At 54.1% G+C, this 922746-nt stretch carries 829 protein-coding genes, 21 tRNA genes, 3 rRNA genes, 1 other RNA gene, 2 pseudogenes, 2 riboswitches and 2 other annotated features (2 of these 860 running past the window's edge); of the genes and pseudogenes, 478 read left to right on the top strand and 378 right to left on the bottom strand.

The genetic code is table 11. The features are described 5' to 3' along the window. Nucleotides 1–1508, top strand: the 3' portion of a protein-coding gene (locus CRO19_RS07005) for a Na+/H+ antiporter (RefSeq protein WP_097095200.1). 142 nt of this gene lie to the left of the window's left edge; 1508 of the gene's 1650 nt are visible here — the last part of the coding sequence; its start codon lies beyond the left edge, outside the window; the stop codon is at nt 1506–1508. 136 nt (nt 1509–1644) lie between these two features. On the opposite strand, the gene CRO19_RS07000 is transcribed toward CRO19_RS07005, so the two are convergent. Beyond that, nucleotides 1645–2547, bottom strand: a complete 903-nt coding sequence (locus CRO19_RS07000; protein ID WP_097095199.1) for a LysR family transcriptional regulator — start codon at nt 2545–2547, stop codon at nt 1645–1647. Between the two features lie 104 nt (nt 2548–2651). Here CRO19_RS07000 and CRO19_RS06995 point away from each other — a divergent pair, with 104 nt between their 5' ends. The 3 genes from CRO19_RS06995 to CRO19_RS06985 all read left to right on the top strand — a co-directional run bounded on the left by CRO19_RS06995 (nt 2652) and on the right by CRO19_RS06985 (nt 4430). Next, nucleotides 2652–3074, top strand: coding sequence for a CidA/LrgA family protein (locus tag CRO19_RS06995; protein ID WP_097095198.1), 423 nt, complete (start codon nt 2652–2654; stop codon nt 3072–3074). Next, nucleotides 3067–3762: an LrgB family protein gene (locus tag CRO19_RS06990; protein ID WP_097095197.1), complete on the top strand. Its 696-nt coding sequence runs from the start codon at nt 3067–3069 to the stop codon at nt 3760–3762. Before CRO19_RS06995 ends, CRO19_RS06990 begins: the two co-directional genes overlap by 8 nt. Before the next feature lie 122 nt (nt 3763–3884). After that, nucleotides 3885–4430 (top strand): YfaZ family outer membrane protein, encoded by a 546-nt coding sequence (locus CRO19_RS06985; protein WP_097095196.1) that lies wholly within the window; start codon nt 3885–3887, stop codon nt 4428–4430. Nucleotides 4431–4542: 112 nt separating this feature from the next. Here the strand turns inward: CRO19_RS06985 and actP are convergent, their stop codons facing one another. The 3 genes from actP to acs all read right to left on the bottom strand — a co-directional run bounded on the left by actP (nt 4543) and on the right by acs (nt 8774). Next, nucleotides 4543–6195: a cation/acetate symporter ActP gene (gene actP / locus CRO19_RS06980; protein ID WP_097095195.1), complete on the bottom strand. Its 1653-nt coding sequence runs from the start codon at nt 6193–6195 to the stop codon at nt 4543–4545. Next, complete coding sequence (locus tag CRO19_RS06975; RefSeq protein WP_097095194.1) at nt 6192–6521, bottom strand: DUF485 domain-containing protein; 330 nt, start codon at nt 6519–6521, stop codon at nt 6192–6194. Before CRO19_RS06975 ends, actP begins: the two co-directional genes overlap by 4 nt. 297 nt (nt 6522–6818) lie before the next feature. Continuing rightward, on the bottom strand, nt 6819–8774 hold the full coding sequence (gene acs, locus CRO19_RS06970; protein ID WP_097095193.1) for an acetate--CoA ligase: 1956 nt from the start codon (nt 8772–8774) through the stop codon (nt 6819–6821). Between the two features lie 583 nt (nt 8775–9357). Between acs and gltP the strand changes: the two genes are divergently transcribed. The 7 genes from gltP to CRO19_RS06935 all read left to right on the top strand — a co-directional run bounded on the left by gltP (nt 9358) and on the right by CRO19_RS06935 (nt 22433). Then, nucleotides 9358–10659, top strand: a complete 1302-nt coding sequence (gene gltP / locus CRO19_RS06965) for a glutamate/aspartate:proton symporter GltP (RefSeq protein WP_097095192.1) — start codon at nt 9358–9360, stop codon at nt 10657–10659. Nucleotides 10660–10887: 228 nt separating this feature from the next. Next, entirely contained in the window at nt 10888–11061 is a 174-nt protein-coding gene (locus CRO19_RS06960; RefSeq protein WP_097095191.1) for a type II toxin-antitoxin system HicA family toxin, read from the top strand. Nucleotides 11062–11154: 93 nt separating this feature from the next. After that, the gene (locus tag CRO19_RS06955; protein ID WP_097095190.1) at nt 11155–11559 is read left to right on the top strand and encodes a type II toxin-antitoxin system HicB family antitoxin; all 405 of its coding nucleotides are present in this window, start codon (nt 11155–11157) and stop codon (nt 11557–11559) included. A 168-nt stretch (nt 11560–11727) separates the two neighbouring features. Next, nucleotides 11728–12639, top strand: coding sequence for an N-acetylmuramic acid 6-phosphate etherase (gene murQ / locus CRO19_RS06950; RefSeq protein WP_097095189.1), 912 nt, complete (start codon nt 11728–11730; stop codon nt 12637–12639). Then, nucleotides 12639–14078 (top strand): PTS N-acetylmuramic acid transporter subunit IIBC, encoded by a 1440-nt coding sequence (murP, locus tag CRO19_RS06945; protein ID WP_097095188.1) that lies wholly within the window; start codon nt 12639–12641, stop codon nt 14076–14078. The genes murQ and murP overlap by 1 nt, the downstream gene beginning before the upstream one ends. A gap of 519 nt (nt 14079–14597) precedes the next feature. Beyond that, a complete protein-coding gene (locus tag CRO19_RS06940; RefSeq protein ID WP_097095187.1) occupies nt 14598–20675 on the top strand; it encodes an autotransporter outer membrane beta-barrel domain-containing protein in 6078 nt (2025 codons plus the stop codon). 213 nt (nt 20676–20888) lie between these two features. Then, a complete protein-coding gene (locus CRO19_RS06935; protein ID WP_097095186.1) occupies nt 20889–22433 on the top strand; it encodes a methyl-accepting chemotaxis protein in 1545 nt (514 codons plus the stop codon). Nucleotides 22434–22436: 3 nt separating this feature from the next. Here the strand turns inward: CRO19_RS06935 and CRO19_RS06930 are convergent, their stop codons facing one another. Then, nucleotides 22437–23387 carry an AraC family transcriptional regulator gene (locus CRO19_RS06930; protein WP_097095185.1) on the bottom strand — a complete coding sequence of 317 codons (951 nt, stop codon included), beginning with the start codon at nt 23385–23387 and terminating at the stop codon, nt 22437–22439. A gap of 103 nt (nt 23388–23490) precedes the next feature. Here CRO19_RS06930 and CRO19_RS06925 point away from each other — a divergent pair, with 103 nt between their 5' ends. The 4 genes from CRO19_RS06925 to CRO19_RS06910 all read left to right on the top strand — a co-directional run bounded on the left by CRO19_RS06925 (nt 23491) and on the right by CRO19_RS06910 (nt 28203). Beyond that, entirely contained in the window at nt 23491–24678 is a 1188-nt protein-coding gene (locus tag CRO19_RS06925) for an MFS transporter (protein ID WP_097095184.1), read from the top strand. A 304-nt stretch (nt 24679–24982) separates the two neighbouring features. Continuing rightward, the gene (locus tag CRO19_RS06920) at nt 24983–25192 is read left to right on the top strand and encodes a YdgH/BhsA/McbA family protein (protein WP_007888545.1); all 210 of its coding nucleotides are present in this window, start codon (nt 24983–24985) and stop codon (nt 25190–25192) included. A gap of 214 nt (nt 25193–25406) precedes the next feature. Next, nucleotides 25407–26459, top strand: a complete 1053-nt coding sequence (gene yncE, locus CRO19_RS06915) for a 7-bladed beta-propeller protein YncE (protein ID WP_097095183.1) — start codon at nt 25407–25409, stop codon at nt 26457–26459. A 103-nt stretch (nt 26460–26562) separates the two neighbouring features. Continuing rightward, entirely contained in the window at nt 26563–28203 is a 1641-nt protein-coding gene (locus CRO19_RS06910) for a dihydroxyacetone kinase subunit DhaK (protein WP_097095182.1), read from the top strand. Between the two features lie 76 nt (nt 28204–28279). On the opposite strand, the gene sbmA is transcribed toward CRO19_RS06910, so the two are convergent. Then, the gene (gene sbmA, locus CRO19_RS06905; protein ID WP_097095181.1) at nt 28280–29515 is read right to left on the bottom strand and encodes a peptide antibiotic transporter SbmA; all 1236 of its coding nucleotides are present in this window, start codon (nt 29513–29515) and stop codon (nt 28280–28282) included. Nucleotides 29516–29811: 296 nt separating this feature from the next. Between sbmA and CRO19_RS06900 the strand changes: the two genes are divergently transcribed. From CRO19_RS06900 to CRO19_RS06890, 3 genes are read left to right on the top strand one after another with little or no spacing between them, the layout of a single operon-like run. After that, complete coding sequence (locus CRO19_RS06900; protein WP_097095180.1) at nt 29812–30546, top strand: gluconate 2-dehydrogenase subunit 3 family protein; 735 nt, start codon at nt 29812–29814, stop codon at nt 30544–30546. Nucleotides 30547–30548: 2 nt separating this feature from the next. Beyond that, nucleotides 30549–32333 carry a GMC family oxidoreductase gene (locus tag CRO19_RS06895; RefSeq protein WP_097095179.1) on the top strand — a complete coding sequence of 595 codons (1785 nt, stop codon included), beginning with the start codon at nt 30549–30551 and terminating at the stop codon, nt 32331–32333. An 11-nt stretch (nt 32334–32344) separates the two neighbouring features. Further along, the gene (locus tag CRO19_RS06890) at nt 32345–33664 is read left to right on the top strand and encodes a c-type cytochrome (RefSeq protein ID WP_097095178.1); all 1320 of its coding nucleotides are present in this window, start codon (nt 32345–32347) and stop codon (nt 33662–33664) included. A 115-nt stretch (nt 33665–33779) separates the two neighbouring features. Here the strand turns inward: CRO19_RS06890 and CRO19_RS06885 are convergent, their stop codons facing one another. The 4 genes from CRO19_RS06885 to CRO19_RS06870 all read right to left on the bottom strand — a co-directional run bounded on the left by CRO19_RS06885 (nt 33780) and on the right by CRO19_RS06870 (nt 39889). Continuing rightward, nucleotides 33780–35189, bottom strand: coding sequence for an MFS transporter (locus CRO19_RS06885; protein ID WP_097095177.1), 1410 nt, complete (start codon nt 35187–35189; stop codon nt 33780–33782). Nucleotides 35190–35378: 189 nt separating this feature from the next. Continuing rightward, on the bottom strand, nt 35379–36899 hold the full coding sequence (gene abgT / locus CRO19_RS06880) for a p-aminobenzoyl-glutamate transporter (RefSeq protein WP_097095176.1): 1521 nt from the start codon (nt 36897–36899) through the stop codon (nt 35379–35381). 237 nt (nt 36900–37136) lie between these two features. Continuing rightward, on the bottom strand, nt 37137–38579 hold the full coding sequence (locus tag CRO19_RS06875; protein ID WP_097095175.1) for a M20 family metallopeptidase: 1443 nt from the start codon (nt 38577–38579) through the stop codon (nt 37137–37139). Beyond that, nucleotides 38576–39889: an amidohydrolase gene (locus CRO19_RS06870; protein WP_097095174.1), complete on the bottom strand. Its 1314-nt coding sequence runs from the start codon at nt 39887–39889 to the stop codon at nt 38576–38578. The genes CRO19_RS06875 and CRO19_RS06870 overlap by 4 nt, the downstream gene beginning before the upstream one ends. A gap of 114 nt (nt 39890–40003) precedes the next feature. Here CRO19_RS06870 and CRO19_RS06865 point away from each other — a divergent pair, with 114 nt between their 5' ends. Both CRO19_RS06865 and yjdN read left to right on the top strand, forming a co-directional pair. Further along, nucleotides 40004–40906, top strand: a complete 903-nt coding sequence (locus CRO19_RS06865; protein WP_097095173.1) for a LysR family transcriptional regulator — start codon at nt 40004–40006, stop codon at nt 40904–40906. A 78-nt stretch (nt 40907–40984) separates the two neighbouring features. Beyond that, nucleotides 40985–41416, top strand: coding sequence for a VOC family metalloprotein YjdN (gene yjdN, locus CRO19_RS06860; RefSeq protein ID WP_097095172.1), 432 nt, complete (start codon nt 40985–40987; stop codon nt 41414–41416). 144 nt (nt 41417–41560) lie between these two features. On the opposite strand, the gene CRO19_RS06855 is transcribed toward yjdN, so the two are convergent. The 3 genes from CRO19_RS06855 to CRO19_RS06845 all read right to left on the bottom strand — a co-directional run bounded on the left by CRO19_RS06855 (nt 41561) and on the right by CRO19_RS06845 (nt 44830). Then, entirely contained in the window at nt 41561–42427 is an 867-nt protein-coding gene (locus tag CRO19_RS06855; RefSeq protein WP_097095171.1) for a nucleoside-specific channel-forming protein Tsx, read from the bottom strand. Nucleotides 42428–42815: 388 nt separating this feature from the next. Further along, entirely contained in the window at nt 42816–44174 is a 1359-nt protein-coding gene (locus tag CRO19_RS06850) for a sensor histidine kinase (RefSeq protein ID WP_097095170.1), read from the bottom strand. Then, the gene (locus tag CRO19_RS06845) at nt 44171–44830 is read right to left on the bottom strand and encodes a response regulator (protein WP_007888511.1); all 660 of its coding nucleotides are present in this window, start codon (nt 44828–44830) and stop codon (nt 44171–44173) included. Before CRO19_RS06845 ends, CRO19_RS06850 begins: the two co-directional genes overlap by 4 nt. 164 nt (nt 44831–44994) lie before the next feature. On the opposite strand from CRO19_RS06845, the gene CRO19_RS06840 reads away from it, so the two are divergent. The 3 genes from CRO19_RS06840 (at nt 44995) to CRO19_RS06830 (ending at nt 47766) form a co-directional block, all read left to right on the top strand. Beyond that, nucleotides 44995–45363, top strand: a complete 369-nt coding sequence (locus CRO19_RS06840; protein ID WP_007888509.1) for a helix-turn-helix domain-containing protein — start codon at nt 44995–44997, stop codon at nt 45361–45363. Between the two features lie 188 nt (nt 45364–45551). Next, nucleotides 45552–46442: a LysR family transcriptional regulator gene (locus tag CRO19_RS06835; protein ID WP_097095169.1), complete on the top strand. Its 891-nt coding sequence runs from the start codon at nt 45552–45554 to the stop codon at nt 46440–46442. Between the two features lie 112 nt (nt 46443–46554). After that, the gene (locus tag CRO19_RS06830; RefSeq protein ID WP_097095168.1) at nt 46555–47766 is read left to right on the top strand and encodes an MFS transporter; all 1212 of its coding nucleotides are present in this window, start codon (nt 46555–46557) and stop codon (nt 47764–47766) included. A 160-nt stretch (nt 47767–47926) separates the two neighbouring features. Here the strand turns inward: CRO19_RS06830 and CRO19_RS06825 are convergent, their stop codons facing one another. Together CRO19_RS06825 and CRO19_RS06820 are read right to left on the bottom strand one after the other, a co-directional pair. Then, entirely contained in the window at nt 47927–50317 is a 2391-nt protein-coding gene (locus tag CRO19_RS06825; RefSeq protein WP_097097604.1) for a glucose/quinate/shikimate family membrane-bound PQQ-dependent dehydrogenase, read from the bottom strand. A gap of 285 nt (nt 50318–50602) precedes the next feature. Further along, a complete protein-coding gene (locus CRO19_RS06820) occupies nt 50603–51202 on the bottom strand; it encodes a hypothetical protein (protein ID WP_097095167.1) in 600 nt (199 codons plus the stop codon). Between the two features lie 418 nt (nt 51203–51620). On the opposite strand from CRO19_RS06820, the gene CRO19_RS06815 reads away from it, so the two are divergent. Then, nucleotides 51621–52847 carry an MFS transporter gene (locus CRO19_RS06815; RefSeq protein ID WP_097095166.1) on the top strand — a complete coding sequence of 409 codons (1227 nt, stop codon included), beginning with the start codon at nt 51621–51623 and terminating at the stop codon, nt 52845–52847. Nucleotides 52848–52993: 146 nt separating this feature from the next. Here CRO19_RS06815 and CRO19_RS06810 read toward each other — a convergent pair whose 3' ends face one another. Further along, nucleotides 52994–54949 carry a sigma-54-dependent Fis family transcriptional regulator gene (locus CRO19_RS06810; RefSeq protein WP_097095165.1) on the bottom strand — a complete coding sequence of 652 codons (1956 nt, stop codon included), beginning with the start codon at nt 54947–54949 and terminating at the stop codon, nt 52994–52996. Nucleotides 54950–55146: 197 nt separating this feature from the next. Between CRO19_RS06810 and CRO19_RS06805 the strand changes: the two genes are divergently transcribed. From CRO19_RS06805 to CRO19_RS06785, 5 genes are all read left to right on the top strand, one after another. Further along, on the top strand, nt 55147–56166 hold the full coding sequence (locus tag CRO19_RS06805; RefSeq protein WP_097095164.1) for a Gfo/Idh/MocA family oxidoreductase: 1020 nt from the start codon (nt 55147–55149) through the stop codon (nt 56164–56166). Next, a complete protein-coding gene (locus CRO19_RS06800; RefSeq protein WP_097095163.1) occupies nt 56166–56945 on the top strand; it encodes a TIM barrel protein in 780 nt (259 codons plus the stop codon). The genes CRO19_RS06805 and CRO19_RS06800 overlap by 1 nt, the downstream gene beginning before the upstream one ends. Nucleotides 56946–57034: 89 nt before the next feature. Next, nucleotides 57035–57949, top strand: a complete 915-nt coding sequence (locus CRO19_RS06795; protein WP_097095162.1) for a substrate-binding domain-containing protein — start codon at nt 57035–57037, stop codon at nt 57947–57949. Nucleotides 57950–58160: 211 nt separating this feature from the next. Beyond that, nucleotides 58161–59129: a glycosyltransferase family 8 protein gene (locus CRO19_RS06790; RefSeq protein WP_097095161.1), complete on the top strand. Its 969-nt coding sequence runs from the start codon at nt 58161–58163 to the stop codon at nt 59127–59129. Nucleotides 59130–59156: 27 nt separating this feature from the next. Next, nucleotides 59157–60371 carry an O-antigen ligase family protein gene (locus tag CRO19_RS06785; RefSeq protein ID WP_320204464.1) on the top strand — a complete coding sequence of 405 codons (1215 nt, stop codon included), beginning with the start codon at nt 59157–59159 and terminating at the stop codon, nt 60369–60371. A 74-nt stretch (nt 60372–60445) separates the two neighbouring features. On the opposite strand, the gene CRO19_RS06780 is transcribed toward CRO19_RS06785, so the two are convergent. Continuing rightward, entirely contained in the window at nt 60446–61372 is a 927-nt protein-coding gene (locus CRO19_RS06780; RefSeq protein ID WP_176519136.1) for a glycosyltransferase family 2 protein, read from the bottom strand. 241 nt (nt 61373–61613) lie between these two features. Here CRO19_RS06780 and CRO19_RS06775 point away from each other — a divergent pair, with 241 nt between their 5' ends. Further along, nucleotides 61614–63065, top strand: a complete 1452-nt coding sequence (locus CRO19_RS06775) for a methyl-accepting chemotaxis protein (protein WP_097095158.1) — start codon at nt 61614–61616, stop codon at nt 63063–63065. Between the two features lie 90 nt (nt 63066–63155). Here the strand turns inward: CRO19_RS06775 and CRO19_RS06770 are convergent, their stop codons facing one another. From CRO19_RS06770 to CRO19_RS06760, 3 genes are all read right to left on the bottom strand, one after another. After that, nucleotides 63156–63446 (bottom strand): DUF1330 domain-containing protein, encoded by a 291-nt coding sequence (locus CRO19_RS06770; RefSeq protein WP_097095157.1) that lies wholly within the window; start codon nt 63444–63446, stop codon nt 63156–63158. After that, nucleotides 63446–64327, bottom strand: a complete 882-nt coding sequence (yghU, locus tag CRO19_RS06765; protein ID WP_097095156.1) for a glutathione-dependent disulfide-bond oxidoreductase — start codon at nt 64325–64327, stop codon at nt 63446–63448. The genes CRO19_RS06770 and yghU overlap by 1 nt, the downstream gene beginning before the upstream one ends. A gap of 150 nt (nt 64328–64477) precedes the next feature. Continuing rightward, nucleotides 64478–65371 (bottom strand): sugar phosphate isomerase/epimerase family protein, encoded by an 894-nt coding sequence (locus CRO19_RS06760; RefSeq protein ID WP_097095155.1) that lies wholly within the window; start codon nt 65369–65371, stop codon nt 64478–64480. Nucleotides 65372–65630: 259 nt separating this feature from the next. On the opposite strand from CRO19_RS06760, the gene CRO19_RS06755 reads away from it, so the two are divergent. The 3 genes from CRO19_RS06755 to CRO19_RS06745 all read left to right on the top strand — a co-directional run bounded on the left by CRO19_RS06755 (nt 65631) and on the right by CRO19_RS06745 (nt 68910). Then, nucleotides 65631–66659, top strand: coding sequence for a LacI family DNA-binding transcriptional regulator (locus tag CRO19_RS06755; RefSeq protein ID WP_097095154.1), 1029 nt, complete (start codon nt 65631–65633; stop codon nt 66657–66659). A gap of 147 nt (nt 66660–66806) precedes the next feature. Beyond that, complete coding sequence (locus tag CRO19_RS06750) at nt 66807–67730, top strand: TIM barrel protein (protein WP_097095153.1); 924 nt, start codon at nt 66807–66809, stop codon at nt 67728–67730. 10 nt (nt 67731–67740) lie between these two features. Then, a complete protein-coding gene (locus CRO19_RS06745) occupies nt 67741–68910 on the top strand; it encodes a Gfo/Idh/MocA family protein (protein WP_097095152.1) in 1170 nt (389 codons plus the stop codon). Nucleotides 68911–68974: 64 nt separating this feature from the next. On the opposite strand, the gene CRO19_RS06740 is transcribed toward CRO19_RS06745, so the two are convergent. The 6 genes from CRO19_RS06740 to nac form a co-directional block, all read right to left on the bottom strand. Beyond that, nucleotides 68975–69712, bottom strand: coding sequence for an amino acid ABC transporter ATP-binding protein (locus tag CRO19_RS06740; RefSeq protein ID WP_097095151.1), 738 nt, complete (start codon nt 69710–69712; stop codon nt 68975–68977). Between the two features lie 9 nt (nt 69713–69721). Continuing rightward, on the bottom strand, nt 69722–70477 hold the full coding sequence (locus tag CRO19_RS06735) for an amino acid ABC transporter permease (protein ID WP_097095150.1): 756 nt from the start codon (nt 70475–70477) through the stop codon (nt 69722–69724). 5 nt (nt 70478–70482) lie between these two features. Next, entirely contained in the window at nt 70483–71178 is a 696-nt protein-coding gene (locus CRO19_RS06730; protein WP_097095149.1) for an amino acid ABC transporter permease, read from the bottom strand. Between the two features lie 22 nt (nt 71179–71200). Further along, a complete protein-coding gene (locus tag CRO19_RS06725) occupies nt 71201–71953 on the bottom strand; it encodes an SDR family oxidoreductase (protein ID WP_097095148.1) in 753 nt (250 codons plus the stop codon). Between the two features lie 184 nt (nt 71954–72137). Beyond that, nucleotides 72138–72569: an acetyl-CoA carboxylase biotin carboxyl carrier protein gene (locus tag CRO19_RS06720; protein WP_097095147.1), complete on the bottom strand. Its 432-nt coding sequence runs from the start codon at nt 72567–72569 to the stop codon at nt 72138–72140. Nucleotides 72570–72677: 108 nt separating this feature from the next. After that, nucleotides 72678–73601 (bottom strand): nitrogen assimilation transcriptional regulator NAC, encoded by a 924-nt coding sequence (gene nac / locus CRO19_RS06715; RefSeq protein WP_097095146.1) that lies wholly within the window; start codon nt 73599–73601, stop codon nt 72678–72680. 486 nt (nt 73602–74087) lie between these two features. Here nac and CRO19_RS06710 point away from each other — a divergent pair, with 486 nt between their 5' ends. Further along, nucleotides 74088–75290 carry a pyridoxal phosphate-dependent aminotransferase gene (locus tag CRO19_RS06710; protein WP_097095145.1) on the top strand — a complete coding sequence of 401 codons (1203 nt, stop codon included), beginning with the start codon at nt 74088–74090 and terminating at the stop codon, nt 75288–75290. A 113-nt stretch (nt 75291–75403) separates the two neighbouring features. Here the strand turns inward: CRO19_RS06710 and CRO19_RS06705 are convergent, their stop codons facing one another. The 4 genes from CRO19_RS06705 to CRO19_RS06690 are packed head-to-tail and all read right to left on the bottom strand — an operon-like array spanning nt 75404 to nt 78731. Beyond that, nucleotides 75404–76174, bottom strand: a complete 771-nt coding sequence (locus CRO19_RS06705) for a 5-oxoprolinase subunit PxpA (RefSeq protein ID WP_097095144.1) — start codon at nt 76172–76174, stop codon at nt 75404–75406. Between the two features lie 21 nt (nt 76175–76195). After that, nucleotides 76196–77182 carry a 5-oxoprolinase subunit C family protein gene (locus CRO19_RS06700; protein ID WP_097095143.1) on the bottom strand — a complete coding sequence of 329 codons (987 nt, stop codon included), beginning with the start codon at nt 77180–77182 and terminating at the stop codon, nt 76196–76198. Further along, nucleotides 77179–77889 carry a 5-oxoprolinase subunit PxpB gene (gene pxpB / locus CRO19_RS06695; protein ID WP_097095142.1) on the bottom strand — a complete coding sequence of 237 codons (711 nt, stop codon included), beginning with the start codon at nt 77887–77889 and terminating at the stop codon, nt 77179–77181. Before pxpB (CRO19_RS06695) ends, CRO19_RS06700 begins: the two co-directional genes overlap by 4 nt. 2 nt (nt 77890–77891) lie before the next feature. Then, a complete protein-coding gene (locus tag CRO19_RS06690; protein ID WP_097095141.1) occupies nt 77892–78731 on the bottom strand; it encodes a transporter substrate-binding domain-containing protein in 840 nt (279 codons plus the stop codon). Between the two features lie 268 nt (nt 78732–78999). Here CRO19_RS06690 and CRO19_RS06685 point away from each other — a divergent pair, with 268 nt between their 5' ends. After that, a complete protein-coding gene (locus CRO19_RS06685; protein ID WP_097095140.1) occupies nt 79000–79920 on the top strand; it encodes a DMT family transporter in 921 nt (306 codons plus the stop codon). Nucleotides 79921–79970: 50 nt separating this feature from the next. On the opposite strand, the gene CRO19_RS06680 is transcribed toward CRO19_RS06685, so the two are convergent. Then, nucleotides 79971–80666 carry an RraA family protein gene (locus tag CRO19_RS06680; RefSeq protein ID WP_097095139.1) on the bottom strand — a complete coding sequence of 232 codons (696 nt, stop codon included), beginning with the start codon at nt 80664–80666 and terminating at the stop codon, nt 79971–79973. Between the two features lie 460 nt (nt 80667–81126). Here CRO19_RS06680 and CRO19_RS06675 point away from each other — a divergent pair, with 460 nt between their 5' ends. Together CRO19_RS06675 and CRO19_RS06670 are read left to right on the top strand one after the other, a co-directional pair. Continuing rightward, nucleotides 81127–81492 (top strand): type II toxin-antitoxin system RelE/ParE family toxin, encoded by a 366-nt coding sequence (locus CRO19_RS06675; protein WP_097095138.1) that lies wholly within the window; start codon nt 81127–81129, stop codon nt 81490–81492. Continuing rightward, the gene (locus CRO19_RS06670; protein WP_097095137.1) at nt 81479–81778 is read left to right on the top strand and encodes a helix-turn-helix domain-containing protein; all 300 of its coding nucleotides are present in this window, start codon (nt 81479–81481) and stop codon (nt 81776–81778) included. The genes CRO19_RS06675 and CRO19_RS06670 overlap by 14 nt, the downstream gene beginning before the upstream one ends. Before the next feature lie 88 nt (nt 81779–81866). Here CRO19_RS06670 and CRO19_RS06665 read toward each other — a convergent pair. From CRO19_RS06665 to aspA, 5 genes are all read right to left on the bottom strand, one after another. Then, a tRNA-Phe gene (locus CRO19_RS06665) sits at nt 81867–81942 on the bottom strand. Between the two features lie 108 nt (nt 81943–82050). Next, nucleotides 82051–82629, bottom strand: coding sequence for a division control transcriptional repressor DicD (gene dicD / locus CRO19_RS06660; RefSeq protein ID WP_097095136.1), 579 nt, complete (start codon nt 82627–82629; stop codon nt 82051–82053). A gap of 66 nt (nt 82630–82695) precedes the next feature. Then, nucleotides 82696–84396 carry a protein-disulfide reductase DsbD gene (locus tag CRO19_RS06655; protein ID WP_097095135.1) on the bottom strand — a complete coding sequence of 567 codons (1701 nt, stop codon included), beginning with the start codon at nt 84394–84396 and terminating at the stop codon, nt 82696–82698. An 83-nt stretch (nt 84397–84479) separates the two neighbouring features. Beyond that, nucleotides 84480–85781, bottom strand: a complete 1302-nt coding sequence (locus CRO19_RS06650) for an anaerobic C4-dicarboxylate transporter (RefSeq protein ID WP_097095134.1) — start codon at nt 85779–85781, stop codon at nt 84480–84482. Between the two features lie 117 nt (nt 85782–85898). Continuing rightward, nucleotides 85899–87335: an aspartate ammonia-lyase gene (gene aspA, locus CRO19_RS06645; RefSeq protein WP_097095133.1), complete on the bottom strand. Its 1437-nt coding sequence runs from the start codon at nt 87333–87335 to the stop codon at nt 85899–85901. A gap of 375 nt (nt 87336–87710) precedes the next feature. On the opposite strand from aspA, the gene CRO19_RS06640 reads away from it, so the two are divergent. The 4 genes from CRO19_RS06640 (at nt 87711) to CRO19_RS06625 (ending at nt 90893) form a co-directional block, all read left to right on the top strand. After that, nucleotides 87711–88163: an FxsA family protein gene (locus tag CRO19_RS06640; RefSeq protein WP_176519199.1), complete on the top strand. Its 453-nt coding sequence runs from the start codon at nt 87711–87713 to the stop codon at nt 88161–88163. Between the two features lie 193 nt (nt 88164–88356). After that, entirely contained in the window at nt 88357–88650 is a 294-nt protein-coding gene (locus CRO19_RS06635) for a co-chaperone GroES (protein WP_008104420.1), read from the top strand. A 46-nt stretch (nt 88651–88696) separates the two neighbouring features. Next, complete coding sequence (gene groL / locus CRO19_RS06630) at nt 88697–90349, top strand: chaperonin GroEL (protein WP_097095131.1); 1653 nt, start codon at nt 88697–88699, stop codon at nt 90347–90349. Between the two features lie 196 nt (nt 90350–90545). Then, the gene (locus CRO19_RS06625) at nt 90546–90893 is read left to right on the top strand and encodes a DUF4156 domain-containing protein (RefSeq protein ID WP_097095130.1); all 348 of its coding nucleotides are present in this window, start codon (nt 90546–90548) and stop codon (nt 90891–90893) included. 37 nt (nt 90894–90930) lie between these two features. Here the strand turns inward: CRO19_RS06625 and epmB are convergent, their stop codons facing one another. Then, complete coding sequence (gene epmB, locus CRO19_RS06620; protein ID WP_097095129.1) at nt 90931–91959, bottom strand: EF-P beta-lysylation protein EpmB; 1029 nt, start codon at nt 91957–91959, stop codon at nt 90931–90933. 42 nt (nt 91960–92001) lie between these two features. Here epmB and efp point away from each other — a divergent pair, with 42 nt between their 5' ends. Both efp and CRO19_RS06610 read left to right on the top strand, forming a co-directional pair. Beyond that, the gene (efp, locus tag CRO19_RS06615; RefSeq protein WP_034826669.1) at nt 92002–92568 is read left to right on the top strand and encodes an elongation factor P; all 567 of its coding nucleotides are present in this window, start codon (nt 92002–92004) and stop codon (nt 92566–92568) included. Between the two features lie 146 nt (nt 92569–92714). After that, complete coding sequence (locus CRO19_RS06610; protein WP_007886592.1) at nt 92715–92849, top strand: entericidin A/B family lipoprotein; 135 nt, start codon at nt 92715–92717, stop codon at nt 92847–92849. A gap of 37 nt (nt 92850–92886) precedes the next feature. Here CRO19_RS06610 and CRO19_RS06605 read toward each other — a convergent pair whose 3' ends face one another. Then, nucleotides 92887–93411, bottom strand: coding sequence for a lipocalin family protein (locus tag CRO19_RS06605; protein ID WP_097095128.1), 525 nt, complete (start codon nt 93409–93411; stop codon nt 92887–92889). A 147-nt stretch (nt 93412–93558) separates the two neighbouring features. On the opposite strand from CRO19_RS06605, the gene epmA reads away from it, so the two are divergent. After that, the gene (epmA, locus tag CRO19_RS06600) at nt 93559–94536 is read left to right on the top strand and encodes an elongation factor P--(R)-beta-lysine ligase (protein ID WP_097095127.1); all 978 of its coding nucleotides are present in this window, start codon (nt 93559–93561) and stop codon (nt 94534–94536) included. Between the two features lie 23 nt (nt 94537–94559). Here epmA and degS read toward each other — a convergent pair whose 3' ends face one another. The 3 genes from degS to zapG all read right to left on the bottom strand — a co-directional run bounded on the left by degS (nt 94560) and on the right by zapG (nt 97609). Then, the gene (gene degS, locus CRO19_RS06595; protein ID WP_097095126.1) at nt 94560–95636 is read right to left on the bottom strand and encodes an outer membrane-stress sensor serine endopeptidase DegS; all 1077 of its coding nucleotides are present in this window, start codon (nt 95634–95636) and stop codon (nt 94560–94562) included. An 86-nt stretch (nt 95637–95722) separates the two neighbouring features. Beyond that, nucleotides 95723–97093, bottom strand: a complete 1371-nt coding sequence (degQ, locus tag CRO19_RS06590; protein WP_097095125.1) for a serine endoprotease DegQ — start codon at nt 97091–97093, stop codon at nt 95723–95725. 111 nt (nt 97094–97204) lie between these two features. Then, nucleotides 97205–97609 (bottom strand): Z-ring associated protein ZapG, encoded by a 405-nt coding sequence (zapG, locus tag CRO19_RS06585; RefSeq protein WP_097095124.1) that lies wholly within the window; start codon nt 97607–97609, stop codon nt 97205–97207. A gap of 190 nt (nt 97610–97799) precedes the next feature. Here zapG and zapE point away from each other — a divergent pair, with 190 nt between their 5' ends. From zapE to sspB, 5 genes are all read left to right on the top strand, one after another. Beyond that, a complete protein-coding gene (zapE, locus tag CRO19_RS06580; RefSeq protein ID WP_097095123.1) occupies nt 97800–98927 on the top strand; it encodes a cell division protein ZapE in 1128 nt (375 codons plus the stop codon). Nucleotides 98928–99165: 238 nt separating this feature from the next. Further along, on the top strand, nt 99166–99594 hold the full coding sequence (gene rplM, locus CRO19_RS06575; protein WP_007886599.1) for a 50S ribosomal protein L13: 429 nt from the start codon (nt 99166–99168) through the stop codon (nt 99592–99594). Nucleotides 99595–99609: 15 nt separating this feature from the next. After that, entirely contained in the window at nt 99610–100002 is a 393-nt protein-coding gene (rpsI, locus tag CRO19_RS06570) for a 30S ribosomal protein S9 (RefSeq protein ID WP_007886600.1), read from the top strand. Between the two features lie 328 nt (nt 100003–100330). Next, a complete protein-coding gene (gene sspA, locus CRO19_RS06565; protein ID WP_008104394.1) occupies nt 100331–100972 on the top strand; it encodes a stringent starvation protein SspA in 642 nt (213 codons plus the stop codon). A 4-nt stretch (nt 100973–100976) separates the two neighbouring features. Continuing rightward, nucleotides 100977–101468, top strand: a complete 492-nt coding sequence (sspB, locus tag CRO19_RS06560) for a ClpXP protease specificity-enhancing factor (protein ID WP_097095122.1) — start codon at nt 100977–100979, stop codon at nt 101466–101468. A 64-nt stretch (nt 101469–101532) separates the two neighbouring features. On the opposite strand, the gene CRO19_RS06555 is transcribed toward sspB, so the two are convergent. Continuing rightward, on the bottom strand, nt 101533–103281 hold the full coding sequence (locus CRO19_RS06555) for a sulfite reductase subunit alpha (protein ID WP_097095121.1): 1749 nt from the start codon (nt 103279–103281) through the stop codon (nt 101533–101535). A gap of 69 nt (nt 103282–103350) precedes the next feature. After that, complete coding sequence (locus CRO19_RS06550; protein WP_097095120.1) at nt 103351–108882, bottom strand: glutamate synthase-related protein; 5532 nt, start codon at nt 108880–108882, stop codon at nt 103351–103353. Nucleotides 108883–109772: 890 nt separating this feature from the next. Here CRO19_RS06550 and arcB point away from each other — a divergent pair. Both arcB and mtgA read left to right on the top strand, forming a co-directional pair. Further along, nucleotides 109773–112127: an aerobic respiration two-component sensor histidine kinase ArcB gene (gene arcB, locus CRO19_RS06545; RefSeq protein WP_097097603.1), complete on the top strand. Its 2355-nt coding sequence runs from the start codon at nt 109773–109775 to the stop codon at nt 112125–112127. Between the two features lie 878 nt (nt 112128–113005). Then, nucleotides 113006–113728, top strand: coding sequence for a monofunctional biosynthetic peptidoglycan transglycosylase (gene mtgA / locus CRO19_RS06540; RefSeq protein ID WP_097095119.1), 723 nt, complete (start codon nt 113006–113008; stop codon nt 113726–113728). Nucleotides 113729–113732: 4 nt separating this feature from the next. On the opposite strand, the gene npr is transcribed toward mtgA, so the two are convergent. From npr to CRO19_RS06485, 11 genes are all read right to left on the bottom strand, one after another. Continuing rightward, nucleotides 113733–114005, bottom strand: coding sequence for a PTS phosphocarrier protein NPr (gene npr / locus CRO19_RS06535; protein ID WP_008104379.1), 273 nt, complete (start codon nt 114003–114005; stop codon nt 113733–113735). Beyond that, nucleotides 114002–114856, bottom strand: a complete 855-nt coding sequence (gene rapZ / locus CRO19_RS06530; RefSeq protein ID WP_097095118.1) for an RNase adapter RapZ — start codon at nt 114854–114856, stop codon at nt 114002–114004. The genes npr and rapZ overlap by 4 nt, the downstream gene beginning before the upstream one ends. A gap of 52 nt (nt 114857–114908) precedes the next feature. After that, complete coding sequence (ptsN, locus tag CRO19_RS06525; RefSeq protein WP_175501705.1) at nt 114909–115391, bottom strand: PTS IIA-like nitrogen regulatory protein PtsN; 483 nt, start codon at nt 115389–115391, stop codon at nt 114909–114911. 159 nt (nt 115392–115550) lie between these two features. After that, nucleotides 115551–115838 carry a ribosome hibernation promoting factor gene (gene hpf / locus CRO19_RS06520; RefSeq protein ID WP_097095117.1) on the bottom strand — a complete coding sequence of 96 codons (288 nt, stop codon included), beginning with the start codon at nt 115836–115838 and terminating at the stop codon, nt 115551–115553. 21 nt (nt 115839–115859) lie between these two features. Continuing rightward, the gene (gene rpoN / locus CRO19_RS06515) at nt 115860–117299 is read right to left on the bottom strand and encodes an RNA polymerase factor sigma-54 (RefSeq protein ID WP_097095116.1); all 1440 of its coding nucleotides are present in this window, start codon (nt 117297–117299) and stop codon (nt 115860–115862) included. Nucleotides 117300–117347: 48 nt separating this feature from the next. Beyond that, nucleotides 117348–118073, bottom strand: a complete 726-nt coding sequence (lptB, locus tag CRO19_RS06510; protein ID WP_007886624.1) for an LPS export ABC transporter ATP-binding protein — start codon at nt 118071–118073, stop codon at nt 117348–117350. A gap of 5 nt (nt 118074–118078) precedes the next feature. Then, entirely contained in the window at nt 118079–118633 is a 555-nt protein-coding gene (lptA, locus tag CRO19_RS06505; protein ID WP_097095115.1) for a lipopolysaccharide ABC transporter substrate-binding protein LptA, read from the bottom strand. Next, entirely contained in the window at nt 118602–119180 is a 579-nt protein-coding gene (lptC, locus tag CRO19_RS06500; RefSeq protein ID WP_097095114.1) for an LPS export ABC transporter periplasmic protein LptC, read from the bottom strand. The genes lptA and lptC overlap by 32 nt, the downstream gene beginning before the upstream one ends. Then, nucleotides 119177–119743, bottom strand: a complete 567-nt coding sequence (kdsC, locus tag CRO19_RS06495; protein ID WP_097095113.1) for a 3-deoxy-manno-octulosonate-8-phosphatase KdsC — start codon at nt 119741–119743, stop codon at nt 119177–119179. Before kdsC ends, lptC begins: the two co-directional genes overlap by 4 nt. Nucleotides 119744–119756: 13 nt before the next feature. Beyond that, nucleotides 119757–120737 (bottom strand): arabinose-5-phosphate isomerase KdsD, encoded by a 981-nt coding sequence (gene kdsD, locus CRO19_RS06490; protein WP_097095112.1) that lies wholly within the window; start codon nt 120735–120737, stop codon nt 119757–119759. 13 nt (nt 120738–120750) lie between these two features. Further along, on the bottom strand, nt 120751–121734 hold the full coding sequence (locus CRO19_RS06485) for a calcium/sodium antiporter (protein WP_097095111.1): 984 nt from the start codon (nt 121732–121734) through the stop codon (nt 120751–120753). A gap of 226 nt (nt 121735–121960) precedes the next feature. Here CRO19_RS06485 and mlaF point away from each other — a divergent pair, with 226 nt between their 5' ends. The 7 genes from mlaF to murA all read left to right on the top strand — a co-directional run bounded on the left by mlaF (nt 121961) and on the right by murA (nt 126737). Further along, a complete protein-coding gene (gene mlaF / locus CRO19_RS06480) occupies nt 121961–122776 on the top strand; it encodes a phospholipid ABC transporter ATP-binding protein MlaF (RefSeq protein ID WP_007886632.1) in 816 nt (271 codons plus the stop codon). Between the two features lie 4 nt (nt 122777–122780). Then, complete coding sequence (gene mlaE, locus CRO19_RS06475; RefSeq protein ID WP_007886633.1) at nt 122781–123563, top strand: lipid asymmetry maintenance ABC transporter permease subunit MlaE; 783 nt, start codon at nt 122781–122783, stop codon at nt 123561–123563. Between the two features lie 4 nt (nt 123564–123567). Next, entirely contained in the window at nt 123568–124104 is a 537-nt protein-coding gene (gene mlaD / locus CRO19_RS06470) for an outer membrane lipid asymmetry maintenance protein MlaD (protein WP_097095110.1), read from the top strand. 17 nt (nt 124105–124121) lie between these two features. Then, nucleotides 124122–124754, top strand: coding sequence for a phospholipid-binding protein MlaC (mlaC, locus tag CRO19_RS06465; protein ID WP_097095109.1), 633 nt, complete (start codon nt 124122–124124; stop codon nt 124752–124754). Next, complete coding sequence (mlaB, locus tag CRO19_RS06460) at nt 124754–125059, top strand: lipid asymmetry maintenance protein MlaB (protein WP_097095108.1); 306 nt, start codon at nt 124754–124756, stop codon at nt 125057–125059. The genes mlaC and mlaB overlap by 1 nt, the downstream gene beginning before the upstream one ends. Before the next feature lie 114 nt (nt 125060–125173). Next, nucleotides 125174–125431 carry a BolA family iron metabolism protein IbaG gene (gene ibaG / locus CRO19_RS06455; protein WP_008104351.1) on the top strand — a complete coding sequence of 86 codons (258 nt, stop codon included), beginning with the start codon at nt 125174–125176 and terminating at the stop codon, nt 125429–125431. Between the two features lie 46 nt (nt 125432–125477). Beyond that, nucleotides 125478–126737 (top strand): UDP-N-acetylglucosamine 1-carboxyvinyltransferase, encoded by a 1260-nt coding sequence (gene murA, locus CRO19_RS06450; protein WP_097095107.1) that lies wholly within the window; start codon nt 125478–125480, stop codon nt 126735–126737. Between the two features lie 68 nt (nt 126738–126805). Here the strand turns inward: murA and CRO19_RS06445 are convergent, their stop codons facing one another. Further along, the gene (locus CRO19_RS06445; RefSeq protein WP_097095106.1) at nt 126806–127087 is read right to left on the bottom strand and encodes a helix-turn-helix domain-containing protein; all 282 of its coding nucleotides are present in this window, start codon (nt 127085–127087) and stop codon (nt 126806–126808) included. Between the two features lie 230 nt (nt 127088–127317). Continuing rightward, on the bottom strand, nt 127318–128289 hold the full coding sequence (ispB, locus tag CRO19_RS06440) for an octaprenyl diphosphate synthase (RefSeq protein ID WP_097095105.1): 972 nt from the start codon (nt 128287–128289) through the stop codon (nt 127318–127320). A 252-nt stretch (nt 128290–128541) separates the two neighbouring features. Between ispB and rplU the strand changes: the two genes are divergently transcribed. From rplU to cgtA, 3 genes are all read left to right on the top strand, one after another. Continuing rightward, nucleotides 128542–128853, top strand: a complete 312-nt coding sequence (gene rplU, locus CRO19_RS06435) for a 50S ribosomal protein L21 (RefSeq protein WP_007886644.1) — start codon at nt 128542–128544, stop codon at nt 128851–128853. 15 nt (nt 128854–128868) lie between these two features. Then, nucleotides 128869–129126, top strand: a complete 258-nt coding sequence (rpmA, locus tag CRO19_RS06430) for a 50S ribosomal protein L27 (RefSeq protein WP_007886647.1) — start codon at nt 128869–128871, stop codon at nt 129124–129126. Between the two features lie 247 nt (nt 129127–129373). Further along, nucleotides 129374–130549, top strand: a complete 1176-nt coding sequence (gene cgtA / locus CRO19_RS06425; protein WP_007886648.1) for an Obg family GTPase CgtA — start codon at nt 129374–129376, stop codon at nt 130547–130549. Nucleotides 130550–130723: 174 nt separating this feature from the next. Here the strand turns inward: cgtA and CRO19_RS06420 are convergent, their stop codons facing one another. From CRO19_RS06420 to CRO19_RS06400, 5 genes are read right to left on the bottom strand one after another with little or no spacing between them, the layout of a single operon-like run. Next, nucleotides 130724–131140 carry a hotdog fold thioesterase gene (locus CRO19_RS06420; protein WP_097095104.1) on the bottom strand — a complete coding sequence of 139 codons (417 nt, stop codon included), beginning with the start codon at nt 131138–131140 and terminating at the stop codon, nt 130724–130726. 3 nt (nt 131141–131143) lie between these two features. Then, entirely contained in the window at nt 131144–131899 is a 756-nt protein-coding gene (dhbA, locus tag CRO19_RS06415; protein ID WP_097095103.1) for a 2,3-dihydro-2,3-dihydroxybenzoate dehydrogenase, read from the bottom strand. Then, entirely contained in the window at nt 131896–132750 is an 855-nt protein-coding gene (locus tag CRO19_RS06410) for an isochorismatase family protein (protein ID WP_097095102.1), read from the bottom strand. Before CRO19_RS06410 ends, dhbA begins: the two co-directional genes overlap by 4 nt. An 18-nt stretch (nt 132751–132768) precedes the next feature. Then, the gene (locus tag CRO19_RS06405; protein WP_097095101.1) at nt 132769–134385 is read right to left on the bottom strand and encodes a (2,3-dihydroxybenzoyl)adenylate synthase; all 1617 of its coding nucleotides are present in this window, start codon (nt 134383–134385) and stop codon (nt 132769–132771) included. A gap of 10 nt (nt 134386–134395) precedes the next feature. Further along, the gene (locus tag CRO19_RS06400) at nt 134396–135577 is read right to left on the bottom strand and encodes an isochorismate synthase (RefSeq protein WP_097095100.1); all 1182 of its coding nucleotides are present in this window, start codon (nt 135575–135577) and stop codon (nt 134396–134398) included. 176 nt (nt 135578–135753) lie between these two features. Here CRO19_RS06400 and fepB point away from each other — a divergent pair, with 176 nt between their 5' ends. Next, nucleotides 135754–136719 carry a Fe2+-enterobactin ABC transporter substrate-binding protein gene (fepB, locus tag CRO19_RS06395; protein WP_097095099.1) on the top strand — a complete coding sequence of 322 codons (966 nt, stop codon included), beginning with the start codon at nt 135754–135756 and terminating at the stop codon, nt 136717–136719. On the opposite strand, the gene entS is transcribed toward fepB, so the two are convergent. Next, nucleotides 136714–137964: an enterobactin transporter EntS gene (gene entS / locus CRO19_RS06390; protein WP_097095098.1), complete on the bottom strand. Its 1251-nt coding sequence runs from the start codon at nt 137962–137964 to the stop codon at nt 136714–136716. The two genes, fepB and entS, sit on opposite strands and share 6 nt — an antisense overlap. A gap of 141 nt (nt 137965–138105) precedes the next feature. On the opposite strand from entS, the gene fepD reads away from it, so the two are divergent. From fepD to CRO19_RS06375, 3 genes are read left to right on the top strand one after another with little or no spacing between them, the layout of a single operon-like run. Continuing rightward, on the top strand, nt 138106–139095 hold the full coding sequence (gene fepD, locus CRO19_RS06385; RefSeq protein ID WP_097095097.1) for a Fe(3+)-siderophore ABC transporter permease: 990 nt from the start codon (nt 138106–138108) through the stop codon (nt 139093–139095). Then, a complete protein-coding gene (gene fepG, locus CRO19_RS06380) occupies nt 139092–140075 on the top strand; it encodes an iron-enterobactin ABC transporter permease (RefSeq protein ID WP_097095096.1) in 984 nt (327 codons plus the stop codon). The genes fepD and fepG overlap by 4 nt, the downstream gene beginning before the upstream one ends. Then, a complete protein-coding gene (locus CRO19_RS06375; RefSeq protein ID WP_097095095.1) occupies nt 140072–140869 on the top strand; it encodes an ATP-binding cassette domain-containing protein in 798 nt (265 codons plus the stop codon). Before fepG ends, CRO19_RS06375 begins: the two co-directional genes overlap by 4 nt. Before the next feature lie 70 nt (nt 140870–140939). Here CRO19_RS06375 and CRO19_RS06370 read toward each other — a convergent pair whose 3' ends face one another. Next, the gene (locus CRO19_RS06370; protein ID WP_097095094.1) at nt 140940–144851 is read right to left on the bottom strand and encodes an enterobactin synthase subunit F; all 3912 of its coding nucleotides are present in this window, start codon (nt 144849–144851) and stop codon (nt 140940–140942) included. Continuing rightward, a complete protein-coding gene (fes, locus tag CRO19_RS06365; RefSeq protein ID WP_097095093.1) occupies nt 144836–146065 on the bottom strand; it encodes an enterochelin esterase in 1230 nt (409 codons plus the stop codon). The genes CRO19_RS06370 and fes overlap by 16 nt, the downstream gene beginning before the upstream one ends. A gap of 256 nt (nt 146066–146321) precedes the next feature. Between fes and CRO19_RS06360 the strand changes: the two genes are divergently transcribed. Further along, nucleotides 146322–148592, top strand: a complete 2271-nt coding sequence (locus CRO19_RS06360; protein ID WP_097095092.1) for a TonB-dependent siderophore receptor — start codon at nt 146322–146324, stop codon at nt 148590–148592. A 6-nt stretch (nt 148593–148598) separates the two neighbouring features. Here the strand turns inward: CRO19_RS06360 and pmrB are convergent, their stop codons facing one another. Genes pmrB through dacB form a run of 3 tightly spaced genes read right to left on the bottom strand, consistent with a single transcriptional unit; the run spans nt 148599 to nt 151752 of the window. Continuing rightward, complete coding sequence (gene pmrB / locus CRO19_RS06355) at nt 148599–149660, bottom strand: two-component system sensor histidine kinase PmrB (RefSeq protein WP_097095091.1); 1062 nt, start codon at nt 149658–149660, stop codon at nt 148599–148601. Beyond that, nucleotides 149657–150319: a two-component system response regulator PmrA gene (gene pmrA / locus CRO19_RS06350; RefSeq protein ID WP_097095090.1), complete on the bottom strand. Its 663-nt coding sequence runs from the start codon at nt 150317–150319 to the stop codon at nt 149657–149659. Before pmrA ends, pmrB begins: the two co-directional genes overlap by 4 nt. After that, on the bottom strand, nt 150319–151752 hold the full coding sequence (dacB, locus tag CRO19_RS06345; protein WP_097097602.1) for a serine-type D-Ala-D-Ala carboxypeptidase: 1434 nt from the start codon (nt 151750–151752) through the stop codon (nt 150319–150321). The genes pmrA and dacB overlap by 1 nt, the downstream gene beginning before the upstream one ends. 246 nt (nt 151753–151998) lie before the next feature. Here dacB and greA point away from each other — a divergent pair, with 246 nt between their 5' ends. Then, entirely contained in the window at nt 151999–152475 is a 477-nt protein-coding gene (greA, locus tag CRO19_RS06340) for a transcription elongation factor GreA (protein WP_008104312.1), read from the top strand. A 126-nt stretch (nt 152476–152601) separates the two neighbouring features. Here the strand turns inward: greA and yhbY are convergent, their stop codons facing one another. Next, nucleotides 152602–152895 carry a ribosome assembly RNA-binding protein YhbY gene (gene yhbY, locus CRO19_RS06335; RefSeq protein WP_007886683.1) on the bottom strand — a complete coding sequence of 98 codons (294 nt, stop codon included), beginning with the start codon at nt 152893–152895 and terminating at the stop codon, nt 152602–152604. Between the two features lie 125 nt (nt 152896–153020). Here yhbY and rlmE point away from each other — a divergent pair, with 125 nt between their 5' ends. From rlmE to CRO19_RS06255, 17 genes are all read left to right on the top strand, one after another. Then, nucleotides 153021–153650 carry a 23S rRNA (uridine(2552)-2'-O)-methyltransferase RlmE gene (gene rlmE, locus CRO19_RS06330; protein ID WP_007886684.1) on the top strand — a complete coding sequence of 210 codons (630 nt, stop codon included), beginning with the start codon at nt 153021–153023 and terminating at the stop codon, nt 153648–153650. Between the two features lie 175 nt (nt 153651–153825). Next, nucleotides 153826–155733 carry an ATP-dependent zinc metalloprotease FtsH gene (gene ftsH / locus CRO19_RS06325; RefSeq protein WP_097095089.1) on the top strand — a complete coding sequence of 636 codons (1908 nt, stop codon included), beginning with the start codon at nt 153826–153828 and terminating at the stop codon, nt 155731–155733. A gap of 130 nt (nt 155734–155863) precedes the next feature. Continuing rightward, a complete protein-coding gene (gene folP, locus CRO19_RS06320) occupies nt 155864–156697 on the top strand; it encodes a dihydropteroate synthase (RefSeq protein WP_097095088.1) in 834 nt (277 codons plus the stop codon). Between the two features lie 4 nt (nt 156698–156701). Then, nucleotides 156702–158036, top strand: a complete 1335-nt coding sequence (gene glmM / locus CRO19_RS06315) for a phosphoglucosamine mutase (RefSeq protein WP_097095087.1) — start codon at nt 156702–156704, stop codon at nt 158034–158036. A gap of 217 nt (nt 158037–158253) precedes the next feature. Next, nucleotides 158254–158589 carry a preprotein translocase subunit SecG gene (gene secG / locus CRO19_RS06310; protein WP_097095086.1) on the top strand — a complete coding sequence of 112 codons (336 nt, stop codon included), beginning with the start codon at nt 158254–158256 and terminating at the stop codon, nt 158587–158589. A gap of 49 nt (nt 158590–158638) precedes the next feature. Then, a tRNA-Leu gene (locus CRO19_RS06305) sits at nt 158639–158725 on the top strand. A gap of 59 nt (nt 158726–158784) precedes the next feature. Further along, nucleotides 158785–158861, top strand: a tRNA-Met gene (locus CRO19_RS06300). 212 nt (nt 158862–159073) lie between these two features. Then, a complete protein-coding gene (gene rimP / locus CRO19_RS06295; protein WP_036620302.1) occupies nt 159074–159526 on the top strand; it encodes a ribosome maturation factor RimP in 453 nt (150 codons plus the stop codon). Between the two features lie 24 nt (nt 159527–159550). After that, nucleotides 159551–161038, top strand: coding sequence for a transcription termination factor NusA (gene nusA / locus CRO19_RS06290; RefSeq protein ID WP_097095085.1), 1488 nt, complete (start codon nt 159551–159553; stop codon nt 161036–161038). Between the two features lie 17 nt (nt 161039–161055). Next, entirely contained in the window at nt 161056–163746 is a 2691-nt protein-coding gene (infB, locus tag CRO19_RS06285) for a translation initiation factor IF-2 (RefSeq protein ID WP_097095084.1), read from the top strand. A 65-nt stretch (nt 163747–163811) separates the two neighbouring features. Beyond that, a complete protein-coding gene (gene rbfA / locus CRO19_RS06280; RefSeq protein ID WP_007886693.1) occupies nt 163812–164219 on the top strand; it encodes a 30S ribosome-binding factor RbfA in 408 nt (135 codons plus the stop codon). After that, complete coding sequence (truB, locus tag CRO19_RS06275) at nt 164219–165163, top strand: tRNA pseudouridine(55) synthase TruB (protein WP_097095083.1); 945 nt, start codon at nt 164219–164221, stop codon at nt 165161–165163. The genes rbfA and truB overlap by 1 nt, the downstream gene beginning before the upstream one ends. Nucleotides 165164–165296: 133 nt before the next feature. Then, entirely contained in the window at nt 165297–165566 is a 270-nt protein-coding gene (rpsO, locus tag CRO19_RS06270; protein ID WP_036620269.1) for a 30S ribosomal protein S15, read from the top strand. A 310-nt stretch (nt 165567–165876) separates the two neighbouring features. Next, the gene (pnp, locus tag CRO19_RS06265) at nt 165877–168015 is read left to right on the top strand and encodes a polyribonucleotide nucleotidyltransferase (RefSeq protein WP_097095082.1); all 2139 of its coding nucleotides are present in this window, start codon (nt 165877–165879) and stop codon (nt 168013–168015) included. A 129-nt stretch (nt 168016–168144) separates the two neighbouring features. Beyond that, the gene (nlpI, locus tag CRO19_RS06260) at nt 168145–169029 is read left to right on the top strand and encodes a lipoprotein NlpI (protein WP_008104288.1); all 885 of its coding nucleotides are present in this window, start codon (nt 168145–168147) and stop codon (nt 169027–169029) included. Nucleotides 169030–169133: 104 nt separating this feature from the next. Beyond that, nucleotides 169134–169190 carry a protein YrbN gene (gene yrbN / locus CRO19_RS26455; protein ID WP_098053093.1) on the top strand — a complete coding sequence of 19 codons (57 nt, stop codon included), beginning with the start codon at nt 169134–169136 and terminating at the stop codon, nt 169188–169190. Nucleotides 169191–169206: 16 nt separating this feature from the next. Next, the gene (locus tag CRO19_RS06255; protein WP_097095081.1) at nt 169207–171117 is read left to right on the top strand and encodes a DEAD/DEAH family ATP-dependent RNA helicase; all 1911 of its coding nucleotides are present in this window, start codon (nt 169207–169209) and stop codon (nt 171115–171117) included. A 68-nt stretch (nt 171118–171185) separates the two neighbouring features. Here the strand turns inward: CRO19_RS06255 and CRO19_RS06250 are convergent, their stop codons facing one another. Next, on the bottom strand, nt 171186–171932 hold the full coding sequence (locus tag CRO19_RS06250) for an SDR family NAD(P)-dependent oxidoreductase (RefSeq protein ID WP_097095080.1): 747 nt from the start codon (nt 171930–171932) through the stop codon (nt 171186–171188). A gap of 183 nt (nt 171933–172115) precedes the next feature. On the opposite strand from CRO19_RS06250, the gene CRO19_RS06245 reads away from it, so the two are divergent. Beyond that, nucleotides 172116–173033: an AraC family transcriptional regulator gene (locus tag CRO19_RS06245; RefSeq protein WP_097095079.1), complete on the top strand. Its 918-nt coding sequence runs from the start codon at nt 172116–172118 to the stop codon at nt 173031–173033. A gap of 3 nt (nt 173034–173036) precedes the next feature. On the opposite strand, the gene CRO19_RS06240 is transcribed toward CRO19_RS06245, so the two are convergent. From CRO19_RS06240 to ubiU, 3 genes are all read right to left on the bottom strand, one after another. Continuing rightward, the gene (locus CRO19_RS06240) at nt 173037–174047 is read right to left on the bottom strand and encodes a luciferase-like monooxygenase (RefSeq protein ID WP_097095078.1); all 1011 of its coding nucleotides are present in this window, start codon (nt 174045–174047) and stop codon (nt 173037–173039) included. Between the two features lie 117 nt (nt 174048–174164). Next, the gene (locus CRO19_RS06235) at nt 174165–175049 is read right to left on the bottom strand and encodes a U32 family peptidase (protein WP_097095077.1); all 885 of its coding nucleotides are present in this window, start codon (nt 175047–175049) and stop codon (nt 174165–174167) included. 9 nt (nt 175050–175058) lie between these two features. Next, nucleotides 175059–176054, bottom strand: coding sequence for a ubiquinone anaerobic biosynthesis protein UbiU (gene ubiU, locus CRO19_RS06230; protein ID WP_097095076.1), 996 nt, complete (start codon nt 176052–176054; stop codon nt 175059–175061). A gap of 203 nt (nt 176055–176257) precedes the next feature. Between ubiU and ubiT the strand changes: the two genes are divergently transcribed. Further along, nucleotides 176258–176782 carry a ubiquinone anaerobic biosynthesis accessory factor UbiT gene (ubiT, locus tag CRO19_RS06225; RefSeq protein WP_097097601.1) on the top strand — a complete coding sequence of 175 codons (525 nt, stop codon included), beginning with the start codon at nt 176258–176260 and terminating at the stop codon, nt 176780–176782. Next, nucleotides 176776–177282, top strand: a complete 507-nt coding sequence (locus tag CRO19_RS06220; protein WP_097095075.1) for a GNAT family N-acetyltransferase — start codon at nt 176776–176778, stop codon at nt 177280–177282. The genes ubiT and CRO19_RS06220 overlap by 7 nt, the downstream gene beginning before the upstream one ends. On the opposite strand, the gene CRO19_RS06215 is transcribed toward CRO19_RS06220, so the two are convergent. Then, nucleotides 177266–177553 (bottom strand): GIY-YIG nuclease family protein, encoded by a 288-nt coding sequence (locus tag CRO19_RS06215; RefSeq protein ID WP_097095074.1) that lies wholly within the window; start codon nt 177551–177553, stop codon nt 177266–177268. The genes CRO19_RS06220 and CRO19_RS06215 overlap by 17 nt on opposite strands. 80 nt (nt 177554–177633) lie before the next feature. Here CRO19_RS06215 and CRO19_RS06210 point away from each other — a divergent pair, with 80 nt between their 5' ends. Continuing rightward, nucleotides 177634–178059 (top strand): YhbP family protein, encoded by a 426-nt coding sequence (locus CRO19_RS06210; protein ID WP_097095073.1) that lies wholly within the window; start codon nt 177634–177636, stop codon nt 178057–178059. 38 nt (nt 178060–178097) lie between these two features. On the opposite strand, the gene CRO19_RS06205 is transcribed toward CRO19_RS06210, so the two are convergent. Further along, nucleotides 178098–178619, bottom strand: coding sequence for a type 1 glutamine amidotransferase domain-containing protein (locus CRO19_RS06205; RefSeq protein WP_097095072.1), 522 nt, complete (start codon nt 178617–178619; stop codon nt 178098–178100). Nucleotides 178620–178855: 236 nt separating this feature from the next. On the opposite strand from CRO19_RS06205, the gene CRO19_RS06200 reads away from it, so the two are divergent. Next, on the top strand, nt 178856–179890 hold the full coding sequence (locus tag CRO19_RS06200) for a permease (RefSeq protein WP_097095071.1): 1035 nt from the start codon (nt 178856–178858) through the stop codon (nt 179888–179890). Here the strand turns inward: CRO19_RS06200 and nrdG are convergent. Both nrdG and nrdD read right to left on the bottom strand, forming a co-directional pair. Beyond that, a complete protein-coding gene (nrdG, locus tag CRO19_RS06195) occupies nt 179831–180349 on the bottom strand; it encodes an anaerobic ribonucleoside-triphosphate reductase-activating protein (RefSeq protein ID WP_097095070.1) in 519 nt (172 codons plus the stop codon). The genes CRO19_RS06200 and nrdG overlap by 60 nt on opposite strands. Further along, nucleotides 180346–182484 (bottom strand): anaerobic ribonucleoside-triphosphate reductase, encoded by a 2139-nt coding sequence (gene nrdD / locus CRO19_RS06190; RefSeq protein ID WP_097095069.1) that lies wholly within the window; start codon nt 182482–182484, stop codon nt 180346–180348. The genes nrdG and nrdD overlap by 4 nt, the downstream gene beginning before the upstream one ends. 267 nt (nt 182485–182751) lie before the next feature. Here nrdD and CRO19_RS06185 point away from each other — a divergent pair, with 267 nt between their 5' ends. Further along, nucleotides 182752–185136, top strand: a complete 2385-nt coding sequence (locus CRO19_RS06185) for a beta-N-acetylhexosaminidase (RefSeq protein ID WP_097095068.1) — start codon at nt 182752–182754, stop codon at nt 185134–185136. A 77-nt stretch (nt 185137–185213) separates the two neighbouring features. Here the strand turns inward: CRO19_RS06185 and ridA are convergent, their stop codons facing one another. From ridA to argF, 4 genes are all read right to left on the bottom strand, one after another. Beyond that, on the bottom strand, nt 185214–185600 hold the full coding sequence (gene ridA, locus CRO19_RS06180) for a 2-iminobutanoate/2-iminopropanoate deaminase (protein ID WP_061718232.1): 387 nt from the start codon (nt 185598–185600) through the stop codon (nt 185214–185216). A gap of 79 nt (nt 185601–185679) precedes the next feature. Next, the gene (gene pyrI / locus CRO19_RS06175) at nt 185680–186144 is read right to left on the bottom strand and encodes an aspartate carbamoyltransferase regulatory subunit (RefSeq protein WP_097095067.1); all 465 of its coding nucleotides are present in this window, start codon (nt 186142–186144) and stop codon (nt 185680–185682) included. Nucleotides 186145–186155: 11 nt separating this feature from the next. Beyond that, nucleotides 186156–187091: an aspartate carbamoyltransferase gene (gene pyrB / locus CRO19_RS06170; protein ID WP_097095066.1), complete on the bottom strand. Its 936-nt coding sequence runs from the start codon at nt 187089–187091 to the stop codon at nt 186156–186158. 242 nt (nt 187092–187333) lie between these two features. Then, entirely contained in the window at nt 187334–188341 is a 1008-nt protein-coding gene (argF, locus tag CRO19_RS06165; RefSeq protein WP_097095065.1) for an ornithine carbamoyltransferase, read from the bottom strand. A 163-nt stretch (nt 188342–188504) separates the two neighbouring features. Between argF and rraB the strand changes: the two genes are divergently transcribed. Continuing rightward, complete coding sequence (gene rraB, locus CRO19_RS06160) at nt 188505–188927, top strand: ribonuclease E inhibitor RraB (RefSeq protein ID WP_008104254.1); 423 nt, start codon at nt 188505–188507, stop codon at nt 188925–188927. 59 nt (nt 188928–188986) lie between these two features. Beyond that, entirely contained in the window at nt 188987–189748 is a 762-nt protein-coding gene (gene miaE, locus CRO19_RS06155; RefSeq protein WP_097095064.1) for a tRNA isopentenyl-2-thiomethyl-A-37 hydroxylase MiaE, read from the top strand. A gap of 88 nt (nt 189749–189836) precedes the next feature. Here the strand turns inward: miaE and CRO19_RS06150 are convergent, their stop codons facing one another. From CRO19_RS06150 to pepA, 4 genes are all read right to left on the bottom strand, one after another. Beyond that, complete coding sequence (locus CRO19_RS06150) at nt 189837–190340, bottom strand: GNAT family N-acetyltransferase (protein WP_097095063.1); 504 nt, start codon at nt 190338–190340, stop codon at nt 189837–189839. Between the two features lie 66 nt (nt 190341–190406). Further along, nucleotides 190407–193262: a valine--tRNA ligase gene (locus CRO19_RS06145; protein ID WP_097095062.1), complete on the bottom strand. Its 2856-nt coding sequence runs from the start codon at nt 193260–193262 to the stop codon at nt 190407–190409. Nucleotides 193263–193264: 2 nt separating this feature from the next. Further along, a complete protein-coding gene (locus CRO19_RS06140) occupies nt 193265–193726 on the bottom strand; it encodes a DNA polymerase III subunit chi (protein ID WP_036620276.1) in 462 nt (153 codons plus the stop codon). 146 nt (nt 193727–193872) lie between these two features. Next, on the bottom strand, nt 193873–195384 hold the full coding sequence (pepA, locus tag CRO19_RS06135; protein ID WP_097095061.1) for a leucyl aminopeptidase: 1512 nt from the start codon (nt 195382–195384) through the stop codon (nt 193873–193875). A 268-nt stretch (nt 195385–195652) separates the two neighbouring features. Here pepA and lptF point away from each other — a divergent pair, with 268 nt between their 5' ends. Together lptF and lptG are read left to right on the top strand one after the other, a co-directional pair. Next, complete coding sequence (lptF, locus tag CRO19_RS06130; protein WP_097097600.1) at nt 195653–196753, top strand: LPS export ABC transporter permease LptF; 1101 nt, start codon at nt 195653–195655, stop codon at nt 196751–196753. Further along, the gene (gene lptG / locus CRO19_RS06125; RefSeq protein ID WP_097095060.1) at nt 196753–197829 is read left to right on the top strand and encodes an LPS export ABC transporter permease LptG; all 1077 of its coding nucleotides are present in this window, start codon (nt 196753–196755) and stop codon (nt 197827–197829) included. The genes lptF and lptG overlap by 1 nt, the downstream gene beginning before the upstream one ends. 156 nt (nt 197830–197985) lie before the next feature. Here lptG and CRO19_RS06120 read toward each other — a convergent pair whose 3' ends face one another. From CRO19_RS06120 to CRO19_RS06080, 8 genes are all read right to left on the bottom strand, one after another. Next, nucleotides 197986–198747 carry a DeoR/GlpR family DNA-binding transcription regulator gene (locus CRO19_RS06120; protein WP_097095059.1) on the bottom strand — a complete coding sequence of 254 codons (762 nt, stop codon included), beginning with the start codon at nt 198745–198747 and terminating at the stop codon, nt 197986–197988. Between the two features lie 77 nt (nt 198748–198824). After that, nucleotides 198825–199214, bottom strand: coding sequence for a VOC family protein (locus CRO19_RS06115; RefSeq protein WP_176519135.1), 390 nt, complete (start codon nt 199212–199214; stop codon nt 198825–198827). A gap of 2 nt (nt 199215–199216) precedes the next feature. Continuing rightward, nucleotides 199217–200548: an L-fucose:H+ symporter permease gene (gene fucP / locus CRO19_RS06110; protein ID WP_097095057.1), complete on the bottom strand. Its 1332-nt coding sequence runs from the start codon at nt 200546–200548 to the stop codon at nt 199217–199219. After that, the gene (locus tag CRO19_RS06105) at nt 200545–202062 is read right to left on the bottom strand and encodes a xylulokinase (RefSeq protein ID WP_097095056.1); all 1518 of its coding nucleotides are present in this window, start codon (nt 202060–202062) and stop codon (nt 200545–200547) included. The genes fucP (CRO19_RS06110) and CRO19_RS06105 overlap by 4 nt, the downstream gene beginning before the upstream one ends. A 35-nt stretch (nt 202063–202097) precedes the next feature. Next, nucleotides 202098–202814: a deoxyribose-phosphate aldolase gene (deoC, locus tag CRO19_RS06100; RefSeq protein ID WP_097095055.1), complete on the bottom strand. Its 717-nt coding sequence runs from the start codon at nt 202812–202814 to the stop codon at nt 202098–202100. A gap of 153 nt (nt 202815–202967) precedes the next feature. Further along, nucleotides 202968–204245 (bottom strand): DUF445 domain-containing protein, encoded by a 1278-nt coding sequence (locus tag CRO19_RS06095; RefSeq protein WP_097095054.1) that lies wholly within the window; start codon nt 204243–204245, stop codon nt 202968–202970. An 8-nt stretch (nt 204246–204253) separates the two neighbouring features. Further along, nucleotides 204254–205756 carry a helicase HerA-like C-terminal domain-containing protein gene (locus tag CRO19_RS06090; RefSeq protein ID WP_097095053.1) on the bottom strand — a complete coding sequence of 501 codons (1503 nt, stop codon included), beginning with the start codon at nt 205754–205756 and terminating at the stop codon, nt 204254–204256. Nucleotides 205757–205983: 227 nt separating this feature from the next. Beyond that, the gene (locus tag CRO19_RS06080) at nt 205984–207552 is read right to left on the bottom strand and encodes an ABC transporter substrate-binding protein (RefSeq protein ID WP_097095051.1); all 1569 of its coding nucleotides are present in this window, start codon (nt 207550–207552) and stop codon (nt 205984–205986) included. A gap of 532 nt (nt 207553–208084) precedes the next feature. Between CRO19_RS06080 and CRO19_RS06075 the strand changes: the two genes are divergently transcribed. From CRO19_RS06075 to CRO19_RS06065, 3 genes are read left to right on the top strand one after another with little or no spacing between them, the layout of a single operon-like run. Further along, nucleotides 208085–208816 (top strand): gluconate 2-dehydrogenase subunit 3 family protein, encoded by a 732-nt coding sequence (locus CRO19_RS06075; RefSeq protein WP_097095050.1) that lies wholly within the window; start codon nt 208085–208087, stop codon nt 208814–208816. Nucleotides 208817–208853: 37 nt separating this feature from the next. Beyond that, nucleotides 208854–210623: a GMC family oxidoreductase gene (locus CRO19_RS26515; protein ID WP_097095049.1), complete on the top strand. Its 1770-nt coding sequence runs from the start codon at nt 208854–208856 to the stop codon at nt 210621–210623. Between the two features lie 4 nt (nt 210624–210627). Next, nucleotides 210628–211878, top strand: a complete 1251-nt coding sequence (locus CRO19_RS06065) for a c-type cytochrome (RefSeq protein ID WP_097095048.1) — start codon at nt 210628–210630, stop codon at nt 211876–211878. 84 nt (nt 211879–211962) lie between these two features. Here the strand turns inward: CRO19_RS06065 and CRO19_RS06060 are convergent, their stop codons facing one another. The 3 genes from CRO19_RS06060 to CRO19_RS06050 all read right to left on the bottom strand — a co-directional run bounded on the left by CRO19_RS06060 (nt 211963) and on the right by CRO19_RS06050 (nt 214016). After that, nucleotides 211963–212640: a MarC family NAAT transporter gene (locus tag CRO19_RS06060; protein WP_097095047.1), complete on the bottom strand. Its 678-nt coding sequence runs from the start codon at nt 212638–212640 to the stop codon at nt 211963–211965. 165 nt (nt 212641–212805) lie between these two features. Then, nucleotides 212806–213441: a hypothetical protein gene (locus CRO19_RS06055; protein ID WP_097095046.1), complete on the bottom strand. Its 636-nt coding sequence runs from the start codon at nt 213439–213441 to the stop codon at nt 212806–212808. Between the two features lie 95 nt (nt 213442–213536). After that, nucleotides 213537–214016 (bottom strand): carboxymuconolactone decarboxylase family protein, encoded by a 480-nt coding sequence (locus CRO19_RS06050; protein ID WP_097095045.1) that lies wholly within the window; start codon nt 214014–214016, stop codon nt 213537–213539. 127 nt (nt 214017–214143) lie between these two features. Between CRO19_RS06050 and pdxR (CRO19_RS06045) the strand changes: the two genes are divergently transcribed. Next, entirely contained in the window at nt 214144–215520 is a 1377-nt protein-coding gene (gene pdxR / locus CRO19_RS06045) for a MocR-like pyridoxine biosynthesis transcription factor PdxR (RefSeq protein ID WP_097095044.1), read from the top strand. Nucleotides 215521–215565: 45 nt separating this feature from the next. Here the strand turns inward: pdxR (CRO19_RS06045) and CRO19_RS06040 are convergent, their stop codons facing one another. Continuing rightward, nucleotides 215566–216075, bottom strand: a complete 510-nt coding sequence (locus tag CRO19_RS06040) for a YjjA family protein (RefSeq protein WP_097095043.1) — start codon at nt 216073–216075, stop codon at nt 215566–215568. 300 nt (nt 216076–216375) lie between these two features. On the opposite strand from CRO19_RS06040, the gene CRO19_RS06035 reads away from it, so the two are divergent. From CRO19_RS06035 to CRO19_RS06015, 3 genes are all read left to right on the top strand, one after another. Next, nucleotides 216376–216460, top strand: a tRNA-Leu gene (locus CRO19_RS06035). Between the two features lie 541 nt (nt 216461–217001). Further along, a complete protein-coding gene (locus CRO19_RS06020) occupies nt 217002–217295 on the top strand; it encodes a contact-dependent growth inhibition system immunity protein (RefSeq protein ID WP_097095041.1) in 294 nt (97 codons plus the stop codon). Nucleotides 217296–217608: 313 nt separating this feature from the next. Continuing rightward, nucleotides 217609–217938 (top strand): DUF1493 family protein, encoded by a 330-nt coding sequence (locus tag CRO19_RS06015; protein ID WP_097095040.1) that lies wholly within the window; start codon nt 217609–217611, stop codon nt 217936–217938. A 30-nt stretch (nt 217939–217968) separates the two neighbouring features. Here the strand turns inward: CRO19_RS06015 and CRO19_RS06010 are convergent, their stop codons facing one another. Further along, the gene (locus tag CRO19_RS06010; RefSeq protein WP_097095039.1) at nt 217969–218748 is read right to left on the bottom strand and encodes an NAD(P)H-dependent oxidoreductase; all 780 of its coding nucleotides are present in this window, start codon (nt 218746–218748) and stop codon (nt 217969–217971) included. 90 nt (nt 218749–218838) lie between these two features. Here CRO19_RS06010 and CRO19_RS06005 point away from each other — a divergent pair, with 90 nt between their 5' ends. The 4 genes and pseudogenes from CRO19_RS06005 to CRO19_RS05990 all read left to right on the top strand — a co-directional run bounded on the left by CRO19_RS06005 (nt 218839) and on the right by CRO19_RS05990 (nt 223131). Then, entirely contained in the window at nt 218839–219729 is an 891-nt protein-coding gene (locus CRO19_RS06005; protein ID WP_097095038.1) for a LysR family transcriptional regulator, read from the top strand. Nucleotides 219730–219902: 173 nt separating this feature from the next. Continuing rightward, a complete protein-coding gene (locus CRO19_RS06000) occupies nt 219903–220772 on the top strand; it encodes an SDR family oxidoreductase (protein WP_097095037.1) in 870 nt (289 codons plus the stop codon). Between the two features lie 39 nt (nt 220773–220811). Next, nucleotides 220812–221996: pseudogene (locus CRO19_RS05995) on the top strand (arabinose transporter); the annotation flags it as partial. A 79-nt stretch (nt 221997–222075) separates the two neighbouring features. Further along, nucleotides 222076–223131: a DUF1176 domain-containing protein gene (locus CRO19_RS05990; RefSeq protein ID WP_097095035.1), complete on the top strand. Its 1056-nt coding sequence runs from the start codon at nt 222076–222078 to the stop codon at nt 223129–223131. 85 nt (nt 223132–223216) lie between these two features. On the opposite strand, the gene CRO19_RS05985 is transcribed toward CRO19_RS05990, so the two are convergent. After that, a complete protein-coding gene (locus tag CRO19_RS05985) occupies nt 223217–223894 on the bottom strand; it encodes a YecA/YgfB family protein (protein WP_097095034.1) in 678 nt (225 codons plus the stop codon). Between the two features lie 213 nt (nt 223895–224107). Between CRO19_RS05985 and CRO19_RS05980 the strand changes: the two genes are divergently transcribed. From CRO19_RS05980 to CRO19_RS05970, 3 genes are all read left to right on the top strand, one after another. After that, nucleotides 224108–225124 carry an isopenicillin N synthase family dioxygenase gene (locus CRO19_RS05980; protein WP_097095033.1) on the top strand — a complete coding sequence of 339 codons (1017 nt, stop codon included), beginning with the start codon at nt 224108–224110 and terminating at the stop codon, nt 225122–225124. A 17-nt stretch (nt 225125–225141) separates the two neighbouring features. Next, the gene (locus tag CRO19_RS05975; protein ID WP_097095032.1) at nt 225142–225924 is read left to right on the top strand and encodes a MetQ/NlpA family ABC transporter substrate-binding protein; all 783 of its coding nucleotides are present in this window, start codon (nt 225142–225144) and stop codon (nt 225922–225924) included. 202 nt (nt 225925–226126) lie between these two features. Next, the gene (locus tag CRO19_RS05970; RefSeq protein ID WP_097095031.1) at nt 226127–226612 is read left to right on the top strand and encodes an RcnB family protein; all 486 of its coding nucleotides are present in this window, start codon (nt 226127–226129) and stop codon (nt 226610–226612) included. On the opposite strand, the gene pdxR (CRO19_RS05965) is transcribed toward CRO19_RS05970, so the two are convergent. Further along, nucleotides 226609–228057 carry a MocR-like pyridoxine biosynthesis transcription factor PdxR gene (gene pdxR / locus CRO19_RS05965; RefSeq protein ID WP_097095030.1) on the bottom strand — a complete coding sequence of 483 codons (1449 nt, stop codon included), beginning with the start codon at nt 228055–228057 and terminating at the stop codon, nt 226609–226611. The two genes, CRO19_RS05970 and pdxR (CRO19_RS05965), sit on opposite strands and share 4 nt — an antisense overlap. 107 nt (nt 228058–228164) lie before the next feature. On the opposite strand from pdxR (CRO19_RS05965), the gene CRO19_RS05960 reads away from it, so the two are divergent. Beyond that, complete coding sequence (locus CRO19_RS05960) at nt 228165–228872, top strand: GNAT family N-acetyltransferase (RefSeq protein WP_097095029.1); 708 nt, start codon at nt 228165–228167, stop codon at nt 228870–228872. A 66-nt stretch (nt 228873–228938) separates the two neighbouring features. Here the strand turns inward: CRO19_RS05960 and opgB are convergent, their stop codons facing one another. Next, entirely contained in the window at nt 228939–231230 is a 2292-nt protein-coding gene (opgB, locus tag CRO19_RS05955) for a phosphatidylglycerol--membrane-oligosaccharide glycerophosphotransferase (RefSeq protein WP_097095028.1), read from the bottom strand. Nucleotides 231231–231445: 215 nt separating this feature from the next. Further along, nucleotides 231446–231835, bottom strand: coding sequence for a tautomerase family protein (locus CRO19_RS05950; RefSeq protein WP_097095027.1), 390 nt, complete (start codon nt 231833–231835; stop codon nt 231446–231448). 120 nt (nt 231836–231955) lie between these two features. Between CRO19_RS05950 and CRO19_RS05945 the strand changes: the two genes are divergently transcribed. Then, entirely contained in the window at nt 231956–232879 is a 924-nt protein-coding gene (locus tag CRO19_RS05945) for a LysR family transcriptional regulator (protein ID WP_097095026.1), read from the top strand. Here CRO19_RS05945 and CRO19_RS05940 read toward each other — a convergent pair. Continuing rightward, a complete protein-coding gene (locus tag CRO19_RS05940) occupies nt 232853–233866 on the bottom strand; it encodes a glycosyltransferase family 32 protein (RefSeq protein ID WP_097095025.1) in 1014 nt (337 codons plus the stop codon). The genes CRO19_RS05945 and CRO19_RS05940 overlap by 27 nt on opposite strands. Before the next feature lie 417 nt (nt 233867–234283). Here CRO19_RS05940 and CRO19_RS05935 point away from each other — a divergent pair, with 417 nt between their 5' ends. Beyond that, a complete protein-coding gene (locus CRO19_RS05935) occupies nt 234284–235234 on the top strand; it encodes a YncE family protein (RefSeq protein ID WP_097095024.1) in 951 nt (316 codons plus the stop codon). Here the strand turns inward: CRO19_RS05935 and CRO19_RS05930 are convergent. After that, entirely contained in the window at nt 235227–235781 is a 555-nt protein-coding gene (locus CRO19_RS05930; protein ID WP_097095023.1) for a histidine phosphatase family protein, read from the bottom strand. The genes CRO19_RS05935 and CRO19_RS05930 overlap by 8 nt on opposite strands. A 584-nt stretch (nt 235782–236365) precedes the next feature. Between CRO19_RS05930 and CRO19_RS05925 the strand changes: the two genes are divergently transcribed. The 4 genes from CRO19_RS05925 to CRO19_RS05910 all read left to right on the top strand — a co-directional run bounded on the left by CRO19_RS05925 (nt 236366) and on the right by CRO19_RS05910 (nt 241331). Continuing rightward, nucleotides 236366–237763: an MFS transporter gene (locus CRO19_RS05925; RefSeq protein WP_097095022.1), complete on the top strand. Its 1398-nt coding sequence runs from the start codon at nt 236366–236368 to the stop codon at nt 237761–237763. 75 nt (nt 237764–237838) lie between these two features. Then, complete coding sequence (locus CRO19_RS05920; RefSeq protein ID WP_097095021.1) at nt 237839–238861, top strand: LacI family DNA-binding transcriptional regulator; 1023 nt, start codon at nt 237839–237841, stop codon at nt 238859–238861. Nucleotides 238862–238873: 12 nt separating this feature from the next. Then, entirely contained in the window at nt 238874–239857 is a 984-nt protein-coding gene (locus CRO19_RS05915) for a nucleoside hydrolase (protein ID WP_097095020.1), read from the top strand. 253 nt (nt 239858–240110) lie between these two features. Continuing rightward, complete coding sequence (locus tag CRO19_RS05910; RefSeq protein WP_097095019.1) at nt 240111–241331, top strand: MFS transporter; 1221 nt, start codon at nt 240111–240113, stop codon at nt 241329–241331. Here CRO19_RS05910 and CRO19_RS05905 read toward each other — a convergent pair. The 3 genes from CRO19_RS05905 to CRO19_RS05895 form a co-directional block, all read right to left on the bottom strand. Beyond that, a complete protein-coding gene (locus tag CRO19_RS05905; protein WP_097095018.1) occupies nt 241328–241792 on the bottom strand; it encodes a YbaK/EbsC family protein in 465 nt (154 codons plus the stop codon). The two genes, CRO19_RS05910 and CRO19_RS05905, sit on opposite strands and share 4 nt — an antisense overlap. A 95-nt stretch (nt 241793–241887) precedes the next feature. Beyond that, nucleotides 241888–242682: a siderophore-iron reductase FhuF gene (gene fhuF, locus CRO19_RS05900; protein WP_097095017.1), complete on the bottom strand. Its 795-nt coding sequence runs from the start codon at nt 242680–242682 to the stop codon at nt 241888–241890. Nucleotides 242683–242913: 231 nt separating this feature from the next. Then, the gene (locus CRO19_RS05895; RefSeq protein ID WP_097095016.1) at nt 242914–244008 is read right to left on the bottom strand and encodes a GGDEF domain-containing protein; all 1095 of its coding nucleotides are present in this window, start codon (nt 244006–244008) and stop codon (nt 242914–242916) included. A 228-nt stretch (nt 244009–244236) separates the two neighbouring features. On the opposite strand from CRO19_RS05895, the gene CRO19_RS05890 reads away from it, so the two are divergent. After that, the gene (locus CRO19_RS05890) at nt 244237–244521 is read left to right on the top strand and encodes a DUF1435 domain-containing protein (protein ID WP_097095015.1); all 285 of its coding nucleotides are present in this window, start codon (nt 244237–244239) and stop codon (nt 244519–244521) included. Nucleotides 244522–244623: 102 nt separating this feature from the next. Here the strand turns inward: CRO19_RS05890 and CRO19_RS05885 are convergent. The 4 genes from CRO19_RS05885 to rsmC form a co-directional block, all read right to left on the bottom strand. Continuing rightward, nucleotides 244624–244710: transfer RNA gene (locus tag CRO19_RS05885), tRNA-Leu, on the bottom strand. 29 nt (nt 244711–244739) lie between these two features. Further along, nucleotides 244740–244826: transfer RNA gene (locus CRO19_RS05880), tRNA-Leu, on the bottom strand. A 36-nt stretch (nt 244827–244862) separates the two neighbouring features. After that, nucleotides 244863–244949: transfer RNA gene (locus CRO19_RS05875), tRNA-Leu, on the bottom strand. A gap of 142 nt (nt 244950–245091) precedes the next feature. Then, the gene (gene rsmC / locus CRO19_RS05870) at nt 245092–246123 is read right to left on the bottom strand and encodes a 16S rRNA (guanine(1207)-N(2))-methyltransferase RsmC (RefSeq protein WP_097095014.1); all 1032 of its coding nucleotides are present in this window, start codon (nt 246121–246123) and stop codon (nt 245092–245094) included. A gap of 106 nt (nt 246124–246229) precedes the next feature. Between rsmC and CRO19_RS05865 the strand changes: the two genes are divergently transcribed. The 3 genes from CRO19_RS05865 to yjjG are packed head-to-tail and all read left to right on the top strand — an operon-like array spanning nt 246230 to nt 247755. Next, nucleotides 246230–246640, top strand: coding sequence for a DNA polymerase III subunit psi (locus CRO19_RS05865; protein ID WP_097095013.1), 411 nt, complete (start codon nt 246230–246232; stop codon nt 246638–246640). Beyond that, nucleotides 246612–247052, top strand: a complete 441-nt coding sequence (rimI, locus tag CRO19_RS05860; RefSeq protein WP_097095012.1) for a ribosomal protein S18-alanine N-acetyltransferase — start codon at nt 246612–246614, stop codon at nt 247050–247052. Before CRO19_RS05865 ends, rimI begins: the two co-directional genes overlap by 29 nt. A gap of 19 nt (nt 247053–247071) precedes the next feature. Next, entirely contained in the window at nt 247072–247755 is a 684-nt protein-coding gene (gene yjjG, locus CRO19_RS05855) for a pyrimidine 5'-nucleotidase (RefSeq protein ID WP_097095011.1), read from the top strand. 137 nt (nt 247756–247892) lie between these two features. On the opposite strand, the gene CRO19_RS05850 is transcribed toward yjjG, so the two are convergent. After that, on the bottom strand, nt 247893–248567 hold the full coding sequence (locus CRO19_RS05850; RefSeq protein ID WP_097095010.1) for a YtjB family periplasmic protein: 675 nt from the start codon (nt 248565–248567) through the stop codon (nt 247893–247895). Nucleotides 248568–248674: 107 nt separating this feature from the next. Between CRO19_RS05850 and serB the strand changes: the two genes are divergently transcribed. The 3 genes from serB to nadR all read left to right on the top strand — a co-directional run bounded on the left by serB (nt 248675) and on the right by nadR (nt 252383). Then, nucleotides 248675–249652: a phosphoserine phosphatase gene (serB, locus tag CRO19_RS05845; RefSeq protein WP_097095009.1), complete on the top strand. Its 978-nt coding sequence runs from the start codon at nt 248675–248677 to the stop codon at nt 249650–249652. Between the two features lie 13 nt (nt 249653–249665). Further along, nucleotides 249666–251051 (top strand): DNA repair protein RadA, encoded by a 1386-nt coding sequence (gene radA, locus CRO19_RS05840; protein WP_007886867.1) that lies wholly within the window; start codon nt 249666–249668, stop codon nt 251049–251051. A gap of 105 nt (nt 251052–251156) precedes the next feature. Beyond that, nucleotides 251157–252383, top strand: a complete 1227-nt coding sequence (gene nadR, locus CRO19_RS05835) for a multifunctional transcriptional regulator/nicotinamide-nucleotide adenylyltransferase/ribosylnicotinamide kinase NadR (RefSeq protein ID WP_097095008.1) — start codon at nt 251157–251159, stop codon at nt 252381–252383. Between the two features lie 49 nt (nt 252384–252432). Here nadR and ettA read toward each other — a convergent pair whose 3' ends face one another. Then, the gene (gene ettA, locus CRO19_RS05830; RefSeq protein WP_097095007.1) at nt 252433–254100 is read right to left on the bottom strand and encodes an energy-dependent translational throttle protein EttA; all 1668 of its coding nucleotides are present in this window, start codon (nt 254098–254100) and stop codon (nt 252433–252435) included. Between the two features lie 238 nt (nt 254101–254338). Further along, a complete protein-coding gene (gene deoR / locus CRO19_RS05825; RefSeq protein ID WP_097097599.1) occupies nt 254339–255103 on the bottom strand; it encodes a DNA-binding transcriptional repressor DeoR in 765 nt (254 codons plus the stop codon). 360 nt (nt 255104–255463) lie between these two features. Between deoR and rbsK the strand changes: the two genes are divergently transcribed. The 3 genes from rbsK to CRO19_RS05810 are packed head-to-tail and all read left to right on the top strand — an operon-like array spanning nt 255464 to nt 258726. Further along, nucleotides 255464–256381, top strand: coding sequence for a ribokinase (gene rbsK / locus CRO19_RS05820; RefSeq protein ID WP_097095006.1), 918 nt, complete (start codon nt 255464–255466; stop codon nt 256379–256381). Between the two features lie 9 nt (nt 256382–256390). Then, on the top strand, nt 256391–257716 hold the full coding sequence (gene fucP, locus CRO19_RS05815; protein ID WP_097095005.1) for an L-fucose:H+ symporter permease: 1326 nt from the start codon (nt 256391–256393) through the stop codon (nt 257714–257716). Beyond that, nucleotides 257713–258726 (top strand): aldose 1-epimerase family protein, encoded by a 1014-nt coding sequence (locus tag CRO19_RS05810; RefSeq protein WP_097095004.1) that lies wholly within the window; start codon nt 257713–257715, stop codon nt 258724–258726. Before fucP (CRO19_RS05815) ends, CRO19_RS05810 begins: the two co-directional genes overlap by 4 nt. A 107-nt stretch (nt 258727–258833) precedes the next feature. Here the strand turns inward: CRO19_RS05810 and urtE are convergent, their stop codons facing one another. The 8 genes from urtE to atzF all read right to left on the bottom strand — a co-directional run bounded on the left by urtE (nt 258834) and on the right by atzF (nt 270521). Next, nucleotides 258834–259532, bottom strand: coding sequence for an urea ABC transporter ATP-binding subunit UrtE (gene urtE, locus CRO19_RS05805; RefSeq protein WP_097095003.1), 699 nt, complete (start codon nt 259530–259532; stop codon nt 258834–258836). A 1-nt stretch (nt 259533) separates the two neighbouring features. Beyond that, nucleotides 259534–260325: an urea ABC transporter ATP-binding protein UrtD gene (gene urtD / locus CRO19_RS05800; protein WP_097095002.1), complete on the bottom strand. Its 792-nt coding sequence runs from the start codon at nt 260323–260325 to the stop codon at nt 259534–259536. Beyond that, nucleotides 260318–261394 (bottom strand): urea ABC transporter permease subunit UrtC, encoded by a 1077-nt coding sequence (gene urtC, locus CRO19_RS05795; RefSeq protein WP_097095001.1) that lies wholly within the window; start codon nt 261392–261394, stop codon nt 260318–260320. The genes urtD and urtC overlap by 8 nt, the downstream gene beginning before the upstream one ends. Next, a complete protein-coding gene (gene urtB, locus CRO19_RS05790) occupies nt 261394–262959 on the bottom strand; it encodes an urea ABC transporter permease subunit UrtB (protein WP_097095000.1) in 1566 nt (521 codons plus the stop codon). Before urtB ends, urtC begins: the two co-directional genes overlap by 1 nt. 140 nt (nt 262960–263099) lie before the next feature. Further along, on the bottom strand, nt 263100–264368 hold the full coding sequence (urtA, locus tag CRO19_RS05785) for an urea ABC transporter substrate-binding protein (RefSeq protein WP_097094999.1): 1269 nt from the start codon (nt 264366–264368) through the stop codon (nt 263100–263102). 28 nt (nt 264369–264396) lie between these two features. After that, nucleotides 264397–265095 (bottom strand): GntR family transcriptional regulator, encoded by a 699-nt coding sequence (locus tag CRO19_RS05780; RefSeq protein ID WP_097094998.1) that lies wholly within the window; start codon nt 265093–265095, stop codon nt 264397–264399. Nucleotides 265096–265104: 9 nt separating this feature from the next. Then, nucleotides 265105–268722 carry an urea carboxylase gene (uca, locus tag CRO19_RS05775; protein WP_097094997.1) on the bottom strand — a complete coding sequence of 1206 codons (3618 nt, stop codon included), beginning with the start codon at nt 268720–268722 and terminating at the stop codon, nt 265105–265107. Between the two features lie 2 nt (nt 268723–268724). Beyond that, nucleotides 268725–270521 (bottom strand): allophanate hydrolase, encoded by a 1797-nt coding sequence (gene atzF / locus CRO19_RS05770; RefSeq protein WP_097094996.1) that lies wholly within the window; start codon nt 270519–270521, stop codon nt 268725–268727. Nucleotides 270522–270779: 258 nt separating this feature from the next. Between atzF and sltY the strand changes: the two genes are divergently transcribed. Both sltY and trpR read left to right on the top strand, forming a co-directional pair. Continuing rightward, entirely contained in the window at nt 270780–272699 is a 1920-nt protein-coding gene (sltY, locus tag CRO19_RS05765) for a murein transglycosylase (protein ID WP_097094995.1), read from the top strand. Nucleotides 272700–272743: 44 nt separating this feature from the next. Further along, nucleotides 272744–273067, top strand: a complete 324-nt coding sequence (gene trpR / locus CRO19_RS05760) for a trp operon repressor (RefSeq protein WP_097094994.1) — start codon at nt 272744–272746, stop codon at nt 273065–273067. On the opposite strand, the gene yjjX is transcribed toward trpR, so the two are convergent. Next, nucleotides 273064–273585: an inosine/xanthosine triphosphatase gene (gene yjjX, locus CRO19_RS05755; protein ID WP_097094993.1), complete on the bottom strand. Its 522-nt coding sequence runs from the start codon at nt 273583–273585 to the stop codon at nt 273064–273066. The genes trpR and yjjX overlap by 4 nt on opposite strands. Before the next feature lie 51 nt (nt 273586–273636). Here yjjX and gpmB point away from each other — a divergent pair, with 51 nt between their 5' ends. Next, entirely contained in the window at nt 273637–274284 is a 648-nt protein-coding gene (gene gpmB / locus CRO19_RS05750) for a 2,3-diphosphoglycerate-dependent phosphoglycerate mutase GpmB (RefSeq protein ID WP_097094992.1), read from the top strand. Nucleotides 274285–274353: 69 nt separating this feature from the next. On the opposite strand, the gene robA is transcribed toward gpmB, so the two are convergent. Further along, nucleotides 274354–275232 carry an MDR efflux pump AcrAB transcriptional activator RobA gene (gene robA / locus CRO19_RS05745; protein WP_097094991.1) on the bottom strand — a complete coding sequence of 293 codons (879 nt, stop codon included), beginning with the start codon at nt 275230–275232 and terminating at the stop codon, nt 274354–274356. Nucleotides 275233–275426: 194 nt separating this feature from the next. Here robA and creA point away from each other — a divergent pair, with 194 nt between their 5' ends. After that, nucleotides 275427–275900, top strand: coding sequence for a protein CreA (creA, locus tag CRO19_RS05740; RefSeq protein WP_097094990.1), 474 nt, complete (start codon nt 275427–275429; stop codon nt 275898–275900). A 46-nt stretch (nt 275901–275946) separates the two neighbouring features. On the opposite strand, the gene arcA is transcribed toward creA, so the two are convergent. Then, on the bottom strand, nt 275947–276663 hold the full coding sequence (gene arcA / locus CRO19_RS05735) for a two-component system response regulator ArcA (RefSeq protein WP_097094989.1): 717 nt from the start codon (nt 276661–276663) through the stop codon (nt 275947–275949). Between the two features lie 589 nt (nt 276664–277252). Here arcA and CRO19_RS05730 point away from each other — a divergent pair. The 5 genes from CRO19_RS05730 (at nt 277253) to thrC (ending at nt 282984) form a co-directional block, all read left to right on the top strand. Further along, on the top strand, nt 277253–277957 hold the full coding sequence (locus tag CRO19_RS05730) for a tRNA/rRNA methyltransferase (RefSeq protein ID WP_097094988.1): 705 nt from the start codon (nt 277253–277255) through the stop codon (nt 277955–277957). Between the two features lie 189 nt (nt 277958–278146). Next, nucleotides 278147–278218 (top strand): thr operon leader peptide, encoded by a 72-nt coding sequence (gene thrL / locus CRO19_RS26435; protein WP_071531027.1) that lies wholly within the window; start codon nt 278147–278149, stop codon nt 278216–278218. Further along, nucleotides 278154–278276, top strand: a sequence feature (Thr leader region). (Overlaps the previous gene by 65 nt.) Nucleotides 278277–278302: 26 nt before the next feature. Next, entirely contained in the window at nt 278303–280765 is a 2463-nt protein-coding gene (thrA, locus tag CRO19_RS05720; protein ID WP_097094987.1) for a bifunctional aspartate kinase/homoserine dehydrogenase I, read from the top strand. 2 nt (nt 280766–280767) lie between these two features. Continuing rightward, nucleotides 280768–281697: a homoserine kinase gene (gene thrB, locus CRO19_RS05715; protein ID WP_097097598.1), complete on the top strand. Its 930-nt coding sequence runs from the start codon at nt 280768–280770 to the stop codon at nt 281695–281697. A gap of 3 nt (nt 281698–281700) precedes the next feature. After that, nucleotides 281701–282984, top strand: a complete 1284-nt coding sequence (thrC, locus tag CRO19_RS05710; RefSeq protein ID WP_097094986.1) for a threonine synthase — start codon at nt 281701–281703, stop codon at nt 282982–282984. A 74-nt stretch (nt 282985–283058) separates the two neighbouring features. On the opposite strand, the gene yaaA is transcribed toward thrC, so the two are convergent. Next, nucleotides 283059–283835: a peroxide stress protein YaaA gene (gene yaaA / locus CRO19_RS05705; protein ID WP_097094985.1), complete on the bottom strand. Its 777-nt coding sequence runs from the start codon at nt 283833–283835 to the stop codon at nt 283059–283061. A 519-nt stretch (nt 283836–284354) separates the two neighbouring features. On the opposite strand from yaaA, the gene CRO19_RS05700 reads away from it, so the two are divergent. The 4 genes from CRO19_RS05700 (at nt 284355) to CRO19_RS05685 (ending at nt 290878) form a co-directional block, all read left to right on the top strand. Further along, nucleotides 284355–287645, top strand: coding sequence for an inverse autotransporter beta domain-containing protein (locus CRO19_RS05700; RefSeq protein WP_176519134.1), 3291 nt, complete (start codon nt 284355–284357; stop codon nt 287643–287645). Between the two features lie 162 nt (nt 287646–287807). Further along, on the top strand, nt 287808–288761 hold the full coding sequence (gene tal, locus CRO19_RS05695; RefSeq protein ID WP_097094983.1) for a transaldolase: 954 nt from the start codon (nt 287808–287810) through the stop codon (nt 288759–288761). A 107-nt stretch (nt 288762–288868) separates the two neighbouring features. Next, nucleotides 288869–289456 (top strand): molybdopterin adenylyltransferase, encoded by a 588-nt coding sequence (gene mog, locus CRO19_RS05690; RefSeq protein ID WP_097094982.1) that lies wholly within the window; start codon nt 288869–288871, stop codon nt 289454–289456. Nucleotides 289457–289567: 111 nt separating this feature from the next. After that, nucleotides 289568–290878: an MFS transporter gene (locus CRO19_RS05685; protein ID WP_097094981.1), complete on the top strand. Its 1311-nt coding sequence runs from the start codon at nt 289568–289570 to the stop codon at nt 290876–290878. Nucleotides 290879–290912: 34 nt separating this feature from the next. Here CRO19_RS05685 and satP read toward each other — a convergent pair whose 3' ends face one another. After that, complete coding sequence (gene satP, locus CRO19_RS05680) at nt 290913–291473, bottom strand: acetate uptake transporter (protein WP_097094980.1); 561 nt, start codon at nt 291471–291473, stop codon at nt 290913–290915. 298 nt (nt 291474–291771) lie between these two features. Here satP and dnaK point away from each other — a divergent pair, with 298 nt between their 5' ends. From dnaK to nhaR, 4 genes are all read left to right on the top strand, one after another. Then, entirely contained in the window at nt 291772–293676 is a 1905-nt protein-coding gene (gene dnaK / locus CRO19_RS05675; RefSeq protein ID WP_097094979.1) for a molecular chaperone DnaK, read from the top strand. Nucleotides 293677–293780: 104 nt separating this feature from the next. Then, nucleotides 293781–294914 carry a molecular chaperone DnaJ gene (gene dnaJ / locus CRO19_RS05670; RefSeq protein WP_097094978.1) on the top strand — a complete coding sequence of 378 codons (1134 nt, stop codon included), beginning with the start codon at nt 293781–293783 and terminating at the stop codon, nt 294912–294914. Nucleotides 294915–295141: 227 nt separating this feature from the next. Beyond that, nucleotides 295142–296320 (top strand): Na+/H+ antiporter NhaA, encoded by a 1179-nt coding sequence (gene nhaA, locus CRO19_RS05665; protein ID WP_097094977.1) that lies wholly within the window; start codon nt 295142–295144, stop codon nt 296318–296320. A 37-nt stretch (nt 296321–296357) separates the two neighbouring features. Beyond that, nucleotides 296358–297251 carry a transcriptional activator NhaR gene (gene nhaR, locus CRO19_RS05660; protein WP_097094976.1) on the top strand — a complete coding sequence of 298 codons (894 nt, stop codon included), beginning with the start codon at nt 296358–296360 and terminating at the stop codon, nt 297249–297251. A 61-nt stretch (nt 297252–297312) separates the two neighbouring features. Here nhaR and rpsT read toward each other — a convergent pair whose 3' ends face one another. Beyond that, a complete protein-coding gene (rpsT, locus tag CRO19_RS05655) occupies nt 297313–297576 on the bottom strand; it encodes a 30S ribosomal protein S20 (RefSeq protein WP_036619798.1) in 264 nt (87 codons plus the stop codon). A 318-nt stretch (nt 297577–297894) separates the two neighbouring features. Between rpsT and ribF the strand changes: the two genes are divergently transcribed. The 10 genes from ribF (at nt 297895) to folA (ending at nt 311628) form a co-directional block, all read left to right on the top strand. After that, complete coding sequence (gene ribF, locus CRO19_RS05650) at nt 297895–298833, top strand: bifunctional riboflavin kinase/FAD synthetase (protein ID WP_097094975.1); 939 nt, start codon at nt 297895–297897, stop codon at nt 298831–298833. 27 nt (nt 298834–298860) lie between these two features. Next, a complete protein-coding gene (ileS, locus tag CRO19_RS05645) occupies nt 298861–301680 on the top strand; it encodes an isoleucine--tRNA ligase (RefSeq protein ID WP_097094974.1) in 2820 nt (939 codons plus the stop codon). Next, nucleotides 301680–302180: a signal peptidase II gene (gene lspA, locus CRO19_RS05640; RefSeq protein ID WP_097094973.1), complete on the top strand. Its 501-nt coding sequence runs from the start codon at nt 301680–301682 to the stop codon at nt 302178–302180. Before ileS ends, lspA begins: the two co-directional genes overlap by 1 nt. A gap of 3 nt (nt 302181–302183) precedes the next feature. After that, on the top strand, nt 302184–302654 hold the full coding sequence (fkpB, locus tag CRO19_RS05635) for an FKBP-type peptidyl-prolyl cis-trans isomerase (RefSeq protein WP_097094972.1): 471 nt from the start codon (nt 302184–302186) through the stop codon (nt 302652–302654). Beyond that, a complete protein-coding gene (gene ispH / locus CRO19_RS05630; protein ID WP_064737614.1) occupies nt 302635–303588 on the top strand; it encodes a 4-hydroxy-3-methylbut-2-enyl diphosphate reductase in 954 nt (317 codons plus the stop codon). The genes fkpB and ispH overlap by 20 nt, the downstream gene beginning before the upstream one ends. A gap of 223 nt (nt 303589–303811) precedes the next feature. Next, a complete protein-coding gene (gene dapB, locus CRO19_RS05625; RefSeq protein WP_097094971.1) occupies nt 303812–304627 on the top strand; it encodes a 4-hydroxy-tetrahydrodipicolinate reductase in 816 nt (271 codons plus the stop codon). A 470-nt stretch (nt 304628–305097) separates the two neighbouring features. Beyond that, nucleotides 305098–306246: a glutamine-hydrolyzing carbamoyl-phosphate synthase small subunit gene (gene carA / locus CRO19_RS05620; protein ID WP_097094970.1), complete on the top strand. Its 1149-nt coding sequence runs from the start codon at nt 305098–305100 to the stop codon at nt 306244–306246. Nucleotides 306247–306259: 13 nt separating this feature from the next. Beyond that, nucleotides 306260–309484, top strand: a complete 3225-nt coding sequence (gene carB / locus CRO19_RS05615) for a carbamoyl-phosphate synthase large subunit (protein WP_097094969.1) — start codon at nt 306260–306262, stop codon at nt 309482–309484. 236 nt (nt 309485–309720) lie between these two features. Next, a complete protein-coding gene (locus CRO19_RS05610) occupies nt 309721–310863 on the top strand; it encodes a porin (protein WP_097094968.1) in 1143 nt (380 codons plus the stop codon). Nucleotides 310864–311148: 285 nt separating this feature from the next. Then, the gene (folA, locus tag CRO19_RS05605) at nt 311149–311628 is read left to right on the top strand and encodes a type 3 dihydrofolate reductase (protein ID WP_097094967.1); all 480 of its coding nucleotides are present in this window, start codon (nt 311149–311151) and stop codon (nt 311626–311628) included. Nucleotides 311629–311675: 47 nt separating this feature from the next. On the opposite strand, the gene apaH is transcribed toward folA, so the two are convergent. The 6 genes from apaH to lptD are packed head-to-tail and all read right to left on the bottom strand — an operon-like array spanning nt 311676 to nt 318504. Next, nucleotides 311676–312545 carry a bis(5'-nucleosyl)-tetraphosphatase (symmetrical) ApaH gene (apaH, locus tag CRO19_RS05600; RefSeq protein ID WP_097094966.1) on the bottom strand — a complete coding sequence of 290 codons (870 nt, stop codon included), beginning with the start codon at nt 312543–312545 and terminating at the stop codon, nt 311676–311678. 49 nt (nt 312546–312594) lie between these two features. Continuing rightward, nucleotides 312595–312972: a Co2+/Mg2+ efflux facilitator ApaG/CorD gene (gene apaG, locus CRO19_RS05595; RefSeq protein WP_097094965.1), complete on the bottom strand. Its 378-nt coding sequence runs from the start codon at nt 312970–312972 to the stop codon at nt 312595–312597. 4 nt (nt 312973–312976) lie between these two features. Continuing rightward, on the bottom strand, nt 312977–313801 hold the full coding sequence (gene rsmA, locus CRO19_RS05590; RefSeq protein ID WP_097094964.1) for a 16S rRNA (adenine(1518)-N(6)/adenine(1519)-N(6))-dimethyltransferase RsmA: 825 nt from the start codon (nt 313799–313801) through the stop codon (nt 312977–312979). Continuing rightward, nucleotides 313794–314786: a 4-hydroxythreonine-4-phosphate dehydrogenase PdxA gene (pdxA, locus tag CRO19_RS05585; RefSeq protein WP_097094963.1), complete on the bottom strand. Its 993-nt coding sequence runs from the start codon at nt 314784–314786 to the stop codon at nt 313794–313796. Before pdxA ends, rsmA begins: the two co-directional genes overlap by 8 nt. After that, nucleotides 314776–316071, bottom strand: a complete 1296-nt coding sequence (gene surA / locus CRO19_RS05580) for a peptidylprolyl isomerase SurA (protein ID WP_097094962.1) — start codon at nt 316069–316071, stop codon at nt 314776–314778. Before surA ends, pdxA begins: the two co-directional genes overlap by 11 nt. Nucleotides 316072–316125: 54 nt before the next feature. Further along, entirely contained in the window at nt 316126–318504 is a 2379-nt protein-coding gene (lptD, locus tag CRO19_RS05575; protein ID WP_097097597.1) for an LPS assembly protein LptD, read from the bottom strand. 182 nt (nt 318505–318686) lie between these two features. Between lptD and djlA the strand changes: the two genes are divergently transcribed. After that, the gene (gene djlA / locus CRO19_RS05570) at nt 318687–319499 is read left to right on the top strand and encodes a co-chaperone DjlA (protein ID WP_097094961.1); all 813 of its coding nucleotides are present in this window, start codon (nt 318687–318689) and stop codon (nt 319497–319499) included. Nucleotides 319500–319645: 146 nt separating this feature from the next. On the opposite strand, the gene rluA is transcribed toward djlA, so the two are convergent. From rluA to polB, 3 genes are all read right to left on the bottom strand, one after another. Then, nucleotides 319646–320305 (bottom strand): bifunctional tRNA pseudouridine(32) synthase/23S rRNA pseudouridine(746) synthase RluA, encoded by a 660-nt coding sequence (gene rluA / locus CRO19_RS05565; RefSeq protein ID WP_097094960.1) that lies wholly within the window; start codon nt 320303–320305, stop codon nt 319646–319648. A 19-nt stretch (nt 320306–320324) separates the two neighbouring features. Then, entirely contained in the window at nt 320325–323231 is a 2907-nt protein-coding gene (gene rapA / locus CRO19_RS05560) for an RNA polymerase-associated protein RapA (RefSeq protein ID WP_097094959.1), read from the bottom strand. A 152-nt stretch (nt 323232–323383) separates the two neighbouring features. Then, entirely contained in the window at nt 323384–325744 is a 2361-nt protein-coding gene (gene polB, locus CRO19_RS05555) for a DNA polymerase II (RefSeq protein ID WP_097094958.1), read from the bottom strand. Between the two features lie 165 nt (nt 325745–325909). Here polB and CRO19_RS05550 point away from each other — a divergent pair, with 165 nt between their 5' ends. Next, nucleotides 325910–326674, top strand: a complete 765-nt coding sequence (locus tag CRO19_RS05550) for a DedA family protein (RefSeq protein WP_097094957.1) — start codon at nt 325910–325912, stop codon at nt 326672–326674. Here CRO19_RS05550 and thiQ read toward each other — a convergent pair. The 4 genes from thiQ to sgrR all read right to left on the bottom strand — a co-directional run bounded on the left by thiQ (nt 326671) and on the right by sgrR (nt 331842). Continuing rightward, complete coding sequence (gene thiQ / locus CRO19_RS05545; RefSeq protein WP_097094956.1) at nt 326671–327372, bottom strand: thiamine ABC transporter ATP-binding protein ThiQ; 702 nt, start codon at nt 327370–327372, stop codon at nt 326671–326673. The genes CRO19_RS05550 and thiQ overlap by 4 nt on opposite strands. After that, on the bottom strand, nt 327356–328942 hold the full coding sequence (gene thiP / locus CRO19_RS05540) for a thiamine/thiamine pyrophosphate ABC transporter permease ThiP (protein ID WP_097094955.1): 1587 nt from the start codon (nt 328940–328942) through the stop codon (nt 327356–327358). The genes thiQ and thiP overlap by 17 nt, the downstream gene beginning before the upstream one ends. Continuing rightward, nucleotides 328942–329928, bottom strand: a complete 987-nt coding sequence (gene thiB, locus CRO19_RS05535) for a thiamine ABC transporter substrate binding subunit (protein ID WP_097094954.1) — start codon at nt 329926–329928, stop codon at nt 328942–328944. Before thiB ends, thiP begins: the two co-directional genes overlap by 1 nt. Nucleotides 329929–329975: 47 nt before the next feature. Continuing rightward, nucleotides 329976–330068, bottom strand: a riboswitch (TPP riboswitch). Nucleotides 330069–330180: 112 nt separating this feature from the next. Then, nucleotides 330181–331842, bottom strand: a complete 1662-nt coding sequence (sgrR, locus tag CRO19_RS05530) for an HTH-type transcriptional regulator SgrR (protein WP_097094953.1) — start codon at nt 331840–331842, stop codon at nt 330181–330183. Nucleotides 331843–332097: 255 nt separating this feature from the next. Here sgrR and CRO19_RS05525 point away from each other — a divergent pair, with 255 nt between their 5' ends. Beyond that, complete coding sequence (locus CRO19_RS05525) at nt 332098–333285, top strand: MFS transporter (RefSeq protein ID WP_097094952.1); 1188 nt, start codon at nt 332098–332100, stop codon at nt 333283–333285. A 35-nt stretch (nt 333286–333320) separates the two neighbouring features. Here the strand turns inward: CRO19_RS05525 and leuD are convergent, their stop codons facing one another. The 5 genes from leuD to leuL form a co-directional block, all read right to left on the bottom strand. Next, on the bottom strand, nt 333321–333926 hold the full coding sequence (gene leuD / locus CRO19_RS05520) for a 3-isopropylmalate dehydratase small subunit (protein WP_097094951.1): 606 nt from the start codon (nt 333924–333926) through the stop codon (nt 333321–333323). Between the two features lie 3 nt (nt 333927–333929). Further along, on the bottom strand, nt 333930–335336 hold the full coding sequence (gene leuC, locus CRO19_RS05515; protein WP_097094950.1) for a 3-isopropylmalate dehydratase large subunit: 1407 nt from the start codon (nt 335334–335336) through the stop codon (nt 333930–333932). Nucleotides 335337–335340: 4 nt separating this feature from the next. Continuing rightward, nucleotides 335341–336432, bottom strand: coding sequence for a 3-isopropylmalate dehydrogenase (gene leuB / locus CRO19_RS05510; protein WP_007885003.1), 1092 nt, complete (start codon nt 336430–336432; stop codon nt 335341–335343). Nucleotides 336433–336434: 2 nt separating this feature from the next. Beyond that, nucleotides 336435–337997: a 2-isopropylmalate synthase gene (gene leuA / locus CRO19_RS05505; RefSeq protein WP_097094949.1), complete on the bottom strand. Its 1563-nt coding sequence runs from the start codon at nt 337995–337997 to the stop codon at nt 336435–336437. 93 nt (nt 337998–338090) lie between these two features. After that, on the bottom strand, nt 338091–338174 hold the full coding sequence (gene leuL / locus CRO19_RS26430) for a leu operon leader peptide (protein ID WP_099686952.1): 84 nt from the start codon (nt 338172–338174) through the stop codon (nt 338091–338093). A 734-nt stretch (nt 338175–338908) separates the two neighbouring features. Between leuL and ilvI the strand changes: the two genes are divergently transcribed. The 21 genes from ilvI to secA all read left to right on the top strand — a co-directional run bounded on the left by ilvI (nt 338909) and on the right by secA (nt 364183). Then, on the top strand, nt 338909–340633 hold the full coding sequence (gene ilvI, locus CRO19_RS05500) for an acetolactate synthase 3 large subunit (RefSeq protein WP_097094948.1): 1725 nt from the start codon (nt 338909–338911) through the stop codon (nt 340631–340633). Between the two features lie 2 nt (nt 340634–340635). Then, entirely contained in the window at nt 340636–341127 is a 492-nt protein-coding gene (gene ilvN, locus CRO19_RS05495) for an acetolactate synthase small subunit (RefSeq protein ID WP_007885011.1), read from the top strand. Nucleotides 341128–341324: 197 nt separating this feature from the next. Next, on the top strand, nt 341325–342335 hold the full coding sequence (gene cra, locus CRO19_RS05490; protein WP_097094947.1) for a catabolite repressor/activator: 1011 nt from the start codon (nt 341325–341327) through the stop codon (nt 342333–342335). A 493-nt stretch (nt 342336–342828) separates the two neighbouring features. Continuing rightward, the gene (mraZ, locus tag CRO19_RS05485; RefSeq protein ID WP_097094946.1) at nt 342829–343287 is read left to right on the top strand and encodes a division/cell wall cluster transcriptional repressor MraZ; all 459 of its coding nucleotides are present in this window, start codon (nt 342829–342831) and stop codon (nt 343285–343287) included. A 2-nt stretch (nt 343288–343289) separates the two neighbouring features. After that, a complete protein-coding gene (gene rsmH, locus CRO19_RS05480; protein ID WP_097094945.1) occupies nt 343290–344231 on the top strand; it encodes a 16S rRNA (cytosine(1402)-N(4))-methyltransferase RsmH in 942 nt (313 codons plus the stop codon). Further along, nucleotides 344228–344548, top strand: a complete 321-nt coding sequence (ftsL, locus tag CRO19_RS05475; protein ID WP_097094944.1) for a cell division protein FtsL — start codon at nt 344228–344230, stop codon at nt 344546–344548. Before rsmH ends, ftsL begins: the two co-directional genes overlap by 4 nt. A gap of 16 nt (nt 344549–344564) precedes the next feature. Next, the gene (ftsI, locus tag CRO19_RS05470) at nt 344565–346331 is read left to right on the top strand and encodes a peptidoglycan DD-transpeptidase PBP3 (protein ID WP_097094943.1); all 1767 of its coding nucleotides are present in this window, start codon (nt 344565–344567) and stop codon (nt 346329–346331) included. Beyond that, on the top strand, nt 346318–347805 hold the full coding sequence (murE, locus tag CRO19_RS05465; protein ID WP_097094942.1) for a UDP-N-acetylmuramoyl-L-alanyl-D-glutamate--2,6-diaminopimelate ligase: 1488 nt from the start codon (nt 346318–346320) through the stop codon (nt 347803–347805). Before ftsI ends, murE begins: the two co-directional genes overlap by 14 nt. After that, the gene (murF, locus tag CRO19_RS05460; RefSeq protein WP_097094941.1) at nt 347802–349163 is read left to right on the top strand and encodes a UDP-N-acetylmuramoyl-tripeptide--D-alanyl-D-alanine ligase; all 1362 of its coding nucleotides are present in this window, start codon (nt 347802–347804) and stop codon (nt 349161–349163) included. Before murE ends, murF begins: the two co-directional genes overlap by 4 nt. After that, nucleotides 349157–350239 carry a phospho-N-acetylmuramoyl-pentapeptide-transferase gene (gene mraY / locus CRO19_RS05455; RefSeq protein ID WP_097094940.1) on the top strand — a complete coding sequence of 361 codons (1083 nt, stop codon included), beginning with the start codon at nt 349157–349159 and terminating at the stop codon, nt 350237–350239. The genes murF and mraY overlap by 7 nt, the downstream gene beginning before the upstream one ends. Before the next feature lie 2 nt (nt 350240–350241). Next, nucleotides 350242–351558, top strand: coding sequence for a UDP-N-acetylmuramoyl-L-alanine--D-glutamate ligase (murD, locus tag CRO19_RS05450; RefSeq protein ID WP_097094939.1), 1317 nt, complete (start codon nt 350242–350244; stop codon nt 351556–351558). After that, the gene (gene ftsW, locus CRO19_RS05445; protein WP_097094938.1) at nt 351558–352772 is read left to right on the top strand and encodes a cell division protein FtsW; all 1215 of its coding nucleotides are present in this window, start codon (nt 351558–351560) and stop codon (nt 352770–352772) included. Before murD ends, ftsW begins: the two co-directional genes overlap by 1 nt. After that, nucleotides 352769–353827, top strand: coding sequence for an undecaprenyldiphospho-muramoylpentapeptide beta-N-acetylglucosaminyltransferase (gene murG, locus CRO19_RS05440; protein WP_097094937.1), 1059 nt, complete (start codon nt 352769–352771; stop codon nt 353825–353827). The genes ftsW and murG overlap by 4 nt, the downstream gene beginning before the upstream one ends. A gap of 70 nt (nt 353828–353897) precedes the next feature. Continuing rightward, complete coding sequence (murC, locus tag CRO19_RS05435; RefSeq protein ID WP_097094936.1) at nt 353898–355373, top strand: UDP-N-acetylmuramate--L-alanine ligase; 1476 nt, start codon at nt 353898–353900, stop codon at nt 355371–355373. Beyond that, on the top strand, nt 355366–356286 hold the full coding sequence (locus CRO19_RS05430; protein ID WP_097094935.1) for a D-alanine--D-alanine ligase: 921 nt from the start codon (nt 355366–355368) through the stop codon (nt 356284–356286). Before murC ends, CRO19_RS05430 begins: the two co-directional genes overlap by 8 nt. Before the next feature lies 1 nt (nt 356287). Beyond that, nucleotides 356288–357127 (top strand): cell division protein FtsQ, encoded by an 840-nt coding sequence (gene ftsQ / locus CRO19_RS05425; protein WP_097094934.1) that lies wholly within the window; start codon nt 356288–356290, stop codon nt 357125–357127. Further along, nucleotides 357124–358380, top strand: coding sequence for a cell division protein FtsA (gene ftsA / locus CRO19_RS05420; RefSeq protein ID WP_007888634.1), 1257 nt, complete (start codon nt 357124–357126; stop codon nt 358378–358380). Before ftsQ ends, ftsA begins: the two co-directional genes overlap by 4 nt. Nucleotides 358381–358451: 71 nt before the next feature. After that, complete coding sequence (ftsZ, locus tag CRO19_RS05415; RefSeq protein WP_008108602.1) at nt 358452–359606, top strand: cell division protein FtsZ; 1155 nt, start codon at nt 358452–358454, stop codon at nt 359604–359606. Nucleotides 359607–359707: 101 nt separating this feature from the next. After that, nucleotides 359708–360625: a UDP-3-O-acyl-N-acetylglucosamine deacetylase gene (lpxC, locus tag CRO19_RS05410; protein WP_097094933.1), complete on the top strand. Its 918-nt coding sequence runs from the start codon at nt 359708–359710 to the stop codon at nt 360623–360625. A 274-nt stretch (nt 360626–360899) separates the two neighbouring features. Continuing rightward, complete coding sequence (gene secM, locus CRO19_RS05405) at nt 360900–361400, top strand: secA translation cis-regulator SecM (RefSeq protein WP_320204463.1); 501 nt, start codon at nt 360900–360902, stop codon at nt 361398–361400. Nucleotides 361401–361477: 77 nt separating this feature from the next. Then, nucleotides 361478–364183, top strand: coding sequence for a preprotein translocase subunit SecA (secA, locus tag CRO19_RS05400; RefSeq protein WP_097094931.1), 2706 nt, complete (start codon nt 361478–361480; stop codon nt 364181–364183). Between the two features lie 42 nt (nt 364184–364225). On the opposite strand, the gene CRO19_RS05395 is transcribed toward secA, so the two are convergent. Beyond that, entirely contained in the window at nt 364226–364621 is a 396-nt protein-coding gene (locus tag CRO19_RS05395; protein ID WP_097094930.1) for a winged helix-turn-helix domain-containing protein, read from the bottom strand. A gap of 186 nt (nt 364622–364807) precedes the next feature. Here CRO19_RS05395 and mutT point away from each other — a divergent pair, with 186 nt between their 5' ends. Next, nucleotides 364808–365203 (top strand): 8-oxo-dGTP diphosphatase MutT, encoded by a 396-nt coding sequence (gene mutT / locus CRO19_RS05390; protein WP_097094929.1) that lies wholly within the window; start codon nt 364808–364810, stop codon nt 365201–365203. Nucleotides 365204–365234: 31 nt separating this feature from the next. On the opposite strand, the gene yacG is transcribed toward mutT, so the two are convergent. Genes yacG through coaE form a run of 3 tightly spaced genes read right to left on the bottom strand, consistent with a single transcriptional unit; the run spans nt 365235 to nt 366797 of the window. Continuing rightward, complete coding sequence (yacG, locus tag CRO19_RS05385; protein WP_097094928.1) at nt 365235–365432, bottom strand: DNA gyrase inhibitor YacG; 198 nt, start codon at nt 365430–365432, stop codon at nt 365235–365237. Nucleotides 365433–365440: 8 nt separating this feature from the next. Beyond that, the gene (gene zapD / locus CRO19_RS05380; protein ID WP_097094927.1) at nt 365441–366184 is read right to left on the bottom strand and encodes a cell division protein ZapD; all 744 of its coding nucleotides are present in this window, start codon (nt 366182–366184) and stop codon (nt 365441–365443) included. 4 nt (nt 366185–366188) lie between these two features. Then, a complete protein-coding gene (gene coaE / locus CRO19_RS05375) occupies nt 366189–366797 on the bottom strand; it encodes a dephospho-CoA kinase (protein ID WP_097097596.1) in 609 nt (202 codons plus the stop codon). A gap of 219 nt (nt 366798–367016) precedes the next feature. Here coaE and CRO19_RS05370 point away from each other — a divergent pair, with 219 nt between their 5' ends. After that, complete coding sequence (locus CRO19_RS05370; protein WP_097094926.1) at nt 367017–368057, top strand: GMP reductase; 1041 nt, start codon at nt 367017–367019, stop codon at nt 368055–368057. A gap of 33 nt (nt 368058–368090) precedes the next feature. Here the strand turns inward: CRO19_RS05370 and hofC are convergent, their stop codons facing one another. The 4 genes from hofC to nadC form a co-directional block, all read right to left on the bottom strand. Further along, nucleotides 368091–369290, bottom strand: coding sequence for a protein transport protein HofC (gene hofC, locus CRO19_RS05365; RefSeq protein ID WP_097094925.1), 1200 nt, complete (start codon nt 369288–369290; stop codon nt 368091–368093). Further along, the gene (gene gspE, locus CRO19_RS05360) at nt 369283–370671 is read right to left on the bottom strand and encodes a type II secretion system protein GspE (RefSeq protein ID WP_097097595.1); all 1389 of its coding nucleotides are present in this window, start codon (nt 370669–370671) and stop codon (nt 369283–369285) included. The genes hofC and gspE overlap by 8 nt, the downstream gene beginning before the upstream one ends. After that, on the bottom strand, nt 370671–371114 hold the full coding sequence (gene ppdD, locus CRO19_RS05355) for a prepilin peptidase-dependent pilin (protein WP_097094924.1): 444 nt from the start codon (nt 371112–371114) through the stop codon (nt 370671–370673). The genes gspE and ppdD overlap by 1 nt, the downstream gene beginning before the upstream one ends. A gap of 179 nt (nt 371115–371293) precedes the next feature. Next, nucleotides 371294–372190, bottom strand: coding sequence for a carboxylating nicotinate-nucleotide diphosphorylase (gene nadC, locus CRO19_RS05350; protein ID WP_097094923.1), 897 nt, complete (start codon nt 372188–372190; stop codon nt 371294–371296). Nucleotides 372191–372372: 182 nt separating this feature from the next. On the opposite strand from nadC, the gene ampD reads away from it, so the two are divergent. Beyond that, the gene (gene ampD / locus CRO19_RS05345) at nt 372373–372924 is read left to right on the top strand and encodes a 1,6-anhydro-N-acetylmuramyl-L-alanine amidase AmpD (protein ID WP_097094922.1); all 552 of its coding nucleotides are present in this window, start codon (nt 372373–372375) and stop codon (nt 372922–372924) included. Nucleotides 372925–372940: 16 nt separating this feature from the next. Next, nucleotides 372941–373795 (top strand): beta-lactamase regulator AmpE, encoded by an 855-nt coding sequence (ampE, locus tag CRO19_RS05340; RefSeq protein WP_097094921.1) that lies wholly within the window; start codon nt 372941–372943, stop codon nt 373793–373795. Here the strand turns inward: ampE and CRO19_RS05335 are convergent. The 3 genes from CRO19_RS05335 to aroP form a co-directional block, all read right to left on the bottom strand. Beyond that, nucleotides 373777–374730 (bottom strand): glycoside hydrolase family 43 protein, encoded by a 954-nt coding sequence (locus tag CRO19_RS05335; RefSeq protein ID WP_097094920.1) that lies wholly within the window; start codon nt 374728–374730, stop codon nt 373777–373779. The two genes, ampE and CRO19_RS05335, sit on opposite strands and share 19 nt — an antisense overlap. Continuing rightward, nucleotides 374727–376133, bottom strand: coding sequence for a glycoside-pentoside-hexuronide (GPH):cation symporter (locus tag CRO19_RS05330; protein WP_097094919.1), 1407 nt, complete (start codon nt 376131–376133; stop codon nt 374727–374729). The genes CRO19_RS05335 and CRO19_RS05330 overlap by 4 nt, the downstream gene beginning before the upstream one ends. A 162-nt stretch (nt 376134–376295) precedes the next feature. Continuing rightward, on the bottom strand, nt 376296–377651 hold the full coding sequence (gene aroP, locus CRO19_RS05325) for an aromatic amino acid transporter AroP (protein WP_097094918.1): 1356 nt from the start codon (nt 377649–377651) through the stop codon (nt 376296–376298). 513 nt (nt 377652–378164) lie between these two features. Between aroP and pdhR the strand changes: the two genes are divergently transcribed. The 7 genes from pdhR (at nt 378165) to yacL (ending at nt 389775) form a co-directional block, all read left to right on the top strand. Beyond that, the gene (gene pdhR / locus CRO19_RS05320; RefSeq protein ID WP_097094917.1) at nt 378165–378929 is read left to right on the top strand and encodes a pyruvate dehydrogenase complex transcriptional repressor PdhR; all 765 of its coding nucleotides are present in this window, start codon (nt 378165–378167) and stop codon (nt 378927–378929) included. Between the two features lie 127 nt (nt 378930–379056). Beyond that, entirely contained in the window at nt 379057–381723 is a 2667-nt protein-coding gene (gene aceE / locus CRO19_RS05315) for a pyruvate dehydrogenase (acetyl-transferring), homodimeric type (protein WP_097094916.1), read from the top strand. A 14-nt stretch (nt 381724–381737) separates the two neighbouring features. Then, nucleotides 381738–383633: a pyruvate dehydrogenase complex dihydrolipoyllysine-residue acetyltransferase gene (gene aceF / locus CRO19_RS05310; RefSeq protein ID WP_097094915.1), complete on the top strand. Its 1896-nt coding sequence runs from the start codon at nt 381738–381740 to the stop codon at nt 383631–383633. A gap of 173 nt (nt 383634–383806) precedes the next feature. Beyond that, nucleotides 383807–385231, top strand: coding sequence for a dihydrolipoyl dehydrogenase (gene lpdA / locus CRO19_RS05305; protein WP_008108560.1), 1425 nt, complete (start codon nt 383807–383809; stop codon nt 385229–385231). A gap of 439 nt (nt 385232–385670) precedes the next feature. Continuing rightward, nucleotides 385671–386303: a hypothetical protein gene (locus tag CRO19_RS05300; RefSeq protein WP_097094914.1), complete on the top strand. Its 633-nt coding sequence runs from the start codon at nt 385671–385673 to the stop codon at nt 386301–386303. Between the two features lie 339 nt (nt 386304–386642). After that, nucleotides 386643–389240 (top strand): bifunctional aconitate hydratase 2/2-methylisocitrate dehydratase, encoded by a 2598-nt coding sequence (gene acnB, locus CRO19_RS05295; RefSeq protein WP_097094913.1) that lies wholly within the window; start codon nt 386643–386645, stop codon nt 389238–389240. A 172-nt stretch (nt 389241–389412) separates the two neighbouring features. Further along, nucleotides 389413–389775, top strand: coding sequence for a protein YacL (gene yacL / locus CRO19_RS05290; RefSeq protein ID WP_097094912.1), 363 nt, complete (start codon nt 389413–389415; stop codon nt 389773–389775). A gap of 65 nt (nt 389776–389840) precedes the next feature. On the opposite strand, the gene CRO19_RS05285 is transcribed toward yacL, so the two are convergent. The 6 genes from CRO19_RS05285 to CRO19_RS05260 all read right to left on the bottom strand — a co-directional run bounded on the left by CRO19_RS05285 (nt 389841) and on the right by CRO19_RS05260 (nt 396787). Then, nucleotides 389841–390884, bottom strand: coding sequence for a cyclase family protein (locus tag CRO19_RS05285; protein ID WP_097094911.1), 1044 nt, complete (start codon nt 390882–390884; stop codon nt 389841–389843). Next, a complete protein-coding gene (locus CRO19_RS05280; protein WP_097094910.1) occupies nt 390881–392218 on the bottom strand; it encodes an MFS transporter in 1338 nt (445 codons plus the stop codon). The genes CRO19_RS05285 and CRO19_RS05280 overlap by 4 nt, the downstream gene beginning before the upstream one ends. A 71-nt stretch (nt 392219–392289) precedes the next feature. Beyond that, entirely contained in the window at nt 392290–393609 is a 1320-nt protein-coding gene (locus tag CRO19_RS05275; RefSeq protein WP_097094909.1) for an MFS transporter, read from the bottom strand. A gap of 44 nt (nt 393610–393653) precedes the next feature. After that, entirely contained in the window at nt 393654–394607 is a 954-nt protein-coding gene (locus tag CRO19_RS05270) for a phosphoglycerate dehydrogenase (protein ID WP_097094908.1), read from the bottom strand. 129 nt (nt 394608–394736) lie between these two features. After that, entirely contained in the window at nt 394737–395621 is an 885-nt protein-coding gene (locus CRO19_RS05265) for a dihydrodipicolinate synthase family protein (RefSeq protein WP_097094907.1), read from the bottom strand. Between the two features lie 17 nt (nt 395622–395638). Continuing rightward, a complete protein-coding gene (locus CRO19_RS05260) occupies nt 395639–396787 on the bottom strand; it encodes an iron-containing alcohol dehydrogenase (RefSeq protein WP_097094906.1) in 1149 nt (382 codons plus the stop codon). A 185-nt stretch (nt 396788–396972) separates the two neighbouring features. On the opposite strand from CRO19_RS05260, the gene dtnK reads away from it, so the two are divergent. From dtnK to CRO19_RS05245, 3 genes are read left to right on the top strand one after another with little or no spacing between them, the layout of a single operon-like run. After that, complete coding sequence (dtnK, locus tag CRO19_RS05255) at nt 396973–398244, top strand: D-threonate kinase (RefSeq protein WP_097094905.1); 1272 nt, start codon at nt 396973–396975, stop codon at nt 398242–398244. Next, nucleotides 398237–399217 carry a D-threonate 4-phosphate dehydrogenase gene (locus tag CRO19_RS05250; protein WP_097094904.1) on the top strand — a complete coding sequence of 327 codons (981 nt, stop codon included), beginning with the start codon at nt 398237–398239 and terminating at the stop codon, nt 399215–399217. Before dtnK ends, CRO19_RS05250 begins: the two co-directional genes overlap by 8 nt. A 6-nt stretch (nt 399218–399223) precedes the next feature. Continuing rightward, a complete protein-coding gene (locus tag CRO19_RS05245; protein ID WP_097094903.1) occupies nt 399224–399982 on the top strand; it encodes a DeoR/GlpR family DNA-binding transcription regulator in 759 nt (252 codons plus the stop codon). Nucleotides 399983–400039: 57 nt separating this feature from the next. Here the strand turns inward: CRO19_RS05245 and CRO19_RS05240 are convergent, their stop codons facing one another. Then, on the bottom strand, nt 400040–400387 hold the full coding sequence (locus tag CRO19_RS05240) for a YacC family pilotin-like protein (protein WP_097094902.1): 348 nt from the start codon (nt 400385–400387) through the stop codon (nt 400040–400042). A gap of 177 nt (nt 400388–400564) precedes the next feature. On the opposite strand from CRO19_RS05240, the gene cueO reads away from it, so the two are divergent. Continuing rightward, complete coding sequence (cueO, locus tag CRO19_RS05235) at nt 400565–402154, top strand: multicopper oxidase CueO (RefSeq protein WP_097094901.1); 1590 nt, start codon at nt 400565–400567, stop codon at nt 402152–402154. On the opposite strand, the gene CRO19_RS05230 is transcribed toward cueO, so the two are convergent. Further along, nucleotides 402147–403436 carry a cystathionine gamma-synthase family protein gene (locus CRO19_RS05230; RefSeq protein ID WP_097094900.1) on the bottom strand — a complete coding sequence of 430 codons (1290 nt, stop codon included), beginning with the start codon at nt 403434–403436 and terminating at the stop codon, nt 402147–402149. The genes cueO and CRO19_RS05230 overlap by 8 nt on opposite strands. 165 nt (nt 403437–403601) lie before the next feature. On the opposite strand from CRO19_RS05230, the gene hpt reads away from it, so the two are divergent. The 3 genes from hpt (at nt 403602) to CRO19_RS05215 (ending at nt 406034) form a co-directional block, all read left to right on the top strand. Further along, complete coding sequence (gene hpt, locus CRO19_RS05225) at nt 403602–404138, top strand: hypoxanthine phosphoribosyltransferase (protein WP_097094899.1); 537 nt, start codon at nt 403602–403604, stop codon at nt 404136–404138. A 202-nt stretch (nt 404139–404340) separates the two neighbouring features. Further along, entirely contained in the window at nt 404341–405267 is a 927-nt protein-coding gene (locus CRO19_RS05220; protein WP_049851473.1) for an ABC transporter ATP-binding protein, read from the top strand. After that, complete coding sequence (locus tag CRO19_RS05215; RefSeq protein ID WP_007888752.1) at nt 405264–406034, top strand: ABC transporter permease; 771 nt, start codon at nt 405264–405266, stop codon at nt 406032–406034. The genes CRO19_RS05220 and CRO19_RS05215 overlap by 4 nt, the downstream gene beginning before the upstream one ends. Nucleotides 406035–406094: 60 nt before the next feature. Here the strand turns inward: CRO19_RS05215 and panD are convergent, their stop codons facing one another. The 9 genes from panD to thpR all read right to left on the bottom strand — a co-directional run bounded on the left by panD (nt 406095) and on the right by thpR (nt 413044). Next, nucleotides 406095–406475: an aspartate 1-decarboxylase gene (panD, locus tag CRO19_RS05210; protein WP_007888760.1), complete on the bottom strand. Its 381-nt coding sequence runs from the start codon at nt 406473–406475 to the stop codon at nt 406095–406097. Between the two features lie 41 nt (nt 406476–406516). After that, the gene (gene panC, locus CRO19_RS05205; RefSeq protein WP_097094898.1) at nt 406517–407371 is read right to left on the bottom strand and encodes a pantoate--beta-alanine ligase; all 855 of its coding nucleotides are present in this window, start codon (nt 407369–407371) and stop codon (nt 406517–406519) included. Nucleotides 407372–407386: 15 nt separating this feature from the next. Then, complete coding sequence (panB, locus tag CRO19_RS05200) at nt 407387–408181, bottom strand: 3-methyl-2-oxobutanoate hydroxymethyltransferase (RefSeq protein ID WP_097094897.1); 795 nt, start codon at nt 408179–408181, stop codon at nt 407387–407389. A gap of 42 nt (nt 408182–408223) precedes the next feature. Then, nucleotides 408224–408709, bottom strand: a complete 486-nt coding sequence (gene folK, locus CRO19_RS05195) for a 2-amino-4-hydroxy-6-hydroxymethyldihydropteridine diphosphokinase (RefSeq protein WP_097094896.1) — start codon at nt 408707–408709, stop codon at nt 408224–408226. Continuing rightward, nucleotides 408706–410118 (bottom strand): polynucleotide adenylyltransferase PcnB, encoded by a 1413-nt coding sequence (gene pcnB / locus CRO19_RS05190; RefSeq protein WP_320204508.1) that lies wholly within the window; start codon nt 410116–410118, stop codon nt 408706–408708. The genes folK and pcnB overlap by 4 nt, the downstream gene beginning before the upstream one ends. 37 nt (nt 410119–410155) lie before the next feature. Further along, nucleotides 410156–411091, bottom strand: a complete 936-nt coding sequence (gene gluQRS, locus CRO19_RS05185; RefSeq protein WP_097094894.1) for a tRNA glutamyl-Q(34) synthetase GluQRS — start codon at nt 411089–411091, stop codon at nt 410156–410158. 70 nt (nt 411092–411161) lie between these two features. Continuing rightward, a complete protein-coding gene (dksA, locus tag CRO19_RS05180) occupies nt 411162–411617 on the bottom strand; it encodes an RNA polymerase-binding protein DksA (protein ID WP_007888770.1) in 456 nt (151 codons plus the stop codon). A gap of 182 nt (nt 411618–411799) precedes the next feature. After that, complete coding sequence (sfsA, locus tag CRO19_RS05170) at nt 411800–412504, bottom strand: DNA/RNA nuclease SfsA (protein ID WP_097094893.1); 705 nt, start codon at nt 412502–412504, stop codon at nt 411800–411802. Next, a complete protein-coding gene (gene thpR, locus CRO19_RS05165) occupies nt 412505–413044 on the bottom strand; it encodes an RNA 2',3'-cyclic phosphodiesterase (RefSeq protein ID WP_097094892.1) in 540 nt (179 codons plus the stop codon). A gap of 36 nt (nt 413045–413080) precedes the next feature. Between thpR and hrpB the strand changes: the two genes are divergently transcribed. From hrpB to fhuB, 6 genes are all read left to right on the top strand, one after another. Next, the gene (gene hrpB / locus CRO19_RS05160) at nt 413081–415555 is read left to right on the top strand and encodes an ATP-dependent helicase HrpB (protein ID WP_097094891.1); all 2475 of its coding nucleotides are present in this window, start codon (nt 413081–413083) and stop codon (nt 415553–415555) included. Nucleotides 415556–415653: 98 nt separating this feature from the next. Next, the gene (mrcB, locus tag CRO19_RS05155) at nt 415654–418209 is read left to right on the top strand and encodes a bifunctional glycosyl transferase/transpeptidase (protein WP_097094890.1); all 2556 of its coding nucleotides are present in this window, start codon (nt 415654–415656) and stop codon (nt 418207–418209) included. Nucleotides 418210–418423: 214 nt separating this feature from the next. Continuing rightward, the gene (gene fhuA, locus CRO19_RS05150) at nt 418424–420640 is read left to right on the top strand and encodes a ferrichrome porin FhuA (protein WP_097094889.1); all 2217 of its coding nucleotides are present in this window, start codon (nt 418424–418426) and stop codon (nt 420638–420640) included. An 88-nt stretch (nt 420641–420728) separates the two neighbouring features. Continuing rightward, complete coding sequence (gene fhuC, locus CRO19_RS05145) at nt 420729–421523, top strand: Fe3+-hydroxamate ABC transporter ATP-binding protein FhuC (protein ID WP_097094888.1); 795 nt, start codon at nt 420729–420731, stop codon at nt 421521–421523. Nucleotides 421524–421531: 8 nt separating this feature from the next. Further along, nucleotides 421532–422410 carry a Fe(3+)-hydroxamate ABC transporter substrate-binding protein FhuD gene (gene fhuD, locus CRO19_RS05140; RefSeq protein ID WP_097094887.1) on the top strand — a complete coding sequence of 293 codons (879 nt, stop codon included), beginning with the start codon at nt 421532–421534 and terminating at the stop codon, nt 422408–422410. Next, entirely contained in the window at nt 422410–424386 is a 1977-nt protein-coding gene (gene fhuB, locus CRO19_RS05135) for a Fe(3+)-hydroxamate ABC transporter permease FhuB (RefSeq protein WP_097097594.1), read from the top strand. The genes fhuD and fhuB overlap by 1 nt, the downstream gene beginning before the upstream one ends. A gap of 30 nt (nt 424387–424416) precedes the next feature. Here fhuB and hemL read toward each other — a convergent pair whose 3' ends face one another. After that, nucleotides 424417–425697: a glutamate-1-semialdehyde 2,1-aminomutase gene (hemL, locus tag CRO19_RS05130; protein WP_097094886.1), complete on the bottom strand. Its 1281-nt coding sequence runs from the start codon at nt 425695–425697 to the stop codon at nt 424417–424419. 200 nt (nt 425698–425897) lie between these two features. On the opposite strand from hemL, the gene erpA reads away from it, so the two are divergent. Further along, nucleotides 425898–426245: an iron-sulfur cluster insertion protein ErpA gene (gene erpA / locus CRO19_RS05125; protein ID WP_013507930.1), complete on the top strand. Its 348-nt coding sequence runs from the start codon at nt 425898–425900 to the stop codon at nt 426243–426245. Nucleotides 426246–426280: 35 nt separating this feature from the next. Here erpA and CRO19_RS05120 read toward each other — a convergent pair whose 3' ends face one another. The 3 genes from CRO19_RS05120 to mtnN all read right to left on the bottom strand — a co-directional run bounded on the left by CRO19_RS05120 (nt 426281) and on the right by mtnN (nt 428139). Further along, nucleotides 426281–426532: a hypothetical protein gene (locus tag CRO19_RS05120; protein ID WP_097094885.1), complete on the bottom strand. Its 252-nt coding sequence runs from the start codon at nt 426530–426532 to the stop codon at nt 426281–426283. A gap of 106 nt (nt 426533–426638) precedes the next feature. After that, nucleotides 426639–427448 carry a vitamin B12 ABC transporter substrate-binding protein BtuF gene (gene btuF, locus CRO19_RS05115; protein WP_097094884.1) on the bottom strand — a complete coding sequence of 270 codons (810 nt, stop codon included), beginning with the start codon at nt 427446–427448 and terminating at the stop codon, nt 426639–426641. Further along, the gene (mtnN, locus tag CRO19_RS05110) at nt 427441–428139 is read right to left on the bottom strand and encodes a 5'-methylthioadenosine/S-adenosylhomocysteine nucleosidase (RefSeq protein ID WP_097094883.1); all 699 of its coding nucleotides are present in this window, start codon (nt 428137–428139) and stop codon (nt 427441–427443) included. The genes btuF and mtnN overlap by 8 nt, the downstream gene beginning before the upstream one ends. Nucleotides 428140–428236: 97 nt before the next feature. Here mtnN and dgt point away from each other — a divergent pair, with 97 nt between their 5' ends. The 4 genes from dgt to CRO19_RS05090 all read left to right on the top strand — a co-directional run bounded on the left by dgt (nt 428237) and on the right by CRO19_RS05090 (nt 433882). After that, entirely contained in the window at nt 428237–429730 is a 1494-nt protein-coding gene (dgt, locus tag CRO19_RS05105; protein ID WP_097094882.1) for a dGTPase, read from the top strand. A gap of 135 nt (nt 429731–429865) precedes the next feature. Further along, nucleotides 429866–431308, top strand: coding sequence for a serine endoprotease DegP (gene degP, locus CRO19_RS05100; RefSeq protein ID WP_097094881.1), 1443 nt, complete (start codon nt 429866–429868; stop codon nt 431306–431308). Nucleotides 431309–431492: 184 nt separating this feature from the next. Then, complete coding sequence (locus CRO19_RS05095; RefSeq protein ID WP_097094880.1) at nt 431493–432650, top strand: CdaR family transcriptional regulator; 1158 nt, start codon at nt 431493–431495, stop codon at nt 432648–432650. After that, complete coding sequence (locus tag CRO19_RS05090; protein ID WP_097094879.1) at nt 432650–433882, top strand: alginate lyase family protein; 1233 nt, start codon at nt 432650–432652, stop codon at nt 433880–433882. The genes CRO19_RS05095 and CRO19_RS05090 overlap by 1 nt, the downstream gene beginning before the upstream one ends. 42 nt (nt 433883–433924) lie before the next feature. Here the strand turns inward: CRO19_RS05090 and CRO19_RS05085 are convergent, their stop codons facing one another. The 4 genes from CRO19_RS05085 to map all read right to left on the bottom strand — a co-directional run bounded on the left by CRO19_RS05085 (nt 433925) and on the right by map (nt 439147). Further along, the gene (locus CRO19_RS05085; RefSeq protein WP_097094878.1) at nt 433925–434317 is read right to left on the bottom strand and encodes a DUF3461 family protein; all 393 of its coding nucleotides are present in this window, start codon (nt 434315–434317) and stop codon (nt 433925–433927) included. Nucleotides 434318–434610: 293 nt separating this feature from the next. Continuing rightward, nucleotides 434611–435435, bottom strand: a complete 825-nt coding sequence (gene dapD / locus CRO19_RS05080) for a 2,3,4,5-tetrahydropyridine-2,6-dicarboxylate N-succinyltransferase (RefSeq protein ID WP_049851491.1) — start codon at nt 435433–435435, stop codon at nt 434611–434613. A gap of 187 nt (nt 435436–435622) precedes the next feature. After that, nucleotides 435623–438277, bottom strand: a complete 2655-nt coding sequence (gene glnD / locus CRO19_RS05075; protein WP_097097593.1) for a bifunctional uridylyltransferase/uridylyl-removing protein GlnD — start codon at nt 438275–438277, stop codon at nt 435623–435625. Nucleotides 438278–438352: 75 nt separating this feature from the next. Beyond that, on the bottom strand, nt 438353–439147 hold the full coding sequence (map, locus tag CRO19_RS05070; RefSeq protein ID WP_097094877.1) for a type I methionyl aminopeptidase: 795 nt from the start codon (nt 439145–439147) through the stop codon (nt 438353–438355). Between the two features lie 319 nt (nt 439148–439466). Between map and rpsB the strand changes: the two genes are divergently transcribed. The 21 genes from rpsB (at nt 439467) to CRO19_RS04960 (ending at nt 463735) form a co-directional block, all read left to right on the top strand. After that, a complete protein-coding gene (gene rpsB, locus CRO19_RS05065) occupies nt 439467–440186 on the top strand; it encodes a 30S ribosomal protein S2 (RefSeq protein WP_007893898.1) in 720 nt (239 codons plus the stop codon). A 179-nt stretch (nt 440187–440365) separates the two neighbouring features. Continuing rightward, on the top strand, nt 440366–441217 hold the full coding sequence (tsf, locus tag CRO19_RS05060) for a translation elongation factor Ts (protein WP_097094876.1): 852 nt from the start codon (nt 440366–440368) through the stop codon (nt 441215–441217). A 154-nt stretch (nt 441218–441371) separates the two neighbouring features. Further along, nucleotides 441372–442097, top strand: a complete 726-nt coding sequence (gene pyrH / locus CRO19_RS05055) for a UMP kinase (RefSeq protein WP_007893903.1) — start codon at nt 441372–441374, stop codon at nt 442095–442097. 143 nt (nt 442098–442240) lie between these two features. Beyond that, a complete protein-coding gene (gene frr, locus CRO19_RS05050) occupies nt 442241–442798 on the top strand; it encodes a ribosome recycling factor (RefSeq protein ID WP_097097592.1) in 558 nt (185 codons plus the stop codon). Nucleotides 442799–442918: 120 nt separating this feature from the next. Then, nucleotides 442919–444121, top strand: a complete 1203-nt coding sequence (gene ispC, locus CRO19_RS05045) for a 1-deoxy-D-xylulose-5-phosphate reductoisomerase (RefSeq protein WP_176519198.1) — start codon at nt 442919–442921, stop codon at nt 444119–444121. Nucleotides 444122–444287: 166 nt separating this feature from the next. Then, nucleotides 444288–445040: a (2E,6E)-farnesyl-diphosphate-specific ditrans,polycis-undecaprenyl-diphosphate synthase gene (gene ispU / locus CRO19_RS05040; RefSeq protein WP_097094874.1), complete on the top strand. Its 753-nt coding sequence runs from the start codon at nt 444288–444290 to the stop codon at nt 445038–445040. 18 nt (nt 445041–445058) lie between these two features. Continuing rightward, entirely contained in the window at nt 445059–445916 is an 858-nt protein-coding gene (cdsA, locus tag CRO19_RS05035; protein ID WP_097094873.1) for a phosphatidate cytidylyltransferase, read from the top strand. 12 nt (nt 445917–445928) lie between these two features. Next, nucleotides 445929–447278, top strand: a complete 1350-nt coding sequence (rseP, locus tag CRO19_RS05030; protein WP_097094872.1) for a sigma E protease regulator RseP — start codon at nt 445929–445931, stop codon at nt 447276–447278. A 51-nt stretch (nt 447279–447329) separates the two neighbouring features. Continuing rightward, nucleotides 447330–449741: an outer membrane protein assembly factor BamA gene (gene bamA, locus CRO19_RS05020; RefSeq protein ID WP_097094871.1), complete on the top strand. Its 2412-nt coding sequence runs from the start codon at nt 447330–447332 to the stop codon at nt 449739–449741. Nucleotides 449742–449836: 95 nt separating this feature from the next. Next, complete coding sequence (locus CRO19_RS05015) at nt 449837–450337, top strand: OmpH family outer membrane protein (RefSeq protein WP_097094870.1); 501 nt, start codon at nt 449837–449839, stop codon at nt 450335–450337. A 3-nt stretch (nt 450338–450340) separates the two neighbouring features. Then, entirely contained in the window at nt 450341–451366 is a 1026-nt protein-coding gene (gene lpxD, locus CRO19_RS05010; protein ID WP_097094869.1) for a UDP-3-O-(3-hydroxymyristoyl)glucosamine N-acyltransferase, read from the top strand. Between the two features lie 192 nt (nt 451367–451558). Then, the gene (gene fabZ / locus CRO19_RS05005) at nt 451559–452014 is read left to right on the top strand and encodes a 3-hydroxyacyl-ACP dehydratase FabZ (RefSeq protein ID WP_007893924.1); all 456 of its coding nucleotides are present in this window, start codon (nt 451559–451561) and stop codon (nt 452012–452014) included. Between the two features lie 3 nt (nt 452015–452017). Beyond that, a complete protein-coding gene (gene lpxA / locus CRO19_RS05000; RefSeq protein ID WP_097094868.1) occupies nt 452018–452806 on the top strand; it encodes an acyl-ACP--UDP-N-acetylglucosamine O-acyltransferase in 789 nt (262 codons plus the stop codon). 3 nt (nt 452807–452809) lie between these two features. Continuing rightward, nucleotides 452810–453958: a lipid-A-disaccharide synthase gene (gene lpxB / locus CRO19_RS04995; protein ID WP_097094867.1), complete on the top strand. Its 1149-nt coding sequence runs from the start codon at nt 452810–452812 to the stop codon at nt 453956–453958. Continuing rightward, nucleotides 453951–454577 (top strand): ribonuclease HII, encoded by a 627-nt coding sequence (rnhB, locus tag CRO19_RS04990; RefSeq protein WP_097094866.1) that lies wholly within the window; start codon nt 453951–453953, stop codon nt 454575–454577. The genes lpxB and rnhB overlap by 8 nt, the downstream gene beginning before the upstream one ends. A 31-nt stretch (nt 454578–454608) precedes the next feature. Next, on the top strand, nt 454609–458091 hold the full coding sequence (gene dnaE / locus CRO19_RS04985) for a DNA polymerase III subunit alpha (RefSeq protein WP_097094865.1): 3483 nt from the start codon (nt 454609–454611) through the stop codon (nt 458089–458091). A gap of 12 nt (nt 458092–458103) precedes the next feature. Beyond that, entirely contained in the window at nt 458104–459063 is a 960-nt protein-coding gene (accA, locus tag CRO19_RS04980; protein WP_097094864.1) for an acetyl-CoA carboxylase carboxyl transferase subunit alpha, read from the top strand. Nucleotides 459064–459440: 377 nt separating this feature from the next. Then, nucleotides 459441–461591 (top strand): lysine decarboxylase LdcC, encoded by a 2151-nt coding sequence (locus CRO19_RS04975; protein WP_097094863.1) that lies wholly within the window; start codon nt 459441–459443, stop codon nt 461589–461591. A gap of 75 nt (nt 461592–461666) precedes the next feature. Then, nucleotides 461667–462056 (top strand): VOC family protein, encoded by a 390-nt coding sequence (locus CRO19_RS04970; RefSeq protein ID WP_097094862.1) that lies wholly within the window; start codon nt 461667–461669, stop codon nt 462054–462056. A 54-nt stretch (nt 462057–462110) separates the two neighbouring features. Continuing rightward, a complete protein-coding gene (tilS, locus tag CRO19_RS04965; RefSeq protein ID WP_097094861.1) occupies nt 462111–463412 on the top strand; it encodes a tRNA lysidine(34) synthetase TilS in 1302 nt (433 codons plus the stop codon). Nucleotides 463413–463426: 14 nt separating this feature from the next. Continuing rightward, nucleotides 463427–463735: a c-type cytochrome gene (locus tag CRO19_RS04960; RefSeq protein WP_097094860.1), complete on the top strand. Its 309-nt coding sequence runs from the start codon at nt 463427–463429 to the stop codon at nt 463733–463735. Between the two features lie 39 nt (nt 463736–463774). Here the strand turns inward: CRO19_RS04960 and rof are convergent, their stop codons facing one another. Next, the gene (gene rof, locus CRO19_RS04955) at nt 463775–464035 is read right to left on the bottom strand and encodes a Rho-binding antiterminator (RefSeq protein ID WP_097094859.1); all 261 of its coding nucleotides are present in this window, start codon (nt 464033–464035) and stop codon (nt 463775–463777) included. Beyond that, nucleotides 464022–464222: a YaeP family protein gene (locus tag CRO19_RS04950; RefSeq protein ID WP_036622231.1), complete on the bottom strand. Its 201-nt coding sequence runs from the start codon at nt 464220–464222 to the stop codon at nt 464022–464024. The genes rof and CRO19_RS04950 overlap by 14 nt, the downstream gene beginning before the upstream one ends. Before the next feature lie 215 nt (nt 464223–464437). Here CRO19_RS04950 and arfB point away from each other — a divergent pair, with 215 nt between their 5' ends. Further along, nucleotides 464438–464848: an alternative ribosome rescue aminoacyl-tRNA hydrolase ArfB gene (gene arfB / locus CRO19_RS04945; RefSeq protein WP_007893949.1), complete on the top strand. Its 411-nt coding sequence runs from the start codon at nt 464438–464440 to the stop codon at nt 464846–464848. A gap of 30 nt (nt 464849–464878) precedes the next feature. On the opposite strand, the gene proS is transcribed toward arfB, so the two are convergent. The 6 genes from proS to metN form a co-directional block, all read right to left on the bottom strand. Beyond that, nucleotides 464879–466597 carry a proline--tRNA ligase gene (gene proS, locus CRO19_RS04940; RefSeq protein ID WP_097094858.1) on the bottom strand — a complete coding sequence of 573 codons (1719 nt, stop codon included), beginning with the start codon at nt 466595–466597 and terminating at the stop codon, nt 464879–464881. An 89-nt stretch (nt 466598–466686) separates the two neighbouring features. Further along, nucleotides 466687–467394 carry a tRNA (N6-threonylcarbamoyladenosine(37)-N6)-methyltransferase TrmO gene (tsaA, locus tag CRO19_RS04935; RefSeq protein ID WP_097094857.1) on the bottom strand — a complete coding sequence of 236 codons (708 nt, stop codon included), beginning with the start codon at nt 467392–467394 and terminating at the stop codon, nt 466687–466689. Then, the gene (gene rcsF / locus CRO19_RS04930) at nt 467391–467792 is read right to left on the bottom strand and encodes an envelope stress sensor lipoprotein RcsF (RefSeq protein ID WP_097094856.1); all 402 of its coding nucleotides are present in this window, start codon (nt 467790–467792) and stop codon (nt 467391–467393) included. Before rcsF ends, tsaA begins: the two co-directional genes overlap by 4 nt. A 128-nt stretch (nt 467793–467920) precedes the next feature. Further along, nucleotides 467921–468736, bottom strand: a complete 816-nt coding sequence (locus CRO19_RS04925; protein ID WP_097094855.1) for a MetQ/NlpA family lipoprotein — start codon at nt 468734–468736, stop codon at nt 467921–467923. Between the two features lie 37 nt (nt 468737–468773). Continuing rightward, a complete protein-coding gene (locus CRO19_RS04920; protein WP_007893963.1) occupies nt 468774–469427 on the bottom strand; it encodes a methionine ABC transporter permease MetI in 654 nt (217 codons plus the stop codon). Then, on the bottom strand, nt 469420–470451 hold the full coding sequence (gene metN, locus CRO19_RS04915; RefSeq protein ID WP_097094854.1) for a methionine ABC transporter ATP-binding protein MetN: 1032 nt from the start codon (nt 470449–470451) through the stop codon (nt 469420–469422). The genes CRO19_RS04920 and metN overlap by 8 nt, the downstream gene beginning before the upstream one ends. A 188-nt stretch (nt 470452–470639) precedes the next feature. On the opposite strand from metN, the gene gmhB reads away from it, so the two are divergent. The 7 genes from gmhB to dkgB all read left to right on the top strand — a co-directional run bounded on the left by gmhB (nt 470640) and on the right by dkgB (nt 477802). Beyond that, nucleotides 470640–471200, top strand: a complete 561-nt coding sequence (gene gmhB / locus CRO19_RS04910) for a D-glycero-beta-D-manno-heptose 1,7-bisphosphate 7-phosphatase (RefSeq protein WP_097094853.1) — start codon at nt 470640–470642, stop codon at nt 471198–471200. A 408-nt stretch (nt 471201–471608) separates the two neighbouring features. Further along, nucleotides 471609–473149: ribosomal RNA gene (locus tag CRO19_RS04905) — 16S ribosomal RNA — on the top strand. 89 nt (nt 473150–473238) lie between these two features. Beyond that, nucleotides 473239–473313: transfer RNA gene (locus tag CRO19_RS04900), tRNA-Glu, on the top strand. Nucleotides 473314–473527: 214 nt separating this feature from the next. After that, a 23S ribosomal RNA gene (locus tag CRO19_RS04895) occupies nt 473528–476433 on the top strand. 102 nt (nt 476434–476535) lie between these two features. Then, nucleotides 476536–476651 (top strand): 5S ribosomal RNA (gene rrf / locus CRO19_RS04890). Together the 16S, 23S and 5S rRNA genes with 2 tRNA genes alongside form the textbook arrangement of a ribosomal RNA operon. A gap of 102 nt (nt 476652–476753) precedes the next feature. Then, nucleotides 476754–476830, top strand: a tRNA-Asp gene (locus CRO19_RS04885). A gap of 168 nt (nt 476831–476998) precedes the next feature. Further along, a complete protein-coding gene (dkgB, locus tag CRO19_RS04880; RefSeq protein WP_097094852.1) occupies nt 476999–477802 on the top strand; it encodes a 2,5-didehydrogluconate reductase DkgB in 804 nt (267 codons plus the stop codon). A 12-nt stretch (nt 477803–477814) separates the two neighbouring features. Here dkgB and yafC read toward each other — a convergent pair whose 3' ends face one another. Further along, nucleotides 477815–478723: a DNA-binding transcriptional regulator YafC gene (yafC, locus tag CRO19_RS04875; RefSeq protein WP_097094851.1), complete on the bottom strand. Its 909-nt coding sequence runs from the start codon at nt 478721–478723 to the stop codon at nt 477815–477817. A 100-nt stretch (nt 478724–478823) separates the two neighbouring features. Here yafC and CRO19_RS04870 point away from each other — a divergent pair, with 100 nt between their 5' ends. Both CRO19_RS04870 and CRO19_RS04865 read left to right on the top strand, forming a co-directional pair. Next, nucleotides 478824–480002, top strand: coding sequence for an MFS transporter (locus CRO19_RS04870; protein WP_097094850.1), 1179 nt, complete (start codon nt 478824–478826; stop codon nt 480000–480002). A gap of 148 nt (nt 480003–480150) precedes the next feature. Further along, nucleotides 480151–480954 carry an endonuclease/exonuclease/phosphatase family protein gene (locus CRO19_RS04865; protein ID WP_097094849.1) on the top strand — a complete coding sequence of 268 codons (804 nt, stop codon included), beginning with the start codon at nt 480151–480153 and terminating at the stop codon, nt 480952–480954. A 155-nt stretch (nt 480955–481109) separates the two neighbouring features. Here CRO19_RS04865 and mltD read toward each other — a convergent pair whose 3' ends face one another. Both mltD and gloB read right to left on the bottom strand, forming a co-directional pair. Next, on the bottom strand, nt 481110–482483 hold the full coding sequence (gene mltD / locus CRO19_RS04860) for a murein transglycosylase D (protein ID WP_097094848.1): 1374 nt from the start codon (nt 482481–482483) through the stop codon (nt 481110–481112). Nucleotides 482484–482554: 71 nt separating this feature from the next. Beyond that, a complete protein-coding gene (gene gloB / locus CRO19_RS04855) occupies nt 482555–483310 on the bottom strand; it encodes a hydroxyacylglutathione hydrolase (protein WP_097094847.1) in 756 nt (251 codons plus the stop codon). 40 nt (nt 483311–483350) lie between these two features. Between gloB and CRO19_RS04850 the strand changes: the two genes are divergently transcribed. Then, complete coding sequence (locus CRO19_RS04850; protein ID WP_097094846.1) at nt 483351–484085, top strand: class I SAM-dependent methyltransferase; 735 nt, start codon at nt 483351–483353, stop codon at nt 484083–484085. Here the strand turns inward: CRO19_RS04850 and rnhA are convergent. Beyond that, nucleotides 484070–484537: a ribonuclease HI gene (gene rnhA, locus CRO19_RS04845; RefSeq protein WP_007887210.1), complete on the bottom strand. Its 468-nt coding sequence runs from the start codon at nt 484535–484537 to the stop codon at nt 484070–484072. The genes CRO19_RS04850 and rnhA overlap by 16 nt on opposite strands. A 53-nt stretch (nt 484538–484590) precedes the next feature. Here rnhA and dnaQ point away from each other — a divergent pair, with 53 nt between their 5' ends. Together dnaQ and CRO19_RS04835 are read left to right on the top strand one after the other, a co-directional pair. Beyond that, nucleotides 484591–485322, top strand: coding sequence for a DNA polymerase III subunit epsilon (gene dnaQ, locus CRO19_RS04840; RefSeq protein WP_097094845.1), 732 nt, complete (start codon nt 484591–484593; stop codon nt 485320–485322). A gap of 134 nt (nt 485323–485456) precedes the next feature. Further along, a tRNA-Asp gene (locus tag CRO19_RS04835) sits at nt 485457–485533 on the top strand. 116 nt (nt 485534–485649) lie between these two features. Here CRO19_RS04835 and CRO19_RS04830 read toward each other — a convergent pair. Then, a complete protein-coding gene (locus tag CRO19_RS04830; RefSeq protein ID WP_097094844.1) occupies nt 485650–487137 on the bottom strand; it encodes an NCS1 family nucleobase:cation symporter-1 in 1488 nt (495 codons plus the stop codon). A 145-nt stretch (nt 487138–487282) separates the two neighbouring features. On the opposite strand from CRO19_RS04830, the gene CRO19_RS04825 reads away from it, so the two are divergent. The 3 genes from CRO19_RS04825 to puuE are packed head-to-tail and all read left to right on the top strand — an operon-like array spanning nt 487283 to nt 489728. After that, nucleotides 487283–488005 (top strand): GntR family transcriptional regulator, encoded by a 723-nt coding sequence (locus tag CRO19_RS04825; protein WP_097094843.1) that lies wholly within the window; start codon nt 487283–487285, stop codon nt 488003–488005. Beyond that, complete coding sequence (hpxA, locus tag CRO19_RS04820) at nt 488002–488733, top strand: allantoin racemase (protein ID WP_097094842.1); 732 nt, start codon at nt 488002–488004, stop codon at nt 488731–488733. The genes CRO19_RS04825 and hpxA overlap by 4 nt, the downstream gene beginning before the upstream one ends. A gap of 35 nt (nt 488734–488768) precedes the next feature. Further along, nucleotides 488769–489728: an allantoinase PuuE gene (puuE, locus tag CRO19_RS04815; protein ID WP_097094841.1), complete on the top strand. Its 960-nt coding sequence runs from the start codon at nt 488769–488771 to the stop codon at nt 489726–489728. Nucleotides 489729–490369: 641 nt separating this feature from the next. On the opposite strand, the gene hpxZ is transcribed toward puuE, so the two are convergent. The 4 genes from hpxZ to CRO19_RS04795 are packed head-to-tail and all read right to left on the bottom strand — an operon-like array spanning nt 490370 to nt 493934. After that, a complete protein-coding gene (gene hpxZ, locus CRO19_RS04810; protein ID WP_097094840.1) occupies nt 490370–490753 on the bottom strand; it encodes an oxalurate catabolism protein HpxZ in 384 nt (127 codons plus the stop codon). A gap of 2 nt (nt 490754–490755) precedes the next feature. Then, the gene (locus CRO19_RS04805) at nt 490756–492153 is read right to left on the bottom strand and encodes an AtzE family amidohydrolase (RefSeq protein ID WP_097094839.1); all 1398 of its coding nucleotides are present in this window, start codon (nt 492151–492153) and stop codon (nt 490756–490758) included. Then, on the bottom strand, nt 492150–492335 hold the full coding sequence (gene hpxX / locus CRO19_RS04800) for an oxalurate catabolism protein HpxX (protein ID WP_097094838.1): 186 nt from the start codon (nt 492333–492335) through the stop codon (nt 492150–492152). The genes CRO19_RS04805 and hpxX overlap by 4 nt, the downstream gene beginning before the upstream one ends. A 12-nt stretch (nt 492336–492347) precedes the next feature. Then, nucleotides 492348–493934, bottom strand: a complete 1587-nt coding sequence (locus CRO19_RS04795) for a gamma-glutamyltransferase family protein (RefSeq protein WP_097094837.1) — start codon at nt 493932–493934, stop codon at nt 492348–492350. 296 nt (nt 493935–494230) lie between these two features. On the opposite strand from CRO19_RS04795, the gene hpxU reads away from it, so the two are divergent. The 10 genes from hpxU to katG all read left to right on the top strand — a co-directional run bounded on the left by hpxU (nt 494231) and on the right by katG (nt 503857). Beyond that, on the top strand, nt 494231–495070 hold the full coding sequence (gene hpxU / locus CRO19_RS04790) for a MurR/RpiR family transcriptional regulator HpxU (protein WP_097097591.1): 840 nt from the start codon (nt 494231–494233) through the stop codon (nt 495068–495070). 192 nt (nt 495071–495262) lie between these two features. Continuing rightward, entirely contained in the window at nt 495263–496048 is a 786-nt protein-coding gene (locus CRO19_RS04785; RefSeq protein WP_097094836.1) for a transporter substrate-binding domain-containing protein, read from the top strand. Between the two features lie 3 nt (nt 496049–496051). Further along, nucleotides 496052–496717, top strand: a complete 666-nt coding sequence (locus CRO19_RS04780; RefSeq protein WP_061717544.1) for an amino acid ABC transporter permease — start codon at nt 496052–496054, stop codon at nt 496715–496717. Continuing rightward, on the top strand, nt 496717–497373 hold the full coding sequence (locus tag CRO19_RS04775) for an amino acid ABC transporter permease (protein WP_097097590.1): 657 nt from the start codon (nt 496717–496719) through the stop codon (nt 497371–497373). The genes CRO19_RS04780 and CRO19_RS04775 overlap by 1 nt, the downstream gene beginning before the upstream one ends. Continuing rightward, a complete protein-coding gene (locus CRO19_RS04770; protein ID WP_064740345.1) occupies nt 497354–498085 on the top strand; it encodes an amino acid ABC transporter ATP-binding protein in 732 nt (243 codons plus the stop codon). The genes CRO19_RS04775 and CRO19_RS04770 overlap by 20 nt, the downstream gene beginning before the upstream one ends. A gap of 21 nt (nt 498086–498106) precedes the next feature. Continuing rightward, the gene (locus CRO19_RS04765) at nt 498107–499342 is read left to right on the top strand and encodes a pyridoxal-phosphate-dependent aminotransferase family protein (protein WP_097094835.1); all 1236 of its coding nucleotides are present in this window, start codon (nt 498107–498109) and stop codon (nt 499340–499342) included. Next, nucleotides 499339–500598 carry an allantoate amidohydrolase gene (gene hpxK / locus CRO19_RS04760; protein ID WP_097094834.1) on the top strand — a complete coding sequence of 420 codons (1260 nt, stop codon included), beginning with the start codon at nt 499339–499341 and terminating at the stop codon, nt 500596–500598. Before CRO19_RS04765 ends, hpxK begins: the two co-directional genes overlap by 4 nt. A 10-nt stretch (nt 500599–500608) precedes the next feature. Then, a complete protein-coding gene (uraD, locus tag CRO19_RS04755; RefSeq protein WP_097094833.1) occupies nt 500609–501103 on the top strand; it encodes a 2-oxo-4-hydroxy-4-carboxy-5-ureidoimidazoline decarboxylase in 495 nt (164 codons plus the stop codon). Further along, nucleotides 501100–501435: a hydroxyisourate hydrolase gene (uraH, locus tag CRO19_RS04750; protein ID WP_097094832.1), complete on the top strand. Its 336-nt coding sequence runs from the start codon at nt 501100–501102 to the stop codon at nt 501433–501435. The genes uraD and uraH overlap by 4 nt, the downstream gene beginning before the upstream one ends. Nucleotides 501436–501658: 223 nt before the next feature. Further along, entirely contained in the window at nt 501659–503857 is a 2199-nt protein-coding gene (gene katG / locus CRO19_RS04745; RefSeq protein ID WP_097094831.1) for a catalase/peroxidase HPI, read from the top strand. A 43-nt stretch (nt 503858–503900) separates the two neighbouring features. Here the strand turns inward: katG and CRO19_RS04740 are convergent, their stop codons facing one another. Both CRO19_RS04740 and CRO19_RS04735 read right to left on the bottom strand, forming a co-directional pair. Next, nucleotides 503901–504671, bottom strand: a complete 771-nt coding sequence (locus tag CRO19_RS04740) for an amidohydrolase (RefSeq protein WP_097094830.1) — start codon at nt 504669–504671, stop codon at nt 503901–503903. Further along, on the bottom strand, nt 504659–505804 hold the full coding sequence (locus tag CRO19_RS04735) for a pyridoxal phosphate-dependent aminotransferase (protein WP_176519197.1): 1146 nt from the start codon (nt 505802–505804) through the stop codon (nt 504659–504661). Before CRO19_RS04735 ends, CRO19_RS04740 begins: the two co-directional genes overlap by 13 nt. A gap of 145 nt (nt 505805–505949) precedes the next feature. Between CRO19_RS04735 and CRO19_RS04730 the strand changes: the two genes are divergently transcribed. The 3 genes from CRO19_RS04730 to CRO19_RS04720 are packed head-to-tail and all read left to right on the top strand — an operon-like array spanning nt 505950 to nt 507788. Next, entirely contained in the window at nt 505950–506564 is a 615-nt protein-coding gene (locus CRO19_RS04730) for a methylthioribulose 1-phosphate dehydratase (RefSeq protein ID WP_097094828.1), read from the top strand. Next, the gene (gene mtnC / locus CRO19_RS04725) at nt 506561–507244 is read left to right on the top strand and encodes an acireductone synthase (protein ID WP_097094827.1); all 684 of its coding nucleotides are present in this window, start codon (nt 506561–506563) and stop codon (nt 507242–507244) included. The genes CRO19_RS04730 and mtnC overlap by 4 nt, the downstream gene beginning before the upstream one ends. A gap of 1 nt (nt 507245) precedes the next feature. Next, nucleotides 507246–507788 carry a 1,2-dihydroxy-3-keto-5-methylthiopentene dioxygenase gene (locus CRO19_RS04720; RefSeq protein WP_097094826.1) on the top strand — a complete coding sequence of 181 codons (543 nt, stop codon included), beginning with the start codon at nt 507246–507248 and terminating at the stop codon, nt 507786–507788. 88 nt (nt 507789–507876) lie between these two features. Here CRO19_RS04720 and mtnA read toward each other — a convergent pair whose 3' ends face one another. After that, nucleotides 507877–508896: an S-methyl-5-thioribose-1-phosphate isomerase gene (gene mtnA, locus CRO19_RS04715; RefSeq protein ID WP_097094825.1), complete on the bottom strand. Its 1020-nt coding sequence runs from the start codon at nt 508894–508896 to the stop codon at nt 507877–507879. Between the two features lie 105 nt (nt 508897–509001). Between mtnA and mtnK the strand changes: the two genes are divergently transcribed. Beyond that, complete coding sequence (gene mtnK / locus CRO19_RS04710) at nt 509002–510201, top strand: S-methyl-5-thioribose kinase (RefSeq protein WP_097094824.1); 1200 nt, start codon at nt 509002–509004, stop codon at nt 510199–510201. Nucleotides 510202–510243: 42 nt separating this feature from the next. Here the strand turns inward: mtnK and fadE are convergent, their stop codons facing one another. Further along, nucleotides 510244–512688: an acyl-CoA dehydrogenase FadE gene (gene fadE / locus CRO19_RS04705; protein ID WP_097094823.1), complete on the bottom strand. Its 2445-nt coding sequence runs from the start codon at nt 512686–512688 to the stop codon at nt 510244–510246. Between the two features lie 243 nt (nt 512689–512931). Here fadE and lpcA point away from each other — a divergent pair, with 243 nt between their 5' ends. Next, nucleotides 512932–513510, top strand: a complete 579-nt coding sequence (lpcA, locus tag CRO19_RS04700) for a D-sedoheptulose 7-phosphate isomerase (RefSeq protein WP_097094822.1) — start codon at nt 512932–512934, stop codon at nt 513508–513510. 51 nt (nt 513511–513561) lie between these two features. Beyond that, nucleotides 513562–514329: a class II glutamine amidotransferase gene (locus CRO19_RS04695; RefSeq protein WP_097094821.1), complete on the top strand. Its 768-nt coding sequence runs from the start codon at nt 513562–513564 to the stop codon at nt 514327–514329. Here CRO19_RS04695 and dpaA read toward each other — a convergent pair. Continuing rightward, nucleotides 514300–515043, bottom strand: a complete 744-nt coding sequence (dpaA, locus tag CRO19_RS04690; protein WP_097094820.1) for a peptidoglycan meso-diaminopimelic acid protein amidase — start codon at nt 515041–515043, stop codon at nt 514300–514302. The two genes, CRO19_RS04695 and dpaA, sit on opposite strands and share 30 nt — an antisense overlap. Nucleotides 515044–515355: 312 nt before the next feature. Here dpaA and CRO19_RS04685 point away from each other — a divergent pair, with 312 nt between their 5' ends. After that, nucleotides 515356–516147 carry an FkbM family methyltransferase gene (locus CRO19_RS04685; protein WP_097094819.1) on the top strand — a complete coding sequence of 264 codons (792 nt, stop codon included), beginning with the start codon at nt 515356–515358 and terminating at the stop codon, nt 516145–516147. A gap of 98 nt (nt 516148–516245) precedes the next feature. Continuing rightward, nucleotides 516246–517298: a DNA polymerase IV gene (gene dinB, locus CRO19_RS04680; protein ID WP_097094818.1), complete on the top strand. Its 1053-nt coding sequence runs from the start codon at nt 516246–516248 to the stop codon at nt 517296–517298. 32 nt (nt 517299–517330) lie between these two features. On the opposite strand, the gene CRO19_RS04675 is transcribed toward dinB, so the two are convergent. From CRO19_RS04675 to pepD, 4 genes are all read right to left on the bottom strand, one after another. Further along, nucleotides 517331–518401 carry a sugar ABC transporter substrate-binding protein gene (locus CRO19_RS04675; RefSeq protein ID WP_097094817.1) on the bottom strand — a complete coding sequence of 357 codons (1071 nt, stop codon included), beginning with the start codon at nt 518399–518401 and terminating at the stop codon, nt 517331–517333. Nucleotides 518402–518428: 27 nt separating this feature from the next. After that, nucleotides 518429–519427: an ABC transporter permease gene (locus CRO19_RS04670; protein WP_097094816.1), complete on the bottom strand. Its 999-nt coding sequence runs from the start codon at nt 519425–519427 to the stop codon at nt 518429–518431. Next, nucleotides 519424–520929 (bottom strand): sugar ABC transporter ATP-binding protein, encoded by a 1506-nt coding sequence (locus tag CRO19_RS04665; protein WP_097094815.1) that lies wholly within the window; start codon nt 520927–520929, stop codon nt 519424–519426. The genes CRO19_RS04670 and CRO19_RS04665 overlap by 4 nt, the downstream gene beginning before the upstream one ends. Before the next feature lie 279 nt (nt 520930–521208). Beyond that, nucleotides 521209–522669: a beta-Ala-His dipeptidase gene (gene pepD / locus CRO19_RS04660; RefSeq protein ID WP_176519196.1), complete on the bottom strand. Its 1461-nt coding sequence runs from the start codon at nt 522667–522669 to the stop codon at nt 521209–521211. Between the two features lie 255 nt (nt 522670–522924). Here pepD and gpt point away from each other — a divergent pair, with 255 nt between their 5' ends. The 3 genes from gpt (at nt 522925) to crl (ending at nt 525263) form a co-directional block, all read left to right on the top strand. Continuing rightward, a complete protein-coding gene (gene gpt / locus CRO19_RS04655) occupies nt 522925–523383 on the top strand; it encodes a xanthine phosphoribosyltransferase (protein WP_007887137.1) in 459 nt (152 codons plus the stop codon). Between the two features lie 121 nt (nt 523384–523504). Then, nucleotides 523505–524752 (top strand): esterase FrsA, encoded by a 1248-nt coding sequence (gene frsA / locus CRO19_RS04650; protein WP_097094813.1) that lies wholly within the window; start codon nt 523505–523507, stop codon nt 524750–524752. Between the two features lie 109 nt (nt 524753–524861). Beyond that, nucleotides 524862–525263 carry a sigma factor-binding protein Crl gene (gene crl, locus CRO19_RS04645; RefSeq protein WP_097094812.1) on the top strand — a complete coding sequence of 134 codons (402 nt, stop codon included), beginning with the start codon at nt 524862–524864 and terminating at the stop codon, nt 525261–525263. Between the two features lie 81 nt (nt 525264–525344). On the opposite strand, the gene ompC is transcribed toward crl, so the two are convergent. Continuing rightward, entirely contained in the window at nt 525345–526436 is a 1092-nt protein-coding gene (ompC, locus tag CRO19_RS04640) for a porin OmpC (RefSeq protein WP_097094811.1), read from the bottom strand. A gap of 246 nt (nt 526437–526682) precedes the next feature. Here ompC and proB point away from each other — a divergent pair, with 246 nt between their 5' ends. From proB to CRO19_RS04600, 8 genes are all read left to right on the top strand, one after another. Then, entirely contained in the window at nt 526683–527786 is a 1104-nt protein-coding gene (gene proB, locus CRO19_RS04635; protein WP_097094810.1) for a glutamate 5-kinase, read from the top strand. 10 nt (nt 527787–527796) lie between these two features. Beyond that, nucleotides 527797–529050 carry a glutamate-5-semialdehyde dehydrogenase gene (gene proA, locus CRO19_RS04630; protein ID WP_097094809.1) on the top strand — a complete coding sequence of 418 codons (1254 nt, stop codon included), beginning with the start codon at nt 527797–527799 and terminating at the stop codon, nt 529048–529050. A 353-nt stretch (nt 529051–529403) separates the two neighbouring features. Continuing rightward, nucleotides 529404–530135, top strand: a complete 732-nt coding sequence (locus tag CRO19_RS04625) for a S24 family peptidase (protein ID WP_097094808.1) — start codon at nt 529404–529406, stop codon at nt 530133–530135. Nucleotides 530136–530550: 415 nt separating this feature from the next. Beyond that, nucleotides 530551–530829 (top strand): transcriptional antitermination N peptide, encoded by a 279-nt coding sequence (locus CRO19_RS04620; protein WP_097094807.1) that lies wholly within the window; start codon nt 530551–530553, stop codon nt 530827–530829. A gap of 185 nt (nt 530830–531014) precedes the next feature. Continuing rightward, nucleotides 531015–531482 (top strand): lysozyme family protein, encoded by a 468-nt coding sequence (locus tag CRO19_RS04615; RefSeq protein ID WP_097094806.1) that lies wholly within the window; start codon nt 531015–531017, stop codon nt 531480–531482. Further along, nucleotides 531479–531829 carry a DUF7940 domain-containing protein gene (locus CRO19_RS04610; RefSeq protein ID WP_097094805.1) on the top strand — a complete coding sequence of 117 codons (351 nt, stop codon included), beginning with the start codon at nt 531479–531481 and terminating at the stop codon, nt 531827–531829. Before CRO19_RS04615 ends, CRO19_RS04610 begins: the two co-directional genes overlap by 4 nt. After that, nucleotides 531826–532119: a hypothetical protein gene (locus CRO19_RS04605; RefSeq protein ID WP_097094804.1), complete on the top strand. Its 294-nt coding sequence runs from the start codon at nt 531826–531828 to the stop codon at nt 532117–532119. Before CRO19_RS04610 ends, CRO19_RS04605 begins: the two co-directional genes overlap by 4 nt. A gap of 202 nt (nt 532120–532321) precedes the next feature. Then, nucleotides 532322–534067 carry a putative phage tail protein gene (locus CRO19_RS04600; protein WP_097094803.1) on the top strand — a complete coding sequence of 582 codons (1746 nt, stop codon included), beginning with the start codon at nt 532322–532324 and terminating at the stop codon, nt 534065–534067. Between the two features lie 126 nt (nt 534068–534193). On the opposite strand, the gene CRO19_RS04595 is transcribed toward CRO19_RS04600, so the two are convergent. From CRO19_RS04595 to CRO19_RS04570, 6 genes are all read right to left on the bottom strand, one after another. Further along, entirely contained in the window at nt 534194–537706 is a 3513-nt protein-coding gene (locus CRO19_RS04595) for an autotransporter outer membrane beta-barrel domain-containing protein (protein WP_097097589.1), read from the bottom strand. A gap of 311 nt (nt 537707–538017) precedes the next feature. Then, nucleotides 538018–539088 carry an ABC transporter ATP-binding protein gene (locus CRO19_RS04590; protein ID WP_097094802.1) on the bottom strand — a complete coding sequence of 357 codons (1071 nt, stop codon included), beginning with the start codon at nt 539086–539088 and terminating at the stop codon, nt 538018–538020. After that, nucleotides 539081–540850, bottom strand: a complete 1770-nt coding sequence (locus CRO19_RS04585) for an ABC transporter permease (RefSeq protein WP_097094801.1) — start codon at nt 540848–540850, stop codon at nt 539081–539083. Before CRO19_RS04585 ends, CRO19_RS04590 begins: the two co-directional genes overlap by 8 nt. A 74-nt stretch (nt 540851–540924) precedes the next feature. Further along, nucleotides 540925–542013 (bottom strand): ABC transporter substrate-binding protein, encoded by a 1089-nt coding sequence (locus CRO19_RS04580; protein ID WP_097094800.1) that lies wholly within the window; start codon nt 542011–542013, stop codon nt 540925–540927. 175 nt (nt 542014–542188) lie between these two features. Continuing rightward, nucleotides 542189–542890: a response regulator gene (locus CRO19_RS04575; protein WP_097094799.1), complete on the bottom strand. Its 702-nt coding sequence runs from the start codon at nt 542888–542890 to the stop codon at nt 542189–542191. Beyond that, on the bottom strand, nt 542883–544535 hold the full coding sequence (locus CRO19_RS04570) for an ATP-binding protein (protein WP_097094798.1): 1653 nt from the start codon (nt 544533–544535) through the stop codon (nt 542883–542885). The genes CRO19_RS04575 and CRO19_RS04570 overlap by 8 nt, the downstream gene beginning before the upstream one ends. Nucleotides 544536–545567: 1032 nt before the next feature. Here CRO19_RS04570 and CRO19_RS04565 point away from each other — a divergent pair. The 4 genes from CRO19_RS04565 to CRO19_RS04550 all read left to right on the top strand — a co-directional run bounded on the left by CRO19_RS04565 (nt 545568) and on the right by CRO19_RS04550 (nt 550602). Then, complete coding sequence (locus tag CRO19_RS04565) at nt 545568–546545, top strand: glycosyltransferase family 2 protein (protein ID WP_097094797.1); 978 nt, start codon at nt 545568–545570, stop codon at nt 546543–546545. A gap of 16 nt (nt 546546–546561) precedes the next feature. Continuing rightward, complete coding sequence (locus CRO19_RS04560) at nt 546562–547869, top strand: oligosaccharide flippase family protein (RefSeq protein ID WP_097094796.1); 1308 nt, start codon at nt 546562–546564, stop codon at nt 547867–547869. Then, nucleotides 547866–548861 carry a glycosyltransferase family 2 protein gene (locus CRO19_RS04555; RefSeq protein ID WP_097094795.1) on the top strand — a complete coding sequence of 332 codons (996 nt, stop codon included), beginning with the start codon at nt 547866–547868 and terminating at the stop codon, nt 548859–548861. The genes CRO19_RS04560 and CRO19_RS04555 overlap by 4 nt, the downstream gene beginning before the upstream one ends. A gap of 457 nt (nt 548862–549318) precedes the next feature. Then, nucleotides 549319–550602 (top strand): HAAAP family serine/threonine permease, encoded by a 1284-nt coding sequence (locus CRO19_RS04550; protein ID WP_097094794.1) that lies wholly within the window; start codon nt 549319–549321, stop codon nt 550600–550602. A gap of 79 nt (nt 550603–550681) precedes the next feature. Here the strand turns inward: CRO19_RS04550 and CRO19_RS04545 are convergent, their stop codons facing one another. The 3 genes from CRO19_RS04545 to dbpA form a co-directional block, all read right to left on the bottom strand. Continuing rightward, the gene (locus CRO19_RS04545) at nt 550682–552238 is read right to left on the bottom strand and encodes a methyl-accepting chemotaxis protein (RefSeq protein ID WP_097094793.1); all 1557 of its coding nucleotides are present in this window, start codon (nt 552236–552238) and stop codon (nt 550682–550684) included. Nucleotides 552239–552558: 320 nt separating this feature from the next. Beyond that, nucleotides 552559–553521, bottom strand: a complete 963-nt coding sequence (locus CRO19_RS04540; protein WP_097097588.1) for a chemotaxis protein — start codon at nt 553519–553521, stop codon at nt 552559–552561. A gap of 128 nt (nt 553522–553649) precedes the next feature. Continuing rightward, nucleotides 553650–555029: an ATP-dependent RNA helicase DbpA gene (gene dbpA, locus CRO19_RS04535; protein WP_097094792.1), complete on the bottom strand. Its 1380-nt coding sequence runs from the start codon at nt 555027–555029 to the stop codon at nt 553650–553652. Nucleotides 555030–555430: 401 nt separating this feature from the next. On the opposite strand from dbpA, the gene CRO19_RS04530 reads away from it, so the two are divergent. Further along, complete coding sequence (locus CRO19_RS04530; protein ID WP_039333073.1) at nt 555431–555628, top strand: hypothetical protein; 198 nt, start codon at nt 555431–555433, stop codon at nt 555626–555628. Between the two features lie 208 nt (nt 555629–555836). On the opposite strand, the gene CRO19_RS04525 is transcribed toward CRO19_RS04530, so the two are convergent. Beyond that, a complete protein-coding gene (locus CRO19_RS04525) occupies nt 555837–557198 on the bottom strand; it encodes an amidohydrolase family protein (RefSeq protein WP_097094791.1) in 1362 nt (453 codons plus the stop codon). Nucleotides 557199–557285: 87 nt separating this feature from the next. Next, a complete protein-coding gene (locus CRO19_RS04520) occupies nt 557286–558146 on the bottom strand; it encodes a LysR family transcriptional regulator (protein WP_097094790.1) in 861 nt (286 codons plus the stop codon). Nucleotides 558147–558233: 87 nt separating this feature from the next. On the opposite strand from CRO19_RS04520, the gene CRO19_RS04515 reads away from it, so the two are divergent. The 6 genes from CRO19_RS04515 to yniD all read left to right on the top strand — a co-directional run bounded on the left by CRO19_RS04515 (nt 558234) and on the right by yniD (nt 563929). Continuing rightward, nucleotides 558234–559394: a cyanate transporter gene (locus CRO19_RS04515; protein ID WP_097094789.1), complete on the top strand. Its 1161-nt coding sequence runs from the start codon at nt 558234–558236 to the stop codon at nt 559392–559394. Between the two features lie 236 nt (nt 559395–559630). Then, nucleotides 559631–561277: an L-lactate permease gene (lldP, locus tag CRO19_RS04510; RefSeq protein WP_097094788.1), complete on the top strand. Its 1647-nt coding sequence runs from the start codon at nt 559631–559633 to the stop codon at nt 561275–561277. Then, nucleotides 561274–562062 carry a transcriptional regulator LldR gene (lldR, locus tag CRO19_RS04505; RefSeq protein WP_097094787.1) on the top strand — a complete coding sequence of 263 codons (789 nt, stop codon included), beginning with the start codon at nt 561274–561276 and terminating at the stop codon, nt 562060–562062. The genes lldP and lldR overlap by 4 nt, the downstream gene beginning before the upstream one ends. Next, nucleotides 562059–563249: an FMN-dependent L-lactate dehydrogenase LldD gene (gene lldD / locus CRO19_RS04500; RefSeq protein WP_097094786.1), complete on the top strand. Its 1191-nt coding sequence runs from the start codon at nt 562059–562061 to the stop codon at nt 563247–563249. The genes lldR and lldD overlap by 4 nt, the downstream gene beginning before the upstream one ends. Before the next feature lie 64 nt (nt 563250–563313). Beyond that, nucleotides 563314–563742: an OsmC family protein gene (locus tag CRO19_RS04495; RefSeq protein ID WP_097094785.1), complete on the top strand. Its 429-nt coding sequence runs from the start codon at nt 563314–563316 to the stop codon at nt 563740–563742. Nucleotides 563743–563821: 79 nt separating this feature from the next. Beyond that, nucleotides 563822–563929: a small membrane protein YniD gene (gene yniD / locus CRO19_RS26225; protein WP_097094784.1), complete on the top strand. Its 108-nt coding sequence runs from the start codon at nt 563822–563824 to the stop codon at nt 563927–563929. A gap of 114 nt (nt 563930–564043) precedes the next feature. Here yniD and CRO19_RS04485 read toward each other — a convergent pair whose 3' ends face one another. Together CRO19_RS04485 and CRO19_RS26070 are read right to left on the bottom strand one after the other, a co-directional pair. Beyond that, on the bottom strand, nt 564044–564277 hold the full coding sequence (locus tag CRO19_RS04485) for a hypothetical protein (RefSeq protein WP_064740385.1): 234 nt from the start codon (nt 564275–564277) through the stop codon (nt 564044–564046). Nucleotides 564278–564388: 111 nt separating this feature from the next. Next, nucleotides 564389–564559 carry a hypothetical protein gene (locus tag CRO19_RS26070; RefSeq protein ID WP_097094783.1) on the bottom strand — a complete coding sequence of 57 codons (171 nt, stop codon included), beginning with the start codon at nt 564557–564559 and terminating at the stop codon, nt 564389–564391. A gap of 213 nt (nt 564560–564772) precedes the next feature. Here CRO19_RS26070 and CRO19_RS26065 point away from each other — a divergent pair, with 213 nt between their 5' ends. Beyond that, nucleotides 564773–564940 (top strand): hypothetical protein, encoded by a 168-nt coding sequence (locus CRO19_RS26065; RefSeq protein WP_176519132.1) that lies wholly within the window; start codon nt 564773–564775, stop codon nt 564938–564940. A 141-nt stretch (nt 564941–565081) separates the two neighbouring features. Here CRO19_RS26065 and CRO19_RS04475 read toward each other — a convergent pair whose 3' ends face one another. Then, nucleotides 565082–565462, bottom strand: a complete 381-nt coding sequence (locus tag CRO19_RS04475) for a winged helix-turn-helix transcriptional regulator (protein ID WP_097094782.1) — start codon at nt 565460–565462, stop codon at nt 565082–565084. Nucleotides 565463–565560: 98 nt separating this feature from the next. Between CRO19_RS04475 and CRO19_RS04470 the strand changes: the two genes are divergently transcribed. Continuing rightward, the gene (locus CRO19_RS04470; protein ID WP_097094781.1) at nt 565561–566292 is read left to right on the top strand and encodes an SDR family NAD(P)-dependent oxidoreductase; all 732 of its coding nucleotides are present in this window, start codon (nt 565561–565563) and stop codon (nt 566290–566292) included. Between the two features lie 36 nt (nt 566293–566328). On the opposite strand, the gene CRO19_RS04465 is transcribed toward CRO19_RS04470, so the two are convergent. Beyond that, entirely contained in the window at nt 566329–566976 is a 648-nt protein-coding gene (locus tag CRO19_RS04465; protein WP_097094780.1) for a CPBP family intramembrane glutamic endopeptidase, read from the bottom strand. A 217-nt stretch (nt 566977–567193) separates the two neighbouring features. Here CRO19_RS04465 and CRO19_RS04460 point away from each other — a divergent pair, with 217 nt between their 5' ends. The 3 genes from CRO19_RS04460 (at nt 567194) to CRO19_RS04450 (ending at nt 571028) form a co-directional block, all read left to right on the top strand. Next, on the top strand, nt 567194–569779 hold the full coding sequence (locus CRO19_RS04460; protein WP_097094779.1) for a bifunctional diguanylate cyclase/phosphodiesterase: 2586 nt from the start codon (nt 567194–567196) through the stop codon (nt 569777–569779). Between the two features lie 459 nt (nt 569780–570238). Next, nucleotides 570239–570538, top strand: coding sequence for an I78 family peptidase inhibitor (locus CRO19_RS04455; protein ID WP_097094778.1), 300 nt, complete (start codon nt 570239–570241; stop codon nt 570536–570538). A gap of 172 nt (nt 570539–570710) precedes the next feature. Further along, on the top strand, nt 570711–571028 hold the full coding sequence (locus CRO19_RS04450; protein WP_097094777.1) for a hypothetical protein: 318 nt from the start codon (nt 570711–570713) through the stop codon (nt 571026–571028). Between the two features lie 12 nt (nt 571029–571040). Here the strand turns inward: CRO19_RS04450 and CRO19_RS04445 are convergent, their stop codons facing one another. Further along, nucleotides 571041–571292: a biofilm development regulator YmgB/AriR family protein gene (locus CRO19_RS04445; RefSeq protein ID WP_097094776.1), complete on the bottom strand. Its 252-nt coding sequence runs from the start codon at nt 571290–571292 to the stop codon at nt 571041–571043. 392 nt (nt 571293–571684) lie between these two features. Here CRO19_RS04445 and CRO19_RS04440 point away from each other — a divergent pair, with 392 nt between their 5' ends. After that, the gene (locus CRO19_RS04440) at nt 571685–572989 is read left to right on the top strand and encodes a multidrug efflux MFS transporter (RefSeq protein ID WP_097094775.1); all 1305 of its coding nucleotides are present in this window, start codon (nt 571685–571687) and stop codon (nt 572987–572989) included. On the opposite strand, the gene CRO19_RS04435 is transcribed toward CRO19_RS04440, so the two are convergent. Next, a complete protein-coding gene (locus CRO19_RS04435) occupies nt 572928–576008 on the bottom strand; it encodes a beta-galactosidase (RefSeq protein ID WP_097094774.1) in 3081 nt (1026 codons plus the stop codon). The genes CRO19_RS04440 and CRO19_RS04435 overlap by 62 nt on opposite strands. Nucleotides 576009–576261: 253 nt before the next feature. Between CRO19_RS04435 and CRO19_RS26060 the strand changes: the two genes are divergently transcribed. The 7 genes from CRO19_RS26060 to CRO19_RS04405 all read left to right on the top strand — a co-directional run bounded on the left by CRO19_RS26060 (nt 576262) and on the right by CRO19_RS04405 (nt 582693). Further along, nucleotides 576262–576405: a hypothetical protein gene (locus tag CRO19_RS26060; protein WP_176519131.1), complete on the top strand. Its 144-nt coding sequence runs from the start codon at nt 576262–576264 to the stop codon at nt 576403–576405. A gap of 207 nt (nt 576406–576612) precedes the next feature. Next, on the top strand, nt 576613–576867 hold the full coding sequence (gene iraP / locus CRO19_RS04430) for an anti-adapter protein IraP (protein ID WP_097094773.1): 255 nt from the start codon (nt 576613–576615) through the stop codon (nt 576865–576867). Between the two features lie 102 nt (nt 576868–576969). Beyond that, nucleotides 576970–577272, top strand: coding sequence for a PsiF family protein (locus CRO19_RS04425; protein WP_097097587.1), 303 nt, complete (start codon nt 576970–576972; stop codon nt 577270–577272). Between the two features lie 291 nt (nt 577273–577563). After that, the gene (locus tag CRO19_RS04420; protein ID WP_097094772.1) at nt 577564–579087 is read left to right on the top strand and encodes a sodium:solute symporter family protein; all 1524 of its coding nucleotides are present in this window, start codon (nt 577564–577566) and stop codon (nt 579085–579087) included. A gap of 1 nt (nt 579088) precedes the next feature. Beyond that, nucleotides 579089–579862, top strand: a complete 774-nt coding sequence (locus CRO19_RS04415) for a 6-phosphogluconolactonase (protein WP_097094771.1) — start codon at nt 579089–579091, stop codon at nt 579860–579862. Continuing rightward, on the top strand, nt 579855–581021 hold the full coding sequence (locus CRO19_RS04410; RefSeq protein ID WP_097094770.1) for an N-acetylglucosamine-6-phosphate deacetylase: 1167 nt from the start codon (nt 579855–579857) through the stop codon (nt 581019–581021). Before CRO19_RS04415 ends, CRO19_RS04410 begins: the two co-directional genes overlap by 8 nt. 145 nt (nt 581022–581166) lie before the next feature. After that, nucleotides 581167–582693 (top strand): FAD-dependent oxidoreductase, encoded by a 1527-nt coding sequence (locus CRO19_RS04405; RefSeq protein ID WP_097094769.1) that lies wholly within the window; start codon nt 581167–581169, stop codon nt 582691–582693. Between the two features lie 170 nt (nt 582694–582863). Here CRO19_RS04405 and proC read toward each other — a convergent pair whose 3' ends face one another. Beyond that, nucleotides 582864–583676: a pyrroline-5-carboxylate reductase gene (gene proC, locus CRO19_RS04400; protein WP_097094768.1), complete on the bottom strand. Its 813-nt coding sequence runs from the start codon at nt 583674–583676 to the stop codon at nt 582864–582866. A gap of 148 nt (nt 583677–583824) precedes the next feature. Between proC and CRO19_RS04395 the strand changes: the two genes are divergently transcribed. After that, nucleotides 583825–584268, top strand: a complete 444-nt coding sequence (locus tag CRO19_RS04395; RefSeq protein WP_097094767.1) for a YaiI/YqxD family protein — start codon at nt 583825–583827, stop codon at nt 584266–584268. Here the strand turns inward: CRO19_RS04395 and CRO19_RS04390 are convergent, their stop codons facing one another. Continuing rightward, complete coding sequence (locus CRO19_RS04390) at nt 584269–584970, bottom strand: DUF2076 domain-containing protein (protein ID WP_097094766.1); 702 nt, start codon at nt 584968–584970, stop codon at nt 584269–584271. A 285-nt stretch (nt 584971–585255) separates the two neighbouring features. On the opposite strand from CRO19_RS04390, the gene aroL reads away from it, so the two are divergent. Both aroL and CRO19_RS04380 read left to right on the top strand, forming a co-directional pair. Further along, a complete protein-coding gene (aroL, locus tag CRO19_RS04385) occupies nt 585256–585780 on the top strand; it encodes a shikimate kinase AroL (protein WP_097094765.1) in 525 nt (174 codons plus the stop codon). A 108-nt stretch (nt 585781–585888) separates the two neighbouring features. Next, nucleotides 585889–586080, top strand: coding sequence for a YaiA family protein (locus tag CRO19_RS04380; RefSeq protein WP_097094764.1), 192 nt, complete (start codon nt 585889–585891; stop codon nt 586078–586080). 161 nt (nt 586081–586241) lie between these two features. On the opposite strand, the gene CRO19_RS26055 is transcribed toward CRO19_RS04380, so the two are convergent. Next, a complete protein-coding gene (locus CRO19_RS26055; protein WP_176519130.1) occupies nt 586242–586391 on the bottom strand; it encodes a hypothetical protein in 150 nt (49 codons plus the stop codon). Between CRO19_RS26055 and CRO19_RS04375 the strand changes: the two genes are divergently transcribed. From CRO19_RS04375 to ppnP, 5 genes are all read left to right on the top strand, one after another. After that, nucleotides 586390–587142, top strand: coding sequence for an IclR family transcriptional regulator (locus CRO19_RS04375; protein ID WP_097094763.1), 753 nt, complete (start codon nt 586390–586392; stop codon nt 587140–587142). The genes CRO19_RS26055 and CRO19_RS04375 overlap by 2 nt on opposite strands. Nucleotides 587143–587331: 189 nt before the next feature. Beyond that, nucleotides 587332–588891, top strand: coding sequence for an OPT/YSL family transporter (locus CRO19_RS04370; RefSeq protein ID WP_097094762.1), 1560 nt, complete (start codon nt 587332–587334; stop codon nt 588889–588891). A gap of 15 nt (nt 588892–588906) precedes the next feature. Continuing rightward, the gene (locus tag CRO19_RS04365) at nt 588907–589839 is read left to right on the top strand and encodes a DUF1177 domain-containing protein (protein WP_097094761.1); all 933 of its coding nucleotides are present in this window, start codon (nt 588907–588909) and stop codon (nt 589837–589839) included. A gap of 2 nt (nt 589840–589841) precedes the next feature. Next, nucleotides 589842–590519, top strand: coding sequence for an AroM family protein (locus CRO19_RS04360; RefSeq protein WP_097094760.1), 678 nt, complete (start codon nt 589842–589844; stop codon nt 590517–590519). Between the two features lie 104 nt (nt 590520–590623). Further along, the gene (gene ppnP / locus CRO19_RS04355; RefSeq protein WP_007887052.1) at nt 590624–590908 is read left to right on the top strand and encodes a pyrimidine/purine nucleoside phosphorylase; all 285 of its coding nucleotides are present in this window, start codon (nt 590624–590626) and stop codon (nt 590906–590908) included. 32 nt (nt 590909–590940) lie between these two features. On the opposite strand, the gene CRO19_RS04350 is transcribed toward ppnP, so the two are convergent. After that, nucleotides 590941–592335 carry a hypothetical protein gene (locus CRO19_RS04350; protein WP_097094759.1) on the bottom strand — a complete coding sequence of 465 codons (1395 nt, stop codon included), beginning with the start codon at nt 592333–592335 and terminating at the stop codon, nt 590941–590943. Nucleotides 592336–592423: 88 nt separating this feature from the next. Next, a complete protein-coding gene (gene rdgC, locus CRO19_RS04345; protein ID WP_097094758.1) occupies nt 592424–593335 on the bottom strand; it encodes a recombination-associated protein RdgC in 912 nt (303 codons plus the stop codon). A 145-nt stretch (nt 593336–593480) separates the two neighbouring features. Between rdgC and mak the strand changes: the two genes are divergently transcribed. Next, on the top strand, nt 593481–594392 hold the full coding sequence (gene mak, locus CRO19_RS04340) for a fructokinase (RefSeq protein ID WP_097094757.1): 912 nt from the start codon (nt 593481–593483) through the stop codon (nt 594390–594392). Nucleotides 594393–594468: 76 nt separating this feature from the next. On the opposite strand, the gene eat is transcribed toward mak, so the two are convergent. Next, nucleotides 594469–595833, bottom strand: coding sequence for an ethanolamine permease (eat, locus tag CRO19_RS04335; RefSeq protein WP_097097586.1), 1365 nt, complete (start codon nt 595831–595833; stop codon nt 594469–594471). Nucleotides 595834–596093: 260 nt separating this feature from the next. Between eat and CRO19_RS04330 the strand changes: the two genes are divergently transcribed. Further along, the gene (locus CRO19_RS04330; protein WP_097094756.1) at nt 596094–597098 is read left to right on the top strand and encodes a phosphotransferase enzyme family protein; all 1005 of its coding nucleotides are present in this window, start codon (nt 596094–596096) and stop codon (nt 597096–597098) included. Between the two features lie 151 nt (nt 597099–597249). Beyond that, nucleotides 597250–598311, top strand: coding sequence for an AraC-like transcriptional regulator QhpR (gene qhpR / locus CRO19_RS04325; protein ID WP_097094755.1), 1062 nt, complete (start codon nt 597250–597252; stop codon nt 598309–598311). On the opposite strand, the gene CRO19_RS04320 is transcribed toward qhpR, so the two are convergent. Beyond that, complete coding sequence (locus CRO19_RS04320) at nt 598271–598690, bottom strand: cell envelope integrity TolA family protein (protein WP_097094754.1); 420 nt, start codon at nt 598688–598690, stop codon at nt 598271–598273. The two genes, qhpR and CRO19_RS04320, sit on opposite strands and share 41 nt — an antisense overlap. Before the next feature lie 153 nt (nt 598691–598843). Between CRO19_RS04320 and CRO19_RS04315 the strand changes: the two genes are divergently transcribed. From CRO19_RS04315 to CRO19_RS04305, 3 genes are read left to right on the top strand one after another with little or no spacing between them, the layout of a single operon-like run. Next, nucleotides 598844–599521, top strand: a complete 678-nt coding sequence (locus CRO19_RS04315) for a CsgG/HfaB family protein (RefSeq protein ID WP_097094753.1) — start codon at nt 598844–598846, stop codon at nt 599519–599521. 11 nt (nt 599522–599532) lie between these two features. Further along, nucleotides 599533–599892, top strand: coding sequence for a DUF4810 domain-containing protein (locus CRO19_RS04310; RefSeq protein WP_097094752.1), 360 nt, complete (start codon nt 599533–599535; stop codon nt 599890–599892). Beyond that, the gene (locus tag CRO19_RS04305; protein WP_097094751.1) at nt 599889–600545 is read left to right on the top strand and encodes a DUF799 domain-containing protein; all 657 of its coding nucleotides are present in this window, start codon (nt 599889–599891) and stop codon (nt 600543–600545) included. Before CRO19_RS04310 ends, CRO19_RS04305 begins: the two co-directional genes overlap by 4 nt. A gap of 58 nt (nt 600546–600603) precedes the next feature. Here CRO19_RS04305 and CRO19_RS04300 read toward each other — a convergent pair whose 3' ends face one another. Further along, nucleotides 600604–604281 carry an AAA family ATPase gene (locus tag CRO19_RS04300; protein WP_097094750.1) on the bottom strand — a complete coding sequence of 1226 codons (3678 nt, stop codon included), beginning with the start codon at nt 604279–604281 and terminating at the stop codon, nt 600604–600606. After that, nucleotides 604278–605495 (bottom strand): exonuclease subunit SbcD, encoded by a 1218-nt coding sequence (sbcD, locus tag CRO19_RS04295; RefSeq protein ID WP_097094749.1) that lies wholly within the window; start codon nt 605493–605495, stop codon nt 604278–604280. The genes CRO19_RS04300 and sbcD overlap by 4 nt, the downstream gene beginning before the upstream one ends. Nucleotides 605496–605692: 197 nt before the next feature. Here sbcD and phoB point away from each other — a divergent pair, with 197 nt between their 5' ends. From phoB to proY, 6 genes are all read left to right on the top strand, one after another. Then, entirely contained in the window at nt 605693–606382 is a 690-nt protein-coding gene (phoB, locus tag CRO19_RS04290; RefSeq protein WP_007887040.1) for a phosphate response regulator transcription factor PhoB, read from the top strand. Nucleotides 606383–606396: 14 nt separating this feature from the next. Further along, nucleotides 606397–607710, top strand: coding sequence for a phosphate regulon sensor histidine kinase PhoR (gene phoR, locus CRO19_RS04285; RefSeq protein WP_097094748.1), 1314 nt, complete (start codon nt 606397–606399; stop codon nt 607708–607710). Nucleotides 607711–607888: 178 nt separating this feature from the next. Next, the gene (locus tag CRO19_RS04280) at nt 607889–608815 is read left to right on the top strand and encodes a PstS family phosphate ABC transporter substrate-binding protein (RefSeq protein ID WP_097094747.1); all 927 of its coding nucleotides are present in this window, start codon (nt 607889–607891) and stop codon (nt 608813–608815) included. A gap of 168 nt (nt 608816–608983) precedes the next feature. Next, nucleotides 608984–610087: a cobalamin-independent methionine synthase II family protein gene (locus CRO19_RS04275; RefSeq protein ID WP_097094746.1), complete on the top strand. Its 1104-nt coding sequence runs from the start codon at nt 608984–608986 to the stop codon at nt 610085–610087. Between the two features lie 402 nt (nt 610088–610489). After that, nucleotides 610490–611809, top strand: coding sequence for a branched-chain amino acid transporter carrier protein BrnQ (gene brnQ, locus CRO19_RS04270; RefSeq protein WP_097094745.1), 1320 nt, complete (start codon nt 610490–610492; stop codon nt 611807–611809). Between the two features lie 67 nt (nt 611810–611876). Further along, complete coding sequence (gene proY / locus CRO19_RS04265) at nt 611877–613232, top strand: proline-specific permease ProY (RefSeq protein ID WP_097094744.1); 1356 nt, start codon at nt 611877–611879, stop codon at nt 613230–613232. A 123-nt stretch (nt 613233–613355) separates the two neighbouring features. Here the strand turns inward: proY and CRO19_RS04260 are convergent, their stop codons facing one another. The 4 genes from CRO19_RS04260 to CRO19_RS04245 form a co-directional block, all read right to left on the bottom strand. Continuing rightward, nucleotides 613356–613742 carry an acyltransferase family protein gene (locus CRO19_RS04260; RefSeq protein ID WP_320204462.1) on the bottom strand — a complete coding sequence of 129 codons (387 nt, stop codon included), beginning with the start codon at nt 613740–613742 and terminating at the stop codon, nt 613356–613358. A 292-nt stretch (nt 613743–614034) separates the two neighbouring features. Continuing rightward, nucleotides 614035–615276: a histidine-type phosphatase gene (locus CRO19_RS04255; protein WP_097094743.1), complete on the bottom strand. Its 1242-nt coding sequence runs from the start codon at nt 615274–615276 to the stop codon at nt 614035–614037. Continuing rightward, entirely contained in the window at nt 615276–616085 is an 810-nt protein-coding gene (locus tag CRO19_RS04250; RefSeq protein WP_097094742.1) for an inositol monophosphatase family protein, read from the bottom strand. The genes CRO19_RS04255 and CRO19_RS04250 overlap by 1 nt, the downstream gene beginning before the upstream one ends. A 195-nt stretch (nt 616086–616280) precedes the next feature. Further along, the gene (locus tag CRO19_RS04245; protein ID WP_097094741.1) at nt 616281–616862 is read right to left on the bottom strand and encodes an ACP phosphodiesterase; all 582 of its coding nucleotides are present in this window, start codon (nt 616860–616862) and stop codon (nt 616281–616283) included. Nucleotides 616863–617044: 182 nt separating this feature from the next. Here CRO19_RS04245 and queA point away from each other — a divergent pair, with 182 nt between their 5' ends. Genes queA through secF form a run of 5 tightly spaced genes read left to right on the top strand, consistent with a single transcriptional unit; the run spans nt 617045 to nt 622480 of the window. Beyond that, nucleotides 617045–618115, top strand: coding sequence for a tRNA preQ1(34) S-adenosylmethionine ribosyltransferase-isomerase QueA (gene queA, locus CRO19_RS04240; protein WP_097094740.1), 1071 nt, complete (start codon nt 617045–617047; stop codon nt 618113–618115). 31 nt (nt 618116–618146) lie between these two features. After that, complete coding sequence (gene tgt, locus CRO19_RS04235) at nt 618147–619271, top strand: tRNA guanosine(34) transglycosylase Tgt (protein WP_097094739.1); 1125 nt, start codon at nt 618147–618149, stop codon at nt 619269–619271. Between the two features lie 24 nt (nt 619272–619295). Next, nucleotides 619296–619628: a preprotein translocase subunit YajC gene (gene yajC, locus CRO19_RS04230; protein WP_064740429.1), complete on the top strand. Its 333-nt coding sequence runs from the start codon at nt 619296–619298 to the stop codon at nt 619626–619628. A gap of 25 nt (nt 619629–619653) precedes the next feature. After that, complete coding sequence (gene secD, locus CRO19_RS04225; RefSeq protein ID WP_097094738.1) at nt 619654–621501, top strand: protein translocase subunit SecD; 1848 nt, start codon at nt 619654–619656, stop codon at nt 621499–621501. A gap of 10 nt (nt 621502–621511) precedes the next feature. Continuing rightward, nucleotides 621512–622480, top strand: coding sequence for a protein translocase subunit SecF (gene secF, locus CRO19_RS04220; RefSeq protein ID WP_097094737.1), 969 nt, complete (start codon nt 621512–621514; stop codon nt 622478–622480). 57 nt (nt 622481–622537) lie between these two features. Here secF and CRO19_RS04215 read toward each other — a convergent pair whose 3' ends face one another. Then, nucleotides 622538–623101 (bottom strand): SadB/YajI family lipoprotein, encoded by a 564-nt coding sequence (locus CRO19_RS04215; RefSeq protein ID WP_097094736.1) that lies wholly within the window; start codon nt 623099–623101, stop codon nt 622538–622540. 14 nt (nt 623102–623115) lie between these two features. Further along, nucleotides 623116–623553 (bottom strand): peptidoglycan-binding protein LysM, encoded by a 438-nt coding sequence (gene lysM, locus CRO19_RS04210; RefSeq protein ID WP_097094735.1) that lies wholly within the window; start codon nt 623551–623553, stop codon nt 623116–623118. Nucleotides 623554–623727: 174 nt separating this feature from the next. On the opposite strand from lysM, the gene nrdR reads away from it, so the two are divergent. From nrdR to pgpA, 6 genes are all read left to right on the top strand, one after another. Further along, entirely contained in the window at nt 623728–624177 is a 450-nt protein-coding gene (gene nrdR / locus CRO19_RS04205) for a transcriptional regulator NrdR (RefSeq protein ID WP_008103978.1), read from the top strand. Between the two features lie 3 nt (nt 624178–624180). Then, entirely contained in the window at nt 624181–625305 is a 1125-nt protein-coding gene (gene ribD / locus CRO19_RS04200; protein ID WP_097094734.1) for a bifunctional diaminohydroxyphosphoribosylaminopyrimidine deaminase/5-amino-6-(5-phosphoribosylamino)uracil reductase RibD, read from the top strand. Between the two features lie 70 nt (nt 625306–625375). Continuing rightward, complete coding sequence (ribH, locus tag CRO19_RS04195) at nt 625376–625846, top strand: 6,7-dimethyl-8-ribityllumazine synthase (RefSeq protein WP_097094733.1); 471 nt, start codon at nt 625376–625378, stop codon at nt 625844–625846. Between the two features lie 19 nt (nt 625847–625865). Next, a complete protein-coding gene (gene nusB, locus CRO19_RS04190; protein WP_007887007.1) occupies nt 625866–626285 on the top strand; it encodes a transcription antitermination factor NusB in 420 nt (139 codons plus the stop codon). Between the two features lie 46 nt (nt 626286–626331). Further along, entirely contained in the window at nt 626332–627309 is a 978-nt protein-coding gene (thiL, locus tag CRO19_RS04185) for a thiamine-phosphate kinase (protein ID WP_097094732.1), read from the top strand. Further along, nucleotides 627296–627787 (top strand): phosphatidylglycerophosphatase A, encoded by a 492-nt coding sequence (gene pgpA, locus CRO19_RS04180; protein WP_097094731.1) that lies wholly within the window; start codon nt 627296–627298, stop codon nt 627785–627787. The genes thiL and pgpA overlap by 14 nt, the downstream gene beginning before the upstream one ends. Nucleotides 627788–627832: 45 nt before the next feature. Here the strand turns inward: pgpA and CRO19_RS04175 are convergent, their stop codons facing one another. The 4 genes from CRO19_RS04175 to xseB all read right to left on the bottom strand — a co-directional run bounded on the left by CRO19_RS04175 (nt 627833) and on the right by xseB (nt 631924). After that, nucleotides 627833–628807, bottom strand: a complete 975-nt coding sequence (locus CRO19_RS04175) for an aldo/keto reductase (RefSeq protein WP_097094730.1) — start codon at nt 628805–628807, stop codon at nt 627833–627835. A 90-nt stretch (nt 628808–628897) separates the two neighbouring features. Further along, nucleotides 628898–630763, bottom strand: a complete 1866-nt coding sequence (gene dxs / locus CRO19_RS04170) for a 1-deoxy-D-xylulose-5-phosphate synthase (protein ID WP_097094729.1) — start codon at nt 630761–630763, stop codon at nt 628898–628900. A gap of 19 nt (nt 630764–630782) precedes the next feature. Beyond that, complete coding sequence (ispA, locus tag CRO19_RS04165; protein WP_097094728.1) at nt 630783–631682, bottom strand: (2E,6E)-farnesyl diphosphate synthase; 900 nt, start codon at nt 631680–631682, stop codon at nt 630783–630785. Further along, entirely contained in the window at nt 631682–631924 is a 243-nt protein-coding gene (gene xseB / locus CRO19_RS04160) for an exodeoxyribonuclease VII small subunit (protein ID WP_097094727.1), read from the bottom strand. The genes ispA and xseB overlap by 1 nt, the downstream gene beginning before the upstream one ends. Nucleotides 631925–632160: 236 nt before the next feature. On the opposite strand from xseB, the gene thiI reads away from it, so the two are divergent. Further along, nucleotides 632161–633609, top strand: a complete 1449-nt coding sequence (gene thiI, locus CRO19_RS04155) for a tRNA uracil 4-sulfurtransferase ThiI (protein ID WP_097094726.1) — start codon at nt 632161–632163, stop codon at nt 633607–633609. Between the two features lie 198 nt (nt 633610–633807). Here the strand turns inward: thiI and yajL are convergent, their stop codons facing one another. Together yajL and panE are read right to left on the bottom strand one after the other, a co-directional pair. Further along, nucleotides 633808–634416, bottom strand: a complete 609-nt coding sequence (gene yajL, locus CRO19_RS04150) for a protein deglycase YajL (RefSeq protein WP_097094725.1) — start codon at nt 634414–634416, stop codon at nt 633808–633810. Further along, nucleotides 634370–635290 carry a 2-dehydropantoate 2-reductase gene (panE, locus tag CRO19_RS04145; protein WP_097094724.1) on the bottom strand — a complete coding sequence of 307 codons (921 nt, stop codon included), beginning with the start codon at nt 635288–635290 and terminating at the stop codon, nt 634370–634372. The genes yajL and panE overlap by 47 nt, the downstream gene beginning before the upstream one ends. A 125-nt stretch (nt 635291–635415) precedes the next feature. On the opposite strand from panE, the gene CRO19_RS04140 reads away from it, so the two are divergent. Then, nucleotides 635416–635907 (top strand): YajQ family cyclic di-GMP-binding protein, encoded by a 492-nt coding sequence (locus tag CRO19_RS04140; RefSeq protein WP_097094723.1) that lies wholly within the window; start codon nt 635416–635418, stop codon nt 635905–635907. On the opposite strand, the gene CRO19_RS04135 is transcribed toward CRO19_RS04140, so the two are convergent. After that, the gene (locus CRO19_RS04135; RefSeq protein ID WP_097094722.1) at nt 635904–637676 is read right to left on the bottom strand and encodes a sigma-54-dependent Fis family transcriptional regulator; all 1773 of its coding nucleotides are present in this window, start codon (nt 637674–637676) and stop codon (nt 635904–635906) included. The two genes, CRO19_RS04140 and CRO19_RS04135, sit on opposite strands and share 4 nt — an antisense overlap. 289 nt (nt 637677–637965) lie before the next feature. On the opposite strand from CRO19_RS04135, the gene exaC reads away from it, so the two are divergent. Beyond that, the gene (gene exaC, locus CRO19_RS04130) at nt 637966–639486 is read left to right on the top strand and encodes an acetaldehyde dehydrogenase ExaC (RefSeq protein WP_097094721.1); all 1521 of its coding nucleotides are present in this window, start codon (nt 637966–637968) and stop codon (nt 639484–639486) included. Nucleotides 639487–639516: 30 nt separating this feature from the next. Beyond that, on the top strand, nt 639517–640557 hold the full coding sequence (gene adhP, locus CRO19_RS04125) for an alcohol dehydrogenase AdhP (protein WP_097094720.1): 1041 nt from the start codon (nt 639517–639519) through the stop codon (nt 640555–640557). Nucleotides 640558–640590: 33 nt separating this feature from the next. On the opposite strand, the gene CRO19_RS04120 is transcribed toward adhP, so the two are convergent. The 8 genes from CRO19_RS04120 to CRO19_RS04085 all read right to left on the bottom strand — a co-directional run bounded on the left by CRO19_RS04120 (nt 640591) and on the right by CRO19_RS04085 (nt 649400). After that, nucleotides 640591–641955, bottom strand: a complete 1365-nt coding sequence (locus CRO19_RS04120; RefSeq protein ID WP_097094719.1) for an MFS transporter — start codon at nt 641953–641955, stop codon at nt 640591–640593. Nucleotides 641956–642086: 131 nt separating this feature from the next. Then, entirely contained in the window at nt 642087–642974 is an 888-nt protein-coding gene (gene cyoE, locus CRO19_RS04115; RefSeq protein WP_008103945.1) for a heme o synthase, read from the bottom strand. Between the two features lie 11 nt (nt 642975–642985). Continuing rightward, nucleotides 642986–643315, bottom strand: coding sequence for a cytochrome o ubiquinol oxidase subunit IV (locus CRO19_RS04110; RefSeq protein ID WP_007886986.1), 330 nt, complete (start codon nt 643313–643315; stop codon nt 642986–642988). Continuing rightward, the gene (locus CRO19_RS04105) at nt 643315–643929 is read right to left on the bottom strand and encodes a cytochrome o ubiquinol oxidase subunit III (RefSeq protein WP_007886985.1); all 615 of its coding nucleotides are present in this window, start codon (nt 643927–643929) and stop codon (nt 643315–643317) included. The genes CRO19_RS04110 and CRO19_RS04105 overlap by 1 nt, the downstream gene beginning before the upstream one ends. Then, nucleotides 643929–645911, bottom strand: a complete 1983-nt coding sequence (gene cyoB, locus CRO19_RS04100) for a cytochrome o ubiquinol oxidase subunit I (protein ID WP_097094718.1) — start codon at nt 645909–645911, stop codon at nt 643929–643931. The genes CRO19_RS04105 and cyoB overlap by 1 nt, the downstream gene beginning before the upstream one ends. 4 nt (nt 645912–645915) lie before the next feature. Then, on the bottom strand, nt 645916–646842 hold the full coding sequence (gene cyoA, locus CRO19_RS04095) for a cytochrome o ubiquinol oxidase subunit II (RefSeq protein ID WP_097094717.1): 927 nt from the start codon (nt 646840–646842) through the stop codon (nt 645916–645918). A 449-nt stretch (nt 646843–647291) separates the two neighbouring features. Next, entirely contained in the window at nt 647292–648767 is a 1476-nt protein-coding gene (gene ampG / locus CRO19_RS04090; RefSeq protein ID WP_097094716.1) for a muropeptide MFS transporter AmpG, read from the bottom strand. Nucleotides 648768–648821: 54 nt separating this feature from the next. Then, nucleotides 648822–649400: a lipoprotein gene (locus CRO19_RS04085; protein WP_097094715.1), complete on the bottom strand. Its 579-nt coding sequence runs from the start codon at nt 649398–649400 to the stop codon at nt 648822–648824. A 263-nt stretch (nt 649401–649663) separates the two neighbouring features. On the opposite strand from CRO19_RS04085, the gene bolA reads away from it, so the two are divergent. The 9 genes from bolA (at nt 649664) to CRO19_RS04040 (ending at nt 660053) form a co-directional block, all read left to right on the top strand. Further along, nucleotides 649664–649981: a transcriptional regulator BolA gene (gene bolA, locus CRO19_RS04080; protein WP_176519194.1), complete on the top strand. Its 318-nt coding sequence runs from the start codon at nt 649664–649666 to the stop codon at nt 649979–649981. 301 nt (nt 649982–650282) lie between these two features. Next, on the top strand, nt 650283–651587 hold the full coding sequence (gene tig, locus CRO19_RS04075; protein WP_097094714.1) for a trigger factor: 1305 nt from the start codon (nt 650283–650285) through the stop codon (nt 651585–651587). 335 nt (nt 651588–651922) lie between these two features. Further along, nucleotides 651923–652546, top strand: a complete 624-nt coding sequence (gene clpP, locus CRO19_RS04070) for an ATP-dependent Clp endopeptidase proteolytic subunit ClpP (protein WP_007886971.1) — start codon at nt 651923–651925, stop codon at nt 652544–652546. Between the two features lie 129 nt (nt 652547–652675). Further along, nucleotides 652676–653947, top strand: coding sequence for an ATP-dependent protease ATP-binding subunit ClpX (gene clpX, locus CRO19_RS04065; protein WP_097094713.1), 1272 nt, complete (start codon nt 652676–652678; stop codon nt 653945–653947). Nucleotides 653948–654134: 187 nt separating this feature from the next. Further along, nucleotides 654135–656489 (top strand): endopeptidase La, encoded by a 2355-nt coding sequence (gene lon / locus CRO19_RS04060; RefSeq protein WP_097094712.1) that lies wholly within the window; start codon nt 654135–654137, stop codon nt 656487–656489. A gap of 213 nt (nt 656490–656702) precedes the next feature. After that, complete coding sequence (gene hupB, locus CRO19_RS04055; RefSeq protein ID WP_036648244.1) at nt 656703–656975, top strand: nucleoid-associated protein HU-beta; 273 nt, start codon at nt 656703–656705, stop codon at nt 656973–656975. A 237-nt stretch (nt 656976–657212) separates the two neighbouring features. Beyond that, nucleotides 657213–659081, top strand: a complete 1869-nt coding sequence (gene ppiD / locus CRO19_RS04050) for a peptidylprolyl isomerase (RefSeq protein ID WP_097094711.1) — start codon at nt 657213–657215, stop codon at nt 659079–659081. A 139-nt stretch (nt 659082–659220) separates the two neighbouring features. Further along, on the top strand, nt 659221–659544 hold the full coding sequence (locus tag CRO19_RS04045; RefSeq protein ID WP_097094710.1) for a ComEA family DNA-binding protein: 324 nt from the start codon (nt 659221–659223) through the stop codon (nt 659542–659544). 101 nt (nt 659545–659645) lie between these two features. Further along, nucleotides 659646–660053 carry an acyl-CoA thioesterase gene (locus CRO19_RS04040; RefSeq protein ID WP_097094709.1) on the top strand — a complete coding sequence of 136 codons (408 nt, stop codon included), beginning with the start codon at nt 659646–659648 and terminating at the stop codon, nt 660051–660053. A 32-nt stretch (nt 660054–660085) separates the two neighbouring features. Here the strand turns inward: CRO19_RS04040 and queC are convergent, their stop codons facing one another. Further along, nucleotides 660086–660781, bottom strand: coding sequence for a 7-cyano-7-deazaguanine synthase QueC (gene queC / locus CRO19_RS04035; RefSeq protein ID WP_097094708.1), 696 nt, complete (start codon nt 660779–660781; stop codon nt 660086–660088). 26 nt (nt 660782–660807) lie between these two features. Then, nucleotides 660808–662523 carry an SgrR family transcriptional regulator gene (locus tag CRO19_RS04030; RefSeq protein ID WP_097094707.1) on the bottom strand — a complete coding sequence of 572 codons (1716 nt, stop codon included), beginning with the start codon at nt 662521–662523 and terminating at the stop codon, nt 660808–660810. Between the two features lie 93 nt (nt 662524–662616). Between CRO19_RS04030 and cof the strand changes: the two genes are divergently transcribed. Beyond that, on the top strand, nt 662617–663438 hold the full coding sequence (gene cof / locus CRO19_RS04025; RefSeq protein WP_097094706.1) for an HMP-PP phosphatase: 822 nt from the start codon (nt 662617–662619) through the stop codon (nt 663436–663438). A 34-nt stretch (nt 663439–663472) separates the two neighbouring features. Here the strand turns inward: cof and CRO19_RS04020 are convergent, their stop codons facing one another. After that, on the bottom strand, nt 663473–664507 hold the full coding sequence (locus CRO19_RS04020; RefSeq protein WP_097094705.1) for a PLP-dependent cysteine synthase family protein: 1035 nt from the start codon (nt 664505–664507) through the stop codon (nt 663473–663475). Between the two features lie 115 nt (nt 664508–664622). On the opposite strand from CRO19_RS04020, the gene CRO19_RS04015 reads away from it, so the two are divergent. The 5 genes from CRO19_RS04015 (at nt 664623) to amtB (ending at nt 670566) form a co-directional block, all read left to right on the top strand. Then, complete coding sequence (locus CRO19_RS04015) at nt 664623–665084, top strand: Lrp/AsnC family transcriptional regulator (RefSeq protein WP_097094704.1); 462 nt, start codon at nt 664623–664625, stop codon at nt 665082–665084. A gap of 23 nt (nt 665085–665107) precedes the next feature. Further along, nucleotides 665108–666877, top strand: coding sequence for a SmdA family multidrug ABC transporter permease/ATP-binding protein (locus CRO19_RS04010; RefSeq protein ID WP_097094703.1), 1770 nt, complete (start codon nt 665108–665110; stop codon nt 666875–666877). Further along, on the top strand, nt 666870–668645 hold the full coding sequence (locus tag CRO19_RS04005) for a SmdB family multidrug efflux ABC transporter permease/ATP-binding protein (protein WP_097094702.1): 1776 nt from the start codon (nt 666870–666872) through the stop codon (nt 668643–668645). Before CRO19_RS04010 ends, CRO19_RS04005 begins: the two co-directional genes overlap by 8 nt. Before the next feature lie 259 nt (nt 668646–668904). Next, on the top strand, nt 668905–669243 hold the full coding sequence (gene glnK, locus CRO19_RS04000) for a P-II family nitrogen regulator (protein WP_007886947.1): 339 nt from the start codon (nt 668905–668907) through the stop codon (nt 669241–669243). Between the two features lie 33 nt (nt 669244–669276). Then, complete coding sequence (gene amtB / locus CRO19_RS03995; RefSeq protein ID WP_097094701.1) at nt 669277–670566, top strand: ammonium transporter AmtB; 1290 nt, start codon at nt 669277–669279, stop codon at nt 670564–670566. A gap of 70 nt (nt 670567–670636) precedes the next feature. Here the strand turns inward: amtB and tesB are convergent, their stop codons facing one another. Beyond that, nucleotides 670637–671500, bottom strand: a complete 864-nt coding sequence (gene tesB / locus CRO19_RS03990) for an acyl-CoA thioesterase II (protein ID WP_097094700.1) — start codon at nt 671498–671500, stop codon at nt 670637–670639. Nucleotides 671501–671703: 203 nt separating this feature from the next. Here tesB and CRO19_RS03985 point away from each other — a divergent pair, with 203 nt between their 5' ends. Next, the gene (locus CRO19_RS03985; RefSeq protein ID WP_097094699.1) at nt 671704–672261 is read left to right on the top strand and encodes a YbaY family lipoprotein; all 558 of its coding nucleotides are present in this window, start codon (nt 671704–671706) and stop codon (nt 672259–672261) included. 145 nt (nt 672262–672406) lie between these two features. Here CRO19_RS03985 and CRO19_RS03980 read toward each other — a convergent pair whose 3' ends face one another. After that, the gene (locus CRO19_RS03980) at nt 672407–672718 is read right to left on the bottom strand and encodes an MGMT family protein (protein ID WP_097094698.1); all 312 of its coding nucleotides are present in this window, start codon (nt 672716–672718) and stop codon (nt 672407–672409) included. A 179-nt stretch (nt 672719–672897) separates the two neighbouring features. Here CRO19_RS03980 and ffs point away from each other — a divergent pair. The 3 genes from ffs (at nt 672898) to CRO19_RS03960 (ending at nt 675661) form a co-directional block, all read left to right on the top strand. Next, nucleotides 672898–672994: signal recognition particle sRNA small type (gene ffs / locus CRO19_RS03975), an RNA gene on the top strand. A 109-nt stretch (nt 672995–673103) separates the two neighbouring features. Continuing rightward, nucleotides 673104–674174, top strand: coding sequence for a site-specific integrase (locus tag CRO19_RS03970; protein ID WP_097094697.1), 1071 nt, complete (start codon nt 673104–673106; stop codon nt 674172–674174). Between the two features lie 1019 nt (nt 674175–675193). Then, nucleotides 675194–675661: a hypothetical protein gene (locus CRO19_RS03960; protein WP_097094695.1), complete on the top strand. Its 468-nt coding sequence runs from the start codon at nt 675194–675196 to the stop codon at nt 675659–675661. A 400-nt stretch (nt 675662–676061) separates the two neighbouring features. Here the strand turns inward: CRO19_RS03960 and CRO19_RS03955 are convergent, their stop codons facing one another. Continuing rightward, entirely contained in the window at nt 676062–676745 is a 684-nt protein-coding gene (locus CRO19_RS03955) for a RipA family octameric membrane protein (RefSeq protein ID WP_097094694.1), read from the bottom strand. A gap of 1153 nt (nt 676746–677898) precedes the next feature. Here CRO19_RS03955 and CRO19_RS03950 point away from each other — a divergent pair. Beyond that, entirely contained in the window at nt 677899–678255 is a 357-nt protein-coding gene (locus CRO19_RS03950) for a hypothetical protein (protein ID WP_036406479.1), read from the top strand. Nucleotides 678256–678442: 187 nt separating this feature from the next. Here CRO19_RS03950 and CRO19_RS26050 read toward each other — a convergent pair whose 3' ends face one another. Next, entirely contained in the window at nt 678443–680113 is a 1671-nt protein-coding gene (locus CRO19_RS26050) for a hypothetical protein (RefSeq protein WP_176519129.1), read from the bottom strand. After that, nucleotides 680110–681162: a nucleoid-associated protein gene (locus CRO19_RS03945; RefSeq protein WP_176519128.1), complete on the bottom strand. Its 1053-nt coding sequence runs from the start codon at nt 681160–681162 to the stop codon at nt 680110–680112. The genes CRO19_RS26050 and CRO19_RS03945 overlap by 4 nt, the downstream gene beginning before the upstream one ends. 386 nt (nt 681163–681548) lie before the next feature. On the opposite strand from CRO19_RS03945, the gene CRO19_RS03940 reads away from it, so the two are divergent. From CRO19_RS03940 to CRO19_RS03930, 3 genes are all read left to right on the top strand, one after another. Beyond that, nucleotides 681549–682169 carry a recombinase family protein gene (locus CRO19_RS03940; RefSeq protein WP_176519127.1) on the top strand — a complete coding sequence of 207 codons (621 nt, stop codon included), beginning with the start codon at nt 681549–681551 and terminating at the stop codon, nt 682167–682169. Between the two features lie 217 nt (nt 682170–682386). Then, nucleotides 682387–682614, top strand: a complete 228-nt coding sequence (locus tag CRO19_RS03935) for a DUF2188 domain-containing protein (RefSeq protein WP_000513895.1) — start codon at nt 682387–682389, stop codon at nt 682612–682614. A 199-nt stretch (nt 682615–682813) separates the two neighbouring features. After that, on the top strand, nt 682814–683266 hold the full coding sequence (locus CRO19_RS03930; RefSeq protein ID WP_320204461.1) for a hypothetical protein: 453 nt from the start codon (nt 682814–682816) through the stop codon (nt 683264–683266). Between the two features lie 415 nt (nt 683267–683681). Here CRO19_RS03930 and hha read toward each other — a convergent pair whose 3' ends face one another. The 3 genes from hha to CRO19_RS03915 form a co-directional block, all read right to left on the bottom strand. Further along, nucleotides 683682–683900, bottom strand: a complete 219-nt coding sequence (gene hha, locus CRO19_RS03925; protein WP_007886938.1) for a hemolysin expression-modulating protein Hha — start codon at nt 683898–683900, stop codon at nt 683682–683684. Between the two features lie 24 nt (nt 683901–683924). After that, a complete protein-coding gene (tomB, locus tag CRO19_RS03920; RefSeq protein ID WP_097094692.1) occupies nt 683925–684302 on the bottom strand; it encodes an Hha toxicity modulator TomB in 378 nt (125 codons plus the stop codon). 146 nt (nt 684303–684448) lie between these two features. Then, a complete protein-coding gene (locus CRO19_RS03915; protein ID WP_097094691.1) occupies nt 684449–684802 on the bottom strand; it encodes a hypothetical protein in 354 nt (117 codons plus the stop codon). A gap of 339 nt (nt 684803–685141) precedes the next feature. On the opposite strand from CRO19_RS03915, the gene CRO19_RS03910 reads away from it, so the two are divergent. Genes CRO19_RS03910 through CRO19_RS03900 form a run of 3 tightly spaced genes read left to right on the top strand, consistent with a single transcriptional unit; the run spans nt 685142 to nt 687534 of the window. Next, nucleotides 685142–685798, top strand: coding sequence for a metal ABC transporter ATP-binding protein (locus CRO19_RS03910; RefSeq protein ID WP_097094690.1), 657 nt, complete (start codon nt 685142–685144; stop codon nt 685796–685798). Further along, nucleotides 685795–686634, top strand: a complete 840-nt coding sequence (locus CRO19_RS03905) for a metal ABC transporter permease (protein WP_097094689.1) — start codon at nt 685795–685797, stop codon at nt 686632–686634. The genes CRO19_RS03910 and CRO19_RS03905 overlap by 4 nt, the downstream gene beginning before the upstream one ends. A gap of 21 nt (nt 686635–686655) precedes the next feature. Beyond that, nucleotides 686656–687534 carry a metal ABC transporter substrate-binding protein gene (locus CRO19_RS03900; RefSeq protein ID WP_097094688.1) on the top strand — a complete coding sequence of 293 codons (879 nt, stop codon included), beginning with the start codon at nt 686656–686658 and terminating at the stop codon, nt 687532–687534. Nucleotides 687535–687577: 43 nt separating this feature from the next. Here CRO19_RS03900 and ykgO read toward each other — a convergent pair whose 3' ends face one another. From ykgO to CRO19_RS03880, 4 genes are all read right to left on the bottom strand, one after another. Beyond that, the gene (gene ykgO, locus CRO19_RS03895) at nt 687578–687718 is read right to left on the bottom strand and encodes a type B 50S ribosomal protein L36 (protein WP_008103894.1); all 141 of its coding nucleotides are present in this window, start codon (nt 687716–687718) and stop codon (nt 687578–687580) included. A 15-nt stretch (nt 687719–687733) separates the two neighbouring features. Continuing rightward, on the bottom strand, nt 687734–687991 hold the full coding sequence (locus CRO19_RS03890; protein ID WP_097094687.1) for a type B 50S ribosomal protein L31: 258 nt from the start codon (nt 687989–687991) through the stop codon (nt 687734–687736). Between the two features lie 147 nt (nt 687992–688138). After that, complete coding sequence (locus CRO19_RS03885; protein ID WP_097094686.1) at nt 688139–691288, bottom strand: multidrug efflux RND transporter permease subunit AcrB; 3150 nt, start codon at nt 691286–691288, stop codon at nt 688139–688141. A 17-nt stretch (nt 691289–691305) separates the two neighbouring features. Next, nucleotides 691306–692496 carry an efflux RND transporter periplasmic adaptor subunit gene (locus CRO19_RS03880; RefSeq protein ID WP_097094685.1) on the bottom strand — a complete coding sequence of 397 codons (1191 nt, stop codon included), beginning with the start codon at nt 692494–692496 and terminating at the stop codon, nt 691306–691308. A gap of 142 nt (nt 692497–692638) precedes the next feature. On the opposite strand from CRO19_RS03880, the gene acrR reads away from it, so the two are divergent. Continuing rightward, on the top strand, nt 692639–693277 hold the full coding sequence (gene acrR, locus CRO19_RS03875; protein ID WP_097094684.1) for a multidrug efflux transporter transcriptional repressor AcrR: 639 nt from the start codon (nt 692639–692641) through the stop codon (nt 693275–693277). Here acrR and rsmS read toward each other — a convergent pair. From rsmS to priC, 3 genes are read right to left on the bottom strand one after another with little or no spacing between them, the layout of a single operon-like run. Continuing rightward, nucleotides 693264–693422 carry a pleiotropic regulatory protein RsmS gene (gene rsmS, locus CRO19_RS03870; RefSeq protein WP_097094683.1) on the bottom strand — a complete coding sequence of 53 codons (159 nt, stop codon included), beginning with the start codon at nt 693420–693422 and terminating at the stop codon, nt 693264–693266. The genes acrR and rsmS overlap by 14 nt on opposite strands. An 8-nt stretch (nt 693423–693430) precedes the next feature. Then, nucleotides 693431–693676, bottom strand: coding sequence for a GlsB/YeaQ/YmgE family stress response membrane protein (locus CRO19_RS03865; RefSeq protein WP_097094682.1), 246 nt, complete (start codon nt 693674–693676; stop codon nt 693431–693433). Between the two features lie 54 nt (nt 693677–693730). Further along, complete coding sequence (gene priC, locus CRO19_RS03860; RefSeq protein WP_097094681.1) at nt 693731–694243, bottom strand: primosomal replication protein PriC; 513 nt, start codon at nt 694241–694243, stop codon at nt 693731–693733. A 57-nt stretch (nt 694244–694300) separates the two neighbouring features. Between priC and CRO19_RS03855 the strand changes: the two genes are divergently transcribed. The 6 genes from CRO19_RS03855 to htpG all read left to right on the top strand — a co-directional run bounded on the left by CRO19_RS03855 (nt 694301) and on the right by htpG (nt 700481). Further along, nucleotides 694301–694684, top strand: coding sequence for a DUF454 family protein (locus CRO19_RS03855; protein ID WP_097094680.1), 384 nt, complete (start codon nt 694301–694303; stop codon nt 694682–694684). A gap of 149 nt (nt 694685–694833) precedes the next feature. Continuing rightward, on the top strand, nt 694834–695385 hold the full coding sequence (apt, locus tag CRO19_RS03850; protein ID WP_097094679.1) for an adenine phosphoribosyltransferase: 552 nt from the start codon (nt 694834–694836) through the stop codon (nt 695383–695385). A 151-nt stretch (nt 695386–695536) separates the two neighbouring features. After that, nucleotides 695537–697522, top strand: a complete 1986-nt coding sequence (dnaX, locus tag CRO19_RS03845; RefSeq protein ID WP_097094678.1) for a DNA polymerase III subunit gamma/tau — start codon at nt 695537–695539, stop codon at nt 697520–697522. Next, nucleotides 696864–696925, top strand: a sequence feature (DnaX frameshifting element). Its footprint overlaps the gene before it by 62 nt. A 50-nt stretch (nt 697523–697572) precedes the next feature. After that, nucleotides 697573–697902: a YbaB/EbfC family nucleoid-associated protein gene (locus tag CRO19_RS03840; protein WP_097097583.1), complete on the top strand. Its 330-nt coding sequence runs from the start codon at nt 697573–697575 to the stop codon at nt 697900–697902. Then, the gene (recR, locus tag CRO19_RS03835; protein ID WP_097094677.1) at nt 697902–698507 is read left to right on the top strand and encodes a recombination mediator RecR; all 606 of its coding nucleotides are present in this window, start codon (nt 697902–697904) and stop codon (nt 698505–698507) included. Before CRO19_RS03840 ends, recR begins: the two co-directional genes overlap by 1 nt. A 105-nt stretch (nt 698508–698612) precedes the next feature. Continuing rightward, nucleotides 698613–700481 (top strand): molecular chaperone HtpG, encoded by a 1869-nt coding sequence (htpG, locus tag CRO19_RS03830; RefSeq protein ID WP_176519126.1) that lies wholly within the window; start codon nt 698613–698615, stop codon nt 700479–700481. A 55-nt stretch (nt 700482–700536) separates the two neighbouring features. On the opposite strand, the gene CRO19_RS03825 is transcribed toward htpG, so the two are convergent. Beyond that, nucleotides 700537–701406, bottom strand: coding sequence for a LysR substrate-binding domain-containing protein (locus tag CRO19_RS03825; RefSeq protein ID WP_097094675.1), 870 nt, complete (start codon nt 701404–701406; stop codon nt 700537–700539). A 187-nt stretch (nt 701407–701593) separates the two neighbouring features. On the opposite strand from CRO19_RS03825, the gene CRO19_RS03820 reads away from it, so the two are divergent. The 4 genes from CRO19_RS03820 to CRO19_RS03805 all read left to right on the top strand — a co-directional run bounded on the left by CRO19_RS03820 (nt 701594) and on the right by CRO19_RS03805 (nt 705660). Next, complete coding sequence (locus CRO19_RS03820) at nt 701594–702424, top strand: DUF6024 family protein (protein ID WP_097094674.1); 831 nt, start codon at nt 701594–701596, stop codon at nt 702422–702424. Nucleotides 702425–702575: 151 nt separating this feature from the next. Then, a complete protein-coding gene (gene adk / locus CRO19_RS03815; RefSeq protein WP_097094673.1) occupies nt 702576–703220 on the top strand; it encodes an adenylate kinase in 645 nt (214 codons plus the stop codon). Between the two features lie 120 nt (nt 703221–703340). Continuing rightward, the gene (gene hemH, locus CRO19_RS03810) at nt 703341–704300 is read left to right on the top strand and encodes a ferrochelatase (RefSeq protein ID WP_097094672.1); all 960 of its coding nucleotides are present in this window, start codon (nt 703341–703343) and stop codon (nt 704298–704300) included. A gap of 58 nt (nt 704301–704358) precedes the next feature. Then, nucleotides 704359–705660 (top strand): inosine/guanosine kinase, encoded by a 1302-nt coding sequence (locus CRO19_RS03805; RefSeq protein WP_097094671.1) that lies wholly within the window; start codon nt 704359–704361, stop codon nt 705658–705660. 135 nt (nt 705661–705795) lie between these two features. On the opposite strand, the gene ybaL is transcribed toward CRO19_RS03805, so the two are convergent. After that, complete coding sequence (gene ybaL, locus CRO19_RS03800; RefSeq protein ID WP_097094670.1) at nt 705796–707484, bottom strand: YbaL family putative K(+) efflux transporter; 1689 nt, start codon at nt 707482–707484, stop codon at nt 705796–705798. A gap of 221 nt (nt 707485–707705) precedes the next feature. Beyond that, nucleotides 707706–708902, bottom strand: a complete 1197-nt coding sequence (locus tag CRO19_RS03795) for an MFS transporter (protein ID WP_097094669.1) — start codon at nt 708900–708902, stop codon at nt 707706–707708. 163 nt (nt 708903–709065) lie between these two features. Between CRO19_RS03795 and ushA the strand changes: the two genes are divergently transcribed. Further along, the gene (gene ushA, locus CRO19_RS03790; RefSeq protein WP_097094668.1) at nt 709066–710817 is read left to right on the top strand and encodes a bifunctional UDP-sugar hydrolase/5'-nucleotidase UshA; all 1752 of its coding nucleotides are present in this window, start codon (nt 709066–709068) and stop codon (nt 710815–710817) included. Between the two features lie 269 nt (nt 710818–711086). On the opposite strand, the gene CRO19_RS03785 is transcribed toward ushA, so the two are convergent. After that, nucleotides 711087–711518, bottom strand: coding sequence for a multidrug/biocide efflux PACE transporter (locus CRO19_RS03785; protein ID WP_097094667.1), 432 nt, complete (start codon nt 711516–711518; stop codon nt 711087–711089). Nucleotides 711519–711608: 90 nt separating this feature from the next. Here CRO19_RS03785 and CRO19_RS03780 point away from each other — a divergent pair, with 90 nt between their 5' ends. Further along, entirely contained in the window at nt 711609–712478 is an 870-nt protein-coding gene (locus CRO19_RS03780; protein WP_097094666.1) for a LysR family transcriptional regulator, read from the top strand. Here CRO19_RS03780 and ybaK read toward each other — a convergent pair. The 3 genes from ybaK to copA form a co-directional block, all read right to left on the bottom strand. Beyond that, the gene (ybaK, locus tag CRO19_RS03775) at nt 712475–712954 is read right to left on the bottom strand and encodes a Cys-tRNA(Pro)/Cys-tRNA(Cys) deacylase YbaK (RefSeq protein WP_097094665.1); all 480 of its coding nucleotides are present in this window, start codon (nt 712952–712954) and stop codon (nt 712475–712477) included. The two genes, CRO19_RS03780 and ybaK, sit on opposite strands and share 4 nt — an antisense overlap. 263 nt (nt 712955–713217) lie before the next feature. After that, the gene (locus tag CRO19_RS03770; protein ID WP_097094664.1) at nt 713218–714018 is read right to left on the bottom strand and encodes a TraB/GumN family protein; all 801 of its coding nucleotides are present in this window, start codon (nt 714016–714018) and stop codon (nt 713218–713220) included. A gap of 68 nt (nt 714019–714086) precedes the next feature. After that, complete coding sequence (copA, locus tag CRO19_RS03765; protein ID WP_097094663.1) at nt 714087–716597, bottom strand: copper-exporting P-type ATPase CopA; 2511 nt, start codon at nt 716595–716597, stop codon at nt 714087–714089. Between the two features lie 93 nt (nt 716598–716690). Here copA and cueR point away from each other — a divergent pair, with 93 nt between their 5' ends. Then, on the top strand, nt 716691–717107 hold the full coding sequence (gene cueR, locus CRO19_RS03760) for a Cu(I)-responsive transcriptional regulator (RefSeq protein WP_097094662.1): 417 nt from the start codon (nt 716691–716693) through the stop codon (nt 717105–717107). Here cueR and CRO19_RS03755 read toward each other — a convergent pair. From CRO19_RS03755 to tesA, 5 genes are all read right to left on the bottom strand, one after another. Continuing rightward, nucleotides 717083–717541, bottom strand: coding sequence for an NfeD family protein (locus CRO19_RS03755; protein WP_097097582.1), 459 nt, complete (start codon nt 717539–717541; stop codon nt 717083–717085). The genes cueR and CRO19_RS03755 overlap by 25 nt on opposite strands. Further along, complete coding sequence (locus CRO19_RS03750) at nt 717541–718455, bottom strand: SPFH domain-containing protein (protein WP_097094661.1); 915 nt, start codon at nt 718453–718455, stop codon at nt 717541–717543. Before CRO19_RS03750 ends, CRO19_RS03755 begins: the two co-directional genes overlap by 1 nt. A gap of 64 nt (nt 718456–718519) precedes the next feature. Beyond that, nucleotides 718520–719374, bottom strand: coding sequence for a co-chaperone YbbN (locus tag CRO19_RS03745; RefSeq protein WP_097094660.1), 855 nt, complete (start codon nt 719372–719374; stop codon nt 718520–718522). Nucleotides 719375–719453: 79 nt separating this feature from the next. Then, entirely contained in the window at nt 719454–720227 is a 774-nt protein-coding gene (locus tag CRO19_RS03740; RefSeq protein WP_097097581.1) for an SDR family oxidoreductase, read from the bottom strand. Nucleotides 720228–720257: 30 nt separating this feature from the next. Beyond that, nucleotides 720258–720884, bottom strand: coding sequence for a multifunctional acyl-CoA thioesterase I/protease I/lysophospholipase L1 (tesA, locus tag CRO19_RS03735; RefSeq protein WP_176519125.1), 627 nt, complete (start codon nt 720882–720884; stop codon nt 720258–720260). On the opposite strand from tesA, the gene ybbA reads away from it, so the two are divergent. Together ybbA and ybbP are read left to right on the top strand one after the other, a co-directional pair. Continuing rightward, nucleotides 720852–721538, top strand: a complete 687-nt coding sequence (gene ybbA / locus CRO19_RS03730) for a putative ABC transporter ATP-binding protein YbbA (protein WP_097094658.1) — start codon at nt 720852–720854, stop codon at nt 721536–721538. The two genes, tesA and ybbA, sit on opposite strands and share 33 nt — an antisense overlap. After that, nucleotides 721535–723952: a putative ABC transporter permease subunit YbbP gene (gene ybbP / locus CRO19_RS03725; RefSeq protein ID WP_097094657.1), complete on the top strand. Its 2418-nt coding sequence runs from the start codon at nt 721535–721537 to the stop codon at nt 723950–723952. The genes ybbA and ybbP overlap by 4 nt, the downstream gene beginning before the upstream one ends. 230 nt (nt 723953–724182) lie before the next feature. Here ybbP and purK read toward each other — a convergent pair whose 3' ends face one another. From purK to ppiB, 4 genes are all read right to left on the bottom strand, one after another. Beyond that, on the bottom strand, nt 724183–725247 hold the full coding sequence (gene purK, locus CRO19_RS03720) for a 5-(carboxyamino)imidazole ribonucleotide synthase (RefSeq protein WP_097094656.1): 1065 nt from the start codon (nt 725245–725247) through the stop codon (nt 724183–724185). After that, nucleotides 725244–725753, bottom strand: a complete 510-nt coding sequence (gene purE, locus CRO19_RS03715; RefSeq protein WP_097094655.1) for a 5-(carboxyamino)imidazole ribonucleotide mutase — start codon at nt 725751–725753, stop codon at nt 725244–725246. Before purE ends, purK begins: the two co-directional genes overlap by 4 nt. A gap of 131 nt (nt 725754–725884) precedes the next feature. Beyond that, nucleotides 725885–726601: a UDP-2,3-diacylglucosamine diphosphatase gene (locus tag CRO19_RS03710; RefSeq protein WP_097094654.1), complete on the bottom strand. Its 717-nt coding sequence runs from the start codon at nt 726599–726601 to the stop codon at nt 725885–725887. Then, nucleotides 726601–727095, bottom strand: a complete 495-nt coding sequence (gene ppiB, locus CRO19_RS03705; protein ID WP_097094653.1) for a peptidylprolyl isomerase B — start codon at nt 727093–727095, stop codon at nt 726601–726603. The genes CRO19_RS03710 and ppiB overlap by 1 nt, the downstream gene beginning before the upstream one ends. 371 nt (nt 727096–727466) lie before the next feature. On the opposite strand from ppiB, the gene cysS reads away from it, so the two are divergent. Next, nucleotides 727467–728852 carry a cysteine--tRNA ligase gene (gene cysS, locus CRO19_RS03700; protein WP_097094652.1) on the top strand — a complete coding sequence of 462 codons (1386 nt, stop codon included), beginning with the start codon at nt 727467–727469 and terminating at the stop codon, nt 728850–728852. A gap of 32 nt (nt 728853–728884) precedes the next feature. After that, nucleotides 728885–729994, top strand: a complete 1110-nt coding sequence (locus CRO19_RS03695) for an AAA family ATPase (RefSeq protein ID WP_097094651.1) — start codon at nt 728885–728887, stop codon at nt 729992–729994. Between the two features lie 145 nt (nt 729995–730139). On the opposite strand, the gene ybcJ is transcribed toward CRO19_RS03695, so the two are convergent. Together ybcJ and folD are read right to left on the bottom strand one after the other, a co-directional pair. After that, nucleotides 730140–730352, bottom strand: a complete 213-nt coding sequence (gene ybcJ / locus CRO19_RS03690) for a ribosome-associated protein YbcJ (protein WP_007890771.1) — start codon at nt 730350–730352, stop codon at nt 730140–730142. Beyond that, the gene (gene folD / locus CRO19_RS03685) at nt 730352–731218 is read right to left on the bottom strand and encodes a bifunctional methylenetetrahydrofolate dehydrogenase/methenyltetrahydrofolate cyclohydrolase FolD (protein WP_097094650.1); all 867 of its coding nucleotides are present in this window, start codon (nt 731216–731218) and stop codon (nt 730352–730354) included. Before folD ends, ybcJ begins: the two co-directional genes overlap by 1 nt. A 175-nt stretch (nt 731219–731393) precedes the next feature. On the opposite strand from folD, the gene CRO19_RS03680 reads away from it, so the two are divergent. Both CRO19_RS03680 and CRO19_RS03675 read left to right on the top strand, forming a co-directional pair. Beyond that, on the top strand, nt 731394–731897 hold the full coding sequence (locus CRO19_RS03680) for a DUF1198 family protein (RefSeq protein WP_097097580.1): 504 nt from the start codon (nt 731394–731396) through the stop codon (nt 731895–731897). A 95-nt stretch (nt 731898–731992) separates the two neighbouring features. Beyond that, nucleotides 731993–732069 (top strand) — tRNA-Arg (locus CRO19_RS03675). 123 nt (nt 732070–732192) lie between these two features. On the opposite strand, the gene CRO19_RS03670 is transcribed toward CRO19_RS03675, so the two are convergent. From CRO19_RS03670 to tssF, 11 genes are all read right to left on the bottom strand, one after another. Further along, the gene (locus tag CRO19_RS03670; RefSeq protein ID WP_320204460.1) at nt 732193–732639 is read right to left on the bottom strand and encodes a contractile injection system protein, VgrG/Pvc8 family; all 447 of its coding nucleotides are present in this window, start codon (nt 732637–732639) and stop codon (nt 732193–732195) included. A 656-nt stretch (nt 732640–733295) separates the two neighbouring features. Further along, a complete protein-coding gene (locus tag CRO19_RS03665; protein ID WP_097094649.1) occupies nt 733296–733985 on the bottom strand; it encodes a glycosyltransferase family 25 protein in 690 nt (229 codons plus the stop codon). A 13-nt stretch (nt 733986–733998) separates the two neighbouring features. Continuing rightward, nucleotides 733999–734598: a hypothetical protein gene (locus CRO19_RS03660; protein ID WP_097094648.1), complete on the bottom strand. Its 600-nt coding sequence runs from the start codon at nt 734596–734598 to the stop codon at nt 733999–734001. Nucleotides 734599–734656: 58 nt separating this feature from the next. Next, nucleotides 734657–735127, bottom strand: coding sequence for a DcrB-related protein (locus tag CRO19_RS03655; protein WP_097094647.1), 471 nt, complete (start codon nt 735125–735127; stop codon nt 734657–734659). Continuing rightward, entirely contained in the window at nt 735120–736754 is a 1635-nt protein-coding gene (locus tag CRO19_RS03650; RefSeq protein WP_097094646.1) for an OmpA family protein, read from the bottom strand. Before CRO19_RS03650 ends, CRO19_RS03655 begins: the two co-directional genes overlap by 8 nt. Before the next feature lies 1 nt (nt 736755). Beyond that, the gene (locus CRO19_RS03645; protein WP_097094645.1) at nt 736756–737358 is read right to left on the bottom strand and encodes a DotU family type IV/VI secretion system protein; all 603 of its coding nucleotides are present in this window, start codon (nt 737356–737358) and stop codon (nt 736756–736758) included. Next, nucleotides 737352–738692, bottom strand: a complete 1341-nt coding sequence (locus CRO19_RS03640; RefSeq protein ID WP_097094644.1) for a GlcNAc-transferase family protein — start codon at nt 738690–738692, stop codon at nt 737352–737354. The genes CRO19_RS03645 and CRO19_RS03640 overlap by 7 nt, the downstream gene beginning before the upstream one ends. Before the next feature lie 28 nt (nt 738693–738720). Next, complete coding sequence (locus tag CRO19_RS03635; RefSeq protein ID WP_097094643.1) at nt 738721–739707, bottom strand: fimbrial protein; 987 nt, start codon at nt 739705–739707, stop codon at nt 738721–738723. A gap of 2 nt (nt 739708–739709) precedes the next feature. Then, nucleotides 739710–740792, bottom strand: coding sequence for a type VI secretion system protein TssA (locus CRO19_RS03630; protein WP_176519124.1), 1083 nt, complete (start codon nt 740790–740792; stop codon nt 739710–739712). 50 nt (nt 740793–740842) lie between these two features. Next, nucleotides 740843–741868, bottom strand: coding sequence for a type VI secretion system baseplate subunit TssG (gene tssG / locus CRO19_RS03625; RefSeq protein WP_097094641.1), 1026 nt, complete (start codon nt 741866–741868; stop codon nt 740843–740845). Next, complete coding sequence (tssF, locus tag CRO19_RS03620) at nt 741868–743748, bottom strand: type VI secretion system baseplate subunit TssF (RefSeq protein ID WP_097094640.1); 1881 nt, start codon at nt 743746–743748, stop codon at nt 741868–741870. Before tssF ends, tssG begins: the two co-directional genes overlap by 1 nt. Before the next feature lie 571 nt (nt 743749–744319). Here tssF and tssH point away from each other — a divergent pair. From tssH to CRO19_RS03510, 21 genes are all read left to right on the top strand, one after another. Continuing rightward, a complete protein-coding gene (tssH, locus tag CRO19_RS03615) occupies nt 744320–746986 on the top strand; it encodes a type VI secretion system ATPase TssH (RefSeq protein ID WP_097094639.1) in 2667 nt (888 codons plus the stop codon). Between the two features lie 94 nt (nt 746987–747080). Beyond that, nucleotides 747081–747641: a fimbrial protein gene (locus CRO19_RS03610; RefSeq protein WP_097094638.1), complete on the top strand. Its 561-nt coding sequence runs from the start codon at nt 747081–747083 to the stop codon at nt 747639–747641. A gap of 89 nt (nt 747642–747730) precedes the next feature. After that, nucleotides 747731–748483 carry a fimbrial biogenesis chaperone gene (locus CRO19_RS03605; RefSeq protein ID WP_097094637.1) on the top strand — a complete coding sequence of 251 codons (753 nt, stop codon included), beginning with the start codon at nt 747731–747733 and terminating at the stop codon, nt 748481–748483. Nucleotides 748484–748567: 84 nt separating this feature from the next. Beyond that, entirely contained in the window at nt 748568–751186 is a 2619-nt protein-coding gene (locus tag CRO19_RS03600) for a fimbria/pilus outer membrane usher protein (RefSeq protein ID WP_320204459.1), read from the top strand. Beyond that, a complete protein-coding gene (locus tag CRO19_RS03595) occupies nt 751171–751767 on the top strand; it encodes a fimbrial protein (RefSeq protein WP_320204458.1) in 597 nt (198 codons plus the stop codon). The genes CRO19_RS03600 and CRO19_RS03595 overlap by 16 nt, the downstream gene beginning before the upstream one ends. A gap of 79 nt (nt 751768–751846) precedes the next feature. Continuing rightward, a complete protein-coding gene (gene tssB, locus CRO19_RS03590; RefSeq protein ID WP_097094636.1) occupies nt 751847–752374 on the top strand; it encodes a type VI secretion system contractile sheath small subunit in 528 nt (175 codons plus the stop codon). Nucleotides 752375–752392: 18 nt separating this feature from the next. Continuing rightward, the gene (gene tssC / locus CRO19_RS03585) at nt 752393–753898 is read left to right on the top strand and encodes a type VI secretion system contractile sheath large subunit (protein ID WP_097094635.1); all 1506 of its coding nucleotides are present in this window, start codon (nt 752393–752395) and stop codon (nt 753896–753898) included. 187 nt (nt 753899–754085) lie between these two features. Continuing rightward, nucleotides 754086–754571, top strand: coding sequence for an Hcp family type VI secretion system effector (locus CRO19_RS03580; protein WP_097094634.1), 486 nt, complete (start codon nt 754086–754088; stop codon nt 754569–754571). 99 nt (nt 754572–754670) lie between these two features. After that, complete coding sequence (gene tssJ / locus CRO19_RS03575; RefSeq protein WP_097094633.1) at nt 754671–755231, top strand: type VI secretion system lipoprotein TssJ; 561 nt, start codon at nt 754671–754673, stop codon at nt 755229–755231. 2 nt (nt 755232–755233) lie between these two features. Next, a complete protein-coding gene (gene tssK / locus CRO19_RS03570; RefSeq protein ID WP_097094632.1) occupies nt 755234–756580 on the top strand; it encodes a type VI secretion system baseplate subunit TssK in 1347 nt (448 codons plus the stop codon). After that, complete coding sequence (gene tssL / locus CRO19_RS03565) at nt 756580–757941, top strand: type VI secretion system protein TssL, long form (RefSeq protein ID WP_097094631.1); 1362 nt, start codon at nt 756580–756582, stop codon at nt 757939–757941. The genes tssK and tssL overlap by 1 nt, the downstream gene beginning before the upstream one ends. Nucleotides 757942–757951: 10 nt before the next feature. Then, entirely contained in the window at nt 757952–761719 is a 3768-nt protein-coding gene (gene tssM, locus CRO19_RS03560) for a type VI secretion system membrane subunit TssM (protein WP_097094630.1), read from the top strand. Between the two features lie 19 nt (nt 761720–761738). After that, nucleotides 761739–762422 carry a hypothetical protein gene (locus tag CRO19_RS03555; protein ID WP_099686951.1) on the top strand — a complete coding sequence of 228 codons (684 nt, stop codon included), beginning with the start codon at nt 761739–761741 and terminating at the stop codon, nt 762420–762422. Between the two features lie 43 nt (nt 762423–762465). Beyond that, on the top strand, nt 762466–765456 hold the full coding sequence (locus CRO19_RS03550; RefSeq protein ID WP_176519123.1) for a type VI secretion system Vgr family protein: 2991 nt from the start codon (nt 762466–762468) through the stop codon (nt 765454–765456). Nucleotides 765457–765534: 78 nt separating this feature from the next. Continuing rightward, the gene (locus tag CRO19_RS03540) at nt 765535–765798 is read left to right on the top strand and encodes a PAAR domain-containing protein (RefSeq protein WP_097094628.1); all 264 of its coding nucleotides are present in this window, start codon (nt 765535–765537) and stop codon (nt 765796–765798) included. A 1-nt stretch (nt 765799) separates the two neighbouring features. Continuing rightward, nucleotides 765800–766606 (top strand): TagK domain-containing protein, encoded by an 807-nt coding sequence (locus tag CRO19_RS03535; RefSeq protein ID WP_097094627.1) that lies wholly within the window; start codon nt 765800–765802, stop codon nt 766604–766606. An 18-nt stretch (nt 766607–766624) separates the two neighbouring features. Next, on the top strand, nt 766625–767422 hold the full coding sequence (locus tag CRO19_RS03530) for a type VI secretion system accessory protein TagJ (RefSeq protein ID WP_097094626.1): 798 nt from the start codon (nt 766625–766627) through the stop codon (nt 767420–767422). Nucleotides 767423–767437: 15 nt separating this feature from the next. Further along, a complete protein-coding gene (locus CRO19_RS03525) occupies nt 767438–767929 on the top strand; it encodes a type VI secretion system baseplate subunit TssE (RefSeq protein WP_097094625.1) in 492 nt (163 codons plus the stop codon). Between the two features lie 17 nt (nt 767930–767946). Beyond that, a complete protein-coding gene (locus CRO19_RS03520) occupies nt 767947–768564 on the top strand; it encodes a hypothetical protein (protein ID WP_097094624.1) in 618 nt (205 codons plus the stop codon). A gap of 825 nt (nt 768565–769389) precedes the next feature. Continuing rightward, on the top strand, nt 769390–770016 hold the full coding sequence (locus CRO19_RS03515) for a response regulator transcription factor (RefSeq protein ID WP_097094623.1): 627 nt from the start codon (nt 769390–769392) through the stop codon (nt 770014–770016). An 11-nt stretch (nt 770017–770027) separates the two neighbouring features. Then, entirely contained in the window at nt 770028–773657 is a 3630-nt protein-coding gene (locus tag CRO19_RS03510) for an ATP-binding protein (protein WP_097094622.1), read from the top strand. Nucleotides 773658–773729: 72 nt separating this feature from the next. On the opposite strand, the gene CRO19_RS03505 is transcribed toward CRO19_RS03510, so the two are convergent. Then, nucleotides 773730–774350 carry a response regulator transcription factor gene (locus CRO19_RS03505; RefSeq protein ID WP_097094621.1) on the bottom strand — a complete coding sequence of 207 codons (621 nt, stop codon included), beginning with the start codon at nt 774348–774350 and terminating at the stop codon, nt 773730–773732. A gap of 41 nt (nt 774351–774391) precedes the next feature. Further along, the gene (locus CRO19_RS03500; RefSeq protein WP_097094620.1) at nt 774392–777277 is read right to left on the bottom strand and encodes a response regulator; all 2886 of its coding nucleotides are present in this window, start codon (nt 777275–777277) and stop codon (nt 774392–774394) included. A 142-nt stretch (nt 777278–777419) separates the two neighbouring features. Between CRO19_RS03500 and CRO19_RS03495 the strand changes: the two genes are divergently transcribed. Both CRO19_RS03495 and CRO19_RS03490 read left to right on the top strand, forming a co-directional pair. Beyond that, a complete protein-coding gene (locus tag CRO19_RS03495; protein ID WP_320204457.1) occupies nt 777420–778190 on the top strand; it encodes a response regulator in 771 nt (256 codons plus the stop codon). Nucleotides 778191–778495: 305 nt separating this feature from the next. Then, nucleotides 778496–779533: a TerC/Alx family metal homeostasis membrane protein gene (locus CRO19_RS03490; protein ID WP_097094619.1), complete on the top strand. Its 1038-nt coding sequence runs from the start codon at nt 778496–778498 to the stop codon at nt 779531–779533. Between the two features lie 25 nt (nt 779534–779558). Here the strand turns inward: CRO19_RS03490 and CRO19_RS03485 are convergent, their stop codons facing one another. From CRO19_RS03485 to yhfZ, 8 genes are all read right to left on the bottom strand, one after another. Beyond that, nucleotides 779559–780239 carry an HAD family hydrolase gene (locus CRO19_RS03485; RefSeq protein ID WP_097094618.1) on the bottom strand — a complete coding sequence of 227 codons (681 nt, stop codon included), beginning with the start codon at nt 780237–780239 and terminating at the stop codon, nt 779559–779561. Nucleotides 780240–780350: 111 nt separating this feature from the next. Continuing rightward, nucleotides 780351–781454, bottom strand: coding sequence for an AI-2E family transporter (locus CRO19_RS03480; RefSeq protein WP_097094617.1), 1104 nt, complete (start codon nt 781452–781454; stop codon nt 780351–780353). A gap of 129 nt (nt 781455–781583) precedes the next feature. Then, the gene (locus CRO19_RS03475) at nt 781584–782918 is read right to left on the bottom strand and encodes a YhfT family protein (protein ID WP_320204456.1); all 1335 of its coding nucleotides are present in this window, start codon (nt 782916–782918) and stop codon (nt 781584–781586) included. Nucleotides 782919–782938: 20 nt separating this feature from the next. Beyond that, nucleotides 782939–783301, bottom strand: a complete 363-nt coding sequence (locus CRO19_RS03470; RefSeq protein ID WP_097094616.1) for a DUF2620 domain-containing protein — start codon at nt 783299–783301, stop codon at nt 782939–782941. Between the two features lie 18 nt (nt 783302–783319). Next, nucleotides 783320–784567, bottom strand: a complete 1248-nt coding sequence (locus tag CRO19_RS03465) for a phosphopentomutase (RefSeq protein ID WP_097094615.1) — start codon at nt 784565–784567, stop codon at nt 783320–783322. Further along, nucleotides 784560–785726 carry a YhfX family PLP-dependent enzyme gene (locus CRO19_RS03460; RefSeq protein ID WP_097094614.1) on the bottom strand — a complete coding sequence of 389 codons (1167 nt, stop codon included), beginning with the start codon at nt 785724–785726 and terminating at the stop codon, nt 784560–784562. The genes CRO19_RS03465 and CRO19_RS03460 overlap by 8 nt, the downstream gene beginning before the upstream one ends. 63 nt (nt 785727–785789) lie before the next feature. Beyond that, entirely contained in the window at nt 785790–786143 is a 354-nt protein-coding gene (locus CRO19_RS03455; RefSeq protein ID WP_097094613.1) for a PRD domain-containing protein, read from the bottom strand. An 11-nt stretch (nt 786144–786154) separates the two neighbouring features. Beyond that, on the bottom strand, nt 786155–787048 hold the full coding sequence (yhfZ, locus tag CRO19_RS03450; protein WP_097094612.1) for a GntR family transcriptional regulator YhfZ: 894 nt from the start codon (nt 787046–787048) through the stop codon (nt 786155–786157). 213 nt (nt 787049–787261) lie between these two features. Here yhfZ and CRO19_RS03445 point away from each other — a divergent pair, with 213 nt between their 5' ends. Next, nucleotides 787262–787501: a DUF1272 domain-containing protein gene (locus CRO19_RS03445; RefSeq protein WP_097097575.1), complete on the top strand. Its 240-nt coding sequence runs from the start codon at nt 787262–787264 to the stop codon at nt 787499–787501. Here CRO19_RS03445 and CRO19_RS03440 read toward each other — a convergent pair. After that, the gene (locus tag CRO19_RS03440) at nt 787453–787965 is read right to left on the bottom strand and encodes a 2-thiouracil desulfurase family protein (RefSeq protein ID WP_097094611.1); all 513 of its coding nucleotides are present in this window, start codon (nt 787963–787965) and stop codon (nt 787453–787455) included. The genes CRO19_RS03445 and CRO19_RS03440 overlap by 49 nt on opposite strands. A 747-nt stretch (nt 787966–788712) precedes the next feature. On the opposite strand from CRO19_RS03440, the gene CRO19_RS03435 reads away from it, so the two are divergent. Both CRO19_RS03435 and CRO19_RS03430 read left to right on the top strand, forming a co-directional pair. Further along, nucleotides 788713–789186, top strand: coding sequence for an RcnB family protein (locus tag CRO19_RS03435; protein ID WP_097097574.1), 474 nt, complete (start codon nt 788713–788715; stop codon nt 789184–789186). A 109-nt stretch (nt 789187–789295) separates the two neighbouring features. Further along, entirely contained in the window at nt 789296–790123 is an 828-nt protein-coding gene (locus tag CRO19_RS03430) for a Cof-type HAD-IIB family hydrolase (protein ID WP_097094610.1), read from the top strand. 35 nt (nt 790124–790158) lie between these two features. Here the strand turns inward: CRO19_RS03430 and CRO19_RS03425 are convergent. Then, a pseudogene (locus CRO19_RS03425) lies at nt 790159–791468 on the bottom strand (iron-containing alcohol dehydrogenase). A 124-nt stretch (nt 791469–791592) separates the two neighbouring features. Here CRO19_RS03425 and gntT point away from each other — a divergent pair. After that, nucleotides 791593–792909 (top strand): gluconate transporter, encoded by a 1317-nt coding sequence (gene gntT, locus CRO19_RS03420; RefSeq protein WP_097094609.1) that lies wholly within the window; start codon nt 791593–791595, stop codon nt 792907–792909. A 39-nt stretch (nt 792910–792948) separates the two neighbouring features. On the opposite strand, the gene CRO19_RS03415 is transcribed toward gntT, so the two are convergent. After that, complete coding sequence (locus CRO19_RS03415) at nt 792949–794031, bottom strand: malate/lactate/ureidoglycolate dehydrogenase (protein WP_097094608.1); 1083 nt, start codon at nt 794029–794031, stop codon at nt 792949–792951. 105 nt (nt 794032–794136) lie between these two features. Continuing rightward, entirely contained in the window at nt 794137–794382 is a 246-nt protein-coding gene (locus tag CRO19_RS03410; RefSeq protein WP_007890717.1) for a hypothetical protein, read from the bottom strand. 259 nt (nt 794383–794641) lie between these two features. Between CRO19_RS03410 and CRO19_RS26520 the strand changes: the two genes are divergently transcribed. Continuing rightward, a complete protein-coding gene (locus tag CRO19_RS26520) occupies nt 794642–794725 on the top strand; it encodes a small membrane protein YohP (protein ID WP_085982494.1) in 84 nt (27 codons plus the stop codon). A 32-nt stretch (nt 794726–794757) separates the two neighbouring features. Here the strand turns inward: CRO19_RS26520 and CRO19_RS03405 are convergent, their stop codons facing one another. Further along, nucleotides 794758–794943 carry a hypothetical protein gene (locus tag CRO19_RS03405; protein WP_097094607.1) on the bottom strand — a complete coding sequence of 62 codons (186 nt, stop codon included), beginning with the start codon at nt 794941–794943 and terminating at the stop codon, nt 794758–794760. A gap of 399 nt (nt 794944–795342) precedes the next feature. Here CRO19_RS03405 and pagP point away from each other — a divergent pair, with 399 nt between their 5' ends. The 3 genes from pagP to CRO19_RS03390 all read left to right on the top strand — a co-directional run bounded on the left by pagP (nt 795343) and on the right by CRO19_RS03390 (nt 797046). Continuing rightward, entirely contained in the window at nt 795343–795915 is a 573-nt protein-coding gene (pagP, locus tag CRO19_RS03400) for a lipid IV(A) palmitoyltransferase PagP (RefSeq protein ID WP_097094606.1), read from the top strand. 150 nt (nt 795916–796065) lie between these two features. After that, nucleotides 796066–796275, top strand: a complete 210-nt coding sequence (gene cspE / locus CRO19_RS03395; protein ID WP_007890714.1) for a transcription antiterminator/RNA stability regulator CspE — start codon at nt 796066–796068, stop codon at nt 796273–796275. A 345-nt stretch (nt 796276–796620) separates the two neighbouring features. After that, nucleotides 796621–797046: a GNAT family N-acetyltransferase gene (locus CRO19_RS03390; RefSeq protein ID WP_097094605.1), complete on the top strand. Its 426-nt coding sequence runs from the start codon at nt 796621–796623 to the stop codon at nt 797044–797046. Here the strand turns inward: CRO19_RS03390 and CRO19_RS03385 are convergent. After that, nucleotides 797030–798385 carry an aminotransferase-like domain-containing protein gene (locus CRO19_RS03385; protein WP_097094604.1) on the bottom strand — a complete coding sequence of 452 codons (1356 nt, stop codon included), beginning with the start codon at nt 798383–798385 and terminating at the stop codon, nt 797030–797032. The genes CRO19_RS03390 and CRO19_RS03385 overlap by 17 nt on opposite strands. 137 nt (nt 798386–798522) lie before the next feature. Between CRO19_RS03385 and CRO19_RS03380 the strand changes: the two genes are divergently transcribed. The 6 genes from CRO19_RS03380 to tatE all read left to right on the top strand — a co-directional run bounded on the left by CRO19_RS03380 (nt 798523) and on the right by tatE (nt 803209). Continuing rightward, nucleotides 798523–799482, top strand: coding sequence for a substrate-binding domain-containing protein (locus tag CRO19_RS03380; protein ID WP_176519121.1), 960 nt, complete (start codon nt 798523–798525; stop codon nt 799480–799482). Between the two features lie 2 nt (nt 799483–799484). Next, nucleotides 799485–800279 carry a deaminated glutathione amidase gene (locus tag CRO19_RS03375; RefSeq protein ID WP_097094602.1) on the top strand — a complete coding sequence of 265 codons (795 nt, stop codon included), beginning with the start codon at nt 799485–799487 and terminating at the stop codon, nt 800277–800279. Between the two features lie 18 nt (nt 800280–800297). Then, a complete protein-coding gene (locus tag CRO19_RS03370) occupies nt 800298–801185 on the top strand; it encodes an ABC transporter substrate-binding protein (protein WP_097097573.1) in 888 nt (295 codons plus the stop codon). Further along, the gene (locus CRO19_RS03365; RefSeq protein ID WP_097094601.1) at nt 801182–802141 is read left to right on the top strand and encodes an amino acid ABC transporter permease; all 960 of its coding nucleotides are present in this window, start codon (nt 801182–801184) and stop codon (nt 802139–802141) included. Before CRO19_RS03370 ends, CRO19_RS03365 begins: the two co-directional genes overlap by 4 nt. Next, nucleotides 802138–802908 carry an amino acid ABC transporter ATP-binding protein gene (locus CRO19_RS03360; RefSeq protein ID WP_097094600.1) on the top strand — a complete coding sequence of 257 codons (771 nt, stop codon included), beginning with the start codon at nt 802138–802140 and terminating at the stop codon, nt 802906–802908. The genes CRO19_RS03365 and CRO19_RS03360 overlap by 4 nt, the downstream gene beginning before the upstream one ends. Nucleotides 802909–803005: 97 nt before the next feature. After that, nucleotides 803006–803209, top strand: a complete 204-nt coding sequence (gene tatE, locus CRO19_RS03355; protein ID WP_097094599.1) for a twin-arginine translocase subunit TatE — start codon at nt 803006–803008, stop codon at nt 803207–803209. Nucleotides 803210–803321: 112 nt separating this feature from the next. Here tatE and lipA read toward each other — a convergent pair whose 3' ends face one another. The 13 genes from lipA to leuS all read right to left on the bottom strand — a co-directional run bounded on the left by lipA (nt 803322) and on the right by leuS (nt 816770). Next, nucleotides 803322–804287: a lipoyl synthase gene (lipA, locus tag CRO19_RS03350; RefSeq protein ID WP_097094598.1), complete on the bottom strand. Its 966-nt coding sequence runs from the start codon at nt 804285–804287 to the stop codon at nt 803322–803324. 170 nt (nt 804288–804457) lie between these two features. Then, nucleotides 804458–805114 carry a lipoyl(octanoyl) transferase LipB gene (lipB, locus tag CRO19_RS03345; RefSeq protein ID WP_097094597.1) on the bottom strand — a complete coding sequence of 219 codons (657 nt, stop codon included), beginning with the start codon at nt 805112–805114 and terminating at the stop codon, nt 804458–804460. Nucleotides 805115–805183: 69 nt separating this feature from the next. Beyond that, the gene (gene ybeD / locus CRO19_RS03340) at nt 805184–805447 is read right to left on the bottom strand and encodes a DUF493 family protein YbeD (protein ID WP_097094596.1); all 264 of its coding nucleotides are present in this window, start codon (nt 805445–805447) and stop codon (nt 805184–805186) included. Nucleotides 805448–805544: 97 nt separating this feature from the next. Continuing rightward, nucleotides 805545–806756: a D-alanyl-D-alanine carboxypeptidase DacA gene (gene dacA / locus CRO19_RS03335; protein ID WP_007890701.1), complete on the bottom strand. Its 1212-nt coding sequence runs from the start codon at nt 806754–806756 to the stop codon at nt 805545–805547. 117 nt (nt 806757–806873) lie between these two features. Beyond that, entirely contained in the window at nt 806874–807956 is a 1083-nt protein-coding gene (gene rlpA, locus CRO19_RS03330) for an endolytic peptidoglycan transglycosylase RlpA (RefSeq protein WP_097094595.1), read from the bottom strand. Nucleotides 807957–807966: 10 nt separating this feature from the next. Next, nucleotides 807967–809079 carry a peptidoglycan glycosyltransferase MrdB gene (gene mrdB / locus CRO19_RS03325; RefSeq protein ID WP_097097572.1) on the bottom strand — a complete coding sequence of 371 codons (1113 nt, stop codon included), beginning with the start codon at nt 809077–809079 and terminating at the stop codon, nt 807967–807969. 8 nt (nt 809080–809087) lie between these two features. Continuing rightward, nucleotides 809088–810992 (bottom strand): peptidoglycan DD-transpeptidase MrdA, encoded by a 1905-nt coding sequence (mrdA, locus tag CRO19_RS03320; protein WP_097094594.1) that lies wholly within the window; start codon nt 810990–810992, stop codon nt 809088–809090. 33 nt (nt 810993–811025) lie between these two features. After that, nucleotides 811026–811496, bottom strand: coding sequence for a 23S rRNA (pseudouridine(1915)-N(3))-methyltransferase RlmH (gene rlmH, locus CRO19_RS03315; protein WP_097094593.1), 471 nt, complete (start codon nt 811494–811496; stop codon nt 811026–811028). 3 nt (nt 811497–811499) lie between these two features. Continuing rightward, on the bottom strand, nt 811500–811817 hold the full coding sequence (gene rsfS, locus CRO19_RS03310; RefSeq protein ID WP_097094592.1) for a ribosome silencing factor: 318 nt from the start codon (nt 811815–811817) through the stop codon (nt 811500–811502). 91 nt (nt 811818–811908) lie between these two features. Then, nucleotides 811909–812553 (bottom strand): nicotinate-nucleotide adenylyltransferase, encoded by a 645-nt coding sequence (nadD, locus tag CRO19_RS03305; protein ID WP_097094591.1) that lies wholly within the window; start codon nt 812551–812553, stop codon nt 811909–811911. Then, nucleotides 812546–813577, bottom strand: coding sequence for a DNA polymerase III subunit delta (holA, locus tag CRO19_RS03300; RefSeq protein WP_097094590.1), 1032 nt, complete (start codon nt 813575–813577; stop codon nt 812546–812548). Before holA ends, nadD begins: the two co-directional genes overlap by 8 nt. Next, the gene (gene lptE, locus CRO19_RS03295) at nt 813574–814173 is read right to left on the bottom strand and encodes an LPS assembly lipoprotein LptE (protein WP_097094589.1); all 600 of its coding nucleotides are present in this window, start codon (nt 814171–814173) and stop codon (nt 813574–813576) included. Before lptE ends, holA begins: the two co-directional genes overlap by 4 nt. 14 nt (nt 814174–814187) lie before the next feature. Beyond that, the gene (leuS, locus tag CRO19_RS03290; RefSeq protein ID WP_097097571.1) at nt 814188–816770 is read right to left on the bottom strand and encodes a leucine--tRNA ligase; all 2583 of its coding nucleotides are present in this window, start codon (nt 816768–816770) and stop codon (nt 814188–814190) included. Nucleotides 816771–816992: 222 nt separating this feature from the next. Between leuS and CRO19_RS03285 the strand changes: the two genes are divergently transcribed. Further along, nucleotides 816993–817475 (top strand): zinc ribbon-containing protein, encoded by a 483-nt coding sequence (locus CRO19_RS03285; protein WP_097094588.1) that lies wholly within the window; start codon nt 816993–816995, stop codon nt 817473–817475. 85 nt (nt 817476–817560) lie between these two features. On the opposite strand, the gene CRO19_RS03280 is transcribed toward CRO19_RS03285, so the two are convergent. The 9 genes from CRO19_RS03280 to miaB all read right to left on the bottom strand — a co-directional run bounded on the left by CRO19_RS03280 (nt 817561) and on the right by miaB (nt 826867). Next, nucleotides 817561–818286, bottom strand: a complete 726-nt coding sequence (locus tag CRO19_RS03280) for an amino acid ABC transporter ATP-binding protein (protein WP_097094587.1) — start codon at nt 818284–818286, stop codon at nt 817561–817563. After that, the gene (gltK, locus tag CRO19_RS03275) at nt 818287–818964 is read right to left on the bottom strand and encodes a glutamate/aspartate ABC transporter permease GltK (protein ID WP_097094586.1); all 678 of its coding nucleotides are present in this window, start codon (nt 818962–818964) and stop codon (nt 818287–818289) included. Beyond that, on the bottom strand, nt 818964–819704 hold the full coding sequence (locus CRO19_RS03270; protein WP_097094585.1) for an amino acid ABC transporter permease: 741 nt from the start codon (nt 819702–819704) through the stop codon (nt 818964–818966). Before CRO19_RS03270 ends, gltK begins: the two co-directional genes overlap by 1 nt. Before the next feature lie 161 nt (nt 819705–819865). After that, nucleotides 819866–820759: a glutamate/aspartate ABC transporter substrate-binding protein gene (locus tag CRO19_RS03265; RefSeq protein ID WP_097094584.1), complete on the bottom strand. Its 894-nt coding sequence runs from the start codon at nt 820757–820759 to the stop codon at nt 819866–819868. A 437-nt stretch (nt 820760–821196) separates the two neighbouring features. Next, nucleotides 821197–822723, bottom strand: a complete 1527-nt coding sequence (gene lnt, locus CRO19_RS03260) for an apolipoprotein N-acyltransferase (protein WP_097094583.1) — start codon at nt 822721–822723, stop codon at nt 821197–821199. 4 nt (nt 822724–822727) lie between these two features. Then, entirely contained in the window at nt 822728–823609 is an 882-nt protein-coding gene (gene corC, locus CRO19_RS03255; RefSeq protein ID WP_008103653.1) for a CNNM family magnesium/cobalt transport protein CorC, read from the bottom strand. Nucleotides 823610–823691: 82 nt separating this feature from the next. Further along, entirely contained in the window at nt 823692–824165 is a 474-nt protein-coding gene (ybeY, locus tag CRO19_RS03250) for an rRNA maturation RNase YbeY (RefSeq protein ID WP_097094582.1), read from the bottom strand. Next, nucleotides 824162–825235, bottom strand: a complete 1074-nt coding sequence (locus tag CRO19_RS03245; RefSeq protein WP_097094581.1) for a PhoH family protein — start codon at nt 825233–825235, stop codon at nt 824162–824164. The genes ybeY and CRO19_RS03245 overlap by 4 nt, the downstream gene beginning before the upstream one ends. A gap of 207 nt (nt 825236–825442) precedes the next feature. Then, nucleotides 825443–826867 carry a tRNA (N6-isopentenyl adenosine(37)-C2)-methylthiotransferase MiaB gene (miaB, locus tag CRO19_RS03240; RefSeq protein ID WP_097094580.1) on the bottom strand — a complete coding sequence of 475 codons (1425 nt, stop codon included), beginning with the start codon at nt 826865–826867 and terminating at the stop codon, nt 825443–825445. A 180-nt stretch (nt 826868–827047) separates the two neighbouring features. Between miaB and ubiF the strand changes: the two genes are divergently transcribed. After that, nucleotides 827048–828220 carry a 3-demethoxyubiquinol 3-hydroxylase gene (gene ubiF, locus CRO19_RS03235; protein ID WP_097094579.1) on the top strand — a complete coding sequence of 391 codons (1173 nt, stop codon included), beginning with the start codon at nt 827048–827050 and terminating at the stop codon, nt 828218–828220. Between the two features lie 88 nt (nt 828221–828308). Here the strand turns inward: ubiF and CRO19_RS03230 are convergent. The 12 genes from CRO19_RS03230 to nagB all read right to left on the bottom strand — a co-directional run bounded on the left by CRO19_RS03230 (nt 828309) and on the right by nagB (nt 835199). Next, nucleotides 828309–828383 (bottom strand) — tRNA-Gln (locus tag CRO19_RS03230). A 28-nt stretch (nt 828384–828411) separates the two neighbouring features. Further along, a tRNA-Gln gene (locus CRO19_RS03225) sits at nt 828412–828486 on the bottom strand. Nucleotides 828487–828492: 6 nt separating this feature from the next. Beyond that, nucleotides 828493–828569: transfer RNA gene (locus tag CRO19_RS03220), tRNA-Met, on the bottom strand. A gap of 26 nt (nt 828570–828595) precedes the next feature. After that, nucleotides 828596–828670 (bottom strand) — tRNA-Gln (locus tag CRO19_RS03215). 34 nt (nt 828671–828704) lie between these two features. Further along, nucleotides 828705–828779: transfer RNA gene (locus CRO19_RS03210), tRNA-Gln, on the bottom strand. A gap of 21 nt (nt 828780–828800) precedes the next feature. Next, nucleotides 828801–828885: transfer RNA gene (locus CRO19_RS03205), tRNA-Leu, on the bottom strand. A 6-nt stretch (nt 828886–828891) separates the two neighbouring features. Further along, nucleotides 828892–828968 (bottom strand) — tRNA-Met (locus CRO19_RS03200). A gap of 215 nt (nt 828969–829183) precedes the next feature. Next, nucleotides 829184–830851 (bottom strand): asparagine synthase B, encoded by a 1668-nt coding sequence (asnB, locus tag CRO19_RS03195; protein WP_097094578.1) that lies wholly within the window; start codon nt 830849–830851, stop codon nt 829184–829186. Nucleotides 830852–831166: 315 nt separating this feature from the next. Then, nucleotides 831167–831919 (bottom strand): HAD-IIA family hydrolase, encoded by a 753-nt coding sequence (locus tag CRO19_RS03190; protein ID WP_097094577.1) that lies wholly within the window; start codon nt 831917–831919, stop codon nt 831167–831169. 41 nt (nt 831920–831960) lie between these two features. Beyond that, nucleotides 831961–833181: a DNA-binding transcriptional regulator NagC gene (nagC, locus tag CRO19_RS03185; RefSeq protein WP_097094576.1), complete on the bottom strand. Its 1221-nt coding sequence runs from the start codon at nt 833179–833181 to the stop codon at nt 831961–831963. 7 nt (nt 833182–833188) lie between these two features. Continuing rightward, a complete protein-coding gene (gene nagA, locus CRO19_RS03180; RefSeq protein ID WP_097094575.1) occupies nt 833189–834337 on the bottom strand; it encodes an N-acetylglucosamine-6-phosphate deacetylase in 1149 nt (382 codons plus the stop codon). A gap of 61 nt (nt 834338–834398) precedes the next feature. Next, a complete protein-coding gene (gene nagB / locus CRO19_RS03175) occupies nt 834399–835199 on the bottom strand; it encodes a glucosamine-6-phosphate deaminase (RefSeq protein ID WP_097094574.1) in 801 nt (266 codons plus the stop codon). 343 nt (nt 835200–835542) lie between these two features. Here nagB and nagE point away from each other — a divergent pair, with 343 nt between their 5' ends. The 3 genes from nagE (at nt 835543) to CRO19_RS03160 (ending at nt 840021) form a co-directional block, all read left to right on the top strand. Then, entirely contained in the window at nt 835543–837570 is a 2028-nt protein-coding gene (gene nagE / locus CRO19_RS03170) for an N-acetylglucosamine-specific PTS transporter subunit IIBC (RefSeq protein WP_097097570.1), read from the top strand. Nucleotides 837571–837722: 152 nt separating this feature from the next. Then, the gene (glnS, locus tag CRO19_RS03165; protein WP_097094573.1) at nt 837723–839390 is read left to right on the top strand and encodes a glutamine--tRNA ligase; all 1668 of its coding nucleotides are present in this window, start codon (nt 837723–837725) and stop codon (nt 839388–839390) included. A 235-nt stretch (nt 839391–839625) separates the two neighbouring features. Next, a complete protein-coding gene (locus tag CRO19_RS03160; protein ID WP_097094572.1) occupies nt 839626–840021 on the top strand; it encodes a hypothetical protein in 396 nt (131 codons plus the stop codon). 60 nt (nt 840022–840081) lie between these two features. On the opposite strand, the gene fur is transcribed toward CRO19_RS03160, so the two are convergent. From fur to ybfF, 4 genes are all read right to left on the bottom strand, one after another. Beyond that, on the bottom strand, nt 840082–840531 hold the full coding sequence (fur, locus tag CRO19_RS03155; RefSeq protein ID WP_058962149.1) for a ferric iron uptake transcriptional regulator: 450 nt from the start codon (nt 840529–840531) through the stop codon (nt 840082–840084). A 354-nt stretch (nt 840532–840885) separates the two neighbouring features. Beyond that, nucleotides 840886–841416 (bottom strand): flavodoxin FldA, encoded by a 531-nt coding sequence (gene fldA, locus CRO19_RS03145; RefSeq protein WP_097094570.1) that lies wholly within the window; start codon nt 841414–841416, stop codon nt 840886–840888. 136 nt (nt 841417–841552) lie between these two features. Further along, nucleotides 841553–841828 (bottom strand): LexA regulated protein, encoded by a 276-nt coding sequence (gene ybfE, locus CRO19_RS03140; RefSeq protein WP_007890670.1) that lies wholly within the window; start codon nt 841826–841828, stop codon nt 841553–841555. A 165-nt stretch (nt 841829–841993) separates the two neighbouring features. Further along, complete coding sequence (ybfF, locus tag CRO19_RS03135; protein WP_097094569.1) at nt 841994–842758, bottom strand: esterase; 765 nt, start codon at nt 842756–842758, stop codon at nt 841994–841996. A gap of 248 nt (nt 842759–843006) precedes the next feature. On the opposite strand from ybfF, the gene seqA reads away from it, so the two are divergent. Together seqA and pgm are read left to right on the top strand one after the other, a co-directional pair. After that, complete coding sequence (gene seqA / locus CRO19_RS03130; protein WP_097094568.1) at nt 843007–843546, top strand: replication initiation negative regulator SeqA; 540 nt, start codon at nt 843007–843009, stop codon at nt 843544–843546. A gap of 24 nt (nt 843547–843570) precedes the next feature. Further along, a complete protein-coding gene (gene pgm / locus CRO19_RS03125; protein ID WP_097094567.1) occupies nt 843571–845211 on the top strand; it encodes a phosphoglucomutase (alpha-D-glucose-1,6-bisphosphate-dependent) in 1641 nt (546 codons plus the stop codon). A 39-nt stretch (nt 845212–845250) separates the two neighbouring features. Here the strand turns inward: pgm and kdpE are convergent, their stop codons facing one another. Next, a complete protein-coding gene (gene kdpE / locus CRO19_RS03120; protein WP_097094566.1) occupies nt 845251–845925 on the bottom strand; it encodes a two-component system response regulator KdpE in 675 nt (224 codons plus the stop codon). 246 nt (nt 845926–846171) lie between these two features. Here kdpE and CRO19_RS03115 point away from each other — a divergent pair, with 246 nt between their 5' ends. The 11 genes from CRO19_RS03115 to nei all read left to right on the top strand — a co-directional run bounded on the left by CRO19_RS03115 (nt 846172) and on the right by nei (nt 855466). Further along, nucleotides 846172–846372: a YbfA family protein gene (locus CRO19_RS03115; RefSeq protein WP_097094565.1), complete on the top strand. Its 201-nt coding sequence runs from the start codon at nt 846172–846174 to the stop codon at nt 846370–846372. Nucleotides 846373–846523: 151 nt separating this feature from the next. Beyond that, entirely contained in the window at nt 846524–847480 is a 957-nt protein-coding gene (locus tag CRO19_RS03110; protein ID WP_097094564.1) for a YbgA family protein, read from the top strand. 12 nt (nt 847481–847492) lie between these two features. Further along, a complete protein-coding gene (phrB, locus tag CRO19_RS03105; RefSeq protein WP_097094563.1) occupies nt 847493–848920 on the top strand; it encodes a deoxyribodipyrimidine photo-lyase in 1428 nt (475 codons plus the stop codon). 18 nt (nt 848921–848938) lie between these two features. Beyond that, on the top strand, nt 848939–849682 hold the full coding sequence (locus tag CRO19_RS03100) for a type 2 GTP cyclohydrolase I (protein ID WP_097094562.1): 744 nt from the start codon (nt 848939–848941) through the stop codon (nt 849680–849682). 216 nt (nt 849683–849898) lie between these two features. Beyond that, nucleotides 849899–850555 (top strand): 5-oxoprolinase subunit PxpB, encoded by a 657-nt coding sequence (pxpB, locus tag CRO19_RS03095; RefSeq protein ID WP_097094561.1) that lies wholly within the window; start codon nt 849899–849901, stop codon nt 850553–850555. Then, nucleotides 850549–851481, top strand: coding sequence for a 5-oxoprolinase subunit PxpC (pxpC, locus tag CRO19_RS03090; RefSeq protein ID WP_097094560.1), 933 nt, complete (start codon nt 850549–850551; stop codon nt 851479–851481). The genes pxpB (CRO19_RS03095) and pxpC overlap by 7 nt, the downstream gene beginning before the upstream one ends. Next, complete coding sequence (gene pxpA, locus CRO19_RS03085; protein WP_097094559.1) at nt 851471–852208, top strand: 5-oxoprolinase subunit PxpA; 738 nt, start codon at nt 851471–851473, stop codon at nt 852206–852208. The genes pxpC and pxpA overlap by 11 nt, the downstream gene beginning before the upstream one ends. A gap of 58 nt (nt 852209–852266) precedes the next feature. After that, nucleotides 852267–852995, top strand: coding sequence for a DUF969 domain-containing protein (locus tag CRO19_RS03080; protein ID WP_097094558.1), 729 nt, complete (start codon nt 852267–852269; stop codon nt 852993–852995). Further along, nucleotides 852995–854011: a DUF979 domain-containing protein gene (locus CRO19_RS03075; RefSeq protein WP_097094557.1), complete on the top strand. Its 1017-nt coding sequence runs from the start codon at nt 852995–852997 to the stop codon at nt 854009–854011. The genes CRO19_RS03080 and CRO19_RS03075 overlap by 1 nt, the downstream gene beginning before the upstream one ends. 7 nt (nt 854012–854018) lie before the next feature. Next, entirely contained in the window at nt 854019–854666 is a 648-nt protein-coding gene (gene pcp, locus CRO19_RS03070) for a pyroglutamyl-peptidase I (protein WP_097094556.1), read from the top strand. A gap of 11 nt (nt 854667–854677) precedes the next feature. Then, complete coding sequence (gene nei, locus CRO19_RS03065) at nt 854678–855466, top strand: endonuclease VIII (protein WP_097094555.1); 789 nt, start codon at nt 854678–854680, stop codon at nt 855464–855466. 51 nt (nt 855467–855517) lie between these two features. Here nei and CRO19_RS03060 read toward each other — a convergent pair whose 3' ends face one another. After that, complete coding sequence (locus CRO19_RS03060) at nt 855518–856801, bottom strand: citrate synthase (protein ID WP_097094554.1); 1284 nt, start codon at nt 856799–856801, stop codon at nt 855518–855520. A gap of 638 nt (nt 856802–857439) precedes the next feature. Between CRO19_RS03060 and sdhC the strand changes: the two genes are divergently transcribed. The 22 genes from sdhC to CRO19_RS02950 all read left to right on the top strand — a co-directional run bounded on the left by sdhC (nt 857440) and on the right by CRO19_RS02950 (nt 877109). Then, nucleotides 857440–857829 carry a succinate dehydrogenase cytochrome b556 subunit gene (gene sdhC, locus CRO19_RS03055; RefSeq protein WP_097097569.1) on the top strand — a complete coding sequence of 130 codons (390 nt, stop codon included), beginning with the start codon at nt 857440–857442 and terminating at the stop codon, nt 857827–857829. Further along, nucleotides 857823–858170, top strand: a complete 348-nt coding sequence (gene sdhD, locus CRO19_RS03050) for a succinate dehydrogenase membrane anchor subunit (RefSeq protein WP_049850912.1) — start codon at nt 857823–857825, stop codon at nt 858168–858170. Before sdhC ends, sdhD begins: the two co-directional genes overlap by 7 nt. After that, nucleotides 858171–859937 (top strand): succinate dehydrogenase flavoprotein subunit, encoded by a 1767-nt coding sequence (sdhA, locus tag CRO19_RS03045; RefSeq protein WP_097094553.1) that lies wholly within the window; start codon nt 858171–858173, stop codon nt 859935–859937. Between the two features lie 14 nt (nt 859938–859951). Next, nucleotides 859952–860668 carry a succinate dehydrogenase iron-sulfur subunit gene (locus tag CRO19_RS03040; RefSeq protein ID WP_097094552.1) on the top strand — a complete coding sequence of 239 codons (717 nt, stop codon included), beginning with the start codon at nt 859952–859954 and terminating at the stop codon, nt 860666–860668. Between the two features lie 205 nt (nt 860669–860873). Further along, nucleotides 860874–863681: a 2-oxoglutarate dehydrogenase E1 component gene (gene sucA, locus CRO19_RS03035; protein WP_097094551.1), complete on the top strand. Its 2808-nt coding sequence runs from the start codon at nt 860874–860876 to the stop codon at nt 863679–863681. 15 nt (nt 863682–863696) lie between these two features. Beyond that, nucleotides 863697–864920 (top strand): 2-oxoglutarate dehydrogenase complex dihydrolipoyllysine-residue succinyltransferase, encoded by a 1224-nt coding sequence (gene odhB, locus CRO19_RS03030; RefSeq protein ID WP_097094550.1) that lies wholly within the window; start codon nt 863697–863699, stop codon nt 864918–864920. Between the two features lie 61 nt (nt 864921–864981). Continuing rightward, nucleotides 864982–866148 (top strand): ADP-forming succinate--CoA ligase subunit beta, encoded by a 1167-nt coding sequence (gene sucC / locus CRO19_RS03025; protein WP_007890646.1) that lies wholly within the window; start codon nt 864982–864984, stop codon nt 866146–866148. Beyond that, a complete protein-coding gene (gene sucD, locus CRO19_RS03020; RefSeq protein WP_007890645.1) occupies nt 866148–867023 on the top strand; it encodes a succinate--CoA ligase subunit alpha in 876 nt (291 codons plus the stop codon). The genes sucC and sucD overlap by 1 nt, the downstream gene beginning before the upstream one ends. A gap of 660 nt (nt 867024–867683) precedes the next feature. Further along, nucleotides 867684–869255, top strand: coding sequence for a cytochrome ubiquinol oxidase subunit I (gene cydA / locus CRO19_RS03015; RefSeq protein ID WP_097094549.1), 1572 nt, complete (start codon nt 867684–867686; stop codon nt 869253–869255). Nucleotides 869256–869266: 11 nt separating this feature from the next. Then, nucleotides 869267–870406, top strand: a complete 1140-nt coding sequence (gene cydB / locus CRO19_RS03010) for a cytochrome d ubiquinol oxidase subunit II (RefSeq protein ID WP_097094548.1) — start codon at nt 869267–869269, stop codon at nt 870404–870406. A gap of 15 nt (nt 870407–870421) precedes the next feature. Beyond that, nucleotides 870422–870535: a cytochrome bd-I oxidase subunit CydX gene (cydX, locus tag CRO19_RS03005; protein ID WP_097094547.1), complete on the top strand. Its 114-nt coding sequence runs from the start codon at nt 870422–870424 to the stop codon at nt 870533–870535. Continuing rightward, a complete protein-coding gene (gene ybgE, locus CRO19_RS03000) occupies nt 870535–870828 on the top strand; it encodes a cyd operon protein YbgE (protein WP_097094546.1) in 294 nt (97 codons plus the stop codon). Before cydX ends, ybgE begins: the two co-directional genes overlap by 1 nt. Before the next feature lie 180 nt (nt 870829–871008). Then, the gene (ybgC, locus tag CRO19_RS02995) at nt 871009–871431 is read left to right on the top strand and encodes a tol-pal system-associated acyl-CoA thioesterase (protein ID WP_370659782.1); all 423 of its coding nucleotides are present in this window, start codon (nt 871009–871011) and stop codon (nt 871429–871431) included. Then, a complete protein-coding gene (gene tolQ / locus CRO19_RS02990; RefSeq protein ID WP_034829162.1) occupies nt 871428–872114 on the top strand; it encodes a Tol-Pal system protein TolQ in 687 nt (228 codons plus the stop codon). Before ybgC ends, tolQ begins: the two co-directional genes overlap by 4 nt. Nucleotides 872115–872127: 13 nt before the next feature. Then, on the top strand, nt 872128–872559 hold the full coding sequence (gene tolR / locus CRO19_RS02985; protein ID WP_097094544.1) for a colicin uptake protein TolR: 432 nt from the start codon (nt 872128–872130) through the stop codon (nt 872557–872559). Between the two features lie 25 nt (nt 872560–872584). Beyond that, nucleotides 872585–873838 (top strand): cell envelope integrity protein TolA, encoded by a 1254-nt coding sequence (tolA, locus tag CRO19_RS02980; protein ID WP_097094543.1) that lies wholly within the window; start codon nt 872585–872587, stop codon nt 873836–873838. Between the two features lie 116 nt (nt 873839–873954). Beyond that, nucleotides 873955–875250, top strand: a complete 1296-nt coding sequence (gene tolB / locus CRO19_RS02975; RefSeq protein ID WP_097094542.1) for a Tol-Pal system beta propeller repeat protein TolB — start codon at nt 873955–873957, stop codon at nt 875248–875250. 64 nt (nt 875251–875314) lie between these two features. Continuing rightward, entirely contained in the window at nt 875315–875836 is a 522-nt protein-coding gene (gene pal, locus CRO19_RS02970; protein WP_097094541.1) for a peptidoglycan-associated lipoprotein Pal, read from the top strand. A gap of 9 nt (nt 875837–875845) precedes the next feature. Next, nucleotides 875846–876637, top strand: coding sequence for a cell division protein CpoB (gene cpoB / locus CRO19_RS02965; protein ID WP_097094540.1), 792 nt, complete (start codon nt 875846–875848; stop codon nt 876635–876637). 166 nt (nt 876638–876803) lie between these two features. Beyond that, nucleotides 876804–876879 (top strand) — tRNA-Lys (locus CRO19_RS02960). A 53-nt stretch (nt 876880–876932) separates the two neighbouring features. After that, nucleotides 876933–877008: transfer RNA gene (locus CRO19_RS02955), tRNA-Lys, on the top strand. A 25-nt stretch (nt 877009–877033) separates the two neighbouring features. Further along, nucleotides 877034–877109 (top strand) — tRNA-Lys (locus CRO19_RS02950). An 83-nt stretch (nt 877110–877192) separates the two neighbouring features. On the opposite strand, the gene CRO19_RS02945 is transcribed toward CRO19_RS02950, so the two are convergent. Beyond that, nucleotides 877193–878656, bottom strand: coding sequence for an AlkA N-terminal domain-containing protein (locus CRO19_RS02945; protein ID WP_097094539.1), 1464 nt, complete (start codon nt 878654–878656; stop codon nt 877193–877195). A 158-nt stretch (nt 878657–878814) separates the two neighbouring features. Between CRO19_RS02945 and CRO19_RS02940 the strand changes: the two genes are divergently transcribed. From CRO19_RS02940 to pnuC, 3 genes are all read left to right on the top strand, one after another. Continuing rightward, nucleotides 878815–879321, top strand: coding sequence for a methylated-DNA--[protein]-cysteine S-methyltransferase (locus CRO19_RS02940; protein WP_097094538.1), 507 nt, complete (start codon nt 878815–878817; stop codon nt 879319–879321). A gap of 135 nt (nt 879322–879456) precedes the next feature. Further along, on the top strand, nt 879457–880518 hold the full coding sequence (gene nadA / locus CRO19_RS02935) for a quinolinate synthase NadA (RefSeq protein WP_097094537.1): 1062 nt from the start codon (nt 879457–879459) through the stop codon (nt 880516–880518). Between the two features lie 36 nt (nt 880519–880554). Further along, nucleotides 880555–881274, top strand: coding sequence for a nicotinamide riboside transporter PnuC (gene pnuC, locus CRO19_RS02930; protein ID WP_097094536.1), 720 nt, complete (start codon nt 880555–880557; stop codon nt 881272–881274). On the opposite strand, the gene zitB is transcribed toward pnuC, so the two are convergent. The 4 genes from zitB to CRO19_RS02910 form a co-directional block, all read right to left on the bottom strand. After that, a complete protein-coding gene (gene zitB, locus CRO19_RS02925) occupies nt 881271–882236 on the bottom strand; it encodes a CDF family zinc transporter ZitB (RefSeq protein ID WP_097094535.1) in 966 nt (321 codons plus the stop codon). The genes pnuC and zitB overlap by 4 nt on opposite strands. Further along, complete coding sequence (locus CRO19_RS02920) at nt 882205–885291, bottom strand: hybrid sensor histidine kinase/response regulator (RefSeq protein ID WP_097094534.1); 3087 nt, start codon at nt 885289–885291, stop codon at nt 882205–882207. Before CRO19_RS02920 ends, zitB begins: the two co-directional genes overlap by 32 nt. Next, complete coding sequence (locus CRO19_RS02915; protein ID WP_097094533.1) at nt 885273–885857, bottom strand: response regulator transcription factor; 585 nt, start codon at nt 885855–885857, stop codon at nt 885273–885275. Before CRO19_RS02915 ends, CRO19_RS02920 begins: the two co-directional genes overlap by 19 nt. 103 nt (nt 885858–885960) lie before the next feature. Further along, nucleotides 885961–886299: a YbgS-like family protein gene (locus CRO19_RS02910; RefSeq protein WP_505543736.1), complete on the bottom strand. Its 339-nt coding sequence runs from the start codon at nt 886297–886299 to the stop codon at nt 885961–885963. Nucleotides 886300–886595: 296 nt separating this feature from the next. Here CRO19_RS02910 and aroG point away from each other — a divergent pair, with 296 nt between their 5' ends. Next, a complete protein-coding gene (gene aroG / locus CRO19_RS02905) occupies nt 886596–887648 on the top strand; it encodes a 3-deoxy-7-phosphoheptulonate synthase AroG (RefSeq protein ID WP_097094531.1) in 1053 nt (350 codons plus the stop codon). Between the two features lie 61 nt (nt 887649–887709). Here aroG and gpmA read toward each other — a convergent pair whose 3' ends face one another. From gpmA to modE, 6 genes are all read right to left on the bottom strand, one after another. Next, nucleotides 887710–888462 (bottom strand): 2,3-diphosphoglycerate-dependent phosphoglycerate mutase, encoded by a 753-nt coding sequence (gene gpmA / locus CRO19_RS02900; protein ID WP_008109047.1) that lies wholly within the window; start codon nt 888460–888462, stop codon nt 887710–887712. A gap of 151 nt (nt 888463–888613) precedes the next feature. Further along, on the bottom strand, nt 888614–889648 hold the full coding sequence (gene galM, locus CRO19_RS02895; RefSeq protein WP_097094530.1) for a galactose-1-epimerase: 1035 nt from the start codon (nt 889646–889648) through the stop codon (nt 888614–888616). Further along, complete coding sequence (gene galK / locus CRO19_RS02890; RefSeq protein WP_097094529.1) at nt 889642–890790, bottom strand: galactokinase; 1149 nt, start codon at nt 890788–890790, stop codon at nt 889642–889644. Before galK ends, galM begins: the two co-directional genes overlap by 7 nt. After that, nucleotides 890791–891834 carry a galactose-1-phosphate uridylyltransferase gene (gene galT, locus CRO19_RS02885; protein WP_097094528.1) on the bottom strand — a complete coding sequence of 348 codons (1044 nt, stop codon included), beginning with the start codon at nt 891832–891834 and terminating at the stop codon, nt 890791–890793. It abuts the gene before it with no gap. A 268-nt stretch (nt 891835–892102) separates the two neighbouring features. Continuing rightward, nucleotides 892103–893575, bottom strand: a complete 1473-nt coding sequence (gene modF / locus CRO19_RS02880; protein WP_097094527.1) for a molybdate ABC transporter ATP-binding protein ModF — start codon at nt 893573–893575, stop codon at nt 892103–892105. Between the two features lie 76 nt (nt 893576–893651). Next, nucleotides 893652–894434, bottom strand: a complete 783-nt coding sequence (gene modE / locus CRO19_RS02875; protein ID WP_097094526.1) for a molybdenum-dependent transcriptional regulator — start codon at nt 894432–894434, stop codon at nt 893652–893654. Between the two features lie 118 nt (nt 894435–894552). Here modE and CRO19_RS02870 point away from each other — a divergent pair, with 118 nt between their 5' ends. The 4 genes from CRO19_RS02870 (at nt 894553) to modC (ending at nt 897360) form a co-directional block, all read left to right on the top strand. Then, entirely contained in the window at nt 894553–894711 is a 159-nt protein-coding gene (locus CRO19_RS02870; RefSeq protein WP_097094525.1) for an AcrZ family multidrug efflux pump-associated protein, read from the top strand. 128 nt (nt 894712–894839) lie between these two features. Next, the gene (gene modA, locus CRO19_RS02865) at nt 894840–895613 is read left to right on the top strand and encodes a molybdate ABC transporter substrate-binding protein (RefSeq protein WP_097094524.1); all 774 of its coding nucleotides are present in this window, start codon (nt 894840–894842) and stop codon (nt 895611–895613) included. Next, nucleotides 895610–896302, top strand: a complete 693-nt coding sequence (modB, locus tag CRO19_RS02860; protein WP_097094523.1) for a molybdate ABC transporter permease subunit — start codon at nt 895610–895612, stop codon at nt 896300–896302. Before modA ends, modB begins: the two co-directional genes overlap by 4 nt. Continuing rightward, the gene (gene modC, locus CRO19_RS02855; RefSeq protein ID WP_097094522.1) at nt 896302–897360 is read left to right on the top strand and encodes a molybdenum ABC transporter ATP-binding protein ModC; all 1059 of its coding nucleotides are present in this window, start codon (nt 896302–896304) and stop codon (nt 897358–897360) included. The genes modB and modC overlap by 1 nt, the downstream gene beginning before the upstream one ends. 56 nt (nt 897361–897416) lie before the next feature. Here modC and CRO19_RS02850 read toward each other — a convergent pair whose 3' ends face one another. Further along, nucleotides 897417–898235 carry a pyridoxal phosphatase gene (locus CRO19_RS02850; protein ID WP_097094521.1) on the bottom strand — a complete coding sequence of 273 codons (819 nt, stop codon included), beginning with the start codon at nt 898233–898235 and terminating at the stop codon, nt 897417–897419. Between the two features lie 148 nt (nt 898236–898383). Between CRO19_RS02850 and pgl the strand changes: the two genes are divergently transcribed. Beyond that, nucleotides 898384–899376, top strand: a complete 993-nt coding sequence (gene pgl, locus CRO19_RS02845; RefSeq protein WP_097094520.1) for a 6-phosphogluconolactonase — start codon at nt 898384–898386, stop codon at nt 899374–899376. 70 nt (nt 899377–899446) lie between these two features. Here pgl and CRO19_RS02840 read toward each other — a convergent pair whose 3' ends face one another. Next, a complete protein-coding gene (locus tag CRO19_RS02840) occupies nt 899447–899923 on the bottom strand; it encodes a kinase inhibitor (RefSeq protein ID WP_097094519.1) in 477 nt (158 codons plus the stop codon). A 29-nt stretch (nt 899924–899952) separates the two neighbouring features. Beyond that, nucleotides 899953–901248, bottom strand: a complete 1296-nt coding sequence (bioA, locus tag CRO19_RS02835; protein ID WP_097094518.1) for an adenosylmethionine--8-amino-7-oxononanoate transaminase — start codon at nt 901246–901248, stop codon at nt 899953–899955. Nucleotides 901249–901337: 89 nt separating this feature from the next. Between bioA and bioB the strand changes: the two genes are divergently transcribed. Genes bioB through bioD form a run of 4 tightly spaced genes read left to right on the top strand, consistent with a single transcriptional unit; the run spans nt 901338 to nt 904928 of the window. After that, the gene (bioB, locus tag CRO19_RS02830) at nt 901338–902369 is read left to right on the top strand and encodes a biotin synthase BioB (RefSeq protein WP_097094517.1); all 1032 of its coding nucleotides are present in this window, start codon (nt 901338–901340) and stop codon (nt 902367–902369) included. Then, nucleotides 902370–903521: an 8-amino-7-oxononanoate synthase gene (gene bioF / locus CRO19_RS02825; RefSeq protein WP_097094516.1), complete on the top strand. Its 1152-nt coding sequence runs from the start codon at nt 902370–902372 to the stop codon at nt 903519–903521. Next, the gene (bioC, locus tag CRO19_RS02820) at nt 903505–904260 is read left to right on the top strand and encodes a malonyl-ACP O-methyltransferase BioC (protein WP_097094515.1); all 756 of its coding nucleotides are present in this window, start codon (nt 903505–903507) and stop codon (nt 904258–904260) included. Before bioF ends, bioC begins: the two co-directional genes overlap by 17 nt. After that, complete coding sequence (gene bioD / locus CRO19_RS02815; RefSeq protein WP_097094514.1) at nt 904257–904928, top strand: dethiobiotin synthase; 672 nt, start codon at nt 904257–904259, stop codon at nt 904926–904928. Before bioC ends, bioD begins: the two co-directional genes overlap by 4 nt. A 53-nt stretch (nt 904929–904981) precedes the next feature. Here bioD and CRO19_RS02810 read toward each other — a convergent pair whose 3' ends face one another. Further along, nucleotides 904982–905698, bottom strand: a complete 717-nt coding sequence (locus CRO19_RS02810; protein ID WP_097094513.1) for an ATP-binding cassette domain-containing protein — start codon at nt 905696–905698, stop codon at nt 904982–904984. A 903-nt stretch (nt 905699–906601) separates the two neighbouring features. Here CRO19_RS02810 and uvrB point away from each other — a divergent pair. After that, nucleotides 906602–908623 (top strand): excinuclease ABC subunit UvrB, encoded by a 2022-nt coding sequence (uvrB, locus tag CRO19_RS02805; RefSeq protein ID WP_097094512.1) that lies wholly within the window; start codon nt 906602–906604, stop codon nt 908621–908623. Nucleotides 908624–908750: 127 nt separating this feature from the next. Here the strand turns inward: uvrB and CRO19_RS02800 are convergent, their stop codons facing one another. Then, a complete protein-coding gene (locus tag CRO19_RS02800; RefSeq protein ID WP_097094511.1) occupies nt 908751–909653 on the bottom strand; it encodes a gluconeogenesis factor YvcK family protein in 903 nt (300 codons plus the stop codon). A gap of 196 nt (nt 909654–909849) precedes the next feature. After that, a riboswitch (molybdenum cofactor riboswitch) is annotated at nt 909850–909986 on the top strand. On the opposite strand from CRO19_RS02800, the gene moaA reads away from it, so the two are divergent. From moaA to CRO19_RS02765, 7 genes are all read left to right on the top strand, one after another. Then, entirely contained in the window at nt 909975–910961 is a 987-nt protein-coding gene (moaA, locus tag CRO19_RS02795) for a GTP 3',8-cyclase MoaA (RefSeq protein WP_097094510.1), read from the top strand. Its footprint overlaps the riboswitch before it by 12 nt. Nucleotides 910962–910978: 17 nt before the next feature. After that, nucleotides 910979–911494: a molybdenum cofactor biosynthesis protein B gene (gene moaB / locus CRO19_RS02790; RefSeq protein WP_097094509.1), complete on the top strand. Its 516-nt coding sequence runs from the start codon at nt 910979–910981 to the stop codon at nt 911492–911494. Nucleotides 911495–911496: 2 nt separating this feature from the next. Next, a complete protein-coding gene (moaC, locus tag CRO19_RS02785; RefSeq protein ID WP_097094508.1) occupies nt 911497–911982 on the top strand; it encodes a cyclic pyranopterin monophosphate synthase MoaC in 486 nt (161 codons plus the stop codon). Further along, nucleotides 911975–912220, top strand: coding sequence for a molybdopterin synthase sulfur carrier subunit (moaD, locus tag CRO19_RS02780; RefSeq protein ID WP_097094507.1), 246 nt, complete (start codon nt 911975–911977; stop codon nt 912218–912220). The genes moaC and moaD overlap by 8 nt, the downstream gene beginning before the upstream one ends. A 2-nt stretch (nt 912221–912222) precedes the next feature. Continuing rightward, a complete protein-coding gene (gene moaE, locus CRO19_RS02775) occupies nt 912223–912675 on the top strand; it encodes a molybdopterin synthase catalytic subunit MoaE (RefSeq protein WP_097094506.1) in 453 nt (150 codons plus the stop codon). Nucleotides 912676–912755: 80 nt separating this feature from the next. Next, entirely contained in the window at nt 912756–913850 is a 1095-nt protein-coding gene (locus tag CRO19_RS02770) for a DUF1615 domain-containing protein (protein ID WP_097094505.1), read from the top strand. Nucleotides 913851–913906: 56 nt separating this feature from the next. Continuing rightward, nucleotides 913907–914614, top strand: a complete 708-nt coding sequence (locus CRO19_RS02765) for a Bax inhibitor-1/YccA family protein (RefSeq protein ID WP_097094504.1) — start codon at nt 913907–913909, stop codon at nt 914612–914614. A gap of 72 nt (nt 914615–914686) precedes the next feature. On the opposite strand, the gene CRO19_RS02760 is transcribed toward CRO19_RS02765, so the two are convergent. From CRO19_RS02760 to CRO19_RS02750, 3 genes are read right to left on the bottom strand one after another with little or no spacing between them, the layout of a single operon-like run. Further along, nucleotides 914687–915661, bottom strand: coding sequence for a lysylphosphatidylglycerol synthase domain-containing protein (locus tag CRO19_RS02760; RefSeq protein WP_097094503.1), 975 nt, complete (start codon nt 915659–915661; stop codon nt 914687–914689). Beyond that, nucleotides 915661–916905 carry a cardiolipin synthase ClsB gene (gene clsB, locus CRO19_RS02755; protein ID WP_097094502.1) on the bottom strand — a complete coding sequence of 415 codons (1245 nt, stop codon included), beginning with the start codon at nt 916903–916905 and terminating at the stop codon, nt 915661–915663. The genes CRO19_RS02760 and clsB overlap by 1 nt, the downstream gene beginning before the upstream one ends. Beyond that, the gene (locus tag CRO19_RS02750) at nt 916902–917663 is read right to left on the bottom strand and encodes an endonuclease/exonuclease/phosphatase family protein (protein ID WP_097094501.1); all 762 of its coding nucleotides are present in this window, start codon (nt 917661–917663) and stop codon (nt 916902–916904) included. The genes clsB and CRO19_RS02750 overlap by 4 nt, the downstream gene beginning before the upstream one ends. Before the next feature lie 177 nt (nt 917664–917840). Here CRO19_RS02750 and CRO19_RS02745 point away from each other — a divergent pair, with 177 nt between their 5' ends. From CRO19_RS02745 to CRO19_RS02730, 4 genes are all read left to right on the top strand, one after another. Next, complete coding sequence (locus tag CRO19_RS02745) at nt 917841–918233, top strand: YbhQ family protein (RefSeq protein ID WP_097094500.1); 393 nt, start codon at nt 917841–917843, stop codon at nt 918231–918233. A 215-nt stretch (nt 918234–918448) separates the two neighbouring features. After that, nucleotides 918449–919834 (top strand): ATP-dependent RNA helicase RhlE, encoded by a 1386-nt coding sequence (rhlE, locus tag CRO19_RS02740; RefSeq protein WP_097094499.1) that lies wholly within the window; start codon nt 918449–918451, stop codon nt 919832–919834. A gap of 4 nt (nt 919835–919838) precedes the next feature. Next, nucleotides 919839–920789 (top strand): tRNA dihydrouridine(16) synthase DusC, encoded by a 951-nt coding sequence (gene dusC / locus CRO19_RS02735; protein ID WP_097094498.1) that lies wholly within the window; start codon nt 919839–919841, stop codon nt 920787–920789. 194 nt (nt 920790–920983) lie between these two features. After that, the gene (locus tag CRO19_RS02730; RefSeq protein ID WP_097094497.1) at nt 920984–922192 is read left to right on the top strand and encodes an MFS transporter; all 1209 of its coding nucleotides are present in this window, start codon (nt 920984–920986) and stop codon (nt 922190–922192) included. On the opposite strand, the gene ppk2 is transcribed toward CRO19_RS02730, so the two are convergent. Next, nucleotides 922189–922746 carry the 3' portion of a polyphosphate kinase 2 gene (gene ppk2 / locus CRO19_RS02725; protein ID WP_097097568.1) on the bottom strand. 363 nt of this gene lie beyond the right edge of the window, so the window shows 558 of its 921 coding nt (coding positions 364–921); its start codon lies beyond the right edge, outside the window — the gene reads right to left on this strand; the stop codon is at nt 922189–922191. The genes CRO19_RS02730 and ppk2 overlap by 4 nt on opposite strands.

The raw sequence follows: 922746 nt of genomic DNA, 5'->3' as shown, positions 1-922746 counted from the left end.
TGCATGTCGATTTTGACCCGGAACTGTTCCTCGTGCTGTTCATTCCGCCGCTGCTGTTCGCAGATGGTTGGAAAACGCCGATTAACGAATTTCTCCATCACGGTCGTGAAATCATGGGGCTGGCGCTGGTTCTGGTGCTGATCACCGTGGTCGGGATTGGTTACCTGATTTACTGGCTGGTGCCGGGCATTCCGTTGATTCCCGCCTTTGCGCTGGCGGCGGTGCTGTCGCCCACCGATGCCGTGGCGCTGTCCGGCATTGTCGGTGAAGGGCGTATCCCGAAAAAGATCATGTCGATTGTGCAGGGCGAGGCCCTGATGAACGACGCATCGGGCCTGGTATCACTCAAGTTTGCGGTGGCGGTCGCCATGGGCACCATGGTGTTTACGTGGGGCGGTGCCAGCGTTGAGTTTCTTAAAGTGGCCGTGGGCGGTTTGGTTGCCGGCGTCGCAATATGCTGGCTGTATGGTCGCTCGCTGCGCCTGCTGAGCCGCTGGAGCGGAGATGATCCGGCCACCCAAACCGTGCTGCTGCTGCTGTTACCGTTCGCCTCTTATCTGATTGCCGAACACCTTGGCGTGTCCGGCATCCTGGCCGCCGTGGCCGCAGGGATGACCATCACGCGTTCCGGCATTATCCGTCAGGCACCGCTCGCCATGCGTCTGCGTGCGAACAGCGTGTGGCAGATGCTGGAGTTTGTCTTTAACGGCATGGTGTTCCTGATGCTCGGCCTGCAGTTGCCAGACATCCTTTCCACGTCGATTGCCCAGGCACAAGCCGATCCCAATGTGGAACTGTGGATGTTGCTCACTGACGTCTTGTTGGTGTACGCCGCCCTGATGGTGGTGCGATTCGGCTGGCTGTGGATCATGAAGCGCACCAGTCAGCGCCTGCTGAAGAAAAAGCCGCTGGAGTTTACCAACTATTCGCTGCGCGAATTGCTGATTGCCTCTTTTGCCGGGGTGCGCGGTGCCATCACGCTGGCCGGTGTGCTGTCGATTCCGCTGTTCCTCAGCAATGGCGATCCCTTCCCGGCGCGCTATGAATTGGTGTTTATCGCCACCGGTGTGATTCTGGTTTCGCTGCTGGTCGGCGTTGTACTGCTGCCGATTCTGCTGCGCGATGTGGAAAGTATCGATAAGGTCGGTCATCGTCGTGAGATTCAGTTCGCGCGTGCCGCCATGGCGGGTGTGGCGATAGAGAGCCTGCACAAAATGGAGCAACGCCTCGAGAGTGACGCGGAAGAGAACATCGATCCCGAACTGCTGAAAGAAGTCAGTTTGCGGGTAATTGGTAATCTACGTCGCCGGGCGGAAGGCAAAAATGATATTGAGCAGGCGCAGTTTGCCGAAAACCTTGAGCGTCGTTTCCGCCTCAATGCGCTGCGAGCCGAACGTGCAGAGGTGTATCACCTGCGCGCGACGCAGGAAATCTCTAACGAGACGATGCAGAAACTGCTGCACGATCTTGATCTGCTCGAAGCGCTGCTGATAGAGAAAGAGGAATAGCGGCAAGCCTGTTTTTCACCTGTAGCGGCGCAATCCCGGTGCGCATGAATGCGCACCCTACGTAAACCCAGTCAGATAAACGTAGGGTCGCCATTCATGGCGACCGGTTCAGAACGTTACTGTGCTGCTGTTGTTTTCACACCGAAAGCCGCGGTGCCTTATCCGGCCAGTGTTCACGGCAGCACTCAATCCATGCCTGCGCACTGCGTGATAAGTAACTGCCTTCTCGCCAAATCAAGCCCAGGCTCCACTGCAGCTCCGAATCCAGCGGCAGCCACAGCAGCGACTGCTTATCCAGCCGCTGACAGATCGGTTCCGGCAAAATCGCCAATCCCATCCCCGCTTGCACCATTGATGCCAGAAAATCCCACTGCGCGCTGCGTAGCGCAATGTTCGGTGTTACGCCCAGACGTTGAAACGCTTTCATGATTTGGCGATTAAGTGCGAACTCTTCATTGAGGATCAGCAGCGGATGCCGGGCTAATTCAGCCAAACCTACTTTGCGATGCTGTAGCCAGCTTTCACTGCGCGGCAGCAATACGCACATCGGATGGTGCATCAACGCCAGCGTATTGAGCGGCAGCGCTGCATCAAGCGGCAGCGCGGTGAGGGCGATATCCAGCGCGCCGCTCAGCACCGCTTGTTGCGCGGTCAGCCCGCCAAACTCAGAAATTTTTAGCTGCACGCCAGGATAACGGCGACGAAAGGCGGAGATAGAACCCGCAATCTGCATGCCGACCATTGGCGGAATGCCCAGCCGCAGCTCACCGGTTTTTAGCTGGTTGATATCGCCTAACTCCGCCTCCAGCTGATGAAACTCCTGCAAAATCGCCAGCCCGCGCTGATAAACCGCCTGGCCACTGTCGGTCAGATGCAGCTTGCGCCCTTCACGCAGCAGCAAGGTGCAGCCCAGCTCCTCCTCCAGCTGTCGCAGCATTTTGCTGATGGTGGGTTGCGTCACGTACAGCTTCTCAGCGGCGCGGGTGAAGCTCTGCTGACGGACCACTTCAGTGAAGTAGCGCAAGGCTCGCACGTCCATACACATTCCTTTTTGGCATAGTTTGAATGATTTTAATTCATTTCTTTCACAGTTTGCGGCGGATTTATACTAAAGCCCTGAATTATTCATCGGGGTGAAAGGAAATGATGGCATTAAGTCCGCGCAGAACGGATCTCCTGCAACGCGCTTTCGTACCGCTGCAGCTGGTGCTGTATGTCGGATTGTTTATGTTTAGCGGCGAGCTGGTGAGCTGGCTGCATCTACCGCTGCCTGCCAATGTGGTTGGTATGGTGTTGCTGCTGGGACTTATCATGACGCACATTGTGCCGCTGCGCTGGGTGAAAGCCGGCGCCAACTGGCTGCTGGCCGAAATGCTGCTGTTCTTTATCCCGGCGGTGGTGGCGGTGGTGAATTACAGCGATTTATTGCGCAGTGAAGGCTGGCGTATCTGCGTGGTGATTGGCGTGAGCACCTTGCTGGTGCTGGCGTCGACCTCACTGGTGGTCGACCATTTATACCGTTTTGAACTGGCGCGCGCTGCACGCAAGCAGGCCCATCATGAATGATCTACTGATTAGCCTGCTGTGTCTGGGATTCACGCTGCTGGTCTATTACATCAACAAAGTCCTGTATCGTCGCTGGCGTACGCTGCTGCTCATGCCGCTGGTACTCACGCCGCTGGTGCTGGTCGCGCTGCTGCTGCTTACCCACGTGAGCTGGAAAAACTATATCGCAGAAAGTCACTGGCTGATTTGGCTGCTCGGCCCGGCAACGCTGGCATTTGCCGTACCGGTGTATGAGAACCTCGAGATCATCAAGCGCCACTGGCTATCGCTGAGCGTGGGCGTCGTCACCGCTACGCTGGTGGCGGTGTGCAGCTCGGTATGGCTGGCGCGTTTACTGGCGCTGCCGGAATCCATCCAGCGCAGCCTGGCAGTACGTTCGATTACCACACCGTTTGCGCTGGCGGCAGCACAGCCGATTGGCGGTCAGCCGGATCTGGTGGCGCTGTTTGTGGTGATCACCGGCGTGTTCGGTATGGCGGTGGGCGATGTTCTGTTCCTGCGTATTGCCATTAAGCAGGGCGTGGCGAAAGGCGCGGGCTTCGGTGCGGCATCGCACGGTGCAGGGACCGCGCGCGCTTATCAACTGGGTCAGCAAGAAGGGGTGGTCTCGAGCCTGGTAATGATGCTCTCCGGCGTGGTGACGGTCATTCTCGCGCCCCTGCTCAGTCATCTGCTTTGGGCCGCTTAAGAAGCGGCTCTTTTGCCCGTCGTAACCCATTTTTACGTAAAGCTTTCCAAATAATGTTGTCTCCCGCTGCCAGGCTGTTACCCTTGCCGCCGAATTATTGGTCCTTCATGGAGTGGAATCACATGTTAAAGCAACTTGTTACTGGAAGCGTATTGGGTCTGGCACTGCTGAGCAGCGGCGCACAGGCGATTGAGGGCAGTGTTGACGTGGGTGAGCACAGCACCAACCTGAACCTTGGTCTCGGTACTACCTCGCCAGGCCTGTTCCTGAAAGGCAACTGGCTGCGCAGCGATCACGATGGCAGCACCTATGGTGCCGGCCTGGGCTATAACATCGACGTGGGCGATTTCCGCATTGCGCCAACGGCGAAAGCGCTATTCACCCATCCGGAAGATGGTCGTGATGGCTTTACCGTAGCAGTGGGCGGCGGCGCGCAGTACAGCTTCAACAGCATGTGGGGACTGTATGGCGAATATTACTATGCACCGGAAGCGTTCTCCGATCGTCTGGATAGCTATCAGGAAGCGTCTGGTGGCCTGAGCTTCACGCCAATTTCGCTGCTGAACCTGCGTGTGGGTTATCAGTATATTGAGCTGAACAATAAGGGCAGCCGTAAAGATAACGTGCTGGTTGATGGGCCGTACGTTGGCGCGTCACTGCGTTTCTAATAATGATATAACCAGGTGCGCATTAATGCGCACCCTACATGTAGGGTCGCCATTTATGGCGACCTGGTCAATCACCGCACCGTATTTATGGCGACCTGGTCAATCACCGCTCCTAGTGCGATTTACCCTGCGAAATTCCTATTCCCGTCTGCGAACGAATAAACTGTCCGCGGAAGCGAGCACGTTCCTCGGCACCGCGCGCCGAGTGGTCGGTGATAGAAAACAGCCAAATGCCGATAAACGCCGCCAGCATCGAGAACAGCGCCGGATACTCATACGGATAAATCGGCTTCTCATGCCCCAGCACCTGCACCCAAATAGTTGGGCCAAGGATCATCAATAGCACTGCCGTAATCAATCCCAGCCAGCCGCCAATCATCGCGCCGCGCGTGGTCAGTTTTGACCAGTACATCGAAAGCAAAATAATGGGGAAGTTACAGCTGGCAGCAATCGAGAACGCCAGACCGACCATAAAGGCAATGTTCTGTTTTTCAAACAGAATCCCCAGCGCAATCGCCACCACGCCCAACACCAACACGGTGATCTTCGAGATGCGCAACTCATCGCGTTCTGTCGCCTTACCTTCGCGGATTACGCTGGCATAGAGATCGTGTGACACCGCAGAAGCGCCCGCCAATGTCAGACCCGCAACGACCGCCAGAATGGTGGCGAAAGCCACGGCCGAGATAAAGCCGAGGAACAAGCTGCCGCCAACCGCATTCGCCAGATGGACCGCCGCCATGTTGGTGCCGCCGAGCAGGGCGCCGCTGGCATCTTTGAAGGCCGGATTCGATCCCACCAGTAATATCGCGCCGAAGCCGATAATAAAGGTCAGGAAGTAGAAGTAGCCCATAAAGCCGGTGGCCCAGAACACACTTTTACGCGCTTCACGCGCATCGGCCACGGTAAAGAAGCGCATCAGAATATGCGGCAAACCGGCGGTACCGAACATCAAGCCCAGCCCGAGTGACAGCGCCGATATCGGATCTTTCACCAGCCCGCCTGGCTGCATAATCGCCGCACCTTTCGGATGCACCGCCATGGCTTCGGTGAACAGCGTATTGAAGCTGAAGCCGGTGGCTTTCATCACCATAATCGCCATAAAGCTGGCGCCAAACAGCAGCAGCACCGCTTTGATGATCTGCACCCAGGTGGTGGCCAGCATGCCGCCGAACAGCACGTACAGCACCATCAAAATACCCACCATCACCACCGCGATGTGGTAATCCAAACCAAACAGCAGCTGGATAAGCTTACCGGCACCGACCATCTGCGCAATCAGATACAGCGCCACCACGACCAGCGAGCCGCAGGCCGACAATGTACGGATGGGTTTCTGAGCGAGGCGATAGGAGGCAACATCAGCAAAGGTGTAACGACCGAGATTGCGCAGGCGTTCGGCAATCAAAAACAGGATCATCGGCCAGCCGACAAGGAAGCCGAGCGAGTAGATCAGCCCGTCGTAACCCGAGGTATAAACCAGGGCGGAAATACCGAGGAACGAGGCGGCGGACATAAAGTCACCGGCAATGGCCAGCCCGTTCTGGAAACCGGTGATATTACCGCCGGCGGTATAGTAATCGCTGCGCGAACGGGTGCGCTTGGATGCCCAATAAGTAATGCCGAGCGTCGCTGCCACAAACACCACGAACATAATAATGGCTTCATAGTTGGTGGCCTGACGTTGTACCGCGCCGGTTATCGCATCGGCGGCAAACACGCTGGCGGGCACAATAGCCAAAAACATCGAGAGCAAGCGCTTCATGATTTCACCTCGCTCAGGATCTGTTTGGTCAGACGGTCAAACTCGCCGTTGGCACGCCATACGTAGACGCCGGTCAGCACGAAAGACATCACGATGAGGCCGACGCCAATGGGAATACCCCGCGTCACGTTGGTACCTGCATGCAATGGCGTGCCCAGCCAGCCGGGCGCAAAGGCAATGAGCAGAATAAAGCCGACGTACAGCACCAGCATGATAATGCTAAGTAGCAGCGCGAAGGCCTGACGTTTGTGCACCAGTTCGTGATAGCGCGGGTTATTTTCGATTTGTAGCCAGATTGCTTCCTGTTGTTCCAGGGTTTCGTTCATCACATTTTCTCCAGAGGCAAGGCAGACAGCAATCTCACAATAAAGTGATTTAACTGGCTGAATATTCTAGTTATATATACCGTTCATACTTCAAGCTACAGGTGCGTTGGCTGCGTATGCTCATCCCAGTCACGTACTTCAGTAAGCTCCTGGAATTCTCATCCTTGCCGCCTTCCTGCAGCTCGAATTATTTTGGGTATGGGTTGTGCGATGTTGAAAGGCATACGGCGTAAGGTAAAGGTGACGGAGAGTAACCTGCCGTGGACAGGCTGACACTCTCCGTCGGGACGATGCCGATTACGGCATGGTGATGGACTGTTTCTCCTCCAGCAATTTCTCTACCACGCCCGGATCGGCCAGCGTAGAGGTATCGCCGAGATTGCTGGTATCACCGGCAGCGATTTTGCGCAGAATGCGACGCATAATCTTGCCGGAGCGGGTTTTTGGCAGCGAGTCGGTCCAGTGCAGCACATCCGGCGTGGCAATCGGGCCAATCTCTTTTCGTACCCAGTTACGCACTTCGGTATACAGCTCTGGCGAAGGCTCTTCACCATGGTTTAGCGTGATGTAAGCGTAGATCGCCTGGCCCTTAATGCTGTGCGGAATACCCACCACCGCGGCTTCGGCAATTTTTGGATGCGACACCAGCGCTGATTCGATCTCGGCGGTACCTAAGCGGTGACCGGAGACGTTGAGCACATCATCCACGCGGCCGGTGATCCAGTAATAGCCATCTTCATCACGGCGCGCGCCGTCACCGCTGAAGTAGCGATTTTTGAAGGTGGAGAAGTAGGTCTGCTCGAAACGATCGTGATCGCCATACAGCGTACGCGCCTGGCCTGGCCAGGAGTCGACGATCACCAGGTTACCTTCGGTGGCGCCATCCAGCTGATTGCCATCGTTATCGACCAGCGCCGGCTGCACGCCAAAGAAAGGTTTGGTGGCGGAACCGGCTTTCAATTCGGTGGCGCCCGGCAGCGGCGTGATCATAAAACCGCCGGTTTCGGTCTGCCACCAGGTATCGACGATCGGGCAACGGCTGTCGCCAATCTTCTTGTAATACCACTCCCAGGCTTCTGGATTGATCGGTTCACCCACCGAACCCATAATGCGCAAGCTGCTACGATCGGTGCCTTCAATCGCCTTATCGCCTTCGGCCATCAGGGCGCGGATCGCGGTCGGCGCGGTATACAGCAAGGTAACCTTGTGTTTATCCACCACTTCAGCCATGCGGCTCGGCTTCGGCCAGTTCGGCACGCCTTCAAACATCAGCGTGGTCGCCCCGCACGCCAGCGGGCCGTAAATCAGGTAGCTGTGACCGGTGATCCAGCCGACATCAGCGGTACACCAGTAGACATCATCAGGATGATAATCAAACACATACTTGAAAGTGCTGGCGGCATACACCAGATAACCGCCGGTGGTATGCAGCACGCCTTTCGGCTTGCCGGTGGAGCCGGAGGTATAGAGGATAAACAGCGGATGTTCGGCATCCACGGCAACCGGTTCATGCCGATCGCTGGCCTTTGCCACTAAATCGTGCCACCACAGATCGCGGCCTTCGCGCCAGCCGGTCTCTTTACCGGTGCGCTTGAACACCACTACATTTTTCACCGTGGTGACATTTGGATTGTTCAGCGCGTCATCAACGTTTCGCTTCAGTGGAATGCTGCGGCCGGCGCGAACGCCTTCGTCGGCGGTAATAATCAGTTTGGCATTGGAATCAACCACGCGTCCGGCAACCGCTTCCGGTGAGAAGCCGCCAAAAATTACCGAGTGCACCGCGCCAATGCGGGCGCAAGCCAGCATCGCGACGGCGGCTTCTGGCACCATCGGCATGTAAATCGCCACCACGTCGCCTTTTTTCACACCAAGGCTCACGAGCACATTGGCAAAGCGGCAGACGTCGCCATGCAGTTCGCGGAAGGTCAGGGTTTTGCTTTCGCTGGCGTCATCGCCTTCCCAGATAATGGCGGGATGATCGCCACGCGTTTGCAGATGGCGATCGAGGCAGTTGGCGGCGAGGTTCAGCGCGCCGTCTTCATACCAGCGAATCGAAATATTGCCGGGGGCAAAGGAGGTGTTTTTCACTTTGCTGTAGGGCTTAATCCAGTCGAGGATTTTACCTTGTTCGCCCCAAAAAGCGTCGGGATCGTCAACCGATTGTTGGTACAGCGCCGCATACTGATCGGCATTTATCAGGGCATTCGCTGCAATGGCAGCGGGTACGGGATGCTTGTGTATTTGGCTCATGGCTGACCTCCTTGAAGATGTTAATCATATGTCAATCAAAGGTTAAGGGAAGAGCGCAATAGGGCTTTGTTTCTGTTTTGTAGTCTGGATCACGACCTTTCCACCCGGCAAAATGCCCTTGAATCACTTGTTTAAAACGCTGCGTAAATTGCAGCTTGTGCTGCTCTAAGCCTACGAGATCTCTGCCACTGCTGTGCAAATAATCAGCAAACGCACCGGCGTGCTTTTTGCCCAGTTATGCATAGCTATGCGGAAACTTATCGAATTAACACTTTTCATAACAGCGAGTTATGGTCATTAACAAGCCTCAGCATTTTATGCTACTAACCTGAGTAAGATTTGCGCTATCGCGCCGGGGGTTGCATTTACCGTAGTGAAAATGGTACTTATCTCGGCCCTGTTCAGCAGGTATCTACTCAGGCTGCATCATTTCGCAGGCGCAAAATGCCTGCAAAGCGGTAAACGGCGCAGTCCACAATAACCTTCTATTTTTATCGGGCTTTTGCTCACTTCCCTGTGTGACATTTCTCCTGCACCTTCGCAGCAGAGCAAAGGGGTTTTTGACTTGAGGAAATAAAGCGTTATGAAAGGTTTTAAATTCACCCTTGCATGGCAGATTTTAGTTGCGCTGATTTTGGGCGTGATTGTAGGAACCGTGCTGCATAATCAGCCCGGCGAACGTGAATGGTTAATCACCAACATTCTGACGCCAGCCGGTGATATCTTTATCCATCTGATCAAAATGATCGTGGTGCCGATTGTTATTTCCTCGCTGATTGTCGGCATTGCCGGCGTTGGAGATGCGAAAAAGCTCGGACGTATTGGTGTCAAAACCATCATCTATTTTGAAGTGATTACCACCATTGCCATTGTGGTCGGCATTACGCTGGCCAACGTATTCCAACCCGGTAGCGGCATTGATATGTCAACGCTGGTAACGGTGGACATCTCTAAATACGAAGCGACAACGGCCGCCGTGCAGGACGCACCGCACGGCCTGGTGACCACCATCCTTTCGCTGATCCCGCAGAACATCTTCGCCTCGCTGGTGAAGGGTGACATGCTGCCGATTATCTTCTTCTCGGTACTGTTTGGTATGGGCCTGTCGGCGCTGCCATCGGAGCATCGCGATCCGCTGGTGACGGTATTCCGTTCTATTTCCGAAACCATGTTTAAAGTGACGCACATGATCATGCGTTATGCGCCGGTGGGTGTATTTGCGCTGATTGCGGTCACTATCGCCAACTTTGGATTTGCTTCGCTTTATCCGCTCGCCAAGCTGGTGCTGCTGGTGTACGTGGCAATTCTGTTCTTTGCTTTCGTGGTGCTCGGCACCGTGGCGCGCTTGTGTAAGCTGCGCATTACTACGCTGATGCGCATTCTGAAAGACGAGCTGATTCTTGCCTATTCCACCTCAAGTTCCGAAACCGTTCTGCCGCGCATTATGCAGAAGATGGAAGCCTATGGTGCGCCGAAAGCCATTACCAGCTTCGTGGTGCCAACCGGTTACTCGTTTAATCTCGATGGTTCAACGCTGTACCAAAGCATTGCGGCGATCTTTATCGCCCAGCTGTATGGCATTGATTTGTCGCTCACCGACGAGATCATTCTGGTGCTGACGCTGATGGTGACCTCAAAAGGGATTGCTGGTGTGCCGGGTGTCTCCTTTGTGGTGCTGCTGGCGACGCTGGGCAGCGTGGGTATTCCGCTGGAAGGATTGGCGTTTATCGCCGGTGTTGATCGCATCATGGATATGGCACGTACTGCGCTGAACGTCATCGGTAACGCGTTGGCGGTACTGGTAATTGCACGCTGGGAAGACCAGTTCGACGCCAAACAGGCCGCTGCCTACGAGCAGCAGCTGCGTACGCAAAGCGCCAGTTAATTTGCCGGTGCGCATGAATGCGCACCCTACGTCATAGGGTCGCCATTCATGACGATCGGTATCCACAGAAACCCGCTTCGGCGGGTTTTTTTATGCCCGCTGCAGACAAGTCTTATAACCCTTTGTCTCAAACCTTGCTTAAATCCATACCCACTATAACCACAAGTGCTGCATAGCGTAGTTATAGTGGGTATAATGACTGTGTGCCAGGGACTCAAGGAGGCTGGATTGACCAGTGGCGAACTCATAAAGCTTTTAGAGCAAAATGGCTGGGTACAGAAAAGGGTGAAAGGAAGTCACCACATCTTCAAAAAGGATGGCGTGAGTTATGCCATTGCCGTCCCTCATCCCACAAAAGATATTTCAACGGGGACGCTAAACAAAATACTTAAACAGATATGAAAACAGGCGCACACAGCGCGCCCAAATTTCGGTAATAATTTTAAGTGCCTTGTACGTAATAGAAATCCAGCTTGAGCGGGTAGGGGGTTGCAAATGAGATATCCAATTTACATCCATAAGACAGAAACTGGCACTTACTCAGGGTTTGTACCAGATGTAACCGGATGCTATTTCGCAGGCGATACCTTCGAGAACACAATCAAAGATGCAGCGGAAGCGATAGACGCGCACGTAGAGTTTACGGTTGATGAAGGCGGTGCAATTCCAGAAGCTAAAACTTTTGATGCGCATCTTGATAATGAAGACTGCCAGGGCGGCACCTGGGCTTATGTCGATGTCGATGTAAGCAAGTATGATGGAAAGGCAATCAAGTTAAACATCACGATTGCACAAAACTTGTTAGCACGCATTGATCGTTACGTCGAGGAACATCGTGAATATGGGTCAAGAAGTGGATTCTTAGCGGAGTTAGCCCGCAGAGAGTTGGCTAAAACATAAGAAATTCCCGTAAGACGTTTAATCATGGGTAATAGCCTGCTTATGCAGGCTTTTTTGTGGACGTCTGCCATCCCCAGTAGCGAGCAAAAATGACATATACCTGACGAATTAACAATTCTTTGTGATATATAGTTTGTTGAATAAATTATTCTCTCACAGGAGCCTGTCATGCAGATCGATCTCAGCCAGATGATTACCGAAGGCCGTAATTCCGCCAGCCAAAACATTGATGAGCTGGAGACTGAAGCCATGCTGCGCGTGATTAATGATGAAGATAAAAAAGTGGCGCTGGCGGTAGAAGCCATCGTGCCGCAGATTGCGCAGGTGGTGGATGCTATTACTGCGGCTTTCAGTAAGGGCGGCCGTCTCATCTACTGTGGCGCGGGCACGTCGGGGCGTTTGGGCATCCTTGATGCCAGTGAATGTCCGCCTACTTTTGGCACGCCGCGCAGCCAGGTGGTGGGATTGATTGCGGGTGGCCACGCCGCAATTCTACAGGCGGTAGAAAACGCCGAAGACAACGTTGAGCAGGGTGTACAGGATCTGCGTGATATTGCTTTTAGCGCCAACGATGTGCTGGTGGGCATTGCTGCCAGCGGCCGGACACCTTATGTGCTTGGCGCTCTGGCGTATGCCCGCCAGCAAGGGGCTTTTACCGCCGCGTTGACCTGTAACCCTAATAGCCCAATGTCACAGGCCGCTGATGTGGCGCTGACGCCGGTGGTTGGCCCCGAAGTGGTGACCGGTTCTTCGCGCATGAAAGCCGGCACCGCGCAGAAGCTGGTGCTGAATATGCTCACGACCGGGGCGATGATTCGTAGCGGCAAGGTGTATGGCAATCTTATGGTCGATGTTGAAGCCACCAATCAGAAGCTGGTACAGCGCCAGGTGAATATTGTTAAGCAAGCCACCGAGTGTGACGATGCTACCGCGCAGCAGGCGCTGGCAGCCTGTCACGGACACTGTAAAACCGCGATTGTGATGGTGCTGGCCGAACTCAATGCTGAAGAGGCGCAAGCCCTGCTGAGCCAGAATCAGGGCTTTATCCGTAACGCTTTGCGTGGCGCAGGAGCTAATTAATGGCCGCTATCGAAGGTGTAGTGCGCGACATTTTGCAGGCGGTGGGTGGCGCAACCAATGTGGTGCAGTGCGGCAACTGTATGACACGTCTGCGCCTGACGCTGGCGGATGCTGCAGGTGTTGATAGCGCAAAGCTTAAAACGCTCCCGGGCGTGTTGGGGGTCATCGAGAGCGATGCGCAGTTACAAATCGTGCTTGGCCCCGGTAAGGCGCAAACCGCGGCAGAGAAGATGCAGGCGTTACTCAATGATGGCAGTGAAGCCGCTGCATCACAGGAGCTGCAAGGTATTGCCTCCGCGCAAAAGCAGCAGATGAAGGCGAAGCAAACCAGCGCATTGCACCGTTTTCTCTCCCGCTTTGCCACCATTTTTACGCCGCTGATCCCTGGTTTCATCGGTGCCGGTTTGCTCCTGGGCTTTGCCACGCTGATTGAGCAGGTATTCCACCTTAATCAGCCCGGCGAACACGCGCGCTGGCTGCTTGCGACCGTGGCGTACATGAAGGTGTTCGGCAAAGGGTTGTTCACGTTCCTGAGTATTTTGATTGGTTATAACGCGCAGAAAGCCTTTGGTGGCACCGGCGTGAACGGCGCGATCGTCGCTTCGCTGTTTATCCTCGGCTATGTGCCCAAAGCCACGGTCGGCTATTACAGCGGCATGGAAGATTTCTTTGGTATGGCGATCGATCCGCGCGGCAACATTATTGGCGTGCTGCTGGCGGCTATATTTGGTGCCTGGGTTGAGAAACAGCTGCGAAAAGTGGTTCCCGATAATCTCGATATGATTTTGACGTCACTGCTGACATTACTTATTACTGGCGCCGTCACCTTCATGGTCATTATGCCGATTGGCGGTGAATTATTTAAAGGGATGTCATGGCTTTTCATCAATTTAAACAGTAATCCGTTTGGCTGTGCTCTCCTCGCCGGGCTGTTTTTAATTGCGGTGATGTTCGGTATCCATCAAGGCTTTATTCCGGTCTATTTTGCTCTAATGGAAACCCAGGGTTTTAATTCACTTTTTCCGATACTGGCGATGGCCGGAGCCGGGCAGGTGGGTGCTTCGCTAGCGCTGTGGTGCAAAGCCGATAAGCATTCGCTGCTGCGTAAGCAAATTAAGGGCGCGATTGTGCCGGGCTTATTGGGCGTGGGCGAGCCGCTGATTTATGGCGTGACGCTGCCGCGCCTCAAACCCTTTATTACTGCCTGTCTGGGCGGTGCGCTGGGCGGCTTCTTTATTGGACTGGTAGCGTGGCTGGGCCTGCCCGTCGGGATGAACACGGTGTTTGGTCCATCGGGGCTGGTGACGCTACCGTTAATGACCTCATCCCAGGGGATTTTTGCCGGTATGGCGGTGTATTTAGCCGGGCTAATAGTGGCGTGGATTGGAGGCTTCGCATTTACGTGGTGGGGTGGAACGCGAAATGTGGATTTGAGCTAAATGCAGTGCGGATGTTGGTTCGGTGCGCATTAATGCGCATTCTACAGCGTAGGGTCGCCATTTATGGCGACCGAAAAATAGTGACTTAAGTCACATTTTTGCATTTGCCCGTATCGCTTACTCGTTTAGGTTATTTTTGCCGTTATCGGACCAAGTGTAAGTAAAGCGTTAAGGAAAAATAAAAGAATTATTAATGAGTTGGAAAGCTAGTTTCTCAATTAATATTGGTCTTAAATTATTTGCAATTTATAACCCTGCTCGCAATTATTTCTCCCATATGACAATAAGTTAGTCAAAATTCCCTTTTGCATCAGTTAATAAAAAAGTCTATACCTACAGCCAATAAATCTATAACAACCGATCCATCCCTTTAGCGCTACGCCTTACTTTCTTCACACAGTTGTTCTCGAATTAAATGACGACACGGGATTGGTATTAACCTGCCGTTTTATCCCCATCAAGATGAATTTAACGCTGTTGCAATAACAGCGTGGACGCTGCACGCCCACTGGAGGAAGTATGAGGTTTAAATTAAATCCGATCGCGATAGGGATGATGGCGGCGCAGCTGCTGTTCTATCCAGCGATTCAGAGTCAGGCTGTTACATTAGGCGCGTATACGCCGCAAGCTAATGATAACCAGGTGGGTAAAGTTGTCGTCGATGGTAATAGCGAAACCCTGACGGGTAACCAGGCGTTTACTCCAGGCACGGACGGGGCGGTAACCACCACCCTCGGGCAAGTGGCGATCACCTCCGGTTCGCAATATCTTAATCAGGATCGCCTCGATCCTGGCCCGCAAAACTTTGCTATCACCACGCCCGATCCGACTACCGGCACTAACACCACCTTCCAGGTGTATAACCCTGCCAGCCTGGTGGCACTGGCGCCCGTCACCAGCGCCACCAGCGTGCCTGATATCCAAAACGTAAATGATGGGCAATACATTAATGCGCGGATTGCGGATGTCACGGGCGGCGGCACGCTGGATGTCAATATCGGCCAGGCCAATGCGGCCAGCAGCGCAGCCACCAATAGCTGGACAATGGCGGCAAAGCAGACGCAATTGTTTAACGTCGATGCGGGCAGTACCGTCAACTGGAACAGCAATAACCGCATTAATTTTTTTGGTTCGACCGCGACACCGGATGGATCGGGATCGGCCACCAGCAGCTATCAGGTACAAAATCTTGCCACCTATGGCGGGGCATTCAGCGTACAGACGCTGGATGGCAAGAGCACCAATTTCACCGTCACCAATGCTGGGCAGCTGCAGAGCTATAACAACTGGTTAATCAGCCAGCTTCAGGCCGGCAATCTCGATAAAACCCGCTACCTGACTGAATTCAATAAAGCCGTTACCTTCACCAATGCCAATATCGTGTATGACGTCAGCGCTACGCCGCCGGACGAAGTCACGCAACCGATCGGCGATCGCATTGTGATTAATGCCGAGGATGCCGGAACGAAAGTGAATCTGGCGGCGGGCAAAACGCTTGAAGTTATTGGCGCTTCTGCGGGCGGAGCGATAAAAGTCTCGAACGGCGCTGAAGCCGTGATTGATGGCAAGCTGGCGAGTCGTGGAAGCAATACCAATAACGGCACCGCGCTGGTATTAACCGATAACGGTAAGGGCACCAATAACGGCGTTATTAACGGCGGTTTTCTTAATCGTCAGGATGGCACCGGTATAGGATCGACCGGTTACGGTGCCAACGGTGTGAATGTACAAAACGGCAGTACTTTCGATAATAACGGTATTCTCAATCTCGCCACTACCGGCAGTAACTCCACGTATGGCGTGGCCGGTATCAACCTGGGGGCCACCTCCACCGCCACAAACAGCGGTAACATTAACGTTGGTGTCAATGGCTCCAGCGCACGTGGCATCACCTCGGGCGTATTGCTCACCGATGCCACCTCCACGTTTACCAATACCAGCAGCGGCACTATTTATATTGGTCGTGGACCACAAAATAGCCCGGGCGATGCGGCTGCCGATACGGCGATGAACCAGAGCGGATTGACCAGCGGTATTGCGCTGGTGGCTAACGGTAGCGCCACCAATGACGGCACCATCACCATTGGTAGCAAAACGCAAAATGCGGCGGGGATGTCGGCAACCGGTGCCAATAATGTCACGATGGTCAACAACGGCATCATCAACGTAAACGGTGCCGCAGCGGCCATACCGCGTGAAAATGTCGGTATGTTGGTGACTAACAGTTCAGGCACGATCACTAACAGTAACACCGGCGTGATTAATCTCAACGGCGTGAATGGCACCGGGCTGAAGGTGCTGGCAACCAATGGTAATACGGCTAGCGCCACCTCAACCGGCGTCATCAACGTCGCGGGCGGTGCCGATCCCGCCAGCGGTACGCGCAACTACGGTGTGTGGGTTGAGGGCCAGGGAGCGACCGGTAGCGCGCAGGCGACGATAGGCGGTCCCATCAACCTTAGCGGGAACGGGGCGATTGGCGTACACGCGCGCGGTGATGCAACGGTTACCGTCGATCCTGCCGCTGTGCCAACCTTCTCCAGCGGTACTAATCAGATTGCCTTCTTCGCATACGGCCCGAAAGCGCTGATTAACGTGCTGGGCAGTAATCCTTTTGACGTAACGACACAGAACTCAACGCTGTTCCGGGTCGAACAGGGGGCACTTTTCGAAGGTAATAATTTGCTGCTGACGGCTTCAGGCGCGGGTTCCACCGCCGTTGTTGGCAGCGGCCCCGGCACCAATGTGAACACGGATGCGGCGCAAATTAACGTCAGTGGCACCGGTGCAAATGGCATCACCGTTGAAGGAGGAGCAACCGGCGTCATTGCTAACACCACCACCATGAACCTCACCGGAAGCAATGCCATTGGGGCAATTGTCGACGGCCAGAAGCACGATATTTTTGGTAAAAACAGCGGTTCTCCGGTTGCCAGCACCAGTCTTAATTCTGCTGCGACACTCAATTCTAATGCGAGTGGATTAACCGGCTACCTGGCGCGTAATCGTGCGCAGTTAACCAACACCGGGGATATTAACTTTACGGGCGCCAACGCGACCGGCATTCGGGTGGAAAGCGGTGCCACCGGCACCAACAGTGGCAATATCAACATTAACGATGGCGGCACCGGTATTTCTGTTAACAGCAGCGGTACCACCACCACGGCGAATAACAGCGGCATCATCAACGTTAACGGCGGCAGCACGGGGGCGCGGACGCGTGGCGTCAGTGCCAGCGGCAGTGGCGCGGTGGCCAATCTTAACAGCGGCGCACTGAATCTTAACGGCGTGGGTGCCATTGGCGCTGAAGCCTTGAGCGGTGCTCGGGTTAACGTCTCTGCGGCGTCCACGCCAGTGTTCAATAATAGTGACCAGATTGCCTATCACGCGGCGGGGGCAGGATCGCTCATTAACAGCGCGGCGAATGCACTCAATGCCAACACCACCGGTTCAACCGGTTACCGCATTGATGACGGCGCCACGCTGGCACTGAGCAACGGCAGCGCTATTACCAGCAGCGCGGCAAACAGCACCGGTGTGATTGTCTCAGGAAGCGGCAGTACGCTAAACAGCGGTAACGGCCAATTTATTGCCAGCGGCGATGGCAGTACGGGTGTACGTGCCGAGGGTGGCGCGCAGGCAACGCTGGCGGCCGGTAGCACGATAAATGCCAGCGGCACCAATAGCGTTGGCGTGCTGGTCAATAACCTGCGTACCGATCTCAGCAACGCATTAAACGGCAGCGCAGCGCCCACGTTAGTCACCAATAACGGTGCCGTGAGCGGCGCTGGCACTAATGCGGTGGGCATTGATGTGACGAACGGCGCTGAATTGCTCAACAACGGCAACGTGAATTTCACCGGCAGCAACAACATCGGCATCCGCTCTCGTGCGGGCAGCACGATCACCAACAATGGCGTGGTTAACGTGGCAAATGGCACCGGGTTGGATGTCTCCGGTAACGGCACCACGCTGGCGAAGGGCGGCACCATCAACGTCGATAATGGCACCGCAGGTGTGCGCATCAGCGACGGCGCCCAGCTGGCGTTAACCGGCAGCGATACGGTGATCACCACGCGCGGTAATGCACACGGTATTTTACTGGATAGCGGCGCAACAGCGCTTAGCGCCAGCGACGCCACGGTGAATGTGTTAGGGAGCGGCAACGGTATTGAGAACCGTGCTGAACTGAGCAATGTCGGCCTGAGCAATCTCACCATCAACGTTGGCAACGGTAACGGTATTCGTACCGCCGTAGGGTTTGATCCCGCCTCCACGGTGACCACCAATGTGTCCGGCAGCGGCAACGGCCTGAAAATCTCTAATGCCGATGGCTCAACCAGCAGCGGTGATTTAATCCTCGGTTCCGGCTATCAGTTCAATGTTACCGGTGCTGGCGGCACGGGCATCCTGGCCAATACCACCGGCAATATCACTACTGCGGCAAACGTCAATATCGATAATGCCGCAGGTGGCTCGGCGCTGGTTTCCAGTACCGCAGGCACCATCGTTAATACCGGTAATCTCAGTTCGAATAGCCTGACGGCACCGGTGGTGGATCTGCGTGGGGGGAAAACGGTGTTTGAGAACCTCGGCAACATCATCACCGCTAATCCACAAACCGTGGCGGTGGCGGGCAGTAACGCCGATGACGTCATTCTGCTCACGGAAGGGGATGTCCGCGGTGATATCAACCCTGGCGGAGGCTCAGACGTGTTCCGCTGGACGGGCGGCACGCTTAACGGCAGCCTGACGATGGGCAATGACAATAACAACAGTGCTGAGGTGAGCAATGTCGATCTCGGCACGACCTACCATCTCACCAGCGGCACTGGCACCGGCAATACGTTAACTTTCAACCAGATCGACGCGCGCGGCGGCAGCTTCAGCGCCGACGATCTCAGCAAAGGGGTTAACCTCGGCAGCGGCTGGAGCACCATTAACTTTGCCAACACCCGCTGGACGTTAACCGACAACCTCAAGTTAGCGCACAGCATCATCAATGTGGATGCGGATTCAACCCTGTACGCGGGCGATAACGTGCATCCTACGCTGGCTGGCGGCACTGCCGATTCGCTGGTGGTGAATAACGCCGGTACGTTGGATCTCACTAACGGTGCGGGTTCGCCGGGCAACACGCTCGATATCGCCGGTTCGCTGGCCTCGAGTGGCGGGCAGCTTAATCTCATCACCACTCTCAATGAGGGCGGGGCGTTAAGCAACCAGTACACCGACCATCTGAACGTGACCGGCAATGCCACGGGCACCACGCTTATCAATGTGAAACTGACGGATGCCAGTACCGGTGCGTTGACCGATCTCAATCATAATGGCGGTGTGGAAGGCAACGAAGGTATTTCGCTGGCGCAGGTGGGCGGTAATGCCAGTCCTGACAGCTTTGCGTTGAAAGGGGGCTATCTGGCCGCGGGGCCGTGGCAATATCGGCTCTACACCTTCGCGCCGGGCAGCAGCGATGCTAACCAACGGCTGGTTAGCGGCAGTGGTAACAATTACTGGGATTATCGTCTGGCCAATTACTACGTCTGTGAGGACAGCGCGAGCTGCCAGCCTACCTTTGTCACCGATGGGTTTGGTACCCCACACAGCTACGATTCTCGTCCGGCGGTGGTACCGCAGGTTCCATCCTATGTTTCTGCGCCGGTGGGCCTGGCCTATTACACGGCGGCGATTATTGACGACCTGCATAAGCGTCTGGGCGAACTGCGCCACGAGCAGACGCGACCAGAAGGCGATGGCGGCGAGATGTTCCTGCGCTATATCGGCTCGAACATGAAGTACAAAAGCGATCAAAGCTTCCGTGACTACGGCTATGACTTCGACCTGGATTACAGCGCGGTGCAGGTCGGCGGTAACCTGCTGCGCCTCGACGGCGACAAAGATAGTCTGCGCGGCGGTATCGCCTATACGCGTGGTAACACACGGATCCGTCCCGATGCGGCAGATGGCTACAGCAGCACCACCTTCGACAGCGACAGCCTGGCGTTTTATGGTACCTGGCAGCGCCAGAGCGGCTTCTATCTGGATGGCGTATTGTCCTTCGACTGGCATCGTGGTGAAACCGATATTGCCCGTACCCAGGAAGTGGCAAAGCTGAAAGGCCACGGTTGGACAGCGTCGCTGGAGAGCGGATATCCGTTTGAGTTAGGCGAGGGTTACAAGCTGGAGCCGCAGGCGCAGCTGATGTACATGCAGCTGAACATGAATGACTTCACCGATGAAGACGGCAACAAAGTGCGTTACGGTGACTACAACCAAACCATTGGCCGCCTCGGCGCGCGCCTTGATCGCACCTGGACTGATGACAGTAACCGCCAGTACACGCCTTATCTGCGCGCCAACTACTACAAAGGCTGGGGCGGCACGGCGGATACATCGGTTTCGTCAGTGGATAATCCAGCACTGGGCGCCACCTTCAGCAGCGGTCACTTCGGCCAGATGTGGGAAGTGGGTGCCGGTGGTACCGCAACCGTGCAGAAAGACGTTTCACTTTACGCCGAGGCGGATTATCGCAAAGAGATTGATGGCAATGGCGCCAAAGGGTGGCGATATAACGTTGGCGTGAGGTGGCAGTTCTGATCTGGGTGCTAAAAGCAAAACATTGATCTGGTTTACTGTAAAACCCGGTTAATCGATGAGGTCAGTGACAAAACTGTGAAAGCCGCTGCAAAGCGGCTTTTTTGTTGCCGCTAATTTTGAACTGATGCTAAAGCCAGACCGTTCTTGTGCCGAAAAGGTAAAAAAGAGTAATAGATTTTTTTCTTTTAGCCTGCGTTTTGCAAGGACACACACATGCGCAACAATCAGCCCGTCACTCAGCGCGAATTTGCGTTTGACGATGACGCGACTTTGATGTCGACCACCGATCTTAATAGCCACATCACCTACGCCAACGATGCGTTCATCAACGTCAGCGGATTCTCCCCTGAAGAGGTGAATGGACAGCCGCATAATCTGGTGCGCCATCCCGATATGCCACCAGAAGCGTTTGCAGATATGTGGTCGACCCTGAAAAAGGGAGAGCCGTGGACCGCGCTGGTGAAAAACCGTCGTAAGAACGGCGATCACTATTGGGTACGCGCCAACGCGGTGCCGGTAGTACGCGCAGGCAAAGTGCAGGGCTTTATGTCGGTGCGGACCAAGCCATCGAAAGAGGAGGTTCGTCAAGCCGAAACGCTGTATCGCGCATTCCGTGAAGGTCGGGCTGGCGGGCGCCGCTTCTATAAAGGATTGATCGTGGGTACCGGCTGGCGCCGCCTCGGCTCGCTGCTGAAAACGCTGCCGCTGCGCTGGCGTATTCGCTCGACCTTACTCACGCTGCTGCCACTTTCAGTGCTGGGCGTTTGGTTGCTGGGCATGGCTCCTTTAGCAATTGGCGGCTTCGCTGGCGGCATGGCGGCGATGTTGCTGCTGGCGAGCCTGTGGCTGGAGCAGCAAATTTCGCGTCCGATGGAGCGTATGTGTCGGCAGGCGTTAAGTGTGGCGACCGGTGCCAGCCACAAAGTTGAACAGATTGATCGCGTTGACGAGATTGGGGTAACGCTGCGCGCCATTGGTCAGCTTGGCCTGATGTTTCGCTGGTTGGTGGATGATGTCAGCGGCCAGGCGATCAATGTGTTGAGCGCCAGCGATGCAATTGCGCGGAGCAACGACGAACTGAGCCGTCGCACGGAACAGGCGGCCGCCAACGTCCAACAAACGGCGGCAACCATGAATGAAATGACGGCGACGGTGAAGAGCAACACCGAAACCGCCAGTGAAGTAAATGGCCTGTCAGAATCCACCAGTTCTGCGGCGATCAAGGGCGGCGAAGTCATGCAGGAGATGGTTGGCATGATGGCGGAGATCGCCGACAGCTCGCAGCGTATTGCCAGTATCACCAGCGTGATTGACGGCATCGCCTTCCAGACCAACATTCTGGCATTGAACGCGGCGGTTGAGGCGGCACGCGCCGGTGAGCAGGGCAAAGGATTTGCGGTGGTGGCCGGTGAGGTCCGTAACCTCGCACAGCGTAGCGCCAAGGCGGCCAGCGAAATTAAACATCTGGTGGAAACCAGCGCCAGCCGGGTGCAGTCGGGTAGCGATCACGCTGATGCGGCAGGACAGACCATGCAGGATATTGTCGGCCAGGTGCAGAACGTCACCGCGCTGATTGCACAAATCAGCGGTGCCACCGCCGAGCAGGCCGCTGCCTTAACGCAGGTCAGCACGGCGGTGGAAGATCTCGACGATATCACCCACCAAAACGCCGCGCGGGTAGCCGAAAGCGCAGAGGCGTCGGGCCGCATGAAGCATCAGGCCAACCGTCTGGTGGAAGCGATCAGCGTGTTCCGTTGATCTTCAGATGAGCTCACGTCCGGCACGCAGCGCACCGGGTGGGGTGCCGACAATGCGTTTAAACGCGCGGCTAAACGCCGCCAGCGAACCATATCCGAGGTGGAAGGCGACGCTTTCCACCGCTTCCCCCTCATTCACAATGCGTTCTACCGCCAGCCGCATGCGCAGCTCGGTGAGATAGCGCAGCGGCGTCATGCCGGTTGCCGTCTGGAAGCGCGCGGCAAACACCGAACGAGAACTGCCGGATTCACGCGCCAGTCGTTCCACCGTCCAGTTCTCTCCGGGCGCGCGGTGCATCGCCGCCATTGCCTGGCTGAGACGCGGATCGCGCAGCGCCTGCACCAGTCCGCTGCCTTTGCCACAGCCGTTTTCCACCCAGCCGCGCACAATCTGCGCCGCCACGACGTCCGCCAGCCGCGACAAAATCCCGGCAAAACCGGCTTTGCGCTGGCGCGTTTCACGCTCCATTGCATCGAGAATCGGCTGGATCTCGGGATATTGCGCCAGCAGCGTACTCACCAGCATCACATCCGGCATGGTGTGCACCAGCGGCTGCATGCCGCCGAGTTCGAACGCCATGCAGGCACTGAACAGAATTACATCGCTGTTATCCGGGCATAGCTCGCTGCTGTCGTCGATGGCGCAAACGCTGGCGCAAATCGGTCGGCTGTTAAACGTGGAGATGGGTTCGCAGATTGCGTCTTCAGACGAGATTAACGCGTGCGGTTTGCCGTGCGGAATCAGCAGCGCATCGCCGGCTTGCAGCGGATAGATCACGCCCGACGCGGAGCGGATCAGCAAGGATCCGCGCCCAACAAAATGCAGCTGCGCGCGGCCTGGCGCGTCGTCATATTGCAAACCGAACGGCGTATGCAGCGCGATACGCTGATATTTGACGCCGTACAGGCGCATGCCCATCAGCAGTTCACTGGTCAGATCTTCATAGCGGCTCATACGAATCCAGACGAATAATCAAAAAACAAAGTTTCTGCATCATAGATCGTCTTGCTGGGAGTCTCTATGCTTAAAGCCTAATATTTTGTGATGGGGATCACAGATGAGCCTGGAAACTGAAATAGTCGAATCACCTTTAGAGGTGACGAAACCGGAGTGGGGTGCGGTGTTTGCCATGGCGTTTGGCGTGTTCGGCCTGATTACCGCGGAATTTTTACCGGTGAGCTTGCTAACGCCGATCGCCGACACGCTGCATATCAGCGAAGGACAGGCGGGACAAACGGTGACCGTCACCGCGCTGGTGGCACTGCTCACCAGTTTGGTGATCGGTAACGTAACGCGTCAGATCGATCGCCGTCTGGTGATGCTGGGCTTTACGCTACTGCTGATCGCTTCCGCGCTGCTGGTGGCCTTCGCTGAGAATCTGCCGATGATTCTGCTGGCCCGCGTGCTGCTGGGCGTGGCGATTGGCGGTTTCTGGACGCTGTCTACCGCCATTACCATGCGACTGGTGCCGAGCGATCAGGTGCCGCGTGCGCTCTCAATCGTGTTCAGCGGTATTTCACTGGCAACCATCATTGCCGCGCCGCTCGGCAGTTATCTGGGGGCGATTATCGGCTGGCGTAATATCTTCATGCTGACCGCGGCGCTGGGCGTGCTGGCGCTGTTATGGCAGTTTTTCACCTTGCCTGCGATGCCGCCCGTGAACAAAGCGCGCAGCGGTGGCGTACTGGATCTGCTGCGTAAAAGTGTGATGCGCTGGGGCATGCTGGCAGTAATCATGATGTTCACCGGCCACTTTGCCTTCTTTACCTACCTGCGTCCGTTCCTGGAAGGTAGCGCGCAGCTTAATGTGAATCAGCTGTCGCTGGTGCTGCTGGCGTTTGGCGTTGCCAACTTCTTTGGTACCTCGCTGGCCGGTTATCTGGTGACGCGCAGCGTTTCGCTGACGCTGACGGGAATGGCGCTGGTCATGAGCGTGACAGCGCTGGTGTTGGTGAGTTTTGGCAACGTGTCGTGGCTGGTGGGCGCGGGCGTGGCGCTGTGGGGGTTGGCGTTTGGTTCAATGCCAACCGGCTGGTCAACGTGGCTTTCACGTGCGGTGCCGGATGATGCCGAATCGGGCGGTGGTTTGCTGGTGGCAACCATTCAACTGGCGATCACCGCCGGTGCCGCAGCGGGTGGCTGGATGTTTGATCTACAGGGCGCAGGCGGCGTGTTCCTCGCCAGCGGCGTACTCATGCTGTTAGCCGCTATCACCATTTTCACCCGCGTTCGTCATCACGGTTAATCACTACCAGGTCGCCATAAATGGCGACCCTACAACAGCGTAGGGGCGCCATTTATGGCGACCTGGTTGATAACCGCATGGATTCTTACAAATACCGATCACAGCCATTTATCCTGCCTTTTAACTAAATGTCAGATTTTTAACCGTTTGCAGCAAGGTTAATCTAAACGTGCTTTATATGTTCAAAATAATCGAACAACTACGGCAAATCTCTCCGCTTTTTACTGATCAATTCTGCGCCTATTATGTCTCTCAACAAGGCGATAACGCCTTACTCAATCAAACGTACATTAAGGAATTGACCATGAAATCTATCAAAACTTTTGCTGCTGTTGTTGCTCTTACCGTTCTGCCATTCGCGAGCTTCGCTCAAAGCATCACTGCAACCGCTTCAACGCTGGATGGTGCAGAAGCGCAAATCGCTGCTCAGGCGCACGAAGCTGGTGCTTCCTATAAAGTGACCGAAGCCAACTTCAACAACGGCGTGCACATGACTGCTGAACTGACCAAGTAAGTCGCATAAACGTTCTGTGCTGACAGGGTGCCTTCGGGCGCCCTGGCGGCGTTGCTAACCTGATAAAATCCTGTCACTTTCCCTCCGAAATGATTACTATTCTCAAAAAGTAACATCCTTCGTCGGCTCGCCTCGGGCTGTCTTTTTAACATTGGTTGTAATGTCGAGCTTTCACTTCACTGCCATCAGGCGGTGTTTTTGCTATGGAGAAGTTATGAAGGCGAATAAAAAATCGTGGGCGCTGCGTCCGCTGCTGCTGGCAACGGCGCTGTTGTCGACTTCTGCGGTTATCGCGGCGGAAACGCAGCCGCTGAATCAGGTGATTTCAAAAGGCGCTTATGAGCTGGCGTTCAGCAACAGCGATAACGCGCTGTTCCTCGCGACGGCACAAAGCACAACCGATCAAAAAGGCGGCACCGTTTATCGCCTCGATCCGCAGGATCTGGCGGTGAAGCAAACCATCAGCACCGATCTGCCGACTTTTGGCGCAGCCATCAACCAGAAAACCAACACGCTCTATTTCGGTAACACGCGCGACGGTTCACTGACGGCGGTGGATGCGACCAGCGGCAAAGTGATCAACACGCTGGTGCTGGATGGTCGCAAGCGCAGTGAAACCGTGCGTCCGCTGCAGCCGCGCCAGCTGGCCGTCGATGCGGCTACCGATCGCGTGTATATCACGGGTCTCGGTGAGCAGAGCGTGGTGTGGGTAGTGGATGGCAAAACCCTGAAACTGATTAGCACCGTGCCGAACACCGGCAAAATGGGCACCGGTTTGGCGATCGATTCTGCGGCGCAGAAGCTGTATGTGACCAATGCGGATAACGAGCTGGTCACCATCAATACGCGTCTGAACGCGATTGAAAAACGTCAGAAAATTGAGGGCGACAAAGATCACTTCTTCCTCAACATCTCGCTGGACACTCAAGGCCATCGCGCCTTCCTCAGCGATTCAAAGCAGCCGCAGGTGCTGGTGCTGGACACGCGTACGCAGGAAGTGATTCACAAGATCGCTGTGCCAGAATCGCTGGCGGTGTTATTCAATGCCGATCGTGATGAGCTGTACGTCACCCACCGTAAAGCCGGTGAAATCAGCATCATCGACGCCAGCAGCTATAAGGTGAAACGCACGGTGAAAGCGCCGGGCCTGCCAAACAGCCTGGCGCTGTCTGCCGATGGCAAAACGCTGTTCGTCAGTATCAAGCAGCCGGGTTCACGCAAAGAGCCACCTAAGAATCCGGACAGCGTTCTTCGTATCGCCTTATAAGCGGTAATAGTCTGAATTAGAGGGCGGCTTGTGCCGCCCTTTGCATTTCTGCGATGCGTTATACGCTACCCTGTAGGATGACAACACCATAAGAGAGGACGCTATGAGCCAGTTTTTTATGCATGAGAAAAACGATCTGGTCAACGAAGCCATCGAAGGGATTTTGCTGAGCACGCCGTGGCATAACCTCAGTCGCCTCGATCTTGGCGATGAGATCCGCGTGGTGGTGCGTTCGGACTGGGATAAGAGCAAAGTGGCGCTGATCTCGGGCGGGGGTTCTGGACATGAGCCGGCACATGCGGGATTTGTCGGCAAGGGCATGCTAACGGCGGCGGTGTGTGGCGATATCTTCGCCTCGCCCAGCGTCGATGCGGTGCTAAACGCCATCGTGAACGTGACGGGCGACGCCGGTTGCCTGCTGATTGTGAAGAACTATACCGGCGACCGTCTCAACTTTGGTCTGGCGGCCGAGAAAGCGAAAAACCTCGGCTACAAGGTTGAGCTGGTGATGGTGCAGGATGATATCGCGCTACCGGAAAACCCGCAGCCGCGCGGCATTGCCGGCACGGTGCTGGTGCACAAAATCGCCGGTTTTGCCGCAGAGCAGGGACAATCGCTGGATGAGGTCAAAGCGCTGGCACAGCGCGCGATTGATGCCACCTCGTCGATTGGTCTGGCCTTTGCCACCTGTCATGTGCCAGGCGAAAAGCGCGATGAACGCGTTGATCCAGGCCACAGCGAGCTCGGCATGGGCATTCACGGCGAGCCGGGCGTGGTGACGCTCGACACGCAAAACAGCCGTAAAATCAGCAGCATCATGTCAGATAAACTGGCGCAGGCGCTGCCCGATGGCAAGCAGGCGCTGCTGCTGATTAACAACCTCGGCGGCTTTTCACAGCTGGAGCTGGCGTTGCTGACGCGTGAAGTGCTGCAGTCGCCGTTGGCGGCGCGCATCACCCATCTGATTGGCCCGGCGACGCTGGTGAGTGCGCTGGATATGAAAGGCTTCTCACTGTCGCTGCTGGCGCTGGAAGAGGCGTTTCTGGAAGCATTAAGCGCGCCGGTTCAGGTGCTGGGCTGGGTGCCAATGTATGACTTTGCACCGATCAGCCTGCAACGTGCAGAGAAAATCGGCAGCGTGCTGGATTTTGATGCATCTGAGAATGCCGAAGTAGCGAAGATTGTTGCAGGCGTCACGCAGACGTTGATCGATTTGGAAAGTGAACTGAACGCGCTGGATGCCAAAGTTGGCGACGGTGATACCGGTTCGACCTTTGCCGCCGGAGCGAAGAAGATTCAGCGCGGCCTCAATGAAAAGCAGCTGCCGCTGGATGAGCTGCCAACGTTGCTGGCGCTGATTGGTGAGCAGCTGGCAACGGTGATGGGTGGATCGAGCGGCGTATTGATGTCGATTCTGTTCACCAGTGCCGGCCAGCAGCTGGAAGAGGGCAGCGCGCTGCCGCAGGCGTTGATGCACGGCCTGGAACGCATGAAGCATTACGGTGGTGCGCAGCCGGGTCATCGTACGTTGGTGGATGCGCTGCAACCGGCGCTGGAAGCGTTAGTCGCAGGCGAGTCGCTGGCGGCGGCCGCTAAGGCCGCACAGCAAGGCGCAGATGCGACCGCGCAGATGCAGAGCGCCAAAGCCGGACGCTCCGCTTATCTGAATCAACAAAGTCTGGATGGGGTGAAAGACCCGGGCGCGTACGCGATTGAGCGGGTGTTTGCGGTGTTGGCGCGCTAGCGTAGCCAGGTCGCCATTAATGGCGATCTTACAACGTAGGGTGCGCATTCATGCGCACCGTTTCACAGCCTGCACCTTACTCCGCCGCTTCGCGCATCATCTCATCGTGTGGAATATCATCCAGAATCTGTTCGAAACTGCGCAGACGTTTGTAGATCGACATCAGCGTAATCAGCGTTGACCACGAGGTGATCAAATACTGGAACGACGATCGCACCTGATCAAACACGTTGGTGATCTGGTTCAGCAGACCCAAGGTGATGGTGCCCGCCACAATCGACGGGAACAGCACAAACAGCCCGAACACGTTATCCACCTGCAAATACATAATGCGCGTGATGTTAAAGTACAAATAGTGGAAGTAGAGGCGGAAGTAGTTCTGACGCACGCGAGTAAATAACTCATGCACCGTTGGCGGGGCGGCGCGCTCCGGATCGTCTTCGCCGTACACCAGCTCTTTACGATAGGCCGCTTCCACACGCTGATTGCGGAACTCCAGCCCCGGCAGTTTTATCCCCACCATCGCCAGCAGCGCAGTACCAAACAGCGACCACAGCAGCGCGGCAATCACTAATGCATACGGAATGCTGCCGAGAATCGGCACCTCTTTCACATGGTGCGACAGCGTCACCAGCACCGGCAAAAACGCCACCAGCGTCATAATCGCCTGAATAAAGTTAATGCCCCAGTCCTGCAGCGTACCGGCGAAACGCATGGTGTCTTCCTGCACACGCTGCGCTGCACCCTCAACCAGACGCAGACGCTGCCAGTTGTGCATGTAATAATTGTTCATCGCGGTACGCCAGCGGAACACCCAGTGACTTACGAAGAACGAGTTCATCACGCCAATCACCACCGCAATCAGCGCGATGCCGAGAAACGCCAATACTTGCACATAGAATTGATGGATAGCGACGGAACCGGCTTTGGTTAACGCCTGCTGGATCATGTCATAGAACGGGCCGTACCAGGCATTCACGCCCACGCCAACCTGCACGCCAAACCAGGTGACGAAAATGATCAGCATTGACCCCCACACCGACCAGCGCTGCCACGGATGGTTATCGATCACGCGCCATGCAAAGCCAAAGATCCCAGCCACAATCCAGTAATAGGCATAAAACCATAGCTGGCTGACGTGAATAAATCGGCTGGCATTGGTGGGTAATGGCTGTTGCATCGCCGCCTGTAATGCCGGCCAGCGCGCGGGAAAGTCATTGAAAAAGCCAAACCAGGCAAAAATTGCTATCAAACTCCAAATCGCAGCTGAGCTGAAAAACAGCGATGGCCGCGGAAAAAAGGACTTAAACATAGGCACTCCGCTGTTGTGTGTACGCTTTTATACCGCTTTATACGGTTATCTGTCTGTTGTGGGTTGTATCTGACGATGACAGCTTCGCCGCTGCGATGTAAAGCGACAGCGGCAAATGTTAAGTAATTTGTGCGGATTTGTTTCTACTAACTAAATTATTAACAGCAATGGTGTTACACTTTGTGCGCTGTTACCGGTAACAGTGACGCTGTATCCCTTAAGCTATCAATAAAAAAACAATACTACGCAACTACTTAACTTTCGTATCGCATTATATGTGGTACTGAGGCAATGTCATGTCAGAACAAAAAAATGGTCACAGTCGCAGGGATTTTCTGCTGAGAACCATCACCCTGGCGCCGGCAATGGCGGTGGGCAGTACGGCGATGGGCGCGCTAGTGGCGCCGATGGCCGCCGGGGCAGCAGAGCAACAATCGTCATCACAACAGGCGCGGAGCTACCAGCCAACCTGGTTCACCGCCGAAGAGTTTGCCTTCATTACCGCGGCCGTGGCGCGCCTGATCCCCAGCGATGAACGCGGTCCTGGCGCACTCGAAGCCGGCGTACCGGAGTTTATCGATCGTCAAATGAACACGCCATACGCCATCGGTAACAACTGGTACATGCAAGGCCCGTTCAATCCGGACCTGCCTAAAGAGTTGGGCTATCAGCTGCCGCTGGTGCCGCAACAAATCTATCGTCTCGGTCTCGCCGATGCCGATGGCTGGAGCAAAAAGCAGCACGGCAAAGTGTTCGCTGAGTTAACTGCTGAACAGCAAGATGCACTGCTGACCGCGTTTGAAAGCGGCAACGCGGCGTTTCCGCAGCTGCCGGCCAAAATCTTCTTCTCCTTCCTGCTGCAAAACACCCGCGAGGGTTACTTCAGCGATCCGATCCACGGCGGCAATCAAGGCATGGTGGGCTGGAAGCTGATTGGCTTCCCAGGCGCACGTGCTGACTTTATGGATTGGGTGGAACGCGGCGAACGGTATCCGTTCCCGTCGGTGGATATTCGCGGGGAGAGGACGTAAGCGTGGCAAATGAATTGAAAAAAGTGGATGCGGTGGTGGTCGGTTTCGGCTGGGCGGGCGCGATTATGGCGAAAGAGCTGACCGAAGCGGGCCTGAATGTGGTGGCGCTGGAGCGCGGTCCGCATCGCGATACCTACCCGGATGGCTCCTATCCACAGTCGATCGATGAACTGACCTATAACATCCGTAAAAAACTGTTCCAGGATCTGTCGAAAAGTACCGTGACCATCCGTCACGATGCGTCACAAACGGCGGTGCCGTATCGCCAGCTGGCGGCGTTTTTGCCGGGCACCGGCACCGGCGGTGCAGGTCTGCACTGGTCGGGCGTCCATTTCCGCGTCGATCCGGTCGAGCTCAACCTGCGCAGCCACTACGAGCAGCGCTACGGTAAAAATTTCATCCCGGAAGGCATGACGATTCAGGATTTCGGCGTCAATTACGACGAGCTGGAACCGTTCTTCGATCAGGCTGAAAAAGTGTTCGGCACCTCGGGCAGCGCCTGGTCGATCAAAGGCAAGCTGCTGGGCAAAGAGAAAGGCGGCAACCCGTATGCGCCCGATCGTTCCAGCGACTTCCCGCTGCCGGCGCAGAAGCGCACCTACTCGGCACAGCTGTTCGCGCAGGCGGCAGAATCCGTCGGTTATCATCCGTATGATATGCCGTCGGCCAACACCTCTGGCCCGTACACCAACACCTACGGCGCACAGATGGGCCCGTGCAACTTCTGCGGTTTCTGTAGCGGTTACGCCTGCTACATGTATTCCAAAGCGTCGCCAAATGTGAACATCCTGCCGGCGCTGCGCCAGGAGCCGAAGTTCGAGTTGCGCAATAACGCCTACGTGCTGCGCGTGAATCTGACTGACGATAAAAAGCGCGCCACCGGCGTGACCTATCTCGATGGCCAGGGCCGCGAAGTGGTGCAGCCGGCGGATCTGGTGATCCTGTCAGCGTTCCAGTTCCACAACGTGCATTTGATGCTGCTTTCCGGCATCGGCAAACCCTATAACCCGATCTCCAACGAAGGGGTGGTGGGCCGTAACTTTGCCTATCAGAACATCTCGACGCTGAAAGCGCTGTTCGACAAAAACACCACCACCAACCCGTTTATCGGTGCCGGTGGCGCGGGTGTGGCGGTGGATGATTTCAACGCCGACAACTTCGATCACGGGCCGCACGGCTTCGTCGGCGGTTCGCCGTTCTGGGTCAACCAGGCCGGTACCAAGCCGATCTCCGGTTTGCCGACGCCAAAAGGCACGCCGAACTGGGGCAGCCAGTGGAAAGCGGCGGTAGCGGATACTTACAACCATCACATCTCGATGGATGCGCACGGCGCGCACCAGTCTTATCGCGCCAACTATCTCGATCTCGATCCCAACTACAAAGATGCCTACGGCCAGCCGCTGCTGCGTATGACCTTTGACTGGCAGGATAACGACATCAAGATGGCGCAGTTCATGATTGAGAAGATGCGCAAAATCACCGAAGCGATGAACCCGAAAATGATCATCGGCGGCGCGAAAGGGCCGGGCAGCCACTTCGATACCACCGTATATCAAACCACGCACATGAGCGGGGGGGCGATTATGGGTGAAGATCCGAAAACCAGCGCGGTTAACCGTTATCTGCAGAGCTGGGATGTGCCAAACGTGTTTGTGCCAGGCGCCTCAGCGTTCCCGCAAGGACTCGGCTACAACCCAACCGGCATGGTGGCGGCGTTGACCTACTGGTCAGCCAAAGCCATTCGTGAACAATATCTGAAAAACCCCGGCCCGCTGGTACAGGCATAAGGAACACGGCGATGATCAAAAGCATTTTAGCCCTGTTTCTGGGCACGATGACGTTCGCCGCAGTGGCGGATGATAGCGCTGCGGACGCGTTGGTGAAACGCGGCGAGTATCTGGCGCGCGCGGGTGACTGCGTGGCGTGTCACAGCGCGCAGGGCGGTCAGCCGTTTGCCGGTGGACTGCCCATGGCGACGCCAATCGGCACCATTTATTCCACCAACATCACGCCGGATAAAGCCACCGGCATTGGTGACTATAGCTACGATGATTTCCAGAAAGCGGTGCGTCACGGCGTAGCGAAAAACGGCGATACGCTCTATCCGGCGATGCCGTATCCGTCGTACGCGGTAGTCAGCGATGACGACATGAAGGCGCTGTATGCCTACTTCATGCATGGCGTGCAGCCGGTGGCGCAGGCCAATAAAGAGAGCGATATTCCGTGGCCGCTGTCGATGCGCTGGCCGCTCTCGATCTGGCGCGGCATCTTTGCGCCGGACGTGAAGGCGTTCCAGCCGGCGGCGCAGGAAGATCCTGTGCTTGCTCGCGGTCGCTATCTGGTGGAAGGTCTCGGTCACTGTGGCGCCTGCCACACGCCGCGCAGCATCACCATGCAGGAAAAAGCGCTTAATAACGACGAAGGCAACAACTATCTCGCCGGCAGCAGCGCGCCGATTGACGGCTGGACCGCCAGCAACCTGCGTGGCGACAACCGCGATGGTTTAGGCCGCTGGAGCGAAGAGGATCTCAAGCAGTTCCTGCGCTTTGGCCGCAACGATCACACTGCGGTGTTTGGTGGTATGACCGACGTGGTGCAGCACAGCCTGCAATATCTGAGCGATGACGATATCAGCGCGATCGCTAAGTATCTGAAATCACTCGGCGCAAAAGATCCGAATCAGGCGGTGTTTAAGCAGGATGACGCCGTCGCCAAAGCGTTGTGGAAAGGTGACGATAGCCAGCCAGGCGCAGCAACCTACGTCGATAGCTGTGCGGCGTGCCACAAAACCGACGGCAGCGGCTATCAGCGCTTCTATCCGGCGCTGCGCGGTAATCCGGTGGTGATGGCTGACGATCCAACCTCGCTGATTCACATTGTGCTGGTGGGCGGTACTTTGCCTGGCGTGCAGGGTGCACCAACGGCGATCACCATGCCGGCGTTCGGCTGGCGCATGAACGACCAGCAGGTGGCGGATGTGGTGAACTTTATCCGTGGCAGCTGGGGCAATGGCGTGAAGTCGAGCGTAGCGGCGAAGGATGTGGCGGCGCTACGTAAAGACGAAACCGTGCAGTCAAAACAGGGCAGCGCGGATATTAAGGTGCTGGAAGGGCAGTAGCTTTCCCTCACCCTAACCCTCTCCCGCAGGCGGGAGAGGGAACCGATCGAGCATATTTCTCCCCTAATTATTCCCTCTTCCACTTGTGGGAGAGGGCTAGGGTGAGGGCATCAACTCAAATATTCTCCAAATCCATGCCACGGGTTTTCGGCCCGTAAATTCCTACCGATAGCATCACCATCAACATGCTCAGCACGATAAAGGCGATCACGCCCTGGCTGCCGGCATACTGCAAAATAATGCCAATCAAAATGCTGCTGAACACCGTCGACAATCGGCTAAACGAATAGCAGAAACCCACCGCGCGGGCGCGAATGTGCGTCGGGAAAATCTCGGTTTGATAAGCGTGATAGCTGAAGGTCAGCCACGCGTTGCTGTAGGTGATCAGGAAACCGCAGATGATCATCAGCACCGGATTCGTCATAAAGGCGAACAGCGTGCCGAACACCACCGTCATCAGCGATGACAGAACGATCTGCCATTTGTTCTCAATCTTATCGGCGTAGCGGCTGCAAATCAGCGAACCGAGCGGGTAGGCCAGCGTAATGAAAAAGGCATACAGCAGGCTGTGCGTGACGGTGGCGCCTTTGCCCGACAGCAGCGCGGGCAACCAGTTACCGAAGCCAAAGAAGCCAATCGCCTGAAAGAAGTTCATCACCACCAGCATCAACGTACGCTTGCGATAGGCCGGCGCCCAAATCTCACTGAAGCGACCTTTTTTCGGCAGCTGTGCCGCGGCATCGCTGTGGGAAAAGTCTTCGCCTGGCGAGATGCCACAGCGTTTTTCCATCGCGCTCAGCACCTGATGCGCTTCCTGATGGCGCCCTTGTTGCGCCAGCCAGCGCGCGGATTCGGGCAGGTTTTTACGGATCAGCCAGATCACCAGCGAACACACTGCGCCAGCAATCACCACCCAGCGCCAGCCCTCCAGGCTAAGGATGGTTTGCGGCACCAGCCACCACGACATCAGCGCCACCGCCGGTACCGACAGAAACTGGATAAAGAACGAGAAGGCGAACGCGCGGCTGCGCAGATGCGCCGGCACCCATTCGGAGAGATAAGTATCGATGGTCACCAGCTCCACGCCGAGACCAATGCCGACCAGGAAGCGGAACAGGATAATCATCTCCGCGCTCTGCTGGAACGCCATCAGCAGAGAAAACGCGCCGTACCACGCCAGCGCGCACATAAAGGTGAGGCGGCGGCCGAAGCGATCGGCATAGGGCGCGAGCAGGCTGGCACCGACAAACAGGCCAAGGAAGGTGGCGGAGGCAAACGCCGCCTGATCGGCGATGCCGAACACGCCTGCAGAGCCGGTATGAAACACGCCGGCGGCAATCAGGCCAGAGCTGATATAGCCGGTTTCAAACAGATCGTAGAGTTCAAAAAAGCCGCCGAGCGCCAGTAGCGTGATAAAGCGCCACAAACCCGCGGAAGAGGGCAGCGCATCAATGCGCCCGGCTAAGGTGCGGCGATCCGCGCTCATGCGATCGTTCGCCATCCCTGTCGATGTGATGGTTGTCATTGTTCTATAGACCTCGGTGTTTGCAGAACCCGCTGACGGCTGAGAGAGGTTTTAAAATAATTAACCGTTAGCAAGCGAAGGAATAGCAGAATAATAAATTCGTGACAGGTTGCCGAGAGGCGCTACGGTGACATTTTGGCAACATGCGTTGCAGTTCACAGAAGTGTGATCGCCATCCATGGCGCAGGCTTAGTGCAGGCTGGGATAAACGCCCGGTCCAATCGGTAAACCCAACGCGTACCACGCCAGCAGCAGCACGATCCAGGTGGTAAAGAACACCAGCGGATAAGGGAAGATCAGCACGTAATAGGTGCCTAGCTGTGCATCTTTTTGATAGCGCTGCAGGAAGCCGAGGAACAGCGGCAGGAACGGTGACATCGGCGCCAGCGGCAGCACGGCAGAATCGGCGATGCGGAAAATCATCTGGGCAAATGCCGGATGGAAGCCCAGCAGCATAAACATTGGTACAAATACCGGCGCGAGGATTGACCAGATCGCCGATCCGCTGGCGATAAACATGCACAGGAACGCCGACAGGAACATCAATCCCATAAACGCCGGTGCACCGCTGATGCCGGCGCTCTCCAGCACATCGGTCAGGCCTATCGCCATAAACTTGCCCATGTTGCTCCAGTTAAAGAAGGCAACACACTGCGACAGCGGAAACACCATCACAATAAAGCCCGCCATGCTCTTCATCGGATCAACCAGCAGCTGCGGAATATCATCCGGACGGCGGATCTGCTTCGTCACCGCACCGTAGGCAATGGCCACCACGAAGAAGAACAGGATGATGATCGGTACAATGCCCTGAATAAACGGCGAGGGGATGATACCGCCGGTTTTCGGGTTGCGCAGCGGCGCGTGTTCCGGCACCACCAGCAGCGCCATTAGGGCAATAAATACCAGCGCGGCGATACCAGCGGCTTTCAGGCCGCGATTCTCCAGCGCGGTAAGCGGTGGCAGGCGATGATTATTGCCGCCGTTCCACGCTGGCAGACGCGGTTCGACGAATTTATCCGTCAACAGCGCGCCGGCGATGGTCAGCACAATCACCGAACTGGCCATAAAGAACCAGTTGTCGATAACGCTGACGTGCACGGTATCGCTCACCGCTTTGGCGGCTTCGGTGCTGATGCCGGAGAGCAGGACATCGGTGGTCACAATCAACAAGTTGGCGGTAAAGCCGGACGCTACCCCGGCAATCGCCGCCAGCAGGCCCGCCACCGGATGGCGTCCCACCGCGAGGAAAATCAGCGCGCCGAGCGGTGGCATCACCACCAGCGCCGCATCCGATGAGATGTGGCTGAAGAAGGCGATAAACAGCACCATGTAGCTGGCGTAGCGGCGGCTGACGCGTGAGGCCATTTTCACCATCAGCGACTGCAGCAGGCCGACTTTTTCCGCTAATCCAGCGCCAATCACCAGCGCCAGAATCGATCCCAACGGTGTAAAGCCGCTGAAGTTTTTGATGATGTTGGGCAGGATCCACTGAATTCCGGCGACGCTCAGCAGGTTGTTGACCCGCACCAGCTCGCCGTTAGTGGGATTCTTCACCGCCACATCAAGGCTGCCGAGAATGGCGGTGGCAACCATCAGCACCACAATCAAATAGACAAACAGTAAGAACGGGTTCGGCACTTTATTACCAACGCGTTCAATCCAGCTAAACAGTTTTCCGGGGCTGCGGTTCTCCGTGGTGGCTTCCATAGATCAATCCTCGTCAGTCGTCTTGTTATGTTTGCATGCCCGCTTGGGGGCTATATTTTTTGTATTTTTTTGGTAGTGCTCAGGTCGCCATTAATGGCGATATACATTGTGCGCCCATCATGACGGTCGCCATTAATGGCGACCCTACGAACCCCGTAGGGTGCGCATTTATGCGCACCGTGTTACGAATCGCACGAACTTTGATGACGCATTTATGCGCACCGGGATATTGCACCGCTACTTCAACTTCGACGGTGTGACATCTGCTGGAATCGGGCAGATGTAAGGTTGTTCGCGGCGCACGCGTTGGAACTCTTCGCGGCAGCGCGCCAGCGCCTCGTCATCCTGCAACAAGGTTAACGCGGTGGCGGCCATCACTTTGGCCGCCAGGCACATGCCTTTGTGCGCAATAGACGTACGGCCCTGCGCGACCAGCTGCCAGGTGTGCAGCGGCGTGCCGAAAGCAAAGCAGGGCGCAAAGCACTGCGCGGTGGGCGTCACCCAACTCACATCGCCAACGTCGGTTGAGCCGTAAAGCAGCTCGCGCGTGACCGCATAAGGCGCCACCTCATCCATCAGAATCTTATCGCCCAGCGCGTCGGTCCAGGCGACGCCCGCTTCACCGCCGGTGCGTGCCGCATTGAGACGCGCGTTGCGCAGATCGTCTTTGCTCAGCGTGGCACGAATCTCAGCGGCGAACGCCTGCTCCGCTTCGCTGTAGTCAGGCAAACCAAACTGATGCAAATAGCGCTCCATCACGCTTTCCAGCGCGCGATTCGGCACGTAATTGGAGCAGGCTTTATCAAAGCGCACCGTCATCTGCGTGTCGGTCATCAGCGCCGCGCCTTTAGCGATGTTAATCACGCGCTGATAGATATCCTGCGCCTGATCGAGCTGCGGCGCGCGAATCAGGTACAGCACTTCGGCATCGGCTTGCACCACATTGGGGGAGACACCGCCGGTGTTGGTCACCGCATAGTGCAGCCGCGCTTCTTGTACAATGTGCTCGCGCAGGAAGTTAGCGCCGGTGTTCATCAGCGTCACCGCATCCAGCGCGCTGCGGCCCAGATGCGGCGAGTTAGCCGCGTGCGCCGCCACGCCTTTAAAGCGGAAAGCCGCCTGAATATTGGCCAGCGTGCTGAGGTTAAACATGCCGCTGAAGCCTTCGGGATGCCAGGTGACTGCCGCGTCCACATCGTCAAACAAGCCTTCACGCACCATAAAGGTTTTGCCGGAACCGCCTTCTTCGCCCGGACAGCCGTAAAAGCGCAGCGTGCCGCGCTGGCCGTGTTCTGCCCACCAGGCTTTGATGGCGAAGGCGGCGGCTAAACCGGCGGTGCCGAGCAGATTGTGGCCGCAGCCGTGGCCGTTACCGTTCTCCACCAGCGGCTGCGGCGTGGCGCAGCCCGATCGCTGGCTCAAACCGGCTAGCGCATCAAACTCGCCGAGAATGGCGATCACCGGTTTACCGCTGCCGATGCTGGCAACAAACGCGGTGTCGATGTTGCCGACGCCACGCTCCACGGCAAAGCCCTCCTGTTCCAGCGCATCGGCCAGCAGTGCGGCGGATTGCGTCTCTTCAAAGCGGGTTTCCGGCACGTCCCAGATGGCATCGCTCAGGGCAGTAAAACGCGGCTGATGGTGGTTGATATAGTGATTGATAAAATCGCTGTGGCTCATCGTTGGCCTCCAAACTGGGCTTGATTAAGTGCCAGCGTTGCTAGCGTCTGTACTGCGGTAGCCATGATTGCTTCGTCGAAATCGAATCTGGCGTTGTGATGGCCCGCCGCCAGTGCGCAGCCGAAAATCACATAGGAGGATTGGCCGCCGCGCTGCTGCACGCGCTCCAGCATGTAGGTGGCATCTTCGGATCCGGCCGCCTGCTGCTTGGTATCGACCACCGAAGTGAAAATGCCCAACGCCTCGGCCTGCTGGTGGATGAATGCCACCCACGGCTGACTTGGCGTGCAGCTACGTGCGCCGCCCATCAGCTTCACATCGTATTCAACGCCGTACATTGCGGCCGCACCGGCGATTACGCGCAGCGCCTGCTGATAGATATCGTCGTTGACGTCGTTGCTCGCGCCGCGCGTCTCCACCTTCATGAGCGCGTAGTCGGGCACCACGTTGCGTCCGGAGCCTGCCTGTAATACGCCGACGTTAACGCGCGCCACGCCGCCGCTGTGCTGCGGCAAATTGTGCAGCGCCAGTGTGGCCTGCGCCGCCGCCAGCAAGGCGTTGCGGCCTTCTTCCGGTTTGCCGCCGGCATGCGCGCCCACGCCGGTGAATGTGACGTCGAGTTTGGTGGTAGCGAGGAAGCTGTCGCTGCCACACACGATTTCACCGGCAGGCACGCCGGTGCCGAGGTGAATGGCGGTAAACAAATCGACATCATCCACCACGCCCGCGGCGACCATCGCTTTGGCGCCGCGCACGCCTTCTTCAGCTGGCTGGAAGATGATTTTAAGCGTGCCGCTCAGCTGATCTTTCATCTCCATTAATACGCCCGCCAGCGCCAGGCCGATGGTGGTGTGGCCATCGTGACCGCACGCGTGCATCATGCCGGGATTGCAGGAGGCAAAACCTTCGCGCGTCGGCAGATGATCGCTTGCGCGGCTTTCGTTTTGATCGAGTGCATCCATATCAACGCGAAAACCCATTACCGGGCCCGGACGACCGGTTTCCAGCGTCGCCACCACGCCACAAAATCCGCCGGAGAAGTGTGTGATCCACTGCGGCAACGCACCTTGCTCCAGCGCGCGCGCTTCCTGTTGCGCCAGCACCTCATCGGAGGGCAATCCCATGCGCGCGTCGGCATCGATCACCTCGCGGCCGAGCTTGAGTTGATAACCAAGACGATGCAGCTCCTCCGCCACTAAGGTGGCGGTGCGAAACTCCAGCCAGCCTGATTCGGCAAAATGGTGCAGATCGCGCCGCCAGGCCTGCATCTGCGGCACGCGGGCGTTGACACGTTCGGACAGGGTTTTCATCGGCATTTCCTTTGTGTTGATTTTTTATGCATTCACTCGAATCTACACAATGGTTTTGGAGCGCATAAGATGCGAATATCTTGCTACTGATAAACAACGGTTATCACTTCAAACATGTCTGCGAACCTCAAACTTCATCAGCTGCGCGCCTTTGTTGACGTGGCGCGGCAGGGCAGTATTCGTGCCGCCAGCCGTTTATCCGGGCTCTCGCAGCCCGCGCTCACCAAAGCGATTCAGGAACTGGAGCTCACGCTGGGTGCACGGCTGTTTGAACGGCGCCAGCAGGGCGTCACGCTGACCGACATCGGTGATAACTTTTTCCAGCATGCCAGCCTGGTGCTGGAAGAGTTGCGGGTGGCGCAGGAGGATATTCAGCAGCGGCTGGGATTGGCAGGCGGGCGCGTGAATATTGGCGTGGGCGGCAGTATTGCGCGCACCATCATGCCGCATGTCATCACGCAGTTTCATCGCGAGTATCCGCTGGTAAAGGTACGCATTGTTGAAGGCCAACTGGTATCGATGGTGCAGGAACTGCGCCAGGGCGAGCTGGATTTCACCATCAATACCTACGAAAAAAATCATCTCGATCAGGAATTAATTTTTGAACGCTTGATGGAGCGTGACTATCAGGTAGTTATGCGTAAAGGCCATCCGATGGCGCACGCGCGCTCGCTGGCCGAGTTACAACACTGCGACTGGACTATGCCAACGCCGCAGGGCAGCTACTATCGGCTGCTGCACGATCTGTTTGGCGAGCGCGGCATGGCACCGCAAATTGTAGTGACCTGCGAAACCTTTATGGCTTGCACCAGTCTGGTGGCGCAGAGTGACTTCGTCAGTATTATCTCGCGCGATGTGATTGAAGATCCGACGCACGGCGGTCAGCTGATTTCGCTGGAGCTTGACGATCCCTTGCCGAAAGCCACGTTCTATCTGATCCAGCGCAAAGATGCTGCTCTGACGCCGATGAGTGCCTATATGGCGCAGCTGTTCCGCCGCCATTGTCAGCAAAGGTAAGAGTGCGTCCTGGCTCGCAACGGTATAAATAATGCGCACTACACTTGCATCTGGCGTTCCCTTAATGGAGTACAGACCATGCAAGTTACCCCGTATGTGTTCTACAACGGCCGCTGCGAAGAGGCGATTGCCTTCTACCTTGCGGCTACCGACGGCGAGCTGCTGTTTAAGATGACCTATGGCGATATGCCAGATGAAACGCCGGTGGAGGATGAAGGTTGCACTTCAGGCGTGAGCTTTTCACCCGAGCAGATTATGCATGCGCATGTGCGTATCGGGCAGGGCGAAATAATGATGAGTGATGGCGCACCGCAGGCGGAATATGCCGGTTTCTCGGTGAGTTTATCCACGCCGGATGAAGCGCAAGGGAAGCGTTGGTTTGATGCGCTGTCGGCGGGCGGTAACGTCACCAAAAGCTGGGCTCCAACGTTCTGGGCCAACGGTTTTGGGATGTTTACCGATAAATTCGGCGTGCCGTGGATGGTGAATGCGTATAAGCCGCAGATTTAAGGTGGATGCGATTTTCGACAAGGTGCGCATAAATGCGCACCCTACAATGTAGGGTCGCCATTAATGGCGACCGTTCAACCAAGCGCACAATTAATGGCGGCCGTTCAATCAAGCGCACCATTTAATAGCGGCCGCTTTACTCGATTAGAAGTTGTAACCCACCACCAGGTAGTAACCCCAGCCGGTTGATTTCACTTCAAATGGACCGTTGCCGAAGTTCAGCTCCTGGCCGTCAGCCCACTGGCCGCCGTTGTGGAAGTAACGCGCCACGGTTGAAACGTGCCAGTGATCGTAGTTCAGCGACAGAATGTGGCTGGAAGCGATGGAGTTGCTGGTGCGTGAACGATCGGACTCATCACGCAGATCGGAACCCCAGTCAAAGTTGGTAAAGCCGATGTAGCTCAGCTTGCCGCCCCACAGATCGGTAATCGGCACAAAGTATTTCACCTTGAAGCGATAACCATCCCAGCTGTTCTCGTTTGCCGCACCGTAGTTTTCCCACTGGTATTTGGCGTACACGTTGAGCGACAGGCCGATATCGCTGTGCGTATCGATGTCGGTGCCAAGACCCATGTACCAGGTGTTCTGACGGTTATCGCTATTGCGACCCATGTCATAAATATAGTTGTTGGCGAAATACCACTCTTTGAACGGACCAAATGAGAGATCGGTGCCGGTCAGTTTATCAATCGAGAAACGGGGCTCAATTTCCATGAACATCGGCGAACCGTGGTCAAATACGCCATTGGCGTTGCTATTGCCCACGCCAAAGAAGTTGGTCAGATCGAGGTAACCGTAGAAATCGAACCAATCCTTTTTGGTGAAGGCTTCGTATTCGAGGTACACGTCATTATTAAACTGGGGTCCAAAACGGGTATGCGTGCTGCCCACCACGTTAACGCTTTGATGCCACCAATCGGAAAGATACTGCGGATCGCTTTCTGCCGCTTGTGCTGCGCCAGTCAAGCTAGTGGCCAATAAGGCGCCTGCTATCAACGAGTTATATTTCATTATTTTAACCACATGCTTGTGATCGCCGGTCTTGTGCCGCGATCGGGTGAAGTCGATCCCAGGGATGGGCAGTGTGTTGTTGCATCCGGTCTCAAGCGCCAGATTTTCAAGCCCGCGTAATGTGCCTGTAACAGAGGCATAGAAAATAGATTTTGATCACGTTTGTCAAAAAGTGTTGCATTTCGATTCACTGAAAATGTGATCATTATCACAAATAAGCCGTGCGGCGAACGGAACCCCGCAACCGTTTACGTTGTCGCGTACGGCAGGAAATGTGTTTGATGTAGGGAAAGGATGTAGCGGCGCGATTTATCGCGCGTTTTTTGAAGGGGCACCGTGCTCGCTATGAAAATGCGCAATAAATTGCGCCGCTACGGCACGGTGCGAGTTATGGCAAGGTAACGCGCACCTGCAGCCCGGCAATCTGGCCCAGCGCATCATGGCGATTCGACAGCGCAACCTGCATCTGATGTTTCTGCGCCACGCTGCGCACGATCGACAGGCCCAGCCCGCTGCCTTGCGCCTGCACATCAGGCGAACGGGTAAAGCGGTCAAAAGCGCGTTCGATAAAGGATTCCGCCATACCTGGCCCGTTGTCCACAATATCCACCACGGTATGATTCCCCACCCGATGCAGCAGCACATCCACCAAACTGCCTTCCGGCGTATGCAGCATCGCGTTACCGATCAGGTTATCGAACAGGCTACGTAAATCAGAGCGACTGGCGTGCAGGCGATAGTGCGCTGTGCCGTTGAAGCCGATATCAATACCGCGTTTGTCGGCCACCACCATCAGCTGCTCAATGCTCTCTTTCAGCAGACTGTCCAACTCGATGGCTTCCACCGTGGCAACCACCGATTGATCTTCCTGGCGCGAAATGTTCAGCAGCTGCGTGACCAAATGACGCGTCCGGGTGACGCCCGCTTCCAGCTGATCGAACTGGCGACTGGCTTCTCCCGGCTGAATGTGTTGTCGCAGATTTTCCAGCTGCAAGGTCACGGCGGTCACCGGCGTGCGCAGCTCGTGGGCGGCATCCTCAAGGAACTGGCGCTGAGACGACCATGCCGTGCGCAGCTTATCCAGCAACGAGTTGTAAGCCGCCACCAGCGGCAGCACTTCATCCGGCAAGCCATCAGGAGATAGCGTATGCGGATGCAGCGTTTCCTGGGCGGCGATTTGACGCGATGCAACGCGTAAATCACGCGTGATGGCGCGTACCACCAGCCAGATGACGAGCAGCGAAAGCGGCATCATTAATACCAACGGAATGATGGCGGAGAGCGCCCGCTTCAGCATGATGCTTTTCATGTAGCCGATGTTGTGCAGCACCTGGATATTGCCAATTTCGCTGCCCAATTCGCCGGGACGCGTATAGACGCGCCATTCGCAGTCATCGCCACAATCACCCACTTTCAGGTCGTGCCAGCCATTTTTGCTTTGCAAGGGGGCATGCAGATCGGGCCACGAGCTGGCACGCAGCCGGTTATTGGTGTCCCACAGCTGGACAATGTAGGTGCTTTTCAGCTTTTCGGTATTCATCACCATCGGCATCAAGGCGGGCATACGCTGGCTGCTGGACCAGGCATCGGCGATCTTAGCAAGCTGATCGTCCTTCATGGTGCCCATCATGTCGCCGTAGCAGTGATAGAAATACCAGGTGACGCCGCCGATCATCGCCAGGTGCAGAATCACCAGCGTGGCGAGCAGTTTGTTACGCAGTGAGCGCATAAAGGTGAAAGGTTTCATATTGCCGGTACTCGCCAGCCGAGTCCGCGCACGTTGCGGATCACTTCGTTATCCAGCTTACGGCGCATGCCGTGAATTAATACATCAACGGCGTTGCTGCTCACTTCTTCGCCCCAGCCATAAATACGGTTCTCTAACTGCTCGCGCGACAGGATGGCGCCCGGGCGCTCCAGAAGCGCGTAGAGCAGGGCATATTCGCGCGCGGTAAGCTGCTCGCGCTGGCCTTTGTAGAGGACTTCACGCGTCATGATATCAATCTGCACGTCGCCGCTGCCCAGCAGGGAATCCGCCGCACCGTGGCGACGTCGGGTAATGGCGCGCATGCGCGCCAGCACTTCTTGCAGATCAAAGGGTTTCAGCAAATAGTCATCCGCACCGCTATCCAGCCCCTGAATACGTTGCTGCACGGTATCGCGTGCGGTAAGCACCAGCACGGGCGTCATGTCACCGCGCGTGCGCGCACGGCGCAGCACCTGCAGGCCATCTTCACGCGGCAAGCCCAAATCCAATAACACGCAGGTATAGCCGCCTTCGGCCCAGGCATTGCTGGCAAACACGCCATCACGCACCCAATCCACCGACCAACCTGCCGCTTCCAGCGCTTGCTGCAGGTTGGCGCCAATCATTTCGTCATCTTCTACCAGCAGCACACGCATGATGTTCTCCAACTTAACTGAGCGCAGTTTACCGTTGTTTTCTTAGCGCAGAATTACCCTGTTTTTTGCCTTGCTAATTCTGCGCTAATTTTCCGCTAATTAAGGGATAAATTTAACGCGCTACAGTAGCTGCACTGGACATATCGTCAAAGCAGGAGAATCCCATGAATCAGCGCGAATTTATCCGTAGTTTGCTGGACTGGATAGAAAATAATTTAGGACACGATTTGCATCTGGATGAAGTAGCACGCCGCTCGGGATACTCCCGCTGGCATCTGCAACGTCTGTTTCGTCAGCACACCGGGTTTTCTCTGGCAGAGTACATTCGCCAGCGCCGGCTGACTGAGTCAGCACTCACGCTTATCAACAGTGACGAAGCAATTTTGCAGGTGGCGATGAGCTACGGTTTTGATACGCAGCAGGCTTATACCCGTACATTTAAAAATTATTTCCTTGTGACGCCAGGCCAGCTGCGCCGTCAGCGCCGCGTTGAGCCGGATCGGCTGCTGTTCCCACTGGCGATGGCGAGTTGAAATACTTATTCCGATATTTCTCAGAGCACGCTTCGTAGCGGCGCAATTCATTGCGCAATATCTGGATGGGCAATCAGGCGCCATTGATACGTGCGATAAATCGCGCCGCTACGAAATGTGCAGCGATGGACTTATTACTGGTTTAGCTTTTAATCTACGGTTCTCACTTATCTAGCCCACCAGAGAACATGGATAACAGCGACAATCTCACCGCCATGATGCTGTTTGCACGCGTAGTGGAACGGCAAAGCTTTAGTGAAGCCGCTCGTACTTTAGGCGTCTCCAAATCTCACGTCAGCCGTGAAGTGGCCCGGCTGGAAGTGCGGCTCGGTATCAAGCTGCTGCAGCGCACCACGCGTAAAGTGGTGCTGACGGAGCTCGGCCAGGCTTACTATCCTTTTTGTACGCGTATGCTGGCAGAAATGCATCGCGCCGATGCGTTTGTGCAGCAGGTGCATCAATTACCGGCGGGCAACGTGCGCTTGCAAGCACCGATCACCTATGGCTGCCAATGCGTGGTGCCGACGCTCAATGACTTTATTCGTCGTCATATTCATATCAATGTCGATCTTGACCTCACCACCCTTGATGATCCGCAGCCCAGTGCCGATGTGGCGATCGTGATTCGCGCGCGCGCGCCTGATGCGGCCAATTTTCGAGAACTCAGCAGCATCGATTGGGGCTTGTACGCCACGCCGGATTATCTGGCGGCGCACGCAGCTATCGACCATCCCGAACGTCTGATGCGCCACGATCTGCTGCTGTTTCACGGACCGGCGCATACCGCAGCGCTGCCGTTTCGGCGCGATAAGCAACGGTTAGCGCTGGATGTGCGCAGTCGCTTCCGCGCCAATAACAGCATGGCGCTGCTGAATGCCGCGCTGGCGGGCACGGGCATCGCTTATCTGCCGGCCTATATGACGCAGGAAGCGTTGGCGCGCGGTGAAATTCAGCAGGTGCTGCCGGAGTGGCAGATGGATCGCCTGCACAGTTATCTGCTGCTGAAAGAGCAGCCGCAGCCCTCCTCACCGGTAACGTTATTATGCGAGGCGCTAATTAATGCCCTCGGCAGTCGCTGATTGTTGTTTGCTGGCAACAATATTGCGCTGCCTGGCAATTATCACTGCAACGCTGTTCTCTGCCAGAAGTCACTGTTAGCCTGCTAAAAAAGCAAAAAACAGGGATATCACCATGCAACAACCTTCAATCGCGTTAGCGCCCGAACAGCAACACTGGAAGCGAAATTTAGTAGTCTGCGTGCTGGGTTCATTCAGCACCATCGTGGCGATGACGCTGCTGTTGCCGTTTCTGCCGCTCTACGTGCAACAGCTCGGCGTGCAGGAGCCGGCGGCGATTGCGCGCTGGTCAGGTGCGGCCTATGGCGCCACCTTCCTCAGCGCCGCGTTGACCGCGCCGCTGTGGGGCAAGCTGGCCGATCGCTATGGTCGCAAACTGATGTTAATCCGCGCCAGCCTTGGCATGGCGATTGCCATGTCGCTAATTGGCATGGCCACCGCGCCGTGGCAGCTGGTGGCGCTGCGTTTGCTGGCGGGATTACTTGGCGGCTACGCCTCAGGATCGACCATTCTGGTGGCAGCGCAAACGCCGAAAGAGCAAACCGGCTGGGCGCTCGGTATTTTATCGTCCGGCATTATGGCCGGTAACGTGGTGGGACCGCTGCTGGGCGGGGTATTGCCGCCGCTGATTGGCATTCGCCATACTTTCTGGTTGACGGGCGCGGTGATTTTCCTCGCCTTCCTGGCGACCACCTTTTTGCTGAAAGAGGTGCCACGTGCTGCTGGCAAAAAAACACAGCAGAGCGCAGCCGACGATGAAAAGTCGCTGAATCTGCCCGTAGTGCGCTTGATGTGGCTGTCGGGTATGTTGCTGATTTTCGCCAATATGTCGATTGAACCGATTATCACGCTGTACATCGGCCAGTTTGTCAGCGGCGATCACGCGGTAACGGTCACTGCCGGATTGGTGATGGCGGCAGCGGCGCTCGGCAGCATTCTTTCCGCGCCACGTTTAGGAAAGCTGGCCGACCGCGTTGGACATGGTCGCGTGCTGGTGTATGGATTAATAGCGTGCGCGCTGTTGCTGATCCCGCAGGCATTTATCAGTGAAGCCTGGCAACTGGTGGTGCTGCGTTTTCTGATGGGCATGGCGCTGGGTGGCTTGATGCCGTGCGTCACGGCGTTGATTCGTCACAGCGTACCGCAGTCGCAGGTGGGGAAGATGCTGGGCTATGCCACCTCGGCGCAGTATGTCGGCCAGGTTTCAGGTCCGCTGTTCGGCGGTTTTATCGGTGGTGCATTTGGCATGCGCCCGGTGTTCCTGGCGACCTGCGTAATCATGGCGCTGTGTGCGCTGTTAAACGCACGGGTGCTGCGTAAACGTTAACCGTAGGGTCGCCATTCATGGCGACCGTTATGATGGGCGCACCGCAAGTTTGTGCGATTTTTGCAAAGGTCACCATCAATGGCGACCCTACAAAAAAGGCGGACTTCACAGTCCGCCTTTCTCATTACTTCAATGCGAAAACTTACTTCAATGCGAAAACTTACTTCGCATCTGGCAGTGCATAGGCAATCACATAATCACCCAGCTTGGTGCCAAACGAACCGTGACCGCCGGCAGCGATAACAACGTACTGCTTGCCATCTACTTCATAGGTCATCGGCGTTGCCTGGCCGCCCGCTGGCAGACGCGCCTGCCACAGCATTTCACCGGTGTTGGTATCGAACGCACGCAGGTAGTTATCTGCGGTAGCACCGATGAAGAACACGTTACCGGCTGTGGTGATTGGGCCGCCCAGCATTGGCATACCCATTTTGAACGGTACTGGCACTGGCGCGCTATCGCGTACCGTACCAATGCGTTTTTTCCACACGGTTTCGTTAGTTTTCAGGTCAACCGCTGAGACATAGCCCCAGGCCGGTTGCTTACACGGCAGACCAAACGGTGACAGGAACGGATTCAGCTCCACGCCGTACGGAACGCCGTACTGTGGCTGGATACCGGTTTCAGTACCTGAACCGCCTTTGTCGTCCGCCGGCGGCTCGATCGGGTTGCCCGGACCGCGCGGAACCAGCTTAGAGACAAACGGCAGCGCCATTGGGTTAGCAATCGCAATCTGACGATGTGGATCAACCGCGATACCGCCCCATTCGAACATGCCCAGGTTACCCGGGAACACCAGCGTACCCTGCTCAGACGGCGGAGTGAACGGACCTTCATAGCGCAGACGCTTGAAGATCACGCGGCACACCAGCTGGTCATACATCGTCGCGCCCCACATGTCCTTGTCCGTCAGATTATTTTTCGGACGGAAGGTCAGTTCGGAGTACGGCTGCGTAGGCGCTACGTGGTCGCCTTTAGCGGCGCCCTGTGGAACCGGGGTTTCCGGTGCAGGGACAACCGGCTCACCGGTACGGCGATCCAGCACAAAGATGTTACCGGTTTTCGCCGGAGCATAAATGACCGGGACGGTTTTGCCATCTTTATCGGTGATATCGGCCAGCGTCGGTTGAGACGGCAGGTCCATATCCCACAGATCGTGATGCACGGTCTGATACGACCACACCAGCTTACCGGTAGTAGCATTCAGTGCCAGCACGCTGCTCGCATAACGCTCCTGCTCTGGAGTACGGTTGCCGCCCCAGATATCTGGCGTTGACACACCCATTGGCAGGTAAACGATATCCAGTTTCGGATCGTATACCGCCGGCGCCCACGAGTTCGGTGAGTTCATGGTGAAGGTGTGTTCATCGGCAGGAATCGCGTTAGGATCTTTCGCGCCTGGATCGAATACCCACAGCAGTTTACCGGTGTTAACGTCAAAACCACGAATGGCGCCAGACGGCTCACGGGTTGAGTAGTTATCGGTCACCGCACCGGCCACCACGATGGTGGTATCGGTAATCACTGGCGGAGAGGTCGGCTCATATTGACCTGGGGTCAATACCGGCTGCTTGTGCTGCAGATCCAGTTCACCGTTGTTGCCAAAGGCGGCACAACGTTCACCGGTTTCCGCATCCAGCGCAAACATACGACCGTCGTTTACCGGCAGGTAAATGCGGCGTGAGCACAGCGCAGGTTGGGTGTTAGACGCATCGGCCGCAGCAGGCACTTCGTGGTAAGAAACGCCACGGCAGGTAACGTGCTGGAAGGTTGGATTTGGCTTCAGGCCCGGATCAAATTTCCACTTCTGCTTACCGCTTTTCGCATCCAGCGCAAACAGAATCTGGTGTGGCGAGCACAGGTAAAGCGTGTCGCGGATTTTAATTGGCGTGACTTCGTCGGTAATCTCACCCGGATCGTTCGGGGTTTTCATATCGCCGGTTTGGAACTGCCAGGCAACCTGCAGTTCTTTCACGTTGCCGCTATTAATCTGCTTCAGCGGTGAGAAACGCGTGCCTTGCTGATCGCGTGCATAAGCAGGCCAGTCAGCATCATCGATTTTGCTTAACGGCTGCGCCTGCGGGGCATTGGCTGCCGCTGCTGGGATTTCACCGTTCAGCTCTTGCGGATCGTGGAATACCGCCCACGCCAGCACCAGTGCGCTGGCAATCAGTGCGACGGCCATCAGACCCAATGCACCTTTGCTCGGCTGGTTCAAACCGCGATAAACAAACGGCAGAATCAGCCAGATGCCGAAGATCACCAGCACATCGGTACGCGGTGCCAGCGCCCAGAAGTCGAAGCCGACTTCCCATACGCCCCACACCAGCGTTGCCAACAGCAGCAATGCGTACAGCAGAAGTGCTGAGCCGCTACGGCGCCACAGCAGAACAGCGGTGATCAACATGATCACACCGCCAATAACGTAGTACCAGGAACCTCCAATGGCGGCTAACCAAACGCCACCAACCAGCATAAACGCGCCTGTCAGCAGTGCAAAAAACACTGTGAGAAAACGGATTACGCCAAAAGATGAGGAAGCTTTCCCCATAATATTGACCTCTTTCTTTGCCATAAAAAACTAAAAAGGAAACAACGCGTTGGGCTGCTTCCCGACATAGAGTACGAAATAACGAAACCTGTTCGATCGGCGCTTTCCGTGCGGCGATATGATCCCTTTGCGTTAAATTTTATCTTAAAAACGTTAATGGGTTTGATATTTTTAGTGCTTTGCACTCGTAGAGGGCAAGTAGTACGACATTTTATGAGGGAATTGAGACGCTATGTCCGGGGAAGTAGGGCCATAACGCCTCAGGGCAAAATTTTGTGTAAACGTTTACCCTTCAAACAGTGCGCTGCTGGTACGTTGTTCCTGCCAGCCGCTCACATTCAGCTCTCTATAGCGCACCGCAGGCAGCATGAGTTGCGGCGCGCGTAATATCACTTCTGCTTCTCTTTCACGAAACGATTCCAGCAGGAATGGGAAGCTGAACTTGAGATAATTATCGTTAAAAAATTCCTCAGTGAGTACAACGCCGCTAAAAGGAAAGGCGGCGATATTCTTCCAGCAGGTGCCGGGTGGCGCCAAATCATAAAGCCAGAAAGAGAAACGTTCACTTACTTGCCGCAGTTCACTATCTCGTTGAACTAAATCAGCGTAATTGATTGCCAGTCGTACATTTTTAGCGTGCAGGCTGGAATCAATTTGTGGCGATTGTAAAAAACTCTGCAGGTTATTTCCGGTTAACGGGATAATTATTAATTCGGGCGTATCCGGCAACTGATTATGCAGCGAAATTATGTTATGTCCGTTAAGTGATGCTGTGCTTTCCTGTTCGCAATGCATAAAGGGTGCTGAATAACACACGCCAGTCAGCGCGCCGTCAAAACGACGGATACGCTCAGTAACATAAGGATTATAAGAACTGTTTTCCATTTATCTCTGTGAATAAATTAATTAGCTGGAACGTCTTATCTATTATAAGGACGGGAGTCGGTAGAAATCATAGCGCTGACAATATAAACCGTTTAGTTTATAAAGTTCAGCTTTTTTAACTGTCACTGATAGAGAGATATACAGGTCGTGATAGCGCTAATAATAGCGTTATTGGAATATCTGGAATTTTTTGGATATTTTCAGTTGAAAACCATCAGTGTGCTAATATTGTGGCCTCAATGATTAGTTAATTTAGCGGTAACCTTCTGTTTTTAAACAGCACGGCTAGCCATTGCCTGGCTGAGGAAGATACCGCACTCTGTGCCCTGAAAAATAAAGCGGAAGCCATTCTGTGGCTTTTCACCAGGTTGGTGCAACGACGCTAACCGACGTCATTATTTAGGATGGGATAATATCTATGAGTTCAGCAGAGGATTCGTTGCTGCGGCACAGGTCTTTTGTCGCCTTTTGGCTGGCACGTACCTGTTCATCTTTCGGTTTTCAAATGTTCTCGGTGGCGGTCAGCTGGCAAATCTATGCCTTAACCCACAGTGCAATGGCGCTGGGGATGATCGGCCTGATGCAGTTTCTTCCCTCTGTGCTACTGGCGTTGCCCGCTGGACATCTGGCCGATCAGCACGATCGCCGCCGAATTGTGTTGCTCGGACAATTCATTGAGTGGCTGGCCCTGCTTGGGCTTGTTGCGTTAACCCTCATTAACTGGGCAGGGAAGTTTGAGATTTGGGGATTGGTGTTCCTGATCTCAGTGGCGAAGGCACTGGAGTGGCCGGCCATCACCTCAATGCTGCCCGCGCTGGTGCCGCCGCCGATCCTGGCGCGCGCAATGGCCGCCAGTTCGGTGGGTGGCCAGGCCGCGGTGATTATCGGCCCAACGCTCGGAGGCTTCCTTTATGTAGCTGGACCGGAAGTGGTCTATGGCGTCTCGGCGTTGTTCTATCTCTTCTCGATTGTGCTGGTGAGCCGACTGCGCTATGAACGTCCACCGCAGGCGCGTTTACCGATGAACCTGCCAAATCTGTTTGCCGGCGTGCGCTTTATCCGCGATCGCAAAGATGTGCTCGGCGTGATTTCACTCGATCTGTTTGCTGTGTTGCTGGGCGGTGCCACCGCGCTGTTGCCGATTTTCGCGCAGGACATTCTGCACACCGGGCCGTGGGGATTGGGCATCCTGCGCGGTGCGCCGTCAGTCGGCGCGCTGCTGGTGGGCGTTTGGCTCAGTCGTCACAAGCTCGAAAAGCATGTCGGCATGATTATGTTCGGCTCGGTGGCCGGTTTTGGCGTAGCCACGCTGGTATTTGCGCTCTCGACGCAGCTGTGGCTATCAGTGATCGCACTGGCGGCGCTGGGCGGCTTCGATATGGTGAGCATGGTGATTCGCGGTGCGCTGGTGCAGCTGGATACGCCAGATGAGATGCGCGGTCGCGTTAACGCGGTCAATGCCATTTTCATTAATACCTCAAACCAACTCGGCGAGTTTGAATCGGGTTTGCTGGCGGCCTTTTTTGGCGCGGTGCCTGCGGCCGCGATTGGCGGCATCGGCACGCTGGTGGTGGTGGGCGTATGGATGACGATTTTCCCGCACCTGCGCAAACGGCAGAAGCTGGAAAACGAAACTGCGATTTAATGGGATGTGTGCGGCCTGTCAAAGGGTGCGCAGTAATGTGCACCCTACGCAAAACGGATCGGTTTTTGTCAGGGGCGCATTGATGCGCCCCGGAAAAACGTTGGTCGCCGCTGTAACAGTTATTGCTTTTCCCTCACCTCAGCGCCTTACCCGCGCCGCAACCCAGCGACATCTACCTGCCAGTGATGCAGTTTGTTATACAGCGCGGTACGCGAAATCCCCAGCAGCTGGGCCGACTGGCGCAGGTTGCCCTTCTGCTCACGCACCACCTGCAGCACATGCTGGCGCTCATTCTCCTGTAGCGAGCTCAATTCACTTATTGGAGGCACGCCGTGCTGCATCATCTCTTCCGGCAGATCGCGGCGATCAATCTCCAGGCCCTCGCACAAGTTCACCATGCGTTCCACCAGATTCTCCAGCTCGCGCACGTTGCCGGGCCAATGCCATGCCTGTAAGCAGGCCATGGCTTCCGTAGAAAGCTGCGGCGCAATACGTTTCATGCGGGTACAAAGCGCCTGAATAAAGGTATTCACCAGCCCCGGAATGTCCTCCTGACGCTCACGCAGCGGCGGGATCTCCAGAGAGATCACGTTCAGGCGATAGTAGAGATCGCGGCGAAAGGCGCCTTTCTCCACCGCATCCAGCAGATTGCAGTGGGTGGCGGCGATTATGCGCACGTTGACTTTGAGCGGGTGCGCCGCACCGATGCGCACCACTTCACCCTCCTGCAATACGCGCAGCAGGCTGGTTTGCGCCTCCAGCGGCATCTCGCCAATCTCATCGAGGAACAAAGTGCCGCCATCCGCCAGCTCAAACTTGCCTGCGGATCCCCCGCGTCGCGAGCCGGTAAACGCCCCATCGACATAGCCAAACAGTTCACTCTGCACCAAATCTCGCGGCAGTGCGCCGCAGTTCAGCGCGATAAACGGTTCCTGCTGGCGCGGGCTGGCGTTATGGATCGCTTGGGCAAACAGCTCTTTGCCGGTGCCGCTTTCGCCGGTTAGCAGCACGGTGCTGTCGGTGCGGCTGCTGGCGCGCGCTTTGTGAATCGCTTGCTGCACGCGCGGCGCATGGCCGCGAATCATTTCAAATGTGTAGCTGGCGCTCACGCCCATCACGCGGCGCGTAATGGCGCGAATACGTTGATTTTCGCGCAGCGACAGCACGCGGCCGCCATCGGGGGCCGGCATCAGCGAAATCAGGCAGGAAATCGGGTTTGCGCCGTCCGGGATAAATTGTAGCTCGCGGTCATTGCAGAAGGGCATGGTAAGCAGCGATCCCCCTTGCGGCTGTAAAAGCGCATCGATGGTGCCCGCTTGCGGATCGAGGCCGCTGAAGATCTGCCGCGCATAGCGATTGAGGGTTTTAATGCGGCCATGACGATCGCAGACGATCACGCCTTCATTCAGCGTTTCGAGGATCGACTGCTGTTCAGCCAGCAAGCGCCGCAGTATCAATTGCTGACCTACCGCCTCCGCTGCGGCCTGCACGGTACCCAGCGTGTGCGCGTTGAAATTGTCGGGCGTGGCGGTGAGCGTTAATACGCCCAGCAGCTGGCCGCTGGCATCGCGCACCGGTGCGGCAGCACATTGGCGATGACGTTTGCGCAGGTCGAGCTTCCAGTTTTCACCGCCCAGTACATACACCAGACGCTGTTCGATCAGGCAGCGCGCGGTGCAGTTGGTGCCGAGCACCTCTTCGCGCAGGATGCTGCCGACTGGCGTAAGATCTGCGCCGCAAAAATGCAGCGTTACGCCCTGCGCATCGGTTAGGTTAATGTGCCCGTCTGGGTTATATGCCAGCAGGTTCTCCATAATGCTGCGTGCTGCGAGGATCAACTCGGCGTTGTGCTCAAGGATTGCCGCCAGCTCGTCAGCAGGCGGAGAGGTGTAGCTAAACGTGGCAGGATCGATGGCGCGCTGACGCGATCGTTGCCACGACTGCAAAATACTATGCCGCATCCAACCTGGCTGTTCACCGCGCTCAAAGCTGTGCCAGCCCTGCCATAGCAAGGTATCCCACTCCCCAACCTCCGCGCTGTCCGGCAAGCTGAAGATCGGATCGCTTTCATCTTTGAAAGGTAAACGCTCACTAGCACGCATGCGGCATCCTCCTCTATTTCGGAATGTCCATTTTATTGACATGTGAAGTTGACATGTAAATTTTGTTGCCAGTTTGTGAGCTCTATCTGTGTTACGTCTCACATAATCAGCCCTGTTCCAGTTGGCATTGCCTTTGCAATACATAACGCACATCCCCGCGCTCGAATGAGCTCCTCCAAAATAAAAAGGAATAGGTTATGACATTTCATCTTAAACCCGTGCGCGTAGGCCTGATTGGCGCCGGACGCATGGGCAGCTTCCACGCAGAAAACCTTGCCTGGCGCGTGCCGGGGGCGATTCTGGCAGCGGTAGGCGATCCGCAACCTGGCGCGGCTGAAGCCCTGACTCACAAACTCGGCGTAGCGAAAGCGTATAGCGATCTCCATGCGCTATTACAGGACCCGGAGATTGATGCGGTCGCTATTGCCGCCCCGGCGCGCACCCACGCTGAATGGGTCATCGCGGCAGCTGAAGCGGGCAAGCATGTCTTTTGTGAGAAGCCGATGGCAGTAACGCTGGATGAGGCCGACCGCGCCATCGCTGCCGCGAAAAGTGCTGGCGTGGTGCTGCAAGTCGGTTTCAACCGTCGCTTTGATTCGGGCTTTGCCGCAGCGATCGCGGCCGTGAAAGCGGGTGAGAATGGCACCACGCAGCTGAGCCGATCGCTAACGCGCGATCCGGGTCTGCACGATCCTTCTCGCATCCCGCAGTGGACGATCTTCCTCGAAACGTTGATCCATGATTTTGACACGCTGCTGCACTTTAATCCGGGGGCGAAACCGGTGGAAGTGTATGCGCTGGCCGATGCGTTGGTGCGTCCGGATTTTAAAGAGAAAGGCTTGCTGGATACTTCGGTGGTCACCATCCGCTTCGATAACGGCGCAATTGCCACCGCCGAAGCCAACTTCCAGGCGGTGTACGGCTACGACGTGCGCGGCGAAGTGTTTGGCAGCAAAGGCATGTTGCAGGCTGGGCATATCAACGCCAATCACTGTGTACGTTATCACCAGGATGGCATCGCCATCGAAACGTCTCGCATGGATTCAGACCTGTTGCGCGAAGCCTATGTCGCAGAGATGACGGAGTTTGCCCGCTGCATTCGCCATGGTGAAACACCACGTGCCACCGGTGAAGATGCGCGTAACGCGCTGATTATTGCGCTGGCCTGTATCGAGTCAGTGCAACAGCAGCAGCCGATCATGCTGGGAGGTCGCTAATGGCAGGTTATCAATTGTCGGTGTGTGCCGAAATGATGTTTCTCGATCTGCCGTTCATTGCGCGCGTGCAGCGTATTCATGAACTGGGCTTTGGCGTTGAAATCTGGGGCTGGGCTAATAAAGACATTGATGCGCTGGCGGCGACTGGCGCACGTTTCACCTCAATGACCGGCTATCTCAGCGGCAACCTGACCGATGACGATGAAATCCAGCAGCTGCTGCAAAGCGCTGAAGCATCGCTGGCGGTGGCCGAGCGTCTGAATTGTCCGGTGCTGAACCTGCACGGTACCGGGCTGGATGATAAAGGATTGCCGGTTAAACCGGTCGACGTGGTCACCGGCGCCATGTGGCTGAAAGCGGCGGATACGCTGCGCCAGGTGGCGCAATTGGGCGAACGTGCCGGACGCGTTTTCACGCTGGAGAACCTCAATTTACCGCTTGATCATCCCGGCACGCCGTTCGCGCTGGCAGCCGATACGCTGGCGCTGGTGGAGGCCGTTAACAGTCCGGCGCTGAAGATGAATCTCGACCTGTATCACGCGCAGATCGGCGAGGGGAATTTGATTGCGTTAATTCGCCGCTGTGGCGCGGCGATTGGCGAGATTCAGGTGGCGGATGTGCCAGGACGCCAGCAGCCGGGCACCGGCGAGATTAACTACCGCGCCATCGCCCAAGCGCTGCGCGCTGAGGGCTATGCAGGCACCGTGGCGCTGGAAGGGTGGGCGAGCGGCGACAGCACCGCAGCGCTACAGCAGTTCCGCGATCATTTTTCCCTTTAAGTGTTCCAGCGCCGGGTATTTGCCTGTTACCCGGCGTGAAGCAAGCCGTTGAAAGCAAAAATAATATCTCAACCCTACAGGACTATCCCATGAACATCAGAAATATGATTCTTTGTGTGTGCTCGCTGTTGCTCAGTATGAGTGTTAGCGCCAAAACCTTTACCGTTGGCGTGGCGCTGGCCAACTTCGATCTCAACTTTGTCTCGATTCTGCGTACCCAGATGGAGGCGGAACTGAAAGCTAATCAGCTTAATAGCCAATTTGTGGATGCCAAAGGCGATGTGGCGCTACAAGTGCAGCAAGTGGATGATTTTATTAACCAGGGCGTCGACGCCATTATTCTCAATCCGGTGGATACGCAGGGCGTGCTGCCGATGATCACCGCCGCGAAAAATGCCGGTATCCCGCTGATATTTGTCAACCGTAAGCCGGAAGTGAAGCTGCCGGCTGATATGGCGTATGTGGGTTCTGACTCGGCGCTGGGCGGTGAAATGCAGATGGAAGCGCTGGCGAAGAAGATGAATTACAAAGGCAACGTGGCGATTCTAATGGGCGCGCTGTCAAATGAAGAAGCGCGTGAGCGTACCCGCGCGGTGGAAGCGGTGATTGCCAAATACAAAGATATGAAGGTGATTGAGAAGCAGAGCGCCAAATGGCAGCGCAACGAAGCGGTGGATGTGGTGTCGAGTTGGCTACTGAACCAGCGGCCCATTGACGCCATCGCGGCGAATAACGATGAGATGGCGATTGGCGCGATCATGGCTCTCAATCAGGCGAAGAATGAGAAGATATTGGTCGCCGGCATCGATGGCACGCCAGATGGACAGCAGTTTGTGAAGAGCGGCAAAATGGCGCTGACCATTTTCCAGGATGCCAAAGGACAGGCAACGGGCGCGGTGCAGGTGACCAAGGCGCTGCTGGAGAAGCAAAAGGTGCAGACGTTTAATTGGGTGCCCTATCAAACCATTACGCCTGATAACTACGCGCAGTTCGCGACGAAATAATTTGTCTGTGTACGAAGAATCTCTCCTGCTCATGGGAGAGGTTCTCCCTGTTGCTCCACACGCTAAGGGCTAATCTTCCTTTTCCGCTGCGCTTTATTTGCTTAATCCTGACTGATAAACTCCGGCTGCAACCAGAACTGCCTTTGGTTGGTAATTGATCAGGCATGATGCATTTACAGAACGATGTCGTTCTATTGGAGAAAAGCGCAGAATGGATAAAGACATTCTCAGTACCATTGATTCCCAGCTTCTTTTCCCTGTTCAAAGCGATCGGCATATTATTTTTGGCGTGGACGGAAAATTCATTGCGCATTCACTGATTACCATCATGTCGATAATGAAACATGCGGGTAGCAGTCTTTATCATTTCCATCTTATCTCCTCAGAAATATCACCCATTGATGTCGTGCGACTTGAGAACATCTTTGCGGGTTCATTACATGGCTTAACGTTGCATCATATTCATGATGAACTCCTCAGCGCATTTCCAACCACCGAATTGTTTACCCGCGCTACTTATTATCGTTTTCTGGCGCCAATTATATTACATCACGCTGAAAAACTGCTTTATCTTGATGCGGATATCGTATGTTTGAATCCTATTGATGAGTTATGGCGAATGAATATGGAGCCGGAAGTCATTGCCTTAGTCGTGGGTGAAATCGCATCGTTACAACATCAGTTAGCAGAAAATGTCGGGCTCCATGACCGTCGCTATTTTAATGCCGGTGTAATGCTGATTGATATTAAAAAGTGGAATCATGAACAGGTCAGTCAGCACGCTTTTACTTTACTTAGCGAAAAAGGGAAATATTTTCAGTATCTTGATCAGGACGCATTAAATATCTTACTTGAGGGCCGTGTGGAATTTATTGATACGCGTTTCAATACTATCAACATGCTTTCGCATGATGATAAAGGCTATACTCAAGATGTGGCAAAAAATACCTGTTTCTTACATTACGCCGGCGCAGATAAGCCTTGGCAGGAATGGAATCAACAGCAAGTTTGCCATTATTACCGTGACATTTATCGAATTTCGCCATTAGCGGATTTACCTTATGAACGGCCTGGGAAGGTACAACATGCGAAAAGAATGTACAAATTACTTTTCCGTAATCATCAGTTCGCTCAAGGGATTTACTGGCGCTTGAAGTATTTTAAAATGAGGTATTTTTAAGTGCAGAATTTATATTTCAGGCGAAGGTTGACGAGCAAAAACATCTATCAACTCTGCTTTGTTATACTCAGCGTAGCTTTAGCCAGTTCGCTGGTAGTTCCCGCTTATCCTAAAAAAGCATTCTATCTCGTTGGCTATTTAACAGTATTATTTCTCCTTGTTCAGGGCGTTAAGCGGAAACTTGTCCTGGATAAGAGCGCTCTTATCCTGGTTTTACCTATATTATTATTAGGGTTAGTCAGGGTTATTTGGTCAAGAGTTTATGCTGATGCCACCTTTACTGATGTAGTGGATAATTATTTTCAGGGTGGGAAAATAATTATCATCTCTGCCTTTGTGAGCTACTTTTTTATTGCATGGCGTCACTATCTTTCACCTATGGTACTGCGTATCAGTGTTACTCTGCTATTTATCGGGCTATTGGCAACGCTTGGTACGGGCATCTACGAATATACACATACGCATCAGCGCATTAAGCTGTTAACAGATTCTGCGGGGACCGTTTCTTACCTTATAACGGCATTGGCCCTTAGCGCATTATTTATTGTCAATAAAGTGATCGTCCAGCGAGCCACTCAGATAGCGATGTTTGCTGCTATCTTCATAGTAAATATGCTGTTAATGTTCCTCACCGAATCTCGGGCTGCCGTGTTAGCGCTACCGGGTCTATATTTGTTGTGTTTTTATCTTACTCATCGCTGGGCTGGAAAATACGCCCTAACCATTTTTGCGGTGCTAATTTTGGGCGGAGTATTTTTGATGCCCAGTTCGATTATGCACCGTCTGGACAATATCCAGAGCGAGATCGACAGCTATCAAAACAATAATGATACCTCCATTGGTGCGCGTTTCTCGATATGGAAGGGGGGATATCACAGCATTTCCTGGACTCTACTGGGACAAAGTCCTGATGACAGGACCGGCAAGGCACGTCTCTATATCAATGAGAAGGAGCGTGCTAATCCTGAAGCCTATAAAAATGTGATGTATCATTTACATGATGACCTTCTGGAAACTCTGTCGTTGCAGGGTATTGCAGGTGCGCTCTCATTAATTCTCTTTTATTTTGGAATGATTGTTACTGCATTACGCTTCCGGGCGTTGGATATTACACTGTTACCACTTTCAATTATTATATTTGGTCTGACGGATACCGTCTGGATTCAAAGTGGTTCAGTGTTTATTCTAATGGCGGCGATTATTATTAGCTATTCGCTGATGAAGTCGACACCTAAAGAGTGATGTTTTTTTGTTGGGTGCGCATAAAGGCGCACTTTGCAAAATCGATGATTACGTTCTGATTATTATCAGTAATTTCAGGAAATTCCACGTAACTTCATTTTAAGAAACTTTTTCTTGAGGCTAAATCTCACTTTTACATCAGCCATAAATGAAACGACAGGTATTTGGTCTATTGCCTTTTTCACCACGCCTTGCTCATGTTCATCGCTAATCAATGGATAAAACTTATGTGCCAGATTAATCCAGTGGCATGAGAGCAGATTGCGATAGCGCTCTCCCAGTACAGCATCCATTTGCTGTGTCGCTTTAATGAGCATGGATATTTTATGCGCATCAAGCGCGCTGGACAGGCTCTGTCCTCTTTTAAAGTAAAGGTAAGGGCCTTGTGCAGCAAAAAATATTTTATGGCTAGCTTTGAGGATCGATGGGAATAAATACGCATCCTCATAGCAGGTGAAATCGGGGAAATGATGGTCCGCAAACAGCGATTTTTTTATGTATTGCCCAATAAAGTGGGCTTGAATTTCTCGGTGGATGAGGAATTTTTCAATCACCTGATGTTGCGTCAGCGCGGTGGTTTTCAAACCCTGCCACTGTTGAGGTGTTGATTTACCCGCATACACCTCATTAAGGGGAGTGAGAAGAATATCCGGTTGCTCTACCTGCAAAAAATGCACAATATCAGAAAACGAATTTTGCAATAGCTGGTCGTCACCATCGAGCATGGTGATATATTGACCGCTGGCTTGGCTGACAGCGAAATTCCTGACTTTGCCAATATTACGGAACATCACGTCAACGATTTTTACATGGCTACATGAAGCGGCAAATGCATGCAGCATCTCGCTGGTATTATCCGAAGAAGAGTCATTCACCAAAACAATTTCAATCTGCTCTTCAACGCCAGTACAGGCATTTTTTAAACTGTTTAACGTCTCGGTAATAAATTTTTCGCAGTTATGCGCCGTAACCAGAACGCTAAGCGTGTAAGGTGAATCCATAATAAGTCTCTTTCCGTTACCGTATCGAGGTGCATCCATTACAAATAGTACACTAGCTTTCTTCCACGCTGCGAATGAATTCGTTTCCCTCGGCCAGCGTGACAATCATCACATCGCCACATATAAGCTATTACAAAAGCTAAACTTTCATTTTCCCACGCCGATAATTTTTCACTGAATCCGTGCGCTTTGCCCCGTGCGTTTGGGGCTCTTTGATCAACTTCTGGTGTGGAAAATTGCCATGATCGCAACGCCCTTGTCAGGCCCGGACGCCGTGCCGGTAGAAATGGTTTCGCTCAAGCGTATCGCACAGCGGGCTGATCGTCTGGCGGTAATCCTCAGCTGGGCACTGTGGCCAATGGCGATCGGCGTTGGCTGGCTCAATGACAACCTTCTGGTGGCGCTGATTGGCGGTGTGGTGCTGGCGCTGTTGGCAACCTTTATTGGTACCGCACTGCGCGGCACGCTGTTTTCGCGTTTGGTTTTGTCCACGCTGTTAATTGGCTGGGCGGGTTTGCTGATTCAACTCGGCGCTGGCGAGACTGAATACCATTTTTCGGTGTTTGTGCTGATGTCGGCGCTGTTAGCATGGCGCGATATTCGTCCGATACTGATGGGCGCGGCCGCGGCGGCGACGCATCACATCTTGTTCAATTATCTGCAAGAAAATAACCTGTTTGGCGTGGTGGTGTTCCATCATCCTGGCTGGGATATGGTGCTATTCCACGCGCTGTTTGTGGTGGCGCAAACGGCCATGCTGCTGGTGATTGCGCGCCAGATGGCGGCCGATGCGCGCTCTGCCAGCGAAGTGGCTGAGCTGGCGGCACAGATCAATCAGCAAGCCGGATATCTTACATTGCGCGCCGATACTCAGCAGAGCGCGACGCCCTTTGCCCGCACCTTCAGCACCACGCTCGGCACCATGCACGGCACGTTACATCAGGTTAGCGATGGCGTTGCTCTGCTGCTAACCGAGTCCGATAGCATTCTTGCGCGTAACGCCGCGCTCTCTACGCGTACGGATGAACAGGCGCAGGCGCTGGAGGTGGCAGCCAGCGCGATGACCGAAATCAGCATCGCCGCCAGCTTAACCCGTGACAAAGCGCAGAGCGCACGCCAACTGGCAGGTGAGACCCGCGCCGTTGCCACGCGCGGCGAGGAGAATATTCAGTCGGCGATGCGCTCGATGGAAAAAATTAGCGAAGAGTCGAGGCGAGTGAAAATCATTCTGGAGCTGATCGACGGTATCGCATTTCAAACCAATATCCTGTCGCTAAATGCCTCGGTGGAAGCGGCGCGTGCCGGTAATCAGGGGCGCGGTTTTGCCGTGGTCGCCAGTGAAGTGCGCAATCTGGCGATGCGCAGCGAGAGTGCGGCGCGGGAAATTCGTCAGCTGATGGATGCCAGTGCTATCAGCACCGAGCATGGCAGCGTGCAGGTGGAACACGCGGCGCAAACCATGCGCGAGATTCATAGCAGTATTAGCGGATTATCGCAGCTGGTGACGGAGCTGTCGGAGATGAGTGAGCAGCAGAATCTGAGTATTGAGCAGATTCAGCAGAGCATTAATAGTATCGATCACAGTGTGCATCATAACGTGCAGCACGTGGCTGAAACACTGCAGGTGGCGCAGCAGCAACAGCAGCAGGCGAATGCGCTTAAGCAGGCGATTGCGTTATTCAGGTTGGGATAAGTTGGAAGCGAGGTCGCCATGAATGGCGACCTTACGGGCTTGTAGGGTCGGCATTCATGCCGACCTGGCCAATTACCGCACCATTGCGCGTTATTCCACGCCGTTAACCAGCAATACGCGGTACTTCGCGCCTTTGAGACGATGCGCTTTGGCTTCCTGATACGCCGGGCTGTAATACCAGCCCTTCGCCGCCTCAGCGTCCGGGAACTGCAGCACGACCACGCCTTCGGCTTGTGGGCCTTCCAGCGTTTCCAGCGCACCGTAAAAAGCCAGTGGGGTAATGGGGTGGTCGCCACGCGCCTGGCCTGCTTTTTCTGCGTAAGTTGCCAGCTCGTCTTTGTCTAAGGTTTCATCCTTAATAAACACCACATAAGCCGCCATTATTTCTCACCTCGCGCCTGACGTTTGTCTTCCGTGTTGTTATCAAAATCAGCGGCATCGTGACGTTCCAGCAGCTGATCCTGCGGCTCGGCGCCAAACGCACGATTTACTTTACGACCCCGAATCACCGCCGGACGCTCGGCAATCTCTTTCGCCCAACGCACCACGTTTTTATACGACTGCGCATCCAGGAATTCGCTGCCGCCATACTGATTATTCAGTACCAAATTGCCGTACCACGGCCAGGTGGCGATGTCGGCGATGGTGTATTCGTCACCGGCGAGGAAGCGATTATCCGCCAGCTGGCGATCCAGTACGTCAAGCTGACGCTTGGCTTCCAGCGTGAAGCGGTTAATAGCGTATTCGATTTTTTCCGGCGCGTAGTGATAGAAGTGACCGAAGCCACCGCCAAGGTAAGGGGCAGAACCTTGCAGCCAGAACAGCCAGTTGAGCGTTTCCGTGCGTCCTGCCAGCGAGGTCGGCAGGAAGTGGCCAAATTTCTCTGCCAGATAGAGCAGAATGTTGCCCGATTCAAACACGCGCTGCGGCGGGGTAACCGAGTGATCGCTGAGCGCCGGAATTTTTGAGTTCGGGTTCACATCAACAAAACCGCTGGAGAACTGATCGCCATCGCCGATACGAATCAGCCAGGCATCGTACTCGGCGTCTTTCGCCCCAACCGCCAGCAGCTCTTCCAGCAGGATGGTAATTTTCTGGCCGTTTGGCGTGCCGAGCGAGTAAAGCTGCAGCGGATGTTTGCCAACTGGCAGGTTTTTCTCATGCGTCGGCCCGGCGGTTGGACGGTTGGTTTTCGCGCCGTTACCTTTGGCTTCCGGGTCCCAGGTCCAGACTTTCGCGGGCTGATACTGATGTTCCGACATAATGGTTTCGCCTTGTTGTGTTTGTATTTTTGCTGCTACTGAGTGTAGCAGCCAGTAATACAGGCGATTTAACCGCGCTGGCGGTAAGACGCAAAGTCGGATTATGTAAAGTTCTCTTGCATAAACAGCATAAGCTCGACATTGCCGACCTTAAGCTCCTTCATTTCCCAGCAGCTCACGCTCGATCAGCTCGCGCGTTTCAACTGCCTGATACTTCATCTTTTCCGGATAACCGAACAGCGCCGCAGAGATAATCGACTCGCCGCCAACCTTGAACGTGCGATGGGCAAAATTCATCTCGCGCAGTGCTTCAAACAGCGCATCGAAATTCACTTCACCTTCCCCAACTGCCACGTGCTGGTGGATAGTGGCATCTACGCCCGGCGGGTTAACAATGTAGCGGCAGTGTTTGGTATGGTTCATGGTATCGGCAATTAGCATATGCGACAGATCGTCTCCGGCGTAATGCAGCATATTTTTCACATCGCCGACGCCTTTGTCGTAATAGAAGGTGTGTGGTGCGCTGTAGATATACTTCACGTTCTCGCTTCGGAACGACTTCACGATGTCGGCGGTTTCGTTACTGTGCTCGCAGAAATCCCACGGATGTGCCTGAATTTCGACGCGGATACCCTCACGTTCGAAGATCGGTAACAGTTCTTCCATCGAGCGATAAAACATCTCTTCACATATTTCGGGCTCGTTCGGATTACCGGAAAGCTCGGTGTTGATGACCTGCACGTTCATTTCCACGGCAATCTCGATCATGCGTTTCCAGTTCTTCACCGCAGCCTGACGCCGCAGTTCATCCGGACCAGACCAGCGATAAACGGTAATGAACGAAGAGATTTCCAGCCCGGTGGCGTTTAGCGCATTTTTGTATTCGCGCATGATTTCACGGCTGGCTTTCGGATGTTTATAGAACGGATTGATCTGTGGATGCGGCGACTGCTCGATGTACTTGTAACCCCATTCAGCCACCTGATGCACCATGCGCGTGATGCCAAGATCTCGGATTACATCCACATCAAAAGCGATTTTCATTCTCTTCTCCTGAGCGTTAATAGCGCACCGCATATGCTGAGTAGTGGTTCTTAAGAAAACTGATATCAAAAATTCATTCTTAATGATATTGAAATGAAATTATCAGTTTTATATTTGCGAGAACGATCAAAATAATGAGAGAGAAAGTATCAAGTAATGAAATTTTTCACTGATGAGATGAGCAATGTATTGGTGATTTTCGAGAAATAAAGGCATTATTTTTGATAGTTTATTATCATTTTTCTATGGGAATCGCTGAATGAGTAAAATCACTCTGAACGTCATCGCCGCCGCCGCAGGCGTGGGGGTGGCAACGGTTGATCGCGTATTAAACCGGCGCGCGCCGGTGCGTCCTGCCACCGAGCAGAAAGTACTGGAAGCGGCCAGTCGCCTTGGTTACCGCATCGGCCATGCGCCGCTGCTGCAGGAGGCACTGCCTGCATCCAGCGTGACGCTGCGCATGGGGTTCATCCTGCTAGCAAAATCCTACTCGTTCTATCATTCGCTCACCGATGCGCTGCGGCAGCAGACACAACTCTTTCATCCAGCCGGCAGCGAACCGCTGTTTGCCTGGCATGATATTCATGATGTTGAGGCTGTCGTGGCGTCGCTGTACGCGCTGGCTGAGCAGGTGGATGCCATTGGTGTCGTGGCGCTGGACCACCCGCTGATTCGCCACGCGATTGAAACCGTGTCGCGCCAGGGAGTGCGCGTTTATGCGCTGTTTTCCAACTTCTCGCCGTGCGGCCACGCCGGTTATATCGGTTTGGATAATCAGAAAGCTGGCCGCACTGCCGGCTGGGTGGCATCGCATCTGTTGCACCAGCCTGGCTCGGTGGGCGTGCTGGTGGGCGATCATCGCTTTATCTGCCAGGAAACCAATGAAATCGGCTTCCGATCCTATCTGCGTGAGCAGGACAGCACCCGACGCGTGCTGGAGCCGCTGAAAACCAATGAAACCATTGATGGTGGCTACCAGGCAACGCGTCAGTTACTCGATGACAACCCTGATTTAGCGCTGATTTTTGCACCCTGTGGTGGCATTGAAGGCGTCATTCACGCGCTGCGTCAGCAGCCACAGCGCAAGGTGGCGTTGATCTGCCATGGTCCGGTGCAGGAGGGCGAGCTGGCGCTGATTGACGGGACCATCACGGTAATGATCCGCAATCGTATCGATGAGATGGTGGCGCGCCTGACGCAAATGGTGCAGCAGCATCATGCTGCACCTGGCGAGCATTTCACACAAATCACCCTGCCGTTCGATATTATCACGCGTGAAAACCTGTAAACCTCGCCATTGCTGACTTTGATATTTTTTCTATCATTTTAATGATGCGAAATAGTATGATCGCTATCAAAAAATGAATGTTTCACGGTTGTTGGTGATGAAATATTTATTTGATACTTGCGCCATCCACTACCGCAAGGAACGATCATGTCTATTCATATTGCTAACGCGCCCTGTAGCTGGGGCGTTGATGATCCGAACAACCCTTTCCTGCCGCCGTGGCAGAAAGTGCTGAGTGAAGCGTCGCAGGCCGGTTATAAAAGCATTGAGCTGGGACCGTGGAGCTATCTGCCGGTGGATCCTGCCGAGCTGCGTCAGCAGCTGGAAGCGCACGATCTGTCGCTGGTGGCGGGCACCCTTTTTGATGATTTGGTGAGTGAAGCCAATTTCCCGGCGATGGTTGAACTGACGCACAACATTTGCCGTAACCTGTCGCTGGTGCCCACCGCCAGCAAAATTCACGCCGACAACATACCTGCGCCTTATCTGGTGATTATCGACTTCGGCAATCCAGAACGCGCTAAATACGCCGGTCAGTCTGATAAAGCGCCGCGCCTGTCAAACGCTGACTGGCAGCGCATGATGCAGCACATCACTTCGCTGAGCCAGATCGCCTGGAACGAATATGGTGTGCGCGCGGTCATCCACCCGCATGCCGGTGGTTGCATTGAGTTTGCCGACGAGCTGCAGCAGCTGGTGGAGGACATCCCGCACGACGTGGCCGGTTTGTGCCTCGACACTGGTCATTTGTACTACTCCGGCATGGATCCCATTCCCTACCTCAGCCGCTACTGGCATCGCATTGATTACCTGCACTTTAAAGACGTCAACGACGCGGTATGGCGCGACGTGATTGCGCGCGGCGTGGATTTCTTTGCCGCCTGCGCGGAAGGCGTCATGTGCCCGATAGGCAAAGGGGCAATTGATTATCCAGCGGTGCGCGCTTTCCTCGCAGCGCGCCATTATCAGGGCTGGATCACCATCGAACAGGAGCGCGATCCGCGAGATGCCGAGACCAGCCTGCGCGACGTCACCGCCAGCCTGCACTATTTGCAATCGATTGGATTCTGAGGAGATCAGCATGATCAACGGTATTAACGTTCTGAATCGCTCGCTACGCTGGGGCATGGTGGGCGGCGGCGGTACCAGCCAGATTGGTTACATCCACCGTTCGGCGGCGACGCGCGACAACAACTTTACGCTGCTGGCGGGGGCCTTCGATATCAACGCCGAACGCGGCCGCGCCTTTGGCACCTCGCTGGGCATCGACGCCATGCGCTGCTACGCGGATTATGAAACGATGTTTGTGGCTGAGGCGGCGCGCGCGGACGGCATCGAAGCGGTATCGATCGCCACGCCGAACAACACGCATTTCAGCATCTGCCGTGCGGCGCTAAATGCGGGTTTGCATGTGGTGTGTGAGAAGCCGTTGTGTTTTACCGCCGCCGAAGCCGATGAACTGGAAAAGCTGTGCATCGAGAAGAAGAAAATTATCGGTGTGACTTACGGTTACGCCGGGCATCAGCTGATTCATCAGGCGCGCGAGATGATCGCCGCAGGTTTGCTCGGTGAGATTCGCATCATCAATATGCAGTTCGCGCACGGTTTCCATAACGAAGCGGTGGAGCTGCAGAATGAAAGCACCAAATGGCGCGTCGATCCGCGCTTCGTCGGGCCAAGCTACGTGCTGGGCGATTTGGCAACGCATCCGCTATTTATTGCTGAAACGATGGTGCCGCATTTGCAGGTGAAGCGCCTGCTGTGCAGTCGCCAGAGCTTTGTCAAAACCCGTGCGCCGCTGGAAGATAATGCCTTCGTGATGATGGAGTATGATAACGGCGCGGTCGGCACCATGTGGGCGTCGGCGGTGAATAGCGGTTCGATGCACGGCCAGAAAGTCCGCGTGATTGGTGAGAAAGCCAGTATCGAATGGTGGGACGAACAGCCGAATCAGCTGCGTTATGAAGTGCAGGGCGAGCCGGTGCAGATTCTGGAGCGCGGCATGGGTTATCTGCATCAAAGCGCGCTAGCTGACGACCGTATCGGCGCGGGACATCCGGAAGGCTTGTTTGAGGCCTGGTCAAATCTCTATCGCCGCTTCGCGCTAGCGATGGATGCCAGCGATCGCGGCGATGCGGCTTTCCTGCAGGACTTCTGGTATCCCGGCGCGCATGCTGGCTTGATGGGCGTGCGCTGGGTGGAGCAGTGCGTGAAATCTGCCGATGCGGGCGCGGTGTGGGTGGATTGTTGAATCCAGTGCGGTGATGGACCAGGTCGGCATGAATGCCGACCCTACAAGGAAGCCGACCAGCAACTCAATGCGCTCGCAAATCACTTAAGAACCGCTGCGCGCGCGGATGCTGCGGCTGGGTGAAAAACTGCTCCGGCTTCGATTTCTCCAGAATCTGCCCCTGATCCATAAACCAGATGGTGTCTGCCACGTCACGTGCAAAATTCATCTCGTGGGTGACGCACATCATCGTCATCCCTTCCTGCGCCAGACCGCGCATCACCGACAACACTTCGCCGACCATTTCCGGATCGAGCGCTGAGGTGGGTTCATCAAACAGCATCACCGGTGGTTTCATCGCCAGCGCCCGCGCAATGGCTACGCGCTGCTGCTGACCGCCGGAAAGCTGCGCCGGATAGGCATCGGCTTTATGCGATAATCCTACGCGCTCCAGCAATTCGCCCGCCTGGCGCCGCGCCTCCGTGCGCTTCACGCCGAGTACTTTCATCGGCGACATCATGATGTTCTCGGCCACGGAAACATGCGGGAACAGGTTGAAGCTCTGAAACACAAAGCCGATGCGCGTGCGCAGTTGATTGAGGCGCGTGCTGCTGCCGTGAATATCGATGCCGTCAAACACGATCTGGCCGTCATCGATTGGCTCAAGGCGATTAACGGTACGAATCAGCGTGGATTTGCCGGAGCCAGAAGGGCCGCACACTACCACGACTTCGCCGGTATTGATCTCGGCGCTCAGGTTGGTGAGCGCCTGATAGGCGCCGTACCATTTGTTGACCTGATTAAACATGATCATCGGTCCCATGGTGTTTCCTTATTGCGAAGAGGGTTTAGTCAGCATCACCGCCGGCGCTACGCTGGCGGGCTGCGGTGGAGCCTGACGGCGTTTCTGCGCAATGTGCGCTTCAAGTTTATTGGCGAGCCAGGTGAGGCTGAAGCAGATGAGGTAGTAGCTCAGCGCCACAATCGCGAACACCTGAAACGGTTTGGTCAGCAGCTGATTGCTCACCTGATTGGCAGCAAACGTCAGTTCCGGTACGTTAATCACGTAGCCCAGCGTGCTGTCCTTGATGATCGACACCAGCTGGCTCACCAGGCTGGGCAGCGTGTTGAACAGCGCCTGCGGCAGAATCACCAGGCGCAGAGTTTTGAGATGGCTCATGCCCAGCGCGCGTGACGCTTCATACTGTCCATGCGGCAGCGCCTGAATGCCGCCGCGTACGATCTCGGCGATATAGGCGCTCTCATAAATCACCAGCGTACACAGCATGGTGGCGAATCCGCTGATGTTGTGGCCAATCAGCAATGGCACACAGAAGTAAGTCCAGAACACCACCATCATCAGCGGAATGCCGCGCAGCAGGTAAACCCAGCCGGTAGCGGGCCAGCTCAGCCAGCGCCACGGCGACAGACGCGCCAGGCCCAGCAGCACACCAATCGGAAACGCCAGCAGCACGGCCAGCACCGAGATCAGCAGCGTACAGAGCACGCCGCCAATCGGCCCGTTGGGATATTGCCCCATTAACAGCAGCATGCCGTTGTCATGCAAAATGGTGAAAATCTCAAACATCGCCATTACCTCGCATAGACGCGGTGGAAGCGGCGGGCCAGCAGCGCGCCAAGACCCATCAGCAGCAGGGAGAAGAACAGATAACCCACGGTCGCCACGATGTAGGATTCGAAGGTGCGGAATGTCTGGTTCTCAATATCACGCGTGACATAGGTGAGATCCGCCACGCCGATCACCATCGCCAGACTGGTATTTTTAAACAGCAGCACCGTGTGGTTGATCATCGCCGGCAGCGCATTGCGAACGCCCTGCGGCAGAATCACCGCCTGCATGGCGCGCACATAACTCATCCCCAGCGCGCGCGCCGCTTCGTTCTGCCCATCGGGAATGGCGCGCAGGCCGCTGCGGATATCTTCAGAGAAGTAGGCGGCCTGGCACAGGCCAAGCGCGGTGAGGGAAAACAGAAACTCGGCGTTGAAGTTATTGATCCACATCTGCAACGCCTCTGGCAGCAAGGTGGGGATCGCGAAGTACCACATCATCAGTTGAATCAGCGTCGGTACGTTTCGGTGGTAAGAGACGTAAGCTTTTACCAGGCCGACGGCGATACGGTTTTCAGTCAGGCGGATCACCACCAGCAGCAGCGCCAGTACCATTGCCAGTAGCCAGGCACCCAACGCCAGTTCAAGGGTGATCACCGTTCCGTCAACGATCATCTGGCCGTATTGGCCGGTTATCACACTGCTGAAATCGAGAGCCATACTGTTACCTCATCATCGCAGGCTAGGCGCTGTGGTCGCCCGGTCGCATAGTGGAAAGGCCGCCCGGCACCTGCAGCGTTGGGGTGATTTCGATATTGCCGATATTCACCGCCAGCGGTGCGGCGAGCGCGAAAGCGACGCAATCGGCGATATCTTTCGCCTGCGGCAGCTCAAAGCCATCAATAAAGCGGCGACGCGCCTCTTCATGATCGCCGGATACATTGCCGAAAATATCAGTGGCGACGCGGCCCGGACAGATTTCGGTGATGCGCACGCGTTTGCCGTAGCAATCCACGCGCAGCTGGCGCGAAAGGGCGTGCACACCGGCTTTGGTGGCGTGATAGACCGAGTTGCCGTTGAAGTTGTAGATGGCGGCAATCGAGGTGATGTTGAAAACGTGGCCACGATCGCGCGCTACCATACCCGGCACCAGCAGACGGCACAGATGCAGTACCGCGCGCAAATTGACGTCGACCTGGGTTTCAATCACGTTTTCGTCCGCCTCGAGGATGGAACCCGGGTGCGATAAGCCCGCGTTGTTGACCAAAATGTCGATTTCGAGATCGTTGCAGAGTGCGGTGAGCGCGCTGACGTCGCTGACGTCGATGGCGTGTGGGATGCAACCGGTACGATCGGCCAGGGCCGCCAGCTGCTCTTTACGGCGCGCCACCGCGTGCACGGTAATACCCTCCTGGCACAAACGCTCAACAATCGCTTCGCCCATTCCGGCAGATGCACCGGTCACCAGTGCGGTTTTATAATCTGAAAATGGCATCAGCTTCTCCTCGTATTGTCGTCTTTTGACTGTATGCAGTTATGCCGCAAGGGCATAAGACATAAAAATTTTGAGGCGATAAGCGCCCCTTATAACGCTGTGCTGCTGCCCCAGGTGCGCATGAATGCGCACCCTACGAACGCCATTACACCTACATGCGCACCCTACGTCGTAGGGTTGCCATTCATGGCGACCGATGCGGCTCAAGCGTCAGAATTCCCTCGTCATATTCCACCGCAGAAAGATGTTCAGCCGTGAGCGACCGGATCGTGCCGTTGGTGGGGCTGCGTACCGGCACATACAGCGGCCCAACCTGTACCAGCGCCACGATGTCACCGGCCTGCACCCATTGGTCGACCGCCACAAAATCTTGCTGGCTCTGCGGATGACGGCGCAGCAGCGTGCCGGGCATCGGTGCGCCGATACGTTGTGTTATGAGGGAAATTTCCGGGGAGGGAACCATCGCGGATACGGGCGACGGCGCGGACGGCGTGGCGGCAAAGGTTAACCGCACCGACCAGTGCTTACCATCGAGCGCCAGACTGCTCAACCCGGCGGTTTGCATCTTGCGCGCCAGGGCGCGCAGCGTTGGCAGCGGTATTGCGGTTTTATCCATAAACGTCCCGTCAAAGCGAACATGCCCGCCGGTGCGGGCAAAATCGTAATCTAGCGCGTTCGTTCAACGGGCAGTAAGAGGGTTTCGCTTTACGGCAATAAGCGGGTCTTATCCCACCAGCGTCAGCGGATAATTCTCGACGTTGCGGCGTGACATCAGCGACAGCAGGATTGATTTCACCGCTTCAGCCGGCTGCGACAGCGGCAGGTGATCCGACATGCAGAACGACAGCGAAACCTGCACATCCGGATCGACGATCTTCGCCATCCACGCATCGCCGCTTTTCAGCATCGCCCGGGCGGCGGATTCCGGCATGATGGTGGTGCCGAGACCGGCGCTGAGCGCGGCATTCAGCGTCGTTTGTGATTCGATCTCGCATTTCACGCGATACTGCAGATTGTTATGCACAAAGGCATCGTCGAGCACTTTGCGCATGATGTTGTAGACGCGCGGCAGGAACAGATCGTACTGCGCTACCTGCGCCAGCGGGATCTCTTTTACCGGCTGCGCGAGGCTGAATGGACAGACGAAGTAGAGATCCTCTTTCATCAGCGGCATAAAGCGCAGCCCGTGGATGGTGCGATGATCGTAAATCACCGCCATGTCCATGCGGCCGTTCATGATCAGCTCGCTCAGCGTGGTGCCGAAGTTCTCATTGAAATAGAGCACAATGCCGGGATGCTGCTGCTGCACTTCCATCATCAGCGGCAGGGCAAGATTTTGCGCAGCGGTGCCCGGCGCTAAGCCGACCGAAACGCTGCCGCTCAGCGACGCGCCCACCAGCTCAATGGCGCTTTGTGCCTGCTCGCACTGGCGCAAAATGGCCTGCGCGTGGGAATAGAGCGTTTTACCCGCTTCGGTCGGCGTCACGCCGCGCTTGGTACGAATGAGCAGTTGCTGATTCACTTCCCCTTCCAGCGTAGCCAGCTGCTGGCTGAGCGCAGGTTGGGCAATATGCAAAATATCGGCGGCCTGAGTCAGGCTACCTACATCAACAATTTTAACAAAGTACTTGAGGCGACGAAGATTCATGGACACTTCCTCCTACAGAACGCATATCGGTTATTAAGCAAAGTTGATGCCAAAATAAGCTTTCGCGATAGAACTCAGACAGGAGGGTAGAGCCACAGTGCCTCCTAAGGCTGGTGCTGAGTTGACGAGTCGCCGTGACGGCGCGTGCTGAACAGCCACCTGTGCACTGGTATGGTGCGAATTACCCATTAGATTTGTCGATGATGGGCGGTATCAACCTGCCGGTGCGCACGGTAATCAGCCCCTAAAAGTAACACTCTATTAACATTGCGTCAGGCGCTGGCGCGTGACCTGCCGCCCATTTTCCTATCAGGCGCGCGACCTTTATGGCAAAAGTGTGCGGTCGGTTCAGTCATCGCTTTGTGTTATATCACCACAACAAAGCACTATTAACCGCCGCTTCGGGCAAAAACCTATTCTCTGTTAAACGTCGTGTCTGCGGCTTGCTGCGGACCGTTCATGCTGACACTGAGCCAGGATTAACTCATGCCCGAGATAGCCGATAGATTAAAGAATGTCACCGTTTCTGCCTCCGTTGCCATGACCCAAAAAGCGCGCGATCTCGCCGCGCAGGGGATTGATGTGGTAGCGCTTTCCACTGGCGAACCCGATTTCCCCACGCCGCCGCATGCGATTGAAGCGGCTTACGCCGCTGCGCGCGGCGGCGATACGCGCTATCCGCCCACGGATGGCACCCCTGCGCTGCGCAAGGCGATCCAGCTGAAATTCAAACGCGATAATCAGCTGGATTATGACGTCAGCCAGATCCTCACCGCCGGTGGCGCCAAGCAGATCATCTTTAACGCCATCATGGCGACCATCAATCCGGGCGACGAAGTGGTGATCCCCACGCCGTCATGGATCAGCTATGCCGATATCGTCAAATTCGCTGGTGGCATTCCGGTGGCGCTGCCATGTGCGCAGGAGAACGGCTTTAAACCGCTGCCTGCCGATCTCGATGTCGCCATCACCGACAAGACCAAATGGCTGCTGCTCAACTATCCGAGTAACCCAACCGGTTCGGTGGCGACCAAAGCGGAGCTGCAAGCGCTGGGCGAGGTGCTGCTGCGCCATCCGCAGGTGTGGATCATGACCGACGATATCTATGAGCACCTGATTTATGACGAGGTGCGCTTCTACACGCTGGCGCAGGTTGAGCCGCGCCTGTTTGACCGCGTGCTGACGGTGAATGGCGTGTCGAAAGCCTATTCGATGACCGGCTGGCGCCTGGGCTTCTGTGGCGGTCCGGCGCCGTTGATTTACGCGATGAGCAACGTTAATACGCAGAACAGCGGCGGCGTCTGTACCTTAACGCAGGCGGCAGCGGTGGCGGTGCTGGCAGGTCCACAGGATCTGTTGCAGGAGCGTGCACATATCTATCGTGAGCGCCGTGACTACGTGCTGGAGCGTCTGACCTCGATTGATGGTCTGCGCTGCCACAAGCCGCAGGGGGCGTTTTATCTGTTCGTCAATATCGCCGGATACCTTGGCAAAACCAGCGCCGGTGGTCGGCTGATCGCGAATGACGCGGATTTTGTGCTGGCGTTAATTGAGGAGCAGCACGTGGTGACAGTGCAGGGCGCGGCGTACGGTATGAGTCCGTTTATTCGGTTGTCGTATGCAACGAGCATGGAACGATTAGAGACGGGATGCGATCGCATAGCGGCGTTTTGCGAAGGTTGCGTTTAATGTCCTGGTCGTCATGTATGACGACACTACCTATCACCTCGTAGGGTCGCCATTCATGGCGACCAGGTGCGCATAAATGCGCACCCTACGAAATACCATGTACAAATTTCGGGTTATTGCGCTAACACTTGCGCGGCCGGGGCGACCTGATGGCCGCTGGCTTCAATTTCGCTGCGCACAATGGTGGCGAGCGTCAGTGAACCGGGCGTGTCGCTGTGAACCAGAATCGAACGCGCGCGTATGGCAATCTCCTCGTTTTCTATCGTCGTGACCGTGCCGTGCTGCAAAAACTGACGCACGCGGGCGCGCAGCGCGGCTTCCTCTTTGATCACCGCACCGGCAATGCCGCGTGGCACCAGAAGACCTTGCGCGTCATAAGCGCGGTCCGCCAGAAATAGCGTGAGCGTTTTCAGGCCTGCGGCCTGCGCGGCGGCTTCGATGAGCGTATCAGGTTGAGCAAAGACGATCAGATCGCTATTGATGCGCGCCACTAATTCCATCACCTGTTGCGCCAGCGCGGCGTCGCGGTTGACGAGGTTGCCCATCGCGGCGTGGAAGCTTAGGTGCGACACGTGCGTGCCTTCCGCGCGGGCAATCGCCGTAAGTGCACCGAGCTGATACGCCACCTGCTGGCAAATCTCTTCGCTGCTAAATGGCAGCTCGCGGCGGCCAAAACCCTGACGATCGGGCAGCCCTGGATGTGCGCCAATGCCGACGCCATGCTGTTTCGCCAGCCGCACCATGTTGGTCATGATCGCCGGATCGCCTGCGTGGAAGCCGCAGGCAATATTGGCCGATGACACCACTTGCATCAGCGCGGCGTCATCGCACAGCTGATAAACGCCGAAGCCTTCACCCATATCGGAATTGACATCAATCTTCATGCTTAGGGTTCCTTGTGCGGATTAAACGGTTAGCGCTCTACGCAGTGGCTGGCAGCTGAGGCGCAGCCGATTCAGCCAGCGTGCCACTTCCTGTTCGATGGCGATCGCTTCGCGCGCATCGCTCTGGATCAGCTGGATCGACTGACCCGGCAGCACCTGGCCCAGTCGCCACAGATCCTGCTCGATCACCCCGGCGATCTTCGGATAACCACCAGCGGTGTTGGCATCGCTCAGCTGGATAATCGGTTCTCCCCCCGGCGGCACCTGCACAATGCCGGGGATCAGCCCATAGGATCGCATCTCAATGGTTTCAGAGGGGAAAATGGGCGCGCCCGCCAGCCGATAGCCGGTACGATTGCTTTGATTAGAGACTTGCCACGACTGCTGCCAGAAACGAGCGGCATCGGCGGCAAACAGCGCATATTCGCCGGACGGAATGGCGCGCAGCTGAATGTCACCGGCGCTGTTACGCGGAAAATGCGCATGCAGCGCGCTGTCCGGCGGCTCAATTCCGATGCCGCTTACCGGCAGCGGCGGGACGCGGCTTTCGCCCAGCGCCAGCCGATCGCCACGCTGCAGCGGGCGTCCATCAACACCCCCGAAACCGCCGCGCAGCGCGGTACTGCGCGAGCCGAGCACCAGCGGCACATCAATCCCGCCGGCGACACACACATAGCCACGCGCGCCGCTGCGTGGATAGCGCAGCTCCAGTACCTGTCCGGCGCGTACGCCGCAGCCCCACCATGGCGGCAGCGGCGTACCATCCAGCGTGGCGCGGCAATCGGCACCGGTCACCGCGATGCTGCTGTCCTGCAGAAAACGCATGCGAAAGGGGAACAGCTGCACTTCAAGCGCCGCTGCGTTCTCATCGTTGCCCAGTAACAGATTGCCAGCGCGCAGCGCCAGCGCATCCATGGCGCCGCTCACCGATACGCCCATGTGGCGGAAGTTGAAGCGTCCAAGATCCTGGACTGTATTCAGCGCACCGCTCTGTTCGATCTCAATCACAGCTCAATCCTCTGCGGCAGAAAACGGATACGATCGCCCGGCGCCATCAGCGCAGGGGAATCCGCCAGCGGATCAAATACCGTTAACTCGGCAAACCCAATGGCGTTCCAGCCGTTTGGGCCGGTCAACGCCGAGACGCCCGCCTGCGCGCCGCCGATGGTGACGGTGCCTTTCAACATGCTCAGCGACGGTACTTTCTTACGCGGCGTCGCCAGCTGCGGATCTAAGCCATGCAGATAGCCAAAGCCCGGTGCGCTGCCCAGTGCAAACACCGTATATTCGCTCTGGTGATGCAGGCGCACCACCTCACGGGGGGATAATCCGGTGTGATGACACACGGCAGCAAGATCGGTGGCGTGTTCACCGCCGTAATGCACCGGAATTTCAATCAGTTTTCCCTGCGGGCTAATGGCCTGCGCCTGATCCCAGGCAGCATGCAATTGCTTGCGCACAGCGTTTTCATCAAGGGGAATATGGCGGAACAGCACCAGCAGATTGGTGACGCCGGGAATCAGCGCTTCAATCGCTTCATCGGCGTGCAGCAGACGCGCCAGTGACCAGATGCGGCGCTGTGCCGGAAGATCGAATCCACCCGGCGCTTCCACCAGCCAGGCGCGTGCGCCAATGGTCGAGAGCTTAATGTCAGAGGAGCAAGCCAACGCAGGGGCGCTGGCGGACGGGACCGCAGAGTGCGACATCACGGGCATGGTTATTCCAGCGGTTCAAATTTCAGACTGGCGAGCGGCTGCACGCGCTCTTCGCGCACCATTTTGTACTCCGTATTCGGACCGATCCAGGTGTCCCAAATCTTGTCGATGGTGCCATCATCGTCCATCGCCTTCAGGCTGCTGTTGACGCTGGCCAGCAACGCCGGTTCGTCACGCTTCATGCCGATACCAATCGGCTCCAGCGCCATCGGTTCCTTGATCATCGCCAGATTGATACCGTCCTTTTTCGCCTGCGCAATGGTTTTGATACCGGTCATGGTGTTGGTGACGAAGCCCACTGATTTATTCTGCTCGAGCGCGAGGAAGGCAGACGCCGAATCCTGGAAGGTGACGGCTTTGCCGCCTTTGATATGGATCGACTGCTCAGAGGTGGTGCCTTTGGTGGCGCTGATACGTTTGCCCTGGAAGTAGCTCAGCGGCTTATCGGCCAAAGGCGCTTTGACCAGCAGCATCTCTTTGGCGACGTAATAGGGATCGCTGAACTGAATCTGGTTGCCGCGCGTTTTGGTGTAGGCAAGGTTGGCGATCAGCACATCGGCGCGGCCAGTGGCGATTACCGCAATGCGCGCTTCAACTGAGGTGGGCACCAGCGTCAGCTTGACGTTCATCTGCTTCGCCAGCGCGTTACACAGATCGATATCCATCCCCGCCAGCTGACGCGTTTTCGGATCCGGAGAAGAGAAGGGCGGGACGTCTGAATAGACGGCGCACTTCAGCTCGCCGCTGGATTTGATGTTCGCCATCATGTCTGCATGCGCAGCCGAAATAGCCAGCAGCGGCAGCAGTGCCAGCCCGATGGTGGTAGGTCTTTTCATGGTCATGTGAACTTCCTCAATGATGAATACCACGGCGTCACCGGGACGGAGCGCCTGCGTTCTCGCTGTTCTGGACTATATCGGCTTTGTTTTCAGACGAAAAAGAGGGAAACCCTGTTATGCGATAGCGAAAAAATATGACCACGGGGACATAAGTTCTTTCTATTCAGGCAGAGCGAAAAAGTGTTATCCAGCGCACACTTTTCTCGCCACGCTGCACGCATGTCCTCTCGGCAGTCCCGCCGATTGCACGTGGTAGAGAGAATAGAGAAGCATGAATGCCCGATTAGGCGTGTTACTGAAGATTTTGGCTGCGCTGTGCGCCACATTGATGCTGGCGTGTGTAAAAGGATTGAATGGCGCGATCCCTACCGGTGAAGTGATTTTTTTCCGCAGTTTTATCGCCCTGTTTCCGCTGTTGATATGGCTAAAAGCGCAGGGTAAGGTGCTGGAAAATCTCAAAACGCGTAACCTGTTTGGCCACTTTATTCGCGGTTTCTCCGGCACCGGCGGCATGTATTTTAACTATCTGGCGCTGGTGTATATCTCGCTGGCCGATGCGACGGCGCTGAGCTACGCAGCACCGCTGTTTACGGTCATTTTGGCGGCGATGCTGCTTAAAGAGCGGGTGCGGATGTCGCGCTGGGTAGCGGTGGTGGTGGGGTTATCCGGCATTTTGATTATGCTTTCCTCCAGTCTGAGCGCCAGCGGCGCGCTATTTTCCAGCCAGGCCAGCAACGCGACGACCAGCCTCGGCGTGGCGTTTGCGTTGATTGCGGCGCTCTGTTCGGCGACCTCGAACGTGCAAATCCGCTTTCTTAACGGCATCGAGAAGCCGGGCGCGATTGTGTTCTATTTCTCGCTGATGACCACCCTTATCGGCCTGACAACGGCGCTGTTCGGCTGGACCACACCCAATGCGTTGCAGCTGTTATTGCTGGTGGGCTGCGGTTTGTTTGGTGGCCTGGCGCAGATCCTGGTCACGCTGAGCCTGCGCTACGCTGATGCCTCGCTGCTGGCGCCGTTCGATTACACCACGCTGGTGTGGTCGATGCTGATTGGCTATCTATTTCTGCATAGTTTGCCGGGCAGCACGACCTTGTTGGGGGCGTCAGTGGTGGCGCTGGCCGGCATTTTCGCGGTGTGGCGTGAGAATCGCCAGCGCAAACTGGCAATGGTGAGCAGCACGCCTTAGCAGGGTGCGCATGAAGGCGCACCCTACAAGGGGGAAACATTGGCATTGCGTTAACGAAACACATCATCAATGATTTCAACCTGCTTGCTGCGCAGCGTTTCCGCCAGCCAGCTGCGCTCCAGCGCGCCGGTTTTCGCCAGTTCAAAGTTCTGTTCATCAACAATGAGATAAGCCTGCGCGGCTTCGAGAATGCGCGCCGCATCCTGGCGTGGAATGACAATCACGCCATCTGCGTCGCCCAGCACAATATCGCCTGGGGAGACGTGGATTTTGCCGCAGGCAATTGGCACGTTGATTTCCCCCGGGCCATCCTTGAACGGACCGCCCGGCGTGTGGCCTGCGGCGTAGATCGGGAAATCCATGCGGGATAACCCTTCGATATCGCGTACCGGACCATCCAAGACAATGCCTTCCATGCCGCGTTGTTTGGCGTAGGTCGCCATTACTTCACCCATCAATGACTGGCTGCGATCGCCTTCATTCGACAGGATGATCACATCGTTACGGCCCGCCATGTCTAACGCTTTGTGCAGCATCAGGTTGTCGCCAGAGCGGGCTTTGACCGTAACGGCCAGGCCGCACATCACTGGCTGGCGCGGCGCGGTTTTCAGACTGATCTCCGACGACAACGCGGGCAAGCGGCTCATGCAATCGGCTACCACCGCAGCCGGTAAACAACGGAATGCTTCCAGCAGCGGTTCGGCATCGGTGGGACGACGTAAATAGATTCGGTTTCCTGCGCTCATATTTATTCTCCTGTGGGGGCTAATTTAATTAATAGAATTTTTTTAACGGGTAAATAATTAAATGGAAATGTAAGATGCTTAATTATTTAGGCATGGCTTTTCGGCACTTCAATAATGATGAGTGTCGTATAAGGATCTGAATCAACAGGTACTTGCTAGCATGGGATAAGCTTACGGGATGGCGCGGATGTTACCTATGGGATGTTACGGCTAACGGAAACAGGATCACGAATTAATATTTAGAGGGTTTTTAACTCTCTGATAATTAATTTTATTGGATTTTATTATGGAGGGATAAATTAAAAGTATTATCTGCATATTTAATTCTTTTCAGAGGCAGCTCTCAAATCTAAAACGTTCACTGCAACATCAGACAGAAATCTTGATGCAAATCATCTCTTAAAATATAACTTCCAGTTTATATGGCATGAATATAAACTACAGTTTATGAGAGTGCATTTTGAACAGTTGGGAAGTTGAAACGACTTTGCTCTTCGCAGCATGGCTGCAAGAACAAGATGATGAAATGATTGAGGATGTGTTATCGAGCCTTGAAGTGCTGAAGGTGTTCGGCCCAATGTTGGGGAGACCGGATGTCGATACTGTTACCGGCTCTCGTTTTGCCAACATGAAGGAGCTTCGTATTCAAAGCAATGGTAGGCCGATACGCGCATTTTTCGCGTTCGATCCAGTGAGGAAGGCTATCGTGCTTTGTGCGGGTGATAAAACCGGTGTGAATCAGAAGCGCTTCTACCAATCGATGATCAAACTGGCCGATAAAGAGTATCAGCAGCATCTGGAGGAATTAACCCATGCCAAAACTTGAAGAATTGATTGTCCAGCGCTCCCCAGAGTCTCAGGAGCGTATTAAGAATAAGACCGACCAAAAAATCATTGAGATTCGCCTGCGCCAATTGCGTGAGGAACTGGAACTTTCCCAGTTTCAGTTGGCTGAAAAAATGGGTATATCGCAACCTGCTATTGCCGCAATTGAGGCTCGAGGTGATGAGATAAAACTTTCAAGTCTGAAAAAATATGTCGAGGCTTTGGGCGGTAAACTGAGCTTGAACGTAGAACTTCCTACCGGGGATGGCCGGGTATTTCAGATCTGATGTGGATGAAGATGTCAGTGTAAAATCGGCATCATTTTTAGTTCGCAGAAAAGCAAAAACCCAGCCATAAGCTGGGTTTTCTAAATGTTGGTGCCCGGACGCGGAATCGAACCACGGACACGGGGATTTTCAATCCCCTGCTCTACCGACTGAGCTATCCGGGCAACGGGGCGCATTAAACCCTAATGGCTCACAGCCGTCAACGGCTTTCGTCAAAAAAACGTAGCAATCGTGATTGATTGCTGGCTTTTCAGACAAGATGGATAAAAAGGCTACGCCAGTGCGCCATTCTGACGACACAGCGCAATGCCGAGCACATCTTCCGCTAAGCGGCGCGCCGTTTCCACATCCTGTACGTTGCGTTTCACCAGCAGCTTGCTCAGGCAACCTTCCAGAATCAACTCCATCTGATCGGCCACCATGGTGGGATTATCCAGCGCTAAATCGACCAGAATTTCATGGGTAAACTGCCAGGAGCTGCGTTTTTGCTGTTCGGCTAACTGATGGACGGGCTGATCGGGCTGCGGGTAGAAACTACAGGCGGCGATAAACAAACAGCCCGGAAAGCGGCCTTTGCTAACGTATTCGCTTAGCACTTCGTAGCGCGCCAGCAGCTTTTGTTCGGCGCTGAGATGGTCATTGAGTTGAACCTGGCGGCGCCAGCTATCAATTTGCTGGCCGTGATAGCGCAATGCGTCGTAGAGCAGGGCGTCACGATCGGGCCAGAAGCGCGTGAGCTGCTCCGCTTCAAGGCCGCTTTCGCCCGCCAGCTGCGCTAAAGACGTGGTGGCGGCCAGGCCGCTCTGTTCGAGCACATTCAGCGCATGCTCGAGTATTTGTTCACGTTGCAAGTGACTCTCCTCTGGAATGCGGGCCCGCTCGCGGACGAACGGGCAGTGTCCTGCAGACAGTGTCGTTTAACGCGACACATTGTGCAAATGTGCACGGAAATCGGCGGCGTTAAGGAAGCCGGTAACACGCGAATCGGGAATCTCGTTGCCTTGCGCATCGAAGAACAGAATGGTCGGCAAGCCTAACACCTGCAGATGCTGCAGCAGCGCATTGTCCTGCGCGTTGTTGGCGGTGACGTTGGCCTGCAGCAGCTGCACCTGGCTCAGCGCGCTGCGCACGCCATCGTCGCTAAAGGTGTATTTCTCGAACTCCTTGCAGGCGACGCACCAGTCGGCATACAAATCGACCATGGTGATGCGGCCCTGCGCCTGCTGTAGCGCGCTCTCGAGCTGATCGCTGCTGCTGATGGTGTGGAACGGCAGATGCGCCACGGCTTGCGCGCTACTGCCGCTGCCAAATGCCCAATCCTGTAAGGGGCGAGCGCTGACGAGCGCAGCGGCCAGCATGAGGATCTGCAGCACCCGCCATTTGCCGGTCGCCCGCAGGCTGAGGCTGAATGCCCAGGCGAAAAACGCCACGCCGAGCAGGCTCCACAGACGTAAGCCCCACATATCGCCAATGACTCGCTCCAGCAGAAAAACCGGCAGCGCCAGAATCACAAAGCCAAAGCCCTCTTTCACCGTTTGCATCCACGGCCCGCTCTTCGGCAGCAGCTTGTTGCCAAACATCGTCACGGCAATCAGCGGCAGGCCCATGCCAAAGGCGTACAGCCACAGCGTGCCGGCACCGGCCCACAGATTTCCGCTCTGTGCGATATACAGCAGAATGGCGCTAAGCGGCGCGGTGGTGCAGGGCGAACAGATCAAACCTGCCAAAGCACCCATCATAAACACGCCCGGCAGCGACCCGCCTTGCTGACGATTGCTCCACAGGGTGAGGCGGGTTTGCAGGCTGGAAGGCAACTGCAGCGAGAACAAGCCAAACATCGACAGCGCCAGCAGCATGAACAGCGCCGATAAGCCAATCAAGACGTAAGGATGCTGTAGCGCCGCCTGGAAGCGTAATCCCGCTGCCGCGACCACCATGCCGAGCACGGTGTACGTCAGCGCCATGCCCTGCACGTAGACCATCGCCAGCGCAAACAGCCGTCCCATGGAATAACGGCGCGGGCCACCCAAAATGATGCTGGAGATCAATGGGTACATCGGCAGCACGCACGGCGTGAAGGCCACGCCAATACCAATCAACAGCGCCCACAGCGGGGAGAACGGCAGCGGCGTGCTGTGATTCGTTGGCTGCGCGCTGGCAGCGGGCGCATCCTGATTGGCGGCCACTGCGCTGAGCGGCACACTGCGGGTTTCGGGCGGATAACAAAATCCAGCGGCAGCGCAGCCTTGATACGTCACGGTGACGGTCGCACCTGCATCGGCCTGGCGCAGGGTGATCGGCAGCTGCAGATCCTGCGGATAGATTTCACTTTTGCCGTAGAACTCATCTTCGTGCGGCTGGCCCGGCGGCAAGCTAAGGGGAGAAATCTGCGCCTTGTGCGGCGTGACGTGGATTTGCTGGCGATAAAGATAGTAGCCATCCTTCACCTTCCAGCTTAGCGTCAGCTGATTTCCCTGCTGGCTGAAATCAAAGGCAAAGGCCTGATCGACCGGTACAAAGCGGCTGTTGTTGTTGGATGAGAAGAGTGAGGCTTGTGCCGGAAGGCAGAAGACCAGCGCCAGGCAAAAGCCGGCAAGGCGAAAGAGTCGTGCAGCCATAACGAATGAATCAGCTCCGGTGGCGAATAAGCCGCGATGATAGCACGGCCGCCTCGCCACGAGGTTTTCAGGATGTAACGGCGCTACAGGATCAGGCTGCCGAACAGGAAGCCAAACGCCACCGAGAAGGCAATCGCCAACACGCCGGGGATAATAAAGGAGTGATTGAACACAAACTTGCCGATACGGGTTGAGCCGGTGTCATCCATTTCCACCGCCGCCAGCAGCGTCGGGTAGGTTGGCAGCACGAACAGCGCGGATACCGCAGCAAACGAAGCCACCGCCGCCAGCGGCGACACCCCAAGCATCAGCGCGGCGGGCATTAAGGCTTTGGTGGTCGCGGCCTGCGAATAGAGCAGCGTGGCGGCAAAGAACAGCACCAGCGCCAGCATCCACGGATAACTTTGCAACATATCGCCGGCCAGGGTTTGGATATCGGCCAAATGCGCTTTAACAAAGGTATCGCCCAGCCAGGCCACACCCATTACGCAGATACAGGCGCTCATGCCGGATTTAAAGGTGCTGGCGCTGAGAATTTCACCGGTATCGACTTTGCAGGTCAGGCAAATCAGCGTGGCAACGGTGAGCATAAATACCACGATAGCTTCGTTGCGCGGCAGCACGGGATTGCTGATCAGCCCAACGCTGTCGCTGATCGCTGTGGCATACAGTACCACCGCGGCGATACCGATCAGGAACAATAGCACTGCGCGTTTCGCCCCGGGTTTGATGTGGTAAACCTGCTCACCGCGTAGCTTTACCTCGCCCTTTGCTAAACGCGCCTGATACACCTCATCCTCTTTGAGCTCTTTGCCAAGGAAGCTGGTGATGACGGCAGCACAGAAGATTGCCGCCATGGTTGACGGCAGCGCTACGCCGAGCAGCGCCAGATAACTCACGCCGTGTGGCTCGAGGACGGAAGCGAAAAACACCACCGCAGCCGAAAGCGGCGAGGCGGTGATGGCGATTTGCGAAGCAACGACGGCAATCGATAACGGACGGGAAGGGCGCACGCCTTGCTCTTTTGCTACTTCGGCAATCACCGGCAAGGTGGAGAAAGCGGTGTGGCCGGTGCCAGCCAGCAGCGTCATGACATAGGTCACCAGCGGCGCAAGGAAGGTAACGTAGCGGGGATGGCGACGCAGCAGGCGTTCTGCTAATCCCACCAGATAATCCAGGCCGCCGGCGATCTGCATCGCCGCGATCGCAGCAATGACTGCCATGATTATTTCGATCACATCAAACGGGATGGCACCGGGTTTAAGGCCGCAAAACAGTGTCAGCGCCAGCACACCCAAGCCGCCCGCGAAACCAATGCCGATGCCGCCCAGTCGCGCACCGAGCCAGATCGCCAGCAGCACAATCATCAACTCTACTATTACCATTCGTTCCACTCCCTGAGCCGCGGACACACCGAAGCTCTTAATATTGTTGCCGCCAAAATGAAAAAAGCACGCCGCATTGTATACGGGCGTGCTTTTGGCAACGTGATCTGGAGCTGATTACTGTTCGTTTTCGTCGGTGTAACGTTTCGCTTTATAAACCGGATACATCAGGTTCTGGATAGAGAAAATATCGTCCAGCTCCGCTTCGGTCAGCAGGCCGCGCTCCAGCACCACTTCCCGCACGCTTTTACCGGTTTCGGCACAAATCTTACCCACGATATCGCCGTTATGGTGGCCAATATACGGGTTGAGGTAAGTAACAATACCGATTGAGTTAAACACGTAGGCTTCACATACCGCTTTGTTTGCGGTGATGCCGTTAACGCATTTTTCCAGCAGGTTGAAGCAGGCGTTGGTCAGAATGCTGATCGATTCGAACAAGGCCTGGCCAATGACTGGCTCCATCACGTTCAGCTGCAGCTGACCGGCTTCAGATGCCATGGTGACGGTGATGTCGTTACCAATCACTTTAAAGCACACCTGATTCACTACTTCTGGTACGACCGGGTTCACTTTGGCGGGCATGATGGAAGAACCGGCCTGCAGTTCGGGCAGGTTGATTTCATTCAGGCCAGCGCGTGGACCGGAGGAGAGCAGGCGCAGGTCGTTACAGATTTTCGACAGTTTCACCGCCAGACGTTTCAGCGCAGAGTGGACCATCACATAGGCACCGCAGTCGGAGGTGGCTTCAATCAGATCTTCTGCCGGCACCACCGGCAGATTGCTCACTTCCGCCAGACGCTGTACCGCCAGCTGCTGATAGCCATCCGGTGTGTTCAGGCGAGTACCGATTGCCGTTGCGCCAAGGTTCACTTCCAGCAACAGTTCGGCGGTACGCAGAATACTGCGCGTCTCTTCATTCAGCAGCACGTTAAACGCGTGGAACTCCTGGCCCAGCGTCATCGGCACCGCATCCTGCAACTGGGTGCGGCCCATTTTCAGGATGTTTTCGAATTCGACGGCCTTACGCTGGAAGCCTTCGCTCAGCTGGTTGATGCCATCGAGCAGTTTTAGGATCGAAGCATAAACCGCGATGCGGAAACCGGTTGGATAAGCATCATTGGTCGATTGACACTTATTCACGTGATCGTTGGGATTAAGATACTGATATTCACCCTTCTGGTGGCCCATCAGCTCCAGACCGATGTTGGCCAGCACTTCATTGGTGTTCATGTTAACCGAGGTGCCCGCGCCGCCCTGATAGACGTCAACCGGGAACTGATCCATGCATTTGCCGTTATTCAGCACCTCATCACACGCCTGGATAATGGTGTTTGCGATGTTGCGGGGAATGGTTTGCAGCTCTTTGTTGGCGAGCGCGGCTGCTTTCTTCACCATGACCATACCGCGAACAAATTCCGGTATGTCACTGATTTTATTATTACTAATATAGAAGTTTTCAATCGCACGCAGAGTATGAACACCGTAGTAAGCATCTGCTGGAACTTCGCGCATGCCTAACAGGTCTTCTTCGATACGAATGTTGTTCGCCATGATTACCTTCTTATTATTGCTGCCTTGTTACTACCGGGCGTCCGGTTGGACGGGCGGCAAATAACGTGCAGGTGAAGCGATTATATTGTCGTGGAATGTCAGCGCCGACATATTATCCATCTTCGCGCTGACGGGCACGATCATATTCTGATGTTACAGAATTGTTTGTGCACAGATCACTTTACGGGCATTTGCAGGCCCAGCGGTAATAACGATATGTGATGTACTTCGCAATTTTAAGTCAGTGGGAAAAAAATGGCAGGTTCGGTTGAAATTGCCCGTTCAGATGCCCATCTCTATCCATACGGTCTTGCAGACCAACCCTTTCTGCTGCCTGGCGATTTGCGGGGCAGCTCCAACTCACAGGAGAATTCGGTGCGCTGGTTACCGTTACTAATTTTTTTCGTATTAGCCTGGATTGAAATCTCAATCTTCATTCAGGTCGCGCATGCGCTGGGCGTGCTGCTCACCATGCTGCTGGTGATTTTTACCTCGGCGATTGGCGTTTCGCTGGTGAAGAATCAGGGCATGAAGAACTTCCGGCTGATGCAGGAGAAGCTGGCGCGCAATGAAAGCCCGGCGGCAGAGATGACGAAAAGCGTTTCGTTAATCATCTCCGGCTTCCTGCTGCTGTTGCCTGGTTTCTTCACCGACTTCCTCGGATTATTGCTGCTGCTACCACCGGTGCAGAAGCATCTGACGCTGAAGCTGATGCCGCATCTGCGCGTATGGCGCGGCCCGGGCGCTGGCCCCGATGCGGGATTCACTGTGGACGGTGAATACGAGCGTAAGGATCAAGATCGGATTGGTCACGATAAAGACCAATAAGCAAAAGAAGGCGGCGCAAGCCGCCTTTTTGCTGCATTTTTCGCCATCTGTTGCAGAAACGAAAATATTTATATTTTTTGCCCTTGAAAGCCCACTTATTGCCCCTATCTCTTCCAGCACGAGGCCGGAAGCCAAGCAGTCCGGTTCTAACCCAAAAAATGAATGATTGGACTTCTCAAAGGAGAGCTATCAAATGAAAATTCGTCCATTGCACGATCGCGTCATCGTCAAGCGTAAAGAAGTTGAAGCTAAATCAGCGGGCGGCATCGTGCTGACCGGTTCAGCTGCCGGTAAATCTACCCGCGGTGAAGTCCTGGCTGTTGGCAAAGGCCGCATCCTGGAAAACGGTGAAGTTAAGCCTTTGGACGTGAAAGTGGGTGATCTGGTGATTTTCAGCGAAGGCTACGGTGCTAAGACCGAGAAAATCGACAACGAAGAAGTTCTGATCATCTCCGAAAGCGACATCCTTGCGGTTGTTGAAGCGTAATTTACGCGTAATTCACTGAACGAAACGAATTTAAGGGATATTTGAAATGGCAGCTAAAGACGTAAAATTCGGTAATGACGCACGCGTAAAAATGCTGCGTGGCGTAAACGTACTGGCAGATGCAGTAAAAGTTACCCTGGGCCCGAAAGGCCGTAACGTGGTTCTGGATAAATCTTTTGGTGCACCGACCATCACTAAAGATGGTGTTTCTGTGGCGCGTGAAATCGAGCTGGAAGACAAGTTCGAGAACATGGGCGCGCAGATGGTGAAAGAAGTGGCCTCTAAAGCGAACGACGCAGCAGGCGACGGCACCACCACCGCAACCGTACTGGCTCAGGCTATCATCACTGAAGGCCTGAAAGCCGTGGCTGCGGGCATGAACCCGATGGATCTGAAGCGCGGTATCGATAAAGCGGTTATCGCTGCGGTTGAAGAACTGAAAACCCTGTCTGTGCCTTGCCAGGATTCACGCGCCATTGCTCAGGTAGGTACCATCTCTGCTAACTCCGATGAAACCGTGGGCACGCTGATTGCTGACGCAATGGATAAAGTGGGCAAAGAAGGCGTTATCACCGTTGAAGAAGGTACCGGCCTGCAAGACGAGCTGGACGTGGTTGAAGGTATGCAGTTTGACCGTGGCTACCTGTCGCCGTACTTCATCAACAAGCCAGAAACGGGTGCCGTTGAGCTGGAAAGCCCGTTCATCCTGCTGGCTGATAAGAAAATCTCTAACATCCGCGAAATGCTGCCAGTGCTGGAAGCCGTTGCGAAAGCCGGTAAGCCACTGCTGATCATTGCAGAAGACGTGGAAGGTGAAGCACTGGCAACGCTGGTGGTTAACACCATGCGCGGTATCGTTAAAGTGGCTGCGGTTAAAGCACCTGGCTTCGGCGACCGTCGTAAAGCGATGCTGCAGGATATCGCTATCCTGACCGGCGGTACCGTTATCTCTGAAGAGATCGGTATGGAGCTGGAGAAAGCGACCCTGGAAGATCTGGGTCAGGCAAAACGTGTTGTCATCAACAAAGACACCACCACCATCATCGATGGCGTGGGCGATCAAGGCGCGATCTCTGGCCGCGTAACGCAGATTCGTCAGCAGATCGAAGAAGCGACTTCTGATTACGACAAAGAAAAACTGCAGGAGCGCGTAGCGAAACTGGCAGGCGGCGTTGCCGTGCTGAAAGTGGGCGCAGCGACTGAAGTTGAAATGAAAGAGAAGAAAGCGCGCGTTGAAGATGCCCTGCACGCGACCCGTGCTGCGGTTGAAGAAGGTGTGGTTGCGGGTGGTGGTGTGGCGCTGGTTCGTGTTGCTGCGAAAATCGCCGCATCTGGCCTGAAAGGTGATAACGAAGATCAGAACGTAGGTATTAAAGTTGCGCTGCGCGCAATGGAAGCACCTCTGCGTCAGATCGTCTCTAACGCCGGTGAAGAGCCTTCAGTTGTGGCTAACAACGTGAAAGCAGGCGACGGTAACTACGGTTACAACGCGCAGACTGAAGAGTACGGCAACATGATCGACTTCGGTATCCTTGACCCAACTAAAGTGACCCGTTCTGCGCTGCAGTACGCTTCATCGGTTGCTGGCCTGATGATCACCACCGAAGCGATGGTGACTGACCTGCCGAAAAGCGACGCACCTGATTTAGGTGGCGCTGGCGGTATGGGTGGCATGGGCGGAATGGGCGGCATGATGTAATTGCCCCTGACGGCTTAAGCCATCTGAAAACCCTCGATCGGAAACGGTCGGGGGTTTTTCTTTTGCGGGCGAACAAGGTATAAGTAAGGGCGCAATACTTCGGCTTTACGGGTTTAGGGCAATGAATGTTCAGAAAAAAAGTGCGCTTTTCTGCTACGCTGCCGCCCGACACTGATGATAATAAATGGGGATTACAATGCGGATTAACCTCTTGCTCGGACTGGCAGTGGGAACTTTACTGCTGGCGGGTTGCAGCAGCTCCAATCAACTGAGTGCCGGCGGCGAACGCGTGACCTTCGTCGACCAACAGCCAGCCAGCCAATGTCAGCTGCTGGGAACGCTCACTGGCTCACAGAGCAACTGGCTGAGCGGTTCTGGCGGGGAAGGCAGTTCACTGCGCGGCGCGGCAAACGACCTGCGCAATCGCGCGGCGGAAATGGGCGGCAACGTGATTTATGGCGCCACCAGCCCGACGCAAAATCTGCTGTCAGCTTTCGCTCCCCTCGACAGCAAAATGTCCGGCCAGGTGTATAAGTGTCCGTAATGTGCCGTCGTAAAAAAAGCCGCGAATGCGGCTTTTTTTATTCCTGGCGCAGCTGTAAATCCAGCGGCGTTTTGCTTGGCTCGCCACCAATTTCTCGTGCCAGTTTCGGCACCATATAGCCAGAGACTTTCGCCAGCAGCTGGCGTACCAGGGTGCGTGCTTCCTCATCAGAAACAAAGAAATGTGCCGCGCCCTGTACCTTATCCAGCACGTGCAGGTAGTAGGGCAGAATGCCGGCGTCAAACAGTGCGTTGCTGAGATTTGCCAGAATCTGGGCGTTGTCATTCACTCCGCGCAGCAGCACGCTCTGATTGAGCAGCATAACGCCCGCCCGCTTCAACATCTGCATGCCGTGACGTAGCTCATCGTCAATCTCCTGCGCATGATTGATATGGCTTACCATCAATACTTGCAGACGCGTTTCCGCCAGAATCTGACACAAACCTTCGGTAATACGTGCGGGGATCACCACCGGCAGGCGGCTGTGAATGCGCAGGCGCTTCAGGTGGGGAATTTTTTCCAGCGCCGTAACCAGCCATGCCAGCTCGTGATCTTTGGCCATCAGCGGATCGCCGCCCGAAAAAATGATCTCGTCCAGCTCGGGATGCGCGGCGATGTAATCAATGGCCGCTTGCCAGTTGCGCTTGTTGCCCTGGTTATCCTGATAGGGGAAATGACGGCGGAAACAGTAGCGACAATTGACCGCACAACCGCCTTTTACCAGTAGTAGCGCACGATTTCGGTATTTATGCAGCAAACCGGGCACAACACTGCTTTGTTCGTCCAGTGGATCGGTGCTATAACCCGGCGCATCAATAAATTCCTGACGGCTGGTCAATACTTGCAGCAGCAGCGGGTCGGTGGCATCGCCTGGTTTCATGCGTGCGATGAAGGCCCGAGGTACGCGTAAGGCGAAAAGCTTGCGCGCATCAGCGCCTGCGGCCAGATTTGCATGCTGATCCAGAGATAAAAGTTGCAGTAATTCAGCAGGTTCGGTGACAACATCAGCGAGTTGCTGTAACCAATCTTCTCTGACAGGGGGATTTAGGGTTACAATGTGTGCCATTTTTTTGGCTATTTACCAGTTCAATATTTACAGAGGGCCTTTATGGCGACTTATCTTAGCAACGATTTCCGTCCCGGTCTTAAAATCATGTTCGAAGGCGAGCCATATGCCATCGAAGCCAGTGAGTTTGTTAAGCCGGGTAAAGGCCAGGCATTCGCACGCGTTAAAATGCGTCGTCTGCTGACCGGTTCTCGCGTTGAGAAGACCTTCAAATCCACTGACTCTGCCGAAGGCGCAGATGTTCGTGATATGACGCTGCAATATTCTTACAACGACGGCGACTTCTACTACTTCATGCACCCGGAATCTTTCGAGCAGTATCAGATCGAATCTAAAGTGCTGGATGACGTGACCAAGTGGTTGCAGGACAATGCGGATTGTATCGTTACCCTGTGGAACGATAAAGCGATCGCTGTTCAGCCACCGAACTTCATCGAAGCGGAAGTGATCGAAACCGATCCAGGCTTGAAAGGTGATACCGCAGGTACCGGCGGCAAGCCAGCAACCCTTTCAACGGGCGCAGTGATCAAAGTGCCACTGTTCGTGCAGATTGGCGAAGTGGTAAAAGTTGATACCCGCTCTGGCGAATACGTTTCTCGCGTAAAATAATCGTCAAATCAGGCGCATCGGTGATGCGCCTTTTTTCTTCGCTGTGCCTCTGCTTCACTCTTTTCCTGCCGTTGAATCCGCATTTTTCCAAATCAAGACTATGCTTTAAGAGCTGTACTTTTACTGCAACCAAAAAGGATATGGCTATGTTAAAGAAAAGTATTGTCGCGATTTTTTCCGTGCTGGTGCTCTCTTCCGTTCTGACCGCCTGTAACACCACGCGTGGTGTCGGCGAAGATGTTTCGGCGGGCGGTAAGGCAATTCAGCGCAGCGCACAGTAAGATACCCCGGTGTGAAAGCTGCTTTCACACCGGATCTCTATTTCTGTTCAACCCAAATCAGCTCATCTACCGGGAATCCGGCACTTCTGGCCTGTTCGACCAGGCGCTTTTTAACACCTTCATCTAATTGTGGCGTGCGTGAGAGAATCCATAAGTAGCTACGATTCGGGCCGCATACCAGCGCATAGCGATAGTCCGGATCCAGCGCTATCACGTTGTAGCCACCATAGAACGGACCAAAGAACGAGACTTTCAGCGCAGCGCGCTGTTTATCGCCGGTGAAATAGGCTTTGCCAACGCTCTCTTGCCAGCGTTGCTTCTGCTGGTTGAAACCACGATTAACCACTTTCAGGCCACCATCATCGCGCGGGCTATAATTGGCCGTGACCTGCTGTAAACCACGTTCAAAGCGGTGATTAAGACGAGCGATTTCATACCATTGGCCGAGATAGCGCTGGCTGTCGAATCCCTCGACCACCGTAACGCCTTTTGGCGGCGTGGTTGAGCATGCAACTGAGAGGAACGCGCTGAGGCTGGCGACGAGAGTTTTCCATGGAGACATTAGGGGATTCCTTCACAATTTTAATGAGTTAAGTATAGCTGCCCGTTACTAAATTGCTGCTGGCATCCGCTGGCGCTGCGGCGTCGTTGTTTGCCATCGCCAATGCGGGTAGACTTCCACCCCATATTTGTATGAGGAGTCATCAACATGAGCGAAACGGCAAGCTGGCAGCCAAGCGCACCCATTGCCAATTTGTTGAAACGCGCCGCCATTATGGCGGAAATTCGTCGTTTCTTTGCCGATCGCGGCGTGCTGGAGGTGGATACTCCGGCGATGAGCCAGGCGACTATCACGGACATTCATTTGGTCCCGTTCCAGACGCGTTTTGTTGGGCCGGGCGCCGCTGAAGGACGCGATCTGTGGCTGATGACCAGTCCGGAATATCATATGAAGCGCCTGCTGGCAGCGGGTAGCGGACCGATTTATCAAATGGGCCGCAGCTTCCGTAACGAGGAAGCGGGACGTCACCATAATCCTGAATTTACCATGCTGGAGTGGTATCGCCCGCACTACGATATGTACCGCCTGATGAATGAGGTGGACGATCTGATGCAGCAGGTGCTGGAGTGCGATAGCGCCGAGTCATTGTCATATCAGCAGGCGTTTATTCGTCATCTGGAGATCGACCCGCTGTCAGCCGATAAAGCGCAGCTGCGCGAAGTGGCGCAGAAGCTGGGCGAGGGCGAACTGGCTAATCGCGAGGAAGACCGCGATACGCTGCTGCAGCTGCTGTTTATGCTGGGCGTTGAGCCGAAGATTGGTAATGATAAGCCCTGCTTTGTTTATCACTTTCCGGCAACGCAGGCGGCATTAGCGGAAATCAGCACCGAAGATCATCGCGTCGCCGAACGCTTTGAGGTCTATTACAAAGGTATTGAGCTGGCGAATGGTTTCCGTGAGCTGACCGATAGCCGTGAACAGCGTCAACGCTTTGAGCAGGACAATCGTCGCCGTGCCGCGCGTGGCCTGCCGCAGCATCCTATCGATACCAACCTGCTGGACGCGTTGGCACACGGCATGCCTGCCTGCTCTGGCGTGGCGCTAGGTGTTGATCGTTTGATTATGCTGGCGCTGAAAGCCAGCGCGTTGAGCGAAGTGATCGCCTTCCCGGTTGACCGCAGCTAATCCATGGGGGCGCGAAAGCGCCCTTATTGGGTGGTGACTGGGGCGGTGACTTCCGGGAATTCCTGAATGGTAACCGGCAGCGTCATCTTCTTTTCATTGCGTAAGATCTGCACGTCAATGACTGAACCCGGGCGAATTTCAGCCACCTGATCCATCGTTTCCTGCGCTGAAATCGCGGTTCTGCCATTCACCTGCAGCAATACATCATTAGCCTGAATACCGGCGCTATCGGCCGGCCCGCCAGGCGTGACGTTACTGACAATAATGCCTTGTACGCGGTCAAGGTTACTGCCCTGACCGTGCAGCGGCGGCAATTCACGCCCGGTAATGCCGATATACCCGCGAATCACCCGGCCATCACGAATCAGCTTATCCATGATTTTGCTCGCCAGCGCAGTTGGAATGGCGAAACCAATCCCTTCCGGCGTTTCGCCATCGCTGCTTTTATCAAAGGTTAGGGTGTTGATGCCCATCAACTCGCCGAGGGAGTTAATCAGCGCGCCGCCTGAATTGCCCTGATTGATCGAAGCATCGGTTTGCAGGAAGTTTTGCCGTCCGGAAGAGCTCAGGCCAACGCGCCCGGTGGCGCTTATAATGCCCTGCGTAACGGTTTGGCCCAGGTTGTAGGGATTACCGATGGCCATCACTACGTCGCCAATGTGCGCTATGCGTCTGGCATTGATGGGAATGACGGGCAGGTTCGCGGCGCTGATTTTCAGTACCGCCAAATCGGTCATCGCATCGGAACCCACCAGGTTAGCTTCGAAGAAGCGTCCATCCTGCAGCGCCACGATGATTTGGTCGGCATTATTGATAACGTGTTTGTTAGTAAGAATGTAACCTTTGCCGTTCATGATTACGCCGGAACCGAGCGTGGTGATGCCGCGATTGTTGTTGCCGTGAGCACTGCGGTTATAGACATTCACGACCGCGGGCACAGCACGGCGCACACCCTGATTGAAACTGACGGGTGCTTCATCATTGCTATTGTCATGATCAAAGGTGATATCGCTGCCGATACGTAGCGCAGGGATCGCGACAAGCAGTAAGCCAGCCACGATCAGGCCCATCACCACAGAACGCAAAAGTTTAAGAAACATGGTGTTATTTCAGGCAAGGGTTAATCGCAGGGCAGAATAGCATGAGAAAGGCGGACAAACACCTGCTTGTCCGCCTGATGCGAGGATTATCGCAGAAGCAGGTAAATACTCTCGTCGCCGCGCACTATGTTCAGTGCCAGCACCGGCGGTTTCCCTTCCAGCACTTTGCGCATTTCGGCCAGCGAGGTGACGTGATTGCGGTTTACGCCGACAATCACATCGTCCTTCTGCAAACCAACCTGCTCGGCCGGCGTTCCTTTTTCAATCGCATCGACTTTCACGCCCTTATCACCGGCTTTGGTCGCACCGTCGCTCAGTGTGGCGCCCTGCAGCGCAGGCGACATGAGCTGTGCGCTGGCGGTGGTTTGCGCGCTCTGCTCCAGCGTGACGTTAACGGTAATCGGTTTGCCTTCACGTAACAGGCCGATTTTCACACTCTGTCCCGGCGGTGTGGTACCCACTTTCACGCGCAGTTCGGCAAAGCTGGTAATGGCTTTGTCATTGATGGAGGTGATGATATCGCCGGCTTTGATGCCCGCTTTCTCGGCGGCCGATTTCGGCAGCACTTCAGAGACAAAGGCTCCACGCTGCGCGTCGACATTAAAAGCTTTAGCAATATCGGCGGTCATCTCAGTGCCTTTAATGCCCAACTGACCGCGCTTCACTTCACCAAACTGAATCAACTGCTGCGCGAGATTCATTGCCATATTGGCGGGGATCGCGAAGCCAATACCGATATTGCCGCCGCTGGATGCCAGAATCGCCGTGTTGATACCGATCAGCTCACCATTCAGATTGACCAGCGCACCGCCGGAGTTGCCGCGGTTAATCGCCGCATCGGTCTGAATAAAGTTTTCCAACCCTTCCAGGTTCAGGCCGCTACGTCCCAGCGCAGAGATGATGCCGGAAGTGGCCGTTTGGCCGAGGCCGAAGGGATTACCGATAGCAACCGCGAAATCACCCACTTTTAGCGAATCGGAATCGGCAATTTTTACCTGGGTGAGGTTTTTCGCGCCCTCAATTTGAATCAACGCGATGTCGGTTTGCTCATCGTGACCAATAAGCTTAGCGTCGTATTCGTTGCCATCACTCAACTGCACGCTGATTTTATCTGCACCGTTCACCACGTGATTGTTGGTCAGGACGTAGCCTTTCGCGGCATCGATGATCACGCCAGAACCCAACCCTTCAAAAGGCTGAGGCTGAGATTGTCCGGGTGCCTGGCCGAAGAAGCGTTTCAGCGGCTCCGGAATATCCTGCGCCTGCTGGCCGGAATCTGTGCCTTCTACATGCACGCTGACTACCGCAGGCAGAACTTTCTCCAGCATCGGCGCCAGGCTTGGCAATGCTTGTCCTTGAATCTGGGCCGGCAGGGTTGCCAACGCGCCAGGGGCGGCGGCCAGACCCATTCCAATGCTCAAGGCTAATGCGCTCAACAGTCGTGCTTGTTTTTTCATTGCTACAACGCTCTCGCTGCGAAAAGAAAAGGGGATGAAAAAGTGTGACAGTTGTTTGGGGCAAGGGTTCGACAAACAAAAAGGGCACAGCCAAGCTGTGCCCCAAAAGGATTATTTACGCGGTGTGCGATCGCTACCCCGTAACAGGCCGGAAGCACCTTCAGAGTAATCGCGCGGCATTTGTACCGGCGCCTGATCGTTATCCGCTTCGGCTTCCGTTAGCTGGTAGGCAAACGGGTTTTTCTCGCCCGGCAGATTTGGCAGCAGATCGTTAGATCCCTTCGCCATGTGCTGATACAGCTGGCGGTAATCATGCGCCATGTTGTCCAGCAGCTCAGCGCTGCGTGCAAAGTGGTTGGTGAGCTCCTCGCGGTAATCCGCCAGCTCAGCCTTCGATTTTTCCAGCTCATACTGCATGCTACGCTGCTCACGCAGCTTCTTGTTGCCAAAACGCATCACTACCGCGCCGACAATAATGCCAATCACTAAACCAATCAGCCCGTATTCCCAGGTCATAATGACTCCCGTGTAATTTCCGTTGTTTCGTAGGGCATTGCTTCTGTTTCAACATCAACTTCAATAGCAGTCACTATACCCAATAATCTCATGGAAGTGGAACTATCGGGCTGCATCGCTTAGTGTAGAGCGGCCTATTTTTCGTCAACCGACCCGTGAATCGGACTTTTTCAGGGATTCTGAGAGAACCATGCAAACCTCATCTCCGCTTGCACGCTATGAGCAAGCGCTGTCGCAGGGCGAGTTTCGCCCGGATGACGTACAACGAGAAGCGATTACCCGCTTAGATGCCATCCAGCAAGGATTGATTGCTCGCCAGCAACATGTTGAACCGGCAGCAAAAGGCCTGTTTGGACGTCTGTCTAAGATGATGAATAAAGAGAAAAGTGCGAGTGATGCTCCGGTGCGCGGCCTCTATATGTGGGGTGGTGTAGGACGCGGTAAAACCTGGGTGATGGATCTGTTTTTTCAGTCAATTCCTGGCGACCGCAAACTGCGTCTGCATTTTCACCGCTTTATGCTGCGCGTCCATCAGGAGCTGACGCAGCTGCAGGGCCACAGCGATCCGCTGCTGATTGTCGCTGACCGCTTTAAAGCTGAAACCGACATTCTCTGTTTTGATGAGTTTTTTGTTTCGGATATCACCGATGCCATGCTGCTCGGCACGCTGATGGAGGCACTGTTTGCCCGCGGCATCTCGCTGGTGGCAACCTCAAATATTCCGCCGGATGAACTCTATCGCAATGGCTTGCAGCGGGCGCGCTTCCTGCCCGCCATTGAACAAATCAAGCGTCATTGCGAAGTGATGAACGTTGATGCCGGTATCGATTACCGTTTGCGTACTCTGACTTCAGCGCACTTGTGGAATTTCCCGCTGAGCGATGCCACCCATGCTGAAATGGAGCGCATGTTCCGTGCGCTGTCCGGTAAAGCGCGTGAGGATGCGCCGGTGCTGGAGATTAACCATCGTCAGATGCCGACGCTCGGCGTGCATGACGGCGTGCTGGCGATTAATTTCCTGACTCTCTGTGGCGAAGGGCGCAGCCAACACGACTATATTGAGCTCTCGCGCCGATTTCACAGCGTCTTGCTGTATGATGTGCCGGTGATGATTTATAAGACCGAAGATCAGGCGCGTCGCTTCCTCGCGCTGGTTGATGAATTCTATGAACGCCACGTGAAACTGGTCGTGGCGGCGGAAACGTCGCTGTTTGAAATTTATCAGGGCACACGCTTGAAGTTCGAGTATCAACGCTGCTTGTCGCGTTTGCAGGAGATGCAGAGCGAAGAGTATTTGCGTCTGCCGCATCTGCCCTGATGACGTGGCAGAAATCGCAGGATTTAGATGCAAAAAGGTTCGATCTTTGGGTTCGACTTCTCTATAATCTTGCGACCCCACGTTACAGCATCGGTTTTCTTTCCCAAGAACTCGATGTGATCCGGTAACTCACTTGAAGGGGTGGCTTGCTGGGCAAAATGGTCGTGTGAGCCTCAATCGTTTACTTAGCGTTTGGGATTTCACCAACGTGTAACTTTTTATTTGGGTAAGCTTTTCAATGAAAACTTTTACAGCTAAACCAGAAACCGTACAGCGTGACTGGTATGTTGTTGACGCAACGGGCAAAACCTTGGGTCGCCTGGCGACTGAACTGGCGCGCCGTCTGCGTGGTAAGCACAAAGCGGAATACACTCCGCACGTTGATACCGGTGATTACATCATCGTTCTGAACGCAGAAAAAGTTGCTGTAACCGGCAACAAGCGTACTGACAAGATTTACTATCACCACACTGGCCACATCGGTGGTATCAAGCAGGCGACCTTTGCAGAGATGATCGAGCGCCGTCCTGAGCGTGTGATTGAAATCGCGGTTAAAGGCATGCTGCCGAAAGGCCCACTGGGTCGTGCTATGTACCGTAAACTGAAAGTTTACGCAGGCAACGAGCACAACCACGCGGCGCAGCAACCGCAAGTTCTTGACATTTAATCGGGATTATAGGCAATGGCTGAAACTCAAAACTACGGCACTGGTCGCCGCAAAAGCTCTGCCGCTCGCGTCTTCATCAAGCCGGGTAGCGGTAACATCGTAATTAACCAGCGCTCTTTGGAGCAGTATTTCGGTCGCGAGACTGCACGCATGGTCGTGCGTCAGCCGCTGGAACTGGTTGATATGGTTGGTAAATTTGACCTGTACATCACCGTTAAAGGTGGTGGTATTTCTGGTCAGGCTGGTGCGATCCGTCACGGTATCACACGCGCTCTGATGGAGTACGACGAGTCTCTGCGTTCTGAACTGCGTAAAGCGGGCTTCGTTACCCGTGATGCACGTGAAGTTGAACGTAAGAAAGTCGGCCTGCGTAAAGCACGTCGTCGTCCACAGTTCTCCAAGCGTTAATTGTTTGCTGCTTTGGCAGCGGCAATTGGCTCAAAAAACCCGCTTCGGCGGGTTTTTTATTGCCCTTTTTACCAATTATTACCACCAAAAACGCGAGCTTTACCCGCATTTTGCCCGCAAATCATTACGCCTGCCCCACAAGCTGCTTAAAATCTGGTAAACTCACTGTCACTTTGCGCCTGCGAGAAGCAGCGTTGTGCTTGTCGTTCCTGTCGGGAAGGCTGGGCGATGCTTCTAACGCTGACGGTAGGCGAATCTGATGAGCCGGTGAGTCGCCGTGTGGTTGGCTATTCGCAGTATCTTTTTGTGAACAAACTTGGAGGTTTTCATGGCTGTCGCTGCCAACAAACGTTCGGTAATGACGCTGTTTTCTGGTCCGACTGACATTTTCAGCCATCAAGTACGCATTGTACTGGCTGAGAAGGGCGTCAGCGTGGAGATCGAGCAGGTTGAAACGGATAACCTGCCGCAGGATCTGATTGACCTCAACCCGTATCGCACAGTACCTACGCTGGTCGACCGTGAACTGACGCTGTACGAATCACGCATCATCATGGAATACCTCGATGAGCGTTTCCCGCATCCACCGCTGATGCCGGTTTATCCGGTTGCGCGTGGTGAAAGTCGTCTGATGATGCACCGCATTGAGCAGGATTGGTATAGCCTGATGCGCACCATCGAAACTGCCAATGGTGCAGAAGCCGATGCAGCGCGTAAGCAACTGCGTGAAGAGCTGCTGGCAATTGCGCCACTGTTTGCACGTACGCCTTTCTTCATGAGCGAAGAGTTCAGCCTGGTAGATTGCTATCTGGCACCGCTGCTGTGGCGTCTGCCGCAGATGGGTGTGGATCTGTCTGGCGCAGGTTCTAAAGAGCTGAAAGGCTACATGACGCGCGTATTTGAACGTGACTCTTTCCTTGCGTCACTGACAGAAGCAGAACGTGAAATGCGCCTGCAAGCTCGGGGCTAATAGTATGGAAATGTCGCAACTAACGGCGCGTCGTCCCTATCTACTGCGTGCATTCTATGACTGGTTGCTTGATAACCAGCTGACGCCGCATTTGGTGGTCGACATTAATCTGCCTGGTGTGCAGGTGCCGCTGCAATATGCGCGCGATGGGCAGATTGTTCTGAACATCGCGCCACGTGCGGTAGGCAATCTTGACCTCGCTAATGATGAAGTGCGTTTCAATGCGCGCTTTGGTGGCGTACCGCGTCAGGTCTCTGTGCCGATGGCTGCGGTTCTGGCAATTTACGCCCGTGAAAACGGTGCTGGCACCATGTTCGAACCGGAACCGGCTTATGAGCTGGCGACGGAAGATCAGGATGGTAGTGGTCAGGAAGAGACGATGATGTCTGTGATTGATGGCGATCGTCCGGATGATGCGACTGATGACGATCACTCGCCAGATGATGAGCCGCCGCCGCCGCGTGGCGGACGACCTTCACTCCGCGTAGTGAAATAAAGCGTCTGAGAGTGTGAAATAAAAACGGGCCGATGATTGGCCCGTTTTTTTATGTCTGCGCGTCTTAGTAGACGTCACGCAGGTAGCGTTTATCTTTCTTCAGCTGATCAATGTAGGCTGCCGCACGCTCGCTGGACAAGCCGCCGAACTGACGAACCACTTCATACAGTGCGGCATCCACATCTTTCGCCATACGTGAGGCATCGCCACACACGTAGAAGTAGGCGCCATCCTGCAGCCAGGCGTATAGCTCCGCGCCTTTCTCCAGCATGCGATTCTGCACGTAAATCTTCTCTTCCTGATCGCGTGAGAAGGCGAGATCGAGGTTTGTCAGCAGGCCATTCTCCTGCCACGCACTCAGCTCTTCTTCATAGATGTAATCATGTGCTTGATGCTGGTCGCCGAAGAACAACCAGTTTTTACCTTGCGCGCCGGTTGCCTGACGTTCCTGCAGGAACGCGCGGAACGGGGCGATGCCGGTGCCTGGACCCACCATGATCAGCGGAGCATTGCCATTTGCCGGCACGCGGAACGCTTTGTTGGGCGAAATGAAGATCGCCGGCTTTTCGCCACGACGAACACGTTCAGCCAGGTAGGTTGAGCACACGCCTTTACGCTCACGGCCGCCGCTGTGATAGCGCACGGAAGCGATGGTCAGATGCACCTGATTTGGATGCGCTTTCGAGCTCGACGAGATGGAGTACGCACGGTGCTGCAGTGGGCGCAGCATGGCAACGAATTCCGGCACTGAGAGGCTGCACGTCAGCTCAAGCTGCAGCAGATCCAGCGTATCTTTGCCCCACAGCCAAACGGCGAGAGTATCTTTGTCGTCGTGCTGCAAAACGTGACGCAATTCCTGGTTGGTGGTGTGCTGTCCAACCCACTCAATCAGTTTGCGTGATGGCTCAGAGATTTCGAACTGGTGCGTCAGCAGATCGCCAAGGTTGCGATCAAAGCCTGGCACCGGCGTTTCGTAATCCGCTTTCAGTTCGGCCAGCAGCAGTGAAACCAACGCCGCGTCGTTCACCGGGATCACGCCCAGCGCATCGCCGGCTTCATATTTCAAACCACTGTCGGTGAGATCGAATTCAAAGTGACGAATATCTTTAGCCGACTCCTCAGCCGACAGGCGCTTATTGGTCGCCAATGCGGCAGCATAAGGGTTCTGCTTATTGCTGCCCGGAATGACCGGTGCTTCAGGTGCGCTCTCAAGTGCAGTTCCGCTGCTGCCTGCGCTGGCGGCAAACTGCGGCATTGCCGTGCCAATCCACTCGCTGGACGGCTCTTCGAAATCAATATCGCAGTCGATACGATCGGCCACGCGTTTCGCACCGAGCTGTTCCAGACGCATATCGATGAATTTACCCGCCTGGCAGAAACCGTCGTAGCCGGTGTCCCCAATCGCCAGTACTGCAAAGTGCATCTGCTCCAGACGCGGTGCGGTGCTGGCTGAAATCGCCTGCCAAAACAGCTGGGCGTTGTCCGGCATTTCGCCTTCGCCATAAGTCGAGGTGACGATCAGCACGTGACGCATAGTGGCGAACACATCCAGATCCACTTCGCCCAGAGCCTGAACCACCGGCACCAAACCTTTGGCACGCGCGGCTTTAGCGGCAGTTTGCGACAGCGCTTCGGCATTACCGGTTTGTGAACCGAACAGGATATGCAGCTGCGTGTTGGCACCGGCAGCCGGTGCGCTCTGCTTGTCTTCTAATACCAGCAGGCGCGAGTGGAGACCGGCGAGAAAACCCGCCAGCCAATATTTCTGCTCACCGTTAAACGGTGCATCTTCAGGAATGTAAGGAATTTTCATCGGTAAGGCGCTCAATCCTGTTCAATCAAAATATAAAGTCTAAATTACACATGTTCCGTAAAGCTATAATCAGGAAAGTTTCCCGACCGCAGCAGCGATTTCTGGCAGTGCAGCACGTGCAAACAGCTCTTCGAAATCAGGCAGATGGCCAAGAACCTCACGGTTGCAGGCATCCTGATAAATGATCCAGCCATACGTCGCCAGGCTGTCCATGGAGCGAATGTTACGTTGCGTCAATGCCGCTTTATAATCCGCCATACGTTTAGCGGCGATCAGGCTTGCCAGCTCGTCATCGCTATAGCTTTCAATCGCAGAGCGCGCATGACGTTGTAGCTTGCTTATCAGCGCGAAATCTTCGGTCATCAGCAGATTACGCACGGCTTTCTCAACGGCCGGATCTTCCACCGCCGTACCTTTTGGCAGTTTGCCCAACGCCAGCTGCTGCGCGAGGCTCAGCACGGTGTAGTTATTCAGCAGCACAAACATCTCAAGCGTATCGGTCGCGCCGTAGGCCGGTACGGCACCGTTGGCGATGGTTTTACCGTCACGCCACGCCGATTTGAATTTAGCGACCTGATGCGCAGCCAGCGACGTCGACAGCTCTTCGAGCAGATCTTTACGCGATTTTGCTTTCAGGATTTCGGTGCCATCCTGATACAGCAGCAGCGAACGTGGCATCACGTAAACAAAGTGGTGGCACTCGGTTTCCCAGTTCTCCAGCAGCCAGGCAGCGCGCGGTGACTGGGTCGCTTCCAGATGCCAGTTCAGCATGGTTAGCACCGCTTGCTTATGCACCTGCGCCATTTCATCTTCATCGGCGATGGAGCCAAACAGGACTGAATCACCGGCTGCATGTGCCGCCAGCGATCCATAAGGATCGTACTGGTAGGCGAAACCGCCGCTCATGCCGTTGCCAAAGCCTTTACCGAAGGTGCCAAGGTTAAGGATGGCGCCGTTGGTCATGTATTCACAGCAGAAGTCGCCGACGCCTTCAACCACGGCGGTGGCACCAGAGTTACGCACCGCGAAGCGGTCACCCGCCTGGCCCTGTACGAACAGACGACCACCGGTGGCACCAAACAGGGCGAAGTTACCGATCAAGACGTTGCCATCGCTATCCTGTGCGCCGCCGCCCGGTGACATCACCACCAGCTCGCCGCCACACTGACCTTTGCCCACGCCATCGTTACAGGTGCCGTAATGTTTCAGCTGCATGCCGTCGTTGCAGAATGCGCCGAACGACTGGCCGGCAGAACCACTGGTGTTAATCAGCACGGTGGCTGGCGCCAGATAGTGACGACCGCGGTCATCTTTCAGCACCGCAGGCAGCGCTGCCAGCTGCTCTTTAGTGAGCTCGTGGTTCAGCATGCGCTCGATATCAATTGCCAGCTGTCCACCCACGCTCTTGTTACGGTTGTTCAGCGTGATGCCCGCGCCCAGCGCGATTTCACGGCTTGCCTCGCCAACCAGCTGGGTTTTCAGCTCATTGACCCAGCCATCATCCAGCTCAAAATCTTTTTCCAGATAGACCGGCTTAGCAATTTTTTGCTCTGGCACCACGGTTAACATGGCGCGCAGATCCAGTTTGCCGACTTCAAGCGGGTGATCCATCAAATGCAGCAGATCAGAACGGCCACGTGCTTCGCGCAGTGAACGCAGACCGAGGCGAGCAAGGAACTCACGCACTTCCTGCGCCACGTTGATGAAGTACTGCGCCAGCTGACGCGGATCGCCATCAAAAGCTTCGGCGTTGGTGGTTAAACCGGCCGGGCATTTAACGTTACAGTTTTTCGCCATCACGCATTTCAGCATCATCAGCGCGGTGGTACCGAACTCGAAGCTGTCGCCGCCGAGCAGGGCAGATTTGATCACATCACTGCCGGTCTGCTGTGCGCCGGAGCAGCGCAGCTGCACTTTGTCGCGCAGGCCATTGGCGCACAGCGCCTGGTGTACTTCAGCGATGCCGATTTCCGCTACGCGACCGGTATATTTCAGGCTGGTGACCGATGCTGCACCGGTACCGCCGGTGTTACCCGCCACGTTAATCACGTCCGCGCCGGCTTTCGCCACGCCCACGGCGATGGTGCCGATGCCTTCGGATGACACCAGTTTCACAATGACGCGCACGCGCGCGGCTTTGCAGTCGTGGATCAGCTGAGCCAAATCCTCGATAGAGTAAGTGTCGTGGTGCGGCGGTGGTGAAACCAGCTCAACGCCTGGTGTACCACCACGGGCTGCCGCGATCTCAACGGTCACTTTTGGTGCTGGCAGCTGGCCGCCTTCACCTGGCTTCGCGCCCTGGCCGATTTTGATCTCCAGCTCTTCCAGCATTGGGTCGGCCAGATAAGCTGCCCACACGCCGAAACGTCCAGACGCCAGCTGTTTAATGCGTGAGGCGCGGATGGTGCCGTGGCGTGAATAGTGTTCGCCACCTTCGCCGCAGTTACTCATGCCGCCCACCATGTTGGTACCGTGCGCCACCGCTTCGTGCGCAGGCGCTACCAACGCACCGTGGCTCATGGCACCGGAAGCAAAGGTACGGGTAATTTCGTGTGCCGGTTGAATCTCTTCCAGCGGCAGCGAGGGCAGCGCAGTGAAGATCAGCGACAGATAATCCGCAGCTTTGCCGTAAGCGGTGATGTGCAGAACGCCATCTGCCACATTGCTGCTTTCGATATCGTCGCTGAAGCGCGTTTTCAACGCACGCGACAGTGCTTCGAGGCGCTCATTCTCTGGCTTCAGGCCAGCAATCGCATCGATCAGGCGCAGCTCGAACTGATTCAGGCTGCCATTTACCGCTTCACACTTCAGGCCGCGCGTCGCGAAGCCGTTGTTAACCAGCGAGTAGCGGCCCAGCTTACGGCCGAATTCCGCTTCGCTATCCACGTGCGTCAAATCGCAAGGCAGCGCGAGGATGTCCCGCAGCGCCGCAGGACGACGTTTACGCTCGGCATGCATCAGGCTGGAGAACTGACGGTAATCGGGCGTGATGGCAAAGTTATCGATAACATCATTCGGGATGCGCTCGAAGCTGCTGTCTTTAAAGGCTTCCGCTTTGATATTGAAAGCGTTATCCAGTTTAGCCAGCGTCATCAGGCGAATAAAGTTGTCCTCTTCGCGCTCTTTGTTAGCAAAGCGAATCGGCTGCTCCGTCATATCAATGAAGGTGCGTACCGCAATGGTGCCGTAAGAATGGCCAGCACCTTCAGCACGCTCTTTGAACAGGCCGAGCAAGGGGACTTCCGCTTCGCCCTGAATTTTCAGCGCACTTTGATGCCAGTCGACCGCCATTTGGGCGATAGCCGGGAAGCCGGCGCCGCCAACGGGGGTTTTGATATTCGGGAAATACTTTTTCAATACCGGATCGTCGGTATTCAGGAAGTTAGGCTCGAAGAACTCGCCGCAGCTGTAGCTCTCAACGGTACACAGGCCCACTTTGCCCATGGTTTTCATTAGCGCTTTTTCTGCTGCTTTGGCATAGCGTTTAAAGGCTTTGTTACCTTCTTCGCCTTCACCGAATTTCTCTTCCGCACGCATCTGCACGCCGAGTGGGTAAACGGCAGAAGCGCCGAAGCCCAGCGTTGCCGCGATATGGTGCGAAGAGATGCTCTGGCCGCTTTCTACTACCAGCGATACATCCAGACGCAGACCTTCCTGCACCAAACGCTGGTTAATCGCCGATACCATCAGCAGCATCGGGATCGCCGCGTGGGTTGAGGAGATGTGGCGGTCGGTAATTACCGCGATACCACCTTGCTGGCGTGCGAAATCAACAACCTGCTGCGCTAAGTCATCAATGGCTTTTTCCAGCGCGTTGGCATTAGCTGCGCGGCTGACGATATCTTTGCCGACGACTGGCTCGTACAGCATCTCGAAGCGCGCATAAGGCGCGACGGTTTGTTCGCGCAGGCGCAGCATGTCGAGGTGCGTCAAAATTGGTGTTGGTACGATGATTTGCTGGCCCTTGCTGCGACCCAGGTGCGGTTTCGCACCCAGGGCAACGCGCAGCGTCATGCCGTCCGCTTCACGGATGGAGTCAAGCGGCGGGTTAGTGACCTGGGCAAAGCGTTGCGAGAAGTAGTGCGCCATGCCGCCTTCGTGGTCGGACAGGCCGTTGATGGCGTTGCCGTAACCCATCGCTGAGATCTTCTCAGCGCCGGTTTGCAGCATCGGGTCCATCATGAATTTGAAGCTTTCCTGGTTGTAGTAGTAGGCCACAAAACGCTGATAGGTTTGCAGGTCACCACGATAACGCAGCGGAGAGCCGAGCTGCTCAGCCTGAATTTCTGGCAGATCGGCGAGGTCGACACGCGCTTTACTCAGCAGCGACAGGTAATCCTTCTCCGCCGCCAGTTTTTCCAGCGCTTCCACGGTGGTGTAAGAGCGTTTCTCTTTGTGATCGTAATAGAGCATACCGCCCGCTTCGATACGGCCGCGACGCAGCACGCTTTCCGGAGGGAAGGCGATCTGGCCCGCTTCCGACATGGCTCCGATATATTCCGCCGTTTCAACGGAACGCAGCGGACGTAGACCGAGACGGTCAAGACGGGCACCAATCACTTCACCATTACCAAAGATCAGCGCGGCCGGGCCATCGTTTTTCTCTTCATATAATGAGAAGTACTCAAGCATGGCGCGTACTTCATTTGAGAGCGACGTATCGTTCTCCCAGGCCGGTGGCATCATGGAAACAACGGCGTTGATCAGGTCGAGGTTATCTTCCATCAAGCGGCTGTGAATGCTCTGGTCCAGACGTGAGCTGTCGGACTGACCTTTAGGGCGCACAATTTTCTTTCCACGCGCCAGCATCAGTGCCGCTTCGGCAATACGGTTTTTGCGATCGGTATTCAGTTCGCCGTTGTGCGCCATCAAGCGGAACGGTTGCGCCATGGTGGTATGCGGATCGGTGTTGGTGGAGAAGCGGGTATGGAAGAACAACCCGCGCACCTGATGGTCGGCATCGGTTAAATCTTTGAAGTAAGGAATCACTTCGTTGGAGTTCAGGCGGGCTTTAAATACCTGGGTGCGCGAGGAGAGCGACAGCGGATAAAGGCCGCCGAATTCGCTTTCGGTAAAGGCGCGCGCTTCGATATCCAGCAGCGCGCGATAAATCTGGCGCTCGAATTCCAGTTGGTCAGTCACTTCCTGCGGCGCAGCAAAAACCCATTGTACAATCGGCAGCTGGAATTGCAGGGCAGCCGGGCGCGTCACACTGCCGTCCAGCGGCATATCGCGTTTCACTAATACCGGGAAGTTGTGTGCCGCCAGCGTTTCTTCTACCAGACGTTCAGCGTTAGCGCGCAGTTCCGCGTCTTTGGGCACAAAGAAGTTACCCACGCCAAAACGGGCAGCTTCCAGCGCCAGACCTGTGACCTTGCGGAAGAAGTTCAGGGAGAGATCGACGTTAACGCCAGCGCCATCGCCCACGCCTTCGGCGGACATGCCGCCACGGTGCGGTACCGTGCACAGCGCGCTATGGGCCATCTGCAGGATCTCATGGGTCTGCTCGCCGTCCTTACGGGTAATGAAACCTACACCACAGCTATCACTTCCGGCTGATGGATCATACAAACCATAGGGATTCGGTTTTTGCGTGGACATTGAGAGTCTCCTTAAACTTCTTTTGACATTACCTGCATTTTTTCGCGTACCGCAGCGTGACTGAAGCTGCAAAGGCTGCGGTATCAATTCTTGTGCCGCTCCGTAAAGAGCGGGCGTCGCAACACCGAGCAAAGGCTCTTAAGACACTGTTGTCACGTCCTTAATGAGCTGCTCTTTAATCCGGTCTCTTTCGGGAGATAGCTTGCATCTAGAGGGAGTCTTCTTGCTGCATAGATATGCCGAGACACAGCCCCACCAGGAAAGCTCCCAGTGGAATTCCAACTTATCGGGAAAGCGAACTCAGGTCAAATAGCCAGCTTTGTTGAGGGTAATCTGCTTTTTTAACGATTAACGTGATGATTTATAAGTTTTTTACTCGTAAATTTATGTCAATCTTCCCCTTCCCATTCCCCCAGTAACTGTGAGCCGTCTCACTGTGACCTGTGCCTCTAATATCTAAACAATGCTGGCATCGATGCTTATGGCAGCATTAAATTCTGTTGGGTGCGGCTGATGCACAGCATGTATCTGTTTTTCTTATGGCGTCATATTTGAATCAAAATCACGCTGGCATTAGTAAAATTAATCACGCTACACGTGATTAAAAAATCGTTTAAGTTGAATGGGTATGCAATAAAGGCATGCAGCCATGAGACGACATGACTGCCAGGGTGCTGATTAGCACAGGATGTAGAGAAAAGCGCGACAAAAGTGCGGCCTTTCAGATTATTCAGTTGGCAGAATTAGTCAAGCGCTTTACGCATATAGACGGGAACGTCGGCGAAATCCTGCGGTGGTGCACCATTACAGAGCAAAACTCCTGCGGTGAAGCGGCGCGGCGTAGCGATATTTACGCTATCATGGGCCAGATTTCGTTCAGGGAGCTTGTAATGAAACAGATTCGCCTTTTAGCGCAGTACTACGTTGATTTGATGGTCAAACTGGGGCTGGTTCGCTTTTCACTGCTATTAGCGTCGGCGCTGGTGGTGCTGGCGATGGTGGTGCAGATGGCGGTCACTATGGTGCTGCGCGGCCACGTTGAGAGCATTGACGTAGTGCGATCGATATTCTTCGGCCTGTTAATTACGCCCTGGGCGGTTTATTTCCTCTCGGTGGTGGTCGATCAACTGGAAGAGTCGCGCCAGCGCCTGACGAAACTGGTGGATAAGCTGGAAGAGATGCGCACACGCGACCTTGAGCTTAACCAGCAGATGAAAGAAACCATCACGCAGCTGAATCAGGAAATTAACGACCGCATCAAAGCCGAACAGGCGCGTGAGCAGGTGATGGACAAGCTGCGCGAAGAGATGGCGCGGCGCGAGCAGGCGCAAATTGAGCTGGAACAGCAATCCTCCTTCCTGCGCTCTTTCCTTGATGCGTCGCCCGATCTGGTGTTCTACCGCAACATTGATAAGCAGTTCTCCGGCTGCAATCGCGCCATGGAACTGTTGACCGGCATGAGCGAAAAACAGCTGATTGGTATGACGCCGCGCGATATTTATGATGAAGAGGCGGCGACTAAAGTGCTGGAAACCGATGAGAAGGTGTTCCGTCATAATGTATCGCTGACTTACGAGCAGTGGCTGCAATATCCCGATGGCCGCAAAGCCTGCTTTGAGATCCGCAAAGTGCCCTATTACGACCGCGTGGGGAAACGCAGTGGTTTGATGGGCTTTGGCCGCGATATTACCGAACGTAAGCGCTACCAAGACGCGCTGGAGAACGCCAGCCGTGAGAAGACGACCTTTATCTCAACTATCAGCCACGAGCTGCGTACGCCGCTTAACGGCATCGTCGGGCTGAGTCGCATTCTGCTCGATACCGATCTGAATCAGGAACAGCTGAAGTACCTTAAAACTATCCACGTTTCTGCCATCACGCTCGGCAACATCTTTAACGATGTTATTGAAGTGGACAAAATCGAACGCCGAAAAGTACAGCTGGATAATCAGCCGCTGGATTTCACCGGCTTCCTCGCCGATCTGGAAAACCTCTCTGGACTGTTGGCGCAGCCGAAAGGGCTGAAGTTTGTTATGGCGCCAGAGCTGCCGCTGCCGCATAAAATCTCAGCAGATGGTACACGTCTACGTCAGATTCTGTGGAACCTGATTGGTAACGCGGTGAAATTTACTCAGCAGGGCGAAATCGTGGTGCGCGTTGCCTATCTTCAGGATGAAACACTGCGCTTTGAAGTGCAGGATTCAGGTATGGGCATTCCTCAGGAGGAGCAGGACAAGATTTTCGCTATGTATTATCAGGTGAAAGATCAGCACGGCGGAAAGCCAGCAACGGGCACTGGTATTGGCCTGGCAGTATCACGGCGTCTAGCACAAGCGATGGGTGGCGATATCCGCGTCAGCAGCGTCGCGGGGCAGGGTTCTTGCTTTACCGTTGAGATCAACGCGCCACGTGTTGCTGAAGAGGTTGAGGACGACAATCTGGATGACAGCATGCCGTTACCGGCGCTGCACGTCCTGCTGGTGGAAGATATCGAGCTAAACGTGATTGTCGCGCGTTCAGTGTTGGAGAAATTGGGCTGCAGCGTGGAAGTTGCCATGACTGGCACGGACGCGCTGGCGATGTTTGATCCACAGGAGTTCGATCTGGTATTGCTCGATATTCAACTGCCCGATATGACGGGCCTTGATGTATCGCGCGCCATCCATCAGCGCCATGCTGGCACAACGTTGCCGCCGCTGGTGGCCCTGACAGCAAACGTGTTGAAGGACAAAAAAGAGTATCTCGATGCGGGCATGGATGATGTGCTGAGCAAACCGCTGGCCGTACCGGCGCTGACCGCCATGATCAAAAAGTTTTGGGATTACCAGCCGGAGCAGGAAGAGATCGTCAGCGAGTCGTCGGCCGAGCAATCACGCATGTTGTTGGATGTCCCAATGCTGGAACAATACATTGAATTGGTGGGGCCAGGATTGATTACGCAGAGCTTAACGATGTTTGAGCAGATGATGCCCGGATACCTTGATGTGCTGGATTCGAACATGATGGCGCGCGATCAGAAGGGCATTGCCGAAGAAGGCCACAAGATTAAAGGCGCGGCGGGTTCGGTTGGTTTACTGCACTTGCAACAGCTGGCGAAGCAGATTCAGTCGCCGGAATTGCCAGCGTGGTGGGACAATGTCCAGGAGTGGATCGACGAATTAAAACAGGAATGGTTGCAGGACGTGAACGTGTTACGTGAATGGGTTGCTGAGCGAGAGAAATTACAGGACGTCAGAAAAAAATGACCCCAGTCGAAACTGGGGTGCGCGAATACTGCGCCAACACCAGGGAAATGGGTACTGCTGCTATTATGAGAGATCGAATAAAAAAGCAACAGTGTGGTATTGGTTAACGCTTCCAAATCACCTTAACAAATTCGCTAACGCTTGCGATAAGATTCATTAAATTGTGTGATGTTGAGCAGCGATTAAATACAGAAAACATTAATTTGCTGACACAGTCAAGCAAGGAATTAATTTCTTTGCCAAATTGCACTCTTTTTGACCAATTGTTCTGCTTTTTGCCTGGTTTTGCTTCAGCGTTTCGTTAGAAAGCCCTGTAAGGAGCATGGAAAAACTCAAACTGACGATAAATTGCAGTTGAGTAAGGTTAACGCTCTGAAAATTATCAAAAAAAGCTTTTTTTCGGTCAGGTTATCCAAAACGTTTTGGAAACCCTCTGTTGAAAGTTCCAGTTTAAGGTTTAGCGTGCAATGTAAACCATTTGTGCGGTAAATCGCTTTACCTCTTCCACGTGCTAATCGATGGATGACAGGGCGAATTCCGCCATGATTTTAAGAATGGTCTTGCATATCAATGAGCATCTTCGAAGACTACTAAAAGTTATAGTTAAGCATTACGAAAGGTTTTGCGTGATCGACATCACATTCAGTTAAGTATCCAGTGAGACTGCATTGGATCGATTTCTGTTTATGGAACCGATTCCTTTTTTACTGGAAGTGCTTGATGTATTTGGCTCTAATACAGAAGCATTGTGCATGCTGAACGTTAATTAACCTCGTTACTCAACGGGTATAGGGTTAAAATTTAGCGTTGAGACATTGCTGTTTGATATCGTGACTTGAGTGATTAATTAATACAGGGAACAGGTAAGAGAAAATTGCATGAGCAAGAGTAAAGGGAAGCTGGGAAAACGTATTAAGGTACTGATTGCTAAAGTTCTGCTGGCCTGGTTGGGTATGTGGTTAGCGGGCATTCTGCTGTTTGCGTTCTTACCTGTGCCGTTTTCTGCAGTGATGGTAGAGCGACAAATCGGCGCCTGGTTTACCGGGCATTTTGATTATGTGGCGCACTCAGACTGGGTCAGCATGGACGAGATTTCTCCCTGGATGGCCCTGGCGGTGATCGCATCAGAAGATCAAAAATTTCCTGAGCATTGGGGTTTTGATGTTGATGCCATTCAATCAGTACTGGATAACGAGGGTAATGAGCGCATGCGCGGTGCCTCAACCTTATCCCAGCAAACGGCAAAAAATCTCTTCTTGTGGGATGGGCGGAGTTGGATGCGCAAAGGGCTGGAAGCGGGATTGACGGTGGGAATTGAAACCGTGTGGACGAAGCGCCGCATCCTGACGGTATATCTGAATATTGCAGAATTTGGTAACGGGGTATTCGGGGTGGAGGAAGCGTCGCAGCGCTACTTTAATAAGCCCGCTAGTCGCCTCACAATGTCAGAGGCGGCGCTGCTGGCGGCAGTGCTACCTAATCCGATTCGCTTCCGTGCCGATGCGCCTTCTGGCTACACGCGTCAGCGTCAGCAGTGGATTATGCGCCAGATGCGGCAGCTGGGCGGCGAGGGTTTTCTCAATCGCTACAAACTGCACTAAAAGCTTAGTCTTCGTCAAAGCCCGCTTCAAACAGTTCGATAACCGCCGCCAGCGCCTGTTCTTCCTGCGGGCCGCTGGCTTCAATTTCGATATGACCGCCTTTCGCCGAGTCGAGCATGAGCAGCGCAATGACGCTGCTAGCTTCGGCTTCGGTACCTGATTCATTGCGCAACAGCACTTCAGCATCAAAGCTTTGTACCAGCTCAAACAGCTTCATCGCTGGACGCGCATGCATGCCCAGCTTATTTCGAATCTCAACGGTTTGTTTCACGGTCATGATTTGCGTTTTTCCAAAGTGCGATGGCGAGACTGCACATTTTTACCGCGCGATCGGAAATAATCCGCCAGTTGTTCAGCAATATACACTGAACGGTGCTTGCCGCCGGTGCAGCCGATGGCAACAGTAAGATAGCTGCGGTTATTGGTTTCCAGCATCGGCAGCCACAATTCCAGATAGCTACGCGTTTGATAGATAAAGTTATGCACTTCAGTATGACGATCGAGGAATGCCGCTACTGGCCGATCAAGGCCCGTCATCGGACGCAACTTAGGATCCCAATGCGGGTTCGGCAGAAAACGCACATCGAACACATAATCTGCATCGATCGGAATACCGTGTTTGAAGCCAAATGACTCAAACACCATGGTTAATTCACGCTCGCGTTTACCCAGCAGACGGGTACGCAGCATCTCCGCCAGCTCATGAACCGACATCTCAGACGTATCGATAATCAGATCGGCGCGTGAACGCAAGGGTTCCAGCAGATCGTTCTCTTCATCGATGGCGCTCTCCAGCGACAAATTTTTGCTGGAAAGCGGATGCAGGCGACGCGTATCGCTATAACGACGGATCAATGTGTTGCGATCGGCATCGAGAAACAGCAACTGCGGCGAGAAAGAGTCGGGCAGATTGTTGAGCGCGGCTTCAAACACTTCCGGCGATTCAGGCATATTACGCACGTCAATGCTGACCGCAGCAGAGATGTTGCGTTCGGTTAAGGTATTCGCCAGCTCCGGCAATAGCACAACCGGAAGGTTATCGACACAGTAAAAGCCCATGTCTTCAAGAGCACGGAGCGCAACCGATTTTCCTGAGCCTGACCGACCGCTAACGATCATCAGCACCATCACATTTCTCCCGTTTTAAACCGGCGAACTGGCCGGTAAAAGTGTTTTACGCTTAAGAGTGTGCTTCCTGAGCTTCTGTGATAATGGCGTAGAGCTCTTCATCGCTCTGTGCTGCACGTAAACGGCGGCAGACCGTTTTGTCCGCCAGGCGTTTAGCAACAAGCGAAAGCGTGTGCAAGTGGGTTTTACACTGGTCCGCGGGTACCAGAAGGGCAAACAGCAGGTCAACCGGCTGGTTATCAACCGCATCGAAAGCGATGGGCTGATCAAGGCTGATAAACACCCCTACGGCGCGCAATGTATCTTCTTCCAACTTGCCGTGTGGGATAGCAATGCCGTTGCCAATGCCGGTGCTGCCCATGCGTTCGCGGGTCAGGATTGCTTCGAAAAGCGTCTGGTGCGGCAGATTGAGCTGCTTCGCTGCTAGCTCGCTGATAATTTCCAGCGCGCGTTTTTTACTCTGGCAGTGTACGCCGCTACGGGTACAGTCCAGTGAAAGGACCGAGCTCAATTCCAGTGTCAGATCGTTGTTCATCATCGTTTCACTTGCGAGTTCACATAGCCGCGGGGATCAGGCAATTAACTGCATTGCGGTTCGCCCGTTGGCGCTTGCGCAGATGACAAAACGGGACGGTTAAACCCGCCCCATTTTGCTCTAAGTGCCGAATCAGTCAGCACTCTGCAAGCGTGAAGGTTAGTGTTTTTTCAGTTTGTCTTTATGTTTGGTCAACTGACGGGAAAGCTTATCGATTAACCCGTCGATGGCCGCGTACATGTCTTCCGCTTCCGATGTGGCGTGCAGCTCTCCGCCGTTGACGTGCAGTGTTGCGTCCGCAACCTGCGTCACCTTCTCTACTTTTAGAACAATATAAACCTGATTGATATGATCAAAATAGTGTTCCAGTTTGGCAAATTTGGTATTTACAAATTCACGCAGAGGTTCGGTAATCTCAACGTTAAGTCCGGTCAGGTTTAGCTGCATAGGTCTTCCTTCTTCGTTCGGTCAAACCAATTGTTTGCGCTGGTTTGATGGCGGTATAGATAAAGACTCGCGATATTTAGCAACCGTACGTCGCGCTACCATGATGCCCTGTTCAGATAACATGGAGGTCAGTTTGCTGTCGCTCAAGGGTTTTGCGGGATTTTCCGCGGAGATCAATTTTTTCACCAGTGCGCGAATCGCCGTGGAGGAGGCTTCGCCGCCGCCCTCGGTGTTGACGTGGCTGGAGAAAAAATATTTCAACTCAAAGATGCCGCGCGGACTGTGCAAGTATTTCTGCGTGGTCACGCGTGAAATGGTGGACTCGTGCATATCAACGGCCTGGGCGATATCTGCCAGCACCATCGGGCGCATATACTCCTCGCCCTGCTCAAAAAATGCCTGCTGTTGCTCAACGATACAGCGTGTCACTTTGAGCAGCGTATCGTTACGGCTCTCGAGGCTCTTAATCAGCCATTTGGCTTCCTGCAAATTACTGCGGATAAACTGATTATCGCTTTCGTTACGTCCGGCACCGCCCATCGCAGCATACTGCTGGTTGATTTTCAGGCGCGGCATGCTGTCTGAGTTGAGTTCAACTGTCCAGCGCTTGCTGATTTTGCGCACCAGAACATCAGGAATAACATATTCTGGTTCGCTGGTGTTGATCGATTGACCCGGACGCGGATCGAGCGACTGAATCAGCAGCATCGCGTCTTTCAGTATCTCTTCTTTGAGACGCGTCACGCGCATCAGACTGCGGAAATCATGGTTAGCCAACAGATCGAGATGCTCGCTGACAATCAAACGGGCTTCCGCCAGCATAGGTGTTTCGGACGAATATTGAGAGAGCTGTACTAACAGACAATCACGTAAGTCGCGCGCACCTACGCCAACGGGATCGAAACGTTGCACGCGCTTAAGCACGGCTTCGACTTCTTCCAGTGTCAACTCTTCATCACCAATACTGTCATAAATGTCTTGTATAGTGACGGTGAGATAACCGGTATCGTCAATGGCATCGACAATCGAGGTGGCAATCGCGCGGTCCGTATCGCTAAAAGGCGTTAACTCAACCTGCCACATCAGATAATCCTGCAGCGATTGGGTGGTTTCGCCTTGATAGATCGGCAGCTCATCGTCCTGGTAGTCGGTACCTGTGCCTGAAGGGGTTCCCGCGGTGTAGATTTCGTCCCAGGTGGCATCGAGCGGCAACTCTTCGGGCATATCTTTCTGTTCAAGTGCTTCACGCGTATCTAGTGAATCACTTTCCTGATCCTGAAATTCGCGCGCATCGACTTCTTCATGCAGATCGGTTTGTTCAAGCAGCGGATTGCTTTCCAGCGCCAGTTGGAGTTCTTGCTGGAGTTCAAGCGTAGAGAGTTGCAGCAAGCGGATAGCTTGCTGCAACTGTGGTGTCATCGCCAGCTGTTGGCTGAGCCTGAGTTGCAAACCTTGCTTCATAATTCGGTTAGAATTTCCTAAGCAAACGTAGGGTGTTACGACACCTTATCAGAGTCTGAACTCTTCGCCCAAATAAACACGCTTAACCTGCTCATCTACAAGAATTTCATCAGGTGTGCCATGGGCAATCAAATGCCCCTGGCTAACAATATAAGCGCGTTCACACACCGCGAGGGTTTCACGCACGTTGTGGTCGGTAATCAGCACGCCAAGGCCGCTGTCACGCAAATGCTCAATGATTTTCTTGATATCGATAACGGAGATGGGGTCAACGCCGGCAAAAGGCTCATCCAGCAGGATAAACTTCGGATTAGCCGCCAGCGCGCGCGCAATCTCCACACGACGGCGCTCACCGCCCGATAACGCCTGGCCCATGCTGTCACGCAGATGCGCGATGTGGAACTCTTCCATCAGTTCGTTAGCACGATCCTGGCGCTGCTCTTCGGTCAGATCATCGCGAATCTGCAGCACCGCCATCAGGTTGTCGTACACGCTCAAGCGGCGGAAAATCGAGGCTTCCTGAGGTAAATAGCCGATGCCGCGGCGTGCACGTGCATGCAGCGGCAAAATGCTGATGTCTTCATCATCAATCACGATGCGGCCGGCATCGCGCGGCACAATGCCAACCACCATGTAAAACGTGGTGGTTTTACCGGCACCATTTGGGCCCAGCAGGCCGACAATCTCGCCGGATTTTACCTGCAGACTAACATCTTCCACCACGCGGCGGCCTTTGTAGGCTTTCGCCAGGTTTTCAGCGATCAGTGTGGCCATAGCAATCAATTACTCTTTTTAGGGCTCGCGGACGAGCCGTTTTTATCCTGCAGCTGCGACGGTACCAGAACGGTGGTCACACGCTTACTTTCACCCTGGCTAAATGCCTGCATTTTCTGCTCTTTCACCAGGTAAGTGATACGATCGCCTTTAATATTGCTGTCCTGCTGCTGAATAAAGGCATTGCCCGTCAGCTCAACAAAGTCGTTCGCCAATTCGTAGTGCAGTTTACTGGCATGGCCCTGAACCGGCTTGCCGCTGTCCTGCATTTGGTAAAAGGTGGCAGGATTACCATAGGCATCAACGATGGTTTTCTTGCTGTCGCCGCCAGGACGTGTGACCACGACTTTATCGGCGGTAATCTTGATCGAACCCTGGGTAACAATCACGTTGCCGGTAAAGGTCGCGACGTTGCCTTGCAGGTCCAGCGCCTGATTAACGGAGTCAATATTAACGGGCTTGTCTGAGTCGCCGGTCAGCGCCAAGGCGGGCAAACTCGTTGCCAGCAGGGCACTCACCAGCAATAACTTAAGGCTGTTTTGGTTCATTTTGGATTTCATAGGAAGTTTTGACCTTTTCAAGCAGCTCAGCATTTTTCGTCCGTAAATTGCCGCGCATTTTCATGCCAGTGGAATTAAAACTGCGGCCAAAAAGGGTGACTTTATCGTCAGACGTCACGTCCTGGGTGACCAAATTTACCTGAGCGTTATCGGTAAGAATGCGCTCAAGCTGTGAATCCTGGGTCAACGTATTGACGACGACATTGCCGTAAAGGTAAAGCATACGATCTTTAGTCAGCTTTGCCTTGTCAGCACGCGCTGACCACGTCGGCACTTTGTTTTCGTCATAGGTGGTCATCACCGGATTATCGAACCAACTTACCTCATCGGCTGAAAAGTAGGTCACTTTATCTGACACCAGCTTATAACCCAGTGCGCCCGTGGGGTTATACACCACAGTATTGGATTTTTCGCTGGTATACGTTGGCTCTTGATTGTTCGTCGCCACCGGCGTTTTGTTGTCATCCTGGTTGGTGAGATTCCAGCCGATCAGCACCAACGCGATCAGGGCCAGAATCAGCGTCATCCAACGCCTGCTCTTACTCATATTGATTGCCCTATGGCATCCTCAAATTTGTTCTGCGCAATCAAAATCAGATCGCACAACTCACGTACTGCGCCGCGGCCACCGGCAATGCGGGTAACATAATGCGCGCGCGGCAGCAAAATCGGGTGGGCATCCGCCACGGCAACGCTCAAACCTGCCTGCGCCATTACTGGCCAGTCGATCAGATCGTCACCGATGTACGCCACCTGTTCGGCAGATAACGACAGTTTATCCAGGAGTTCACGCCAGGCCAAAAGCTTATCCGATTGTCCCTGGTAAAGATGCGTAATGCCGAGCGTTTTACAGCGATCTTCCAGCAGTTTTGCTTTGCGGCCGGTAATAATAGCCACTTCGACGCCGGAGGTCAGCAGGCAACGCACGCCATAGCCATCGCGTACGTTAAAAGCTTTTAGCTCTTCACCGCTGTTCCCCATATAAATCACGCCATCGGACATCACGCCGTCGACATCACAAATCAGCAGGCGAATCTGCGCGGCACGTGCCATCACCGCTGCGCTCACTGGACCGTAGCAAGTCTCGACCATCGCCGTTTCAGTACTCATGAGTATTTCCTGTTCAGACTACGCCAGCGCGTAGCATGTCATGCATATGTACCACACCGAGCAGGCGATCGTCATCGGCGACCAGCAGGGCGGTAATGTTTTTGTTTTGCATCAGATTAAGTGCGTCAACCGCCAGCATATTTGGACGCACGCGAATGCCGCCGCTGGTCATCACATCCTGGATGCGGGCCGTCTGGAAATTGATGCCCATATCAAACACGCGACGTAAGTCCCCATCGGTGAAGATGCCTTCAATTTTCATCAGATCATCGACGATGACCGTCAAGCCGAGATTCTTACGCGTAATTTCCAGTAATGCATCACGCATTGACGCGTCACGACTGACGTGCGGGATTTCATCGCCGCTGTGCATGATATCGCTGACGTGCAACAGCAGTTTACGCCCCAACGCGCCACCGGGATGCGACAGCGCAAAATCTTCCTGCGTAAATCCACGCGCTTCCAGCAGAGCGACGGCAAGCGCATCGCCCATGACTAAGGTGGCGGTGGTGCTGGTGGTCGGTGCCAAGCCCAGCGGACAGGCTTCCTGCGGCACGTTCACACACAGGTGCACATCAGCTGCGCGGCTCATCGCGCTTTCCGGGCGGCCCGTGATACAAATCAGCTGGACTTTTTGGCGCTTTAGCACCGGAATCAGCGCAAGGATTTCACCTGACTCGCCGCTATTGGAAATGGCGATGACCACGTCATTGGTGCTTACCATACCGAGATCGCCGTGGCTGGCTTCTCCGGGGTGCACAAAGAATGATGGCGTACCGGTACTGGCAAAGGTCGCGGCCATTTTTTTACCAATGTGTCCCGATTTGCCCATGCCCATCACGACCACTTTGCCGCGACAGGCAAATATCATTGCGCAGGCGCGACTGAAATCGTCATTGATGTATTGATCAAGCTGCTCCAGCCCTTCACGTTCGATGCGCAGCACCGCTTTACCTGCCTGCTGAAAATCGAAATCCGGTTGCTGTTGTGACATGGTCAGTCCGTCCTTAATAGCTTGTGATAACCATGGGGCTGAGCCATAGCCACAGAACCCACGCGATAAATCCACCTAATAATAGAGTGCCTGCAATACGGCCAATCCGCCGCTTACGCAGCAGACAGAGCAGGGCGAACAGCACGCTAACGGCCAGCATTACCCAATAATCACGCGCAAAGGCGTGTGTATCTATACTGCCGGGATGAATCAGTGCGGGCAGGCCGAGCACAATCGCCAGGTTAAAAATATTGGCTCCGATAAGATTACCAATGGCAATATCATCTTCACCTTTTAGTGCGCCTGCTACCACCGTTGCCAGTTCAGGCAAGCTGGTGCCGACGGCAATCAGCGTCAAACCCATCACCAGTTCGCTCACACCGAAGTAGTCGGCAAAAACCGTCGCGTTGTCGATCACCATACGCGTCGACATCGGTAAAATAATCAGCGCGACGGCCAGCCACAGAAAAGCCACGGTATTACCCGCTTCATCGCGCGGCAGCTCGGCCAGCTGTTCGCGGGTTAGGGTGTCATTATTGTCACGTTCGGCACGGCGGGCAATGCGGATCACCACCAGCAGATAACCCAGCGCGATGAGCAGCAACGCCACACCATCAAGCCTGCTCAAATAATTATCAAACAGCATGATGCCGCTGAGCAGTGAGACAAGCAGCAGTAATGGCAGTTCGCGCCGAATGAGATTGGAGTGTACTGTCAGGGGGTGGAGTAGCGCTGCGCCGCCAAGAATTAATAGAATATTCGTAATGTTAGAACCGAGAGCGGTTCCCACGGCTAAATCCATCTGTCCATGCTGTGCTGCTGAGAACGAGACAATTAATTCCGGTAAGGATGTACCAATGCTCACCACCGTCATGCCAATGATTAGCGGTGGGATGCCAAAGGATCGACACAGGATCGCGGCGCTAAACACCAGACGGTCGGCACCGTAAACCAGTAAAATCAATCCGATAAACAGCAAGGCAGAGGCTACGAACATTAAAAATCCTTGATGGATGGGGGGCCGGCAAACCTTGTCCGACAGGTAAAAGCATGCTGCACGCGTAAGCAGGCGCTGATTTTGACTGTCTGAGAGGCAAAAGTAAATTTTAAGGCCGTTTTCGCCACACCAAGTGGGTAAGTTTCTGTAAAACTATCGTGCATTAGAGGCTACCAGGCTACCATCGACAGCTTTGATAACGCCCGATCCGCATAAAGAGGTAAAGATGATCCAGCAGCAAACGAATCTGGTTGAGGTTCGTGGCGTCAGTTTCACGCGCGGAGATCGTACGATCTTCGACGATATCTCGTTAACGGTGCCCGCCGGAAAAGTTACCGCAATCATGGGGCCGTCCGGTATTGGTAAAACCACACTGTTGCGTTTGATTGGTGGGCAGTTACAGCCTGATAAAGGGGAGATTTGGTTCCGCGATCAGAACATCCCGACGCTCTCGCGCACGAAATTATACGAAGCGCGTAAAAAAATGAGCATGCTGTTTCAATCGGGGGCGCTTTTTACCGATCTTAACGTTTATGAAAACGTCGCATGGCCCCTGCGTGAACATACGCGATTACCTCCTGAATTACTGCACAGTACGGTTTTAATGAAGCTGGAAGCCGTTGGCTTACGTGGGGCAGCTAAACTGATGCCAGCCGAGTTGTCTGGTGGTATGGCGCGCCGCGCCGCCCTGGCTCGCGCCATCGCGCTGGAGCCGGAGCTAATCATGTTTGATGAGCCCTTCGTCGGGCAGGACCCCATTACCATGGGTGTGTTAGTGAAATTGATTGATGAGCTTAATCATGCGTTGGGTCTAACCTGCATTGTGGTTTCACACGACGTGCCAGAGGTCTTGAGCATTGCCGATCATGCCTATATTGTTGCCGGACAAAAAATTATTGCTCAGGGTAGTGCGCCGGAGCTGCGGGAAAATCCCGATCCGCGTGTGCGCCAGTTTATTGAGGGTCATGCGGATGGCCCAGTGCCTTTCCGCTTTGCCGCTGGAGATTACCTCAGCGACTTGACTCGCTCAGGGAGAACATAAACTGATGTTGTTACAGGCGCTGGCGTCATTTGGACGTCAGGGAATTAATACCTGTGCCGCTTTTGGCCGTGCAGGCTTAATGTTATTTCATGCGCTGGTGGGTAAACCCGCGTTTCGTCGACACGCGCCGCTGCTGGTTAAGCAGCTGTACAGCGTGGGCGTGTTATCTTTGCTGATCATCGTCGTATCAGGCCTGTTTATTGGCATGGTGTTGGGCCTGCAGGGTTATCTGGTGCTCACCACGTACAATGCAGAAACCAGCCTCGGTATGCTGGTGGCGCTTTCGCTACTGCGCGAGCTGGGGCCGGTGGTGACGGCGTTGCTGTTTGCCGGACGTGCAGGCTCGGCATTGACAGCAGAAATCGGATTGATGAAAGCGACGGAACAGCTCTCCAGTATGGAGATGATGGCCGTCGATCCGCTGCGTCGCGTGGTTTCCCCCCGTTTCTGGGCCGGTTTTATCAGTATGCCGCTGCTGGCGCTGATCTTCACTGCGGTGGGGATTGCTGGTGGTGCGTTGGTTGGCGTGAGCTGGAAAGGTATCGACCCTGGTTTCTTCTGGTCAGCGATGCAGAATGCGGTTGATTTTCGTACGGATGTCGTCAACTGCATGATTAAAAGCGCGGTCTTTGCCGTTACGGTAACCTGGATTGCGTTATTTAATGGCTATGATGCCATTCCGACTTCGGAAGGGATTAGTCGGGCGACGACGCGTACCGTGGTGCATGCTTCACTGGCGGTACTCGGTTTGGATTTTGTGCTGACAGCACTGATGTTTGGGAATTGATGCAATGCAAAGCAAGAAAAACGAAATCTGGGTAGGCGTCTTCATGCTGGCTGCGCTGCTAGCGCTATTATTTCTTGGCCTGCGCGTTGCCGATCTCAAAACAATCGGCTCGGAGCCCACGTGGAAGATGTACGCCACCTTCGATAATATCGGCGGACTAAAAGTCAGTTCACCGGTGAAAATTGGCGGCGTGCTAATAGGCCGTGTCGCCGACATCTCGCTGGATGAGAAAACGCTTTCGCCGCGCATCACCATGGATATCAGCGACAAATATGCGAATAAAATTCCGGATACCAGCTCATTAGCGATTCGCACCCAAGGCCTGCTCGGCGAGCAGTTCCTGGCACTCAATTTAGGCTTTGACGATCCTGAACTGGGCTCGTCAATGCTGAAAGATGGCGGCACCATCCGCGATACCAAGTCGGCACTGGTACTGGAAGATCTTATCGGGCAATTCCTCTATAAGAGTGGCGATAACAAACCTGACGATAAATCCCAGGGTGCCGAGAGCGCACCGGCAGCGCCGGCAACAACGGAATAACCAAGAGGTAAAACATGATGTTTAAACGTTTACTGATGATTGCCATGTTGGCAATCGTACCGCTGGCTGCTACTGCAGCGGACCAAAGCAATCCCTATAAGTTGATGAACGAAGCGGCAGCTAAGACCTTTACGCGCCTGAAGAACGAACAGCCAAAGATTAAGCAAGATCCGAATTATCTGCGTGAAGTGGTTCGCCAGGAACTGATGCCATACGTTCAGGTGAAATATGCCGGTGCGTTAGTACTGGGACGCTACTACCGTGACGCGACACCTGCACAGCGCGAAGCTTACTTCGCTGCTTTTGGTGATTATCTGGCGCAGGCTTATGGTCAGGCGCTGGCGCTGTATAACGGTCAAACTTACCAAATCCAACCAGAGCAGCCGATTGGCGATGCGAATATCGTCGCGATACGCGTCACGATTATCGATCCGAACGGCCGTCCGCCGGTGCGCCTTGATTTCCAATGGCGCAAGAATAGCCAAACCGGTAACTGGCAGGCATATGACATGATCGCTGAAGGTATCAGCATGATTACCACTAAACAGAATGAGTGGGGCGATCTGCTGCGTACCAAAGGCATTGATGGCCTGACTGCTCAGCTGAAAACCTATGCAGCACAGCCTATCACCCTGGATAAAAAGCAATAATGAGTGAACCGTTACGCTGGCAGCGCACTGCCAGCACCTTGGCCTTAAGCGGCAAATTAGATCGTGATACGTTGCTGACGTTGTGGCAGGAGCGTGACACTGCGGTCGCGGATATCACCACCATTGATGTTGCTGGGCTGGAAAGGGTTGACTCAGCTGGCTTGGCGCTGCTGGTGCATCTGCGTGAAATTGTGCGGGCACAGGGCAACGTACCGCTTTTTACCGGGATCTCCGATAAACTCCATTCATTAATTACGCTGTATAACCTGCAGCAGATTATTGTTTCTGCGGAAAAAATCGCCTGATTGCCGGATGTCGATGCTAAGCCCCTGATTTTTTCAGGGGCTTTTGCGTATTTAAGAGTCAGGCGCTTTCCTCTAAGATGTCTGCCTTATTATTATTAAGTGAAGTAACGAGCGATGGAAAATAGTGAAGTTCAGGCCGTGCTGATGCAGGCGCTGGCATTAGAAGAAGTACACGTACTTAGCAACGATGGCAGTCACTTTCAGGTCATCGCGGTGGGCGAAATGTTCGGCGAACTGAGTCGCGTGAAGAAGCAGCAGGCTGTGTACGCGCCGCTGATGGAATATATTGCGGATAACCGCATTCATGCGGTTTCCATCAAAACTTATACCCCCGCCGAGTGGGCGCGCGACCGTAAACTCAACGGTTTTTAAGCATCCCGCCGGTTGTTTTATTGATAGATAATTGAGAGCCGTGTTAATGGACAAATTTCGTGTGCAAGGCCCCACCCGTTTAAGTGGTGAAGTGACCATTTCCGGGGCGAAGAATGCTGCGTTGCCAATTCTGTTTGCTGCTCTGCTGGCGGAAGAGCCGGTAGAGATTCAGAACGTGCCGAAGCTGCGTGATATCGATACCACCATGAAGCTGCTGAATCTGCTGGGAGCGCGCGTTGAGCGTAATGGTTCGGTCCACGTTGATGCTCGCGAAGTTAATGTTTTCAGTGCGCCATACGATTTGGTGAAAACCATGCGTGCCTCTATCTGGGCGCTCGGTCCGCTGGTAGCGCGCTTTGGTCAGGGCCAGGTGTCCCTGCCAGGCGGTTGCGCTATCGGTGCGCGCCCAGTTGATTTGCACATTACTGGTCTTGAACAGCTGGGTGCGGAGATTAAGCTGGAAGAGGGCTACGTTAAAGCTTCTGTTAACGGTCGTCTGAAAGGCGCACATATCGTGATGGATAAAGTGAGCGTAGGCGCAACCGTCACCATTATGAGCGCTGCGACGCTGGCGACCGGCACCACCATCATAGAAAACGCAGCCCGTGAGCCGGAGATTGTCGATACGGCAAACTTCCTCAACACCTTGGGCGCGAAAATTAGCGGTGCGGGCTCCGATAAAATCACCATTGAAGGCGTTGAACGCCTGGGTGGCGGCGTTTATCGTGTGCTTCCCGACCGCATCGAAACCGGCACCTTCCTGGTGGCGGCTGCGATTTCACGCGGTAAGGTGATCTGCCACAATACCAAACCGGATACGCTGGATGCCGTCCTGGCCAAGCTGCGTGATGCCGGTGCCGATATTGAAGTGGGCGAAGATTGGATTAGCCTTGATATGCATGGCAAGCGTCCTAAAGCGGTTAACATCCGCACGGCGCCGCACCCAGGCTTCCCAACCGATATGCAGGCGCAGTTCACGCTGCTCAACCTGGTGGCGGAAGGAACCGGTGTGATTACCGAAACGATCTTTGAAAATCGCTTTATGCATATCCCTGAGCTGATTCGTATGGGTGCGCACGCGGAAATCGAGAGTAATACGGCGATTTGTCACGGTGTTGAAACGCTGTCGGGTGCACAGGTAATGGCCACCGATTTACGAGCCTCGGCCAGTTTAGTGCTGGCGGGTTGTATTGCTGAAGGCACCACTTTCGTTGATCGCATTTATCACATCGATCGTGGTTATGAGCATATCGAAGATAAACTGAAAGCAATGGGTGCCAATATCGAGCGCGTAAGCGGCGAATAATTTTTGCTCATGGCGTTTAAAAAACCAGTCACGATCGCGCGACTGGTTTTTTTTCATCTGCGCCACGGTCAGATCTTTTTACGATCCTTTGGCGATCGGATGCGTTTCTTGCGATCAAGCAGCCGGCAGGTGACAGGATCAAAATAGCGGCTCGGCCAGATCTCTGAGGGATGAACTTTGATCGCGTTGGCAATTAGCCACTCCCCTTTGGGCCAGGGACGCGACAGTGCATTCGCCAGGGTTGATGAGCTTAAACCTGATTCACGTGATAATGCCGCCAGTGACGTGCCTTTCTTACGCAGTGCAGCGATGATGTCTGCCGGATGCCAATCCTCTTTCCTTGCATACATAACTTTTCTCTCCTTGTCCGTGTTGTGACTTCATCTCTCTGCTGTCCAATGATTCCCCTCATCGCAGAGTTATCTGGAAAAACCAGCGTTTTATAGCAAATGTTTCCTATAAATTTCCAGTAATTGTTTGTCCGACGCGCAGAAACTGCGTTGCTTTACGCAAAAGCAATGCAAAGGATGTAACAGAGGAGGGAGAAAAGAAGCAGGGCCTGAGCTGGCCCTGTTGAAAATCAGAAGTCGCGCTGCACTGACATGTGCGCCAACGCTTCAAGCGCACTGCGCCACGGGCTTTCTGGTAACACCTGTAGCGCGGCGATAGCTTTATCCGCCTCGTCCTCGGCACGTTTACGCGTCCATTCCAGCGAACCGGTTTGTTGCATTGCCGCCAGTACAGGCTCCAGCAGGTGACGACCGTTGCCCTCTTCAATGGCTTTACGAATCATCTGAGCCTGCTCAGGCGTGCCGTTGTGCATCGCGTGCAGCAGTGGCAGCGTTGGCTTACCTTCGCTGAGATCGTCACCGGTATTTTTACCCAGCGTTTCGCCATCTGCGCTGTAATCCAATAAATCATCAATTAACTGGAAAGCGGTTCCCAGATAGCGGCCATAATCCTGCAACGCTTTTTCCTGCGCCGGCGTGGCGTCGGCCAAAATGGCAGAGGCCTGCGAAGCCGCTTCAAACAGACGTGCGGTTTTACTGTAAATCACCCGCATGTAGCTCTCTTCTGTGATATCCGGGTCGTTGCAGTTCATGAGCTGCAGCACTTCACCTTCGGCGATCACATTCACCGCTTCTGACATCAGCGCGAGGATCTTTAACGATCCCATGCTGGTCATCATCTGGAATGAACGCGTATAGATAAAATCACCCACTAACACGCTGGCCGCATTACCAAACGCAGCGTTGGCGGTGGCTTTGCCACGGCGCATATCGGATTCATCCACCACATCATCGTGCAGCAGCGTCGCCGTATGGATAAATTCGATCAGCGCCGCATTGGTGATGTGCAACGATCCTTGATAATTCAGCGCGCGTGCTGAAAGCACGGCGATCATCGGACGGATGCGTTTTCCCCCGCCGCTGATGATGTAATAGCCTAACTGGTTAATCAGTGAGACTTCTGAATTCAGCTGCTCGAGGATGGTCTGGTTGACGGCCGCCATGTCCTGCGCGGTTAATTCATTAATCTGTTCTAAGTTCATTCGTCTTTTCAGCTTTACTCGTTTTTTGCATGGTAAGCGCTTTACACAGCGTGAGTTCAGGTAATCTGTTACTGATTGTACTTGAAAAATCGGGTTGCGAAACGTTTGCATTCGCCTTGCGCTTTTTTTCTGCAAGAGAGTGCAAAGTGCTCTTGTCTTCTGCTGGAGTATTGCGTAGAATTCGCGCCCTATTGTGAATATTTATCGCGCCGCCTGATGAATAGAAAGGCACGCGCAGAAGCGGAGTTTTATATGTACGCGGTTTTCCAAAGTGGTGGTAAACAACACCGAGTAAGCGAAGGTCAGACCGTTCGCCTGGAAAAGCTGGACATCGCAACCGGTGAAACCATTGAGTTTGACCAGGTTCTGATGATCGCAAATGGCGAAGACGTGAAAATCGGCGCGCCACTGGTTTCAGGCGGTGTGATCAAGGCAGAAGTTGTTGCTCACGGTCGTGGCGAGAAAATTAAAATCGTTAAGTTTCGTCGTCGTAAACACTACCGTAAGCAGGCTGGTCACCGTCAGTGGTTCACAGATGTGAAAATCACTGTGATCGGCGCGTAAGAGGAGATCTGACAAATGGCACATAAGAAGGCTGGTGGCTCGACCCGTAACGGTCGCGACTCCAACGCAAAACGTCTGGGTGTTAAGCGTTTCGGTGGTGAATCTGTTCTGGCAGGTAGCATCATCGTTCGTCAGCGTGGCACCAAATTCCACGCAGGTAGCAACGTAGGTTGTGGTCGTGACCACACCCTGTTTGCCACCGCAGACGGCAAAGTTAAATTCGAGATTAAAGGCCCGAACAACCGTAAATATATCAGCATCGTTGCTGAGTAAGGTTGTCGTGCTGCAGACGTCTACCGTCTGAATACACGAATGAAAGGCCCCGCAGCTTTGCGGGGCTTTTTACATTCTGCTGAAGCTTGCTGGATAACAGTTACGCTTTAGCACAGTTGTTGTACAATTTATGTACTCTTGGCTTTGCCAATCTTGTATTATCCGCCGTCGGTCAGCGCAGAAGACCCTGGCGGACCCGTTTGCGGCCTGCAAGCTGCCGTAAACGACAGCGTGACGGAGAAATAAAATGAAGTTTGTAGATGAAGCGACGATCCTTGCGGTCGCGGGTGATGGCGGCAACGGTTGCGTAAGCTTCCGCCGTGAAAAATATATTCCAAGAGGCGGCCCGGATGGCGGCGACGGCGGCGACGGCGGCGACGTGTATCTGTTGGCGGATGAAAACCTCAACACCCTGATCGATTATCGCTTTGAAAAGTCTTTCCGTGCCGAACGTGGCCAGAATGGCCAGAGCCGTGATTGCACCGGTAAACGTGGTAAAGACATTATTGTTAAAGTGCCAGTCGGTACCCGCGTAATTGACCAGGGTACGGGCGAAACGCTGGGCGACATGACGCGCCATGAGCAGAAGCTGATGGTGGCGAAGGGCGGCTGGCATGGACTGGGTAACACCCGCTTTAAATCATCGGTTAACCGTTCTCCACGTCAGAAAACGATGGGTACGCCGGGCGAGAAGCGTGACCTGCAGCTGGAGCTGATGCTGCTGGCTGATGTCGGTATGCTGGGTCTGCCAAATGCCGGTAAATCGACCTTTATTCGCTCTGTCTCCGCAGCAAAACCCAAAGTGGCGGATTATCCGTTTACCACTCTGGTACCAAGCCTTGGCGTGGTCCGTATGGACAGCGAAAAGAGCTTTGTCGTGGCAGATATTCCTGGCCTGATTGAAGGGGCAGCGGATGGCGCGGGTCTGGGTATTCGCTTCCTGAAACACCTTGAGCGCTGTCGCGTTCTGTTACACCTCATCGACATTGCACCAATCGACGAATCTGATCCGGTTGAAAACGCCCGTATCATTCTTGGCGAACTGGAAAAATACAGCGATAAGCTGTTCCAGAAACCACGCTGGTTAGTGTTCAACAAAACTGACCTGCTGAGCCGCGAAGAAGCGGAAAGCCGTGCTAAGGCGATTGCAGAAGCGTTGGGTTGGGAAGATAAATACTACCTGATCTCTGCCGCAAGCCGCGATGGCGTGACTGACCTGTGCTGGGATGTGATGAGCTTTATCATCGACAATCCTAAAGAAGCCGAGCTGGAAGAGAAACAGCCGGAGAAAGTGGCCTTCATGTGGGATGACTATCACCGTGAAGCCATGGAAACTGCGCAGGAAGTTGAAGAAGACGACGATTGGGATGATGACTGGGACGAAGAAGACGACGAAGGCGTCGAAATCATTTACCAGCGTTAATCGCACAAGAGAAAGCGGCCAGATGGCCGCTTTTTTTTTGCCCTCACCCTAACCCTCTCCCGCAAGCGGGCGAGGGAATCGATAGAGCAAACTTTGAATCATTACTTACATGACGCAGCGTCTCCCTCTCCCAGTGGGAGAGGGCCGGGGTGAGGGCATCGGGCCGCAGAGGACCTAACCCAGCACCGCTACCGTTAAACGCGACGTGCAGCACAGCTGATCGCGAGCATTGCGGATCTCAATCTGCCAGCTCTGATTGCGCGCACCAAGGTGCAGCGGGCGGCAGATCCCGCGCACTTCACCGCTGCTCACCGCGCGATGGTGGCTGGCACTCACCTCAATCCCCACCACGCTTTTACCTTCTTCGATGCTGAGATAACCGGCGATCGATCCCATCGACTCCGCCAGCACCACCGAGGCGCCGCCGTGCAGCAGGCCAAACGGCTGCTGCGTGCGGACATCCACCGGCATGGTGGCTTCCAGATGATCTTCACCAATGACGGTAAACACAATACCGACATGTGCCACCAGCGAGTTTTCACCCAGCTTATTCAGCGTCTCAAGATCAATCGATCGTTTCCACATTGCCATCTGTTAGGATCCCAGCGTTGCGCCACCGTCGACCACAATATCCTGCAGTACCACGTGGCTGGCAAGATCCGAAGCGAGGAACATCACGTTTGCCACGATCTCCTGCGGCTTGGCGATCTTACGCAGCGGGATCCCCAGCTTATACTGATCAGGGAAACCATTGATCATCTCCTGTTCTGCTTCAGGCGTATGCCATAGGCTGCGTTGCATATCGGTATCGGTCGATCCCGGCGAGACGATATTACAGCGCACGCCGAATGGCGCCATCTCTAAACCAACGGTCAGGCACAGGCTGCGTAGCGCCGCCTTGGATGCACCATAAGCGGACATGCCGAGGCGCGGAGCGTGTGCGGCATTGGACGCGATGGTGACAATCGCGCCCGTGCGCTGCTGGCGAAACACCGGCAGGGTTTGCTGGAACATATTGAAAGCGCCACCGGCGTTAACCGCCAAACAAGCCTGCCAGTCCTCGAACGACAGTTCATCGGTTGCGCCAATGCGCAAAATTCCGGCACCGTTAACCAACACATCTAAGCGCGGCTGATCCGCCAGTAAACGCTGACAAACCGTTTTCACCTCGGCGGCGTTGGCCACGTCCAATACTTGGGTTGCAAACGGATAGTCGGCCTGATCGAAACGCAGATCGAAGCCGATCACCTGCGCGCCTGCCTGATGGAAGCTGAGCGCCGTGTGATAACCAATCCCTTTTCCCGCGCCGGTGACCCAGACGATTTTTCCACTGAAATCAAAAGTATTCATTTGGCTGGCACCCGTGATAACAGCGCCCACCAGCCATCAATGGTCGGATTTTTTGCCAGGCTGACAAAATCAATATCGCTATGCACCTGACGCCAGCGCGCCGCCAGCGCCATCACGCGCACCGAATCCAGACCGTAATCGATCAGGCTCTCGTCATCTGCTGGCACATCGTCATCTTCCAGCAGCGGCAAAATCAGCGCCCGCAGATCATCTTTACTCAGCGGTAGCGGCATCAGATCGGCGGTCATCACCACTTTCCCGCTGCGACCAGCGGTGTAAGTCAGCGCCATCATGTGCTCTTCACGTGTGAAGTCAGCCAGCGCATCGGCCACCATAAACGGCTGGATGTTGCGCATAAAGGCGTCTGTCGCGGTTGTCAGGCAGCCAATATGTGCGTAAACGCCGGTGATGATCAGCTGATCGCGGCCCATTTCCTGCAAGGTTGATTCGAGCGGTGAGCGCACAAACGCGCTATAGCGCCATTTGGTCAAAACCTGATCGTCCTGATCCGGCGCCAGTGCAGCAACGATCTTTTGCTGATCCGGATGCTTGTTCAGGCCCGGTCCCCACATGTCGTTAAGCAGCGCGCGATCGGCGTCGCTCTGCGCATTCGGCTGCGCGGTATAAAACACCGGAATGCCCTGCGCCTTGCAGTAGGCGCGCAGGCGCGCGATGTTTTCCACCACCTGATTCACCAGCGGGCTGTCTTCACCCCAGAAATTGAGGAAATACGCCTGCATATCATGAATCAGCAGCGCGGCACGCTGCGGTTCCACGGCCCATTTCACCTTGTTGGTTGGCAGCTCAGTTGCCGCTGGTAATGCGTAAGAATTCAGTTTTGGAATAGCCATTACAATCTCCGGAACAGGTCAGGCTTGCGCTTGTTGATCGGCAAGCTGTTGGCGTAAACGTTTTTTATCTACCTTGCCAACAGGCGTCAGCGGCAGGGCATCTACGCAGGTAATACGGTCAGGTAATTTGAACTCGGCCACGCCCAGCTCACGCAGATGACGGCGCAGCGCCACCGCTTTAATCGGCTGGCTGGCGACGATAAAGGCGCAGCTCTTTTCACCCATCAATTCATCGTTCATCGACACCAGCGCGGCGTGGATCACGTCTGGATGGCGCTGCAGCAGATTTTCGATCTCCTCCGCTGCGATCTTCTCGCCACCGCGGTTAATCTGATCTTTTTCACGTCCTTGTACAGTGATGTAACCCTGCGCGTTAATCTCAATCAGATCGCCAGAGCAGTAAAACCCATGGGCGTCGAAGCTGGCGGCGTTATGCTCTGGGCTCTTGTAGTAGCCGCGAAAGGTGTAAGGACCGCGCGTCATCAGGCGACCAATGGTGCCAGTTGGCAGCGCATTGCCGTGCTCATCTGCAACCCACACTTCGTCGTCCTCAGAGATTGGGCGGCCTTGCGTGGTGAGAATGGTGTTCTCATCGTCGCCAAAGCGGGTGTAGTTCACCAAACCTTCGGCCATACCGAACACCTGCTGCAGCTGACAGCCCATTTCGTTCTGAATGCGTGCGGCCAGGGTTTCACCCAATTTGGCGCCGCCCACCTGAATGCGCTGCAGCGAGGCCAGCTGCTTGTTGCTGCCCCATTCCTGAATCGCCTGTAGCCACAAACTCACCGCCGGTGGCACCAAACCAGTATCCGTAACCTGATGCTTTTCAATCAGCGGGAAACACAGCGTCGCGCTGGGATCGGCGGCCAATATCACCTGTCCACCCGCGTAAAATACGCCGAGTGAACCGGGTGAACTCATGGCGAAGTTATGCGGGGCGGGCAGGGCGATGAGATAGCGCGTATCGGCGGTTACCTCACAGATCTCATCACTGGCGCGAATGCTGTAGTAGTAATCGTTGTGGGTGCGCGGAATCAGCTTTGGCGTGCCGGTGCTGCCGCCTGAGAGTTGGAAAAATGCCACTTCATCGGCGGCAGTTGGCGTGGCGACGAAATCACCCGCCGCTTCCGCCATCAGCGCTTCCAGCGTGTTTTCCGGCTGATTGTCATTGCGTAAAATCACCTGCTGCAGCGAAGGCTGCGCGTCGCACAGTGCGCTGATAAAGGTGTCGTCAGCAAACAGCGCATGGGTGCGATCGGCAATCAGCAGCTTGGGCTCAATCTGCGCCGCATAGGCGCTCAGTTCGGTGCGCTGATGACTGAACAGCGCGAAGACTGATGCTACGCCGAGCTTGAACAGCGCAAACACCGTGACATAAAAATCGGCCACGTTGCCGAGTTGCACCAGCGCAGTATCACCGTTTTGCAGGCCACGACGCTGTAGCGCGGCGGCCAGGTTGCTGCTCAGTACATCCAATTCGCGATAGCTAATTTGACGATCGCCATCAATCACCGCGATGGCATCGTTATGCTGATGACGCGCCAAAATATCGGTCATCGGTACATCCAGCCAGTAGCCTTTTTCGCGGTAGCGCGCGGCCAGATCGTCCGGCCAGCGAGTATAGGGAATGCTCATGCTCTTTCCTTTATTGCAGTCCAAAGGCGCGCAACATGGTATCCAGCTTCACGCCGGTTTCGCGCCATTCTGATTCAGGTTGGGAGTCGGCGACGATGCCCGCGCCGGCAAACAGCCGCACACGCGTGCCGTGCACGGTGCCGCAGCGGATAGTCACTACCCATTCGCCATTGCCTTCGCTATCGCACCAGCCGACGATACCGCCAAACAGCTGGCGATCAAAAGGTTCCAGCTGCTGGATGAGCTGCTGCGCGCGCTGATGCGGGAAGCCGCTCAGCGCCGGCGTTGGATGCAGCAGGCAGGCCAGCGACAGGGCATTTTCCTGCTCATTCTGGACTTCGCCGTCAATTTGCGTCGCCAGATGCCACAGCGTAGCGGTGGTGATCAGCGAAGGCGTGCTCGGTACTGACAGCAAACGGCTGCGCGGCTGCAGCGTATCGCGCATCGCGTCGGTCACCAGTTTGTGTTCATGGCGATCTTTGCTGGAATTCATCAGCGTGTTACCTGCCGCGCGATCCTGCTGCGCATCGCCATGATTGCGCCGTGCAGATCCGGCGAGCGGACAAGAACTGAAATCGCGACCTTGTTTACGCAGCATCAGTTCCGGGCTGGCACCGATCAGCGCACCGCCTTGCGGCATCGGCAGATGGAAATGGTAGCTATTCGGATTCTGCGCAATCACGCGCTGCATCAACGTTGCCGTATCCACCGGCTGCTCCGTGACGATATCCATCAGGCGCGACAGCACCACTTTATCCAGCTCGCCGCGCTGCGTGGCTGCTACCGCATCTGCCACCATATTGAGGAAGACATCGTGGTCTGGTACCGGCGTGCGACGGCGCACCTCTGGCAGATCGCTGATGCCTTGCGGCAGTGCGTTTTGCAGGTCGTCGCGATTGAAGGTCTGATGGGCTTCGGGAATAAACAACGCCGCAGGCTGGCTGACATCGAATGGGATCGCCCCGACCAGAATCGGATTGGCGATGCCCTGTTTTCTCGCAGCAGCAAAGTGCTGACGCAGCTGTTGTTGGAAATCACCCTGCAGCGACGCGGCATCATGTACCGGCGCGCTAATGGTGGTATAGCATCCTTGCGTTGCCAAACTGCGCCACGGCGAGGTAAAGAGAAAACCACGGCAAAGCGCGGAATAATCCTTCAGCCAGGCATTTTCAAACGTGGTCGTTTCCACCATAATTTTCACCTATAAATGATAAGATTATTAAGAATGATTATCATTTTTATTATGGGCCTGTAACCTACGTCGATTGGGCAAAAGTGTCAATCCATTCGCGGGATTTCAGCGACCTTTTGACGTAATCAGGCGCTGACGCTGAACAGGGCAATATGCTAAAAAGTGGGCTAAAACTTATGAATAAATGCGGTTTTTGGGCTATTGCAGCCCTATTGAGTGTTTTCCAGATTTTCACCAGCGTCGCGCATGCCGAACAAGGTTGGCCGCGCACCCTTCAAGGGGCTAACGGATCGCTCACCTTAAACAAAGCGCCACAGCGTATTGTTTCCACCAGTGTCACGCTGACCGGTTCGCTGCTGGCGATTGATGCGCCGGTCATCGCCTCGGGTGCGACTGCACCCAATAGCCGTCTGGCCGACGAGCAGGGTTTCTTCCGCCAATGGAGCGAGGTCGCCAAACAGCACCAGCTCAAACGTCTGTACATTGGTGAACCGAGTGCCGAAGCGGTAGCAGCCGAAGCGCCGGACCTGATCATCGTCAGCGCCACCGGCAATGACTCCGCCATCAAACTCGTCGATCAGTTCTCTGCCATCGCACCGACGTTAGTGGTCAACTACGACGACAAAAGCTGGCAGGATGTGGTCACACTATTAGGCCAGGCCACCGGCCACGAGGCTCAGGCGGCACAGCGTGTTAACGCCTTCAACGATCGCGAAGCCGCGCTGAAGAAAGCCATCACGCTGCCGCCGCAGCCGGTTTCCGCCATGGTGTGGAACGGCGGTGGGCGCGCGGTCAACCTGTGGACCGCCGCCTCGGCGCAGGGCAAGCTGCTGGAACAACTCGGTTTCACCCTGGCGGTACCGCCGGCCAGCGTGGAGCAGAGCCACAGCATGGGACAGCGTAAAGACATCATTCAGCTGTCAGGCGAAAACCTCGCCAGCGGCCTGACGGGTAAAACCTTCCTGCTGTTTGCCGCCGACGATAAAACCACGCAATCGGTACTGAGCAATCCGTTCCTGGCGCAGAATGCTGCGGTGCAAAACAAGCAGGTGTACGAATTGGGTGTCGATTCGTTCCGTCTCGATTACTACAGCGCCAGCAATCTGCTCGCGCGTCTGGAAAAACTGTTCGTTAAATCATGATATCTGCTCCGCCAGCTCCGGCGCTGGCGGGTGGTAACGACGTAAACGCCCCATCACTAACCACATCACCATGCCCAGCAGCGCCGCGGCGAAGCCAAACACCGCAGCGGCCTGCGGTGGCAGCAGCCAGGAACCCATCGCGCCAATCACCGCTGCACCAATCGCATCGCCAGTGACGTTCTGCGCGGTCCACAACCCATTGATGCGACCAAGCAAATGATCGGGCGTGAGCGCTTGAATCATCGCGTATTGCACCAAACTATTGATGGCGCTGAAGTATCCGAAGGCGATCAGACACGCTAACGCCAGCGGCAGGTTCGGCATCAGGCTAAACAAACCAAGGGCGATAAACGCCGCAATCGCGCTGCCGAGTATTAACTGCCCTGGACGCGCGGCGTGTTTCAGTTTGCCGCTGGTCAACGCGCCCACCGCCGCACCGAGCGGCACCGCGGCGTAAAGCAAACCCAGCTGGTCAGCACTCACTGACCAATGAGGCGCGAGTGCGGGATAGAGCACGCGTACCGCGCTGGCTAAGGTTACCAGTGCACCAATCAGCGCCACCATGCCGACAATCGGGCTGGCAAAAAGAAACTGCACGCCAGCGGCCAGGGATTTCAGCGGATGTTCACGCGGCTGCGGCGGAGGCGGCAAGTGCGGTAATTTCAACAGCGTCAACACCGTGAGCAGCGTGCCGAACGCGGCGAGGCCATAGTTCCAGGTTACGCCGCCGTGGGCAATCACCAAACCGGCAATCGCAGGTGACAAAATCGAGCCGAAGCGCACCGTTAACATGGTGATGGCTCCGGCCTGCATAATATTTTCACGCCCCACCAGCGCGGGCGTGGCGGCCAACAGCGCGGTGACGCCAATCGCCCCGAAGAAGCCATCCCAGAAGCCCAGCAGATAAACGGCGATTAACGAGGGTTCCGGCAGCGCGGCATTGATCGCCAGCGCGATAAAGCCTAAGCCGCAGGTGGATCGGGCCAGCAGAATCAGCTTTTTGCGCTCATGGCGATCTGCCAATACGCCGCCGGTCAGCAGACCAATAAACATGCCCGCAGCGGCGAGTGTCACCGCCAATCCCACCAGCAGCGGTGAATTTGTCATGTGCTGGATCTGCACCGGCACCGCGACGGCAAGCATGCCGAGCGCGACAATCGAGATAAAGCGCGCAATAAATACCGCGCGAAAAGCCGGATGGGTTTTCAGCAGTGAAAGATCGATAAAGTGGGAAGATTTGTTCATAGGTTCGCCTTTTTGCACCAATTTTCCTCATCGTCCGCGAGGCGAGTCATGGTAACATAGCTAAACGCGAGTAATAACGATAACCATTATCAAGTTGCATCGCGCATGCGACGACGTTGAACAGTGAAGGTTTAGAACGCTATGCGCCAGATCCGTGCATTGGCAGGCTCAGGGATTCTGCTCTTGCTCCTCATCGCTCTTAGCTTGATGCTAGGGGCCAAATCGATACCGCTTCCCGATGTTTATCATTCGCTTACCTCCAGCTGTAACAGCGCGGAGTGTGTGATTGTGCGTGACGCGCGCCTGCCGCGCACCCTGGCTGGTCTGCTGGCGGGCGTGGCGCTCGGGCTGGCCGGTGCCTTAATGCAGAGCCTGACGCGCAACCCGCTGGCCGATCCCGGTATTCTCGGCGTCAATGCTGGAGCCGGTTTCGCGGTGGTGATTGGCATAGCGCTGTTCGGCGCAGATTCGCCGGTGGATTGGCTTGGCTTCGCTTTTGCCGGTGCACTGCTCTCTTCGTTGCTGGTGGCATTGACCGGTGCGATTGGCGGCGGGCGCGTCAATCCGGTGCGTCTTACGCTGGCGGGCGTCGCGCTTGGCGCGGTGCTGGATGGGCTGACATCCGGCCTGTCGCTGCTCAATCCTGACATCTACGATCACCTGCGCTTCTGGCACAGCGGCTCGCTGGATATCCGCAATTTTACCGTGCTGCGCACGCTGTTTCCGGCGGTGCTGGTGGGCGGCGTGGTAGCGATTCTTCTGTCGCAGGCGCTTAACAGCCTGAGCATGGGGGGCGATATGGCCACCGCGCTCGGTACGCGCGTGGCGCGCACGCAGTTGCTTGGCCTGCTGGCGATTGCGCTGCTGTGCGGTGCAGCGACGGCGGCGGTGGGGCCAATTGCGTTTGTGGGCCTGATGACGCCGCACTTTGCCCGCTGGCTGGTAGGCAACGATCACCGCTGGATGCTGCCCGCAACCGCGCTGATTACACCGATTTTATTACTCGCCGCCGATATTCTTGGCCGCCTGCTGGTTGCGGGCGAGCTGCGGGTTTCCATCGTCACGGCAATGCTTGGTGCACCGATGCTGATTGTGCTGGTACGCCGCAAACTGGGCCGGGGTGGGCTATGACGCATCGTGACTGGTTACACGCGCTTTGGCTGCTGCTTTGCTGCGGGCTGCTGGCGTATCTGGCGATGACGCGCGGCGCGTTACAGATTAGCGGCGAACAAATCGGGCAGCTGCTGCTCGGGCAGGGGGCCGGCAACGTCAAGCTGATCGTGCTGGAGTGGCGTTTGCCGCGCGTGCTGATGGCGTTGCTGATTGGTGCTGCGTTAGGGATTAGTGGGGCGATTTTCCAGTCGCTGCTGCGCAATCCGCTCGGCAGTCCGGACATTCTCGGCTTTAACACCGGCGCTTACAGCGGCGTACTGGTGGCGTTAGTACTGTTCAATCAAAGCGTCACGGCGATGACCGGCGCGGCGCTGATTGGCGGCATCGCCACGGCGGCGTTGGTGTATCTGTTCGCCTGGCGCAACGGCGTGGAAACCTTCCGCCTGATCATTGTTGGCATCAGCGTGCGCGCGCTGCTGATGGCGCTGAACTCGTGGCTGATTATCAGCGCGTCGCTGGAGTCGGCGCTGAGTGCCGGCTTATGGAGCGCCGGATCGCTCAACGGGATTACCTGGGCCAAAACGCCGCCGGTGATTGTGGTGCTGCTGCTGGCGTTACTGCTGATGGCGTTATTGGCGCGGCGCATGCGCCTGCTGGAGATGGGCGACGATACCGCCTGTGCGCTCGGCGTGCCGGTGGAGCGCAGCCGGATGTGGCTGATGCTGATTGGCGTGGTGTTAACGGCAGCATCAACGGCGCTGGTGGGACCGATTTCGTTTGTCGCGCTGCTGGCACCGCAAATTGCGCGTCGTCTAGGCGGCGGCATGAAAGGTGCATTGCTGCTCTCGGCGCTGTGTGGCGCACTGTTGCTACTTGCCGCTGACTATGCCGCACAGCATCTGTTTCTGCCTTATCAATTACCGGTTGGCGTGATTACCGTCATCCTCGGTGGACTTTATCTGATTGCTTTACTGGTGCGGGAGGCGCGACGCCAATGATCGATATCCCTTCACGTCTGCGCGGCGAAGGTTTGACGCTGGGCTACGACAAAAAAATGGTGGCAGAGAATTTGTCGGTGGCGATTCCCGAGGGTGAACTGACGGTGATTATCGGCCCCAACGCCTGTGGAAAATCGACCTTGCTGCGCACGCTCAGCCGGCTGCATACGCCGCTGAAAGGAGAAGTGCTACTGGATGGTGAAGCGATTGCGCGCTATCCCACGAAAGAAGTGGCGCGCCGTCTTGGCCTGCTGCCGCAAAGTTCGAACGCACCTGCGGGCATCAGCGTAACAGAGCTGGTGGCGCGCGGACGTTATCCGCATCAGGCGCTGTTTGGTCGCTGGCGTGCGGAAGATGAAGCGGCGGTGCAGCAGGCGATGCAGGCCACCGGCGTGGCCGACCTGGCGCAGCAATCGGTGGATACGCTATCGGGCGGTCAGCGCCAGCGCGTGTGGATTGCGATGGTGCTGGCGCAGGAAACGCCGCTGCTGCTGCTGGATGAGCCGACCACCTGGCTGGATATCACGCATCAAATTGAGTTGCTGGAGCTGATGCAGGAGTTGAATCAGCAGCATGGCCGCACGCTGGTGGTGGTGCTGCACGATCTCAACCACGCGTGTCGTTACGCCACGCACTTGATTGCCATGCGTTATGGCAAGATTGTCGCCGAGGGCAAACCGGCGGAGATCGTGACGCCGGCGTTGATCGAGCAGGTTTATGGTTTGCGCTGCGTGATTGTGGACGATCCGGTGGCGCATACGCCGATGATTGTGCCGCTGGGGCGCGGGGGATGATCAAGATTGCGCGATAAATCGCGCCGCTACGAATGTGTGCATTATTCCGTAGCGGCGCAATTTATTGCGCTTATTGCAATATATCCCTGAGCAGCGGTCCGATCTGCTCAAACATCTGCGGTGAAATGATCTCGACATGGGCACAATCCATGGGCCATACGTCCAGCTCACCCACATACGGTGCCCAGGCGCGGCGCGCATCCTGCCCTGGCTGCTGGGTTTGTTCGGCGAGGAACAGCGTGGCGCGGCCGTTAAACCGTGCACTGCGCGCGGTGGCCAGCAGGCGCACTGAACTGGCGTAATTGGCTTCGATGGTATCGAACATCGCGCGCATCTCTTCACCGGCCTGATGGCGCTGCGCAGCGATAAACTGCTCGCGCTCGCGATTCACCTCTTCCAATACCGCCGGATCCAGCACGTTCTCGCCGCGCCTCTCATCCCAGTTCTGGGTTTCCGGCGGCCAGGTATCCAGCAAGCCGAGGAAGGCCACTTCTTCGCCCGCCGCTTCCAGCCGTGCGGCAATGCCTTGCGCCAGCGTACCGCCGAGCGAATAGCCGAGGAAATAGTAAGGCCCGTGCGGCTGTACTTCGCGCAGGGTTTGCAGATGTGCGTCGCACACGTCGTCCAAATGCGCGCTTTGGTTCAGCGGGCTATCGATATCCGGCGACTGGATGCCGATCAGCGACCAGCGCGGGTCGAGATAGCGTTGCAGGATGCTGAACTGCCAGGCAAAACCGGAGGCAGGATGGAAACAGAACAGCGTAGGTCCGTGACTCTTACGCAGCGGCAGCACCGCTTCGAAACCGGCCTGCTGATGGGATTGCGCATCGCTAAGCAGCGTAGCCAGCTTCTCCACCGTCGAGGCCACCATAATTTGCCCCACCGAGACCGGCAGTTGCAGCTCGCGACGCAGCCTGGCGGCTAAGCGCATCGCCAGCAGAGAATGACCGCCAAGGGCGAAGAAATCATCCTGCGCGCTGATGGTATCGCGTGCCAGCAGCTGGCAGAAGGCATCTGCCAGAGTAGTTTCCAGACCCGCGTGTGGGGCACGTCCCGCGCTGGCCGTGGCGGATTCAGGCAGCGGCAGCGCTTTGCGATCCAGTTTACCGTTGCTGCTGAGCGGGAAGGCATCAAGCTGCACAATGGCAACGGGCACCATATGCGCCGGCAAGCGCTGCGCCAGCGCCTGACGCAGTGCTTCGCCATCCACCGGCTGCGCGGCAATCACGTAACCGACCAGCTGACGTGCATCACCCTGCGCTGCCGCATCGCCCAGCACCACGGCATGCGTTACCGCTTGCTCAATGCCTGGCTGCGCGCTCATCACATGATCAATTTCGTTCAGTTCGATACGTTGACCGCGAATCTTCAGCTGATCGTCGCTGCGGCCAAGGTATTCCACCGCGCCGTTATCCAGCCAGCGCGCCACGTCGCCGGTGAGGTACATGCGCTCACCGGGGCTGAACGGGTCGGCGATAAAGCGGCTGGCTGTCAGGTCAGGCCGGCCAAGATAGCCGTGCGCCAGCTGCACGCCGGTTAAATAGAGATCGCCCGCCACGCCCGGCGGCACCGGTTGCATGCGGGCATCAAGAATGCGCAGGCCGGTATTCCACACCGGGAAACCAATCGGCACGCTGGCCCCTTCGACGGCGGCCAATGCATCACCAAACGCCGGATACCAGCTGACATCCACCGCAGCTTCGGTTGGACCATACAGATTGTGCAGCGGCACCCGCGTCAGCTTTTCCCATTCGCGTGATAAGTCAGTCGGCAGCGCCTCACCGCTGCAGAACACGTTGCGCAGGCTGGCACAGCTGGCAATCGCCTGTTGATCATCAAGGGCCGCGACAAAGGCCGCCAGCATCGAGGGTACGAAATGCGTAGTGGTGACTTTGTAGCGGGCAAACAGTTGCTGCAGCGCTTCAGGATCGCGATGTGCCTCGGGCGGCGCCATCACCAGCTGCGCGCCGACCAGCAGCGGCCAGAAGAATTCCCACACGGAAACGTCAAAGCTGCTCGGGGTTTTTTGTAAAACTACATCATCTGCTTGCAGCGGATAGCGATCCTGCATCCACAGCAGGCGATTGACGATGGCTTCATGGCCCACCAGCACGCCTTTAGGACGGCCGGTAGAACCCGAGGTGTAAATGATGTAGGCGCCATCCTGCGGCGTCGGTGCGCTGGCCGGTTGCGGCGCAGTTGGCGTGCTATACAGCGCATCAAAATGCAGCTGGTTTACCTGGGCGATAGTGCTAAAGCGCGCACTGAGCGCCGCGCAGGTGATCAGGGTTTTCGGCGCGGCGTCTTCCAGCATCAGCTGCAGGCGCTCGTCCGGATAGCCGGTATCGAGCGGTAAATACGCGGCGCCAAGCGCAACAATCGCCTGCAACGCCAGCGACAGCTGCACCGAGCGCGGCAGCGCTACCGCGACAATATCGCCACGCTGTACGCCTGCGGCGGTCAAATCCGCGGCCAGCGCAAACACCTGCTGCTGCATTTGGCGATAGCTCAGCTGATGCTGCGCATCGGCGAGGGCCGGGGCATCCGGCGTGCGTGCTGCCTGCTGCGCCAACAGCGAGGCCAGCGTTTCTGCCGGCAGCGGATGGGCGGTTTGGTTAATCGCGGCAATCTGCGCGTGCTCTTCGGCGGTGAGTAGATCGAGTTCACCACACGGTCGCTGCGGCTGCTTAGCCAGCTGATCCAGCAGCAGGGCGAAGCGGCTGGCATGGCGCTGCAAGGTCTGCTCGCTGTAGCGCTCGGCGTTAGCCAGCAGTTCAAGGGTTAATTCACCCTGCTCGCTGATATAGATGGCGATCTCCAGATCGCGTACCGGCCCGGATGCCAGCTGATGGGTGATGCCTTCTACGCCAGCGAAATCGAGCTGGTAATCAAACATCTTCAGGTTGATCACCGGACCGTACAGTGGATCGCCATCGCCGAGACGACCGAGATCGCGCTGCACCTGTTCGGCGTCATAGCGCTGATGACGACGCATCTTTTTCACTTCGCCCGCCAGCTGCGCGGCGAGGGTGCTCAGTGGCTGGGTGGGATCGTAATGTACCGCCATCGGCAACACGTTGATCACCGGCCCGGTGGCACACAAGGCGGCAGAACCAATACGACGCATAAAGATGAAGCCGGCGGCAAAGTCGTTTTGGCCGCTGAGACGTGCCAGCCACAGCGCAACGAGGGCAAAAGCCAGATCGGCGGCGCTGGAGTGCGGGTGCTGCTGCACCAGCGTCTGAAAGGTGCTGCGCTCCAGCGTCACGCTGTGGCGCAGTAGATCGGTGCTGGCGGTTTGTCCGGCGAGCGGTAGCGGTGAGAGCGAAGCTGGTGACGGCAGCGCCGCGCCTTTTTCGCGCCAGAACTGGCCGTCACGCGCAAAGGAGGAGGATTCGCGGTAACGCTGATACTCGTCGACCACTTCACTAAACGGGATAAACGGCGTGGGCTCAGCAGGCTGCTGACGCACTGCTGCGCTGTAAAGATTGGCGATGCGGCGGGTCAGCGCGGTGAAGCTGAAGCCATCCACCACCAAATGGTGATAGCGCTGATACCAGAACCAGTGGCGATCGCCAAGTTGGAAAAGAGTGTGATGCCACAGTTTTGCGCCGCTTAACACACGCAGATCGCCATTCATATCGTCGCGCATCAGCCTGCGTGCTGTGGCGACGGCATCGGCCTCGCCGCGCAGATCGATAATCTGCGGCGGACTAAATTCTTGTGGCTGCAGCCACTGCAACGCTTCGCCTTCCACTTCGCCAAATGCCATGTTTAGCGTATCGGCTTCCTGCATGCCCACGACAATTGACTGGGCCAGTAAGGCGCTATCAATGTCACCGCGCAGCTCAACAAAGTGCGCTACTGCATAAGCGTTGTGGTGTGGTGACAGCTGATCGGCAATCCAGATACCGGGCTGTGCCGCGACTAACGGCAAGGTTTGGTGGTCAATCATAGATTTATTCATCAGAGATTCGGACATGGATGCTCCGGTTGGTTCAACAGGGCTTGTAAGCCACTTAGCAGGCCACCGCGCCAGCAGAGCGCATCGTGGCCGCCTTCCACCGGCTGGTAATGCACCTGATAACCGGCGGCGTGAAGTTGCTGTTGTAGCTGTTGATTAGCTTGCAGAATTAAGCCTTCGCGCTTGCCTGCTTCCAGCCAGAAGCGCAGCGGTTGGCGCGGTGCAAGGCCGCGATCGAGTTCTTGCAGCAACCAGCCGTGTGGGTTGCCGCGCTCTGGCCACCAGAAGGAGCCGGAAAGGCTGAGCGCATTACCAAAGGTTTCCGGCCAGTGCAGCGCGGCGAATACCGACGCGAGGCCGCCAAAACTTTGTCCGGCCACAATGGTGCTTGCCGCCTGTTGGCGATAAGGCACTGAGTGTGCCACCTGCGGCAACAGTTCTTGCTGGATGGCTTGCCAGAATTGCGGGTTGCACGGCAACTCCCGGCTGCGGTGATCGCGATCGATGATGTCGATAAACAGATACACCGCGGGCGGCAACGCGCCGTTATCGGTGAGCTGCTGTAGCGGCCCGGCAATCGGCATGCTGTGCGCCCAGAACTGGCCATCAAGCAAGATCGCCAGTGGACGCTGCTCAGGAGTCGCATCGCCGGTGGTGTAAATCCACACGGGGCGGCTGTTGCCTAATAGCGCGCTATCCCATTGCAGCTGCTGCAGTTTTAGGGTGGGTGCCGTGCCGTTATCCAGCGCCTGCCACACCTGTTGATCCGGTGCCTGTGGGAGATGCAGCGGTGATACGCCCATGCCGCGTCCGCCCGACCAGCTACGCAAGTTGTTCAGCGGATCGGCCTGCGCCGTGGGAAATTTATCGCGCCACCAGCTGCGCAACGCATGCATGTCGGCCACGCCCGTGAAGTCGGTGGCCTGCTCATCGGGCATCAAACAATAACTACCGCGCCAGTTGGCGGGAAGCTCGGTTTGCCAGTACCACACGTTGGTTCCTGCCACACGCATCAACGATTGCGGTGGGCGACGCTGGTGGTGATCGGTGACACCCGTAATGTTGATCCACACGCGCTGGATGGAGGATTGAGTCTCGTCACCTTGCGGGTCGCGCCAGAAGAAAGTGACCCGACAGTGGCCATCATCGGCTAACTCAATACGGGGAATGCCTTGGGATTGTTGCGCCTGCCACCAGGCTGCGCTGCCGGTTACATCATTTCGCCAGGTCATAGGGCTGCCAGTCGGTGTTTACGCGGAGAGGGAGATAAGTTTGATGAATAATACTATTGATAATAATTTGCATTTGCAATAGGGTGGCTGCGCTCAAAAAAGAGCACGCTCGTTCCGCCTGACTCTTTCCATTTGGCAAGGTGATGCAAAGGAAGGGTTGGAGGGGCTGGATCCGGGCGCGTTAGGAACAGGGATCTTCTCACCGGCTCGCCACGCAAGCCTCAGGGTTTTTGCTGGCAATCCAGGAACGCATAAAATGAAAAATTACTCACGATTATCATTAGCCATTCTGATTGAACTGGGGCTCAGCGCCTCACTGCTCTCCAGCGGTGCCTGGGCAGCGGACACTTCTTCCAGCAATACCTCAGTAAGCAGTACCGACGCCCAATCCATGGACGGCGGCACCTTAATGGTTACCGCGCAGCAGCAAAATCTGCAGGCGCCAGGAGTTTCAACTATCACCGCCGACGAAATTAAAAAACACCCGCCTGCGCGCGATGTCTCCGAGATCATCCGTACCATGCCGGGCGTGAATCTCACCGGTAACTCCACCAGCGGCCAGCGCGGTAACAATCGCCAGATCGATATTCGCGGCATGGGTCCGGAAAACACCCTGATCATGGTGGATGGCATGCCGATTACCAGCCGTAACTCGGTGCGCCTTGGCTGGCGTGGCGAGCGTGATACGCGCGGTGATACCAATTGGGTGCCACCGGAGATGATCGATCATATCGATGTGATTCGCGGACCGGCAGCAGTGCGTTACGGCAACGGCGCGGCGGGCGGCGTGGTGAATATCATCACCAAAAAACAGACCGATCAGCAGTGGCACGGTTCCTGGAACACCTATTACAACGTGCCAGAACACAAAGCGGAAGGCGCTACCAAACGCACTAACTTCAGTCTGGAAGGGCCGCTGGGTGATGATTTCAACTTCCGCTTGTACGGCGGTTTAGCCAAAACTCAGGCCGATGCCTATGACATCAACGAGGGGCATGCGGCGGCGCGCACCGGTTCATACGCGGGCAGTTATCCGGCCGGGCGTGAAGGCTCGGTGAATAAAGATATCAATGCGTTACTGAGCTGGGCATTTGCGCCAATGCAAACGCTGGAGTGGCAGGCTGGCTACAGCCGCCAGGGCAACCTGTATGCTGGCGACACGCAGAACACCAACACCAGTGCGCTGGTGAAAAGCCTGTACGGTGATGAAACTAACCGCCTGTATCGGCAAAATGTCTCGCTGAAGTGGACGGGCGCATGGGATAACGGCGTCAGCACCAATACCTATGCGCGTTATGAGAAGACCCGCAACTCGCGCATCAATGAAGGTTTAGCGGGCGGCACTGAAGGCATCTTCTCGAATAGCGGTTTTAACACTATTCAGCTGGACGATGTGCTGCTGCATAGCGAAGTGAGCATTCCGTTTGAACTGCTGTTCAATCAAACCGCGACGCTGGGTACTGAATGGAACCAGCAGCGCATGAAAGATGGCTCCTCTAACACCCAGGCAGCGAGCTACGGTGCGGTGCCTGGCATCGATAACACTGGCCGCAGCCCGTATTCACAGGCAGAGATTTTTTCACTGTTTGCTGAAGACAACATGGAGTTGACCGACAGCACCATGCTGACGCCAAGTCTGCGTTTCGACCATCACTCGATAGTTGGCAACAACTGGAGCCCGTCGCTTAACCTGTCGCAAGGTTTAGGGGATGACTTCACCCTGAAGATGGGGATAGGGCGTGCGTATAAAGCGCCGAGCCTGTATCAGACCAACCCTAACTATCTGCTGTACAGCAATGGCCAAGGTTGCGCGGCCAGCACCGGCGCTTGTTATCTGCAGGGGAATAACGACCTCAAAGCGGAAAACAGCATCAACAAAGAGATTGGTCTTGAGTGGAAACATGAAGGATATCAGGCCGGTTTAACCTGGTTCCGCAACGATTACCGCAACAAGATCGAAGCCGGTTACTCGCCAGTGGGCAAAGCCTCTAATGGCACCACCGATATCTATAAGTGGGAAAATGTACCGAAAGCGGTGGTGGAAGGGCTAGAAGGTACCGTCAACGTGCCCTTTTCGGACAGCGTAACGTGGAACAACAACTTCACTTATATGCTGCAAAGTAAGAACAAAGAGACCGGCGATCGCTTATCGGTGATTCCGGAGTACACGCTAAACTCGACGCTGAGCTGGCAGGCAATGCAGGATCTGTCGCTGCAGACCACGCTGACCTGGTACGGTACCCAGACGCCGAAGAAATATGACTACAAAGGCAATACCTCAACCGGTAGCGCCACTGATACGGTGAGCCCTTATTCGATTATTGGCATGAGCGGCACCTACGATATCAATAAGTACGCCAGCGTCACGCTGGGTATCGATAACCTGTTCGATAAGCGTCACTACCGTGAAGGGAATGCGCAAACCACCGGCAATGCCACGACGAACTCGTATCTGTATGGGGCGGGGGCGAATACCTACAATGAATCAGGTCGTACTTATTATGTGAGTCTGAATACCCACTTCTGATGGCGTTCAGCCAATCAGTTGCAATGGCAAATAGCAGCGGGCAATCAGTCCGCTGCTATCCTCACGATTAATCAGTTCCAATCTGCCGCGGTGCATCTGCACGATACGCAGCACAATATTAAGACCAAGCCCGCTACCGCCGTAACGCTGATCGCGACGACGAAACGCCTGCGTCAGCTCTTCTGCGGCCGTCGCATCAATACCGGGCCCCTGATCCCACACTTCGATAATCACCTGCTGCTTGTCCTGCCGCATTTTTACCGTCACTTCGCTACCTTCCGGGCTGTAACGTGAGGCGTTTTCCAGCAAATTACGTAGCATCAGGCGCAGCAGCATCGGTTCCCCTTGCTGCTGTAGATCATCGCTCTGTGGCCAATGCAGGATTTGCTGCCGCTGGTGGTAAAGTTCGGCCATTTCCGGCCGCAGCGGGTGCATGATCTCTTTTTGCCATAGTACCTGCTGATAGTGACCCCCTGCCAATGCCTGTCCGGCGCGTGACAGCATGAGCAGCTGTTCTACGGTGTGCATCAGCTGATCGATACGTTCAATCAGCATCTCGCTTTGCGGCACGTTCTGCTGATGCAGGAGCTCAAGGTGCAGCCGCAATCCTGCCAGCGGCGTACGCAGCTCGTGCGCCGCATCGGCGGTGAATAATCGTTCCTGCTGCAGCGTGTGATCCAGGCGCGAAAAGAGTTGGTTAATCGACGACGTTACCGCCACAATCTCATCCATTTCTGAATAGATCGGTAAAGGAGAGAGATTATCCGCCGAGCGATGCGCGAGACTGTCTTGTAGCGACTTGAGCGGGCGAATGATCCAGTTAATCGCCCAAAATGACAGCAGCAGAGTAAGGCCTACCATCACTAAAGAGGGCAGTAGCAGCGACGCAATGGCTTCGCGAATCTCATTTTCCACGCGATCGTTACGCGCTTGTGCGGAAAGGGTTTCGTTAACTAAAAAGCTGATTTGTTCGCGGCTTTCATGCCACAGCCAGATGGCGCTCATCACCTGACAGGTGAGGAGGATCAGCGCCAGCATGATTAATAACCGCTGACGCATGCTGTTCATTCGCGGATTTCCAGGCGGTAACCTACGCCGCGCACGGTTTTGATGCGATCTTTCCCGAGCTTGCGACGCAGATTGTGAATGTGAACTTCGAGGGTGTTGGAGCCGGGATCATCATTCCAGCTGTAGAGATCTTGCTGCAGCGTTTCGCGGTGGACGTTTTGTCCCACTCGCATCAGTAAGCGCGTCAGCAGTGCGAACTCTTTGGGCGTGATCTCCAGCGGAAGATTTTCCAGCAGAACCTGCTGCGAACTGAGATTCAGCGTCAGATCGCCCTGTTGCAGCAGGTTATCGCTGTGGCCCTGATAGCGGCGAATTAATGCCCTTACGCGGGCCTGTAACTCAACCAGCGCAAACGGCTTCACCAGATAATCATCGGCGCCGGCATCCAGGCCCTCCACGCGATCCTCCAGCGCATCGCGCGCCGTGAGGATCAGCACGGGTACCGCGATGCCGTCGCGGCGCCACTGGCGTAGCAAGGAAGCGCCATCGCGATCCGGTAAGCCAAGATCGAGCACGATCAGGCTGTACTGACCGCTGCGCAGCAGTGCATTACTTTCGGCAGCTGTACTGGCGCAGTCGATGGCGTAACCTTGCGCGCTGAGCGCTTGCGCCAGGCCCGACTGCAGCAGCGTATCATCTTCGACAATGAGCAGTTTCATCAGTTATTTTTGTTGATATCCGAGTAGAGGCGACTCTCAAAACGTACCAATGGAATACGGCGCGTTTTCTGATCTTCCGGCGGAACCGCATAGCCGGAGAGGTATTGGACAAACGCCACGCGCGCACCGCTTGAGGTGGTAATGAATCCAGCCAGATTATAGACGCCCTGCAGTGAACCGGTTTTTGCCGACACTTTACCATCCAGTCCTGCTTCATGCAGACCGCCGCGATATTGCAGGGTGCCGTCATAACCCGCCAGCGGCAGCATCGAAATATAATTCAGCGTCGAATCGTTCTTCGCAATGTATTGCAGCACTTGCATCATGGTATCTGGCGCGATCAGGTCATGACGCGACAGTCCGGAACCATCAACCTGAATGCTGTTGCCGAGATCAACGCCGGCTTTTTCCCGCAGGATTCGGCGTACGGCATCTGAGCCCGCGCGGAATGTACCCGGCACGTTGAAGTAGTGATGGCCGATGGTGCGGAATACGGTATCGGCAATCATGTTGTCCGACTTTTTCAGCATGGTGTGCAGCAGTGTATGCAGCGGCGCCGATTGCGTTGACGCCAGCACGCTGCCCGGTGAGGTCACTTGTGATTGACGCACTAAATGGCCGCTGTAATCGATATCGGCAGCGCGCAGCTCGGCTTTGAGGATCTCACCGGCCCACGCGGCGCCATCCTGCACGGCAAACGCCAGCGGCAGCGGTTCAGCACGTTGACGCATGCAGCCGGTTAGTGTGTAGCGATTAAGTTCGCCGGGCACCACATCCAGCTCGCAATATTGTCCGTCACCGCTGTTACGGCCGATGGTGCGCACCTGACTGAACATGTGCGCTGGGTAATACGAAGCGATGCGCACAAAGGCATTCTCGCCCGGCGTAGTGGCGCTATAGAGCGAAACTGAGAAACAGTTTTTATCGACAATGGCAGCACCCGGCGGTGCACTAAAGCACTGTGTCAGATCGTTCCACGGCCAGCCTGGGGCCATATCGTGGCTCGCGAACACCGAGGTGTCGATCACCAGATTGCCCTTGATGTGGGTGATGCCCTGCTTTTTTAGCGCAGCAACCATATTGCGCAGATCCTGGCGACTTAACGTCGGATCGCCGCCAAAACGTGCGACCAGATCGCCATTGAGCGTGCCATCGTTAACCGCGCCTTTAGTTTCCATGGTGGTTTGGAAACGGAAGTCGGGACCGAGTTCCAGCAGGGCCGCCAGCGCCGTCACCACCTTCATGGTGCTGGCCGGTAATGCCATCTGTTTGCCGTGATAATCGATTATCGGGGTTGATGCGCCCACTTTTTGTACCATCAGCGCCAGGTTTGCGCCGTCTGGCAAATACTGCATGTATTCTTCAACGGGAGCTGCTTGTGCCTGCAGCATAAACGCACAGGTTAATCCGGTAACAAGTCGTGAAAATCGCATAATCTCGCGGTAACTGACGGGTGAAGGCGTCAATACTACGTCCCCAGACGGTGCAAAGTAAACGATGACCCACAGGGAACTCTGGGGTAAAATACGTATCAAAATGCAAAACCGAACCTGACCCGGAAAGCTTTCCGGGTCAGGCTTCTTTTGCTTGTGAAAAGAGGTAACGCGCCGCAGAAGCTGTTTTCTGCTGTCACCGGTCAGGATGACGCCGTTAACCAGGATAGATGACGAGGAGCCAAAATGAATCAGATTCCGATGACGTTGAAAGGCGCTGAGAAGCTGCGCGAAGAGCTGAACGAACTGAAATCCGTGAAGCGTCCGCGCATTATCGCCTCCATCGCCACAGCCCGTGAGCACGGCGATTTGAAAGAGAATGCCGAATACCATGCGGCTCGCGAAGAACAGGGTTTCTGCGAGGGGCGTATTCAAGAGATTGAAGCCAAACTCTCTAATGCGCAGGTCATTGATGTGACCGCCATGCCAAAAACCGGTCGCGTGATTTTTGGCGCTACCGTAACCATCCTGAATGTGGATACGGATGAAGAGTTCACCTACCGCATTGTGGGTGACGATGAAGCTGATTTTAAACAGAACCTGATTTCAGTGAATTCACCGATGGCGCGTGGGTTGGTGGGTAAATCAGCGGACGACGTAGCGATTGTGAAAACCCCCGGCGGGGATGTGGAATATGAAGTGCTAAAGGTGGAATACCTTTAAGCTATTGCTACGCTTTGCAATATGTCGCTGCATTTTGTAAAGAAAGGAAAAAGGCCGCATTGCGGCCTTTTATCACATGCAGGAGCGTGGCACTTTCTTTGCCCGTCGCCGCCTTTAAGGGCATGATTAACGCGGAAGAGTAATTTTGCGCTCTTTTGCAGGGCGATACAGCACCAGCGTGTTGCCGATGACCTGTACGTTGCCTGCTTTTGTTTCACGCACGATAGCGTCAACGATCAGCTGCTTGGTTTCACGATCTTCCGAGGCAATTTTTACCTTGATCAATTCGTGATGCTCGAGCGCCAGTTCGATTTCGGCGAGCACGCCTTCAGTAAGGCCATTACCGCCCAGCATGACAACCGGCTTAAGCGGATGGGCAAGGCCTTTCAGGTGCTGTTTTTGTTTGGTACTCAGATTCATCGTATTTTTTGCTTACTCAGGGATTGAAAACGGTTCATTCTACCGCCATCTCGAGTATATCGCCAAATCAACGCGACCATTGCGTGCTGATTTATCGCTACGATGACGATTTAATTGGAAAAATTATGACGGGTAAAAAGCGTTCGGCCAGTTCCAGTCGCTGGCTTCAGGAACACTTTAGCGATAAATATGTGCTGCAGGCACAGAAAAAAGGGTTACGTTCGCGTGCCTGGTTTAAACTTGAGGAAATACAGCAGGGTGACAAGATTTTCAAACCCGGCATGACGGTGGTTGATCTGGGTGCAGCACCCGGCGGTTGGTCGCAATATGTGGTTCAGCTTATCGGATCAAGTGGTCGTATCATCGCCTGCGATCTGCTACCAATGGACCCGATAGTTGGCGTTGATTTTTTGCAGGGCGATTTTCGCGATGAAGCGGTGCTTAACGCTTTGCTGGAGCGCGTAGGCGACCAAAAGGTGCAAGTGGTCATGTCAGACATGGCACCCAATATGAGCGGTACACCTGCGGTTGATATTCCACGTTCGATGTATTTGGTAGAATTGGCGCTGGAAATGTGTCGGGATATTCTGGCGCCGGGCGGCAGTTTTGTAGTGAAAGTGTTTCAGGGAGATGGCTTCGATGAATACCTGCGGGAAATTCGCTCCCTGTTTACGAAAGTGAAAATTCGTAAGCCGGACGCTTCGCGACTTCGTTCGCGCGAAGTGTACATTGTGGCGACGGGGCGCAAACTTTAGCCTGAATTGCCGGAATCAAAGTAAGACGACCAATGCGTTTATTCTGATGTCTAATTCTGAGTTTCAGGGTAAACAAGTAAAATCATCCGCACTGCGATTCCAGGTATGAAGGATCTATAGTACCCTACGCTGTCTGTTAACATCGTTGTAATATGAGGTTAATCCCTTGAGTGACATGGCGAAAAACCTGATTCTCTGGTTAGTCATCGCGGTTGTGCTGATGTCTGTATTCCAGAGCTTTGGGCCCAGCGAGTCGAATGGCCGTAGGGTTGATTATTCAACTTTCCTATCGGAAGTGAACCAAGATCAGGTCCGCGAGGCACGAATTAACGGGCGTGAGATTAACGTTGTCAAAAAAGACAGCAATAAATACACCACCTATATCCCCGTCAACGATCCTAAGTTACTCGATAATCTGTTGACCAAAAACGTCAAAGTGGTTGGCGAGCCGCCAGAAGAACCAAGCCTGCTGGCTTCAATCTTCATTTCCTGGTTCCCAATGCTGCTGTTGATTGGCGTGTGGATCTTCTTTATGCGGCAGATGCAGGGCGGCGGCGGCAAGGGCGCGATGTCCTTCGGCAAGAGCAAAGCCCGCATGTTGACCGAAGATCAGATCAAAACCACGTTCGCTGACGTGGCCGGTTGTGATGAGGCCAAAGAAGAAGTTGGTGAGCTGGTTGAGTATTTGCGTGAGCCGAGCCGTTTCCAGAAACTGGGCGGTAAAATCCCGAAAGGCGTTTTGATGGTCGGTCCTCCGGGTACCGGTAAAACGCTGCTGGCGAAAGCGATTGCTGGCGAAGCGAAAGTCCCATTCTTCACTATCTCCGGTTCTGACTTCGTTGAAATGTTTGTCGGTGTTGGTGCATCTCGTGTGCGTGACATGTTCGAGCAAGCGAAGAAAGCGGCACCGTGCATCATCTTTATCGATGAAATCGATGCGGTTGGCCGTCAACGTGGCGCCGGTTTAGGCGGTGGTCACGATGAACGTGAGCAAACGCTGAACCAGATGCTGGTTGAGATGGATGGCTTTGAAGGTAATGAAGGCATCATCGTGATCGCGGCAACTAACCGTCCAGACGTTCTTGACCCAGCGCTGCTGCGTCCAGGTCGCTTTGACCGTCAGGTTGTGGTTGGTCTGCCAGACGTTCGGGGTCGTGAGCAGATTCTGAAAGTGCATATGCGTCGTGTGCCACTGGCTACCGATATGGATGCATCCGTTATTGCACGTGGTACGCCGGGCTTCTCCGGTGCGGATTTGGCTAACCTGGTCAACGAAGCGGCGCTGTTTGCTGCTCGCGGTAATAAGCGTGTTGTTTCGATGGTTGAGTTTGAAAAAGCCAAAGACAAAATCATGATGGGTGCGGAACGTCGTTCCATGGTGATGACCGAAGAGCAGAAAGAATCGACGGCTTACCATGAAGCGGGTCACGCGATTGTGGGTACTCTGGTTCCGGGTTACGATCCGGTGCACAAAGTGACAATTATTCCGCGTGGTCGTGCGCTTGGCGTTGCCTTCTTCTTACCGGTGGGGGATGAGATCAGCGCTAACCGTCAGAAGCTGGAAAGCCGTATTTCTGTGGCTTACGGTGGACGTCTGGCGGAAGAGATCATTTATGGTCCGGACTATGTTTCGACGGGTGCTTCCTCTGACATTAAAATGGCGACCAGCGTAGCACGCAACATGGTTACGCAGTGGGGCTTCTCCGAGAAGCTGGGTCCGTTGCTCTACGCTGAAGAAGAGGGCGAAGTGTTCCTCGGCCGTTCAGTGGCGAAAGCAAAACACATGTCAGATGAAACGGCGCGCATTATCGATCAGGAAGTTAAACACCTTATCGATACGAACTATCAGCGCGCTCGCCGCATCCTGAACGAAAACATGGATATCCTTCACGCGATGAAAGACGCGCTGATGAAGTATGAGACCATTGATGCACCACAAATCAGCGATCTGATGGCACGCCGTGAAGTGCGTCCACCTGCAGGTTGGGAAGAGGCTAAAGTCGCCGTTGGTAACGGCGACTCAACCCAGGCTCCTCGCCCTGTAGATGACCCGAAAACGCCGGGTTCAGACAAGATTATGTGATAGCAATCTGGCGGGATGTTAACTCTACCGCTGGATTTGCAGCCCGCACTGCTTGTTATAATGCAAACCCCGGCATGTCCGGGGTTTTTTCATTGTGGGATTCAGTGATTTCCCAAAGGAGATTTTCACCATGAAGTTGTTCGCTCGTGATTCCCATCTCGATCTCTCTTTTCCCCATGTGATGGGTATTTTAAATGTCACGCCGGACTCTTTCTCAGATGGTGGCACTCACAACACTTTGGTGGATGCGTTAACGCATACCAATGAGATGGTGAATGCCGGTGCCACCATTATTGACGTTGGTGGTGAATCGACGCGTCCCGGGGCTGATGAAGTTAGCGTGGAAGAAGAGCTGGAACGTGTGATTCCCGTAGTGGAAGCCATCGCTCAGCGCTTTGAGGTGTGGATTTCCGTGGATACTTCAAAGGCTGAAGTCATCCGTGAGGCAGCGCGAGTAGGTGCTCACATCATCAATGATATTCGTTCCTTATCTGAACCGGGCGCCTTGGCTGCGGCTGCCGAATCGGCGTTGCCGGTATGTCTGATGCACATGCAAGGTGAGCCACGCACCATGCAGCAAGCACCGGAGTATCAAGATATTGTCAGCGAAGTGGACGCTTACTTCGCTGTGCAGATTGCGCGCTGTGAAGCGGCCGGAATAAAAAAAGAGAATCTGCTGCTCGATCCAGGCTTCGGATTCGGTAAGAATCTCAGCCACAACTATGAACTGCTGGCGCATCTGAGCCATTTCCACCATTACGGTTTACCGCTGTTGGTAGGAATGTCGCGTAAATCGATGGTTGGACAGCTATTAAATGTTGGCCCGGCGCAGCGCCTGACCGGCAGCCTAAGCTGTGCGGTGATCGCCGCTATGCAAGGGGCACAAATTATTCGCGTACATGATGTGAAAGAGACGGTCGAAGCGATGCGCGTCGTCGAAGCGACACGAAGAGCAAAAGGATAAAGGCATGAGTAATCGTAAATATTTCGGTACAGATGGTATTCGCGGCAAAGTCGGTGAAGCGCCGATTACCCCTGATTTTGTCCTCAAGCTGGGCTGGGCGGCGGGCAAAGTACTGGCGCGCCAGGGATCTCGCAAAGTATTGATTGGTAAAGATACGCGTATTTCAGGCTATATGCTGGAATCGGCGCTGGAAGCGGGTCTAGCCGCCGCCGGATTATCTGCGGCCTTTACCGGGCCAATGCCAACGCCGGCCATCGCTTACCTGACGCGTACTTTCCGTGCCGAAGCGGGCATCGTCATTTCAGCGTCGCATAATCCGTTTGATGATAACGGCATTAAATTCTTCTCGGCTGAAGGCACCAAGCTGCCGGATGAAGTTGAAGAAGCCATTGAGCTGGAGATGGAAAAACCCATCACCTGCGTTGAGTCTGCTGAGCTGGGCCGCGCTAGCCGCATTGTGGATGCTGCAGGCCGTTACATCGAGTTCTGTAAAGGTACCTTCCCAAGCGAATTGAGCCTCAACGGACTCAAGATTGTGGTTGATTGCGCGAATGGCGCGACATACCACATCGCTCCAAACGTGCTGCGCGAACTCGGCGCTACCGTGATTGCTATCGGTACGCAGCCGGATGGTATGAACATCAATAAAGATTGCGGCGCCACCGATTTGCGTCTGCTGCAGCATCGCGTATTGGAAGAAAAAGCCGACCTCGGGCTGGCCTACGATGGCGACGGCGATCGCATCATGATGGTTGACCATTTGGGCCATAAGGTCGACGGCGACCAAATTCTTTACATCATCGCGCGTGAAGGATTGCGCCAGGGCCAGCTGCGTGGCGGTGTGGTCGGAACGTTGATGAGTAATATGGGACTGGAACTGGCGCTGAAACAGCTGGGCATTCCTTTCACCCGTGCGAAAGTCGGTGACCGCTATGTGCTGGAAAAAATGCAGGAGAAAGGCTGGCGTTTAGGCGCTGAAAATTCTGGTCACGTTATTCTGCTGGATAAAACCACCACCGGTGACGGCATTGTAGCAAGTTTGCAAGTACTTACTGCTGTTGTGCGCAACCATATGACTCTGCACGATCTATGCAGTGGCATGAAAATGTTACCGCAGATCCTCGTCAACGTGCGTTTTGCAGGTGAAAACGATCCGTTGGAAAGCGACAGTGTGAAAGCCGTAACCGCTGAAGTTGAAAAAACGCTGGCGGGACGTGGTCGGGTGTTGCTGCGTAAGTCCGGCACTGAACCGTTGATTCGCGTGATGGTGGAGGGCGAAGACGAGGCGCAGGTTAGTGCGCTGGCACACAAAATTGCGGATGCAGTAAAAGCCGTATAAGGCTATTCAGGCGGAAAGATTTTACCTTTTCCGCCTGTAAAATCACCGGGATGGTGCTTTTTTCCGCAATCGAGAGCATTGGTGAAAATTGCACTTGCAGAGGTATGTCCCTTTGGTTAGTATTCACACCCGCTTCTGATGGGTGATGACGAGACGCCCCATCAATATTGGTTGAAGCTTTAACTGTGCAGAAAATGCGCAAGGAAACAGGTTGATTATGTACGAAGCTCTGTTAGTTGTTTTCCTTATTGTAGCGATTGGCCTCGTAGGTTTGATCATGCTGCAGCAAGGCAAAGGCGCTGATATGGGAGCATCATTCGGTGCAGGCGCTTCTGGTACGCTGTTCGGTTCAAACGGGTCTGGCAACTTTATGACTCGCATGACTGCGGTACTGGCTACGCTGTTCTTCATTATCAGTCTGGTTCTTGGCAATCTGAACACGAATAAAACAGCCAAAGGAAGTGAGTGGGATAACCTCACTGCGCCAGCTCAGTCTGAACAGCAGACTCAGCCAGCTAAACCGGCTACGCCGGGCAATGATATCCCGCAGTAAGATCGTCAACGCTGTAGTGCAACAATGTAACGTTGCAGTCTAGTGATGTACCGAGGTGGTGAAATTGGTAGACACGCTACCTTGAGGTGGTAGTGCTCGAAAGGGCTTACGGGTTCAAGTCCCGTCCTCGGTACCAAATCTCAGTATAACTTGCGTTTTTTGCAAGGTCAGCGTATTATTCGCCACGTTTTCGGACGCGGGGTGGAGCAGCCTGGTAGCTCGTCGGGCTCATAACCCGAAGGTCGTCGGTTCAAATCCGGCCCCCGCAACCACTTTCCCTTAGAGTTCTTTTTCAAATATACTGTATGCATCGACGGACGCACTCATCAGTGATTTTGAAAAAAATTCTTTTGGATTGTGCTCCGAAGCCGCTATGCGGCGTACAGGGTCCAGTCACAAAAAGCCCCGAATATTCGGGGTTTTTTGTTATCAGGAAATCGACACACTGGGCTATAGGCCCTTTTTTTATGTCTTGGGGGTGGGCTTGTCCACATTAGAGCAAAAATTGACAGAGTTGATCTCTGCTCCAGTAGAAGCGCTTGGCTACGAATTAGTCGGTATCGAGTTTATTCGTGGTCGCACATCAACCTTGCGCATCTATATTGATAGTGAAGAGGGTATCAATGTTGATGATTGCGCCGATGTTAGCCACCAGGTCAGCGCAGTAATGGATGTGGAAGATCCTATTACCGTGGCTTACAACCTTGAAGTTTCCTCGCCGGGTCTCGAACGTCCTCTTTTCACTGCTGAACACTATGCACGTTTTGCCGGTGACGAGGTGAGCCTGGTACTACGCATGGCCGTACAGAACCGCCGTAAATGGCAGGGAATTATCAAGTCTGTTGAAGGCGAGATGATTACGGTAACCGTTGAGGGTAACGATGAAGTGTTCGCGCTGAGCAACATTCAGAAAGCGAACCTGGTCCCCCACTTTTAAAAGTCCGGATTGAGGCTAACCAGGATGAACAAAGAGATCTTAGCTGTAGTAGAAGCCGTTTCTAACGAAAAAGCCCTGCCGCGTGAGAAAATCTTCGAAGCGCTGGAGAGCGCTTTGGCCACTGCGACCAAAAAGAAGTATGAGCAAGAGATCGAAGTGCGTGTCAGCATTGACCGCCGTAGCGGCGATTTCGACACCTTCCGTCGCTGGCAGATTGTTGAAGAAGTTACGCAGCCGACTCGCGAGATCACGCTGGATGCAGCCCGCTATGAAGACGAAGCGTTCAATCTGGGCGAATATGTTGAAGATCAGATTGAGTCTGTCACCTTCGACCGTATCACTACCCAAACCGCTAAGCAGGTTATCGTACAAAAAGTACGTGAAGCTGAGCGCGCGATGGTGGTTGATCAGTTCCGTCAACACGAAGGCGAAATCATCACTGGCGTGGTGAAGAAGGTGAACCGCGACAATATTTCACTGGATCTTGGCAGCAATGCTGAAGCGGTGATTGTGCGCGAAGACATGCTGCCACGTGAGAACTTCCGTCCAGGCGACCGCATCCGCGGTGTGCTGTACGCTGTTCGCCCTGAAGCGCGTGGTGCTCAGCTGTTCGTGACCCGTTCTAAACCCGAAATGCTGATTGAGTTGTTCCGCATTGAGGTGCCAGAAATTGGCGAAGAAGTTATCGAGATCAAAGCGGCAGCGCGCGATCCGGGTTCACGCGCCAAAATCGCAGTGAAAACCAACGATAAACGTATTGATCCAGTGGGCGCTTGCGTCGGTATGCGCGGTGCGCGCGTGCAGGCGGTTTCGAGCGAGCTGGGTGGCGAGCGTATCGATATTGTACTGTGGGACGACAACCCAGCGCAGTTCGTTATCAACGCTATGGCGCCTGCAGATGTGGCGTCAATTGTGGTGGATGAAGATAATCACACCATGGATATCGCTGTTGAAGCTGGCAATCTGGCTCAGGCGATCGGCCGTAATGGCCAAAACGTGCGTCTGGCTTCCCAGCTGAGCGGTTGGGAACTGAACGTGATGACCGTCGATGATCTGCAGGCGAAGCACCAAGCTGAAGCCCATGCAGCGATCGATATGTTCACCAAACATCTCGACATCGACGAAGAGTTCGCCACCATTCTGGTGGAAGAGGGCTTCTCTTCGCTGGAAGAATTGGCTTATGTGCCAATCAACGAGCTGCTGGAAATCGACGGCCTCGATGAAGAGACCATTGAAGCCCTGCGTGAACGAGCAAAAAATGCGTTAACTACCCTGGCATTAGCGAAAGAAGAGAGCCTTGGTAATCAGGAGCCCGCTGAGGACCTTCTGAATCTTGAGGGCTTGGATCGTGCGCTGGCGTATCGCCTGGCGTCGAAAGGCGTTTGCACGCTGGAAGATCTCGCTGAGCAAGGTATTGACGATCTGACAGATATTGAAGGGCTGGATGACGAGAAAGCCGGTGCGCTAATTATGGCTGCACGTAATATCTGCTGGTTCGGCGATGACGCGTAATAACAGGAAGGAACAGCATGACAGATGTAACCGTAAAATCGCTGGCCGCCGAAATTCAGACCCCGGTCGATCGCCTGGTACAGCAATTTGCTGATGCAGGGATCCGTAAGTCTGAGAACGATGCGGTGTCACAGCAAGAGAAAGAAACCTTACTGTCTCACCTGAATCGTGAGCACGGTCAGACCGGTTCAAGTAAGCTGACTTTGCAGCGCAAGACGCGCAGCACCTTGAATATTCCCGTCACCGGGGGTAAAAGTAAGTCGGTACAAATCGAAGTCCGCAAAAAACGCACATACGTGAAAGGCGACGCAGAGTCTGAGCAAGCTCAGGCAGAAGCGGAAGCCGAGGCGCAGCGTGAAGCGGAAGAGCAGGCGCGTCGCGAGGCGGAAGAACAAGCCCGTCGCGAAGCTGAACAGAAAGCGCAACGTGAAGCCGAAGATAAAGCCAAGCGCGAAGCCGCTGACAAGGCCAAACGTGAAGCAGCGGAAAAAGAGAAAGTGACTAATCAACCTACCGACGTAGCAGCTAAGGCTGCGCAGTCTGATAAAGCCCGTCGTGAAGCTGAAGCTGCCGAACTGAAACGTAAAGCGGAAGAAGAAGCGCGTCGTAAGCTGGAAGAAGACGCCCGCCGCGTGGCAGAAGAAGCCCGCCGCCTGGCAGAAGAAAAATCAGCCGAATGGGAAAAACCTGAGGAAGAGGACAAAGGCGACTATCACGTCACGACCTCAACTCACGCCCGTCAGGCAGAAGATGAGAACGATCGCCAGGTTGAAGCAGGCCGCGCACGTGCTCGCACCACTAAAGCTGCACGTCCGGTGAAGAAGGGCAACAAGCATTCTGAAGCTAAAACCGATCGTGAAGAAGCGCGCGCTCAGGTTCGTGGCGGCAAAGGTGGTAAACACCGCAAGCCAAGCACCCTGCAGCAAGGCTTCAACAAACCCGCTCAGGCTGTTAACCGCGATGTTGTCATCGGTGAAACCATCACCGTTGCTGAACTGGCCAATAAAATGGCGATCAAAGGCTCACTGGTCATCAAAGCTATGATGAAAATGGGCGCAATGGCGACCATTAACCAGGTTATCGATCAGGAAACGGCTCAGTTAGTCGCGGAAGAAATGGGTCACAAAGTGATCCTGCGCCGTGAGAACGAGCTGGAAGAAGCGGTAATGGACGATCGTGATACCGATGCTGCGCAGGAAAGTCGTGCGCCGGTTGTGACCATCATGGGTCACGTTGACCACGGTAAAACCTCTCTGCTTGACTACATTCGTTCTACGAAAGTCGCGTCAGGCGAAGCGGGTGGTATTACCCAGCATATCGGTGCATACCACGTTGAAACCGACAACGGCATGATCACCTTCCTCGACACCCCTGGTCACGCCGCGTTTACCGCAATGCGTGCACGTGGTGCGCAGGCAACGGATATCGTTATCCTCGTGGTTGCGGCTGATGACGGCGTGATGCCACAGACCATCGAAGCGATCCAGCATGCGAAAGCAGCCGGTGTGCCAGTGGTTGTTGCAGTCAACAAAGTTGATAAGCCTGATTCTGATCCAGACCGCGTTAAGAACGAACTGACCCAATACGGTATTATTCCGGAAGAGTGGGGCGGCGAGAACATGTTCGTTAACGTATCAGCGAAAGCCGGTACCGGTATTGACGATCTGTTGAACGCGATTCTGCTGCAGGCCGAAGTGCTGGAACTGTCCGCTATCCGTGAAGGTATGGCGAGCGGCGTGGTGATTGAATCGTTCCTCGATAAAGGTCGTGGTCCGGTTGCAACCGTGCTGGTACGTGAAGGTACGCTGAACAAAGGCGATATCGTGCTGTGTGGCTTTGAATACGGCCGTGTACGTGCGATGCGTGATGAACTGGGTCGTGAAGTCCTGGAAGCGGGTCCATCCATTCCAGTTGAAATCCTCGGTCTGTCCGGTGTGCCGGCAGCGGGTGATGAAGCGACCGTAGTTCGTGATGAGAAGAAAGCGCGTGAAGTTGCACTGTATCGTCAGGGCAAATTCCGTGAAGTTAAGCTGGCGCGTCAGCAGAAGTCTAAGTTGGAGAACATGTTCGCCAACATGACCGAAGGCGAAGTGTCCGAGCTGAACATCGTGCTGAAATCTGACGTACAAGGTTCTGTGGAAGCGATCTCCGATTCCCTGCTGAAACTCTCTACCGACGAAGTGAAGGTGCGGATTATCGGTTCGGGTGTAGGTGGTATCACCGAAACCGACGCGACGCTGGCTGCAGCATCCAACGCGATCATCCTTGGCTTCAACGTACGTGCTGATGCTTCTGCTCGCCGCGTAATTGAAGCTGAGAGCGTCGATCTGCGTTACTACTCCGTGATCTATAATCTGATCGACGAAGTGAAAGCAGCGATGAGCGGTATGTTGGCACCAGAGTACAAACAGCAGATTATCGGTCTGGCTGCTGTACGTGACGTGTTCAAATCACCGAAATTTGGCGCTATCGCGGGCTGTATGGTCACCGAAGGCAACATCAAGCGTCACAACCCAATCCGTGTACTGCGTGACAACGTGGTTATCTATGAAGGCGAACTGGAATCACTGCGTCGCTTCAAAGATGACGTCAACGAAGTTCGTAACGGCATGGAATGTGGTATCGGTGTGAAGAACTACAACGACGTTCGCGTTGGCGATATGATCGAAGTCTTCGAAGTGATTGAAATTAAACGCACCATCGATTGATCATCATTTGATGTGTTGCAATTTGGGAGGCCTCTGGCCTCCCGAATTATTTGGGAGAAAGAATAATGGCAAAAGAATTTGGCCGCCCACAGCGCGTTTCTCAGGAGTTGCAGAAAGAGATTGCAATCATCCTGCAGCGCGAAATTAAAGATCCGCGTCTTGGAATGATGGTGACAGTTTCGGGTGTTGAAGTCTCCCGCGATCTGGCTTATGCCAAGGTGTTTGTAACCTTTTTAAATGACAAAGACGAAGAAGCGGTGCAAAACGGGCTGAAGGCGCTGAAAGAAGCCTCTGGTTATATTCGCACGCTGGTAGGTAAAGCGATGCGTTTACGTATCGTGCCGGAACTGACCTTCTTCTACGACAATTCGCTGATTGAAGGTATGCGCATGTCGAACCTGGTCAGCAATGTTATCAAGAGTGATGTTGAGCGTCGTGGCGATAGCCCGGCGGAAGATGACAAGGAGGACTAATGAGTCGTCCTCGTCGTCGCGGTCGCGACGTCCACGGTGTGTTTCTGCTGGATAAGCATCAAGGCGCATCCTCCAATGATGTACTGCAGAAAGTAAAACGCCTGTTTAATGCGAATAAAGCGGGCCACACCGGCGCGCTTGATCCGCTGGCAACCGGCATGTTGCCGGTATGCCTCGGTGAAGCCACCAAGTTTTCGCAGTATCTGCTCGATTCTGACAAGCGCTATCGCGTCATCGCTCGTCTTGGTGAACGTACCGATACGTCAGATGCCGACGGTAATATTGTTGAAACGCGTGCAATTACGTTCAATCAGGCTGAGCTAGATGCAGCGCTGGAGTATTTTCGCGGCGACACCATGCAGGTGCCGACCATGTTTTCCGCGCTGAAGTATCAGGGACGTAAGTTGTATGAGTACGCGCGTGAAGGCATTACCGTGCCGCGTGAAGCACGTCCGATCAAAGTGTTCGAACTGCAGTTTATTCGCTGGGAAGGGGATGAGCTGGAGCTAGAGATTCATGTCTCTAAAGGCACTTACATCCGTACCATCATTGACGATCTCGGTGAGAAGCTTGGTTGTGGTGCGCATGTGATCATGCTGCGTCGTTTGCAGGTGGCACGTTATCCCATTGAAAGAATGGTGACGCTGGAGCAGCTGCAGGAAGTGGCCGCCACCGTCAACATGGCGGTACCGCCGGATTACAGCGCGCTTGACGCGTTATTGCTACCAATGGATAGCCCGGCTGAAGAGTTCCCAATTGTGAATCTCTTGCCTGCTGTGGCGGCCTATTTCAAGCAAGGAATGCCGGTTCAGGTGGCAGATGCGCCGGAACAAGGCTTGGTGCGCGTGACCGAAGGTGATGAGCACAAATTCATTGGTATGGCCGAAATTGCTGATGACGGGCGCGTGGCGCCGCGTCGTCTGGTGGTAGAATTTCCTGCATAATCAAGCGACTCAAATCTGACGTAACGGCGCATTTGCGTTGCTATCAGGCGAAGAGTAGAATGGCGCGGCTTTAAAAGCGGGCTGCTGAATTAGAGATCGGCACCCATACATTCATTTATTACTGGAGTTTATTATGTCTCTAAGCGTAGAAGCTAAAGCAGAGATCGTTGCTAAATACGGTCGTGGTACCAACGACAGCGGTTCAACTGAAGTTCAGGTTGCTCTGCTGACTGCTCAGATCAATCACCTGCAGGGTCACTTCTCTGAGCACAAGAAAGATCACCACAGCCGTCGCGGTCTGCTGCGCATGGTATCTCAGCGTCGTAAGCTGCTGGACTACCTGAAGCGTAAAGACGTTGCACGTTACACCGGTCTGATCGAAAGCCTGGGTCTGCGTCGCTAAGTCTGAAGAATCTGATCAAGGGTGTAGCGCATCCAGTATGCAAAAAAACGCATCTGACGATCAGATTTGTGCGAGTTTCGCGAAAAGGGGGCCTTGATGGCCCCTTTTTTCGAGCAATCCGCAGCAATCCGGACCAAACTCATGTATTGTTGCAGAGAGCGATCTTTGCTTGCAGAGGTTCGCGCGGCTAATGAGAGGCTTTACCGCAAGGGCGGTTAAGGTTGTCATTAGTCGCGAGGATGCAACTGAAGATCGGTAATCCCCGGCGCGCCATAATAGGCTGCGCCCCCCGAATTTAAGGACTTAAATTTTGCTGAACCCGATCGTACGCAAATTCCAATATGGTCAGCATACCGTCACGCTGGAAACCGGCATGATGGCGCGCCAGGCTACCGCAGCAGTAATGGTGAGCATGGATGACACGGCTGTATTTGTTACCGTTGTTGGCCAGAAAAAAACGAAACCAGGTCAGGATTTTTTCCCGCTGACGGTTAACTATCAGGAGCGTACTTACGCTGCTGGTCGTATCCCGGGTAGTTTCTTCCGTCGTGAAGGCCGTCCAAGCGAAGGCGAAACCCTGATCTCACGTCTGATTGACCGCCCAGTTCGTCCGCTCTTCCCGGAAGGCTTCATCAACGAAGTGCAGGTCATTGCGACCGTTGTTTCTGTAAATCCACAAGTTAACCCGGACATCGTGGCGATGATCGGTGCTTCTGCAGCGTTAGCGCTGTCTGGGCTGCCGTTCAATGGTCCAATCGGTGCTGCTCGCGTGGGTTATATCAACGATCAGTACGTTCTGAACCCAACTGCCGATGAGATCAATGAATCTCGTTTGAACCTGGTGGTTGCCGGTACGCAGAATGCGGTGCTGATGGTTGAATCTGAAGCAGACATCCTGACTGAAGAGCAGATGCTGGGTGCCGTGGTCTATGGCCACGATCAGCAGCAGATCGTAATCGAAAACATCAATGCGCTGGTTGCTGAAGCCGGTAAGCCACGTTGGGATTGGCAGCCATTGCCAACTAACGATGCGTTGATCGCACGCGTTACTGCATTGGCAGAAGCCGGCATCAGCGATGCTTACCGCATCACCGACAAGCAAGAGCGTTACACGCAGGTTGGCGCGGTTAAAGACGCGACCATCGCCGCTCTGCAGGCTGAAGACGAAACCCTGGATGCAGGCGACATCGCTGACATCGTGCATGACCTCGAGAAAAGCGTTGTGCGTAGCCGTATTATCCGTGGCGAACCGCGTATCGATGGTCGTGAAAAAGATATGATTCGCGGCCTCGACGTGCGTACTGGCGTACTGCCGCGCACGCACGGTTCTTCACTGTTCACCCGTGGTGAAACGCAGGCGCTGGTTACCGCAACGCTGGGTACCGCGCGTGACGCGCAGAATCTGGATGAGTTGATGGGTGAGCGTACTGATAGCTTCCTGTTCCACTACAACTTCCCTCCGTACTGCGTGGGCGAAACCGGTATGGTTGGCTCACCGAAGCGTCGTGAGATTGGTCACGGCCGTCTGGCGAAGCGTGGCGTGCTGGCAGTAATGCCTAAGCAAGCTGATTTCCCATACACCGTACGTGTTGTGTCAGAAATCACCGAATCTAACGGTTCTTCTTCAATGGCTTCTGTGTGTGGTGCTTCTCTGGCACTGATGGACGCAGGTGTACCGATCAAAGCAGCCGTAGCCGGTATTGCTATGGGTCTGGTTAAAGAAGCTGACAACTTTGTGGTTCTTTCTGACATCCTGGGTGACGAAGATCACCTCGGCGACATGGACTTCAAAGTTGCGGGTAGCCGCGAGGGTATCACCGCGCTGCAGATGGATATCAAAATCGAAGGTATCACCCGCGAAATCATGCAGGTTGCTCTGAACCAGGCGAAGGGTGCTCGTCTGCATATCCTGAGCGTGATGGAACAGGCAATCAGCACGCCGCGTCAGGAAATCTCTGAGTTCGCGCCGCGCATTTACACCATCAAAATCAGTTCAGACAAGATCAAAGATGTTATCGGTAAAGGCGGCTCGGTTATCCGTGCGCTGACCGAAGAAACCGGTACTACCATCGAAATCGAAGATGATGGCACCGTGAAGATCGCTGCAACTGATAGCCTGAAAGCCAAAGAAGCCATTCGTCGCATCGAAGAGATCACTGCTGAGATCGAAGTTGGCCGCGTTTACTCTGGCAAAGTGACACGTATCGTTGATTTCGGTGCCTTCGTGGCCATTGGCGGCGGTAAAGAAGGTTTGGTTCATATTTCTCAGATCGCCGATAAGCGCGTTGAAAAAGTGACCGACTACCTGCAGATGGGCCAGGAAGTTCCAGTGAAAGTCATGGAAGTGGACCGTCAGGGCCGTGTACGCCTGAGCATCAAAGAAGCGACAGAGCAGAAACCAGCGGAAGAAGTTGCTACCGCTGCCACTGATGCATCTGACGCCGAGTAAGCGTTTACCGATTGGCCTCTCCCTGCTCTGCGGGGAGAGGTATTTAGATCATCGCGAGGGCGGGAATCCTTGTGCACAGCAGGAGGATGACAGGATGGTTGTCCCAATGTTTGTATTCGGGAGTGGGAAATGAAGCCTTTTTTGCGCTGGTGTTTTGTTGCGACAGCTATCACGCTGGCAGGATGCAGCAACTCCAATTGGCGTAAGAACGAAGTTCTGGCAGTACCTTTGCAGCCCACACTGCAGCAAGAAGTCATTCTTGCGCGCATGGAACAAATTCTTGCCAGTCGTGCCCTTACCGATGATGAACGCGCACAGCTGTTATATGAGCGCGGAGTGTTGTATGATAGTTTGGGTCTGAGGGCATTAGCGCGGAACGATTTTTCGCAAGCGCTGTCTATAAGACCAGATATGCCTGAGGTATTTAACTATCTCGGTATATACTTAACGCAGGCAGGCAATTTTGATGCTGCCTATGAAGCGTTTGATTCTGTACTTGAGCTTGATCCAACTTACAACTATGCGCATTTAAACCGTGGTATCGCCCTCTATTACGGCGGTCGATACAAGTTAGCGCAAGATGATCTGCTGGCGTTTTATCAAGACGATCCTAACGATCCTTTCCGCAGCCTTTGGCTCTATCTCGTTGAAAGCGATATGGATGCCGACAAGGCGAAAGTTACGCTGAGACAGCGTCATGACAAAGCGGTCCGGGACCAATGGGGATGGAATATTGTCGAGTTCTACCTTGGCGACATCAGTGAAAAAACATTGATGGAACGTCTCAAGGCGGACGCAACGGATAACACCTCGCTCGCTGAACATCTCAGTGAAACCAACTTCTATTTAGGTAAGTACTACCTAAGTCTGGGGGAGAAGGACGACGCGAAAGCGTTGTTCAAACTGGCGGTGGCCAACAACGTAAACAACTTTGTTGAACACCGATACGCATTGTTGGAACTGGCGCAACTCGGCCAGACACAAGACGATTTATCAGAATCTGACCAGCAATAGCTGACGAACTTTTATTGCCTGAATACCTGTAAAGTCATCATCTTCAGAGATGAGGGCTTTTCTGTTCGTCAAAACTTCTAATTTGAGCCGGTTCACACTTTTTGATGAAAATGACTGAAAGTTTTCACGACGAGTTATGTAGACTGGCCGCCGCAATCTAAGAGGCACGTGTACTACATGACTGATATTCAAACCACTTTTGCTGACCTTGGCCTGAACGCCGACATCCTCGAATCACTGAACGGTATGGGCTACGTTAAGCCTTCTCCAATCCAGGCTGAGTGTATTCCTCACCTGCTGGCTGGCCGTGATGTGTTGGGTATGGCGCAGACCGGTAGTGGTAAAACCGCGGCATTCTCATTGCCGCTGCTAAACAACATTGATCCTACTGTTAAAGCACCGCAAATTTTGGTGCTGGCACCGACCCGCGAATTAGCGGTACAGGTTGCTGAAGCCGTCACAGAATTCTCTAAACACATGCGTGGCATTAACGTTGTTGCCCTGTACGGCGGCCAACGTTATGACGTGCAGCTGCGCGCACTGCGTCAGGGACCACAAGTGGTAGTGGGTACCCCTGGTCGTTTGCTGGATCACCTGAAGCGTGGCACGTTAGATCTGTCTAACCTGCGCGGTCTGGTGCTGGACGAAGCTGATGAAATGCTGCGTATGGGCTTCATCGAAGACGTTGAAACCATCATGGCGCAGATTCCAGACGGTCATCAGACCGCGCTGTTCTCAGCAACCATGCCAGAAGCGATCCGTCGTATCACCAAACGCTTCATGAAAGATCCGCAGGAAGTGCGTATCCAGTCAAGCCTGACTACGCGCCCAGACATTTCTCAGTCTTACTGGACCGCATATGGCCGTAAAACCGACGCGCTGGTTCGCTTCCTGGAAGCTGAAGATTTCGATGCAGCCATCATCTTCGTACGTACTAAAAATGCCACGCTGGAAGTGGCCGAAGCGCTTGAGCGCAGCGGTTATAACAGCGCAGCACTGAACGGTGACATGAACCAGGCACTGCGTGAGCAGACGCTGGAGCGTCTGAAAGATGGTCGTCTCGACATTCTGATCGCGACCGACGTAGCCGCACGTGGTCTGGACGTGGAACGCATCAGCCTGGTGGTAAACTTTGACATCCCAATGGATGCTGAATCTTACGTTCACCGTATTGGTCGTACTGGCCGTGCTGGTCGTGCTGGTCGCGCACTGCTGTTCGTTGAGAACCGCGAGCGTCGTCTGCTGCGCAACATTGAACGCACCATGAAGCTGACCATTCCAGAAGTTGAGCTGCCTAACGCAGAGCTGCTGGGTGAGCGTCGCCTGGCTAAGTTCGCGGCTAAAGTACAGCAGCAGCTGGAAAGCAGCGATCTGGACATGTATCGTGCACTGCTGAGCAAAATGCAGCCGGGTGAAGATCTGGATATCGAAACACTGGCCGCAGCACTGCTGAAAATGGCTCAGGGCGAACGTCCACTGATTCTGCCACCAGAAGCACCGCGTCCAGCACGTCGTGAATTCAGCGATCGTCCTGACCGTGGTGATCGCCGCGATTCACGTGATTCTCGTGGTCCACGCGAAAGCCGTGACAGCCGCGATGGTGACCGTCCTCGTCGTGAACGTCGTGACGTTGGCGAAATGCAGCTGTACCGCATTGAAGTGGGCCGTGATGATGGTGTTGAAGTGCGTCACATTGTTGGCGCGATCGCTAACGAAGGCGACATTAGCAGCCGTTACATCGGCAACATCAAGTTGTTCGGTACCCATTCAACCATCGAGCTGCCGAAAGGTATGCCGGGCGAAGTGCTGCAGCACTTCACTCGTACACGTATTCTGAACAAACCGATGAATATGCAGTTGATGGGTGATGCACCGGTGCATGAGCGTAGCGAACGTCGTCCTGCCGGCGGCGAACGTCGCGGTAACGGTGCTCCGCGTGATGGCGCACCACGTGGTGAAGGCGCTCCACGTCGCTTCTCCGATCGTCGTGAAGGTGGCCGCGAAGGCGGACGCTTCAGCCGTGAAGGTGGTCGTGGCCCACGTCGTGAAGAGGGTGCAGCCGCTGCACCACGTCGTCGTGACGCATAAGCGATAAACGCTTAAAGTAAAAAGGGACGCGAATGCGTCCCTTTTTTTATGCATGTGGAAAGTAAGTTTTACACGCCGCCAGCAATCAGCACGCGTTCACCACTCACGTAAGCTGACTCTTCTGAAGCCAGAAATAGCGCCACCTGTGCCACATCTTCTGGTAAACCAAAGCGCCCAAGCGGTGTGGCGGCAATTAACTGCGCCTTCAACTCCGGGTGCATCTTTTTAGCGGCCAGCAAACCTTCGGTCAAAATGATGCCGGGCGCTAACGCATTGACGCGGATATTGCGCGGCCCCAGTTCTCGAGCCAAACCTTGTGTCAGCGTGTCAATCGCACCTTTCGTTGCCGCCCACAGCACCGAGCCGGGCGTGCTGCGCTGGCTGTTGAGCGCGCTAAGGTTGATGATGGATCCGCCGCGCGCCGGAAAATGATGTGCCGCCTGTTGGCATACCAGCAGCGTGCCAAGCAAATTCACATTGAGCTGCTGCTGCATCTCGCCAACGCTGAGATCGGCAAAATCACCATGGTGGAAAATACCGGCATTGTTAACCACAATATCTGGCGCGCCAAACTGCTCAATGCTGCTAGCGAACAAGCGCTGCACATCGGCCTGGCGTGAGATATCAGCCTGAACGGCGATGGCATCGCTTCCCAGCGCCTGGATGTCTGTCACCACATCCGCCGCGCCAACTTCGTCCTGAAGATAATTCACTACTACCCGAGCACCGGCCGCCGCGAAAGTCATGGCGATGGCGGCACCAATGCCTTTCGAAGCGCCCGTCACCAGCGCAATTTTGCCTTCAAGTGTTTTCATCGTGTCTCTCCACCTGAGATTTCGGGGAAGATAAAGCATGCGCTTTCCTTACAATCTGGCGGTAGCGCAATCCTGCAAGCTTTTTGCACGATCCTGCAAATCTACTGCTCAAGGACTAGGCGAAGCTGATGCAAAAAGCGAGAATACTCGCTCAGTGAATTCTCATGGTGGAGCGCGCATCGCATGATTCATCAGGAACAGTGGCAGCAGCTGGTAGCGAAAATTGCTCACCACGCGCCGGAAGATGGTCGACATAATAGCCCGATCGATTTTCTCTCGTTTGGCCGCAGCTCAAAACCCACCAGTTTGGCGCACATCGCCACCTGGGCAAGTTTTGCGCTGGTAGCGCAAGGGCAAAAAGCGCTGCGCATGGGCGACGATGTCATGCATTACGGACCGGGCGATTTATTACTGGTGACGCTCGATATGCCGGTGCAATCCTGCGTGGTGATGGCAACGCCAGAAAAACCCAATCTGGGCGTTGGCATTACCATCAACGAAGCGCGTCTAATGCGTTATCTGGAGCACTTTCCACACCATCATGTTGGCACCAATTCGATAAGCGAACGCGGTATTACCGTGCATAAAGTCGCGCCGCCGTTGGTGGATGCGGTAATGCGTTTGATTGAGTTATTGGATCAGCCGCAGGACATCACCGCGCTGGCGCCATTAATTGAGCAGGAGATTTTTTATCGTCTGCTTACCGGGCCAGAAGGCCCGCGCATTCTCAATATGGCATTGACGGAGCGACCCGGCAACAAAGTGGCCCGCGCCGCGCGCTGGCTGCGCGAGAACTTTCATCAGCCGCTGAAAATGGACCAGCTGGCAAGCAGCGTGGGGATGAGTATCTCTTCGCTGCATCATCACTTTAAGGCGGTGACGGCGATGACGCCGATGCAGTATCAAAAGCAGCTGCGTCTGAACGAGGCACGTCGCTTGATGCTGATTGAGAAGCTGGATGCCGGAACGGCGGGCTATCGGGTAGGTTATCAGAGCGCATCGCAGTTCAGTCGCGAGTACAGCCGCTTTCACGGCCAGTCGCCAGCGCGAGACGTGCGCATGATTGCGGTGGGGCCAGAAGGTTTTTACCCACCGCAATAACAGTTACAGCGTGCGTGCAGCTTCCATCGCCAGTGCGAATGAACGCAGACGCGCCTGCGTATCGAAAATCTGGCCATTGACCATGATCTCATCCGCCTGAGTTTCGCGCATCAGCGCCGCGAGGCCATTTCGTACTTTATCGCTGTCACCGACAATCGACATACTCAACGCTTGCTGCACGCCATATTGTTCAGAGGGCGACCACAGATTATCCATGTTCTCCACGGGAGCCGGCAGCGGACCCGGTTTGCCACGGCGTAAATTAATAAACTGCTGCTGCATTGACGTGAAGAGGAAGCGCGCATCACGCTCGCTATCGGCGGCGACCACGTTGACGCACACCATGGCATACGGCTTAGCTAAACGCGCGGAAGGTTTAAATTTCTCGCGATAAAGATGCAATGCCTGGAACAACAGGTCCGGCGCAAAGTGTGAAGCAAAGGCGAAAGGCAGGCCGAGCTGTGCGGCTAACTGTGCGCTGTACAAGCTAGAACCGAGCAGCCATACGGGAATTTTTAGCCCTAATCCTGGCACCGGTTGTACCGGCGGATGTTCGCCTTCTTCGGCGTCAAACCAGCGAATCAGCTCTGATACATCTTCCGGGAAACTATCGGCTTGTGCGCTGGAGAGATGGCGACGCAATGCCAACATGGTGCGCTGGTCCGATCCGGGGGCGCGGCCCAATCCGAGATCGATACGGCCAGGATAGAGAGATTCAAGGGTACCAAACTGTTCGGCAATCACCAGCGGCGCATGGTTTGGCAGCATAATACCGCCTGAGCCAAGACGAAGCGTGTTGGTATTTGCGGCTAAATAACCAATTAATACGGAGGTTGCAGCGCTGGCAATCCCGGTCATGTTGTGATGTTCAGCCAGCCAGTAGCGGTGAAAACCAAGGGCTTCAGATTGGCGAGCCAGCGCCAGTGAATTGTGGAATGCGTCGCGCGCTGCGGAACCTTGCGGAATCGGAGCCAAATCCAATACGGACAGGCGAACAGTTTTTTTCTCAGACATGGGTACTCCAGATAAGGATGGCGCAGGTGTTTAATCTTACCTGCACCAGTGAGTATTACTCATCGATACCCATATTAAAACTGCTAATAACAGCACGAATATAGCCGGAATGTGCCTTTACCTGCCGCCTTCCAGTTCCATACCGACCAGACGACGCCAATAACCGTTACTGTCACTGCCTCGCGCCATCATCAGCGGTGCCTGTCCGGCTTCATTCGCACGGAAGCGATCTACTTCACCTAGCGTACTTTCGCCCTGTGGCGACAGACGTACGATGTCGACCCAGTTATGCATGCCCGTTAAATCATTGCCGAGGTTGTAGCAGTAACCGCTCATCGTCTGAATGCCGTTCAGCACAAACACCTGTTGGCCTTCCTGCGACAGTACGCGGCGGCCGGTGGGATGGTTAATGCAGCAGGTTTGGCAATCATCTTTAGCGCGATTCTCGGCGCGCGCGGTGAAGCAGCGTGCCGACAGCGCCAGCGGCAAATGCCCGTAGCCGAGTACTTCCACCTCAAACTTATCGCGTACGCCAGCAGCGTCGCACTGTTGCAGCAGCTGAATTAGCCAGTCGCGTGACATTTCCACAGGAATACACCAGCGCGTCATCCCTTCTTTCAGTAACAGCTGCAGCGTTTGCGCGTTGTACACATTGAGCGTGGGACCGGCGACAAACGGTAATTGGCGTTCCGCCGCCATGTTCACGGTTCCCATGTCATTGGCTTCAAGGAGGAACTCACCGTTTTCGACATAGCGCCGCAGTTCTTTCACCTCTGAAGGCGACTGCAGCAGGGCCAGCGTGCTCAACACCACCTGCTTGCCGTGCTGTGCCAGCATGCGCGCCATCTCCATCCATTGATTGAATGAGGTAGCGCGCCGCTTGCTGCAAACGGCTTCACCGAGATAAACGATTTCGGCACTGCTTGCGGCGGCACGTTGATAAAAGGTTTCCAGGGTTGCGGTTGGCCAGTACCACAGCACCGGCCCGATAGCGTATTTCATGCGATCTCCTTATTGCCAGTCGCGGTGATAAGCACCCAGCGTGGTTTGGCTACCTTCGGACAATTCGCCGAGTGCCTGCATCCACGGCTCCTGCACCACATAGTGCTCCGGCGATGCCATACAGCGATCGATCGCCTGGCGCCATACTTTAGCCACCTGCGCCACATACGCCGGGCTGCGCTGACGGCCTTCAATTTTCACCGAGGCAATGTTGGCGCGCAGCAGTTCAGGCAGCAGCGATAGCGTGTTCAGGCTGGTAGGCTCTTCCAGCACGTGATAGCGCTGGTTATCCACTTCGTAACGGCCTTTACACAGCGTGGGATATCCCGCGCTTTCGTTGGGCGCGTAACGATCAATCAACACTTCATTAAGGCGTGATTCCATCCCCTTCGGCGTTTGCTGCCAACGTACAAATTTCGCCGGGGAGCAGGCTCCTGCGCTATTCGGCGACTCACCGGTCAGCCAGGATGAGAGGTAGCAGCGGCCTTCAGCCATGATGCACAGGCTGCCAAAGGCGAACACTTCGAGCGGTACCGGCGTCTCGCGCGCCAGCTGTTTCACCTGATGCATCGACAGCACGCGCGGCAGCACCACGCGGCTAAGCTGAAAATGGCGATGATAAAAATGAATGGCTTGCAGATTGGTGGCGGAGGCCTGCACGGAAAGATGGCGTTCGACCTGCGGATAATGTTTTGCTGCATATTCAAGCGTAGCGATATCGGCCAAAATCAGCGCGTCTGCTCCGTTCTGGGCGGCAACGTCAATCGCCGTCTGCCAGCGATTCATGCCATCGGGATGCGCAAACGTGTTGATCGCTACGTGCAGTTTTCGGCGATGCTGGTGCAGATAGCGTGCAGCCTCGGCCAGTTTCTTATCGGTAAAATTGAGGCCAGCAAAGTGGCGGGCATTGGTATCGTCTTTCAGGCCGACATACACCGCGTCAGCACCATGCTCCACCGCCGATTTCAGCGCAGGCAAATTCCCCGCTGGACACAGCAGTTCCATACATTTTCCTCCCCGGATTCTTAAGCCGAAGAGTGTAGATAACTGCCTTCACGATAATGTTGATTTAAGGCAGTGAAAGCGCCATTGATGATCGGAAGTGAAGCATTTTCGACCAGTTGTGAAACGATTTACTTGATCTCAGTGGAGGCGAAGCCTGGCGATTGTGGCAAAATAGATGAAATTTTCTGAAGGGAATGTCGATGATGTTTGCGCGCTTACGTGGTTTGATTGTTGAAAAAGGACCAGAATTCCTAGCCTTACCGGTTTCTATCACTCCGTTCCCGTTGAAAAAAGCCATTCTGCAACAACTCTTAAACTGGCAATTTCGTCATGCTTTGTCCGAAGGTGAGTTAGACTTTCTGGAAGGGCGCTTTCTGGGAATCGAGATTGCCGATGTCAATCTACGCTGGATCACCACCCTGCAAGCAGGGCGCCTGACCGTTTCGCGCGACACCGAAGCTGATGTCTGGTTTCGCGGCGAAGCCAACGATCTGTTGCTGGTAGCAGCACGCAAAGCGGATCCCGATATGTTGTTCTTTCAACGCCGGTTGGTGATTGAAGGTGACACGGAGCTGGGTCTGGAGGTGAAGAACCTAATGGATGCCATTGAACTGGATGCCATGCCCACGCCTTTACGCACGGGGTTGCAGCAGCTGGCTGCTTTTATTGAAGCAGGAATGAAACAGGACGCGAAGGCCGCTGAGGCGCGCGCGGGGATCTCATGTTAATTCGTACTGAAATTGGCGTTGATGCCGCAGGCATCGATAGCCTGTTAAGGCGCAGTTTTGCTACCGCGGCCGAAGCGGAATTAATTCAACAACTGCGCGAAGATGGCTTGCTTACTCTCGGCGTTGTCGCCACGGATGATGAAGGTCAGGTGCTGGGTTATGCCGCTTTTAGCCCGGTGACCTTGCAAGGTGAAGACCGTAACTGGGTCGCTTTGGCCCCGCTCGCCGTGGATGAATCGGTGCGCGGGCAAGGGCTGGCTAAAAAACTGGTGTACGAAGGATTGGATTCACTCAACGAGTTCAGCTATAGCGCTGTGGTGGTGCTGGGCGATCCTGAGTTCTACAATCCGCTCGGTTTTGAGCCCGCTGCGCGTCATGGTTTGCACTGTCGTTGGTTAGGCAGCGAAGCCGCTTTTCAGGTGTACAAACTGGCAGACGACGCGTTTGTCGGCGTGGAAGGGTTGATCGAATTCGCGCTACCGTTTAATCGTCTCGACTAAACCAGGTCATCAGGCAGGGCGGCTGCTGCGCAACCAGCTGCAGTTTCTGTGCGCGGCTTAGCTGCTTAACCTGATATTCCAGGCGCGAAGCCGCAGCCCTGTCACCCGCATCACAGTGAAAAACCAGCGTCAGCGGACCTTTGCCACGCAGCGAGCGTGCTCCGCGCCCCTGCTGATGTTGCTGCAAACGGCGATTAACGTCAGTGGTAATGCCGGTATAAAGCATGCCAGCGGCAGTTTGTAGCAGATAAAGCTGCCAGCGCTGTTCCATAATACTCATCTCAAAAAATAGCTGGCAGGCAGTGTAGCGCGCTTCAGTCCTCACTGCTATTTGCCATACGGAGTCGCACTTTGTCTGACCTTTCCCATCTGATTCGCTATCTGAAGAAGCAGCACGTGCTCTCGCTTTGTGCGACTAGCGGCGACGAGAGTTGGTGTGCTAACTGTTTTTACGTGTTTGATGAAACGAGCATGGCGTTCTGGCTGATGACTGAGCTGGAAACCCGTCATGGCCAGTTAATGCAGATGAATCCACGTATTGCGGGCACCATTAATGGCCAGCCGAAAAGTGTGCTGTTGATTAAAGGCGTGCAGTATCGTGGTCAGATTACGCAGCTGAGTGGAGAACGGGAGGCGATAGCGCGCCGTGCCTATCAAAGGCGTTTTCCGGTGGCGAAAAAAGTCACTGCGCCGCTCTGGGAGATCACGCTCGACGAAGTGAAGATGACCGACAATGCGCTGGGATTTGGTAAGAAGATAATATGGACAAGGTCGTAGGGGCGCCATTTATGGCGACCCCAATGCGAAAGAAGAGCTTAAGCAGCGTTCAAAATGCGCAGCGATTCGCGATTAAACGCGGGCAGATCCTCTGGCGTGCGGCTGGTCACGAGCTTGTCGTCATCCACCACCACTTCTTTATCATAAAAATCCGCACCGGCATTGCGCAGATCAATGGCGATAGCTTTTACACAGGTCATTTTGCGGCCACGTACGCCGTTGGCACTGATCAGCAGCTGCGGGCCATGACAAATGGCAAAGATCGGTTTGCCGCTGGCCACAAACTCTTTGGTGAAGTTGACAAAACGATCGTCGCCGCGCAGGGCGTCGGGCGAGTGTCCACCTGGCAGCAGCAGTGCATCGAATTCTGCCGCGCTGACATCATCGATGTCTTTATCGATTTTGACCTCGGCTTTGCCCTGTTTACCTTTGACGATTTTACCGGCTTGCATCTCAATGGTGACCACTTGGTGGCCGGCCTTGGTGTAAGCCTCCGCCGGTGAGGTAAACTCTGAGTCTTCAAATTCATCGGTAATCAGTACCGCTATTTTCTTGCTCATCTTTTTCCTCCTTGCTGATTCCGAACGGGTGTTAGTTACATAACTCACCCACAAGCCTGGTCGCCATGGCGAAAAATGCAAGCCAGCCGGCTGAACGCAACCGAGGTAAATTTCCGAGATGGATCAAGTTTGCACCGTTTGAATATGGCAGATTCGAAAGACCTGCATAACAATGCGGTCTCTTCAGCGCGTCTCCCGGCGCGGTAATCGTTATTCAGTTGAATACGGAATCTGTTATGACTCAATGTATCCCCTCAGCATCGGCAGCACGCTTTGCCTGGTGGAAACCGCTGCTGTTTTTGGCCGTGGTGGTCATCGGCCTATGGTATGTCAAATGGCAGCCCTATTACGGTAAAGCTTTTACTGCCGCTGAAACCCACTCGATCGGTAAATCGATCCTGGCCAATGCGGCTGACTCGCCGTGGCGCGCGGCGCTCGATTACGCCATGGTCTATTTTCTTGCGGTATGGAAAGCGGCAGTGCTGGGTGTGATTCTGGGCTCGCTGGTGCAGGTGCTGGTTCCGCGCAGCTGGCTGATGCGTTTGATGGGCGACTCGCGCTTCGGCTCTACGCTGGTCGGCACCGGTCTGGGCTTGCCGGGTATGATGTGCAGCTGCTGTGCGGCACCGGTGACCGCTGGCTTGCGTCAGTCGCAGGTTTCGAGCGGCGCGGCGATGGCGTTTTGGCTGGCGAATCCGTTACTCAACCCGGCAACGCTGATTTTTATGGGCTTTGTGCTCGGCTGGAACGTTGCGGCCATTCGGCTGGTGGCTGGTCTGATCATGGTGTTGGGTATCGCCTGGCTGGTGCAACGCAGCGTGCCCGATCAGGTCGTTGCTGCGCCCGTCACGGTTACTCACGATGAACAACCGTTTCTGACACGCTGGCTGCGGGTGATGTGGCGATTGTTCTGCAACACCATTCCGCTGTATATCGTCGCGGTATTGTTGCTTGGAGCTGCACGAGTTTGGCTGTTTCCGCATGCTAATGGTGCGGTGGGCAATACGCTGATCTGGGTGATGTTAATGGCGATTGCGGGCTGCCTGTTTGTGATTCCCACCGCCGCAGAAATCCCGATTGTGCAGACTATGATGTTGGCGGGCATGGGAATTGCGCCTGCGCTGGCGTTGCTAGTGACGCTGCCCGCCGTCAGTGTGCCGTCTTTATTGATGTTGCATCGGGCATTTCCCGCCCGTGCGTTGTGGATCGCGCTAATCGGCGTGGCCTGCAGCGGGATGCTGCTCGGCGTGCTCGGTTTGTGGCTGGCGTAGCCACCACATTTTCTGATTGCGGCTGCCGCGCCACAGCAGCCGCGCATCTTTCTCTGCCTCAATAAAACGTCCGTCGATCAGCACGTCAATCTCATCCAGCACTTCGCGCTGCGCATCGCTAAGCTCTGCCATTTCGTAACCGGTCCACAGCCAGATATCCTTATCCGGACATTCACGCCGCACGCGCTTCACCAGGCGGCGAATATGCGGCACGTTATGCGGATGCAGCGGATCGCCACCGCTCAGTGACAATCCCTGGCGTGGAATCCGCCGATCGTTAAGATCGGCAATCAGCTGCTCTTCCATCTCCAGCGTAAAGGGCACGCCAGAATCCACTCGCCACGTGCTCTGGTTATAGCAGCCGCGACACTGATGCTCGCAGCCCGCTACAAACAGCGTGCAGCGGGTGCCGGGTCCATTAACAATATCGACGGGATAGTAGCGGTGGATATGCATCATCCCAGTTGTCCTGTCTCCAGATGTTTGACGCGGCGCTGTACCTCTTCCTGCTTACCGGCATTAAATGGACGCGCGTCCGGACTGCCGAGATAGCCGCACACGCGACGCGTCACCGAAACGCGCGCCGGGTCGTGATTACCGCAGCATGGGCAGGTAAAACCTTTGCTGGTACAGCTGAACTCGCCGCTAAAGCCACATTCGTAGCACTCATCAATCGGCGTGTTGGTGCCGTAATAGGGCACGCGGTGATAGCTGTAGTCCCACACGTCTTCCAGCGCTTTGAGATTGTGCTGGATGTTGGGATATTCGCCGTAACAGATGAAACCGCCGTTGGCGATGGCCGGATAGGGTGCTTCAAAGTCGATCTTATCGTAAGGATTGACCTTTTTCTCGACGTCGAGATGGAAGCTATTGGTGTAATACCCTTTATCGGTCACGCCGGCGACTACGCCAAACTCAGCGGCATCGAGACGGCAGAAGCGATCGCACAAATTCTCGCTCGGCGTGCTGTACAAACTGAAGCCGTAACCAGTTTCGGCTTTCCAGGCATCCACCGCGTTGCGCAGATGCGTCACAATCGCCACGCCTTTTTCACGCAGATAATCCGCATCATAAGGATGTACTTCGTTACCGCTCAGCGCGTTCAGCGTTTCGTGCAGACCAATATAGCCAAGGGAAATGGATGCGCGACCGTTGCGGAAAATGGCGCCGACTTCGTCATCGGCTTTCAGCCGCACGCCGCAGGCGCCTTCCATATAGAGAATGGGCGCTACGCGCGCTTTGGTTTTTTCCAGCCGGGCAATGCGCGTCATTAATGCACGTTTCGCTAGCGCCAAACGTTCATCCAGCAGTAGCCAGAACTGCGCGTCATTACCTTTCGCCTCCAGCGCGATACGTGGCAGGTTCAGGCTGATCACCCCAATATTGTTGCGGCCTTCATGAATTTGTTCGCCGTTCTCCTCGTAAACGCCCAGGAAGCTACGGCAGCCCATCGGCGTTTTAAATGAGCCGGTGACCTCCACCACTTTCTCGTAGTTAAGGATGTCGGGGTACATGCGCTTGCTGGCGCACTCCAGCGCCAGTTGCTTGATATCATAATTAAAATCCCCCTTGCTGCGATTAACGCCTTCGCGAATAGCAAACACCAGTTTCGGGAACACGGCGGTTTTGTGATTTTTGCCCAGCCCGGCGATGCGGTTACGCAGGATCGACTGTTGAATCAGGCGTGCTGCCCAATCTGTGCCGAGACCGAAGCCGAAGGTGACAAAGGGCGTCTGGCCGTTGGCGGTGTGCAGCGTATTCACTTCGTATTCCAGCGACTGAAACGCGTCATAGCACTCTTTCTCGGTACGAGCCCGAGCGTAGGCTTCGGCATCAGCAATTTGCCACTCCTGCGCGACCGCGCGGTGTTTTTCCAGACTGAGAGTGACGAACGGTGCCAGCACTTCATCAATGCGGTTGATGGTGGTACCGCCATAAATATGGCTGGCAACCTGGGCAATAATCTGCGCGGTGACCGCCGTGGCGGTAGCGATCGATTTGGGCGGCTCGATTTCGGCATTACCCATTTTGAAACCGTTGGTCAGCATGCCGTGCAGATCGATCAGCATGCAGTTAAACATCGGGAAGAAGGGGGAGTAGTCGAGATCGTGATAGTGAATTTCCCCGCGCTCGTGCGCCAATACCACATCGCGCGGCAGTAGTTGCTGCTGCGCATAGTGTTTAGCAACGATCCCTGCCAGCAGATCGCGCTGCGTTGGGATCACTTTGCTGTCTTTGTTAGCATTTTCATTGAGCAAAGCGGCGTTAGTTTGTTCAACCAGCCCACGGATAGCGTGATGCAGTTTGCCACGCTGCTCGCGTGCCAGGTCACGATCGTGACGGTATTCGATATAAGCGCGCGCCAATTGCGGCCAGCGGCCACTCATCAACGTCTCTTCTACTGCGCACTGAATATCGCGTATATCCACTTCCGCGTGCGCAGCAAGCTGCTGGCTCACCTGTTTAGCAACCTGTTCGCACCATGCCGTATCGTCGATCTGTGCTGCACGCGCGGCAGCCTGCACTGCCGCTTCAATTCGCTGCGCATCAAACGGCACTCTGCAACCGTCACGCTTAATCACCACCGTCGCCATCTTCTCTCCGTAGAACTACATATTGATGTTTTAAGGAGTTTAACCGCTATATGTGGTGCTTAAGGGAGAATTAATCACCTACTGTTTGACCTACAGCAAAGAAGCCACAACGAAGATTGAAAGCCGCGCAATCGTTAACCCCGCTAAAATGAAAAAGTTTTAACCCGTCCAGATTTCAGCCTGCTATCACTTGCTTTGCAACGCGAAACAGGTTTAATGAGCCTTTTGCCCAATTTGGTCCGTCGTTTCATTTACAAGGATGCCTACATGCTGTTGCAAAGAACGTTGCTTGCCTGTTGTTTATCCATGACTTTTTCAACTTTCGCCGCACCCGCAGGCGATCTCCCTTTAATGCCATGGCCGCAGAGCGTTGAGCAGCCTAGCACTGGCGGCGCCTATGCGTTGACACCGCAATTTACGCTACATATTACGGGCGATCATCTGGAGGGAACCGAAGCGCGCTGGCGCGCGCGCATTGCACGGCAAACTGGCTGGCCGCTGTTGCCAGACAGCGCCTCCAGCGATCACCCCAGCATCCAGGTGCAAATTGCCCAGGCGGTTGATCCCCTTCCGCAGCCGGACAGCGACGAAAGCTATCATCTCGTGGTCAACAGCGCAGGCGTATTATTAAAAGCCAATACGCGGTTTGGTGCGATGCGCGGCATGGAAACGGTGCTGCAGCTGATCGAAAACACCGAAAGCGGGACGCAAATTCCTTACGTTACCATTGACGACAAACCGCGTTTTCCATGGCGCGGTGTACTGATTGATTCGGCGCGTCACTTCCTGCCGATTGAAACCGTGAAGCGGCAAATCGATGGCATCGCGGCCGCGCGCATGAATGTGTTTCACTGGCACTTAACCGACGATCAAGGTTGGCGCTTTGCCTCCAGCCACTATCCACAGCTGCAGGAGAAAGCCAGCGACGGCTTGTACTATACGCAGCAGCAGATGCGCGATGTGGTGCGCTATGCCACGCAGCGCGGCGTGCGCGTGGTGCCGGAAATCGATCTGCCGGGTCATGCGTCGGCGATTGCGGTGGCGATGCCTGAACTGATGAGCGCGCCGGGGCCGTATCAAATGGAGCGTGGCTGGGGCGTGTTTAAGCCGCTGCTCGATCCCAGCAACGAAGCGGTGTTCCGCTTTATCGACACCTTGATGGGCGAAGTGACGGCGATCTTCCCGGATCCCTATGTGCACATTGGCGGCGATGAGGTTGATCCCACGCAGTGGGATGATTCGACGCGTATTCAGCAATTTATGCGCGATCGCGGCCTGAAGGATACGCATGCGCTGCAGGCCTGGTTTAACCAGCGCGTCGAAAAAATCCTCGAAGCGCACCAGCGCCGCATGATTGGGTGGGATGAGGTTTACCATCCGGATCTGCCGAAAAGCATTCTGATTCAATCGTGGCAAGGCCAGGACGCACTTGGCACCGTGGCGCAAAATGACTTCCGCGGCATTCTTTCCACCGGGTTTTATCTCGATCAGCCGCAAACCGCCGCCTATCACTATCGCAACGAGCCCTGGCCACAAGGCCTCAACGGTGCGGATCAGCTGCAATCCGGCGAGCAGGCTCAGAGCTGGCAGTTCACCATGCCACGCCTGAAAGGCAGTGCGCTAAAAGGCAGTTTTACCCTGATTGAAAGTAAAAACGGCTGGCGCGGCTTTATTGATTTCAGCGGCAAAGCGCGTCGTATGGTCAGCGATATCCGCTGGCTCTCACCAACGCAGCTGACGTTCAGTGTTGATACGTGGATGGGACCTTTCCAGCCGATGGTGACGCTGACGCAAGACAAGCTGACCGGCTATATGCTGGTGGGCAACGTACGTTACCCAGCAGAAGGCAGCAAGTTGACGCAGGTACCAAAAGGTATTGCGCCATCGCTGCCTACGCCTGAACAGGTGCAAAATAATCTGATTGGCGGTGAAGCGGCGCTGTGGGCGGAGAACGTCAATAGTCGGGTGATCGATACGCGCCTGTGGCCGCGTGCCTTTGTGGTGGCCGAGCGATTGTGGTCTGCAAAAGATGTCACCGACAGCGATAACATGTATCGGCGTTTGAGCGCCGTGGAACGCTGGGGCACGATTTCGGTGGGCTTGCAGCAGCATCAGCAAGCGGAAGTGCAGATGATGCGGCTGGCAAACAGCAGCGACATCACGCCGCTGCGCGTGCTGGCCGAAGTGCTTGAACCGGCGCAATACTACACGCGGCAACATCTGAAATTCCAGGCGGGGCATTACGACTACTTTGAACCCTTGAACCGGTTGGCAGATGTGCTGCCCGCCGAGAGCAACGCGGTGCGCTTGCTGGATAAACAGGTCGATCGCCTGATTGCTAACCGCACGGATCACGCGGCGGCACATGCGATCCGCCAGCAACTGCAGCGCTGGCAGAACAACAGTGATGCGGTGATGCCGTTGGTTTTGGGCAATTATCAACTCAAGCCGCTACAGCAGCAGGTGCAGCAGGTTGCTCAGCTGAGCCGAATGGGGCTGGATTTGGTGAACGCGCTGGAGCGTAATCAGGCGTACGGTGCGGGTGAGGTCGCGCAGATGCATGCGCAGCTGGACGCCGCAGCGCAGGTGCAGGATGAAACTGTGCTGGCGCTAGTCAGGCCGCTGGAGAAGCTGCTGCGATCGTTTAAATAGCGGAGGTCGCCATGAATGGCGACCCTCTGAAAGGCACGAAGAGTTGTAGGGTGCGCATTGATGCGCACCCTTAACAATCAACGGCGTACCGCGATCGCCTCAATCTCAATCTTCACATCTTTCGGCAGACGCGCCACTTCCACGCAGGAACGCGCTGGGAAGCTGGCGTTGTGCTCGGTGAAGAACGCTTCATACGTCGCGTTCACCGTGGCGAAGTCATTCAGGTCTTTCACAAACACGGTGGTTTTCACAATGTCGCCCACTTTCAGGCCAGCGGCTTCAACAATCGCCTTCACATTTTCCAGCGACTGACGCGCCTGTGCAGACACGTCATCTGCCACGGCGCCGGTGGCCGGATCAACCGGAATCTGGCCAGAAGTGATGATCATACTGCCGAGATCCACGCCCTGCACGTAAGGGCCAATCGCTGCCGGTGCGTTTGAGGTACTGATTTCGCGAGACATTGTTTCTCCTTAATAAGTGCGCGGCCGACCGATGTCCGCCGCGAAATTGCTCGCCCCATTATAGGGACGACGTGGGCGATTACCAGTGACCGAGCACCACGTGGCGCGCAAACTCTTTCTCACAATATTTGCACTTCAGGTGCACATCATCCGCACGCTTTTTCACCGCAAAGCTGGTGAACACCGGCTCGTTACGGCTGATACAGTTGCTGTTTGGGCAAGTCAGCACGCGATCGATACGATCCGGCAAGGTTGGGGCGATCTTCGCCACCACTTCGTATTCATCAATGCGGTTTACCGTAGCGAGCGGAGCATATACCGCCAGCTGGTTGATCTGATCGTCCGTCAGGAAAGTATTCTCAATTTTGATCAGATCCTTGCGCCCCATTTCGCCCGACGGCAAATTGAGGCCGATGGTGATGCGCTGATCGGTTTCAGTCAGGCGGAACAGCGAGAGTAACTTAAAGCCAACCTGCGCAGGAATATGGTCAATCACCGTGCCGCGTTTGATAGCTTCAACCTGCAGTTTATTATCGTGAGTCATCGGTTTACTCCTTACAGTGCCAGTTCGCTATTGAGTACCAACGCCAGCAGTGCCTGGCGGGCGAAGATGCCGTTACCGGCCTGCTGGAAATACCAGGCATGCGGCGTGCTATCGACATCGGTGGTGATCTCGTCGATGCGTGGCAGCGGATGCAGCACTTTCATGTTATCGCGCGCACCGACCAAATCGGCGGCGCGCAGGATGAACTGCGCTTTGACGTTGGCATATTCCGACGGATCGAGACGCTCTTTTTGCACGCGCGTCATATAGAGAATATCGAGTTGTGGCATCACTTCTTCGATGGTGTCGTGGCGCGACCAGGCAATGTTCTGCTCATCCAGCATATCGGTGATGTACGACGGCATCGCCAGCGCATCGGGGGCGATAAAGAAGAAGCGGTTGCCGTCAAACTTCGCCAGCGCCTGCGTCAGTGAATGCACGGTGCGGCCATATTTGAGATCGCCAACCATCGCCACATTCAGGTTATCCAGGCGGCTTTGCGTTTCGCGGATGGTGAAGAGATCGAGCAGCGTTTGCGTCGGATGCTGGTTGGCACCGTCACCGGCATTAAGTATCGGAATGCCGCCGGAAAATTCGGTCGCCAGACGCGCCGCGCCTTCCTGCGGATGTCGCATCACAATGGCATCTACGTAAGTACCAATCACCGAAATGGTATCGGCGAGGGTTTCGCCTTTCTTACCGAGCGAGGTGTTGCTGCCATCCGCAAAGCCGACCACCGACGCACCGAGGCGATGCATCGCAGTTTCAAACGACAGGCGCGTACGCGTTGAAGCCTCAAAGAAGCAGCTGGCGATAACGTTGTGTTTCAGCAGCTCCGGCTGAGGATGCGCTTTGAGCTGGGCGGCAGTATGCAGCACCAGCTCCAGCTCGTCGCGGTTGAGATCGTTAATGGAAATGATGTGCTTGCGATATAGCGGGTTGGCCATAGCGTTCTCCTCTGCGTTGCCGGATTGCGGACAAAAAAAAGCCCCTGCTTAAGGGGCTTTTTTGACGATCGATTGATGACGGAAAGAAACAGCTGCGCCGCCCGCTGTCAGGCGTCGTGGAGCGTCAAGTTGTGCGCTGCGCTGTTGCATGTTTCCTCCGGCAAATTGGGCCGCATTATACGCATTCACTGATTTGCAGCAAGCAAATATCGCGCGCGAGGTAAACGTTTGCTTCGGTGTATTTATCGCTTACCCAACGTTGCAACCATCACCGCTTTGATGGTGTGCATGCGGTTTTCTGCCTGATCGAACACGATGCTGTGCGCCGATTCAAACACCGCATTACTCACTTCCATGCCATCCTGCAAACCGTACTGTTCCGCCATCTGGCGGCCCAAGGTGGTTTTGTCATCATGGAAAGCCGGTAAGCAGTGCAGGAACTTCACCTGCGGATTACCGGTCAGTGCCAGCATGGCGCTGTTCACCTGATACGGACGCAGCAGGGCGATGCGATCTTCCCACACCGATTTGGCTTCGCCCATCGACACCCATACATCCGTATAGATGAAGTCGGCACCTTGCACGCCTTCGGCGATATCTTCGGTCAGCGTGATTTTCCCGCCGGTTTGCTGGGCGGCCACGCGGCATTGTTCTACTAATTCCGCTTCCGGCCAGCAACCTTTTGGCGCCACCAGACGCAGATCAAGACCCACCAGCGCCGCGGCTTCCAGCATGCTGTTGCCCATGTTGTTGCGCGCATCGCCAACGTACACCAGCGTCATTTCATTCAGCGATTTGCCGGGCAGATGTTCCTGCATGGTTAGCAGATCGGCCAGCAGCTGCGTCGGGTGAAACTCGGTGGTGAGGCCGTTCCACACCGGCACGCCAGCGAACTCCGCTAAGGTTTCTACCAGTTCCTGGCCGTAGCCGCGATACTGGATGCCGTCATACATACGGCCCAGCACGCGCGCGGTGTCTTTCATCGACTCTTTGTGGCCGATTTGGCTACCGCTCGGACCAAGATAGGTGACGTTAGCGCCCTGATCGTAAGCGGCAACTTCGAAAGAGCATCGGGTACGAGTCGAGTCTTTTTCGAAGATGAGCGCGATGTTTTTGCCTTTCAGGTACTGCGTTTCGCTGGCATTTTTCTTGGCGTGTTTTAATTCACCTGCCAGACTCAGCAGAGAATCGATTTCGACTGGGGTAAAATCCAGCAATCTCAGGAAATGTCTTTGATGTAGCTGACTCATACAGCGCTCCGGATACTTGCATTAAAATGAATTAAAATTCAATCTAACCGTATGAATATGCATTTTCAACCCCGCCGTTAAGAAACTTGTTGTTTTGTGTAGTGGCGCGCGAGGCAGTGTGGGAAAATAATTGTATTCAGCCGAATATTTTGAGGACACATCCATGGCATATGAAGCATTGCTGGAAGAACAGCGCGAAGAGACGCGACTGATCATCGAAGAGTTGCTGGAAGACGGCAGCGATCCCGATGCGCTTTACACTATCGAGCATCATCTCTCCTGCAACAATTTCGACTCGCTGGAAAAAGTCGCCGTTGATGCCTTCAAACTGGGCTATGAAGTCAGCGAGCCGGAAGAGCTGGAGCTGGAAGATGGCACTACCGTAATGTGCGTGGATATCCTGAGCGAAGGCGCTCTGAAGCCTGAGTTGATTGATGCGCAGGTTGAGCAACTGGTCAATCTGGCGGGCAGCTACAACGTCGATTACGACGGCTGGGGCACCTACTTTGAAGATCCGGATGCCGAAGATGAAGACGACGATGGCGAGTTCATCGACGACGAAGAAGACAACGGTGTCCGTCACTAAGCCTTCATGGGCGGCGCTCGCCGCCCTGATACTTTCTCCTCGCCAGAAAAAGATTGCCGATGAATTACGCTCCACTGTTAGAACCAATCTATCAATTCCTGCATTGCCGCACGCCACAAGCGTGGATTGATGAGGCTCGCAAGCCGGAAAATCTGACGCTGCTGCTTACCGATCACATGGTATGCGAGTTGAAGGCCGCGCAAACCGCGGTGTTTATCATCCGTAAATACGTGGCGGATAAGCCGAGTGGTGATGCCATTCTGGCGTGGCTTAAGCCTTATGAAGATTTTATTTACCGCGATGAGCCGGACAACAATTTCATCAATGCGCACAAGAATTTGACCAAAAGTATCATTGTGCGCAATGAGCTGCCGTGGGCCGACGATTTGGTAGAGATGATGGTGCTGCTGATCAAAGAGGAACTGCATCACTTCTATCAGGTGTGGGAAATCATGCAGTCGCGCGGTTTGCCCTATCGCAAAATCACCGCCAGCCGTTATGCCAAAGGGCTGATCCGTGAAATCGCCACGTATGAGCCAGATGCGCTGGTGGATAAGTTGATTTGCGGAGCGTACATCGAAGCGCGATCCTGTGAGCGTTTTGCCAGCCTGGCGCCGTATCTGGATGAGCAGCTGGAGAAGTTCTACATTTCGCTGTTGCGATCGGAAGCGCGTCACTATCAGGATTACCTGAAGCTGGCGCAGCAGATTTCGCCGAAGGATATTGCGCCACGGGTGCAGGCGTTTGGTGCCGCAGAAGCGCGCTTAATCAGCGAGCCGGATAGCGAACTGCGGTTTCATAGCGGTGTGCCGGCGGTTTAAGACATTGATTTTTTAGCGGTTACGCGGTGCGCATGAATGCGCACCCTACGTTACACCGTAGGGTCGCCATTTATGGCGACCTCATTCATCACAACACCTTCAACATCCGCACTTCGCAATCCACATGCCCGGTGCAGCCCATCGCGCTATCAATCAGCTCAAAGCCCAACGACTCATACAGCTTAATCGCACGCGTCAGGCTACCGGTGGTTTCCAGGTAGCAGCGCTGAAAACCTTGCTGACGGGCATACTCCATTGCGCGCAGCGCCAGATCGCGCGCCAACCCCAAGCCGCGTACCTGCGGCAGGAAATACATCTTCTGCAGCTCGCAAATATCTGGTGCGCTACAGGCCAGCGGTGCAACGCCTCCACCGCCCACCACCACGCCTTCATGCTCGACAATCCAATAAGCGCTGTTGGCTTCGCTATACAACTCGAACAGGCGATCCAGATTGGGATCGGACACGGTGTAGCCTTTGTCCGCCGTTAGACCAAATTCGGCTGATACGTCGCGGATCACCTGCGCGATCAGCGGATTATCGGCGGCTGTAATCGGGCGCACCTTTAAATTGATGGGGGCGTCGGTGGTCATCATTATCTTCCGGTATAAAAAAGCCGGGCAGTGCCCGGCTTCGATTAAGCAATTGGACTGAAGCGCTTACAATGCCGCAATCACGCCCTGCTGTTCAAACAGTTTTGCTTTAGATTGTTCAAGCTCAGCCACGCGCTCACGCTCTTTGGCGACGACCGCTTCCGGCGCACGTGACACAAAGCCTTCATTCGCCAGCTTGGTCTGGATCTTCTCGATTTCGACATCAAGTTTCACCAGCTCTTTCGCCAGGCGCTCCAGCTCGGCTTCTTTGTTCACCAGATCCGCCATTGGGATCAGCAACTCAGCGCCTTCAACAATCTTGGTCACCGCAACCGGACCTTTCTCGCCGGCAGGCAGAATGGTCAGGCTCTCCAGACGCGCCAGGCGCGACAGGAAGGTGCGGTTCTCATCCACGCGACGCTGCGCCGCAGCGGAGCAATCACGCAGCAGCACATCAAGCGGCTTGCTTGGTGCAATATTCATCTCGGCACGAATATTACGCACCGCGACGATCGCCTGCTTCATCCACTCGATATCGGCTTGCGCCTCGGCATCTTCTTTTGCCGCCTCATACTGCGGGAACGGCTGCAGCATGATGGTATCGTGATCGATGTTTTTCAGGCCTTTCACACGCTGCCAGATGGTTTCGGTGATGTAAGGAATGATCGGATGTGCCAAACGCAGCAGCGCTTCCAGCACGGTAACCAGCGTATTACGCGTGCCGCGCAGTTCCGCTTCGCTACCGCTGGTCATCACCGGCTTCGTCAGCTCCAGATACCAGTCACAGAACTGGTTCCAGGTGAAGTCGTAGAGAATATTGGCGGCGATATCAAAGCGATAGCTATCCAGCGCTTCACGATATGCCTTCACGCTGCGGTTGAATTCGCTCAAAATCCAGCGATCCGCCAGCGACAGCTTCATTTCGCCGCCGTTTTGTCCGCAATCCTGCTCTTCGGTGTTCATCAGCACGAAGCGGCTGGCGTTCCACAGCTTGTTACAGAAGTTGCGGTAACCTTCCAGGCGTTTCATGTCCCAGTTGATGTCACGGCCGGTAGAAGCCAGCGCGGCGAGGGTAAAGCGCAGCGCATCAGTACCTGAAGGCACGATGCCGTCCGGGAACTGCTTCTCGGTACGTTTGCGGATCTTCTCAGCCAGCTGCGGCTGCATCATGTTGCCGGTACGCTTCTCCAGCAGATCTTCCAGCGAAATACCGTCAATCATATCCAGCGGATCGATGACGTTGCCTTTCGACTTGGACATCTTCTGGCCTTCTTCATCGCGGATCAAACCGGTCATATAGACGGTTTTAAACGGTACCTGCGGCTTGCCGTTTTCATCTTTGATGAAGTGCATGGTCAGCATGATCATGCGCGCAATCCAGAAGAAGATAATGTCGAAGCCGCTCACCAGTACGCTGGTTGGGTGGAAGGTACGCAGCGCTTCAGTGTTCTCTGGCCAGCCGAGAGTAGAGAATGTCCACAGGCCGGATGAGAACCAGGTATCCAGCACGTCGTCATCCTGGCGCAGCGCGACGTCGGCGGCCAGATGGTTTTCCTGACGCACTTCATCTTCGGTGCGGCCAACGTAGACGTTGCCGTCGTTGTCGTACCACGCCGGAATGCGGTGTCCCCACCACAGCTGACGCGAAATACACCAATCCTGAATGTCGCGCATCCATGAGAAGTACATGTTTTCGTACTGTTTTGGCACGAATTGGATGTCGCCATTCTCAACCGCTTCCACCGCAACTTTCGCCAGCGGCGCGGTGCGCACATACCATTGGTCGGTGAGCATCGGTTCAATCACCACGCCGCCGCGATCGCCGTAAGGAACGGTCAGGTCGTGCGGTTTGATCTCTTCCAGCAGGCCGATTTCGTCAACGGCAGCGACAATCGCTTTACGCGCAGCAAAACGCTCCATTTTCTGGAACGGTGCTGGGATATCGTCGGCACACTCGTCGCTCACTTCACCATTGGTGTCGAACACTTCCGCGCGCTCGCGGATATCGCCATCAAAGGTCAGAATGTTGATCATTGGCAGCTTGTGACGACGACCGACTTCGTAGTCGTTGAAGTCATGCGCTGGCGTGATCTTCACGCAGCCGGTGCCTTTTTCCATATCGGCGTGTTCATCGCCAACGATCGGAATGCGGCGGTTCACCAGCGGCAGGATCACTTCTTTGCCGATCAGATCTTTGTAGCGCGGATCTTCCGGGTTAACCGCGACGCCGGTATCGCCCAACAGGGTTTCCGGACGGGTGGTGGCCACCACCAGATAATCTTTGCCTTCCGCGGTTTTCACACCGTCGGCCAGCGGATAGCGGATATGCCACATCGAGCCTTTGCTCTCGCGGTTTTCCACTTCCAGATCGGAGATGGCGGTACGCAGTTTTGGATCCCAGTTTACCAGGCGCTTGCCGCGGTAAATCAGGTTCTCTTTATACAGGCGGACAAACACTTCACGCACCGCGTTGGACAAACCGTCGTCCATGGTGAAGCGCTCGCGCTCCCAATCAACCGAGTTGCCAAGACGACGCATCTGACGAGTGATGGTGCCGCCGGATTCCGCTTTCCACTGCCAGATTTTGTCGATGAACGCATCGCGGCCGTAATCCTGGCGCGTTTTGCCCTCTTCAGCGGCGATCTTACGCTCAACCACCATCTGCGTGGCGATACCGGCGTGATCGGTACCGGCCTGCCACAGGGTATTTTTGCCCTGCATGCGCTGGTAACGCACCATGGTATCCATGATGGTTTGCTGGAAAGCGTGACCCATATGCAAGCTGCCGGTGACGTTCGGCGGCGGGATCATGATGCAAAAGCTTTCCTGGCTGGTGTCGCCATTCGGTTTAAAGTAGCCCTGCTGTTCCCAGTGCTCGTAGAGCGGCTGCTCGATATCTTGCGGGTTATATGTCTTTTCCATTTCTACACTGTCGTTTGCGGCGAGGGTGGCGTCGCCGTATTCAATTGGAAACCAACGCTGCGATAGGCTTTATAGCGATCGCGCGCCAGTTGTTTTAGGGATTCTTCATAAGGTACGAAGTCTATCACTTCATGGAAAGCAGTAGCAAAATCTGCGAACTGCGGCAAAAGGCTGATCAGCAGATCGCGCGGCGAACTGCCACGGCGCTGCGGCCAGGCCAGTTCAACTGGTGCGCCATAGCGCGGGCCTTCGCCAGCCAGATTGTGTGGCACAAAGGCGTTGGCCGGGAGCTGCCAGAGTGCTTCATCCAGCCGATTGGCCTGTTCTTCATTTTCGCAGGCGATCAGGATGCGTTTGCCGTCACGCCAGCGTGTTTCGGCAAGAGAGCACACCAGGGCTTCAATGGCGGTTAAGCCGTCGCCTGCGCTCTCAGACTCCATCACATAGAAAGTGGCGTTTTTCATGGCGGACTCATTTCCATAAATGACAGTGGGGCGCATTGTGCGCCCCGCGGGTTCGTGCGTCTATCTTTTCGGTCGCCATTAATGGCGACCCTACTTCGTTGGGCGCGCATTGATGCGCACCGTTTCAATGACCGCACAGCGACAACTTAATCGTCGCCGTTCAATCCCGCACGATTCAGCAGGAACTGCGACAGCAGCGGTACCGGACGGCCGGTGGCGCCTTTAGCTTTACCAGAACGCCATGCTGTGCCGGCGATATCCAGGTGCGCCCAGTTGAACTTACGCGCAAAGCGTGCAAGGAAGCAGGCTGCGGTGATCGCGCCGCCAGGACGGCCGCCAATGTTCGCCATATCAGCAAAATTGGATTCCAGCTGCTCCTGATACTCATCGGCCATCGGCAAGCGCCAGGCGCGATCGCCAGATTGCTCAGACGCGCTGATCAGCTCGTGTGCCAGCGGGTTGTGGTTAGACATCAATCCGCTAACGTGATGGCCTAATGCAATGACGCAGGCACCGGTCAGCGTTGCGACGTCAATCACCACTTCTGGCTCGAAGCGTTCAACGTAGGTCAGCGCATCACACAGCACCAGACGGCCTTCGGCATCGGTATTGAGCACTTCAACGGTTTGGCCAGACATGGTGGTTAACACGTCGCCCGGTCGCATCGCTTTGCCATCGGCCATATTTTCACAGCCTACCAGCACGCCCACCACATTCAGCGGCAGATTCAGTTCTGCCACCATGCGCATCACGCCATACACCGAGGCCGCGCCGCACATGTCGTACTTCATCTCATCCATCGCTTCGGCCGGTTTGATGGAGATACCGCCGGAATCGAAGGTTAAGCCTTTACCCACCAGTACAATCGGCCGAGCTTCAGGATCGTTGCTGCCTTTGTACTCAATGACCGACATCAGCGATTCGTTATGGGAACCCGCGCCGACCGCCAGATAAGCGTTCATCCCCAGCTCTTTCATCTGCTGCTCGCCAATGACGCGCGTGGTGACATTTTTGCTATACGCATCCGCCAGCTGTCGCGCCTGTGAAGCCAGATACGCGGCGTTACAAATATTTGGCGGCATATTGCTGAGATCTTTGGCCGCTTTCACACCGGCAGCCACGGCTAACCCGTGCTGAATGGCACGTTCGCCGCTGGTCAGTTCACGGCGGGTTGGCACGTTGAACACCAGTTTGCGCAGCGGGCGACGCGGCTCTACTTTATTGCTTTTCAGCTGATCGAAGTTGTAGAGCGCCTCTTTCGAGGTTTCAACCGCCTGACGTACTTTCCAGTAAGTATTGCGGCCTTTTACGTGCAGTTCGGTCAGGAAGCACACCGCTTCCATCGAACCGGTGTCATTCAGCGTATTAATTGTTTTCTGAATCACCTGCTTGTACTGGCGCTCATCCAGCTCGCGCTCTTTACCGCAGCCAATCAGCAGGATGCGTTCGGAGAGGATATTCGGCACATGGTGCAGCAGCAGCGTTTGGCCCACTTTCCCTTCCAGTTCACCGCGGCGCAGCAGGGCGCTGATGTAGCCATCGCTAATCTTATCCAATTGCTCAGCAATGGGCGACAAACGGCGCGGTTCGAAAACGCCAACGACAATGCAGGCGCTACGCTGTTTTTCCGGGCTACCGCTTTTTACACTGAACTCCATGCACTCTCCTGAATCTTAAAGACAACGGCCTTAGCTGTCGTTAGAATGTAGCGCGCTCGTAACTCATTACTTCGTTGCGACGCCATGACAATTCAACGCCGGTAGTCATAATGAGTTGTGGTGACAATACGTTGTTTTTTCACCACGCTAACGCGTTCGTCATACTATTTTAGCTACGATGACGGCCATTGATGAAGAAAAATGGCTGATAAGCGTTGAAACTAGCGATTTTCCTGCAAAAAGACAAGTTATCACAGGCGTACTAAGCGTGATCATCATTAGATATCTGGTTCGGGAAACGCTCAAAAGCCAGCTGGCTATCCTCTTCATCCTGCTACTGATCTTCTTTTGTCAGAAGTTAGTGCGGATTTTGGGTGCTGCGGTGGATGGCGAGATCCCAACAAACTTAGTTCTGACATTGTTAGGACTTGGCGTGCCTGAAATGGCACAACTTATCCTGCCCCTAAGCCTGTTTCTGGCGATTTTAATGACCCTGGGACGGCTGTACACCGAAAGTGAAATCACGGTGATGCATGCCTGCGGCCTCGGCAAAAGCGTGCTCATCAAAGCGGCGATGATCCTGATGTTGCTGACTTCAGCGGTCGCAGCCGTTAACGTCATCTGGTTAGGTCCCTGGTCGTCGCGTTATCAGGAAGAGGTGACACAAAATGCTAAAGCTAACCCGGGCGCGGCAGCGCTAGCGGCTGGGCAGTTCCAAACCTCCAGCGACGGGAATGCGGTGCTGTTTGTTGAGAATGTGAAAGGTAATACCTTTGGCAACGTGTTCCTGGCGCAGCTGCGTCCGAAAGGGAATGCGCGTCCTTCGGTAGTGCTGGCCGACAGCGGGCACATGGAGCAGCGTAAAGATGGCTCACAGGTGGTCACGCTGGATAAAGGCACGCGCTTTGAAGGCACGGCGATGCTCCGCGACTTCCGTATCACCGACTTCGTGAATTATCAGGCGCTGGTAGGCTACAAAGAAGCCACGCTCGATCCGAACGATGCCGATCAAGCCGATATCAGCACTCTGGTGAAAACCAAGACGCCTCAGTTCCAGGCAGAGCTACACTGGCGCTTAACGCTGATCTTTGCGGTGCTGGTGATGGCATTAATGGTGGTGCCGCTTAGCGTGGTGAACCCGCGTCAGGGCCGCGTGCTCTCAATGCTGCCCGCTATGCTGCTGTATCTGATCTTCTTCCTGCTGCAGAGCTCGCTGCGCTCCAATGCGGCAAAAGGCAAATTCGATCCTGCCATCTGGATGTGGGTGGTGAACTTATCCTATCTGGCGTTGGCGGTGTTGCTAAACATGTGGGATACCGTGCCGATGCGTCGCATCCGTGCCCGTTTTAGCCGTGGAGGATCGGTCTGATGTTTAAGGTTCTTGACCGCTATATCGGCAAAACTATCTTCAACACCATCATGCTGACGCTGTTCATGCTGGTATCGCTGTCGGGCATTATTAAGTTCGTCGATCAGCTGCGTAAAACCGGGCAGGGCGCCTACACCGCGTTGGATGCGGGTTATTACACGCTGCTCAGCGTACCGAAAGATATCGAAATCTTCTTCCCGATGGCGGCGCTGTTGGGTGCGCTACTCGGTTTAGGCACGCTGGCGCAGCGTAGTGAGCTGGTGGTGATGCAGGCATCGGGCTTTACCCGCATGCAGGTGGCGCTGGCGGTGATGAAAACGGCGATTCCGCTGGTGTTACTGACCATGGCAGTCGGCGAATTTGTGGCGCCGCAGGGCGAGCAGATGGCGCGTAACTACCGGGCGCAGCAGCTGTACGGCGGCTCGCTGGTTTCGACGCAAAACGGGTTATGGGCGAAGGATGGCAATGATTTCATCTACATCGAGCGCATTAAAGGCGATAACGAGATTGATGGCGTCAGCATCTATAAATTCACCGACCAGCGTCGCTTACTGAGCGTGCGCTACGCGGCGAGCGCGACCTGGAATGCGGAGAGAAAGCTGTGGGTGCTGTCGCAGGTGGATGAATCCGATCTGCAGGATGCCAAACAAATTACCGGTTCGCAGAGCCTGAGCGGCGAGTGGAAAACCAACCTCACGCCCGATAAGCTCGGCGTGGTGGCGCTGGACCCAGACGCCCTGTCGATCAGCGGCCTGTATAACTACAGTAAATACCTCAAGCAGAGTGGCCAGGTTTCAGGACGCTACCAGCTGAATATGTGGAGCAAAATCTTCCAGCCGCTGTCGGTGGCGGTGATGATGCTGATGGCGCTGTCATTTATCTTTGGACCGCTGCGTAGCGTCTCCATGGGCGTGCGCGTGGTGACGGGGATTAGCTTTGGCTTCTTATTCTACGTGCTGGATCAGATCTTTGGCCCGTTAAGCCTCGTGTACGGTTTACCGCCGATATTGGGCGCGATTCTGCCGAGCGGCGCCTTCTTCGCGATCAGTTTGTTCCTGCTAATGAAGCGCCGGTAACGGGTTGCGGTCAGCATTAATGCTGACCCTACGCGGATATAGCCGGGTTTTCGTAGGGTGCGCATTCATGCGCACCTGCATAAAAAGGCATTTTTTGCTTAAGTGAGCGGCATCACGCCATTTATGGCGGCCTTTTTCATAAAACGGTTAAAACTTTCAGCTTTCCAGCGTCACCAATGCAATTCCCGCCTGCTGCCAGGCATCGGCATCTTCTGGCAAATTATCCATCACCAACATATCAACCTGATCGCTGCGCGCGAACTGTGCCAGTGAGGTGTTTCCCAGCTTGCTGCTGTCACACACAACAATCACCTGGCTGGCATGTTCGATGATGGTGCGCTTGCTCTCTGCCAGCATAATGTCGGCAACGCACGCGCCTTGTTTGAGTGAAATACCGTTCACCGCCATAAAGGCTTTATCGACGTTAAGATGATCCATCATCTGCCCACCTGCGGCAGGAATCACGCAGTGATAGCCTTTCTTCACGATGCCGCCCAGCAAGACCACCTGCACGCCGCTGGCTTCTTCCAGCACGCGAGCAATGGCGAAATCGTTGGTAATTACGGTGAGATTTTTACGTTCGCGCAGGTGGTGCGCAATATGCAGCGTCGTGGTACCGGTATCGAGCACGATAATATCGCCGTCTTCGATGAGCTGTGCCGCACGCTCACCAACGCGGGCTTTCGCATCAATATTCAGACTCTCGCGCAGGTCTGAGCCCATCTCAAAACTGGCGCGCGTGCGCAGAATGGCGCCGCCGTGGGTGCGCGTCAGCTGGCCAGATTCTTCCATCAAACGCAGATCGGTGCGAATGGTGGCACCGGAAACGTTGAAACGTTCACTCATTTCGCCTACGGAGATTTTGCGTTTCTCTTTCAGGATGGCGAGGATTTTTTCTTGTCTTTCCTCTAAGTACATATCGGCCTCAAACGGGGGGAAACCGCAACACTCTATCTCAGGTTCCGGGCGGCGTGAACTCCGCCCGGACAATTCACTTAGCGATTGAGCGGTTGCAGAAACTCCACGCGCTCACCATCTGGGCCGGCAATCATAAAGTAGCGGCAGCCCGCCGGATGATCGCAAGGTCCTTCTACCAAAGGATAGCCAAGCGAGATAATCCAGCGCTCGGCAGCAGGCAAATCTGCTACCTGCCAGGCCAGATGATCGATACCGCTATCCTGCGGCGCGCGGGCATCGGTTTGCCAGGGCAGCTGATAGAGCTCCAACACCGTGCCCTGTATCTGCATAAACTGAACGACGATGGTACCGCGTGCTTCTTCGATCTCGATGTGGCGCTGAGGCTCAAACCCCAGTGAGCGATAGAATTCACGCGCCGCGGCGATGTTTTGTGTGCGTAATCCAATGTGCGCTAACGATGTAATCATTACTACACTCCTTTGCGCTGGCACCAGAAGCCGAAAAAGGCAACATAGACAAAGCATGCCAGCGGGATGATAAAGGCGAACTGCATGTCGCCGCCGTTAAGGTCAGACATAATCCCCATCACCAGCGGGATTACCGCGCCACCAATAATCGACATCACAACAATGGAGCCTGCCAGCTGAGTTTCTGCACCCATGCCTTTGATGGTTAAGCCAAAATTGGTTGGCCAGCATAGCGCCATACAGAAGTTCACCCCCATGATTGCTACCACTGCCGCCATGCTTTTCTGACTCACCGCAAACAGCAATAGCACTACACATATCGAGCAGAACACGCCTAGCAGCAGCGCCGGGCTATAGCGTTTCATCAGCGCGGTCGTCACAACTTTACCGGCGGAATAGCACAGCAGCGTGGCAATCAGCCACCAGGTGGCGGAATGCTCGCTGGTGCCATGTTCAATTAATTGAACAAAGCGGATGGTAAAGCTCCACAGGCCCACCTGCGCGCCGACGTAGAGGAATTGCGACAGTACGCCCATACGAAAACGCGGTACTGACCACAGTTTTTTCAGCGATTGGGCAAGGGGTTCCGCAGCGGTATTGGCTTTCGTCGCCGGTTTGCAGGCGGGAAATTTTACCGCCACAAACACCAGCGCCAGCACCACCAAAATCGAACCGATGATCAGGTAAGGCGTGACGACCTGCGACACCATTTGCTGGCGAATGCCGTCCGCTACTTCGACGGGAAGGGCAGCAAGCTGCTCATGTGTAAGATCGTCTTTGTTGAACACCAGCTGTTGCCCAATGACCACACCCATGATTACGCCGACGGAATTGAAGATTTGTGAAAAGTTGATGCGTTGGGTAGAGGTTTCGGCGGTGCCAAGCAGGCTCGAATAGGTGTTGGCCGAGGTTTCGAGGAATGATAAACCGCTGGCAATCACCCCAAGGCAGCCGAGGAACGCCGCGTAGGTCATAGCATGTGCGGCCGGGATAAACAGGAAACAGCCGGCAGCATAGAGACACAGCCCAATGATGATCGCCACTTTGTACGAGTAGCGCTTAATCACCGCGGCGGCGGGTAAGGCCACCAGAAAATAGCCGAGGAAGAAGATCGACTGCACCAGCGCCGTTTGTGTATCGCTAAGGTTAAACCCCTTTTTGAACTGGGCGATCAGGATATCGTTGAGGTTGCCCGCCATGCCCCACAGGGCAAACAGGCAGCATACCATCAGCAATTGCAGCCACGGCGTAGCGGGCAAATAGGCGCTGCGGTCCAGCGTTTCCCCATGTGCACCGGCGACCTCATCTTGTTTTTTAATCACTATTTCGCTCATGATCCCTGCTCCTCAAAACAGGCGGAGGCAGCATCGAGACGATCCCAAAGCGGCTGTGCCTGCAAATAAAGTTGGTCGAAGATGTCGAACTGACGTTGATAAGCATCGTGCAGGCGCGCATCGGGCTGAATCTCACCGGCAATGTGCACCATACGCTGCACGCCTTGTGCGAGGTCACTGAAGTAACCGATGCCAGTGGCGGCGAGAATAGCGCAGCCCAGCGTGCCGTTTTCCTGATTAACGGTGTGCTGAATTGGCCGGTTGTACACTGAGGCTTTAATACTGAGCCACAGTTCGCTGCGTGAGCCGCCGCCGGAGGCAATGATGCTGTCGGGCATGGTGCAACAGGCGCTTAACTGGCGCAGATTGCGCCACGAGGCAAATGCCACGCCTTCCAGCACCGCGCGGTAAAGATGTCCTGCCGCATGCCGCCGCTGTAATCCAAACAGCTGGCCACGCGAGTTGCATTTATCCGCCAGGCGTTCGCCGGTGAGATAGGGCAGAAACAGCAGACCTTCTGCGCCGGCTCTCGTCTCTGCGGCAAGGCGCAGCATTTCAGGGTGCGAATGCTGCCCGCCCCCAAAGGCCTCCCGCGCCCAGCGCATCGCATCACCGCCAGCATCCAGCAGCGTAAAACCGCCCCAGGCAGCATTGCTGAGATGCAGATTATTAACCTGCGGATGCAGCAGCGGCGCGTCGCTGACGACGGTGATTAACGTTGATGTGCCGGTGCTATCCGAGGCCTGTCCGGGCTGATACACACCCGAACCCAGCAGGCTGGCGGCCATATCGGCGGTACCTGCCACCACCGGAATACCGGGCCTTAAGCCGGTTTCTCGCGCCGCCTCGGGCGTGATGCTGCCGATCACATCGCTGGCTGCATGAATGTCAGGCAGCAGATCGGCGGATAGCTGGAAGCGATCGAGCGCCGCGTGCGACCATTGGCGCGTGGCGCTGTCCATCAGGTAATAACAGGAGGCTTCGCTATAGTCGGTCGCACGCGCGCCGGTAAGACGAAAATTAATAAAGTCTTTCGGCATCAATACGCTAGCCACGCGCGCCCAAACGTCGGGATGATGTTCGCGTATCCACTGCAGTTTAAAAGCGGGCCAGGCCGGCGTTGGTGGGTTATTAAGATGTGTGAGCCAGAAAGGCATCTCCTCCCGTTCCCGGAAAGCAGCCACCTGCGGCCAGGCGCGTTTGTCATTCCAGAGTAAAGCGCGGTCTTCTACCAGATGACCTGCGCTATCGAGTAGGACCGTGCCGTGCATCTGGCCACATACCGCAATCGCAGCGATGTGCGCCATTTCCTGGGCAAAGCGTGAGTAGAGTTCCCGGATGCCGTCGCAAGCAGAGTGCCACCACAGCGACGGGGATTGTTCCACCCAGCCAGGCTGCGGAGACGTCTGCGAATATTCACGTTGGGCAAAGCCGACGATAGTGCCGTCGGTTGTGACAAGGGCAGCGCGCGTGCTGCCCGTGCCGATGTCGAGGGTAAGAAGGTTTTTTTTCATTATTCACTCCATATCACGCCGGAGAGTTGCAGCGTTTACACCGTATGATTCAGTTCCGGGAACAGCGACGGATCTTGCTCCAGTTGAGCGAGCACCTTCTCGGTAGCGCTGGCGCTCATGCCAAAGCGGCGGACGCCCAAACGATACAGCGTGCGGATGGTGTCGAGATCGCGAATGCCGCCCGATCCTTTGATGCGTAAACGCCCTTGCAGCTGATCGGCGATGATCGCCACTTTCTCTTCGGTCGCCCCGCTGGCTGCCCAGCCGGTTGAGGTTTTGATCCATTTCATGCCAGCTTCTACGGCGATGTCACACACGCGGCGGATCTGCTGTTCGTCGAGATAATGGGTTTCGAGGATCACTTTGGCTTCAACCGGCGCTGCGGCCTCAACCACGCGCTGAAGGTCCTGCTTCACTTCATCAAAGCGACCCGACAGCACGTTGCCGATATTCACCACCATGTCGACTTCACGCGCGCCGTCGCAGATCAGCTGACGCACTTCCTGCACTTTGGTATCGGTGGCGTGTCCGCCGCTTGGGAAACCGACCGGACCGCCGATCATGATGTCACCGCGACCTTGCTCTGGCAGCAGCGTGCTGAGAAAGCGCGTCCAGCAGGGTAAAACGTGAATAGCGATGATGTTGTAGCGGATGGCCAACTCCGCGCATTGGCGAATATCAGCTTCGGTATTGGTTGCCTGAACGGCGCTCAAATCAATCATGCGCGCCATCTGCTGGGTAATGCGGTTCATTTTCTCTTCCTTTCATTTTTAATGACAAAATGACAATAAATGAAAGTTTAAATGAAAGTAATCGCGAGCTTCAGATTTTGTGATCTGCAAAGTGAAAATAGATGAAAGAAAATGGAAGGAAGGGTTTTGGGATCGCCATTCATGGCGACCTGCTTATGGCAACTGCTGGATGAAACCCGGCAGCTGCGATAGCAAATACAAAATCAGGCCAATCGTGCCGCCCACCAGGGTGCCGTTAATGCGGATAAACTGTAAATCACGGCCAATATTTAGCTCAATTTGCTGTGACATGTCGCGCGCGTCCCAGCTTTTTACGGTATCGCTAATATGGCGTGTCAGGAACGCCGCAAACTCCGGTGCGACACTGCGTGCGGCATCTTCCAGATGTTGATTCATTGAGGCGCGCAGCGCTTCATCGGCGGCAAGCGTCTCGCCCAACCACAGCGCCGCCAGCCGCACGCGCTCCTGCACCTGCGAATCCTCGCTGTTCAAATCATCTTTCAGCCAGCCACGTAAATCCTGCCACAGCTCGCCGATATAACGATTGAACGACTCATCCTCCTTCAGCCAGTTCTTAATGCCTTCGGCGCGTTCGGCCATTTCAGGATCGGTTTTTAGCCGCTCAATCAAACGCTGTACGGCGCGATCAAATCCCAGACGTAGCTCATGGCCCTGATCAAGCGCCACCTGATCGAGAATGGAATCCACGGCATTTGCTACTAAATCAGCGCTGTGCTCGCCAAGCCATTCGGTCGGCAACATTTTGGCTTTAATCGGGTGTTCGCGTTTCAGCCAACGCACAATTTGCGCGGCGATAAACTCGCGCGTGCCGGGCTTATGCAGCAAGCGCAGCAGCTGTTGCACCGCCGCATCCAGCAACTCCTGATGGCGATTGTTTTTGGTCAGGCTATCCAGCAGCAGCGCGCTGGATTGGGTGAGATCGACTTTATCCAGCGCACGATGCACCGCGCGACGTAAAAAGCGCTGAATGCGTTGATCGTCGGTAAGGTCGAGAAAGCCGCGCATCACCTGTAGCAGATGGCGACCAATACGATCGGCATTGCCTGGCGTGTTAAGCCACGTTGCCAACATTTGCGACGGATCGTGGCGGCGAATCAGCGCCAGTAGCGAATCAGTATCGAGGAATTTCTCCTGCACGAAACGGCCAAGATTCTCCCCAATCCGATCTTTATTACGTGGAATAATCGCCGTATGGCGCGAGATAAACGGTACCGGGACACGCCGGAATAACGCCACCACTGCGAACCAGTCGGCTAACGCGCCGACCATGGCTGCCTCGGCAATGGCCTTCACGCCAAGCACCCAAAAGTTGGGCGGCAGAAACAGCGTCACGACGAAAATCGTGGCGGCAATCAGCAGCAGCGACAGCGCCAGACGTTTGCTGCGTTTGAGTTGTTGATATTTATCCATAATCCCTTTTAACGACGACGGCCGCCCAATAAACTTCCGAGTACGCCGCGAATGATTTGGTTGGTTACCTGACGCGCGGCGCTCTTGGCCACGCTCTGCACGACGCCATCGCGCTTGCCGCCGCGTGGTCCGGTAGTGCCAAAGAGAATATCTTTCAGGCCGCCAAGAATACCGTTATCGACATCGACGCTGTTCCCTTTGGCTTCCGGGGCATTGGCTTGCTGCGTCGCCGTCTGCACGCCTTTTTGCAGCATTTCGAATGCCGATTCACGATCCACTTCGGTGTCGTATTTACCGTACAGCGGCGAGTTGTTGATCAGGCCATTACGCTCATCCTGGCTTACCGGCCCCATGCGTGAGCCGGGCGCAATCACCATTGCGCGTTGCACCATGGCGGGGCTGCCTTTTTCATCGAGGAAGGAGATCAGCGCTTCGCCGGTGCCGAGCGCCTGAATCGCCTCCGCGGTATCAAAGTCTGGATTAGCGCGCATGGTTTCGGCGGCGCTTTTCACCGCTTTCTGATCCTTCGGCGTAAAGGCGCGCAGCGCATGCTGCACGCGGTTGCCGAGTTGCCCCAGCACGTTGTCGGGAATATCGCCAGGATTCTGCGTGACGAAATAGACGCCAACCCCTTTGGAGCGAATCAGGCGAATAACCTGTTCAACCTTCTCCAGCAGCACCGGCGGCGCATCGCTAAACAGCAGATGCGCTTCGTCGAAGAAGAACACCATTTTGGGCTTATCGAGGTCGCCCGCTTCTGGCAGCTGCTCATACAGTTCGGCCAGCAGCCACAGCAGGCTGGTAGCGTAAAGCTTCGGCATCTGATACAGCTTTTCCGCCGAGAGGATGTTGATGAAGCCTTTGCCGTTGCTGTCGCAGCGCATCCAGTCGCGGATATCCAGCATCGGTTCGCCAAAGAAGTGCTCGGCGCCTTGCTGCTCCAGCGCCAGCAAACCGCGCTGAATCGCCCCCACCGACGCGGCGTTGATATTGCCATATTGCGTCTGAAACGCTTTGGCGTTGTCGCCGATGTACTGCGTCATGGCGCGCAGATCTTTGAAATCCGGCAGTAATAAACCCTGATCGTCGGCGATGCGAAAGATGATCTGCAGCACGCCGGATTGCACATCGTTGAGGTTAAGCAGGCGCGCCAGTAGCAGCGGACCGAGATCGGACACCGTTGCGCGCACCGGATGGCCCTGCTGGCCGAAGATATCCCACACCATCACCGGATTTTTCTGTGCCTGCCAGTCGCTGACGCCAATTTTTGCCAGGCGCGCCAGCAGCTTCTCTGAACCTTCGCCCGCCGCAGAGATGCCGGTGAGATCGCCTTTCACATCCGCCATAAATACCGGCACGCCGATGTCAGAGAAAGATTCCGCCAGCTTTTGCAGCGTCACGGTTTTGCCGGTGCCGGTGGCGCCAGTGATCAAACCGTGGCGGTTTGCCATGTTGGAGAGAAGATGCAATTGGACGTCAGGCGTTTGGGCAATCAGCAACGGAGTGGTCATGATTATTTCGCTCTCAGGCAATAGGTTATGCCAGAAAGGATAGCAAGCGACGCGCAAGGAGGGAGGAGGATTGTGCCGAAAAAGTCGGGTGGGCGCGCGCTGTCCCTCATCCCAACCTTCTCCCGCCAGCGGGAGAAGGAGCCGATCCAGAGGATTTATGGCTTAGCTATAAACTGCAGCGGACTGTCCCCTCTCCCGCGTGCGGGAGAGGGCTAGGGTGAGGGTAATTACTTCTGCACCGTATCAAAAAACAGCAAACTCACGCCGATTCCCTGCTGCACATGACTCACGTTATTGCGCACCGCGACCTGCTGCGCGCCCTGCAGCGTCACCACAAAGGGTGAGTTCTGCTGCACGGTTTTTTGCAAATCGGTGTACAACGCGCGTCGCTTGGCGGCATCGCTTTCTCCGGCAGCGGCGCGGGTTTTGGCGCTTAAATCCGGGATATCCCAACCGACGCGCCATGCCAGGGTTTTAGATCCGCCCGGTACGTTATAGGCAAAGGCGCTGGCGTTGGTGTTCGGATCGACATAGTCCGCACCCCAATAGATGAAGATCGATTGGAAATCACGGCCGCGCATTTTGCTCCACAATTCTGATTCTGCCACCGGCTGCAACTCGATCTGCACATCCGCCTTGGCGAAGCTGGCCTGCAGCGCCTGCGCCACATCAATATAAGGCGGCTGATTGATCACCGTCAGCGCAAATTTAGTCCCGGGCTTGATGCCGCCTTTGGCTAAAATCTCTTTGGCTTTCGCGACATCGTAATGGAACGGTTGATCTTCCAGCGCGCCGTCAAAACCCTGCGGCAGAAAGCTCTGATGAATGCGGTACTGGCCTTTCAGCAGGTCCTGCGATAGAGATTGATAATCCACCAGCCAACGTGCGGCTTGCCACAGCGCCGGATTGCCTAGCGCCGGTTGCGCTTTATCCTTGGTGTTAAACCCAAGGTAATACACCAGGCTGGAGGGGAAGGCTTCAATACGCAGATTTTTGTCACGCTTCAGCGCATCAATTTGATCCGGGCCGAGTTGATAAGCGACATCGACATCGCCTTGCTGAATCAGCAGGCGACGCGCACCGGCATCTGCTACGCCTTTGAGCAGAATACGTTTCAGCTTCGGCTGCGGATGGGCCTGTTGATTCGCGCTTAGCACCAGCGCCTGCTGCGGCACATATTGTTGAATGGTGAAGGCGCCGCTGCCGGCAGAATGCGTATGTAGCCAGCCGTTACCGGAATCGTTATTCACTGCATTCTGCTGCACGGTTTTGCTATCGACCACCGAAGCAACCGGCGCCGTGAGCAGACGCAGTGCCAGGTTCTGACCAATCTGCGCTGGCCACTGCATCTCCAGCTGATGGTCATTCAGCACTTTAAATTGGCTGGCGATATTTTCATTGGTCCAGCCAAATTCAGCGAGGATAAAAGAGGGCGCTTTGTTCAGCTGCACCGCGCGCGTCAGCGAGAAGATCACATCCTGCGCCGTGACCGGATTGCCGCTGGAGAAGCGGGCGTCGGACTTGAGGGTAAATATCAGGCTATGCGGCGTGCTGCCTTGCTGCCAGCGAGTCGCCAGCAGCGGCGACAATTTTTGCGGCGAGTTACGATCGGCTTCCACCAGCGTTTGATAGATATTGCGCTGCACGCTATTGCTGACGGTTTCAAAGCTTTCAGCCGGGTCAAAGCTAATGATGCCGTCGAGCGGGACGGCAACGACAAGGGTATCTTTCGGTGTGGCAGCATGCAGGGCAAAGCTGCTGCCCCATAAAGCGACGAGCAAAATCAATGAGCGCATTATTGTTTTCCTGGAGAGAAGATGAAGAGACTTTATCTCTGCCATCGTCCAGGCAAAATGCCGGTTTGTTCTGAGCTGTGCCGGAAAATAACAATTGATTACATTGAGGTATTATTTCGTTTATTTTGTGCGCTGCCTTTCATATTCGGAAAATAAAGCGCTTACCCCTTCGCCAATTAAGTAAATAAGATGTTATAAATGAGAATAATTCTCTGGTATGGAAGTATGATTTATTTTCATTGATTCATTTTGGCGATTATTTCCATGCGCGATAATCCCTGGTCAATTGCCCACTAAATATTGCCAAAATCACCGCATTTGTACGGTTAAATCCGCCATTTCTACCTCGAAAGCCCTTTACCAAGCCTTAACCTAAATTCAACATGATGATTGAATTTCATCAAAACACATTTTTAATTTAATTTTTACATTCAGAAATACCTATATCCCTAAGATTGCCAGGTTATTTACCGATTTATAAAGCTATTAACAAAAATAATTATCTTTCTTAGCAAGTGAGAGTCGTCACGCCATGCTTCTAAATAAACCGACCACCAGACGTAAGTTTTTACTTGGATCGCTGTTGGCTTTGCCATTAAGTGACCTGGTATTTAAGGGATTAACTGCCGCGCAAGCTGCGGAAATGGCCGCACCTGAGCTCGCTGACTATAAACCGATCTTTTTCACTAGCGATGAGTGGCAATTTATTCTGGCCGCAGCCGATCGTCTTATTCCTGCTGGCGGTAAGGGTAAAGCGCCAGGCGCGCTGGAAACCAACGTGCCGATCTTTATCGATCAGCAGTTGCACAGCCCGGAGTTCGGCGCAGAGATCTACATGCAGGGACCATTCGACGTGCATGCACCTGCCACCATGGGATACCAAATTCCGTTCACGCCACAGCAGATTTACCAGGCCGGCATCAAACTGGTGAATCAGTGGACGCAAAGCCACTTTCAGAAGCCGTTCCATGCGCTGTCGCTGGAAGAGAAAGATGCGGTCCTCACCAAAGTGAACAAAAACGACGGCATCGATTTCGCCGCGTTAGGCGAACCGAACCTGAAGGCTTCACAGTTCTTCAGCCAGCTGCTTTCAGATACCAAACACGGCTACCTCGCTGACCCGATGTACGGCGGCAACAAAGGCATGAAAGCCTGGATTGCCATCGGCTTCCCGGGCGCACGCGCCAGCTTTACCGAATGGGTGAAGCAGCACAACGTGCCGTACCCGCTAGGGCCGGTCAACCTCTTGGGTGAAAGCGCGTAAGCACACCCCCGTTTTTGGTATGTGAGACAGGATTAACATGGCACAGATTACAAAGAAAGAAGTCGACGTTGTCGTATGCGGCCTCGGCTGGGCCGGCTCATTGATGAGTATCGAACTGGCAATGGCCGGACTGGAAGTGCGCGCGTTAGAGCGCGGCGGCGAGCGCGATTACCCGGATTTCGCCTATCCGAAACCGGCTGATGAATACGCTTACAACGTGCGTAACAAAGTGTTCGCGACGCCCAAAGAAGTGGCGGTCACCGTGCGTTACAACAGCAGCCAGACGGCGTTACCGACCCGCAAGTGGGGCGCGTTTGCGCCAGGCACCGGTGTGGGCGGCGCGGGTATGCACTGGACGGCGGTGCTGATTCGTCCAACGCCAACCGATCTGAAGCTGAAAACCTACGTGGATGAGGCCTACAAGCCGGGCATCCTGCAGGAAGATATGCGTGTGATGGACTTCCCGTTCACCTGGGAGGAGATTGAGCCGTATTACTACAAGTTTGAGCTGATCTGCGGACAATCCGGTAATACCGGCAACCTGCGCGGTCAGATTCTGGAAGGTGGCGATCCGTTTGAAGGCCCGCGTTCAGAACCTTATCCGCTGCCCGCGCTGGAAGACACGCTGAACAACGTGATGTTCAAAGAAGCGGCGACCAAGCTTGGTTATCACCCGTTCCCGAACCCTTCTGCGTGCGTATCGCGCGCGTGGAAAAACCCGTACGGCAACCAGATCGCCCCGTGCAACTACTGCGGTTACTGCTCGAAATATCCGTGCCTGAACTACTCCAAAGCCTCACCGCAAACGGCAGTGATGGATGCGCTGAAACGCATGCCGAACTTCTCTTACGAAGTGCACGCGGAAGTGGTGAAAGTGGTGCTGCATGACGATCAGAAAACCGCGAAGGGCGTAATTTACTACGATGTGGATGGCAACGAAGTGTTCCAGCCGGCCAAAATCGTGGTGCTCTCCAGCTTCCAGCTCTACAACGTGCGTCTGATGCTGCTGTCCGGTATCGGCAAGCCGTATAACCCGATCACCGAAGAGGGTGTGGTGGGGCGTAACTATGCCTTCCTGTCAAACGGCGGCGCAACGCTGTTCTTCAAGGATAAAAACTTCAACTCTTTCGCTACCGCGGGTGCCACCGGGCAGATGTTCAATGACATCTCACCAGGCAATTTCGACGGTCCGGGACTGGGTTTCCTCGGCGGCGCGAAGATCCACAGTTCGCAGGCTACCGGCACGCCAATCGCCACCTCACTGCCGAAAGGTACGCCGAGCTGGGGCATGGGTTACAAGGAAGGTCTCGAGCAGTGGTACAACCATTCCATGAAGATCAGCATTACCACCACCTGTCAGTCGTATCGCGATATCTATCTGGATCTCGATCCGCACTACACCGATCATCGCGGTCAGCCGCTGCTGCGCATGACCTTCAACTGGAAAGAGAACGAACTTAAGCTGCAACAGCACTTGAAAGGTATCGTCGGCAACATCGCCAAAGAGCTGAATCCGGACAGCATGAGCATGAGCTTCCTGCCGATGGGCGCTGACTTTGACCTCACCAAATATGTCTCGACCCACAACGTGGGCGGCGCGGTGATGGGCGATAACCCGAAAACCTCTGCACTGAACAAATACCTGCAGAGCTGGGATGTTCATAACGTGTTTGTGCCGGGCGGCAACGCCTTCCCGCAAAACTTCCAGGCGAACCCGACCGATACCATCGGCGCGATCACCCTGATGGCGGCACAAGCCATCAAAGAACATTATCTGAAAAATCCCGGCCCACTGGTACAGGCATAAGCGCATGAAATTAAAATCATTGTTAATCGCCAACGCCGTGCTGCTGGGCAGCTTTGTCCTGCAGGCTCACGCGGAAGATGACGCTCAATTGATCAAGCAGGGTGAATACCTGTCGCGCCTCGGCGACTGTATGGCGTGCCATACCGTGGCGGGCAAAGCGGATTACGCCGGCGGTTTGGCGATTGAGTCGAATCTCGGCACCATTTACTCCACCAACATCACACCGGACACAGCGCACGGTATCGGCAACTATAGCGAGCAGCAGTTCTCGGACGCGGTGCGCAAAGGCGTGCTGCCGAACGGTTCACGCCTTTATCCCGCGATGCCGTATCCGGATTACGCCAAAATCTCGGATGCCGATATGCACGCGCTTTACGTCTACTTTATGAAGGGCGTGAAGCCGAGCAGCGAGCAGCCGCCGGAAACCGATCTCAGCTTCCCGTTCAGCCAGCGCTGGGGAATGCGCTTCTGGAACTGGGCGTTCACCTCTGATAAACCGTTCCAGCCGATTGGCGGCGCTTCGGAAGAGGTGAATCGCGGGGCTTATATCGTCGAAAGCCTTGGCCACTGCGGCAGCTGCCACACGCCGCGCGGTCTCGGCATGAACGAGAAAGCGCTGGATAGCGGCGACGTTCGGTTCCTTGCCGGTGGCAGTCTGAACAACTGGGATGTACCGTCGCTGCGCGGTGTGCCGCGCTGGAGCGAGCAGGAGATCGTCGATTACCTGCAAACCGGACGTAACGACAAGGCCGCGGTAGGCGGTGAGATGAAGTCGGTGATTGAGCACTCCAGCTCGCACATGACGGATGCGGATCTAAAAGCGATTGCCGCCTATCTGAAGTTCCTCGGTGGTAATCCGTCGCTGCAGGCGTACAACGTGCAGCAGCAGCAGGCGACAGAAGCGAAACTGACGGCGGCGAAAGGCTTGTCAGAAGGGGAGCGTTTGTACATCGACAACTGCGGTGCGTGTCACTTTGTCACCGGTAAAGGCGCGCCGGGAATCTTCCCAGAGCTGGATCAGGCGACGATCGTTAATGCTAAAGATCCAAGCGGTTTGATCCACACCATTTTGGCCGGTGCGCAGCAGCCATCGACCGCGAAGGCACCATCAACCCTGGCGATGCCGGATTTTGCTAAGCGTCTGGATGATGATCAAGTGGCGAAACTGGCGACCTTCATTCGTCAGGGCTGGAGCAACCATGCGCCAGCAGTGACCAAAGATCAGGTAGCGGAAGTACGTAAGACGTTGAAGTAATATTGTAATTCCAGGTGCGTATGAATGCGCACCCTACGCGGTTGTAGGGGCGCCATTCATGGCGACCTGGTTTTATAAGACGGTTTAATGGAAAGTGTGAATCACTTCTAACACGCCGTTAATGATGAACTGCACGCCCATACACACCAGCAAAAAGCCCATCAAACGTGAAATCGCCTCGATCCCACCTTTACCAACCAGCTTCATAATGGCGCCAGAACTGCGCAGTGAAATCCACAGAATCACAGACACAGCCAGAAACGTCAGCACCGGCGCGACCGCCACCACCCACGCAGGAAAATCGACGCCGGCTTTTACCGTGGAAGCCGAGCTGATGATCATCGCAATGGTGCCTGGCCCCGCAGTGCTCGGCATCGCCAGCGGCACAAAGGCGATATTCACGGTTTCGCGTGTGTTATCGGTGGCGTCCAGCTCATCCTGCTTGTGTTTGGCCTCAACCGAATGCCCAACAGGTTTCGCCGGAAACAGCATGCGAAAACCGATAAATGCCACAATGAGCCCGCCCGCCATACGCAAGCCGGGAATCGAGATACCAAACGTGTGCAACACCGCACTGCCGGCGTACCACGCCACCATCATGATCAGGAATACGTAGATCGAGGCCTGCATCGCCTGGCGATTACGCTCCTGAAAATTCATATCGCCTGCAAGGCCAAGAAACAGCGCAACGGTGGTGAGCGGATTGGCCAGCGGCAAAATCACCACCAATCCCAGCCCGATGGCTTTAAAAAGCTCCAGCATGAAAATTCCTCAAATTTCCAGGTCGCCATAAATGGCGACCCTACAATAACGGCGATCCAATTATGCACGGCCGCTCTAAACGGCAATCCAACAACGTAGGGGCGCCATTTATGGCGACCAGGGAGGGATCTGCAGAGAAATCTCTGCGTACCGAAATACCGAATATCAGTGCTTCGGCGTATCCAGCGCTTCGATCAGCTCGGGGAAGAAATCCTCCAGCAGTTCGGGCGTCATCAGTTCGGGATAGTTGATTAAGTGCTCGCGAATACGCTCATTCACATCCGGCAGCAATCGCTGCGCCGCGTCTTGCGCAGTGATCTTCTTCTGTTTCATCAGGCGCAGTACATCATCCGGCAGATTGTCTTCATCTTCGACTTCATCGACACCTTCAAGATCGTCCAACTCATCCAGCAAATCCATCAGCGCCTCAATCTGCGGCGTGCGGGACTGATATTCTGACGGCTGCTCGTTTTGCAGATAGCGCAGCAGGGCGCGTACCGGGGATCCGTCGGGCTCGGCGGGTGGCTCGTTGGCGAACCAGGTGAGGAGATCGTGTTGCGTCACCTGATGGACGTGATAACCGTTATCCACCAGTTCATCGGCGAGGACATCAGCGGTATCGTGCTCAATCAGGCAAATGTGGGTGCGATTCGGTGTGAACTGCTCCAGCCATTGATAAATCTCTTCAATTACGCTGTCGTCGTAAATGAAAGTTTGGCTGAGATAGCTGTCATCCTGCTGGTGAACGCAGATGTGAATCTGGTCGGGATCGAAGTAAATCGCAATGTTGATGCCTTTCATGTGCGCTGTCCTATGTGGTGCAAAAACCCACTATAGCCTCCGACAGCGCAGATGAACATGGTGCCACCCGCAGCTTGCACTGCGGGTGGTAAAAATTAACGCAAATCAGCGCGATCCAGGCCATACGCGCTATCAAATGCGCCGGGAGTCATGCGTGAAAGCACCATCAGGCGATTCCAGGTATTGATAGTGGCGATGCAGAATGTTAGTTCACTGGTTTCGACTTCAGAGAAGTGCTCGCGCACTTCGCTATATAACGCATCCTCAATGCCGTGGTCGCCCGGACGCGTAAGCGCTTCGGTCAGCGCCAGCGCCGCTTTCTCTTTGGCGGTAAACAGCGGAGATTCGCGCCAGATAGCCACATGATGCAAACGCAGTTCGCGCTCGCCGTGCAGTTTGGCCTCTTTTACATGCATATCCACACAAAAGGCGCACTGGTTGAGCTGCGAAGCGCGCAGATCGACCAGATGTTTCAGTGAGGCTTCCAGCGATGTGTTGCCGACAGCCGTTGAGAGTTCGGACATGGCTTTAACTAAAGCAGGTACGGTTTTGAAGTGATTAACGCGCGATGTCATGTTGCTTTCCTCTTGCAGAATAAACGTTTAATAGCTCGCCACGCATTGCGTGGTTGATAGGGGACATCATAAACTTCTATGTCTGAGCTAAAAGGGCCAAAAACCGTTAAAATAGGTAGGACATAGCGTGGGATACAAAGAAATTTATGCGCGGTATCGTCAGCACATTCTTGAAGGGCGGTTAAAGCCGGGAGATCGTGTGCCAGCCATTCGTACGCTGGCGAGTGAACTGCAGGTAGCGCGCAAAACGGTAGAAGCCGCCTATGAAATCCTCATCGGCGAAGGATATTTCGTCAGCCAGGGTGCGAAGGGCACATGCGTCAATCCACAGCTGCTTCTGGCTACGGCGTCGGAAAAAGCAGCCGTTTCCGCGCCACCGGCCAGCGAAAATTCTCCGCGTGAGAGCAAAGGTGAACTGCGACTTGGCATTCCTGCTCTGGATGAATTTCCGCACAAGAAGTGGCTGCTTATTTCCGGCAAGGCTGCACGTACGCTGCGACCAGAGGAGATGATCTTGCCACCGGTCATGGGTTATCAGCCGCTGCGCGAGGCGATCGCCAGCTATCTGAGTATTTCTCGCGGGCTCAACTGCCAGCCGGAACAGATCTTTATCACCAGCGGCTATCGCGCCAACCTGCGACTGATTCTGGCTGTGCTGGCGCAGCCGAGCGATAAAGTGCTGTTTGAAGATCCTGGCTACTTCTTTGGCCAAAAATTACTGAAGCGCATCGCCCCAAATCTGCATTATGTGCCAGTCGATCGCCAGGGTATGGATGTTGATTATCTGCTGCGCTATCACCCGGATGCACGTTTCTCCATCGTGACGCCTACGCATCACAGTCCGCTGGCGGTCACTTTATCGCTGCCCCGCAAACATCAGCTGCTGGAGTGGGCACACCAGAACGACAGCTGGATTATTGAAGATGATTACGATGGCGAGTTTCATTACACGCGCAAAGTGATTCCGGCGATGAAAAGCCTGGATGTACACGATCGCGTGATTTACACCGGCACCTTCAGCAAAACCATGATGCCAGCGATGCGCGTTGGCTATCTGGTGATGCCGAAAGAGACCATTGGGCGTTTCAACGAGTTAGGTGAAATCCTTGAAACCGGCATGTCGCTGCTGCCGCAAAAGATTCTGGCGCAGTTCCTCAGCGAAGGTCACTTTTATCGTCATATTAAGAAGATGCGCATTCTGTATCAGCAGCGACGCCGCATGATGCTGGATGCACTACAGCAATGCTTTCCGGAAATGTTTGATTTCGAACTCACGGATGGTGGCATGCACATTGTCGCCTTTTTGCGTCGCGGTACGCAGGACAAAGCGTTGGCAGAGATCTGGCAGCGGCATCAACTCCGCGTACTGCCGCTTTCCGGCTGGTATATGCAGACGCAGAAGCGCTATGGATTAGTGATTGGTTACACCAATATTCGCTCGCCAGAGCAGGCATTCGCGCTGTTGCAAAGAACGGCGCGCGAAACGCGAGAAGCGTTTAAATAAAGAAAAGGCGCGAGGGACAGCTCGCGCCTTGATACCGGCGCGTCCTTACATGCCGATATATTTTTTACCCTGCTTCAGCACCACATCGCAGGCTTTGGTTTTCAGCTTCTCGCCCATCGGTGAGCTGCTCAGACTTTGCAGATTCAGCTGCTGGCCGTTGCCGGTATTCAGCAAACCTTGTACACCCTGCTGATAATCGGTTTTCTGCGCTTGCGCGGCAGGGCTGCTTAAGCCGAGCTTGCTCAGCACCTGATCCTTCACCGACGTCACGTTGTTATCCACCACGTTATGCTGCACGCAATAGGACATCACGCCCGCAGCGTTAGTCATGCTATTGGCGCTCACTGCTTTATCGCCGCCGTTCAGCAGGCCCGTAACAGAAGAGAGCGACAGCCCACCGTTCTGCGCGTTAGCGCTACCCGCGGTGCTGCTATTCTGCTGCGAAAGCTGTGATGCCGCGCTGCTTAGCTGATCCTGCCAACTCGCCGCCGATGCACTCCCCGCAACCAGTGCTGCCGCGATGCCACATCCCCAAATCATGCGTTGTAATTTCATCTCAACCTCGTTGTCTTTTATGTTCTGACTGCGTCAGTTTTGGTTAAGAGAGGTTTGCTTTAAGAAAGTTCCTGAGAGCACGACGGATAACAGGAGAATGAGACAGTTCTTGGTTTTATCGGGCATTGAAACGGGTAGGAGTGGAAGAGCGAGGTAAAACTCATGCTCGATTGATGATTTTACAGGCAGTTGAGCGCGGAATGCTGATTTTTTCAACGCTTAGCGCACATCAGCAACGATTCCAGTTGCGCACTTTGCGCGTAACGGTATAATCCCCAACGTTTTCCGCATCCCTTCAGTGCCGAAGTGGCGAAATCGGTAGACGCAGTTGATTCAAAATCAACCGTAGAGATACATGTCGGTTCGAGTCCGACCTTCGGCACCATCGATTGATGCAAAATTAAGTCGCTTACGAGCGGCTTTTTTTGTGCCTGAAATCCAGTATTTACCTATCTTTCCCACTATATTAACTCTCTTAAGGTCAACCGACATCAACGTACATCTACCAACAGGTTTTGGTGCAGATGATGGTATTTTTGGTTCGATAATGCTTGTACCAACAGCTACCGTGTTAAGTTCAGTGACTGTCGCTGAAAGTTATGATTAACACCCCCCTAAGCGTCAGCAGCAAGCTGCCGCCGCCAAGGCCCCGGAAATCACGCCCTTCACGTCGCAAGCGCCGTAAAGCCCGCTCACCGGGGTAAAAGGGGTTACATAAACTTCTTCATCGTTGGTAGCTGGGTTAGGTTAATCAGGGCGAGGGATGGGATTGCAGAATATACAGGTCCGAAACCGGCTACGCCGGGCGTACGGCGCCGTTTACCATCCGAGTCATATGTGACGTCATCAGGCACCTCTGCGTTTAACCTACCATCTTCTTTTTGCTGCGTCCTCACAGCATACCCGATAATAAAATAGGGGATCATATGAATACAAATTTCGATCATCTTGGCGTTTTGGTGCGGGTCTTTTTTGGTCAGGATTATGATTTATTTGGTGAAGATTTTTATGAAATATTAGCCGCCTACAAAAACGCAGAAAATACCAAAGCTATTCAGGAAACCATTCGCGAAGCACATCAATTGTTAGAATCCTGTCCGGATGAAAACGAACTCAATCTGGTTTTTTCTAACCTTGCTGAGGGGGAGTTCTCACCCACAGCATGGGGGTTTACTGCACGAATTTTTCTCGAGAACGTCATTATTGCGTTGAGTAATTAGATGAAGTGCCAGCGATTGCACATTCTTCAGACGATCTCTGGCAGGGATTGAATCAACGATAAAAATTCGTGGCGCAGCAGGTTATAAATCGCTATCAACTCCACTAAACACTGCATTTTAGATATAAGCGTAGGCCGCTGGCGATACGCGTTGATCCTATCCAGACGCCTGTTATGGACGTTGTAAAAACCCCGCTTCGCTCCGATATTTCTCCCTTTGTCTCAAAATTCTCTGTTTGAACTTTTTTTTCATCCTGCTGACAAGTTTGCATGGCAGAATGGCGCTCCGGTGAATCAGTGGAGGTGCAGAGGCTATGACAGATGAAATCGAGCAGCGTATCTACGAGCTGGTGCGACGTTACGACGGCGTCTACCTGTTTAAGCAAAAGACGCTGACACCGCAGATTGATATTGATAGCGATCTCAACTTTGAGCGCGAGGAAGCCGCTGCTCTGATGGACGAATTCTTCAACGAATTCAGCGTAGAGCGCGGAGAGTTTGTCATCGAAACTTACTATCCCGCTGAGCCTTCGCTGGTGCAAATTCTCAACCCGTTCACTAAGCGCGACGTGCCGGTGGTGCCTGATTTTACGCTGGGAATGTTAATTGAATCGGCAAAAGTGGGGCGCTGGTTGTACGAATAAAGACAGGCTCACCGCAGAGCCTGCCGCAGTTCACTTCTTCACATGCACATCAAAACCGCGCTCTTCCGGCGCAAATTCATCCTTTAACGTCAGCGCAGGTATCGCATAATCGCCGCCGTTCTGCTGACGATAGGCAATCGGTGCCGTTTCGGCCAACGTATCTAAACGCGTTGCTAGCGCATCGCACCAGCCGGCAAAACGCTCCTGCGCTGATTTCTGCACCCGATAGAAAACCAGCGGTGGCAGCACGCTAAAGCCAGGATAAAACAGCATGCCATGATGGATGGGGAACAATAACGCGTCTATCGGGCCATTAATGCCGCGCGGGCTGTAGTGCGATTCCCAGCCGCCGGTCGTCACCACGAGCATGGCGCGTTTGCCGCTGAGATTGCCTTCACCGTAACGATCGCCCCAATGCTGATCGTTGTGCTCGCCCACGCCGTAGGCAAAGCCGTTAGCGTAAACACGATCAAACCAACCTTTCATGATGGCCGGCATGGAAAACCACCACAGCGGAAACTGGAAGATCACCGTGTCGGCCCAGCGCAGTTTTTCCTGCTCGGCGGCGATATCCGCAGCTTGCAATTGATGATCGTAGGCGAAGCGTGAATCCACAGTGGCATCATAATGACTGCCGACCAGCGGGGCGTGCGTATCACTGGCGTCGAGCTGCGCTTTCCACTGCATGGCATAGAGATCGGAAACCTGCACCTGATGTCCAGCGTGCTGCAGATGTTGTACCGCAAAATCTTTAAGTGAACCGCTAAGTGAGTGCGGTTCCGGATGGGCATACACAATCAGTACATTCATGGCTTAAACCTGTGAGATGAAAACAGCTGCAGATTACGGCCGCGCTGGCTATAGTGGAAATCAATTGCTGATATCTCAGGTATAGAAAGGGTGAATATCAACTCACTGGATTTGAATCTGTTGCAGACGCTCAATGTACTGTTAAGCGAACACAACGTTACGCGTGCGGCGCAGCGTCTGCATCTCTCACAACCTTCAGTCAGCGCCCAGCTGGCGCGGCTGCGGCTACTGTTTGACGATCCGCTACTGTTGCCCGGTCCGCGCGGCATGCTGCCAACCGCACGCGCTGAGGCGTTACGCGAGCCGTTGCGTCTGGCGCTGGAGGCGGTGGAGCGCGCGGTCGCGCCGCCGGATGCTTTCAACCCAGCCATTGCGGATGTGACCTGGCGCCTCGCCGCCACCGATTACATGTCCTCAGCGCTGATCCTGCCCGCATTGAATTTGGTCCGTGCTGCGGCACCGCTCAGTCGTATGGCGATATTTGCCCTCAATCCACCGCAGGTCGCGCAGCAGCTGGAAAAGGGCGAACTGGATTTGGTGTTTCATACCGGTGACAACGCGCCGCCAACGCTGCATCAGCGTAAATTGTTTAGCGAGCGTTATGTGCTGGCAGGACGGCGCGATCACCCACAGCTGCAACGGCCTCCAACGCTCGATGAGTTTTGCGAGCTGGAGTTTGTCATGGTGTCGCCGGATGGTGGTGGGTTCACTGCGGCGACAGATCGCGCGCTGGCAAAGCGGGGGCGCAGTCGCCGCGTGGCGCTCTCGGTGCCACATTTTCTGTTTATGCTGGATGTCTTAGCAAATAGCGATCTCGTTGCGGTGCTGCCTGAGCGTCTGGTACGTCATGCTCAACAGCTCACGGTTATAGCGCCGCCGCTCGACATTGAAGGCTTTGATATTTTGCTGCTGTGGCACGAGCGTTTGCATCGCGATCCGGCACAGCAATGGCTGCGACAACAAATTGTGGCAGCGCTATAAACCTGAACCTTAACGCGAGTTAAGCGGGTGTTATTGAGCGTAACCTACTTTTCCATAAGGCTTTTTTTCACGCTTTTATCTGAAATCCAATGCGATTAGCGCCGCGGTTTTTCTCCCTGCATCATATGAAAACGATGAAACACTCGCGTTTATCATTTTCAGGAGAACAGACCATGCATGTATTCGTAACCGGTGCCACCGGCTGGGTGGGCTCAGCGGTGGTGGAAGATCTGATCGCAGCAGGCCATGAAGTTTCTGGTCTGGCACGTTCCAAAGATAAAGCCCGGGCGCTGGCGGCAGCCGGTGCTCACGTGATTCACGGCTCGCTGGAGGATAGCGATATTCTGCGCCACGCTGCGCAAAACGCCGATGCAGTGATTCATACCGCTTTCAACCACGATTTCTCCCGTTTCGTGGAGAATTGCGAGCAGGATCGACGCGTGATTGAGCAGCTGGGCGCGGCAATTGAAGGATCCGATCGCATGCTGCTGGTGACGTCCGGTTTATCAGGCATGGCGAGCGGCGCAACGGAGCTGGATCAGCCCAAACCGGTCTCACCACGCCAGTCGGAAGCCGCAGCCAATGTGCTTTCTCAGCGAGGTGTGCACGTGGCGGCGGTGCGTTTGGCACCTTCCGTACATGGCCTCGGCGATCACGGTTTTATCCCGATCCTGGTGCGGCTGGCCCGTGAAACCGGCGTTTCGGCATGGTATGGCGATGGGCAAAACGTTTGGTCGGGTGTGCATCGCCGTGATGCCGCGCGCGTTTATCGCCTGGCACTGGAGCAAGGGGTAACCGAGCGTGTTTACCATGCCGTTGCAGATCAGGCCGTGCCGTTCCAGGCTATTGCGCAGGCGCTGGCCCACCAACTTGGCCTGCCTGCCGAGGCGCGCGAACGTGAGCATTTTGGTTGGTTCGCGAACATGGCGGCCGGCAACATGGCGGTATCGAGCGTACGAACGCGCGCACTGCTTGACTGGATGCCAACCGGCCCCGATCTGCTGACGGAACTCAACAACCCCGCTTATTACACCCATATTTAATCGTTGGCTGTCGCGGCTTAAGCGACAGCTTTCCGGAATACCATCATGAAATCCACTGTATTTATGACGTTGCTGCCACTCTCGCTGGCGGTATTTATTTCGTTTCTCACCATGGGGATGCAGCTGCCGGTACTGCCGCTGCATCTGCAACAAAACCTCGGCATGGATACGCTCATGATTGGCGCCGTGATCGGTGCGCAATTTATTGCCGCGCTGCTGACGCGTGCCTGGGCGGGAAATTTTGCCGATATGCGCGGACCGAAACGTGCTGTGATTGCCGGGCTGATGGTCATTGCCAGCTCGGGTTGCATCTACCTGCTGTCGCTGCTGTTCATTCATCAAACCCACACGTCGGTAGCTATTTTGCTGCTGGGCCGCGTGGTGCTGGCGCTGGGAGAGAGCCTGATCGCCACAGGTGCACTCGGCTGGGGATTAGGTTTGGTAGGGCCGGGCAATGCGGGCAAAGTGATGGCGTGGATTGGCATTGCGATTTATGGCGCGTGGGCGCTGGGCGCACCGCTTGGCGTTGCCGTTTATCACGCCTGGCACTTTAGCGGTATTGCTGTAGCCATCATCCTCATCCCTCTGTTACCGCTGCTGTTTATCAGCCGTCAGCGCGGCGTCCAGCCGACGGCAACAACGCGTACGCCATTTTATAAAGTCATGGGGGCGGTTTGGCGGCCGGGCCTGGGTTTGGCGCTGGCCAGCGTGGGATTTGGCATGATCACCGCTTTTATCGCGCTGCTGTTTGCGGCTAAATCCTGGGGCAACGCGTCGCTGGCTTTCACCGCCTTTGGCGTTACGTTTATCGTGGCGCGTCTGTTCTTTGCCCATCTCCCCGACAAGTTGGGCGGAGCACGCGTGGCGTTGGTGTGTGTGATTATTGAAGCTCTGGGGCAGCTGCTGATTTGGGGAGCTGAGAGTGCCAATGTGGCGTATCTCGGCGCAGCGCTAACCGGCTTTGGATATTCGCTGGCGTTTCCGGGCTTTGGCGTGGAAGCGGTACGTCGCGCGCCGCCGCAAACGCGCAGCTTGGCGATGGGCGCTTATGTGGCATTTCTTGATATCGCGCTGGCGATCACCAGTCCGGTTGCTGGCGCGCTGGCGGGCCATTTTGGCATTGCATCGGTGTATCTGGCGGGTGCTATAGCGGTGGGATGCGCGGTGCTGGTGGCAGCAGGTTTACTGGCGCGTGCGCCGGAGACGCAACGCGTAACGGAATAGTCACCGCCGCAAAAAATTCACTTCTCCCGCGTCACAAAAGTCATCACACTAGCCCTCTTTACCATTATGGAGAGATGGCATGTTTACCCGATTGCTGCTGGCGATGTCGTTGCTTGCCGGCTTGAGTGCGCCGTTGTTGGCAGATCAAGATGGTGTCTCCTTTAGCCATAAAGACTGGGAGCTGGCTTGCGATAACACGCTGACCTGTCGCGCGGCGGGTTACAGCGCCGAAGAGGGCGCAGGTGGCTCGGTGCTGCTGGTGCGTGCGGGCGGGCCAAACGCGACGACGCATGGCCGCGTAGTGCTGGCCGATACCGGCGACGATGATTCGAAGCAGGTTGATACTCTAACGTTGTGGATTGACGATCGGGCGTTGGGAGCGGTAGCGAAAGCAGAAAATGACGAATGGACGCTGACCGATGAGCAAACTCAGGCGCTGATTAACGCCATTAAAAACAGCGGCAAGGTGGAATTTCGCGGTGGCGAAGAGCCGTTCGATCTCTCCAGCAATGGCGCGTTCGCGACGCTACTGAAAATGGATGACGCGCAGGGACGTCTCAGCACGCCGGGCGCCCTGGTGCGCAAGGGAAATAAGCCGGAAAGCAGCGTTCCGGCGGCGCAGGCCATGCCGGTGATTCAGCAGGTGAAGGTGGCGAAAGCCGATGCGCGCCCGTTAACTGCCTATGAGCTGGCGCTATTGAAACCGAAGCTGATTGCGTCTCTCACCGATGATGACAGCTGCGACAATCTCGCGCCTTCCGACGATCAGCCGGAAGAGGGCGCAGAGCCACTGACGTTAACGCCGGTGGACAGTGCGCACGTGCTGATTGCCGCGCTGTGCTGGCGCGGTGCTTATAACGAAGGCTACGGTTTTTGGTTGATCGACACCAGGTTACAGGGCAAACCGCAGCTGGTAACGGATTCGGGTACTGATTACAGCGAAGGCGTCATCTCGGAAGCACAGAAAGGACGCGGCATCGGCGACTGCTGGAGCACGGCGGCGTGGGTGTGGGATGGCAAAGATTTTGTACAAAGTAGTGATGCAACCACCGGCATGTGTCGCGCGATTCGCGCCGGCGGCGCGTGGCAGCTGCCAACGTGGGTCACCGAAGTGAAACCGGCTGTGATTCCGTAAGGTGCGCATTTATGCGCACCAGGTCGCCATGAATGGCGACCCTACGACGGGATTATGTAGGGTACCCATTCATGCGTGTCGGGGATTATTTACCGCAGCACTGCTTGTACTTTTTGCCGCTGCCGCACGGGCAAGGATCGTTGCGTCCGGTTTTTGCCCCGGCAAAGTGCGGTAACTGTGGCTCGGGATCCGGCTGCGCCATACGCTGTTCCTGCCAGTATTCATGCAGCTCTAACGCGGCAGGGCGAATCGCATCGATGCTGGCTTCAAACTCTTCTGGCGTGAAAGCTTCACGCTTCGCCAGCTGCTCTTCGCTGCCGTGCAGAGTAATCGCCTCCATCATCGGCTGCAGGGATGCCGGCAGCAGCGACCAATCCGCATCCAGCGCCACGCCGCGCAAATAACCGTAGCACCAGTCTTCCACCACGGTAAATTCCTGGCCTTCCATCTCATGCGTACCGAACAGCGGATCAAACTGCTCCGGGAATTCGGCCAGGCGCTCAGCAATGTCGTTGAGATGCTGGAAAGTCAGCGTCATAAAGCGATCCATTTCACGCTCGTTGGACCACTTAGGAATGTGCTTTTTGCCGCCCCACATCGCCACCAGCCACTCGCTCGGTTCGATATCGTTTGGGCCGGAAAGCAGTGCCGTCAGCATGCCATCCAGCTCGGCGGTATCTACCACCGAGTGTTCATTGCCGTATTTCTCCAGCATATCTTCAAGCCAGTTCAGCTCTTTTTCCGTTAATGGGCCCTGGTTCATACGGCGTCTCCTGCTTTGTCATTAAGGGCAATGCCCACGTTAATGGCGGCGATTATAGCGGGAAGCGGGCGTGATTTACCGCTTTTTGCATATCGATTGCTGAACCTATCCTAAAAATCATTCGCCATAACATAGTGCACAACAGTATTGGCTGCTATTGCCGACAGATGGCAGCGTAAACACCGAACGTTTCCCGATAAAGGATGAAAAAGTATGGCAACCACTTTGCCGGTACTGGATTTAGCGCTGCTGGAATTGCCGGATGCTGAACAGGCGCACTATCTTGCCGAGCTGCGGGAAACCGCACGTGACGTTGGTTTTTTTTATCTGGTTAATCATGGCATCAATCCGCAGCTGCTGCAGAACGTGCAAAGTATCACGCGGGCCTTCTTTGCATTGCCGGATGACGAGAAACAGCGCGTCTCGATGATTCACTCGCCGCACTTTCGCGGCTACAACCGCGCGGGCGTGGAATATACCCGCGAGCAGCGCGATCAGCGCGAGCAATTTGATATTGGTGCCGAGCGCGAGGCGCTGGCGTTGCAGCCGGGCGATCCGGCGTGGAAGCAATTGCAAGGGCCTAATCTCTGGCCGGAGTCGCTGCCGCAGCTGCGTCCGGTGATCCACGCCTGGCAGCAGGCGATGACGCAGGTTTCGCTGCGCTTACTGCGCGCCTTTGCCCGGTCTCTTTCGCTGCCGCCGGATGCGTTCGATGCGCTGTACGGTACGCATCCCAATGAACATGTGAAGCTTATTCGCTATCCCGGCCAAGCGGCAGATGCCAGCCAGCAAGGCGTTGGCGCCCATAAAGACTCTGGGTTTCTTACCTTTTTGTTGCAGGACGATCAGCCGGGTTTACAGGTGGAAGTGACGCCTGGCCATTGGGTGGATGCGCTGCCAAAACCGGGCGCGTTCGTGGTGAACATTGGCGAACTGCTGGAGATTGCCACCAACGGTTATCTGCGCGCTACCGTGCACCGCGTGATATCGCCACCCGCCAGTCAGGAGCGGCTATCAATCGCCTTCTTTCTTGGTGCGCAACTGGATGCCGAAGTCCCGCTCTACTCGTTGCCACCAGAGCTGGCGGCAGAGGCGCGCGGCCCCACCAGCGATCCCAGCAATCCGCTGCTGCGCGAAGTGGGCTGGAACTACCTCAAAGGGCGTTTGCGATCGCATCGCGACGTGGCGCAGCGTTATTACGCTGACACTCTCCATAGCGTTAAATCATAAGAAACTAAGGGAAGCTCATGAATAAAAAGGTGATAGCAGCGTTAGCGATGATGTCGGTATTCAGCACTTATGCTTCGGCGGCGGCATTGCGCGTGGCGGCGGATGCGGTACCGCACAGTGAAATCCTCAACCACATCAAGCAAACCGACAAGAAGCTCGATCTTAACGTGATTGAGCTTAACGGCAACCTCAACGCCAACGAACTGCTGGCGCGGGGGGATGTGGATGCCAACTACTTCCAGCACGTTCCCTATTTGCGCGATCAGGAAAAAGCGCTGGGCGAGACGTTTTCGGTGGTTGCCACCGTGCATATTGAGCCGCTGGGCATCTATTCGCACAAAGTGAAATCATTGAAAGATCTGCCTGATGGTGCACAGGTGGCGGTGCCGAACAACGTGACCAACCTGAGCCGCGCCCTTTATCTGCTGCAGGCCAACGGTTTGCTTAAACTGAACAGCACCCGCGCCAACACCCTGGTGACCAGCGCAGACATTACCGACAATCCACACCATTTGAAGATTATTGAAGTTGAAGCGCCGCAGCTGCCGCGCGCGCTGGACGACGCGCAGCTGGCGATCATCAACGGCAACTACGCCTTGCAAGCGGGTTTAGTGCCTTCGAAGGATGCGCTGGCGCTGGAACAGGCGAAGGACAACCCCTACGCCAATGTGCTGGTAACGACACCTAAGCTGGCTAAAGATCCACGCATTCTCGAATTAGCGAAAGATCTTGAGTCAAAGCAAACCGCTGAATTTATTAACCAGCATTACCGGGGATCGGTTATTCCTGTTAATCAATAATGCTCGCCACCCCCTGTTTTTGGCAGGGGGCGGTGATTGCCATTAACATGGTTGCTTGCAATTTTACTGCGCCAAAATTCGCCTCAGCTGAGGTATGCTGAGCAGCGAAATTTGACGCGCCAGGCGCGCCGGGGGAACCTTCAGCGTGCTGCGCTTGTCAGTAAATTGGACAGTTAATAATTAACCAGAGTGGAAATCACCAATGCGCAGGACACACGTCACCCTTCTTTCTGCAGGAATTTTTCTGGGCGCTTTAAGCCTTACTCCGGCCGCGCTGGCGGAAGGCGAGCAAACGGATAACGTACCACCGCCGCCGCAGGTGCAGCAGCCCGCACCCGATGCACAAACACAGGCGCCAACTGCCGATGCACCTGCCAGCAATGAACCGGCCGAATCGAGTGGCGATGTAGCACCTATTCGTCCACCGCAAAGCGGCGATGCTTCTGCACCAAACAATTACGATCTGACGACCATTATCATCGACTACAAAGAGTACAAAGTGGGCGATGTGGTGCCAGACGAATACCGTAAAAAGCAGTACACCATTGTCGAATGGCAGCCGCGTCATCTGCCGGCACCGCAGCCAGGCACACATTGGGCCTATATCAACGCCAACTACATTTTGATTACCGATGACAGCGGCAAGATCGTAATGGGCAAATCGGGTGAAATCTTCTTCCGCGGTTAATCCCCGCGCAGCAGACGCGCTAGCTGCGCAACACCTGCCATAATCTGGCTGGTGCTGGTGTTACCGTAACCCAGCACTAGCCCTTGCTGCTTCTGCTCGCCTAGATAAAACCCTGATAGCGCACCTGGCGCAAAACCACTCTGGATCAATCGATCCACCATCGCCATATCGTTGTGTTCCTCCGCTAACGATAACACTAAATGCATTCCGCAATCCCCACCCAGCAACGGCACCTGCATGCCAAAAGTGTGCTGCAAGGCCTGGCGCAACGTTGCCTGGCGCTGACGATACAGCCGGCGCATTTTGCTTAGGTGACGGCTGAAGTCGCCGCTGCGTAAAAACAGTGCCAGAGCCTGCTGCTCGGGACGATTGCCACCGCGCAGCAGTTCATGCAGAGCAGGGCGTAGCGGCGCGATGAGCTGCGCGGGCATCACCATGAAGCCAAGGCGCAGCGCGGGGAACAGCGTTTTACTGAAGGAGCCAATATAGATCACTGGCGTGGGCTGCATCATGCCCTGCATGGCAGCGATCGGCTCACCGCTGTAGCGAAAATCACTGTCGTAATCATCTTCAATAATCCACGTTTGATGTTCACGTGCCGCCGCCAGCAGCGCCAGGCGGCGCGGGGCACTCATGATCGCGCCGGTAGGATATTGGTGGGTTGGCGTGGTGTAAATCAGCCGCGGCGTCCGCTGCTGCCACTTTTCCGGCCCGGCGACCAACCCTTGTGCATCAACGGCTACCGGCTCAATACGCATATCGCCCAGGCGCATTGCGGCTTTTGCACCGCGATATCCGGGCTCCTCAACCCATCCGATGTCGCCTGGGTTGCTGAGTAGCGCGACGCACAGCGTGAGTGCCTGCTGCGCGCCTTCGGTGATCACGATTTGCTCGGGCGTACAGCGAACGCCACGCGCCAGAGCAAGATGTTGCGCCAGCGCTTCCCGCAGTGTGCGCTCACCGAGGGGATCGCCATAGCCCAGCAGTTGCTGTGGCTGATGCAACATCACCCGGTTCAGCGCGCGTCGCCACTGCGCCAGCGGAAAATGGGCCAGCGAAGGAATGCCTGGCCGCAGCGCCATCTCCTGACTGAACGTGCGATGGCTGGATCGCAGCTGGGCAATGCGCGGCGACAACGCGATCTCACTGCTGACGTATTGCGCATGGTCATCAGGCAACTGCGCCATGTGGGTGATATGACTGCCCTGACGATCGCTCAGTAGAAAACCTTCAGCTTGCAACTGCGCGCAGACCGCAATCACCGTATTGCGCGAGACGCCCACTTCCAGTGCCAGCTGGCGCGTGGCGGGCAAGCGCGTGCCTGCGGTGAGTTTGCCCGCCAGGATGGCCTGTTTGATGCGCTGGAATAGCTGTTGTTGCAGCGTCTGCTCGCCCTTTCGCTCCAGCGGGGCCAGCAACAGTTGATGCAGTTCAACGTCACTCATTTATGCGTTTCCGTGGATCCATCAATTTGCGTCATTGTGGCGCTTTTTAACACGCCAGCAAAGTGGCACTCTGCTTCTCAGGCCCTTACACAGAAAGGAAATGAGGAATGTCGCACTACATCAATGCCTATGGACAACCTGTCGGCGCACCCTTGCCGGATTGGCAGCCCCGCGCCTGGCCGAGCTATGAAACTTTCGCCGGGGAGTATTGCCGCCTTGAGCCGCTGAATGCGCAACGCCATGGTGGTGAATTGTATGCCGCTTATGCGCAGGCGGGTGATGGTCGCGACTGGACCTATATGTTCGCCGAACCCTTTGCAGATGAAGCCGCTTATGTTGCCTATGTGCGCAAGCTGGAAAACGGTCGCGATCCGATGCATTTCGCGGTGATCGATTGCCAAAGCAATCGTGCGGTGGGAACCCTGGCGTTGATGCGCATTGATGCTTCCCACGGCTCGGTGGAAGTTGGGCACGTGGCTTTTTCTCCGTTACTCAAGCAAACCCGCATGGCAACAGAAGCGCATTATTTGCTGATGCGCTATGCCTTTGATCAGTTGGGCTATCGCCGCTATGAGTGGAAATGCGATAGCTGCAATCAGCCCTCACGCAACGCGGCGCGGCGCCTGGGATTCCAGTTTGAGGGAACATTCCGACAGGCGATCGTCTATAAAGGCCGCAGCCGCGATACCTGCTGGTTCTCAATCATCGATAGCGAATGGCCGCAGGTGAAGCAGGGCTTCGAGCGCTGGCTAGCGGCGGAGAACTTTAATGCGGATGGCTCGCAGCGCGAGAGGCTGGGAGCGCTGCGCCCTTAATGGCACATTCATACGCACCGGGTCCCAGCTAAAGCGGTAGCTACCCAGAGTAGCTACCGCTTAGCTTTACGGCTGAGGGATGATTTTTATATCCACCATACCGATACCTAATCGGCGCGGATCCTGGCCAATGATATTGCCCACATTCGACTCCTGCGGTTCCGGCGGGACAATAACCAGATTGCGGCTGCCGGTTGGGTTGGTGAAATGCAGCGTGGTGGTGGTGAAGTCTTCACCCAAATTCAGCTGCTGTTCCTCATCGCCCACGCGTACTGGAATGGCGCGGTGTGCATTCGGGCCATAAGCGCGAGCGGTGATCACCAGATCAAAGCGTTCGGGCAGCGGATCGTTATATTCAATGTTCACTTCAGGCGCCAGATTGGCGTTTGACCAGCGTCCCCAGCTTTCAGGACGCGATATCCCCTTAAAGCTTTTAATGCTGTTAGGCGCGCCAGGCACCGTCAGCAGGAAGCTATCCGCATTGTAACGAATCGCATTGTCTTCGATGCGTATCTGCTGTTCATTAAGCTGGAACGTCTCTGCGCTGACCTCGGCTTTTGGAAACGTCGCCTTACCTTTCCAGAGGGGTTTATCGATGCGGGTAACACGAGGTTTGGCACCCATTTGCCCCATCGATAGGCATAAATCGTTTGAAAGCGCCAAATCTGGCTGCCACAGGCGAGCCATTTTAAAGCAGCGATCCACCCAAACGAACTTGTCAGCGGCAGCGAATTTGGCCAGCTGATAGCGCAGGGGTTCCGAATATTCGCCTTCCGGCAGCGGCTCGACATGCTTATCGGAAACGCGGAACAGAATTGGCAGCTTGAAGGTCGCGCCGGAGAAGCTGAAGGTGTTTTTCTGCTGATCGATGGTGATAGCGTCCATTTTGCTGGGGAAATTCCACAACTGAATAATATCCGCCTTCCAGCCAATAACGCGCTTTGCCATATCGTCGAACTGGGTCGACAGCGAGGTAGAAGAGAGACCGCTGCGGCCAAGGCCAATGGCATTATCGCCGCCAAGAATATCCAGCACGGTCGCACCGTTATCCAGCGTGCTGCGTTTGCTGTCGAGCACCTGCGCCTGTGGCTGATCCCCACGAATCACCATAAACAGGTCATGGCGCGGTTGCTTAATCAAATACTGATGCGCGGTGTTATTCATTGCCAGATGATCGGAGGTCACGACAATGATGGTGTTCTTAAACCACGGTGAAGCCTTGATGCGCGCAATCAGGCGCGCCACATGCTCCTGCGAGCAGGCCACAGCGCTGAAAGACTGGTTGGGTTTGCCATCATAGCTGTAACTTTTTCGCTGGCAGCTACGCGAGATAAAGCCATCAGGATGATGTGTATCTACCGTTAGTGTGAACAATGCGAAGCGCTTTTGTGTACGTGACAGCTCCTCGTATTTCTCAAAAACCTCATCCATCACCGTATCGTCGTAGTAGCCCCAGTTATTGCGATAGTTAGGGTCTGCTACCCGGCTTTTCAGCTCCTGCGAGCCGTACATATTGGCCGCGTCAAAACCGTGTGAAAGCAGGAAGGTGTCTTTACCGGCAAAGCGTAAATCCGCACCCTGAATAAACCAGTTTTCATAGCCAGAATTTTTCAGTATGTCGCCAAGACAGATGTTCTGAGGATAGAAACTGGAGAGTGATGCCGAGGCATTGCCATCGAAAGGGGCAAACAGCGGAATGCCGCACTGAGAAGCGATCATACCTGCAATCGTGTAATCGGTGCCGGGCAGCTGCTCGGTTTGGCTGAAATCGATGCTGTTATCTTTTTCGCGGCTCAGTTCCGGCGCCAGGCCGGGAAAGGCGTGCTGATCAAAATAGGTCCGTTCGAGACTTTCGCCGTAGATGTAAACCAGATTGAGCTTCGGTTCGGCAATGACCTTATTTGGCGTTTTGTAATAGCTTTCGAAATCGGAGTCAGCGGCGCGCGTATGTGAGGAGATCAGCTCTTTCACCTGGCGAAACGCAGGCGTGGTTTGCACGGAACCGGCGGCACAGGCAATCGCCAGCAAACTCCACCCGAGGTGATGCTGTGTCTTACGTCGACGTAATAGCCACGAAAGCAGGCAAAACAGGGAAAACAGGCCAATGATTAAGCCAATGGCTGGCACCACATATTTGCTCACGCCTGCGCCAGTCAGGCTGTTGGTCAGGGTGTACAGGACGGCGTCATTAATGCCGTCACCGGTAAAATAGTTGCTGGCGATCAGCGTGACGTTCAGCACGATGAACAGGGTGAGCAGCAGCAAAATCACACTAAACCAGAATTTATTTCGCCCAGCTTTATAGGAGTAGACTGCAATCGCAGCCAAAAAGAGTACAACCGAAAACAGTTCGGACAACGTCAGATCCTCATCTTGAATGAATACGCATTCCCTGCGCCAACGACCCTCTTTGGGGGTTTTTGCGTCAATCTATATTGGGTGTCATATTGCTGCAACACATCCAACCAGATTTGTGCGATGCATTCCGATTCGTTTAAGGCGAGTTTAAGCAGGCTGTGGTTTGGCTTGGCAGCAACGCAACGGCTGCTGCCAGCGAGGGCAGAGGCGAGGGATTAGAGTTTTCCGGTCAGATATTGCGCTTCACCGTCGGCAAAGCTCCAGTCACCTTTACTGTTGGTGATAAAACTAATCATCAAATCAGTGCCCCTGACGCCACAATTTTCCAGTAGCTCGCGCGCTAACTCTGCCATGAACAGACACTTCTGTTCTTCACTTCTTGGGCTGGTATAGACGCGCACCATGACCAGATTATCGCTGCGCTCAAACCCTAAGCCAGTGTCCTGAAAGACCATCTGGTAGCTTTTGTTTTCGTGAACAATCTGATACCGATCGCGCGTGGGCACTTTAAAAGCAGTTAACACCGCGCGATGTGCGGCATCCAGTAAGGTGTGTAACTCTGCTTCAGAACGGCCCTGAATCACATCAAATGTCAGTAATGGCATCAATAAACCCTCGTTTTTGCGTAGATGAAAAGAGTAGGATGTGGCGCTATGCTGCCGCTTGCTGCAGGAAAGAAAAAGCGCGCTGGTTAAAATGATTATTTATTATTTTGAACAATCTATATGAAAGAAATTAAAACCGATCACCTTTGGGTACATTTGCATTGGCTTACGGTGCTGGCCGAGCTGGGTAGTTTTACCCGCGCGGCTGAGCGATTAGACGTCAGCAAAGCGGCGATGAGCCAAAAGATTAAAGAGCTGGAAAAAATGGCGGGCGTGGCGCTGGTGCAGCGCACCACGCGCAGCGTGCGGCTCACCTCTGCCGGGGAAAAGCTGGTGGACGAGCTGCGCGATCCGTTTGCGCGTATTGCGCAGAGTTTTTTCAGCGTGCGTGATGAGGCCGGTCCGGTGCGCGGCATGGTGCGCGTCACCGCGCCGGTGGCATTTGCGCGTCAGCAGCTAGTGCCGATTATTGGCGATTTCTTGCGCGATTATCCGCAGGTACGTTTGCAGCTGGACGTTACCGATCGTTTGGTGTCGCTGGGCAGCGAAGGCTTTGATTTGGCTATCCGTCACAGCGATAACCTGCCGGAAACCCATGTCGCGCTACCGCTGTGTGAAACCCAGGCGCTGCTGGTCGCGTCGCCCACCTATCTGGCACAGCACGGCATGCCCGACTCGCCGCAGGCGTTACAGCAGCATAACTGCCTGTATTATCCGCGCGGGCTGGAGTCGCCGCAGTGGCGCTTCCGTCCCGCAGGCGGTGATAGCGAAACGGTGCAGGTAAAAATTCAGGGGAACTTTGCCACCAACAACAGCGAGTCAATCCGCGACGCGGCGCTGCAGGGATTGGGGATCGCGATGTTGCCCGATTTCAGCGCCAGTGCGGCGTTAGCCAGCGGCACGCTGCAGCAGGTTCTGCCGCAGTGGCAAACGATTGATGCCTTCGCCAATCGTTTGTGGGTGGTGCGCCCGTATGCTGCACAGGTGCCGCGGGCGGTCACCACCTTTATCCACTGGCTACGCGCGCGCTTTGTTGATGGGTGACGCCAGCGCAACAGGCGAGTGCGGCTGCATCATCTGACCCAATAAGCTGCTGCGATTGTAGTGACCCAGACGCAGATTAAAGTCGAGATGCAGCTGTTCATTACCGCTCAGTTTGATGATCGGCGGTGGCGTTTGTGGACGTTGGTGGAACAGCACCGCGTGGGTAAACGCCTCGCTTTTCCAGCCGCTCAGGCGCTGATAGTAATAGGCATTGGCCTCGCATTTACGCAGATAGAGATTGACCCGGCGATATTCTCGCATCGCGACCTGCTGTGCTAACGACCCCAGTTGCTGCTGCGGCTCGGCTATTTTTTGCGTCAGCAATGCATAATCATCGCGCTTACTTAATTCACTGAAATAATTCTGCTCACCAAGATGTTTGACGGGCGCGTAGTGTTTCTGCCATTCGCGGATAAAAGGATTATTGGGCGCAGCGGCCAGGAACCAGCTCTCAATCACCGGCGCAAGAAAATTTACGGTAGAGATTTCGCGATAATAACCAATCACATCCATGCGACGTTCCTGATGCGCGCGATGCACCCAGGAAAGATCTTCAAATAATAACGTGCTGCAATCTATGGCTATGCCGCCATAACGCAACAGCAATTCCAGGCGAATCACTTCACTCTTTTGCTGCGCCGTTAATTGAGAAGAGGTAAATATAAAGTCGGGCAATACTTCTTTTACCGTTAGACGGTTTAATAAATGGATCTCATGATCGGGATTATCCTGACGAATTTTTTTTATATTTAATGCCATGGATTTTGGTAAATATTCATTATCCCAATACAGCCAAACTTTTTTCGGAATTTCTGGCAAATCTTTGTCACCAGAAAGTAACACGATATTCTCCTCTTCGCTGGGATCGTATTCCGGCGCACAGAGCGCATTATGCTGTTTTTTCTGCAGAAAAGTCTGGCTGGTAAAGGCAAGCCTTTTCCAGTTGTGCCAGAGCGTTAACGCTGGCTGGAGGCGTTTTTTAGTCATGATGCACCTGATTATTGTGATTATGGCGGCAAGGCTTCCCTGTTACTGGCGCTGAGCGCTCTTCGTTATCCCTTTCTTTGTGCTGTGTAAGAACCTACTTTCCTATGCTTAATAAAACATTCTGTGCGATGAGGCTATCACTTTTTGCTTCTTTCAGATAAACCGGAAAATGAAGGATCCGTTAAGCTTTACATAAAGGGTAAATAAAAGGGTTGATGGCTGTTAGTTATATTTTATCCACTTAAGATTATTCCTAATAAAATAATGATGCTGCCGCTAACGTTGCGACCCGCTTTAAAAAATGGGCGTCAGATCACTGGTTAATCCTGCTGCATTTTTCGCTGGCCCGCCGCGAACATCCCACCGCTATGGTGGGTTAGCTACGCTTAAAGAAGGTGATTAACAAAAGGAGACGCTATGCAGCAACATAACCGTGGATTACTGGCGGTCGATAAGCAGGGCAATCGCGTACTGTTTCTCAATCCAGACACCTTCGCTGTAGAGCAAGAGCTCAACGCATTTCCCCCACGCCCGCATGAGCTGTTGCTGTTGCCACAGTTGGAGAAGGCTTACGTACCCATCTATGGCGATGGTATTCATGGCGACAATCCGCATCCGGGCCATAAAGTGGCGATTATCGATTTGCGTTTACGTCAGATCAGCGGCTTTATCGATTTATCACCGTTGAAAGGGCCGCATAGCGGCCAGCTAGCACGTGACGGCAAAGTCTATCTCTGTTGTGAAACCAGTGCGGTGGTCGCGGTGATTGATCCCGTTAGCGATCGGCTGGAAAAAACTATTCAGCTGCCGTCGCATAATGCGCATCGGCTCACGCTATCACCCAGTGGACGCAAGTTATTTACTGAGAACGAAGAGGATGCCAGCATTACCGTGGTCGATCTGTGTGAGGCGGAAGGACGCATTATCGATAATATCCTGATGCCCGGCCCCATTTCAGGCATCGCCGCCTCACCCAAACATCCCTACCTGGTCGCCAGTGCGGCCGATGCTCCGCTGCTGTATGTGGTGGATCGGCAAAGCCACCGCATCCGTCAGCGTCTGACGTTGCCAGGCCATCAGCAGCCTTGTCAGGTGGTGCGCTTTAGCGCTAACGGCGAGCGGCTGGTGGCGATAGGTGATCAGGAGCCGATGGTGACGCTGTTCGACGATCTGCTTAATCCACTTGGTGATATTCATGTAGGCAATAAGCCGATGGATGGTTGCTTCAGTGAAGATAACCACAGCCTGCTGATTGCCAACGAAGGTGATGGTTCACTCAGCCTGATTGATTTGCTGCAAATGAAGGTGATTGCCACGCCGCAGGCTGGCACCGGCTGTGAAGTGCTGAGCTATTTCAGGCTTAAATAAACGGGCGGTGATAAATCGCACTGCTCCAGTGACGGCTGCTGGCGTGTTTCTCTGCCTGCCAGCCGCGCTTACGCAACTCACGCGCGATGAGCTTATTCATGATGCCGTGTCCTACCAGCAGCACCGTGCCTTGCTGCGACAGTGCCACCAGTTTATCCGCCGCACGTCGCGCCCGATCGCGCGCATGCTGCACCGATTCGACATGCCCTGAATAGCCGCATAGCCAGAGAAGACGTAACAACGCCAGCCAGACGCTGAGCGGCAGGTGCGGGCGCGCAAACGGCAGGGTAGGCATCGCGACTTCGCTAAACACGGCGTCCACCGCCTGCGGCTGCAAGCCCAGACGCGCTAAAGAGGAGCGTGCACGCGGCAGCGGGCTGGTGACGATCACGCTTGCCTGGCGCGCAATGGTCACGCTACGCGGCGGCGGAGAGTCGCAAATCGTAGCCTGATCGTAGCCTTCACTCCACGCGGCCAGCGCTTGTGCCGTGAAACGTCCGGTGACCGGATGATCGGGTTTTCCGTGGCGCATAAGGATGATGGTCATAAGGCTCCCGAATAATCTGGCTTCAGTGTAATGCAGTTGCAGGGTGCATCGCGCGTAAGCGAAGGGTTTTAAGAGTAATACGCCCTTGTCATTAAACCTTCACCGAACTGTGCGAAAAACAGCGCGATGGAAAATCATTTGCCTGCACTGAATGGTAAGCAATTATCGTCAATTACGCGTTTTTGGATGTTTTTTTGCTTACCGGCATTAGATGTAATGTCATGAATTAACGCCTTTTTTATCTCGTGCCCCAGAGTTATAGTGAAGATTAATTAATAAATATCACGATTATCGCTTGATTTATCTACGCGCGTAGATAGACTGTATTCACAGTGATAACTCACGGTGCCAGAGACGAAGTTGGCCTTGAGATGACCCAGTTACATTTGCCTCACTAATGCGATCGATGAAAATTACATCGGCGGGTAAAGGCGAAGAAGCGAATTCCAACACCAGGGAATTCTTTACTGATTTTTCATCCAGGTTTGCCTACTGAACGTCGTCACCGGGGAGTTCCGCTTGTTGCAAGGGAACTGACCCACGGAAGGGCGTTTGCTATTTTTACCTCTATCAGGGAAATGGTTATGACGGTACATCACTCCGTTTCGCAACAAAGCTCACTCAACTCCTCCTCTTCAGCTGCCGACGCGCGGCTTGAAACAGATGCTGGCCGCAAAGATTTCTGGCGCGCCACGTTCTCCTGCTGGCTTGGCACCGCGATGGAATATGCGGATTTTGCCCTTTATGGCCTGGCCGCCGGAATTATTTTTGGCGATGTTTTCTTCCCCGAAGCCACTCCGGCCATTGCGTTACTCTCCAGTTTTGCTACCTGGTCGGTGGGCTTTATTGCCCGTCCGATTGGGGCGCTGCTGTTTGGCTGGATAGGCGATCGTAAAGGCCGTAAAACGGTGATGATCGCCACCATCATTTTGATGGGTGCCTCCACCACGCTAATTGGTTTGATTCCTTCCTATGCCAGCATTGGCGTCTGGGCACCGGCGTGTCTGGTGCTGCTGCGCTTTACCCAAGGATTAGGCGCTGGCGCGGAACTGTCGGGCGGCACGGTGATGCTCGGCGAATATGCGCCGGTTGAGCGTCGCGGCCTGGTCTCGTCAGTGATTGCCCTTGGATCGAACAGCGGTACGCTGATCGCCTCGCTGGTATGGCTGGCGGTCATTCAGATGGATAAAGAGAGTTTGCTGGCGTGGGGCTGGCGTATTCCTTTCCTCAGCAGCGTAGTGATTGCGGTGGTGGCACTGTGGATTCGCCGTCACCTGCGCGAAACGCCGGTATTTGAGCGTCAACAGGCTGAATTGCAGGCCGAGCGCAGCGCGACACTGGCGCAGGCGGAAGAGGACGTCGATACCCGCAGCTTCTGGCAGCGCAGTCGTGCATTCTGGGTCATGGTTGGTTTACGCATCGGCGAAAATGGCCCGTCCTATCTGGCGCAGGGCTTTATCGTCGGTTACGTCGCGAAGGTGCTGATGCTCGACAAATCAGTTCCCACTACAGCGGTATTTATCGCTTCGCTGCTGGGCTTCCTGATCATTCCTTTTGCCGGTTGGTTGTCGGATCGCTTTGGCCGCCGCATCACCTACCGCTGCTTCTGCCTGCTGCTGATGTTCTACGCCTGGCCTGCATTTAGCCTGATGGATAGCCACGATCCGGCAATTGTCATTGCGGTTATCGTCGTGGGCATGGCGCTGGCATCGCTGGGCATCTTCGGCGTGCAGGCGGCGTGGGGTGTAGAGATGTTCGGCGTGAAGCGTCGCTATACCAAGATGGCGGTGGCGAAAGAGCTGGGGTCTATCCTTTCAGGAGGCACCGCGCCATTAGTGGCGGCGGCGCTGCTATCGTTTACCGGACACTGGTGGCCGATTGCGGTTTATTTCTCCGCGATGGCCAGCATTGGTTTTCTCACCACCTTCGTGGCGCCGGAAACGCGCGGACGCGATCTCAATCTGCCGGAAGATGCAATCTGACCCGCAGAGTCGCGTAAATCATCACAGCCATTGGCCGGATATTCCGGCCAATGGCCTTTACGCAGAGGCAAAGGAATGGCGAAGTCTCCAACCGGCAATGTGACACGTACCGATGTTGCCAAAGTGGCGGGAACGTCGGTGGCAGTGGTCAGTTACGTGATCAACAACGGTCCGCGTCCGGTGGCAGAAGCCACGCGGCAACGCGTACTGGATGCCATCAAACAAACCGGCTATCGCCCCAATGCCGTGGCTCGCGCGCTGGCTTCCGGCAGCACCAAAACCTACGGTTTAGTGGTGCCGAATATTGGCAATCCCTTTGTTGCTTCAATGGCGCACATGCTGTTACAGGAATCGCTGAACCACGGCCACGTCATGCTGCTGGGCGACGCCGGTGATGACCGTAAGCGTGAGCTGGAGATCATTCAGGGGTTGCTCAATCGTCAGGTGGATGGCCTGTTCTACAACAGCGTTGATCGCCATCCCTATATTGATGTGATTCAGGCCAGCGGCACACCGCTGGTGATGCTGGATCGTATCGAGCCGCGCCCGGGCGTCAGCATGCTGCGCGTGAATGAGCGGGAGGCGGCACGTCAGGTCACCGCACATCTTCTCAGCCACGGTTATCAGCAGGTGGGCATGATCAGCGGTCCGCTAGACATGCTTAATGCGCAGGATCGTATCCAGGGCTGGCGTGATGCGCTGGCGGAGAAAGGACTGCTGGCGGATGAGGCGATGATTTTCCCCGCCAACTATACGCGTCAGGGCGGCTATGACGCCGCGCAGCGCATGGTGGCGAGCAGTTGCCTTCCTCGCGCGCTGTTTACCAGTAATGAAGGCCAGGCGATTGGCTGCATTCGCGCGCTGTCGGAGCATGGACTGCGCGTGCCGCAGGATGTCGCGCTGGTGTGTTTTAACGGCACCGATCAATCGGCATTTCATGTGCCAACGCTTACTACCGTCCGTCAGCCGCTGCGCGATATGGCGCGCAGTGCGATAGCCATGCTCAAGAACTGGGATGGCGACGCACAGCTGGCGGAATTTCCTCACCATCTAGAAATTGGTGAATCCTGCGGCTGCCAGCTTACTCAACAACAATAAAACTATAACTCTATGAAAAGACTGATTATCGATTGTGATCCAGGAAACGGTATTGCGGGTGCTAACACCGATGATGGGCTGGCACTGGCGTTAGCGTTGGCGTCAAAGTCGCTATCGCTTGAGCTGATCACCACCGTAACCGGCAACACGCCGAGTGCGGTTGGCGCGCAGGTAGCGAAAGATTTGATGCAGCGGCTGGGGCTCAATATTCCTGTGGTGCAGGGTGCATTGCAGGCCTTGCGGGAAGATCCTGCGCCATGGCGCGCACGGCTTGACCATGTTGCCGATGAAAAGCTGGGAGAACTTTGGCAGGGCGTGCGTCAACCGCAGCGTATTCCCGCCGATGGTTATGACGCCGCTGGCGTCATGGGGCAGCTGATTTGCGACAATCCTGGCGAATTTACCTTGGTGGCAATCGGCCCGTTAACCAACGTGGCGCTAGCGCTGCAGCGTTATCCGCAAATGGCAGAGTCGGTGGCGGAGATTGTTATTATGGGCGGCGTGTTTGCGCTGGATGATTACATCAAAGACACTAATTTTGGCCTCGATCCAGAAGCGGCACATCAGGTGCTGCACAGTGGCGCAACCATCACGCTGGTGCCAATGGATGCCACTACGCAAACCTTGCTGACCCATCAGGATCTGACGCGTCTTACCGCCAACGATCATCCGCTGCCGCAGTTTGTGCGTGAGACGCTGCGACCGTGGATCGACTATTCAATTCGCACCCGTCATCTGCCAGGCTGCTGGATTCATGATGCGCTGGTGGTAGCGTGGCTGCTTAACCAGCGTGTCGCTGACGGTGTTGATTACCACGTGGATATTGAGCTGCGCCCGGGAGCCACGCGCGGCAAGAGCTGGCGCTATCGCACCCCGTTACGACTGGATGTAGGCGTGCCGGAACAGAGCGGCGCGCTGGTGCATGTGATTCAAACCGTTAATAACGCGCTGCTGCTCGAGATGATCGAAAAGGCGTTTAATCAGCTGAAACGCTGAACCGTTTTCCAGGTGCGCATACATGCGCACCCTACGATGCTGTAGGGGCGCCATTTATGGCGACCACCGTATTCAACATGACACGCTTTCTTACACCTCGAATCACTCGCTGACAATTCCCGCCTCAAGTCACCTTTTTGACATGCTATATACAAATAGTTAACACATTAGTAACCGATGCAATTATTTGCGCGGTAACTTCTACAATAAAATCCGGCCAACGATCCGGAAGCTAATCAGACAGGATACCTACATGTTTAACTGGACTGCGACCCAGCGCAACGTGGCTTTTGCCAGTTTCGCGAGTTGGACGCTGGATGCGTTCGACTTCTTTATCTTAGTGTTTGTGCTTAGCGATCTTGCCCAATATTTCCACACCAGCGTCTCCGACGTTTCCATTGCCATCATGCTTACGCTGGCGGTTCGCCCGATTGGCGCACTGATCTTTGGACGTCTGGCGGAGAAATATGGTCGTCGGCCGATTCTGATGCTGAATATCGTTATGTTTTCGCTGTTTGAGCTGCTGTCGGCGTGGTCACCTAATTTCGCAGCATTCCTGGGTTTCCGGGTGATTTATGGCGTCGCAATGGGCGGGATTTGGGGCGTAGCGTCGTCGCTGGCGATGGAAACGATTCCGGATCGCTCACGCGGTTTAATGTCGGGTATTTTCCAGGCCGGTTATCCGTGCGGCTATCTGCTGGCTTCCGTGATTTTTGGTCTGTTTTTCGAAACGGTTGGCTGGCGCGGAATGTTCCTGATTGGCGCGTTGCCGATTCTGCTGCTGCCGTTCATCTACTTTAAAGTTCCAGAATCCCCGGTATGGTTGGCGGCGCGTGAACGCAAAGAGAGTACCGCCTTGCTGCCGATCATTCGTAAACATTGGAAAATCTGCATCTACATGGTGCTGCTGATGGCCTGCTTTAACTTCTTCAGCCATGGCACGCAGGATCTGTATCCCACTTTCCTGAAAGTGCAGCATCAGTTCGATCCGCACACCGTCAGTATTATCGCCATTAGCTACAATATCGCGGCAATGCTGGGCGGGATCACTTTTGGTGCGCTGTCGGAGCGTATTGGCCGCAAGAAAGCCATTATTCTGGCGTCGTTCCTTGCGCTGCCGGTGTTACCGCTGTGGGCATTTTCTAGCGGTTCCTGGATGATAGGCATCGGCGCATTTCTGATGCAGTTTATGGTGCAGGGCGCGTGGGGCGTGGTACCGACTTATCTCACCGAACTGGTGCCCGCTAATGCGCGCGCGGTGCTGCCGGGCTTTGTTTATCAGTTGGGTAACCTGATCGCCTCGGTTAATGCGACGGTGCAATCACGCATCGCCGAGGCGCACGGCGGCAATTATGGCCTGGGCATGGCGATTGTGGCCGGGACGGTGGCGGTACTGATCTGCGTCTTAGTGGCGTTTGGTCGCGAGACGCGCGGCATCGAAATTTCCGGTGCTGCCGCGCGCGAGACGCGTTAAAGCGCCTCGCAGACGTCAATCCATTTTGCCGCGGTGAGATCTGCCATACGCTGCGGTGAAATGCGTACTGCACTATGAATCGATCCGGCTGCTGGCAACACTTCTTCGAAGCTGCGTAGCGTGACATCGCAATAGACGGTCAGCGGGTTTTCCAGCCCGAACGGGCACACGCCGCCCACCGGATGTCCGGTCCAGTTCACCACTTCATCCACGCTTAACATGCGCGCTTTGGCGCCGAGCGCCGCCTTGAGCTTGCGGTTGTCGAGGCGTGCATCGCCACGCGTCACAATCAGCACCACTTCATCTTTCACTTTTAGCGACAAGGTTTTGGCAATCTGCCCCGGCATAACGCCATGTACGCGTGCGGCCAGCTCAACGGTGGCGGTGCTTTCCGGCATCTCGATGATGTCGATATCCGGTGCATGTTCGGCAAAGAAGTGCCGTACCGACTCCAGGCTCATTTTTTTCTCCGGTAAAAACAGAGCCAAAAAAATGCCATAAGGCAGGAAAACTGTAAACGAGAGAAAAGGAGAATCTGTAACAGAATGCGCGGGCGTTACACCGCTTTTAACGTGCAGTTACCGCAGCGCTCAACGTCGGGGATACGATAGCGCTGACAGCAGCTGCGTCGCTCCATTTCGCCATTACGCGGGATCATGGTGCGGTACAACGGGTTATCACTGCCATCCCGCAGCGATTTGCTGAAAAACAGCGCCTGCTCGAGTTGTAACACTGTGTGTTGCGGCAGCTGGTTTTTTAGCTCGCCAAGAAACCAGTAAAACGAATAGCCCATGTTGTTCCAGATGAGTTTGGCGTTGATATCGCCGTGCTGGGCCATACCGTTGACCGCAGGAATCAGGCATTGCTGAATCAGGCGATCGATGCGCTGCTGCCCATTGAGATAGCGCGCGTCTTCATCTTCCTGCACATCGATCCAGAAAGCGCAGGGGTGTCCGTTTTCGTGGAATTCAACGTGAATCAGATGCGGCGAGCAGTTCAACGCACGCGGCTCCAGCAATAGCGCCATCATTAGCGGCGGCAACAACAAGCCAAAATACCATTGCGCCCACAGCGACTGCAGCGGCTTGGCTTCCTGCTGAACATCGGGATGGTCGCGGTAGAGGTAATCGCTGTAGCGCTGCGTCAGGCGGCGAAAGTGAACGGGATTCGACCACTCGGCTAGCGTTAAGGTTCCGGCAGGTGCCGGTTGGCCCAGCTTGAGGTTGTCCAGCATATAGCTGCGTTGATCGCGCATCAGATCTTCCAGCGCGCTCGCTAAGCTGCGGTCGCTCTGCATGAAGATCAGGGGATGCTCGCTGTAGCGATGATCCTGACGCGTGATGATGGCCATGCCGGTCCTGAGTGATAACGGGAATCGAGAGACAAATGATAATCGTTCCCGGTTTATTGCACAACTTTTCTGCACGTGTGGTACGTTTGGCCTGGTGCGCATAAATGCGCACCCTACGGGTTACATCGCAGGAACGCCATTTATGGCGACCAGGTTTCAATCCGCGTGAAAAGACAGGCCGTGCCGCCGTAGGGTCGCCATTCATGGCGACCAGGCATACCAAACCAAACCTTATGTCAGCTCGTTACTCACCTGCGCCACTTTCGGCAAATCTTCCCAGGCAAGAATGGTATTGCGCCCCTGATTTTTCGCCACATAGAGCGCGCGGTCCGCATTGGACACCGCTTGCTCAAAGTCCTCAGCATAAATCGGTGCGATGCCGGCACTCACGGTAACGTGCGTGGAAACCTTTTCATTAAAGCGGTGAGGGATTTCCAAATCGACGACGTACTGACGAATGCGTTCGGCCAGCTTCATCGCAATAGAGGCATTTACGTTGGTTAACAGCACCAGAAACTCTTCGCCACCGTAGCGTGTTACGACATCGCGTGAACGCACCGCATCACGAATCGCCACGGAGACGCGCGCCAGTGCCTGATCGCCCATCGCATGGCCGTAATTGTCGTTGTAGGCTTTGAAATGGTCGATATCCAGCAGCAGCACAAAGTGGCTGCCTGCGTGGTTTTCCATGATGTTATCAAGACGATTCTTCAGTCCGCGACGGTTATATAAGCCGGTGAGGGGATCAAGCATACTCAAATCACTAAAGCTCTCTTTCTCCTCATACAGCTGGCTGACCAGGCGCAGCGTAAAGGTATCAAAGCGGCGTCGCATTAAATGGTGGAGTGAAAATCCGATTAACGGCAGCATAATCGTGAAGAGGATCATCATTAAATGCTGCCCATCGTCCAATAACAATACTGTTAATACGGGCGGTGTAATGTGTAAACAAAATGCGATCAAATAATCACTTAAGGCAATGGCACTGATAAAAAAGACGCTTAACAGGCTAATTATTAAAAAGCTGCCATCAAAATAGTAAACCAGATGATATCTGAGGTTAATATGCCATGCCCATAATGCGCCTAATAGAAATGCGACAGGATTTAATAGCGGCAATTTTTGTTTTGACACCATTAAGCAAATAAGCAGCAGTGTGGTACTACAGCCCGCTACCAGCGCGACCGGCAGCGATCGTACGGGATTATCACTGCCTAAAAATGGCAGCAGACAAAAAAGCGAAACGGCGACATTAAGAAACAGAAAAAGCATCAGCGACAGCCGATATTTACTGTGTTTCAACTCTTCATAAGATTGTAATTTCATTATTATTCTCGTGACTGCCCTGATATATCAAAGCGCTACCCGGAATAAATAGCGTTCCTACCCGGATAGTGAGCACGTTATTGTTGTGTTGGCGATTATAGTTATCGGCGGCAATTTAGCATTTTCCAATAATTCTGTCATCCGACATGACGGAGGATAAAAATCCGCTGCAATATGAGAAATATTGTCATATGATAATACGAATACTTATCATTTGAGGGTTGTGCGATGATCGTGGCGATGATGGCCGCCTGCGGCTTATGGGGGGTGAGCTGGATAATGGGTAAGCGTCTGGACAGTGGCTGGGGTGTGTTATTGCCGTGTGCAGCGATGCCGGTTTTTGCCCTGTGGGAACCCAGCTTTAGCCAGTGGCGCGTGGTGATGATCGTGGCGCTGTTGCTGACCATCGTGATGCTGTTTCACCATCGTCTGCGCCACTATTTACTGCTGCCTTCTTGCCTGGCTTTAGCCGGCGGTTTAGCCGCAGTCTCGGTCAATTTCCACGTTATTTAACACAGTGGGCAAATCGCAGAAACGACAACATCACGCTAAGAGCGTGAAGTTCGTTGGCAAAATCTTTTTGGGAATTTACTGCCGGGAAGGAGTGACAACTGTTGGTGCGAAGGGAGGGACTTGAACCCTCACGTCCGTAAGAACACTAACACCTGAAGCTAGCGCGTCTACCAATTCCGCCACCATCGCATCTTAGTTGTCTGTTTATATCATCGCATTGGTGCGAAGGGAGGGACTTGAACCCTCACGTCCGTAAGAACACTAACACCTGAAGCTAGCGCGTCTACCAATTCCGCCACCATCGCTCAGTGCGTACGATATAAACTGTGTGATTATGAGTTTGGTGCGAAGGGAGGGACTTGAACCCTCACGTCCGTAAGGACACTAACACCTGAAGCTAGCGCGTCTACCAATTCCGCCACCATCGCAAACTCACAACACTCTAAAGTATTGCTAACCACGGAGGCGCATTTTAGAGATTTTACTCATTGCGTCAACACATATTTCGCGACGGCAAAACGATCGCTGTAAAAAGCAACGTTTCTGCCGCCGCGCTGGTGGAATCGCGAATTAACGCGTTTTGGCGCCGCGACCATAGACGGCACGATACACCTTAAAGCGGCCGGTTTGCGCCAGCACTTCATGGTTGCCGAAAGTTTCATCCAGAATCTGTGGATACGGTAGGAAGGCGTTGGCCACAATGCGCAGTTCGCCGCCGCTGTTCAGATGCTTCAACGCGCCGCGAATCAGCGTGTTGGCGGCATCAAGACTGGTTTGCAGACCATCATGGAACGGCGGGTTGGAGATGATCATGTCAAAACGGCCGGTTACGTCAGAGAACACGTTACTGGCGAACACTTCACCTTCCAATTCATTCGCCGCCAGCGTCGCTTTACTGGCTTCAATGGCGGCGGCATGCACATCACACAGCCATAAACGCACGCGCGGCGAAACTTTGGCCATCACGGTCGCCAGCACGCCGCTGCCGCAGCCGATATCCAGCACCTTACCACGGAAGTGCGGCGTCAGCGTGGAGAGCAGCAGCTCGCTGCCGATATCCAGACCATCGCGGCTGAACACGCCCGGCAAAGTGTGAATAGTCAGATCGTCGAGCTGATAAGTATTGCCATAGCTGCTGGCGTCAAAGGTTGGCTGCTTGTCGAGACGACCGTGATACAGGCCGCAACGGCGCGCGCTGTCGACTTTCTCCAGCGTTGCCCACGCTTCCAGCATGCCTTCGGCGCTGCGCACGCCGCTGCGGTTTTCACCCACCACGAAGATATCGCAGCCAACCGGCAGCAGCGACAGCAGGTTTTGCAGCTGGAACTGCGCTTCGGGTTTGTTTTTCGACCAGTAATAGACCAGCGTATCGCAGCCTTCAACATCTGCCGCCGTGGCAACCATGCTGTAAACCGCACGTTCACCGAGGCGATGGCTAAGGTTCTGCCAGTGATGATATTGCTGGGTATGCACGCGGCTCGACGCGGTTTCTAGCTGGGCGGGCAGGTCATCCTGCAGGTCGCCAGCAAACAACACGTGGCGGGCGGTAAATTCATCACTGTGGCGCAGAATCACTTCGCTGGCCGGGGTAAAAGCAGACATGGAACGCTCCTGTAAAATCAGAACCCGGATTATAGTGCTTTGTTGGCGCATGTTCGATGGGTTTGCTAGCATAGCGTCGCATTCTGGCAGCATAACGGGTAATAGCATGAGCACAAGGCGCGACTGGCTTCTACAGCAAATGGGGATCACGCAGTATCAGCTGCGGCGTCCGCGCGTGCTGCAAGGGGAAATTGCCGTCACGCTTTTGCCCGATACGCGTTTAGTGTTGGTAGCCGAACAGGCGCCGACGCTGCAAGAACCGCTGATTCGCGACGTGCTGCGTGCGCTGAATATCCAACCTGCGCAGGTGATGGCGCTAACGCCCGAACAGCTGCAAATGCTGCCGGAGCAGGTGGATTGCGCCGGCTGGTTGCTGGGCGTGGAGAGCGAGCATCCCTTTAACGGCATTACCTTCAATACCGCCGTTTTTAATGAACTGATCAGCAGCGGCGCGGCAAAACGCGCCCTGTGGCAACAGATGTGTAACCATGACAGCCATCTCTTTAGTCACCCCTGAAGACCAGCCGCAGCTGCTGGCAATTGAACGTCGCGCGCATGCTTTCCCGTGGAGCGAGCAGACGTTTGCCAGCAACCAAGGCGAACGTTTTGTTAATTTCCGCATTGCAGCAGAAGGTCAGCTGGCTGGATTTGCCATCACCCAAGTGGTGCTGGATGAAGCGTCGCTGTTTAACATCGCGATAGATCCCGATTTTCAGCGTCGTGGCCTCGCGCGCCAGCTGTTGCAGCATGTGATTGCCGAGCTGGAACAGCGCGACGTGATGACGCTGTGGCTGGAAGTGCGCGCCTCAAATACACCGGCGATTGCATTATATGAGCAGCTGGATTTCCACCAGGTGAGCGTACGGCCCAACTACTATCCCACCGCCAGCGGGCGAGAAGATGCCATTATTATGGCGCTAACCCTTTAAGCGATTTGAAAGGAGCACCATGCTAAACGACTGGGACTGCATCCTGTTTGATGCAGACGACACGCTTTTCCATTTCGATGCTTATGCCGGTTTGCAGCGTATGTTTGCCCGCTACGACGTGCAGTTTAGCGCGCAGGATTACAGCGACTATCAGGCGATCAACAAACCGTTATGGGTTGATTATCAGAATGGCACTATATCCGCGCTGCAGCTGCAAACGCGCCGTTTCACCTTGTGGGGTGAAAAGCTCAGCGTGGCGCCGGAAGTGCTTAATAGCGATTTTCTCAGCGCCATGGCCGATATCTGCCTGCCGCTTGAGGGCGCGGCGCATCTGCTGAATACGCTGAAAGACAAAGTGAAGATCGCTATCATCACCAATGGTTTCACGGCGCTACAGCAGGCGCGTCTTGAACGCACCGGTTTCCGCGATATCTTTGATGCGCTCGTCATTTCCGAGCAGGTGGGCGTGCCGAAACCGGACGTGGCGATTTTTGATCACACGCTGGCGTTACTGGGTAACCCGGATCGCTGCCGCGTGCTAATGGTGGGCGATACGCCAGAATCGGACATTCTCGGCGGCATGAATGCTGGCCTGAAGACCTGCTGGATCGATCACGGTACGCGTCCGTTGCCGGAACATATCACGCCAACCTGGCAGGTAAAAACGCTGGCTGAGCTGGAAGCGTTAATTATTGAAGCTTAAAGTATCTATTCATCGTTAACATCGAGATGATGCTAAGAAGCCCGCTGTGCGGGCTTTTTTGTGCAAAAAATCTATTCAAGTATCTATTCACGAATCTCTTCATGAAGCGTTCAGATGAGGTAAAACCGCCGATGTTGTTAACGCCCTTTTTCTGTCTCTGAGGCCGCCGCTTCTTCTTCCTCTTTCTCTTTATCCTCTTTCACCGTGCGGCTGGCCGTTAGCAGGAACGGTGATTGCTGCCAGCGGGTGCGGCGGTCACGCAGCAGGGTGCGCGTCAGGATAATGCCGATGGCCAGCGCCAGTAACATCATCAAACGCAGGATATTGGTGGTGTTATCCACCTGGCGGGATTCCGTCACCAACACATGGGTATCCAGCGTGACGCGCAGAAAACCTTGCGGGCCCTCTTTGCCTTCCAGTGGTTGCACGATTTGATGGTTGAAGTAGCTGCCCGCGCGTTTGCCATCCAGCGCCAGACGGTCGCGCACATTAATGCTCTCGCCGCTGTGTGCCACCAGGCTGCCGTCGTCAGCATAAACTGAGGCATCAAGAATGCGGCTGTTGTCGGTCATTTGATTGAGGATGGCAGCAATCTGCGCACGGTTATCATCACTGTTGTCCATCAGCGGTTTAAGGCTGAAGGCGACTTGTCGGGTCAGCGTGTGCGCCAGTTCTTCAACCTGTTCGGATCGCGCCATTTGGTGGCCGAGGCTAAACCAGGATGCGCCTTGCATCAGTACCACTAATAGAGCCAGCGAGATAAGAACAATCACCGTGCGATGCAGGCGAAATTTCAGTGCGGTTTTAACCATCAGAAACCCGTGTGATGTAACAGCAGAAAGGCTGGCAATTATGTTGCCAGAACCCGCGCAGACAAGGTAGCCTCTTGCGTGGTTTTGTTGTCCCTACAGGAGCTGTAATGCCAAATCGTCTTACCTGGTGCGATCTGCCCGCCGATGTTTCACTTTGGCCGGGTCTACCCCTTTCCCTCAGCGGTGATGAAGTGATGCCGCTGGATTACCGTGCCGGTCGGACTGGCTGGCTGCTGTATGGGCGCGGGCTCGATAAACAAACACTGACCGATTACCAGCACAAGCTCGGTGCGGCGATGGTGATCGTCAGCGCCTGGAATGTCGATGAGTATCAGGTGGTACGGTTAGCCGGTTCACTGACGCCGCGCGCCAGCAAACTGGCTCACGAAGCTGGTTTCGACGTGGCGCCACTCGGTAAGATCCCGCATTTGAAAACGCCAGGTTTACTGGTGATGGACATGGATTCCACCGCTATCCAGATTGAGTGCATCGATGAGATCGCTAAACTGGCGGGCTGCGGCGAGCAGGTTGCGGACGTCACCGAACGCGCGATGCGCGGCGAACTCGATTTCAAAGCCAGTCTGCGCGAGCGCGTGGGCACCCTGGCGGGCGCCGATGCCAATATCCTGATGCAGGTGCGTGATGCGCTGCCGCTGATGCCGGGTTTAACCACGCTGGTGCAGAAACTGCAGGCGTTGGGCTGGCAGGTGGCGATTGCCTCGGGCGGCTTCACGTTTTATGCCGACTACTTGCGTCAAACGCTGCATCTGGCTGCGGCAGTCGCTAACGAGCTGGAAATTCGCGACGGCAAGCTGACTGGCCAGGTGCTGGGACAGATTGTCGATGCTCAATTTAAAGCCGATACCCTGAACGATCTGGCACAACGCTTTGAGATTGCCCCGGAACAAACCGTGGCGATTGGCGATGGCGCTAACGATCTGCCGATGATTAAAACGGCGGCGCTGGGTATCGCGTATCATGCTAAACCTAAAGTGAATGAGCAGACGGAAATCATCATCCGCCATGCTGACCTGATGGGCGTATTCTGCATCCTGACCGGCAGCCTGATTCACGAAGAGCGTTAACTGAGGATTTGATTTGGCCAAAGCGGCAAAACGCGCCTTCGTTTGTAACGAATGTGGCGCTGATTATCCGCGCTGGCAGGGGCAATGCAGCGCCTGCCATGCGTGGAACACCATCACCGAGGTGCGCATTGCCGCCTCGCCTGCGGCGGCGCGTAACGAGCGTCTGAGCGGTTATGCCGGCGGCAACGCGGGCGTTAGCCGCGTGCAGAAGCTATCGGAAATCAGTCTCGAAGCCCTGCCGCGTTTCTCTACCAGTTTCAAAGAGTTCGATCGCGTGCTGGGCGGCGGCGTGGTGCCGGGCAGCGCCATTCTGATTGGCGGTAATCCGGGCGCCGGTAAATCGACGCTGCTGCTGCAGGTAATGTGCAAGCTGGCGGAAGGGATGAAAACCCTGTACGTCACCGGCGAAGAGTCGCTGCAACAGGTGGCGATGCGCGCCCATCGTCTGGGATTGCCGACCGAAAATCTGAATATGTTGTCGGAAACCAGCATTGAGCAGATCTGCCTGATCGCCGAGCAGGAACAGCCGAAACTGATGGTGATCGACTCGATCCAGGTGATGCACATGGCGGAGATCCAGTCGTCGCCGGGCAGCGTAGCGCAGGTGCGTGAAACCGCCGCGTACCTGACGCGTTTCGCTAAGACGCGCGGCGTGGCGATCATTATGGTCGGCCACGTCACCAAAGATGGCTCGCTGGCCGGCCCGAAAGTGCTGGAACACTGTATCGACTGTTCGGTAATGCTGGATGGTGATGCTGATTCACGTTTCCGTACCTTGCGCAGCCATAAAAACCGCTTTGGTGCGGTGAATGAGCTCGGCGTGTTCGCTATGACCGAGCAGGGCATGCGTGAAGTGAGCAATCCGTCGGCCATTTTCCTGTCACGCGGTGATGAAATCACCTCGGGCAGCTCGGTGATGGTGCTATGGGAAGGCACGCGCCCGCTGCTGGTGGAGATTCAGGCGCTGGTCGATCACTCAATGATGGGCAATCCGCGCCGCGTGGCGGTAGGCCTGGAGCAGAATCGTCTGGCTATTTTGCTCGCGGTGCTGCATCGCCACGGCGGGTTGCAGATGGCGGATCAGGATGTATTCGTCAACGTGGTCGGCGGGGTAAAAGTCACCGAAACCAGCGTCGATTTAGCACTTTTGATGGCGATGGTCTCCAGCTTCCGCGATCGTCCGCTGCCGCAGGACTTGGTGATCTTTGGCGAAGTCGGACTCGCGGGCGAAATTCGGCCGGTGCCGAGTGGTCAGGAGCGTATTTCCGAAGCGGCGAAGCACGGCTTTAAGCGCGCTATCGTCCCGGCCGGCAATGCACCGAAGAAGCCGGTAGAAGGGATGAAGGTGTATAGCGCGAAGAAGCTGGCGGATGCGCTGGCGATTCTGGATGAGCTGTAAGTTTTACCGGTCGGCATGAATGCCGACCCTACATTCGTAGGGTGCGCATTTATGCGCACCGTCTTAAAGGCCGCACCGCCCTTTATTCCACGCAGGAGGCACTAAATGTCATCGTTTGACTACCTGAAAACAGCCATTCGCCAGCAAGGCCACACGCTGCAGCAGGTTGCCGATGCCAGCGGAATGACCAAAGGCTACTTAAGCCAACTGCTCAACGCCAAAATCAAAAGCCCGAGCGCGCAGAAGCTGGAAGCGTTACACCGTTTTCTGGGGCTGGAATTTCCCCGTCGCGACAAAACCGTTGGTGTGGTATTTGGTAAATTTTATCCGCTGCACACCGGCCATATCTATTTGATCCAGCGCGCCTGTAGCCAGGTGGATGAACTGCATATCATCATGGGCCACGACGATCCGCGCGATCGTGAACTGTTTGAAAACAGCGCCATGTCACAGCAGCCGACCATCAGCGATCGTTTGCGCTGGCTGCTGCAAACCTTCAAATACCAGAAAAATATCCGCATCCACTCGTTTAATGAGGAAGGCATTGAACCTTATCCGCACGGCTGGGACGTGTGGAGCGGCGGCGTTAAAACGTTTCTGGCTGAGCAGGGCATAGAGCCGAATTGTGTTTACACCAGCGAAGAACCTGATGCCGCGATGTATGAGCAGCACCTCGGTATTCCGGCGGTGGTGGTTGATCCTAATCGATCGTTTATGAACATCAGCGGCGGTCAGATTCGCCAGGATCCGTTCCGCTATTGGGAATACATTCCTACCGAAGTGAAGCCGTTCTTCGTGCGCACCGTGGCGGTGCTGGGCGGCGAGTCGAGCGGTAAATCGACGCTGGTGAACAAGCTGGCAAACATCTTCAATACCACCAGCGCGTGGGAATATGGCCGCGACTATGTCTTCTCGCACCTCGGCGGCGATGAGATGGCGTTACAGTATTCCGACTACGACAAAATCGCGCTGGGACAGGCGCAGTACATCGATTTCGCGGTGAAATACGCCAGCAAAGTCGCCTTTATTGATACTGACTTCATCACCACGCAGGCGTTTTGCCTCAAGTACGAAGGGCGTGAACATCCGTTTGTGCAGGCGCTGATTGATGAATACCGTTTCGATCTGGTGATTCTGCTGGAGAACAATGTGCCGTGGGTGGCGGATGGTTTACGCAGCCTCGGCAGCTCAATGGATCGCCGTGAGTTCCAGACGATGCTCATCACCATGCTGCGCGAAAACAATATTGAGTTTGTCCACGTAAAAGAGGATGACTACGATGCGCGCTTCCTGCGCTGTGTAGAGTTGGTGAAGCAGATGCTGGGCAGTTAATTCAGCCATAAAAAAGGCGCCAGTCGGCGCCTTTTTCACGTAATAACCCTTACTTCGCCATACGTTTGTACTTGATACGCTTTGGCTCGAGCGCGTCGGCGCCGAGGGTGCGTTTCTTGTACTCTTCGTATTCGGTAAAGTTACCTTCGAAGAACTCCACCTTGCCTTCATCCTGATAATCGATGATATGGGTGGCGATGCGGTCGAGGAACCAACGGTCATGCGAGATCACCATGGCACAGCCAGGGAATTCCAGCAGGGCGTTTTCCAGCGCGCGCAGGGTTTCGATGTCGAGGTCGTTGGTCGGTTCATCGAGCAGCAGCAGGTTGCCGCCCACTTGCAGCAGTTTCGCGAGGTGCAGACGACCGCGCTCGCCACCTGACAGCTCACCGACGCGTTTGCCCTGATCGGTGCCTTTGAAGTTAAAGCGGCCAACGTAAGCACGGCTAGGCATCTCGGTATTGCCGACACGCATAATGTCCTGGCCACCAGAGACTTCTTCAAATACGGTTTTGGAATTATCCATCGCGTCACGGAACTGATCAACCGACGCCAGCTTGACGGTTTCGCCCAGCTCGATGGTGCCAGAATCGGGTTGCTCCTGGCCTGACATCATGCGGAACAGCGTGGATTTACCTGCGCCGTTCGGACCGATGATGCCGACAATCGCGCCTTTTGGTACGGAGAAGGTCAGATCGTCGATCAGCACGCGATCGCCATACGATTTCTTCAGATTGGTCACTTCCAGCACTTTGTCGCCGAGGCGCGCGCCAGGTGGAATGAAGAGTTCGTTGGTTTCATTACGCTTCTGGTAATCGGTGTTATTCAGCTCTTCAAAGCGTGCCAGACGGGCTTTACCCTTCGATTGACGGCCTTTCGCGCCTTGACGCACCCACTCCAGCTCTTTCTCGATAGATTTGCGACGCGCAGCTTCAGAAGAGGCTTCCTGCGCCAGACGCTGATCTTTCTGCTCCAGCCAGGAAGAGTAGTTACCTTCCCACGGAATACCTTCGCCGCGGTCCAGTTCCAGAATCCAGCCAGCGACGTTATCGAGGAAGTAACGGTCGTGCGTGATCGCCACAACGGTACCTTCGAAGTCGTGCAGGAAACGTTCAAGCCACGCCACGGATTCCGCATCCAGGTGGTTGGTCGGTTCGTCGAGCAGCAGCATGTCTGGCTTTTCCAGCAGCAGACGACACAGCGCGACGCGGCGACGTTCACCACCAGAAAGGGTGGCGATTTTGGCATCCCAGTCTGGCAGACGCATCGCATCGGCCGCACGGTTCAGCTGCGTATCAAGGTTGTGACCATCGTGCGCCTGGATCACTTCTTCCAGACGGCCCTGCTCGGCGGCCAGTTTGTCGAAATCGGCATCCGGATCGGCGTACAGCGCATAGACTTCATCAAGGCGCTTCAGCGCACCCACCACTTCGGAAACCGCTTCTTCCACGGATTCACGTACGGTGTGTTCCGGGTTCAGCTGCGGTTCCTGCGGCAGATAGCCAACATTAATGCCCGGCTGCGGGCGTGCTTCCCCTTCGATATCGGTATCGATACCGGCCATGATGCGCAACAGCGTCGATTTACCGGAGCCATTCAGGCCGAGGACGCCGATTTTTGCTCCAGGAAAGAAGCTAAGAGAAATATTCTTCAGGATGTGACGCTTCGGCGGAACGACTTTGCCGACGCGATGCATGCTATAGACGAATTGAGCCACGTTGTTATGAGCCTTTTGGTCTGTGAGTGGTGGACAACTGATGCAGAAGTTTAGCCGTTTTCCCCCTTTATTCATACCCGTCATACTTCGAGCTGCAGCGGCGTTGGCTGCGTGTGTCCACCCCAGTCACATACTTATGTATGCTCCTGGGGATGAACCCACTTGCCGCCTTGCTGCAGCTCGAATTATTTAGGGTATGGATCGTGAGCAGATTATTGAAAATACAGGAACTATGATCTTACGGCAGGCGCAGTGGGATGTTATGTTGCGCCAGCCAGTTCTTCAGCGCCGGTTCCGGTGCGCTGTCGCTCACCAGCAAATCAAAACCGCGCAGGTCGCCAATCCGTGCCGGCAGCACTTTGCCAAACTTACTGCTGTCGGCCACCAGCACGCGCTGGCGCGCTCGCAGCATGGCATGGTGCTTCATCGCCAGTTCATTGATGTTGTAGCAGGTTGCGCCCTGTTCATGGTCGATCCCCGCCGCGGAGATAAAGGCCAGCGTGGGGCAGAGATCGTCGAGGATCGAATGTGCGCCAATCGGCGTAAACAGCGCATTATCAGCATGAAACTCGCCGCCGCTAAGGATCACATTGCAGGCCGGTTTCTCTTTCAGCGCCAGGAAGGTGTTCATGGCGCAGCAAATCGCCGTGAAGGGCAGGCCATCTGGGATCGCATCGACGATGTAAGGCAGCGTGGTGCCGCAATCAAAAAACACCGTGTCATTTTCACCGATCAGGTCTGCCGCGGCCTGCGCCAGGCGCTGCTTGCGCGCGGCATTTTGTCCATGTTGATCGGAAATGAAATAGTGGCCAGCGTGGTTTTTCGGATCGCTAACAATATAACCGCCTAGCAGCACCACGCTTGAGGCGGGTTCGGTAAGGTCACGGCGGATGGTCATTTCTGAAACGCCCAGAAGCTGCGCCGCGTCTTTCAGGTGCAGTTTATCAGTGCGTTTTAACGCCTGAGCCAACTTGTGAATACGTTCGTCGCGCCGGGTTTCCATGATCATCTCTGCGTTATGAATCCTGAAGTCGAAGTTGCCTGGTCAAAAATCACGATAAATCTCACAGTTTTTAATCAGTTGCGACCTGTCCCGCAGGTCGGTTTTCAATCTTACCTGTAATGAGATCGCCCCGCAAACGCCACGCAAATCCTTAATCACCGCGCTTCGCTCATCGGTTGGCTTACTTCTTAATGATGTTGCTTTGTTAGAATAATAACATTCCATTCCATGAGTGTTTGGCTGTTCTTCGGCTTTTATTGGCAACTCTGAGGTGTGAAATTTATCACATAATTAACTTTATTAACCTGATATTGTGATTTTTATAACATTTAGGCGTTGAAAATTTACCGGGAGAAAAAAATGGATATCGCGGTCATTGGGTCAAACATGGTTGACCTCATTACCTATACCAATCAGTTACCTAAAGCAGGGGAAACGTTGGAAGCCCCCGATTTTGCCATTGGCTGTGGCGGTAAAGGTGCGAATCAGGCGGTTGCGGCAGCGAAAATGGGGGCGAGCGTCATGATGGTCAGCAAAGTTGGCGACGATCTCTTCGCGCCGAACACCGTAGCCAATCTGCAACAGCAGGGCGTTGATACGCGCTTTGTAACGACCGCGCCCGGTACCTCGAGCGGTGTCGCGCCGATTTTCGTCGACGATCAATCACAAAACCGCATTTTGATTATCAAAGGAGCCAACCAGCAGCTGAAACCAGCCGATATCGATGCCGCCGCCGACGCGTTGAAAGCCTGTAGGCTTATCATCCTCCAGCTGGAGATCCCGCTGGAAACCGTCTATTACGCCATTGATTTTGCCCGCCAGCACGATATCAACGTGATCCTCAATCCGGCACCCGCCGTGGCGGATCTCGATATTGACTACGCCTGTAAATGCGACTTTTTCATGCCGAACGAAACCGAGCTGGAGATCCTCACCGGTATGCCGGTTAACACCGATGAAGAAGTGCAACTGGCGGGGCAATCACTGCTCAAACGCGGGCTGAAAAACCTGATCATCACGCTCGGCGGCCGCGGTTCGCTGTGGATGTCTGGCGACCAGCTGCATCACGTGGCACCTACCGCTGTCAACGCGGTGGACACCAGCGGCGCGGGCGATGCCTTCATTGGCTGCTTTGCACAGGCGCTGGTGAAAACCGGCAATATTGCGGGCGCGATGGTACAAGCCTCCGCCTATGCCGCCTGCAGCGTGACCGGTCGCGGCACGCAGCGCTCCTATCCCGACGCGGAAACCTTCCAGCGTTTTCTCAACGTTCATTGAGGTCGAGTTATGCAAACGAACATTGTTCAGCAATCTGATGGCTATTTGAATAAAACGCCGCTGTTCCAGTTCATTTTGCTCTCGTGCCTGTTCCCGTTGTGGGGCTGTGCGGCGAGTCTGAATGATATCCTGATCACCCAGTTCAAAAGCGTATTCGCGTTGAGCGACTTCGCCAGCGCGCTGGTGCAGAGCGCGTTCTACGGCGGCTACTTCCTGATTGCCATTCCGGCCTCGCTGGTGATCCGCAAAGCGACATACAAACTGGCGATTTTGCTCGGTCTGGCGCTGTATATCGTCGGCTGCGTGCTGTTCTATCCCGCTTCACACATGGCGACTTACACCATGTTCCTTGCGGCGATTTTTGCTATCGCTATTGGGTTGAGCTTCCTCGAAACCGCGGCGAATACTTATAGCTCGATGATTGGACATCGCGATCACGCCACGCTGCGCCTCAACATCAGCCAGACGTTCTATCCCGTGGGTGCTTTAATGGGCATCGTGCTGGGCAAATATCTGGTATTCCAGGATGGCGACAGTCTGGCAAGCCAGCTGGCGGGCATGAACGCTGAACAGGCGCACGCGTTCCGCCTTTCCATGCTGGAGCACACGCTGGAACCGTACAAATATCTGGTTATGGTGCTGGTGGTGGTGATGCTGCTGTTCCTGTTCACCCGCTATCCGCGCTGTAAACCAGAAAGCAGCGAAAAATCATTGCCGTCGCTCGGCGAAACCTTCCGCTATCTGGCCGCCAATCGTCACTTTAAACGCGGCATCCTGGCCCAGTTTCTGTATGTCGGCATGCAGGTGGCGGTGTGGTCGTTCACCATTCGTCTGGCGCTGACGCTCGGCGCAACCAACGAACGTCATGCTTCCAACTTCATGATTTATAGCTTTATCGGCTTTTTTATCGGCAAGTTTGTGGCCAACTTCCTGATGACGCGTTTCCGCGCGGAAAAAGTGCTGATTGCCTACTCGGTACTCGGCGTGATCACGCTAGCGTGGGTGATGTTTGTGCCGAACTTTACTGCCGTGTATGCCGCCATCTTTGTCAGCGCGCTGTTCGGTCCCTGCTGGGCGACCATTTATGCCGGTACGCTGGCGACTGTCGATAACAAATACACTGAAGTTGCTGGTGCGTTTATCGTGATGTCGATTGTCGGTGCCGCCTTTATTCCCGCGCTGCAGGGCTTTGTTTCCGATCATCTGGGATCGATGCAGCTGGCCTTTGGCGTATCACTGCTGTGTTTTGCCTGGGTTGGCTTCTTCTTCTGGGGTGAGCTGCGCCATAAAAAGCAGGCGGAAGCGGCCGGTCGTTTAGTCGAGGAGATGCCATGAAAACCCGTTTACCGTTACGTCGGGAACAGTTTCAGGAAACACCGAGTACGCTGCTACGCAACGAGACTTTTCACGTTGAGCTGTTTCGCTACCCGGCGGGCGTGGAAGCGGTGCGCATCAGCAACCCTCGCGGCACGGTGATCGTGCTGCCGTTTTACGGCCAGATGATATGGGACGCCCATTTTGATGGGCATTCGCTCACGATGGGGCACAGCTTTAAACAGCCGCTGCTCGGCAGTTCGATAATTGATACCTACGGCTGCTTTGCTTTCCACTCCGGGCTGTTGGCCAACGGCTGCCCGGCGGCCGATGACAACCATCCGCTGCACGGCGAAATGGCCTGTGCGCGTATGGATAGCGCGTGGATGGTATTGGAAAACGATCGTTTGTCGCTGGAAGGCGAAACCGAATATGTGAAGGGCTTCGGTCATCATTATCTCGCTGCGCCTGCAGTGCGGCTTGAGGCCAATGCGGCAAGGCTGCACATTGAGATGAACGTCACCAATCTGGCCGGTGCGCCGATGCCCTTGCAGTACATGTGCCATCTCAACAGCGCGTGGATTGAGCAGGGCCGTTTCCAGCAGTCAATCCAGACGGATGCGTTCCAGCTGCGCACCTCGATCCCGGCACACGTCAAGCCTACGCCGCAGTGGCGCGCTTATACCGAGCGGCTGGCGGCCGATCCGCAGGCGTTTCAGCCATTGGATCAGCCGGAGATGTGCGATCCAGAGATCGTATTCTTCGCTGACGATCTGCAGCAGTATGGCGATGAGGTGCAGTTCGAGCTGCACTCGCCGCAGGGTTTTGCCCTGATGACGCGCTTCTCCAGCCAGCATTTCCCACACGCTACGCGCTGGATGCTGCATAATCGCGATCAGCAGGTCGCTGCCTATGTGCTGCCGGCAACCTGCCGCCCGGAGGGGTTCAAGGCGGCGCAGCGCGCGGGAACGTTGATCGAATTGGCCCCCGGCGAGCAGCGCCACTTCAGCGTCGAAACCGGGATTTTGTAATTTTAGCTGCCAACATTTGCACTGAACGTAGCGGCGCAATTTATTGCGCGCATTTGACCTTTACATTGCGCAATAAATTGCGCCGCTACGGTATGTGCGAGTTGATACTAAATCGCCACCAACCCGCGCACGCCGTCGGCTTCCATGCTGGATCCGGCGCCGCGCTGCACGATCTCACCGCGCGACATCACCAGATAGCTGTCGGCCAGCTCGGCGGCGAAATCGTAAAACTGCTCGACGAGCAGGATCGCCATATCACCGCGTTGTGCCAGCTGGCGGATCACCTCGCCGATCTCCTTGATCACCGACGGCTGGATCCCTTCGGTAGGCTCATCGAGGATCAACAGCGTTGGTGAACAGGCGAGGGCGCGGCCAATCGCCAGCTGCTGCTGCTGACCGCCCGACAAATCGCCGCCACGGCGCGATTTCATCTCGCGCAGCACCGGGAACAGCTGGTAGATCTCCTCCGGCACCGCTTTGGCCTGCGCGCCAGAAAAGCGCGCCAGCCCCATCAGCAGATTCTCTTCCACCGTTAAACGCGGGAAGATTTCACGCCCCTGCGGCACATAAGCGATGCCAGCCTGCACGCGCTGGTGTGGCTTACGGCCGTTAATCACTTTGTCCTGCCAGCGAATCTCGCCGGATTTGGCCGGAATCAGCCCCATCAAACACTTCAACAGCGTGGTTTTGCCCACGCCGTTGCGTCCCAGCAGGCAGGTGATTTCACCTGGTTTAGCCTCAAAAGACAGGCCGCGCAGAATGTGGCTGCCGCCGTAAAATTGATTCAGATCCGCCACTTGCAGCATGTTAGCGCCCCAGATAAACGTCGATAACCCGATCGTCCGCCTGCACTTCGCGTAACGATCCCTCGGCCAATACCTGGCCCTGATGCAGCACGGTAACGTGATCGGCAATGGTTTCGACAAAGCCCATGTCGTGCTCAACCACCATCAGCGAATGCTTGCCGGCGAGGCTGCGAAACAGCTCGGCGGTGTACTCGGTTTCGGCATCGGTCATGCCCGCCGCCGGTTCATCCAGCAGCAGCAGATGCGGGTCCTGCACCAGCAGCATGCCGATTTCCAGAAACTGCTTCTGGCCGTGCGACAGCAAACCGGCCTGACGCTGACGCTCGCCGCCGAGTCGTAGCAGCTTTAACACCTCATCAATGCGATCCTGCTGCTCGCCGTTCAGCCGGGCGCGCAGGCTGGCCCACACCGATTTGTCATTTTTCAGCGCGATTTCCAGATTCTCGAACACCGTGAGCGCTTCAAACACCGTGGGTTTCTGGAACTTGCGTCCAATGCCGGCGCGCGCGATCTCCACCGGCGACATTTTGCTGAGATCGGTATCCTGGTCGTAGATCACCTGGCCATTGTCCGGCCGGGTTTTACCGGTGATCACATCCATCAGCGTGGTTTTACCCGCGCCGTTGGGGCCGATCACGCAGCGCAGTTCGCCGACGCCGATCTTCAGGGAAAGATCGGTCAGCGCGCGGAAACCGTCGAACGACACATTGATCTTCTCCAGCTGCAATACCGGATCGGTCTGCGCACGATGACGATCCGCTGGATGAGGTTGGGTAAACAGGTGTTCAGTCATCACGCCTCCGGCGCAGCAGGCCAATCACGCCACGCGGCAGGAACAGCGTGACCAGGATAAACATCAGGCCGAGGAAGAACAGCCAATATTCCGGGAAGGCGACGGTAAACCAGCTCTTGGCACCGTTAACGATCGCCGCGCCAAGCAGCGGTCCAATCAGCGTGCCGCGTCCGCCTAACGCCACCCAGATTGCGGCTTCAATCGAGTTGGTCGGCGACATTTCACTCGGATTGATAATGCCAACCTGCGGCACATAGAGCGCGCCCGCCAGCCCGCACAGCACCGCCGAGAGCGTCCAGACAAACAGCTTGAAGCCTTTGGGATCGTAACCGACGAACATCAGGCGGTTTTCCGCATCGCGCACTGCCGTCAGCACGCGGCCGAATTTGCTGCGTGCCAGCGCGAAGCCGATGCCGAGACTCACCAGCAACAGCAGCACCGTGGCAACGAACAGCCCGATGCGCGTGCCGGTCGCGGTGACGTTGAAGCCAAGCAGCGTGGTGAAGCCGGTAAACCCGTTGTTGCCGCCGAAGCCCGTTTCGTTACGGAAAAACAGCAGCATGCCGGCGTAGGTCAGCGCCTGCGTCATGATGGAGAAGTAGACGCCTTTGATTTTCGAGCGGAAGGCGAAGAAGCCGAACATCAACGCCAGCAGGCCCGGCACCAGCACGATCAGGCACAGCGCCCAGGCGAAATGCTGCGTGCCCGCCCAGAACCATGGCAGCTTGTTCCACGAAAGAAACGACATAAACGCCGGCAAGCCGTCGCCGGAGGCCTGACGCATCAAATACATGCCCATCGCATAGCCGCCGAGCGCGAAAAACAGGCCGTGACCGAGTGACAGCAAACCGGCGTAACCCCACACCAGATCGAGCGCTACCGCGACGATGGCGTAACAGAGGATTTTGCCGACCAGCGTCAGCGTGTAGGTGGAGATCGCCAGCGGATGCGTGGCGGGCAGCAGGGCGCAAAACGGCAGCACCAGCAGCAGCGCCGTGATGGCTACACCCAGGCTGAGGGTCAGGCGCGGCGCTTTACGCGCGAAGGTTAACGTCATTGGTTGGCTCATCAGTCAATCACCCTCCCTTTGAAGGCAAACAGCCCCTGCGGACGTTTCTGGATAAACAGCACGATCAGCACGAGGATGAGGATTTTGCCCAGCACTGCGCCAATCTGTGGCTCCAGCACTTTGTTAAGAATGCCGAGGCCAAACGCCGCCACGACAGTGCCCGCCAGCTGGCCAACGCCGCCCAGCACCACCACAAGGAAAGAGTCGATGATGTAACCCTGACCGAGCTCTGGGCCAACGTTGCCCAACTGCGACAGTGCCACGCCGCCGAGCCCGGCGATGCCGGAACCGAGGCCAAACGCCAGCATATCGATGCGTCCGGTGGGCACGCCGCAGCAGTCGGCCATCGCCCGGTTCTGCGTCACGGCACGCACGCTGAGGCCAAGCCGGGTTTTGTTTAGCAGCAGCCAGGTGAGGCCCAGAACGGCAAATACGAACAGGATCACTGCGATGCGGTTGTACGGCAGCACCAGATTCGGCAACAGCTGCAGGCCGCCGGAGAGCCAACCTGGGTTAGCCACCTCGAGGTTTTGTGCACCAAACAGCATGCGCACCAGCTGAATCAGCATCAGGCTGATGCCCCAGGTGGCGAGCAGCGTTTCCAGCGGACGTCCGTACAGATGGCGAATAATGGTGCGCTCCAGCAGCATGCCCATGCAGGCGGTGACCAGAAATGCCACCGGCAGCGCCAGCAGCGGATACCAGGCCAGCCACTGCGGCGCAAACTGCTGGAACAGACTCTGCACAAACCAGGTGGCGTAGGCGCCGAGCATCAGCATTTCACCGTGCGCCATGTTGATCACCCCCAGCAGGCCGTAGGTGATCGCCAGGCCGAGTGCCGCCAGCAGCAGAATCGAGCCGAGCGACAGGCCGGTAAACGCCTGGCCGAGCAGATCGCCCCACATCAGGCGCTGTTTAATCTGCTTCAGGCTGGCGGCGGCGGCCTCGCGTACTTTGGCATCGGGTTCATTGCTGGCCTGGGTTAAGCGAGTAAGGCTAGCCTGCATGTTGGGATCGCTGGATTCGCCGAGCAGCGTCACCGCGTTGAGGCGCAGCGTGGCATCCGGGCTGGCGAGTTGCAGGTTGGCCGCTGCCATCAGCAGCACCGCGTGTACCTGCGTGTCTTTCTCGCTGGCGAGGCGCTGCTCAATCAATGGCAGCATGTCGGCGACGCCATCGTTTTGCAGCTGTTGTGCGGCGCGTAAGCGGATCGCCGGATCCTCACTCACCAGCTGGTGAGCGGCGAGGGCGCTGGCGATTACTACGCGCAGCCGATTATTCATAAACAGCTTTTTCGTGTCGCCGCTGGGCTGTTGCGCGCTGTCGAGCGGCTGCAACGTATCGCCCTGTTTGCTGAACGGCTGCTGTTTTTGGTCGATGACCACGGTTTCATTGCGCAACGCCTCGAGTAGCGGCAAGCGGCTGGCCTGCGGCGCGGCGGCCCACTGTTGCAGCAGCGCAGCTTGTTGGGTGCGGCTGGCGGCCGCGAAGTCTGCGCCATCGCCCGCCTGGGCGAGCCAGGGCAGCAGTAACAGCAGACAGCAGAGATAACGGCGAATTGTCATGGTTCTGGCCCTGAAGGAGGTAGTTAGGTGCGGTCTGATGCCCTCACCCCGGCCCTCTCCCACAGGGAGAGGGGGATGCTGCCAAATGTATGCTCGATCAATTCCCTCTCCCGCTTGCGGGAGAGGGTTAGGGTGAGGGCTTACTGCGTTGATTTCACCGGATGATCGGGCTTCTTGTCGTTACCCGCGATGTACGGGCTCCACGGCTGGGCGCGCACCGGTTGCTCGGTCTGCCACACCACGTTGAACTGGCCGTTCTCTTCCACTTCGCCAATCATCACCGGCTTGTGCAGGTGGTGGTTGGTTTTATCCATGGTGAGAGTGAAACCGTCCGGCGCTTTGAAAGTCTGGCCCGCCATCGCCGCGCGTACTTTGTCTACATCCGTGGTGCCGGCCTTCTCCACCGCCTGTGCCCACATATGCAGCCCAACGTAGGTCGCTTCCATAGGATCGTTAGTGACGACGGTATTGGCGTTCGGCAGATTGTGTGCCTTGGCATAGGCGCGGTAATCGGCGACAAACTTAGCGTTGGTTGGGTTATCCACCGACTCAAAGTAGTTCCACGCCGCTAGCTGACCAACCAGCGGTTTGGTATCAATACCGCGCAGCTCCTCTTCACCCACTGAGAAGGCGATCACCGGAATATCGGTGGCTTTGATGCCCTGATTCGCCAGCTCTTTGTAGAACGGCACATTGGAGTCGCCGTTAATGGTGGAGATCACCGCGGTTTTGCCACCGGCAGAGAATTTTTTAATGTTGGAAACGATGGTCTGGTAATCGCTGTAACCAAACGGCGTGTAGACCTCTTCGATATCTTTATCCTGCACCCCTTTGCTGTGCAGGAAAGCGCGCAGAATCTTGTTGGTGGTGCGCGGATAGACGTAGTCGGTGCCCAGCAGGAAGAAGCGTTTAGCGCTGCCGCCATCTTCACTCATCAGGTACTCCACCGCCGGAATCGCCTGCTGGTTAGGCGCGGCACCGGTGTAGAACACGTTCGGCGACATCTCTTCGCCTTCGTACTGCACCGGATAGAACAGCAGGCCGTTCAGCTCTTCAAACACCGGCAGCACCGATTTGCGCGAGACCGAGGTCCAGCAGCCGAATACCGCCGCGACTTTATCCTGCGTCAGCAACTGGCGCGCTTTCTCGGCGAACAGCGGCCAGTTGGAGGCCGGATCCACCACCACTGGCTCCAGCTTTTTACCCAGCACGCCGCCTTTGGCGTTGATCTCATCGATTGTCATCAGCGCCACGTCTTTCAGCGGCGTCTCGGAGATCGCCATGGTGCCGGAGAGTGAGGACATAATGCCCACCTTGATGGTGTCAGCAGCCTGTGCGGCAAAGGCAAAGCCCATGCTGGCCACCGAGGCAGAGAGCGCAAAAGCCTTGAGCAACGAACGTCTTTTCATCAGTAAACCCCTAACTGTGTTTATGTTGTTATTCAATGGGTTGAAGTCGAGCCTGCTGTAACATATGCAATGTGATCTTTCTGACCTCAGCCTTACTGACGGCGATGTGGTCGGTTAAAATGCGCTGCGCCTCCTCGGTCTGTTGCTGGAAAATCGCCCGTAAAATCTGAGCGTGTTCGCGGTATGTCGCCTCGATTCGGTCGTCGCGGGTGAAATCGAGACGGCGAATGATGCGGATTTTTTCGGTCAGTTCGGCGTGGATGCGCGCCATCTCTTGATTGCCGGCGGCCGCCACCAGCGCCATATGAAAGGCTTCATCCTGCGCGGAGACCGCTTTGCCATCGGCCAGCGGTAGCGCATCGATCCAGAAGCTTTTCAATGCCGTTAAGGTTTGTGCGCACTGCGCAACAGGCAGCGCGCACAGGCGGCGCACCGCTTCGCACTCCAGTACGGTACGCAGATCGTACAGCTCCTCGAAATAGGCGAAGTCGAACGGCTTCACCTGCCAGCCGCTGCGGAACCACACTTCGACGTAGCCCTCGCGCTCCAGCCAGAACAACGCCTGACGCACCGGCGTGCGGCTGACTTCCAGCCGGTCGGCGATTTCGTTTTCGCTGAAACGGTCGCCAGGCATCAGGCGGAACTCAAAAATGTCCTGTTTCAGCGCCTGATACACTTTCTCGGCCAATGCTTCAGGGCGACCTTTGCTGCGTGGGTTCGTGTTCATGCCGTCTCCTTATTCCAGCCACAGCAGGGCATCGCCCGGACTCACCGGACGTCCTGCCTGGCAGGCAATGCGTTTCACCTGGCCTGCCTGCGGCGCGACAATCGCCAGTTCCATTTTCATCGCTTCCACGATGATCAGCGTTTGACCGGCCTCCACCACGTCACCCGGCTGAACCAGCACTTTCCAGATGTTGCCGTTCATATCGGCGCACACCGCCAGCGCATCGTCGTCGGCTTCGGCCACCACCAACGTCTCCTCGCTGGTGAGCGGCGCGTTCTGCTCTTCCTGCGCCCACAGCGTCACCTCCTGTTCGAAGGCGGCGGATTGGCGCTGACGAAAATCACGAATCGATGCAGCATGATCGGCCAGGAACTGCTGATGCGCGGCGAAGTCGAATACCGTTTCTTCGATGCGCACCGTGGCGCGGCCTTCGCGGAAGTCATCGCGCAGCTGCGTCAGCTCATCTTCCGTTACCGGGTAGAAGCGCACCTGATCGAAGAAGTGCAGCAGCCAGGGCTCGTCGGCGGCGAACTGCGGGTTTTTGAGGAACTTGTTCCAGATTGGCAGGGTGCGGCCCACCAGCTGATAGCCACCCGGTGAATCCATGCCGTAGATGCACATGTACATGCCGCCAATGCCAACAGTGCCTTCGGCGGTGAAGGTGCGTGCCGGGCTGTATTTGGAGCTCAGCAGGCGATGGCGTGGATCGATCGGCACCGCGCACGGTGCGCCGAGATAGACGTCGCCGAGGCCGAGAATCAGGTAGCTGGCGTCAAAAATCGTGTCGCGCACCGCTTCACGGCTGGCTAAACCATTAATGCGCTGGATAAAATCGACGTTGTTCGGTAGCCAGGGTGCGCTGGCGCGCACGGTTTCTTTGTAGCGCTCAACCGCGCCGAGCGTGGCGCTGTCTTCGAACGCCATTGGCAGCCAGACAATGCGCGACGGCACTTTCAGCTGGCTGACATCGCCAAGTCCAGCCTCCAATTCCAGCAGCAGCTGCATCAGCTGTTTCTGGCTGAGGATCAGGCTGTCGTAGCGCACCTGCAACGAGCGTACGCCAGGCGATAGCTCTTCCACGCCGGGCACCGCGCGCTCACGCAGCGCATTCATCAGCAGATGCACGCGCAGGCGCAGCGCCAGATCCAGCACGTTGTCGCCGTACTCAATCAGCACATATTTGTCGCCCGCCTGACGATAGACCGCCGCGGGCGTGGTTGCCGTGGCCGGTAACGCCGCCAGCAGGGTGGCGGAGCCGATGTCGCTAGCGGCCAGCGATGGCACGGTAAAGGTTGGTGCATGCGCGCTGCGCAGGGTGGCCACGCTGTGCGCCTGGGCTTTTTCCAGCGCCACCGCTTCGTCAGCGCTGATCGGGTGGAAGCGAATGCGGTCGCCCGGTTTCACCTGGCCCACTTTCCACAGCTCGGCTTTGGTGATGGTCACCGGGCAGACGAAGCCGCCGAGGCTTGGGCCGTCATGCGTCAGGATCACCGGGAAGTCGCCGGTGAAGTTCACCGCGCCAATGGCGTATTCGCAGTCGTGTACGTTAGACGGGTGCAGACCGGCTTCACCACCGTTGGCGCGCGTCCACGTGGGTTTTGGGCCAACCAGGCGTACGCCGAGACGGTTGGAGTTGTAGTGCACCTGCCAGTCGCTGGCAAAGAACTCATCAATTGCCGCCTGAGTGAAGAAATCCGGTGCGCCGTGCGGTCCGTACAGCACGCCAATGCGCCACTCACTGCCGTAATGCGGCACCAGTGCATGATCGAGCGGCTGCGGTGCGCTAACCGGCGCGGGCGTGGTGCAGGCCGGCAGCTGCGGCTGGGAGATCGGCAGCATATCGGCGACGCGCAGGGTGCGTCCGGCGTGGCCGCCAAACTGGCCGAGCGAGAAGGTTGAGCGGCTGCCGAGATACTCCGGCACGTCGAAGCCGTTGCGCACCGCTAAATAGGTGCGGCAGCCGCTTTGGGCGCGGCCTAACGTCAGGGTTTGACCTGCTTTAACGCTGACGGGCTGCCAGTAGGCGATGCTGTCGCCATCAATATCGGCTGGGCAATCGGCGCCGGTTAAGGCGATCACCGCATCGCTATGGAAGCGCAGCGTGGGGCCTTGCAGGGTGAATTCGAGGCCCGCGGCGCTGTCGTGGTTGCCGACAATGCGGTTGGCGAGGCGGAAGGCGAAATCGTCCATCGGGCCGGATGGCGGCACGCCGATATCCCAATAGCCAAGGCGGCCAGGGAAATCCTGAATGCTGCTGAAGGTGCCGGGCTGCAGCACTTCAATCACGCTGGCGGATGGCGTGAAGCTGTCGAGGAAGCGCGTCCACACCTTGCCGCTGCGGAACGCCTCGGTGGCGACGATCTGGCGCAGATAATCGAGGTTACTGGCAATGCCGTGTAGCTGCGTGGCACCTAGCGCCTGCTGCATTTTTGCTAGCGCCGCATCACGCGTCTCGGCATGCACGATCAGTTTGGCCACCATCGGATCGTAAAACGCCGAGACTTCGGTGCCGGTGTCGAACCAACCATCGACGCGCACATCATCCGGGAAGCTGACGTGGGTCAGCACGCCGGGGCTGGGCTGGAAGTTTTTCAACGGATCTTCGGCGTAAATACGCACTTCAATTGACGCACCTTGCGGTACCTGCTGCAGACGCGCCCAGTCGATGGCATCGCCCGCCGCCACTTGCAGCATGCACTCCACCAGATCGAGACCGGTGACGCATTCGGTGACCGGATGTTCCACCTGCAGGCGGGTGTTCACTTCGAGGAAGTAGAAAGCATCCTGCTCGGCGTCGTAGATGTACTCCACCGTACCGGCGCTGCGATAGTTGACCCGCTCGCCAAGGCGCACCGCCGAAGAGAGCAGCGCTTCACGCGTGGCCTGTGGCAGATTCGGCGCCGGGGTTTCTTCCACCACTTTCTGGTTGCGGCGCTGCAGCGAGCAGTCGCGTTCGCCGAGGGCAATCACTTTGCCGCGGCCGTCGCCAAAAATCTGCACTTCAACGTGGCGCGCGCGGTCGATGCAGCGTTCTAAAAACACCCCCGCATCGCTGAAGAACTGCTCGCCAAGACGGCGCACGCTCTCCCACGCGTTGCGCAGCGCGTCGGCGTCGGCGCAGCGCGTCAGACCAATGCCACCGCCGCCAGCGGTGCTTTTCAGCATCACCGGGTAACCGATGCTGTCGGCGGCGCTTAAGGCTTCGTCCAGCGAACTCAGCAGCGGTGTGCCCGGCGTCATTGGCACGCCAGCGCTGGCGGCTAATTCACGCGCGCGGTGTTTCAGGCCAAACTCGCCAATCTGCTGCGCGGTGGGGCCGACAAAGGCGATACCGGCTTTTTCACAGGCATCGGCGAACGGCAGGCTTTCCGAGAGGAAACCGTAGCCGGGCCAGATGGCTTCGGCGCCGGTTTCCTGCGCGGCGGCGAGGATTTTATCGATGCGCAGATAGCTGTCGCTGGCTTTATCGCCGCCAAGCGCGATCGCCACATCGGCTTCTTTGACGTGGCGCGCGTTGCGATCGGCATCGGAATAGACGGCGACGCTTTTCACGCCGAGGCGTTTTAAGGTGCGGATGGCGCGACAGGCGATTTCGCCACGGTTAGCAATCAAAACGGTGCTGAACATGCTTATTTACTCCCCTGAGCAGCCAGCCAGTTGCGCCAGCCGCCAAATTCGGTAATTTCCAGCGCCTGCGACAGCACCGCCGGTTCACAGATAAAGCCTTTGACGCTGCGGCCGTCGGCCAGCGTTAACGAGCCAATGCCGAGCGGGGCGGGGATTTCTGCTACGAACTCGCCAAAGCGTGCCAGCGGGATATCCCACAGCTCGACGGTAATCGCTGCGCCGCTCTCGCCGCGCAGCAGGCCCGGCTTCTTAATCGGGCCATCGAGCAGGGCGAACAGGCGGTAGTTACTGGCGGTTTGCGTCTCTTCCACCAGCACCGCCTGACGCGTCGTCAGCTGGAAGTTGAGCGGCATACCGGTGAGATGCGCGCCAACCACCGCCACGCGTACGTGATCGGCAGAGAGCGGCAAGGTGGCAGATTCCGCAGGCTGCGCTTTGCCAGTGGCACCCAATGGCAGCGCCATCTGCTGCTGCCAGCGCACACCGAAAGCGGCCAGCGCGCGATCCTGCCAGGCGGGCGCAATCAGCGTAATGCCCGCCGGTAAACCATCGGCGCGGAAGGGCGCTGGCAGCGCCAGCGCGCTGAGGTCGGCAAGGTTGGTGAAGTTGGTGTAGGTGCCAAACTGCGAGTTGTAGTGCACCGGCTCCTGCTGCATTTCGGCCAGCGTGTGGATGGTGGGCGAGGTGGGCACCACCAGCGCATCAAACTGCGCCAGCGTTTGCTGGATCTGACGCGTCAGCCCGGCGCGCAGGTATTCCGCCTGATAGGCTTCCACCGCGCTGTATTTCAGGCCGCTGCTGACAATGTCGAATACTACCGGATCCATCTCTTCCGGACGATTGATCATCTCGCCCACCGCCACGGTACGCTCGGCGACCCACGGGCCGTAATAGAGCTGTTCGGCCAGCTGGTGGAACACGGAGAAATCGATCGGGTGCAGCGTCGCGCCACCTGCCTGCAGTTGCTCCAGCGCCGCCAGCCATGCCGCTTCGGCCAGTTTGTCGCCGAAGAATTCCGGCGTGGCGGGAATGGCGAAATCAGGCTGCGCTTTGAAATTGGCTGGCGCGGTGTGCGGATTGCTGCGCGAGTAGGCATCGCCCGCGTCATAGCCGCCCGCCGCCGTTGCCACCGCGAAGGCATCTTCCACCCGCAACGCGAATACCGAAATGGTGTCGTTCAGGCGGCAAGCCGGTACCACGCCGCTGGCCGAGAACCAGCCTTTGGTGGGCTTGAGGCCGACGATATTGTTGAAACCAGCGGGCACGCGGCCCGAACCGGCGGTATCGGTGCCGAGCGAGAAGCCCACCAGCCCGCGTGCCAAAACCGAAGCCGAACCGGAGCTGGAACCGCCGCTGACATAATCAGGATTGAAGGTGTTACTCACCGCACCAAACGGTGAACGCGTACCGACTAAGCCGGTGGCGTATTGGTCGAGGTTGGTTTTACCAATCACCACCGCGCCGGCGGCTTTTAGCTGTGCCACCACAAAAGCATCGGCCTGAGCGGTATAAGTGAAGGCAGGGCAGGCGGCGCTGGTCGGCCAACCGGCAACATCAATATTGTCTTTCACCGCAAAAGGTACGCCAAACAGCGGCAGCGCGGCCGGATTACGCTGGTAGCTGGCCAGCAGCGGCTCGATTTGTGCCTGCAGCTGCGCGGGCGTGGCGAGATAGAGCCAGGCATTATCCTGCGGGTCGATGGCGTCAAGATGCGCCGCCAGCAGGGAGGTAATTTGCTGTGGATCCTGTTGGTAACTGTGCTGCCAATCCTGGAGCGTAAAGCCAAAGGTCGATGCCATGAGTGAATTCCAACTGGTATACAAGATGGAATTCAACATAGCAAAGCGCGTGCCATTTTTGTAAGCCGATGAAAGCGCGCAGTTAATTGATGTGTAATACGTTTTTCTGATGATAAATTGCACAACGGCGGCGCAAACGCTGCGCAATGGCGGTGCGCGAGCGTAAATTTTGTGAAGAACATGGCAAGAGGCGGTTGGCCTGGTTAGCATGAAGGAAGTCTGGCATGAGCTGGATCGCAGCACTGAGAGGAGAGCGTAATGGAGAAGTGGCGTTACTGGATGCTAGGGATCTGTCTGGCCAGCACGGCCAGCAGCGTATGGGCCGATTCGCTGGATCAGCAGCGACAGCGCTATGCGCAAATCAAGCAAGCCTGGGATAATAAACAGATGGACCAGGTAACGCAGCTGATGCCAACGCTGCAGGATTATCCGCTCTACCCGTATCTGCAATATCGCCTGCTGGCGCAGGATCTCGATCAAGAGACGCCGCTGGCGGTGAAAAACTTTATTCAGCAGTATCCTACACTGCCGCCGGCGCGCTCGCTCTCAACGCGCTTTGTGAATGTGCTGGCTAATCGTCAGGACTGGCAAGGCGTGCTGAGTTTCAGCCCGGATGAACCAAAACCGGTGCAGGCGCGCTGTAACTGGTATTACGCCAAATGGGCCACCGGACAGCAGCAGGCTGCGTTTGCCGGCGCGAAAGAGATTTGGCTGCGCGGCACCGCGTTGCCGAATGACTGCGACAAGCTGTTCTCGGTCTGGCAAGCCAGCGGGCAGCTCTCGCCGATCACCATTCTGGAGCGTATCCGTCTGGCGATGAAAGCCGGTAACGATAGTCTGGTGAATTATCTGGCGAAAATGCTGCCGGCGGATTATCAAACCACCGCCAGCGCGCTGATTGCGCTGCAGCAGAATCCGCAAACCGTCACTTCCTTTGCCAGCAGCATGGGCCCCACTGATTTCACTCGTATGGCAACCAGCTATGCCTTCGCCCGCGTGGCGCGTGAGGATATGGACAACGCGCGTATGATGATTCCGCAGCTGGTGCAGGCGCAGAAGATGAGCCAGGCCGATGAGCAGGATCTAAAAGAAACCGTGGTGTGGCGCATGATGGGCGCGGATCTCACCAGCGAGCAGGCGCGCTGGCGTGATGCGGTGGTGATGAACAGCGAATCCACCGCGCTGGTGGAGCGTCGCGTACGTTTGGCGCTGAGCCAGAACGATCGCCGCGGGTTGAATACCTGGATCGCGCGTTTGCCGGTGGAAGCCAAAGAGAAAGATGAGTGGCAATACTGGCAGGCGGATTTGCTGATTTCGCAGGGCCGCAAGGAGGAAGCGGATGAGATTCTACGTAAGCTGATGCAGGCGCGCGGCTTCTATCCGATGGTGGCGGCACAGCGGCTTGGCGTGGAGTATCCATTGCAGGTCGATCAAGCGCCAGCAGCCGACAAGAGCGTGGTGCAGGGCGCCGAGATGGCGCGCGTGCGTGAGCTGATGTATTGGGGACTGGATAACCTGGCGCGCAGCGAATGGGCCAATCTCATCGCCAGCAAAACCCGTTCACAGCAGCAGATGCTGGCGCGTTATGCCAACGAGCAGGATTGGTGGGATCTTAGCGTGCAGGCCACTATCACCGCGAAGATGTGGGATAGCCTGAAAGAGCGCTTCCCGCTGGCGTGGCAGAATCTGTACCAGCAATACACCAGCGACAAAGGTATTCCGCCAAGTTATGCGATGGCAATTTCGCGTCAGGAGAGCGCGTGGAATCCGAAAGCACGTTCACCGGTAGGCGCCAGCGGCTTAATGCAGGTGATGCCCGGCACGGCAACACATACCGTGAAGATGTATAACATTCCCGGCTATGTGAACAGCAGCCAGCTGCTGGATCCGCAGACCAATATCCAGATTGGCACGCAGTATCTGGAATATGTCTATCAGCAGTTTGGTCAGAACCGTATCTTTGCCTCGGCGGCTTACAACGCTGGCCCGGGACGCGTACGTACCTGGCAGAATAACAGCGGCGGCAAGCTGGATGCGGTGGCGTTTATCGAAACCATTCCGTTCTCAGAAACGCGTGGCTACGTGAAAAACGTGCTGGCCTACGATGCGTATTATCGTTATTTCATGGGTAAGCCGGACAAGATCCTCGCCGACAGTGAGTGGAATCGTCAGTATTGACTGTGCTATGCTTCCGTACTCGCTAATGAGTACGGAAGCCCGCCATGAGCCAACCCCTTTCTTCCCAGCCGGAATCGGCTCAGCCTGTTGAAGATAACTGGCTGCGTTTTATTGAATTAATGCAAAACGCCTTTGCCGATGGCGTCGCGCTACCGTTGCTACAGCTGATGATGACGCCCGATGAGCGTGAATCTTACGGCACGCGTTTGCGCATTATCGAAGAGCTGATGAGCGGTGAGATGAGCCAGCGTGAACTGAAAAATGAGTTAGGCGTGGGTATCGCCACCATTACGCGCGGCTCAAATAGTCTGAAAGAAGCGCCGCCAGAGCTGAAACGCTGGCTAGAGGCGCATCTTGGTCGCGATTAGTCTTGCTCGTAGAGCGGATGGGTGAAGGGACACAGCGCCAGAATTAACGCCTGATGATACACGCTCGAGCGGCTCAGCAGGCCATGCGTAAAGGCACCAATCGCGCCGCCTTTGTGTTTGATGTTCTCTACGCCGGTCAGGCGTGCCATTTCGTCACCGAGTTCACGTCCGGCCGCTAAGCCAGCCACGACAATCGGTGGCAGGGTAAAGCTGGCGGAACGCGATTCACCGCGCTGCTGTGCATTCTCAATCACCATCCACGCAAAGGCACAATCTCCCTCAATTCCCGCTTCAATCGCCACCCAATAATCGGCCTGTGGACGTTCCTGACGCGCGTTGGCTACGCGTTGACGTGCGCCAGTTCGCGTTTCAACATCGCTAATTGGCTGGGCTGCGACGCCGCTCTCGACCTCGACCCCTTCAATGTGGCAGGATCCTTCGCCGAAAACGTCGTTGAACGCCTGCGCAATCGCGCGAATTTTTGCCGGGTTGATGGTGGCTGCGACAACATGGTACATAATTGATTGAACCCTCGAGGCAAATTTGTCGCAGTATAACGGAAATTAAGCATGCTACAGGTCTATCTTGTTCGTCACGGTGAAACGGTATGGAATGCGGCGCGACGCATTCAAGGGCAATCTGACAGCCCGCTAACGGAAAAAGGTGAGCTGCAGGCTCATCAGGTTGGCGAGCGCGTGAAATCGCTGGGCATTACCCACGTGATTGCCAGCGATTTAGGACGCACACGTCGCACGGCGGAGATCATCGCCGATGCGTGTGGCTGCACCGTTACGCTCGATGCGCGTCTGCGTGAGCTCAACATGGGTTGCCTGGAACAGCGTCCTCTCGATGGTTTGACGGAAGAAGAGGAAAACTGGCGTAAAACGCTGGTGGACGGGACCACGGCGGGTCGTATCCCGGGCGGTGAATCAATGGCAGAGATGGCTGCGCGTATGCACGAAGCGCTGAATGCACTGCTGGAATTGCCGGCCGGCAGTCGTCCGCTGATTGTTAGCCACGGCATGGCGCTTGGCGTGCTGGTCAGCACCATTCTTGGCCTGCCTGCGCATGCGGAACGTCGTTTGCGTTTGCGTAACTGCTCGATTTCCCGCGTGGACCATCAGCAGAGTGCGTGGCTGGCGGCGGGTTGGGTGGTGGAAACGGCGGGCGATGTTTCGCATCTGGATGCGCCGGCGTTGGATGAACTTCAGCGTTAAAAAGGTCGCCAGCAATGGCGACCTTACGATGTTGTAGGGTGCGCATTAATGCGCACCTTGCTGATAGGATTAGTGATTTTGCGGGCGAATCGGAATCAGGTATTCGCAGCGGATCTCTGCCGGTGGCTCGCTACGCTTCTTGCCGCCGTGCGTATAGAAGCGCTCAATGTCCTGCCCCTGGCGACGCACTAAACCGAGCGTAGGCATGCAGGTTCCATACAGCAGCAGGATGAATTCCCCCAGCGCGCTACGCGCACCCTGATAGGTAAACTGCACGTAATCGCCCGCGTCCACTATCACGCTCTGGTTCGATTGCATGCTCAATGCCTGCTGATCGGTTGGCACCGCCGTGGTGTAGAGAATCTCCTGCTCATCATCCTTTTCATGGCTGGCACGTACCTGATGCAGGCCATACAGCACCGGCGGCACCGTATCGGTTTCCAGCAGGAACTGCTTCCAGAAATGAATGCGCATCTCATCGCGGTAGCTGGATATTTGCTCCAGCGTGCAAGAGTAGCTCTGCGTCTGACCGACCAGAACAGTTTCTGGCAGGGTAACAAACTGCGCTTCTGGCAGGCTACTGTCATCCAGCCGAATCGGCGGGCGGATACCAAAGGAGTTCCACTCCGATGAGCGACGATACCAGGCGGGCGTTTGGTTAAACTGCTTTTTAAACGCGCGCGTGAACGTCTGCTGTGAATCGAAGCGATATTGTAAGGCGATGTCGAGAATGGGGCGGCTGGTCAGGCGCAAGGCCACCGCGGCTTTCGACAGCCGACGCGCGCGAATGTACGCGCCAATCGCGTGGCTGGTTACTTCCTTGAACATACGCTGCAGATGCCACTTGGAGTAGCCCGCTTTCTGCGCAACGTTATCTAATGAAAGCGGTTGATCCAGATGGCTCTCCAGCCAGACAAGCAAATCGCGAATGATACCGGCTTGGTCCATAAAACATCCTCATAACTCTCTGGTGGCGCAACTATGAAGTCGTCGAATAATAGCACGAAATGCACAAAAGCGTGGGGGCGGTTTGCTAATCGAGTGTGCTAAGTCAATGCGGGTTAAAACCCGTTTAGGTTTGGTTCTGGGTTCGATTGACAGTACATTACATTCTCATCTATTCGATTGGCAATGGTAACTCAATGACAATAGCTCGTATTCTTATAATCACGCTGGCAACTTATGTGTTCAGCGCTGGCGTTCAGGCCGAGGAAATCGGCTCTGTAGACACGGTATTCAAGATGTTCGGGCCCGATCATAAGATCGTGGTGGAAGCCTTCGATGACCCCGATGTAAAAAATGTAACCTGTTATATCAGTCGGGCAAAAACCGGTGGCATTAAGGGCGGACTGGGTTTGGCGGAAGATACTTCTGACGCCGCCATCTCCTGCCAACAGGTTGGGCCGGTAGAGCTTAGCGATAAAATCGCACAAGGCAAGTCGCAAGGTGAAGTGGTGTTCAAGAAACGGACATCGCTGGTATTCAAGAAACTGCAGGTAGTGCGCTTCTTTGACCAGAAACGTCATGCTCTGGTGTACCTGAGCTACTCAGACAAAGTGGTGGATGGTTCGCCAAAAAATGCGCTTAGCGCCGTGCCGATTATGCCCTGGCATTAATGCAGGCATAAAAAAACGCCCTGATGGGCGTTTTTTTCATTCAAACTTAATCCTGCAGCTCACCGCAGAAGCGGTAGCCTTCGCCATGAATGGTGGCGATGATTTCTGGCGTATCTGGCGTAGATTCGAAATGCTTGCGAATACGGCGGATGGTGACATCCACGGTACGGTCATGCGGCTTCAGCTCGCGACCGGTCATTTTCTTCAGCAGGTCGCCACGCGTTTGGATTTTGCCTGGGTTCTCACAGAAGTGCAGCATGGCGCGGAATTCACTGCGCGGCAGTTTGTACTGTTCGCCATTCGGGCTGATCAGTGAGCGGCTGTTGATGTCCAGCTCCCAGCCATTAAAGCGATAGCTTTCAACCTGACGGCGCTCTTCACTCGGCATTGCCAGATTCATGGTGCGCGACAGTAAATTGCGGGCACGAATAGTCAATTCACGCGGGTTGAAAGGTTTGGTGATGTAATCATCGGCACCAATTTCCAGGCCGAGGATTTTATCCACTTCATTATCACGACCTGTCAGGAACATCAGCGCCACGTTTGCTTGTTCGCGCAATTCGCGCGCCAGCAGCAAACCGTTTTTACCTGGCAGGTTGATATCCATAATCACCAGATTGACGTCGTTCTCCGTCAAAATCTGATGCATCTCGGCGCCGTCGGTGGCTTCATAGACCACGTAACCTTCTGCCTCAAAGATGCTTTTGAGGGTGTTACGCGTGACCAGTTCGTCTTCAACGATAAGAATGTGCGGGGTCTGCATGTTTCGCTACCTAAAATTTGCCAACAAATCGAAAACAGGGCGTACGGCGGTTGCTGAACCTTGTCGCAACCGGTATACGAAATAATCTTCGGAATACACCATCCATCTACGTCAACTTCAGTGTTAGCTCAGCCAGTCAGGATGGATATTTGCGCGCCCCGAGGGTATCGGACTGGCGCTCATCCTAACCGTATTAACAGCAACCTAACAGCACCAACAACAACCGATAAGCATAAAAACAACGCTTCGTTGACTTATATCAAATGCAAGTGTAGCACGTTAACACTTTTATGAAAAACTTCTCCAGGAATGCTAGTTTAGCTCACAAAATGCAGCATTTTCGCTACATTTATCCCTGGCCGAACGGAAAGGTAAATGCGCAGGAAATTATATTTCAATAAATTGAAATGAAAGGGGTTTGTGCCAGATAAGTGCTATAATTTTGCTTATGCCCACTAATTTTCCCTACACAGAGATTTTCTCCTCTTTTAACATCCTTAACATCTTATTTTCTCACACCGCGACGGTTGGTATTTTCTCTGCTGCATGCCAACATAATGCGAGTTCTTAATCGCTCGATGGAAAAATCATGCATTTCCCCTTAATCCTTGTCTCTCCCGCCCGTCCGGAAAATATCGGCGCGGCTGCTCGTGCCATGAAAACCATGGGATTCAGCGAGTTGCGCATTGTGGCCAGCGATGCCTGGCAAGATCCGGCAGCACGGCGTGTGGCGCACGGTGCCGGCGAGATCCTCGATAACGTAAAAACCTATGCCACGCTGAGCGAGGCGCTTAAGGATGTGGATTTCTCCGTGGCGACCACTGCACGCAGCCGCGCGAAGTTTCGCTATTACGCTACACCCGTTCAGGTTGAAAACATTCTGCAGGAAAAACGTCAGTGGCTAAGCCGTATCGCACTGGTGTTTGGCCGTGAAGACAGCGGCTTAACCAATGAAGAGCTGGAGCAGGTTGATCTGTTGACCGGCATTCCCATGGCGAATGACTATCCTTCGCTTAATCTTGGCCAGGCGGTGATGGTGTATTGTTATCAGCTGTCAGCGCTGAATCAGATTGCGGCCGAACCTGCCGAGGCGGCTAACGCCCATCAACTTCAGGCGCTGCGAGAGCGTTTCCACCAGCTGTTGGTGAAACTGGATGTTAGCGATGACGTCAAAATGTCTGACTGGATCGACCAGCGCATTGGCCTGTTGGAACAGCGCGATAGCGCCATGCTGCATCGCTTACTCCACGATGTAGAAAAAAAACTTATAGATAATTGCTCGGATAAATCCTGAGTTGCTAGTGACAGATCGGGTTAATCCCCTCATCTCGTGAACGATCGCAATAGGATTTACCCCGACAAGCGCAGCAGTGCGCAGCGGCGAAGCGGGCGCGGCTAAGACAAATTCGTTGACTTAACGTGCGCTTTGCTTTACTTCTGGAAGGCAGACGGACAAGACAAAGACAGACAGAAAAAAATCTAAATGCGTAAACTCAGCCTGAACACCACAATTATTATTACCACCACCATTACCACAGGTAACGGTGCGGGCTGACGCATACAGGAAAAACAAAGAAAAAAGCCCGCACCTAAACAGTGCGGGCTTTTTTTTCGGCAAAAATTCAGGAGAGCTTCAACTATGCGAGTGCTGAAATTCGGCGGAACCTCAGTGGCCAATGCGGATCGTTTTCTCCGCGTGGCGGACATTCTGGAAAGCAATGCACAACAGGGACAGGTTGCGACCGTTCTCTCTGCGCCAGCGAAAATTACCAATCATCTGGTGGCGATGATTGAGAAAACCATCAGCGGCCAGGATACGTTACCGAATATCAGTGATGCCGAACGCATTTTTGCCGACCTGCTGCAAGGCTTGCATGATGCGCAGCCCGGTTTTGACTTCGACGGACTGAAAACCCGCGTACAGCTGGAATTTGCGCAATTAAAGCAAGTGCTGCACGGCATCAGCCTGCTGGGCCAATGTCCCGATGCCGTCAACGCAGCCATCATCTGCCGTGGCGAGAAGCTGTCGATTGCCATTATGGAAGCGCTGCTGCAGGCGCGCGGCCATAAAGTGACCGTTATCGATCCGGTTGAAAAGCTGCTGGCCGTCGGTCATTACCTTGAATCTACCGTTGATATTGCTGAATCCACCCGCCGCATCGCTGCCAGCCAGATCCCGGCGGATCATTTTATCCTGATGGCCGGTTTCACCGCGGGCAATGAGAAGGGCGAATTGGTGGTGTTGGGCCGCAACGGCTCTGACTATTCTGCTGCCGTGTTGGCCGCTTGCCTGCGCGCCGACTGTTGTGAAATCTGGACTGATGTCGACGGTGTCTACACCTGCGATCCACGTCAGGTGCCAGATGCGCGCTTGCTGAAATCCATGTCTTATCAGGAAGCGATGGAGCTCTCCTACTTCGGCGCTAAAGTACTTCACCCTCGCACTATCGCACCTATCGCCCAGTTTCAGATTCCTTGCCTGATTAAAAACACCGCCAATCCGCAAGCGCCGGGCACCTTAATTGGCGGCGAAGGCGAGCTGGATGAAAATCCGGTGAAAGGCATTACCAACCTGAACAACATGGCGATGTTTAACGTCTCCGGTCCGGGTATGAAAGGCATGGTGGGCATGGCGGCGCGCGTGTTCGCTGCCATGTCACGCACCGGCATTTCGGTGGTACTGATCACTCAGTCCTCTTCCGAATACAGCATCAGCTTCTGCGTACCGCAAAGCGACCAGGCGCGTGCGCGTCGCGTGCTGGAAGAGGAGTTTTACCTGGAGTTGAAAGATGGCCTGCTCGATCCGCTCGACGTGCTGGAACAGCTTGCGGTGATCTCGGTGGTGGGCGATGGCATGCGAACGCTGCGCGGCATCTCCGCTAAATTCTTCTCGGCATTGGCGCGCGCCAATATCAATATCGTGGCGATTGCGCAGGGCTCGTCTGAGCGTTCCATCTCGGTCGTCGTGAGCAATGATGAAGTCACCACTGGCGTCCGCGTGGTGCACCAAATGCTGTTCGCCACCGATCAGGTGATCGAAGTGTTCGTGGTCGGCGTTGGCGGCGTTGGCGCGGCGCTGCTCGATCAGCTGCACCGCCAGCAAGCGTGGCTGAAACAGAAGCATATCGATCTGCGCGTGTGCGGCATCGCTAACTCGCGTGCGCTGTTAACCAACGTGCACGGTATCGACCTCAGCAACTGGAAGGCGGAGTTGAGCGAAGCCAAAGAGCCGTTCAATCTCGGCCGCTTGATTCGTTTGGTGAAGGAGTATCACCTGCTGAATCCGGTGATCGTCGATTGTACCTCCAGCCAGGCGGTGGCCGATCAATATGCGGATTTCCTCGCCGAGGGCTTCCATGTGGTCACGCCGAACAAAAAGGCCAACACCTCGTCGTGGAATTATTACCAGCAGATGCGTGCCGCAGCGGCGAAGTCGCGCCGTAAGTTCCTGTACGACACCAACGTGGGCGCCGGTTTACCGGTGATCGAAAACCTGCAAAACCTGATGAACGCCGGTGATGAGCTGATCAAATTCTCCGGTATTCTTTCGGGTTCACTCTCCTTTATCTTCGGTAAACTCGATGAAGGCGTTTCGCTGTCAGAAGCCACCAAAATGGCGCGTGAGCTGGGCTTTACCGAGCCGGACCCGCGCGACGACCTTTCCGGCACCGACGTGGCGCGTAAACTGCTGATTCTGGCGCGCGAAGCCGGACATCAGCTGGAGCTAAGCGATATCGACATCGAACCGCTGCTGCCCGCCAGCCTGGCGGATATCGCCGACGTTGAGCAGTTTATGGAACGCCTGCCGGAGTTGGATAATGCTTTTGCGGCGCGCATTGCCAAAGCACGTGACGAAGGGAAAGTGCTGCGCTTCGTCGGTGCGATTGAAGAGGGCGGCGTCTGCAAAGTGAAGATTGATGCGGTGGACGGCAACGATCCGCTGTACAAAGTGAAGAACGGTGAGAATGCGCTGGCATTTTACAGCCGCTATTATCAGCCCATCCCGCTGGTTCTGCGTGGATATGGTGCGGGGAATGATGTAACAGCTGCTGGCGTATTTGCTGACCTGTTGCGTACGCTGTCGTGGAAGTTGGGAGTTTGATGATGGTAAAAATTTATGCACCGGCCTCGATAGGCAACGTTAGCGTCGGCTTTGATGTGCTAGGCGCAGCGGTTTCGCCGGTGGATGGCACCCTGCTGGGTGACTGTGTTTCCGTGGAAGCGGCCGACAGCTTTAGCCTGGTGAATTCCGGGCGCTTTGTCAGCAAACTGCCGAGCAATCCGCAGGAGAACATCGTTTATCAGTGCTGGGAGCGTTTTTGCCAGGCGATTGGCAAACAGGTTCCGGTGGCGATGACGCTGGAAAAAAATATGCCGATCGGTTCCGGCCTCGGCTCCAGCGCCTGCTCGGTGGTGGCTGGGCTAATGGCGATGAACGAGTTCTGCGGCAAACCGCTGAATGATACTGAACTGCTGGCGCTGATGGGCGAGCTGGAAGGGCGGATTTCCGGCAGCGTGCACTACGATAACGTCGCGCCATGCTTCCTCGGTGGCGTACAGCTGATGATTGAAGAGAACGGCATTATCAGTCAGGAGGTGCCGTGCTTTGACGAATGGTTGTGGGTGATGGCCTATCCGGGCATCAAAGTCTCCACCGCCGAAGCGCGCGCCATTTTGCCGGCGCAATATCGCAAAGAAGATGCCATCAAGCATGGACGTCTGCTGGCGGGCTTTATTCACGCCTGTCATACGCGCCAGCCTGGGCTGGCGGCTAAACTTATGCAGGATGTTATCGCCGAGCCGTATCGTACCAAACTGCTGCCGGGCTTCGCCGATGCGCGTAAAGCCGCGCAGGATATTGGCGCGCTGGCGTGCGGCATTTCGGGTTCTGGCCCCACGCTTTTCGCCGTTTGCAACGAGATGGCAACGGCACAGCGGATGGCGGACTGGCTGAGCCAGCACTATCTGCAGAATGAAGAAGGTTTCGTCCACATCTGCCGTCTTGATACGGCTGGCGCACGTAAATTGGGATAATGCATGAAACTCTACAACCTTAAAGATCACAACGAGCAGGTTAGTTTTGCTCAGGCGGTTAAACAGGGCCTCGGCTCGCAGCAAGGGCTGTTTTTCCCGCTCGAACTGCCGGAATTTGAACTAACCGATATCGATGCCATGCTGGAGATGGATTTCGTCAGCCGCAGCAGCAAAATCCTGTCTGCTTACATTGGCGATGAAATTGCGGCGCATCAGCTGGCTGAGCGCGTGAAAAACGCCTTTGCTTTCCCGGCTCCCGTCGCGAAGGTGAGCGCTGATGTGGCTTGCCTTGAGCTGTTCCACGGCCCAACGCTGGCGTTTAAAGATTTTGGCGGCCGCTTTATGGCGCAGATGCTCTCGTACGTAAGCGGCGCGGATGAGCAGATCACCATTCTGACCGCGACTTCCGGCGATACCGGTGCCGCCGTGGCGCATGCGTTCTACGGCATGGAAAACGTGCGCGTGGTGATTCTCTATCCGCAGGGCAAAATCAGCCCGTTGCAGGAGAAACTGTTCTGTACGCTGGGCGGCAACATTGAAACCATCGCGGTTGAAGGCGATTTCGATGCGTGCCAGGCGCTGGTAAAACAGGCATTTGATGATGAAGAGCTGAAGAAGGCGATTGGTCTGAACTCGGCGAACTCTATTAACATCAGCCGCCTGCTGGCGCAGATTTGCTACTACTTCGAAGCGGTGGCGCAGCTGCCACAAGAGCAGCGCAACCAGCTGGTGGTTTCCGTACCAAGCGGTAACTTTGGTGATCTGACGGCGGGTCTATTGGCGAAATCGCTGGGTCTGCCGATCAAGCGTTTTATCGCTGCGACCAATGCCAATGACACCGTGCCGCGCTTCCTCGGCAACGGCGCATGGCAGCCAAATGCGACGGTGGCTACGCTGTCGAATGCGATGGATGTTAGCCAGCCTAACAACTGGCCGCGCGTGGAAGAGTTGTTCCGCCGCAAAACCTGGCGTTTGACCGATCTGGCTTACGGTGCGGTTTCTGATGAAACCACCAAATCCACTATGCGCGAGCTGGCGGAGATTGGCTATATCTCAGAACCGCATGCGGCAATCGCTTATCGTCTGCTGCGCGATAATCTGCAGGAGGGCGAATATGGCCTGTTCCTTGGGACTGCGCATCCGGCGAAGTTCAAAGAGAGCGTAGATGAGATTTTAGGTCAGGATCTGCCGCTGCCAAAAGAGCTGGCCGAGCGTGCCGATTTGCCACTGCTGTCACACAATCTGAAAGGCGATTTCGCTGAGCTGCGGGCGTTTTTGCTGAAGTAAATCCAGTAGGTGCGCATTAATGCGCACCCTACATAACCATGCTGAGATGGGGTCGCCATTCATGGCGACCCTGCTTATTTCTGCTCGCGGCGCTTAAACACCAGCTCGTTATCTTTGCTTTCTGCCGCATCAAAGAAGTAGCCATCCACATCGAATTTCTTCAACTGCGCTGGCTTGGTCAGGCGGTTCTGAATCACATAGCGGCTCATCAAACCACGCGCTTTCTTAGCGTAGAAGCTGATGACTTTAAATTTGCCGTTCTTCTCATCCAGGAAAACCGGTTTGATCAACTGCGCGTTGAGTTGTTTTGGCTTGATGGCTTTGAAATACTCATCGGATGCCAGATTGATCAGCACTTCATCGCCCTGTTCCGCAATTGCCTCGTTCAACTTCTCCGTTAGCAGATCGCCCCAGAAGCCGTAAAGATCCTTCCCGGCCGGATTCGCCAGCTTGATCCCCATCTCCAGACGATAGGGCTGCATTAGATCGAGTGGTCGCAGCAAGCCATATAAGCCAGAAAGCATGCGCAGGTGCTGCTGGGCAAACTCGAAATCGCCATCGTTGAAGGTTTCAGCCTGCAAACCGGTATAGACATCACCTTTAAACGCCAGAATCGCCTGACGCGCGTTATCTGGTGTGAATGTGGGTTGCCAGCTGTGAAAACGATCGGCATTGAGATGCGCCAGCTTATCGCTAATGCCCATCAGCGAGCTGATTTGCGCCGGTGAAAGGCTGCGCGCCACCTGAATCAGCTGTTGTGACTTGTCTAACAACGCCGGCTGAGTAAAACGCTTGGTCGCCAGCGGGCTTTCGTAATCCAGCGTCTTCGCAGGAGAGATGACAATCAGCATGGTTTTGCTTTTCCATTGAGTTTTGAAATGACGTGATGAGTGTAACAAATTCATCTGCGTAATCGAACCGGCCAGAGTGCGTTGTTAATTATCAAAGCAACAGGTGGACTTTTAAGAAACGGTAAATAGAGGTGTCGATGTTATTTGTGGTGCAGGTTAAGCCCAGTCTTAAATTTAACTTTTTTTCTTTATAAAAGTCTGAAAGTTTAATGTTGAGAACGGTCTCAAAGGATGTCTTTTTGTATTTTGTGTTTATTTATCAATTAGTTATTATTTTTGTTCAATCGTTTTCTTCTGATAAATTAAAGCGGCTGTTAATGGCTATTGGCGCATATCTCTATTAGCAATGGAGTGAAACTTTAACTATATGGATGAATGGTTATGAGCAATGAAGAAAATAAATTAATAAAAGAAAAAAGACGGTCGCAGCGAAATAGATCATCAGTTCAATTATCGGGTAAAAAATGGGTTGCCTGGACGACGTTATCCATACAGATCGCCACCCTATTAAGTTCAACATTGCTGCCGGTCGCGCAGGCCGCTTCAATAAGTCGCGACAATGAAAAAGCGCTCACGGCCAAACAGGCTGAAACCTTACAACAAACTGAACAAGAACGTTACGCCACTTACAGTGATAAAGCACAAACTTTGGCGACGGTACTCAGCCAGAAAGACAGCGCCAATGCCGCCAGTTCGCTGGTACGCGGTGCTGCCGTTAATGAAGTGAATCGTTCAGTTGAAAGCTGGCTAAATTTATATGGATCGGCGCGTGTTGCGCTGAACGTTGATGCAAAAGGTGGGCTGGACGGCAGTGCTGCCGATGTTCTCTTCCCGCTGTACGATCGTGAATCCTGGCTGTTATTTAATTCGCTGGGGCTGCGCCATATCGATCAACGTACCACCGGGAATATCGGTATTGGCGGTCGTTATTTCGCTGATAGCTGGATGATGGGTATTAATACCTTTCTGGATAATGACTTTACCGGTAAAAATCGTCGTTTTAGTGTGGGAGCAGAACTGGGGCGTGATTTTGCTAAAATCTCAGCCAACACTTACTGGCGCATTAGCGACTGGCATCAGTCGCGCGACTTTGTCGATTATGATGAGCGTCCAGCCAATGGTTACGATTTGCGCTTCGAAGGTTGGCTGCCGATCTACCCGCAATTAGGGGGGACGCTGGCGTATGAAAAATATCGCGGTAACGAAGTGGCTTTATTTGGCAAAGACCACCGTCAGAAAGATCCTTCCGCAATGACCATGGGCATTAATTACACCCCAATTCCACTGGTCACATTAGGCAGTAACTATCGAAGCGGAAGCGGCGGTAATAACGAAACGCAGTTCAATCTGCAGCTGAATTATCGCCTGGGTGATAAATGGAGCGATCATCTTGATAGCGATCGCGTAAAACAAACCCGAACATTAGCAGGCAGTCGCTACGATTTAGTCGATCGTAATAATACTATCGTTCTTGATTACCGCCGTAACGATACCGTCACGCTGGATATCGCGCCTAAACATAGCGGCAATGCCAGTGATACGTTATTAATCAAAGGTCATGTCAGGTCAAAATATCCGCTCAAGGCGATTGATTGGGATATAGGACCTATTTTGGCTGCCGGTGCGAAAATGGTTCAACAACAGTCTGATTCGATAGTGATTATGCTGCCCGCCTATCATTACGATCGTGACCTGAATGCGAACAAGTATGTTATTTCCGCCGTCGCTCGGGATGAAAAAGGCAACGCTTCCAAACGTGTACAGACCGTGGTTGAAGTTATGCCTGCAACCGGTTCATTTGGCGCCGTGAAGGTGGTTAAGAATCACGCGGTCGCCAACCAGATTGAACACAACCAAATCACGGCTGAAATTCTGGACAATCTCGGGCAGCCGCTGGAAAACGTCGAAGTTCGCTTCAGCACATCCTCCGCCGCTCTGCTTTCCAGCAATAAAGCCTTGAGTGATGCCCAGGGTAAAGTCAGCGTGGACATCCGACATAACAAGGCGATATCAGTTCCCGTGACATTTGAAGTCAGCGGGAAACAACAGACAACGGCAGTGGACTTTATTGCTGACAGCACAACGGCCACCTTTGAGCCGGGAACGCTGCTGGTTAAACAGGATAATGCCATTGCGGATGGCGGTTCATTTAACCAGGTGACCGGACGTATCCTGGATGCTTTCGGTAACCCGGTCGCGGGCATGAAGATGACCCTGACGATGACCAATGGCGCGACGATACAGGGCGATGTGATTACCGATGAAAATGGTGTCTTCGTCGCGGATGTCTTCAACAAAAAAGCCGGTGAAGCGCGGGTTACTGTACAGGTCAATGGTCAATCTCAGGAGTTGAGTACGACGTTTATTGCCGATAACGGATCTGCTTCGCCAACCTTGACGCTGGTGAAGGATAACAGTGCCGCCAATGGCACGGCGATGAACACCTTGCAGGTGAAAGTCGTTGATGCCAATAGCAACGACGTTCCCGCACAGAGCATCACCGTCTCAGCCAGCAATGGCGCTAAATTAAAGGCCGATACCGTGGTGACCAATGCAAGCGGCGTGGCGACTATTGAAGTCAGTAATACGCTGGCTGGCATCACGAATGTCGTTATCGAAACCAACGGTAAGCAGCGTAAGCTGGATACGCACTTTATTGCTGATGTTGCTACGGCAAAAGTCACCGACTTTGTGGTGCAGCAGAATGGTGTGGTTGCCAATGGCAGTGCGACAAATACGTTAAAAGCAGTGCTTAAGGATGCCTTGAATAATCCGATTGCAGGCGAGGTCATCAATTTTACGGCGACCAATGGTGCATCTATACAGGGCAGTGGCACAGCGAGTAATGCACAAGGGGAAGTGATCGTTGCCGCGACGAACCTGCGCGCAGGAACCAGCAAGGTCAGCGCGGCATTCAATGGCTCGCAAATGACGCAGGATATTCAGTTTATTGCTGATGCCAGCACCGCTAAAGTTGATGATGCTACTTTTATTATCACCCGCGATCGTGCCGAAGCAGGAAAAGAAGCCAACCGCGTATCGATGAAAGTTGTGGATGCTAATAGTAACCCGGTGGCAGGCGTGAAAGTGCGGTTCAGCGCCACGAACGGCGCTACACCAGCAAATCCCGAAGTATCTACCGACAAAGATGGCAATCTTTCCGTGGAGATTAACAGCACAAAGATTGGCACTGCTCGCTTAACCGCAACGTCAGGGAATGTGCTGACTCGCGATCTCACGTTCTCGGGAATAAGTAGCATTCAGGGATTGGATCTGGCCAATGGCGCCGTTCGTAGCTATCAGCCTGGTGCTGCATTCCCTCAAACCGGCTTGAAAAATGCCAGCTTCAATGTGGTGGTGAATAATCTGGCGGCAGCGGCAACCGACTTTATCTGGAGCAGTAGCGACCCTGCGGTAACCGTCAATGCGAGTGGTAAAGTCACAATTAACGACTTGCCTGCTAGCCGCACGGTTGAAATCAGTGCCAAAGATAAGACAACAGCAACATCATTGCGCTATAGCTTTACGCTTAAACACTGGGCGTTTGTTCCTTCGCCTAATAGCGAAGTGCTCTTTGCCAATGCAAGTGCGTATTGTGCTTCTGAAGGTGCAGTTCTTCCGAATCCTACCATGATTGGCGCACAAGGTACTCGTAGCGTAGGAACAGTGTTTGGAGAATGGGGTAATTTAGCAACTCTGGTGAACAGCAACTTCTGGACTGATAATCCGCTTTACCATTTCCACCCTGATGATGCTTGGTACCATGTTCATACTGCAGGAGTGAAGGCTCTGACGGTATGTATCAAATAAGTATGTAGTAAATTCGTTACTTTCAAAGAGGCAGTAAATCTGCCTCTTTTTCATTTTATTCAGTAGCACTCTGTGCACTGAACCTCTCCTTGCACCGCCGTTGCTGCATGATATTATCCCTTCAGCTTTTTTCACCCTGACAGTCAACTAAGAGAAAAGAACATGACGGACAAACTTACTTCCTTGCGTCAGCTGACCACCGTAGTCGCCGACACCGGTGATATCGCAGCGATGAAGCTGTACCAGCCGCAGGACGCTACTACCAACCCTTCTCTGATTCTGAACGCCGCGCAAATCCCTGAATACCGCAAACTGATTGACGAAGCCATTAGCTGGGCGCGTCAGCAGAGCAGCAACAAAGACGATCAGCTGGCGCTGGTTTCTGACAAGCTGGCCGTCAATATTGGTCTGGAAATTCTTAAACTGATCCCGGGTCGCATCTCGACGGAAGTCGATGCGCGCCTCTCTTACGACACTGAAGCGAGCATCGCGAAAGCGCGTAGCCTGATCAAACTGTACAACGATGCCGGCATCAGCAATGACCGCATTCTGATCAAACTGGCGTCAACCTGGCAGGGCATCCGTGCCGCCGAGCAGCTGGAAAAAGAAGGCATCAACTGTAACCTGACGCTGCTGTTCTCCTTCGCGCAGGCGCGTGCATGTGCCGAAGCGGGCGTGTTCCTGATTTCGCCATTCGTAGGCCGTATTCTCGACTGGTACAAGCAGAACACCGATAAGAAAGAGTACGCAGCACACGAAGATCCAGGCGTGGTCTCTGTGGCTGAAATCTACAACTACTACAAGCAGCACGGTTATGAAACCGTGGTCATGGGCGCCAGCTTCCGTAACGTTGGTGAAATCATTGAGCTGGCTGGCTGCGACCGTCTGACCATCTCTCCAGGCCTGCTGAAAGAGCTGGCGGAGAGCGAAGGTACCGTTGAGCGCAAACTGAGCTACACCGGCGAAGTGAAAGCGCGCCCGGCGAAAATGACCGAAGCTGAATTCTTCTGGCAGCATAACCAGGATCCAATGGCTGTGACCAAGCTGGCCGAAGGCATCCGCAACTTTGCCATCGATCAGGGCAAACTTGAGAAGATGATCGCCGAACTGCTGTAAGGTGATATGTCGTGGCGGCGTCGAGTCGCCACGGTTTTACCCGCTTCCCTCGCTACTGTATTATCCTTTTCATTTCCCCCATTTGCAGCCTACACAGCGATAACACTATGGATACTTTACGTATTGGCTTAATTTCCGTTTCCGATCGTGCGGCAAACGGCATCTATCAGGATCAGGGCATTCCAGCGTTGGAAAGCTGGCTCGCCGCCGCGCTTGCCACGCCGTTTGAAATCGAAACGCGGCTGGTGCCGGATGAGCAGCCGATGATTGAGCAGGCGATCTGCGAACTGGTCGACGAGCTGTTCTGTCATTTGGTGCTCACCACCGGCGGTACCGGACCGGCGCGGCGCGATGTAACGCCCGACGCCACGCTGGCGGTCGCCGATCGTGAAATGCCGGGTTTTGGCGAGCAGATGCGCCAGATCAGCCTGCAGTTCGTACCCACGGCGATACTTTCGCGTCAGGTTGGTGTGATCCGCAAGCAGTCATTGATCCTCAATTTGCCGGGCCAGCCGAAATCCATCAAAGAGACGCTGGAGGGGCTTAAAGCTGAAGATGGAACGGTCAAAGTGCCGGGGATTTTTGCCGCTGTACCTTATTGTTTACAGTTGCTTGAAGGGCCCTATGTGGAAACGCATCGCGACGTCGTAGCAGCTTTTCGCCCTAAAAGCGCCCGCCGTGAGACAAATAACTAAAGATCGGCATTTTCAGGTATAAAATCTAGCAGCGCTGGTGTGGCAAAATATTGACGGTATAGTAATTCAATCTTTACAAACGTCTGTTTAGCCTTTGGATACTGCTGGATTATGGATTCGCACACCTCGCGTCGACTCAATGGACAGGATTACAAAACGCTGTCGCTAGCCGCCCTTGGCGGGGCGCTGGAATTCTACGACTTCATTATATTTGTCTTCTTTGCCGCCGTCATTGGCGAGCTATTTTTCCCGCCAGACATCCCCGAATGGTTGCGCCAGGTGCAAACCTTCGCCATCTTTGCCGCTGGCTATCTGGCGCGTCCACTGGGCGGCATCATCATGGCGCACTTTGGTGACAAGGTCGGGCGCAAGAAGATGTTTAGCCTGAGTATTCTGCTGATGGCGTTGCCCACGTTGGCGATGGGTGCGCTGCCAACCTACGCCAGCATCGGCATCGCTGCGCCGTTGTTAATGCTGCTGATGCGCGTGCTGCAAGGCGCCGCGATTGGTGGTGAGGTGCCTGGCGCGTGGGTGTTTGTGGCCGAACATGTGCCTGAGAAACGCATCGGCTTTGCCTGCGGCACGCTAACAGCCGGATTAACCGCTGGCATTCTGTTGGGTTCGCTGGTGGCAACCGTGCTGAATACTGCTCTATCCCCGGCGGCAATTCGCGATCACGGCTGGCGCATTCCGTTCTTCCTCGGCGGTATATTTGGCCTGCTGGCAATGTATTTGCGCCGCTGGCTGCATGAAACGCCGGTGTTCCAGCAGCTGCAGCAGCGTAAAGCGCTGGCAGATAAATTGCCGCTGCAAACCATTCTCACCAGTCATAAGCGCGGCATCGTAATTTCGATGCTGCTCACCTGGCTGCTGTCAGCCTGCATTGTGGTGGTGATTTTGATGGCGCCCACGCTGATGCAGAAACAGCATGGCATTTCAGCGGCTCTCAGCCTGCAAGCCAACAGTGTCGCTACCATTATGCTGTTGCTGGGGTGCATCATCGCCGGATGGCTGGTGGATCGCTTCGGCGCGGCGCGTACGTTGGTGGTGGGTTCGATACTGTTGGCCATCGCGAGCTGGAACTTCTTCCATCAGCTGGGCAACACACCAGAAATGTTGTTTGTCTGGTATGGCTTAGCGGGTTTGAGCGTCGGCGTGGTGGGCGTGGTGCCTTTTGTTATGGTGCATGCGTTTCCGGCGGCGGTGCGCTTTACCGGCATCTCTTTCTCGTACAATGTCTCATACGCCATTTTTGGTGGACTGACGCCGATTAGCGTGACGCTAATGATGAGTCTGACGCCGATGGCACCCGCGTGGTATGTGCTGGCGTTAGCGGTGATGGGTTTTCTGGTGGGCGTTTGGCTGTGGCGAGATAGTCGCCAGCAGCATGCACAGCTGGATGTGTCGCTGCACTCTTCTTAAAAAAACGCGGAGCCCAACAGGCTCCGCGTTTTTTTTAATCACCGATTGGCAGCACGCTGCGGCCAAACTTTTCGTTCAGGACTTCGCCCATCGCCAGATAGAACGCGCTCGATCCGCAAATGATGCCAATCCAGCCGGCAAAACGTATTAAGCCCGCGTTGTCAGCCAGATGTCCGATTGCCAGCAACGCAAACAGCAGCGTCAGGCTGGCAAACACAAACTGCAGCATTTTCGCTGACTTCAGCGTGCCGAAAAATAAAAACGCGGTGAAAATCCCCCACAGCGCCAGATACGCGCCGAGGAAGTGGCCATCCGCCGCGGCAGCCACTCCCAGTTTCGGCAGCAGCAGGATGGCGACCAGCGTTAACCAGAAGCTGCCGTAAGAGGTGAAGGCGGTCAGCCCGAAGGTATTGCCTTTTTTGTACTCCAGCAGCCCGGCAAAAATTTGCGCGATGCCGCCATAAAAAATGCCCATTGCCAGGATGATCACATCCATCGCGAACAGACCGGTGTTGTGTAAATTGAGCAGGATGGTAGTCATACCGAATCCCATCAGGCCCAACGGGGCGGGATTCGCCAGCGTAGTGTTGCTCATAATTCCTCAGAAGCAGCGTTTAAGATATTTTTAATGTTTACCCACGCATACCGCTGGGGGCGCGAGGCGCTGCATAATAATCAACCTCATTTTGGCCAACTTTGATCTTAATCGCGCAGAGAATGAAATTTTTTTTAGTTTTAACCCTTGATGCGCATCGAACCGGCCCCATTTAGTTGTCATCGAGCGTTGTGAGGCAGCAAAAAAAAGCCTGCTCCAGCAGTTGAAAGTGGTCAGTTTGACCGCATCTCTGTTTCACAACCCAAATTGGCAAAGAATTTAAGTAGGAGACGTTTAGATGGGTAAGATTATTGGTATTGACTTGGGTACAACCAACTCATGTGTTGCGGTTATGGATGGTGGTAAAGCACGCGTGCTGGAAAACGCCGAGGGCGATCGCACCACGCCGTCGATCATTGCGTATGCACAAGATGGCGAAACTCTGGTAGGTCAACCGGCTAAACGTCAGTCTGTGACCAACCCGCAAAATACCCTGTTTGCGATCAAGCGCCTGATTGGCCGTCGCTTCCAGGACGAAGAAGTACAGCGTGATATCAAAATCATGCCTTACAAAATTATCGGCGCTGATAACGGCGACGCATGGCTGGATGTAAAAGGCCAGAAAATGGCACCGCCGCAGATCTCTGCTGAAGTGCTGAAAAAAATGAAGAAAACCGCGGAAGATTTCCTCGGTGAAGCAGTAACCGAAGCGGTTATTACCGTTCCAGCTTACTTCAACGATGCGCAGCGTCAGGCGACTAAAGACGCCGGCCGTATCGCAGGTCTGGAAGTAAAACGTATCATCAACGAACCAACCGCAGCCGCGCTGGCTTATGGTCTGGACAAAGGTCAAGGCAACCGTACTATCGCGGTTTATGACCTGGGTGGCGGTACCTTCGATATCTCAATCATCGAGATCGATGACGTTGATGGCGAGAAAACCTTTGAAGTGCTGGCAACCAACGGTGATACCCACCTTGGTGGTGAAGACTTCGATAGCCGTCTGATTAACTATCTGGTGGCTGAATTTAAGAAAGATCAGGGTATCGATCTGCACAACGATCCACTGGCAATGCAGCGTCTGAAAGAAGCCGCTGAGAAAGCGAAGATCGAGCTGTCTTCTGCGCAGCAGACCGACGTTAACCTGCCGTACATCACGGCTGATGCAACCGGTCCTAAGCACCTGAACATCAAAGTGACCCGTGCGAAACTGGAATCACTGGTTGAAGATCTGGTTGCGCGTTCTATCGAGCCGCTGAAAGTCGCTCTGCAGGATGCGGGTCTGTCGGTTTCAGACATCAACGACGTGATCCTGGTTGGCGGTCAAACGCGTATGCCAATGGTTCAGGCCAAAGTCACTGAGTTCTTTGGTAAAGAGCCACGTAAAGACGTGAACCCGGATGAAGCAGTTGCCGTTGGTGCTGCGGTTCAGGGTGGCGTGTTAGCGGGTGAAGTGAAAGACGTACTGCTGTTGGACGTTACTCCGCTGTCGCTGGGTATCGAAACCATGGGCGGCGTGATGACCTCGCTGATCAGCAAGAACACCACCATCCCAACGAAACACAGCCAGGTGTTCTCGACGGCTGAAGATAACCAGTCTGCCGTGACCATTCACGTGCTGCAGGGTGAGCGTAAACGTTCGGGTGATAACAAATCACTGGGCCAGTTCAACCTCGACGGTATTCAGGCTGCACCGCGCGGTATGCCGCAGATCGAAGTCACCTTCGATATCGATGCGGATGGTATCCTGCACGTGTCTGCGAAAGACAAAAACAGCGGTAAAGAGCAGAAGATCACCATTAAGGCGTCTTCTGGTCTGAACGAGGAAGAGATCGAAAAAATGGTGCGTGACGCGGAAGCGAACGCCGAGTCTGACCGTAAGTTCGAAGAGCTGGTGCAGACCCGTAACCAGGGCGATCAGATTTCGCACAGCACCCGTAAGCAGTTAGATGAAGCGGGCGACAAGCTGTCTGCTGACGATAAAGCGCCGATCGAAGCGGCACTGACCGAGCTTAACACGGCGCTGAAAGGCGAAGATAAAGCTGAAATCGAAGCCAAAATGCAGGCCTTGATGGAAGTGTCCAGCAAACTGATGGAGCTGGCACAGCAGCAGGGTCAGGCAGCTGACGCTGGCGATGCTTCTGCGAAGAAAGATGACGACGTAGTCGACGCTGAATTCGAAGAAGTAAAAGACAAAAAATAATTGCCCCTGACCGGGCGCGACGGCTGGCCTGACAGCCGTTGAAACCAGCACGGGCGTAGGAGATTTCTCCACGCCCGTGCGATCATGTTAAGGGCAGAACAAATATGGCTAAGAGTGATTTATACGAGATCTTAGGCGTCTCTAAATCCGCAGATGAGCGTGAAATCAAAAAGGCTTATAAGCGCCTGGCGATGAAATACCATCCGGACCGTAATCCGGACAATAAAGAAGCCGAAGCGAAGTTTAAAGAAATTAAGGAAGCCTACGAAATCCTGACCGATGCGCAGAAGCGTGCGGCCTACGACCAATACGGTCATGCAGCCTTTGAACAAGGTGGTATGGGTGGCGGCGGTGGCTTCGGCGGCGGCGGTGCTGATTTCAGCGATATCTTTGGCGACGTATTTGGCGATATTTTTGGTGGTGGCCGCCGTCAGCGTGCCTCTCGTGGCGCCGATTTACGCTACAACATGGAGCTAACGCTGGAAGAAGCGGTACGCGGCGTGACCAAAGAGATCCGCATTCCTACGCTGGAAGAGTGCGATGTCTGCCACGGCAGCGGCGCCAAAGCGGGCACCAAACCGCAGACCTGCTCAACCTGTCACGGAGCGGGCCAGGTGCAGATGCGCCAGGGTTTCTTCACCGTGCAGCAGGCGTGTCCAACTTGTCATGGTCGCGGTTCGGTGATCAAAGATCCGTGCAATGCTTGTCATGGTCACGGTCGTGTTGAGCGCAGTAAAACCCTGTCGGTGAAAATCCCGGCGGGCGTCGACACCGGCGATCGCATTCGCTTGAGCGGTGAAGGTGAAGCGGGCGAGCACGGTGCACCGGCGGGCGATCTCTACGTTCAGGTTTCGGTGAAAAAACACCCGATCTTTGAGCGTGAAGATAACAACCTGTACTGCGAAGTTCCGATCAACTTTGCTATGGCGGCATTGGGCGGCGAGATTGAAGTGCCAACCCTTGACGGCCGCGTAAACCTGAAAGTGCCTTCTGAAACGCAAACCGGCAAACTGTTCCGGATGCGGGGTAAAGGGGTGAAATCGGTACGTGGCGGTGCGGTAGGCGATTTGCTGTGCCGTGTGGTGGTAGAAACGCCAGTGAGCCTTAATGACAAACAGAAAGCGCTGCTGCGTGAACTGGAAGAGAGCTTTGGTGGTGCAGGCGGCGAGAAAAACAGCCCGCGCTCCAAAAGCTTCTTCGATGGCGTGAAAAAGTTCTTTGACGATCTGACACGTTAATCTCGCCAGGCATGCTAACGAAGCGGAGAGGAAACTCTCCGCTTTTTTTATGTTTCGCTGTTAACCCGCCGCTCCTGATATATGCTCAATTTTGCCGGAGTTGATGTAAGCCAAAAAAAACTGCTAGAAATCGGTATTATCGAGCAATCACTGAGAAATAAGCTGCTTTTAACGAGGTGTTTGAATCGCTACACTTCTCAGCCTAATGTCTCTACTCAGGAGGAGTTGTGAACAAACCCCGCACTATTCGAAGCTTGCTGAAAAGCTTCATCGCCAGTGATGCCAGTAATGGCCTGGTACTGATTCTGGCCGCCGTGGTGGCAATGATATTAGCGAACAGCGCGGAGACCGCTCAGGGCTATCAATCATTGCTTGCGCAACCGGTACAAATTCGCTTTGGCGCATTAGATATCAGCAAAAACCTGCTGCTCTGGATCAATGACGCTATGATGGCGCTGTTTTTCCTGGTGATCGGCTTAGAAGTGAAACGCGAACTGGTTACCGGCGAACTGGCCAGCCGCGATCGCGCCATATTTCCGGTTATTGCTGCGCTCGGCGGCATGGTTTTACCGGGACTGATATTTTTTGCGTTAAACCATGGCGATCCTATTGCACGCAATGGCTGGGCGATTCCCACTGCTACCGATATTGCCTTTGCTTTAGGCGTGCTGGCTCTATTGGGAAGTCGTGTTCCGACCGCGCTGAAAGTATTCCTGATGGCGCTGGCGATTATTGATGACCTCGGCGCCATCGTGATTATCGCGCTGTTCTATACCAGCGATCTTTCTGTACTGTCGCTGAGCGTGGCGGCGGGGGCAATTGTGCTGCTGGCGATTCTTAATCGCTGTGGTGTACGCAATATCGCGATCTATATGCTGGTCGGCATAGTGCTGTGGACTGCGGTGCTGAAATCTGGCGTGCACGCCACGCTGGCGGGCGTTGTTGTCGGCTTCTTTGTGCCGCTGGAAGAGAAGAACGGCCATTCACCGGCTGAGCATTTAGCGCATGGCTTGATGCCATGGGTAAACTGGCTGATTCTGCCGCTGTTTGCCTTTGCGAATGCCGGTATATCATTGAGCGGCATTACCTTTATGGATACGCTGTCGCCAGAACCGCTCGGTATCATTCTGGGATTGCTGGTCGGTAAACCGTTGGGTATTACGCTGTTCTGCTGGCTGGCGGTGAAGTGGCGGCTAGCGGTGCTGCCTGCAGGCACTACGATACGCGATATCATGGCGATTGGCGTGCTGTGCGGTATTGGGTTCACCATGTCGATATTTATCAGCTCGCTGGCCTTTGATGCCGCACATGAGCAACTGGTGACCTTCTCCAAACTGGGGATTCTTAGCGGCTCAATGCTCTCAGCGGTGATCGGTTATACGCTGCTGCGCATCAAACTGCGTTAAAGAGAGGAAAGGGGGCGCAAGCCCTCTTTTTTTGCCGATGAATCAGCTTAACTTCAATCATCTCTACTATTTCTGGCAGGTGTGCAAAACCGGCTCAGTGGTGCGGGCGGCAGATGTGCTGTGCCTTGCGCCACAAACCGTTACCGGCCAGATTAAGTCACTGGAAGAGCAGTTAGGCGGCGTGCTGTTTCGCCGTCAGGGACGCGGCTTAGTGCCTTCAGAACTCGGACAATTGGTGTTCCGTTACGCCGACCGCATGTTCATGTTGAGCCAGGAGATGCTCGATATCGTTAACTACCGCAAAGAGTCGCATCTGCTGTTTGACGTGGGCGTCGCGGATGCACTGTCTAAGCAGTTGGTGAGCAAGGTGCTGGAAGCTGCGGTGGTCGCTGATGAGAGAATCCATCTGCGCTGCTTTGAATCGACACACGAGATGCTGCTGGAGCAGCTCAGCCAGCATAAGCTGGATATGATCCTCTCCGATTGCCCGATTGATTCCACGCAGCAGGAAGGGCTGTTTTCGGTCAAACTTGGTGAGTGTCCAGTTAGCTTCTGGTGTCACACCCCGTTGCCAACCATGCCGTTTCCCGCTTGTCTGGAAGCGCGACGCTTGTTGATTCCGGGACGGCGCTCCATGCTCGGACGCAAACTGCTGAACTGGATTCATAGCCAGGGTTTGCAGGTGGAGATTCTGGGGGAATTTGATGATGCGGCATTGATGAAGGCGTTTGGTGCGCTAAATAACGCGATTTTCGTCGCCCCCTCACTGTACGGCGCAGACATCTATCGTGATGATGCTATCCGGGAAATTGGGCGTTTAGATACGGTGCTGGAGGAGTATCACGTGATCTTTGCCGAACGTATGATCCAGCATCCGGCGGTACAGCGGATTTGCCATCGCGATTTCAGTACGCTGTTTACCACGGAATGACAGGCATAAAAAAACCGGCTAAGCGCCGGTTCTTTCTACAAAGCGATTAACAGACGGGCGATTAAGCCAGTTTGTTGATCTGTGCAGTCAGGTTTGCTTTATGACGTGCAGCTTTGTTTTTGTGGATCAGACCTTTAGCAGCCTGACGGTCCACGAGTGGTTGCATTTCGTTGAATGCGTTCTGCGCAGCAGCTTTGTCGCCTGTTGCGATAGCCGCGTATACTTTCTTGATGAAAGTACGCATCATTGAACGGTTGCTTGCGTTATGCTTGCGACGTTTCTCAGATGTTACGGCGCGTTTCTTAGCTGATTTGATATTAGCCAAGGTCCAACTCCCAAATGTGATCTATATGGACAAATCAAAGGCCGAGGACTATGCCTTTTGCGCCTTCTTATGTCAATGGATTTGTGCAAATAAGCGTCGTTTTAGTAACAACACTCGATTACGTAATTGATGGCGCAGGATTCTACCAGCAACGCGTCGTTGAATACAGTATTTCGCAGCAAAAATCTTCAGATCCTTGCTAAGCGACTGCCCACATACGGATTAACCCGCTTCAGAAGCAGGAAAGGCACGTATACGGGTTAACCTCAACGCCATTCAAGGGTATAATCCGCCGATTTCCACCGGTTTGAGTCAGCCATGAAGTTTATCCGCGGTATTTATAATCTGAAAGAGCAGCATCGCGGCTGCGTCCTGACCATTGGTAATTTCGACGGCGTACATCGCGGCCACCAGGCTTTGATGGCGCAACTGATTGCCGAAGGACGACAACGCAATCTGCCGGTGGTGGTGATGCTGTTCGAGCCACAACCGCTTGAATTGTTCGCTGGCGATAAAGCCCCGGCGCGCCTCACGCGTTTACGTGAAAAACTGAAATACCTCGAACAAGCGGGCGTCGATGCGGTGCTCTGCGTGCGTTTCGATCGCCGCTTTGCTGCGCATTCAGCGCAGAGTTTTATCTCTGAGCTGTTGGTCGATAAGCTGAACGTTAAATTCCTCGCGGTCGGCGATGATTTCCGCTTTGGCGCTGGTCGCCAGGGGGATTTCCTGTTATTACAGAAAGCCGGTGCGGAGTATGGCTTTGAGGTCATCAGCACCCAGACTTTTTGTGATAGCGGCAAGCGTATCAGCAGCACAGGTGTTCGTCAGGCGCTAGCGCAGGATGACTTTGCGCAAGCTGAAGCGCTGCTGGGCCATCCATTCAGCATCTCAGGCCGCGTAGTGCACGGTGATGCACTTGGGCGCACCATCGGTTTTCCTACGGCTAACCTTCCTTTACGGCGTACCGTTACGCCGGTGAAAGGCGTGTTCGCGGTTGAAGTTTTAGGCCTCGGCGAACAGCCGCTGCCGGGCGTGGCAAATATTGGTACACGTCCAACGGTGAAAGGTTTACGTCAGCAGCTTGAAGTTCATCTGCTTGACACACATATGAATCTTTATGGGCGTCACATTGAAGTGGTGCTGAAACAGAAGATTCGCGATGAACAGCGTTTCGCTTCGCTGGACGCGTTGAAAGAACAAATTGCGAAAGATGTGGTGACGGCCCGCCAATTCTTTGGGCTAAAAACACCGGTTTAATGACCGAAATACGGAATCGAGAATCTGATGAGTGACTATAAATCTACCCTGAATTTGCCGGAAACGGGGTTCCCGATGCGTGGCGATCTGGCCAAGCGTGAACCGGGAATGCTGCAACGTTGGTATGATGACAACCTGTACGGCATCATCCGCGAAGCCAAAAAAGGGAAAAAAACCTTTATTCTGCATGATGGCCCTCCTTATGCGAACGGCAGCATTCATATTGGTCACTCAGTTAACAAGATTCTGAAAGACATTATCGTTAAGTCGAAAGGCATGGCGGGCTATGACTCGCCGTACGTTCCTGGTTGGGACTGCCACGGCTTGCCGATTGAACACAAAGTTGAGCAGATGATCGGTAAGCCGGGCGAGAAAGTGAGCGCGGCTGAATTCCGTGCAGCTTGCCGTCAATATGCGGCTGAGCAGGTAGAAGGTCAGAAAAATGACTTCATCCGTCTCGGCGTATTAGGCGACTGGGATCGTCCTTACCTGACGATGAATTTCCAGACTGAAGCCAACATCATCCGCGCGCTGGGTAAAATCATCGGCAACGGACATCTGCACAAAGGCGCCAAGCCGGTGCACTGGTGCATGGATTGCCGTTCTGCGTTGGCTGAAGCGGAAGTCGAGTACTACGACAAAACCTCGCCATCCATCGACGTGATGTTCAATGCCGTTGATGCTGACGCAGTGCGCGCGAAGTTTGGCGTGACGGCTTCAGAAGGCCCGGTTTCTCTGGTTATCTGGACCACCACGCCGTGGACTATGCCGGCCAACCGCGGTATCTCGCTGCATCCGGAATTTGAATACCAGCTGCTGCAGATTGAAGGCCGCAGTCTGATCCTCGCTAAAGAGATGGTCGAAAGCGTGATGAAGCGCGCCGGCATCAGCGACTGGACAGTGCTGGGCGAATGCAACGGCGCGGCACTTGAGCTGCAACTGTTCCAGCATCCGTTCCTTGAGCAGATCCAATCCAAAGTAGTTCTGGGTGAACACGTAACCCTGGAAGCCGGTACCGGTGCGGTACACACTGCACCTGGTCACGGCCCGGATGACTATGTGATCGGACAGAAATATGGCCTGGAAACCGCCAATCCGGTTGGTCCGGACGGCGCTTATCTGCCAGGCACGTATCCTACGCTGGATGGCGTGAACGTCTTTAAAGCCAACGACATGATCGTTGAGCTGCTGAAAGAGAAGGGCGCGCTGCTGCACGTTGAGAAACTGCTGCACAGCTATCCGCACTGCTGGCGTCACAAAACGCCGATCATCTTCCGCGCTACGCCGCAATGGTTCATCAGCATGGATCAGAAAGGCCTGCGTGCGCAGTCGCTGAAAGAGATTAAAGGCGTGCAGTGGATTCCGGATTGGGGCCAGGCGCGTATCGAAGCGATGGTGGCCAACCGTCCAGACTGGTGTATCTCACGTCAGCGTACGTGGGGCGTGCCGATGGCGCTGTTCGTGCATAAAGAGAGCGAGCAGCTGCACCCAGATACCCTGGAGCTGATGGAAAAAGTCGCCAAACGGGTTGAGCAGGACGGCATCCAGGCATGGTGGGATCTCGATCCGCGCGATCTCATGGGCGACGACGCTGATCACTACATGAAAGTGCCAGATACCTTAGACGTCTGGTTTGACTCCGGATCGACCAGCTACTCGGTGGTGGATGCGCGTCCAGAGTTTGGTGGCCACACGCCAGATATGTATCTGGAAGGGTCGGATCAGCATCGCGGCTGGTTCATGTCTTCCCTGATGATTTCCACGGCAATGAAAGGCAAAGCGCCTTATCGTCAGGTACTGACGCACGGCTTTACCGTTGACGGTCAGGGCCGCAAGATGTCGAAATCCATCGGCAACACCGTGGCACCGCAGGACGTCATGGATAAGCTGGGCGCGGACATTCTGCGTCTGTGGGTTGCCTCAACCGATTACTCCGGTGAGATGGCGGTATCCGACGAAATCCTCAAGCGTGCCGCAGATAGCTATCGTCGTATCCGTAACACCGCGCGTTTCCTGCTGGCTAACCTCGCTGGCTTCAACCCGGCGACCGACTGCGTGAAGCCGGAAGAAATGGTCGTGGTAGATCGCTGGGCGGTCGGCCGTGCGCTGGCAGCGCAGCAGGATATCGTGCAGTCCTACGAGAACTATGATTTCCATGAAGTGGTGCAGCGCCTGATGCACTTCTGCTCCATCGAAATGGGCTCGTTCTATCTCGATGTGATCAAAGATCGTCAGTACACCGCGAAAGGCGATAGCCTGGCGCGTCGCAGCTGCCAAACCGCGCTGTGGCACATTGTGGAAGCGCTGGTGCGCTGGATGGCGCCCATCATGTCCTTCACCGCCGATGAAATCTGGGGTTATCTGCCGGGCGATCGCGTGAAATACGTGTTCACCGAAGAGTGGTATCAAGGCCTGTTTGGTTTAGCGGATAACGAAGCGCTGAACGACGCCTACTGGGATGACCTGCTGAAAGTGCGTGGCGAAGTGAACAAGGTTATTGAACAGGCACGTAGCGATAAACGCATCGGTGGTGCGCTGGAAGCCACGGTCACGCTGTACGCGGATGCCGAGCTGGCAGCCAAGCTGCAGGCGCTGGGCGATGAGCTGCGCTTTGTGCTGCTAACCTCAGGCGCAACCGTAGCGGATTACGCCACAGCCAGCGATGAAGCGCAGCAGAGCGAGTTGTTAAAAGGTCTGAAAATCGCGCTGCACAAAGCTGAAGGCGAGAAATGTCCGCGCTGCTGGCATTACACTACCGATGTAGGCCAGAATCCCGAGCACGCTGCAGTATGCGGTCGTTGCTATACCAACGTTGCCGGTAATGGCGAACAGCGGAAATTTGCCTGATGAGTAAAGCGCTTTGTTCAACCGGTTTGCGCTGGCTGTGGCTGGTGCTGGTGGTGATTGCCATCGATTTTGGTAGCAAGATGTGGGTCATCAACAACATGATGCTGCATGAAACGCAGCCACTTATGCCGTTCCTGAATCTGTTCTACGCGCACAACTACGGCGCGGCGTTCAGCTTCCTGGCGGATAAAGGCGGCTGGCAGCGCTGGTTCTTTGCCGGTATCGCCATTGCTATCGTGGTGGCGCTGCTGGTGATGATGTATCGCAACCGCGCCGCTAACAAGTTAACCAATATCGCCTACGCGCTGATTATCGGCGGGGCGTTAGGCAACCTGTTTGACCGTTCATATCACGGCTTTGTGGTCGATTTTATCGACTTCTATGTCGGTGACTGGCACTTCGCAACCTTTAATATCGCCGATTGCGCCATCTGCATCGGGGCGGCGCTGGTGGTGTTAGAAGGTTTTCTCAGCCCGAACGGCAAACCGGCTAAGGAATAAAAGATGACAGACTTAGTTCAGCGCGATAGCGCGTTGCTGGTGCATTTTACACTGAAGCTGGAAGATGGCTCGACAGCTGAATCCACGCGCGCCAACGGCAAACCTGCGCTGTTCCGTCTGGGTGATGGCAGCTTATCGGCCGCGCTGGAACAGCATCTCATCGGGCGTAAAGTGGGTGATAAGCACGCCTTTACACTGGAACCGGAAGATGCGTTTGGCGGCACCAGTCCTGACCTGGTTCAGTACTTCTCGCGTCGTGACTTCAACGATGCGGGCGAACCGGAAGTGGGCGCCATCATGCTGTTTAGCGGTCGAGGCGGCAGCGAAATGCCGGGTGTGATCCGTGAAGTTTCTGGCGACTCGATCACCGTGGATTTTAACCATCCGCTGGCGGGTCAACGCATTCAGTTCGACATTGAAGTGCTGGAGATTGATCCGGTGCTGGAGGCCAACGATGCAAATCCTGTTAGCTAACCCACGCGGTTTCTGCGCAGGCGTTGATCGCGCCATCAGCATCGTTGAGCGCGCGCTGGAGATGTACGGCGCGCCCATCTACGTGCGTCACGAAGTAGTACATAACCGCTACGTGGTGAGCAGCCTGCGCGAGCGCGGTGCAATCTTCATTGAAGAGATCGCTGAAGTGCCGGACAACGCGATTCTGATCTTCTCCGCGCACGGTGTATCACAAGCCGTTCGCGCTGAAGCCAAAGCACGTAACCTTACCATGCTGTTTGATGCCACCTGTCCGCTGGTGACTAAAGTGCATATGGAAGTGGCGCGCGCCAGCCGTAAAGGTGTTGAAGCCATTCTTATTGGTCATGCGGGTCATCCTGAAGTGGAAGGGACCATGGGCCAATACAGCAATCCGAACGGCGGCATGTATTTGGTGGAATCTCCGGAAGACGTCTTCAAGTTGAATGTGAAAGATGAGAGCAACCTGTGCTTTATGACGCAGACCACGCTTTCCGTTGATGATACCTCGGACGTGATTGATGCCTTGCGTCAGCGCTTCCCGGCGATTATCGGCCCACGTAAAGATGACATCTGCTACGCCACTACCAATCGTCAGGAAGCGGTGCGCGTGCTGGCGCGTGATGCCGAAGTGGTGTTGGTGGTGGGTTCGAAAAACTCCTCTAACTCCAACCGGCTGGCGGAACTGGCGCAGCGTGCCGGCAAGCTGGCGAAGTTGATCGACTCAGCGGATGACATCCAGGAAGAGTGGGTTAAAGATAAGCAGGTCATCGGCGTTACGGCGGGGGCATCAGCGCCGGACATTCTGGTGCAGCAGGTGATTCAACGTTTGCGCGAGCTTGGTGGTGAAGCCGCCATTGAGCTGATTGGTCGCGAAGAGAACATTGTGTTTGAAGTACCGAAAGAACTGCGCGTCGACGTGCGCAACGTGCAGTAAGCGGTTCACGCCGCAGTAGAAATCAGGCCGACATTGTTCGGCCTTTTCTTTGTCTGTCGCCACGGAAAATCCCACTTCCAACATGCGGGATTGCTTTTACTGATAATGTTCCGCGGCTGGCATAAAATTCTTATTATCCCTTTATTATTGTGGCGTGACGGTTATCGGACCGTTAACCTGTTTACGCTTTATATGCATAGATTTGTATCAGGAATGAATAATTATGAGTGAAATCCGCATTGCTATCGTTGGTGCGCCGGGTCGCATGGGACGCAATTTGATTCAGGCCGTTCAGCAGGCGGAAGGTGTCGCACTCGGTGCGGCATTGGCACGTAGCGGTTCATCGCTGCTGGGTGTAGATGCCGGTGAACTGGCGGGCATTGGTAAAACCGGCGTGATTGTCACCGACGATCTGCGACAAGTGGTCAACGACTTCGATGTGCTGATCGATTTCACCCGTCCGGAAGGGACGCTGGAGTATCTGACGTTTTGCCGCCAGCATAAAAAGGCGATGGTGATCGGTACCACCGGTTTTGATGAAGCCGGTAAAGCCGCGATTAGCGCGGCGGCAGAAGAGATTGGCATTGTGTTTGCCGCCAACTTCAGCGTCGGCGTTAATCTGGTGCTGAACCTGCTGCAGCAAGCGGCAAAAGTGATGGGCGACTACGCGGATATTGAAATCGTCGAAGCGCACCATCGTCATAAAGTTGATGCACCTTCAGGAACCGCGCTGGCGATGGGCGAAGCGATTGCCGATGCGATGAACTGGAATCTGGATGAGCACGCGGTCTATGCCCGTGAAGGCCATACCGGCGAGCGTAAAGCGCAAACCATCGGTTTTGCTACGGTGCGTGCGGGCGATATCGTCGGTGAGCATACTGCGATGTTTGCAGATATTGGCGAGCGCGTAGAGATTACCCACAAGGCTTCCAGCCGTATGACCTTCGCAAATGGCGCAGTTAAGGCGGCAAGCTGGCTTAAGAGTAAGAAATCTGGCCTTTATGATATGCGTGATGTGCTGGATTTATCGATGTTGTGAGTGTTGTGAACCATCGTGATGTGGTTATTTCAATCGGTAAGACCTTGATTGACGAGGGCAATGTGATCATTGCCCTTTATTTTATGTAAAAAAAACTAATCTTGAGTCATTATGTCTATGAACTTGTTGTTTTGGATTGATTAAGTCTAATTATCAGGCTTCAAAAGGTCATTTTTGACCATTTGGTCAAAAATTTATGCGCGTTAGCACCACTTTGTAATTATTGCCGTCAGGCAACCGATTATTTTTCCGAGTTATCTCACTCTTTTATCGTCTTTCGTCATTTTTAACATTCAGGTGCCCGAAATATACAAAAAAATAACCTCATGGTGTAGACAAGGCACAGGCCTATCATTAGAATGCGCGCAATTTGCCAAAATTCGAGTACTCAGGCGGGTTTTGCATTGATTCTGGCACTGCTTTTGAATTAATATGCAAATATTGTGACTGTTTATTCCCTGGAGGATGTTTTGATTAAGTCAGCGCTCTTGGTTCTGGAAGACGGAACCCAATTCCACGGTCGGGCCATTGGGGCTACGGGGTCGGCAGTGGGAGAAGTTGTTTTCAACACTTCAATGACCGGTTATCAAGAAATCCTCACTGATCCTTCCTATTCCCGCCAAATCGTTACCCTCACTTATCCCCATATCGGCAATGTTGGCGTTAACGCCGCTGATGAAGAATCCAGCCAAATTCATGCACAAGGCCTCGTTATTCGCGATCTGCCGCTGATTACCAGCAACTTCCGCAGTGAAGAAAGCCTGTCAGCTTATCTGCAGCGCAATAACATCGTCGGCATCGCCGATATTGATACGCGCAAACTGACCCGTTTGCTGCGTGAGAAAGGTGCACAGAGCGGCTGCATTATTGCGGGCGATAATCCGGATGCCGCACTGGCGCTGCAGAAAGCGCAGGCGTTCCCGGGCCTGAAAGGGATGGATCTGGCGAAAGAAGTCACCACCGCAGAAACTTACGCGTGGCAGCAGGGCAGCTGGACGCTGGAAGGCGACCTGCCGGAGCAAAAAAGCGCCGAAGCGCTGCCATTCCATGTGGTGGCGTACGATTACGGCGCTAAGCGCAACATCCTGCGCATGCTGGTGGATCGCGGCTGCCGCCTGACGGTGGTACCGGCACAAACTTCGGCGGAAGACGTGCTGGCACTTAATCCAGACGGTATTTTCCTGTCGAACGGTCCTGGCGATCCTGAGCCGTGCGACTACGCCATTAAGGCCATTCAGGCGTTCCTGAAAACGGATATTCCCGTATTTGGTATCTGCCTCGGCCATCAGCTGTTAGCGCTGGCGAGCGGTGCCAAAACCGTCAAGATGAAACTCGGCCACCACGGCGGGAACCATCCGGTGAAAGATCTCGATAACAATACCGTGATGATTACCGCGCAGAACCATGGTTTTGCGGTTGATGACAGCCAGTTGCCAGCGAATCTGCGCGTGACGCATGTGTCGCTGTTTGACCAAACCGTGCAGGGTATTCACCGCACCGACAAACCGGCTTTCAGCTTCCAGGGACACCCGGAAGCAAGCCCAGGCCCGCACGACGCGGCGCCGCTGTTCGATCACTTTATCGAACTGATCGAAGCTTACCGTTCTAACGCGAAGTAATCAGGAGCCATTGATGCCAAAACGTACAGACATAAAATCCATCCTGATCCTTGGCGCTGGCCCGATCGTCATCGGCCAGGCATGCGAATTTGACTACTCCGGTGCGCAGGCGTGTAAAGCGCTGCGCGAAGAGGGTTACCGCGTCATTCTGGTGAACTCGAACCCGGCCACTATCATGACCGACCCGGAAATGGCCGATGCCACCTACATCGAGCCGATTCACTGGGAAGTGGTACGCAAGATCATTGAAAAAGAGCGCCCGGATGCAGTGTTGCCAACCATGGGCGGCCAGACAGCGCTGAACTGTGCGCTGGAGCTGGAGCGTCAGGGCGTGCTGGCGGAGTTCGGCGTGACCATGATTGGTGCCACCGCCGATGCGATTGACAAAGCCGAAGATCGCCGCCGTTTTGACGTGGCGATGAAAAGCATTGGTCTCGGCACGGCGCGTTCCGGTATTGCGCACAATATGGAAGAAGCGCTGGCGGTGGCCGAAGACGTTGGCTTCCCGTGTATCATCCGTCCTTCCTTTACCATGGGCGGCACCGGCGGCGGTATCGCCTATAACCGCGAAGAGTTCGAAGAGATTTGCGAACGCGGTCTGGATCTGTCGCCAACCAATGAGCTGCTGATTGATGAGTCGCTGATTGGCTGGAAAGAGTACGAGATGGAAGTGGTGCGTGATAAAAACGACAACTGCATCATCGTCTGCTCAATCGAAAACTTCGATGCGATGGGCATTCACACCGGCGACTCGATCACCGTGGCACCAGCGCAAACCCTGACCGACAAAGAGTATCAAATCATGCGTAACGCCTCGCTGGCGGTACTGCGTGAAATCGGTGTAGAAACCGGCGGTTCTAACGTGCAGTTCTCGGTGAACCCGAAAGATGGCCGTATGATCGTCATCGAAATGAACCCGCGCGTGTCGCGCTCTTCGGCGCTGGCCTCGAAAGCTACCGGCTTCCCGATTGCAAAAGTGGCCGCCAAGCTGGCGGTAGGCTTTACCCTCGATGAGCTGATGAACGACATCACCGGCGGCTTAACGCCGGCATCGTTCGAACCGTCAATCGACTACGTCGTGACCAAGATTCCTCGCTTCAACTTCGAGAAGTTTGCCGGTGCCAACGATCGTCTGACGACGCAGATGAAATCGGTGGGTGAAGTGATGGCGATTGGCCGTACTTTCCAGGAATCGATGCAGAAAGCGCTGCGTGGTCTCGAAGTCGGCGCCAACGGTTTTGACCCAAAAGTCAGCCTGGACGATGCCGAAGCACTGACGCGCATTCGCCGCGAACTGAAAGACGCCGGTTCTGACCGTATCTGGTACATCGCCGATGCCTTCCGCGCCGGCATGTCAGTGGATGGCGTATTCAATCTCACCAACATCGACCGCTGGTTCCTGGTACAGATTGAAGAGCTGGTGCGTCTGGAAGAGCGAGTTGAGCGCGAAGGCGTGAACTCGATCAGTGCCGAATTCCTGCGCGCGTTGAAGCGTAAAGGCTTTGCCGATGTGCGCCTGGCTGCGCTGGCGGGCGTTTCAGAAGGTGAAATCCGCAAGCTGCGTCAGCAATTTAACCTGCATCCGGTCTACAAGCGCGTTGATACCTGCGCCGCTGAATTCGCCACCGATACTGCGTATATGTACTCCACCTACGAGGAAGAGTGCGAAGCTAATCCAAACCAGGATCGTGAAAAAATCATGATTCTGGGCGGCGGTCCAAACCGTATCGGTCAGGGCATCGAGTTCGATTACTGCTGCGTGCACGCCGCGCTGGCACTGCGTGAAGACGGGTACGAAACCATCATGGTTAACTGTAACCCGGAAACCGTCTCGACCGATTACGATACCTCAGACCGCCTGTACTTCGAACCCGTTACCCTCGAAGACGTGCTGGAAATCGTGCGCATTGAGCAGCCAAAAGGCGTGATCGTGCAGTACGGTGGCCAGACGCCGCTGAAACTGGCGCGCGCGCTCGAAGCGGCTGGCGTACCGGTGATTGGTACCAGCCCGGATGCGATTGACCGTGCAGAAGACCGTGAGCGTTTCCAGCAGGCGGTTGATCGCCTGAGCCTGAAGCAACCAGCGAACGCCACCGTGGCTACGCTGGAGCAGGCGGTAGAAAAAGCGGCCGGCATCGGCTATCCGCTGGTGGTGCGTCCTTCTTATGTGCTGGGCGGCCGCGCGATGGAAATCGTTTACGATGAAATCGACCTGAAGCGCTACTTCCAGACTGCGGTTTCCGTCTCTAATGATGCGCCAGTACTGCTGGATCGCTTCCTCGACGATGCGGTTGAAGTGGATGTCGATGCGATTTGCGACGGCGAGCGCGTGCTGATTGGCGGCATTATGGAGCACATCGAGCAGGCGGGCGTGCACTCCGGTGACTCTGCGTGTTCACTGCCGGCCTACACGCTGAGCACGGAAATCCAGAACGTCATGCGTCAGCAGGTCGAGAAACTGGCCTTTGAGCTGAATGTACGCGGCTTGATGAACGTGCAGTTTGCGGTGAAGGACAACGAGGTTTACCTGATTGAGGTTAACCCGCGTGCCGCACGTACCGTACCGTTCGTGTCGAAAGCCACCGGCGTGGCGCTAGCCAAAGTGGCGGCGCGCGTAATGGCAGGCAAAACGCTGGCGGAGCAGGGCGTCACCAAAGAAGTGATTCCACCGTATTACTCGGTGAAAGAAGTGGTGCTGCCGTTCAACAAGTTCCCAGGCGTTGACCCGATTCTTGGCCCGGAAATGCGCTCTACCGGTGAAGTGATGGGCGTGGGTCGTACCTTCGCGGAAGCCTTTGCGAAAGCGATGCTAGGCGCGCAGAGCAACATGAAGAAAACCGGTCGTGCACTGTTGTCGGTGCGTGAAGGCGATAAGAAACGTATCGTCGACCTGGCGGCGAAGCTGCAGAAGTTTGGTTTCGAGCTGGATGCGACACACGGCACCGCAGTGGTGCTGGGCGAAGCGGGTATTAATCCTCGTCTGGTGAACAAGGTGCACGAAGGTCGTCCACACATTCAGGATCGTCTGAAGAATGGCGAATATGCCTATATTGTGAACACCACGGCGGGACGTCAGGCAATTGAAGACTCCAAGCTGATTCGTCGCAGCGCGCTGCAATATAAAGTGCATTACGACACCACGCTGAACGGCGGTTTTGCGACGGCGATGGCGCTGAATGCCGATCCGACTGAGCAAGTTATCTCAGTGCAGGAAATGCACGCACAAATTAAAGGCTAAGCAGACATTGCGGTATGAAAACGGCTCCTGTGTGGGCCGTTTTTTTTGCCTTTAGTGACCAGGCAAATATCGTTATCTGTAAAAATCATATTAATTTGACATAGTATTTATCAGTTGATGCGGAAACTGTTACATCCAGGAATATCCGCACAAAATTATAAATAACAACCCAGTAAGCGCACCGTACTATTTCGCTCGCTCATCAATAGAGCGCTCACCTTTACTGGGAATAAAAAATGAAAATGCGTGCTTTCACTCTCAGCGCTATTGCTGCATTACTCGCAGCGGCGCCACTTGCTAGCCAGGCGGAAATCACTCTGCTGAAGCAGGATCCACAGGCAGGCGATCCGCTTAGCCGTCTTGACTTCAAAGTGGGCGGCAGTATTCGTCCACAGTTCCAGCATCAGAACGGGGTTAACGACCAATCATACAAACGCAATGGTTATGATGGTGGTTCACGTTTCCGTTTTACCGCTAACTACTACCTGTTTGATGACGTGAGTTGGGTCGGTTATTACGAGCTGGGTGTTAACTTCCCTGCATGGTGGGGATGGGATAATCATCATGCTGATGGTGCTAACAATACCACGCGTCGCCAGCTCTATACCGGCTTCAAAAGCGCCTCTTTGGGTGAACTCTACTTTGGTCAGCAGAACAGCGTTTATTACGATGTAGTAGGCGCGAAAACCGATATCTGGGACTACGATATGCTGGCCCAGGCACCGGGCAACGGCATCAATGGTGACTACGACGGTTCTTATCGTTCACGCAAAATGCTGAAGTACAAAAACACCTTCGGTGATGCGGATGTGTACGCGGCATATCTGTTTGAAGATGATGATTTCCTGCCGGGAAATGGCCTGCGCTACAAGCGTAAAGGCGGTGGCTCGTTGGGTGTTAACTACCACATCACCAAAGATCTGGCATGGGGCACCGCGTGGAACTACACCCGTGCTGATATCCATAATCCAGGCAACGGCGACAGCAAGCGCTACGACCAGAATATCTACGGTACCGCACTGAGCTGGACGCCGGATAACTGGACGCTGTCAGCCGGCGCCGGTTGGTATGAGAACTTCTCGCCTACCAAACGCAATACCGTCAACAACTACTTCGCCGATGACGCGTGGGGCGTTGAATACTTCGCGGGTTACAAATTCCCGATTGGTCAGTACGCGGTGAAATCCATCCAGCCTTACTTCATGGGTGACCGTCTGGAGTTCGTCAACGGACGTGATTACAAACGTATCGACAATGGGGTTGGCGTGAGCGCACAGCTCGACTATGGCTTCCGTGTTGATTACGAATATGTCATCACATCTAGCACCGACAAATCACTGGGTAACGTAAACCTCGTGCGTCTGCGCTACGATTTCTAACCTGTCTTAACGGCTCCCGCGGGAGCCGTTTTCTTTTATCGCACAGAGTGCGCTTTTCTTTACACTGCGCTACCCACGATCTGCCGTGATGCGCTGAGTTGTGCCGTCTCACCAGCAATTTCTGGCGCCTCTCCCCGCTATTGCTGGAAAAGTCGGTGCAAAACTCTGTCCAATAACAAAAGTGCGGTGGCATCGGAGCTTTACGCAAATAGCGGGGGCGGCCTATCGACGAAAGTTTCGCCTTTACGTATGATGGCGCCAATTTTTTCCTGTAGGTCTTTTAACATGATTAGTCTGATCGCGGCGCTGGCTGCGGATCGCATTATCGGTATGGAAAACGCCATGCCCTGGAACCTGCCTGCTGATCTGGCGTGGTTTAAGCGTAATACCTTGAATAAGCCGGTGATTATGGGCCGTCTGACCTTTGAATCTATCGGTCGTCCGCTGCCTGGGCGTCTGAACATTGTGGTCAGCAGCCAGCCAGGCAACCATGAAGGCGTTACCTGGGTAACGTCGCTGGAAGAAGCAGTGAAAGCCGCAGGTGATGTTGACGAGATGATGGTGATTGGCGGTGGACGCGTTTACGAGCAGATGCTGGCGCGTGCGGATCGTCTGTATTTGACCCACATCGATGCGGAAGTAGAAGGGGATACGCAGTTCCCGGATTACGAGCCGGATGAGTGGCAATCAACCTTCAGCGAATTCCACGATGCCGATGAGCAGAACTCACACAGCTACTGCTTCGAGATTCTGGATCGCCGTTGATTACATTTGTTATTCGTAGGGTCGCCATTCATGGCGACCTTTTTTATTTATGGCGTATCGCTTAACGGTGGGTGTGCGCTGACCGCACTTTCCGCCATCGCCTGCTCGCGATTGGAGGCTTGCACGTAATAGTGTTTGCTTTCCCAATGCAGCAGCGTCAGTGTTCCGCCCCAGCAGCAACCGGTATCCAGACCAATTACGTGCTCCGGCGTGCCTTTCCCCTCCAGTGACGCCCAATGACCAAAAATCTGCGTGTAGTGACTGTCGATCTTGCTCGGCACCATAAACCACGGCTTCAGCGGCGGTGGTGCAGATTCAGGGGATTCCTTACAAATCATATCCAGCTGGCCATTTGGGAAGCAGAAGCGCATGCGCGTCAGCGCATTGGTGCTAAACCGCAGGCGTGCCAGCCCGCTAAGCTCCGGCGTCCAGTTATTAGGCATGTCGCCGTACATGGCGTCGAGAAACAGCGGATAGCTGTCGCTGGAAAGCACTGCTTCTACTTCGCGCGCGCACATTTGCGCCGTGTCCAGATCCCACTGCGGCGTAATGCCGGCATGAGCCATCAACAGTTTCTTCTCTTCATCCACCTGCAACAGCGGCTGACGGCGTAACCAGTTGATCAGTTCATCGGCATCATCGGCTTCCAGCAGCGGCGTCAGGCGATCCTTCGGCTTATTACGGCTGATTCCCGCATACACAGCGAGCAGATGCAGATCGTGATTGCCCAGCACTAAGCGTACGCAATCTCCCAGCGATTTCACGTAGCGCAGCACCTCAAGCGAGCCGGGGCCGCGCGCCACCAGATCGCCGGTAAGCCATAGAGTGTCGTGCTGCGGATCGAAATCTACCTGCGCCAATAGCGCACGAAGCTCGTCATAACAGCCATGAATATCGCCAATCAGGTATGTACTCATTGTCAGTCCGATGAAAACGCGCCGCCCGGACTGGCCGGGCGGGGGAGGATTAATGAATGTGGGTTTGCACCGCAAGTCGGAACACCGGGATCTCGACGTGGAACTCTTCTCCCGCGTCATCGATCATCACATAGTGGCCCTGCATGGTGCCCATCGGCGTTTCCAGAACTGCGCCGCTGGTATACTGATATTCGCCGCCGGCAGCAATGTGCGGCTGTTCGCCGACCACGCCTTCACCTTGCACTTCAGTCTCGCGACCGTTGCCATTAGTGATGAGCCAATAGCGGCTGCGCAGCTGTACGCTGCTGCGCCCTAAATTGCGGATGGTGATGGTGTAGGCAAACACGTAGCGATCCTCGTCGGGCAAGGATTGCGACTCCACATACTGACTATGTACATGGACACAGACGCGGGCCAATTCACTCATGCACTCAATTCTCCGGAGTTTCTGCCTGATGATTGCTCAACCAGTTTGCCAGTTGGCAATATTGCGCCACAGAAACGTTTTCTGCACGCAGCGAGGCATCGATGTCCAATTGATCCAGCGCACCAGCCGCAAACATATGAGCGAGGCTGTTGCGCAGCGTTTTACGGCGTTTACCAAAGGCTTCAGTGGTAATGCGGCTCAGCAGACGAATATCGCTGACCGGATACTGCGGCTGCATATAAGGCACTAAACGCACCACGGCCGAATCCACTTTCGGTGCCGGCGTGAATGACTCTGGCGGCACTTCAAGCACAGGAATGACCTGGCAGTAATACTGCGCCATCACACTTAAACGCCCATAAGCTTTGCTGCCCGGTCCGGCGACTAAGCGATTCACCACTTCTTTCTGCAACATAAAGTGCATGTCTTTAATCGAACCAGTATAGCTGAAAAGGTGGAACATCAGCGGCGTCGAGATGTTGTACGGCAGGTTGCCGAACACGCGTAGCGGCTGACCTTTCTCCTGCGCCAGCGCGGAGAAATCAAAGGTCATGGCATCCTGCTGGAAAATGGTCAGCTTTGGACCGAGGAACGGATGCGTTTGCAGACGCGCGGCAAGGTCGCGGTCCAGTTCGACAACGGTCAGCTCATCCAGACGCTCGCCTACCGGCTCGGTTAACGCACCAAGGCCGGGGCCAATTTCCACCACCGCTTCACCTTTTTGTGGGTGAATGGCGGAGACAATGCTGTCGATAATGTACTGATCGTTCAGGAAGTTTTGCCCGAAACGTTTACGGGCATAATGCCCCTGATGGACGCGATTATTCATTACTGCTCTTGATCATAGTGATGGCGAGATTAAGCGCCGTGATAAAGCTGCCCGGATCTGCCTGGCCAAGGCCGGCTAATTCAAGCGCGGTGCCGTGATCGACAGAAGTCCGGATAAAGGGCAGGCCAAGGGTGATATTCACCGCACGACCAAACCCCTGAAATTTTAGCACCGGTAAGCCCTGGTCGTGATACATCGCCAGCACTGCGTCGGCATGTTGCAGATATTTCGGCTGGAACAACGTGTCCGCGGGCAGTGGTCCGGTGAGTTGGATGCCTTGCTGACGCAGCTCGTTGAGTGCCGGAATAATGGTATCAATCTCTTCGCGGCCCATATGGCCGCTTTCGCCTGCATGCGGATTAAGGCCACAGACGAAGATATGGGGATTCGGCAAACCAAACTTTTGCTGCAGATCGCGATGCAAAATGGCGATCACTTCATGCAGACTTTCGCGGGTAATCGCAGCGGAAACATCTTTCAGCGGCAGATGGGTGGTGGCCAGCGCAACGCGCAGCTCTTCCGTTGCCAGCATCATCACCACCAAATCGCCACCAGCGCGATCGGCAAAGAACTCGGTATGGCCGGTAAACGGAATGCCGGCATCATTGATAACGCCTTTATGCACGGGGCCGGTAATCAACGCGGCGAACTCACCGTTGAGGCAGCCGTCACAGGCGCGTGCCAGCGTTGCCAGCACATAGTGACTGTTCGCGACACAGAGTTCGCCAGCCGTGACCGGCTGAGCAATATCTACTTGCAGCAGCGTTAGGGTGCCCGCCTGCTGCGGTTGTGCTGCGACGCCAGGCTGATAATCGCGTAGCGTCAGCGGTAAACCCAGTAAAGCAGCGCGACGGCGCAGAAGCTCGCCGTCGCCGCAGACTACCAACTCAACTGGCCAGTTTTGCTGCGCCAGTTGAACGGTGAGGTCGGGACCAATCCCGGCAGGTTCGCCGGGGGTGATCGCTACACGATAATTACTGACCATTGTTATCCAGGATCTTCACGTAAGCACCGGCGCGTTGTTCCTGCATCCAGGTTTGCGCTTCTTCCGCAAATTTACGGTTGAACAGCATGCGATACGCGCGCTCTTTTTGCGCTGCGTCGGTCTTATCAACCTGACGCGTATCCAGCAGCTGAATCAAGTGCCAGCCAAATGAGGAGTGAACCGGTTGGCTAACCTGGCCTTTCTGCAGTTTCAGCAATGCATCACGGAACGCCGGATCGTAAATTTCCGGCGATGCCCAACCGAGATCGCCGCCCTGGTTTGCTGAGCCCGGATCGTCAGAGAACTGTTTAGCCGCAGCAGCGAAGGTGGTTTTGCCACTTTTAATATCAGCTGCGATCTGTTCGATCTTGGCTTGTGCCTGCGCATCAGTCAGGATCGGTGACGGCTTCAGCAGAATGTGGCGCGCGTGGACTTCGGTCACGGAGATGTTTTTGCTTTCGCCACGCAGGTCGTTCACTTTCAGGATGTGGAAGCCCACGCCTGAACGAATTGGACCGACGATATCGCCTTTCTTCGCCGTGCTCAGCGCCTGCGAGAACAGCGTTGGCAGCTCTTCAATCTTGCCCCAACCCATGTTGCCGCCTTTCAGCGCCTGCGGATCGGCAGAGTAGGTCACTGCCAGTTTGCCAAAGTCGGCGCCGCCTTTCAGTTGACCGACCAGCTGGCGAGCCAGCGTTTCCTGATCGTCAACCTGCTGTTGCGTTGGATTTTCTGGCAGCGGCAACAGAATCTGGCTGATATTCAGTTCGGTACCCTGCGTGTTCTGTGCGCCAACCTGAGCGGCCAGCGTGTCGACTTCCTGCGGCAGGATAGTGACGCGGCGACGCACTTCGTTATTACGCACTTCAGCGATCGTCATCTCTTTGCGAATCTGCGCACGGTACACGTTATAGTCCATGCCATCGTACGCCAGACGGCTGCGCAGCTGATCGAGACTCATGCGGTTCTGCGCGGCGATGTTCTGAATAGCCTCATCCAGTTGCTGATCGGTAATCTGAACGCCCGCTCTTTCACCCATCTGCAGAATGATGGCATCCATGACCTGGCGTTCCAGGATTTGATGACGCAATGTTTTGTCATCAGGGAGTTGCTGTTTTGCCTGCTGCGCCTGTGATTTCACGGTGCGCATCATGTCATCAACGTCACTTTCCAGTACCACGCCGTTATTCACGACAGCGGCAACTTTATCAACCACTTGTGGGGCTGCGAACGCAGTGTTGGCGGTAATCGCCACACCAAGAATCAGCATTCTCCAGTTCTTCATACTTTATCCATTGTTGTTTCCGCACTGCGGGATAGCCTGTCAAACATCACAACATCAGAAAGCGCGCTGGTAAGGGATGATGCCCTGACGCAGCATTTCATTGGTGCCTAAGCCATAGTTGGAACTCAGACCACGCAGCTCAATGTTGAATGAGATTTGGTTGTCATACTTACTGTCGTTGTTTTCCCAACCGTTGATCTTGCGTTCGTAACCCAGACGGATGGCGTAGCAGCACGAGCTGTACTGCAGGCCGACCAGCTGCTCAGCCGGACGACTGTTGCGGGTATCGTAGTAATAACCGCCAACCAGTGACCAGGCATCGGCAATTGGCCAGCTGGCGGTGGCACCCACCTGCGAAATCCCGTTTTTGTAAATCGGATCCGTCACCAGGTTTGAGTTATTCAGCGCCTGCGCTACGTATTCCGGGCTGCTGTAGCGGTAGCTCAGCTGTACCATGCGATCGGCATCCTGACGATACTCAACCACGGCGTTGCCCTGTGCCACGTTATCGAGGCGCGTGTCATATTGCAGTCCACCACGCGCGCCCCAGCGATCGCTGATTTTCCAGTAAGTGTCGCCGGCCCAGACCAGGCTGCCGGTGTCATCTTCTTTGTTCGTCTGGTTTACGCCGGTACGAGACGGGGTAAACGAGTAGATTTGACCCACAGAAACGTTAAAACGTTCAACCAGATCGTTATCATAAATACGCGTGGTAACACCAGAAGCCACTTCGTTAGCGGAAGCGATGCGATCCAGGCCGCTGTAGGTACGATCGCGGAACAAACCGGTGTAATCAGTTTGCAGTAGGGTTGAGTCGTAAGGGTAGATATTGCTCTGGTTACGATAAGGAACGTAAAGGTACTGCACACGCGGTTCCAGCGTCTGCGTATAGCCAGGTTCCCAATCCATATCGCGGTCAAACACTAAGCGACCATCGATTTTGAACTGCGGCAGAGTACGGTTAACCGAATCATCCAAACGACCGCTTGAACCGCCGACGTTCGCAATTTCACCGTTGTTATAGGCGTTGATATTTTCTTGTTGGTAATGGGTTGCCAGGAATTTCGCTTCGGTATCCAGGCTTGCCCAGCCGTTTGACAGTGGCAGATCCAGCGTTGGTTCGAGGTGCAAACGCGTCGCTTCAGGCATGCGGCTGTTTACGTTGGTAAATTTCACCGCTTGCGCATAGACGTGGCCATCAAACGGTCCCATATCGTTCTGATAGAAATTCAGATCGAGCTGAGGCTGAGCGCGATAGACATTGCTGTTGCTGGTGTTACCAAAGACCTGGAAGTCTTTACTCGACAGGGTGGCATCCCAGTTGGTGTCCGCATAGCCAAAACTGAACTTCTGCGTGGCGTAACCGTCGGTGGAGCTGTAGTACTTCGAGTCGAGATCGTTGAAGTAATACGGATCGCTCACTTTGGTGTAGTCAGCATTGAAACGCCAGTGCTGATCGTAAACGCCTGCATGACGCCAGAAGAATAACCAGCGATCGGAACTGTCATTCTGGGCGATTCCGCGCACGGCTTTGTCGTTATCGTACTGCTTATCTGACTGGAGATAATCCAGCTCCATCAGACCCGCACCAAACACCGTCAGATAGCGGAATTCGTTCTGCAATTGCAGACCGCGTTTTTCCATATAATGCGGCGTAATGGTGGCATCGGCCTGTGGCGCGATATTCCAGTAATACGGCAGCATGAATTCGAAGCCGTTATTGCTACCGTACTTCGCATTCGGGATCAGGAAGCCAGAACGACGACGATCGCCAATCGGCAACTGCAAATAGGGGCTGTAAAACACCGGCACATTGCCGAGCTTAAAGCGGGCGTTCCAGATCTCCGCGACTTCTTCTTCGCGGTCCTGAATCACTTCGGAACCGACCACGCTCCAGCTATTGGAACCCGGCAAGCAGGAGGTAAAGCTGCCGTTTTCCAGAATGGTATAGCGATTATTACCGCGCAGTTTCATCTGATCGGCATCGCCGCGGCCCTGGCGGCCAACCATCTGATAATCACCGTTCCACACATTGGTGTCTTTGGTGTTCAGATTTGACCAGGCTTTCGGACCTTTCAGGATGACCTGATTGTCGTCATAGTGCACATTACCCAGCGCATCCACGGTGCGAACCGGCGTGGTTTGGCCATCCTGCGGACGTTGATGCAGTTGCACCTCGTCGGAACGCAGGCGGCTATTGCCCTGTTGCACATCGACGTTGCCAGTGAACACCGCGTCATTCGGATAATTGCCTTTGGCTGAATCAGAATTGATGGTGACCGGCAGCGAATTGGTATCGCCATTAACCAGCGGGCGGTTGTAGCTCGGCACGCCCAGCATGCACTGCGACATCAGATCGTCGGCAAGTGATGACTGGCTATAAAGCGCTGCACCAATCATGGTAGCCAGCAGGGTAGGTATACGTTTTTTCATACGCGGTTTCGATAATTCCATGAAAACTGGCATCATGCCGACAATCCGGTCAGAGACTAACTTACTGCCCGGCGTTGCGCCAGTGTTAATCCTTGTCTGTCCGCGTTGCCGTTAGGCGCTGAGATAAATGACAGGTATGATAATGCAATTTTCAGCCGCAAGCATGGCGAATTGAGGAGTTTATGCGCTACTGGGGAAAAGTAATCGGTCTGGCTATCGGGATATTTTCCGGTGCAGGCTTTTGGGGCATTGTACTGGGTCTGATCATTGGTCACATGTTTGACAAAGTACGCAGCGTGAAGGGACAGGGTTATTTTGCCAATAACCAGGCGCGTCAGACGCTGTTTTTCAGTACCACTTTCCAGGTGATGGGCCATTTGACCAAGTCAAAAGGGCGCGTGACCGAAGCAGATATCCAGATTGCTTCCTTATTTATGGATCGTATGCAGCTGCACGGTGATGCACGTACCGCCGCACAGCGGGCTTTTCGTGAAGGCAAACAGAGCGACTATCCATTGCGTAGTAAACTACGCGAGCTGCGCAGCGCCTGCTTTGGTCGTTTCGATCTGATTCGGATGTTTCTGGAAATCCAGATTCAGGCGGCGTTCGCCGATGGTTCACTGCATCCCAACGAGCGGCAGGTGCTGTATGTCATCGCCGAAGAGTTGGGCATTTCACGAGCACAGTTTGATCAGTTCCTGCGTATGATGGAAGGCGGCCAGCAGTTTGGTGGCGGCGGTTCTTACTCCGGCGGGGCCTATCAACAGTCGCAACGTGGGCCTACGTTAGAAGATGCCTGCAGCGTGCTGGGCGTGAAAAGCAGCGATGATGGCACCACCATCAAGCGCGCGTACCGCAAGCTGATGAGCGAGCATCATCCCGACAAGCTGGTGGCGAAAGGCTTGCCGCCGGAAATGATGGAGATGGCGAAACAGAAAGCGCAGGAAATTCAGGCGGCTTACGATTTGATTCGTAAGGAGAAGGGGTTTAAGTAAGGTTGTTTTTCCCTCACCCCGGCCCTCTCCCGCAAGCGGTAGAGGGGGCTGATCGAGCAAATTTTGAGGTTGAGTGACTCACTTTAACATCGCACAAAACGGTTCCCTCGCCCGCTTGCGGGAGAGGGCTAGGGTGAGGGACGAAACTAAAAATCTGCCGGCTGTCTAAACGTCATACTGTTACCAAACGCTGGATGGGTAATCGACAGCGACTCGGCATGCAGTTGCAAACGTGGTGCCATCGCCAACGCTTCCTCATGCGCATAAAAGCGGTCGCCAAGAATCGGATGCCCCAGCGCCAGCAAATGCACACGTAGCTGGTGGGAACGCCCGGTAATGGGCTTCAGCTGTACGCGCGCACTGTTGGTGGTTTCATACTCCAGCACCTGATATTCGGTCTGCGCTGCTTTGCCGTTCTCGAAACACACCATCTGCTTCGGTCGATTTGGCCAGTCGCAAATCAGCGGTAGATCGATTAAGCCTTTCTCGGCGGCCGGATGGCCCCAAACGCGCGCCACATAATACTTAGAGGGCTCACGCTCACGGAACTGGCGCTTGAGTTCACGCTCAGCGGCTTTATTCAGGGCCACGACAATCACGCCGCTGGTCGCCATATCAAGACGATGCACCGATTCCGCCTGCGGGAAATCACGCTGGATGCGCGTCATCACGCTATCCTTGTGCTCCTCCAGGCGGCCCGGCACCGACAGCAACCCGCTCGGTTTATTCACCACCATAATGTGCTCGTCCTGATACAGAATATGCAGCCAGGGTTCGAGCGGCGGGTTGTACGCTTCCATCAGCATGATGTCGTGGTCCTGAACATTATTGGTGCGTCACGACGATCAGGCGCAGCGCATCAAGACGCCAGCCGGCGTCGCCGAGGCTTTCCAATACCTGCTCGCGATTGCTTTCCAGCGCTTCAACCTCATCATCACGGATGTTGGGGTTAACGGCGCGCAGCGCTTCAAGGCGTGACAGTTCGGCTCCCAGCTTCTCTTCGGCTTCGACTTTCGCCGCAGCAATAATCGCCTGCGCTTCCGGCACGATCACTTTTTCCGCTTGGGTCAGAATCTCATGCACGTCTTGCTGCACCGCATTCACCAGCTTGCTGCCGGTATGACGATTCACTGCATTCAGCTGACGGTTGAAGCTTTCGAACTCGACCTTGCCAGCCAGGTTATTACCGGCACGGTCCATCAACAAACGCACTGGCGTTGGCGGCAGGAAGCGGGTGAGCTGCAGGTTTTTCGGTGCCTGCGCTTCCACCACATAGATCATCTCGACCAACAGCGTGCCTACCGGCAGCGCCTTGTTTTTCAGCAGCGATAGCGCGCAGCTGCCGGTATCGCCCGAAAGAATCAGGTCAAGACCATTGAGGATCAGCGGATGCTCCCAGGTGATGAACTGGGTATCTTCGCGCGACAGCGCCTGATTGCGGTTAAAGGTCACAGTGCAACCGTCTTCCGGCAGGCCAGGGAAATCGGGAACCAGCATATGATCGGAAGGCGTCAGCACGATCAGGCTATCGCTGCGATCTTCCTGATTGATGCCGACGATATCGAACAAATTCAGCGCGAAGCTGACCAGATCGGTATCGTTGTCCTGCTCGCCGATCGCGTTCGCCAGCGCTTGCGCCGCTTCACCGCCGTTGGAGTTCAGTTCCAGCAAGCGATCGCGCCCCTGTTCCAGCTGAGATTTCAGCGCATCATGCTGCTTACGGCTTTCCGTGATGAACGCATCCAGCCCCTGCGGATTCTCCGGCGCGGCGAGGTATTCAATCAGCTGAGAGTACTCTTTATCGTAAATGGCGCGGCCGGTTGGGCAGGTATGCTCAAACGCGTCCAGACCTTCGTGATACCAGCGCAGCAGCACCGCCTGCGCGGTTTTTTCCAGCCACGGCACCAGAATCTGGATGTCATGCATTTGGCCGATACGATCGAGACGACCGATACGCTGCTCGAGCAGATCCGGGTTAAACGGCAGATCGAACATCACCAGGCGGCTAGCGAACTGGAAGTTACGGCCTTCAGAACCGATTTCTGAGCACAGCAGCACCTGCGCACCATCCTCTTCTGAGGCGAAGAAGGCTGCCGCGCGGTCACGCTCGATGATCGATAATCCTTCGTGGAAGACGGCGGCGCGGATGCCTTCGCGCTCACGCAGCACCTGCTCCAGCTGCAGCGCGGTGGCCGCTTTAGCGCAGATCACCAGCACTTTCTCTTTGCGGTTGCTGGTGAGATAGCCCATCAGCCACTCTACGCGCGGATCAAAGTTCCACCAGGTTCCGCTATCGCCTTCAAATTCCTGATAAATCTGCTCGGGATACAGCATGTCACGCGCGCGTTCTTCTGCGCTTTTACGCGTGCCCATAATGCCGGAGACTTTAATGGCGGTTTGATACTGCGCCGGCAGCGGCAGGCGAATCTGATGCAGCTCGCGTTTCGGGAAGCCTTTTACACCGTTACGCGTGTTGCGAAACAGCACGCGGCTGGTGCCGTGGCGATCCATCAGCATTGAAACCAGCTCTTTACGCGCTTCTTCTTTGCCGTCGCGATCGCTGTTAGCCACCTGCAGCAGCGGCTCGATATCCTGCTCACCGATCAAATCGTTGATCAGATTCATTTCATCTTTGCTGATGGCGTGATCGGCCAGTAGCGAGCTGACGGCATCCGCCACCGGGCGGTAATGCTGCTGTTCTTCAACGAACTGGCCAAAATCGTGGAAGCGATTCGGGTCGAGCAGGCGCAGACGGGCAAAGTGGCTCTCTAAGCCCAGCTGTTCCGGCGTTGCGGTCAGCAGCAGCACGCCAGCGGTTTTCTCAGCCAGCTGCTCAATAACCTGATATTCACGGCTCGGTGCGTCTTCGCTCCACGCCAGGTGGTGCGCTTCATCGACCACCAGCAGATCCCAATCGGCATCCGCCAGCAGTTCAAGACGCTGCTTGTTGCGGCGTACAAAATCGAGCGAACAGATAATCAGCTGCTCGGTTTCAAAGGCGTTATCGCTGTCGTGCTGCGCTTCGGTATAGCGATCATCATCAAACAGCGCAAAGCGCAGGTTGAAGCGACGCAGCATTTCGACCAGCCACTGATGTTGCAGCGTTTCTGGCACCACGATCAGCACGCGCTCGGCACGGCCCGCCAGCAGCTGTTGCTGGATGATCATGCCGGCTTCGATGGTTTTACCCAGGCCGACTTCATCCGCCAGCAGCACGCGCGGTGCGTGACGACGGCCAACATCGTGCGCAATGTGCAGCTGATGCGGGATCAGGTTGGTGCGCATGCCGCGCAGGCCGCTGATCGGCAAGCGGTATTGCTCACTGTGATATTTGCGGGCGCGGAAACGCAGCGCAAAACGATCCATGCGGTCGAGCTGACCGGCGAACAGGCGATCCTGTGGCTTGCTGAACACCAGTTTGCTGTCCAGCATCACTTCGCGCATCACCACACCCGTTTCTTCGGTATCAAGACGCGTGCCGATGTAAGTCATTAATTCGTTTTCGTTGCGGACTTCATCGACGCACATCTGCCAGCCTTCATGGCTGGTGATGGTGTCACCCGGATTGAAAATTACGCGAGTTACCGGAGAATCATTTCGGGCATAGAGGCGATTTTCGCCGGTTGCCGGAAACAGCATGGTGATCATGCGCGTATCGATCGCAACAACCGTGCCCAGTCCCAGTTCACTTTCCGTATCACTAATCCAGCGCTGACCCAGTGTAAAAACCATATATTTTTTGCTCGACTCTCTTACATGCCATAAAGAAGTTCACCTGCACTCAGGCAATACGCAACCGCCAAACGGGTGTTTGGTCAGATTGTGTGTGCGGTGAGAATCAGGAAGGGCGCTATGGTACTGGATGGCAAGGCATTCGTCACCTGTCAAAAAAGCCCCAGCTGCCCAGTAATCAGTGTAGCAAAGTCATCACCCACGAACGGTAAAATGCCGTCAGCCACCGGTTGTAGCTGTTTGGTGACGTAATGATCGTAGTCGAGAGGCGTGTTACGCGCTTCAAGCGGTTCCGGTCCTGCCGTCGCCATCACATAGCGTATCGAGCCGCCGTTTTGGTACTGCAACGGCCGTTGCAGCTTACGATTTTGCTCATCGGCGAGGCGCGCGGCGCGCACGTGGGGCGGCACATTCCGCTCGTAATCTTTTAACGCACGACGCAGCCGCTTTTTGTAAATCAGCTGCTCATCGAGCTCCCCGGCCAGCAGTTGCGCCACGGTTTCGCGGATATAATCCTGCCACGGCTCGCCGCGGAAAATGCGGCCATAAAGATTTTGCTGGAACTGCTGCGCCAGCGGCGTCCAGTCGGTACGCACCGATTCAAGACCTTTAAACACCAGCCGTTCGCCGCCGTCGCTTCGCATCATGCCGGCGTAGCGCTTTTTGCTGCCTTGTTCAGCGCCGCGAATCGTTGGCATCAGGAAACGGCTGAAATGGGTTTCGTACTCAAGCTCCAGCGCGCTCGCCAGTCCATAAGTCGCGTGCAGATGCTGTTGCCACCAGCCGTTGACGTGTACAGCCAGACGGCGACCAATTGCCGCAGCATCCTCTTCGCTGTGCGCGCCTTTCAGCCAGACAAAGGTAGAATCGGTATCGCCATAAATCACATCAAAGCCTTCCGCTTCAATCAGCTCACGCGTTTGCTGCATGATGGCGTGGCCGCGCAGCGTAATGGATGACGCCAGGCGCGGATCGAAAAAGCGACAGGCGCTGGTACCGAGCACGCCATAAAAGGCGTTCATGATGATTTTCAGCGCCTGTGACAGCGGTTTATTGCCGTCGCGCTTGGCCGCTTCGCGCCCTTGCCAAATCTGCTCAACAATCGCCGGTAAGCTGTGGATTTCGCGGGAAAAGCGCGCGTTGCGAAAGCCGGGCACGGAATCGGCATCATCCGGGTGCGCCAGGCCCTCGACCAGCCCAACCGGATCGATCAGGAAGGTGCGAATAATCGAGGGATAAAGGCTTTTATAGTCCAGCACCAGCACCGAGTCGTACAAGCCGGGACGGGAATCCATGACGTAGCCGCCGGGGCTGGCTTCCGGTGCTACTTCGCCAAGGTTAGGCGCGACGAAACCGGCGCGGTGCATGCGAGGAATATAGAGATGACCAAATGCCGCCACCGAACCGCCGTGGCGATCGACCGCCAGACCGTTTACCGTGGCGCGTTCCAGCAGAAACGGCATGATGGCGGTGTGCTGAAATATGCGCGTTACCAGCTCGCAATCCTTAAGATTGTACTTCGCTAACGCCGGCTTATCGTTAGCAAAGCGCCAGTTGATCTCTTCCATGCGCTGCCACGGATTATCGATGGCTTTACCTTCGCCCAGTAGCTGGCGCGAGACCGCTTCAAGGCTGAAAGAGGGGAAATCCCAGAAGGCAGATTTAAGCGCGTCGATGCCGTCAATAATTAAGCGGCCGGTGGCCTGCGCGAAGAATACACCGGGTTTAAAACCGTGCTCACGCCACTCTAAAGCCTGTTTCTGACGACCTAAACGCAGCGGAATGCCGTAGCGATCGGCATGTTTTTGTAATACGCGCAGGTCAAACTGCACCACGTTCCAGCCGATAATCACGTCTGGTTCATGTTGCTCAAACCACGCGTTGAGCTGCTCCAGCAGCTGCGGGCGGCTTTCAACATAGATGAGTTCAAAATCGAGGGTGCTGGCGTCACCGTTAGCGGGGCCGAGCATGTAGACCTGACGCTGGCCGCAGCCTTCCAGGCCAATACAATAAAGCTCGCCGTGCTGGGTGGTTTCGATATCCAGCGACACCCATTTTAGCTGCGGACGATAATCCGGGTGCGGCTTCAGGCGCGCGTTGACCACGCTGTCGCCGCGCGTTTCACCGCTAAACCATACCGGCGCGGTAATAAAGCGCTCCATCAAATAGCGTTCAGGCGGACGAATATCCGCTTCGTAAACGGGGGTGCCGTTCTCGCGCAGGCGTTTTTCCAGATTCTGCAGTTGGCGGTTGCTGCGGCAATAGAGGCCAAACACCGGGCGGCGGCGGAAATCCTTCAGCTCCAATGTTTGCAGGCGCGTATGGCGCTCGTCGTGCAGTAGCGCCTCAGTTTGCGCGCGAAACTCCTCAGGAATAAACGCCACCGATTCCTGGGCAGGCAGTACCAGCCGCTGCGGGCCGCTGTCGGTTGCCAGCCATAGCACCACTTCGCTGCCGGTCGGCGTATCTCGCCAATGTCGGGTAAGCAGAAAACCTGCGCGCGGTTCGGTCACGTTAACTCCAGAGAATGAATTGCATTCAGTATAACATGGATGTTTATACAGTGTCTCGGCGGGTGAAATTGTCACCACTTTGTCAACATCGTTCTACAATTCTTGCCTTGACGCTGGCGCACGCGCTCTGGACAATCCAGCCTCTATATTCCGCAGAGGATATTTATGGAAGCCTGGATTCAACACCTGTTTTCGCAATCGCTGGAGTACGCGCTGATCGCCGTAGCGCTGGTGACCTTTCTTGAGTCGCTGGCCTTCGTGGGATTGCTGTTGCCGGGCACGGTATTAATGGCCAGCCTTGGGGCACTGGTTGGCAGTGGACAAATTGGTCTTTACCCCGCGTGGGCGGCCGGATTCGTGGGTTGTTTAATCGGCGACTGGGTCTCTTACGGCATCGGCTGGAAGTTCCAGGGGCCGCTGCATCGCTGGAAATATCTGAAAAAGTACAAGGGATTGCTGGATAAAACTGAGCATGCGCTGCATGAACACAGCATGTTCACAATTTTGGTGGGGCGCTTTGTGGGGCCGACGCGCCCGCTGATTCCGCTGGCAGCTGGCATGCTGGAGTTGCCGGTGCGCAAGTTTCTGCCGCCTAATATCATCGGCTGCATTCTTTGGCCGCCCGCCTACTTGATGCCGGGCATTTTAGCGGGCGTGGCGATTGATGTACCGCAGGCCGCGCAGGGCGGCAGCTTTAAATGGCTGCTGTTGCTGGTGGCGCTGCTGGTATGGATCGGTGGCTGGCTACTGTGGCGCTGGTGGCGCAGCGGGAAAACCGTCGATTGGGCAACGAAGTATCTGCCGACTGCACGTCTGCGCTGGCTGGCACCTTTAGCGGCGGCGATTGGAGTGGGCGCGTTTATCGCGATCCAGTTCCATCCGATGATGCCGATCTTCCGCCAGCTGCTGTGGAAAGTCTTCTTCGCTTAACGCGCTTGCACGCCAAGGATGGCGGCTGCCTCACTTTCGCCTCGCATCAAACTCTCCGTGCTGCCATCCCAGTAGATGCGCCCATCGACAATCACCAAACTGCGCGGCGCAATCTGCTGGGCATCTTCCAGGCTGTGCGACACCATGAGCAGCGTGATATTGCGCGTTTCGCACACCGAACGCACCAGCTGTAACATTTCGCCGCGCAGCGCCGGATCGAGCGCCGAAAACGGCTCATCCAGTAGCAAAATAGGCTGATTGCGTAGCAGGCAACGCGCCAGCGCCACGCGCTGGCGCTGGCCACCCGAAAGTTGGCCCGGCAAGCGCGTCAGCATCTCCTGCAAGCCGGTTTGTTCGGCAATGTCAATGACTTGCTGCTGCTGCGCGCGCGTGAGTTTCAAGCCAGGATGTAAACCCAGCGCCATGTTTTGCTGCACCGTCAGGTGCGGAAAGAGGTTGTTCTCCTGGAATAGCATCGAAACAGGCCGCGCCGATGGCACGCTCTGAGTATGATCAACGCCGTTCATCACCAGCGAACCCTGGTTTACCGCTAAAAAGCCGCCAAGCAAACTCAGCAAGGTGCTTTTCCCTGCGCCGCTCGGGCCAAGGATCGCCAGGCGTTCACCGGCCTGTGCCGCGAAAGTGAAGCGCATCGGCAGATGCTGATAAAGGTAAATGAGGTTATTCAGTGTCAGCATGGCGGCCCGGTAATTTTTCCATCAGCGTAAAGAGGAGCAAGCAGAGTAGTAGTAGCAGCAGTGCGGTGACGGCACCGTCCGCGCCACGATAGGCACCGATCTGCTGGAACAGGTAGAAGGGCAGCGTGCGGAAATCGGCGCTGCCAAACAGCGCGACCACGCCGAAATCGCCGATCGACAGCACGCAGGCAAATGCCAGCGCCTGCGCAATTGGACGTTTCAGCGCGCGCAGCTCAATCAGCCGCAGGCGGTTAAAACCTGAGATGCCAAGTGAAGAGCAGAGCTGGCCGTAACGGGCGCTGATATCGCGCATCGGGTTCTCCAGCACTTTCATCGCGTAGGGAATGGCGATCAGCGCGTTAGTGAAAATCACCAAACCATCGGCGCGCTGCGGCAGGCCAACGGTGGCATTAAACAGCAGGAAAAAACCGCTCGCCAGCACAATGCCCGGCATCGCCAGAATCAGCATGCCGCTGAGTTCCATGGCCTGAGCGGAAAACATGCGCTGGCGCTGACGCAGTTCGCGGCTGCTCCACAGTAGCATCATGGTCAGCACCACGCACAGCACGCCGGCACCGAGAGCGATGCGCAGTGAAGTCAATGTGGCTTGCCATAGCGCGGATTGTTGCAGCGCACCGGCCACGCCACCGCGCAGGCCATCCACCACGACCGCAGCCAGTGGTGGTAGCAACAGGAGTAATGCTGACATGATGAGCAGTGTGTCGCCAACGCGCGCAGGCCATGAGTCCTGCGGATCGCGCCAGCCGCGAATGTTCTGGCTGCCGGTAGGAATGGCTTTGCTAAAGCGCTGGCTAAGCAGTACCAGCAGTAAACAGCAGCCGAGCTGTAACAGCGCCAGCAGCGCCGCGCGCGCCGGATCGTAATCAAAATTCAGCGCCTGATAGATCGCCAGTTCCAGCGTGGTAGCCTGCGGCCCGCCGCCCAGCGCCAGCACGGTGGCAAAGCTGGCAAAGCACAGCATAAAGATTAGCGCGGCAGTCGGCAGAATCTGGCGGCGCAGCCACGGCCACTCCAGCAGACGAAACAGATTCCAGCCGCGCAGGCCGAGCTGCGCGGCCAATTGCCGCTGCTCGCCGGGAATGTTCTCCAGCGCCTGCAGCAGCAGACGCGTTGCCAGCGGCAAATTAAAGAAGACGTGCGCCAGCAAAATGCCCTGCAGGCCGTACGGCGAAAAGTGGTAGTCAAAGCCGATGGCCGCGCACCATTGCGCCAGCCAGCCGCTGCGGCCATACACGCTCAGCAGGCCGAATACCGCCACCAGCACCGGCAGCACTAGTGTCATGGCGCATAGGCGCAGCAGCAGCGTGCGGCCAGGAAAACGGCGGCGATAGAGCGCGCGTGCCAGCAGGATAGCAGGCAGTACCGACAGCAGCGCCGAAAGTAGCGCCTGTTCAAAGGAAAACGCCAGCACATGATGCAGATAGCTGTCATCAAGCAACGCGCGCCAGTCAGTAGCCGGTGCGACCATCACCAGCGCACCAAAGGCCAACAGCGCCACCGCGCACAGCAACAGCGCGGTGATGCTGCCTGGAATTAACCAACCGGGCATTAGCGGCTAACTGCGCGTTGCCAGGCGCTAATCCACGCGGCGCGATGATCGGCTACTTCCGCTGGCGTGAATTGCAGGGCTTTATTTGGCACCTGCAACGCGTGATAACCCGCTGGCAAATCGCTTTTGATCACCGGGTACATCCAGTTACCGCTGGGAATGGTCTGCTGGAAGGCTGGAGAAACCATAAACTGCATGAACTGCTGCGCCAGCTTTGGCTGCTTGCTGCTGGCGAGCTGCGCGGCAACCTCCACCTGCAAATAGTGGCCTTCGCTAAATTCGGCCGCGGCGTAGTTCTCTTTCTTCTCTTCGATGATGTGGTAGGCCGGAGAGGTGGTGTAGCTCAACACCAGATCGCCTTCGCCTTTCAGGAACAGACCGTAAGCTTCGCTCCAGCCTTTGGTGACGGTGACGGTTTTTTGCGCCAGCTTCTGCCAGGCATCTGGCGCGTTATCGCCATAGACCTTCTGCATCCACAGCAGCAGACCAAGGCCAGGCGTGCTGGTGCGCGGATCTTCATAAATCACGCGCCATTTCTCCGGGCTCTCGACCAGTTCTTTCAGGCTTTTGGGCGGGTTCTTCAGCTTGTTTTTATCGTAGACGAAGGCGAAGTAGCCATAATCGAATGGGATGAAAGTCTCGTTGTGCCAACCATCCGGCAGCTGCAAAGCCTGGGTATCGACGCTGCTTTTGGCAAACAGGCCGGTTTTCTCTGCCGCCTGCACCAGATTGTTATCGAGGCCCAGCACCACATCGGCTTTGCTGTTTTTGCCTTCCATACGCACGCGATTAAGCAGCGATACGCCATCTTCCAGCGCCACGTAATTCAGCTCGCAACCGCACTGCGCTTCAAAGGCTTTTTTTACCGCCGGACCGGGGCCCCAATCGGCAGAGAATGAATCGTAGGTGTAAACGGTCAGAACCGGTTTGGCAGCCAAAGCCGGTGCAGCAACCAACAGCATCACAGGCAGAACTTTGTTTAACACTTTGCGCTCCTTGAGGAGAAGATAAGGTTGAGTCGCAAAGGATCTGAGGAGTGAGGCATCTCAAATCCCTACGCCGGTATTAGCCGGATCAGGTTCGACGGGTCTATCTCAGCCAAATTAAGGCACCCCGTTGAGAACGGCACATTCTAGACATTTAAATGACAGCGCGAAAGGATCACCGGTTGGAAGTCTGGTGCCACGCTTCCCGGTGCGCATGAATGCGCACCCTACAAAACGGCGCTGGCGACCTTTTCACAACTCCGGCGGTGCAAACCAGGCGGATTTGAAGTCAAACCAGCCGAGGGTATTCAGCCGCACGCCGCGCATGCTGCGTTGACCTTCCAGCAGCAGCCAGTGGTGGAACAGCGGGTGCAAATAATCGCTATCAATTAACTGCTTGCTCCATTCTGCCAGCGCTAAATCTTTCTGACGCCAGCGCGCTGCGTCGGCTTGCCAGTCAATCGGAATGCAGTGATGCATCAGCGGCAGTTCATACAGCTGAGCAAACAGCGCATACTCGAGCGGCAGGGTAAAGTTGACGCTGCCGAGCCAGATATCACTCTCGCCCGCGCCCTCAAACCACGCTTCATAACTCACCTCACGCGTAATCAACTCGACGCCTTGCAGCGCCAGCAGCGGACGCAGCGCGTTAGCGATACCCTCATGCTCAACGTGATGGCTGTACCAGCTGAGGGTTAATTGTGTGAGTCCTTCCGGCTTGTCGGCAGGCGTGAGGTCGCGGCGATGATGCCAGCGCGGCAACAGGCCATACGCCGGAAACCAGTAGCGCTGATAACCTACACCCGCATGGTTAAGCAGGGCGATAGGATTGAACAGATAGCTCACCCAGCGGCGAAAATGGGCATTTTGTCCCCGCTCAGAACGCTGATCGAAAAGGAGGAAATAACAGCCTTCTTCCAGACGACTCTCTTCTGATTTCTCATCAGCGGTTTCGCCCTGCAGTTTTACCCCAGCGTACACTAGCTCATCGCTGATCTCGGGTAGTACCCAAATCGACACATCATCAATCAAGGCACGATAGCCAAAGTAATCATCGAAGGCGGCGATTTTTAGCTGCGTTTGCTGGTTACGCACCACGCTGTACGGCCCGGTACCAATCGGCTGACGGGCAAAATGACGTAGCGTGGGCCATTCGCGCGGCAGAATCATTGCGCTAACGCTCGCCAGCAGCCAGGGCAACCAGTCATCCGGCTGGCTCAAATAGATATCCAGCGTCCAGGGGGCGGGCGAATGCAGCTTTTCGATATGGGAAAACAGCGGCTGGCTGCGCACGCGCTCCAGCGAGGTAATGATATCCTCCATTTCCAGTTCGCGGCCATGATGAAAGCGAATCGCCGGGCGCAGGAAAAAGCGCCAGTGCAGGGGTGAGGTTTGCTGCCAATGGTGCGCGATATCGGGTTCGATTTCCCCCTTTTCCTCATTTATGCGCATCAGGCCATTGAAGATTTGCCGTGCCAGGTGAGTTTCTGAGCGGCGTAGCGGTGAACCGGGCAACAGATTGGGCAACGGGCGATAATAGAGCACACGCAGGATATGCTTGCCCTGGCGGAAGCTGCGGCCTAAATGTGCCGCGATCATCTGGCGCACCTGATTTTTGTCGCCGACCAACTGCACCAGCTGCTCAATGCGATCCTGCTCCAGCAGATCCTCGGCACGCTGCTGCTGCAGCGCTAAACCGGTGTAACAGAAACTCAGCGTCGAACGCTTGCCACGCCCCGCTTCCGCCTGCCAAATCAGCCAGCCTTCATGCTGCATGGCGTTAAGCAGATTACGCATATGGCGGCGTGAGCAATGCAGCAGATCGGCCAGATCGCTTAACGTAGTTTCCTGATCCTGCCCCTGACAGCTTTGCCATAAGCGGATAAATTGCTGTTGCAGACGTGAAGAGGACATAAAAGGGGAACTCCTTCTCAGAATCGCTCAGTTTTTCCTGCCTCATATTAGAGGCATACTGCCCGGCAATGGAAGAGCGGGAGGCATTCAGCAATGAATGGCGCTCTGCCAGCGGTTCCGCCGACGTGGAACCTCTTTCTGAGTAGGGTGCATTTTCACCGCCAGCAGCGCTTTATCTGCTGGCTTTTTTCGTTTTGCTGTAGAATCTTCTACCCTCATTTCTCTACCTGTTTTTTTCCGCAAAGGGATTTCGGCATGAAATCGCTGTTAACGCGTCAACGTCGCATCAATCCGGTCTATCTCTCGTTTATGGCGGTGTCATTTATGACCGGCGTCGCCGGTGCGCTGCAGGCACCGACGTTAAGTCTGTTTCTGACGCGTGAAGTGCAGGTGAGCCCGTTTTGGGTTGGCTTGTTTTTTACCATCAATGCGATAGCGGGGATTGCCATCAGCCTGCTCATGGCCAAGCGCTCTGATAATCGGGGCGATCGTCGCAACCTGATTCTATTCTGCTGTCTGATGGCGACGCTTAATGCGCTGCTATTTGCCTTCAATCGCCACTATTTAACCCTTGTCACGCTGGGCGTGTTCTTATCTGCACTTGCCAGCGTTTCCATTCCGCAGGTGTTTGCGCTCGCGCGTGAATATGCCGATCAGTCAGCGCGTGAAGTGGTGATGTTCAGCTCGGTGATGCGCGCGCAGCTGTCGCTGGCGTGGGTGATCGGCCCGCCCTTGTCGTTTGCACTGGCACTTAATTACGGCTTTGTGACGCTGTTTTGCGTCGCGGCGGGGATTTTTCTGCTGAGCATGCTACTGATCTGGCGCACCTTGCCGTCGGTGCCACGCGTGGTGGCTTCACCCGAAGAAGTGTTAACGCAGCTGAGCCCGTGGAAAGAGAGTCAGGTGCGGCTGCTGTTTATCGCTTCGGTGACTATGTGGACATGCAACACCATGTATATCATTGATATGCCGCTGTATATCAGTACCACGCTTGGCCTGCCGGAGAAGCTAGCAGGGTTACTGATGGGCACCGCCGCCGGGCTGGAAATTCCGATCATGCTGGTGGCCGGGCATTACGCGCGTCGTATCGGCAAACGGATGCTGATGTTGCTGGCACTGGTGGCAGCGATTGTATTTTATCTCGGTTTGGTGATGTTCCAGACGCGCACTGCGCTAATGGTGCTGCAGCTATTCAACGCGGCATTTATCGGCATCATCGCCGGGATTGGCATGCTGTGGTTCCAGGATTTAATGCCGGGGCGTGCGGGTGCGGCAACCACCTTGTTTACCACGTCGATTTCCACCGGCATGATTATTGCGGGCATCATCCAGGGCACCATGAGCGAGCGCTTTGGTCACGAGTCGGTTTACTGGCTGGCGTTGGGGTTAGCGGTGCTGGCGCTGGCATTAGCGTCGCGCGTGCGAGATGTGGTGGAGAGTTAGAAAAGAGAAGGGCGACATCAGTCGCCCTTATTACCTTAGCGTAAGAACGCGGGCTGATTGGTTTCGTAGCTGGAGATCGACGCTTCGTGCTGCAGCGTCAGGCCAATGCTATCAAGGCCGTTGATCATGCAGTGACGGCGGAAGCTGTCGATTTCGAAGCTGTAGGTTTTATCGCCTGCGGTTACCGTTTGCGCTTCCAGATCTACCGTAAAAGTGATGCCCGGCTGTGCGGCGACCAGTTTGAACATCTCATCCACTTCTTCATCGCTCAGCTTCACCGGCAGCAGCTGGTTGTTGAAACTGTTGCCATAGAAGATGTCGGCGAAACTTGGCGCAATCACCACATGGAAACCGAAGTCGGTCAGCGCCCAGGGCGCATGCTCACGCGACGATCCGCAACCGAAATTCTCACGCGCCAGCAAAATGCTGGTGCCTTTGAATTCTGGCTTGTTCAGCACGAAGCTGGCGGTGGGTTGGGTACCTGCATCGTCATCAAAACGCCAGTCGTGGAACAGGTGCGCGCCAAAACCGGTGCGCGTCACTTTCTGCAAGAACTGCTTCGGAATGATGGCATCAGTATCGACGTTGGCCGCATCCAATGGCGCCACAATCCCGGTGTGTTGAGTAAATTTGTTCGCCATGGTTTAAGCTCCCTGAGTCAATTCACGAATGTCGGCAAAGCGACCGGTTACGGCAGCCGCCGCAGCCATCGCCGGGCTTACCAGGTGAGTGCGTCCACCGCGGCCCTGACGACCTTCAAAGTTGCGGTTGCTGGTTGATGCGCAGCGCTCACCCGGATTCAGGCGGTCGTTGTTCATTGCCAGACACATAGAGCATCCCGGCAAACGCCATTCAAAACCGGCTTCGAGGAAGATTTTATCCAGGCCTTCGGCTTCGGCTTGGGCCTTCACCGGACCTGAGCCCGGCACCACCATTGCTACAACGCCTGGTGCCACTTTGCGACCTTTAGCAATCGCGGCCGCCGCGCGCAGATCTTCAATACGTGAGTTAGTGCAGGAGCCGATAAACACTTTATCGATCGCTACGTCGGTCAGTTTGATACCAGGTTGCAGATCCATATAAGCCAGTGCTTTCTCTGCGGAGGCGCGCTCCACCGGATCGGCAAAGGATTGTGGATTCGGGATGGCTTGATCCACCGCCATCACCTGGCCTGGATTGGTGCCCCAGGTGACCTGCGGTGCGATATCTTCCGCATGCAGGGTAACGATAGTATCGAATGTGGCACCTTCATCGGATTTCAGCGTGCGCCAGTAAGCCACCGCTTGATCCCACTGTTCGCCTTTTGGTGCGAACTGCTTGTCTTGCAGGTAATTGAACGTGGTGTCATCCGGCGCGACCAGACCCGCTTTGGCACCCATTTCAATCGCCATGTTACACAGCGTCATGCGGCCTTCCATGCTCAGCGCTTCGATCGCGGGGCCACAGAATTCAACGACGTGACCGGTACCACCGGCGCTGCCGGTTTTGCCAATGATCGCCAACACGATATCTTTGGCGGTAATGCCCGGTGCAGCCTTGCCCAGCACTTCAATTTTCATGGTTTTCGCGCGACCCTGTTTCAGGGTTTGCGTGGCGAAGACATGCTCAACTTCCGAGGTGCCGATCCCGAACGCCAGCGAACCGAACGCACCGTGGGTGGCGGTGTGAGAGTCGCCGCAGACGATGGTCATGCCCGGCAGCGTCATGCCTTGTTCTGGCCCAATGACGTGCACAATGCCCTGGAACGGGTGATTCAGGTCATACAGCTGAATGCCGAACTCAGCACAGTTCTTAATCAGCTCTTGCATCTGAATACGCGCCATTTCGCCAGACGCATTGATATCTTTGGTCTGAGTGGAAACGTTGTGATCCATGGTGGCGAAGGTTTTCGACGGCTGGCGCACTTTGCGGCCGTGCGCGCGCAGACCATCAAAGGCCTGCGGTGACGTTACTTCATGAATCAGATGACGATCGATATACAGTAACGGGGTTTCTTTAGGCGCTTCGTGGACGACATGTGCATCAAATAACTTCTGGTATAAGTTTTTCATTTTATTATTTTTCCTCGGCGATAAACCCGGCAATGATGCTGCCCATCTCATCGGTGCTCACGGCTTTGCCGTCACCGGCCAAATCACGGGTGCGATAACCCGCTTCCAACGCGCGGCTCACGGCGCGTTCAATGCTAGCAGCGGCGTCATCCGCATTCAGGCTATAACGCAGCAGCAGCGACAGCGACAGAATCTGCGCAATCGGGTTGGCGATGTTCTGACCGGCGATATCCGGTGCGGAGCCGCCTGCGGGTTCAAACAGGCCGAAACCCTCTTCATTCAGGCTGGCGGAAGGCAGCAAGCCCATGGAACCGGTGATCATCGCGCATTCGTCAGACAGGATGTCACCGAACAGGTTAGAACAGAGCAGCACGTCAAACTGTGAGGGATCTTTAATCAGCTGCATGGTGGCGTTATCGATGTACATATGGCTCAACTGCACATCCGGGTAATCTTTTGCCACTTCGTTGACAATCTCGCGCCACATGACTGACGTCTGCAACACGTTGGCTTTATCGATAGAGGTGACGATGTTGCGACGTTTGCGGGCAGATTCAAAGGCGATGCGGGCAATGCGCTCAATTTCGAAACGGTGATACACCTCGGTATCGAAAGCGCGCTCGTGCGGACCGCTGCCTTCGCGGCCTTTCGGTTGGCCAAAATAGATGCCGCCGGTCAGTTCACGCACGCACAGGATATCGAAACCGCGCTCGGCGATATCGCTGCGCAGCGGACAGAAGGCTTCAAGACCTTTATACAGCGCAGCCGGACGCAGGTTGCTGAACAGCTTGAAGTGCTTCCGCAGCGGCAGCAACGCGCCGCGCTCTGGCTGCTGGGCAGGCGGCAGATGCTCCCATTTGGGCCCACCTACTGAGCCGAACAGAATCGCATCGGCTTGTTCTGCGCCAGCAACGGTAGCCGGTGGCAGCGGTTCGCCGTGACGATCGATGGCGATACCGCCAACATCATATTCGCTGGTGGTGATACGCATATCGAAACGCGTACGAATGGCATCGAGAACTTTCATGGCCTGCGCCATCACTTCCGGACCAATTCCGTCGCCTGGCAATACCGCGATATGAGAAGACTTAGACATAGTTACACCGTTTCCTTCTGATCTTTAAATTTACGCTGCAATTCTTTTTCCACCTGCTTAGCACGCCAAATGTTGTTCAACGCGTTCACCATCGCTTTAGCAGAGGATTCGACGATATCGGTCGCCAGACCCACGCCGTGGAATTTACGACCGTTGTAATTGACCACGATATCAACCTGACCCAGCGCGTTCTCGCCGTGGCCTTTCGCGGTCAACTTGTAATTCATCAGTTCGGCTTCAAAGCCGGTGATGCGGTTGATGGCTTGATAAACCGCATCCACTGGGCCATTACCGGTGGCGGCATCCGACTTCGTCTCTTCACCGCAGCCCAATTGCACAGATGCGGTAGCGGTAACGCTGGAGCCGGTCTGCACGTTGAATTCGTTCAGCTGGAAATACTCTGGCTCTTCGTTCTGTTTGTTAATGAAGGCTAAGGCTTCCAGATCGTAATCAAAGACCTGACCTTTCTTATCAGCCAGCTTCAGGAAGGCGTCATATAAGGTATCCAGATTGTAATCAGACTCTTTGTAGCCCATCTCTTCCATGCGGTGTTTTACCGCAGCACGACCAGATCGTGAGGTCAGATTCAGCTGGATTTTATGCAGGCCGATAGATTCTGGCGTCAGGATTTCGTAGTTTTCACGATTCTTCAGCACGCCATCCTGATGAATGCCCGAGGAGTGGGCGAAGGCGTTGGAGCCGACCACCGCTTTGTTAGCGGGAATTGGCATGTTGCAGATTTGGCTAACGGTTTGGCTGGTGCGGTAGATTTCCTGATGATTGATGTTGGTGTGCACATTCATGATCTGCTGACGGGTTTTAATCGCCATAATCACTTCTTCCAGCGCGCAGTTACCGGCGCGCTCACCCAGACCATTTAAGGTTCCTTCAACCTGACGTGCACCTGCTAACACTGCGGCGATAGCATTGCCGGTCGCCATACCCAAATCGTCATGGGTATGAACAGACAGGATGGCTTTATCGATGTTCGGCACGCGTGCTACCAATTGGCCGATGATGTTGGCGTATTCGCCAGGTAAGGTGTAGCCCACGGTATCCGGAATGTTGATAGTGGTTGCACCGGCATGAATAGCGGCTTCAACCATGCGGCACAGATCGTCGATTGGCGTACGGCCGCCATCTTCACACGAGAACTCAACGTCGTCGGTATAGTTGCGGGCGCGTTTAATCATGTGTACTGCGCGTTCAATCACTTCTGGCAATGTGCTGCGCAATTTGGTGGCGATGTGCATCGGCGAAGTGGCGATGAAGGTGTGAATACGGAACGCTTCAGCAACACGCAATGATTCATATGCGGCGTCAATGTCCTTCTCAACGCAGCGTGCCAGTCCGCAGACACGGCTGTTTTTAATGGTACGAGCGATGGTTTGTACGGATTCGAAATCACCTGGGGAGGAAACGGGGAAGCCCACTTCCATCACATCCACGCCCATACGTTCCAACGCCAGAGCGATCTGCAGTTTTTCTTTAACACTCAGGCTAGCCTGTAAAGCCTGTTCGCCGTCACGCAGAGTGGTATCGAAAATAATAACTTGCTGGCTCATCGTAATCTTCCTTTTGCATTAACTTTGCCGGTGCTACGAGCATAAAAAAACCCGCGCATTGGCGCGGGTTTCTTAAACTTCTGCAGGTTCGAATCAGTTATTGATTCCGCCCACGAGTCTACCGCGCAAACTGGATGCGTTTAGTAGTAGACCGAGTAGGCGGAAAGAATGAAACATGACTCAAACCTCGTAAATTGTGTGCTGCACATATTGGTACTGGAATTGACGAGTGAAGTCAACCTCAAGTGCAAGGGTATTTTAGCGCAGTCAAAAGGGTGATGTGCTGCGATTTTTCGGCTGAGCAGAGCAATGCCATTAATTAGCGGCTGGATAAGCAGAGTCCGCAGCTTAAACAAACGTTTATAAAATAGAATTTATTTTAAATTGTTGTTATTTAACGTTTTAAATGATTGGGGCAAGATGTGGTAAAAACAGGACAAAGCTTGTTGTTTAGAGGAATATGATGTGAGCGAAGCATTTTCCAGTTAATCACGCCAGAAAGTAATTATCCCAAAAGATTGTGGCCTGAGTGGCCAGGTAATATGAAAATCATATTTCTTATATCACGCTGCAAATAATCTCCAATCCAGCATTTTCCTCTGAGGTTATGACAAAGCATTAGTTTAATCCTCGCAGGCGATAATCACGCATCAGTGCCTTTATTGCCGGATCGAACGTGAGGTGGCGTGCTGGCGTTTGCAGGCCGGGTTGTCTGCGGTTATGGTAATCGACCTACTCTCAGAAGAATTAACTCAAGTAGATTCCCTGTACCTGGAAGGCGGAAATGAACGCCGTCTTCTGAGCATAAACATAAGGTTTTGATCTTAATTGGTATGCGGGGGCCGGATATCAGTGGCGTGCGGGAAACGCGAACGTCAGTGGATTCAGTCCCTCAAGCCTGGAGGCAGAAAATGGAGATGTTGTCAGGAGCCGAAATGGTCGTCCGTTCGTTAATCGATCAGGGCGTTAAGCAGGTATTCGGCTATCCGGGCGGAGCGGTGCTCGATATTTACGATGCACTGCAAACGGTCGGTGGAATTGACCACGTATTGGTCCGTCATGAACAAGGCGCGGTGCACATGGCCGATGGCCTGGCGCGCGCCACCGGCGAAGTGGGCGTAGTGCTGGTAACTTCGGGTCCTGGCGCCACCAATGCCATTACCGGCATTGCAACCGCCTATATGGACTCTATCCCGATGGTGATTCTGTCGGGTCAGGTGCCTTCTTCGCTCATCGGCTACGATGCGTTCCAGGAGTGCGACATGGTCGGCATCTCCCGCCCGGTGGTGAAGCACAGCTTCCTGGTAAAAAGCACCGAAGAGATTCCAACCGTGCTGAAAAAGGCCTTCTGGCTGGCGGCGAGCGGTCGTCCGGGCCCGGTGGTTATCGATCTACCAAAAGATATCCTCAATCCGGCTAATAAATTGCCTTACGTCTGGCCGGAAACCGTGAGCATGCGCTCTTACAATCCAACGATTCAGGGCCATAAAGGCCAGATTAAGCGCGCACTGCAAACATTGCTGGCGGCGCATAAGCCGGTGATTTACGCGGGCGGCGGTGCGATTATGTCCGGCTGTGAAGCTGAGCTGCTGCAGCTGGCTGAGCAACTCAATATACCGGTAACCATGTCGCTGATGGGCTTGGGTGTATTCCCCGGCACACATCGTCAGAGCGTTGGCATGCTTGGTATGCACGGCACCTACGAAGCTAACATGACCATGCATAACGCTGACCTGATTTTCGGGATTGGCGTGCGTTTCGACGATCGCACCACCAACAACCTGGCGAAGTACTGCCCGAATGCCACCATCATGCATATCGACGTTGATCCAACCTCGATTTCAAAAACCGTCAGCGCAGATATTCCAATTGTCGGTGATGCGAAACAGACGCTGGCGCAAATGCTTGAACTGTTGGCACAAAGCGATGCGAAGCAGGAGCTTGATAGCCTGCGCGATTGGTGGCAAACCATTGAAGGCTGGCGCAGTCGTAAATGCCTGGAATTTGATCGCAGCAGCGACAAAATTAAACCGCAGGCGGTCATCGAAACCATCTGTCGTCTGACGAAAGGCGAAGCTTACGTCACCTCCGACGTGGGCCAGCATCAGATGTTCGCTGCGCTTTATTACCAATTCGACAAACCACGTCGTTGGATCAACTCCGGCGGCCTGGGCACCATGGGCTTCGGCCTGCCTGCTGCGCTGGGCGTGAAGATGGCGCTGCCGGATGAAACGGTTATTTGCGTGACCGGCGATGGCAGTATCCAGATGAACATTCAGGAACTCTCTACTGCGCTGCAGTACGATTTGCCGGTGCTGGTGCTGAACCTTAACAACGGCTTCCTCGGCATGGTTAAGCAGTGGCAGGACATGATTTACTCTGGTCGCCACTCTCAGTCTTACATGCAGTCGCTACCGGACTTCGTTCGTCTGGCGGAAGCGTACGGTCATGTGGGTATCGCGATTCATCATCCTGCTGAGCTGGAAGAGAAGCTGCAGCTGGCGCTGGATACATTGGCGAAAGGGCGTCTGGTGTTTGTTGATGTGAATATTGACGGCAGCGAGCACGTTTACCCGATGCAGATTCGCGGTGGTTCGATGGATGAGATGTGGTTGAGCAAAACGGAGAGGACTTAATTATGCGTCGTATTTTATCGGTTCTGCTGGAAAACGAATCCGGCGCATTGTCCCGCGTAGTGGGGCTTTTCTCGCAACGCGGCTATAACATCGAAAGTCTTACCGTGGCGCCCACCGATGACCCCACGCTATCGCGTATGACCATCCAAACGGTTGGCGATGCGAAAGTGCTGGAGCAGATCGAAAAGCAATTGCACAAGCTGGTTGACGTGTTACGTGTCAGCGAGCTGGGGCAGGGCGCCTATGTTGAACGCGAAATCATGCTGGTGAAAATTCAGGCTAGCGGCTACGGTCGTGAAGAGGTGAAACGCAGTGCGGAGATTTTCCGTGGGCAGATTATTGACGTCACACCAACGCTTTACACGGTTCAGCTAGCGGGAACGAGCGATAAACTCGACGCGTTTCTCAACACGGTTCGTGACGTGGCGGAAATTGTTGAAGTGGCACGTTCAGGAATCGTTGGCGTATCACGTGGCGATCGCGTTATGCGCTAATAACGCACCGTAACCATCATATTCTGTGCTAACCCGGCGAAATGCCGGGTTTTTTTATTTTATGCGCTTCGGCAAGATGCTGGAGAAAAGCGGTTGCTCAGCGTACTTTTCTGCGGTTAGATGTTACAAATGTTTTATCCTTAGCTACTCTGCGGATATTTTCGCCAGCGCTGGCTTATCAGAATTAAGGTGTCATCGTGAAACTGGATGAAATTGCGCGCCTGGCAGGCGTGTCGCGCACCACCGCCAGCTACGTAATCAATGGCAAAGCGCGGCAGTATCGTGTCAGCGAAAAAACCGTCGAGAAAGTCATGGCGGTGGTGCGTGAACACAATTATCACCCCAATGCCGTCGCGGCAGGCCTTCGCGCCGGACGCACGCGCTCAATTGGCCTGGTGATCCCTGATTTGGAAAATACCAGTTATACGCGTATCGCTAACTATCTTGAGCGTCAGGCGCGTCAACGTGGTTATCAACTGTTGATTGCCTGCTCGGAAGATCAGCCAGATAACGAAATGCGCTGTATCGAGCATCTATTGCAGCGCCAGGTGGACGCCATCATTGTTTCCACCTCGCTGCCGCCTGAGCATCCGTTCTATCAGCGCTGGATTAACGATCCTTTGCCAATTATCGCGCTGGACCGCGCGCTGGACCGTGAGCACTTCACCAGTGTTGTGGGTGCCGATCAGGATGATGCGCAGATGCTGGCCGCTGAATTGCGTCAGCTTCCGGTTAAAAATGTGCTGTTCCTTGGCGCGCTGCCGGAGCTGTCGGTCAGTTTTTTGCGTGAATTGGGCTTTCGCGATGCGTGGAAGGATGACGCGCGACCAATCGATTACATCTACTGCAATAGCTTCGATCGTGCTGCGGCGGCAACGCTGTTTGAAAAGTACCTCGAAGATCATCCGATGCCGGACGCACTATTCACAACCTCATTTGGCCTGTTACAAGGGGTGATGGATATCACGCTCAAGCGCGATGGTCGTTTACCCACCGATCTGGCGATTGCCACCTTTGGTGACCACGAACTGTTGGATTTCCTGGAATGCCCGGTCCTGGCAGTGGGGCAGCGTCACCGCGATGTTGCGGAAAGAGTTCTTGAGCTGGTATTAGCCTCATTAGATGAGCCGCGGAAACCGAAGCCGGGTTTAACGCGCATTCGCCGTAATTTATTCCGCCGCGGACAATTAAGTCGTCGCACTAAATGAAAGTGTGGGCAGTTCTCTGCCCGCGCTTTATTATCTTCACAACTATTTTGCTCAAATGCGCCAGGCGTAAAAAAGCGTAAATTATCGCCACCCTATCTAACAATTTATCCCCACTGACTTTTCGTATTTGTTTACATATTCAGCAGTAGCTGCTAGCAGAGCTGTTGTGATGGTGCTGGGCTTCCTTTCAGAAATCCCCTAAAATGCAGCCGCTGTCGCATATTACGGGGCAAATATATTTTTGCCTGACAGCGTTTTATTTTTCGCCACTTTTCACATTGCGAAAAAATTTATTCAACTATTCATCAGGTTAATTTTTTATTTCTCTACTTATTACCCTTTTATTCCCTCCCGGATTAATTTCACGCGATGTAAATAGTGATATTCACTTGCCGTTGCGGCTTGACAAGGATTTCATCGGCTCCGTAAACTCGTTTCGTGGTAAAAAGTGGGATAAAGTGGTGAAAACGGGTGATTGAGGGGTAAGGCTGGCATGTTCCGTGGAGCAACGTTAGTCAATCTCGACAGCAAAGGACGATTAGCAGTACCAACACGCTATCGTGAATTGCTTGTCGCAGAGTCTCAGGGGCAAATGGTATGCACCATTGACCTCCACCAGCCATGCCTGCTGCTTTATACCCTGCCCGAATGGGAAATTATTGAGAAAAAGCTCTCTCGCTTATCCAGCATGAATCCCAGCGAGCGTCGCGTGCAGCGATTGCTGTTAGGACATGCTAGTGAGTGTCAGATGGATAATGCGGGCCGTTTGTTGTTGGCGAATACGCTGCGACAACATGCAGGCCTGAGCAAAGAAGTGATGCTGGTTGGACAGTTCAACAAGTTTGAGCTGTGGGATGAACAGACCTGGTATCAACAAGTTAAGGATGATATTGACACAGAACAGTCGGCTCAGGAGCCTTTATCTGAGCGGTTGCAGGACTTGTCGCTATAGCTATGCAGGAAAATTTTAAACACACCACAGTGCTGCTGGATGAGGCGGTTAACGGCCTCAATATCAGGGAAGACGGCATTTATATTGACGGCACTTTTGGTCGCGGCGGTCACTCGCGCTTAATCCTTTCGCAGCTTGGCGAGAAAGGGCAATTGATAGCGATTGATCGCGATCCGCAAGCGATAGCCGCAGCCGCTGAGATAAAAGATCCCCGTTTTTCGATCGTTCATGGGCCATTTTCGGCGCTGGCGGAGTATGTCGAAGCACGCGGGCTGACGGGCAAGATCGATGGCGTTTTGCTTGATCTTGGCGTCTCTTCACCGCAGCTGGATGATGCCGAACGTGGCTTCTCCTTCATGCGTGATGGACCACTGGATATGCGCATGGACCCCACGCGTGGGCAGTCGGCAGCAGAGTGGCTAATGAGCGCTGAAGAGGCCGATATCGCCTTCGTGATTAAAACCTACGGTGAAGAGCGTTTTGGTAAACGTATCGCGCGCGCCATCGTTGAGCGCAATCGTGAACAGCCAATGACGCGCACCAAAGAACTGGCCACGGTTATCGCTGCGGCAATGCCGGTGAAAGACAAGTTCAAGCATCCGGCGACGCGTACCTTCCAGGCGATTCGTATCTGGATCAACAGCGAGCTGGAAGAGATCGATACCGCGTTGAAGGGCGCATTATCAGTTCTTGCTCCCGGCGGTAGATTATCGATCATCAGTTTCCATTCGCTGGAAGATCGCTTAGTGAAGCGTTTTATGCGCGATCAGAGCCGTGGTCCGCAGGTGCCGGCCGGGATCCCAATGACTGAAGCGCAGCTTAAAGCCTTGGGCGGCCGTGAATTGAAAACGCTTGGCAAGCTGATCCCCGGCGAAGCCGAAGTGAACGAAAACCCACGAGCGCGCAGTTCGGTATTGCGTATCGCGGAGCGAACCGCGTCATGATCGGCAACGAGCGCCATAGCTTACCGGGCGTCATCGGGGGGGACCTGCTGCGATTTGGCAAGATACCGGTGCTGCTGTTGGTGGCCGTGCTGGTCTCCTCAGTCTTGGTTGTGACGACTACGCATAAAACGCGTCTGCTGACGGCGCAACGTGAACAGCTGGTGCTGGAGCGTGACGCGCTTGATATCGAATGGCGCAACCTGATTCTTGAAGAAAACGCGCTCGGCGATCATAGCCGGGTAGAGCGGATAGCAACCGATAAACTGCAAATGCAGCATGTTGATCCTTCACAGGAAAATATTGTGGTGCAGAAATAAGGAATCGCAGAACTCAATGAGTGGCGCAGGCAAAACGCTGAAGTTAAAAAAACAAGAAGATAAGGCCAGCTTTGTAAGCTGGCGTTTTGCGTTACTGTGCGGTTGCATTTTACTGGCGCTGGGCGGACTGCTGTCGCGCGTAGCGTGGCTGCAGGTGATCAACCCCGATAAACTGGTTAAAGAGGGCGATTTACGTTCGCTGCGCGTTCAGGCGGTGCCCACAGCGCGCGGCATGATCAGCGATCGAGCGGGACGTCCGCTGGCGGTAAGCGTGCCGGTAAATGCGATCTGGGCCGATCCCAAAGAGCTTCATGAGCACGGCGGTGTATCACTGGATGGTCGCTGGAAAGCCCTGTCTGATGCCTTATCGATTCCACTGGATCAGCTCGCATCCCGAGTTAACGCCAACCCAAAAGGACGCTTTGTATATCTGGCGCGTCAGGTAAATCCAGCGATTGGCGAGTACGTAAAAAAACTTAAACTGCCGGGCATTTATCTGCGTGAAGAGTCGCGTCGTTATTATCCCGCGGGCCAGGTTACCGCGCACCTGATTGGTTTCACCAACATCGATGGCCAGGGCATCGAAGGCATCGAAAAGAGCTTCGACAAATGGCTGACTGGCGCACCAGGCGAACGTACTGTGCGTAAAGACCGCAACGGCCGCGTAATCGAAGATATCTCCTCGGTTGATAGCCGTGCGGCACATAACCTGACGCTGAGCATTGATGAACGTCTACAAGCGCTGGTTTACCGCGAACTGAATAACGCCGTGGCCTTCAACAAAGCGGAGTCGGGCACTGCGGTGCTGGTGGATGTGAACACCGGTGAAGTGCTGGCAATGGCAAATAGCCCCGCTTATAACCCGAATAATCTCAGCAACACGCCGAAAGATGTCATGCGTAACCGCGCCATCACCGATATTTTCGAACCGGGTTCCACCGTGAAACCGATGGTGGTGATGACGGCTTTACAGCGTGGCGTGGTGAAAGAAAATAGCGTCCTAAATACCGTGCCGTACCGCGTGAATGGTCATGAGATCAAAGACGTGGCGCGCTACAGCGAATTAACCCTTACCGGGGTTTTACAGAAGTCGAGTAACGTCGGGGTTTCACGTTTGGCGTTAGCGATGCCCTCCTCAGCGCTTGTAGATACTTATGCGCGCTTTGGCCTGGGTAAACCGACCAATTTGGGGCTGGTCGGGGAAAGCAGTGGCTTATACCCTCAAAAACAACGGTGGTCTGACATAGAGAGGGCCACCTTCTCTTTCGGCTACGGGCTAATGGTAACGCCGTTACAGTTAGCGCGAGTCTACGCAACCATTGGCAGCTATGGCATTAACCGCCCGCTGTCGATCACCAAAGTTGACCCGCCGGTAGCGGGTGAACGCGTTTTCCAGGAAGACCTGGTGAGAACGGTGATGCATATGATGGAAAGCGTGGCGTTGCCAGGCGGCGGCGGCGTCAAAGCCGCCATCAAAGGCTATCGCATTGCCATTAAAACCGGTACCGCCAAAAAGGTGGGACCGGATGGTCGTTACGTCAATAAATACATTGCTTATACCGCAGGCGTTGCGCCTGCCAGTCATCCTCGTTTTGCGTTGGTTGTGGTTATCAACGATCCACAGGCCGGTAAATATTATGGTGGTGCGGTTTCAGCACCGGTGTTTGGCGCCATCATGGGCGGCGTGTTACGTACCATGAACATTGAACCTGATGCGCTGCCAACGGTTGATAAGAACGAGTTGGTGAAGAATAGAAGTGAGGAATCAAGTGACAGATCGTAACCTGCGCGACTTACTGGCCCCGTGGGTGCCGGGTGCGCCGGCGCGTCCACTCCGTGACATGACACTAGACAGCCGCGCGGCGGCTTCTGGCGATCTGTTTATCGCCGTGGCGGGCCATCATGCTGATGGACGTCGTTTTATTCCGCAGGCTATCGCACAAGGCGTGGCGGCAGTCATTGCCGAGGCCGAAGGCGAAGCCAGCGATGGAGATATCCGCGAGATGCATGGCGTCCCGGTTATTTATCTGGCGCAGTTACAGCAGCGTCTCTCTGCACTGGCCGGACGCTTTTATCAGCAGCCTGCGAGCAAACTGAAATTAATTGGTGTGACCGGCACCAACGGTAAAACCACCACCACACAACTGATGGCGCAGTGGGCCAATCTGCTGGGTGAAACTGGCGCAGTGATGGGCACGGTGGGCAATGGTCTTTACGGTCAACTGGTGGCAACTGAAAACACCACCGGTTCCGCGGTAGATGTGCAACACGTTCTGAATGATTTGGTCGGGCAGGGCGCAACCCTGACAGCAATGGAAGTGTCTTCACACGGTTTGGTGCAGCACCGCGTCGCAGCGCTGCCGTTTGCCGCGGCGGTATTTACCAATCTAAGCCGCGATCACCTTGATTATCATGGTGATATGCAGGGCTACGAATCTGCCAAATGGCTACTGTTCTCTGAGCATCAGGTGGCCGAAGCCATTATCAATGCCGATGATGAAGTAGGACGTCGCTGGCTGGCAAAATTGCCGGATGCCGTAGCGGTGACTATGGAAAATAATCTGCAATCTGGCTGCCATGGCCGCTGGCTCAAAGCCACGGCGGTGGATTACCACGATGGTGGCGCACATATTCAATTCAGCTCCAGCTGGGGCGACGGTGAGTTTGATAGCCGCCTGATGGGCGCTTTCAACGTCAGCAATTTGCTGCTGGCGCTGGCGACATTGCTGACGCTGGATTATCCGCTCGATGCGTTGGTAGCGACTGCGCCACAGTTGTTACCGGTTTGTGGTCGCATGGAAGTCTTCACCGCACCAGAAAAACCTACGGTTGTTGTCGATTACGCTCACACGCCGGATGCGCTGGAGAAAGCGTTGGAAGCCGCGCGTCTGCACTGTAAAGGTCAGCTTTGGTGCGTGTTTGGCTGCGGTGGCGATCGTGATAAAGGCAAACGCCCATTGATGGGTGCAATTGCTGAGCAATTCTCCGACATCGTGGTGATCACCGACGATAATCCGCGCAGCGAAGAGCCGATGTCCATTGTGAATGACATTCTCACTGGGCTGCTCGATCCAGGCCGCGCACGCGTAGTCGCAGGGCGTGCGCAAGCGGTGACCAACGCCGTCATGCAAGCCCGCGCGGATGACATCGTGCTAGTGGCCGGAAAAGGCCACGAAGATTATCAAATCATTGGTAACCGCCGCTTAGATTATTCGGATCGTGACACCGTCGCCCGTTTGTTGGGGGTGATGGCATGATCCCCGTTTCTCTGCAAACCCTGGCCAATATCAGCGGCGGTAAACTGCACGGTGCGGATTTAACCGTCGCCGATGTCACCACCGATACGCGTAAAGTCACCGCCGGCAGCCTGTTTGTGGCGCTGGTCGGTGAACGTTTCGATGCCCATGATTTCGCCAATGATGCAATTACCAACGGTGCGCAGGCGCTGCTGGTCAGCAAACTGTTGCCGTCTACAGTGCCGCAGGTGGTCGTGGCTGATACGCGCATTGCCTTTGGACAGCTCGCTGCGTGGGTACGTCAGCAGGCGAACGCACGTGTCGTAGCGCTGACAGGTTCATCCGGTAAAACCTCCGTTAAAGAGATGACCGCCGCGATTCTGCGCCAATGCGGTGAAACGCTCTACACCGCAGGCAATCTGAATAACGATTTTGGTGTGCCAATGACGCTGCTGCGTCTCACCAAAGAGCATGCTTACGCGGTGATTGAGCTGGGTGCCAACCACCAGGGTGAAATTGCCTACACCACTGATTTAGTGCGTCCGGAAACGGCGCTAGTGAATAATCTTGCGGCGGCGCATCTGGAAGGCTTCGGTTCGCTGGCGGGCGTAGCCAAAGCAAAAGGCGAAATTTTTGGTGGACTGCCGGTTCACGGCACCGCGATCGTCAACGCCGACAGCAACGACCTTGCCCACTGGCAATCTCAGTTCGTGGATAAAACCTTGTGGCGCTTCTCACCGCAGCCGATGGCTGATGCTGAGTTTCGTGCCAGTGAAATTATTCTGCGTGCGGATGCCACACTGTTCACCATGCATACACCGCGCGGCGATATTGCGGTTGAGCTGCCGCTGCCCGGGCGTCATAACATCGCCAATGCGTTAGCCGCAGCAGCGCTGGCGCTGTCGGTAGATGCACCACTGACGGCAATTCAGAGCGGGCTAAAAACGTTGCAGCCGGTTCCTGGACGCCTGTACCCGATTCGTCTGGCGGCCAATCAATTACTGTTGGATGACAGCTATAACGCCAACGTCGGTTCGATGACGGCCGCGGCGCAGGTACTGGGTGATATGCCTGGATTCCGCGTGATGGTAGTGGGCGATATGGCAGAGCTGGGTGATGAAGCGGAGCTGTGTCACCGTCAGGTGGGCGACGCAGCGAGAACCGCAGGCATTGATTGCGTATTAAGCACCGGAACGCTCAGCCAGCTGATTGGCGAAAGTAACGGTAAAGGCGAGCATTTCGCCACTAAAGCCGCGTTGACTGAACGTTTACGCACATTGCTGTCCGAACATCAGGACATCACTATTTTGGTTAAAGGTTCACGTAGTGCCGCCATGGAGCAGGTAGTACAGAGCTTACAGGAGAAAGGAACATGCTAGTCTGGCTGGCCGAACATCTGGTCGCATTTTATTCCGGCTTTAACGTCTTCTCGTATCTGACGTTTCGCGCCATTGTCAGCCTGCTGACCGCTCTGTTCATTTCTCTGTGGATGGGTCCACGCCTGATTGCCTGGCTGCAGAAACTGCAGATTGGCCAGGTGGTACGTAACGATGGCCCAGAATCGCACTTCAGCAAGCGCGGCACGCCCACCATGGGCGGCGTGATGATCCTCACCTCCATCACCATTTCGGTGCTGATGTGGGCGTACCCGTCCAATCCTTATGTCTGGTGCGTGCTAGTGGTGCTGGTTGGCTTTGGCATCATCGGCTTTGTGGATGACTACCGCAAAGTGGTGCGTAAAGATACCAAAGGCCTGATCGCGCGCTGGAAGTACTTCTGGATGTCAGTGATTTCTCTGGCCGTCGCGTTTGCGCTGTTTATCGCTGGCAAAGATACGCCAGCCACACAGCTGGTGGTGCCGTTCTTTAAAGATGTTATGCCGCAGCTGGGTTTGTTCTACGTAGTGCTGGCGTATTTCGTGATTGTCGGTACGGGTAACGCCGTTAACTTAACGGATGGCCTTGATGGCCTGGCGATTATGCCAACCGTATTTGTGGCAGCTGGCTTCGCGCTGGTGGCCTGGGCGACCGGCAACGTTAAATTTGCTGAGTATCTGCATATTCCGTATTTACGGCACGCCGGTGAATTGGTGATTGTCTGCACCGCGATTGTCGGGGCAGGCCTCGGATTTTTGTGGTTCAACACTTATCCAGCGCAGGTGTTTATGGGCGATGTCGGCTCATTGGCGCTGGGTGGCGCGCTTGGCACCATCGCGGTGCTGCTGCGTCAGGAATTCCTGCTGGTAATTATGGGCGGCGTGTTTGTCGTGGAAACGCTGTCGGTGATTCTGCAGGTGGGATCGTTCAAGCTGCGCGGCCAACGCATTTTCCGCATGGCGCCAATTCATCATCACTATGAATTGAAAGGCTGGCCGGAGCCGCGCGTCATCGTGCGCTTCTGGATTATTTCGCTGATGCTGGTGCTGATTGGCCTGGCAACGCTGAAGGTACGTTAATCATGGCTGACTATCGGGGCAGAAAAGTCGTCATCATTGGATTAGGCATCACTGGCCTCTCCTGTGTTGATTTCTTCCTCGCGCAAGGCGTAACGCCACGCGTGATGGATACCCGTGTCTCGCCGCCGGGACTGGAAAAACTGCCAGCCTCGGTGGAGCGCTATGTTGGCGGTATCAATAGCGATTGGCTGCTGGCGTCTGATTTGATTATCGCCAGCCCTGGCATCGCGCTGGCTCATCCTGCCTTAAGCGAAGCAGCGGATGCCGGGATTGAGGTCATCGGCGATATTGAGCTGTTCTGCCGTGAAGCCCAGGCACCGATTGTGGCGATTACCGGTTCCAACGGCAAAAGTACCGTAACTACCTTGGTGGGCGAGATGGCTCGCGCGGCAGGTTGGCAGGTGGGCGTGGGCGGCAATATCGGTTTACCCGCGCTGACACTACTGAAATCACCGGCTCAGCTATATGTATTAGAACTTTCCAGCTTCCAGCTGGAAACCACGCATAGCCTGAAAGCGGCGGCGGCAACGATCCTCAATCTTACTGAAGATCATATGGATCGCTATCCGCTGGGCATGCAGCAATATCGTGCAGCCAAGCTGCGCATTTACGAAAACGCCAGCGTCTGCGTGGTCAATGCCGACGATGGCATGACCATGCCGGTACGCGGCGTCGATCAGCGCTGTGTGAGCTTTGGTATCAACCTTGGCGATTATCATCTCAATCAGCAGCAGGGCAGTACCTGGCTGCGAGTGAAGGGTGAAAAGGTTCTGAATACCGATGAGATGACGCTGGTAGGTCAGCATAACTACACCAACGCGCTGGCTGCGTTAGCATTGGCCGATGCGGTAAATATTCCGCGTGCCTCCAGTTTAAAAGCCCTCACCACCTTCTCTGGCCTGGCGCATCGCTTCCAGCTGGTACATGAAGCTAACGGTGTGCGCTGGATTAACGATTCCAAAGCCACCAACGTGGGTAGCACCGAAGCGGCACTGAATGGCCTGCAGGTGAAAGGTACGCTATGGCTGCTGCTGGGCGGTGATGGTAAATCGGCTGATTTCAGCCCGCTGGCGCGTTATCTGCAAGGCGACAACGTGAAGCTGTTCTGCTTTGGCCGCGATGGCGACGCGTTAGCGGATCTCCGCCCGGAAATCGCAACGCGCACCGAGACTATGCAGCAGGCGATGATTCAGATCGCCGCTCAGGTGAAACCTGGCGACATGGTGCTGTTGTCACCGGCTTGCGCCAGCCTCGATCAGTTTCGTAATTTTGAACAGCGTGGCGATCGGTTCGCGCAACTGGCGAAGGAGCTGAGCTGATGCGTATTCCTGGTTCCGGTATAGCCAGCTATCTGTCACTTCGCTTACGCGATTGGGTGATGGGCGCGCGTGATAACGATGATGCGCCGGTGGTGCTGTATGACCGAACGCTACTGTGGTTGACCTTTGGTTTGGCGCTGATCGGTTTTGTTATGGTGACATCGGCGTCAATGCCAGTAGGCCAGCGCCTGAACGAAGATCCCTTCTATTTTGCCAAGCGTGATGCATTTTATATCGCCCTGGCATTCGGTATGGCGCTGGTGACATTACGTGTCCCAATGGATTTCTGGCAGCGCTATAGCAACGTGATGCTGATGGTTTCGGTCGTCATGCTGCTGATTGTATTAGTTGTCGGCAGCTCCGTTAACGGCGCATCTCGCTGGATTGCCCTTGGCCCGCTGCGTATTCAGCCAGCCGAGCTTTCGAAGTTAACGCTGTTCTGCTATCTCGCCAGCTATCTGGTGCGCAAAGTGGAAGAAGTGCGCAATAACTTCTGGGGTTTCTGTAAACCAATGGGCGTAATGGTGGTGCTGGCGGTACTTCTGCTGGCACAGCCGGACCTCGGCACCGTGGTGGTGCTGTTTGTTACCACGCTGGCGATGCTGTTCCTCGCCGGTGCGAAAATGTGGCAGTTCCTGGCGATTATCGGCTCCGGCATTTTTGCTGTGGTGCTGCTGATCATCGCTGAGCCTTACCGTATGCGTCGCGTCACTTCTTTCTGGAATCCATGGGAAGATCCCTTTGGTAGCGGCTATCAGCTGACGCAATCCTTAATGGCTTTTGGTCGCGGTGAGTTTTGGGGCCAGGGTTTAGGCAACTCGGTACAGAAACTGGAATATCTGCCAGAAGCCCATACCGACTTTATCTTCTCCATCATCGGTGAAGAGTTGGGTTATGTCGGTGTGGTTTTAGCGCTGTTGATGGTATTCTTCGTCGCTTTTCGCGCGATGTCGATTGGTCGCCGTGCTCTGGAGATCGATCAGCGCTTCTCAGGCTTCCTCGCTTGCTCAATTGGCGTGTGGTTCAGCTTCCAGGCGCTGGTTAATGTCGGTGCGGCAGCCGGTATGCTGCCCACCAAAGGTCTGACGCTGCCGCTGATCAGTTACGGTGGTTCGAGTCTGATCATCATGTCGACCGCCATCGTGTTTTTATTACGCATAGATTATGAAACGCGTCTGGCAAAAGCGCAGGCGTTTACCCGAGGTGCTCGATGAGTGGCAAACGGCTGATGGTCATGGCAGGCGGTACTGGCGGACACGTGTTCCCCGGTCTGGCCGTTGCCCATCACCTGATGGAACAGGGCTGGCAGGTGCGCTGGCTCGGAACCGCTGACCGTATGGAAGCGGATTTGGTGCCGAAAAACGGTATCGAAATTGATTTTATCCGCATCAGCGGTTTGCGCGGCAAAGGTGTGAAAGCGCAGCTTTTGGCACCGGTGCGCATCTTTAATGCGTGGCGCCAGGCGCGTCGCATTATGAAGAGCTGGCAACCGGATGTGGTGCTGGGCATGGGCGGTTACGTTTCGGGTCCCGGCGGATTGGCCGCGTGGAGCTGCGGCATTCCGGTGGTGCTGCATGAGCAGAACGGCATTGCCGGGCTGACCAATAAGTGGCTGGCGAAAATCGCTACCAAAGTGATGCAGGCATTTCCGGGCGCATTCCCAACGGCTGAAGTGGTGGGGAATCCGGTGCGTACCGATGTGCTAGCCCTGCCGTTACCGGCAGAGCGGCTGAGTGGACGTTTCGGCCCGATTCGCGTGCTGGTGGTCGGTGGCAGCCAGGGCGCACGCATCCTCAATCAGACCGTGCCACAGGTGGCTGCGGAATTGGGTGAAGCCATTACGGTTTGGCATCAAACCGGCAAAGGCGGGCTGGAAACCGTGCAGCAGGCTTATCGTGCAGCTGGCCAGCCGCAACATAAAGTCACCGAATTTATTGATGACATGGCAGAAGCCTACGCGTGGGCGGATGTGGTGGTGTGCCGTTCCGGGGCTTTGACGGTTAGCGAAGTGGCTGCCGCAGGTTTACCGGCGATCTTCGTGCCGTTTCAGCACAAAGATCGTCAGCAGTACTGGAATGCGCTGCCGTTGGAAAAGGCGGGCGCGGCCAAAATTTTCGAGCAGCCGCAGTTTACTGCGTCTGTTGTAGCGGACACGCTGCGTCACTGGGATCGCACCACATTACTGGCGATGGCAGAAAAAGCCCGTCAGGTGGCGATTCCGGATGCAACCGAGCGGGTTGCAAATGAAGTGGCGCGCGTCGCGAAGTAAATTAATCGGCCAGTTGATTTGGCCCGTACCTTAAGCGGGTACAAACGGGAAAAACAGGTAATTGAAACAGATGAATACACAACAATTGGCAAAACTGCGTTCTATTGTGCCCGAGATGCGTCGCGTCCGGCACATTCACTTTGTTGGCATCGGTGGTGCTGGCATGGGCGGTATTGCCGAGGTGTTGGCGAACGAAGGTTATCACATCAGCGGTTCTGATTTGGCGCCAAACCCCGTGACGCAGCATTTGGCCTCGCTGGGCGCAACGATTTACTTCAACCATCGTCCAGAAAACGTGACCGATGCGAGTGTCGTCGTGGTCTCAACGGCCGTAGCGCAAGATAACCCGGAATTAGTGGCCGCGCGTGAGCAGCGTATTCCTGTGATTCGTCGTGCGGAAATGTTGGCGGAACTTATGCGTTTCCGTCACGGCATTGCGGTTGCCGGAACGCACGGCAAAACCACCACTACCGCGATGGTGACCAGTATTTATGCCGAAGGCGGCCTGGATCCAACTTTCGTTAACGGTGGATTGGTTAAAGCTGCAGGTACACATGCGCGCCTTGGCAGCAGCCGTTACCTGATCGCCGAAGCGGACGAAAGCGATGCGTCCTTCCTGCATCTGCAGCCGATGGTGGCGATTGTGACCAACATCGAAGCGGATCACATGGACACTTATCAGGGCGATTTCGAGAATCTGAAGCAGACGTTCATTAACTTCCTGCACAACCTGCCATTCTACGGACGCGCGGTGATGTGTGTGGATGACGCGGTGATTCGTGACCTGATTCCACGTGTAGGCCGTCAGGTCACAACTTACGGCTTCAGCGATGACGCTGACGTGCGTATTGAAAATTACGAGCAGCGTGGCGCACAGGGGCACTTCACGCTGATCCGTCAGGACAAGCCAGTGCTGAACGTCACGCTGAATGCGCCTGGCCGTCATAACGCATTGAACGCGGCGGCGGCGGTGGCGGTGGCCAGCGAAGAGGGGATTGAAGATAACGCGATTCTGGCCGCGCTGGAGAGCTTCCAGGGCACCGGACGCCGCTTTGATGTACTGGGCGAGTTTGATACCGCCGCCGTCAATGGCAACCCGGGCAGCGCGATGCTGGTCGATGATTACGGCCATCATCCAACCGAAGTGGATGTCACCATCAAAGCCGCACGTGCCGGCTGGCCTGAGAAGAAACTGGTGATGGTATTCCAGCCACATCGTTACACGCGTACGCGTGACCTGTTTGATGATTTCGCTAACGTGCTGTCGCAGGTGGATGTGCTGCTGATGCTGGATGTTTATCCGGCCGGTGAAGCCGCCATTCCGGGCGCCGATAGCCGCTCCCTGTGCCGCGCGATTCGTAACCGTGGCAAGGTGGACCCGATTCTGGTCTCTGAGCATGATGCCTTACCAGATGCATTGGCCCCGTTGCTGTCAGGTGATGACCTGGTGATCGTTCAGGGCGCAGGCAACATCGGCAAGATTGCACGTAAGCTGGCGGAAAACGCCCTGCAGCCTGCGGTAAAAATGGAGGCGCGTCATGACTGAGAAGGTCGCAGTATTGATGGGCGGCACCTCGGCCGAACGTGAAGTCTCGCTGATGTCAGGTGCGGCGGTGCTGGCCGGACTGCGTGAAATGGGTATTGATGCGCATGCTGTCGATACGCGTGATGTGTCGGTACTGAAGCTAAAACAGCAAGGCTTTGCGAAAGCGTTTATTGCGCTGCACGGTCGCGGTGGTGAAGACGGCACCTTGCAAGCGGTGCTGGAGTTCTTGCAGCTCCCTTATACCGGCAGTGGCGTAATGGCCTCGGCGATCACCATGGACAAACTGCGCAGCAAATTGTTGTGGCAGGGCAGGGGATTACCTTCAGGCAAATTTGTCTGGCTGACGCGTCAGCAATATCAGCAAGGTTTAGATGCAGATACCACCGCCGCCGTTCAGGCGCTGGGTTTACCGCTGTTTGTGAAGCCAAGCTGTGAAGGTTCCAGCGTTGGCATCAGCCGTGTGAATCATGCGGACGCACTACCTGCCGCGCTGGAAGAGGCATTTCGTCACGATAACGACGTGCTGATTGAAGCGTTTCTCAGCGGCGCCGAGTACACCGTGGGCATCGTAGGTGAGCAAATTCTGCCTTCAATCAGAATTAAAACCGCCAGCGAGTTCTATGACTATGAAGCTAAATACATTTCTGACGATACTGAGTACTTCTGTCCGAGCGGTTTAAGCGCTGAGCAGGAAGCAGAATTGCAGACGCTGGTGTGGGCAGCCTGGCGCGCGTTGGGTTGCAGCGGCTGGGGACGTGTGGACGTTATGGCTGACGGCGAGGGCAATTTCCAGCTGTTGGAAGTGAATACCTCACCAGGCATGACCAGCCACAGTCTGGTACCCATGGCGGCGAAGCAGGCGGGATACAGTTTCCCGCAGCTAGTGGCGCGTATTCTGGAGCTGGCTGACTGATATGTCTCAGGCGGCGATACGAGTACGCAATCGTGAACCTCAGGAGCGTGCGCGCTCCGGGCGTAGCAACGGTGCACGACTGTTTGGCATCGTGTTCCTGCTGATAGTGTTAGGCATTATGGTGGCGGGCGGCCTTGTGGTGCTGAAGTGGATGAATGACGCGTCGCGCTTGCCGTTATCCAGGCTGGTGGTGACGGGGCAAACCCACTACACCACGCATGATGATATTCGCCAGGCGATTTTATCGCTCGGCGCGCCTGGGACCTTCATGTCGCAGAACGTCGATATCATTCAACAGCAGATCGAGCGTTTGCCCTGGATAAAGCAGGTCAGTGTGCGGAAGCAGTGGCCTGATGAGCTGAAGATTAATTTGGTGGAGTATGTTCCGGTGGCACGTTGGAACGACTCACATATGGTTGACGCCGATGGCGTCTCCTTCAGTGTTCCGGCCAGTCACATTGGCAAAGAAACCCTGCCAATGCTTTATGGCCCGGAAGGCAGTGAAAATGAGGTGTTGGCCGGCTATCACACCATGAGTGATGTATTAAAGGCTAACAAGTTTACCCTGAAGGTCGCGTCGATGACGGCGCGGCGCTCATGGCAATTAGTGACCAGTGACGATGTGCGCATTGAGCTGGGACGCAGCGATACCATGAAGCGTCTGAACCGTTTTATTGAGCTCTATCCGGAGCTGCAGCAGCAGGGCCAGAGTCATAATCAGCGCATTACCTACGTCGATTTGCGCTACGACTCGGGCGCCGCAGTGGGCTGGGCAGCGGCACCGATAGAGCCACAGGACAGTAATCAGCAACAGAACCAGGCACAGGCTAAACCACAATGATCAAGGCAACGGACAGAAAACTGGTAGTAGGACTCGAAATTGGCACCGCAAAGGTGTCCGCCCTGGTTGGGGAAATTCTGCCCGATGGTATGGTCAATATTATTGGGGTGGGCAGTTGCCCGTCTCGCGGTATGGATAAAGGCGGCGTAAACGACCTTGAGTCGGTGGTGAAATGCGTACAGCGCGCCATCGATCAGGCTGAACTGATGGCGGATTGCCAGATTTCTTCGGTCTACCTTGCATTATCGGGCAAACATATCAGTTGCCAGAACGAAATCGGGATGGTTCCGATTTCGGAAGAGGAAGTGACTCAGGATGATGTAGAGAACGTAGTGCATACGGCGAAATCCGTTCGCGTACGTGATGAACATCGTATCCTGCATGTGATACCGCAGGAATATGCCATCGATTATCAGGAAGGCATCAAAAATCCTGTAGGCCTTTCCGGCGTACGTATGCAGGCGAAGGTGCATCTGATCACCTGCCACAACGATATGGCAAAAAATATTGTTAAAGCCGTTGAACGTTGCGGCCTGAAAGTTGACCAACTGATTTTTGCCGGGCTGGCTTCCAGTTTTTCCGTCTTGACTGAAGATGAACGTGAGCTGGGAGTCTGTGTTGTTGACATCGGTGGCGGTACAATGGATATCGCTGTTTATACTGGCGGAGCGCTGCGTCATACCAAAGTGATCCCGTATGCAGGGAACGTGGTGACCAGCGATATTGCTTACGCCTTTGGTACACCGCCTACCGACGCGGAAGCGATTAAAGTGCGTCACGGTTGTGCATTAGGCTCGATTGTCGGCAAAGACGAAAACGTCGAAGTGCCGAGCGTCGGTGGACGTCCACCTCGCAGCCTGCAGCGCCAAACGCTGGCCGAAGTGATTGAGCCGCGTTACACCGAACTGTTGAATCTGGTTAACGACGAGATTCTGCAACTACAGGAGCAGCTGCGCCAGCAGGGCGTAAAACATCATCTGGCGGCCGGTATCGTGCTGACCGGTGGTGCGGCGCAGATTGAAGGTTTGGCAGCCTGTGCACAGCGTGTATTCCACACGCAGGTGCGCATTGGACAGCCGCTCAACATCACCGGCCTGACGGATTATGCGCAGGAGCCGTATTACTCTACGGCGGTTGGACTGCTGCATTATGGCAAAGAGTCACATATGAACGGTGATGCGGAAACGGAAAAACGTGCTTCGGTGGGCAATTGGTTTAAGCGAATCAATAGCTGGCTGAAGAAAGAGTTTTAATTTTTGAAAAAGGAGATCATGCTGGCAATGTTTATGATCTCCAGGCGACAGGCACATAACGGAGAGAAATCATGTTTGAACCTATGGAATTAACCAATGACGCGGTGATTAAAGTCATCGGCGTCGGCGGTGGCGGCGGTAACGCCGTAGAGCACATGGTACGCGAGCGTATCGAAGGTGTGGAATTCTTCGCTGTGAACACCGACGCGCAAGCGTTGCGTAAGACAGCGGTCGGCCAGACGATCCAGATCGGGACCAATATCACTAAAGGTCTCGGTGCAGGTGCGAACCCAGAAGTGGGTCGTAACTCTGCAGAAGAGGATCGCGAAGCACTGCGTGCTGCGCTGGATGGTGCAGACATGGTGTTTATCGCAGCAGGCATGGGCGGCGGTACCGGTACGGGTGCTGCGCCAGTGGTCGCTGAAGTAGCCAAAGATTTGGGTATCCTGACTGTTGCAGTGGTAACGAAGCCATTCAACTTTGAAGGCAAAAAGCGTATGGCTTTTGCTGAGCAGGGTATCGCCGAGCTTTCGAAGCACGTCGATTCATTGATCACTATTCCAAACGACAAGCTGTTGAAAGTATTAGGCCGTGGTATTTCGCTGTTGGATGCGTTCGGCGCAGCTAACGATGTACTGAAAGGCGCTGTACAGGGTATTGCTGAGTTGATCACGCGCCCTGGCTTGATGAACGTTGACTTCGCAGACGTGCGTACCGTGATGTCAGAAATGGGTTACGCCATGATGGGTTCAGGCGTGGCATGCGGTGAAGATCGTGCGGAAGAAGCCGCTGAAATGGCGATTTCAAGCCCGCTGCTGGAAGATATCGATCTTTCTGGCGCGCGCGGCGTGCTGGTCAACATCACCGCTGGCTTCGATCTGCGTCTGGATGAGTTTGAAACCGTGGGTAACACCATTCGCGCCTTCGCGTCTGACAACGCTACCGTGGTAATTGGTACTTCTCTGGATCCAGAGATGAACGACGAACTGCGTGTCACCGTAGTTGCGACCGGTATTGGCATGGATAAGCGTCCAGAAATCACCCTGGTAACGAATAAGCCAGCCACACAGCCAGTGATGGATCATCGCTACCAGCAGCACGGCATGGCGCCGCTGCCGCAGGAGCAGAAACCTGCTGCTAAAGTGGTTAATGACCAGCCAGCCGCATCAAGCAAAGAACCTGATTATCTGGATATTCCAGCCTTCCTGCGTAAACAGGCTGACTAAGAATATCCCGAGAATTGGGATTCTCCGCTCTTTGTGCTAAAGTATTCCCCCGCCGGTAATTTATACTGGCGGTCGGAAGGGTAATATTGCGAGATAATGCGATGATCAAACAAAGGACATTAAAACGTATTGTTCAGGCGACAGGTGTCGGTTTACATACCGGCAAGAAAGTCACGCTGACATTACGCCCTGCGTCGGCTAATACCGGGGTCATCTATCGTCGCACTGACTTGAATCCACCGGTTGATTTCCCGGCTGATGCAAAATATGTGCGCGACACCATGCTAAGTACGTGCCTGGTGAATGATGAAGGCGTGCGTATTTCAACAGTTGAACACCTGAACGCCGCACTGGCGGGTTTAGGCATCGACAACATTATTGTTGAAGTTGATGCACCGGAAATCCCGATTATGGATGGCAGTGCCGCACCTTTTGTCTATCTGCTGATGGATGCAGGCATTGAAGAGCTGAGCAGCGCGAAGAAATTTGTGCGTGTTAAGCAAACCGTGCGTGTGGAAGATGGCGATAAGTGGGCCGAGATCAAACCTTATAACGGGTTCTCACTCGACTTTACTATCGACTTTAAACATCCAGCGATTGACTCAAGTTCGCAGCGTTACCAGCTCAACTTCTCGGCTGAGAATTTCGTGCGTCAAATCAGCCGTGCGCGCACTTTTGGCTTTATGCGTGAAATCGAATATCTGCAGTCTAAAGGCCTGTGCCTGGGCGGTAGTTTAGATTGTGCGATTGGCCTTGATGATTTCCGCGTATTAAATGAAGACGGTTTGCGCTTTGAAGACGAGTTTGTTCGTCACAAAATGCTCGATGCGATCGGTGACCTGTTCATGTGCGGCCACAATGTTATTGGCGCATTTACCGCCTTTAAATCCGGCCATGCATTGAATAACAAGTTACTGCAAGCGGTTCTGGCGAAGCAGGAAGCTTGGGAATGGGCTACCTTCGAAGATGAAGCAGAACTGCCACTGGCATTCAAAGCACCTAATTTAGTTCTGGCGTAAGTCAGACGTAAAGCGGCAGGTTTCGCTGACACCCTCTCCGGTCAGTGGAATCTGCCGTTTTTTATTGCCTCGCTTTTAATCCTGCAAAACCGATCTCATTTCACTGTCGTGACTGGCGAAACCCTGTACAAAAAAACGTGAATTCCGCCGAAGCCCCTTTAATCACTGGTGTCGAAGCGCAACATAAGTGCTATCATCTGGCGCTCATATAAGCCGGGTATCGCAGACTCACGCGAAGGCTTTATCCTTTTATTCAATGCATTGTGGACGGGTTGTGATCGGGATTTTCTCACGCTGGCGACAATTAGGCAGACGCTACTTCTGGCCTCATCTCCTATTAGGGATGGTGGCGGCCAGTTTGGGTTTGCCTGCCTGTGCGCAAAGTTCTGAGCCCACGGCGAACGATTCGCCGATCAGCAGCCTGTTTGTTGGCAATGTTGTCCATTTCGATCATCTGATTCGTCTGCAGGAAAGTGCGCGTCGACCAAGTTTTAACGTCGATTACTGGCATCAACATGCCATCCGCACAGTTATCAGACATCTTTCTTTTAGCATGACGCCGCCTGCTCAGGCGGAGGCCAATCAAGCTGTACCATTAGCGGCACAAAAACTGGCGTTGATTGGTTCGCTTCAGGCGCTACTGACATCACCTACGCAACCGCTTAATGCCGTTGAGCCACAGCTAGCACTGCGCCACCGTGAACCGCAAATCCACACTTCTGCTGACTGGCAGGCTGCTATCCATGGCATCCGCGCCGGACCTTTCATTGCCTAACTGCTAACGTTTTTTTCCACATCCTGTTTTAGATTTTGCAGTCCGTGAAGTCACGGCTGAAAAGAGAATAATTTATTATGTTAATCAAACTGTTAACTAAAGTATTTGGCAGCAGCAATGATCGTACTTTGCGTCGTATGCGCAAAGTGGTAGACATCATCAACAAGATGGAGCCGGATTTCGTTAAGCTCTCTGATGATGAACTGAAAGCAAAAACCGATCTGTTCCGTGAGCGCCTGAAAAAGGGCGAAAGCCTTGAAAGCCTGATTCCTGAGGCCTTCGCCACCGTGCGGGAAGCGAGTAAGCGTGTATTCGGCATGCGTCATTTTGACGTCCAGCTGATTGGCGGCATGGTGTTGAACGATCGCTGCATCGCTGAAATGCGCACCGGTGAAGGTAAAACCTTGACCGCGACCTTGCCTGCTTATCTGAACGCGCTAAGCGGTAAAGGTGTGCACGTGGTCACCGTCAACGACTATCTGGCGCAGCGCGACGCCGAAAATAACCGTGCACTGTTTGAGTTCCTTGGCCTGACCATCGGTATTAACCTGCCTAATATGCCAGCCGTAGCGAAGCGTGCAGCCTATGCGGCTGATATTACTTACGGTACGAACAATGAATACGGCTTCGACTATCTGCGCGATAACATGGCGTTCAGCCCTGAAGAGCGTGTTCAGCGCAAACTGCACTATGCGCTGGTGGATGAAGTTGACTCCATTCTGATCGATGAAGCGCGTACGCCGCTGATCATCTCTGGTCCAGCTGAAGACAGTTCTGAGCTGTATACCAAGGTAAACAAAATTATCCCGCATCTGATTCGTCAGGAAAAAGAAGATTCTGACACCTTCCAGGGTGAAGGCGATTTCTGGGTTGATGAGAAAGCGCGTCAGGCACACATGAGCGAGCGCGGCCTGGTTAAAGTTGAAGAGCTGCTGGTTAGCCAAAACATCATGGAAGAAGGTGAGTCTCTCTACTCTCCAACCAACATTATGTTAATGCACCACGTTACTGCGGCACTGCGTGCCCATGCGCTCTTTACCCGCGACGTGGATTATATCGTGAAAGATGGCGAAGTGGTCATCGTCGATGAACATACCGGTCGTACCATGCAAGGTCGTCGCTGGTCAGATGGTCTGCATCAGGCGGTTGAAGCGAAAGAAGGCGTGGAAATTCAAAATGAAAACCAGACGCTGGCCTCCATTACTTTCCAGAATTACTTCCGTATCTACGAGAAACTGGCCGGTATGACCGGTACCGCCGATACCGAAGCGTTTGAATTCAGCTCAATCTATAAGCTCGATACTATCGTGGTGCCAACTAACCGCCCGATGGTGCGTAAAGATATGGCCGACTTGGTTTATATGACCGAGAAAGAGAAGATCGACGCCATTATTGAAGACATTCGTAACTGCACGGCAAAAGGTCAGCCGGTATTGGTAGGTACAATTTCGATTGAAAAATCTGAAGTGGTTTCCAATGAGCTAACGCGCGCGGGCATCAAACACAGCGTACTGAATGCCAAGTTCCACGCCAGTGAAGCGGATATCGTGGCACAGGCAGGCCAGCCATCGGCAGTAACCATCGCCACCAACATGGCTGGTCGTGGTACCGATATCGTGCTGGGCGGTAGCTGGCAAGCTGAGCTTGCCGCCATGGACGAGCCGACTGAAGAGCAAATTGAGGCGATGAAAGCCGCCTGGAAACTGCGTCATGATGCAGTGCTGGCGGCGGGCGGCCTGCACATCATTGGTACTGAGCGTCACGAATCACGTCGTATCGATAATCAGCTGCGTGGTCGTGCTGGTCGTCAGGGTGATGCCGGTTCTTCACGCTTCTACCTGTCGATGGAAGATGCCTTGATGCGTATCTTCGCTTCGGACCGCGTATCAAACATGATGCGTAAACTGGGTATGAAGCCAGGTGAAGCGATTGAGCATCCATGGGTGACCAAAGCAATTGCCAACGCTCAACGTAAAGTGGAAAGTCGCAACTTCGATATTCGTAAACAGCTGCTGGAATACGATGACGTCGCTAACGATCAGCGTCGTGCTATCTATAGCCAGCGTAACGAACTGCTGGATGTTTCTGATGTGTCTGAAACCATCAACAGCATCCGTGAAGATGTCTACAAAACCACTATCGATACGTACATTCCACCGCAGTCGCTGGAAGAAATGTGGGATGTGGCGGGACTGGAAGAGCGTCTGCGTAATGACTTCGATCTGAACCTGCCAATTGCCGAATGGTTGGATAAAGAGCCAGACCTTCATGAAGAGACGCTGCGCGAACGTATTATGAGTAACGCTGCCGAAAACTATGCTGCTAAAGAAGAAGTGGTTGGCGCTGAGATGATGCGTAACTTCGAGAAAGGCGTGATGTTGCAAACGCTGGATTCACTTTGGAAAGAGCATCTGGCGGCAATGGATTATCTGCGCCAGGGGATCCACCTGCGTGGTTATGCGCAGAAAGATCCCAAGCAGGAGTACAAACGTGAATCCTTCGCAATGTTTGCCGCCATGCTGGAGTCGCTGAAGTATGAAGTGATCAGCACCTTAAGCAAGGTGCAGGTACGCATGCCAGAAGAAGTTGAAGCGATGGAGCAGCAGCGTCGTGAAGAAGCTGAGCGTTTAGCACAGCAGCAGCAGTTGAGCCATGTTGATGATGCAACTGCAGCAGCCGAAGCCTTAGCGGCACAAGGTGGCGAACGCAAAGTAGGGCGTAATGACCTTTGCCCATGCGGTTCTGGCAAAAAATACAAACAGTGCCACGGACGTTTGGCCTGATAGAAAAAGGAGCCTCAGGGCTCCTTTTTCTTTGCTATCGCGTTATGAGAATCTCTGCGTAAAAGCGATCAGTTTCTCTTCGTTTAATCGTACGCCGTGGTAGGGCAGAGTAATAAGCAGCCCATCCGGCAAGCCAAAGCGCTTAAACAATGCTCTGCTTTGAAAGAGCAGCTGATGGTAATTATTATCACTGATGCTCGGATAGCTTTCATTCCATACAGTGGCAATGATCTGATGTTTAGAGGTGATGCGCAGCAACAGGCAGGAGAGAAAACGCTTTTGCGCTTCATTTAGCGGGATGATTTTATGGTCAGGCCACCAGGTTAAGGTGTTTTGCGTGCTGTCTAACGTCAACACATCGTGAAATGCCAAATGTCGTAGAGCGTGGGGATGTTCAGGTTTGTTTTGCTCCAGCAGCGTTGTATCTTCGAATTCCATAGGTAATCGGGTTTAGCAGAAGAGAGAAGCAGCGAGTATTCCCAACATTCCCGGTCGGGATCATTACGACCTGTCTCAATACGCGAGTTTTGTGCGACACCAGACGTCACTTCCCCTTCGCGGGTTAACATCGCTTAGCATCTGATTTACACTTTGCGCTCACTTATTAAAAGCGGAATCCAGCTTATGAAACACCTGCAGGTTGCGGTGGGCATCATTCGCAATACAGATGGTCAAATCTTTCTGGCTCAGCGCGCGGCAAGCTCCTACATGGCTAATAAATGGGAGTTTCCTGGTGGAAAAATCGAACAAGATGAAACTGCTGAGCAGGCGTTAAAACGTGAATTAATGGAAGAAACCGGCATTGAAGTCACTGCGGCTACTGCGATTGGCCAGGCCGATCACAGTTATGACGATCTGCGCGTTACGCTGCATTTCTTCCTGGTAGAGGGTTGGAACGGTGAACCTTATGGACGAGAAGGGCAGCCACAACGCTGGGTTGAACAGCAGGATTTGGTTGCGGATGAATTTCCTCCGGCAAACCATGAGCTGATAGGTCGTCTGGTAGCCGGCGAGATTTAAGTTAAGGGGCTGCTGGCCCCTTACTTTTTTGTTACTGCTGCTCTTCGCTCCAGTCATCACTGTCCGTCAGGTCACCGCTGCTGGGAATGCGTTTTTCTTCCGCAGCCCACTCACCTAAATCAATCAACTGGCAACGTTTACTGCAAAATGGCCGCCACGGGCTCAACTCATCCCAGATCACATCTCTGCGGCAATTAGGGCAAGGTACGGTAATAATCTCTTCCGGCATAACGTCCTCTAGCAACAAGCTAATTCAAAATTCAGTCGGGCTGGCACTTCTCCGCGTTCACTGTCTAGCGGTAGAAAACGAATCGCATAGCGGCTTTTATGGCCCGAGACTTGCGGGTACAAGGCATCTTCCAGGGTTAACTGCAGACGCAATAGGTCAGAGCCTTCGGCGTTGTCTTGATAAAACCCATTGAGGCTGGTTTGATGACGAAAAACGCCGGACTGACGAACCAGATCGAGGATCATCGTCAAACTGTTACGCAACGGATTCAATGACTCAAGCCAGCCATTAACCTGCACATCACGTACGGATTGTTCCTGATGCAACCAGATATGCAGGCTCGGCAGATCGAAACTACAGCAACCGCCGGGAATGCTTAGACGCTGCCGTACCAGCGCAATCAGGCGATCTTCGCGTAACTGTTGGCCCATACGAGGTGCCGCCATTAACTCGCTAGAAAATTGCTTCAGCTGCAGGCGTAAGTTATCGACGCGCAGCTCGTCAACGCCGGGCACATCCAGCCAGGCGCGTAATTTTTGCTGCTGACGCTCAAGCTCTTTCAGCAGTTCAGTGCGCATATCACCGCGTTCAAAAATATCCAGCAGGTCGCTAAGGGTACGAAAAACGCCAAGTGCCGAGACCGATCCATCTACGGGTACGGTTTCATGCAGCTGGTCGATCAGATATTCGACGCGTAACCAGGTACGCATCTTCTCGTTTAAGGGGTGTTCAAAGAGAACAACTGTACTCATGATGTTAATCCTTTCCGGTTGCTGCCAGGCGTAAATAGCACTGGTGGAGTTCAGCAACGCGCAGTAGAGCCTGTTCAGGCTTACCGCTGTTATCAATGATGTCATCCGCACAGGCGAGGCGCTGTTCACGGCTGGCCTGTGCGGCAAGAATATTCTTCGCCTGACTCAATGAAATGCCATCGCGCTGTTGTGTACGCTGCAACTGCGTCTCCGCATCCACATCAACAACTAATACCCGATCGGCCTGGTGCTGTAGGCCGTTTTCCACCAACAGCGGTACCACCCAAAGAACATAGGGTGAAGCGGCCAGTAACTTTAGCTGCTGCGTGCGGGCATTAATAAGCGGATGGAGCAAATGATTGAGCCAGTTTTTTTCTTGCGGCTGCTGGAAAATAATTTCGCGCAGGCGAGCACGATAGAGTGTGCCTTCAGCCGTCAGGATGGCATCTCCGTGGCGTTGAACAATCGCCTTTAGCGCCGGCGTTCCAGGTTCAACCACTTCTCTGGCAATGACGTCAGCGTCAATGATATCAACGCCTAGCGCGGCGAAAGCATTGGCGATCGTGGTTTTACCACTGCCGATGCCACCGGTGAGCGCAACGGTATAAGGCATAGCGTTCTCGCAAAAATTTAAATCGTGAGCAGCCATTGACCGCAGCAAGATGAGAGCAGGATCACAATCATTTTTCTCAGCTAAATTTAAGGGATTGTAGCCTAAATAAAGTGAAATTCGCAGTCTTGTCGCGGAACGAATGGCGCGTATGATAACGACACTGGAGCCGTGAGTGCTACCCGAACTGCGGTTCGTCGTCACCAACCAGGACAATCAGCTATGCGTATTGAAGAAGATTTAAAACTGGGTTTCAAGGATGTGTTGATCCGCCCAAAACGCTCCACCCTGAAAAGTCGTTCTGAGGTTGAACTGGAACGCACCTTCACCTTTAAACATTCTGGCTTAAGCTGGAGTGGCATACCGATTATTGCCGCCAATATGGATACCGTTGGCACATTCACCATGGCTGAAGCTCTCGCCAGTTTTAACCTCCTCACCGCGGTGCACAAGCATTATAGCGTCGAGGCCTGGCAAGCGTTTGTGCAGCGTGTCCCGTCAACGGTGCTGAAATATGTGATGGTTTCCTCCGGTACATCAGAATCAGATTTCACAAAGTTGTCTGCGATTCTGGCGTTATCGCCGCAGCTTAATTTTATCTGTATTGATGTGGCCAATGGCTATTCTGAGCACTTCGTGCAATTTCTGCTGCGGGTACGTGAAAGCTTCCCAGGCAAGACTATCTGCGCAGGAAACGTGGTAACCGGCGAGATGGTAGAAGAGCTTATTTTGTCTGGTGCAGATATCGTTAAAGTCGGGATTGGCCCCGGCTCGGTATGCACCACGCGAGTGAAAACCGGTGTTGGCTATCCTCAGCTTTCCGCTGTTATTGAGTGCGCCGATGCTGCGCACGGCTTGGGTGGACAAATTGTCAGCGATGGCGGATGTTCGGTTCCTGGCGATATTGCCAAAGCGTTCGGTGGCGGTGCAGATTTCACCATGCTCGGCGGAATGCTTGCGGCGCACGACGAGTGTGAAGGCACCATCGTTGAAGATCAGGGCGAGAAGTTTATGTTGTTCTACGGCATGAGCTCCGAATCTGCGATGAAGCGCCATGTCGGCGGCGTGGCGCAATACCGTGCAGCTGAAGGTAAAACTGTGCGCTTGCCGTTGCGTGGCCCGGTTGAAGATACCGTAAAGGATATCCTCGGTGGTTTGCGTTCAGCCTGTACCTATGTGGGCGCAGAGCGTTTGAAAGAGCTGACTAAGCGCACCACCTTTATCCGCGTAGCAGAACAGGAAAACCGCGTGTTTACGCGTTAAGCAGAGATAGCGGGCGCGCACTGCGCGTGCCCGTTAACGAATCGCATCCCCTAAGCCAAATACCGGCAGATACATCGCAATGACTAGTGTGCCGACAATCCCGCCAATCACCACCATCATCATCGGTTCCAGCGAGGCAGCCAAAGCGTCTGCACGCGCCAGCGTTTGTGCTTCATGCCATTCTGCTAAACGCGCAAGCATCACATCCAGCGCACCTGCCTCCTCACCCACTCTGATCAGCTGCGCGCAGAGTGGCGTAAAAAGCAGATGTTGCTGAAGAGCCTGATAGAGCGGAGCACCCGCAGCAATGTGCTGTTGCAACTGAACAATCGCATCACGCCATAGACGAGACACCAGCGTAACCTCAACCGCCTGCAGGCTTTGCAGCAAGGTTAAACCTGATTGCTGCGTGAGTTGCAGGATGGCGTAAATCTGGCTGAGTTGTCCGCCGCGCCACAGCGGAGAGAGTAGCGGCATACGTAGCAGCCATTGATGCGTGCGCTTTTGCCAGGGCACTGAACGCCGATATGTTTGCTGCGCAATCCCCAGCACAGTCGCACATATCAGCGACAGCGGAAGTGCGGCTTGCTGCAACAGCGCCGATAGCGACATCACGGCGACGGTAAATGCGGGCAACGGTGCATCAAAGCTGGCATACACCGAGACAAACTCCGGCAAGACGAACAGCAGCATGCCGGCACTGACCGCGAGCGCCACCAATAAGATAAATAAGGGATAGCGCAGCGCCTTCACGACTTTTTGCCTTAGATATTGTTGCTTACTCTGCTGCTGAGCCAGCTGGCGACAGCATTCGTCGAGTTGTCCTGTTAACTCACCCACTTGCATCAGCGCGGGAAACAGCGGCGGAAAGATTTGCGGCCACTCCTGCAGGGCCTGCGAGAAGGGTTCTCCCGCGATGACCCGCCGCTGTAATCCTTTCAGTAGTACCCGCCAACCGCTATGTGGATGGCCTTCCGCCAGCAGTATCAGGCTCTCTGCCAACGGTAAACCGGCTTTAAGGAGAGTGGCCAGCTGTCGTACCAGATCGATCTTCTGCTGCCACTTCCAGTCACGCGTGCGCCAGCATTTACCACGCTGCCAGCTCACCGGCAGCATGCCGCGATCGGAGAGTTGATTAAGCAGCGCATCCTGGCTGACGCTAAGCGATTCCCCCTCCTGCAGCGCGCCCATCGTATCAAGTGCCTGCCAGCGGAAATGATAAAGATTAGCCATCGCCTAGCCCTACCACGCGCTGCATCTCTTCAAAGGAGGTTTCGCCTCGGCTCACCGCCTCCAGTCCTGCAGCCAGCAGCGTTTTCATTCCCTGCTCATTGGCTAGCGCCAGCAGATGCTCCAGCGGCATATCGGCCGAAATCGCATTTTGCAATTTGCTGGTAACGGGCAGTATTTCAAACAGCGCCAGCCGCCCGTAATAACCCGAAAAGCAGTGATCGCAACCGGGTGCTCGCCAGGTTTGCAGCGTGCCTGGCCAGAGTTCTGTGGGTAAATGAGCGATGGCTTGTCCTGGCTGACGACAATGCACGCACAGGCGTCTGACCAGCCGCTGCGCTACCACCAGTTGCAACGCGGGGCCCAGCAGATAACCGGGAATATCCATCTGCCGCAGGCGCGTGAGTGTTTCAGCGGTTGAGTTGGTATGCAGCGTGGAGAGCACCAGGTGGCCGGTTTGTGCTGCCTTGACGGCAATACTTGCGGTCTCGGCATCCCGGATTTCTCCTACCATAATCACATCAGGATCCTGGCGCAGCAGCGCGCGCAGCACACGATTAAAATCGAGTCCGCTACGCGGTTGTATCTGCGTTTGATTAATCCCCTCCAGCGGAATTTCGACTGGGTCTTCAACGCTGCATACATTTTTTTCGGGCACGTTAAGTGCGCTTAACCCGCTGTAGAGCGTGAAGGTTTTGCCGCTGCCGGTAGGGCCGGTAACCAATATCAACCCCTGAGGTTTTGCCAACGCGCTTTTCAGCAGCCGCAACTGTATGGCTGGCATGCCCAGTTTATCGAGCGTGATGGCGCTATTCTCACTTTGCAGTAGCCGCACTACGGCTTTTTCGCCGTGGCTAATCGGCAGCGTTGAGAGGCGGAAAGCCGCCAGTTTGCCATCCATCTCAAGGGTAAATTGCCCATCCTGCGGCAGACGTCTTTCGGCAATATCCAGTCCACCGAGGATTTTCAGGCGCGCCAGTATTGCAGCCGGCTGGGCTTCCGCAGGCTGCGGCAATTTGTGCAGCACACCATCAATGCGCAGGCGCACACGCAATCCATGCCGCTGCGGTTCGAAATGTACATCAGACGCACGGCGCTGAATGGCCTGGCGCAGTATTTGATCCACCGCGTTAATCGCCGATTCCGCATTGGCATGCTCGCGAGGGGCCGCGTCGGGCTCAGGTTCGTGTAACAATTGCTCAATTCGCGCTGCAGGCCAGCACTCAATATCGACATTGCATTGGCTAGCGAATCGCAGGGCCTCCAGCAGCAGCGGATCGGGTGTCTCAGCCACTGCCACGCGAAGTTGCGTGGCATCGTGATGCAAAATCACCGCCTGATAGCGTGCGCACAACGCTTGCAGTGCAGCATTAGCATTGTCCATCATTTGGCATCCTTGTCAGCAAAGCGGAACTGTTCGAGGCAGCTATCACGCAGGCTGCTGTTATCGCTGGTGCAGGTACGCTGCCAGCTTAAGGTGCCATCGGTGGCGTTCCAGTTTGGTGTCATTTCAACCGCCAGCCCGGTAAGGCTCTCCTGCCCAGTAAGAGTGATCGTGCCATTAACCACGCTAAGCGTTGCCACATAGCGCGAACCCTTAGCTGCAGGAATACCGCGTTGTCCTGCCTGGCATTGTGCGGGGCCGCCACGCTCAATGGCACAGAGTTCTACTGCGGTTTTGTAGGGCACCATGGTTTGCAGCATGTCGGTGAGCGCTGCGCGTTGCAGATAATTTTGGTAGGCCGGTAAACCGATGGCGCTAAGAATGGCGACGATGCCAATCACAATCATCAGTTCGATGAGGGTAAAACCGCGTTGTCTTTCCATGGTAAGGCTCCTTGTTGTGGAGCCGCTACGGTAGAAAAGGGGGAGCCAAAGCGGAAGTCAGGTCTGCACGAGGTTGGAAAGCGACGCGCAAAGAATCGTCAGAATTGCAGGTGAGAAAGCAGAAATGTGGAAGTCATCACGCAAATCCGCCGCACGACTAAGGCGGCGGAGAGAGGAAATCACAACTCGCGGAAGCGCATCGATAGATCCAGCGCGTGCACATGTTTGGTCAGCGCACCAACCGAAACATAGTCGACACCCGTCTGCGCAATGTGCGGCAGGGTAGTTTCCGTCACATTACCGGAGACTTCGAGCAACGCGCGCTTATTGGTTAGCACCACCGCTGCGTGCATCATTTCAAGGCTGAAGTTATCCAGCATGATGATATCTGCACCTGCATCAATGGCATCCTGTAGCTCGGCGATGGATTCAACCTCAACTTCTACCGGCACATCGGGTGAAAGCCACAGCGCTTTTTCTACTGCGTTGCGCACCGAACCGCTGGCAATAATGTGGTTCTCTTTGATCAAAAAAGCATCCGACAAACCTAAACGATGATTATTACCGCCACCGCACAGCACCGCATATTTCAATGCCGTGCGCAGGCCAGGCAATGTTTTGCGCGTATCAAGCAGTTGGGTTTCGCTGCCTTGCAGCAGGGCGACATAGCGACTGACTTCGGTGGCAACGCCTGACAGCGTTTGCACGAAATTAAGTGCGGTACGTTCAGCCGTTAGAAGCAGGCGCGCCGGGCCGGTAAGCTCAAATAGCGGTTGATCGGCAACGAGGGCCTGGCCATCTTCAACTTGCCAATTTATCGTTACTCTGTTGCCCAGTTGAATAAACACTTCTTCCACCCAGCGTTTACCACAAAAAACACCGGGCTCACGTGTGATGACTTGTGCCACAGCCTGTTTCTCTGCGGGGAGCAGCAACGCGGTGATATCACGGTCGGCATCAATTTCACCCCCTAAATCCTCCTGAAGCGCGCGGGATACGGCTTCGGGGATGTCCTGTTCAATTCGTTTAATCAATGCCTGATGGCGTTGATCGGGATCGTAACGACGCGTTGCCATGGTTTTACCACTCTACAAGACGAAATTTCGTGCGCTCACCTTAGCGTGGTTTATCATCTATTGCCAGTTATCACCAATGAAATGTTTAGTATCCTGAACTCACATAGGCGGGCGCATTAAGTCGCAAGCCCCTAGTCTGAAACATGTTATTCTCAGCCTGATTTTGCTTAGGATTTAACGGCATGAAACTGGAAGAGGGCTGGATTACCAGCGCACGCAAAGTACCTTCACCGCACTTTAATCAGCGTCCGAATGATGAAGTTCCCTCGCTGTTAGTGATTCACAACATCAGCTTGCCGCCGGGTGAATTTGGTGGGCCGTGGATCGATCGGCTGTTTACCGGCACGCTACCTGCCGATGCACATCCCTATTTTGCCGATATCGCCCATCTACGCGTGGCAGCGCACTGTTTGATTCGCCGCGATGGCGAGCTGGTGCAATATGTCTCTTTTGACCAGCGTGCGTGGCATGCTGGGGTGTCGCAGTTTGAAGGGCGCGAGAGCTGCAACGATTTTTCGATAGGCATCGAACTGGAGGGCACCGATACGTTGCCCTTTACCGACGCGCAATATGCCACCTTACATCAGGTGACATCGTTGTTATTACAGCATTATCCGCTGACGCCCGCGCGCATCACCGGTCACAGCGATATAGCACCAGCGCGAAAAACGGATCCCGGTCCCGCTTTTGACTGGTTGCGCTATAGAGAGTCCATCAGGCAAAAGAATCCCTGAGACAGCAGGAGCAGGTATGACGTTGTTTAGCTTGTTATTAGTTTTAGGTTGGGAGCGCCTTTTTAAGTTAGGTGAACATTGGCAGCTGGATCATCGGCTTGAGGCCCTGTTCCGTGGACGCCAGCGCTTTTCGTTGTTGCGCACAGTCGTCATGACCGTCATCGCGATGCTGATTGTCTGGCTGGTGGTGTGGAGCCTAAAAGGTATTTTGTTTGGTGTGGCGCAATTGCTGTTCTGGATTGTCGTGGGGTTGCTGTGTATCGGTGCGGGCTCGGTACGCTTGCATTATCACAGCTATCTCAAGGCCGCGAGCCATGATGATGAAGCTGCCCACAAGGCGATGGCCGCTGAGCTGACGCTGATTCACGGCGTGCCGGTGGAGTGCAGTGAGCGTGAGTTCTTGCGTGAACTGCAGAATGCGCTGATTTGGATTAACTTCCGCTACTATCTTGCGCCAATGTTTTGGTTTGTGGTCGGCGGTCCTTATGGTCCGGTACTTCTGGTGGGTTATGCATTTCTGCGTGCCTGGCAGAGCTGGCTGGCAAGACATCATTCGCCGCTGGAACGCTCGCAGTCCGGGGTTGATCGCCTGCTGCACCTGCTTGACTGGGTTCCTGTGCGGCTGGCCGGCGTAGCTTACGCGCTCCTTGGACACGGCGAGCGCGCGCTGCCAGCCTGGTTTGCCGCCTTGGGCGATCTGCATCGCCCACAGTATCAGGTGCTGACCAGCCTGGCGCAGTTCTCACTGGCGCGCGATCCGCATATGGATAAGGTGGAAACGCCACGTATTGCGGTGGCGTTGGCAAAACGCATTTCCTTAGTGCTGGTGGTGGTGGTAGCGCTGTTGACCATTTACGGCACGCTGGTGTGATCGGCCGGCGGCACGCCGAAATCGGGTGTGCCGTCTTCGCGCCAATGGAAGTATTTCAATCGCGTATGACGATTTGGATCCCACAGCGGATCGCCTTCAATTTCGGTGTAATTACGTGCGTGATACACCAGCACATCTCTTCCTGCTTCATCCACCGTAAAGCTGTTATGCCCCGGCCCGTATTGTTGATTATCCCAACTGGTAGCAAATACCGGCCGCGCCGATTTGCGCCAGGCGCTGAGGTTGAGCGGATCGGCCAATATATCGATGCTTAAAATGCCCAGGCAGTAATTTTCATCGGTCGCACTGGCGGAATAGGTGACAAACAGCTTATCGCCGTGCTGAATCACCGCCGGTCCTTCATTGACGCTAAATCCCGCGCACTCCCACTCATATTCGGGACGGCTCAGCATCACAGGCGCACTTTTCAACGTCCACGGATTGAGTAACTCGGCGAGATAGAGATTAGAGTTGCCGGGAATGGCCGGATCTTTCTGCGCCCAGAGATACCAGTGTTTACCCTGGTGTGCGAAGTAGGTGGCATCCAGAGCGAAGGAGTCAATGGGCGTATGTACGCGGCGGCAGGGCTGCCAGTTGCCACTGAGCGGATCGGCATCATTGCACACCAGCGCATACATGCGGTGCTGGAACAGACCGTCCTTGATCTCACGCGTGGGCGCCGCAGCAAAATAGATTACCCATTGCCCATTAATGTGATGCAGCTCCGGTGCCCAAATCAACGCGCTGAACGGACCGGTATCCGGTTTATGCCATACGGTAACGGCTTGCGCATCAATGAGGCCAGCCAGCGTGGGCGCAAAGCGAATCTCCAGCCGGTCATACTCTGGCACCGAGGCGATAAAATAGTAGCCATCCGCGTGGCGCAGAATAAAGGGATCGGCGCGTTGGGTAATAAAAGGGTTGGGCCAGCTCATTTGATCTCTCCAGGTTGCGAAGTCGCTGAGGACACGACAGGGGATAGGTGAGGTGAATGGGCACGGCGTAGCGCCAGATCGGCCTGGATGGTACGCATCAGTTGGCGATCCACTTTCATCAGGCGCACCACGCCAGCGGTAATCAGATAACCCACGCCCGGAATCACGGTAAACAGCAGCATAATGCCGTTAATGGCGCTGGGCGCTTGCTGTTTTGCACCGGCATCGTAGCCATAAATCGACAGCAGGAAACCAACCATCGCACCCGCCACCGCCAGCCCGACTTTAAGGAAGAACAGATTGCCGGAGAAGCTCATCCCGGTGATGCGTTTGCCGGTTTTCCATTCACCGTAATCATCCACGTCGGCCATCAGCGACCAGTGCAGCGGTGATGGAATCTGATGCAGGATATTCAGCAGGAAATAGGCGATGACCACCGCCGCGGTGGCGTGCGGATCGATCCAGTAGAAACCGCAGGAGAACAGCGCCAGCGCAATATTGGTCCAGAAAAACACTTTCAGCTTGCACCAGCGATCGGTAAGGATTTTCGCCAACGTGCTGCCGAACATCATGCCAATAACACCAAGACTGATAAACAGCGTGGCGAAGTGCGTCGACTGCCCCATCACCCAGGTAACGTAATACATGGTGGCAGCCATGCGAATGAAGCCAGGGCAAACGTTGCAGAAGGTCAGCAGCAAAATACGCACCCACTGATCGTTTTTCCAGACATCGCGCAGGTCCTGTTTCAAATCATCGTTGCTTGGCGCCGCAGGCCGAATGCGTTCACGCACGGTAGCAAAGCAGAACAGGAACATCGCCAGGCCAATCAGCGCCAGCACGCTCATCGCCAACTGATAGCCACGCGCTTTGTTGTCGCCGCCAAACCATTCGGCCATCGGCAGCAGCGAAAGCGAAAGAATAAGCGTGGCGACGCCCACCATCACAAAGCGATAAGACTGGCACGACACGCGTTCGCCGGGATCGTTGGTAATCACACCGCCCAGCGAGCAGTAAGGAATATTGATGGCGGTATAGGTCAGCGACATGAGGAAGTAGGTGACAAATGCCCAGATAACTTTGTTGTCATAGCTCCAGTCCGGCGTGGTAAACATCAAGACGCTGAACAGCACGTAAGGCACGGAAACCCACAGCAGCCACGGGCGGAAACGGCCCCAGCGGCTTTGAGTGCGGTCAGCAATCGCGCCCATGATCGGATCGGTGACGGCATCCAGTACGCGCACCGAAAGCAACAGCGTGCCGACCAGCGCCGGCGCTAATCCAAACACATCAGTGTAGAAATAGTTGAGGAATAACATGATAGCACCGCCAATCATGTTGCATCCGGCATCACCCATGCCATACCCCAGTTTCTCCCGGAACGAGAGGGCTGCTCCTTTCATTGATCGTCTCCAGCGACAAGATGAGCAGGAATTATCTGTGCTAAATCAGTAATCTGCTGGGGAGCAAATGGTTAGGTAGATGGACAAAACGCGCGGGCGGGGAAAAGTGTGAGCCAGATCGGTGGAACTGCCCGGCAGCGGCGTGCCGGGCAGAGAGAAACATTAAGCTTTTTGCAGTTTGTTTTTGATGGTGTAGCCGATACCCAGGATCACCAGCCAGACCGGAATCAGCCATACCGAAATCGCCATGCCAGGCGTCATCAGCATAATCACCAGAACGCCCGCGAGGAAGATCAGGCAAACCCAGTTACCCAGCGGATACAGCACCGCTTTAAAGCGCGTGGTGACACCCTGCTGATCTTTCTTCTTACGGAATTTCAGGTGCGCAAGGCTGATCATCGCCCAGTTGATTACCAGCGCAGATACCACCAGCGCCATCAGCAAGCCGAAGGCTTCGCCAGGCATCAGATAGTTAATCAGTACGCAGAGGGCCGTCGCGACGGCAGAGACCAGAATCGTTGCCACCGGCACGCCGCGACTATCGACTTTCAGCAATGCTTTAGGCGCGTTGCCCTGCTGTGCCAGACCGAACAGCATGCGGCTGTTGCAGTAAACACAGCTGTTATAGACCGACAGCGCCGCCGTCAGGATCACCACGTTTAGCGCATTCGCCACAAAGGCATCGCCCAGCTCATGGAAAATCAGTACGAACGGGCTGGTATCGGCGGTTACGCGCGTCCACGGCAGCAGTGACAGCAGCACGGCCAGTGAGCCGATATAGAAAATCAGGATACGCCACAGCACCTGGTTCGTGGCTTTGGGAATGCTCTCTTCTGGATTGTCGGCTTCGGCGGCGGTGATGCCCACCAGCTCAAGGCCGCCAAACGAAAACATAATGATCGCCATCATCATGACCAGTCCGGTCATGCCGTGCGGCAGGAAGCCACCCTGATTCCATAGGTTGCTTACGCTGGCCTGCGGGCCGCCGTTGCCGCTGAACAGCAGCCAACCGCCAAACAGAATCATGCCGATAACGGCGACGACTTTAATAATGGCGAACCAGAACTCCATCTCACCAAAGACTTTTACGTTAGTCAGGTTGATGGCGTTGATCAGCACAAAGAAGATGGCAGCCGTGGCCCAGGTGGGGAAATCTGGCCACCAGAACTGCACGTATTTGCCGACGGCGGTCAATTCAGCCATGGCAACCAGCACGTACAGCACCCAGTAGTTCCAGCCTGAGGCGAAACCGGCGAAGTTGCCCCAGTATTTGTAGGCGAAGTGACTGAAGCTACCGGCAACCGGCTCTTCAACGACCATCTCACCCAGTTGGCGCATAATCAGAAAGGCAATAAAACCGGCAATCGCGTAGCCGAGAATAACGGCAGGACCGGCCGATTTAATCACTGATGCGCTGCCCAGAAACAGGCCAGTACCTACGGCTCCGCCCAGCGCAATCAGCTGAATATGGCGATTCTTTAAGCCGCGATGCAGCGTGTCGCCATGCTGTTGTTCCATACAAACCTCGTGATGTTGTTATTGTGCACCTGCAGTGCGCGCACTGTAAGGCTGTTTATCCTAATGTACTCTTTTCTTTACGGTATCTGGCGTGCTGTGTGCATGCGTGAGCTACCAAGGCGTCCAGAATAGTGATAAGCGCGCCGCTTTGCACCTGCTTTTGCTTTTTGTGCTGAGAGATGACTGAAAAAGCAGCAGCATCCTCTGGGCACTGCGCAAATTATTTCTGCCACGAACCTGGCGAAAACACGAATAGCTTTCCCTTATATCTCAGCCAGGATGAAGGTGCTAACTCAGTGTAAGGTTTGGTAAAAGTGCAATTTATTAACATTTACCTCACCCAGGAAATTTCTTGCTTTATGCCGGTAAGTTAGCGCATTCCCACAGCATTCTTCCCCTGAAGTGTGACCGCGACCATATAGACACAAGGTGAATACTTTGTTACTTTACGGGCACTATTTTTCAATTGGTATTACCAATTTACTCCGGACGTTTGGCTCATAAGAAGGGAAGATGGCTTACAGTAAAATTCGCCAACCCAAGCTCTCCGATGCGATTGAGCAGCAGCTGGAATCCCTGATTATGGAAGGGACGCTCCAGCCGGGTGAAAAACTGCTCCCCGAGCGCGAACTGGCGAAACAGTTTGATGTCTCACGTCCATCCTTGCGCGAAGCGATTCAGAGCCTGGAAGCCAAAGGCCTGCTGATGCGCCGTCAGGGCGGTGGCACCTTCGTCCAGAAAAATCTCTGGCAAAGCCTGAGCGACCCGCTGGTCGGTCTGCTTGCCGAACATCCAGAATCTCAGTTTGACCTGCTGGAAACCCGCCATGCGCTGGAAGGTGTTGCTGCCTACTACGCGGCGCTACGGGGTACCGATGAAGATCTGCAGCGCATCCGCGACTGCCATGTTCATATTCAGCAGGCACAGGACAGCGGCGATCTCGACGCCGAAGCTGATGCGGTGATGAAGTATCAGATCGCTGTCACAGAAGCAGCCCATAATGTGGTGCTTCTGCATTTGCTGCGTTCCATGGGCCCTATGCTGGAACAAAACGTCCGCCAGAATTTTGAATTGCTCTACGCTCGCCGGGAAATGCTGGCGAAAGTGAGCGGTCACCGCGCCAGTATTTATGAGGCGATTGTGGCTCGTGAGCCAGAACAAGCACGCGAGGCCTCTCATCGTCACCTGGCGTTCATTGAGGAAATCTTGCTGGATAGAAGTCGGGAGCAGAGTCGTCGTGAACGCTCCCTGCGTCGTTTACAGCAACGTAAGGAATAACGCACGGCAACGAACGTGCGGAAAACACGACGGGCCTGTCTTCTTGTGCTGTGAACCAGAAGCAAAGCACAAGCAGACAGGCTCCTGATAATTTCAACGTATTAGACACAGATAAGGAATACACCCCATGTCAGAACGTTTACAGAATGACGTGGATCCGATCGAAACTCGTGATTGGCTACAAGCGATCGAATCGGTCATCCGTGAAGAAGGTGTTGAGCGCGCGCAGTATCTGATTGATCAGGTAATGAGTGCAGCACGCAAAGGTGGCGTGAAAGTTGCCGCAGGTTCCTCTGCAATCAGCAACTACATTAACTCTATTGCTGTTGAAGATGAGCCGGAATACCCGGGCAACACCTCTCTTGAACGTCGTATCCGTTCCGCAATTCGTTGGAACGCCATCATGTCGGTGCTGCGTGCGTCGAAGAAAGATCTGGAGTTGGGTGGCCATATGTCCTCCTTCCAGTCTTCCGCGACCATTTATGAAGTGTGCTTCAACCACTTCTTCCGCGCGCGTAGCGACAAAGACGGTGGCGATCTGGTTTACTTCCAGGGTCATATCTCTCCAGGCATCTATGCACGTGCGTTCCTTGAAGGTCGTCTGACTGAAGAGCAGATGAACAACTTCCGTCAGGAAGTGCATGGCAACGGCCTGTCGTCTTATCCGCACCCGAAACTGATGCCAGACTTCTGGCAGTTCCCGACCGTTTCTATGGGCCTGGGCCCGCTGTCGGCGATCTATCAGGCGAAATTCCTGAAGTATCTGGAGCATCGCGGTCTGAAAGACACCTCAGCCCAAACCGTTTATGCCTTCCTTGGTGATGGCGAGATGGATGAGCCGGAATCCAAAGGTGCGATCACCATCGCTACCCGTGAGAAGCTGGACAACCTGGTGTTCATCATCAACTGTAACCTGCAGCGTCTGGATGGCCCGGTCACCGGTAACGGCAAGATCATCAACGAGCTGGAAGGCATCTTTGCCGGTGCTGGCTGGAACGTGATCAAAGTGATCTGGGGCGGTCGTTGGGATGAGCTGCTGCGTCAGGACACCAGCGGCAAGCTGATTCAGCTGATGAACGAAACCGTTGACGGCGATTACCAGACCTTCAAATCCCGTGACGGCGCCTACGTGCGTGAGCACTTCTTCGGTAAATATCCGGAAACCGCCGCGCTGGTTAAAGACTGGTCAGACGAAGAGATCTTCGCCCTGAACCGCGGCGGCCACGATCCGAAGAAAGTCTATGCAGCACTGAAAAAAGCGCAGGAAACCAAAGGTCAGCCAACGCTGATTCTGGCGCATACCATTAAAGGCTATGGTATGGGTGACACGGCCGAAGGTAAAAACATCGCGCACCAGGTTAAGAAGATGAACATGGATGGCGTTCGCTACATCCGCGATCGCTTCAACGTGCCGGTTGCTGACGAGAAAATCGAAGAGCTGCCGTACGTGACCTTCGAAAAAGGCTCTGAGGAGTACAACTATCTGCACGGTCAGCGTGAGAAGTTGGGCGGCTACCTGCCAACGCGTCAGGCACAATTCAGCGAGAAGCTGGAAATGCCAACCCTGGAAGAGTTCCGTCCGCTGCTGGAAGAGCAGAACAAAGAGATCTCTACCACCATCGCCTTTGTGCGTGCCCTGAACGTGATGCTGAAGAACAAGTCGATCAAAGATCGTCTGGTTCCGATCCTCGCGGACGAAGCCCGTACCTTCGGGATGGAAGGTCTGTTCCGTCAGATTGGTATCTACAGCCCGAACGGTCAGCAGTATACCCCGCAGGACCGCGAGCAGGTTGCTTACTATAAAGAAGACGAGAAAGGCCAGATTCTGCAGGAAGGGATCAACGAGCTGGGCGCAGGTTCATCCTGGCTGGCGGCGGCGACCTCTTACAGCACCAACAACCTGCCGATGATTCCGTTCTACATCTATTACTCGATGTTCGGCTTCCAGCGCATCGGCGATCTGATGTGGTTGGCGGGCGACCAGCAGGCGCGCGGCTTCCTCGTCGGCGGCACCTCCGGTCGTACCACGCTGAACGGCGAAGGTCTGCAGCACGAAGATGGTCACAGCCACATTCAGTCGCTGACTATTCCGAACTGTATCTCTTACGATCCGTCTTACGCGTACGAAGTGGCGGTCATCATGCAAGATGGCCTGGTGCGTATGTATGGCGAAGCGCAGGAAAACATCTACTACTACATCACCACGCTGAACGAAAACTACCACATGCCGGCGATGCCGCAGGGTGCGGAAGAGGGTATCCGTAAGGGTATCTACAAGCTGGAAACCGTAGACGGTAGCAAAGGCAAAGTACAGCTGCTGGGCTCAGGTTCCATCCTGCGTCACGTGCGTGAAGCCGCGCAGATTCTGGCGAAAGATTACGGCATCGGTTCTGACGTCTACAGCGTGACCTCGTTCACCGAGCTGGCGCGTGATGGCCAGGATTGCGAGCGCTGGAACATGCTGCACCCAACCGAAGAGCCACGTGTACCGTACATCGCGCAGGTGATGAACGAAGCGCCGGCCGTGGCATCAACCGACTACATGAAGCTGTTCGCAGAACAGGTTCGCAGCTACGTGCCTTCCAGCGATTATCGCGTGTTGGGAACTGACGGCTTCGGTCGTTCAGACAGCCGTGAAAACCTGCGTCACCACTTCGAAGTGGATGCATCGTATGTGGTTGTGGCTGCGCTGGGTGAGCTGGCTAAACGCGGCGAAATCGATAAGAAAGTGGTGGCAGAAGCAATCACCAAGTTCAACATCGACGCCGATAAAGTTAACCCGCGTCTGGCTTAAGAGGTAAGAGAGTAATGGCTATTGAAATTAACGTGCCGGACATCGGGGCAGACGAAGTTGAAGTCACCGAAATTCTGGTGAAGGTGGGCGACAAAGTTGAAGCTGAACAGTCGCTGATCACCGTAGAAGGCGATAAAGCCTCAATGGAAGTGCCTTCGCCGCAGGCCGGCGTGGTGAAAGAGATCAAAATCTCAACCGGTGACAAAGTGGAAACCGGCAAACTCATCATGATCTTTGACGCAGAAGGTGCCGCAGAAGCGGCGCCAGCGCCAGCAGAAGAGAAGAAAGCGGAAGCCGCTCCTGCTCCAGCTGCTGCCGCTGCTGCGGTCAGTAAAGAGGTCAACGTACCGGACATCGGCGGCGACGAAGTTGAAGTTACCGAGATCCTGGTGAAAGTGGGCGACAAAGTTGAAGCTGAACAGTCACTGATCACCGTTGAAGGCGACAAAGCCTCGATGGAAGTCCCTGCACCGTTCGCGGGTGTGGTGAAAGAGATCAAAATCGCCACCGGCGATAAAGTGAATACCGGTTCACTGATCATGGTGTTCGACGCAGAAGGCGCAGCGCCTGCTGCGGCTCCAGCCGCCAAACAGGAAGCGGCTCCAGCAGCAGCCCCTGCGGCCGCTGGCGCGAAAGACGTCAACGTGCCGGACATTGGTGGCGATGAAGTTGAAGTTACCGAGATCCTGGTGAAAGTGGGCGACAAAGTGGCGGCTGAGCAATCACTGATCGTGGTTGAAGGCGACAAAGCGTCAATGGAAGTGCCTGCACCGTTCGCCGGTACCGTGAAAGAGTTGAAAGTGGCAACGGGCGATAAAGTCAGCACCGGTAAACTCATCATGGTGTTCGAAGTGGAAGGCGCGGCACCGGCTGCGGCTCCAGCAGCGAAGCAGGAAGCCGCTCCGGCAGCCGAAGCGGCCAAACCTGCCGCTGCGCCAGCGCCTGCGAAAGCGGATGCTAAGGGTGAGTTCGCTGAGAACGATGCTTACGTGCACGCAACGCCGGTGATTCGTCGCCTGGCGCGCGAGTTCGGTGTTAATCTGGCGAAAGTCAAAGGCACCGGCCGTAAAGGTCGCATCCTGAAAGAAGACGTACAGTCTTACGTTAAAGACGCGGTGAAACGCGCTGAAGCGGCTCCGGCTGCTGCAGCCAGCGGCGGAAGCCTGCCTGGTCTGCTGCCTTGGCCGAAAGTGGACTTCAGTAAGTTCGGCGAAATCGAAGAAGTGGAACTGGGCCGTATCCAGAAAATCTCGGGTGCCAACCTGAGCCGTAACTGGGTGGTTATCCCACACGTTACGCACTTCGACAAAACCGACATCACCGATCTGGAAGCCTTCCGCAAACAGCAGAATGCTGAAGCGGAGAAACGTAAACTGGATGTGAAATTCACGCCAGTGGTGTTCATCATGAAAGCGGTTGCTGCGTCGCTTGAGCAGATGCCACGCTTTAACAGTTCACTGTCTGAAGATGCACAGAAACTGACGCTGAAGAAATACATCAACATCGGTGTGGCGGTGGATACGCCAAACGGTTTGGTGGTTCCGGTGTTCAAAGATGTGAACAAGAAAGGCATCACTGAACTGTCTCGCGAGCTGATGGCGATTTCGAAGAAAGCGCGTGATGGCAAGCTGACGGCAGGCGATATGCAAGGCGGTTGCTTCACCATCTCCAGCCTTGGTGGCCTGGGTACCACGCACTTCGCGCCGATCGTTAACGCGCCGGAAGTGGCTATCCTCGGTGTTTCCAAGTCAGCGATGGAGCCGGTGTGGAACGGAAAAGAGTTTGAGCCGCGTCTGATGATGCCAATCTCACTCTCCTTCGACCACCGCGTGATCGACGGTGCTGATGGTGCGCGCTTTATCACCATCATCAACAACACGCTGTCCGACATCCGCCGTCTGGTGATGTGAAGTTAATCAAGGCCGGCGAATGCCGGCCTTGTTGTAAGCATTCAATGTTGCCGCGGTTGGCAGTTTGTTAACAATTCTGTAAACTCTCGCGGTGAAATGTCCCGGCGGATATAGGGCATTAGAGCTTGGGAAAAGCTTTCTCCTGACTGCCGGTAATCAAACAAGAGGTCATGATGAGTACAGAGATTAAAACTCAAGTCGTGGTACTTGGGGCAGGTCCTGCAGGTTACTCTGCAGCCTTCCGTTGCGCTGATTTAGGTCTGGAAACCGTAATCGTTGAGCGTTACAGCACCCTTGGCGGTGTTTGTCTGAACGTAGGCTGTATCCCGTCAAAAGCGCTGCTGCACGTCGCCAAAGTGATTGACGAAGCAAAAGCCCTGGAAGAGCACGGTATCGTGTTTGGCCAGCCGCAAACTGACATCGACAAAATTCGTAGCTGGAAAGAGAAGGTGATTAACCAACTCACTGGCGGCCTCGCGGGTATGGCGAAAGGTCGTAAAGTGAAGGTGGTGACTGGCCTCGGCAAATTCACCGGTGCGAACACGCTGGTGGTAGAAGGTGAAGGTGGTGCCACCACCATCAACTTCGACAACGCGATTATCGCGGCCGGTTCTCGTCCAATCGAACTGCCATTTATTCCGCACAACGATCCGCGCGTGTGGGACTCTACCGATGCGCTGGAACTGAAAGAAGTGCCGAAGCGTCTGCTGGTTATGGGTGGCGGTATCATCGGCCTGGAAATGGCCACCGTTTATAAAGCGCTGGGTTCAGAGATCGACGTGGTTGAGATGTTCGACCAGGTGATCCCGGCTGCCGATAAAGACGTGGTGAAAGTGTTCACCAAACGCATCAGCAAGAAATTCAACCTGATGCTGGAAACCAAAGTCACCGCGGTTGAAGCGAAAGACGACGGTATCTACGTTTCAATGGAAGGCAAAAAAGCACCTGCCGATGCACAGCGCTACGACGCGGTGCTGGTGGCCATTGGTCGCGTACCGAACGGTAAAGGCCTGGATGCCGGTAAAGCGGGCGTGGAAGTGGACGATCGCGGCTTCATCCGCGTCGATAAGCAGATGCGCACTAACGTACCGCACATCTATGCTATCGGTGACATTGTGGGTCAGCCAATGCTGGCGCACAAAGGCGTGCACGAAGGCCACGTAGCGGCAGAAGTGATCTCCGGTCTCAAGCACTACTTCGACCCGAAAGTGATCCCATCTATCGCCTACACCGAGCCAGAAGTTGCCTGGGTTGGCCTGACCGAGAAAGAAGCGAAAGAGAAAGGCATTAGCTACGAAGTGTCCACCTTCCCGTGGGCAGCTTCAGGCCGTGCGATCGCTTCTGACTGTGCCGACGGTATGACCAAGCTGATCTTCGATAAAGAAACGCACCGTGTCATCGGTGGCGCAATTGTCGGTACCAACGGCGGCGAGCTGCTGGGTGAAATTGGTCTGGCGATTGAAATGGGCTGTGATGCCGAAGATATCGCACTGACCATTCACGCGCACCCAACGCTGCATGAGTCTGTCGGCCTGGCGGCTGAAGTGTTCGAAGGTAGCATCACTGACCTGCCGAATCCGAAAGCGAAAAAGAAATAAGCTTACCTAAGCGAGCTTATTGCTAAAAAACGGCCCAGAGCGGCCGTTTTTTTATGCATAAAATAGCGATAATAATATTTTCGGTGGATTACTTTTTTAATCGTTATGCATTGTCACGCATTGATTTAGAATTAACAGGTGTATGTAATAACTTCTTTCCGGATAATAAGAAATAACTGATAGCTTAATAAGTCATTACTGATGGCATATAATTATTCCTCTCCTTCCCCCCAAAATAATCTTGAATGCCTATTGCTAAATAACAATAATCAAATGATTCATGCAGTCATGTGTATTTTATTATCAACGCTTAAGATGCGTTGAATAAATCCATATGTGAAATGATGAGTTCAAATCTTGATTTACGCTGCTAACAAACCTCAGGATGAGGGTGGTGTTTCAGGTTTAGTCTTCAGCCTAATTATGAGTGATATATATAATGATTATTGCAATGGTTTTGCGCAGTGGTGGTGAATACAATGCTCGCCATGTGCATTGGCTTCATCGTCAGTTACCTAAAGGATATAGGATTGTATGTTTTTCTGATGTAAATATTGAAGGAATTGAAACTATTCCGCTTCAATATGATTGGCCGGGATGGTGGGCGAAAATGGAACTTTTCCGTCCAGATATTCCCGACGATATATTTTATCTTGATCTCGATACGGTCATTACCGGCGACATCACGGGAATGCTCAGCGTTCATCGCCCGATGATGTTGAAAGACTTTTATAATCCACAACAATTTGGCAGCGGGTTAATGTTTATCCCTCATGAGGCGAAAGCGCGCGTATGGTCTGCCTTCCTGAAAAATCCAGAAGAACATATGAATCACTGCAGCACGCCAGAATGCTGGGGCGATCAGGGTTTTATCTCGCGCGAAATGGAAGGGATTACGGCATGGCAGAGTGTCTTTTTTGATCAAGTCGTCAGCTATAAAGCGCATGTCATGCATTCCGCAAATCCTAAGCCTGGAGAGCTACCAATGAATACGCGTATTTGCTGTTTTCATGGCAAGCCGCGTCCATGGGATTTGAGAATACCCTATCACTGGCTACCAAAATTCAATTAACGCCTCATCAGCCCTGGGATCTTAACGCAGCCGGATAGATTAACGAGATTGTTAAATTCCCGGGCTTTTTCCATTAACCATAGCTATCCATTCTTAATGAGCAATAGCCTCAGGTAATGGATTTTCAGCCCTGACTTACTCCGTCAGGCCTTATAGTTGAGTGGCCGTAGGGGGGTTAGGCAGTGATATATCGGGTTTATGTTGCTTTTTTGTAAACAGATTAACAATCGTTCGAAATGCTGCTATGCTGCCCCTCGCGGAACCGGGCACCTCACCCTACTGTTTGACAGCATCCAGGGGTGCACCGGAAAGCTATACAATGAGAGCGAGGAGAACGTCGTGCTAGAAGAATACCGTAAGCACGTTGCCGAGCGTGCTGCCCAGGGAATCGTACCTAAGCCGTTAGATGCTTCCCAAATGGCCGCGCTGGTTGAACTGCTGAAAAACCCGCCAGCGGGTGAAGAAGAATTCCTTATCGACCTTTTGGTCAACCGTGTTCCACCAGGTGTTGATGAAGCGGCGTATGTTAAAGCCGGTTTCCTGGCAGCTGTCACTAAGGGCGAAGCCCACTCTCCTCTGGTTACTCGCGAAAAAGCCGTTGAGCTGCTGGGCACCATGCAGGGCGGTTATAACATTCACGCGCTGATTGAAGCGCTTGATGATGAAGCCTTAGCACCGATTGCTGCTGAAGCCCTGTCCCACACGCTGCTGATGTTCGATAACTTCTACGATGTCGAAGAGAAAGCCAAAGCGGGTAACCCACACGCGAAAAAAATTATCCAGTCCTGGGCCGATGCCGAATGGTTCCTGAAGCGTCCAAAACTGGCTGAAAAAATCACCACTACCGTGTTCAAAGTGACCGGCGAAACCAACACCGACGACCTCTCTCCGGCGCCGGATGCATGGTCACGTCCGGATATTCCACTGCACGCGCTGGCGATGTTGAAAAACGCCCGTGAAGGCATCGAACCCGATGATGCTGGCAACATTGGCCCGATCAAACAGATTGAAGCGCTGCAGACCAAAGGCTTCCCGCTGACCTATGTCGGCGACGTAGTGGGTACCGGTTCTTCACGTAAATCCGCCACCAACTCGGTGCTGTGGTTTATGGGTGACGATATCCCATACGTACCGAATAAAAAGGGCGGCGGTCTGTGCCTTGGCGGTAAAATCGCACCGATCTTCTTCAACACCATGGAAGATGCGGGCGCACTGCCGATTGAACTTGATGTTGATCGTCTGAACATGGGCGACGTTATTGACGTTTACCCGTACAAAGGCGAAGTGCGCAATCATGAAACCGATGAAGTGCTGGCGACCTTTGAACTGAAGACCGACGTGCTGCTGGACGAAGTTCGTGCCGGCGGTCGTATTCCGCTGATCATCGGCCGTGGCTTGACCACCAAAGCGCGTGAATCACTGGGTCTGCCGCACAGCGATGTGTTTGTGCAAGCCAAAGATGTGGCTGCCAGCACCCGTGGTTACTCACTGGCGCAGAAAATGGTTGGTCGTGCGTGCGGCGTAGAAGGTGTCCGTCCAGGTGCTTACTGCGAACCGAAAATGACCTCAGTGGGTTCTCAGGACACCACCGGTCCAATGACGCGTGATGAACTGAAAGACCTGGCGTGCCTTGGCTTCTCAGCCGATTTGGTGATGCAGTCATTCTGTCACACCGCGGCCTATCCAAAGCCGGTTGACGTTACCACGCACCATACGCTGCCTGACTTCATCATGAACCGTGGCGGCGTATCGCTGCGTCCGGGCGATGGCGTTATCCACAGCTGGCTGAACCGCATGCTGCTGCCGGATACCGTTGGTACCGGCGGTGACTCGCATACCCGTTTCCCGATCGGCATTTCCTTCCCGGCAGGTTCGGGTCTGGTGGCGTTTGCTGCTGCCACCGGCGTGATGCCGCTCGACATGCCGGAATCGGTGCTGGTGCGCTTCAAAGGCGAAATGCAGCCGGGCATCACCCTGCGCGATCTGGTCCATGCCATTCCGCTGTACGCCATCAAAGCGGGTCTGCTGACCGTGGAGAAGAAAGGGAAGAAAAACATCTTCTCTGGCCGCGTGCTGGAAATCGAAGGCTTGCCGAAGCTGAAAGTTGAGCAGGCCTTTGAGCTGACGGATGCCTCTGCTGAGCGTTCTGCTGCCGGTTGTACCATCAAGCTGGATAAAGAGCCGATCATCGAGTACCTCAACTCGAACATTGTGCTGCTGAAGTGGATGATCTCTGAAGGTTACGGCGATCGCCGTACGCTGGAGCGCCGCGTTGAAGGCATGCAGAAATGGCTGGCCAATCCGCAACTGCTGGAAGGCGATGCCGATGCCGAATACGCTGCGGTGATTGATATCGATCTGGCGGAGATCAAAGAGCCAATTCTGTGCGCACCGAACGATCCAGACGATGCGCGTTGGTTGTCTGACGTGCAGGGCGAGAAGATCGACGAAGTGTTCATCGGTTCGTGCATGACCAACATTGGTCACTTCCGCGCAGCCGGTAAACTGCTGGATGCCCATAAAGGCCAGCTGCCAACCCGTCTGTGGGTTGCGCCGCCAACCAAGATGGATGCCGCTCAGCTGACCGAAGAGGGCTACTACAGCGTCTTTGGTAAGAGTGGTGCGCGTATTGAGATTCCGGGCTGTTCACTGTGCATGGGTAACCAGGCGCGTGTGGCGGACGGCGCGACGGTGGTTTCCACCTCAACCCGTAACTTCCCGAACCGTCTCGGTACCGGGGCTAACGTGTTCCTCGCATCGGCTGAGCTGGCAGCGGTAGCTTCACTGCTCGGTAAACTGCCAACGCCGGACGAGTACCAACAGTTTATGCTGCAGGTGGATAAGACCGCCGCTGACACCTACCGTTACCTCAACTTTGATCAGCTGGGACAATACACTGACAAAGCGGATAGCGTGATCTTCCAGACTGCCGTTTAAGCGGTTTTCAGGATGAACAAGGGGACGATGAAAATCGTCCCTTTTTTTATGCGCTTTTTTCCGCTGACATCTCCAGGCATAATGCGAGCGCGATCCCACTTTATTCAGCGTGCTGCGCACAAAATGCACTAAGACGGTGCCGCACGGCGCGTCATCAGTATGAGGCAAACCCATGGAGTATGAATTTCTGCGTGATTTGACCGGTCAGGTCAAAGTGCGTATGTCGATGGACCACGAAGCCGTGGGGCACTGGTTCAACGAAGAGGTCAAAGACAATCTGCCGCTGCTGGATGAAGTTGAGGCCGCTGCCCAGCAGGTAAAAGGCACCATTAATCAATGGCAGCGCGTGGGGCATGAATACACGCTGTGGCTCGATGAAGAAGAGGTGATGATTCGTGCCAACCAGCTGGCGCTGGAAGATGACGGCATGGAAGAGGGCATGACCTATTACGACGAAGAGAGCCTGTCGTTTTGCGGGGTGGAAGATTTCCTCGCAGTGATCGCTGCTTATCGGCGGTTTTTAGCCGGGAAGTGAAAACGGTGCGCATTCACGCGCACCTCACACCCTACTGTCGCCATTCATGGCGACCACGCCACTATCTACACTGTCGCAATCGGCGTAGCGGGCGAGCCCACTGCGCCCGGCAAACGTAGCGGCGGCGCGGTGAGCAGAAACGCATGGCGCTGATGCTGTGCCAGCCAGTCTGCCAGCGGACTCAGCAGCATCAACTCTCCGAGATAGACGCCCAGCCGGAACAAGCAGAGATCGTGCAGCGGATGCGACGGATAGAAATCATCATTCATTGGCCGCGCTGGGAGAATCTCCACCGCCGGGTTATCTGCGATTAATGCCACCACGCCGCTCTCGTCAATCCAGTTACGTAAGGCCCGATCGCTACCGTCCAGTCCGGCAAAATGCGTATTGAGGAAGTCCATATTCGGCTCACCCTGCATGGCGAGAATGGCTTCGTCCATGCCGGTGCGGAAGCAGACGAAATCGCCCGCTCGCACCTCAATATTATCGGCCTGCAGAATCTGTTGCAGATGCGGATAACCAAAGGCAAACCGTCGGTTACCGAAATGGCGTTTGATATCAATCATCACCGCACGGCCTTGCATACCGTGCGCTGCCATGTTCTCAATGCCCAGCGCTTTGGCACCGAGATGGCTGCCGCGATCGCAGCCACAGCCAGCGCGGTAATCGGTTTCGCCGACAATATCCACATTGGCCTTGTACCCGTTGTAGAACACCATTTCCGGCTCGCCGTTATCGTTGACGTCAAACCATTGGCCCATGTGCGCCAGACTGTCCCATTGCGTTGAGTATTGCAGCGCCAGCGTTACGCTATCGTCGCAGATCACATCGGTGAGCTGCGGATTGTCACGCGAAAGAGGATAGGTCATATTGGCGTGTTCACCGCGTCGCGTGGCATTAAGCTGAGGCGGTGGACGCCGTGGATTCATCGCCGTACCGCCGGGTAAATCGAGTGGCAAACTCAGACAGAAGGTTTCCCCCGTCTTCACCTCTGCGACACCTTCTCGCACTTTGGCAGCAGTAAGCAGATTAAGCCGGCCGAGCTGATCGTCCGAACCGAAATCGCCCCATGTCGACTGGGCTGGGCGTTTTTTCCAACGTGCATTCATACTTCTCTCCTTAAGGTGCCATCCAGCGCGGCGTTGTGGTCTGCACCCATTGGCTGTACGCGCGGCAACCAGAACGCGTAAATCAGCGCGCCAACCACGCCGATGACACCGGCAATTTCCAGTGGAATCACGAACGAATGGGTGAATTGCATCAGCACGCCAATCAAAATCGGTGAGATGATCCCGGCAAGATTAGCCGCCATGTTTTGAATGCCGCCGATGGTGGCCACGTTGGCGCGGTTGGGCGCAACGTCCGAAGGCAGCGCCCATAAGGCTGCCGAAGCAAACGTGGCGGCGAAGTTAGCAAAGCACAGTGCCGTCAACGCCAGGCCTACGGTTGGCGAGAAGGCCGCCAGCCCAATGGTCGCGCTGCCGAGCATGCCGCCTACCAGCGGGATCTTGCGTGCCACGCTAAGCGAATAGCCACGACGTACCAGCGCATCCGACAGCAATCCGCCACACCAGCCACCGATAATCGCGGCAACGCCCGGCAGCATGCCGAGCAAGCCGAACTTCATCAGCGACAGATGAAAGGTTTCCACCAGATAGGTGGGGAACCAGGTGAAGAAAAAGTACGAGACGAAGTTGATGCAGAAGAAGCCGGCCATCATCGCCTGCACGGTGCGTTGACCAAGTAGCTGACGTACACTCATCGGATCGCCGGTTTGCGGATCCTGGTTGGTTTCGATGAATTCCACTTCTTCGCGCGTTACGCTGGGGTGCTGGCGTGGATCGCGATACCACAGATACCACGCCAGCGCCCACACGACCGCCACCACGCCAGAAATAACGAAGGTCATACGCCAGCCAACCAGTGCAATCAGAAACGAGATGATCGGAATGGCCAGCGTGCCGCCAATTTTGCTGCCGTTGTTAAAGGTCGCTGCGGCGAAGCTGCGCTCCTGACGCGGGAACCAGCGTGTAACCGTAGAGGAGCTAGCGGGATAACTCGGCGCCTCCACGGCACCGAGCACAAAGCGAAAGCCAACCAGCGCCGCAATCGAACTGGCAAGTCCGCATGCGGCAGTGGCTAATCCCCAGCCGAGGCTGCTTAGCGCAAAGGTAATGCGCGGTCCGAGTTTATCCACCAGCCAGCCACCGGGCAGTTGAAACAGCACGTAGCTCCAAAAGAAGGCGGAGAGCAGCAAGCCGCTGTCGGTGGGCGAAAAGTTCAGCTCCTGGCTCATAAACGGCATCGCTACGCTCATTGCGGCGCGATCGATATAGTTGATGGCGATGCCGACGGACAGCACCGTAAGAATGACGAAACGAAATTTCCCTTTCGCTTTACTTGCCGAAATTGCAGCAGGTGTTCCATTGGAATTTAGCGACATCATCGCCTCCAATTATTTTTTATTTTCAGTAGGGGAAAAGCCGCATCAGAACGATGCGGCGGGTTTGGCGCTTATGCGCCGCTTACGACAGAGTGGGAATGCGTCACCTGTTCCTCATCCACGATAGGTTCAACTTTTCCCATCAGGAACAGATAGTTAAGAATACCAATCACCACCAGCACCGCCGAGAACACCAGCGCCCAGGTAAAGTGGCCGGTCGCACCGACGATGGCGCCGGTAATAATCGGGCCAACGGCACCGCCCATATTGGAGACGGTGTTTTGCAGCCCGGCGACAATCGATACGCTATTTTGCGGCGCAACATCGCCCGGCAGCGCCCATACCTGTGAGGCCGCAACGGTGGTGCCTGATTTTGCGATACACAGCAGCAGCACGGTCATGAACACCGAGTCGGTGAACGGCGCAAAGCCGATGCACAGCGCCATCAACAGGCCAATGGTCAGGAACAGTTTGCGCGTGGCGGTCAGCGACAGCACTTTGTTATGCACCATACGATCCGATGCCCAACCGGCCAGCACTTCAATCACCATGCCGCAAATCAGCGGCAGCGCAGCCACCATTCCCATTTTGAGGAAATCCATACCTTTATCTTTCACCAGATAGGTCGGCAGCCAGGTGATAAAAAAGTAGGAGGTGTAGTTGATGGTGAAGAAACCAATGCACATCGCCCAGATATTGCGATAGCGCAGCAGCTTGTACCACTTCATCGGACGCACGCTTTTATCGCCATGCTTCTGCGTCTGACCGCCGCGGATAAAGCGTACTTCTTCTTTGCTGATCGACTGATGATCTTCCGGGTTTTCGGCGTAGATAAAGTACCAGGCGATAACCCAGAACAACCCTAGTGCACCAATGGCGAGGAAGGTCAGACGCCAGTCGAACATGGCAATCATAAACACAATCAGCGGCATCGCCACCGCACCACCAAACTTCGAGGCGCTGTCGAACAGGCCCGACACCGTGGCGCGTTCGCGGTCCGGGAACCAGCGCGCGGTGATGCCCGCGTTGCTCGGATAGGCTGCTGCTTCACCCACGCCCAACGCTAAACGCAGCGCCAGCAGCGATTTAAAGCCGGTCGCCAGACCCATTGCCATGGTGGCGATTGACCACCAGCCGACGGCAATCCCCAGGCCTTTTTTCTGACCGAAGCGATCGGCGAACCAGCCCGCCGGGATCTGCAGCAGCGCGTAAGACCAGAAGAATGCCGCCATGATAAAGCCCATCATTTCCGGATTGATATCGAGCTCTTTGATCAGATGCGGTGCCGCCGCCGAGAGAACGGTGCGGTCAATGTAGTTAATGGCGATGGCCAGCCACATCAGGCCAGCGATCCACCAACGGATACGACTCGAGCGCGCAGAGTTAGTCATAATAATTATCCACTCGAAAAAGGGTTACAGGGTAAGGCGGCGAATTATTCCAGCCCGTTCATCACGTTAAGCGGGCGTTCGCCCTGACAAATGCACTGCACGATTTGCGTCACGCAACGTTCGCCTATCGCGCTGATGGCGCCGTCGGTGTAACCGGCGATGTGCGCGGTGGGAATGAAGTTGCTGAGCGTGAACAGCGGATGCTCCGTCAGCGGTTCTTGTACGAACACGTCAGCCGCAGCCCCGGCAATCACGTTATCCCGCAGCGCCTGATAGAGATCCTGCTCATTCACCACACCGCCGCGTGAGGCATTAATCAGGAAGGCGCTCTTCTTCATGCGTTTCAGCCGGGCGGCATCGAACAAGTGGTGGGTTTTGTCGGTCAGCGGCATATGCAGGGTGATGAAATCGCTGGTTTCCGTCAGCTGATCCAACGTGACGAATTCGATGCCGTGCTCGGCAGCAAATGTCTCGTCTGGATAAAAATCGAAGGCAATCACCCGCATGTTGAAGCCTTTAGCGCGCAGCGCGACCTGCTTGCCGATATTGCCCAGCCCAATAATGCCCAGCGTTTTGCCGTAAACATCGGTGGCAAAAATGCGCGGCCACGTGCCGGCGCGCGTTTCAATCGCCGCCTGCGTCACCTGGCGCGCGCAATTTAGCATTAGCGCGAAGGCGAAATCGGCTACCGCATGTTTGTTGGCGTCCGGCACGTTGGTGACGTAAATACCGCGCTTGCGTGTGGCATCCAGATTGATATTGTCGACGCCCACGCCGTGCTTACAGACGATTTTCAGCTGTGGCGCCAGCGCCAGTAACGCGTCGTTGACGTCGGTAAAAGCGACGATCAGCGCGACCGTATCAGCCAGATGCGGCTCAAGCGCGCTCAGCGGCGCATCGGCGGGCAGCGTGATCAGCTCAAAACCCTGTTGTTGCAGGATTTCAATGGGCGTCGCGTCATATTTCGCAAACGACGGTGAAGTACAGATGACTTTCATAAATCTTCCCGATGTTGAAAATACAGCTAAGAGCCGGTGCGGCGATTAACAGGGTGCGCATAAATGCGCACCCTACAAAACACCTGGGGGCGCCATTTATGGCGACCTGGCAGACCGCTCATCCGCTAATTACTGCAAATACTGGTTCACAATCTGGCGAATTTTCTGCTCTTCCTCGGCAGAGAAACTCACCGCATAGCGGCTATCGCCCACGTCAAAGCCGAGCAGCGACACCGCTTTTTTTACTGCAGCCGGCGAGAAGCCGACGCTATACAGATCGGTGCGCAAGCCGGTGACATTTTCCTGCGCCAGACGTGAACCTTCGATGTCGCCAGCATGGAAGCGCGCCCAAATGGCGTTGATCTCTTTGGGGGCGACGTTGGCGAGCCCTGAAATACAAGCCGAGCAGCCGTCGACGAAGCCCTGATGAATCAGCGAATCCGGACCATTCAGCACATCGAAGCTATCGATGCCTGCTGCCGCCTGCAGAAAACCGCTCAGGCTTTCATAGCTGCCTGCGCTATCTTTGATGCCGATGATGTTCGGATGCGCAGCCAGCGTGCGCACGGTCTCTGGCTGCAGCGTGTTGCCAGTGCGCGCCGGGATGTTATAGAGGAACAGCGGCACATCAATGGCGTCGGCTACCGCGCGATAGTGGGCGATCAGCTCTTCCTGTTTCAGCGGCACGAAATAGGGAGTAATCACCGAAACCGCATCCACGCCCAGCTTCGCCACTTGCTTGCCGAGGCGAATGGTTTCACGCGTGGAGATTTCGCCAATGTGCGCCACTACCGGCGCCGTGCCATTAACTTCATCGACGCAGGTTTGCGTCACTGCCAGCTTCTCCTGCTCGTTCAGCACGAAGAATTCACCGTTGGTGCCGCCGCAGAAAATACCGTTGCCAGCCCTTAACTGGCGTTTGACCTGCTCGCGCTGGGCGACGGGATTAAAGGCACCGTCGCGATCGAAGGTGGTAACGATGGCGGTTAACACGCCCTGAATTTTCTTACTCATGGTGTCCTCGATAATGCTTAGTGGCTCAAAGCGGGAAACAGCGTCAGGTAAACGTTGCGTACGTCATCGGCGCCCACTTTCATCGGTACATTCTTCATCAGGCGCTGCACGTCGAGTGCGGCTTCAACCAGATACGGCAGGTGATCCGGGCCGATACCCAGCTCTTCCAGACTGGCGGGCAGCTTCAGGCGTTTTACCAGCGCGGCAAAGTATTCAACCAGCGCATGAGATTTGGCTTCTTCATCCAGTGACGTATCGACATTGGGCAACAAATCGTAAGCCTGAGCGAATTTGCTCACTGCCGCTGGACGCACAAAGCGCATGCACGGCGCGAGCAAAATGGCGTTAGCCACGCCGTGCGGAAGGTGATATTTGCCACCTAGCGGATAAGACATCGCGTGCACCAGATGCGTACCGGCATGCGCAATCGATGCGCCGCCATAATAAGATGCCCACAGCATGTTCAGGCGCGCTTCAAGGTTATCTGGCTCTGCAATAGTGGTTTCGAGGCTGGTAAACAGCTTTTTCATGCCGATCAGCGCATAGTTATCGCTTACCGGATTTGACACGGTAGCGGTAAAGCATTCGATCAGGTGGCACAGCGCATCGATCCCGGTAGAAGAGGCGATATGCGGCGGCATGCTGGTGGTGAGTTCCGGTATCAGCGCGACATAATCCGGCAGCATCACCGGCGTGATAATGCCGACTTTGGTCTCTTTCTCTGGGATAGCCAGAATGGCGTTTGGCGTGGCTTCCGAGCCGGTACCTGCCGTGGTGGGAATCAGCAGCGAAGGGGTGCGCGTCTGCGGTTTTTCACCGGCCAGTAACGCATCCAGCGTTGGCGCGCCCGCGACGCATAGAATAGAGAGCAGCTTCGCGACATCCAATACGCTGCCGCCGCCGACGCCAATCACCAGATCGATATCGCTGCCTGGTAGCGCAGCGACAATGGACGCCACATCATGCTGGCTTGGTTCTGGCGGCACCGTATTGATGATGCACAGGCTACCCATTTGCTGCTGCAGCTGGGCGGTCAGCCTCTGAACCGCCGGAATGCCTTCGATATTCTTATCGGTCACCAGCAGGGCTTGCTTCTTACCTCGCAGCAGATAGCTGAGGTCATTAAGCGCCTGAAAGCCACTTATCACGGTGCTGTTGATATTCATTACATACCCTTATCGCGTTTTTCGTGCTGAATGATTAATTTTGCTCAAACGGCGCGAGGTCCATCACTACAGAGCCTAATTTTATAGGACAAATTGATTTCGATTAATTTGATCTTGCTCACATATAATCAATCATGATTGAATATAATCATTACAGCGCGGCGGTAGCCGATTAAGGAGAGAGAATGACTTCACAGCCATGGAAAACACCCGTCTTAGTGATTGCCGATGATTTTACCGGTGCTAATGATGCGGGGAGCGGGCTGGCACGCGTCGGAGCGCGCGTGCATGTGCTGTTTGACAGCAGCACGCCGCATCCAGCTGGCAGCGCCGATGTGCTGGTGATCAGCACCGATAGCCGCGCGGTGAGCGCGCAAGAAGCGGCGCGTCGCACCCGTACTGCGCTGGAGCAGCATCAGGCGATGGCTAACGATGGCTGGCTGTTTAAGAAAATCGATTCCACGCTGCGCGGCAATCCCGGTGCGGAAATCAGCGCGGCGCTGCAGGCCAGCGGCAAAAAATTAGCATTGGTCGTGCCGGCGGTGCCAAAACTGGGCCGTACTACACGCGACGGTGAAGTCTGGATCGATCGGCAGCGTTTGATCGATACCGAATTCGCCAGCGATCCCAAAACCCCGGTCACCAGCAGCCATGTGCTGACGCGTTTGCAAATGCAAAGCGCGTTGACCGGCGAAACTCTCGATCTCGCCACGGTACGCGGCGACCAACTCACGCAGGTACTGGCGAGCAAACAGGGCTTACTAGTGGTGGATATCGAGCAGGATGCCGATCTTGCCTTATTAATGGCGGCGGCGGCCGCGTTAGATGAGCGGCCGCTATTGGCCGGAGCCTCTGGCCTGAGCGATGCGCTGGGCGAACTGCTGGCTGCCCGTCAGCCGCGTCCGGTGCTGGCGGTGGTGGGGTCGATGAGCGCGATGGCGCAGCAGCAAATTGCGCGCCTCGCCAGTCAGCGCGACATCCGCATTATCGACATTGATATCCGCCAGCTGTTTGCCCAGCCGGCCTGGCCGCAAGCCGCCGATTGGCAACAGGCGATACTGCAGGCGCTGCACGATGGCGCACATTGCGTGGTGCGCACCACGCAGCATGCCGATCAGCGTCACGACATTGAGCAACTCTGTCTGCAGCATCAGGTTTCGCGCCAGGCATTAGGCGAACGCATCTGCCAGTTTCTCGCGCAGTTAACCAGCACCGTTTGTCGTCAGGTGCAGCCTGCGGGGCTTTATCTCTCCGGCGGAGATGTGGCGATTGCCGTGGCGCAGGCGTTAGGTGCCAGCGGTTTCCAGATTCAGGGCCTGGTGGCGGGCTGTGTGCCGCACGGGGTTCTGCTTGACAGTGAATTACACCTGCCGGTGATGACCAAAGCAGGTGGCTTTGGTGACGAAAATACCCTGGTAGAAGCCATTCGTTTTATTGAGGAGAAGTTGAGTGAATAAAATTATTGCGATTACCATGGGCGATCCGGCGGGCATTGGCCCGGAGATCATCATTAAAGCGTTGGCAGAAGGTGAATTAGCGGGCGTGCCGGCCGTGGTGGTTGGCTGTGCAAATACGCTGCGCCGGGTGATGGGGCTAAATGTGACCCCGCAAGCTGAGCTACGGGTACTTGATCAGATTAAAGAGGCACATTTCGCGCCGGGCATTATCAACGTGATTGATGAACCGCTGGCGGATGCTGATGCGCTAAAACCGGGCGTGGTGCAGAAAGAGGCGGGCGATCTGGCTTGGCGCTGTGTTAAACGTGCTACCGAGTTAGCGCTGGCCGGGGAAGTACACGCTATTGCGACCGCCCCCCTGAATAAAGAAGCGCTGCACTCGGCAGGTCATCTTTATCCTGGTCACACCGAGCTGCTGGCCCAGCTAACCAATACGAAAAATTACGCCATGGTGCTTTACACCGATAAGCTGAAAGTGATTCACGTCACCACACATATCGCGCTGCGTAAGTTCCTCGATACCTTAAACGGGGAACGTATTCAGACGGTGATCGGCATGGCCGACAGCTTCCTGCGCCGCGTGGGATTTGATAAGCCGCGCATCGCGGTAGCGGGGGTTAATCCTCATGCCGGTGAAAACGGACTGTTCGGCGATGAAGAGATCGCTATCGTCGCGCCAGCGATTAAAGAGATGAAACAACAAGGCATTGATGTACATGGCCCATGCCCGCCCGATACCGTGTTCCTGCAGTGTCAGGAAGGGCAATACGATATGGTGGTGGCGATGTACCACGACCAAGGGCATATTCCACTCAAATTATTGGGTTTCTATGATGGCGTAAATATTACTGCGGGCTTGCCCTTTATCCGCACCTCGGCGGACCACGGCACCGCATTTGATATCGCCTGGACAGGTAAAGCGAACTCTGCGAGCATGGCAATCTCCATTAAACTCGCGATGCAGCTTGCATAGGGAAATATGAAGGGACAAAGCCGTCTCGACCAGATTATGGACTATCTGAAGAGTCATAATCTGGTCACCGTTGAACAACTGGTGAGCGCTATTTCCGCCTCGCCAGCGACCATCCGCCGCGATCTGATTAAGCTGGACATGGAAGGCGTGATTAGCCGCAGCCACGGCGGCGTTACGCTGAATCGCTTTATTCCCAATCAGCCCACTACGCTGGAGAAGATGCAGCGTAATCTGGCGGAAAAACAGGCCATCGCTCAGTTTGCCGCCCGTTATGTGCAGTCGGGTGATGCGGTAGTATTGGATGCTGGCACCACCATGCTGGAGCTGGCGCGCCAGCTGACGCATCTCAAGCTGCGCGTCATCACCGCCGATCTGCATATCGCGCTGTTTTTATCCGAGTTTAAGCAAATCGAAACCACCATAATCGGCGGACGCATCGATGATTCCAGCCAGTCCTGTATTGGTGAACATGGGCGTCGCCTGTTGCGCAGCATCAATCCGGATATCGCCTTTGTCAGCTGTAACTCGTGGAGTATCGAACGCGGTATTACCACGCCTACCGAAGATAAAGCCGGATTGAAGATGGACCTGCTGGCCAATGCGCGCCGCCGGGTACTATTGGCTGACAGCAGTAAATACGGGTCATGGTCGCTGTACTGCGCGGCACCCATTGATAGCCTGACCGATGTGGTGACGGATGCGCGTCTGGATGAAGCGGTATGTCGCGACCTGCGCGAGCGTGGATTGGGTTTGCAGTTAACCTAACATGTTGCAGCGTCTCCCTCTCCCGTGGGAGAGGGCATCAGCCCGCATCCAATCTGATTACTTAACGTAAGCCAGCAAACTCAGCGAGTCGCGCGCTAACGACTTACACTTCTGGTCGTTGGTAATGGCGATGCCGCTCAAATCCTTGTAGCTCTCTTCACCGAGCGACTTCATGTTGTAGTTGCTGTAGTTGCTCAAATCCCAACGGTTCTGTTGGGCAAAAAACACCAGCGCTTTACGAATCTGCGCGTCCGGCAAATCCTGATAGCCACAATCGTTCTTTAGATAAACGAACACCGCGGTGAGGTCGGCCAGATCTTCTGCTTCGGATTCACTCAGGGCAAAACTGGTGGAGGAGAAGCCAAGGAGTCCCGCCAGCAGCAGGATCTTGATGCTTTTCGTCATAATCATTCTCAACAAGGGACAATTTATTGACGTTAGCACAGTTATTGCCGCTATTCCGCTAAATTTGCCCTTTTGGGCCATCTGCGGCCTTTTTATCAGCCCATTCTGTTTCAGTGCTTGACCCTCCCGCAGGGTAAAGGTTTACGCTGTGCCCTTATTCACGACAAGGATAAGAATATGCAACGTCGTCATTTTCTAAAGTTGACTGCCGCACTCAGCGCCGCCGGCGCGCTGCCGTTGTGGAGCCGCTCGCTTATGGCCGCCACGCGCCCGTTATTGCCGATTCCTTCCATTTTGGAACCTGATGCGCGCGGGCAATATACCTTAACCGCCATGACCGGCAGCAGCCAATGGAATGGCAAAGCCGTGCCTACGTGGGGCTACAACGGCAGCTTGCTGGGGCCAGCTCTGCGACTACAGCGCGAAAAAGCCGTTACGGTGAACATTCATAACCAACTGCCCGAAGCCACGACGTTGCATTGGCACGGACTGGAAATACCCGGCGATGTCGATGGCGGACCGCAGGGCATTATCGCCCCAGGCGCCACGCGACAGGTGAGTTTCACCCCGGATCAACCGGCGGCGACCTGTTGGTTCCATCCGCATCAACATGGCAAAACCGGCTATCAGGTGGCGCAAGGCCTGGCGGGTTTGGTGCTGCTGGAAGATGAGGCCTCCGGCAAGCTGCGTCTGCCGATGCAGTGGGGTGAAGACGATGTCCCCTTGATCTTTCAGGATAAACAGCTGAACAAAGCGGGCACGAAAATCGATTATCAACTCGATATCATGCAGGCCGCCGTCGGCTGGTTTGGCGATTTAATGCTGACCAACGGCGTGCCTTATCCACAGCATGCGGTACCGCGCGGCTGGCTGCGTCTGCGCTTATTGAACGGCTGTAACGCGCGTTCGCTAAACATCTCCACCAGCGATCGTCGCCCACTGTATGTGATTGGCAGCGACGGCGGTTTGCTCGCTGAGCCAATAAAAGTGCAGAACCTGCCGCTGCTGCCGGGCGAACGTTTTGAAGTGATGGTGGATACCTCGGATGGCAAAACCTTCGACGTGGTAACGCTACCCGTGACGCAAATGGGCATGACGTTAGCGCCGTTTGATCAACCCCTTCCGCTGGTGCAGATCCTGCCGCTGCGTGTGATGGCAAGCGGCACGATGCCGGATAAGCTGGTGGATCTGCCGCCGATCCCGTCGACCGATGGCCTGCAAAGCCGCTGGCTGCAGCTAATGATGGATCCGCAGCTTGATCAGCAAGGTATGCAGGCGCTTATGGATCGTTATGGCGATAAAGCCATGGGCGACATGAAAATGGACCACGGCAACATGGACATGAGCAGCGGCGACAAGCCGATGGACCATGGCAATATGGCGATGGATCACAGCAGCCACGGCAAAGCCGCCGCGTATGATTTCCACAACGGCAACAAGATCAACGGCCAGGCTTTCAACATGACCAAGCCGATGTTCCATGCTGAACTCGGCAAGCTGGAAAAGTGGACCATCTCCGGCGAAGGCGATGCGATGCTGCATCCGTTCCACATTCACGGCACTCAGTTCCGCATCCTGTCAGAAAATGGCAAGCCGCCGGAGCCGCACCGCGCCGGATGGAAGGACATTGTCAGCGTCAACGGCTGGCGCAGTGAAGTGCTGGTGCGCTTCAACTATGTTGCTAACGCTGAAAATGCCTATATGGCGCATTGTCATCTGCTGGAACATGAAGATACCGGCATGATGCTCGGTTTTAGCGTTAGTTAAGCGCTGCCTCGAGCGCCAGGCGCATATCTTCAATCAAATCATCGGCGTGTTCGATGCCAATTGATAAGCGAATGGTCGCGTCGGTGATACCGATACGCTGACGCACTTCCTGCGGCACGCCTGAATGGGTGGTGCTGCCTGGATGGCTGGCGAGCGATTCCGTGCCGCCGAGGCTCACCGCCAGCTTGAACAGCGCCAGCGTATTGAGGAAGCGGAATGCGGCCGGTTGTCCGCCTCGAATATCAAACGAGAACGTCGATCCCGCGCCGCTGCACTGACGCTGATAGGTTTGGCCCGCCGGGCTCTCTGCATCCAGATACGGCAGCCAATGCAGTTTTTCCACTTGCGGATGATCGCGTAAAAATGCCGCCACTTTCTCCGCATTACTCGCCGCTTTCTCCATCCGCAGCGACAGCGTTTCCAGCGATCGACCAATCATCCAGCTAGAGTGTGGATCGAGTTGCGTACCGATGGCGCTGCGCAGCGATCGCACTTTACCGATCAACGCTTTGCTGCCCAGCACCGCGCCGGCAATCAAATCCGAATGGCCGCCCACGTATTTGGTTAACGAATAGAGTGACAAATCCGCGCCATGCTGCAGCGGATGCTGAAACACCGGGCCCAGCAGCGTGTTATCGCAGGCGAGAATGGGGCGCGAGCCTTGCTGCTGAGCAATCACATCCGCGACCTCCTGCATCAGTTTGATATCCACCAAACTGTTGGTGGGATTGGCTGGCGTTTCAATCAAAATTAGCGCCACGCGCCCGCGTTGCCATGCCATTTTCGCCGCTTCATGCACCTTGTCTTCACTGGTGCCATCGCTAAAACCGACCGCTTTGATTTCCAAATCGTGCAGCGTTTTACTTAACAGCGTTTCGGTGCCGCCATACAGCGGCTGAGAATGCAGAATCACTTCGCCCGGACGGGCAAACGTCAGCAGCGTGGTGGCAATTGCCGACATGCCAGAAGAAAACAGCGCAGCGCTCTCGGCACCTTCATAGATGGCCAGCCGATCCTCAACGATTTCGCTGTTGGGATGGTTGAAGCGCGAATAGACCAGCCCGCCACTTTTGCCTTCCGGCGGCTGCTTGCGTCCGGCGACAAAATCGAAAAAGTCCTGTCCCTCTTCGGCGCTGTTAAACACAAAGGTGGAGGTAAGAAACACCGGCGGTTTAACCGCGCCTTCTGACAACTGCGGATCGTAACCGTAATTCAGCATCTGCGTTTCCGGATGCAAATCGCGCGTACCTATCTGTGTTTTTTTACTGGATGAAGCGGTCATAGGAACTCCAGAACCAAGCGGTGAAGGGGCGAACTCGTCCATACAGTTAACGTCAGCGCGATAAATTTCGCCACGAAATCGTTTGCGTTGTGTGCGCAGCGTTAGACGCCCGTTCGTCTATGATAGACTTCGTGGCTTTCCAAAAACCGTTATTGGACGCATGCAATGAAACATACCGTCGACGTGATGATCTCCGAGCAAGAGATTGCAACCCGCATTGCCGAACTGGGCACGCAGATTAACGAACACTACCGCGACAGCGGCAGCGAAATGGTGTTGGTGGGTCTGCTGCGCGGCTCCTTTATGTTTATGGCCGATCTGTGCCGCGCTATCGACGTGCCGCATGAAGTCGACTTTATGACGGCGTCAAGCTATGGCAGCGGAATGTCGAGCACCCGCGACGTGAAAATTCTCAAGGATCTTGATGAAGATATTCGCGGCAAAGATGTACTGATCGTCGAAGACATCATCGATTCCGGCAACACCCTGAGCAAAGTACGCGAGATTCTGCGCCTGCGCGAGCCAAAGTCGCTGGCGATTTGTACGCTGCTGGATAAGCCAGAGCGCCGCGAAGTGGATGTGACCGTGGAATATGTCGGCTTCACCATTCCGGATGAATTCGTGGTGGGCTTCGGTATCGATTACGCCCAGCGCTATCGCCATTTGCCGTATATCGGCAAAGTTATCCCAACTGGCGAATAACCGCACAATCTTCCAAGGCTAATCTCTCCCGCCTGAGATAAACTGCGCAGCCCGTGAGCCAGCGGCTTATGGGCTGGCTCGACTCTCTGCTAAACTCCATTGATTTCTTAATCTTAATGACCTGCGACAGCGCATGCAGATTCGCGCGCATCGGCTTTTTTCATCTGGCTTTGATGTCACTACAACAAGGTATGGATTCGCAATGACATATGCACTGGAAATTTCCGGGCTAACCAAAACCTATCCCGGCGGCGTACAGGCGCTGAAAGGACTCGATCTCAACGTAGAAGCGGGTGATTTTTACGCCTTACTGGGCCCCAACGGCGCTGGAAAATCGACCACCATCGGTATTATCAGCTCGCTGGTGAATAAATCCGGCGGCAGCGTGCGCGTATTTGGTTATGACCTGCAAAAAGATGTGGTCAATGCCAAGCGTCAGCTCGGGCTGGTGCCGCAGGAGTTCAACTTTAACCCGTTTGAAACTGTGATGCAGATTGTGGTCAATCAGGCCGGTTATTACGGTGTTGAACGCGCTGAAGCCAATAAACGCGCGGAAAAATACCTCAATCAGCTCGATCTATGGGGCAAACGCAACGAACGTGCACGCATGCTCTCGGGCGGCATGAAGCGTCGCCTGATGATTGCGCGTGCGCTGATGCATGAGCCGAAGCTGCTCATCCTCGATGAACCCACTGCCGGCGTTGATATCGAACTGCGCCGCTCTATGTGGAGCTTCCTGAAAGAGCTGAACATCAAAGGCACCACCATTATCCTCACCACGCACTACCTGGAAGAGGCGGAGATGCTGTGCCGTAATATCGGTATTATCCAGAGCGGCGAGCTGGTGGAAAACACCTCGATGAAAGGGTTGCTCTCCAAGCTGCAATCCGAAACCTTCATTCTGGATCTCGCTCCGCGCAGCCCGCTGCCGCAGCTGGAGGGCTTCCAGTATCGTTTGGTGGATACCTCCACGCTGGAAGTGGAAGTGATGCGCGAGCAGGGGCTGAACAGTGTGTTCAGCCAGCTGAGCGCGCAGGGCGTGCAGGTGCTGAGTATGCGTAACAAAGCTAACCGCCTTGAGGAGCTGTTCGTCAGCCTGACGCAGGGAAAAACAGGAGTGAAAGCATGACGCACTTGTATTGGGTGGCGCTCAAGAGTATCTGGAGCAAAGAGATTAACCGCTTCGCCCGCATCTGGATTCAGACGCTGGTACCGCCTGTCATCACCATGACGTTGTATTTCATCATCTTCGGCAACCTGATTGGTTCACGTATCGGTGATATGCACGGTTTCAGCTACATGCAGTTTATCGTGCCGGGCCTGATTATGATGGCGGTGATCACCAACGCTTATGCCAACGTGGCGTCGTCGTTTTTCAGCGCCAAGTTCCAGCGCAATATTGAAGAGCTGCTGGTGGCGCCGGTGCCGACGCACATTATCATTGCCGGTTATGTCGGCGGTGGCGTGGCGCGTGGCGTGTGCGTGGGCATTTTGGTTACTGCGATTTCCCTGTTCTTCGTGCCGTTCCACGTGCATTCGTGGTCGATGGTGGCGCTGACGCTGCTGCTCACTGCCATCCTGTTCTCGCTGGCGGGCCTGCTGAATGCGGTCTTCGCGCGCACTTTTGATGATATCAGCCTGATTCCTACCTTCGTGCTGACACCGTTAACCTATCTGGGCGGCGTGTTCTACTCGCTGACGCTGCTGCCGCCGTTCTGGCAAGCGGTGTCGAAGCTGAATCCGGTGGTGTATATGATCAGCGGCTTCCGTTACGGTTTCCTCGGCATCAACGATGTGCCGCTGGTGTTTACGCTCTCGGTGCTGATTGCCTTTATCGTGGTGTTTTACGTGCTGGTGTATACGCTGATTCAGCGTGGCAGGGGATTACGTACGTAATGACGGTCGGCGACCCGACGAATAACAAGGGCGCGGTGTAAAAACCGCGCCCTTGTTGCATCAGGCGACCTGAACTGGCAACGCCTTGGCAAGGCGCTTCATCTCATTATCACCTTCGAAATAGGCGACTTTCGGCTGCCAGCTGCGGGCGACTTCATCTTCTACCTGCACATAAGAACAGATGATCATAATATCGCCAGCGCAGGCGCAGCGTGCGGCGGCACCGTTGACGGAGATGATCTTCGAGCCGCGTTCTGCGGCGATAGCGTAGGTGGAAAAACGCTGGCCGTTGGTGACGTTATAGATATCGATGGCTTCATATTGCAGAATGCCGGACGCGTCGAGGAAATCCTGGTCAATGGCGCAGGAACCTTCGTAATGCAAATCCGCCTGGGTCACTTTAACGCGATGCAGTTTGCCTTGAAGTACGGTACGTATCATAGCGGGATAACCTTTGTATGCTGCTAATAAACGACGGAACGTTACTCCGTCAGATCCACTTGCTGATTATCGATCAGACGCGCATTGCCCAGCCAGGCTGCCATCAGGATCACCGCGCGTTGGCTATCAACCGTCAACGCTTGCAGCGTGGCGGCATCGCAAATGGCCAGTCCGTCTGGACGGAAACCCTTTTCACGTAGCGCGGCTTCCGCTTGTTCAATAATCTCTTCCACATGACGTTCGCCCTTGCTCAGGCGTTCAGCCATGCTGTTCATCACCTGGCTTAAGCCCGCCGCGATTTTACGCTCGTCGGCGGTGAGATAGCCATTGCGCGAGCTTAGCGCCAGGCCATCTTTGGCCCGCACGGTAGGTACGCCAACAATTTCAATATCGAAGCCCATATCCGCCACCATCTTGCGGATAATCGCCAGCTGCTGGAAATCTTTTTCGCCAAAGCAGGCGATATCCGGCTGCACCAGATTGAACAGTTTACTGACGACGGTAGAGACGCCACGGAAATGGCCCGGACGGCTGGCACCTTCCAGCAGCGATGAGAGTCCCGGTACTTCGACAAACGTCTGGCTATCGAGACCTTGCGGGTAAACCTCCGCTGGCGCCGGCGCAAATACCACATCCACGCTATGACGATTAAGCTTCTCGCAATCGTCCTGCAACGTGCGGGGATAACGCGCCAAATCGTCGGGGCGATCAAACTGCATCGGGTTTACGAAAATCGACACCACCACAATATCGGCCCGTTCTCGCGCTTCATCGACCAACGTCAGATGACCGTCATGCAGGTTGCCCATGGTGGGCACCAGCGCGATACGTTTGCCTGCCTGACGCCAGCGACGAATTTCACGACGCAGCAACGGCAGTGTTTCAATGATCAGCACTGCAAATCTCCTGATTTACTGGAAACTGTGTTCAGCGGCTGGATAGGTGCCCGCCTCAACGTCGGCAATATATTGGCGAATCGCCGCACGAATGTCGCCGGTTTCGGCGAGGAAATTTTTGGCAAATTTGGGAATGTGGCCGCCGGTAATGCCGAAGGCATCATGCATCACCAGAATCTGACCGTCGGTGACATTGCCGGCACCGATACCAATTACCGGCACCGACAGCGCTTTAGTGACGCGTTCGGCTAATGCCACCGGCACGCACTCCAGCACCAGCAGCTGCATGCCAGCGGCTTCCAGCGCCAGCGCATCGGCCAGCAGACGTTCGGCGGCGGCTTCATCGCGTCCCTGAACCTTGTAGCCACCGAATACATTCACCGACTGCGGCGTCAGGCCCAGATGACCACATACCGGCACGGCGCGCTCGGTCAGCATGCGCACGGTTTCTGCCAGCCACTCGCCGCCTTCCAGCTTCACCATGTTGGCGCCGGCACGCATCAGCTGCGCGGCGCTGGTGAAGGTCTGCTCCGGCGTGGCGTAACTCATAAACGGTAAATCGGCCATCACCAGCGCATGCGGTGCGCCGCGACGGACGGCGGCGGTGTGATAAGCGATATCCGCCACGGTGACGGGCAGGGTCGATTCATGGCCCTGCACGGTCATGCCCAGCGAATCACCAATCAGCATCACCTGAATGCCCTGGTCGGCAAACAGGCGGGCAAAACTGAAGTCATAAGCCGTTAGCGTGGCGAATTTGCGGCCGCTGGCTTTCAGTTGGCGTAAATGGGAGATAGTTGTCGGTTTCATCACACACTCCAGAGTTTTCTGATGCGCGCAGTGTACTACGGGTTACTCAGACCACAAACGGATAGCGCTGCGATCGAGCGTGGCAAGAATGGCGGACAATGCTTGTCCATTCGGCAGCGACAGCTGCGGGGCAATTTCCAGCAGCGGCACCAGCATAAAAGCGCGGTTGTGCATGTCGTAGTGCGGCACGGTAAGACGTGGCGTAGTTATCGTGGCGTCGCCAAACAGCATGATGTCGAGGTCCAGCGTGCGCGGTCCCCAGCGTTCGGCTTTGCGCACGCGCCCGTGTTTCAGCTCAATGCGTTGGGTGTGATCGAGCAGGGCTTCGGCGTCCAGCGCGGTTTCCAGTTCAACCACCGCATTAAGGTAATCGGGCTGATCCGGCGGGCCGTAGGGCGGTGTGCGATACAGCGAAGAGGTTTTGATGCGCGAGGTGTGTGGGATGGCATCGAGCGCGGCCAGCGCTGCATCAACCTGATGCAGCGGATCGGCCAGATTACTGCCTAAAGCGAGGTAAACGCGGGTCATTGCGCGCTATTGGTATCGCGACGTGGCCCGGTTGGACGGCGACGCGGACGACGCGGTTTACGGCGTGGTGCCGGATCGTCGCCCAGCGTGGTCATCATGGTTTTTTGCTGAACCGGCGCGGCCGCCTGGAACTCGCCCCACCAATGCGTCAGCTTTTGCAGCTCTGGATTGTTTTCCACCTCGGCACGCAGCGCCAGCAAATCGTAGGCCGCGCGGAACTTAGGATGCTCCATCAGCTTCCACGCACGCTTGCCGTGACGGCGTGACATACGCAGTTGCAGCTGCCAGATATCGCGAATCAGCGTGGTAATACGCTTCGGAATCGCCAGAGCACGGCAGGCTTCATCCAGCGTTTCGTTCATCGACAGTGCGAAGGCATCGTAATAGGTCAGGCCGCTTTCCTGCGCTATACGCTCGGCGGATTCCAGCTGTGGATACCAGAACATTGCACCGAACAGGAACGCCGGATTCACGCGCATATCATTCTGAATACGGGTATCGGTGTTTTTCAGCACCTGCGCCAGCATGCGTTCCATCAGGCTATCGCTTTCAGCGGTGAAGCCGCGCGTTAGCGTCGGGAACAGCGGCTGGAACAGCTGATATTCACGCATCATTTGATAGGTGCGGTAGCCGTAACCGGCCTGCAGCAGCTTCAGCGACTCTTCAAAAAGACGCGCCGGAGGAATATCGTTGAGCAGCGTAGCCAGACGTGGAATCGGCTCGGCGGTTTCTGCCGCGATGCGCATCTCAAGCTTGGCGGCGAAGCGCACCACGCGCAGCATGCGCACCGGATCTTCGCGGTAGCGGGTTTCCGGATCGCCAATCAGTCGAATGATGCCTTCCTGCAAATCGTGCAGGCCACCAACATAATCACGGACGGTGAAATCCGCCACGCTGTAATAGAGGCTGTTGATGGTGAGATCGCGGCGCTGAGCATCGTCTTCTATGCTGCCGAAAATGTTGTCGCGCAACAGCATGCCGTTCTGGCCGCGCTGCGAACTATTGCGATCTTCTTCACTCTCTTCCTGATGATGACCACGGAACGTCGCCACTTCGATCACTTCCGGACCGAACATCACGTGCGCCAGACGGAAACGACGTCCCACCAGGCGGCAGTTGCGGAACAGCTTACGCATCTGCTCAGGCGTGGCGTTGGTGGTGATATCAAAGTCTTTCGGCTTGGTGCCCAGCAGCAAATCGCGCACGCCGCCGCCAACCAGGTAGGCTTCGTATCCGGCTTTATTCAGACGATAGAGCACTTTGAGGGCGTTTTCGCTGATATCTTTGCGTGAGATGTTGTGGCTTTCTCGTGGAATGACGGTCATCAGACTCTCAGCTTCCACCTCTTCAGGCGCCTCCTCATCACGCTTGAGGACTCTCCGGCAAAAATTAGCGACTCGGGTAAAAATGGGACACCTCGACAGTGATAAAAGGGTGTTAATAAAATCAGCGGCTAATCATAGCCTGTTGAGAACCATTTAGGAATGGCGATGTCATTTCATCGGGCTTCATGGCGTTCTGCAACGGAATCAGGCGGATATTCCACTGTGCGACAGCCTGTTTCAGCAGGCTTTCCAGCGATTCATCCTGCCAACCTTCACCTACCGGCTGGCCCAGGAAGCGCAATGCCTGGACTAACAGCGGTCGCGCATCACCAGTGGGCAGCGCGGGCGCATGATTCTGTTTGGAAAGCTTATTGCCATCCTGATTGATTGCCAGCGGCAAATGCAGGTACGCCGGCACCGGCCAGCCGAACTGCTGATAGAGCGCAATTTGCCGTACGGTGGGTTCAATTAAATCCGCGCCGCGTACAATCTCGTTCACGCCCTGAAAATGGTCGTCAACCACCACCGCCAGGTTATAAGCAAACAGCCCATCACGGCGATGAATAATAAAATCTTCCTCTGCTAACCGTTCTTCCGCCTGTAAATGCCCGCGCAGGCAATCGTCAAAGCCATACACCGGCGCATGCTGGCGCAGGCGCAGTGCGGCATTCTCCCGCGGCAGCTGCAAATCGCGGCAATGGCCGTCATAACTGCCGCCGAGCAACTGAATACGGCTGCGCGGGCAGCTGCAAAAGTAACTTTGACGATGGGTTTGGAGCCAGCTGAGTGCGTCACGATAGGCTTCATGACGCTGTGACTGCCATAGAACGTCGCCATCCCAATGCAAACCATAATGTTCCAGCTGCTGCAAAATACGCGTTGCCGCACCGGGAACTTCACGGGGGGGATCAATATCTTCAATACGAACCAGCCAGCGTCCCTGTTGCGCGCGCGCGCTCAGGTAACTGCCTAATGCGGCGATGAGCGAACCAAAATGCAGGTCACCAGAAGGAGAGGGAGCGAAGCGCCCGATGCAGGGAGAGGTTGAAGTGTTCATAAAGAAGTGTACCGCACGGCGGGAAAACCAGCATTTTCCCGGCTGTGCGGTAACAGTCTGCTCACGGCCATTAGCCTGCCATCTGCTTCTCGCGGATTTCTGCCAGCGTTTTGCAGTCAATGCAGAGATCGGCAGTCGGACGCGCTTCAAGGCGGCGAATACCAATTTCTACACCGCAGGAATCACAGTAACCGAAATCGTCGTCATCCACTTTCTTGAGCGTTTTCTCAATCTTTTTAATGAGTTTGCGCTCACGATCGCGGTTACGCAATTCCAGGCTGAACTCTTCTTCCTGTGCGGCACGGTCGACCGGATCCGGGAAGTTGGCAGCTTCGTCCTGCATATGTGACACAGTGCGATCTACTTCATCCCGAAGTTGGTTGCGCCAGGCTTCCAGAATCTTACGGAAGTGACCTAGCTGGGCGTCGTTCATATACTCTTCGCCCGGTTTCACCTGATACGGCTCCACTCCAGCAATGGCGAGGATACTCAGGGACGATGTTTTACGGTTTTGCCCTTCTTGCATGTTGTTTCTCCTGGATAACACGCACTATCGATTCCCTTAAAGGGAAAAAAACAGGCCGCTATAAATAGCAGAAGCCATCAAGGTTGGCAATTAATCCTGACCACTACTTGACAAGCCTCTGAAGAATCGCGTATTCAGCGCCTCGCCCAGAACATTCCTATCACAGCAAATTGCTATAAATATTACAACGCTACGTTAATTGGATGCGTAAGTAATATCTGTAAAGGTGATATCTGAGCACGGTACGCTAACACTTCCACACCACAGCGTTGCGCCTGTTCCAGTAGTTCTGCGTATTGCACGTCGATATGGCGTGCCGGGGAAACGTCCTCAATCCCCGTATGCAAAACAGCGAACAACAAAACGGCCCGATGGCCTTCTGCCACGATAGTGCTAAGTTCGCGCAGATGTTTCTGGCCCCGAGTCGTCACAGCATCCGGAAAGTAGCCTTTACCTAGATGTAAAAGGGTGACGGACTTGACTTCAATATAGCAGTTCGATCGGCCCTCCGCTTGCAGCAGGAAGTCAATTCGGCTTTTTTCCGTGCCGTATTTCACTTCAGGCTGGCAATGGCTGTAAGCGGATAATTCCGGAATCGTATTGAGAGTCAGCGCCTCACGCACCAATTGGTTAGCGCGCAGGGTATTCACGCAGATCCAGTGGCCTTGTTGGGTCTCGGTGAGCTCCCAGCTGTGCGGATATTTGCGCGTGGCGCTGGTGGAGGTTGAGTACCACACGGTATCACCCGGCGTGGCGCAGCCGGTCATTGCGCCGGTGTTAGCGCAGTGAATGGTCAGCGTTTCGCCTTCTGGCGTTATCACATCGGCTAAAAAACGTTTGTAGCGGGCGATTAAGCGGGCGGGTCTGAGCGGCGGATCGAACTGCATTTATACTCCTGTCGATGAGGGCAGCGGCCAACGGGCTAGCGCCTGATAGCGCGTGCGCCCGCCAGCAACGTTCGATGCAAACAAGGCGAAATGGCGGATATCAGCGCGCCAGTGAAAGCCGCGCGGCGGCAGCGTAACCTGATGCGCGGCGTGACGCAGCAGCGTGACGTGTGGATGAAAAGGCTGTGGACTCTGCGCACAGCCATGACGTGCGGCCTGTGCGCGTAGCAGGCTGGCAAGTTGCAATAAACCGCGCGGCGCACGCTGGCAACCTAGCCACACCACGCCGGGACGCGGCCAGTGGCCGGCATCATCCAGATCCAGCGCAAAGCCCGGTTGCACGATGCGCGAGGCTAACCGCTGCAGCTTGCGCGATGTCTCATCGCTCACCTCGCCAAGAAACGCCAGCGTCAGGTGCAAATTGGCCGCCGCCACCGGTTTACCCGCCTCCGCAGCAAAGTTATCTGCACGCCACTGCACCAGCTGTTGCTGAAGCGGAGCGGGCAGTTCAAGGGCAAAAAACAGACGTTGCGTTGCCAGGTTGGCCTCCGGTAATCCACGTCGTAGAGTGCTACAATGCGCGCCATCTTAGCACAGGCATTTTGGGAGTTGAGTTTGAGTGAGTTACCGGTAAGCGAGGTGCTGCCCGAATTGCTGGCCGCGCTGGCGCAGTCGCCACAGGTGCTGCTGGCGGCGCCAACGGGCGCAGGTAAATCCACCTGGCTGCCGTTACAGCTGCTGCAACACGGTCAATTACCGGGCCGCATCATCATGCTGGAACCGCGTCGGTTAGCTGCACGCAACGTGGCACAGCGTCTGGCAGAGCTGCTCGACGAGCAGCCAGGCGGGACTGTCGGCTATCGCATGCGCGGTGAAAGCTGTTGCGGCGCCACTACCCGACTGGAAGTGGTGACGGAAGGCATTCTGACGCGCATGCTGCAGCACGATCCGATGCTGGAAGGCGTGTCGCTGGTGATCCTCGACGAATTCCACGAGCGCAGTTTGCAAGCGGATTTAGCGCTGGCGCTGCTGCTCGATGTGCAGCAGGGGCTGCGCGACGATCTGAAGATCTTGCTAATGTCAGCGACGCTCGATAACCAGCGTTTGCGTCAGCTGCTGCCGGACGCGCCCTTTATTGTGTCGGAAGGCCGCAGCTTCCCGGTCACACGCCGTTATGCCTCGCTTAATAGCCAGCAACGTTTTGAAGAAGCGGTAGCGCGCGAAGTGGCGCAGCTACTGCGCGAAGAAGCCGGTTCGCTGCTGCTGTTCTTACCCGGCGTGGCAGAGATTGAGCGGGTGAAGCGCGAGCTGGAAGCGCGCGTCAGTGAAGAGGTGGATCTGGCACCTTTATATGGCGCGTTATCGCTGGATGCCCAGCGGCGGGCGATTTTACCGTCACCGGCGGGGCGTCGCAAAGTGGTGCTGGCGACCAACATTGCGGAAACCAGTTTGACCATCGAGGGCATTCGCCTGGTGGTCGACAGCGCGCTGGAACGCTCGGCGCAGTTTGATGTGCGCAGCGGCGTAACGCGGCTGCAAACGCAGCGCATCAGCCAGGCGTCGATGACGCAGCGCGCCGGTCGCGCCGGACGTCTTGAACCCGGAATCTGCCTGCATTTACTGCCGCAGGAACAGGCACTGCGTGCCGCGGCGCAGAGCGAACCGGAGATCCTTAACAGCGATCTGACGTCGCTGCAGATCGACTTGCTGCAATGGGGCTGCCAGGAGGCGGCGCAGCTCAGCTGGCTCGACGCACCACCGCCGCGTAATTTGCGCGCAGCGTGCGAACAATTAACCCGCTTAGGCGCGCTGAAAAATCACCAGCTCAACGCGCGCGGTCGCAAAATGGCTGCGCTGGGTAGCGATCCGCGTCTGAGTGCCATTCTGGTTGCTGCCGGGCAAGACAACAACGCCATTGCCAGCGCCGCGCTGCTGGTGGCGATTCTGGAAGATCCCCCGCGCAGCAGCAGCGTCGATCTGCGCGATGCGCTCAACCATCCGCAATCGCATTGGCAACGCCGTGCGCGTCAGTGGCAAAAACGCCTTAACGCCAGCGGCGGCAACATCAATCCCGATCTGTTTCCGCAACTGCTGGCTGCTGGTTTTGCCGATCGTCTGGCGCAGCGCCGTGGCGACAGCGCGCGCTATCAGCTGGCGAACGGCATTGGCGCAATGCTCAACGAGCAGGATGGGTTGAGCCGCTATGAATGGCTGATCGCGCCGGTGCTGTTGCAGGGCGCGAGCGCGGCGGATGCGCGCATGCTGCTGGCGCTGCCGGTGAACATCGACGCGCTAAGCCGCGAGTGCCCAACGCTGATTGAGCAACGCACCGACGTGGAGTGGGATGAGGAGAAAGGCACGTTACGCGCCTGGAAACGCGAACTCATCGGTGCGCTGGTGCTAAAAGCGCAGCCGCAGGCGCGTCCGGAAGCCGAAATATTGCATCCGGCGATGCTGCGCTGGATCCGTGAAAAAGGCTTAGCGGTACTGGGCTGGCAACCGGAGTCCGAACAGCTACGCTTGCGGGTGCAGTGTGCAGCGCAGTGGCTGCCGGAAGAGGCGTGGCCGCAGCTGGACGATGACAGCTTGCTCGATACGCTGGAAAGCTGGTTATTACCAGAGATGAGCACGGTGCGCGATTTGAAAGGATTGCAGGGCATCAACCTTGTCAGCGCATTATTACATTTGCTGACATGGTCACAGCGCCAGCGGCTGGATAGTGTGCTGCCAACTCATTACACTGTGCCGACCGGAAGCCGCCTGCCGATCCGCTACGATGCTGAGAAGCCACCTGCGCTGGCGGTGCGGATGCAGGAGATGTTTGGCGAAGCGCAGAATCCGGCGGTGGCGGATGGCCGCATACCGCTGGTGTTGGAGCTGCTCTCACCTGCACACCGTCCGCTACAGATCACCCGCGATCTGGCAGCCTTCTGGCGCGGTGCCTATCTGGACGTGCAGAAAGAGATGAAAGGGCGCTATCCGAAGCATCCGTGGCCGGACGATCCGGCGAACGCCTTACCCACAAGGCGGACCAAGAAATTTTCATCGTGAAACGCTTTGGATCGAATTCAGAGGGTTCTGCCATGCGCAGCACGAGAAAGCAGTTAGAGTAACGGCCGCCGCCGTAGCAATGCCTGGAGAATAAAAGCATGTCTGGGAACGATCGCGAACCTATTGGGCGTAAAGGAAAAACGCCAAAGCCACCGCGCAGTACTGCGCGTCGGGGTCGCCGCAGGGAGCTGGATGATGATATCGATCAGGACGATTTTGACGAAGAAGATGAGGAGAGTGGACCAGTGCCACCAAAAGGTAAAGGTAAAGGAAAACGACCGCCACGCGGCAAACGTCGTTGGTTAGGCTGGTTGATTAAACTCTTCCTGGTGTTTGTTGTGGTGATGGCCGCCTGGGGCGTCTATCTCGACTCGGAAATTCGCAGTCGCATCGACGGCAAAGTGTGGCAACTGCCCGCGGCCGTTTATGGTCGCATGGTGAGCCTTGAACCGGGCATGTCCTACGACAAAAAAGAGATGATTGCGCTGCTGGAAGGCACGCAGTATCGCGAAGTGTCGCGCATCACGCGTCCGGGTGAGTTCAGCGTTAAGGGCAACACCATTGATCTGCTGCGTCGTCCGTTTGATTTCCCGGACAGCAAAGAAGGGCAGATTAACGCCCGTCTGACGTTTAGCAAAAATGAGCTGAGCGAGATTAAAAACCTCGACACCGGCCGCGATTTTGGCTTTTTCCGCCTCGATCCGCGTCTGATCACCATGCTGCAGTCGCCAAACGGTGAACAACGTCTCTTCGTGCCACGCGCCGGTTTCCCGGACCTGTTGGTCAGCACGTTGATCGCCACCGAAGACCGCCACTTCTACGAGCATGATGGCATTAGCCCGTACTCGATTGGTCGCGCGTTCCTCGCCAACCTGACTGCCGGTAAAGCGGTGCAGGGCGGCAGTACGCTGACGCAGCAGCTGGTAAAAAACCTGTTCCTCACCAACGAGCGTTCGCTGTGGCGTAAAGCGCGTGAAGCCTACATGGCGGTGATCATGGATGCGCGCTACAGCAAAGATCGCATCCTCGAGCTCTACCTCAACGAGGTGTATCTCGGCCAGACCGGTAACGATCAGATCCGCGGCTTCCCGCTGGCGAGTTTGTACTACTTTGGTCGTCCGGTGGATGAGCTGAGCCTCGATCAGCAGGCGATGCTGGTCGGCATGGTGAAAGGCGCGTCGCTGTATAACCCGTGGCGTAATCCGAAACTGGCACTGGAGCGACGTAATCTGGTGTTGCGTCTGCTGCAGCAGCAGAACGTCATCGATCAGGAGCTTTACGACATGCTGTCGGCGCGTCCGCTTGGCGTGCAGCCGAAAGGCGGTGTCATCACGCCGCAGCCGGCATTTATGCAGATGGTGCGGAATGAGCTGCAGGCTAAGCTCGGCGACAAAATGAAAGATCTCTCTGGCGTGAAAATTTTCACCACGCTGGATGCGATTTCACAGGATGCGGCCGAGAAAGCGGTGGTGGAAGGGATTCCAACGCTGAAAAAACAGCGTGGCCTGAAGGATCTGGAAACCGCGATGGTGGTGGTTGACCGCTTTAGCGGTGAAGTGCGCGCCATGGTAGGCGGTGCCGATCCGCAGTTTGCCGGTTATAACCGTGCGCTGCAGGCGCGTCGTTCAATTGGTTCGCTGGCGAAACCGGCTACCTATTTAACCGCACTGAGCCAGCCGAACAGCTATCGCCTTAACAGTTGGATCGCTGATGAGCCGATTGCGCTGAAACAGCCGAACGGCACCATCTGGAAACCGATGAATGACGATCGTCGCTTCAGCGGCAAAGTGATGCTGGTGGATGCATTAACCAACTCGATGAACGTACCGACGGTTAACCTTGGTATGACGTTGGGTCTGGATGCGGTCGTGGATACCTGGACCAAGCTGGGCGTGCCGAAAGATCAGCTGCATCCGGTGCCGTCCATGCTGCTGGGGGCATTGAACCTGACGCCGATTGAAGTGGCGCAGGCGTTCCAGTCGATTGCCAGTGGAGGGAACCGCGCGGAGCTTTCGGCTGTGCGCTCGGTGATTGCTGAAGATGGTACCGTGCTGTATCAGAGCTACCCGCAGGCGCAGCGCGTGGAGCCGGCGCAGGCCGCTTATCTCACGCTCTACACCATGCAGCAGGTGGCAGATCATGGTACCGCGCGTGCGCTGGGTGCGCGTTACCCGAATGCCCATCTGGCCGGCAAAACCGGTACCACCAATGACCTGATCGACAGCTGGTTCGCCGGTGTTGATGGCAAAGAGGTGGCGATTACCTGGGTGGGCCGCGACAACAACCAGACATCGAAGCTGTACGGTGCGAGCGGGGCGATGCAACTCTATCGCCGCTATCTCGATAATCAGGCGCCGATGCCGCTGGTGCTGACGCCACCGGAAGATATCACGCAGATGAACGTCGATTCTGCCGGTAACTTTATCTGTGGTAGCGGCAGCAGCACATGGCGTTCTCTGCCGGTGTGGTCGCTGGATCCGAATGCGCTGTGTCAGCAGCAGCAAGAGCAGGTGCAGCAACAGCAGCAGCAGTTGCAGCAGCAAGAACAGCAGCAGCAACAGCAACAGCAGCAGCAACAGCAGCAGCCGCAAAACGAGCAGAAAGATTCAGACGGCGTGGCTGGCTGGATTAAGGATATGTTCGGCAGCAAATAGCATGCTGAGAAAACAGAGGGCGCTACGGCGCCCTTTTTTCATGCCTGCAACTTTGTTAATCGCGATCATGGATATGCGCGATCTGGTCGCTAACCCCGCGCAATAAGCCATTACAAGTTGCGAATATTGGCGTATTTCGCCTATTATCCGTGCGTCATAATAATCATTCTCGTTTGTATTCGCCTGCATCGACTTTTTTCGAGAGATCTCACTTATGAATACGCGAAGCACTAATCCTTGTTTTTTACGCCCGAGTTCACCCCGTCGACCGCTGGCCTGGCTTATTTCATTGACTCTGGGCACGCTCAGCGCGCAGGCGCTGGCAGAAGATACTGTCGTTGTCAGCGCGGATGGCGGCAGTGCCGTTGCGCAGGAGAGCGCGTGGGGGCCGTCACCTACCATCGCCGCCAAGCGTAGCGCTACCGGTACTAAAACCGATACTCCGATTGAGAAGACCCCGCAGTCGATCTCTGTGGTCACGCAGGAAGAGATGGCGATGAAAAACGTCACCAGCGTGAAAGGGGCTTTCAACTATACGCCTGGCGTGTTGACCGGCAACCGCGGCAGTTCCAATGTCATTGATGCCCTGTCGATTCGTGGTTTCAGCGAAACGAATACCAACCAATATCTTGATGGCCTGAAACTGCAGGGTGATAACTACTCAGAGTTTGCGATCGATCCCTATTTCCTGGAACGCGCCGAACTGCTGCGCGGTCCGGTTTCGGTGCTGTATGGCAAGAGCAATCCAGGCGGCGTTGTATCGCTGGTGAGCAAACGTCCAACGCAGGAGACGCTGCGTGAAGTGCAGTTCCAAATGGGCACTGACAACCTCTTCTCCACCGGTTTCGACTTCGGCGGCTCGATTGATGATGACGGCGTGTACAGTTATCGCCTCACCGGTCTGGCGCATAGCGCTGACGCCCAGCAAGATATGAACAAAGAGAAGCGCTATACCATTGCGCCATCATTCAGCTGGCGTCCAGATGAAAATACCCGTTTCGATCTGCTGACCTATTTCCAGAACGAACCGGAAACCGGCTATTACGGTTGGCTGCCGCGTCAGGGAACCGTTGTAGGCATTAAACGTCCTGATGGCAGCGAATACAAATTGCCGACCAACTTTGATGAAGGCGAAGACAGCAACAAGATCTCGCGTAACACCAAGATGGTGGGCTACAACTTTGAGCACAGCTTCAACGATACCTGGACGGTGCGGCAGAATCTGCGCTATGCCGATCTGCGTACCGATTATCGCAGTATTTATGGCAGCAACTTTAATCCGGACACTTTAGAGATCATTCGCGGCTCTGCCGTTTCCAATGAAAAGCTGAATCAGTTTGCGGTGGATAACCAGGCGCAAGCCAAATTTGCGACGGGCCAGGTTGATCATACACTGCTGCTGGGTGTTGATTTCCAGCGAACCCGCAACGACATTGATGCGCAGTTTGGTACCGCATCACCGCTGAGTGCAGTCAATCCACACTATGGCGACGATAGCGTAACGCCGTTTGATGATCCGTATCAGCATCTTAACAAGCAGCGCCAAACCGGCTTGTACGCGCAGGATCAGATGGAATGGAACCGTTGGGTGTTAACCCTGGGCGGACGCTACGATTACGCCATGAACTCGGTTTACGATCGTGTGACGGATAAGGTCGATCGCCAGAACGATCAGGCCTTCACCTGGCGCGGTGGCCTGAACTACGTGTTCGATAATGGGATCGCGCCGTACTTCAGCTATAGCGAAGCCTTCATTCCAAACTCGGGTTCAACCTGGGATGGCCTGGCATTTGATCCTTCCCGTGCTAAACAGTATGAAGCGGGCGTGAAATACGTACCAAAAGATCGCCCTGTTGTCCTCACGGCTGCGGTTTATCAACTGACGAAGACCAAGAATCTGACGGCCGATCCGGATACGGTTAACCACCCGTTTGCCAGTATTCAGAGTGGTGAAATTCGCTCACGCGGCGTTGAGCTGGAAGCTAAAGCGGCTCTGAATGCCAATATCAACATGACGGCGTCTTATACCTACACCGATGCGGAGTATACCGAAGACACCAACCTGAAGGGCAAAACGCCAAATCAGGTGCCGAAGCATATGGCATCGCTGTGGACCGATTACACCTTCCATGAAACGGCGCTTTCAGGCGTAACGGTGGGCGCAGGCGTGCGTTATGTCGGTGAAAGTAAAGGTATCTACAGCCCCAATGACGCGGCTAACGTTAACCAAAACTTCGACGTAGCCGGTTACACCACCGTTGATGCTGCGCTGAAATACGATCTCGCACGCTTTGGCATGCCGGGATCAACCATCGGCGTGAACGTGAATAACCTATTCGATCGTGAATACGTTGCCAGCTGCTACCGCGAATACGCCTGCTATTGGGGCGCTGAGCGGCAGATTGTCGGAACCGCGACTTTCCGCTTCTAACGCGTTTGTAGGGTGCGCATTTATGCGCACCTGAGTTTCTGGCCGCCATTAATGGCGACCTTACAATGCCCATTAACCAGGGATTATCATGCAGCATCCGCATCACGCAGAAACCACTTTCAGGCTCGATAACGTTAGTTTTCGGGTGCCTGGCCGCACGCTCCTTCATCCGCTGTCTCTCACCTTTGCGCCCGGCAAAGTCACGGCGCTGATCGGTCACAACGGCTCCGGCAAATCTACGCTGCTGAAAATGCTCGGCCGTCACCATGCGGCGAGTGAAGGGCGTGTACTGCTGAATGAAGATGCGGTGGAAAACTGGGGCAGTAAAGATTTTGCGCGCCAGGTCGCGTATCTGCCGCAGCAGCTGCCAGCGGCAGAGGGGATGACGGTGCGTGAACTGGTGGCGATTGGCCGTTATCCGTGGCACGGCGCGCTGGGGCGTTATGGTCAGGAAGATCGCGATCGGGTGGACGAAGCGATTACGCTGGTGGGATTAAAACCCTTTGCCGGACGTCTGGTGGATAGCCTTTCCGGCGGCGAGCGGCAGCGCGCGTGGCTGGCGATGCTGGTGGCGCAAAACAGCCGCTGTCTGCTGCTGGATGAACCCACGTCAGCGCTGGATATCGCCCATCAGGTTGATGTGCTGGCGCTGATCCAACGACTCAGCCGCGAGCGCGGGCTAACGGTGATTGCGGTACTGCACGATCTCAACATGGCGGCACGCTATTGCGATCGTTTAGTGGCGCTGCGTGGCGGTGAAGTGATTGCCGCAGGCGGCCCCGAAGTGATCATGCAGGCTGATGTGCTGGGCAACATCTACGGTATTCCGATGGGGATTTTGCCTCATCCGCAGGGCGGCGCGCCCGTCAGTTTCGTGTACTGAGGCGCACTATGTTAGACATCTCTCGCCGCCGCCTACTGACGGCGCTGGCGCTCTCACCCTTCATGTCCGCGCTACCGCTGCGAGCGGCATTGCCGGATGCACAACGCATTCTGGCGCTGGAGTGGCTGCCGGTGGAGCTGCTGATGGCGCTCGGCGTGGTGCCACTCGGCGTGGCTGATATGCACAACTACAACGTGTGGGTGGGCGATCCACCACTGCCATCCCGCGTGATTGACCTGGGGTTACGCACCGAACCTAATCTTGAGCTAATGACCCAGCTCGAACCTTCACTGATTCTGCACTCCAATGGTTACGGCCCGGCGCTGGATAAGTTGCAGCGCATTGCGCCAACCATGGGTTTTGACCTCAATAGCGGCGATGGCAAACCGTTAACCACCGCGCGCCACTCGTTACATGCGCTGGGAGCAAGGATTGGGCGAGAAGCGCAGGCAGCTGCGCATCTACAGTATGTGGATGCGCAGCTGGCGGCAGCGCGTGAGCGCCTTAAGCCGTGGGCCAATCGCCCGGTGCTCTTGATGTCGCTAATGGATAGTCGCCATGCCATCACCTTCGGTAAAAACAGCCTGTTTCTCGAAGTGATGGAGATCCTCGGGTTGCGGAATGCCTGGCAGGGCGAAACCAACTTTTGGGGCAGCGCGGTCGTCGGGCTGGAGCGGTTGGCGGAGGTCGGTGATGTACAGGTGATTTGCTTCGATCACGACAACGAGCGCGATATGCAGCAAGTCATGAAAACCGCGTTGTGGCAGGCGCTGCCGTTTGTGCGCGGCGGACGTTTCCAGCGCGTTCCGGCGGTGTGGTATTACGGTGCGACCTATTCGGCGCTGAAATTTGTTAGCGTGCTGGAACACGCGCTGGAGTCGCAATGATGCGCAATCGTCTTTTTCCCGTCGCGCTGCTGAGTACGCTATGTCTGCTGGCGCTGGCGCTAACGTTTATTAACTTACGTAACGCATTGCCGATCGAACAGTGGCCGCAGGGATTTTTTGCGCCCGATATTAACAACATCCAGCAAGTGGTCTTTCATCACAGCATGTTGTCGCGTTTAGCGCTGGCGCTGCTGGTCGGTGCGGGCTTGGGATTGGCCGGCTTGCTGTTCCAGCAGGTACTGCGCAATCCGTTGGCAGAACCCACTACGCTCGGCGTATCGTCCGGTGCGCAGCTTGGTATTACCGTGGCAACGCTGTGGCAGCTGCCGGGTGGCGAGCTGACACAGCAGTTTGCAGCGATGGGTGGCGCGGTGATGGTCGGGGTTTTGGTCTTTGGGGTTGCCTGGGGCAAACGTCTTTCGCCGGTGACGCTGATTCTTGCCGGTTTGGTGCTGAGTCTGTATGCCGGTTCGGTGAACCAGATCTTCGCTATCTTCAATCACGATCAGCTGCAGAACATGTTCCTGTGGAGTACCGGTGCGCTCAATCAGCTTGATGGGCACAACGTGGCGCAGCTATGGCCGCGTCTGCTGCTGGCGTTTGTGGTGGCGCTGGCGCTGCTGCGTCCGCTGACGCTAATGGGGCTGGACGATGGTGTAGCGAAAAACCTCGGTCTGGCGCTATCGGCGGCGCGAATTGCCGCATTAGCGCTGGCAATTTTGCTTAGCGCGCAGCTGGTCAATGTGGCGGGTATTATCGGCTTTATCGGCCTGTTTGCGCCGCTGCTGGCGAAGATGCTCGGCGGACGTCGCTTACTTAGCCGCATGCTGCTGGCCCCGCTGATTGGTGCGCTGCTGCTGTGGCTGGCGGATCAAGCCGTGCAGTGGCTGACCGGCCACTGGCGTGAAGTCTCTACCGGCACGGCGACCGCGCTGATTGGCGTGCCAATTCTGCTGTGGCTGCTACCGCGACTGCGCACGGGCTCGGTGCCACCTGCGCTCAATCAGGGTGACAATGTGCCTGCCGAGCGGCAGAACGTGTTGCGCTGGTGCCTGACTGGCTTACTGATTCTGGCGCTGTTGAGCTGGATTGGCATCACTTTTGGGCGTGACGCGCAAGGCTTTAGCTGGGTGAGCGGCGATATGCTGCAACAGCTGCTGCCGTGGCGCGCTCCGCGCGTACTGGCCGCGCTGGTGGTCGGGATGATGCTTGGCGTAGCAGGCGCGCTGATTCAGCGGCTGACCGGTAACCCCATGGCAAGCCCGGAAGTGCTGGGCATCAGCTCGGGGGCCGCGTGCGGCGTCGTGGTGATGATGTTCTTCGTCCCGGGCGATGCCGTGGCATGGCTGCTGCCCGCCGGCGCGCTCGGTGCGGCCCTGACGCTGCTGGTGATTATGCTGGTGGCGAGTCGCGGCGGGTTTTCGCCAGAACGCATGTTGCTGGCGGGTATGGCGCTCAACAGCGCCTTCGTGACGTTATTGATGGTGCTGTTGGCGAGTGGCGATCCGCGCATGGGCGGCTTACTGAGCTGGATTTCTGGCTCAACCTACAACATCAATATGCAGCAGGCCGTTCAAAGTGCAGTGGTTGGCATAGTGCTGATTGCCCTGGCGCCGCTGGCGAGCCGCTGGCTGACATTGCTACCACTTGGCAGCGCCACTGCGCGTTCGGCAGGCATGGCGCTGACCACATCACGCCTCTGTTTGCTGCTGCTGGCGGCAGCGCTAACCGCCACAGCCACCTTAACCATTGGGCCGCTGAGTTTTGTGGGCCTGATGGCACCCCACATTGTAAGAATGCTCGGCTTCCGCCGCGCGTTACCGCAGGTGCTGATGGCAGGTTTACTGGGCGGCGGATTGATGATCTTCGCCGATTGGTGCGGCAGGATGCTGGCGTTCCCGGATCAGATTCCAGCAGGGCTGATGGCCACCTTCTTCGGCGCACCATATTTTATCTGGCTGCTGAGAAGGGCATAGCAGAAGGGCGCCATGTGGCGCCCTTGTCATTTACAGCTGCGCGAAGCTGCGGCGCGCCGCATCGATGGTGCGCTGAATATCTTCCTTACTGTGCGCCAGCGACATAAAGCCCGCTTCGAACGCTGATGGTGCGAGGTAGACGCCTTCTTCCAGCATCAGGTGGAAGAAGCGCTTAAAGCGCTCAACATCGCACTGCGTTACGTCTTGATAGCACGTCACTTCTTGCGCATCGGTGAAGAAAATACCAAACATGCCGCCAACGTGATTGATCACCAGCGGGATGTTTTCGGCTTTCGCCGCTGCCAGCAGACCTTCTGCTAATTGCGTGGTCAGATCGGTCAGCGTGCTGTGCGTGCCCGGTTGTGCAATCTGCGTCAGGCAGGCAAAGCCCGCCGCCATCGCAATTGGGTTACCGGACAATGTACCGGCCTGATAAACCGGACCGGTGGGTGCCAGCGCATCCATGACATCACGACGACCGCCAAACGCGCCTACTGGCATACCGCCGCCGATGATTTTACCCAGGCAAGTGAGATCGGGCGTGACGTCGTAATAAGCCTGAGCACCGCCCAATGCCACGCGGAAGCCGGTCATCACTTCGTCAATGATCAGCAGCGCACCAAATTCGTCGCACAACGCACGCAGGCCCGGCAGGAAGTCTGGCTGTGGTGGAATGCAGTTCATGTTGCCTGCCACCGGTTCCACGATGATACAGGCGATATCCTTAGGATATTGCTCGAATGCGGCACGTACGGTGCTGAGATCGTTATAGGTGCAGGTCAGCGTGTGTTTGGCGAAATCGGCCGGTACACCCGGCGAGTTTGGCTGGCCAAGGGTCAGCGCGCCAGAACCGGCTTTCACCAGCAGGCAATCGGCGTGACCGTGGTAGCAGCCTTCGAATTTGATGATTTTGTCGCGATGGGTGAAGCCGCGCGCCAGGCGAATGGCGCTCATGGTGGCTTCGGTGCCGGAGTTCACCATACGTACCATGTCCATACTTGGCACCAGTTCGCACACCAGCTCGGCCATTTTGACTTCCATCTCGGTCGGTGCGCCGAAGCTCAAACCGCGCGCGGCCGCTTTAATCACCGCATTGCGGATGTTGGCGTTGTTATGCCCCAGCACCATCGGGCCCCAGGAACCGACATAATCGATATAGCCTTTGCCGTCGGCATCATAAAGATAGGCACCGTCAGCGCGTTCGATGAACAGCGGCACGCCGCCCACACCGGTAAAGGCACGTACCGGGGAGTTCACACCGCCGGGGATCAGGCGTTGCGCTGCGGCATACAGGTTTTCTGACTTACTCATGGTTCTGCTCCTGCTGTTCGGGAAAAAATCTGGCGCCATTCTACGGGAAGAACGGCTTGCGCTAAAGTTTAGGGTATATACTTTCATGCGCATGCTGCGGCACACAGTGCCAAGCTTGAGACTTGATTGCACTGGACGGCTGGCAGATAATAGCGAAATTAAGGTCGTTTTCTGACCTGGACGTTTACCCGGAGTAAAAGATGAGTGACGACGTAGCAGCGCTGCCTTTGCAATTCACTGATGCAGCAGCTAAAAAAGTAAAAAACCTGATTGCTGATGAAGAGAATCCTGAGCTGAAATTGCGCGTTTACATCACCGGCGGCGGTTGCAGCGGTTTCCAGTACGGCTTCACCTTTGACGATCAAATGAACGACGGCGACATGACCATCGAGAAACAAGGTGTGGCGCTGGTGGTTGACCCGATGAGCCTGCAATATCTGGTTGGCGGCTCGGTGGATTACACCGAAGGCCTGGAAGGTTCACGTTTTATCGTCACTAACCCTAACGCCAAAACCACCTGCGGCTGCGGTTCTTCCTTCAGCATCTAATGCTGCTTCTGGCTGCCGTCCCGGTAGCCAGATCTTTACCACTCAATAGTGACTAAGCGTGCCGATTCACGGCGTTTGGCGTCGCGTTTTAATACGCGTTCGGTGATACGCGGCTGCGCGCTAAAGTGACGACCACAATCAATAGTCGGCAGCGTGTGTTCATTCTGGCGCGAGATGTCGCAACGCGAGAATAGCGTCAACGCGACGGCAATAGAGCCGGTGGACGTTGCTGTACTCAGTGGCGCAGCAATCATAAGCCCTATGGCCAGCAGCAGAGCTCTGGTCATGGTTAGTTCCTGGTGAAGACAAAATTGCGCTACGCGCTAAAGGGGCACAGAGCATACGTGGCTGCAGTGCCTTGTATTCTGATTTTCGACAATTTTTGCCGAATCTTTACTCTTTTTCGGTATTTTTTTTCGTCGGATGTAAAGCTGTACACAGCTGTTTTGCTGCCAGCAGCATACGTGGACCGGGGCGACTTAACCAATCATCATTGATGGCGATCACCGGCACATTGAGCTGGGGCTGCCAGAATCTGGCAATGCTGACGGCGTGTGCAGCGTCTCCCCCCATCACAATCACCTGCGGATGGCGCATCAGCACCTGTTCACGGCTCACCTGCGGCCAGCTCACGCTGCTATCGGCAAAAATGTTCTTCTCACCACACAGCTCAATGACCTGATTTTGCAGAGTATTACGTGAAGCCGTAAACAGCGGCTGCTGGCCAAACTGCAGAAACAGCGGAACCGGCGTGCTTTGCTGATACTGCTGTCGTAATTCCGCTTCCTGTTTCCGCAACGCTTGCGCCGCATCAATGGCCTGCTGCGGCCGCGGACTCCACTGCTGTAACGCCGCCAGCGCATCAATCATTTGATCGATGGTTTGCGGATCGATCCACTCAACTTTAATGCCGAAACGTTGCAGCTGTTCGATTTGCCGCTGTGGATTGCCACCGCGCCACGCCAGCACTACGTCCGGCTTGAGTTGCAGAATGCGCTCCACCTTGATGCCTTGCCAGTTCGCCACCTGCTCCAGCCCGTTGGCCTGGGCGGGATAATCAGAGTAGGCGCTGACCGCTACCGGCGTAATGCCAGCGGCGAAGGCCAACTCGGTAAGATGCGGTGAAAGGGTGACAACCCGCGGCGCAGCGGCAAGCAGGCTATTGCACAGCAGCAATAGCCCCAGCAGCACATATTTAGCCACGCGCCAGTTGAACCAGCAGGTTTTCTACCATCAGGGAAGATTGTTTCGCCGCAACGCTGAGAAACTCGTCGAAGCTCAGGTGTGATTCCTGATCGGCAACGTCAGAAATGGCTCGCACTACCACAAATGGTACCTTGAACTGATGGCAAACGTGGCCAATCGCGGTCGCTTCCATTTCTACGGCAATTGCCTGCGGGAAGGTATTACGAATGCGCGCCAGTGGTTCAGCCCCGTTGATAAACGCATCACCGCTCACCACTAAGCCACGCACCGCGTTGAGGTCGAGTTGCTTTATTACCTGCTCAGCGGCGGTAATCAGTTTGCTATCCGCGACGAACGCTGCCGGACAGCCGGCCATCTGGCCTGGCGCGTAACCGAAGGCGGTAACATCAGCATCGTGGTAGCGCACTTCATCTGAAACCACGATATCGCCTACTTTCAGCGTCGGCGCTAATCCACCCGCGGAACCGGTATTGATCACGACATTCGGCTTGCACAGCTCAAGCAGCAGGGTGGTACCCAGCGCGGCAGCGACTTTACCAATGCCTGATTTCAGCAGTGCCACTTCAACACCGTTCAGCGTGCCGGTGTAAATTTCGCAGCCAGCCAGCGTCAGCGTCTGACGGTTTTCAATTTTGTCACGCAGCAGGGTAACTTCCTGCTCCATCGCGCCAATAATGCCTACTTTCATAACAATCTCGCTAATTTAATGGATGTAGCCCGCAAAAGTGAGGCATAGTCTAACATGGCTGATTGAGGAAGAATTCACGAAAAAATAAGGGGTAATTATGGCGACGATCAATTTCAGGAAGAAGATCAGTTTCACCCGCCCTTATACCAGCCGCAAAGATCCCGAAGGGGAATACTTTATTACGCGCCACTTTGAAAGCGATCGCGGGCGCATTATTAATTCCGCTGCGATTCGGCGTCTGCAACAGAAAACCCAGGTTTTCCCGCTTGAAAGGAATGCTGCGGTACGTTCGCGTCTGACACACTCGCTGGAAGTGCAGCAAACCGGACGCTATATCACCAAAGAGATTCTGCAAGCGCTGAAAACGCAGGGCGGCGGGCTGGCCAATTATGGGTTGGATGAGTTTGAAGGGGCATTTGAAAGCCTGATTGAGATGGCTTGTCTGCTGCACGATGTCGGCAATCCGCCATTTGGACATTTTGGTGAAGCAGCGATCAATGACTGGTTCGACGATAATTTGTCTGCCGAGCTCGTCGACCCGCTGGTAGCGGGCGTTGCCGATGAGGCCGAACGCTCAGCGTTTGACCAATTAAATGCCATGATTCGTCAGGATTTGTGCAATTTTGAAGGCAATGCGCAAGCCATTCGTCTGGTGCATACGCTGCTGCAGCTTAATCTTAGCTATGCACAGGTCGCCTGTATTCTGAAATACACCGCGCCTGCCTGGTGGCAGGGAGATAAACCTGAGGCATTCAGCGTTCTAATGAAAAAGCCGGGTTTCTACTTATCAGAGCGGGAATATGTAGCTGAGCTGCGTGAGGCGACGAATATTAAAGAACATCACCGTTTTCCGCTGACCTGGATAATGGAAGCCGCTGATGACATCTCTTATTGTATTGCCGACCTGGATGACGCCGTAGAAAAAGATATTTTCCATGTTGAAACGTTGTATAAGCATCTCATTGAGGCGTGGGGGCCGGTAAAAAATGGCGATGTATTCAGCCGCACCATTGGTGATGCCTGGAAAGAGGCTAATCAGAAAAAACGTCGCAGCATTAGCGATCAATTCTTTATGTCGCTACGGGTTAATGTGCAAAACGTATTAGTGAGCCATGCGGTACGTCGTTTTATCGATAACCTTCCTGCGATTTATGAAGGGGATTTTAATCATGCATTGCTGGAAGATGATGGTGAAGAAGGGCGTTTGCTTAAATTATTTAAGACCGTCGCGCGCCAGCACGTATTTAATCATCCGGAAGTTGAGCAGTTAGAATTACAGGGGTATCGCGTAATTAAAGGATTGCTTGAGATATATCAATCTTTGCTGCTACTGGATTATGAACAATTCACCACCCTGATGAACGAGGATTTTCTGGCAAAGCATCCTATTGAAACGCGGTTGTTTCATAAGCTCTCTGGAAAACATCGCAAAGCGTATCAACAGCACATGCGTGCATTAATTGTTGAGCATAAATATGAGCGTTTGTTGTGGGAACGCTATTATCGTGCACGCCTGATTCAGGATTACATTAGTGGAATGACGGACAATTATGCATGGGATGAATATCGCCGTTTAATGGCGGTTGAATAAGCGGAGTTTTGTAAAGATGAAGAACAATTTTTTACCTTTCCCTAAAACTTTATTAGGAACTTCGCGCTACAAACTTAATCTCATCATCACGGCCACAGCAATGGTCTGCCCTAAATCTTAGAGAGACAGAGAAAAATGAAAAAAAGCACCTTAATGTTAAGTGCGCTGGCGCTGAGTCTTGGCATGGCATTGAGCCCTGTGAGTGCGTTCGCGGCGGAGACGGCGTCTTCCTCGAGCCAACAGTTGCCAAGCCTGGCACCGATGCTGGAAAAAGTCATGCCTTCCGTAGTGAGTATCAGCGTTGAAGGCAGCACCACGGTGAAAACGCCGCGCATGCCGCAGCAGTTCCAGCAATTCTTTGGTGATAATTCACCCTTCTGCCAGGACGGCTCACCTTTCCAGAGTTCGCCCATGTGCCAGAACGGCGGGGGTGACGGTGGCGCCGATGGCGGGGCTAACGCGCAGAAACAGCAATTCCGCGCGCTGGGTTCTGGCGTCGTGATCAACGCCGACAAAGGCTATGTGGTGACTAACAACCACGTTGTGGATAACGCCACCAAAATTCAGGTTCAGCTGAGCGATGGTCGTCGCTACGACGCCAAAGTGATCGGCAAAGATCCGCAGTCTGATATCGCACTGATTCAGCTGCAGGACGCCAAAAATCTTACGGCGATTAAGATTGCCAATTCTGACGATCTGCGTGTCGGAGATTACACCGTCGCGATTGGTAACCCCTACGGCCTCGGCGAAACCGTCACGTCGGGGATTGTTTCAGCGCTGGGCCGTAGCGGCCTGAACGTTGAGAATTATGAGAACTTTATCCAGACCGATGCGGCCATTAACCGCGGCAACTCCGGTGGCGCACTGGTTAACCTGAATGGTGAACTGATCGGTATTAACACCGCGATTCTGGCGCCGGACGGTGGCAACATCGGCATCGGCTTTGCTATCCCAAGCTCAATGGTGAAAAACCTGACGGCGCAGATGGTGGAATATGGCCAGGTGAAACGTGGCGAGCTGGGCATTATGGGTACCGAGCTGAATTCCGAACTGGCGAAAGCGATGAAAGTCGACGCACAGCGCGGTGCCTTCGTTAGTCAGGTGCTGCCAAACTCAGCCGCCGCTAAAGCGGGTGTGAAAGCCGGCGACGTCGTGGTGTCAATGAATGGCAAAGCATTGACCAGCTTCGCCGCGCTGCGTGCGGAAGTTGGTTCGCTGCCGGTAGGCACCAAGTTGCAATTGGGCCTGCTGCGTGAGGGGAAACCTGTGAGCGTTACGGTTGAACTGCAGCAGAGCTCGCAGGACAAAGTACAGTCCGCCACCATTTACACCGGCATTGAAGGTGCCGATCTCAGCAACATCGACAGTAACGGCCAGAAAGGCGTGCGCGTCGATAACGTGAAGGCGGGAAGTGCAGCGGCGCGTATTGGTCTGAAAAAAGGTGACGTGATTTTAGGCGTGAACCAGCAAGCGGTGGCCAATCTTGGCGAGCTGCGCAAAGTTCTCGACACTAAACCTTCCGTACTGGCACTGAATGTACAGCGTGGTGATAGTAGCCTGTATCTGCTGATGCAGTAAGTTTCAGGCAGTAAATGAGAGGCGAGCTTAGGCTCGCCTTTTTAATGCCTGTGCAAATGCCCGGTACTGAATGTGACGGCCGCCGCATATTCGGCATTCTCCCTTCGGCTATGGGCAGTTGCACAATGTCAGCGCGATTACGGATGCGTATTCTGTCCGTTCGTCCTTATCTTCGGAGTGATTGATGGCCACCTATCATCTCGATGCGCGACTGGCTCAGGATATTGTTGCGCGCACGATGCAAATTATTGATAGCAACGTCAACGTGATGGATGCGCGTGGTCGTATTATCGGCAGTGGCGATCGTGAGCGTATTGGCGAATTGCACGAAGGAGCACTGCTGGTGCTGTCACAAGGCCGCGTGGTGGACATCGACGAAGCCGTAGCAAAACACCTGCACGGGGTACGTCCCGGTATTAATTTACCGCTGCGGATTGATGGCGAAATCGTTGGCGTTATCGGTTTAACCGGGCAGCCAGCAACGCTGCGTCACTACGGTGAATTGGTGTGCATGACCGCTGAAATGATGCTCGAGCAGGCTCGCTTACTGCATATGCTGGCGCAAGACAGTCGACTACGTGAAGAGCTGGTCCTGAATCTGGTGCGCAGTGAAACCCTTTCACCGGCACTGAGTGAATGGGCACAGCGGCTTGGCATCGATCTCAATCAGCCGCGTGTGGTGGCGGTGGTTGAGGTTGATAGCGGCCAGCTTGGCGTGGATAGCGCCATGTCAGAATTGCAGCAACTGCAAACCTTGCTGACGACGCCTGAGCGCGACAATCTGATTGCCATTGTCTCACTCACCGAAATGGTGGTGCTGAAACCGGCGCTCAATGCGCATGGTCGCTACGATCAGGACGACCATCGACGTCGCGTTGATCAACTGCTGCAACGTATGAAAGAGAGTGGCCAGGTGCGCATGCGTATTGCGCTCGGTAACTATTTCACCGGTCCTGGCAGTATTGCGCGTTCGTATCGCACGGCGCGTACCACCATGATGGTGGGGAAGCAGCGTATGCCGGAGCAGCGCAGTTATTTTTATCAGGATCTGGTGCTGCCGGTACTGCTCGACAGTTTGCGCGGCGGCTGGCAAGCCAACGAACTGGCGCGCCCGCTGGCTAAACTAAAAAGCATGGATAACAATGGTTTGCTGCGACGTACGCTGGTGGCATGGTTCAGTCATAATGTACAGCCCAGCGCGACGGCGCGCGCGCTATTTATTCACCGCAATACGCTGGAGTATCGCCTCAATCGTATCTCTGAACTGACCGGACTCGATCTGGGCAACTTTGACGATCGTTTGCTGCTGTACGTGGCGTTACAACTGGATGAGCAAAGTTGATGAAGAACGCCTGGATTCTGCTGTTGTGGGTTTGTAGTGCACTAAGTTTTGCCAACGATCCGGCTTTCCTCTCCTTATCCGATCTTCAGCGGGTGAAGCAGCAGCTCGCACAACACCAGGCTGCGGCGCCCACGCTCGATAGCTGGCAGCAACTGCAACAGCAGGCGGATAAGGCGCTGAAACACCCTAATCCCAGCGTTACCGATAAGGGCATGCTGCCACCCAGCGGTTCAAAGCAGGATTATTTAAGTTTAAGCGCCTACTGGTGGCCGGACGCCAGCAAGGCGGATGGCCTGCCTTGGCAGCGCCGCGATGGCGAAGTCAATCCCGCCAGTAAAAACGCGCAAAGCGATGGCGTGCGCCTGGCGCGTTTTACCGCTGACTTTCAGGCGTTGACGCTGGCCTGGTACTTCTCCGGCGATCGACGCTATGCCGATAAAGCGCTGGCGATGATGCGCCACTGGTTTATCGAGCCCGCTAGCCGGATGAATCCCAATCTTAATTTTGCGCAAGGCATACCAGGCCGGTCCGCTGGTCGTCATGATGGCGTACTGGATGGGCGCTATTTTGCCACGCGTGTGGTGGATGCATTGACGCTGTTGCGCGCCGCGCCGGGCTGGCAGCCAGCAGATGAAAAGGCGATGCGGCAGTGGTTTACTGATTATCTGCATTGGCTACAGCACAGCCCGCTGGCGCTTGAGGAAGCGGCGGCGGAAAATAACCATGGCAGCTGGTATTGCACGCAGGTGGCCGGGATCGCGTGGTATCTGGACGATCGTGCAACGGTAACCGCGATGGTGCAGCTGGCGCGCAGCAAAATTGCCACGCAAATTCGTGCTGATGGTAGCCAGCCAGCCGAGCTGGCACGTACGCGATCGTTCCATTACAGCTATTTTAATTTGCAGGCGCTGACCGCAATGGCGCAGTTGGCCAGCAAAGCGGGGCTGGGTGATTTATGGCATAGCCGCCAGCAAAGCGGATCGTTGCTGGATGCGCTGGATGCTATAGCGCCGTATAGCGATGAGCAAAAAGCCTGGCCGTGGAAAAACCGCGATCGGGTGAGCCAGCGGCTGATCCCATTACTGTCTATCGCCGACAACAGTTTGCAGCAGCCCCGTTATCAGCAGTGGATCGCGCAGGCGCACTGGTCGACAGATAAAAAGAGCAAGGGAGCGGTGATGCAGGCGCAGCGCGATACCTGGCTGCTTTCGCTGCCTTTTCAGCAGCCATAAAAAAGGCCAGCATCGGCTGGCCTCTTATCAAACACGCTAAAATCAACGACCGTTGCGAGTCAGCTGGTCGAGGTCAGATTCGATCTCCGCGATCTTATTTGACACGACGCTTTCCAGATGACGCAGATCCGCCAGAATTTTACGTTTCAGATCCACTTCAACCTGATCGCGCTGGCAAATCTGGTCCAGCTCATCAATCACATAACGCAGGTTCGGGCTGATTTCCTGCACTTCTTTGTAACCCTGGCTGGTGTGATCGGCGACGACGGTTTTGCGCTGACGCGGATATTTGAATTTCACGCTTTTCGCGAAGAATTCACCTTTGTCTTTGCGGAAGTAGATTTTAAGAATGTCGTTGTTAGCTTCCTGACGCAGGCTGTAACGGTCGATGTCGTCAGGGTTGCTGATACCTAAGCTTTTCAGGTTGTCGTACATAGCGTTTATATTCCATCTAAGAGTGAGTGAGCGCGCAGGACTATCATCATCATTCGGGATGCTGCAGAAACGCGGCAACCGGAACGCTTACGGCATACTTAATCAACTGTAGACACAAAAACCGGGATGAACAGTGCGCGACCGGAGTTAACTTGGCGCGGATTATGAACTGTTTGAAAAATAAACGCACGGGTTAATTCGCGGCGCGAAACAGGTAATTCAGGTGGGAGTGTAAACAAATAATTACGGGCCTGAATACAGGCCCGTTAGGAAGATTTTAAGGCAGGATAAACTTAATCGATGCTGCGCAGCAGTTCGTTAATGCCTGTTTTGCTGAGGGTTTTAGCATCCACTTTCTTCACAATGACTGCGCAGTACAGGCTATAGCTACCATCTTTCGATGGCAGATTGCCGGAAACCACCACCGAACCCGCCGGTACGCGGCCGTAATGCACTTCGCCGGTTTCGCGGTCAAAGATTTTGGTACTCTGGCCGATGTAAACACCCATAGAAATCACTGAACCTTCTTCAACGATCACGCCTTCAACGATTTCTGAGCGTGCGCCAATGAAGCAGTTATCTTCGATGATGGTTGGATTTGCCTGCAACGGCTCCAGTACGCCACCGATGCCTACGCCGCCAGACAGGTGGACGTTTTTACCGATCTGCGCACATGAACCCACGGTTGCCCAGGTATCTACCATGGTGCCTTCATCGACGTACGCACCGATGTTGACGTAAGACGGCATCAGCACGGTGTTACGTGCGATGAATGCGCCCTGACGCACGGCAGCCGGTGGCACAACGCGGAAACCGGCGTTTTTGAAGCGCGCTTCGTCCCAGCCGGCAAATTTCATCGGCACTTTGTCGTAGAAACGGGTTTCAGAACCTTCCATCACCTGGTTATCGTTAATGCGGAACGACAACAGCACTGCTTTCTTCAGCCACTGATGCGTTACCCACTCACCGTTGATCTTTTCAGACACGCGCAGTTCACCGCTATCCAGCAGGCCGATAACCTGGTTGATAGCATCACGGGTTGCACCGTCTACGCTAGATGGCGTGATGTCGGCGCGGCGCTCAAAGGCAGATTCGATAACGCTCTGTAACTGTTGCATATTTATTTCCTGATTCTGTCATAGCGGAATGCACGCCAGATCGCGTACATAGTAAAATTACCTGGCAAACATCATTCATGATGCAGGAAGGCGGCGACGCAGCGAATCCCCGGGAGCATACATCAGTATGTGACCGGGGGGAGCGAGGAAAGCCAACGCACCTGCAACCTGAACGATGAAAGCCAGGTCAGAGTTTATCGTTTGGATTAAGGGCCTCTGTCAACCTCTGTTGCAACACATCGCGCATTTCGACCCCCAGCGCACGCCGCTCGCTATCGGCCAGGATGAAAAGATCCTCAACCCGCTCACCAATTGTACTGATGCGCGCACCGTGCAGCGATACACCCAAATCGGCGAACACTTCTCCCACGCGCGCCAGCAAGCCAGGCTGATCGAGTGCGACTAACTCCAGATAGCTGCGGCGATCGGTATGCGTCGGCAGAAAATTCACCTCGGTATCCACGCTGAAATGCTTGAGACGCGCTGACTGACGGCGCGTACGCGGCGGCACCCACTCAGTTTGCGTAATGGCTTGCTCCAGCGCGTGAATGATCATTGGATGACGGTCAGCGGCCAGTGGGCTGCCATCGGGCTCCAGCACGATAAAGGTATCCATCGCCATGCCGTCGCGGCTGGTAAAGATTTGCGCATCATGCACGCTGAGGTTGCGACGATCTAATTCGCCGGCCACCGCCGCAAACAGGTGCGGGCGATCCGGGCTCCAGATAAAGATTTCGGTGCCGCCGCGCGTGGCCTGCGGACTCACCAGCACCAGCGGCTTGTTGAGATCGTGATGAATCAAATGCCGCGCGTGCCAGGCGAGCTGATTCGGCGTGTGGCGCAGGAAATAGTCGGCGCGGCAGCGGCTCCAGATATGGTGCAGGCGCTCTTCGTCGAGGTTTTCCATGCGCAGCAGCGCCAGCGCTTGCAGCCGATGGTGACGTACCCGCTCGCGCAGATCCGGGCTATTTTCCATACCGCGACGCAGCTGTTTTTCGGTGGCAAAGAACAGCTCGCGCAACAGGCTCTGTTTCCAGCTGTTCCACAAGCTTTCATTGGTGGCGCAGATATCAGACACCGTCAGGCACGCCAGATAACGCAGACGGTTTTCGTTTTGCATCACTTCGGCGAACTGCTGAATTACGGTCGGATCCTGAATGTCGCGACGCTGTGCGGTGACCGACATCAACAGATGATGGCGTACCAGCCAGGCAACCAGCTGCGTTTCACGGGAGTTCAGGCCATGTAATTCGGCGAAATCCAGCGCATCCTGCGCGCCGAGAATCGAGTGATCGCCATTGCGGCCTTTGGCAATATCATGCAGCAGCGCGGCCATCAGCAGCAGTTCCGGCTGTGGCAGACGCGGCCAGAGTTCTACGCACAGAGGATGCATTGGTCGCGTGGCTTCATCGGCAAAGCTCTCCAGCTTCTGCAGCACGCGAATGGTGTGTTCATCAACGGTGTAAGCGTGGAACAGATCGAACTGCATCTGGCCGACGATATTGCCCCACAGCGGCGTATAGGCCCACAGTACGCTGTGACGATGCATCGGCACCAGGGCGCGCTTGACTGCGCCGGGATGACGCAGTATCGCCATAAAGGTTTCACGCGCTTCAGGAATATGGCACAGCGGCTGTTTCAGATGGCGACGCGCATAGCGCAGCTGGCGCAGGGTGGTGGAGTAAATGCCTTTGATGTTTTCGTTACGCACCATCACGTAGAACATGCGCAGGATGGCTTGCGGTTCACGCTCAAACAGCGAGGGATCGCGCAGATCGATTAAGTCACCGCGAATCTGGAAGTCATCATCAAGGTTGCGTGGTTTCTCGGTGGTCGATAGCGCCAAAATGGCCTCATCAAACAGCTGCAGCAGCATTTGATTGAGTTCGCCGATGCGGCGCGTAACGCGGTAAAAGTCCTTCATCATGCGCTCAACCGGCTCGTTGACTTCGCCCAGGTAGTTGAGACGTTGAGCTACGGTTAGCTGGCGATCGAACAGCAGGCGATTGTCATAGCGCGGCAGCGTTAAGTGCAGCGCAAAACGAATGCGCCACAGGAACTCCTGACACTCATTGATTTCATTGCGTTCCGCTTCGGTGATAAAGCCGAAACCAACCATCTCATCCATGGTGGTGGCACCAAAGTGACGACGCGCCACCCATTGCAGCGTGTGAATGTCGCGCAGGCCGCCCGGGCTGCTTTTGATGTCGGGTTCGAGGTTATAGCTGGTGCCGTGATAGCGCTGGTGGCGTTCCTGCTGCTCTTCAATTTTGGCAGCGAAAAAGCGCGATGATGGCCAGAAACCATCGCTAAAGATATTCTTTTGCAGCTCGAGAAACAGCGCCACGTCGCCCGTCAGCATGCGCGATTCGATCAGATTAGTGGCGACGGTGAGATCGGATAATCCTTCCAGCAAGCACTCTTCTAACGTGCGCACACTGTGGCCGACTTCCAGCTTCAGATCCCACATCAGCGTTAACAGTTCACTGGTGCGCTGTGCCGCAGCGTCGTCCAGCGGTTGACGACTGAGGATCAGCACATCAATGTCAGAGAGCGGATGCAGTTCACCGCGGCCATAACCGCCTACGGCAACCAGCGCGATCTCTTTCAGCCGATCAAAACCAAAGAAGCGCCATAGGCGACGGAGTAAGCGGTCAATAAACAGGGTGCGCGCATCGATCAGGGATTCGATATCGGTGCCCGCATCAAACGCGCTACCGAGATGCTGGTGGAATTGCTCAAGATACTGTTTGAGCTTGTCGCGCGTCAGGGCTTCATCGGGCCAGCTGGCGGGGGAATCGGTCAGGCCTTTGTGTACTGCTTCGGTCACGCTACCACTCATCAACATGCCTCTTCATTACGCGTCAAACATAAAAAAGGCCGGCTATGAGCCGGCCTGGTACTGTCAGGGAGATGATTACGCGACGTTTTCGAGCACCGCTGGAATGGTGTCGTCTTCACGCAGCGTCAGAATCTCACAGCCGTTTTCTGTGACCACAATAGTATGCTCATACTGCGCGGACAAGCTGCGATCTTTGGTTTTCACGGTCCAGCCATCCTTCATGGTGCGGATGCGGTAATCACCGGCATTGACCATCGGTTCAATGGTGAAGGTCATACCTGCTTGCAGCACCACGCCGCTGTCGTCCGCATCGTAATGCAGCACCTGCGGTTCTTCATGGAAGCCTTTGCCGATACCGTGACCGCAATATTCGCGCACCACCGAGAAATCCTGCGCTTCCACATACTGCTGAATGGCACGACCGAGCTCGCGCAGGCGAATCCCCGGTTTTACCAAACGCAGTGCGATATACAGACTTTCCTGCGTGACGCGACACAGGCGCTCGCCCTGAATGGTCGGTTTACCGACGATAAACATCTTTGAGGTGTCGCCGTGATATTCATCTTTGATCACCGTGACATCGACGTTCACGACATCGCCATCTTTCAGCACGCGATCGTCACTCGGAATACCGTGACAGACCACTTCATTCACGGAGATACAGACTGATTTCGGGAAGCCGTGATAACCCAGGCAAGCGGAAATGGCCTGTTGCTTCTGCGTAATATGTTCGTGGCAGAGGCGGTCAAGTTCACCGGTGGTAACACCAGGCACCACGTGCGGCGCAATCATCTCAAGCACTTCAGCGGCAAGACGGCCCGCGACGCGCATTTTTTCGATTTCTTCAGGGGTTTTAATTGAAATAGCCATTAAATTAATCCGCAATCGTCGAAATTTTCGACAATAATGAGTTCTGTGGCAAACATGTTAGCAGCCAGCAAATGGGCTGCCAAATGGGGATTGTCTGCGCCTCTCGCCGCTAACTACTATTGGCGTATTACTGCGCATTGTGGTATAAAGCGCGCCGACGATTCTCTGTCGCCAGGTTATTGGCTGGCAGGAAACGCATAAAACTCATTATGTGTACTAAAACACACATGTATCGACACATACGCCGGGGTGCCTTGAAAGAGGTCGGTCGTATGGGATACATGGAGGCCCAACCCCAAATCAAACTTTAGAGGTAATCATGGCAACTGTTTCAATGCGCGACATGCTCAAGGCTGGTGTTCACTTTGGTCACCAGACCCGTTACTGGAACCCGAAAATGAAGCCATTCATCTTCGGCGCACGTAACAAGGTTCACATCATCAACCTCGAGCAGACTGTGCCAATGTTCAACGACGCTCTGGCTGAGTTGAAAAAGATCTCTTCCCGTAAAGGTAAGATCCTGATCGTTGGTACTAAGCGCGCTGCTGCCGAAGCGGTAAAAGAGTCAGCTCTGAGCTGCGACCAGTTCTTCGTAAACCATCGCTGGTTGGGTGGCATGCTGACTAACTGGAAAACCGTTCGTCAGTCAATCAAACGCCTGAAAGATCTTGAGTCTCAGTCTCAGGACGGTACTTTCGACAAACTGACCAAGAAAGAAGCGCTGATGCGCACTCGCGAACTGGCCAAGCTGGAAAACAGCCTGGGCGGTATCAAAGACATGGGCGGTCTGCCGGATGCACTGTTCGTTGTTGACGCTGATCACGAGCATATCGCTATCAAAGAAGCAAACAACTTGGGTATCCCAGTATTTGCTATCGTTGATACCAACTCTGATCCAGACGGCGTGGACTTCGTTATCCCAGGTAACGACGATGCGATCCGTGCTGTAAGCCTGTACCTGACTGCCGTTGCCACTACCGTGCGCGAAGGCCGTTCACAGGATCTGGCTGAGCAGGCTGAAGAAGCTGCTGAAGCTTAATAAGGTTCGCTCTTTCTAAGAGCCCTTAGACATCAGATGTTATCTGTTAAGGGGGCCGTTCAGGCCCCTTTATTTTATCTAAGTCTGTCACGCTCACATTTGAGAGCGGGGCAGAGTAAATTTCCGCAACAAGTTTCTGACAGTGTGTGAACACACAGAGACGAATCGAGGATTCTGGAATGGCTGATATTACCGCTGCATTGGTAAAAGAACTGCGTGAGCGTACTGGCGCAGGCATGATGGACTGCAAAAAAGCGCTGACTGAAGCGAACGGCGACATCGAGCTGGCAATTGAGAACATGCGCAAATCTGGCGCAATCAAAGCTGCTAAGAAAGCAGGCAACGTGGCTGCTGATGGCGTGATCAAAACTAAAATCGCTGACGGCTACGCGGTTATTCTGGAAGTAAACTGCCAGACTGACTTCGTTGCTAAAGATGGCGGTTTCCAGGCATTTGCTGACAAAGTTCTGGATGCAGCAACTGCTGGCAAAGTTACCGATGTGGAAGCTCTGAAAGCGCAGTTCGAAGAAGAACGCGTAGCGCTGGTTGCGAAAATCGGTGAGAACATCAACATCCGTCGTGTTGCTATCCTTGAAGGTGCTGAGCTGAACAGCTATCAGCACGGCGCACGCATCGGTGTCGTTGTTTCTACTACCGGCGCTAACGAAGAGTTGAGCAAGCAAGTCGCAATGCACATCGCTGCAAGCAAGCCAGAATTCGTTAAGCCAGAAGACGTGTCTGCTGATGTGGTTGAGAAAGAGTACCAGGTTCAGCTGGACATCGCCATGCAGTCTGGCAAGCCAAAAGAGATCGCAGAGAAAATGGTTGAAGGCCGCATGAAGAAATTCACCGGCGAAGTTTCTCTGACCGGTCAGGCTTTCGTTATCGACCCAAGCAAAACTGTTGGCCAGGCGTTGAAAGAGAAAAACGCTGACGTCATCAACTTCATCCGCTTCGAAGTGGGCGAAGGCATTGAGAAAGTTGAATCTGACTTCGCAGCAGAAGTTGCTGCAATGTCCAAACAGTCTTAATGGTCTGAAAGAACCGCCAAAAGGCGGTTCTTTTTTGCCTGCAATTTAGTACAGCACTTTCAGTCTCATCCCAATAGCTTTTCTCGCGTGCTTTACGGATGATCGACCAGATTTTATTTCTCCTTTTCATCATATCTTCCAGGAAGAATCGACCATGGCGACCAACGCAAAACCTGTATATCAACGTATCCTGCTAAAACTGAGTGGCGAAGCACTGCAAGGTGCCGAAGGTTTTGGTATCGACGCGAGCGTGCTTGACCGCATGGCGCAAGAGGTGAAAGAGCTGGTTGAACTGGGCATCCAGGTGGGTGTGGTTATTGGTGGCGGTAACCTGTTCCGTGGCGCAGGTCTGGCACAGGCCGGAATGAACCGTGTGGTCGGCGACCATATGGGCATGCTGGCAACGGTAATGAATGGCCTGGCAATGCGTGATGCGCTGCACCGTGCGTATGTCAATGCGCGTTTGATGTCGGCGATTCCACTGAATGGCGTGTGCGACAACTACAGCTGGGCAGAAGCGATCAGCCTGCTGCGTAATAACCGCGTCGTTATCTTTGCGGCCGGTACCGGCAACCCGTTCTTTACCACTGACTCTGCAGCCTGCCTGCGCGGTATCGAAATCGAAGCCGACGTGGTACTGAAAGCCACCAAAGTAGACGGCGTCTACTCTGAAGATCCGGTAAAAAATCCGGATGCAACGCTGTACGATCAGCTGAGCTATGCAGAAGTGTTGGATAAAGAGCTTAAAGTGATGGATCTCGCGGCGTTTACGCTGGCGCGTGACCATAAACTGCCTATCCGCGTCTTCAACATGAACAAGCCTGGTGCGCTGCGCCGCGTAGTGATGGGTGAAAAAGAAGGCACCCTGATTACGCATTAATACCCGACGCAGGTTAAAATAAGGTATATTCTTTTGCCGCGATGCTCTGTCATCGCGCAGCAATTAGGATGATCGATGTTTATCGATACCGCTTCCGGTTAGCCCGGAAATGGCCAGGTCAAACCGAATCCAAGGGTTTCAACGTGATTAACGACATTAAAAAAGATGCAGACACGCGCATGGAAAAGTGTGTGGATGCATTCAAAAACACCATCAGCAAAGTGCGCACCGGTCGTGCTTCGCCTTCACTGCTCGACGGCATTATGGTGCCTTACTACGGTACACCCACGCCGCTGCGTCAGGTGGCTAGCGTCACGGTAGAGGATTCACGTACGTTGAAAATCAACGTATTTGATCGCTCGCTGAGCGCCGCGGTAGAGAAAGCCATCATGTCTTCTGATCTGGGCCTGAATCCAAGCTCGGCCGGTAGCGACATTCGTGTGCCGCTGCCAGCGCTGACGGAAGAGCGTCGTAAAGATATGATCAAGATCGTCCGTGGCGAAGCTGAGCAGGGGCGTGTATCTGTCCGTAACGTCCGCCGCGACGCGAACGATAAGATCAAAGCGCTGCTGAAAGACAAAGAGATCAGCGAAGACGACGAACGTCGTTCGCAGGACGAGATCCAGAAAATGACCGATGCGCACATCAAAAGTGTGGATGCGGCATTGGCCGAAAAAGAAAAGGAACTGATGGATTTCTAACGCCATCATCTTCTTTTTAAAAACGCCGTTCAGAGACGAGATGTATTCGACTCTGGCGGCGTTTTACATTGTGTCCGGCGCTGTTGCGGTCACAGTCCACGACTTCACAGGGATAGCATGATGAAGCGATTAACTTTGCTGGGATCGACCGGCTCAATTGGCACCAGTACGCTGGCAGTGGTTGCCGCGAATCCTGAGCTGTATCAGGTAACTGCGCTGGTAGCTGGCCAAAATGTGGCGTTGATGGCTGAACAGTGCCAGCAATTCCAGCCACGCTATGCCGCGATGTCTGATGAGGCGTCCGCACAGGCGCTGCGTGAGCGACTGAAAGCACTCAACGTGAATACCGAAGTGCTCTCCGGCGTTCAGGCCGCGTGCGAACTGGCTGCGCTAGATGAGGTGGATCAGGTGATGGCGGCGATTGTTGGCGCCTCGGGTCTGCAACCTACCCTGGCGGCGATTCGCGCCGGTAAAACCGTGCTGCTCGCCAACAAAGAATCGCTTGTCACATGCGGCCGCCTGTTTATGGAGGCGGTGCGCCAACATCAGGCGCAGTTGCTGCCGGTGGATAGCGAGCACAATGCCATTTTTCAGAGTTTACCCGCTTCCATACAGCATCAGTTGGGGTACGCTGATCTGCGGGGGAATGGCATCGAGTCGATTCTCCTTACGGGATCGGGTGGTCCTTTTCGTGACACGCCATTAGCGGATTTAGCCGCGATGTCGCCAGATCAGGCATGTGCGCATCCGAACTGGTCAATGGGACGAAAAATCTCCGTTGATTCGGCCACCATGATGAATAAAGGTCTTGAATACATTGAAGCCCGCTGGCTATTTAATGCAACTGATGCGCAGATGGAGGTCATCCTGCATCCGCAGTCCGTTATCCATTCGATGGTGCGTTATTGCGACGGCAGTGTACTGGCGCAACTCGGTTCACCGGATATGCGAACGCCAATAGCGCACAGCATGGCTTGGCCAGCACGTATCTCTGCGGGCGTAACGCCGCTCGACTTCACTCGAATGAAGTCGCTGACGTTTGCCGAACCGGACTACGAGCGCTATCCCTGCCTAAAGCTCGCGATTGATGCCTGTGCCACAGGTCAGGCCGCTACGACGACGCTGAATGCAGCGAATGAAGTGGCGGTTGCGGCTTTTCTGCAGCACCAGATTCGCTTTACCGACATTGCCGCCATCAACAGCGAAGTGCTGGCATCCCTGACGTGTCAGGAGCCTGGCAGCATCGACGAGGTGATGGAGATTGATCGGTTAGCGCGCGCGCGTGCCAATGAATTGTTACCGCGCTTTCGTTTAGCAGGTTGATAGTTCCCGCTATTTGTTCGCTCTGGGTGAAAATGGTATAGTCGCTCGCTCGCGTTTCACAGCCCGACATTGTTTCGATGTCATCCGGTGTGTTTACCGGAGTTTGCTGCAGGCGCAATGTATTCAGAAACCACAGCATTTCTGATGAAAGGAATTATTACGCGTTATGTCGTCCAACAATCACAATACAATCGATGACGAGTCGTACTGCACGCCACGTCACGTGGCCATCATTATGGATGGTAATGGTCGCTGGGCAAAAAATCAGGGCAAACTGCGTATTTCAGGCCATAAAGCCGGGGTAAAATCAGTACGTCGGGCTGTTAGCTTCGCGGTCAGTCATAAACTGGAAGCGCTTACGCTGTATGCGTTCAGCAGTGAAAACTGGAGCCGTCCGGTTCAGGAAGTGACAGCGTTAATGGAGCTGTTTGTTTGGGCGCTCGACAGCGAAGTCAAAAGCCTGCACAAACACAATGTGCGTCTACGCATTATTGGTGATATCAGCCGTTTCAATAACCGTATTCAGGAACGCATTCGCCGCGCCGAGGAACTGACTCAGCAAAATAATGGACTAACTCTTAACATTGCTGCCAATTATGGCGGCCGTTGGGATATTATCCAGGGTGCCAGAAAACTGGCTGAACAGGTGCAGGAAGGTTTGCTGCGGCCTGACCAGATTACCGAAGAAAGCCTGGCTCCGTATCTATGCATGCAGGAGCTGGCGCCAGTGGATTTAGTGATAAGGACCGGGGGAGAGCATCGGATTAGCAACTTCCTGCTGTGGCAAATCGCCTATGCTGAGTTTTGGTTTACCGATGTTCTTTGGCCTGATTTTGATGAACACGTTTTTGAAGGTGCACTGAATGCATTCTCTACGCGGGAGCGACGCTATGGCGGTACTGCACCAGGCGGCGCCTAAGCAATTTGGGGGTAACCTTTGCTGAAGTCTCGTCTGATCACCGCGTTAATTTTGATTCCGCTGGTGATCGCTGCACTGTTCTGGTTACCGCTGTACGGTTTTGCGATCACCACCATCATCATCTGTATGCTTGCTGCCTGGGAATGGGGGCAGCTGGCGGGTATGAAGACGCGCCAGCAGCGTATCTGGCTGGCCGTGCTATGCGGCCTGTTGTTGTCCGCAATGCTCTTTAGCCTGCAACCCTACCAACGCAATCTGCACCAATTCCAGATGGAAGGCTCGCTTTGGGCCGCGCTGGGATGGTGGATTGTCGCGCTATTTTTAGTGCTGTTCTATCCCTCCTCTGCGGCGCTGTGGCGCTCATCGCGTCCGCTGCGTCTGCTATTTGGTCTCCTCACCGTGATCCCCTTCTTCTGGGGAATGATGGCGCTGCGTCAGTATCATTACGATACCGATCACTTCGCCGGTGCATGGTGGCTGCTGTTCGTTATGTTCATTGTCTGGGGCGCCGACTCCGGTGCTTATATGTTCGGTCGTTTGTTTGGCAAACATAAACTGGCACCTAAAGTCTCACCGGGTAAAACCTGGGAAGGTTTCTTTGGTGGCCTCCTGTCGTCTGCCCTTATTGCCTGGCTGTTTGCGCTATTAGCGCCACTGTCGATCGCGCCAGGCACGCTGATTATCTGCGCCGTGATTGCCACGCTGGCTTCGGTACTGGGCGACCTTACGGAAAGCATGTTCAAACGTGAAGCGGGCATTAAAGACAGCGGTAACTTGATCCCGGGGCACGGTGGTATCCTCGATCGTATTGATAGCCTGACTGCTGCGGTGCCGGTATTTGCCTGCCTGCTGCTGTTGGTGTTTCGCACCCTCTGAGGATAACAGGCGATGTTGAGTATACTCTGGAGTTTTGCCGCCTTTATCGTGGCGCTGGGCGTGCTAATTACGGTGCACGAATTTGGCCATTTTTGGGTCGCGCACCGTTGCGGCGTCAAGGTTGAACGTTTCTCGATTGGCTTTGGTAAGGCGCTGTGGCGTCGCACCGATCGTCAGGGCACTGAATATGTTATCGCGCTGATCCCCCTTGGCGGTTACGTCAAAATGCTGGATGAACGCGTTGAGAGCGTCCCCGCTGAACTTCGTCATCAAGCCTTCAACAACAAAACAGTGCTGCAGCGCGCTTCTATCATCGCAGCCGGTCCTATCGCTAACTTCATTTTTGCCATTTTCGCTTATTGGGTCGTTTTCATCCACGGCGTGCCGGGTGTACGCCCAGTGGTAGGTGAAATTCTGAACGGTTCCGTTGCCGCTGAAGCGCAAATTACCTCCGGCATGGAACTTAAAGCGGTAGATGGTATCGAAACGCCTGATTGGGATGCTGTGCGTATGGCGCTGATCGGCAAAATCGGTGACAGCGACGCCACGCTTACGGTCTCGCAATTTGGTCAAGAAGCTACGCAGCAAAAGCATTTAGATTTACGCGAATGGCAGTTTGAACCAGATAAACAGGATCCGGTGGTTGCTTTAGGTATTCGTCCACGTGGGCCGCAGATCGAAACGACCTTAGCTGAAGTTCAGGCAAACTCACCGGCAAGCAACGCTGGTTTGCAAGCGGGCGATAGGATCGTTAAAGTCGATGGTCAGCCATTGTCACAGTGGCAGGCTTTTGCGGCACAGGTGCGGGATAACCCGGGCAAAAACATGGCGCTAGATATTGAGCGCAACGGTGAACCTGTGGCGTTGACGCTGACGCCGGAAGCGAAACCGGGCAAAGAAGCGGAAGGATTTGCGGGGGTTATACCGCGCGTGATTCCGCTGCCCGATGAGTACAAAACGGTAAGGCAGTATGGACCTTTTGCGGCGATCGGCGAAGCCAGTGTAAAAACCTGGCAGCTGATGAAGCTGACAGTTTCCATGCTGGGCAAGTTGATAATCGGGGATGTGAAGCTGAATAATCTGAGCGGGCCAATTTCGATTGCGCAAGGTGCCGGGTTATCAGCAGAGTACGGGGTGATTTATTACCTGATGTTCCTGGCGCTCATCAGCGTCAATCTGGGCATCATTAACCTGTTCCCTCTGCCGGTTTTAGATGGTGGTCATCTGCTCTTTCTGGCGATCGAAAAGATCAAAGGTGGACCGGTGTCCGAGCGAGTTCAGGACTTTAGTTATCGCATTGGCTCAATTTTGCTGGTGCTGTTAATGGGGCTTGCACTTTTCAATGATTTCTCTCGTTTGTAATAGCTGGAACGCATACAGGCGCGGGATGTGTTAGGAAAACGCATAACAACGATGGCGATGAAAAAGTTGCTCATAGCGTCGCTGCTGTTTAGCAGCGCCACCGTTTACGGTGCAGACGATTTCGTAGTGAAGGACATTCATTTCGAAGGTCTACAACGAGTCGCCGTCGGCGCGGCTCTGCTCAGCATGCCGGTACGCGTCGGTGATACGGTGAATGACGATGATGTCAGAAATACCATTCGCTCACTGTTCGCCACCGGTAACTTTGAAGATGTGCAGGTTCTGCGTGATGGTAAAACCCTGATTGTTCAGGTGAAAGAACGTCCAACCATTGCCAACATCACTTTCTCCGGCAACAAAGCGGTGAAAGAAGATCAGCTGAAACAGAATCTTGAGGCTTCTGGCGTTCGCGTCGGCGAAGCGCTGGACCGCACCACGCTCTCTTCTATCGAGAAGGGGCTGGAAGATTTCTATTACAGCGTCGGTAAATACACCGCCAGCGTCAAAGCGATTGCCACGCCGCTGCCGCGTAACCGCGTTGATCTGAAATTCGTCTTCCAGGAAGGCGTTTCAGCGCAGATCCAGCAGATCAACATCGTGGGTAATAAAGCGTTTAGCTCTGACGAACTGATCTCGCGCTTCTCACTGCGCGATGAAGTGCCGTGGTGGAACGTGGTGGGCGATCGTAAATATCAGAAGCAGAAGTTAGCAGGCGATCTCGAAACCCTGCGCAGCTTCTATCTGGATCGCGGTTATGCGCGTTTCAACATCGATTCTACCCAAGTGAGCCTGACGCCAGATAAAAAAGGCATCTACATCACCGTCAACATCAACGAAGGCGATCAGTACAAAATTGCCGGCGTGATCGTGAACGGCAGCATGGCAGGGCACTCGGCGGAAATCGAACAGATGACCAAAATTCCATCGGGCGAGCTGTATAACGGCACCAAAGTCACCCAGATGGAAGATGACATTAAGAAATTGCTGGGTCGCTACGGTTACGCCTATCCGCGTGTCGTGACGCAGCCAGAAATTAACGATGCTGATAAAACCGTCAAGCTGCATATTAACGTGGATGCGGGCAACCGTTACTACGTGCGTAAAGTGCGCTTCGAAGGTAACGACACCTCAAAAGATTCCGTACTGCGCCGTGAAATGCGTCAAATGGAAGGTGCCTGGTTGGGCAGCGACCTTGTTGATCAGGGTAAAGAGCGTCTGAACCGGACGGGTTACTTCGAAACCGTCGATGTGGATACGCAACGCGTGCCGGGTGCGCCCGATCAGGTTGACGTGGTCTACAAGGTGAAAGAGCGTAATACCGGTACCTTTAACTTTGGTGTCGGTTACGGTACTGAAAGCGGGGTGAGCTTCCAGGTGGGTGTGACCCAGGAAAACTGGCTCGGCACCGGTAACACCGTGGGCATCAGCGGTACTAAGAACGATTACCAGACCTATGCTGAATTCTCGCTGACCGATCCGTACTTTACGGTCGATGGCGTGAGTCTTGGCGGTCGCCTGTTCTATAACGACTTCAAAGCGGATGACGCCGATCTTTCTGACTATACCAATAAAAGTTATGGTCTTGACGGGACGCTGGGCTTCCCGGTCAACGAAAACAATACGCTGCGCGTTGGTTTAGGCTATGTACATAACGACCTGTCCAATATGCGTCCTCAGATCGCAATGTGGCGTTATCTTGATTCAGTAGGTCGTCATCAGGGCTTGAATGATGACGGTGATTTCTCTGCAGATGACTTCACCTTCAACTACGGTTGGACGTACAACACCTTAGACCGCGGCTTCTTCCCTACGCGCGGTAACCGCACCAACCTGAACGGTAAAGTGACCATTCCAGGCTCCGATAACGCGTTCTACAAAGCGACATTGGACAGCCAGCAATATGTGCCGCTTAATCGCGATGGCACATGGGTGGTGTTAGGCCGTGGTCGTGTTGGATATGGTGACGGACTCGGTGGAAAAGAGATGCCGTTCTATGAGAACTTCTACGGCGGTGGTTCGAGCACGGTTCGTGGTTTCCAGTCCAATACCATTGGTCCTAAAGCAGCGTATCTGAACGATCATTCTTCTACCTGTAATCTGACTGACCCGAACGGCGTTTGTAAGTCGGATGATGCGGTAGGGGGTAACGCGATGGCGATTGCCAGCCTTGAGCTGATTACGCCAACGCCATTCCTGAGCGAGAAGTACGCGAACTCTGTACGTACCTCGGTGTTTATGGATGCCGGTACCGTTTGGGATACCAAATGGCAGAATACCGCAGAAACACGTGCTGCGGGTGTGCCAGACTACAGCGATCCAAACAACATTCGCGTCTCTGCCGGTGTGGCACTGCAGTGGATGTCGCCGTTGGGACCGCTGGTCTTCTCGTACGCCCAGCCAATGAAGAAAGTCGAGGGAGACAAGTCAGAGCAGTTCCAGTTTAACATTGGTAAAACCTGGTAAAGCTCTGAGCAGGGAAGTGAAAATACCGTCTTGCAGGCGTGTCGTTTAATAAGATGACACGCTGCAAACACACACGTTGAGGTAAGGAGTTTATAGTGAAAAAGTTGTTCTGTGCCGCTGCTCTGGGTGTTGCATTAGCTGCTTCTGCGGGTGCCCAAGCGGCTGATAAAGTTGCTGTTGTGAACCTGAGCCAGGTCTTCCAGCAGTCTCCACAGCGTGCCGCTGTTGCTAAGCAACTTGAGGGTGAATTCCAGAGCCGCGCCTCTGACCTCCAGTCTCAGCAGCAAAAGATCCAGCAAGAGATTCAGGATCTGCAGCGTAACGCATCGACCATGAAAGCAAGCGATCGTACGAAGAAAGAGAAGCAAATTTCTTCTGAGCGTGCTGCCTTTGAACAAAAAGCGCAGGCTTTTGACAAAGACAACCAGACTCGTCAGATGCAAGAACGTAACAAGCTGCTGGCTAAAATCCAGACAGCCGTTCAGTCTGTAGCGAAAAGCGGAGGATACGATCTGGTGCTGGACTCTCAGGCCGTTCTGTACTCTTCATCTGATGCTAAAGACATCACTGCTGACGTTGTTAAACAGGTTAAATAATTGATGTCATCAATTCGACTGGCTGATTTAGCCCAGCAGTTGGATGCAGAATTGCACGGAGATGGCGATATCGTCATCTCCGGCATTGCTTCTATGCAATCCGCCACAACTGGCCAAATCACTTTTCTTGCAAACAGCCGCTACCGCGAGCAGCTCGCTACTATTCAGGCTTCAGCCGTGGTGCTGACGGAAGCGGATCTGGAGTGGTGTAAAACGGCCGCCCTGGTGGTAAAAAATCCTTACTTAACTTATGCCCGCATGGCACAACTGCTGGACACAACGCCGCAGCCCGCGCAGAATATCGCGCCCAGTGCGGTGATCGATGCAACTGCTAAGCTGGGTAGGAATGTTTCGGTGGGTGCGAATGCGGTGATCGAGTCCGGCGTTGAGCTGGGTGACGACGTCGTTATTGGCGCAGGATGTTTTGTGGGTAAGCAGACGCGTATCGGTCGTGGTTCACGCTTGTGGGCTAACGTCACCCTTTATCACGAAATCCAGATTGGTCAGGATTGTCTGATTCAGTCCGGCACGGTCATCGGTGCCGATGGTTTCGGGTATGCTAACGATCGCGGTAACTGGGTGAAAATTCCGCAGCTGGGTACCGTAGTGATTGGCGATCGGGTGGAAATTGGCGCCTGTACCACCATTGATCGCGGCGCACTGGATAACACTCTGATCGGCAATGGTGTTATCATAGACAACCAGTGTCAGATTGCGCACAACGTTGTGATTGGTGATAACACCGCGGTTGCTGGTGGTGTGATCATGGCGGGTAGTCTGAAGATTGGACGTTACTGTATGATTGGCGGTGCCAGCGTCATTAACGGCCATATGGAAATCTGTGACAAAGTGACCGTAACGGGCATGGGCATGGTAATGCGCCCCATCACAGAACCAGGGGTATACTCGTCGGGTATTCCACTGCAACCCAACAAAAGCTGGCGTAAAACAGCAGCGCTGGTGATGAATATCGATGACATAAGCAAACGCTTAAAAGCCATCGAACGTAAGGTCGGCAAAGACGACTAAACGCATCCCACGCTATTCGCTTTCATAATAAAAAGCGTACTTTCTTTCCGCTCAGGGCAACCCGAGCGCGGCAGCAGGTATCTTAGGTAAGCGAAACGCCCCCGAACTGATTTGCGGCCTGCGGAAGATCATTTTGATCGGTGCAGGCCGTGTTATTGTTGCCATCAGATTTTTTAGGACAGGAAGAGTATTTTGACTACTGAAACGCATACTCTGAAAATTGAAGAGATTTTAGAACTGCTGCCACACCGCTATCCTTTCTTGCTGGTTGATCGCGTGCTGGATTTTGAAGAGCATAAATATCTGCGCGCGGTGAAGAACGTTTCTGTTAACGAACCGTTTTTCCAGGGACATTTCCCTGGTAAGCCGATTTTCCCAGGCGTTCTGATCCTGGAAGCGATGGCGCAAGCGACCGGTATTCTGGCGTTCAAAAGCGTTGGCAAACTGGAACCCGGTGAGCTCTATTACTTCGCCGGTATCGATGAAGCCCGTTTCAAACGTCCGGTTGTCCCGGGCGATCAGATGATCATGGAAGTGACATTCGAGAAAACCCGTCGTGGCCTGACGCGCTTTAAAGGCGTGGCAACCGTTGATGGCAAAATTGTCTGTGAAGCGACCATGATGTGTGCCCGTAGCCGGGAGGCATAATAAGTGATTGATTCAACCGCCAATATCCATCCCAGTTCTGTCATTGAAGAAGGTGCCGTCATCGGTGCCAATGTTCATATCGGCCCGTTTTGTTTTATCGGCGCTCATGTGGAAATTGGTGAAGGGACAGTACTTAAATCGCACGTAGTCGTAAACGGCCATACGCGAATCGGTAAAGACAATCAGATCTACCAGTTTGCTTCCATTGGTGAAGTGAATCAGGATCTGAAATATGCCGGTGAACCCACGCGCGTTGAAATTGGCGACCGCAACCGCATCCGCGAAAGCGTCACGGTTCATCGTGGCACGACTCAGGGCGGTAATGTGACGAAGATTGGCAGCGATAATCTGCTGATGGTGAATGCTCACATCGCGCATGATTGCGTGATTGGCAACCGCTGCATCTTTGCTAACAATGCCACGCTGGGTGGGCACGTTACCGTTGATGATTTCGCTATTATTGGCGGCATGACAGCGGTTCACCAGTGGTGCACCATTGGTGCTCACGTGATGGTTGGCGGTTGTTCAGGCGTCGCGCAGGATGTACCACCGTACGTCATTGCGCAGGGCAATCACGCAACGCCGTTTGGGATCAATATCGAAGGTCTGAAGCGTCGCGGCTTTAGCAAAGAAGCGCTGCATGCCATTCGCAATGCTTACAAGCTGCTGTACCGCAGCGGCAAAACGTTGGATGAAGTGAAGCCAGAGATCGAAGAGCTGGCGAAACAACACAGCGAAGTGCAACCTTTCTATGACTTCTTTGCTCGTTCAACGCGTGGATTGATTCGTTAATCCATGTCATCGCGTCCTCTAACGATTGCCCTGGTCGCCGGAGAAACCTCCGGCGATATTCTTGGTGCAGGCCTCATCCGTGCGTTAAAAGCACGCCATCCTGATGCTCGCTTTGTTGGCGTGGCCGGCCCGCTGATGCAAGCCGAAGGCTGCGAAGCCTGGTATGAGATGGAAGAGCTGGCGGTGATGGGCATTGTCGAAGTTTTGGGGCGCCTGCGCCGCTTGCTAAAAATTCGCCGCGATCTAACGCAGCGCTTTAGTGAACTCAAGCCCGATGTTTTCGTCGGCATTGATGCGCCGGATTTCAATATTACGCTGGAAGGCAATCTCAAGCGCGCGGGCATTCGCACGATTCATTACGTCAGTCCTTCCGTATGGGCGTGGCGTCAAAAGCGCGTGTTTAAAATTGGCCGCAACACCAATCTGGTGCTGGCCTTTTTGCCGTTTGAAAAAGCTTTCTATGACCGCTTTAACGTACCGTGCCGCTTTATTGGTCACACCATGGCCGATGCGATGCCGTTGCAGCCTGATAAGCTGGCGGCACGCCGCGAATTAGGCATCGCGGATGACGCGATTTGCCTTGGTTTGCTGCCGGGCAGCCGCGGTGCTGAAGTTGAAATGCTCAGCGCCGATTTTCTGCGCGCCGCACAGCTGCTTCGCCAGCGTTATCCGACGCTGGAAATCGTCGTGCCGCTGGTGAACGTCAAGCGCCGCGAACAGTTCGAGCAGATTAAAGCGGAGGTTGCACCGGAACTGCCGATGCATCTGCTGGATGGTAAAGGTCGTCAGGCGATGCTGGCCAGTGATGCCGCTATTCTTGCCTCCGGGACTGCCGCGCTAGAGTGCATGCTGGCAAAATGCCCAATGGTGGTCGGCTATCGCATGAAACCGTTTACCTTTTGGCTGGCAAAACGCCTGGTGAAAACACCGTATGTTTCGCTGCCTAATTTGCTGGCGGGGCGCGAGCTGGTGAAAGAGCTGCTGCAAGATGAATGCCAGCCTGAAGCCCTGGCTGCAGCGCTGGAGCCGTTGCTGCATGCCGGACCTGAACGCGAAGCGCTGCTGAACACGTTCACCGAACTGCATCAACAGATTCGCTGGAATGCCGACGAGCAGGCGGCGGATGCGGTGCTGGAGATCATCAATGGCTGAATTTATCTATCCCAACGCCCAGCTCATTGCAGGCGTTGATGAAGTCGGGCGCGGCCCACTGGTGGGTGCCGTCGTAACGGCTGCGGTGATTCTCGATCCCGCCAACCCAATTGTAGGGCTGGCGGACTCAAAAAAGCTCTCCGAGAAGCGCCGTTTAGCGCTGTATGACGAGATCAAAGAGAAGGCGCTGGCATGGAGTCTTGGCCGTGCTGAACCTGAAGAGATCGATCGGCTCAATATTTTGCACGCTACCATGTTAGCGATGCAGCGCGCGGTGGCGGGTTTACCCATCGTGCCGGATTTTGTGCTGATTGATGGCAACCGCTGTCCGGCATTATCCATGCCATCGCAGGCGGTGGTGAAGGGCGATAGTCTGGTGCAAGAGATTAGCGCGGCTTCGATTATCGCCAAAGTCACGCGCGATCGGGAAATGGCCGAGCTGGATCTGCTGTTCCCTCAATATGGTTTTGCGCAGCACAAAGGTTATCCTACTGCGCTGCACATGGAAAAGCTGACGCAGCATGGCGCCACACCTCACCATCGTCGCAGCTTTGCGCCGGTGCGTAATGCCCTGATTGATGCCGACGTGCTGGCCGCGCGCCAGCCAACTACGCTTTAATAGCCTGACGCTGTTTTAACCGGAAACTGATATGGCTGAACCTCGTTTTATACATCTGCGCGTCCATAGCGATTACTCCATGGTTGATGGTCTGGCGAAAACCGGACCTTTGGTCAAGAAGGCGGCTGCGCTGGGTATGCCGGCAATCGCGATTACCGATTACATCAACCTCTGTGGGCTGGTGCGTTTTTACGGCAGCGCGCACGGCGCGGGGATCAAGCCGATTGTCGGTGCTGACTTCCACGTCGCCAGTGAATTAATGGGCGACGAGCTGACGCAGCTAACCGTGCTGGCAGCGAATAATACCGGTTATCAAAATCTCACCCTGCTGATTTCGCGCGCTTATCAGCGCGGTTATGGTATTGCAGGGCCGATTATTGATCGTGACTGGCTGATTGAGTTAGGCGAAGGTTTGATCCTCCTGTCCGGCGGACGCCGTGGTGATGTCGGTCGTAGCTTGCTGCGCGGCAACAGTGCCATGGTGGCGCAGTGCCTGAGCTTCTATCAGGAACACTTCCCCAATCGCTATTACCTTGAGCTGATACGCACTGGCCGCGCCGATGAAGAAGCCTATCTGCACGCTGCCGTGGAGCTGGCGATTGCCGAAGGCGTGCCGGTCGTTGCCACCAATGAAGTCTGTTTCCTGAATGAAGAAGATTTTGATGCGCATGAAATCCGCGTAGCGATTCATGACGGCTATACGTTGGACGATCCGAAACGTCCGCGTCATTACAGTCCTCAGCAATATATGCGCAGTGAAGAGGAGATGTGCGAGCTGTTTTCGGACATCCCGGAAGCGCTGGAAAATAGCGTAGAGATTGCTAAGCGCTGTAACGTGACGGTGCGCCTCGGTGAATATTTCCTGCCGCAGTTCCCCACCGGAGAGATGAGCACCGAAGATTTCCTTGTGGCGAAATCGCGTGAAGGGTTGGAAGAGCGACTGGAATTTCTCTTCCCCGATGCCGCAGTACGCGCCGAGAAACGCGTGGAATATGACGAACGTCTGGAAATTGAACTTACCGTTATCAACCAGATGGGGTTCCCCGGTTACTTCTTGATCGTGATGGAGTTTATCCAGTGGTCGAAGGACAACGGCATTCCCGTTGGCCCAGGCCGCGGCTCGGGTGCGGGTTCGTTAGTGGCGTATGCGCTGAAGATTACCGATATCGATCCGCTGGAGTTTGACCTGCTGTTCGAACGCTTCCTTAACCCGGAACGTGTGTCGATGCCCGACTTCGACGTCGACTTCTGCATGGAGAAGCGCGATCAGGTTATCGATCACGTTGCCGAGATGTACGGGCGTGAAGCGGTATCGCAGATCATCACCTTTGGTACCATGGCGGCGAAAGCGGTAATCCGCGATGTTGGACGCGTGCTGGGTCATCCGTATGGTTTCGTCGATCGTATCTCCAAGTTGATCCCGCCGGATCCGGGCATGACGCTGGAAAAAGCCTTCCTGGCGGAACCGCAGCTGCCGGAGATCTATGAGGCAGACGAAGAGGTTAAAGCGCTGATTGACATGGCGCGCAAACTGGAAGGTGTCACGCGTAACGCCGGTAAACATGCCGGTGGTGTGGTGATTTCGCCGACTAAGATTACCGATTTTGCCCCGCTGTACTGCGATGAGAACGGACAGTTCCCGGTTACCCAGTTTGATAAGAATGACGTGGAGTACGCCGGGCTGGTGAAGTTTGACTTCCTCGGCCTGCGTACGCTCACCATCATCGACTGGGCGCTGAAGATGATTAACCCGCGCCGTGAAAAGCAGGGTCTGCCGCCAATTGATATCGCCGCCATCCCGCTGGATGACAAGAAAAGCTTCGACATGCTGCAACGCTCGGAAACCACTGCGGTGTTCCAGCTTGAATCGCGCGGCATGAAAGATCTGATCAAACGTCTGAAGCCTGACTGCTTCGAAGACATGATCGCACTGGTGGCGCTGTTCCGTCCGGGTCCACTGCAATCCGGCATGGTCGATAACTTCATTGACCGTAAGCACGGCCGCGAAGAGATCTCCTATCCGGATATTCAGTGGCAGCACGAAACCCTGAAGCCGGTGCTGGAGCCGACCTACGGCATCATTCTGTACCAGGAACAGGTGATGCAGATCGCACAGGTGTTGTCCGGCTATACGCTGGGTGGCGCAGATATGTTGCGTCGTGCGATGGGTAAAAAGAAACCGGAAGAGATGGCGAAGCAGCGTTCGGTGTTCCAGGACGGGGCGGAGAAGATGGGCGTCGACGGCGAACTGTCGATGAAAATCTTCGATCTGGTAGAGAAGTTTGCGGGTTATGGCTTCAACAAGTCACACTCCGCGGCTTACGCATTGGTTTCCTACCAAACGCTGTGGCTGAAAGCGCACTATCCGGCAGAGTTTATGGCGGCGGTAATGACCGCCGATATGGATAACACCGAGAAAGTGGTCGGTTTGGTGGATGAGTGCTGGCGCATGGGCCTTAAAGTGCTGCCACCTGACATCAACTCAGGCCTCTATCCGTTCCACGTTAATGATGAAGGTGAGATCGTTTACGGCATCGGCGCGATCAAAGGCGTGGGCGAAGGCCCGATTGAAGCGATCATTGATGCGCGTAACGAAGGCGGCTACTTCAAAGAGCTGTTCGATCTCTGTGCGCGCACTGACACCAAGAAGATCAACCGTCGCGTGATGGAAAAACTGATCATGTCGGGGGCGTTTGATCGTCTGGGGCCGCATCGTGCGGCGTTGATGAGTGCGCTTGGCGATGCGTTAAAAGCCGCCGATCAGCACGCCAAAGCCGAAGCCATCGGCCAGGCCGATATGTTTGGTGTGCTGGCAGAAGAGCCGGAGCAGGTGGAGAAATCCTACGCCAGCATCACGCCCTGGCCAGAGCAGGTTCAGTTGGATGGCGAACGTGAGACGCTCGGTTTGTATCTTACCGGCCATCCGATTAATCAGTATTTGAAAGAAATTGAGCGTTACGTCGGCGGCATGCGGCTGAAAGACATGCATCCGACAGATCGTGGTAAAGTAACCGTTGCAGCGGGGCTGGTGATTGCCGCCCGGGTGATGGTGACTAAGCGCGGCAACCGAATTGGTATTTGTACGATTGACGATCGTTCTGGTCGTCTTGAAGTGATGTTATTTACCGATGCGTTAGATAAATACCAGCAGTTGCTGGAGAAGGACCGTATCCTGATCGTCAGTGGACAGGTCAGCTTTGATGACTTTAGCGGTGGCCTTAAAATGACCGCCAGAGAAGTTATGGACATCGACGAAGCGCGGGAAAAATACGCGCGCGGACTTGCTATCTCGCTGACGGACAGGCAAATTGATGACCAGCTTTTAAACCGTCTCCGCCAGTCTCTGGAGCCTCATCGCTCCGGGACCATTCCGGTGCATCTCTACTATCAGAGAGCCGATGCGCGGGCGAAGCTGCGCTTTGGTGCAGCGTGGCGAATTTCGCCCAGCGATCGTTTACTCAACGATTTGCGGTCGTTAGTAGGATCGGAGCAGGTGGAACTGGAGTTTGACTAAAACAGGAACATTATGAGTCTTAATTACCTGGATTTTGAACAGCCAATCGCAGAGCTTGAAGCGAAAATCGACTCGTTAACATCGATTGGTCGTTCGGATGAAAAACACGATATTAATTTGGATGAAGAAGTGCAGCGTCTGCGCGAAAAAAGCGTCGAGCTGACCCGTAAAATCTTCTCTGATTTAGGCGCCTGGCAAGTGGCGCAGCTTGCGCGTCATCCGCTGCGTCCTTATACACTGGACTATATCCGCAACGCGTTTGATGATTTCGACGAACTGGCTGGCGATCGTGCTTACGCCGATGATAAAGCGATTGTCGGCGGTATTGCGCGCTTAGACGGTCGTCCAGTAATGGTCATTGGTCACCAGAAAGGTCGCGAAACTAAAGAGAAAATCCGCCGTAATTTCGGTATGCCAGCACCAGAAGGTTACCGTAAAGCGCTGCGTCTGATGGAAATGGCTGAACGCTTCAAGATGCCGCTGATCACCTTCATCGACACGCCGGGTGCGTATCCGGGCGTGGGCGCAGAAGAGCGCGGCCAGTCTGAAGCGATTGCCCGTAACCTGCGCGAAATGTCTGGCCTGAAAATTCCGGTGATTTGTACCGTCATTGGTGAAGGCGGTTCCGGTGGGGCGTTGGCTATCGGCGTGGGTGACAAGGTGAACATGCTGCAGTACAGCACTTATTCGGTGATTTCACCGGAAGGCTGTGCGTCAATTCTGTGGAAAAGCGCCGATAAAGCGCCGTTAGCTGCAGAAGCGATGGGCATCACCGCTGAGCGCTTAAAAGAGCTGAAACTGATCGATTCCATCATTCCAGAACCGCTGGGTGGTGCGCATCGTCATCCGCTGGACATCGCTGCCAGCCTCAAGCAGCAGCTGTTGGCGGATCTGGCCGATCTTGATGTGCTGAGCACCGAAGAGTTGCTCAACCGTCGTTATCAGCGCCTAATGAATTACGGCTACGCTTGATACATTAGGCTTAGCAAGAAGCGGACCTCGGTCCGCTTTTTTTATGCCTGTAGGTTAGCCATTTATGGCTACCTGGTTCGACAATTTTGCTGTGACTTCGGAGCCAGGTCCAGTAAAGCTCAGCCCGATCGCAAAGAATACCTGCATCCATGCAGATCGGCCTCGCCGTACCTGGCTCGGACGCTTCGCTCTTCGGGCTGGTCTTTCCTGTACCCTCTAGCTTTATCATGGCTTTAGCATCGGATCTGCACACATTGTAGCGGCGCGATTTATCGCGCTTTATTTGCATCGAAACTCAACAGCAGAGCATTCCAGGTCCATCCTTGTCCGCTTTTCGCTATCCTTATTCAGTGCCACAACACCACAGGAGGTGAGCAGTGAATATTATTGCGATCATGGGACCGCACGGCGCTTTCTACAAAGATGAGCCTATTCGCGAACTGGATGCCGCACTGAAACAGCAGGGCTTCCAAACCGTTTATCCCAATAATGCCAGCGACCTGGTGAAACTGATCGAACACAATCCGCGCATCTGCGGCGTGATTTTCGACTGGGACGAATACAGTCTGGCGCTATGTAGCGACATCAATCAGCTCAACGAATATCTGCCGCTGTACGCCTTCATCAACACCCATTCACAAATGGATGTCAGCATCAACGAGATGCGTATGGCGCTGCACTTCTTTGAGTACGCCTTAAGCGCAGCCGACGACATCGCATTGCATATCCGTCAGTACACCGATGAGTACATCGATAACATTACGCCGCCGCTGACGAAAGCCCTCTTCACCTACGTCAAAGAGGGCAAATACACTTTCTGCACGCCTGGTCATATGGGCGGTAGTGCCTTCCAGAAAAGTCCGGTCGGCAGCCTGTTCTATGATTTCTTTGGCTCGAACACCTTAAAAGCCGATGTTTCGATTTCGGTAACAGAATTGGGTTCGTTACTCGACCACACCGGTCCGCATCTGGAAGCGGAAGAGTATGTCGCGCGCACCTTTGGTGCTGAGCAAAGCTACATGGTGACCAACGGCACCTCGACCTCAAACAAAATCGTCGGCATGTACGCGGCTCCCGCCGGCAGCACGGTATTGATTGACCGTAACTGCCATAAATCGCTGACCCATTTACTGATGATGAGCGATATTATCCCGATCTGGCTCAAGCCGACGCGTAACGCGCTAGGCATTCTTGGTGGTATCCCGCAGCGTGAATTTACGCGCGACAGCATTCAGCAAAAGGTCAACGCCACGCCGCGCGCCAGTTGGCCTGTGCATGCGGTGATCACCAACTCAACTTACGATGGCCTGCTGTATAACACGCAGTTCATCAAGCAAACGTTGGATGTGCCGTCGATTCATTTCGATTCAGCATGGGTGCCGTACACCAATTTCCATCCGATCTATGCGGGAAAAAGCGGCATGAGCGGCGATCGTATTCCCGGCAAAGTGATCTATGAAACGCAATCGACGCACAAACTGTTGGCGGCGTTCTCGCAAGCTTCGCTGATTCACATCAAAGGCGATTACGACGAGCACACTTTCAACGAAGCCTACATGATGCACACCACCACATCGCCGAGCTACGCGATCGTGTCATCGATTGAAACGGCGGCCGCGATGCTGCGCGGCAATCCGGGCAAGCGGCTGATCAATCGGTCTGTTGAGCGTGCGCTGCATTTTCGCCGTGAGATTCAGCGCTTACGCGAAGAATCCGATGGCTGGTTCTTTGATATCTGGCAGCCCGAGCGAGTCGATCAAGCTGAATGCTGGCCGATCCAGCCGGGCGAAGACGACTGGCACGGCTTCACCAACGCCGACCGCGATCACATGTATCTCGATCCGATCAAAGTCACCATCCTGACGCCGGGCATGAGTGAGCTCGGAAAGATGGCGGAAGAGGGCATTCCCGCCGCGCTGGTGGCGAAATTCCTCGACCAGCGCGGCATCGTGGTGGAGAAAACCGGACCCTACAATTTGCTGTTCCTGTTCAGCATCGGTATCGATAAAACCAAGGCGATGAGCGTGCTGCGTGGTCTTACCGAATTTAAGCGCGCCTACGATCTCAATCTGCGGGTAAAAAACATGCTGCCGGATCTCTACGCTGAAGATCCCGATTTCTATCGCAATATGCGTATTCAAACGCTGGCGCAGGGGATTCATCAGCTGATTCTGCAACACGATCTGCCGCGTCTGATGCTGAAGGCATTTGACGTGCTGCCTGAGATGAAAATGACACCGCATCAGGCCTTTCAGCGTCAGGTAAAAGGCCAGGTTGAAACCGTTGATATTGGCGAGCTGGTGGGACGTATCTCGGCCAACATGATTTTGCCATACCCACCAGGCGTGCCGGTCGTGATGCCGGGCGAGATGATCACCGAAGAGAGCCGTTCAGTGCTCGATTTTCTGCTGATGCTCTGTACCATCGGGCGCCATTATCCCGGCTTCGAAACCGATATCCACGGCGCGACGCTGACCGAAGATGGCCGCTATCTGGTGCGCGTATTGCGTGAAGAAGACGATCGCTAACTTAGGATAATCCCCTCTTTCCATTGCCGCTTTTGCCACGTAGGGTAAGCGGCTGATGTGACAACCGGAGCCGCTATGCTACAGATTAAACAGATCCACCACATTGCCATTATTGCCACCGATTACCAGCGCAGTAAGGCGTTTTACTGTGACGTGCTGGGCTTTGAACTTTTGGGTGAATATTATCGCGCCGAGCGCGACTCCTGGAAAGGCGACCTCGGCCTGAATGGGGTTTACACCATTGAGCTTTTCTCATTCCCATCACCACCTCCGCGCGTCAGCGGGCCGGAAGCCTGTGGCCTGCGCCATTTAGCATTTTGCGTGGATGATGTTGAGCAGTCGATTGCCGCGCTGGCGGAAAAAGGCGTGATGTGCGAACCGATTCGTATCGATGCGCTAACTGGCAAAGCCTGCACCTTTTTCCCCGATCCGGACGGTTTGCCGCTGGAGCTGTATCAGGCGTAAACTAGCGTCCGCCGCGAGCCGCAATTCGGTGGCTCGCTTGGACGGAACGCGCTCATGTCTTTATCTCATCTTGCTTCGCTGCTGACACCCGACGCCCGCTGTGTGCTGGCGTTCAGTGGCGGACTCGATTCAACCGTGCTGCTGCATCAGTTGGTCTGCTGGCAAGGTCAGCAGCCGCAGCTGCGCGTGCGTGCGTTACATGTTCATCATGGCTTAAGCCCCAATGCTGATAGCTGGGCGCAACATTGCCAGCAGATTTGCCAGCAGTGGCAGATTCCTTGTGAGATTCTGCGTGTACAGGTTGATGGCCGCCACAATGGCATTGAAGCGGCAGCACGCGAGGCGCGCTACCAGGCGCTGTTTCAGCAGCTACAACCCGGTGAGCACTTACTTACTGCGCAGCACCTCGACGATCAGGCGGAAACGCTGCTGCTGGCGTTAAAACGCGGCAGCGGACCGGCCGGTTTGGCGGCGATGCCGTCGCAGCGCAGCGTTGGCGATCGCGTGCACCTGCGCCCGTTTCTCGATATCCCTCGACAGCAGCTGGAAGCCTACGCCGCGGAACATCATCTGCGCTGGATTGAAGATGAAAGTAACGCTGATAGCCGCTATGACCGCAACTTCCTGCGCCAGCAGATTTTGCCGCTGCTGCAGGCGCGCTGGCCACATTTCAGTGCCGCCAGCGCACGTAGTGCCGCACTCTGTGGCGAGCAGGAGCAACTGTTGGATGAGCTGCTGGCGGAACAGTTGCTGCAGCTTACCGATGGGCGCGGTGCCCTGCATTTCCCGCCGTTGATCACCATGAGTGAAGCGCGGCGCCATGCGCTGTTACGCCGCTGGATTGCCCAGCAGGGCGGCGCAATGCCCTCGCGCGAGGCGCTCAAACGTATTACCGATGAAGTCATCAACAGCCGTGAAGATGCCAGACCTTGCCTGCGTTTTGGCGCATTTGAGCTGCGCCGCTATCGCCAGCAACTCTACTGGCTAAGGCCGCAGCCATCGCTGAGTCAGCACTCGCTAACCTGGCAAGACCGCAGCCAGCCGCTCGATTTACCGGCAGATTTAGGCGCGCTACAGGCGAACGGAGACGTTGCCGCGTTACGACAGCCTGATGCGGATGAAGAGATCACTATTCGCTTCAAGGCACAAGGCTATTATCACCTGCTGGGTCGCGCGGGTGGCCGCGAGATCAAAAAGCTGTGGCAAGAGTTGGGCGTTGCGCCCTGGCAACGCGAACGTATCCCCTTGATTTACTACAACCTGACGCTCATTTGCGCGCCGGGACTGTTTATTACGCGCGAAGGCGCAGCCAGTAATAAGCAAGGCTGGCAGGCGATCTGGTTACCACAACAATAAAATGGAGAGCAATGATGAAGTATTTGATTGCTGCGCTTTTATGCGCTGCGACGCTGCCGGCGTTTGCCGAGGGCGATGTCAATGCTGGTGCGCAAAAAGCGGCAAGCTGTATGGCATGTCACGGCGCGGAGGGCAATAGTGCAGTGCCGCTTTATCCGAACCTGGCGGGGCAACATGCGCCTTATCTGCTGCACTCGCTGCAGGCCTACAAAAAAGGCGAACGCAGCGGCGGCCAGGCGGAAGTAATGAAAGCCTTTGTAGCGGGATTGAGCGATCAGGATATGGAAGATTTGTCGGCGTATTACAGTTCGTTAAAGCCTTAAGCGAGGTGGGCGGGATAGGATTCCCGCCCTGAGAGAGGTTTACTCTTCGCTAACGACGACGGTGCCCAGCTCCGGATGGGTGAAGCTGGCGATGTGGTCGAGCCGCACTTCGCGGGTCTCGCCGGAGAGATCGACGGCAAGGTACTCGACGTTTTTACGTGAGACCATGTCCACGGCTTTCGCCTTGATCTGATCGCCGTTTTTTAACTCCAGCGACAGCGTCCAGTTTTTTTGGCAGGCGAGTTCGAGGTTGTCGTAGTCATCGCAGTTGATGGGTTTGTAGGCTTCATTCGTCAACATAGTCGCTCACCAATAAGTTTGCAGCGGCATACGCTGCTTGTTCCCTGAGAGAAGAGTTTAGCGCAGAATCAGCGGCAATATCATTGAGAGCCTTTAACGCACAACCTATCGCGTCTGGCACATACCCAAGGTCGCCGCTACCAATTTCGGCATACTTCTGGCGAACTAACTCACAATACTTTTGCACATACACCTCCTCAGCAGAGCTTGATACTCTGGATGATAGGCGACTATATCACAGGGAATTCATGGAAATCAGCCCGGTCGTCACGGGAATGATGCAAACAGCAGGACAAAAGTGACACATTGCGCTGGTCTTACGCGCTCTGCATGCGCACAAAAGGTTAAGTTGATGAACAGGTTATTACGCGTCATAGCGTCGAAACAAACGGTAGGTGACAGATGATTGTGCTGTCTCGTTCGGTTTCACTGGCCGATAATGAAGTGGAACTCAGTGCCATCCGGGCACAAGGTGCCGGCGGGCAGCATGTGAATAAAACCTCAACGGCTATTCACTTGCGGTTTGATATTAATGCGTCGTCGCTGCCGCCATTTTACAAAGAGCGGCTGCTGGCGGCGAGTCACCATTTGATCACGGCGGAAGGTGTGGTGATCATCAAAGCGCAGGAGCACCGCAGTCAGGAAATGAATCGCGAAGCGGCCGTGCAGCGGCTGATCAACCTGATTCAGGAGTTAACCACGGTAGAAAAAGTCCGGCGCGCCACGAAACCAACGCACGGCTCTAAAGTGAGGCGACTGGAAGGCAAAACACGGCGCAGTAACGTGAAGGCGATGCGCGGAAAAGTGCAATAAAAAACGCCTCCGTTTGGAGGCGTTTCAGTATTACTTATTGAGCGCTTGCACCAGGAAGTCGACGATGTCGTGCTGCTTAATCATCTGCTTCTCGCTGGCGGTACGCGCCTTGTACTCAATTTCCTGGTTATCGAGATTACGATCGCCAATCACGATAGTGTGCGGTACGCCGATCAGCTCCATATCCGCAAACATCACGCCTGGACGCTCTTTACGGTCATCCAGAATCACGTCGATGCCTTTCGCACGCAGCGTGTTGTACAGCTCTTCTGCCAGCTGTTGCACGCGGAAAGATTTGTGCATGTTCATCGGCAAAATGGCGACTTCGAACGGTGCCAGCGCTGCAGGCCAGATGATGCCGCGCTCATCGTTGTTCTGCTCAATTGCCGCTGCCACCACGCGCGTGATACCGATGCCGTAGCAACCCATGGTCATCACCTGGTTACGGCCATCTTCGCCCTGTACCGCCGCTTTCATCGCTTCCGAGTACTTGGTTCCCAGCTGGAAGATGTGGCCCACCTCAATACCGCGTTTAATCTGCAGCGTGCCTTTACCGTCCGGGCTTGGGTCACCTTCAACCACGTTACGGATATCTTCCACGCGGGGTTCTGGCAGATCGCGACCCCAGTTGATGCCGCTCAAATGCTTGCCATCGATGTTCGCACCGGCGCAGAAGTCGCTGGTTTTCGCCACGGTACGATCGGCAATCACTGGCATGGTCAAACCAACCGGACCGAGTGAACCTGGGCCTGCACCTAATAATGCGCGGATCTCTTCTTCGCTGGCCATTTCCAGCGGTGCTGCCACGATATCCAGCTTTTCAGCTTTGATTTCGTTTAGCTGATGATCGCCGCGCAGCAGCAGGGCAACCAGCGTGTGGCCGCTCTCTTCGGTCGCTTTTACGAACAGCGTTTTAACGGTTTTTTCAATCGGCAGCTGATGTTGCTCAACCAGCTCGGCGATAGTCTTGGCATTTGGCGTATCGAACTGCGTCATCGCCTGGGTTGCCTGCGGACGCTCGCCAGCCGGCGCTAAGGCTTCAGCCTTCTCAATGTTGGCCGCGTAATCAGACTCACTCGAGAAGATCACATCGTCTTCACCGCTCAACGCCAGGACCTGGAACTCGTGCGATGCGCTACCGCCGATCGAACCGGTATCCGCCTGTACCGCGCGGAAATCCAGACCCATACGGCTAAAGCTCTGGCTATAGGCGCGGTACATCGCGTCGTAGGTTTCCTGCAGCGATTCCTGCGTAGTGTGGAACGAGTAAGCATCTTTCATGATGAACTCACGTGAACGCATCACACCAAAACGCGGGCGCACTTCATCACGGAATTTGGTCTGGATCTGATACAGGTTAAGCGGTAACTGCTTATAAGAGCTCAGCTCGTTGCGGATCAGATCGGTTACGACTTCTTCATGGGTTGGACCCAATACGAAAGGACGCTCATGGCGATCTTTAATGCGCAGCAGTTCCGGGCCGTACTGCTCCCAGCGGCCACTCTCTTCCCACAAATCGGCAGGCTGAACCACCGGCATGGAGATCTCAATCGCACCGGCGTTATTCATCTCTTCACGCACGATATTTTCAACTTTTCGCAATACGCGAATACCGGTTGGCAGCCAGGTATAGAGACCGGAAGCCAGTTTGCGGATCATGCCGGCGCGCAGCATCAGCTGGTGGCTGATCACTTCTGCATCGGAAGGTGTCTCCTTCAGAGTGGAGAGCAGATATTGAGTAGTACGCATTGATTACGATTCCAGTTATACGGAAGGAAACTGACAAAATTTTTCTGGCGGCTAGTGTACCAGTGAGATCAATCACTCAAAAGCGCGTTTTAGCGTGGATCGAGGGCGATCACCTCGGTTCCTGCCTCATCAATGCGCCAGCGCACGTTAAAGTCGAGTAGCCATGCGGCATATTCACGATCCTGCGTTTCACCTTTACGGTAGGCGGGACGTGGATCCTGCGCCAGTACGTCGGTGATAAAACGTGCCAGCTGTGGGTATGTTTTCAGGTGCTTCTCAAGCTGGCTCTGCGCCAGCGGCGAAAAGCGTACCGGCATAGTGGCATCCGGAGCGGCCTGGGCAAAACCGGCGCGCGCATCAGGTAGCGCTTCGGCAAAGGGCAGGTAGGGTTTGATGTCCACCACCGGCGTACCATCGACTAAGTCGAGGCTGCCAAGCCGTAAAATGACCTGCTGCTTCTCGCAGCGAATGCCTTTTAGCTCAACCAGCGACATGCCAATAGGATTAGGGCGGAAGGTCGAGCGGGTGGCGAACACGCCCATGCGCGCATTGCCGCCGAGACGCGGTGGGCGCACCGTCGGACGCCAGCCACCTTCCATGGTTTGATGAAAGATAAACAGAATCCACAGATGGCTGAAATCTTCCAGCCCACGTAACGCTTCCGGCTGATTGTAAGGCGGTAAGAGATGCAACTCGCCGCCGCCATCCTGCACCAGACCGGGCTGGCGCGGGACGGCAAACTTCTCTTTCCACGGTGAACGAATCACGCCGATTTGCGCGCAGGCAAACTCACTCATTGATTCGAGACTTTCAGTGCGGAACCCTGGCAAATGGCCTGGCGATAACAGCCGGGCGTACTCGAGACAATTTCACATTTATGCAGCAGCACGGCGTTAGCTTTCATGCCAGCCGCTTTGATCTGCAGACGCTTACGTGCGGTGTTAATGTTCGGGGGGGAATCCTGGTTGCTGCTTTGGCAATCTTCGCCAGAAACTTCACCTAAATCGCGGAACGGGTTGCTAACCAGGTCGGTCGCATCGGTGTAGATCTTCACCGGTGCGGGACGTGCCGCAGGCTTGCGTTCTGGTTGGTTGGATGCCTGTTGCGGTCGAGATGGAGCACTGCTTATCGGGTGATATTCACGCACACACCCAGTTAGCATCAATGCCAACAAGCAGAGCGGTAAAAAACGCATGGCAACATCCTCAAGTAATAAAAAGTGGCGTTATTGAAACAAGGACGACAATAAATAACAAGTCAGGTGCAATTTATGGCAAAAGAAAGGGCGGCCGAAGCCGCCCTGCAAGGCATTAAAGGTGAAAATTACCAGCCTTTCACGGCACCACCGTTGAAGATCTTGTTGGCCGCTTCAGACACTTCGTCTGACTGGTAGGCCTGAACAAACTTCTTCACGTTCTCAGCGTCTTTGTTGTCTTCACGGCTCACAATCAGGTTCACATAAGGTGAATCTTTGTCTTCCACGAAGATGCCATCTTTGGCTGGCGTCAGGCCAATCTGGCTGGCGTAAGTGGTGTTGATCACCGCCAGTGCAATCTGCTGATCGTCCAGTGAACGTGGCAACTGCGGCGCTTCCAGCTCAACAATCTTCAGGTTTTTCGGGTTTTCTGTGATATCCAGAGAGGTTGGCAGCAGACCAACGCCATCTTTCAATTTAATCAGGCCTACTTTTTGCAGCAGCAGCAGGGAGCGGCCAAGGTTAGTCGGATCGTTCGGGATAGCGACCTGAGAACCATTCTGCAACTCATCCAGCGATTTGATTTTCTTGGAATAACCTGCAATTGGGTAAACGAAGGTGTTGGCAACAACGGCCAGCTTGTAGCCACGGTCTTTGATCTGTTGATCCAGATACGGCTTATGCTGGAAGGCGTTCACGTCGATATCACCCTTGCTCAGCGCTTCATTCGGCAGCACGTAATCGTTAAAGGTCACCAGCTCAACATCGAGGCCATATTTCTCTTTAGCGACTTTCACTGCAGTTTCAGCAACCTGCTGCTCAGCACCGACGATTACACCCACTTTGATATGGTTTGGATCTTTTGCTTTCTGATCGCATCCTGCCAGCGCAATCACGCCAATCAGAGCGCCCACAGCGGCAATCTTTTTAAATGTAAAAGACATATCCCTTCCTTAATAGAGGACTATTGATGTTGCTTGCTTACTTATGGGACACAGCACGCACGATGCGGTCGCCACAGAATTGGATTAAATACACCAGAACGACCAGTAGGATCAGTACGGTGTTCATGACGGTGGCGTTATAGCCGATGTAACCATATTGATAGCCAATCTGGCCCAGACCGCCAGCACCCACTGCGCCACCCATTGCAGAGTAGCCGACCAGCGTAATCAGCGTAATTGTAGCGGCATTCACCAGACCCGGCAGGGCTTCTGGCAGCAGGACTTTACGCACAATCTGCAGCGGCGTTGCGCCCATGGCGCGCGAGGCTTCAATCAAACCGGTTGGCAGCTCCAGCAGTGCGTTCTCGACCATACGTGCAATAAATGGCGCGGCCCCCACGGTCAGCGGCACGATGGCGGCTTGCAAACCAATGGACGTGCCGACGATGGCGCGCGTGAAGGGAATCATCCACACCAATAAGATAATGAATGGGATCGAACGGAAGATATTCACCAGCGCTGACAGCACGCGATAAAGCGCATTGTTGGCCAGAATCTGACCCGGACGCGTCACATACAGCAGCACGCCAACTGGAAGACCGAGGACAAAACCAAAGAAACCGGAGACAAAGGTCATCATCAGCGTTTCCCAGACGCCGCGCGTCAGTAACCACATCATCGCTTCAGACATAACCCAACACCTCTACTTTCACATGATTTTCTTTCAGCCAGGCAATTGCGGCTTGTGTATCTGTTTCACTGCCATCCATTTCGGCCAACATGATGCCGAACTTCACGCCACCGGCGTAATCCATCTGCGCACTGATAATGTTGTTGTTAACGTTAAAGCGGCGTGCCGCTTCGGAGAGCAGCGGGGCATCAACCGATTTACCGGTGAATTCCAGACGCAGCAACGGCACACTCTCGGCTGTTGCCTGTGGCACCATGCGTTGCTGGTAGTCGTCGGGAATATCAAGATGCAAAGTAGATTGAATAAATTGCTGCGCCAGCGGTGTTTTTGGATGTGAGAACACTTCGCTAACGCTGTCTTTCTCGATCAGCTCACCATTGCTGATTACCGCAACCTGATCGCAGATACGCTTCACCACATCCATTTCGTGAGTGATCAATAGAATGGTAATACCGAGACGGCGATTAATGTCTTTCAGCAGCTCCAGAATGGAACGTGTCGTAGCGGGATCCAATGCACTGGTGGCTTCATCGCACAGTAAAACCTTGGGATTACTTGCCAGCGCTCGGGCAATAGCCACACGCTGTTTTTGTCCGCCAGAGAGATTTGCCGGCCAGCTATCGTGCTTGTCGGATAAGCCCACCAGTTCGAGCAGCTCGGTGACGCGCTTTTTAATTTGCTCGCGCGAAAGATTACCTAGCTCCAGGGGCAGTGCCACATTGCCGGAAACGGTACGTGAGTTCATCAGATTAAAGTGCTGGAAGATCATGCCAATCTGACGGCGCGCCAGTGTCAACTGACCTGATGAAAGTGTGGTTAGCTCTTGATCATCAACCAGAACACGACCAGAGGTTGGACGCTCCAGCAAATTGACGCAGCGAATAAGGGTACTTTTACCGGCACCGGATGAACCGATGACGCCGTAAATCTGCCCAGCAGGCACGTGCAGGCTGACATTTGACAGCGCCTGAATAGTGCGTGAGCCCTGCTGGAACACTTTGGTTATATTCTCAAGTTTAATCATTAGGTTATTTATTATCGTGTTGCATGGTCCGTGGTGTGTCAGGATTCACTCAGCCGGGCTGAACGAAATTTGGATGGATGTTAAGGCATCCAGACGGCTAAATCAATCGTAGTCATTCAATCTGCCATTCTCTCGCTGCACGCAATCATGCGATACTTAGCAGCTCTATTTGCAGCAGGAGTTTCTACGTGGCGAACAAAGTCCCGGCTATTTTCCTTGATCGTGATGGCACCTTGAATGTCGATCACGGCTATGTCCATGAAATCGATAATTTTGAATTTATTGATGGCACCATCGAAGCGCTGCAGGCGCTGAAGAAGATGGGCTATGCGCTGGTGTTGGTGACGAATCAGTCGGGCATTGCGCGTGGCATGTTTACTGAAGATCAGTTTATGCAGCTTACCGAATGGATGGATTGGTCGCTGGCCGATCGTGATGTTGATTTGGATGGCATCTATTTCTGCCCGCATTTACCTGATGCTCCGGTAGAAGCCTATCGCCAAAACTGTGATTGCCGTAAACCGCAGCCGGGTATGTTGCTCTCCGCACAGCAGCATCTGGATATCGATATGGCTGCTTCTTATATGGTAGGCGACAAAATAGAAGATATGCAGGCGGCGCAAGCGGCAGGCGTGGGTACTAAAGTGCTGGTGCGTAGCGGTAAGCCGGTAACGGCAGAAGGCGAAGCTGCAGCAGATTGGGTTATTAATAGCCTGGCAGAGCTGCCTGCGCGCATCAAAAAGGCCTAAAAGCGGGCTCTTTGTGCAAATTTCAAGCGAACGGCAAAAAAGTTGAAATTTGCACTTGTCAGCTCCGAATAACTCCCTATAATGCGCCACCACTGAGACGGCAAAGCGGCAACGCAGGCGGCTCAGCAGGGAGTGAAGAAATTCATCCCGCCGGATGAAAACGCTGAAAAAAGTGTTTGACTCTGAAGAGGGAAAGCGTAATATACGCCACCTCGCGACAGGCGGTTAACCCGCTGCTCGCAACGCTCTTTAACAATTTATCAGACAATCTGTGTGGGCACTCGCAGGATTGATATCAGCGTCTCCGGACGTAAAAAAATATCAAGTCTCACGAGTGAACACATAATGAAATTCATTATGACGTTTTACAGATGAGCACCGCTTAACTTGTTTAAGCAAATCAAACTTAAATTGAAGAGTTTGATCATGGCTCAGATTGAACGCTGGCGGCAGGCCTAACACATGCAAGTCGAACGGTAGCACAGAGAGCTTGCTCTCGGGTGACGAGTGGCGGACGGGTGAGTAATGTCTGGGAAACTGCCCGATGGAGGGGGATAACTACTGGAAACGGTAGCTAATACCGCATAACGTCGCAAGACCAAAGTGGGGGACCTTCGGGCCTCACACCATCGGATGTGCCCAGATGGGATTAGCTAGTAGGTGGGGTAATGGCTCACCTAGGCGACGATCCCTAGCTGGTCTGAGAGGATGACCAGCCACACTGGAACTGAGACACGGTCCAGACTCCTACGGGAGGCAGCAGTGGGGAATATTGCACAATGGGCGCAAGCCTGATGCAGCCATGCCGCGTGTATGAAGAAGGCCTTCGGGTTGTAAAGTACTTTCAGCGGGGAGGAAGGCGGTGAGGTTAATAACCTCACCGATTGACGTTACCCGCAGAAGAAGCACCGGCTAACTCCGTGCCAGCAGCCGCGGTAATACGGAGGGTGCAAGCGTTAATCGGAATTACTGGGCGTAAAGCGCACGCAGGCGGTCTGTCAAGTCGGATGTGAAATCCCCGGGCTTAACCTGGGAACTGCATTCGAAACTGGCAGGCTAGAGTCTTGTAGAGGGGGGTAGAATTCCAGGTGTAGCGGTGAAATGCGTAGAGATCTGGAGGAATACCGGTGGCGAAGGCGGCCCCCTGGACAAAGACTGACGCTCAGGTGCGAAAGCGTGGGGAGCAAACAGGATTAGATACCCTGGTAGTCCACGCCGTAAACGATGTCGACTTGGAGGTTGTTCCCTTGAGGAGTGGCTTCCGGAGCTAACGCGTTAAGTCGACCGCCTGGGGAGTACGGCCGCAAGGTTAAAACTCAAATGAATTGACGGGGGCCCGCACAAGCGGTGGAGCATGTGGTTTAATTCGATGCAACGCGAAGAACCTTACCTACTCTTGACATCCAGCGAACTTAGCAGAGATGCTTTGGTGCCTTCGGGAACGCTGAGACAGGTGCTGCATGGCTGTCGTCAGCTCGTGTTGTGAAATGTTGGGTTAAGTCCCGCAACGAGCGCAACCCTTATCCTTTGTTGCCAGCGGGTAATGCCGGGAACTCAAAGGAGACTGCCAGTGATAAACTGGAGGAAGGTGGGGATGACGTCAAGTCATCATGGCCCTTACGAGTAGGGCTACACACGTGCTACAATGGCGCATACAAAGAGAAGCGACCTCGCGAGAGCAAGCGGACCTCATAAAGTGCGTCGTAGTCCGGATCGGAGTCTGCAACTCGACTCCGTGAAGTCGGAATCGCTAGTAATCGTAGATCAGAATGCTACGGTGAATACGTTCCCGGGCCTTGTACACACCGCCCGTCACACCATGGGAGTGGGTTGCAAAAGAAGTAGGTAGCTTAACCTTCGGGAGGGCGCTTACCACTTTGTGATTCATGACTGGGGTGAAGTCGTAACAAGGTAACCGTAGGGGAACCTGCGGTTGGATCACCTCCTTACCTGAAGATACCTTCCCGCGCAGTGCTCACACAGATTGTCTGATAGAAAAGTAATGAGCAAGACGGCTGCGAAGTCGTGACACTATCGTGTCCCCTTCGTCTAGCGGTTAGGACTCCGCCCTTTCACGGCGGCAACAGGGGTTCGAATCCCCTAGGGGACGCCACTTGCTTGGTGACAGGTGAAAGGTGTCTCCACGACGTATCTCAAAACTGACGTAACCGTCATGTTTGAGATACTGCTCTTTAACAATCCGGAACAAGCTGAAAATTGAAACGACGTGTTGGTTCATTTCTCCGTAATAAGAAATGAATAACAACATGTTCGAGTCTCTCAAATGCTTACAGTCTGCAGCGTTGCAAAACGCCTGTGGGTTGTGAGGTTAAGCGACTAAGCGTACACGGTGGATGCCCTGGCAGTCAGAGGCGATGAAGGACGTGCTAATCTGCGTAAAGCGTCGGTAAGGTGATATGAACCGCTACAGCCGACGATGTCCGAATGGGGAAACCCGGTGCACTCAGTGCATCATCGCAACATGAATACATAGTGTTGCGAGGCGAACCCGGGGAACTGAAACATCTAAGTACCCGGAGGAAAAGAAATCAACCGAGATTCCCCCAGTAGCGGCGAGCGAACGGGGAGCAGCCCAGAACCTGAATCAGTTTGTGCATTAGTGGAAGCGTCTGGAAAGTCGCACGACACCGGGTGATAGTCCCGTACACGAAAGTGCACAGGTTGTGAGTTCGAAGAGTAGGGCGGGACACGTGGTATCCTGTCTGAATATGGGGGGACCATCCTCCAAGGCTAAATACTCCTGACTGACCGATAGTGAACCAGTACCGTGAGGGAAAGGCGAAAAGAACCCCGGCGAGGGGAGTGAAACAGAACCTGAAACCGTGTACGTACAAGCAGTGGGAGCCTCTTTATGGGGTGACTGCGTACCTTTTGTATAATGGGTCAGCGACTTATATTCTGTAGCAAGGTTAACCGTATAGGGGAGCCGCAGGGAAACCGAGTCTTAACTGGGCGTTAAGTTGCAGGGTATAGACCCGAAACCCGGTGATCTAGCCATGGGCAGGTTGAAGGTTGGGTAACACTAACTGGAGGACCGAACCGACTAATGTTGAAAAATTAGCGGATGACTTGTGGCTGGGGGTGAAAGGCCAATCAAACCGGGAGATAGCTGGTTCTCCCCGAAAGCTATTTAGGTAGCGCCTCGTGAACTCATCCTCGGGGGTAGAGCACTGTTTCGGCTAGGGGGCCATCCCGGCTTACCAACCCGATGCAAACTGCGAATACCGAGGAATGTTATCACGGGAGACACACGGCGGGTGCTAACGTCCGTCGTGAAGAGGGAAACAACCCAGACCGCCAGCTAAGGTCCCAAAGTCATGGTTAAGTGGGAAACGATGTGGGAAGGCACAGACAGCCAGGATGTTGGCTTAGAAGCAGCCATCATTTAAAGAAAGCGTAATAGCTCACTGGTCGAGTCGGCCTGCGCGGAAGATGTAACGGGGCTAAACCATGCACCGAAGCTGCGGCAGCGACGCGTATGCGTTGTTGGGTAGGGGAGCGTTCTGTAAGCCGTTGAAGGTGGCCTGTGAGGGTTGCTGGAGGTATCAGAAGTGCGAATGCTGACATAAGTAACGATAAAGCGGGTGAAAAGCCCGCTCGCCGGAAGACCAAGGGTTCCTGTTCAACGTTAATCGGAGCAGGGTGAGTCGACCCCTAAGGCGAGGCTGAAAAGCGTAGTCGATGGGAAGCAGGTTAATATTCCTGCACTTGGTGTTACTGCGAAGGGGGGACGGAGAAGGCTAGGTTATCCGGGCGACGGTTGTCCCGGTTTAAGCGTGTAGGCTGACACCTTTGGTAAATCCGGGGTGTCTTAAGGCTGAGGCGTGACGACGAGCCACCACGGTGGTGAAGTAACTGATGCCCTGCTTCCAGGAAAAGCCTCTAAGCTCCAGGTAACACGAAATCGTACCCCAAACCGACACAGGTGGTCAGGTAGAGAATACCAAGGCGCTTGAGAGAACTCGGGTGAAGGAACTAGGCAAAATGGTGCCGTAACTTCGGGAGAAGGCACGCTGGCGCGTAGGTGAAGGGACTTGCTCCCGGAGCTGAAGCCAGTCGAAGATACCAGCTGGCTGCAACTGTTTATTAAAAACACAGCACTGTGCAAACACGAAAGTGGACGTATACGGTGTGACGCCTGCCCGGTGCCGGAAGGTTAATTGATGGGGTTATCCGTAAGGAGAAGCTCTTGATCGAAGCCCCGGTAAACGGCGGCCGTAACTATAACGGTCCTAAGGTAGCGAAATTCCTTGTCGGGTAAGTTCCGACCTGCACGAATGGCGTAATGATGGCCAGGCTGTCTCCACCCGAGACTCAGTGAAATTGAAATCGCTGTGAAGATGCAGTGTACCCGCGGCAAGACGGAAAGACCCCGTGAACCTTTACTATAGCTTGACACTGAACATTGAGCCTTGATGTGTAGGATAGGTGGGAGGCTTTGAAGCGTGGACGCCAGTCTGCGTGGAGCCAACCTTGAAATACCACCCTTTAATGTTTGATGTTCTAACGTAGGCCCGTAATCCGGGCTGCGGACAGTGTCTGGTGGGTAGTTTGACTGGGGCGGTCTCCTCCCAAAGAGTAACGGAGGAGCACGAAGGTTGGCTAATCCTGGTCGGACATCAGGAGGTTAGTGCAATGGCATAAGCCAGCTTGACTGCGAGAGTGACGGCTCGAGCAGGTGCGAAAGCAGGTCATAGTGATCCGGTGGTTCTGAATGGAAGGGCCATCGCTCAACGGATAAAAGGTACTCCGGGGATAACAGGCTGATACCGCCCAAGAGTTCATATCGACGGCGGTGTTTGGCACCTCGATGTCGGCTCATCACATCCTGGGGCTGAAGTAGGTCCCAAGGGTACGGCTGTTCGCCGTTTAAAGTGGTACGCGAGCTGGGTTTAGAACGTCGTGAGACAGTTCGGTCCCTATCTGCCGTGGGCGCTGGAGAATTGAGGGGGGTTGCTCCTAGTACGAGAGGACCGGAGTGAACGCACCACTGGTGTTCGGGTTGTCATGCCAATGGCACTGCCCGGTAGCTAAGTGCGGAAAAGATAAGTGCTGAAAGCATCTAAGCACGAAACTTGCCCCGAGATGAGTTCTCCCTGACTCCTTGAGAGTCCTGAAGGGACGTTGAAGACTACGACGTTGATAGGCCGGGTGTGTAAGCGCAGCGATGCGTTGAGCTAACCGGTACTAATGACCCGTGAGGCTTAACCTTACAACGCCAGAGGCGTTTTGGTGTGAGAGACCAGAGATTTTCAGCTTGTTTATGGATTGGTTTGCGGTGCCTGACAGGGCTTCGTGAACGAAACAGAATTTGCCTGGCGGCTTTAGCGCGGTGGTCCCACCTGACCCCATGCCGAACTCAGAAGTGAAACGCCGTAGCGCCGATGGTAGTGTGGGGCCTCCCCATGCGAGAGTAGGGAACTGCCAGGCATCAATTTAAGACCCGTTATCGGGTCGTGACCTTCCCGGTGACGCGGAAAGGGTGAAACACCTGAAATCAGAACGATTTTCTGATATCAGTACAGAATCGGTGGAGCGGTAGTTCAGTTGGTTAGAATACCTGCCTGTCACGCAGGGGGTCGCGGGTTCGAGCCCCGTCCGTTCCGCCACTTAATTGATAAGCCCTGACTGCAAAGTCAGGGCTTTTTCATGTTTATAATTCAGCCGTTATTGTTGATTGTTAATCAATATTCTTCTGCTTATAAGCGGATTTTTCAGCAACAATAAACCTGCCAGAATGTTCTCATCGAAGCACAACACAATCCGATGAGGAAATCATGACAATCCCCGCTTTTGGTTTAGGTACTTTCCGTCTGCAAGACGATGTTGTAATCCATTCAGTTAAGACCGCGCTTGAGCTTGGTTACCGCACGGTTGATACCGCTCAAATCTATGAAAATGAAGCAGCTGTGGGTCAGGCGATCGAAGAAAGCCGCATAGATCGTAATGAACTGTTTATTACGACTAAGATTTGGATAGAAAATCTCTCTGCAGATAAGTTAATCCCGAGTTTAAAACAGAGCCTAACAAAGCTGCGTACCGAATATGTCGATCTTACATTGATTCATTGGCCCTCGCCTGGCTCGGCAGTTTCGGTAAAAGAGAGCATGCTGGCATTGATGGCCGCAAAAGAAGCGGGACTGACGCGTCAGATTGGTATTTCGAATTTCCCCATTGCCTTGATGAAAGAGGCTATTGAAGCCGTTGGTGTAGAAAACATTGCCACTAACCAAATTGAATTGCATCCCTTCCTACAGAATCGTCAGGTGGTCGACTTTGCTAAACAGCAAGGTCTGCATATCACTTCCTATATGACGCTGGCTTATGGTGAGGCGCTGAAGGATGACGTGATTAATGCAATTGCAGAAAAGCATCAAGCCACTCCGGCTCAAGTGGTTTTGGCCTGGGCGATGAAGTTAGGTTATGCGGTGATCCCGTCATCCACTAAGCGTGAAAATCTGGCCAGCAATATGGCTGCGACGGATCTAACGCTGGATCAAGAAGACATGGCAAGTATTGCAGCGCTGGATCGCCAGCAGCGATTAGTTAGCCCGGAAGGTCTGGCACCAGACTGGGATTAATCTCCTCGGTATTCAGCCCTGCACTCGCCAGGGCTGATCTTTTACCCATTCACTGAGAAAATCGATAAAAGCGCGTACGCGCTGGCTTACCCCTAAGTCACTGTAATATACCGCATTAAAAGGCATCTCTACTGCCACTCGCTGCTCAGCTAATAATTCGATAAAAGTGCCATCTGCTATTTCACTGTCCACCATAAAATCCGATAAACAGGCAATGCCTTGAGCGTCTAAACACAATTGCTTGAGCGTCTCACCACTGTTAGATGATATTCCAGCAACGATATCGTAAAGCACGCCGCTTTCGTCGGCCACGGGCCAGCGATTTAAGCGTGGTGTTTCAACGAAGCCAAGACATTCATGATGTGCCAAATCAGCAACGGATGTTGGAACGCCATACGTTGCCAGATAAGCCGGCGTAGCCACTAATTTACGATAGCTCGTAAAAAGCCAACGAGCACGTAGCGTGGAGTCCACCAGGTTTCCTGCACGAATCGCAACGTCAACTTTGCGTTCAATAAGATTGATAAAACTCTCAGAGGAAATCAGCGAAAGCGTGACATCTGGATAACGTTCGCGAAAGGGCTTGATCATAGGCAGTAGAAGATGAAGAACCACAGGCGTAGCGGCATCAATGCGCAGTATGCCCCGCGGAGCCATCTGACGCTCTAACAATTCACTCTCGGCCGTAGACATCTCCTGCATTAACTTTTGCACGCGACGAAAGTAGTGTTCGCCTTCGTGGGTTAACGCTAGCTGACGAGTCGTACGAGTCAATAGGGCAACACCCAGTTTGTTTTCTAGCTTTTTTACAGTACGGCTCACAGCAGAGTTGGCCATGTGCAACTGTTCCGCAGCACGACTGAAACTACCGCTCTCAACCACGGCAATGAATACCTTCAGCTCTTCTGATGATGCTTTCATTATTCCCTCATGGGCAAAAGTCTATTCTCATTTTGCATCTTTTTGTCATTAAAGCATGAAGTGATACTAACGCCCATCAAAACCTCAATGGGAGTCAATCATGCCACTTGCACTTTGGGCGCTTACTATCAGTGCCTATGCGATCGGAACCACCGAGTTCGTTATTGTTGGACTCATTCCGACCATCGCTGAACAGCTCAGTATTACGCTACCTTCGGCGGGAATGCTGGTATCCATTTATGCATTGGGTGTGGCCGTTGGTGCCCCAGTGCTCACGGCTTTAACCGGTAAATTAGCGCGTAAGCAATTATTGATGGGGCTGATGGTACTCTTCACCGTCGGTAATCTGGTTGCCTGGCTGGCACCCAATTATGAAACGCTGGTGATTGCGCGCTTGCTCACAGGACTTGCGCATGGCGTTTTCTTCTCAGTCGGTTCGACGATTGCAACGAGTCTGGTGAGTAAAGAGAAGGCTGCGAGCGCCATCGCGATTATGTTTGGTGGTTTAACGGTAGCGCTGGTGACCGGTGTTCCATTGGGAACATTGATTGGGCAACATTTCGGCTGGCGTGAAAGCTTCCTCGCCGTATCGTTACTGGGCGTTATTGCTCTGGTAGCAAGCCAGGTGCTCATTCCGCGCAATATTGCTCAACCACCTTCTACTACGCTAGCACAGCAGGCGAGGGTAATGGTTAATCCTCGTTTGTTGCTGATCTATGCAATTACAGCTCTCGGTTATGGTGGCGTATTCACCGCTTTTACTTTCCTTGCGCCGATGATGCAGTCGCTGGCAGGTTATTCACCTACTGCGGTGAGCATGATTCTGTTGGGATACGGCATTTCTGTTGCCATAGGCAATATATGGGGCGGTAAACTGGCCGATCGTCGCGGTGCAATTCCCGCACTGACACTGATCTTTATGGCACTGGCCATTTTACTGATGGTGTTCCAGTTCACCGCGAGTATGCACATCATGTCACTGGTAACCGTATTGCTCATGGGAATCTTTGCCTTTGCCAACGTGCCTGGTCTGCAGGTGTATGTGGTGCAGAAAGCAGAACACTATGCGCCAGGTGCGGTTGATGTCGCTTCAGGTTTAAATATTGCGGCCTTCAACATCGGTATTGCTCTGGGATCCACTGTAGGGGGCTATATCGTTGAGCACTATGGTCTGGCGCAAACACCATGGGTAGGCGCAGTGATTGTGCTGGGCGCATTATTGCTGGTGCGACTGAGTGGCCAGCTCGATAAACCGAAGAGTGCGATAGCAATGGAATAATCTACACAATAGCCTGCCAACCGGCAGGCTATTGCATGGGTATGCTGTGAGGTGAATTCCGACAATTACCAACACCAATTGAAACCCCGCACTAAAATCCCTATAACAGTCAGGTGAAGTAGTAGTCGTAAATCAGCCAGGCGGGAAAGTGCGGAAAAAAACTTATTCAATGCGTTATGTAGCGGGTCAGCCAGCTGAGCGAATCTTTCCGCCAGGGGCAATGCTGCATCTTGGACAGGCACTGCCGCCTGGCGCGCCCCTGCCAGCGGATCCCACTTTGCGGGTTTTAGTCTGGAATATCTTTAAACAGCAGCGTGCCGATTGGATGTCAGTCCTGCAAGGCTTCGGCAAGCATGCCCATCTGGTATTGCTGCAGGAAGCACAGGCAACCCCTGAGCTGGTCAAATTCGCCACCAGCAACTATCTCGCGGCCGATCAGGTGCCTGCCTTTGTCTTACCGCAACATCCTTCTGGCGTCATGACGTTGGCTTCTGCGCATCCTGTGTATTGCTGTCCTCTACGTGAGCGCGAACCGCTGCTGCGCCTTGCCAAATCGGCGCTCGTTACGGCGTACCCATTACCCACCGGTGAAATGCTGATGGTAGTAAATATCCACGCGGTGAATTTTAGCCTGGGTGTCGATGTCTACAGCAAACAGCTGGGGCCGATTGGCGAACAGATTCAGCATCATCGCGGGCCGGTAATTATGGCAGGCGATTTCAATGCCTGGAGCCGCCAGCGTATGAATGCGTTATATCGCTTTGCGCGGGAGATGTCGCTTCGTGAAGTTAATTTCACTGACGACCACCGCCGGAAAGCCTTTGGCCGACCGCTAGATTTCGTTTTCTATCGTGATATGAAGGTGAGTGACGCTTCTGTACTGGTAACACGAGCTTCCGATCACAACCCGTTGCTGGTTGAATTCAATTCTCTCTATGGCATTGAGCGTTAACTAAAGGCGCTCAGGCTCCCACTCTGCTACAGCCGAAAATGGCCAAAACCGAGTACTGCTGATGAGTTAGCTAAAGGCTGGAGAGTCGGGGAAGTACACAATTTGGCAAAAGCTGAAAATGAAAAAGGCTGACAAAAGTCAGCCTTTTCGACGCATTAGGTATCAGGTGTTGCGCTATTCTTCACAAACAGCGTGAGCTTATCGCCCGGCTGGATGTCTTTAGCGTCACTGTTCCAGCGCATCACATCTTTGGTATTCACACCATGACGTTTTGCAATACTGGCAAAAGAATCACCCTTACGTACACGATAGGTGATGCTGTTGCCGTTATCAGCCAATTGCGTGGACGCTTTGCCGCTTACGGTCAATGTTTGACCCGTGCGAACTGAAGCGCTGCGCAAATTGTTCTGCTGTTTCAGTGTGCTGACGCTTACGCCAAGCTTGCTGGCAATGCCAGACAAGGTGTCGCCTTTGCGCACCGTGTAGCTATTTCCTGCCGCGCTGGCTTTCGCCATCTCGGTAGGCTGCACGGAAGCAATATCACCGGAAGCCAGTGAATCTCGCAGCTTAGCAACATTGGACTTTGGCACCATAATGTAGTGCGGTCCATTAGGCGCCGTCGCACCGTTTTTATAACCGGCATTGAATGTCTTCAGTTTACTGAGAGACATACCGGCCATATCTGCGGCTTGCGTCAGTTCCATCTGCTGTCCCACCTCTACGCGAGCTAACGCACGGCTCTCGTTCGGGGTCGGCAGTTTGATACCGTAACGCTTGTTGTTCTTGAGAATTTCACTCAAGGCCAACATTTTAGGTACATAGACCGTCGTTTCGCGTGGTAACGATAAATTCCAGAAGTCAGTCGGCTTGCCGCGCGCCTTATTCTGTTTCATCGCTTTCAGCACTCGTCCTTCACCGCTGTTGTAGGCGGCGATGGTCAGTAACCAGTCACCGTCAAACATACCGTTAAGACGCTGCATCATATCCAGCGCTACTTTGGTCGAGGCCACCACATCGCGGCGTCCGTCATACCATTGGTTCTGTTTCAAACCATAGTTTTTGCCCGTTTGTGCAACAATCTGCCAGATGCCGGCGGCATTGGAAGACGATGTTGCGTGTGGGTCAAAAGCGCTCTCCACTATGGGTAGCAGTACCAGTTCCATCGGCATTTTACGTTTCTGTATCTGCTCGACTATCCAGTACATGTACGGCTCTGCCCGTAATGTTACATCGTGGAGATAGCTCTTATTTTTTAAAAATTTTGTTTTTTGTTCGCGGATCCGGCTGTTTTCCGGAATCCCCATCTTCAACTCGTCACTAATGTGATTCCAGAGATCAGTATCTTCTGCGAGGCTTGTTCCATCATCCTGCCATCGCGGCGACAACAATCGATCTCCGTACTTTCCATTTTCACCTTGACCAGCTGAAGACAGACTCTGTGCATGCTGTACGGGGATATTGGCGTCATTCCTTGATGCCTGACATCCTACCAGCAAGACCGAGGCGAGTAATATCGCTTTAGCCTTCATGTGTGTGTCAATAGTTCGCTTAAAAGACGAGCAACTATACGTGACGGTCCGCCACAACACAACCTCAAAAATTAAAAGCGGTCTTTCTTCTCGCGTAGATCGGCGAAAGTTTGCCATAACGCCGACGATGAGACATTACCGCCTAAAGCCTGTTGTAAATCAGGATCTTGCGTGCGTAAAAATAAATTTATTTCTCGCTCAAGGGCCAGTTTTGTCGGTAAAGTAATGCGATTTTCTGCGCGTAAGTCCTTAATTTGCTGATACCTTGCTAAAATTTTCGGGTCATGAGGCAAAATTGCTGCTGCAAACTTCATATTGGATAAAGTGTATTCATGCGCACAGCAAATAAGAGTATCTTCAGGAAGCTGATTAAGCTTTTGAAATGAATCAAACATTTGTTCTGCAGTGCCTTCAAAAAGACGCCCGCAGCCACCAGAAAACATCGTGTCGCCACAGAAAAGATAAGGAGAACTGAAATATGAGATATGTCCTAAAGTGTGGCCGGGGGTGGCGATGACACAGAAGTTTAGCCCAAGCAGCGTAAATTCATCTCCTTCAGCCACAATACGTTTTGCACCTTTATCTGCCGTTTCCTGTGGGCCGAAAACCTCCAGATCGGGATAGTGCTGCAACAGCTCCTCCACGCCGCCAACATGATCGTGATGATGATGGGTCAATAAAATCGCGACCGGTTGCCACCGATTGGCCTTAATTTTATCCATTACCGGCTGTGCTTCGCCGGGATCGACAATCAGGCACTTGTTATCCTCGTCCGTCAGTGTCCAGATGTAGTTATCCTGCAATGCGGGAATGCTGGTAAGATTCATAAACACCTCTCAGGTCGTAGAAAAAGGAAAATGGTAGAGCATGAAGCCGGCTAAAACACGCCAAATCCTGACTGCACCGCGCTCCTGGCGCGATATGCCCATGGGAGATTATTTTCGCGATGCGCTCACGCAGCAACTGCAGCCCTACCTCGGAAAGCTGTATGGCTTTCATATGCTTAAAATTGGCAGTCTTAGCGCAGAAATCAATACGAGTCAGTGTGCCATATCGCACCAGGTGAATGTGGGCATTGAGGGCGATGAGTTGCAGGTTATCGCCAATAACACACAATTACCCTTTGAATCTAAATCGATTGATGCCTGCTTACTCGCGCACACGCTGGCCTGGAGTCAGGATCCACATCGTGTGTTGCGCGAGGTGGATCGGGTATTAATCGATGATGGCTGGATGATCATCAGCGGCTTCAATCCCTTCAGTTTACTCGGTATCAGTAAAGGCATTCCGGGCTTGCACTCGCGCGCGCCGTGGAGTGGACGCATGTTCAGTCAGGTTCGTCTGCTCGATTGGCTAAGCCTGCTCAATTATGAAGTAGTATATCGCACGCGTTTTCAGGTGGTGCCGTGGCATCGGCAAGGCGGCCGAGTGATTAGTGCGCATTTACCTGCGCTGGGCTGTCTGAATATTGTGGTGGCACGTAAGCGCACGTTCCCGCTAACGCCCACCAAAATGAAGAAGAGTCTGAGTCAAAGCCAACTGCGCCAAACCGTCAACGTGACGCGCCAGTTTCGTGAAGTGAAGGATCAGGACTCAACCTGATATCCAATATCATCCTGGGTTGGGTTGCCCGCCGCGCTGCGTGCTAATTCGTCGCAGCGTTCGTTTTCTGGATGACCGGCATGGCCTTTCACCCATTCCCACTTAATTTCATGATTGCTGAGCGCCAGATCGAGGCGTTTCCACAAATCGACATTCTTCACCGGCTTCTTATCGGCCGTTTTCCAGCCGCGCTTCTTCCAGTTATGGATCCAGCTGGTGATCCCCTGGCGTACATATTGGCTGTCGGTGCTGATTACCACGTCACACGGCTGCGTCAACGCTTCAAGCGCCACAATCGCCGCCATCAATTCCATGCGATTATTGGTCGTGAGACGATAGCCAGTGCTGAATAATTTTTCGTGTTCGCGATAGCGGAGAATGGCACCATAACCGCCGGGACCGGGATTGCCCAGGCAAGATCCATCGGTGAATATTTCTACCTGTTTGCGCATCTCTGGTAGACTTCCTTCTGACAAAACGCCAAGTCTGACATAAAACGAGTCCTATGAGCACTGCAAATAACCGCCAGATTGTCCTCGATACTGAAACCACCGGCATGAACATGATCGGTGTGCATTATGAAGGGCATCGCATCATTGAAATTGGTGCGGTTGAGGTGATCAACCGTCGCCTGACCGGCAACAACTTCCACATGTATCTGAAGCCCGATCGGCTGGTAGATCCCGAAGCTTTCGGCGTGCACGGCATTGCCGATGAGTTTCTCGCGGATAAGCCGCTGTTTGCAGATATTGCCGACGAATTCCTTGAGTACATTCGCGGCGCGGAGCTGGTGATCCATAACGCCTCGTTCGATATCGGTTTTATGGATTACGAATTCGGCATGCTGAAGCGGGATATCGGCAAAACCGAGACCTTCTGCCAGATCACCGATAGCCTGGCAATGGCGCGTAAGATGTATCCCGGCAAGCGCAACAGCCTTGATGCGTTGTGCAACCGTTATGAAATAGACAACAGTAAACGTACGCTGCACGGCGCACTGCTCGATGCCGAGATTTTGGCAGAAGTGTTCCTGATGATGACCGGTGGCCAAACCTCACTCTCGTTTTCACTGGACGGTGAGCAGAACAATCAGGGCTCCGGTGAAAGTATTCAGCGCATTGTGCGCCCGAGTTCGGGCTTGCGCGTGGTGAGCGCCAGTGATGAAGAGATCGTTGCGCATGAAGGTCGTCTGGATTTAGTGCAGAAGAAGGGCGGCAGCTGCCTGTGGCGCGCGTAAAACGGTTGGTTTTGCACGCATAATCGACGTTAAGCTGAAAAAAGCGGCAAACGAAACATTCCCACAGAAAAAGCGTTGACGGGTGTGGAAGCTGCTATTAATATGCGCCTCGTTCTCGACGGGGAACAAAGCGCGGAGCGGTAGTTCAGTTGGTTAGAATACCTGCCTGTCACGCAGGGGGTCGCGGGTTCGAGCCCCGTCCGTTCCGCCAATCTATTTAAAGAAGCCGATGCAGAAATGCATCGGCTTTTTGCTTTTCCTGGCTGACATAAATGCCAGCCCTACACATCCAGCGTAGGGTCGCCATTCATGGCGACCAGCACACAATTAATCTTTCTGCACCGCCACGTGATACGTCGCCACAGATTCTTCACGGTCAGCGCGCGCCAGCCAGCGGTAGCAGCCGGCGCCCAACGCCACGCCGATAAACCAGCTAAAGTTCGCCACTGCATGCAGTGAGGGAATAAAGCTAATCACTAAACCGATGCCCACCGACGGCAGCAGCGCAGCAATTGCTTTCGGGTTGAAGCCGCCGCGATACCAGTAACGTCCTTTCGGCGTGTCATCAAACAGATCGTCAACGTACACTTTGCTGCGTTTAATCAGGTAGAAATCAGCAATCAAAATTCCGAACAGCGGTCCAATGAACGCGCCCAGTACATCCAACGTATAGTGAATCAATTCTGGTGACTGAAACAGGTTCCACGGCGTCAGCAACACCGAGCCGACGGCGGCAATCATGCCACCGGTACGGAAGCTAATTTTCTGCGGCGAACAGTTAGAGAAATCGAACGCGGGCGAAACAAAGTTGGCCACGATATTAATGCCGATGGTGGCGATAATCATGGTCAGCAGACCAATCGCTACCGCCACGTCGTTACCCACCATGCTCACGGTCTCAATCGGATCGGTGATCATTCTGCCAAACAGCGATTGCGTGCCGGAAACAATGACCACGGTGACAATCGAGAACAGCAGGAAGTTGAACGGCAAGCCCCAGCGGTTACCGCGACGAATTTCACCCATACTTTTGCCGTAGCGCGAGAAGTCACCAAAGTTGAGCAGCGGACCGGAGAAGTAAGATACCACCAGCGCGGTAGCGGTGATCATCTGCCAGGTTTGCTCGCCGGTGCTCAACTGTTTGCTGGCCAGCGTAAAGGAGATGCCGTCAAAACCGGTTTTGTATACAATCCAGCCGGCCAGAGCCACCATCACTACGTATACCGCTGGACCCGCGACATCGATAAAGCGTTTAATGGCGCTCATCCCATGCCAGAACACCATTGCCTGCAGTAACCACATCACGCCGAAACAGCACCAGCCAAGCTGCGATAAGCCGAGCCAGCTGCTTTGCGTCATGCTGCTAAGCGTCGGGAAGAACTTCAGCAGCACCAGCATTAACGCGTTGGCCGCCAGATAAGTCTGGATGCCATACCACGCAAAGGCGATTAGCCCGCGAATGATGGCCGGGATGTTGGCACCGAATACGCCAAACGCCTGACGCGAAATCACCGCGTACGGCACGCCCGCCATCTGGCTTGGTTTGGCCACCAGATTGGCACACAGCTGCACGATGCAGATGCCCACTAACAAACACAGCAGAACCTGCCAGCTCGCCAGGCCTAAGGTAAAGAAGCTGGCGGCAACGACATAGCCGCCCATGCTATGCACATCCGACATCCAGAATGAAAAGATGTTGTACCACGACCAGTTCTGATCGCGCGTTGGCGCCAGATCGTCATTGCACAGGCGCGGACTGTATTGCGCGTTGGCTTCAGAGGCCACCCGCGAGGTCACTTCAGAATGTTTTGGCATGAAACCTGCTCCTCTCAACATCATGGAAAAATAATCACAGCGTGAAACGGTATTGCAGGATCCAGGCCAGAATTGATTTCTTGTATACAAAAAATTAATTTCACGTATACGATGTGCAGCACACAGGCACTTACCGGAGCAGGTAATGAAGAGTGAAACAGGCCAGAAAACGGCTGCCGATCTGACCGATCGCGATGAACCCATCTACCAGGCGCTTCTCACCGCCATCGTTGAACATCAACTGCCGCCGGGCAGTAAATTGCCGGAAGAAGCCTTATCAGAAGTATTTGGCGTGAGCCGCACCGGCATTCGTAAAGTGCTGCAACGCCTCGCCGCGGTGCAAATGATCACCTTGTCGCCCAGACGTGGTGCACAAGTAGCGACGCCGGGCGTGGATGAAGCACGCGATATCTTCACCACCCGTAGTTTATTGGAGTGTGCAAATCTGCCGGCGGTGCTGAGCCATGTGCAGCAACCGCATTTGGCCGCGCTGGCCGATCTGATTGAGTCCGAACAGCAGGCGCACCAGCAGCACGATGGTGCCGCCGCGATCCGCTTATCCGCCGCCTTCCATATTCAGCTGCAGGCGATTTCCGGTAATGCAGTGCTTACCGATATGGTGACGCGTTTAACGCAGCGCTCGTCGCTGGTGATCGCCGCTTACGGCGCGCCGTGGCAGCGCGGCTGCCGTTGCGATCATCACGATCGGCTCGTGGATCTGCTACGAAAAAAAGATCTGCCGGCGTTAACCGCCGCTCTGCAGCACCACTTTGAGCACATTGTTAGCAGTCTGCACTTTGAGCGCAGCGGCGAAACGTTACCCGATTTCTCCCGGTTATTTGCCGGTAACAAAGGAGCGGCATCATGAGCCTGATCCAGGTGATCAATCCCAATACCAGCCTGGCGATGACGGAAACCATTGGCGCCGCCGCCCGCGCGGTCGCCGCACCGGGCACCGAGATTCTGGCGGTATGTCCAGACCACGGCGTGCCGTCGATTGAAGGGCATTTTGATGAAGCCATTGCGGCGATTGGCGTGCTGGAGCAGGTGAAGCGCGGTAAAGAGCAGGGGGTTAGCGGCCATATTATTGCCTGCTTTGGCGATCCGGGATTACTGGCGGCGCGCGAACTGGCGAGCGGACCGGTGATCGGCATCGCAGAAGCGGCGATGCACACTGCCACGCTGGTGGCAACGCGCTTCTCAATCGTCACCACCTTGCCGCGCACGCTGGTAATTGCCCGCCATTTGCTGCAGCAATACGGTTTTACCCACCATTGCGCTGCGCTGCACGCCATCGATCTGCCGGTGCTGGCGCTGGAGGACGGTAGCGGTGTGGCGCAGGAGAAGGTGCGTCAGCGCTGCATTCAGGCGAAACGTGAAGATGGCAGCGGTGCGATTGTCTTAGGCTGCGGCGGCATGGCATCGCTGGCGCAAGAGTTAACCAAAGAGCTTGGATTGCCGGTGATCGACGGCGTAAGCGCCGCGGTGAAAATGGTGGAGTCGCTGGTGGCGCTAGGCTTCGGCACCAGTAAGCATGGCGATCTCGATTATCCGCTCGAAAAACCGCTCAGCGGGGCATTTCAGCACCTAAACTAAGTGCTGGTTGAGGACTGACGACAGGAACTTGCAGAATGAATGATGTATCTGAAAAGAAAGAGTACAGCTTCAACAAGAACTATCCACGCGATCTGATCGGCTATGCCGGCAACCCACCGCATGCGCAGTGGCCAGGCAAGGCGCGGGTGGCGGTGCAGTTTGTCCTCAACTACGAAGAGGGTGCCGAGAATAACGTGCTGCACGGCGATGCCGGTTCCGAGCAGTTTCTTTCCGATATTATCGGTGCGGCCAGCTACGCCGATCGTCATATGTCGATGGATTCGCTGTATGAATATGGCTCACGCGCCGGTTTCTGGCGCATCCATAATGAATTTCAAAAGCGCGGTTTGCCGTTAACGGTGTTTGGCGTGGCGATGGCGCTGGCGCGTCATCCGGAAATCGTCAACGCGATTAAAGCGGCAGATTACGATGTAGTCAGCCATGGCTGGCGCTGGATCCACTATCAGTCGATGGACGCGAAAACCGAGCGCCAGCATATGCAGCAGGCGGTTGATGTGTTAACCGATCTGTTTGGCAAAGCGCCGACCGGCTGGTACACCGGCCGCGACAGCCCGAACACGCGTCGCTTAGTGGTCGAGCAGGGCGGATTCAGCTACGACAGCGATTACTACGGCGACGACCTGCCATTCTGGACGCAGGTCACCTGTCAGGACGGCACGGTAAAACCGCATCTGATCATTCCCTACACGCTGGAGTGCAACGACATGCGCTTCGCCTCGCCGCAGGGCTTCAACACCGCAGAGCAGTTCTTCACCTACCTGCGTGACACCTTTGATGTGCTGTATGAAGAGGGCGAAACCGCGCCGAAGATGATGTCGATTGGCATGCACTGTCGCCTGCTGGGGCGTCCGGGGAAATTCCGCGGACTGCAGCGCTTCCTCGATCATATTCAGCAGCATGAGGATGTATGGGTGTGTACGAGGCAGCAAATTGCCGACCATTGGATTAAGACGCATCCCGCGCCGGATGCTTGATGGGCGCTGGCGGACTGCCAGACCGCTTTTTAAAAGCCTTTAAGGGCTTTTCAAGGTCAAGGTTAACTTCAAGGTCAACGGCGGTTTCGATTGTCCTGCGGACAACCGACCCAGGGGAGGCAGTCGCCCCTCCCCTGGGGACCCGGTCTCTTTGTCGGCAGAATTGCCGCTGCGCGGTCCCCTCACTTCAGGTGAATTCCTGACGGACCGGCTGCGATTCGCTCCTGCTCAGCGCAGCCTCTCGCCGCCGTCCTGGCGGCTCATCCTGGAATCCCCCCTCCGTTCGGCAATTCTGACGACACTCCCCCAGCTGCCAAACCTCTGCCCTAAAAAGAGATCGTGTAGCGATAGAATTTTTTGATTTTATTAGAGATAGTGCAGCGGGGGTGTTGAGTCGGCATCACTCTCGCCGAGGAGAAGCCTGCTTCCAGGATGAGCCGCCAGGACGGCGGCGAAAGGGCCTGCTGAGCCAGGATGGCGAATCAGGGCCGGTCCGTCAGGAAGTGGGATTTGACGAGGGAACCCGCGTAGCGGGCGAGAGTGCTGCCGAAAAGCCCGGGTTCCCAGGGGAGGGGCGACTGCCTCCCCTGGGTCGGTCGGCTGAAAGCCGATCGAAACCGCCCTTGACCTGGCAGCACAGGTCAGCTCATCAAGCTGACCTGTGCTGCAACAATCCGCCACCCTTCCGGCATCCGGACCCACGTCTGTTGTTGACGCCCAATCTGCTCCACGCCCGCGCGCGTAAACTCAGTACTGCACACCGCATAATCATCACCAAAGGTAGTGATCACCGTATTGCGCAGCGTACGATCCAGGCCTTTTGACGGGCGCGCGGCGCGAAACGCGCGGATCTCGTCAATGCCATATAAATTCTCACCCGCACCCAGGCGCACGGTGCGTGGGTCGTGCCAGAACAGCTCATCCAGCACCGCGATGTCATTGCTAATCAGCGCTTGCTCGTAGCGATAAAAGGCGGCGGTGACGTCGGCGAGTACCGCCGGGCGGTCGATATCTTCAGGTGTCATCTTCAGGCGTCCATTAAGGTGGTTTGTGGCAGCGTCAGCCCCTGCTGTTGCAGCGCCCAGGCGGCGCGCAGTGCCAGATGTTCTTTAAACGGTGCGGCGATCAATTGCAAACCAATTGGCAAGCCGCTGGCGGTGTGCAGCGGTACGGTGCACACCGGTAAGCCGAGGAAGGAGATCGGCTGGGTGAGCATGCCCATGCTGGCGCGCGTCGGCAAATCCTGGCCGTTGATGTGAATGGTTTCCTGGCCGATGGTAGTGGCGGTGCACGGCGTGGCAGGCGCAATCAGCACGTCGAACTGCTCAAACAGCGGTAGCACCTGCTGCTGGAAGTGACGGCGGAAACGCTGTGCCTGTACATACCACGCCGAGGGCAGCATCGCGCCAGCCAGCAAGCGTTCACGCGAATTAGGCTCGAACTGCTCCGGCTGGCTACGCAGCGCAGGTAAATAGTGATTGCCACCTTCGGCGGCGGTCATGATAAAGGCCGCCGAACGCGCGATTTCAGCATTGGGTAAGCTGACTTCCTCCACGGCATTTAACGCTTTGGCGACCACTGCCACAGCGGCGCGCGCTTCATCGCTGCACCAGGTTGAGAAGAAACCACCGAGCACTGCGCTGCGCACGCCTTCTGCGCCGTGGCGCAGTAAATCGCTGACCGGCGCAACCGGCTGTGCGGCCTGGAAGGCATCGCTGGCATCCGCCCCTTGCAGAGTGTCATACACCAGGCTCAAATCTTCCACCGACCGGGCAAACGGGCCGATGTGATCGAGACTGGCGACAAACGGATGGCTGCCGCTGCGCGACAGGCGACCAAAAGTGGGTTTTAAACCGAAGATGCCGCACAGCGAAGCGGGCACGCGGATCGAACCGTTAGTGTCGGTGCCGAGTGAAAAGTGCACCAAACCCGCTGCAACCGCCGCCGCCGAACCGCCGGACGAGCCGCCCGCCACGCGGGTTAGATCTCGTGGGTTGTGCGTCGCGCCATAATGGGTGTTTTCGGTGGTAAAGCCGTAAGCGTAGGCATCCATATTCAACATACCGGAGAGCAGCGCGCCGGACTGACGCAGTTTGCTCACCGCCCAGGCATCTTCGCGTGCCGCGGCGCGATCGCTGAACAGGCTGGCACCGGCTAAAGTGCTGTGTCCAGCGACATCAAACAGGTTCTTTACCGCATACGGAATGCCGGCCAACGGCGCTAATGTCTCGCCGCGCTGGCGTTGCCGATCGAGTTGCTCGGCTTCACGCAGCATGCGTTGGCCGGTCACTTCGGTCCAGGCGTTGAGCGCCGGGTTATGTTGCTCAATCGCTGCCAGCGTCGTTTGTGCGATCTCGCGGGCGCTAATTTCACCCAGGCTGAGCGCCTGATGCAGGGCGTTAATCGATAATGACGACAGTTTCATGGATGGAACACTCCCGCCACTTCCAGGCGATCGTCGAGCGGCAGCGCCATCAGCGGCTCGGCCATCGCGGCGATGCGATTAAATTGCGTCAGCAATTCGGCACGGCGCGCATCGTCCAGCTCCAGCGCCAGAATCTGCTCCATTTGGGCGATATAGGAGGCCCAGTCCGGTTGTGAACTCATCAATAATCTCCGTTAGAAACCGGCGGCGCTGCCGTTGCTGCGCGGATCGAACGCGCCTTCCAGCATGCCGTTGTTATGTCGAACGATGGCACCCGCATGGCCGACCACTTCACTGAAGTCAGGCAGCAGTTCCACCTCATGGCCGAGCGCGCGCAGCTGCTGCACCGTTTCCGGCGCGATGCGGGCTTCAAGCTTGAGTGAATCCGATGATTGTCCCCAGGTGCGGCCCAGCAGCCAGCGCGGCGCGCTCACTGCCTGTTGCAACGGCTGCCCCTGAATCACATGGCGCGTGAAAATCGCCGCCTGGGTTTGCGGCTGGCCGTCGCCGCCCATTGAGCCATACACCATGGTGCGGCCATCTTTAAGACGCGCGGCGGCAGGATTGAGCGTGTGGAACGGCTGTTTGCCCGGCTGCAGCGCCAGCAGATGGTCGGGCTGCAGGCTGAACGCAGCGCCACGGTTTTGCCAGGTGATGCCGGTGCCGGGCAATACCACGCCGCTGCCGAATTCGTGGTAGATGCTCTGGATAAAGGAGACCGCCAGCCCGCTGCTGTCCATCACGCCCATCCACACCGTGTCGCCGGGTCCGCGTCCGGTGCCCCACGACGCGGCTTGCCGGTCGTCTACCTGTGCCGCCAGCGTGCTGAGATGTTCGGCGTCCAACAGGCTCTGCACATCAATGTCGATGTGGCGCGGATCGGTGATGTGCTGGTCGCGCAGCGCGAAGGCTTTTTTGGTGGCTTCAACGATGCGGTGCACGGTTTGTGCCTCATCGGCGTCTGCCATAGCGAGCCGATCGGTAATGCCGAGGATCGCCAGCGACACCAAACCCTGGGTCGGCGGCGTCATGTTCCAGATATCGCCTTCGCTGTGTGCCAGATGCAGTGGCGTGCAGCGCCGCGCTTGGTGGGTTTGCAAATCTTCCAGGGTGATCGGCATCCCAAGTGCGGTCATTTCGCGCGCCAGATGGTGCGCCAGTTCGCCGCGATAAAAACTCTCCAGCCCGTGATCGCACAACATGCTCAGCGTATTGGCCAGCGCCGGTTGGGTGAAGCGGCTGCCTGCGGCGGGCACGCTGCCGTCCGGTAAGTAAGTGGCGGCAAAACCGGGCTGATGCTGCAGCTCATGCTGCTTAGCGGCGGTGGCGGCGGCTTGCGAAGCGGTGACCGGAATCCCGTCGGCGGCATAGCGAATCGCATCGCGCAGCAGGCGAGTTAACGGCAGCTGCGCGGCACCGAGTTCCTGCGCCAGCGTTAAGGCTTCCTGCCAGCCGCTCACGGTGCCGGCAACGGTTAATGCCGCTTTCGGCCCGCGATGCGGAATATGGGTTTCGCCGTGATAGAAATCGACATGCGCCAGCGAACCGGCCGCCCCGCTGGCGTCAATGGCGATGGGATCGCCGTTAGGTGGCACCACCAACCAGAAACCGTCGCCGCCCAAACCGTTCATGTGCGGATAAACCACGGCGATGGTGGCGGCCGCAGCCACCATCGCTTCAATTGCGCTGCCGCCTTCACGCAGCACCGCTAACGCGCTTTCGCTGGCAAGATGATGCGGCGTAACGGCCATGCCTAACGGCGCCATATTGCTCTGTATCATAGTGAACTCTTTCTCTGTAATTACTTGTAGGGTGCATCTGACAGGGGTCGCCATAAATGGCGACCCTACAACAGCACGGTGCAGGTTTTGTAGGGTGCGCATTTATGCGCACCTGGCCGCTGTTCGCCACGAATGCGACCCTACAACAGCACGGTGCAGGTTTTGTAGGGTGCGCATTTATGCGCACCTGGCAGATCCTGCATAAACCTAAGCAAGAGCTGTTCCAGTTTTGCTCGGACATCAATCTGGATCGATTTATGCTAGCTTGTGATGAAACAAAAGTTACAGGACCGATGATGAAACAACTTGATGAACGACTTCGTAGTCACTATCCGCAACTGTCGCCGCAGGAGCAGCGCATTGCCGACTTCGTATTTGACCATTTTGATGACCTGATCAGCTACAACAGCGCCGAGCTGGCGCGATTGAGCGGTGTCTCAAAGGCCACGGTCAGTCGTTTATTCAAGCGTCTCGGTTACGAAAAATACAAGGACATGCGCGATGAGCTGCGCATCCTGCGCCAGAGCGGCATGCCGCTCACCGACAATCGCGATGCGGTGCAGGGCAACACCTTACTGTCGCGCCACTACAAGCAAGAAATGGCGAATCTGACGCAGTGGGTCAACAGCATCGATCCGCAGCAGTTCGGTGAGGTGATTGCGGCGCTGGGCGTGGCTAAACGGGTGTTTATCATCGGCATGCGCAATGCGTATCCGGTGGCGCTGCATCTGCGTCAGCAGCTGATGCAGGCGCGTCCACAGGTGCATGTCCTGCCGCAGCCGGGCCAGACGCTGGGCGAAGAGCTGGTGGACATCACGCCGGAGGACATTGTAGTGGTGATGGCGTTTCGCCGCCGCCCGCGCATAATTCGTCCGCTGATGCAGCAGCTGCAGCAGAGCAACATTCCGGTGCTGGCGCTGTGTGAGCCGCAGGCGCAGGGGATTATTACGCTGGCGCGCTGGCAGCTTTGTGCGCCGCTCGACAGCGTTTCCGCTTTTGATAGCTACGCCTCCGCCATGAGTCTGATTAACCTGCTGGCCAACGCTTTGCTGCATGAAATGTTGTCGCAGGGCCGTCAGCGCATCCATCAAATTGCCGATCTTTATCAGCATCTCGACGAGCTGGAACACCGTTAACGGGCGCCATTGTGGTGCATTGCACTGTTTTTGATCGTTAATTTCAACGGGCGCGATGCCCGTTTTTGCTGCCTTCAACGCGGTAAATTCCCGTTTTTTCCCCTTTCTTCTCCCAGCACTGCGGTTGGCACATTAGTTGCAGAATGATTCATCAAGAATCTTTTGTTTCACGTAAACTCACCGGGGTGCATAATGAAAAAAGTATTATTAGCGGTAGCGGGCGCGGCATTGCTGATGGCGCAGGTCGGGAGTGCGATGGCCGATCAGCTGCAGGATATCCAAAAGCGCGGCGTGATCCGCGTAGCGGTTCCGCAGGACTTCCCGCCGTTCGGTTCTGTAGGTACAGATCTGCAACCGCAGGGCTACGATATCGACATGGCGAAGTATCTCGCCAAACAGATGAAACTGAAGTTGCAGCTGGTGCCCGTTTCCAGTGCTAACCGCGTGCCGTATCTGCAGACCGATAAAGTCGATCTGGTGATCTCCAGCATGGGTAAAAACGCCGAGCGTGAAAAAGTGATCGATTTCACCCGCGCTTACGCGCCATTCTTCCTCGGCGTATTTGGTCCGAAAGGCGAAACGCTGAAAGATGCGGCAGCGCTGAGCGGTAAATCGATCGGCGTCACGCGCGGTGCAGTGGAAGATATGGTGTTAAGCGATATCGCCCCGAAAGAGGCGCAGGTGAAGCGTTATGAAGATAACAACACCACGCTGTCGGCCTACCTTTCCGGACAAGTGCAGTACGTGGCGACGGGCAACCTGGTGGTGGCGGCGATTGCGCGCCAGAACGCCGAAAAAGCGCCGGTTGCCCAGTTTATGCTGAAAGATTCACCGTGCTACATCGGCCTGAAAAAAGATGAGCCGGCGCTGAAAGAGAAAGTGAATGCGCTGATTGAGCAGGGCATCAAAGACGGCACGCTGAACAAGCTGTCGGAAGAGTGGCTGAAAGCGCCGCTGCCAGCGAACCTCGGCGCATAAAGTATGGCGCAACTTAACTTCGCCGATCTCTGGCCGCACTGGCCAGAGTTGCTGGCCGGACTGTGGGTCACGATTCAGATCACCGTGCTCGCCACCGTGGGCGGTGTCAGCCTCGGTATTCTCGGCGCGGCGCTGCGCAGCGGCAAACCGAGCTGGGCGAGCCGCATCTGGGGCCTGTACGTCGAGCTGATTCGTAATACGCCGTTTGTGGTCCAGCTGTTTTTCATCGTCTTTGGGTTGCCCAATCTGGGTCTGAAACTGACGGCGGGTGAAGCCGCGCTGCTGGCGATGTTGATTAACCTTGGCGCGTACAGCACCGAAATTATTCGCGCCGGCATTCAGGTGACGCCGCGCGGGCAGTGGGAAGCGGGGCGCGTGCTGGGATTGACCCGCACGCAAACCTTTATCCGCGTGGTGCTGCCGCCGTCGCTGCAGCGTATTTATCCGGCGCTGGTCAGCCAATGCATCATTGTGATGCTCGGCTCGTCGGTGGTGTCGCAGGTGTCGTACGAAGAGTTGACCTTCGCCGCCAACCTGATTCAGTCGCGCACCTTTTTGAGTTTTGAAGTCTATTTCGTGACCACGCTGATCTATCTGGCGTTGTCGATTGCCATGCGCCAACTGCTGCTGGCGCTGGGACGTAAATGGTTGGGAGCGCAGCCGGCATGATGACGCAATTTACCGACTGGGACATCCTGCGCAACCTGCTGCTGGCAGCGCGCTGGACAATTTTACTTTCGCTGGTGGCGTTTTTTGGCGGCACGCTGGTGACCTTGCCGCTGCTGTTTATGCGCCTGCTGAAACGTAAATGGCCGATGCGCCTGGTGCGCGCCTACACCGAGCTGTTTCAGGGCACGCCGCTGCTGATGCAGCTGTTCCTCGCCTTCTTCGGCGTCGGCTTGTTCGGCATCGACGTGGCGCCCTGGACCGCCGCCTCGCTGGCCTTAACGCTCTACACCAGCGCGTTTCTGGTGGATATCTGGTACGGCAGCATTCGCGCACTGCCAAAAGGGCAGTGGGAAGCGTCGCGCTGTCTCGGCCTGACCTTTGGTCAAACGCTGTTTCGCGTGGTCGCGCCGCAGGCGATTCGTATCGCCATCGCGCCTACGGTTGGGTTTGCCGTGCAGGTGATTAAAGGCACCGCGCTGGCCTCGATTATCGGTTTCGTCGAGCTGACCAAAGCCGGCACCATTTTGAATAACGTGACGTATGAGCCGTTCAAGGTGTTTGGCCTGGTGGCGCTCGGTTACTTCCTGATGTGTTATCCGCTGTCGCGTTACAGCCAGTACCTGGAGAAAAAATTCAATGCCGCTCATCACCATTAATCAGGTACAGAAGTACTACGGCGATAATCACGTGCTGAAAGGGGTCGATCTCGATGTCGATCACGGCGAAGTGATCTCGATTATTGGCCGCAGCGGATCGGGCAAAAGTACCTTGCTGCGCTGCATGAATGGGCTGGAAGGCTATCAGGACGGCAGCATCAAACTGGGCGGCATGACCATTACCGATCGCGAATCGCAGGCGCGGGAAATCAGCCGTTCGGTCGGCATGGTATTCCAGAACTTCAATCTGTTCCCGCACATGACGGCGCTGGAAAACGTAATGCTGGCACCGCGCCGCGTGCTGAAGAAAAGCGAAGCCGAATGCCGCGCGCTGGCCACGCAGATGCTGGAAAAAGTCGGCCTTGGTGAGCGCATCAATTACTACCCGGCCAATCTGTCTGGCGGCCAGCAGCAGCGCGTGGCGATCGCCCGTGCACTGGCGATGCAGCCGAAAGTTTTACTCTGTGATGAGATCACCTCAGCGCTCGATCCCGAGCTGGTGGGCGAAGTGCTGAAAGTGCTGGAGCAGCTGGCCGCCGAAGGCATGACGCTGATTCTCGTCACCCATGAAATGAACTTCGCCCGCGACGTGGGCGATCGCGTGGTCTTTATGCATCAGGGGCGCGTCTGGGAGCAGGGCGACAGCAAAACGCTGTTCGCCAATCCGCAAACCGCGGAGCTAAAGCAGTTTATTTCCACGGTCCGCCTCTAGGTTTTCATTAAGGAATACAACATGGATATCAGCCAATTTTCGCAAATCAATCCACCACAGCGTCTGCTGATGGGACCGGGCCCGATCAATGCCGATCCGCGCGTGCTGCGCGCCATGTCGAGCCAGCTGATTGGTCAGTACGATCCGGCGATGACGCACTACATGAACGAAGTGATGGCGCTGTACCGTGGCGTATTTCGCACTGAAAACCGCTGGACGATGCTGATCGACGGCACCTCGCGCGCCGGAATCGAAGCGATCCTGCTGTCGGCGATCCGTCCAGGCGACAAAGTACTGGTGCCGGTATTTGGCCGTTTTGGTCACCTGCTGTGTGAAATTGCCCGTCGCTGCCGCGCGGAAGTACATACCATTGAAGTGCCGTGGGGCGAAGTGTTTACCCCGGATCAGATTGAAGATGCGATCAAAAAGGTGCAGCCGCGCCTGCTGCTGACGGTGCAGGGCGACACCTCCACCACCATGCTGCAGCCGCTGGAAGAACTGGGCGCGATTTGCCAGAAATATGGCGTGCTTTTTTATACTGATGCCACCGCCTCGCTCGGCGGTAACGCGCTGGAAACCGATGCGTGGGGCCTTGATGCGGTCTCCGCTGGCATGCAGAAATGCCTTGGCGGACCGTCCGGCACTTCGCCGATCACCCTCAGTCCGCAGATGGAAGCGGTGATCCGCAGGCGTAAGTGCGTGGAAGAGGGCATTCGCACTGCCGATCATCAGGATGGCGACGACGAGATGATCTACTCCAACTATTTCGATCTCGGCATGATCATGGATTACTGGGGACCGGAACGCCTTAATCACCACACCGAAGCCACCACCGCGCTGTTTGGCGCACGAGAATGTGCGCGGCTGATGATGCAGGAAGGAGTAGATAACGGCATCGCGCGCCATAAGCTGCACGGCGATGCGCTGCTGAAAGGCATTCAGGGCATGGGCCTGGAAACCTTCGGCGATCTTAAACACAAAATGAATAACGTGCTCGGCGTGGTGATCCCGCAGGGCGTGAATGGCGATCGGGTACGTAAACTGGTGCTGGAAGATTTCGGCATCGAAATCGGCACTTCGTTTGGGCCGCTGCACGGCAAAGTCTGGCGCATCGGCACTATGGGCTACAACGCGCGCAAAGATTGCGTGATGCAAACCCTGAGCGCGCTGGAAGCGGTGCTGAATCACGTGGGTTACCGCACCACGCAAGGCGCCGCGCTGCAGGCGGCGTGGGATCTCTACGGGAGCCGCGCATGACACAAAGCCTGATGAGCGCCAGCGAGGCACAATCTGCCGCCGCGCGCGTCATGGCGCGCTGTGACACGTTAGCGGCGATCAGTGAAAGCGAAGAGGGGCTGACGCGCGTTTATCTGTCGCCGGAACAGCTGCGCGCTAACGCACGCGTGGCTGAGTGGATGCAGGCTGCGGGCATGACGACGTGGCAGGATGCGGTGGGCAACATCTGTGGCCGCTATGAAGCGGCACAGCCGGGCGCGCAGGCGCTGCTGCTCGGTTCGCATCTGGATACGGTGCGCAATGCCGGTCGCTATGACGGCATGCTCGGCGTGTTAAGCGCTATCGAAACCGTACAGTGGCTGCACGATCGTCAACAGCGTTTGCCGCTGGCGATTGAGATTGTCGGCTTTGGCGATGAAGAGGGCACGCGTTTCGGCATTACGCTGCTCGGCAGCCGTGGCATTACCGGCAGCTGGCCCGAAAGTTGGGTCACGCATCCGGATGGCAACGGCATCACCGTGGCGGAAGCGATGCAGGATGTCGGTTTCGATGCGGCAAAAATTTTCGACGCGGCGCGCGAGGTGAATGACATCGCGGCCTATCTGGAATTGCATATTGAACAGGGGCCGTGTCTCGAGCAGGAAGATTTGGCGCTCGGCGTAGTTACCGCGATTAACGGCGCGCGTCGTCTGAACTGCAGTTTTGTTGGCGAAGCGGGCCACGCCGGCACCGTGCCGATGACGCATCGCAAAGATGCGCTGGCCGCCGCTGCCGAATGGATGGTGTTTATTGAACACACCACGCAGCAGCAGGATCCGCAGCTGGTGGCGACGGTCGGCACGCTAAGCTGCTTGCCGGGCGCGGTTAACGTGATTCCCGGTGAAGTACAGCTTTCGCTCGATGTGCGCGGTCCGCAGGATGAGCCGCTGGAGCGCTTGCTCTCGACGCTGCTGACTCAGGCGCAGGCGATTGCGCTGCGTCGCGGCTTAACCTTCAGTGCCAACGAGTATTACCACATTGCCGCCACCGCCTGTGATGCGCGCTTGCAGCAGGCGCTGAGCCATGCGGTGGAAACCGTGCAGGGGCGCAGCCTGTCGCTGCCAAGCGGCGCGGGTCATGATGCGATTGCTATCGCCGAGCGCTGGCCGGTGGGGATGCTGTTTGTGCGCAATCATCGCGGTATTAGCCATCATCCGGCGGAATCGGTGCAGGCTGACGATGTGGCGCTCGGCGTACAGGCCTATCTGCAAGCAGTTTGCGATATCGCCCGCGTATAAAGGAACAAATATGGATTTGGTCAGCTTTAATCAGTTGCCACCCGAAGCTGCACAGGCGGCGATTGCACACTGCGTGGCGATTCCGGCCTGGCAACAGGCGCTGGTGGCAGCGCGACCTTTTGCCGACATGGCGGCGCTGCAGGCAACCGCCGATCGTCTGGCACAGCTGTGGCAGGCTGATGAGTTGAGTCAGGCGCTGAGCGCCCATCCGCGCATTGGTGATAAGGTGGCGGGGGCAGATAAAGATGCAGCGCTGTCGCGCAAGGAGCAGTCAGCGATGCAGCAGGCTAGCGGCGCACTGCAGCTGGCGATGCTGGCGGGCAATCAAACCTACGAGCAGCGTTTTGGTCGGGTATTCCTGATTCGCGCCACAGGGCGCAGCGGCGAGGAGATGCTGGCGGAATTACAGCGCCGGCTGAACAATGATGCGGAGAGTGAACAGCGTGAAGCGCTGGCGCAGCTGCGCGAAATCACCCTATTACGCCTGAAGGAGAGCATCAGATGAGCACCATTACTACCCACATTTTGGATACCGCGCTGGGAAAACCAGCGATTGGCGTGGCAGTTTCGCTCGAGCAAAACAGCCCGGAAGGCTGGCTGCCGCTGGTGGAAGGCGAAACCGACAGCGACGGGCGCATCAAAGATTTAACGCCCGAGCCGCTCGCGCCCGGTCATTATCGTTTGACGGCAGAGATCGGCGATTATTTTGCAGGTGCTGGACGTGATGCGTTGTATGTGAGTGCGCAGATCGATTTCGTGATTGGCGCGACGGGCAGCCACTATCATCTGCCGTTTCTGATTTCGCCGTGGTCGTGGTCGACGTACCGCGGTAGTTGATCCGCGCTGTAGTACGCCTGGTGCGCATCAATGCGCACCCTACAAAAACCGTCGGGTCGCCATTCATGGCGACCAATTGTATAAATGCGCACTGCATCACACGGCTGCGCTTGAAAGCCAGTAACTATCAAAACCTTCGGTTCATCCAAATATATTCTTGGCTCAAGTGCGGCTAATCTTAGTCGCATTAAAGAAAGCAATGTGAAGCCAATGGAGCCGAAAAATGAGCACGCACGACAATAACGATAATGCAGCAGCCTCAGGTAAATGCCCCTTTCATCACGGGGCTTCAGAAGAGAAGAGCGTATTAGCACGCGGCGCCGGTAGTGGGACATCTAACCGCGATTGGTGGCCCAATATGCTGCGTGTCGATCTGTTAAACCAGCACTCCAACCGTTCCAACCCACTCAGTGATACCTTCAACTACCGCGACGAATTCAGCAAACTTGATTACTCCGCATTAAAAGCCGACATCCGCGCCATTCTCACCGATTCGCAATCCTGGTGGCCAGCCGACTGGGGCAGCTATATCGGGCTGTTCATTCGCATGGCGTGGCACAGCGCGGGCACCTATCGCACCATCGATGGTCGCGGCGGTTCAGGGCGTGGGCAGCAGCGTTTTGCCCCGCTTAACTCGTGGCCGGATAACGTCAGCCTTGATAAAGCGCGTCGTCTGCTGTGGCCGGTGAAACAAAAATACGGTCAGAAAATTTCCTGGGCCGATCTCTACATTCTGGCGGGTAACGTCTCGCTGGAAAACGCCGGCTTCCGCACCTTCGGCTTTGGTGCCGGTCGTGAAGACGTGTGGGAACCGGATATGGATGTGGATTGGGGCCACGAAACCGAATGGCTGGCACATCGCCATCCCGAAGCGCTGGCTAACGCTCCGCTGGGCGCGACTGAAATGGGTCTGATCTACGTTAACCCGGAAGGTCCGGAAGCCAGCGGCGATCCGAAATCCGCCGCACCGGCCATTCGCGCCACCTTCGGCAACATGGGCATGAACGATGAAGAGATCGTCGCGCTGATCGCCGGTGGTCATACGTTGGGTAAAACCCACGGCGCGGCTGCGGCCAGCCATGTGGGTGTCGATCCGGAAGCCTCACCGATTGAAGCGCAGGGCCTTGGCTGGAGCAGCAGCTACGGCAGCGGCGTGGGTAAAGATGCCATTACTTCTGGCCTGGAAGTGGTGTGGACACAAACGCCAACGCAGTGGAGCAACTACTTCTTCGAAAACCTGTTCAAATACGAGTGGGTACAGACGCACAGCCCAGCAGGCGCGATTCAGTTCGAAGCGGTGGATGCCGAAGCGATTATCCCGGATCCGTTTGATCCCGAGAAAAAACGCAAACCGACTATGCTGGTTACCGATCTGACGCTGCGTTTTGATGAAGAGTTCGGCAAGATCTCGCGCCGCTTCCTCAACGATCCGCAGGCGTTTAACGAAGCCTTTGCTCGCGCCTGGTTCAAACTGACGCACCGTGATATGGGGCCGAAAGCGCGTTACATCGGTCCGGAAGTGCCGAAAGAAGATCTGATCTGGCAGGATCCGTTACCGCAGGCCATTCATCAGCCAACGCCGGCGGATATTAGCGATATCAAAGCGCGTATTGCGGCGTCAGGTTTGAGCGTAAGCCAGCTGGTTTCTGCCGCCTGGGCTTCGGCATCAACCTTCCGCGGTGGTGACAAACGCGGCGGTGCAAACGGTGCGCGTCTGGCACTGGCTCCGCAAAACGGTTGGGCGGTCAACGCCAGCGTTATTAGTGATGTACTGCCGATCCTGCAGAAGATTCAGCAGGAATCGGGCAAAGCTTCACTCGCTGACGTGATTGTGCTGGCGGGCAGCGTCGGTATCGAGCTGGCTGCAGCTGCGGCGGGTGTGGCGACACAAGTTCCGTTTACGCCAGGCCGCGTTGATGCGCGTCAGGATCAAACCGATATCGAGTCGTTCAACTTCCTGCAGCCGCTGGCGGATGGCTTCCGTAACTATCGCCGCATCGCCAAAGGTTCTTCGACGGAAACGTTGCTACTGGATAAAGCGCAGCAGCTGACGCTGAGTGCGCCAGAGCTGACGGCATTGATTGGCGGTTTGCGCGTGTTAGGGACTAACTTTGACGGCGGCCAGCATGGCGTATTCACCGATCGCGTTGGCGTGCTGAGCAACGACTTCTTCGTTAATCTGCTCGACATGCGTACCGCATGGAAAGCTACCGATGAGAGCGAGGAGCTATTTGAAGGTCGCGATCGTCTGACGGGAGAAGTGAAGTTCAGCGCCACACGTGCCGACTTGGTGTTTGGTTCGAACGCTATTTTGCGCGCCCTGGCAGAAGTTTACGCCAGCAGCGATGCGAAGCAGAAATTCGTGGCCGACTTCATCGCTGCCTGGACGAAAGTGATGAATCTGGATCGGTTCGAGCTGTAATTCAATAAACCAAAATAAACCCCCGGCTAGCCGGGGTTTTTTATTACTTCAACATATAAGCATCCGCATCGCGCCACGCCGGGAAGCGTTCGCGGTAGGCTTGTAGCTCTTCCAGTGACAGCTCAGCGTCGAGGCGTGCACGTGCAAAAGGCTCACCGCTCGCCAGAATCTCACCCTGTGGCGAAATAATCCGGCTATCGCCGCTGTATTGATGCTGATTGCCATCGCTGCCAACGCGGTTGCAGCCGGCGACGTAAGCCTGGTTCTCAATCGCACGCGCCAGCAGCAGTGATTGCCAATGCAGCGCACGCGGCGCTGGCCAGTTGGCGACATACAGTGCCAGATCGTAATCATTATGATTGCGCGAAAATACCGGAAAGCGCAGGTCGTAACATATTTGCGGCAGAATGCGCCAGCCGCGCCATTCAAACACTTCGCGCGTTTCACCCGCCACATAGTGCTGATGTTCATTGGCCATGCGGAACAGATGGCGTTTGTCATATTGATGCAGCGTGCCGTTGGGTTCCACCAGCAGGAAACGGTTAACCGCGCCTTTCGCCGTCTGAATTGCTGCGCTACCGCCGACTAAAGCATTGCTGGTTTGCGCGTGTGCGTGCAGCCACGCCACCACGTCATCCTGCGGCAGCGAGCCTTCGGCGGCTTCCATGGCAAAGCCGGTGGTAAACATCTCTGGCAGCAGAATGATGTCGCGGCCTTCAATACCTTTCAGTACGCCATCAAAATGGTGCAAATTAGCCGCGCCATCCATCCAGCTCAGCGTTTCCTGCAGAACGGTAATTTTTAAAGCTGACATAAGCGCTCCGCAGCGGCGTCGAGCGTCGCTTCCTGTTTGGCAAAGCACAGGCGAATCAGCTTGTGCGAGAAAGGATCGGCGCAGAACACCGAAAGGGGGATGGCCGCCACGCCGACCTCTTTGGTCAGCAGCTGGCAGAAACTCACGTCATCCAGATCGGAAATGGCGCTGTAATCCACCAGCAGGAAGTAGGTGCCTTCACACGGTAACACCTTAAACCGGCTGCCTGCGAGTGCCGCGATCAGCCGATCGCGGCGGCCTCGGTAGAACGCTGACAGCTCACGATAGTGTTCGGGTTCCTGGCGCAGCATATCGGCAATCGCCAACTGCGCTGGCGTGTTGACTGAAAACGTCAAATACTGATGCACCTTGCGGATTTCGGCGCTGATCGCGGCTGGTGCGATGCAATAACCCACTTTCCAGCCGGTCATATGGAAGGTTTTACCAAATGACGACACGGCAATCGCGCGCTGACGCAGGTCGGCATGCGCTAATACGCTGGCGTGACCTTCATCGGCAAAGCAGATGTGTTCATAGACTTCATCGCTCAGCACATAAATTTCCTGCTCTGCAATCGCCTGCCACAGTTCGGCATAATCGCTTTTATGCCATACGGTGGCGGAAGGGTTGTGCGGCGTATTCAGAATCACTAAGCGGGTTTTGGCGCTTAGCAGCGTGCGGAATTCAGACCAATCAACGCGAAATTCTGGCGGCTGCAGCGCGATGCGTTTTAACACGCCGCCGGCGAGCTGAACAGCAGGTGCATAGCTGTCATAGCTGGGATCGAAGCAGATCACTTCATCGCCCTGGCGTACCAGCGCGGTGATCGCGGCGTAGAGCGCTTCGGTAGCGCCGGCGGTCACGGTAATGTCGCTGTTAACGTCGGGCGTGTGGCCATAAAGTTCGGCGGTTTTCTCTACGATGGCTTGACGGAGTGGCAGCGCGCCGATCATCGGTGCATATTGGTTCGCGCCCTGGCTAACGTGATAAGCCAAACGTTCTTGCAGATAGCGTGGACCGTCGAAGTCGGGAAAGCCCTGCGAAAGATTGATAGCGTTGTGCTGCTGCGCTAACGCGCTCATTTGCGTAAAAATGGTGGTGCCGAGCGCCGGTAATTTGCTCTCGGGGATCAGGTTGGGCTGCGTCATTATTTGTGGCCTTAAGCGCGAATGTCGTTGCGGAGAAACCCTGTGTTGCTGCCACTATAAACAGGATGTTAATATTTGGCAATCGAGACGCTTAGACGTCTAAACTAACCTGCGGAGCCTGTATATCGCTATGACGGATTTTCTCCCACTGGAGCATTTAGTGGCCGCCTGCCACTGGATTGGTGGCAAAGGCTGGGCACCCGCCACCGGCGGTAATATGTCGGTGCGGCAGGACGCAGAATATTGTCTGCTGAGCGCGTCAGGGAAAGATAAAGGCAGCCTGACGCGTGATGATTTTATTCAGGTAGAGATTGCGAATAACGCCGTGCCATCCGGGCGCACGCCATCGGCGGAAACCGGTTTGCATACCTTGATTTATCGCCTTTTCCCCCAGGCTGGCGCGGTATTGCATACTCACACCGTCAACTCCACCGTGCTGTCGCGCGTTGAGCAGGGAGATGCGCTGCGGTTAAGTGGCTATGAAATGCAGAAAACGCTGGCCGGCCAGCAGACGCACCTTAATACCATTGCCATTCCTTTATTCGATAACGATCAGGATATTGACGCGCTGGCACAGCGTATTGCCGCCTTTGCAGCAAACACCCCGCTGCAATATGGCTTTTTGCTGCGCGGCCACGGCTTGACCTGCTGGGGCAAAGATGTGAATGAAGCGCGCCGCCACCTGGAAGGGCTGGAATTCCTGTTTGAATGTGAACTGCAACGTCGCCTGCTGGAGGCTAAATGATCCGCGCCATTGTTACCGATATTGAAGGCACCACCAGCGATATCCAGTTCGTGCACAGCGTTTTGTTCCCCTATGCCCGCCAGCATTTGGCCGCCTTTGTGCGCGAGAAGCATGCAGATGAAGACGTGGCTGCCGCACTAAACGCGGTGCGTGACGAAGCGGGCACACCGCAGGCCACGCTTGATCAGCTGATTACCACGCTGATGGGTTATATCGATGAAGATCGCAAGTCGCCGGGCCTCAAGGCATTGCAGGGGATGATCTGGCGCGCGGGTTATGTTGACGGCCAGTTTACCGGCCACCTTTATCCCGATGTGCTGCCGGCGTTTGAACGCTGGCAGCAGCAAGGTATTAGCCTGTATGTTTATTCCTCCGGATCGATCGCCGCGCAAAAACTGTTATTTGGCTACAGCGATGAAGGTGATTTAACCTCGCTGTTTAGCGGCTATTTTGATACCGGCGTTGGCGCGAAACGTGAAACGCAATCGTATCGCACTATCGCCGAAAAAATCGGCCACGCGCCGGGTTCGTTGTTGTTCCTGTCGGACATCCATCAGGAACTCGACGCGGCGGCGGAAGCGGGCTGGCACACGGTGCAGTTAATTCGTGGCGAGGCGGATAACGCCAGTCGTCATCACCAGGTAAATGATTTTTCCCAGATTAAACCGGAGTCGATTTAACATGAGCGCATTGACCATTTTTACCGATACCGAAGCCCATCAGCCGGTGTGGCACAGCACCGATGCCTCAGCGATTCGCGACCGCCTGAATGCTAAAAACGTGCGCTTTGAACGCTGGGAAGCCGATCGTGATTTGGGGGCGAATCCCGATGCAGAGACGGTGATTAACGCCTATCAACATGCGATAGATCGACTGGTCGCTGAGAAGGGTTATCAGAGCTGGGACGTGCTGAGCATGCGGGCGGATAATCCGCAGAAAGCGGTGTTGCGCGCTAAGTTTCTCAATGAACACACGCACAGCGAAGATGAGGTGCGTTTCTTCGTTGAGGGTTCAGGGCTGTTCTGCCTGCATTTGGATGGCGAGGTTTATCAGATTCTGTGTGAGAAGAACGATTTGATTTCCGTGCCAGCCGGTACCGCGCACTGGTTTGATATGGGATCTGAGCCGCACTTTACTGCGATTCGTATTTTCGATAACCAGGAAGGCTGGGTAGCGAACTTTACCGGCGACAAGATTGCCGATGCCTATCCGCGCCTGGCGTGATCATGGGGCGGCATGAATACCGCCCCTACAACCATGCGCCAACCGTAAGGTCGTCATTTATGACGACCCCTAATCAACAGCAATCAGCTTACGGCTGAAAAATCCCTTCCTGAACTTGCGCTGGCGTGACCACACCAGTATCCAGCACCCAACCGCTAATCAGCGCTGCAGGCGTGACGTCAAACGCCGGGTTATACACCGCTGCGTTGGCGGGTGCCCACTGCACGCTGCCAAAACTGCCCGCTACGCCCGTCACTTCGCTGGCGGCGCGCTGTTCAATCGGTATTGCGCCACCGTTCGGACATAAGCGATCCAGCGTGGTATGCGGTGCCGCCACATAGAAGGGAATGCCGTGATACTGCGCCAGCACGGCCAGGCTGTAAGTGCCAATCTTATTCGCCACATCGCCATTGGCAGCGATGCGATCCGCACCCACCCAAATCGCATCGACCACGCCGCGCGCCATCAAACTGGCGGCCATCGAATCGGTGATCAACTGATAGGGAATATTCAGCTCGCCAAGTTCCCACGCGGTTAAACGCCCACCTTGCAGCAGCGGTCGGGTTTCATCTACCCAGACATTTTTCACCAAGCCCTGCTGATGGGCATAGGCAATCACGCCGAGCGCCGTACCGACGCCCGCCGTCGCCAGCCCACCGGTATTACAGTGCGTCAGCAACTGGCTATCCGGTTTCACCAGTGTGCTCCCGGCGCAAGCGATGTTGTCGCATAGCTGTTTATCTTCCGCCACCAGCCGCAGTGCTTCGGCACTGAGCGCCGCGTCATAATCGTGCTCAGCGAGTGCCGTTTTCATGCGATCAAGATTGTTCATTAAGTTCACCGCCGTTGGACGAGCGGCGCGCAGCACGTTAAGCGCTTCAGCCAGTTCGGGGCGCGTTGCACCTTGCTCGGCGAGCAGCGCCAGCAGCAAACTGGCGGAGAGGCCAATCAATGGCGCTCCGCGCACGCGCAGGGCGTGAATATGATCAACCAGCTGAGCAACGCTATGCGCAGGCTGCCAGTTTTTCTGTTGCGGCAGCGCCTGCTGGTCAAGGATCCACAGTTGATTATTGCGGACCTCAAGGCTGGTGGTGCGAAGTGTTTGCATGATGTGAAATCCCTGTTGCGTTGATGCTGGCTATTGTGCCAACATGCTGAACGGATGTATAGACGTCTGAACGGCTTATTACTATCGAAACTCGAGGAACAGGCAATGTCGCAATACCGTACGTTCACCGCTGCCGATGCTGTGGAATATGCTAAAAAATTTGGCGGTGTTGACGACCCGTCCACGCTGGTGAGCGCTGAAGAGATCGGGGATGGCAATCTCAACCTGGTATTTAAGATTTTCGATAATCAAGGCCGTAGCCGTGTGGTCGTCAAGCAGGCGCTGCCGTATGTGCGCTGCGTGGGCGAGTCATGGCCGCTCACGCTGGATCGCGCGCGTCTGGAGGCGCAGACGCTGGTTGAACACTACAAATATTGTCCTCAGCACACCGTTAACATCACGCATTACGACGCAGACTTAGCGGTGATGGTGATGGAAGATCTCTCCAGCCATCGCATCTGGCGCGGCGAGCTGGTGAAAGGCGCCTACTACCCGCTGGCGGGCCGTCAGGTAGGGGAATATCTGGCACAGACGCTGTTCCATACTTCCGATTTCTTTCTGCATCCCCACAAGAAAAAAGCGGAAGTCGCGCGTTTTATTAATCCGGAAATGTGTGAAATTACAGAAGATCTGTTCTTCAACGATCCCTTTACCGATCACGAACGCAACAGCTATCCCACCGCGCTGGAATCGTTGGTGGTTAGCCTGCGCACCGACGACGCACTCAAAATCGCCGTCGCGGGACTGAAGCACCGCTTTTTCGCTGATGCGGAAGCGCTGCTGCACGGTGATGTTCATAGTGGCTCGATCTTCGTGGCAGATGGCAGCCTGAAAGTGATCGATGCCGAGTTTGGCTACTTTGGACCGATCGGCTTTGACGTCGGCAGCGCTATTGGCAACCTGCTGATTAATTACTGCTGCCTGCCGGGCCTGCTGGCCCCGCGTGAAGCGGCGGAAGGGCGTGAGCGTCGCTTGAGTGACGTACACGATATCTGGAGCCACTTTGCTAGCCGCTTCCTTGAGCTGGCACAGGAAAAAACCACCGACGTGGCGCTGGCTTATCCCGGCTATGCCGCATCGTTCCTGCAAAAAGTCTGGCGCGACACCATTGGCTACTGCGGCACTGAGTTGATTCGACGTACCGTAGGTATGTCACATGTTGCGGATTTCAAACAGATTGAAGATGTGACGATGCGCACTGAATGCATCCGCAGCTGCATAACGCTGGGACGCACGCTGATTTTAGCCGCCGATCATGTTGCGGATGTTGATGCGTTGATTGCACGGATTCGCCAGGCGGGCTGAATTTCTGATAAAAAAAAGCCTCCCGAAGGAGGCTTTTCGTTTTTATGCGGCTTCACTTGCTCGTGGGTTAGGCTTGCTTTGCGGCTTGGGGACCGCCAGCGCCTCGGGAGCAAAATCATCCACGTTAATCGCTTTCAGGCGGCTTGCTTCAGCGCGCACCAGTACCTGGGCTTCGCTCTCATCAATCCATCCCTCTTGCAGCGCACGCTGCGCCAGCGCATCCAGCCGGGTAAACGGCAGATGTTTTTTCTGCTGCTGGCACAGGCGATCGTGAATCACTTCTGCTGCCATGACATCCTGCAGCGCTTGCTCCAGCTGACCGGCCGGATTGTGCGCGCTGGGTGCCAGATACTGGCCGCGGCCTAAACGGGTGCGCGTGGCGGAGGGCAGTTGCAGCAGTTTCGCCAGTTTATGATCCAGCTTATCTGATGGTGCAGGGCAGTGATGACCGCCAGCGAAAATCACCAGACGCAGCGCACCGGCTACCATGCGATTTGGGAAGTTGCGCAGCAGATCATCCATCGCTACCTCGGCCTGATGCAACGCATCCTGCACCCCCCAATGCACCAGCGGTAAATCAGCCTCGTTACGGCCTTCATCGTCATAGCGTTTCAGCGTGGCCGATGCCAGATACATTTGGCTGAGTACATCGCCGAGGCGCGCCGAGATGCGTTCGCGACGCTTCAGGCTGCCACCCAGTACCGCCATCGATACATCCGACAACAGCGCGAGGTTGGCACTTAAACGGTTGAGATGCTGATAATAGCGGCGCGTAACGTCGCGGGTTGGCGTGGCACTGGTACGGCCGCCGGTTAAACCCAGCCACAGGCTGCGTACTTTATTGCTGCCCACGTGGCCGATATGGCTGAACAGCGCACGGTCAAAGGTAATCAAATCGTTTTTCGCCGCGGCGTTCATCTCTTCCAGCACCCATGGATGGCAGCGAATGGCGCCCTGACCAAAGATAATCATGCTACGCGTCAAAATGTTGGCGCCTTCCACGGTGATGGCGATCGGCGCGCCCTGGTAAGCGCGGGCCAGGAAGTTGTTTTCGCCCAGCATGATGCCTTTACCACCGGCGATATCCATCGCATCGATGATGGCGCGCTGGCCGCGATGGGTGCAGTGATACTTCACAATCGCTGACAGCACCGCCGGTTTCTCACCGAGCATGATGCCGCTGGTGATAAGCGTCGCAGCGGCGTCCATCACGTAGGCGTTGCCGGCGATGCGTGCCAGCGGCTCTTCAATCCCTTCCATCTTACCGATGGAAAGTTTGAACTGGCGGCGAATGTGCGCATAGGCACCGGTTGCCAATGCCATACTCTTCACGCTGCCGGTAGAGTTGGATGGCAGCGTAATACCACGGCCTACAGACAAGCACTCCACCAGCATACGCCAGCCCTGGCCGGCCATCGACGGACCACCGATGATGAAATCGATGGGTACGAAGATATCTTTACCGCGAGTTGGGCCGTTCTGGAACGGCACATTAAGCGGGAAGTGACGCTGACCAATCTCCACACCAGGCGTGTGCGTAGGGATCAGTGCACAAGTAATCCCCAGCTGTTCCGTCTCGCCCAGCAGATGGTCCGGATCGGAAAGCTTAAACGCCAGGCCGAGTACGGTCGCGATCGGTGCCAGCGTAATATAACGTTTGTTCCAGGTAAGGCGCATGCCCAGCACCTGCTGACCTTGCCATTCACCCATGCACACGACGCCCGTATCAGGAATAGCGCCGGCATCAGATCCGGCTTCCGGGCTGGTCAACGCAAAGCAGGGAATTTCGTCACCGCGTGCCAGACGCGGCAGATAGTGATCCTTCTGCTCATCGGTACCGTAATGCTGCAGTAACTCGCCTGGGCCAAGTGAGTTTGGTACGCCGACGGTAATCGCCAGAATGCCGGAAACGCCGGCCAGTTTTTGCAGCACGCGCGCCTGCGCATAAGCTGAGAACTCCAGGCCGCCGTACTCTTTCTTAATGATCATGGCGAAGAAGCGATGCTGCTTCAGATACGCCCACAGCTCCGGCGGTAGATCGGCCATTTCATGGGTGATTTCGAAGTCGTTCGCCATGCGGCATGCTTCTTCCACCGGGCCATCAATAAAGGCCTGTTCCTCTTCGGTCAGTCGCGGTTGCGGATAGTTGTGCAGCTTCTGCCAATCCGGCTTTCCGCGGAACAGATCGCCTTCCCACCAGGTGGTGCCCGCGTCAATCGCCTCTTTTTCGGTGCGTGACATCGGTGGCATCACTTTCTGGAAGCTGCGCAGCGCCGGTTTTGAAAACATGCTGCGGCGCAGTGCAGGCAGGTTAAACGGCAGCAGGATAATCGCCAGCGGCACCAGCAGCCACGGGGTCCAGAGGCCAGCGGCCGCGAGTGCGCCGGTCCATAGCAGCAATATGACGCTGCTCAGCTGCAGGGAGATTTGGTGGTAAAACAAGACGCTAAGTAAAATTAGCGTCGCAACAATTGAGGCAACCAACATAATGAACCACTCCATAAGTAGTAAGAGGTCTGACCTGTTATGGGTGTAGGTTTAGAATAGCGGGCAAAATTTATCAATCTGTTTACATCGCAATTACAACCCAACTCACAAATTCATTGCGTGTACGGCAACAACTGCCAAACTTCCTTCAGCCATCGCGCTTTTCCTCGGTGCTGGCGCTTTGCGGCTTAGCCCCATTCCGTTAAACTTGCTGGGTCAATCTTTCCTCTAAAGGACATCCCTATGTATCAGGACATTATTCGCTCAGAACTCAATGAAGCAGCCGATACGCTCACTACGTTCCTGAGTGACGAAGCCAATATTCATGCGATTCAGCGCGCTGCGGTTCTGCTTGCCGATAGCTTTAAAGCAGGTGGCAAAGTGCTCTCCTGCGGTAACGGCGGCTCACACTGCGATGCCATGCATTTTGCTGAAGAGTTGACTGGGCGCTATCGTGAAAATCGTCCTGGTTATCCAGCCATTGCCATTTCGGATGTCAGCCATCTCTCCTGCGTCAGCAACGATTTCGGCTATGACTATGTGTTCTCACGCTACATCGAAGCGGTGGGCCGTGAAGGGGATGTGGTGCTGGCGCTCTCTACCTCGGGTAACTCCGCCAACATTATTAAAGCAATTGAAGCTGCCCGCGCCAAAGGGATGAAAGTGATCACCCTGACCGGCAAAGATGGCGGCAAGATGGCGGGCTCGGCGGACATCGAAATTCGCGTGCCGCACTTTGGCTATGCCGACCGCATTCAGGAGATCCACATTAAAGTGATTCATATCCTGATGCTGTTAATCGAAAAAGAGATGGTTAAGTAATGACGTGTTCCTCTCGCCGCTTGCGAGAGGGACTCATTTAAGGCGGTTGCTATGTGCGAATTGCTCGGGATGAGCGCCAATGTCCCTACGGACATCTGTTTCAGTTTTACCGGTCTGGTGCAGCGTGGCGGTGGAACCGGGCCGCACAAAGATGGCTGGGGCATCACCTTTTACGAAGGCAAAGGTTGCCGCACGTTCAAAGATCCGCAGCCGAGCTTTAACTCGCCAATTGCCCGTTTGGTGCAGGAATATCCCATCAAATCGCATTCGGTGGTGGCGCATATCCGCCAGGCGAATCGCGGTGAAGTGTCGCTGGAAAATACCCATCCGTTTACGCGTGAGCTGTGGGGCCGTAACTGGACTTACGCCCATAATGGGCAGCTGAAAGGCTATCGCCAGCTGGATACCGGGCCCTTCCGTCCTATTGGCGAAACCGACAGTGAAAAGGCGTTTTGCTGGATTCTGCACAAACTTACCGAGCGCTATCCGCGCACGCCGGGTAACTGGCCTGCGGTGTTTCGCTATATTGCAGAGCTGGCTGCAGAAATGCGTGAGAAGGGCGTATTTAACATGCTGTTATCGGATGGGCGTTACCTAATGGCCTTCTGCTCAACCAATCTTTACTGGATCACGCGCCGCGCGCCGTTTGGCAAAGCGACGCTGCTCGATCAGGACGTAGAAATTGATTTTCAGCAGCAGACTACGCCGCAAGATGTGGTGACAGTGATTGCCACACAGCCATTAACGGGGAATGAAACCTGGCACCGGATAGTGCCAGGCGAGTGGGCGTTATTTTGCCTGGGTGAGCGCCAGGAATGATTTCGAGGCAGCATCCGGTGTCGATATCACCGGCGTGTTGTTCACCGCATATTGGCCGGTTGCCGTCACGTTCACCGTTGGCGGCACGCGGTACTTCACAAAGTAGGCATAGCCCGGCTGCAGTTCACGCCAGAAATTAATATCGCTTGAATAACGATGGCGCTGCATGTTGCTTTCCGTCATGCGGAATGGATAGATGTTGACCTGAATCTCCTGCTGACCATTACGCAGCGCGGCGTTGGTATAGTTGAAGATCTCATCCATTGACGCATTGGTCATCGCGTAGCAGCCAATCGATACGCAATCACCGTGAATCATCAGAAACTTACCGTCATAACCTTTAGCGCGATCGTACTGGTTAGGGAAACCGGTATTAATGGCGCGGTAAAAACGGCTATCGGGTTTTAACTGGTTAAGCTTAACGTTATAAAAGCCTTCCGGACTTTTAAAATCGCCCTGACGACGTTTAGGTCCTAAACCGCCAGAAAAATTACAGATGCGATAGCTGTCCAGCAGACGATATTCATTACCGATTTTGCCGTACAGTTCCAGCGTACGCTCTTCCTTGAAAATCTGAATAAAAACCGGGGTTCCAATCAGTTGTTTCTTTAACTCTTTGCTCACCGGAGCCAGCGGTTGCGTAGGCTCGGGGTTAATTGCCCAGCTAAGGAGCGGCATAAGAATCATCGCAAGCAATAATGCGATTCTGCCCATTCTGTAGATACCTTGATGTGAAGAGAGACGATGACGCTGCGCGTCTGGGTATTGCATTATCGGAAATATCCGCTATCGCTGCGCAACATTAACATTGTCTGGCTTTTAATCAAGCCAGTGTCCGAGAAAATGGCGCGTTCCTAAAGGGAATGCGGCCATAAATTTGTAAACTTTAATTAGTCCGACAAAAATTTCGCGCATTTTGTACGAAGGTTAAAATTTATAATCCGAGCAGCAAACAAGAACGGTCTTGTCGGAAGGGGTCAGCCACCTCCTTATACTGCGCCAAACCCTTTCAGCAGGAAAAAATCTATGAATCTCTCGGTGGCCCCTTCGGTTTATCAGGTTGAGGATCTTCATTATATGTTATCGCCCGGTCCTGACCTGATTAATCGGCATCTCAGGAATGGCACCCCATGGGAACCGGCAATGGTCTCTCTCTCAAAATTACTCATCAAAGGGATAGATCGCCCGGTGTTGATCGATGTCGGGGCCAATTTGGGGGCCTGGTCGGTGCCGATGGGTGACCATATTCGTGAGCAGGGCGGCACGTTATATGCCTTCGAACCTCAGCGGCAGGTGTTTTATCAGCTGTGCGCCAATCTGTTTATCAATCAGCTGTTTCATTGTCATGCAAGGCAGATGGCAATAGGTGATATCAATGGTGAAATTGATGTTCCGGTGCTGGATATGCAAACCGAGATTAATGTTGGTGCGCTTTCTCTGGATGCTGAAATTCGTGCCCAAAGGCAGGTATTAAGTACCAAATTAACCGAGAGTGAATCTGTGCGTATTGCAACGCTGGATAGTCTGGAATTGCCTGGCGCGCACCTCATTAAAGTGGATGTTGAAGGTTTGGAGCTTGAAGTACTCAGGGGCGCTCGGCACTGGCTTGAAACGTCTGCTTATCCGCCCATTTTGTTCGAAGTCTGGCGAGAGCAGCTCAAAGCATTCGTTCCAAAACGTAACCGCTTGCTGGACTTTGTGCGCGGGGAATTGGGCTATGAAGTCGAGCTGTTTGGTGAGCTTGCTATCGCACAACATCCCTCTAACAAACGTTTAAATATCACCATCAGCGATAAAGGAATGGTGATTAATCCCTGAAATTAATCCCACATGCGCGCTCTGTGAACACTTTTGCATCTGTACAAATATCCAGTATTATAATGAGGTCTTATTTTTAATCTGGGTTAGTTACACACGTGAAAATCATTCATGTCGATATGGACTGCTTTTATGCGGCGGTGGAGATGCGCGATGATCCCTCATTGCGTGATATCCCCATTGCAATTGGTGGCAGCCGTGAGCGACGTGGCGTGATCAGTACCGCCAACTATCCGGCCCGTAAGTATGGCGTGCGCAGCGCGATGCCCACCGGCATGGCGCTAAAACTTTGCCCTCATCTGCGTTTATTGCCCGGTCGCTTTGATGCGTATAAAGAAGCTTCGCACCAGATTCGCGACATCTTCTCGCGCTATACCTCGCTGATTGAACCGCTCTCGCTGGATGAAGCCTACCTTGATGTTACCAACAGCCTGCATTGCCAGGGCTCGGCAACGCTGATGGCGCAGGCCATTCGTGCGGATATTCTGCGCGAAACCGGATTGACCGCTTCTGCCGGTATTGCGCCCATCAAGTTTCTTGCCAAAATCGCCTCCGATCTCAACAAGCCCAATGGGCAATATGTGATAACGCCTGACGCCATGTCTGATTTTTTACTGACGCTGCCGCTGAGTAAGATCCCCGGCGTTGGCAAAGTCGCCACCAAAAAGCTGGAAGAGATGGGCTTACGCACCTGCGCCGATGTGCAGCAGGCCGATCTTGCCCTGCTGCTAAAGCGCTTTGGCAAGTTTGGCCGCATATTGTGGGAACGCAGCAACGGCATTGACGAGCGAAATGTCGTGGTGGAGCGTGAGCGTAAATCCCTCGGCGTTGAGCGCACGTTAATGGAAGATATTCATCACTGGGAGCAGTGCCTGGAAATTATTGATTTTCTCTACGCTGAGCTGGAGCGTCGCTTAACCGCCATCAAGCCGGATAAGCAGATTGCCCGCCAGGGCGTTAAGCTGAAGTTTAACGATTTCCAACAGACCACGCAGGAACATGTCTGGCCGGTGCTGAATAAAGAGGACATGATCGCCGTCGCGCGTCAGGCCTGGAATGATCGTCGGGCAGGGCGCGGTGTCAGGCTGGTGGGATTGCATGTCACCATGGTGGATCCGCAGCTGGAGCGGCAGCTGGTGCTGGGGTTATAACAGGGCGCGCTGGTGCACGCCCTGTCAAAGTATTACTTCTTAGCGTACTTCGCTTCCAGCGTGGCAAACCAGGGCGCGACGAAATCACTGTTCTCGCCCCAACCTGGGATGATGTTATTCAGTGAAGCCATGTTAACTGCACCCTGCTGGCTGTTCAGCTGCTGCTGCGAAATCGACGCCGCTTTGAACTCATAGGTTGCGGGCGTTGCTTCGCCGCCAATCTTATTCGCCACCAGGCGCATATTGACCGCGCCAATGGTTTTTGGATCCACCGCTACCGTTTGCACCCACGGGCTGTTCTTCTCATGCATCAGCTGCAGATCCTGATTGGATACGTCGATGCTATAGAGTTTGATCTCGGTACGGCCGTTCTCCTGCAACGCTTTGTAAGCGCCCTGGCTGAAGGCATCCCACGATCCCCAAATGGCATCGATCTTACCTTTCGGGTATTTGGCCAAAATGGCGCCAATCTTGTTGGCGGTATCGCCTTGCACATCAGAGGAAACCGCACCAATCGATTCCAGTTGATGAATGCCAGGATTCGCTTTTAACAGCTTCTCATACACCACCTGCCGGCGATCCATCGCTGGGAAACCCGCCACCCATAGCTTGACGATGTTCGCCTTGCCGTTGAAGTCTTTGATCAAGCTGCCGAGTGATTCTTGCGCCAGCGAGGCGTCGTTTTGTGCCGTTACGGTTACGCCCTCCACCGGGGTATTAACCGGCGTATCAAACACGGAAAGCTTAATGCCGGCCGCAGTGATACGTTGCACCAGCGCGGTAGAGTAAGGATCTTTACCGTGCGACAGAATAATGCCGTCATATTTCTGGCTAATCGCCTGATTAACGAAATCCTGGAAACGCGCATCGTCACCGTTGCTTAGGAAAGTACTGACTTTAAAGCCCAGCTTGCGTCCCTGCTGGATTGCCCCGGCAACAAACTGCGTGGTGTTATCGTCTGAACCGAGGTTACGGATAATCGCAATGCGCACCGGACCTTCGTGGTTGGCGATCGCCGCAGGCACCGGTGTGACGGTGTCGGCGAAGGCGATGCTGGTATTGAGCAGGCTAACGGCCAGCAGCGAAAGGGTGATTTTTTTCATTATGATCTCTTTCTGGTTTAACGCGCCTTAGCGGCGCTGGATGTAAGTGATGGCCAGCGCCAGCGCCAGCACCAGGCCTTTGATAATGTCCATGGCGTAATAGGGTACTGACAGCATCACCAGCCCGTTTTGCAACACTCCGAGGATCACGGCGCCCACTAAGGTCCCGAGCGCATTAGGTTTGCCGGAACCGGCCAGCGAGAAGCCAATCCACGCTGCGGCCACGGCATCCATTAAATAGCCACCGCCAGCATTCACCTGCGAGGAGCCAATACGCGAAGCCAGTAAAATGCCGCCCAATCCCGCCAGCAGCGATGCCAGCACATAGGCCAGCACGCGATAGCGTGTAGTGCGAATGCCCGACAGGCGCGCCGCTTCCGGGTTGCCACCCAGCGCATACATGCGACGACCATGCTTCGTTAGCGACAGCGCCAGCTGCGCCACAATCGTTACCACCAGCATGATAATCACGATAGTTGGCACCTGGCCGAGCAGACCAAAGGCGGCAGGAATGGTGCCCTCGGCCATATCGCCGCTGGGCAGCACCATGTTTTCAGTGATCGAGCCGCCAAAGCTGTAGGTCATTGCGACGCCCTGAATCACAAACAGCGTGGCCAGGGTGGCGAGCATGTCGGGAATCCGCAGAATCACGATCAGGAAGCTGTTGAACAGCCCGACCAGCGTGCACAGCAGCAGCGTAATGATGATAGCTTCGGTAGTGCCAAAGCCGTGCCACACGAATAGCGATATCACCAGTGCATTGGCTAGTGACGCCGTAGAGCCCACCGACAGGTCAAAGCCGCCAACCGTCAGCGAAAGGGATACGCCAATCGCGATCACCGTAACGATGGCAATCGATCGCAGGATGTTGATGATGTTGGTCGGTTCCAGAAAGCTATCTGAGGCGAGTCCAAATGCCGCAATCAGGATGACAACCGTCAGCAACATGCCCCATTTATAAAGGAACTCGAAGAGTTGATGGCGCAGAGAAGGCCGCGGGTTTAGGGATAATTCTTTGCTGCTCACGCAGGTGTTCCTCCGGTGGAATAAAGCAGAAGCATCTCTTCTGTCGCTACATCGGCGTCCATTTCTGCCACGATGCGCCCATCCCAGAGCACACAAATGCGGTCGCATAGGCCGACCAGTTCAGCAAACTCACCCGAGGCATAAATGATGCCTTTACCTTCGCGCGCTAAGCCGTCAATCAGGCTGAACAGTTCGGTTTTAGCTTTGATATCCACGCCTTTGGTGGGCTCGTCAAAAATCAGAACATCGGCGTTATTACGCAGCCATTTGCCAATCGCCACCTTTTGTTGATTGCCACCCGACAGACGTCGCAGGATCTGCGCCGGCCCGGTGGTGCGTACATTCAGGCGCTGAATCACCTCTTCAGCCCAGCGCCATGCCTGACGATGACCAAACAGGCTCCAGCGTGAAAAGCTGTTATCGGCGCTGATACTCAAATTCATGCTCACCGGCTCATCAATGAAAATACCCTCTTTACGACGCTCTTCCGGCACCAGCGCCATGCGGTTTTCCACCGAATCATGCGGCGAACGCGGTCGCCACGGCTTGCCATGTAACTCGCCTTTCTCAACCCGGCTTTTGCTGGCACCAAACAACGCTTTGCACAGTTCGGTCTTCCCGGCACCGGCTAAACCTGCAATGCCAAGGATTTCGCCTTTATGCAGACGCAACGAAATATCTTGCAGCAGACGATCGTCATGTAAGCCTTCAACCGACAGGAGCAGCGGCTGCGCCTGATGTATGCGGCGCGGTGGAAAGACATCGTCGAGCTGATGTCCCAGCATCTTCTCAACGATTTGCTCGCCGCTTAGCGCCGCCATCGGACTACTTTCGATCAGGCGTCCATCGCGCAGCACCGTCAGCCGATCGCAAATCGCTTTAAGTTCATGAATGCGGTGCGAGATGAATACCACGCCAATGCCGCTCGACTGTAAGCGGCGCACGACGGCAAACAGGCGCTCGCTTTCATGCTGATCGAGCGGGGCGGTGGGTTCATCAAGAATCAGGAAGCGGCAGTGGTGAGATAGCGCACGTGCCAGCAAGATTTGCTGCTTCTCCGCCAGCGAACAGCGCTCAACCAAACGGTTCACATCCAGGTTGACTTCCAGCTGTGCCAGCAGCGCGCGCGCCTGATGGCGCGTTTCATGCCAGTTGTAGCCATGGCCCGGCTCCGCTAAGCGGTCGAGCAGAATGTTCTCCGCGACGCTGAGTTGCGGCACCAGCGCCACGTCGACTTCCTGCTGAACCAGATGAATGCCAAGCTTTTTGGCATCACGCGGCGAGCGCAGGGCGACGGGAACGCCATCCAGCAAAATTTCCCCGCTGTAATGGGTGTGCGCTCCAGCCAGCACCGCCATGAGCGTCGATTTCCCCGCGCCGTTGGCGCCCGTCAGGGCATGTACCGAACCGCCTTCAGTCAGAAAATCGACCTGCGATAGCGCGGCAAAACCGCCAAAAGCGATGGAGATATTACGCATCTCCAGGCGGTTGATCGCCGTCATTCAGCCGTGCCTTTAATTATTTGAGTTGGGGGCATTTTTTCCTGAACCCTCGCGCTGGGCAACAAACGAAAGGGCATAAGCTAGCACGAAATCATATTAGCCATCCAGACATCTGGATGTAATGGTGGCTAACGCTGGCGCAAGGGAAAGCGGTGGTTTAACTACGAGGCGTTATGGATAATGGGTAGAGTATTGTGCTGCTGAAGGCGATAGACTGAAACGAGTGGCTTAGGCATAAAAAAACCAGGCCGTAGCCTGGTTGATAGGTCAAACGTAAACTTACGCTTTTTCGGGTACCACGTTCAGCAGCGCTGTCAGCAGTTTCCAGTAAAGACCAACGCTCTCAATGTGTACCTGCTCATCCGGTGAATGCGGGCCGGTGATAGTGGGACCGATCGAAACCATATCCATGTTCGGATACGGTTTCTTGAACAGGCCACACTCCAAACCGGCATGAATCACCTGGATGTTTGGCGTTTTGCCAAACAGCGCTTCATAGGTTTTACGCGTCAACGCCATAACCGGTGAATCGGCATCGGGCTGCCAGCCTGGATAGCCGCCTTTGGGTGCCGTTTGCGCGCCAGCCAGTTCTCCCAGCGAAGTCAGCACTTCAACCACCCAATCTTTACCGGTATCGATCAGCGAACGAATCAGACAGATAATTTCGGCATTGTCCTGATCCATGCTTACCACGCCAACGTTCAGCGAGGTTTCCACCACGCCTTTGGCGACGTCGGAGTTACGAATCACACCGTTTGGCGTGGCGTTTAGCAGATTCAGGAAGCGATCGCGGCTATCGCTGCTCAGCGCCTGGCCCTGATGCGCCAGCGACTCGGTCACGACCGCGATATTCTTCTCTTTTGCTCCCAGCTCGTTCAGCAAGGTTGCCTGGAAATGGGCCGCAGCCGATTTCAGAGCATCCACTTTATGGCTGTCGATCGCCAGCGTCGCGAAGGCTTCACGCGGGATAGCGTTGCGCAGCGTACCGCCGGTGAATTCAATCAGGCGCACATCGAGATCGCGCGCGTGTAGCGCCAGAAAACGCGCCAGCAGTTTATTGGCGTTGCCCAGACCATGATGAATGTCGGCACCGGAGTGACCGCCTTTTAGGCCTTTCAGCGTCAGCTTCAGGGTTTCATAACCCGCTGGAATGGCTTCACGCGTCAGCGGCAGGGTGGTGATGAAGTCGATCCCCCCGGCGCAGCCCATGTAAATCTCACCTTCCTCTTCGGAATCGGTGTTGATCAGGATGTCGGCCTGCAGCCAGTTTGGCTGTAAACCAAATGCCCCGTCCATGCCGGATTCTTCGGTCATGGTCAGCAGCACTTCCAGCGGACCGTGCGTCAGGCTGCTGTCAGCCAATACGGCCAGCGCAGACGCCATACCAATGCCGTTATCGGCGCCGAGCGTGGTGCCGCGCGCTTTTACCCAGTCGCCATCAACGTACGGCTGAATCGGATCTTTGGTGAAGTCGTGCGCCGTGTCATTGTTCTTCTGCGGCACCATATCAAGGTGTGCCTGCAGCGCCACCGGCGTGCGTTTTTCCATGCCGGCGGTAGCGGGTTTACGAATCAGGATGTTGCCAACCTGATCGCGCTCAACCCAAAAACCTTGCTCTTTGGCCCAGCCAACAACGTATTCGGCCAGCGCTTCTTCGTGGTAAGAAGGGTGTGGAATGGAACAAATTTTGGCAAAAATATCCCACAGCGGTTGGGGTGAAAGTTGCGACAATTCAGACACCATGCGTCTCCTGTGTCAGCGTGGCGGACATACCGCACGCACGCGGGTTTCCAGTAAAAATCGTCGTCAGAACATCTGACGTGATGGGGCTGAGAATATCACTGTTTCTCACCGGGTGCGTAATCAGGCGCGCTAAAAACCTGCAACCAGTAAGACAGATGCTGGTTTTTAAGGCGTCAGATCCTTATAATCTCGCGCAACCTTTTCCCCCTTGCATATTTTTTAAGCCAAGTTTATTGGTTGGGATTCCTTCATATGAGCGAAAAATACGTCGTAACCTGGGACATGCTGCAGATTCATGCCCGTAAACTGGCCCAGCGCCTGCTTCCTGTGGAACAGTGGAAAGGTATTATCGCGGTGAGCCGCGGTGGTCTGGTTCCGGCATCGCTGCTGGCGCGCGAACTGGGTATTCGCTATGTCGATACCGTGTGCATCTCCAGCTACGATCACGATCATCAGCGTGAAATGAAAGTGCTGAAGCGTGCCGAAGGCGACGGTGAAGGATTCATCGTAATTGACGATTTAGTGGATACCGGCGGCACCGCGCAGGCGATCCGCGATATGTATCCAAAAGCGCGTTTCTGCACCATCTTCGCTAAGCCAGCAGGCCGTGCGCTGGTGGACGACTATATTGTCGATATCCCGCAGAACACCTGGATCGAGCAGCCCTGGGATATGGGCGTGGTGTATATCCCGCCTATCGTTAAAAGCTGATTGATGCATCGCAAACAACGCCCGGTTATGCCGGGCGTTGTGCTTTCTGCGTCTCGCGCGCGTATGACGTGTGCAGTACACTCTTAGCCATCGCTGTAACGTTGGCAGGAGAATCACTAAAATGTCTGATAAAAACCTGAGCGAAGAACTCTTTAAACCCCGTTTTAAACACCCGGAAACCTCTTCACTGGTGCGGCGTCAGCATCACACGCCAGCGCAGGTGCATAACGCGTTGGAAGGGGATACCCAGCGCGGCTGGTATCGCATGCTGAATAAGCTGCTGTGGACGTGGCGTGGGTTATCGCCGCAGGAGATCAGCGAAGTGCTGGCGCGCATTGCGGTGAGCAACTTTGAGCGCACCACGGAATCTCTGCTGGATACCGTGATTGGCTATCGCGGCGGCAACTGGAATTATGAGTGGTCAAAACAGGCGGCAATCTGGCAGCAGCGCGCGATGCAATCTGGAAATCACGACGAAGCCGGACAACACTGGCTGCATGCCGCCAATTTATTCAGCCTCGCGGCCTATCCTTATATTAAAGGCGATGAGCTGGCCGATCAGGCGCAGGTGTTAGCCAATCGCGCCTATGAAGAGGCCACGCAGCGTTTGCCGGGTGAACTGAAATCACTGACGTTCCCGATAAACGGTGGCGCGCCGGTGACTGGCTTCCTGCACATGCCTGCGCAGGCTAAAGCGCCGTATCCCACCGTGTTACTGTGCGGCGGTCTCGATTCGCTACAAAGCGATCACTATCGCTTGTTCCACGATTACCTGGCACCACGTGGCATTGCTATGCTGACGCTGGATATGCCGTCGGTGGGTTTCAGCAGCAAATGGACGCTGAATCAGGACACCAGCCAGCTGCATCAGCAGGTGCTGCGCGAGCTGAGTAACGTGCCGTGGATTGATCACACCCGCGTTGCGCTGCTGGGCTACCGCTTCGGTGCCAATGTGGCAACACGGCTGGCGTATCTTGAAGTGCCGCGCGTGCGTGCCGTCGCCACGTTGGGGGCGATGGTGCACAACGTATTTGTTGATGCGCAGCAACAGCAGCAGTTACCGGATATGTATATGGATATGCTGGCGAGCCGTCTCGGCATGTCATCCACCTCTGACAGTAATCTGCGTATCGAGCTCAACCGCTATTCCCTGAAAGTGCAGGGCTTGCTCGGTCGCCGCACGCCAACGCCAATGCTGGCAGCGTACTGGCCGGATGATATTTTTGGCCCGGAAGAGGATGCGCAGTTGATCGCGAATTCCTCTGCGCAAGGTAAGACGCTGGCAATTGCAGGCAAGCCGGTTTTTGCCAGTTTCGACAAAGTCTTAAACCAAATTTGTGACTGGCTGGCAAAACAGTTGCAAAACTAACTGGCGAAACCTCAAACCTCTGCTACTACTTATATCCGTGATTTTCCATTTTTAGTTTCATGGGAAGCTAAAAATGCATTTGATGCGGTTTATTTGAGGGAGAGTTTGCATGACGTTACCGAGTGGTCACCCCCGTAGTCGCCTGCTTAAGCGCTTCACCGAATTGGGGCCGTACATCCGTGAAGGAAAATGCGAAGAGACGCGTTTCTTCTTTGATTGCCTGGCGGCCTGCGTCAACGTCAAGCCTGCGCCGGAGCTGCGTGAATTTTGGGGCTGGTGGATGACGCTGGAAGCGCACGAAGATCACTTCACCTATGAATATCACTTTGGTCTGTTTGATAAAGCCGGCGATTGGGGCACCGCAACCATTAAGGGCAAAGAGAACAATGCCAAAGTGGAGAGCACGCTGCGTAATTTCCACGAGCGTCTGAAAGCGATGCTGTTAGAGCAGAAGTTGGATCTGAAACCGGCGGAAGGGTTTAAAGACGAGCCGGTAAAATTGAGCGCCTGATACTCTCGCGCGTGAATAAATAAGAAAGAGCCGGTGATGAGCCGGCTCTTTTTTTATCGACACAGCAAGGGTAATACGCAATCAGAATTGGTAAGTCAGACCCACGGCTACGATGTCATCGTTGTTCAGGTTCAGCTTGTTGTTATCATCCAGCTGGTTGATTTTGTAATCAACAAAGGTCGACATGTTTTTGTTGAAGTAGTAAGTCATGCCCACGTCGATATATTTAACCAGATCTTCATCACCGATACCTTCGATGTCTTTACCTTTGGTCTGGATATAGCCAAGGGACGGACGCAGGCCGAAGTCAAACTGATACTGCGCCACCACTTCGAAGTTTTGCGCTTTGTTAGCAAAGCCACGTGTACCGATTGGCGTCATATTGCGGGTTTCGGTGTAGATAGAGGCCAGGTAGATGCTGTTGGCATCATACTTAATGCCCGCGCCCCAGGAATCAGCTTTATCGCCATGCCCCAGCGCCTGTTGCTGCTGCTGAATGGTACGATCGGAAGAGGTGATAGCCGACATCAGGCTGACGCCGGTATCACCAATGGTGTAGCCCAGTGATGCACCGTAACCGTCACCGTTCTGGCGAGAGGTATCGGTGATGCTGCCACGGGCGTTGGCGCTGGTCGCATCGTTTTTGCCCTGATATTGCAGCGCGAAGCGCAGGCCATCAACCAGACCGAAGAAGTTGCTGTTGCGGTACGTGGCCACGCCGGTAGCACGCGCGGTCATGAAGTTATCGGTACGCGCTGTACCGTCACCACCAAACTCTGGGAATACGTCCGTCCATGCCTCTACGTCGTAGAGCACGCCGTAGTTACGACCGTAATCGAATGAACCGTATTGACCGAATTTCAGACCGGCAAAGCCCAGACGGGTTTTGTTGCCGGCGTTCGCGTCAGAACCTTCAGAGTTATTGACGTTGTACTGATATTCCCACTGGCCGTAACCGGTCATCAGGTCGTTGATCTGCGTCTGACCTTTGAAACCGATACGAACGTAAGATTTGTCGCCGTCCTGGCTCGCATTATCGCTGAAGTAATGTTCAGCTTTAACGCGGCCGTAGAAGTCGAGTTTATTACCATCTTTGTTATAAACTTCTGCGGCGTTTGCGGTGGAAGCCAGCGCCAGCGCTGAAACGACTAATGCCAGTGTGCTTTTCTTCATTTTGCTATCAATCCCAATGAGTAAAATTTGTTGTACCCGTGAAAGGTTTTGTAAAACACGGGACTTTTTACCGGGTGGCGATGAACGTTTTATGACAGTTTTTCGGATTTCTTGTTAATTGCGAACTTTTGGTCTAGCGCATTGTCAGCGGATTTTTGTGCTTTTCCCCTTGCTGCTGTTGGCTTCCTTGCTCACTCCTGATAAAACGTCCCTTCGCAGATTTTTTTCTTATATGGCAGGAAAAACATGAGTGGCAGTCAGACCCTTGTGGTCAAGTTGGGTACTAGCGTCCTCACCGGCGGTTCGCGTCGGCTGAATCGGGCGCACATGGTGGAGCTGGTTCGTCAGTGTGCACAACTGCACGCGGCGGGCCATCGCATTGTTATCGTTACCTCCGGCGCGATTGCCGCTGGGCGCGAACACCTTGGTTACCCCGAACTGCCGCCTACCATCGCCTCAAAGCAGCTGCTGGCTGCGGTGGGGCAGAGCCGTTTGATCCAGCTGTGGGAACAGCTGTTTTCGATTTACGGTATCCACATTGGGCAGATGCTGCTGACGCGCGCCGATATGGAAGATCGCGAACGCTTCCTCTACGCGCGCGATATGCTGCGTGCGCTGCTCGATAACCACATCGTGCCGGTAATCAACGAGAACGATGCGGTAGCCACCGCCGAGATTAAAGTCGGCGACAACGACAATCTGTCGGCGCTGGCGGCGATGCTGGGCGGCGCCGACAAACTGCTGCTGCTCACCGATCAGCAAGGGCTATTCACCGCCGATCCGCGTACTAATCCTGAAGCGTCGCTTATCAGCGACGTGCACCAGATCGACGACGCGCTACGCACGCTGGCGGGCGGCAGCGTTTCCGGCCTCGGTACCGGCGGCATGGCCACCAAGCTGCAGGCGGCGGACGTGGCTTGTCGCGCCGGCATTGATGTGATCATCGCCGCTGGCAGTCGTCCAGACGTGATCAGCGACGTGCTGTATGGCAAACCGGTGGGCACGCGCTTCCACGCGCAGCAATCGCCGCTGGAAAACCGCAAGCGCTGGATCTTTGGCGCGCCGCCTGCCGGAGAGATCACCATTGATGATGGGGCACTGGCGGCGATGCTGGAGCGCGGCAGCTCGCTGCTGCCGAAAGGGATTCGTGAGGTGCAGGGCAACTTCTCACGTGGTGAAGTGATCCGCATTCGCAGCCTGCAAGGGCGGGATATCGCTCACGGCGTGACGCGCTACAACAGCGATGCCATGCGCATGATCGCCGGTCATCACAGCCAGGAAATTGGCGAGATTCTCGGTTACGAATATGGCCCGGTAGCGGTGCACCGCGACGACATGATCGTCAGTTAAGGAGTGGATGATGTTAGACGAAATGGGTAAAGCGGCGCGTGCAGCGTCGTACAAGCTGGCGGAACTCACCACCGAACAAAAAAATCAGGTGCTGCTCACTATCGCCGATCGCCTTGAAGCCGAAAGCGCCGAGATTCTGGCTGCGAACCAGCAGGATCTGGCCGATGCGCGGCAAAACGGCATGAGTGAAGCGCTGCTCGATCGTTTGACGCTTAATCCGCAGCGCCTGAAAGGGATCGCGGATGATGTCCGCCAGGTCTGCCGCCTGGCCGATCCGGTGGGGCAGCTGATGGATGGCGGCCAGCTGGATAGCGGTCTGCGCATTGAACGTCGTCGCGTACCGCTCGGCGTTATTGGCGTGATCTATGAAGCGCGTCCGAACGTCACCGTCGATGTCGCCTCCCTTTGCCTGAAAACCGGCAATGCCGTGATTCTGCGCGGCGGTAAAGAGACGTATCGCACCAATGCGGCCACGGTGCGGGTGATTCAAAATGCCCTGACGCAGCACGGTTTACCGGCGGGTGCGGTACAGGCGATTGAAAATCCCGATCGCGAGTTGGTTAATCAGCTGCTGAAGCTCGATCGCTACGTCGATATGCTGATCCCACGCGGCGGCGCAGGTTTACACAAGTTGTGTCGTGAAAATTCGACCATCCCGGTCATCACCGGCGGCATCGGCGTTTGCCATCTCTATCTGGATGAAACCATGGAGACCGAGGCGGCGCTGGAGGTGATCGTCAATGCGAAGAAACAGCGGCCAAGCGCCTGTAATTCGCTGGAAACGCTGCTGATTCATCGCGATCGGGCGGAGCGCTTTATCCCGGCATTCCTGCAGCGCATGGCGCAGGAGAAGATCGTGCTGCACGGCGATGAAAACGTGCTGGCGCTGCTGCAAAACGGCCCCGCTGACGTGGTGGCCGTGCAAGCGGAAAACTACGACGACGAATGGTTGTCGAACGATCTGAACGTCAAACTGGTGGCCGATATGGATGCCGCCATCGCGCACATTCGCGAGCACGGTACGCAGCACTCCGACGGCATCCTGACGCGCAGCCTTAGCAACGCCAATCGCTTCGTCAACCAGGTTGATTCCTCTGCGGTCTACGTTAATGCCAGCACCCGTTTCACCGACGGCGGCCAGTTTGGCCTGGGTGCCGAAGTGGCAGTCAGCACGCAGAAGCTGCACGCGCGCGGTCCTATGGGTCTGGAAGCGCTAACCACCTACAAATGGATTGGTTGGGGCGACGATACGCTACGTCGCTAATGTTCGCTCCTGCATGACAATGGGCACCGAAAACGGTGCCCATTTTTTTCGCTTTCGATCCAGTTATTTCCAGAGGTTTTTGATTTATTTCTGTCATCTATGGCGGGGTCACGGCTTTTCACCCATTTTTTCCTTTAGATACTGGTCTTACTGCTACAGAACAATCCTGAAAACCCCTGTCAGAACAAGCGATATGGCATTGTTCACTGGTTTCGGCATAACCGAAGGGGATAATGATCATGCAGCCTCATTGATAAAAGCGGTTGGGTAGTAAACTGACGGTAATATAAAATGAACTGGTAGCAAAAATGAAAATAACATTCAGTCTTTTACTGAAGGCAGATTATTAACTGATGGTTAAAAAAGAAAGTACCAGACAAGGGTTTACTGCCAGGCTGATTGCCGCGTGTGAAAGCGCGGGAATTGTCGGACATGGACGGAACAAACAGGTTGCGCTTGCTCTGCAGGAGAGGGGATGCAAGATCTCAACGCCGGGGGTTTGGAAATGGTTTAACGGACAATCGATTCCTGACGATAACAATCTACTGGCGCTCAGCCAGCTGTTAGACGTGCGCGTTGAGTGGCTGCAATTTGGTATGGAAAAACCGGCTGCCTTACTCACGCATCACAGTCTCACCCCTCCGCAGCATTTATTTCGCGTCGAGAGTCTGGATATTGGACAACATGGCGTCCGCAGCAGCAGCACGCGTGATGAACTGGTCGAAACCATTCAAGCCATTGAATACGGTCTGGAAGAAGCGCGCGTGTTGTTTAATGGCCGTCCGGCCGAAAACATTCGCCTCATTGCGCTCAACAGCGATTCGATGGCGGGCACTTTTGCGCCACGCGATCAGCTGTTTGTCGATATCAGCGTGCATCGCTTTGATGGCGATGGCATTTATTTATTTACGCTTGACGATCAACTCTATCTCAAACGCCTGCAGTTACAGCACAAAAAGGTGGCGGTGATCTCCGATAACAAGCGTTATGAAACCTGGTATTTAACCCTCGACGAAGCCAAAACATTGCAAGTGGTGGCGCGGGTCATCATGAGCCAGGCGCGCGATTACCAAATCCTGGGCTGATCGTATCACCTCAGCCACGGGCAAAAAAATATTGTGGCTGAAATCAAAAATTTAACTGATGGTAAATAAAAAATTAACCATTGGTGTTTGCCAATGCATTAGATCCTGTTAATAATTTGAGCATAGAAGGACGACACACCTGCTCCCGGATGAGCCCGCTCTTAAACAATTGAGGCGCTGCACAAGCGCGATGCATACCACCCAAAGTTAGTGAACTTTGGGATGGGGTGGATACGCACTTTGCAGCGTTGTCAGTTGCCCTCTGTTTTTCACTCTCCTCTACTTCACCCTGGCCGTTAATACTGCCGGGCGAGTTGACGTCGAGTGTTTTTCAGAGGAACAGCGGACGCTTCGGTTTAAGCCGAGTTGCCGTGCCTGCCACCCCATCGCCAAAGACTCATTCACAGGAGGAGTTATGGCGATTATCCAGTACGGAAAATCAGTATTTTCAGGTAATACACGCACGCGCCGCCATCGGCGGCGTCAATCCATCAGCCGCCTTAAGCGCAGCATCGATAGCGCTCTCGGCATCGAACCCGATAACATCACCTTGCGTACCGCTGAACGCATCTGTCAGCGCCAGACGCACTCACGCGTAGATTGCGCCGTTCTGGCGCCGACGCGCGTTCAGCAGGAACAAGCCAGCTTTGATAACTGCTGTTTACCCCATGTGTATTTGTACGCCGTGCGCTAATCCTTTCATCACTTTTCCCCAGTTTTAAACGGGACGTTTCTTTGTTGCTCACTGTTTAAGCATCCTTGAGCGTTTCGCTTATCAAATGACGCGCTCAAGCCGGTGAAGGATCAGCGTGATTTATGTTTGTTTGCCGTTTTGCGCAGCCCATTTCAGGCCGTTGCGCCCGTCAAAGAGGAACGACTATGAGCCAGATTATTGCCATCCTGAATTTCGAAGAGGGTTACCGCGAAGCGCCTTACCTTGACACCTTGGGGTTTCCCACCGTCGCGGGGGGAATTCGTATTGGCCCGAAAGGTGCCTCGCTCAGCAATTACATCTTTCAGGTGCCACGGCCCGTGGGCGACGTGTGGAAGCAATGCATTGTCGAGGGCAAGGTGCAGCAGATGAATCAGCGTGCGCTGGTGCAACAGGCGCTCGCCAAATGCAACGAAGCGCGCTGCGATGTGTTGATCAGCATGGGCTATCAACTCGGTATTGATGGGCTGGCGATGTTTCGCGGCATGCTGACGTCCATCACCCAAGGTGACTTTGACGCTGCTGCCAACGCCATGCTCGATAGCCTGTGGGCGCGCCAGACCTCAGGACGCGCGCGGCGGCATGCGGAAGTGATGCGTAGCGGCACCTACGACATCTATCGGGGGTTGCTATGAACCTGAAACTACTGATTTTTATCATTGCCGTGCTGCTGGTGATCATTGTGGTGCTGATCATGCAGCGCTTCACCACGCTGGAGTTCGTGAAGCATGCGCGCCTGCTGTTTAAAACCTGGTCGGTGTGGCTGGCGTCGCTGGGTTCAATGCTGAGCGCATGGGTGCAATCTTTCCCCTCCGCGGCGCTTGATGCGTGGAACAACATGCCACCAGACGTGAAAGAGATTCTGCCGCATAACTACCTTGGGCTGATTGGCGCCTTCATGGTGGCGATGGGCGTGATTGCTCAGTTCATTCGTCAGAAGAGCCTTAACCAACAGAAAACGGCGCTGGAGGAAAAAGCATGACGTTTCTTATGACATTGCTCGGCGGCAGCTGGCACTGGCTGGCCGCGCTGGCGGGCGTGATTGCCGCGCTGGCTGCCAGCTACTTCGGCGGCAAGAAGATCGGCAAGGTGCAGCAACAATCTCAATCCGCAGTGGAAAGCGCCGACAAAGCGGCAGCACAGGCGGTGGCGGTTAATCAGCAGCAGCAACAGCTGCGCGAGGAGGCCAAACGTGTGGAAGCCAGCAATCTTAATCTTGATGACGCTGCTGCTCGCGACAAGCTGCAGCAATCGAAATACCACCAACCCTGAAGCCCCGGTCGTCATCGACTCTGCCTGTACGCTTTTTTCCCCGATTTATACCCACGGCAATGACGCTGAGCGCATGGACGTTCGCACCGTGCGCGCCATTAACAACCACAACGACCTTTGGGATCGGCACTGCGGCCAACCGGCCCCCTAACGCTGCTCTCACGCATTTGCATTACCTACCTGAAAAGCCGAGGAGGCTATGATGATCGAAGTTAACTCTTATGCAGAACTGCGCACCACTGTACCGACCAAAAACGGCGATCTGGCATTTTTACGTCGCTACAACGCCGACTCCACCTTCCACGGCGGCGGTGACTTTACCGGCTTTATCGGCAGCACCACGGCCGCCGATGATGGGGGTACGCTGGCGGTGGGGAACGGGTTTTACTGGAAACGTGTGATTAACGATCCTTCCGATATCAACGTGTATCACTTTGGTGCCAAAGGTGATGGTTACGCCAACGATACCGATGCGTTCAATCGGATGCTGGCGTGGACGCAAAATTATTCAGGAAATATTGCTGCCTTACCGGTGCGTTTCCCTGGCGGTCGGTTCTTGATTAACCCCATTGACATTAGCGGCACCGAGCGCGCCTATTTTGGTTTACAAGGCGATGACGTGGAGCTGGGCTCTTTACCGCGTACGACCATCATCTCTGACAAAAGCCCCAACACGGTATTTAAGGTGAAGGCGCGCCGCACGTCGATCCGAGGCATTGCGTGGAACGGTCAGGCATCAGCGGACGTCACCACCAACAAAAGCACCATCACCGCCGATATGTGCAGCAACGTGCAGCCGTTCTTCGAGAATACCTGTATCGAAGGCACCACCGTCAATATCTACTGTTTCCGCGCGCAGAATAACGGCGGTACGGTGATCAAGCTGCTGGATACGCTGGACAGTAAATTTGACCAGATTTACACCCTGTATACCTACGGGCGCGTGTTTGATGTTGGCTGGTCGAACTCGCCGAAGGGCGCCTGGGATCACTCCACGGCAATTGAGATCTGTAACTGTAACTTCCAGACCGGTTATGCGGATGCCACGCTCTACATGCCGCGCGTGACGCAGGGGATTTTGCGTAACGTGTGGATCGAGCACACGCGCAACCCGGGCGATCTCTCCGACGGCGGCTGGACCATTGATACGCTGAATATTGAGGACTGCGGTAATCCGTTCAACCTCAACAACGCGCGCGTCACTATCCGCCAGCTCAACCTGCAATCGGGCGCTAAAGTGAGTACCGATGCCGCCGCCGGACGCTGGTTATCCACCTTTGAATATGGCTACCGCCGTGATGAAAGCTACGGCAGCTTCCTCACCGGATCGCTGCGTGCCGGCTATTTCAGCGGCTACAAAATCACTAACAATACCGACACCGATAACTGGTATCGCCTGGGGCAGCTGTTCTTCCCCAACGCCAACCAGCAGTGGGTGATGGAGTTGATTGGTAAGGCGGATGCCACCCAGCCAACCGGTACCGCGGGGTCGCCGGTGAATGTGGCGGCGACCGGGAAAACCTGGATCAACCTGCAGCGACTGGAAACGGTCTGGGCCGATGTCTATCACATGGGACAGCCAGCGGTGCTGGATATCCGCTACAGCCGCGTGGGCACCACCTATGCGGCGGTGTGGGTAAAGCTGCGCGCCAACAGCGGTGACACCATGATGAACCTGAAATGCACCGGTCCAACGCGTTTCGATAGCGGTTCCTGCTCGCTGTTCCAGCAGGACTTCTCGGTAGTGACCGATACCACCAAGCTGGGCGGCTTTAAACCGGCGGCGCGCTTCGGTCTGCATAACGGATTGGCGGGCATTGGCGCCAATGAGAAAGGGGTGCTGACCGTGGCGACGGCGGCCGGTACACCAACCAATGCCACCGCTCCGACGGGCTTTGTGCTGGTCAATATCAACGGTGTCGATCGTAAGCTTCCCTATTACGATTGAGGTCCAGCACCTGTTTGGCGAGGCCTTTGGCCTCGCCTTTTTTTGTTTGTGGGGGAAGAATCCAGGCCATAAAAAAAGCACCGCTGTTTCCAGCGATGCTCTGATTAAGACAGGCTGATTGCGCGATTAAAAACTGACGTTGACGCCCAGAGAGGCGCTAGATTCACTAAAGCCTTTACCGCCAACCTGTTGTGCCACGCCGCCCCAGACACCCACGCGATCGAGCACTTTAGCCTCCATGCCGAGCTTCACTTCACCGATATTGCGCGCGCCGGCTTGCTCGATCTTCACGCCGTCCAGCTGGCTACCGTAGCGCTGCGTGTTGTGCAGCCAGTTCACTTCTGCATAGGGCTCAACGATAGCGCTTTTCATCGCAGCACGCACGCCAGCGCGGGTTTGCACATTATTATTGCCGGTGGCGCTGACGTGCGTCCCGTTTTGTTCGGTGTAATCACCCGGTTTCACCCCCATCCATACTGCCTGTGCTTTTGGCTGCAGGCGATATTGCTGCTGCTCACCGAACGCAAAGGTATAGCCACCTTCCAGTGATGCGCTGAGGCCGTGCGACTTATAGCTCTCCTGACCGATACCGTCACCTTTCACGCTGTTGTTGAATGTGCTGTAAGCCAGCCAGCTGTCGGCATAGGCACCGGTTTTTGACACGCTGTCCTGCTGCCAGTTTGCGTAAACACCACCGCTGTAACCATTAATCTGGCCCCTGGCGGTGTAGCCGGTGATGGTAGATTTGGTATGGCTTTTCGCATTACCGTAGCCGGCCATCACGCCAAGGCTGAAACGGTCACTGCCGTTTAGACTCCACTGCGCCACGTCACCGCCCAGCTGTGTCATAGCGATATTGGTGGTGCTCTTCAGCTGGCCGGTGCTGTCGTCAAAGCGATTGTGCGACGCTTTATTGCGCAGCCACAGCGTAGTTTTTTCCATTTTGCCGGTCATCGGGTCTCGATATTCGGTGATACCGGACCGATCTGCGGCACTCAGCGTAAACAGATTGTTAGCCGCTGCCAGATTGGCGATATAGCTGCCAACTTCAGGACGTGCGCGCGGTGCATGCTCAGGCGGTGTGATTCCTGGATCAACAGGTATTGTGGGATCAACCGGCGTGGTGGGATCAACCGGCGACCAGCTCGTCAGCTGCCATTTGCCGTTATCGCCTTGCACCAGATCGTAATCCCACGCGCCGCCAACAATGCGGCCATCCTGTTCAAATTTGCCCGCTGCGTTGCCGTCAACCTTGATAAGCTCAATGCCTTGCAGCGTGGCATCACCTTTGCCGCCAGCATTATGCACCTGAACTTTGGTGGTGCCGCTGCTGTCGCCAGTGATATGCAGGTGGTCCGTTGCGGAGTTGTCATCGCCCAGCGCCAGGTTCATTACCAGCTTAGCGTTGTCAGCGTGGTAATTGCCGTTAACGGTCAGGTTTTTAAAGCTTCCGTCGCTGTGATCAAAACTGATGGTGCTGTCTTTTGCTGTCAGGTTGTCAACCGTGGAGTCGCCGGTAATATTCCAGCTACTGTTGTCGCCCAGCGTCAGGTTTTGCAGGTCATGAGCCGCGCCGCGCCAGGTTGAACCGGCGTTCAAAGAGAGAGTGCTGTTTAACGTTTTGCTGCGTTCAATATTGATATCGCCCTGCAGCAGAGAATGATTGCTGGCGTTCAGCGTGATGCCTCTGACATCGGCTCCCGCATCTTCGCCGGATGCCAGCTTACCCGCTTCCAGCAATGTACTGCCGGACAATACGCTATTATCCAGGTTGATAGTGGTTAACGCGGCATTGTAGGCAAGCACGGCGGGTCCATTTTCAACGGTCAGCGACGTGCTATTCAGATTAATATCGCTTTCAGTATAACGGGTTAGGATACCAATCCCATTATCACCTTTAACGTTTAAAGTGGAGTTATTAATGCTAGCTGTAGGATTGTTAGAGCTTAAATAAGCATTGCCGGTGTGAATTGCAATAGTCTCTATACCCGAATTATTGCTGTTATTCAGGTTCACCAGCATGTTGTCAGCGGTAAGAGATGAACCGCTTTGCACAGAAAATGCAGTTCCGCCACTTAAACTGGTTATTGTTGAATTTGAGACTTTTAATTTGCCATCATAGGTTGATTTGGTCCCGATGCCGCCATGGGTGATTTCAATATCAACATTATTAGCATCAATGGCACTTGAATACTGTGAAGTAAGCCCACTGTTATTTTCACCGGATGATATTAGCTTACTATTGCTAACTGTTGCGGAAGCACCCGCGCCTGAAATATAAACTGCACCTTCGCCATTTTTGCTACCAGAAATAGTGCTATTGTCAATTTTTATTGAGGTGCCATCTCCGGTTCCATAGATGCCAGATGACTGCGCATCGATATTCGCATTGCTGACGTCAAGCGTTGATTTGTTAGCGTAGAGCCCATAACCCGTTGAAGCAACTTGAACATCCTTAATAAATAGTTGTGCGTTATCGAGTGCAGCAATACCGTAACTTGCCGCACCATGGGTTGTTACGCGCGTATCGCTGATAGTCAGTGTGGAACCTTGGCCACTGGCATAAATGGCGTAGGCTTTATCACCGGTCGTTTCAACATTGACATGATTCAATATTCCGCTGGCACCTTTTTTAAAGGAAACGGCTTCTGCGCCATTGTTCGTACTTAATATATCGGTATGTTCAATATTGAATATCGCGTTGCTTCCCGTGGCATAGATACCTGAAGAGCCTGAAGTAATATGCATATTCTTGAGCGTTACAGCCGAGTTTTCACTGTAAACCCCCCAGCGTGCGGAGTTTACCGTTACGCCATCGGCATGAAGAATACCGCTACCTTTAGTAAAAATACCGTAGCTTCCCGCACCGGTGGCGGTAATCGAACCGCCAGTGATATCCAACTGTGAACCACCGCCCACCCAGCCACCATATGATTTTTCACCGCTGGTGATGTAGTCAACGTTCGTGCTGGAGACTTTTCCGCTGGTCTCTGCTGCAACGGCATAGGCACCATTTCCCGCCACGTTAACCGTGCTGTCTGCGATGTCCACGAGTGCACCTTTACCTAAACCATGTACGCCAAATCCCGCGGCGTTCACATTCAGATTTTTAGCTTTAATCGTTGCTGCGTTCGCGTACACCCCTTTACCCGAACTATTGATAGTGATATCGCTGGCCGTCAGGTTACCGCTTTTACCCGCAACTAACCCATGTCCGGCTGCGCCTGTGGTGGTAACGCTTCCTCCGGATACATTAATATTTGAGCCTGCGCCAGTAACATAAACGGCGTAAGCACCACTACCGGAAGTGTTAAAATTCACATTGCTACTATAAGCAGTGGCATTTTTTTCAACGAATAAACCATGAGCATCAGCACCAGTGGTATTGACATCTTTATCTTTAATATCGAGGATGTTTCCCTGACCGGATGCGTATTCTCCGTAGGCGGGAGCGGCGAATGCGGGTTGAATAAAGAGCCCTACTGCTGCTGCCGTAATTAAGGCGCCCAGTGCTCCGCGGCGAATAACCTGAATGACAGATGCTGAGGAGGATGATTTAACTTTTCCGCGCGCAAGTTCTGAGGTTACCACATAATTACCCTGGCTATGATTCCAGATAACGCGATAATTTTTGTTCATTTTTTATTCCCGCAAGCAAATTACGCGCGAAAAATAATTTCGTGCGCTGAATGGGTTGGTTGGTGGTTGAGATTAATATGGGTAAGTCGATGCTTTGCGGGAGGGATGATATTTGAATTACACAGAAAATATAATTGAGACTGGTCTTGAATTATTCCATTAACGATAGTTATTACTTATGGGTGAAAAGGGCGCTTGATTTTATTGTTTTTGTTGCCGTGATGGCTTGGCTAATTTTTTATCGGGATGGAGAATCAGTAAGTATTGAGAGCCTACCCAGCAGGGAGCGGCAAAAACCGCTCCCAAACACCTCACCCTTTCGGGAAAATCCATACGTGGTTTTCCGGCAATGCCAGATGGCAGTGCTGCGGATCGCGCACCTCGGTGCCGTAGGCGCGAATCACAAAATCGTCGCCGACGGTGCGGAACAGATATTCCCAGCGGTCGCCGAGATACATGCTGGTGAGCAGCGGCAGTTCCAGCTGGTTTTCGCCAGGGCCATCAACCAACCTCACGCGCTCCACGCGAATCACCGCCGTGGCATCCTGCCCCTGTTGCACACCTTCACCCGCTAACCCCCATAACGCCCAGCCTTTACCTTCGATCCGCGCTTTGCCGTCGCGCAGCTCGGTGATTTTGCCGTGCAGCCGGTTATTGCTGCCCATAAACTCGGCGGTAAACAGGGTTTTCGGCGAGCCGTACATCTCCTGCGGCGTACCCTGTTGCTCGATCTTGCCGTTATTCAGCAACAAAATACGGTCGGAAATCGCCATCGCCTCATTTTGATCGTGCGTCACCATCAACGCCGACAAGCCCAGCTTGATGATCAGCTCGCGCAGGAACACGCGCGCCTCTTCACGCAATTTGGCATCCAGGTTTGAAAGTGGCTCATCCAGCAGGATCACCGGCGGGTTGTAAACCAGCGCGCGACCAATCGCCACACGCTGCTGCTGCCCACCGGAAAGCTGATGCGGATGGCGTTTACCCAAATGGCCAAGGCCAAGCTGCGAGAGAACATCATTCACCCGCTGGGTGATTTCAGCGGAGGCCACTTTGCGCAGTTTCAAAGGGTAGGCGACGTTCTCAAACACCGTTTTGTGTGGCCACAGCGCGTAAGACTGGAACACTAATCCCAGATTACGTTCCTCTGCGGGGATCTCGCTGCGCGGCGTGCCGGCGTAAACCTGGTTTTTGCCGATGATAATCGTGCCCTGAGTCGGCTTCTCCAGCCCGGCGACCGCGCGCAGCAGCGTGGTTTTACCGCTGCCGGAGGGCCCCAGCAGGGACACCACTTCACCACGCTGCAGGTTCATTGAAACGCCTTTCAGCACCGGGTTGTCGCCGTAGGTTAAGTGCAGGTTCTCGACCGATAATTCAATCATGTAATTTCACTCCAAAGCGTAAAGCGATACCCAAGCCGACGACCACCAGCAGGATATTAATAAAGGAGAGTGCGGCGACGATATCAATCGCGCCTGCCGCCCACAGAGAAACCAGCATTGAGCCGATGGTTTCTGTACCCGGCGAAAGCAGATAAACGCCCGTTGAGTATTCGCGTTCGAATATCAGGAACATCAGCAGCCAGGAGCCAATCAGGCCGTAGCGGGATAATGGAATGGTCACGTGACGCGTAATCTGTCCGCGCGTGGCGCCGGTGCTGCGTGCCGCCTCTTCCAGTTCCGGACCCACCTGAAGCAGGGTGGAAGAGATCAAACGCAGGCCGTACGCCATCCACACCACGGTGTAGGCCAGCCAGACGCTGAAGATGGTGCTGCGCAGCGATCGCAGCCAGACCACCAGGTTATCGCGCAGCCACTGCGACCAGGCGAAATCGGAAAGCCAGCCTGATTTCAGTGCGTTGTCCAGCCACATTGGCAGGAACAGGAATACCCAGAGAAACGCCAGGCCCGCCAGCAATCCCGGCACCGCGCGCGGCACCAGCACGCTGTAGTCAAGGAAGCGCGTGGTGTTGTCCGGTTTGCGGTGCATAGCGATGCCGATAAACAGATAACAGCCTACCGCCACGGCACCGCCAATGACGCCGATCGCCATGGAGTTGACGATGGCGCGCAGCAGGTTGGGCTGCGCCCAGATGGTCTGGAACGTTTTGATCGACAGCTCATCCCACAGCGAGACGCCAACGCCCCAGTTGGAGATAAAGGCGCGCAGCACCACGCCGAGCAGCGGAACACCAATGGTTACGGTCAGCCAGAAGGCGACCACCGCACCGGCCACCCAGCGCCATTTGCCCAGCGGCAGGGCGCGCGCCTGCGACGCTTTCCCTTTGACGGTGACAAAGCGGTTGGCGGTGCGCATCAGGCGGCGTTGCAGCATCACCAGCGGCACCGTGATACAAATCAGCACCACGGCCACTGCGGCCATCAGGTGGTAGGACGGTGTGCCGAGTTTATTAGTGAGCTGGTAGAGATAGGTTGCCAGCACCATGTTGCCTTCAGGATCGCCTAGCACTAGCATCAGGCCGAACACTTCCAGCCCGAGGAAAAACAGCAGCACAATGGCATACAGGATTGACGGACGTACCATCGGCAGGCTCACGGCCGTCATCACCTGCAACGGCGAGGCACCGGCGATACGTGCGGCTTCTTCCACATCCGACCCCACGCTGCGCAGGGCTGATGAGATGTAAAGATAGGCGTGGGGCACGTGGGTTAACCCGGCAATCACCACGATGCTCGACATGTCGTAGATATTCCACGGCACAAATCCCAGCAGCGACTGCGCCCACAGCGAGAAGAATCCCACCGGCCCGGCCGCCACCACATAACCAAAGCCCAGCACCATCGGCGAGACAAAAATCGGTACGAGGATCAGTGGCTCAATAATGCGTCTGCCGGGGAGATCGGTGCGCACCATTAAGAACGCCAAAATGCCGCCCAGCGGGATGGCGATGATCACCAGGCCGAAGGCCAGAATAAATCCGCTTCGCAATGCCTTGTAGAAATCGGGATCGGTAAAAATAAATTCGAATGCTTCCAGGCTCCACGCTTTCGACGGAGAGAAGAACGGGGCGGAGAGAAAACTTTGTATCACGATGAACGACAGCGGCACATAGATAACCAGCGCGGTTATCAGCACCACGACGCCGCGCGGCAAGCTTTGCCACTTTCTGCGCAATGTACTCATAATGAGACCCTGAATGGCGAAATCAGATAAGAGAAAGAGAAGCGCGACGCAGCCGCCGCGCTTGCTTACTGCCGTTATTTACCGGCGGCCGTGCGCCACTGTTTGATGTAATCGAGACGTTTTTTCGGCTGCAGATATTCCAGCAGGCTCTCGTCAACCGGGATCGGTTTCAGCGCTTTGCCTAACATTTTGGTCATGCCATCAATATCGTTTTTGCCTTCGATATCGTTACGCAGGGAAGGGATATCGGCCTGATTGGCCAGAATGCTTTGTCCTTTCTCCGACAACACGTAATCGAGCCAGAGTTTGGCCGCATTGCTGTTGTGCGCCTGCTGGCTGATAAAGGAGACGCGAGACAGGACCAGGGTGTAATCCTTCGGATAGGAAATACCCAGTGAAGGATCGGTTTTGGCGCGGGCTTCCGCGTAGGAACCGAGGATGTTGAAACCGATCAGGTTTTCGCCGGATGACACCCTTTCCATCATGGTGCCGGTAGAGGATTGTACAGCTAACCCACCTTTGGCGACGTCAGCCAGGGTGGTGAAATAGTGAGGATCGGCTTTGTCATCCTGCACCGAAAGCATGAAGCCAAGGCCCGATTTTTCAATATCGTAGGTGGTGACTTTACTCTTGAATTTGTCCGTCTGGCTGGCAATAAGCTTGGCCAGCGCGGTGTGTGAATCAGGCACGTCAGCGGCGGGAATCAGGCGTTTGTTGTAAATGAAAACCACCGGTTCGTAGGTGGTGCCGTAGGCTTTATTATTCCACACCGCCCACTTAGGGATCTGGCTCAACTCTGGCGATTGATACTCCTGCGCATAGTCGGTCGCCAGCTTCAGGCCGGTGTCCATTGAGGAGCTCCACACCACATCGCCGCTGCTGCCGCCTGAAGCCTGCTCGCTGATAAAGCGGTTATACAGCTCGGTGCTGTTCATATCGTTATATTCCACTTTGATACCCGGATAAGTGGATTCAAAGCCCTGAATAAGCGGACCGGCCGCTTTGGTGTCGGTGGTGGAGTAAACCACCACTTTGCCCTCTTTTGTCGCGGCATCTATCACGTTTTGATAGTTGGCCGGATAGCCCTGCGGCGGGGCGGCGAAGGCAGAAGAGGCGAGCAGGACAGTAGTAGCAACCAGAGAGAGATGGAAAGTGTTCGACATTATAATTAACCTTTTAGTTACATTTGAGGAACTAAAGGTCAACATAGCCGATCGATTTTGTCAGACAAGAGGTGACAGATCGTTATCTTCACGAAGTGTGATTGTTGGCGCTGTTTAGCCAATTAACACCATTAAAACCACGCACACGGCGGCCTGGCATTTGCGCTCGGTCACACTATTCCGCCTGCGTGATTTTACGGTAGAGCCGACGCGGATGGCCGATATTGCCATACTGCATCTCCACGCCAATAAAGCCGATTTCGACACAATATTCCAGGTAACGGCGTCCGGTGGTTTTGCTGATTCCCACGCTCTCCACCACTTGCTCCACCGACCAGCTGGCGGCGGGCGCAGCGCTAAAAAAGTGCTTAACCCGTTCCAGCGTGATGGTTTCTATCCCCTTCGTCGAGGGGGCAGCGGGCACATCGCTGGTGGGCAAATTGAAAAGCTTATCCAGCGCGTGCTGATCAACATTCGTCATCTGGCGCATCGTCTGGACCAACAGCATAAAGCGTTCCAGCGAGGCGCGTAGGCGATGAAAAAACACCGGTTTTAGCAGGTAATCGAAAGCGCCGCTGCGCATCGCGTGGCTGCAGGTTTGCATATCGCTGGCGGCCGTGATGAAAATCACTGAGCACTCAAATTGCTTCAGGAGAGGATCGTCAATCAGCGTGACGCCCTGGCCATCCGGCAAGTAATTATCGAGTAGCACCAGGCGCGGCTGATGCACGTGAATAAGATCCCGCGCCTGCTGCAGCGTGGCGGCAATGCCTACCACGCGCAGATGAAAATGTTGCTCGATAAATTCGCGATGCAAATCGGCCAGATGGGGTTCATCTTCCACAATGACGACATCAAGTGCTTTGGCGTTATTCATGGGATAGTCCTGTTGAAAACTCGGGCTGGAACGGAATGAAAATGGAGAAAATGGTGCCCTGTGGCGCGTTTTCGCTGATCTCAATGCTGCCGCCCGCCTGATGAACATAACCCGCCGCCAGGTAGAGGCCGATACCGTGTTCGGAACCCAGCATATCGTCGCCGCTGGTGGGTTTGCTGGTCACGCCTTGCTCAAACAGATGCGGTTTTATCGCCTCATCGACGCCGCAGCCCTGGTCGGCGACTTCAATTAACAGCTCGTGATTTCTGTCTGAAATATAGAGCTCGATAGGGTTGGCCGGTGGCCTAACGTTCAGCGTGGCATCCACGGCGTTATCCAGCACATTTCCCACCACGGACATGAGCGCCGTTTCACTCAGCGCGGCGGGAAGACGCGTAAGCTGGCAGGCCGGATCGAATTTCAGCTCGACGCCTTTCTCTCTGGCACTAACATATTTCCCCAGCAGCAGTCCGCAGAGCGCGGGCGAAGTAAAGCGCGCCGAGACAAAATCCAGGACCTGCTGCGCGCCCGCAGATTGCGCATGGATATAGCGCATGGCATCGTCATAACGCTGCATTTGTAGCAGGCCGACCAGCGTCGCCGTCCAGTTCAGCTGTTCATGGCGCATGATGCGTAAATTATCCGCGTAGCGCTTCACCTGGCTTAGTTGGCTGCTCAGCGTATTGATGTCATTTTTATCGCGGAAGCTGCATACCCAGCCGCTGGGCTCGCCGGGCTCCAGCTCAATCGCGACCCGATTGACGATCACCTGGCGCTGATTCAGTACGGTAATCTGGTCATGATGACGACTTGGCTCATGTACGTCACGTTGGCTGAGAAACGCGGGGTGTATCTGCAACACCGCATCAAGCGGTTTCCCCAGCAGCTCTTTTTCACTCTGCTGCAAATCCAGTAATTCCCGGGCGGCGCGATTGATCAAAATCAGCTGTTTTTCTGCATTCACGGCAAACACGCCTTCATACATCGCCTCCAGCAACGCTTTTTGCTGCAGCACCAGTAGCGCAATATCTTTTGGCTCAAGCCAGAACATCTGTTTTTTCAGGTTGCGACTAAACACCCATGAAAAAATAAACAGCAGCAGCAGCAGGGCCACACCGTAGAGGCTGGCTTGCCACAGCAGGCTGGCATTGATATTGGCAATATAGGACGTGAGATAACCCACCGAGACAATGCCAATCACCTGATGCTGCGCATCAAAAATGGGGGCTTTGCTGCGCAGGGAAACGCCGATGCCACCTTTGCGTACGGAAATGATGGTTTTGCCTTGCAGCACCTCGGCATTGTCGCCGCCAATCAAGGGCAGATTAAGGCGCTCGGGCGATTCCGAGTGGTAAAGATGTTGTTCACGCACGTCACCTATCACGATGTAACTGGCATCACTTTGGTCGCGCAGCGGCTGAATCAACGCGGCAATCCCCGCGATATCGCGACGCGCCACCTTATCCGCCAGGCCCGGCATCAGCGCAATTTCGCTGGCCTGCACGCGTGCGCGCTGCCCAAGATCGTGATGCAACTGCCTGTCGATAAAATGAAACAGAATTGTGCCCAGCAAAGCCAGCAGCAGGCAGGAAAAAAGCACCAGAGAGAGAAAGAGTTTTACCTGAAAAGGGAGTCTGCGTTTCATACGGCCTGCAGTAAGGAAAACTGGAGAGTGGCATCCAGGCAGACTAGCACGCGAAAATGCAGGCGGTGATCGACTAACGCCAGAGTTGTGAGCTGGCTACAATCTCCTCGCGACGTAAGGGGTGGTTTGTGCTGGTACGTTGAGATCAGGCTTCCCCCTCTTATTCCTGGCCTATCGAGTCGCTGGCGCTAATCAATGGCGTAAATATTCATTCATCACGGCTAATCTATAGGCTTAAAATTTATCAACGCTGCCCCTGAGTAAATTCCGTTTTGGTCTGGAAGCCATTGACCTTATAACCACTACTGGTGAGAATGCCGCTATAAGTTTTGAACCAGATCGCAAATTTTGGGCCTTATGCCCGTTGCAGTGCGGCTGCGAGAGCCGCACTGGATTAACGCCACTTGCACTTATCGGCTAGCGAAAGACGCACCGAGGTAATAAAAGTGCAGGGCATACAGCAAATATCGTTAATGTCGTCACGTGGGTTGAAAAGGCCCGTTTTTTGATGCGTCTTTTCACTGCCGATCGACATGTCTTGCGTTACGTAATGGGTGCAATAAAGCGCCAGCGTTTTTTATTCTCATTACATAAAAGATAAAAATTTAATTTAAGTACACATTGATGAATGCGGTATCTGCGTAATGCAAAAATCGCCGCATGAAAGCGTAACTTGCTGAAAAACAACTGAACTCCTGTGAGTGCAGCGCAGCTTCTTTACGCCAAAAAAAAAGAGTTAACTGTTTTCAGTACACGGGTAGCTGTAAGCCTGGGGCGGTAGCCTGCCTATTTTAGCAGCTGAAAACAGAATGAGATTGCTCAGTTTATATGGCGATTATCTTATTACGCTTTTTTTATAGCCAGCATTTCCCGGCTTTTTTAATTAGCCTGAGGAAACTCTGAAATACCTATCCCATAAATGTTAAGCAGGGCGAAAGCAACGTGTAGTGATAGTTATCGATTAATCACCATTGCGTTCACCGATGTTTTTATCCGCCCGCAATTCTAAAGTCGACAGAGTCCAGAGGTCATATGCAAAATCCCGTTAACGACGTTTTACTCAGCGTCATTGTGCCGGTGTATAACGCCGCAGCGTATCTGGAGCGATGCATTGATAGCCTGCTAAAGCAGGATGAAATCCGTTTTGAAGCCATCTTTATTAATGACGGTTCCAGCGATAACTCGCTCGCGATATTACAGCATTACGCCCATTACCCGCATTTTCACATTATCGATAAAGCCAACGGCGGCGTTTCTTCGGCACGCAATCAGGGCATTCGCGCCTCGCGCGGCAAACTGCTGTGCTTTTTAGATGCGGATGATTTTCTGCCGCCCAGCGCGTTTGCCACCTATGTGCACCTGATGCAAAACCCGGTCGCGCTGGTGGTGGGGGAGTCGCAGCACTTCACGCCGCAGGGGCAGCCCCTTGATTTCCCGGCCAACGCCAACGATACGCGCCAGCTGGCGGCGTCTGCGGCTATCAACGATTTGCTCTATTTCAATCCCCGTCACGGCATCTGCGATAAGGTGTTTCGCGGCGATGTGATTCGTCAGCATCAGCTTAGCTTTAATGAAGAAATTTATAACTTTGAAGATCTGCTGTTTGTGATTAATTACCTGCATCTGCAACAGGATCGCCAGGTGATATTTACGCAACGGGTGGTTTATCACTATGTGGTATCGGATAACTCCGCGACGCGCTCGGCACTGCGGGAAAAGCACTTCTCCTTTGCGCGCTCCTTTAATGGTATGCAGGCGTTTTTATCTGCACAGCACAGCCGTTGTTATTACCATCTCTATTTAAAAGTCACTTCATCTTATATCTATAAAGCGTTGTATAGCGACGGATTTAGTCGCGCCTTTGTTGATGAATATATCTCACTCTACCGCCGCAGCTTTAAGTCTTATTTCACATCAGGATTGATGCTCAATCCGTGGAGTCTGTACTTTGCGCTGTTTTTCGTCAGTCCACGACTGGTATCGCGTCTGCGCCGGCTGGCACAGAAATAAACGCTGAGGTTGAGTTGTGAAAGATAAATTAAAAAACTCCATGTGGATGATCGCTGAAAAGCTGATTGCGGTGTTCGGTCTGATATTTGTCACTTCCTATGTGGCGAAATATGTAGGTCCCACCACCTTCGGCATTATCTCGATCTCGATGCTGGTCTTTCAGTTCATTCAAAGCATCGCGCTGATGGGCAGCGATGTCATTCTGCTGAAACGTATATCGCAAAACCGGCACTCCGGTATGCGCTTAATGATGGCCACGTTCCTGCTGGTGTTGGTGATTTACTGCGTGCTGGCAGCAGCGGGTATGCTGATTATGGGCGAGGAGTGGAGTAGTGAGGCGCTGGTATTTATTTGTGCGGCGGCCATTGCCTGTCTCTTCTCGTCACTCGATTTGGTGAATATCTACAATGAGGCGATGCTTAATGCCCGCCTGAATGTCATCGCCAACCTGGCGGGGTTGGCAATCAGTTTAACCGTGCGCTTCTTTATTTCCTGGTTCGAACTGGATGCCAGGTTATTGGCTATTCCTATCGTGCTGGCCACCTTTATTCCGTTCGTCATTAAGCTCGCCATCTTTCTTAAATATCATCGTCAGGTGCCTATTCCGGCCATTCGTCAGATGAAAAAGTATTCACGCTATATGGTGGCCTCGGGTATTTCCCTGGTGTTTTCCGTGATTGCTGTCGCGATCTATACGCGTGTTAACCAAATCAGCGTCTCCTATTTCCTTGGTGTTAAAGAGGCGGGCATTTTCTCGGTGGCGCTGACGTTAGCCACCGCGTGGGTATTTTTACCCAATGCCTTGCTGGCTTCATTTTTCCCGGCGTTCTTTGCCGAACGCGATGATGAGCAGTCGATTATCAAGGCGCAGAAATTACATTTGCTGGTGATTGGCGTCTCATCAATGGTGATTCTGGCTATTTGGTTGCTGTCCGGATGGTTCATCCGCGACTTTTACGGTGCCGAGTATCTCGATGCGGTAGCGCCAACGTTATTACTCAGCGTGGGGGCGATGTGCGCGGTGCTTAGTAGCGTCATGGATCGCTTTATTATTAAGTACAACGGTTATCGTTATTTGGTGAAGAAAACCTTCGTCGTGTTAGTCATCTGCGTGGCGTCATCACTGTTATTGGTACCGTATTTTGGTTTAAACGGCGCGGCAATGAGCGTGGTATTAACCGAGTTCCTCTCCTTCTCGCTACTTAATTACTTTTTCCCTGCTCAGCCAGTTATGCGTATTCATCAAGTGTTTATCAACCCCAGGAAACTATGGCTGTTATTTAGCAATATCAAAACCTCAGACAGTAAAGAGAGTTTATCATGAATGAAAAACCCCTATTTAGTCTTATCATTCCCGTCTATAACTCACAAAAAACCATTAAGCGTACTTTGCTGAGCGTACTTAAACAGACGTTCAGCAATTATGAGGTTATTGTCGTTAATGATGGCAGCAACGATACAACCCCGAAAATACTGGAGGAGTTTAGCGCTTATTCGCAAGTCACCGTTATTCACCAGGTTAATGGCGGTGTTAGCGCGGCGCGCAATAGCGGAATGCAACAGGCGCGTGGTGAATATGTACTCTTTCTCGATGCGGATGATTGGGTGGATGATAACTTCCTAATGATCTTCAAACAGAATCTTGATGCCTGGCCAGCTGAAACTGTCGATTTGATGGTAGGAAACCTCAATGATAACCGCGTGGGGAAGGTATCGCAGGCGGGCTTCTTCAGTAATGAGGATATTCCCTACGTGCTCGGTGAACTGGAGATGAGTGATAACATCGGTTATCTGCATAACAAATGTTATCGCCGTCAGATCATCGAAGAACTGAATCTGCGCTTTTTAGAAGGCATCTCAATGAGCGAGGATTTATTGTTCAACCTGAAGTTCTTTAGCTGTATTAACAATTTCCTGGTGACACCGGGCGCGGCTTATCACTATGAAGATGTGGAGGCATCATTATCCAAGCGTAAGGTGCAATACAGTGAGCTGAAAGTGAGAAAGCAGTTTCTAACGGCACTTTATGACGCTATTATCAGTAAATATCACTCCAGCGATCTCGATTATTTCCTGAAAGGCATTTCAAAACGCGTATTAGCGTTAGATATGCAAATCGTGACCGCAATGTATCACTCTTCGTTTTCACCTGCGGATATTGCCCAGGAAATTAATGAAATTAAGCGGGGGAAATACTCAAAAGGTATTTTCATACTGCTAAATAAAAATGAAAAACTGAAGTACATGATTATGAATTTGAATACTCTCACAGCGTACTATTTTCTTTATGCTCTCTACAGGATGCGCGCATTCTGATTCTCCCTTCATACTTCACGCTGCAGGTGCGTTGGCTGCGTGAATCATTTGGGAGAAAACCGCTATCAGTGGCAACAACTCACCGTTGCCACTTTCGCTTGTATCCAGGTGCGCATAAATGCGCACCCTACGAAAACCCCGCTCATCAAACGTAGGGTCGCCATTCATGGCGACCGATTAACGCAACTGACCTACCTTTCTCCACGCTTACCAGACCTTTCTGCTTCCTCATTGTGACTCCTTCTTGCACTCATCCCGCGTCTCATGTCAAATAGCGCCCCATGCAATCGATTGCGCGCATGTTTCGTGCATTTACTGCGGTGCAAAACATCAGGGCGCGTGAAATTGTGGCCTTTAAGCGTCATCCTTTGCGCAACGGCAGAGCTGCAAAGCCCGCGCCATAATTGGCAGCCACCGTTTGGCTGCGTTGATTAAGCTTTAACTTGTGGAGAGACAGATGGACAACTCACAAACCGGTACGCTTGGCACCGTTGAAACGGTAGCTAAGGGCTGGCGCAAGAGTGATACCGTGTGGATGCTGGGTCTGTACGGTACGGCGATTGGAGCGGGCGTGCTTTTTTTACCGATTAACGCCGGTGCAGGCGGGCTGATTCCGCTGATTATTATGGCGATTCTTGCCTTTCCGATGACCTATTATGCGCACCGCGCGCTGACGCGCTTTGTGCTTTCCGGTAAAAATCCCGGCGAAGACATCACCGAAGTGGTGGAAGAGCACTTTGGCGTCGGTGCCGGCAAGATCATCACCTTGCTCTACTTCTTTGCTATCTATCCGATCCTGCTGATGTACAGCGTGGCGATCACCAATACCGTCGATAGTTTTATCGTGCATCAGCTGGGCCTGGTTTCGCCGCCGCGTGTGCTTCTGTCGCTGATTTTGATTATCGGCATGATGACGGTGGTGCGCTTTGGCGAGCAGATGATTGTGAAAGCCATGAGCGTGCTGGTGTTTCCGTTTGTGGCCGTGCTAATGCTGCTGGCGGCTTATCTGGTACCACACTGGCATGGCGCGGCGCTGGAAACGTTGTCCCTGAGCCAGAGCGGCAGCGGTATCTGGATGACGCTATGGCTGGCGATTCCGGTGATGGTGTTTTCCTTCAATCACTCGCCGATCATCTCCTCTTTTGCCGTCGCCAAGCGTAATGAGTACGGCGATGGCGCTGAGAAGAAATGTTCACGCATCCTGGCGAATGCCCATCTTTTGATGGTGTTTACGGTGATGTTCTTTGTGTTCAGCTGTGTGCTGAGCCTGTCACCTGCTGATTTACAGGCGGCGAAAGATCAAAACATCACCATTCTCTCCTACCTGGCGAACCACTTTAATGTGCCGATGATTGCGTGGATGGGGCCGATCGTGGCGATGGTCGCCATTACCAAATCGTTCCTCGGCCACTACCTGGGCGCCCGTGAAGGTTTTAACGGCATGGTGGTGAAATCGCTGCGCAGCCGCGGTAAAAGCGTCACGCCGCAGCGCCTGAATCGTCTGACGACCGGCTTTATGCTGCTGACCACCTGGCTGGTGGCGACGTTGAATCCCAGCATCTTGGGGATGATTGAAACCCTGGGCGGGCCGATTATTGCGATGATTCTGTTCCTGATGCCGATGTACGCCATCCAGAAGGTGCCGGCAATGCGTCAGTACAGCGGTAAGATCAGTAACGTATTTGTGGTGATGATTGGCGTGCTGGCGATTTCTTCTATCGCGTATTCATTGGTGAATTAATCTTCGTCATCAACAAGGTGCGCATTAATGCGCACCTAACAATTTGGTAGGGTCGCCATTTATGGCGACCTGGCAAACCTTACACCGCAGCCGTTTTAAACACGCTCATTGACTGCGCCAAACGATCGGCCTGCTCCTGCAACGCCTGTGATGCCGCTGAGGCTTCCTGCACCAATGCGGCGTTCTGCTGCGTTACCGCTTCCATCTGCGTAATCGCAGAGTTTATCTCGCTGATCCCGCTGCTCTGCTCGCTGCTGGCAATGGTGATTTCGCTCATAATATCCGCCACGCTCTTTACGCTGTTGACCACTTCACCAATGGTGGAACCCGCATGCGTCACCAGACGGCTGCCTTCATCCACTTTCGCGACAGAATCCTCAATCAATACCTTGATCTCTTTAGCCGCAGAAGCAGAACGTGCTGCCAGATTACGCACTTCGGTGGCGACCACGGCAAAACCGCGACCTTGTTCACCCGCGCGCGCCGCTTCGACGGCAGCATTGAGGGACAAGATGTTGGTCTGGAAGGCAATGGAGTCAATCACGCTGATAATATCGACGATCTTCTTCGATGACAGGGTAATGGCTTCCATCTTCTCAATCACCTGTTCCATCACTACGCCGCCTTCTTTGGCTACGCTCGAGGTATTGGCGACCAGTTGATTGGCTTCGCGCGCATTCTCGGCATTGTGTTTCACCGTGGCGGTCATCTGCTCCATGGCAGAAGCCGTCTCTTCCAGCGAGCTCGCCTGCTGCTCGGTACGTGAGGAGAGATCGATATTGCCGCTGGAGATCTGATTTGACGCCACCGCGATGGTATCGGAACCCGCACGCACGTCCGAGACGATGGTCAAAAGATTGTCGTTCATCGCCTGCAGCGCCTGCATCAGCACGGCGGTTTCATCTTTGCCGGTAACTTCAATGTGTGAGCTCAGATCGCCCGCCGCCACTTTCCCGGCAATTTCTACCGCTTCGTTGAGCGGACGCACAATTGAACGCGTCAGCATAAAGCCCAGTACGATAGCGGCAGCAATGGCGATAGCGGAAAAGATCAGCGTCATTTCAATCGCCGATGAACCGTTATCAATAATTTTTGTGCCTTCCTGTTCCAGCTGTGCCGATTGAGAATTGGCAAAGGCTATCGCGCTATCCAGAAACGCGTTTTGCGTTTCGGTGATGGATTTCAGCACATAGGTGCTGGCCGCATCCGCATTGCCCGCGCGCACCAGCTCCAGCAACGCCTTTTTCTCTACTTCGAACTTGTCACTGGCGGCCAGCAACCCGGCAATTTTCTTTTTACCCACTTCAGTTACCTGAACCGCTTTGATTTTATTCATCGCGCTATTGGTATGTTCGGTGGCATCGGCGAGTTGCTGATAGCGTTTGACATTATTTTCGGGGCGCGTGGTATCAATCACGATGCCGCGCAGGTATTTAATCTGATCGTTGACGCCATCACGCACATCAAAACCGAGGCGCACTTTCACATAGCGATCTTCCACGATTGATGTGATGCCGGTTTTGATAGTGTTGATTTTGCTAATTGATGTCACACCGACGATGACGAGCAGTGCCACCACTAAACCAAAGGCGATGCCCAGACGGACGCCGACCTTCATATTCTTTAAGCTCAACATTGGATCTCCCCGTAATGCCAAAAATTGATGTTTCAAGATGGAAACGCAGGCAAGGCGCCCGCAGCAGGTTGATGTTTTTAAAGGTGAAAATAATTACGCAGCGTGACAAAACTGGTATGGCAGCACCGGCGCAAGCGCTTTCAGTTATCGGTTGTTAATGTGTTAACTTTAATTTTTTAGAGGTGGGTCACAGTTTGGTGAATGGTGTAAACGAGGATTTTTGGCTGGCATTACATATGTGCGTATGAGGTTGCCATAAATGGCGGATGCGGATTTCGTAGGGTGCGCATTTACGCGCACCGGGAAAAGGGCGAAAGGACTTAACGCGGCGTTTTCAGCACGCTGTGGATCACACTGGAGAGCTCATTGATTTCGAATTTTGCTACGTATCCATCGGCGCCCACTTTGCGCACGTGATCTTCGTTGGCGCTGCCGGAGAGCGACGAATGGATCACTACCGGGATATGGCGCAAAACGTTATCGCGCTTGATATTACGCGTTAAGGTAAAACCGTCCATCTCTGGCATTTCGAGATCGGTCAGCACTAGCGCGATCTTATCGTGGATCGACTCCGCGTTAGCCGCGGCTTCTTTTTGCATCTCGGTAATTTTGATCCAGGCTTCAAGCCCGGTGTTATGCATGATGGCCGGTATGCCCATGCTTTTCAGACCCTGCTCCAGCAGCTGGCGCGCCACTTTGGAATCTTCCGCCACAATAGCAACCTGACCTGGCTTCAAATTGAAATCTTTGGCCGTCTCTGCGCTTGGCTCAACGCCACGCACGGAAGGGATCACGTCATAGAGAATCTGCTCAACGTCCAGTACCATCGCCAGATTATTGCTCTGACCATCGGTATCCAGGCAGGCGATACTGGTGATGTTACGGCTACCAATGCCCGCTTCCGCGGTATGCACCTGGCTCCAGTCGAGACGGACAATATTCTCCACGGATTCAACGGCAAACGCCTGGGTGCTACGGGCATATTCGGTCACCAGCAGCAGATTCAGTCCGGTCTCTGGTTTACAGCCGGTCACCGCAGGCAGATCGATTACCGGTATAAACTGACCACGAATGCTCGCCATGCCTAGCAGCGGTGATTGCATACCTGCCGCGCGCGTAATGGTTGGCATGGGCACGATTTCACGCAGCTTAAAGACGTTGATGCCGTACAGCTCAGATTTGCCTTTCAGCTGATCGGAACCCAGGCGGAACAACAGCAGTTCGAATTTATTGGAAAGCGCAAGATTGGCGCGTTCATCGATCTCTTTCTGAAAATTATCCATCATGGCCTCGGGGCTGAATCTGGGCAGGGCAAAATCGCCATGATTAACTTATCGGCAGAAGGGCGAAAAAATGAAGGGAAAGGGGATGAAATTTTAGCGTGAGAGCGACGCCCTCACGCTTGAGGAGATTACTTCAGCAGGATGGCACGCACGCTTTTGCCTTTGATCTTGCCCTCTTTCAGCTTGATCAGTGCTTTTTTCGCCTGTGCGGCATCAATAGCAACATAGGCATGCGTTGCGGTCATGTCGATCTTGCCAATCTGATCGCCGCTGAATCCGGCTTCACCGGTCAACGCGCCGAGGATATCACCCGGACGGATTTTCGCTTTGCGGCCGCCATCAATGCACAGCGTCATTTTCGTGGCGGGCAACGGCGTCGCGCTGCTGCCTTTCAGCGTGCTGGAGGAAACCCAGTTGAGTTTCTGCTGCAGATACTCCTCCAGCGCATTCGCGCGCACCATTTCGTCGGGAGCCACAAAGCTCACCGCCAATCCCTTTTCACCCGCGCGCCCGGTACGACCGATACGGTGAATGTGTACCTCCGGATCCCACGCCAGCTGGAAGTTCACCACTAAGGCCAGCGATTTGATATCCAGACCGCGCGCGGCCACGTCGGTGGCGATCAACACCCGGATGCTGCCGTTAGCGAAGCGAATCAGCACGCGTTCACGATCGCGCTGCTCGAGATCGCCATGCAGCGCCAGAGCACTGATGTTGCGTTCATTTAGCGCAGAGGCGATGTCATCGCATTCACGTTTGGTATTACAGAACACCACGCACGATGCCGGCTGCTGCTGGCTGAGCAGGGCTCCGAGCAGGCTGTGACGCTCTTTGGCGCTGGCTTCAATAAACTGCTGCTCAATGGCCGGCAGTTCAGACTTATCTTCAGTGGCCACCGCCAGCGCATCGCGCTGGAAACGCTGGCTGAGGCTGGCAATGGTATCTGGCCAGGTTGCGGAGAACAGCAGCGTTTGCCGTGTTTCGGGGGTGAAACCAATAATCGCTTCCATATCGTCGCGGAAGCCCATCTCCAGCATGCGATCCGCCTCGTCCAGCACCAGCGTTTGCAGCTGGCTAAGATCGAGATTGTCGCGCTTGAGGTGATCGAGCAGACGGCCCGGCGTGCCCACCACGATATGCGGCGCATGGACCAGCGAGTCGCGCTGCGCGCTCATCGGCTGGCCGCCGCACAGCGTCAGGATCTTAATATTGCGGGTAAAACGTGCCAGCTGGCGCAGAACGTTGCTGACCTGGTCGGCCAGTTCGCGCGTTGGGCAGAGGATCAGCGCCTGCGTATGAAACTGGCTGTTGTCGATGCGGTTCAATAAGCCGACACCAAATGCGGCGGTTTTGCCGCTGCCGGTTTTCGCCTGCGCACGCACGTCGCGCCCTTCCAGAATGGCGGGCAGGGAAGCGGCCTGAATCGGCGTCATGGCGTCGAAACCCATCTCGCGCAGGTTATCGAGTTGGCTGGCAGGCAGTTGCGTCAGGGTAGAAAAAGCAGTCACGGAAATGTCTCTAATTGCGGGTAGGATTGCGGCGGTCAGTCTTGCAGAAAGGGCGGTGATCGGCAATGGCAAAAGCGCAGGTGGTTTACCCCGGAAACCAGTTAGCCTCGCCACCGCATTGTTGAGTTTATGAGCGAAAACTATCGCATAGTTCTAATGTTTTTGCGGTTGATTTTGTTGCGCCATGAGGGGGGTAGCATCAGACATCTTTAGCCAGTTGGGGTGATTAGCAAGAATTTGCCGCTTATTCAGCGCTTATTCGCCACCCTTTTGCAGGCGTTATGCTTATGTGTGCCTAAGGGCTGGGAAAATTCTGATTAAAGATTATGGTCGATTTGCTTTATATTTAGCGCGCCATTTGGCGAACGATTAAAACCCAAGATACTTCAGAGGTCATTTCATTGAGTCATTATGTCCAGGGACAAAACGAAGACATTCTGAAAATCGTCGGCCGCGCCGTGTTAACGCTGCATCTGCATGGGGAAACGTTATCTTCGGATAAAGTGAGCTCTATGATTGCCTGTTACGCGGAAGAAGAGCCTGTCAGCGACGATGAAAACCAGCGATTGTATGCGCTGGCGATTCAGATGCTTTCGTAAATCCAGCACTCATCGGGTGTGCGCATGCCACCCTTTTTATGTCGTACGTAAAGCCTCCTTGCGGAGGCTTTTTTGTTGCTGGCAGGACTCGAATGCGGGACGGTCGCCATCAATGGCGTCAATATGATTCGCGCATTGATTGGGACGGTCGCCATAAATGGCGACCCTACGGTGTTGTAGGGTGCGCATTTATGCGCACCTGGGAACATCAGGCGCTGAACACCGGCAATCCGCGCTGGAAGGTGGCGCGCACCGGGGAAATGCGTGCCACGGCTTCGGCGGAACAGCTGGCCTCGACCAACATCATGCTGGCTTCATCGTCCAGCTGGGGCCACTGCCGCTCGCCCTGATTCGACAACGGCAAAATTCCGCCGGTGGCTATGTGCAGTGCACGACTTAAGCCAAACTCATCAGAACCGCGATACAGCTGCGCATACACATTGGCTTTTTCCAGCATGCTGCCGCTACCAAACGGCGACCAGTGATCGATCACGCTATCGGTACCGGTCATCACCGTGATGCCCGCCGCCTGGAGCTGCGGCAGCGGCATGGTCAGCTTACCGATTGGGATGGTAGAAGCCACGCTCATCTGCTGCTCAGCCATGCCGGCAATCATCTGATCCAGCGCTTTGCCTTCAAGCGTTGCGAGCGCAAAGCCATGGCTCAGCGTGACTTTGCCTTTCAGCTGTGGATTTTTCGCTATGGTATCGATCATGTACTGAATGGCCGCCACGCCGGAGGGCGAGGTTTCGTGCAGGTGGATATCTACGCCGCGCTGGAAATCAAGCGCTATCTGGAACATCGCATCCAGCGACGCCTGCATCGCGCCATCCACGTTGGTTGGATCGAGTCCGCCGACGAACTCGACGCCCATCTGCATCGCTTCACGCATTAATCCATCAACCTTCGAGTGCAGCAAACCATGCTGCGGAAAAGCGACAATCTCACACGGGAATTGCGGATGGTTAGCCAATGCCAGCTTGAGATGCTCAAGACTTTTCAGGCCGCTAACCGGATCGATATTGCAGTGGCTGCGCGCTTCGGTGGTGCCTTTACTGTGCAACAAGCCAATGATCGCTTCGGCGCGTGCCTGTGAGGTGGGCAGCAGCTGCGGGATCAGCACCTGTTCCCGGGCAATCATATCCATGATGGTTTTGCCCTGACGCGGACGTGGTGCTTGCCACGGACCGCCGTAGAAGGTTTTGTCGAGATGGATATGCATATCGCGGGTGCGCGGCAGCAGCAGAGCGCCGTTGGCATCCCACTGGGGCAATGCGGCATTACGGGCCTTGCCTGCCGGTTCAATCGCGGCGAATTTGCCCTCTTTGACGGTGATGTCATACAGCGCGGTGCGCGTGGCAATCACGTCGTTACCGTCGCGCTCAAAACCCTCTTCGAGGCGCACATTGAGCAGCTGGTAATGGGCGACGCGCGGGGGTGGAGTATGAGGCTGCGTTTTTTCAGACAATAACGGTGAAGCTTGTCCGGCATAGCTGATACCGGCTGCCAGCAGGCTACCGGCGGCGGTCAGACTAAGAAATTCGCGACGGCTGGGAGAGGTGAGTTGCATCAGAGGCTCCATCAAATGAAAACGCCTAATCTGGCAAAACCCGACGCGGGGCGCTGCGATATTTTCCACTGACTGGCAGTGGGAAAATCACTGCCACTGCAAATGGCAAAACCTGACCAGCGCGGCGGCCAGTGCCTGTTGCAAATCGTCCTGCGGCGAACGGCAAAACAGTGCCAGTTCAAAATGGCTGATGTCAGGTAAACCTTCGGCTTCGCCTAATACGCGATGTTCAGGCAGGCGACAGCTGGCGGGCAGCAGGGTGACACCCAATCCGGCGGCGCTGGCGCTGGCAAGCGCGACGAGGCTGGCGCTGCTGTAGCTGATGCGCCAGCCGCGGCCAAGGTGATCCAGCGTCTGCGCCATCTCTTCGCGATACAACCCGAGCTGCGGGAACACCACCAGCGGTACCGGCGTTTGCTCAAAGCAGGGATGCGCGGCGCTATCCAGCCACAGCAGCGGCTCCGGGCGCGAGGCCAGCGGCCGCTCGCCGCCCGGCTGCTTGATCAACATGATATCCAGCTCTTCGCGCTGCCACGCGCGGTGCAGATCGACATACATGCCGCTCATGACATCCAGCCGTAGCTGCGGATGCTCGCGGCTGAATTCCGCCAGCAAACTGGCCGTGGGCGCGGCGAAATCTTCCGGTACCCCCAGGCGCAAAATGCCATCGCGCCATTTGTCGCTCAGCACATCGTGCGCTTCGCCGTTCAGGGCAATAATGCGCCGCGCATAACCGAGTAGTTTTTCCCCCTCTTCGGTTAACGCCACCTGATGCGACGTCCGCTCCAGCAGCGCTTTACCTATCATCTCTTCCAGACGGCGTACTTGCTGGCTGACGGTAGATTGCGAGAGATGCACGCGCTCGGCGGCGCGGGTAAAGCTGGTGGTTTCGCATACCGCCACAAAACTGAGCAGCTGCTGCGGAGTAAACATCGGTTGACGATTCATTTTTCCACTGGTCGCTATGGTGTTATTTCATTTCCAAATAGTACTGACTGCTGCGATGCTGGCAACCTTTTCACTATTGGATTGCGTATGAACCGACATTCCAACGGACTGACGCTCGCCGCTTTAGTGCTGGCTGGGCTGAATATGCGTCCGTTACTGACTTCAATTAGCCCGCTGCTCGGCCAGTTACGCCAGGCGATGGGGCTCTCTCCGCTGGCCGCCTCACTGCTGCCCGCCGTGCCGATGGTGATGATGGGGGCGGTTGCGCTGCTCAGCGCCTCGCTGATGCAGCGCGTGCCGCTGCAACGATTATTATTGGGCGGCTTAATCCTGTTATTGCTGGCGCTGCTGGCGCGTGGCGTGATCCATGACGGCAGTTGGCTAGTGATCAGCGCCTTGTTCGGTGGACTTGGCGTGGGCGTGGTACAGATGGCGATGCCGGGATTGATCCGTCAACGCTTTGCCCAGCGTAGCGCACCGGTGACCGGCTTATGGGCCGGCGCGCTGATGGGCGGCGGCGGGCTGGGAGCGGCGCTGTCGCCATGGCTCAGCGCGCAGTTCGGCTGGTCGCTGGCGCTAACGGGCTGGGCGCTACCGGTGCTGCTGGCAATAGCATTGTGGCTGTGCGTGCGCGTGCCTGCCGCAGCCAGCAGGGAGAAGATTGTGCTGCCAGCGCTGTGGCGCAAGCCGCGCGCCTGGACGCTGGCGCTGAGCTTCGGGCTGGTGAACGGCGGTTATGCAACCTGTGTTGCCTGGTTGCCGGATGCCTACCATCATCTTGGCTGGTCGGCGCAGGCCGGTGGCTCGCTGCTGGGGGTGATGATTCTGTGTCAGGTGGCTGGAGCGTTATTGATGCCGCTGCTGGCGCGCAAGGCCGATCGCCGTCCACAGCTGATTATTAGCCTGATTTGTCAGTTGCTCGGCATGAGCGGCTTTCTGTTTGCACCGCTGCTGGCACCGTGGCTGTGGGCCGCGATCGCCGGTTTTGGCCTGGGCGCGGCGTTTCCGCTGGCGATGGTGTTGGCACTCGATCACCTGCCGCATCCACAGGCTGGCGCACGGCTGGTGGCGTTTATGCAGGGGGCGGGTTTTATCATCGCCGGCTGCATGCCGTTTATCGCGGGCCAGCTTCAGGCATTCACCCACAGTTTCAGCAGCGTCTGGCTGATGCAAACCCTGGTGACAGTTGGGCTAATTGTGCTCAATCTGCGCTTCCATCCCCGCAGTTATGGTCGGGCCTTTGGTTGAATTAACGATAATTGGTCCTACCAAAATCGTTAAATGTTGCCATATCGTCACATAACACGAAAAATCACACCTGCTTCGTTGCTTTAGGTTAACAATGCATTAACTATCTGGAGCCAGAAAGCCCGGCGCCCTGAATGTGGTCCTACCAATTCAGGGCAGAACAGGGCAATAGCGGCGGCGCTCACCTGCATTAGCCGATGCGCCGCCCCCTTCTGGTCACCTCTGGAGTAAACGGCATGCAGGTATGGCAACAAAACTACGATCCGCTCGATAATTTGTGGCTCTCCAGCCTTGTGGCGGTGATCCCGATTGTGTTTTTTTTCTTCGCGCTGATTAAGCTCAAGCTAAAAGGCTATCAGGCGGGTACCGCCACCGTGGTGATTGCGCTGCTGGTGGCGCTGTTTCTGTACGGTATGCCGTTAGGCCAGGCGCTGGCATCCGTGGTCTACGGATTTTTATACGGTTTGTGGCCCATCGCCTGGATTATCGTCGCGGCGGTGTTTGTCTACAAAATCTCGGTAAAAACCGGCCAGTTCGACATCATTCGCGCCTCGATCCTGACGATAACGCCCGATCAGCGTTTGCAGATGCTGATCGTTGGCTTCTGTTTCGGTGCCTTCCTGGAAGGTGCGGCGGGCTTTGGTGCGCCGGTGGCGATCACCGCCGCGCTGCTGGTGGGTTTGGGTTTCAATCCGCTGTATGCCGCAGGGCTTTGCCTGATTGTGAACACCGCACCGGTGGCGTTTGGCGCGATGGGCATTCCGATTATTGTTGCCGGGCAAGTGACCGGAATCGACAGCTTCCAGATTGGACAGATGGCGGGGCGTCAGCTGCCGTTCCTCACCATGATTGTGCTGTTCTGGATCATGGCGATCATGGATGGCTGGCGCGGTGTGAAAGAGACCTGGCCGGCGGTGATCGTCGCAGGCGGATCCTTTGCCATCGCCCAGTTCCTAAGCTCTAACTTTCTTGGCCCGGAACTGCCTGACATCATCTCCTCACTGGTATCGCTGGTCTGCCTGACGCTGTTTCTGCGCCGCTGGCAGCCGGTGCGCATTTTCCGCTTTGAGCAGGCCGCGGTCGATGCGAACAATACGCAGCAGCGCTACAGCCTGGGCCAGATTGTGCGTGCATGGATGCCGTTCCTGTTTCTCACCGCCACCGTAACGCTGTGGAGTATTCCGCCGTTTAAAGCGCTGTTCGCCAAAGGCGGCGCGATGTATGACTGGGTGTTCACCGTGCCGGTGCCGCTGCTGAATGAACTGGTGGCGCGCATGCCGCCGGTGGTGAACGCGGCGACGCCATATCCGGCGCTGTTCAAGTTTGATGTGTTGTCGGCCACCGGTACGGCGATTTTGCTGGCGGCGGTATTGTCTGTCATCTGGCTGCGCATGAAGCCGAAGGCGGCAATCGAGACCTTTGGCGAAACGCTGAAGGAGCTGGCGCTGCCGATTTACTCCATCGGTATGGTGCTGGCATTTGCCTTTATCTCCAACTATTCCGGCCTGTCGGCGACCTTAGCGCTGGCGCTGGCGCATACCGGTAATGCCTTTACTTTCTTCTCGCCGTTCCTTGGCTGGCTCGGCGTGTTTCTTACCGGTTCAGATACCTCATCGAACGCGCTGTTTGCTGCGCTACAGGCAACAACGGCGCAGCAGATTGGCGTGTCGGATGTGTTGCTGGTGGCGGCCAATACCACCGGCGGGGTAACCGGCAAGATGATTTCACCGCAGTCGATTGCCATTGCCTGTGCCGCCGTTGGGCTGGTGGGCAAAGAGTCGGATCTGTTCCGTTTCACCGTCAAACATAGCCTGATCTTTACCTGCATGGTCGGCGTGATTACCACGCTTCAGGCTTATGTCCTCACCTGGATGATTCCATGACTGAACACACGCCGCGCTCAGCGGATACGCTACGGGCGCGCCTCTGCGCCTGGATGAGTGAACGCCAGCTTGAGCCGGGGATGCGTTTACCCTCGGAACGTGCGCTGTCAGCCGAATTGGGTGTTTCGCGCTCGTCGCTGCGCGAGGCGATTCAGCAGCTGATCAGCAGCGGCGTGTTAATCAGTAAACGCGGCGGCGGCACCTGGCTGTGTCAACCGCAGGAGCCGTGGCCGGAGCAGCGTATCGTTGAGCCGATTCGTCAGCTGCTGGCCGCCGATCCCGATTATCGCTATGACATTCTGGAAGCGCGCCACGCTATTGAAGCCAGTACTGCGTGGCATGCGGCGTTACGCGCCACGGAATCTGACAAAGAGAAGCTGCGCTACGCCTTTGACGCACTGCTGAAGATGCATGAGAGCGACGATCCCGATCTCGCCGCGCAGGCCGATCTGCGCTTCCATCTCGCCATCGCCGAAGCCTCACATAACGTGGTGCTGCTGCAAACCATGCGCGGTTTTTTCGATCTGCTGCAATCTTCGGTGCTGCACAGCCGTCAACGCATGTATACCCATCCGGTGATTTTCAATCGCCTGCACGAACAGCATCAGGCGATGTTTGATGCCGTCATGGCCGGCGACGCTGAAGCCGCGCGCCAGGCGGCGATGGATCACCTCGGTTTTGTGCACACCACCATGAAAACTCTGCATGAAGATGAAGCGCGGCAGGCGCGGATTACGCGTCTGCCGGGCCATGATTTACCTCAGCATAAGGAAAAAAACGGATGATCATTTCAGCTGCCAGTGACTATCGCGCCGCGGCGCAACGCATCTTACCCCCGTTCCTGTTTCACTATCTGGACGGTGGCGCCTATGCCGAGCACACGCTGAAGCGCAACGTCGCCGATCTCTCCGATGTCGCGCTGCGCCAGCGCGTGCTGAAAAATATGTCGGAACTGAGCCTTGAGACCAAACTGTTCAATGAAACTTTATCGATGCCGGTGGCGTTGGCACCGGTGGGACTGTGCGGCATGTATGCGCGACGCGGCGAAGTGCAGGCGGCACGTGCCGCGGCGCTGAAAGGCATTCCCTTTACGCTCTCTACGGTCTCGGTTTGCCCAATCGAAGAGGTGGCACCGGCGATTAACCGTCCGATGTGGTTTCAGCTCTACGTGCTGCGCGATCGCGGCTTTATGCGCAATGCGCTGGAGCGTGCCAAAGCCGCCGGTTGTACCACGCTGGTATTCACCGTGGATATGCCGACGCCGGGCGCGCGCTATCGTGATGCGCACTCGGGGATGAGCGGCCCGAATGCGGCCATGCGCCGTTACTGGCAGGCGGCAACGCATCCGCAATGGGCGTGGGATGTGGGGTTACATGGCCGTCCGCACGATCTTGGCAATATCTCTACCTATCTTGGCAAACCGACCGGGCTGGAAGATTACATTGGCTGGCTGGCGAACAACTTCGATCCGTCGATCTCCTGGAAAGATCTGGAGTGGATCCGCGAATTCTGGGATGGACCGATGGTGATCAAAGGTATTCTCGATGCCGACGATGCGCGCGATGCGGTGCGCTTTGGCGCCGATGGCATTGTGGTGTCAAATCATGGCGGGCGCCAGCTGGACGGCGTGCTCTCTTCAGCGCGCGCGTTACCGGCAATTGCCGATGCGGTAAAAGGTGACATTACCATTCTGGCCGACAGCGGTATTCGTAGCGGATTGGATGTGGTGCGCATGATCGCGCTTGGTGCCGATAGCGTGCTGTTGGGCCGCGCTTTTGTGTATGCATTGGCAACGCATGGTCAGCGCGGCGTGGAGAATTTGCTCAACTTGATTGAGAAAGAGATGAAAGTGGCGATGACGCTGACCGGTGCGAAATCCATTCACGAAATTACGCAGGCGTCGCTGGTGCAGGCCAATGCGCTGCTGAGCGAGGCAGGATTGAGCCCGGCACGGCCGCGCGCGGTGAGCTAAGCGCCAGCAAAATCAGGGAGGTTGTCTATACTCATTACCTGTCGAACTAAACAGGAGGAATGACATGACCATTCATAAGAAAGGATCGGCCCATTGGGAAGGCGACATCAAAGGCAAAGGAACGGTAAGTACTGAAAGCGGCGTGTTGAGCAATCAACCGTACGGTTTCAACACCCGTTTTGAAGGGCAGAAGGGTACCAACCCGGAAGAGCTGATTGGTGCAGCACATGCCGCTTGTTTCTCCATGGCGTTGTCGCTGATGCTGGGCAATGAAGGACATAAAGCGACCAGCATCGATACCACTGCTGATGTGTCGCTGGATAAAAAGGGCGAGGGTTTTGCCATCACCAAAATCGCGCTGACCAGCGCCATTGTGCTGCCAGGCATTGAGGATGCGAAGTTCGATGAGATTATCCAGAAAGCCAAAGCGGGCTGCCCGGTGTCTCAGGTACTGAACGCTGAGATCACGCTCGACTATACGCTGAATAAATAATCGCCCTTCCGGGTGACCAGCGTTAGAATCAACAATGCGCCTCAGGGCGCATTGTTGCTTTCTGTCATCTGGAGGGTGCGTGGCAAAAAAACTGGCTGCAACCAAACATTGGAAAATGATAGTGGTGCTGTTATGCATCTGTGGCGCGTTGATGCTGATTCGCTGGGCGGCCATGTTATGGGGCTGAAAGACTGGATTTGCAGCCACAAGCTCGGCGTGCTGGTGATGGTGATTTTAGTGCTGGAGCTGCTGCACTATCTGCTCACGGCGTCGTGGTTCCCGTGGCAGATTAGCTAATCAATCAGGCGTACTCGCCGTCTGTCTGGCGTACGTTACGCACGCTGCTGCGCGCAATGCGATAAGCCTTGCGTGGATCGCCCGCCACAAACTCAAAAGTTGGCGAGAAGTAAAACGGCAGCCAGCCGCCGAAGCCGCTCTCCCATTCCCAACGCACGGGGCAGGGCCAGAGAATGCCATCATACAAAATGTAATAAACCCAGCGTCCGTTTGGACGACGGGGGCGAGATGTTTTCATTGGATTCACAACGGTGATAGTGAAAAGCAGCTTATATTTTGAACGCTACAACCCATTCTTGCAATGCCGTCTGGCTGTTTTTTGCGCAACTGTAATAAAAATGGCACCGAATTAACGGTGCACTTCGCCACAAAGTAAGACCACGTTAGGCCGAACTTTATGGATGCGATCGGCCATTTGCTCACAGGCCATTTTGGTTGGGTAAATCCGCTCCGATACCGGCAACGCATCGCAGGCATCGTGCCCACACGCGCTCACTAACAAAACAAAACCAATCAGCATACTCAGACTCCTTTAACACCTTCTCGCTGGTACGGAATGTGTGGCTGGTCGTTCCCTTTTTTGATCCAGTATAGCTAAACGCGTCGGGAGTCAATTATCACCCTGAGCGGCTTTCTTGTTCGGTCGGCAAGATTATACCCATCGTGGCGCGCATCAGCAGCGTAATCTGGGCTAAACTGTGCGGCCCTGACAATAATGATGAGTGAGTAAACCATGTCTAACGAAATTGCCCATCCGGCCAGCAGCCCTAAACAAGCCGCTCTGCAGCTGGTGATTGAACTGGTCCGCGCGGGAAAACTGAGCCCGCTGCACGGCGATGCGTCAAATATGATCTCCATTTACGAGCAGTTCAAAAACCATTTCGAAGCGGAAAAAGCGTAGTTTTTCTGGTCAGCGATCGCCATGAATGGCGTAATGCCGCTCATTTGAGCCATAAAAACCGCGTTATGCAGGTGCGCATGAATGCGCACCCTACGAAAACCCTACGTTTAACTGACGAGCATTACGCCATGCATGACGGCCCTACAACAGCGCTTCTGCATGAGTGCGATCATACTCTGCCTGCGCGCGTTCCAGCGCAGGGCCATGCTCCAATGCCCAATCGTACAGCGCGATAAACGGCTGCTGTAGCGTCTGCGCCAGCGGCGTCAGGCTGTATTCCACCCCGATAGGTGCCGTGTTCAGCACCTCACGATTCACTAACCCATTGCGCTCCAGACGCTTTAACGCATCCGCCAACGCTTTATGAGTAATGCCATCCAGTCGCCGGCGAATTTCATTAAACCGCGCAGGCTGAGTGCAGAGCACAGTGAGAATTAAAATCGACCATTTATTGGTGATGTGCTCCAGGATTGGACGCGTTTTTCCTACCTCTCTCAAGCTGTTACCGTTGATTTCTGCCATGGCGATATACTCCGGGATATCTGGTATAAACAAAGTGCGTAATTGATATCAAGTATAAAATATATACCATCAGCTTTCTACCCAACCGGAGAAAGCAAATGAGCAGACTGGAAAAAAAAGTGGCCGTCGTCCTGGGCGGCGCAAAAGGGATTGGGCTGGCAATCAGCCAGCGTTTTGCCAGCGAAGGTGCGACAACCTGGTATACCTCGCGTCGTGATGAAGAGTTACAGGCGGCCGGCAGCACCATTACCGGTAATGCACACCCGTTGCGTGCCGATGTGAGCCAGCAAAGCGAACTCACCCGCATTATGGAGACGATCAAGACCGAAGCCGGGCAGCTGGATGTGCTAGTGATTAACGCGGGCATGGCCGAATACGCCACCATTGATGAGATCGGCGCAGAGCATTTCAATCAGATCTTCGGCCTCAATGTGCGCTCGCCGGTCTTTGCTTTGCAGGCAGCGCTACCGCTGCTGAAACCTGGCGCCAGCGTGGTGCTGATTGGTTCGATCGCCGATGTCATTGGTACGCAGGGTTACGGCGTTTACAGCGCCAGTAAAGCGGCGCTGCGCTCCTTTGCGCGCACCTGGACGCGTGAACTCTCCGCGCGTGGCATCCGGATTAATGTGGTGGCGCCTGGGCCCATTGATACCGATATGATGCAGGCGGCTTCTGAAGAGGTGCGCACGGGCATCACCAGCACCATTCCGCTGAGCCGCATGGGCAAGCCAGAAGAGGTCGCTAACGCGGTACTGTTCCTCGCCAGTGACGAGAGCAGCTATATTGCCGGGGCAGAGATCTGTGTGGATGGCGGTTTAACGCAGGTGTAAGGCGCTAGGTTTACGGCCATCGTATGATGGCTGTTTTCAGGCGAAATACCAGGCGGGCAGGATGGCAATCAGGTTATTCAGCGTATGCAGGAAAATCGGGAGCGCGAGGCTATTGCTGCGCAGGCGCGCATAGCATAATAGCAGCGAAAACAGCGTTAAGGCGACCAGCGTTTCCCAGTGCACATATTGGGTATGCATGGCGGCGAACAGCAGGGATGTCAGCAGCATGCAGGCAAAACGGCTTTTTGGCGCCCACAGTAGAAAACCTTGCAGTAAGAATCCGCGAAACAGCACTTCTTCAAACACCGGTGCCAGCAGCACCGCCGTCAGCAACAGAATTAGCATGGAGCTGCGTCCCTGCTGGGATTGCGCAATCAACCAACCTTCCGGCTGCAAAAACTGGGTTTGTGCCACCATCAACGCAAACAGCAGGCCAATAAACAGCAGCGCCTGCAGCGGACGCACATAGCCAAGCGGAATATCGCTACGACGCTGGCAATAAAAGCGGTAGAGCGGGTAAATCACGGCGAATTCGAATAAGCAAAGTACCGGCATCAGCAAGCCATCGTTACGCAGCACCCCATAGTTGGGAAACAGCGTAACAAGCATGGTCACAAGGTAATAGACCACAAAGCTACCAACGTAGAAGAGCGTTAACGTAACTTTGTCGGATTGCGTATCCATAGGCGACTCAGCGGACAGAGGAGAGCGCATAGTAGCAACGGCGGTGATCGCTGTCGAGGTGGTGTGCTGCACATTTGCGCTGTTCAAATATTCCACCGCCAAGGCTAAATCTGCGACGGCCAGCGCCGATAACCGATCAAACCTTACAGGGTGGAGAGGGGCGGTTGTTGCCCCTCATCCGCCTCTTTTCGCCGCCTGCATTTTACGAGCAATGCGCATGAATTCTGAGTATCACCGGCACCCGGCGTTAACCGCCAGGGCCAATATGGAGGCACATACGGTTCGGGTGACGCGGCGCAGTCTTCGCACCTTATCCTCGCTGCTGTTTGGCGTACTGCTTCTCTCTGTTGTAATGGTGCTGGTTATCGCCCATCGACAAAACCGCGACGCGATCCGCCAGGACGTCAATTTGATGCGTCAGGCGTGGCAGCAACAGCAGCAGGAGATGATTGTTGATGCGCGAGATTACGCCAACTGGGGCGAAGGCTGGAAAAACCTGCATCTCACGGTAAACAAAGTCTGGGCCTGGGATGAAGAGAACTTTGGCGCGGGGCTTTACAAGGAGTATCACTACGACGGTGTCTTTGTTGTCGATGGTGCCGGTAAAACCCGTTATGCGGTGGTTCGCGGCAAATTATCCGATGTGTCACTTGAGAGTTGGTTAGGTGCGCAAAGCGCGCTGTTATTGAACTCGGCGCGCACCCTGCGTGACGGAGTGGCGCGCAACGTTATCATAGATAACAACCCGGCGATTATGGTGGCCGCCCCCATTACGCCGGGAAAAGTCCCCGATTTACCAAGCCTTCCCGGTCCCGCTTCGGTGATGGTGTTCATCAATGTGTTTACCCCGGATAAACTGCAGGCGCTGGGTAAATCGCTAAATGTGATTGCGCCGCGTATTGCTGCGGATGTAGCCGATGCGCGGTATGAGCCGCGGCTGGTAGAGCCGGTGTTGCAGGGTGAAGCGATGGTGATTCGCTGGCAGCCGAAAGATCCGGGCTTTGGGGTGATCTGGCTGATGATGCCGCTGCTGCTGTTCACGGCACTGGCCGTGACGCTGGTTACGCGTCGGGTGCTGCGCCATGCTTTGCACAATGCCGTCATCTCCGATCGGCGCTTTGCATTGCTGGCCATCAGCCAGCGCGAATTGGCTGACAGCGAAGAACGCTTTCGCGATCTGGCGGAAGCCGCGTCGGACTGGATTTGGGAAATCGACGATCGCGGGTGTCTCTGCTATCTCTCGTCGCGTTTTGCCGTGGTAACCGGCCATGAAGTGAAAAGCTGGATGGGGCGCCCGCTCGACCAGCTCCTCAGTCATCCTAGCCATTCGCTGGTCTCCTGGCTGATGCGTCAGGGAGAAGAGGTGCAGCATGTGCCGCTGCGCTGCCAGTTTATGTCAGCCAGCGGCGAGCGACGTATTGGACAGCTGATGGCGAAGGCTATTCGCCGCAGCGGCCTGCGCACGGGGTTTCGTGGCACGGTGTCAGATATCACCCATGAAGTGGATGCAGAAGCGCGCATTCAGTTTTTGTCACGCCACGACATGCTGACGGGATTGGCCAACCGCGTCCAGCTGCAGGAGTATTTAACCGCGTATCTGGAGCGCGTCAGTGAAGAAGATCCGCTGTTCATCATCAGTTTTGATATCGACCAGTTCAAGCCCATCAACGATACCTGGGGCCACGCGGTGGGGGATGAGGTGCTGAATGAGGTTTCACAGCGCTTAAAAAGCCTGCTGGCACCCAATGAGCTGGCGGCGCGTCTTGGCGGCGATGCTTTTATTCTGCTGCTGCGTGAAAACAGTCGTGCGGGGGTGGAGTATCGCTGTCGGGCACTGCAACACATCGTTCATCAACCGATTTTCAGCGGCTCGCATCAGATCAGTTTGACCGCCAGTATGGGCATTGTTTCTGCGCCACAGGATGCGGCACAGCCGGAAGCGCTGCTGCGGCTCGCGGATATTGCATTGAGCCAGGCCCGCAGCGCCGGTCGCGATCAATGGATGTGGTACTCCAGCGATATGGCGAATCACCTGCAGTCAAAACGCGAGATGGTGCAGGCGATTGAACAGGCGCTGCAGTCAAACGCGTTTACGCTGCACTATCAGCCGCGTTATCAGCTGCAAAGCGGGCAGCTGGCGGGGGCTGAAGCGCTGATACGCTGGCAGGTCGCGGAGGGACAATGGATCACACCAGACCGCTTTATTCCTCTGGCGGAAGAGAAAGGGTTAATCACCGCCATCAGCGACTGGGTGCTAATGCGTGCCTGTCTCGATGCCAGTCACTGGGGCGAACATCGCTATGTTTCGGTGAATATTTCGCCGGTGGAGTTCCGTAATAGTGATTTGGTCAAGCGCGTCGCGCATGCGCTGGACATCAGCGGATTACCCGCGACGCGGCTGGAGCTGGAAATTACCGAAAACGTCACTTTCGAAAACCCGGATCGCGCGCTGGAGATCATGCAAGGTCTGCGCGCGCTTGGCGTGCGTTTAACCGTGGATGATTTTGGTACCGGCTATGCGGCGCTCGGTTATCTGAAAGCCTTCCCGTTCAATGGCTTAAAGATTGATCGTTCGTGGATGAAAGAGTTCCCAGAGTCGCAGCAGGCACAATCGGTGGTGGCCGGTATTGTGGGGCTGGCACGCGCGTTTGCGCTCACCATCACCGCAGAAGGGATCGAAACCGAAGCGCAGTTAAATGCGCTAAAAGCACTTTCTTGCGAGGAGGGACAGGGATATTTCCTGGGGCGTCCGATGCCGTTAGCGGCGTTTAATGCCCGGTTACAGGAGGAAGTTGCATCGTAGGGTCGCCATTCATGGCGTAATGCTCGTCAGTTAAGCATGCATCGGTCACCATGAATGGTGACCCTACGTGGATATCGCCGGGTTTTCGTAGGGTGCGCATTCATGCGCACCTGCATAAACAGGCATTTTTTTGCTTAAGTGAGCGGCATTACGCCATTCATGGCGACCAACCACATGCAGTGACTCAACGCACTCTAATCGCTACAAACGTCATCAATGCGGCGAAGCCAACAAAAATCACCAGTTCCATAATGACCTCCTCTAAGAATTGTCTTAGGTAATTTTAGTGGCTGAAGGATTGTTTTTTAGACAGTGCGTGCGATTAATCTTAAAAATTGAGAACAAGATCGCGCTTTAAAGCCGATCCAGACCCACTATCTGCTGTAAAAATTTTCGCTTCACGGTCGTGCTTTGTTACTCTCACCCACCGGTTGTCTATTTATCCAGGAGGAGAAACTTGTGACCCATTATGGAAAAGCGCTGCTGGTTACGGCCTTGTTTGCCCTGACCGCCTGCCAGTCTGCCAGCAAACCTGACACCAGTGCGGCGGCCAGCCACGATCCGGAAACCGATCAGTGTGGCGCATCGCAATATCAGAACTATGTTGGTCAACCGTTATCGACCCTCGACAACAAGCGCTTTGCCGTTCCGGTACGCGCGATTCCCTGGAATTCAGCGGTAACGATGGATTTCAATCTGCGTCGGGTGAATTTCGCGGCGGATCAGAGCGGTAAGATTTCACGGGTTTACTGCGGATAACACTAAACCGACATTGCATTGTCATCCGGCTGTCACAGCGCCGGGCGAGGATAGCTGCGCACTACGGAGATTTCCTCGTCACTCTCGAATATGCAATGCTCGTCTTATTTCTTCCCGCTTCGGCGGGAATTTTTTTATCGGTTGGCGTAATGCCGCCAATTGAGGAGTGATGATGAGACATACCAAAAAATTACTGTTGTTAGCCCTGCTGGTAAGCCCGCTGGCGCAGGCATCAAGCGAAGCGGCCTGGCAGCAGAACGACAATAACAGACTACAAAGCTGTCTTAAGGCCAGCGGTCTGAAGAGCGTGAAAGTGGTCGGCAAGCCGATCCAGTATGACGACCGCATCGGTATTGATGCGCTGCTGCTGGAAGGCCGCTATCCGCAGAAGCACATGAAGAACCAGGTCGGGCGCGAGCTATGCCTGTATCAGCGTCAAAGCGGTAAGGCGTTTGTCAGCGAAGCCGACCAGCTGCGCGCGGTGAAATAATCCTTCGGGCTGCTACTTCTGCGGCCCTGATTCCAGCAGTTTTGCCAGCAGCGCACGATAGCTTTGCAGCTGCTGCTCATCCCCGGCAAATTCCAGCTTATCGATTACGCGCGCAATAATGGCTTTGCTGGTCGCTGGCTGCCCTTCATCCATCATTTCGCGCATAATTGCCGCCAGCAAATCGCTCTCATGAGGCGCATGCCAGGCCGGACTGTTGAAGTAGTCGGTAATCGCCCGACTGGCGCTGTTTGGTTGGGTTCTCATGGCTGACCTCCGCAGAGACAACGATGCCCGCCGCCTGAGAGTAGCAGCATGGGGAAATAAGGTTTAAGCATGCGGACTGTCCAGAACGGGCAGTACGTCGCCAGCGATGGCTGGTTGTTTTTTAAACATAGATGCGGTGAAGACGATTGTCAGTAACGAGTAGACATATTTTTTCACGTTTGCCGGTCATCAGGATGCGCTTATCTTGCGGGGAAAGAGGTTTCAGCACATAAAGCCACTAAAAAAACGCTCTCTTGCATGATTTGCTGTGAGCAGAATCACGCTCTACAGCGTAAAACTGCGTTTTTACCCCGATGCCATGTTTTGCCGTCCAGTAATGTTACGGGATTGTTAGACTGAACCCTCGTTTCATTCTTCTGACGCTCACGCCCATGTTACGCTCCATCGAGTCCTGGAAAGTTAATCTGATATCGGTCTGGTTTGGCTGTTTTTTTACCGGTCTTGCCATCAGTCAGATCATTCCCTTCCTCCCGCTGTATGTTGAAGAACTCGGGATTCATGGCGGTAATGCGCTTAGCGTTTGGTCAGGGCTCACCTTTAGCGTCACCTTCATTGTGTCTGCGGCCGTTGCGCCGTTGTGGGGCAGCCTGGCAGACCGTAAAGGGCGCAAGCAGATGCTGCTGCGCGCCTCGTTTGGCATGGGCGCAGTGATCTTAATGCAGGCGTTTGTCACTCAGGCGTGGCAGTTGCTGCTGCTGCGCGCACTCATGGGGCTGACCTCCGGCTATATTCCAAATGCGATGGCGCTGGTGGCGGCGCAGGTGCCGCGTGAACGCAGCGGCTGGGCGCTGAGCTGTGTCTCTACCGGTCAGATTAGCGGGGTGATCCTTGGGCCGATGATTGGCGGCCTGTTGGCGGACTGGCTCGGATTACGCATGGTGTTTATTGTCACTGCGGTATTGCTGATGGTGAGCTTCCTGGTGACGCTGTTCCTGATTAAAGAGACCGGTTATACCCCGGTCAGCAAGAAAGACAAATTAAGTGGACGTGAGGTGTTTCGCAGTCTTGATAACCCGCGTTTGATGCTGTGCTTATTTATCACCACCATGGTGATCCAGATGTGCAACGGCTCGGTAAATCCAATCCTGACGCTGTTTGTGCGCGAACTGGCACCGAATGCGCAGAACATCGCCTTTCTCAGCGGCGTGATTGCTGCGCTACCGGGCTTCTCAGCGCTGATCTCAGCCCCGCGGCTCGGTAAATTGGGCGACCGTATTGGCACGCAGCGCATTCTCATCGCCACCATGATCGCCTCGCTGCTGCTGCTGGTGGCGATGTCATTTGTCACCAGCGCCACTCAGCTTGGTGTGCTGCGCTTCTTGCTGGGATTCGCCGATGGCGCCATGATGCCAGCAGTGCAAACGTTGCTGGTACGCCATTCACGCGATAACGTCACGGGCCGCATCTTCGGCTATAACCAATCGTTTATGTATCTGGGGAATGTGGCGGGGCCGCTGCTGGGGGCTGCAGTTTCGGCAGCCACCGGCTATCGCTGGGTCTTCTTCGCTACGGCGATGGTGGTATTCGCCAACGTGGTGTTGCTGCGTCGTTTTTATCGCCGCCCGAAAACCACGCTGACTCCACCGTTGAGCCAGCGTGATACAGAGGAAAAACCTACTGACGCAGCGTCAACGCGTAGTACCAGCGCTGCTGAGAAAGCAAAAACTCCGGGCTAACGCTCGGACTCCAGGAATCATCACCGCCGACGCCCATATGGAAGCCATCGAGATGCAGCCAGCAGCCATCCTCTTCCTGTAATAAGTGGCGATGTGAGGTTGCGCGCAGCTGTTCAAGGCTGTAACGACTGAGCGAGAAAGCGAAATCACCGCTGACCTGTAACCCATTGCACATTAAATGACGCGTGCCACAGCGCAAGCCATTTTCCCCTGGAAACACATACGCGGTGCTGAGCGCCGCCAGCGGAAGCTGCCAGCGGGAAAACTGCGCTGACAGCTGGCGGTCCGGATAGTTTTCGTGTGGTCCCAGACCGAGCCAATTCACCTGCTGTGGTGCTTGTATCAGCTGGCAGCGCAGGCCGATGCGCGCCGGAGGCGGTAAGCCCGGCGCCTGTTCCACCTGCACGCTTATCGACAACTCACCATTGCCACCAATTTGATAGCGTTTGTGACTGGTGAAAACCACTTCTCCGTGAGCCAGCCACTGATGCCAGGTTTCAATCAGCACGCTATGTTTCAGGCTATCGACCTGCATATCCACCAGCACCGCTTCTAGCGCATCGTAGCCCGCTCGTTTCCAGCGCTCGACCCACGCGTTGGGGTCAATGTTAGCGGCTTCGCTGGTGCCGATATCGTTATCAATCGGCGCACGAATAAAGCACTCCTGCAGCGGCGTCAGAAGCGTTTCTTCATCATCTACCCACCATTGCAGCAGCTCGCCGCTGCGGCGTGAGAAGTGCCAGCACTGCTGCGGCAACACCACCGCCACCAGCTCATGATTGGCGATAAGCTCAGGCGCGGTGGCACTGAGCGTTGGCGCGCGCGCAGGCAGTGCCGCAGGCAGCGGCCACTGATCCCAGGCGACGCGGGCATCCGCTTCGGACCACGGGGTGGCGTTGCGTTGATAAACCGCCACGTTGAGCCAGGCATTGCCCTGCAGATTCTCACTGACTGGCAGCGTAAACGACTGGTGACCTTGTGCCGCGAGATCGAGCGGCCATTCACCGCTGGCCAGGGCGATGCCGTCCTGCTCAATCGACCAGCGCAGGAGCTCGTTATCGCTGCGGCGGAACAGATATTCGCTGCTGACGGTAAAGCGATACGCATTGGTAGCATCTGGCTGGAACTGGAAGAATTGCTGCGCTCGCTGCGCCTCAAACAGCGCCGGATGCGGCGAGCGATCGGCAAAAACTAAGCCGTTCATACAGAACTGACGATCGTTGGGCGTATCGCCAAAATCGCCGCCGTAGGCTTGCCATGCCGCGCCGTTATCGTCATAGCGCGTCAGGCTTTGGTCCACCCAATCCCAGACGAAGCCGCCCTGCAAGCGCGGGAACTGCCGGAAGGCTTGCCAATACTTTTCGAAGCCGCCGAAGCTATTGCCCATCGCATGCGCATATTCACACAGGATCAGCGGGCGCGTTTCGCCAGGCAGGCCAATCCACTTCTTCAGCGACCATTTTGGTACGGCGGGGAAGGGCTGATCCTGATCGACGCGTGCATACATGGGGCAGACGATATCAGTGGCGGCCGTGTTTGCGCCGCCACCTTCGTACTGTACCGGACGGGTGGGATCGCTGCTTTTCACCCATTGATAGAGCGCATCGTGCGTGCTGCCGTGGCCGGATTCATTCCCCAGCGACCAGATAATAATGCAGGCATGATTGCGGTCGCGCTGCACCATGCGCGTCACACGTTCGCTGTACGCGGCAAACCAACGCGGATCGCTGGAGAGCCGATTCATTGGCTGCATGCCGTGGGTTTCAATGTTGGCTTCATCCACCACGTACAAACCGTACTCATCGCATAGCCGATACCACAACGGATGATTGGGGTAGTGCGCGCAACGTACGGCGTTGAAGTTATGGCGCTTCATCAATTCGATGTCGCGGCGCATGCTGGCTTCATCCACCACCTGGCCGTTTTCCGGATGGTGCTCGTGGCGGTTAACGCCGCGGATCAGCAGCGGCTTGCCGTTCAGGCACAGTTGGCCGTTCTCAATGCTGACGCGGCGGAAGCCAACGTCATAGGCTTCGGCCTCCAGCAGCATGCCATTTTCATCCAGCAGGCTAACCACGGCGCGATAGAGATGCGGCGTTTCGGCACTCCACAGCAGCGGTTGGTGAACCGGCAAGATCAGCAACGCGCGCTCTGGATAGTGACCGCGCTCGTCGATGATAGCGCTGCCGGGGGCTTGTTCTTGCTCCACAATACAGCTTTCGCCGCGCCACAAACTGACGCGCAAACGGCACTGCGCAAGCTGGCGAGTGCCCGCATCGATTTTGACGCTAACGCGCAGATCGCCGCGCAGGTATTCCGGGCTGAGCGCGGTTTCAATTTGCACGTCTGCCAGCTGCGTTGCTGGTTTATGCAGCAGCGTGACGTCCCGGAAGATGCCGCTCATACGCCACATATCCTGATCTTCCAGGTAGCTGCCATCGCTCCAGCGCAGCACCATCACGGCTAAGCGGTTTTGGCCCGGCTGTAACGCTGCGCTGAGATCAAATTCAGCGGGCAGGCGGCTGTCTTGCGAATAACCGATCCAGTGGCCGTTACACCACAGGAAAAATGCCGAGTTGACGCCATCAAAAATAATGCGCGTTTGACCCTGTTGCAGCCAGCCATTATCCAGATTAAATGTGAGCGAATAACATCCTGTGGGGTTTTCCTGCGGTACATATGGTGGCGTCACCGCAATCGGATATTGTACGTTGGTATAAATCGGGGTATCGAAACCATGCAACTGCCAGTTAGCGGGTACGGGCAGGGCGCGTGCATCAGGCTGATCCTGCTGCAGCCAGCTTTGCGGCACCGCTTCAGGCTGGGTGAAGTAGCTGAAGGTCCATTGACCGTTAAGCGACATGCGCGAGGGCGATGGGCGATCGTCGCGCGCATCCAATTCATCGCGCCAGCTGGCAAACGGTGGATGCGCATCCAGCCGGTTAAGGCTGGTGATCACCGGATTTTCCCAATCCCGGCGCGCCAGAATTTCACTGAGGGAAACAGCAGATAACTTCATGATAAGATCTCATTTATTGTAATGCGCTCACATTGCGTGAATTTGCGTCAGCTGTAAAGTGAACGACAGTGATTTTGCGAGAGCCATCGGCTGACTTGCATGCCAGCTGTGTGATGTTTTTGCCGGGGTAGTGCCAGTAAATTGTTAAGCGTGGTGAGCAGAGATGAATAGCGCGGGGTTGCGGAGAATTCTGTATTGTCGCGCCCGATGCGGCCTCATACACTCAGCCCGATTTCACCATTCTGAGGTAATTATGGTTCGTATGATTAAACTCGCCGCAGTTGTGGCATTGGTTACCGCGTTGAGCGGCTGTATTTTCCCACCGCCGGGCGGCGGTTGGGGTGGCGGTCATGGCCATGGCGGCGGACCGGGACGCGGATTTGTCGGGCCTCATTAATGCGTCTTAGTATTATTTAACTTTTAAGCGAAACGTTTCAATAAATAGGCTTCACGTCAGTGAAACGTTTCGCCGTTAGATATTGAAATACATTTCTTTTTTCGCGTCGCAGCGCGTCTTTTTTTTCTCAAAAATACTGAAAATTTCTTGTTGTTTTAATCTGCTCAGTGCTAACGTCTTTTTTTCTTCTCTCAATGAGCTTGTCGCATGAAAAACCTGATTGCGGAACTCCTTCTAAAGCTGGCTGAAAAAGAAGAAGAGTCTAAAGAATTAGTGGTTCAGGTTGAGGCGTTAGAAATCGTGTTAACGGCGATGCTGCGCAAACTGGATCCACAACAGTTCCATGACATTGCGGCGGGTATTAAATTAGCCATGCCGCCCGTTGCCCCCGCTGCTGAAACGCCTGATACCACCCTGCTGCGCAATTACGTTGAAAAACTGCTGGATCATCCCCGCGTTTAACCTGCTTCGCCTGTTTTTGCAGGCGATTTCCATTATTGATTTCTCGCATTTGCTTATTCCGTGCCATGCTTAACAGGCAATAATGCTATGGAGAATCCGGTAATGAAATCGTGTCTTTTGGCAATAATGGCAGCAGGCTTGCTGTTGGCAGGCGGTGCGAGTGCGGCCGAAAAAACCGCACAGCAGGAAAAAATGACCATGTGTAATCAGCATGCAGGTTCGCAGAATTTGAAAGGTGATGCGCGTAAAAGCTTTATGAGTGACTGTCTGAAAAAAGACAGCAAAATGGGCAGCATGTCACCCCAACAAATGAAGATGAAAACCTGTAATGCCGACGCGGGCGATAAAAAACTCACCGGCGACGCACGTAAAACCTTTATGAGTTCCTGTTTAAAGAAGAGCTGATTTAATTCCCCCGCGAACCTACTCGTCGCGTGTAATTAATGGCAAAGTAGAGATAAGAAGGGTTCATGGTAAACATGAACCCTTTTTTTATCTTGATAATGCGCTCATCGAAATATTCAACTTCTCTTATCACGTCAGAGGAAAAACTCATACCAGGATGCACATCACAAAATAAGGCCAACAACACTGGCAGGATGCATTAGTCCTAATTAGTGACTAATTAATTCGAATCTTTTTAATCCCCGCGAAGCCAGACCGTTCGTTGGGCAGCCTTTACCTGTGGAGTCTGCTATGAATGTGCTTGATTATGCAGTGATGGCGCTATACGCGCTGATGATTGTAGCGATAACCCTGTGGGCGATGCGCAAGGTGGGCAGCACGCGCGATTTCTTTGCTGCGGGTGGCAAAATGCCGTGGTGGCTGTCTGGCGTATCGCACCACATGTCGGGTTACAGCGCCGCGGTGTTCGTGGCCTACGCTGCGGTGGCTTACAACATGGGCATCACCATCTACTTTTGGTGGGCCTTTCCCATTGCGATTGCCGTGCTGTTGGGATCGCGTCTGTTTGCGCCGCGCTGGGCGCGACTGCGCATTTATATGAACATCGAATCACCGATGGAGTATCTCGCCACGCGCTATAACCTGCCGACGCAAATGATATTGGCGTGGAGTGGGGTGCTGCTGAAAACCTTTGATGTGGGAGCAAAGTGGGCGGCAATTGCGGTAATCATTAACGTTTTCACCGGACTCGATCCGCTGGTGGGCATCTGCGTATCGGGTGCGCTGAGTTTGTTTTATACCGTGATGGGCGGGTTGTGGGCCGATGCCTGCAACGATTTCGGTCAGTTTGTCGTACAGTTTGTTGCCGCCATAGTGATGGTGCTGGCGGTGGCAATGCATCTGGGCGGTTTTGCTGAGCTGTTCACCATCTGGCAACGCCTGCCATCCACGCACACACAGATTATTCAGGAACCGTATTCGCTCGGCTTTATCCTCGCCTATTTTGTGATTTATACCCTGAGTTACAACGGCGGGACGTGGAACCTGGCTCAACGATTTATTGCCGCACCCGCTGGCCGCGATGCCCGCAAAGCGGCGCTGCTTTCCGCGGCACTCTATCTCATCTGGCCGCTGATTCTGTTCTGGCCAATGTGGGCGGCGCCGCTGCTGTTTCCCGGTCTGAGCGACCCGTCGCGATCCTATTCGATGATGGCGATGGAGCTGTTGCCGAATGGCCTGGTGGGGTTGGTGCTGGTGGCGATGTTCACTCATACACTATCGATGACCTCCTCTGACGCCAACGCCATCACCGCCGTCGTCACGCGCGATATTCTACCGGGCATGCTGCCAAAACGCTTTCAGCGCGGTAACAGCTCGCTGCTGGTAGCGCGACTCACCGCCTTTCTGTTCATTATCACCACGCTGGTGATTGCCATCAATGCCAGCCACTTTGGCGGCGTACTGTCGCTGCTGATCGTTTGGTTTGGCGGCCTGGTCGGCCCGATTTCGATTCCGATGCTGCTCGGTTTACTACCCGCTTTTCGTCGCAGCGGCAGTGCCGCCGCGCTGGTGAGTTGGGCGGTCGGCGTTGGGACTTTTTTCTGCGTGAAATTCGTTTTTGCCGATGTCAGCACCGCCACCGTGGTGGCTGCGCCGGTGATGTCATCGCTGGTGCTTTTCGTGGTGATGGGCTGGCTGCGCCGCGCACCGGTACGTCCGGAAGTGGACCAGTTGCTCAACGCACTGAATCAGGATCAGCATGTGCCCGGCGATCAGCGCTGGCCGCAGAAAACCAATATTTCTCAGGAGGGATAACATGACGCTATTACAACAGGGGAAAAGAGATCGCCTATGGGTCAAACGCTTCGCCAGCCGCGCTGCGCTGGGAGTCGCGGCTGCACATGACGTTGCGGCGCATTTGCGTCAGCTGTTGAGCACACAAGATGCAGTGCGCATGGTATTTGCTGCTGCGCCGTCGCAAAACGAGTTTCTCGCTGCGCTGATTGCGGAGAACGATATCGACTGGTCGCGTATTCACGCCTTCCACATGGATGAGTACATTGGACTCGATCGCGCGGCCCCGCAGCGTTTTGGTCAGTTTCTATGCCAACACCTGTTTGATGCGGTGCGGCCGGGTGAGGTTCATCTGATCCCTTATGAGGGCGAACCGGCGGCAATTTGCGCCGATTACAGCCAAAAACTCCACGCTGCGCCGATTGACGTGGTGTGCCTCGGCATTGGCGAGAACGGGCATTTAGCCTTTAACGATCCGCCAGTGGCTGACTTCAACGATCCTTTCACCGTCAAGGCGGTGCAACTGGATGCCGCCTGCCGTCAGCAACAGGTCAACGATGGTTGCTTCGCGACGCTGGACGCGGTGCCAACACAGGCGGTGACGCTGACCATTCCGGCCCTGATGAGCGGGGCGCGCCTGTTCTGCATGGTGCCTGGGGCCAGCAAACGTGCGGCGGTAAACGCAACGCTCAATGATGAACTCTCCACCGCTTGTCCGGCAACCCGGCTGCGCCAGCATCCGCACTGCACGCTGTATACCGATAGCGAAGCCTGCGCGGAGGTGACGTTTGACTAGTTCCATTTTGCGCGGCCGTGATTACCGCACGCTGCAACCGATTGAGCTGGAGATTGAGCACAGTTGCATCATCAAGATTCGTTCCCTGCGTGACGTTGAGGAGGATGTCATACTCGCGCCGGGTTTGGTGGATCTGCAGGTTAACGGTTTTCAGGGCGTGGATTTCAACCATTTTCCGTTCAGTGAACTGGATGTGCTGCATGCTACACGCGCGCTGTGGCAGCAGGGCGTGACCAGCTATTTGCCGACGGTCATTACCGCCATGCCAGAAGCGATCGACCAGGCCATGCAGCGTCTTGCCAGCGCCTGTGAACATTACGCGGACGTGGCGCGCGCGGTGCCGGGCTTCCACCTGGAAGGACCGTTTTTATCCCTGGAGGATGGTCCGCGCGGTGCACATCCGCGTGAGGCGATCTGCGCACCGGATATCGCCCTGTTCGACCGCTGGCAGCGCGCAGCACAGCGGCGTATCCGAATGCTGACGCTATCGCCGGAGTGGCCACAAAGCGGGGCGTTGATTCGGCATTGTGTGGCGCAGCAGGTGCGCGTCGCGATTGGCCATACTGCGGCAACGTCGGAACAGATTCATACGGCGGTGGAAGCCGGCGCCACGCTTTCTACGCATCTCGGCAATGGTGCGCATCTGCAACTGCCGCGTCATCCGAATTACATCTGGCAGCAATTGGCGGAAGACGCGCTGACGGCAACGCTAATTGCCGATGGCGATCATCTGCCGCCAGAGGTGCTAAAAGTATTTCTGCGCGCGAAAGGGGAGCAGGCATTGCTGGTGAGTGATGTGACCTCGTTTGCCGGACAGCCGCCGGGCATCTACCACACCGCTATTGGTGGCCGCGTGCAGCTTAGCGCCAGCGGACGTCTCAGCATGGCGGATGCCCCGCAGCTGTTGGCGGGCTCAGCGCGCGGGCTATTGGACGGCGTAAACGTTCTCTTGCGCCACAAGCTCGCCACGCTGGCGCAGGCGATTGAGATGGCATCGCTGCGGCCGGCGCGCCAGCTTGATCTGCCACAGCAGCAAGGTTTAGCGTGCGGCGCTCCCGCTGATGTGCTGCTGCTGGCGCCGTTGGCGGACGGGAGCGTGACGCTACGCGGCTGCGTAAAACAGGGCGCGCGGGTGTGGAGTCATGACGCTGCGACGTAACAGCCGCAGATTATCTTTCTCAGTTAAACAACCACTTATCCACCGCTGCGCTTTGTTGTTGCGGACAAATCACGACGTTTTGCCAGGCTTACTCTTTGTAGGGATTTGTTGTCTACATCAAAAACCAGAAGAATGGAGGCCTATCGTGAGCTATCAAACCGTCGTGGAACTCAAGTCGCTGGCGCAGCGCAAACCCACCAAATTTACCGTGGGTGATACCGATGTGGTGTTGATTCGTGACGATGAGCGGGTACAAGCGTTTCAAGCCAAATGCCCGCATGCGGGTGCGCCGTTAGAGCAGGCCGCAGTATGTGGCGACAAGCTGGTGTGCCCGTGGCATAAAGCGGTGTTTCAGCTGCAGGATGGTCAGATGTGCGAGCCGCTGGCGCTGGCTCATCTGAAGCGTTATCCGGTGCGCGTTGAACAGGGCAAAGTGCTGGTCAATCCGCAAGCGATGTCGCCCGCCAGTTCGCCTTCTCCTCAAGGTCAATCCCCGGTTTGCGTGATCCTGGGTTCCGGTGCTGCCGGTAGCGCTGCGATTTGGACGCTGCGTGATGAAGGCTTTAACGGACACATCGTCTTGATCGAGCGCGAATCACCGGCGCCTTACGATCGCACGGCTTTGAGCAAATTTGTGCCGTCGGGAAAAATGGCGATTGAGGATGTGCCAAAACTGTTAAAGCAGGATGTGCTGGGCGCGGTGGAGCGGATTCAGGGAGAAGTAGAACAACTCAAAGCACATGAGCAAACCTTGATTCTCAAGGGCGGCCAACAGGTTAAATTCGATCAGCTGCTGATTGCCAGCGGTGGCGTGCCGAAGCTGTTGGACATTCCAGGCAAAGATCTGGACGGCGTGCATCTGTTGCGCTCGCTCAATCAGGCCGATGAACTGCTGAAAGAGATAGATAAAACCGAGCAGCTGGTGATCATTGGCAATAGCTTTATTGGTATGGAGATGGCGGGATCGCTGCGCAATCGTGATGTGGATGTCACGGTGATTGCGCGTCATCCGCTGCCCTTTGCCAAACAGTTTGGCGAAGAGATTGGCCGCCACTTTTACGATCTGCACCGCAGCAACGGCGTGAAGTTTGTTGAGGGCGATCCAGTGGCGCTGGAGGGCGAGGGCAAGGTAAAGGCGGTGCGGTTAAAAAGCGGCAACACGGTGGAGGCCAGCCTGGTGCTGTTTGGAACCGGCGTGGTGCCTGCCACGCAGTTTATTCACGACCTGCCGCTCGAAGAGGATGGCAGTTTGCTGACGGATAGCCAGCTGCGTGTGGCTGACAACATTTGGGTGGCCGGTGATATTGCCAGCTATCCTTCGGTGCGCGGCCCGCAACGTATTGAGCATTATCGCGTGGCACATCAGCAGGGGCGCATTGCCGCACTGAATATGCTGGGCAAACAGATAATGTACGATCGCGTGCCGTTCTTCTGGACCGCACATTACGGTACGCGCTATGAATATTTAGGCCATGCGGAAGAGTGGGATGATTATCGTCTGCTGGGATCGCTGCAGGATAAGCGCTTTATCGCCTTCTATTGCCGCGAAGGAATGATTGCGGCGGTGTGTTCTGCCGGGCTGTATACGCTGACGGCAGCGCTGGTGCAGCAGATGCAGCAGCCAATGACGCTGGCGCAGGGGATTGCGCTGTATGAGGCGAGTCAGGGGTAAAGTGCGCGCAGCCCCCTCATCCCAACCTTCTCCCGCCAGCGGGAGAAGGGGGCCGTCCGAGCTAACTATTTCCTCTCCCGCCTGTGGGAAAGATAGATGCTGCAACATGCTCGATCGGTTCCCTCTCCCGCTGTCGGGAGAGGGTTAGGGTGAGGGGCAAGCCGCTCCGATTATTGCTTACTCAACGCCTCTGACTTCGCCATGCAGGCCTGCATCGCGTTGATCACCGCAGCGCGGAAGCCTTTCTCTTCCAGCACTTTTACCGCTTCAATGGTGGTGCCGCCTGGCGAACACACCATATCTTTCAGCTCGCCCGGATGCTTGCCGGTTTCCAGCACCATCTGCGCCGAGCCTTTAACCGCCTGCGCGGCAAACTGGTACGCCTGCGCCCGCGGCATGCCGCCAAGCACTGCCGCATCGGCCATCGCTTCAATAAACATAAACACATAGGCGGGCGCCGATCCGCTCACGCCAACCACCGCGTGAATCAGATATTCGTTCACCACCGCCGCTTTGCCGAAGCTCTCGAAGATGCTGACCACTTCATCCACTTCATGCGGTTCAACCAGCGCGTTTGGCGTCACCGACGTCATGCCTTCATTCACCAGCGACGGCGTATTGGGCATCACGCGAATGATTTTACGATCGTGGCCCAAGACTGAGGCTAACGAATCCAGCGTCACGCCTGCGGCAATCGATACGACCAGCACGTCTTTTTTAAGTTGGCCGGCAAGATCTTTCAGCACTTTGAGGATGACGTTGGGTTTTACCGCGCCAAAAAGAATATCGACTTCACGCGCCATGCTTTCAACGCTTGCGGCGGCGGTTACGCCGTATTGCTGCGCCATCTCCTGGTTGGTTGCCGGCTTACGGTCACACACCCAGATATTGGCCGGGGCGATTTTTCCACTATTGACCAGTCCGCTGATGATGGCTTTTGCCATATTGCCGCAGCCAACAAACCCGATTTTTTTCTCCAGCATCGCATTATCCTTCACGTGGTTCATTTTTCTGTGGGGGTAAGCTTACGTTAGCGGCCATGAATAACAAGGCTGGCAGTTATCAAAAACAGTTGCCATTCTTCAGCAGCACGGCAAGATCAGCCACATTCTCCGCGAAAAAGGATTCACTATGTCGATTTGGGTTGATGCTGATGCCTGCCCCAATGTCATCAAAGAGGTGCTCTACCGCGCCGCCGAGCGCGCCAAGGTTACCGTGACGTTCGTCGCCAACCAGCCGTTACGTGTGCCGCCGTCGCCGTGGCTGAAGACGCTACAGGTCGCCGCCGGTTTTGACGTGGCTGATAATGAGATTGTAAAACGCGTGCAGCCCGGTGAGCTGGTCATTACTGGCGATATTCCGCTGGCGGCGGAAGTGCTGGAGAAAGGGGCGGCGGCGTTGAATCCGCGTGGGGAACGCTACTCGGCGGATACGATTCGTCAGCGCTTGACCATGCGTGATTTTATGGAAACCCTGCGCGCCAGCGGGATTCAGAGTGGCGGCCCATCGACATTGAGCCAACGCGACCGCCAACTGTTTGCTAACGAACTGGATAAGTGGCTACGTCAGCGGTAATCAGACGAAGCTGTCATCGTCATCAAAGTCGCCGCCACTGCCAAAGTCGCCAAAATCATTGTTATCCGCCAGGTTGTTGTCCCAACCTGAGTTATCGTTCAGGAAGGCACTGTTGCTGTCGTTACCGTTAAAGGTATCGAGGCTGTTATCCACCTGCGGCAGCGCGGGTTCATTGATAATGTTCACGATCTCTTCCGGCTGCGAGTGGTGGAACATGCTGGTCAGCATATCCGCCATGACCACGCCTCCGGCCACGCCCACCGCCGTCTGCAATGCGCCGCCCAGGAAACCGGTACCGCGCGCCGGCGCTGCACCATATTGCTGCTGCGGCGGTGGCGCATACTGTTGCTGAGGCTGCGGCGGTGGATTGCCCCATGCCGGTTGCTGCTGTTGTGATGCTGCCGGGCGTGAGCCGCCGCCAAACAGGCTAGAGAGAAAGCCGCCGCTGCTCTGCTGCGGCGCCTGTTGCTGCTGCGCCTGCGCCAGACGATTTTCCAGATCGGTGACCTGCGCATTAAGCTTTTTCAGCGCGGCCTCCTGAATCAAAATCGCCTGCGACATGTAATAGGGCGCGCCCGGCTGGTTCTGTAAATGCTGTTTAATTAATTGCTCGGCACCCGCATCACGCGGGCCGCTTTGCGTCTCAGCCTGTTTCAGACGGCTGAACAGACTTTCAATGAGTTGTTGTTCTTCGCTTTGCATGGGGAATCCTCCGTTTGCGACTTATCACACTATATGAGGGTGCGAACAGAGAAAGTAAATCAACGGCCTGGTAAGGAAATGTTGCCTGCTCTTACATTTAGCCTGATGCACGTTTCACGCATTGCTTTTCTTTTATTTAACAAAGAAGTAGCTCAGCCAAGCGCTGAAATATGCGTAAATCGTGCCTGGCGGGTGGCTGATAAAATAAAATCCAGGTATTATGCGACGCATTATTGACCTGATGACGTTGCCCGTGCGGCACATTACGGCGGAGGATGAGCCCGGATGTCATTACCCATCTATCTGATCGGCGCACGCGGTTGCGGTAAAACCACTGTTGGCCAGGCGCTGTCGCAAGCGTTGGGCTATGCCTTTAACGATACCGATCACCATCTGCAACTCAGCACGCAGCGTAGCGTGGCGGAGATTGTAGCGTCTGAAGGCTGGGAGAGTTTTCGCGCGCGTGAAACTGAATCGCTGCGCGCCGTCACTGCACCTAACACCGTCATCGCCACCGGCGGTGGCATGATATTGGCTGAGTTCAACTGCCGCTTTATGCGCGAACACGGCCAGGTGATTTGGCTCAATGCGCCATCGGATGTGCTGGCTGAACGGCTGGAACATCAGCCGGAAGCGGCGCAGCGTCCCACCTTAACCGGGCGTCCGATTGCCGAAGAGATGGGCGATATTCTGCGCGAGCGTGCGCATCTTTATCGTCAAACGGCGCATCACGAAGTCAACGCCATGCAATCGCCCGATCGCGTGGTGGAACAAATACTGCAGTCGCTTTCGCTCGCCCGCGCCAGCTAAACCCTCAGATTTCTCTCTCTTTTTTTGCAGCGATCCTCCGTTGTCTATACTGAATCGTAGGCAGAGGATCACTGCTGCCCGTGGACAACTGATAGAAGAGGGAAAATTATGCCAACTAAACCACCCTATCCGCGTGAAGCGCGCATCGTCACGGTTGAAAAGGGTTCGGCGGATCAAACCGTCACCTGGTATGAATTACGCGCCGACCATCCCAAACCCGATACCCTAATTAGCGAACACAAAACGGAAGCCGAAGCGCAAGATGCGAAAGAGCGCTATGAGGATGCTGGCAAAGATTGATTAACGTCGAAAAAGATTAACGTCGGCTGGCAAGGATGCTAGCACATAATTAATTACCTCCTGTCACTACATGCTTTTTTATATTTCCGCAAACGCGCTGTCATCCTCAAATAAATCTGCATACTTTCCTGCTAACTATTTATCTGGCCTGATAACATCTTTCAATTTTCTTTTTCCACCGTATTTTCTGCTGTCCTAAATTTAGTGGCAACGGCACGGCTCAAAATTTGCGCTTGACGCATAAAGCCGTGCGTTTTACTTTCGAGATCTTGATAGAGGAACTCAGTTCCATATAGTGAAACAAGCGCCATGACCACACTCGAAAATGCCTCTGCCGTATTAAAGTTGTTCCAGCGCTTTGGCGTGACGCAAGGCCATCCTGGCCTCACCTTTACCGAGGTGGTTGACGCATTGGGTTTGCCAAAAAGTACGGTGTCGCGCCTGCTGGCAACCATGGAAAATGAAGGCTTGCTTGAGCGTGATGCCGAGAGCCGTTGCTTCCAGATTGGCCGCGTTCTGCTCTCGGTGGCAGGTCACTATCTGTCAACGCCGCTGGTAGATAGCGCTTCAGCACCGATGGCGCGTCTGGCAGCCAGCAGCGGCTGCATGGGCTATATCTCGGTGCTGGATGGCGACGATGTGCTGGTCATGCGCATGTATCACGGTCGCTTCTTTACCCAGCTGGTGACGCCGCCGGGCACGCGAGTTTCATTAACCGGCACCTCGACCGGACGCGTGCTGCTTGCACAGCTCAGTGATGAGGAGGTGCGCGACCGTTTTGCCAGCCACTGGCAGGCGGCTTCGATGAACTCACCGCTCACGCTGGATGATTTATGTCGTGAACTGGCTGTGATTCGCCAGCAGGGCTGGGCACTGGCGCGCAATGAGACGCTGCCGGGCATCAGCTCTTTGGCCGTTGCGGTAACCAATAAACATCGCGGTGAAAGTGCCGCGCTCTGTCTCTCGTTTTTATCGCAAGAGGCGGCGCCCGGTTATCCGGAGACGCTGCTCAGTGAACTACGCGCAACGGCTGCACTGATGGCCGAAAAATACGGCGCATAATCCTGTCTAAACAGGAAAACCCTATTTTTGTTTTAAAGGCGTTTATTCGCGCCACACCAGGGAAATAACAGGTCTTCGGACCTGCTTATTTCAATAATCAGGGAACGATTAAATAAATATGTGGATGTCCCGCGTGTCGGGCGTTGCATTTTAAATGCGTTTTCTTCAGGGTGAAAATACGGGGATATCATGCGTCAAAATAATCCAATAAAAAGTGTTGGCGTTGCCTTAATGCTGGTTCTGCTTTCTGTTGCAGGGGCCATTATTGGGGTTCAGCTTATTACCACCATTGGGGTAACACCCAATACGTCTATTATTGGCGCGCTGTTTGCCATGCTGCTGGCGCGTATTCCTCTGCAATGGTTTCGTCGCTACCGTTCGATAGAAGTCCAAAACCTGGCGCAGACCGCGATCTCCTCAGCCACCTTCGGCGCAGCCAACAGCCTGCTGATGCCGATTGCCGTGCCGTGGGCGCTGGGTGAACCGCAATTGGTGCTGCCGCTGTTTGTCGGCGTCAGTGCAGCGATGCTGCTGGATGCCTATTTACTCTATCGCCTGTTTGATACGCGCGTCTTCCCGGCCAGCAATGCGTGGCCACCGGGCGTGGCGGCAGCCGAAGCGATCAAAGCCGGTGATAAAGGCGGTCGTCAGGCGTGGCTGCTGGTGGTGGGGATTGTCGGCGGCATTGTCGGCTCAATGTTGAAAATCCCCATGTCAGCGTTTGGTACTGCATTTATCGGCAATATCTGGGCGCTGAGCATGCTCGGATTGGGGTTCCTGCTGCGTGCTTATGCGCAACCGGTTGCCGGTATTGATATCAACGCACTCTATATTCCGCACGGCGTGATGGTCGGTGCCGGTTTGGTCGCGCTGATTCAGGTGGTGCAGGTGATTCGCAGCCGCCGCAACGATCAGGTTAACGTCAGCCGCAGCGACAGCGAAGTGAAGCGTTCGCTCGGTTTCGGCACCGTGGGTTACATCGTCATCTCCACGCTGCTGGCGCTGGCGGGCGGATTATGGAGCCAGATGGGGCTGCCGATGCTGGTGCTGTTTATTGTTTACGCCGCGTTTGCTGCCTTTGTGCATGAACTGATTGTCGGCATCGCCGCCATGCACTCGGGCTGGTTCCCCGCCTTTGCGGTGGCGCTGATCACGCTGATTCTTGGGATCCTGCTCGGCTTTCCGCCGCTGGCGCTGTGCCTGCTGTGTGGTTTCACCGCCGCCACCGGCCCGGCATTTGCCGATATGGGCTATGACCTGAAAGCCGGCTTTATTCTGCGCGGTAACGGCGCGGATGTGCAGCAGGAGCTGTGGGGCCGCCGCATTCAGCTGATCGCCGCGATGATCGCCTTTGTTATCTGTATTCCGGTGGTGTGGTATGCGCACACCATTTTCTTTGCCGAAAATCTGCTGCCGCCGGTGGCGCGCGTCTATGCCAAAACGATTCAGGCCGGCGCGGAACCGGGTATCGCCGGTAACCTGCTGATGTGGGCGATTCCAGGCGCCATCATTCAATTGATCGGTGGGCCGAAACGTCAGCTTGGCGTGCTGCTGGCAACCGGTTTGCTCATTAACAATGCCGCTGCCGGTTGGGCAGTGATGGTAGGCATCGCGCTGCGTATCCTGATCCTGCGCGTGTGGGGCGAGCGTGGACGTTCTCCGATGGAGGTGATGGCCGCTGGGTTTATCGCGGGCGATGCGCTCTACAGCTTCTTCCATTCACTTTTTGTCAGCAGCACCAAGAAATAATCCAGGGAAATTATTATGAGTTTACAGCAGACACTGCAGGTTTTTGAGTTACTCGACAGCGCCTACATTGATGGTCAGCAGATCGTGGATCTCTTTGCGGCTTATCCCGGTGTGAAGGCGAGCACCAAACGCGTCAGCGGGCCGAAAGGGCGTACCGATTTCGTGCGCATCGATATCCCCGGCGCGCAGGGCAAAAGCAACGGCGGCAACGCGCCGACGCTGGGGATTATTGGTCGCCTCGGCGGCATCGGTGCGCGCCCAACGCGCATTGGCATGGTCTCTGATGCCGATGGCGCGGTGGCGGCGGTGAGCAGCGCGCTGAAGCTGGCGCACATGCAGACCAAAGGCGACGTGCTGGCGGGTGACGTGATCATCACCACCCACATCTGTCCGGATGCGCCAACCCGTCCGCACGAACCGGTCGATTTCATGGATTCGCCGTGCGACGACATCACCATGAATGACAATGAAGTGATTGCGGGCGTCGATGCGATTCTCTCGATCGATACCACCAAAGGGAATCGCATCCTTAATCACAAAGGTTATGCGCTGTCGCCGACGGTGAAAGAGGGCTACATCCTGCGCGTCTCGGAGGATTTGCTGCGCATTATGGAGATGACCAGCGGCAAACCGGCGGTCACTTTCCCGATCACCACGCAGGACATCACGCCTTACGGCAACGGGGTTTATCACCTCAACAGCATTCTGCAGCCCTCCACCGCCACTGATGTGCCGGTGGTCGGCGTGGCAATTTGTGCCGAATCGGTGGTGCCGGGCTGCGGTACCGGCGCCAGCCATGAAGTGGATATCGCCTCTGCGGTGAAGTTTGCGGTAGAAGTGGCGAAGGAGTTTGGGCGTGAAACCTGCCACTTCTATGACCCGCAAGAGTATGCGCTGCTGCTATCTTTGTATGGTAGCCTCAGCCACCTGCGCAACCGGAAAGCCTGATAATGAATACGTCTCTGGTCACACTTACGATTGGTCAATCACCGCGCAGCGACATTCTGCCGCTGCTGCTGGAGCATTTACCCGCTGAACAGGTGGCACATGCTGGACTGCTCGACGGCCTGACGCTGGCCGACGTTGAACAGCAGTACGCGCCCGCGCCGGGTGACAAAGTACTGGTCTCGCGCATGACCAGCGGCGAGCAGGTGCGCCTGTCGGCACCCAAAGTGGAGCAGGGATTGCAGCGAAAAATCAACGCGCTGGAACAGCAGGGCTACGACACTATTCTGCTGTTGTGCACCGGCGAGTTTGGCACGCTGAAAACGCAATCCGCCTTGCTGCTGGAGCCGGATCGCATCATTCCGCCGCTGGTGCGTGCAATTGTGCAGGAGCACAAAGTGGGCATTGTGGTACCGGTCAAAGAGCAGATTGCCGAGCAGGCCAGTAAATGGCGCAATCTGAACTGCCCGCCGTGTTTTGCGGTTGCCAGCCCTTACCTGGCAGAGCAGTCGGATCTGGTGGAAGCAGGATTGTCGTTGCAGGAGCAGGGGGCGGATGTGGTGGTACTGGATTGCATCGGTTACCACCAGAAGCACCGTGATTTCCTGCAGAAAATGCTGGGTATTCCAGTACTGTTATCGAACGTGCTGGTGGCCAAGCTGGCAGCAGAATTGATCGTCTAATGCGAAGAGATCACAACTTGCGATCTGTGGCGCTATTTCGCGTGACAGATCAGCGAGTTCCTTAGTAATCTGCCAGTCACGATAATGTGCTGTGAGGAAGTAATATGCTCAATACGAGTGAGTATTTCGACGGAAAAGTGAAATCCATTGGTTTCGACAGCGTCACCATTGGCCGTGCCAGCGTCGGCGTGATGGCGGAAGGTGAATACACCTTTGGCACTGCTCAGCCGGAAGAGATGACGGTAGTCAGCGGTGCACTGAAAGTGCTGCTGCCGGGCGAAACCGAGTGGAAATGGTACGAAGCCGGTTCCGTTTTCAGCGTACCGGGCCAGAGCGAATTCCATTTGCAGGTGGCCGAGCCTTCTTCATATCTGTGCCGCTACTTGTAAGACTTAAAATGGCCGCGCGATGCGGCCATTTTTTAACGCCAAATCTTCACATCAAGCAGTTGTGTCTGTTCCTCAGGCTTGTCACCTATCTTCGCACTGATTGGAACCATCACTTTCAAATCATCGATCCACGCCTGACGTGACACGAGTGCCGGCTGTTTATCAGATTCAATCAGGCAATCCACGCGTAAATAGTGACCGCTGAACGCGGGGGTAATTTCGTGAGCGTTGCCGCCTTCGTAAACATTGCAGGTTTCACTTTGATAACTTTCGCTGACCCTTTTCACCGGGTCCTCATTGATCAGCACACTTTTATACTGCTGCCCGGCATGCAACGGGTAACGTAGCGTGGTGTCCAGCTTTTTAAGTCGAGTCGGATAGGAAGCTATCGACATGGCAAATTCGAGTTGTGTGTCGTTTGCTAACGATAACCGCTGTACTTTCCAGATACCGTAATCTTCAAGTTTGCGAATAAAGCCTTGCTCGTCTACATCCATGCGTACTTTGACTTCACCGCTACGATTTTTCTCTACCCAGCTGATCTGACGAAAACGTGGCGTCGCCCAAGGATGAATAATCGATTTTGCCTGCTGCTGCACTGAGGCAGATAAAGGAAATCTTGCCATGACAGAGGAAGGATTAGCGCTTAGGTCGGGTAGCACAGGCATGGCTGTTGTGCTGAGAGGCTTGTGTGTAGCGGCGGTAAAGCGCCCCAGCGCGCGAAAGTGCTGCGGATCGGCCAGCGAGCAAAGCTGAATGAAGTTTTTTTCCAAAAGCGTTGTTAACGGAAAAGAGGATTTTCGCCGCTCAATATCTGCACTATCGAGCGAGTCAGTCACATAGCCATTTTCATCAATATCCTGCGCAGACACAGGAATATGTAATTGCGTTTTACAGTTAAAGCGGTAATTTTCAACTTTCAGCGCATAAGGTGCATCGTACGGTGGATCGAAGTCCTTAGCTGCATAATCGTAACCAACACGTACCTGCAATTCATCGCCGTCGCGCTTTAGATTAGCGATGTCAATCAACGCTGTGCTGCCATACTTATCTTCGGTTTGAATTTTTTCCCACACGACAGCTCGCTCGGGTAGCGAGCAAATCCGTTTAATGATTTCAGGATCCTGGTTTGGGCCGGGCTGTGGGGCCAGATAGTGGCTGAATTCAGAACCATAAAAGCGGCCTTTTGTCGCCCCATCATTATCCAGGAAGTTACGATAGAGTGCTTCAGCGCGTAGCGTTTTACAGTCGTAGGCTTGCCATACTTGCATGGCGCCGCCTTGTTTTCCGGCCAACGCAACCATGACATTAAGACGATCACCAATACGCACTGCATTGAGTCGGGTAATGACTGGTTCGCTGAAACTACTGACGGTGAATAGTGAGAGTGCGCCGAATAATACCGCGCGTTGAATTGAAGAAGACATATGCAGAATCCCTTTGCCGAAAGAAGAGGCTATCGGCAGCGCAGGGCAAAACTTAAGGAAGACGTTTTGCCCTGCATTGTCATCGTCGTTAACGCTTCGCTTCGCCGCCTAACGCTTCCACCAGATTAGCGATCAGCGCGGCCAGTTCGCTGGTCATCAAAATGAAATCGGCATCGAAACGCTGAGCGAAATCATCGCGGTCAATGTCATCATTCTGCTCACGCAGCGTGTCGCTAAACTTCAGGCGTTTCACCGAAGCATCATCGGCGATGACAAACTGAATGCGTTCCTGCCAGTCGAGCGCTAGCTTAGTGACCACTTTACCGGCTTCAATATGCGTGGCGATTTCATCGGAGATCAGATCCTGTTTCTTGCAGCGGATCACGCCGCCATCTTCCAGCATCGCCTTCAGCTCGGCTTCATCCATCAGGGCAAAACCGGCCGGCAATTCACCGGAACGCACCCATTCAGTCAGCGTCAGCTCGATCGGATTCTCCAGCGTCAGCGGCACCACCGGCAATGAACCGAGGCTTTTACGCAGCAGTGCCAGCGTATCTTCGGCTTTTTTGGCGCTGGCGCAGTCAACGATGATCAGGTTATTGACGGTATCGATCCACATAAACGTCTGGCTAAAGCGGCTAAACGCGCGCGGCAGCAGGCTATGCAGCACTTCATCTTTCAGCGAGTCTTTCTCGGTCTTCTTCAGCTTGCGGCTCTGTTCCGCCTCCAGCTTGTCGATTTTGGCTTCCAGCGCCTGTTTCACCACCGGCGATGGCAGGATCTTTTGCTCGGTGCGCGCGCAAATTACCATCTGACCGTTGATTTCATGCGTCAGCGCTTCGCTGCGGTTGCCCATCGGTGAAACCCAACCGGTTTTCGCCATATCCTGGCTGCCGCACGGGGAAAAGGTGAAGGCGTCGAGCTGCTTTTCCAGATCGTCTGCGGACAGCGGAATGTCACGATTCAGACGATAAACCATCATATTTTTAAACCACAACATCGGGATTCCTTACCGTGGGTGCGATCAGGCGCACAAGTCTCAAAGTCAGCGCGCATGATAGCGAAACATCGGATTCGTTTCATTGCCTTTCCCGATTCAGCCTTCTACTGTATTGGTCACCAGAACGAATAATGAGGAATAAATCGTGCGGATTGGGATTGATTTAGGCGGCACTAAAATTGAAGTGATTGCACTCTCCGATCGGGGACAAGAGTTGTTCCGCCATCGCGTCAATACGCCGCGTGATGACTACGCTGCCACGGTTCAGGCGATTGTCGATTTAGTGCTGTTAGCGGAAGAGAAAACCGGGCAGCAGGGTACCGTCGGCATCGGCATTCCGGGCACGATTTCGCCTTACACCCAGCGGGTGAAAAATGCCAACTCCACCTGGCTAAACGGGCAACCGCTGGATAAGGATTTGGCGCAGGCGCTGAATCGTGACGTGCGCATCGCCAATGACGCGAATTGTCTGGCGGTTTCCGAAGCGGTGGATGGAGCAGGCGCCGGAAAGTCGCTGGTGTTTGCGGTGATTATCGGTACCGGTTCAGGCGCGGGCGTGGCGATTGGCGGCGAGTCGCGCATCGGCGGTAACGGTAACGCCGGCGAATGGGGCCACAATCCGCTGCCGTGGATGGATGAAGATGAGCTGCGTTACCGCGCGGAAGTGCCGTGTTATTGCGGGTTGCAGGGATGTATTGAGACTTTCGTGTCTGGCACCGGTTTTGCCATCGATTACCAGCGTTTGAGCGGTAAGGCTTTGAAAGGGGCTGAGATCATTAAGCTGATTGAGCAGCAGGATCCCGTGGCAGAGCTGGCGATGAATCGCTACGAAATGCGCCTGGCGAAATCGCTGGCGCAGGTGGTGAATTTACTTGATCCGGATGTGATTGTGCTGGGCGGCGGAATGAGCAATAACGATCGTCTGTATCAAACCGTGCCGGCGCTGATGAAGCAGTGGGTATTTGGCCGTGAGTGTGAAACCCCGGTGCTGAAAGCGGTGCACGGTGATTCAAGCGGCGTACGCGGAGCGGCGTGGCTGTGGCCGGTGAAGAGTTAACAGAGGTCGCCATGAATGGCGACCCAACACAACCCGCCTATGCCGTAGGGTCGCCATTGATGGCGACCTGCAAACATCACTCACCTATTAACATCGAATCCTGCGGCGCGTTATCGCGTTGTGATTTGGTGGCCAGGAAGTAGACGTAACCCACCGCCATAATCGCCACGAATAAGCCACCGATCACCGGGTTAAACCACAGCATTGCCACCAGACACACCAGCGACAGCACCAGCGCAATGCCCGGCACAATCGGATAGCCCGGCGCGCGGAAGCTGCGTTCCATTTCGGGTGCCGTGCGGCGCAGTTTAAACAGGCTCAGCATGCTCATCAGGTACATCACAATCGCGCCGAACACCGCCATGGTGATCATCGCGGCGGTTAACGTCATGCCCTGCAAATTGACGAAACCATCGCTGTAAATCGCGGCGATCCCTATTAAGCCACCGGCGATAATCGCGCGGTGCGGCGTCTGGAAACGTGACAGTTTCGCCAGGCTTTGCGGCAGATAACCGGCGCGGGCGAGGGCGAAAAACTGGCGGGAATAGCCCAGAATAATGCCGTGGAAGCTGGCGATCAGGCCAAACAGACCGATCCATACCAGCATATGCATCCAGTTAGAGTGCTCACCAACAATCATCTTCATCGCCTGCGGTAGCGGATCGTTGATGTCGGACAGCTTGCGCCAGTCGCCCGCGCCGCCGGCCAGCAGCATCACGCCAATCGCCAGCACCACCAGCGTCATGATGCCGGTGATGTAGGCTTTAGGAATGGTTCGTTTGGGATCTTTGGCCTCTTCGGCTGCCATTGCGGCACCTTCAATGGCCAGGAAGAACCAGATGGCGAACGGAATGGCAGCGAAGATACCCGAGAGCGCAGGCATGCCAAAGTGATCGCTACCGGCCCAGCCGTTGGCGGCGAAATTGGCGATGCTGAAGCCCGGCGATACCACGCCCATAAACACCAGCAGTTCAAGTACCGCCAGCACGGTGACCACCAGTTCGAACATCGCTGCCAGTTTCACGCCGAGAATATTCAACGTCATAAACACCACGTAAGCACCCACCGCAGCGGTTTTCGGATTGAGATCGGGATATTGCACGTTGAGGTAGGCGCCAATCGCCATCGCGATAGCGGGCGGTGCGAACACGAACTCAATCAGTGTGGCCAGGCCGGCAATCAGGCCGCCGGTTTCACCGAAGGCGCGGCGGCTATAGGCAAACGGGCCGCCGGCATGCGGAATCGCGGTGGTCAGTTCGGTAAAGCTGAAAATGAAGCAGGTATACATAGTGGCGATCATCGCGGTGGTGATCAAAAATCCCAGCGTGCCCGCCACGCCCCAACCGTAACTCCAGCCAAAGTATTCACCGGAAATCACCAGTCCAACCGCGATGCCCCACAAATGCAGGGTGCCCAGCGTGGGTTTGAGCTTAGTCGTCATCATCTTCTCCCCGTCGTCATTGTTGGTGCGGCAGCTTCACCGCGCTTTTTTATTGTTTGCGCTACAGTGAAGTGATAATGCCGCCGCCTTATGCGGGAAAACTTGACGCGGGCGCAGTGAGTTTTGTCCTCCACGGTCAACTCTGCGGCAAGAAAAGTGCCAGATGCACGCTGCGGTCAACTTTGGGTTGTCTGCGGTCAAGCGGTCAGGACGACGTCATTCCATGCTGATAACACGTGCTTGATGCTGGAGACTGATGAATGAGTGCCGAACAATCCGATACCTTAACCGACGCGGAAATCACCTTATTGGCGCACCAGGCGCTGGCCCGTTTTCCTGCCGCGCTGTGCGGGGAGCTGAAGCTCCTGTGTCGTTCTGAAAATGCCACTTTCTTATTGATGGCGGCGGGCAAGCGTTATGCGCTGCGGCTGCATCGTCCTAATTATCACAGCAAAGCAGATATTCTGAGCGAACTGCTGTGGCTGGATGCGCTTCGCGATACCGGGATTATGGTGCCGCAGGCGATCCCCACCAGCGAGGGTGAAACCGTGCTAACGCTGCCGATGGCGGATGGCGGCGAGCGCTACGCGGTGCTGTTCCATTGGATCGAGGGGGAGATGCCAACTACCGATGTCGATCCCAAAGCCTTTCAGCAGCTGGGACAGATTACCGCCCGCCTGCATCAGCACAGCCGTAGCTGGCAGAAACCGGCCGCTTTCCAGCGCATCATTTGGGATCATCACACCATGGTCAGCGATCGCAGCCATTGGGGACGCTGGCAGGATGCGCCGAATCTTAATCCGGCCGATCACGGCATCGTTGCGGAGGCGGTGGCGCGAGTGGGGCAAGAGCTGCAGGGCTTTGGCAAAGGCGCGGATCGTTATGGTTTGATCCACGCCGATCTGCGTTTAACCAATCTGCTGCTGCACAAGGGCGAAACGCGGGTGATCGATTTTGATGACTGCGGGCTCGGCTGGTATCTGCACGATCTGGCGGCGGCGGTCAGTTTTGTCGAGCACCATCCACGCGCTGCCGAATGGGTAGATAACTGGATCCTCGGCTATGAAAAAGTGGCCCACATCAGCGATGAAGAGATGGCGCTGGTGCCGACGCTGCTGATCCAGCGGCGTATTCAGATGACAGCGTGGATGGGATCGCACGCGGAAACCGACATGGCGCGGAGTCTGGGGCCGCAGTGGGCCGATCATTCGGTACGGCTTTGCCGCCGTTATCTGGAAACCAATCAGCTGCCGCTCGGCGTTTGATGCACCAGCAGTGAGCAGCTTTGCGCTGCCGCGGCGCAATGGTGGTCGCCATCAATGGCGACCCTACGACAAAACCCGCAGATCATCCGCCTGGTATGAAAATTGCTGGAATCCTCCACCTGTTTCATTCACGCCACCCTGTGAGGTTCTAATGCAATCAATGATGACACCGACGGCAGCGTTTAGCGCGTTATCCGTCAGCGCCAGCAACCGTGGCGTGCTGGCGGCGGCGGCCACTGGACTTAGCGCGTTTATTACGGACAAGGGCGGCGATGTCGATCGCATCTTCGGTATCAGCGGGATTAACTCAGAGCTGTTGGCAAGCCCAACGTTAAGTCTGGGGTTGGTGAACTATTGTCGCGTGATGGAGGAGGCGGCACGTCACTCCGGTTTTGATAACTTCGGTTTGCATTACGGCAAGCAGTTCAAACCGCAGTCATTAGGCCTGATTGGTTATATCGGCCTGTGCTCGCCGACGCTGGAGCAGGCGCTGCATAACGTAGTGAATGCCTTTCCGTGGCACCAGCATGATACGCTGACGCGGCTGGTGGATAAGGGCGACTGCTGGCGGCTCGATTACCAGGTGCGCCACGGCGCCATTCTGTCGCGGCGTCAGGATGCAGAGCTGACGCTCGGCATGTTCCTCAATTTGATCCGCCACGTTGCGGGGAGAAACTGGGCGCCGCGCGAGGTACATTTCGAACATCCGCGTCCTGAACAGTGGCACGAGCACTGCAAAGTCTTTGATGCGCCCGTGTGGTTTGATCAGCCGTTTAACTCCTTATTGATCCCGAAGCGCGATCTGTTGCGCACCATGCCAGAGCAGGATCCGATGCTGCTGATGGTGATGCAGGATGCCATTCGTCGCCTTAACAGTTCTGCCAGCCTGCAAAGCGTGGTGGAACAGGCGCGCTCGCAGATCCATCTCTCATTGATGCAGGGCGAACCGGTGCTGGAAGAGATTGCTGAAAAAATGGGGCTGTCGAGCTGGTCGCTGCAACGGCGACTGCGCGAAGAGGGGATCAGCTTCACGGCGCTGGTGGATAAGGTGCGCTGTGAGATGGCCACGCATTATCTGCAACAAAAGCAGCTGCCGATCTCGGAAATGGCGCTGCTGCTCGGTTACTCCGAAGTCAGCGCCTTTTCACGCGCCTTCCGCCGCTGGTTTGGCATCAGCCCGCGCCAGTGGCGCCAGGATGGGCTGGCGAGCTAGGGGCAAAACCGAACCACGCCGGTTGTTTGCGATCGGGCGGGGGCGGTAGATCTTTGGTTTGGCCAATTAGTTGCCAGGCGCGCAGGCACAGCGTTTCATCGCCTTGCGTCTGGGTCACCGCATAGCGCCCGCTGGTTTGCCACTCCAGACGCACCAGACATTGCTGACCAGCATAACGCGGGGCATCGCGGAAATGCTGGTTAAGCTGATGCTGCATCTCATCAGCCCATTTACAGGATGCGCTGCCCGGCTCGCTCTGCGGCTGGCACAGATTGACGATGCTATCCTGTTGCTTTGGCTGAGAATGCTGGCAGGCACTTAGTAAAGCAATAATCATTAACCCGCCCAATAATCCCGTCATTCTATTAATTAAATTCATTAATATGCCTATTTTTCACTAAAGGTTTTCTCTCGCTCTGCCGACAGTCTACAGACCGACTCAATCAATGCTATGGCATTACTCTGACAGTCGGCAGAACCAGAATTTGCCGCAGTCTTGCGGTGTTATCCCTTCTTGATTCATGGATTAGAAATGCAGAAAAAATATGCCCTTGCGGCACTCTCCTTGTTAAGCGCGACGCTGATTAGCGGCTGTGCCACCGAATCGTCACGCGCCATTGAAGCGCCACAGGTACGTGCGGCCAGCCAGCCTGCGTATCAAGGCGTACGCAGCCCGATTGCCGTTGGACAGTTCGATAACCGTTCCTCGTATATGAATGGCATCTTCTCAGATGGTGTTGATCGTCTCGGCAATCAGTCAAAAACCATTCTGGTTACGCATTTGCAGCAGACCAATCGCTTCAACGTGCTGGATCGTAGCAACCTGAAAGAGTTGCAGCAGGAAGCGGGCTTTAAAAAGAGCGAGCAGAATATCAAGGGTGCCAGCTACATCATCACCGGTGATATTACTGAGTTTGGTCGCAAAGAAGTGGGCGATCAGCAGCTGTGGGGCATCCTCGGTCGTGGTAAGAGCCAGGTCGCGTACGCCAAAGTGAACCTGAACGTGGTGGATGTGACCACGTCCGAAGTGGTGTATAGCGCGCAAGGTGCCGGTGAATACCAGCTGTCGGCACGTGAGATCATTGGCTTTGGTGGCACCGCCAGCTATGACTCTACGCTGAATGGCAAAGTGATGGATTTGGCGATCCGTGAAGCGGTGGATCACTTAGTGGATGGCATTAACAGCGGCGCATGGCGTCCAGCGAAATAAGGATATTGAGCATGAAAATGTTGCAACTGAGTGCGGCACTGATCGCCGCAGGCGTGCTGGCGGGTTGTGCGCCTAAAGCACCGGAGCCGATCTATTACTGGGGTGATTACCAGCAGCAGATCTACAGCTACTACAAAAAAGATAGCGATCCGCAGAAGCAGATCGACGCGCTGAATCTGGATATCGAAAAAGCCAGGGCCGTTAATAAGCCGGTCGCACCGGGTCTGCACGCGCAGCTGGGGCTGCTGTATGCCAAAACCGGTGCTACCGATAAAGCCTTCGGACAGTTTGCTACCGAAAAACAGCTGTTCCCGGAATCTGCCCCCTATATGGACTTTCTGATGAAGAAAAAACAAGGAGTTGCACAATGAAGAAACTCATTGCTGCTTGTGGCGTGCTGGCGGCACTGCTGCTGACCGGCTGTGCACCGCATAAAAAACCCTACGACTACAGCGCATTCCGCGCCAGCAAACCCGCCTCTATTTTGGTATTGCCGGCAGATAACAAAGCTCCTGATGTGAACGCGGCGAGCAGTTTCACGTCGCTGGTAACCGAACCGCTGGCAGAGGCGGGCTATTACGTGTTCCCGGTCGCGGTGGTGGATGAAACTTTCCAGCAGAATGGATTGACTAACGGTCATGAAATTCAAGCGGTTAGCCCACAGCGCCTGCACGATATTTTCCATGCGGACAGTGCACTTTATATTTCCGTTAACGATTACGGCAGCAGCTATCAGGTGATCCAGAGCGTCACTACCGTATCGGCGACGGCGCGTCTGGTGGATTTGCGCACGGGTAAAGAGATTTGGCAGGGCGTTGCCACCGCCAGCGATGCGGAAGACAACAACAATAACAACGGCGGCCTTATCGGCATGCTGGTGTCGGCCGCCATCAAGCAGATTTCCAGCAATGTCTCGGATAAAGCCCATACCATTGCCGGCGTTACCAGCGCTCGCCTGTTAGCGCAAAACGAGCAGGGCGGTTTACTGGTCGGCCCGCGCTATAAGTTGGCGACCGTAAGGTAAAAACCAGGTGCGCAGCAATGCGCACCCTTCGTAAGGTCGCCATTTATGACGACCTGGTTTACTCGCCCGGCAGCTCCAGCTTGCTGTAACCCAATCCGTTCATCTTGCGCACTCTAATCTGCACGGGAATGCGCTCTTTCATCGCTTCAACATGGCTAATCACGCCGATGGTTTTGCCGCTGGCGTTTAACGCGTCGAGCGCATCCAGCGCGGTATCCAGCGTCTCGGCATCCAGCGTGCCGAAGCCCTCATCGAGGAACAGCGATTCGATACGCGTTTTATGGCTGACCAAATCGGATAACGCCAGCGCTAGCGCCAGACTTACCAGGAAACTCTCACCACCCGACAGCGTGCGCGTATCGCGCGTGGCATCCGCCTGCCAGGTATCCACCACTTGCAACTCCAGCTCCTCGCTGATGCGGCGTTGCAGCAGGTAGCGACCATGCAAACGATCCAGCTGCCGGTTCGCCAGCCATACCAGGTGATCAAGCGTCAACCCCTGCGCGAAACGGCGGAATTTATCGCCTTTAGCCGAGCCGACCAGATCGTTCAGGCGACCAAGCTGTGCAAGCTCCACTTCCCCGGCGGCGATGTGTGCCAGCAGCGCCTGCTGCTGTTGACGCTGTTCGGCATCGCTCTGCAATTGCTGCTGCGCTTCACCCTGCTGACGGGCATTGTCGCGCAGCGCAATACGCAGCTGTTCCAGCTGCTGCTGGATGTTGGCGGCGGTGTCATCGCGGAGATCCGCCGGACGCTGCTGCTGATGTGCGGCTTGTCGCAGGGTGAGCTGCTCGTGTAGCGTGAACTGCTGCTGACGCTGCTGCTCAAGCGTTTGCAGCCGCTGACGCAGCTGCTGCACCTCGCTTTCCTCCAGCAGTGCGGCACGCAGCGCGGCTTCATCAGCAAAATCACTCTGCTGTAGCGCCGCCTGCAGGGCGACTTCAGCCGCGGCTACGCGATCATGCAACGTCTGCTGCTGCGCGGCAATTTGCTCACACTGCCCCTTCAGGCCGTGCAGCGCGCTTTGCGCCTGTTGCCATTGCTGCAAATGCTGCGCCAGCGCCTGTTCACACTGTTGCAGGGCGGCATGCTGCTGCTGACGCGCTGTCGCCACTGATTGCTCGCCAAACAGCTGCTGACGTTGCTGCTGCAATTGCTGCTGTTGTTGCTGCAAGGCGCTGAGCGTTTGCTGTAGCTCAGCGCTGCGCCGCTGTTCACGTTCCAGATTCTGTTGCAGGTTGCTGCGTTCGCTCTCGGCTTTTGCCCGCTGTGGCTGCAATTCAGCTAGCAACCGCTCACTATCCTGCCATTTCCTCCAGCGCTGCTGTAGTGCGTCGAGCCAGCTATCGCGCGCGGTCGGCTCTGGCAGGCTGAGCTGATGCTGCTCTACCTGGTGTGACAGCTGCTGCACCAGCTGCTGATGCGCATGGCGTTCGCTGCTTTCATGCTGGCTATGTTCTTCCAGCACGTGCTGGATATTGGCGATCTGCTGCTGCGCCAATAGCTGCTGGTTTTGGTGCTGTTGCCACTGCTGCTGCTGTTGCAGATGCGCATCCTTCGCCTGCTGTGCGGCGCGCACCGCGTCTTCCCGCGCCTGAAGCTGCTGCTGTTGAGTCAGTTCCTGTGCATCCTGCTGCTGCTGCCATTGAGCAAATTCGGCCTGCTGCTCCAGCGTGCAGGTAAGTGCCAGCTCACCACACAGCGCTTGCCACTGAGTGGCTGCCGTCGCAATCTGCCGATCGTATTCGCTGATTTCCTGCTGCAATGCCTGCTGCTGTTGCAGTGACAGTTTCTGCTGCTCGCCTTTGGCCGTACCGGATTCTTTTAGCTGCGCCACGCGTGTTTCCAGCGCGTTTAGACGCTGCTGATTTGCGCCAGGTTCAAGCTGCTGATATTGCGCAATCGCCGGATGCTGACATGAGCCACACAGCGGGCAGGGCTGATCTGGCTGCAACTTTGCACGTTCCTCGGCCAGCTGCGCAATGGTGCGCTCCAGCTCGCAGATTCTGCGCACATCAAGCAGCGCCTGATGTTCCCGCTTATAATCCTCGCGCAGCTCCTGCAACGCCTGCTCTGCTTGCTGATGCTGTTGCTGCAGCTGGGCTAATTTCTGCTGACGCTGTAAGCGTTGCGGTTGTAGCGATTGCCACTGAGCGGCGAGCAGAGTGAGCTGTTGGCGCGCTGGACGCTGTTTTTGATGCTGGGCAAGGGCGGTCCGCAGCTGCGAGCTGCTGAGCTCATTCTCAAGCGAAGTCAGTACTTGCTCTGCTTGCAGCTGTTGCAGTGCGGCCTGTGCTTCAGCCTGTTGCAGAGGCTGCGCGGCCTGCTCGCGCTGTGCCTGCGCCTGTTGCAGCTGTTCAAGCTGGCTGCGCTGCTGCAGCTGTTTTTGAGCCAGCTGTGTCAGCGCCTGTTCGCGTTCGGTCAACCGGGCAATGTCGGCCTGCCAGCGGGTTATTTCTGCGCCCCAATGGGCCACCGCCGCTTCGCGGCTACGATATTCCTGCTGCTGCGCCAGCTGCTGCTGTAAACGTTCACTCACCTGCTGTTGCAGGGTGAGCGCGCTTTGGCTGTTTTGCAGTGTCAGTTGCTGCTGGGCATGCAGCCGCTGCTGTTCCTCAAGTTGTTGCGCCGTATGCGCGATGTTGTGATCGAGCGGAATGACCTGCTCGGTGAGCAGCGTTTCCAGCTGCTGCTGCTGTTGTAGCGCTTGCTCACGCGCCTGTTGTGCTGCCTGATAGTGATTCTCGCTCTGCTCTAGCGTCGCTTTGGCTTGCTGCTGCTGGCTCTGCAACTGCTGTGAGTGTTGTTCCAGAGCTTGCCGATCGGCTTGCAGCCGTTCGCGCTGCTGGAGTTTATCGCGCAGCTTTTCCGCCGGTTCCGCGCGCGCCAGGCGCTGACGATCGCTATCGGCCTGCTGCCATGCCTGCTGTGCGCTCAGCAGCGCCTGTTCGGCCTGCTGCTGTTCCTGCGCCAGCTGCTGTGACTGCGTCAGCCACTGCTGCTGCTGCTGGGCCTGTATTAGCTGTTCGCTTAACGTTTTTTCCTGAGCGCTCAGCTCCGCCAGCTGCTGCGTCAGTTCTGCCCGTCGCGCTTCATCCAGCAGCAACATGCCGCCCGCGCGGGCGCGCAGCGTCTCCAGCTCGCCACGTGCGCTGCGCCAGCGTTCGTAGATTTGAATCGAAATTTGTCCGTAGATCTCGGTGCCGGTGAGCTCTTCCAGCAGCTCGGCGCGTTCGCCAGGTTTCGCATTGAGGAAGGCGGCAAACTGGCCCTGTGACAGCATCATTGAGCGGGTAAAGCGGGCAAAATCCAGTCCTGATAAGGTTTCGATCGCTTTTAACTTGTCGCCCACTTTATCGGCGATGATTTGATTATCGGCGACGCGGGCCAGCTCGACGCGCGGCGCCTGCAATTTGCCGTCAACCAGCCCGCGCGCGCGGTTTTGGCTCCAGAAGGCGCGCCAGGCTTCGCCTTTGATTTCGAATTCCACTTCTGCCAGACATTCGGCGGTGTCACGGGTGATCAGCTCATTCTGCGTTTGCGACAGCACGCCAAGGCGCGGCGTCTGGTGATAAAGTGCCAGGCAAATGGCATCAAGCAGCGTCGTTTTGCCCGCGCCGGTGGCACCGGTAATGGCAAACAGGCCGTTGCTGGCGAAAGGCTCGCGACGGAAGTCGATAAACCATTCGCCGCGCAGCGCATTGAGATTTTTAAATCGGAGCGTCAAAATTTTCATGCGGATGGATTCTCCAGCGCTGCAAGCTGGCGGCGGAACATCAGCGTCAGCTGCTCGGCCTGCTCAGCATCCAGCTGCTCTTCCTGCGCCAGGCGGCGGGCAAAAACCTCTTCGACTTTTAATTCGCTCAGGGTTTCGTTTTCCAGACGTTCCAGGCTGCGCTGCCGCTGTTCGCGGCTGCGGCGCACCAGCAGCACTTCAACCGGTAGATTTTCTGTTAATGCTTCGATGCGGCGCTGCAAATCGCTGAGATATTCCTGCGTAGTGATCTCAATATCCAGCCAGGTGGGATGTTCGCTGGCACGCTCGCTGAACTGCGCCAGCTGATGTTCGATCTCCGCCATTGAGCCTTTAAGCATCTGCATCGGCTGGAATAGTGGAATGGTCAACGGCGTAACGGCATCAAGCGTGGCGCTGAACTCCAGTAGAAACACGCTCTTTTCACGCCCAAGTTCGTCAAAGCTGAGCGGGATCGGCGAGCCGCTGTAGCGAATATGGTCGCTGTTAGCGATGCGCTGTGCGCGATGAATGTGGCCGAGCGCGATGTAATCAGCCGGTGGAAACGCCTGCGCCGGGAAGGCATCCAGCGTGCCGATATAGATGTCGCGCACCGAGTCACTTTTGGTGACGCCAACGGTGGTGAGATGGCCGGTGGCGATAATGGGCAGTTTGTTCGTCAGCGCCTCGCGCTGCGCCTGGGCGGCGGCAAAGCACTGCTGGTAGTGCTGCTCGATCGCTTCCAGCAGCGAAAGCTGTTTCTCGCGCCCGGATTGTCCGGCCTGGCTGCGCAGAATATCGCGCGGGCGCAGGTAAGGAATGGCGCACAGCAGCGCGCCCGGCGCGCCATCGCGCTGCTTCAGCGTTAGCACCTGCTGCTCGCCCTGCGGTGTGGCGCTGGTGATCACCTGGGTATTCAGGCAGGCCAGCAGCTCGCGCGATTCATTCAGGGTGGCAACCGAATCGTGATTGCCCGCCAGCACCACCAGCTGACAGCCGCAGGGCTGCAGCGCCACCACAAAGCGGTTAAACATTTCACGCGCATAGCTCGGCGGCGAACCGGTATCAAACAGATCGCCGGCGATAATCAGCGCATCCACCTGATGCTGCACAATCTGATCCAGCAGCCAGTCGAGAAACGCCTGATGTTCCCTGGCGCGACTTTTACTGTAAAAGAACTGGCCAAGATGCCAGTCAGCGGTGTGAATGATGCGCATGTATGCTTCCTGCTAAATAAAAACAATGCGCAAGTATAACGGCTTCAGTAGCAAACGAAAAAAGGGGATTTTGCTTGTCACATTTCTGTTTTTTATCTATTTATCACGGGGCGGGGTTTTCATAAAAGTGTCATAAAACTGACGCATAATGGCGCCGCAAATCCCAGTGACACGGTGTCACACTAGCAGGAGTTACAATGGCTAAGCGCATTTTGGTTGTGGAAGACGAAGCTCCCATCCGTGAAATGTTATGTTTCGTGCTGGAACAGAATGATTACCAGCCTATTGAGGCGGAAGATTATGACAGCGCGATTGGTAAGCTGATCGAACCCTGGCCTGATTTAATTCTGCTGGATTGGATGTTGCCCGGTGGCAGTGGCATTCAATTTATTAAACATTTGAAACGCGAAGCGATGACGCGCGACATTCCGGTGATGATGCTGACGGCGCGTGGTGAAGAGGAAGATCGCGTGCGTGGTCTGGAAGTGGGCGCGGATGATTACATCACCAAGCCGTTCTCGCCGAAAGAGTTGATGGCGCGTATCAAAGCGGTCATGCGCCGAATTTCACCGATGGCGGTGGAAGAGGTGATTGAGATGCAGGGTTTAAGCCTCGATCCCTCCTCGCATCGCGTGATGTCCGAAACCACGCCGCTGGAGATGGGACCGACCGAATATAAATTACTGCACTTCTTTATGACCCACCCGGAACGCGTCTACAGTCGCGAGCAGCTGTTGAACCACGTCTGGGGCACCAATGTGTATGTCGAAGATCGTACCGTCGATGTGCATATTCGCCGTTTACGCAAAGCGCTGGAGCTCACCGGCCACGATCGCATGGTTCAAACCGTTCGCGGAACAGGGTATCGTTTCTCTGCCCGCTACTAAACGGAGTTTTTACCGTGCTGGAACGACTCTCCTGGAAGAGATTGTTGATTGAGCTGGCGCTGGTGTGTTTACCTGCGCTGGTGCTCGGTCTGTTGTTCGGTTATCTGCCGTGGCTGCTACTGATTGCCGTCACCGGCGTGTTGTTTTGGCACTTCAGGAATCTCATGCGCTTGTCGCACTGGCTATGGGTCGATCGCTCCATGACGCCGCCTGCCGGGCGCGGTAGCTGGGAACCGCTGTTTTACGGTTTGTATCAGATGCAGCTGCGTAACCGCCGGCGTCGGCGCGAGCTGGGTAACCTGATCAAACGTTTCCGTAGCGGCGCAGAATCGCTGCCGGATGCCGTGGTGCTCACCACCGAAGAGGGCACCATTTTCTGGTGTAATGGCCTGGCGCAGCAGCATCTGGGCTTGCGCTGGCCAGAGGATAACGGGCAGAACATCCTCAACTTACTGCGCTATCCCGAGTTTTCCCGCTATATCCGTCAGCGCAATTTTGACGCGCCGCTGACGCAGATCCTCAATAATCAGCATCATATGGAATTCCGCGTGATGCCTTACAGTGAAGGGCAATGGCTGATGGTGGCGCGCGATGTCACCCAGATGCACCAGCTGGAAGGCGCGCGACGTAACTTCTTTGCCAACGTTAGTCATGAACTGCGCACGCCGCTCACCGTGTTGCAGGGTTATCTGGAAATGATGGATGACGCAGTGATGAACGAGCGCACGCGCAGCAAAGCGCTGCACACCATGCAAGAGCAAACGCGCCGCATGGACAGCCTGGTAAAACAGTTGCTGACCTTATCGCGTATTGAAGCGGCGCCGGCCATCGATCTGAAAGAGACGGTAGATGTGCCGGGCATGCTGCTGCTGCTGCAGCGTGAAGCAGAAACGTTAAGTCAGGGACGTCATACCCTCCATTTCCATACCGACCCGCATCTCAAAGTATTTGGCAATGATGAGCAACTGCGCAGCGCCATTTCCAATCTGGTGTACAACGCTGTGAACCACACGCCGGAAGGGACGCGTATCGACATCAGCTGGCTGCGTACCAAACAAGGCGCGCAGTTTAAGGTGTGCGATGACGGCCCCGGCATCAGCGAGCAGCACTTGCCGCGCCTGACTGAACGCTTCTATCGCGTGGATAAAGCACGTTCGCGCGCCACCGGCGGTAGCGGGCTAGGGCTGGCGATCGTGAAACACGCGTTGGGCCATCATAATGCGCGGCTGGAGATCACCAGCGTGCCGCATCAGGAAACCTGCTTCAGCTTTCTTCTGCCACCACGGTTGATTGTGGCTAACGTGGCTCAAGAGCGTGTTAACACCTAGTGAGTCAATTTATTGCCTATGCATTCAGGTGCGCACCCTACGAAAACCCAGCTCCGCAAACGTAGGGGCGCCATTCATGGCGACCTATTCGCGCCTCGCTGGCTGCCATGACGCATTTAATTGCGCGATAAATCGCGCCGCGACAGAATAGAGCCCTTATTGAATTGCGGAACCACTCATGAAATCGCTGTTGCTCTCCTGCTTGCTGCTTTGCTCTGCTTTAGCGCACGCCCAACAAACTATGCTGACGGGCAATCTCAGCAGCGTGGGATCGGATACGCTAGGTTACCTGATGACGTTGTGGGGGGAAGATTTCAGCCGCCAGTCACCGGGTGTGAACGTGCAGGTACAGGCGGCGGGATCCTCAACGGCGCCTACCGCACTGGCGGCGGGAGCGGCGCAGCTGGGGGCAATGAGCCGTCCGATGCAGAGTGATGAACGTCAGCTGTTTATCGCCCGCTACGGCTACCCGCCGCTGGCGGTTCCGGTGGCGATGGATGCGCTGGTGGTGGTCGTTAATCAGGACAATCCGCTGTCGCACATCGCGCCGCAGCAGCTTGATGCGCTGTTTTCCATTACCCGACTGTGTGGCGCGCAACAGGTGCCGCAGCACTGGGGCGATCTCGGCTTGAGTCGCGGCGCATGGACGACGCGCAGCATTCAGCGCTACGGCCGCAACTCCGCTTCAGGCACCTGGGGCTTTTTTAAGCAGCAGGCGCTGTGTAACGGCGATTTTCGGGCGGATGTCGCTGAATTTCCCGGTTCCGCAGCGGTGGTACAGGCCGTCGCCGCCACACCGAACAGCATTGGCTACGCTAGCTTTGGCTTTCATCTCAGCGGTGTGAAAATGCTGCCGGTGGATACGCCGGCGGGCGAAAGCGTGATGCCGGATGCCGAATCCATTCGTAGCGGCCGTTATCCGTGGTCGCGTCCGCTGTATATCTACGTGAATAAAGCGCCGGGCAAACCCTTACCGCCGCTGGTCAATGCCTTCCTGCATCAGGTGCTATCACCACAAGGACAGCGGCGGGTGAGCGAAGCCGGTTATCTGCCGTTATCGGACAGCCAAATGGCACAGTCGCGTGCCGCCATTGAAGGAAATTGAAGAACGTGCATCTGATCATGAAATTCCTTCATGTGAGCTGAAATTTCTTCTGTTGCCGGGATGAGCATAGCGTGGCACTCTTCTTGGACATGTAGCCATCCAGATGGCTAAAATAACCCAATGAAATTATACCCTGTCGTAATTATACGTGGGGTTAAAGGAGTGAAGATGCCAGCTCAAGCCCCGTTCCGTGCCGATACCGTGGGAAGTTTCTTGCGTCCTGCCGCTATCAAGCAGGCGCGCGAGCAGTTCGCCAAAGGTGAAATCAATGCTGACCAACTGCGTCAGGTTGAAGACCGTGAAATCCGCAATGTCGTCGAGCAGCAGCGCGCCAATGGCCTGCAAATCGTTACCGATGGTGAATTCCGTCGTGCATGGTGGCACTTCGATTTCTTCGGCGATCTGCTCGGCGTTGAGCTGTTCGAGGCGGAGCAGGGCATTCAATTCAATGGCGTACAGACCAAAGCCCACGGCGTGAAAGTCACCGGCAAAGTGGCTTTTAATCCGCATCACCCAATGCTGGATCACTTCCGTTTCCTGCAAAGCATTGCGGGCGATGCGGTGGCGAAGATGACCATTCCGAGCCCAAGCGTGCTGCACTTCCGCGGCGGCCGTAAGGTGATTGATGCCACGGTTTATCCCGACCTTAAGCAATACTTCGCCGATCTGGCGCAAACCTACAAAGATGCTATCAAAGCGTTTTACGACGCAGGCTGCCGTTATTTGCAGCTGGATGACACGGTATGGGCCTATCTGTGCTCTACCGAACAGCAGCAGCAGATCCGTGAACGGGGTGAAGATCCACAGGAACTGGCGCGCATCTACGCTCACGTACTGAACAGCGCGCTGGAAGGCAAACCAGCAGATCTGACCGTTGGGCTGCATGTGTGTCGCGGCAACTTCCGTTCAACCTGGATCTCTGAAGGCGGCTATGAACCGGTGGCCGAAGTGCTGTTTGGCGGGGTAAATATTGATGCCTTCTATCTGGAGTATGATAACGAGCGTTCGGGTGGCTTTGAACCGTTGCGCTTCCTCAAGCCAGGCCATCAGCAGGTGGTTCTCGGGCTGATCACCACCAAAACCGGCGAGCTGGAAGACGCGCAGCAGGTGAAAGCACGTCTGCAGGAAGCGTCGCAGTTCGTAAGCCTGGAGCAGATTTGCCTGAGCCCACAGTGTGGTTTTGCCTCAACGGAAGAGGGGAACAGCCTGAGCGAAGCGCAGCAGTGGCAGAAGATTCGTCTGGTGGTCGATATCGCCAAAAGCGTTTGGTGATGCTGTAAACCTGAGCAAACAGGCGCGTAAATCGCGCCTTTTGTGCATTTTCAGGCGGATTTATGCAAAGAGATCTTTCGCTCTGAGGAAAGTTTAAGCAAATCATCTGGGGTGTTTTACCGCTAATCCGCCGTGATTCACTGCTTTATGCCGCTATCTTGTTATATCCTTCTGGTTTTCCGATCCTGTATTGCCTTTCTTCGCTATAAACGTTCTAATTTGCGCCGTTGTCGATTTATCCCTCTGCGAACAGAAGAAAAGTAGTTTAAATCACCTGCGCTTTGGCGTTTTGACCGGTATAACACGCTGGTCTTGTCAGTTAAGCCCTTGTTTTAGCGCATCCAGAGGACAACACGAACCCAACTTCCACCGCAACATCAGCTACAGGCAGTACAGAAGTTTATGACACACCGTTTAACCTCCAAGGATATCCTGGCGCTGGGCTTTATGACGTTTGCCCTGTTCGTTGGCGCAGGAAATATTATCTTCCCACCGATGGTGGGTATTCAGTCTGGCGAACACGTTTGGGTGGCTGCTCTCGGCTTCCTGATCACTGCTGTAGGTCTTCCGGTGATCACCGTTATTGCGCTGGCGCGCGTTGGCGGCGGCATTGATGCGCTGAGCTCACCGATTGGTAAAGCGGCTGGTTTGCTGCTGGCAACCGTCTGCTACCTGGCCGTTGGACCGCTATTTGCGACTCCGCGTACGGCCACCGTCTCCTTTGCCGTGGGTATTGCTCCGCTGACTGGCGATGGCGCCATGCCGCTGTTTATCTACAGCCTGATTTACTTCGCGCTGGTGATCGGCATTTCGCTTTATCCGGGCAAATTGCTGGATACCGTGGGCCATTTCCTCGCACCGCTGAAAATTCTGGCACTGATTGTACTTGGCGTTGCCGTACTGATCTGGCCAGCTGGCGGCCTGTCGCCGGCCACTGAAGAGTATCAGCGTGCGGCTTTCTCCAGCGGTTTCGTCAACGGTTATCTGACCATGGATACGCTGGGCGCACTGGTGTTCGGTATCGTCATCGTCAATGCGGCGCGTTCACGCGGTGTTGAAGATGCCAAATTGCTGACGCGCTACACCATGCTGGCTGGCATCATCGCGGGTATCGGTTTAACGCTGATTTATCTGACGCTGTTCAAACTCGGCAACGATAGCGGTGCATTGGTGGCGCAGAGCGCCAACGGTGCAGAGATTCTGCATGCTTACGTACAGCAGACGTTCGGCGGCATGGGCAGCTTCTTCCTTGCGGCGCTGATCTTCGTGGCCTGCATGGTGACGGCGGTTGGACTGACCTGCGCTTGTGCAGAATTCTTTGCGCAATACCTGCCACTGTCGTATAAAACGCTGGTATTTATTTTGGGTCTGTTCTCCATGGTGGTGTCGAATCTCGGCCTGAGCCATCTGATTCAGATCTCGATTCCGGTGCTGACGGCGATTTATCCGCCATGCATCGTGCTGGTGGTATTGAGTTTCACCCTGAAATGGTGGAATAAAAGCACGCGTATCATTGCGCCGACCATGCTGATAAGCCTGCTTTTCGGTGTCGTGGATGCGATTAAAACTACCAGCTTTAAAGATGTGCTGCCGCTGTTCAGCCAGCATCTGCCGCTGGCCGATCAGGGGCTCTCCTGGTTGCCGCCGTCACTGGCGATGCTGGTGATTGCCGCAGTGGTCGATCGGGCCAAAGGACGTGAACAGGTCGCTGTGCATCAGTAAGCGACACTGCTGTTAATTTCGACCACGGGCTCGCCCGTGGTTTTTTCATTTCAAGGTACTGAGTGTTATGCAAGAAACCAATAAGCTCAAACGCGGACTGAGCACGCGCCACATTCGCTTTATGGCGCTGGGATCGGCAATTGGTACTGGGCTGTTTTACGGCTCGGCTGATGCCATCAAAATGGCGGGCCCTAGCGTGCTGCTGGCGTACATCATCGGCGGTGCGGTGGCGTACATCATCATGCGCGCGCTGGGTGAGATGTCGGTGAACAATCCGCAGGCCAGCTCCTTCTCGCGCTATGCGCAGGACTATCTCGGCCCGCTGGCGGGGTACATCACCGGTTGGACCTACTGCTTTGAAATCCTGATTGTGGCGATTGCCGACGTAACGGCTTTTGGTATCTACATGGGCGTGTGGTTCCCCGAGGTGCCGCACTGGATATGGGTGCTGAGCGTGGTGCTGATTATCGGTGCCATTAATCTGATGAGTGTGAAAGTGTTTGGCGAAGTGGAGTTCTGGTTCTCGTTCTTCAAAGTCGCCACCATCATCATTATGATCATCGCGGGCTTCGGCATGATTTTCTGGGGGATTGGCAACGGTGGGCAGCCGACCGGTATTCACAATCTCTGGACGAACGGCGGCTTCTTCGCCCACGGCATCGTTGGCATGCTGCTTTCGCTGCAGATGGTAATGTTTGCCTACGGCGGCATTGAGATTATCGGCATCACGGCCGGTGAAGCCGACGATCCAAAGACCTCAATTCCACGCGCCATCAACTCGGTACCGATGCGTATCCTGGTGTTTTATGTCGGCACGCTGTTCGTGATCATGTCGATTTATCCGTGGAACCAGGTTGGCACCTCAGGCAGCCCGTTTGTGCTGACCTTCCAGCATTTGGGCATTGCCGCCGCGGCCTCGATCCTTAACTTCGTGGTGCTGACGGCGTCGCTGTCAGCGATTAACAGCGATGTGTTTGGCGTAGGGCGTATGCTGCACGGCATGGCGCAGCAGGGCCACGCACCAAAGGTGTTCCAGAAGATCTCTAAGCGTGGCATTCCGTGGGTCACTGTTGTGGTGATGATGCTGGCGATGCTGGTTGCGGTGTATCTGAATTACCTGATGCCCGAAAAAGTGTTCCTGGTGATCGCCTCGCTGGCGACCTTTGCCACCGTTTGGGTGTGGATCATGATTCTGCTGTCGCAGATCGCTTTCCGCCGCAAGATTGGCAAAGAAGAAGCCGGTAAGTTGCAGTTTGCCATGCCGGGCGGCAGCGCCACGGCGTGGTTCGGCGTGCTGTTCCTGGCGTTTATCATCGGGTTGATTGGTTATTTCCCGGATACGCGCGTGTCGCTGTATGTCGGTTTCGCGTGGATTGTGTTGCTGTTACTGGCGTGGCCGCTGGTGAAAAAGCATAAGCGCTGAGGTTGTTATTCCAGGTGCGCATTTCTGCGCACCTGATTGCCATGAATGAGCGCAGCGGATCGACATCCACCGAGGGCGCATCCTCAATCAGTGTGTTTTTTTGCCCGCCTGACGGAATCACTGCTAAAAATAGTCACCGCTTTTCAGCAATAACCTATTGGGCACGGAGATAAATACCGCCACGCTGTATTTCGCCAGCTGGCTGAACTCCAGCGGTGAAAGCAGAATAAATCCGAGCAGCAGCAATATCGTCATCATAAAAAATAGCGCAGGGGCGATACGACGAATACGGCGCAAATAGAATTGATAAAACGAGAAACGCCCTTCGGCTATTTCTGTACTAATAATCCCGCCAATTAAAAAGCCAGAGATAACAAAAAACACATCAACACCGATAAAGCCGCCATGCCGCGTGGCGACGCCGGAATGAAACAGTACCATCAGGATAATGGCCACGGCACGCAGGCCGTCGATGTCCGCCCGATAGCGGTGAGAGGCAGTCGCAGTCATAATAGTGAGCCAAATTGATATTAATGATTTGGGCTTGGACGAATACAGGGCGTTAAAAAATAAATCGGCGCATCCTGTCGCCGAAAAAACTGCAAAAAAGAGAAAATGAGTATTACTAAGGGATGTTTGACTTGCGCAGCATATCCTATTTTTATTGGCGCCGGGATAGAGAAAGCTAAAAGGAGAAAAGTCGCAGCCGGAATGAGATCGTTACTTACGCTGAGCTTGAGTAATTTTTCAGGAAAGTTAAGCCCGCATCATTTATCGAGCTTAAGCGTAATTGAAATCAATCTTAGGGTTGAGGGTAATCCACCGTACTTAATGCATGGCGATCGATGGCTTGGTTCAACTGTTGCAGGGTTGATTGATAAGGGCAAAGCGTACCCACCTTGGTTTCACGACAGTTTTGCTGATGCCACTCTGCGCGTAGTAACGGATGTTGTGAATCGATCGGCGTGAGATGGCGCAGATCGTCCAGGCTTTGTGCCTGAAAATAGATACGCAGGAAACGCGTGTTATCGGTGGTGTCCCGCCAGCGCTCGAATACTAAACTGCTGCCGGGCGGAATATTGCCGCGCGCATAGCCGGGCAGCTGCCAGCTGAAATGCATCAGCGTGCGTAGCATAGCAATGTTGGTATCATGCGCGACCAGCAGCAGCCAGCGGGTATTTGGCGAATCAGCGCGGTTATCTAACCCTTTTACAATCGCATCGAGCAGGATTGAACCGCGCTTTTGGGCGATGTAGGGCACGTCATTGCTGAGATCGTAATTGGTGGTGAGCAACGGCAGCAGGGCGCTGATTTGCCGCGCCGAGGTGATGTTTCCCCACGCCAGCTGGCTGAGCGGCAAATTCTCGCTCCAGCCGAGCCGTAGCGTTTCCACCATGCTCGCCAGCACGCTCAAACCCTGCACATAAGTGTGGCCGCTTTTGGTCTGCCGCAGTTGCCAGGGTCGATCAAAAAAGGCGCAATCGCTACTGCAGACGGCCTGTTTCAATTGCTGAACTTCGGGCTGTAAACGCCGTTGTAACGCTGCAAGATCACCCGCTCTCGCGGCAATGGCCTCTTTTTCCTGCGTGGGATCGAGCTCCGCGAACGGCAGCTTATTACTTTGGAATAACGGATCGATATCGCCATCCACATGATGGATCTGAACGCCGCAGCCCGGAAAGGCGCCGTCTACCAGCGCATCGGCGGTGGCGCGCGTGCGCTGCAGAGGGCTGGCACGCACGTAGATCTGCGCACTATCCGGACAACCGGTGGTTAGCAGCCCGAGTTGGCGATAGTGCTCGCCTTGCCAGCGCCCTTTATTCACAACTGCCGCATAGCCATGCCCGGTGAGATCGCCATCAGCGGTATTCCACTGCGGCCAACTCCGTGCCGTTGCGGCTTCAATCTCTTTGCGATTGCCTGGCGTCGGGGGCCTGACGCCGTGGCGGCTGATCTCTACCACTTTTTCCAACTGATAGCGCTCGTCGGCGGCTGCCTGCGTCGCCAGCAAGCAGAAGATCAAGGCGAGAAACAAGCGTGCCATCACAGGCTCTGGTGCGCAGGCAGCAGCGCTTTCAGCTGGGGGTAAATGACCGCATTCGCCAGCAGAACAGGGTTGCCGTGCTGAAGTCCGTCGTGGCTAAGGTAATCGTTGGTGATCCCACCCGCTTCGCGCATCAGGACAATGCCTGGCAAGCCATCCCACGGATTCATATGTGCTTCGTAGTAACCGATCAGGCGACCGGCAGCCGCCCAGGCGCTCATTAACGCACCGGAACCATTACGGATAAACATTCCGCCCTGCGTCAGGAGTGCGCCAATAAACCGGGTAAGAGGTTCAATCGGTTGGCTGTTCGAACTGCTAAGGCCAAGCACGCCTTGATCGAGCCGCTGCGCGCCATGCGCATGGATGCGTTGGTCATTGACCCACGCCCCTTTACCACGGCAGGCATGAAAGGTTTCCTGATGATTAGGATCGCATACCACACCAATCACCGGTTCGTTTTCGCACACCACTGCCAGCGAAACGCACCAGTTGTGGAGCCCATTGAGGAAGCTGCTGGTGCCGTCGATGGGATCAATCACCCAGATGAAACGTGCGTTAGCGGTTTCACCACCGCTCTCTTCACCGAGCACCGCATCCTCAGGAAAGCGTTCATTGATCAGGTGCTTGACCAGCTCCTCCACGTTACGATCCGCCTCGCTCACAACATCCTGCAGATTCTTTTTATGCTCAATCACTAACTGATGGCGTTGCTGATACCAGGATAAGGCGCGACTGGCGGCGGCTTTCGCCACATCGCGGGCGAATTGATAACGAGCGTCGAGTTCGGTAAGCGAAGCTGATGACATCTTTCCCTCTTATGATTTCAGGCCGGAGAAGCAACATCAAACGCCAAAAATGGCGCATTGGCTGTGTGACAGACTTAACAAAAGTTAAGAAAGGCTTCATTAAGCCGCAGATGACTGCGGCTGACAAGAGGGCAGGGCGGGACAGCAGGAAATTTCGCACGCGTGGTGTGTAAAGCGGCGAACGCGGCGTTGCACTTACAGTCGCTGCGCGCGCGCGTCGGCCATCAGGCGGGGATAAAACTGGAAGAAAAGCGGTTCAAGTTGATCGTAGTGATCGACAAAATCCTGATAGGAATCGCGTAACGCCGCCAGGCGTGGACGGCGATGCGCCATGCCGCTTAATACGCGCGCCAGCCGCGTCGGCTCAGCGTAATGCTCAAACCAGCGCTCGCGCCACATCACCGCGTTTAGCTCGATAAAGCCTTCCGGCGTACCCGCCAGCTGCGGCACGATGTCGCGCTCGGCCGCGGCGGTGAATGCGACCAGCGATTGCGTAGGGTGAAATTTATCCCAATGCAGCGCAAGGAAATGATCCCAAATCACATCCAGCGTGATCGGCGCCACGCGGCGCGTTTCAGGGCGAAACAGTTCTCGAGCAATACGCACTTCGGGCAGATTGTCGGTCAATACGTCGATGCGGCGATGCATGGCAATGCCATCCACCACGGGAGCAGGCCATTGCGATTGCACGTTGCCGCGCACGAAGTCGGCCATGAGATTGCCCAGCAGTGAGCTGTTTGCCAGCTGCGCCAGGTGAAGGTGAGCGAGAAAGTTCATGGCGCATTATATACACGTCAGACTTCAAGTTACAGGTGCGCTGGCTGCTCTCGCTCACCCGAATCACTGACTCGAATTATGGTGTGTATAGGCAGAATCACAGAAGCACAGCCAGTTGTTCAGAATTTGCCGCTTTTCCGCTAGACTATGCCGCCTGATTTTAAGTCCTGAAGAAGTGAAGCATGCGCGTAGCCGATTTTACCTTTGAGTTGCCTGAATCCTTAATCGCCCATTATCCGCAGGCGCAGCGAAGCGGTTGTCGCTTGCTGTCGCTGGATGGCCCAAGCGGTGCGTTAAGCCACGGCGTATTTACTGACGTGATGGATAAGCTCAATCCGGGCGATCTGCTGGTGTTCAATAACACCCGCGTGATTCCGGCGCGCGTCTTTGGCCGTAAAGCCAGCGGCGGGAAAATCGAGATGTTGGTTGAGCGCATGCTGGACGATAAACGCGTGCTGGCGCACGTGCGCGCCTCGAAAGCGCCAAAGCCAGGCGCAGAGTTACTGCTTGGCGATGACGAAAGCGTCAAAGCAACGATGGTGGCGCGTCATGACACGCTGTTTGAAATTGCCTTTGAAGACGATCGCGCGGTGCTGGATATTCTTAACAGCGTCGGCCATATGCCGCTGCCGCCGTATATCGATCGTCCGGATGAAGATGCCGATCGCGAGCTGTACCAAACCGTGTATGGCGTGCGCCCGGGTGCTGTCGCCGCGCCAACCGCCGGTTTGCACTTCGACGAACCGCTGCTGGAGGCGCTGAAAGCCAAAGGCGTGGAGATGGCGTTTGTCACGCTGCACGTTGGTGCCGGTACCTTCCAGCCGGTGCGCGTGGAAACCATCGAAGATCACATCATGCACGCTGAATACGCCGAAGTGCCGCAGGATGTAGTCGATGCCGTGCTGGCGTGTAAAGCGCGCGGCAATAAAGTGGTTGCCGTGGGCACCACCTCGGTAAGGTCGCTGGAGAGCGCGGCGAAGGCCAGCCAGGACGCGCTGATTGCACCGTTCTTCGATGACACGCAGATTTTTATCTATCCCGGCTATCACTATCAGGTGATTGATGCGCTGATCACCAATTTCCATCTGCCGGAATCGACCCTGATTATGCTGGTATCGGCCTTTGCCGGTTATCAACACACCAAGGCGGCTTATCACAGCGCGGTGGCAGAGCAGTACCGTTTCTTTAGCTACGGGGATGCGATGTACATCACCCGTAATCCACAAGCACCTGACGAAAGTGTCGGGGCATAAAAAGTCAGACTGTCTTTCTGATGAGGTTAATGTGAAATTTGAATTAGATACTACCGACGGGCGCGCGCGCCGTGGCCGTCTGGTCTTTGATCGTGGCGTTGTCGAAACCCCGGCCTTTATGCCCGTCGGCACCTACGGCACGGTAAAAGGCATGACGCCGGAAGAAGTGAAAGAGACCGGCGCACAGATCCTGCTGGGCAACACCTTCCACCTGTGGCTGCGCCCAGGCCAGGAGATCATGAAGCTGCACGGCGATCTGCACGATTTCATGAACTGGCAGGGCCCAATCCTCACTGATTCCGGCGGCTTTCAGGTATTCAGCCTTGGCGACATCCGTAAGATCACTGAAGCGGGCGTGCACTTCCGTAACCCGATCAACGGCGACCCGATTTTCCTCGATCCGGAAAAATCGATGGAGATTCAGTTCGACCTCGGTTCTGACGTGGTGATGATTTTCGACGAATGTACGCCTTATCCTGCCGATTGGGATTATGCCAAGCGTTCAATGGAGATGTCGCTGCGCTGGGCACAACGCAGCCGCGACCGTTTTGATTCGCTCGGCAACAAAAATGCGCTGTTCGGCATTATTCAGGGCGGTGTTTACGAAGATTTACGAGATGTCTCGGTTAAAGGTCTGGTAGAGATTGGCTTTGATGGGTACGCTGTGGGCGGCCTGGCGGTGGGTGAACCTAAAGAGGACATGCACCGTATCCTGGAGCACGTCTGTCCGCAAATTCCGCAAGACAAACCGCGTTATTTGATGGGCGTCGGCAAGCCAGAAGATCTGGTGGAGGGCGTTCGCCGCGGTATCGATATGTTTGACTGCGTTATGCCAACGCGCAATGCGCGTAACGGTCATCTGTTTGTTACCGATGGCGTGGTGAAAATTCGTAATGCCAAGTATAAAGATGACACCGCAACGCTTGATGCTGAGTGTGATTGTTACACCTGTCGCAATTATAGCCGTGCCTACTTGCATCATCTTGATCGCTGTAACGAAATACTGGGCGCACGCCTGAATACGATTCACAATCTGCGCTATTACCAGCGTTTGATGGCAGGTTTACGCAATGCCATCGAAGAGGGTAAATTAGAGCACTTTGTTAGCGAGTTCTACCAACGGACGGGGAAAGCGGTTCCTCCGCTGAACGTCTGATAATTCATCAATGAGGGAAATTTAATGAGCTTTTTCATTTCTGACGCCGTAGCCGCAGCAGGCGCACCGTCGCAGGGAAGTCCGTATTCTCTGGTGATCATGCTGGTGGTCTTTGGTTTGATCTTCTACTTCATGATTCTGCGCCCGCAGCAGAAGCGTACCAAAGATCACAAGAAGCTGATGGATTCCATCTCTAAAGGTGATGAAGTGTTGACCAGCGGTGGCCTGGTTGGCCGTGTGACCAAAGTGGCAGAAACTGGCTATGTTTCTATCGCCCTGAACGACACCACTGAAGTAGTTGTTAAACGTGATTTCGTGGCCGCCGTTCTACCGAAAGGTACTATGAAGGCGCTGTAATTTTTTCTTCCCGAAGGGAACTGCCGTGTTAAACCGTTATCCTTTGTGGAAGTACATCATGCTGGTCGTCGTGATTCTCGTCGGCCTGCTCTATGCGCTTCCTAACCTTTATGGTGAGGATCCGGCCGTTCAGATCACTGGTGCGCGCGGTGGCGCCGCCAGTGAGCAAACGTTGGATCAGATCCAGACCGTATTAAAACAAGACAATATTGAGAGCAAATCTCTTGCTCTGGAAAATGGTGCCATTCTGGCCCGTTTTTCTACTCAGGATGTGCAGCTGCGCGCGCGTGATGCAATCACCACCGCGCTGGGCGAAGACTACGTTGTGGCACTCAACCTCGCGCCGGCCACGCCACGCTGGCTGACCATGCTGGCCGCAGAACCGATGAAACTCGGTCTTGATCTGCGCGGCGGCGTTCACTTCCTGATGGAAGTGGATATGGATACCGCGCTGGGCAAACTGCAAGAGCAGAATGCCGACAGCCTGCGCAGTGATCTGCGCGACAAAAGCATTCCGTATACTACCGTTAACAAAATCGCGAACTATGGCGTAGAAGTGCGTTTCCGTGACGGCGCTAGCCGTGACGCGGCAATCAGCTATTTGTCATCCCGTCATCGCGATCTGGTGATTTCGAGCGTTGGCAGCGATACGCTGCGTGCCGTCATGAGCGATGCGCGTCTGAGCGAAGCGCGTGAGTATGCGGTTCAGCAGAACATCACTATCCTGCGTAACCGTGTGAACCAGCTTGGTGTCGCCGAACCGCTGGTGCAGCGTCAGGGTTCTGACCGCATCGTGGTGGAGCTACCGGGTATTCAGGATACCGCGCGCGCCAAAGAGATTCTGGGTGCAACCGCGACGCTGGAGTTCCGTCTGGTTAACACCAGCGTAGACCCAAGCGCGGCGGCAAGCGGCCGTGTGCCGGGCGATTCAGAAGTGAAGAAGACGCGTGAAGGGCAGCCCGTGGTGCTGTACAAACGTGTGATTCTGACCGGTGACCACATCACCGATTCCACTTCAAGCATGGATGAGTACAACCAGCCGCAGGTGAACATTTCGCTGGATGGCGCGGGCGGCAATATGATGTCGAACTTCACTAAGGACAACATCGGTAAACCGATGGCGACCCTGTTTGTGGAGTACAAAGACAGCGGTAAGAAAGATGCCAACGGCCGTGCCATTTTGGTGAAACAGGAAGAAGTGATTAACGTGGCGAACATTCAGTCGCGCCTCGGCAATAGCTTCCGTATCACCGGCATCAGCAATCCAAACGAAGCACGCCAGCTGTCGCTGCTGCTGCGCGCGGGTGCGTTGATTGCGCCGATCCAGATTGTAGAAGAGCGTACCATCGGTCCAACCATGGGCCAGCAGAACATCACACAAGGCCTTGAAGCCTGCCTGTGGGGTTTGATCGCCTCTATCATCTTTATGGTGGTGTTCTACAAGAAGTTTGGTCTTATCGCGACCAGCGCACTGCTGTGTAACCTGGTGCTGATTGTCGGCATCATGTCACTGCTGCCAGGCGCGACGCTCACCATGCCGGGTATTGCCGGTATTGTGTTGACGCTGGCGGTGGCGGTCGATGCTAACGTGTTGATTAACGAACGTATTAAAGAAGAGTTGCGTAACGGACGCTCGGTACAGCAGGCGATTCATGAGGGCTATAAAGGCGCCTTCTCCAGTATCGTCGACGCCAACGTCACCACGCTGATTAAAGTCATCATTCTTTATGCGGTCGGTACCGGTTCAATCAAAGGCTTTGCGATTACCACCGCTATCGGTATCGCAACCTCGATGTTTACCGCTATCGTCGGCACCCGTGCCATCGTTAACCTGGTGTACGGCGGCAAACGCATCAACAAGCTGTCTATCTGAGGAGTGCGTTGTGGCACAGGAATATAGTATTGAGCAGCTCAATCACGGGCGTAAAGTCGTCGACTTTATGCGCTGGGATCGGCTGGCTTTCATCATCTCCGGTTTGCTGATTGTGGCGTCTATTGCCATCGTTGGTGTGCGAGGCTTCAACTGGGGCCTCGACTTTACCGGCGGAACGGTGATTGAGATTAACCTGGAAAAACCGGCGGATCTGGATGCGCTGCGTGAAGGGCTGGTGAAGGCGGGCTTTGAAGAGCCGCTGGTGCAGAACTTTGGCAGCAGCCGCGACGTGATGGTGCGTATGCCGCCAGCCACCGGCAATGCCGGTACGGAACTGGGTAATAAAGTGCTGGCATCCATCAGTCAGACTACGCAACAGAACGCCACCGTGAAGCGTGTCGAGTTCGTTGGACCCAGCGTGGGTAGCGATCTGGCGCAGGCCGGCGCAATGGCGCTGCTGTCGGCACTGATTGCGATTCTGATCTACATCGGCTTCCGCTTTGAGTGGCGTTTAGCGCTCGGTACCGTGCTGGCGCTGGCGCACGACGTGATTATCACCTGCGGCATTTTGTCGCTGGCGCATGTTGAGATCGATTTGACCATTGTCGCTTCACTGATGTCGGTGATTGGTTACTCGCTTAACGATAAGATCGTGGTATCTGACCGTATTCGTGAGAACTTCCGCAAGATTCGTCGCGGTTCCTCTTACGACATTACTAACGTGTCGCTTACCCAAACGCTGAGCCGTACGTTGATCACCTCACTCACCACGCTGGCGATGATCCTGATTCTGTTCGTGTTTGGTGGTGCGTTGCTGAAAGGCTTCTCACTGACCATGCTGATCGGTGTCACCATCGGTACCATTTCGTCCATCTACGTTTCTTCAGCGCTGGCGCTGAAACTCGGTATGAAGCGCGAACACATGCTGGTGCAGAAAGTGGAAAAAGAGGGCGCCGATCAGCCTTCTATTCTGCCTTAACGCTACGTGAAAAAGTAAACGGGCTGCCAGTGGCAGCCCGTTTTTTTATGCCTGCGATCAGGGCGTGATGGTGTTCGCCGCGGGACGCTCAACATCGTGCACGCGTACGTAGCCGAGCTGATCCGGCGCTAAGCCGCTCAGCCGCAGCGGTACGGTCACCGTGCTACGCGGCATCAAGCTAGCCGGAACTTCGATGGTCTGGCTAAGACTCTCTGCATTAAGCGGTTTGCCGCTGGCCGGATCCATTTCACCCCAGACAACGGTAGCGCGCAGCGCCGGAATCGGCTGGTCATCGGTGGCGCGGATATTGAGGTTGGCACGACTGCCGTTGGCTTCACCCGCCACCTGAGTAAGCGATAAACGCAGCTTGCCGAGCTGTGTTTGCAACTCCACCGGCGTGTTTGCCTGCGGTAACAGCCATGCGCCTTGCGTCGACTGGCTGTTCAGCTGTCCCTGAATTTCCAGTGCCGTTGCCTGATTCGTCAGCTTGCGCATCTGTTGATTAAGCTGACTCACTTCCTGATGCAACTCTTTGACCTGCGGTGAAACCGGCGTTGAACTGCAACCACTTAGCACCAGCATTGAGAGCGCCGCTGGCACCATAAACCTCCTGATCGTCATGCAATATCCTTCTGTTATTTGGGAATGCGTAAAACCTGACCTGGATAGATCTTATCAGGATGCGTCAGCATTGGCTTGTTTGCTTCGAAAATCTTGTTGTATTCATTAGGATTTCCGTAGACGGCTTTTGATACCGCACTCAAGGTATCGCCTTTTTTCACCGTGTAGAATTCGGCTGGCGTGGCGGAATCGGTGGTTTTTACCTGATCGTCTACTTTAGTAATCCCTGCCACGTTCCCCGCCGCTACCAGAATCTTCTCTTTCAGCTCCTGGGAAACGCCATCGCCGCTGACCGTAACGGTGTCGCCTTGCACATTCACCTTCACTTTATCGCTGTCGGGTAAACCCAGTTTATTGATGTGATCCTGCAGTTTCTTACTCGCATCATCGCCGCCACTGACGGCATCCCACAGTTTTTCTCCAGCTTCTTTCACGAAATCGAACAGACCCATAGAAACCTCCTGAAAATGTGCCGGATTGGCTCTTAAAGCGTAGTGGTTTTTTACCGTTTGCTGGCATGCTGATGCCATGTCTGTGAAGGGGATGCAGATTCCGCGCCTTGTATTTAGTTGCAACCGAGATCGCGCTACACTGTGTGACCTAATTATCTCGCGACAGGAAACGTCATGCATTGCCCATTCTGCTCCGCTGTGGACACCAAAGTGATTGATTCGCGTCTGGTCAGTGAAGGCTCTTCGGTGCGCCGCCGCCGCCAGTGTTTGGTGTGTCACGAGCGTTTTACCACCTTTGAAGTGGCTGAACTGGTGATGCCGCGCGTAGTGAAAAGCAACGATGTACGTGAACCCTTCAACGAAGATAAGCTCAGCAGCGGCATGATCAAGGCGCTGGAAAAACGCCCAGTGAGCGCCGATGCGGTGGAAAGCGCGGTAAATCATATTAAAACCCAGCTGCGTGCCACCGGCGAACGTGAAGTACCCAGTGCCCTGATTGGTAATCTGGTAATGGATGAGCTGAAAAAGCTCGATAAAGTCGCTTACATCCGCTTTGCCTCGGTCTACCGCAGCTTTGAAGATATTCGCGATTTTGGCGAAGAGATTGCCCGTTTACAGGATTAATCCATGACTGACGAACGCTACATGGCGCGCGCGCTGGAACTGGCGCGCCGCGGACGCTTTACCACCACGCCTAATCCCAACGTTGGCTGCGTGATTGTGCGCGCGGGCGAGATTGTCGGCGAAGGCTGGCATCAGCGCGCGGGCGAACCGCATGCGGAAGTGCACGCGCTACGTATGGCGGGCGAACGTGCCAAAGGCGCAACCGCCTATGTCACCCTGGAACCTTGTAGCCATCATGGACGCACGCCGCCCTGTTGCGATGCGCTGATTGCCGCAGGCGTCACACGCGTGGTCGCCGCGATGCAGGATCCCAATCCGCAGGTGGCGGGGCGCGGACTGTATCGTTTACAGCAGGCGGGCATTGATGTCAGCCATGGCGTCATGATCAACGAAGCGGAAGCGCTGAATCGCGGTTTTCTGAAACGCATGCGCACCGGCTTCCCGTGGATTCAGCTGAAACTTGGCGCATCCCTTGATGGGCGCACCGCGATGGCGAGCGGCGAGAGTCAATGGATCACCTCGGCAGCGGCACGGCGCGATGTGCAACGTCTGCGCGCCCAGAGTTCAGCTATCCTTAGCACCAGCGCCACCGTGTTAGCCGACAATCCCTCGCTGACGGTGCGCTGGAATGAACTGAGTGCCGATGTCCGTGCACGACTCGATGAAAACCAGCTGCGTCAGCCGGTGCGGGTGGTGATCGACAGCCAACAGCGCGTTACGCCGCAGCATAGTTTGATCGACCAGCCCGGCGAAACCTGGCTGATGCGCAGCGAACCCGATCGCCAAACGTGGCCTGCTAGCGTTACCCAGATTGCGGTGCCGCAACGCGGCGAACAGCTCGATTTGGTCGCCATGATGATGTTGCTCGGCCAGCGCCAGATTAACAGCGTTTGGGTCGAAGCGGGTGCCAGCTTAGCCGGCGCGCTGCTGCAGGCGGGGCTGGTGGATGAGTTGATCGTGTATATGGCACCGAAGCTGCTGGGCAACGCCGCGCGTGGCCTGTGCGAGCTGCCCGGACTGGAACAATTGACGGATGCGCCCGCCCTGAATTATAGCGATGTGCGCCGGGTCGGCGAAGACCTGCGCTTAACGCTAACCCCCGCGTTGACAGCGTGCGGAAAAGCCTGAGCGCGTCGCCAAAGAGTATGATAGAATCCGCCCCCTTCTGCGGGGCCATAAAACAACCCAAAGGATATGTATGAAAGTTATCGAAGCTCCTGTTGCCACGCCTGATGCAAAGATTGCCATCGTAATTGCGCGTTTTAACAACTTCATTAATGACAGCCTGCTGGACGGCGCGGTGGATGCACTTAAGCGCATCGGCCAGGTGAAAGCAGACAACATCACCGTTGTCTGGGTTCCGGGCGCATACGAACTGCCGCTGGCAGCACGCGCACTGGCGAAAGCCGGTAAGCACGACGCCATTGTCGCGTTGGGCACTGTCATCCGTGGCGGCACCGCACACTTCGAATATGTGGCCGGTGAAGCCAGCTCGGGCATTGCGCACGTCGCCATGTCCAGCGAAATCCCGGTGACCTTCGGCGTGTTGACCACTGAAAATATCGAGCAGGCGATTGAACGCGCCGGCACGAAAGCAGGAAATAAAGGTGCCGAAGCGGCCCTGACTGCACTCGAAATGATCAACGTATTGAAAGCCATCAAAGCCTGATTTTTGTAAGGGGAATTTTGTGAAACCTGCTGCTCGTCGTCGCGCCCGTGAGTGCGCTGTTCAGGCGCTTTACTCCTGGCAGCTGTCTAAGAACGACATTGCCGATGTGGAATACCAGTTTCTGGCGGAACAAGACGTCAAAGACGTCGATATTAGCTATTTCCGCGAATTGCTGGCCGGTGTGGCGACTAACAGCGCGTACCTGGACGGTCTGATGAAGCCTTACCTGTCGCGTCAGCTGGAAGAGCTGGGCCAGGTAGAAAAAGCCATCCTGCGTATTTCGCTGTATGAGCTGAGCAAGCGTTCTGATGTGCCTTACAAAGTGGCCATCAACGAAGGCATTGAGTTGGCCAAAGTGTTTGGTGCTGAAGACAGCCACAAATTCGTCAACGGTGTCCTCGACAAAGCTGCCCCGCAAATTCGACCCAATAAAAAATAGTAATGAAGGCCGGTTTACCGGCCTTTTTCTCATTGAGACCTGACTTATGTCTTGTGGTGAATTCGAACTGATCGCACGTTACTTTAACCGCGTCACCAGCTCCCGCCGCGATGTGGAGAAAGGAATTGGTGATGACTGCGCGTTACTCAACGTGCCAGAAAAACAGACTCTCGCCATCAGTACCGATACGCTGGTAGCGGGCGTCCACTTCTTACGTGACATCCATCCTGCCGATCTCGGCTACAAAGCCGTTGCCGTCAACCTCAGCGATTTAGCCGCCATGGGCGCCGATCCTGCCTGGCTAACGCTGGCGTTAACGCTGCCCGAGATCGATGAAAGTTGGGTGGCTGCCTTTAGCGATAGCCTGTTTGAGCTGCTGGATTATTACGATATGCAGCTGATTGGCGGTGATACCACGCGCGGCCCGCTGAGTATGACGCTCGGCATTCATGGCCTGGTGCCGGTGGGCAGGGCACTGAAACGCTCTGGTGCCAAGCCAGGCGACTGGATCTTCGTCACCGGTACGCTGGGCGATAGCGCTGCTGGTTTATCGCTGCTACAGCATCGCCATCGCCTGAACGATCCTGCGGTGCACGAAGCGTTGATTAAGCGCCATCTGCGTCCGATGCCGCGCGTACTGCAAGGGCAGGCGCTGCGCGGTTTGGCGACCTCGGCGATCGATATTTCAGATGGTTTGATTGCCGATCTCGGGCATGTGCTGACCGCCAGCCGCGTGGGTGCTCGCCTTAATCTTGACGCGTTACCGCTTTCTCCGGCGCTGCGCGACCACTTCGAACCTGAGCTGGTGCTGCAATGGGCGCTGAGCGGTGGCGAAGATTACGAGCTGTGCTTTACCGTGCCCGAAGTTAACCGTGGCGCGCTTGACGTGGCGCTCGGTCATTTTGGCGTGCCTTATACCTGCATTGGCCAAATTGCTCCGGAATCAGAAGGGCTGAACCTGCTGGAGAACGGTAAGCCGCGCAGCGTCAATCTAAAAGGATTTGATCACTTTGCTAGCAAGTAAAGATGTTGCTAAAAGTCGCCTGCGCCTGCGCAATCCCTGGCATCTGCTGGCGACGGGGTTTGGCAGCGGCTTAAGTCCGTCAATGCCGGGCACCGTTGGCTCGGTTGCCGCCATCCCTTTCTGGTGGCTACTGACCTTCCTGCCGTTCCAGATCTATACGCTGGTGCTGTTAGTGGGGATCAGCGTCGGCGTCTATCTGTGTCACCGCACCGCCAAAGATATGGGCGTGCACGATCATGGCAGCATCGTCTGGGATGAGTTCATTGGCATGTGGATTACGCTGATGGCAATTCCGGCCATGAGCTGGCAATGGGTGGTGGCGGGATTTGTGATTTTCCGCATTTTCGATATCTGGAAACCCTGGCCAATTCGCTGGTTCGATCAGAATGTGCATGGCGGCATGGGAATTATGGTCGACGACATTATTGCTGGCGTGATTTCTGCGGTGATTTTGTACGGGCTAGGATTGGCCTTTTAGCCGAAAACCGCATCCTCTCCCGCTGGCGGGAGAGGATGCGGGACATCACTCAAATCCGACGGTTGGATGCGGTTGATACACCGTTTCCAGCTCTGCAATTTCATTCGTACTCAACTCTACATCGACGGCCTTCACCAGCTCAGCAAACTGCTGCTCGCGCGAGGCGCCAATGATCGGCGCGGTGACGGCAGGTTTATGTAGCAGCCATGCCAGCGCCACCTGCGCGCGCGTCACGCCTTTATCCGCAGCAACGTTAGCCAGCCGTTCGGCGATCGCTGCATCGTTCTCTTCGGTGCCGGTATACAGCTTTTCCATCACATTGTCTGATACGGAGCGGGCGGTGGTTTCGCCCCACGGACGCGTGAGTTTACCGCGTGCCAGCGGGCTCCACGGCAGCACGGCAATCCCCTCACGCTGACACAGCGGATGCATGTCATTCTCTTCTTCACGTTGAATCAGGTTGTACTGATCCTGCATGCTGACAAAGCGTGCCCAGTTGTTTTGCTTCTGTAGTTCCAGCGCCTGAGCAAACTGTGATGCATGCATCGACGAGGCGCCGATATAGCGCGCCTTGCCCGATTTCACTACCTCATGCAGTGCTTCCAGCGTCTCTTCAATTGGCGTGTTGTAATCCCAGCGGTGAATCTGCAGCAGGTCGACATACTCCATGCCGAGGCGTGTCAGGCTATCATCGATAGACTGCAGGATATTCTTGCGTGATAGGCCTTGTGACAGATTGCTCAGCGGGAAATAGACTTTGGTGGCGACCACCACCCGATCGCGCTGCGCAAAGTCTCTTAACGCACGGCCGACAATCTCTTCGCTGCTGCCATCGGAATAGCTGTTGGCGGTATCGAAGAAGTTAATGCCAGCCTCCAGCGCTTGTTTGATCAGCGGTCGACTGCTCTCTTCCGGCAGAGTCCAGGCGTGATTACCGCGCGTGGGATCGCCGAACGTCATACAGCCAAAACAGAGACGCGAAACCTGTAAGTCGGTTTGGCCTAAGGGAATAGTTTTCATGTGGGCTCCTGCTCTTATGCTTGAGGGAAATCGTTCCCTAAGCATAGCAGCAGGCTCGCTCACCGGGCGGTGAGCGAGGAGGACTGAAGATTATTGGGCGAGCCAGTCAGCGATTTGTTGCTGAATACCGGCGGCATCCAGTTGGTAATCCTGGCGTACTTCTTCCTGCGTGCCCTGTGGAATGAACTCATCCGGCAGGCCGAGGTTGAGTACCGGTACGCGCAGGCGTTTCGCCATCACGTACTCGTTAACGCCGCTGCCGGCGCCGCCTTTGATCGCCCCTTCTTCCAGCGTAATCAGCGCGTCGTGGCTGGCAGCCAGTTCGGCAATTAACGCTTCATCCAGCGGCTTCACAAAACGCATATCCACCAGCGTGGCGTTGAGCGCTTCCGCCGCCGCCGCTGCTTCTGGCAGCAAGGTGCCGAAATTGAGGATGGCCAGTTTCTCGCCGCGACGCTTCACAATGCCTTTGCCCAGCGGCAAACTTGCCAGCGGTTCCAGCACTGCACCGGTGCCGGTGCCGCGTGGATAGCGCACTGCGCTCGGGCCATTTTGATAGTGATAACCCGTGTAGAGCATCAACCGGCATTCGTTTTCGTCGCTTGGCGTCATGATCACCATTTCTGGCACACAGCGCAAAAAGGCGATATCAAACGCGCCCTGATGGGTTTGGCCATCGGCACCGACAATGCCGCCGCGATCGATAGCAAACAGTACCGGCAGTTTCTGGATCGCAACATCGTGGATCAGCTGATCGTAGGCGCGCTGCAGGAAGGTCGAGTAGATCGCTACAATCGGCTTATAACCACCAATCGCCATGCCTGCCGCGAACGTTACCGCATGCTGTTCAGCAATCGCCACATCAAAATATTGCTGCGGATAGTCGCGGGAATAACTCACCATGCCCGAACCTTCGCGCATCGCTGGCGTAACGGCCATCAAACGCGGATCGTCAGCGGCCATTTCACTCAGCCAGTTGCCGAAGATCTTCGAATAGCTTGGCAGGCCCGGTACGCTTTTTGGCAGCGACAGGCTAGCGGGATCGAACTTCGGTACCGCGTGCCAGGCGATCGGATCCTGTTCCGCCGGAGCATAACCTTTGCCCTTTTTGGTCATGATGTGCAGGAACTGCGGGCCTTTCAGATCGCGCATGTTCTTCAGCGTGCTTACCAGCGTCAGCACGTCGTGACCATCCACCGGTCCGATGTAGTTGAAGCCCAGCTCTTCAAACAGCGTGCCCGGCACCACCATACCTTTCAGGTGCTCTTCGGTGCGTTTCACCAGCTCTTTGATCGGCGGTAATCCGCCCAGCACTCGCTTGCCACCTTCGCGCAGGCGAGAATAGGTTTTGCCAGAGAGAATCTGTGCCAGCCGATTGTTGAGCGCACCGACGTTCTCAGAGATCGACATTTCATTGTCGTTGAGGATCACCAACATATCCGGCTTGATATCACCGGCGTGGTTCATGGCTTCAAACGCCATACCCGCGGTGATGGCGCCATCACCGATGATGCAGGCGGTGCGGCGACCTTTGCCTTCACGCTCGGCGGCAACCGCCATGCCGAGACCGGCGCTGATCGAAGTTGAAGAGTGGCCGACGCTCAGCACGTCGTATTCACTCTCACCGCGCCACGGGAAGGGATGCAGGCCATTTTTCTGGCGGATAGTGCCGATGCGATCGCGGCGTCCGGTCAGAATCTTGTGCGGATAAGCCTGATGGCCCACGTCCCACACCAGATGGTCAAATGGGGTGTTATAAACATAATGCAGCGCCACGGTTAGCTCGACGACGCCCAGACCCGAGGCAAAGTGACCGGAAGAACGGCTTACGCTGTCCAGCAGATACTGACGCAGTTCGTCACACAGCTCCGGAAGTTTTTCTTTCGGTAATAAACGTAATTCCTGAACCGTGTTTGCTAACGCCAGTGTCGGGTATTTTGCAATATCAAAACTCATCAGAGACTCATTATGAAAGTTATTTATCGCGTTCAATTATGAAGCTTGCCAGCGCTTGTAAGGCGATTGTGTTGTAAGACTGTGCCGCCAGAATATCGAGCGCGCCGAGCGCTTCTTGATAGAGGTCCCAGGCTTTACTGCGGGCATTTTCTAATCCCATCAGCGCCGGATAGGTGCTTTTACCTAACGCCTGATCCGAGCCCTGCGTTTTCCCTAACACGGCAGTGTCACCAACGACATCAAGGATGTCGTCCTGCACCTGAAACGCCAGTCCGATGGCGTTGGCATAGATATCCAGTACCGGTAATGCGGCGCGGCCACGTTCTCCGGCGGCTAATGCGCCAAGACGCACCGCTGCGCGAATTAACGCGCCGGTTTTATGACGATGAATCTGCTCAAGCTGTGCCAGATCGATACGTTTGCCTTCTGCCGCTAAATCCAGTGCCTGACCGCCGCACATGCCCGCAACGCCGCTGGCCTGTGCCAGTTCAGAAATCATCGCAATACGCGCTTCGGCGTTAACGCCAGGCATCGGCTCGTCGGCCAGAATCGAAAATGCCAGAGTTTGCAAAGCATCGCCGGCGAGAATCGCCGTGTCTTCACCATATTTAATATGGCAGGTTGGCTGCCCGCGGCGTAACGCATCGTCATCCATCGCCGGCAGATCGTCATGAATCAGGGAATATGCATGAATGCATTCAACGGCAGCAGCCGGCACATCCAGGCTGGCCGCGTCGGCCTTTAGCATTTCGCCTGTCGCGTACACCAGAAAGGGGCGCAGACGCTTACCGCCTAATAATGCCCCATATTCCATGGCGTTCACCAGAGGAGAACTCTGAAAAGGAAGTGGATCTATTAAGCGCGTCAACGCCTGATTAACGCGTTGATGGTACGCGCTCAGCAGTTTGGCGAAATCCATTACTCATTTTCCGGGGTAAAAGGGGTGAGGGCGGCATCTTTCTCGTCGCTAAGCAGGATTTGCACCCGCTGCTCTGCCTGTTGCAGGGTTTGCTGACCGGTACGTGCCAATTGTACGCCGCGTTCGAATTCATTCAGCGCCTGTTCCAGCGGCAGCTCGCCACTTTCCAGGCGGCTGACAATCTGTTCCAGCTGCTGCAATGCGCTTTCAAAACTGGCTGGCGCTTCGGCTTTTTTCGGCATATTCAGTGTCGACTCACAGGTTAGGACATTATCTTGCAATCGGTCATGGTAGCCGACGAGGATTAATTAGCAAAATAATGAATGTGACTGCGGTAGCAGAAGCAGTCACCCCTCAAAGGTGATATACTTTTGCGCCTCGGATGCGGGGGCTCCTGAATCAACCCGCAATTACATGATTTTAACAGCTAAGTGCCGATGCTTTTAGCACTTATTTGCCCAAACGAACCCCTGTCGCCATGAAGTTTATCATCAAGCTGTTCCCAGAAATCACCATCAAAAGTCAGTCGGTGCGTCTGCGCTTTATCAAAATTCTCACCAGCAGCATTCGTAATATCCTGCGTACCGTCGATGAAGAGATCAAGGTCGTGCGTCATTGGGATCACGTTGAAGTGCGTTCCAAAAATGAAGCGCTGCGTGAAACCATCGTCACTGAACTGACGCGCATTCCCGGCATTCATCACGTGCTGGCGGTGGAAGATCGCGCGTATAGCGACATGCACGATATCTTCGAGCAGACGCTGGCGTTGAACCGCGAGCGTCTGGAAGGCAAAAGTTTCTGCGTGCGCGTAAAGCGTCGCGGAACCCACAGCTTCAGCTCGCAGGACGTTGAGCGCTACGTCGGTGGCGGCCTCAATCAGCACATCGCCAGCGCGCGCGTGCAGCTCAATCGCCCGGATGAAACGGTGAACCTGGAGATCGAAGACGATCGCCTGCTACTGATCACCGCACGCTATGAAGGTTTGGGCGGTTTCCCAATTGGTACCCAGGAAGATGTGCTGTCGCTGATTTCCGGTGGTTTCGATTCCGGCGTTTCCAGCTACATGCTGATGCGTCGCGGTTGCCGCGTGCATTACTGCTTCTTTAACCTTGGCGGCGCGGCGCATGAGATTGGCGTTCGTCAGGTCGCGCATTATCTGTGGCAGCGCTTCGGTCGTTCGCACCGCGTGCGTTTTGTGGCGATCAATTTCGAACCCGTGGTGGGTGAGATTCTGGAGAAAGTTGACGATGGTCAGATGGGCGTGGTGCTGAAACGTATGATGGTGCGTGCGGCGTCAATGGTGGCGGAACGTTACGGCGTGCAAGCACTGGTGACCGGCGAAGCGCTGGGCCAGGTGTCCAGCCAGACACTGACCAATCTGCGCTTGATTGATAACGCATCTGATACACTGATTCTGCGTCCGCTGATTTCCCACGACAAAGAACATATCATCGATGTGGCGCGCAAAATTGGCACCGAAGATTTTGCCCGCACCATGCCGGAATATTGCGGTGTGATTTCGAAAAGCCCAACCGTGAAGGCGGTGAAGGCGAAGATCGAAGCGGAAGAGCTGAATTTCGATTTCGAGATCCTCAATCGCGTGGTGCAGGAAGCCAGCAACGTCGATATCCGTGAAATCGCCGAACAAACCGAAGAAGAAGTGGTGGAAGTGGAAACCGTCGACTCCTTCACCAGCAACGATGTGGTGCTGGATATTCGTTCGGCGGATGAGCAGGATGCGAAGCCACTGATCGTTGAAGGCGTTGAGGTCAAACCTTTGGCGTTCTACAAACTCAGCACCCAATTCGGCGATCTGGACCAGAGCAAAACCTGGCTGCTGTATTGCGATCGCGGTGTGATGAGTCGCCTGCAGGCGCTCTATCTGCACGAACAGGGTTTCAAAAACGTGAAGGTCTATCGCCCTTAAAGGCTGCTGACGTTTGTCGCAGCGGCGCCATTTAGGGCGTAATGCTCGTCAGTTAAGCGTGAATCGGTCACCATGAATGGTGACCTTACGTGGATATAGCCGGGTCTTCGTAGGGTGCGCATTCATGCGCACCTGCTTAAACAGGCATTTTTTTACTTGAGTGAGCAGCATTACGCCATTAAGGGCGACCCCTGCAAATTAACGCTCTTCAAATTCCTGATAATTATAAATTCCCGCCGCCAGCACCAGCTGCGAAGCCACTTCGCGCGCTTTCTCTTTATCTACCAGTAAATCAATCAGCTTCAAGGCAAAATCCATTGCGGTGCCTGGCCCCTGGCTGGTGAGTAGATTAACGCGCGGATCCCACACCACACGACGCTCCATCCATTTATTGTCTGGAATGGTGTCGCGTAAGCCGGGGAAACCAGTCATATTGCCGACCGGGAAAAGATCGTGTGGCACCAAAACCGTACCCGGCGCGGCACAGATCGCCGCCACAATTTTGCCTGAAACATGGAACTGGCGCACGGTCTCCACCAACAGCGGACTGTCGCGGAAGGTTTCGGCACCTTTTAGGCCACCGGGCAGCACTATCGCGTCGTATTCATTATCGGCCACTTCAACCAGTGGTGCATCCGCCAGTAAGCGGACGCCGCGTGAACAGACAATTTCACGGGTGCCATCGCTCTCCACGCTAGCGGTGGTGACGCTTAATCCACCACGCACCAGCAAATCGATAGTGGTGACCGCTTCGGTCTCTTCACTGCCATGTGCCAGGCAAACCAGAACCGATGCGTTCGCGCTCATAGTGGGACTCCTTACGTTTAATCAGATCGTACAGACGGGTGTTTTCTGGCAGCGAAATCCCTTGCGCCCGGGCGCGGCGTAACAGGTAGCCAGTGATGTAATCAATTTCAGTCAGACGCTGCGCCCGCACATCCTGCAGCATGGATGAGATATTCGCGGCGGTGCTATCAATCACGTCATAGATAATGTCGCGCAGATTATCCACCGCGATATGCTGGCCTTCGCGCTCCATAACCCACGCGATTTCTTCACATAAGGTTGCGATTTGCTGTGGCCATGCACGCAACGCGCCGTTCTGGCAATTGTGCTCCACAGTAAGCGGATTGATGACGCAGTTGATCGCCAGCTTACGCCAGCTGGCTGCAGCGATATTGTCATGCCAGGCCACATCTGGCAGGGCCTGATGCAGAATATCGGCGATATCGCTCAGCGCGGCACTTTCCCGGCTGACGGGGCCAATATGGGTAATGCCCTGAGCGATATGTTTGATGACCGTTCCATCACGCATGGCGGCATGCGTCGTGATCCCGCGCAGCAGCGGCTGACGCAGATCTTTCAACTCGTCCAGCGTCCCCATGCCGTTATGCAGCAGCAGAACCGGGGTATGTGCGGGCAGCACGCTTTGCAGGTTTTTCACGGCCGGAGAGACTTGCGGTGCTTTGAGCGTTACCAGCAACAGCTGACTTTCAGCGAGGAATAGCGGATCGTTGGCAATAAAAGTTTGATTACTTACGTGACCCTGTAGATCAACCACATTCACCGAGCAGTACGGCTGCGGCACACGTAACCAACCCTGGACCTCATGTCCTTGGCGGGCGAGAGCCGCGAGCCAAATCTGACCCAGAGCGCCGCACCCTAGCACGGTAATTTTCATTTTTCCTCCCGTGGGTGGGTTCCTGTTTGCACGTCATCGGTAAGTATAGCTTTCCGCGTATCGTGTTTTATTAGCGCCTCAAGACGCGTATTATGCATGTCACTTTAGTATCAGGAGAAGAAAAGATGCCATCTTTCGATATCGTTTCCGAAGTCGAATTGCCGGAAGTGCGAAATGCCGTGGAGAATGCGAGCCGCGAGATCTCAACCCGTTTCGATTTCCGTAACGTGAGTGCAACCATTGAGCTCAACGAAAAGAATGAGACCATCAAAATCAGCAGCGAATCTGATTTCCAGGTAAAACAGCTGGTGGATATTCTGCGCGAAAAGCTGCTGAAGCGTGGCATTGAAGGCGCGGCGATTGACGTGCCAGAAGAGATTGTGCACAGCGGTAAAAGCTGGTCTGTTGAAGCCAAGCTGAAAAAAGGCATCGAAAGTGATGTGGCTAAAAAGCTGGTAAAACTGATCAAAGACAGCAAGCTGAAAGTGCAAACGCAGATTCAGGGTGAAGAGCTGCGCGTAACCGGCAAGTCACGTGACGACCTGCAAGGTGCGATGGCGCTGGTGCGCGGTGGTAACCTTGGTCAACCTTTCCAGTTTAAAAACTTCCGCGACTAATCGCGTTTATCGCGCGCAGCACGACGATAGATTGTGCTGCGCGCAACGCCTAATGCCTCTGCTGCTTTGCTGATGTTGCCATTGAAGCGCTGTAGCGTTTCGTTAATCAGCCGCTCATCATGACTCTGCCGATTTTCCTGAGAAGGCCTCGTCGCGCGACGATATTCCGCAGGTAAATGTACGTCTGTCACTTCCTCACCTTCATCCGCCAGCGCTAAGAGTACGCGTAGCAAGCTGCGTAGTTGTCGCACATTACCTGGCCACGGGAGCTGAGCCAGAGAAGTTAGCAGCGCAGGCGAGAGCTGAATATCGCGCTCGCCACCGCCTAACTCCAGCCATAAACGGCTGATAAATCCTTCCACATCTGGCCAGTCGCGCAGGGGTGGAATGGTCATAGAAAACTCCTGCAGCCGATAGAGCAAATCTTCCCGGAATTCCCCAGCGGCAACGCGTGAGTCTAAATCACGGTGCGTGGCGCAGATGACGGCAAAATTCACCGGCCAGCTGCGACTGGACCCGAGCGGTGCCACTTCTTTCTCCTGCAACACGCGCAATAAACGTGTTTGCAGCGCCAGCGGCATATCGCCAATCTCATCGAGAAACAGTACGCCGCCGTCCGCCTCACGGATCTTACCGATGTAGCCCTGTTTGCTGGCACCGGTAAAGGCACCGGGCTGATAGCCAAACAGTTCAGATTCGATTAGCGCTTCGGGAATCGCTGCGCAGTTGATGGCGACAAATTTACCGGCCTGCCAGCGACTCTGCTGATGCAACGCCCGGCTCACGTACTCTTTGCCACTGCCGGTTTCGCCGTGAATACACAGCGATACGCCAGCATTGAGTAGCCGCACCATTTTTTCGCCATCGCGACGCAGGGAGAAAGGTAAATCACGGGTAGATTCACTCGGTGTGGCGAAATGGTTGCGATGCGGAGCGCGCAGGCGGAAATAGTAGCGCTGCGTGGCGTACTCGAGCGGAGCGGGAACGGTGTTGTCTTGTTGCTGCTGTTGTGGAAACAGCTGCTGGAAAGTCAGGGTGCCCAGCTGCTCCGCACTCAGCGCCAGCTCACGCATCGCCAGTCGATTAGCGGCAGTTAACACGTTGTCGGAGAACACCAGCAGCAGTTCATCGCGAGTATCAATACCCTGCGGCTGACAATGCAAACTCATCAACCACTGCTGTGGATGCAGGCTTTGCTTCACCCAGAGGTATTCAATCTGTTTAGCGGCTGCTTTCACCCAGCTAAAGGTTTGCGGATGTGGGAAGTGGGCAGGACCGGAAATGTCCAGCACGCCAGCAATCTGACCATTTGGCATTTGTAGCGGCATCGCTGCGCAGTACAGGCCTTGATTGAGCGTAAGGAAATGTTGATGGCCGGCGATTTCACAGCCGTCATCAATCGCCAAAGCGGTACCAATCGCATTGGTGCCGCGGCCGCATTCACTCCATAAATTGCCGGGCGCGAGCGCATAACGCTGGGCTTTCTCCATTGAAGGCATGTCGCCAAAGGTATTAAGCACCATACCGGTGGCATCTGACAGGATCAGCACTGACTGCTTTTCAGCCAGTTTTTGCGCCAGCTGCTTGATGACCGGCTGAGCAAACTGCTGAAGCCCGGCGTTACTGGCGAGTAAATCTGCCAGTTCACCCTGGCGAACGCGCGGAAAATCATCGGCGGTGCGGTCGAGGCCATACAGCTGGCTACGGAACCAGGAGTCGCTTAACAGCGGATTGGCGTTAGCGGCAGACGCGGATGGATTTCCCTGCATTGTTGACCTCGTGTGCTGATAAATGTGTTGCAGCATTGTAGCGGTTCAGTTTCCGTACTGTTGCGATACGCAACACAGATGACGAACTTTGCTGCGTTAATACCCATTATAAGAATGCTTATTTTTTATTAATTTATTGAATTAAATCGTTTTTATTTCATTTTTCGCCAATTGGGAAAAGCTGGCACGCGCGCTGCAATAGCTTACGCGACGGCGATTGATTCAATGAGAAGCCACAGGGCTGACGCTGTCCGTTCAGATTATCTGACCCTACATTAAGGAGTTTGCGATGCGTTATGCACATCCCGGTACGCCCGGCGCTTTGGTTTCCTTTCAAGCGACGTACGGCAACTATATTGCGGGCAAATTCGTCGAGCCGCTGAGCGGCCAATACTTTACTAACACCTCACCGGTGACTGGCGGCGATATCGCACAGTTTCCTCGCTCGGATGCACGCGACATCGATTTAGCACTGGATGCCGCTCATCAGGCAGCGGAAGCCTGGGGGAAAACCAGCGTCCAGCACCGCGCCAACATCCTGTTGCAGGTGGCGGATCGCATTGAGGCGAATCTCGAGAAACTGGCGGTAGCGGAGAGTTGGGATAACGGTAAACCGATTCGTGAAACCCTGAATGCCGACCTACCGCTGGCGGTGGATCACTTCCGCTATTTTGCCGGTTGCTTGCGCGCACAGGAGGGCAGCACCGCAGAAATCGATGAAACGACCGTGGCGTATCACTTCCATGAACCGCTGGGCGTGGTGGGACAAATTATCCCGTGGAACTTTCCGCTATTAATGGCGGCGTGGAAACTTGCGCCGGCGTTGGCTGCGGGGAATTGTGTGGTGTTAAAACCGGCGGAACAAACGCCGCTGGGTATTACGCTGCTGATGGAAGTGATTGGCGATCTGTTCCCGGCGGGCGTGCTAAATGTGGTGCAGGGTTTTGGCCGCGAAGCCGGTGAGGCGCTGGCGACCAGCAAGCGTATCGCCAAAATTGCCTTTACGGGTTCTACGCCGGTAGGTCGTCACATCATGGCGTGTGCTGCGGAAAACATCATTCCCTGTACCGTCGAGCTGGGTGGCAAATCACCGAACATCTATTTCGCTGATGTCATGGACGGCGAGGACGATTTTATTGAAAAGGCGGTGGAAGGTTTGGTGCTCGGCTTCTTCAATCAGGGCGAAGTCTGTACTTGCCCGTCGCGCGCGTTGATTCATGAATCGATCTATCAAGCCTTCATGGATCGCGTGATGGCGAAGGTGGCAAATATCCGCCGTGGTGATCCGTTGGATACCGACACCATGATTGGCGCGCAGGCTTCGCGTCAGCAATTCGACAAAATCCTGTCTTATATCAACATCGCACGCGACGAAGGTGGGCAGATTCTGACGGGGGGCGATCGTGCAAACGTCGCTGCTGAGCTGAATAACGGATTTTATATTCAGCCTACCTTAATCAAAGGAACCAACCAGATGCGCTGTTTCCAGGAGGAGATTTTTGGGCCGGTGATTGGCGTCACCACCTTTAAGGATGAGGCAGAAGCGCTCGCCATCGCCAACGAAACGCAGTTTGGTCTCGGGGCTGGCGTATGGACACGCGATACCAATCTGGCGTATCGCATGGGACGCGGTATTAAAGCTGGGCGCGTCTGGACCAACTGCTATCACATCTATCCCGCTCACGCGGCATTCGGCGGCTATAAGCAATCGGGTGTGGGTCGTGAGACGCACAAGATGGCGCTGAGCGCCTATCAACAAACCAAAAATCTGCTGGTCAGCTATGGCACCGCGCCTTTGGGTCTGTTCTGAGTCCGCATCCGATCAAATGGAGAGTGAAAGATGAATATGCACATCAAAACCACCATGAAAGCCGCCGTTGTAAAGTCTTTTGGTGAACCGTTAGTGATTGAGCAGGTACCGGTGCCGCAGGTTGGGCCGGGGCAGATTTTGGTGAAGATCGCGGCAACCGGCGTGTGCCATACCGATTTACATGCGGCGGAAGGAGACTGGCCAATCAAGCCCAATCCGCCGTTTATTCCCGGTCACGAAGGGGTAGGGCAGGTTGTGGCGCTAGGGGAAGGGGTTAAACATCTGAAGATGGGCGATCGCGTAGGTGTGCCGTGGCTCTATTCGGCATGCGGTCACTGTGAACACTGTCTGGATAGCTGGGAAACACTGTGTCTGTCGCAACAAAATGCCGGTTATTCAGTAAACGGTAGCTTCGCAGAATATTGCCTCGCCGATGCCAACTATGTTGGCATCATTCCGGATAACGTTGATTACAACGAAATTGCGCCGATCCTCTGCGCGGGGGTCACCGTCTACAAAGGCCTGAAGATGACTGACACCAAGCCTGGCGATTGGGTGGTGATTTCTGGTATCGGTGGATTGGGGCATATGGCGGTTCAGTATGCGGTGGCGATGGGGCTCAACGTGGCGGCGGTAGACATCGACGACGAGAAGCTCGAGTTTGCGAAACGCCTTGGTGCCAGCGTGGTGGCCAATGCGAAAAATGTCGATCCGGCGAAGGTGTTCCAGGAGAGTTTCGGTGGGGCGCACGGCGTACTGGTCACTGCGGTTTCACCAAAAGCCTTCGAGCAGGCGATTGGCACGCTGCGTCGCGGCGGCACCATGGTGCTAAATGGTTTACCACCGGGCAAATTCGATCTGTCGATCTTTAATATGGTGCTGGATGGCATCACGGTGCGCGGTTCTATCGTCGGTACGCGTAAAGATTTGCAGGAAGCATTAGATTTTGCCGGTCGTCACAAAGTGAAAGCCACCGTGGCGGTGGAACCGCTGACCAACATCAACGATATTTTTGCACGCATGCACGCCGGTAAGATTGAAGGGCGCATTGTGGTGGATATGTCGTTGTAATAAAAAGCCCGACGCTAGGGTCGGGCATGTTTTTTAGCAGCTGGCGAGCAGCGCTTCAAGTTCGACGCGGCTCGTCACTTTACTGTCGATCTTGATGTAAGCACTTTTCTCTTCCGGCACGATAAATACCGATGCTACGCCGGGCTGCGCTTTCAAACGTTTCTCAAGGTTTGGCACCGCCAGCACCGCATCACTGAGCATGATGCGCAGGCTGCTGACGTAAGGTGGCTCCTGCATCGACATCGCCACAAACAGCCACGCTGCTGCGACAATCGCACCCACCAGGAATACGGTTTGTGCATCAACGTGCCCAAAGATCCAACCACCCATACTGCCGCCAATCGCCACACCAATGAACTGGCTGGTGGAGTAGATACCCATTGCGGTGCCTTTATAACCCGCGGGTGACTCTTTACTGATCAAGGATGGCAGAATTGCCTCCATCAGATTGAAGGCAAGAAAGAATAGCTGCACGCCAATCACTAACGTCCAGAAGTGGCCCGCAGCGCCCCATAGCACGATCTCCGCGACGATAATGGTTGCTACGCAGCCGACAAACACGCGCTTCATGCGGCGCTTCACTTCGGCATAAATAATGAAAGGCACCACGGCGACAAAGGCGATCAGCATCGTGACCAAATAGACTTTCCAGTGTTCTGCCGCGGGCAAACCGGCCTGTTCAAACTGGCCTGGCAGTGCAACGAAGCTCGACATCAGCAGAATGTGCAGGCAGAGAATACCGATATTCAGTTTTAACAATCTTGGATTGGCCAACACCGCGCGGATGCTGCCTTTTACCATACCCGATTCGCGATTAAGTACGTGGTTCGGTGCCGTTGGCACCACTAACAAGGTAATTACGATGCCGAGCGTGGCGAGGATGGCAATCATCCAGAACAGCGCGTGCAGGCCCAGTGCATGGGTGACAATCGGGCCGACCACCATCGCAATGGCAAAGGTAACGCCAAAACTGATACCGATGAACGCCATGGCTTTGGTGCGGTTCTGTTCGCGAGTTAAATCTGACAGCAGCGCCATCACCGCAGCGGCGATCGCGCCGGAGCCTTGCAAGGCGCGGCCTAAAATCACGCCCCAGATGGAATCGGAAGTGGCGGCAATAACGCTACCAAAGACAAAGAGTAGCAGCCCACCGACGATCAGCGGCTTACGGCCAACGCGATCGGAGAGGAGACCGAAGGGAATCTGGAAAACGGCTTGTGCTAAACCATAGATACCGATTGCGAGACCAATCAGCGTTTCACTAGCGCCCTGTAACGCCATGCCGTACGTGGTGAGTACTGGCAAGACCATAAACATTCCCAGCATGCGCAGGGAAAAAACGGTGCCTAAACCCCATGTAGCGCGAAGCTCTACTGGCGTCATTTTATTGTCGTTCATGTTTACCTCAAAATTATGCTGTGCCCATTTTAGGCAGCAGGGCAGGGCGGGTAAAACATTTGTTCTTAAGCAGTGGTAACAAAAAGAAAGGGCGCGAAATTCGCGCCCTTTACTCCATTTGCGGTGCTGTATTACCAGACGTAAGTCAGCAGATCTTTTGACGCGGGCGTCATGAAATCAACCGACATCATCACGCTCAATGCGGTGATTGCGACAATTGAGAACACAAACAGTTTACGCGCCCAAACTTTATCGTTTGAGGTTTTGTAACCTGAGAGCGCCATGCCGAGCCACCACACGCTCACGGCTGCAGCCACCACCAGATATTTGTAGCCCGCGTAACCGCCAAGCGTCAGCATCAGCGTGGCAATCATGAACGCCAGGATATACAGCGTAATATGATTTTTTGCCACCGAGATGCCTTTCACTACCGGCAGCACCGGAATGTTGGCAGCCTGGTAATCTTTAAAGCGGAAGATGGCAATCGCATAGGAGTGCGGCATCTGCCACAGGCTAAAGATAGCCAGTAAAATCAACGCGCCAGCATCAAACTGGTTGGTCACCGCGCAGTAGCCAATCACTGGCGGCGCAGCGCCAGAGAGGCTACCAATCAGCGTGCCGTAGACCGAGTTACGCTTCATATAGAGGCTGTAAACGCCTACGTAAACCACGAAGCCCATCACCGCCAGCCACATGGCCAGCGGATTAGCGCCGAAATACAGCAACGCAAAGCCAGCAATACCCAATGCGGTTGCATAAACCAGGCTTACTTTCGCCGAGATCAGGCCTTTGACCAGAACACGGTTCCGCGTTCTCTCCATTTTGATGTCGATATCGCGGTCAATCACGTTGTTGAAAACACAACCTGATGCGACAACCAGCGATACGCCAACCAGTGAGGCGAGAAACAGGGTGTAATCAATGCTGCCTTTCGAAGCCAGCAGGAATCCACCGATCACAGAAATTAAATTGCCGAAAATAATTCCTGGTTTTGTTACTTGCAGGTATTGCTTAATCATTACGCGACTCTTTAGTGGGCCATCATGTTGTAGTTGAGGTTCCACATAATCCACAGTGAGCCTACAACAACAATCAAGATGATGAGTGCTGAGAAGACGATGGCCACCATGTTCCAGCCACCTTCTGATTTGCTGTCTAAGTGCAGGAAGTAGACCAGGTGAACCAGCACCTGAACCACCGCACACACCAGAACCACACCCAGAATGGTGCCGTGTGAAGCGCCGCCATCCATCACCATCCAGAACGGAATACCGGTCAGGATGATCGAGAGGACGAAGCCGATCATGTAAGACTTCACGCTACCGTGCGAAGCGCCATGTTCGTTAACAGAATGACTCATTACATGGCTCCCATCAGGTAGACAACGGTGAATACGCAGATCCACACCACATCCAGGAAGTGCCAGAACAGGCTGAGGCACATGATACGGGTGCGGTTGGTTGCAGTCAGACCACGTTTAGAAATCTGGAACATCATCACTGCCATCCAGATCAGACCAGAGGTCACGTGCAGACCGTGCGTGCCGACCAGCGTAAAGAACGCTGACAGGAAGCCGCTGCGGTCAGGACCGAAGCCTTCCTTGATCAGGTGATGGAATTCATAGATTTCCATCCCGATGAAGCCTGCACCGAACAGGAAGGTCAAGGCTAACCAGCTGATGACCGAGCCTTTGTTCTGGTTGTTCATCGCGATCACTGCCATGCCATAAGTAATGGAGCTGAGCAGCAGCAGCGCGGTTTCGACCAGAACGAACGGCAGTTCGAAGATGTCTTTACCTGCCGGGCCACCGGCAGTGTTATTGACCATAACTGCATAGGTCGCAAACAGGGTTGCGAAGATAATGCAGTCACTCATCAGGTAGATCCAGAAGCCAAAGACTTTATTGGCTCCTGCATCGTGATGCCCATGCTCCGCATGGGCGTCGTGGTGGTGTTTTGCAGTTTCAGTTGACATTATTTCAGACCTGCTTTGCTGATTTCGTCAAAGTGCTTCTTCTCGATCTGCTCGACTTCGGCAACCGGTACGTAGTAATCCACGTCTTCATCGAAGCTCTTCACAATCCAGGTCACGATAGTACCCAGGAAGGTGAGGCCAGCCAGCCACCAGATATGCCAGATCATTGCGAAACCGAAGACAGTCATCAGAGCCGCGATAACAACAGCTGCACCGCTGTTTTTCGGCATATGAATTTCTTCATATTTTTCTGGCTGCTTATACGCTTCGCCTTTCTCTTTCATTTCCCAGAACGCATCACGCTCGTGAATCTGTGGGATAACGGCAAAGTTATAGAACGGCGGTGGTGAAGAAGTTGCCCACTCCAGCGTACGGCCACCCCACGGGTCACCGGTCAGATCGCGGTTCTGGTCACGGTCACGCACTGAAACGTAGAACTGGGTAATCTGGCACAGGATACCGCAAGCGATCAGCGCCGCACCGCCTGCTGCAACCACCAGCAGAGTGTGGAACTGAGGATCGATGTCCTGGCTGATACGACGCGTCATACCCATGAAGCCCAGCGCATACAGCGGCATGAATGCCACGAAGAAGCCGATGATCCAGAACCAGAACGCGCGGATACCCCATTTTTCATTCAGCGTGAAGCCAAATGCTTTCGGGAACCAGTAGGTCACGCCAGCCATACAACCGAACACCACACCACCGATAATCACGTTATGGAAGTGGGCAATCAGGAACAGGCTGTTGTGCAGAATGAAGTCTGCACCTGGAACCGCCAGCAGAACACCTGTCATACCACCAATAGAGAAGGTAACCAGGAAGCCGATGGTCCACAGCATCGCTGAGTGGAACTCAACGCGACCCTGATACATGGTGAACAGCCAGTTGAAGATTTTCACGCCGGTCGGGATGGCGATGATCATCGTCATGATACCGAAGAAGGCGTTTACGTTCGCGCCGGCACCCATGGTAAAGAAGTGGTGCAGCCAAACAATGAACGACAGTACGGTAATCGCGATGGTCGCCCACACCAGTGAGGTGTAACCGAACAGACGCTTTTTAGAGAAGGTTGCAGTGACTTCAGCGAAGACACCAAACACCGGCAGAACCAGGATGTACACTTCTGGGTGACCCCAGACCCAAATCAGGTTGACATACATCATCATGTTACCGCCCATTTCATTGGTGAAGAAATGGAAGCCGAGATAACGGTCAAGTGTCAACAGAGCCAGCGTAACGGTCAGTACCGGGAACGCAGCGATGATCAGGACGTTAGTACACAGTGATGCCCAGGTGAATACCGGCATTTTGAACAGGTCCATGCCCGGTGCACGCATCTTCAGAATGGTAACGAAGAAGTTGATACCGGTCAGTGTGGTACCGATACCGGACAGCTGCAGACTCCAGATCCAGTAATCGACCCCGACGCCAGGACTGTACTCCGCACCCGAAAGCGGCGGATAAGCCAACCAGCCGGTCTGTGCAAACTCGCCCACACCCAGAGAGATGTTCACCAGGATCACACCGATCGCGGTAAACCAGAAGCTCAGGTTGTTCAGGAACGGGAAGGCAACGTCACGTGCACCGATTTGCAGCGGTACCGCGATGTTCATCAGACCTACCACGAAAGGCATCGCCACGAAGAAGATCATGATCACGCCATGCGCGGTGAAGATCTGGTCGTAGTGGTGCGGCGGTAGAATGCCAGCTTCCCCAGCGGAAGCCATCACTTGTTGGGTACGCATCATTACCGCATCGGCAAAGCCGCGCAGCAACATGACGAAGGCCATGATGATGTACATGATACCCAGTTTTTTGTGGTCGATGGAGGTGAACCATTCAGACCACAGGTACTGCCACTTACCAAAATAGGTAATCGCCGCAACCAGCGCCAGACCACCCAGAATGATAGCGGCAACCGTAACCACGATAATGGGTTCGTGGTATGGCACTGCATCCAGTGTTAATTTTCCGAACATCGTATTATTCCTCGGCTCCCGCGGAAGCGGCGTGACTCATGTCCATACCTTTATGCTCTGGCATGTCCATCTTCCCGTGGCTCATCATGAACTTATCAATAACTTGCTTGAACAGTTCTGGATTAGCAGTTGAGAAATATTCCACCGGGTGATTTTCGCTTGGCGTAGCCACTTTCTCGAAATCATCCATGGTGGTCAGCGTGTTAGGTGCCGCTTTAACTTTGGCCACCCACTGCTGGAATTCCGCATCGTCTTTGGTTGCAATGGCTTTGAACTTCATACCAGAGAAACCACGACCACTGAAGTTTGCAGAGATACCGTCAAATGTTCCTGGCTCGTTGGCGATCAGATGCAGTTTGGTCTGCATACCGGCCATCGCGTAGATCTGGCTGCCGAGAGTAGGAATAAAGAAGGAGTTCATCACGGAGTTGGAGGTGATCTTGAAGTTCACCGGAGTATTTGCCGGGAAGGCAATTTGGTTAACGGTTGCAATACCCTGTTCTGGGTAAATAAACAGCCATTTCCAATCCAGCGCCACTACATCGATCTCAACCGGTTTAACGTCAGAAGCCAGCGGTTTGCTTGGTTCCAGCGCGTGGGTTGATTTCCAGGTCAAAACGCCGAGGAAGATAATGATCAGGATCGGAATGGTCCAAACCACGGCTTCCACTTTGTTTGAGTGTGACCAGTTAGGGCTATAGGTTGCATTAGTATTGGTTGCCCGATATTTCCAGGCAAAAAATACTGCCATGAAGACTGCCGGGATAACCACGATCATCATCAAGCCAAAAGCTGTCAGAATCAGCGAACGTTGCTCCAGTGCAATCTGTCCCTTGGGATTTAACAACGCACTATCGCAGCCACTGAGTAATACAGCGCCTGCAATTAATGACAAAATCCCCAAACTTTTATTGTATTTACTGAGTCTCATTTAACGACCTCAATGACAAAGGGCTCTATTGTCGTTTAAGTGTGCGCGCATTTTACGGGAAGGTTTATGCAGTGTAAACCAGCTTAAGGATGTGTCAGAAGGCTGTTGACACCTTTTGCTAAGGGTGTCACAGATGTTACGCAGGGTGACAAATTATTAACTGCGACAAGCAGTTGGCGTCAATATAACAAAAAACAATGATAGAAACCGCAGAAAAATCAGGGAAAGTATAAACCGTACTCTTAATGCTCATTTATTTAACATTTCTGCATCATTTTGGCGATGACTTTTAAACAAACTAATTGCTCACCGGATTTAAATATTAGCCTTTGATGTTAATTTAATGTTTCTAATTCGCGATAAAAAAAATGCTATTGGTAAAAAAGAGTAGGCGATATTTTTAGCCAATTATTCCGGGGCAAACAATTAACCTTTTCCTAATCCCGATTTTATCGGGGCATTTTTCTTAACGCTAAAGCATCTAAAATTACGCCTAAAGCAACGGCGAGCAGCGCAACGGCCATTCCAATCTCAAACATCGGTGTGAGTAGTGCATCAAGCGGCAGCATGCCAGTGGCATTCAGGGCGAGCGAGAGCAGCCACACGGCCAGTAAACCGCAGCCAACGCTGAATAAACGAACCGTCCAGCGATAGCCCTGCGGCCATAAACTGCGCATCACAAACTCGCCACTTTGCTGGATATGGTGCAAGGTGCCGCGACACAGCCAAAGCAGCAGCAAGCCTGGAACGCCAGCAAAAACGGTAAAAGCGTAAAAGGTTGGCCAGCCCCACAATTCCACCAGCCAGCCGGCGGCGGGTCCGACGTAAACTCGCCCAACGGCCGAAAGGGCAGAAAGCAGCGCGAACTGCGTCGCCGAGAAAGACTTATTACATAGCGTCATTAATAGCGCAACAAAAGCCGCCGTACCCATGCCACCACACAAGTTCTCGATAAACACGGCACTCGCCATGCTCCACAGGTGCGGTGACGTCACGGCCAATAGCCAGTAAGCGAAATTGGAAACGGCTTGCAGCACGCCAAAGATCATCAGCGCCCGGAACAAACTCAAGCGCTGCATTAACACTCCGCCATACAGCGCGCCGATAATCGTCGCGAGTAGGCCGAGCGTTTTGTTAACCAGGCCAACGTCACCGGCAGTGAAGCCAACGCCGCGAATCAGGAAGGTAGTGGTAAGTGATGCAGCAAAGGCATCACCCAGCTTATACAGGATGATGAGGGTGATCAGCAGCCAGGCATTATTGCGCTGGAAGAAATCTTTCAGCGGGAAGGTCACGGCCTGACGTAATGTATGCGGTTCCCGCGCTGGCGTTGCTGGCTCTTTCGCTAGCAGTGTTGCGATGAGTCCCGGTACCATTAACAGCGCCATCAGCCAATAAGTGGCCTGCCAGCCGAGATAACGATCTGCTAGCCACAGCGCCAGTCCGCCCGAAATCAACATCGCCAAACGGTAACCCAGTACGGTTATGGCTGCGCCACTGCCGCGCTCTTCCGGCGGCAGCACGTCGGTTTTCCAGGCGTCAAACACGATATCCTGCGAAGCAGAGCAGAAGGCAACCAATACCGCTAATGCAGCCAGTAGCACTAAATCACGTGACGGCTGCATAAAACCCATGGCGATAATGCCGCCAATCAATGCCAGCTGCGTGACCAGCAGCCAGCCGCGACGCCGGCCGAGAAACGGCGGCGTATAGCGATCCATCATCGGCGACCACAAAAACTTAAATACATAAGCCTGACCGACAAGGGAGAAGAACCCGATGGTTTTCAGGTCAACATTCTCTACCGTCATCCACGCTTGCAATGTCCCGGCGGTTAACGCCAGCGGTAAGCCGGAGGCAAAACCCAGCAGCAGCAATACCGCCGCATTGCGTTGGGTGAAAATACGTAGATAGTGAGAAGTCATAACCAACCTGAAATGAAGCCCGGCTGAATGTCGCCGGGCAGATTACTGCGGAAATTAGCGGGCGTTCTGCTTAATAAAGTTATGCACGCTGGTGTCCTGCGCCATATCAGCGATCACATCACTCAGCGTTGAGTTAACGGCGTTGGTGATTTTCTCGTTAGTGGCCGTGAATGCCCCTTCTACGCTATAAGTCTGGCGATAGTTTTTCACCTGCTTGTTACCGTTCTTCGCGGTAGCAATAATTGAAATATCAGCCTTGGTGGTGATGCTATAACGCACGTTACCTTGGGTCACGTCTGCATATAAGCCGTTAACCACGATTTGCAGATCAACTGCGCCGCTTGGGCCGATCATGTAACCGCGCGACGTCATCTGCTTCTCCAGCACTTCCTGCAGCAGGAAACGCAGATCGCGCGATGGGGTCAGCGTGATCAGCTGACCATCACGGTTAACTTTCGCCAGCGCCTGATCGGAACGTTGATCGGCACCGTTAACGCTGATGGTAATACCCATCAGGCTGGGATCTTGCTGAGGAAGTTGGATCTTCGGTTGAATATCCAGTGTTGTGGTGTTGCTGGCACAGCCGGCCAAAATAAATGCAGCCAGCAGAGGGAATAACAGTTTTTTCAACATACTCATTCTCGTTAGCATATGGGTTGGTTTGCAAAACTGCGGCCATCATAGCATTGCGCAGCGGTGAAAAAAGCCCCGTGCGAATGGAAATTGATTGTAAAGGATTTTTTCAGGTTAACGGGAACGTCGTCCGGTTGACCTGGCAGATAAGCGGGTTACTATGCGCAGCGCGGGGGATTTATTTCCGGCTAACCTGCGGAAGCGGCAAAAAACCTACTAATATTTATACAGATGGGCACAGCGCTCGCCGGAAAGGAGTGTTAATCATGATTCGCGAACAAATAGAAGAAAAGCTGCGTAACGCTTTCGAGCCTGCACATCTTGAAGTGCATGATGAGAGCTATCGTCATAACGTGCCCGCCGGTTCTGAAAGTCACTTTAAAGTGGTGATTGTCAGCGATCGATTTACCGGTCAGCGCTTTTTGCAGCGTCATCGCGCCATTTATGGTGAACTGGCCGCTGAGCTAGCAGGCAGCGTGCACGCGCTGGCACTGCACACCTATACGCAAAAAGAGTGGGATGGATTACAGGATACCGTATTGGCTTCACCAAACTGTCGCGGTGCCGGGACGCTCGCCTGAAACCTTATCACCACGTCATCTAAAAACGGCCAGCAGGCCGTTTTCTTTTCCTTTATTCCCCTTAAACGCGATCCACGGCGCAAAAAAGCAGCAAAACCGCTAAAAAGTGGTGAGTTTGCAGCCTCGACTCATTCCAGCGATGCCGCTATAATGCGGCGTCTATTTTTCCGGAATGTCTTCGGGACGCTTCTGGTGACAGGGATTAGGTTCTGCCTGCAGAGGCCGTCCCGGTTGTTGGATACGGCGCATTTATGTGTGGTGTCTGAAGTTGACCGAGCACGTGATTTTTTGAGGTAACAAGATGACAGTTTCAGTAGAAACCACTCAGGGTCTGGGCCGTCGCATTTCGATTACTGTTGCAGCTGACAGCATCGAAAGCGCAGTGAAGAAAGAACTGGTGGAAGTGGCTAAGAAAGTCCGTATCGACGGTTTCCGTAAAGGCAAGGTGCCGGCACACATCATTTCTCAGCGCTACGGTGCTTCTGTTCGCCAGGACGTGCTGGGCGAGCTGATGACGCGCAACTTCGTTGACGCCATCATCAAAGAGAAAATCAATCCGGCTGGCGCACCAAACTATGTGCCGGGCGAATATAAAGAAGGCGAAGACTTCACCTACGCGGTTGAGTTCGAAGTGTATCCAGAAGTTGAGCTGAAAGGCCTGGACGCTATCGAAGTTGAGAAGCCAGTGGTAGAAGTGACCGACGCTGACGTTGATACCATGCTGGAAACCCTGCAGAAGCAGCAGGCGACCTGGAAAGAGAGCGATGCAGCAGCAACGGCTGAAGATCGCGCTACCATCGACTTCAGCGGTTCAGTTGACGGTGAAGAATTCGAAGGCGGTAAAGCCTCTGACTTCGTGCTGGCAATGGGCCAGGGCCGTATGATCCCAGGCTTCGAAGAGGGCGTTGTTGGCCATAAAGCCGGCGAAACCTTCACTATCGACGTGAAATTCCCAGACGATTACCACGCTGAAAACCTGAAAGGGAAAGACGCGAAGTTCGAAATCGTGCTGAAGAAAGTTGAAACCCGTGAGCTGCCAGAGCTGACAGAAGAGTTCATCAAGCGCTTTGGCGTGGAAGATGGTTCAATTGCCGGTCTGCGTGCTGAAGTGCGTAAGAACATGGATCGCGAGCTGAAAGGCGCTATCCGTAATCGCGTGAAGTCTCAAGCGATCGACGGTCTGGTTAACGCTAACGAAATCGATGTACCGGTAGCGCTGATCGACAGCGAAATCGACGTTCTGCGTCGTCAGGCGGCACAGCGTTTTGGTGGCAACGAGAAGCAAGCGCTGGAACTGCCACGTGAACTGTTCGAAGAGCAGGCTAAACGTCGCGTTGTTGTTGGACTGCTGTTGGGCGAAGTGATTCGCATCAACGAGCTGCAGGCTGACGAAGATCGCGTTAAAGCGCTGATTGAAGAAATGGCTTCTGCGTACGAAGATCCGCAGGAAGTGATTGAGTTCTACAGCAAGAATAGCGAGCTGATGAACAACATGCGCAACGTGGCTCTGGAAGAGCAAGCGGTTGAAGCGGTACTGGCGAAAGCGAAAGTCACCGATAAAGCCACTAACTTCCAGGAACTGATGAACCAAACCTCAGCGGCTTGATTCGTTCGTTAACCGTAAGTGCTAAGCCCGTGACTGAAAAGTCGCGGGCTTTTTCGTTTCTGGCGTTAAGTGCGCAGATTTGTCGTCTATTTGCTTAATTAATCGGCAAATTATCCGCTAAGCTCTTTTTCCGTGTTAGCGAATGGGCAAAAGGTTGTTATGCTTGAAACAACTGGGCAGCATCCCCAGATACAGGGAGAATGCATGAAAACAGTGAGACTGGCTGATTAACCGTCCTGTTATGTCGGAGTGAGAGGACCGCGCATAGTTTTCCCGGCGCGCCTCACGTAAAATCGGTACAGAATGTTGCCAATGAAATTTATCAGGAGACGGTAATGTCATACAGTGGCGATCGTGAATTTACTGCACCGCACATGGCGCTGGTGCCTATGGTGGTTGAACAAACCTCGCGCGGCGAGCGTTCCTACGACATCTACTCTCGCCTGCTCAAAGAGCGTGTGATCTTCCTGACCGGTCAGGTTGAGGATCATATGGCTAACCTGATCGTGGCGCAGATGCTGTTTCTGGAAGCTGAGAATCCTGAAAAAGACATTTATCTCTACATTAACTCGCCAGGCGGCGTGATTACTGCGGGAATGTCTATTTATGACACAATGAAATTTATCAAGCCTGATGTAAGTACCATTTGTATGGGCCAGGCTTGTTCAATGGGCGCGTTCCTGCTGACTGCAGGCACCAAAGGCAAACGCTTCTGCCTGCCTAATTCACGTGTGATGATTCATCAGCCGCTGGGCGGATATCAGGGTCAGGCGACGGATATCGAAATCCATGCGCGCGAAATTCTGAAAGTGAAACAGCGCATGAATGAGTTGATGGCTGAGCACACCGGCAAATCGCTGGAAGAGATTGAACGCGATACCGAGCGCGATCGTTTCCTCTCAGCGGGCGAAGCGGTAGAGTATGGCTTAGTCGATTCAATCCTGACGCATCGCCAATAAGACACATCTGTCTGTCCCTTACGCTATAGTTAACGGGGAACAGGCAGATGGGTTGAATGAATATCGGCCGTTGATGTGCGGCCAGAGCCGTACAACAAATTTGGTCTGAGAAACAAAAGAGGTTAGCTGATGACAGATAAGCGCAAAGACGGTTCAGGTAAGTTGCTGTACTGCTCTTTCTGCGGCAAAAGCCAGCATGAAGTCCGTAAGCTAATTGCCGGGCCGTCAGTGTACATTTGCGATGAGTGCGTTGATCTCTGCAACGACATCATTCGTGAAGAGATCAAAGAAGTTGCGCCGCACCGCGAGCGCAGCTCACTGCCGACGCCGCATGAAATCCGCCATCACCTTGATGATTATGTTATTGGTCAGGAAAGGGCGAAGAAAGTGCTCGCGGTAGCGGTATACAACCACTACAAACGCTTGCGCAATGGCGATACCAGCAATGGCATCGAACTGGGCAAAAGTAACATTTTGCTGATCGGTCCAACCGGTAGCGGTAAAACCCTGCTGGCAGAAACGCTGGCGCGCTTACTGGATGTGCCATTTACCATGGCCGATGCCACTACGCTGACCGAAGCGGGCTATGTGGGTGAAGATGTTGAAAACATCATCCAGAAGCTGCTGCAAAAATGTGACTACGACGTGCAGAAAGCACAGCGCGGCATTGTCTACATCGATGAGATCGACAAGATTTCTCGTAAGTCAGACAACCCGTCGATCACCCGTGACGTTTCGGGCGAAGGTGTACAGCAAGCGCTGTTAAAACTGATTGAAGGCACCGTGGCTGCGGTACCGCCGCAGGGCGGACGTAAACACCCGCAGCAGGAATTCTTGCAGGTTGATACCTCTAAGATTCTGTTCATCTGTGGTGGCGCATTTGCCGGTCTCGACAAAGTGATTTCTCAGCGCGTTGAGACAGGATCGGGTATCGGCTTCGGTGCAACGGTGAAAGGTAAATCGCAGAAAGCGAGCGAAGGTGAACTGCTGTCGCAGGTTGAACCTGAAGATCTGATTAAATTTGGCCTGATTCCTGAGTTCATTGGTCGTCTGCCGGTTGTGGCAACGCTGAGCGAACTGAGCGAAGAGGCGTTGATTCAGATCCTGCGTGAGCCTAAGAACGCGTTAACAAAACAGTATCAGGCGCTGTTCAATCTTGAAGGCGTTGAACTTGAGTTCCGTGACGAGGCATTAACGGCTATCGCCAAAAAAGCGATGTCGCGTAAAACAGGTGCTCGTGGTCTGCGCTCCATCGTGGAAGGCGCACTACTCGAAACCATGTATGACTTGCCTTCAATGGATGATATCGAAAAAGTAGTGATTGATGAGTCAGTTATTGAGGGTCAATCTGAGCCAATGTTGATTTATGGAAAGCACGAAGCCCAGGCTTCTGGTGAATAAATAAACAATCGCACTACGTTGATGTCTTAAAAAAGGGGAAAATCTTTCCCCTTTTGTTTTTCTCTCGCCAGTGACATTGAATGTCGTACAAGCATCCCCATATACTCAATATCCTGTGGGTTTAACTGCAAAACCTCAATTACGCGGTACCCATCACCTGGCGGACATTAAACTAAGAGAGAGCTCTATGAATCCTGAGCGTTCTGAACGCATTGAAATCCCCGTGTTGCCTTTGCGCGACGTGGTGGTTTATCCGCACATGGTAATTCCGTTGTTTGTTGGCCGGGAAAAATCGATTCGGTGCCTAGAAGCCGCGATGGATCATGATAAAAAAATCATGCTGGTTGCACAGAAAGAGGCTTCAACGGATGAACCTGGCATTAACGATCTCTTCTCAGTAGGGACCGTCGCTTCTGTATTGCAGATGCTGAAACTTCCAGACGGCACAGTAAAAGTGTTGGTTGAAGGTTTGCAGCGCGCGCACATCACCACGCTGGCGGATAATGGCGACCATTTCGTTGCTCAAGCCGAATACCTGATCTCACCTGAAATTGAAGAGCGTGAGCAGGAAGTGCTGGTGCGCACGGCCATTAACCAGTTTGAAGGCTATATCAAGCTCAACAAAAAGATCCCGCCTGAGGTATTAACTTCCCTCAACAGCATCGACGATGCGGCCCGTCTGGCCGACACCGTAGCCGCGCATATGCCGCTAAAACTGGCTGACAAACAGTCGGTGCTGGAGATGTCCGACGTCAATGAACGTCTGGAATATCTGATGGCGATGATGGAATCAGAAATCGATCTGCTGCAGGTTGAGAAGCGCATTCGCAACCGCGTCAAGAAGCAGATGGAGAAAAGCCAGCGCGAGTATTACCTGAATGAGCAAATGAAAGCCATTCAGAAAGAGCTGGGCGAAATGGATGACGCGCCTGACGAATACGAGGCGCTGAAACGTAAAATTGAAGCGGCAAAAATGCCGACTGAAGCGCGTGAAAAAGCGGAAGCTGAACTGCAGAAGCTGAAGATGATGTCGCCGATGTCTGCAGAAGCTACGGTAGTACGTGGTTACATCGACTGGATGGTACAGGTTCCATGGGTCGCGCGCAGCAAGGTGAAAAAAGACCTGCGTAAAGCGCAAGAGACACTGGATATCGACCATTATGGTTTAGAGCGCGTCAAAGACCGCATCCTTGAGTACCTTGCGGTGCAAAGTCGCGTTAGCAAAATCAAAGGGCCGATTCTGTGCCTCGTTGGACCGCCAGGCGTAGGTAAAACCTCGCTGGGCCAGTCAATTGCTAAGGCTACCGGACGCAAATATGTGCGTATGGCGCTGGGCGGTGTACGTGATGAAGCGGAAATCCGCGGACATCGTCGCACCTACATCGGTTCTATGCCGGGCAAACTGATCCAGAAAATGGCGAAAGTCGGCGTGAAAAACCCGCTGTTCCTGCTGGATGAGATCGACAAGATGTCGTCTGATATGCGTGGCGATCCAGCTTCAGCGCTGCTTGAGGTGCTGGATCCCGAGCAGAACATTGCGTTCAACGATCACTATCTGGAAGTCGATTACGATCTCTCTGACGTGATGTTTGTGGCGACCTCCAACTCCATGAACATTCCGGCACCGCTGCTTGACCGTATGGAAGTGATTCGTCTTTCCGGTTATACCGAAGATGAAAAGCTGAACATCGCTAAGCAACATTTGCTGCCGAAGCAAATTGAGCGTAATGCGCTGAAAGACAAAGAGATCACTGTCGATGATAGCGCCATTGTCGGTATTATTCGCTATTACACCCGTGAAGCGGGCGTGCGTAGTCTGGAGCGCGAACTCTCCAAGCTGTGCCGTAAAGCGGTAAAAACGCTGCTGATGGACAAATCGAAAAAACATATCGTGATCAACGGTGACAACCTCAAGGATTTCCTTGGCGTACAGCGCTTTGATTATGGTCGTGCTGAAAGCGAAAGCCGCGTGGGGCAGGTCACCGGGTTGGCATGGACAGAAGTGGGCGGCGATCTGCTGACCATCGAAACCGCATGCGTGCCAGGCAAAGGAAAACTTACCTATACCGGTTCGCTGGGCGAAGTGATGCAGGAATCGATTCAGGCCGCGCTGACAGTTGTGCGTGCGCGTGCGGAGAAACTCGGCATCAATGCTGATTTCTACGAAAAACGCGACATCCACGTGCATGTGCCTGAAGGTGCAACACCAAAGGATGGTCCGAGTGCAGGTATCGCCATGTGCACCGCGCTGGTCTCTTGCTTAACCGGTAATCCGGTGCGTTCTGATGTGGCGATGACAGGCGAAATTACATTGCGTGGTTTGGTCCTGCCGATCGGCGGCCTGAAAGAAAAACTGCTCGCAGCACACCGCGGTGGCATTAAAACGGTACTGATCCCGGACGAAAACAAGCGCGATTTGGAAGATATTCCACAGAACGTGATTGCCGATCTGGAGATTCACCCGGTGAAGCGTATTGAAGAAGTGCTGAACCTGGCACTCGAAAATGCGCCTTACGGCATGCAGGTTGCAACCGCAAAATAGTGATTAGCGGCATAAACCGCTAAAAAGCGAAGCTGGCAGGCAAAATGGTGCTTGCCAGCTTTTTTTTGTGCCGCTAACTTAGTGGGCTGCTGGATCAACGATTAAGATGAATACCGTTGTTTCGGCTCCACAGGCTTGATATAACTTGCTGCGCGTTCGCACCGGGCGGGAAGCACGGGTGCGATGTGAATAATAAAAGAGGGGATGAATAGAGTGAATAAGTCACAGTTGATCGACAAAATTGCTGCAGATGCTGACATTTCTAAAGCAGCAGCGGGACGTGTTTTAGATGCATTCATGGACTCCGTTACCGAAGCTCTGAAAGGCGGTGATGAAGTGGCACTGGTCGGTTTCGGTACTTTCTCTGTGCGTGAGCGTGCAGCTCGTACAGGCCGTAACCCACAAACCGGTAAAGAGCTGACCATTCCGGCTGGTAAAGTTCCGGGCTTCCGTGCGGGTAAAGCACTGAAAGATTCCGTCAATTAATGACCGCTGATACCTCCATTGAAGCATTTTCTTCTATGGATTGAGGACGCAAAAGCCGTTCTCATGTAACATACGGGCACATCATTTTTGATGTGCCTTTTTTATTCTTGATGCGCGGCGATAGCCTATGGTTGTTGTCTCCGCATGGTTGCCAACTGCCAGCCTAAACAGCAGTTGCACGATGATGACATCGTGTCAAAGCTTTACATTCACACTACAGCGGAGTGTTGTCATACCATGATGGACAATTTACGCGCGGCGTCGAATCATGTCGTGCTCAAGATTATTTTGGGATTGATCATCCTGTCTTTCGTACTCACCGGGGTGGGCAACTACCTGATTGGTGGCGGCAATGATTATGCTGCTAAAGTTAACGGTCACGAGATCAGTCGCGCAGAACTGGAGCAGGGCTATAACAATGAGCGCAATCGTCAGCAGCAGATGCTAGGCGATCAGTTCTCGCAGTTAGCCAGCAATGAAGGTTATATGCAGCAAATGCGTCAACAGGCGCTGTCGCAATTGATTGATCAGGCGTTGCTCGATCAGTACATCAAAGATCTGCACATTGGCATTAGCGATGAGCAGGTTAAGCAGGCGATTTTCAATCAAAAAGCTTTCCAGACCAACGGTAAGTTCGATAACGCTAAATATAGCGGTCTGATAACCAGCATGGGCTTTACGGCAGATCAATACGCCGAAGCACTGCGTAAGCAGCTGGCAACCCAGCAGCTGATCAACGCGATTGCTAATACCGATTTCATGCTGAAAGGCGAAACCGGCAAGCTGGTCGATCTGGTTTCACAGCAGCGTGAAATCCGTCAGGCGGTGATTGATGTCAACGCACTTGCGGCTAAGCAGAGTGCCAGTGATGAAGAGGTCAGCCAATATTATCAGCAGCATCAAAACAGCTTTATGGCACCGGAGCAGTTCCGCGTAAGCTATATCAAAATGGATGCCGCGAGCCTGCAGGAAAACGCCAGCGAAGCAGATATTCAGAGCTGGTACGATCAACATAAAGCCGATTACTCACAGCCACAGCGTAACCGCTACAGCGTGATTCAGACCAAAACGGAAGCCGATGCAAACGCGGTTGTTGAGGCGCTGAAGAAGGGTGAAGATTTCGCCGCACTGGCGAAAAGCAAATCCATCGACCCCATTTCAGCCCGCAAAGGCGGCGACATGGGTTGGCTGGAACCTAACACTACGCCAGATGAGCTGAAAAACGCCAATCTGACGCAGAAAGGCCAGCTTTCCGGCGCTATCAAATCTTCTGTTGGTTTCCTGGTGGTGCGTCTGGATGACATCCAGCCGGAGCAGGTCAAGCCGCTGGCTGAAGTACATGACGCCATTGCCGACAAAGTGAAACAAGAAAAAGCGGTTGATGCTTTCTACAAGATGCAGCAGAAGGTGAGCGAAGCGGCCAGCAACGATAACGAATCGCTGGCAGGTGCTGCGCAGGCTTCAGGTCTTAAAGTGGCGGAGACCGGCTGGATTACGCGTGATAATCTGCCAGCCGATCTGGATTTTGACCAGGTTAAGCAGGCCATCTTTAACGGTGGTTTAGTGGGCCAGAACGGTGCGCCAGGAAACAATTCCGACATCATCTCTGTAGATGGCGATCGCGCCTTCGTCTTGCGTATCAGCGAGCATAAGCCGGAAGCGGTGAAGCCGTTAGATCAGGTTAAAGCGCAGATTGTGGATACCCTGAAGCACGATAAAGCAACGCAACAGGCGAAAGCACAAGCAGACAAACTGCTGGCCGATCTGAAAGCCGGCAAAGCGGATGCACTGCAAGCTGCGGGCCTGACGCTGAGCGCCAGCAAATCGTTTGATCGTAACGCGCAAGATCCAGTGGCACAGTCGGCCTTTAATCTGCCACAACCGACGGATAATAAGCCGTCCTGGGGCGTGAGCGAAGATATGCAGGGCAACGTGGTGCTGGTTGCGTTGGATAAAGTCAGTGCGGGCAATATGCCGCAAGCGCAGATCGATGAGATGGTGAAAGGTGTGACGCAAAATAATGCGCAAATCGCCTTCGAAGCGCTGCTGGAAAACCTGCGTAAAGAGGCGAAGATTAAGTACGGCGCCGCTGCACAAAACCAGTAAGCCTCACAAAAAAAGTTAAATCACTGCAATATCGAAAGGCCGCTTATGCGGCCTTTTCCATTTCTGAAATTGCCCTTTTGAGCCCTGATTTCAGCTGTGACACCCTGCTGTGGCTGTCAAACACAAGGAGAAACACAGCATGGTGAAATCAACGTTTCAAGCCCTATGCATTACGCTGGCGCTGGGTGGCGCAGTTTATACCACCGGACTGGCGGCTGCCGAAAGTCCCAGCGAAACGCAGTCGACCCAGGTCTCAACGCCACAGGAAGGGCAGGTCAGCATCAATTCTGCCACCGCCGAACAACTCGCCGCAGGTATGAATGGTATTGGACTGAAAAAAGCTCAGGCGATTGTCAGTTATCGCGAGCAGTACGGTCCGTTTACTGCCATTGAGCAACTTAAGGAGGTTCCCGGTATTGGCAGCGCATTGATTGAGCGGAATAGCGATCGGCTTAAACTGTGAAGCGACTCGCGACTTTGAAGGAATGAAATAGCCTGAATTCAGGCTGTGCTATGCTCAACAGGTCTTACCAGTTGTCATTCTCAGCCTGAACAGGAGCTACAATGCAAACCACAATTAAAGTGCGCGGTTATCATCTGGATGTTTATCAGCACGTGAATAACGCGCGCTATCTGGAGTTTCTTGAAGAGGCGCGCTGGCAGTGGCTGGAGGATGTCGATGCGTTTCATTGGCTGATGGAGCAGCAGTTGGCGTTTGTGGTGGTCAATATTAATATCAATTACCGTCGTCCAGCGGTGCTGGGCGACGTACTCAATATTGAAAGTGAAGTGTCACAGCTGAGCGGTAAAAGCGGTGTCATTACACAGCGGGTGCTGCTGGCCAGTGATAACTCAGTTGTGGCCGATGCCGCACTGACTTTTGTTTGTATTGATTTGCGCACGCAAAAAGCGGTACCGATGGAAGGAGAATTACGTGAGCGTTTGGCTTCTCTGATGGCGGAAAGTGACTGACGCCAGTGGCGCCAGTGTAAGTCGCGGCCTAATCAGTTGAGGCCGCTTTTTTGTTTCATTGCTGCCATTACGGCTGACGCATTAGCCTGATAATCTGCCAGGCCTCGAGCCCGTAAGTGGCAAGCCGCGCATTCACCACAGCCATCGCCTTTCACGCCGTTATAACAAGTGAGGGTTTCTGCACGCACCAGCGGCAACTGTTGCCAGTAATCAGCCAGCGCCCAGGTTTCGGCTTTGTTCAGCCACATCAGTGGCGTTTCAAAGCGAATATTGCGCGCCATACCAAGGCTCACAGCGTTGTTGAGCGCTTTTACAAACTCATCCCGGCAATCCGGATAGCCAGAGAAATCCGTTTCACACACGCCGGTGATCACGGCCTCTGCTTCAACCTGATAGGCGTAAATTGCGGCCAGCGTCAGGAACAGAATATTGCGGCCCGGCACAAAGGTGCTCGGTAAACCGCTGGCATTAGGATCGTAAGTGGGCACGGGAATGTTGTCGCGCGTTAGGCTGCTGACGGCGAGTTCATTAAGCAGCGTAACATCCAGTACTTTGTGCGCGCGTGCGCCCAGCTGGTGTGACAGCGCTGCCGCAACCTCAATTTCTTCACGATGACGCTGACCGTAATCAAAAGTGACGCAATGCACTTCATCGTAGTGTTGCAGCGCCTGAATTAAACACGTGGTGGAGTCTTGTCCGCCACTAAAAACCACAACAGCTCGTTTCATTTGTTCTTCCCCAAAATTCAGTGTGCCTATGGTACTGGCTCAGGCAAGGGCTGAACAGTGTTGGCAGCCGTTGGCGGTGGGATCCATGCTCGGGTGAAATCAAACCAGCCCAAACTGTTAAGCTGGATACCTTCCACGCCCGGTGGCGCAAATACCTGATAGCGATAGTTAAACAGGGGGAGCAGATAGCCATCGCTCATCAGCTGCTGGAACAGCTGTTGGGTTAAAGCACTGCGCTGCATCGCACTATCCTGCTGAGCAATGGCGCTCAGGGCGGGTTGCAATACTTTTGCGCGCAGCGGCAGCCATAGCGGATCATTCTCCAGCCAGTTTACCAAAGTAAACAGCGGAGCATCGCCAATCAGTCGATCGCCCATCACCACATCGGCCTGACTAAGATCGCTATCATCGCGCCAGCTTTTTACATCATGAAAGACGCAGGTCAGGGCGCAGCCGTATTGCGCTAATAGCGGAACCAATGCCTGTGCCATCACATGCAGTTCAACCGGTAAATGGTAATGCAACGTTAGCGTTTGCGGCAGTGCTATCGCATCACTTGCTGCTAAGGGCACCGGCCAGCCAGGCAACAACTCATGACTGGGGGTAATCAACCCTTCAGCCAGCGGTAGCTGCTGAATCACGCCGCTGCGCTGAATTAGGGCAATCAATAATTGGGCCTGTTTGGTGCTGAAATGTGACGAGATACGCGGTGCCAGATAGCAAAATCCCAGGCTGATACTGCGGTCAACCGATCGCAGCTTATCCAGTTCATCCGGATCGCCAATGGCAATTTGTACCGGGTGGCTACAGCTGGTGCCGAGGTCACGATCAAACAGTTGTGGTGTGATCCAATATTCCATGCGCTGTATCAGCGGGCGCTGAAAGTGCCAGCGAGTATGGCTCTCCAGCCGCACCATTTCAGGAGTGAAATGAGTCAGTTTCCAGGGACCGCTGCCAATATCAGCAAAGTCAGGATGAGGTAACAAGCAAAACTGATGCGCAAGCCGCTGCGGTAGCCAGTAATCACTTTCATTTAACTGGATGCGAATGGCCAGAGGATGCGGGGCTTCAATCTTTTCAATGGCCGATAGCAGACGCAAGCCGCGCGGAGTTTGCCTGATCTGCATCAGTTGTTCGACCAACTGCGCGGCCTGCATGGGCTCATCGTTATGCCAGCTAAGCTGTGGACGCAGCCAGAAGTACCAGTCCCTGCCGCTGGCATCGTGCTGCCAATGATGGGCGATATCACCTTCAACATCATTACCGCGAAACCGCGTTAATCCCGAGAAAATTTGTCGCGCCAAATGCTGTTCAGCGCGTCCGGTTAGTTGCAGAGGGCGCAATGGCTCCATTGGACGGTAGTAGGGGATACGCAGCACCGGAGACTGATTCTGCCATTGCCCACCCATCAGTGGCCGCAGCATTTTCACCAGCCGTTCAGGATCGAGATCCAACACCTGCAATGCCTGCACCGCTTCGCCGGCGTCAAGCTGTTGAGTTAACAGTTGTTGACGCAGCTGCTCTGGCGATACTAAAAAAGTCAGTTCGCCCTGTTTGCCGCGCCCTGATTCTCCACGCCAGCGCAGCCACCCAATCTCTTGCCATTGTCGTAGTAGCGTGCGCACATGGCGCTCGCTGCAAAAACAGTGCTGCGCCATCGCGGCGACGCTAAGGCGTTGCGTCTCACCGTGACTGAGTTGCCAAAGACGTTGAAATTGATTAACTCGATGAAGTTCGCGCATCGCTAAACCCGGAACAGTTTTAATGAAGTATTCACTATTAGTTCCGTAATTACCAGGTGATAGTAAGCTCCTCACTCAGACAGGAGAATTCGCATGGCACGCCTCGCGGCATTTGATATGGACGGTACACTGCTTCTGCCCACGCATCGTTTAGGTAATGAAACGCTGGCAAGTTTGCATGCGTTGCATGAGCGCGGTGTAACCCTGGCTTTTGCCACCGGCCGACATCTCATGGATATGCAGCGTGTGCGCGATCAAATTACCTTGCCGGCATGGCTGATTACCGGCAATGGCACGCGTATTCACGATTTGGAAGGCAACCAGCTTTACGGCTGTGATTTAACCTCATCGGTGGCAGAAGAGGTGATTCATACCCATTGGCAAACCCCTGCTTCGATTCATATTTTCAACGACGAAGGCTGGTTTACCGATAAGCCGCTGCTCGGCGCGCTTGAGGCGCATGCTATGAGCGGTTTCCATTATCAGCTTCGTGATTTGCGCCAGATGTCAGCGCATGAGGTCACCAAGATCTGTTTTATTGCACCTCACGAGATGTTGCAGGCATTGCGCAGTGAATTGCAGGCAGCGCTGGGCGAGCGGGCGAATATTTGCTTTTCCGCGTGGGATTGTCTGGAAGTGTTACCGGTCGATTGCCATAAAGGCGCAGCGCTGGGGCGTTTGTGCCAGCATCTTTCGCTGTCGTTGGCGGACTGCATGGCGTTTGGCGACGCGATGAACGACCGTGAAATGCTGGAACGCGTCGGCCGCGGGTTCATTATGGGCAACGCGATGAATCAACTTAAAACGTCGTTGCCCCACCTGCCGATTATTGGCCATTGCGAGGCACAGGCGGTGTCTCACTACTTAAATCACTGGATGACCACACCACACCTCGATTATTCCCCCGAATGCTGAGGCTTACAGTGAACCGGACAGGACGTCCGGTTTTTTATTGCAGTTCACGGATCCAGGGCTCGATGTCACCGATATTCAGCTTCACCCAGTCTGCATTGTAATAGGTGTCGGGATAACGTTCCCCGCTGTCGCACAATAACGTCACCAGCGAGCCTTGCTCACCTGTTTCACGCATACGTTTTGCCACCTGCAGCATCCCCCAGAAATTAGTACCCGTTGAGGCGCCAGGACGACGTCCAAGGATCTGCTCTAGCTGCAGCATCGCGGCAACGGTTGCGCCGTCGGGCACTTTCATCATTTCGTCAATCACGTCGGGTAAAAAAGATGGTTCAACGCGCGGCCGACCAATGCCTTCAATTAAGCTCCCGCGATTGCTACGCAGCGCAGGATTGCGGCTGTGCCAGTAATCGAAAAACACGGAATGCTGTGGATCCACGACCAGCAGGCGCGTGTTGTGGCCCTGATAGCGGATGTAGCGGCCTAAGGTGGCTGATGTGCCGCCGGTGCCTGCGCTCATGATCACCGTATGCGGTACCGGGAACGGTTCGTGGGACATCTGACGAAAAATGCTTTCAGCGATGTTGTTATTACCGCGCCAGTCCGTAGCGCGCTCGGCATAGGTGAACTGATCCATAAAATGGCCATTGAGTTCACGCGCTAACCGCTCCGATTCGCTGTAAAGCTGGCAGGGATCGGCAACGAAATGGCACTCGCCACCATAGAAACGAATCATCTCGATCTTGCGTTTGGCGGTGCTGGCGGGCATCACTGCGATAAACGGCAGGCCAAGCAAACGTGCGAAGTAGGCTTCTGATACCGCAGTACTGCCCGATGACGCTTCGATGATCGGCGTATTTTCACGGATACGACCATTAACCAAACTATAGAGAAATAGCGAGCGCGCCAGTCGATGTTTCAGGCTGCCGGTGGGATGCGTGCTTTCATCCTTCAGATAGAAGTGAATGCCGGGAAAATCATCCAGCGCGAAGCGGATCAGATGCGTATCCGCCGAGCGCTGAAAATCGGCGTTAATTTCATTGATGGCGTGGCGAACCCAGGGCGTTTGCATGTTGCTTTTCCGTGATCATTATTGCGCACAGTGTAAGGCACTGGCAGGAAAAAGAGGTTGCCTTAATCCGGTTATAATGGTGCGATTAGAGAAAATTTTTCTCCGGGAGTGGCCGATGTTAGATAAAACTGACCGCACTCTGCTGTCAATGCTGCAACAGGATTGCACATTGTCGCTGCAGACATTAGCCGATGCGGTAAATCTCACCACAACACCCTGCTGGAAACGCCTGAAAAAACTGGAAGATGATGGCATTATTCGTGCGCGCGTGGCGTTGATCGATGGCGAAAAGATTGGTCTATCTCTTACTGCCTTTATGTTTGTTAAAACCCAGCAGCACAGCAGCGAATGGTTCAGGCAATTCGTCAGCGTGGTGCAGCAAATGCCGGAAGTGATGGCGTTTTACCGCATGGCTGGCGAGTACGATTATCTGTTGCGCATTCAGGTCGCGGATATGAAGAGTTACGACGGTTTTTACAAACGTCTGGTGAATGGCGTGCCGGGCCTGATGGATGTGACCTCCAGTTTTGCCATGGAAGAAATCAAATACACCACCGCCTTGCCGGTAGCGCCCTAACGGGCACATAAAGAGACAGTCTTGTGCGATTATTCAGTCAGTTAAGTTGGTATTTCTTGCGCGAGTGGCGGCGGTATTTAGGTGCCGTCAGCTTGCTGATTGTGATTGCGCTTCTGCAATTGCTGCCACCGCATGTGGTGGGCGTGATTGTCGATGGCGTGACACAGCATACTCTGGACGCAGGGCAGATCTTCATGTGGATCGGCATCATGCTGGTGACGGCTGTTGTGGTCTATTTGCTGCGTTACGTCTGGCGCGTGCTGCTATTCGGGGCCTCCTATCAGCTGGCGGTGGAACTGCGTGAGGATTTCTATCGTCAACTCAGTCGTCAGCATCCGGCATTTTATCTGCGCCACCGCACTGGCGATCTTATCGCGCGTGCCACCAATGATGTTGATCGCGTTGTTTTTGCTGCGGGTGAAGGCGTGCTGACGCTGGTGGATTCTTTGGTGATGGGGCTGGTGGTGCTGGCGGTGATGAGCACGCAAATCAGCTGGCAGCTTACGCTGCTGGCACTGGTACCGATGCCGATTATGGCGTTCGTCATTCAGAAAGATGGCGCCCGTTTGCATCAGCGCTTCAAAGTCGCCCAGGCGGCGTTTTCCAGCCTCAACGATCAAACTCAGGAAAGCCTGACCAGTATTCGCATGATCAAAGCCTTTGGCCTGGAAGATCATCAGTCGCAACAGTTTTCAGACATTGCCGCGGATACCGGCAAGAAAAACCTGCATGTGGCGCGCGTCGATGCGCGTTTCGATCCCACCATCTATATTGCGGTCGGGATATCCAATCTGCTGGCGATCGCCGGCGGCGGCTGGATGGTGTGGAACGGCAGTTTAACGCTCGGTCAGCTCACCAGCTTCGTGATGTATCTCGGTCTGATGATTTGGCCAATGCTGGCGCTGGCCTGGATGATCAATATTGTTGAGCGCGGTAGCGCGGCATGGAGTCGCATTCGCTCGCTGCTGGCAGAAGTGCCTGCGGTTGAGGATGGACAGAGAGTGTTGCCCGCCGACCCCGGCGATCTGCACGTCGCGATCCGCGAATTTCGCTATCCAGCCAGTTCCGGCGCCGTTCTCAGCCATATTAACTTCCAGCTAAAACCGGGCCAGATGCTCGGTTTATGTGGCCCAACCGGGTGCGGCAAGAGTACGTTGCTGAGCCTGATTCAGCGTCATTTCGATATCGACCAGGGAGATATTCGCTATCACAATACCCCGCTGCAGCAGCTACGGCTTGATAGCTGGCGCAGTCGTTTGGCGGTGGTGAGTCAAACGCCATTTCTGTTCTCCGACACCATTGCCAATAATCTGGCGCTCGGTCGCCCAAATGCCACGCAGCAAGAGCTGGAACAAGTGGCGAAAATGGCCTGCGTGCATGACGATATTCTACGCCTGCCCCAAGGTTATGAAACCGAAGTGGGCGAGCGCGGCGTGATGCTGTCTGGTGGACAGAAGCAGCGCATCTCAATTGCGCGTGCACTGTTGCTGAATGCCGAAATCCTGATTCTTGATGATGCGCTGTCGGCGGTTGATGGTCGCACGGAACATGACATCCTGCATAACCTGCGTCAGTGGGGAAAAGGCCGCACGTTAATTATCAGTGCGCACCGTTTGTCGGCGCTGACCGAGGCCAGTGAAATTCTGGTGCTGCAGCATGGCGCGGTGGCGCAGCGTGGCGATCATGACACCTTAACAGCCAAAGAGGGCTGGTATCGCGATATGTACCGCTATCAGCAGCTAGAAGCCGCATTAGATGAGGATGAAGTGGCAGAAGGAGCACGCCGTGGCTAAATCACAACGTTTATGGCCAACGCTGAAACGATTACTGGCGTACGGCAAACCGTGGCGTAAATCGCTGTGGCTGGCAGTAGGAATGCTGTGGATTGCAGCTGCTGCGGAAGTTACGGGGCCCGTGCTGGTCAGCTACTTTATCGATAATCTGGTGGCGAAACATCAGATGCCGTGGGGGATTGCGGCTGGGCTGCTGGTGAGCTTCGTTCTGCTGCAATTGCTGGCGGCCGGTTTGCACTATTTTCAGGCGCTGCTGTTTAACCGTGCGGCCATTGGCGTAGTGCAGCAACTGCGCGTTGATGTGATGAACGCGGCGCTGCGTCAACCGCTCAGCGCTTTTGATACGCAGCCGGTTGGACAAATAATCTCGCGCGTCACTAATGACACCGAAGTGATCAAAGATCTTTACGTCACCGTGGTCGCCACCGTATTGCGTGCTGCTGCGCTGATTGGTGCGATGCTGGTGGCGATGTTCTCGCTTGATTGGCGTATGGCGCTGGTGGCACTGGTGATTTTCCCGCTGGTGCTGACGGTGATGATGATTTATCAACGCTTCAGTACGCCAATTGCCCGACGCGTGCGCAGCTATCTGGCCGACATCAATAACGGTTTCAATGAAGTGATCAACGGCATGAGCGTGATCCAACAGTTTCGCCAGCAGGCACGGTTTGGTGAGCGCATGGGCGAAGCGAGTCGTTCGCACTATCTGGCGCGGATGGAAACGCTGCGGCTGGACGGTTTTCTGTTGCGTCCGTTGCTGAGCTTGTTCTCCGCCATGATTCTGTGCGGTTTGTTGATGCTGTTTAGCTTCGCCACGCCGGGCGTGTTTGAGGTTGGCGTGCTTTATGCGTTCATCACGTATCTTGGCCGACTCAATGAACCCTTGATTGAATTAACCACGCAGCAGTCGATGCTGCAACAGGCGGTGGTATCAGGCGAACGCATTTTTGAACTGATGGATGCCGTGCAGCAAGGCTACGGCGCAGATGATCGGCCGCTGGCGTCAGGAGAGATTTCCCTGCGCGATGTGAGCTTTGCTTATCGTGATAACCGCGACGTACTGAGCAATATTAATCTTGACGTGCCGGCGCGCAATTTTGTGGCGCTGGTTGGGCATACCGGCAGCGGGAAAAGTACCTTAGCCAACCTGTTAATGGGCTATTATCCGGTAACACGCGGCACTATCGAACTGGATGGTCGTCCGCTGCCGCAGCTATCACACGCAGCCCTGCGCCAAAGCATCGCCATGGTGCAGCAGGATCCGGTGGTGCTGGCAGATTCGTTGCTGGCCAACGTCCGCTTAGGGCGCGACATCCCAGAAGAGCAAGTGTGGCAAGCGCTGGAAACCGTGCAGCTGGCACCGCTGGCGCGCAGCATGTCTGATGGGATTTACACGCGCCTTGGCGAGCAGGGCAATAACCTCTCGGTTGGACAGAAACAGCTGCTGGCACTGGCGCGCGTGCTGGTGTCATTGCCGCAGATTCTGATCCTTGATGAAGCCACTGCCAATATCGATTCCGGGACTGAGCAAGCGATTCAACACGCATTACGCGCTCTGCGGCAGCACAGTACGTTGGTGGTGATTGCACACCGGCTTTCCACCATCACGGAAGCCGACCAGATTTTAGTGCTGCACCGTGGACAGGTGGTTGAGCGCGGTACGCATACTGAATTGCTGGCTCAGCAGGGACGTTATTGGCAAATGTATCAGCTGCAGCAGGCTGGCGATGAACTCGCAGCGGGCATTCCCGTACATGCTGAAGGGTGACTTGCACCTTTTTTGCACAGTTTTATCGGAATGTTCTGTATTGATGCACTGCTTTGAGGCTGCAGGCACCAGAACAGTGCAACTTTGCAACACCTTACTCTTTCCCTCTGCCAAAGTTGCGTCGCGCTTCACATAACGAAGCGTGATGCAGCGCGCCTATTCTACTGACATTCCACTTTTTTTATTTATGGCACAGCCTTTGCTTATATCCCTACGTGTCCGCGAAGACTCACTCAATTTCTTATCCGGAGGGGAACGTATGAAGCTGGTTACCGTGGTAATCAAACCATTTAAGCTGGAGGACGTGCGTGAAGCCTTATCCTCTATTGGCATTCAGGGACTGACAGTGACCGAAGTTAAAGGTTTTGGTCGCCAGAAAGGTCACGCAGAGCTTTATCGCGGTGCCGAGTACAGCGTTAACTTCCTGCCAAAAGTAAAAATTGATATCGCTATTGCGGACGATCAACTCGACGAAGTGGTCGATGTCATCAGCAAAGCCGCTTATACCGGCAAAATTGGCGACGGCAAGATTTTCGTCGCGGAACTGCAGCGCGTCATTCGTATTCGCACCGGCGAGACCGACGAAGCAGCACTGTAACTGGGGCTCTGAATTGTGATGGGATGGAAAGAAATGAATAAAGTAATGACGAAGTTGGGCCTCACCAGCCTCGCGCTGTTACCCTCGCTGGCCATGGCGGCCGCGCCTGCCGTAGCCGATAAAGCCGATAATGCCTTTATGATGATCTGTACCGCGCTGGTACTGTTCATGTCCATTCCGGGTATCGCTTTGTTCTACGGCGGTTTGATCCGCGGTAAGAACGTGCTCTCCATGCTGACCCAGGTTGCCGTGACTTTCTCGCTGGTATGCGTGCTGTGGGTGATTTATGGCTACTCACTGGCCTTCAGTGAAGGCAACGCCTTCTTCGGGAACTTCCAGTGGGCGATGCTGAAGAATATTGAGCTGAAAGCCGTGATGGGCAGTTTCTACCAATATATTCACGTGGCTTTCCAGGCATCATTTGCCTGTATCACCGTCGGCCTGATTGTGGGCGCCCTGGCAGAACGTATTCGCTTCTCTGCGGTGCTGATTTTCGTCGTCGTGTGGTTGACGCTGGCTTATCTGCCAATCGCACACATGGTGTGGGCGGGTGGCTTGCTGGCACAAGATGGCGCGCTCGATTTTGCAGGTGGTACCGTTGTCCATATCAATGCCGCAGTTGCTGGTTTGGTGGGGGCTTACCTGGTTGGCAAGCGTGCAGGGTTCGGTAAAGAAGCGTTCAAACCGCATAACCTGCCGATGGTGTTCCTCGGTACTGCGATCCTGTACGTCGGTTGGTTTGGTTTTAATGCCGGTTCAGCTTCCTCTGCGAACGAAATCGCTGCGCTGGCCTTCCTGAATACCGTAGTGGCAACTGCGGGCGCTGTTTTGTCGTGGGTGTTTGGCGAGTGGGCGGTGCGTGGTAAACCTTCTCTGTTGGGTGCGTGCTCAGGTTTCATCGCGGGCCTGGTGGCGATTACTCCTGCCTGTGGTTACGTTGGTGTCGGCGGCGCGCTGATCATCGGCCTGGCGGGTGGCTTAGCCGGTCTGTGGGGCGTGACGACGCTGAAAAGATGGCTGCGCGTTGATGACCCGTGTGATGTGTTCGGTGTGCACGGCGTATGCGGTATCCTCGGCTGTATCCTGACGGGTGTATTTGCCTCCTCTTCACTGGGCGGCGTGGGCTACGCAGAAGGCGTGACCATGGGACATCAGGTTTGGGTGCAGTTGTTCAGCGTTGGTGTAACCATCGTCTGGACCGCAGTTGTTGCCTTTATCGGCTTCAAACTGGCGGATATGATTGTTGGCCTGCGTGTTCCGGAAGATCAGGAACGTGAAGGTTTGGATGTGAACAGCCACGGCGAGAACGCTTACAACCAGTAAGTATCGGGCTGAAGAAGAGCAGTGCGCTAAAACTATAAAAAGTACAAGGGGCGATGATTTCGCCCCTTTTTTATGCGTCGCGTTGGCGCATCACGCCTTCCTGTACCGTGGTTGCCACAAGGGTGCCATCCTGCTTGTAAAATTCACCGCGCACAAAGCCCCGTGCGCTGGACGCAGAGGTACTTACCACGCTGTACAGCAGCCATTCTGATAAGTCGAACGGGCGATGGAACCACATAGAGTGATCGATGGTGGCGACTTGCATATCGGCCTCAAGGAAGCCTTTGCCGTGCGGCTGCAGAGCAACGGGTAAGAAGTTGAGATCGGAAGCATAACCCAGCAAGTATTGGTGAATACGGCGATCTTCTGGCAGCTCGCCGTTGGCGCGGATCCACACCTGGCGAACCGGTTCGTCAACGTGCCCTTTTAGCGGGTTGTGAATCTGCACGGGGCGGATATCGAGTGGACGTTCGGCGAGGAATTTTTCTTTCAGCTTGAGCGGCAAGTGCGCGGCCAGCTTTTTCGCTAAGTCTTGTTCCGAGGGGAGATTTTCCGGGCCCGGCACCTGCGGCATGCTGTTTTGATGTTCGAAACCACTTTCGGGCGCCTGGAATGAGGCCGTCATGTAAAAGATCGGCTGACCATTCTGTACCGCACTTACGCGGCGAGCGCTGAAGCTTTTACCGTCACGCAGCGTTTCAACATCATAAATGATAGCTTTATGGCTATCGCCAGGCCGCAAGAAGTAACTGTGAAAAGAGTGGATGATGCGTTCTTCAGGCACCGTTTGTTTTGCGGCGTACAGCGCCTGACCCACCACCTGGCCACCAAACACCTGGCGTAGCCCAAGATCTTCGCTCTGACCCCGAAACAGGCCTTCTTCCAGTTTTTCCAGATTCAATAAATTAAGCAGGTTGTGCAGTGCCTGGCTCATTGCGGATTCCTCAGTGTGTCTTTCGCGTCAGTGTGAAAGATCCGACCAGTTTCCGTCAATGATTTTGCCGCGATTTCAGCAAGCTGCTGGCGGCTTTGGGCGCAATGCCGATTTTTGTGCCAGAATTAAGGACATTCGGCGGCTGAAAAGCTACCCAACATATTCACCGCCGATAATCATATGTTCACAAGGAGACGACATCGATGAAACTCTGGCAAGTTATTAGCGGTATGACTTTGGCGGCAGCGATTACAGGTTGTGCTGATCACAGCAAGCCGGTGGCAACACCTACGCTGGGTTCAGCAGTAGCAGGGCAGCAGGCTGCGATCACGCAGCCTAACGTCAGTGGTTCGGTGTATATCCGCCAACGTATTGCGCTGCCGCCGGATGCGGTGCTAACCGTAACGCTCTCGGATGCTTCGCTGGCTGATGCACCGTCTAAGGTACTTTCGCAGCGCGTGGTGCGCACGGAAGGTAAACAGGCGCCGTTCCAGTTTATCTTGCCATTTAATCCGGCAGACATTCAGCCAAACGCGCGCATCCTGTTAAGCGCGGCGATTGCGATTGATGGCAAGCTGGCGTTTATTACCGATACGGTGAAACCGGTGATTAATGAGGGTGGAACCAAAGCGGAGCTGCTGTTGGTGCCGGTAACTAACGTCGCAATGCCAACCCAGCCGGGCGCAGCGACCACAGTGCCTTCTACTTCACCGACGCAGGTTACGCCATCGGCTTCGGTGCCAGCACCGACGAACTTGTAATCTTACAAATGGCATAGGCCGAGCGCTCAGGCCCGCTGCCGTGGAGTAAAGCGTCACACGCCATGGATGGCGTGTGCCGAGCGATCAGGGACGAGACAGCGGCTTTACGAAACGGTAGCGGGTCTGAGCGCGACATAGAGCACCACTAAATTTGCCACCGATATTTTTCTAATTCGATTTCCCCAGCATCACTCACTTCAATCCCTTCCGCTTCCAGCGCATCACGCTGACGAAACAGGTCATCGCCCTGCAGTGAAATGCGCCCATGGCGATTGATGACGCGAAACCAGGGTAATTTACTGCCTTCTGGCAAACGGCGTAATACGCCGCCCACCTGACGCGCTGCACGTGGCGATCCTGCCAGCTGCGCCACATCACCATAAGTGGTGACTTTTCCCGCCGGAATGGCCGCAATGATCTGCCAGACGCGCTCTGAAAAGTTGTTTTGGTCGCTCATGTGCGCACCTATTTTTATTGAGGAAAGGGCTAAACTTTAGCATGCAGAAGGGTAGACAACAGCGCTTAGCTGTGTGCTTGTGCAAGAAAACAACGGTTGTCCGGCCTGCGCTTGCAATTGCCAGGGTGTTACTTGATAATGCCTGTGCTCTCGAAATGAGGGTTCGTCAATGGGGGCCCTGTTGGTTCTCCCGCAACGCTAACTTGTGAACTCGGTCAGATCCGGAAGGAAGCAGCCGCAGCAGGCGACGCGTGTGCCGGGATGTAGCTGGCAGGGCCCCCACCCATTTCAGGGTAAGTACTTGATAGCTATACGCTAAAGTACTGAAATCTCTCCCCCATAGCCTTAGTGGTACAAAAACTGTGTATCACCAGTAGGCTGCACTATGTCTCTTATGCTCTCCCGTCATGGGATCTGGTACTACCGGAAAGTTAACGTCTTACCCTGTGGTAAACGCCGTGAGTTTCGTCGTTCGTTAGGTACTCGTTCAAAGACTGAAGCGACAAAGCGATCTTTACGCTTTGCAGATCGCCCTTGGCTGATTACTGAAACTTCTACAACTACAATCGACTTGATCCAATCCTCCCATTCAGACTTTTCGATTAGCGAGCTAAAACTTCATGCTGAGCAGTACGTTGAGTTTAAAAGCCGTGAAGTTTGTGAAAGGGAAGTTGCTTCTATCAAACGCTGTATTGATAAGTACTTTAGCTTCACTGATCAGGTGTTTAAGCGTAGCAGGGCTGCTGAATTTATTAGCGGGCTGGATGTCGCGATTCCTACAAAGAACAAATATGTTAAGAAAATCAGTGGGTTTTTCCGATGGCTGAAACACCGTACTGACTATGATTTTAAGAATCCCTTTGAGGGATTGCTCCAAAAGGATCGCGAGCCAGTATCCCAGAAGCGAGAGGCATATACTTCTGCTCAGATCGGACGCCTGGAGAATGGGATTAGTACTTTACCTGACTGGAAAAGATGGATTATTTTGCTCGGACGATTTACAGGGATGAGAGCTAACGAAATTTGTCAACTATATCATGGTGATATATTAAGTGATGATGGAAGGTGGTGCATCAGGATTGATGATCGTCATGATGGACAGGTGGTCAAAACGGAGAATAGTAAACGTACAATACCAATTCATAACAAATTGATAGATATCGGATTTTTGGACTATGTACAGAACCAGAAGGGTAGACTGTTCCCGCAGTTAACTTTCTATAAAGGGTCATACAGCCACTACTTCAACCGCTGGTTTAGCGGTTATCGCAAAAAATTAGGGGTTCCAGAGTTTCATTCACTGCGACATTACATTGCCACCAAGTTAAAAAATGCTGGGGTAGTGGAGCATTATGCTGCTGCATTCTTAGGACATGCAGATAATTCAATCACATACCGAAGATATGGTAAGTCAATCGTTGTGTCTCAACTATATGATTTATTAGAACATATTTAATTCGTACTAAGCAGCCTCTTCGCTGAGAGCCTGCTTAGTGACGGGAGAGCATAAGAGACATAGTGCAGCCTACTGGTGATACACAGTTTTTGTACCACTAAGGCTATGGGGGAGAGATTTCAGTACTTTAGCGTATAGCTATCAAGTACTTACCATGAAATGGGTGGGGGCCCTGCCATCAGCCATTAGTACTAAATTGTGTTGGTTAATCAATTGGTTATAGTGGTAGTACTACAACAGTACTGTACCACTCTCGATAGTACCGTCCAGCACAAAATCTTGCAAGGTAACGTGTTTCAATAGATTTGTTATTATGTTTATTGATTTTTCTTTTTTATATCCTGCCTGACCGCAAGGTCGCATAAATTTATGCACCACTTAGAAAGTACATGAATACTTCTAAAACAATTTACGAATGTATCAGTAAGAAAGTAAAAAGATACTCGCTAAATCATCTAATAATGTACCAGTTAAAAAGTTCAAAGATAGTGCATAAATGATATATGATTTTTTGACTTGAATAGTAATGATATTGTCAAGAAAAAGTTGCAACTATTCCTTGATTGGGGCAATTTTGCCCGTTAACATTTAGCCAATCGAACATAAACAGCAGCCGTAGGAGGTTAACCATGAGATGAATTTTAATTTAGAGGAGTGACAAAATGTCAAAGAAAAACGGTAAAATCCAAACCAAAAATAAAATCAGGACTAATAGGAAGTCATTGAACAAATCAGTACGAAAGAAAGAAAAGGTTAATTTCGTTCAACTAACATTCTCTCAGTACGAGAATATCCTACTAAGTGATATGACAAGTACTAGGATTTGTAATTTACTTAAAGTTAATTGCGATCAAGATTTCATTAGCAATCTACGAAAAAATAAAGTGCCAGAGTATAGTGAATGGTTCAAGAAGGTACGTGGAGTATAACCCCACCCATTTTCTTCTGAAATAAAAAGCCTGAGTATTAGGAATACATCAGGCCAATATTAATTAACATCTTCCATAGGGGTAATTATCATGGCAAAAAAAGAAAGGATTTATGACAATAAAAAGTTAGAAGAAGCACTAAAACGTGTTACTTACAGTGGCCTAACATCAGAAGCAACTCTAATAATTAACCAGACGATTCAAGAGTGTAAATCATTGGGAAAGTACAAGTTACCTGTTAAAGATGTCTTCTACATCATCAAACACGCTACAGAGCTTTCAAAAGTACAGGTTAAGTATTATCTTACCTTAACCCGTTCAGATCAGATGAAGAAATTTGCAGCAAGTGACTCATCTATCGAGAAGTACAAATTAGCCTGTACCGCAGTTGCTAAAGCATTGGATAAGTTTGTAGAAGAAGGTGGTACGCTATGTGGACTAAAGAAAGCATTGCCTGGTAAGCCATTAACCGACGAACAGAAGAACGCAGTACAGGAACTATTGAACAGTAATGCCTCAGCGAAAGATCTGATTGCATATCTACGAACCATTGTTTAATCGTACTTATAACCGTAACTTAAAACTAATAAATACGGTTATCATGATTATCAGTGAATTGTTATTCAAATAAAAGTCCATAAAATCAGTAGTTTATTCGTGTTTTATACAGTGGGGTGAATAACCGTAACTCAATATAATATTGCCTTTCACCTGATATTTTGAATGTATTAGCCTTACTGATATTCAGTCTCTAAAGAGCCTAACTTCGCTTTGCTCGTTAGTCTCTATAAAAACCAAATATCAGATCGTAACTTTGCTTTTTTCTCGTAGTACTCGAAAGCACGCCAAAGCCGTTACTCGCTTTCGCTCAAACAGATAACAGTACTGACAAATGAAGTACTCAAAGTGTTTTTAGGTCGGATCATCAATTGACAAGGGGCATCAAATGCCCCCATGTTTATGATTTTATGTAATTAGGGTTTCTGAATCTAAAGAATCGTGGTGATTCTTTATCATTGTTCGATATGTCTGCAACAGTTTTATCGCAGTAATATAAGGTCGTTCCAGTGCTATATATGATAAGGATAATATAAGAGACATTTAATACCATGCTTTGATTCCATATCTGGTGCATGGAAAGTATAAAGCAAGCGTACCATATAGCTATAATTAGCTTGCTTAGAAATATATTAATCTTAGTGACTGATGGGCGTTTGGTTCTATGGTTTTCGAAGAAGAAAAGTTTATAAAGGTTTCCTGTGACATAATATTCAATTTTATCAATTATAAACTCCCAGTTTTCTTGCCAATACTTACTACCGATATTCACATAACAAAAGCATAAAGCAAAAACAGAACCAATGATCGCAAGTGCAGGGGCTAAGAAAGTATAGTTGTTATGGGTGAACAAATAACCAAATGCAGCTGTTATTACAGTGAAAAATGCGAAGAAGTATGTAGCACGTTTCCAATAGAGATCTATTTCAAACTTTCTTATGTCGTGGGCTTTATCAAGTGCAAGGATGATTTTTTTATGATCAATTGAATCTTGGATAATTGGACCTTCACAACCAATAAATTCTGCGAAAAAGTCCTTATCTTCTGGTCTTATTTCAATAACTTCTTTTTTATTCTCGTCCATAATCAAATCGTTTTAGGATAAAACGGAAGTATACAAAGAATTTATTCGTTCTGTATACTACGAGAAAGTACTCCCCTTGCTAATGGGTAGGTTTGTTGGGTGTGAGGGGTAATACTCAAAACGGCAGTTCTTCTTGTCCACAAAACCAACCATCTTCATGAAGCCTGGCAATTCATCTTCCCTCGCCAGATAAGATAACCCTTCCAGTACTGACCAGAGCGAAGCGACTCCGATCCGATTTATCCCCCTCCATGATGGTGTTCCCGACAAAATGCACAAGAAGCCCCCCTGAAAGCGATTTTAGCCAAAGGCAGAAAAATCCCAAGCCATAAGCGATAAAGCGACCTTAGCAGTTTTCTGAGTGCGTTTAAACAGCAGACCTAAACCATACTTCTGATGTTTCCGAAGTACTGACCAACGTCTGATCGTTTTTACCTATTGATTTACCTTCAATTAAAATATTTTGATGGGTTTTATCGATCGAAAATTGAGCATTGATCGCTTTAATCGATCAATTTGTTACGAAGTGATACTATGATTGCCTTTGATACACAACCTTTGAGGGATTTTATGGCCGGGCTTGTCGTTTTCATCATTTGTGTGATCCTTGCAGTACTTACTTTCAGGAAAGTTTCAAACCATTCCTGAAATAAAGGTCGGGGAAAGTTCCGTACTTTGATTACGTCGTTAGGCATGAGTTTTATTGTCTTTGTCGTTTCGGTAGGCATCGGTTCCGAGGTTGTTTCACAAGATAAAAGTACTGATGCAAAGGCTTCAACGTTTGCCAGTACTGAAAAGGCCAAAACCAATGTTTATAAATGAGATAAGTTCGATGCAATAATACAAACTCGGCAGGGAACAAAAAGCGATTCAGGTTACTATTCAGATAAAGGAATTTTAATTTATTATACTATATCCGATAATGAATTAATCAGTCGAATGCCAATTCCCGGAGATAAAGATAGTGTATATACTGCTAAATTCAACAAGATTGCAGCAGATGGTTCAAGGAAGTACGGAAATTCGTCAAGTAATTATTTTGTATCTGTACTTAATGATAATACTATAAAAGTAATTGATGTTGAATTTAACCATAATGCAACCATTACACAAATTTGTTCTAAACAATGATTATATTCAAGGGGAAGAACAGATGAAAAGAGCATTATCAGTACTGTTGTCGATAGTTCCATTAACCACAATTGCGGCTACTATTCCTGACGGTAAAACTGAAAAGCCGTTCGTAATTGATGGGGAAGTTATTTGTTTGAAAGAAATTCAGAAGCAAATCACCCCTTATCTCAAATCTTTTGAAGAAGAAAGCGGGGTTAAGTACAAGTACAATGTTAAATCTGGTTTATCGTACAAAGATACTGTAGGGCTGCGGTTACAGATCAATCGTGTGGATTCGGGGTTGGATATGCGTGTTGCGGATCTTGATTACTACTGGTTACAGGAACGCGGCAGCCTGTGTCAACCAACATACATGGTAGTTGATCGTTCACAATGAGCACGGGCTAGATAAGGTCGCGGAAGCGGCCTTCGTCGAGGACAATTGAAACGCCGATAACATTACTGGCCTTAAACAAAGAAAATTATAAAATTATAGTTTTCTTGCTTTTAGTGCTAAAAGTAAAGGAATCGTTTACGCAAATAAAAATAAAGGCTATTTTTTTCTACACGAATTAAAATATCACTTAATTTGTATTTAGAACTTGATTTTGCAATTTCTGCTTTGTATTTTGTGGCTGTGGCTGTGGCTGTGGCTGTGGCTGTGGCTGTGGCTGTGGCTGTGGCTGTGGCTGTGGCTGTGGCTGTGCTTTTACCTCTTCTTCTAATTTATTACTCGGTGACATATTATTATCTAAGCAAAACAACCCCAATACCACTATTGCAATAACAGCATTAAAACTATTCCAAATAATTGAAAATCTTTTCCGTCGGGACTCTATATATGCAGTGTCATCTGCTTTTAATTTTTCTGTATTAATTATGTTATTTAAATCGTCTTCATTAAGAAGATCTTTATATCTGTTTTTGATTGTGTCATAACGGCTGAGTAATCTATCTTTTTCTTCCAATACTTCTTTATTTGTAAAATACCAATAGACAACAGAGAATAAAATAAACACCAGAGTTACAACTAGAGTTTCTAAGGTTACAGTTCCTCTATAACTATTAGATGTGATTATCTTAATGAGAAATACCGAAATAAAGAATGTTATAATACTCCAAAAACTAGTTTTGAAAGTGGAAAACATGTTTTTAGTAATGTCAGATGCTTTGTCTGATTGCCCAACGAGAAACTCAGAAATTTTATTTTTTATTTCAATGTATTGCTTTACATTATCCTTAAGGTAAATGTCATAGCCCGATTCTATGGACTTTAATGTGCCATGATTTATCGATGTCATACTCTTATCCACCATATGAATGGATATTATATTTCGAGCAAGACCAATTTTATCTATGAAGTTGCCGCTATTATAGACCCACTTGTAAATATCGAAAAGCTCACTTGTACTGTTATTGCTCATGTCTTTTATTGCAATAACTTCACTGATTAGTCTATAACCTTTGAATTTATAATCAATATATAAATCATTACTATCATTCTCAACTGAAATTTCAGATGTATCAGCGAGATAAACAATGAGAAAAGTTGTTAATAGAGAATCAAATGTGTTTTTTATATCAGAGTGACAAGGCCCAGAAGGGGACAGGAAAAAATCATCGGGAATGAATTTATATTGTGAATCATTTATAAAATGGCAGCTTTTATTTCTTTTTGAGATGATGGAATCCCGGGCTATGCTGAGAGTATTAGAACCAACCAAATCTTTTTGGCTAACAAATTTGATTGTTTCACTACCAAAGGAGTTAATGTCGTCCCAGACATTAAAAAGCAACTCCTTATGTAGATCAAAGCAGTTAAGATATGTCAGAATACTGGATACATTCGCCCCAAAGACATTTTTGATGAAATTATCAAAGTTAAATATATGTATTTTATTGTCTTTATCTAAGGCGATTTTTTTATCAATAGAAATGCAAATAATAATGGTATCATCAGTTTCTGAAAATTGAATAGCATTGTCAATTTTATCTTTAACTTGTTGAAGATCACTACAATATTCTGGGGAAATAAGAAGGGTGAATGAATCACAAGTCTCAAACTTAAAGTCAATTTCAATATCTAGATTGTTAGCTATGACTTCATTTGTTAATTCTTCCACCCGTTGAGAATAATCTTGATGGATAGTAGTTTCTAAAATACGATATTCAGCCTTAAATAAATGAAAGTTGTCGCAAGAAGAAACTTCTTGCGATGGCATGAATAAATCGGCTATTTTAGATACTATATTCATACGTTATCTTCTTTTCCTGCACTAAATTCTTCGTAACCAGTATCTGAGTAGATTTTCAGATATTTACCTAACGCATCTGATTCGGGAACAATTTTTTTACGGAAATCAGCAACTTCCCCGTTGATTCTTAATTCAATGTTGTCCGACAAAGCTATTGTTTTCTTTATTCTAGCACGAATTACATTTGGTTCTAATTGAAATTGCCTATCAAATTTCGAGTTTTTATGATCTGGTAATGCTTTAAATTTCTCGATTATTTGGTCGAAACGTTCATCAATAGCTGGGCTTTCTGGCTTATGTGAACGTACTTTCTCTACTAATTCATCGTATGCAAATTGCTCATTGTTTCTAAAGTAAGCAATAATGTCATTACGCATATACCAATAATCCACGGAAGAGTGCTTTTCTACTTCCCTTTTAAGAAAGTTTTCAATTGAACCAAACGCATTTTTTGTATTAACTTCAGAACTTTGAAGTTCTACAGTACTGAGGAAGTTTTTCCACCAATATTCACTAATTGAAGCTCCACTATCCGATATAAGAATCTCTTCAACATCATATGTGTTGCTGAAGCTAACTAAACATGATTTTTGGAGCCTTTGACGATTAAGAGGAAGTCCTTTTTTGATTTTTGACTCTATCTCATCAAAAAAATCGCTATGTTCAATTTTAAGTATTACGAAATTGAAATTATTGTCACGAGAAAGTAATAAAATTAATAAGGCTCCTTTTTTAATTTTTTTCTTCATAGCCTTAATTTTATCTTGAGCATCTATTTCCACGGACAAAAGTTTTTCAGCAATTCCAAGTGTTCTCTTGTCCCACTCGTTTTGATCATTAACAAGCACGTTAAGATGAGCAGGGACAAATTCTTCTATTGCTCTGAATTTAAAGGATTTGCTGCGAGTATTTTCCAGTAACTCATCTAACAATTGGCCGCAATACTTCTGAAAATCGCCCTCACCGTGTTCAAGGTCTACCCTACTTGCTTCTGCCTGTTCTACGGATATGTTAAACATTGCGTGTGATATAACTTTAAGTTCACTCATTGCTGATAAGTCCTTATAAGAAATCAAATCACAGCACTGGTTATTCATACAGTATATTCCGAATGAATCTATCTACCAGCACCTTTACAAAAAATTAGAAGAGGTTGTCACTAACATAAACACTGCCGACTGCGATACATCTAATTAAACATGAAAAATTCTCTATAAGCCAGACAGTTAGCTCGATTTGTCTATGCGTAAATGGATATTATTTCATTGGAAATAGTAACTTATTGTTATTGATGTGCAGTATTCCTAGTGCATCATATGTATACCTCAAGCAGACCTGCACAGATCTTCATTCCAAGCGGTTCATTAAATGAATTTTACAACCTAAAACAGACTGTATATAATGAACCATATAAAACAGACTAATGGTGAGTATCATGCGTGTATGGGCATATCTAAGAGCATCGACGAAAGAGCAAGATGCAGATAGGGCAATGAAAGAGTTGGAGGCATTTGCTCATTTACATGATCTAAAAATATCAAAGTACTTCAAAGAACATGAATCAGGTGCAAGCCTACAGCGTCCTCAATTGTTTTTACTCTTAGATATCGCGGAACGTGGCGATATTCTTCTTTGTGAGCAAATAGATCGTATAAGCAGACTTACCACAGAGGACTGGAAAACCTTACGAGGACTCATCGAGTCTAAAGGGATCAGGGTTGTATCGTTAGATTTGCCTACGAGCCATCAGCTTTTGCATGTTCAGGATGAGTTCACCGCACGTATGTTTGAAGCAATGAATTCTATGATGCTCGATATGTTGGCGGCAATCAGCCGCAAGGACTATGAAGATCGCCGCAGACGACAAAAGCAAGGTATTGAAAAGGCCAAGAAAGAGAAGAAGTATCGTGGTCGTCCAGTCGATGAGAGCTTACATCATAAAGTACAAGAACTGCTGTCTGACGGTAAAAGCTGGAGCAAAATCCAGGCTTTGATCGGTTGTTCAAGAGCTACTATCGCAAAGGTGGCTAAAAACTCGTCTCTTACAGAAAAATAGTAGGTAATAAAGGGCAGAGTATGCCAGCACTGCCAGATTGTGAACGGATATAGCGGTATAGGGTTAAGGAAGGGTACTTACAGTTTTGTAGTAAAAGAATCCTCTCGATATCTATTCATGTTTTGTGATAAAAATCAATTCAAACACAATATGTAGTATTGAGTGATTGTTAGTGCCACTATATGCTGATGTCTCCATGGAATTAGAGGGTTCGATAATGGGTAAAGATCAGCATGTTGTTCCTCATGATGGAGGTTGGGCCGTCAAGGGGGCAGGAAATAGTAAAGCGACCTCCGTTCACTCAACAAAGCAATCTGCGGTGGACGCTGCAAGAGGGATTGCTACAAATCAAAAAAGTGAGCTTGTGATCCATAACAAGGATGGCAAGATTGCGAAAAAAGATTCTCATGGCAACGATCCTTGCCCGCCAAAAGACAAGAAGTAGCCCAAGAGGGGCTTAATCGCCCCTTTTAAATTTTACCGACCAAGGGTTATGAGAGTGCAACACTGGTTAGTTTCGTGTGTTGACTGATATTTCATTCGATGTCGTTACTAGAGTGAAATTTATGTAATATGTTATCTTGCTATCTATACCGTTAGGTTATTGCATGTTTGAGCAGATATTAACCAACTAGGAAATCTCGATGATAGACAATCTGTGTTATGAGTTTTTCCGAGAGTTTGCACGCTATGAGTACTGTCTAAAAGCCACCGGTTTTCGATTCAATACCAGAGATGCTAAAGCAAACTGGGATATGTACGCCATGGCGGTTACTCATGTCTTTGAGTCACCAGAAGACCCTGAGCTTAAAGCTGCAATCGAGTATTTTTTAAATTTTCCTCCGAAAAAACAGGTTGTTAATGATGGTGTGCTTGCATGGGATCAGACTCCCATGGAAGAAAAAATCATCGCAAAAAAAATTTTAATCCTGATACGTCGTGTAAGGAACAACCTCTTTCATGGCGGTAAATTCAACGGTGAATGGTTTGAACCAGAACGCAGTGAGGCACTAATGCGGAATGCACTTATTATTTTAAGAGCTTGCGGGGAAAGTCATCATGAAGTAAGCAAAGCATATGGCGGCATAGCCTGCTAAAGATGTCTTTGAGCCATCCTTTTCGTTCGCTTTCATCCAATTCATGATTTAGCATTCGCTTAACGCATATCAGATAAATGTAGACTCCCATTGCTTTACATAGCCTACCGTCATGCATGTGCTCAATGTAAATCTGATGACTCTCATCCTACTTCCCCCGACACGTTACCTTGCAAGATTTTGTGCTGGACGGTACTATCGAGAGTGGTACAGTACTGTTGTAGTACTACCACTATAACCAATTGATTAACCAACACAATTTAGTACTAATGGCTGATGGCAGGGCCCCCACCCATTTGTACCCACCTAAAAACTTCACTGAATGCGACGCACAGAGAAATCTGGCACTCCTTTGCCGGGTAATCACTCCTTGATAAATACAATGTCGTTGCAGAACGGCAGATAGAGGAGAAACTTAGCGGACGAACTTCCAGACAGAAACCGGTACTTTGTCATACAGCTTATTCATCGTCAGTTCAGCCAGACGATGATCGGCTGCCGAATAGAATACTGCGAGTTCATTGTCAGGTAATTCGTACTTGTTCTTTTCGATTACCCGTTCAAGGGTGTCGATTGAGCGACAGCGGCGCAGTCGCATCAAATAGTCTGTTTTTGTTAAGGCTTGGTTGCTCATAAATAAACCGGTCTCAGTCTGGTGCTAAAAGGAATGGCTAGGTTGTTGGAGATAAGCACACTCTTCGGCAAACAGATTAAATAAACGTTTTGCAGAACGCTGCCACCGTTGTAAATCCTGAGTATTGATTCCGTAACTGCTGAACAGCATAAAGGTATCGTCAAGATATTCATCGATTTGCGTTATCAGGGCTTCATCTTCAACGTGCTTAATTTTGTAATTCATCGTGAAAGAAGCGATGTGCTCAATCAAATCGTTGAGCTGTAAATTGCTTTCCGAAGTAGGATCATTAACCCAACCATGATGGCTATCAGTCAATGTTGCCATACTTTCGTCGAACATGTTCTCACACAGGTATTTAAGCTGGGCAATATCATGCCGTTTCGGTGAGTATTCGTCCATCTTTTTCCCCTCCATAGCTAGCACAGTTACCGCAGTGCGGCGAGATTAGGAAAAGCTACCAGGAAGCGATTACGAATAAAAATGTCTTAGCGACTCCTTAAATGTAATCCACAATCATTAGCTTTGCTCACCTCAATTACCAAATATTACAATTCATCGGCAGGAGAGGGGCGCGCATTATCAATCACCGCAAACACCAGTGCGCCGGGCGATACCTGGAACAGCACTTCTTCACGACGCTTAAAAGTTTCATTTAAATCCAGGCAAGGATTAAATAAATTCCAGCTAAAATCGTAAAGCATTTTAAATCGATAATCGTCTGAAGGTTGAATAGAAATAACATGGAAGCTATTGGGAACTAATTGCGCGTTTTGAGAATACCACTGTAAATCACCGGCTAATGCCTCGGCTATTTTGAGAATATTCCCCTGGATAATTCTTTGCAACTTTTCGCAATCGTCCTCATCCATAGCAATATCACAATGAATAATAGACGCCATTTTGTATCCAGTAAAAGAGTCACGTTTCTATCATTGGGCTTCTTACGCAACATTGCAAGTCGCTAATAAACAGAAACAGCAATCGTTGTGATGGGTTTCATAACTTAATCAGGCGAAAGCATTGAATTTCTGCAGATGTCTTCGGAAAAGAACAACTTTTGAAACACTTTTGCTCAGGCATAACACGGGGAGATCGGGTAACGTAATTGTTATGTTATAACATTTTTGGTTGTAGAGTATGAATCACAGTGGATTACTTCTATCCCTTGGCGGGCGTGTGCTGATCGCGCTGTTGCTGATTTCCCTGCTGACGCTTTCAATTTGGTGGGGCCTGCAGTAATGATACATTTCAAAGAATTACAAGCAGGATATCACGGGCGCGCGGTAACGCCGGTCGTCAATGGTGCATTGATGAAAGGCAGCATGACGGCGTTGGTCGGCGCTAACGGCACGGGTAAATCAACCTTATTGAAAACCATTGCGGGTTTACTGCCTCCCATTTCGGGCTGTTGTGAATTGCAGATGCCGCGCAAAGCGCTCGGATGGTTACCGCAACGCAGTGAACTCGAAACACGTTTTCCTCTTACGGCTTATGAACTGGTTGCCATGGGATGCTGGCCGCGCTGTGGATGGTTCGGTGGCATCAATCGCACGTTACGTCGGGAAATTGATGCCGCACTTGATGCTGTACACATGCGTGAATTCGCGAATGCTCAGCCCTCAACCCTCTCCGGCGGACAATTGCAGCGCGTGCTCTTCGCGCGTTTGATGCTGCAGCGCAGCCAGCTGTGGCTATTAGATGAACCCTTCAATGGCATTGATACGCAAACCGTCACCTTACTGATGTCGATCCTCGAACAGCAGCAACAGGCTGGCACCACATTATTAGTCGTATTGCACGATCGTCCACTGGTAGCGCGTTATTTCCGCGATGTGTTGTCGCTCGACGTAGCTGGCGCCGCGGACACGCCACTCTTGCGCAGGGTAGCGTCGTGACATTAATCCAGCCCTTTATCGAATTTGGTTTTATGCGCCGCGCGCTGGTCGCCTGCGTTGCATTGGCGATCAGCGCTACGCCGCTGGGTGTCTTTCTTTCACTGCGCCGCATGAGTTTGGTCGGCGATGCGCTGTCGCATGCCGTGCTGCCCGGTGCGGCGATTGGTTATCTGGTGTCAGGTTTATCGCTGGTGGCGATGGGCATCGGCGGCCTGATTGCCGGTTTGGCGGTGGCATTACTCTCTGGCGCTGTCAGCCGCTATACACATCTGAAAGAGGATGCCAGTTTCTCCGGCTTTTACCTCGGTTCTCTCGCGCTTGGCGTCACGCTGGTGTCGCTGCGTGGTTCAAGCGTTGATCTGCTGCACGTGTTGTTTGGGTCACTTTTGGCGGTGGATAACGCAGCCATTGTGCTGGTTGGCGGGATTGCGGCTTTCACTCTGCTGCTATTGGCAGTGATTTTCCGTCCGCTGGTCATTGATGCCTTTGACCCCGATTTTCTGCGAGCTCAGGGTAAATGGAGCGCACCGCTGGTACACGGCTTATTCCTGATGCTGGTGGTACTCAATTTAGTGGCTGGATTTCAGGTGCTCGGTACGCTGATGTCGGTGGGATTGATGATGCTGCCCGCTACCAGCGCGCGTTTCTGGAGTCGCCATCTGGCCTGCATGCTGGGTATCGCCATGCTGTTGGCCGTCGTTTCTGCGCTGATTGGCCTGATGCTATCGTGGCATTTCTCGCTACCCGCCGGCCCGGCGGTGGTGCTAAGCGCTGCGGTGCTATTTCTGATTTCTGTTTTGACAGGACCATGTGGCGGCCTGCTGCGCCGTCGATAACCACACTATAAGGGGATAGGAATGAAGAAGTTACCGCTGAGTCTGGCGATTGGTGTAATGCTGGTAAGCCCACTGACGCTGGCTAAAAGCGTCGATGTTGTCGCCAGTTTTACCGTGCTGGCAGATATCGTTAAGCAGGTTGGCGGCGAGCACGTCAATGTGAAGTCGCTGGTGGGGCCTAACGGCGATCCGCACACCTTTGAACCTACGCCGCAGGATAGCCAGGCGCTGTCAAAGGCTGATGTGGTGTTTGTCAGCGGTTTAGGGATGGAAGGGTGGATGGATCGCCTAATTAGCGCTTCAGGCTACAAAGGCACGATTGTGGTGGCATCGAATGGAGTGAACACACGCAAGATGGAAGAGGATGGTAAAAGCGTCACCGATCCGCACGCCTGGAACAGTATGCAAAACGGTGTGATTTACGCCACGAATGTGATGAATGCACTCATCAAAGCGGATCCTGAAGATGCGGCGGATATCCGTAAAAGCGGTGAAAGCTACATTCAGCAGCTGCAGAAATTAGATAGCTGGGCGAAAACTGCCTTTAATAAAGTGCCGAAAAGTAAGCGTAAGGTGCTAACCAGCCATGATGCCTTCGGCTATTTCGGCCAGCGTTATGGCGTAAGTTTCCTCGCGCCGGTTGGATTTTCTACCGAAGCAGAAGCCAGTGCCAGCGATGTGGCCTCAATCATCAAACAGCTGAAGGCTGAGCACATCAACACCTACTTTATGGAGAACCAGACCGATCCACGTTTGGTGAAACAGATTGCCAGCGAAACCGGTGCGCAGCCGGGCGGGGAACTCTATCCGGAAGCGTTGTCTGAGGCTAATGGCCCTGCTGCAACCTACGTTGCGGCATTCAAACACAACGTTGACGCTATGCTGCATAGCATGCAATAAAAAAAGGCCGGGGAGCATCCCGGCCAATTATCACGACACTTTCCTACCTTTTTTTCTTTCTTCCCTGAACCGCCTTAAAGCGCGGATTCGTTTTACAAATGACATAAATGCGACCTTTGCGCCGCACGACTTTGCAATCTTTATGGCGAGTCTTAGCAGACCGCAATGAACTTAATACCTGCATGCCTCATCTCCCGTGTTACTTGTTGCGCGTAAGAAAGCTGCCAAAACGCTGGTTGAAACGTGCGGTACTGCCTTCTTTGGCGAAATCTTTCTGCTTGCCGGTGTAGAACACATGAGATTTAGAGGAGACATCCAGCGTCACGTAGGGCAGCACTTCACCTTCATACTCAATAGTCCGTTCAGTTTTGATAGTAGAACCGACCTTAAAGTACTCGTTAGCTGAGGTGTCGTGGAACACAACAGGACGGTAATGGGGATGAATATTCGGTTTCATAATGACCTCGATATGTAATGTTATACTATAACAATAGTATGAACCTGAAGGATGTCGATTGCAACCGTGTTAAATACAGGGATTCTAAGGGGGAGGAGATAACAATAAAAAAGGCCGCATCAGCGGCCTTTTAGAGAAGGGTAAAACTTAGTGCTTATGTTCCACCGGATGACCCTGCTCCAGCTCAGATTTATTCTTGCTGAAGCGGCGGCGCACCACCACGAAGAACACCGGAACGAAGAAGATAGCCAGCGCTGTCGCGGTTACCATCCCGCCCATAACGCCAGTACCTACCGCATTCTGCGCACCAGAACCTGCGCCAGTACTGATCGCCAGCGGCATTACGCCGAGGATGAAGGCGAGTGAGGTCATCAAAATCGGACGCAGACGCATACGTGATGCTTCCAGCGTTGATTCAACCAACCCCTTGCCCTCCTTCTCCATCAAATCCTTAGCGAATTCAACGATCAGGATGGCGTTCTTCGCCGACAATCCTATGGTGGTCAACAAGCCCACCACAAAGTAGACGTCGTTGCTCAAGCCGCGCAGTGTGGTAAACAGAAGTGCACCAACGACACCCAGCGGTACCACCAACATTACTGAGAACGGAATCGACCAGCTCTCATACAGGGCCGCCAGACACAGGAACACCACGATCAGCGAGATGGCATACAGCGCCGGCGCCTGGTTGCCGGACAAGCGTTCCTGGTAGGACATACCCGTCCAGTCGTATCCGATCCCCGCAGGCAGTTTTCCTGCCAGCTGTTCCATCAGGTTCATGGCATCACCGGAGCTCTTGCCTGGCGCAGCCTGGCCAAGAATCTCCATTGACGGCAAGCCGTTGTAACGCTCCAGGCGTGGCGAACCATATTGCCATTTCGCCGATGCGAAGGCCGAGAATGGAACCATGGTGCCAGTGCTATTGCGCACATACCATTTGCTGATATCGTCCGGCAACATACGCGAATCGGCCTGGCCCATGACGTAAACTTTCTTCACGCGACCGCGGTCAATGAAGTCGTTGACGTAGGAACCACCCCAGGCCGCGCCCAGCGAGGTATTGATGTCAGACAGCGACACACCCAACGCCTGCGCTTTTTCCTGATCGATGATCAGTTTGTACTGCGGCGTATCTTCCATACCGTTTGGACGTACGCCCACCAGCGTATCCGGATGCTGGGCAATCATGCCAAACAGCTGGTTACGCGCGGCGGTCAGCTTCTCGTGACCCAGGTTACCCTGATCGGTCAACATGAAGTCGAAGCCAGTGGCGTTACCCAATTCGATAATCGCCGGCAGGTTGAACGGGAACACCATTGCATCTTTGATCTGTCCGAGCGCCTGCATAGCACGTCCGGCAATCGCAGGCACTTTCAGGTTGGCATCGCCACGCTCATCCCACGGCTTAAGGCTAACAAACGCGATACCGGTGTTCTGACCACGACCGGCGAAGCCGAAGCCGTTAACAGTAAACACCGAGTTAACGCTGTCTTTCTCTTTGGTCAGGAAGTAGTCACTTACCTGATCCAGTACTTTCTGCGTACGTTCCTGAGTTGCACCGGCGGGTAGCTGTGCCTGTGCCAGTAACAGCCCCTGATCCTCTTCCGGCAGGAACGAGGTAGGCAGTTTCAGGAACAGGTAGGCCATACCGACTACAATAACCAGATAAATCAGCAGGTAGCGACCGGTACTACGCACGATATGGCCAACACTATCCACATAGTGGTTGGTGCTCTTATCGAACAGCCGGTTGAACCAACCGAAGAAACCGGTGGTTTTACCGTGGTTACCTTTTGCCACCGGCTTCAGCAGGGTGGCACACAGCGCTGGCGTCAGGATCAACGCCACCAGTACCGACAGCGCCATCGCAGAAACGATGGTGATCGAGAACTGGCGATAGATTACGCCGGTTGAACCGCCGAAGAAGGCCATCGGAATAAATACCGCAGACAGCACCAGTGCGATACCCACCAATGCGCCCTGAATCTGCTCCATCGAACGTTTCGTGGCTTCTTTAGGCGGTAAACCCTCCTCGGCCATAACACGTTCGACGTTCTCTACCACTACGATGGCGTCATCCACCAGCAGGCCGATAGCGAGCACCATCCCGAACATCGTCAGGGTGTTTATCGAATAGCCAAAGGCGCTGATAACCGCAAAAGTACCCAGTAAAACAACGGGAACGGCGATGGTTGGAATCAGCGTCGCACGGAAGTTTTGCAGGAACAGGTACATTACCAGGAATACCAGCACGATCGCTTCAAACAGCGTTTTCACCACTTCGAAAATCGAGATTTTAACGAACGGCGTAGTGTCGTACGGATAAACGGTTTTCATGCCTGACGGGAAGAACGGCTGCAGTTTAGCCAGTTCCGCTTTTACGGCATCCGCGGTATCCAGTGCATTCGCGCCGGTTGCCAGTTTGATACCGATACCGGAAGCCGGTTTGCCGTTATAACGTGCGATGATCTCGTAGTTTTCACCACCCAGTTCAATCTTCGCCACGTCACGCAGACGCACCTGCGAACCATCCTGATTCACTTTCAGCATGATATTGCCGAACTCGTCTGTCGATGTCAGACGGGTTTGCGCAATAATCGAGGCGTTAAGCTGTTGGCCTGGTACCGGCGGTGTTCCGCCCAACTGGCCCGCTGCAACCTGGGTGTTCTGAATTTTCAGTGCATTAATGACATCTACTGGCGTCAGCTGATAGTTGTTCAACTTGTGCGGATCCAGCCAGATACGCATCGCATACTGGGCACCAAATACCTGAGTATCACCTACGCCGGGCGTACGGCTAATCGGGTCTTTGATGTTAGAGGCAACATAGTCAGAGATATCATTCTGCGTCATGTTGTCGTCATCGCTCACAAAGCCGGCCACCATCAGGAAGCTGCTGGAGGATTTTTTAACCTGAATACCCTGTTGCTGTACTTCCTGCGGCAGTAATGGCATTGCCAGCTGCAGTTTGTTTTGTACCTGAACCTGCGCGATATCGGCATCAGTACCGGATTGGAAAGTCAGCGTCAGCGTCAACGTACCCGACGAGTCACTGCTTGAGGCCATATACATCAGGCCATCAATCCCGTTCATGTTTTGCTCGATAACCTGGGTTACCGAATCCTGCAGCGTCTTCGCATCAGCACCTGGGTAGGTCGCCTGGATTTCAACTGCCGGTGGCGCAACATTGGGATATTGCTCAATCGGTAGGCTGATAATCGACAGCAAGCCGGCCAGCATAATGATGATGGCGAGCACCCACGCAAAAATGGGGCGATCAATAAAGAACTTAGCCATGTATCAGTGGCTCCTGTTTATGACGATGATTTAGCAGACGGTGATTCTGGTGCAGCTTTGGCATCGTCGGAGACTTCTTGTGGCGTCACCTGCGCACCCGGTTTGGCACGCTGGATACCGGTGGTAATCACCCGATCGCCTTCTTTCAGACCGTCCGTGACCAGCCACTTGTTACCAAATGCCTGATTAGCGGTGATGTTACGAGATTCCACTTTATTATCCGCGCCAACCACCAACGCTGTTGCCTGACCGGTTGGAGAGCGCGTTACGCCCTGTTGCGGTACCAGCAGTGCCGTTGGGTTGGTGCCTTCATCCAGACGAGCGCGAACAAACATGCCTGGCAGCAGGCGGTTGTCCGGATTCGGGAAGATGGCGCGCAGGGTAATCGAACCGGTGGTTTCATCGACGCTCACATCAGAGAATTCCAATGTGCCTGTCTGAGCGTATGCGCTACCGTTTTGCATCAGCAGGGTGACGTTGGCCTTACCGTCGTTCTGTTTCAGCTGACCGGATTCCAGCTCTGCGCGCAAACGCAGGAAATCATCACTGGATTGGGTCACATCGACATACATAGGATCGAGCTGTTGCACGGTCGCCAGCGCCGTGGTTTGCCCATTGGAAACCAACGCACCTTCGGTCACTGATGATTTACCAATACGACCGCTGATAGGCGAGGTCACTTTGGTATACGCCAGATTGATGCGTGCAGTTTCAACGTTGGCACGTGCAGCCTGTGCAGCGGCAGCAGTTTGTGCTGCTGTACCTGCTGCGTTGTCATAATCCTGCTGACTGATGTACTTGGTACCCAGCAGCGGCTTGTAACGCGTAATGGTTAACTGCGCAACGCGGGCATTGGCTTCTGCCTGGGCTAAATCCGCTTTGGCACTGTCGTATGCTGCCTGATAGGTGGCGGGATCAATCTGATACAGCGATTGACCGGCTTTGACGTCACTTCCTTCCACAAAATTGCGTTTAAGGATAATACCTGACACCTGAGGGCGAACTTCAGCAACGCGAAAAGCCGAGGTACGGCCCGGCAGCTCGGTAGTAATTTTCAATGGTTCGTTTTTTAACGTGACAACACCCACTTCTGGGGGCTGCTGCTGGGCGGCTTGCTGGGATTTATTATCATCACATCCTGTTAACAAAAAGCTGCCTGAAAGCATCAGGACGGCCGCCAGAGGCGATAATCCTCTGTTTTTATTCATAAATAAACCTCTAGTGTCCGATATCAAATGATCAATGGATCACAAACCGATAAACCCATTGCTGCGTTAAAACACGGGTCGTGCTATGGTACATACATTCACAAATGTATGTAAACTTACAAGTTTGTAAAAAAAGCCCTTTATGGCACGAAAAACCAAAGCGCAAGCTCTTGAAACACGGCATCAAATTCTTGACGCCGCATTGACACACTTTTCAAAACACGGTGTGGCCGCCACGTCTCTGGCGGATATCGCAGCAGCGGCCGGCGTCACGCGCGGTGCTATCTACTGGCATTTCAAAAACAAAGCCGATCTTTTACATGAGATCTGGCTACGTTGTGACGCTGGGCTGGACGATGTGGAACTTGAGTATCAGACAAAATACCCCGGCGATCCACTTTCTGTTGTTCGCTCGATGTTGATCTATATCCTTGACGCCACAGCAAAGGATCCGCAAAGACGCGCATTAATGGAGATTATCTTTCATAAATGTGAGTTTGTTGGCGAAATGTCCACGTTACAGGATATGCAGCAGAGCTTACTGCAAGAGTGTTACGATCGAATTGAAAACGTACTTCGCCTTTGTATTGAAGCTGGCAAATTACCTGCCGGCCTTAATACACGTCAAGCTGCGCTACTGATGCGTGGCTATATTAATGGCATGATGGAAAGCTGGTTATTCAATCCACAAAGCTTTGATTTAGCTGCAGATGCGCCACAGCTGGTGGATGCGTTCCTGGATATGCTGCGCCTGAGCCCAACGCTGATTAGTCAGCCTTAACCTCCGCCGCTTTTTTTTGCTCATAATCACGTTGAACTATCGCTAATGCCGCCAGCACGGTGGTGGTGGGGACGTGATTCTCTTCAAGCAATTGAATCAGATCGACGGCAAGCTTAATTTCGTCTGGTGCGCTGTCCAGTGACATTGTTTCTCCTAAATACGTAATTTTGCCGCGACCAGCAGCATAAAGAGGGCGCCAGCGAGTGCCGAGGCGAAACCAGCGGGGGCTAAGCTTGCCAGATCGCCGGTGGTAAAGTAGGTGGCAATGTAGCCGCCAATCAGCGCACCAATCACCGCCAGCACCAGCGTGGGCACAAATCCCCCCGGACGACCGGGAAAAATCACCCGCTTTAGCCAACCTGCGGCTAATCCAATCACAATCCAAAAAACCAGCGTCATGATTTTTCTCCTCTTTTTCTGACTAAAAGGAGTATAGAGGAAAACGCGTCGCGTTTAGCGTGGCGTAGATGGCAGCGCCAGTTTATAGATAGCAGCGCGGCAGCGCGCCAGCCGCTCTTGCAGCTGATAGACTTCACGCATCAGTTGCTGCTGAACGCTCAGGGTTTCAGCACGTGCCAGATGCTGTTCGCGTTGCTGAATCATTGCCAGCAATCGCTGCTCGTAGCCTTGGTACTCTTCACGCTTTTTTTGACGTGAATCGATACGTGGACGCTCGCGCTGCACGCGCAGCTGTTGGCTCTGACACTCCCGCTGCAACGCGGCGATTTGATCCAGCACTTTATCCGCCAGCCATTGGCGCCGTGCCACATCAGTATTAGCAGCGGTTAACTGCGCGACATTGCCTTCCAGTTCGAGGAGATAATCCGCCAGGCGTGTGCCGGAGGTGCGAAACAGTTGTGAATCAAAGCGTGGCTGACGACAGGCACCATCCGGCTGCTGCGCAATCTGCTGGCGTAATAAATCCAGTGTCGCGCCAAGGCGCTGTTGTGCGGATGGTTGGGGCATCACTCGGTTTCCGACTGTGTTAACGTAACGCTGTTTTGACTCTTTCAGGCATCCGGCATGCAGCGTATTTTACTACTGAGCCTTGGCTGGCTGGCGATTGTGCTAGGTACGCTCGGCATTGTATTACCTTTATTACCTACAACGCCATTTGTGTTGCTGGCGGCCTGGTGTTTTGCGCGCTCGTCGCCGCGCTTTCATGACTGGCTGCTATGGCGATCGCCGTTTGGCCGCTTTATTCGCCACTGGCAGCAGCATCATGCTATGCCGCCCGGCGCTAAAGGACGCGCCATATTGCTGATTGTGATTACCTTTTCGGTGTCCATTTATCTGGTGAACCTGCTGTGGGTGCGCATCCTGTTAGGCGTGATGCTGTGCCTGCTGCTGCTGTTTATGCGGCGAATCCCGGTGGTGGACGAGAATGACAACCCGCCGCAACCTTAGCGTTAGGGTTGCATTTAGCGAGGTATTTGCATAGATTTGGGCATCTTCGTGCGTGGCTTCCCTTATAAACCTCTTCGCTTAACCCGGTTTCCGGTTTTTGGCGCTTGAGAAGTCGCGCGTATTAGATATTTTCTCCAGGCGTAACATTTATGACCGCAACTGCGCAGCAGCTTGAACTCATCAAAAACAGCATCAAAAGCATTCCTGACTATCCGAAGCCGGGCATTCTGTTCCGTGACGTCACCAGTCTGATGGAGGATCCGCAGGCTTACGCCGCGTCGATCGCCATTCTGGTTGAGCGTTATCGTGACAAGGGCATCACCAAGGTGGTGGGAACGGAAGCACGTGGCTTCCTGTTTGGTGCGCCAGTGGCGCTGGGGTTGGGCGTGGGTTTTGTGCCGGTGCGTAAACCTGGCAAACTGCCGCGTGCAACCTTCAGTGAAAGTTATGAGCTGGAATACGGTACCGACGCGCTGGAGCTGCACAAAGATGCGATCAAGCCAGGTGACGTGGTGCTGGTCGTCGACGATCTGCTGGCAACCGGCGGCACCATTGAAGCCACGGTGAAACTGATCCGCCGCGCCGGTGGTGAAGTGCAAGATGCCGCCTTCGTGATTAATCTGTTCGATCTGACCGGTGAAGCCCGTCTGACCGCCATGGGCGTCAAATGCTATAGCCTGGTGAATTTCCCCGGCCACTAAGGCCTGTGCGCTCCGCTATGTGGCGGGGCGCAACCTCCGTAAAGTTATCGGTTGCTGATCCGGTTGTGGCTGTTAAACTACTGCCAAAATAAACAGGGTTTGCGAAGCTGCATCTTCTCCCTTCTCCTTAAAATCCAGTGATTGAATCCACATGAGCTATCAGGTACTTGCGCGAAAATGGCGTCCCCAGGCTTTCGCTGACGTAGTCGGTCAGGAACATGTGCTGACTGCGCTGGCCAACGGATTGTCACTGGGACGAATCCATCATGCTTATCTCTTTTCCGGCACCCGCGGCGTAGGGAAAACCTCGATCGCCCGTCTGCTGGCCAAGGGCCTAAACTGTGAAACTGGCATCACCGCAACACCCTGCGGACAATGCGATAACTGCCGTGAGATTGAGCAGGGCCGTTTTGTCGATCTGATTGAGATTGATGCTGCATCGCGCACCAAAGTTGAAGATACGCGCGATCTGCTTGATAACGTGCAGTACGCACCGGCGCGTGGTCGCTTCAAGGTTTACCTGATCGATGAAGTGCACATGCTGTCGCGCCACAGCTTCAACGCGCTGCTAAAAACGCTGGAAGAGCCGCCATCACACGTTAAATTCCTGCTGGCGACCACCGATCCGCAAAAGCTGCCGGTGACGATTCTGTCACGCTGCCTGCAATTCCATCTTAAAGCGCTCGATGTCGAGCAAATTCAGCAGCAGCTGGCGCATGTGTTAGAGCAGGAGCACATCGCTGCCGAACCGCGCGCGCTGCATCTGCTGGCCCGCGCCGCTGATGGCAGCATGCGTGATGCGCTCAGCCTGACCGATCAGGCTATCGCCATGGGGCAGGGCAGCGTCACGCGTGATACCGTGGCGCAGATGCTTGGCACGCTGGACGATGAGCAGCCGCTGGCGCTGATTGAAGCGCTGGTGGAGGGGCAAGGCGAACAGGTGATGGCGCTGCTGAATCAGGCGGCGTCGCGCGGTGTGGAGTGGGAAGCGCTGCTGGTGGAAATGCTGCGTTTGCTACACCGCATTGCGATGGTGCAGCTGTTGCCGAGCTCGCTTAGCGAGGATGATCTCAGCCAGGCCGATCGCCTGCGTGAGTTAGCGCGCGTGCTGCCACCGGCCGATGTACAACTCTATTACCAAACGCTATTGATGGGGCGAAAAGATCTGCCGCTGGCACCGGATCGTCGCCTGGGCGTGGAAATGACGCTGCTGCGCGCATTGGCATTCCATCCGCAGGCGACGATTGCTGAGCCCGTCGCCCGTCCGGTATTAACGCCACAAAGCGCGCCGCAGGTTGCTGCTGCACCTGCACCTGCGGCAGCCAAAGCGCCATCTGCGCAGGCTGCACAGCCACAAATGGCACCACCCGTTAACGAGGCGCCGCCAGTTTCGGATGATTATCCTGACATGCAAACAGCGCCCGATCCGTTACCCGATTCCACCAGCCAGCTGTTACAGGCGCGAACGCAGTTGCTGCGTCAGGGAGCCGGTAAAGCAAAAAAGAGTGAGCCGGCAGCGCGTTCCGCGCGGCCGGCGAATCCGGCGCTGGAACGTCTCGCGAACGTCACCGAACGTGTACAGCAGCGCGCCTCTGAGTCCACGGTAAAAGCGCCGGCTAAACCGGAAGCCTACCGCTGGAAAACGCAGCTGCCGACCGAGGTAAAACCAGAGCCGGTAGCGACGCCAAAAGCCTTGCGTTCGGCTCTGGAGCATGAGAAAACGCCTGAGCTGGCGCTGCGTCTGGCGGAAGAGGCCCAGCAACGCGATGCGTGGGCAGCGGAAATTGCCACGCTGACGTTACCGAAACTGGTGCAGCAAGTGGCGCTCAACGCATGGAAAGAAGTGAGTGAAAAAGGCATTACGCTGCATCTGCGCAGCAGCCAGCGCCATCTGAATTCCGCTTCCGCTCAGCAAACTTTAGCGGAAGCATTAAGTCAGTCTGCCGGCCAGCCGGTTGAATTGACCATTATTGAAGACGATAATCCCACGGTATTGACGCCACTGGAGTGGCGCCAGGCCATTTACGAAGAGAAACTGTCGCAGGCGCGACAGTCGATCGAAAGTGATACCCATATTCAGACATTGCGTCGATTCTTCGATGCCGATTTGGATGAAGAGAGTATTCGACCGGTGTGAACATGCTGCCGCGCGTTGATTGCGCGCAGCCCCAGCAGAGAGAGAAAACTATGTTTGGTAAAGGCGGATTGGGCAACCTGATGAAACAGGCCCAGCAGATGCAAGACAAAATGGCCAAAGTGCAGGAAGAGATCGCCGCGATCGAAGTGACCGGTGAATCAGGCGCGGGCTTGGTTAAAGTTACCATCAACGGTGCGCACAACTGCCGTCGTGTTGAAGTCGATCCTAGCTTGCTGGAAGATGACAAAGACATGCTGGAAGATCTGATCGCCGCGGCCTTTAACGATGCTGCACGCCGTATCGACGAAACGCAGAAAGAGAAAATGGCCTCTGTATCAAGTGGCATGCAGCTGCCGCCTGGCTTCAAGATGCCGTTCTAATGCAAACCAGTCCACTGCTTGAATCTTTGATGGAGTCGTTGCGTTGCCTGCCGGGCGTTGGCCCTAAGTCGGCGCAGCGCATGGCTTTTCAGCTGTTGCAGCGCGATCGTAGCGGTGGCATGCGTCTGGCGCAGGCGTTGACCCGCGCCATGTCGGAAATCGGCCACTGCGCCGATTGCCGAACCTTCACCGAGCAGGAGATCTGCACCATCTGCGCCAATCCGCGCCGTCAGCAAAACGGCCAGATTTGCGTAGTGGAAAGCCCGGCTGATATCCACGCCATTGAGCAAACCGGCCAGTTCGGCGGACGCTACTTTGTGCTGATGGGCCATTTGTCACCGCTGGATGGCATTGGTCCGCAGGATATTGGTCTGGATCGGCTGGAGCAGCGTCTGGAGCGCGAAACCCTAACCGAAGTGATCCTCGCCACCAACCCCACGGTGGAAGGAGAAGCAACGGCCAACTACATCGCCGAGCTGTGCGGGCAATATGGCGCTGATGCCAGCCGCATTGCGCACGGTGTACCGGTTGGCGGTGAGCTGGAAATGGTGGACGGCACCACGCTGTCGCACTCGCTCGCTGGACGTCATAAGATTAATTTCTAATCACTTGCCGATGTCTTCACGGATATCGGCTTGAAATCCTGCCCTTCATCCCCATTTCTCTCTCAACGTATCATCAACCCCGATTCAGTTGAGGTAGCAATGACCATGAAAGGACAAGAGACGCGTGGCTTCCAGTCAGAGGTAAAACAACTTCTGCACCTGATGATCCATTCCCTCTATTCAAATAAAGAGATTTTCCTGCGCGAGCTGATTTCCAACGCTTCAGATGCCGCCGATAAATTGCGCTTCCGTGCGCTGTCGACGCCAGATCTGTATGAAGGCGATGGTGAGCTGCGCGTGCGCATCTCGGTCAATCCGGAAAACCGCACCCTGACGCTTAGCGATAACGGTATCGGTATGCGCCGTGATGAGGTGATTGAGAACCTCGGTACCATCGCGAAATCGGGTACCAAATCCTTCCTGGAATCTCTGGGTTCCGACCAGGCGAAAGACAGCCAGCTGATCGGCCAGTTCGGCGTAGGCTTCTATTCAGCCTTCATCGTGGCGGATAAAGTTACCGTGCGCACCCGCGCAGCCGGCGCAAAAGCCGATGAAGCGGTGTTCTGGGAATCAGCTGGCGAAGGTGAATACACGCTGGCGGAGATTGCGAAAGCCGATCGCGGCACCGACATCACGCTGCACTTCCGTGAAGGCGAGGACGATTTCCTCGATGCATGGCGTGTGCGTAATGTGATCAGCAAATACTCCGATCACATCGCGTTGCCGGTTGAAATTGAAAGCAAAGACGAAGAAACCGGCGAAAGCAAATGGGAGAAGATCAACAAAGCCCAGGCGCTATGGACGCGTAACAAGTCCGAGATCAGCGACGACGAATACAACGAGTTCTATAAGCATATCGCCCATGATTTTAGCGATCCGGCAATCTGGAGCCACAACCGTGTAGAAGGTAAACAGGAATATACCAGCCTGCTTTACATCCCGGCGCGTGCGCCGTTCGACATGTGGAACCGCGACAGCAAGCACGGCCTGAAACTTTATGTGCAGCGCGTCTTCATCATGGACGATGCTGAGCAGTTCATGCCGAACTACCTGCGCTTTGTCCGTGGCCTGATAGATTCTAATGATCTGCCACTGAACGTGTCGCGTGAAATCCTGCAGGACAGCCGTGTCACCCAGAGCCTGCGTAGCGCGCTGACCAAGCGTAGCCTGCAGATGCTGGAAAAACTGGCGAAAGACGACGCAGAAAAATATCAGCAGTTCTGGAAAGAGTTTGGTCTGGTGTTGAAAGAGGGGCCGGCTGAAGACAACGCGAATCAGGAAACCATCGCCAAACTGCTGCGCTTTGCCACCAGCCAGAGTGAAGGCGCCGAGCAGACCATTTCGCTGGAAGATTATCTGAGCCGCATGGTAGAAGGTCAGGACAAGATTTACTATATCACCGCTGACAGCTATGCCGCTGCGAAGAGCAGCCCGCATCTGGAACTGTTCCGTAAGAAAGGCATTGAGGTGCTGCTGCTCTCCGATCGTATCGACGAATGGATGATGAGCTACCTCACCGAGTTCGACGGCAAAACCTTCCAGTCAGTGAGCAAAGCGGATGATTCCCTGAGCAAATTGGCCGACGAAGAGACTGAAGAGCAGAAAGAAGCGGAGAAAGCGCTGGAGCCGTTCGTTGAACGCGTGAAAACCCTGCTGGGCGAGCGCGTGAAAGAGGTGCGTCTGACACATCGTCTCACCGACACGCCAGCGATTGTTACCACCGATGCCAACGAAATGACCACGCAGATGGCGAAGCTGTTTGCTGCGGCCGGTCAGGACGTGCCGGACGTGAAGTACATCTTCGAGATTAACCCGGATCATACGCTAGTGAAACGTGTGGCTGATACGCAGGACGAAACGCGCTTTGCGGAGTGGGTTGAGCTGCTGCTGGATCAGGCGCTGCTGGCAGAACGCGGCACACTGGACGATCCGAACCAGTTTATCCGTCGTATGAACCAGCTGCTGACGGCGTAATCGCACCAAACTCGCAGGGTCGCCATTCACATGGCGACCTTTTTTATATCTGCTTTTATATCTGCGCCTGATCGCGCAGCCAATCGCGAAACAGCGTAATCTCCGCATCGTGCTGGCGCGATATCTTGGTCATCATCAGCGTCGCGCGATCGACGCGTACAAAGCCCAACGGTGCGATCAACGTTCCGTCACTCAACTCCTGACGCACCAACAGACGCGGTGCCATAATCACGCCTAAGCCATTTCTGGCTGCCTGAATGCCTAACGTTAAATTATCGAAGTGCTTGCCGATCCAGAAATTACCGCGCGCGCCGCTGGTTTTTGCCCATTCGGCCCACGCATGCAGTCGCGTATCGGCGTGCAGCAGCGGCAGCGCGGCAAGATCCTGCTCATTTCGAAAACGCACGGCAAACTGCGGAGCACATAGTGGGCCGATGTAATCATCGCTAATCAAAGTGGCATCAATATCCTCATCCGGCGATTGCTCTGCGCTGAGAATGAGCACGTCGGTGTGCTCGCTGCGCAGTTGGTCAATGTCCACCAGCGGCTGAAACTGCACTTCAATATCGGGATAGCGTTGATAAAAGCTGGCGATGCGTGGAATTAGCCATTGCGCCAGGAAGCTGGGCGCACAGGAGACGCTGAGATGATGGCGCATGCCGGTACGAATACTTTCGCAGCTGGTGGAGAGTTCACTAAAGGCTTTCTGACAGCTCACCAGCAAACGTTCACCGTGTGAGGTTAATTTGACGCGTCCGTTGGTGCGCACAAACAGCGGCTTGCCCATCCAGCTCTCCAGCTGCCGCACCTGATGGCTAATGGCGCTGTGGGTGACATGCAGACGTTCGGCTGCCACGCTAAAACTGCAATACAGTGCCGCCTGGTGGAAATAGTGCAGTGCACGTAACGATGGAAGCGCGGTCATACTCGTCCCCTGTGTAAAAACCTAACAGGGATTGTCAGTTTATATCATTTTAATGTCCAGCCGCATTGGCCTAACCTTTCCCCCAGATTCTGGCGGTTGACGGCTAAGCCTCTCTGTGGTTTTGCCAGAAATCGCCGTCACGTTGCACCTCCCGCACACAGCACAATAACAAGAGAAATATCACGCGATGGCTCCACAACTTGCTACTGCCAGGGCGGCGGCGGCGCGCGATAAGCTTCGCGGCTTGCTTTCCCGTCACTACCGGCTTGAAAATTACGACCTCTTCTTTGCACCCTCGTTGCATATTGCCCGGGTGCTGCTTTCCCAATTATTTCTGCGTCAGGAACAGGCGCGTAACCAAACCCGCTACGCGTCGCACTATCCGGTTAGCGAACTCAGCGTGCTGCCTACCTTGCCGATGATGGCGGGCAACATTGCGCTGGTGGAACATATCGATATGCAGCACGGGCGCGTGCGGGCGCTGAGCGAATGCCAGAGTCAGGGGGTTACGGATGCCTCAGAATCCTTTGCCACCCAGCTGCATAAACGTCTTATCAGCGATGCGCGGCTCTTTGTTACGCATTTGGATCGACACGCCGCCTTGTGTAGCGATCTGGTGCTGATCGCTTTACGTACTGCTGATTTCAGCACCCTGGTACGCAGTGAGCTGCGGTTGTTTGAGCAGGGGCTTGCTTTCGGCGCCGCAGCCGAACAAGCGCTGGCGATAATGGAGAACGACGACTGGCGGCCGTTCAACATCGCAACGGTAGAAAGTATCGCGCTTGAAGCCCCGCTAATGCTGCGATCAATTCAGCAACCGGGGTTGCCGTTCGCCCTTTTTCCCTTACCTATCGGGCTGAATGTCAGCACGTTTCCTCAGGATATTCAGGTGCTATCTTCTCCGCAGCGCTTACGTCTGCGTGCTAACGTTCGTGGCAGCGTGAACAAACATCTCAACGTCACTAACACCTTAAAAACACGACTGAAGGAAGCGCTGATACGTAGCCGAAATTCCTAAAAACAGGCACTCTGCTAGTATTCCCTGACAAAGCAGGTCAAAGTAGACCTTTCGTCAGAAGCGTGCCCGTTTCCTTGTGGTGCGCGGGGCATAATGGTATGTTCTTCGCCTTCTCAGATTGAACAATGCGATTCGCAAGGGGAATTACGCAATGCGTATTATTCTGCTCGGAGCACCGGGCGCAGGTAAGGGCACTCAGGCTCAATTTATCATGGAGAAATACGGTATTCCGCAAATCTCCACGGGTGACATGCTGCGTGCGGCAGTGAAAGCGGGCTCCGAATTGGGCCAGCAGGCAAAAGCGATCATGGATGCCGGTAAACTGGTGACTGACGAGTTGGTGATTGCGCTGGTTAAAGAGCGTATCGCGCAGGAAGACTGCAAAAACGGTTTCCTGCTCGATGGCTTCCCACGCACCATCCCGCAGGCTGACGCCATGAAAGAAGCGGGCATCAAAGTCGACTACGTGCTGGAGTTTGCCGTACCCGACGAGCTGATTGTGGATCGTATTGTGGGTCGTCGCGTGCATACGCCATCGGGCCGCGTTTATCACGTCACCTACAATCCACCGAAAGTGGAAGGTAAAGATGACCTGACCGGCGAAGAGCTGACCACGCGTAAAGATGACCAGGAAGAGACCGTGCGTAAGCGTCTGGTGGAATACCATCAGCTGACCGCACCGCTGATTGCCTACTACGGCAAAGAAGCGCAAGACGGCAATACCGAATATCACAAAATCGACGGCACGCGTCCCGTCGCTGAAGTGAGCACGCAATTGGCCACGATCCTCGGCTAAGGCGTCCAGAGGGCCGGTTGTCCGGCCCTTTTGCAGCAATTGCTTTCTCCTCCCTCGATTTCCGCTACAATTTCCCCTGATTTTGATTTGACCCATTCGTTTCGACATCAAGGAAATACAATGAGGCAAGAAAAGCCCGGGGTTTTACTGGTTAATTTAGGTACACCAGAGGCACCCACCACACCTGCGGTTAAGCGCTATCTAAAACAATTTCTCGGCGATCCACGCGTGGTTGATACGCCGCGTTGGTTATGGTGGCCGATTCTCAATTTCATCATCCTGCCGTTCCGCTCGCCGCGCGTCTCGAAACTCTATGCATCCGTGTGGATGGACGAAGGTTCACCCTTGATGGTATTCAGCAAGCGCCAGCGTGAAGCCCTGGCACAGCGCCTGGATATGCCGGTTGAGCTCGGCATGAGCTACGGCCAGCCAAGCCTGGATAGCGCGCTGCAGCGCCTGCTGGCGCAGGGCGTCACTAAACTGATCGTGCTGCCGCTCTATCCGCAGTTCTCATGCTCAACGGTAGCCGCTGTTTGGGATGGGTTAGCCACGAGCTTTAAACCGCTGCGCTCGCTGCCGGAAGTGGCTTTTATTCGCGATTATGCCGAACACCCGGCCTATATCGCTGCCCTGAAAGCCTCGGTAGAACGCTCGTTCGCGCAGCATGGCGAACCGGATCTGCTGGTGCTGTCGTATCACGGCATTCCGCAGCGTTTCGCCAATGAAGGTGATGATTATCCGCAGCGCTGCAAAGACACCACCGCTGCGTTAGCGGCCGCGTTAGGTATTGCGCCGCATAAAATCATGATGACCTTCCAGTCGCGCTTTGGCCGTGAGCCGTGGTTGACGCCGTACACCGATGAAACCATGAAGAGTTTGCCGGCGAAAGGCATCAAGCATGTGCAGGTGATGAGTCCCGGCTTTGCTGCAGATTGCCTGGAAACGCTAGAGGAGATCAGCGGAGAAAACTGCGAGATCTTCCTGCATGCCGGTGGTGAAAAGTTCGAGTACATTCCTGCGCTCAACGATGATGCCGAGCACATTGAAATGATGCTGCAGCTGGTCAACGCACGCCGTTAATGGTGCGGCAGAGAGTGTGATATCATTCTCTGCCTGATTTTCCCTGACGGCACTCTCGATGAAATTTCCCGGCAAACGCAAATCCAAACACTATTTCCCCGTTAACGCGCGCGATCCGCTGCTGCAAGCTACGCAGCAAGAGCAGGAAGAGGGCAGCTGGGTGGTGGGTATCGACCAGACGCTGGTGGATATTGAAGCTAAAGTCGATGATGACTTTTTGCAGCGTTACGGCCTTAGCGCCGGCCATTCGCTGGTTATCGACGATACGACTGCCGAAGCACTCTATAACGAACTGATGCGTGAAGAGCTCATCAGCCATCAATTCGCGGGTGGCACCATCGGCAATACGCTGCACAACTACTCGGTACTCGCCGACGATCGCTCGGTGCTGCTGGGCGTGATGTGTAACAACATCCAGATTGGCGGCTATGCCTATCGCTACCTGTGCAACACATCCAGCCGCATGGATCTTAACTTCCTGCAGGGCGTGGACGGCGCCATTGGCCGCTGCTTCACGCTGATTGGCGAGCAGGGCGAACGCACCTTTGCCATCAGTCCGGGTTTAATGAACCAGCTGCACGCCAGCAACATTCCGGAAGAGGTGATTGCCGGCGCGTCGGCGCTGGTGCTGACGTCGTATCTGGTGCGCTGCCAGCCGGGCGAACCGATGCCGGAAGCGACGCTGCGTGCTATTGAATACGCAAAGAAACACAATGTGCCGGTGGTGCTAACGCTCGGCACTAAATATGTGATTCAGGATAACCCGCAGTTCTGGCGCGACTTCCTGCGCGATCACGTCTCGATTGTCGCGATGAATGAAGAAGAGGCTTTCGCGTTGACCGGTGAGCAAGACCCTTTGCTGGCATCGAACATGGCGCTGGATTGGGTGGATCTGGTGTTGTGCACCGCTGGGCCAACCGGTTTGTACATGGCCGGCTTCACGGAAGAGGAATTCAAGCGCAAAACCAACCATCCGCTGCTGCCGGGCGCGTTGGCTGAGTTCAACCAATATGAATTTAGTCGGGCGATGCGTCACAAGGATTGCGACCAGCCGCTGCGTATTTTCTCGCATATCGCGCCTTACATGGGCGGACCAGAAAAGATTATGAACACCAATGGCGCGGGCGATGGCGCGCTGGCGGCACTGCTGCATGATATCACCGCCAACAACTTCCACCGCCAAAAGGTGCCTAACTCCAGCAAACACGGACGAGCCTATCTGACGTATTCCTCGCTGGCACAGGTGTGTAAATACGCCAACCGGGTGAGTTATCAGGTGTTGAACCAGCATTCACCACGCCTGACGCGTGGCCTGCCGGAGCGGGAAGACAGTTTAGAAGAGTCGTACTGGGATCGTTGATGATATCGTTGATGATGGCATCGGTGCGCATGAATGCGCACCCTACAAAAAAGGTCACCATTCATGGTGACCGATTCACGCTTAACTGACGAGCATTACGCCATTTATGGCGATCTTAACAATGACCGCACTCATTTAAATCGGGCACTCGCGCACAATCGGGTTCTGCGCAATCTCTTCTTCCAGCACGTGCAGCATGCTATTGGCGATTTCACGTTCACCCATCACCACGCGATTGGCGCCGCGCTCCATAATATAGGTCACTTCATCGTCGTAATGCGCACGCGCAATAATCTCAATGTCGGGACGCTTCTCACGCGCCGCCGTAACGACTTCGCCCGCTTCATACCCATTTGGAATCGTCAGCAGCAGCCAGCGTGCGCAGTCGAGCCGCGCCAGCTCCATGGTATCAACGCGAGCTGCATTGCCCAGCACCGCTTTAATACCTTGCTCACGTAGCGCTTCAACGCGTGGGCGGGAATTCTCCACCACCACCAGCGGCACATCCGCATCCATCAGTTTTTGCCCCAGCAGGCTGCCGACGCGACCATAGCCGACCAGCACCGCGTGGTTGCAGATATCCACCGGAATCTGCTTCTCTTCTTCGATAGCTTCTTCCAGCGTCTGCTCTTCCATGGTCTCGGTTTTATCGAGGTAGCGCTCCAGCACGGTAAACAGAATGGGGTTGAGCATGATAGAGAGAATTGCCGCCGCCAGCACCAGATTGCGGCCTTCATCGCTCAACATACCCAGCGAAATACCGAGGCCGGCCAGAATAAAGGCAAATTCACCAATCTGCGCCAAACTCACCGAAATGGTCATGGCGGTGCGGCGTGAATGACCCAATAGCGTAACCAGCAGCCACGCGGCGATCGATTTACCGAGGACGATAATCGCCAGCGCGCCGAGCACCGCCAGCGGCTGTTCAATCAGAATCATCGGGTCAAACAGCATGCCAACGGAAACAAAGAACAGTACGGCGAAGGCATCGCGCAGCGGCAGGGTATCGTGTGCCGCGCGGTGGCTCAGTTCCGATTCGTTCAGCACCATGCCGGCAAAGAAGGCGCCGAGTGCAAAGGAAACATCAAAGAACTCGACCGCACCAAAGGCGATACCGAGTGCCAGCGCCAAAACCGCAAGGGTAAACAGCTCACGCGAACCGGTAGCGGCACTTTTTGCCAGAATCCACGGCACCACGCGACGTCCTACCACCATCATCAGCACCATAAAGGCGACCACTTTGCCGATGGTGAGCAGCAGATCCCACAGCAGCAGCGTTGGGCTGGCATTGCCCTGTTCGAGCATGCCGGCGATGGCAGGCAGTAGCACCAGCGTCAGCACCATCACCAAATCTTCAACGATTAGCCAGCCAATGGCGATTTGTCCGCGCTGGCTATCAATGAGCTGACGTTCTTCCAGCGCACGCAGCAGTACCACGGTGCTGGCGGTTGAGAGACACAGCCCAAACACCAGGCCGGTCATCCACGACCAGCCCATCGTCCAGGAAAGCCCCATTCCCAGCAGCGTCGCCACGGCGATTTGCGCGATGGCGCCGGGAATGGCGATAGACTTTACCGACATCAAATCCTTGAGCGAGAAGTGCAAACCGACGCCGAACATCAGCAGAATCACACCGAGTTCAGCCAGTTCAGGGGCAAGATTGGTATCCGCGACAAAGCCTGGTGTGAAAGGGCCGGCCAGCACGCCCGCCAATAAATAGCCGACCAGCGGTGAGATGCGCAGGCGATTTGCCAGCATACCAAGGAGAAATGCGAGGACCAATCCCCCGACAATGGTAGTGATCAACGGTGTGGTGTGATGCATGCCTGTCTCCTTGTGTGCAAATGTATCCGCTTGTAACAACCTAGTGTAATGCACAATCGCTAACCGCGTTTAAACATTTGAGCGGTAAAAAGTCGCTAAATTGAAAAAATGAGATAAAAACGGTGCTGAAGCTGCATTTTCATCACTTATCTCAGGTTATCGGCAGGAAACATGCAGAGCGAGAGGGGGCAAGGAAAAACAGTTGCCCCCGCGAAAGAAGGTCAGGCGTGGCGATTATCGGGGAGGAAAGCGGTTAAAAGGCCGATAAGGGGAAGCCAGGCGCAGATTTGATAAACCCATTCGATACTGGTGTGGTCGGCCACCACGCCGAGCACGGCGGCTCCCAGCCCACCCATACCAAAGGCGAAGCCGAAAAACAGCCCAGAAACCATACCGATACGTCCCGGCATCAGCTCTTGGGCGTAGACCAAAATGGCGGAAAATGCCGAGGCAAGAATCAGCCCGATGATCACGCTCAGTACGCTGGTCCACATTAAGTTGGCATGCGGCAAGAGAAGCGTGAACGGGGCAACGCCAAGGATAGACACCCAAATCACGTATTTTCGTCCAATCTTATCGCCAATAGGCCCACCGATAATGGTGCCTGCAGCCACCGCGCCGAGGAAGGCAAACAGGTGGAATTGCGAAGCCTGCACGGAAAGCCCGAATTTCTGTATTAAATAGAAGGTGTAATAGCTGCTGATGCTGGTGAGATAGAAGTACTTGGAAAAGATCAGCAGCAGCAAAATACTTATGGCCAGTGCGACTTTTTTACGCGGCAGCGGATTCACCGGCGCCACGGTGGTGCTGGATTTGCTCGCACGCTGCTGGTGGCTATACCAACGGCTCACCTGCAGCAGCACGATAATACCCAGCAGCGCTACCAGCACAAACCAGCCAAGATGGCCTTTGCCGTAAGGCGCCACGATCATCGCCGCCAGCAGTGGCCCCAGTGCGCTGCCAAAGTTGCCGCCTACCTGAAACAACGACTGTGCCAAACCGTGACGACCGCCGGAAGCCATACGCGCCACGCGTGAAGATTCCGGATGGAATACCGACGAACCGCTTCCCACCAGCGCGGCAGCCAGCAGCACTTGCGGATAGGTCGTGGAAAAGGTCAGCAGAATCAACCCACATAGCGTTAAGCCCATGCCCACCGGTAGCGACCAGGGTTTGGGGTACTTATCGGTGTAGTGACCAATCAGCGGTTGCAGCAGCGAGGCGGTGACCTGAAAAGTCAGTGTAATCAAGCCGATCTGTACAAAATTGAGGTTAAAATCTTTCTGCAACATCGGATAGATGGCTAGCAACAAAGATTGCAGCATATCGTTAAGCAGATGCGCGAGGCTGATGGCGCCTAAGATGCCAAAAGCGGTGCGGCCCGGTGCGCGTGCCGGTGATGCGAGTTCACTTGCCATAATAATCCTGAAAAGGGCGGTTATCGTTATCAGATTGTTACTTACTGATTGACTCTATAAGCCTTTCGTCTTGAGTTAAAGTGCCATCTGTGCGACACAGGTGGGCGATAAAGCACATTTAGTCCACAGCTCAGTGGAAAAACGCAGAATAAGGAGATCGGCTTTGTTTTTATTACCGCGAAGAGGGCGCTGGGTGGCGCTGCTGATGTTACTGCTGCCGATGCTGGCGCAAGCATGGCAAACGGATCGCAGCTATCGTTTCAGTATTCTGCATACCAACGATCATCACGGACGTTACTGGACTAATGCACAAGGTGAATACGGCCTGGCCGCTCAAAAAACATTGATGGATCAACAGCGCTATGATGTTCAGGCCAAAGGTGGCGGTGCGCTGATCCTGTCGGCAGGCGATGTGAACACCGGCGTGCCAGAGTCAGATATGCTGGATGCTGAACCGGATATACGCGGCATGAATCTCGTGGGCTATGACGCCATGGCGCTGGGAAATCATGAATTTGATAAACCGCTTAGCGTGCTACAAAAGCAGCAAAAGTGGGCCAAATTCCCCTTCCTTTCGGCCAATATCTATCAAAAAGGCACCGATAAGCGCTTATTTAAGCCGTGGGCGACATTTAATCGTATGGGCTTGAAGATTGCCGTAATTGGCCTGACGACGACCGACACGCTGCGCATCGCCAATCCTGAGAACATCGCGACGATAGATATTCGCGATCCGGTGCAAGAGACCGAGAAAGTGGTAGCTGAGCTGCGTGCCACTGAAAAACCTGACGTTATCATCGCGCTGACGCACATGGGCCATTATGACGATGGCCAGCATGGCAGTAATGCGCCGGGCGATGTGGAGTTAGCGCGCAGCCTGCCGCCGGGTACCATCAACGTGATTGTTGGTGGTCACTCGCAGGATGCCGTGTGCATGGCAAAAGAGAATGTCAGCGTGAAAGATTATCAGCCGGGCCAACCTTGCCAGCCGGATCGCCAGAACGGCGTGTGGATTATGCAGGCCAAAGAGTGGGGCAAGTTTGTTGGTCGCGGCGACTTCACCTTCCGTAACGGCGAGCTGACGCTGGATAGCTACCAGCTGATCCCGGTTAATCTAAAGCACAAAGTGAAGAACCTCGACGGCAGCGAATCCTGGCTCACCTGGCAGGAAGAGATCCCGAAAAACAGCGCGATGATGAAGTTGTTAACCCCTTACCAACTGCGCGCAGGCAAGAAGCTGGATGTCAACGTCGGCAGCAGTGACGGTGTGTTTGTCGGTGAGCGCGACAAGGTGCGTTTTGAGCAAACCAATCTTGGCCAGCTGATTTTACGTGCGCAAATGGCGGCGACCAAAGCAGACTTTGCGGTTATGAGCGGCGGTGGCATTCGCGCTTCGCTGGACAAGGGTAATCTCAGCTGGCGCGATCTGCTGCAGGTGCAGCCGTTCGGCAATCAGGTGGTGTCGGTTACGCTCACTGGCAATGAGTTGCTGAACTATCTGGCAACGGTGGCCAATATCAAAGTGGATTCAGGCGGCTTCGCGCAGTTCACCAACATCAGTCTGGTGGCGGATGGCAAAGGCGTTAGCGAGGTGAAGATCGACGGCGCAGCGCTGCAAAAGGATAAAACCTACCGTATGGCGACGAATAGCTTTAATGCTAGCGGTGGCGACGGTTATCCGGTGATCGAAAACCATGCCGGATTCAGCAATAGCGGGCTGCGCGATGCGGATGTGCTGCGTGAATTTGTCAGCCAGCATTCACCCTTAAAGGTCGATGATTTTGTACCAACCGGTATTGTGCATCTGACGGAAGCACAGATTGAGCAGCGTAATAAAGCCCAGGAGAAGGAGCGGAAGCCAAGCTATCCGCAGATGATTCTGGCGTGGATTTGGCCGCGCGCGGCACAACACTGAACGCCGATTTCCTGGTGCGCATGAATGCGCACCCTACAAAAAACCGGCGATATCCACGTAGGGCCACCCTTCATGGTGACCGATTCACGCTTAACTGACGAGCATTACGCCATGAATGCGCGCCCTACAAAAAACCGGCGATATCCACGTAGGGTCGCCATTCATGGTGGCCGATTCACGCTTAACTGATGAGGATTACGCCATGAATGCGCCCCCTACAAAAACCCGGCGATATCCACGTAGGGCCACCATTCATGGTGGCCGGTTTATCAAGCCTGGCAATTTTTCTGCGTCACCCATCGTTGACGCAACTTATCCCACACCCAGTTGTAGACCATGGTGTAAGGCAGGAAGAACAGAAAGAACGCCACTTCCAGCACGAAAGCGTCCAGCAGCGAAATATTCAGCATCCAGGCCGCAATCGGCAAGCCGATCAGGATAAAGCCCCCTTCAAAACCCAGCGCATGCATTGCACGCAGACCGAAGCCGCGTTTAACCTGTGGCGGCCAGATGCGATCAAAGCCGGTGTTATAGATCATGTTCCACAGCATGGCGACGGTCGACAGCATTATCGCTAACGCGCCCATCTGAAACAGCGGTTTCTCCATGATCCAGGCAGCCAGCGGCGCAACAGTGATAAGTGCCAACCCTTCAAAGCCTGCGGCATGACAAAAACGTTCTTTCAGCGAACGGGTACGCATATAAACCTCCTGATTAGTGATGTCGCACATTTTGGCACTCTGTAATGCTAAGATAAAATGATCACCTATCGATAAAAGCGATGGATCACTATGAAGTACTCCCCGGAATCTCTAGAAGCCTTTGTGCAAACCGTGGCCAGCGGATCGTTTTCCGCTGCTGCGCGTGCGCTGGCAAAAAGCCAGTCAACCATCAGCAGCGCGGTCGCTAACCTGGAGGATGATTTGGGTTTTACGCTGTTCGATCGCAGTGGGCGTCAGCCGGTGCTGACCGAGCATGGCCAGCGCGCCTTCGCGCAGGTGCAGCAAATTCTCGCCGCTAGCCAGCGGCTGGATGAGCTGGCGGTGCGTTTGTCGCAAGGCGTGGAACCGCGGCTCAGCCTGGCGATTTCAGATTTCTGGCAGGCCGATCATCACCAAAATCTGCTTAATCGCTTTGACCAACGATATCCGGATATTGAGTTCGAATGCATGATTGCCGAGGATGCTGATGCGCTGGATCTTTTACAGGCCGGGCGGGTGCATCTTGGTGTGGTGCGAGCTCAGCCGCAACTGCCGCCAGATTTGGCGGTTGCGCGCTTGCAGGTGGGGGCACAGATGGCGATCTATCTGCATCAGGATCATGCTTTATCGCAGCTGCAGCAGGTGAGTGAAGGGCAGCTGGGTGAGCTGCGGCATTTACGGCTTAATACCTGGGTGCAAACGCGTGAGCCGCTGCCCGCGGGGCGCGTATGGTCAGCGCCATCCTATTTGCTGCTGCTGGAGATGGCAGAGCAGGGTTTCGGCTGGAGCGTGTTGCCGCGCTGGCTGGTGGAGCAATTTGGGCATCAGGTACTAAAAGAGCTGCCGGTGCCGGGCTGGCCGCAGCGTATTGCGGTCGATGTGGTGTGGTCGCGACGTAACCCGCCGGGACCGGCTGGTCGCTGGATGATCGACCAGCTCTGCGCCCAGCAGCCCGATTAGCTTCGACGCGCCACATCGGCCAGCGGTGCATCCAGCAGGCGCGACAAATCCTGCGCGGCCAGCTCAATATCCAGCCCGCGCTTGCCTCCGGAGATAAAGATGGTGGCGAATTCCGCAGCCTGCTGATCGATTACCGTTGGCAGACGTTTTTTTTGTCCGAGTGGACTAATTCCCCCTACCAGATAACCGGTCACGCGCTGCGCCAGCTGCGGATCGGCCATATCGGCCTTTTTAGCGCCCAGCGCCTTCGCCACTTTTTTTAGATCCAGCTGCGATGAGACGGGCGTGACCGCCACTGCCAGTGCTTTGGCATCACCGTTTAGCGCGACCAGTAAGGTTTTGAACACCTGACGCGCATCCAGATTCAGTTTACGTACCACCTCGTCACCAAAATTGGTTTCATGGCTATCGTGATCGTAAGGGTGCAGGGTAAAGGTGACGTTTTGTTTTTCCAGCAGTTTTACCGCAGGCGTCATATTTAATCCTTGTTAGGAAGATTCTTATTTCATTTTGAATGGAAAAAGAGTGGCGAAATTCTGAACTTTGCGCGAGAATTGGCCCGCGCCAGCAAGAGATTGCTGGTGATAACCAAAATCATAAACAAATTCCTCTTTGACGGGCCAATATTATTATTGGCCTTCTTTTTTTGTGATTTTTATTGTTATTTGCACCCTTCTACCGCTCGCCATGAATGGCGACCCTACGATGGGCAATGCCAATCTTGGCGTACCGGAATGGCCTAACGCTTCAGCAATCCCGGCAAATTATCGTCGCCATACAGATGCAGTGCCCCTATTGCCACCACATATCGCCCTTTCGGTAACGCCAGCAGCAGCTCACGCCAGTGCTGATTACGATTTCGCATCAGCGTGTCATTCAACTCACTGCTAAAGGTGGTAGGCAGCGCCACCGGCTGCTGCTTTGGCGGGGCATCCAGCCACCAGCTGATCATGGTTTGCAGCAGACGCGCGTTGGTATGCCAATGCTCAAGGGTATCCAGCAGCAGCGGCAATCCATCCTGCGGCAGTGATTTCAGCAGGGCGATCTGAGTTTCCGGACCTTCCAGTTCAATGATGCGTTTATTGGCGGCTTTCGCTGCCTGTAACAGCTGGTAATCAATGCCAAACTGTGGACGCAACCCCAGCCGCTGCGCCTGCTGCGCCTGTAACATAAGCGCGATTTGCCAAAATGGCAGCGTGTCGAACAGGCTAATTGATAGCGATAGCTCATCACACAACGCCTGCAGCCGCAGCAAAACCTCTGCGTCGAGCCGCGTTGCCAGCGGCGGATATTCATCATCGTTGCTGAAGGGCGATCCGCCTTGAGTGATATCCGCTTCAACAATCAGCGCGTCGGCTTTATTCAGCTGGCGCAGTAAACCGGCGGGCAAAGGTTGCATGTCACGCGTGCCCATATGAATGCTGCCAGCCAGATGCAGGCGGCGGTTATCCAGATGGATATCCATAGCCGGCCAGCTGTAACTGGCCGGGAAAAGGATCGCGATCCGTTGTTGGATGCTGTGCCACAGACCGTGTCTCATTCCCTGTCCTTTTGAAGTCAAAAATCCATGCTAGCGATTTCACTCACTGAAAAACAGGGCCGGAGTGGCTATTGCCGTTGCGCGGGCTTGAATCGCAACAATCGGTTAGCGTTACTCACCACGGTAATGGACGACAGCGCCATTGCAGCGCCTGCTACGATCGGGCTGAGTAACATACCGGTAAAGGGATAGAGCACACCGGCAGCAATCGGAATACCCAGGCTGTTGTAAATAAAAGCACCCAATAGGTTCTGGCGCATATTGCGCAAGGTAGCGCCCGCTATCGCCAGTGCATCGGCAACACAGTGCAAATCGTTGCGCATTAGCGTCATTGCGGCGGTTTCCACCGCTACGTCGCTACCGCCGCCCATTGCAATGCCGACATCTGCCTGCGCCAGCGCCGGTGCATCATTGATGCCGTCACCAACCATCACCACTTTGCGACCTTGCTGCTGCAGCTGGATAATGGCCTGGGCTTTGCCGTCGGGGAGTACGCTGGCAATCACTTCATCAATCCCCGCTTCGGCGGCGATCGCCTGTGCGGTTTTCTGATGATCGCCCGTCAGCATAATTAAGCGGTAGCCCTGCTGATGCAGGCGCTGTAACGCCGCTTTGCTCTCTGGTCGCAGGCTGTCACGCAGCGCGATTAAACCGAGCAATTGGTGTGTATCCGCTAACAACACCGGCGTAGCGCCTTGCGCCGCGAAGCGCTCGATATCCGCTTGTGCCGCGCTGTAATCAATGTGCTGCTCGCTCAGTAACGCCTGATTACCCAGTAGCAGCGTTCTGTCGGCAACTTTAGCGCTGATGCCTTTGCCGCGTATTGTACGAAATTGCTTAACCGCCTCGGCGCTCTCCGACGGTGCCGCGTCGAGAATTGCTTTGGCCAGCGGATGGCTGGAGCCTTGTTCCAGTTGTGCCGCCGCCTTCAAAACCTGCTGGCGATCCCAGTCGCCATACAGCACCACATCGCTCACTTGCGGCGTGCCGCGCGTCAGGGTGCCGGTTTTATCAAACACGATGGTGTCAACTTCGCTGGCGCGCTGTAGTGCATCGGCATCACGCACCAGCACGCCGAGTTCCGCCGCCCGACCTACACCCGCGATGACCGACATTGGCGTGGCTAAGCCTAACGCGCAAGGGCAGGCGATAATCAGTACGGTAGTCACAATCACCAGGGTATAAGCCAGCTGTGGCTGCGGGCCAACCAGATACCACATCAGGCCGCTGAACAGCGCAATCGCCACCACTACCGGCACAAATACTGCGGAGATGCGGTCCGCAAGGCGGCCAATATCCGGCTTGCTGCTCTGCGCCTGACGCACCAGATTGATAATGCGTGCCAGCGTAGTGTGGCTACCGGTAGCACGCGCGACAAACTGCAGCGTGCCGTCCTGCACCAGCGTCCCGGCAAAAATGTTGTCTCCGGGCTGTTTGGCCTGCGGTACCGCTTCACCGGTGAGCATCGCTTCATCAAGCCAGGCTTCACCGTTGGCAACCTCGCCATCTACCGGCACACGATCGCCGGTCACCAGTTTTAGTAGCATGCCCGGCTGAACATCGCTCAGTGGTAGCAGCGTTTCACCGTGTTCGTTAACGACGCGCGCCTGCGCGGGCGTCAAATCCAGCAGTCGTTCCAGTGCTTTTGAGGCGCGCTGCCGTGCGCGCTGTTCCAGCGCATGACCGAGATTAATCAGGCCAACGATCATCACGCTGGCTTCGAAATAGAGATGACGCGCCTGATGCGGAAAAAATTCTGGCCAGATGGCCACGCTCATGGAGTAGAGCCATGCTGCACCGGTTCCCAGCGCGACAAGGGTGTCCATGGTGGCGGTGCCGTGACGCAAGCTGCGCCATGCGCTGCGGTAGAAGTGCCCGCCAGCAATCAGCATCACCAGCAAGGTGATGATACCCAGCGTACGCCACAGGGTTTGGTTATCAGCACTCAACATCATGTTGTCGCCGAGCATGCCCCAAATCATCATTGGTACGCCGAGCAGCAGCGCCAGCGCTGACTGCCAGCTAAAACGGCGCATGGCTTGTTGAGCGCTAACCTGCTGACGCTCCCGGCGGGTCTGTTCATCATCGATCACTTCGGCGGAATAACCGGCCTGATCAACCGCGCTAACCAGCGCTTCGGCCGTCGCATCACCCACGATTAGCGCACTACGCTCACCGAGGTTGACGCGAGCCTGGCTCACGCCGGGCACTTTTTGTAACGCTTGCTCCACGCGGCTGACACAGCTGGCACAGCTCATGCCGCCAATCAATAAGTGATGCACGGCAAGATTTTCTTCTGCCGGTTGCGACTCCGTTGTCAGCGCCTCCGGCGGCGGCTCTGTAGCTGTCAACGGATCAGGCTTTGGGCTGGCAGCGCCATCTTTCAGCACGGCGTGGTAGCCAGCTTGTTCCACCGTGGCGATCAGATCGCTGGCACTGGCTGCGCCAATAACACGCGCTTCTTGCTGGGTAACTTCCGCCTGCTCGACATCGCTGCGCTGTTCGAGCGCCTCTTTAACGCGTTTTACACAGTGGCCGCATGACAAACCGTCCAGCGCCAGCAGTTGTGTGTGTGACATGGTTTATTCCTCATGTTGGTTTTGACTGCATGCAAAATTTGCATTAGATATAGAGCCTAAACCTTCCATTCAGGGGAAGGTCAAGAGGTGAATATGAACATCAGCGATGTGGCAAAAAAAACCGGGCTCACCAGCAAAGCGATTCGCTTTTACGAAGAGAAAGGCGTGGTGACGCCGCCAGCGCGCAGTGACAATGGTTATCGCCATTACGCTGCGCATCATATTGATGAGCTCAACCTGCTGCGTCAGGCGCGACAGGTAGGATTTACGCTGGAAGAGTGCCGTGAAATGGTGGCGCTTTTTAACAATCCCGCACGTCACAGCGCCGATGTAAAAGCGCGTACCTTGCAGAAAGCCGCCGAGATTGCCGCGCATATTGAAGAGTTACATGCCATGCGCGCGCGGTTGCTGGCGCTAGCAGAAGCCTGTCCGGGCGATGACGGCGCAGAGTGTCCGATTATCAATCATCTGGCAGGGTGCTGCCATCAGGCCGAGGGAAAGCGCGGCTGAATGATTAGCGTAATACCGACGACGCCGGTCACAATCACCGGCGTACCGGCAGGCAGATCGCTCTCCGCCTGCACGCGCCAGCTGCTGTCACCAATGCGCACGTGGCCAAGGCCATTTTTTAGGGTGTTATCCAGCGTGAGCTGCATCCCCATTAATTGGCTGCCGCGCTGATTGAGCGTATTGGGCTGCTGTGACGATTCACGATAGCGCATCCAGCGGTACCAGAAAAAAACGCTCAGCAGCGTCATCACCGCAAACATAATTCCCTGGCTGGTCCATGAGATGGGAACAATCCATTCAATCAGCGCCACGGCCACCGCCGCTAAGCCGCTCCACAGCAAGTAACCGCTGGTGCCCAGCATTTCGGCGGCAAGCAGCAGGCCGCCCAGAGTGAGCCAGAACCAGTGGGGGTGCGCAATCAGCTCCATGAGGATCATGGTCTGCGCTCCTGACGGCTCTCCTTCAGCAGTTCACTGATCCCGCCTATCGCGCCAAGCAAGCTACTGGCATCAAGCGGCATCATCACCACTTTGCTATTGTTAGCCTCCCCGATTTTTTGCAGGGCATCGGTGTATTTCTGCGCCACAAAATAGTTCACAGCCTGAATGTCCCCGGCGGCTATTGCTTCAGACACCATGCGCGTAGCATTGGCTTCGGCTTCGGCCTGGCGTTCACGCGCTTCGGCTTGCAGGAAGGCCGAGGTACGTTCACCTTCTGCTTTAAGGATCTGCGACTGTTTGTCACCTTCGGCGCGCAGAATCGCGGCCTGACGTACACCTTCCGCGCCCAGAATGTCGGCGCGTTTAGTTCGTTCCGCTTTCATCTGCGCGTTCATTGCCGCAATCAGCTCCTGCGGCGGACGCACATCACGGATTTCGATACGGGTGATTTTTACACCCCAGGGATTGGTGGCTTCATCGACGATATGCAGCAAGCGGGTGTTGATGTTATCGCGCTGTGACAGCATCTCATCCAGCTCCATGCTGCCGAGCACGGTGCGGATATTTGTCATCGTCAGATTAAGTATCGACAGTTCAAGATTGCTGACTTCATAGGCGGCGCGTGCCGGATCGACAACCTGGATAAAGCACACGGCATCAATCGTGACGTTGGCATTGTCTTTAGAGATGATTTCCTGCGAGGGGATATCCAGTACTTGTTCCATCATATTGATTTTGCGACCAATACGATCCATGAACGGGATGAGAAGATTTAAGCCAGGTGCCAGCGTTTTGGTGTAACGGCCAAAGCGTTCTACCGTCCACTGATAACCCTGTGGAACAATTTTTACTCCGGCCCACACGGTGACGAGTGCGAGCACAATAATGACGGGAATCACCGTTAACATATAACCTCCTGGCTGTCAGATTGTCGGGCCGAGTCGCTTCGGCCCGTTTAACGCGCGGTACCGATCAGTACAGCAGCGAGTAAAGCTGTCGGCGATAGCGGGTGGCGAGGGTATCGCCGGTGCCCAGCGCCGCTAAAATTTCCTGAAACATTTTACGCACCTGGCCGTCGCCGGCGCTGAGATCGCTCTTCAGGAAGCTAAACAGCAGTTCTAATGCTTCTTCGTTGCGGCCAACCTGATGCAGCTGTAAGGAGAGTTTAGCAGCCAGCTCAGCATTCGCGGGATCGCTCGCCAGCTGCTCCTGCAACAGCTGAATTTCAGGCGTATCGGCGGCTTGCTTCAGCAGGTCAATTTGTGAAACCAGGCTCTGATAACGCGTATCCTGATCCTGCAGCGGCACCTTATCCAACACCGTTTCCGCTTCATCGCTGCGGTTCAGGGTGATCAGCACTTCGGCCAGCAGGAAGCCAATTTCACTGTTTTGATTGCTCAGCTGCCAGGCATCTTTCAGCAGCGGCAGCGCATCCAGCGGTTTGCCTTCATGCATAAATTGCATGGCTTGCTGCGCTTTTACTTCTTCTTCACGCGGCAAGACCTTTTGCAGCAGAGCGCGAATCGCTTCCTCCGGCTGCGGGCCCTGGAAGCCGTCAACCGGCTGACCGTTCTGGAACAGGTAGACGGTAGGAATGGAACGCAGGCCAAACTGCGACGCCACCATCTGCTCTTTATCGCAATCCAGCTTCGCCAAAATAAACTGTCCGGCATACTCCTGCGCCAGACGTTCCAGCACCGGCGTCAACTCCTGACAGTGCTGACTGCGCTCGGACCAGAAATAGAACAGCACCGGCAGCTGCATGGACTGCTCTAACGTCTGTTGCAGGTTGGATTCGTTGATGTCGATAATCAAAGCGTGTGACATGAGTACGTCTCTTGGCAGAAAGTGTGTTGAGGATATGGGGGCAAGCTGCCCGTGTTCAAGTTCGATTCTGCGTTGCAGCTTAGTTGCTGCGCAAAATGCGATCCAGTATCCAACCTGGCAACAGCCGTTTCAGCAGGCTCATTGCCCAAGCCACCAGCGTCACCGGATAACGCAGGCGCGGATGTTTGCTCTCTAATGCGTGACGCAGTTTCGGCAAAATCGCTTCTGGTGGCAGAGTAAAGCGCGCGGCGATGCCGGGATTACGCACAGGTTTGTCTTGCTCGCCCTGATGCACGTTGTCGGTAAAGCGGGTGCTGATCGGGCCCGGCTCAATCAGGCTGACGCGCACGCCGGCATCGCGCACTTCGAGGCGGAGCGCATCGCTCCAGGCTTCCAGCGCCCATTTGCTGGCGGCATAGGCACCGCGTCCCGGCGTGGAGATCAATCCCAGCACCGAGCTGGTATTGACGATGCGTCCGTTGCCGCTGGCTTGCAGTGCAGGCAGCAGTCGCATGGTCAGTTGATGGGTGCCAAACAGGTTGGTGGAAAACTGCTTTTCCAACTGCTGACGTGATACGCTGCTGAGCGGCCCATACTGGCCAAAACCGCCGTTGTTAAACAGCGCATGCAGGCGATGATCGGTCAGTTCCAGCACGCGATCGGCCGCAGCATCGACGCTGGCGGCATCATCCAGATCCAGCTGCACGCCAATAAATCCCAGCGCTTCCATGCGTGCCACATCTTCAGCGCGACGACAGGCGGCAATCACGCGATAGCCACGCGCCAGTAAATCATTCGCGGCAACCAGGCCAATGCCGCTGGAGCAGCCGGTGATGAGAATTGTTCTTTGCATTTTTTTACCCGTTAAAATCACGCGTCTGGATTAATCATGCTTTACTAACGGAGCCAGTTCGGTCGCCATCAGATTGGCGATAAACGGCTGAGCATCCGGATTGGGGTGAATGCCGTCCTGCTGCATCCACTCCGGCTTCAGGTAGACCTGCTCCATAAAGAAGGGCACCAGAGGAATGTTGTACTGCTGTGCCAGGCGCGGATAAATCGCGCTGAACGCCTCCGTATAGCGACGTCCATAATTGGCAGGTAGACGAATCTGCATCAGCAGCGGCTGCGCCTTAGCGGCTTTCACTTCGTCGATCACTTTGGTCAGATCGGCAGCGATATTCTGCGGAGGGAAACCGCGCAGGCCATCGTTACCGCCCAATTCGATTAACACCCAGCGCGGTTGATGCTGTTTTAATAGGTCAGGCAAACGTGCCAGCCCAAGGCCTACGGTATCTCCGCTGATGCTGGCGTTCACCACATTGGGCTGCTGTTGCCACGTTTTATTCAGCAGGCTGGGCCAGGCCGCCGTGGCCGACATGCGATACCCGGCGCTCAGGCTATCGCCCAACACCAGCAAGGTATCGGCGGCAGCGATACGCGACACCAGCAGAAGCAATAACAACAGGAAGGGATAATGCCAGCGGAAAACATTGTTGCAGTTCATCATCTTACTAAGTCCGTCGGTCAGGGAGAGCATCAGCTGACCATCCTTACCGGAGTTGAGCTGGTTGTCAAACCAGCCGAGACCATCGCCTTAATTGGCGAATCTGGCTCGGGTAAATCCACGCTGCTGGGTATTCTGGCGGGCCTGGACGATGGCAGCAGCGGCGAGGTGCACCTGCTGGGCCAGCCGCTACACAACATGAACGAAGAGCAGCGAGCGGCGCTGCGCGCGCGTGAAGTCGGCTTTGTCTTTCAATCCTTTATGCTGGTGCCGACGCTCAACGCGCTGGAAAATGTTCAGCTGCCGGCGCTGCTGCGTGGCGATAGCGATCGTGAAAGCCGCACCCAGGCCGTGGAGCTTTTGAGCGTGCTGGGGCTGAAAGATCGTCTGCACCATCTGCCCGCACAACTTTCTGGCGGCGAGCAGCAACGTGTGGCGCTGGCGCGCGCCTTTAGCGGTCGTCCCGGTCTGCTGTTTGCCGATGAACCCACCGGCAACCTCGATCGCAAAACCGGCGATCGTATCGCCGATCTGCTGTTCTCCCTCAACCGCGATTTTGCGACCACGCTAATCCTGGTGACGCACGATGAACAACTGGCGGCGCGTTGCGACCGCCGCTTACGGCTGCGTGACGGCAAATTGTGGGAGGAAGCATGATTTGGCGCTGGTTCTGGCGTGAGTGGCGATCGCCGTCGCTGCTGATAGTCTGGCTGGCGCTCACGCTGGCGGTGGCCTGCGTGCTGGCGCTGGGATCGATCAGCGATCGCATGGAAAAAGGGTTGAGCCAGCAGAGCCGTGACTTTATGGCGGGCGATCGCACCTTGCGCAGCAGCGCACCCGCGCCGCAAGCATGGCTGAGTAAAGCGCGTGACGAAGGTTTGTCTGTCAGCCGCCAGCTGAGCTTTATGACCATGACCTTCGCGCAAGAAACGCCGCAGCTGGCGGACGTTAAAGCCGTTGACGATGCCTATCCGATGTTTGGCACGTTGCAAACTGATCCACCGGGGCTGCGCCCCCAAGCGGGAACGGTGCTGGCCGCGCCGCGTTTGCTGGCGTTATTGAATTTGAAAGTGGGTGACAGCGTAGACGTCGGCGACACCACCTTGCGCATTGCCGGTGAAGTGATCCAGGAGCCGGATGGCGGCTTCAATCCGTTTCAGACTGCGCCGCGTTTGCTGATGAATCTGGCAGACGTAGAGAAAACAGGGGCCATTCAGCCGGGCAGCCGCCTGAGCTGGCGCTATAAGTTCTCGGGTGAACCGGCACCGCTGGCACGCTATGACCGGTGGATCGAACCACAGCTAAACGCCGATCAGCGCTGGGTCAGCGTCGAGAATTCGGAAGATGCGCTAGGGCGATCGATGCAGCGTGCGCAGCAATTTTTACTGCTCTCTGCGCTGCTAACGTTAATGCTGGCGATTGCTGCGGTGGCGGTGGCGATGAGCCATTACTGCCGCAGCCGCTACGATTTGGTGGCGGTGCTGAAAACGCTGGGCGCGACGCGTAAAGCGCTGCAGCGATTAATCATCGGACAATGGCTGGCGGTGCTGTTGCTGGCCGCCATCGTCGGCAGCGCGCTGGGGCAGGGCATTGAAGTCATCCTGCTGTTAATGCTGAAACCGGTGCTGCCCGCCGCGCTGCCGGCCGCCAGTTTCTGGCCGTGGCTGTGGGCAATTGACGCGATGTTCGTTATCTCGCTGTTGGTCGGTTCGCGTCCTTATCGTCTGCTGATGGCTACTCAGCCCCTGCGCGTATTGCGTCGCGATGCGGTGGCAAATGTGTGGCCGTTGCGCTTTTATCTGCCCGCCATGGCGCTGATCGTCATGGGGCTGCTGGCGCTACTCATGGGCGGGAGCAAAATGCTATGGGCGCTGCTGGCGGGCGTGGTGATGCTGGCGCTATTGCTGGCGTTGCTCGGCTGGGGCACGCTGCTGCTGCTGCGGAAGCTGGTGGTACGCAATCTGGCGCTGCGCCTGGCGATAAACCGCCTGCTGCGGCAACCGGCAATGACGCTCAGCCAGCTGGCGGCGTTTTCGCTGTCGTTTATGCTGCTGGCGCTGCTGCTGGTGATGCGCGGCGATCTGCTCGGTCGCTGGCAACAGCAGCTCCCCGCGGATAGTCCGAACTATTTCCTGCTGAATATCACCCAAGAGCAGGTGCCGCAGGTTCGCGATTTTCTGAATGGGCATCACATTAAACCTGAAACCTTCTATCCGATTGTTCGCGCGCGCCTGACCGAGTTGAACGGCCAAGAGGCGGATCCGAAGCTGGATAACGCGCTCAATCGCGAGCTCAATCTGACGTGGCAAGCCGATCGTCCGGATCACAATCCGCTGATTTCCGGCAGCTGGCCGCCAAAAGCCGGTGAAGTCTCAATGGAAGTCGAGCTGGCGGATCGTCTTGGCGTGAAGCTCGGCGATACCTTGACCTTCAGTGGCGATACTCAGCAGTTCAGCGCCAAAATTACCAGCTTGCGTAAGGTTGATTGGGAAAGTCTGCGCCCGAATTTCTTCTTCATCTTCCCGCCGGGCGCACTTGATCAACAGCCGCAAACATGGCTGACCAGCTTCCGCATGGATAACAATCCGGCGCTGCTGGCCCAGCTTAATCGGGCGTTTCCTACGCTGAGCCTGCTGGATATTGGCAGCATGCTGCGCCAAATAGGCCAGGTGCTGACGCAGGTGAGCCAGGCGCTGGAAGTGATGGTGGTGCTGGTGACGGTGTGCGGCGTACTTCTGCTGCTGGCGCAGATTCAGGTGGGCATGCGTCAGCGGCGCCAGGAGCTGGTGGTGTATCGCACGCTGGGTGCCAGCAAACGACTGCTGCGCGGGACGCTGTGGTGCGAGTTTGCATTGCTTGGCGTGGTGTCGGGCATTGCGGCGGCGTTGGGGGCGGAAGCGGCGCTGTGGGGATTGCAGCGCAAGATCTTTGATTTCCCCTGGCAGCCAGACTGGACGCTATGGATCGTGTTGCCGATCGGTGGTGCGCTGCTGTTATCGCTGTGCGGCGGTTGGCTGGGCGTAAGATTGCTGCAAGGGAAGGCGCTGTTCAGGCGGTTTGAGGCGGCTTAATGCGGAGGGGCAGCTTGAATGCAGACCCTGAAAAATGCTCCCGAAGCAGGTAGGGTCGCCATTCATGGCGTAATGCTGGTCAGTTAAGATATGAAGAACCTTAGTCACCGAGAGCACACATTGTAGCGGCGCAATTCATTGCGCGATAAATCGCGCCGCTACGGAAGGTGCGGTGATTTGCTACGGCGCTTAACTGATCGGCAATACGCCATTCATGGCGACCTGGTGACTTAGAGCTTCTCCACTGCCCAGGCAATCCCGCTGGCATACTCTTCCGGCAGCAGCGGCACCAGTGCATTCAGCGCTAAGGCTAAACGCGGGCGATCGCTATCGGTCAGATTCAGATGTCCCACCTTACGACCGGCGCGCACTTCTTTATCGTACCAATGCAAATGCACCAGCGGCTGTTGCAGCCACGCCAGATTCACATCGGTACCAATCAGATTGACCATCACCGACGGCGCAAACACCACCGGCTGCGGCAGCGGCAAACCGAGCACCGCACGCAGGTGCAGCTCGAACTGGCTGATTGACGCGCCGTTCTGCGTCCAGTGGCCGCTGTTGTGCACGCGCGGAGCGAGCTCATTAATCAGTAATCCTGCTGGCGTAATGAAGCACTCCATCGCCATCACACCGACGTAATTCAGCTCATGCATAATGGCGCTGAGCATCGTTTCCGCTTGCTGTTGCTGTGCGGCATCGGCCTGCGGGAAGGCCACGCTGGTGCGCAGAATGCCGTCCTGATGCAGGTTATGCGTCAGCGGATAAAACACCGTGCTGCCATCGTGTCCACGCGCGCCCACCAGCGACACTTCGCCGCTGAAGTTAATGCCTTGCTCAACGATGCATTCACCGTAGCACTCATCCGGCAGCGCGTCGGTTTCATTGGCGCGCAAGCGCCACTGGCCGCGACCGTCATAGCCGCCGGTGCGACGCTTGACAATCGCCAGTTCGCCAAGGGTATTGAACACCTTAGGCCACTCGGCTTTATCGGCCAGCAGCTGCCACGGCGCGGTGGCCAGGTTTAACTGATCCAGCAGCTGTTTTTGCGTCAGGCGATCGGCCAGACGCGGGAAAATATCGCGATTCACAAATGCAGGATGGCTAGCCAGTTCGCGGGTTAACGCGGTTTCCGGCCAGCGCTCGATCTCGGCAGTAATTACGCTTTCAGCGATCGGCAGCGCAGACGGTTCTGCATCCAAACCCACCGGATACACCGCGATGCCGAGCGGTTCACCCGCCTGGCGCAGCATGCGGCCTAACTGACCGTTGCCTAATACACAAACCGGCTTCATGCTTCCTCCCGCGGATCCGGGTTATTCAGCACTTCATCGGTCTGCGTTTGACGCCAGCTGGCGATGCGCGCGGCCAGCGCGCTGTCGTGAATCGCCAGAATCTGCGCCGCCAGCAGTGCAGCGTTGGCGGCACCGGCTTTACCGATCGCCAGCGTACCCACCGGAATACCGCGCGGCATCTGCACAATGGAGTAGAGGCTATCAACGCCGCTCAGCGCGGCACTTTGCACCGGCACGCCCAGCACCGGCACCAGCGTTTTGGCGGCCAGCATGCCCGGCAGATGGGCAGCACCGCCAGCGCCGGCGATGATCACCTGAAAACCGTTCTCGGCGGCGGTTTCCGCGAAGCTGAACAGTTTGTCAGGCGTACGGTGAGCTGAGACCACTTCAACGTGGAAGGGTACATCCAGGCTGTTAAGAATTTCCTCGGCGAACTGCATGGTAGCCCAGTCACTTTTAGAACCCATGACGATGGCGATACGGGCCGGGGTGGCGTTGGATGACATGCGGTCAACTCCTGTGAATATGCAAACGAACCTGGCCGGGCGGGCAGGTGAAGAAGGGCACAGAGAATAGCATGAGATGGCAGCAAGGAAAACGGTTGCGTAGGCGGAAAACGGGCATTTACGCCCGGAGGTTAGAAGGGGAATTCGATTAGGCTTACGCCGCTGGCATCAAGCTGAATCATCGAACCATTCTCATGCCAGGCACCGAGCACCGCGCGCTGGGCGTTTTCGCCATGCAGCGGGAAGTGATGAATCGCCGGGCGATGCGTGTGGCCGTGAATCAGTATCCGCAGCTTGTGGCGCGTCATTGTTTCCTCAACGGCCTGCTGATTGACGTCCATAATGCTGACCGACTTGTGCTGATTAGCCTGCTTGCTGCCATTACGCATGCGCGCAGCAATGCGCATGCGCATGCGCAAAGGCAATGCGAGGAACAGGCGCTGCAGCCAGCGCTGATGCACTTTGGCGCGAAAACGCTGATAGCCTTCGTCATCGGTGCACAAGGTATCGCCGTGCATGATCAACACGCGCTGACCATATAGCTCCAGCACCTGTTCTTCTGGCAGCAGCGTCATGCCACAGGCGCGCGCAAAGCGCTGGCCTAGCAGAAAGTCGCGATTACCGTGAATGAAGAATGTTGGCACCGGTAGCGCTCTGAGCGCTGCCGCAATTTGCTGATGCAGCGGATTCGGATCGTCGTCGCCGATCCAGGCTTCAAACAGATCGCCAAGAATGTAAAGCGCATCGCACGAACGCGCTTCACCCTGCAAAAAATGCAGAAAACCGGCAGTAATTGCCGGTTCTTCATTACACAGATGCAGATCTGCGATAAACAGCGTGCGCGACATTACTCGCTAACGGTCACTTTCTGGATGACAACGTCGTCAACCGGAACGTCCTGATGCATGCCGCTACGGCCAGTTTTCACCGCTTTGATTTTCTCAACCACGTCCATGCCTTCAACCACTTCAGCAAACACGCAGTAACCCCAGCCCTGCAGGCTTTCGTCACGGAAGTTCAGGAAGTCGTTGTCTGCTACGTTGATGAAGAACTGGGCAGTGGCTGAGTGTGGAGCCTGAGTACGCGCCATCGCCAGGGTGCCTTTGGTATTCTTCAGGCCGTTATTCGCTTCGTTGCGAATGTCTGCTTTGGTATCTTTCTGCTTCATGCCAGGCTCAAAACCGCCGCCCTGAATCATGAAGCCGTTGATTACGCGATGGAAGATAGTGTTATCGTAAAAACCTTCCGCGCAGTATTCCAGGAAGTTCTTTACGGTAGCCGGCGCTTTGTCATCGAAGGTTTTGATTACGATATCGCCATGGTTCGTCTGGAAAGTGACCATTATATTCTTCCTGTAAAGGTTGTCGTCAGTATCAGCTGCCGCGCCAGCGAGGCGGCGGGGCATTTTTGTAGACGCTCCTTATATCACAATTTCCAATAACGCGTCAGTAACCCAACGGCAGTTGGCAAGCGAGCGATGCACAACTGAGAAAAATACGGCACAATAACCGGCTTGACGTTGGTCAGTTAAGCGATGAAAACAGATCATACAGAGCGCAGACATCGTAGCGGCGCAATTTATTGCGCGATAAATCGCGCCGCTACGGAATGTGTGGTCATTGAATACCATGCTTAACCGATCGGCTGACGCAATAAACAGCTAGATTTTTGATAGTTCTATTCCCGCACACGTAAAACAAACGGAACCGTTCAATGCTAAAGATTTATAACACCCTGAGTCGACAGAAAGAGGAATTCAAACCCATCCATGCCGGTGAAATCGGTATGTACGTGTGTGGTATTACGGTTTACGACCTCTGTCATATCGGCCATGGGCGTACCTTTGTGGCATTCGACGTGGTGGCGCGTTATCTGCGTTACGTGGGCTATCAGCTGAAGTATGTGCGCAACATCACCGATATTGATGACAAAATCATCAAGCGCGCCAATCAAAACGGCGAAAGCATTGAAACGCTGACCAACCGCATGATCGCCGAAATGCATAAAGATTTCGCTGCACTCGGCATTCTGCCGCCGGATCTGGAACCGCGCGCCACGCGCCATATCGATGAGATTATCGAGCTGGTCGGCACGCTGATTGAACGTAATCACGCCTACGTCGCCGACAACGGCGACGTGATGTTCGACGTGCTGAGCGACAAAGCTTACGGCGTGCTGTCACGTCAGGATCTGGAACAGCTGCAGGCCGGTGCGCGCGTCGAAGTGGCGGACGTGAAGCGCAATCCGATGGACTTCGTGCTGTGGAAAATGTCCAAAGCCGACGAACCAGCATGGAATTCGCCGTGGGGCAACGGTCGTCCAGGCTGGCACATAGAATGTTCGGCGATGAACTGCAAACAGCTCGGCACCCATTTCGACATTCACGGCGGCGGCTCGGATCTGATGTTCCCGCACCATGAAAACGAAGTGGCGCAATCCACCTGTGCGCACGATGGTCCGTACGTGAATTACTGGATGCACTCCGGCATGGTGATGGTTGATCGCGAGAAGATGTCAAAATCGCTGGATAACTTCTTCACCGTGCGCGATGTGTTGCAGCATTACGATGCCGAAACCGTGCGCTACTTCCTGATGTCGGGCCACTATCGCAGCCAGCTCAACTACGGCGAAGATAACCTCAATCAGGCGCGTGCGGCGCTCGAGCGCTTGTACACCGCGCTGCGTCACACCGACGCCAACGCTACGGCGGCGGGTGGCGAAGCGTTCGAAGCGCGTTTCCGCACCGCGATGGATGACGACTTCAACACGCCGGAAGCCTATTCGGTGTTGTTCGATATGGCGCGTGAAGTGAATCGCCTGAAAACTGAAGACAAAGCGGCGGCCGATGCGCTGGCGGCGAAACTCCGCCAGATCGCCGATGTGCTCGGCATTCTGCAGCAGGATCCGGAGCTGTTCCTGCAGAGCGGTGCGCAGGTTAATGACGACGAAGTGGCGGAAATCGAACATTGGGTGAAAGCCCGTTCCGACGCGCGTGCAGCCAAAGATTGGGCGCAGGCGGATGTGGCGCGCGATAAGCTCAACGAGTTGGGCGTGATCGTTGAGGATGGGCCACAAGGTTCCAGCTGGCGACGCAAATAACCGGAGAGGGCGAGAAATCGCCCTTTTTTATTATGGCGATTGAACAGATTCAGATTTACGGCTTCCGCTCGGTACGTAACCTGACGCTGGAGCTACAACAGCTCAACGTGGTGAGCGGACCCAACGGCTGCGGCAAATCCAACCTGTATAAAGCGGTGCGGCTATTGCACGAAGCGGCTAGCGGGCGCTTAGCGTTGGCGCTAGCGGAAGAGGGCGGCATCCAGAAAGCGATGTGGGCGGGCGGCTTGCGGCGCGGCGATCGTCGCCACGATCCGAAACGTCTTTCATTGGCAGTGGTAATGGACGACATGGATTACCAGCTCGATGTCGGGTTCCCTGAGCCGTTGGCCACCAGCATGTTCAACCTCGATCCGCTGGTGAAAGAGGAACGCTTGTGGATGAGCGGCCAGCGGCGACGTCCCTCTTCCTGCATTCTGCAACGCAGCAATCAAACGGCTTTTCTGCATAACGTTGATGGCGAGCGCGTGAGTTATCCGGCGGTGCTGCATCCGGAAGAGTCGCTATTTGGGCAACTGGGCGAACCGCATCTTTATCCCGAGCTTTCGCAGGTGCGCGAACGGCTGCGCCAGTGGCGCTTTTATCATGAGTTTGCCGTGTGGCCCGGTTCGCCAATTCGTGCGCCACAGATTGGCGTGCGCGCGCCGGTGCTGAGCCACGATGGCAGCAATCTGGCGGCGGCGTGGGCCACCATCGTCGAGCGTGGCCATCACGAGCTGTTGTTTCAGGTGATGGAAGAGGCTTTTCCGGATACGGAATTTCACGTGGATGTGCAGAACGGGCGTTTTCAGATGCTGATGTCGCGACGCGGGATTTTGCGTCCGCTGGAGAGCGCCGAGTTCTCTGATGGCACGCTGCGATTTCTTTGCTTAGTGGTGGCGCTGCTGAGCCCGCGCCCGCCCGCGTTTATGGCGCTGAATGAACCGGAAAACAGCCTGCATGAAGATCTGCTGCCAGCGCTGGCGCGCCTGATCGCCGAAGCCAGCCAGTTTAGCCAGCTGTGGATCACCAGCCATTCACCGAAACTGGCGACGCTGATTGCTGAACATACCGCGGTGAATCATATCGAGCTGGAGCAAATCGAAGGGGAAACGCGCGTGGTGGGTGACGAACGGTTTTTATAAGGTCGCCATGAATGGCGTAATGCCGCTCACTTGAGCAAAAAAATGCCTGTTTATGCAGGTGCGCATGAATGCGCACCCTACGAAAACCCGGCGATATCCACGTAGGGTCGCCATTCATGGCGACCGTATCAATTACTGCACTTAATTACGCGACAACCGTAATCTTAAAACCCGCAAACTCAACCTTCTGGCCTTCCACAATCTTGCAGCGCTTACGCGTTTCCACTGCGCCATCTACGCGCACTTCGCCTTCTGCAATCACCGCTTTCGCCTGCGCGCCGCTCTGCACCCAACCTTCGAGTTTCAGCAGGTCACACAAATCAACGTGGGCATGTTTACCGAGAGAAAAACTGGCCATTATGCCTCCTCAATGTCGTGAAATTCTTCGCACGCCGTCAGCGTGTTTTGGATCAATGTAGCGACCGTCATCGGACCGACGCCGCCTGGAACGGGCGTGATGTACGAGGCGCGCTCAGCCGCCGCATCGAACTCCACATCACCCACCACTTTACCGCTTTCGAGGCGGTTGATACCGACATCAATCACCACCGCGCCCGGTTTGATCCAGTCGCCCGGAATAAAGCCCGGCTTGCCGACCGCCACGACCAGCAGATCGGCGTGCTCAACGTGATGACGCAGATCTTTGGTGAAACGGTGCGTGACGGTGGTGGTGCAACCGGCGAGCAGCAGCTCCATGCTCATCGGACGGCCAACGATATTCGATGCGCCAACCACCACGGCGTTCAGGCCGTAAGTATCAATATTGTAGCGCTCCAGCAAGGTGACGATGCCGCGCGGCGTACACGGACGCAGCTTCGGCGCGCGCTGGCACAGACGACCGACGTTATACGGATGGAAACCATCCACGTCTTTATCCGGCACGATGCGCTCCAGCACTTTGACGTTATCGATGCCCGCTGGCAGCGGCAGCTGCACCAGAATGCCATCGATATCGCTGTCGTTATTCAGCGTATCAATCAGCTCCAGCAGCTCTGCTTCACTGGTGGTGGCCGGCAGATCGTAGGAGCGGGAGATGAAGCCCACTTCATCACAAGCGCGACGTTTGCTGGCGACATAGATCTGCGAAGCCGGGTTTTCACCCACCAGCACCACTGCCAAACCGGGCGCACGTTTACCGGCCGCCAGACGTTGCTGTACTTTTTCGGCAACCTCAAGGCGCACCTGCTGCGCAATCGTTTTACCGTCAATAATTTTTGCTGCCATCAGAGAGGAAATCCATCTGTAGAGGGTTAAATCGGGGATGGCGCCTATTCTGTCAGAAGCGCGTGCGGCTGTCAGGTAGAGATTCGCCCTCTACGGTGCTTTCCCGACTTTTCGCCGTGGCGCCAACCCGCGTTAGCGCTTATCATGCCCGGCAGTGAATGAGATGGATGACGTGATGATTTGGTTAATTCTCGCCACGCTGGCGGTGGTGTTCGTGGTAGGTTTTCAGCTGCTGACGGCCAGCTCGCGCCATGCGGTGCAGGCGCTCAATAAACGGTTGCAGCTGCCGCCGGTGCATATCGAATCGATGCTATCGCTGATGGGCAAAGAGGCGGCAAAAGAGTTCACCGATTACATCGCCGGCGATAACGACACGCATCTGCACAACGGCGCGGCGGTGCTGCTGATTTGGCAGGTGCTGATTGTCGATGGCAGCGACGAAAATATGCAGCGCTGGCATGGCATTTTGAGCCGCGCGGGGTTTTCAGCGTTGATATCGAGGCAGCAGTTGTTGCTGGCGTTGGGGTTCTTGCGCCAGCTGGAGCCGGACAGCCAGGAATTGCATGCGCTGCGCGACCAGTATAATGCGCACTTCACCCAGCAAGGGATTGAGATGGAAGGTGAAACGGAACAGGGCGGCAAGCTGGTGTCGTTAAGCGACTGGCGCAAGCGGCATTAAGGGGTTTTGGTTAATCTGGCAGCACTCCGCTGCTCGTGGGAGGCAAAAACGTTGACGCGCGAGCCGCTGGACGTATAATCCGACCCAATCACTATGCGCCCTTAGCTCAGTTGGATAGAGCACCGGCCTTCTAAGCCGTAGGTCACAGGTTCGAATCCTGTAGGGCGTGCCATATTTTCTTCCATTCAGTTCTTTTAAATTCTACTTTTCCTATAAAATTCAGCAGATAACACTCATTTATGCTCCATAGCGGTCCATAGTGATCTATTGCGTACTACACATGGTTAGGAGCACGTTAAGGGGCACTGCCAGGTTCAACGAAGTGGATTGCGATAACGCTGTCATTCTGGTAAATCGCGTTGTTGCAGCCCTGATTTAAGCGGGTAACGCGGTGTTCGAGCGTCGCGACATAGCGGGTTTCATCGGCTGATGTGCCGGACTGACGAAACTGCGTAATGACGCCGGGAAGAATGCGCGGTTTGACTGACGCGGAAGGCTTGCCGTCGGGATACATCAGAAACAGGGCGGAATAGTTAATGATGTGGTGGGCGGGGAGATCCTTCACCGCGCTGGTGAACGCTATGTGGTAGCGGGGAATGTCGCTGATGGCTTCGCTGCCGCTGAACCTGAGCACAGAAATATCTACGCCGGGCAGCTGAGATTCCAGTCGGGCTAATCTGAGCTGATAATGGTTGTGGAACGGTAATTTACTGCCGGCAATAATGTATTCCTGAATGCCCATCGTTTAATTCCCTTTGAACGTTAATCCTGACTTACCCGGCGATTATCTTTGCGGCGCAAAATCGACATTAAGCCAGCGGCTTCAATCCCGTGATATTCCTTTAGTCGTTAAAGCCTTTATTGCACCAGGCCAGCTGCGCCCGGAAGCAGTAATAATGAATGTTACTCCTGCAACTTATTGATTTGATGAGTGTATTAATTCATTGTTAACACTGTGTTTACCGGAGTATTCATAACTTAACCGCACGACTTTTTCCCGATGTTGCAGAACGTAGCATAACTCCAGGAGGAATTTAAATAGGGGTTTATCACATAAAAGCGTAATTAAAACGTTTGCAAGGCTAGCTGGTGTTTTTATTAAGATAGTTTACGAATATGTTTGACAGGATATTTCCGAGAGAAAGTTCTTAGTGATTAAGTGGTGTTCGCTTATATTGATTTTTTTTACTGGCCGTCCATGTGCTGATTTTCATTTGGTTTAAGTAATCTACTCCTGATTTGTAGGAGTTATCCTTCGAATGCGCATTTGGGAAAATGGTAGAATCACAGCTGGGAGAGAGTAGTTCTGTCATTCGAGAGTTCAGTGTTGATGCTAAAATATGAATCTATGTTTAGTAGGCCATAGTCCTTAAGTTTAAAAAGTATGACCTTAAAACATCAATATGAACCATATATCTTTATATCGTCAATTTTTCGCGTAAAGGTTCCTGTATGATCAATATTTCTACTCTCAATATCGCTAAAACCATTCGATTGATAGCCCAGACAGGGGTAAATGGCAAACCAGTTATCTTTCTCCATTATTTTAATCCAATTGGCGTCAAGATGGAGTTTTTTATTCGTTAAGTCCTTCTCCAGGTTCTCTTTGGTTTCGTTTAAATTTTCAATTAGCCTGTCATAATAATGTGCGTTGACCATATAACAGTTACTACAATACGAAAATTTAGTCCGGGTAAATCCCGTGGTTATTGTGTTAAGAATGTAATGATTACCTGAAAGCATCGCCACATCCCAGGAGGCTTGCTGTGTCAGATGATTAATAAACGTTAACCAGCGCTCGGGGTCTTCTGGGGAATTATTGAAAACCATATCATCTTCGATAATTAAAATGTTTCTCCAGCCATTATTTTTTGCTTCATTTAGCACGGCTATGTGAGAGAGTACACAACCATATTGTCCAACTTCATGTGAAATGGCTGCAAAACGATGATATTTTTCTTCTGGAATGCCAATGAGTTTAAAATTATCCCGTAATTGTGCATCACGATCCTTGCGAACATCTAAGTTAATATAAACTATCCTGTCCACAAAGCTCCAGTCCCATGACTGAATATCATTGCTATTCATCTGATTTCTCTTCTTAAAGGCATATGAATATATTGTTATGCTTTTCAAATTTATTCAAAATCTGTACGTATTTATAAAACTGTAATCGATTATCCATTCCTAGCTTTTTTATAGCATTACGCCGATAGGTATAAGAACTGTTGGTTGAGCAACGCATAATGTGCGAAATGTTTCGAATATCATGCCCATGCCCACTGAGCAATACCAGCCTCTTTTCTGGTTCAGACAATTGTGCGTTTTTCCGTATTTTGAAATGTCGATAAAAATCGCTCTTTTCCACTCCGTCATGTGGAAGTGTTGCAGCAGTAAAAATACGTACGATGAAGCTGTGAATATCTTCAATAAATAATCCGGAAACATTAAATGTAATGTGAATAGCGGACGGCTGTCCGCTCTTTTTTCCGGGTTGAGTAATAGTCTTGTCTTTGCTGAATATATTTATTATTACTGCATTGTCGGTGAAGATGATGTTCGCCGTTTCGTTAAAGTTCTTCACATCGGCGTCAAGGATTTTATAATCATTCAACGATTTACTCTGCCTGACGTAGTCAAGCATGCTAATCATCCCCTGGCGATAGAAGACATTTTGCGACTCAACGGCGACGGTTAACATTCTTATTATCCTTATTGTTTTAAAAAGACTGCAACTCCGGCGTCTCTTTTTCGTTATGTCAGACGGCTGGTGAATAGCTATTGATGATTTGAACGTAGTGCTTACGCTGATATTCAGTAAATTCTTCGTTGGCCTGAAGGGTAAATACCAGTACATCACGTTCAATCGGGTTATAACGCGAGTGCTTGGGAAGTTTGACTACCGATTGAACCTGTCGCACAATTTCACCGTCATCCAGATAGCGATTAGCAACCTGGATGACGTCAAGTTTTGCCGGACCGATTTGATGTCTCAACATTTTTCCTTCAGTTTGAAAACCAGGCAGGCGGAAACGTAAATTTTCCATCTCTTTTTCTACCCACTCTTCCTGAGTTTGTTCTTCTGCTAAACCCGCGCGAGTAATAATGACGCGGTATTCTTTATCATCTGGATCACGAAACATCAGCAACTGAATAGAACGATCCATAACCGGAGGTGCCGTCATAAAGACTCCCTCAGCAATATGATACATAGTATTTTTATTATCCATTGAGAATGGTCTCCTTTGTATTTTCTATAGGTATCAGCAACATTTCGACGCGCCGATTTATTTGTCGCCCTTCCGCTGTCACATTGCTGGTCATTGGTTCGGTTGCACCAACACCTCGCACTTGAATCAGCGAAGGATCGATATTTTTTTTGATGAGCCAGTGGCGAACAGCATCCGCTCGCTCCAGAGATAAAGAGGCGTTAAGTGCGTCGCCTCCGGTACTATCTGAATGGCCAATAATCAGAATCCGGTAGCCTGGCGCTTGCGCGATTTTGTGTGCCATCTCTTCCAGCGGAGGTGTGGCTTTTGCTGAGATGTCAGATTTACCCGGATCAAATAAAGGGATGACTCCTGCAGACGTCACTACTTTTACCGCCTGCAAATTTGCCATCTTTTTATTCAACGTTCGGCTAATGGCTTCGCATGGGCTGAGTCCCCAATTTTGTAGGGACACTTCAGCAGAACAGCGCTGCGATTGCTCATCAAGCTGCTGTAGTTGAGCAATTTTTTGATTCAACCTTGCAACCGATAACTCACGTTGTTCTTCGAGTAGCGCTATCTCATGCTGGTAGGTTTTTTGCTGCTGCAAAGATTGCCAGCCGGCAACTCCTATCTGGGTTAATAGCAGCAAAGTAATTAAGCAAATACTCCAGAGTAAAGCCGGCTGCTTACCGTAAATAGGAATAACGGGAACCACTGCGGGCTTGGGTAAATAACGCTGTTTGATGGCGGGCAACGGCGGCATCGGCATTCTGTTACCCAGCGCGGGAAGAATGGCGTAACGTTCTTCCAGCCATATCGACCATGCGCCATGCCGTGTAAAGCCATGACCATAATCACACAATAGCAAAGCGCTCAGCTTAAGCGTGGAATGGGTAAATATCTTAGTCAGCGCGGCACTAATTTCTTGTTCTTCTAACCAGCAAAGTAAGTCATAGCCCAGCGCAGCACGTTGGATATCACTTGCGGAATCATCCTGATTTTTAAGATGATTTTTTAGCCGATTGATTTCGTCTGGCATATTTTGCGCCTGCAGACGATTGAAATCGAGTTCACCACTCCAGCTCGCGTTAGATGAGGAATGTTTGCGGAGTTCAGTGCTGATATGCGCATAAATCCCTATTGTGCAGGGGATTTTAATATCAGATATGACCCCGGAAAAATCTCTCAGCCAGTTGAGAAGGTGGTGATTCAATAATGCTGACGTTTCATGTCCATCTGGCAGAAATGGAAAAAAAGCGGCAATCGGCGTATTTGGAGAATGCTGCTTAATATAGTCAAGGCGACAGGCTAATTCATCGGGATTTTTGATTAATAGCCAGGTCGACTTTTCACAGTAGCGAGTACTGTCTGTGTAATTGCTTTCGGTAAACCATTTCTCTGCATAAGGTCCCAAAATCAGGACAACAGGGGAGAGCTGCTCGGGTTCCGGTTGTGGTTCTTTGGGCGGTTGAGGTAATTCACGCGTTTCCCAGCGCAATTGCTTGATGATGAGAAGTACAGCGAGCACGGCAAATCCGAACATAAGCAGTTCGCCGGTGAGCTTGTCTTGTTGCAGCCAGGAAAGCGCTGAAGTAATAAGCAATGCGACTGCAACCAGCATCATATTTAATTTTTGATAGCTCATGTTACAGTCCTCCACTCTGAAACATTCGGCATCCGTACCAGAATATCCCCAGTAAAAATCCTGCGATGGCGAACTGGCACATTAATGACATCCAACGAATAGTTGGACCCTGGGCTTCAACCTGAATGGCAAGTGGTTCACTTTCGTCATCTGCCGTTTCAATGACATCAGATTCAGTCACAGTGACTTTTTTCTCAATACGCTCCTTAACGGGTAAAGATAAGGGTGATAATGCGAACATTATCAACGTGGTGTTTTTTATTTCCTGGTGTACGGAGTTGAACAGCAAGTCGCTGTGCGCAGGGTTAAACAGTTCGTCATGCTGGTAACCAAAAAAATGGTGGCCTAGCTGATAGTTCGCCCAGCTGATTCCTTGTGTGGAGAAGCTGCTCATGGCGAGACTATCGACCACGCGGCAAAGTAGCCGCTGGATGGCGATAATCTCTTCGTGTGGATAGGCTTCATCAGATAGGTGCTGGCAATAAAGTATAATTTGCTGCTGCAACTGCTGCTGAAAATCCAGAAGAGAGGGGACGACACCTTTCATTGCGAGCAGCGTGCAGCTGGAGATGAGTCCCTGAAGTGCTGAATGTCCGCTCACCACGCGCGCTCCTTGATGTCACCCCAACCTTCACCATCTATATACGGACAAAGACGTACGCAGTGAGGAGCCACCGGGCGTTGGGTGTCAAAATACACGCGAAGATCAAATTTTTCGCCATTATCATTACTCTTAAGTTTTAAGAGTTCTTCAGGCGAAAGCTGCTGATTTATAAGCGGGGTGTTGTCAGCTTGATACACGCTGAGCTGCCACCAAAGCACATCCTTACGAAGGATATCGACATCCGCATGCGTCAACTGCCACATGCGCAGATGGGGGCTAACCAGTTGTTGTTGCCAAAGTTCATGCTCTTCCGGTAAGTGATCAAACCAGGTTAGTTTTTCTTTGGCTTTAATTAATGGATGAATCCGTTGCTGGCGAAAATCGACCCCAATGCGGTACTGATACTCTTGCAGGGTGCGATGCGTACCTAAACACCAGTGCCCGAGATCCACTTGCTTATCACTGATCCCCAGCAGGCTGAGAATGCGTTGATAAGAGATATTATCGCGCTCCCACCACACCTGATCCACCTGACCACTTTTCTTCGCTTCGTTGGTATGATCGCTCCAGAATTTCGGTGATTTTGCGCGGCCGTAGTAGTGCCAGAGCAGAACTTTATGGGGAGTATACAGATCGTAACCGTGGGTAAAGGCCCTAGCGGCTAACGAAATTTCTTCACCGATAAAGAAGAGTTGAGGATCGTACGGGACGTTTTCAATGAAATGACCGTCGCTAAAAAGATAACCTGCGGCCAGATAACCACTTCTCCGTGGCTGCTCTTCGACCATGTCTACTGAATTGAGAGACACAACGCCTTTATCATTAAACTGACTAAATATCAGGCGACTCACCTTATTACTACGCTGTTCTTTATTTTGTTCAGGGGTATAAGGTGGCGGATAATGCGTGAGTATTGGCCGAGGACTTTGCGATCGTAAACTTTCCAGCATAGCGATCATTTCACTGTCCCAGTGAGCAGTGAAACGGCTGTGTGAATCGATCTGCAGATGATAGCTCTCACCGTTGTAAAGCGTATTACTCATATGTCTCGCCCAGCAGGCACCCTGACTTTTTAAGTAATCCACGGCTAAGAGTTGAATCTGAGCATTGCCTTTAATTAATCGGTAAAGCGTGTGCCCATGATGTTCACCCACGAGCTGGGGGATAAAACCGCTGTCAATAAATGGGTGAAGTTTACCATTGTCCTGCCAGCAAATAGCGATGTGTAGTCGTTCAGCGTGCTGCGCTCGAGCAAGTATGTCGAGCAGCGTTGGCACTAATTCAGCATCCCGGTAGCTGGCGATGCCGATGAAAATTGTTTTATTGTTATTCATGGTAACTGTATCAATTCCTTTGATAAAATCAGTTCACAACTAATAGAATCTCCGCCTTGGCGGTAAAATTCCCTTCCTCTGGTAATACATTGCCGTTTTTCATTAAGGTGGCTTTCCAGCTGTAATTCACTGGCACTTCATCGGCAACCTGGGCGCGATCCTCTTTTGCACTGTCATCTGCAGGCATGTTGCGATTGTTACTGTCGGTAATCTGAATTTTTAAACGGTCATTATTACCAGCACTATCCGTTACCGGGATGGTGCCATCGGCATTCGGGGAGGCCGTGATTAATGATGCGGATGCACTGTAGCTACCGTAATCCGTGGCACACCTCAGGCTGAAATCTAGATTTTTTTCTACGCCGCTTATTAGGTCTCGCTCTCCCAGCTGGCCAAAGTTCACCGTTTTTGGGCCATCAATAGTGCAGTTGGGGATACTGATAACTCTGATTTCGCCTATGTTAAGAAGTTGGCCGTAATTGGCTGCGGTATCACTGGTTACCCAGTTCCTCAAGATGGTTCCTGGGGACAACACTACATCTCCGTTAGGGTCGGTTAACTTTAAACGTGGAGATGTTTTGACAAACTCAAGCTGGAAAAACGACGCTGGAGGGTAGTTAAAACGATTCTCAGTCATAGCGGCGTTTGAGGGAAAGTGCCCAAATTGAGCGCCATTATTCCAGCGGGGACGAACGCTGATGCCCTCAACGCTGGTGGTGAAATAATTTTTCTTCCCTGTTGGAGCCAAAGGAGGCAATGCCGTTTTGCCATAAGCCTCGCCAATTTCACAATCTTTGAAGCTGAGCGTAACATTCTGCGTTGTTGAATTTTCGTAATTAAGCGGTGTATCGCTTACTGGTGCTCCCGCATCAACATAAAAGGTATATCCCGGGATGGTCAGCGTGGTGCGGTTTGCCCCACCAAATTGCGAGTCTGGATCCACCGTACACACTGCAAGGGCTGACTGGCTAAGAAATGCACCCGTGACGAACAAAAAGCTATTGCGTAATCTCATACTCAGGACTCCTGTCCATTACTCAGTCTGGCGATGAGATCCTGCGGCAGAATCTGCATCAATTCGGCAAAACGTTTACCTACCATTTGTTCCGTCAATGTCAGCAAATCACCCACTGGACTGCTAGGTTCGTAGCGCACAAACCACTGCTGAATTTCGCGTAAGCGCATCAGCGCATCCGTACGATCCTGAATATTGCGAACGGGCAACATGGTTAATGTTTCTATCGTGGGCGTCGTCACCACCCTTGCTGCTATCTGCTCTGACTCTGGCAAGCTCACATCTAAAGGCTGGACTGCGGGTGTTTCGATAGTCACTTCTGGCAGCTCTGCCTGATCTACAACGGGCGCCGGGGGGGCTCCAGCAAAGCCAAAAAGAGCGAGCACTTTAAATAAGCCGCTAAAATCAGGCGCATCATCAGACAGCATCTCTATCAGCAGCAGCCGCAATTGATTGAGATGTTGCTCCGCATGCCTTAAGGAGAAGATGACGTCTGCTTGCTGCTCCTGCCATCCCAGTCGGGCCAGTGAAAGCGCATTCTCATCAAGAGATTGTTCAGCTTGTGGGTTTAGTGTGGCCCGCTCAACGTCGCGCACGTTCAGTTGCAAGCCCGACACTTTTGGCAGAGGCTGCATTCGTAAATCTGCGAGAATGCCATTCGATGACTCTAATTCTGCCAGCACGTTGGCGCGCATGAGGGGCTCAAAAGATCCCTCATCATATAGCTGTGGATGCACCTGCTCTGGCCACTGTTTAAGTAGCCAGAGTAGGGCGCACAAGCCTTCATCCAGGGCTGGAATGCCAATTTTTCGGAAACGGCAGCGGATTAATACCAGAACCAGTCTTAGATCCAGGCTACGCGTGAGCAGCGTTTTGACCTCACGCTCGATTTCACCCCAGTTAATGGGATCAACCGTTTCAACGAAGTCGCCATACTCCGCACCCATTCTCGGCTGCATGCGGGTCTCCAGCAGGAGAAACGCCGCGTCATCTTCCAGATTTTCTCCGCATGGCAACGTGTCTGTGACGGGCATCAACAGGGGTTGATACCATTCAGGGCACATCGGTGTCATAAGGTCACTCACAATCATTCCTTAATAAGCTAGCGTTAATGGCATTCAGATCAGGTCCTGCTTCATGAAGCATTGTGATACGTCTCCGGTTCAAAACTCATTCCTGGCAGTGGCGAATCGTGGTTTTCGCGTTCAAGCCAGCTGGTGTAACCGAGCTGGTAGGCATCGCCGAGGGTTGCGCAGGGTACGTCGCTGGCATTGAGCACCAGGCTGACTTCCCATGCATATTCAAAACCGACGAACTGCCGAATCCATTCACACAGCACCGGTAAATCCTGACCCCATGGGCTAAAGCGGATGTATTGTTTCAACGTCAGTGGGCCAAAAATGAGCTGAAACTTATGCTGACGATCCAGGACGGTATCACCGAGCATGGCGCCATCACCGAGCAGTGCACTCTCCTGACCAAAGCCCAGTTGAGTTTGATCGTCACGCTGTAGCGTTATCCATTGGCCGACGTATTCTCTGATTTGAACCGGCAGTCCAAAGTAGTAATTCAGTGCGCCGAGCAAACCTTCAGGATTACGCGCTTCACGCACAAGGTGCGAGGCTGCGGAGAGACGAGGGTGCTGTGGCAGGACACTTTCTGCTAGCTCCTGAGGATCGATACCCATCAGGCTGCCGGTATAAAACGAAAAGCGTTCCTCATGTGGGCGATCAAGTGCCGCAGTGTCCTGAGAAACAGCCCATGCCCGGTAGAGTTTGGAAAGCGCACGATGATGAAAAAGGTCTACGAAATTCGTTAGCGTCGTATCATGCTGTTCATTCCGTATGTAGGCCATTTCGGTCTGATGGAGCGGCATTGCACCCTGCGGTCCCCAGATCCCCAGGCTAAACAACTTCAGGTGTGTCTTATCATCTTGCTGACTAACGCTTTCAATTTCTCGTGGGGCAAACACCATATGTGGTGACTGGCCAATGATGAAATTTTCATTATCGGGCAGCGCAGACGTACCGGGAGCGGGCAGTTCAGGTGAACGCGCTGCCAGGGTCCGCATTAAACTGATAAAACCGCTATCCCAGGGTTTGGACTCATCAAACCAATTTTCAAGCCCCAAAGGGAGTGGAGCCGGATGCTCTGCAGGCATTACAACACTCCCCTGCGACCGTGACGCGGTTGCCAGAGACCAATTCGGCCACGTTGCATCGTCAGCAATTCGGTTTCTGTGAAAACATTTATGGCGGCATGACGCGCCAGATAGTTTTCCATGATCATGCCGAACAAATAGGGGCTAATGCCGGAGAAGCCCTCTTCATCAATAGTCAGTGAACAGCGAATCCCCCGGCCATATACCAACAGGCCATTGCCCGGTAAACGACGAATAACCGGTTCACTTTTGCACCCTACCAACGCATCAATCTGGGTATTTGCTTCATGGTCCGCGCTGTTAACAAACAAGCGAAGCATGTTACGCATCGCTTCGCCCCCTTCACTGTGAGGCATATCTGAGAGAGGGAGATAGTTGTAGCTAAGTTGCCTGATCAGGCGCCAGGCCGATTCACCTTTAGCAAATGGTGGGCGAGGTGCACTTGGCTGAAACAGAAAACGAGCACCGCTGACAGGAGCCGATTCAGTCATCGTGAGTGTGAAATTGCCGTCTGCCGTAATCAGGCGAGGTAAATCGCGGTTTGTCACCAATGCTTCAATGGAAAGGTATCGAATATCATCGCTAAAGGGCGCGTTCTGCTGATCAACTAATGACAGGAACACCTCAGTGCCGGCATACGCGGTACGGGTATCGTATTTACGCGTGTTGCGCTTACCCGTGTGATTTTTCCTGATGGTCGAAAAATAGCGGCCGTAGTTGCCTTTATCGCTATGGCGGGTTTGGAAAAGAGGATTGAAGTTGATCTCCTGACTTGTTTCAGCCTTTTGACCAAATACTTTTTCAATGGAATAAATTTCAAAATCCAGTGGCCGACTCCGATCGGGTAGCACGTGAAATTCATTCAGTTTGCGATTGATTTCCAACTTATCCATGCGGCGTGGCAGCAGATTAATCACCGGGGTGCAATGCAGTAAAAAGCGTGATGCCGTGACATGGCTGGCCAGCGCTTGTGACTGGCGATCAAGCAGGAAAATGATTTCCATTTCATCTGAAGTGTTGTACTTCGCCGCCGCGGCCAGTTGCGTAACGGTAAAAAAGTAAAAACGCTGACGGCAGGAGAAGTACTCATGTACCAGATTGTGACCATGGAACATGTTCCATGCGACAGGCAATAAGCTCTGCTCGGGTTTCAGGCTATCGAAGCTCAATGCATCTTTGCTGATGACGGTATCATGTACCTGGCCATCATGTTTACCGCGAAGAATAGTGGCAACGTGGTTGCTATACAGCAACTCGAAGATATGTGACACCACACGTTCATCACCATTGATATAGATCGGCAGACGATCAAGCCCTTCGAGCTGCGAGAAGGACAAACCCGCAGGCAGTTTTAGCTTGATGCGGAGCGTTTCTTTAAGTCGCTGCGCCGAAATTCGATGGCGCTCAAGTGAGGGCATATCAGGTGGCAGACTGGTCAGGCGTGCATCTGTGACTTCAAAGGGCCATAGCTGGACGTCCTGGCCACTTCGAAACTCACACCGCGTAACTTCTCCTGGCGCAATTGGCGTGAGAAAAGCGCTATTGCGGGGAACGGTATAACCTTGAGTGAGATCGCCTTCTTTCAGGCTGGGTTGCAACTGCACAACACCCATTGAAGGAGTAGGCGCCGTATAGTTCGGGTAAACAATATCCAGCAGTCGACGTGTAAAGAGGGGAAATTCAGCATCCAACTTAATTTGCGTACGCGCCGACATAAAGCAAAAGGCTTCAATTAAGCGCTCGACAAAAGGATCGGCGACTTCAATACCATGCATGCCAAGACGTTTGGCTATTTTAGGATGCTGCGTAGCAAATTCACGCGACATCTCACGCATGAACGTAAGCTCTTTGTTGTAATAATCGAGAAAATTATGTTCCATTTGCGTTCTCTGAATTACTGTCTTGACGGTTTAGATAGGACAGCCAGCGTTTTTATCTTGTGTGTAATCTTTTCATTAAACTGGTCTGTCTCACTCCGTGAAGAGTTCATTATTTTTATTAGTTTAATACCCACCTTAGAGTGAATTTATTCTAAGGATTAATTTGGCGAATGAAATAGTCGATGGATTACGAATTTGTAGGTTTATGCTTATTGGTCTTTTCTCTTTGCAATATTATAAAAATAAAAGTAATAGATGATTATCTTTTATGTAATTGATTTTATTGATCATTTTTAATGAGTGTTAGTTATTTTTGTTAGTGACTTTAATGTTTTGCCTTCAGGTTTAAATAGCGTTTTCAACGTGAGCTTTCATCTTTTGTGATAATTTTAGCACATAGGAATTTTGTTGATTTTATTCCTAATGTGCATTTTAGGTCTTCACAAAAATAGTTTATGGAGATAAATTTCTTCGCATTGAGTGCTTAGGGATTGCACTTCACTACACACAGATAGCATAACAACATAACAAAGTGGTTCATCCACTTAAAATAGAGTTAAAGGTGACAAACGTGGCTATTATCAGAAAGAACTTATTTGGAAAGCTGGATAAAACCTTATTCGCCACTATTGAGAGCGCAACCACCTTTTGCAAATTGCGCGGTAATCCATATGTTGAGCTAGTTCATTGGATAAATCAGCTTTGGCATAGCGATGATAACGATATTAAGCATATTGTCCGTTACTTCGATATTGATGGTGAACAAGTTGAGCGCGGGATTGCCCAGGCTCTGGGGCGCCTGCCAACGGGAGCCAGCTCAATTTCGGATTTCTCATATCACATTGAGCTAGCGATTGAACGCGCATGGGTATGTGCAAGCCTCGAATGCCTCGATAACCGCATTCGTAGCGGCCATTTAGTCCTCGCACTTCTGAGTAATATGGAACTTCGTCGCACGTTGCTGGGCATTGCTCCCGTGCTCGATAAAGTCGCGCTAGACGTGCTGAGTAGTGATCTGAAATACATTACTCGTGAGTCGCCAGAAGCAACGGAAGATGCGAGTGATGGCACCGCATTTTATGAAGGCTCCATGCCGGGCGAAGCGAGTCAGGCGATGGGGCAGAGCAGCACTGCTTCGTTAGCGCAATACACCACAGATCTGACGTCACTGGCGCGTGAAGGAAAAATCGATCCTGTTCTTGGGCGTAACCAGGAAATTACCACCATGATCGACATCCTGTTACGTCGTCGCCAGAACAATCCGTTACTGACGGGTGATGCAGGCGTGGGTAAAACGGCTGTCGTTGAAGGGCTGGCACAAGCGATAGTGTCAGGCGCCGTTCCCCCTGCGCTTGAAGAAGTACGCTTATTAACGCTGGATGTTGTCGCACTCTCAGCGGGTGCGAGTATGAAAGGCGAGTTTGAGGCACGCCTGAAAGCTGTCATTGATGAGGCGATGGCCTCAGTGCAGCCCGTGATTCTTTTTATAGATGAAATTCATACCCTTGTTGGAGCGGGCGGAAATGCCGGGACGGGTGATGCGGCAAATTTACTTAAACCCGCGCTGGCACGCGGTCAGCTGCGAACCATTGGCGCAACCACCTGGAGTGAATATAAGCGGCATATAGAAAAAGATCCGGCATTGACTCGTCGCTTCCAGGTGTTGCAGGTGAGTGAACCTGATGAGGAAGTGGCGATGTCGATGCTGCGTGGGCTCGTGCCGGCGCTGGAAAAACATCACGGGGTTTGGATCACCGACGAAGCCGTACAGGCTGCAGTCAAGTTGTCGCACCGTTACATTCCGGCGCGTCAGCTACCCGACAAAGCGATCAGCTTGCTGGATACCGCCTGTGCCCGTATCGCGGTAGCGCAATTTGCCGCCCCAGCCGAGCTGCAGAAATTGGTATGGCAGCAGGAAACCGCACGAACAGAGCTTAAATCTTTAGAGAAAGCTCATCAGTTTGGTCGCGACGCTTCAGAGCGAATGAACTCGCTGACCGCTTCTTTAAATGAGTGGGCTGAATCAGGTGAGGCACTTGAGAAGCGTTGGCAGAACGAGCGTGAGACTGTCAACCGTATTGTGGCGCTACGTCAGCAGATTGCCCAGTCTCTGTCGCAGGAAGAAGAAAGCTCAGTTGAGCTGGCCATATTCCGTGAACAGCTTCAGTACGAAGAAAAAAATCTGAGACTAATCTCGGCTGATGAGCAAATGGTTCAGGCTGAGGTTAATGAAGAGGTCATTGCGCACATCGTTGGCGACTGGACGGGAATTCCCGTAGGCCAGATGCTGAAAGATGAACTCAAAAAAGTGATGGAGTTGCCTGCGCGTCTTAATCAGCGCGTGATTGGACAATCCGCCGCTCTGGATCAACTTAGCGACTGCATTATGACGGCTCGCGCAGGACTGGCTGATCCAAGAAAACCACTAGGCGTGTTTATGCTGGTGGGGCCATCAGGTGTCGGTAAAACCGAAACTGCACTGGCGATTGCGGAAAGCATGTATGGCGGCGATCAGAATTTGATCAGCGTAAACATGAGCGAGTATCAAGAGTCGCATACCATCTCTTCGTTAAAAGGCTCACCTCCTGGCTATGTCGGATACGGCGAGGGTGGGGTGTTAACGGAGGCTGTGCGCCGTCGACCTTATAGCGTGGTGCTGCTGGATGAAGTAGAAAAAGCGCACCCAGATGTTCATGAACTTTTCTACCAGGTCTTTGATAAAGGCCAGATGGAAGATGGTGAAGGACGCAGCATTGATTTCAAAAACACGGTATTGCTGCTAACCAGCAACACCGGAAGCGAATTGATCAGCCAACTGTATGCAGATGAAGAGACTGCACCGGATCAGGAAGGCTTATTAGCCGCATTGCAGCCGGAATTATTGAAGGTATTCCCGGCGGCATTTTTGGGCCGAGTCAATGTGGTGCCTTATTTACCGCTGCAACAAAGTTCATTAGATAAAATTGTCAGACTGCACCTTGCTCGTATTCAACATCGTGTAACAACGCAATATCAGTGTGAATTGCATTATACCGATGCTGTTGTTGCACATGTGGTTTCACAGTGCCGAGTTGCAGAAACAGGGGCTCGTCTGATTATTCGAATTATTGAGCAAACTATCACAACGCTACTAGGTAAGGAAATTTTGGCTCATCACGCGAAGCTGAAAAACAATCTCATTACCTTAGACAGAATAAGTGATCAGTATGTGGTGACATTAGCAAACGCGTCATCATAGCTCAGAAAAAATATTTCATTGCTCAGGTGATACCTGACATGGGATGTCAAAGTAGTTTTAATTTTAACGGAATATCTATTTGAGGATAGTAATAATGCGCATGTTGAAAACTTCAGTTGCAATTTTGGCTTTGATCGCAGCAGGTAATGCAGCAGCAGTATCTAGCGGTAAGATTAATTTTGTAGGTAAAGTTATTTCATCGACCTGTGAAATTCGCCCTGGTGACGAAGATAAAACGGTGACTTTACCAACTGTGAATGCCTCGTCATTGGCTAATGATAAAGACACTGCAGGTACGACCAATTTCACTATCGGTGTTGTCAATTGTCCTGCTCCTGCAACTCCTGTTGATCCTAATGATCCAACAATGGTGGCAGTCCACTTTGAAGCGATTGGCAGCTCCGGTTTTGATGCAGCAACTGGCAACTTGACTAACGCGTCTGTAACCGATCCGGCCACAAATGTTCAGATTCGTTTATACAACTACGGCGGCAACAATAGTGTTATTAAACTTGGTGAAACAGGTAACTACTTCCCAATTGACAATACCACAAACTCTGCCACTACAACTTATACCGCAGGTTATTATGCTACCGGTACTTCTACCGCTGGTAACGTACAGGCTCACGTGATGTACTCATTGGCATATAAATAAGAACAATTAGAGTGGTTGCCCTATAGGGGCACCACTTTTTTTGAAAAAATTATCAATATGATATTAATTCTTTCGCTTGGATGAATATTATGCTTAAAAAAATTTTCCTTGCTTCACTATTAATTAGTGCAGTTACACCAGCTTTTTCATCCATTGTGATAAGCGGAACTCGTGTTATTTTTCCTGGCGACCAAACTGAAGTTAATGTCCGCACAATCAATAGAAGTGACACTCCTGCTCTGGCTCAGGTTTGGGTTGATGATGGCGATACTAAGATAGACTTACAGAATACGAAAGTACCTTTTATTGTTACCCCCCCCGTCTTCCGTGTGGAGCCGAATAAAGGGCAAAGTATTCGTATGATTTATAACGGTATGGCGCTGCCACAAGATCGTGAGTCCCTTTTTTGGTTTAACTTACTAGAAATTCCTCCTAAAGCCAGTGATGACAACAAAGGGCAGAAGTTAGAAGTCGCGTTTCGTACCCGTATAAAGATCTTCTATCGTCCGAAGGCGTTGCTAAATGGCTCTGTTACAACCGAACTCGACAAGCTGGGATGGGAGTTAGTAACTGATAACAATCAAGGTGTTGGTGTAAAAATAAAAAATACCACACCTTATTATTACTCGTTTAATACTATCAATGTGATGTCACAGAATAAAAAAATAAGAATGACATCGGAAATGATTGCTCCAAAGTCAGAAATGGTGGTTTATCCGGAAAATAAATCTAAGCTGACATCAATTTCGGCGATGGATTTTCAGTATATCAACGAATTCGGTGGGATCATTCAGAAAAAGCTTAAATTAAAAGGTAATGCCTTTTTTATAGACGATAAATGATGTCTTTAAATTATTAAATCTATGAAATATTAGCCGCAATACCTCATTAATGGATTATAAAACCCCTTAAAAGGAGTTTACACTGTGGTGCTGAGTAAATATTCAGGGAATAGTTCTGGCAGGAACATAAAGAAGCTCAGTGTGCTGATTAAATTAGCACTCTGCTTCCCATTGATTGCTGAAGGTCAAACAAATGTGCAGGAAGTTCCACAAACTTCCGGTGGTCCGCTTGCTCCGGAAAAAATAAATTTTAATAGTGGTTTCTTGCATGGTTCCAATATTGATATTTCCCGTTTTGCTGAGGGTAATGTTACATTTCCTGGTATTTATCGAGTCACAGTAAGTGTTAATGGAAAAACGAAAAATTCGTTAAAGATAAGTTTCGTTCAATTAAATTCAGATGCAAACGCCAAGCCTTGTTTCAATCAGTTACAGTTGAATCAGCTAGGCATTGTGCCGGATGAGAAAAGAGCAAAACAGCTATTACTGATGCGACCAGATGGTGCAGAGCAGTGTTATGTGCTTGACCGATGGATTGAAGGTTCAACTAGCCAATATAACAGCGGTGACTTTGAACTCAACTTACAAGTGCCTCAGCTATATGTACGTCATCATAGTGATGATTATGTTGATCCTAGTCTATGGGAATCAGGTCAAACGGCAGGGTTTGTTGATTACGCAGCTAACTTATGGCAAATCAGCCAGGGAGCTGCTAAAGGAAACAGTAATAACACTGCTAATTTAGGTGTGACTGCAGGCTTCAACGTGGGTGAATGGCGCTTAAGAAAAAGAACTAATTTTAACTGGAGTAATCAATCACCATCTTCCATACAGAATAACTATACGTATGCTCAACGCGATATTACACCGTTGAGAAGTGTGATGACCGTTGGTGAAACTAATAGCAATGGTGAATTGTTTGATAGCTTCAGTATGCGCGGTGTGCAGTTGCAAACGGATGATCGCATGCTGCCAACTGAAATGCGTAGCTATTCACCCATTTTACGTGGCGTAGCAGAAACTAATGCCAAGATTACCGTAACTCAACGTGGGCAAATACTGTATGAAAGTATTGTTCCCCCAGGGCCTTTCGCCATTACTGATGTTGGTGCGATAGGATATGGCGGTGACTTGACTATGACGATAACAGAAGCGGATGGCCGCATCAGGCAGCAATTGATTCCGTTTTCTGCTCCGCCCATGCTGTTACGAGAAGGTTCTTCACGGTTTTCTCTAGCACTTGGACAGTTAAAGGAGGAGCAAATTTATGACCATCCCGATCTCTTTCAGGCGACGTATCATCGCGGTTTGATGAATTACTGGACCATGTATGGCGGAACATTAATTGGTGAACACTATAAAGCGTTTGGTCTGGGCCAGGCTTTCAATACGCCAATAGGTGGGATCTCTTTTGATGTCATAAATGCACGTAGTGTTTTAGCCAATAACACTCAGCGTTTAGGGAATAGTTATCAGGTAAATTACAGCAAATATCTTGACCCAACAAATACTAACATTACTCTGGCAGCTTATCGTTACTCTTCCAAAGGTTATTATAGTTTTCGTGAGATGGCTTTGGCTCGTAATACGTCATTAATTAAAGAACGCAGTGAGGCGGATAATGTTTACATCAACTACCGCACGCAGAACCGTTTTACAGCAAGTGTTAACCAGCGTATTGACGATAATAAATCTTTATGGTTTAGCGGAAGTTTAGCCAGTTATTGGGGCGGGAAAACGGATTCGCGCCAATATTCGATAAGCTTTAATCATTCCCTGGGACGTTTTGGCTATTCAATTACAGGATCGCGTTCGCGCGCTGGAAATGGCAATGATGAAAATATTATCCAGTTGGCCGTTAATATACCTATTGGTGGTAATTATAACCAAAAACCGTTATTTAATTCGTTATACAGCACAGTGAGTAACAGTAATCAAAGTGGCACAACATTCCAGACTAATGCTTCCGGCTATCAGGGTGACCAGGGGGAGCTGACATATGGTGTAGGTGCCAACGTAGGTAATAGAGCGAACGATAAAGCGGTGAGCGGTAATATTCAATACCAATCATCAATTGCTCAAGTTGGCTTGAGTGCAACGGCGAATGATTTTAACACGCAGTTTGCAGGCTCATTAAGAGGTAGTGCTGTGGCTCATAAAGGTGGTGTCACACTTGGGCCAAGTATCAATGATGCTCCTTTTGCCATTATTGAGGCGAAAGGAGCTGCGGGAGCAAGGTTACTTAATGGTCAGGGGGCAAAAGTTAACCGATTCGGCTATGCCATACAGCCTTCTCTGTACCCTTACCGTGAGAATGTTATCCAGTTGGATGCGAAAGGGTTGCCCGACACTGTAGATGTTCTGGACAACGAGAAACACATTTTTCCACGTCAGGGTGCCGCAATACCTGTCGTGATGAATACGATCACCGGGACCCCAATGATTCTGACATTACGCGACAGTTCTCATAGTTACCTGCCTATTGGGACCGATCTTATGGATGCGAACGGCAAGAGTCAAAGCGTGGTAGGGCAAGGTGGTCAAGCCTTTATCCGTGGCTGGGATCCGGCGCAAGGGCCGCTATTAGCAACGGTTGGTGAAGAGAAGCTTAAATGTATAGCGAAAGATGCTGCACCTGTGAATAAGGCTGTTTCTGAGGATCTGAGCATGGTCCAACTGGAGGTGACATGTTTACGCAACTAGGCGGAAAAACTTCATTAAACATTCTGCAACCTTTACTTGGCATGACCTTACTGCTAATTGGTTTCGCCGCGTCGGCAAAGAGTTGTTCAACGAAAGGCAGCTGCAATATTGAAGTTACTTTTTTGGGAACGTTCTTGGCGCAGACTTGCGACGTTAGCGTTAATAATGGTGGTGAATCAGGAACGGTGGTATTGCCCACGGTATCATCGCAATTATTACAAAAAAGTGGAGATGAGGTAGGGAGCACGCAATTCCCTATTTCTCTGAGAAATTGCCCGGTTAACCGTACCATTGAGATGCGTTTTACCACCAGTGGTGGAAATACATCAGACAGTGAGACGGGTAACCTGGTGAATAGCACCGGCAACGATTACAGCAATGATGTTCAAGTGCGGGTGCGGAAAATTGACGGTACACAACTGAGTATCGACGATAATAACAGCTTTCAGGAGTATTTAATTCCTGCAAGTGGTGATGAAGTGACACACAACTTTATCGCCAGTTATTATGCTAAGAGTAATGGAGCAGTGAGTGCGGGGCTTGTGCAAACTCGCTCCACCATTGACCTGACTTACAAGTAACTGCAGTAAGAAATGAGTGATTAATGATTCCGGATTAACATTCGGGTACGTTTAAATAATAAAATGCAGAAAGGTTATCATGGTTAATAAAAATAATTCGCAGAAGTTTATTGCGCGAAATCGAGCGCCTCGCGTTCAAATTGAATACGACGTTGAAATATACGGTTCTGAAAAGAAAGTTGAACTTCCATTTGTAATGGGTGTACTTGCAGACTTATCGGGTAAACCACTTGAACCGTTGCCACTGGTTGCCGATCGTCAATTCCTGGAAATTGACATCGATAATTTCGATGAGCGTATGAAAGCAATGCGTCCACGTGTGGCATTTGCGGTACCGAATACACTGACCGGTGAAGGTCAGCTGATGATTGATGTAACTTTTGAAAGTATGAGTGACTTTGAGCCTGATGCAATTGCTCGAAAAGTTGATTCTCTTTCCCAACTACTAGAAGCACGTACTCAACTTGCCAACCTGCAGACCTATATGGACGGTAAAGCGGGAGCGGAAGAGTTAGTGATGAAACTTCTGCAGGATAAAGCGCTGTTAAATTCTCTGGCCTCTGCGCCTAAAAAGAGCAATGACGGCTCTGAAGCGAAACCTGCGTAGAGTAAATAAGGAGACATGATGTCAACTTCACGAATGATGGAAAAACAAAATGCGGCAGCACAAGCCGCTTCTCAGGCAAGTGCATTTAGTTCTTTGCTGAATAAAGAGTTTAAAGTTAAATCCGAACAGACCAAAGCTGCAGTTGAAGGCGCAGTGAGAACGCTGGCTGAACAGGCCTTGGTAAACTCGGTGACGGTATCTGACGATGCTTATAAAAGTATCGCCTCAATTATTGCCGAAATTGATCGCAAGCTGTCAGAGCAAATTAACCTGGTTCTTCACCATGAAGAGTTTCAGTCGTTGGAAAGTGCCTGGCGAGGTCTGCATCACTTGGTAACCAATACCGAGACCGATGAAAAGTTAAAGCTGCGCTTTATGGATGTATCCAAAGAAGAATTACGCCGCAGTATGCGACGCTATAAAGGGACATCATGGGATCAAAGCCCACTCTTCAAAAAGATCTATGAAGAAGAGTATGGCCAGCTCGGCGGTGAGCCATACGGCTGTATGGTGGCGGACTATTTCTTCGATCACTCTGCTGCCGACGTGGATCTGCTGTCATCGATTGGTAAAGTGGCCGCTTCTGCACACATGCCATTCATTGCAGGTGCATCGCCGAACGTATTGCAGATGGATTCCTGGCAGGAACTTTCTAATCCACGCGATCTAACTAAAATCTTTACTCAGAATCTGGAATACGCGGCCTGGAACAGTCTGCGTCAGTCTGAAGATTCTCGTTATATTGGCCTGGCAATGCCGCGCTTCCTGGCTCGTCTGCCATATGGCACCGTTACCAACCCGGTTGAAGCCTTCCATTTCGAAGAGAACACCGACGGCGAAAACCACAGCAAGTATGTCTGGTCGAATGCTGCCTATGCGATGGCGGTAAATATCAACCGTTCCTTTAAAGAGAACGGCTGGTGCACCATGATTCGTGGTGTTGAGAGTGGCGGTGTAGTTGAAGGTTTACCGTGCCATACCTTCCCGACCGATGATGGCGGCGTAGACATGAAATGTCCGACCGAAATCGCTATCTCAGACCGTCGTGAATCTGAACTGGCTAAAAACGGTTTTATCCCGCTGGTGCATCGTAAAAATACCGATTTTGCCGCCTTCATTGGCGCCCAATCACTGCAGAAGCCAGCAGAGTATTATGATGCTGACGCAACAGCTAACGCCACGCTTTCAGCGCGTTTACCTTACCTGTTCGCTTGTTCACGTTTTGCACACTATTTGAAATGTATTGTGCGTGACAAAATCGGTACGTTTAAAGAACGCGACGATATGCAGCGCTGGTTAAACGACTGGGTAATGAATTACGTCGATGGTGATCCGTCTAACTCCTCAATTGAAATTAAAGCTCGCCGTCCACTGGCTGCTGCTGAAGTTATTGTTGAAGATGTTGAAGGCAACCCTGGCTATTACCAAGCCAAATTCTTCCTGCGCCCGCATTTCCAGTTGGAGGGTTTAACCGTATCTCTGCGTATGGTAGCCAAACTTCCTTCTGTTAAAGGCGGAGCCTGATTTAACTATTCGGTTTGACAATGGACATTAAGGACAATGTCTGAATCGAATATTTAAGACTCAAAGTAAATGTAATTACTTTGAATTAATTGAGAATACGTGCTGGATATATTCAGTGCAGTAGTCTCGTATCATTCAATGCATCGCATTGAATAATCTATACACAACTAGTCCATGAGAGGAAATTATGGCCCAAGATATGTTTATTAAAATTGATGGCATCGAAGGTGAATCTTTAGATGCTACTCATAAAAACGAGATCCAGGTTCTGGAATGGAAATGGGACGTATTGCAGCCTAAGAATATGCACAGCGGTTCAGGCGGTGGTTCTGGTCGTGCTACTGTTGCTGACTTCGTGTTCCAGCATTATACCGACAAAGCAAGTCCAAACCTGTTGAGCTACTGTCTGACTGGTAAGCATATTAAAAATATCGCTTTCACCGTGCGTAAAGCTGGTGGCGATCCACTGGAATACATGATTCTGAAGTTCACTGACGTAATCATTACTAAAGTTGGAATGGGTGGCTCTCATAAAGACGAAACTCGTCCACGTGAAGAAGTTAGCTTCTCCTTCACCAAAGTAACTGAAGATTATGTAATGCAGAATGCTGAAGGTCATAAGTCTGGTGTTATCTCTGCGACTTATGATGTAAAAGCAAACCAGCATAGCTAATTAAGTTCTTGTTACAAGCCCTGCCACATTAAGCGTGGCAGGGTTAAGGAACGCTCGCCTTAATTTTACTTTTACTTATTCATATTAAAGGAGGACGTAATGATTACTAAAATAATGCATCATGCTGCCGCCTCCCATCGGCGTTGGCTAACGATGTTAATCATTTTATCGATGACCAGTATGCTAACGTCTTGCCAAAGCACGCCGAATAATGATTCGAGTGCACATACGGAATCCGTAAAAATTACTTTTGATGCATCCAACACTATAAATAAAAATGACGCAGGAGAAGCAAACCCTCTTCGTATTACGGTGTATCAATTGAATCAACAGCAAGCATTTATGGCCAGTGATTTCATTACTCTTACTGAGAGTAGGGATCCTGAACTTACTAGTCAGATTTCGCTTATTTACGACACAATGATTGTCCCCGGTGAGAAAAAAGATAAAGTTATTGAGACGCCTAAAAATGTTACTGCTCTGGGTGTGATAACGGCCTATCGAGACATATCCGACTCGGAATGGAAGGTGCTTTATATTATTCCTGAGAAACCCAAGCGCAGTTGGTTTCAACGTTATTTTAAACGAGACAAAGTTTGGCAGCCTCATATTCAAGTCAGAATGAATAATCTGACAACTTCAGTTAAACCGGTAAATTAATTATGAGAACAAAAAAAGTCGTCTGGAGTGAAGGTCTTTTTCTGCGCCCTCAACTCTTTCAACAGCAAGAGCGTTACCTGGAATATTACTCTCATAAGCGAGCTCTCACCCTTACGCCCTTTTTTTGGGGTTTTTCAGCTTATGAAATTGATCGTGAAGCGCTTTCATATGGAAAACTGGTTCTCCGCGCTGCGAGCGGTGTTCTGCCGGATGGTACGCCATTTGATATTCCAGGACATGCCGATCTGCCGCAGCCATTAACTATCGCACCTGAACATCTTGGCAAGATGATTTATTTGGCTGTGCCGCTGCGCCTGGATAATAGTAATGAAACTATTTTCGATGAGTACGATAGCGGTTCTCTGGCGCGTTTTTACGGCAATGAAGCTGAGCTGAATGATACCAATGCCATTCACCAGGGACCTAAACCTGTGCAGCTGGCGCAGTTGCGCCTCCGTTTGGTGTCAGAAAGCGAAATGACGGAGTCGTGGATTGGATTACCGCTGACGCGCGTACGCGCTATCCAGCCTGATGGCAGCGTATTACTGCATGTTGATGATTACATCCCACCCGTGACAGGTTATGGCGCGAACCAGCTGCTCAGCGAATGGCTGACGCATCTGAACGGTCTGGTAAAAATGCGTGCGGGAATGTTGGCAACGCGATTATCAAACAGTGACGGTAAAGCGAGTGCGAGTGCAGAAATCGTTGATTATCTTTTACTGCAAATCTTTAATAAATATGAGCCATTGCTCGACCATCTGCGCACCATTCCTGAGTTACCACCCATCATGCTCTACCAGGAACTGGCCAAATTTGCGGGCGAACTTTCTACCTTTATACGGGTGAAAACACGCAGACCACGATCGGCGCCAGGCTACAAGCACGCTAGCCTTTATGCCTCTATCCGCCCCCTGGTTGATGATATTCATGAACAGCTCAACCAGATTCTGGTGCGTGCGGGCCAAATGATCACGCTGGAATCACGTGGTAACGGTGTCTGGTCGGCGAATGTGCTGCCAAATGAACTGCGCGGTTTCAGTAATCTGGTTGTCGCGGTATCTGCGCAGCTACCTATGGATATTCTGCAGCATCAATACCTGGCTCAGGCAAAATTCAGTGCACCGCAGCAATTGCATGAACTGGTACGTTCGCACTTGCCTGGCCTGGAAATCCATCCTCTGCCTGTCCCTCCGCGTCAGATTCCCTACAGCGCCGGCCACGTTTACTTTGAACTGGCTAAGAGTGGTCCATTCTGGGATCGCATTGCCAGTAGCGGCGCTATTGCATTGCACATTGCCGGTGATTTCCCTGACCTGAAAATGGAACTGTGGGGGATTCGTGACTAATGAGCGAGCATGACAATTTTAACCTGAACAGCACGTTTTTTGATAACCAGGCGGATACCGATAGTAACGGCCAGGAGTTGGGACATTTCCTGCTCGATGAATCGACCAGCTTTTCAGATTTCAAGACCAATCCGGCGATAAATCATGACGCAATAAATGAACGTTATGACAGCAGTCGTCTGCGAAGTGAAAGCATTCATGAGCGGGTTAATCGCGTTAAAAATGCGTCCCTGCCATTACTTGAAGCGGCGCAGCCATTACTGCGTGCGTTAAGCGAAATGCCCGAAAAAGTGAACGGGAAAGATGAAGCTAATTTGCTGAAGGAGACGCTGAAAAAAGAGATCACGCTCTTCAGCGTCGTCTGCGATGAGGCAGATATTTCCTGGAAGAAGATGGCCATTGTGCGCTATTGCATGTGTACCGCACTGGACGAAGCCGTTCTGGCGCGTTCGTGGAGTAAAGATGTCAACTGGTCGCAAGGCAACCTGCTTAATCACTTTGAAGGCGATAACGATGGCGGCATAAAATTCTTCCTGCTGGTGGGCCGCTTGTCCATGTCACCTCAGGAATATGCCGACGTTCTTGAAGTTCAGTTGATTATTCTCGGCCTTGGCTTCGAGGGGCGTTATAGCATTATTGAAAACGGTGAGCGCCAACTTAATCGCATTCGCCAACGTCTATTGACACTATTACAAAGCTCTCGGGAAGACCGAGGCATGGCTCTGTCACCGCAAGGCGTTCCGGTGCGCAGTGGCAAAAAACGCTATCAGTTTTATGTTCCTGTCCGTATCTCCATGCTTGTCGCCGGAGTATTGATCGCCGGTAGTTTTATCTATGCCAAATATCACTTGATGATCCCGCTTAGCGATATCGTCACTCGCATTGATGCTTCTGCACGTTCACCCATAACCCTGCCTCCAGAACCGGCAGTTGGAAAGCTAAGGTTAGCCGAATTACTTAAGGAAGAGATCGCCCGCAAGCTGGTTACTGTGGACGAAACGCCTGAGCGCAGCCTGGTGATATTCCGCGGTGACGGCATGTTCAAAACCGGCACATTTGATGTGCTGGAAAGCATGCAAAGTATCCTCAAGCGTGTGGCTGAAGAGATCCATCGCGTAAATGGCAAGACGCTGATTGTCGGTTTCACCGACTCGCAACCCATCAATAAGCCTGGCCTTCCGAGTAATCAGGTCCTCTCGGAAAAACGCGCTGCCAGTGTGGCGCAATGGCTGCAACAGGCCGGCATCCCTGCTGAAAATATTCGAGTTGAAGGAAAAGGGGATAGTCAGCCCGTTGGCAGTAACGCCACGCCTGAGGGACGAGCACAAAACCGTCGCGTCGAAATATTAGTTAATTATTAATGGATGAAACATGTCAGTGTTTAATCGAATTTTCTCAGGAACAGGATTAAGACGCTTTTCTCTGATCGCTGTTTATTGCGTGCTGGCGGCGGCGGTTTGGTACCTCGGCCCCTGGTTTGGTTTTGGTGAGGCTACCCCTTGGGCGGGTGCTGAAAACCGCATCATTATGTTGGTGATGCTGTTTGTGATGCTGCTTCTGCGCTGGAATCGTCTGCCACTGTTTTTAGATCTCTCGCTCTTTGCGATGGCGATGGTTTGGACTCTGGGTCCCCATATCATGATTGGGGAAAACTATCCGCTCAAAAGCAATATAAACCGCGGTGCAGTCATTGCTGTGCTGCTGGTATTGACGGGGCTGTATGGACTTTGGCGGCTGTTGCAGGCGCTGGCTGTAAACCCGGCGTTACTTAACTCACTGATGAGTAAAAGGTCAGCTGCGGTAGAAGCTAAACCAGACATGAGCGCTATCACGCAGATCATTGCAGCGGGTGTGAAACATACCCAGCGTGTTCATCGTGCCTTGCCATTGTGGCGCCGTTTTTTCAGCTTCAGCGACAGTAAAACACGCTTACCGTGGTTCATGATAATTGGACCTAAAAACGCCGGTAAAACCACCATGCTGTTCTCATCGGGACTCGATTTCCCATTGCCAGAACAGCTGAATCGTCAGGACCGTGAAAATCCTTCTACCGATAATATTGAGTGCCTTTACACCAATGACGCGCTTTTCCTGGACACCTCAGGTAAATATCTGCAGGAAGCAGAGCATGTTCAGCAGGAGTGGCGTGGCATCTTAGGCGCATTGAAAAAGTACCGTCCTAAACACAGTATTCATGGCGTGGTTGTGACGCTCTCGGTTGAAGATATTTTGCACCGTACTCAGTCTGAGCGCCTCGGTATCGCCGCGGCATTACGCTCAAGGCTCAGCGAGGCGCGAGAAACTCTGGGATTACGTTTTCCGGTATACGTCAATATCACCCGAATGGATATGTTGACCGGTTTTAGCGCCTATTTCCGTAATCTCACAGCGATTGAGCGTGAACAGGTTCTTGGTGTAACGCTTCCCTTTGAACGTCAATCACACGACAGCGGAGCCGAACTGGGTAAGCAGATCAGCGAAACGCTGGCTCAGTTGGAAAGCCGTCTTGGTAGTACGCTTTGCCAGCGTCAGCTGGAAGAATATGACGTCACCGATCGCAAACAGATGTATGCCGTACCGCAGGATTTTCGTTTATTAGCGCAGGGCGTGACCGAAATGCTGCAGCATATTTTCCTGTCATCGCGCTATGACGAAACACAGTTCAATACCACATTGCGTGGCATCTACTTTATGAGTAGCTGTCAGCCAGCCGAAAAGGGGTTGCTCAACAACAACACGGTTGTTCAGCGCTGGCGTAATGTTGTGGAACATCAATATCCTGAAACAGCAGCATCATATGGTCTTCAACAAGCAGAGGGCGGAGTTATCGATAACTCTCCCTGGGGAAAACATTACTTCCTGCGTCAGCTTTTCAGTGATGTGATCAGTGCCGATCGTGATTTAGTCAGTTCCAGCCTGCGCATGCGTACGCGCGATCGCTTGCAGAACTTCGCAGGCCATCTTGCGGCAACGATGCTCGCTGTCTGGCTGATATGGGGAATTGTTACCAGTTTCCACCTGAATGACGATTATCTGGCGACTATTGGTGTTCGTACGACTCAACTGACTGAAAAAGTTGTTGAATATGTTGATCATCCTGAACAGCAGCTGTTACCGGGCGTCCTGTATAGCACGTTGGCATTGAAGCAGTATTTGGGGCTGGATATCAGTAATCCTCCGCTGAACTGGCGCTATGGTCTTTACACACCTGCCACCGTTGAACGTCGTGCGGACAAACTCTACACCTTCTTTTTACAGAATGCGTTGCTGCCAAAATTGCAGTTGCAGGCAGCCATCTCTCTGAACAAAGCCGTAGTCGATAATGATCCACTTGCTGCGTGGGATGCGCTGAAGCTTTACCTCATGCTGAATGGTGAGGGAGATGCCGATGCCGGCTTCCTGATTGCCCAGATCAACCAGCAATGGAAAGCCTCAGGCATGATCGATGCTTATGGTGAACAGGAGACGTTTGACAGTCATCTGAATGCTCTTTTCTCCTCGAAAGGATGGCGAGAAAAATCATCGCCAATCGATCAACCGCTGGTTAAGCGCGCCAGGGATATGCTGGTGCAGATCCCGCAAACCACCAGAATTTGGCAGCATTTAAAGCAGAAACTGCAGCTGGTAGCACCGCCAAGTGTCACCCTGCAGGCGATGGTTGACCCTCAGGCGCCGATGATTTTTAAGCAAAATGCTATCGAAAATCAGCCTGAGGGTGTACCCGGCATTTTCACCCGTGACGGGTGGCGAAACCTGGTAAAGAAGCAGCTCGCTACGTCGTTGATCGGCTTACAGCGTGAGGATAGTTGGGTACTGGGAAAGACGGGGCGCGTGGTAAATCCTCTCACGCTGCGTGATGAGGTACTGATTCTTTATCTGCAGGAATATGCGCATCAGTGGCAGCAATTCCTCTCGAGTATTCGTCTGATACCGATGGGGGGACAGCAGAATCTCAGTATGGATGTATCGCTGTTAAGAACCCTGGTCGCAGATAATTCGCCACTGCGCGGTTTGCTGGAACGTGCCGTCAGTGAGACGACTCTGGCGGAAACCAAGGATAAAACGCTGCAAACAGCTTTACAGACTGAGCTGAGAACCGGCCGACTGGTACAACAAGCTACGCGATTAAAAGACAGTGTCGATTTCCGTGAACAACGGCTTATTCATCAATATGTTGATTTTCCGTTCAGTTCACTACGACTTTTCGTGAAAGGCGATCAAGACGGCACGGGATATAACCCGAACCAAACCGTTGGGCTTAACCGGCTGATGAATCTGCTCACCGATCAGTATACCCGCTATGTGGTTTACAGCAGTGCGCTTGATGAGGGTGACATCCCGGTTATGGGAATGGATAGTTCCCGCCTGGCGGCGGAATCGCGGACGTGGCCTGAGCCAGTGAAGGGGATTTTGATGCCTCTGCTGGGACGTTCCAATGAAAGCATCCAAAAGAGCATTGTAAAGCTGAGTGTTACAGCCATTGATAATGGCATTGGCCAGGTTTGTCGTAAAACGCTGCAAGGACGCTATCCCTTTGCTAAAAGCCAGCAAGAGGTATCACTCAATGATTTTGAGCGCTTCTTTGCAGTGGATGGTGTGGTTGATAGCTGGTTCAAACAGAACATGGCCGACAAGGTTGATACATCAACTTACCCATGGCGCTATAAAGGCAATGGCGGCGGTGAAGGACTCTCCTTCTTCCAGCAAGCTGCCGCCGTCCGTGATGCATTCTTTGACGCGGATGGACGCAAAGTGTCATTGAATTTGTCTACCCGCGTGCACTACCTCTCTCCGGACATAGCGCAACTGATGCTGAGCGTTGGCGGAGAGACGCTGCGTTACTCACATGGCCCGGTCATGCCGATGGCGTTTCACTGGCCATCAGGTGGATTGACCTCTTCCGTTACGATGACCGGCCAGAGGCTCCCATCATCGGCACTGCCAGATCTGACATTCCACGGTGCATGGTCGGTTATGCATTGGCTGGACAGCGCCGAACGCGTAACGAGCCAGGGTGCAGACAGTCGAATTTATCGCTGGTCACTGGGTGGCAAGCCAGTAGAGCTGGAAATTGGTGGGCTGGGTAATGGCAATCAGAATCTGCAGGGCATGTTGCGCGGATTCCGCTGCCCGGGATGATAAGGGAGGAAATATGTGGATGAAACGCAGCAAGCAGCATGCGCATTTGCTGAGTTTTTTGCCTGAGCTTTCCGGGGAAAAGAGTCAACGCAAAAAAGGAGAGATGCAGCGGGTTAAGGCAGAAGTTGCCTCTTTAATTTCGACGCTTGCTCCTGCAGAACCTTCGTTATTAACGCAACCAGAACTGTGTCGTTACCCATGGTGCTTTGTTATGTCTGCAGATGGCATATCGGCGGATCATTATCTGACCGGTGCCCTTGTATTCGATGACAACACTGAAACGCCACATGGCGTTTGCGTATTGCTTCGGGCCTCAGAGATGGTGCGGCTGTTGACAATTGAAGACAGTCTACCGTTTTGGATGATGCGCTCGCTGTCCACGCTAGCGCAACATGACAACCCTCGCCATATTTGCGAACAAATAGAGGCAGATTGCCGTGATTTGGTGGCATCGAGTTTGTCTTCCGGCTGGCGGTCAAAACTATCGAATTCAGCACAGCTTTCACACATTCATACCCGCCTCAGTGACATGCGATGCGATGCGGATTTTGAGCTGGAAGGGAAACGATGTGTTGATGTCATGCCATGGAGGAGTTGGCCTGAGTGCGTTTCGGATTCAGAGTTTCTCTGGCTCTGGAGGCAGAACAGGCATGGAAAAATAATTGAATCACAACGGAAAGCAGTTGTTAACCCGGTGACCTGAGTGCAACGCGCTCAACGTTACTTTTCTGATATCAGGAATGACTATGTCTAGGACGATAACACTAAGCAGTCCAGCGATGCCCATGTTACTGGGTGAACCTGCTCTGGTACTGAATAGAATAAAGGGGGAAGAAACCTTCTCCACTTTATACAGCTATACCTTGCTGGTAAAAACGCCCGCAAATCCGCTTATTCCATGGCAATCTGCCTCGAATGTGGATATCAAGGCGTTAATTGGCAAAGAGATGACCGTCTTCATCGAACTGGATGGAAACGGTCTCGATCACCTCATCGGGATTGGACGCGGTCAACGCGAGATTTCAGGATTGGTTGAAAAAGCGCGCTTTAAAGGGCGCGATGCCAATCAGGCACTTTTCGAGATTGTTATCCGCCCCTGGCTATGGCTGACCACGTTAACCACTGACTACAAAATTTTCCAACAAAAATCAGTGGTCGATATTATCGATGAGGTGCTGGCTGACTACCACTTCTCTTATGAGAAGCGGCTGACAACCAGTTATCCGACGATGGACTATCAGGTCCAGTATGGCGAGACAGACTTCAATTTTATTGAGCGTCTGATGGAAGAGTGGGGGATCTATTGGTTCTACGAACATCAGGACCAAAAGCATAAGTTGATCCTGGTGGATCACGTTGGTGCACACAAAGCCAGCCCAAGTGAAGCTTACCATGTTATTGATTATCAGCCTGAAAATCCTAAAGCCGATGCCGAGTATATCTCTGTATTTGAACATCAGGAGATGTTAACCAGCGGTCGCTGGGTAACCAACGATTATGACTTCACTAAGTCGCGCGCCGATATCCTTTCCATTGATGTCAAAGCAAGAAAAACCAGCTTCAATGAGATGGAGGTATTCCACTGGCCTGGTGATTACGAGCAACCTGCTATTGGTGAGCAGTTAGCGCGTATTCGTACCGAAGAGCGTGGATCAAAGGGCTCACGCGCGGTCGGGAGTGGCGAGTTAAGAGGGATTGTTTGCGGAACGCATTTTGAGCTGGTCGGTTATCCGGTCAACAAAGTCAACCGCGAATATATGGTGATCTCCAGTGAACTGGACATCCAGGAGATCAACGAAGTCACCAATAAAGATATGTTCAGTATTCACTGCAAATTTACCGTGCAGCCGACGACAAAAATCTATCGTCATCCCCAGATAGTTCCAAAGCCACGTACTTATGGTCCGCAAAACGCGATTGTAGTGGGACCGCCAGGTGAAGAAGTCTGGACCGACGAATATGGCCGGGTAAAAGTGCGTTTTACCTGGGATCGTTACGGCATTAACCGTGAATCTGACTCTTGCTGGTTGCGCGTTAGCCAGGCGTGGGCAGGTAATAGCTTCGGTGGTATTTATATTCCACGCGTCGGCCATGAAGTGGTGGTGGACTTTATCAATGGCGATCCCGATCGTCCAATGATCACCGGTAGCTTGTATAACAACGTCACCATGCCGCCCTGGGATCTTCCGGTAAATGCTACACAAAGTGGGCTTATCAGCCGCACTATTGGTGGTGGTAAAAGTAATTACAACGGTGTGCGTTTCGAAGATAAGCCTGGCCAGGAATTGTACTGGGAACAGGCGGAACGCGACATGGATCGCCTGACCAAGAATGATGAAACGCAAACCATCGGTGTTAATTCTGATATTAGCGTCGGTAAGAATCGCACTCTGGTGGTGGGAACGGATTACACCAAGAACGTAGGTGCGAATGCCACTTATGCTATCGGTTCCAATTACAACCTTGAGGTGGGCGCTAATCGTGACATCATCGTTGGGGCCGATTACAGCAAAAATGTGGGGGGCAGTTACTCCAAATTGATCGGTAGCCAGGCAAGCATGGAAATTGGTTCTGGCTACAACATGATTGTGGGAGGAATGCATAAAACGAGTGTTGCCGGCGCAGTTAAGACGGATATTGGCGGTGCGCACAATACCAATGTTGGCGGTGCCGTTAACACCAACATTGGTGGCACCGTTATCACCAACATAACCGGGTCAGTTGAAAAGAACGTCGCCTGCACAGTCAAAAATTATGTAAAAGGCGCCATCATCACCAACGTAGGCGGAGCCATTAATACCAACGTAGGCGGGGCGATCCTGACCAACGTTGGCGGTGCGCAGTTGATTAACGTCGGTGGTGCGCAGATGACCTCCGTTGGGGGCGCCGCCACGCTGTTTGGTGGTGCAATAGTCAGCGTGGGTACTTTAGGTGAGCTGATACTGTCGGGCGATACCGTCAAAATTATTGGTAAATCGCGCGTGGTCATTGAAGGGGGCATCGTTCAGATTAACCCAGGTGATGGGGCGGGTTGTGCCGGTGCAGGCATTGCCGCCGCCGCCGGTGCCGTTGGCGGTGGATTAGGGCTGAGCGCATTAGCAGGGCTTAAAGGTGTAGGCGGGCTGATGTCACCGAAAGCAATCATGGGTGGCATGGCTTTACCTATTCCACTGCCAGTCTTGCCTGTATGGCCGCCTGTTATTGATCCGCCGGTACCACCGCCAATCATTGATCCACCAATCACGCAGCCGCCGATTACGCAGCCGCCGATCACAGAGCCGCCGATTACGCGGCCGCCGATTACGCCGCCGCCAACGGACACGCCGCCGCCGACGGATACGCCGAAGCCGACGGATACGCCGAAGCCGACGGACACGCCGAAGCCAACGGACACGCCGCCGCCGACGGATACGCCGCCGCCGACGGACACGCCGCCGCCGACGGACACGCCGCCGCCGACGGACACGCCGAAGCCGACGGATACGCCGAAGCCGACGGATACGCCGCCGCCGACGGACACGCCGCCGCCGACGGACACGCCGCCGCCGACGGACACGCCGCCGCCGACGGACACGCCGCCGCCGACGGACACGCCGCCGCCGACGGACACGCCGCCGCCGACGGACACGCCGCCGCCGACGGACACGCCGCCGCCGACAGACACGCCGCCGCCGACGGACACGCCGATGCCAACCCCAACGCCGACGCCGACGGATTCGCAGACGCCAGAGCCGTAATGGGACTGGTTAGGTAGATAAACCTTGGGGGGAGAACTCTCCCCCCATTTATAGAGCGCTAAATAAAGGAATAGTGAAATGAAACCAGCAGCTCGGATAAGTGACTCAATAAGTCATGGTGGTAGCATTATTAGTGGTTCAGGGAATGTGATGATAAATAGCTTGCCGGCTGCAGCTGTCGGAATAAGTAATGCGGTGTGTAGCATTGATGGTTCAACAGTCGTCGCTTCGGGGTCTGGTACGGTATTTATCAATAATCAACCTGCGGCTCGTATTAGTGACTCAACAGCCTGTGGAGCAACGATTGTGAGTGGCTCAGGCAATGTCTTGATCGGCGGTTAACATGCAGATTCAGATCATCTGGCCGGAGCTGCATAATGATATTACGTTAGATGAACACCATCAACGTGATAGCCCTGTATGGTTTAGCCCGTCGACAGGCGGCTTTAATGATCAAGCTGTTGAACAAGAAGATCAGGTTATTTTCTGGCTTCAGCAGCAGCAACTGATGTTATGTGTTGAAGCCCATGACTATGTTTGCCTTATAGACGGGCAGCCATTTGAAAACGGTACAACTCGCCTGCTACGAGGAGGGATGCTAATACAGATTGGGCATTACCTGCTTAAGGTCATTGCTCCACCTGCAGATGAACTGGCAAATAGCCTATTACCGGCTGAGGGGGATCTTCCTGAGCTAGAGTTACTGATCAACCACGGCGGCCATTACACGCCCTATGGTGATGATGCAAAGCAAGAGAGCCATCACGCTGAAGAAATTGATCCTCTAAAATCATTAACGCAAGAATATAAGCATTATCTCTTATGGGGCGAGCAACATCACACGCCGCGAGATGTTGAGAAAAAGAATGTCTATTCAAAGCGCGAGCGTTTAAGTGATAACTTAAATGTGAACGAATGCCTTAAGAATAAGACCGTTTCCGAATGTGTCGTCGAAGCAGAAGTCATGATGGAGCGGGTATTTAGAGAGTTAATGATTGATCACGATGATATTTTTGAAACTGAGCAGGATATTAAGATTGAGCTACTGCGAGAAATTGCACCAGAACATCTTAAGCAGATTGAAAAACGTGTCGTTTCAGAATTACTGTATCGCGAACTTTATAAAATGGGGCTGGATAGCCACTTGTAGAAATAATCAGGAAGAGAAATGAAAATTAATTTTAACACTAATAACGAATTTACTGGCATTGATAGTTTGCCTCAGGCCATTGCTCAGGCTGTCGCTGCTGTCAAATCACAGCCAGCTAGCAGTGATTTACGCATGAGGCTGTTCAAACTTTATTGCTTACAGGCTGATTGGGATCGCGCACTACGCCAGCTTGATATCGTAGAGAAGACCGATGACGATACTCAACGCCAGTGTGAACTTTTTAAAAATCTTATTCTCAGTGAACGTTTGCGTCAGTTAGTGTTAGCAGGACAACGCGAGGCCGGCAATCTGGGGGATGCATTACCTGAATGGTGTGAGCTGCTGAATAAAGCGAATGCCTTTTATCACGAGGGAGAAGCCACGAAGGGTGAGGAGTATCGTCACCGAGCGCTGGAAGCGGCTACCGCCATGTCAGGAAAAAGTGAAGGATTAGAAACATTTGATTGGATTGCCGATGGTGACGACCGCCTGGGCCCAGTGTGTGAGTTCATCTTTGCTGGCGGCTATCGCTGGGTACCGTTCTCTGACATTGAAGTGCTCAACGTTGAGAAGCCTACCAGCCTAACCGATCTGATCTGGGCTCCAGCTACAGTTGTGGTAAAAGGTCAAACGCATAAGGGTTATATCCCTTCGCGCTATCCACTTAACAGTGAAAGCGACGTGAGTTTACTGACTGGCTCTCGCACGGAATGGCAGGAAAGCGAAAGCGACCGTTATATCGGGCAGGGCCGTAAAATGTGGGTAAGCAGTAGTGGTGAATGCTCACTGTTTGAAGCGGGCGAAATTAGCATTTAATATGGCAGTCATCTTATGAAAGAGAAAAAGCCCTTTTTACCCTGTCTGCTTGAGCGTTTACTCGATGACGAGCCAAAAAGAGTGGATGAGCCATGGGATAAATTTCACTTCGATCAGCGGATGATGAAAACGCTGATTCTGCAAAATATTAGTGAAATTTTAAATAATGCAAATATTGAGCCTCAGCTCGAGCCTGCAAAACATAGTGAAGTTGCACGTTCGGTCATTAACTACGGCGTGTCACCTCAAGTAGGTAGTTATACCAATACGCATAACTGGACGAGACTCGAGTATCTAATACGTGATGCTTTAATTCGTTTTGAACCCCGGCTCATTCCGGAAAGTATTATTGTCAGTCTGAATGGGGAGCGTCGCTCTCCCATTAAGCAGGGGATAATCAGTTTCAATATTCATGCACTGGTGGCATGGTCACCGCATCCCTTTGATTTAAGCTTAGGGGCTCGCTATGAAGTTGAAACGGAAAGCATTAACTTACAGTTGGTCTAAAGGAAGGGGGGTAAATAATGAGATTAGAAACCATAGAAAACATACCTCCTGTTAAATGCAAAAGTGTTATGGAGAAAATAAATTACTTCTTTGATTGGATGGAGGTAGTGCCAAAATATAAGAATATATTTGTTATCGCTAACTCTTCAAAGGTACGTTCTGAACACATTGTTACCGGTTCTCAGGACCTGCTTATTGTATTTAATTATTTTAACCATGAAATAGTGGCGCAACATACTGGAGACACGGTGGTTATTCGTCGTCAGTTCTCCGCACAACCTCTTTTTCATGGTCATCACAGCCCTCTGAATAGAGAAGAAGGTCGCCTTCGATACTTCGCTCTCTCTGATTATTATGATTTTGTGAATGTCGATAATGTAAAATTCCTGGATCCCTTCGACGCTGTTTTCTGTACGGATTTTATCCCCTATGTTTCAGGGGGTAAAATGGCCTCCTCAGGATATACCTTACTTTATATTCTCAATCATTATCTTCAGTTACCTATTGCCGGTCCCGATGTCCATATGATTGGCTTTGAATTCGCTGGTTTATCAATGCACGACTGGGAGTACGAAAAACAGCAAGCTGAACATTTTATTTTCAGCAAGAAAAGGATTGAAGAAGAAAAAGAATAAAGCAGGAGTGAGTATTTTCTGACACAGCTACCGTCATTTGCTGACATTATTTTTATAAAAAATACCGTACCTTGTATCACGTAGCAAAAATTACCATCCCGGTGATAACTACAAGCCTATAAATATAAAAAAGAACGATTTACCTCTTGCCCCGGCTCTCCGTCGGGGCTTTTATTATCCATATAGTAATTTTCCAAAAAATGTAGCGCTAATTTACTGGCGGGAAATAACGCCCAGTAAAAATTAACTCATTGTTTTAAAACAATAATTCTGCCGTTCATCTCCATGGTTACTGCCTGTGGCATATCCGTTGTTCTGTGCTCGAAAAGAGGTAATCTCAAACAGTCTTCTGCAAATCAGTAATATATTTGTTGAAAAAATCATTGGCGCAAAGAGCGATTATGAGCGGCAAAGTATAACGTTAGTGTGCAAGCGCTTAGCGAATCAAGTGCTCGGACGTTTAGGAAAGCATGGATTTTACCCTCCTCACACAAGGCTACCGCTTAATTGCCATCGGCATTCACAGATACTTTTTCTAAACAGTGATTTAGCTAATGCAGATAACCCTGGAGTGGCTTTAGTTATGTCCGTTTAATTGCCGATTTTTATCCGAAAAAGTTGCGAAAGGTCTTGGGGTTTATTTTTTTACCTTGGGATTAAAAAGCCCCGTAATTTACGTCGCTATGTAATGGCGAGTCGTACTGACTGGCAACAGGATAAGCAATCTCCTACAGATTCATCTGTATTGAACCGCTATCTTAGCCAGCCTCTGTACGGCGTTACGTTCGTGATTTTTAACCCTATTTTCCAGGACATCTGACGAAAATGAAAAAAGTGATCATCGTTGACGATCATCCTGTGATTCGGTTCGCAGTGAAAATGCTACTGGAGCGTACCGAGATGATTGTGGTTGGTGAGACCGATAACGGCGTGGATGCTGTACAAAAAACACGCGACCTCTCACCTGACTTAGTGCTGCTGGATATTGGCCTACCTAAAATAGATGGGCTGCAAGTTTTGGAGCGTTTGCGCTCCCTTGCGTTGCCGCTCAAGATTCTGGTGTTGACCTCACAGGCTAGTGCGCATTTTGCTCAGCGCTGCCAACAAGCTGGAGCCGATGGTTTTGTAACAAAAACAGATGATCTTAGTGAGCTCACTGACGCTATTCGCGTCGTCATGCGTGGCTACAGCTATTTTCCTCGTTATGACCAGTACTCGCCACTTTTACCAGCAGGTGCTGGCGATGATAATAAACTCTTGGGCGATCTCTCCGATCGTGAGCTCAGCGTGCTGATCCTTATTGCTAAAGGCTTGGGTAATAAGCAGATTGGTGACCAGTTGTTACTCAGTGAAAAGACCATTAGTACCTATAAGCATCGCCTGAAGCAGAAGCTGAATGCGCAGACGCTGATTGAATTGATTGATTTTGCCCGACGTAATGAATTGCTGTAAACGACGGACAAATGCGTACCTTTTGCCTACTCTTCGCCTTCTTGCTCCTCTTGTCCAGCATGCCGCTGGCAGCACATGATTATAAGTTACTCGCGCGTGCCCCCTTGCAGGAGCTGAAGCCGCTTAGTTTTTCAACTACTGAACAGGCCTGGCTATTGCACAAACAGCAGTTGGTGATGGGCATCTTTCGTTACGATCTTCCGCCGTTTGGTATGAGTAACCCGATAGGCGAATACGAAGGATTGAGTGCTGATTATGCCGCCATTGTAGAGCACCAATTGGGTCTGCCATTGCGGGTCGAGATGTTTGAAACCAGAGAGCAGGCATGGAATGCGCTAGCTGAAGGAAAAATTGATTTTCTTCCTTCAGTTAGCCTCTTTAATAGCCACGGTAATTTTGTTCTGACGAAGCCTTATGCCACTGAAAAGCCGATCCTGGCCATTGAGCGGGTAGACGGGCTGCCATTGCCAGACGATCTTGCCGGCGTTAGTGTCGCTATGGTGCGTGATTATTTGCCACTTGAAGAGGTACAAGGTTTCTATCCGAAGGCCAATTTCCGTCTCTACGATAATTTTCAGGATGCGCTTAATGCCGTAAATTTCGGTCAAGCCAGAGCATTCCTTGGGAATCGGTATGCTCTCAACCGTAATTTACTGAGTGATTTGAATATCACCCGTTTTAACTCTATTCCCACCAAAGAAATCAGTTTTGCCCTGAGTCGTCGTAACCCTCAGCTGCTGGCTTTAATGAACAAAGCGCTTGATAGCGTCTCGGAATATGAATCTCTTGAGCTGCTGCGACAGTGGCGCCCTGATTTAAGCAGCTTTGATTACTGGAACCAGCCGCTGCAGTTTACTCCCGCTGAGCGAGCATGGATGAAAGCGCACCCTATCGTCAAAGTTGCGCTTTACAGCGGCAATATGACAGCCCCGATCTCATTTATTGATGGCAACGGTATTTTACGTGGCATGGTCGGCGATTTGCTTACGGTCGTGGGCGTTCAAACCGGTATGCGTTTTAGTTTCGAAGCCGTCGATACCACCAGTGAAATGATGAAACTGGTCAATACCTCAGCTGTCGATATGATCACCACGCTTTCAAGTAGCGTTGAGCGGGATAAGCAAATTTTGCTCACCCGCCCTTATTTGCGTACTCCTTATGCGCTGGTCGTCCGTGGCGATCGAAATGACATTCGCGCCTTGCCAGATTTACGCGGTAAAACGCTGGCTATTCTCGAAGGGTCGGCGGTAGAGGATATGCTGCGTAAGCGTTATCCAGAAATCAACATTCTGGAGCTCGAGAACGGACAGGAGATGCTGCAAAGTGTTCTGGACGGAAAAGCGGATGCTGCGACCAATGTTCTTTCAATGGCAGAGTACCAGATTAAAACGACTTACGGCTCCAAGCTAAAAATCGTTGGCACGCTTCACGATCATCCTGTGTGGCTGGCTTTTGCTATTGGCCGGGCTGACCCGGAGCTACGCGATGTGCTTAACAAGGTTCTGCTGTCCATTCCTCCCGTTGAACTGGAAAATATGGCCAACCGCTGGCGCCCCAGCGATCTGGTGGTTGTGGACACCACATGGACACGCTTTCGCCCTGTGATTTTTACCTGTGCCATTGGGGGCGGCATCATGATGATTTTGCTGGCGAGCTGGGCTTACTATTTACGCCTTGTGATACGCCGCAAAGCGGCGCTCCGTCGCCAGTTGAATGATCAGCTGGGGCAACTGGAGAGTCTCGTGACCAGCATGCCTTTTCCGGTGTCGTTACGCGATCGGGAAGGACGCCTGACCTACTGTAATGAGCGCTATCTGATTGAAACCGGCGTGGCCTATGAAGAAGCGCTGGGAAAAACCATCAAAGAACATCCGGGCTTACGTACGACTGAACAAGCCGCCTTTTATCATCATCAAATGATGGAGGTGATTGCGAGTAATAAGCCGATATTCGAAGATCGCCGTTACGACTTGTGGGATAACCCGAATAGCTCCATTGGCATCACTGTTTATCAGTGGATCCAGCCCTATCACAATAGTAAGGGTGAGGTGATCGGTATTATCGGAGGATGGCTTGATATCTCTGAACGGGAAGCTCTGTTCGCAGAACTTCGCGAAGCTAAACAGCGAGCAGAAGATTCAAATCGCGCCAAGTCCGTGTTTCTCTCTACCATGAGCCATGAAATCCGCACGCCGATGAACGCGATTATTGGCATGCTGGATATGGCGCTCAAAAAGGGTCGCCGTGACGAACATGATTTACAGGCGTTAGAGGTTGCGTATGAATCGGCCGAAAGTCTGGTGGGTTTGATTGGTGATATTCTCGATCTGTCGCGTATTGAAGGCGGACATCTGGAATATCATCCGGAACCCGTGCATCTGGGAAAATTGATAGACAATTTGATGAAGGTATTTCAGGGGCTGGCTCTGGATAAAAATATCAGCCTTACCAAGCATTTCCCCTCAGAACCCCTTATCCGCGTAATGGTGGATCCGCTGCGTATTAAGCAAGTACTGTCCAATCTATTAAGCAATGCGATTAAATTTACTGATTTAGGTGGCGTGACGCTAACGCTCCACCAGACACATGATGAAGCTACCGATATGGTGCACTATCGCATCGAGGTTCAGGATAGCGGAATTGGCATTGATCCGGTCCAGCAATTAAATCTATTCCGTCCGTTCAGTCAGGCTGAAAATCGTCGTTCCGGGACTGGGCTTGGGCTCTATATCAGTCGCAGTATTTGTGAAAATATGGGGGGAACCCTTACGCTCAGTTCTGATAAAGGGGCGGGAACTTGCGCCAGTGCGACCATGACGCTGCCACGCGTGCGTGAAGAAAACAGCACTATTGAAGAAGAAGTTGAGTGTGAGCAGGAAAAGAAACTGCCAGCGATGCGAATATTGGTGGTTGATGATAATGCTGCAAATCGGTTGTTACTGGCTCGTCAATTAAGCTGGTTAGGCCAGGAGGCAGAGGTCGCGGAAGACGGTTATCAAGCGCTGGACCTATGGCAAAAGCAGACTTTCGATATCATCATCACCGATTGCAACATGCCTAATCTGAACGGTTATCAACTAACGCGAATTTTGCGTGAATCAGAAGAGGAACTAAACCGGAAACGTGCGTGGATTATTGGTTTTACTGCCAGTGCCATGCATGAAGTGATGCAGCGCTGTCTGGAAGCGGGTATGGACAGTTGTTTGTTTAAACCCTGCTCAATTACCAGCCTGACGCGCGCACTGCATCTGCATCAGTCGGGGGATGAACTTCCGCCGTTGATACAGGAATCCAAAGAGGTTGAAATGCAAAAAGCAGATCGAGAAATGGAAGCGACCATGATTGAATTGATGGTCACCACGCTGCAGGAAGATCTCACTAAGATGAAGCGGTTGAGGCTGCCGAAAGATAAGTTCAAAATAGCTGACCTGGCGCACCGCATTACCGGTAGTGTGCGAATTGCTCGACAAAACGCCCTGGCGGAGGCGTGTTTGCAACTTGAAGCTGATTGTCGTAATGAATCTTTAAATAGTGAAATGCTGGATTCAATGCTCAGGGACTTGATAATTCGCCTCGAACATTATTTGACTCGCTTACACAGTGCGAAGAAATTGGCAAATGTTTCAGAGGAACATCTTTAAAATAGCTTTTTTAATAATGCCAGCATCTTTAACCATTTCTGAGTAAGAATGTTGGCGTCATTATGCGGAAGATTAAAAGCCATTGCGTCGGGCAAAATCAATAAGCTCACTGAAATTACTGGTTTTCATCTTATGCATTATATTGCGTTTGTAGGTACTGATAGTTTTATTACTCAGTTCCATCTCTTCAGCAATCATTTTATTTGATTTTCCGGCACCTAATTGACGCAGTATTTGTAGCTCACGTCGCGTCAGTCCATTCAGTAAACGCTTATCCGCACGTCTGCGATCGCTGTTATCTGGTTGTAGCGAGGAGAGGGGCAATGAAACCAATTTTCCTTTCGCCAATCCATCCAGCGCTTCGTTCAGCGCTTCTGCGCAGTACTTTTTACTCAGACATCCCTGGAGTGCAACGCTTGCACCGCGCAGGAGATAGGCTGCACTTTCCGAAGCGGTGTAAACCAAACAGCGTAGATAGTCTTCTCGCTCACCCGGTTGGCGCAGGTTATCCAGCACGGTTGCAGGCAGCGTGACCGGGTCGATCAACAATAAATCAGCTTCGCCTGAACACGCGGCGGCAAGCAATTGATCTGCGTCGGAGGTAGCCGTTACCACCACATCTCCCCGATCGGTGATCAATCGTTTGAGTCCATCACGCATCAGTGGGTGACCATCATAAATGATTATTTTCATCGGTGAGACCTCCTTGTAATATTAAAAAATGAAGTGCGATTTTAATAAGTCGTGGCATCGACAAGCCCCTCGGATAGTGGTGTTAATAACGACTTAATCTGTTCTACTGAAATGGGTTTGGTGAGACAGGCATTCATGCCTGCGGCCAGGCAGGCTTGCTCAGCATCTTGCAGGCTCATGGCTGTCAGTCCAAATATGGCTAAAGGTAAGCGTGTGCTTTCACTCTCCCGCTGGCGAATCGCCTGAGTTAGCGTGAAACCATCCATTTCTGGCATTGTACAATCGGTGATAACCGCCTTTATTTTTTGACGATGCTGCTGCCACAGCGCTAGCCCATCACGGCCATTGCTGGCGGCCAGCACGCTATATCCCAACTTATTCAACTGCTGCCTTAGAAGCATGCAGGCGGGAGGGTAGTCATCCACAATCAAGATCAGGCCTGGCTTAGCCGGCAATACCAACGGTTGAGAGGAGGTTAGGCTGACTGAAGCAGCACAAAATTGTAATGAGACGAGTGTCCCACCTTGATCATTACGATCGATACTGAGCGTTGCACCTGCGCTCTGCGCCAGAAGCTGACAGTCGGCAAGACTAAAGCCCGACTCAGCCCACGCTGCTACCTGCTCGGAAGTGGCCGGTGAGTGGGTGAGGGTGAAATGTTCGGGCTGACCGTTTCCCTGATCTCCCACTTCCAGCACCATACAAACTCGCCCCTCAACCGGTTCTGTCAGCTGACACAGCAACACTTTTATTTCGCCCTGTGTTGTATGTTTGATGGCATTACGCAGCAGACTGGAGAGCATACGTATTACCAGCAATGGATCGCACTCAACCAGCGGCGTGCTGGTTTCAACATCGGTACTGATTTTCAGACCCTTTTCTTCGGCTTGCTGGCGATAAAGTGCAACCGTGCTGTTAACCAGCGAGGGCAGGTTGACAACACGCGGGGCAGGTTCGAAATCATCATTTTCGGCGCGGAAAATATCGAATACATCACTGGTTAGCATTTGTAGCGAACAGGCCGACTCATAAGCAGCCTGCAGATTTTCATTATGCTGGCCTTTATCCTGATATCTTGTCAGCTCTACTTCCAACAAACCCAACAGTGAATTTAGCGGTGTTCGTACCTCGTAGCCCATACTCTTCATAAATACACCGTGAGATTTGACGATTTTCACATTCTCTTCGCGCGCGGATTGCAACTGTTCAATCAAGGTTTGCCGGCCGTGCAAATTCCTGACTAGTTCGCGCAGTCTTTGGCGCAGATAACCGATCCATAGCGCTGCCGCCAGCGCTGTCAGCAGCACCGCGCTAAAAATGATTTGCAATAAGCCAAACGAGGGAGACCAGTTTGAATCGTCATTTAACGGTCGTGATACGTTGCGCCAGCGCTGTGCCATCTCAAGAAAAGTGATTGGCGGGGTTTGCTGCAGCGCAAGATCGAGAATAGAAAGAACCATAGAATCACTGTCTGCAACGGCAAAGCTGGCATTTAGCGCTCTGATTGGCAGTACCAGTGAAAAGCGCTCGCCATGCTGGCGGTAGCGATAATAGTGTGCGGTAAATTGATTGGTAATGACGCCCCTTACCTTGCCCTCTTCTAGCCAGGCCATTGCCTGTGCTGTGCTATCGCTCAATTCTAATTGCAGCAGTGGAAACCAGGTCTCAAGCCAGGGGCGCAAAGGACTGTAATGCGGCAATGCAATATGTTCACCACTCAGGTCGTGCAATGAACTGGGGCGCATAATATCCGTTTTCATCAACAATACAGCGGGTGTCATTAACCATGGCGTACTGTGTTGCGGTGATAATGTCGCCGTATCCTGGTAATCGGGAAGGGTAAGCTCACCGGCAATAATGGCTTCAGGATGGCGCTTTATTAGCCTGGTCTTTTCACGATCGCTATGTACGATTTTGTAGTCAAACTTCAGGCCGTAGTGCTCAGTAAAAAACCGTAATATACCGATGGCCAAACCATCGGGTTGCCCATGAGCATTCACGTAGCTAAAGGGGGCACGGCGTGAATCGACGATGACGATCATTTTTGGATGGGATTGCAGCCAATCTTGCATGGGTTTCGTTAGCCCAAGCTGGCTGGGAATAGGTGATGGGATATCGCCCAGTCCCCAGCCCTGTGCAATACGTAAGCGGCTAGCGGCCGGTAAGTGCTGCAAAACTTCATTAATTGCAGCCAATAGTTCGGGTGAAGCCTTATTCACGCCAAAGCTAAAATTAGTGTCACTCTGCAGAGGATGGGGCACTAGCCAAATATGATCGGCCTGCTGATTTCGGGTCAGAATATGGGCTGGAGCAGGATTAATCAGCAAGCTGCTGGTTTGGCCGGGAAGGACATCGTTAGCAACGTGATGATCATTTTTAAAGGGGAATGGCGAACTCACGGGCAAATCCTGAGGCACAACGGCGACGTTATCAAGCTTTGCCAGAATATCCTCTTTTAACGTTTGTGAGTTCAACTCATTATTAGCAGCGGTTATTAGAACATTGTAATCGTATAACCATGGCAATGATGATCTCACATCCTGCCAATTATTAATTGCCGGATTCCACACTGCCAGCAGAGTAATTGCCCCTTTACTTAATGCCGCCAACGCCTGCTCTTTGTCTTCATAGTACTGCAGACGAAAATGGACTTTCAGCGCATTTTCCAGGACCTGCAGATAATCCGCATCTATTCCAGTCAGTACGCCACGTTCGATACCAAAACTGAGCGGAGGAGGCGACATTCCCCACACGCCGACATTAATTACCGGATGTATTTTCAGCCAGGTGCTCACCTTGGGAGAAAATTCCACTATAGGGGGATCGACTTTCATGCGAGGTAATAGCTGCAGCGTTTGAGGAGTTGCAATGAGCATAAAAGGAAGAAACAGTAGCAACAAAGAGATTATCGGTGCAATGAATTTCATGTTTAGGATGCAGGCATTACTTTTTAAGCGAATTTGTATTTATTATTTTGCCTATTATTGATGAATAAACCTCCAAGGTTAGTCTTGTTTACATTATCTGCTGAAAAGTGTAAGTCATTACTTACAAATGCATAAGCATAGGATGAGCACGGATTATCAGGGTTATCGGTATCATCTGAACGCATTACAGAAGCTGATGTGTGTGAAACCAATGAAATACTCCATTATACCCACCAAGATTTCTGTCATTCTCTTGGATGATCATCCGATGATACGTTATTCGTTCGAATATATGGCATGTCAGCATCCAGATATCGTTGTGCTGGGCTGTTTCAGCAGCAGCAGCGAATTAATGAATTCACTTTTGGTTGAAAAGCCAGATGTTCTGGTGCTTGACTATATTTTGAATGAAGGCGAATTGGATGGCCTTTCTCTGATCCGTAAGATTCTTGCCCATTACCCGGATATGCGCATTCTGATGGCTTCTTCTGTGGAAACACTGGCGCTTATCCGTGCGGCTTTTCAGCTTGGTGTAAGGGGGTACATTAACAAGCGAGAGGAGAGTGCCAATTTTTTCGAAGCGATACGAACGCTTGCTGCAAATAAGCTCTACATTCCCACTGATCTTGACGTAGAATTATCACAACTGTCGGGTTGTAAACGGCGCGCCGCTGGGCTAACAAACGACGATAAGCCCTCGCTACCGATGCGTGAGCGTCTGAATTTACTCCTGACCCCACGCGAAGCTGAGGTTATTTACTGTTTTCTGAACGGCATGACCGTGCTGGAAATTGCAAAAAAATTAAAGCGAAGCCGCAAAACCATCAGCGGCCATAAGCAGGCTGGCATGAAGAAATTGGGTATCAATTCAGATCCCGAGCTTTTTAAAATTCACGACGAGTTATTTAAATGACTCCTGAGTTTCACTGAAAGTTACTATAATTCACCGCCATGTTTTTAAGGTGCTCCGCGAGTTTTTTGTTGGATTAATTAATTCAAAAAAATAACGCTCTCACTTCACAGCAAGCTTTCGGCTTCTGCACGAATATCAGCGAGGCCATTAGCGTTTCCTTCCGCTATCATGAGCGGCGGATCATTTTCGCAGTGCTGATTTTTGCTATCACACGCGGCAAAATGCGCTGCGTGAAATTGCCATTACTCTTGGCTTTTATCCTGTAGAATTTGGCCGATAAGTTTTTGGTCTTCTAAGGGTTACTCATGGTATCTACGCACATTGGATTCCCACCAGAGACAGTGATTGTTTTTCTCGCACTGTCCGTTGGGGCTATTTTTATCGACCTGTTCATGCATCGTAACGACAAGCCCATTACGCTGAAGAGCGCGGCATTATGGTCTGTATTTTGGGTGATTGTCGCCATGACCTTCGCCGCTTTCCTCTATCTTCATCACGGTGCCGAAGTTGCCAGCCTGTTTATAACCGGCTACGCGCTGGAGAAAGTGCTATCGGTCGATAATCTGTTCGTGATGATGGCGATTTTCTCCTGGTTCGCCATACCGGATCGCTATCGTCATCGCGTGCTCTATTGGGGCGTTATTGGTGCGATTGTTTTTCGTGGCATCTTTGTTGCGATTGGTACCGGATTGCTAAGCCTTGGCCCCTACGTCGAGCTTGTGTTTGCAGTGATTGTTGCCTGGACGGCGGTGATGATGCTAAAAAGCGGCGGCGACAGTGATGAGATCGAGGATTACTCACAGCATTTGGCCTACCGCCTGGTTAAGCGCTTCTTTCCCATCTGGCCTAAAATGCACGGCAACGCTTTTCTGCTTCATCAAAAAACAATCGATGCTGAGTTGCAAAAGCCAGAAAACCACGACGTGGTGATTGGACGCGGGAAGAAAGCGGCACTGTATGCCACGCCGTTAATGCTGTGTGTGGCGGTAGTTGAGCTCTCTGATGTGATGTTCGCCTTCGATTCCGTTCCTGCCATCATCGCGGTAAGTCGCGAACCGCTGATCGTCTACAGCGCCATGATGTTCGCCATTCTTGGCTTGCGCACCCTCTACTTTGTGCTCGAAGCCTTGAAGCAGTATCTGGTTCATCTTGAAAAAGCCGTTATCGTGCTGCTGTTTTTCATTGCGGTGAAACTGGGGCTCAACGCCAGCGATCATCTCTGGCACCACGGTTATAGTCTCTCTGCCAACGCCAGCCTGTTTGTCGTACTGGGCGTGCTTGCGGTGGGAATTGTGCTTAGCGTCATGTTCCCGGCTAAACCCGAGGAAAAAGAAGGTCACTGAAACTCTTCTGACGACGCCTGCGTCGCTAAGGATCAAGCCGCAGCATGCGCAGTTTTTCCAATGGCATACGGCGTTTTTTCCACGTTGGGTGGAAATGGCGCCAGTGTGGATCTTGTGCAGCGGCCAATAATTCAAAATCACCGCGTGTGTCGCCCCAGGCGCGCAGGTGATAGTTATGCAGCGGGCCATAAACATGCTCCAGCCGCTTGACCTTTTGTCCACAGCGGCAGTTATGGCCGGTTATCTTTCCGGTAAGAATGCCGTCAACGACCTCTAATTGGGTACCGATAAGATTGATGCCCAAACGTTCTGCGAAAGGGGCGAGCACCATCGCCGGTGAGGCTGAGCAGATGGTCACTTCCGCGCTGGCATTAACCTCCGCAGCAACCGCCAGCAATCCAGCTGGGCGCATCAATTTATGCCAGTTTGCTTCGCAGAAACGTTGTGCCTGCTGGCGTAGCCACTGCTCCTCAACCCCGGTTAAAAATGTCTCAATCAACACTTCTTTTAATTCGTCACGCGTGAGCTTTTTTCGCATACAGCGCAGGGTTGGCAGCATCAGTTTCGTCAATTTACGTGCAAATACGCGCTTGCCAAAACTGAAGCGTAGAAAGGGGATGAAGCTATCGTGGATGGTCAACGTGCCGTCAAAATCGAACACGGACAGGACCTGATTTGCACGCGGCAGGGGGGAATCCATGGACATAATTTTCTCGTTTCGTCGCAGGCTGTACTCGATGCAGCGATGATAACAAATGGCTGACAGATATTCTCATGCACCAACGTGGCTACCGGTGAAGGTAGCCACGCTCAACGCTTACTCGCGAGTTTTTCCCTCTTCGATAAACTCTTCGTCAATCTCTTCGGAATTCTCACGGTTATCGCGACCGGAAAGCAGATTCCAGCAGGCAATGAACAGCGCGGCAATCAGCGGACCAATCACAAAGCCGTTAATGCCGTAAACTTCCATGCCACCTAGCGTGGAGATCAGGATGAGGTAGTCAGGCATTTTGGTGTCTTTGCCTACCAGTAGCGGACGCAAAATGTTATCCACCAGGCCAACGACCACCACGAAGAAGCCAATCAGGAACAGCGCTTTCCATATCGCGCTGGTGGCGAAAAAGAAGATGGTCGCCGGTACCCAAACAATCGCCGAGCCCACCGCCGGGATCAGCGACAGAAACGCCATCAAGGTTCCCCACAACAAACTGCCATCAATGCCGGTGATCCAGAAGGCGATGCCGCCAAGCACCCCTTGCACGACCGCAACGACCACCGTGCCTTTTACCGTGGCACGCGATACTGCCGCGAATTTCATCATCAGGTGATGTTTCACGTAGGTAGAGAGCGGCAGCGCTTCCAGCATTAAATTCACCAGCCAGGCGCCGTCTTTCAGCAGGAAAAACAGCAGATAAAGCATCACGCCGAAACCAACGGTAAAGGTAAATGTGCCTTTACCAATAAGGAATACGCTGCCCGCCATGTATTGACCGCCTTTCAGCGCAAAACCTGAGAGCTTCTGCTGAATTTCCTGCGCATTGTTCAGATTGTTTTCGGCGAGATAGTTGCGCGCCCAGGAGGGCAGATGCTGCAGCAGATCGGCAAACACCGCCGGGAATTGCGCGGAGTTATTTTGCAGCTTGGTGTAAACCGTATTGACCTCGACCACCATCGATGAAGTGATTAGCGCCAACGGTGTAAACACAATCAGGCAGATAATCAGCAGCGTCGCGAACGAGGCTAAACCATTACGATCGCCCATTTTGTTTCGTAACAGTGTCTTCAACGGATGGAAAATGACCGCCAGAATTGCGGCCCAGAAAATGGCAGAGAAATAGGGTGTTAGCACATCAAAAAAGGCGAAAGTGACAATCGCCAAAATTACGATAAAGAAGCCTAAATTAAGTCCTTTAATACGCATTACATAGTCTCGTCAGTAGATATGGCGACTGAACTATAGAACGCCTGACGCGGAATGTAATGTTTTTAGGAAAGATGGTTCGCTTGAACGTCAAAGCGACGAGCCTGAGCACGTCGCTTCAGCGCTCAATCAGGCAACGATATGCAATCCCAACACGGCAAAAATATTGGCCAGCACACCGACGATAATGGCAGCAATCGGGCCTGCCGCTAACTTCATCACCGGACGTCCGCTGATTTCATTGAGAATATAGAGGCTGACCACCACAAACATGCCGGTTCCAGCCCAAATCTGATTACCGGCATTTACGCCGCCTACCAGCAGAGCGATCTCCAGAATCTGCGTCATAGACGTGCGGATGTTATCGCCGGACATCTTTAACGCCGGGAAGCGGTTCATGGCACGCCCGATTCGGCTCAGGCTTTTTACTTCAATGCCCATCGCACTGGCACCGAGAATACCGGCCACCAGCGGATTAGGCGCCAGATAGCCGAGGCCAAGGAACCAGTCGCACCAGCCATTGGTGCCATAGACGCCGCTGATCATCGCGGTGGTAATGATTAATGGCATAAAGGCAAGTGCCTGGACGATAGCGACAATCGCTGCCGAAGTCATACTGCCTTTGCCCACGAGTGCGGCGGCAATCGGTTCGCCTGCCAGCCAGTGATAGTGCGCGGTGATGGCGATCAGCGCTGCCATCGGCATCAGATAGAAGATGTTTTTGCGGATACGTTTGATGTTGTCATCAAACATGCTGTGCTCAATCTCTTCGCTGCGAGATTTATCACGAGAGGCAAAGAAAAGCAGGCAGATCATGCCGACCAGCATCGCAATGCCTTCCGGACTCAGTGATATTTCGTTGCCTGCCACGGTCAGCGGATTGATGCGTTCAATCACTACACGGCCTAAGAACGAGAAGATGATGGTAATCAGGCCAGCTTTTTTACCAAACTGATAACCAACGGCAATAGCCGGGAATGCTACGAAGGCATAGATAATCGGATCGCCCACCGCCGCCAGCGCGTCCAGGAAATTCACCGGCAAATAGGCAAAGCCTTTGATAATACCGTCCAGCGCAACGGTCACTAATGCGCCATAAATCGTGCCGAGCAGCACCGCCAGCTTGGTGTTGTTGAACGAGACGCCGATGATATCGGCGGTTAATAACACAATATGGATAACAATCACCCCGGTGGCCAGCGTGATGGGCATGGCGAAACCGGTAATGAAGCCGATGCTGATCGCAAACGAGATACCCGCCAACTCCTTGCGGCTCATATTGCCATTGATAAACTCCGGCATAATCGGACGCAGACCGTCGTGATACACCGCGATTGAGCGATTCGCGAGAAAAGTGGCATAGCCTCCCATCATCGCAAAGAGGAGGATTTTTATAAGATTGATGGATTCCATGGTGTCACCCTGTAAAAAGCTGCGTGGTGCTTTAGCTGGAACTGACGTCATCGCGACGCCGGCCCCTGTTTTTATGCGTTTAGTAGTGCCGCAACGAACGCTTTCACGGCGTTTTCGGCGCGATCGTTAGTAAAACCAAAGGCTTTGGTACCACTCGCCAGCAGCTGCGCAACTTTCTCTTCGCTGGGCTGTGTGAGGGCATTGGCGATGGTGGCGCATTTATCGCGGCCAAGCAGCGCATACGCCATGGCCAACGCGCCACCTGCACCGCTCTGACAAGCACCGAGGTAGTAGTCATAGCTACCGATTTTTACCTTCATCGCTGCATCCATGTCGGTGAAGATATGGGCGCTGAACTTGTCCTTTCCGAACTTCTCCAGACACTCTTTGATTTCGTTTTTGTTTAACTGTCCGCCAATGGCAATGTTGATCATGGTTGTCACCTGGTTTGATTAAGCTGATAGAAGTCTGGTGGCATTAAGCGCCGCCAGAAACGCGCGGCCGTTTTGCGGTGCGCGAGCATGGAAAAATTCACACACGGTGGCACCGACATCAGACAAGGTGCTGCGTATACCGAGCGCGCAAGCCTGCTGGCCTGGGCGATAAACTAAAAGCGGGACTTGCTCGCGAGTATGTTTGCTGTGGCCGACGGTGGGATCGTTGCCGTGGTCGGCCATCACCACCAGGCAGTCGCTGCTATCCATCTGCATGATCAGGCCGGTAAGGGCGTTGTCGACCAGTGTCAGCCGTTCCGCATAGCGCGCCGCATCCTCGGCGTGCCCTGCAAGATCGGTTTCCTGAATGTTGGTGCAGATAAAAGCAGCCTCTGGGCGCTGCATCTCTTCAGCGGTGATATCCAGAATGGTTTGTGAATCGACCAGACGCTGATAGTTGCGACCGTGCGGGTTCTCAACGATGTCCGCCACCTTGCCCACCAACACGGTGGGGATGCCTTGCTGATGTAATTGCTGTGGCACTTGGGTACTGGCATCCACACCGTAACCGAGATGCACCACCTGGAAACCGTGCTGGTAAACCCCCGCCTTCGGGCTGTTGATACCAATGTAGGTATCTTGCTTAGTTTCAATGGCTGCGAGGATCTGCGCGCTGCTCTCCAGCAATCCGCCATAGGCAATAACGCGACCCACTTCGACGTGTGCCCGAACAATGCGGCCAATGCTTTCTACGTCGCTAAAAGATATTGCGGATAGATTTGCGCAAATATTAAACACCTGACCTAAATCAGCTTCGAGGTTGTCACCAATCGCGACAGCATCATTAACCCAAAGCAGAGATAAACCGCTGACGCGCTGCTGCTCAACCTGATACCCCGCGTGGATTAACGCTGCTTTCACATTGTCGATGACGCTGGAGAAAGGCATGCGCACCGGCGGCAAGGGGAGCGTGCCCATGATCTCCTGATGACCCATGAAAGTGTCGCCGCCTTCATGCTGCAACTGCGCCACACCGAACGCTGCCGCGGGATTGGCACGCATAACGCTATCGTTGAAGTCAGGCGCAGCCATATGCAGCGCGTTAATCAGCCCCAGTTTTTCCAGCGCCGGCAGACGCAGCGCGGGAAAAGTTTGCAGAATGTGGCCGCAGGTATTTGCGCCGATATCTTGTGGACGTACTTTGGCGACATCTTCCATGGCACCCACGCCAAAACTGTCGATAACCAGCACCAAAAATTTATTCATTTGTCGCCTCTTGCAGTGCGTTGCCAAGGCTATCGAACAAGCCGAGCAGCCGGGGGTTGCCGTGGCTAATTCCCCCGATTAACGCTACGTCGCTGCGTGTCACAAATATCTGGGTGCGGAAGCACATCACGACGGCGCTGCCAATCGGCCAATGACCGGCCAGCGGTAAGGTGTAATCAATGCTGTCACTGTCAATCGCTTTCACTGCGCAGTGCTGCCAACCTTGATGCCATACCGCAGCGCGCTGCATATGACTACGACGATAGTGGCCGCCGCCGTAGCAATAGCTGCTCTCCTGGTGGTTATGCGAGATTTCGGAGAGATAGATCATGGCGATTTTCTCCGCGCCGTCGCCGTGCTGATTGGCCGGCAGCGTGCCGGTAAGCGCATGGCCCGGTTCGGCATGCGTTACGCCGTGAGCGGCAAGCAGCGGTAACGTCGATACGCTACTGGCGGATGGCGCGTTGACATGCTGCACGGCAATGCCGTGTTGCTGTAGCAGCGTTTTGGCGGTCAGTAAGGTTTGCAGATTGGGAGTGGGGCGCGTTTGTTGCGCCGCATCGCAGAATGCCATGCAGGGGAAATGGGTCACGCCGATGATGGTGATCCCCTCAATCGCCTGCAGGTGCGTCAACACGGCTGGCAATTCGGCTAGCGTAAAACCGGCTTCCTGATTGGGATAAACCACATCACCCTGATCGACCACTTTTAGGAGCAGCGGCTGGATATGATTATGGCGACGTGCGGCGGCGGCAATGCTCTCCGCCTTCTCGAGGCTGTAAACAGTGATGACCTCTGGGCGTTGTGCCACGGCATAATCAATCAGCTGTTCTGGCAACTGCACCAGATGACCCACATGGGCTACCGGTAAACCGTGCTGCCACAGTCGCTGGGCCTCCTTGAAATCCACGGCAACAATGCCGTGAAAGCCCTGTTGTAAAATCAGCTTGCACAACAGTGGATTACGTCCAAACTGCTTGCTCATCAGATAGAGTTTAAGACCATAGTGTGCAGCAGTAGCGTGCAACAATCTGGCGTTTTCCAGCACCTGATCGACATCAATCACATAACTGTCGGGGCGGATTTCGCCGCGCTGCCAAAAACGTAGCGCGGCTTCCATCAGGGCTGGATTTTGTTTTTCCAGCGCATTAAGGAACATCAATAACGTCCTTTATTTTCATTTTTTTGAATATTTATGGTGTAAATAACATCACGCTGCGCTTTATTGTTGCGCCACTATCAGTCCATAGAGGTTGGCAAGCAGATAGCCTTGCTCATACTCTGGAACGGTAAAAGCAAAGAGGCTGAGCAAATCGTGATGCATTTCCTGGATGTTGGCGTAAAAGTCGGAACGGGTGATCTCCGCTAAAATCTCAGCGTCGATCGCCGGGATAATATCGCCCTGGCGTGCTCGCATCATGGCGTTGGCCATGTGCGTAATCATCATTTCTCCCTGCGCATGGCGGATACGCAGATTCCAGTGCTGCTCCAGTCGCGCAATTACCGCCAGCATGCCGTGATAGACATCCTTATCGATAACCTGCGCGTCGTGTAAAATCTGTAAACGTGTTTCCATGTTGATACCTGCTAATAACTCGGTTCCCTGATGCCAAGCGCGACATCTTGTTGATGACGCAGCAGCTGTGGAATATCAATCAGCGACTGCACTAAATGTTGAATCACTTTTGCCTCGTTATGAATCAGCAGCACCGCTTCAGAGGCTTTCATTGCATCGGCACACTCAATCGGTTCCTGCACCAATCCTTCTGCCGCTTCGTCTGTTATATTCCAAATCGCGGCATCAATATCGCCCCGCTGTAGCGCTGCCAGCGTCAGGTTATAAGGCAGCGAAACGCGTTCAATTTCTTGTCCTGCAAAGACGCGTTCAGTGAGCAGGCGCTGATCCGGCGAGCGTGGATCAATGCCGACGCGGCGAATGCTGGCTTTACTGCCTTTGCGGTAGAGCAGCTGGTGACCGGCCACATAGCTACCGGAACCAAAATTCAGCACCGCCGTGACGTCGCCCTGCTGCAAATAACTTTCCGCTGCCAGATGTGAAACTACCGCCATGTCGTAGACGCCATCGATTAAGCAATCGATACGCACTTCAGCACCACGCATGTGAGCAAAATAGAGCGGGTAACCACTGAACTGCGTTTTAATGGCGCTGGCTAACCCTTCGTAGAGTCGGGTATAAGGCAGCGGCATTGCACACAAAATGTTGCCGATATCGGCCTGCTCAAGCAGCAGAGGAAAATCCATCTTGCTAAGCACCGTGCCGTTGCGTCCGCGGCGATCCAGCGTGACGCACTGGGCCGCTTCAAGACTCTTCAGCGCGTTCTGCACTACGCCCACAGAGAGCGCCAGTTCACTGGACAGCACATCAATGGTTTTCAAACGGTCGCCGGGTTTGAGCCTGAATAAATAGCGAGCCAGACTGACTAAGGCGAGACCTTCTTTTTTGATAAAACCTTTACTCATGCTTAATCTTCATTTTTGTGAACATTTAAATGATGTTTTATTCTACCTCGAGCAGCAAGCAGGGAAGAAGCGGAGTGCGAGACAGGTCACAAATGTTTTGTAGCGATAGCGGACATCTGATGTCCCAATTTGGCTATCTGATGTCTGTACGCTGACTGGTACGCAAGCGTGATTCTAGTGAAGATAGAGGCTGGAAATGAACGGGAGAAAATGATGCTGGAACTACGCCCTAACTGCGAATGCTGCGATAAAGATCTGCCGCCGGACGCATCTGATGCGCGCATCTGTTCGTTTGAATGCACCTTCTGCGTGACGTGTGCGGAAGGGAGGCTGGCGCAGCGCTGTCCTAATTGCAGCGGTGAACTGGTGCGGCGCCCCATTCGGCCTGCCGCGGCATTGGTACGTCATCCTGCATCGACAACGCGACATTTGTCCGCATCATCCACACGATGAATGAGTTCAGCAAGCTGTGATTCAGCGAAGACTTCAATGCCATACTGGCGCAGTAATGCTGCCGCAACACCCTGACCGGCTAGCTGCTGGCCGCTAAAGCTACCGTCATAAATGCGTCGACTCCCGCAAGTCGGGCTGCCATCGGTAAGCAGAGCAAAACGACAGTTCGCCTCCTGCGCTGTGCGCAGCGCTAACCACGCCGCCAAAATATAGTGTTGGGTGACATCATGACCATCTGATTCAATAATGCGCGCCGCTCCGGATAAAACGTGCGCTGCGCTACCACCCCGAATTTCGGCGGGTAAACGTGGCGTGTTCAAACCGGCGGCCAGCTCTGGGCAGTGAATGATCAGGCGCTGTTCAGCACGCCAGCGCACTAGCGTTTCTGATATCAAGGCTTTATCACTGGCATTATAACGGACTGCATATCCCATGAGGCAGGCGCTGACTAATATTCTTTCCATGAGATCTTTCTCCTTAAATAAGGTGGAAAATCACGCCGACGTATTAAAGCACTGCACAACATACGTAATATTAAGTGCGATAGTAATCACTGTTGTGCATTAATCTTTCTTAGGAGTGATTCTATCTTATTAATACAGAGTTCATTAATGAATAACGCTAAACTTTGAAAGGGGAAAGCGAGGGGAAGTGATGGCTTACATTCATTTTATTGATTTTATTGTTTTTTATTTTGTGCTGGCACCAGCAGTCTAATTCGGTTTTCTTCATGTGCGAGGGGCTGGTCAGAGCACAGACCTTATTTGATACGGATTCTCTCGCGATAAATGTTATTTCTTACCTTTGATGAGTTTTTGCGTATTTTTCTGAAAATCAGCACGTTTGAACAGAGTTTTTCAATTTTAAATGATATTATTTATTGGCAATGCTAGTGGTGTGGCGTTGTGTGCTTCAGTTTTACCCTCATGTTTGCAGGGTTTACCCTTTTATGTCATTTACGGAAATGAATTATCCTCCCGATCCTTGTGGTCGGGATTTTTTATTCCACCTGCTATTACGATTACATGCCTGCGTACTTCATTTAATGAATTAATGTCAAAGAATACACAATCGTTAAGAAAGTGATAATTTGACGTAATTTCTTGTAAGTCTTCGTTTTTTAAGAATTTTGGAAATGCTTTTCCGCCTCCATTTAATCAATAGTAATGCTCAACGGCACAGCAACCGCCGTTATTATTGGAGGCAACACCATGAAAAAAACAACATTAACTCTTATTGCGTCACTTATTACATGCAGCACACTGTTTTCTGGCGCCTCATGGGCGGATGGCCCTGGCGATCAACGCTGGCAGTCACACGGCGGCGATCAACATCAGGATCACGGACGCGGTCCCGATCGTGGCGATAACCGTGGACCGGATCGTGGCGACCATCACGATCGCGGCCCGGGCCCCGATCGTCACGATCATTATGCTGAACATCGCATGCCGGAAGGCCATCATGGCGGCGATCGCTTTGCCTGGGGCGGTCATGACTTCCGTCGCGGCTACCCTGCGCCACCAGAGTTTCGCGGACCGCACTATCGCGTAGATGACTGGCGCAATCGCGGTCTTTATGAGCCGCCACGCGGCGAACATTGGGCATATATCGATGGTAATTATGTGTTGGTAGCGGCAGCAACTGGCATCATCACTGCCATTTTGCTTAACGGCGCTTTCAACTAACGTTTGCAAACGGATGGCCGCGACCATCCGTGTTTCTCTCCGCTTTATCCGCTCACCAGGTTATTCTCTATCCGACCCGTTTTTCCTTTCTATACGTTAAGGAGTGATGATGACTGTGGTAAAAATGGTGGCGGTGGACAAAGACGGCACCTTCCTCGATGACAAAAAACAGTTCAACCGCACGCGTTTTAACGCCTGCTATCAGGAAATGAAACGGCGCGGTATCAAATTTGTCGTGGCCAGCGGCAACCAATATTACCAACTCAAATCCTTCTTCCCTGAGATTGCCAGTGAAATAGCCTTTGTGGCGGAGAACGGCGCATGGATTATCGATCGTGATGAAGAGTTGTTCTGCGGTGCTTTCTCACGACAGGACATTGATGCGGTGCTGGATACGCTGCACAACGGCAATTATCCCGAACTGCGCTACATCCTGTGCGGACGTGAAAGTGCGTACTACTTCGATGGTCTCGATGAATCATGGCTGGTGAAAATGCGTCACTACTGCCATCGGCTGAAGCCTATCCGCAGCTTGGATGAAGTGGCCGATGATAAGCTGTTCAAGTTCGCGCTAAATTTGTCAGATGATTATGTGGAACCGCTGATGGCGGACATCGAACGCCTGCATCATGGCGCAGCCGCCGCGACCTCAAGTGGACACGGTTCGGTGGATTTGATTGTGCCCGGCAACCATAAGGGCCACGGGCTTGATCTGCTGGGCAAGCGCTGGGGCATCGAACGCAGTGAAATTTTGGTGTTTGGTGATGGCGGTAACGACCTCGAAATGCTGCAGCAGTCGGGCTTTAGCTTTGCGATGGCGAATGCGCCACAGAAGGTGAAAAACGCGGCACGCTTCGAAGCACCCAGCAACAATGAAGAGGGGGTTTTACAGGTGATTGAGCACATGCTGGCGGGCAAAGCCCCGTTTACCGGCTAATGATTAAACGGGCAGCATCGGCTGCCCGCTATCACTTAAATAATGCGCCAGGCTGCGGCGATCATCTCCATCAATGTGGGGGCATCGTAGCTGATCCAGCCGTTTTTGCTGTTGGCGCGCGTCACGATCCATTCAACGTCGCTGGCTGAGAGCGTTGGTCCATCTAGCCAGAAAGGCACAATCGCGTGCTGTTGAATCCAGGCTTTCAACGCTAATGCCGGCGGAGCCGGATCGTCTGGCAGCAGCAGCTGGCCGAGTTGTGCCATCAAACGCTGCTGTTCAGCATGTTCGGTTTCCGCCAGCACATCGAGGAATGGGAAGAGTAAGCGTCCGCAGACTTCGCCGTGATGAAAGGGTTTAATCGCTCCCAGTTCACCAGCAATACCGTGGATCACGCCCAAACCGGCACTGCTCAGACACACGCCACCCAACCACGATGCCATCATCATCGCCTCGCGTGCCGCATCCCCACGCTCATCGTCACGATTCAAATCCGGCCAGGCTTTGAAGAATAGCAGCAGCCCATTTAACGCGGTTTGCTGGGTAAATAAATTACCTTTGCGTGACAGATAAGCTTCAAATAAATGGGTAAAGGCATCAATAGCGCAGGTTGCCAACACGCTATCCGGCGCGCCCTTTAGCAGATTGGGATCGAGGATCGCCACCTGTGGCACAAATACCGGATGACGCAGCGAGGCTTTGACCTGAATGTGTTGCTGATCGGTGACGACGGCATTTTGCGTGACTTCGCTGCCGGTGCCCGCGGTGGTGGGAATGGCGATCAGCGGTAAGGTTACGGCTTGCACCGGGGTATCACCGACTTTCTCCAGATAGCGCGCCGTGTTGAGTGGATGTTGCATCATCGCGCTGAAAGCTTTGGCGGCATCCAGTACGCTGCCGCCGCCAATCGCCACCACACGATCAACGTGACCGCGCCAGCGCCGCACCCAGGCGTCGATCTCATCCGGCGAGGCTTCATGGCTGACAATCTCATAGCCAATAATCCGATCGTTCAGCGCAGCGCCCAGGCGCGCCCAGGCCGGACCGTTGAGGAAAGAGCGACCGCAAAACAGCAGCGTTGGCTGAGTATCGGCTGCCAGCAGGGGAATTAACTGGTCGATACTGCCGCGACCAAACAGGGTTTGTTGATTACTGTACAACGCGATCAGATTCTCACTCACCTGCATGTCCTTCTTAAATGGCGAAAGACCCTAGTGTAACGAAAAGCCGTGACACTCCCGCTGCAAACATTCTGATAACGCACAGGCAAAAAGTTGATCACCTTCTCAAAACAGAAATTCCGCCGCTGCGCCAGGTGCTTTATGCACAATGTTACCCTTAACATGATACCCGTAACATCGTGGCCGTGGTGATTATTCATCCCGCACGCTGCTGTATCCAACATCCTCTGGGATAACCAAAATAAACCGCTGCCGGTAGATTACCGTGCGCAAAAGTGGAGAAAAATTATGCCATTACTCTATGTGGCGATTGGCGTAGCGTTACTGCTGCTGCTGATGATCCGTTTCAAACTGAACGGATTTATTGCGCTGATTCTGGTCGCGCTGGCCGTGGGCGTGATGCAGGGCATGCCGGTCAATAAAGTTATTATCTCGATTAAAAACGGGGTAGGCGGTACCCTGGGCAGTCTGGCGTTGATCATGGGCTTTGGTGCGATGCTGGGAAAACTGCTGGCAGATTGCGGCGGGGCGCAACGTATTGCCACCACGCTGATTGCCAAATTCGGGCAGAAGCATATTCAGTGGGCGCTGGTGCTAACGGGCTTCACCGTGGGCTTTGCATTGTTCTATGAAGTGGGCTTTGTGCTGATGTTGCCGCTGGTATTCAGCATCGCCGCCTCCGCGCGAGTTCCTTTACTGTACGTGGGGGTACCGATGGCGGCGGCACTCTCCGTCACGCACGGTTTCCTGCCACCGCATCCGGGCCCAACAGCGATTGCCACACTGTTTAACGCAGATATGGGTAAAACGCTGCTCTACGGTACGCTGCTGGGTATTCCTACCGTGATTCTTGCTGGTCCGGTTTATGCGCGTTTCCTGAAAGGAATTGATAAACCGATCCCGGAAGGATTGTGGAATCCGAAAACTTTTACCGAGGCAGAGATGCCAGGATTTGGCGTCAGCGTCTGGACAGCATTGGTGCCCGTAGTACTTATGGCATTGCGTGCGGTGGCGGAAATGCTGTTGCCAAAAGGTCACGTGCTGTTGCCTTATGCGGAGTTTTTCGGCGACCCGATTATGGCTACATTGATCGCGGTACTGATTGCCATCTTTACCTTCGGGCTAAACCGTGGACGCAGCATGGATGAGGTGATGGCTACCATTACAGATTCCATTAAAATTATCGCCATGATGCTGCTGATTATTGGCGGCGGCGGGGCGTTTAAACAGGTGCTGGTGGACAGCGGTGTGGATAAATACATCGCTAATATGATGCATGCAACCAATCTGTCGCCGATCTTTATGGCGTGGTCGATTGCCGCCGTGCTGCGCATTGCATTAGGGTCGGCCACCGTTGCGGCGATCACCGCAGGCGGGATTGTCGCACCGCTAATTGTTACCAGTGGTGCTAGCCCAGAATTGATGGTGATTGCCGTTGGCTCAGGCAGCGTCATTTTCTCGCATGTGAACGATCCGGGCTTCTGGCTCTTCAAAGAGTATTTCAACCTGACCATCGGCGAAACCTTCCGCTCATGGTCAGCGCTGGAAACCATCATTTCTGTGTGTGGTTTGGTGGGATGTTTGCTGCTGGCCAGCGTTATATAAGCATTCAGGCTGAGGCTGCGCGCCTCAGCCTTGCGCCGTTTACTGCGTTAGCGCACGGAAAGCCGCGAGTTCTTCCTGAGGCATACCCGCTTGCAGCGCCGCTGCACAGATTTGCTGCCAACTGTTGTTATCAAGCGGAATACCGTCGCGATAGCGCGCCACTCTGTTGTGTTCTTCCCATTCACCCGGCACCTGAATGGCTTCATTGCCACTTTGAGGTGACTGTTTCACCCAATCAAGAAATGATTCAGCCTCTTCTTGCATGGCTGGTGCATCAAACGCCTCCGGGTCCACGATAATGGTTGTCATGCAGTTGAAAATGGCATCGTGACTGGTGACCAGCGTCTCATCATGCGTGGTGCGACCGCCCGACAGCGCGCCGCCGAAAATTTCACACATCGTCGCCAGCGCATAACCTTTGTGCAGACCAAACGGCATCAGCGAACCATAAGGTGCCTGGTGCATTACGCCCGGTTCCGTGGTCGGTTTGCCCTGATGATCGATCAGATAACCCGGCGCAACCTGCTGCTCTTTGTTCCACGCCACCCGAGTCTTACCGAAGGAGATACCGCTGGTGGCGAAATCGAGCAACAGGGGTTTGGTATTACGGCGCGGGAAAATTGCACAGAAGGGATTGGTGCCAAAACGTCTATCGCTGCCGTTATAAGGGGCAACCATCGGATCGCCCATCACGTTCACGAAATGGAAAGAGACAAAACCCGCTGCGGCGCACTGTTCCGCCCAATGACCGATGCGACCAATATGATGCGAATGATGGAGTCCCACTGCCGCGATGCCCAATTTGGCTGCACGCTCGATGCCAAGCTGCATCGCCTCATATGCAGCAACCTGACCAAACCCGTTGTTAGCATGAAGCGTCAGTACCGCGCCAGCATCTTTTTCGACAGTTGGGTGTTGGTTCAGCTGCAGAAAGCCTTGCGCCAGCGAGTTCATATAGCTTGGGATCATGCCGACGCCGTGTGAATCATGTCCCGCCAGGTTTGCGGCAACCAGGTGTTCAGCCACTAATTGAGCTTCTTGCGCGCTGCTGCCAGCATGGAGCCAAATGGCTTGAACAAACTGATGCAGGTGGGAAGGGGGAATGCGATGTTGAGTACTCACGCGGTTAATCTCCTTATCATGGTCAATAACGCATCCTGCGACGAAAACGGCGATAACCGCAAGTCAGTAAATTAAGTAAAGGGCCACAAGCTGTGGCCCAAAAACTCAGTGCGGCTGTTCGAAGCCCGCTTTGACCATTTGATCGCGCAGTGCACGCGTGATTTCACGGTTCCCACCCGTGATAGGGTAAATGACATTGTTGACGACATCGTCAAGATAATGCTCTTCAAACTCCTGCATGGTGAGTTGCGTACCACCTTCATCGTTGATGGCAATGCTGCCACTTATGTGGTTGCCGTAATCCTTTGCCTTAAGGCTATAACGCCCCATGCTGGTATTAATTGTGCTCATAATCATCTCCTTGTTACGTAGGCATTGATAACAATTGAGGCCTCTTCAGGCGCTATAAGTTTAGACTGTGGATAGGCGGTAAATGCACTAACAAGGCGGATGAAAATTGAACGCTGCGACCTGTCTCGCAGAAATTAATTTTCAGACAAGCGCAGCGGCGTTAATAGGCATGGGCACGTTTAAGGAGGGAAGCGAAACCAGAATCATCATCTATACTGGATAACAGATACCTTATTTTTCATACAAGAAGGAGCGAACAATGAAAATAATCCTGTGGGTCATAGCCATCATCTTCATCGTTGGGTTATTAACTTTAACCGGCGTATTTAAACTTATCTTCTGATATAGACAGGCACCTTCGGGTGCCTTCATGCTTTATTCGGCACAGGCTTTAGTGGCATTCTGATCGTCCATCACTAATTCACAGATATCGGCGAGATTCAGCGGCTTATAACATTGTGCACAACAGGCCCCATGATGGTCTGGCAAATCCACCTTTTCACGATGGTATGAAGTGTAAAAGAATTTAGCGCAACCACAGCGGCTGCAACGAATCGTCATCTTTGTTCCTTCCCTCTCCGTCCTGGAAAGTCGAGATTTATCTTATTCGTGCGCTGAGTTCAAATGTTAAATTTTATTAATTTATTCTGCGCGTGAATAATTCTCTCTAACTTGTTGAATACAATATGGTTGCACCATGTGACCGTTTCTCAGAGTTTGCATTTTTTGTACATAAAGCCATATCACTCATTCGTTTACCTGCCCTTTCAAATCACTTCTTCTTCTTAAGGCAAAATTAACCGCTCGAATGTTTAAGAAACAAGAAAAGGCCTGGAGAGAGTGGCGTCTTTTTTTTAATACACTTTCAGCACATTAAAATAAAAACTCAGTTCTGCATGTAGACGAAAACCTCATCGCTGTGGGGCTGAAGTTTTAGAATGACCCATAGGAAATATCGTTGTGAATCGGCAAATTTCTGCAGCCCTGTTGGGTTGTATTTTGACCTCATCGGTCTCGTTTTCGGCATCAGCAGAAACCACATCGCAAGCCGTTAAATCTGGCTGGAGTACTTTCAGCGACAATGTTTCCCAAACATGGTCACAACCGCAGAATTACGATTTTTATTTACCTGCAATCACCTGGCATAATCGTTGGACTTACGACGACAGACACATCAAAAAATACAATGAACGTCCCTGGGGCGCGGGTGCTGGTGTATCGCGCTGGGATGAAAAGGGTAATTGGCACGGCATCTATGCCATGGCATTTAAAGACTCTTTTAACAAATGGGAGCCGATAACCGGCTACGGCTGGGAGGCCACCTGGCGACCCTTAAACAATCAAGATTTTCATCTGGGCGCAGGTTATACCGTAGGCGTGACGGCGAGGGATAATTGGAAATATATTCCCGTTCCCTTTATTTTACCTTTGGCATCAATCGGATATGGACCTGCGACGTTCCAGATGACGTATATTCCTGGAACGCACAATAACGGCAACGTTTACTTTGCCTGGTTGAGGGTGGAGTTTTAAGCGTTAGCGATGCGCAGAAAGTGTGATCAGGACGCAAAAAATCAATATTTATCACTTTTTCATCAAATCGCACTGGACAAATGTCACCGCAATTGCTGTACTAGACGTCGACACAGTTTAGTGTCCTTTTTTCATGTAAAGGTAATATAGATGTCTAAGATCAAAGGTAACGTAAAGTGGTTTAATGAGTCGAAAGGCTTCGGTTTCATTACTCCAGAAGATGGCAGCAAAGATGTGTTCGTACACTTCTCTGCTATCAACAGCAACGGTTTCAAAACTCTGGCTGAAGGTCAACGCGTTGAGTTCGAAATCACTGACGGCGCTAAAGGCCCATCAGCTGCTAACGTTATCGCACTGTAATTAACAGTTCGAATTCTGAAAACCCGCCTAATGGCGGGTTTTTTTTATGCCTGCCACCAGAGAATCATCCATGCAACCACGGCGAGCGTACTGACGCTGAGCGCCATTAACTCGTTAAAATCATGTGGAACCAGATTCTTCATTTTCTTGCCTCAGAGAGTGATTTTCCACAGCATGGCAGTCCCAGATTAAGCCAGCCTTAAGCCGACATGACGTTACTATGACAAGGCAGATTCTGCGGCGCATCTCACAGATAATTCCCGTAACAACCCTACAACAATCCTTACTTGCAGATTTTTCGCTGGCAACGCTATATAACTGCTCAGGGAAATGTCAGGAGGCAGGATGAACATACGTCAGGCAGAGGCAAAAGACAGTTTTGCGTTGAGTGCGTTGCTAACCGAATTAGGCTACAGCGCGACGGAAGGGTTTATTGATAAGCGTCTGGAGCAGCTTTGTCATCATCCAGACGAAATATTGCTGGTCGCTGAACATGGCAGCCAGGTCTTGGGTTTTCTTTCACTTCATTTTATTCCTCAACTGGCGTTGGCCGGCGATTTTGCCCGCATCAGCTATTTCTGTATTGCCGAAGGCGAACGCAGTAAGGGCAGTGGCCAGCAATTGTTGAATCATGCTGAACAGCTGGCGCGTTCGCACGGCTGTGACCGTATGGAAGTGCATTGCCACTCTTCACGCCTTAAAGCTAATCAGTTCTATGCACGCGAAGGTTATGTGGAGTCTCCGCGCTACCACATTAAAGCTCTGAGCTAAGATTGAGTTCACGGCCGCTGGCAATCACGATGGCGTCGGCGATACTGTCAAGTTGTGCGAAAGGTAGCAGCGCCGCGCTGACGCGAATGAATTGCCTGCTATTGATACTACAGCGTTCGCCTGGCAGCACGGCAATGCCACGTGCTGCCAGCGTGATCATCGCGTATTGTTCAGATTGCACGGGGATCCACACGCTCAATCCATCGCGTTCCTCGAGGAGAAGTCCTCGTTTCGCCAACGCGGCCAGCAACTGTTGACGACGCTGCGCATAGGTGGCCCTCGCATGCTGAACACGCTGCTGAGTATCTTCATCATTGAGCATCCACGCCACGGCATCCTGCAGAATACGGCTGGTCCAGCTAACGCCAAAGTTACGCCAGGCCTGTAAACGTTTCACCATTTCTGAAGTACCAGACAGCACCGCCAGACGCAAATCCGGGCCATACGCTTTGGAAAACGAGTGTACGTGCAGCACGCGCTCGGGGTAGTGGAAGCCAAGGCTCCATACTGGCCATCTCGATAGATCGCCAATACCATCGTCCTCCACGATGATAGTTGTGCTGTTCGCCAGCACGCGGGCTAACTCGGCGCTACGCCGCTGGCTGACGCTGTGTCCGGTGGCTGAATGGGTACGGGGCTGATAGATAAACATCGCCGGAGATTTTTGCAGTAGCGTAGCGAGAGCGGTGGCTATCGGTCCTTGTTCATCGCACGGCAGCGGCAGTATTTCCGCACCGATATTGTCGAGAATATCCAGCAGACGTGTGGCGGTAGGATCTTCAATGACCACGCGATCGCCTGGTGATAGCAACGTTTGCACAATCAGATTCATGGCATCAAATCCGCCATCGGTTGCCAGCCAGGCTTCAGCGGGATAAGGCCAACGTGGCGTAATCGCGGTCTGCAACTGGGGGGAAATCGCCTCACGTTGATAGCTGTTCAACTGAGGGGAGGCAAGGCCTGCCAGCATCGCCTGACGCAGATCTGGCAGCAGGGACGGATCGGGCGAAGCCATTGCCAATGATGCCCGAACATTTTCACCGTAATTGCCAATTTTCTCGAAACGTATAGGGCGCGGCATCACACTATTGCCGCTCACCCACACACCGCTGCGGCCTTTCCCCGCCAGCACTTTCTGCTTTTTTAGCTGCGCCCAGGCCGCCGACACGGTGGCCGGACTCACCCCCAATCGTTCTGCCAGCTCACGCACGGCGGGCATTTGCATGCCCACAGCAATCTCGCCATCGCGAATCAAGGTTGATGTGGCATGCGTAATGCCTTTCACCGAAGCATCAGTGATGTGCTGACTCAGCCACGCCAAATCCACAATTTGCGTCATAAGAAAATCCTTTGTTCAGTAACAAATAATAGATTGTTCAGATTAGTATTCGCGTTTTAGACTCAAATTCAAGCACTATTTGCTGCAAAAACCATCACAGCTATAAGGCTGGCAAAACAGACGGGGAAAGCATAACTATGGTAACCATTAGACTGGCGGTGCGTGACTGGGATTACTTCACCCCGCTGGCACTTGGCGACATCAAGCCAGAAGGGTTTTCGCTGGAAATTGATCGCGTGGGCACATTGGTTGATAACCTGGCAACCAGCGATCAATATGATGCGGGTGAAGTGTCGTTCAGCCGCTTTGCTCAGGCCCGCGCGAAAGGCGACTCCTCATTGCTGGGATTACCGCATTTTCTCATGCGCGGTTTCCGTCAGCGCTGCATCATCACCACGCGTGAGAGCCCGCTTACTTCGCCTGCACAGTTGAAGGGTAAAAAGATTGGCGTGACGGGATGGCAGGATTCCGGCAACACCTGGACGCGCACCGTACTGCGTGAAGCGGGTGTTGAGATCGATGATGCCTACTGGTTTGCCGGGCGTTTGACGGCGGAACATCCTGTTGTCGATCGCCTGGCCGGTTTTGGTCGTCCGGGTCGCATCGAGCCAGCGCCGGGGGAGCGTCCACTGATCGACCTGCTGAAAACGGGCGAGCTGGATGCGGTATTCACGCCGTTTATGCCGGAAGGTTTTTTCCTTGCCGATTCAGGGCTGCGCCAGCTGCAGCTAGATTTCGCCGCTGCTGAGCGTGACTACTTTAATCGTGTTGGTTACGTGCCAGGCATTCATATCCTGGCAATAAAACCTGCATTGGCAGACGCGCATCCCTGGCTGCCCCAGGCACTGAGCGAGATTATCGATCGCTCCTACCATATGTGGATGAAGAAGCGCGAAAAATACGCGGATACCACGCCGTGGCTGCTGGATGATTTGCGACGTACCGCGCAGGAATTACCTGCCGACTGGAATCAAAACGGCTTTGCCGCTAACAAAAAGATGATTGCCGACTTTGCTAATGAGCTATTCCAGCAAAGCCTAACGAAAACATTGCTAACGCCAGAGGCGATCTTTCCGGCGGCGGCACGAGGAGAATAATCATGAAAGTCGCAATGGGGCAATTTGCCGTCAGCCGTGAATGGCAAGAAAACACCGATATTTGCATCGGATTGATGAATAAGGCGCTGGCGGGTGGCGCGGATCTGCTGGTACTGCCAGAGGGCGTGCTGGCGCGCGATATCGCCGATCCCGATCTGGTACTGAAAGCCGCGCAGCCGCTTGATGGTCCTTTCGTTACGCAGCTGCTGGCTGTCAGCAAAGGCAACATGCTCACCACCATGATGAGCGTGCATGTGCCGACCGAAGGAGAGAAAGCGCTGAACGTGCTGATCGCCATCCGCAACGGTGAAATCATCGCAAAGTACGTCAAGCTGCATCTGTACGATGCTTTTGCCATGCAGGAGTCACAGCGTGTTAACCCCGGACGAGAAATTCCGCCGCTGGTCGAAGTAGCCGGCATGAAAGTGGGCCTGATGACCTGTTATGACGTGCGCTTCCCGGAGCTGGCGCGCCGTTTAGTGCTGGATGGCGCCGAGGTGTTGGTGCTGCCGGCCGCGTGGGTGAAAGGCCCGCTGAAAGAGATGCATTGGGAGTTACTGACCACAGCGCGGGCGCTGGAAAATACCTGTTACATGGTGGCGGTGGGCGAATGTGGTCCACGCAATATCGGTAACAGCCTGGTGATCGATCCCCTCGGCGTAGCGATAGCCAAAGCACCTGAATCGGCCGCACTGGTGTTTGCCGATCTCGATCCACAGCGCATCGCCTATGCGCGCAGTGTGCTGCCGGTGCTGGAAAATCGCTGTTTTGCGCGTCCTGAACTTAAACCACTTTGAATGCTGGGGAATCGACTGATGAAAACTTTTGCTACCGCCATCGCGCTTTCATTAGGTCTGACGGCCTGTTTCGCTCAGGCCGCGGAGGCTATTCCTGCGCAAAAAATGGATCAGGCACTGCACGATCGCCTGCCAGCGGAAATTAAGCGCAGTGGAAAGATGATCTCAGTAAATAACGGATCTTTTCCTCCGTATGAAATCGTTAATGGGCCGCACACAATGGACGGCGCATCCGCCGATCTGACCGAAGCGCTGGCGCAGCTGTTGGGCGTGAAGATAGAGCATGCAACCGTGAGCGGGCTATCCGGTGTGCTCACCGGCATCAATTCTGGCCGCTATCAAATGGCGATTGGCCCCATTGGTGATTATCCGGATCGTCAGCAGAAGGTCGACTTTATCGATTTTGTGCAGGAGTTTGTGGTGTTTGGCGTACAGAAAGGTAATCCCTCAAAGATCAACGGGCTGGAAGATACCTGCGGCAAGCGCATTGCGGTAATGGCAGCCGGTTCAGCTGAACAGGTGATTCGCAAGCAGTCAGATGCCTGTGTTGCGGCGGGTAAACCGGCAGTGGTCGTGCAATCGTTTACCGATCAGCCTTCGTCGATTTTAGCCGTTCGGTCTAAACGTTCCGATGCGTTCTTCTCATCACAGGCGCCGCTGACTTACTTTATCGAGCAGGCTAACGGTCAACTGGAATTATCGGGCAAAGGCAAGAAAAACGGCTTTGGCGATATTTTCCAGGGCACCGTGGTGCCGAAAGGTTCGGAACTGGGGAACGTGGTACTGGACGCGTACAAAGAGCTGTTTAGCAACGGCACTTACGCGGCGATCATGAAGAAGTGGAAACTAGACGGTAACGTATTACAGCAACCAGGTCGTAACCTGGCGCAAGGGGCGGCAAAATGAGTCTCATCACCAACAATTCGCGAGCCAGGGATAAGGCCGACGTGCAGCAGCGCGATGTGGCTTTCGCCCGCAGTGCACCCACGTATGGGCGCTGGATCTCATGGATTGTGGTGCTGGTTATCGCCGCTGATTTCCTCTGGCTGGTGGCGACTAACCCCAATTTCGAATGGAAAGTGGTGCTGCAGTGGTTTACCGAAGGTTCGGTAATGAAGGGGCTACAGGTCACGCTTGGCTTGACGGTGGTGTCGATGATTCTCGGCACGCTACTGGGATTGTTACTCGGTGTCTGGCGACTATCGGAAAACAGATTGCTGAGTGGCATAGCGTCGCTCTATATCTGGTTTTTCCGCGGTACGCCGCTGCTGGTGCAACTGATTTTCTGGTACAACCTGTCGACGCTATTTCCTACACTTTCAATCAGTGTTCCCTGGACGGATATCACCTTTGCCAGCTGGAACACCAACGATCTGATTACGCCACTCACCGCCGCGATTGCCGGGCTGGCGCTTAATGAAGCGGCGTACATGGCCGAAATCATTCGCGCGGGCTTGCTATCTGTGGATAACGGTCAGGTGGAAACCACGCAGGCGTTTGGCATGAGCCGCAGCCGTGCGTTACGCCGTGTCATTATCCCGCAGGCGATGCGTTCGATTATTCCACCGACGGGCAATCAGCTGATCAGCATGATCAAAGCCACGTCGCTGGTGAGCGTGATCGCCATGGGCGATCTGTTGTATTCGGTGCAGGCTGTCTATAACCGCACCTTTGAAATTATCCCGATGCTGATGGTGGCGGTGATTTGGTATCTGTTTATCACCTCTATTCTCAACGTGGGCCAATCCGCGATTGAACGTTACTACGCACGCGGCACTACGCGCAGAGTGATGAATAAACGCCGCAACGTGGCAAACGATCCAACACCGGCCGTCGCACAGCGGTTGAAGGAGGATGTATGAATCAGGTTCAGCCGCTGGTGCGAGCACGTAATGTGCAGAAGAGTTATGGCGATAATGAAGTGCTGAAAGGCATTGATCTCGATGTGTTTCCTGGCGAAGTGGTGGTGATTCTGGGGCCGTCAGGTTCGGGTAAATCGACTTTCCTGCGCTGCATTAACCATCTGGAGGACATGAATGCCGGTTCGATCATGGTTGGTGAGGATCAGATCGGTTACGAACTTAAACGTGGCATCTTGCACCGTTTATCGGCGCGTAAAATTGCGCATCAGCGTCAGAAAATTGGCATGGTATTTCAGCAGTTCAATCTCTATCCGCATATGACGGTGCTGCAAAATATCATTGAGGCGCCGATTGGCGTGCACAAGTTTCCACGGCAAGACGCGCTAAAGCATGCACGCGAACTGCTCGCTACGGTGGGATTGAGTGATAAAGCGGATGCCTGGCCGCGTCATCTTTCAGGCGGGCAGCAGCAGCGCGTGGCCATTGCTCGTGCGCTGGCGATAAAACCGGCGCTGATGCTATTTGATGAGCCCACCTCGGCGCTCGATCCTGAGTTGGTTGGCGAAGTGCTAGCCACCATGCGGACCTTAGCCGATCAAGGCTTAACCATGATTGTGGTCACGCATGAAATTGGTTTTGCGCGTGAAGCAGCCGATCGCGTGGTATTTATGGATGGCGGCGTGGTGGTGGAGCAGGGCGCGCCAGAACAGGTGATTGGCAATCCACAGCATCCGCGGACGCAGGCCTTTCTCAGCCGCTTTATCTAGCCCGTGGTCTCACTCTGTTACAGATTGCAGTTGAGGCCGGCTATAAACTGCGCGTTAATAGGCAGGTCCGTTTTTCACAATGGTTGAAAGGTAAATTATGGAAGGTATCAGTATTGCCAAACTGCTGATCATCGGTGCGCTCATCGTACTGCTTTTTGGCACCAACAAGTTACGTTCACTGGGTGGCGATCTGGGTTCCGCAATCAAAGGCTTTAAAAAAGCCATGAAAGATGATGAATCCGGCGCATCCAAAAATAGCGCTGAAGAAGTGCCCGCCGATCGGGTAAGCCACAAAGAGTAATTACTGCGCTGAACGTCAATAAGTGTAAGTATTTATTACGTTGATAAAAAACCAGACTGTTGCCAGTCTGGTTTTTGTTTTTTATCTCATAGCGCGTGTTGAAGACGCAATCTTATTTCACTTCCAGGCCTTTTGCCTGCATGTCAGCGTGATACGAAGAGCGTACAAACGGGCCGCAGGCCGCATGGGTGAAGCCCATCGCCATCGCTTCTTCTTTCATCTCGTCAAACTCAGCTGGACTGACATAACGTTGCACGGGCAAGTGATGACGGCTTGGCTGCAAATACTGTCCCAGCGTCAGCATAGTGACGCCGTGGCGACGCAAATCGCGCATCACTTCAATGATTTCGGCATTCGTTTCGCCAAGGCCAACCATCAAACCTGATTTGGTTGGAATTTCCGGATGCGCTTCTTTAAAACGCTCCAGCAATTTCAGTGACCAATCATAGTTCGCACCAGGGCGTACCTGACGGTAAACGCGCGGTACGTTTTCCAGGTTGTGGTTGAACACATCCGGTGGCGTGGCATTAAGAATTTCCAGCGCACGATCCATACGACCACGGAAGTCAGGCACCAGCGTTTCAATTTTGATGGTTGGGCTTTTTTCGCGAATGGCCGTGATGCAGTCGGCAAAGTGCTGTGCACCGCCGTCACGCAGGTCATCACGATCCACAGACGTGATAACCACATAACGCAGCGCCATATCGGCGATGGTTTGTGCCAGTTTCAGCGGTTCGTTGGCATCGGGCATATTTGGACGGCCATGTGCCACATCGCAGAAGGGGCAGCGACGGGTACAGATTGCGCCGAGAATCATAAAGGTTGCGGTACCGTGGTTAAAACACTCTGCGAGGTTAGGGCAAGAGGCTTCTTCGCACACGGAGTGCAGACCATTTTTACGCATCGCGGCTTTGATGCCCTGAATGCGGCTTGAATCCGCAGGCAGTTTGATCTTCATCCATTCCGGCTTACGCAGAATTTCTTCACGCTCAACCACCACGGTTTTCACCGGGATGAGCGCCATTTTGTCGGCATCGCGATACTTGACGCCACGTTCCATCTGAATTGGTTTACTCATAAATCTGCAGGTTCCGGTCGGGATTGCGATTTGAAAGCTTCCTCACTCAAACTGAGAACCAGGCTTTCAACTTTTTTTGAAAATATGGCAAAAATTATATCATCTCGTCTGCTCATAAGCAGCCGATTAGCCGGTGCAAAAGTTACAATTTTGTAAATTCGCACGTACAGTCAAGGTTGAATCGCGTCCTCACTGCGCCATTCCAGCTGGCTAAATCCGGTTAAAAGCGCAAAATGCGCGACCAGTCGCGGCTGTACATCTGCGGGCGTAACGCCTGGCTGGAACTGGCTGAGTTGCGTCATCTGCATGCCCGCATATCCGCAGGGATTGATGCGTAAGAAGGGGGCTAAATCCATCGCCACATTGAGCGCCAAACCATGAAATGAGCAGCCTTTGCGAATGCGCAGACCGAGCGAGCAAATCTTCTCATCGCCAACATACACGCCCGGCGCATCCGCGCGAGCACGAGCGTTAATGCCATAGTCGGCCAGCGTCGCAATCACCGTCTCTTCTAACGCTGTCACTAATTCACGTACGCCCATCTTGCGGCGTTTCACGTCAATCAGCACATACATCACCTGTTGGCCTGGCCCGTGATAGGTGACCTGGCCGCCACGATCGCTTTGTACCACCGGAATATCGCCCGGCATCAGCAAATGTTCCGCTTTGCCTGCCTGGCCTTGAGTAAACACGGGATGATGCTCAACCAGCCAAATTTCATCGGCCGTGGTGCTGTCGCGCCGATCGGTGAAGTGATGCATCGCATCTGAGATGGGTTGCCAATCGCGCTGGCCGAGTTGACGAACAAGAAGCGTATTAGCTGACAAAGCGAAGATCCGATAGAGAGTGGAGGGCAGAGTATAACGCTGGCAAAGTGGACTTTGCCAGCGCCAGAATTACAGCACCATACGCACGATTTCGATATTGCCCAGCTCTTCGTACAAGGTTTCAACTTGCTCAATGTGGGTGGCGGTGATGGTAATCGACACTGAGTGATAGTTACCTTTGCTGCTTGGTTTAACGTCAGGTTTATAATCGCCTGGCGCGTGGCGCTGCACCACTTCAACCACTTGATCAACCAGCTCCGGCTGCGCCAAACCCATCACTTTATAGGTAAAAGGGGTAGGGAATTCGAGCAGTTCATTCAATTTGGTTTTCATAGATTCACTCCGGTGCTTAAAAAAACAGGCTCCCGCCGGGGCGGGAGCAAAGATAGTAACTTATTTGGGGGCAAATTGGCGTTTTTTCAAGCGCGCCTTAGCCGAACCAGTGATGGAACATTAATTTGATGTAATCAATAATGCGGCCGAAGAAACCGCCTTCCTGTACTTCGTTCAACACCACCAACGGACGCTGCTCAACGGTTTTGCCATCAAGCTGGAAGTTGATGCTGCCAACCACCTGATTTTTCTGCAGCGGTGCGTGCAGTTCGGTGTTGTTCAGCACATAGCTGGCTTTCAGATCTTTCATGCGGCCACGCGGGATGGTCAGATAGGCATCTTTTTCCACGCCGAGCTGCACACGATCGCTATTACCAAACCAAACCGGTTCAGAGGCGAACTCTTTACCAGCTTTCAGTGGCGCCACCGTTTCGAAGAAGCGGAAGCCCCATGTCAGCAGTTTTTTACTTTCGGTTTCACGACCTTTATAGGTACGGCCGCCCATTACCGCTGAGATCAAACGCATCTGGCCTTCTGTTGCAGAGGCCACCAGGTTGTAGCCTGCTGCATCCGTATGACCGGTTTTGATGCCATCAACGTTCAGGCTGGTATCCCACAACAAACCATTACGGTTGGTCTGGCGGATATTATTGAAGGTGAAATCTTTTTCACGGTAAACCGCATACTCATCCGGTACGTCACGGATTAGCGCCTGACCGATCAGCGCCATATCGCGCGGCGAGCTATATTGGCCTTCTGCATCCAAACCATGCACTGTCTGGAAGTGGGTGTTTTTCAGGCCCAGCGCACCAACGTAGTTGTTCATTAGGTTGACGAATGCATCCTGGCTACCTGCGACGTAGTCAGCCATGGCTACGCAGGCATCGTTCCCCGACTGCAGCACGATACCGCGCGTTAGCTGTGAAACCGGTACGCGATCGCCCGGTTTGAGGAACATCAGCGATGAACCTTTGAATACGGGATTACCGGTAGCCCAGGCATCTTTTCCCACGGTAACGATGTCATCGTTATGGATTTTGCCCGCCTTGACCGCCTGACCAATCACGTAGCTGGTCATCATTTTGGTCAGGCTCGCCGGATCGCGACGTGCATCCGCGTTCTTTTCGGCCAGCACTTTACCGGAGTTATAGTCGATCAGCACATAAGCTTCAGCATCAATGTCCGGCACGCCCGGAATCATAGTCTTAAGGTTCACATCGTCCGCAAAAGCGACGTGGCTGAGAGAAAGGGCGATCAGTGATCCCACTGTCAGGCGTTTCAGAAAACGAGAAGGTTTCAGCGTATTCATGTTCAGAACTACAACATCCGTGGGTTTAGAGTGAAAAAAGTGCCTAACTATAGCAAACGTCCGATCGGGCGACATCTTGCTTTGCAAATCAGTTTCAGCAGGAAATGTCACTGTCCGTTACATCGAAGGACGGGCAGTGGTAATAAATGAGCTCATTTGCGCTTCCGTGTTCAGGCGCTGCTGCAACGCAACTGCATCGGCGCGGCTTTTAAAGCCACCAAGCTGGATGCGATAGACGTTGCCATTGGCTTCAACTGCACCCGGTACGCCAAAGCGTTTGCCCAGGCTATCCGCCAGCTGACGCGCACGCGTGGCATCGTTAATGGCACCAACCTGCACCACATAGCCGCTGCCTGCATGGGCATTTTGGCTGCTGGCGGGTGCGGCACTTGCTGCTGCTGGTGACGAGGGAACCGGTGCCGCTGGTGGCGGTTCGCTGCCTTCCAGCACGCCGTTGGCTAAGGGCTGCGGTGCGCCAAGAAAACCACTGCTCTGCACGGGGGCGCCCATGTTGCCATTACTTTGCAGCGTACTGTTATCCACGGGGCGTACATCTTGCGGTGCAGGCGCGGCGGCACTGCCACCGGTCATGACCATGCCGCCACCCAGGTCTGGACGAGCGGGCAGGGCATAGCTCTGTTTGGCAACGGTAGTGCCAATGGTTCCGGGCCCGGAGACGGAACCATCGGGTGCCACTTTAATGTAATCAACGCGTACGCGGGTGTTGTTGGAAATATTCAGGCGATCGCCTGCGGCTCGCGACAGGTCAATAATGCGTCCCGGCGTGTAAGGACCCCGATCGTTAACCCGCACCACAATTTGGCGGCCGTTAGCGAGGTTGGTCACGCGCACATAGCTTGGCAGTGGCAGCGTGGGATGCGCGGCGGTCATTGCTTCAGGGTCGTAAGATTCACCGATAGCGGTGCGATTACCTTGTGCTTCATCGCCATACCAGGTCGCCAAACCCACTTCGCTGTAGTTCGACGGATCCTTAATCACGCGGTAACTTTTACCATTGACGCTGTAATCCTGGCTGGTAGAAGGATTGATCGGTTCATAACGCGGTTCTACGCCGGGGATTTCCACCACCGGGCCGTTATAGGCCGGTTGCGGTGGCGCAGTGTTATTCTGCGGTTCCGGTGTGGAACAGGCAGCCAGTACCAATGATGCCAGTGCAACCCCAAGCCAGTCCTTACGCATGTGCAGCCTCTTAAACGCTTTTAGATAACATTTTTCGATGAGTATGGATCGACATCACGATGCCAAACCCAGCCATTAACACAATCAATGCCGATCCGCCGTAACTCACCAGCGGCAGCGGTACGCCAACCACCGGTAAGATACCACTTACCATGCCAATGTTAACGAAAACATAAACGAATAAAATCAGCATCAAACCGCCAGCCATTACACGGCCAAAGGTCGTTTGCGCGCGAGCGGCGATAATCAGGCCGCGCATGATCAGCAGCAAATAGAGTACCAGCAATAACAATACGCCAACCAGGCCGAGCTCTTCCGCTAACACCGCAAAAATGAAGTCGGTATGGCGCTCAGGCAGGAACTCGAGCTGAGACTGCGTACCGTGTAGCCAGCCCTTACCGCGCAGGCCGCCCGAGCCAATGGCAATTTTAGACTGAATGATGTGGTAACCAGCGCCAAGCGGATCGCTTTCCGGATCCAGCAGCATCATCACGCGGTCACGTTGATAATCATGCATCAGGAAGAACCACAGAATGGGGATGAAAGCCGCCACTAATAGCACTGCCACGCCAATCAGCTTCCAGCTCATACCGGATAAGAACAGGACAAACAGACCGGATGCGGCGATCAGAATCGAGGTGCCGAGGTCAGGTTGCGCCGCCACCAGCAGCGTGGGCATGAAAATCAGCACCAGTGCGATGCCGGTATTTTTCAGCGTTGGCGGGCACACATCGCGGTTGATAAAGCGCGCCACCATCAGCGGCACGGCAATCTTGGCAATTTCCGAGGGCTGAAAACGCACGAAACCGAGATCGAGCCAGCGCTGCGCGCCTTTACTGATATGGCCAAAGGCATCGACCGCGACCAGCAAAATCACGCAGACAATGTAGAGGTAGGGCGCCCAGCTTTCATAGACGCGTGGCGGCACCTGTGCCAGCACCAGCATGATCACAATACCCATGGCTATTTGTCCGAACTTGCGCTCAGTCATGCCCGGGTCCTGTCCGCTGGCGCTCCAGATGACGACGGCGCTATAGGCCAGCAGGCTGAGAATGATCAGCATAAATAACGGGTCAATATGGATACGCGTCCAGATCGACCTTTTCTGCGGATTATCGTTCATGGACATCTTTATTCACCTTCGTAGCCGGGCGGCGTCGGTGCGGCTTCTGGCAGCACGGTATTGTTGTCGCCTAACATAATGTGGTCGAGAATCTGGCGCATCACGGTGCCCACTGCCGGGCCCGCACCGCCGTTTTCCAGAATCATAGTGACCGCCACGCGCGGCTTATCGTACGGTGCGAAAGCCGTCATCAATTTGTGGTCGCGTAAACGTTCAGCAATCTTGTGTGCGTTATAGGTCTCATTCTCTTTCAGACCGAAGACCTGCGCTGTACCGGACTTGGCGGCGATTTTATACGGCGCATCGGCAAAGCTTTTATGCGCCGTTCCGTTGGCGCGGTTTGCGACGCCATACATACCGTCTTTGGCAATTTCCCAGTAGCCAGAGTGAATGTCGCCAATCGGCGCATCCGGCGGCTGGCGATAAGGCACCATGGTCTGCCCTTCACGAGTGGCGCGCAGCAGATGCGGCACCTTAATCACGCCATCGTTAATCAGAATCATCATCGCTTTGTTCATCTGTATCGGCGTGGCGGTCCAGTAACCTTGGCCGATGCCAACGGGAATGGTGTCACCCTGATACCAGGGTTTTTTGAAACGCTTAAGTTTCCATTCACGCGTCGGCATGTTGCCCGCGCTCTCCTGCGGCAGATCGATGCCGGTACGATGGCCGTAACCGAACTTGGTCATCCATTCTGAAAGGCGATCGATGCCCATGTCATATGCGACCTGATAGAAGAAGGTATCCGCTGACTCTTCTAGCGATTTCGTCACGTTCAGACGGCCATGACCCCATTTTTTCCAGTCACGGTAGCGCTTTTCCGAACCCGGCAACTGCCACCAGCCGGGATCGAACAGGCTGGTATTGCGATTAATGACGCCCGCGCTTAACGCCGAGACGGCAACGTAAGGTTTAACGGTGGAAGCCGGTGGATAGGAGGCCTGCAGCGCACGGTTATACAGCGGACGGTTTTCGTCGCTTAGCAGCGCTTTATAATCTTTGCTGGTGATGCCGTCGACAAACAGGTTCGGGTCATAGCTGGGCGTTGATACTAACGCGAGGATTTCGCCGGTACGTGGGTCGCTCACCACCACCGCCGCGCGGCTGCCGGTCAGTAACGTTTCGATGTATTGTTGCAGCTTGAGGTCTACCGTCAGATAAATATCGCGTCCGGCCTGCGGTGACTGCTCGTGCAGCTGACGGATCACGCGGCCACGGTTGTTGACCTCAACTTCTTCGTAACCGGTTTTGCCGTGCAGCACATCTTCGTAGTAATTCTCAATGCCGAGCTTGCCGATATCATGCGTTGCCGCATAGTTTGGCCATTTTCCTTCCTGATCGAGACGCGTCACATCACGATCGTTGATTTTAGACACATAGCCGACCACATGCGTCAGCGTCTGGCCGTAAGGATAGTAGCGGCGTTGATAGCCTTTTACTTCCACGCCAGGAAAACGGTATTGATTGACGGCGAAACGTGCTACCTGCACCTCGTTCAAACCGATTTTTACCGGAATTGAGGTAAAGCGACGCGAGCGTTTGCGCTCTTTTTCAAAGGCATCAATGTCGTCATCGGTCAGATCCAGTACCGGTCGCAGATCCTGTAAGGTCTGCTTCAGGTTTTCGACCTTTTCCGGCATCAGTTCAGCTTGGTAGATAGTGCGGTTCAACGCCAACGGCACGCCATTCCGATCGAAAATAATTCCGCGGCTGGGCGCAACCGGCACCAGTTTGATGCGGTTTTCATTCGAACGCGTACTGTAGTCGTCAAAGCGCAGGATTTGCAGGTGGTACAGATTGACCACCAGTATGCTGGAGAGCAGCAGAATGCCAAAGAAGGCCACCAACGCTCGGCGGACAAAAAGTTTCTGTTCGGCAGTGTAATCGCGAAAGGCGTTGCTCTGTAATTTCATCCGCTACATTTTTTGTCTGGGGTTGTCAGGCGTTTATTCACGATGATAAGGATGATTCGTGGTGATGCTCCACGCACGATACAGGCTTTCTGCTACCAGCACACGCACCAACGGATGTGGCAACGTGAGTGCGGAAAGCGACCAGCTTTGTTCGGCAGCGGCTTTGCATGCGGGCGCCAGGCCTTCCGGACCGCCGATCAACAGGCTGACATCACGACCATCCTGCTTCCAGCGTTCGAGCTGCTGCGCCAGCTGCGGCGTTTCCCACGGTTTTCCTGGAATATCCAGCGTGACGATGCGATTTCCTTTACCTACGGCGGCCAGCATCGCTTCACCCTCTTTTTCCAGAATGCGTTTGATATCTGCGTTCTTGCCGCGTTTACCGGCAGTGACTTCTATCAATTCAAACGGCATATCTTTGGGGAAGCGGCGCAGATATTCCATGAAACCGGTCTGAACCCAGTCGGGCATTTTGGTGCCGACGGCCACAAGCTGCAGTTTCAAGGCTTAGCTCCAGAGTTTTTCCAGCTCATACAGCTGGCGGCTCTCTGCTTCCATCACGTGTACAATCACGTCACCGAGGTCAACCACCACCCAATCGGAGGCCGTTTTACTGTCTACACCTAGCGGTTTCAGGCCCGCAGCGCGTGATTCCTGCACCACGTGATCGGCGATTGAGGAGACGTGACGCGTCGAGGTGCCGGTGCAAATAATCATGCAATCGGTGATGCTGGATTTGCCTTGAACATCGATAGCAATGATGTCCTGGCCTTTGAGATCATCAATCTTATCAATAACGAAGTCTTGGAGTGTTTTACCTTGCAAAAGGTTCCCCTTAAAAACAGGTGATTACGGACGGGCTAGCGATTGGAAAAAAGTAGCCGAAAATGAAGCGGCGCAGTATAGCATGCTGCGATCAACCGCGATATAAGCCAACGCTATCGATATAGTCGATGACTGCATCAGGCAGCAAATCAGCGCACGAGGCGCCCGCGTGGCGGCGCTGACGGATCTCTGTGGCGGAGATATTGAGCAGCGGCGTATCGGCCAGCCAAATCCGTCCAGCGGATGAGTGATGCAGCTGCTGCACGTCATCGGCAAGATGCTCATCAAGCCAGCGCTGCATCTCTGGTGTATCCATCTGCGTCGCATAGCCGGGACGTTTACACACCAGTAAATGACACAGCGACAGCAGATCTTGCCAGCGATGCCATTTGGCTAACGTTAGCAGAGAATCCTGACCAACGATAAACGCGAGGGGCTGTTCTGCGCCGCGCTCGGCACGCAATGCTTCCAACGTGGCGACCGTCCATGAGGGCGTGTCATGTTCCAGTTCGCGCGTATCAATCTCAAACAGCGGACGATCGGCGATAGCACAGCGCAACATTGCCACGCGCTGCTGGGCACTGGCTTCGGGCTGCGGGCGATGGGGTGGCACATTATTTGGCAGCAGCGTGACTTTTTTCAGGCCCACCTGTTGCGCCAGCGCTTCTACCGGGCGCAGATGGCCATAATGAATGGGATCGAAAGTGCCGCCAAAGAGGGCGTAAAGTTTAGACATCGGTAAAGCTTATGGGGAAATCGCGATGACAGAGCAGCAGCGACAAGGTCTCAAGCTGCGGCCAGAGATTTTGCCCGTAATCCTGCTTCATGCTCAGCTCCAGTTCTGCCAGCAGATGGACCACGCGTTGTAGACGGCGCGCATCAAGGCGCTGCAGTGCTTCGGTAAACAGTGCGCGGCGATTTTGCCAAATACGCTGCTGGTCCATTAACGTGCGCAGTGCTTGTTTAGCCTGATTACGCTGCAGATGGAGCAACGTCAGCAAGTCGCGTTGCAGCGTACGCAGCAGAATCACCACTTCGCTATCCTCTTTTTCCAGCTGATGCAGGATGTGCAGGGCACGTTTGCTTTTACCCGCCAGCAATGCATCAACCCAGTGGAATGGCGTAAAGTGCGCAGCGTCGTTAACGGCGGCTTCTACGCGCGGCAACGTCAGTTTGCCATCTGGCCACAGCAGCGACAGGCGCTCTAACGCCTGGGCCAGCGCCAGCAGATTACCTTCGTAGCAGTAGCAGAGCAGCTGAATGGCGGCGTCATCAACGTTGAGTTTCATCGCCCTGGCGCGGCCGGCGACCCAACGCGGCAGCTGAGCCTGTTCCGGCGTCTGACAGGGAACTAACACTGACTGTGCACTCAGTGCTTTGAACCAGGCGCTGTTCTCCTGAGCTTTGGTCAACTTCGCCATGCGGAGCACTAGCAGAATGTCGCTGTGCAGTAGCGTAGCCAGTTTTATCAGCTGGTCAGCAATGGCCGCGTTTGGCCCATTTTCTGGCAGTTGCAGCGTTAAGGTTTGGCGTTGGGTAAAAAGGCTAAGTGACTGGCAGCTGACAAAAAGGGCATCCCAGTCAGTTTGCGCATCCACGGTGACGCTAAAATGTTCTTCAAATCCCTGCGCGGTGGCTGTTGCGCGGATAGCATCGGCGCTTTCCTGAATCAGAAGCGGTTCATTACCGGTGAGAAAATAACAGGCGCGCAGCCCCTCACGAAGCTGCGCGCTCAGTTGTTCAGGATAAATCCTGATCATTGCAGACTGGTAGCTGACGAAGAAGACACTTCCGGTGAATTCTCTCCCGGTGCAATCGTCTCAGGCTGCGGTAAGGTCTCTTTGTTGCTTTCCTGCGCGGCGTGAACGGTAAGCAATTTACGTACTAGCTGCTCGGCCGCGCGCTGGCGCATCTCCTGCACAATCATGTCCTGCTCCGCATCCTTGGCCAATGCGGCGTTCGGGTTGTCGAAGAAAGAACGATAAACGGTAGTGCTGATTGGATAGATTCCTTTACCCGGCAGCAGAACCTGGGCGGTTACCGTCATCACCAGTGAGTATTCCGCGGTGGTTCCGCTGATAAACACCGATGCGGTATCACGTCCCTGGCCTTCCGCACCCAGGCGCAGCGTTGGGTACTTAGCGCTGGCCGCTTTGCTGTCTTCAATGATGTTCACATTGTTGATGCGTAGCTGCTGGCGCACGGCACGTGACAGTGGACCATACGGGTCGCCACTTTGGACGATGAGGGTTTTCATCTCGGCCGGCACCGATGTGGTGCCGCGCGGGTGAAAACCACAGCCTGCGGTAATCATTACCGCAAGCAGGACAAACAGCCTGATAATCAGTTGTCGCACAGTTCCTCCTGAACTTAACCCACGACCAGGTTAAGCAGTTTGCCAGGGACATAAATCACTTTACGAATGGTGACGCCATCCAGATATTTCGCCACCAAATGCTCCTGCGCAGCGCGCGCCTGCACCTGTTCCTGCGTGGCATCCGTTGCAACGGTAATCTTACCGCGCACTTTGCCATTCACCTGCACCACGACTAGCAGAGAATCTTCCACCATGGCCGCTTCATCAGCCACCGGCCAGCTGGCTTCATCAATGCTACCTTCGCCGCCAAGTGCCTGCCACAATACGTAGCTAGCGTGCGGGGTGAACGGATAGAGCAGACGCGTTACAGCCATCAGCGCTTCCTGCAACAGTGCACGATCCTGCTCGCCTTCCTGCGGGGCACGAATCAGCTTATTCATCAGCTCCATGATGGCGGCGATAGCGGTATTAAACGTCTGACGACGACCCACATCATCCGCCACTTTAGCGATAGTTTTGTGCAGATCGCGGCGCAGTGCTTTCTGATCGTCATTCAGGCTGTTGACATCGAGCGCCACGGTCGCGCCTTTGGCAACGTGCTCGTAAGCCAGTTTCCACACGCGCTTCAGGAAGCGGTTAGCCCCTTCAACGCCTGATTCCTGCCACTCCAGCGTCATCTCTGCTGGAGAAGCAAACATCATGAACAGGCGAACGGTATCTGCACCGTAGCGCTCAACCATCAGCTGTGGATCGATGCCGTTGTTTTTCGACTTCGACATTTTACTCATACCAGCGTAAACCACCTCACGGCCTTCGGTATCGGTGGCTTTTACGATGCGGCCTTTCTCATCACGCTCAACGGTGACGTCAACCGGAGAAACCCAGTTACGCTCGCCATTCACGCCGTGATAATAGAACGCATCAGCCAGCACCATACCCTGGCACAGCAGGCGTTTGGCTGGCTCATCCGAGTTGACCAGGCCTGCATCACGCAGCAGTTTGTGATAGAAGCGGAAGTACAATAGATGCATGATGGCGTGTTCGATACCGCCAACATACTGATCGACCGGCAGCCAATAGTTTGCCGCCGCCGGATCCAGCATGCCTTCGTGGTAGTTTGTGCAGGTGTAACGCGCGTAGTACCACGATGACTCCATAAAGGTGTCAAAGGTGTCGGTTTCACGCAGCGCTGGCTGGCCGTTAACAGTGGTTTTTGCCCACTCAGGATCGGCTTTGATCGGGCTGGTGATGCCGTCCATGACCACGTCTTCTGGCAGGATAACCGGCAGCTGATCTTCTGGCGTTGGCATTACGGTGCCATCTTCCAGCGTTACCATTGGAATTGGCGCGCCCCAATAACGCTGACGAGAAACACCCCAGTCGCGCAGACGGTAATTTACCTTACGCACGCCCACACCTTTTGCGGCCAGCGCATCAGCAATAGCGTTGAAGCCGGCCTGATGATCCAAGCCGTTGTATTCACCAGAGTTGAACAGAGAACCTTTTTCGGTCATTGCTGCGGTGCTGATATCTGGCTCTGAACCGTCCAGATTCAGGATCACTGGCTTGATGTTCAGATTGTATTTAGTGGCAAATTCCCAATCGCGCTGATCGTGGCCTGGAACCGCCATGACTGCGCCAGTGCCGTACTCCATCAGTACGAAGTTGGCTACCCAAACCGGAATTTCTTCACCGGTCAGCGGATGGATGGCAAACAGGCCGGTGGCTACGCCTTTCTTCTCCATCGTTGCCATGTCGGCTTCGGCCACTTTGGTGGTGCGGCATTCGTCGATGAACTCAGCCAGGCCAGGATTGGTGGCGGCAGCCTGCTGTGCCAGCGGATGACCGGCGGCGACAGCGACGTAAGTCGCCCCCATAAAGGTATCAGGACGCGTGGTGTAAACTGTCAGCTTCTCAGCACTGTTGGCGACGTCGAAGGTGATCTCTACGCCTTCAGAGCGGCCAATCCAGTTGCGCTGCATGGTTTTGACCTGCTCTGGCCAATCTTCAAGATTGTCAAGATCGTTCAGCAACTCTTCCGCATAGGCAGTGATTTTGACGAACCACTGTGGAATTTCTTTGCGCTCAACTTTGGTATCACAGCGCCAGCAGCAGCCATCAATAACCTGTTCGTTGGCCAGTACGGTCTGATCGTTCGGACACCAGTTCACGGCTGAAGTCTTTTTATAGACCATGCCTTTTTCATACAGCTTGGTGAAGAACCACTGCTCCCAGCGATAGTATTCTGGCTGACAGGTTGCCAGTTCACGGCTCCAGTCATAGCCAAAGCCCAGCAATTTAAGCTGGTTCTTCATGTATGCGATGTTGTCGTATGTCCACGGCGCAGGCGCAGTGTTATTTTTCACTGCGGCACCTTCTGCTGGCAGACCAAACGCATCCCAACCGATTGGCTGCAGCACGTTTTTGCCGAGCATACGCTGATAGCGCGCAATCACATCGCCAATGGTGTAGTTACGCACGTGGCCCATGTGTAGGCGGCCAGAAGGATAGGGCAGCATGGAAAGGCAGTAGTACTTCTCTTTGCCTTCCTGCTCGGTCACTTTAAAGGTTTCGTTTTCGTCCCAGTGTTGTTGGACGCGGGTTTCTATCTCTTCCGGGCGGTATTGCTCTTGCATGGCTGCCTGTGGTCCTTTGTGAAAATCGCGAAGCATACTTTTAGATCCGCATAGCATACCCATAAGGTTGCCCCTCAACAACTTTTCGCGCCCCTACCAGCATGATTTCTCCTGAATGCGCCACCGCTTTCACCCTTTTGTGATTTCTACTGCAGCTGGCAATGCAAATATGACAAAACAGCTAAACTTAACAGCAGTATCCGCAGCGGAAAGGAGAATAAAATGAATAACGTGGCGCAGGAATACCGTGCAACGATTGAAGCATTATCCCAGCGACTGGACCATGGCGAACGCGATGTTGATGCGTTAGTGGCTGAGGCGCGGCAAACATTGCTGGCGAAAAAAACGCTCTCGCCGGCCGAGGTCAATGAAGTGATGCGCGCGGTGCGGCGTGATTTACACGAGTTTGCGCTGAGCTATCAGGAGTCTTCCGATGTGGTGGGCGATTCGGTGTTTCTGCGCGTGATCCGTGAAAGCCTGTGGAAGGAGTTGGCGGATATTACCGATAAAAGTCAGCTGGAGTGGCGTGAGGTGTTTCAGGATTTACGCCATCACGGCGTTTACCAGAGCGGTGAAGTGGTGGGGTTGGGTAATCTGGTGTGTGAGAAGTGCGGCTTCACGCGGGCAATTTATACGCCAGAAAGTTTAACGCGCTGCCCAGAGTGTGGCCACGACCAGTTTCAGCGTCAGCCGTTTGAACCCTGATTTTGTGAATAAATAAACCCCGCGCGATGAATCGCGCCGCTGCGGATACGTGTACATACCGTAGCGGCGCAATTTATTGCGCTAATCAGTGCAGTATCTTCGCCAGGAAGTCTTTTGCACGGTCAGATTGTGGGTTGTTAAAGAAGTCATCTTTATTCGTGTCTTCAATAATTTTCCCTTCATCCATAAAGATCACCCGGTTGGCAACCTTACGCGCGAAGCCCATTTCATGGGTCACCACCATCATGGTCATCCCTTCGTGAGCCAACTCAACCATGACGTCTAGCACTTCGTTGATCATTTCTGGATCGAGCGCCGAGGTGGGTTCATCAAACAACATCGCGACGGGATCCATGCATAACGCACGTGCGATGGCCACACGCTGTTGCTGACCACCCGAAAGCTGGCCCGGGAACTTATCGGCATGCGCAGAGAGTCCTACGCGCTTCAGCAGGCTTTGCGCTTTCTCACGCGATGCTGCCTTGTCGCGCTTCAACACTTTCACCTGTGCCAGCGTCAGGTTCTCAAGGATGCTCAGATGCGGGAACAGCTCGAAGTGCTGAAACACCATGCCCACTTTGCTACGCAATTGCGCGAGGTTGGTTTTTTTGTTGTTCACCTCGATGCCAGTTACCTCAATGCTGCCCTTTTGAATCGGCTCCAGACCGTTTACGGTTTTAATCAGCGTTGATTTTCCTGAGCCAGACGGACCGCAGACCACCACCACTTCACCTTTTTTCACTTCAGTGGAGCAGTCGGTCAGCACCTGAAAGTGCCCATACCACTTAGAAACATTTTTCAGGCTAATCATTTAAACCGTCCTTTTTCTTTTCAGATAGCTAACCAACAGCGAAGCGCTCAGGCTGATCACGAAGTAGACCAAACCGGCAAACAAAATCATTTCAACCTGGGTTCCGTCACGCTCACCGATGGTTGAGGCGGTACGGAAGAAGTCGGCCAGGCTCAACACATACACCAGCGACGTATCCTGAAACAGCACAATGCCCTGTGTCAGCAGCAGCGGCACCATGGCGCGAAACGCCTGCGGCAGGATGATGAGCTTCATTGATTGCCAATGCGTCATGCCCAGAGCCAATGCGGCGTTGGATTGGCCGCGCGCGATACTCTGAATACCGGCACGGATGATCTCCGAGTAGTACGCGGCCTCAAACAGTGCAAATGCCACCATGGCTGAAATCAGGCGGATATCCGATTTAGGCGATAAGCCCAGCACCTGCTGCAGGAACGCAGGGACAACCAAATAGAACCATAGCAGCACCATCACCAACGGTACGGAGCGGAACAGGTTGACGTACAGCTTGGCAAACCAGCGCACCGGCGCAATTGGCGATAAGCGCATCACCGCCAGAATCGTGCCCCAGATAATGCCAAACACGACGGCGATTGCGGTGATCTTGAAGGTAATGATCAACCCATTCCATAAGTAAGGCAGGCTGGGACCAATCGAACTCCAGTCAAATTCGTACATTATTTGCCTCCCATGTTGCCAGGCAGGCGGATTTTGCGCTCAACCAAACTCATAATCAGCATGATGACCAGGTTAATGCCCACATATGCCAGGGTGATGGCCGTAAAGGATTCATACGCATGCGCGGAATAATCCAGCAGCTTGCCCGCCTGCGCGGCCATATCCACCAGACCGATGGTTGAGGCGATCGCCGAGTTTTTTACCAGGTTGAGCATCTCCGACGTCATCGGCGGCACAATGACGCGATAAGCATTCGGTAGCAGCACATAGCGGTAGGTTTGCGGCAGCGTTAGACCCATCGCTAAGCCGGCATTTTTCTGGCCACGCGGCAGTGACTGAATTGCCGCACGTACCTGCTCACAAACGCGGGCCGCAGTGAACAAGCCAAGACAAATAGTGGAGGAGAGGAAGAACTGAATGTTCGGATCCAGCTCAGACTTAAACCACATGCCGAGCTTTTCTCCCACCAGTTCAGGTGCCACCAGATACCAGAAGAAGAATTGTACGATCAGCGGAATGTTACGAAACAGCTCCACGTAGCAGGTACCAATCGTCGCCAACAGGCGGTTGGGCACGGTACGCAGAATGCCAAAGAGGGAACCTACCAGGAAGGCGATAATCCAGGCACAGCAGGACACCGCAATGGTGACCTGAAATCCGGACCACAGCCAGCCAAGGTAAGTCGTATTGCCGAACGGAGCCTGCTCTAAAAAAATGCCCCAGTTCCAATCGATACCCATAACGAGCTCCGGTAAAAAAAGGGTAGCGAGGCTACCCATAAGATTGTTGAGCGGTGTCTTGCATCCTGCTTCAGGGGAACGGCCTGTTACAGTCTGTCTGTCCGCACCGCATGTTCAGCAATCGAGAGGGCAGCGGGGCTGCCCTTGTTGTCGTTGTTAATTCAGAGTGCTTTATCGTTCGGTGCTTTGAACAGGGCCTGCATATCTGGAGACAATTCGAAGTTGAGGTTCAGATTCTTCGGTGGAATCGGCTGTTTGAACCAGGTTTCAAACCATTTTGACGCTTCGCCTGAGGTTTGCGCTTTGGCGATGGTTTCATCCATCAGCTGTTTGAACTGCGGATCTTCTTTACGCAGCATGCAGCCGTAGGCTTCTTTCGATTGCGGTGTACCAACGATATCCCAGTTATCCGGCTTCTTGGCTTTGGCTCGTTCACCCGCCAGCAGCGCGTCATCCATCATAAAGGCCACGGCACGACCGGTTTCCAGCGTACGGAAAGAGTCGCCATGGTCTTTGGCGCTGATGATGCGCATATCCATTTTCTTCTCGTCGTTCAGCTTGTGCAGCAGAATTTCAGAGGTGGTACCGGAGGTGACAACAACGGTTTTGCCTTTCAGGTCAGCGAAATCTTTGATGTCCCCGCCTTTCTTCACCAGCAGACGCGTGCCGATGATGAATACGGTGTCAGAGAATGCAGCTTGCTGTTGGCGTTCCAGGTTGTTGGTTGTCGAGCCACATTCAAAATCATACGTCCCGTTCTGCAACAGTGGGATACGGTTTTGTGAAGTAATCGGCAGCATTTTGATCTGCAAATCGGGTTTATTCAGCTTGGCCTTAATGGCAGCCACGATAGCGTTGGAATAATCCTGTGAATAGCCAACCACTTTTTGCTGGTTGTCATAGTAAGAAAAGGGAACTGATGACTCACGATGCCCAACGACGATCACGCCGCTATCATTGATTTTTTTCAGGGTACCGGTGAGATCTTCCGCCTGGGCCGCTCCCGCTGCTGCTCCTAACAGCAAAAGAGATAATGCCACTTTGCGTATCTGCATGTTCCAACTCCTTCGTATGGATGTCGCGCAGAACATAAACTGCGCAGATTGTGATGTTGTGTGTATTTCGTGCTGCTTTTTTAGTTATCCCATAGCGCAACTGCGCGCAGGATAGTGATTAACATAGCGAATTGTTAACGCAATGAAACAAAAAAGTTTCTTTTTTGCGAGCCGCTCCGCACCAATAAAAGGCAAAAATCCACGGTTGCGCCAATGCAGTGCGCGCAATTGCCTTAAAGTAGTGCGTAAAAGTTGCATTACGCTGACAAAAGCCGATGTTTGCGAAAATCACTGAAATAAATAGCAATGATCGTGCCAGTACGATGAATAAGTGTAAAAAGGCAGCAGAGAATCGGGAAAAGCACTGCGCAGGGAAGAGAAAGCAGCGTATAAAAAAGGCGAAGTATTCACTTCGCCTGTTTGGAGAGGGGCTCGCGTTAGCGATGACGACGGAGAATCGCCAGCACAATACCGATTAATGTCAGAATCCACACCGGCCAGATACCTGCTTTGGCATACGGCGTTTCGCCGGTGGTTGGCGTCACTTTGGCTTCCAGCACTTGACGCGTGAACTGCGGCAGCTCCTTCTCCACTTCGCCGTTGGCGTTTACCACTGCGGTAACGCCATTGTTGGTTGATCGCAGCAGCGGACGTCCCAGTTCCAGCGCACGCATACGCGCCATCTGGAAATGCTGCCATGGCCCGATCGAATGGCCGAACCAGGCATCGTTGGAGACCGTGAGCAGGAAATTGGTATCCGGACGGAAGTTGGCTCGCACCTGTTCTCCCAGCACGATTTCATAGCAGATGGCGCTGGTCAGGTTATAACCCGACACCTTCAGCTGCGGTTGAACGTAGGCGCCACGGCTAAAGGAAGACATCGGGAGATCGAAGAACGGGGCCAGCGGACGCAGCAGATCTTCCAGCGGAACAAATTCACCAAACGGTACCAGATGGTTTTTCTGATAGCGGTTCTGGCTTTGATAGCTATAAGGTTGTTCACCACCCAGCACAATCACTGAGTTGTAATCGTGATAGCGATTATCGCCTTCCACGCGAGAATCCACGATACCCGTAATCAGCGAACTGCCGCGCGCGCGCAGTTCTGCATCCAGCGCCTGCAGAAACGGCTGCTGATTGCTCTCTAAATCGGTAATTGCCGATTCAGGCCAGATAATGATGGGAGCCTTGCCCATAAACGGCTGGCTGGAGGAGGTATAAACGCGCAGCGTGTTAAGCAACTGCTGGGGATCCCACTTCATTGACTGCGGTATGTTGCCTTGCACCATCGCGACATCAACGCTGCGCTCCGGCAGCGGTTGGTACCACTGCACCATACGCAACGGCAAGGGCAGCACCAGCAGTAGCGCGGCGGCAACCAGACTTTTTACCTTACGATGATGTAATGCATGCACCAGCAGCCCCGCGATGACCATCATCAGGAGGGTGATGGTTTCTACCCCGGCCAACGGTGCTAAACCTTTTAGCGGTCCATTGATCTGGCTGTAGCCGAACTGCAGCCATGGAAAGCCGGTAAGCACCCAACCGCGCAGGAATTCGCTAATTTGCCATAACGCCGGCGCTGCTAGCGCCAAACGCCATAGGGAAGCGCGTGGCCAGAAGCGGTTGAGCAGAGTGGCGAATAATAGCGGATAAAGCGACAAATACGCCGCCAGCAGGATCACCAGGAAGATATTGACCGGGCCCGGCATGCCGCCAAAGGTGGCGATACTGACGTACACCCAATTGATGCCGCTGCCAAACAGCCCAAAGCCCCAGGCGAAGCCGATCGCCGCCGCCTGCGGAGTACGACGCTCCAGCAACACAAGCTGCAGGCCAAATAGCGAAATTATTGCAGCAGGCCAGAAATCGTAAGGGGAAAAGGAAAGGGTGCCAATGGCACCCATTATTAACGCCAGCAGCAGTCGAACCCGCTGCTGCGAGTATAGAGAGGCTAAAGCCATAGAATTATTCGTCTTCCAGTTGCGGTTGTGGTGAGTCTTCCGGAATTTTTACATGCACCTGGATAATACGGCGACTGTCAGCCATAGCGACTTTGAATTGGTAACCATCAATGACGATACTTTCACCGCGAGCGGGAAGGTGGCCGAATCCCTGCATGACCAATCCGCCGATGGTATCGACTTCGTCATCACTGAAATCGGTGCCAAAGACTTCATTAAAATCTTCAATTTGCGTTAAGGCGCGCATGGTATAGGTGTAACGGTTAAGCTGGCGAATATCACGATCTTCTTCATCGTCATACTCATCTTCAATTTCACCGACAATCAGCTCAAGAATATCTTCGATGGTCACCAGACCAGAGACACCGCCAAACTCATCAATGACAATCGCCATGTGATAACGCTGCGAGCGGAACTCCTTCAGCATACGATCAACGCGCTTGCTTTCAGGTACGACTACGGCAGTACGCAGGACTTTTTCGATGCTAAAAGGTTCAGACGCGCTGGCCATAAACGGCAGCAGATCTTTAGCCATCAAAATACCCTCGACGTGATCTTTGTCTTCACTGATCACCGGGAAGCGGGAGTGCGCGGATTCAATGATCACCGCAAGGCACTCTTCCAGAGTTTGATTGCGTTTCAGGGTGATCATTTGCGAGCGTGGGATCATGATATCGCGCACGCGCTGTTCGGCAATATCCAGCACCCCTTCGAGCATGTCGCGGGTGTCCTGGTCGATCAGCTCTTTCTGCTCAGAATCGCGGATTAACCCCAGCAGTTCGTCACGGTTTTTGGGTTCACCGTGGAACAGTTGGTTGATTAGCAGGGAGAAAAATCCCTTTTTACTACTGGGTGCGTCGCTGTTTTGAGAATGGTCGTCGCTCATGGCGTTTTAATTTCGTTCTCTCTAATGAGGGATTGGGGCTGCCGGCATCCGCGCCAGCAGCGCAATAACCTGAACCAACGGCTCAGGCGTCTTCTTTCTCCGAAATGTACGGATCAGGATAACCAAGAGCAAGCATTATCTCGGTCTCCAGCGCCTCCATCTCTTCGGCTTCGTCATCGTCGATATGGTCGTAACCCAGCAGATGTAACGTACCGTGCACCACCATATGCGCCCAGTGGGCTTCAACGGTTTTGCCTTGTTCAGCAGCCTCTTGCTCAACAACCTGACGACAAATGATCAGATCGCCAAGCAGCGGCAGTTCAATTCCCGGGGGGGCTTCAAACGGGAATGAGAGCACGTTAGTCGGCTTATCTTTACCGCGATAAGTCAGATTAAGCTCATTACTCTCCGCTTCATCCACCAGGCGAATAGTGACTTCGCTTTCCGGCTGAAATGGCGTTACCGCCGCTTCGAGCCAGCGCTGAAAATCGCTCTCCGCAGGCAGATGGCTTTCATCGGCGCAGGCCAGTTGTAAATCTAAAATCACCGCGCTCATGAACGCTCCTGCGGGCTGGTTTGAGTGGCAAGCTGAGCCGCGATAGCTTCGCGTTTACGCTCTTCTGCCTGTTGGTCACGGCGTTTCTGATCGGCGGTTTCCCAGGCTTCATAAGCATTTACGATGCGCGCGACAACCGGATGACGCACCACGTCTTCGCTGTGGAAAAAGTTAAAGCTGATCTCATCAACTTCCGCTAACACCTCAATGGCGTGGCGCAAGCCGGATTTGGTGCTGCGCGGCAGGTCAATCTGCGTTACGTCACCGGTGATTACCGCTTTTGAATTAAAGCCGATACGCGTCAGGAACATCTTCATCTGCTCGATAGTGGTGTTCTGGCTCTCATCAAGTATGACGAAGGCATCGTTCAGCGTACGTCCGCGCATGTAGGCCAACGGGGCAACTTCAATTACGTTACGTTCAATCAGCTTTTCTACCCGCTCAAAACCGAGCATTTCGAACAGGGCGTCATACAGCGGACGCAGATACGGATCCACTTTCTGGCTCAGATCGCCGGGCAGGAAGCCAAGTTTTTCACCCGCTTCTACCGCCGGACGCGTTAGCAGAATACGGCGAATTTCCTGACGCTCCAGCGCATCGACGGCCGCGGCTACCGCAAGGTAGGTTTTACCGGTGCCGGCGGGACCAATACCAAAGGTAATGTCGTGTCCGAAGATGTTAGCAATGTATTGCGCCTGATTAGGCGTACGCGGTTTAATTACGCCACGCTTGGTCTTGATATTCACTGCTTTGCCGAATTCCGGCACGCTCTCAGCGCTTTGCTCCAGTACACGGCTCTCTTTGATCGCCAGATGGATTTGGTCCGGCTCAATGTCTTTGATCTGGCCGCGCATCGGTGCGGTATCAATATAGAGTGTACGCAGGATATTCACGGCGGCATCGACGCACATTTCGCGGCCGGTTAGCGTGAACTGGTTATCACGGCGTTTGATTTCGATACCCAAACGGCGCTCCAGCTGCTTCACATTGTCATCCATTGGACCGCACAAACTCATCAGTCGTTGGTTATCTGCCGGTTCAAGGGCAATTTCACGCGTTTCGATATTCAAATGAATCCTTAAGGTCACTCAGGGCCAGTTGAAAAAGTGTGCCGGATACTGAGGAGTGATTCTTCAGCATCTTTATGGAATTATTTATGGCGCTGCGCAGAGGCGCAAGCTTCAGAAACGATATTTGGGCAGTGCTTGCGGAAAGCAAGGGCGATAGGATGAAACAGGCGACAACGCTTTGTGCGCTGTCGCTCAACGTTCGAGGTTTCAAGGCTGGAACAGTCCGACGCCGATCTCATTCTCTTTGCGGGTACGGGCAATGACCGAGGCCGGGCTTTCAGCTACGCGCAGCGCCATCTGCTCTTCGGTGCGCACCAGAACGCCACGCAGTGAGTTAGCATAAACATCGACAATCTCGACATCGGCAAACTTACCAATTAGCTCAACTGGCGCTTCAAAGTTCACTACGCGGTTATTATCGGTACGGCCGGTCAGCTCCATCACATTCTTACGGGAAATTCCTTCGACCAGCACGCGCTGCGTGGTGCCCAACATGCGGCGGCTCCACGCCATTACCTGTTGATTGATGCGGTCCTGCAGGATGTACAAACGCTGCTTTTTCTCCTCTTCTGACACATCATCAGGCAGATCGGCTGCTGGCGTGCCGGGACGCGCAGAATAGATAAAGCTGAAGCTGACATCGAAATTCACTTCACCCACCAGCTTCATGGTCTGCTCGAAATCCTGCTGCGTTTCACCGGGGAAGCCGATGATGAAATCAGAGCTTAACTGGATATCCGGACGCGCCGCTTTCAGCTTGCGGATGATGGCTTTATATTCCAGTGCTGTGTGCGCACGCTTCATTAATGTCAGGATGCGATCCGAACCGCTTTGTACCGGCAGATGCAGGAAGCTCACCAGCTCTGGCGTATCGCGGTAAACATCAATGATGTCGTCGGTAAATTCAATTGGATGGCTGGTGGTGAAGCGAATACGATCAATACCGTCAATCGCCGCCACCAGGCGCAGCAACTCGGCAAAAGTACAGATATCACCATCAAAAGTCGCACCGCGATAGGCGTTGACGTTTTGGCCGAGCAGATTGACTTCACGCACGCCCTGAGCCGCCAGTTGGGCGATTTCCAGCAAGATATCGTCACTTGGGCGACTCACTTCCTCGCCGCGGGTGTAAGGCACCACACAGAAAGTACAGTATTTATTGCAGCCCTCCATGATGGAAACAAAAGCGGTTGGCCCCTCTGCACGCGGTTCTGGTAGGCGGTCAAACTTTTCGATTTCCGGGAAGCTGATATCAACAACGGGGCTTTTACTGCCGCGCACGGTATTGATCATCTCCGGCAGGCGATGCAACGTTTGCGGACCAAACACGATATCAACGTAATTGGCGCGCTGGCGCAGACGTTCACCTTCCTGCGAGGCTACGCAGCCGCCCACACCGATGATCACATCTGGGTTGTCCGCTTTCAGCTTTTTCCAACGACCTAACAGAGCAAAAACCTTCTCCTGCGCTTTTTCACGAATAGAGCAGGTGTTGAGCAGCAGAACGTCCGCCTCTTCAGCTTCCTCTGTGAGGATGTAGCCGTGCGTACTGTTCAGCAAATCGGCCATCTTCGATGAATCGTATTCATTCATCTGGCAGCCCCAGGTTTTGATATGCAGTTTTTTGGTCATCGAACTAGCCATTGATTAAAGCGGAGTGCAGGGCGCGTATTGTAATGCCTCGCTGCTGCTGTGACCAGCTAACCCTGCATACTTCACGCATGTACATCGCATCGTGTGATGAATTTCCGGTACACTTTAGCTATCAACGTGATGCTGTAAGGTTTCACGACAAAAGAAGGATTAGAGTCGATGCAGGATTCACATTTTGATGTGGTAATCGTGGGCGGTGGCATGGTGGGGGCAGCACTGGCGTGCGGTTTGGCACAGCAGCAGTTTCGCGTGGCGGTTGTTGAGCGTGTAGAGCCTGCAGCCTTTGATGCCAACAGCGATCCGGACGTACGTATTTCTGCGATTGGAGCCTCTTCGGTGGCCTTGCTGCAGCAACTGAACGTATGGCCGCGAGTGCAGGCGATGCGATGTGCACCTTATCGCCAACTGGAAACCTGGGAATGGCAAAGTGCGCATGTGCGGTTTGATGCGGCGTCGCTGGGCTTGCCTGAGCTGGGATTTATGGTGGAAAACAGTGTGCTGCAACGTGCGCTGTGGGAAAAGATGCAGGAAGAGGGCATCACGTTAATCTGCCCCGCCACTTTGCAGGATTTACGGCCACACAGTGCAGGCTGGCATGTGCAACTCGACAACGGACAAACGCTGGATACGCGTTTAGTGGTTGGTGCGGATGGCGCCAACTCGCGCGTACGGCAACTGGCGGGAATCGGCGTACGTGGCTGGCACTATGCGCAATCATGCATGTTGATAAGCGTAGAGTGTGAACACGACGCCGGAGACTCAACCTGGCAGCAGTTTACGCCACAAGGCCCCCGTGCTTTCCTGCCGCTGTTTGATCGTCGTGCTTCGCTGGTGTGGTATGACGCACCAGCGCGTATTCGTCAGCTGCAAAGCTTGCCACTGCCACAGCTGGAGAAAGAGATCTATGCGCATTTTCCAGACCGCGTGGGGAATGTTAAGGTCAAAACTGCCGCTTCGTTCCCGCTGGTGCGACGTCATGCTACGCGTTATGTGATGCCGGGGTTGGCGCTGGTGGGGGATGCGGCGCACACCATTAACCCATTGGCCGGGCAGGGCGTCAATTTGGGCTATCGGGATGTGGATGCTTTGATCACTACGCTAGTTGAGGCGCGCAGCCAGGCACAGCGTTGGTCATCAGATACCGTGCTGCAGCGTTATCATCGTCAGCGTTATAAAGACAACTTACTGATGCAGGGCGGCATGGATCTGTTCTACTTCGCGTTTAGCAATAAACTGCCACCGTTGCGTTTTGCACGTAATCTGGCGTTGATTGCCGCGGAGAATGCCGGCGCATTGAAGCGCAAGGTGCTGCGTTATGCATTAGGTTTATGATGTGTAGGGAGCGCAATCATGCGCTCCTGATTTAAACCCGAACGCAGAAAACAATAAAGCCCGCAAAAGCGGGCTTTATTGTGCAATTTGGCTGGGGTGCAGGGATTCGAACCCCGGAATGCTGGTATCAGAAACCAGTGCCTTACCGCTTGGCGACACCCCAATAGGTGTTTAATCAAATTGTCTTTTTATGGCTGGGGTGCAGGGATTCGAACCCCGGAATGCTGGTATCAGAAACCAGAGCCTTACCGCTTGGCGACACCCCAATAATTTGGTGGCTACGACGGGATTTGAACCTGTGACCCCATCATTATGAGTGATGTGCTCTAACCAGCTGAGCTACGTAGCCTTTTTACTGCTTACTGCATCCAACGATGGCTGGGATACCTGGATTCGAACCAGGGAATGCCGGTATCAAAAACCGGTGCCTTACCGCTTGGCGATATCCCATTCGTCGAGTTTGTATCCACAACATTTTCCGGATTGGCTGGGGTACCAGGATTCGAACCTGGGAATGCTGGTATCAAAAACCAGTGCCTTACCGCTTGGCGATACCCCATCCGGCTGCCGAAGAATGAAATGGTGCGGGAGGCGAGACTTGAACTCGCACACCTTGCGGCGCTAGAACCTAAATCTAGTGCGTCTACCAATTTCGCCACTCCCGCAAAATATGGTGGCTACGACGGGATTTGAACCTGTGACCCCATCATTATGAGTGATGTGCTCTAACCAGCTGAGCTACGTAGCCATCTTTTTCGCGTAACCTTCATCGGCGTTGCGGGGCGCATTATGCGTATTGAGTCTTGTAGCGTCAACAATTTTTTTGTCGTTTTTTGCCTTAAAACGCCTGTTTGTCTGGCTTGTGACCAGGCTGGTGCTTTATTCGGCAATTTTCAATCATTGCAGGGTGAGTTGCACAAAAAAAGGGCTCGGTTGAGCCCTTTATCTTATTGAGTAAAAACCTTATTTATACGCAGACTGATGTACGCCAACAGCACGGCCTGATGGGTCATCCATCGATTTAAATGCTTCGTCCCACTCAATCGCTTTAGCTGAAGAACAGGCCACCGATGGACCGCCCGGCACACACTCTGCCGCGCTGGCAATTGGGAACAATTCTTCAAAGATTTCGCGATACAAATACGCTTCTTTCGAGTTTGGCGTGTTGTACGGGAAGCGGAAGTGGGCAGTAGACAACTGTTGGTCAGTAATTTGTTTCGCCGCCACTTCTTTCAGCGTATCGATCCAGCTGTAGCCAACGCCGTCGGAGAACTGCTCTTTCTGGCGCCACGCCACGCTTTCCGGCAGATAGGAAGAGAAGCATTCACGCAGGATGTGTTTTTCCATCTTGCCGTTGCTGCCGCACAATTTATCTTCCGGGTTGATGCGCATCGCCACGTCGAGGAACTTTTTGTCCAGGAACGGTACACGTGCTTCCACGCCCCATGCGGACATCGCTTTGTTGGCACGCGCGCAGTCAAACATATGCAGAGCCAGCAACTTACGCACGTTCTCTTCGTGGAATTCTTTTGCGTTTGGCGCTTTGTGGAAGTAAAGGTAGCCGCCGAATACTTCATCAGCGCCTTCGCCGGACAATACCATTTTGATGCCCATCGCTTTGATCTTACGCGACATTAAATACATCGGTGTTGAAGCGCGAATGGTGGTTACATCGTAGGTTTCGATGTGATAAATCACGTCACGAATTGCATCCAAACCTTCCTGAACGGTGAAATGGATTTCGTGGTGCACGGTACCCAGGTGTTCAGCGACCGATTTCGCGGCCTTCAGATCCGGAGATCCTTCCAAGCCCACGGCGAAGGAGTGCAGCTGTGGCCACCAGGCATCGCTCTTGTCGGCATCTTCTACACGTTTTGCGGCGAAGCGCTTGGTCACCGCTGAGATAATAGAGGAGTCGAGGCCGCCAGACAGCAGCACGCCATAGGGCACATCTGACATCAGGTGGCTTTTCACTGACTCTTCCAGCGCATGTTTCAGTTCTGCCGCGTCGGTTTTGTTGTGCTCAACGGCGGAATATTCCATCCAGTCACGCTGCCAGTAACGATGGATTTCACCATCGGCACTCGACATATAGCTTCCCGGCGGGAACTCTTTGATGCTGCGGCAAACTGGCACCAGCGCTTTCATTTCCGAAGCCACAAACAGGTTGCCATGTTCGTCGTTACCCATATACAGCGGGATAATGCCGATATGGTCGCGGCCGATCAGATACTGTTGCTTAACGCTGTCCCATAAAATGAAGGCGAACATACCTTGCAGTTCATCAAGGAAATCGACGCCTTTTTCCTGGTACAGCGCGAGGATCACTTCGCAGTCGGAACCGGTCTGGAATGCATAACGATCGCTCAGCTCCGCACGCAGCGCCTGATGGTTGTAGATCTCACCGTTAACAGCCAGTACGTGGGTGTGATCGGCGTTATACAGCGGCTGGGCGCCGTTGTTGACGTCAACAATTGATAGGCGCTCATGCACCAGAATAGCTTTGTCATCCGCATAAACACCTGACCAATCTGGGCCACGGTGACGCATCAAACGAGAAGATTCCAGCGCTTTCTTGCGCAGCTCAACAGGATCGCTTTTGAGATCCAGCACACCAAAAATTGAACACATAACTGACTCCTGATCTCACCTTGTGGTGACGTTATTTCTGTTTGTCCGGCAGCCTTGACTGCGTGATGTATAAGAAAATGCGCTAAGTGGTGGTGTTAACGCAAGTGAAATTGCGATTCTTTGATAAAAAGAATGTTGAGTTGTCGGTAATGTTGAATTTTATTCAATTTAAAGGTAGTTATTTTAGATGTTGTCTAATCTATTTGCAGTATTGCTCATCTTGTGAGCAGAAGATAAGTGACAGGGAGGTGGAGCCGTGTAATAAAAACAAAAGCCCTGCGGGTGCAGGGCTATATGATGACGTAATGGCTGGATTCAGAAAAGATCGATATCAGCGACTGACGGATAAATCCAATCAGGGCGGAATGGCATGGCATCAATGTCACTCAACGTTGAAACGCCGGACAGCACCAAAATGGTTTCCAGACCGGCCTGGAAGCCAGCCAAAATGTCAGTACGCAGATTATCGCCAACAATCACCGTCTCTTCCGAATGTGCATGCATTTTGTTTAAAGCGGCGCGCATGATGTACGGGCTGGGTTTGCCCACATAAAACGGTTTGCGGCCAGAGATGGTTTCAATCCCGGCACATAGTGCACCGCAGGCAGGCACAAAGCCGCGCGCGTGCGTGTCAGGATTGGTGGCAATAAAGCGTGCGCCGTTGGCGACGAAAAAGGCGGCTTTATGCATCATATCCCAATTAAACGAGCGTGTTTCCCCTACGATGACGAAATCGGGATTGACGTCGGTGATGGTAAAACCGGCTTTATAGAGTTCGTGAATGAGCGCGCCTTCGCCAATCACGTAGGCTTTTTTCCCCTCCTGACGCTTGAGGAAGTCAGCCGTGGCCATCGCCGAGGTGTAAAACACCGAATCGGGCACTTCAACGCCTGCGTTGGCAAAGCGGTTAGCCAGATCCAGCGCCGTTTGCGACGGATAGTTGGTCAGCACGACCAGCGGCATCTCCTTCGCCAGAATACGCTGCAGAAACTCATTTGCGCCGGGAACGGCGGTATTGTCGTGCATCAACACGCCGTCGATGTCACAGATTACGCTTTTAATCGTCATAGATTGCATCCGGTCGGGCCTGCCAAAGGGCAGGCTGGTGATTACTCTTCCAGAAGATGTTGCAACAGAATGCCATTCAGCATAGCGCGTTTTGCCAGCGCAAAAGCGCCAATTGCTGAGCGATGATCGAGCTCAGAACGCACCACCGGAAGATTCTTACGGAAGGCATTGAGCGCTTGCGTATTAATGCAACCTTCAATAGCGGGGAACAGCACTTTATCGGCTTCGGTGATTTCACCGGCCAGTACCACTTTTTGTGGGTTGAACAGGTTAATGGCTATGGCAATTGCCTTGCCCAGATAGCGGCCAACATATTCAATCACTTCGCAAGCCAACGCATCGCCATGATTAGCTGCACGGCAAATTTGTGGCATTGAACAATCGTTCAGTGTGAGCGAGCTGGGATAGCCTTGATTAAGCAGGTGTCGCACCCGGTTTTCAATCGCGCCGTTAGCAGCAATGGTTTCCAGACAGCCAAAGTTGCCGCAGTGGCAGCGCTCGCCTAATGGATCAACCTGGATATGGCCAATCTCACCAACGTTACCATTACTGCCAAGAAAGATATGTCCGTTGGCGATAATGCCGGCACCAGTACCCCGATGTAAACGCACCAGAATGGAGTCTGCGCAATCGCGACTTGCACCAAAGTAGTGCTCAGCAAGTGCCAGACTGCGGATATCATGACCAACAAAGCTCGTGACGTTAAAGCGTTTCTTGAGGTTGGAAACCAGCGGCCAATGGCTTACCGCGATATGCGGCATGTAACGAATGATGCCGTTAATCGGATCGACCAATCCTGGGAGAATAACCGCGATGGCGATCAGCTCATGGATTTTACGCTGATGTGCTGCCATAAAAGCGCTGATGGCATTGAATAACGCATTTTCCAGCGTTTCCTGAGTGCGTTCTGGCAGGGGATAATCTTCCTGCGCCAATGACTTTCCGCTGAGATCAAATAACGTTAAGGTCGCGTCATTGCGCCCCAGGCGCACGCCGATAGTATGAAAATGACGGGTTTCGGTGATGATGGAGATTGCGCGGCGTCCACCGGTGGAGGCTTGTTGCTCCACCTCTTTGATGAGCCCGCGCTCAATAAGCTGGCGAGTAATTTTGGTGACACTGGCGGGCGCAAGTTGACTGTGTTCGGCAATCTGAATGCGCGAAATGGGCCCTTGTTGATCTATTAACCGATAAACGGCTGCACTGTTGAGTTGTTTGACAAGATCGACATTTCCTATTTGAGACTGGCCGCCAGTGGTCATTCAATACTTACTCGCTGAGGACGTTGTCTCCATTGACTAACGTCTTAGTGATTTGATAATCGCGGGTAAAGACAGTCAGGTTAGCGACTTTTCCTGCTTCAACTGTACCTAACTGTTTCTCCACACCCATCGCCTGCGCCGGATAAAGCGTTGCCATACGCAGCGCTTCATCAAGAGCGATACCACAATGTTCCACGCTATTTTGTACTGCTTCAATCATGGTTAACGCAGAACCACTGAGCGTACCGTTTTCATCAACGCACAGACCATCACGATAGTATATTGTTTTGCCTGCAAAAATGAATTGATCAATCGAAGCGCCTGCTGGTGCCGTAGCATCGGTCACTAACACCAGTTTGTCGCCTTTGATGCGTTTTGCATTGCGCACATTAGCGTAATGGACATGTAAACCATCTGCAATGATGCCGCAGTATACATCAGGTGAATCAAACAGCGCACCGATCAGTCCGGGTTCGCGCCCTGCAAACGTCGGCATCGCATTATAAAGATGCGTAGCAAAACTCACGCCCGCGCTAAAGCCCGTTTTGGCTTCTTCATAGGTGGCATTTGAATGGCCAGCAGAGACGATAATGCCTGCATCGCGCAGTTGACGGATCACCTCGCTACCTGCATTTTCAGGAGCCAATGTCACTTTAGTGATGACGTCGGCATTCGCACAGAGGAAATCCACCAGCGCGGTATCCGGCAGGCGAATCAGTTCAGGATTGTGCGTGCCTTTCTTGGCTTTATTCAACCACGGACCTTCAAGATGCAGGCCCAGCGCCTGATGCTGATGTTTTGCCAGGTAGGCGCGCATGGTTTCAATTGCGCGTTTCATCAGCGCATCGGTACTGGTAATTAACGTTGGTAAATAACTGGTGCAGCCCGATTTTTCATTGGCACGCTGCATGATCTCTAACGTCTCAACGCTGAGTGCATTGATATCATCGTTAAACTGCACACCGCCGCAGCCGTTAAGCTGCAGATCAATAAAACCAGGAGCGATAAACGCACCAGCCACATCCTGCTGTGCAATTGACGCGTCCAGGGCAGCGCGTGGGCACACGCGCTCAATCAGGCCATTCGCAATCACGACCGCATGATTGTCCAGAATCTCATGACCAGTAAAAATCCGGCCGTTTACTAATGCGTACATCGTTTATCTCTCCCGGCTAGGCCTGCCGCTTATCAGCAGCAGGTTTTAATACAATGTGTTCTCACACACCCTTCATGTTTTCCGCTTCCATTTCGCGGAAATATTTCACGGTTTTCACTTTAAGTTCCATGGTGGCTGGTTCGTCACAGACCACGACAGATTTGGCATGCAGCTGAAGGCAGCTGATGGTCCACATATGATTAACGTTACCTTCAACAGCGGCCTGCAGAGCCTGTGCCTTCAGATGACCCGTAACCAGAATCATCACTTCTTCAGCATCCAGTAATGTGCCAACACCCACGGTCAGCGCATATTTTGGCACTTGATCCACATCACCGTTAAAGAAACGAGAGTTTGCGATGCGCGTGTCGTGCGTCAGGGTTTTGATGCGAGTACGGGATGAAAGGGAAGAGGCCGGTTCATTGAAAGCGATGTGACCATCGTTACCTACGCCGCCCATAAACAGGTTAATTTTACCGTAGGAGCGGATCTTCTCTTCGTATTGGCGACATTCTGCGTCAATATCTTCCGCATTGCCATTGAGCAGATTGATATTTTGCTCTTGAATATCAACATGATCGAAAAAGTTGCGGTACATAAAGCTGTGATAGCTTTCTGGATGCTCTTTGGGCAGACCTACGTATTCATCCATATTGAAGGTCACAACATGTTTGAAACTGACCTGGCCCGCTTTGTGCATGTCAATCAGGTGCTTGTAGGCTTCCAGCGGCGTTCCACCGGTGGGTAAGCCCAACACGAAAGGACGTTCTGCGCTAGGCTTAAACGCATTAATGCGGTTAACAATATGGCGTGCAGCCCATTTACCCACTTGGGTCGGTGTGGCCAAAGGGATCAGTCTCATGTCTTCACCTCAGTTAAGATTGGAAATGTGGAGTTGCCTTTTCGCTGACAGTTACCTGTCCTTAAGCGTAATGCGTTTAAGCGTAGCCATCCGGGAAAAGTGCGCCTCGATATTTTTCATCATAAAATAAGTTTGTGGTGCTGGCTAGCATTTCGCGTGATCAAACCACCAATTTGGTGATTAAAGTCACAGTTGTAACGGTTTTAATTTGCGAGGCGAATTAATTTATCTTTACACTGCGCATCGTGGTGAAAAGTGTCATCAAGGTACCGGGCGACGGGATAATAAAATCAACCTGCGCTACGGCAAAACGCCAGTCTCATAGGGGGAGAATAAGGTGAGTATTCTAGGATATCTGCAAAAGGTCGGCCGCGCGCTTATGGTGCCGGTAGCGACTTTGCCGGCAGCGGCAATCTTGATGGGCGTTGGGTATTGGATTGATCCAGACAGCTGGGGCGCAGGTAATGCGCTGGCGGCACTGCTGATTAAATCCGGCTCAGCTATCATCGACAATATGTCAGTGCTGTTTGCCATTGGTGTGGCATACGGTATGTCTAAAGATAAAGACGGTGCAGCGGCATTAACGGGCTTTGTAGGTTTCCTGGTGGTAACCACACTCTGCTCGCCGGCTGCGGTAGCAATGATTCAGAAAATGCCGGTGGAGCAGGTTCCTGCCGCCTTCGGTAAAATTAATAACCAGTTTGTCGGTATCCTTGTGGGTATCCTCTCTGCTGAAGTCTATAACCGCTTCAGTCACGTTGAGCTGCCAAAAGCGCTGTCGTTCTTTAGCGGCCGCCGTCTGGTTCCAATCCTGGTCTCATTCCTGATGATCGTGGTTGCGTTCATCCTGATGTATATCTGGCCGCTCATTTTCGGTGGACTGGTGAGCTTTGGTGAACACATTCAGAAAATGGGGTCAGTGGGTGCGGGTATCTACGCCTTCTTTAACCGTCTGCTGATTCCTGTTGGCCTGCATCACGCACTGAACTCTGTATTCTGGTTCGACGTTGCAGGTATTAACGATATTCCTAAGTTCCTCGGCGGCGCGCAGTCTATCGCTGAAGGTACCGGTATTCCGGGTATTACCGGTCGTTATCAGGCGGGCTTCTTCCCAATCATGATGTTTGGTCTTCCTGGTGCTGCGCTGGCAATTTATCACTGCTCACGCCCTGAAAACCGCGCCAAAGTCGGCGGGATCATGCTGGCAGCGGCATTTGCAGCCTTCTTTACCGGTATTACCGAACCGCTGGAGTTCTCCTTCATGTTCGTGGCACCGGTACTGTATGTGATTCACGCAGTACTGACCGGCATCTCGGTATTCATCGCCGCAAGCATGCATTGGATTGCCGGTTTCGGCTTCAGTGCGGGTCTGGTTGATATGGTGCTGTCAACGCGCAACCCGCTGGCCGTACATTGGTGGATGCTGATTCCGCAGGGCTTGGTATTCTTCGTTATCTACTATGCGGTGTTCCGTTTCACTATCCAGAAATTCAACTTGTTAACACCGGGCCGTGAACTCTCAGCCGGCGATGAAACCGATGGTTATGACGTTAATGTCGATACCACTGGCAACGGTGAAAGCCAAACTGAGTCTCTGGCGCGTCGTTATATTGCGGCGATAGGTGGCTCTGAAAACCTCACCAACATTGATGCCTGCATTACCCGTCTGCGTCTGAATGTGAAAGATTCCGCTCAGGTGAATGAGGGCGTCGCTAAACGTCTGGGCGCATCTGGCGTGATTCGCCTGAACAAGCAGAGCGTACAGGTCATCGTTGGTACTCAAGCTGAGAGCATTGCTACGGCAATGAAAACAGTATTGAGCAAAGGCCCGGTTGCCGCATCGGTGGTGACATCAGCTGCAGCACCTGCTCCAGTGGCAAAACCACAGGCAGTGTTGAACTCTGAGAAGGCGGTAATCGCCACGCTGCTGGCGCCGGTAACAGGCGACATCGTTGCGTTGGAAAATGTGCCGGATGAAGCCTTTGCGAGCAAAGCGGTCGGCGATGGCCTGGCAATCAAGCCAACGGACAAAACTGTCGTTGCGCCAACCGCCGGTACCGTGGTGAAAATCTTCAATACCAACCATGCGTTCTGCCTTGAAGCGGAAAACGGCGTTGAGATTGTGGTGCACATGGGGCTGGATACGGTAGCGCTGGAAGGTAAAGGCTTTACGCGTCTGGTAGAAGAGGGGGCAACGGTAACTGCAGGTCAGCCAATCCTGGAAATGGATCTGGATTTCCTCAACGCCAATGCACGCTCGATGATCAGTCCGGTCGTTGTAAGCAATAGCGATGATTTTGCCGGTCTGAATATCCTTGCAACAGGTTCAGTGGTTGCAGGTCAGACTCCGCTGTATGAGGTTAAAGGCTAAGTCCTTGTGATTGGTCAGAAGGCAGGAAGCAATTCCTGCCTTTTTTTGTTTTAAAACGACCAACAAACGGTTGTTTCCCGCCTGCGCTTTGTGGATCATACTCCGTTACTTCGTGGTACAAATCACCCGCTATAGTTTTTGAGGATTTTGAGATGAGTGAGGCTGAAGCCCGCCCAACGAACTTTATTCGTCAGATCATCGACGAAGATTTGGCGAGCGGTAAGCACAATAGTGTGCATACCCGTTTCCCGCCTGAGCCCAATGGTTATCTGCATATTGGCCATGCGAAATCAATCTGCCTGAACTTTGGTATTGCGCAAGACTACCAAGGCCAGTGCAATCTGCGTTTCGACGACACCAACCCAGTGAAAGAAGATCTGGAGTTTGTCGAATCCATCAAGCATGACGTGCAATGGCTGGGCTTTGAGTGGAGCGGCAACATTCGTTACTCCTCAGATTACTTCGACCAACTCTTTAACTACGCCGTTGAGCTGATCAATAAAGGTCTGGCCTATGTCGATGAATTATCGGCAGATGAGATCCGTGAATACCGCGGTTCGCTGACTGCACCAGGCAAAAACAGCCCTTATCGCGATCGCAGCGTGGAAGAGAACTTAGCGCTGTTCCAGAAAATGCGCGACGGTGGTTTTGAAGAGGGTAAAGCCTGCCTGCGTGCCAAAATTGATATGGCCTCTAGCTTCATTGTGATGCGCGATCCTGTGCTGTATCGCATTAAGTTTGCCGATCACCATCAGACTGGCAGCAAGTGGTGCATCTATCCAATGTACGACTTCACGCACTGCATTTCGGACGCCATTGAAGGCATTACGCATTCACTCTGCACACTTGAATTCCAGGATAACCGACGCCTGTACGATTGGGTGCTGGATAACATCACCATTCCTGTGCATCCGCGTCAGTACGAGTTCTCCCGTCTGAATCTGGAATACGCGGTGATGTCGAAGCGTAAACTGACGCAGTTGGTGAGCGAGAAGGTTGTGGAAGGTTGGGACGATCCGCGTATGTTGACCGTTTCTGGTCTGCGTCGTCGTGGCTACAGCGCCGCATCAATCCGCGAATTCTGCCGTCGTATCGGTGTGACTAAGCAGGATAATATCGTCGAGATGGCATCACTGGAGTCGTGCATTCGTGACGATCTCAATGAAAACGCGCCGCGTGCGATGGCAGTTATGGATCCACTGAAAGTGGTAATTGAGAACCTGCCAGCTGGGCATGAAGAGATCATCAGCATGCCAAATCATCCGAACAAACCGGAGATGGGCACGCGTGAAGTACCGTTCAGCCGCGAAGTGTGGATTGATCGCGCAGACTTCCGTGAAGAAGCCAACAAGCAATACAAACGTTTGGTGCTGGGCAAAGAAGTACGTCTGCGTAACGCTTACGTGATTCGTGCTGAACGCGTGGCGAAGGATGATGAAGGTAATATCACCTGCATCTACTGCACATGTGATGTGGACACGTTAAGCAAAGATCCTGCTGATGGTCGTAAAGTGAAAGGCGTTATTCACTGGGTGTCTGCGATTCACGCGCTACCGGCGGAATTCCGTCTGTACGATCGTCTGTTCAGTGTGCCAAATCCGGGAGCGGCAGAGGATTTCCTCACCACCATCAACCCGAACTCGCTGGAAACTAAACAGGGCTTCGTTGAGCCAGGCTTGCGTGCTGCTGAGCCAATGGCGCCATATCAGTTTGAGCGCGAAGGCTATTTCTGTGCTGACAGCGTCTATTCGCAGCCGTCCCAATTGGTGTTTAACCGCACCGTAGGTTTGCGTGACACCTGGGCAAAAATCGGCGAATAATCTTTTTTGCTGATAGTACGATAAGATCATGAAAGGGCGAGCAATCGCCCTTTTTTATTGTCTGCATTTGGCAATGGGCAATCAATTATTCTGCATGCCAGTTAATAGGTTTCTTATGTCGTTTACGACTATTCTGACTTTAGAAAAATTAATCCATTTGGCCGTGTGAAAAACTTTTTTTCAGGTAGGCTATGCGCTCTTAGACGTTGCTTCGCGGGTTACCAAAGGAAAAAAAATGACAAGTCTCGCTCTGGAAGCCAAGCACAGTGTGGTTGTTTTACATCAACTTATCGAACGTATTTTCAATCAGGTCGAAGGCAGTGATGACAGCATCGACCTGTTTTTGTCGCACTTTCATCCCGAATTTAAAATGGTGACACCGCAAGGTAAACAGTTGGATCTTAATGAGATGGAAGCGCTGTTTCGCCAGTTAAATGGTCAACGCGAAGGTATGCGGATTGCGACCAGCGAGCACGCCATCATCTCGCAGCAAAGTGAGGAAGTGACGATTCAGTATCGTGAATTACAAATGATGAATGGCATCAATCAGAGCCGTATTTCACTGGCGGTTCTTGATTGCAGCACCAGCATTCCACGCTGGCGTTACCTGCAAGAAACCCTCATTGCCTGAATTCAGGTATAAAAAAACCGGCTCAAGCGCCGGTTTTTTTATACTGCATAGCACACTTAATTACTTATCGTGGAGCGTCTCGTCTTCGCGGCAGTCTCCCAGAGCACAGTGACCGTACAAGTACAGACTGTGGTTGCTGAGTTTGATACCGTGGCGAGTGGCAATTTCACGCTGGCGCGTTTCGATTGATTCATCGCTGAATTCGATAACCTTGCCACAATCCAGGCAGATCAGGTGATCGTGATGGTGCTGCTGGGTCAGTTCGAACACGGATTTACCGCCTTCGAAGTTATGACGGGTTACGATGCCCGCGTCGTCAAACTGGTTAAGAACGCGATATACCGTGGCCAGACCAATCTCTTCGCCCATATCAATCAGGCGTTTATACAAATCTTCCGCACTGACGTGATGGGACTCGGGTCCGGGTCCCTGAAGCACTTCCAGAATTTTCAGTCTGGGGAGCGTGACTTTCAGGCCAGCCTTCTTCAATGCGGAGTTGTTGTCAGTCATGCGGATATTGTCCTGTTACTTTGCTAGTCACTTGCGGCGCAGGGGCCTTGAATGTTTAGGTCAACGCGCATTCTCATTTGCGTCTCATTATAGAACTCAAGCAGTGAAATGAAAACCAAGGCAACGTCCTTAATCAATAAAGAGGGTAAGGATAATGTCACTAACGTCTTCAAGACCGGTAAGTTTTGGATTCCATTTCACTCAGCCTCATTCTACAGCCAGAGGAATAAGCGGATGACCATTGCGGGTATTCTACAGATTTGCGGGGAAAAGTTAAAAAACCGTAGCTATTATTTTTATAGGAAATTCCGTTACCCGATGTGAGATAGCGCCCACATCGGGCAGAGAAGGGGATTAGGCTTCAATAATCTCTTTCAGCTGCAGCTCATCGAAGATCTGTTTCACCCATTTCTCAACGCGTTCATTGGTCAGTTCGGGTTGACGATCTTCGTCAATCGCCAGACCGAGGAAGTGTTTATCATCGGCCAAACCTTTAGATGCTTCAAAATGGTAGCCTTCGGTAGGCCAGTGGCCGACGATAACGGCACCATTTGGCTCGATGATGTCGCGAATGGTACCCATCGCGTCGCAGAAGTATTCGGCGTAATCTTCCTGATCGCCACAACCAAACAGTGCTACCAGCTTGCCATTGAAATCAATCTCTTCCAGCGTTGGGAAGAAATCATCCCAGTCACACTGCGCTTCGCCATAATACCATGTCGGGATGCCCAGCAGCAGGATGTCGAATGCATCGAGATCTTCTTTGGTGCTCTTAGCAATGTCATGCACTTCGGCGACATCTTTACCCAGTTGTTTCTGGATCATTTTTGCAATGTTTTCAGTGTTGCCGGTATCGCTGCCGAAGAAAATGCCTACGATTGCCATGGGTTAGGTAACCTCTTAAATCCTGATTGTGAAAGTAAGTCAGTTGACTGCACAGTTATGCGAATAATAGCAGACCGGTAAAAAGTGCGGAACTTGTAAAGCCGTGACTTTTGTTCCAGCGTGCGGTCTGGGCACGCTACGACAGTTTGAGCTGTGCCAGCAGCATTTGTTCAATCAATTCGCTGCGACTGATGTTTTGCTGATCGGCCAGCGTACTGAGCGCGTCAACCGCCTCGCTGGACATTTTCAGCTCAACACGACGCAACCCACGCACTTTATCGCGCTTGAGCTGATTACGTTTATTGATGCGTAGCTGTTCATCACGCGTCAACGGGCTAGTTTTCGGGCGACCAGGACGCCGCTCGTCTGCGAAGAGATCAAGCGTGGTGCGGTCTGTCTGTTCTTTTGCCATGGTTTGTAAAACTGAGTGGGCGCGAACGGCGGAAAGGCGCTGCGCGATTAAAACATTATCGGCCCGACCACGGTAAAAATATCCGTGGCAAATTTTTAGCGCGACATCATACTCCAGCGTCTTCCCTGACGCCAACCCTAAAGCACGCGCGGCAAGCTTTTGCTTTTACAGATTAAAAAACCGCCGAACCGCGCGCAAAACCGCATCAGGTTTCTCGGCATGCACCCAATGTCCGGCCCCGCTGATAACGTGTGCATGTGCCTGAGGGAATTGACGCAGCAGCGCATCGCGATGCTGATTATCCAGATAAGGCGAGTCACCGCCGCGAATAAACAGCGCCGGATGTGGCCAGGCAGGCACCTCTTCCCAACCGGAAATGGTGGTGTAATTATCCCACAGCACCGGCACGTTAAAGCGCCATTCACCTTCGACGAACGACTTGAGGATGAACTGAATCACGCCGTCCTCATTAATATGCTGACGCATTACCTCTGCCGCTTCACTACGACGCGTGACGCCAGCGGTAGTAACGGCTCGGATGGCGGCAAAAATTTCGTCATGGCGGCGCGTTTGATAATCAACGGGCGCGATATCGATCATCACCATTTTCTCAATGCGTTCAGGCGCAATAGCGCTCAGCGCCATAGCAACTTTCCCTCCCATCGAATGACCGATAACGCCAGCGCGATCAATGTTGTACGCATCCAGCGTTTCAACAATATCCTGTGCCATAACGTGATAATTCATCACGTCGCTGCGTGCGGACAAACCATGGTTACGAACATCAACCTGCAGCGTTGGGCGGGCATCACGTACGCCACGCGCCAGCACGCCAAGGTTATCGAGGCTGCCAAAAAGACCATGAATTAACAGAATCGGTGTGGCAGCGGGAGCAGATTGTTCAGTTTGCAGACGGGCGTTCAAAATCATGGCTAAAGTTCTTACGGTTGTGACCTTGGCTTAGGTTATCATGGATTCACCTGTCCAGCAGTCAGGCCGGTGGGCATTAGGGCATATTCCGACTTTTGCCCGTAAACGTTGCCAACGCTATCGGCTGCCACGGATTTAACTTTATAATCCTTATGTTAGAACCCGCTCACATTTTGCACGACTGGATTTTGCTAAGGCCGTTGCACTACTGCGTGGTTCTGTCATTTGCCAGAATCGTACGGAAAAAGATGAAAACGATTGAAGTTGACGAAGAACTCTACCGTTATATTGCCAGCCACACGCAGCACATTGGTGAAAGCGCCTCCGACATTTTGCGCCGCATGTTGAAGTTTACCGCCGGCCAGAGCGCACCGGCTGCGCCTGCCGTTGGTACGTCAGGGAAAGATGCACAGCCAGCCAGCCGCGAAGCGCGTCCTCAGGATCGTGTCCGCGCCGTGCGTGAACTGCTGCTTTCCGACGAATATGCCGAGCAAAATAAGGCGGTTAACCGCTTCATGCTGGTACTGTCAACGCTCTATCGTCTTGATCCGGCTGCGTTTGCTGAAGCTACAGCTTCGCTTCAGGGCCGTACCCGCGTCTATTTTGCGGGCGACGAGCACACGCTGCTGCAAAATGGCACCCATACCAAGCCGAAGCATGTTCCCGGCACGCCGTACTGGGTGATCACGAATACCAATACAGGTCGCAAATGCAGCATGGTGGAACACATCATGTTGGCTATGCAGTTCCCACAGGAACTGACAGAGAAAGTTCGCGGCACCATTTAACTGAAGCGTCAGGGAGAAGCGCCAATGGCCAATCACCCCCGTGCCGGGCAGCCTGCCCAGCAGAGCGATTTGATTAACGTTGCACAATTAACCTCGCAGTATTACGTCCTGAAGCCCGATGTGGCGAATCCGGATCATGCGGTGAAATTTGGCACTTCAGGCCACCGCGGTAGCGCGGGACGCCATAGCTTCAACGAACCGCACATTTTGGCGATTGCCCAGGCGATTGCTGAAGAGCGCAAAAAGAATGGCATCACCGGGCCGTGCTACGTCGGTAAAGATACGCACGCGCTGTCTGAGCCGGCGATTTTGTCAGTGCTGGAAGTGCTGGCAGCCAACGGCGTTGATGTGATCGTGCAGCAGGATAACGGCTATACGCCGACGCCTGCGATCTCTAACGCCATTCTTGAGCACAACAAACGCGGTGGCGCGCAGGCGGACGGCATCGTTATCACGCCTTCGCACAACCCACCGGAAGATGGCGGTATCAAATACAATCCGCCAAACGGTGGACCGGCAGATACCAACGTCACCAAAGTGGTGGAAGACCGAGCTAACCAACTGATTAAAGGCGAGCTGAAGGACGTTAAGCGTCTGCCGCTGGATCAGGCGTGGGCAAGCGGTCACATCGTCGAGCAGGATCTGATCCAGCCATATGTTGAAGGTTTGGCGCAGGTGATCGATTTCGCGGCCATCCAGAAAGCGGGCCTGAAAATCGGCGTCGATCCATTAGGCGGCTCGGGTATTGCTTACTGGCAGCGCATTGCTGAGCACTACAAACTCGATCTGACCATCGTCAACGATGCGATTGATCAGACTTTCCGCTTCATGCATCTGGATAAAGATGGCGTGGTGCGTATGGACTGTTCGTCCGAATGCGCGATGGCCGGTTTGCTGGCCTACAAAGACAAATTCGATTTGGCCTTTGGTAACGACCCCGATTACGACCGCCACGGCATTGTCACGCCAGCCGGTCTGATGAACCCGAACCACTATCTGGCGGTAGCGATCAACTACCTGTTCCAGCATCGTCCACAGTGGGGCAAAGAGGTTGCCGTGGGTAAAACGCTGGTTTCCAGCGCGATGATCGACCGTGTAGTCAACGACATTGGCCGTAAGCTGGTGGAAGTGCCGGTTGGCTTCAAATGGTTCGTTGATGGCCTGTTCGATGGCAGCTTCGGTTTCGGCGGTGAAGAGAGCGCAGGTGCTTCCTTCCTGCGTTTTGACGGCTCAGCCTGGTCAACCGACAAAGATGGCATCATTCTGTGCCTGCTGGCCGCAGAAATCACGGCAGTAACCGGTAAGAACCCGCAGCAGCATTATGATGAACTGGCTGCGCGCTTTGGTGCGCCAAGCTACAACCGTCTGCAGGCACCCGCAACCTCAGCTCAGAAAGCAGCGCTGTCTAAGCTCTCGCCTGAAATGGTAAGCGCGGATACGCTAGCGGGTGATCCAATCACTGCACGCTTGACTGCTGCACCGGGTAACGGCGCGTCAATCGGTGGTCTGAAAGTGATGACGGAAAACGGCTGGTTTGCCGCACGTCCGTCAGGCACGGAAGACGCCTACAAAATCTACTGCGAAAGTTTCCTGGGTACTGAGCATCGTCAGCAGATCGAGAAAGAAGCGGTTGAGATTGTTAGCGAAGTATTGAAGAACGCCTGATTGAGCTTTGCAGAAAAAGGCCGCTTAGCGGCCTTTTTTTTATGGCATAAATCGGTAACCAATGCCGGTTTCGGTGAGTAAATGGCTGGGCTGCGTGGGATTGGTTTCCAGCTTCTGACGCAAATGTCCCATGTAGATGCGCAGGTAGTGGCTATGCTCCACGGCGTTTGGCCCCCAAACCTGATTAAGCAATTGACGTTGTGTCAGCACTTTTCCGGCATTATTCAGCAACAAGCTAAGCAGGCGGAACTCAATGGGCGTTAGATGAACTTCCAGCTCATTGCGCAATACGCGCCGCGCGGCCAAATCAACACTTACCTCGCCAAATTTCACCACCGGCTCTGGCTGGCTGCTTTGATGACGTCGCAGCGCCACGCGCACGCGCGCCAGTAATTCGCCAATGCCAAAGGGCTTGGTTAAATAATCATCAGCTCCCGCATCCAGCGCATCAATCTTATCTTGCTCGTCGCTGCGGGCCGAAAGGACAATAACCGGCATGCTGCTCCACTGGCGCACTTCACGAATAAAGTCGTTGCCATCGCCATCGGGCAACCCGAGATCAAGAATAACCAGATCGGGCTTACGCGTTGCCGCTTCAATCAGGCCCCGCTGAAGCTGTTCCGCTTCCACAATCTTTAGGCCTTCGCTCTCCAGCGCCAGGCGCACGAAACGGCGAATTTCTTTTTCATCTTCCACTATCAAGATGGTCGTCACGCTGCCTCCAGCGGCAAAAAAGTTAACGCATCACTTTACCAATAAAGCGGCCCGGCGTCCGTCATGATGTTTTTAACTCATTTGATTCTAAATTTTCACAATTATGTAACTAACTTTCACCCCCAAGGGAAATTGACCGAAAAAAGATCAAATAAAGTGGTCGGATGAGTAGTAAAATTACACAATCAGGCGTAATATCTGCGTTAGATCACATTTCAACGCAATATTTACCACGAGGGGGCAAAGATGTATCAGGCATATCCACTCTATAAAATCATGCTACGCCGTGTGCTGGTGGTATCAATCGGTTTGCTGGCGCTACCCGTTATGCTGTTCCGTCAGGATCGGGCGCGCTTTTACAGTTATCTGCACCGCATGTGGTGTAAAACCAGCACCAAGCCTGTTTGGCTAGCCCAGACGGAAGCCGCGGCAGGTATTCACTGGTAAGCGGTTTGTACACTCAATAACCCGACGACTTCGCCTGAAGCGTCGGGTTTTTTTATCGTAAATTTTCACCTCTCCTTATCTCTGACGCTGTTATCCCATCTCATTTCAGCTACACTTAAAACCTCTACAAGATTTACGAGGTTGTACAAGTATGAGCGAGAAAATTCCTGTTGGTATCAGCGCTTGCCTGCTCGGGGATAACGTCCGATTTGATGGCGGCCATAAACGCTTTGCCTTCGCCACAGATGAACTCGTGCCATTTGTGCGCTTTGAGCCAGTATGTCCTGAAATGGCAATTGGCTTGCCTACGCCACGTCCGGCATTACGGTTGGTAAAAGAGGGCGACGACAACATTCATCTTTGTTTCAGTAAAGATGGCGGAGAAGAAGTCACCGCTGAAATGCAGCGCTGGTCCGCTGAGCGTGTGAAGTCTTTGCATCATCTTTGCGGCTATATTCTTTGCGCCAAATCGCCAAGTTGCGGGCTGGAGCGCGTGCGGGTTTATGAGCCTGAAACCAATAACAACCGTAAGGCTGGTACCGGTATGTTTACTGCTTTCTTGCAAAAAGAGATGCCGTGGCTGCCTTTGGAAGAGGATGGTCGCCTGCACGACGATGCCATCCGAGAAAACTTCATCGGACGCGTTTATGCGCTGCATGAATTTAACCAGATGTGGCGCAGTGGCCTTTCGCGCCACAAGTTGATGGCATTTCACAGCCGCTACAAATTACTGCTGCTTTCGCATGCGCAGGATGAGTACCGTGAAATGGGGCGTTTTGTGGCGGCCATGGATCAGTGGGATTCGCTGGAAGATTACGCCTTCGAGTATCGCAATCGCCTGATGCATCTGATGTCCCACCAGGCATCGCGCCGCAATCACACCAACGTGCTGATGCACGTGCAAGGCTATTTCCGTCCGCAGCTGAGTTCGCCGCAGCGTCAGGAGTTGGCGCAGTTGATCGATCGTTATCGTCTCGGCGTGCAGCCGTTGCTAGCACCAATCACCATGTTGAAACACTACATGGCGGAATATCCGCATCCGTGGCTGGCTCAGCAACGTTACTTTGATCCCTATCCAGAAGCGCTACGTTTGCGCTACGGGCAATAATTTCGGGGTTTTATGACCACCCACTTAGTTTGGTTGCGTAACGATCTGCGCATTAACGATAACAGCGCGCTAGCTGCTGCCTGCCGCGACGGCGATGCCAGAGTAGTGGCGCTGTTTATCGCTACTCCGAAGCAATGGCAACAGCATCACATGGCGCCGAAGCAAGCGGAGTTTATCCATAAAAATCTCTGTTTGTTGCAAGCGTCATTGGCTGAGCGCGGCATCCCTTTGCATTACCATCAGTGTGATGACTTTGCTGCCTCGGTTGAGTATCTGGCTCAATTTTGTCAGCAGCAGCAAGTCGAAGCGCTCTATTACAACTACCAGTATGAAATTAACGAACGCGAACGCGATGCGCTCGCTGAAAAACGGCTTGATGCGCAGGGTGTGATTTGTCAGGGTTTTGACGACAGTTTGCTATTGCCGCCGGGAAGTGTACAAACCGGTAACGGCACCATGTTCAAAGTGTTCACCCCGTTCAGCAAAGCCTTTGTACGCCGCCTGCATCAAGGCCTGCCGGAATGCTATCATGCGCCGAAAGCGCGATCGGGCGCGCCTATCAGAATCGAAAAGAAGATTCCTGCCTTTGACTACCCCTGTGAAGCCTTTGATGAAAGCGGGTTTCCGGCGGGAGAAGAGGCGGCGTTAAACCAGCTGCGCCATTTCGCCAAACAGGCGGTGCAACATTATCCGGAACGACGTGATCTTCCGGCCATTGATGGTACCAGCCGTTTATCGGCTTACCTGGCGATTGGCGTGCTGTCGCCGCGTCAGTGTCTACATCGCGTACTTAAAGAGCATCCTGATGCGCTCAACGAAGGCAAGGCGTTTACCTGGTTAAATGAGTTGATCTGGCGTGAGTTTTACCGCCATTTGATGGTGGCCTTTCCGGCGCTGTGCAAGCATCAGCCTTTTGTTGACTGGACGCGCAACGTAGGTTGGCAAAAGAACCAAGCGCATTTAACGGCGTGGCAGCAGGGAAAAACCGGCTATCCCATCGTAGATGCAGCGATGCGCCAGCTCAACACGCTCGGCTGGATGCACAATCGCCTGCGCATGATTACCGCCAGTTTTCTGGTGAAGGATTTGCTGATTGACTGGCGTGAAGGTGAACGTTACTTCATGCAGCAACTGATCGATGGTGATCTGGCGGCCAATAACGGCGGCTGGCAATGGGCGGCGTCAACCGGAACCGATGCCGCGCCTTATTTCCGCATTTTCAATCCCACGACCCAAGGCGAGCGCTTCGATAAACAGGGCGACTTTATTCGCCAGTGGCTGCCAGAGCTGAGCGCGGTGCCAGACAGTGATATCCACCAGCCGCAGCTTTGGGCGCAGAAAAACCATAAGAAACTCGATTATCCCGCGCCAATCGTGGAACATAAGGACGCACGTAAAAAGACACTAGACGCCTTTGAGCGCGCTCGCAGCGCGGCTTGAAGCGATCAGGGAGCCGTAATGAACAATGTTGAATTAGAACAGATCGTCAACCAGCAGCTTAACACCAGCGCCTTCAGCGATTACGCACCGAACGGTTTGCAGGTTGAAGGACGCGCCGAAGTAAAGACCCTCATCACCGGCGTTACCGCTTGTCAGGCGCTACTGGATGAAGCGGTGAAGCGTAATGCTGATGCGGTACTGGTGCATCACGGCTACTTCTGGAAGAGTGAAGCACCGGTGATTAAAGGCATGAAGCGCCAGCGCTTGCGAACGCTGCTGGCCAATGATATCAACCTGTACGGCTGGCATCTGCCACTGGATGCGCATCCCGAGTTGGGTAACAACGCGCAACTGGCGCGTCTGTTTGATATTGAAGTTAAAGGCGACATTCAGCCGCTGGTGCCGTGGGGCGAACTGGCTGAACCGCTGAGCGGTGCGGCATTGGCGGAAAAGATTGCCCAGCGTTTAGGCCGTACACCGCTGCACTGCGGCGATAATGCGCCAGCGCTAATTAAACGCGTTGCCTGGTGCAGCGGCGGCGGTCAGGGCTTTATCGATAGCGCGGCGGCATTCGGCGTCGATGCTTTCATCACTGGCGAAGTTTCTGAACAAACCATCCACAGCGCACGTGAGCAAGGATTGCACTTCTTTGCTGCCGGACATCACGCGACCGAGCGTGGTGGAATCAAGGCGCTGGGCGAGTGGTTAGCCGCACACCATGGTCTCGATGTGACCTTTATCGATATCGATAATCCTGCCTGATTCTTCTTTTCTCACGCCCTTAACACGCGTTAAGGGCGCAAATCTGTTGACACAACTCTGTCACTTTCGCATAACTTATTGCCTTTACGCATAAACGCGTACCCGGTCGCCATCATGGTACCCCTATAACTAAAGGGGGAAGGTTGTGTAGGACGCGCATTATTGCGCACCTTAATTATCTGTTTTTTTTGACATATTTTTACCAGGAGGTCGTTTTTGCAACGAGCACGTTGTTATCTGCTAGGTGAGCGCGCGGTGGTGCTGGAGCTAGAACCTCCTGTTTCCCTCACCAGCCAGCAGCGCATCTGGGGATTGTGTCAGCGACTGCAGCACAATGAGCAGGTGGAAGAAGTCATTCCCGGCATGAATAACCTGACGTTGCTGCTGCGCGATCCGCAACAAAATGCGCTCGATGCCATTGAACGCTTGCAGCAATGGTGGGAGGAGAGCGAAGCGCAGCTGCCAGAATCGCGCCGGGTAGAAATCCCGGTGGTGTACGGCGGCGCGGGTGGCCCGGATTTGCCGCTGGTGGCGGATCGCGCCAGCATGACGCCCAAACAAGTGGTGGAACTCCATAGCAGCATTGATTACGTGGTTTATTTCATCGGCTTCCAGCCTGGTTTTCCTTATCTCGGTGGACTGGATGAGCGTTTACATACGCCGCGCCGCGCCGAGCCGCGTGTGATTGTCCCAAGCGGCTCGGTGGGCATTGGCGGTAGCCAAACCGGTATTTATCCGTTGGCTGCACCTGGCGGCTGGCAGTTGATTGGTCATACGCCGCTCAGCCTATTTGATCCCTTGCAGCAGCCGCCAACGTTGTTACGTCCCGGCGATAGCGTGCGCTTTGTGCCGCAGCAGGAGGGCATATGTTAAGAATTCTTCGCGCGGGCATGATGACCTCGCTGCAGGATCAGGGGCGCACCGGTTTTCGGCAATATGGCATTAGCGTAGGTGGCGCCTTGGATCAACCGGCGATGCGCACGGCCAATATGCTGGTGGGCAATCCGCAGCAGAGTGCGGTGCTGGAAATTGTGCTTGGCCAGTTCAAAGCGCAGTTTACTCGCGATGGCTGGTTTGCCCTGACGGGGGCTGGCTGTAATGCCGATCTGGATGGCAAACCGGTCTGGACCGGCTGGCGACTGCCGGTGAAAAAAGGTCAGGTGCTGTCGCTGGCAACGCCCACACGCGGCATGCGCAGCTATCTGGCGGTAAACGGTGGCTTTGCCGCGCCGGAAATGCTCGGTTCGGTCAGTACCGATCTCAAGGCGGCCTTTGGCGGCTGGCAGGGACGAAAATTACAAGACGGAGACGAATTGCCTTTAGGTAAACCCACGCGTGACTTTAAAGACAAAGCTGGCGTGCGCCAACTGCTGTGGGGCAATCGCATTCGCGCGCTGGCGGGCCCGGAATACAGCGAATTCAGCCGTGAAGCGCAGCAGGGTTTTTGGCGCAGCCCGTGGAAGCTTAGCCCACAAAGCAACCGCATGGGCTATCGCCTGCAGGGGCGCGAGCTGAAGCGCGATGCGACACGCGATTTGCTGTCACACGGATTGGTGCCAGGCGTGATACAGGTCCCGCCCAACGGTCAACCGATCGTATTGATGGCAGACGCGCAGACCACCGGCGGCTATCCGCGTATTGCCTGCATCATCGAAGCCGACCTCTATCACCTGGCGCAAATTCGCCTTGGGGAACCTATCCACTTTATTCATTGCACGCTGGAAGACGCCATCAGCGCCAAGCAGCATCAACAACGTTCGTTCGACCAAATAGCCTGGGGGCTGGGACATGAAGATTGATCTTAACGCCGATCTTGGCGAGGGCAGTGCCAGCGATCGGGAGCTGCTGACGTTGGTCAGTTCAGCCAATGTCGCCTGCGGCTTCCACGCCGGCGATGCACAAACCATGCTGCAATCGGTGCGTTGGGCGAAAGCCTCAGGCGTGGCGATTGGCGCGCACCCGAGTTTCCCCGATCGTGAAAACTTTGGCCGCACCTCGATGCAGCTGCCGCCAGAAACCGTATATGCACAGCTGATTTACCAGATTGGAGCACTGAAAAGTATTGCCGAAAGCGAAGGCGAGCGTCTGGTACACGTTAAGCCACACGGCATGCTTTACAACCAGGCGGCGGGCGACCCGCAGCTGGCGGATGCTATTGCGCGTGCGGTAAAAGCGGTAGATGACGGATTGATCCTGGTTGGGCTGGCGGGCAGCGCATCTATTGCGGCGGCTGCCCACCATGGTTTGCGCACCCGCGAAGAGGTGTTTGCTGACCGAGGCTATCTGGCGAGCGGGGCGCTGGTACCCCGCAGTCAGCCCAATGCCATGATTGAGGATGCTGACCAGGCGCTGGCACAAACGCTGGCGATGGTGCAGCAGCGCCAGGTGCAAAGCATCAGCGGCGAATGGGTGAGCGTGAATGCTGAAACTGTCTGTCTACATGGCGATGGTGCACACGCACTGCAATTTGCCCGCACCTTGCGCGCGGCATTTGCGACAAATCAGATTGCGGTGACGAGCGCATAACGATTTTACTCATTGCCCGGCATCACGCCGGGCTTTGTATTTTTGACGAGGGAACAAGATGGACAACGTGGTAAATCTCTGGCCGTTACTTGGCATTGCCGCCATCATTCTGGGTTTTGTGCTGCGCTTTAACCCGGTGCTGGTAGTCATTGTCGCGGGTTTCGTCACCGGCCTGGCGGCGCATATGCCGTTAACGGATATTCTGGAAAAGCTCGGCTCCGGCTTCCTTAATACACGCAATCTTCCGCTGATTTTGCTGCTGCCCCTGGCGGTTATCGGTTTGCTGGAGCGTCATGGCCTGAAGGAGCGGGCGCAAAGCTGGATCGCGCAGATCAAAACGGCCACTGCAGGTCGTTTGCTGATCGTCTACCTGTTTGTGCGTGAAATTACCGCTGCGTTGGGCTTAACCAGCCTTGGCGGCCATCCGCAAATGGTGCGCCCGCTGCTGGCGCCGATGGCCGAAGGCGCAACGGAAAACCGTTACGGTGAGGTCTCGCCGGAGGTGCGTCATCGCCTGCGCGCGATGTCCGCCGCCACCGATAATATTGGTCTGTTCTTTGGTGAAGATATCTTTGTTGCCTTTGGTGCGATCATCTTTATGCACAACTTCATGCAGGAGTCTGCGGGAATTAGCACCGAGCCGCTGCATATCGCACTGTGGGGCATCCCCACCGCACTCTGCGCTTTCCTCATCCATTCGGCGCGTCTGGTGCGTCTTGACCGCCAGCTGTCGCGTGAACTGGGCGCGTTGAACCAGCAAGCTCTTAATGCCAAAGGAGGGCAGTAATGTTCCAGCAACAATATTTGATGTGGCTGGCAGGCGTGATCCTGCTGGTGGTTGCCGTTCTCTCCTGGCGTGATAGCGCCAATCCGCGCCGTTTTACTACCGGGCTTTTCTGGGCATTGTATGGCCTGATTTTTTTGATTGGCGACGGTGCTTATCAATTGATTGGGCAGTGGGCGGGTGATGCCGAACTGGGCCGCCGCGGGTTGCACATCGCCGTAGGCGTTGCCGTGGTGGTGATGGCGCTGATTGCCGGTTTCGGTGGCGTACGGCTGGGGCGTTATCATCAGCGCAGCGATGAGCAAAAACAGGAGAGCGCCAAACGTCTGCGTAATAAACTGTTCCTGCCAGCGCTGGCGATACCTTTGGTGACGGTAGTGGGTGTGCTGGCGTTCAACCATATTCCTGGTTTGCAGGAAAAAGTATTTGGACCCGGCAATCACTCCACGCTGGTGACGTTGTTCTCAATGATGATTGGCTGTCTGCTCGGCTGGCTGATTGCGTTGAACATCACCCACGAAAAACCGCTGCAGTCGATGCAGGAAACCCGCCGTCTGCTGGATGCGGTCGGCTGGGCGTTTATTCTGCCGCAGATTCTCGCCACGCTCGGCCTGCTGTTCACCAGCGCCGGTGTCGGCAGCGCGATTTCACACCTCACAGAGCAGTATCTGGCGGTGGATAATCGCCTGATTGCCGTGGCCGTGTATGCCATTGGCATGGCATTGCTAACCATGGTGATGGGCAATGCTTTCGCTGCGTTCCCGATTGTTACCGCCGGGATTGGTATTCCGATTCTGGTGCTGCAACACGGTGGCAATCCGGCGGTGATGGCAGCAATCGGCATGTTCTCCGGTTACTGCGGCACGTTAATGACACCAATGGCAGCCAACTTCAACATTGTACCGGCGCGCCTGTTAGAGTTGCCGGATCGTAACGCGGTGATCAAGGCTCAGGTACCAACCGGTGTGCTACTGTTGTTGGTAAATATTTTCCTGCTCTACTTCCTGATGTTCTTGTGAGGTCACAATGAAAACGGTGTTAATGACGGCGTTCGAGCCGTTTGGCGGTGAAAACATTAACCCTTCATGGGAGGCTGTACGCTCTTTTGATGGCAAAGAAATTGCTGGTGCGCGCATTGTGGTGCGCCAGCTGCCGGTGGTGTTTGCCACCTGCGGTGAAGTGCTGACGCGCGCGCTGGAAGAGATTCAGCCCGATCGCGTGCTCTGTGTTGGTCAGGCGGGGGGACGATCCGACATTACCGTTGAACGCGTCGCGATTAACGTTGATGATGCACGCATTCCGGACAACGACCAGCAGCAGCCAATCGATCAACCCATCGTGGCGGATGGCCCGGCGGCCTATTTCTCCACGCTGCCAATCAAAGCCATGGTTGCGGCCTTGCGTGAAGTGGGGGTGCCGGCTTCGGTATCGCAAACCGCCGGGACCTTTACCTGTAATCACGTGATGTACAGCCTGCTGCACTGGATTCACACCACGAACAGTAAGGCGCGCGGCGGTTTTATTCATATTCCGTATATGCCGGAACAAGCGGTGCATCATCCTGGTGTGGCAAGTATGGCAACCGCCAGCGTGATTAAGGCGCTGGAAACCTCGCTGCAGGTGGTTTTGAGTACCGAAAATGATATCCGCGTCGTCGGTGGCGCCACCCACTAACAGGAGTTGTTATGCCAGAGGGACCGGAGATCCGCCGCGCGGCGGATCAGCTGGCAGAGGCAATGGAAGGCAAGCCACTCACCGATGTGTGGTTTGCTTTTCCCGAGCTGAAAACCTACGAACCGGCGCTGATGGGAGCCACCGTCAACGCTTTTGAAACGCGCGGCAAAGCGCTGCTAACGCACTTCTCAAACGGCCTGACACTCTACAGTCACAATCAGCTGTACGGCGTCTGGCGCGTGGTGCCAACCGGCACGCAGCCGAATACCACGCGACAGCTGCGCGTGCGGCTCGCCAATGCCGATAAAACCATTTTGCTGTACAGCGCCTCAGACATTCAGTTGCTCAACGCTGATACCTTAGCGGCACATCCCTTTTTACAACGGGTTGGACCGGATGTGTTAGATGCCAGCTTAACCGTGGATGACGTGCGCGAGCGCCTGTTATCGCCGCGCTTTCGACGTCGTCAGTTCAGCGGCCTGCTGCTCGATCAGGCTTTTCTCGCCGGCTTGGGCAATTATCTGCGCGTGGAGATTTTGTGGCACGCTGGATTGCTGGCGTCGCATCGTGCGCAGGATTTAAGTGAGCAGCAGCTCACGGCGCTGAGTGAAGCGATGCTGGCGGTGCCGCGTTTGTCGTATCAGATGCGTGGCAGCATGAAGAAATATCACGAAGATGCCGCGTTTCGCTTTGAGGTGTTTCATCGTCAAGGCAAAAAATGTCGGCGTTGCGGGGCGGTGATTGAGAAGGGCGTATTGTCATCGCGGCCATTTTATTGGTGTCCGGGATGCCAGGTGTAGCGGTGCGATCTCGCGCACAATAAAAAAGGCGGCCATGTGGCCGCCTTTTGTTTATTTGTCCAGCGCCGAGGTAAATGGACGCTCGGTGTAACCGGTATACAGCTGACGCGGACGGGCAATTTTCATGCCTTCGTCGTGCATCTCTTTCCAGTGTGCAATCCAGCCCACGGTGCGCGCCATGGCGAAGATGACGGTAAACATGGAAGACGGAATACCCATCGCTTTCAGGATAATGCCTGAGTAGAAATCGACGTTTGGATAGAGTTTACGCTCGATGAAGTACGGGTCGTTCAGCGCAATATGTTCCAGCTCCATCGCCACTTCCAGCAGGTCATCTTTCATCCCCAGCTCGTTCAGCACTTCGTGACAGGTGTCGCGCATTACGGTGGCACGCGGATCGTAATTCTTATAAACGCGGTGGCCAAAGCCCATCAGACGGAACGAATCGTTCTTGTCTTTCGCACGTTTTACAAACTCTGGAATGTGCTCAACGGTGCTGATCTCTTCCAGCATGCGCAGTGTCGCTTCGTTGGCACCGCCGTGTGCCGGTCCCCACAGTGAAGCGATACCTGCGGCGATACAGGCAAACGGGTTCGCGCCGGAAGAGCCTGCGGTACGCACGGTTGAAGTTGATGCATTCTGCTCATGGTCGGCGTGCAGAATCAGAATACGGTCCATGGCGCGTTCCAGCACCGGGTTAACTTTGTACTCTTCGCACGGCGTGGCGAACATCATGTGCAGGAAGTTACCGGCATAAGAGAGGTCGTTGCGTGGATACACAAACGGCTGGCCGATGGAGTATTTGTAGCACATCGCTGCCATGGTCGGCATTTTCGATAGCAGGCGGAAGGCGGCGATTTCACGGTGACGCTCAATGTTGACGTCTAAAGAGTCGTGATAAAACGCGGCCAGCGCGCCAGTCACCCCACACATCACCGCCATTGGATGTGAATCGCGGCGGAAGCCGTGGAACAGTCGGGTGATTTGCTCGTGGATCATGGTGTGGCGGGTAACGATGGTGCGGAATTCTTCGAACTGAGCCTGGGTCGGGGCTTCGCCATTCAGCAAGATGTAACACACTTCAAGGTAATTAGAGTGGGTTGCCAGTTGGTCAATTGGGAAACCGCGGTGTAACAGAATGCCTTCATCACCATCAATGAAAGTGATTTTGGATTCGCATGACGCCGTAGAGGTGAAGCCGGGATCGAAGGTGAACAGGCCTTGTGAGCCAAGGGCGCGGACATCAACAACATCTTGTCCCAGCGTGCCTTGCATCACATCCAGTTCAACAGAAGTATTATCTTGTAGGGTTAGCGTCACTTTTTTATCTGTCATTATTTCGTCTCCATAGCGCCTTAGTAGGTAAGGATCTTAGACACCAGAATAGCCTTCATATTGCATAAAACCACAATCTTCACAGCATCACTCTGCGGTAACGTTTGTCGTGCAGGGTTACAGTGTGAACGCTGAATTTGGGCCATTCGGTGGCGTCGGGGCATGACATGCTGCACATCGCGGATGTTAAAGATCCTGTCACGACATAACTTCTTGGTAACCAATAACCTGATGCTTTGCATTGCTTGTAGTGGCAATGTTACATAACTTGAGCTTAGGGGAAAGTGTATCCCCATAACTTTTGTGCATCATAGGGCTTTAATGCGATTGTTTGTAACTGAAATGTTGATCTTTTGTCAAATCAGATAATTAAAAATGTATGAATTGTGAAATTCGTGAGGATGATCACTGTTCAGCCTAAATGTGACCAAAGAGATTGTAGGGGAATTGTAATCAGAATGTGATCCTCCTATACTGCGGCCAGGTCTCCGGAACACCCTGACACCAGGAGCCACCCAGCGTTTTACCCGCTTTATTTAACACTGGATGTTGCTATTTTGGTGGCGGTTGCAGTCTGAACACACGCTGTGTCTCTGATGCAACTCAGGACCGGAGGAAGCAAAATAAAAAAGAGCTGTGTGGGCAAAACCGTGAAAAAACAAAGACCTGTTAACTTGGATCTCTCGACGATCCGGTTTCCCGTTACTGCAATATCGTCCATTCTCCACCGCGTCTCCGGCGTGATCACCTTTGTCGCTCTCGGAATTCTGCTCTGGTTACTGGGTCTCTCTCTCTCCTCTCCAGAAGGTTTCCTGCAAGCGGCATCCATCATGGATAGCTTCTTCGCCAAATTCATCATGTGGGGCATTTTAACTGCGCTGGCGTATCACGCCGTGAGCGGTATTCGTCATATGTTGGCTGATTTTGGTGTGACGGCAGAAACCCTGCAGGTGGGAACCCGTTCCGCGCAAGCGGCTTTTGTTATCACTGTCGTGCTCTCAATTTTGGCTGGAGTCCTCGTATGGTAAGCAATGCTTCTGCATTAGGACGCAACGGTATTCATGACTGGCTGTTACTGCGTGCTGCTGCAATCTTAATTACGCTCTACATTCTCTACATCCTCGGTTTTGTCGTGATGACAGGCACGCTGACGTATGACGTCTGGCATGGCTTCTTCTCTTCTGCCTTCACCAAAGTGTTCACCATGTTGACGCTGTTCTCGATTCTGATCCACGGCTGGATTGGGATGTGGCAGGTGCTGACTGACTACGTGAAACCAGTAGCAACCCGTTTGCTGCTGCAGTTTGTGATTGTGGTTGCGCTGTTGTCATACGCGATTTATGGAACCGTTGTAGTGTGGGGTGTGTAAATGAGTTTGCCAGTCAGAGAATTTGATGCCGTGGTGATCGGCGCGGGTGGGGCAGGAATGCGTGCCGCTCTGCAAATCTCCCAATCGGGCCAGACTTGTGCCCTGTTATCCAAAGTTTTCCCAACCCGTTCCCATACCGTATCGGCGCAGGGCGGTATTACCGTTGCGCTGGGCAATACCCATGAAGATAACTGGGAATGGCACATGTATGACACCGTCAAAGGTTCCGACTATATCGGTGACCAGGACGCGATCGAATATATGTGTCATGTTGGTCCAGAAGCGATTCTGGAGCTGGAACATATGGGTTTACCATTCTCTCGTCTTGATGACGGCCGCGTGTATCAGCGTCCGTTTGGTGGCCAGTCGAAAAACTTTGGCGGTGAGCAGGCAGCGCGTACCGCTGCGGCTGCCGACCGTACTGGCCACGCCTTACTGCATACGCTGTATCAGCAGAACCTGAAGAACAAAACCACCATCTTCTCCGAATGGTATGCGCTGGATCTGGTGAAAAACGAAGACGGTGCGATTGTCGGCTGTACCGCTATCTGCATGGAAACCGGTGAAACCGTCTACTTCAAAGCCAAAGCCACCATTCTGGCCACGGGCGGTGCGGGACGTATTTATCAATCCACCACCAACGCACACATCAACACCGGTGACGGTGTCGGTATGGCGCTGCGCGCAGGCGTTCCGGTGCAGGATATGGAAATGTGGCAGTTCCACCCAACCGGCATTGCTGGCGCGGGCGTGCTGGTCACCGAAGGGTGCCGTGGTGAAGGCGGTTACCTGCTGAACAAGCACGGTGAACGCTTCATGGAGCGTTATGCACCGAACGCCAAAGATTTGGCGGGTCGTGATGTCGTTGCACGTTCAATGATGGTGGAAATTCGTGAAGGTCGTGGTTGCGACGGCCCATGGGGCCCGCACATCAAACTGAAACTCGATCATCTTGGTGCTGAAGTGCTGGAGTCGCGTCTGCCGGGTATTCTTGAGCTGTCGCGTACCTTTGCCCACGTTGATCCCATTAAAGAACCGATCCCCGTCATCCCAACTTGCCACTATATGATGGGCGGCGTGCCGACCAAAGTAACCGGTCAGGCGCTGCGCGTGAATGAGCAGGGCGAAGATGTGGTGATTCCGGGTCTGTTTGCCGTCGGCGAAATTGCCTGCGTATCGGTACACGGCGCTAACCGTCTTGGCGGTAACTCGCTGCTCGATCTGGTGGTGTTCGGCCGCGCAGCCGGTGTGCATCTGCTTGAGTGCATTGAAGAGCAGGGCGAGCTGCGCGAGGCCACGCAAGAAAATATTGATGAAGCGATGGCGCGCTTTAACCGCTGGGAAAACAACACTACCGGTGAAGACCCGGTCGAAATCCGTAAAGCGCTGCAGCGCTGCATGCAGAACAACTTCTCGGTATTCCGCGAAGGTGATGCGATGCGTGAAGGTCTGGAAGAGCTGAAAGTGATTCGTGAGCGCCTGAAATCGGCGCGCCTTGATGATCGTTCGCCCGATTTCAATACTCAGCGTATCGAGTGCCTTGAGCTGGATAACCTGATGGAAACCGCTTACGCCACAGCTGTTGCCGCCAACTTCCGTACCGAAAGCCGTGGTGCGCACAGCCGCTTCGACTATCCGGAGCGCGATGATGAAAACTGGCTGTGCCACAGTCTCTATGTTCCGCAGACGGAAAGCATGACGCGCCGTGAGGTGAACATGCAACCGAAACTGCGTGCGGCCTTCCCGCCGAAAGCGCGTACTTACTAATTGCGGAGATCATCATGAGACTCGAATTTTCAATCTATCGTTATAACCCGGAAGTCGATGCCAAGCCGCGTATGCAAGAGTACACGCTGGAATCGGAAGATGGTCGCGACATGATGTTGCTGGATGCGCTGATCCGTCTGAAAGAGAAAGATCCGACGCTGGCTTTCCGTCGCTCATGCCGTGAAGGCGTGTGCGGTTCAGATGGTCTGAACATGAACGGTAAAAATGGCCTGGCGTGCATCACACCGATTTCTGCACTCGGCAACGGTTCGAAGAAAATTGTCATCCGTCCATTGCCAGGTTTGCCGGTGATCCGCGACCTCGTGGTAGACATGGGACAATTCTACGCACAGTATGAGAAGATTAAGCCTTTCCTATTGAATAATGGGGAAAATCCACCGGCGCGCGAGCATTTACAGAGCCCGGCCGAGCGTGAGCATCTGGATGGATTGTACGAGTGTATTCTCTGCGCCTGCTGCTCCACTTCGTGCCCGTCGTTCTGGTGGAACCCAGACAAGTTCATCGGTCCGGCTGGCCTGTTGGCCGCTTACCGTTTCCTGATTGACAGCCGCGACACGGAAACCAATGCGCGTCTCGACAATCTAAACGATGCTTTCAGTGTTTTCCGCTGTCACAGCATCATGAACTGTGTGAGCGTGTGCCCGAAAGGCCTAAACCCAACGCGCGCTATCGGCCATATTAAGTCGATGCTGCTGCAACGCGGGGCGTAACAGTAAGTCACTGTCCGGGAACTGAGGTTCCCGGATGTTTACGGAAGCCTCTATAAGCGCGGTACTGACCACGCTTATAAAGGTTCCCTTACGAGCCAGGCGCCGGTAGCGCACAGGTTCGTATCGCTGAACTCACTACGGCAAGCCGCGTAAGCGGTAACAAATGAAACCTCATAAAAAGCAGATTAATGCTTAAGGGATCACAATGCAGAACAGCGCGATGAAACCCTGGCTGGACTCCTCCTGGCTGGCCGGCGCGAACCAATCTTACATAGAGCAACTCTATGAGGATTTCCTGACCGATCCTGACTCAGTTGATGACATGTGGCGCGAGCTGTTCCAGCAGCTGCCGGGCACTGGCGTGAAACCTGAGCAATTTCACTCCACCACGCGTGATTACTTCCGCCGCCTGGCAAAAGACGCTACGCGTTACACGTCAACCGTGACCGATCCGGCGACCAATTCTAAACAGGTTAAAGTGCTGCAGCTGATTAATGCGTTCCGCTTCCGCGGCCATCAGCATGCAAACCTCGATCCTCTTGGCCTGTGGAAGCAGGAAACCGTAGCGGATCTCGATCCGGCTTATCACGATCTGACCGACGCCGATTTTCAGGAAAGCTTTAACGTAGGTTCTTTTGCTATCGGCAAAGAAACCATGAAGCTGGCCGATCTGTTCGCGGCGCTGCAGCAGACTTATTGTGGCTCGATTGGTGCAGAGTACATGCACATTAACAACACCGATGAGAAGCGCTGGATTCAGCAGCGTTTGGAATCGGTGGTGGGCCATGCGTCTTTCAGCAGCGACGAGAAAAAAGGTTTCCTGAAAGAGCTGACCGCGGCAGAAGGCCTGGAAAAATATCTGGGTGCCAAATTCCCGGGTGCAAAACGCTTCTCGCTGGAAGGTGGCGATGCGCTGGTACCGATGCTGCGTGAGATGATTCGTCACGCAGGTAAGAGCGGTACGCGCGAAGTGGTGCTGGGTATGGCGCACCGCGGTCGTCTGAACGTGCTGATTAACGTCCTGGGTAAAAAACCGCAGGATCTGTTCGACGAATTCTCCGGCAAGCACAAAGAACATCTCGGCACCGGCGACGTGAAATACCACATGGGCTTCTCGTCTGACGTGGAAACCGAAGGCGGCCTGGTGCATCTGGCACTGGCGTTCAACCCGTCGCATCTGGAAATCGTTAGCCCGGTCGTCATGGGTTCGGTGCGTGCGCGTTTGGATCGTCTGGCTGAACCAAGCAGCAATAAAGTTCTGCCTATCACCATTCACGGTGATGCTGCGGTTATCGGCCAGGGCGTGGTGCAGGAAACCCTGAACATGTCGCAGGCGCGTGGTTACGAAGTGGGCGGTACCGTTCGCATCGTCATCAACAACCAGGTTGGTTTTACCACCTCCAACCCGAAAGATGCGCGCTCTACGCCGTACTGTACTGACATCGGCAAGATGGTGCTGGCACCGATTTTCCACGTCAATGCGGACGATCCAGAAGCGGTGGCGTTTGTCACTCGCCTGGCGCTGGATTATCGCAACACCTTCAAACGCGATGTCTTCATCGATCTGGTGTGCTATCGCCGTCACGGCCACAACGAAGCCGATGAGCCAAGTGCCACTCAGCCGTTGATGTACCAGAAAATCAAAAAGCATCCAACGCCGCGTAAACTCTATGCCGACCAGCTGGAAAGCGAAGGCGTAGCGACCAGCGAAGATGCCACCGAAATGGTGAATCTCTACCGCGATGCGCTGGATGAAGGCGAATGCGTGGTGCCAGAATGGCGTCCGATGAGCCTGCATTCCTTCACCTGGTCGCCGTATCTCAACCACGAGTGGGATGAGAGCTACCCAGCAACGGTGGACCTGAAACGCCTGCAGGAGCTGGCACGCCGCATCAGCAGCGTACCGGAATCGGTAGAAGTGCAGTCACGCGTCGCCAAGATTTACAACGATCGTAAAGAGATGGCCGAAGGCAACAAAGCGTTCGACTGGGGCGGTGCAGAAAACCTCGCCTACGCCACGCTGGTTGACGAAGGCATTCCGGTGCGTTTGTCCGGTGAAGATACGGGTCGCGGCACCTTCTTCCATCGTCATGCGGTGATTCACAATCAGACTAACGGCTCAACCTACACGCCGCTGCACCATGTCCATAACGGTCAGGGTCAGTTTAAAGTGTGGGATTCCGTGCTGTCTGAAGAAGCGGTACTGGCCTTCGAATACGGTTACGCCACTGCCGAGCCGCGCGTGCTGACCATTTGGGAAGCGCAGTTCGGCGACTTCGCCAATGGTGCACAGGTGGTCATCGATCAGTTCATCAGCTCCGGCGAGCAGAAATGGGGCCGGATGTGTGGCCTGGTGATGTTGCTGCCACACGGCTATGAAGGTCAGGGCCCTGAGCACTCCTCGGCGCGTCTGGAGCGTTATCTGCAACTCTGTGCTGAGCAGAACATGCAGGTGTGCGTGCCTTCAACGCCAGCGCAGGTTTACCACATGCTGCGTCGTCAGGCGTTGCGCGGTATGCGCCGTCCGCTGATCGTGATGTCGCCGAAATCTCTGCTGCGTCATCCGCTGGCAATTTCCACGCTGGAAGAGTTAGCGACCGGCAGCTTCCAGCCAGCGATCGGTGAGATCGACGATTTGGATCCGCAGCAGGTTAAGCGTGTGGTGCTGTGTTCGGGCAAAGTTTATTACGATCTGCTGGAGCAGCGCCGTAAGAACGAGCAGACCGACGTGGCCATCGTACGTATCGAACAGCTCTATCCGTTCCCGCACAAAGTCGTGCAGGACGTATTGAAAAACTATGCTCATGTGCAGGATTTCGTGTGGTGTCAGGAAGAGCCGCTGAATCAGGGCGCATGGTATTGCAGTCAGCATCATTTCCGCGAAGTGGTTCCATTTGGTGCGTCACTGCGTTATGCAGGCCGTCCGGCTTCTGCTTCACCGGCCGTGGGCTACATGTCCGTACATCAAAAACAGCAGCAAGACTTGGTTAATGACGCGCTGAACCTTGGTTAATAAAAAGGAAAGAAAATGAGTAGCGTAGAAATTCTCGTTCCCGATTTGCCTGAATCCGTAGCGGACGCAACGGTTGCAACCTGGCACAAAAAACCTGGCGACTCTGTGAGCCGCGATGAAGTACTGGTAGAAATTGAAACCGACAAAGTGGTGCTGGAAGTGCCTGCTTCAGCGGACGGCATTCTGGAAGCCGTGCTGGAAGAGGAAGGGGCTACCGTGACTTCGCGCCAGATTCTGGGTCGCCTGAAAGAGGGCAACAGCGGCGGGAAAGAGACAGCGGCAAAAGCAGAAAGCAACGAGTCTACTCCGGCTCAGCGCCAGACTGCTTCGCTGGAAGAAGAGAGCAACGATGCGCTCAGCCCAGCGGTACGCCGTCTGATTGCTGAAAACAACCTTGATGCCAGCCAGATCAAAGGCACGGGCGTTGGCGGCCGTCTGACGCGTGAAGATGTGGAAAAACATCTGGCGAAGAAAGCCGACGGCGGCAAAGCTGCATCAGCGCCAGCCGCTGCCGCGGCACCGCAGGCTGCTGTGGCTAACCGCAGCGAAAAACGCGTGCCGATGACGCGTCTGCGTAAGCGTGTGGCCGAGCGTCTGCTGGAAGCGAAAAACAGCACCGCTATGTTGACTACTTTCAACGAAATCAACATGAAGCCAATCATGGATCTGCGTAAGCAGTACGGTGATGCGTTTGAAAAACGTCACGGCGTGCGTCTGGGCTTCATGTCCTTCTACATCAAGGCGGTGGTTGAAGCGCTGAAACGCTTCCCGGAAGTCAACGCGTCTATTGATGGCGAAGATGTGGTTTACCACAACTATTTCGATGTGAGCATTGCGGTTTCTACCCCGCGTGGCTTGGTAACGCCAGTGCTGAAAGATGTTGATGCGCTGAGCATGGCCGACATTGAGAAGAAGATTAAAGAGCTGGCAGTGAAAGGCCGTGACGGCAAGCTGACGGTTGAAGAGCTGACCGGCGGTAACTTCACCATCACCAACGGTGGTGTGTTTGGTTCGCTGATGTCCACGCCAATCATTAACCCTCCGCAGAGCGCCATTCTGGGCATGCACGCCATCAAAGAGCGCCCAATGGCGGTCAATGGTCAGGTGGTGATTTTGCCGATGATGTATCTGGCGCTCTCTTACGATCACCGTTTGATTGATGGTCGTGAATCCGTTGGCTATCTGGTCGCGGTAAAAGAGATGCTGGAAGATCCAGCTCGCCTGCTGCTCGACGTCTAATTTCGCCGGGTGCGCGGTGATAAAGGCGCACCCAAAATCTTACCTGAATGGATAGAACATCATGAATTTACATGAATACCAGGCGAAGCAGCTGTTTGCACGCTATGGCATGCCAGCACCGACTGGTTACGCATGCACAACGCCACGTGAAGCAGAAGAAGCCGCGTCTAAAATTGGCGCAGGTCCGTGGGTAGTGAAATGTCAGGTTCATGCCGGTGGCCGCGGTAAAGCGGGCGGCGTGAAAGTGGTTAACAGTAAAGAAGATATTCGTGCTTTCGCTGAGCATTGGCTGGGCAAACGTCTGGTGACCTATCAAACTGACGCGCACGGCCAGCCGGTAAACCAGATTCTGGTTGAAGCCGCCACTGATATCGATCAGGAGCTGTATCTGGGCGCGGTGGTTGACCGTGCAACCCGTCGCGTGATCTTTATGGCTTCGACGGAAGGCGGTGTTGAGATTGAGAAAGTGGCAGAAGAAACGCCACACTTGATCCACAAGATGGCGCTGGATCCGCTGGCAGGTCCTCAGCCGTATCAGGGCCGCGAGTTGGCATTCAAACTGGGCCTGACCGGTAAGCAAGTCAGCCAGTTCACCAAAATCTTCATGGGTCTGGCGACCATGTTCCTCGAGCGCGATCTGGCAATGGTTGAGATCAACCCGCTGGTGATCACCAAGCAGGGCGACCTGATCTGCCTGGATGGTAAATTAGGCGCAGACGGTAACGCACTGTTCCGTCAGCCGGAGCTGCGTGAAATGCGCGATCCAAGCCAGGAAGATCCACGTGAAGCGCACGCAACACAGTGGGAACTGAACTACGTTGCGCTGGATGGCAACATCGGCTGCATGGTGAACGGCGCCGGTCTGGCGATGGGCACCATGGACATCGTGAAACACCACGGTGGTGAGCCGGCAAACTTCCTTGATGTTGGCGGCGGTGCAACCAAAGAGCGCGTGACCGAAGCCTTCAAAATCATCCTGTCTGACGATGCCGTTAAAGCGGTATTCGTTAACATCTTCGGCGGCATCGTACGTTGCGACTTGATCGCAGACGGCATCATTGGTGCGGTAGCAGAAGTGGGTGTGAACGTGCCAGTGGTGGTACGTCTGGAAGGTAACAACGCCGAGCTGGGCGCTAAGAAACTGGCGGACAGCGGTCTGAATATCATTGCAGCAACCAGCCTGACAGACGCAGCACAGCGTGTTGTCGCTGCAGCGGAGGGTAAATAATGTCCATTTTGATCGACAAAAACACCAAAGTCATTTGCCAGGGGTTCACCGGTGGTCAAGGGACATTCCACTCTGAGCAGGCGCTGGCCTACGGTACGCAGCTGGTTGGCGGCGTCACGCCAGGCAAAGGCGGCACCACGCATCTTGGCCTGCCCGTGTTCAACACCGTGCGTGAAGCGGTAGAAGCGACTGGCGCAACCGCCACCGTGATCTACGTTCCGGCGCCGTTCTGCAAAGACGGTATCCTGGAAGCTATTGATGCGGGTATCAAGCTGATCATCACCATCACTGAAGGTATTCCAACCCTGGATATGCTGACCGTGAAAGTGAAGCTGGATGAAGCAGGCGTACGTATGATCGGCCCGAACTGCCCAGGCGTGATCACCCCAGGCGAATGTAAGATCGGTATTATGCCGGGCCACATTCACCAGCCGGGCCGCGTAGGTATCGTCTCGCGTTCAGGAACGCTGACCTATGAAGCCGTTAAGCAGACTACGGACATCGGCTATGGCCAGTCTACCTGCGTCGGTATCGGTGGTGACCCGATCCCAGGCTCTAACTTCATCGACATCCTGAAACTGTTCCAGGACGATCCACAGACCGAAGCGATCGTGATGATCGGTGAGATCGGTGGTAGCGCGGAAGAAGAAGCGGCTGCCTACATCAAAGCACACGTGACCAAACCCGTTGTGGGCTACATTGCCGGTGTAACTGCACCGAAAGGCAAGCGTATGGGCCACGCAGGTGCCATCATTGCCGGTGGTAAGGGCACTGCTGATGAGAAGTTTGCTGCACTGGAAGCGGCCGGTGTGAAAACCGTTCGTAGCCTTGCCGATATTGGTGATGCGGTTAAAGCGGTTCTGCCCATTAAATAAGTCATCGGTCAGATGTAGAAGAGCCACCTTCGGGTGGCTTTTTTTATGTGATAACCCATCAAACCGCAGGGAAAAAAATCCTAACAACTTGAAAAACTGCGGCTATGCTTACTCTGTCATCCAGGTAAAGAAGGGAAAATTCGCTGGATTTAAGCCAAAAAGTGGAAAGATAGATTCCCGCAATGAGGTTAAATATTTGCGGGAAAGGTAATTATATTCTTAATTAAATTTTGTGGTTTTGACAATTAATTAACAACGACTTTATCAATACATATTTGGAAATTTATTGTCTTAATCCAGATCAATAATTTGCGAGTTAAAGGAAACTTTACCGCTGGCAAAGCGCAACCTAACCAGTATAAATTGCGCTGCATCAATTCAGTCTTCTTCATAATTTTTCAGGAGTTTGTGTCAGGCGTTGTCATATCAATTCTGCCGCCTCCCCATATCACTCCTGCTCGAAATTGACTGAAATGATCGGATTTTCAGGGAATTTCGTCACTGTTACTCGCTCTCTTCGGGCAGCAGGTTTCTCTGTTCTATCAGTAACAAAACTGGAATCAATAATCAGTCGTTCCTGAATCTTATTCTGCGCGTCAATGTCTGTTGTTTGCCGTTGTCATCCGCAGAGCGAGTTCATGCGAGGAGCAAGGAGTCATCATGTTAGATATTGTCGAGCTGTCGCGTTTACAGTTTGCCCTAACGGCGATGTACCATTTCCTGTTCGTGCCTTTAACGCTAGGTATGGCGTTTTTGCTGGCGATCATGGAAACCGTATATGTCCTGACGGGGAAACAAATTTATAAAGATATGACCAAGTTCTGGGGCAAGTTATTTGGTATTAACTTTGCGCTAGGCGTGGCTACCGGTCTGACAATGGAGTTTCAGTTCGGTACTAACTGGTCATATTACTCCCACTACGTCGGCGATATCTTCGGTGCGCCGCTGGCCATCGAAGGCTTGATGGCGTTCTTCCTCGAATCCACCTTTGTCGGCCTGTTTTTCTTCGGCTGGGATCGCCTGGGCAAGGTTCAACACCTCGCGGTGACCTGGTTGGTGGCACTCGGTTCGAATATGTCGGCGCTGTGGATTTTGGTGGCGAACGGCTGGATGCAAAATCCCATCGCATCAGAATTTAATTTCGAAACCATGCGCATGGAGATGGTGAGTTTCTCCGAGCTGATCCTCAATCCGGTGGCGCAGGTGAAATTTGTGCACACCGTAGCTGCGGGCTACACCACCGGAGCCATGTTCATTCTTGGTATCAGCGCGTGGTATCTGCTGAAAGGGCGTGATATCGCTTTTGCTAAACGCTCTTTTGCTATCGCAGCAAGCTTCGGCATGGCAGCGATTTTGTCCGTTATCGTACTGGGTGATGAATCCGGTTATGAAATCGGCGACGTGCAGAAAACCAAACTGGCCGCAATTGAAGCGGAGTGGGAAACCCAGCCGGCACCGGCCGCGTTTACCCTGTTTGGTATCCCGGATCAGGACACACAACAAAATAAATATGCCATTCAGATCCCGTATCTGCTCGGCCTGATCGCGACGCGTTCAGTTGATACGCCGGTTACTGGGCTGAAAGATCTTTTGGCGCAGCATGAAGTGCGTATCCGTAACGGCATGAAAGCCTATGCATTGCTGAACGAATTGCGTGCAGGTAGCAAAGATCCGGCGGTGCGTAGCCAGTTTGAAGGCAGCAAGCAAGATCTCGGTTATGGTCTGCTGTTAAAACGCTATACCTCGGATGTGGCTAACGCTACTGAAGCGCAAATTCAGAAAGCAACTCAGGACTCTATCCCGCGTGTGGCGCCGTTGTACTTCGCCTTCCGCATCATGGTGCTGGGCGGTGTGTTGATGCTGGGAATCATCACTCTCTCCTTCTGGAGCGTTATTCGCAACCGTATTGGTAAATCTCGTTGGCTGATGAAAGCGGCGCTATACGGCATTCCGCTGCCATGGATTGCAATTGAGTCCGGTTGGTTTGTTGCCGAATATGGTCGTCAGCCATGGGCGATTGGTGAGGTGCTGCCAACAGCGGTAGCCAACTCTTCATTGACCGTCGGCGATCTGCTGTTCTCGATGATTCTGATTTGCGGTCTCTACACCTTGTTCCTCGTGGCGGAAATGTACCTGATGTTCAAGTTTGCGCGCCTCGGTCCAAGCAGCCTGAAAACCGGCCGCTATCATCATGAAACGCTGAAATCATCATCTCAGCCGGTGCGTGGATAAGGAGAGCTACCATGTTTGACTATGAAGTTTTGCGCTTTATCTGGTGGCTGCTGATTGGCGTGTTGCTGATCGGTTTTGCGGTTACCGACGGCTTTGATATGGGCGTGGGCATGCTAACGCGTGTGCTTGGCCGCACCGATACCGAGCGCCGTATCATGATTAACAGCATTGCGCCGCACTGGGACGGAAACCAGGTTTGGCTGATCACCGCCGGTGGTGCGCTGTTCGCGGCCTGGCCGATGGTGTATGCCGCCGCCTTCTCTGGCTTCTACGTAGCGATGATTCTGGTGCTTGCTTCACTGTTCTTCCGTCCGGTGGGTTTCGACTACCGCTCGAAGATTGAAGATATGCGCTGGCGCGGCATGTGGGATTGGGGCATCTTCATTGGTAGCTTTGTGCCGCCGCTGGTGATTGGTGTGGCGTTCGGTAACCTGCTGCAAGGCGTGCCGTTCCACGCCGATGAATATCTGCGCCTCTTCTATACCGGTAACTTCTTCCAGCTGCTGAATCCGTTTGGCCTGTTAGCGGGTGTGGTGAGTGTGGCGATGATCCTGACGCAAGGGGCCACGTACCTGCAAATGCGTACAACCGGTGAATTGCACCTGCGCACCCGCAGTACCGCACAGATCTCAGCGTTGGTAATGATGGTGTGCTTCGTGCTTGCCGGCGTGTGGGTGAAATATGGTATTGACGGTTATGTACTGAAAAGCGTCATCGATCATCACGCCGCATCCAACCCGCTGGGTAAAGATGTCGTGCGTGAAGCCGGTGCATGGATGGTGAATTTTGAGCAGACGCCGGTGTTGTGGCTGTTCCCGCTGTTGGGCGTCGTGCTGCCACTGCTGACCGTTCTCTGCTCGCGTTTGGAGAAAGGTGCCTGGGCATTTATCTTCTCTTCACTGACACTGGCCTGCGTCATTATGACCGCTGGTATCGCGATGTTCCCATTCATCATGCCTTCCAGCACCGTGCCGGGCATCAGCCTGACCATGTGGGATGCCACGTCTAGCCTGCTGACGCTGAAAGTGATGACCATTGCCGCCATCATCTTTGTACCGATTATCCTGGCGTACACCGCCTGGTGTTATTACAAGATGTTTGGCCGTATCACTAAAGAACACATTGAGAGCAATACGCACTCCCTGTACTGATTAAGGAGATTGAGCATGTGGTATTTTGCCTGGATTCTTGGCACCTTGCTGGCCTGTGCGTTCGGTGTGATCACGGCGCTGGCGCTGGAGCATGTTGAAGAGAGCAGCGCGAAGGATAAACAAGCCTGATGCGCGCAGTGATTCAGACACTCTATCGTCTGATGGACAAGGGCCCGTTACGGGCCCTTTCGTTGATCCTTGCGCTGTGGCTGGCAGGCTGTGTTATTTGGCAGCCCTCACGCTTTGCCGCGCGAACCAGTGATTTAGCGATATGGCATGGACTTTTGCTGATTTGGGCCGTCTGCGCTGGCGTTATTCACGGCTGCGGATTCCGTCCGCAGCGTTTGCGCTGGCAGGCGCTGTTCTCTCCGCTACCGGCGGTGCTGGTACTGCTGGTCGGTATCGTTTGGTTCTATCATTAAGTTCTGAATCAGGACTTAAAAATGCTGCTTTTTCAGGCGCTGACGTGAGGTTTTGTCAGCGTCAGGTCAAGAAACATCCTAAAAATCCTTCCAGTTGTTAACCTGTGATAATTATTTTCTCCTGGCTCTGGCGGACCATTCCCAAGCCGATCTCTCTTGCGTATAGTAGCAACGTTTAAAATGAGACCGGGATGTAGAGTGAGTACTACGCTGTTTCGCTGGCCGGTTCGGGTCTATTACGAAGACACCGATGCTGGTGGTGTGGTTTACCACGCCAGTTATCTTGCTTTCTATGAACGAGCACGTACCGAAATGCTGCGCCAGCATCATTTCAATCAGCAAGTCCTGTTGGAAGAGCAGGTCGCTTTTGTGGTACGACGCATGACGATTGATTTTGTTGCGGCCGCACGTCTTGACGACCTTCTGGAGATTCAAACAGAAGTCACCGCAATGACCCGTGCAACCATGACATTCTCACAGCGTATCGTGAATGCAGAAGGTAAAGTGCTAAATGAAGCAGAAGTCCTGATTGCCTGCATCAACCCACATCTAATGAAGCCAATTGCGCTTCCCAAGTCTATTGTCGCGGAGTTCAAGCAGTGACTGACATGAATGTTCTTGATTTGTTCCTGAAGGCAAGCCTTCTGGTCAAACTTATCATGTTGATTTTGATCGGCTTTTCCATTGCCTCTTGGGCAATCATTATTCAACGCACGCGCATTTTGAATGCTGCCGGGCGTGAAGCCGAAGCATTTGAAGATAAGTTTTGGTCGGGTATTGAGCTTTCACGCCTTTATCAGGAAAGCCAGGGGCGCCGTGATGAACTGGGCGGCTCTGAGCAGATTTTCTATTCGGGTTTCAAAGAGTTTGCGCGCTTGCATCGTGCCAATAACCATGCACCGGAAGCGGTGGTGGAGGGTGCGAGCCGTGCAATGCGTATTTCTATGAATCGTGAACTGGAAGCGCTGGAAAACCACATTCCTTTCCTTGGCACCGTGGGTTCCATCAGTCCGTATATTGGTCTGTTTGGTACGGTGTGGGGGATCATGCACGCCTTTATCGCCCTCGGGGCGGTAAAACAGGCAACGCTGCAAATGGTTGCACCCGGTATTGCCGAAGCGTTGATCGCTACCGCCATCGGTCTGTTTGCGGCCATTCCTGCCGTTATGGCGTACAACCGTCTGAACCAGCGCGTGAATAAACTGGAACAGGGCTACGACAACTTTATGGAAGAGTTCACGGCTATCCTGCATCGTCAGGCTTTCTCCACCGACAACACGAAGTAAGTCGAGGTTAACGATGGCCAGAACCCGTGGTCGCGGTGGACGCCGCGAACTTAAGTCGGAAATCAACATTGTTCCTCTTCTGGACGTGCTGTTGGTGTTGCTGCTCATCTTTATGGCAACGGCGCCGATTATTACGCAGAGCGTGGAAGTGGACCTGCCGGATGCAACAGACTCGAAAACCGTTTCGACCGATGATAATCCACCGGTGATTGTTGAAGTGGCGGGCATTGGGCAGTACAGCCTGGTGGTGGATCACGATCGTATGACGCAATTGCCGCCGGAACAGGTGGTAAGTGAAGCGCAGCGCCGGATTGAAGCCAATCCGAAAACGGTCTTTCTGATCGGCGGTGCGAAAGACGTCCCTTACGACGAAATCATCAAGGCGCTGAACCTGTTGCATCAGGCTGGCGTGAAATCTGTCGGTTTGATGACGCAGCCGATTTAAAGCCAACCGTTTTTGGGAACCGAGAGTGTCGAAGGCAACCGAGCAGAACGACAAGTTAAAGCGCGCGATAATCGTGTCGGTGATTCTGCACATTGTGCTGATCGCCTTACTGATTTGGAGCTCGTTTAACGAGAAAATCGAATCCAGCGGCGGTGGCGGTGGCAGTGATATTGACGCAGTAATGGTCGATTCCGGCGCCGTGGTTGAACAATATAACCGCCAGCAGAACCAGCAAAGAGACAGTCAGCGTGCCGAGCAGCAGCGTCAGAAACAGTCGCAGCAGCAGGCCGAAGAGTTACAGCAGAAACAGGCTGCCGAGCAGCAACGCTTGAAACAGATGGAAAAAGAGCGTTTGCAGGCTCAGCAAGAAGCGAAAGAGCAGGCGAAAGAGCAGGCTGAGCAGCAGAAAGCCGCTGAGGCTGCCGCGAAGCAGGCGCAGGAACAGCAGAAAACTGCCGAAGCAGCTGCCGCAAAAGCCAAGGCCGATGCCAAAGCAGAAGCGGATGCGCAGGCAAAAGCTGCCGCTGATGCCAAAGCCAAAGCGGTAGAAGAGGCTAAACAAGCTGCGGCTGACGCGAAGAAAAAAGCGGAAGAGCAAGCGAAGGCTGCTGCTGCTGAAGCGGCAAAAGAGAAAGCGGCGCAGCAGGCAAAAGCCGCCGCCGAAGCGAAAGCCAAAGCGGACGCTGAAGCGAAAGCCCAGGCCGCTGCCGATGCGAAGGCTAAAGCGGCTCAGGAAGCGAAAGAAGCTAAAGAGCAAGCGGCGGCGGAAGCGAAAGAGAAAGCGGCAGCTGAAGCGAAAGCCAAGGCCGATGCGGCAGCCAAGGCAAAAGCAGATGCAAAAGCAAAAGCGGCGGCTGATGCAAAAAAAGCCGCTGCTGAAGCGGCTAAGAACGAAAATGCGGTTGACGATCTGTTGGGTGGTTTGTCTTCTGGTAAGAATGCACCGAAAAGCGGTACCGCTTCGGGTGGCGCGGCAGGGCAGGGCAATCAGAAAAAGGCCGGAGCGTCAGGTGCAGATATCAATAATTACATGGGGCAAGTGGTCGGCGCGATTCAGAGCCGCTTCTACGATGCTGATCTGTATAAAGGTAAAGAGTGCAACCTGCGCATTAAGCTGGCACCGGATGGTTTGCTGATTGATGTTAAATCGGAAGGTGGTGATCCAGCCTTGTGTCAGGCGGCTATCGCTGCTGCGAAGCAGGCTCGTATTCCTAAGCCGCCTTCTCAGGCAGTGTATGAAGTGTTTAAAAACGCACCTATGCGTTTCAAACCGGAATAATGCAGTAACGTATGGCAGGTTGAACTATGGTTAGCTTGCCGTACTCTATGAGTACTCGTGTTTTTCAGGAACTGTGCGAATTATCATGAACCTCTGGTTCAGGTAAGGGAGATAAGATGAAGCAGGCACTTCGTGTAACCTTAGGTTTTTTTGTACTGCTGTGGGCAGCTATGCTCCATGCAGAAGTACGTATTGAAATTACGCAGGGCGTTAACACCGCACGTCCTATTGGTGTGGTTCCGTTCCAATGGGCTGGCCCCGGTGCGGCACCAGAAGATATCGGCGGTATTGTAGGTGCCGACTTACGTAACAGCGGCAAATTTAACCCGCTGGATCGTTCTCGTCTGCCGCAGCAACCCGCGAGTGCGCAGGAAGTCCAGCCTGCTGCATGGAGCGCCTTGGGCATTGATGCGGTTGTGGTGGGCCAGGTAACGCCAAACGCTGACGGCAGCTATCAAATTGCCTACCAGCTGGTGGATACCGGTGGCGCACCAGGCACTGTATTGGCGCAGAACTCTTACAAAGTGACGAAGCAGTGGCTGCGCTATGCCGCGCACACCGCCAGTGACGAAGTGTTCGAGAAGCTGACCGGCATCAAAGGCGCATTCCGTACCCGTATTGCATATGTGGTTCAGACCAATGGCGGTCAGTTCCCGTATGAGTTGCGCGTGTCGGATTACGATGGCTACAACCAGTTTGTGGTTCACCGTTCACCGCAGCCATTGATGTCGCCAGCCTGGTCACCAGATGGCAGCAAAGTGGCTTACGTGACCTTTGAAAGTGGTAAATCTGCGCTGGTGGTTCAGACGCTGTCTAACGGTGCAATTCGTCAGGTCGCTTCTTATCCGCGCCACAACGGTGCGCCAGCCTTCTCACCGGACGGTTCTAAACTGGCCTTCGCGCTGTCGAAAACCGGTAGCCTGAACCTGTATGTGATGGATCTGGCTTCTGGCCAGACGCGTCAGGTAACGGACGGCCGTTATAACAGCACAGAACCGACGTGGTTCCCGGATAGCCAGACGTTGGCTTATACCTCGGATCAGGCCGGTGCGCCTCAGATTTATAAAGTTGGAGTTAACGGCGGTGCGCCACAACGTATTACCTGGGAAGGTGCGCAAAACCAGGATGCGGATGTGTCTACCGACGGCAAAACCATGGTGATGATCAGCAGCGCCGGTGGCGCGCAGCACGTCGCCAAACAGGATCTGGTAACGGGAGCCGTTCAAACAATAACGGATACGTTCCTGGATGAAACGCCAAGTCTGGCGCCAAACGGCACAATGGTAATCTATAGCTCTACTCAGGGGATGGGTTCCGTGTTGCAGTTGGTTTCAACCGACGGGCGTTTCAAAGCGCGTCTTCCGGCAACTGATGGACAGGTCAAATTCCCTGCCTGGTCGCCGTATCTGTGATGCATAGGTCCCCTGCACGGCGGGGGATTAAAATGTATGGCAAACAAAATAATAGGATAAAGAAATGCAACTGAATAAAGTGCTGAAGGGTTTGATGCTGGCTCTGCCGGTTATCGCAGTAGCTGCATGTAGCTCACACAAAAACAACAACAACGATCAGACTGGTATGGGCGCTAACGACGGTGCTTACGGTGCTGGTGCGGGCCAGAACGGTAACATGTCTTCTGACGAGCAAGCGCGCCTGCAGATGCAGCAGCTGCAGCAGAACAACATCGTTTACTTCGGTCTGGACAAGTATGACGTGCAGTCTGATTACGCTCAGATGCTGGATCAGCACGCTGCATTCCTGCGTAGCAACCCGTCTTACAAAGTGACCATCGAAGGTCATGCGGATGAGCGCGGTACCCCAGAATACAACATCGCCCTGGGCGAACGTCGTGCAAGCGCCGTTAAGATGTATCTGCAAGGCAAAGGCGTTTCTGCTGACCAGATGTCTATCGTTTCTTACGGTAAAGAAAAACCAGCTGTACTGGGTCATGACGAAGCGGCATACGCTAAAAACCGTCGTGCCGTACTGGTTTACTAAGATAATCGTATGATGAGTAACTTCAGACTTCATCTATTGAGTCTGTCGTTACTGGTTGGTTTAGCGGCCCCCTGGGCCGCTAATGCCCAGGCGTCAATCAGTAGCGTTGGCTCAGGCTCGGTCGAAGACCGCGTCACCACTCTTGAACGTATCTCTAATGCCCAGGCTCAGCTTTTGCAGCAGTTGCAGCAGCAGATGAGCGATAACCAAAGCGATATCGATTCGCTGCGCGGGCAAATCCAGCAAAACAGCTATCAGCTTAACCAGGTTGTTGAGCGCCAGAAACAGCTCTATCAGCAGATCGATAGCCTAAGCTCCGGCAGTAACGGTGCGCAGGCGAGCGGTAGTGCAGATGCGGCAGCAGGCGCAGCAGCTGCGAATAGCGCTAGCAGCGATAATGCCAGTGCGGCAGCGCCAGCTCAAACCGGCGACGCCAACACGGATTACAATGCTGCGGTTGCATTGATTCTGGAGAAGAAGCAGTACGATCAGGCCATTACAGCCCTGCAGGCTTGGGTGAAGAAATATCCTGATTCTACCTATCAGCCGAATGCCAATTACTGGCTCGGTCAGCTGTTTTACAACAAGGGTAAAAAAGACGATTCGGCCTATTATTTTGCCACTGTGGTAAAAAATTATGCGAAATCGCCAAAAGCCCCGGAAGCGCTGTTTAAGGTTGGCGTGATCATGCAAGAGAAGAACGACACGGCGAAAGCCAAAGCGGTCTTCCAACAGGTGATCAAACAATTCCCAAATAGTGATTCTGCTAAGCAGGCGCAAAAACGCCTTGCCGGGTTGTAATTTGTGCATAAAAGACCGGATTTCGTGTGATTTCTGGTCTTGCAGCATGAAAGGTAAGCGATTGAGTGATTTGGTGATAAATAAGGGTTGCGCCGCCCCGCTAAATCAGTAATATATGCCGCCGTTGCCGGGACATATCTTAACAAGTATCGGCAGCACTGAAGATGGGTCGTTAGCTCAGTTGGTAGAGCAGTTGACTTTTAATCAATTGGTCGCAGGTTCGAATCCTGCACGACCCACCATCTCAACCCGTTGTTAGTGAGATGATTTCTTCAGTAAGCTTCACAACCTTGATGGGTCGTTAGCTCAGTTGGTAGAGCAGTTGACTTTTAATCAATTGGTCGCAGGTTCGAATCCTGCACGACCCACCATCAAATCAGGTTGTAAGCCCCCAGCGGGTCGTTAGCTCAGTTGGTAGAGCAGTTGACTTTTAATCAATTGGTCGCAGGTTCGAATCCTGCACGACCCACCAGTTATGTAGAAAGGCGCCCTAAAGGCGCCTTTTTGCTTTTCTATGCTTTTTAAATGTTAGGTCCTTTCGGCTGATGACTCGGTTTACTTGCTCTTAACCGGCGTCAGACTTTTCCAAATATGCAGCACCGCATAGCTGCGCCACGGTCGCCAAACCTGCGATAACTGCTCCGCCACTTTGGCACTCACGCCGCCGAGATTATTACGAATCGCAATGTCCTCTTTGGGAAACGCATCAGGCCAACGCAGCGCGCGCATCGCAATATAACTCGCCGTCCACGGCCCAATCCCTTTCAGCGCCAGCAACTGCTGCTGAACCACATCAGGATTCACCGCTCCGTTAAAGCGCAAGGCACCAGAAGTACACGCCTGCGCCAATGCCTGAATAGCATGAGAACGTGCACTCACAATCCCAAGGCTAGCGATATCATCAATGCTTGCCGCCGCCAGCGCCTCGCCATTGGGCGGCAAACGAGACAGCTCTGGCCACGGCGTTGCCAGCGGTTCGCCAAAGCGTTGTGCCATGCGACTACTCAGCGTCGTTGCGGCTTTCACCGTTACTTGTTGGCCGAGTATCGCCCGAACACCTAGCTCGAAGCCGTCAAACGCACCAGGAACGCGTAAACCGGGAAAGCGCGATAGACTCTCCGCCAGCAGCGCATCGTGGCTGAGGTGCTCTGCTATGCGCTGTGGCTGCGCATCCAAATCAAACAGATCGCGCAGACGACGTAACAGGGCGGGCAGCACCGGCGTTAGCGAAGTCGTGAATTGCACGTTCAATGACTGTTTCTCTGCGAGATGGCTCACGCGCACCCAACCGCGACAGCCGCCCAGCGCCACGGTGCGGTGATACATGCCGTCGTTGACCCATTCCACCTCTTTCATGACGCGCTGCTGCAGGAAATCGAGCATCGCATCCCAATCGTAAGGCGGCCGATAACTGAGGCGCAGTTCAGCGCTTTCCTGCACCGTAGTAGTAGAATCGGGCTGACTCTGCTTGCGCAGACGGGAAGGTGTCATGCGGTAGCGCGCCTGAAACACATCATTAAAACGTCTCAGGCTACGGAAGCCGCTGGCGTAGGCAATTTCCGTTACCGGTAGCGAGGTTTCCGTCAGAAGTTGCTTAGCAAGCAGCATACGGCGCGTCTGACGCAATTCTAATGGCGAAACACCGAGCTCCTGCTGCACCACACGCCGTAGTTGACGTTCGCTGAGGTTGAACTCGCTGGCGATCTCTGCGAGCGTCTCCTGCTCTTCCAGCAAGCCCTCTTCAATACGGCGGATCAAACGATCGGCAATGCGATGATGACTATCCACCGGCGCAAAACCGGGTGCCAGTTCCGGGCGACAGCGTAAGCATGGTCGAAAATGCGCTTTCTCGGCGGCTTCTGCGCTGCTGAAAAACAGGCAGTTCTTCTGCATCGGTGCTTTCACCGGACAGATCGGTCGGCAATAAATACCGGTTGACGTTACGCCGACAAAAAACAGCCCGTCAAAGCGACTATCGCGCGAGGTCAGCGCCTGGTAAGCAATTTCAGGATCAAACATCATGATCTCCAGCAAATAAACGGCATGGTCGCGCAAGCTCAACCGGAAAACTCGCTGCTTTCGGACAGCTAACCAGTTTATGCTGATGACCGAAAACAGCCAGTTTCTTGCGGCGGAAATGCGATAATCGCTAACAGAGATTACGCCGGAGGTGCACTATGTATCATGCCAAAATTATCGCCACCCCTGTTGGGGAGCTCACGCTTATTGCTACTGACAACGGATTGTCGGCCATTCTGTGGGAAAACGAAGGTTCGCAGCGCGTACCGTTAACGCCGATCAGCCGTAACGATCAACACCCGATACTCTGTGAGGCAGAACGGCAGCTGCGCGAATATTTCGCCGGTGAACGCCAGCAGTTTGATATGCCGTACGACACGGTAGGCACCGAATTCCAGAAAAAAGTGTGGCAAGCGTTACTCACTATTCCGTTTGGTGAAACCCGTAGCTATCAGCAAATCGCCGAACAAATTGGCAATCCTAAAGCGGTGCGCGCGGTAGGTGCGGCGAACGGTAAAAACCCGCTTTCGATTATGGCGCCGTGCCATCGCGTGATTGGCAGCAACGGGAAACTGACCGGCTTTGCGGGCGGTCTCAGCGTTAAAGCGTTCCTGCTTGAACTGGAAAGCCCGCAGAAATCTATCGGCAGCGTATTGTTGCTATAGAGCGCGCAAAAAAGAGACGACACTCTCGCGTATTTCCGCTATCGTGTTTAGCATATAAAACACGATAGCGGTTTTAATGCCGCATCATCGCCACAGTAGGCGATTTTGTTAAATTGAGAAAACGAGAGCCGTGTCATGAGTCTGATGTTTGATCCTGAAAACGCGATCTATCCTTTCCCGCCGAAACCGGCGCGTCTCAGTGTGGATGAAAAATCCTACTACAAGAACGAAATCAAACGCTTGCTAAAAGAACGTGATGCGGTGATGGTGGCCCATTATTACACCGATCCAGAGATTCAGGCGCTGGCGGAAGAGACCGGTGGCTGCGTATCAGACTCGCTAGAAATGGCGCGTTTCGGCAGCACGCATCCAGCAAAAACCTTGCTGGTGGCGGGCGTGCGTTTTATGGGCGAAACAGCAAAAATCCTCAGCCCGGAAAAAACCGTGCTGATGCCTACGTTGCAGGCGGAATGTTCACTCGACCTTGGTTGCCCTATTGAAGAGTTCAACCGCTTCTGCGATCAGCATCCCGATCGCACCGTGGTGGTGTACGCCAACACCTCGGCGGCGGTTAAAGCGCGCGCCGATTGGGTGGTGACGTCGAGTATTGCGGTTGAACTGATTGAACATCTTGATAGCCTCGGCGAGAAAATCATCTGGGCGCCGGATCGCCATCTTGGCCGTTACGTCACGCAGAAGTCCGGTGCCGATGTACTGTGCTGGCAGGGCGCGTGCATCGTGCATGACGAATTCAAAACCCAGGCGCTGCAACGTATGAAAGCGCTCTATCCGGATGCGGCTGTGTTGGTGCATCCTGAATCACCGCAGGCGATTGTCGATTTAGCCGATGCGGTCGGTTCCACCAGCCAGCTGATTCAGGCGGCGCAGAGCCTGCCGCATCCGCAGATGATCGTCGCCACCGATCGCGGCATCTTCTACAAAATGCAGCAGGCGGTACCGAATAAAGAGCTGCTGGAAGCGCCAACCGCCGGTGAAGGCGCCACTTGCCGCAGCTGTGCGCACTGTCCGTGGATGGCGATGAACGGCCTTAAAGCCATTGCCGAAGGATTAGCACGCGGCGGCAGCGAGCATGAAATTCATGTTGAAGACGCGCTGCGTGAGGCTGCGTTGATCCCACTCAATCGCATGCTATCTTTCGCTGCAGATCTTAAACTCAAGGTAAAAGGGAACGCATGACGCGTACCCTGCATATTTAGGCTATAGGTACCTCACATGGACTTCTTTAGCACACAAAATATTCTGGTTCACATTCCGCTGGGCGTTGGCGGCTACGATCTGTCGTGGATTGAAGCCATCGGCACCGTCGCGGGCCTGTTGTGTATCTGGCTAGCCAGCCTTGAAAAAATCATTAACTACTTTTTCGGCCTGATCAACGTCACGTTGTTTGCGGTGATCTTCTTCCAAATCCAGCTTTACGCTAGCCTATTACTGCAGCTGTTTTTCTTTGTCGCCAACGTCTATGGCTGGTATGCATGGAGCCGACAAACCAGCAATAACGAAACCGAGTTGCGAATCCGCTGGCTGCCGCTGCCGAAAGCGATGGGCTGGGGCGTTGCATGCGTGTTAGCGATAGCGCTAATGACGGTTTACATCGACCCGGTTTTTGCCTTCCTGACCAAAACGGCGGTGGACATTATGCAGAGTGTCGGCCTGAACGTCGCGATGCCACAATTGCAGCCGGATGCGTTCCCGTTCTGGGATTCATGCATGATGGTGCTGTCGATTGTGGCGATGATTTTGATGACGCGTAAATACGTCGAGAACTGGCTGCTTTGGGTGGTCATCAACGTCATCAGCGTGATGATCTTCGCGCGCCAGGGCGTATATGCGATGTCGCTTGAATACGTCATTCTCACGCTGATTGCGCTTAATGGTTCGCGGCTGTGGATGCAAAGCGCACGCGAACAGGGCTCGCGTGCGCTGTCACATTAATGATGATGGGCGTGGCCTTCCAGCGCGGTATGATCATGATGATCGTGCTGCGCGGAATGGCCATCTAAACCGAGCTCACAATCTGTTCCGCTACACGGCTGATACTCCATCTGTACCGTGGCATGGGCAATCTGATAGTGTTGGTGCAAAAAGTGATGTATACGCTGTAGCAGGCCGTCGTGATCGTAAGGCGGAATGACCTGCACATGTAACGTCAACACCGGTTTTTCGCCCACTTGCCAAAGATGCACGTGATGCACATTACGCACTTCATCAATAGTGCGTGTGAGCTCGCGTGAAAGTTTATTGGCATCAATATGGGCTGGCGCGCCTTCCAGTAACTCATGCAGACTTTCGCGCAGTAACGACCAGGCGCTCCGCACCACCAGCAATGACACCAGCAGCGACAGAATCGGATCGATTGGCGTCCAGCCGGTCAGCATAATGATCACGGCGGCGACAATCGCACCAACCGAACCGAGTAAATCGCCGAGCACGTGCAGCGCTGCAGCGCGCACGTTGAGATTTTTCTCTTCACTGCCGCGATGCAGCAGCCAGAATGACAGCAGGTTAGCCAGCAGCCCGGCAATGGCGATACCGAGCATCAAACCGCCAGCAATCGGCTGTGGCTGATAGAAGCGACGTAGCGCCTCCCAGACAATCAGAACCGTAATCACCAGCAGCGCGATGGCATTGACGAACGCCGCCAGCGTGGTCAGACGCAGTAAGCCAAAGGTATGACGCGCGTTAGGTTTGCGTTGGGCAAACTGTACGGCCAGTAATGCCATTAGCAGCGCAGCGGCATCGGTCAACATATGTCCAGCATCGGCCAGTAGCGCCAGCGAGCCGGAAACGATCCCGCCGACCACTTCGGCCACCATAAACAGCGCCGTTACGCCGAATGCAGCCGCCAGTCGCGTGCGGTTGCTGTTAGGTGCGCTGTGCGAGTGAGTGTGTGCCATAATTTTCCAGTTGTTTAAGTAACCTGTTTGTTAATGATATCAGTAAATTGAGATCATCAACGTTCAACTGCTGCTGTCTAGCCTGTGCGATCAGCTGCTGGCACTGCTCGGCAACCTCATCAATGCCCAGCATTAGCCAGCTTCCTTTCATCCGGTGCGCAGCGTGCTCCAGCTCGGCCCAATTCTGCGTATGGTGGGCTTTTAACAGCGCATCGCGATCCTGTTGCAGCGTGCGCTGCAATGTTTGCCCGATACGGGGGATAAAAGCTGGATTGTTTTGTGCCAGAGTCAGCAGACTGTTTGGCAGCACTTCCAGGGGATCCTTTACCGCACGCGCCAGCAGCGGCGCCAGATGATCAAGTTCGATGGGTTTAAGCAGCAACGCTTCATCGTTCCGCAGCGCCATTTTCAACAGCTGCACATCGGCGGAACAGAGCACGCGTAGCATGCTTTTACCACGCTGGCGCTGACGACGGCGCAGGATGCGCAGCAGGGTCAAACCATCGGGACGTGGCATCATTTGATCAATAAACAGAAGCTCAAACGGCATCCGGGCATCGGCCTGCAGCAGCCTGCGGCCATCTTCAAACACCTCAGCCTGCACCCCAAAGTTCGCCAGCTGCTGCTGCATCACTAAAAGATTGGTGGGATGATCGTCAACGATTGCGACACGTAATTGGGGATAATGCGGCCAGCTTTCCGCACGTTCAGTCAACGGCTCATCACTTAATACCAGCGGGAGCTGCACGCTTACCGTGGTGCCGTGGCCTGGCGCTGAGGTAAGCGCCAGCGAACCGCCCATGCGTTGCACGATTTCGCGACAGATAAACAGACCTAGCCCGCTGCCTTGTACCGCATGACTTTTGCCGGACGGCGCCTGATACCACGGCTCGAACAGCTGCGCCTGCTCGCTGAGCGGAATACCGCTGCCACTGTCGGCCACGGTAAGCTGGATATGTTGATCAACGGCCAGCGTAATGCGCACTTCTCCCTCGCGGGTAAACTTCAGCGCGTTAGCCACCAGATTATTCGCCACCTGCTGCAGGCGATCGCCATCCAGCAGCACGCAGGCCGGCAGCGGCGTGAGCGCTTCAGCGACCAAATTCGGTCCGGCATCCCGCATTAAAGGGTGGTAGAACTGCTGCTGCTGGTGCAGCCAATGCGCCAGGTTAAGCGGACGTGGTGCGAGGCGGAAACTTTGGCTCTCAATCCTCGCGTGATCCTGTAAATCGTTAAGCAGCGCCATCAGCGATCGCGCGCTGCTGTGCATCAGCGTTAATCGTTCACTCGGATGCTGCTGCTGTTCCAGCTCCAGCAAGCCGAGGATCGCCTGCATCGGCGTGCGCAATTCATGGCTGGCGGTGGCGAGAAATTGGCTTTTGGCGGCATTGGCGCGCTCGGCCTGCTCCCGCTGCAGCCTATCGCGGCGCTGTTGCCAATAGCGCCGCAGCAGGAGCGCCAGCAGCAGCAGGATAGTAATGCCAGCCGCAATGAGGATCATCAGCGGGATATTACGCATCGCCATAGTGGTGCCCGGCTGCGGAGGCTGCGACCAGCTCAGGCGCATTTGACTCAGCGTATCAGAGGGAATCTGCTGCAGTGCATGATCGAGCAGCGCACGCAGTTCCGGCTGCGCAACGCTAACCTGTGGCGCCAGTGGCCAGGCAATATCGCTGGCGGCGAAAGCCAAATGAATACGATTGTCGGTATGGCTCGCCATACGCCAGCGGGCGGAAAGGACATTATCGACTAACGCATCAATCTGGCCGTTATTTAGCGCCTGCCAGAGCTGTGCACGATCGTCAAAAAGCTGTGGCGTGATGCTGGAGGGCAGTAAACGCTGCGCCAAATCGCCACGCAATACGCCCACACGCTGTCCTTGCAGGGATTGCCAACTCATTGGTGGATGCGTTGAGATCGTGTAAATTCCCCAAATCGCACGCCACACTGGCAAGGTATTGCTGCTGGCATCGTCGCCGAACAGCGGCTGCAACAGGTTTAGCATGACCTGCTGCTGCTGCAATAACGTGGCAGCCTGTTGCGCATTGTTAACCCAGCGCGGCGTAAAATGCAGGCCAGTACTTTGGCTTAGCGCATTGAGTAAATCGATGCCAAAGCCTCGTGCATTGCCGCTGCTATCGCGGTAGCTCCATGGCGCATTATCGGCTTCGACCGCGTAAGGAATCTCTCTATGCTGCGCTAGCCACTGTTTCTCACTGGTGGAAAGCATCAGCGTTTGCGTGTCCTGATAACGCAGCAGCGGCGGACTCCAGCGCTGCTGCACGCGGTTGCTAAACTCGGCAGGCAGCAAACGAAGCTGGCCGTTAAGCCAGTGAATCAAGGCGGCGTCTTTGGCCAGTGCGCGTAACGTCAGCTCACCGGCACCGGGATCGGCAGCAATCTGGTAAATTTGTCCCTGTTGCAACTGGTCGAGCAGAAAACCTGCGCTGGCGTCATCGGCAATCAGATAATCACTTTGTTGGTTAAGCAAGGCGTATAGCGCCTGCAAATCGCCCGGTAAACTATGCCAGCGATGCTGCTGCACAAACGCGGTTGGTAGCTGCGCCAGCGTGGCATCGGCAATGGTGAGCTGTGCGGTATCGCTGTTGAACATCACCGCACGCTGATTATCGCGATTGCGATAGATGCGAATCGGGCTGCTGTACCAGCTATCGCTGAGAAGCACCTCAGGAGGTGAGGCGGCGTGCTCGGTGCTTAACACGAAATCCACGTCGCCGCGCTGTAGCGCCGCCAGCTGCTGCGCGCGATCCGCATAGCTTTGCAGCGTAAAGCGAGTGCCGGTGAGCTGACTGAGTGCGCTGAGATAATCGGCATCAATACCCCAGATGCGATCGCCAATACGCATCGCCCAGGGGGCGCTATTCTGCGCTGGCACCGCCACCCGTAATGTCGCGCCAGACCATGGCTCGGCATGCGGCGCGGGCATCATCGCGGGTAACATCACGCTGCTGGCGGGTAGCAAATCGGCTCTCGCCGGTAGACTCAGCAATAGCAAAACCAATAGAAAGAGTTTTCTCACTGCTGCGCTTTCCACAGCTCGGCCAGCTCAACCACCGAGTGCACGCCGGTTTTTTCCAGGATGTTCTTCTTATGGGTGCTGACGGTTTTATTGCTGATATGCAGCTGTTCGCCAATTTGTAAATTTGACAGTCCGCGCACCAATAGCGCAACGATCTGCTGCTCTTTCTCGGTCAGCGGCAGTTCGATACGTTCAGGTAGCGGTGGAAAAGCCTGTTGTCCGCCCAGCACCGCTAGAATCGCACTCAATAATTGCGCCATACTTTGGCTTTTCACCACGTAACCGGCGGCGCCGAGTGAAACCGCAGTGAGCAGCGTGTGGCGACTCTGTTGTGCTGAATAGATCAGCACGGGGCAATGCGGATGGCGCATGCGTAAACGGCGAAGCAGCTCCAACCCGTCGCAATCCGGTAAGCCGATGTCGAGCACAATCAAATCGATGGCGTGACGCTGCAACAACTGACGCGCCTGAGCTTCATCGCCAGCGGCATGGATGTTGAGCGTAATGGGGGCGTTGACGCAGGCCGCTTCCAGTGCGACTTCGACTAACGGGTGATCATCAATAAGCAGCAATGAAGCCATGAAACATTTCCTGTGAATTTCATTGCTTCAGCATAGCGGAAAAGGGCACAGGGCAAAATAAAAGGGAGAGCCGAAGCTCTCCCGATTTAAGCCTATGACTGAGTTATTGTGTAGTGCCATCGGTTTTATGATGTTTAGTACCGACCTTTTTGTTCATATCAGGGCATTTGCCCTCTTTGCAAAGTGTATTTTTATGAATCTGAGTTTTGGACATATTGCTTGAATCGGTACCCGATGTCGCAGCGCTGTTAGTATTAGTGCTGCCGTTATTGATTTTACTGTTATCAACATTATTCGGTGGCAGATTTTGTTTAGCGCCGCCTGCCGCCGCGCCCGCTTTCGCTGAGGCATTGGCCTCACCGTTGTTATCTGCAGCCATGACCGCACCGCTACTTAAAGTCATCGCTGCGGTGAGAAAGATAATTGCAAACTTATTCATCATTATGCTCCGGTAATTAATGGATAGTTGCCGTCTAACACCGGCTGGTGTTGATTGACGAAAATAGCGTGCCGCGATGGAATAAAATTCCACCTTATACGCTTCGCTTAAATATTAAATTTTGCAAACACATCGATCCTTAGTGCTTACATTTAAAAAGCTTAGCGCAGGGATGGGTAAATGCAAATTTGAGATGTACATTTAACCTCCGCGCGTAATTTACACCCGACGCATGAAGGGCTAAAGTGGGCGGGTTGCGCCCGGCGGACGTTGGGCCAGAAATTTGAATGGAATTATGTATGGATTACCAGAACGACGATTTGCGCATCAGAGAGATCAAAGAGTTACTTCCTCCTGTTGCCTTGCTTGAAAAATTCCCCGCCACCGATAAAGCTGCCGAAACCGTTGCCCAATCACGTCAGGCGATTCACCGCATTTTGCACGGTCAGGATGATCGTTTGCTGGTGGTCATCGGTCCTTGCTCAATTCATGATACTAAAGCGGCGAAAGAGTATGCGGCGCGCCTGCTGCAACTGCGTGAAGAGCTCAAAGATGATTTAGAAGTGGTGATGCGCGTGTATTTTGAAAAACCGCGTACCACGGTCGGCTGGAAAGGGCTGATCAACGATCCCTTTATGGATGGCAGCTTCCAGATCAACGACGGTCTGCGCCTGGCGCGCAAGCTGCTGGTGGATATCAACGATATGGGTTTGCCGGCGGCGGGTGAGTTCCTTGATATGATCACACCGCAATATATGGCCGATCTGATGAGCTGGGGCGCAATTGGCGCGCGTACCACCGAATCACAGGTGCATCGTGAACTCTCTTCTGGCCTTTCGTGCCCGGTTGGTTTCAAAAACGGCACCGATGGCACCATTAAAGTGGCGATTGACGCCATTGGTGCGGCCAGCGCGCCACACTGCTTCCTCTCCGTCACCAAGTATGGCCACTCGGCCATTGTCGAAACCAGCGGTAACGAAGATTGCCACATCATTCTGCGCGGCGGCAAAGAGCCGAACTACAGCGCTGAACATGTAGCCGCGGTGAAAATCGGTCTGGAGAAAGCGGATCTGCGTCCACAGGTGATGATCGACTTTAGCCATGCCAACAGCAGCAAGCAGTTCCAGCGTCAGATGGTGGTTGCTGACGACGTGGCGCAGCAGATTGCGGGCGGCGAGCAGGCGATTACCGGCGTGATGATTGAGAGCCATCTGGTAGAAGGTAACCAGAGCCTCGAAAGCGGTAAAGCGCTGGTGTATGGCCAGAGCGTGACCGATGCGTGCATCGGCTGGGCAGATACCGAGAAAGCATTGCGTCAACTGGCGCAGGCGGTTAAACAGCGTCGCGGTTAATCGCGGCGTGCAATAAAAAAGGCCAGACGCGAGTCTGGCCTTTTTGCGTTTCAGCGTTCGCTTACTTGGCTTTACCCTGGTTGGCAACGGCTGCTGCTTTCGCAGCGATCTCGTCAGCATCACCCAGATAGTAACGTTTGAGCGGCTTGAAGTTTTCGTCGAACTCATACACCAACGGCACGCCAGTTGGGATGTTCAGTTCAAGGATTTCATCTTCGCTCAGGTTATCGAGGTATTTTACCAGTGCGCGCAGGGAGTTACCGTGTGCGGCAACGATCACTTTCTCACCGCTCTTGATGCGCGGCAGAATGCTTTCGTTCCAGTAAGGAATAACACGTTCGATGGTCAGCGCCAGGCTTTCGGTGGTTGGCAGCTGCGCGTCAGTCAGTGAAGCGTAACGCGGATCGTGGCCTGGGAAACGCTCATCAGCGCGGTCCAGTTCCGGTGGCGTGATGGCAAAGCCACGACGCCACTGTTTAACTTGCTCGTCACCGTATTTAGCGGCGGTTTCTGCTTTATCCAAACCTTGCAGCGCACCGTAGTGACGCTCGTTCAGACGCCAGGTTTTCTCAACCGGCAGCCAGGCCTGATCCAGCTCATCCAGCACGTTCCACAGCGTGTGGATAGCGCGCTTCAGCACTGAGGTGTAAGCAAAATCAAACACGAAACCTTCTTTCTTCAGCAGCTGACCAGCTGCTTTGGCTTCCGTGCGACCTTTGTCAGACAGATCCACGTCGTACCATCCGGTGAAGCGGTTTTCCTGGTTCCACTGGCTTTCGCCGTGTCGCACCAGTACCAGCTTAGTTACGGCCATAGCTTTACTCCTTAATGCTCGATTTACGATTAGTATTGAAACCGGCTGCGGCCGCCTAAGAAGCGGCTCACTAATAGCGCCATACCATAGCCGAAAACAGCGCACTGCGTAAGCCTGTCGGTGACGCAGTGCGCGTTTTTCATCCGGCGGCTCAGTGCGGCGTGAAGCGATAACGCGTCACGGACTGCCAGCTGTCGCCAGGTTGCAGCCAGCAATCGGGCTGCGGCCATTCAGCATGGTTGGGCGAATCCGGTAAAAATTCACTTTCAAGAGCAATGCCCTGGAAAGCAGTATAGCTGTCTTGCTCACGGGCGCGGGTGCCCGCCAAATAGTTACCCGTATAAAATTGCAGCGCCGGTGCGGCGGTAAAAACGCTCAACTCCAGCTTGCCATCCGCAGACCACAAATGGGCCGCGGGCTGGCTGCTGTCGCCTGCCGTGTTGAGTAAAAAGGCATGGTCATAACCTTTCACCGCTTTTTGATCGTCATCGGCAAGGAACTCATCAGCGACGCGCTTCGGCTGGCGGAAATCAAAACTGTTTCCAGCCACTTCTTTCAGCGGTGCGTTGGGGATTCCCTCGCTATCCACCGGCAAGTAACGATCGGCGTGCAGTTGTAAGCGATGCTGGCGCGCATCGCCATGATGCGCATCAAGGTTAAAGTAAGCATGATTGGTCAGATTGACCGGGCAGGGTTTATCCGTCTTCGCTTCATAGCGAATCGACAGGCAATTATCATCATCCAGGTGATAGATCACGTCAGCAATCAAATTGCCGGGATACCCCTGATCGCCATCGGGCGAATCGAGGCGATAGTGCACCTCGCTTTCGCTCTGGCTAAGAATTTGCCAGCGACGTTTATCAAAACCTTCCGGTCCGCCGTGCAGCTGATGTGCACCTTGATTAGCGGCCAGCAGCAGATTAAGCGGCTTAAGTTCTGCCGAGGCGATGCGGTTGGCGTAGCGGCCGATGGTAGCGCCGAGATAGGCATCCTGATGCAGATAATCGGACGGTGTGGCGCAGCCGAGCAGCGCTTCACGCACGCTGTGATCGCGCATTGGCACGCGTGCCGATAGCCAGGTGGCGCCCCAATCCATAAAGGTGGCGACCATGCCGTTGCGATTGCGCAACACGGTGATGCGCCACGGTTGCCCATCTGGCGCGTGTGAATTAACGTCAGTTACCATTGGCCTGCTCCTGCGGAGGCTTTGCACACGTAGAAGGTTTCTTTAATGCCGGTTTGCGCTTCATACTTTGCGGCCACTGCCGCCTTCACGGCATCGACCAGATCGATTGGCATCAGCGCCACAATACAGCCGCCGAAACCGCCGCCGGTCATGCGCACGCCGCCGCGCGGGCCGAGCTCTGCTTTCACAATTTCAACCAGCTGATCGATTTGCGGTACGGTGATTTCAAAATCATCACGCATCGAGGCATGTGATTCAGCCATCAGTTCGCCCATACGCTTCAGATCGCCCGCGCTTAAGGCATCGGCCGCTTCCAGCGTACGCGCATTTTCCGTAATGACGTGGCGCACGCGCTTCGCTACCAGCGCATCCAGCTCACCTTCGGAGGCTGCAAACTCCTCCAGCGTGACATCACGCAGTGCGGGTTTGTTGAAGAAGCGGGCGCCGGTTTCACACTGTTCGCGACGCGTATTGTATTCGCTGCCCACCAGGGTGCGCTTGAAATTAGAGTTGATGATCACCACCGCGATGTCTTCCGGCATGGAGACCGCGCGCGTACCCAGCGTGCGGCAATCGAGCAGCATGGCGTGATCGGGTTGGCCGAGCGCAGAAATCAGCTGATCCATAATGCCGCAGTTACAGCCTACAAACTGGTTCTCGGCTTCCTGACCGTTCACCGCAATGGCGGCGCCGTCCAGCTTCAACGCATACAGCTGCTGGAACACGGTGCCGACCGCCACTTCCAGAGATGCCGATGAACTTAAGCCTGCGCCCTGTGGCACGTTGCCGCTGATCACCATATCCACGCCGCCAAAGCTGGCATCGCGTTTCTGCAGATGTTTCACCACGCCGCGCACGTAGTTGGCCCACATCGGCTCTTTTAACGGCTCAATGGGTGCATCCAGCGAGAAACTGTCTTGCTGATTGTCGTAATCAACGGCAATCACGCGCACTTCACGATCATCGCGTTTGGCGCAGGCAATCACGGTTTGATAATCGATGGCGCACGGCAGCACGAAGCCATCGTTATAGTCAGTGTGTTCGCCGATCAAATTCACGCGGCCCGGCGCCTGAATGCTGTGGGTGGGTTGATAGCCGAAAGTGTCAGCGAAAACCTGTTGAGTAATGGATTTTAATGACATTTATTGCGCCTCGCGGAAATGGACATCGCTGACAGAACGCAGACGTTCAGCTGCCTGTTCCGCCGTTAAATCACGTTGGGTTTCGGCCAGCATTTCATAGCCAACCATAAATTTGCGCACCGTGGCTGAACGCAGCAGCGGTGGATAGAAATGGGCATGCAGCTGCCAGTGATCGTTGGCTTCACCGTTAAACGGCGCACCGTGCCAACCCATCGAATAGGGGAATGAGCACTGGAACAGGTTATCGTAGCGGCTGGTCAGCTGCTTGAGCGCCAGCGCCAGATCGGTGCGCTGCGGTTCCGTTAAATCGGTAATGCGCTTCACATGGGCTTTTGGCAGCAGCAGCGTTTCAAACGGCCAGGCGGCCCACCAGGGCACAACCGCCAGCCAGTGCTCGGTTTCCACCACCGTGCGGCTGCCATCTTTCAGTTCGCGCGCCGCGTAATCAACCAGCAGCGGCGAACCTTTCTCATCAAAATAACGGCGCTGATTGTTGTCTTCTTTTTGCGCTTCATTAGGTAAGAAACTGTTGGCCCAAATCTGGCCGTGCGGATGGGGATTAGAGCAGCCCATCGCCGCACCTTTGTTTTCGAACACCTGAACCCAAGGGTAATGCTGTCCGAGGTCGGCGGTCTGTTCCTGCCAGGTACGCACAATGTCTTCCAGGCCGCTCAGCGGCAGCTCAGGTAGCGTTTTGCTGTGGTCCGGCGAGAAGCAGATTACGCGACTGGTGCCGCGCGCGCTTTCGCAGCGCATCAACACATCTTCGCTCTGCGGCGCGTCGGGCGTATTGGTCATCAGCGCAGCAAAGTCGTTGGTAAAGACATAGGTGCTTTTGTAGTTGGGATTTTTGTCGCCGGTAATGCGGGTGTTTCCAGCACACAGGAAACAATCAGGATCGTGAGCGGGCAGCTGTTCCAGCGCCGGCGTTTCCTGCGCGCCCTGCCACGGACGCTTAGCGCGATGCGGCGAAACCAGCACCCATTGGTCGATCAATGGGTTATAGCGGCGATGCGGATGATCAACCGGGTTAAATTTTTCCATGATAAGTCCTGGTAAACGGCAAAAAGATAAAAATGGTTTTGATCAAAGTAGCACAAAGACCCGCGTGAAAGCGTGATCCAGTCTGGATAAATGGTATCGTTTACACAAGGTGACGATTCTCATTTTGTGGGGTTGTTGCGTGTGATTGTTGATTTACCAGGCAATGAAATGGTAGCGGTTACATTAAGGGGGGATTTTAATTCCGGTGCGCATGAATGCGCACCCTACTAAGCGCTTTCGTAGGGTCGCCATTAATGGCGACCGCCAATTACCGCAGTGCTTCCTGCAGGAAACCGTAACCCTGTTCTTGCGCGACAAAACTTAAACGATGCGTGATGCACTGCGGAGCATCTTCGGCGTGATGGGACACAAACAGCAGCTGCGTACGGCCTTCACCAATCAGCACATCGACAAAGCGACGCACCAGCTGGCGGTTAATCGGATCAAGTCCTTGCAGTGGTTCATCGAGGATCAGCAGCGTGGGATGTTTGACCAGCGCACGCGCAATCAGCACCAGCCGCTGTTGTCCCCACGACAAACTGTGAAATGGCGCGTCGGCCAGCTGATTATCCATGCCGAGCAGCGCCAGCCACTGCCGCGCCAGGGCTTTTTGCCGATCGGACACCGCTTGATACAGGCCAATGGAATCGAAGAAACCGGAAAGCACCACCGTGCGCACATTGCAGCTGACGCGATAATCAAGGTGCAAGCTGCTACTAACGTAGCCGATATGCTGCTTGATATCCCAGATGGTTTCGCCGCTACCGCGTCGGATACCGAATAGTGTTAAATCGTTGCTGTATCCCTGTGGATGATCGCCGGTGACCAAACTGAGCAGGGTCGATTTTCCTGCGCCGTTCGGCCCAACAATCTGCCAGTGTTCACCGGGATTCACCTGCCAGGTTAAACCATCAATTACCGCTTTATCGTTGTACGACACCACGCCGTTACGCAGTATCACGCGCGGCGCATCTTCGGCCAGCTGCGGCAGTTGATCGGGCTGATCCGCTTCCGGCAGCGCCATGCCGGAAAGCGTCTCGCTGTGCGCCAGCTGTGCCACCAGCGCTTCTGCCAATATTGCACGACGTTCACCGACGTGCGTCAGTGTGCACTCTGCCAGTACGCCTACGTTCTCAACGAAGGCAGGAATATCGTCAAAGCGATTCAGCACCAGCACCACGGTGTAACCGTTTTGATGCAGATCGTTGAGAGTGTGTGCCAGGCTGGCGCGTGATGCCACATCCAGCCCATCAAAAGGTTCATCGAGGATCAGCAGATCCGGCCGCGCCATCAGCGCCTGACACAGCAGCGTTTTGCGCGTTTCACCGGTGGAGAGATATTTAAAGCGGCGATCCAGCAAATAGCTGATACCAAATTGCTGCGCCAGCGTCTGACAGCGCGCGTCATCTTTAACTTCGTCCTGGATGATCTGCGCAGCCGTGCGACCGGTATCGTCTTCGCCATCACTTAGCAGGTCGGTGTTATTGCGTTCCCACTCATCGCTCACCAGCTTCTGCAGCTGCTCGAGTGAAAGACGTGCACGGCGTTGGAAATCCTGCCGCACGCTGCCTTTACCCGGCAATAACTCGCCGGAGAGGGCGCGCGCCAGCGACGATTTACCGCTGCCATTCGCGCCGACGAAGGCCCAGCTTTCGCCGCTGTTGAGGGTTAAATCGTGAAGGGACAGTGCTCGGGAGTCGCTAAGGTGAAATATGCCTTGCGAAATTTGCAATGAAGCCATGATTCATTCCGTTTTTTGCATCGTGTCGTTCTGTTTTAACCAGCGATATCCGCGAAGTCAAATCATGGCGCTGAATTCAGAGCAGTGTGGCGATGATGGCGTGTTCGGCATTAAAACTGGCGGTCACACTGGCGCCAACCTGTAGATTCTGCTGTTTAACCTCGTCGTTGGTGACGGTGGCGCATAGCGTCTCTCCGCTCGGCAGCGCCATTAGCACTTCGCTAACCAGCTCGCCAGGCTCAATGGCGCTAATGTGTGCCGCCAGCTGGTTGCCGCTGTGGCCTGGCGCGCTGCTGACGTGAATCCACGGCGCTTTAATCAACACCAATACCTCTTTGCCGCTATCGAGTTGCAGCCGCTCGGCGCTGCGTTCGGTGATGGCCACCTGTAAACGCGTAACGCCGTCGGCGAGCAGCACATCAATATGCTGTTGTACATGCTGGTGATCGCTGGCCAGCACTGTAGCAAACAGCTGGTTACGCGCGCTGGTTTGCAGCGAGAAACGCGCAATCGCCGCCAGCAGACTGTCGAGCGGCATGCTGTCGTTTTGCAACACATCGAATGCCTTCTGCTGAATCTGCTCCATCAGCAGGAACAGCTGAATCAGACGCTCGCCATACTGCGTTAGCTGCGCGCCGCCGCCGCCTTTGCCACCGGTAGCGCGCTCAACTAAGATTTGATCGGCCATCTGGTTCATTTCGTTAATCGCGTCCCAGGCACTTTTGTAGCTGATGCCCGCCAGCTTCGCGCCCTGGCTAATGGTGCCGGTTTGCTGCACGCGTTTCAGCAGCTCAATACGGCGCGGATCGGCAAACAGCTTCTGCTGAAGACGAATATGAAGAGAAAGTTCTGCCTGCATGTCAGCTCCTTTGGTTAATCAGCTCAGTTTACTGCTTAAAAGTAAAAGCACGAAAAGGGCAGTGCGTTTTTTTCTCTAACCGTTACAATCACTTTTTTATTTTCTGCGTGAGGTTTCCATGCTGGAACTGCTAAAAAGCCTGGCCGTGGCTATCATCATGGTGCCGATTGTGATGGCGATTATGCTCGGTCTGATTTATGGCCTGGGTGAAGTTTTTAACGTCATCTCTAAATTTGGCCGCCGCGAAGACCGCCCTGCCAATAGCTCACAACACTAATTCCTCAACGCCCGCATCTCGCGGGCGTTTTGTTTTTTAACTTCCGAAAAATCCTGCCGATAACAATCTCATGACGCATGTGTGCTCACGTTGTATTATCAAATATATAACGTAACAAGGAGCAACAAATGCAAAAAAATCATTACTGCTGGGCAGCTGCAACAGTTTTAAGTGTGACCCTGGCCGGTCAGGCTGTGGCCGCGGAGAAGATCACCGTGTTCGCCGCCGCGTCATTGACTAATGCGCTGCAGGAGATCGCCACGCAATACCAGAAGAAAACCGGCGTTGAAGTGGTCTCTTCTTTTGCCTCTTCATCGGTGCTGGCGCGCCAGATTGATCAGGGGGCACCTGCCGATCTGTTCATCTCAGCCGATCAGCAGTGGATGGACGATGTCGTCGGTAAAAACAGCGTAGTAACCCGCACGCGCTACACGCTGCTCGGCAATGATTTAGTACTGATTGCACCCAAAAGTGACGCAGCGAAAACGGTTACCATCAATAACCAAACCGATTGGAAGAGTTTGCTAAAAGGCGAGCGGCTGGCGGTGGGCGATCCGGATCACGTACCAGCCGGAATTTATGCCAAAGAAGCATTACAGAAACTGGGCGCGTGGGACGCTTTATCCCCGCAGCTGGCGCCAGCGAATAATGTGCGCGCTGCGCTAGCACTGGTTGAACGTAACGAAACGCCTTACGGCATCGTTTATGGATCGGATGCCGTTGCCAGCGAAAAAGTGCAGGTAGTGGGACGTTTCCCGGAAGATAGCCACAAACCTGTGGAATATCCGATGGCGATTGTCAAAGATCATCAGAACGCAACGGTAGAAGCCTTCTACAACTATTTGCAGGGGCCGGATGCCGCTGCAGTGTTTAAACAGTATGGATTTACGCCGAAGAAATGATACTGAGCGATCCCGAATGGCAGGCTGTGTTTCTCAGCCTGAAAGTTTCCTGTGTAGCGGTGCTGTGCAGCCTGCCGTTTGGCATCATGATGGCCTGGATTCTGGCGCGCTGCCGGTTTCCAGGCAAAACCCTGGTGGATAGCCTTATTCACCTGCCGCTGGTATTACCGCCCGTGGTGGTGGGATACCTATTGCTGATCGCGCTGGGCCGACGCGGCTTTATCGGCGAATGGTTATATGACTGGTTCGGCTTCACCTTTGCCTTTAGCTGGCGCGGTGCGGTGTTGGCATCCGCGGTGATGGCCTTTCCGCTGATGGTGCGGGCTATTCGCCTCGCACTTGAAGCGGTCGATACCAAACTGGAGCAGGCGGCGCGTACGCTTGGCGCCGGACGCTGGCGTGTGTTCTTCACCATCACCATTCCGCTCACTTTGCCGGGCATTATTGTCGGGACAGTACTGGCCTTTGCCCGTTCGCTGGGCGAATTTGGCGCGACCATCACTTTTGTTTCCAACATTCCCGGCGAAACGCGCACCATTCCGTCGGCGATGTTTACTTTGATTGAAACGCCCGGTGCGGAAGGCACGGCTGCCCGCCTGTGTGCTGTGGCGATTGCGTTGGCGTTGATGTCGCTGGTGGCATCCGAACTGCTGGCGCGCTGGGGCCGCAAACGGCTGGGAGCCGCATAATGCTCAATCTGCAAATTTCTCAACAGCTGGGCGATCACCAGCTCGACGTCAGCGTCAGCATCCCCGGCAGCGGTATCACGGCGATTTTCGGTGTCTCCGGTGCAGGTAAAACCTCATTAATTAATGCCATTGGCGGCCTGACTCAGCCGCAGCGCGGTCAGATTCAGCTGAACGATCGTCTGTTGTTTGATGCGGAAACGCGGGTCAATTTGCCGCCGGAAAAGCGCCGTATTGGCTATGTGTTCCAGGATGCGCGCCTGTTCCCGCACTATCGCGTGCGCGGCAACCTGCAATATGGCATGGCGGCATCAATGAAACCGCAGTTCAACGCGCTGGTAGCGCTGCTCGGTTTAGAGCCGTTGCTCAGTCGTTTTCCGGCCTCATTGTCGGGTGGAGAAAAACAGCGCGTGGCGATTGGCCGCGCATTACTGACTGCGCCAGATATTTTGCTGATGGATGAACCACTGGCATCGCTGGACTTGCCGCGCAAACGTGAGCTGATGCCCTATCTGCAAAAGCTGGCGAAGCAGGTGGATATTCCCATCCTTTACGTCACACACAGCCTTGATGAAATTTTGCAGCTGGCGGATAACGTGCTGGTGCTGGACGCGGGCCAGGTAAAGGCGTTTGGGCCACTGGAGAAAGTGTGGAGCAGCTCGGCAATGCGACCGTGGCTGCCGATGGCTGAACGCACCAGCGTACTGCGTGTGCAGGTGCTGGAGCAGCATCCGAATTACCCGATGACGGCGCTGTCGCTCGGCGATCAGCACATTTGGGTCAGCCGCGTGAATCATCCCCTGAAAACACCGCTGCGTATTCGCATCGCCTCGGCCGATGTGTCGCTGGCGCTACAGCCACCGCAAAATACGTCGATTCGCAATATCCTGCCGGCGAAGGTGGTCGAGCTGCTGGAGATTGACGATCAGGTGGAAGTGAAACTGCGTATTGGCATCAGCGAGCTGTGGGCGCGTATTTCGCCGTGGGCGCGAGATGAGCTGGGGATTCGTCCCGATCAGTGGCTGTATGCCCAGATTAAAAGCGTGTCGATTACGGCATGATTTATTGCGCGGTTTGATAAAATCGGCGCAATAAATTGCGCCGCAACATCCTTCGGTTACAGGATTTCCTGGTTGATCACTTCAGCGATGCCCGGTTCCACATTGGTACCAATCACCTTTTTGGCGCGCGCTTTGATCGCGTCATCGGCATTGCCCATCGCCACACCTAATCCCACCTGTTCCAGCATGCTGAGATCGTTATAGTTGTCGCCAAACGCCAGCACGTCTTGCATGCTGAAGCCCTGGCTCTCCACCCACTGAGCGAGGCGCTTGCCTTTACTGTTTCCTGCCTGCGCGATATCCACCTGATCGTGCCACGACCATTCGCACGCCAGACCGAGTTCGGCTTCGGTGCGCTCGGCAAACTGCTGCAGTGCGCGCGTATCGGGGTGCGACAGCGCAAATTTCCAGATCGATTTGGCTTCAATGGCGGCCTGCGCCAGGCTTGGCACCTGCAGGAACAGCGGGCGCTGCGCTTCCGGCAGTGACTGCGCCCAGTTCAGCGTACGCGTTACGTGGCCAGTTGGCGTGTGATACAGCATCGCGTCATCGACATACAGCAAGCCGTGAATATTCTCTTCATCCAGCATCTCAATCACACGCGCAGCTTTGCTTTTATCCAGCGGATCGGCAGCCAGCACCCTCTTCGCCGAATAATCATACAAATAGGTGCCATTACAGCAGATTGCGGGTGTATCCAGCTTAAGTGCCTGATAAAAAGGGTGGATAGCGCAGTGGTGGCGACCGGTAACGATCAGCACTTTGACGCCCGCCTGTTGCGCGCGGGACAGCGCTTCAATGGATTCTGGCAGAATGGTTTTATTCGGGGTCAGCAGGGTGCCGTCGAGGTCAAGGGCGATTACGCGGTAGCTCATTACACTTTCCGTCCGGGAGTTAGCAAAGCGTTAAGTCTACACCCGGCAGCGGCCCTGAGACAAAAAACAGGGCACAAATGAATCCAGCGCGACAAAATGAAACGCGCTACAGTTATCCCTTTCATCAGGCAGCGAATAAGGAAAACGCATGAAACAAGTCGTGTATACCGCCAGTCCCGAGAGCCAGCAGATCCACGCCTGGCAGTTACAGGAAGATGGCGCACTGACGTTATTGCAGGTAACGGATGTTGCCGGGCAGGTGCAGCCGATGGTGGTGAGCCCGAAAAAAGATTTTCTCTATGTCGGTGCTCGTCCGAATTTTCGTGTACTGGCGTTCCGCATTGCGGCCGACGGTACGTTGAGCCTGGCCGGCGAAGCGCCGCTGCCGGGCAGCCCAACGCACATCTCCACCGATCGTCACGGCAACTATCTGTTCTGCGGCTCGTATAACGATGCCTGCGTCAGCGTCAGCCCAATTGGTAGCGATGGCTTGCCGCAGGCACCAAGCCATGTGATTAACGGTTTAGACGGCTGCCATTCAGCAAATATTGACCTGAACAACCAAACGCTGTTCGTACCGGCACTGAAGCAGGATCGCATCTGCCTGTATCAGCTGAATGCCGATGGAACGCTGGCGCCGCGTGAACAAGCGCAGGTCACCACCGTTGAAGGTGCGGGTCCGCGGCATATGGCGTTCCACCCGAACGGTGCCTACGGTTACGTGGTCAATGAGTTGGATAGCACGGTGGATGTCTGGGCATTAAACAACGTACACGGCCAGGTCGAGCGCGTGCAGAGCCTTGATATGATGCCGCCAGACTTCAGCGACACGCGGTGGGCCGCCGATATTCACATTACGCCAGATGGCCGTTTCCTTTATGCCTGCGACCGTACCAGCAGCACCATTACCGTGTTCAGCATCAGTGAAGATGGTGCCGTGCTGGCGATTGAAGGTTTCCAGCCAACGGAAACGCAGCCACGCGGTTTCAACATTGACCATAGCGGACAATATCTGGTCGCGGCAGGGCAGAAATCGCACCATATCGAAGTGTATAAAATCCAGGAGCGCGGCCTGCTGCATCCGCTGGCGCGTTACGCGGTAGGACAAGGTCCGATGTGGGTCGTCATCCACCAACTGTGATATTAGGTGCGCATAAATGCGCACCCTACAAAATCCGTCGTAGGGTCGCCATTAATGGCGACCTTTCTTATTATGCGTATTTCACCGTAATCGACGCGCTGGCTAGCGCATGAAAATGCACGTTAAAACCAACCATCGCGCCACTCGCACCTTCATCCACCTCAATCTTGTCCGTATCCAGCGCATGCACCGTAAAGATGTAGCGATGCGATTCGCCCTGCGGTGGAGCGGCGCCGCCATAGCCGCTTTGGCCAAAATCGGTGCGTGTCTGAATGGCGCTTTCTGGCAGTTCCGCCACGCCAGAACCGGCACCTTGCGGCAGTACGGTTACTTCGGCGGGAATGTTCGCTACCACCCAGTGCCACCAGCCGGAGCCCGTTGGCGCGTCGGGATCGTAGCAGGTCACGACAAAGCTTTTGGTGCCCGCCGGGACATCATCCCATGCCAGATGCGGTGACAAATTGTCGCCCTGATAACCCATCCCATTGAAAACGTGCCGCTCTGGCATCTTATCGCCATCGTTAAAATCCTGGCTGAATACACGCATGATCGCTCCTTTGTGGTTGTGCAGTGTTCTCAATCATGGTGGAAATGCGCCGCAACATCCAGTGCCGCGCTGACCGCCCGTGTGAGCTGCGTCAGCTCGGCGGTAGAAATCAGATAAGGTGGCATCAGATAAATCAAACGGCCAAACGGACGGATCCACACCCCACATTGCACAAAGAACTGTTGCAGCGCCGCCATGTTCACCGGCTTATGCGTTTCGATCACGCCAATCGCCCCCAGCACGCGGGCATCGGCTACCGCGTGATGACTGCGCAGCGGCAACAGTTCCGCGCGTAACTGCTGTTCAATGTGGGGCACCTGTGTCATCCAGTGACCTTCATTAATCATCGCCAGACTTTCCACCGCCACCGCGCAGGCCAGCGGGTTGCCCATAAAGGTTGGGCCATGCATAAAGCAGCCTGCCGCGCTGCGGCTGATGGTATCGGCGACTTCACGCGTAGTGAGCGTAGCGGATAGCGTCAGAGTGCCCCCGGTCAGCGCTTTGCCGAGGCAGAGAATGTCCGGCGTGATACCCGCATGGTCGCAGGCAAATAGCTTGCCGCTGCGGCCAAAGCCGGTGGCGATCTCATCGGCAATCAGCAATAAACCGTAGCGATCGCACAGCTCACGGACCTGCTGCAGATAACGCGGGTGATAGAAGCGCATGCCGCCTGCGCCTTGCACAATCGGCTCCAGAATGACCGCCGCGATGTCACGATGATGGGTTTCGGCCAGCTGCGCGAAATCGGCGAAATCGGCCTCATTCCACTCAGCATCGAATGCGCACTGCGGCGCGTCGGCAAACAGGTGCTCCGGCAAATAGCCACGCCACAGGCTGTGCATGGAGTTTTGCGGATCGCACACCGACATCGCGGCAAAGGTGTCGCCATGATAACCGCGTTTCAGCGTGAGGAATTTCTGTCGCGTTTGATTACGTCCCAGCCAGTATTGCAGAGCCATTTTCATCGACACTTCGACAGCGATCGAACCGGAATCAGCAAGAAATACGCACTCAAGCGCCTCGGGCGTCATGGCAATCAGCTGGCGGCTTAGCTCAACTGCTGCCGGATGCGTAATCCCGCCAAACATCACGTGCGACATCTGCGCCATTTGCTGCTGCAGTGCCTGGTTAAGACGCGGATGATTATAGCCGTGAATCGCTGCCCACCATGACGACATGCCATCCACCAGTTCACGTCCATCGGCCAGCTGTAGCTGGCAGCCGTGCGCTGCCACCACCGGATAACAGGGCAGGGGATCGCGCATCGACGTATAGGGATGCCAGATATGCTGGCGGTCAAAGTTGAGGTCGTCCTGAGTGAACATGCGTATTGTAAACCATTTTAAAAAGATTTAGTTTACAAGTATAACCACGTTAATCGTCGGGATGAACCCCCTTTTTTTTGGAGTAAGCAATGGCAAACCGCTGGACACTGGCACAAGCTCAGGCACTTTTCGAAAAACCTTTCCTTGAGTTGATGTTTGAAGCGCAGCAAGTGCATCGTCAACATTTCGATCCACGCCAGGTGCAAGTCAGCACGCTGCTGTCGATCAAAACCGGCGCCTGTCCGGAAGATTGTAAATACTGTCCGCAGAGCGCGCGCTACAAAACCGGTCTCGAATCCGAACGTCTGATGGAAGTGGATGCGGTGCTGGAATCGGCGCGCAAAGCCAAAGCCGCCGGCTCAAGCCGTTTCTGCATGGGCGCGGCGTGGAAAAATCCGCACGAGCGCGACATGCCCTATCTGCAGCAGATGGTGCAGGGGGTGAAAGCGATGGGCATGGAAACCTGCATGACGCTCGGCACGCTGGATGGCAGCCAGGCGCAGCGCCTTGCTGAAGCCGGCCTCGATTTCTATAACCACAACCTCGATACCTCGCCAGAATTCTACGGCAACATCATCACCACGCGCAGCTATCAGGATCGCCTGGATACACTGGACAAAGTGCGCGGCGCGGGCATCAAAGTGTGCTCGGGCGGCATCGTGGGCCTGGGGGAAACGGTGAAAGATCGCGCCGGTTTGCTGGTGCAGTTGGCTAACCTGCCGACGCCACCGGAGAGCGTGCCAATCAACATGCTGGTGAAGGTGAAAGGCACGCCGCTGGCGGATAACGAGGATGTGGAACCGTTCGACTTTATCCGCACCATTGCGGTGGCGCGCATCATGATGCCATCGTCGCACGTGCGTCTCTCTGCCGGTCGCGAGCAGATGAGTGAGCAAACCCAGGCAATGTGCTTTATGGCCGGGGCTAACTCGATCTTCTACGGCTGTAAACTGCTCACCACGCCAAACCCGGAAGAGGATAAAGATCTGATTCTTTTCCGCAAACTCGGCCTCAATCCGGAACATACCGCGACAACGGCGGGGGATAATGAGCAGCAATATCAGCTCAGCGAACAACTGCTACAGGCGGATACCGAGCAGTTCTACAACGCGGCTGTGTAAATGGGCTGGTCACAACGTATCGATCACGCGCTGGCGGCGCGGCGGGCCGCCGATGGCTGGCGGCAGCGGCGTCCCATCGAACATAACAACGTGCGGGAAATTACGCTCGACGGCCAACGCTATCGGCACTTCTCCAGTAACGACTATCTCGGCCTGAGCCAGCATCCGGCGGTTATCGCCGCGTGGCAGCAGGGCGCGGCTGAGGCGGGCGCAGGTGCAGGCGCATCCGGTCACGTTACCGGCTACAGCCGCCATCACGCCAAGCTGGAGGAACAGCTGGCCGATTGGCTGGGCTATTCGCGCGCGCTGCTGTTCATTTCGGGATTTGCCGCCAATCAGGCGGTGATCCATCTGCTGGCGGAAAAGCAGGATCGCATCTTTGCCGATAAGCTGGCGCACGCGTCGCTGCTGGATGCAGCCAGCCACAGTCCGGCCAGCCTGCGCCGCTTTGCCCATAATCAGCCGGCAAGCCTGGCGAAACTGCTGGCGACGCCATCAGACGGTGGCACATTGGTGGTCACAGAAGGCGTTTTTAGTATGGATGGCGACAGCGCGCCGCTCGCGGCTATTGCAGAACAGACGCGGCATGGCAACGGCTGGCTGCTGGTGGATGATGCGCACGGCATCGGTGTTACCGGTGCACAAGGGCGCGGCAGCTGCTGGCAGCAACAGGTGAAGCCGGAACTGCTGATCGTCACCTTTGGCAAAGGGTTTGGCGTCAGTGGTGCCGCGTTGCTGTGCGATGATGCGACCGCCGATTACGTTGAACAATTTTCCCGCCATCTGATCTATTCCACCGCCATGCCGCCGGCGCAGTGCTATGCCCTGCTGGCGGCGCTGCGGCAGATTCAACAAGGTGATGCGCTGCGTGAACGGTTGCACAGTCACATTGCGCGCTTCCGCGCCGGCGCAGCGGATTTACCGTGGCAGCTGGTCGCTTCAGACAGTGCGATTCAGCCGCTGATCGTTGGCGAAAATAGCGCGGCGCTGGCGCTGTCGCAGCGGCTGGCGCAGGCCGGCTGTTGGGTGAGCGCGATCCGTCCGCCCACGGTGCCACCGGGTACCGCGCGGCTGCGCATCACGCTCACCGCTGCACATCACACCGATGATATTGATCGACTGCTGGAGGCGCTGTATGACGCTGCAGGTTAACAAGCAGGCCGTGGCGCAGGCTTTTGGTCGTGCGGCCGCACATTACGAACAGCATGCGCAGCTGCAGCGACTGAGCGGTGATGCGCTGCTGGCGCGGGCACCGGCTGGTTTTGGTCCGCATCTGCTGGATGCCGGTTGCGGCACCGGCTGGTATAGCCGCTACTGGCGCGATCGCGGGCGTACGCTGACCGCGCTCGATCTCTCACCCGATATGCTGCAAACGGCGCGCGAACAGCAATCGGCGCAGCATTATCTGCTGGGTGATATTGATGATGTGCCGCTAGCGGATGCCAGCGTTGACGGCGTGTGGAGCAACCTGGCAGTGCAGTGGAGCAGTGATTTGTGCACTGCGCTGCAGCAGTTTTTGCGCGTCACGCGCCCAGGCGGCACGGTGCTGTTCTCCACGCTGCTCGACGGTTCGCTACACGAAGTGCATCACGCATGGGCGCAGTTGGATGGTCGCCGCCACGCCAATCGTTTTCTCAGCGCAGCGCAGTTGCGCGCGGCCACCGCAACGCTACCGATGCAGGCAGAGCAGCAGATCGTTATGCTGCATTTCCCCAGTGCGCTTAGCGCCATGCGTTCCCTGAAAGGCATTGGTGCTACGCATCTGCACGACGGACGCGGCAGCAGCGTGCTGACACGTACTCAGTTAGCAACACTTGAGCAGCACTGGCCGCAGGATGAGGCCGGTTACCGCCTGAGCTACCACTTGATGTATGGAGTTTTAACGAAATGACACGCTGGTTTATTACCGGAACCGATACCGAAGTAGGCAAAACCGTGGCCAGCGGCGCACTGTTGCAGGCGGCGAGCGCCGCAGGATTGCGCACCGCTGGCTATAAACCGGTGGCGTCCGGCTGTGAGATCACACAAGAAGGCGTCCGCAACAGTGATGCATTGGCATTGCAGCGCTACAGCAGCGTGCCGCTACGCTACGAGCAGGTGAATCCGCTGGCGTTTGTCGAGCCGACTTCACCGCATATCATCAGTGCAGAAGAGGGCAGGCCAATTGAATTTGCCGCACTTTCTGCTGGCTTACGCGTGCTTGAGCAGCAGGCGGAATGGGTGTTAGTGGAGGGCGCGGGCGGCTGGTTTACGCCGCTATCGGACACGCAGACCTATGCAGATTGGGTTGAAGCCGAGCAGCTACCCGTAATTCTGGTCGTGGGCGTAAAGTTAGGCTGCATCAACCATGCGCTGCTTACCGCTGAGGCGGTGAAAGCGCGAGGTTTATGCCTGGCGGGCTGGATTGCCAATGATATCCAGCCGCCGGGCAAACGCCATCAGGAATATATGGCCACGCTGCGTCAGCGCATTGACGCGCCGTTCCTCGGTGAGATCCCGCACCTCAGCGATGAGGCGCAGCAAGGCGATTGCGGGCGCTATCTGACACTGCCGCAATAATCCAGGTCGCCATGAATGGCGACCCTACGATGCCAGATGCCGTTTTGTACTATCTACGTCACCGTTAACCACTTATTTACGGTGATGTCATCCAACTGCGCCATTTTGCCGTGCGCCACGTTGCGTCCACGATGCAGCAGCAGAAAATAGTCGGCAACGCGGCGGATGAATGACACGTGCTGCTCCAGCAACAGAATCGTCAGACCGTATTCGCGGTTAAGCCGTCGGATAAGATTGCCCATCTCCTCTTCCAGCCACGGCGACATGCCTTCCGTTGGTTCATCGAGAATCACCAGCTTGGGTTGCAGCACCAATGCGCGCGCCAGGGCCAAATGCTGCTGTTGCTCCATCGGCAGTTCGCCGCTGCGCTGGTGGCGCATCGAATAGAGCGCCGGAAACAGATCAAAGACCATTTCCGGAATCGCACGGCTGCGATCGTCCTGCGCTGCCATTAGGGCAATCAGCAGGTTATCTTCCACGCTCATCTGCGAGAAAATGTGCCGCCCCTGCGGGACATAACCAATCCCGGTGCGGGCACGCATCTCGGCCGGTTGCAGCAGTAAATCCTCCGGCGGCGAGCCATCTTCTTGCCAGGTCATCGAGCCGCTGTTGATAGGCAAGCGGCCCATAATGCAATTAACCAACGTGGTTTTACCCATGCCTGGGCTGCCCAACACGCCGGTACAGGTACCCGGCGGCAGATCGAGATCCACATCCCACAGAATGTGATTTTGACCGTAAAACTGATTCACCGAACGTAAACTCAGCATCTGACATTCTCCTTCCAGATTATTAGCCTGAATGCTCCCGCTCTGTGTCGTCTGGCATACAGTCGTGCACGATTGATGGACACCGCTGTCGTCGGCAAAAGCCGAGGAGGACGCGTTACTCCCTGGCTTTAAACACTGCAATTCCCAGGCCAGGTTGGAAATGGAAACCGAGCAGCGCCTAAAAACGGCAAAATCAAGGTTCGAAAGTTGAGAAATGCTTAACAATTCCATGCGGTGACAAACCGGCTGCACTTCGACAGTGCTGATGGCTTAACGTTTCTGGTGCATATGATCGTTCGTAAGGCAATAACTTAGGAAAAAGTGGTATTAAAAAGGCGCGTTTCCCCTTCACAATGGGGGAGCAGAGAGGAGAAAAAGGGAGTTAAGGCTATCCGACCGGTGAGAAAAAAAAGACGAAAAATTTTTTTTTTGCCCTGAAGACGACCTGCAAGAAAATTATACACAGCTGATGGGCTTTGGGCTGGATTCACTTATCCACCATTACTGTGGATAACCTTGTGCATTAGCGACTGAAAACCGGGCGCAAGCGAGTAAATTCGCGGCCTTCATACATTATGATGAGAATCTGGGCTTTTAGGTGTAATTCAATTAAAACAGCAGGTTAGTTAAAATCAAGCCTGCGATTTATCTGCCTTGTCATCGGACTGCAATTTAATGACGCTCTCTTGACAAATGTTAAAAGCATCCTCGCTCTGGGGATAACATTGCGCAACAAGCATTTGCCTCATGCCGCTTAAAATGCACGGAAGAAATTTCCCTGCAGGAACGATTATCGTGCAACGGTACTGTGATTATGTCCAGTATTTTTTTCTGGCAAATTCGCCACAGCAGAGTAGAATTAGCAGCCTGCCCGCCGACTTCATCTGCTGGAACCGCTAAAACATGAGCAAAGCCTTTAAACTCAACTCCGCTTTCAAGCCTTCAGGCGACCAACCTGAGGCCATTCGCCGCCTGGAAGAGGGGCTGGAGGATGGACTCGCCCATCAAACGCTGTTGGGCGTAACCGGTTCAGGTAAAACGTTTACCGTTGCCAATGTGATTGCGGATCTCAATCGCCCGACGATGGTTTTGGCACCGAACAAAACATTGGCGGCGCAGCTGTACGGCGAGATGAAAGAGTTCTTCCCGGACAATGCGGTGGAGTTTTTCGTCTCTTACTACGATTACTATCAGCCTGAAGCCTATGTTCCCAGCTCCGACACTTTTATCGAAAAAGATGCCTCGGTGAACGAGCACATTGAACAGATGCGTCTCTCGGCGACCAAAGCGCTGCTGGAGCGTCGTGATGTGATCGTAGTGGCGTCGGTTTCCGCTATTTACGGTCTGGGCGATCCCGATCTCTATTTGAAAATGATGCTGCACTTAACGCGCGGCATGATTATCGACCAGCGCAGCATTCTGCGTCGTCTGGCAGAGCTGCAATATACCCGTAACGATCAGGCTTTCCAGCGCGGCACCTTCCGCGTGCGTGGGGAAGTGATCGATGTGTTCCCAGCCGAATCAGACGACATTGCGCTGCGTATTGAGCTGTTTGATGAAGAAGTTGAGCGGCTGTCGCTGTTTGATCCGCTTACCGGGCAGATTGACTCGGTGATCCCGCGTTTTACCGTTTATCCTAAAACGCACTATGTCACGCCGCGCGAGCGTATTCTGCAGGCGATGGAAGATATCAAAGTTGAACTGGTGGACCGCCGCAAGGTGCTGCTGGAGAACAATAAGCTGCTGGAAGAGCAGCGTATTTCTCAGCGTACCCAGTTCGACCTCGAAATGATGAACGAGCTGGGCTACTGCTCCGGTATTGAAAACTACTCACGCTATCTGTCCGGTCGCGGACCGGGCGAGCCGCCGCCAACCTTATTTGATTATCTGCCGGCTGACGGTTTGCTGGTGGTTGACGAATCGCACGTGACGATCCCGCAAATTGGCGGTATGTACCGCGGTGACCGCGCGCGTAAAGAGACGCTGGTGGAGTATGGCTTCCGCTTACCGTCGGCGCTGGATAACCGCCCGATGAAGTTTGAAGAGTTTGAGGCGTCCGCGCCGCAAACCATTTATGTGTCGGCCACACCCGGCAATTACGAGCTGGAAAAATCAGGCAGCGAAGTGATCGATCAGCTGGTGCGTCCAACCGGCCTGCTTGATCCGATCCTCGAAGTGCGACCGGTCGCGACCCAGGTCGACGATTTGTTGTCGGAAATCCGCAAGCGTGTCGAGATTAATGAGCGCGTGCTGGTTACCGTTTTGACCAAGCGTATGGCAGAAGATCTCACCGAATACCTTGTGGAACACGGTGAGAAGGTGCGCTATCTGCATTCGGATATCGATACCGTAGAACGTATGGAAATCATCCGCGATTTACGCCTCGGCGAGTTTGATGTATTGGTGGGCATCAACTTGCTGCGTGAAGGCTTGGATATGCCGGAAGTGTCGCTGGTGGCGATTCTCGATGCCGACAAAGAAGGTTTCCTGCGCTCTGAGCGTTCACTGATCCAAACCATTGGTCGCGCCGCGCGTAATATCAATGGGCGCGCGATTCTCTACGCCGATAAAATCACGCCATCAATGGAACGCGCGATGGGTGAAACGGAACGCCGTCGCGAGAAGCAGCAAAAATATAACGAAGAGAATGGCATTGTGCCGCAGGGGCTCAATAAGAAGATCACCGATATTCTTGAGCTGGGCAAAAACGTGGTTAAAACGCGCGGTAAAGGTAAAACCGCATCGCGCACTGCGGCAGAGGCGGAAGCCAACTATATGGCGCTTACGCCACAGGCGATGCAAAAGAAAATTCACGAGCTGGAAGGGCAGATGCAGCAACACGCGCAGAATCTGGAGTTCGAAGAAGCTGCCAGCGTGCGCGATCAGTTGCATCAGCTGCGCGAGCTGTTTATTGCGGCTTCCTGATCATTCATCCTGGTCGCCATGCATGGCGACCCTACGTGAACTCATCATGATCGCGCGGGAATGTATGGCGATCCAACGCCAATTCCGTGGGGTTTTCGTCAGGTGTGCATTGCGGCGCACCTGGAAACTAAACTGCCTGAATCGCGTGTTCCAGCGCAATGCGCAGCAGTTGGCGGTCGTGACGGTATTTAATATCGGCGGCTTCCAGCGGTTCGCGAATAATTAAACGATCTTCCACTCCGCTAATATCTGCGGCTGGACTTACCACCACCGCATCAATCACCCGTTTGCCAATGGCTTTCTCCATGATTGCCAGTTTGTCAGCAACATTCAGGCTGGCCGCTGCCGGACTCAGTTCACGACCAAGATTGCCAATAAATACCATGGTAGCGGGCGTGCGGCGCAGTGCGCGCGCCATATCTTCCATCAGCAATATTGGCATCAGGCTGGTGTAAAAACTGCCGGGGCCAATCAGAATCAAATCCGCTTCGCCTATCGCCTCGATCGCTTCGCGCGTGGGCAGCACGTTCGGGTGCAGCATCAACTCCTCGGGGGGCTGCTTCATCTCATCAATAGCGGTTTCCCCGTATACCATGTTGCCTTCGCCATCCTGTGCCACCAGATCAACAGGCTGTTCTGACATCGGAATGAGAAACGCATCCACTTTAAGCAAATTACGGATAATGTTGATGGCTTCCAGCGGACGTACGCTTAGGTGATCAAGCGCTTTCAGCATCAGGTTGCCAAGGTTATGCCCGGCCAGCTCACCATTGCCGCTAAAGCGGTACTCAAACATCGCGGTGGCGACGCTCGGTTCAGTGATCAGCTGATTGATACAGTTACGCATATCGCCCCAGGCAATGCCGCCTTCCGAGCGGCGAATGCGGCCGGTGGATCCGCCGTTATCGGTGGTGGTGACAATACCGGTTAAGCGCGAGCCCAACGGTGCCAGCGCTGACATCACGCGTCCAAGACCGTGCCCGCCGCCCAGCGCCACTACGCGATCCAAATCTGCCAGGGTTCGATTCATGTTTCTCCTTTGTCACTGCCGTCCTCGCATTGAGGCGTAGTTGAACTGATGTGCATCAATATCTGCGGCGTATTTTACCGTATCCTGTCGCGAAAATGCGGTGAAAAATACGTTATGTATCAATATATATAGCGAAATTCACTGATGGATGCTAATCGCTAATCGCGCTACCATTCGTTTTAACCGTGTTGTCCACAATGACAACAAACTCCCAAGCCTGGTTTCCTAAGTCGTGAAAGATATGGAATACAGGCCGCAGCATTGAGCTGCCAGGGTGCAGAAAGAAATGCCTGCATCTCCCGACTTTGGAAAGGTGTTCAGGTGCCACAATTTACAGATGCCTACGCGCGCAGCTTTTACTACTTGCGCCTGTCGGTCACGGATGTGTGTAACTTCCGTTGTACCTACTGCCTGCCGAACGGCTATAAGCCGAGCGGCACGCACAACAAAAGCTTTCTCTCGCTGGATGAGATTCGTCGCGTGACGCGTGCCTTTGCGGCGGCGGGCACTGAAAAAGTGCGGCTGACCGGCGGTGAACCTTCCATGCGTCGTGATTTTACCGACATCATCGCCGCGGTGCGGGAAAACGATGCCATCCGCCAGATTGCCATGACCACCAACGGATACCGCATGGCGCGCGACGTGCGAGCGTGGCGCGCAGCCGGTCTCACCCACATTAACGTCAGCGTCGATAGCCTCGACGCGCGCCAGTTTCACGCCATCACCGGACAAGACAAATTTGCCGAGGTGATGGCGGGCATCGATGCCGCCTTCGATGCCGGTTTCGAGAAAGTGAAAGTTAACAGCGTGCTGATGCGCGATGTGAACAGCCACAGCCTCAGCACCTTCCTTGAGTGGCTGCGCCTGCGGCCGATTCAACTACGCTTTATCGAGCTAATGGAAACCGGTGAAGGCAGCGATCTGTTCCATCGTCATCATATCTCCGGTGAAGTGATTCGCGACCAGCTGATTATGCAGGGCTGGCAGCGCCAGCCGCGCGGCCGCAGCGACGGGCCGGCGCAGGTGTTTCGTCATCCCGATTATCAGGGTGAAGTGGGCCTAATCATGCCGTACGAGAAAGATTTCTGCGCCAGCTGTAATCGCCTGCGCGTCTCAGCGATGGGTAAATTGCATCTGTGCCTGTTTGGCGACGGCGGCGTGTCGCTGCGCGATTTGCTGGCGTCTGACGATCAGCAAGCAGAGCTGCAGGCGCGCATTGCGCACAGCCTTGGGCAGAAAAAGCAGACGCACTTTCTGCATCAGGGCAATACCGGCATCACGCAAAACCTCTCCTTTATTGGTGGCTAAACACAGGAGTTATGGCCATGGGTAAACCTTCCGGCGAATTTATCGCCTTAAATGTAGCGGTAATGACCGTCTCTGATAGCCGTGATGCCAGTAATGACACATCCGGCGATTACCTGCGTGAAGCGCTGGCAGAAGCCGGGCATCAGGTGGTGGACCGCGCGATGGTGCCGGACAACCGCTATCGCATTCGTGCCACGGTATCGCGCTGGATCGCCAGCGACGATGTGCAGGTGGTGATTATCAATGGCGGCACCGGTTTCAACAGCAAAAACAGTACGCCTGAAGCCTTGCTGCCGCTGTTCGATCGTGAGATTGAAGGCTTTGGTGAACTGTTCCGCATGATCTCCTATGAAGAGATCGGAAGCTCAACGCTGCAGTCGCGCGCCGTTGCCGGTTTGGCCAATCAGACGCTGATTTTTGCCGTGCCGGGATCGACCAACGCCTGCCGCAGCGGCTGGGAGCGCATCATTGAAGATCAGCTGGATGCGCGTACCCGTCCGTGTAATTTTGTCTCTCATTTGAAGAAGTTGTAAGTATGTCATCCTTAACGCATATCAATGCCGCAGGCGAAGCCCACATGGTGGATGTCTCTGGTAAAACTGAAACGGTGCGCGAAGCACAAGCGGAAGCGCTGGTGCTGATGAGCGCAGAAACGCTGCAGATGATTATCGACGGCAGCCACCATAAAGGTGACGTGTTCGCCACCGCGCGTATCGCCGGCATTCAGGCGGCGAAACGCACCTGGGAACTGATTCCGCTGTGCCATCCGCTGATGCTGAGCAAGGTGGAAGTGGCCCTGATTGCTGAACCGGAACACAGCCGCGTGCGCGTCACTTCACTCTGTCGCCTGACGGGCAAAACCGGCGTCGAGATGGAAGCCTTAACCGCGGCGTCGGTCGCAGCGCTCACCATCTATGACATGTGCAAAGCGGTGCAAAAAGACATTGTCATCGATCAGCTGCGGTTGCTGAGCAAAAGCGGCGGTAAATCCGGGGATTTCAAGGCGGTGAGCCATGATTAAGGTGCTGTTTTTTGCCCAGGTTCGGGAATTAACCGGCACCAGCGCGCTGGAACTGGCACCGGACTATGCCGATGTTGCCACGCTGCGTGCGGCGTTAGCCGGGCAGGGCGACCGCTGGGCGCTGGCGCTGGAGTCTGGCAAATTGCTGGCGGCAGTGAATCAAACGCTGGTGCCTATGAGCCATCCGCTGCGCGCGGGTGATGAAGTGGCATTTTTCCCGCCGGTTACCGGAGGTTGAGCATGGAAACGCGAATTCGTGTCGGCACTGAGCTGTTCGACGTTGGCCAGGAATATAGCTTACTCTCCGCCCACGATAGCGATGGCGCAGTCGTCACGTTCACCGGCAAAGTGCGTAATCACAATCTCGGCGATGCTGTTGCGGCGTTAACGCTGGAACATTATCCCGGCATGACGGAAAAAGCGCTGGCGGATATTGTCGTCGAGGCGCGTCAGCGCTGGCCGCTACAGCAGGTAACGGTGATTCATCGCGTTGGCGAACTGTTCCCCGGTGATGAAATCGTGTTTGTTGGCGTCAGTAGCGCCCATCGCAGCAGCGCGTTCGCCGCCACCGAGTTCATTATGGATTACCTGAAAACCCGCGCGCCGTTTTGGAAGCGCGAAGCCACTGCCGAAGGCGATCGCTGGGTTGATGCGCGTGACAGCGATCATCAAGCCGCTGAGCGCTGGAGCTAGCGCGCAAAATCTTCCCGCTCCGATAGCGGCAGACCACTGAAAACGTTAAGGTACGGTTTTTGTTGGCGTCAGGGAGCAGGATGAAAACCACGAAAATTGTGAAGGGCGCAGCAGTGCTGGCTGCGCTGGTGCTGGCCGGTTGTAGCACGAAAAAAGAGCCGCAGGCACCGGCGCGTCAGCCTGCTGATGTCAAAAGTCAGATCCAGCAGCTGTTGCCCAGCGACGTGAAACAGAAATCCGCCTGGGCTGACGATATCTATACCGCTTTCCGCGTGCAGCAAATCGATCCCAGCGCCAGCAACATTTGCGCGGTGATTGCGGTTACCGATCAGGAATCCAACTTCAGTGCCGATGCGGAAGTGCCGGGCTTACCTAAAATTGCCTGGGGTGAAATCGATCGCCGCGCCGCCAAGGTGCACGTTCCGGCGTTTCTGGTGCGCACCGCGCTGCTGATTAAATCGCCGAATGGCGAAAGCTATGCGGCACGACTGGATAACGTGCGCAGCGAGAAAGAGCTGAGCGCCATTTTCGATGATTTCATTGATATGGTGCCGATGGGGCAGAAGCTATTTGGCAATCTCAACCCGATCCACACCGGTGGGCCGATGCAGGTCAGCATTGCGTTTGCCGAAGCGCATGCCAAAGGGTATCCGTATGCGGTGGATGGATCGATTCGCCGCGAGGTCTTCACCCGACGCGGTGGCATCTACTTCGGTACGCTGCATTTGCTCGGCTATCCAGCCGATTACAGCCAGATGCTGTACCGCTTCGCCGACTTCAATGCCGGCTGGTACGCCAGCCGCAATGCCGCCTTCCAGGCCGCGATCGCACGCGCCAGCGGTATCAAGCTGGCACTGGATGGCGATTTGATCATGTATGGCAGCGAGCAGGCCAGCTCCACCGAACTGGCGGTGCGCAGCCTGAGCAAGCAGCTGGATATGAGCAACCGCGAAATTCGCCGCGATCTGGAGAAGGGCGACACCGCCGACTTCGCCACCAGCACGCTGTGGAAACAGACCTTTATTCTTGCCGATAAGATGGCCGGCAAACGAGTGCCGCGTGAAATGCTGCCGGGCATTAAGCTGGAGAGCCCGAAAATCACCCGCAACCTCACCACCGCGTGGTTTGCCCAGCGCGTAAATGGCCGCTATCAACAGTGCTTGACGCGCCGTTGACGCAAACGGGTGTACACTCCACACTTACCTATTGTTTCGCATTAATGAGGTGCTTCATGGACCGATATCCACGTAATGATTCAATCGTGCAGCAGGCATCCACCTCGCTGCAGACCTATATGGCGCAGGTGTATGGCTGGATGACCTGCGGCTTACTGCTCACCGCGTTTGTTTCGTGGTTCGCTGCTCGCACACCGGCTGTCATGGAATTGGTGTTTGCGAACCGTATTACTTTCTTTGGACTGATCATCGCGCAGCTGGCGGTGGTATTTGTGCTGTCGGGTATGGTGCATCGTTTAAGCGGCACGCTGGCAACCGGGCTGTTTATGCTCTATTCGGCGCTCACCGGGCTGACGATGGCGAGTATTTTCCTCGTCTACACCTATTCATCCATTGCCAGCACTTTCTTTGTAACGGCGGGGATGTTCGGGGCGATGAGCTTCTACGGTTACACCACCAAGCGCGACCTGAGCCGTTTTGGCAGCCTGCTGTTTATGGCGCTGATAGGTATTCTGCTGGCGTCGCTGGTAAACTTCTGGCTGAAAAGCCCGGCGTTGATGTGGGCAATTACCTATATCGGCGTGGTGGTGTTTGTGGGTCTCACCGCGTATGACACGCAGAAGCTGAAAGCGATTGGTGAGAACATCAACGTGAATGACAAAGAGAACCTGCGTCGAACCTCAATTATGGGCGCGCTAACGCTGTATCTCGATTTCATTAACCTGTTCCTGATGCTGCTGCGTATTTTCGGCAACCGCCGCTAAACCTCGCATATCTTCGTAGGGTCGCCATTCCTGGCGACCAGGTCGGCGTCAATGCCGACCTTACGATGATCTTTAGCGCGAAACCGATTTCTCCATCTTCTGCTCATTCTTCTGGCGCAAATGTTTTGCGCGACTCTCCAGCCACAAATAGAGCACCAGCGCGACTAACAGCGGCAGAATAAAATAGAGCACGCGATAGGCGAGCAGCGCCGCGATAATGGTGCCGTGCGAGGCATGTTGCCCACTCAGCAGCGCCAGGAAAACCGCTTCCAACACGCCGATCCCGGCCGGGATATGAATAATGACGCCGGCAATACTGCTGATCAGCAGCACGCCCAGCACGATAGGATAATCAACCTGACGTGCCAGCAGCAGCCAAATGATCATCCCCATCACCATCCAGTTGGCGCAGGAAACTGCAAACTGAAACAGTGCCATACGCAGCGACGGCAGCTGCAGATGCTGGCCTTTCACCGTCCAACGGCGTTTCTTCGCGAAGGCACAGGCCCATAAATAGATCGCCACTGTCACTAACAGCACTGCGCCAATGATGCGCAGCGTGGTTTCGCCAATAAACCACCCGGAAGGAATGGGCACCATGCCCGCCGCGAATACCACGCCAGCCAGCAAAATATAGCCGAGCCAGTTGGTGGCGATGCTCAGCGAGAAAATGCGTGTGATGGTGTTGCCCGGCAGGCCAAGCCGCGAATAAAGCCGATAGCGCATCGCCACGCCGCCCACCCAGGTGCTGAGCGTCAGGTTGAAGGCATAGCAGATAAATGACACCAGCATTACCTGGCGTTTCGCCAGCTTATGCCCGCAGTAGGCGCGTCCAATCAGATCGTACAGGCCATACGTTAGATAACTCACTATCACCAGCACGGCGGCGCTCAGCACCACGTAACGGTTGTAGCCGACGATAACCGTATAGACATCTTCCCAGTTCACCTTGCGCGCATAGATCACCAGCAGCACGATCACCGCAATAAAAAAGAGCGCAGTAAGGATCTTCTTTGCCAGTTGCCAGCGTGGATTCTTTTTCGACATTAGGATTTTGCTCCTGGATTATCGGCTTCGACCCGATCCTGAGTTTCCATTTCGGGTTGTACGGGCGGAGCAACCTGTGACAGGCGCGGCGTATGGGCAGGCAACCAACCGGCGATGGCAGGGAAGTGGCGTAAGAAGTGGAACACAATGATACCTTTGGTCAGCTGCCACCAATTGCGCGGCGGCAGCTTGTCATCCTCTACGCGCACGCAATCGTGCTGCAGCAGCAGTTCCAGATTCTCACGCAGCGCCTGATTGAAGGCGCGATCGTGTACTATCAAATTCGCTTCCAGATTGAGCGATAAACTCAGCGGATCGAGGTTGCTCGATCCTACCGTTGACCACTGCTCATCCTGCACCGCAATTTTGCCGTGCAGCGGGCGACGGCAGTATTCATACACCTCCACGCCGCCGTCGACTAAATAGTTGTACAGCAGCTCAGCGCCCACTTTGACGATCGGCATATCGGGTTCGCCTTGCACAATCAGCCTGACGCGTACGCCGCGTTGGGCCGCGCTGCGCATCTCACGCAGTAGGCGATAGCCGGGGAAGAAGTAGGCATTAGCGATAATCACATCCTTCTTCGCCTTGCGTAGCATAGCGAGATAGTGCTGCTCGATATCGTCGCGATGTTCATCGTTATCGCGATAGACAAACAGCACCTGAGCCTCGCCAGGCAGGGCGTTGACTGCCGGACGATGCGATCGCCCGCCCCACCAGCGCCGCGTGTGCTGTTCGCTGCCCATCTGCTGCTGCACGTATTGGGTAATATCCAGCACCACCGGACCTTTTACTTCTACGGCATAATCCTGCTTGGACTGGGCGCCGTAATCGGTATTGTGCTCAGCGGAGAAGTTAATGCCGCCAACAAAGGCGATCACCTCATCGATCACCACAATTTTGCGATGCAGACGGCGGAACACATTGGTGCGCATACCAAGCACCAGCGGGCGCGGATCGTAATAGATAAAGCGCACGCCGGCGGCCGTCAGGCTATCGACAAAGTGGTCAGATAGTTCATGCGAGCCGTAACCATCCACCATCACCTCTATTTTCACGCCGCGCTGGGCCGCCTGCAGCAAGGCTTCATGCAGATCGGTACCGACTTCATCCTCGAACAGAATAAAGGTTTCCAATAGCAGCGTGCGTTCGGCGCGCGCGATAGCGCCTAGCACGCGCGGGAAGAACTGGTCACCATTTTCTAATAGACGGAGCTGATTACCGTCGCGCCAACTAAAACTCATAGGAAAATCTCCACCGCTAACGGCGCGTGATCGGACAGGTGGGACCAGGGTTTCACCGGTAACGCCCAGGGTTTACTCACCGTAGCATTGCGGATATAGATGCGATCGAGCCTCAACAGCGGGAAACGTGCCGGGAAAGTGCGGGCGGGGCGACCAGTTTTGATACTGAACACTTCCTCTAACCCGACGGCACGTTTAAGAAAGCGGTTGGCGCTCACCTGCCAGTCGTTAAAATCACCGGCCACCACGACAGGCGCATCTGGCGGCAGCGTAGCAATGAAGTCGCACATCATCTTCATCTGTGCCTGGCGGTGCTTCTCTTTCAACCCCAGGTGCACGCAGAACACATGCAGCGGTTCGCTACGATCTGGCAGGCGGATCTGGCAGTGCAACATGCCGCGTTTTTCACTTCCTGCCACAGAAATATCGCGGTTTTGATATTCAACGATGGGGAAACGTGACAATATCGCGTTCCCGTGATGTCCCTCAGGATAAACGGCGTTGCGGCCATAGGCGAAATCGTCCCACATGGTATCGGCCAGAAACTCATAGTGTGAGGTTTCCGGCCAGTTCTCGATGTGCAGCGAATGGATCGCGTGGGTGCCCATCACCTCTTGCAGGAAGACGATATCCGCGGAGGTTGCGCGGACAGCATCGCGCAATTCCGGCAGGATAAAGCGGCGATTGAAGCTGGTGAACCCCTTGTGGGTATTGATCGTCAGGACTTTAAATGAAAATCCTTGCGTATTTTGTGGCATACTGCGACGCGCTCCTTTTCATCATCAACAGCCCAAAGTGTAGTCTTTGTCACAAATGAGTGGTGTTGAGGGCTGAAAATTAGGGCGTAATCTGAAATTTGCTTTACATTGAGGAAGTTCGTCTGGCCTCCAGCCAGATACACTTGGGCGACCTGTTGGGTCTGCCAGGAGAAGAGAATGAAATGGTCTAATCGTGTTCAGATTGTTACCGGACAAACCTGTTTGCACATTGCGATGCACCTGTTGGTGGTTGCAGCGCTGGTTTGGGGCTGGAAACATAGGGCGCTGGTTGAAGTGAGCAGTACCCTGGTGGCAGCTTATGCGGTGGTATTTATTACCATGCTGGTCATGCAGCGTAGTGCCCGTTTACGTAGAATGGGTGATTCCCTTGAAGAGGTAACCACCACTTACTACTTTGGTGCAGCCATGTTAACGCTGTTCCTGATCTCCCGCTTTATCCACAACAACCTGCTGATCGGTTTGCTCGGCGTAGTGATGTTGGTTGGTCCGGCGCTGGTTTCATTGCTGGCGAAAGAGCCAGTGCAGCGCATCGAGAAGAAGCGCAGTTGATCGCTTAAGGACCGCAGTAATGCGGACCTGACGAAAAGGAGCCGAATGCGGCTCCTTTTTTTATGGATGCTGTGGCCGCGGAAAGCTGCTAAACTCGCGCCCTTACGCATGGTAGTTTGTGCCCTTTTCACACGTGAGCCCCGCGCTTGCGTCATATCCCTCCTGAAAACTACACCGCTAACGGCGGTCAGGACGGTTCGGAGTAATACACCTGCATGTCATTTGACTCTCTCGGCTTAAGTGCCGATATTTTGCGTGCGGTAGCAGAACAAGGCTACCAAGAGCCGACGCCAATTCAGCGTCAGGCAATCCCCGTGGTGCTGGCTGGTCGTGACCTGCTGGCAAGCGCCCAGACCGGCACCGGTAAAACTGCCGGCTTTACGCTGCCGTTGCTGCAGCGTCTGACTGCAAAACCGTCGACGGCGCGTGGCCGCCGTCCGGTGCGTGCGTTAATCCTCACCCCGACCCGCGAACTTGCGGCACAGGTTGGCGAGAACGTGCGCGAGTACAGCCAATATCTCGATATCCGTTCGCTGGTAGTCTTCGGTGGCGTGAGCATTAACCCGCAGATGATGAAACTGCGCGGCGGCGTTGACGTGCTGGTGGCAACACCGGGTCGTCTGCTCGATCTGGCGCATCAGAACGCGGTTGATCTGTCGCAGGTCGAAATCCTCGTGCTGGATGAGGCGGACCGTATGCTCGACATGGGCTTCATCCATGACATCCGTCGCGTGCTGGCGCGTTTGCCTGCGAAGCGTCAGAACCTGCTGTTCTCCGCGACCTTCTCTGATGAGATCAAAACGCTGGCGGAAAAGCTGCTCACCAACCCAGAACAGGTTGAAGTGGCGCGTCGTAACACCGCGTCTGAGCAGGTTTCACAGCAAGTGCATTTCGTGGATAAGAAGCGCAAGCGGGAACTGCTGTCGCTGATGATTGGTCGTGATAACTGGCAGCAAGTGCTGGTGTTCACCCGTACCAAACACGGCGCGAATCATCTTGCTGAGCAACTAAATAAAGACGGCATTACCGCCGCCGCCATCCACGGCAATAAGAGCCAGGGCGCACGTACCCGTGCATTGGCTGACTTCAAATCTGGCGGCATTCGCGTGCTGGTGGCCACAGACATCGCGGCGCGTGGCCTCGACATTGAAGAGCTGCCGCACGTGGTGAACTATGAGCTGCCAAACGTGGCCGAAGACTACGTGCACCGTATCGGTCGTACCGGTCGTGCGGCCGCAACCGGTGTTGCACTGTCGCTGGTGTGCGTGGATGAACACAAACTGCTGCGCGATATTGAGCGCCTGCTGAAGCGTGAAATCCCGCGCATTGAGCTGCCAGGTTTCGAAGTCGATCCGAGCATTAAAGCGGAACCGATTCAGAACGGTCGTCAGCAGCAGGGCGGTGGTCGCGGTCAGGGCCGTGGTCAAGGCCAGGGCCGCGGTCAGGGCGGCAACGTCTCGCGCCCGCACAGCGGCAATGCGCCACGTCCGCAGGGTGAAGCGCGTTCAGCGCGTCGTCCAGCGCAGGGCGCAGGTCAGGCGGCTCCAGCGGCGAACAGCGGTCGTCGTCGTCCGGCACCGAAGAAAACCGGGAACGCCTAACGTCATGAGGGTTTTGCTGGCGCCGATGGAGGGCGTGCTCGATTCGCTGGTGCGTGAGCTGCTCTCCGGGGTGAATGATTATGATTTGTGCGTGACCGAGTTTTTGCGCGTGGTCGATCAGCTGCTGCCGGTAAAATCCTTCTATCGTTTATGTCCTGAGCTGCATAACCATAGCCGCACGCCATCAGGCACGCGCGTTCGCATGCAGCTGCTTGGGCAATATCCCGAATGGCTGGCAGAGAACGCCGCGCGTGCGGTGGAACTCGGTTCGTGGGGCGTGGATCTCAACTGCGGCTGTCCATCGAAGTTGGTGAACGGCAGCGGTGGCGGCGCCACTTTGCTGAAAGATCCTGAACTGATCTACCGCGGCGCGAAAGCGATGCGTGAAGCGGTGCCGGATCATTTGCCGGTAACGGTGAAAGTGCGCCTTGGCTGGGATGCCAGCGATCGTCGCTTTGAAATCGCCGATGCCGTGCAGCAAGCTGGAGCCAGCGAGCTGGTGGTGCATGGTCGAACCAAAGAAGACGGCTATCGCGCCGAAAGTATCAACTGGCAGGCGATTGGCGAAATTCGTCAGCGTCTGCGCATTCCGGTGATCGCTAACGGCGAAATCTGGAACTGGCAGGATGCGCAGGATTGCATGCGCATTACCGGCTGCGATGCGGTGATGATTGGCCGCGGAGCGCTCAACGTGCCGAACCTGGCGCGCGTGGTGAAGTACAACGAAGCACCGATGCCGTGGTCCGAAGTGGTGGCACTCTTGCTGAAGTACACCCAGCTGGAGAAGCAGGGCGATACCGGCATGTATCACGTGGCACGCATCAAGCAGTGGCTTGGCTATCTGCGCAAGGCCTATCACGAAGCCGACGGCTTATTCAGTGAAGTTCGCACCCTCAAAGTCTCCGCCGAGATCGCCACAGCGATAGAGCGGCATGCGGCCGCGATAATCGCTTAATACCGCAAAAAATTGCCTGTGTATGCCGGTGCGCATCAATGTGCACCCTACGAAACCCTCGTAGGGTCGCCATTCATGGCGACCGTATCAATCAAATGTGGTTAAAACTTTATAACTAAAAAATCTGCGATCTATTAGCAGGCTAAGGTTATAGTGGTTGACTCCTTTCATCATTGTTTTCGATGCCATTTCCCATGTCTGACGCCGCTGTACTGAGTAACGCTCAGTTAAATAAACGCATTCTCTCCGTCATTATTTTCACTTTCTTTTGCTACCTTTCGGTGGGTTTACCGCTTGCGGTGCTGCCGGGATTCGTGCATAACCAGCTCGGTTTCAGCTCATTCATCGCCGGATTGATCATCAGTCTGCAATACTTCGCCACCCTATTAAGCCGCCCACATTCGGGGCGTCTGGCGGATCGCTTGGGTCCAAAACGCGTGGTGATGATGGGATTGCTGTTCTGCGGCATGAGCGGTGTGCTATCGATTCTCGCCGCGCTGTGCAGCGACGTGCCGATGTTGAGCCTGGCGCTGCTGGCGGCCGGACGTCTGTTCCTCGGCGTAGGTGAAAGCTTCAGCAGCACCGGATCCACCTTATGGGGCATGAACATCGTCGGTCCGCTGCAAACCGCGCGCGTCATCTCGTGGAACGGCGTAGCCACCTATTTCGCCATGGCGATTGGTGCGCCGCTCGGCGTACTGCTGAATCAGTGGTTTGGCATCAGCGGCTTTGCCGGTTTGGTGGCGATCATGGGCGTTGCGGGCTTCTGGATGGCGAGCCGCAAAGCGAGCGTCAGCGTCACGGCCGGCGTGCGTATTCCGTTTCATCGCGTGGTCAGCCGCGTGTGGATGTTTGGTCTGGCGCTCGGCTTTGGCACTATTGGTTTTGGCGTTATCTCAACGTTTATCACCCTTTATTTCGCCAGCCGCGACTGGAGCGGCGCGGCGTTTGCGCTCACCTTATTCAGCCTGGGCTTCGTGGTGGTTCGCCTCGGGTTTGGCCGCTATATCACCCGCTTTGGTGGCTTGAAAGTGTCGCTGGTGTCATTGGTGCTGGAGTGCGCTGGATTGCTGTTGATTTGGCAGGCCGACAGCGTGTGGCTGGTAGATGTTGGGGCATTTCTCACCGGCGGCGGCTTCTCGCTGGTGTTCCCGGCGCTTGGCGTTGAGGCGGTGAAGCGGGTGCAGCAGCAGGATCAGGGCTCGGCGCTTGGTACCTATTCGGCCTTCCTCGACTTAGGGCTGGGATTAACCGGTCCGGTGGCGGGTTTGCTGATTGGTCACTGGGGCATGCAGTCGGTGTATCTGGCGGCGGCGTTAATGGTGCTGGGTGCCTTTGGCCTGACGCTGCGTCTGCAACAGCTGCACGGCCGCCAGCCAGCCGTGCAAACTGCGAGCGATTAATACTTCTCTGGCACCACCATGTGCTCAGGTACTGGCGCGCGGCGATAGTCTTCCGAACGTTCGCGCGGCGGTAACATAACCGGTTTGGCTTCACTCTCTTCGTACGGCATCTGCTGCAGCAGATGACTAATACAGTTGAGACGCGCACGTTTTTTATCCACGCCTTGCACCACCCACCACGGTGCTTCGGGGATGTTGGTGCGTTCCAGCATCTCCTCTTTCGCCTCAGTGTAATCTTCCCAGCGGCGACGGCTTTCGAGGTCCATTGGGCTCAGTTTCCACTGCTTAAGCGGATCGTGAATGCGGCTGAGGAAACGCAGCTCCTGTTCTTCATCGGTGATTGAGAACCAGTATTTAACGATCTGGATGCCGCTGCGCGTCAGCATTTTTTCAAACTCTGGCACGCTGCGGTAAAACTCTTCCACTTCCTCTTCGTTGCAGAAACCCATGACGCGCTCCACGCCTGCGCGGTTATACCAGCTGCGGTCAAACATCACGATCTCACCGGCAGCCGGCAGATGCGCTATGTAACGCTGGAAGTACCACTGGGTTTT

The organism is Candidatus Pantoea floridensis (genome assembly GCF_900215435.1).
Classification (GTDB): domain Bacteria; phylum Pseudomonadota; class Gammaproteobacteria; order Enterobacterales; family Enterobacteriaceae; genus Pantoea; species Pantoea floridensis.
This window is presented reverse-complemented; position numbering and strand designations above follow the sequence as displayed.

Coding starts and splice junctions, on each gene's coding strand:
- CRO19_RS07000 (WP_097095199.1), bottom strand. CDS start 2,547: ATGGACGTGCGAGCCTTGCGCTACTTCACTGAAGTGGTCCGTCAGCAG.
- CRO19_RS06995 (WP_097095198.1), top strand. CDS start 2,652: ATGATGGCATTAAGTCCGCGCAGAACGGATCTCCTGCAACGCGCTTTC.
- CRO19_RS06990 (WP_097095197.1), top strand. CDS start 3,067: ATGAATGATCTACTGATTAGCCTGCTGTGTCTGGGATTCACGCTGCTG.
- CRO19_RS06985 (WP_097095196.1), top strand. CDS start 3,885: ATGTTAAAGCAACTTGTTACTGGAAGCGTATTGGGTCTGGCACTGCTG.
- actP (WP_097095195.1), bottom strand. CDS start 6,195: ATGAAGCGCTTGCTCTCGATGTTTTTGGCTATTGTGCCCGCCAGCGTG.
- CRO19_RS06975 (WP_097095194.1), bottom strand. CDS start 6,521: ATGAACGAAACCCTGGAACAACAGGAAGCAATCTGGCTACAAATCGAA.
- acs (WP_097095193.1), bottom strand. CDS start 8,774: ATGAGCCAAATACACAAGCATCCCGTACCCGCTGCCATTGCAGCGAAT.
- gltP (WP_097095192.1), top strand. CDS start 9,358: ATGAAAGGTTTTAAATTCACCCTTGCATGGCAGATTTTAGTTGCGCTG.
- CRO19_RS06955 (WP_097095190.1), top strand. CDS start 11,155: ATGAGATATCCAATTTACATCCATAAGACAGAAACTGGCACTTACTCA.
- murQ (WP_097095189.1), top strand. CDS start 11,728: ATGCAGATCGATCTCAGCCAGATGATTACCGAAGGCCGTAATTCCGCC.
- murP (WP_097095188.1), top strand. CDS start 12,639: ATGGCCGCTATCGAAGGTGTAGTGCGCGACATTTTGCAGGCGGTGGGT.
- CRO19_RS06940 (WP_097095187.1), top strand. CDS start 14,598: ATGAGGTTTAAATTAAATCCGATCGCGATAGGGATGATGGCGGCGCAG.
- CRO19_RS06935 (WP_097095186.1), top strand. CDS start 20,889: ATGCGCAACAATCAGCCCGTCACTCAGCGCGAATTTGCGTTTGACGAT.
- CRO19_RS06930 (WP_097095185.1), bottom strand. CDS start 23,387: ATGAGCCGCTATGAAGATCTGACCAGTGAACTGCTGATGGGCATGCGC.
- CRO19_RS06925 (WP_097095184.1), top strand. CDS start 23,491: ATGAGCCTGGAAACTGAAATAGTCGAATCACCTTTAGAGGTGACGAAA.
- CRO19_RS06920 (WP_007888545.1), top strand. CDS start 24,983: ATGAAATCTATCAAAACTTTTGCTGCTGTTGTTGCTCTTACCGTTCTG.
- yncE (WP_097095183.1), top strand. CDS start 25,407: ATGAAGGCGAATAAAAAATCGTGGGCGCTGCGTCCGCTGCTGCTGGCA.
- CRO19_RS06910 (WP_097095182.1), top strand. CDS start 26,563: ATGAGCCAGTTTTTTATGCATGAGAAAAACGATCTGGTCAACGAAGCC.
- sbmA (WP_097095181.1), bottom strand. CDS start 29,515: ATGTTTAAGTCCTTTTTTCCGCGGCCATCGCTGTTTTTCAGCTCAGCT.
- CRO19_RS06900 (WP_097095180.1), top strand. CDS start 29,812: ATGTCAGAACAAAAAAATGGTCACAGTCGCAGGGATTTTCTGCTGAGA.
- CRO19_RS06890 (WP_097095178.1), top strand. CDS start 32,345: ATGATCAAAAGCATTTTAGCCCTGTTTCTGGGCACGATGACGTTCGCC.
- CRO19_RS06885 (WP_097095177.1), bottom strand. CDS start 35,189: ATGACAACCATCACATCGACAGGGATGGCGAACGATCGCATGAGCGCG.
- abgT (WP_097095176.1), bottom strand. CDS start 36,899: ATGGAAGCCACCACGGAGAACCGCAGCCCCGGAAAACTGTTTAGCTGG.
- CRO19_RS06875 (WP_097095175.1), bottom strand. CDS start 38,579: ATGAGCCACAGCGATTTTATCAATCACTATATCAACCACCATCAGCCG.
- CRO19_RS06870 (WP_097095174.1), bottom strand. CDS start 39,889: ATGAAAACCCTGTCCGAACGTGTCAACGCCCGCGTGCCGCAGATGCAG.
- CRO19_RS06865 (WP_097095173.1), top strand. CDS start 40,004: ATGTCTGCGAACCTCAAACTTCATCAGCTGCGCGCCTTTGTTGACGTG.
- yjdN (WP_097095172.1), top strand. CDS start 40,985: ATGCAAGTTACCCCGTATGTGTTCTACAACGGCCGCTGCGAAGAGGCG.
- CRO19_RS06855 (WP_097095171.1), bottom strand. CDS start 42,427: ATGAAATATAACTCGTTGATAGCAGGCGCCTTATTGGCCACTAGCTTG.
- CRO19_RS06850 (WP_097095170.1), bottom strand. CDS start 44,174: ATGAAACCTTTCACCTTTATGCGCTCACTGCGTAACAAACTGCTCGCC.
- CRO19_RS06845 (WP_007888511.1), bottom strand. CDS start 44,830: ATGCGTGTGCTGCTGGTAGAAGATGACGAAATGATTGGCGCCAACCTG.
- CRO19_RS06840 (WP_007888509.1), top strand. CDS start 44,995: ATGAATCAGCGCGAATTTATCCGTAGTTTGCTGGACTGGATAGAAAAT.
- CRO19_RS06835 (WP_097095169.1), top strand. CDS start 45,552: ATGGATAACAGCGACAATCTCACCGCCATGATGCTGTTTGCACGCGTA.
- CRO19_RS06830 (WP_097095168.1), top strand. CDS start 46,555: ATGCAACAACCTTCAATCGCGTTAGCGCCCGAACAGCAACACTGGAAG.
- CRO19_RS06825 (WP_097097604.1), bottom strand. CDS start 50,317: ATGGGGAAAGCTTCCTCATCTTTTGGCGTAATCCGTTTTCTCACAGTG.
- CRO19_RS06820 (WP_097095167.1), bottom strand. CDS start 51,202: ATGGAAAACAGTTCTTATAATCCTTATGTTACTGAGCGTATCCGTCGT.
- CRO19_RS06815 (WP_097095166.1), top strand. CDS start 51,621: ATGAGTTCAGCAGAGGATTCGTTGCTGCGGCACAGGTCTTTTGTCGCC.
- CRO19_RS06810 (WP_097095165.1), bottom strand. CDS start 54,949: ATGCGTGCTAGTGAGCGTTTACCTTTCAAAGATGAAAGCGATCCGATC.
- CRO19_RS06805 (WP_097095164.1), top strand. CDS start 55,147: ATGACATTTCATCTTAAACCCGTGCGCGTAGGCCTGATTGGCGCCGGA.
- CRO19_RS06800 (WP_097095163.1), top strand. CDS start 56,166: ATGGCAGGTTATCAATTGTCGGTGTGTGCCGAAATGATGTTTCTCGAT.
- CRO19_RS06795 (WP_097095162.1), top strand. CDS start 57,035: ATGAACATCAGAAATATGATTCTTTGTGTGTGCTCGCTGTTGCTCAGT.
- CRO19_RS06790 (WP_097095161.1), top strand. CDS start 58,161: ATGGATAAAGACATTCTCAGTACCATTGATTCCCAGCTTCTTTTCCCT.
- CRO19_RS06780 (WP_176519136.1), bottom strand. CDS start 61,372: ATGGATTCACCTTACACGCTTAGCGTTCTGGTTACGGCGCATAACTGC.
- CRO19_RS06775 (WP_097095158.1), top strand. CDS start 61,614: ATGATCGCAACGCCCTTGTCAGGCCCGGACGCCGTGCCGGTAGAAATG.
- CRO19_RS06770 (WP_097095157.1), bottom strand. CDS start 63,446: ATGGCGGCTTATGTGGTGTTTATTAAGGATGAAACCTTAGACAAAGAC.
- yghU (WP_097095156.1), bottom strand. CDS start 64,327: ATGTCGGAACATCAGTATCAGCCCGCGAAAGTCTGGACCTGGGACCCG.
- CRO19_RS06760 (WP_097095155.1), bottom strand. CDS start 65,371: ATGAAAATCGCTTTTGATGTGGATGTAATCCGAGATCTTGGCATCACG.
- CRO19_RS06755 (WP_097095154.1), top strand. CDS start 65,631: ATGAGTAAAATCACTCTGAACGTCATCGCCGCCGCCGCAGGCGTGGGG.
- CRO19_RS06750 (WP_097095153.1), top strand. CDS start 66,807: ATGTCTATTCATATTGCTAACGCGCCCTGTAGCTGGGGCGTTGATGAT.
- CRO19_RS06745 (WP_097095152.1), top strand. CDS start 67,741: ATGATCAACGGTATTAACGTTCTGAATCGCTCGCTACGCTGGGGCATG.
- CRO19_RS06740 (WP_097095151.1), bottom strand. CDS start 69,712: ATGGGACCGATGATCATGTTTAATCAGGTCAACAAATGGTACGGCGCC.
- CRO19_RS06735 (WP_097095150.1), bottom strand. CDS start 70,477: ATGTTTGAGATTTTCACCATTTTGCATGACAACGGCATGCTGCTGTTA.
- CRO19_RS06730 (WP_097095149.1), bottom strand. CDS start 71,178: ATGGCTCTCGATTTCAGCAGTGTGATAACCGGCCAATACGGCCAGATG.
- CRO19_RS06725 (WP_097095148.1), bottom strand. CDS start 71,953: ATGCCATTTTCAGATTATAAAACCGCACTGGTGACCGGTGCATCTGCC.
- CRO19_RS06720 (WP_097095147.1), bottom strand. CDS start 72,569: ATGGATAAAACCGCAATACCGCTGCCAACGCTGCGCGCCCTGGCGCGC.
- nac (WP_097095146.1), bottom strand. CDS start 73,601: ATGAATCTTCGTCGCCTCAAGTACTTTGTTAAAATTGTTGATGTAGGT.
- CRO19_RS06710 (WP_097095145.1), top strand. CDS start 74,088: ATGCCCGAGATAGCCGATAGATTAAAGAATGTCACCGTTTCTGCCTCC.
- CRO19_RS06705 (WP_097095144.1), bottom strand. CDS start 76,174: ATGAAGATTGATGTCAATTCCGATATGGGTGAAGGCTTCGGCGTTTAT.
- pxpB (WP_097095142.1), bottom strand. CDS start 77,889: ATGCCCGTGATGTCGCACTCTGCGGTCCCGTCCGCCAGCGCCCCTGCG.
- CRO19_RS06690 (WP_097095141.1), bottom strand. CDS start 78,731: ATGACCATGAAAAGACCTACCACCATCGGGCTGGCACTGCTGCCGCTG.
- CRO19_RS06685 (WP_097095140.1), top strand. CDS start 79,000: ATGAATGCCCGATTAGGCGTGTTACTGAAGATTTTGGCTGCGCTGTGC.
- CRO19_RS06680 (WP_097095139.1), bottom strand. CDS start 80,666: ATGAGCGCAGGAAACCGAATCTATTTACGTCGTCCCACCGATGCCGAA.
- CRO19_RS06670 (WP_097095137.1), top strand. CDS start 81,479: ATGCCAAAACTTGAAGAATTGATTGTCCAGCGCTCCCCAGAGTCTCAG.
- CRO19_RS06655 (WP_097095135.1), bottom strand. CDS start 84,396: ATGGCTGCACGACTCTTTCGCCTTGCCGGCTTTTGCCTGGCGCTGGTC.
- CRO19_RS06650 (WP_097095134.1), bottom strand. CDS start 85,781: ATGGTAATAGTAGAGTTGATGATTGTGCTGCTGGCGATCTGGCTCGGT.
- aspA (WP_097095133.1), bottom strand. CDS start 87,335: ATGGCGAACAACATTCGTATCGAAGAAGACCTGTTAGGCATGCGCGAA.
- CRO19_RS06635 (WP_008104420.1), top strand. CDS start 88,357: ATGAAAATTCGTCCATTGCACGATCGCGTCATCGTCAAGCGTAAAGAA.
- groL (WP_097095131.1), top strand. CDS start 88,697: ATGGCAGCTAAAGACGTAAAATTCGGTAATGACGCACGCGTAAAAATG.
- CRO19_RS06625 (WP_097095130.1), top strand. CDS start 90,546: ATGCGGATTAACCTCTTGCTCGGACTGGCAGTGGGAACTTTACTGCTG.
- epmB (WP_097095129.1), bottom strand. CDS start 91,959: ATGGCACACATTGTAACCCTAAATCCCCCTGTCAGAGAAGATTGGTTA.
- efp (WP_034826669.1), top strand. CDS start 92,002: ATGGCGACTTATCTTAGCAACGATTTCCGTCCCGGTCTTAAAATCATG.
- CRO19_RS06610 (WP_007886592.1), top strand. CDS start 92,715: ATGTTAAAGAAAAGTATTGTCGCGATTTTTTCCGTGCTGGTGCTCTCT.
- CRO19_RS06605 (WP_097095128.1), bottom strand. CDS start 93,411: ATGTCTCCATGGAAAACTCTCGTCGCCAGCCTCAGCGCGTTCCTCTCA.
- epmA (WP_097095127.1), top strand. CDS start 93,559: ATGAGCGAAACGGCAAGCTGGCAGCCAAGCGCACCCATTGCCAATTTG.
- degS (WP_097095126.1), bottom strand. CDS start 95,636: ATGTTTCTTAAACTTTTGCGTTCTGTGGTGATGGGCCTGATCGTGGCT.
- degQ (WP_097095125.1), bottom strand. CDS start 97,093: ATGAAAAAACAAGCACGACTGTTGAGCGCATTAGCCTTGAGCATTGGA.
- zapG (WP_097095124.1), bottom strand. CDS start 97,609: ATGACCTGGGAATACGGGCTGATTGGTTTAGTGATTGGCATTATTGTC.
- zapE (WP_097095123.1), top strand. CDS start 97,800: ATGCAAACCTCATCTCCGCTTGCACGCTATGAGCAAGCGCTGTCGCAG.
- rplM (WP_007886599.1), top strand. CDS start 99,166: ATGAAAACTTTTACAGCTAAACCAGAAACCGTACAGCGTGACTGGTAT.
- rpsI (WP_007886600.1), top strand. CDS start 99,610: ATGGCTGAAACTCAAAACTACGGCACTGGTCGCCGCAAAAGCTCTGCC.
- sspA (WP_008104394.1), top strand. CDS start 100,331: ATGGCTGTCGCTGCCAACAAACGTTCGGTAATGACGCTGTTTTCTGGT.
- sspB (WP_097095122.1), top strand. CDS start 100,977: ATGGAAATGTCGCAACTAACGGCGCGTCGTCCCTATCTACTGCGTGCA.
- CRO19_RS06555 (WP_097095121.1), bottom strand. CDS start 103,281: ATGAAAATTCCTTACATTCCTGAAGATGCACCGTTTAACGGTGAGCAG.
- CRO19_RS06550 (WP_097095120.1), bottom strand. CDS start 108,882: ATGTCCACGCAAAAACCGAATCCCTATGGTTTGTATGATCCATCAGCC.
- arcB (WP_097097603.1), top strand. CDS start 109,773: ATGAAACAGATTCGCCTTTTAGCGCAGTACTACGTTGATTTGATGGTC.
- mtgA (WP_097095119.1), top strand. CDS start 113,006: ATGAGCAAGAGTAAAGGGAAGCTGGGAAAACGTATTAAGGTACTGATT.
- npr (WP_008104379.1), bottom strand. CDS start 114,005: ATGACCGTGAAACAAACCGTTGAGATTCGAAATAAGCTGGGCATGCAT.
- rapZ (WP_097095118.1), bottom strand. CDS start 114,856: ATGGTGCTGATGATCGTTAGCGGTCGGTCAGGCTCAGGAAAATCGGTT.
- ptsN (WP_175501705.1), bottom strand. CDS start 115,391: ATGAACAACGATCTGACACTGGAATTGAGCTCGGTCCTTTCACTGGAC.
- hpf (WP_097095117.1), bottom strand. CDS start 115,838: ATGCAGCTAAACCTGACCGGACTTAACGTTGAGATTACCGAACCTCTG.
- rpoN (WP_097095116.1), bottom strand. CDS start 117,299: ATGAAGCAAGGTTTGCAACTCAGGCTCAGCCAACAGCTGGCGATGACA.
- lptB (WP_007886624.1), bottom strand. CDS start 118,073: ATGGCCACACTGATCGCTGAAAACCTGGCGAAAGCCTACAAAGGCCGC.
- lptA (WP_097095115.1), bottom strand. CDS start 118,633: ATGAAATCCAAAATGAACCAAAACAGCCTTAAGTTATTGCTGGTGAGT.
- lptC (WP_097095114.1), bottom strand. CDS start 119,180: ATGAGTAAGAGCAGGCGTTGGATGACGCTGATTCTGGCCCTGATCGCG.
- kdsC (WP_097095113.1), bottom strand. CDS start 119,743: ATGAGTACTGAAACGGCGATGGTCGAGACTTGCTACGGTCCAGTGAGC.
- kdsD (WP_097095112.1), bottom strand. CDS start 120,737: ATGTCACAACAGCAACCGGATTTCGATTTTCAGCAGGCAGGTAAAGCG.
- CRO19_RS06485 (WP_097095111.1), bottom strand. CDS start 121,734: ATGTTCGTAGCCTCTGCCTTGCTGTTTATCGGATTGATTTTACTGGTT.
- mlaF (WP_007886632.1), top strand. CDS start 121,961: ATGATCCAGCAGCAAACGAATCTGGTTGAGGTTCGTGGCGTCAGTTTC.
- mlaE (WP_007886633.1), top strand. CDS start 122,781: ATGTTGTTACAGGCGCTGGCGTCATTTGGACGTCAGGGAATTAATACC.
- mlaD (WP_097095110.1), top strand. CDS start 123,568: ATGCAAAGCAAGAAAAACGAAATCTGGGTAGGCGTCTTCATGCTGGCT.
- mlaC (WP_097095109.1), top strand. CDS start 124,122: ATGTTTAAACGTTTACTGATGATTGCCATGTTGGCAATCGTACCGCTG.
- mlaB (WP_097095108.1), top strand. CDS start 124,754: ATGAGTGAACCGTTACGCTGGCAGCGCACTGCCAGCACCTTGGCCTTA.
- ibaG (WP_008104351.1), top strand. CDS start 125,174: ATGGAAAATAGTGAAGTTCAGGCCGTGCTGATGCAGGCGCTGGCATTA.
- murA (WP_097095107.1), top strand. CDS start 125,478: ATGGACAAATTTCGTGTGCAAGGCCCCACCCGTTTAAGTGGTGAAGTG.
- CRO19_RS06445 (WP_097095106.1), bottom strand. CDS start 127,087: ATGTATGCAAGGAAAGAGGATTGGCATCCGGCAGACATCATCGCTGCA.
- ispB (WP_097095105.1), bottom strand. CDS start 128,289: ATGAACTTAGAACAGATTAATGAATTAACCGCGCAGGACATGGCGGCC.
- rplU (WP_007886644.1), top strand. CDS start 128,542: ATGTACGCGGTTTTCCAAAGTGGTGGTAAACAACACCGAGTAAGCGAA.
- rpmA (WP_007886647.1), top strand. CDS start 128,869: ATGGCACATAAGAAGGCTGGTGGCTCGACCCGTAACGGTCGCGACTCC.
- cgtA (WP_007886648.1), top strand. CDS start 129,374: ATGAAGTTTGTAGATGAAGCGACGATCCTTGCGGTCGCGGGTGATGGC.
- CRO19_RS06420 (WP_097095104.1), bottom strand. CDS start 131,140: ATGGCAATGTGGAAACGATCGATTGATCTTGAGACGCTGAATAAGCTG.
- dhbA (WP_097095103.1), bottom strand. CDS start 131,899: ATGAATACTTTTGATTTCAGTGGAAAAATCGTCTGGGTCACCGGCGCG.
- CRO19_RS06410 (WP_097095102.1), bottom strand. CDS start 132,750: ATGGCTATTCCAAAACTGAATTCTTACGCATTACCAGCGGCAACTGAG.
- CRO19_RS06405 (WP_097095101.1), bottom strand. CDS start 134,385: ATGAGCATTCCCTATACTCGCTGGCCGGACGATCTGGCCGCGCGCTAC.
- CRO19_RS06400 (WP_097095100.1), bottom strand. CDS start 135,577: ATGGTGGAAACGACCACGTTTGAAAATGCCTGGCTGAAGGATTATTCC.
- fepB (WP_097095099.1), top strand. CDS start 135,754: ATGAATAAATGCGGTTTTTGGGCTATTGCAGCCCTATTGAGTGTTTTC.
- entS (WP_097095098.1), bottom strand. CDS start 137,964: ATGAACAAATCTTCCCACTTTATCGATCTTTCACTGCTGAAAACCCAT.
- fepD (WP_097095097.1), top strand. CDS start 138,106: ATGCGCCAGATCCGTGCATTGGCAGGCTCAGGGATTCTGCTCTTGCTC.
- fepG (WP_097095096.1), top strand. CDS start 139,092: ATGACGCATCGTGACTGGTTACACGCGCTTTGGCTGCTGCTTTGCTGC.
- CRO19_RS06375 (WP_097095095.1), top strand. CDS start 140,072: ATGATCGATATCCCTTCACGTCTGCGCGGCGAAGGTTTGACGCTGGGC.
- CRO19_RS06370 (WP_097095094.1), bottom strand. CDS start 144,851: ATGTCCGAATCTCTGATGAATAAATCTATGATTGACCACCAAACCTTG.
- fes (WP_097095093.1), bottom strand. CDS start 146,065: ATGACCTGGCGAAATGATGTAACCGGCAGCGCAGCCTGGTGGCAGGCG.
- CRO19_RS06360 (WP_097095092.1), top strand. CDS start 146,322: ATGAAAAATTACTCACGATTATCATTAGCCATTCTGATTGAACTGGGG.
- pmrB (WP_097095091.1), bottom strand. CDS start 149,660: ATGAACAGCATGCGTCAGCGGTTATTAATCATGCTGGCGCTGATCCTC.
- pmrA (WP_097095090.1), bottom strand. CDS start 150,319: ATGAAACTGCTCATTGTCGAAGATGATACGCTGCTGCAGTCGGGCCTG.
- dacB (WP_097097602.1), bottom strand. CDS start 151,752: ATGCGATTTTCACGACTTGTTACCGGATTAACCTGTGCGTTTATGCTG.
- greA (WP_008104312.1), top strand. CDS start 151,999: ATGAATCAGATTCCGATGACGTTGAAAGGCGCTGAGAAGCTGCGCGAA.
- yhbY (WP_007886683.1), bottom strand. CDS start 152,895: ATGAATCTGAGTACCAAACAAAAACAGCACCTGAAAGGCCTTGCCCAT.
- rlmE (WP_007886684.1), top strand. CDS start 153,021: ATGACGGGTAAAAAGCGTTCGGCCAGTTCCAGTCGCTGGCTTCAGGAA.
- ftsH (WP_097095089.1), top strand. CDS start 153,826: ATGGCGAAAAACCTGATTCTCTGGTTAGTCATCGCGGTTGTGCTGATG.
- folP (WP_097095088.1), top strand. CDS start 155,864: ATGAAGTTGTTCGCTCGTGATTCCCATCTCGATCTCTCTTTTCCCCAT.
- glmM (WP_097095087.1), top strand. CDS start 156,702: ATGAGTAATCGTAAATATTTCGGTACAGATGGTATTCGCGGCAAAGTC.
- secG (WP_097095086.1), top strand. CDS start 158,254: ATGTACGAAGCTCTGTTAGTTGTTTTCCTTATTGTAGCGATTGGCCTC.
- nusA (WP_097095085.1), top strand. CDS start 159,551: ATGAACAAAGAGATCTTAGCTGTAGTAGAAGCCGTTTCTAACGAAAAA.
- infB (WP_097095084.1), top strand. CDS start 161,056: ATGACAGATGTAACCGTAAAATCGCTGGCCGCCGAAATTCAGACCCCG.
- rbfA (WP_007886693.1), top strand. CDS start 163,812: ATGGCAAAAGAATTTGGCCGCCCACAGCGCGTTTCTCAGGAGTTGCAG.
- truB (WP_097095083.1), top strand. CDS start 164,219: ATGAGTCGTCCTCGTCGTCGCGGTCGCGACGTCCACGGTGTGTTTCTG.
- rpsO (WP_036620269.1), top strand. CDS start 165,297: ATGTCTCTAAGCGTAGAAGCTAAAGCAGAGATCGTTGCTAAATACGGT.
- nlpI (WP_008104288.1), top strand. CDS start 168,145: ATGAAGCCTTTTTTGCGCTGGTGTTTTGTTGCGACAGCTATCACGCTG.
- CRO19_RS06255 (WP_097095081.1), top strand. CDS start 169,207: ATGACTGATATTCAAACCACTTTTGCTGACCTTGGCCTGAACGCCGAC.
- CRO19_RS06250 (WP_097095080.1), bottom strand. CDS start 171,932: ATGAAAACACTTGAAGGCAAAATTGCGCTGGTGACGGGCGCTTCGAAA.
- CRO19_RS06245 (WP_097095079.1), top strand. CDS start 172,116: ATGATTCATCAGGAACAGTGGCAGCAGCTGGTAGCGAAAATTGCTCAC.
- CRO19_RS06240 (WP_097095078.1), bottom strand. CDS start 174,047: ATGTCTGAGAAAAAAACTGTTCGCCTGTCCGTATTGGATTTGGCTCCG.
- CRO19_RS06235 (WP_097095077.1), bottom strand. CDS start 175,049: ATGAAATACGCTATCGGGCCGGTGCTGTGGTACTGGCCAACCGCAACC.
- ubiU (WP_097095076.1), bottom strand. CDS start 176,054: ATGGAACTGCTGTGTCCAGCGGGGAATTTGCCTGCGCTGAAATCGGCG.
- ubiT (WP_097097601.1), top strand. CDS start 176,258: ATGTTTGCGCGCTTACGTGGTTTGATTGTTGAAAAAGGACCAGAATTC.
- CRO19_RS06220 (WP_097095075.1), top strand. CDS start 176,776: ATGTTAATTCGTACTGAAATTGGCGTTGATGCCGCAGGCATCGATAGC.
- CRO19_RS06215 (WP_097095074.1), bottom strand. CDS start 177,553: ATGGAACAGCGCTGGCAGCTTTATCTGCTACAAACTGCCGCTGGCATG.
- CRO19_RS06205 (WP_097095072.1), bottom strand. CDS start 178,619: ATGAGCAAGAAAATAGCGGTACTGATTACCGATGAATTTGAAGACTCA.
- CRO19_RS06200 (WP_097095071.1), top strand. CDS start 178,856: ATGACTCAATGTATCCCCTCAGCATCGGCAGCACGCTTTGCCTGGTGG.
- nrdG (WP_097095070.1), bottom strand. CDS start 180,349: ATGATGCATATCCACCGCTACTATCCCGTCGATATTGTTAATGGACCC.
- nrdD (WP_097095069.1), bottom strand. CDS start 182,484: ATGGCGACGGTGGTGATTAAGCGTGACGGTTGCAGAGTGCCGTTTGAT.
- CRO19_RS06185 (WP_097095068.1), top strand. CDS start 182,752: ATGCTGTTGCAAAGAACGTTGCTTGCCTGTTGTTTATCCATGACTTTT.
- ridA (WP_061718232.1), bottom strand. CDS start 185,600: ATGTCTCGCGAAATCAGTACCTCAAACGCACCGGCAGCGATTGGCCCT.
- pyrI (WP_097095067.1), bottom strand. CDS start 186,144: ATGACTCACGATAATAAACTGCAGGTTGAAGCTATCAAACGCGGCACG.
- pyrB (WP_097095066.1), bottom strand. CDS start 187,091: ATGGCCAACCCGCTATATCGCAAGCACATCATTTCCATTAACGATCTC.
- argF (WP_097095065.1), bottom strand. CDS start 188,341: ATGAGTCAGCTACATCAAAGACATTTCCTGAGATTGCTGGATTTTACC.
- rraB (WP_008104254.1), top strand. CDS start 188,505: ATGGCATATGAAGCATTGCTGGAAGAACAGCGCGAAGAGACGCGACTG.
- miaE (WP_097095064.1), top strand. CDS start 188,987: ATGAATTACGCTCCACTGTTAGAACCAATCTATCAATTCCTGCATTGC.
- CRO19_RS06150 (WP_097095063.1), bottom strand. CDS start 190,340: ATGACCACCGACGCCCCCATCAATTTAAAGGTGCGCCCGATTACAGCC.
- CRO19_RS06145 (WP_097095062.1), bottom strand. CDS start 193,262: ATGGAAAAGACATATAACCCGCAAGATATCGAGCAGCCGCTCTACGAG.
- CRO19_RS06140 (WP_036620276.1), bottom strand. CDS start 193,726: ATGAAAAACGCCACTTTCTATGTGATGGAGTCTGAGAGCGCAGGCGAC.
- pepA (WP_097095061.1), bottom strand. CDS start 195,384: ATGGAGTTCAGTGTAAAAAGCGGTAGCCCGGAAAAACAGCGTAGCGCC.
- lptG (WP_097095060.1), top strand. CDS start 196,753: ATGTTTAAGGTTCTTGACCGCTATATCGGCAAAACTATCTTCAACACC.
- CRO19_RS06120 (WP_097095059.1), bottom strand. CDS start 198,747: ATGTACTTAGAGGAAAGACAAGAAAAAATCCTCGCCATCCTGAAAGAG.
- CRO19_RS06115 (WP_176519135.1), bottom strand. CDS start 199,214: ATGATTACATCGTTAGCGCACATTGGATTACGCACACAAAACATCGCC.
- fucP (WP_097095057.1), bottom strand. CDS start 200,548: ATGAGCGAAATAGTGATTAAAAAACAAGATGAGGTCGCCGGTGCACAT.
- CRO19_RS06105 (WP_097095056.1), bottom strand. CDS start 202,062: ATGAAAAAAAACCTTCTTACCCTCGACATCGGCACGGGCAGCACGCGC.
- deoC (WP_097095055.1), bottom strand. CDS start 202,814: ATGAACCGCATTACCCAGCAGATGGCGCGCATGATTGATTTGAGCGCC.
- CRO19_RS06095 (WP_097095054.1), bottom strand. CDS start 204,245: ATGGATAAATATCAACAACTCAAACGCAGCAAACGTCTGGCGCTGTCG.
- CRO19_RS06090 (WP_097095053.1), bottom strand. CDS start 205,756: ATGACCACTCCGTTGCTGATTGCCCAAACGCCTGACGTCCAATTGCAT.
- CRO19_RS06080 (WP_097095051.1), bottom strand. CDS start 207,552: ATGCGCTCATTGATTTTGCTCGTCGCTTTATGGGGCAGCAGCTTTGCC.
- CRO19_RS06075 (WP_097095050.1), top strand. CDS start 208,085: ATGCTTCTAAATAAACCGACCACCAGACGTAAGTTTTTACTTGGATCG.
- CRO19_RS26515 (WP_097095049.1), top strand. CDS start 208,854: ATGGCACAGATTACAAAGAAAGAAGTCGACGTTGTCGTATGCGGCCTC.
- CRO19_RS06065 (WP_097095048.1), top strand. CDS start 210,628: ATGAAATTAAAATCATTGTTAATCGCCAACGCCGTGCTGCTGGGCAGC.
- CRO19_RS06060 (WP_097095047.1), bottom strand. CDS start 212,640: ATGCTGGAGCTTTTTAAAGCCATCGGGCTGGGATTGGTGGTGATTTTG.
- CRO19_RS06055 (WP_097095046.1), bottom strand. CDS start 213,441: ATGAAAGGCATCAACATTGCGATTTACTTCGATCCCGACCAGATTCAC.
- CRO19_RS06050 (WP_097095045.1), bottom strand. CDS start 214,016: ATGACATCGCGCGTTAATCACTTCAAAACCGTACCTGCTTTAGTTAAA.
- CRO19_RS06040 (WP_097095043.1), bottom strand. CDS start 216,075: ATGAAATTACAACGCATGATTTGGGGATGTGGCATCGCGGCAGCACTG.
- CRO19_RS06020 (WP_097095041.1), top strand. CDS start 217,002: ATGAATACAAATTTCGATCATCTTGGCGTTTTGGTGCGGGTCTTTTTT.
- CRO19_RS06015 (WP_097095040.1), top strand. CDS start 217,609: ATGACAGATGAAATCGAGCAGCGTATCTACGAGCTGGTGCGACGTTAC.
- CRO19_RS06010 (WP_097095039.1), bottom strand. CDS start 218,748: ATGAATGTACTGATTGTGTATGCCCATCCGGAACCGCACTCACTTAGC.
- CRO19_RS06000 (WP_097095037.1), top strand. CDS start 219,903: ATGCATGTATTCGTAACCGGTGCCACCGGCTGGGTGGGCTCAGCGGTG.
- CRO19_RS05990 (WP_097095035.1), top strand. CDS start 222,076: ATGTTTACCCGATTGCTGCTGGCGATGTCGTTGCTTGCCGGCTTGAGT.
- CRO19_RS05985 (WP_097095034.1), bottom strand. CDS start 223,894: ATGAACCAGGGCCCATTAACGGAAAAAGAGCTGAACTGGCTTGAAGAT.
- CRO19_RS05980 (WP_097095033.1), top strand. CDS start 224,108: ATGGCAACCACTTTGCCGGTACTGGATTTAGCGCTGCTGGAATTGCCG.
- CRO19_RS05975 (WP_097095032.1), top strand. CDS start 225,142: ATGAATAAAAAGGTGATAGCAGCGTTAGCGATGATGTCGGTATTCAGC.
- CRO19_RS05970 (WP_097095031.1), top strand. CDS start 226,127: ATGCGCAGGACACACGTCACCCTTCTTTCTGCAGGAATTTTTCTGGGC.
- pdxR (WP_097095030.1), bottom strand. CDS start 228,057: ATGAGTGACGTTGAACTGCATCAACTGTTGCTGGCCCCGCTGGAGCGA.
- CRO19_RS05960 (WP_097095029.1), top strand. CDS start 228,165: ATGTCGCACTACATCAATGCCTATGGACAACCTGTCGGCGCACCCTTG.
- CRO19_RS05950 (WP_097095027.1), bottom strand. CDS start 231,835: ATGCCATTACTGACATTTGATGTGATTCAGGGCCGTTCTGAAGCAGAG.
- CRO19_RS05945 (WP_097095026.1), top strand. CDS start 231,956: ATGAAAGAAATTAAAACCGATCACCTTTGGGTACATTTGCATTGGCTT.
- CRO19_RS05940 (WP_097095025.1), bottom strand. CDS start 233,866: ATGACTAAAAAACGCCTCCAGCCAGCGTTAACGCTCTGGCACAACTGG.
- CRO19_RS05935 (WP_097095024.1), top strand. CDS start 234,284: ATGCAGCAACATAACCGTGGATTACTGGCGGTCGATAAGCAGGGCAAT.
- CRO19_RS05930 (WP_097095023.1), bottom strand. CDS start 235,781: ATGACCATCATCCTTATGCGCCACGGAAAACCCGATCATCCGGTCACC.
- CRO19_RS05925 (WP_097095022.1), top strand. CDS start 236,366: ATGACGGTACATCACTCCGTTTCGCAACAAAGCTCACTCAACTCCTCC.
- CRO19_RS05920 (WP_097095021.1), top strand. CDS start 237,839: ATGGCGAAGTCTCCAACCGGCAATGTGACACGTACCGATGTTGCCAAA.
- CRO19_RS05915 (WP_097095020.1), top strand. CDS start 238,874: ATGAAAAGACTGATTATCGATTGTGATCCAGGAAACGGTATTGCGGGT.
- CRO19_RS05910 (WP_097095019.1), top strand. CDS start 240,111: ATGTTTAACTGGACTGCGACCCAGCGCAACGTGGCTTTTGCCAGTTTC.
- CRO19_RS05905 (WP_097095018.1), bottom strand. CDS start 241,792: ATGAGCCTGGAGTCGGTACGGCACTTCTTTGCCGAACATGCACCGGAT.
- fhuF (WP_097095017.1), bottom strand. CDS start 242,682: ATGGCCATCATCACGCGTCAGGATCATCGCTACAGCGAGCATCCCCTG.
- CRO19_RS05895 (WP_097095016.1), bottom strand. CDS start 244,008: ATGAAATTACAATCTTATGAAGAGTTGAAACACAGTAAATATCGGCTG.
- CRO19_RS05890 (WP_097095015.1), top strand. CDS start 244,237: ATGATCGTGGCGATGATGGCCGCCTGCGGCTTATGGGGGGTGAGCTGG.
- rsmC (WP_097095014.1), bottom strand. CDS start 246,123: ATGTCTGCTTTTACCCCGGCCAGCGAAGTGATTCTGCGCCACAGTGAT.
- CRO19_RS05865 (WP_097095013.1), top strand. CDS start 246,230: ATGAGCACAAGGCGCGACTGGCTTCTACAGCAAATGGGGATCACGCAG.
- rimI (WP_097095012.1), top strand. CDS start 246,612: ATGACAGCCATCTCTTTAGTCACCCCTGAAGACCAGCCGCAGCTGCTG.
- yjjG (WP_097095011.1), top strand. CDS start 247,072: ATGCTAAACGACTGGGACTGCATCCTGTTTGATGCAGACGACACGCTT.
- CRO19_RS05850 (WP_097095010.1), bottom strand. CDS start 248,567: ATGGTTAAAACCGCACTGAAATTTCGCCTGCATCGCACGGTGATTGTT.
- serB (WP_097095009.1), top strand. CDS start 248,675: ATGCCAAATCGTCTTACCTGGTGCGATCTGCCCGCCGATGTTTCACTT.
- nadR (WP_097095008.1), top strand. CDS start 251,157: ATGTCATCGTTTGACTACCTGAAAACAGCCATTCGCCAGCAAGGCCAC.
- deoR (WP_097097599.1), bottom strand. CDS start 255,103: ATGGAAACCCGGCGCGACGAACGTATTCACAAGTTGGCTCAGGCGTTA.
- rbsK (WP_097095006.1), top strand. CDS start 255,464: ATGGATATCGCGGTCATTGGGTCAAACATGGTTGACCTCATTACCTAT.
- fucP (WP_097095005.1), top strand. CDS start 256,391: ATGCAAACGAACATTGTTCAGCAATCTGATGGCTATTTGAATAAAACG.
- CRO19_RS05810 (WP_097095004.1), top strand. CDS start 257,713: ATGAAAACCCGTTTACCGTTACGTCGGGAACAGTTTCAGGAAACACCG.
- urtE (WP_097095003.1), bottom strand. CDS start 259,532: ATGCTGCAAGTGGCGGATCTGAATCAATTTTACGGCGGCAGCCACATT.
- urtD (WP_097095002.1), bottom strand. CDS start 260,325: ATGACTGAACACCTGTTTACCCAACCTCATCCAGCGGATCGTCATCGT.
- urtC (WP_097095001.1), bottom strand. CDS start 261,394: ATGAGCCAACCAATGACGTTAACCTTCGCGCGTAAAGCGCCGCGCCTG.
- urtB (WP_097095000.1), bottom strand. CDS start 262,959: ATGACAATTCGCCGTTATCTCTGCTGTCTGCTGTTACTGCTGCCCTGG.
- urtA (WP_097094999.1), bottom strand. CDS start 264,368: ATGAAAAGACGTTCGTTGCTCAAGGCTTTTGCGCTCTCTGCCTCGGTG.
- CRO19_RS05780 (WP_097094998.1), bottom strand. CDS start 265,095: ATGAACACGAACCCACGCAGCAAAGGTCGCCCTGAAGCATTGGCCGAG.
- uca (WP_097094997.1), bottom strand. CDS start 268,722: ATGTTCAGCACCGTTTTGATTGCTAACCGTGGCGAAATCGCCTGTCGC.
- atzF (WP_097094996.1), bottom strand. CDS start 270,521: ATGGCATCGACCTTTGGCTTTACGCTCCAGGATTGGCAGCACAGTTAC.
- sltY (WP_097094995.1), top strand. CDS start 270,780: ATGGAGAAGTGGCGTTACTGGATGCTAGGGATCTGTCTGGCCAGCACG.
- trpR (WP_097094994.1), top strand. CDS start 272,744: ATGAGCCAACCCCTTTCTTCCCAGCCGGAATCGGCTCAGCCTGTTGAA.
- yjjX (WP_097094993.1), bottom strand. CDS start 273,585: ATGTACCATGTTGTCGCAGCCACCATCAACCCGGCAAAAATTCGCGCG.
- gpmB (WP_097094992.1), top strand. CDS start 273,637: ATGCTACAGGTCTATCTTGTTCGTCACGGTGAAACGGTATGGAATGCG.
- robA (WP_097094991.1), bottom strand. CDS start 275,232: ATGGACCAAGCCGGTATCATTCGCGATTTGCTTGTCTGGCTGGAGAGC.
- creA (WP_097094990.1), top strand. CDS start 275,427: ATGACAATAGCTCGTATTCTTATAATCACGCTGGCAACTTATGTGTTC.
- arcA (WP_097094989.1), bottom strand. CDS start 276,663: ATGCAGACCCCGCACATTCTTATCGTTGAAGACGAACTGGTCACGCGT.
- CRO19_RS05730 (WP_097094988.1), top strand. CDS start 277,253: ATGCATTTCCCCTTAATCCTTGTCTCTCCCGCCCGTCCGGAAAATATC.
- thrA (WP_097094987.1), top strand. CDS start 278,303: ATGCGAGTGCTGAAATTCGGCGGAACCTCAGTGGCCAATGCGGATCGT.
- thrB (WP_097097598.1), top strand. CDS start 280,768: ATGGTAAAAATTTATGCACCGGCCTCGATAGGCAACGTTAGCGTCGGC.
- thrC (WP_097094986.1), top strand. CDS start 281,701: ATGAAACTCTACAACCTTAAAGATCACAACGAGCAGGTTAGTTTTGCT.
- yaaA (WP_097094985.1), bottom strand. CDS start 283,835: ATGCTGATTGTCATCTCTCCTGCGAAGACGCTGGATTACGAAAGCCCG.
- tal (WP_097094983.1), top strand. CDS start 287,808: ATGACGGACAAACTTACTTCCTTGCGTCAGCTGACCACCGTAGTCGCC.
- mog (WP_097094982.1), top strand. CDS start 288,869: ATGGATACTTTACGTATTGGCTTAATTTCCGTTTCCGATCGTGCGGCA.
- CRO19_RS05685 (WP_097094981.1), top strand. CDS start 289,568: ATGGATTCGCACACCTCGCGTCGACTCAATGGACAGGATTACAAAACG.
- satP (WP_097094980.1), bottom strand. CDS start 291,473: ATGAGCAACACTACGCTGGCGAATCCCGCCCCGTTGGGCCTGATGGGA.
- dnaK (WP_097094979.1), top strand. CDS start 291,772: ATGGGTAAGATTATTGGTATTGACTTGGGTACAACCAACTCATGTGTT.
- dnaJ (WP_097094978.1), top strand. CDS start 293,781: ATGGCTAAGAGTGATTTATACGAGATCTTAGGCGTCTCTAAATCCGCA.
- nhaR (WP_097094976.1), top strand. CDS start 296,358: ATGAATCAGCTTAACTTCAATCATCTCTACTATTTCTGGCAGGTGTGC.
- ribF (WP_097094975.1), top strand. CDS start 297,895: ATGAAGTTTATCCGCGGTATTTATAATCTGAAAGAGCAGCATCGCGGC.
- ileS (WP_097094974.1), top strand. CDS start 298,861: ATGAGTGACTATAAATCTACCCTGAATTTGCCGGAAACGGGGTTCCCG.
- lspA (WP_097094973.1), top strand. CDS start 301,680: ATGAGTAAAGCGCTTTGTTCAACCGGTTTGCGCTGGCTGTGGCTGGTG.
- fkpB (WP_097094972.1), top strand. CDS start 302,184: ATGACAGACTTAGTTCAGCGCGATAGCGCGTTGCTGGTGCATTTTACA.
- ispH (WP_064737614.1), top strand. CDS start 302,635: ATGCAAATCCTGTTAGCTAACCCACGCGGTTTCTGCGCAGGCGTTGAT.
- dapB (WP_097094971.1), top strand. CDS start 303,812: ATGAGTGAAATCCGCATTGCTATCGTTGGTGCGCCGGGTCGCATGGGA.
- carB (WP_097094969.1), top strand. CDS start 306,260: ATGCCAAAACGTACAGACATAAAATCCATCCTGATCCTTGGCGCTGGC.
- CRO19_RS05610 (WP_097094968.1), top strand. CDS start 309,721: ATGAAAATGCGTGCTTTCACTCTCAGCGCTATTGCTGCATTACTCGCA.
- folA (WP_097094967.1), top strand. CDS start 311,149: ATGATTAGTCTGATCGCGGCGCTGGCTGCGGATCGCATTATCGGTATG.
- apaH (WP_097094966.1), bottom strand. CDS start 312,545: ATGAGTACATACCTGATTGGCGATATTCATGGCTGTTATGACGAGCTT.
- apaG (WP_097094965.1), bottom strand. CDS start 312,972: ATGAGTGAATTGGCCCGCGTCTGTGTCCATGTACATAGTCAGTATGTG.
- rsmA (WP_097094964.1), bottom strand. CDS start 313,801: ATGAATAATCGCGTCCATCAGGGGCATTATGCCCGTAAACGTTTCGGG.
- pdxA (WP_097094963.1), bottom strand. CDS start 314,786: ATGGTCAGTAATTATCGTGTAGCGATCACCCCCGGCGAACCTGCCGGG.
- surA (WP_097094962.1), bottom strand. CDS start 316,071: ATGAAGAACTGGAGAATGCTGATTCTTGGTGTGGCGATTACCGCCAAC.
- lptD (WP_097097597.1), bottom strand. CDS start 318,504: ATGAAAAAACGTATACCTACCCTGCTGGCTACCATGATTGGTGCAGCG.
- djlA (WP_097094961.1), top strand. CDS start 318,687: ATGCGCTACTGGGGAAAAGTAATCGGTCTGGCTATCGGGATATTTTCC.
- rluA (WP_097094960.1), bottom strand. CDS start 320,305: ATGCTGATGGAAGCGTACAACCCGCCGCTCGAACCCTGGCTGCATATT.
- rapA (WP_097094959.1), bottom strand. CDS start 323,231: ATGGTTTTTACACTGGGTCAGCGCTGGATTAGTGATACGGAAAGTGAA.
- CRO19_RS05550 (WP_097094957.1), top strand. CDS start 325,910: ATGGAAGCCTGGATTCAACACCTGTTTTCGCAATCGCTGGAGTACGCG.
- thiQ (WP_097094956.1), bottom strand. CDS start 327,372: ATGCTGACACTGAATAACCTCATTTACCTTTATCAGCATCTGCCGATG.
- thiP (WP_097094955.1), bottom strand. CDS start 328,942: ATGCCCGGTTGGTTAATTCCAGGCAGCATCACCGCGCTGTTGCTGTGC.
- sgrR (WP_097094953.1), bottom strand. CDS start 331,842: ATGTCCTCTTCACGTCTGCAACAGCAATTTATCCGCTTATGGCAAAGC.
- CRO19_RS05525 (WP_097094952.1), top strand. CDS start 332,098: ATGAAATCGCTGTTAACGCGTCAACGTCGCATCAATCCGGTCTATCTC.
- leuD (WP_097094951.1), bottom strand. CDS start 333,926: ATGGCGAACAAATTTACTCAACACACCGGGATTGTGGCGCCATTGGAT.
- leuC (WP_097094950.1), bottom strand. CDS start 335,336: ATGAAAAACTTATACCAGAAGTTATTTGATGCACATGTCGTCCACGAA.
- leuB (WP_007885003.1), bottom strand. CDS start 336,432: ATGTCTAAGTCTTCTCATATCGCGGTATTGCCAGGCGACGGAATTGGT.
- leuA (WP_097094949.1), bottom strand. CDS start 337,997: ATGAGCCAGCAAGTTATTATTTTCGATACCACTCTGCGTGACGGCGAA.
- leuL (WP_099686952.1), bottom strand. CDS start 338,174: ATGTTTCATTCTTTCCGCCTACTCGGTCTACTACTAAACGCATCCAGT.
- ilvI (WP_097094948.1), top strand. CDS start 338,909: ATGGAGATGTTGTCAGGAGCCGAAATGGTCGTCCGTTCGTTAATCGAT.
- ilvN (WP_007885011.1), top strand. CDS start 340,636: ATGCGTCGTATTTTATCGGTTCTGCTGGAAAACGAATCCGGCGCATTG.
- mraZ (WP_097094946.1), top strand. CDS start 342,829: ATGTTCCGTGGAGCAACGTTAGTCAATCTCGACAGCAAAGGACGATTA.
- rsmH (WP_097094945.1), top strand. CDS start 343,290: ATGCAGGAAAATTTTAAACACACCACAGTGCTGCTGGATGAGGCGGTT.
- ftsL (WP_097094944.1), top strand. CDS start 344,228: ATGATCGGCAACGAGCGCCATAGCTTACCGGGCGTCATCGGGGGGGAC.
- ftsI (WP_097094943.1), top strand. CDS start 344,565: ATGAGTGGCGCAGGCAAAACGCTGAAGTTAAAAAAACAAGAAGATAAG.
- murF (WP_097094941.1), top strand. CDS start 347,802: ATGATCCCCGTTTCTCTGCAAACCCTGGCCAATATCAGCGGCGGTAAA.
- mraY (WP_097094940.1), top strand. CDS start 349,157: ATGCTAGTCTGGCTGGCCGAACATCTGGTCGCATTTTATTCCGGCTTT.
- murD (WP_097094939.1), top strand. CDS start 350,242: ATGGCTGACTATCGGGGCAGAAAAGTCGTCATCATTGGATTAGGCATC.
- ftsW (WP_097094938.1), top strand. CDS start 351,558: ATGCGTATTCCTGGTTCCGGTATAGCCAGCTATCTGTCACTTCGCTTA.
- murG (WP_097094937.1), top strand. CDS start 352,769: ATGAGTGGCAAACGGCTGATGGTCATGGCAGGCGGTACTGGCGGACAC.
- murC (WP_097094936.1), top strand. CDS start 353,898: ATGAATACACAACAATTGGCAAAACTGCGTTCTATTGTGCCCGAGATG.
- CRO19_RS05430 (WP_097094935.1), top strand. CDS start 355,366: ATGACTGAGAAGGTCGCAGTATTGATGGGCGGCACCTCGGCCGAACGT.
- ftsQ (WP_097094934.1), top strand. CDS start 356,288: ATGTCTCAGGCGGCGATACGAGTACGCAATCGTGAACCTCAGGAGCGT.
- ftsA (WP_007888634.1), top strand. CDS start 357,124: ATGATCAAGGCAACGGACAGAAAACTGGTAGTAGGACTCGAAATTGGC.
- ftsZ (WP_008108602.1), top strand. CDS start 358,452: ATGTTTGAACCTATGGAATTAACCAATGACGCGGTGATTAAAGTCATC.
- lpxC (WP_097094933.1), top strand. CDS start 359,708: ATGATCAAACAAAGGACATTAAAACGTATTGTTCAGGCGACAGGTGTC.
- secA (WP_097094931.1), top strand. CDS start 361,478: ATGTTAATCAAACTGTTAACTAAAGTATTTGGCAGCAGCAATGATCGT.
- CRO19_RS05395 (WP_097094930.1), bottom strand. CDS start 364,621: ATGGAATTCGAAGATACAACGCTGCTGGAGCAAAACAAACCTGAACAT.
- mutT (WP_097094929.1), top strand. CDS start 364,808: ATGAAACACCTGCAGGTTGCGGTGGGCATCATTCGCAATACAGATGGT.
- yacG (WP_097094928.1), bottom strand. CDS start 365,432: ATGCCGGAAGAGATTATTACCGTACCTTGCCCTAATTGCCGCAGAGAT.
- zapD (WP_097094927.1), bottom strand. CDS start 366,184: ATGAGTACAGTTGTTCTCTTTGAACACCCCTTAAACGAGAAGATGCGT.
- coaE (WP_097097596.1), bottom strand. CDS start 366,797: ATGCCTTATACCGTTGCGCTCACCGGTGGCATCGGCAGTGGTAAAACC.
- CRO19_RS05370 (WP_097094926.1), top strand. CDS start 367,017: ATGCGTATTGAAGAAGATTTAAAACTGGGTTTCAAGGATGTGTTGATC.
- hofC (WP_097094925.1), bottom strand. CDS start 369,290: ATGGCTAATCTTTATCATTTCCGCTGGCAGGCACTTGATACGATGGGC.
- gspE (WP_097097595.1), bottom strand. CDS start 370,671: ATGGACAATGCTAATGCTGCACTGCAAGCGTTGTGCGCACGCTATCAG.
- ppdD (WP_097094924.1), bottom strand. CDS start 371,114: ATGGAAAGACAACGCGGTTTTACCCTCATCGAACTGATGATTGTGATT.
- nadC (WP_097094923.1), bottom strand. CDS start 372,190: ATGGCAACGCGTCGTTACGATCCCGATCAACGCCATCAGGCATTGATT.
- ampD (WP_097094922.1), top strand. CDS start 372,373: ATGAAACTGGAAGAGGGCTGGATTACCAGCGCACGCAAAGTACCTTCA.
- ampE (WP_097094921.1), top strand. CDS start 372,941: ATGACGTTGTTTAGCTTGTTATTAGTTTTAGGTTGGGAGCGCCTTTTT.
- CRO19_RS05335 (WP_097094920.1), bottom strand. CDS start 374,730: ATGAGCTGGCCCAACCCTTTTATTACCCAACGCGCCGATCCCTTTATT.
- CRO19_RS05330 (WP_097094919.1), bottom strand. CDS start 376,133: ATGAAAGGAGCAGCCCTCTCGTTCCGGGAGAAACTGGGGTATGGCATG.
- aroP (WP_097094918.1), bottom strand. CDS start 377,651: ATGGAACAACAGCATGGCGACACGCTGCATCGCGGCTTAAAGAATCGC.
- pdhR (WP_097094917.1), top strand. CDS start 378,165: ATGGCTTACAGTAAAATTCGCCAACCCAAGCTCTCCGATGCGATTGAG.
- aceE (WP_097094916.1), top strand. CDS start 379,057: ATGTCAGAACGTTTACAGAATGACGTGGATCCGATCGAAACTCGTGAT.
- aceF (WP_097094915.1), top strand. CDS start 381,738: ATGGCTATTGAAATTAACGTGCCGGACATCGGGGCAGACGAAGTTGAA.
- lpdA (WP_008108560.1), top strand. CDS start 383,807: ATGAGTACAGAGATTAAAACTCAAGTCGTGGTACTTGGGGCAGGTCCT.
- CRO19_RS05300 (WP_097094914.1), top strand. CDS start 385,671: ATGATTATTGCAATGGTTTTGCGCAGTGGTGGTGAATACAATGCTCGC.
- yacL (WP_097094912.1), top strand. CDS start 389,413: ATGGAGTATGAATTTCTGCGTGATTTGACCGGTCAGGTCAAAGTGCGT.
- CRO19_RS05285 (WP_097094911.1), bottom strand. CDS start 390,884: ATGAATGCACGTTGGAAAAAACGCCCAGCCCAGTCGACATGGGGCGAT.
- CRO19_RS05280 (WP_097094910.1), bottom strand. CDS start 392,218: ATGTCGCTAAATTCCAATGGAACACCTGCTGCAATTTCGGCAAGTAAA.
- CRO19_RS05275 (WP_097094909.1), bottom strand. CDS start 393,609: ATGACTAACTCTGCGCGCTCGAGTCGTATCCGTTGGTGGATCGCTGGC.
- CRO19_RS05270 (WP_097094908.1), bottom strand. CDS start 394,607: ATGAAAGTCATCTGTACTTCACCGTCGTTTGCGAAATATGACGCGACG.
- CRO19_RS05265 (WP_097094907.1), bottom strand. CDS start 395,621: ATGAGTAAGAAAATTCAGGGCGTGTTAACCGCCATCGTTACCACCTTC.
- CRO19_RS05260 (WP_097094906.1), bottom strand. CDS start 396,787: ATGAATATCAACAGCACCGTGATAAGTGGCTTTCAGGCGCTTAATGAC.
- dtnK (WP_097094905.1), top strand. CDS start 396,973: ATGACTTCACAGCCATGGAAAACACCCGTCTTAGTGATTGCCGATGAT.
- CRO19_RS05245 (WP_097094903.1), top strand. CDS start 399,224: ATGAAGGGACAAAGCCGTCTCGACCAGATTATGGACTATCTGAAGAGT.
- CRO19_RS05240 (WP_097094902.1), bottom strand. CDS start 400,387: ATGACGAAAAGCATCAAGATCCTGCTGCTGGCGGGACTCCTTGGCTTC.
- cueO (WP_097094901.1), top strand. CDS start 400,565: ATGCAACGTCGTCATTTTCTAAAGTTGACTGCCGCACTCAGCGCCGCC.
- CRO19_RS05230 (WP_097094900.1), bottom strand. CDS start 403,436: ATGACCGCTTCATCCAGTAAAAAAACACAGATAGGTACGCGCGATTTG.
- hpt (WP_097094899.1), top strand. CDS start 403,602: ATGAAACATACCGTCGACGTGATGATCTCCGAGCAAGAGATTGCAACC.
- CRO19_RS05220 (WP_049851473.1), top strand. CDS start 404,341: ATGACATATGCACTGGAAATTTCCGGGCTAACCAAAACCTATCCCGGC.
- CRO19_RS05215 (WP_007888752.1), top strand. CDS start 405,264: ATGACGCACTTGTATTGGGTGGCGCTCAAGAGTATCTGGAGCAAAGAG.
- panD (WP_007888760.1), bottom strand. CDS start 406,475: ATGATACGTACCGTACTTCAAGGCAAACTGCATCGCGTTAAAGTGACC.
- panB (WP_097094897.1), bottom strand. CDS start 408,181: ATGAAACCGACAACTATCTCCCATTTACGCCAACTGAAAGCCAGCGGC.
- folK (WP_097094896.1), bottom strand. CDS start 408,709: ATGACCCGCGTTTACCTCGCTTTAGGCAGTAATCTGGCCGATCCGCTG.
- gluQRS (WP_097094894.1), bottom strand. CDS start 411,091: ATGAACACTTCAACCTCTCCCTGCATCGGGCGCTTCGCTCCCTCTCCT.
- dksA (WP_007888770.1), bottom strand. CDS start 411,617: ATGCAAGAAGGGCAAAACCGTAAAACATCGTCCCTGAGTATCCTCGCC.
- sfsA (WP_097094893.1), bottom strand. CDS start 412,504: ATGCAGTTCGATCCGCCGCTCAGACCCGCCCGCTTAATCGCCCGCTAC.
- hrpB (WP_097094891.1), top strand. CDS start 413,081: ATGCGCGCCATCTTAGCACAGGCATTTTGGGAGTTGAGTTTGAGTGAG.
- mrcB (WP_097094890.1), top strand. CDS start 415,654: ATGTCTGGGAACGATCGCGAACCTATTGGGCGTAAAGGAAAAACGCCA.
- fhuA (WP_097094889.1), top strand. CDS start 418,424: ATGAATACGCGAAGCACTAATCCTTGTTTTTTACGCCCGAGTTCACCC.
- fhuC (WP_097094888.1), top strand. CDS start 420,729: ATGCAGCATCCGCATCACGCAGAAACCACTTTCAGGCTCGATAACGTT.
- fhuD (WP_097094887.1), top strand. CDS start 421,532: ATGTTAGACATCTCTCGCCGCCGCCTACTGACGGCGCTGGCGCTCTCA.
- fhuB (WP_097097594.1), top strand. CDS start 422,410: ATGCGCAATCGTCTTTTTCCCGTCGCGCTGCTGAGTACGCTATGTCTG.
- hemL (WP_097094886.1), bottom strand. CDS start 425,697: ATGAGTAAGTCAGAAAACCTGTATGCCGCAGCGCAACGCCTGATCCCC.
- erpA (WP_013507930.1), top strand. CDS start 425,898: ATGAGTGACGACGTAGCAGCGCTGCCTTTGCAATTCACTGATGCAGCA.
- CRO19_RS05120 (WP_097094885.1), bottom strand. CDS start 426,532: ATGACCAGAGCTCTGCTGCTGGCCATAGGGCTTATGATTGCTGCGCCA.
- mtnN (WP_097094883.1), bottom strand. CDS start 428,139: ATGAAAGTAGGCATTATTGGCGCGATGGAGCAGGAAGTTACCCTGCTG.
- dgt (WP_097094882.1), top strand. CDS start 428,237: ATGGCGACGATCAATTTCAGGAAGAAGATCAGTTTCACCCGCCCTTAT.
- degP (WP_097094881.1), top strand. CDS start 429,866: ATGAAAAAAAGCACCTTAATGTTAAGTGCGCTGGCGCTGAGTCTTGGC.
- CRO19_RS05095 (WP_097094880.1), top strand. CDS start 431,493: ATGGCCACCTATCATCTCGATGCGCGACTGGCTCAGGATATTGTTGCG.
- CRO19_RS05090 (WP_097094879.1), top strand. CDS start 432,650: ATGAAGAACGCCTGGATTCTGCTGTTGTGGGTTTGTAGTGCACTAAGT.
- CRO19_RS05085 (WP_097094878.1), bottom strand. CDS start 434,317: ATGTACGACAACCTGAAAAGCTTAGGTATCAGCAACCCTGACGACATC.
- dapD (WP_049851491.1), bottom strand. CDS start 435,435: ATGCAACAGTTACAGAGCGTTATCGAATCTGCCTTTGAGCGCCGCGCC.
- glnD (WP_097097593.1), bottom strand. CDS start 438,277: ATGAGTGGTAGCGTGACCGAAGCAGTACACAAAGGCCTGACCGATTCC.
- map (WP_097094877.1), bottom strand. CDS start 439,147: ATGGCTATTTCAATTAAAACCCCTGAAGAAATCGAAAAAATGCGCGTC.
- rpsB (WP_007893898.1), top strand. CDS start 439,467: ATGGCAACTGTTTCAATGCGCGACATGCTCAAGGCTGGTGTTCACTTT.
- tsf (WP_097094876.1), top strand. CDS start 440,366: ATGGCTGATATTACCGCTGCATTGGTAAAAGAACTGCGTGAGCGTACT.
- pyrH (WP_007893903.1), top strand. CDS start 441,372: ATGGCGACCAACGCAAAACCTGTATATCAACGTATCCTGCTAAAACTG.
- ispC (WP_176519198.1), top strand. CDS start 442,919: ATGAAGCGATTAACTTTGCTGGGATCGACCGGCTCAATTGGCACCAGT.
- ispU (WP_097094874.1), top strand. CDS start 444,288: ATGTCGTCCAACAATCACAATACAATCGATGACGAGTCGTACTGCACG.
- rseP (WP_097094872.1), top strand. CDS start 445,929: ATGTTGAGTATACTCTGGAGTTTTGCCGCCTTTATCGTGGCGCTGGGC.
- bamA (WP_097094871.1), top strand. CDS start 447,330: ATGGCGATGAAAAAGTTGCTCATAGCGTCGCTGCTGTTTAGCAGCGCC.
- lpxD (WP_097094869.1), top strand. CDS start 450,341: ATGTCATCAATTCGACTGGCTGATTTAGCCCAGCAGTTGGATGCAGAA.
- lpxB (WP_097094867.1), top strand. CDS start 452,810: ATGTCATCGCGTCCTCTAACGATTGCCCTGGTCGCCGGAGAAACCTCC.
- rnhB (WP_097094866.1), top strand. CDS start 453,951: ATGGCTGAATTTATCTATCCCAACGCCCAGCTCATTGCAGGCGTTGAT.
- dnaE (WP_097094865.1), top strand. CDS start 454,609: ATGGCTGAACCTCGTTTTATACATCTGCGCGTCCATAGCGATTACTCC.
- accA (WP_097094864.1), top strand. CDS start 458,104: ATGAGTCTTAATTACCTGGATTTTGAACAGCCAATCGCAGAGCTTGAA.
- CRO19_RS04970 (WP_097094862.1), top strand. CDS start 461,667: ATGCTACAGATTAAACAGATCCACCACATTGCCATTATTGCCACCGAT.
- tilS (WP_097094861.1), top strand. CDS start 462,111: ATGTCTTTATCTCATCTTGCTTCGCTGCTGACACCCGACGCCCGCTGT.
- CRO19_RS04960 (WP_097094860.1), top strand. CDS start 463,427: ATGAAGTATTTGATTGCTGCGCTTTTATGCGCTGCGACGCTGCCGGCG.
- rof (WP_097094859.1), bottom strand. CDS start 464,035: ATGTTGACGAATGAAGCCTACAAACCCATCAACTGCGATGACTACGAC.
- arfB (WP_007893949.1), top strand. CDS start 464,438: ATGATTGTGCTGTCTCGTTCGGTTTCACTGGCCGATAATGAAGTGGAA.
- proS (WP_097094858.1), bottom strand. CDS start 466,597: ATGCGTACTACTCAATATCTGCTCTCCACTCTGAAGGAGACACCTTCC.
- tsaA (WP_097094857.1), bottom strand. CDS start 467,394: ATGAGTGAGTTTGCCTGCGCGCAAATCGGCGTGATTCGTTCACCGTGG.
- rcsF (WP_097094856.1), bottom strand. CDS start 467,792: ATGCGTTTTTTACCGCTCTGCTTGTTGGCATTGATGCTAACTGGGTGT.
- CRO19_RS04925 (WP_097094855.1), bottom strand. CDS start 468,736: ATGTCTTTTACATTTAAAAAGATTGCCGCTGTGGGCGCTCTGATTGGC.
- CRO19_RS04920 (WP_007893963.1), bottom strand. CDS start 469,427: ATGTCTGAAGCGATGATGTGGTTACTGACGCGCGGCGTCTGGGAAACG.
- metN (WP_097094854.1), bottom strand. CDS start 470,451: ATGATTAAACTTGAGAATATAACCAAAGTGTTCCAGCAGGGCTCACGC.
- dkgB (WP_097094852.1), top strand. CDS start 476,999: ATGACAATCCCCGCTTTTGGTTTAGGTACTTTCCGTCTGCAAGACGAT.
- yafC (WP_097094851.1), bottom strand. CDS start 478,723: ATGAAAGCATCATCAGAAGAGCTGAAGGTATTCATTGCCGTGGTTGAG.
- CRO19_RS04870 (WP_097094850.1), top strand. CDS start 478,824: ATGCCACTTGCACTTTGGGCGCTTACTATCAGTGCCTATGCGATCGGA.
- mltD (WP_097094848.1), bottom strand. CDS start 482,483: ATGAAGGCTAAAGCGATATTACTCGCCTCGGTCTTGCTGGTAGGATGT.
- gloB (WP_097094847.1), bottom strand. CDS start 483,310: ATGAATCTTACCAGCATTCCCGCATTGCAGGATAACTACATCTGGACA.
- CRO19_RS04850 (WP_097094846.1), top strand. CDS start 483,351: ATGAAGCCGGCTAAAACACGCCAAATCCTGACTGCACCGCGCTCCTGG.
- rnhA (WP_007887210.1), bottom strand. CDS start 484,537: ATGCGCAAACAGGTAGAAATATTCACCGATGGATCTTGCCTGGGCAAT.
- dnaQ (WP_097094845.1), top strand. CDS start 484,591: ATGAGCACTGCAAATAACCGCCAGATTGTCCTCGATACTGAAACCACC.
- CRO19_RS04830 (WP_097094844.1), bottom strand. CDS start 487,137: ATGCCAAAACATTCTGAAGTGACCTCGCGGGTGGCCTCTGAAGCCAAC.
- CRO19_RS04825 (WP_097094843.1), top strand. CDS start 487,283: ATGAAGAGTGAAACAGGCCAGAAAACGGCTGCCGATCTGACCGATCGC.
- hpxA (WP_097094842.1), top strand. CDS start 488,002: ATGAGCCTGATCCAGGTGATCAATCCCAATACCAGCCTGGCGATGACG.
- puuE (WP_097094841.1), top strand. CDS start 488,769: ATGAATGATGTATCTGAAAAGAAAGAGTACAGCTTCAACAAGAACTAT.
- hpxZ (WP_097094840.1), bottom strand. CDS start 490,753: ATGACACCTGAAGATATCGACCGCCCGGCGGTACTCGCCGACGTCACC.
- CRO19_RS04805 (WP_097094839.1), bottom strand. CDS start 492,153: ATGAAACTGTCGTCATTATCGATTAACGCCCTGCATCAGGCGCTCAGC.
- hpxX (WP_097094838.1), bottom strand. CDS start 492,335: ATGAGTTCACAACCGGACTGGGCCTCCTATATCGCCCAAATGGAGCAG.
- CRO19_RS04795 (WP_097094837.1), bottom strand. CDS start 493,934: ATGATACAGAGCAATATGGCGCCGTTAGGCATGGCCGTTACGCCGCAT.
- hpxU (WP_097097591.1), top strand. CDS start 494,231: ATGAAACAACTTGATGAACGACTTCGTAGTCACTATCCGCAACTGTCG.
- CRO19_RS04785 (WP_097094836.1), top strand. CDS start 495,263: ATGAAAAAAGTATTATTAGCGGTAGCGGGCGCGGCATTGCTGATGGCG.
- CRO19_RS04780 (WP_061717544.1), top strand. CDS start 496,052: ATGGCGCAACTTAACTTCGCCGATCTCTGGCCGCACTGGCCAGAGTTG.
- CRO19_RS04775 (WP_097097590.1), top strand. CDS start 496,717: ATGACGCAATTTACCGACTGGGACATCCTGCGCAACCTGCTGCTGGCA.
- CRO19_RS04770 (WP_064740345.1), top strand. CDS start 497,354: ATGCCGCTCATCACCATTAATCAGGTACAGAAGTACTACGGCGATAAT.
- CRO19_RS04765 (WP_097094835.1), top strand. CDS start 498,107: ATGGATATCAGCCAATTTTCGCAAATCAATCCACCACAGCGTCTGCTG.
- hpxK (WP_097094834.1), top strand. CDS start 499,339: ATGACACAAAGCCTGATGAGCGCCAGCGAGGCACAATCTGCCGCCGCG.
- uraD (WP_097094833.1), top strand. CDS start 500,609: ATGGATTTGGTCAGCTTTAATCAGTTGCCACCCGAAGCTGCACAGGCG.
- uraH (WP_097094832.1), top strand. CDS start 501,100: ATGAGCACCATTACTACCCACATTTTGGATACCGCGCTGGGAAAACCA.
- katG (WP_097094831.1), top strand. CDS start 501,659: ATGAGCACGCACGACAATAACGATAATGCAGCAGCCTCAGGTAAATGC.
- CRO19_RS04740 (WP_097094830.1), bottom strand. CDS start 504,671: ATGTCAGCTTTAAAAATTACCGTTCTGCAGGAAACGCTGAGCTGGATG.
- CRO19_RS04730 (WP_097094828.1), top strand. CDS start 505,950: ATGACGGATTTTCTCCCACTGGAGCATTTAGTGGCCGCCTGCCACTGG.
- mtnC (WP_097094827.1), top strand. CDS start 506,561: ATGATCCGCGCCATTGTTACCGATATTGAAGGCACCACCAGCGATATC.
- CRO19_RS04720 (WP_097094826.1), top strand. CDS start 507,246: ATGAGCGCATTGACCATTTTTACCGATACCGAAGCCCATCAGCCGGTG.
- mtnA (WP_097094825.1), bottom strand. CDS start 508,896: ATGCAAACACTTCGCACCACCAGCCTTGAGGTCCGCAATAATCAACTG.
- mtnK (WP_097094824.1), top strand. CDS start 509,002: ATGTCGCAATACCGTACGTTCACCGCTGCCGATGCTGTGGAATATGCT.
- fadE (WP_097094823.1), bottom strand. CDS start 512,688: ATGTTGGTTGCCTCAATTGTTGCGACGCTAATTTTACTTAGCGTCTTG.
- lpcA (WP_097094822.1), top strand. CDS start 512,932: ATGTATCAGGACATTATTCGCTCAGAACTCAATGAAGCAGCCGATACG.
- CRO19_RS04695 (WP_097094821.1), top strand. CDS start 513,562: ATGTGCGAATTGCTCGGGATGAGCGCCAATGTCCCTACGGACATCTGT.
- dpaA (WP_097094820.1), bottom strand. CDS start 515,043: ATGGGCAGAATCGCATTATTGCTTGCGATGATTCTTATGCCGCTCCTT.
- CRO19_RS04685 (WP_097094819.1), top strand. CDS start 515,356: ATGAATCTCTCGGTGGCCCCTTCGGTTTATCAGGTTGAGGATCTTCAT.
- CRO19_RS04675 (WP_097094817.1), bottom strand. CDS start 518,401: ATGAAAAAAATCACCCTTTCGCTGCTGGCCGTTAGCCTGCTCAATACC.
- CRO19_RS04665 (WP_097094815.1), bottom strand. CDS start 520,929: ATGACGGCGATCAACCGCCTGGAGATGCGTAATATCTCCATCGCTTTT.
- gpt (WP_007887137.1), top strand. CDS start 522,925: ATGAGCGAAAAATACGTCGTAACCTGGGACATGCTGCAGATTCATGCC.
- frsA (WP_097094813.1), top strand. CDS start 523,505: ATGTCTGATAAAAACCTGAGCGAAGAACTCTTTAAACCCCGTTTTAAA.
- crl (WP_097094812.1), top strand. CDS start 524,862: ATGACGTTACCGAGTGGTCACCCCCGTAGTCGCCTGCTTAAGCGCTTC.
- ompC (WP_097094811.1), bottom strand. CDS start 526,436: ATGAAGAAAAGCACACTGGCATTAGTCGTTTCAGCGCTGGCGCTGGCT.
- proB (WP_097094810.1), top strand. CDS start 526,683: ATGAGTGGCAGTCAGACCCTTGTGGTCAAGTTGGGTACTAGCGTCCTC.
- proA (WP_097094809.1), top strand. CDS start 527,797: ATGTTAGACGAAATGGGTAAAGCGGCGCGTGCAGCGTCGTACAAGCTG.
- CRO19_RS04625 (WP_097094808.1), top strand. CDS start 529,404: ATGGTTAAAAAAGAAAGTACCAGACAAGGGTTTACTGCCAGGCTGATT.
- CRO19_RS04620 (WP_097094807.1), top strand. CDS start 530,551: ATGGCGATTATCCAGTACGGAAAATCAGTATTTTCAGGTAATACACGC.
- CRO19_RS04615 (WP_097094806.1), top strand. CDS start 531,015: ATGAGCCAGATTATTGCCATCCTGAATTTCGAAGAGGGTTACCGCGAA.
- CRO19_RS04610 (WP_097094805.1), top strand. CDS start 531,479: ATGAACCTGAAACTACTGATTTTTATCATTGCCGTGCTGCTGGTGATC.
- CRO19_RS04605 (WP_097094804.1), top strand. CDS start 531,826: ATGACGTTTCTTATGACATTGCTCGGCGGCAGCTGGCACTGGCTGGCC.
- CRO19_RS04600 (WP_097094803.1), top strand. CDS start 532,322: ATGATCGAAGTTAACTCTTATGCAGAACTGCGCACCACTGTACCGACC.
- CRO19_RS04595 (WP_097097589.1), bottom strand. CDS start 537,706: ATGAACAAAAATTATCGCGTTATCTGGAATCATAGCCAGGGTAATTAT.
- CRO19_RS04590 (WP_097094802.1), bottom strand. CDS start 539,088: ATGATTGAATTATCGGTCGAGAACCTGCACTTAACCTACGGCGACAAC.
- CRO19_RS04585 (WP_097094801.1), bottom strand. CDS start 540,850: ATGAGTACATTGCGCAGAAAGTGGCAAAGCTTGCCGCGCGGCGTCGTG.
- CRO19_RS04580 (WP_097094800.1), bottom strand. CDS start 542,013: ATGTCGAACACTTTCCATCTCTCTCTGGTTGCTACTACTGTCCTGCTC.
- CRO19_RS04575 (WP_097094799.1), bottom strand. CDS start 542,890: ATGAATAACGCCAAAGCACTTGATGTCGTCATTGTGGAAGATGAACCC.
- CRO19_RS04570 (WP_097094798.1), bottom strand. CDS start 544,535: ATGAAACGCAGACTCCCTTTTCAGGTAAAACTCTTTCTCTCTCTGGTG.
- CRO19_RS04565 (WP_097094797.1), top strand. CDS start 545,568: ATGCAAAATCCCGTTAACGACGTTTTACTCAGCGTCATTGTGCCGGTG.
- CRO19_RS04555 (WP_097094795.1), top strand. CDS start 547,866: ATGAATGAAAAACCCCTATTTAGTCTTATCATTCCCGTCTATAACTCA.
- CRO19_RS04550 (WP_097094794.1), top strand. CDS start 549,319: ATGGACAACTCACAAACCGGTACGCTTGGCACCGTTGAAACGGTAGCT.
- CRO19_RS04545 (WP_097094793.1), bottom strand. CDS start 552,238: ATGTTGAGCTTAAAGAATATGAAGGTCGGCGTCCGTCTGGGCATCGCC.
- CRO19_RS04540 (WP_097097588.1), bottom strand. CDS start 553,521: ATGGATAATTTTCAGAAAGAGATCGATGAACGCGCCAATCTTGCGCTT.
- CRO19_RS04525 (WP_097094791.1), bottom strand. CDS start 557,198: ATGCAACTCACCTCTCCCAGCCGTCGCGAATTTCTTAGTCTGACCGCC.
- CRO19_RS04520 (WP_097094790.1), bottom strand. CDS start 558,146: ATGAATCGTCAACCGATGTTTACTCCGCAGCAGCTGCTCAGTTTTGTG.
- CRO19_RS04515 (WP_097094789.1), top strand. CDS start 558,234: ATGAACCGACATTCCAACGGACTGACGCTCGCCGCTTTAGTGCTGGCT.
- lldP (WP_097094788.1), top strand. CDS start 559,631: ATGCAGGTATGGCAACAAAACTACGATCCGCTCGATAATTTGTGGCTC.
- lldR (WP_097094787.1), top strand. CDS start 561,274: ATGACTGAACACACGCCGCGCTCAGCGGATACGCTACGGGCGCGCCTC.
- lldD (WP_097094786.1), top strand. CDS start 562,059: ATGATCATTTCAGCTGCCAGTGACTATCGCGCCGCGGCGCAACGCATC.
- CRO19_RS04495 (WP_097094785.1), top strand. CDS start 563,314: ATGACCATTCATAAGAAAGGATCGGCCCATTGGGAAGGCGACATCAAA.
- CRO19_RS04485 (WP_064740385.1), bottom strand. CDS start 564,277: ATGAAAACATCTCGCCCCCGTCGTCCAAACGGACGCTGGGTTTATTAC.
- CRO19_RS26070 (WP_097094783.1), bottom strand. CDS start 564,559: ATGCTGATTGGTTTTGTTTTGTTAGTGAGCGCGTGTGGGCACGATGCC.
- CRO19_RS26065 (WP_176519132.1), top strand. CDS start 564,773: ATGTCTAACGAAATTGCCCATCCGGCCAGCAGCCCTAAACAAGCCGCT.
- CRO19_RS04475 (WP_097094782.1), bottom strand. CDS start 565,462: ATGGCAGAAATCAACGGTAACAGCTTGAGAGAGGTAGGAAAAACGCGT.
- CRO19_RS04470 (WP_097094781.1), top strand. CDS start 565,561: ATGAGCAGACTGGAAAAAAAAGTGGCCGTCGTCCTGGGCGGCGCAAAA.
- CRO19_RS04465 (WP_097094780.1), bottom strand. CDS start 566,976: ATGGATACGCAATCCGACAAAGTTACGTTAACGCTCTTCTACGTTGGT.
- CRO19_RS04460 (WP_097094779.1), top strand. CDS start 567,194: ATGAATTCTGAGTATCACCGGCACCCGGCGTTAACCGCCAGGGCCAAT.
- CRO19_RS04450 (WP_097094777.1), top strand. CDS start 570,711: ATGAGACATACCAAAAAATTACTGTTGTTAGCCCTGCTGGTAAGCCCG.
- CRO19_RS04445 (WP_097094776.1), bottom strand. CDS start 571,292: ATGAGAACCCAACCAAACAGCGCCAGTCGGGCGATTACCGACTACTTC.
- CRO19_RS04440 (WP_097094775.1), top strand. CDS start 571,685: ATGTTACGCTCCATCGAGTCCTGGAAAGTTAATCTGATATCGGTCTGG.
- CRO19_RS04435 (WP_097094774.1), bottom strand. CDS start 576,008: ATGAAGTTATCTGCTGTTTCCCTCAGTGAAATTCTGGCGCGCCGGGAT.
- CRO19_RS26060 (WP_176519131.1), top strand. CDS start 576,262: ATGGTTCGTATGATTAAACTCGCCGCAGTTGTGGCATTGGTTACCGCG.
- iraP (WP_097094773.1), top strand. CDS start 576,613: ATGAAAAACCTGATTGCGGAACTCCTTCTAAAGCTGGCTGAAAAAGAA.
- CRO19_RS04425 (WP_097097587.1), top strand. CDS start 576,970: ATGAAATCGTGTCTTTTGGCAATAATGGCAGCAGGCTTGCTGTTGGCA.
- CRO19_RS04420 (WP_097094772.1), top strand. CDS start 577,564: ATGAATGTGCTTGATTATGCAGTGATGGCGCTATACGCGCTGATGATT.
- CRO19_RS04415 (WP_097094771.1), top strand. CDS start 579,089: ATGACGCTATTACAACAGGGGAAAAGAGATCGCCTATGGGTCAAACGC.
- proC (WP_097094768.1), bottom strand. CDS start 583,676: ATGCTGGAGAAAAAAATCGGGTTTGTTGGCTGCGGCAATATGGCAAAA.
- CRO19_RS04395 (WP_097094767.1), top strand. CDS start 583,825: ATGTCGATTTGGGTTGATGCTGATGCCTGCCCCAATGTCATCAAAGAG.
- CRO19_RS04390 (WP_097094766.1), bottom strand. CDS start 584,970: ATGCAAAGCGAAGAACAACAACTCATTGAAAGTCTGTTCAGCCGTCTG.
- aroL (WP_097094765.1), top strand. CDS start 585,256: ATGTCATTACCCATCTATCTGATCGGCGCACGCGGTTGCGGTAAAACC.
- CRO19_RS04380 (WP_097094764.1), top strand. CDS start 585,889: ATGCCAACTAAACCACCCTATCCGCGTGAAGCGCGCATCGTCACGGTT.
- CRO19_RS04375 (WP_097094763.1), top strand. CDS start 586,390: ATGACCACACTCGAAAATGCCTCTGCCGTATTAAAGTTGTTCCAGCGC.
- CRO19_RS26055 (WP_176519130.1), bottom strand. CDS start 586,391: ATGGCGCTTGTTTCACTATATGGAACTGAGTTCCTCTATCAAGATCTC.
- CRO19_RS04370 (WP_097094762.1), top strand. CDS start 587,332: ATGCGTCAAAATAATCCAATAAAAAGTGTTGGCGTTGCCTTAATGCTG.
- CRO19_RS04365 (WP_097094761.1), top strand. CDS start 588,907: ATGAGTTTACAGCAGACACTGCAGGTTTTTGAGTTACTCGACAGCGCC.
- CRO19_RS04360 (WP_097094760.1), top strand. CDS start 589,842: ATGAATACGTCTCTGGTCACACTTACGATTGGTCAATCACCGCGCAGC.
- ppnP (WP_007887052.1), top strand. CDS start 590,624: ATGCTCAATACGAGTGAGTATTTCGACGGAAAAGTGAAATCCATTGGT.
- CRO19_RS04350 (WP_097094759.1), bottom strand. CDS start 592,335: ATGTCTTCTTCAATTCAACGCGCGGTATTATTCGGCGCACTCTCACTA.
- rdgC (WP_097094758.1), bottom strand. CDS start 593,335: ATGTTGTGGTTTAAAAATATGATGGTTTATCGTCTGAATCGTGACATT.
- eat (WP_097097586.1), bottom strand. CDS start 595,833: ATGACGACTAAGCTCAAACCCACGCTGGGCACCCTGCATTTGTGGGGC.
- CRO19_RS04330 (WP_097094756.1), top strand. CDS start 596,094: ATGAGTGCCGAACAATCCGATACCTTAACCGACGCGGAAATCACCTTA.
- qhpR (WP_097094755.1), top strand. CDS start 597,250: ATGCAATCAATGATGACACCGACGGCAGCGTTTAGCGCGTTATCCGTC.
- CRO19_RS04320 (WP_097094754.1), bottom strand. CDS start 598,690: ATGAATTTAATTAATAGAATGACGGGATTATTGGGCGGGTTAATGATT.
- CRO19_RS04315 (WP_097094753.1), top strand. CDS start 598,844: ATGCAGAAAAAATATGCCCTTGCGGCACTCTCCTTGTTAAGCGCGACG.
- CRO19_RS04310 (WP_097094752.1), top strand. CDS start 599,533: ATGAAAATGTTGCAACTGAGTGCGGCACTGATCGCCGCAGGCGTGCTG.
- CRO19_RS04305 (WP_097094751.1), top strand. CDS start 599,889: ATGAAGAAACTCATTGCTGCTTGTGGCGTGCTGGCGGCACTGCTGCTG.
- CRO19_RS04300 (WP_097094750.1), bottom strand. CDS start 604,281: ATGAAAATTTTGACGCTCCGATTTAAAAATCTCAATGCGCTGCGCGGC.
- sbcD (WP_097094749.1), bottom strand. CDS start 605,495: ATGCGCATCATTCACACCGCTGACTGGCATCTTGGCCAGTTCTTTTAC.
- phoB (WP_007887040.1), top strand. CDS start 605,693: ATGGCTAAGCGCATTTTGGTTGTGGAAGACGAAGCTCCCATCCGTGAA.
- CRO19_RS04280 (WP_097094747.1), top strand. CDS start 607,889: ATGAAATCGCTGTTGCTCTCCTGCTTGCTGCTTTGCTCTGCTTTAGCG.
- CRO19_RS04275 (WP_097094746.1), top strand. CDS start 608,984: ATGCCAGCTCAAGCCCCGTTCCGTGCCGATACCGTGGGAAGTTTCTTG.
- brnQ (WP_097094745.1), top strand. CDS start 610,490: ATGACACACCGTTTAACCTCCAAGGATATCCTGGCGCTGGGCTTTATG.
- proY (WP_097094744.1), top strand. CDS start 611,877: ATGCAAGAAACCAATAAGCTCAAACGCGGACTGAGCACGCGCCACATT.
- CRO19_RS04260 (WP_320204462.1), bottom strand. CDS start 613,742: ATGACTGCGACTGCCTCTCACCGCTATCGGGCGGACATCGACGGCCTG.
- CRO19_RS04255 (WP_097094743.1), bottom strand. CDS start 615,276: ATGGCACGCTTGTTTCTCGCCTTGATCTTCTGCTTGCTGGCGACGCAG.
- CRO19_RS04250 (WP_097094742.1), bottom strand. CDS start 616,085: ATGTCATCAGCTTCGCTTACCGAACTCGACGCTCGTTATCAATTCGCC.
- CRO19_RS04245 (WP_097094741.1), bottom strand. CDS start 616,862: ATGAACTTTCTCGCTCACCTTCACCTGGCGCAGCTGGCAAACAGCTCA.
- queA (WP_097094740.1), top strand. CDS start 617,045: ATGCGCGTAGCCGATTTTACCTTTGAGTTGCCTGAATCCTTAATCGCC.
- yajC (WP_064740429.1), top strand. CDS start 619,296: ATGAGCTTTTTCATTTCTGACGCCGTAGCCGCAGCAGGCGCACCGTCG.
- CRO19_RS04215 (WP_097094736.1), bottom strand. CDS start 623,101: ATGACGATCAGGAGGTTTATGGTGCCAGCGGCGCTCTCAATGCTGGTG.
- lysM (WP_097094735.1), bottom strand. CDS start 623,553: ATGGGTCTGTTCGATTTCGTGAAAGAAGCTGGAGAAAAACTGTGGGAT.
- nrdR (WP_008103978.1), top strand. CDS start 623,728: ATGCATTGCCCATTCTGCTCCGCTGTGGACACCAAAGTGATTGATTCG.
- ribD (WP_097094734.1), top strand. CDS start 624,181: ATGACTGACGAACGCTACATGGCGCGCGCGCTGGAACTGGCGCGCCGC.
- ribH (WP_097094733.1), top strand. CDS start 625,376: ATGAAAGTTATCGAAGCTCCTGTTGCCACGCCTGATGCAAAGATTGCC.
- thiL (WP_097094732.1), top strand. CDS start 626,332: ATGTCTTGTGGTGAATTCGAACTGATCGCACGTTACTTTAACCGCGTC.
- CRO19_RS04175 (WP_097094730.1), bottom strand. CDS start 628,807: ATGAAAACTATTCCCTTAGGCCAAACCGACTTACAGGTTTCGCGTCTC.
- dxs (WP_097094729.1), bottom strand. CDS start 630,763: ATGAGTTTTGATATTGCAAAATACCCGACACTGGCGTTAGCAAACACG.
- ispA (WP_097094728.1), bottom strand. CDS start 631,682: ATGGATTTCGCCAAACTGCTGAGCGCGTACCATCAACGCGTTAATCAG.
- xseB (WP_097094727.1), bottom strand. CDS start 631,924: ATGCCGAAAAAAGCCGAAGCGCCAGCCAGTTTTGAAAGCGCATTGCAG.
- thiI (WP_097094726.1), top strand. CDS start 632,161: ATGAAGTTTATCATCAAGCTGTTCCCAGAAATCACCATCAAAAGTCAG.
- yajL (WP_097094725.1), bottom strand. CDS start 634,416: ATGAGCGCGAACGCATCGGTTCTGGTTTGCCTGGCACATGGCAGTGAA.
- panE (WP_097094724.1), bottom strand. CDS start 635,290: ATGAAAATTACCGTGCTAGGGTGCGGCGCTCTGGGTCAGATTTGGCTC.
- CRO19_RS04140 (WP_097094723.1), top strand. CDS start 635,416: ATGCCATCTTTCGATATCGTTTCCGAAGTCGAATTGCCGGAAGTGCGA.
- CRO19_RS04135 (WP_097094722.1), bottom strand. CDS start 637,676: ATGCAGGGAAATCCATCCGCGTCTGCCGCTAACGCCAATCCGCTGTTA.
- exaC (WP_097094721.1), top strand. CDS start 637,966: ATGCGTTATGCACATCCCGGTACGCCCGGCGCTTTGGTTTCCTTTCAA.
- adhP (WP_097094720.1), top strand. CDS start 639,517: ATGAATATGCACATCAAAACCACCATGAAAGCCGCCGTTGTAAAGTCT.
- CRO19_RS04120 (WP_097094719.1), bottom strand. CDS start 641,955: ATGAACGACAATAAAATGACGCCAGTAGAGCTTCGCGCTACATGGGGT.
- cyoE (WP_008103945.1), bottom strand. CDS start 642,974: ATGATTAAGCAATACCTGCAAGTAACAAAACCAGGAATTATTTTCGGC.
- CRO19_RS04110 (WP_007886986.1), bottom strand. CDS start 643,315: ATGAGTCATTCTGTTAACGAACATGGCGCTTCGCACGGTAGCGTGAAG.
- CRO19_RS04105 (WP_007886985.1), bottom strand. CDS start 643,929: ATGTCAACTGAAACTGCAAAACACCACCACGACGCCCATGCGGAGCAT.
- cyoB (WP_097094718.1), bottom strand. CDS start 645,911: ATGTTCGGAAAATTAACACTGGATGCAGTGCCATACCACGAACCCATT.
- cyoA (WP_097094717.1), bottom strand. CDS start 646,842: ATGAGACTCAGTAAATACAATAAAAGTTTGGGGATTTTGTCATTAATT.
- ampG (WP_097094716.1), bottom strand. CDS start 648,767: ATGACTTCTCACTATCTACGTATTTTCACCCAACGCAATGCGGCGGTA.
- CRO19_RS04085 (WP_097094715.1), bottom strand. CDS start 649,400: ATGTTGAAAAAACTGTTATTCCCTCTGCTGGCTGCATTTATTTTGGCC.
- tig (WP_097094714.1), top strand. CDS start 650,283: ATGACAGTTTCAGTAGAAACCACTCAGGGTCTGGGCCGTCGCATTTCG.
- clpP (WP_007886971.1), top strand. CDS start 651,923: ATGTCATACAGTGGCGATCGTGAATTTACTGCACCGCACATGGCGCTG.
- clpX (WP_097094713.1), top strand. CDS start 652,676: ATGACAGATAAGCGCAAAGACGGTTCAGGTAAGTTGCTGTACTGCTCT.
- lon (WP_097094712.1), top strand. CDS start 654,135: ATGAATCCTGAGCGTTCTGAACGCATTGAAATCCCCGTGTTGCCTTTG.
- ppiD (WP_097094711.1), top strand. CDS start 657,213: ATGATGGACAATTTACGCGCGGCGTCGAATCATGTCGTGCTCAAGATT.
- CRO19_RS04045 (WP_097094710.1), top strand. CDS start 659,221: ATGGTGAAATCAACGTTTCAAGCCCTATGCATTACGCTGGCGCTGGGT.
- CRO19_RS04040 (WP_097094709.1), top strand. CDS start 659,646: ATGCAAACCACAATTAAAGTGCGCGGTTATCATCTGGATGTTTATCAG.
- queC (WP_097094708.1), bottom strand. CDS start 660,781: ATGAAACGAGCTGTTGTGGTTTTTAGTGGCGGACAAGACTCCACCACG.
- CRO19_RS04030 (WP_097094707.1), bottom strand. CDS start 662,523: ATGCGCGAACTTCATCGAGTTAATCAATTTCAACGTCTTTGGCAACTC.
- cof (WP_097094706.1), top strand. CDS start 662,617: ATGGCACGCCTCGCGGCATTTGATATGGACGGTACACTGCTTCTGCCC.
- CRO19_RS04020 (WP_097094705.1), bottom strand. CDS start 664,507: ATGCAAACGCCCTGGGTTCGCCACGCCATCAATGAAATTAACGCCGAT.
- CRO19_RS04015 (WP_097094704.1), top strand. CDS start 664,623: ATGTTAGATAAAACTGACCGCACTCTGCTGTCAATGCTGCAACAGGAT.
- glnK (WP_007886947.1), top strand. CDS start 668,905: ATGAAGCTGGTTACCGTGGTAATCAAACCATTTAAGCTGGAGGACGTG.
- amtB (WP_097094701.1), top strand. CDS start 669,277: ATGAATAAAGTAATGACGAAGTTGGGCCTCACCAGCCTCGCGCTGTTA.
- tesB (WP_097094700.1), bottom strand. CDS start 671,500: ATGAGCCAGGCACTGCACAACCTGCTTAATTTATTGAATCTGGAAAAA.
- CRO19_RS03985 (WP_097094699.1), top strand. CDS start 671,704: ATGAAACTCTGGCAAGTTATTAGCGGTATGACTTTGGCGGCAGCGATT.
- CRO19_RS03980 (WP_097094698.1), bottom strand. CDS start 672,718: ATGAGCGACCAAAACAACTTTTCAGAGCGCGTCTGGCAGATCATTGCG.
- CRO19_RS03970 (WP_097094697.1), top strand. CDS start 673,104: ATGTCTCTTATGCTCTCCCGTCATGGGATCTGGTACTACCGGAAAGTT.
- CRO19_RS03960 (WP_097094695.1), top strand. CDS start 675,194: ATGGCAAAAAAAGAAAGGATTTATGACAATAAAAAGTTAGAAGAAGCA.
- CRO19_RS03955 (WP_097094694.1), bottom strand. CDS start 676,745: ATGGACGAGAATAAAAAAGAAGTTATTGAAATAAGACCAGAAGATAAG.
- CRO19_RS03950 (WP_036406479.1), top strand. CDS start 677,899: ATGAAAAGAGCATTATCAGTACTGTTGTCGATAGTTCCATTAACCACA.
- CRO19_RS26050 (WP_176519129.1), bottom strand. CDS start 680,113: ATGAATATAGTATCTAAAATAGCCGATTTATTCATGCCATCGCAAGAA.
- CRO19_RS03945 (WP_176519128.1), bottom strand. CDS start 681,162: ATGAGTGAACTTAAAGTTATATCACACGCAATGTTTAACATATCCGTA.
- CRO19_RS03940 (WP_176519127.1), top strand. CDS start 681,549: ATGCGTGTATGGGCATATCTAAGAGCATCGACGAAAGAGCAAGATGCA.
- CRO19_RS03935 (WP_000513895.1), top strand. CDS start 682,387: ATGGGTAAAGATCAGCATGTTGTTCCTCATGATGGAGGTTGGGCCGTC.
- CRO19_RS03930 (WP_320204461.1), top strand. CDS start 682,814: ATGATAGACAATCTGTGTTATGAGTTTTTCCGAGAGTTTGCACGCTAT.
- hha (WP_007886938.1), bottom strand. CDS start 683,900: ATGAGCAACCAAGCCTTAACAAAAACAGACTATTTGATGCGACTGCGC.
- tomB (WP_097094692.1), bottom strand. CDS start 684,302: ATGGACGAATACTCACCGAAACGGCATGATATTGCCCAGCTTAAATAC.
- CRO19_RS03915 (WP_097094691.1), bottom strand. CDS start 684,802: ATGGCGTCTATTATTCATTGTGATATTGCTATGGATGAGGACGATTGC.
- CRO19_RS03910 (WP_097094690.1), top strand. CDS start 685,142: ATGATACATTTCAAAGAATTACAAGCAGGATATCACGGGCGCGCGGTA.
- CRO19_RS03900 (WP_097094688.1), top strand. CDS start 686,656: ATGAAGAAGTTACCGCTGAGTCTGGCGATTGGTGTAATGCTGGTAAGC.
- ykgO (WP_008103894.1), bottom strand. CDS start 687,718: ATGCAGGTATTAAGTTCATTGCGGTCTGCTAAGACTCGCCATAAAGAT.
- CRO19_RS03890 (WP_097094687.1), bottom strand. CDS start 687,991: ATGAAACCGAATATTCATCCCCATTACCGTCCTGTTGTGTTCCACGAC.
- CRO19_RS03885 (WP_097094686.1), bottom strand. CDS start 691,288: ATGGCTAAGTTCTTTATTGATCGCCCCATTTTTGCGTGGGTGCTCGCC.
- CRO19_RS03880 (WP_097094685.1), bottom strand. CDS start 692,496: ATGAATAAAAACAGAGGATTATCGCCTCTGGCGGCCGTCCTGATGCTT.
- acrR (WP_097094684.1), top strand. CDS start 692,639: ATGGCACGAAAAACCAAAGCGCAAGCTCTTGAAACACGGCATCAAATT.
- rsmS (WP_097094683.1), bottom strand. CDS start 693,422: ATGTCACTGGACAGCGCACCAGACGAAATTAAGCTTGCCGTCGATCTG.
- CRO19_RS03865 (WP_097094682.1), bottom strand. CDS start 693,676: ATGACGCTGGTTTTTTGGATTGTGATTGGATTAGCCGCAGGTTGGCTA.
- priC (WP_097094681.1), bottom strand. CDS start 694,243: ATGCCCCAACCATCCGCACAACAGCGCCTTGGCGCGACACTGGATTTA.
- CRO19_RS03855 (WP_097094680.1), top strand. CDS start 694,301: ATGCAGCGTATTTTACTACTGAGCCTTGGCTGGCTGGCGATTGTGCTA.
- apt (WP_097094679.1), top strand. CDS start 694,834: ATGACCGCAACTGCGCAGCAGCTTGAACTCATCAAAAACAGCATCAAA.
- dnaX (WP_097094678.1), top strand. CDS start 695,537: ATGAGCTATCAGGTACTTGCGCGAAAATGGCGTCCCCAGGCTTTCGCT.
- CRO19_RS03840 (WP_097097583.1), top strand. CDS start 697,573: ATGTTTGGTAAAGGCGGATTGGGCAACCTGATGAAACAGGCCCAGCAG.
- recR (WP_097094677.1), top strand. CDS start 697,902: ATGCAAACCAGTCCACTGCTTGAATCTTTGATGGAGTCGTTGCGTTGC.
- htpG (WP_176519126.1), top strand. CDS start 698,613: ATGAAAGGACAAGAGACGCGTGGCTTCCAGTCAGAGGTAAAACAACTT.
- CRO19_RS03825 (WP_097094675.1), bottom strand. CDS start 701,406: ATGACCGCGCTTCCATCGTTACGTGCACTGCACTATTTCCACCAGGCG.
- CRO19_RS03820 (WP_097094674.1), top strand. CDS start 701,594: ATGGCTCCACAACTTGCTACTGCCAGGGCGGCGGCGGCGCGCGATAAG.
- adk (WP_097094673.1), top strand. CDS start 702,576: ATGCGTATTATTCTGCTCGGAGCACCGGGCGCAGGTAAGGGCACTCAG.
- hemH (WP_097094672.1), top strand. CDS start 703,341: ATGAGGCAAGAAAAGCCCGGGGTTTTACTGGTTAATTTAGGTACACCA.
- CRO19_RS03805 (WP_097094671.1), top strand. CDS start 704,359: ATGAAATTTCCCGGCAAACGCAAATCCAAACACTATTTCCCCGTTAAC.
- ybaL (WP_097094670.1), bottom strand. CDS start 707,484: ATGCATCACACCACACCGTTGATCACTACCATTGTCGGGGGATTGGTC.
- CRO19_RS03795 (WP_097094669.1), bottom strand. CDS start 708,902: ATGGCAAGTGAACTCGCATCACCGGCACGCGCACCGGGCCGCACCGCT.
- CRO19_RS03785 (WP_097094667.1), bottom strand. CDS start 711,518: ATGCGTACCCGTTCGCTGAAAGAACGTTTTTGTCATGCCGCAGGCTTT.
- CRO19_RS03780 (WP_097094666.1), top strand. CDS start 711,609: ATGAAGTACTCCCCGGAATCTCTAGAAGCCTTTGTGCAAACCGTGGCC.
- ybaK (WP_097094665.1), bottom strand. CDS start 712,954: ATGACGCCTGCGGTAAAACTGCTGGAAAAACAAAACGTCACCTTTACC.
- CRO19_RS03770 (WP_097094664.1), bottom strand. CDS start 714,018: ATGAGACACGGTCTGTGGCACAGCATCCAACAACGGATCGCGATCCTT.
- copA (WP_097094663.1), bottom strand. CDS start 716,597: ATGTCACACACACAACTGCTGGCGCTGGACGGTTTGTCATGCGGCCAC.
- cueR (WP_097094662.1), top strand. CDS start 716,691: ATGAACATCAGCGATGTGGCAAAAAAAACCGGGCTCACCAGCAAAGCG.
- CRO19_RS03750 (WP_097094661.1), bottom strand. CDS start 718,455: ATGTTAACGGTGATTCCCGTCATTATTGTGCTCGCACTCGTCACCGTG.
- CRO19_RS03745 (WP_097094660.1), bottom strand. CDS start 719,374: ATGTCACACGCTTTGATTATCGACATCAACGAATCCAACCTGCAACAG.
- CRO19_RS03740 (WP_097097581.1), bottom strand. CDS start 720,227: ATGCAAAGAACAATTCTCATCACCGGCTGCTCCAGCGGCATTGGCCTG.
- ybbA (WP_097094658.1), top strand. CDS start 720,852: ATGCCAGCGGAAAACATTGTTGCAGTTCATCATCTTACTAAGTCCGTC.
- tesA (WP_176519125.1), bottom strand. CDS start 720,884: ATGATGAACTGCAACAATGTTTTCCGCTGGCATTATCCCTTCCTGTTG.
- ybbP (WP_097094657.1), top strand. CDS start 721,535: ATGATTTGGCGCTGGTTCTGGCGTGAGTGGCGATCGCCGTCGCTGCTG.
- purK (WP_097094656.1), bottom strand. CDS start 725,247: ATGAAGCCGGTTTGTGTATTAGGCAACGGTCAGTTAGGCCGCATGCTG.
- purE (WP_097094655.1), bottom strand. CDS start 725,753: ATGTCATCCAACGCCACCCCGGCCCGTATCGCCATCGTCATGGGTTCT.
- CRO19_RS03710 (WP_097094654.1), bottom strand. CDS start 726,601: ATGTCGCGCACGCTGTTTATCGCAGATCTGCATCTGTGTAATGAAGAA.
- ppiB (WP_097094653.1), bottom strand. CDS start 727,095: ATGGTCACTTTCCAGACGAACCATGGCGATATCGTAATCAAAACCTTC.
- cysS (WP_097094652.1), top strand. CDS start 727,467: ATGCTAAAGATTTATAACACCCTGAGTCGACAGAAAGAGGAATTCAAA.
- CRO19_RS03695 (WP_097094651.1), top strand. CDS start 728,885: ATGGCGATTGAACAGATTCAGATTTACGGCTTCCGCTCGGTACGTAAC.
- ybcJ (WP_007890771.1), bottom strand. CDS start 730,352: ATGGCCAGTTTTTCTCTCGGTAAACATGCCCACGTTGATTTGTGTGAC.
- folD (WP_097094650.1), bottom strand. CDS start 731,218: ATGGCAGCAAAAATTATTGACGGTAAAACGATTGCGCAGCAGGTGCGC.
- CRO19_RS03680 (WP_097097580.1), top strand. CDS start 731,394: ATGATTTGGTTAATTCTCGCCACGCTGGCGGTGGTGTTCGTGGTAGGT.
- CRO19_RS03670 (WP_320204460.1), bottom strand. CDS start 732,639: ATGGGCATTCAGGAATACATTATTGCCGGCAGTAAATTACCGTTCCAC.
- CRO19_RS03665 (WP_097094649.1), bottom strand. CDS start 733,985: ATGAATAGCAATGATATTCAGTCATGGGACTGGAGCTTTGTGGACAGG.
- CRO19_RS03660 (WP_097094648.1), bottom strand. CDS start 734,598: ATGTTAACCGTCGCCGTTGAGTCGCAAAATGTCTTCTATCGCCAGGGG.
- CRO19_RS03655 (WP_097094647.1), bottom strand. CDS start 735,127: ATGGATAATAAAAATACTATGTATCATATTGCTGAGGGAGTCTTTATG.
- CRO19_RS03650 (WP_097094646.1), bottom strand. CDS start 736,754: ATGAGCTATCAAAAATTAAATATGATGCTGGTTGCAGTCGCATTGCTT.
- CRO19_RS03640 (WP_097094644.1), bottom strand. CDS start 738,692: ATGAATAACAATAAAACAATTTTCATCGGCATCGCCAGCTACCGGGAT.
- CRO19_RS03635 (WP_097094643.1), bottom strand. CDS start 739,707: ATGAGATTACGCAATAGCTTTTTGTTCGTCACGGGTGCATTTCTTAGC.
- tssG (WP_097094641.1), bottom strand. CDS start 741,868: ATGCCTGCAGAGCATCCGGCTCCACTCCCTTTGGGGCTTGAAAATTGG.
- tssF (WP_097094640.1), bottom strand. CDS start 743,748: ATGGAACATAATTTTCTCGATTATTACAACAAAGAGCTTACGTTCATG.
- CRO19_RS03610 (WP_097094638.1), top strand. CDS start 747,081: ATGCGCATGTTGAAAACTTCAGTTGCAATTTTGGCTTTGATCGCAGCA.
- CRO19_RS03605 (WP_097094637.1), top strand. CDS start 747,731: ATGCTTAAAAAAATTTTCCTTGCTTCACTATTAATTAGTGCAGTTACA.
- CRO19_RS03595 (WP_320204458.1), top strand. CDS start 751,171: ATGTTTACGCAACTAGGCGGAAAAACTTCATTAAACATTCTGCAACCT.
- tssB (WP_097094636.1), top strand. CDS start 751,847: ATGGTTAATAAAAATAATTCGCAGAAGTTTATTGCGCGAAATCGAGCG.
- tssC (WP_097094635.1), top strand. CDS start 752,393: ATGTCAACTTCACGAATGATGGAAAAACAAAATGCGGCAGCACAAGCC.
- CRO19_RS03580 (WP_097094634.1), top strand. CDS start 754,086: ATGGCCCAAGATATGTTTATTAAAATTGATGGCATCGAAGGTGAATCT.
- tssJ (WP_097094633.1), top strand. CDS start 754,671: ATGATTACTAAAATAATGCATCATGCTGCCGCCTCCCATCGGCGTTGG.
- tssK (WP_097094632.1), top strand. CDS start 755,234: ATGAGAACAAAAAAAGTCGTCTGGAGTGAAGGTCTTTTTCTGCGCCCT.
- tssL (WP_097094631.1), top strand. CDS start 756,580: ATGAGCGAGCATGACAATTTTAACCTGAACAGCACGTTTTTTGATAAC.
- tssM (WP_097094630.1), top strand. CDS start 757,952: ATGTCAGTGTTTAATCGAATTTTCTCAGGAACAGGATTAAGACGCTTT.
- CRO19_RS03555 (WP_099686951.1), top strand. CDS start 761,739: ATGAAACGCAGCAAGCAGCATGCGCATTTGCTGAGTTTTTTGCCTGAG.
- CRO19_RS03550 (WP_176519123.1), top strand. CDS start 762,466: ATGTCTAGGACGATAACACTAAGCAGTCCAGCGATGCCCATGTTACTG.
- CRO19_RS03540 (WP_097094628.1), top strand. CDS start 765,535: ATGAAACCAGCAGCTCGGATAAGTGACTCAATAAGTCATGGTGGTAGC.
- CRO19_RS03535 (WP_097094627.1), top strand. CDS start 765,800: ATGCAGATTCAGATCATCTGGCCGGAGCTGCATAATGATATTACGTTA.
- CRO19_RS03530 (WP_097094626.1), top strand. CDS start 766,625: ATGAAAATTAATTTTAACACTAATAACGAATTTACTGGCATTGATAGT.
- CRO19_RS03525 (WP_097094625.1), top strand. CDS start 767,438: ATGAAAGAGAAAAAGCCCTTTTTACCCTGTCTGCTTGAGCGTTTACTC.
- CRO19_RS03520 (WP_097094624.1), top strand. CDS start 767,947: ATGAGATTAGAAACCATAGAAAACATACCTCCTGTTAAATGCAAAAGT.
- CRO19_RS03515 (WP_097094623.1), top strand. CDS start 769,390: ATGAAAAAAGTGATCATCGTTGACGATCATCCTGTGATTCGGTTCGCA.
- CRO19_RS03510 (WP_097094622.1), top strand. CDS start 770,028: ATGCGTACCTTTTGCCTACTCTTCGCCTTCTTGCTCCTCTTGTCCAGC.
- CRO19_RS03505 (WP_097094621.1), bottom strand. CDS start 774,350: ATGAAAATAATCATTTATGATGGTCACCCACTGATGCGTGATGGACTC.
- CRO19_RS03500 (WP_097094620.1), bottom strand. CDS start 777,277: ATGAAATTCATTGCACCGATAATCTCTTTGTTGCTACTGTTTCTTCCT.
- CRO19_RS03495 (WP_320204457.1), top strand. CDS start 777,420: ATGAGCACGGATTATCAGGGTTATCGGTATCATCTGAACGCATTACAG.
- CRO19_RS03490 (WP_097094619.1), top strand. CDS start 778,496: ATGGTATCTACGCACATTGGATTCCCACCAGAGACAGTGATTGTTTTT.
- CRO19_RS03485 (WP_097094618.1), bottom strand. CDS start 780,239: ATGTCCATGGATTCCCCCCTGCCGCGTGCAAATCAGGTCCTGTCCGTG.
- CRO19_RS03480 (WP_097094617.1), bottom strand. CDS start 781,454: ATGCGTATTAAAGGACTTAATTTAGGCTTCTTTATCGTAATTTTGGCG.
- CRO19_RS03475 (WP_320204456.1), bottom strand. CDS start 782,918: ATGACGTCAGTTCCAGCTAAAGCACCACGCAGCTTTTTACAGGGTGAC.
- CRO19_RS03470 (WP_097094616.1), bottom strand. CDS start 783,301: ATGATCAACATTGCCATTGGCGGACAGTTAAACAAAAACGAAATCAAA.
- CRO19_RS03465 (WP_097094615.1), bottom strand. CDS start 784,567: ATGAATAAATTTTTGGTGCTGGTTATCGACAGTTTTGGCGTGGGTGCC.
- CRO19_RS03460 (WP_097094614.1), bottom strand. CDS start 785,726: ATGTTCCTTAATGCGCTGGAAAAACAAAATCCAGCCCTGATGGAAGCC.
- CRO19_RS03455 (WP_097094613.1), bottom strand. CDS start 786,143: ATGGAAACACGTTTACAGATTTTACACGACGCGCAGGTTATCGATAAG.
- yhfZ (WP_097094612.1), bottom strand. CDS start 787,048: ATGAGTAAAGGTTTTATCAAAAAAGAAGGTCTCGCCTTAGTCAGTCTG.
- CRO19_RS03445 (WP_097097575.1), top strand. CDS start 787,262: ATGCTGGAACTACGCCCTAACTGCGAATGCTGCGATAAAGATCTGCCG.
- CRO19_RS03440 (WP_097094611.1), bottom strand. CDS start 787,965: ATGGAAAGAATATTAGTCAGCGCCTGCCTCATGGGATATGCAGTCCGT.
- CRO19_RS03435 (WP_097097574.1), top strand. CDS start 788,713: ATGAAAAAAACAACATTAACTCTTATTGCGTCACTTATTACATGCAGC.
- CRO19_RS03430 (WP_097094610.1), top strand. CDS start 789,296: ATGACTGTGGTAAAAATGGTGGCGGTGGACAAAGACGGCACCTTCCTC.
- gntT (WP_097094609.1), top strand. CDS start 791,593: ATGCCATTACTCTATGTGGCGATTGGCGTAGCGTTACTGCTGCTGCTG.
- CRO19_RS03410 (WP_007890717.1), bottom strand. CDS start 794,382: ATGAGCACAATTAATACCAGCATGGGGCGTTATAGCCTTAAGGCAAAG.
- CRO19_RS26520 (WP_085982494.1), top strand. CDS start 794,642: ATGAAAATAATCCTGTGGGTCATAGCCATCATCTTCATCGTTGGGTTA.
- CRO19_RS03405 (WP_097094607.1), bottom strand. CDS start 794,943: ATGACGATTCGTTGCAGCCGCTGTGGTTGCGCTAAATTCTTTTACACT.
- cspE (WP_007890714.1), top strand. CDS start 796,066: ATGTCTAAGATCAAAGGTAACGTAAAGTGGTTTAATGAGTCGAAAGGC.
- CRO19_RS03390 (WP_097094605.1), top strand. CDS start 796,621: ATGAACATACGTCAGGCAGAGGCAAAAGACAGTTTTGCGTTGAGTGCG.
- CRO19_RS03385 (WP_097094604.1), bottom strand. CDS start 798,385: ATGACGCAAATTGTGGATTTGGCGTGGCTGAGTCAGCACATCACTGAT.
- CRO19_RS03380 (WP_176519121.1), top strand. CDS start 798,523: ATGGTAACCATTAGACTGGCGGTGCGTGACTGGGATTACTTCACCCCG.
- CRO19_RS03375 (WP_097094602.1), top strand. CDS start 799,485: ATGAAAGTCGCAATGGGGCAATTTGCCGTCAGCCGTGAATGGCAAGAA.
- CRO19_RS03370 (WP_097097573.1), top strand. CDS start 800,298: ATGAAAACTTTTGCTACCGCCATCGCGCTTTCATTAGGTCTGACGGCC.
- CRO19_RS03365 (WP_097094601.1), top strand. CDS start 801,182: ATGAGTCTCATCACCAACAATTCGCGAGCCAGGGATAAGGCCGACGTG.
- CRO19_RS03360 (WP_097094600.1), top strand. CDS start 802,138: ATGAATCAGGTTCAGCCGCTGGTGCGAGCACGTAATGTGCAGAAGAGT.
- tatE (WP_097094599.1), top strand. CDS start 803,006: ATGGAAGGTATCAGTATTGCCAAACTGCTGATCATCGGTGCGCTCATC.
- lipA (WP_097094598.1), bottom strand. CDS start 804,287: ATGAGTAAACCAATTCAGATGGAACGTGGCGTCAAGTATCGCGATGCC.
- ybeD (WP_097094596.1), bottom strand. CDS start 805,447: ATGAAAACCAAATTGAATGAACTGCTCGAATTCCCTACCCCTTTTACC.
- dacA (WP_007890701.1), bottom strand. CDS start 806,756: ATGAATACGCTGAAACCTTCTCGTTTTCTGAAACGCCTGACAGTGGGA.
- rlpA (WP_097094595.1), bottom strand. CDS start 807,956: ATGCGTAAGGACTGGCTTGGGGTTGCACTGGCATCATTGGTACTGGCT.
- mrdB (WP_097097572.1), bottom strand. CDS start 809,079: ATGAACGATAATCCGCAGAAAAGGTCGATCTGGACGCGTATCCATATT.
- mrdA (WP_097094594.1), bottom strand. CDS start 810,992: ATGAAATTACAGAGCAACGCCTTTCGCGATTACACTGCCGAACAGAAA.
- nadD (WP_097094591.1), bottom strand. CDS start 812,553: ATGTCTAAACTTTACGCCCTCTTTGGCGGCACTTTCGATCCCATTCAT.
- holA (WP_097094590.1), bottom strand. CDS start 813,577: ATGATCAGGATTTATCCTGAACAACTGAGCGCGCAGCTTCGTGAGGGG.
- leuS (WP_097097571.1), bottom strand. CDS start 816,770: ATGCAAGAGCAATACCGCCCGGAAGAGATAGAAACCCGCGTCCAACAA.
- CRO19_RS03285 (WP_097094588.1), top strand. CDS start 816,993: ATGAATAACGTGGCGCAGGAATACCGTGCAACGATTGAAGCATTATCC.
- CRO19_RS03280 (WP_097094587.1), bottom strand. CDS start 818,286: ATGATTAGCCTGAAAAATGTTTCTAAGTGGTATGGGCACTTTCAGGTG.
- gltK (WP_097094586.1), bottom strand. CDS start 818,964: ATGTACGAATTTGACTGGAGTTCGATTGGTCCCAGCCTGCCTTACTTA.
- CRO19_RS03270 (WP_097094585.1), bottom strand. CDS start 819,704: ATGGGTATCGATTGGAACTGGGGCATTTTTTTAGAGCAGGCTCCGTTC.
- CRO19_RS03265 (WP_097094584.1), bottom strand. CDS start 820,759: ATGCAGATACGCAAAGTGGCATTATCTCTTTTGCTGTTAGGAGCAGCA.
- lnt (WP_097094583.1), bottom strand. CDS start 822,723: ATGGCTTTAGCCTCTCTATACTCGCAGCAGCGGGTTCGACTGCTGCTG.
- corC (WP_008103653.1), bottom strand. CDS start 823,609: ATGAGCGACGACCATTCTCAAAACAGCGACGCACCCAGTAGTAAAAAG.
- ybeY (WP_097094582.1), bottom strand. CDS start 824,165: ATGAGCGCGGTGATTTTAGATTTACAACTGGCCTGCGCCGATGAAAGC.
- miaB (WP_097094580.1), bottom strand. CDS start 826,867: ATGACCAAAAAACTGCATATCAAAACCTGGGGCTGCCAGATGAATGAA.
- ubiF (WP_097094579.1), top strand. CDS start 827,048: ATGCAGGATTCACATTTTGATGTGGTAATCGTGGGCGGTGGCATGGTG.
- asnB (WP_097094578.1), bottom strand. CDS start 830,851: ATGTGTTCAATTTTTGGTGTGCTGGATCTCAAAAGCGATCCTGTTGAG.
- CRO19_RS03190 (WP_097094577.1), bottom strand. CDS start 831,919: ATGACGATTAAAAGCGTAATCTGTGACATCGACGGCGTGTTGATGCAC.
- nagC (WP_097094576.1), bottom strand. CDS start 833,181: ATGACCACTGGCGGCCAGTCTCAAATAGGAAATGTCGATCTTGTCAAA.
- nagA (WP_097094575.1), bottom strand. CDS start 834,337: ATGTACGCATTAGTAAACGGCCGGATTTTTACTGGTCATGAGATTCTG.
- nagB (WP_097094574.1), bottom strand. CDS start 835,199: ATGAGACTGATCCCTTTGGCCACACCGACCCAAGTGGGTAAATGGGCT.
- glnS (WP_097094573.1), top strand. CDS start 837,723: ATGAGTGAGGCTGAAGCCCGCCCAACGAACTTTATTCGTCAGATCATC.
- CRO19_RS03160 (WP_097094572.1), top strand. CDS start 839,626: ATGACAAGTCTCGCTCTGGAAGCCAAGCACAGTGTGGTTGTTTTACAT.
- fur (WP_058962149.1), bottom strand. CDS start 840,531: ATGACTGACAACAACTCCGCATTGAAGAAGGCTGGCCTGAAAGTCACG.
- fldA (WP_097094570.1), bottom strand. CDS start 841,416: ATGGCAATCGTAGGCATTTTCTTCGGCAGCGATACCGGCAACACTGAA.
- ybfE (WP_007890670.1), bottom strand. CDS start 841,828: ATGGCAAAAGAACAGACAGACCGCACCACGCTTGATCTCTTCGCAGAC.
- ybfF (WP_097094569.1), bottom strand. CDS start 842,758: ATGATTTTGAACGCCCGTCTGCAAACTGAACAATCTGCTCCCGCTGCC.
- seqA (WP_097094568.1), top strand. CDS start 843,007: ATGAAAACGATTGAAGTTGACGAAGAACTCTACCGTTATATTGCCAGC.
- pgm (WP_097094567.1), top strand. CDS start 843,571: ATGGCCAATCACCCCCGTGCCGGGCAGCCTGCCCAGCAGAGCGATTTG.
- CRO19_RS03115 (WP_097094565.1), top strand. CDS start 846,172: ATGTATCAGGCATATCCACTCTATAAAATCATGCTACGCCGTGTGCTG.
- CRO19_RS03110 (WP_097094564.1), top strand. CDS start 846,524: ATGAGCGAGAAAATTCCTGTTGGTATCAGCGCTTGCCTGCTCGGGGAT.
- phrB (WP_097094563.1), top strand. CDS start 847,493: ATGACCACCCACTTAGTTTGGTTGCGTAACGATCTGCGCATTAACGAT.
- CRO19_RS03100 (WP_097094562.1), top strand. CDS start 848,939: ATGAACAATGTTGAATTAGAACAGATCGTCAACCAGCAGCTTAACACC.
- pxpC (WP_097094560.1), top strand. CDS start 850,549: ATGTTAAGAATTCTTCGCGCGGGCATGATGACCTCGCTGCAGGATCAG.
- pxpA (WP_097094559.1), top strand. CDS start 851,471: ATGAAGATTGATCTTAACGCCGATCTTGGCGAGGGCAGTGCCAGCGAT.
- CRO19_RS03080 (WP_097094558.1), top strand. CDS start 852,267: ATGGACAACGTGGTAAATCTCTGGCCGTTACTTGGCATTGCCGCCATC.
- CRO19_RS03075 (WP_097094557.1), top strand. CDS start 852,995: ATGTTCCAGCAACAATATTTGATGTGGCTGGCAGGCGTGATCCTGCTG.
- pcp (WP_097094556.1), top strand. CDS start 854,019: ATGAAAACGGTGTTAATGACGGCGTTCGAGCCGTTTGGCGGTGAAAAC.
- nei (WP_097094555.1), top strand. CDS start 854,678: ATGCCAGAGGGACCGGAGATCCGCCGCGCGGCGGATCAGCTGGCAGAG.
- CRO19_RS03060 (WP_097094554.1), bottom strand. CDS start 856,801: ATGACAGATAAAAAAGTGACGCTAACCCTACAAGATAATACTTCTGTT.
- sdhD (WP_049850912.1), top strand. CDS start 857,823: ATGGTAAGCAATGCTTCTGCATTAGGACGCAACGGTATTCATGACTGG.
- sdhA (WP_097094553.1), top strand. CDS start 858,171: ATGAGTTTGCCAGTCAGAGAATTTGATGCCGTGGTGATCGGCGCGGGT.
- CRO19_RS03040 (WP_097094552.1), top strand. CDS start 859,952: ATGAGACTCGAATTTTCAATCTATCGTTATAACCCGGAAGTCGATGCC.
- sucA (WP_097094551.1), top strand. CDS start 860,874: ATGCAGAACAGCGCGATGAAACCCTGGCTGGACTCCTCCTGGCTGGCC.
- odhB (WP_097094550.1), top strand. CDS start 863,697: ATGAGTAGCGTAGAAATTCTCGTTCCCGATTTGCCTGAATCCGTAGCG.
- sucC (WP_007890646.1), top strand. CDS start 864,982: ATGAATTTACATGAATACCAGGCGAAGCAGCTGTTTGCACGCTATGGC.
- sucD (WP_007890645.1), top strand. CDS start 866,148: ATGTCCATTTTGATCGACAAAAACACCAAAGTCATTTGCCAGGGGTTC.
- cydA (WP_097094549.1), top strand. CDS start 867,684: ATGTTAGATATTGTCGAGCTGTCGCGTTTACAGTTTGCCCTAACGGCG.
- cydB (WP_097094548.1), top strand. CDS start 869,267: ATGTTTGACTATGAAGTTTTGCGCTTTATCTGGTGGCTGCTGATTGGC.
- cydX (WP_097094547.1), top strand. CDS start 870,422: ATGTGGTATTTTGCCTGGATTCTTGGCACCTTGCTGGCCTGTGCGTTC.
- ybgE (WP_097094546.1), top strand. CDS start 870,535: ATGCGCGCAGTGATTCAGACACTCTATCGTCTGATGGACAAGGGCCCG.
- ybgC (WP_370659782.1), top strand. CDS start 871,009: ATGAGACCGGGATGTAGAGTGAGTACTACGCTGTTTCGCTGGCCGGTT.
- tolR (WP_097094544.1), top strand. CDS start 872,128: ATGGCCAGAACCCGTGGTCGCGGTGGACGCCGCGAACTTAAGTCGGAA.
- tolB (WP_097094542.1), top strand. CDS start 873,955: ATGAAGCAGGCACTTCGTGTAACCTTAGGTTTTTTTGTACTGCTGTGG.
- pal (WP_097094541.1), top strand. CDS start 875,315: ATGCAACTGAATAAAGTGCTGAAGGGTTTGATGCTGGCTCTGCCGGTT.
- cpoB (WP_097094540.1), top strand. CDS start 875,846: ATGATGAGTAACTTCAGACTTCATCTATTGAGTCTGTCGTTACTGGTT.
- CRO19_RS02945 (WP_097094539.1), bottom strand. CDS start 878,656: ATGTTTGATCCTGAAATTGCTTACCAGGCGCTGACCTCGCGCGATAGT.
- CRO19_RS02940 (WP_097094538.1), top strand. CDS start 878,815: ATGTATCATGCCAAAATTATCGCCACCCCTGTTGGGGAGCTCACGCTT.
- nadA (WP_097094537.1), top strand. CDS start 879,457: ATGAGTCTGATGTTTGATCCTGAAAACGCGATCTATCCTTTCCCGCCG.
- pnuC (WP_097094536.1), top strand. CDS start 880,555: ATGGACTTCTTTAGCACACAAAATATTCTGGTTCACATTCCGCTGGGC.
- zitB (WP_097094535.1), bottom strand. CDS start 882,236: ATGGCACACACTCACTCGCACAGCGCACCTAACAGCAACCGCACGCGA.
- CRO19_RS02915 (WP_097094533.1), bottom strand. CDS start 885,857: ATGGCTTCATTGCTGCTTATTGATGATCACCCGTTAGTCGAAGTCGCA.
- CRO19_RS02910 (WP_505543736.1), bottom strand. CDS start 886,299: ATGATGAATAAGTTTGCAATTATCTTTCTCACCGCAGCGATGACTTTA.
- aroG (WP_097094531.1), top strand. CDS start 886,596: ATGGATTACCAGAACGACGATTTGCGCATCAGAGAGATCAAAGAGTTA.
- gpmA (WP_008109047.1), bottom strand. CDS start 888,462: ATGGCCGTAACTAAGCTGGTACTGGTGCGACACGGCGAAAGCCAGTGG.
- galM (WP_097094530.1), bottom strand. CDS start 889,648: ATGGTAACTGACGTTAATTCACACGCGCCAGATGGGCAACCGTGGCGC.
- galK (WP_097094529.1), bottom strand. CDS start 890,790: ATGTCATTAAAATCCATTACTCAACAGGTTTTCGCTGACACTTTCGGC.
- galT (WP_097094528.1), bottom strand. CDS start 891,834: ATGGAAAAATTTAACCCGGTTGATCATCCGCATCGCCGCTATAACCCA.
- modF (WP_097094527.1), bottom strand. CDS start 893,575: ATGGCTTCATTGCAAATTTCGCAAGGCATATTTCACCTTAGCGACTCC.
- modE (WP_097094526.1), bottom strand. CDS start 894,434: ATGCAGGCAGAACTTTCTCTTCATATTCGTCTTCAGCAGAAGCTGTTT.
- CRO19_RS02870 (WP_097094525.1), top strand. CDS start 894,553: ATGCTGGAACTGCTAAAAAGCCTGGCCGTGGCTATCATCATGGTGCCG.
- modA (WP_097094524.1), top strand. CDS start 894,840: ATGCAAAAAAATCATTACTGCTGGGCAGCTGCAACAGTTTTAAGTGTG.
- modB (WP_097094523.1), top strand. CDS start 895,610: ATGATACTGAGCGATCCCGAATGGCAGGCTGTGTTTCTCAGCCTGAAA.
- modC (WP_097094522.1), top strand. CDS start 896,302: ATGCTCAATCTGCAAATTTCTCAACAGCTGGGCGATCACCAGCTCGAC.
- CRO19_RS02850 (WP_097094521.1), bottom strand. CDS start 898,235: ATGAGCTACCGCGTAATCGCCCTTGACCTCGACGGCACCCTGCTGACC.
- pgl (WP_097094520.1), top strand. CDS start 898,384: ATGAAACAAGTCGTGTATACCGCCAGTCCCGAGAGCCAGCAGATCCAC.
- CRO19_RS02840 (WP_097094519.1), bottom strand. CDS start 899,923: ATGCGTGTATTCAGCCAGGATTTTAACGATGGCGATAAGATGCCAGAG.
- bioA (WP_097094518.1), bottom strand. CDS start 901,248: ATGTTCACTCAGGACGACCTCAACTTTGACCGCCAGCATATCTGGCAT.
- bioB (WP_097094517.1), top strand. CDS start 901,338: ATGGCAAACCGCTGGACACTGGCACAAGCTCAGGCACTTTTCGAAAAA.
- bioF (WP_097094516.1), top strand. CDS start 902,370: ATGGGCTGGTCACAACGTATCGATCACGCGCTGGCGGCGCGGCGGGCC.
- bioC (WP_097094515.1), top strand. CDS start 903,505: ATGACGCTGCAGGTTAACAAGCAGGCCGTGGCGCAGGCTTTTGGTCGT.
- bioD (WP_097094514.1), top strand. CDS start 904,257: ATGACACGCTGGTTTATTACCGGAACCGATACCGAAGTAGGCAAAACC.
- CRO19_RS02810 (WP_097094513.1), bottom strand. CDS start 905,698: ATGCTGAGTTTACGTTCGGTGAATCAGTTTTACGGTCAAAATCACATT.
- uvrB (WP_097094512.1), top strand. CDS start 906,602: ATGAGCAAAGCCTTTAAACTCAACTCCGCTTTCAAGCCTTCAGGCGAC.
- CRO19_RS02800 (WP_097094511.1), bottom strand. CDS start 909,653: ATGAATCGAACCCTGGCAGATTTGGATCGCGTAGTGGCGCTGGGCGGC.
- moaB (WP_097094509.1), top strand. CDS start 910,979: ATGGGTAAACCTTCCGGCGAATTTATCGCCTTAAATGTAGCGGTAATG.
- moaC (WP_097094508.1), top strand. CDS start 911,497: ATGTCATCCTTAACGCATATCAATGCCGCAGGCGAAGCCCACATGGTG.
- moaD (WP_097094507.1), top strand. CDS start 911,975: ATGATTAAGGTGCTGTTTTTTGCCCAGGTTCGGGAATTAACCGGCACC.
- moaE (WP_097094506.1), top strand. CDS start 912,223: ATGGAAACGCGAATTCGTGTCGGCACTGAGCTGTTCGACGTTGGCCAG.
- CRO19_RS02770 (WP_097094505.1), top strand. CDS start 912,756: ATGAAAACCACGAAAATTGTGAAGGGCGCAGCAGTGCTGGCTGCGCTG.
- CRO19_RS02765 (WP_097094504.1), top strand. CDS start 913,907: ATGGACCGATATCCACGTAATGATTCAATCGTGCAGCAGGCATCCACC.
- CRO19_RS02760 (WP_097094503.1), bottom strand. CDS start 915,661: ATGTCGAAAAAGAATCCACGCTGGCAACTGGCAAAGAAGATCCTTACT.
- clsB (WP_097094502.1), bottom strand. CDS start 916,905: ATGAGTTTTAGTTGGCGCGACGGTAATCAGCTCCGTCTATTAGAAAAT.
- CRO19_RS02750 (WP_097094501.1), bottom strand. CDS start 917,663: ATGCCACAAAATACGCAAGGATTTTCATTTAAAGTCCTGACGATCAAT.
- CRO19_RS02745 (WP_097094500.1), top strand. CDS start 917,841: ATGAAATGGTCTAATCGTGTTCAGATTGTTACCGGACAAACCTGTTTG.
- rhlE (WP_097094499.1), top strand. CDS start 918,449: ATGTCATTTGACTCTCTCGGCTTAAGTGCCGATATTTTGCGTGCGGTA.
- dusC (WP_097094498.1), top strand. CDS start 919,839: ATGAGGGTTTTGCTGGCGCCGATGGAGGGCGTGCTCGATTCGCTGGTG.
- CRO19_RS02730 (WP_097094497.1), top strand. CDS start 920,984: ATGTCTGACGCCGCTGTACTGAGTAACGCTCAGTTAAATAAACGCATT.